Source organism: Ditibartonella choladocola, from assembly GCF_002007565.1.
Lineage (GTDB): Bacteria > Pseudomonadota > Alphaproteobacteria > Rhizobiales > Rhizobiaceae > Bartonella > Bartonella choladocola.
The window spans coordinates 1,499,456-2,422,201 of the sequence record NZ_CP015625.1; the positions used below are offsets into that span (position 1 = coordinate 1,499,456).

A 922,746-nucleotide genomic window follows, 5' to 3' on the forward strand; every position below is an offset into this window, starting at 1 on the left:
GATCGCAAGTTTTGAACGCCACAAATTTCCTGTAGCTGTCAGTTCCAATACATTCGACAAAGCAGAACTCGGACATATTGCAGTTTTACCAGACCCCGCAGAAATAAAATATGGCGGGCCTCTTGCCGGCGTATATGCAGGACTTCAATATGCTAGCGCCAATGGCTTCGGTTACATTCTCACAGTGCCGGTGGATTGTCCGATTATACCGGAGGAGTTTTTTGTCAAAATCACAGCCGGTCTCGATGAAAACACGACTCTTAAGATTGCTTCTACGCCATCCGGTCTTCAACCGACATTTGCTCTCTGGTCTACGAAGCTTTGTCCGGATCTCTTAAAATTTCTGAAGGCGGCGGGAAATAAAAGTATCAGATCATTCGCTTTTGCGCATAATGTGTCTATAGTGCGGTTTGACAATGTCTATTCTGAAGGTGCATTCTTCAACGTCAACACGCCTGAAGATTATCAATATTTACAGGAAAAATTCGGGATAAAAGATGAAACCAAAGCTTAAAGTATTTGGCGTAACCGGTTGGAAAAACAATGGAAAAACAACCATGGTTGTACGCTTGGTGGAAGAGTTGACCTCTCGCGGTTACAAGATTGCAACGGTCAAACATGCTCATCATGATTTTGATATTGACCATGAAAATACTGACTCGTGGCGGCATCGGAAATCGGGAGCGCAGGAAGTTGCTGTAGTGTCTTCGCGGCGCTTTGCACTTATTCACGAAAACAAAACAGAGGAAGAGACGCCGCTTTCCCGAATTCTCGAACTTTTATCACCATGTGATCTTGTGATTGTGGAAGGATATAAACGGGACAATCACGACAAACTTGAGGTTCGCCACACTGGTGGTAAAGTTGGCGAGCCGCTCAATAAATCGGATCCCCATATAGTCGCTATTGCGTCTGATATGCCGGTGGAAGAAAAGCATTTGCCTGTTTTCAACATTAATGATGTACAGGCGATTGCAGATTTTATTGTCGATCATATGAAACTCGAACAAAAACAAGAGGCATAGAATGCTCGTACTTTGGGGGCGCCCTACGTCCAGCAATGTCAAAAAAGTTCTTTGGACGCTCGAAGAAATCGGGCTCGATTATCAATTTGTCAAAGCGGGTGGTCCCTATGGCGGATTGGATACACCGGAGTTTCTGGCACTTAACCCGAACGGACTTGTTCCTACAATCAAGGATGACGAGCTGGTTCTCTGGGAATCGAATACGATCGTGCGCTACCTAGCAGCCCGCTACGGCAAAGGCGTGTTGTGGATCGAGGATTGTGGCAAACGCGCGGCTGCCGAAAAATGGATGGATTGGACGATGGCTACATTGTTTAGCCCGTTTGTCGATCTCCTGATGAATGTCGTGCGCCTTGCACCGGAAAAACGTGACCCGCAAAAAGTTGTCGCCAGTGTCGAAAAGTTTGAAAAAGGCCTATCCATTATGGATGGCGAATTAAAAAAACAGCCTTTTCTGTCTGGCGAAAATCTGGGCATTGGCGATATTATTCCGGGCGTATTCGTCTATTATTATTACGCTATGGAATTGCCGCGTAAAAACAAATTCAGTAATGTCGAAGCATGGTACCAGAAATTACAGACACGTCCCGGATATAAAAAACATGTCATGATTCCGATCAGCTAACATGTCTTTCCGGAAAAGCTTTTTCAGTTTTTCCGGTCATTATCAAAAAACTTATGATTCACAAAAATATCAGTGTATTGGACATTGTGGTGGCATTGGCACTTGTTGCCATTGCCATATATCTTTATTTTTCCGAAACAAAAAAAACAATCATTGATGCCGGTCCGGATTACCAAGCAGAAAAAGTTGACGTCATTCAAGGAACAACACAGCTATCGGATGGTGACTCTTTCCATCTTGATGGACAAAAGGTCCGACTTTTGGGAATAGACGCTCCCGAACTTCACCAGTTTTGCGATAAAGATGGCGCCTCTTACCCGTGTGGCGAAATGGCTAAAAAACATCTGGAAACTTTGATAGACGGAAACGAGATTATTTGCACATCGACCAAATACGATAAGTTCCATCGCCTGTTAGCAAAATGCCGTGCAGGAAGCCATGATCTCAACCGTGAAATGGTAAAAGACGGCTGGGCTGTCAGTTATTATGATTACAAGCAGGAAGAAGCTGAAGCGCGCAAACAAAAGCGTGGAATATGGGCGGGGTCATTCGAGTGGCCCCATGCATGGCGACGTGCCCATCCACGCTGATTTCTCAACACTTGAAATGAATGGATTCCCGACAGCTTTATTCGACTATGCAATTATAAGAAAATCCGGACAAGCGTTTCCCTTACAGAAATATGTATTGCTGGAACCGAAAAGTTTCCTGAATGTTTCGCGGTGAAATTCGCTTACCGATAATTCGCTTACCAATAATTTGCTTGCCGGTAATTCGTTAACGACAATGTTTTACCGGTTAAAAAGCTGTGCTTTTATCTTCAAAAGATGGAATAAAGCGTTATTGCTTCCGGTTTTATGATTAAAAGCTGCAAGTTGCGCCACTGCGTTCCCTACCCCTTATATCAAAGGCCTGAAAACCAAGCCCGAATAGTATGAAACCCGAATAGCATGAATCCCGAATAATATAAAATTTGTCCGGCTTTCGGGATTTCACATTCCGATAGGCATTCACAAAATTCAATTCGCTTTTGTCCGTTATTTTCAAGAATCCGGCAAAGTACTGCGTATTTGATCGGGGTTCGCCCCTTTTATTTCACTTTTCACGCCTGTTTTTCTGTGTTTTCCAAGCAGATCTTTTCCTGCTATTTTTAAATTCTGTCTTTCTTTAGTGGTAAAAGACTCCAATTCTTGATTATTTTCTTCACGAGTGACAGCGCTTTTCCGTTGATAGCTATGCCGGATCATTGAAGGAAAAACCTCATTGGCTCATATTATACCCATGGCAAACAAACCTGAAACAACAAACGCCCGACAAATCGGGCTAATGGAAAAACAAATATCGGCATGTCGCATATGCTATGACGCACCACTATTCCTACCGCGACTGCCTCAGGAACCGCGCCCTGTTGTCTATCTTTCTTCTACGGCTCGCATTGTCATTGCCGGTCAAGCACCCGGTCTTCGCGTTCACAATACCGGAATACCATTCAATGATCCGTCGGGCGATCGCCTGCGCAATTGGCTGGGAGTAAATCGCGACTGTTTTTACGACAAAAGCAAATTTGCCATCGTACCAATGGGGTTTTGTTTCCCCGGCTACAGTAAATCCAAAAGTGACCTTCCACCAAGAAAAGAATGTAAATTGACCTGGCACCAGCAGGTCTTCAAACTAATGCCGCAAGTAGAACTTGTCATCGCGATTGGCGGCTACGCCCAAAAATATCATATTTCTGATCTGAAGGAAAAATCGGTAACAGATACCGTAAAAAATTGGAAAAATATTCTATCCCGAACCCAAGCTAATGGTTATCACGTTCTTCCTATTCCTCACCCGTCATGGCGTAATACTCATTGGATTAAAACGAATCCATGGTTTGAAAGTGAATTACTACCGACCCTGAAAACTCTTATTAAAAAATATATTCGATAAATTGTAGAATAATTTTTATTTATTACTATTAAAAAGAATTTATTTTTTATATAACGATTTCGTAGCATGGTTTATCAAAAATTTTGGATGTCATAATGGATCGTCTTGATAGGAAAATTCTTCGTCTTTTGCAGGAAGACGCAACGCTTGCTGTCGCAGATATTGCCAAAAAAGTCGGGTTGTCGACAACACCTTGCTGGCGACGGATACAAAAACTTGAAGAAGATGGAGTTATACAGCGGCGCGTCGCAATCCTTTCTCCTGATAAAGTCAACACACGCGTTACTGTTTTCGTCTCTGTGAGAACCGGTGCGCACAACCATGAATGGTTAAAAAGATTTTCAGAAGTTGTTCATGCTTTTCCGGAAGTCGTCGAATTTTACCGTATGAGCGGCGATGTAGACTATTTGTTGCGCGTTGTTGTTCCCGATATTGCCGCTTATGATGTTTTTTACAAAAAACTGATCGCAAAAATTGATATTAGAGATGTATCTTCAGCTTTTGCTATGGAACAAATAAAATACACGACCGAGTTACCGCTCGATTATATGGTGATCGAAAAGGAAGTAAATCATCTCTAAAAATGTCATTTGAACTTGATAAAAATGTCAGCCTTGCTCTTTTGAGGGCGAAATGCCCTCTTATCCAATGCATTACCAACGAAGTTGCAATGAACTTCTCTGCCAACATTCTTAATGCATTAGGCGCGTCACCGGTCATGTCTTTTGCTCCCGATGAAGCAGCCGAGTTTGTTGAACATTCTTCTGCAATTACAACCAATATAGGCACATTGACGCGCGAAAAATATGCCGGTATACAGTTGGTAATGGAACGCGCGAAAATACTGGGCAAACCTGTTGTATTCGATCCGGTCGCGCATTTTGCTACAACCTTCCGCCAAAAGGCGACAGCGCACCTCCTCACTCTATCTCCAAGAATTATACGCGGTAATGCCTCGGAAATCACGGCTCTTACAAAGACGACAGAAGCACATGGTGTCGACAGTCGTGATGAGGGTAAAACAAGCTTTGAAGCGGCAATCAAAGCGGCCCGATTAACAAAGGCTGTTATTGCCATGTCTGGCAAAAAAGATTTTATTACCGATGGTAAACGGCACGTCATCATCGAAGGTGGCAACAGCCTGATGGCCAAAGTCTCGGCATGCGGATGTGCGCTTACCTGCGTGACCGGAGCTTTTATTGCGCTTGCACCCGATAAACCGTTCGATGCAGCTATCAAAGCTTTTTCAACATTTTCTGCTGCGGGTGCTCTTGCCGGTCACAATGCTAAAGGCCCCGGCACTTTCGTACCTCTTTTTATCGACGCGCTTGCAACAATAGATGATGAAAGCATTGCTGCACACATTTCGGTTACGCCTTGGCAAAACGACATTGAAACAGAATAAAAATAACTGCCTTATATAAACGGGCTATCAGATTTTAATTCCTGCCTGTTCAAAGGTTGCCATTTGCGAATGTGTGAGAACGGCTGCTTTGACAACACCCGCTGCAATTGCGGCTCCCGTCCCCTCGCCCAATCGCATTCCAAGGTCAAGAAGCGGTTTCTTTCCTATCTTGTCCAGCAAGCGGCGATGCGCAGGCTCTGCTGAAACATGTCCGGCAATGCAATGATCGAGGGCATGAGGATTTATTTTATGCAAAATGGCTGCGGCCGACGTTACCACAAAGCCATCCAGAATAACGGGGATTTTTTCCATACGGGCAGCAAGAATTGCACCCATCATAGCTGCAATTTCACGCCCGCCAAGCCGCCGCATAACTTCAAACGGATCATTCAAGTGATCTTTATGAAGTTCGACTGCCTTTTTTACAGCCGCGATTTTACGCCGGTAATAATCGCCTTTGGAGCCGGTCCCCGGCCCTGTCCATTCTTCCGCTTTTCCGCCATAAAGTGCCAGAGAAATCGCCGAAGCAATGGTTGTATTGCCTATACCCATTTCTCCCAAACACAGTAAATCCGTACCACCGGCAATTGATTCCATGCCAAATGCCATCGTCGCGGCAGCGCCGCGCATATCCATTGCCGCATCCTTGGTAATATCCATGGTCGGATAGTCCAAAGCGAGGTCGAATATTTTCAACCCGAGATCGTAGGCAACGCATATCTGGTTAATCGCAGCTCCACCGGCAGCAAAATTTTCAACCATCTGCTGCGTGACGGCACGCGGAACCGGCGTAACATTTTCATCGGTGACACCATGGTTTCCGGCAAACACCGCAACCAGAGGCCTGGTAACAATCGGCTTTTCTTTGCCTCTCCAGCCTGCGTACCAGAGCGCAATATCTTCCAGTCGCCCCAGTGAACCTTCCGGTTTTGTAAGTTCCGATTGCCGCTTCCTCGCCAACCTTATGGCATTTTCATCAGGATCAGGCAAACTGTTCAATAAAGCACGGAAATCATCAAAAGGACTGGAAGCGGCCACGGAAACACCCTTCAAACAAAATGAACGAATAGAATCTTATCTAGGACTGTTCTATAAGCAATTTGAGACCACTTTAACAGGAGTAAGAGAAATCTTGACCGATTTTCTTGGCCCATTCATGCGCAGCCTGGGCTTTCTCACGCGTTTGCCCATAAAAAGCCATTGGTTTTTGCCTGAAAAACCGATTTCGACTGACGCACATTATTTTCCTATAGCGGGCCTCCTGATCGGACTCTTATCGGGATGTTGTCTGGCACTCGCACGCTTTATCGGGTTCGATATATGGGTTTCGGCAATTTTTTGCGTTTTCTTTACAATCATTCTGACCGGCGCACTTCATGAGGACGGGTTGGCAGATGTGGCAGACGCTTTTTTTGTTTCAAAATCGCCGGAATATCGCCTGACTATTATGAAAGATTCGCGCATTGGAACTTATGGCACATTGGCATTGATTTTTTCGGTTTTTTCGCGAATTGCGCTTATTGCTTCAATCGAAATAAACCACGGCCTATACCATACAATCATTGCTTTAATAGTGAGCGAAGCTGTTAGCCGTGGCGGCATGGTCTGGTTCTGGACAAGGCTTCCACTTGCACGAAAAAATGGCACGGCAGCCGCGGCCGGAGAACCAGCGGCCGATATAGCACGAAAATCATTGATAATTACGGCCATTATTCTTCTCGTCGGCGGTATTATTTCCAACAGCGTCATCTCGATGATAATATCCATCGCTGTTTTATTCTTGTTTATTTATCTATTTTCCCTAGAGTGCCAAAAACGCATTGGCGGCTATACCGGAGACACTCTGGGTGCCGTCGAGCAATGTCTTGCATTGATTTTATTGGCAATAGCCAGTCTTGGCCGTTAAGCCTCATAACCGCAGATTGACCGGAGACAAAGCTCTATGAAACCGTTCTGGCTTATTATCTCTGTAGCAGCTTTGATTATTATACTCATATTCGCCTTTGGCGATAATCCAGACAATAGCAGAACGGACAGGATTGCCAATTTAACCTATTACGGAATTTGGGGGCTTGCAGCAACGTCGGCACTGCTCGGATCAAAAATCAGATTGAGTGATGCCTTACGGAATATAGCAATATGGTGTGTTATTATTTTCGCACTCATGTGCGGCTATAGTTTACGTTACGAAATACAGGACTTTGCACATCGGGTAACCGCGGGTTTTATTCCGGGAAGTCCACTGACGCGCTACAATGAAAACGGTAGAATAGTGAATATCGAACGCTCTACCAATGGCCATTTCCTGATATGCGGGCTTGTCAACGGCAACAGTGTGAACCTCACTGTGGACACCGGCGCTTCTGCTGTGGTTCTAACCTATGATGATGCTATTGCAGCCAATCTTGATGTCGACAAATTGGGGTTCAATATTCCCGTAGCGACGGCAAACGGCTACACGAATGCCGCACCGATCATGATTGATAGCCTGAAAATAGGCGATATTGAACGCAACAATGTTCGCGCTCTTGTCAGCCGTCCAGGAGACCTGTCAGGAAGTTTATTGGGGATGAGCTTCCTCGACCGGCTTTCAGGTTACTCCGTTCGCGGCGACCGGCTTATTCTTGTTGATTGAAATATCCGAACGCTGTTCACACTATGGTCAAAACTATCGGATGGCAGACGAAGCACCATAAAACAATCTATTCGATATAAGAATAGGCACGGCGAAGAACAGATGATTGTGCCCCCTCCCGATTGGCTTCGGAGGAAAGCGTCTGGCGCCATTTTTTTGCGCCTTGCCGGCCGGAAAATAGCCCTATCATGTGGCGGGTAACATGCGAAAGTTTGCCGCCACTATCCTTAATGTAACGGTCCGCATATTCACACATTTCATCAATGATTGCGCTGTCATCGGGCAGAACCCGATCGTCATGATAAATTTTAGCGTCAACCTCGCGCAAAATTGCCGGATTTTGATAGGCAGAACGGCCGACCATGCCACCATCGACATGCTTCAAATGGGTTTCTACTTCATCCAACGTTTGAATACCGCCGTTTATCCCTATGAAATGATTCGTATTTTTTAATTTCAGGTCATAAACGCGTTGATAATCAAGCGGCGGTATGTCACGATTTTCTTTCGGGCTCAAGCCTTGAAGCCATGCTTTACGGGCGTGCACCCACAAGGCATCACAACCGCTTCGCCATACCTCGTGAGCCAGATTATCAAGCGCTGGTAGCACATCCTGCTCATCAACGCCGATGCGGCATTTTACTGTAACGGGAATGGAAACAGCCCGCTTCATTTTTTCAACGATTTGTCCGACAAGATCCGGCTGCAGCATAAGGCAAGCCCCGAAAGCGCCCGACTGCACACGATCGGACGGGCAACCGACGTTGAGGTTAATTTCATCATAACCGAAATCCGCGCCGATTTTTGCAGCTTCTGAAAGTTTTTCAGGTGAAGAGCCCCCCAACTGCAAGGCCAGCGGGTGTTCGCGCTCATTAAACACTAAAAGTTTCTCCCGATGTCCGAAAATGACAGCATCCGCGACCACCATTTCGGTATAAAGTAATGCATGTTTTGTCATCAAACGGTGAAAATAGCGACAATGTCGATCTGTCCAGTCGAGCATTGGCGCCACTGCAAATTTCGGCTTATCCGACCCTTCATAAAGCGGCATATTAATGAACGCTCCTGTTTTCATCGCCGACAATCAATTGAGCCAGTTATCAAGCCGCTTTAGTGCCTCGTCAATTGCAACCGGCGAGCCGGCATAGGAAAAGCGCAATGTACGTTTTCCTTCCAATGTGTCGAAATCAATACCCGGAGTTGCGGCAACATTGGTCTCCTCAAGCATTTTGCGGGCAAATTCTGTGCTATCATTGCTGAATTTGGAAATATCGCAATAAGCGTAGAACGCACCATCCATCGGTGCCAATAGTTTTAAACCCAGAGCCGGTAGAGCTTTCTTCAGGTTTTCGCGGTTGATACGATAGGTATCTTTTACTTTTTCAAGCTCGTTTGTCGCGTCAAATGCGGAAATTGCTGCAATTTGTGACAGTTCCGGCGCTGAAATATAGAGGTTTTGCGAAATCCGCTCGACCGCCCTCACCGCGTTTTTTGGCAGCACCATCCAACCGACGCGCCAACCGGTCATGCAGTAATATTTGGAAAAAGAATTGATGACAGTTACGTCGTCGCCAAAAGCCAATGCCGTCGTATCGGGAGCGGCAAAGTTAAGCCGGTGATAAATTTCATCCGCAATCACTGTAATATTGTGTTCGCGGCAAAATTCGACGATGTTTTTCAACTCTTCCGGTTTGATTGAAGCACCGGTAGGGTTGCTGGGAGACGCAAACAAAACGCCTTTAATTGGCGCACGTGAATGTTGTTCTTCCAGCATTTTTACGTCGAGAAGACCGTTTCCCTTCGTATCAATTTCAACAACGTCAAGTCCGAGGGCTTTCATTATATGGCGGTAAGCCGGATAGCCGGGCCGTGTTATCGCAACCCTGTCCCCCACATCGAAAAAAGTCAAAAAAGCAAGATTGAACGCTGCTGATGATCCGGTTGTAACAGCAATACGTTCCGGAGAAATCGCCAATCGATGATATTGTTCATAATAGGCAGCTATTTTCTCGCGCAATCCGGTTAATCCAAGCGAATCGGTGTAGCCGATATGTCCATCTTTCAACGCCCGTTCGGCTGCTTCACGGACAATCAGCGGACATGGTGCAGCAGGCTGGCCTATTGCCATTGAAATAACCGCTTCTCCGGCTTCCCGCTTTTTATTGGCCGACGCGAGCACGTCCATTGCAAAAAAGGGATCGACATCACTTCTTTTCGATAGACAAATCATACTGGTCTCCACTTAAAAAAACATATAAGCTCAAGCATTGTGCCGCATAAAAGCCTGAAAGCCATGGATAAAACAATAAACAAAACGTATCTCTGCTCTGAGCACTCCGGGGAGTATTTATGAAGATAGAGTTGCAGACTTCAAGACAAAAAATCCTGTCATTTACAAAACGATCAATATCTCTCTTGCTACGCATTGCCTTGGCTGTAATATTGGTGTTTGCACCATCTATCGGCGTTGCGCAAGCCCAGTCGCAATCGGTTCCTATCATTCGTGATGCCGAAATCGAACAATTACTATACGATTATACCGCCCCCATTTTTAAAGCTGCCGGCATCAGGAACAAAATCCAGATCATCGTCGTAAACGACCAGAGCTTTAATGCTTTTGTTGACGGCCAACGTATGTTTGTCAATATCGGTGCAATCATGCAAGCGGAAACACCGAATGAACTGATCGGCGTCATTGCTCATGAAACAGGGCACTTGGCAAACGGCCACCAACAGCGTTTGCGCGAACAGTTGAAACATGCACAAACAATGGCTGTCATCGGTATGCTGCTTGGCATCGGTGCCGGAGTAGCCGGAGCAGCGACAGGCAATTCTTCAGCCGCAGGAGCCGGTGGTGGTATTGCGGCCGGAAGCAGTGAAATGGCTATGCGAACATTGCTCAACTATCAGCGTAGCGAAGAAGCCGCAGCCGATAGAGCTGCCGTTAATTATCTCAATGCAACCGGTCAATCGACAAAGGGTATGCTCATTACATTTGAACGTTTTTCCAATGCACTCGCACTTTCCGGCGCCAAGGTCGATCCTTACAGGGTGAGCCACCCGCTCCCGCGCGAACGCATAGCCGCGTTGGAAACGCTTGCCAAACAAAGTCCGTATTATGACAAAAAGGACCCGCCGGAATTGCAGTTGCGCCACGATATGGCACGGGCGAAAATAGCCGCCTATACCGATCATTTCACGGAATTGCGCCGAATGTTCAAGGATAATCCGCGCGGACTTCCTGCCCGCTACGGCGAAGCGATATTGGCAGTCGAAAGCGGTTCACCGAAAAATGCTGTTCAAAAAGTCAAGGACCTTGTCAAGGACGAGCCGAAAAATCCGTTTTTTCAGGAATTGTTAGGCGATGCGCTGATTAAAGCAAATGATCCGGCCGGTGCAGCAAGTGCTTATAAACGCTCGGCAGATATTGATCCGCGTGGTTCCAGCCTGCTCAAGGTCAGCTACGGGCATGCACTGCTTTTGACAAATGATCCCAAAAATATACCCATTGCTATAACAGAAATACGCGAAGGAATCGCCAAAGAACCGGAATTTGCAGCCGGTTATGGCTATCTCGCTCTTGCCTATGGGCGAAGCGGTCAGGTTGCACTGGCCGACCTTGCAACGGCCGACATGCATTATTATAGTGGTAATCGTATGCAAGCGCGCATTTTTGCAACGCGGGCAAAACAGAAATTGGCACCCGGTTCTGCCGAATGGTTGCGTGCGCAAGACATTCTCAATACAACGCAACTGAAAAATTGATACCAGATGAGAGAAACTATCAATGAAATCTTTCAAGTCATCATTCATAAATAAACAGTTTTCGTTTGCGTTGGTGATGGGAGCAACAATGATGTTCGTTCCTTTTCAAAACACTGTTTTTGCAGCATCTGCACAAAATGACACAACAAATGAAATAAAAAACCGGATTGTTGCCGACCCGAACTTCATTAAAGCGGTAGGGGAAGCAATCGGCAATCAGGCAACGGACGACCATATTCGCGAGGTTGTAAAAGACTATCTGGTCAAGAACCCCGAAGTAATGATTGAAGTGCAAGAAGCTCTCGACAAAAAGCAGGCTCAGAAAATTGCAGAAAATCAATCATCTGCCATCAACTCGATGAAAGACGAAATATTCAATTCCGGTAATGATGCCGTCATCGGCAACCCGGAAGGAAAAGTCACACTGGTCGAATTTTTTGATTACAATTGCGGATATTGTAAAAAAGCTTATCCCGATATGCAAACACTTATCAAAAACAACCCGAATTTGCGTATTGTCCTCAAGGATTTTCCGATATTGGGTCCTGATTCGGTAAAAGCCCACATTGTTGCACGCGCCGTGCTGAAATTAATTCCGGCGAAATATCCTGAATTTCATACCGAAATGCTCACAAGCGAGGGGCGGGCAAATGAAGAAAAAGCAATCAAAATTGCTTTAAAACTTGGGGTTGATGAAAAAAAGCTGCGCGATGCTATGAAAGATGAAAAGCTTCAACAGGTTTTTTCGACGAATGGTCAAATAGCTTATGCACTCAATATTAGTGGCACTCCATCCTATATTTTAGGCGATGAAGTTCTGGTTGGTGCTGTTGGTGAAAATATTTTAAAACAGAAAATTGGACTTATTGAAAAATAGGAACTTCTCGCCGCTTCAAGTCGTTGAAACTTTTGTTGACACTGTGCTGCAGTGGGGAATTTTGCACTTTCGCTTTTTTTCCAACATGCTTATAAGCGTTTTATGTGTCAGACTGTTGCAGGAAATGCTACAGTTTCGTCAATTGGGAATTTAAATGCCATCCTTGCTTCAACCAGAGGATGGCGATCAGACATAAATTAGTCCGATCTTAATAAATAAAAACGGTCACGACGATCGAGGAGTAATGAAAGAGATGGCTACAAAAACAACAAGTACCGTCAAGAACACAGGTGTAAACAAGGATCTCATCCGCGATCTCGCAGAAATACTCAATGATACAAATCTTTCAGATATTGAGGTCGAGCAAGGAGATCTGCGTATCCGTGTTTCACGGCAATTGAGTGGTGGTACACCGGTTCAAACCGTCTATTCTCCGGCTCCGGCTGCTCCCGCAGCAGCGCCCGCACCTGTCGAACCGGTAAAAGAGGATTTGACTAAAAACGCAGTCACATCTCCCATGGTCGGCACTGCCTATCTCGCACCTGCACCGGGAGCCCGTCCTTTTGTTGAAGTAGGACAAAAAGTTTCCGAAGGGCAAACTCTTATAATTATCGAAGCAATGAAAACGATGAACCAGATCTCTTCACCGCGTTCAGGAACAGTGAAAGCTATTTTGGTGGAAGATGCGCAACCGGTAGAATTTGGTGAACCTCTGGTCGTTGTTGAATAAGACAGGATCGCGAAATGTTTCAGAAAATCCTGATAGCCAACCGTGGTGAAATTGCACTCAGAGTTCTGCGCGCCTGCAAAGAGCTTGGTATCAAAACGGTTGCAGTCCATTCGACTGCCGATGCTGATGCCATGCATGTCAGGCTTGCCGATGAAAGTGTGTGCATCGGTCCGCCGCCTTCGCGCGATTCCTATCTCAATATCCAACAAATTGTTGCAGCTTGCGAGATAACAGGTGCCGACGCCATCCATCCCGGCTATGGTTTTCTTTCGGAAAATGCCAAATTTGCCGAAATTCTTGAAGCCCATTCAATTACTTTTATCGGCCCAACGGCAGCTCATATTCGTATTATGGGCGACAAAATTGAAGCCAAGAAGACCGCAAAACGCTTGGGCATTCCGGTTGTTCCAGGGTCTGATGGTGGCGTAACAGAGGACGAAGAGGCTTATAAGGTAGCCGATAAAATCGGCTATCCGGTTATCATAAAAGCGTCTGCAGGAGGTGGTGGACGCGGCATGAAGGTTGCACGTTCACGTGAAGAGCTTTCAATTGCCCTCAATACCGCCCGTAGTGAAGCGGCGGCGGCTTTCGGTGATGACGCTGTCTATATCGAGAAATATCTCGAAAACCCGCGCCATATCGAAGTTCAGGTCATGGGGGATGGCTCTGGAAACGCTATTCACTTGGGCGAGCGCGACTGTTCCTTGCAAAGACGCAATCAAAAAGTCTGGGAAGAAGCAAATTCTACTGTACTTGATGAAGAGGCGCGCCAGAAGATCGGCATGATTGTTGCCAACGCCTGCGCCGAATTAGGCTATCGTGGTGCCGGTACAATCGAGTTCCTGTATGAAAACGGCGAATTCTATTTTATTGAAATGAATACACGTCTTCAGGTCGAGCATCCGGTAACGGAGGCTGTAACCGGCATTGACCTTGTTCACGAACAAATTCAGGTTGCAGCCGGCGAAGGTCTTTCGGCAAAACAAAGTGAAATCCACTTTTCAGGCCATGCGATTGAATGTCGTATTAACGCGGAGGATCCGGTGAACTTCACCCCCTCCCCCGGATTGATTACGCATTTCCATACGCCTGGCGGTTTGGGTGTGCGTGTCGATTCAGGCGTTTATTCGGGTTATCGGATACCGCCATATTATGACAGCCTGATCGGCAAACTGATTGTTCATGGAAGAACACGGCTTGAATGTATGATGCGGTTGCGGCGGGCACTTGATGAATTCGTTGTGGATGGCATCAAAACGACACTTCCACTTTTCCGTGATCTTATTGGTAATGAAGATATAGCCAAAGGAAATTATGACATCCATTGGTTAGAAAAATATCTTGCCAATAAGTCAGCATCGGGCAACTGATCGTCTTGTCGGAAAACGACGATAATAAACTTCCCCCTGCGCTATTGCTGAGCGCTTATGCGCAGGGTATTTTTCCAATGTCGGATGATGCAGAAGACCCCGATATTTATTGGATACGTCCCGAACGACGCGGGATTATTCCTCTGGAAAATTTCCATATTCCGAAGAGTCTGAAAAAACGCATCAAAAAAGTCCCGTTCAAAATTCTCATGGACACAGATTTTGAAGGTGTGATTTCCGGTTGTGCCGAATCAAAACCCGGACGCGAAACAACATGGATCAATCATCCGATACGTAAAGCATATGGTGAACTTTTTGAACTCGGTTTTTGTCACACTGTTGAAGCCTGGCAAAATAACGAGCTTGTCGGCGGGTTATACGGTCTGGCCTTGGGGCAAGCATTTTTCGGTGAAAGCATGTTTTCGCGTGCCACCGATGCATCTAAAATATGCCTTGTTGCGCTTGTCGAACATTTAAAAAACCATCATTTTTCACTTCTTGATACACAATTTACAACACCTCATCTCGAACATTTCGGTGCTGTTGAAATTACGCGACAAGATTATGAAATGCGCCTGAAAAAAGCCCTATCCGGACACGCTGAGTTTTAAATTCTTCGTATTTTCTCACCAAATTGCCGCCTAAATTCCCACATGTTTTTCAAAAATTTTTGGTACGAAAAAAAGATTGTTGTTTTGGCAATTTTTCTGTTTGCCTTTGGCGAAGTTTATGCTAGTTGCAGTGCGGCGCCCTTATAGCTCAGTTGGTAGAGCACCTGATTTGTAATCAGGGGGTCGGGAGTTCGAGTCTCTCTGGGGGCACCATTTTTTTCAACGAGTTACACGCTGTCAGAAAATATATTATATGTGACGGGTGTTGCGACAGGGAATATCAAAAAAGCCATTTGCGTTCCCCTCGTTTTAAAAAATGCCTCACTAAGAAACAACACCCCTCGGCCTCCCGGCCACTTGATGAGAGAACTGAAGCCGTCCGGCGTGATTGTTGTTCTTTTTTAAAAATCCTGTATTTCACCCGCCCAAACACGAGCGATATAAAGTTTTAGAATGGATAGACACAAGGAAACGGCGAACACTGGTTCACCGTGCCCTGATATGTGGCTCGCATTTCAATCATATTTGATAATGATTCCGTCAGAAAAAGCAGCAGACGGCACAGGCGCGCATTCTCTTTGTCTTGGAGAAAATCCGTTAACCCGGGCAAACTTTCAATTTATCGGGTTATCTATTATTCAGATCAGACAGTGTATCTGACAGAGTTTGCTCTATGGGACGGAATTGAAGCCCTAGAATTTTCGCATATCTTTCGCTGCTGAAATGCGTTCTATCATATTGGCTTGCCATCAAACGGACAGAAGCCAATGATAATAAAATGGGCTTGCCTGTAAACTTGCCATAAAGTTCCTGCATAACAGCGACGCAGTACAATAGCGGCATCGGTATTGTCTTTGTTGGTGTTTTGACTTTTGCATAATGACCGATCATGGATACAAGATCTTTCATATGGATGTGACGTCCTGCAACGAGATAACGTTCTCCCGGCTTCCCCTTGAAGGTGGCCACGATCATGGCAACAGCAACATCTCTTGCATCAACAACCGAAAACGTACCTGGAACAATGGCAGGCAACTTCCTGTTCATGACATCTAACGCAAGTTGTCCTGCCGAGGTAGGCCCCAGATCACCAGGACCCCACATCCACCCCGGTAAAATATAATAACATTTCATTATCGGATGCAGAGTGGCAAATTCTCTGACTGTTCTTTCACTAATGATTTTACTTCGATAGTAATCATCCGAATTTTCTATATCCCTATCACATGTCTCATCAATCAATGTGCCGGCTTTACCATCCAGAACGGCGATCGAAGAAACATGAACAAAGTGTTCGACTCCGGCTTTCAAGGCCGCTTCCAACAGGCATTTTGTGCCATTAATGTTGATATTTTCCAGTTCGCCCCAATGGCTGCCCCCTTTATAGTTATCGCGGAAAAAAGCAGCGGTATGAAAAACCGTTTCGCATCCGTTCAGATGGCTTTCAAAGCTACCAACATTGGTTATGTCGCCCTGGATAATATCAAGCTTATCATGAGGGACGAATTGCTTATTTGCTTTTTGTCGCGACCGGACCAGTGCTTTGACATGATAACCTTCGTCGATCAATTGACGCACCAGATTATTGCCTAATAGTCCGGTGGCACCGGTTACGAAAACAGTTTTCATCATCCAAGATTCCAAATATCAATTGATATTCATATATCAACTGATATTTATGTTTCTTTTGCTGGCTTGTCAAATGAAATGTCAGATGATATTTGATATTTATGGTAAAACAGACGAAACCGCGTAAAACAAGATTGGAAAGCCAGCAACAGACACGTCAGAACCTGTTGGAGGCTGCACGCGTTCTATTTACAGAATTGGGGTACGAGGCCACCTCCATCAGAGGAATCTGTGACAAAGCGGGCTATTCACAAGGAGCTTTTTATTCCAATTTCAATAATAAGTCCGAAGTTCTTGTAGAGCTTCTCGAACAATATAAATCATTTGAGGCAAATTCCCGAAAACAGCTCGTTGATGATGCAGGGGGTAATTTTGAAAAAGCCTTGAATGACATGATCGTATGGTTTGAACGTAATGATCGAAATATTTCCCACACAATTTTGTTCCTTGAGATGCAAATTCATGCTTTGCGCCACCCGACATTTGTAGAAATTTATAATAATCTTATGGACGAACAAAAATCGTTCTATACGAAGCTCGTGCAACACCTGTTTGTTATGAGAAATATAGACCCACCCTTTGATTGCTCGATTGTTGCCGAAGGGTTAATGGCACTTGGGGCTAATGAAGCAGTTGCCAGACGATTGAATCCGAAACGGGAGAAGCAAAATCCATTTTCGGCCTACCTGAAATTGATTTTTCGGATAGAAGAGGAATAGACAAGTTTGAAGCGGGAAAACCGATATATTGATCGTATAGGCATGAAATATTTATCTGCCTCTTTTTCGTAACTATCTGTAATGTGGTGTCGCTATTAACGACCTGATAAATTTCCGATGCGACGAAAAACAGAAACGACAACAACCAATTTTTCCGGAATTTCATTGACTAAAAATCGCCTTTATCGCTCACAATTATATATAATCTAAATTATTAGGCAGTGACATGCTACACCATAGTATAATTTTTTATTTTTAAAATAACTGAATAGAAATTTCCTAGTAACGTCCTCTTGGCCTATTCGTTTTATTCGCCATTTTTCTTTAGAAAGCTAAAACACGTTATTTGCTTAGGGCAATAGTCCCGTTTCATAAGTATGATAGGTTTTTGCACCATATTAAATTGAAAACATGTTTTTTCAAAAAGCCGAAGTCTCGCCGTCATCAAGAATTAATACGCTCTTATTTATACCATGTTCCGACACATATTTTTTTGAGCTTTACGTCACAGAGTAACATGATTGACCGCTTCCATAGTTATGACAATTCATTCGGCCGTGAGCTGTAATTGATAGGCTCTTATGAAATCATCCGCCCCTATTATGACCGGATTGAAACTTTTTAACTCGCCATAAGAGGCATCAATCACAATGACTTCACGTTTACCGGTATTAATCGCATTCGTTTCTGCATCAATCCAGATTGTATCGTCAGCAAAACAACGATTTTTTTACTACCAGACGTGAATATAAGAGCTATAGGACGTCTGGAATTTCAGAAAGTGCGCTACAGAGTAAACACGATCTGCCCCTTGCCGACCATTAGTCTTTATAATCGCAATATCATCAAAATGGGTTTCCCAATCTAATATTTACCGTCTATAAAACATCAATCCAATTCAGCGCTTCATGCGTTTTTGCCCAATTGTGCTTGCGCCTTCTTGCCCTGATCGTTTTCTATTTTAACCTTGGTATACTGCCGATAAGCAAAGTATTTTTAATGCAATTTCGTGTTTTAAAAATAGCAATCAACCGATCAAGCGAGGCGTTAAGTTTCAAAATAACTTCAACCGATTTTTGTATTTCTTGATTGACCAATTGGAATAATTGTCCATCATCCTACGAACACAACCTTACACGATTGCTTCCGCTCGCATTGTTACTTCATAAATAAGCTGCTCAAGCTCAAGTAAGAACCGGTTAAGAAAGAATATCTTTCCACTCCATGCTTTCACCAGTCAAGTCAAACTCGTCTGCATTAAGTTGCCTAGATGCAGAAATATGCTTGAGCGATTTCCTGTATGGCTGACTTGCCAAGAAACAACCAGAATTAAATCGCGCTTCTGCGGTGTAACAAGCGAAGGCGTAACGTGTTAGACGACACGCTTTATTAGCAAAAAGCATGAGAAAGTCGAATTATGCGACGACACAAAGACCAATAAGATAAAAGCAGACCTTCAGCGTGAACATACCGTTGTTGCTGTGAATGAACTTATCCCCACTGGTGTGACTATTTATTACTTACGTCATTGCCGGAGTTAGGCGCCTAAAACAAAATGGTGGGGTGTTTTTATGGAGTCATGCCATATTGTTGTCATACGCTGTCAATCGGGGCGCCTATTCAAGTTTATTTGTTATGCAACACTCTTTTATAGCTCAAAAAATGCATGGGTTTGAAAATCCAGGCAACGAGCGTTACCAGTAACGTCAGAAAAGACGCATACCGTCCATTTTTTTTAAAAATCGTATTAAAACAAATCCCTTAACCGTCATAGTCAGAAACAGCTTAGTTCAAACAATTGCGTTATTGCGTTCAAGAAGAAATTAGGCCGACTTACTTTTCTACTACGGGTTTAAAAAATTATCCGATCAAAAACTAATACCTTCAACGGGATTTAAAAAATATGCCGGCCAAAGGCTCCCTCTCCTATTGGCCGGCATATCAAATTTTTCAACGTTATCCATCAAACAAACTTGTAATCAAACCGTTTGTTTCAATTCAAACGTCGAGATCATTTCGTGCGTTTTATGGCGTCCGCCAGTTTGCTGACAATCACGTCAATCTGATCTTTTTCAACAATCAACGGAGGAGAAAGTGCTATAATGTCGCCGGTTTGACGAACCAAGGCACCATTTTTGAAGCAATCGACAAAAATTTCATATCCACGTTGTCCGGCCGCTCCATCGCGAGGTGCCAATTCTACCCCCCCAACAAGACCGATTGTGCGAATATCAATGACATTGGGTAGCCCTTTAAGCGAAAATAGCGCGTCTTCCCAGTATTTTTCAAGCTCTTTTCCACGTGTCAACAATCCCTCTCGCTTATAAATATCCATCGTTGCAAGGCCCGCAGCACAGGCAACAGGGTGTCCGGAATAAGTATAACCGTGGAATAGCTCTATCTGGTTTTCCGGTCCTTGCATTAATGCTTTATAAATATCTTCCTGAACAAAGACTGCTGCCATCGGAACGGAACCATTGGTAAGTCCTTTAGCGCATGTCACCATATCGGGAACGACTCCGAAATAATCGACCGCAAATGGTGTTCCAAGGCGACCAAAACCGGTAATAACCTCGTCAAAAATCAGAAGAATTCCATATTTTCGCGTAATTTCCCGCAAGCGTTGCAAATATCCGACGGGAGGTAATATAACACCGGCTGATCCGGACATTGGCTCAACGATAACGGCGGCAATCGTTTCAGCACCGTTCAAAGCGACAATGCGTTCAAGATCGTCGGCAAGTTCGGCACCGTGCTGGGGCAAACCGCGAGTAAAAGCATTTTTCTCGATATTCAACGTATGGCGCATATGACTTGCCGGAATCTGCGGAAATACACGTCGGTTATTCACCAGACCTCCCACCGAAATACCTCCGAAGCCGACGCCGTGATAGCCTTTTTCACGCCCGACCAGATGGGTGCGTGTTCCTTGCCCGATAGCGCGTTGATAAGCAATAGCAATTTTAAGAGCAGTATCATCGGCTTCCGAACCGGAGTTGGCAAAAAATACGTGATTGAGACCACTATCTTTACCTCCCGGTGCCATTTCAACGAGCCTGTTGGAAAACTCGTGAACGATCGGATGGGACATTTGAAAACCGGGGGCATAATCCAATGTTGCCAATTGGTGTTGCACTGCATTGGTAATCTCGTCACGACCATGCCCTGCATTGACGCACCAAAGGCCGGCCGTACCATCAACAACTTTATTGCCGTCGATGTCGGTATAATACATACCTTTTGCTGCCGAAAGAATGCGAGGATTTGCTTTAAACTGGCGATTGGCCGTGAAGGGCATCCAGTAACTTTCAAGTGAAATCGTATTGTTAATCTTTGTCATGAATCCCTCCGTTAAATTATTATTATTTATACTAAGGTGGTTTTTTCCAGATTAAACAAGTCGTTTTCTTCATATTTTTAACTATCTGATTTTATTAATTTGTATTACAAATATTTCGATATTTTCAACACTATGAACGGGGAATAGAATGGAAAACACAGATATAGGCGTGAGATTGCGTTACGTCCGATTGGCGAAAAATATATCGCAACGCAAACTTGCAGAACGCGCAGGTGTTACACCTTCGACGATTTCGTTAATTGAAGCCGGTCGAAGTAATCCCTCGGTTGGTGCGTTAAAACGTATACTTGACGGGATTCCGATTGATCTCGGAGAATTCTTCTCGTTAAAACCGGAAATGCCTGCCAAGTTTTTCTATAAAGCTGACGAATTGACCGAAATCGGCAAGGGCAAGGTTTCCTATCGGCAAATTGGCGAGCGTTTTCCCAACCGTGCATTGCAAATCCTGAAAGAACGTTATCAACCGGGATCGGGCACAGGAAAAGTGCTTCTCGTTCATGAAGGCGAGGAAGGCGGTATCGTTATATCGGGCAGACTTGAAGTCATAGTAGACAATGAAAGAAGAATTCTCGGACCAGGCGATGCTTATTATTTTGAAAGCAGAAGGCCTCACGGTTTTCGCTGTGTTGGTGATGCCATTTGTGAGGTTGTCAGTGCCTGTACTCCACCGACATTCTGAACATTCTGAACGCTATTGATCTTCAGCAGGAATTTTTATTTTGCCCCAAGAAGAACAAAGTGTTGCCGATGCAATATTGATAGAAACGATCGCATTTCTTATGACACAAAACACATCACCAACAAGCTCAAGTATTGAATATTTGACGATGGACAATTGACGGACAGACAACTTCATTCAGACTGATCGAGGAGTATTTTCAACGTTTTCGAGGTTTTTATGAAAGCCTTGAAGGATAAAACAGGGGTATTTCATCGACACTTTGTTTATGTCGATTAAAACGTACCATTCATAAAGACCGCGATATACCGACGGAATTGAAAATCAAAGCCTAGTTGGTGGAACCCGACAATATGCCGACAGTCACAATATAATGAAAGCCGTTTACAGAGAAGTTATAAATATCGCGGTTCCATGTTTCGAGTTCTACCACATTGGCCAATTTATAATGTTTAGAGAAGATAGTGTCGTAGTCTAACGCTTTGACGGCCTTGTGTATCCAATGATTTCCTGATGGTCTGAATATTCATTTGCTGTATGAACGGACTTTTTCGGTATTCCCGTCATACAGCATGATATTTATCGCTCACTGTAAAACGGTGATGTTGTAAACATGAACGGATATTTCCCTTCTTGGTGGGGTTTGGATGAGGCATGTCATCGAGAGCTTCTAAACCGATTTCAGGAAGGAAGTGGCAATCCTTTATCGTTTCGTGCGAGACTTGCAGGCGGGTTGATGCCCCATAAGTTATTTCCATCATTTTCGGACTTTTTATTGTAATTCATGGATAAAATTCTTCTCTTTGTGACAGACGATCGGGTAACAACGTTCATCCGCCCGGTTTAATTAGAAATTGGGGGGTCGGCTACCCTGCCCCTTGCTTCAAACCATCGAGGCTATGCGTTTTAACATTTCATCCTGTTCAATCCCTCCGCTTTCGCCAGTTGTCCTGACACCTTTTTCAATATGACAGCTCTCCAAAAAGAATGCAGAATAACCACCCGATTTTATAACCGGCTGCGTTCGAGTTCAGATTAATATTTGAAGAGCCAGATCCAATGTTCATGGGTTCAACATTGATGAGCTATAGATGTTCATGAAAAAGAAAAAGTGCGAAGCTATCGGATTTTTCTTCAAAAATTCCGAGGCTGGCAATCTGTTTAGTTACGCCCTCGCACCTTTCTACAAAGCAATTCCTGCTTTTTTAAAGGTCATGTATGACATTCATAAACCCGCTTTCTTATCGTCAAGACAATAGACATAACGTCCAAAACCGACAGATTGTCGATTTTTAAAATAAACCATGAATTGATTTCGTTAAAAGAATGCCTTTAATGTCATCGCTTATATGCAGGGAAATATACCTTCATATATTTCCCTGCTTGAAGTGGTCATTATAATGCCCGCTTAAAGAAAACGAACAGATCGACTTCCTATATAATTGAACTTTCTTCGCAAGCTATCGCTCGCAAATCATTCGGTTTCGGATACTGCGTTTTGGCTCGTACTGATGTTAAACCTGTTTTGTTTGAATTTGTTCATAATGACAAAGACAATCAAAATAAACGCCACCGAGATCAAACATTGCATAAGACTGATCCGCGTTGAATCTTCAAACAGCATACTGACGATAACAGCAATAATGCAAGCAGTTACAGCAAGTGGTAGCCAGGGATGACCCCACATTCTGAATTTCAGCGTTCCTTCGGCGACCCACCGTTTGCGCAGTTTCATTTGTGACAAACAAATCATCAAGTAAATAAATAGAAATACCGCACCGGATGAATTAATCAGGAAAAGAAAGACGGTATCCGGCCAAAGAGCTGCAATAATCACACATGCATAACCGATCAGAGTTGAAAAAAGCACGCCTTTTATAGGTACTCCGCGAGCACTGACATGTGTAAGGGTTTTTGGCGCTTCTCCGCGCAAACTAAGCACAAACAGCAAGCGGGATGCTGTATAAAGACCTGCATTTATCACCGACAGAATTGCCACAAGAATGACAATTGTCAGCATCGTGCTGGCTCCTGGAATACCGATAGTGTCAAATGTGGTAACGAAAGGTGATTTACCCGGAACAACTTCGGTCCAGGGCTGGATGACAACAATCAGAAAAGTTGAAATTACAAAGAAAGCCAGAACGCGGATAATAACGCTTTTGACTGCTTGTTGCATACTCCGTTCAGGGTCTGCAGATTCAGCAGCGGCAATTGCAATCACTTCGACACCGGTCATCGAGAAAATGATAACCACGATAGATGATAAAAAGGCCACTATTCCATGCGGAAAAAAACCACCGTGATTGAAGAGGTTCGAGATCGAAGCGGAAGACCCCGGCCAAGGCCCGAACGCATAAGCCGCAGCTACTGCAATAAACACCACGATGGCGATGATTTTAAGTCCTGAAAACCAGTATTCGGCCTCACCGAAAGAGCCGACAGAGAGTAAATTGATTGCAGTCATCACAATAAGCAGTACCAGTGCAATCGACCACACAGGAAAATCGGGGAACCAGCCATTGATGATCTGGCCTCCGACAACCGCTTCAAATCCCACAACAATGACCCAAAAATACCAATAAAGCCAGCCCGTGGAAAAACCGGCCCAATTGCCGAACGCCATTCTCGCATATTCGACAAACGAACCTGAAACCGGATGGGCGGCAGCCATTTCCCCAACCATGCGCATAATCAACATAACAAGAACGCCGGTAAAGGCATATGCCACAAAGGCCGAAGGGCCTGCTAACGAAATTACAGCACTGGAACCGACAAACAGTCCTGCACCGATAATACTTCCTAATGAAATCATCGTCACGTGACGTGTTTTCAGTTTTTGTTGCAGCTTCGGATTTTTTTCCGTTTGCTCTATCATTGTATTTGCTCCCATTATTTTTATTTTACAAGATAAGCTAACGTAACAAGATAAACTCCACTATTGGCTTTTATACGCCAATGCGCTTTTCGTTAATACATATGTATGATTGGGAAAAATTCTTTATCACGGTAGAATACCGGCAGTTTTTCCCGCCTTTAGTGCCAGCCAGAACGTTGCAGTACCTTGTGATGAGTTCGGCTTAAGACCGGTCAATTGTTCAATCAGGTGAATGCGGTAAATCAAAGTCTGACGATGGATTCCGAGCACATATGCCGCAGCTTTCCAGTTGCAATCCTGTGCGATGAATATATCCAAAGTCTGGAGCAAAGAAGTATGGTTTTGCTTATCGTAATCGATCAGTTTCCCTAAAAAATGCTCGACAATATCCCGCGTTTCCGAAACTGTTTTCGGAAACAGACTGACGATTTGTCCCTCTGTTCCGTATCGCATGATATTGCAACTGTTTTCCTTGGCTTGAGAAAGCGCAATTTTCGCCTGACGTATACTTTCGACAAATCCTGTTGCCAATGTAACCGGCTGGCTAACGCCAATTTTCGTAGCAGGGCCGAAAGCTTCAACCACAGCGCCGATCATGTCTTCATTATCGGGTAACGTAATATAATCGGGCTGACCGGCAAGAATAAGCGGAAACGAATTGCGAAAAACCGGATGATAATGGATGTCTTCAAATGTCCATTTGGCGGGGCCACCTACTTCTATTGCAAGATTGACAAGTGGATTTTCCAGATTGCGGCGCATCAAAATTGCTTTCGTTGCACGGTAATCGACATCACCTGAAAGAATATCCTTGAATAGTTTTTCGCCCTCTTGTCGCTGCCGGTCGCACTCGATCATCTGGCGTTCCATTTCAATGCCGATCAATCCATTGAGATAATGGGCCAGCAATGGGTCAATAATGGTTTTCTCGTCATGATGCCAAAGATAGAGCAATACATGACTACGACCTGGTACTTCAAGCGGCTGAACGTTATCTGGAACTTTCAATTCTTTTGATGAGGCTGCAATTATTTGGTGGCTGCGAATGTCGCTCACAATCATATTCCATGATTGGCGGCGCCCCAGATTTTCAAGGCGTTCATTCAGTTCCAAACTTTCATGCAAAGACAGTGCATAAGCTTGAAAGAGCTTGTGCCCCGCTTCCAATTGGTCCCTTCGGGTATTCATACTGCTTTCTATAACGATGCGCGCGATGCAAGCGAGTTTCACCTTGAAATGAGCAACCAGAATTGGAAAGTTATGTTCATCGGCAATATCAAGCAAATCTCTGGTAAGGTTGGCTGCATCACTACGGGGAGTAATAACAAGTGCACTGGCATTCGAGGCTATGAGCCTGGTAATCCATTCAACTTGTTCTTTGGCATTTACGGGTATGCCTGCACCGGTAGTCATCACCAGATTACCCGCAGAAACCCAGTTCCAAGGATCCGGAAGATCGACGGCATGAGCCCAATTGATTAATTTTTCGCCGCCTTGAGTGCCTGCTTTATAGCTTAATTGCAAGCCCTTGTTAGCAACCAAATCGTTGACTGTAATCATTATTCTCCCCCCTCTTCCGGTATCATTGACATGATCGCATTTGCCCACGCGGAAAAGCGCCGGTTTAACGTTTATTTCAAATAATAAATAATTTTATTCCACTGTCATTACCAAACAAAGATTATTTTAAATCGGGGCTTTTAAAGTTCTATATGAACGACCCATTCTATCGCTATATGTCCCGTTCCGGTTATTTGAACTTTATCAACGCTATTACCAACAACTTGTCAGAATGGCTTCCACCATACTGAAGATAAACTCTATCTTCGCAGCCAATATTGAAGCTATCACAATGATATGCTTATGCACCAAGCCACCGAAAATGTGATTGGAATTTCGGAGATTATTTTGCGGAGAAGACAGCTTGTTATCGTCGATTAAAAAAGAGATACATGGCGCATATTTTCAATCCGGAAGACCGGAGAAATGCATGTAACCATGTAATGATATGCCAACAATCAATAGATTTACCAGAATAGTCCGGATAACCTTATAGCAAGCCAACAATAACATCCGTAAAAACTTAAAAAAATACTGATACATAAAATATCACTTTTAATTAAATAAATAAAATAATTCACAATTTCAAAAATAAATAAATTATTTTTTTAACTTTTAAAAAACATAATAATTTACGTTATTAATTAAATTTATTTAAAATATAATATATATTTTTTATTTATTAATAATAAAATTGTTACTGAACGAAACCAAAAATACAATTTTTAAATGTAAAATTTTAAGTGTTAAACCGGAATTTCACTTATGATGGAGCACTATAGCTCCATCATAAGTTATTATAGTTGCATTCAAAATGATTACGCCCTCACCTTGGGAGCGATGTTTTTCGCCCATAGGCCTGTTACAATCGGCACAATAACAGAAGTGATAACGACGCATGTGGCAACCAATGCTGTGGCAGAATGTGCAACAGCCGAAAATTCGGGGTTGATCTGCGCAATCGCTACAGGTGTGGCTACTGCCGCGCCAGCCGAACTGGAAGCTGCGATTCCGGCTGTTCCGCGTCCTCCGCCTATAAAAATATCACTCAAAATAAGTGGAATACCGCTAATGACAACAACACCAATAGCCATTGTAATACCAAGCAAACCGGTCTGCACTACAATACTCAAGTCAATGGTATTCCCAAGTGCGAATGCAAAAAACGGGATCAGCAATTTACTTCCGGGGCTAAAAAGCGCTCTTAAATCGTTATCAAGATTACCGAGCACAAATCCGACCAGAAACGGAATTAATACGCCGACAAGATGGGCGGGTGAAAATGCTGCGGCTCCGATAGTACCCAAAATTATCATTGTTACCAATGGTCCCGATTCCATTGATACGAGAACCGAAGCGGCAGCTTCTTCTTTTGAGCCATACATATGGGTGAGAGACGCATAAAGACCGGCATTGGTCATATCTAACGCCGAGACAACTGCCAAAGTTGAGAGACCTGCGAAAAACCCTTCCGTTATGCCAGCCGACGGCAAAAACCGCATACAGATAAACGCAACTATCCAGGCAACAAGAATTTTAGTACCGATCAGCGTTCCCGACTTTCTTAGAACTGTTCCGGTCGCTCGCAAGTCGATTGACGTGCCCATACAAAAAAGCCATGCTGCTAATAAAGGTATGGCGCCCGTAATTATCCCTTGGGTGAATGAACCGAAATAGGAAGCTGTGCCGGGGGCAAAACTTTTTACCAATGCCCCCAAAAAAAGAGGGACGATCATAAGCCCGCCGGGTATTTTTTCAACATAATGTAATATACGCATTCCAACTCCTCCGCTTTTGTGCGTAATAACTGCTATTGTGGATATGTTGGTGTTGCGAACAAGTTTCCTTTTGAAACTTCATCGCTTGTTTATTGGGGCGCAAAGCCTGTTGCGCCTTGATGTGCTTGTTGGCAGAAAGGCGAATTTTCGGGGGTCAAGCTGCCAATTTTCGATACGAAATTGAATATGCCACCACTATAAGAAAACAAACGAGAGGCAAACCATAGGAATAATGGGTTCCGAATGCATCTGAAAGCCGTCCCATAAAATATGGCAGAATAGCACCACCGACGATTGCCATAATCATATACGAGCTACCCATCTTGGTGTGAGAACCGAGATTTTTAACTCCCATCGCAAAGATTGTCGGAAACATAATCGACATAAAAAAGAAAATTCCGATTGCGGCAATAACCGAGATGTAATTGCAACCGATCAAAATGACTGCGCATAAAATCGTATTGATAATCGCATAGATGCACAGCAATTTTACAGCGTTTATTTTAATCATCAAAGCTGTCGTTATGAATCTGCCTGCCATAAAGGCCAACATTGCGATCGACAAATAATAGGCGGCGTTCTGACTCGTGGCGTTAGGCCATGTTTCCACTGTCAGGTTAATGAAGAATGCGCCAACTCCCACCTGCGCCGCCACATAGAACAGAAGCGTTATAACCCCTGTCACAAATTCTTTATGTGACCACATTGACGCGTGATGGGTTTTGGCGTTGGCTCCATCGCGCTCGCTTTCTAACAAGCGTAAATCAGGTAAAGGTGTTTTCAGAAACAGGAAAATAAGGCCGACAACAGCACAAGCAATCACAACGTAAGTCAATGTTACAGCGTCGAAATTCCCCTGAGCATCCGGCGCGACAGTTTTGAAAAAGAACATCCCTCCTATCAACGGCCCGATAAACTGCCCAAGTCCGTTAAAAGACTGAGAAAGATTGAGCCGTTGCTCGGCTGTTTCCGGATTTCCGAGTGCCGACGAATATGGATTGGCAGATGTCTCCAGAAATCCCAAGCCAAGAGCCAGAACAAACAGCGCAAAAAGAAAGAAGTAAAAATTCATTACAATAGATGCTGGTACAAACAATAAGGCTCCCAGAGCATATAATGAAAGTCCCATTATGATGCCCGATTTATAGCCACGTTTCGAGATAAATATCCCTGCCGGTAATGCGACCACAAAATAGGCTCCGAAATAGGCAGCTTGAATGAGACCGGATTGCGCTTTTGAAATCTGTAGCGCTTCCTGGAAATGCTTGTTCAATACGTCAACAAGCCCGTAAGAAAGCCCCCACATGAAAAACAGTGTTGTGACAAGAATAAATCCCGTCAGATATTTTGGCTCTGTTATCTTTGCCTTCATAGATTTCCTCCCAGAGTGACTAACGGCAATCCGACAAATCAAAAATTTTCGTCATCCCGACCCATTTTTGATCCGGTTTTGCGACGCCAAGCGGCTTTTGAAATTGTGACATTAACGCTTCCCATTTTTCGTTAACCGGATCATTTTCCGCTATTTCTTGAGCTTCTTCGGGATTAAAATCATCGGCGACTTCCATAATCATGAATAACCGATTTTCGACTTGCCAGATTTGCATGTCTTTAATGCCGCGCCGCTTTATATTGGCCGCAACTTCCGGCCAAATATGCTCGTGATATTGTTGATATAACTTCATTTTTTGGGGATCATCGACAAGATCCAAAGCTTGACAAAACCGTTTCATTCAAGGCTCCTCGATCAAACTGTGAGCGCCCGATCGAGGTGCGTATATCCTCCATCGACGTAAAGATGCTGACCGGTTGTGTGAGATGCTCTGTCCGACAAAAGAAAAACAACAGTGTTTGCTATTTCGTCCACTGTCGTCATTCGTTTTCCAAGAGGAATGTTGGCAGTGATTTTTTCAAGTTGCTCTTGTGGATTTTTGAACGTTTTAATCCATCTTTCATAGAGCGGTGTCATGACTTCGGCGGGGATAACCGCATTGACGCGAATACCGTCATTCACCAGCGCGGCAGCCCATTCACGTGTCAAGGCCAACCGGCCGCCGTTGGCCGCCGCATATCCGCTGGTATGTCCCTGTCCCGTAATTGCGGTTTTCGACCCGATATTAACAATCGAGCCACGCGTTTTGACCAAATGGGGCAAGGCATAATGAGCCATTGTAAAATAATGTACGAGGCTTTTCTCAAGAGATTGTCGAAATTCCTGAACGGAGTTTTCTATTCCTATATTATCGTTGACACCTGCATTATTGACCAGTCCGTCGATCCTGCCGAAACGCGTTGCTATCTCCTGAACATTATTTGCGCAGGCCTGCTCATCCATTAAATCGGATTGACCGAACCAGTAACGGGCACCATTTTTCTTTAGCTTTTCGACAAAATCATCATGCAAGGCCGATCGGCCGATAATCGCAACAATTGCCCCTTCGGCTGCGAGATTGAGCGATATTGCTCCGCCAATTCCTGCTCCGCCACCGGTTACGATAATTACTTTGTCCTTCAGATGAAGATCCATTATTCCACTCCCGTAATTATGTTTCTAAAGTCTGTAAATTTGCTTGGGAGTTTGTTCCTCCACAATCAGCCTTTCATTCCCGTCCCAATGTTCTGTCCAGATTTTCCAGTAATCCAAAACACTTGCATAACTTTTGACCACTGACGACACAGGCCAATCCGAGCCCCATAAGAGGCGTTCCGGCCCGAATGTTTCATAAACAAAATCGGTGTAACGACGAAAAGTATCAGGCGGAACATCCCCTCCCGCTTCAAGCATCAATCCGGAAATCTTTAAACATACATGATCCATTCCGGTGAGTTGCAGAACCCGGTTTTTCCAGTCAATGAATGCTTCTTCATCTCCGAATATCGGTTTTGCCAGATGGTCGACGACCAAATAATGTCGATCATGTCGGGAACAAAATTCCAAAGCCGCATCAATATCTTTTTGACGGATCAATATTTCATAGACAAACTCTTCTGCCTGAATGAGGGGCATTGCATAGTGAAGTCCGGAATGTTCACGAAGATAGCTTGACGGGTCAATTTCGTCCTGAATGAGATGCCTGAAACCTTTTATAACGGATTGTTGTTTTGCGTCTGCCAGTTGAAGCTCTGCATCACCATCGAAATCGAACCAGCCAATAACGCCGGCTATTGCTTGATACTTCCGGGCGAGAGTGCACAAAAAATTATTCTCGCCCTGTTTGGGGCGGGCCTGCACGGCAATAACCTTGCTGACTTTATCGCCGATAACAGACAACAGATCATCGACAAGTCGATCGCATTGAATGGAACCCAGATCTCCTGAAATCCATGGAAATTCTGCTTTGTTATAAGACCAGAAATGTACGTGACAATCGATCATCTTGTTCTCCGTCACACGCTATCCGGCAAACGAGTATTTTTTTAACGACTCCGGTTTCATTTCAATAGAAAATCCGGGATCTGCAGGTGCAACATAGGCCGCATTACGGATGATGCAGGGAGAAACGAAATGTTCGTGGAGATGGTCGACATATTCTGTTACCCTTCCCTCCATACTGCCGGAAAAGCAAAGATAATCGATCATGGCGAGATGTTGCACATATTCGCAAAGACCAACACCTCCGGCATGCGGACACACCGGCAGCTTATATTTTGCCGCCATAAGCAATACTGCGAGTACCTCGTTGACACCCCCAAGCCTGCAAGCGTCGATCTGCACGATGTCTATTGCTTCGCGCATGATGAATTGTTTGAAGATAATACGGTTTTGGCACATTTCTCCCGTCGCAACCTTGACCGGGCTGACTGCCTGACGTATGGCACGATGCGCTTCGACATCGTCCGGACTGGTCGGCTCTTCGATAAACCAGGGATTGGCAAAAGAAAGCTGTTTTACCCAATCTATTGCCTCATTTCTTTCCCAGGTTTGATTTGCGTCGATCATCAATTGGCGATCATTGCCAATGATTTCACGCGCAATTTTTATGCGCCGTTTATCTTCTTCGACATCGCGCCCGACTTTTAATTTGACATAATTGAAACCGGCGTCGATTGCCTCTTTGCATAACCTCGCCAATTTTTCGTCGCTATAACCTAGCCAACCTGCCGAAGTTGTATAACAGGGATACCCCTTTTCGCGAAGGATTGCCTCTCTATTCGACTTGTTCGCCGCCCATTTGCGTAATAAATCCGTTGCTTCATCTTCGTCGACACAATCGGTCAAATAACGGAAATCAATACAATTCACCAATTCTTCCGGTGTCATATCCGCAACAAGCTTCCAAACGGGTTTTCCCTCGCTTTTAGCCCACAAGTCCCATATAGCATTCACTACTGCCCCTGTTGCGAGATGGATTGCTCCTTTGTCGGGACCAATCCAGCGAAGTTGACTGTCAGAGGTGAGAGTACGCCACATTTTGCGGGGGCTTCGTTTAATCTCCTCAAGATCCATCCCCACTACCAAATGGCGCATTGCTTTAATTGCGGCGCAGCAAATTTCATTCCCCCGACCGATTGTGAAGGTCAGCCCGTGTCCGCTGAGGCTGTCGTCATCGGACTTTAAAATTACATATGCAGCAGAATAATCCGGATCAGGATTCATGGCGTCGGAACCATCCAGATCTTGTGAAGTCGGGAACCGTATGTCCAAAACGTCCATATCGATGATTTTCGTCATTATTTGTACCTTTGATAAGCGTTCAAGTTAATTGTTCTGTTTGCATCCGATGACATATTTTTTGCTTGTCACGCTGCCGCCTGCTTTTCATAGCCGTATTGGCGGTACACGGAAAATGTAGCGATGAGAGCTGCGCAGACGAGCGTGCATAGGGAGAGAACGACAAGGCCGCCCGACTTGCTTGCCAACAGCCTTTCCGATTCAACACGAATTATCGGAGCAAAAAAACTTCCTATCGCTCCAACCATGGTGCATATGCCTATTCCCGCAGCAAGCGCACTGCCTGATAATACCTGCGGCGGAAATGTCCAGAAAATGGGTTGTACAGCGAGGAAACCGATTGCCGAAAACGAAAGGGCAACAATTGCGAAAGGTGCAGAAGCATAGGCGGAAACAACCAATCCGATCGCTGCAAGGATAACGATCAATGCGGCTACCATCAAACGCAGATGGGGATGTCTATCGGTATAACGCGGTATGTAATAAACTCCGAATATAGCGGCTATATAGGGAATGGATGCGACTATCGACGCTTTGAAGCCTATTGTCGTACCCATAAGAGCGGCAACCTGGGAAGGCAAAAAGAATAACATCCCGTAAACACCGATTTGGAGAAATCCGTATATCAATGCAAGATGCCAAAGTGCCATACTTTTTACGGCTCCACCAAAATGACGCACTTGCTGTTTCTTGCTCTCTTTTGCCAATTGCCCGCACAGTACCGCCCGCTCGTCAGAAGACAAAAATTTTGCATCGTCAGGAGCGTCATCAAGGTAGAAATAACAAAAAATACCGGTGAATACTGCTGGAAGTCCTTCTATTATGAACATCCACGTCCAACCGGCATATCCTAACAAGCCTTCGAGTTCCAGAAGTGCACCGGAGATCGGGGAACCCAATGCGAGGGCAAAGGGAACAGCTAAAACAAAAGCACTTATAACTGTTCCGCGTACTTTATCGGGAAAAAACATTGAAGCTAACAAAAGAATACCCGGATAGAACCCGGCTTCCGCCACTCCAAGGAAAAACCGGAGAAGAACAAATTCATATTCGTTCGTGATAAAGCCGGTTGTCATGGACAACGCACCCCACACAATAGTGGTCATGCTTATCCATTTTCGTGCGCCGATACGATTTAATATCAAATTGGCCGGCACACCGAAAAGCGCATAAGCGGAAAAAAATATTCCGGCCCCCAGAGCATAGGCATTATCGGAAAGATGGAGATCGCTTTGCATTGCATCTTTGGCAAAGCCGATATTTACCCGATCTATAAAAGCCACAAAATAGAGTATGAATAATAATGGCATAAGCCTTACCCATACTTTTGTAACTGTTTTGTTTAATAACGGATCTTGATATGCCGCAATTATTTTCATGGTTATCCTCCCAAAATACCATGTCTGTGGCTTGCAAAGCTTCAGGCACCTCCCGCGCCGGAAGCTATACTATTGAATTCAGTCCGTTAACCGGCGGAAACAACTTTCTGTTTTTGCTCGCCCAAACCGGTGATACCAAGATGCATCGTTTGCCCCGGCTTCAGATAAACCGGCGGCTTCAACCCCAGACCCACTCCCGGAGGCGTACCGGTCGAGATAATATCACCCGCCTGCAAACTCATGAACTGACTGACATAACTGACGATTGTAACAACGTCGAAAATCATCTTTTGCGTATTGCCGTTCTGGTAACGTTTCCCGTCTATATCAAGCCAGAGATCAAGATTTTGCGGGTCTTCAATCTCGTCTTTTGTAACGAGCCAAGGACCGATAGGCCCGAATGTATCGCAACCTTTTCCTTTATCCCATGTCCCGCCGCGTTCGATCTGGTATTCACGTTCGGAAATATCATTGATCACACAATATCCTGCGACATGGTCCATCGCCTGATCTTTTTCGATATAGCGACCGCTTCTGCCGATAATCACACCCAATTCGACCTCCCAATCGGTTTTCTTGGAACCACGGGGGATTTCAACATCATCAAAGGGGCCACTGATCGCACTGGTCCACTTATTGAATATAACCGGTTCGCTTGGGATCGGAGCATTTGTTTCGGCTGCATGGTCGGAATAATTGAGGCCGATACATATGAATTTTCCTGTTTTGGCAACGCAGGGGCCAAGTCGTACCGATCCATCCACAATCGGTAAACTAGATATATCTATATCACGAATTCTGGTTAATTCGTTCTCAAGCACTTCCCCGTCAATATCGCGAACAATGCCTGAAAGATCACGAATATTGTTATCCCTATCCAGAATTCCGGGCTTTTCATATCCTTTTTTTCCGAAACGCAATAATTTCACTTTTATCCTCCTGCTAATTAATTGGTCCAACCACCATCAATCATGTTGAATGTTCCGGTAGTGAACGACGTTTCGTCACTTGCCAGATAAACCGCAAGAGCGGCAATCTCGTTCACATTACCTATCCGTCCCATAGGTTGGCGCGCGACAAATTGTTCATAAACTTCTGCTTCGCTGCGATTTTCAAGCTTGGCTTGCACAGAAATGCGTTGGCGTAACGAAGGTGAATCTACTGTTCCGGGACAAATTGCATTGCAGCGGATACCCTTTTTTACATAATCGGCGGCAACCGAGCGGGTAATTCCCAACACTGCAGCCTTCGTAGCACTATATGCAAAACGGTTTGTTACACCTTTTATGCTGGAGGCTGCGGATGACATATTAATAATGGATCCGCCACCATTTTTCAGCATCAATGGCAAGAACCCTTTTATCATATGAAACATCGAGTCAACATTTATCGAGAATGCCTTTTGCCATTGCGCGTCGTCACATTCTTCGATCGAGCCGGCAGGAACCCATCCTGCACAGTTAAAAAGTACGTCAATTGTGCCTACCTTATGTACAAAAGCGTTAATCGCTTGGCTATCGGTTACATCAAGAACAGCAATTTCTATATCCGGATTTTCCTCCCGAATGGTTGCAAGTAATTCGCTATTAATGTCTGTAGCAATCACTTGCGCGCCTTCTTGTGCAAATTTCAGTGCCGAAGCACGTCCTATACCTTGCGCTGCTGCGGTAATGACACATCTTTTCCTATTGAGGCGCATCGTTCCTCCTTATATGACAGTATTGTCATGTTTATTGGTTAGACCAATTATTTTGGCTAGACCAATTAACAATGGAATTTTAAACTTGGCAAGCACTTTTTTTGGAAACAACCTGATGAATAATTCCCGTTTATACCAATCTATCGCAAATAGAATTGTGCAGGACATAGAAGACGGTTGCTATCATATTGGCGATAAACTTCCGCCTGAACGCGATCTTGCTGAAATACTGAAAGTTAGCCGCACTTCCGTTCGCGAGGCAATTATTGCACTTGAGGTATCGGGTATCGTCGAAGTCAAAGTCGGTAGCGGCGTTTATGTGTTATCGACCAAAAGTGTCCGCTCGCCGAATTTGAAGCGGGAAATCCACTCTCTACTTCAACCTTATCTCAAGTCTAATGGCGACGTAGCTCCATTCGAGCTACTGGAAGCGCGTTTGTACCTTGAACCACATCTTGCCGAAATTGCAGCATTGGAACGCACAGACGAGCAGATGGAAGGAATTAAACAGGCTTACATCATGAATGTCTCGGACAATCTCGAACATTCAAAAGACCATATCGGCGACCGATTGTTCCACATCAGAATTGCTGAAGCGTCACAAAATGCTGCCTACGTTTATTTCCTCGAATATCTTTTAGGACAGCAATATACCGAACTGTTCAGCGGATTACAGAAGCTTTATACGCCAGAGGATATGCCGCTCCGTTCACAGATTGAACATCACCAGATATTGGTAGCAATCGAACAAAGACAACCTGATAGGGCGCGTTCCGCAATGGCGAACCATATCCGGAATGTTATAAACATTTTTTCACGAAAAACCGAATAGAGATTTTCCGATTATTATTGCTTTGCGCCATGAGCCTATGAAGATCAATTTATTCCTGAACAACATACATAAATTTTAAAATATGTTGGCTGAAATCCTGCCGATCAAAGGTGTCATCGCAATGCAAATTCGGACCGGCTTCAATCCGGTTGTTTCGGTTCTGTCTTCTCGGGTTTTCATTTATTTTTCCGGAATATTGTTCAAAACAAACCATTTAATAAAATAGAATAGAAATTTTAAACTTCCAAACAAAAAACATTTTTAAAATGTTTATACATTAAATAATGTTATAATTACATCAATCCTTAAATATAGTTATTTTTATTGATTTTTATTATAACATATTTATATTTATTAATGTTTTTATTTTGAATTCTGGTATCCACACCGGTCAGAAATCAAATAAATTCTGCAATCGGACGGATAGGCAGATTTTTTCCGGTTATCGTTGCAAACAGAACTTCCATTAAAATCATGCAAAAGCGGCATTTTCGACATTATTTCATGTCATAGCCGCGTTTGCGTGTTCCACATCCACTTACAAGTTCGATTTCAAGTTGAAAAATCGTTCTACTTCTCGGTGATTTTCCACGGTGCGGCTTCGTTATGTTGCCAAATACCGCTCTTGTTTTGTCGAGCTTCTTTTTGTGAGACACCATAAAAGCCGTTGGAATATTTTGGCCAATCAATGGCATAGCCATTGCGCACCATCCAGCCTGCTATATCATCCCCTGTGGACGAATAACAAATAGCAATGACATTTCCAGCATTGTCATTGCCACGAGGCTCACATTGAACCGGTTGTAAATTGGTCAACCAATCCGAAAGTGCAGATGCTGCCTGCTTACCACAGTCATAGCCAATACCATCCGCGCTCCGGCATATCTGCCCAAGCTCCGGGGCGTCAACTCCCCACAGTTTTATATGTTGATTGCGGATTTCCAGTGTTTCGCCGTCAATTACATTGATAGCTCCCGTTATCGCTGCGCGACTTTCAGCCAAGGCAGGCAATGACAAAATACACAACAGAAATGAAATGAAAAAGCGCATCGTTCACACCATACTATCTTTCGGAAGTTACCAGAGTTTAGACGTTTCTTACATTATTTCAAAGAATAAATTCGGGCCAAATGAGGTTCTATAAAGCAAAATATTTTGTCTCGTGCGAGCGATAATGGAACTCTCCGCTATAACGCAGCCTTCAGCCAAGCTATCACTTCAATGAGGAGATGCGCTTTTTTCATCGGATGCAAAAAATTCACATTACAATTGTTAAAATAAAAATGGCTCAACATTTATCATGAATTGAGCCATTGAAATCTGAAACTGGCAATCAAGCTTTAGTAAACAACCGCGAAATGAATAGAACCGATTGCACCGGCAAAAATTTTCTTGCCATCTTGTGCAACTTGTTGCACTGCCTTTTGGTCAACTGCAGTGCGATCCCACATTGTACCGCCAATGCTCCCCTGCTTCCAATCAACAGGTTTACCAAGAAGACTTTCGGAATCTTTCTGGTTGTAGATCTTCGCTGTATTATTTTGTAGTGCTTTGAACAATGCATCATCGCCATTCGGGAAGCCGCCAAGCTGGGCAGCCGATTTAACAAGGTCTTTCAGCTTGTCGTCGCTGATTTCAGGCGGGGTGAACACCTGAAAATTGCCAGCCGGAACGCCCTCGAAACCTGCATATTTTGCAGCATCCGCGTCCTTTAATGTACCGGTGAAATATTGCGGATTGGTCATATTCGTGTTGACTTGCTGATTGATAATGCCGGATGCACTGATACCTTTTTCAACAAGTTCCTGAATACGAGACAAAGCGTCGGAAATACGAGGCGACATCACGTTACGATCATCGACACGAACAGATTGTGTCGTATTTTTCGACTGGACAATTTCCTGAATATTCTGGGCTGCTCGCAATCCCGGAACATCAAAACCATGATTGACCAGATTCAAATCGGTTGATGTAACAGATACCATTTTAACCTCCGATATAATGCCGATATGAGCGTGCACTATTCTTTGTTTATAATATAGTTCAAATAGTCAAATTATGCAAATAATCCCGCAAAACTCTGAAAAAGCCGGCTGTCAAACAGAACGGGCACAGCTCCTGAACTGTTCAAGCTCCCATTATTACAAGGGCTTTTTGATAAACATCGATCTGAATATCTCAATTATGTTGATAATAACTGGTATTTTCTTTTATTGAATCAATGATATAAAATCAAATCAAGAAAATTGATTTATAAATATATCATTTAATAATAACAATTATTACAATTTTCTGTCGTTATATTTTGAATTGAATTAAAGATGATTATACCAGTTTAGGCACTTTGGTTTTAATACGAAAATAAAACTGAAAATTGTTTGTTCCGCCTTTTTCATTCGCGGGTGAAAATAGAATTTCCGGCTCCAGAAACGCGGTAAACTTGAATGAAATATGAGGAGATAGATAAGGCTGTTATTATCAATTTTACTTTTCTTTCACATTCAATTGTTTTGCGCTAAGCTGGCATACGTTCAGAGCCAAACGACACGCCCCAAACGACACCGTTTGACCGCTTTACCATTCAACAGCCAGAAACACGCCCAAGGAAATTCCGATGAAACTTTATTATTACGACCATTGCCCGTTCTGTGTCCGTGCCAAGATGACAGCGGGATATAAACAAGTTCCAGTTGAATATATTGTTTTGCTGAATGATGATTCCGAAACGTGTATGCGGCTTGTTCATAAAAAACAGGTTCCTATTCTGGAATTTGACGATGGTTCGGCCATGGTCGAAAGCCTGGATATTGCGCATAAATTTGATGAAATTGGCGAGAAAAGTCGCGTTATTGTTCCGGCAACCGATATTCAAAAGCGGGTCACCGACGAGCTTTCCGAGGTCTCTTCGGATATTAATGCACTGCTTTATCCACGCAATGTAAAAGCATCACTTCCCGAATTTGCTACGAAATCGGCCATTGAATATTTTCAGGCAAAAAAAGAAAAGTCACTCGGCAAATCATTCGATCAGGCTGTGAGTGAAACAGCCGAGCATAAAAAGAATGTTGAAGAGAGACTGGCTACTTTGTCTTTTAATCCCGATAATACAAGTAACAGTCTCAGTTGGGATGATGTCATGATATTTCCGACATTACGCAATTTGACGATTGTAAAAGACATCAAAATGCCACAGCAACTTGAGGATTATGTCAAACATATTTCTGCTCTGACCGGCGTTCAGCTTTATTACGATCGCGCATTATAAGCTCTGTCGGTTTGCCACAAATGCAGATTTTACCTTACATCGCGCCGATTGGCATGTTGTTGTTGTCGAATGTGTTTATGACCTTCGCCTGGTACGGGCATTTAAAATTCACCAACAAGCCATTAATGATCGTCATTATAGCAAGCTGGGGAATTGCATTCTTTGAATATTGCCTTGCGGTTCCCGCAAACCGTTTGGGACACACCGTTTATAGCGCCGCCCAACTCAAAACGATTCAGGAGGTTATAACCCTTTTGATATTTTCCGGTTTTTCGATTCTTTATCTTGGCGAAAAACTGACGATAAACCATTTTGTCGGCTTTGCACTTATTGTAAGCGGAGCCTACTTCATCTTCAAAGGTCCGTTATAATATCGGTTTAGGGCTTTCCAGTTCCTGTTCATGAATGTTATAACGGCAAAAAACCAAAATTATGGAAGAGGATTATCATATGGCAAAGATCAAGGTCGCAAATCCCGTCGTCGAACTCGACGGTGACGAGATGACACGCATTATCTGGCAATATATCAAGGAAAAATTGATCCATCCCTATCTCGACATAGATCTGAAATATTATGATCTTTCGATTGAAAATCGCGATGCGACCAACGATCAGGTAACAACCGACGCTGCAAACGCCATCAAGAAATATGGTGTTGGCGTTAAATGTGCGACAATCACACCGGATGAAGCCCGCGTAAAAGAGTTCAACCTGAAAAAAATGTGGAAGTCGCCGAACGGCACAATCCGCAACATTCTCGGCGGCGTTATTTTCCGTGAGCCGATTATTTGCAAAAACGTACCCCGTCTCGTTCCGCACTGGACAAAACCGATCATTATCGGCCGTCATGCTTTTGGTGACCAATATAAAGCGACAGATTTCAAATTCCCCGGCAAAGGCAAGCTGACAATCAAATTTGTCGGTGAAGACGGAACCGTTATCGAACATGATGTTTATGATGCACCGGGTGCCGGTGTTGCATTGGCTATGTACAACCTTGATGCATCTATCCGCGATTTTGCCCGTGCATCATTCAATTACGGCTTGCAGCGCAAAGTTCCGGTTTATCTTTCCACAAAGAATACCATTTTGAAGGCCTATGACGGCCGCTTCAAAGATATCTTTCAGGAAGTTTTCGATAAGGAATTCAAGTCCGAATTCGATAAATATAATCTCACCTATGAGCACCGTCTGATCGACGATATGGTTGCCTCGTCACTTAAATGGTCCGGCGGATATGTCTGGGCTTGTAAGAATTATGATGGTGATGTCCAATCCGATACAGTGGCTCAGGGTTTCGGCTCATTGGGACTCATGACCTCCGTTCTCATGACACCGGACGGCAAAACTGTTGAAGCCGAAGCTGCTCATGGAACAGTAACCCGCCACTATCGTCAATACCAACGCGGCGAAGAAACATCGACCAACTCGATCGCTTCGATCTTCGCCTGGACACGTGGCTTGGCGCACCGTGCAAAGCTCGACAACAATGACCAGTTGAAGCACTTTGCCGATACACTTGAAAAAGTATGTGTCGATACTGTTGAATCCGGTTTCATGACCAAGGATCTTGCCTTGCTCATCGGACCGAACCAGAAATGGCTTTCAACAACAGGTTTCCTTGACAAAATTGCGGAAAATCTTGCCAAAGCACTTGCTTGAACATTTCCAATTTGAAAAGCAAAAAGCCCCGTTTCGCACGGGGCTTTTTGTTTTTAGCAGGAACAAAAAACGCCGATCAAAGTTTCGTTTCTTGGCACTAAAGCCTTATGAGGCTATTTAAAAGACCGAAACTGATTCTAAAAAAAATATAGGGATGACAATGAATGAACAAGGCTGGTCAACACTTCTTTCAGGTAGAAATGGTGTCCGCTCTGTAACACTTGCAGGCGGGGTTGCTCTGCATGCGGTCAATGTCTACATCGTCGTCACTATCCTGCCCTCCCTTGTTGCCGATATTCACGGTGAGCAATATTATTCATGGGCAGCAACAATTTTTGTGACAGCATCGCTCATCGGTGCATCGCTTGCAGCAAAATTGTTGGCCCGTTTTGGGCCCAAAACCGCTTATGTCCTTTCGGCACTTCTGTTTGCTGCGGGAACCCTTATTTGTAGTGTTGCCCCGACGATGGCAACATTCCTGTTCGGTCGGCTCATTCAAGGTTTCGGTGGTGGCTTTTTGTTGTCACTTTCCTATTCCATGGTGAGAATTGTATTCGACCCTGCGTTATGGCCACGGGCGATGGGGCTCATTTCCGGCATGTGGGGAATTTCGACGTTACTTGGCCCCGCCATTGGCGGCATTTTTGCCGAATACAGCACTTGGCGTGCTTCATTCTGGACAGTTGGTATTCTGGCACTTTTATTTTCCGGCGTTGCGCTTAAAGTTTTGCCCGGCACGACAGAACGTCAAAACGTTTCGGAACGGCTTCCTGTTATCCAGCTTGCTGTTTTGACCGTTATGGTTCTTGTCATTTCGGCTAGCAGTGCAGTGAGCGACAACAATATCAAAATTGCCGGCATAATTATCGGTGCTATTCTGCTTCTTGTTCTTGGGATTATCGACAAACGATCGGAAAATAAAATGCTTCCCGACGGTTCATTTTCAATCCGGTCGATATTTCTGCCGCTTTACGGCCTGATGGTTATTATTTCGGTCGCCGTAAACGGTGCGGAGCTTTATCTTCCCCTGTTTCTTCAGGAACTTCACGGGAGAGGTCCACTTGTTGCAGGCTATATTGCCGCCCTTATGAGTATCGGCTGGACCTGCGGTTCATTGCCAAGTGCCGGAGCTTCGCCGAAAATTGTGCGCAAAATCATCATTCTCGCCCCCGTGATTGATATGCTCGGAATGGCGACGTTGTTCTATTTCATTCCGTCTGAAATGAAGTCATCGGGATTTCTGATTTCGATTTGTCTCGCGCTGTTCCTGATCGGTGTCGGGGCTGGAACGTCATGGCCGCATTTGCTCACCCGCGTATTACAATGTGCTTCCGAAAAAGACGCGACACGTGCCAGTGCATCCCTTACAACAATCCAATTGTTTTCAACAGCTTTAAGTGCAGCACTCGCCGGAAGCATTACCAATCTTGCCGGATTATTCGATCCGGGTGGAGTGAGCGGTATGATTGCGGCTTCCAAAGTGCTGTTTATCTTTCTGATTGTCATATTGCTGCTTGCAGTGCCGCTCGCCTTTATTATTTCTCGCGATATGCTCAACCGGCCGGATGGAAAACATTCAATTAACAAAAGCAATCAGAAACACAACCAGAATAATTAAAAATAGCACATCCATTGAACGCTTGAAGAGCCGGATGGCACGGTAAATATCGGCGGGACGAGCCATTTTTCCGCTATCATTCTGGAATGGTTCGTCAACAGCTTCGCCTGAATAGATCCGTGGCCCCAAAAGCTTGACATCGAGGGCTCCTGCAAAGGCACATTCGGGAAAACCGGCATTGGGTGAATGATGGTGGCGCGCATCTTTTTTCACTACTTCAAGTGACTTTGCAGCAGCTTTCCGATTGATAAAAAGTCCGCTTGTCAGGATAACGATTAACGCTGTCAATCTCGCCGGTATAAAATTAACGACATCGTCAAGCCGCGCCGAAGCCCAGCCGAAATCCTTGAAGCGCTCGTTTTTATAGCCGATCATCGAGTCGGCCGTGTTCACCAATTTATAACAAAAAAGGCCGGGAAGACCGAGGATAAGATACCAGAACACCGGTGCTACAACGCCATCAGAGCTATTCTCGGCAAGGCTTTCAATTGCTGCGCGACAAACCGCACTTTCATCGAGATTTTTTGTTTCCCGCCCGACTATGAGCGAAACAGCGCTTCTCGCTTCGGCAAGCGAACCTTGTTTGAACGCTTTTTCAACTCTAGCGACGTGATCGACAAGGCTTTTTTGCGCAAGGAAGATGGAGGCAACCAGCGCTTCAATGATTATCCCTGTAAACCCTAGTGGAAGCAAAAGCCTATGAACAACAAGGCCAACAATAAAGGTTGCCAGCAACAAGATGAGAAGAGCACCGAGGCCATACCATTTCCTGCGGCGGGAAGACATCGACTTCCTGTTAAATCGCGTTTCAAACCACTTTATCCCTGCCCCGAATGCCGCTACCGGATGAGGGAGTTTGCGCCATAACCAGTCGGGGTCGCCGATTGACCGATCAATCAGGAGCGCCAATAAAAGGATAAAACAGAGACGCTCCACAGCTTTCACGCCTGTTTTAATGCTTTAGCCTGATCGCGTTTTTCAACATACCAGGAGAGAGTAAAAATCGACAGGCCGCAAAATGTGAGACAGCCTCCCAAAATCGCCGTATCCTGATAGCCGAAACCAAGCCGCAAGATTTCCGCGCCCGATTCAGCGCCCAAAGCATTGGCAACGTTGAAAGCCGATTGCATGAGGGCTCCGGCAAGAGTCTGGGCGTTGGCTGCAACATCCATAACGCGCGTCTGGATTGAAGGCATACTGGCAAAAGACGTACCAATCAGGAAACAACCGATAGCAGCCGTAATGCCGGAATGGCAAAGGAAATAAAACAGGAAGAATGTAATTGTGCTCCATAAAAGTGCACAAAACAGCATTCTCATCGGACCGATTTTCACAGCAATTTTAGGGCCCAGAATATTTCCCGTAACCATGCCAAGGCCGATAAGCGGCATGATAAAGGGAACCCAACCTATTGAAAGGCCGGAAACGACAGTCAAAGTCGATTTGATATAGCTGAAAACAGCAAAGAGACCGGCTGTTCCAATGGCGACTGTTGCCAGCATGAACCAGACCTGTTTTTCTTTCAACGCGCTAAGCTCGGTCAGTGGACTTGTTCCCAATGCCGTCGGCAAACTGGGCAGAAAGAAAAACACCAAAATTGCACAAAGGGCTCCGATGCTGCCCACCATAACGAAAGCCATTTGCCATCCAAGTTGCTGACCAAGCCAGGTTGCAAAAGGCGCACCGACAACTGTTGCAATTGTAAGCCCAAGCATAACTGCACCAATTGCCTTGGGGCGATTTTTCATCTCTACCATGGAGGAAGCGGCAATAGAGGCAACGCCAAAATAGATACCGTGGGGCAAACCACTCATAAATCGCAAGCCGACAAGGGCATGGAAGCTCGTCACACAGGCACTGGCAATGTTCGAGAATGCATAAAACAGCATCAAAGCAACCAGAACATATTTCCGCGGATATTTAGCAGTCGCGACAGCCAGAACCGGCGCACCTACGACAACGCCGAGTGCATAGGCCGAAATATATTGGCCGGCAGTCGGTATATCGACACCCGAACTTTTGGCCATTTCCGGTTGCAACCCCATGGACACAAATTCGGATGTTCCAATTGCAAACGCACCGACGGCGAGCGCGAAAATACACAAACGGCGCGTTTTGGCATCAATTCCCGAAGCAACATTGAGTCGATCAATTTTATATTTCATAGCCTAAGAACGAATCCCTGAATGCGTTTGGTTCAAATATCCGGTTTGCCAGTCAACACCCTGTCGGCGCAAGAAAATATCTTCCAAATTCAATCTGTTCAAGGCAGTTTGTTTCCACCACCGTCGCCCCGCTTGCTCTCTTGATAGAAAGCCGAAACGACCGGATTTTTGGTAAATTTACTCGAAAACACATCAAACAGTTACACCGCATTTTCTTTTAGCGTGTAGGATATTTTTTCATCCCTCTATATCTATCAGATGGATAAACGAACCGGCAACATTGTTTATTCTCATTCCCCTTGTACCTAAAGAATGGTCAAGCGCATCATAGGCTTTAAAAAGCGGTATACCGCCTTTTTCATCTACAATGGAAGCATAATGGAATTCGTGTCCTCGAAAGCCTGTTTTTCCGAAAAACTCCCCTTCAGAAACCAAACGGCGATAGCCTAAATGCAGTTTTTTCTGTTTGAAGCTGGTATTCAGTGGCAAGAGACCAAGCATCGGGTGTTTAACACCTTCGCTATCTTCTAATGTTTCCCCCAAAGTCATATAACCACCGCATTCGCCATAAATGGTTTTTCCGGCTTTTGCCATATCAATCATGGCTTTTTTGAACTTCTCTGCTGCCGCCAGTTTTCCGGCAAAAAGTTCGGGATAACCACCACATAAATAGACGCTATCACACTCTTTATCCGGCACTTCATTCGCCAAAGGCGAAAAGAATATGATTTCGGCACCGGCTTTTCTCCAGCCATCAAGCAAATGTGGATAAGAAAAGCGGAAAGCGTCATCACGGCTCACTGCAATACGCTGTCCAAGTGGCGGGATATAATCAATCGCCGCACGAGCAACTTTCTCCCGATTTGAAGTCGATAATGCGATCATCGCCTCAAGATCAACGCTCTCCTTTATGATTTCTGCCGCTTTTCCGATAAAAGCATGAAGATCGGTTCGTTCGGAAGCCTGAACCAGTCCTAAATGACGTGAGGGGAGTGTCAGCGCGTTATTTCTGTAAACAGCGCCAACCACCGGAATATCAAGCGGTTGCAAGGCCGCGCGAAGCATGGCTTCATGTCGGGGACTTCCAATTTTATTCAGGATAATTCCGGCAAAGCGCAATCCCGGCATAAATTCGGCAAAACCTTTGACAAGTGCCGCGACCGAATGTGATTGGCTTGTCACATCAACGACAAAAAATACCGGCAAATCCAATAAACTAGCAAGTTCGGCAGACGAACCCTTGCCGTTGATGGCGCCGTCATAAAGCCCCATCATACCTTCGACAACAAAAAACCTCCGCTCCGAATTGTCGGTAAAATTGATATTTCTTATGAGCGCGTCGCGCATTGCCCAACAATCGAGATTATAACTATCCTCACCTGTTGCCGCTTTATGAAATGCGGGATCTATAAAATCGGGCCCTGCTTTTCGCGGGGCCACGTCTAATCCCAGTTCTTTCAAAGCCCGCATCAATGCCAGAGTGATAACAGTCTTACCGGCTCCCGAATTGGCAGCGCTCACCATAAAGCCATTCATAATGATCTGTTATCCAATTCGTCTTCCAATTCGTCTGTAACACTGTCCGGCGAGAGTTTATCAGCAAGCGAAACAACTTTACCAACGACTACAATTGTCGGTGGTTCAATGTCATGCTCTTTGATTGTTTGTTTTATATGGCCGAGTTCGGTTTTATAAATCCGCTGATTGGAAGTCGTCGCATGCGTGATAAACATGACCGGCTCATCACTCTTGCGCCCCCCTTTGATAAGGTCATCGGCAATTTCATCAATGTGTTTCATCGCCATATAAAACACAAGAACCGGAGCGGCGCGGGAAATTGCTTTCCAGTCAAAAGACTTCGGCACTGTACCGTCTGCATCATGACCGGTTAAAAACAATACACTATGATTGATGGAGCGATGTGTAACCGGAATACCTGCATAGGCAGGCCCTGCTATACCTGCTGTTATTCCGGGAAAAACACGAAAGGGAATATGCGCTTCTATCAAAGCGAGCGCCTCTTCACCACCGCGGCCAAAAACAAAAGGATCGCCGCCTTTCAAACGCAAAACCCGTTTGCCTTCTCTGGCAAGGCAAATCATGCGTTCCGTGATTTCTTGCTGTTTAAGCGAGGGCTTGCCACCGCGTTTACCGGCAAATTCTAAAATTGCGCCTTGCTTTGCAAGCTTGAGGCACGAATGATCGACCAGCGCGTCATAAAGGATGTGGTCTGCCTGTTTAAGTGCATTGACACAATGGAGTGTGAGAAGTCCGGGGTCACCTGGCCCTGCGCCCACCAACCATACATGCCCGGCAATGAACTGTGGCAATTTGAATGGCAAATCTGCCGTCATTTCGGGTCCTTTTGATGGTAAAATCTATAGAAAACAAGAATCAATGCATTATATGTGTTATCTATTGTGCAGTTTCCAACCACTGTAAACGTTTAATTTTCAAGAAATATTGTCAAAATGGCAGACCTGCAAAGCACATTGAAACACAAACCGGAAGGTCCCCTTCGCTTGGGCTGGACAACAGGGGCCTGCGCAACCGCTGCTACCAAGGCAGCGCTCACCGCTCTCATAACCGGTGCTTTTCCCGATCCCGTCGAGATAAGATTACCAAGAGGGCAAATGCCGCAATTTGCGCTATCTCTCAAAAGTCTTGGAGAAAATCAGGCAACAGCAGGAATTATCAAAGATGCAGGCGATGATCCCGATGTGACAGACAAGGCGACCATTATTGCAACTGTCACCCCTGCCTCTCCAAACAGCGGAATTATATTCAAAGCAGGAAAAGGTGTTGGAACTGTTACAAGACCGGGTTTACCGCTTGATGTCGGGGAAGCGGCCATCAACCCCGTTCCGCGCCGCATGATGAGCGAGGTTTGCAAGGAAATTTGTAACAAATATTCTTTTCCGCAAGATCTGGTGATTACAATTTCAGTGCCGGATGGCGAAAATATCGCGCTCAAAACATGGAATCCGCGCCTTGGCATTCTGGGCGGCATTTCCATTCTCGGCACAACCGGTATTGTTCACCCGTTCTCTTGTTCGGCATGGATTCATTCTATTCATAGCGGTATTGATGTCGCCCGTGCAGAAGGGGCAAGCCATGTTCTTGGTGCAACCGGAGCAACTTCGGAAGATGCGGCTCAGGCAATCTACCATCTTCCCGACTATGCCATATTGGATATGGGAGACTTTGTCGGTGCCGTGTTAAAATATTTGCGTCACCACCCGATCGATAAACTCACAATTGCAGGCGGTTTTGCAAAATTGACAAAACTCGCGCAAGGGGAAATGGACCTTCATTCTTCCCGCTCCCAAGTCGACAAGACATTTTTGTGGAATGTTGCAAAGAATGCCGGCTTGAACCAATCTTTCAAGAACTTCATCGAAAATGCGAATACTGCGAAAGAAGTGCTTGATATTGCTACAAAAGAAGGAATTGATATTGCCACTCCTATTGCGCTTCAGGCAAAACATATTGCTGAAGAAACACTAAGGGGTGCGCCGGTTGCTATCGAAATCATTGTGACCGACAGAAAGGGAAATATTCTTGCGAGAAAGTAGGACAGTTTTATTATTGGGTGGCACCAGCGAAGCCTATGCTCTCGCAGAAAAATTTGCCGAAGAGAACTATCCTGTTCTTTCGTCTCTCGCTGGCCGCACAATGCATCCGAAAATTCCGGCGGGGCGATACCGCATTGGCGGGTTTGGCGGCATTGACGGGCTTATCAATACAATCGAAAAAGAAAATATAGGGCTTATTGTTGACGCAACCCATCCTTTTGCCGAAACAATGACCGATCATGCCTGGCGGGCAGCGCGCGCGGAAAAAATCGGCTATATCCGGTTCGAGCGTCCGCTTTGGCAAGCGGCGAAAGAAGACAAGTGGCTGACGGTGAATAATATTGCGGAAGCCGTTGCCGCTATTCCAGTAAACAGCCGATGCTTTCTTGCGATAGGGCGCCAGCACATCAATGAATTTCTGCTGCGCAAAGATGTTTCATTTGTCGCACGTATGGTCGAGAAACCGAAAAATTTTGTTCCCGAAGCCAATATAGAAATTGTGCTTGGTAAACCGGAAAATGAACAAGAAGAATATGATTTTCTCGTCAACCATCATTCTGATTGTCTCGTGTGCAGAAATTCCGGTGGGACTGCCTCTTTTCCAAAGTTGAAGGCTGCGCGCAAACTCGGCCTTCCGGTGATTATGATAACCAGAAAGCCCCTGCCCGATGTTGTCACTTTGAGTGCGGAAAAAGATGTTATCGACTTGGTGCAGAAGTTTTACCAAGCGGACCGTGCGGAAAAGCATAAAGAGACGAACGGCTAAGCTTTTCCGGCCGAAGTGCTTTCCCGACAAAGATGATTGCGGTTTTTTCTATTTTTTCTTGCGCTATCTTTTCATGAATATCGGCAAGTGTGCCTGAAATGATTTTTTCATCCGGCCAGCTTACATGATAGGCAACAATAACGGGGCAATCGGCGCCGTAAATCGGCAATAATTCTTTCCGGATGGCGGCAATATTTTTTGCCGAAAGATGAATTGCCATTGTCGCTTTTGCTTGTCCTAAATTTGATAATGTCTCAAGTTCCGGCATGGGTGAAGAATTGACCGATGTCCGTGTCAAAATGACCGATTGGTTTAGCTTTGGAAGTGTCAATTCCTGCTTTATGGCTGCCGCTGCTGCCGCATAGGAAGCCACCCCCGGTACCACCTCGTAATTGATCGCAAGCTTGTCGAGTGCTGCCATCTGTTCGGCTATTGCGCTATAGATAGAAGGGTCGCCGGAATGAAGCCTTGCAACATCCTTTCCTTCTCTTTCCGCTTTGACAAACTCTTCGACAATGGCATCAAGGTCAAGATGGCCGGTATTGACACGGCGTGCTTCATGAGGAATTTCGGCAATCAATTCATCCGAAAGAAGGGAGCCCGCATAAAGGCAGACCGGACAACGTTTTATGAGATTAAGCCCGCGCACTGTAATGAGATCATATGCCCCCGGACCTGCGCCAATAAAATATACTGTCATTCTTCCTTCCGTCCTGCCACAGCAATGGTAAGCCCACCAATTTTCGTCTTTTCAATGAGCAAAATACCACCTTTACCTGAAGCCGCCAAAGCCGCAGCTTCCGCAACGCCATGGCAGCCCGTATGTTGAAAAACAATATCGGAAGGGTTCTTGAGAAAACAAGTCATTGTTTCCAACTCTTCAGACGAAAATGTAAGGAGAGGAACAGAAAGACGTTTCAAAGCGCTTAAAATAAGCCCGTTGGATTCTTTACCTTCAAGCGTTGAAAAAGCCGCAACATTCCATTTTTCGAGAGTTTCGAGAGCCTTTTCCATGTCACCCGTTGTGGCAGATGATGAAATGCCTATGCCCACAAAAACCGGCATAGAGCTTCTATCGACCATATCCGGTTTCGCCTTTCAAGCGCGTTCTTTGACGGTGTTATAAATCCGCTCTACCTCTTGTGAGGGAACACCGAGAATGGCTGCTATCCGATGGATGAGCGCAACTTCATCAGCGTCGACATGATTATCGGCAGCGGCAATTGTCATCAAATTCTCGATAAGTGCAATACGCCTATCCGGCGCCAATTCGCCAAAGAGAGCCGCAGCCTGACCGGTTGTTGTTTCATAGCCATAATCATAAAGATATTGGATGACATCCGGCAAAGCATCGGGAGATACGCCAAATTGTTGTTCGGCAATTTTTGAAAAAGCAGCGGTTTCGCTTGGTGTATGTTTGCCATCGGCAAAACCCAAATGAATGAGCAAGAGAAGTTCGGCCGCTGTTGCCGGATTTTCTGCCACTTTACGAACCGAATTATGACGGGAAAAATAATTTGCGATGCTGTCAAACATGCGAAACTCCGCTTCTTGCCACGTTAGAAGAGCTGAACTAAAAGCAGAGCTTGCCAATATTGCATAAAAAACACAAGTGCATGAATGCAACGTTTGACGTTTCTTTATCGAAATTATTCTATTATTCCTTATTCTATTCTGTTCAGGTAATATTCGCAAATGCTGGAATTTCTTTCTGACCCGACTGTTCTGATTTTGATTTTTGCCGGTTTGCTTGCCGGTTTTATAGACTCGATTGCCGGTGGCGGTGGCCTCATCACCATCCCTGCCCTTATGCTTTCGGGCCTTCCGCCTGTCGAAACATTGGGCACAAACAAGTTGCAGGGACTTTTCGGCTCATTTTCTGCAATGGTCGCCTATGCCCGTGGTGGACATGTCAATATCAGGAAACAAATCCTCCAAGCCGCCATGGCCTTTATCGGAAGTATTATCGGCGCACTGGTTGCGACCCTTATACCCGTCAAATTATTTCAAGCACTGCTGCCCGTTCTGCTCATTGTTGTTGCCTGTTATTTTGCATTCAAGCCGAACCTTAACGACATTGATAAACAGGAGCGGATGCGGCCAATCATCTTTTCGCTGACTATGGCGCCTCTTGTCGGCTTTTACGACGGCATATTCGGTCCGGGTGCCGGTTCTTTCTATATGCTTGCCTTTGTTTCCCTGTCAGGGTTCGGAATCCTCAAAGCGACAGCCCATACGAAACTGTTGAACTTTTCATCCAATCTCGGTGGTTTCCTGACCTTTGCCGTCATGGGCTCGATCAATGTAAAAATCGGCATTGCTATGGGAATTGCCCAATTTATCGGTGCGCAAATGGGGGCACGCGTTGCCATGAAAACCGGTGCCAAGCTCATAAAACCATTATTGGTCATTGTATGCGTTATTCTTGCCTATAAACTCTTACAAGCTCATGACAATCCGTTGCGGCAATGGCTGAATCTCTGAGAGATAAAAGCTTGTCTCTCAAAATTCCATCATAGGGCTTTTAAAAAACCGGTTCGCACAAAGCTGCCGAACCGGTTTTAAAAGACAGAACAATTATGCTCTTCTAGATTTTTAACGCCAGCAAAATAACGCCTGCGCCGATCAGTACGACACCGGTCCAATTGATGGCTGTCAATTTTTCACCAAGAAAAGTAACGCCGAAAATGGCAACAAAGATAACCGACAATTTGTCTATCGGAGCAACATGGGAAGCATCTCCCAATTGCAGAGCGCGGAAATAGGCAAGCCATGAAGCACCCGTGGCAAGACCTGATAAAACAAGGAAAACCCATGATTTTGCCGGAATGGCTCCCGGACGTTGCCATTGTCCGGTGATGCTTAAAAACAGACATAATGCAGCAATGATAACGATTGTTCTTATCAAAGTGGCAAAATCGGAATTGATACCGCTTATACCGACTTTTGCGAAAATAGCTGTTAAAGCCGCAAAAATTGCTGAAAGAAATGCCCAGAACTGCCAGGTAGCGGTCATCAGAATTCAATCCCCTTCTGTCCTTTTATGCCGGAACGGAACGGGTGTTTGACCAATTCCATTTCTGTTACCAGATCGGCAGCCTCAATCAATTCATTTCGTGCATTGCGACCGGTAATGATGACATGTTTCATGAAAGGTCGCTTCGATAATACATCAAGCACTTCTTCCAATGGTAGATAATCATAGCGCAATACGATATTCAACTCGTCACAAAGCACCATATCCGTGGTGTCATCGAGGATCATATCTTTGGCAATGTCCCATGCTTTTCGCGCTTCGGCAATGTCTTTTTCACGATTCTGCGTTTCCCATGTAAAGCCTTCGCCATGGGCATAAACGCGTACCTGATCGCCAAATTTTTCAAGTGCGGTACGCTCGCCGGTTTGGCGCAATCCCTTGACAAACTGCACCACCCCAACCTTCATATTCTGGCCGAGAGCACGAAAAACCATACCGAAAGCGGCCGTTGTCTTGCCTTTGCCCTTGCCCGTATGAACAATGAGAAGGCCTTTTTCTTTGGTTTTACCGGCTTCTATTTTTTTGCGAGCGGCCTCTTTCTTTTTCATTTTTTCGGCATGACGGGCATTCAATTCCGCTTCCGTCAGCTTTTCCTTGGCGTCCATGTTATCGAGCCTTTCTGTAGTTCTTCCAGTTCAAACAAAGCAGAATTGGAGCGCGGTTTCCATAATTCTCTCCGGATTGCCTGTTCAAGTTTATGTGCCATTTCTCTTAAAGCTGCAGGATTATTCCCGATCAAAAAATTACGCACCGTTTCATCGTCGATATAGGCATTATAAATCGCCTCGAATTGTTCATTGGATACGGCATTTGTTGTAGCCGAAAAAGCAAAGAGATAGTCGACAGTTGCAGCCATTTCGACAGCACCTTTAAAGCCGTGGCGCATGACTCCTTCTATCCATTTCGGATTAACAGCCCGCCCGCGGAGTGTCCGCCCGATTTCTTCCTGCAATGTTTTTATCATCGGCCGTTCGGGCCGCGACATATCATTGTGATAGACTTTCGGAAAAGCACCCTGCTTATCGGCGACTGCCGAAGCCATGCCCCCTTCAAAGGCATAATATTCACCGGAATCGAGAAGATCATGTTCGCGATTATCCTGATTTTGGACAACGGCATTGATATGATGAAGCCGGTTTTCAAGCATATTTTGTGCAGCCAACCCGTCTTCCTTACCGTAAGCAAAAGAAGAATGGGCAATCCATGCTTTACCTAGATCATTACGGTCATTCCATTCGCCCTTGTCGAGAAGCTCCTGAACGCCGGTTCCATAAACACCCGGACGAGCGCCGAAAACACGAAAACCGGCTTCTCTTTCCGCCTCTTTTGTACTCTTTCCGGTTTCTGTGAGCGTTTTTACGTCTTTCAAATAATGCGCATGGAGCGGATTATCCTCTCCCTCCTCGTCAAGCGAGGCAACAAGACGCACCGCCTGATCGAACAAGGCTATCTGTTCGGGAAATGCATCGCGGAAGAAACCGGAAATCCTTAATGTTACGTCGACACGTGGCCTTCCAAGAACTGCTACCGGAATAACTTCAACACCGGTCACACGGCGTGATGCCGCATCCCACAAAGGTTTGACGCCGATAAGTGCGAGAGCCTGCGCAATATCATCGCCACCAGTGCGCATATTGGCCGTTCCCCAAGCGGTGAGGCCGAAAGCCTTCGGCCAATCACCGTGATCCTGAACATAGCGGATAATGAGAAGCTCGGCCGATTTTTTACCCAATTGCCAAGCCGATTGTGTGGGTACTGCCCTTGTATCGACCGAAAAAAAGTTGCGCCCCGTCGGAAATACATCCGGCCGACCGCGTGTCGGGGCGCCGGATGGCCCCGGTTCGACAAAATGCCCGTCAAGAGCGGTTAAAAGCCCGTCAATTTCCGCCTTGCCGCAACTTAAAATCAATGGCCGCAATGTTTCTTCAATATTTTTAAGAATTGGCGCTGTTTTCGTGAAGTTTTGAGGATGAGTGACCTTTCCGGAAACCAGCGCCAGCGCCAGAAGCTCGATGCGTTCAACCGTGTCTCCATTTGTGCGCCATAGGCTGTCGGTCATGCCCTTCAATATTTCAGGCTTTTCACCTTGCCATTTTTCTGAAAAAACACAATCAAGCGGATCGAAAGCAAGGCCGAGATCATCGGCTATAGCGCGGTGTAAACTGCCGTTTTCTCCCTCGCCACGAGGGACACGCGCCGTTGCAACAAGGAGATTTTCCAATTGTTCGCCGGAAGGCGCTTTGCCAAAAATATGTAGCCCGTCTCTGATTTGCAATTCTTTGAGATCACACAAAAAGGCATCAAGCTTCTCAAGTGCCAGATCATCGCTATCATGGTCTTCAATTCCGGCATCATGATTGAGACCGGTAAGCCGCACCAGATCAAGTATTTCGCCTTTGAGCTTTACGAGACGACGCGGGTCAACGCCCGACGCCTCGTAATATTCATCAACAAGCCCCTCTAGATCTTTTAACGGGCCATAACTTTCCGCGCGTGTCAAAGGCGGGGTCAGATGGTCAATGATAACGGCGGAAGAGCGTCGTTTTGCCTGTGTTCCTTCACCGGGGTCGTTGACAATAAACGGGTAGATATGCGGCATCGGTCCTAGAGCTATTTCGGGATAGCAATGCTTCGAGAGTGCCAAAGCTTTTCCCGGAAGCCATTCAAGATTGCCGTGTTTACCCATATGAATAATGGCATCGGCTTTATAAACAAACCGGAGCCAGAAATAGAATGCAAGGTAATGATGGGTGGGGACAATGTCGGGTGCGTGGTAGACTTGCTTTGCATCCATTCCGAATGCGCGTTCCGGCTGTAATCCGACAACCGTTTCCCCCAACATTAAAACCGGCAAGGCCAATCCATTTTGAACCACATAGGCATCGTCTTCCGGCGCACCCCAACGTGCAGTCACTTCATCTTGAATCTTTTTATCAAGTGATTGAAAGAACTTCTTGTAAAGACTCAAAGAAAGTGCTGTCCGCACTACCCTTCCCTTCACCCCTTCATTGGTTGGACCTTCAATCATCAGCCGCATGAGCTCATTGCCATTTTCCGGAATATTTTCTATTTTATAGCCTTGGCTTTTCATGGCGTTAAGCGTCACAATCATGGCAGCCGGTGTATCAAGCCCGACACCGTGCCCCAAGCGGCCATCGCCACCGGGATAATTGGCCATGACAATGGCAATATGGCGCTCTTCCGGCTTCTTGTTGCGCAGTCTTACCCAGTTTTTTGTAAGCTCTGCAACAAAGTCGACCCTATCTTTCAAAGGTTTATGGACGACAACATTACATTCTGTCTCGTCATCAAATTCCACTGCCGATTTGAAAGACACAGCGCGGGTGAATACGCGTCCATCAACTTCCGGAAGCGCAACATTCATGGCGAGATCACGGGCGGTCAATCCACGCCCATCTTTTTCCCATTGCTCTTTGCTGCTTCCGGCAAAAACCACCTGCAAAACCATTGCACCGCGTTTTTCAAGGACCGTGGGTTTTCGTCCCTTATGCCCGTTTGAAACCGCAAAGCCCGTTGCATTCAACACAATATCGGGCGAAAGCCGGTCAAAAATTGAATCGACAATTGCAACGCTCAATTCATCTTTGAGACTTGAAACAAAAATCGGTAGCGCAATTAAGCCGCGTTTTTGAAGAGCGTCGATAAGTGCTTCGACGCTTGCTGTTTGCCCGCTTTGCACCAATGCGCGATAAAAACAGATCGCCACAACCGGTTTATGGGTGGCATTGTGACGTTTTACGAGATCATCAACAGTGAACGGCGGGTCATCCGGTGACCAGAGACCTGCCTTCATCAAGGGGATCGCCTCGACCGGCTTTTCGTGGCGGCCTAACAAATAATCGCAATATTCAAGAAAGGAGCGCATATTTTGCGCGCTCGCTTCAATAAGATAGTGCCAAAGATTGCGGCAATCCTCTTCGGCAACAGTAGAAAATTTTTGCAAATTTTCGTCTATTTTATCGTCACCTGGCAAGACTACCAGTTTGATATTCTTTTCCAGTGCCAGCGAGTGGAGAACTTGCAAGCCATAAGGCCAATAACTTTCGCCGCCTATCACGCGCAACACAATCAATTTCGCATATGACGCGGTTTTTTCGACATAGGTATCAACCGACATCGGGTGTGAAAGCGAAAGCAAATTGACAAGCCTTAGCGAAGACGTTGTTTTCTTCAACGCGGCTTTTGCAACCGAAAGGCTTGCCAATTCGGTATCGGCTGCCGAAAGAAAAATAACATCGGCAGGCGACTGTCCAAGATCAATCGCCTTGTCCTGTTCAGCTATGGTTCCCTTCTGGGCAAGAAGCAAATGCATCAGACATCAAGCGCTTCAATAGTTTTGCGCACCTTCTCCTCGTCGATTTCGTGAAGGCCGATAACAACAAGATGGCTTTTATGCTCTTCGTTTTTTTGCCAGGGACGATCAAAATAGGAATCAATCCGCTGACCGACGGCTTGAACAACAAGACGCATCGGTTTTCCCACCACATTGACAAAGCCTTTGAGCCGCAAAATATCATTTTCTGCAATGATCGTTTTCAACCGCTCGATCAAAGCCTTGGGATCATGGATGGATGGTGCGTTAACGACAAAGCTTTTGAATTCGTCGTGATTATGCGGAACGCCATTTGCATGATGCAATTCGTGGTGGGATTTGCGGTTTTCAATATCGCTCTCGGTACCGACGCCAAGCCCCAATATAAGATCGGTTCCGATACTGCCGAAACTCGATGTGACCATTTGGGGAACTCTGTCGCTATGGCTTGAAATGATATTGCGCACATTGTCGAGCGTGTCCTCGTCGATAAGATCGACCTTGTTGAGGACGATGAGATCAGCCGCGTGAATTTGGTCTTCAAACAATTCTTCAAGCGGGCTTTCATGGGTAATCGAACTATCTTCGGCCCGTTCCGCATTGATTTTGTCAATATCATCGGCAAACCGGCCTTCGGCCACAGCCGGAGCGTCAATCACGGTAATCACCCCGTCAACGGTCACCTGTGTTTTGATTTCAGGCCAATTGAACGCTGCAACAAGCGGCTGGGGAAGTGCCAAACCGGATGTTTCGATCACAATATGATCGGGTCTATCCTCACGCTCAAGCAGTTTCGTCATAGTCGGAATAAATTCTTCGGCAACCGTGCAACAGATACAGCCATTATTGAGTTCAATGAGATCATCATCGTGGCAATTATCAAGACCGCAGCCTTTGAGCAAACCGCCATCCACGCCAAGCTCGCCAAATTCGTTAATGATGAGAGCAATGCGTTTGCCTTGCGCATTTTCCAATAAATGCCTTATCATCGTGGTTTTTCCGGAACCCAAAAATCCGGTTATGACGGTGGTTGGGATTTTGCTTTGTAAAAATTTTTGTTCCGACATAAAACTTAGCCTTTCAATTTAAGCGGCAGACCAGCCGCAACAAAAAACACCGTTTCTGCTATATTTGCAATTTTCTGGTTCATGAGACCGGCATAATCACTAAATTCACGCGCAAGCTTGTTGTCCGGCACGATGCCAAGCCCTACCTCGCTCGAAACAAAAACCGTTTCTACCTCAAGTCCTGCAAGACCATCGACAAGCTTTACCATTTCTGTTTCAACGTTCCGGTGATGCTCCAATAGATTGCCAAGCCAAACGCTGAGACAATCAACAAGAACAATTTTTTGTTCACTATTATGTTTTGCGATCTCGCCCATAATATCAATCGGTTCTTCAACATTGATCCAGCCGGACTCGCGGCGTGAGCGATGCATGTCGACCCGTTTTTTCATCTCTTCATTGAAAATTTCTGCGGTTGCGAGATAGACCGGCACTTTATTGGCAGACAACACATAATTTTCGGCGAAAACCGACTTTCCCGAACGCGTCCCGCCAAGAATCAATGTTATCTTTGCCAAAAATCTCCTCCATTTGCGGAATAGACATTCATCACTTTACAAAGAAAGCTGAAAAACCGGCTTCATGCCTTTGATACAGAATCAGAGTTCTTGAATGATGAGAACACAAACCGGAACCGGATTTCTAGCCCATTCTTAAATACAATAATTTGACTGACCGGCTTGAATGAAATGCCCGAATTGGGTCCACTTCCTGAAAGTCCAGTTTATTTTTCGCAACTTCTTTTGCAAAAAACCGGCTATTTATAGAGATAGCTGCTTAAACTTTATCGTGCAAGCCGAAAAAGCGCGTTTACGTCGACGGCCTTTTCCAACTCATCGGCTATTTTATCGAGTGCATTGTCAAGTTTTTCAAAATGTCCGGACTTATCAGGCTTTGCACCAAAACTTCCAATAAAATAATGACGGAAAGCATCTGCCGAAAACAAACCATGAAGATAGGTTCCCCAAATCTTTCCATCGGGCGAGGCCGCACCGTCTTCGACATTGTTTATTTTTAAAGGGGCATAGCGACAATCCGGACCGAAGCTTTTGCCCATATGGATTTCATAGCCTGTGAGCGGCAGTCCGCTTAAAAGATGAATAGCATTGCTATTGCGTGTAAGTTTTCGTTCTCCGATTTCGGTTACCATATCAAGAAGGCCAAGCGCGTCTGTTTCGCTAATATTGCCTTCCAGAGAATCGGGATCAAAAATTTTCCTGCCAAGAATTTGAAAGCCGCCGCAAATGCCGATGACCATACCGCCTTTTTTGGCGTGTTTGATAATCTCCCCGTCCCACTTGCGCTCACGAAGGGCAATCATATCCGCTATGGTCGATTTGGAACCGGGAAGGATAATAACATCGCTATTGGCCGGAAAACATTCACCCTTCCGGACAAAGACAATTTCAACATCACTTTCATGGATTAACGGGTCGAGATCATCAAAATTGGCAATATGGGGTAAAACCGGTACAGCTATTTTTACTTTGCCGTGTTTTTTCGGCGATCTATGTTCAAGTGCCATCGAATCTTCAGGAGGCAAAAGGCTTGCCCCTTCAAGCCAGGGAATAACGCCGAGGCATGGCCAGCCGGTAAAATTCCGGATTGCTTTGATTCCATCATCAAAAAGGCTCAAATCCCCACGAAATTTGTTAATGAGATAACCGCAGACCATTGCACGGTCTGCACGATCAAGAATTGTTGCTGTGCCGACAAGTGAAGCGATCACACCACCGCGGTCAATGTCACCAATCAATATAACCGGTACATCGGCGCTTCGCGCAAATCCCATATTGGCAATATCGCAAGCGCGCAAATTGATTTCTGCCGACGAACCAGCCCCCTCCACCAGCACCAAATCGGCTTTCTCCTTCAATCGGGCAAAAGATTCCATTACCCGATCAAGAAGCTCACCCTTCATTTTTTGATAATCGGCACCTTTTTTAAAACCCGAAAGTTTACCCTGCACAATGATTTGGGAACCGGTAGAACTTTGCGGTTTCAACAAAACCGGATTCATATGAACGGAAGGTTTTTCATTTGCTGCAAAAGCCTGCAGCCATTGGCCGCGCCCGATCTCGCCACCATCATCGGCAACAGCGGCATTGTTCGACATGTTCTGCGGTTTGAACGGCATTACCTTGATGCCTTTTCGGGAGGCCAAACGGCAAAAGCCGGCAACGAGAACTGTTTTTCCGACGTCGGAACCTGTGCCCTGAAACATCAATGCACGCGCCAAATCAATCACCCTTTATCAATAAAAAAAATCGCAATTTTTTTCAAAAAAATAGCGATTTTCATACTTCATTAAGTGTTCGCTAACCCGTGATTAACATTGTTGATCTACAAAGGCTCCAGAAACAAAAACACTTTGTTTCTCTCTGGATCAGGTAGTGCGTACCAGAGGTGTAATTCCGGACATGTTGTGTATGAGTATCGTCCGGAAAATGCGTAAGATAAAACTGCGTAAACGGGCCACCGCTTGCGCAGTTTTACGCATTTCTAACCTGCTTTGCGGGTTAAGAAAAGATGACTTTCCGGTTCTTCCACATCTTTTCAAAAAACGACGCATTGATAGCTTTGTAAAACAGCTTATGCCGCCAACAAAAACGCCGGTTGTTCAGTTTTGAAATAAATGATTTTAACCCTATAAATCCGCTACCATAAGCGCTCGTTTATCGATGGCTCAACCGCTCGCTTATAGAGCGATTAAAAATCACAAATCTTTAATGATTCGGGCAAGAAGTGTGAATGAATCCATGCGTTTTTTATTATCCCAAATCGGACTGGTAACAATCAACTCGTCTGCTTTCGTATCGGCTATCAGTTTTTTTAGGCCCAGCTCGACTGTTTCAGATGAACCGACCACAGAACAGGACAAAGATTGTTCAAGCACCAAGCGGTGATTGAAGGGAAGATTATCAACATAATTCATAACCGGTTTCGGTAATGGACCGGCACGCCCCGTCCTTAAATTGACAAAGGATTGTTGTTGGGAAGAAAACAGAAACTTTGCTTCGTCATCCGTTTCAGCAACAACGACATTGGCTGCAACCATTGCAACGGGCTTATCAAGATATTCCGACGGCTGGAAATTATCGCGGTAAACTTTGAGTGCGCGATAAAGCTCGGCCGGTGCAAAATGCGAGGCAAAAGAATAGGGTAAGCCCAAAACTGCCGCAAGCTGCGCCCCATAAAGGCTTGACCCCAAAATCCAGACCGGCACGTGCAAACCTGCCCCCGGAACTGCGCGCAATTGTTGTTGAGGTTCGGCATCTTTAAAATAGTCAAGCAATTCGACGACATCGCGGGGGTAGTCATTCGGGTTGCTATCAAGCGAACGTCTCAAGGCTCTCGCTGTCATCTGGTCAGTACCGGGAGCACGCCCTAATCCGAGTTCAACCCTGTTCGGATAGAGAGCTTCAAGAGTGCCGAATTGTTCGGCAATAACAAGCGGTGAATGGTTAGGAAGCATAACGCCGCCCGCACCGACAACGATTTTATTGGTCGAGGCAAGAATCTGCCCCATTACAACCGCCGTTGCAGCACTTGCAATGCCAGTCATATTGTGATGTTCGGCATACCAGATACGAGGAAATCCCAGCTCATCCACATGTTTGGCAAGAGCTATAGAATTTTTTAACGCCTGAGCAACCGAACTTCCCTCAGGCACGGGACATAGATCAAGGACAGATATTTTCATTTTTTTAATATAGGAACTCTCAAAATGAATACAACGAGAGAAATTCAATCAAGCGGGGCTTTTTAATATTAATCCGCTCTATCGCCCCTATTCCACTCTTCTGTGACTTCGGCTACGAAATCGGCATAACGATGTGCTTCGATCGCGTCTCTTATGCCTTGCATCAATTGCTGATAAAAAGCGAGATTGTTCCACGTAATCACCATTCCGGCCAATGGTTCACCCGCTTTTACAAGATGGTGAAGATAAGCGCGGCTATAATCCCGTGCTGCCGGACAGGGAGATTGAGGGTCTAACGGGCGCGGGTCTTCGGCATGTTTTGCATTTCTCAAATTGATTTTACCAAATCTTGTGAAAGCCAAACCATGTCGGCCTGCCCTTGTCGGCATAACACAATCGAACATATCAACGCCATGCGCCACACTTTTCAAAATATCATCAGGTGTGCCAACGCCCATCAAATAACGCGGTTTATCTTCCGGCAAAATCGAACAGGTCACATCCAGCATATCCATCATCACATTTTGCGGCTCACCCACCGCCAAGCCGCCAATGGAATAGCCTTTCAAATCAAGATCTTTCAAAGCATTTGCCGAGCGTTCCCGCAAACTTGCATTATCACCACCTTGAACGATACCGAACATGGCCTTGCCCGGCTGGTTTCCGAAAGCCGTTTTGCAACGTTCTGCCCAGCGTAAAGACAATTCCATTGCCTTTTCCATTTCTTTGAATGAGGCAGGCAAGGCAACGCATTGGTCGAGTTGCATCTGGATGTCGGAATCAAGCAGACACTGTATTTCGATCGACCGTTCCGGTGTCAGCTCATAACGAGCGCCATCAATATGCGATTGGAAGGTCACGCCCTTCTCTGTCAATTTTCTAAGGCCTGCAAGCGACATAACCTGAAAACCGCCGGAATCTGTCAAAATGGGCTTCGGCCAACGTGCAAAAACATGAAGGCCGCCCAATCTTGCAATACGTTCTGCACCAGGGCGCAACATCAAATGATAGGTATTGCCGAGTATAATATCGGCACCAAGTTCTTCAACCTGCTCCATATACATTGCCTTCACCGAACCGGCAGTGCCTACCGGCATAAAAGCAGGTGTGCGGACTTTGCCACGCGGCATTGTAATTTCGCCACGCCGCGCGTGACCATCTTCAGTAATTTTTTTGAAGGTGAAGGTTTCGCTCATTGTTCCTAATCTTTTCGTTCCAGAAAACTTGTATCGCCATAAGAATAAAAACGATAGCCCGTTTCAATAGCATGTTGGTAGGCGTGTTTCATTTCATCAAGCCCGCTAAAAGCCGATACAAGCATGAATAATGTCGAGCGCGGCAAGTGGAAATTGGTCATCAGGCAATCGACAAACCGGAAATGATAACCCGGTGTTATAAAAATATCGGTCGAACCGGCCCATGCATCAAGTTGACCGTTTTCATCCGCAGCACTTTCAAGAAGTCGCATTGCCGTTGTACCGACAGCAATAACCCTGTTACCGCGTTTTTTTACAGCCATTAATGCCTCTGCCGTTTGTTGGTCTATATGGCCAATTTCAGAATGCATTTTATGGTCTTTTGTATCATCAACCTTGACAGGTAAAAATGTACCTGCGCCGACATGGAGCGTTACAAAATATTCTTCAACACCCCGATCTTTGATCTGTTGCATCAAATCCTTGGTAAAATGAAGACCGGCGGTCGGCGCCGCGACGGCTCCCTCTTCGCGTGCATAAACGGTCTGGTAATCGGTTTCGTCACGCTTGTCCTCGCCGCGTTTTAAAGCAATATAGGGTGGCAAGGGCATGTGGCCGATAAGAGCGATTTCACGATCAAGCTCGACACCCGATTTATCGAATTCCAACAGCATTTCGCCGTTTTCGCCTTTTTCACGAACCGTGGCAACAAGCTTGTCATTATCGCCAAGACTTCTATCCTGCTTGTTGAAAACAATTGTTTCGCCAATTTTCAAACGTTTTGCCGGACGAACAAAAGCAAGCCACTCATTAGGGCTTACGCGTTTATGAAGTGTTGCACCAATATGGGCTATAGCTGCACCGCGCCGCCGTTCCCCCTGAAGTTGGGCTTTTATAACCTTGGTGTCATTGAAAACCAGCGCATCACCTTTTTTGAGAAGCGAGGGTAAATCGCGCACATGTAAATCTTCAAGAACCCCGCCTTTTCCGACATGTAAAAGACGAGCACTTTCCCGCGGCACTGCAGGTCGCAAAGCGATTTGTTTTTCAGGTAACTCGAAATCAAAAAGATCAACTTGCATAAGAGCGCACGCACATTCGTAAATCGGACAAGCGGATAACGCTTGTCGCACTGTTATATCAGATTAAAAGACCAACCTTTAAGGAGGCCTTGCCAAGGATACTTGGTAATGGTTTTTTACTAAAGCATTTTCCGAAAAGTGTGAAGCGGTTTTCGGGATTAAAATGCGCCACTAAAAACCTATTTTCCGAAAAGTGTGAAGCGGTTTTCGGAATCAAAAATGCGCCACTAAAAACCTATTTTCCGAAAAGTGTGAAGCGGTTTTCGGGATTAAAATGCGCCACTAAAAACCTGTTTTCCGGAAACTGTGAAGCGGTTTTCGGGATTAAAATGCGCCACTAAAAACCAGTTTTCCGAAAAGTGTGAAGCGGTTTTCGGGATTAAAAATGCGCCACTAAAAACCTATTTTCTGAAAAGTGTGAAGCGGTTTTCGGCGGCGAGTAAATGCGTCATTTCAGCAAAGATTATCTTTAAAAAGGACTGGGGTGTAATGCGATTTTTCGGGCTAAAAACGTGGTTTTATCAAGTGTTTCGTTCAAAACACAGAATGGGCAGTTTGACGATCTGTAGGTAGATTAGCGTCAACTTCCGATTAAAATGAAGAATGGCAGGGACTTTCGGAAAACATCTGGAAACGTATTGAAGCCGAATATATTCCGGTCGGGGCATTCTGGAGTTTTTCTTGCGAGAAATCGAATAAATATCCGGATATTTTACATAAAAAAATATTGGAAATCCGTTTTTTAGCGGGGTGCAAAATAATTTTCATAATCAAGCTTTTTGGTGTCCGTTATCCGTTCATTCCCGTTACCAAATATTCTATTCAAGAGAGAGACGAACGATATAAATAAATAGAAATAAAATATTTTTACGTTAAAAATCAGCGTTTTAAAGATAAACACTGAATCATTTTATGAAGATTATTTTGCCCTTATTTTTATAAAAAACAAAAACTGCAATCTGCCGGAATTTCGAGTTTTTAAAAACAAAAGGTGCTCCGAATTTTATTCAGAACACCTTTTTCAAGTTTTATAAATCAAAGCTTCCGAACAACTGTGTCGAGCTTTGAAAATTATTTTTTATCGGCAGCAATTGTTGCTTTGACAATGCTATCAGGATCACTGACAGGCTCGCCTTTTTTCAGTTTGTCGACATTTTCCATGCCTTCAATGACCTGTCCCCAAACCGTATATTGACGATTGAGCCACGGAGCATCCTCGAAACAAATAAAAAACTGGGAGTTTGCCGAATTCGGGTTTTGACTGCGTGCCATAGAGGCAGTGCCGCGCTTATGTGGCACATTGGAAAATTCGGCTTTAAGATCGGGTTTATCGGATCCACCCATGCCTGCGCGTGATGCGTTAAACTTCTTGCCGCCTTTTTTGCCAAATTCGACATCGCCGGTCTGTGCCATAAAGCCGTCTATCACGCGGTGAAAAACCACATTGTCATAAGCGCCTTCGCGGGCTAATTCTTTAATTCTCTTGACGTGTTCGGGTGCAACGTCAGGCAATAATTCTATAACCACATCACCCTTTGTCGTTTCCAAAATCAACGTATTTTCAGGATCTTTAATTTCAGCCATTTCTTTTCCTTTATTTCGTAGCTTCGATACGTGCTTTTATAATGACGTCGGGATCAGCAACCGAACCGTTATTATCGGCACGCCCTTTTTTGATTTTATCAACGACATCCATGCCTTTTACCACTTCACCAACAACCGTGTACTGGCCGTTGAGGAAAGAGGCATCATCAAAACAGATGAAGAACTGGGAATTTGCCGAATTCGGGTCTTGCGAACGTGCCATTCCGACCGTTCCACGTTTGAATGGTACTTGGGAAAATTCTGCAGCAAGGTCGGGATATTGTGAACCACCCATACCGGCACGCCGAATATTGAATTCGGGGCTTCCTTTTTTGCCGAATTTTACATCGCCGGTCTGCGCCATAAAGCCCGGAATAACCCGATGGAAGACGACATTATCGTAAGCACCTTCTTTGGTGAGCTTCTCGATTTGTGCGACATGTTTGGGAGCAATATCCGGACGCAACCGGATTGTTACATCACCATCTTTCAATGTTAAAACAAGATTTTCTCCGCCTGCAGCAAATGCCACGGGGGCAAGCGAAAAAAGTGCAAACAAAACGGCCATAATGCCCAAAAGTTTACGAACCAAGGTTTTTCTCCATTTATGATTTGAATTTTTTTGTTAACGCCAATGCAACATTTTCGGGAACAAAGGGCGAAACATCACCCCTCATCAAAGCAATTTGCCGAACGAGCGTTGCGGAGATTGAACGAACCTTATCCGCTGCCGGCAAGAACAATGTCTGTATTCCGGGTGCCAACGCCCTATTCATGCCGGCAAGTTGCATTTCATAGTTGAAATCCGTGCTATCGCGCAAACCACGTATGATAAAATTTGCACCGATCTCGCGTGCTTTATCAACCAGCAAATTGTCGAATGAAATAACTTCCAAACGCTTTTCTGTATCTTTCAAAACATTCTTTGCAATGGTTTCGATCAGTTTCTTGCGTTCTTCAAACGTAAAAAGCGGAGCTTTGCTCGGATGGATTCCAATAGCAACAACAACTTTGTCAGCCACTGCAAACGCCCCCCGCAAAACGTCAAGATGACCATTGGTAATCGGATCAAACGAACCAGCAAAAATTGCCACTTTCATCTTTCACCTCCCGTTAAGCCATCCTGAACCTGTCCGATTATTCAGACATCCGATTGCGTATCTGCCTGATCTGTAACGTTGTTATTCTCATTCGTATTGTTGTCATTTGAATCGTCGTCTTCCTCTTCCGATTCAGAAATACGTTCAACTGAAACAACTTTCTCGTTCTCGGCTGTATCGAAAATCGTGACACCTTTTGTCGACCGGCCTGCAATACGAATTCCTGCCACCGGAACACGGATGAGTTTTCCGCCATCCGAAACAAGCATGATCTGGTCTTTTTCCTCGACAGGGAAAGCTGCAACCAGTTTACCGATTTCGGCAGTCTTTGAAGGATCAGTCGCTCTTATCCCCTTGCCACCGCGACCGGAAATTCTGAACTCGTAGGATGAAGAACGTTTGCCATAACCGAATTGACTTACCGTCAACAACATCTGTTCATGTTGAGAAAGTTCATTATAACGTGCGTCGCTAAGCTCGGCATCGCCTGTTGCTTCTTCCTCGTCAGTAATTGTCACATCATCGCTATCGTTACCGGCTAAACGGCGTTCGGCAACAGCGCGTTTGAGATAGGCCGAGCGTTCGGCCGGTGTTGCTTCGACATGCTCCAGAATAGCCATCGAGATGACTTTATCACCCTCACCGAGATTGATACCGCGCACACCGATGGAATTTCTACCGGCGAAGACACGAACATCGGAAACGGCAAAACGAATACATTGACCATCGGCAGTGGTCAGAACCACATCGTCATTTTCTGTACATGTATCGACAGAGAGAATTTCATCTTCATCATCGTCGAATTTCATCGCAATTTTGCCGTTGCGGTTAACCTGCACAAAGTCGGAAAGCTTGTTGCGCCGCACCGTGCCACGTGTTGTCGCAAACATCACGTCGAGTTCGCTCCAGCTTTCCTCATCCTCCGGCAAAGGCATGATTGTGGTGATGCGTTCGCCTTGCTGCAACGGCAGAAGATTGATAAGCGCTTTGCCGCGCGATTGGGGTGTTCCGACCGGCAAACGCCATACTTTCTCCTTGTAAACAATGCCGCGTGAAGAGAAGAACAGAACCGGCGCATGTGTATTGGCGACAAACAGGCGGGTTACAAAATCCTCGTCTTTTGTTGTCATACCGGAGCGGCCTTTACCACCGCGATGTTGCGCCCGATAAGTGTTGAGCGGAACCCGTTTGATATAGCCGCTATGGCTTACAGTGACGACCATTTCCTCACGCGCAATGAGGTCTTCATCATCCATTTCGGCACCACCGGAGCCGAATGATGTTAGACGGGGTGTGGCAAATTCATTGCGAACGGCCATCAATTCGTCTTTGACAATCGTCAAGACACGCAAACGAGAACCCAGAATATCAAGATAATCAGTAATTTCTGCGCCAATTTTATTGAGTTCGTCTGCAATCTCGTCGCGCCCTAAAGCCGTCAGGCGTTGCAAGCGTAGATCAAGAATGGCACGCGCCTGCTCTTCCGAAAGATTATAGGTGTTATCTTCGTGAATAATGTGACGTGGGTCATCAATCAGTTCGATAAGGTGACGGACTTCTGCTGCCGGCCAACGGCGCGTCATCAACTGGTCACGCGCGGTTTGCGGGTCCGGTGCATTACGGATAAGCTGGATGACTTCGTCAATATTGGCAACAGCAATTGCCAGACCAACCAAGACATGGGCACGTTCACGTGCTTTGCGCAGTAAAAATTTGGTACGCCGTGTAACAACCTCTTCACGGAACAGAACAAATGCCTTGAGCATGTCAAGGAGTGTCATTTGTTCAGGCTTGCCGCCATTCAATGCCACCATATTGCAGCCGAAAGAGGTTTGCAAAGGCGTGTAGCGATAAAGCTGGTTCAAAACAACATCGGCAACGGCATCACGCTTCAGCTCGATCACAACGCGATAGCCTTCACGATCGGATTCATCGCGTAAGTCCGAAATGCCTTCAATCCGTTTCTCGCGTACAAGCTCGGCAATTTTTTCAACCATTGTCGCTTTATTCACCTGATAGGGAATTTCAGTAACAACGATGGCCTGACGGTCATTACGAATATCTTCAACTTCAACCTTGGCACGCATGATGAGCGAGCCACGTCCGGTTTCATAAGCCGAACGAATACCGGCGCGGCCAAGAATAATCCCGCCGGTCGGAAAATCCGGCCCCGGTATGATCTTGAGCATTTCGTCGAGTGTTATGGCCGGATTATCAATGAGAGCGACGCAACCATCAACAATTTCACCAAGATTGTGTGGTGGAATATTGGTGGCCATACCGACCGCAATACCACCCGAACCATTCACCAGAAGATTGGGAAAACGTGCGGGAAGAACAATCGGTTCCTGCTCGCGGCCATCATAATTATCCTGAAAATCGACCGTTTCCTTGTCGATGTCAAAAAGCAGACTATCGGAAACTTTTTCCAGACGGCATTCGGTGTAACGCATAGCTGCCGGCGGATCACCATCAATCGACCCGAAGTTCCCCTGCCCGTCAATAAGCGGAACGCGCAGCGAAAAATCCTGTGCCATGCGCACCAGCGCATCATAGATAGATGAATCGCCATGCGGGTGGAATTTACCCATCACCTCGCCGACAACACCGGCAGATTTACGATAAGGCTTGTTATAAGAAAGCCCCATCTGGTTCATCGCATAGAGAATGCGTCGATGAACCGGCTTCATACCATCACGAACATCAGGCAGCGCACGCGATACAATCACGCTCATGGCGTAATCGAGGTAGGAGCGCTCCATTTCCTCCACAATATTGACCGGCTCAATACCGTTCGGATTTCCTGAATCTGGTGGTATAATTTGATCGTTCACGGCTACACAACTTCCTTAATAGAATCAGCCCTTCCTTTATAACGAAAAACGGCTTGAAAAGCTAATTTCTCTTGCCCATCTATGTGTGGATTTGGCTTTTCTTTTCAGTGTGTTATCAAGCCGGTCGAAAAATCGGTGGATGACTTTAAGGAAATTTTGTGCCATGAGAGCGCAATTGAAGAATTTTTATAAATCGCGATTTTTGACTTTATTTCTATCTTTGGCATTCATCGAATAATAATATATCCGGAAATAATAATGCATCCGGAATCCGACTGCCCCGAACCCGGCTATCTTGCCGAATGCAGGAAAACTCAAGGAGTAACAATCATGTTTGATGCAGGTTTGTTGCTGAACGCGTTTATCACTCTCATGGTCACGATTGATCCAGTGGGATTGGTGCCAATTTTCTTGGGGCTGACGCGTGACATGACCAATATGCAACGCAAATCCACCGCGATGGCTGCATCTGTGATTTCCTATATTATTCTGCTCGCTTTCGCTCTTATCGGCGGGTCGATATTGGAAGGGCTGGGGATTTCGCTCGGTGCATTCGAGATTGCCGGTGGTATCCTATTATTTGCCATTGCATTCGAGATGATTTTTGAAAAACGCTCGGCAAGAAAACAGAAATCTGTGAAAACGGCTGTAACAAAAGACCATATTCACAATATCGCAGCCTTTCCCCTTGCTATACCGATGATTGCCGGTCCCGGTGCTATTTCCGCCACCATTTTGATGGCGAGCAAGAATCCGGGTTTTATCGGCACTGCCGTTTCCTGTTTTGTTATTCTGATTTCAGTGATTGTCTGCTACGGCTTTATGCTTCTCGCCCACCCGATTGACCGACTTCTTGGTGAAACGGGTAGAACGATACTGACCCGCCTCTTTGGTGTCATTCTTGCAGCATTGGCGGTTCAATTCGTCGCCAACGGCATTCTGGCTTTATTTCACATAGCCTGAACCGGCACGCATCATTTCAGGATTGTTGTGCATATGGCTGGTTGCCGCTCCAATTTTCATGAAAAATCGTCGGAATGTCTAAACGACGAAATGTTCAAAACACTTCGGACAATACGGGTGACAATCGGGCAAAACACTTCCGGAATATCCTGCTTCTGTCCAGCAAATCTTGCATACTCAAATATGGGCTACGTTTGGTATGGCAAAAAATCTTAGAAATAAAAGTTGCAGCTTGATAAAAGCTCCCTGCTCCGCTTTTTTAAAAGCTGCGATTCGCCTGAAAACAATGGAAACGGGGAGCTGTTTAAAATTTCTAAATGATGCAAATAAGGTTCCTAGAAGATCACGACACCGCATTGTGCGGGAATCTCAATTCAACGCGTTAAACGGCCATCGCAATTCAAGATAGCCGCTCAAAAGCTAGAGCGTCAAAACGGAACATCGTCATCAAGCTGGCGCGAAAAATTGCTTCCTGACTGATTGTTTCCGCCCTGATCGGAATTGCCGTAGCCGCCGCCAAAACCGCCGGAACCGGATTGATCGCTCACCTGCTGACGGCTGCCACCACCTTCGCCGCGGCTATCAAGCATTTGCAATTCACCGCGATATTTTTGCAAAACAATCTCGGTTGTATAACGGTCGTTACCGTTCTGATCCTGCCATTTGCGGGTTTGTAACTGCCCCTCGATATAAACCTTCGCGCCTTTTTTAAGATATTGCTCGACAACTTTGACCAGATTTTCGTTAAAAATAACCACACTGTGCCATTCTGTCCGCTCGCGACGCTCGCCTGTATTACGGTCACGCCACGTATCCGACGTTGCAATGCGTAAACTTGCCACTTGATCGCCAGAATTCATTCTGCGAATTTCCGGATCTGCACCGAGATTACCAATCAGAATGACCTTGTTAACACTGCCTGCCATTATCAAAACTCCAAACCACGCGGCAAAAAGCCGAAAATTAAATGCTAAAGCTCAATTTGTCACCATATAATCTATTTTCAAGCTTGAGGCAAAAAAGGCCGGTTTATTCGTGCAATTTCCACAGAACTTCTTTTTCAGTTATTTTTTAAGTTGAATTCTTACCATTGCAATTTTTGATAGTCTCACCTATTTGAAAGCGAGTGTTCCATTTTTGTTCTTTCCCCGCAAGGCCAAATATGTCCGATCAGAAATATATTTCAATACGTGGTGCCCGCCAACATAATTTAAAGAACATAGATCTTGATCTGCCAAGAGACAAACTGATTGTCATGACAGGTCTTTCGGGATCGGGTAAATCCTCGCTTGCTTTCGATACGATCTATGCCGAAGGGCAAAGGCGATATGTGGAAAGTCTTTCAGCCTATGCCAGACAGTTTCTGGAAATGATGCAAAAACCGGATGTAGACCAGATTGACGGTCTCTCTCCGGCTATTTCCATTGAACAAAAGACCACGAGTCGTAACCCGCGTTCAACTGTCGGCACGGTCACGGAAATTCACGATTATATGCGCTTGTTGTTTGCGCGGGTCGGTGTGCCCTATTCACCGGTTACAGGATTACCGATTGAAAGCCAGACTGTAAGCCAGATGGTTGATCGCATTCTGGCACTCCCCGAAGGAACGAGACTTTATATTCTGGCTCCGCTCGTGCGCGGGCGCAAAGGCGAATATAAAAAGGAAATGGCCGACCTTCTTAAAAAAGGCTTCCAGCGTGTCAAAATCGACGGCGTTTTTTATGAAATAGCCGATGTTCCGGAACTCGATAAAAAATATAAACACGATATTGATGTTGTCGTCGACCGGCTTGTTGTGAAACCTGATATTTCAGCCCGTCTTGCCGATAGTCTTGAAACCTGCCTTCATCTGGCTGACGGATTGGCTGTTGCCGAACTTGCCGACAAGCCGCTTCCGAAAGAACAGACAGCCGGTGGTTCGGCCAATAAATCGAAAAACGATACGCATGAACGTTTACTCTTTTCCGAAAAGTTTGCCTGCCCTGTTTCGGGCTTTACGATTCCCGAAATAGAGCCACGGCTTTTTTCTTTTAACAATCCGTTCGGTGCTTGCCCGACCTGTGACGGCTTGGGGTCACTACAGGCAATTGATCCGGCCATGGTGGTTCCTGACGAGAATTTGTCGTTGAAAGCAGGTGGTATTGCTCCGTGGTCGAAATCCTCTTCACCCTATTACAATCAAACACTTGAAGCGCTTGGGAAGGCTTATCATTTCAAGCTCACAGACAAATGGAAAGACCTTTCCGAAGAAGCCCGTCACGCGATTCTTTACGGCACGGGCAAGAAAGAAGTCACCTTTACCTATCACGACGGGATGCGTTCCTATTCTGCGACAAAAAGTTTTGAAGGTGTCATTCCCAATATGGAACGGCGCTGGAAAGAAACCGATTCGGCCTGGTCACGCGAGGAGATTGAACGTTATATGTCGTCTTCCCCTTGTCCGGCATGTAAAGGCTATCGGTTGAAGCCGGAAGCACTGGCTGTAAAAATCAACAAGCTTCACATTGGCGAAGTATCCGAAATGTCGATTTCCAAAGCCGATAAATGGTTTCAGGAAGTGGATAAGACTTTCAATGAAAAACAGAAGAATATTGCTTCACGTATTTTGAAAGAAATTCGCGACCGTTTGAAATTTCTGAATGATGTCGGGCTTGAATATCTCACACTGGCGCGCGCTTCCGGTACGTTATCGGGCGGTGAAAGCCAGCGCATCCGGCTTGCTTCGCAAATCGGTTCAGGATTAACAGGCGTTCTCTATGTTCTTGATGAGCCGTCTATCGGATTGCACCAGCGCGATAATGCACGTCTTCTTGAAACACTTAAACATCTACGTGATCTCGGCAATACGGTGATTGTTGTCGAACATGATGAAGATGCCATTCTGACTGCCGATTATGTCGTCGATATTGGTCCGGCTGCGGGAGTTAACGGCGGTAAAGTCGTCGCGCAAGGAACGCCAAAAGATATTATGGATGATCCGGCATCGCTCACCGGCCAATATCTTTCAGGCAAAATGTTTGTTCCCGTACCTGCCGAGCGCCGCAAAATTTCCAAGACAAAAAAATTGCGTGTTGTCGGGGCGAGAGGCAACAATTTAAAGAACATTACTGCCGATATTCCGCTTGGAACGTTTACCTGTGTTACCGGTGTTTCGGGCGGTGGCAAATCGACATTCCTTATCGAAACACTGTTCAAAGCAGCCTCGCGGCGCATCATGGGAAGCCGTGAACATCCGGCCGAACATGATCGAATCGAGGGGCTTGAATATCTCGACAAAGTTATCGACATTGACCAATCCCCGATCGGGCGCACTCCGCGCTCGAATCCGGCAACCTATACCGGTGCATTTACCCCGATACGTGACTGGTTTGCCGGTTTGCCGGAAGCAAAAGCCCGCGGTTATCAGCCAGGACGTTTTTCATTCAACGTCAAGGGCGGGCGCTGTGAAGCCTGTCAGGGCGACGGCGTCATAAAAATTGAAATGCATTTTTTACCGGATGTCTATGTGACCTGTGATGTCTGCCACGGTAAACGCTATAATCGGGAAACGCTGGAAGTTACCTATAAAGGTAAATCCATCGCCGATGTTCTTGATATGACGGTGGATGAAGCGGCGGAGTTTTTCCAGGCAGTACCGGCCATTCGCGACAAAATGGATACATTGGTCAAGGTCGGACTTGGCTACATCAAGGTCGGGCAACAGGCGACCACCCTTTCCGGCGGTGAAGCACAGCGCGTAAAACTTGCCAAGGAACTGGCTCGCAAGGCAACCGGCCGGACACTCTATATTCTTGACGAGCCGACGACAGGCCTGCACTTCCACGATGTTGCGAAACTTCTTGAAGTTCTGCATGAACTGGTCGATCAGGGAAATACTGTTGCCGTTATCGAGCATAATCTTGAAGTGATCAAAACTGCCGACTGGATTATCGACCTTGGCCCCGAAGGTGGCGATGGCGGCGGCGAAATCGTTGCTGTCGGCCGTCCGGAAGATATTGTGAAAGTGGAACGCTCTTACACCGGACAGTTCCTGAAAGAACTTCTAGAACGTCGGCCAACGAAAAAAGCGCTATCGCAGTAACTGAAGGAAAAGCGACACTTCAAGGAAGATCAAAGCGGGCACATTCACAGCCCGCTTTTTATCTGATTCATCCTTTATTTGCTTTTTATGTGTCCACATCCTTTACTTACTTTTCGGCACGTCTCCGGCTCTCTTTATCCACGTCCCGCTTTTCGTGCGCCACATCCATAGCCCGCTTTTCATGCGGCACATCCTAGGCTTGTTTTTTGTGGACTACGTCTCCGGCACTCTACATCCATGGTTCGCTTTTCGTGCACCTCGTTCATAACGTTTTTTGTTTGCCGGGTTCACGGCCTGCTCTTGGTGAACTACGTCTCCGGCTCTCTTTTATGCGTTACGTTTTGGTTCTCTTTTCTTGCGCAACGTCCGCTGCCTATTTTTGTATGGATTGTTATACCCGCAAGGTAATGGGTGAATTGCGGACAAGTTACTGAAACCAAATTGCAGTAATGTGATTTCGTGCGGTGACATAAATCCCGTAAGTTCTATGTGTGCCTTTCAATTTATTTGCCGAAAATGCCGATAGAGGCCGCATAAACGAGTTTTAAAAAAGCTTCATTTGGCTCAAAAAAGACGAAAAACGAATATAATAATCAAATTAAAACAATGTATTATAGGTTTTTTTTAATTTATTAAATAAAGCCTTTGCGGACAGACACAAAATACGCAATTTCGTATTCAATGTCATTGAAAATCAAAGATCTGGAAGACTTCAATAACCGGATGTGCGCAATAATTATGCGCCTCATATTTGGCAAAACGAATAATATGATGAAGAATAAAAAAATGGCGGCCAAAGCCGCCATTTAAAATAATGATTGATTGACAAGATTTTAGAAATTGCGCTGCATACGCAACATTCCCTGAACGGCATTGTCGCCATGGAATGTAACACGTGAACCATCGTCCCACTTCTTGTCATTACCGTAGTTCAGATAGGAAACTTCAGGTGTTACAACGAGACCCGGAACAAGTTCATAAGCCATATTGACCGATGCGCTGAAAACGTCTGTGTCATCATAAGTCAACTGCGAATTGAAAGAAGCCTTTTTGGTAGCTTTATAGGTTGTACCACCCCAAACGGCCCAATCGCCACCCCAATCACCATATTGGCTGGTGTGCATGCGATAATAGTAATCATGCTTTCTGTGGGGGCGATCATCGTTATAAACATCGTCATAGGCGTAATAGTCGTCATTGCTCTTGTAGCCGCCCATGACCCAAACCGACAATTGATCGGTGACGTTCAAGTTAACGCGCAGTTTGGCAGCCCATTCTTCCCATTGCGCATCATAAGCGCCAATAGCAGCGATAGAGCCCCAGCCCTGTACGAATTTCGCACCGAGGAGAACATTGGGTGTGTAATCATCGATACTGCTACCGCTATAGAAATGACGTGCATCGGGATCATTGCGGTAGGCTTTTCCAGCATTTGTTGCAACACGTCTACCCATGCCCTTCAGATAGTAGTTGTCGCCAGCATTGTCGCTGCCACCATCAGTCCCCTGTTCAACACCGATGATTGCCGAAAACCCGTTATCAGCCGAAAACGTATAGCTCAAGACATTCGTACGCTGGAACATGCCGGGATCGACGACATCATCGTTCAAGACCTTGCCGAGATAACCCGTCCAATGCCAGAAAATCGATTCGTCAACACCAACGCGCAAGCCGCCCAATTCGATATAAGCAAAGTGAGCCTGCCCACTCAAAGTATCATTGCCATCGTCCCATTGGTTACGTAGCTCAACCATAGTGCGCAATGTACCAAGCTCGGTTTCGCTTGCTGTCTGGAAGCGCAATTCACCACGAGCACGCCATGCATATGTATCGCGGTCTTTTTTGCCCTTATATGCATAGACATTGTCGCCACCTTTTATGTCGGCGCGCATATACCCGCCAACACGCATACAAGTATCGGTTCCGGGAATATAGAAATAACCCTGCCCATAAGCATCACAAACACGCACAAATTCGACGGGTTCAGGTTCGGCTACAACAACATCGGCAGCATAAGATGCACTCGATATGACCACGGCAGCAGCAGAACCGGCCAATAGTGCTTTTATTTTCATAAGGAATTCTCCCTCTGCTCGGTAGGTTTGTTAATCAGAATATGATGGATGTGTTATGCGGCAGTGTCGCTGCAATTTAAAGTCAAAATCTTTCAATATTCATATCTATAGTTAAATTGTGATAAATTAGTCACATAACGAATTCACCCAGAACGAGGGGAATTGCCGAAACAATATCTTCCGCAATCATACCGATACCAAAATGTTCCGCGCAGCGTGCATGAATAAAAACACCGGCGCAAGCCGCCTCGAAAGGTAGCATTTTTTGCGCGCTCAAGCCGCCGACAATGCCGGAAAGCACATCTCCGGAACCGGCAGTGGCAAGATAGGGAGTTCCGTTGACGTTGACTGCCAGACGGCCTTCAGGAGAAGCAATGATTGTATCGGCACCTTTATAGACAACAACAGCGCCGCAATCGGTTGCTGCTTTCGCGGCTTTCTCGATACGCGACAGGCCGTCCATCTTTGCAACAGAGGGGAAAACACGCTGAAACTCGCCTTCATGCGGCGTCAATATCACATTAACCGGCGACTTTTTGATAAGTGGAAATATGTCTTCGCTCTTTCCTGCTATGGCCGTTAATGCATCCGCATCGAGAACAAGTGTGAAAATCCCGCTCTTTGTCAATATTGATCGGGTGATTGATAATGCCCGTTCCAGTGAACCGAATGCAGGCCCCAAGATAACCGATCGCACTTTTCTATTTTCCAGAAATGCGAGAATTTCCGTGTCGCTGCCCATTTCGTCGAGCATGATACTGGTGAGATGCATTGCATGAACGGCAAGTGCATCTTCCGGCGAGAGGATTGTAACAAGCCCCGCCCCGCTTCTGGCTGCGGCATGAGCGGCAAGTCTTGCAGCACCGGTTGACGACTGATGACCGGAAAAAACCACCGCATGACCGCGCCGGTATTTATGCGTATCATAATCAAGTGTCGGCCAATCTTTCAGCCAGAGCGACGGAAAATTGATATAGTTTTCCGGTTTTATTGTTTGAAGAACGCTCGCGGGAATTCCTATATCGGCAAGCCTGATTTCGCCGCAACAGGCGCGTCCGGGATAACAAACATGTCCCGGCTTCAACCGGAAGAATGTTACGGTCTTCGTTGCCTTGATCGCTTCGCCATTTAAAGCGCCGGTGCGCCCGAAAACGCCGGAAGGCAAATCAATCGCAATAACGGGAACACCACTTTCATTGATCTTTTTTAAACTTGCCTGAAGCGGCTTATCCAACGGTCTATCAAGTCCTGCCCCATATAATGCATCTATAATGACATCGAAATCTTCCGGAGATGAAAATGTATCAAACGCCAGACAGTCACCTTTCCACAAAGCGGCTGCTTTTTCTGCGTCACTTCCTGCTCTCGGTTTTGCCAATGAAAATATATAAGGCTCGAAACCATGGGCTTTTAGAATATGTGCGGCCATATAACCGTCACCACCGTTATTTCCGGGACCACACAAGACAGCAATTTTGCGAACATGACGATAGTCATCGAGAATAATGTCGGCAACAGCCTTTCCGGCACGTTCCATGAGCTTGAAACTATCCCCGCCATTCAAGCTTGCAGCGAGATGATCCGCCTCGCCCATTTCTTTCGGGGTTAAAAGTTCTATCGGAAATTTATGCGCTTCAATCCTAGCCATTGCATGTTTTTTAGTCAGTTCGCCCATTTTTTATTCACCTCACACGTAAATTCCCGAACACAGTATAACCGGTTCCCCTGCATTTGCCACGGTTAACAATGTATGAATTGCTTTGTCTGGCAAAATCTTGTTGAGAGAGCAGATATTTTTTCAACTTGGCATAAAACATGCTTATAAAATATTAGTGAATGCAACAAATCAAAATAAAGCGGTTACCGAAGCTAAATTTTAACGTTGGAGGCAAGATCAATATGAAAAAATCGAAGCTATCATTAAGCCATTCAAGCTTGATGAAGTGAAGGAAGCTCTTCAAGACGTCGGTTTACAAGGCATAACCGTTACCGAAGCCAAGGGTTTCGGGCGTCAGAAAGGCCACACCGAACTTTATCGCGGTGCCGAATATGTTGTTGATTTTCTTCCCAAGGTCAAAGTTGAAATTGTTGTTGCCGATGAAACTGTAGAATCTGCAATTGAAGCAATACGCAAGGCAGCCCAGACCGGTCGCATCGGCGACGGAAAAATTTTCGTTTCTTCTGTAGAAGAGGTTATCCGCATTCGTACAGGAGAGACGGGCGTAGACGCAATCTAAGCCATAAGTAAAATCATGCCCCGCATAGGGGCATGTCCGATCAACCCTTTATTACTTTTAAATAAGGAATGTAATATGACGACTGCATCTGATGTCCTTAAACAAATTAAGGATAATGACATTCGCTTTGTAGATTTGCGTTTTAGTGATCCTAAAGGCAAGCTGCAACATGTAACCATGGATATAGCTGAAATCAGTGAAGACACATTTGCTGATGGTGTTATGTTTGACGGATCTTCGATCAGCGGATGGAAAGCAATCAATGAGTCGGATATGGTATTGATGCCGGATCCAACCACCGCCCATATGGACCCGTTTTTTGCCCAATCCACAATGGTTATTCTTTGCGATGTTCTCGATCCGGTATCGGGTGAATCCTATAACCGTGATCCGCGTTCGACAGCCAAGAAAGCCGAAGCCTATTTGAAATCTCTGGGCATTGGCGACACGGTCAATGTTGGTCCTGAAGCAGAATTTTTCATCTTTGACGATGTACGCTTCAAAAACGACCCCTACAACACCGGCTTCAAGCTTGATTCAAACGAGTTCCCGTCAAATGACGACACCGAATACGAGATGGGCAACCTCGGTCACCGGCCACGCGTCAAGGGCGGTTATTTTCCGGTTCCTCCGATTGATTCCTGTCAGGATATCCGTTCGGAAATGTTGACTGCGCTTACAGATATGGGCGTTCGCGTTGAAAAACATCACCATGAAGTTGCAGCCGCCCAGCATGAATTGGGTATCCGCTTCGATACATTGGTGCGTGAAGCCGACAAAATGCAGATATTCAAATATGTCGTGCATCAAGTCGCCAACACATACGGAAAATCGGCCACATTTATGCCGAAACCGATCTTTGGCGACAACGGTTCGGGCATGCACGTTCACATGTCGATCTGGAAAGATGGCAAGCCGACATTTGCCGGCAATGAATATGCCGGTCTTTCGGAATCCTGCCTGTTCTTCATCGGCGGTGTCATCAAACACGCAAAAGCGATCAACGCTTTCACCAACCCGTCGACCAACTCGTACAAGCGCCTTGTTCCCGGCTATGAAGCTCCGGTTCTGCTCGCCTATTCGGCACGTAACCGTTCGGCTTCCTGCCGTATTCCTTTCGGTTCTTCGCCGAACTCAAAACGCGTGGAAATCCGTTTTCCTGATGCGACAGCCAATCCTTATCTGGCTTTCTCGGCAATTTTGATGGCCGGCCTCGACGGCATTAAAAACAAGATCCATCCCGGACAGGCTATGGATAAGGATCTTTATGATCTGCCTCCGAAAGAACTGAAAAAAATCCCGACTGTTTCGGGAAGCTTGCGTGAGGCATTGCAATGTCTCGATAAAGACCGTGCCTTCCTTAAAGCCGGTGATGTATTCGATGACGACCAGATCGATTCGTTTATCGAATTGAAGATGGAAGAGGTTCTGCGTTTCGAGATGACACCTCATCCGATCGAATTCGATATGTATTATTCTGTCTGATTTTCATTAACCAAGATCATTGAAAACGGGGGCTTCGGCCTCCGTTTTTGTAACAATCGCTGCCTTTTTCCTGTCACGCTTTGCCTTTAAACTGCGAGTTCCTTATAAAGGATTTATGAGTAACTAGTATCGAAGGTAAGTTATGCGCCGTATCCTCCCAATTATCGTTGGTTTTTCACTCCTTTTCAGCGGCACTTTCGCGGCTCATGCGCGCTCCGCCACTGATGAAGAAATTAAAATGTTGACCGATGCCACGAATAATTATGCGACAGCGTTACAGACATCCAATTTCGATGCGGTTTTGAACGCGATTCCGCCGCGCATTATCCAGACACTTGCGGCCCAATCGAAAGTCGATCAGGAACAATTTCGGCAAATCATGGTAAGCCAGATGAAGCAGCTCGCCGAAACCTATAAAGTTGACAAGATAACAATAGGCCAATCGAAAAAGCGCGCCGGCGAGTTTGAAGATGGAACGCCCTATTATATCATTCCGACCGACTTTGTGATAACAACCAACGGGAGCGAGAAAAACCAGATTAAAGGCGAACTCGTCGCTATTCTTGATAATAATCAGTGGTATTTTGTTCGCGGTGATGATGCAACAACGCTTTCAACAATGAGCGCTGCCTTTCCGGGTTTTGAAAAAATCAAACTCAGTGCACCGGAAGTAAAGAAGATAAAATAATCCTTTGCATCTGTCGGCCGGAACCTTAGGAATCGTAAACTAACTGTAAGGGTGTTTGTAGCCAATATCCGTTGAAAATATGCAATTTTTCAACCGGCCAAGCGCCTTATTGTTGCGTGTTGAACATGATTTCCAAATGGTTAGACGGTGTCAAAAACCGTCCGGATAAGGCCGGAAAGTGCTTTTGTTGCCCTTGATAATACGCCTTTCCCGATTGCAGTTTAAAAAACGTGGCGGCTGAAATAGCTGTCGCAAAGCGATTGTTCTAAAGATCAAGCTATCCGGAATAGGCCTCTATAACGGCTATTCTGCTCAACATGCCAGCATTACAATTGATAGCCCTTCAACTATCTGATTATTCAGGAAAATCCGGGAGGGCAGAATGCCTTTGACAACAAGGATGGTTGTCATCATAAACAACTCTAAGCGGAATGCAGCGCAAAACCGGTCGCTTAAAGAATCTCGACACGGCCCGTTCATAAAGATTTCATTCAACAGATTAAAACTGCATCACTATTGATTTTGACGTTGCCAAAACAGAAATAGTGGCGGCTGTCCCCTCTGTTTATCAAGCCTTGATGCCGGGAAACCGCTTCGAGACCAAGTTTTGGCGTTGCCAAAAAGGAAATCGAACGGGCTTCCCCTGCCCTTTTTCAAGCCTTGATGTGGAGGCCAAAATAATTCCGGAATTTAAGTCCAAACATTTCTGGAATGCGTGGCTCCCGCATCAATGCTGTTATCCGTTTCAGGCGTTCTTTTCCATACTTACTGTTTTCATTGACCGTTTTGTAAATTTCGATCAGCAAGCATAAAAACGCAAAGTTTTTAAAGAGCGATCAAACCACTTTGATCTGCACACTGATATTATTACGTGTCGCGTTTGAATAGGGACAAATCTCGTTATGCGCTGTGTGAGCCGCCATTTCAGCCTGCTGTTTATCCAGCCCTTCAAGATGCACTGTCAAAATAACAGATAGTTCAAAACCGGTGGTTTTACGTGGGCCAATGCCGACTTCGGCTTTGACGTAACTGCCGGGTTCAACTTTGAAACCCGCTTTTTGTGCTGCAAAACGTGTAGCCGATTCAAAACATGCGGCATATCCGGCGGCAAAAAGCGTTTCGGGGTTTAAGCCGACTTTACCGTCTCCACCCATTTCTTTGGGTTTTACCAGATCGATGTCAAGCGCCCCATCTTCCGAATGTACATGCCCTTCCCGTCCGCCTTCGGCAATAGCTGTTGTCCTATAAACGATATTCGATAACATGGTGCTTTCACTCCTTGGTAAAACAAACTCAAGGCTTTAACCTAGTGTTTTTTTATAGAGAAGCAATAATCGAGCGGGCTAGTTCTGAAAATTATTGGTTCTCGATTGCCGCGATGACGGAAACAGCCGCTTCATATTCGGCTTGGTGATAGGCGCGTTTGGTAGCGGCTTCCTGATCTTCCCCCCAATGTTCAATCGTCCAATCCTCGTCAAGATGGGCAAGTTGCCAGGCTTGTGAAAGATTTATTTTTCCTTTCCAGACAGCAAGCGCGAGCAAAGCCGAGCCACAAAGTGTGGTGATGGAATGTAAGGCCGCAAGCACATAAGGCGAATCTACAGCCTTGAGCGCATTTTCTATTGCCAGAATTGATTCATCGGGCTGTTTTACAAACATGACCCCTTCAGTCAGCATGAAGCGCGCACCATAATTCTGGTGAATCCATTCCAATACGGGGTCCCAATGAAGATGTTGTCTTTCAGCCAGTTCCTTTGGTGAATCAGCACGATAAAAGAGCATATCATTGCCTGCAAATTCCAATATTTCATCGCGTACGGCTTCCATATGGTCGATGACGCCATCAATAATGGAATTGACAAGACGTGTAATCGGCATTTTTGCAGGATCAATTGTCTGTTTTTGGGCATTGAATTCGCATGCAATCATGCGGGCAAGAGCTTCATTGGGCAAAACCAATTTATTCCGCGCCGGAGTTTTGACGGTTTTACCGTCAAGCACCACCGCAAATGTGCCGCCTTCCTGTTCGACTGCTGCGTTTTTATAAAAACGTTTCGGCAATTCGCGTCTGGATAGGAGCTGTGCCTGTTTTACCGGATCGGACTTTTCGGCTTCATCATTCAATTCTTCAAGAAATTCACGCATTGCTTTTTCTTTCCAATATCGGAATTAACTCTTCCGGTTCGCGGACAATTGTTCCCGCTCCCGCCTCTTTCAGCGCATCGGGCGTATGATAACCCCATGAAACGCCGATTGCATTCGCATGTGCAAGTTTGGCCATTTGCATGTCGTAAATTGAATCGCCAATTACAAATGTATTGTCGGGTGAAACACCAGTCTGTTTACAGCTTTCCAGAACCATGGCGGGATCGGGTTTTGAAGGGCAATCATCGGCTGTTTTGATGGTGATAAAACAATGAAGTTTGTATGCTTCACAGATTTTATCGACGGCCAATCGCGTCTTTCCGGTAACAAGCCCCAACAAAATATCATCGTTCTGTTCAAGCGTCGTCAAGGTTTCCATAATTCCGGGGAAAAGTGGTTCGGTAAAAGAAATATCCCCCCTGAATTTTGCGAAATTCTGCTTATAGGCCGTTGCCATTTCAAGAATTTCATCATCCACCGGACGTTTCAGCAGTTCTGCTATTGCAACTTCAAGCGAAAGGCCTATGACCCTTTCGGTTTCATCAAGGCTTGGCTCTTTATATGAAAATTGTTGGAACACCGTGGTCATCACATGCTGGATAGTGAATGCACTATCAACCAGTGTTCCATCACAATCAAAAAGTGCAAGGCGAAGCGGCGTGTCGCTCAATCGGTATCTCCGTCATTTTCATCAAAAGCAAGAAGATTGAAACTTTGAACCATGTGGGGTGGCAGCGGTGCTGTCACGTCCAATATCCCGCCCGACGGATTAGGAATTCTTATGCGCCGTGCATGAAGATGTAGCCGGTTCTGGATGCCACCGGGTAGTTCCCAATTCTGGTCTGCATAAAAATATTTCGGGTCGCCAATAATGGGGTGGCCAATATAGGCGGCATGAACGCGTAATTGGTGGGTACGACCGGTATAAGGTTCCATTTCGAGCCATGACAAAATCTGTCCACGTGTATCAATAACACGATAATGCGAAACCGCATGGTCGGAATCCGGTTCGCCATGGGGACATACCCGCATTTTATCGCCATCAGGTGTTGATTCTTTTACGAGCCATGTTGAAATCTTGTCTTCGCGTTTTTTGGGAACGCCCCTTACCAGAGCCCAGTAGGTTTTCCTGGTTTCACGTGCACGAAAGGCTGCTGCCAAAGCTTGAGCGGCCGAGCGTGTTTTGGCAACAACCAGTACGCCCGATGTATCACGATCAAGACGATGGACGAGGCGCGGTTTTTCGCCTTTTTGGTTGCGCCAGGCTTCAAGCATTCCATCGACATGACGGGTGACACCGGAGCCGCCCTGAACGGCGAGACCAGCCGGTTTGTTAAACACATAAAGCTTCTTGTCTTCATAAAGCAGCATCTGCTTCAAAACATCGCCGTCGTCCTGCCCGCGAATGGTTTTGCCGGTGAGCGGTAGAGTGCCCTTTTCATCAACAGGTAAAGGTGGAACACGGACAGATTGTCCGGTTTGAAGTCTTGTATCCGACTTGACACGACCGCCATCAACGCGAATCTGCCCCGACCGCAACAGCTTCTGCAAGTGACCAAATCCAAGCCCCGGATAGTGTGCCTTGAACCAACGGTCGACGCGCATGCCGTTTTCGTCTTCATCTACTTGTTTTATTTCTACACCGGCCATCATTATCTCCTTGTCGCCCTCTCTAGCATCATCGGACAACAATAGCGACATGATTTATCATCGCGATCACGCAGCGTTACATTGTGTTGCTAAAAGTGGTTTCGCTGATCGTAAATTGAACGGTAGCGCATCTTACATAAACGCTATAAACAGTTGACCGTATTTTTTAACAGACGGCTATCGGTGCAAGGCGTCATTGGAGAATAAGCTTGTCGCTTTTTAAAACTTATACGCGCGCAGTCAGCTATTTGATGACAGAAAAGAGAACTGTCATCATTATATGTGCAGCCAATATTGCCATGGCGGCAGTACAAGTTTTCATACCGAAAATTTTCGGATGGATTATTGACGAGCTTTCATTGACTGCACAAGCCGTATCGAGCGGCACTGCTTTTTCTGCCGGTGACACATTTACCGCGGTGATTCCCTATCTTGCACTATGGACAGCACTTGGCATGTTTTCCATTATTGCAACGGTTATGGTTGATCGCGGTGCCGACCGCCTCGCCCATCGCAGGCGCTTGGGAGTATTGGCTGAATCCTACCAGCGCATTATCAATATGCCGCTTGCCTGGCACCAGAAGATAGGCACATCCAACGCACTTCATACCATGCTGCGCGCATGTGAATCCATGTTTACCATGTGGCTCGAATTCATGCGTCAGCATTTGGCATCCATGATCCAGCTTGTCATTTTGTTGAGTGTCGCAATCTGGACCGATTACCGGTTGTCTATTGTGCTGATTTCACTTGGTATTATTTACATTATGATTGCACGACTGGTCATGACAAAGACCAAAACCGGTCAGGAATCGGTCGAAAAATACCACCTTGCCCTCTTTGAACATGTCACGGATTCCATTTCCAATGTCTCGGTTGTTCAAAGTTATAACCGCGGGGATGAAGAGAGTGCGCGGGTCAAACAGAACGCACAAAATGTTCTTAAAGCCCAATATCCGGTTTTGAACTGGTGGGCATTGGCTGCCGGACTTAACCGCATGGCCTCGACAATTACAGTCATCGTTGTCATCGTTCTTGGTGCCTATCTTGTTTCAAAAGGCATTCTCAATATTGGTGATGTGGTTGCTTTTGTTTTCTTTTCACAGATGATGATCGGACAGCTCGACCAAATCAGCAATTTTATCAATCTCATCGGTTCCAACCGTGCAAAGCTTGATGCATTCTACGACATGATGGATTCAACAATTGCTGCTGCCGAACCGGAAGGTTTACCGTCTTTGACCAATGTTAAAGGCGACATTCGTTTCGACCATGTAACGCATGAATTCTCCAACACGTTACAAGGTGTCTATGACATCAGTTTTGAAATCAAGCCCGGCCAGACGGCGGCTATTGTCGGCCCTACCGGTGCCGGTAAAACAACACTGATTAATCTCTTGCAACGCATCTATGACCCTGAATCGGGCGTGATAACGATAGATGGTGTCGATACACGAACGGTCAATCGCGCATCACTTCGTCATGCTATGGCGACCGTGTTTCAGGATTCCGGTTTATTCAACCGGACGATCAAGGAAAATATCAGCATCGGCCGGCCTGAAGCAACCGACGAAGAAATATATGAAGCCGCCAAGATTGCGGCAGCCAATGATTTTATTCGTGCAAAAACCAATGGTTACGACACAAGGGTGGGAGAACGCGGTTCGCTCCTTTCCGGTGGCGAACGCCAGAGGCTCGCAATCGCCAGAGCTGTATTGAAAAATTCCCCTATCTTCGTTCTTGACGAAGCAACAAGTGCATTGGATGTTGAAACAGAAGCGCGTGTTAAAGAAGCAATCGACACAGTAAGCCGGAACCGCACAACGATTATCATTGCCCATCGCCTATCGACAGTCCGTAACGCCGATCTGGTCTTGTTTATGGATCGTGGACACATTGTCGAACAAGGAAGTTTTGACGAACTTGCTGAAAAAGGTGGCCGCTTTACAGCGCTCCTCAAAGCGGGTGGTTTGACGATCGACCATTCACCCCATGCACTCAACCACGATAATGTTGCGCAACATTAGATCGCCTATCTAAAATGGTCGGCCTTTAACGTTCATTCCGGCAGTCAAGTGATGAATATCGTAGAACCGGTATTGTAAAACTGCTGGACATTATCCCTGTAGCCGCATAAGCAAGTGGACTTTTGAACCCCGCACATGCATAACGATAGCATTCATCACTGCAAAAAACAGGAGCTGAAGCGTAAACGCCCTCCTTCAAACTCTCCTGTCGCCTATCTCATGTGATAGATGATTATGAAGTGCCGACACCTTTCGAGACAAATAATGTGAAAAATAGCACTGAAACGGCGAGTGCTGTATTGCATCCATTGACACATTGACAGGTCTTTTCACTCGAATGATAAATCTGGCGAAAAGCCAATCCGGTTTCATCGCTTTTGACACTTCGCTCCATTCCGCTAACGCTCCGATATAAAGAAAGCACATAGGCAACAGCTTAATTTCTTCGTGGCATTAGACACCGAAATGCAAAACACGGAGATGGAAGACAAGGAAATGGCAGACGGGGAAATGGAAGACGGGGAAATGGATTTTCGCTTTGCAAAACCCGATCGACATCTGATCTCTTTATCAATATTTTTGACACAATAGCTATTGATCGCACAGCCTGCTTGAGTATCAAAACCATTTCTCTTTTAAATTTAAGTCAATAAAATTAACTTTTCAAAAGAGCATCGCAAAACTTGATGATATTCAATCGTAAGAAACAATCTATTTTCAGAAATATATAAAAGTTATCTTGTTAAGAATATTAACAATACAAAATATCGCGAAAATTATACAAACCACGTGATATAAATTCTTATGAAAATATAAAATCTCATAAAAAACATAGAGCAACCGGCTTCTGCTCGACAAAAGGTTCAAATACGATAAAATTCATAAATCCGGCTGCCTGAAACCAGAAACGGCCAATTGTGTAATTGTGCAAGATAACAATAAAAAAGCGGGACTTGCCCGCTTTTTAAACTTATTTTGTCAGGTTCTGCCGCAAAGCTTTGAGCGCATCCTCGGCTTTTTGACCGTCCGGTCCGCCGGCTTGCGCCATATCCGGCCGACCGCCGCCGCCTTTGCCGCCAAGGACTTCCGATAAGGCTTTGACCAGAACCACCGCATTGTAACGGCTCGTCAAATCATCGGTAACGCCAACGACGGCACTTGCCTTGCCATCTTCCGAAACGCCGATGAAAGCGACAATACCGCTTCCAATCTTGTTCTTTCCGGCATCTGCCAATGGCTTCAAATCCTTAGGAGAAACGCCATGAACAACGCGCCCCATAAACGACACACCGTTAATCTCTTCAATATCGGGTTCTGAATGGTTGGCTGTGCCGCCAGTCAAGGCCAGTTGTTTTCTGGCTTCGTTCAATTCTTTTTCAAGTTTACGACGTTCCTCGACCAGAATATGGACGCGTTCCAGTGCTTCCTGCGGCGTTGTTTTCAACACATTGGCAATTTCGTGAACGCGTTGATCCTGACCGTCAAGATAATGACGGGCGGCATCGCCGGTCAATGCTTCGATACGGCGAACTCCCGCAGCAACAGCACTTTCCGATACAATACGGATAAGTCCTATATCACCGGTACGTTTCACATGCGTACCACCACAAAGTTCGAGCGACCAAGGCCGATTTCCGACCTTCGTCGGGTCAACCCTTTGCCCCATAGAAACAACACGAACCTCGTCACCATATTTTTCACCAAACAGAGCCATAGCTCCTTCGGCAATCGCATCATCGACGCTCATCAACCGTGTGGTGACAGGGCTATTTTGCAAAACGATTTCGTTCGCCAAATCCTCAACCTGTTTGATTTCTTCGGCAGTCATGGGTTTCGGATGGGAAAAGTCGAAACGCAAGCGTTCCGGTGTTACCAATGACCCTTTCTGGGCGACATGGGTTCCAAGTGTTTCGCGAAGAGCTTCATGGAGAAGATGTGTTGCCGAGTGATTGGCGCGGATTTTACGGCGTCTTTTTTGGTCTACATCAAGCTCGACCACGTCACCGGTTTTGATTGACCCTTTTTTCGAGCTTCCGATGTGGATGAACACACCATTGGCTTTTTTCTGTGTATCCGTGACATCGAAAGTAAATTTTTCGCCGGAAATTGTGCCGGTGTCCCCGACCTGTCCGCCCGATTCACCATAGAAAGGCGTTTGATTGACCACCAGTGCCCCTTCTTCACCTTCCTTAAGCTCGTCGACGATCTTTCCATCTTTGACAATGGCAGTAATCACTGCTTCAGCTTTTTCTGTCTCATAGCCAAGAAATTCGGTCGAACCAACGCGATCTCTGACAGCAAACCAGACGGTTTCGGTTGCTTCTTCACCCGAACCCGCCCAATTGGCACGGGCTTCGGCTTTTTGCCGTTCCATGGCCTTGTCGAAAGCCTCGACATCAACCGTTATATTGCGGCGACGAAGCGCATCCTGAGTAAGATCAAGCGGAAAACCATAGGTGTCATACAGTTTGAATGCGGTTTCGCCATCAAGATGATCGCCCGATTTCAGATTATGGCTTGCCTCGTTCAACAAATTGAGGCCGCGCTCCAAAGTCTTGCGGAAGCGTGTTTCTTCCAACCGCAAAGTTTCCGAAATAAGTGCCTCTGCCCGTATAAGTTCGGGATAGGCTTGCCCCATTTCGCGTATCAATGTCGGCAGAAGGCGCCACATTAAAGGTTCCTTAGCGCCAAGCAATTCGGCATGACGCATAGCGCGACGCATAATCCGGCGCAATACATAGCCGCGCCCCTCGTTTGACGGCAAAACACCGTCGGCAATGAGGAATGCGGATGAGCGCAAATGATCGGCAATAACACGATGACTTGCAACAAATTCACCTTCTGCTTTGACACCTGTTGCTTCTTCCGAAGCGCGGATCAACGTTTTGAAAAGGTCAATATCATAATTGTCATGAACACCCTGCAAGACAGCCGCAATACGTTCCAATCCCATGCCGGTATCAATGGATGGCCGCGGCAAATCATTACGCTGGTCTTTTGTTACCTGCTCGTATTGCATGAAAACAAGGTTCCAGATTTCGATATACCGGTCACCATCTTCTTCTGCACTTCCGGGAACTCCACCCCAAATTTTATCACCATGGTCGTAGAATATTTCGGAACAGGGGCCGCACGGGCCGGTATCACCCATGGCCCAGAAATTGTCATTGGTTGAAATCCTGATGATCTTGTCGTCAGAAAGCCCGGCAATCTTTTTCCAAAGATCGGCCGCCACATCGTCTTCGTGATAAACAGTGACCAACAGCTTTTCTTTCGGCAAACAAAATTCTTTGGTCAACAAATTCCACGCAAAATAAATCGCCTGTTCCTTGAAATAATCGCCGAAAGAAAAGTTGCCGAGCATCTCGAAAAACGTGTGGTGGCGTGCAGTGTAACCGACATTGTCGAGATCATTGTGTTTACCACCGGCACGAACACATTTTTGTGCTGTTGTCGCTCTTTTATAAGGGCGCTGCTCAAGACCGGTAAAAACATTCTTGAATTGTACCATTCCCGCATTGGTAAACATCAATGTCGGATCATTTCTGGGCACAAGCGGACTTGAGGGAACAATCTCATGCCCGTTTCTGTGGAAATAATCCAGAAAGGTTGACCGGATCTCGTTAACACTATTCATAACTGACACCTGTACTGGCCATAAAGCGCTGTTGCGCTTTTAGGATTTTTTAAAACTATATTGTCTGCCTTTTAGAGCATATTCATTGATCTGAAAACCACTTTTTAACGCCACTTTACCAATGTGATTTATTATTCGCTTTTTACATGGGCATCTGTTTCGTAACGCACAATGTGACCTTTATGAATATGTCCAATAACTGTAACCGCTCTTGAGATAAACAGCATATAAGTGCGTTCCGCCAAAACCGGAAAATGATTTCTATAACAGAAAATATTTTTAAAGCTTAATGCAATGTCTACATTTGACATAGCTCTATTCCGGTTCTTCAAGCCCCTTTCACTGGCGATGACGCGCCGTGAACGCCCGATTTAATTCCGATAATGCAATTTGTCTTCTGCCAACGGGATTTTACATTATCCGAAAACGAACGATAGCCATTATATTTCCCCTTAATGACCGCTCGTCAATGCGCTTTTGCTACCGGATATTTTGCCTGATATTTTATAAGAAAGGAGCCGTAGCAAATTTTGCACGGCTCCTTATCAATCAAATAGTTTATAATTTCAAACCACTATTTTTGCTTTATAAAGCCAACTTTCAAACCGCGGTTTCATCTGACAAAATTTAAATCGACATTTCATCTGACAGAATTTAAACCGGTTTTTTACGCGACAAAAACAAACGACCTATATTCTGACGCCGTTTGTTTATTCGTGATGAACTAATGACGAGTGATAAAGCTTTTACCGAATTTATATTTCAATTTCATATTGTAGAAACCAAAATATCAAACCGCTTCGCTTTCACCATCTGATTCCGGACCGCCATTTTCCAGCAATTCTGTTGCAATCAAACCGGCGTTTTGCCGCAGGGCTGCTTCAATTTCATCAGCAACTTCCTTATTCTCACGCAAAAACTGCTTTGCATTTTCGCGCCCCTGCCCCAAACGTTGCGAATTATAAGAGAACCACGCACCGGACTTTTCAACAATTCCGACTTTAACACCGAGATCGATAAGCTCGCCAAGTTTGGAAATGCCTTCGCCATACATAATGTCGAATTCTACTTGCTTGAACGGAGGAGCGAGTTTGTTTTTGACCACTTTAACGCGTGTCTGGTTACCTACAACCTCATCACGATCCTTGATCGAACCGATGCGCCGAATATCAAGACGGACGGAAGCATAAAATTTCAAAGCATTGCCACCTGTCGTCGTTTCGGGGGAACCGAACATGACACCGATCTTCATACGGATCTGGTTGATGAAGATGACCATACAATTCGAGCGGGAAATCGACGCTGTCAATTTACGCAGAGCCTGACTCATCAACCGTGCCTGCAGACCGGGAAGTGAATCCCCCATTTCGCCTTCGATTTCTGCACGAGGTGTCAAAGCCGCGACAGAGTCAACAACCAGAACATCCACAGCACCGGAGCGAACCAGCGTATCGGTGATTTCCAATGCTTGTTCGCCGGTATCAGGCTGGGAAATCAGAAGGTTTTCAATATCAACACCAAGCTTGCGGGCATAGACCGGATCAAGCGCATGTTCGGCATCAATAAATGCACAAATTCCACCACGCTTTTGAGCTTCGGCAATTGTATGAAGAGCCAAAGTCGTTTTACCGGAACTTTCAGGCCCGTAAATTTCCACGATACGCCCTTTGGGAAGCCCCCCCACTCCGAGGGCAATATCCAGCGATAACGAGCCTGTCGGAACTGTTTCGATTTCTACAATATGCTTGTTATCGCCAAGGCGCATAATAGAGCCTTTGCCAAATGAACGTTCTATCTGGGATAGTGCGGCATCCAGAGCTTTCGATTTATCCACTGTTTTATCCTCAACGAGTCGCAATGTATTTTGTGCCATCTTACACTAACCTTTTCTATTATATGAAGCTAGAGCACTCATTTATTTCGTGATCTTTTTGTACACCATTTGTTCTCATTTTACAAGTGGGACAACCTGTTGTTTTTACATTATTATATATTTTTGTTCTAATAATGTTCTCACGACAAACAAGCTTGAATAAAACAAAACCGCCGCAAAAAGCGGCGGTTTTCAAAATCCGATGTTCCAACTGTTAAAATCAATAACCATCCTGACGCAGGGGGGCAATCTGGATTTCTACACGGCGGTTTTGTGAACGGCCCTCGACAGTATCGTTCGACGCAATCGGGTTTGATGGCCCGTAGCCTTGAACTGCAAGGCGTCGGCCATCAATACCTTGACTATTAAGATAATTGGCAACCGCGAGCGCGCGTCGTTGCGAGAGGTCCTGATTGTGTGCAAGACTTCCGGTCGAATCGGTAAAACCGAAAACATCGACGAGCGATTTGTTATATTTCTTTAAGACGATAGCGACAGAGTTCAACACCGGATAAAATTGCCCTTTGACTGAATCCTGATCGGTATTGAAGGTGATATTTCCAGGCATATTCAGGCGTATTTGGTCGCCATAACGGGTAACAGACACACCGGTTCCCTGCAATTGTTGACGAAGCTCGGCTTCCTGACGGTCCATATAATTACCAATAAGTCCACCACCGAGTGCGCCGACGCCTGCACCGATCAACACCGCATTTCTTTGGGCGTGGCTTGAACCACCCACCATCAGCCCGCCGAGAGCACCAGCTACGGCACCGATTGTTGCGCCAGTTGCAGTTTTTGATACCTGACTTTCACCGGTATAGGGATTCGTTGTTTCACATGCGGTCAAAAAACTGGCCGATAGAAAAAGGATGCCCAACTTTTTCAACATATTTGATAATCTCCGTTTAAAAGGATTCATTTAAATCTCCTGACGGAGATTATAGGGGGGATTTAGCAATTTTCATCGCACGAGTTTGAATTTTACCTGCTTATACCAAGTTTATTTTTGTCTGTTACGTTCTTTACGTAGTCTTTCCCACCATTCCAAGCGCTTTTTTATTTCACGTTCAAAGCCACGTTCAGGCGGATCATAATAATGCTGATGTCCCATTTTTTCAGGAAAATATTCCTGTCCTGAAAATGCGTCAGGCTCATCATGGTCATAATGATAACCTTCGTTATAACCTTCCTGTTTCATAAGTTTTGTCGGCGCATTAAGAATATATTTGGGCGGCATTAACGAACCGTTCTGGCGCGCCGAACGCATAGCCTTATTGAATGCCACATAACCGGCATTGGATTTGGGAGCGGTTGCGAGATAAATACAGGCTTGGGCAAATGCCAGTTCACCTTCGGGTGAGCCAAGATAATCGTAGGCATCTTTCGCGGCATTGGCAATGACGAGAGCCTGCGGATCTGCCAATCCTATATCTTCAACCGCCATACGCACGAGCCGCCTTCCGATATAATGCGGGTTTTCTCCTGCATCCAACATACGCGAGAGATAGTAAAGGGCTGCATCGGGGTCCGAACCGCGTACCGACTTATGAAGAGCAGATATGAGATTATAATGCCCATCCTGCCCTTTGTCATAGATCGCCGCACGTTGCTGGACAATCTCCTGCAAGGTTGTTTCATTGAACACCTCGCCTGTCCGTGCGGCTCTCCATAGCTCTTCTGCCATTGTAAGTACGGCGCGACCATCTCCATCGGCCATACGTACCAGCATATCACGAGCCCCCTCGTCGACAGGAAGTGGCTTGCCTTCTATTTTTTCGGCTCTTTCAAGAATTGTTGCCAGACTCTTTTCATCAAGTGAATGGAATGTCAGCACACGTGCGCGCGAAAGTAACGCCGCATTAAGCTCGAAAGACGGATTTTCCGTTGTTGCACCCACAAGAATAACCGTACCATCTTCCATAACCGGCAAAAAACTATCCTGTTGTGCACGATTGAACCGGTGTATTTCGTCGACAAACAGCAACGTCTGCCTGCCGGACATCCGTCTTGCGCGCGCACTTTCAAATACTTTTTTTAGCTCGCTCACACCGGAAAAAATTGCCGAAATCTGCTCGAAAGCGAGTTCCGTTTCATTTGCAAGTAATCTTGCAACAGTTGTTTTTCCTGTACCGGGTGGTCCCCAGAAAATCATTGACCCCATCGAACCGGAGGCGATCATTCTGCTTAATGCGCCTTCCGGACCGGTGATATGTTCTTGCCCGATAACTTCTGACAGATGTTGAGGCCGCATACGCTCGGCAAGCGGTTTGGTCTTGTCCATCTGCAAATCGGTCGTAGCTGAAAAAAGATCGTTAGCCAAAAAAATACCTCAACGTACGAATTGCCGAACCAACATGCCGTTCCGTTCATATTCAAGCTGCCAGATACGCGGTTGACCGCCTGAAAGAATTTTTTTCAAATCGGCAACTGTCTTGACTTCCTTGCCATTGAGACCATGGATAATGTCTCCGCGCTGAAAGAGACCGGCGGCATTGCTATTATCGTCGACATTATTGATTACAACACCTGCCGCATCTGGTGCTACATGAAACCGGCGTGCATTCATTGGCGTCAAATTCATAACTTCGGCACCGGTAAAAGGAGTATTTCCTGTCAATTTTTCCGGACGTGAAACCTCGTTTTCGGGAACCGAAGTGAGAGAAATAGAGGTCTTTCCGGTCGCGCCATTTCTCAGATACTCAATATCGAGCGTATGACCGATTCCCGTTGTCATCAGACGGTAACCAAGGCTGTCCGGATTATCAACACGCACATTTTGTGCCTTCAAAATAACATCACCGATTTTAAGACCGGCTTTTTCAGCAGGGCTTCCCTTTGCAACATCAATAATAATGGCGCCATAAGGTTGAGCCATTCCCAAACCTTCGGCAACATCTGCCGTTACATTTTGAAAAGAAGCACCGATATAGGGAGGTTCAAATGTCTGCTCGCCTCTTTTTACCGCATCAAGAACGGTTTTTACAAGATTTGCCGGAATTGCAAAGCCAATCCCGACCGACCCTCCCGATTGGGAATAGATGGCCGTATTGATGCCAATCAGCTCGCCTTTCATATCAATAAGCGCGCCGCCCGAATTACCGGGATTGATCGGAGCATCTGTCTGGATGAAAAAGTCGAAATCGGATATTCCCACGCGGGTGCGTGCCTGCGCCGATACGATGCCGCTTGTAACAGTTTGCCCGACGCCAAAGGGGTCGCCGATCGCCAAAACGAGATCGCCGACCTCGACCGCATCTGAATCACCGAGCGGCAATACCGGAAAAGGTGCGCCCTTGGGCGTAATTTTCAGGACAGCTATATCGGTCGCTTCATCTTTAAGCATAACTTTACTTTCAAATTCGCGGCCATCCGACAAAGCAACCTTGATTTCGTCAGCATCACGAATAACATGATAGTTCGTGACAATCAGACCGCTCTCATCGACTATCACGCCCGACCCCAGAGAAGATTGTTTGCGCGAGGGTGCATTTTTGAACGATTGTCCGAAAAACTGTTCAAAAAACGGATCATTGGCAAAAGGTGACCGCGCACGAACGATTCTTGCAGCATAGACATTCACAACCGATGGCACGGTCTTTTTAACCAGAGGCGCGAAACTCAATTTGATCTCTGCTTGCGACTGCGGAACTTCTGCAAGACCGGCTTGAGGTAGAAAGGCTGTCAATAAGCTGAAGAGAACAATGGCCTTGAAAGTCGTTTTCATTCTTGTTTCCTTACAAATGACTTTATTCCTGTAACAGTTCGGGCAGTTTTCAATCTATAAGCGTTTCATCAAAAGAAACGCCCCTTATTCGACAGCCTTTAACAGATTCGCATTTTATTTATGATTTTGTCAAAAGAACGAAATTGAATGGACTTTATTATTCTGTCTGTCAGCAGTTGCACGTCTCGATGCACACGTAAATCCGTATGATTTTACGATCAATTGCTTCACAGCCCCCCGCTGCACACCTTTTCAGCCCATCCGACAGTTATGAAAACTTCGCATAACATATGTAAAGCTTGCGTGACATCGAGAGTAATTCAACATTGATCTTCGGGAGCTTTAATTCAGCCGATTATCATCTGTTTCATATCATCCTCACCCTGCCCGATGCCGATCCCTTCTTTCTCTCTCCAAACGATCATATTGATAAGAGGGAGGGAGAAAACAACATTAAAACACGTGGCGCGCTGAACCGGATTTCATGCAAATATTAATGGACATTGAAATTCAACCAGCAGGCGTTTTGTAAATAGAACGCCATTCATCTGCAAACGATTATAAATGGCTGCATCAATGCGTGTCGCTTCTTCAATCATGAAGCAGGCTTATGCCCCGATTTCAATCAACACAATGTAACGCCAACTTTCTGCACTGCGGCTGTTAGGCAACCAAGTGCGATCTCGTTTGCCGGGCAACAATCCCCCACACTGTCATCAACAAAAATCATAAAATGCCAAATCATTCCAATGAAAAAACGCGGCAACCGCAATCAAACCAAAACACGAAAATTCCGCTTTCAACGCATAAAAGCGGAAAAACAAAAAACCCGCTTTGACAGCGGGTTTCTTTTAATTATCAATCATTTTTCAAATGATAGCCAATCAAGCTGCTTCTGTTTCCTTGGCAGCAGCTTCAACACGTGCTTTGTCAGCCGCACCTTTGGCATTTACGTCGCGTTCTACAAATTCGACGACGGCCAACGGAGCATTATCGCCCTGACGGAACCCTGCTTTCATAATACGAAGGTAACCACCATTGCGATTTGCGTAACGGGGAGCCAAAGTATCAAAAAGCTTTGCTACCTGCTTTGCATCGCGAATTGCCGAAATGGCTTGACGGCGAGCATGGAGACCTCCACGTTTGCCTAATGTTACCAATTTCTCGACAATCGGGCGGATTTCTTTTGCCTTTGGAAGCGTCGTCACGATCTGCTCATGCTCGATCAGTGACGTTGCCATATTGGCAAACATCGCCTTACGGTGACTAGCAGTGCGGTTCAGCTTGCGGCCTGATTTACCATGGCGCATGAGCCTTCTCCTTAATTTCTAACTCAGTATTGATCTTCATAACGTTTTGCAAGGTCGTCGATATTCTCTGGCGGCCAAGCGGGGATTTCCATACCAAGATGAAGCCCCATTGACGCGAGAACTTCCTTGATTTCATTAAGTGACTTACGACCAAAATTCGGCGTACTCAGCATTTCTGCTTCCGTTTTCTGGATAAGGTCACCAATATAAACGATATTGTCGTTTTTAAGACAATTGGCCGAACGAACCGAAAGCTCCAGTTCATCCACTTTCTTGAGCAATGCGGGGTTGAATGCAAGCTCGGAAACCTGCTCTTGCGGAGCTTCTTTCTGCGGTTCTTCAAAATTGACGAATACAGAAAGCTGGTCTTGCAGGATACGGGCAGCAAAAGCTACAGCGTCTTCTGCACTAACCGCACCGTTCGTCTCGACAGTCAGGATCAACTTGTCGTAGTCGAGAACTTGACCTTCGCGTGTGTTCTCGATCTTGTACGAAACTTTGCGAATGGGAGAATAGAGGCTATCAACGGGAATAAGCCCGATTGGAGCATCTTCATTACGATTGCGATCGGCAGGAACGTAGCCCTTACCGGTGTTGACCGTAAATTCCATTCTGATCTCGGCACCCTGATCGAGCGTGCAAATCACATGTTCCGGATTGAGAATCTCGACATCGCCGACTGTCTGGATATCGCCTGCTGTGACAACACCCGGACCTTCTTTGCGAACAACCATCCGTTTCGGACCTTCGCCTTCCATGCGGATGGCGATTTCCTTGATATTCAGAATAATATCTGTAACGTCTTCCCGCACACCGGGTATCGACGAAAATTCGTGCAACACACCATCAATCTGCACAGCAGTAATTGCCGCTCCGCGCAAAGAAGACAGTAATACACGCCGTAAAGCGTTACCTAATGTCAAACCAAAACCACGCTCCAGCGGCTCGGCGATCACAACAGCTTTGTTAGAACCACCCTGCGTCTGAAACTCGACTTTATTAGGCTTAATCAGTTCCTGCCAGTTTTTCTGGATCATATTCCTATTCCTGTCCTTTACTTCCGTCACCATTCAGCCGTGACGGCCAGCTTGAACGCCAGAGACAAGCTCTGACACCGAAAAACAACCGGATTAAACGCGGCGTTTCTTACGCGGACGGCAACCATTATGCGGAATGGGTGTCACATCACGAATAGATGTAATAATAAAACCTGCAGCCTGAAGTGCTCTCAAAGCTGATTCACGACCGGAACCCGGTCCACAAACTTCCACTTCAAGAGACCGCATACCGTGATCTTGCGCCTTTTTTGCACAATCTTCTGCTGCTACCTGAGCGGCAAAAGGTGTCGATTTACGCGAGCCTTTAAAGCCCTGTGCACCGGCAGACGACCAGGAAATCGTATTTCCTTGGGCATCGGTAATTGTTATGAGCGTGTTATTGAATGTCGAATTGACATGGGCAACGCCCGACGAAATATTTTTACGTTCGCGACGGCGAATACGCGTAGGCTCTTTGGCCATAATTTTCCTTTCACTGATCTCTGCACCGCCGTATTTCCAGCGGCTACACCTTATTGACCCCGACCAACATAATAAAAGAAACTATTATTCGTTCTATGACGCTGATTGGGGCAAAAATTATTTTATCTATTATTTCTTCTTACCGGCAATAGCCCGTGCCGGGCCTTTGCGGGTACGCGCATTGGTATGTGTACGTTGACCGCGAACCGGCAACGAACGACGATGACGCAAACCACGATAGCAACCAAGATCCATGAGACGCTTGATATTCATCGAAACTTCGCGGCGAAGGTCACCTTCCACCTGATAATCGTGATCGATAGCTTCACGGATTTGAAGAACTTCAGCATCCGAAAGTTCACTCACACGGCGCTCAGCAGGAATACCGACTTTATCAACGATTTCTTTAGCAAATTTCGGTCCAATCCCGTGAATGTACTGAAGAGCGATAATAACGCGCTTATTCGTCGGGATGTTGACGCCAGCAATACGAGCCACGCCTGTTCTCCTTAAATTAAATTTCAACCATTTGCACTTTAGTCAATACTGAACTAAAGCACAAAACGACCAGAACCGCACACAATGCCGATTCCAATCATCTCTCAAAAAAATGAAATTGTGCTGTCTTTGACGGATTTCGCCGGAAAAGTCAACTCCTCTTTCACTTATATGACAGACTGTTATCAGTGAAGTGCTTTTTCGATTGCAAGTGTGACATCCTTGACAGAAGCCATACCATCAATTTTCTTCAACAGTCCGGTTTTTTCATAAAACTGCGACAAGGGAGCAGTTTTATCACTATATTCTACAAGCCGCTTCGCAAATGCTTCCGGATTATCATCGGAGCGCACCTTGCCACCTGCGGCAATGGTTTCTGCAACGCGCGTCTTCATACGATCAACAAGTGCATTCCGATCAACAACAAGTTCGATCACTGCGTCCAGTTTCGTATGTTTGCTATTCAGAATTTCCTGCAAAGCCTCTGCCTGCCCTACTGTTCTCGGATACCCGTCAAGGATAAAGCCTTTTGAACAGTCCGGCTCGTCAATCCGCTCCGAAACAATCTGGTTCACAATCTCGTCGGAAACCAGCCCACCGGCATCCATAATCGACTTTGCACGTTTACCGACTTCTGTTCCGGCAGCAACAGCCGCACGCAACATGTCACCTGTTGATAGTTGCGGTATACCGTATTTTTCGGTCAAAATCTTTGCCTGAGTACCCTTACCGGCACCGGGCGGTCCTAAAAAGATCAGTTTCATCTATTTCTTTTCCCGCTTCTGAGTTTTGATTTCTTAAGCAAGCCTTCATATTGGTGAGCGACGAGATGCCCCTGAATTTGTGCAATTGTATCAAGTGTAACAGTCACAACGATCAAAAGCGACGTACCACCAAGATAGAACGGAACATGCAAGGTCGACATTAAAAATTCCGGCAACAGGCAAACTAGAATAATATAGATAGCCCCTACAACGGTAATGCGTGTAAGCACATAATCAATATATTGCGCTGTCCGTTCGCCAGGTCTTATTCCGGGAATAAAGCCTGAATGTTTTTTCAACTGGTCGGCTGTGTCTTTCGGATTGAAAACAATGGCCGTGTAAAAGAAACAGAAAAATGCCATAAGCCCCGCATAAACCACCATATAAAGCGGCTGCCCATGGCTTAACGAAAACGAAATCGTTTGCAGCCAATGAGGCATGTTTTGCGAAAAATTATTTATCGTTGCCGGCAGCATCAAAAGTGACGACGCAAAAATGGGAGGAATGACACCGGCAGTGTTAAGCTTCAACGGCAAATTCGATGTATCGCCTTTAAACATCCGGTTACCCATCTGACGATTGGGATATTGAATGATTATCCGGCGTTGAGCCCGTTCCACAAAAACGATAACAGCAATAACCGCAATACAAATAACAATAATAAGAAGCAACATGAATGTTGAAAGATCGGCTTGCGCATGAGCTGTCAAAAGCTGCGCAATCGCCGAGGGAAGATTTGCAACAATACCTGCAAAAATAATGAGCGATATACCGTTACCAATTCCGCGAGAGGTGATCTGCTCGCCCAGCCACATCAAAAAGATCGTGCCGCCGGTCAGCGTAATAACAGCACTGATTCTGAACATCATTCCGGGTTCGGTCACAATCTGCAGACCCGTTCCCATTCCGCTCTCAAGAGCAATCGCAATACCATAAGCCTGGATCAACGCCAGAAAAACAGTTCCATAACGGGTATATTGATTAATAATCTTTCGCCCCGTCTCGCCTTCCTTCTTCAAAGCTTCAAGCGAAGGGATCACGGAAGTCATCAACTGCACGATGATCGAGGCTGAAATATATGGCATAATGCCGAGTGCAAAAATCGCCATACGCCCGACAGCACCACCGGCAAACATATTGAATAGACCCAAAACGCCGGATGCGTGCTGGGCAAATGTCTGTCTTAATGCATTAACATCGATTCCCGGCATAGGAATGTAAGTACCGAAACGATAGACAAGCAATGCACCCAAAGTAAACCAGATACGTTTCTTCAGTTCGGTAGCGCGCGAAAATGCGCCAAAATTAAGATTGGAAGCCAGTTGTTCTGCGGCAGATGCCATAAAATCTCTCCGGTTTTAATTCACGGCAAGATACCGTGAAAATCAACACATGCTTTACCCCCCTGCGCAAAAAAACGCAAAGAGAAACAACGCCTGTTAAAGCTATTTTAACTCAAGGCCGTTTTGCCTGATAAAAATAGTTTTTGCAACATGAAATAATTCATAAAAAAAGGTCTGGAATGAACGTTTATCACGTCACACCAGACCAGAACTGTTCAAGCGAATGAATTATTCGGCAGAGTCACGAAGATTAACAACGCCACCAGCCTTGTTAACTTTTTCAATCGCGGCTTTGGAAGCGCCGGCAATGTCAAATGTCACTTTGGCTTTCAATTCACCATCCGAGAGAAGCCGAATGCCATCTTTTTCGCGACGGATAATGCCGGCAGCTTTCAACGCTGCACCATCTACCGGCTTTGCGGCATCCAATTTGCCAGCGTCGATAGCAGCCTGAATACGGCCAACCGATACTTCATTGAAGCTTTTTGCAAAAATATTGTTAAAACCGCGTTTCGGCAGGCGACGGTAAACAGGCATTTGCCCGCCTTCAAAACCGTTAATAGCCACACCTGAACGTGCTTTCTGGCCTTTAACACCGCGTCCGGCAGTCTTACCCATTCCCGAACCGATGCCGCGTCCTACTCTTTTGCGATTCTTTGTAGCGCCTTCTTGATCGCGCAGTTGATTGAGTTTCATGTTCTTTACTCCTACAATCCTCAGCCTTCATCCACAACGCGGACGAGATGCTCTACTTTTGCAATCATACCACGCACAGCCGGGGTATCGTTCAATGTGCTGCGGCGATGCATTTTGTTAAGTCCAAGCCCCTTCAACGTGGCACGTTGAACTTGCGGACGACGAATCGGGCTGCCGATTTGCTCGACAGTAACCTTTTTGCCATTATGGGTTTTTTTCCCAACCATTTTCAAATTCCTCTATATCGCAAGTTCCACGAATTACTCTTCATTGCCGATCAAGCTTTGACGACGGGCCTGCAACGTCGAATATTTAATGCCGCGCTGGGCAGCAATATCCTTCGGATGAACCTGACGTTTCAACGCATCGAATGTCGCGCGAATCATGTTGTAAGGGTTCGATGAACCGAGCGATTTTGCAACAACATCCTGCATACCGAGTGTTTCAAAAACAGCACGCATCGGACCACCGGCAATGATACCGGTACCGGCAGCAGCCGATCTCAACAATACACGTCCGGCACCGTGACGCCCTTCAACATCATGATGAAGTGTACGTCCCGAACGCAGCGGTACATAAATCATTTCATGCTTGGCTGCTTCTGTCGCTTTACGAATTGCTTCAGGCACTTCGCGAGCTTTGCCGTGACCGAAACCGACACGACCCTTCTGGTCACCAACAACAACAAGAGCAGCAAAGCCGAAGCGACGACCACCCTTTACAACTTTGGCGACGCGATTAATATGAACGAGTCTGTCAACAAACTCGCTATCACGTTCCTCATGACGCTCATCACGATTGTTACGTTCTTTTTGTGCCATTCCTAATTCCTTTTTCTTTTCCGGAAGCACTTATCAAAAAAGAATCCCTCCAAAAAGAGGAATTCCTGGGCGAGAGGCCCGAAAAATCCGGGCCGACAATTTTAGAAGCTCAAACCACCTTCGCGGGCTGCATCGGCAAGAGCCTTGATACGACCGTGATAAATATAGGCACCACGATCAAACACCACGTCCTTGACACCGGCAGCTTTTGCCCGTTCCGCAATAAGCTTGCCAACTGCTGTTGCAGCTTCCACATTGGCACCACCTTTAAGCGAGGAACGAAGTTCCTTATCCAAAGTTGAAGCCGATGCGACTGTACGACTGTGAAGATCATCAATGATCTGAACATAGATATTCATATTCGAGCGATGAACGCTCAATCTCAAGCGGCCGTTAGCGACTGCTTTAACTTGCCGGCGAACGCGCTGTGCGCGGCGCTGAAGTATTTCTTTAGGCGAAGCCATGACCCAAGTTCCTTATTTCTTCTTGCCTTCTTTGCGAACAATACGCTCATTCGCATATTTGACACCCTTACCTTTATAAGGTTCTGGTCCGCGATATTCGCGAATTTCCGCAGCAACCTGCCCTACTTTCTGCTTATCAATACCTGAAACCAGAATTTCAGTAGGCTTGGGCACGGCAACTGTAATGCCTTCAGGAACATGATAAACCACATCATGACTAAAACCCAAAGAAAGCTGAACATTCTTGCCTTGCATCGCAGCACGATAACCGACACCGTTTATTTCAAGCTTTTTCTCGAAGCCGCTCTTAACACCTTCAATGATATTTTCAATCATCGAACGGGACATGCCCCATTTAGAACGTGCTTCCTTGGTTTGGTCACGTGGCGTGACATGAACCACATTATCTTCCAATTTGAGATGAACTTCATCATCAGCGACAAAACTCAACTCTCCCTTTGGCCCCTTGACCTTGATCGCCTGCCCGTCAACTGAAGCAGTAATGCCAGCCGGGACATGAATCGGTTTTTTTCCAATACGTGACATTGTTATAACCTATCTTTCTAGCTTTCTCCGACATCCATTAGAAGATGCGGCAAAGAAGCTCCCCACCAACATTCTGCTCACGAGCCTCGTGATCGGCCATCACACCTTTCGGCGTTGAAAGGATCGAAATGCCGAGACCGTTTGCAACTTGTGGAATAGACTTCACTGAAACATAAACGCGGCGACCCGGTTTTGAAACACGGGAAATTTCCCGAATAACCGGTGCACCATCGAAATATTTCAATTCAATTTCAAGTTCCGATTTTCCGTTCTCGAAATCGATCTGGCTATATCCGCGGATATAACCTTCTGTCTGAAGAACGTCGAGAACACGCGCACGCAACCGGGACGCAGGAGTCGAAACTCTGGTTTTTTTACGTCCGAGCGCATTACGAATGCGGGTAAGCATATCTCCAAGAGGATCTGACATAGACATTTACAAAACTCCTCTTACCAGCTCGATTTGACAACGCCCGGAATATGACCGAACGAACCAAGATCACGCAATGCAATACGCGACATTTTAAGCTTGCGATAATAACCACGCGGACGACCGGTTACTTCACAGCGGTTGCGAATACGAACCTTTGCAGAGTTACGAGGCAACTCTGCAAGTTGAATAGATGCACGGAACCGCTCTTCAAGCGGAACCTTCTGATCCATTATAATTGCTTTCAGACGCGCACGACGTGCGGCATATTGCTTAACCATCGCACGACGATGATTGTTCTTCTCAACGGCACTTGTTTTGGCCATAATTTTACCTCGCTACGCTTGCCGTTACGCACGGAACGGAAAATTGAAACCACGCAACAATTCACGTGCTTCATCATCCGTTTTCGCTGTCGTACAAACGATGATATCCATACCCCAGATCTGATCTACCTGATCGTAGTTAATTTCCGGGAACACAATGTGTTCTTTGATACCCATGGCAAAATTGCCACGACCGTCAAAACTTTTAGGATTAAGACCACGAAAATCGCGAACGCGTGGCAAAGCAATCGTTACCAGACGATCCAGAAATTCGTACATACGGTCTCTACGCAATGTTACTTTTGCTCCGAGAGGCATTCCTTCGCGAACTTTAAACGTCGCAACAGAATTACGTGCATGTGTAACAATAGCTTTCTGCCCGGCAATAAGGCTCAAATCCTCGGCTGCTCTGGCAGGTTTCTTGGAATCCGCCGTTGCTTCGCCAACACCCATGTTGAGAACAACTTTCTCGACACAAGGAACCTGCATGCTGTTTTCGTATTTGAACTTTTCTTGCAGGGCTTTGCGAACAACTTCGACATAATGCGTTTTCAAACGCGGCGCTTGAATCTTATCAGCCATCGATCAGATCTCCCGAACGCTTGGCAACGCGAACCTTCTTGCCGCCTTCTTCGATACGAAAGCCGACACGTGTAGGCTTTCCGTCCTTAGGATCAGCAATAGCCAATTTTGAAATATGAAGTGGAGCTTCTTTGGAAATAATACCGGCTTCCTGAGTTTGGGTCTGACGCTGGTGGCGCTTGACCATATTGATACCGCGAACAATGGCAGTATTTTCTTCAGGATTAACCTTGATTACTTCACCGTTACGCCCTTTATCCTTACCGGAAAGGATGACGACTTTATCGCCTTTACGAATTTTATTCATCGCAACGGCTCCCTATAAAACTTCTGGCGCGAGCGAAATAATCTTCATGTGATTCTTACCGCGAAGTTCACGGGGAACCGGTCCGAAGATACGAGTACCGATCGGCTCTTTCTTATTATCAACCAAAACAGCAGCGTTTTTATCAAAACGAATAACACTACCATCTGCGCGACGAATATCCTTGGCAGTACGTACTACCACGGCTTTCATCACATCACCTTTTTTTACGCGGCCACGAGGGATAGCTTCTTTGACCGAGACAACAATAATGTCGCCGACAGAAGCATATTTCCGTTTCGAGCCGCCCAGCACCTTGATGCACATGACACGACGGGCGCCGGAATTATCCGCGACGTCGAGGTTTGTTTGCATCTGAATCATGACTGGCCGCCTTCTCTTAATGTTTACGTCCGGCAGTGCATTTGACACATTCGGACTTGCCTGTCAAATTATGATTAAGACTTTTTTTCAAAACAAAATGTTGGGCACAAAAATACCCAACCTTCTGTCTGTAAAAAATCCGATTGATTAAGCAGCGCCGTCTTTTACAACGACCCAGCGTTTATCTTTGGAAATTGGCTTGGATTCCTGAATAAAAACCTCGTCACCAACTTTGAACTCGTTGTTTTCGTCATGCGCTTTGTACTTCTTCGACTGGCTGACAGTCTTCTGTAACAGCGGATGCGAATAGCGCCGCTCTACTTTGACTACAACAGTCTTGTCGTTCTTATCGCTGACGACAACGCCTTGCAGAATGCGTTTAGGCATGTCTTAACTTCCTTAAGCCTTGCTTTCGGCCGCCTTCTGGCGGGCGATTGTTTTTATGCGTGCGATATCACGGCGAACCTGTTTAACGCGCGCTGTTTTTTCCAACTGACCGGTTGCTTTCTGGAAACGCAGATTGAACTGCTCTTTCTTCAGCTTGGCCAACTCATCATTCATCTGATCGAGCGTCTGAGCCCGTACTTCTGCGGCTTTCATCGCTTAGTCCCTTTATTCAGCTATACGCTGGACAAAACGTGTTTTAATCGGAAGCTTTGATGCACCCAATCGTAACGCTTCCCGTGCCACATCTTCAGGTACGCCGTCAAGCTCAAACATGATACGTCCTGGTGCAACACGTGTTGCCCAATATTCTACTGCGCCTTTACCTTTACCCATACGGACTTCGGTAGGCTTCGATGATACCGGAACATCCGGAAAAACGCGAATCCACACACGACCGGCACGCTTCATCTGACGTGTGATAGCACGACGAGCCGCCTCGATCTGACGTGCAGTAACACGTTCGGGCTCCATGGCCTTAAGGCCGTAAGCACCAAAATTAAGTTCCGTACCGCCTTTAGAAACGCCATGAATACGGCCTTTAAACTGCTTACGGAACTTTGTGCGCTTTGGCTGCAACATTGTTCTCTACTCCAAATCCTGTTTTGCCCGTCTAAAAATCAGGCGTTTTCACGACGGCGGTTCGTGTTTGAACCTTGATTATCGCCTTCCATAGCACGGCGTTCGGAAGCCATCGGGTCATGCTCAAGAATTTCACCCTTGAATACCCAGACCTTCACACCGCAAATACCATAGGCAGTATTGGCTTCGGCTGTACCGTAATCAATATCCGCACGCAAGGTATGAAGCGGAACACGTCCTTCACGATACCATTCCATACGGGCAATTTCAGCACCGCCCAAACGACCACCACAATTGATACGGATACCTTCGGCACCAAGACGCATAGCTGACTGGACAGCACGCTTCATAGCACGACGGAAAGCCACACGGCGTTCCAATTGTTGTGCAATCGACTGGGCAATCAATTCGGCATCAATTTCCGGCTTACGGACTTCGACAATGTTCAAAGCCGTATCGGCATGTGTCATTTCAGACAATTTGCGACGCAACTTCTCGATGTCGGCACCCTTCTTACCAATGATAAGGCCAGGACGAGCCGAATGAATGGTCACACGGCATTTCTTGTGCGGACGTTCGATAACAACTTCCGAAATCGCAGCCTGTTTCAATTCGTCCATAACATATTTGCGGATTTTCAAATCCTCATGCAACAGCCGACCATATTCGCCTGTATCAGCATACCAGCGAGAATCCCATGTACGATTGATACCGAGACGAAGCCCGATTGGATTGATCTTCTGACCCATTATGCGGCCTCCTCTTTATCGGACACTTCACGAACAACAATTGTAAGATGAGAGAACGGACGCAAAATTCTGCTTGCGCGACCACGGCCACGCACATGAAACCGCTTCATAACAATTGATTTACCGACAGAAGCTTCCGCTACGATAAGCGAATCGACATCCAGATCGTGATTGTTTTCTGCGTTCGCAATCGCAGATTCCAACGTCTTTTTCACCGTATCGGCAATGCGCTTACGAGAAAACGTCAAATCTGCAAGAGCTGTATTAACTTTCTTACCGCGAATCATTGCCGCTACAAGATTGAGCTTCTGCGGGCTTACACGAATTGTGCGAGCCACTGCCTTTGCTTCATTATCTTTAAGCTGGCGCGGAGCCTTAGCTTTGCCCATTATTACTTCCTCTTCGCTTTCTTGTCCGCACCGTGACCATAATAGCTGCGGGTGGGAGCGAACTCACCGAACTTATGTCCGACCATTTCTTCCGAAACAGAAACAGGAACATGCTTGTTTCCATTGTAAACACCAAAGGTCAGGCCAACAAACTGCGGCAAAATCGTGGAGCGGCGGCTCCACATTTTTATAACCTCGTTACGACCGCCGGCACGTACCTTCTCAGCTTTCTTGAGAAGATAGCCGTCAACAAACGGTCCTTTCCATACTGAACGAGCCACTTCAGACTACCTCTCTTACTTCTTGCGTTGATGACGTGAGCGCATAATGAATTTATCGGTCGCTTTGTTCGAGCGTGTACGCTTGCCCTTTGTAGGCTTGCCCCAAGGCGATACCGGATGACGACCACCAGAAGTACGGCCTTCACCACCACCATGCGGGTGATCTACCGGGTTCATCGCAACACCACGAACGTGCGGACGTTTACCGCGCCAACGGGCACGACCCGCTTTACCATCATTGATATTACCATGATCCGAGTTAGAAACTGCACCAACCGTTGCGTAACAACCACTGGCAACCAGACGCTGTTCACCCGAATTGAGACGCAGAATAGCCATTCCCTGATCGCGACCGACGAGCTGGGCGTAAGTACCGGCTGAACGGGCAATCTGCCCACCTTTACCAGGCTTCATCTCGACATTGTGGATAATCGTTCCAACAGGCATATTGCCAAGAGGCATCGAGTTACCGGGCTTAACGTCAACATTCAAACCGGCAACAACTGTGTCGCCGACGCCCAGACGTTGCGGAGCGAGAATGTAGCTCAGATGACCGTCTTCATAACGAATAAGCGCAATAAACGCTGTGCGGTTCGGATCATATTCCAAACGTTCCACTTTCGCAGGCATGTCGCGTTTCAAACGTTTGAAGTCCACAAAGCGATAAGTTCTCTTATGACCACCACCCTGATAACGGGCAGTTACGCGACCGTGATTATTACGACCGCCTTTCGACGACAGACCTTCGGTCAGCGCTTTCACAGGCTTGCCTTTGTAAAGACCTGAACGATCTACAATGACAAGCTGACGCTGCCCTGGCGTGGTCGGATTAAAGTGCTTGAGTGCCATTATTCCTAACTCCGAGCCTCTTAAAGACCAGTCGAAACGTCGATTGACTGACCTTCAGCCAGCGTCACGATCGCTTTTTTGACATCACTCTGTCGACCGACAACGCCTTTAAAACGTTTCACCTTACCCTTGCGGGTTGTTGTATTCACTGCTGTAACTTTGACACCGAACAAAGCTTCAACAGCCGCTTTGATTTCTGATTTTGTCGCCTTCGGTGCAACCTTGAACACGACTTGATTATTTTCCGATAGCATCGTCGATTTTTCGGTAATAACCGGACTTACGACGACATCATAGTGGCGAAGATCTGTCATTTGAACCGCTCCTCAAGGGCTTCGACGGCTGCTTTGGACAAAACCAGTTTGCCACGACGCAGAATGTCATAAACGTTAATCCCCTGAACCGGCAAAACATCAACATTTGGAATGTTCGATGCGGCACGGGAAAACTTCAAATCAATTTCCTTACCACCGATGAGCAGTGCATCCGAAAAACCGAGTTTGGCAAAATCCTTCGCCAATACCTTGGTTTTGGCTTCCTTGACGTTCAATTCGTCAACAATAATCAAATCTTGCGATTTCACTTTTGCAGACAGTGCATGACGCAAACCCAAAGCACGGACTTTCTTCGGCAATTCGTGAGCGTGGCTGCGAACAACCGGCCCATGAGCCTTACCACCACCACGGAATTGCGGAACACGTGCAGAGGAGTGACGGGCACGACCAGTACCCTTCTGCTTATACATCTTTGCACCGGTCCGCGATACATCGGCACGTGTCTGGCTTTGATGCGTACCTTGCTGACGACGGGCGAGCTGCCAACGGACAACACGTTGTAGAATATCTTCACGAGGATCCAAACCGAAGACTTCTTCCGAAACCTTCAACTTGCCAGCATCCTTACCGTCAAGAGTTGTTACGATGAGATCCATTATCAGGCTCCCTCAGCGACTGTAGCTTCCGCCTTCGGGGCAGCAGCATCTGTTTTTGCATTCTTTGACTGACGCAAGGCGGCAGGCTTCGGCGCATTTTCAGGAACGCTCTTCTTGACAGCATCCCGCACCAAAATCCAGGCACCCTTCGACCCCGGAACAGCACCACGAACCAGAATCAACCCGCGATCGGCATCTGTTGACACAACTTCAATATTCAAAGTCGTTATTCTGGTCTGCCCCATATGTCCAGCCATTTTCTTACCCTTAAACACTTTGCCCGGATCCTGGCGTTGGCCTGTAGAACCATGGGCACGGTGTGTAATGGAGTTACCGTGCGAAGCACGATGTCCACCAAAGTTATGACGTTTCATAACACCGGCGAAACCTTTACCGATCGACGTACCAGTCACGTCAACCAATTGACCGGGAACAAAATGTTCCGCAGTAATTTCAGCCCCAACTTCCAAAAGATTATCGGGACTTACACGAAATTCTGCAATTTTTGCTTTCGGCTCTACCGAAGCTTTTGCAAAATGACCACGTAATGCTTGAGAGGTATTCTTAACCTTGGCAAGCCCTACGCCTAACTGAACAGCAGTATAGCCATTCTTCTCAACTGTACGCTGTGCAACGACCTGACAGTTCTCCAAACGAAGAACTGTGACAGGCACATGTTCACCGGCATCATTATAGACGCGGGTCATGCCCAGCTTTTGTGCTATTACACCTGAACGCATCGGGTTCGTTCCTTCCGTCCCCAAGCCTTAAAGCTTGATCTCGACATCAACACCAGCAGAAAGGTCGAGCTTCATAAGCGCGTCCACTGTCTGCGGCGTCGGATCAACAATATCAAGAAGACGCTTGTGTGTGCGCATCTCAAACTGCTCACGGCTCTTCTTATCGATGTGCGGCCCACGATTAACCGTGAACTTCTCGATTCGCGTCGGAAGCGGAATCGGTCCACGGATATTGGCGCCAGTACGCTTGGCGGTCGACACAATCTCACGTGTCGATGCGTCAAGAATCCGGTGATCAAACGCTTTTAAGCGAATGCGGATGTTCTGACCGTTCATACTCTTTTTATCCCTGTCAATCGGAACGTCTTTTCACAAAGACGCTCCTTAACAATTAAAATTCGATTATTCAATGATTTTGGAAACGATACCGGCACCAACTGTGTGGCCACCTTCACGGATAGCGAAGCGGAGCTTCTCTTCCATAGCAACCGGAACAATCAGTGTAACATCCATCGTAACGTTATCACCCGGCATAACCATTTCTGTACCTTCCGGCAATGTTACAATACCGGTAACGTCTGTCGTACGGAAATAGAATTGCGGACGGTAATTGGTGAAAAATGGTGTGTGACGACCACCTTCATCCTTTGTCAAAATATAGGCTTCTGCCTTGAACTTGGTGTGCGGTGTAACAGTACCGGGCTTTGCCAATACCTGTCCACGTTCAACACCTTCACGTTCAATACCACGAAGAAGAGCACCGATATTGTCGCCTGCTTCACCTTCATCAAGAAGCTTGCGGAACATTTCAACGCCGGTCACTGTGGTCTTTGTCGTCGGACGGATACCAACGATTTCAACTTCGTCACCAACCTTGACAATACCGCGTTCAACACGGCCGGTCACAACTGTACCACGACCGGAAATCGAGAACACATCTTCAATCGGCATCAGGAAAGGCTGGTCGATCGGACGCTTCGGAGTCGGGATATATTCATCAACTTCGTGCATCAAAAGACGAACAGCATCTTCACCGATTTCCTTGTTGGTGCCTTCAAGAGCAGCCAATGCCGAACCCTTGACAATCGGAATCTCGTCGCCGGGGAAATCATATTTTGAAAGAAGTTCGCGAACTTCAAGTTCAACCAGTTCCAACAGCTCTTCATCGTCTACCTGATCGACTTTATTCAGGAAAACAACAATAGCAGGAACACCAACCTGACGGGCAAGAAGAATGTGTTCGCGTGTCTGGGGCATCGGGCCATCAGCAGCAGAAACAACAAGAATTGCACCGTCCATCTGGGCTGCACCGGTAATCATGTTCTTGACATAGTCAGCGTGTCCGGGGCAATCAACGTGGGCGTAGTGACGCTTCTCTGTCTCGTATTCTACGTGTGCTGTAGAAATCGTGATACCACGAGCGCGTTCTTCCGGCGCAGCATCAATCTGGTCATACGCCTTGAACTCGCCAAAATACTTTGTAATCGCTGCCGTCAACGTTGTTTTACCATGGTCAACGTGACCAATCGTGCCGATATTTACATGCGGCTTCGTACGTTCATATTTGGACTTTGCCATCTGAGCTCTCTCCATTTTCTGCCCCGTTCGGGGCTGAGTTGAAAGTTAATACGTAACCGCCTGATTACGCGAATTTTTTCTGAATTTCCTGAGCCACCGCCGTAGGCACTGGTTCATAGTGATCGAATTGCATTGTATATTGGGCACGCCCCTGACTCATCGAACGCAAACTATTGACATAGCCAAACATGTTTGCGAGCGGAACCATAGCATCCACCACAGTAGCAATACCTCTTGGCTCTGTGCCGGAGATTTGACCGCGACGGGAGTTCAAATCACCGATAACATCACCAACATAGTCTTCCGGTGTAACAACCTCGACCTTCATGATAGGTTCAAGAAGTTGTGCGCCGGCCTTCTGGGCTCCCTCACGGAAAGCAGCACGAGCAGCAATCTCGAATGCCAGTACCGAGGAGTCAACATCATGATAAGCACCATCAAGCAATGTTGCTTTGACACCCTGCATAGGAAAGCCAGCAAGTGGGCCGGAACCCATAACGCTTTCCAGACCTTTCTGGACACCGGGGATATATTCCTTCGGAACAGCACCACCGACGATTTTCGATTCAAACAGCAAGCCGTCGCCGTCATAAGGTTCAAAAAGAATCTTCACACGTGCAAACTGACCCGAACCACCGGACTGCTTCTTATGGGTATAATCAATTTCAGCAGGCTTTGTAATCGTTTCACGATAAGCAACCTGCGGCTGGCCGACATTCGCCTCGACTTTGAATTCGCGACGCATACGATCAACAATGATGTCGAGGTGAAGCTCACCCATACCGGCAATAATTGTCTGCCCTGATTCTTCGTCCGATTTTACACGGAATGAAGGATCTTCAGCCGCCAAACGATTAAGGGCAATGCCCATTTTTTCCTGATCGGCCTTGGTCTTAGGCTCGATTGCAATTTCGATAACCGGTTCCGGAAACTCCATACGTTCCAGAATAACTGGATGAAGCGGATCGCAAAGAGTATCGCCCGTGGTAGTTTCTTTCAAACCGGCCAATGCAACAATATCACCTGCATAAGCCTCTTCAATATCGGTACGGGCATTGGAATGCATCAACAACATACGGCCGATACGCTCTTTTTTACCCTTTACGGTGTTTTCAAGAGAGACACCCTTGTGAAGCTCACCTGAATAGATGCGGCAGAAGGTCAACGAACCGACAAACGGATCGTTCATAATCTTGAATGCCAACATTGACAAAGGTGCTGCATCCGACGATTCACGTGTTGTTTCTTCACCCGTCTTAACATCGATGCCCTGAATAGCAGGAACATCAACCGGCGAAGGAAGATAAGAAACAACAGCATCCAACAATGGCTGAATACCTTTATTTTTAAAGGCAGAACCGCAAAGAACCGGATGGAAAAGCACTTCACAAGTACCTTTACGGATCAGTGAAATCAGCTCTTCATTGGTTGGCATTTTGCCTTCGAGATAGGCCTCGGTAGCAGCTTCATCAACTTCAACAGCAGCTTCTACCAGCTTTTCACGATATTCTTCGGCTTTAGCCTTCATATCTGCCGGGATTTCACTGCTTACAGTGTGACCACCAATAGAACCATCCCATGTAAGGGCTTTCATATCGATAAGATCAATGACGCCCTCGAAATCGTTCTCGGCACCAATCGGCAACTGGAGAACCAGTGCATTCGCGCCAAGACGCGAGCCGACCATTTCAACACTGCGATAGAAATCCGCACCGATCTTGTCCATTTTATTGACAAAAACCATACGCGGTACATGGTATTTTTCAGCCTGACGCCAGACAGTTTCAGTCTGCGGCTCAACACCGGCATTCGCATCAAGAAGAGCTATCGCACCATCAAGCACACGTAATGAACGCTCGACTTCAATTGTGAAATCAACGTGTCCGGGAGTGTCGATAATATTGAACCGGCATTTTTCACCGTTACGCCCCTTCCAGAATGTTGTCGTAGCAGCGGAAGTAATGGTAATACCGCGTTCCTGCTCTTGCTCCATCCAGTCCATTGTTGAAGCGCCGTCGTGCGTTTCGCCGATTTTATGATTCTTACCGGTATAGTAAAGAATACGCTCGGTCATTGTGGTCTTACCGGCGTCAATATGAGCCATAATACCAAAATTACGATAATCTTCGATTTTATACTCGCGAGCCATATTTTTTGCTTTCGATTAAAAAGAGTTCACTTACCAACGATAATGCGAGAATGCGCGGTTGGCTTCAGCCATACGGTGCGTATCTTCGCGTTTCTTGACAGCCGAACCACGATTATTCGCTGCATCCATCAATTCGCCCGACAAACGATCAACCATGGTTGTCTCGTTACGGTTACGTGCCGCTGCAATAAGCCAACGAATGGCCAATGCCTGACGGCGATCGGGACGTACATCAACAGGAACCTGATAAGTTGCACCACCAACACGACGAGAACGGACTTCAACATGAGGAGCAACATTCTCTAATGCCTGATGAAACAGAGCAACCGGCTCCGTTTTTGCTTTATCACCAACTACATCAAGCGCACCATAAACAATGCGCTCTGCAACCGACTTCTTACCATCAAACATGATGGCATTCATAAATTTTGTAATCACAAGATCACCGAACTTCGGATCTGGATTAATCTCACGTTTTTCTGCTCTATGGCGACGGGACATTGGCTTCGTCTCTCAAACTTATTTAGGACGCTTGGCACCGTATTTGGAACGGCGCTGCTTACGATTCTTGACACCTTGCGTATCGAGCACACCACGAATGATGTGATAACGAACACCAGGCAAATCCTTAACACGTCCGCCACGAATCATGACAACGGAGTGTTCCTGAAGGTTGTGACCTTCACCGGGAATATAACCAATAACTTCAAAACCATTGGTCAAACGAACCTTGGCAACCTTACGGAGAGCCGAATTCGGTTTCTTTGGTGTCGTTGTATAAACGCGTGTGCACACGCCACGCTTTTGCGGGTTTGCCTGCAATGCAGGAACCTTATTACGCTTGACCGGCGCTGTACGCGGCTTGCGGATCAACTGGTTTACGGTAGGCATTCAACCTTCCTCTTTTCAATCTCTTTTGTCTCGCCCAATCTGGGCCGCTTCACTTTATTCAGTTGCCAGCAAAAAACTGGCGACAACAGTAAACGCATGCACAAAAAACCGGGCTTCACCGCTATCGTGCAGATCACCCGACTATAAGCAGAGGAGACCGTAAAAGCCTCATGCATCCGGCATTTGCGTTTCAAAACCGTAAAACGAACCCTGTTTGAGGCGAACTCCAAAACGTGTCGTTTTGAAAATGTAGCTAACCTCACATCGGCTCCGATGGCGGTTTATTAACGATAAACAAGTGTTGCGTCAAGTCCTATAGCCGAGAAAAACAATGAAATCGCGATTTTTACGGCGTTTGGACGACCAATCGACAGTTTATAACAGGAAGATTGTCGATTGAGACCATTTCAGAAGAAATCACACGCCGCAAAAATTCCGATAAATCCGGTAATTTATGAATATTCCGAATTTTGACGCACTGCGCATGTACGCCCGATTTCCTCTATCAAGAGAATCGAAGCATGAGTCTGAACGGAATCATTAAAAAAACGTTCCCTTGAATTGATGCGGTGCTTTTGCCCCTGTTCGGCTCTTTTATATATTTTAAAAATTCCGAACCGTAAGAACCAATCAAAAAGCTTTCAATACAAAATAACAGCTTTTCCTGATGTCGGCTTTCCGTTCGCTTTTATAAAACAATCGGCCAAACACCATCAGATCTTATCTTATAAAATGTCACATCGTTTACTTTATTAATATATGAAACCGTGTCGAATGATATATTCGCACCTCTTTAGTCCTTGAATAAAAGCGCGACCAATCTTTCATTGAATAGTGATTGAAGCATTGAATGGTGTTTGAATCATTCCGCTTTTCCCGAACAACCTTCCGGATAATGGCTTGGCCTCAGGATAGTTTCATAATCTTCTTCCCGGTAAGCTCTATCAATAAAAGCCGGATTGTTTTGACAAAAACGGGATTTTTGAAAGAGCTATCCATTAGAAAAGCTACCCATTATATTTTTATTCCGATAAATAACATTAAAACATCAACTAACGCTTGAAGCTTCAGGATAAGATTGGTTAAAGTGACGGGTATGAAAATAGCAACCTGGAATGTGGCAGGTATCAGAGCCAGACATGATACGCTGATAAAGTGGCTAAAATGGTGTGAGCCTGATATTGTCTGCCTGCAAGAAACCAAAACGATAGATGCAAATTTTCCTCGTGCCGAGATTGAAGCTCTTGGCTACCATATCGAGGCACACGGGCAGAAAGGTTTCAACGGCGTCGCACTGCTTTCAAAGACCAGTCCCGATGAAGTCGTTCGGGGCTTGCCTGGTGATGATAGCGACGAACAGGCCCGCTACATCGAAGCTGTATATTCGACCCAAAAAGGCGTCATACGGGTTGCATCACTTTATGTGCCCAATGGTAATCCGGTAGATAGCGAAAAATACCCTTACAAATTGCGTTGGTACGAACGCTTTCAAAAACACGCCGCTTCTCTTCTTGCTTTGGAAGAACCGCTGGTATTTGCGGGTGATTATAATGTAATCGGTTCTGATTACGATGCCAAAAATCCGCAAGAATGGATTGGCGATTCACTTTACCTTCCACAAAGTCGTCAAGCCCTGTGGGGAATTAGGAATCTCGGTTTTTATGATGCAATCCGTTCGACTTCGGACAATCCGGACTATAGTTTTTGGGATTTCAAATCAGGTGCATGGACAAAAAACGATGGAATAAGAATAGATCATTTTCTTATTTCCCCTGAAGCCGCCGACAAGCTCGAAAGCAGTTCGGTACAAAGCGTTGTGCGTGGATGGGAAAAACCATCCGATCACGTTCCCGTTGTCATTAAGCTGAAGTAATTTCCCTTTTATTTGCATCAAAGTTTTATAAAATATAAAGAATCCGTTAAAAAACACAGAAAATTTATATTCATAAAAAAAAATGTGTTAAACTCGCGATCGTGGGCAATTTTGTTGCGGAAATAATCAAATAGGAGAACATTCATGAAAAGAGCTCTCATGGCTTTTGCCGCTTTGGCAATCTTGGGACTGACTGGCACCGCAATGGGCCAGCAGAAAGACACGCTTGAAAAAATAAAGGATAGCGGCTCGATCACATTGGGTGTGCGCGAATCATCGGGTTTGGCCTATGCGCTCGGTAACGGAAAATATGTTGGTTTCCATACCGAAATGGCAGAGCGCATTATCGACGATATTTCCAAAAAAATTGGCAAACCGATCAAGATCAATTATCTGCCGATTACTTCTCAGAACCGCATTCCGCTTTTACAAAATGGCACTTATGATTTTGAATGTGGTTCGACAACCAACAATGCAGCAAGAGGTAAAGAAGCGGCTTTTGCCTATACGACTTATGTCGAAGAAGTACGCATTGCCACCAAAAAGGATTCCGGCATAAAATCTATTGCCGATCTCAACGGGAAAACTGTTGCGACAACCACCGGCACAACTTCGGTGCAGCTTATCCGCAAGAACAAACGTGCACAAAATATTGATTTTAAAGAAGTAAACGGGAAAGATCACGCCGATAGTTTCCTGCTTCTGGAATCGGGAAGAGCTGATGCTTTTGTTATGGACAGATCAATCCTTGCAGGAAATATCTCAAAATCGAAGAATCCGTCGGATTATGTCATTCTCAATGACGTTCTATCTGTTGAACCTATTGCCTGCATGTTGCGTCTTGACGACAAGAATTTGGAACAGGCAATTGATGACAGTATTGTACGGCAAGTAAAAGACGGATCTCTCGAAACTCTATATAATAAATGGTTTATGCAGCCGGTGCCTCCTTCAAATACAGTCGTCGGATTACCGCTTTCCGATACAACGAAATATGCTTGGGAACACCCCAACAACAAGCCTATGGAAGATTATCAGGAAAACAAATAATAACTTGTGAGAAACAAGGCTGCATGTTTTTGAAGTTGCATGCAGCCTATTTATGGCGTTACAAGCCAATGCGGCTTGGTAAAAACAGAGTGCGTGCGTACTCGTGCCAGATTTTCGGGAATACTCTACAATGGATTTCTCATTCCTCTGTATGGATGATATAGATCATACCCATGTTGCCGGTTGTTTCGGTAAAGCGGGTGTGAGTCATACCTATCTCGATACACTGCTCAATGCATTTTTGAATACAGCTCTCCTTTCAATTTCAAGTTTAATTTTAGCGATTATTGTCGGTGTGATTATCGGCACAATGCGAACTCTGCCTCGCACATCGCTCTTCAATCGTATATTACGCGCAATTGCCCGGATATGGGTGGAAATAACACGCAATATTCCACTGCTCGTCCAGATATTTCTTTGGTATTTCGTTGTTCCGAAGATTTACCCGCCCGCAATGGGCTTTCCGCCGATGATCCTTGTCATTTGTGCATTGGGATTTTTTACCTCGGCCCGAATTGCCGAACAGGTTCGTTCGGGAATTGAAGCTATTCCAACCGGTCAACGTTATGCTTCCATGGCAATGGGTTTTACCACTTATCAAACCTATCGCTACGTCATTTTACCGCGGGCGATGCGAACCATTTTGCCACCGCTTATTTCCGAATCCATGGGAATTGTGAAAAACTCGGCCGTCGCTTTTGCGGTTTCAATCCATGAATTGATGCAATTCCAGTTTCAGGCCATTGAAGAAGTCAGCCATGTCTATGAAAACTACATGGTTGTGACAGTTCTTTACGTCATTATTTCTCTGGTTATTTTTGTCGTTATGTCAATCATTGAACGAACGGTCAAAATTCCCGGATTCCAGACGGAGGGGAGATAATCATGTCGAATCCCGGCTCTACCCTATCCTATTATCTGACGTTCGACTTTTCGTGGATGGATTTTTCCTTCTTCACTTTCGATGTATTCAAAACCTACATTTTATCCGGTCTTATTTTCAGTGTTGTATTAACAATTGTTGCCACAGTCCTTGGAGTGATCTTCGGAACACTTTTGGCAATGATGCGGCTTTCATCAATAAAGCCTTTATCATGGATAGCCACCATTTACGTTACTGCCATGCGCTCCATCCCTTTGGTGATGGTAATTCTCTGGTTTTTCGTCTTGCTGCCTTTTGTCACCGGACATTCGATCGGCGCAAACAATTCCGCATTCATTACGTTCACAGCCTTTGAAGCAGCCTATTTCGCAGAAATTATGCGCGCCGGCATAAGGTCGGTTCCGCAGGGGCAAAAATTTGCCAGCGAAGCTCTCGGCATGACTTATTGGCAATCCATGCTGATCGTCATTTTACCTCAAGCATTACGAAATATGCTTCCCGTTCTTCTTACGCAGGTCATTATCCTGTTTCAGGATACATCGCTTGTCTATGCAATTAGCGGCAATGATCTTCTCAAAGGTTTCGACATTGTGGCAAACAATTTCGGTGTCAAACAGGAAGCTTATATTCTTGCCGCCGTGTTCTATTTTGTGATCTGTTTCACGCTCTCGCAGGCTGTCATGTATCTGCAGAAAAAAGTCGCTATTATTCGCTGATAGGAAAGTTTTATGCCCGAACATATGATTGAAGTAAAAAACGTTTCCAAATGGTATGGAAAATTCAACGTTTTGAAGAATTGTTCGACCAATATAAGCAAAGGCGAAGTTGTCGTTGTATGTGGTCCTTCCGGTTCCGGTAAATCGACCTTTATCAAGACCATTAATGCACTCGAACCGTTTCAGGAAGGGCAGATTTGGGTCGACGGTGTTCCTGTTCATTCTCCGAAAACCGATTTGCCAAAATTACGTAGCCGCGTTGGTATGGTTTTCCAACATTTCGAGCTTTTTCCGCATTTATCGGTGATGGAAAATTTGACGATTGCGCAGACCAAAGTTCTGCATCGTTCAAAGAAAGATGCAATCGAAAGCGGGCTGAAATATCTCAAACGCGTCGGTCTGATCGACCATAAGGATAAATATCCGGGGCAACTTTCGGGTGGTCAACAACAGCGCGTTGCCATTGCGCGCGCGTTGACAATGGATCCTGTTGTTATGTTGTTCGATGAACCAACGTCTGCACTCGACCCTGAAATGGTGGGTGAAGTGCTTGATGTCATGGTAGGACTTGCACAGGATGGAATGACGATGATATGCGTAACCCACGAAATGGGCTTTGCACATAAAGTATCAGACCGTGTCATTTTCATGGATGCCGGAGCAATATTGGAAGATTGTACATCGGAAGAATTCTTTGCTTCACCTGATTTGAGAACGCCGAGAGCCCGCGATTTTCTGTCGAAGATTTTGAGCCATTAATCCGACAAGCGGCAACAAGCGGTTCACATATTGGCGGCGCGATTGGCTGGTTCAACATCCGGTGCTATGTCTTGTTGCCCGAAGATTGAAAACAAGCCAGATATTATCCTTGTGGTTATTTCCGGATTTGGTAAATAGCCGATAATGATTGACCCAATCATCGTTGGCCTTTATCCGGCTTTGCGAAATTTTTCTTTCGCTAATTGGCGCAATCCTGTCTTAGCAAACATTCTTATCATCAATGAGGACACGTCGGCTAATTGCTACAGACGTTTGCGGGATAGACTTGCCGCACTGGTCGCCGGAATGTCAGGCTAACAATCAATCGCTACAAAAACCTCTTCGTTATATCGTTCATGAAATGGCTGGAAGCCAACAGCATAACACAGTCATCAAAAAGCATCCGGCTTAAAAGCAACCTGCCCGCCTACCCAAAAACCTTGGTGTGCCCCAATAGTAACCCGTGGCGCGGCAACAGTGCCGCACCCGACTTTCGCCACATTATCACTCTTCACAACAAAATGGTGATTGAGTGTCGCTATAAAACGGGGATCTATGAAACGGGGGTCTTATAAAACAGCGGCCCTATAAAACGGGGGCCATATAAAAACACGCGATTGAATGGAACTCTTGCCGGAATAGATCGACTGATGAATACCAACGCCTATTGAAAATTTATAAAATTGAAAGTTAAAAACCGTTATCGTTCCTGACGATGTCGCTTGCAAGAGAAATAGCCGTGCGCCGATCGGCTTCGCCCGAAACCGCGAAAGCACGTTCTTGCAATTGCCGGATCCATGTCTGGTCGTGTGGACCGGCTTTTTCATAAGCGGCCGTCATCATTGCAAGCCCCCGCACTGTTTTGCCTGCTTGAAACAACATATTGCCCAACATTGCTTGCGCTGCCGGATTGCCTTTTCTTGCCGCAAGCTGGAACCAGCGAGCAGCCTGAACGGGATTTTTTTCTCCCCCATCGCCATTCAGCAGCATTTTTCCCAAACGATATTGCGCTTCAGGATTACCGAAGTTGGTTGCCGCCTGCAAATAAAGACTGCGTGCTTGTGGCATATCCTGTTTGACAGGCGAATTAGGAATCCCCGTTACGAGATAAGTCGCTATCTCTACCAGAGCATCGGAAAGGTAGCTTTCGTCTTCCGAACCGGGATCGGCACCTTCCTGAACAATACGAACGTAAAATTGATAGGCCGCATAATCATTCTCGGCGACACCATCACCATCCGCATACATGCGTGCCAGCTTCCAATTGGCACCGGGGTGGCCCATATCGGCAGCATATTTCAGTGCCTTGACAGCTTGCCCCTTATCACCATTTTTATAAGCTGAAATACCGCTCTTGAAAAACTCGAACGGGCTATCCGATTGGCTTTTAGTCTGGTTTACATCAAGCGCAGATGCGGTAGAAAGACAGATTCCCAATGTGAGCGCAGTCACACTGGCCAACCAACCTTCTTTGCATCTGTTCATATGAAATTTTCCTATCTAGCCCGATTTCAACGAGCAATGGCTTTTATGTTGAATAAAATGCTCTTGCTTTGTGGTGGGAATGAGGCATCAAATTTGTTCCTGATGTTAGCATATCAACTTTCAAAAGTGTGTTGCCTGAAAGCAACACCTGAAGATCACTCTATTATAGTTAACCGGTCGAAAGCCATGAATTTTTTAAAATTGCATCATAGCTATAATTATGTAAGATAGCCTCCTGTATTGCTAAACAAGCACTAATTAATCTGTGCGAAAACATTTCGCATTTTTAGCCGGTTTGGCCTTATTTGTATGAGTCGGAACAATGATGAGTAAAACGGGTCTTGTAGCGTTCGCGCTTTTCACAGTGGTAATATCAGGTTGTTCTACAACCACAAAGCCTGAAAGTGCCGTGACAAATGCAACCTCCGCAACAACGACAGGCTATTGGTATCTTGGCGATAATGGCGAACGCCAGTGGCGAACATTGAACCCGGCCGACATTCCGGCACCCGCTCCGGCAGTGCGTAAAAATTACGCTTCAGCCATGGGAAATGGCAGCGGACGCGGCTAAAAGTAAAAACCGCCTGATAATAGGTACAGGCGGTTTTTAAATTTCAACATCATCAAAAACTTATCCAAGCCGCTTCAGAGCAATAGCCAGTTTTTCTTTAGCCGCTTCAAGCTCGGTCAGGCGTTCGCGTTCAGCCTCGACAATTTCCGGCTTGGCATTTGCAACAAACTTGGGGTTATCAAGCTTTTTTTCGACCTTTTCGATGTCAAGATCAATCTTGCCCATTTCTTTGTGCAGCCGTGCCCGTTCGGCTTCAAAATCAATCAATTTGCCTAACGGCATACAAAATGTTGCTTCGCCAAGGATAATCTGGGCAGCGGCATCGGGAACCTTATTTGCAAAGTCGATCGTTTCGATACGTGCCAGACGCTTGATCGCTGCTTCATGACGTTCGACACGTTCTTTTGTTGTATTTCCTGCTTCGACAATGACCAAAGGCGCCATTGCACCCGCCGGAACATTCATTTCAGCACGCGCAGAGCGGATTCCGCCGACAACATCAATGAGCCAGTTTATATCTTCCGCCGCCTTTTCATCACGGAAATTGATATCCGGCCAGCTTGCGAGTGCCAGCATTGTCGTTCTTTTATGCTTGTCGGTTGCCGTTAGCGCCCATAATTCTTCCGTCATATAAGGCATGAACGGGTGCAGAATTTTATAAACCTGTTCGAGAACCCACGCGACACAAGCCTGCGCTTCTTTTTTCTCGCTTTCGTCTTCGCCCTGAAAAATCGGCTTCAATAATTCGAGATACCAATCACACAAAGTATTCCAGATAAAGCGATACACTGCTGCGGCTGCATCATTGAAACGATAGGTCTCAATTCCCGATGTTACAGCTTCAATTGTTTTTGAAAGCTCTGTCAAAATCCAGCGATTGAGTGACAGTTTGACGGTTTCGGGTTTGAAAGAGGGATCATAAGCAACCCCGTTCATTTCGGCAAAACGCGTTGCGTTCCAAAGTTTTGTGCCGAAATTGCGATAGCCGGCAATACGTGCAGGGTCGAGTTTCACATCCCTGCCCTGCGCTGCCATAATGGCAAGTGTAAAGCGCAACGCATCCGCACCGTATTCGTCCATCAAATCAAGCGGATCAATGACATTACCCTTCGATTTCGACATTTTGGCGCCGTTCTTGTCACGAACCAGCGCATGCATATAGATGTTGTGGAACGGCACATCATGCATGAAATGCAGCCCCATCATCATCATACGCGCGACCCAGAAAAATAGAATATCGAAGCCTGTTACCACAACGCTGGTCGGGTAGTAGGTTTCAAGTTCTTTTGTCTTATCCGGCCAACCGAGCGTCGAAAATGGCCATAAAGCTGACGAAAACCAGGTGTCAAGTACATCCTCGTCACGCCGTAATTCGACTGTTTTACCATAATATTCATCAGCTGCTTTTTGCGCTTCTTCAGCCGACTTTTCAACGAAGACCTTTCCGTCAGGCCCGTACCAGGCCGGAATCTGGTGTCCCCACCATAACTGGCGGGAAATACACCAGGGTTCGATATTTTCCATCCAGTTGAAATAGGTTTTTTCCCAATTCTTCGGGATAATCACCGTTTTTCCGGTTTTAACAGCATCAATGGCCGGTTTAGCAAGCTTTTTTGCATTGACATACCATTGGTCGGTCAACAAAGGTTCGATCGGCACGCCGCCACGGTCGCCATGGGGAACCATATGTGTATGGTCTTCAATACCGGCGAGATAGCCGCCCTCCTCCATCATTTCGACAATTTTTTGTCGGGCGTCAAAACGATCCAACCGGTCGAATGCTTCAACGAGCTTTTGGAGTGTCTCTGTTTCTTCGAGATCTTTCAGGAAATCTTCATTATCACGCAGGAAAATTTTCGCATTTTCCGTCATGATATTGATAATTCCAAGATTGTGCCGACGCCCCACCTCGAAGTCATTGAAATCATGAGCCGGAGTGATTTTAACAGCACCCGTCCCTGCTTCGGGGTCGGCATAATCATCGCCGACAATTTCGAGCTTGCGTCCGACGAATGGCAATATTGCATGATGCCCTATGAGGGCCTTATATCTTTCATCCTTCGGATTGACAGCTATACCGGTATCACCAAGCATAGTTTCAGGCCTCGTGGTGGCGACAACAATGAAAGTATCCGGATCGTCGGGATTGAAAACTTTTCCTTCCAACGGATACCGAAAATGCCAAAGATGCCCTTTTACTTCTTTCTGCTCGACTTCAAGATCGGAAATCGCGGTCAAAAGCTTCGGATCCCAATTGACAAGGCGCTTGTCTTTATAGATCAAACCTTCCTTATAAAGAGTAACAAAAACTTCCAGTACAGCGCGCGATAGCCCTTCATCCATCGTAAAACGCTCACGCGACCAGTCGCAGGAAGCACCGAGACGCCGCAGTTGATGGGCTATTTTGCCACCCGATTCTTCGCGCCATTGCCAGACGCGTTCGACAAATTTTTCGCGTCCCATTTCCTGGCGTGTCGGTTCTTTCCGTTGAGCCAATTGGCGCTCGACAACCATTTGTGTGGCTATTCCGGCGTGGTCCATTCCCGGCTGCCATAAAACATTCTTTCCCCGCATCCGTTCAAATCGCACCATAATATCCTGAATGGTGTTATTGAGCGCGTGCCCCATATGCAAAGAACCGGTGACATTGGGCGGTGGAATGACAATGCTGAAAGCCTCGGCTCCCGGTTTTGATCCTGCTCCGGCCTTGAAGACACCGTTTTCTTCCCATTGTTTTTCTATACGGGGCTCGGTCGAGCCGGCATCATATGTTTTTTCTAACATTCTCTTTTCCAATTTTCACCGGTAGACGGCAATCTTGTTGCTCTATTGCAAAAAGCTATCCCAGTTCCGTTTGAAGACATATTTCCAATCGGTTTTAACCGACTTCGTATCAGGTTTCAAAAAATAATGAAATAATTTGATATAATTTCCCGATAAAATGCGAAACCCCTTTATTTCAAGACAATTTCAACCTGTTTCGATCCTGTTTTTTAAAGATCGAACGTCATCAAATTAAGAATATCCAAAACCGAATATCCTTTAGCACGACACATATGACAGATTCGAGACATACGATGAAATAGACAAGATTGCCGACGCGATAGACAAGATTGCCGACGCAATAGACAAGATTGCCGACGCAATAGACAAGATTGCCGACGCAATAGACAAGATTGCCGACGCAATAGACAAGGTTCAAAACGTCTGGACAATAGAGGATAAGTGCATCAGTCCCGATCAGACGGAAATTTTTTCTCGAACGCTTTGATAATTTCCTCTTGAAGGATTCTTTCCACCAGTGAAGACCAATGATTTTGCAACCATTTCAGAAGAACCGGACGCAATACTTCTTGTGCCAAACTTTCAACGTCATCCCAGAGTTTCGGGTTAAACTCAAGTTCCGGATAGCGCATCTCGTTATCGGTCTCGTTTTCAAAATTTCTCCCATCGGAATTGTCTACGTCCTGTCGGGCTGAAAGATCAGCCTTTTCAGTATTCTGATAATGGTTCCGACTTTCAACGGCTTCCGCGCTATCTGCCATTTCCGGCTGTTGTTCCCCGTTTAATGGCCCGGAATCCTGTTGTCGGGATGTTTCGTCACTTGTAGCAGCTTGAACGCGCTGGTCGGCTGTTCCTGCGTCATAGCCTTCATTTTCCGGATTCTGGTTAGCGGAACCATGGTCTTCCTGCCCGCCCAAGCCAATACGCGCAGCAAGTGCCTTCATTGCATCGTCGACTGTCAGAGCTTCGGGATTATTCGCTGAAACGTTCTTATCGGCCGGCGAGGCTGTTTCGTCCGGCGAGGCAGTTTTGGCCGTCGCGGCTGTTCTTGCAGCTTTCACGCGGGATGTATCACGAGCACCGACACTGTTAACGGCTTCATTTATCTCATTAGACCGCGGATTAACGCGTCCGGTATTTTCTTCAATAATCTCACGGATAGATGCAAGTATCTCGTCCGTGGTTGGTTCCTTCAGCGCGTTTGAACTTTGTGCCATGCTCTTTTACCTCTCAACCCGAAATACAACCCGAATCGTGGTTGAACTTTAGCAAAACAACTGTCACGCTAAAATCATACGGCCAAGTTTAAGATAGACAACACACAGATTTCTCTATTTTTTCAACTCTTATTATATGTTCGACCATATTATACGCTTTTAACGTTTAATTTACAAAAACCTTTCGATGTTAAAAAAACGTGTACCCTACCTCGGGTTGTTTCATTCATTCAGGAAAAGAAAAATTTATCCAATTGCACATCGAACAAAGCGTTCTTCCGGAATTTAAATATACCGGTTAAGAATCCGGCACTTAAGTTTATTTTTAATAGTAAAAAGATAACTCTTTCAGTAGTGATCGGCGCATTCACTATAAACGTTGTTATTATAGAATCTGGAAGTTCTTCCTGTTGATAGCATTGTTGATATTGACAATTGATCTTTTTAATGTACTGTTATGATACATTCATGAAGAATGTGAGGTAGCGCTGGAATAGCTATGAGAGCTTGAAAAGCTGCAGTATTCTTGAGGGGATACGACATGACCATCTCATCTACCGCATTAACTGGACGAAGTGGAGAAATAGCACTTCAGTTGATTCAATCGATAACGTCAAAGACCAACAATTCAAACAAGTCAAATCCCTCTGACGTTAAAAACAATATTCAAGAACTTGTAAAACAAGCCGGTGAAATTCGGGATAAGTCTCAAGCAGATTTTCGATCCAAATTGATTGAAAATGCCTTGAAAGCAAATAATGCGCAATCTCAAGATAAAGTCAAAGATGATAACAAGGTTAAGATTGCTGTTGATCGGGCAAATCAGGCTTCTGTTGATAAAATACAAAAAATCATAGGCGACGCTATTGATATTACAGAAATAAAAGATGGTTCATCGTCTCGCAGCCTATCAAGTGTTATATATCAAAATTTATATGATTATTTAGAAGACAACCCTTATGCTCTCTCTCAAGATCAAATGAAAGAGATTGTGGTTGAATATTATAAAATCGGTGTTCGTGAAGGTAGAATAGAAGATCGTCACGGCCTTATGGATAAGTTGGTTTCAGGCGATTATCAAATCTATATGGGGGACGAAGTCGACGATCCGATGTTTGACCGGGTCAACTACGCTTTTAAGCGAAAAGAGGGGGGAGGCGAAGTCAGCGAACTTGAAGTTGACAAATCTCAACTCGCTCCAGGCACGAACGAACGGGCAAGACAGCTTTGGGAAAGTGGCAAAACACTTGCAAGTGGCGATCTTTTCTTGAGTGGTAAAAACGCTCGTCGGTGGCGTTATAATATCGTGTTCTAAAAAAGCAGATAATATCGGTAAACACGACTGTCATCATTATTTGTAAAAGTTTAGACACGATCTGACAATTTGGACTTTTCAAAGCGGGAGTTGCCCTCTTTGCGTGTTGTGACAAAACAAACATTCAAAGAACGGCAGCTCTCATGATTGCAAAGAACGAATGATCTAACACAACGTCGGATTGTTTAATTTTATTGATGAATTGGGAAACGCCTCTATACTGTGCGAGATTATTGAATTTCCCCCCGACACTTTCTATCGAGGTCAATCTGTGCTGCTGATGATGATGGTGCAAGGCTCTGTTCGAGCGTATGCGCCGCAGCCCGATTTAAAAAAAACGCGTTGATGAGAAGATTGGCAATGCCGATATTTCCCTTTGCCGCCCGCTAACCCGTTGATCGAAAGGTTTGGAACAATAACGAGTTCCGTATATTTGTTGTATTTGTCTTTGCATCCGGCTTGCTTTCCAAATGGCAGCAATGATCTGGTGAACTTCCACTTCCGGTTGACTTTCCTTGAAAACCGGTTGCCGATAATGGCATTTTCCCGCCGGAAGCGCAGATTGTTTCTCTAAAAAAGAAGAAACTCGATAATGAAGCTTGGTGAGTGGGTGAAATCGCCCTTCCCGCTTAATCGGCTTATCAAGATACGTCCTATGTCGGAACATTAAAGGGTGTCGGACATGTTTATCAGCATAGTTTTGTCGATCTCTATTCAAAAGCAAGCTGTGCCAAGCTCTTGCCCCAAAACCCGATTACCACTACCGACCTCACCATCACCCTGTAATGTCGTTCTTTCGGGAATATGACCTAACTATACTGCGAATATCCACTGACAGGGGAAACAGAATATTGCGGCAAACGCAATGCGCATGATTATCAGCTCTATCTTGCCGTCCATAACATTGAACAGAAGAAAACCAAGGCAAAATCACAGTAGACAAAGAACATTGTTTAACGCAGCCCGAAGGCCATCTCGCAAAAATTCCAGCAGGTTAAACGGAACGAAGTCTCTGATACAATTGACGTTTTTCAAGAAGAGCCGGATTTACGGGTTCATGCCTATCACCAATCAAAGAACCCGCCAATGAAAAATGTGTTGCAGCAGAACTTCCAAGCAAATTTTGATAGAAGTCGCAGAAAATCTGAAGGGGAAAAACCGGCTAAATCTTGATTGGCAATACATTGAAAAATGCCGGACACTGCAAAATTATCCGCAATGATCCGATCAAGGCCAAACTTCTACACTTATTCATAAGCCGCTATTCAATATAGTAGGCCGCTATTCATTTTTGTATCAAAGGCTTTAATCCGTTCAATTTAACGGATGGCCAAGCAGTAATTACTTATGACGGGAATAATATCTCTCAACGATAGACTTTTAACTCTTAGAAAAATTGAATAACAACAGATTTTACAGCCATTATCATTTGGACAGAGCCGTATCTTTTTTTCAAAGACACGCTCCCGACTTCTTTAACAAGCACAATCCCGCCCGTTTGACATATGTCCGTTCATTCCAAGACATATCTGCAACGCGTTGAAACGTTGATGTTGCCTATCAATGCTGAAGGTCAATAGCCATCGAAACTATCCGTCGATCATAGGAAGTCCAAGTCTTGAACTATGATTTCCCGATCAATGAAATTTTTGCTAACCCATTAGCCCGGTAAAATTCCAAAATAATCGAAATAGAAAGTCCGGATAAAACAAAAAAGCACATTGATTTTACAATGTGCTTTTTCAATTTCATTTATATCAGGGTGATACTTAACTCTAAACAATCAAAGACGTTAAATGGATGAAGAACAATATAAATATATCATATATCTATATTTAAGGCCTCCTTCAAATCACCGCCCGTCCGGTGTGCGAACGCCAATCCATTTATCTTTGACAGCTTTGTTATGTTCTTCCGGATCATATTTGACAACGCGCAGCCCCAATTGATCGGCTGTCATTTTACCGATTGCCGACTGGACATTATAGCTTGCAACCACAACATTACGCTCTGCTGTAACCAATGAAATCTGCGCATCAATAAGTTGTGTGCGTGAATTCAAAACGTCCAGAGTTGTCGCCTGGCCAACACGGTTTTCCTGAACGCGACCGTCAAGAGCAATTTCTGCAGCACGAACACTATCGCGATAAGCTATAACCGACGCGCGTGCTCCTTCCAATTGAGACCATGAAGACGACATGTTCTCGCGAACGCTATCCTGAGCAAGATCCAGCTGTATCCTTGCCTGACCTAGCTGTTCCTTGGATTGCCGGATTTGAGCCGAAGTACGACCACCTTGGTAAATTGGCACATTGATTGATACGCCAACCGAATTCGACCGGCCGCCATCCCCCGGACCATTATAAATCTGGTTGTAAGATGTACTTGCCGATAAATCGACCTGAGGAAGCAAAGCGCCCTCTTTGGCTTTGACGTTATAGGAGCTGGCATCAATCAGGTATTTTGAATAAAGAATAGCGGGGTGAGTCGCCGCACCAATCTTGTAACCCGCATCCGGTGAACCCGGCAGGGCTTTTGAAACCGGCGGGCGCTCCAATTTGTCGGGGTCCGCACCAATTACCTGACGATAAACGGCTTCAGCCGACTTGACATCTGCACGTGCCAGACTGAGTTCGGATACTGCAACGGAACGTGCAGCCTCTGACTGTGCCAAATCCGTACGGGTTCCCTCGCCAACATCAAGTTTTGCTTTATCAGCTCGTACTTGCTCTTCCAAAGCTGCAAGGTTTTGGCGGCGCAATTCGGCAATCTGCCGATACTGGAACACATTGGCATAGGCTGTTGCGGCATTAACCAGCATATTCTGCTCGGTATTGCGCAAATATTCGCGTTGCGCCTGCGCTTTAACTTCGGCCGAAGCAACTGTATTCTTGGTAACGAAACCGTCAAAAACTTTCTGGCTTAATTGCACTCCCAACGAACCGGTTGTCGTATAATAGGTTGTCGCAGCGCTGCGGCCACGGGCATACGAACCGAAGCCCTCGATTTGAGGACGGAAGTTGGATTTCGCAATGGCAATATCTTCATCGAGAATGCGGGCACTTGCTCGTTCACTATTCAGATTGCCGTTGTTTGTGTAAGCCTTGGCGAGAGCCCCCATCAGCGTTTCGGCATGCACAGGTTGCGATGCAAAAACAACGCCTGATAGCAATAAAGCCGACAAAAGAGCTTTCTTTGTTTTCACCACAGCTACACCTCTATTCAAAAAAAACACACAACCCATCTTGAATGGACAAGTTGATACTATTTACCTGACCGTCAAAAAAATGCAATGCATCCGATCATTAAAAATCCAACCGTTGCACAACCGCAACCCTTTGAGGTTCCTTAGAAAACAAATTCGGGTGTTTTCTGGAAGCCCTCTAACGGGTTGATTGCAAGGTTAAAGACGCGCCGGGCGGATACGACACCGTCTTCTTTCATATAGACGCGAGCAACAGCGGAATTGCCATGCCCCTCGGCCACTACAAGGCGACCACCTTCACGCATCTGTGCAAAAAGACCTTCCGGTATAAAATCAACGGAACCTTCGAGAAGAATAACGTCATAAGGCCCTTCTTCCGCATAACCTTTTGCGAGAGGTCCGCTGACGACGGCTACATTATCATAACCGCCCTTCTGCATATTTTCATTGGCGACAGCGGCAAGCTTCTCATCCTGTTCCAACGCAATGACGGAACTTGCCAATTTTGACAAGAGTGCGGCGCTATAACCTGTTCCTGCCCCGATATCGAGCACGACATCTTCCAATTTTATATCGGCTGCTTGCAACAATTTTGCCAATGCCGCCGGTTTCATCAGATAACGTCCGCGCCCGCCAGCACGTGAAGCAGTCAAGGGAATAGCTTCATCTGTATAGGCCAATTCTTTAATTTTTTCAGGTACAAACTTTTCGCGGGGAACTGTCAAAAATGCGGCCAGAACCGCAAGCTTCGTAACATCCACTGTCCGAATCTGACTATCTACCATTCTCTGCCGAAGCATTGCAAAATCCGCTGCCATAACCGAACTTCCTTCTCATCCACTACGAAACACGCTGTAGGGAAAATATATAATTTAGTGAGGTGTCGCAAAAAACAAAGTTACAGTCAATCATAAGATTTGCAAAGGCCTCATTCACCCTCGAAAATGAGTGGAATACGTCTTCCGACCTTTGTGAACCGTTTTTATGCGGCTTACCACGTCAAGAAGTATCACAAAACCCGACTCCGCGCAAAAATCGAAGATCAAACTCTTTAGATATACATCAAAAATCACTTAATTTTTGAATTTTGTTATAATTCTACCCGTCATTCGGTTCTTTACCCATTTCAAAATCTACATTCGACATAGCGGAATAAAAATTGTTCAAGAATAATCTCTATCCGAAATGTCATAACGGGAAAATCGCTGCAATCGGCAAGCATATTGACGTCAATGACAAACAAATACCTTCGATGAAATGAATTAAACCGGACACATGACACCGAACTCATGACACCGACACCATGACACCGCACTCATAGCCGCCAACTTATACGCGCCAACTTATACGCGCCAACTCATAGACGCCAACACTTAGACGCCAACGTATGGGCTTGAACTCTCGGACGCAAACTTATGGACACCAATTTAAGGAAGCCAACTTCACCTTTAAATCATAGCACAGAATTTTTCACCGGAGGTCTGTGTCACTTCGTTGGAATTGCCCGAACAATCAATTCACTGCAAATCGGAGCCTTAATGAAGGGAGTGTTGGATAACGGCTCACAAAGGGTGCAACCGGAAAATTGGAGGCCTCGCCCGGAGTCGAACCGGGTTACAAGGATTTGCAGTCCTCTGCGTAACCGTTCCGCCACGAGGCCTCATAAAATGTTAGTAGCTCATTAAGTTAAGCAAAGGCTTCCGTCAAGACACACAACAAGCGAATATATGTATTTTTTGTTGAATCTTGCATCGTGTTTTGAATAGCGTTCCCATGCCTTGATACTGTTCAGGCTTATCCATGGATTAAAATCGGGTTTCACCTTCGAGGCACGCCGATTTTCACGCATTGACGCCTATCCTGCTCAAACAAATCAAATCAATAGCCGAAAGAATGTGAAAACTTGCCGGAGAGACCGAACTTCACACGTTTAGATTCTATCCGCACGAAATATTTTCTCGGAACCGGATTGAAACTTTTCGCTGAAAACCTTCGGTCACAGATTTTTCCCGACATGCAAGACTCATCTTGAGAAAAAGAACACGGCAAATGCTTGAGTCTTACAAGACGCGACATTTTTCGTTGACACATCAATTGCTATTATTGACCTTTGCGCGGCCGTTTTCCGGCAGTTTTCTTCAACCTGTAGTGCATCACCAGCGGGGTGTTGATATTTTTTTTAAAAAATTATCATTTCCCTATTTGCAAAACCTAAATTCATTTGCTATAGCCCTGCTGCATCACACATGTGAGCGCCATTCCCCGGTAGCTCAGTGGTAGAGCAACCGGCTGTTAACCGGTTGGTCGCTGGTTCGAATCCGGCCCGGGGAGCCACTTTTTCCCACATAATATTTGTTAAAAAATTCGTTTTGAGCTTGCTAAAAACCTCGCTTGAAGTCCTGTTTTTCAACTTGCTTTATAAGCCAATCAAGGCTCTGTTCAGCATATTGCTATAAGACGAGTTGCAGAACCTTCGAGATTCGGCATCCCTCAAGGCTTTCCATTGTTATCGTGATCGCTTTTCGCTACCCGGACTGTTAAAAATTGCCCATTCCGCGCTAAGGACGTTAAATTTGCCGTTCCACGCTGATGGACGATAAATAAATCGAGTTGAAAATTCATCGCCAGTTTTTCCGGTTCACTTTTTCAACAAACACAGTCTTGAAAGTCACTGCATTTTAAATGCAGATGGCCATTCGATTTCTGTTATTAACCCGAAAGGCAGAATCTATTCGTCTCAAGTGCGAAGCCGACAATCGAATCGCGGTCACCAGTGGTACACCGGTTTCGGACATTTTCAACGAAACGACTTGAAGCCTATGTTCAAGCGGCAAGAGCCACAAGGGTTTTCGTGATATCGTTTTACATCGAACTCTTCAGGCGCAATAAAAACCTCTTCAGGCGAAATAAAAACCGGCATCAGCCGATTTTGTTATTTTTTCTAAAATCATTTATGCGGTAAGCGTAACGGTCGAGTTGCGCTTCTTCCATCGGGTCTCTCTCCCATTCCTCCAAAGCTTGACGATGCCATTCCCGCATAGAAGGGAGAGCAAGCAATCTTTCAACATAGTCCAGTGACTTGCTGCTTAATTCGATATTATAGTTTTTGATACGGAAAGCCACAGGACAGAAGAACGCATCCACACCTGTAAACGCTTCGCCAGCAAGGAACATGCCGCCAAATTGTTCAAGTCCCGACAGAAACAGTTCGTCCAGCCGGAGAAGATCTTTTTCAAGTTCCGGCGCCGGTTTTTTCAATTTTGCGACTATTCCCACCGACATCGGGCATTGAGCCCGTAATGACTGGAAGGATGAATGCATTTCGGCAGCGGCTGATCGCGCCCAGGCACGTGCTTCCCGCCTCTTCGGCCAAACCACGTCGTAACTTTCAAATAAATATTCGGTAATTGCCAAACTATCCCAAACGACAGTGTTTCCATCAATGAGAACCGGAACTCTTGCAGATGGTGAAAATGCTTTGAATTGCCCGTAATTATCCTCTTTGAAAATATGTTTTATTTCCTCAAAAGGTATATCCAGCGTTTTCATAAGCACCCATGGACGGAGCGACCATGAGGAATAATTCTTATTGGCAATATGAAGTTTATACATTGAAAAACACTCCGATACCCATTCTGATAGCGTTAATCGCCATCAGCCAACAGCCGACAATTGTTCAGACATTATCAAAGCGAATATCATCCATTGACCATATCCACAACAAGCAGCATCGTCGGGCAGTCTCCTGATCTTTTATAAGCTGGTCATCCTCTATCCTGTTTAAATTTATGCAGACCAACATTCGTTTGAATATCAAGGATCGGGACTGCGTATACACCCCCCGATTAACGGATACTTTATTGATCGCCATCCCCATTACCAACCACTCGGGTTCGGTAAAGCTTCCCCGTTATAAACGTTACCGGCTAATTTATATCATTTTGTTCTCGCGATAAGATACGCCGGGTAAAATGAAAAACCTGCACTCTTATAGTTATGCCGGGTTAATTTAAATATATCCGATTAAATAAAAACCTGCACCCTTATAAAAAGAGTGCAGGTATAAAAGCTTGCAGGTCATATCGGAAAGATATTCCCGAATTTCGAGAAACCAATCCTTTTATGAACGACCGGGATACCGATTCATCAGAATTGATACTTGATCTTGAGGCCGCCACCGCCGCCTTCGCGTCTACCAATGAAGCCCTGACCGGTCACATCAACACTCAAAGCATCAATCGTGCTTACCGGCTTCATCGAAATACCTGCTTCCACAATGCCTGTGTCACCTTCAAGCGACGGCTTGTCCAGTTTCAATCCATATGCACGGGCTGCAACTTCACCATCAAATTCGTGGTCGTAAGCAATGCCGACATATGGTTTGAGCTGTTGATTGTAAATCATTGTATATCTGGTCCCGATGCGCAACCGCGAACTGTCTGCATCGTCAAAGCGCAACCGATCCCGACCGACATCAACTGTTTCACTATCAATCTTTGTCCAGAAATAACGACCATAAACATCCAGCGAATTACGTTCGTCGAAATTCATGACATAACCGACACCACCATGCAGACCATAATAGTCCGCACCACTGTCGTAATCACTCCCCTCGCCGAATTCGCCCAAAATGTCATCTGTATCAAAATCGGTATCTATATGACCGGCACGGAATGATGCTTCTGCATAAAGCCCGTCTGCCTGACCTGCTTCAAGCTTGTTAACCCGCCCCAAACCTGTACCGGCAAAATCTATCCGGCCAAGAACACCGCCACCTGTATAGTGTGTGTCACCGTCACCATGAACAGATGCATAATTGGCAAAACTGTTATAGGTGTCATACGTACCACGGCCATATTCAAAGAATGCGCCGAGTGTTACCGGATGTTTGTCTGCAAGTTCAAAGCCGGTTGCCAAGCCGACAGCCATATTGAAACCATCAACATCTGCATGACTTCCACTCTTGTAACGGTTCGAGCTACCGTCAATAACAAAGAACGGCATCAAATTCATCTGCCATGGATTATTGCCAGCCTCAGCAACAGAACTTCTTGCTGAACGAATACCGGCATTGGCTATCAAATCCGCTCCCTGATTCAAGAAGCCCAGAGATGCTGCACGCCCTTCCGAAAATGCTTTCGTTTGTGGGTTAAGACGACCCGCAAGCTCGCCACTACCACTTCCGTTGCCACCGATATTGCCATTATGCGAATTGCCGGTATTGGAAGTGTCGCCGGAATTGCCATTGTTTTGATTGGCATCGGCCCCATTGTTACCACCGGTATTGCTGCTGTCATCTCCTGTATTGTTTCCGCCGTTGGTTCCTCCATTGTTGCCACCGCCAGAGTGTTCCTCTTTAACATCCTGACTATTTAGAGCTGTTAGAACATAACCATTACCGGATTGCTCTGCCTTCATGTCATAGATCAGGAAATTGCCTTGTTTGACTTGCATATCAGACGCCGACGCGTTGGCAACTTTATCAATAAGCGTAATTTTGTCGCCAACGGACAGGCGACTACCGTCGCTTTCAATTGCAACAGTATGCGTCGTATTAGCTAGATTAACGGCGTTGTCGCCGGTGATGTGAACCAGTATTTCATTATTGACAACATCCTTTGGCAAAACCCAGTTGTAATTTTGAACATTTTCAATGCCCACCAGATCACCGTGGAAGTGAACGAGAGTCAGTGTATTGCCGGTAAAGACATCTCCGTCCGATCTGGTCTTGCCATCAAAAAAACCACCATAAACAGTGCCGCCGATTTTTACATTTCCACCAGTTAAAGTGATCAAATTATTCGTGGCATTGCCATTTGACGTAACACCACCGTAAACATTGCCATCAATAGTTGCATTTTCAATCGACACGCTGTTATTTGTCGCATCCCCAATAAGTGTTTTACCGCCGACACCATAATTAACTAAATGTGCTCCCCCATTAATAGTGAGCGAATTTCCGCTTACATTACCATTTTCGGAAATACCTGCCACGGCGAACGTTTTGACTGTAGCATTCGAGGTCACCAACAAAGTATTTTTTGACGCCGAGCCATTTTGTGTATAACCACTGGTAACCTGATTAACAGTCGCACTATCAGAAATCGTAAGCGAATTGCCTTCGGCGTTACCCGATACTTCGGCATTCTGCGACTTTTCAACGTAGCCGGAAGTTATATTACCTGTAACAGTGACATTCTTGACCGTGACAACATTATTTGTGCTTGCACTGTCTGTTGAATAGCCCCCTGTAATCTGCCCATTGATTGTCCCGCCAGAAACATGAACCTGATTTTTATCGGTACCCTTGTTACTTTGTCCACCAATAATTTCGCCGCCGACAGACCCTCCGGTAACATTTATTATGTTACGATCGGCACGGCCATTCGCTGCTTGCCCCCCATAAACGAAATTCTCGACCGATCCGCCGTTTAAATTGACAGTGTTATCGGATACATCGCCCAATCCACTAATACCGGCAATGAGATTTCTCTTTACGTTTGTTCCCTCACCACTCATGGTAACGGCATTACCTGTCACATTACCTGCTGTGTCGGCTGCGCCACCAAGAACATCTTTCTCGACAGTTCCATCGGTAATGGTAACCTGATTACCTGACACGCTGACTGCATTCGGATCGGTGCCGCTTTGCGAGCGCCCGCCAAAAATCTGATTCTTTACTGTGCCCCCCTACATTTCAACCGAATTGTCTGATGCCGAGCCGTTTATAGATACCCCGCCGTGGCCAATTTCGACAGTTCCCCTATTAATGACAAGTTTGTTTCCTTTTGCTGTGCCATTTTGCGCAATGCCACCCCCCGCTCCAGCGACATTGGCGCCTCCCGAAATCGTTGTCACATTATCTTTAGCTGTACCATTGCCTCCTTTAACGCTTCCACCATATGCAGCTCCTGTTACTTTACTGCTACTGGAAATCGTTATGCTATTTCCAATAGCATCGCCTTTTTCGGCTCCATCGAAAATAAATCCTCCTGCAATGTCTGATGCTGTTGCCGAATCATCCATAATGACGTGATTATTGGAAACAGATGCACCACTGCGAGATGCACCGCCTGCAACCAAAGCAGTAGTTGTACCGCCATTCAAGGTTAATGTGTTGTTGTCAACTACACCTGTAGCATCCGTGTAACCGGCGTAAATATTCTTTCCGTAGCTGCCACTTTTGACCACAACCGAATTATTTTTAACATCTCCACTTGACGAAGTGCCACCCAAAATAAATGCGGCTGCTGTTCCTCCATTTAGTGTCACAGTGTTGCCAGATGAACCGGTCGTCCCAAATCCACCGTAGATCATTCCGGTAACGCTACCTCCAGAAAAGTCGACGCTGTTATTGTTGGCACTACCCTTGTTGGAAATGCCGCCCATGATCCGACCCCCAATTTGGCCGTCGGTTATGACAACCTTATTTTTCTCGGCATCACCGTCTCCGACGATTGCGCCATAAACATCCCCGGTGACTTTCGCTTTTCCCTTGATATTAACGGTATTTTCTGAAGTATTACCACTCGCTACCGATGCTCCTGCAACGGTATCCGGAGCTTTATATTCATCTTCTGTCAAATTATCCGGATTATCTATCGTGACTGTATTGCCATTGGCACTACCGTGAGGTTTCACGTAAGTTCCGTCTTCTCTATGGTAAGTGTCGTAATCAGCCTGAGTACCATTATATGTGATTTCTCCAGCCCATGCAGTGGACATATTTGCCCCTGCAACCGTCAATGCCAATGTCACAGCGGACACCGTTGTACTGAAATATTTTTTATTCATTATGAAAATGCCCCGTTGAGAATATTTGCTGATAACGACAGACCAGCTTCTTTTAAAATTTAGAAGCATAACGCACTTATAAAATCAAGTGCAGAGTAAGCAGGGAAAAATTTTTAGTTAATTTTATGCTGTTCTTTTGTTATTTTATCACAGTTGTTTTCATTTATAGTTGAAAAAATTCTATCTTTATATACTAACTATCTGTAAAATAACGGAAAATTGTTATTTTATAGATTTTTTGCGTTCAACCAGCTAAATCAACTTACAGTAGGTTATTCTTTTGATAGTCCTTATTCAGATCAAGTGGTCATTATCACATAGCAAATCTGTAATACTTTCAAACAATACTTAATCGACTAAATAAGCAATATTCGGAGGCGCATCGAAGCTGGTCCTGCGATTCAAAATGTCATTCCTAATTGGTTTGATGAGCGTGATTGAATGCGTTTATAGAAATGTACAATCCTGCAGGCTGCCTTGTGTAAAACTATTGTGTCCCGATTAAAAATCGAATTGCACCTCCATAAATGAACTGAAGTTTTTAAAGCCTCTATCGCCTTATAGTTTGCCGGTCACGAATTGCCCACATCAGAAACCGATTAACAGTCACATAAAAACCATATCTCAAGTGCTTCACAAAGCGCTTTCCAATCAAGCCCAATGCGTTCTGCGAAACGGGAACAAAAATTATAGTGTTTGTAGAATTTTTAAAAATGACAGGTGGAAGTGATGACAGGAGTTCAGATAAGCAGCCTTATATAAATACGGCATCTATAAAGGACCCGACAAAATATATGTCTCCGAAAATTTCAGATACTCGCCCGACAAGCATCATGTCCGGCACTATCACTTATTGGCATGCATAGAGTTAAATAATACCCCTGCGCACTGTCAAGGTTTTTCAATTTCTGAAACAAATATTATCACAAATAAAATTCTTTAAAAAAATTAATTCAAATATATAAATAATATATTATAATAATTAAAACTTATTTTTTTATATTTATATCTTTTCATAATATATACTATTCATTTTTATTTAACTAAATGGATATTGATTTTACAACATGGTTTTATTTCTCACCGCGCTTTTACCTCTTCAAAAAACTGTTACAGTGCCGGAAAACAGATTTTTAAATCACGCTTTATGTTATTATCACGCTCCCGTTTTTATCAAGTGCCAAGTATGAGGTGTCACGCGTCAATCGAAAAATGTTCGTGTTCTTGCCATTTCCAATTCAAGGCACGTTTAACGAGCTTCGGTGCATCCGTATGCCTTTGAAGGTGCATCCGTATGCCTTTGAAATTGAAATGAACTGTTTTTCAAAGGTGTTTTAACGCCAGTTTTCGAGAGATAGTTTCAGGAGAAGAGTTTTTGTCCGCTATAGCCTATTCAAGCTTGGGAAAAGCAGCCATTAAACGCGTCAATACATCCGATATAGCGCGACTGACGGGGATGAGCCGAAGCACTGTCGATCGGGTTTTGAATGAACGTGGAAGTGTATCGGAAGCGACACGCAAAAAAGTAATTGCGGCTGCAAGAGAACTTGGTTTGAGGCGCGTTCTGCCGGAAATATGGCATGGTACCTATCGTATCGAACTTATCATTCCTAAAAATGGGCCTCACAATCATTCACCTTTGTGGAAAGAAATCGACACATTTGCCCAAATCCACGCCCGCAACCTGCCGTCATATATTTCGTTACACCGCACACTTATTGCCGAGGGCGATCACGACAATCTTTATAAAGCAATTCTGGAACCGCCTTTTCAACGCAATGCGCTTATTATCGCCGCAGAGTCGGACGATGCAGCCATCCCTGCACTTCGCGAGATTTCGGCGCGCGGGCAACATATCATAACCATCGTCAATGACGTACCGGTTGAAGTCAATCATCTTTATGGTGGTGTCGATAATTTCGTTCAAGGACAAACTGCCGGTCATCTGATGAACGGGTTACTGAGGGATGACGGGGAGATTCTTGTCATACACGGGTCTGCCAAAAGACGGGAACATCGCGACCGCGTCGTCGGATTTCGACAAATTATCGACCATCGCTATCCGGTTACCATAAATGAAACCACCGAAAATGATGAAATGACCCGTGCAATCGCACTTCAGGCATTCAAAAACCACCATATTGTCGGCGTTTATACAACCGTCCATGCACCCGATGTCATTGGCAATATTTTGAAAACAATGCCCGAAAGGCCAAAATGGATCAGTCACGAATTGAGTGAAAAGCATAAACGCCTTCTTCAACAAGACGTGATTGACTTCGTTTTGGATCAGGATGCCGACACACAGGTTGCATGGGCTATAGCCAATGCCGCAGCCCCGATTCTGGCGGGAAATCATGGAACACATCTGAGGCAGCCGGAATTTAAAATTTTTTGCAAAACAAATATTTGAAAGATCAAGTTTTTTGTTGCGGCAATTGCGTCATTTTAGTGACGCCCCGCGCCTTGCCGCGATGCCCTTGTCAGACTACACAAAATTAGAGACAAAATGTCGCAGGCTGAAACGAGCCACAAACACTTTCAGCCATGCGCAATTTGTAAAGGCTTCTAACCTTTGTTTCTCGTAAAAATTGCTGGTCGATAAAGCAGACGAACAACAATCCAGCAAAGCAATATGCCGGAATTTTGTTCGTAATTTGTTGAACGGCTTGGGTCATCCAATAAGATTGGGAGTATAAATGACGAATTGGAAAATTTGGACGTTACGCGTCCTGGGGATCATTGCTCTATTATTAGGGCTGGCACTCACTATTGGCGGTGTCTGGCTCATTGCACTGGGCGGTTCCTGGTTTTATGCCATTGCAGGCATAGCCATGATGGTCATCGGGTTTGATGTATTCAGGCGCCGGTCATTGGCGTTATGGGTTGCCTACGGGCTACTCATCGTTGATCTTTTGTGGTCATTCTGGGAAGTCGGCTTCGATTTTTGGCAACTTGTGCCAAGAATTATGGTATTTCTTGTTTTTGCCTTGGTGGTTTCGATTGTTTCGCCTGCCTTGCGCAAGAAAAATGGTGAAAAATCATTTTCGGCAATGTTCGCAACGGTCAGCTCTGTTGTGCTTGCCATTGCTGTTATTGCAGTTCTCGCCAATATGCCGCGTCCGCACGCATTGGTAACTGCAAGCGGTGAAAAATCGCCGGTTGTTTATAGCGATGCCGGAAAGGACAGCGGAAATGACTGGCCTGCATGGGGACGCAATACAAAAGGCAATCGTTATGCGCAATTCGACCAGATCAACAAATCCAATGTCAAGGATTTGAAGGTCGCCTGGACTTATCACACAGGTGATCTTGCCGTTGATGGCGCAGAATATCAGGTCACCCCGCTGAAAGTGGATGACACGGTCTATCTTTGCACACCGCTCAATAAAGTTATTGCGCTCGATGCGACGACCGGAACCGAGAAATGGCGGTATGATCCGAAGCCGCAAATCTTTCAGAGTACAAAAGGCTGGAAGAGATGCCGCGGTGTCGGCTATACCGATCTGACAGAACAATATCGGCAAGCTTCTGCCAACCATTCCGTTCAAACTGATGACAACGGAAACAGCAGCAATAACAGTGCTGCCCTTCCTTCCGCTTGTCTCAAACGCATTGTTGTGACCACTATCGACGCACGTCTCTTCACACTTGACGCAGAAACCGGCAAGCTTTGTGAAGGTTTCGGCGACAACGGTTTTGTTGACCTGACTGTAGGCCTCACAAAAGAGCCTCCTACAAGCGATCAGGGTTCATACAATATCACGTCTGCTCCGCTTGTTGCTGATGGTGTGATTGTCGTTGGCGGGCGTTTGAACGATAACCTGACGGTTGGTGAACCTTCCGGTGTTGTTCGCGGTTTTGATGCCATTACCGGTAAAATTCTCTGGGCATGGGATGCAGCACGTGGTGCAAAAGACAGCACTCCACTGCCTGCAGGTCAAACCTATGCACCTGAAACACCGAATTTCTGGGGCACTGCCGCTTATGATCCGAAACTCCACCTTGTCTATTTCCCGACAGGTAACCAGACACCGGATTTCTGGACAGGCAATCGCCATCCATATTCGGACGAATATAACGACTCTATCGTCGCGGTAGATATTAAAACAGGTAAGGAAGTCTGGCATTTCCGGACTGCCAATAGAGACCAGTTCGACTATGATGTTTCCTCACAACCTATTCTTTATGACCTTCCGCGTCCGGATGGTTCGGTTGTACCGGTTGTCATCCAGTTGACAAAACGTGGCGAGATTTTCGTTCTTGACCGCCGCAATGGCCAACCGGTCTATCCGGTAGAACAACGCGCTGTTGCCACAGATGCAATGCCGGGCATGAATGTTGCACCAACACAACCTTTCTCGGCTCTTTCGGTTGGTACTGAAAGACTTAAAGAATCCGATATGTGGGGTGCGACCATTTTCGATCAGCTCGTCTGCCGTATCGCATTCAAGTCGATGCGTTGGGAAGGCGAATGGACACCATTGTCGGATAAGAAACGTACCCTTATCTTCCCCGGCTATTACGGTGGCATGAACTGGGGTGGCGGCGCCATTGACGCAGCAACCGGAACGCTCATTGTCAACGATATACGGATGGCACAATGGGGCCGTTTCATTAAACAGGATGTCGCTGTAAAAATCGGTTTGAAGCCGACCACAGAAGGCGAATATTCAACGCAAACCGGCACTCCTTGGGGTGTTGAAAGGTCAATGTTTGTTTCGCCACTCGGCATACCATGCTTTAAACCGCCATTCGGCTCTTTGACAGCTATCGACCTTGTTACCGGAAAAACCAAATGGCAGGTACCGCTTGGTTCCATTCAGGATGCACCGGTTCACGGATTTGTTCCCGGCGTTTACATTCCGGTCGGAATGCCGACAATGGGCGGGCCACTGGTTACCGGTGGCGGGTTGACCTTCTTCCATGGTTCGCTTGATTATTACATCCGTGCATTTGATAGCGATACAGGAAAAGAACTCTGGCGCGGTCGTCTACCCGTTGGCGGACAAGGTGCACCAATGTCTTATATCGGTAAGGATGGCAAACAGTATATCGTTGCTGTTGTGGGTGGTGCCACACGTACAGGAACCAATAAGAACCGTTCCGATCTGGTTATCGCCTATAGCTTGCCGGATAATAAATAAAAAGGATAACATTCCTTTTTGAAAAAAGCTCTTTCCGGTCTATCCGGCAAGAGCAACTAACCCGAATATTGAAGGAGAAAAATTGTGAAAAAGACATGGAAAAAACCCGCTATGTGTCAGGTTGCTGCAGGAATGGAGATTTCCCGCTATTTACCTGCGGAAGTAAAAAACAAACGCTGATTTGAAGGTGACGCCTGCATGCTTTTTGCAGGCGTTACATTTAAAAAACGACTTGAACTTGCCCTGCACATATCTGTGTAACAAGAACAGCCGGAAATCTTGAAAATGAACGATAGCCGGATATTTGCCTTGATCGTTTAAATGGCAGCTATTTCAATATTCCGGCAATTATGGAAATTTAATCAGATCGCCACATCAGACAATTCGTTATGTATATTAAAGTTTTAGGATCAGCAGCCGGCGGTGGCTTTCCGCAATGGAATTGCAATTATTATCTGAGCCGCAATGCACGCAACCATCAATCCGGTTTCTTAGCCCGCACCCAATCAAGCATCATCGCCTCGACCGATAAAAAACAATGGGTGCTCTTCAATGCCTCGCCGGATCTGCGTCAGCAAATCAATTCAACGCCGGAACTTTTTCCCGACCCGAATGGACTGTTGCGTTCAACCCCGATTTCGGCAGTTGTTCTCACCAATGCCGATATTGACCATATTGCAGGCCTCCTGACCATGCGCGAGAGACAGCCCTTTGTCATCTACGCTACCGAACGTGTGATTCATGTGCTTGAAAACAATCCGGTATTTAACATTCTTGATCCGGCAATTGTTAAAAAAATACCCTTGCCTGTCAATAAGTTGACAAAAATTTGTAATGTAGAAAATGAACCGACAGGCATACAAATCAAGGCCTTTCCCGTTCCCGGAAAAATTGCTCTTTTTCTTGAAGACAAGAAGAAAAAAAATTTCGGATCCGAAGATGAAGACACAATCGGCATCAGAATTTTTGACAAAAAGAAGAACCGTTCGGTTTCCTATATTCCAGGCTGCGCCAAGGTGACAGCTTTTGTCAAAAGTCAGGTCGAAAATAGTGATTGTCTGTTTTTTGACGGTACGCTGTTTTGTGACGATGAAATGATAAAAGCCGGTCTTGGCCCTAAAACCGGACAGCGCATGGGGCATATGTCAATATCAGGTGAAGATGGCGCCATTGAAGCCTGGCGCAACACGGCAATTCCTGAAAAAATATTTATCCATATCAATAATAGTAATCCGGTTCTTGACGATCATTCGGCTGAACGTCAAAAAGTCGAACAATCGGGCTGGAAAGTTGCATTTGACGGAATGGAGTTAAACTTTGACTGATTATCATAATATAGCGCGTAACGGCCTTACACCTGACGAGCTTGAAAAAATACTGCGCCAGATAGGCAAAGAACGCTATCACATCAATCACCCCCATCATAAAATGATGATGGCTGGCAAAATGACAAAATTGCAGCTTCAGGCCTGGGCATTGAACCGCTATTGTTATCAGGCGGCCATTCCGCGAAAAGATGCGGCAATTCTGATGAATTCCACAGATCCGGTTTTTCGCGCCGAATGGCGTCGCCGGATTACCGATCATGATGGCACAAACGGGTTGGATGGCGGCGTTGCGCGCTGGTTAAAACTCGCAACCGGTCTGGGACTTGATGAAGAAGTTGTCAAAAGCGAAAGACAAGCCCTTTGGTCAACGCGTTTTGCCGTTGAAGCCTATGTCAATTTCTGTCGCCAGAGACCGCTTCTTGAAGGTGTTGCCTCTTCATTGACGGAATTGTTTTCACCGACAATCATCGCCGAGCGTGTTCCGGGTATTTTGGCAAAATATCCTTATGTGAGCGAAGAAACATTGGCCTATTTCAAGCCGCGATTGACGCAGGCTCCGAAAGATTCAAGTTTTTCATTGGCCTATGTCCGTGAACACGCAAATACGCCGGAAAAACAACAGGCTGTCATAGATGCATTGATATTTAAAACCGGCGTTCTCTGGTCAATGCTTGATGCGTTGGATTACGCTTACGGGGAAGCCGGCCGTATTCCGCCCGGTGCATTCCGCGGAACCTCGAACGAATGATGACGGACCGGTTGACAAAACATAGAAAAATTCTGAGCGACGAAAGTCGCCCCGAATTGTTCCATCACGTGAGAATCCAATATGAGCCGGTGAGAAAGGCTTATGCGCTGCTTTCACCGGAAAAAGTATTTTGGCCGAATGATATAGGACTTGATATATTGCGGCTTTGTGACGGAACAAAAACTGCACGCGAAATTGCTCTTTCTTTATCCGAAACCTATGACGCTCCGGTTCACGAAATCATTGATGATGTTTACTCCTTTTTACAAGATTGGGCCGACCAACTTGTCGTGAAAATATGACTGTAGAAATTTTTCCTCCCATCAGTATGCTGGCGGAACTCACTTATAGATGTCCGCTTCAATGCCCCTATTGTTCCAATCCTCTGGAACTCATGAAAGCCGATCAGGAACAGGATAAAAACTTTTGGGAAAAGCTTTTTAAAGAAGCCGCAAAACTTGGCGTGTTACAAGCACATCTTTCCGGTGGCGAACCGACATTGCGTAAAGATCTTGTAGAAATTGTTGCAGCCGTTCACGACAGTGCAATCTATTCCAACCTGATTACCGCCGGTGTTGCCTTGCCCGAAAGAACATTGGAAGCTTTGAAAGAGGCAGGCCTCGATCACGTTCAATTGTCGTTACAGGGGACAACTCCGCAAACAACCGAATTGATAGGTCACTATAAAGGCGCGTTCGGGAAGAAAATTGCAACGGCAAAACTTGTCCGTAAACTGGGGCTTCCACTCACTTTGAATGCACCGATCCATCGGTATAATATTGACGAGCTTGACGCCTATTTCGAGCTTGCCCTTGAACTTGATGCCGAACGCATTGAAATCGCCAATGTTCAATATTCCGGCTGGGCATTACTCAATCGCAACGCTTTGATGCCCAAGCGTGAAAACTTTGAAAAACAGATGGAAAAGGTCGAAAAATATCGCGAAAAGCTACGGGGTATCATCAATATCGACTATGTTATTCCCGATTATTTTGCCGATTACCCCAAACCATGTATGGGCGGATGGGCACGCGATGCTTTTGTCGTCATTCCCGACGGCACAGTTCTACCCTGTCACGCTGCAAAAACCATTAAAACATTACATTTTGACAAGTTCGGTGAAAAAACGCTTTCCGAAATCTGGCACAATTCGAGTGCATTCAATGCATTTCGTGGCTTTGACTGGATGCCGGAGCCATGCCGTTCCTGCAAAAGGCGCGATATAGATTTTGGTGGCTGTCGTTGTCAGGCTTTGGCACTGGTTGGAGATGCATCGGCCACGGATCCGGCTTGCATCAAGTCACCATTTCACCAGAAAATCAAACAGTTGGGAGAGCAAGCAAGCCATGCCAATGCGCCGCTTCAATACCGCCGCATAGGTCTCTTTCAATAATCATAATCAATATTATCCGGATTTACCAAATCCCGTCGTGAAAGGCATTCGCCATAGCTTTCCATTCTTTTCTTTGTAAACGAAAAACAGTTTACAAACAGATAGTTAAAGCTTTTTCTTGAACGTCTATCAAGGATGGAAATTGTTCGCTTCTCTACGAATATCATTCATCACAAATTCAAGAGCCGGTGAAACCTTGCTTTCCGTTCGCATTGTCATTCCCACCGGCCCCAAAGTTTCCGATGTATCAACCGGCAAAGCCACCAAAGAGCCTGCACGAATATCTTCGAGAACTACCCCTTCCGAAATTACCCATATTGTATCGCTCGAACGCGTGTAAGAGCGACCAAAAGCAGTCGAAACAGTTTCTGCAACAATATTGAGACGAGGCATATCGGAAATCAGCAATAGTTTTTCCACTGCCGGACGAATAATCGATTGTTGGGTTGGCAGAATGAAATCGAATTGCCCCATCGCTGCAATATCGAAATTGGCCCTCTTCAGAAGCGGATGTTCGGGTCGTACTGCAAAACAGATTTTTTCCGAATAAAGATGCTCGAAATGCAATCCGATCATTTCTGATGGTTCGCCCATGCGGCCTATGACAATATCAACCCGTCCTTCGCGTAACTGATTAATCAAATAATTATTCGGCCCTGTTACGATAACGGGTCTACCCCCTATTTTACGGGCAATATAACGTTGTATCGCTTTTGGTAACAGTCGCGCTGATACAGTCGGCAATGCGCCGATATGAAGCGGCTTTGCTTCCGGCGAGTGGGTCTCTTCAATTTCTTCCACGCCCAAACGCAATGCCAACATAGAATTTTCTATATGCGTCAAAAAGCGCTTGCCAACCGGTGTCAGACGGAGTGTTCTATGACTACGGTCGAACAATTGGGTGTTAAGAATGGTTTCCAGTTCCCGAATGGTTTTAGAAACGCCGGGTTGCGTAATCGCCAATACGTCAGCAGCAGCATTTATGCTTTTCTGCCTCGCAACTTCCTGGAATGTCTTTAAGTGACGAAGTCTGATTTGTTGGAAAGCTATCATTTATATAACCTATTAGTTATAGTAGAAGCATAATTTATCATTTTACATAAACTGTCAATTCTTTTAGAGTAACCATAGGAGAGGATGATATGAAATTTTGTTTGGCAAATAATATAGCGGTAAATTATTCCATAAGGGGGGCTGACAAAAATCGACACATCGTCTTTATCAATTCTCTGGGCACAGATCTGCGCATTTGGGATGATGTTGTTAGCGATCTTTCAAGGGATTACCGGTGTCTTTGTTATGATAAGCGCGGGCATGGGCTTTCCGGTGGTGAAGAGGAAGCCTATTCGATTGATCTTTTGACCGAGGATTTGTCTCGACTGCTCGATGCCGTTTCATGGAAAGACGACATTATACTTGTGGGACTATCTGTCGGAGGGCTTATCGCACAAAATTTTGCTTATCATCATCCGGAAAAAGTTGCCGGACTTGTATTGATGGACACGGCTGCAAAAATTGGCGATGACAAATCATGGAACGAGCGGATAGCCATTATTCGTGAACGGGGAATTCCTGCTGTCGGCAAAAATATCATGACGCGCTGGCTAACACATGATTTCAAGCAGAAGAGACCTGATGCTTATGCATGTTACCGCAATATGCTGGAACGGACCAGTTCCAAAGCCTACTGCGCCACCTGTTTTGCATTGCGTGATAGTGATCTCACATCACAGACCGCTCAACTGAAGGTGCCAACATTGGCCATTGTCGGAGAAAACGACCTGTCGACACCACCGCAATTGGTCAAACAAACGGCTGATCTCATTGCCAATGCCGATTATCAAACCATTGCTGCTTGCGGACATCTGCCATGTATAGAGCAGCCGGAGCTTACAATAAAGGCATTGAGAAGTTTTATTTCGGAGAAATTGCATGGCTGAAAATGGAAAAAACGAGCGTTATGAAAAAGGTATGCTTACGCGCCGACAGGTGCTTGGGGATTCCTATGTTGACAGGGCTGTAGCCAATACAACGCCGTTTGATACCGATTTTCAGACATTCATAACAGAGGGCGCATGGGGCAGTTTATGGTCCCGCCCACACTTCAGCAAACGGGAACGTTCGATTGTGACATTGGCTTTATTGGCAGCATTGGGTCACGAGGAAGAATTTGCCATGCATGTCAATGCCACGCAAAACACCGGTGCTACCGCTCAGGACATCCTTGAAGCGTTAATGCATGTAGCGGTTTATGCCGGCGTTCCAAGCGCCAATAGCGCAATCAAGATAGCCAAGAGGGAATTACAGAAACTTGGTGTTCAGAAATAGTTGAAATGACAGGAGGAGGAAAAAATGAATGGACGTTTTATCCAACGCGATAGAAATTGGCATCCACCGGCATATACACCTCAATACAAAACCAGTGTTTTACGGTCACCGCGCAATGCGTTGCTTTCTTTGGGGCCGACAATCTCGGAAATGACCGGTCCGGTTTTTGGCCACGATATACTTGGTGAACTCGATAATGATCTTATCCGCAATTATGCCAAGACAGGCTCGCCGATCGGCCAGCGCATTGTGGTTTACGGGCGTGTTCTTGATGAAAATGGCAACGGGGTTCCGGGTACTTTACTTGAATTCTGGCAAGCCAATGCCGGCGGCCGTTACAGGCACAAAAAAGAAACTTATCTCGCCGAAATTGACCCGAATTTTGGTGGATGCGGACGCACAATTACTGATGAAAACGGCTTTTACATGTTCCGCACGATCAAGCCGGGTGCATATCCGTGGCCGAACGGTGTGAATGATTGGCGTCCTGCCCATATCCATTTTTCGTTATTCGGTCATGCATTTGCCCAGCGTTTGATTACCCAAATGTATTTTGAAGGTGATCCGATGATCTGGCAGTGCCCGATTGTCAAAACGATTCCCGATCCGGAAGCAATCGGCCGCCTGATCGCAAAACTCGATCGCAATGCAACAATACCGATGGATGCTTTGGCTTATAAGTTCGACATTGTGCTTCGCGGGCGTCGTTCGACAATGTTTGAAAATCGTATGGAGGGCAATTAATATGGTTCAGGAACTTCATTATCTCAAAGAATCTCCTTCGCAAACCGTTGGCCCCTACATCCATATCGGTGCAACACCCAATTATGTCGGCATTCATGGTGTCTATCCCCATGATCTCGGTTCGACAATGTTGACAGATGAAACAAAAGGCGAGCGCATCATTCTCGAAGGACAGGTTTTTGACGGCGGTGGCGAGCCGATAAAAGATGCTTTGGTCGAAATCTGGCAGGCCGATGCCAACGGGCTTTACAATTCTGTCAACGAGACGCGAGGCAAAGCCGATCCGACTTTCACCGGATGGGGACGACAGCCGGCATCGGCCGATAAAGCCTTTTTCCGGTTTGAAACAATTCGGCCGGGTGTTACCCCCTACCCCGATGGACGCAAACAGGCTCCCCATATAACGGTCTGGGTTGGTGCACGGGGTATCAATATCGGCCTTCATACGCGGGCGTATTTTTCCGATATGGAGGAGTTGAACAAACAGGACCCGCTCCTCAACCGGATTGATTCTGAAAAGCGTCGCAATACATTGATCGCAAAAAAGTCCAAACGCGATAATGTCACAGTCTTCACCTTCAATATTATCGTTCAAGGTGAAAATGAAACTGTCTTTCTGGACATGTGAAGCAAGTTTCAAAATTTGCCATTGCAGATTTAACAATCCGCAATGGCATAACGACAATACGCAAATTTTATGAACGATGTTTCTCGCCTGGCAATACCCGGAGAGCGCAAAACGAAATCAGTCTGAAAACGGGAGAGCGGAATGATAAAGTATCTGGACGGCGCTACAAGGTTGCATTTTATTATTGGCGACCCTATCGCGCAAGTGCGATCACCGGAGGGAATTTCCAAATCATTACAGGATAAAGGCATAAATGCTATTTGTGTGCCAGCTCATATTGCAAGCAAGGATCTGGATACATTTTTCAAAGCCTGTCGCATTATGCAAAACCTTGATAGCATAATTGTCACTATACCTCATAAAATTCCGTCTGCATCCTATTGTGACAAATTAAGCCCCCGTTCGGAATTTCTCGGTGCTGTCAACGTTATCAAGGTAACGGAAAATGGCTATGAAGGTGATATGCTTGACGGCCTTGGTTATGTTTTGGCACTCAAGGAAAAAGGGTGCACGCTGGAAGGCAAACGTGCTTTGTTATGCGGGTTGGGTGGCGCCGGTAGCGCTATTGCTCATGCGCTTACCACCAACGGAATAGGCGAACTCGCCGTATTTGATCTCGATCAGAACAGACAATCTAAAATGATTGATCGTCTTAACTCGCTCGGGAAATGTAAGGTTATAGCAGGCACCAGAGATCTTGAAGGGTTCGATATTGCCATCAATGCCACACCGACCGGCATGAAAGAAACCGACCCGCTTCCCTTTGCGGTCGACAATTTTTCCGATGGGCTTTGGGCTGGAGATGTCATCACAAAACCCGTTGAAACGGCCTGGATCAAATATGCAAAAAGCCGCGGCTCCAATGTCGTTGTGGGACTTGATATGTTCAACAAGGTCAAAGATCTGCTGATAGAATTTCTCGTGACGCGCGCCGATTAAGCGTGAACATATTTTTCAATTTTACGGAATCAACATGGCTCACACATTTTCACTTGCTTTTCTGACTGTCGGTAATATTTCGCCGATCGAAACAATAAAAATTGCTTCACGGCTCGGATATACTTCTGTCGGATTGAGAATGCTGCCGGCAGCTCCAACCGAAGCCGCCTATCCTCTGTTAACCGACAAACAGCTTTTGAAAGATACAGTCTCGGCACTTGAAGACTATAATATCAAAGTCGGTGACGTGGAAATTGTTCGCCTTCAGGATAAAACCGATGTTGCGAGTTTCAAACCTTTTATCGAAAATGCGCATGCGCTTGCCGCCAAGCACGTTCTAGTTGCCGCTGACGATTTTGATCGCAACCGTTTGTGCGATAATTTTCTTCAGTTTTGCGAGCTGGCCGGCACCGCCAATCTGACCGCCGATCTTGAATTCATGCCATGGACGGCAGTCAAATCAATAAAAGAAGCGCGGGCAATCATTGAAAAGATAAAATCGCCAAACGCTGGCATTCTCATAGATGCGCTGCATTTTGACCGTAGTGACTCGACACTGGAAGACATTGAAAATTTGCCTTCATCATTCCTTCATTATGTTCAGCTTTGTGACGGCCCGATACCTTATAAGCACGATGATGCCAGTCTTATTGCCGTCGCACGGGGTGCGCGATTAATGCCTGGCAGCGGCAATATAGATCTTGTTTCACTTGTAAAAGCCATTCCCGAAGATTTGCCGATCAGCCTTGAAGTTCCCAATCTCGATATTCTTGAAAAACAAGGTCCCGAAGCCTGTGCGAGACTGGCTATAGAAGGAGCCAAAAGGGTTCTCGATCAGGCCGGAAGGGGCTGGTCATTACGTGAATGACTAAATCCGGTTCGACGCTGCCGTTATCCTTAAAAGGGAAAAACAATGAACAACGCCATAAAGCTAGCTATCATGGGCGCCGGAGTTATCGGCAAACGTCATATGGATATTATTGGCAAGGAGCCGAACGTCGATGTTTGTGCAATTATCGATCCTTCCGATGACGCGCTCGTTTATGCAAATAGTGTCGGCGTACCCTGGTTTGATAATCTCACGTCTATGCTAGCGAATATGGTACCTGATGGCATTATCATTGCAACACCAAACCAATATCACGTTTCAAACGCTCTTGAGGCTGTTAACGCAAAAATACCGATTTTGCTTGAAAAGCCGATAGCAGACCATGTCGAAGATGCAATGAAGCTGGTTGAAGCAGCAGAAAACAACCATGTTCCACTCCTTATAGGCCATCACCGTCGCCATAATCCCTTGCTGCAAAAAGCTAAAGAAATAATTACGTCCGGCAAGCTCGGAAATATTCTGGCTGCCCATTGTATGTTTTGGGTCATGAAGCCGGATGATTATTTCGCTACGCCCTGGAGACGGGCAAAAGGCGCTGGACCCGTCGTCGTCAATATGATCCACGATATTGACTGTCTTCGGTATTTGTTCGGAGAGGTTGATAGCGTTCAGGCCGTTACCACCAGCAAGATACGCAACTTTGAAAATGAAGAAAATTGCGGTGCTATTTTGCAGTTTAAAAGCGGAATTATTGCAACTTTGTCAATCTCGGATTCTATCACCGCACCTTGGAGTTGGGATATGAGCGCGCAAGAAAATGCGGCTTTCCCGCAATATCCGGAAAATGCCTATTTTATCGGCGGTACTCATGGCTGTCTGGCTTTACCAAGTCTGGAATATTGGACCTATAACGGAGAACGTAGCTGGCTTAATGAACTCGCTCGTAATCGTTTTGAATATCAGCGCATTGATCCTTTTATTGTCCAGTTACGAAACTTCCGTGATGTTATCGCCAATGTTGCCGTCCCTCTTGTGAGCGGACGTGAAGGTCTGGAGACTTTGCGAACAACTCTCGCGGTCAAAGAAGCGGCCTTAACAGCTAAAACCATTTATCTGAATTGAAGTTGCAGGATTTTCATTGTGCCTAACGATCCTTCAGTCGAATACAACAAACCTTCTGATCTGACTTGTGACCTGCTTGTCATTGGATCCGGTGCGGGCGGGCTTTCCACCGCAGTAACCGCTGCTGCAAAAGGTCTCGACGTCATTGTAGCCGAAAAAGAACCTGAAATCGGCGGCACCACCGCATATTCAGGCGGGTGGTTATGGATTCCTCATGCGCCTCAGGTGATTAAAGACGGCATAACGGAAGACGAGGAAGCACCAAAACGTTACCTCCGCAGTATAGTCGGCAATCGTTATAATGAAAAATTAATCAACCGGTATCTCGAAACTGCGCCGGAGATGCTCGACTTCTTTGAGAAGAAGACTGCGGTATCATTTAATCCGGGAAGTGCAGTACCTGATTTTCACGGTCATTTGAAAGACGCTGCAAAAGGTGGCCGTTCAGTTGTTGCGGCTCCTTACGACGGACGCGAACTCGGTTCTCTCATCAACAAACTCGCCAAACCAATTCCCGAAACAACCTTGTTGGGCATGGGAATAGCAGCCGGCGCCGACATGCGGGCATTTTTGACTGTTTTTCGCTCTTTCCCGGCTTTTCGTTACGTCACAAAACGCCTGTTACGTCATATTGCCGATATTTGCCGATACGGACGTTCCATGCAAATCGTCAATGGCAACGCACTGGTTGCCCGATTGCTCAAATCTTGCGACATCCATCATGTCCGGTTGCTAACGGAATATGCCGCGCAATCATTAATAAAAAACAATCAATCCGTTGAAGGTGCAATTTTTCACCATAATGGACAGTTAAAAACCATTAAAGCCCGATATGGTGTTGTATTGGCAACGGGAGGATTTCCTCACGATCCATTAAGGCAAGCGGCATTATTTCCTCATGTCGCCCACGGCACTCCGCACCACTCGGCTGCCCCTTTAAGCAATACCGGTGAAGGCCTGAATATCGCAGAACAGGCCGGTGGTATTGTGGACAGAACACAATTTTCTGCCGGTGCATGGGCGCCAGTCTCGCTCGTACCGCGAAAAGATGGAACTGTCGGACGTTTTCCGCATCTTGTCGAGCGCGGCAAACCGGGAATTATTTCCGTCCGTGAAAATGGAAAACGCTTTGTTTACGAAGACGGTCCCTATTACGATTTTATAGCCGCGCTTATCGAGGCAACTCCACACAACGAACCTGTCAAAGCTTGGCTCATAGCCGATCATCACTTTGTGCGCCGCTATGGATTGGGGGCTGTCAAACCATTTCCCGTACCTTTAACAAAATGGTTACGTAACGGGTATCTCAAACGTGCAAATTCGCTCAACGAACTCGCAAAACTTTGCGGCATCGACGCTATCGGACTGGTACAGACAGTCAGTCGCTACAACGAAGACGCGGTTCGTGGTGAAGATAACGAGTTTCATCGTGGTTCAACGGCTTATCAACGTGCACAAGGCGACCCCGATCACAAACCCAATCCATGCATAGCGCCACTCTGCAAGGCTCCGTTCTATGCAGTTGAAATCGTACCTGGAAGTCTTGGCACTTTTGCCGGGCTCATCTGTGATGAGGATGGCCGCGTTCTTGACGCGCATGAAGAACCTATCCAAGGTCTTTTCGCTGCCGGTAACGATATGAACAGTATTTTCGGCGGCACTTATCCGAGTGGTGGCATTACTTTAGGGCCGGCTATGACTTTCGGTTATATCATCGGGAAAAATGCCGCAGAACAACATCAAAAAAATAGTTTCCGTGGAGATTAAACATGCTCGATCACTCTCTTCCCGAAACCCGGAACGCAACGCCACCACAGACCGTCGATATTCTGGTTTTTGGCGCTGGCGCTGCCGGAATGACGGCCGCGCTCATAGCAAAACTGGAAGGGCTCGACGTGCTTTTATGCGAGAAAACCGGTCAGGTAGGCGGCATTACAGCCACGTCCGGTGGTACCACCTGGGTACCGGGAACCCGTTTGAGCGTCGAGGCAGGCGTTCCTGACCATGTAGAAGATGCACGGAAATTTTTAGATCACGTCGTCGGCAATCGCGGCGGAAATGCCCAACGGGAAGCATTTTTAAAGTCCGGCCCGTCAGCTATTGACGAATTGACAAAAAAAACCGATGTCAGGTTTGTCGCTGCAAAAGCACACCCTGACTATATAGAGGCCGAAGGCGGTGCTTTTGGTGGACGGGCACTATCACCAACGGCATTTGACGGACGCCTTCTCGGTGAAGATTTCAAGCGTATTCGACCGCCAAGGTCGGTCTTCATGGGGCTTGGCGGAATGATGGTCGGACGCGACGAATTATTGAAAATCCTGAACCGGTTTTCGAGCCTGAATAATTTCATCACGACAATGAAAATCGTATTACGTTATTTTAAAGATCGTCTTTCCTATGCGCGTGGTACGCGCATTCTGATGGGCAACGCTTTGGTTGGCCAACTGTTTTACAGTTTGAAAAAGAATAATGTGAATATCGAATTCGACACACCATTGACAAAACTCATAATAGACAACGGAAAGATCATTGGTGCGGAAGTCGATAGCCCTTCGGGAAAACGAAAAATCTTTGCCCGAAAAGGTGTTGTTTTGGCAACAGGAGGAATTGCGTGGAACCGGCATCTGCGTGACTTGCTTTATCCGGAAGGAACAAAAGAGAATTGCCTTGCTCCCCGAAGCAACACCGGTGACGGTGTTCATTCGGCCATGGATATAGGGGCAAAACTTAATGCATCCGGAGATAGTCCGGCGCTATGGATGCCCTGCTCTTTTTATCAAGATGTAAACGGGGAGTTGGTCGTATGGCCTCACATCATTCTTGATAGAGCAAAGCCCGGCCTTCTTGCCGTCAACAGGAATGGCGAAAGATTTGTTAATGAATCCAACAGTTATCACGACTTCTGCATGGGAGCGATAAAAAGCAGCGGGCAAGTTCCCTCTATTCCGGCATTCCTCATTGTTGATGATGACTTCATTCATAAATATGGTCTTGGCCTTGTCTTACCAAATGGTGTTGGTCTTAATGCATATTTGAAAAAGGGTTACATTAAAAAAGCGGACGATTTGGCAAGTCTGGCTAAAAAACTCGGTATTAATGCCGACAATTTGCAAAAAACCGTGGCACGATACAATAAATTTGCAGAAACCGGCAATGATGCGGATTTCGGGCGTGGAACAAGCACAATGAACCGTTTCAACGGCGATGCCGCATATTCCCCCAATCCCTGTATGGGCACAATTGGAAAAGCACCTTTTTACGCGGTCGAGGTCCGGCCATTTGATCTCGCCAGTTCCGCCGGCCTTGATTGCGACGAATATGGCCGCGTCATTGACGACCATAATAACGTGATTGATGGACTTTTTGCATGTGGTAACGATGCGAGTTCGATATTCAGGGGGACCTATCCGGGTCCCGGAACAACAATAGGTCCGGCAATCGTTTTCGGTTGGCGGATTGCAAAATATATTGCCGGAAAACTACCTTCATCAATGACTTAAAAAGAAAGGTTTAATATGCAACGCTACGAAATCGCCACTTTACAACTTTCAATGGGAGCTGCCGGAAAAGCCGCTCCTGCAATTCAAGCTTTTTGTAACGAAAATGACGCAAAAGGTAAGCTTCTGGGCGCCTTCACAACAGAGGTAGGACCGTTAAATCAGGTTATTTTATTGCGTGGCTTTGCCAATGAAAGCGACCTCGCATCCGAGCGCAAGCGTACACTGACTTCATCCAACCCGTTCGGTGCATCTGAATGGATGAGCGAGCTTACCCTTGAAACCTATAGTCCGTTTCCATTTTTAAAGCCGGTTGAAACCGGAGCATTCGGTCCGATTTATGAATTGCGCAGTTACGTCTATAAGCACGGGGGGCTGCCTCATATTCTGAAAGCATGGGAAGACGCTGTGCCCGAACGGGAAAAAATTTCACCTTTGACAATTGCTTTGTATAGTCTGGATGGAAGACCACGCATTACCCATATATGGCCATATAAAACCCCCAATGAACGCTTTGAACTACGCGCCCAATCTGTTGCAAAGTCTGTCTGGCCCCCGAAAGGCGGCCCCGATTGGCTAACATCCGATATGCGCTCTTCGCTAATTGTTCCGCTGCCGATTTCCCCCTCTCCTGAGGCCGTTTTATCACTTCGTTTCAAAGCCACAAACTGTCGGAATGTTTCCGGCAGTTTCTTTATCGATATATTATAAAAATAATTAATATATATTCTTTTCATGTCCCATATCTTCCTTCAATTAATACTATTTTGTTTCTAAAAATTATGAACATGTATCCCGTTTAAAAATATATTTTAAATTATTGAATTATATAACAAATTCTCCATAGCTTATATTCAATTGTTTTTTCATAATTTAGATTATCCGACCGGTTTGCAATTGCCTTTCGATAAACCGGCTGTTTTGACCGGCGCTATCAACTCATGGCTTGACACAAAATATATAACTAAATTTCTATAATATATAACCTATACGTTATGTATTATAATTATTTTTTGACTTTATTTATTTTATTGGTTATGTTTTCTAGCACTGTTTGCGGTGACTTGATGGAGGAATCCTTTACGCTGGATGGAGGCGTCAAGGGCAAATATGTCGCAACAGGGGGAGAAACAACTTCTGTCAACTTCATTCAAGAACTTCTGGAGGAAGTAAAGTTTGACGGGGTTATTGTGTAACAGGATGGCGGGAGGACCATAATGGTTGTTATAGCCGAACACAGAGAAAATCAGAAAAAAGAATCCCGAAAGGCCGCAGCGAGCGGTTGGATCGGTTCGACACTTGAATATTATGATTTTTTTATTTATGCGATGGCTGCATCCTTCGTATTTCCAACACTTTTTTTCCCTACCGGAAATCCTACAATCGGCATCATTGCGTCATTGGCCACTTACGGTGTTGGCTATGTAGCACGTCCTGTCGGGGCTTTTTATCTTGGACAATGGGGAGATCGTTTCGGCCGGAAAAGTGTGCTCATTCTCTGTATGTTTTTAATGGGAATATCCACTATCGGTGTCGGTTTACTACCAACCTATCAGCAGGTCGGCATTCTCGCACCTATTTTACTTGTATTCTTGAGACTTGTTCAAGGTTTCGCGGTTGCAGGTGAAATGTCGGGAGCCGGATCACTCATTCTCGAACAGGCTCCGCTGGGACAACGAAACTTTTATGCAAGCTTTGCGCAACAAGGTATAAGCTTTGGTCAATTATTGGCTGCCGGTATATTTATTCCCTTTGCTTCGTTCCTTTCAAATGATGCCTTCATGTCATGGGGATGGCGCATACCGTTTCTTCTTTCTGTCTTGCTCATTATTGCGGGTTTGCTCATCCGTCGCCATGTCAGTGAAACAAAGATTTTCACGGAAGCCGAAAAAGAACACCATAAAGTTCGCGCACCGATTCATAATGCTATCCGGTACCATTGGAAGGATATGGTAAAAGTCAGCTTGATGTCGCTGAACAATGTGGTTCCGGTCGTTATCACGGTTTTTGGTGGCGCTTATGCTACACAGGCAGCCTATGGCATCAATATCGAGAAGCAATCCTTTCTCTGGATTACATTATTGGCAAATGTCGTAGCTGTCATCATCAGTCCATTCGTCGGAATGCTTTCCGACCGGATCGGCCGACGTCCTGTGGCGATCTTCGGATTGTTGGGATCGGGTGCGATGTGCTATTTTTTTCTCGAGGCAATCAGCCAGCACAACGTTTTCATGGCAATCATATATGCTATTGTCGGATGGGGTCTCATCTTCCAATGCTTCAACGCTGTCTATCCTTGTTATTATCCGGAATTATTTCCTGCTGAAGTACGTGTAACAGCTGTGGCTATTTCCAATAATATCGGCGTTCCGATCTCGTCACTTCTGGCATCGGTGTTTGCTATTATTGCTCCTCCGGGTGCCCACAATATTCCTCTTACCATCGGTTTGGCAGGTTTTGCAGTGACTTGTATCGCGGCATGTGCAGCCTTTCTATCGCGAGAGACTTATCGAATTCGCGTCGAAGATCTTGGTAAGCCGGATGCGCATCCGGTACCTTTCGACGAATATCATCGCTCGCGGAAGAATTCCGTTCTCCATACCATTGCAACGACCGAATGAATAGTCGTGTCATATTCTTTTCGATGCTTGGATGACGTAACATTCGATGTAAAAATCAGAGTTATTTGGAGTGTGCAATTTTGGAAAAACTGATTGATTGTCTGGTTGAAGACCCCGAAATTTCAAAGCTGTTTTCGATCGACGCCGAATTGCAGTCTATGATCGATGTCGAAGCGGCTTTGGCATTTGCCCAGAAAGAAACCGGATTTATTCCCGAAGCACATGGAACCTATCTTGAAAAACTCTACGCCGGTTTCAAGCCCGATGTGGCGGCCATAAAACAGGCGATGCAACGTGATGGTGTTCCCGTTCCCGAACTCGTCAAACAACTTCGCCAAAAAGCGGGAGCGCCATTTGATACGTCAATCCACAAAGGTTCAACAAGTCAGGATATTGTCGACACGGCACTTATGTTGAGGTTAAAACGTGTGTTTAAAAGATTGGAACAATCTTTAAGCATAGTTCTTCAGCAAGTTGAAGATTTGGCAAAGCGCTATGGAAAGCAAACTTATATTGCACATACACGCATGCAAATTGCCCGTCCGATGACCGTTTCCGACAAGCTTTCCACCTGGATGAATGCACTTTTAGCCAATCAATCGAGGCTCTCCCACGCGCAGTCGACTTTTTTTACTGTTCAAACCGGCGGAGCAATCGGCAACAATTTCGATTTCGGCACGAAAAGTCGGGATATTGTTCGCTTGATGGCTGAAAGGCTTGATCTCGATTATGGAAATAGCTGGCAGACGGACCGTAGCCGGATTATCGACATTGCCGAAACATTCTGTCTGATTGCCGGAACACTCGGAAAAATCGGGCAGGATATTGTTTTAATGGCGCAAAACGAAGTTCACGCAATCGCGCTGGCAAAAAGCGGAACATCTTCTGCAATGCCTCATAAAAACAATCCTGTTAAGGCAGAAATTCTCGTGTCTATAGCGCGGCTGCAAGCCGGACTTCTCGGCACGATTGCACAATCGCTCATCCATGAAAATGAAAGATCCGGCGCTGCCTGGAGCTTGGAATGGCTGGTTTTACCGCAAATGGCGGTGACATCGGGGGGAGCTTTGTTAGAGACGGGGAAGCTATTGGAAACAATGTCATTTCAGGAGGTCAGAACCTAATACCCGTTATCGCGAGGAGATTGCGGGAAAACGACTGCTTACAATCAGTCGAGTAAACGAGCGGGCATTTATACGGCGCGCCGAGGAATCGCGCAAACGAATAAAGAAATAGCAGCGGAGATTGTCGGCTAACCCTCTGCCCGCCCCCTGCTGTTCTTATTGTGCATTGATATTTTTTATGAAGATGACGATCCAGTCATAAAATGGAGGAGAAAAATGGTGGAAAAAACACAAGTCGTAATCATCGGTTCAGGCCCCGCAGGTTTGTTGTTAGGACAACTTCTGCACAATCAGGGGATTGAAACGATTATTCTGGAACGCAAAACTCCCGAATATGTTCTTGGCCGCATTCGTGCCGGTATTCTCGAAAATGGTGCCCGCGAGCTCATCAACGAAGCCGGTGCAGGAAAGCGCATGGAAAGCGAAGGGCTTGTCCATCACGGGGTTATGCTGGCCTTTGACGGGCATAGCCACAGAATAGATTTCAAATCGCTGGTCTCAAGCTCGGTCATGGTTTATGGGCAAACCGAAGTAACCCGCGATCTTATGGACAAACGCAAAGAATCGGGCGCGCCCAGTATCTATGAAGCGGAAGATGTCACGATCGACCAATATCAGGGCAATAAGGCTGTCGTCAGCTATCATAAAGGTGGAAAGAAGCACGTTATCGAATGTGATTTTATTGCCGGTTGCGACGGTTTCCATGGCGTAAGCCGGCGTACTGTATCTCAATATGTTAAAGAATACGAGCGCGTTTACCCGTTCGGCTGGTTGGGTCTTATGGTCGACCAACCGCCGGTTTACGACGAGCTTATCTACTCGAATTCACCGCGCGGTTTCGCATTATGCTCGCAACGTTCGTTGACAAGAAGCCGTTATTATATTCAGGTTCCCCTGACAGATCATGTCGAAGATTGGACAGATGAAGCCTTTTATGACGAATTGCGTCGCCGCATTCCCCAATCGCTCTCCGATAAATTGAAAACAGGGCCCAGTCTTGAAAAAAGCATCGCACCGCTGCGCTCGTTTGTAGCCGAACCTCTACGCTTCGATCGTCTGTTTCTTGCTGGTGATGCCGGCCACATTGTGCCGCCAACAGGCGCCAAAGGGCTTAACCTTGCAGCAAGCGATGTGCGTTATCTTTCCCATGCATTGATTGAATTTTATACCGAAAAATCGACTGCCGGAATCGATCACTATTCACAAAAAGCCTTGGCTCGTATCTGGAAAGCCGAACGTTTTTCCTGGGCGACAACGATGATGTTGCATCGCTTTCCCGATTATAGTGCATTCGACCAGCGTATGCAGCGTACGGAATACGATTATCTTGTTTCTTCGCAATCGGCTCAAAAAGTATTTGCCGAAAACTATACCGGTCTGGCATTTTAAAAATCTGCAAATCAACGGGTGAATCATAATTTCGGGAGGTATTATGAATAAACTTATCACCACATTTCTCATTCTTTTCGGATTTTTATTATCCGGCGCGGCGGCCGATACGATCAAGGTCGGGATTATCGGCCCCTTTTCCGGCCCTTATGCGTTGCAGGGGAAAAATTTTAAAGCCGGAATTGATACTTATGTTGCCGACCATGGCTCCAAAATTGGTGACCACGAAATCCAGTTTGTCTATCGCGATTTGCCGCTCACCGACCCCGCTCAATCGAAGTCTCTGGCGCAGGAATTGATTGTTAAAGAAAAAGTCCAATATATTGGCGGCTTTTTCTTCACACCCAATGCTATGGCAGTGACACCCTTATTGAAACAGGGCAATGTACCTTTGGTCATCATGAACGCCGCCACCTCGACGATTATGACACAAAGTCCCTATATTGTGCGCACTTCTTTCACCCAATGGCAGGTCTCATATCCCTTGGGACAGGTTGCCTTTGACAAAGGGGTGAAGAAAATAACAACAGTGGTTGCCGATTATGGTCCCGGTATCGACGCTGAAACCGCATTTAAAGAAGCCTACGAAAAAGCAGGTGGAAAAATCGTTCAGTCGCTTCGCGTCCCTCTGACAACCAATGACTTCAGTCCGGTTATGCAACGCATAAAAGATTCAGGAGCAGAAGGCGTTTTTACGTTTTTACCGGCAGGCCCGACAACTTTGAGTTTTATGAAGTCATATGTCGATAATGGCGTAAAGGCAGCCAATATGCGGTTTTTTGCTCCGGGCGATCTCGTGCAGGATGCCGATTTACCGGCTTTAGGAGAAAACGCGGTTGGTACACTCACAACGTTCCATTACACGACATCACATGACTCTGCTGAAAACCGGACCTTTGTCGAACACGCCAGAAAAGCGATCGGCAAACCGGAAGAGCTGAATTTCACAGCTGTCGGTGCTTATGACGCGATACATGTCATTTACAAAATGATTGAAGCGACCAATGGCAAGAAAGACGCGGAAAAAGCTGTTGAAGCAGTCAAAGGAATGAGTTGGATGAGCCCCCGCGGTCCGGTGACTATCGACCCGAAAACCCGCCACATCACACAAAACATCTATTTACGGGAAGTGACGAAAGCGGAAGACGGAACCTATTATAATAAAGAAATCCGCACCTTTGAACATCAAGATGATCCGGGCTTGAAAAACGCCGATTAAACGCGTTTTTGAGGGAGGAACTTATGGAAACTTTAGCGAGCATTGCGATTGACGCTTTTGCCTATGGAACAGTTCTTTTTATTATTTCCATCGGGCTTTCTGTCACGCTCGGACTCATGCGCGTGGTTAATCTCGCGCATGGTGCTTTTGCCATGATCGGGGGATACCTAGCCTCTTACGGCGTTACCGAACTGAGGCTCCATTACTTTGTTGCAATGATCCTTGCAATTGTTCTGACAATTCTTATTGCCATTCCCGCCGAACGGTTTCTCTATCGCAAAATTTATGGCGCGCCGGAACTCACACAGGTGTTAATGACAATCGGCATCACCTTTCTTGTCATCGGAGTGACAAATTATGTCGCAGGTCCGACGTTGAAGACCATCCCCTTACCCGATTTTCTAACCGGAGCGGTCGACATCGGTTTTCGTGCATTGCCGAAACAACGTCTGTTTCTGATCGTCACCGGCATGGTTGTTGCGGCAGGCTTATGGTTTCTCATCGAAAAAACCAATTTCGGAATAAAATTACGCGCTGCTGTCGATAACGCCAATATGGCTCAAGTTCTGGGAATAAGAACGCAAGTCATTTATGCGGTAAGCTTCGCCATTGCTATCGGCCTTGCTGCAATGGGTGGAATCATCGGTTCCGAACTCCTTCCGCTCGACCCCTATTATGCGATGCGTTATATGGTTGTATTTCTGGTGGTTGTTTCCATCGGCGGTGCCGGTTCCATTCCCGGCGCACTTTTTTCCAGCCTGTTACTCGGTGTCATTGACACAACCGGACGATATATCGCGCCGGAATTCGGTGAATTTTTCTTTTATTTTGCTGTTATCTTCATTGTTACACTGTTTCCTCGCGGACTAGCCGGCAGGATGAAATAAATGTCGAATATAACCATATTACAAGCAGCCCCGAACCGCGACCGTTCTATACTATCGGCTATTGGTGTTATTGCGCTAGTTACCGCTGCGGTTTATTTCTTCTTTCCCGATAATCTTGCACTTTTCACGCGGATTATCTCTATTGCTTTGCTCGTCCTGTCATTGGATCTGGTAACCGGTTATTGTGGAATAGCCACACTTGGCCACGCCGCACTTTTTGGTGCCGGTGCATATGCTGCCGGCATCGCTTCGGTGCGCTTTTCCATAACAGATCCGATTTTAATGACAATCATAGGCCTCTTTGCAGGTGCCCTAGCAGGATTTTTTTCTGCAATGATTATCCTTCGGGCGAAAGGTCTGGCGCAATTGGTTCTCTCTATTGCCGTGGTTCACCTATTTCACGAATTTGCCAACAAAGCATCGTCATGGACAGGCGGCAGCGATGGCCTTTCGGGGATTACGGTAAGCCCCCTCTTCGGTATGTTCGAGTTCGATTTGTGGGGTGTGACAGCATTCTTCTATGCCGCCACTTTGCTGGTTGTGGTTCTCGTTTTGCTTAACCTCATTGTGCGGTCGCCTTTCGGTATGTTGTGTCGCGGCATTAAAGAGGACCCGGTCCGCATCGAAGCCATGGGAGCGTCTGTCCGGTCGAATGAAATGGTTATGTTTATCATCTCCGGTGCCGTTGCCGGTATTGGTGGAGCGTTAAACGCAATTTCCACCGAGGTGGTCGGTTTGGACAGTCTGAGCTTTACAATGTCGGCAGAAGCATTGGTTATGCTTGTTATCGGAGGAACCGGAACACTCTATGGTGCGCTCATTGGTTCGGCTGCTTACCTCTGGTTTGAAAATATTATCTCCGCTATCAATCCGTTTTACTGGATGTCGATTGTCGGAATATTGTTGATTGTTGTTGTCCTTTTTGCACCAAAAGGCCTTTTCGGACTTTTCACCCGATGGCTAAACCGCATAAGGGGAAGTGAAAAATGAGCAAGATTTTCGAGGTCTCGAACCTGAAAAAGAGTTTTGGCGGTTTGACAGTAACGGACAATGTTTCAATGGGGTTGGCTAAAGGCGATCGCGTTGCATTGATTGGCCCCAATGGTGCAGGCAAAACAACTTTCGTCAATCTGGTAACCGGTCACCTCAGGCCTGACAGTGGCGGCGTTTTTCTCGACAACGAAAATATCACGTCTGTAAATGCAATTTCACGCGTACGGAAAGGACTGGTGCGAAGTTTCCAGATTACCCGCTTGTTCCGCGATATGACTCCGGAAGAACATATTGCGCTTGCATTATTACAAGTGGAAGGAAAAGCCCGCTATATATTTGGCAATTATCGTCGCATGTCCCATATTATGGACGAAATCTATGAAATCCTTTCCACGCTCGGCTTGCAAACGCTCGCAAGGATAAAGGTTGCCAATCTGGCCTATGGGCAACAACGCTTGCTTGAAATCGCTTTGGCTTTGGCTTTGCGCCCCAAAGTTTTACTGTTGGATGAACCGGCCGCCGGTGTACCGCAAAGTGAAACCGGACGCATTGAAGATGCTCTTGCCAGTTTACCGGAAGATCTTTCTGTTCTCATGATCGAACATGACATGGATCTTGTGTTCAGATTTGCAAGCCGCGTCATAGTCCTTGCCGCAGGTGCAGTGATATTTGACGGTTCACCGGAAGATGTTGTCAACAATGCGCGTGTGCGCGTTGCCTATTTGGGGAGTTATGCGCAATGACGGCATTATCGTTAAAAATAGAGCAGCTTGAAGCCGGTTACGGGCCAACGAAAGTCATAGAAAACGTCAGCTTTAGCGTGGACAAAGGCTCCCGTCTTGCCATTTTGGGAAGAAATGGCGTGGGGAAAACAACGTTATTTGCCTCAATCGCGGGCCTCACACGCTATCTGGGCGGGCGCATCATGTTGGGTGACACCGATGTGACACGCTTTTCGACCTCGGAAAGAGCCGTGGCAGGTCTTGGATATGTTCCACAAACGCGAGATATTTTTCCAACTCTGACCGTTGAAGAAAATCTCATGACCGGTTTGAAAAAACGTCCTGTATCGGCAATCGAGGAAGCTTACGCCATGTTTCCGCGGCTGAAAGAAAGGCGGAAAAACCTCGGCGGACAACTCTCCGGAGGAGAGCAACAAATGCTTTCAACCGCCCGCACTATGCTGGGGCAGCCGAAAGTTCTTCTCCTTGACGAGCCGTTGGAAGGTTTGGCTCCCGTCATCTGCGAAGAATTGATGCACGCTTTTGCACAAATGGGGAAAACCCATGACATGACAGTGTTACTCGTCGAACAACGCATCGAACCGGCATTAGAGTTTGCCGAACATGCAATCATTCTTGAACGGGGAAGAATTGCCTGGTCCGGCACACCTGTTGAATTATCCGGTCAACATGATGTTATCGAACAATTGCTTGGTGTCGGAAGTTTGCACTAGTTTTGCCACCGCTGCCGGTTTTGGAAAACAGAGATTATGAGTTTCAGAAAACAGTGGTTATAAGTTCTGGAATGCAGTGTTACGTAAGGGAAATAGGATTCTCGCCTCTGTAAGAAGAACCCATTGCAGAAAAAGCGTGGAATTGATGAAAAATAATTCCAAAAATCAATATCTTGGACAAGCATCCACGCTCTTACTATAATCATTCGACCAGTGAACCTTTATAAGCCCGTTTCCAGGCCGCAAATCGCGAAATAAACCGGCTGGTGTAGAATTACAGTAACAGGATGAATCCGTTTTGTTGTCGGCATCACCATAGAGGCTGTAACCGAGTGATAACAGTCGGGCGCATCTATCCGGATGCTCAGTCCCAACGTTCGATCATAACATCATTATAGCTCACCGGCGAGAAGCCGCATTTCTGGTAAAGCTGCAAGGCTCGCGGGCTATCCAACGTATTGGTTTGTATAATGACCTTGTCAGGATTTTTTTCCCACACAGAATGCAAAATTTCATTGAAAAAGAAATAGGATAACCCCCTACCCTGATAATCCGGAACAAGGCCGAAATAGACTATTTCGGCGGATTTCGGCAATTCTTTCAGATTTGTTTCTGCAAATCCTGCCGGACAACCATCGACATAAAGAATATGTATAACGGTATTTTCAGACTGTATAAGCTCGCGCAACGCATCATCGGTCATCTTGCGGCGTACATTCCAGTGATGCGCCTTGCCAATTTGTTCATAAAGATAACGATAGAAATGAACCGGCATATGATAGGCACGCATGATTGCAATTTGCATATTGAGCGGCGACGGCACGGTTATGTTCGGTCGCTCGTGCATTTCCAGATGTGTGACGCGCGCATTGAGAAAATGTGGCATATTATTTATCCCCATCATTGCCTGTAACAACCGGCGTATCTTTTTTAGACCCCCATTCACTCCATGACCCATCGTAAAGCCTTACATTATGGTTACCTAATGACTCAAGAGCCAATGCCAATACCGCTGCTGTTACACCGGAACCACATGTTGTCACAACCGGTGCGGCAACGTTAATGCCTGCATCCTTGAAAATTGTTTTAACCTTGCTCAAGTCTTTGAAATTGCCATCTTCGGATAAAGTCGCAAAAGGAATGTTGTGAGCGCCCGGCATATGACCGGAACGAATTCCCGGCCGTGGTTCGGCTTCTTCGCCCAAAAATCTTTTATGATTGCGTGCGTCGGCGATCTGCGTGGTTTTACCGTCAACAAGCTGGCGCATCTCGTCAATGAGCACAACTTTATTCGCATCAAAATCGACTTTGAAAACGGTTTTCTTGACCTGTGTCGGTTCACTTGTGACAGGATAGTGCTTTTCTTTCCATTTGCTGAAGCCACCGTCGAGAACATAGACATTTTTTGCCCCCATAACCCGAAACATCCACCATGCCCGCGGTGCCGAGAAAAAGCCGATACTGTCATAGACGACAATGATGTCATCGGCATTGACGCCCATCGCACTGGCGAAGCCTGCAAAATTCTGCGGACTTGGTAGCGTGTGGGGAAGACCCGATGTTTCGTCACAGACTTTATCATGATCGAAAAATACGGCTCCCGGTATATGCGACTTCTCGTATTCTTCGCGTGCGTTACGCTTGGCGGCAGGCAAGTACCATGATGCATCCAGAACCGAAAGGTTCGGTTCGCCGAGGCGCGCTTTCAACCAATCGTCCGAAACAATAAATTCACTATGGTCAGTCATAATAAAATTCGATCTTCCCTGATATTAAAAAACGATCATCGCATGAAGCGATATTTTCAAAAACTCCTGAATATAGTAGCGGACTCCTTCTCCTATGCAAGTTCTATCTCCCGAAATTCAATGTTTTAAAAATAGCTTTTTTTAATTTTTATATGTCGCGAAAACCGACAGGCCGTTTTTTCCGTTCATTAAAACGTGTTCCCCTATATTGCTGACAAGGAAACTCTGTTCCGTTCGCCCACTCAACTCGATTAATTCCCTGATTATGTTTGCCACTTTTTCAGGAAAATGAAAAAGCCCGAAAGGCTATAATTTGCCTTCGGGCTTCTTTTTGAACAGATTAAAACGCTAAGAATAGCAGCTTTTTGCGCGGCTGTTTTGGCAACAATTGCGTGACAAACTCATGCTGCACGTCTTACCGATTTTCTCAGTCTCACCGGCTTTTTACGGCTGGCTGTTTTTTTCCTTTTCGGGCTTGCCGGTTTGTTATTTCGCGTATCCGACTTTTCCGATCCGGTTTTTGCGCCATCAAAGTCGCGATTGCGCTTGGCATTATTCCTGCTGCCGAAATTTTTACGGCTTCTTTTGGAAGATTTGTGGCTCTCTTCTCTGCTTGTTGCTTCTTTGTCGCCTGCCCCGTTATCGAAATCATTTGCGAACATACGCGTCTCGTCGGCAGTTTTCCGCAAAACACGCTTGCGCCGATGGGTCCGGTTGTTTTCGCGACGCCCGTCGGCAGCATTATCGGCTCTGTTCTGTTCATTATGCCCATGGTCTTTGTGCGGTTTTTCCGGTAAAGGCCCGAATTGAGGCGGCACATCTTCACGCGGCAATTTCATACGAATGACACGTTCAACCGCTTTCAGCCGTGCACTCTCGATCGCTTCATCGTAAAGCGTAATTGCTTCGCCATGAGCACCGTTACGACCGGTTCGGCCAATCCTGTGTACGTAACTTTCCGCTTCATCCGGCAGTTCGTAATTGATAACATGGCTGATACCGGGCACATCAATGCCCCGCGCGGCAATATCGGTCGCGACAAGTACCCGCACTGTGCCATCACGAAAACCTTTTAATGCTTTTTGACGTGCATTTTGCGATTTGTTTCCGTGAATTGCAGCAACAGAATAACCGGTTTTTGCAAGGTTTCTTGTCACAGCATCTGCCCCGTGCTTTGTGCGTGTAAACACAATCACCGAACTTAAAGCCGGATTGGTTAGAAGTTTGTTGAGAACATCTTTCTTGTCGCGCCGGCTGACGTTATGAAGAACCTGATTGATTTCTGCCGCTGTTGTCCCCTGTCGGGCGACTTCTACATGGACGGGGTCATGAAGAAGCGTCTCTGCCAGTTTTTCAATCTCTTTCGGCATTGTCGCAGAAAATAGTGCCGTTTGACGACCTTTCGCGACAAGCTTGGCGATTTCACGCACATCCTTGATAAAGCCCATATCCAACATACGGTCAGCTTCATCCAGAACGAGATAATCCGTCTTCGACAGATCGACACATTTTTCACGCACCAGATCCATAAGCCGGCCGGGCGTTGCAATAAGAACATCAACGCCTTGTGCCATGCGCCTGATCTGGGAATTTCTCGATACACCGCCAAGAATGAGAGCGGTGGAAAGATGTGTACCTTTGGCGACCATGTGAATGGCTTCTTCAATCTGTACAGCAAGTTCACGCGTGGGAGCCAAGATCAACGCACGAGCGGTTTTCGGGCGGCGTTTGTCGCCCAGCGCAAGAATCTTCGTCAAAATCGGCAAGCCGAAAGCCAGAGTCTTGCCAGAACCGGTCTGGGCGATGCCCAACAGGTCACAATCTGCAAGCATGGAAGGAATGGCCTGTTCCTGAATAGGTTTCGGCTCGGTCATACCGGCTTTCAACAAATTTTTGGCAAGAACAGGCGATACACCCAATGCCTCGAAGGCATTTGAATTTTGTGTTTTCAAAATAAAATCTTTCCCTGCCAGCTTTTCACAGGCAGGCTATGTAAAATCCGAAACTTCCGCGCAACAGGAAAATCAGAACAATCAAAACCAAGGACGAAACGCTTGGGGATAAACCTCGCAGCGACTTGCGCGACCAATGAACACCCCGAACAGGGATGAATGATGCTACAAAGTCCCTTAAATAGAAAGTTGGCAATCCAACCCAAGCATCACGAGCGACCTTATCGTTCAATACGGTCTGAAATGCAACCGGTTTCCGTGATGTTAAACCATTTTTCTTCGCGCCTTATGATGCCCTGTATAATTTGTGAAGACATGTACGACCTGTGAAGCCCGTATGCCTTGCATAGAGCTGCATAGACCTGCATGACTTACGACGGCTTCATCGACGGAAACAAAAAATATCATTAAAGGGCTGGCTCGCTATCAGAAAACGGAGTGGGTTCAATTTATGCTTGCTGCCTATCGCAAACAGGTACCGGCCCGATTTATAAAACGTTTTCCGCGTTTCAGTCAGTCAATCCGATGAAGGTCGAGCTGACCTTGAAGCGCATCCAATGGCCGAAGAATTGAAAATAGAACTCGCCCGCAGCCTTATAAAGGCTTTTTGCTCTTCAAACACGGTCGCCTTTGCCGCCACTTTGAGTGTATTTGGCGGCAGTGCGAACCGGACAACGACAATAATCATAGCGATTTTAAAAAGTTGGCTTATGACCAACACGCGAGGAACGCCCGCCTTGAACGTTTTGAAATAGGCGCGAAAAATTCCTATTTACGGGTAATTTTTTCCTGCGGAATGTTTACGTCCTGATAGTCCGGATAAATTTCCAGAAATACCGGATTTTGTACCGTCTTCTGACCACCATAGATGAGATGCCATTTGGTGTTATCAAGAATTGCCAGTGTAGGATATTCGGCAATAGTATCTTTTGTTTCGATATGGGTTGGTATGAGCGCATAAGGAATGCCGGTTGCAGTCTGCCGGTATTCTATTTTTTCCCCGTCAAGACGATAGCCGCCAGCCGAAAGATTAGAAAACTGGCTATCCAGTTGTTTGACAAAATTCTGCTTGAGCGTTTGTTCATCGGTCTTCAGCCTGAGCGCCATCTCCTTGAAAAGGCGTTCAGGCATATTATTGGCAATGAAGTTCAAATCTTTCCGTTGTGCTGCATTATTGATTTCCGCAACAAGGCCGTCCAGTTCGGCTTTCTGGATAGAATTGGGTTCTGCTGCACCGGACATTCCCGCACCTGACAAAAACAATGCAAAACCAAGAAACAGTAAAGAAACAAACTTCATTGGAAACAACCTTCAAGATTCGATATAATTGTCGCTTTCAACTAGATGATATAATCAAACAACACCCGGTCATTGGTAATATCACGATAGGCCCAGCCAAGCTCTTTGAACTTTGTTTCAAGAACAGCAAAGTTCTCGAACCGCTTGGTTTCGATAGCAATGAGAACAGAACCGAAGTTACGCGCCGATTTTTTCAAATATTCAAAGCGCGCAACATCATCATCCGGCCCCAACTGGTCAAGAAAACCGCGCAATGCCCCAGGGCGTTGCGGAAAACGGAAAATAAAATATTTTTTCAATCCTTGATAGCGTAAGGCGCGTTCTTTCACTTCCGGCAAACGTTCAAAATCGAAATTGCCACCCGAAACGATAAGCAGAATTTTTTTGCCCTTCAAATCCTGCGGAGAAATACTCTTCAATGCATCAATTGAAAGACCGCCAGCCGGTTCAAGCACAATGCCTTCTACATTGAGCATTTCAATCATTGTTGCACTTAAACGGTTTTCCGGAACGATCAACACATCATAAGGCGAAAACTTCTTCAGCATCTTGAAGTTCAGTTCGCCGATCTGCGCAACGGCCGCGCCATCGACAAATGTATCAACATCTTCCAGTTTGACACGTTTACCTTCTTTGAGGCTCGTATAGAGGCTCGCTGCTCCTTCCGGTTCTGCAAAACGGATATGGGTTTTTGTCCAACCGCTTTCATGGATGAAATGGCTGATACCACTGGCAAGCCCGCCACCACCGACCGGAATAATGACCAGATCCGGCTTTTCATCACCGACAAGCTCTTGCCATTGTTTAGCAGCTTCATACATGACTGTCGCTTGTCCGGTTACAATCCGCATATCATCAAAAGGCGGTGCCATAACCCCGCCCCCTTCTGCAACAAAAGCTCGTGCGGCTGCATAACATTGATCGAAGGTATCACCAATCATGCGAATTTCAATAAATTCGCCACCGAATGTGCGTGTTTTATCAATCTTCTGTTGGGGGGTTGTCACCGGCATAAAGATGACGCCCTTGCGTTTGAAATGGTGGCAGGCAAAAGCCAAACCTTGAGCGTGATTGCCGGCAGAAGCGCAAACAAAAGCTGCTTCCGGTGCGACCTTATCGAGCATTTGCGAAATGAAATTGAAAGCACCACGAATTTTATAGGAACGAACCGGTGTCAGATCCTCACGCTTGAGGTAAATTTCTGCATCATATTTTTGGCTTAGATACTCGTTCCGCTGAAGCGGGGTCTCATCAAAAAGACTGCGCAAAGCTTTCGCAGCTTTTGCCACGTCCTGAACAAATTCACTCATGATATAAAATGCTTTCTATTCCATATAATTCGAGCCGGCTTTATTTGTCTCCAAAAGCCGATTGCGCCAGATTAGAACAAACACAATTATATTCAACAAAAATTCGCGGTCCAATAGGCCGGAGACACAAATTGTTTATCGTAAAACAGAAACCCGCTGTTTGAAATTGGCGCAATAAAAACGTCCGCGACATTTAACAAAGTCGAAAATAAACGGTGACGAGCGGCTGCGATCATGAATGGCTTTTTTCCCGACCGTCAAAAACTCATAAAACCGGCTTGTTCCAAGTCACAATTCATATGATCGCATTTATCAGATTAATGACTCTCTATGCCTGAGCAAAGCCCAAGCTATTTTAACTTTGCTCTAACACTTTCAACAAGCCGCCCCCCCCTTTTTTTAAGAAAAACAATTTTGATATTTTGTACCAAATGACGTGTTTTTTCAAAATTATACACACGTAAACTGTGCTCCTGATAAATTCGGAAAATCCGGTCAAGATCAGCAAAGTTTCGCGAAATGTCATGGAAATTGCGTTAATCTTATCTTGTATTGTTAAACCTTTATCAAATAACCGATTTATTATTTTGAACGATCTTTCGAGCTTTTCCCGTCAGACGGAATCATTTTGGAATGATGCACCCTTTCATTCCCCCAAAAATATGTTTCCGATAAAATATTGAACGGGAATTTGTCCCGTCATTTTATTTTGCCCAATTATTCCGCATAAATATTTCCGATTGCTTGCGGCTTTGCCTGAATAACTTTGGAATAGTGGTCTTGTATGACGTTGTTTTCCAGTTCCTTGATGAAGAAGCTCGCATTCATAAAAGCGCTTTGCTCACGCCGGATAGCGGAAAGAAGAGCAATTCAACATCCCCGTCATTTGTCGCCTTTATTAATAAAACATATTATCGGGATTTATTGTTTATCAGGATTTATTGCGAGCGATCACCTTTAGTAAAAGGAATAAAACATTATAAACATGTCTTATGCTTTTTTTGATCGGAAGACAAAAAATATTGCATGATCGCGCTAGCACGAAAAATGTTGTGGCTATCATGAATGAGCGGATTTTAATAAAAATTATGGCTTCACTTTTTAATATTCGTTCCCTATAAGGGCAAGTGCTGCGGACGTGGCGAAATTGGTATACGCTAGGGACTTAAAATCCCTCGATCTTTAGATCATGCGGGTTCAAGTCCCGCCGTCCGCACCATTATCCTGAAGTTCTTATGCTCCTATTGTTTAGAACATCGCTTTGCGGGTTTTATTGCACGATTTTATTTCGCGAAAAATACCGCTTATACCGGTGGAAACAGTATGACAGCTATTTACAAAACTATTAGCTTGAAACTCCGAACAGGTTATTTGAAACTTGCCCGGCTTCCGTTGATTTCAATCGTATCCGTTGCCTTGATCGCAAACCTGTCACCATTCGGAAAGGTCACAAAACATCCTTTCGGACAAATATCAACTGTCTGATCGGCTTTCAATGAAACATCGCGTCGCGAACTTCCTTCGGCAACCACCAGAGATTGTGTTTTCTGATCTGTATTTTTTATCGTTGCCGCCAAACCTTCATGCGACGCGAAAGAGGCAAAAGCAATGATTGCAAGCAAACATTTTTTCATAGTCACGTAATCCCCTCGTCGGAAAACCGTTTATAGGCCTGAAAGCGAACCTTGTTTGTAACGCCGATTGTCGACGTTATATCAGGCACATAAATTGCCAAAGTAAAGTTGAAATTATTGCTATCGAAACTTGAAAAGCTCACCCATGGACCAGGGTTTTTCAAAACTCCGTCGGTTGCATTGGCAACATCCATCAATACTTCAACAATGTGTTCAGGATCCGACATGGCAGGAACAGTAAAGGTAACATCAACACGACCGATTTTATTGCGATGTGTCCAGTTGCCGACATTATTGTTTATGAGACTTGAATTCGGCACGATTATGGTTTGCCGCTTCAATGTTTCAACTTCTGTCGCCCGAACGCTGATACGTTTGACAATTCCCACAATTGTACCGGTTTCGACATAATCGCCGACTTTGAACGGGCGTTCGGCCAGAAGGATAAGGCCTGAAACAAAATTCTGGACAATGTTTTGAAGTCCGAAGCCGATACCAAGTGAAAGACCACCGGCGATCAATGCCAGACTGCTCAGGTTGAAACCCGCCGCCGACAGGCCGATTAAAGCCGAAAGTGCAATCCCTCCATAACCGACAACAGTGCGAATGGAATTTCTCACACCCGAATCTACTTTTCCGCGGGCGAGAACCGTTCCATCAAGCCAGCCGATAAACCAGCGGATTAAAAACCAGCTTATCAGGAAGAAAATGATGCCGATAGAAATGCCAACGAGCGAAATGGAAACGTTTCCGATCTCGAAGCCGGTCATGATATGGACGAAGGCTGAAAAAATATCTGAAGCGGAAAAGCCCAATTGCATAATAATGGGCGGCACGCAGACGACAATGACAATGATGTTGAGAAGGATACCGGCAACCAGACCGAGTTGATCCATTGTGCTGTCATCAATGTTAAAACGTTGAACGAGACGGCGTCCAATAAATGTTTTTGCAAACGCACCTTCTTCCGCCGTTGCACGCGCGGTCTGGATGCCCAGATACATGAGAACGAGGAAAGCACCGCTAACGACAATTTGTTGGGAAATAAACCGCGCCATACCCACATAACCGGCAAGTGCAGTCAAAATAGGTATCAGCCCTACAATGATAAGCGGAATGCGAATGTAAAGCGGCCAGTGCGTTACTTTCAGGTCATCATCGGGATTGGTTCGTGCCCGCACAAACGATATGGCCAGAATGATAATGCCAACGAGGATAACTGAAATAAAGCTCTTGGCAATAGCAAGTGAAAGCGGCGCGGAAACAGCCCGATAAACAGCATTCATGAAATAATCGAGCGCCATAACCAGTGCCAATAATGTCAACAATATAATTAACAAACGCGCCGGTTTGGGGGCGATATTCATCAGGCGTAATTCGGGCAGCTTCGGGGAAAGAATGACAAACGACATGCGTGCGATGAAAAACACCAACATGACGACTTCGGCTGCAGAATAGAAAACCGGATCAAGATCGGGCCAACTTATGCCAAGATAATGGAAAAAGATCAGAATGAGGATGACAAAAATTGCGCAAATCATTGTCGGGACGAGTATCGCGACAAATGCAAAAGACAAACGTTTTAAATAGGATGTGTCCTCTTCCTCTTTCGTCGCTTGATGTTTCACGCGGCCGATCAATTTATGTGTGGAAATTGCGAGAACAAAAGCAATAAAAAGCGGAATCAAAATGCTAACACATAGCGCTAACAGTTTGAATTGATAAACAAATTGCCACCATGAAAAGATGAGCGAGAAAAAGTCGACACCCGCATCTTTGGCGGATTGGGCAATTTGCGTTCCAAGCGGTGAAGAAAACTCCACTCTATGGGTCAATGTTCTGGCAAAAAGCTCTCTCGACTGGGCGATAGCCCGTTCGGTCAGACGGTTGGAATCAATCGAACAATCCTCAAGCTGTCCGACCAATGTATTGATTTTGACTTTCAGTTGGCGGAGGTTGTTTCTTTCATCCGTAACGGTTTTTGCTTCTGTCACCCCGTCCTGAGGTTCGCCCAACTGATCCAGACGCAAATTGATATCGTTTAAAGGTGAACGAAAGAGCAGTGCAGTGTTGACAATTTTTCCAGTAAGATCCTGAGCCTTATTGCGTATGTCGGCCAATGAGGAATCGTCATCCTGCCCTGCATCATAGTTCTTCAACAGTTCCTTTAACTGGTCCTTATAACCGTTCACCACCGCTTGTTGTTGCTTGACAAGGTCTGCAGGACTTAAAACGACATTATCTGTCGTTGCCGGTGTTTGCGCATCAGCAGCATCGCCAATAACCGATAAGCCCGGTAGCGTCAGCACAGGCAACCAGAATGCCACGGCACAAACAAAATAGAACTTGCGTATGAGAACTTTAAAATTCAATGAACTGCCCATTCTTTAGAAAACTGACGAATCGCGCATATAGGTTTCGACACAAAAAAGGCAATTTGCAGATATGTGTCGAGCTACTCAACCGTTGTTTATTATTTCCTATACGATTTATACAAAACTATGACAAATGAAAGCCGTTTCGTTTGCAACATTAAAACCGTGCGGGAATTTCAATCACTATGCAAACATTATGCAAAATTTTCAATTTTCGCGACAAGCAATATTCGTTGTCCGGACGTTTTATGAAAGACAAGCGGTATATTTTATCAGCACCGCTTTCGCGCGACGGGAGGGGTTTTAGCGTTGTTGTCCGCGTCCGGTTCGGCAATTATCCGCAACATTTCCGGCCTCTGTTTGAAATTACTTGTTCTCGCCACAAGAAACTTTGCCAATTATTTTTGGCAATAACCGATCTCTTGTTGATGAAATCGTTTTTCGGATAAAAATTCGGCCGTTTTGATAACTCGCATTCTTGTCAAAATTCGTTATCTCTGTAGTCTATTTGATAGACTTGTAGTCTAAATGGCACATTGCACTCACCAACGATGGCAAATAAGTGAAAGATAAAAATTTTCATGAGAAATAATACGTGTTATCAGCCTAATTGTTAAAAGACTCAAAAAGATGGTTCTTATCTGCACCAATTCGTAATATAGAACATGTTTTTCAGGTGCCAATTATTGGATGGATTTTATGCGAACATCACGCTGGCTAACAACTTTGTATTTTGTCATTCTTCTACTGGGGGTTCTGGTTGCGTTACCCAATCTGCTTACTGAAAAGCAATTGGAATATTTACCATCTTTTATGCGCCAGACAAAAGTTGTTCTGGGACTTGATTTAAGAGGTGGCTCTTCGCTTGTTCTGGAAGTCGATGCAAAGTCGCTCAAACGTGACCAGTTAAGAACCGCTCTTGATAATGTCCGCGGCAAACTTCGCGAAAAGCAGATCCAGTCAACAAGTGTGCGTATAATCGGTGATTCGATCGTAGCGGTTATTCCGGATGCCGGACAGCGCCAAACCGCACTGACTACCTTGAAAGAGTTGGCAACACCGATTTCGTCAGGAGCCTTCCGCGCATCTTCGTCAGACATTGATGTAAGCGAGCAGAATGACGCAATCCGCGTCACGCTAACGGAAGCCGGTATCAAATACCGCGTCAACAATGCTGTCGACCAAAGTCTTGAAATCATTCGTCGGCGTGTCGATCAGGTCGGTGTCGCCGAACCGAGTATCCAAAAAGTCGGACTCGACCGTATAGAGGTTCAACTGCCCGGTTTACAGGATCCGAAGCAATTGCGTGATCTTCTTGGAACGACGGCGAAAATGACATTCCACCTTGTTCCCACCAATGTCGATATGAACAATCCGCCTGTCGGCGTTTCGATATTGCCCGGTTATACCGACGAAAATCAGCGCTTTCCGATTTACGATCAAGTCTCGCTTGATGGTAGTGTGTTAACCGATGCTTCGGCCGGTTTTGATCCTCAAATTCCTGGCAAATCGCTTATTTCTTTCAAGCTCAACACAATCGGTGCAAAGGCTTTCGCCGAAATAACCCGCCAGAATATCGGGAAGCCCTTTGCCATTGTACTCGACAATAAAGTTCTGACTGCACCGACCATTCAAGGTGTCATTCCCGGTGGTAGCGGGCAAATTACCGGCAATTTTACGCCTAAAGAAGCATCTACCCTCGCCGCGTTATTGCGTGCGGGTGCATTGCCTGCTCCTTTGACAGTGATCGAAGAACGCACTGTCGGTCCTGATCTTGGTGCCGATGCGATCAAAATGGGGCTTTATACAGGTATTGCCGGTTTCTTCCTCGTGGCACTCTTCATCTTCCTGCTTTATGGACTTTGGGGCATTATCGCCGACATCGCACTCGCCCTCCATACCGTGCTGACATTTGCGGCATTAAGCCTGATTGGTGCAACGCTTACGCTTCCGGGAATTGCCGGTATTATTCTGGGCATAGGCATTGCCGTCGACGCGAATATTCTTATCAATGAACGTATTCGTGAAGAAAGCGAAAAAGGCATGGGGGCTATGGCCGCTCTTGACCGTGGCTTCAAACATGCGTTTTCAACCATTATCGACGCGAATGTGACGGCAGCTATCGCCACAATTTTGCTGTTGTGGTTCGGCACCGGTCAGATACGCGGTTTTGCGGTTACAATGCTTCTCGGTATTGTTATTTCTTTGTTTACCGATGTCACAATCGTTCGCATCATCATGTCGTGGGTTGTGCGTGAATGGAAAATTACCAACTTGCACATCCATTCATTTTTCAAGTTCATTCCCCAGCACACCAATTTCCATTTCATGAATGCCCGTTTCATCGGCATTGGTGTTTCCATTTTCCTGTCGATTGCATCGGTTGTGCTGTTCTTCAAGCCGGGCTTGAATTTCGGTATTGATTTTATGGGTGGCAGCCAGATGGCAATTACCACAAAAGCACCAGCTGATCTTGCTACTTTACGTTCAACTTTAGGGCAATTGGGGCTTGGTGAAATTGCCTTGCAGAATGTTTCCAACCAGAACACAGTGCTCATCAGAGTGCAGCAGCAGGATGGCGGTGAAGCTCAGCAAACAGCCGCCATTGAAAAATTGAAAACAGCCGTCAAAACAATTTATCCGGATGTCACTTTTGACCAGATCGAAGTTGTCGGGCCGAAAGTGTCGGGCGAACTTGCAACGGCCGGTTTTACCGCAGTTGTCCTTGCTGCAATTGCCATGATGTTTTATATCTGGTGGCGTTTTGAATGGTTCTTCGCTATCGGTGCCATTGTCACCATTGTTCTCGACACCACAAAAATGGTCGGCTTCTTTGCGCTATTCCAGCTTGATTTCAATTTGACTGCAATTGCCGCACTTCTCACGATTGTCGGCTATTCTGTCAACGATAAAGTGGTGGTTTATGACCGTATGCGCGAAAACATGCGGCTTTATAAAAAGATGGCGCTAAGACAATTGGTGGACATGTCTATCAATCAGGTGCTCATCCGTTGTATCTTTACCTCGACTACAACCGTTCTTGCCATGTTGCCAATGGCTATCTGGGGTGGCAGTGCTGTGCATAATTTTGCTATTCCAATGGTGGTCGGTGTTGTTATTGCCACATCGTCTTCAATTTTCATCGCTGCGCCAATTCTGCTATTCCTTGGCAATTGGTGGCATCATCACCATGAGGGGCGTGATCTTATTGAAGACAAGCCACAAAGGTCACAAGTCAAGGCAAATTAAAAAAAGAAGGCAGAGTAAAATAAAAAGACACGAAAAAAACATGAAGCCGGTGTGCTACAGTCTGTCCACACCGGCATTTCAATAAATGCGGGTAAGCTCGAATAATCGCAATTATATGTCACAAGCTTACCATAAATGGTCTTTAAGCGGGAATCTTGTTAAAGAAACACGTCTTGAAGATCAGGGAGGGAATTCCAGCCGGAGATGATACAGGATACACCATTGGTGACAACAATCGTCGTGGGACTCTGTCTTGCATTCCTGTTTGGTCTTCTAGCCAATCGTTTACGAGTCTCGCCGCTTGTCGGCTACCTTCTGGCAGGTGTCATTGTCGGCCCGCATACGGCCGGATTTCGCGTTGATTCGCATCTCATTAACCAGCTCGCCGAAATCGGCATCATTCTGCTGATGTTCGGTGTCGGGCTGCACTTTTCCGTCAAGGATCTTCTTTCTGTTAAAGCAATAGCAATTCCCGGTGCCATTTTCCAAATGGCTGTTGCCACATTATTGGGACTTTGTTTCGGGCTTGTCATGGGATGGGGCTTAGGTGGCGGCATTGTCTTCGGTCTTGCACTTTCCACTGCAAGCACGGTCGTTCTGCTGCGCTCTTTACAGGAACGCAATCTCGTTGAAACAGAGCGCGGGCGAATTGCTGTAGGCTGGCTTATTGTTGAAGATCTGGCCATGGTTCTTGCGCTGGTGCTTATTCCCGCACTTTCGCCATCTCTGGGCGGAACAGCGGTGGCCGAAGTCGACCCGCTTGCCCAATGGTTCCAATTGGGACTTTTCGGAACAATTCTTTTAACGGTTGCAAAGGTTGTCCTATTCGTCATTTTCACGATCATCATCGGCAAGCGTGTTATTCCCTGGTTGTTGAAAATTTCTGCCCAATCCGGTTCCAGAGAACTGTTTCGTTTGAGTGTTCTTGCAATTGCTTTGGGTGTCGCATTTTTTTCGGCACATCTTTTCGGTGTTTCCATCGCTCTTGGAGCGTTCTTTGCTGGCATGATTATGAGCGGCTCCGAGCTTAGCCAGAGAGCAACCGAAGATACATTGCCTTTACGTGATGCTTTTGCTGTTCTGTTTTTCGTGTCCGTTGGTATGCTTTTCGACCCGTCAAAATTACTGACAGCGTTTTTTCCCCTTCTTGTTACCCTCATCATCATTATCGGTGGCAAATCCCTTGCGGCATACGGAATTGTTCGTCTTTTTCATCGTCCTTATGCAACTGCGCTGACAATCGGTGCCGGCCTTGCCCAGATAGGCGAGTTTTCTTTTATTCTTGCAGGCCTTGGAACAGCATTGGGAATCATCAATGACGAGGCGCGCGATCTTGTTGTGGGCGGGGCAATCCTTTCCATTCTTTTTAACCCGCTTGTCTGTTTTGCAGCCGATAAAATTCGTTCCCGTCTTGAGACAAAAAATGGCGAAACCACGGTTATCAATATTGGCGGGACGGATGAAAACGGTCTGGTAAAAACGTCAAAATCCGGCCACACAATTCTTGTGGGCTTCGGTGACATTGGCGAAAAAATCGCTGCCGCACTTGACCGCCACGAAGTGCCTTTTGTCGTTATAGATAATAATGTGCAGACCTTAAAAAGCGCCAAAGATCAAAATAACGAGGCGATTTTGGGCAATGCCACCAATGCCGACATCCTTGAAGCAGCAAATATAGCCGGAGCATTTCAATTGGTTATATCGACAAAAAGTGCAATTGATGCGGCACAAATTGTCGCAGAAACGCGTAAACTGAACGCCGGAATAACCATTATTGCCCATGCTGTAACGGAGATGGAAACAGCCTATCTAAAAGAGATGGGTGCGAATACCATAGTGACGGATGACGAAGAAATCGCTAAAGGTATGTTAAAACATTTGAGTTATCGAGAAGATAACACAAATGTACCTGAGGGTGACCGGACTTCACCGAAAACGACCGTGGAGAAGCCGGAAAATACGAGTGGAAACGCATGAAACTGAAGAAATATATTTGGCCCGTTATCGGCATCATAGCAATGGTGGTTTCCATCTATATTCTTTACCACAAGTTATCTGCGATTTCCTTTAATGATATTACCAGCAGACTGGGGGCGTTAAGTCCGCATCACTGGGTACTCGCGGCATTTTTTGCATTGCTTGCCTATGCTGCTCTTGCCGGTTACGACCGCATTGCATTGCAACATTTGGGCAAAAAAATACCCCTCCATTATATAGCCATTTGTTCGTTTACCACCTATGCGCTTTCCCACAATATCGGAGCATCGGTCTTTTCCGGTGCTGTGGTTCGTTATCGTGCTTACAGCAAGAAGGGGCTAAGCGGGGTGGAAATTGCCGTGCTGGTTGCGTTTTGTTCGTTCACATTTGCTCTGGGAACCATTCTTCTTTCCGGACTGGTACTCGTTATACGACCCGATCTCATCACCCTCGTACATGAAGGTATCCCGTCATGGCTTGCAGTGACTATCGGCGTAGGAATGCTAACATTTGTCGCCCTTTATATATTGGGAAGCCTTTTGCAATTGCGGCCGTTAAAAATCGGCAAATCATTCCAGATTTCCTATCCACATTTCAGCATTGTTATACAACAGTTAATCATTGGCCCGTTGGAATTGATTGGCGCGGCAGGTGTCATCTATGCAACCCTGCCCGACGTTGGAAACCCCGGTTTTATAGCTGTGTTGGGCGTGTTTCTGGCGTCTTTTACAGTCACACTTTTGTCAAATGCTCCTGCTGGCGGCGTCGGTGTGCTTGAAGCTTTATTTATGGCCGGAATGCCGAATATGAATCCCGCCGACGTTATTTCCGCTTTGATTGTGTTCCGCCTGCTCTATCTCATCATACCGCTTGTTATTTCGCTGTTTTTTGTTGCCGCATTTGAAATCAGCCAATATCGCCAACGCAATACGAACGGAAACAATATCTCTCCAAAAAGCTGAACGCCAAACGCGGCGCGATAAAGCAAAAAGACAAAAAAACAAATTCAGATTTTTGTCTTGTGTCGTTCGATTTCCACACCAACCGCAGTCGGGCCGAGTTCGAGTTTGTCGACACGCACAATGACCCTTTGAACTCTGGGATAAGCAAGGATAAGTGCTGCAATACGTTCTGCCAATGTTTCAACCAGTTCGACGTGACCAAGTGAAACGAGATTCTTGATACCATCAAGGATAAGGTCATAAGAAAAGATATGCCGCATATCTTCCGGATTGGAAGACAAGCGCTCTACATCTGCCTTGACATTGAAACGGACCTTTTGCTTATGCCCGTATTCGCGTTTATAGGCTCCGATTTCTATCGGTAGAATAAAATCCTCAACGATAATACGATCGGTTCCAAGTCCGCTATTTTCAACAATATGGTCTTGCTCGCTATCGACCGGCAAAAGCGCACGCACCAATGAATTGGTGGCACTATCGCCGAACTGTCCGGATTTGACCGGATGTTTGACAATAAATCCCAACCAATCAGGCGAATAAGGCAATAAACGCGGAATATCGGGTGCTTCGATCATACCGAGAACGCCCGCTTGCAGATTGGAGGCACGGGCTTTCGCCATGAAATTCCCGATATTCTCCACTTTTATCTGACTTAAAATCGTTTGTTCAACCTTTTTCGGTTGCAGCAAAATTCCACAAAAACCCAATGCCGCAATAATGGAAACAAGCGAATTATCTGGTGAATTTTCAGCCTCGATCAATGCAACAAGCGGGTATCCATCGCACCGGCTTGCAAGCGCTTTTACAAAAGCCGGAAGTTCTTCCGGGGGGGCGCAACCACAATCCGCTTGGCACCGCATTTTTCCATCAATTTGGAAGTCAATATGTTTGGATCAGAAGCGCGCAACCAGATTTGCGGCGAATATCCGTTCATGTTCGTGATTGCCGAACATAGCTTTTGCATTTTTTGCAATGAGCCGGATAACAAAACGACATCTGCGCGGACGCTATAAGCAATCCGCGCATCATCCTGATCTTCAAGTGCGACTAATAATTTAGTCATCACATTTTCCGATCATCAAACCCGAATTAAAACTTGGGGCGAATATTTTTCAAACCGTTATTCACCTTGAACAATTCGTCAAAAACGGCTTGTGCTCCACCTTCAATAGTGGAATTCGGTCTGAAATTGCCGTTTTCGTCGATATATTGGGTATATTGAGGAATTGGCAAAGTTTCCAGAATCGGTACCATTCTTACCGCGTTGACCATCAAACGGGCTGTTTCAACAGCTCTTAATCCGCCCGAAATACCGCCATAGCTCATGAATGACACGGCCTTATAGCTCCATTCATTGGAGAGATAGGTTACCGCATTGACAAAAGATGACGGAGGCAAATGGTCATATTCGGGCATAACGAAAATATAGCAATCGCCTTTTGAAATGAGTTTGCTCCATTCTTTCGTATGCGCATGTTCGTATTGATGGAGCCGCGGATGTTTCGGTTCATCAAACAGTGGCAAGTTGATTGTTGCCAGATCAATCAATTCAACGTCGAAATTTGAATGACTATCAGCGTATGAACAGAGCCAGTCCCCCAATTTCCTACCTACCCTACCAGCGCGCGTAGGTGTGACAATGATCTGTAAACGTGGTTTCATCTTTCTTTCCCTTCAACCGAGAAATATTTTGTATCCAAAATTTTTTCTCACTTACGCGAGCGTTTAAAACAAACACTCTATTATCTTCATGCAGTAAAATTACTGTTCTTGCGTTTTAACTGGCGAGATAAGTACTTTCGCTATATTACGCCTCTCCATTTCAACAACCTTGAAATTAAACCCCTCGGCATTAAAACTCTCTCCAGTTGTTGGCAAATGCCCGAAATGCCATAACATAAAACCGGCAAGAGTGGTATAACGATCATTCTCGTCCACCAGATCTTTATCAAGAAATCCGCTTAAACGGCGAATATCCGCATATCCCTCAACCATAAAGCTACCATCTTTCAGATGTTCTGCAATAACCGGTTCGTCATCTTCATCAGGAAAATCACCGGCAATAGCTTCCAATATATCGGTTGGCGTGGCAACCCCTTCAAACGAGCCGTGCTCATCGACAACAATAGCAAGTTGTATCGGCGAACGCCGCAATTTTTCCATTAAACGCAACACACTGGTGTTTTCATGAACAACCAGTGGCTGGCGCATTGCCTTTTGCCAATCGATATTTTTTCCCTCGGCAAGATCGAGAAGCAGGTCTTTTGTCAGCGCAACCCCGACAAATTCGTCCACCTTTTCACGCGCAAGGACAAGACGGCTATGCTTGAATTGTTCAAGCTCGGTGCGCATTTCATCTTCGTTGGCATCAAGATCCAGCCATTCTATCTCGTTGCGGGGAGACATAATCGAACGGACAGGCCGGTCGGCGAGATCAAGAACACCCCGAATCATCTGTTTTTCTTCCGGGCGGAAGATTTCAGAGGCCGCCGCCTGCTCGGCAATCAAATCTGCTGTTTCGCCTAAATTACCTTCTTTCTTTCCACCGCCCAACAGTCTGAGCACTGCACCGGCTGTGCGCTCACGCAGGTCGTTTGTGGAAATCAGTTTCTCGCGATTGTGACGGCCAATCTGGTTGAATGCTTCGATAAGCACGGAAAAACCGATCGCCGCATAGAGGTAACCTTTCGGGATATGAAAGCCGAATCCTTCAACAATAAGGCTGAAACCGATCATCATCAAAAAACCGAGGCAAAGAATGACAACCGTCGGATGGCGGTTGACAAACACCATCAAAGGTCCCGAACCCCACATCATGACGCCCATAGCGATAATGACGGCAAGATACATAACCATCATCTGGTCTTTCGGGATCATACCTGTCGCGGTAATGATACTATCGAGCGAGAACACAGCATCAAGCACGACAATCTGCACAATGACCTGCCAGAATACAGCATGAACAACAGTAGAAGAGTCTTCATGCACCTCGCCTTCGAGCCTTTCGTGCAGTTCAAGCGTTCCTTTGGCAAGAAGAAAAGCGCCGCCAACAATCAAAATCAGGCTGTGCCAACTGAAAGAGAAGTTTCCGACCGAAAACAGGGGTTGATCGAGTGTCATAACCCAGCCCATTGCAGTCAGAAGAATAAGCCGCATGACCAACGCACAGCTCAACCCTGTCAAACGGGCGCGATTTCTTACTTTAGGGGGAAGTTTCGTCGCCAAAATTGCGATGAACACAAGATTGTCGATGCCCAGAACAATTTCCAGAAAAATAAGTGTTACAAGACCCATCCACGCATGGGGATTTGCTATCCATTCCATGATTCATTAAATCCGAGAAAAGCGCCAAAAGCCGAAAAACAATCGAGGAAAAACGATATAGTTCATATCAATCCCCGAAAACGTTTTTTGAAAAACGACAAACACGAAACATCCTGCTGGATAAAACAAAAAGCATCTCGTCGTTGAAGACTGAAATTTTCAGCTTCAAAGCCAAAACACTCTGCTTAAACTGTAAAAAAATACCCCGAAACGGCCTACACCGCTCGATACTACAGGAAGGGTCTTCTGAATTTTGGTCGGGCATTACGCTCGATCGTCCTCTCTCTACCGGTAACAGACTATGTCACACGCATTGACTGATTGTTATATAATGAGGCCTTTTTATATGAAGATCAAGATGTTTTCTCAATCGTCGGAATGAGCCGATCAACAAAGAATGAAAAGACAGAAAAAATAAAAATTTTCTATGGACATCATTCCTGAGGAACGCTATAGAACCGCTATCGTTCAATAACGATACCGTGTGGGTGATTAGCTCAGTTGGTAGAGCAGCTGACTCTTAATCAGCGGGTCACAGGTTCGATCCCTGTATCACCCACCATTTAAATCTCTGATTTATAAGTGTTTTTCAAGACCAGAAAATTTACCGGTAGCAAAGTTTGACACTTTTTTAAGAAGGGTAGACATTTTTTGTTTTCCTTCTGTTCACTTCCTTGTCAAAAACTTTAACAACATTCTCTAATTCCCGACTTCCAATCCCCTAAGGCATCTCTTCCGCTCCGACTTTTGTCGAAAAATCAGAACGGAACGGCAGTGAAAGGTAGGCAGAGCGGAACTGATCCGGTCTACGGTATCTGCGTTATCAAAGTACAAGCCATCTTTGATAAAAAACGGCAGTTTTCGACGTTAGCTTTTATCGGGAACGTCTACCACTGGTGAAAATCAGGACGGAAGAACATCTCTGTCAAAGAAGGTATATACAGAACCTTGAATTTTACTGAAAAGTTTGCCAAGTCCGATGTCGGTGGCAGATAAATCAACATCGAAATCAAAGGTCGTGAAAACACTGGCAATCAAAAGAACAAGGAACAAGACAATCGTTTCAATGCCCTCATGAGCCGGACATTTAACGGATGAAGAACACGTACCTTACCTTCCTCAAACCTCCTCGACTTCTCGCATTGTACGCAGGCCGAAGCGACCGTGACCTCACCAATCACCGTCAAGAAAAGCGTCAGACCGGCATGGGGTTCAAGCTGGTGCCGCTGGCAACGCTTAAAAAAAAGGCTTTATTCCGGAAACAGGTGACATCCTCGCTATCGCTCAAGGTTTGACGCAAACTCCCCGCCCCGCGCTTTGTGAAAAAAGACAATAACATTTCATCCGGTTTATGGGCAAGGCGTAGGCGCAAGAGCTAAAAAATAGCAAAGCAGCAATACGCGCAAAATGCGGCTGATTGCCTTAAACAGCCAGTGCGACATCAGCAAGAATGTCAAACATAAAACCAAAACCGGATGGTATGAATGTCGCGTTGCGGTTTAAAAGATCGTTTGACAATAAAAAAGATAAACAATAGGGCGCGATGTTTAGCGTAGCAGAAAGTACGATAAAAGTGTGCTGCTTGTCGCAAGCGCGCAAAAGCGCAACAGACTGTATAAACCGGCAACCTTGCCTTTCTATTTGAAACATGCACATTTGTCGGCTATTGCGCCTTGATAATGACATTGGTTTCAGCCTTTCGATAATTGTTTTTTGCGCTTCAGGCCGAAAACTTCCGGCAAAATTCTTATGACAATAACCGTTGCAATAATAAAAAGAACCATGATGAAGCCATAGAAATAATCCCAACCGATAACGGGGATAAGCATGGATGAACCGATCATAAAAACAGTTCCCACCAAACGGCTTAACCCCAGAAGGGTGGCATAGTCTGTTGCCGGCTGATTGCCTTGAGCCCATCCGAGCAGTGATGTGCACATGATAACAAATAGCCCGCTTGATGCCGCCGACATTGCGGTGATGCTGACGAGTGCGAGATGGGGAAAACCATTGAGGCCGATAATCAATCCGCTTAATGTAAAAAGCCCGTAGAAAAGGCAGATGACCAACGCCTGGCCATTGCCAAGACGATTTAAAAGCGGCACAGCAATGGTGGAAGCACCAAGCCCGACTAATGGACCGAAAATGCCTACCGTCGTGCCTATTGTATCAAGCGATATGCCAACATCGACGAGCACAATCCTTCCCATGCCCATCATGCTTGAAAACACACAACTCAGTAAGCTTAGTGCAAAGAGACGACGCAAATTGCGTGGTCGCGCAAACGTTTTGGTAAAAGATGGCATGGTGAATTTTCCGGTCAGTTTTGCGTTGTCAGATTTTGTACAAAAACAGATCGGCACAGAAGCGATAATGGTAAATACCGCAACCAGTTGAAACATAACCGTCCAGCCTAACCGGTCGGAAAGCGCCATGAGGATGCCGCCGCCGACGACAAGCCCGATAAGATAAGTCCCCGCTTTAATTGCTCCGGCAACCGGCCGGTGTTTTTCGGGTACCGATTCACTTGCCAAAGCATCTAGTGCGAGATCCATGGTTGCGGTAGCCAAAGCAACAATGATACCGAGTGTCAAAAGCAAAAGCGGCTCGGAATCGTGCAGATAAGAGGTGACGAACAATACAATCACAGTGACAATCTGGGCGCAAAGAATCCAGCTTATTTTCGGCATATGGCGGTTGGGTGCAAACGCATCAATCATCGGAGACCATAAAAAGGTCAGTCCAAAGGGAATAAATAAGACAAATAACCAGCCCAATTGCCCCATCTCAAGCCCTTTGGAGCGCAAAAGCGGTGGCAATGTGCCGCTAATCAAACCGAACAAAATACCAAAAGAACAATATAAAGCCGCAAGCGCGAAGAGAAAGAGTGCCGGAAAGCGTTCACCTTCTATGAGGCTTATAGGTGCAACCAAGCGTTCATTTGCAAGTTCAGCCGTTTCATGATGCATCGGATTTACCTTTCTCCTTGGCTTTGCTTGAAGCAAGACAATGTTATTTCGTGGTTATTTGGAGTTTTATTCATCATTGCGGCGAGATTTGTCGTCGAACCACTTAACCGATAAAGGACACTGATTTTCATTGCTTGAGAGTGACGATGAAAAAAGCGGCGCGGGTCTTTCAACCCGTCACCACGCGTTTTTCGTTAAAAGCGGAAGCTTGTTCCAAAGCCGATTGTTCTTCCAAGTCCGGCCTTCACAACCTGTATGTCGCGCGTATAGAAGCTCCCGAAAGCTTCATATCTTTTGTCTAAAAGATTATTAGCAAACGCGTAGATTTCGACCTTGTCGTTTTTCCAACCCAAACGCGCATTGACGATACCGTACGATTCAAGATCAAACGAGTTGCGCACATCACTTGGACGCTTATCGGTATATTGATAAACGGCCGAGGCGTAGATGTCGCCGTTATCAATGCCGATACGTTCGGCAGATGCAAAATATTCCAAACCGATGTTTCCCGTCCATTGTGGGACATTGGGCACGTAGTTTCCCGACTTTGCGTTCAGCAGATTGTTCTCGTCGAGATCTTTCAATTTCGCTTCTGTGTAGCCGACACCACCAATTAATGTGATTTCATCAGTAATAAGCGTTCGCCCCTCGACCTCGAAGCCATAGGACTTATAATCAAGCGCGACAATTTCATATTCAAACAAAGCCGCATTATAGGATATCTGGTGTCCTTTCGAGACATCATTATAGAAAACAGAAGCGTTGAGCGTCGCCCGCCCGTCAAGCAGGCTTGACTTGACACCGCCTTCATAAGTCCAGCTTGTCGATGTGGGAAATTGTGCTTCCTGTTTGCCGAACGGATTATTGACGCTATGCCAAGGGTATCCCCCGCCACGGCACCACGACCAACGGTTACATAGGTCATCAGATCTTGGCTCCAGTCATAAGTCAAACCGGTTCGGCCGGTCACAAATGTATCTTTGAATGACGAATCCTGACTGAAAGCAGCGACCGTTCCACGTGCGCCATTGCCAATAAAGCCGTAATCGACGCTTTTTTCCTCATGCGTTACACGCAAACCCGCCAAGCCCTTCAGATCACCCACTATCGGCACTGTCATTTCACCAAAAGCCGCATAGCTGTCGGTAGTCAGGTCACCCGTTTGCAAACCGCTGAATGCCGGCGGATTTTGGGTTTTCGACCCATCTTGCAAAGCATAATATTCCGACCGGTAGTAGTTGACACCAGTGGTCCATTTGACCTCCGCCTCGTCAAGCGAAGACAGCCTGATCTCCTGCAAATAGGACGTTTCTTTCTGAAACCCCCCACCAACATTTTGATCTCGCCGATTGGTCATAGAAGGCGGAAACCCCATATATGCCCCATAGATCAACATATCCTGATTATCCTGGGTTGTGTCGATATTGAGCTTGTGAATAGCCGATATTGTGGTGAGACGGAATGCATCGAAATTATGTTCAAGCCGGAATGTCCCGCCATTATTTTCCCGTTTGAAATCATCACGCGGATTAAGGCCGCTGCATGGATAGCAATAAGCCTGCTTGAGCACCGTTGTCGGCTGCTTGTCATTATTGCTTTCATAGTCGTAGGTGAACTGGGCAGTGGTGTCCTGATCCGGTTGATAAAGAAGGGTGCCGCGCGCTGCACCGACCTGCGTCTGTCCGTCTTCACCACCGATTGACTTATTGGCAATATCGCCGCCACGATTGGAATATTGCAACGCCATGCGCGAAGTTAACACATTGTCGATAAGGACTGTGTTTGCAATAAGTTCTCCAAGTCCCCAGTCTTTGGTGCCAACCTCACCGCGCACCGAATATTCATTATTGAATACCGGTTTTTTGGTAATAAAATTTATAGCGCCTCCTTGGGAATTACGGCCGTAAAGCGTACCCTGCGGCCCACGTAAAATCTCGACCCGTTCAAGATCGAGTGTTGACGGTGGCAGCCCGTATGCGGACATCGGCACTTCATCAATATTGAGTGACACAGAAGAATCATCTGCCGATAGCGGCGAGATCGAGCCGACGCCACGGATCATCATACTGTTGGTGTAGAAACCGCCCATATCCACATAACTGATATTGGGACTTTGCCGCGCAATGTCGGCATTGGATGCAGATGAGGGGATGTTGCGCACCTTGTCACCTTCTATAACGGCAACCGAAATCGGTACTTTTTGCATATCTTCCGAGATGCGACGTGCATTGATAATCACCGGCGACAATACAACACCGACATTGGCGGGTGATGTTTGCTGTTCGGCATGAACAGGAATGGTTCCAACGTGCAGAACAATTGATGCAATGCCGACTCCCAAAGCCGACGGTGTCTTCATATGCTTTAACATTTCGTGCCTCTCGCTGATTACCCCGATTTTTCCGTAGCCTCCCACTGACCGAGACTAAACGAATGTTCAATATGTTAAACAATCGTTTAGTTACTAATGTAGATAAAACTTGTCAAGTTATTTCTTGATTGTGTTTTGCCGCCCGAAATCATGGTTTTTTGTTGCTTTGGCCTTCATATTTTTTAAAATGAAGTCGTTTAATGAGACCGCAGGAAACCTAAAAATGAACAAGCTGTGCTTTTCTCGAACTTGTTAATTCCGGGGACTTGACGCCTATGACCAAAGAATTGAAACACCAATATTCGGCAGTCGACGCCCGCGACCGGATTATCGACGCAGCACTTCAAGTGTTTGCCGATGTCGGCTATGCCGGTGCCAGCATGCGCACTATAGCGGAAAAAGCCGGTGTTTCGGCGGCCCTCATCCACCATCACTTTAAAGATAAGGAAACGCTTTGGAAAATTGTGAACAAGCGTATATCGCTTGAATTTCATGAATATGTTTCAAAGGGCACTGAAATGGAGGATCCGACAAGCTCTTTCGAGCGGCTGATGCGCAATTTCCAGCAATATTGGTTACATCATCCCTTGTCCCTGCGCTTGCAGCTTTGGCGTATGCTCGAAGCCTCGATTGAGGAACGCCAGTCGCGCTCTTCATTTTTGAATGAATATTTTGTCCCGAAAATCAGGCAGGCACAGAAAGCGGGGGTGGTGCGTGATGATATTCCGGCCGGATTGGCCATGCTGACTTTCGGCGGTTTGATGTTGTTTAGTCTTCTTAATCGTTTGGAATTGGACCACGCGGTCTCACTGGATAGTGACCATCCTTTGGACGATGATGAACTTTTTACCTATCTTATCAGCCTCATTGCAACAACTGGCAAAACCGGTAAATAGCCCCTGTATAAAGCCGGAAATCTTTCTGCCAACTATAGCAACGATGTTATGACAAGGCTTGTTTCAACTGACAACGGTATTTCGGAAGCTTTTGTCAAAACGCTTAAACGCGATTATATCAAAATAGCCAATTTGCCGGATGCCAAACCAGCTCTTCGGCAGATTAATGGCGGGATCGAGGATTATAATGAAATCCATCCACATTCCGCGCTTGATATGAACTTTCCAAGGATGTTCAGAAGGTCACTAAATCAATAGATCATGTGTCCGCTCAAACGGGGGCAGTACATCATTTGATCTATAACCAATTATATTATATAATAATCTTCTATTCATGAAGAATATTGTATTTTAGGTGTATTAAGACATGACGGCTTAAGTTGCCTTCAATTTATGGAGTACAGTAATGATTAATTCTGTATTTAATAATGGCCGTATGTCAGGTTCAGAAACGGCTTTACATTTGCTGAAGTCCAACGAGACCAATCAATTCAATAGCGACACTAAGGGTTCTAGAGGTATATCACCGACCGTTGCCGCTTCTGGCAACACTCCTCTTTCTGCGTCTTCATCTGATGCAATATCCAGAATTCAAGAACTTATCGCAGGCAAAATCGATGTTAATGCGGTTCAGACTGGTTCTGTTTATCATGATACCATGACAAGCATTGCTGAAGCTTTAAGGAATGGATCGTCTGTTTCTGCGGATGGAACAATTACAGCAAATCCCAACATGAGCGATGATGAATTGAAGGAATTATTCACTCAAGTTATGAAAAGCCATATTGCTCAAGGTAAAATTAATGAGTCCGGGTTAGTCGAAGCTATCCAATCCGGTAAATTTGAAATTGTCCTTGAAGGCGACATGACTGGTAACCCGATATTTAAACAAGGTCGTTTTAAAGTTGTCGGGGATGGATATGGCTTTATCAGTGATAAAGCTTGGAGATCAGAGGCTGATAATGAGGCAATCAATGCTTTTCATGCTTCTGGTAAACGCGTCATTGAATCTGGAATTGGACCAATGCGCTTCGGGATTATTTTTTAAATAATCTATTCTGACCTAACATATTATCAGAGCGAAATACGAAAAACTACCTATCGCTTTTGGTGCATTAACTGCTGTTTGTGCTTTTTCCGGTGCTTCTCAAGCTGCGCAGCTAACTATTTATCATTATAATGGAACTGGCGAAAGCGTTAGCATTACTGATGGCATTAATTGCAATGGCGGGTCGTGCTCCGGTTCATATTCACTTGCAGCTTTGGCGTATGCTCGAAGCCGCGATTGAGGAACGCCAGTCGCGCTCTTCATTTTTGAACGAATATTTCGTCCCGAAAATCAGGAAGGCGCAGAAAGCGGGGGTGGTGCGCGATGATATTCCGGCCGGATTGGCTATGCTGACTTTCGGTGGTTTGATGTTGTTTTGTCTTCTTAATCGTTTGGAATTGGACCATGCAGTTTCACTGGATAGTAACCATCCTTTGGACGATCATGAACTTTTTACCTATCTTATCAGCCTCATTGCAACAACTGGCAAAACCGGTAAAGAGCCGTTGTAAAAAGCCGGAAACCCCTGTTGCCCTCTTTACCGGAAACGATGTTATGACAAGGCTTGTTTCAACCGGGAACGGTATTTCAACAAAGCCGGTTTCAGAAGTCACCTGCTTATCATTCGGTCAGGCGGAGCCGCCGAAAAACCATGTTGTACTGTTGAAGCCCGCGATTGGAATATCGGGGGTTTCGACAATAAAAATTGCTGATTGTCGTTGAAGCTCCAATTGCCGTTGCCGTTCCAATTGTCATTGAAGCTATTGTCGCCGACCAAAGAGACGCGTTTTTTGAAGAACCATCCCCATAGAAAAGCCGATTGGAGAAAACAATGTCCGGCAAAAAACCGCCCCTGCCCTATAGTCGACAGTTTTTCACTTCCAATAAAGAAGAATGCCGGAACTCCAATCAAACAACAATTCGGTTAATGACGATTGAATGACGGGCGATTAAGCGACAGCTTCACACCGCCTTATGCGCTTGCGCCACTGTTTCGTGACTGCCGTTTGATAAAGTGTGGTGAAAGAAGTTCCATGTTTTCATTCACCACACAAATGTTATAAGCCAAAGAATATTATATTTTCATAAGCTTTTATCTATTTGATTGACCGCTTTCTCCGGTCAATCCGGTAAACGGTCTACCAACATTTCTAATCTTTAGGCCGGTTATCAATGATAACTTTACGTTTTCCCATCGAGCGTTCAATTGTCATCGGCTTTTGTATTTGCAAATTGACAGAAACCCCGACCGTGCCTTTGATATGACGAACAAAATTGCGTGAATATTGGCTCCATTTTTCTTCTGAACTATGTTCGGGACGAGCTTCGGCAACGACAGTCATGTTATCCATTCGGCCTGTTCTCGACAACACAATCTGGAAGTGACCTGCACACCAGTCTGTTGCAAGCAATGCTTCTTCTATCTGGCTTGGAAAAACATTCACGCCACGTAAGATAATCATATCATCGGAACGTCCCGATATTTTTTCCATTCTGCGCATTCCCTGATGGACTGTGCCGGGTTGAAGCCGCGACAGATCACGGGTACGATAGCGTATGATGGGCATTGCTTCTTTGGTCAAAGTCGTGAAGACAACTTCACCTTTAACGCCATCTTCTACAGGGTTTAATGTATCGGAATTGATGATTTCGGGATAAAAACAATCTTCCCAGATGTGGAGACCGTCTTTCGTTTCAACACATTCCTGTGCGACACCCGGCCCTAAAACTTCCGAAAGCCCGTAAATATCGGTTGCATCCATATCGAATACATCTTCTATTTCCTCACGCATGGCATTACTCCATGGCTCGGCTCCGAAAATGCCATATTTGAGCGAGGATTTTCTCGGATCAAGACCGGCTTTGACAAAGCCGTCAAGAAGCGCAAGCATATAACTCGGCGTTACCATGATGACTTCCGGCTTGAAATCATGGATGAGCTGGACTTGCCTTTCGGTCATTCCGCCCGACATCGGAACCACCGTGCACCCCAACCGTTCAGCCCCGTAATGTGCACCAAGGCCGCCTGTGAACAGCCCATATCCATAGGCTACATGGACAATCATGCCCGATTTGGCACCCGCCGCACGCATAGAACGGGCAACAAGATTCGCCCATATATCAAGGTCATTTTGCGTGTATCCGACGACAATCGGTTTTCCGGTTGTACCGGAGGAACCATGAATACGACTAACTTTTTCACGCGGAACTGCAAATAGGCCAAAAGGATAGTTGTCGCGCAAATCCTTCTTTTCTGTAAACGGAAATTTTTCTATGTCGGATAGCTGTTTGAAATCCGAGGGATGAACTCCCGCTTCGTCAAACTTTCTTTTATAAAAAGGCACATTTTCATAAGCGTGCTTCAATGTCCAGGCAAGCCGCTTCGTTTGCAATGCCATAATCTCGTCACGCGAGGCATTTTCCAGTGCTACGAATTTTTCTTGATTGAATTGTGTTGTCATAGTTTCCTCCCAAAAAGCTATGAAGCCTGAATTGTGTATTGCTAGGATTGATTATCAACAGTTATGCCAATAAAATTCTTCGACACTTCGCGAGAAACACCGCGAAATTCGGCGATTGTTTTGCCTTGTGTAGAAACATTGACATCGTAGATTCCGGTGCGTCCGGTTTTACTGACTTCCTTTGCTTGCGCTGTCAGAATGTCGCCCTTATGCGATGGCCGGATATAGACAATGTCACATATCTGCCCGACATGAGCGTCTCCATAGCTGTTACTTGCATAAGCAAATGCTGTATCAGCCAAAGCAAATATAAAACCGCCATGTGCAATATCGTGGCCATTCGACATATTTTCAGTGATCTCCATCGTCATCACTGCCTGCCCGGGTGAACTGGATACCAGCTTCATGCCCAAACTTTGTGCCGCCTTATCGCCTTCCCACATTTTTTTTGAAGAAAGATCTGCTATTTGCTGTCCATTCATGCTTTCCTCCCTGTGAATGAGGGCAGCCGTTTTTCCATAAAAGCCGTTACACCTTCACGATAATCCGGTGAAAAACCGGCTTTCCTTTGCTGGTCTCGTTCAAAATCCAATTGTTCATCAAGACTATGAGACGAGGAATAGTTCAGCGCCTCTTTAGCCAAAGCCAATCCTTGTGTTGGCTGTTCGGCGAACCATTTTGCCAGTTTTACCGCTTCATCATGCAGGTCTTTATCGTCATAGACTTTCCAGATCATGCCCCAGTCATGAGCCTGTTGTGCCGAAACAGCTTCACCAGTCATTATCAAGGCACGAGCGCGAGCGTCTCCGATGAGACGTGGCAAAAAGAACGTTCCACCTGAATCGGGAATAAGGCCAATTCTGGCAAATGCCTGAATAAAGCGCGCACTTTTTGCAGCCAAAACAATGTCGCAACTCAAAGCTATATTGGCACCGGCTCCCGCCGCCACACCATTGACCGCGCAGATGACCGGTTTTTGAAGTCTCTGCAAACGGCGGATTAAAGGATTATAAAATTCTTCGATCGTTGCGCCGAGATCATGCGGGCCACCTTCGCTCACGCGCATATTGAGATCTTGTCCGGCACAAAACCCCCGTCCTGAAGCACTAAGCAGAACGGCACGACAATCTTCGCCAGCGGCCGCATCCAGCGCTTTAACCAACGCTCTGTGCATGTCGTCGGTAAACGCATTCAATTTTTCCGGCCGGTTCAAAATGATTTCGTGCCAGCTTTGATGATTATTCACAAGGATCGGCTGTTCATGACCATCCATTCGTTCCTCCTTTTTCAAGCCTCCCAAATTTTTGCTTGAATTAACCGAATGTTCGGTTAATAATTTATCCAAATTGACGATCTGTCAACCGCGAAGTTGATGTTAACGAGGAAATCATGTCACATTCAGTTGTTCAGGCAGTTTTTCAGACAGTTGTTCAAGCAGTTGTTCAGGCAGTTACCCAGAATAAAGCATATCTATCAAATGTCCAAGACAGGAAAAAATATATAATTCTATCCTTTAGTTCGGGGGCTTTCAGTTCAGGGGCTTTCAGTTCAGGGGCTTTTAGTTCAGGGGCTTTCAATTCGGGCAAATGCTGTTTCCCCAATTATCACTTCAAAAACAAATATATTATAAATACAATTTATCAATTTTAAATAATACATCTTCAATTTTATATAAATTTTCCTAGTTATATTTTTTCATATAAATATAATGTTTCAAAAAATAAAATAATAAATTAATTATTATATTAATTATAAAAATATTTTATTATAAAATTCTAATAACGCACTAATGAGGAGGAGTTAATGACAAATATATTAAATAGTTACATCAAAGGTCGCTGGTTCCAAGCCGAAACAGGTTTCAAAGATATATTAAGTGCAATTGACAGCACTGTGGTTGCAAAAATATCGAGCGCAGGAATTCATTTCGGCGAGGTAATTGACTACGCAAAAAAAGTCGGCGGTGCCAATTTACGTAAAATGACATTTCACCAAAGAGCGGATGTCTTGAAAAAAATCGCGCTTCACCTCGACGCCAATAAAGAAAAACTTTATACATTGGCTTTCCAGACCGGTGCCACCAAGCGTGACAGTTGGCCGGATATTGATGGCGGGATTATTACACTTTTTGCCTACTCTTCCCGTGCACGTAAAGAATTGCCGGACAAGACATTTGTTGTTGAAGGACCGTCGGAACGTCTTTCAAAAAATCAGACGTTCAGCGGTCAACATATACTGACATCGCGCGAGGGTGTGGCTGTCCATATCAATGCATTCAACTTTCCTTGTTGGGGGCTATTGGAAAAACTGGCGCCTGCTTTTCTTGCCGGCATACCGGTCATTACAAAACCGGCAACGGCCACAGCCTATGTTGCAGAAGCTTTGATGAAACTCATTGTCGAATCCGGTGCTTTGCCTGATGGTGCTTTGCAATTTATCTGCGGCGACACGGGTGATTTGCTGGACCGGCTCGACGGACAGGATATTGTGTCATTTACGGGTTCTGCCCATACGGCCGAATTGTTACAGCAAAACCCTTCCATTGCGCGCAATGCAATACGCTTCATTGCCGAGCGTGACTCGCTTAATGCAGCAATCCTCGGTTCTGATGCCAATAAAGACAGTCCGGAATTTGCGAACTTCATAAAAGAAGTGACCCGCGAAATGACGGCGAAAGCGGGACAAAAATGTACTGCTATCCGCAGAATAATTGTGCCGCAAGCCTATCTTGATGACGTGACTTCAGCGTTAAAGCAAAGTCTGTCGAAATATATTCCGGGAAATCCCGCCTCGAAAGAGAGTTCGATGGGATTGCTGGTATCCAAAAAACAACGTAACGACGTTATCCAAGCGATTCGACAATTGCAAAGCGAGGCCGAAATTGTATATGGCTCGCTGGAAAACATAGATGATAAGAGCGCTGCATTATCTCCCGTACTTTTGAGCTGTAGCGAACCGTTGAAAGCCACTGTCATTCACCATGTCGAAGCTTTCGGGCCGGTAGCAACATTGATGCCATACAAGACAACAGAAGAAGCAATCGAACTTGTGAAAAAGGGCGAAGGTAGTCTGGTTGCTTCAATCTATACCTATGATGATCGTTTTGCGAATGCTCTCACTTTCGGTATTGCCCCCTACCATGGTCGACTTTACTTCATTGACCGTGACAGCAAAGACGAAGCAACCGGCCACGGTTCGCCTCTACCTGCCTTGGTTCATGGCGGCCCCGGTCGTGCCGGTGGCGGTGAAGAAATGGCGGGTATTCGCGGAATTTTTCACTATATGCAACGTACCGCGCTTCAAGCTTCTCCCAAACGGCTCACAAAATTGCTTGGCGAATGGTCTTATGGCGGCGACCAGACCGTTACCGAAGAACATCCATTCCGCCGCGATTTCGACGGGCTTGAAATAGGCGATACAATACGCACGAAAGAACGCACAATTACACTTGACGACATAGAACATTTTGCCAATTTCACCGGCGACACATTCTATGCCCATATGGATGAAGAAGCCGCGGCTGCAAATCCCTTCTTTCCCGGACGGGTTGCCCATGGTTATCTCCTTCTGTCTTTCGCTGCCGGTCTATTTGTAGACCCGCTACCCGGCCCGCTTCTGGCAAACTACGGAATTGATAATCTGCGCTTTCTGAAACCGGTATCTCCGGGGGATGCGATCCATGTGAGACTGACCGTAAAAGAAAAACGTGCCGCGAGAAATCCGGAATATGGTGAAGTCCGTTGGGATGCGGAAATTTTCAACCAGAATGAAGAGACCGTGGCGCGTTATAACCTGCTCACCATGTCATCACGCCAACCGGCATTATAAATAATCGTTAAAAGGTGGTTTTAATTTAAAAACGCAATTAAAATTATATCCGATCTCTATTCGATTGCAGTGATATAAAACCACCTTTTAAATTCAATAAAATTATATAAAATATATATTCTTATAATAATTATTTTAATATTATTTATTATATTATTATAAAATCTTTATAAAAAGTTTAGAACTGATATAAATACAAAAATCGTATAAAATATAAAAAATATATTTTGAATATAAAAATTTCTGAAAGAACACAAATATTGATTGTCAATTTTATCTAACTGTTTTTTATTACCAAACAGCGTTAGAGGTTTCGGACGCGCTGTCCACTCTAAACAATCAATTCGGGTAATCAAAACAATCAATTCGGGTCATCTTTGAATAAAAACGTTTCATCTTTTTTTGTTCCCGGTCCACGTTCGGCCGCCTTTATCGTTACGATTTACGGAGACATCGTCGAACCGCGTGGTGGCGTGCTTTGGATAGGTAATCTCATTGATCTATGTTCAGCAGTCGGTTTGAATGAATCGCTTGTCAGAACATCGGTTTCGCGTTTGGTCAATGCGGGCCAACTTGTTGGCGAACGCAGCGGGCGCCAAAGTTTTTACCGCCTGACACCTAAAGCACAGGCCGAATACCGGCAAATGGCAATGCGCGTTTATCATTTCAGAAATGCGCCAAAGGACTGGATGATTATAGCACGGTCCGACGTCGAGATGGATGATTGTCTCAAGACTCGAAATTTCGCGGTGATGAACCGTAATCTGTTATTCGGTCCGAACACGTCTGATGATTATCCCGATGCACTTGTCTTTGAAGCAAAAGCAATTCACGGAGAACAGCGGTTAAAAAAGTTCGTCAGTACATTCTGGGATATTGAAAAAATCGCATCCTGTTATCATTGCTTTATTCAAAAATATCGCGCTTTTGAACATATGGCTCCCGGCAATCTCTCACCTCTCGAATCATTGCTCGCGCGTCTTGCAGTGGTGCATGATTACCGCTTGAGTTTGGCGAACGATCCCGATTTACCACGAAACTCTCTGCCGGAGGATTGGCCGGCCGATGAGGCAAAAAAGCTTTTTGCCCGTTTATATCTTCGATTATCGGCCGAAGCGGAAAACTTCATCCATGAAAATTTCAAGACAAATGATGGCCAATTGTCACGAAATACCGAATTGACCGATCTTCGCTCTGCCTCTCTTCATAAAATATTAGCGAATTAAAACAAATAGTTAAAGAAAACCCTCTTAAAACATCACATATTCAATAAAAAATCGCTTTTTTTGTGATGTTTCTTATTGTATAATATAACCGATCGGTCAATGAATTGGAGGAGATCGTTGCCTGACTTCAAGCGAAGCTTTCGAGCGCGATTTTTACTGCCATAAATTGCCTGTTTTAAGAATGCGTTCTCGTGTTTGTCACAAGAATGGCGGAGGATTTCTTATGTATGCACAAATGGTGAAAACAGACAGTAACAAAGTCAAGTCGCTTGACGAGATGGATGCTCAGGAACGCGCGTTTCAGGAACGTATTGACCGCGGTGAAAAGATCGAGCCGAAAGAATGGATGCCTGATAATTACCGCAAAACATTGATTAGGCAGATCGGGCAACATGCGCATTCCGAAGTGGTTGGACAATTGCCGGAAGGGAACTGGATTACCCGCGCGCCGACTTTGGAACGCAAGGCAATTCTGCTTGCCAAAGTCCAAGATGAGGCCGGACACGGACTTTACCTCTATAGTGCCGCCGAAACACTGGGTGTCTCGCGGGACGAGCTTATCGAACTTCTCCATTCCGGCAAAATGAAATATTCATCAATTTTCAATTATCCGACTTTGACATGGGCAGACATTGGCGCAGTCGGCTGGTTGGTTGACGGCGCGGCCATTATGAATCAGGTGCAGTTGCAAAAAACATCCTATGGCCCCTATTCACGCGCCATGATACGCATTTGTAAAGAAGAGAGTTTTCATCAGCGTCAGGGCTATGACATTATGATGAAAATGTGTGCGGGAACAGCCGCACAAAAATCCATGGCTCAGGATGCGATCAATCGTTTCTGGTATCCTGCTTTGATGATGTTCGGCCCTTCGGACAAGGATTCCGTCCATTCTGCACAATCAATGGCATGGAAAATCAAGATCAATACCAATGACGATTTGCGCCAGCGCTTTGTCGATCAGACAGTCCCGCAAGCCGAATTTCTCGGCTTGAAAATTCCGGATGAAAATCTCGTATGGAACGAAGATAAACAGGGCTATGATTTTACCGATCCCGATTGGAGCGAATTTTTTGATGTCATTTCGGGGAATGGTCCCTGCAATAGAGAACGCCTCGATGCACGGGTTAAAGCGTGGGAAGATGGCGCATGGTACCGCGACGGTTTGCAAGCCCATGCCGACAAACAAGCCAATAAATATGCAGCAGCTTCTGTAGCCGCCGAATAGACCTCGCAATTTTGTAATCAACGGGAGAAGAACAATGTCACATCAATGGCCGTTATGGGAAATTTTTATTCGCGGGCAACACGGGCTTAATCACCGTCATGTGGGCAGTCTTCATGCACCGGATGCCGAACTGGCGATAAAAAATGCCCGCGATGTATATACCCGCCGCAATGAAGGGGTGAGTATTTGGGCGGTCAAATCAAGCGACATAGCCGCATCAACGCCATCTGACAAGGGGCCTCTTTTCAACCCGTCAAATTCAAAAATCTACCGGCACCCGACATTTTTTCAAATTCCGGATGAAGTGGGGAAAATGTAATGGAAAAATCACCCGAAGTTGACAAAGCGGTCGTCGAATTTCTGTTGCGCATGGGCGACAACACCTTGGTGCTCGGCCATCGCATTTCGGAATGGTGCGGACACTCTCCGGTTCTCGAAGAAGACATCGCGCTCGCAAATCAGGCTCTTGATCTTATCGGTCAAACACAACTTTGGTTGGGATTGGCCGGTGCTTTGGAAAACAAAGGGCGCAGCGCCGATCAACTGGCATTTTTGCGTGATGCATGGGATTTCCGTAATGTGCTATTGGTCGAAAAAGACAATGGCGACTTCGGAAATACGATGATGCGACAATTCCTGTTCGATGCGTGGCATATCGAAATGTTGAAAGCATTGTTGAAATCTTCAAACAGCCAGATTGCCGAAATTGCTGCCAAAGCGGTCAAAGAGGTCGCCTATCATCTGGAAAAATCGGCAGATATTGTTATTCGTCTGGGCGACGGAACCGAACTTAGTCATCAACGCATGCAACATGCACTTGATAACCTCTGGAGCTATACCGGCGAATTATTTGTCGATGACGATTATGATGAAATCGTCAATAGTGCCGGCATTGCACCACTACCTTCGAGTTTGAAACATAAATGGGATCAAACAATCAATTCCGTATTGCGCGATGCGACACTCGCTTTGCCGCAAACAAGCTATGTCCATAAAGGCGGCAAGAAAGGTCGGCATACCGAATTTCTCGGACATATGCTTGCCGAAATGCAATTTTTGCAACGCGCTTATCCCGGCTCTACATGGTAACGGTGAAACGCCATGATCCTGAAAGAGAGACCCACAAACCAACAAATATGGACCTGGCTTGATAAAGTACCGGATCCGGAAATTCCGGTCATATCTGTTACAGATCTTGGAATTGTGCGCGATGTTTCATGGTCGGATGACACGCTTGTCATCAAAGTGACGCCGACCTATTCGGGGTGTCCGGCAACGTCGATTATCAATTTCGACATTGAAGTCGCCTTGCGAAATCACGGAATCGATAATTTGCGTATTGAGCGGCAATTGTCGCCTGCATGGACGAGCGACTGGATCAAACCGGAAGCGCGCGATAAATTGAGACAGTTCGGGATTGCTCCTCCTGTCAGCGGGACAGCCGCCGACGGTAATTTACTGAAATGCAATGCACATTCGGGTGGCTCGAACTTTTCTGTGGCCTGCCCGCACTGCAATTCCACAAATACCGAAAAAATCAGCCAGTCGGGTTCGACAGCATGTAAAGCATCCTATCGCTGTAAAGATTGTCTTGAACCGTTCGACTATTTCAAATGCATTTGATGATATGGGGAGGCCAAGCATATCATGGCACGTTTTTTTCCACTGACTGTAACCGATATTGTTCGCGAAACACGCGATGCTGTGGCTGTCACTCTTGAGCCCAGAAACGAAGACAAACAATCTTTCGATTTTCTTCAGGGGCAATATCTGACGTTCCGCAAGGATTTCGACGGTGAAGAAATCCGGCGGTCATATTCTATATGCGCAGGCAAGGATGAAGGCTTTTTGCGCGTCGGTATCAAAAGGGTTGAAGGCGGCCTTTTTTCCAACTGGATCAATGACAATCTGAAAATCGGTGACCAGCTTTATTCTATGCCGCCGATGGGCAAGTTCAACACACCGATTGAGCCGGATGTGCAAAAGCAATATATCGCATTTGTCGCAGGTTCGGGAATTACGCCGGTACTCTCTATTATAAAAACGGTTCTCCGTCACGAACCGCTCGCGCAATTTACCCTGATTTATGCAAACAAACAGGCAAATTCCATCATGTTTCGCGAGGAACTTGAGGATTTGAAAAATATTTATCTCGACCGTTTTTCGATCATTCATATTCTTAAAAGCGAAGCACAGGATATTGACCTTTTTACAGGCCGGATTAATCATGAAAAGCTTGAGCAATTATGCCAAAACTGGGTCGATCTGGCGGCAACCGACATTGCCTATATTTGCGGTCCCGAACAAATGATGTTGGTCGTTGCAGATTTTCTGCGAAACCATGGCATGAATGACAGCCAGATAAAATTCGAGCTTTTTGCCTCTGCTCCCCGCACAAAGAAGCGCCATAATGTCGAGAATAAGGCTGCCGGCAATATATCGAACAGTACAGCCTCTATCACCGTTACGCTGGATGGCTCGACGCATCATTTCGATATGGCAAAACAAGGTGAAACGATCCTTGATGCCAGTTTGAAAAACCAGATGGATGCGCCTTTTGCATGTAAAGCGGGAGTTTGTTCGACATGCCGCGCAAAAGTGCTTGATGGCGAGGTTGAAATGGTCACCAATCACGCACTTGAAGATTACGAAGTTGAAGAAGGCTATGTTCTCACATGTCAATGCTTCCCCATAAGTGACAAAATTGTGCTCAGTTACGATCAATAGGGGGGAAAAAGCATGACTAACGATATGACAATCGACGATTATCTGAAACAAGGCGGGGTTGTTTCTTCGCCGGCCAATTTGCCACCACGTTATCGGGCGGAACTGTTGCGGCTGATGGCTTCGTTTATCGACAGCGAGCTTGCGGCGTCGGCCGGATTTGCCGAAGCTATCAATCATTCACCCGGTATCCGCCAGCGCATCAATGCAGCAAAAATTGTTCTTGAAAAAGCCCGCCATGCGGGAGCTGTTCTTGAACTGATGGGAGAATTCGGTGCCGATACTGAACGTTATGCCGGAAGCCACCCGTGGAACGCGCGAATACATCGCGAGGATGACATTGGAAGATCACGTGCGGACGGACGGGATATGCGTCTATCGGTTTTTTATTATCCGTTCGAGGGGTGGAATGATGCCGTTATAATGAATGTGCTCATGGGCATTGCCTCGTCTATACAATTGGAAGAGCTTTCAAAAATATCTTATGCGCCTTTGGCCGAAACCTTTCGGGAAATCATTCCGGAAGAGAATGCCCACACAGAACTCGGAATTGCCGAACTTCATCATGTCATGAAAGACAAAAGCGGAAGCGATAGCTTGCAAAAATCAATAAGATATTGGTTGCCGCGCATTGAAGCGACCTTCGGACAAATCGAATCAGACCGTTTCGAGCGTCTGCAATCTTATGGATTGAGGCATAGAACCAACCGCGATATGTTAGATCAGTTCAAAAAAAATACCGGTGATTTTTTAGCTCGACTTGCTATTGCCAATAATTAATACATGAAAAACAAATATTCGCCCCAAGGCGCAGATGTTTTAAGCTGAAAATCCGGTTATAGACTTGCACTTTCAAGCAAGTTATACCAATACATGAGTGAACTGGTTTAGCTCATGCAAAGGACAGAGTTCATGGCTCGGCCGCGTGCCCAAGATTACGAAGAAAAACAATCCCTTATTCTATCTGAAGCGGCCAAGCTTTTTGCGCGCTACGGTTTTACCGGTTCATCTATCAATATGATCGCCGACGCTTGTGGCATGTCAAAAGCGCTTCTCTATCATTATTATCCGGATAAGGATTCTATCCTTTTTGCAATGTTGAAGCAGCACCTTTCCGAGCTTGTGGCGGCAGTTGAAACAGCAACAAAAACAGCCAAAACACCGCAAGCGCGCGTTCGGGCAATCGCTCATGCTTTGCTTGATACCTATAAGGACGCAGATTGCGAACATCAGGTTCAAATATCCAGTTTGAAACTGCTGACAGCAGACCAACAGTCGGTTATCGTTGAGATGGAGCGCCAACTCGTGACAAAATTATCCGATGCTTTATCGGAATGTCTGCCGGATTTGAAGTCAAAGCAATTGTTGAAACCGCTTACAATGTCGGTCTTCGGTATGCTGAACTGGCATTATTTATGGTTCCGCGAAGGCAAGGGCTTAACACGCGACGAATATGCCGATATGGTCACCAAACTGGTTTTGAATGGCGGCAAAAGCTTGTAGTATTTTTAGCGTCAAAACAGCAGCCACCGCAATAAAACCGGAGCCGGAATTGCCGTTTTTCTGCAACTTTTCTTTTTCACCGGTTTTATCCGGCTGCCTTTTTGCCAATTTTATTGTTTCGGCTCTGTCCGGTTTTTATTTATCCGGTTAAATCTCTCGAAAGTTCGACAAGTTTAGCGCTATCCTCAACCATAACGCCATCATTATCATCCCGATATTCTCTATTATCATTATTGTGATATTTTTCGGGCCCGAAGGCTTCTCCTCAGGCAAAAAGGAAAGGCATGTGTTTTCCGGTCACAAGTTTTTCAATGCAAAAAAACAAAACTTTTCAGGCCGCGCCCCTCAAGGCTCATCGTAAAAGCGAAAACAATATTAGAATTTCCGATGAACAACCTGTCAGAATTGGCCAATGATAACCCATCAATGATATTTAATAGTTTAACACTTGTACATCTTAAGACTTGCACATTTTAACACTTATACATCTCAACACTTGTAAACAGGCAGTCTGAATAATTCCTGTACTGTTAGCAGTTCAAGATAGATAGGCTATCATTTTCAGCAAGATTTTATATTACGTTATAACAATTATTGATTTTATCTTTTTGCAAACTTTGGCGGTCTTTGCCCGCCAAAGATGTAATCTTTCCCCATCAAGTTTCAAGCCGGTTTTATCCTGAAAACTCGTGACTTGTTCATTCGTTGTTTCCCGAAGCCATTTCCATCAGCTTGCCGTTTTTGCTGGCGGAATATGCCGTTGCAACACCAATAAGGCAATTGTAACAATAAACATCGAGAAAGCTAACAAACCGAAATAACCGAGCGAGCCGCTATAGGTGATAATGGGAGCTCCGCCGAAGGCTGCTGCTATTGCCCCTACGCGGCCGAACATCAAAGCCCCTGACGTTCCTGTCGCGCGTATTTTTGTTGGATAGATATAGGCACAAAGAGCATACATGGTCGATTGAACAGCATTGACGAAAAATCCGTGCAGTCCCAACAGTATAATCAACAATAGCAGGTGGCTTGACATATCAAAAAATTCGACTGCCAAAGCACTTAACGCGCCGCCTGCACTACACAGAATTAACGGGCTATAAGATCCGAATTTGGTGATAAACCATGAACAAACAAGTGCCCCGATAACGCCGCCGAAATTATAGACTGTCAAGCCCGACCGCGCTACATCCTGCGATATATCAACCGAGGCCAGCATTGTCGGCAACCAGCTGAAAGCAGCATAAACGGATGCCAGACAAAAGAAAAATGCACACCAGAGCGCGGATGTATCGCGTGCCATATTATCACGAAAAATCGCTCCATAACCGGCACGTTTTGTTGGCTCCTGTTCACCCTTATCGGTGAACGTCGTATTGTCATCCACCATCTGCCCCATTTTTTTCAATATGCGCCGCAATTCCGGCCACCTTTCCGGATGTCCGACAAGATATTTGGGCGTTTCGGGAGTAGCAAAGATACAAAAAATCGACAGTGCAATCGGCATTGCACCACCGATCAGAAACATCATTCTCCAACCGAAATCGGGCATGATGACTTCGGCAAAAAAACCTGCAACAACACCGCCTAAAGGAACGCAAACAATGGTGGCAGTGACCACCATTGTCCGGTACCGTTGGGGCGTAAATTCGGCTGCAATTGTCGTCGCAATCGGTAGAGCGCCACCGATGCCAATCCCCGCTATGAAACGAAAGATAGCAATTCCAAGAATGCTATTTTGCGTAGCAACCAGAGATGTAAACAGACCGAATGTCAGCATATAGCCGATAAGTGCACGTTTACGGCCGAAATAGTCGGCAAATACACCCGTTATTGCGCCGACACTCGATCCGAAAACACCGGCAACCACGCTCGGCATGAATTCGTTTTTGGTCAATCCCCACTCACGCATCAAAGCCGGTGCTGCATAACCTATCAACTGGGAATCAAACCCGTCCAGAATGACCGCCAGAGCCGCGAAAACTACAATCAGCCTTTGATATAATGTAAAAGGCATATGGTCCAATGTTGTACTGATATCCAATGCCGGTTTCGGATTGTTACCTTCTGCCATTTTTTTCCTCCCGAATGACATGTAACGGCAAACCGGATTTTTGTTTTTATATATTGATCTGCCGTCTTCTCCCGTTTTTCTTCTATTTGCGTATTCGCGACCGGATAGGCTCCCACAAACCGGTCGCAGCACTCATTGAAATTAGACACGAAACCGCCGTTCAACGCGTAAATCAAAGCGGGTAACGGCGACGTTCTGTCTCCATGGTCAACCAGCGCAAATCGGTAAATTCATTAACCCCTGCTTGTCCGCCAAACCGGCCGAAGCCGCTTGCTTTCACGCCGCCAAAAGGTGCCTGTGGTTCGTCATCGACGGTAGCACCATTGATATGGCATATTCCCGACTTGATGCGTTTTGCCAGTCGATAGCCTTTTGCCGTGTCGCGAGTGAAAATTGCTGATGATAGCCCGTATTCGCTGTCATTGGCGAGAGAAACGGCGTGCTCGTCATCTCTTGCTCTGATAATCGCCTTAACCGGTCCGAATGTTTCTTCGTGATAAATACCCATCGAGGAAACCACATTATCCAGCAAGGTCGCCGGCATTAACGTTGTTTCCGATTTTCCCCCGCATAACAGTTTGGCACCTTTGGAAAGTGCATCATCAATCAAACGATTACAATGAACGACTGTCGCCATATCATAAACCGGACCAAGATTGACATTGTCTTTACGCGGATCGCCAATAGTCAGTTTTTTCACTCTCTCGACCAATTTGCCAAGAAATGTGGCGGTTACGCTCTCGACAACTATGATGCGCTCTGTCGACATACAGATTTGTCCGGAATTCATGAATGCACCAAAAACGGTAGCATCGACAGCAGCGTCAATATCGGCATCTTCCAGTATCAGGATCGGAGCTTTTCCACCCAGTTCGAGAACACACGGTTTAAGGCTTCGTGCACAATGGGAAGCGATAATGCGTCCGACTTTTGTCGAACCGGTGAAATTTACCCTGCGCACATTAGGTGCACAAACAAGCTTTTCTACGAATACCGCCGCTTCATCGGGAGCATTGGTCACATAATTGACAACACCTTTGGCAAAACCCGCTTCGGCAAGACAGTCAACAATCAATGCATGGGTGCGCGGACATGCTTCCGAGCCTTTCAAAATCACACTATTGCCGCAGGCAAGTGGCACGGCGATCGCTCTTGATCCAAGAATGATCGGCGCATTCCACGGTGCAATGCCAACAACGACTCCCGCCGGCTGACGCACTGCCAGAGAAAGCTGACCGGCTGTATTGGAAGACAGTACCTCTCCCGTTGCGGCTGTAACAATGGACGCCGCTTCCTGAAAAACAGCGGCTCCCAGCGCAACGTTAAAACCGGCCCAAACTTCCGATGCACCGGTTTCTGCTGCCATTGCAGAAATGAAATCGTCCTTTTTGGCAAGCATAATTTCGGCAGCGCGTTGTAAAAGTCTTTGCCGTTCCTGTGGTGTTGATTGCGACCAGTCTTCAAATGCTCTCGATGCCGCATCGACCACCTCTACAATGTCCTCTATCCGGGCAGCAGCCGCAACGGATACGACTTCTCCATCAATCGGATTCTTTCGTGTAAAGGTTTTATCACCTTTGGCTTTGCGATGTTTTCCATCAATAAAAAGATGAACATTTTCCATGAATAACCGCCTGTCTTTGTTAAGCTTCGTTAAACTTCATATGCAAACCGTTATGATCTATTGGTCATACCGGCTCATTTTTTATATCGGATACGACAACCTCGAATAATGTCGATGAAGATGAGGCCGTCGCATCTTGCAATTCCCGTTCCAATTCCGCGCAATCGACGATGCGTTTTGCATTGATACCGAAGCCTTTGGCCAATGCCACAAAGTCAATTCCCGAAAGGGTCGTGCCGACCACTTTTTCGTGCTTTTTAAACCCGAATTCGGGTGCAAATTCTTCCAATGCCGCATAGCTTCCGTTCCGCAAAACAATCCATGTAATGGATAATTTCTGAATGGCCGCGGTCCACAAACTCTGAACGGAATAAAGTGCCGAGCCGTCACCGATAATGGCGATGATCTTTTTGTCCGGTAATGCCAAGGCTGTCCCGACAGCCGCCGGCATTCCGTAACCCAGTCCGCCGCTCTCCATCGTCAAAAATTGTCCCGGCTTTGATATTGGCAAAAATTTCTGTATGAGACTGCGCGCACTTGGTGCTTCTTCAACAATGAGCCAATCCTCATTTTCCAAACCGTGCAATGTCTGGAGCACGTAAGCGGTCGTCAAAGGGGTAGATGACGATAGGCTGTTTGATGATAATCGGGGATTGGACGATAATCGGGGCTTTGCCGCCAATTGGGGCTTTGCCGCACCGCCTGTTCGGGGCAACTGTTTTGTTTGGTTTTTTTCTTTTTTAACCGGTTTTGAAACAGCTAAAAGATCCTCCAACGCAAAACGGACATTGCTCACAATACTTGTCCCTGTCGGTGTCCACGATGCTGTCAAAGGATTGTCGACAATCTGGAAAAGTTCGGCTTGTTCGGGAATGAAAGGGCCAAAACCTTCAACATGATAAAGAAAAGCGCCCGCCCCCAATACAACAATAAGATCGTGATGCCCCAATATTTCGACAATTTTTTCACGTCGTGCAGGAAGAAAGCCGTTGAACAGATAGTGGTCTTCCGGAAAGCTGCAGCGGCCGCTCATCGGAGCCACATAAATCTGCGCCTGATGATGTTCAGCCAATTTGACAAGCAAATCCGAAGCCTTTGCACGATCAACGCCACCGCCGACGACGAATGCCGGGCATTTGCATTCTTCGAGTGCACGAGACAGTGCTACAATGGCATTTACTGAGGGTCTTTGCGAGTAGAACATCCTGTGTTCGGCGAGCGGCTTTGTCTGTCTATCCCAATCGTCAACCGGAACCGATACGAGAACGGGGCCTCGCGGCTCCGTCATAGCGATGTTGAAAGCGCGCTGGATTGCTAAAGGCACATCTTCCGCACGAGCCGGTTCTATCGCCCATTTGACATAAGGTTCGGCCAATTGGGTCGGCCGGACAGAAGCAAGAAAGGGTTCAAACGGCAATATAGAACGGGCTTGTTGTCCGGCAGTAATAATCATCGGTGTCTGGTTTTTATAGGCGGTAAAAATATTTCCCATTGCATTGCCCACACCCGCAGCCGAATGAAGATTAACCAATGACGCTTTGCCGGTGGCTTGCGCAAAACCGTCTGCCATACCCACCACTGTGGCTTCCTGAAGCCCCAGAATATAACGGAAATGATCGGGAAAATTTCTGAACATCGGCAATTCCGTCGAACCGGGATTGCCAAAAATTGTATCAACACCAATGGTCGCGAAAAAGTCGAACACGGCATCTCTGACGGTGTAACTCTTGTCCCTTCCGGAACTGTGGCATTGCTTTATCACTTTTTCCCTCCCGAATAAAAAGACTTTACGTCATTAAAAACTTGGGTCATTAAAAACTTGGGTCATTGTTAACTTGGGCCGCTGATAGCTTGGAAAATCGCGGCAACGACGTGAGATCACCAAGGCAATAAGTTTTAAGAACGCGCTGCAATGTAACTTGAGTTAAAACGATCGGTATCCTTGTTGTTGTTGATGTTGATATGCTTGTCTTCATTAAAAGCAGCCGGAATGCCGTATCAGAGCAATCATTGTGCTTCTGTTTGTCCCAATCTTGCTCTTCCCAATAAGGCAAGGTCGGATAAAGCACGGCATTTTAAGGCCATTTCATGCAAATAAAATTCGGATTGCGAACGTAACTGTGCCGGTATATCGCCTCTGGCAATCAGCCTTGCAGCTATCCATCCGAGCGCGGCTCTGCCGGTCAGACGGAGGAATGCATCTGCCCCTGCCTCGCCATCCTCATCGTCCAGCGACGCCAGTTTTTGCGCCGTAATCCTGAGAAGATCGAGACCGCTTTGATAATTGTTTGCAAGGTTTGAAGGCAATGCACCGGTCAACTCATAGGCTTTATCGAGAAACACTTTAAGTCCTTTGCCCTGATCGCGGCCTTTGAGACGGCGTTTCAATAAATCCAGCGCCTGAATTCCGCTTGTTCCCTCGAAGATTGACAGCACGCGTGAATCCCGCAATGCCTGTTCAACCGGCCATTCACCGGTATATCCGGCACCACCCAGAACCTGTATTGCGGTGCTTGCCACCTGAAAACCGATGTCGGCACCCAAGGTTTTTACGACAGGCAACAAAAATTGCGTAAACAAGTGACTTTGTTCCCGTTGTGCCTCATCTGGACTGGAAAGGGAGAGATCCGTATGATTGGCGATTGAAAAAATCAAACCCCGCATGAGATTGGTGTTTGCTGCCATCTCCATCAGCATACGCTTTACATCTACATGCTGATAAATCGCGACCGGTGGCTTGTCAGCCGGTCCGCCCTGCTTGCGTTCAAAACTATAATTCAGTGCGGTATCATAAGCTGCCGAGGCTATAGCCGTTCCCATCACACCCACCGACAAACGCATATTTGCTATCATTACAAACATTTGCGATAGGCCTTGCCCCGTTTTGCCAAGCAATATTGCTTCCGATTTTTCAAAACTGATGACACATGTCGGCGAACCATGGAGCCCCATTTTTTCTTCGACACGTTGAATGGTGACGCCATTTCCCGCGGCCTGTCCATTCTGGTTCACCTCGAGGCGATCGGGAACCAGAAACAGACTGATACCCGGAACACCTTTTTCATCATAGGAATAGGCGAGGAGGCAATGTCCTATCTTTTCTGCGAGATCGTGGTCACCATAACTGATCCAGCATTTTTCACCGGTGATACGCCAGCTTCCATCGGGCTGTTTTTCGGCCTTTGTGCGCATACGCCTTACATCGGAGCCGGCATCCGGTTCCGATATACAAATTGTTGCCCCCCATATGCCGCTAACGAGATTTGGTAGCCAATCTTTTCTGGTCTTTTCATCTCCCCAATGAGAAATGAGTTTTACTGCCGATATTTGAGGAACCGGCAACATACCAAAAGCCGGTGAAGACCTGTCGAAAATACCTTGAATAGCTGCCCAAAGTGCTAAAGGAGCCTCTTGCCCGCCATAGAGTTCAGGCTTGCCGAGAAGTGTCCATCCGGCCTCGACAAACTGTTTCCACGCCTCTTTATGCCCATCGACCGTAACAACGCGGCCGTTTACGAGTTTTGCACCCACAACATCCATAGTGTGATTTAATGGCGACAAAACACCGTCTGCAAACCGTGCGGCCTCGCTTAAAAGCGTATTTTGCATCGACGCCATTTCGCTAAAATGGGGCGAAAGCTCAAGAACTTTTTGCCAATCATCGGAACAGTGTAAAAGACAATCCAGAAGTTCCGGTTGCAATCGTGGAATGCGGGCACGCTGTGATACCATTTTACATGCCCTCTCTTATCTCGATCAGAGCATCAAGTGCGATGGCTCCCTGACCTTTGTCGTAAACCACCACGGGGTTCAGATCTATTTCTGTGATTTCCGGTGTGGCACGCATGATCCCGGCCAATTGTAATATCAGGTTGATAACGCTATCCTTGTCCTTTTCTGGCGAACCGCGAAACCCGTTCAGCAGTTGAATGCATTTCAAGCTATTCAATGCCTCTATAATTTCCTTTCGACCGACATCTACCGGAATGAGGCAACTGTCGTGATAAAGCTCTGCTGTTACCCCGCCCGCTCCGACAAGGATAACCGACCCCCATTGCGGATCACGTTTGGCACCGACAATGAGTTCAATTCCCTTCTCCCCCATTTTTTCAATCAACACACCTTCAATGTTCACATCAGGGCGATGACGGGCGACATTGGCGTGCAACTTTTGCCAGGCCTGCCGTAAATCGTCGGCATTATGAATATTGATAACAACACCGCCTGCATCGCTTTTATGCGGAAGAGCTTCCGACTGCGCTTTTATGACAACCGGAAAACCCAATTTTTCGGCAACGACAAGCGCATCTTCCAATGAACTAACCAGCGCACCGTCCGGAAAGTTTATGCCCACCAACGAGAGATGTTCTTTTGAACGATATTCGGCGATAATCCCTGAGCCCTTCGCCCTGTCAAACCGGATCGGTTTTAGCGTTTCATCAGCCACTGACCGTTCAAAGTCGGCGTGATTGGTAACCAATGCCAAAGCCCGAATTGCTCTGTCGGGTGAACTGAAATAGGAAGCGCCATTTTTCCGGAGTGCATGGATAAAATGCTGAGGCACCGGAGCGCCATCATCAAGACCGGCAAAAACGATAGGGCAATGCGGTTTTATGTTTTCGAGTGCCGAAATGATTTCAGGATATTTGATTTCACAAGTTTCATGGTCTGTCTGGATGAGCGGTAAAAAAATTGCATTAATATGATCGTCTTTGTTCAATGCATTAATCACACGCCCATAGATAGCCGGTTCGACCAGACCTTGAGCGGTAAGATCGACCGGATTTGAAAGAGCCACAAAAGAAGGTAAAACCGAACGCAGTTCCGCATGCTGTTTTTCATCAAGTTTCAGAAGCCGTAAACCGACCTCTTTACAAAGATCAAGCGCCAAAGCTTTATATGCCCCCGATTCAGTGACAATAACAGCACCACCCTGTTTGAACGTACCATAGCGGCTCAAGAGATCACACACATCAATCAATTCTTCCAGATCATCAACCTGCAATACACCTGCGCGCTTGACCATAACTTTCATCAAATCATAATCACCGGCCATTGCACCGGTATGTGTCGCGGCAGATTGCCGTGCTTCCGCACTTTTGCCGGGATGAAGAAGAACAATAGTTTTGCCGGAAGCCTGCATCTGTCGGGCAATGGACAAGAACAATTCAGGCTTGCGAAATTGTTCGACAATCATCGCGACAATGCCGACATCGTCTTCGTTCATAAGCGAATGAAGAAAATCTTCGACTGTATTAACCGCTTCATTTCCTGAAGAAATTGCGTAAGAGAGCGGAATGTCACGTGCCGTCAAGGATACGCTTAAAACTGCCGACATTGCCCCGCTTTGCGAAACAATGGCAACCTTTCTGCCGAACTTCTCTTTCATCAGCGGTGCTTTGATAAAAGTCAGTGGCGAATGATGATCGAAATTGATGATGCCAAGACAGTTCGGCCCATTGACGACCATACCGTTTTCGCGTGCTATCTGGGCGATTTGGCGTTGTTGGGCTAATCCCTCTTCTCCGTCTTCGGCAAAACCTGCCGAAAAGATAACCACGCCTTTGGTTTTCCTTGCTGCCAACGCCTCCATTGTTGAAAGAACCGATTGACGCGGAATAGCCAAAACAGCCGCATCAATCGCTTCCGGCAAATCATTAATGTTGCGATAGCAATGATGCCCGTTAATTTCATCATATTTCGGGTTTACCAGATAGATTTCGCCCTTGAAATGATGTTTTTTCAAATTTTCCAGCACAGAAAATCCGAGTGCGCCGGTATTAGGTGACGCACCGATAATAACAATGGATTTCGGGTGCAAAAGGCAATCGAGCGTGAAATGCTCGTTGCGATCATTGATAGCGGCCATTTTCTCCTCCAAATCCCGCTCATTAAGGCTTAACCAGCCCTATCGCAATTCAAATGCTGCCTATGAAAGCATATCGCTCTTCCCTTCAATATGCTTGTCGAGGTCTATTTATTCCGGTTATATGCACCAAGCCCCGGCTTATAGGTTTTTTCGTCGAGAAACTGCTTCATCCCTTCCTTGCGTCCTTCATTATCAAAGGAATTAGCAGCCTCCTGCATATGAACGAGATAGTCTTCAGCCTCGTCATAATCCATATTACCCACACGACGGATTGCATCTTTCGTCGCTTTCAACGCAGTGGGATTTTTCGCCAAAAGTACTTTACAAACTTCTTCCACCCGTTCTTTCAATTTGTTTAAAGGAACAGATTCATTGACCAATCCCCAATCCGCGGCCTTTTTGCCATCAACCAGCTCTCCGGTCATGGCGTGATACATAGCATGACGGAAACTCAGCAATTCAACAGCCACTTTTGTCGCACCGCCACCCGGTAAAATGCCCCAATTGATTTCCGACAGGCCGAACTTTGCTTCATCTGCCGCAAATGCAAGGTCACAGGCAAAAAGCGGGCCATAACCGCCACCAAAACACCAGCCATTGACCATTGCAATTGTCGGCTTCTGATACCACCGCAACCTTCTCCACCATCCGTAACTTTCGCGTTGCGACTGTCTGATCCCCTTTAATCCCTGCGCTTCCGTATCACGAAAATATTCTTGCAAATCCATGCCCGCTGTCCACGCGGAACCTTCGCCTGTCAGAACCAGAACGCCCACATCCTCGCGAAACTCCAATTCGTCGAGAACACTCATCATTTTGCGGTTCAAAGCCGGACTCATAGCGTTTCGTTTTTCCGGTCTGTCAAAAGATACCCAGGCGATCTTATTGACAACTTCAAATTTAACGATATCTGACATATTGCTTCCTCCTCTTTATATGTATAACCGGTCATTTGACGGGCTATAAATAATTGCTATGTTTCATAGCAGTTAAAAACCGAACTGACAAGGAACGAATTCGTGATGAAACAGGAAGACGAAAAGCCGGATGAGCTCCAAAATCCCATCGGAGGTCTTTTCGGCTACCGGCTGAGGCGCATATCGGCTGACGACATGGCATATCTGGGAAGAAGTTTGACAGCATTGGATATATCCACTGTAGCGGCCTCGGTCTTAATGATGATTAATGCAAATAACGGTGCAACGCAATCCGAAGTCGGTCATTGTCTTGGCATAAAGCGCGCAAATATGGCTCCTCTCACCACTCATCTTGAAGAAAAGGGCTGGATCAAAAAAACGCCCCTCAATGGGCGTTCTTATGGCTTGGAAGTGACCGATGCCGGAAATTCTCTTTGCACACAGATTCTGCTGGAAATGAAGAAAACCGACGCAATAATATTGCGAAATCTGACGGATGAAGAAAAAAGAATTTTCGATCAGTTACTCGACAAAATTATTCATTGATGCGCCAATAATATTTCATCCCCCTTGTCTTTCAATGAAGCGATGAAAAATATATTTCTTAGAAGATCGGGGCGTTTTATTCATCAAGCCGATGGCAATATCTTCATATCCCGATATTATCGTTTTTCCTGCCGACAAAACAAAACATACGGTTCTTATATTGATAGCCTGAAAACGCAGCAGTGCCCCATTTTTTTCGCCGCGCACATCGTATCCAAATCGCGTCAATCCCGTTCAAAATCGGGCGAATATAACTCCAATTCAATTGATATTCAAATATAAACATTTCTTTATATCCGGTTGACGGCTCTTTTATCTTGTGTCAAATGGTAAGTGTCGTGGTTCTCTATTTTTAAAAAATGGAGCTAAGAGGGAATTCGGTGAAGACATTTCAGATGCCGAAGCTGCCCCCGCAACTGTGAACGGCGAGCCGATATTGATAAAACCACTGGAATTATTTCCGGGAAGGTAGATAAAGGTGTTGACCCGTAAGCCAGGAGACCTGCCGCGACAAATATTGTCCACGGGCGGGGTGTCCCGGTTAGGTGCTTATGGAGATCGGTCGATCTCTTGGGTATCTTCGTGCCCTTCGCTCCCTTATCAAGGGTAGTAAAATGACTTCACAAATAATCAAATCGGCATCGTTGGGATTTCCCCGCATGGGTGCCAGACGGGAACTGAAAACAGCTCTCGAACAGTTCTGGAAAGGCAATATTTCCAAGGATGACTTGTTAAAAACCGCCGCTGATTTAAGAAAAAGGCATTGGAAACTGCAAAAAGACAAAGGAATTGACGTTATACCGTCGAATGATTTTTCTTTGTATGACCATGTCCTTGATACAGCTATTATGGTTGGCGCCATTCCTGCCGAATATAAGGCGAATGGCGAAAATAATGATATTTTGAAAACCTATTTTGCGATGGCACGTGGCCGCGAAGGCAACAATGATTGCGGGTGCGGAAACCATCACATTGACAGTAACATAAAGGCACTGGAAATGACAAAGTGGTTTGATACGAATTATCATTATATCGTACCTGAAATAAATGCCAAACAAAGCTTCAAGCTCCAATCGGAGAAACTTATAACAGAGTTTCTCGAAGCAAAGGCTGAAGGCATTGTGACAAGGCCGGTTCTTCTGGGACCCGTAACTTTTCTATTGCTCGCGAAATGCCGTGAAGATGACATTGAACCATTATCATTGCTCTCCCGACTCCTGCCGGTTTATCAGGATGTTCTGGCGCAGTTGAAATCTGTCGGTTGTCCTTGGGTGCAAATGGATGAACCTATCCTCGTGACTGCACTCAGTGCCAATCAGAAATCTGCCTTTGACTATGCTTATAAAATTCTTGGCGACGCAGAAAAATTCCCTCGCATAATGCTGACCAGTTATTTTGGAGATGTCGGAGATAACCTTAAAACTGTTTTGTCTTTGCCCGTTAAGGGCTATCACATTGATCTTGTTCGCGGAAAAAAACAGCTTGATGCCTTTGTCTCGCATATCCGGCCTGAACAAACGCTTTCGCTCGGTGTCATTGACGGGCGTAACATCTGGCGCAGCGATCTTAATGCTTTGATTGACCGACTCAAACCGGTTGTTGAAAAACTGGGAACAGAGCGCATCCAGATTGCCACATCCTGTTCGCTACTTCATGTTCCGATCGATCTTAATCTTGAAGTCAATCTCGATGACGAGTTGAAATCATGGCTTTCCTTTGCCAGCCAGAAACTTGATGAACTCCATATTCTTTGTCAGGCATTATCGGGCAATGCGGCCGCTGTCACCGGAAGGCTCGCCGCCAATAAAGCTGCATTAAACGGAAGAAAATCATCAAAACGCATCCGCAATAACCTTGTTCAAAAACAGCTTGAAAATGTCAAAAAAGATAGAGCGCGGCGCGCATCTCCCTACTCGACAAGGCACGAAAAACAAAAAGCCATTCTGAATTTGCCTCTTTTTCCAACGACAACAATCGGATCCTTTCCCCAATCGCCTGATGTTCGCAAAGCCCGTTCCGATTATACAAAGGGAATAATTGATAAAACAACTTACGAGAGCTTTATTACCAAGCGGATAGGCGAAGCGATCAAGTGGCAGGAAGAGGTAGGGCTTGATGTTCTCGTGCATGGTGAATTTGAACGCAACGACATGGTTCAATATTTTGGCGAACAATTGGAAGGCTTTGCTTTTACCAGACACGGTTGGGTACAAAGTTATGGCTCCCGTTGCGTCCGTCCCCCTATCATTTTCGGGGATGTTTCCCGACCGAGGCCGATGACAGTCAAATGGTGGCAAGTCGCACAATCGTTTACCTCGAAGATTGTCAAAGGCATGTTGACGGGGCCTGTTACCATTCTAAATTGGTCATTCGTCCGCGACGATCAACCGCGAGAAGATACATGTCGGCAAATTGCCTTGGCAATTCGCAATGAAGTTGAAGATCTTGAAAAGGCTGGTGCCAAAATAATCCAGATTGATGAGGCAGCGCTACGGGAAGGATTGCCGTTCAAAGAAAAGGATAAAGCCTATTATCTTGAATGGGCAGTTGAATGCTTTCGCTTAACTCAAAGTACGGTGAAAGACACGACAGAAATCCATACCCATATGTGCTATTCCGAGTTCAATGACATCATTACCGCAATTGCCGATATGGATGCGGATGTTATCTCTATTGAAACTTCACGCTCCAAAATGGAGCTTCTCGATGTCTTCAAGCAATTCAAATATCCCAATGAAATCGGTCCCGGTGTCTATGACATCCATTCGCCACGGGTTCCTTCGACAGAAGAAATCCTTGAGCTTCTCGGATATGCGCTGCAACGTTTGGAAGCCAAACAGCTTTGGGTCAATCCCGATTGCGGCTTAAAGACGCGCCAATGGGAGGAAGTGAAGCCCGCCATCGCAAATATGGTTGCCGCTGCCAAAACGTTGAGAAAGACTGTTAGCGTTTAATAGGAAGCACAAAAAGGTTTGGCACTTCGGGTAATCCCAAGCCTTAAACCATGTCAGTCTATGTATTTAAAAATATAGGAGCACCGATCCAATCGGACCGGTGTTCCGGCTTTTATTTGGAACGTTGTAGAAACAAACACACATTTCCGCATTGTGTCTTTGGAGCACCCCATCCTTTGGACTGCCCATCCAATGGCTTCGACCTTGATTGTTTGATCTGTCAGACCTGCAACAATAGGACCGTGTCCGAAATACCGGACATCTGCGTCAAGCACTTCGGCGCAAAATGTCTTTGCCAAGTTCATCACGTTCAGCATCGGCTACAATCTTGCGCAGATTGATGTTGCAAATAAAAAGTTTTTCAATTGCGCAACAAGAGTTTCTGACAGATGGCCATAGCTTCGGCAAGAATGGCTCGGGGTTTCAGTTTACAGGAAAAATGTTTTTTAAAAACAATCGAGCTGAAGTCATACAAACTGAAAGCAGCTTTCAAGCGGGAGACAGGTTCCAGACCACTATTATAATGGCAGGAAAGGAGGCATATGATCACGGAAATATATGGCCTTCAGCATATTTGACAGCCTTGCCGCCAATGCGAGCAGAAACGAGTTTTCCATTTTCCACATACCATTCGAGCCGGATTTTCGATACCCGCATCATTTCCATACCCTGTTCGAGCCAAATATTTTTCTTGCCATCCAACGGGTTATCAAATTGCTGGACGACACCGCAAAAGGCCGACGCAGCGGAGCCGGTAGCAGCATCTTCCGTGCCGTCAGGGCGGAACATGCGCACATGAAAAGCGCTCTGGAAAAGCCTTGTTTCCCGACTATAGAGGTAGAATGACGGAGTTTTCACATTCAGCCTGTCAAAATTTTGCGCAATATAAACAGGATCAGGCAGTGCACTGGCAACCGTTTTAAGATTGCGAAGAGGAACAAAGAAAAATGGTACGCCGGCTGTCCAAAGAGAGGGAATGTGGTTTTCAAAACCTATTTCCTTGCTTTCGAGACCGAAGGCGGCTGCAAAAATTTCTTTGGGAATGTCAAGCGGGAGCTGTTCGGGGAGTTTGGGCAGGTCGAATTCGGCAAAAGCTGCTTTTTCACTCAAATCAACCACTGCACGGATAATTCCGACTTTTTCCTCAAGAATAATAAGTGAATCATTGCGGCCATTGTTTTTTATATTTTTCCGTGCAAGAGACACGGCGGCTCCGACAGTCGGATGACCGGCAAATGACATTTCTCCATCAGGTTTGAAAATTCGCAAATTGGCGACATGTTTTTCATCTTTCGGCGGATTGACGAAAACAGTTTCCGACAAATTGAATTCACGCGCGATAGACTGCATCTGCTCATCTGTCAAACCGGCCGCTTCGTGAACGATTGCCACCGGATTTCCCGATAGAACCGTGTCACTGAACACGTCGTAAATTTCAAAAAAACGGCCTTTATCCTCCACCCTGACAAATCCTCTTTCAATGCAGATCCACGATATTGAAACCTTATCCTGTTTATGATTAGGACGAAACAGATCGACCTGTAAAGTTTCTTTATATCAAAAAAGAAAGGATGCAGCCACCCGACTGCATCCCGATCTTCTATTATCAGCATTTTGCGACAAAATCCGTCAGCCGACAGAATTTCGTTCAGCCGCTTTGAAATTTAAAAAAATTACTTGCTGTCAGCGTTCAAAACCAGCTTGGAAACGCCGACGGCAATATTGGCTCCCTCATGAGCTTCAACACTCACCGGCTGCAATGAGAAAGCCTTGTTATCGCCAACGAGTAAATTGGCTCCGCCGCCAACTCCGGCTGCCACATCAACACCTACGCCTTCATATTTGCCGACAAGAATTCCAGCCTTATATGCATCTTTACTTGCTGCCAAAACCATCCACGACAATTGGCCGGCGCCGGCTTTACCAATATCAATGCCGAGTTGTTCGATCTTGCCGACATATTTGTCGGTTTGTGCGCCTTTGTCATTCGGTTGGAAAACGCAAGTCAATTTTTCAGTCGCTTTGAAAATATGTCCCTCAGCGCCTTGTCCGGTACATACAAGCATACCGACTGTAACCTTATCATCGGCAGATGCGCTATTGATGCTCAAAATAGCACTTCCGGCAGCAACCCCGGCAATAACAATATTTCTTAAAAAATGTGACATTATGATTGTTCCTTCTCTACTAACTTTTCTCAATTTGGCGTATATTATAGAAAATACAAGTCAGCCTCTGCAAAGTTTTGCAAAGTAGAATTGAATTCTTATTACTTTCGATATGAAAAGTGATCGGAATTACCAGTCTTGCTGAAGAGTTTATAAATTTAAATGAGAAAGCCCATGTTTTGCCGCTTGCAAAAATCGTTTGTTTTACCAATCCTTGCAACAATAATCTTTCCAGTGCCGGTTCAGGCTGTCGAACTCAACAACCCTCTCGCACCAATTGCCCGCCCTCAGAATGCCCCTCTGCCTCACGCCCATTATGGAGTACCAAGACCGAACCGCAATTATAAACCGGAACAGACAAATCCCGGTGGGCCAACATATAAATTGGATACCGGCCCCGATATTAACCATCAACAATGGTGTAGCGACCGTTATAGAAGTTATCGTTCGTCAGACGATACTTATATCGATCGCGGTGGTGTGCGACAAACTTGCAAATCGCCTTTCCCTAAATAAAACATTTTTATAAACGGGACGCGCTTTCATAGTCGATCTATCCGGCGGTTGATCGTTAATCTATCCGCCGCGCAAGATCATCGTCATAAAAATAAATGATATTTTTGCTCGTCTGCCAAACTCGATCAAACGGCAATTGCAAAAGAAGCGCGCCACGTCGACCGCACTACCCTTCTTTAAAATAGGAATCAGGAAAAATCTTTCGTCGCAATAAGCCGGACTTTTCCGGTTTTACTTTAATCATTCGCCTGTCGATTATGTCCGGTAAAATTCCCAGTCAAACCGGATAATCTTTGGCCGACATTACAAATTGATACCAGAGTTTCCAGAAGCCGAAAATGAAACAACTGACAGAACGGTTCAAAAACAAACATAATGTCACAGTGTTTCAGCCCGTGCGTTGATCGCAAGTTAAAAGACGATTATCGCAATTGTTGATTTCCTATATGATACAAAAAGAAAAAGGGCTGACATTGCCAGCCCTTTTTCAAAAATTCGGATTACAAAAACGCGCGATTAGTTACGTGTTTTGTCAACCAATGCGTTTGACTTGATCCACGGCATCATTCCGCGCAATTTTTCACCGATTTGTTCAAGCTGATGGCCGTCGTTAATGCGGCGGATAGCTTTGAAACGAACAGCGCCGGATTTATATTCCTGCATCCAGTTGGAGCAGAATGTACCGTCTTGAATATCGTTCAAAACACGCTTCATATTGGCCTTGACTTCATCGGTAATGATGCGCGGACCACTGACATATTCACCCCACTCGGCAGTATTGGAAATCGAGTAGTTCATATTGGCAACACCACCCTCGTAAATGAGGTCAACAATAAGCTTCATCTCGTGGCAGCATTCAAAGTAAGCCATCTCCGGAGCATAACCGGCCTCGACCAATGTTTCAAAACCGGCACGGATAAGGTTGACCAAACCACCGCACAGAACGGCCTGTTCACCGAAGAGATCGGTTTCAGTTTCTTCCTTGAATGTTGTTTCGATAACGCCTGAACGGCCTGCACCAATTCCGCAAGCATAGGAGAGAGCGAGATCATGTGCGTTGCCTGTTGCGTCGTGGCCAACAGCAATAAGACTTGGAACACCGCCGCCGCGCTGATATTCGCTGCGCACTGTATGTCCAGGGCCTTTGGGAGCAATCATAATGACATCCACGGTCTTTTTCGGTTCAATCAAACCGAAGTGGATGTTGAGACCGTGGGCAAATGCAATTGCCGCGCCGTCGCGCAAATTGTTGGCAATGTGGTCTTTGAAGATGTCTGCCTGCAATTCGTCAGGTGTAACCATCATAATGAGATCGGCCCACTTGGCTGCTTCGGCAACCGAAACGACCTCAAGCCCGTCGGCTTCGGCTTTTTTAGCTGTTGCAGAACCCGGACGAAGAGCAACTTTAATTTCCTTCACGCCGGAATCTTTCAAGTTCAATGCATGGGCGCGGCCTTGAGAGCCATAGCCGATAATACCGACTTTTTTGGATTTTATCAGGTTTACATCTGCATCACGATCATAATAAACACGCATAGAAAACTCCCTTAAATTTGCGTTTCATCAGTTTTGTTCGTCTTTTTTTGCCCGAAAAGAGCAAAAAATTGCCTTGTCGCTGTGCGAGCTTCACGGATAATGTCTTCATCATCCATATGAAAATCATCGCCCAGCAATTTGCGTATCTGGACATCACGAACGACGAGACCGAAAAATGTCCGGAATGCATTGTCGAGATCATCCAATTGTAAAAAACCGCAGTCCCGTCCGATTTCCAGAATCGGCTTCAAACGCCGCGCCATTGCAAAAGGCCCGCGATAAAGCACAATATCTCCAAGGTTGGACTTACCCGCACCGGCTTGACTGACCGCAAGCCGGTTGAGCGCTATCGAGGTCGGAGAGGTCAAAACCATCAACCAGTCACGCGCAAAATGTTCCAAACTGTTGAACAGGGTTTGTTCATCAACCGCTTCGCGGCTGATTGGTACGGCGCGAACGCGCGAAGCCTGCCACTCGACCATCGCTTCCAAAAACGTATTGCGATCGCCAAACCACTTATAAAGCGTTTCTTTCGAGCAACTCGCAGCTTCTGCAACTTTCGACATCGTCAATGCCAAATGATTTTTGACGAGCAAATGCAATGCCGCATCGAGAACGTCTTTCTGACGATCTGTCAAATTATTGACCAAGTTGTTGACCGTGGCATTTGACGATTGTTGCATTTCCGCTGTTTTCATCTTTTCTCAGTACCGTACCGTACGGTTCTTTACCATGCTACGATCACCCCTTAATAGCAAGCGTTATTTTAACAGATATTGTTTTTTAATTGGTAGAAGGCTTTTTCATTGATGAATTTTTTAACTTGCCATCAATCGTTGGGCAATTTCCTGTTTTTGTCCGCACCGGAACACGGTTGATAATGCGTGCGCGACCACGCCGGTAAGGCAGATGTGAATAACAAGTTATAGTATAACAGGATAGGCCTGCCCCAGACCCGCAATAACGGGTTGAGCCATGATTACCCCGATTATTGCATTTTGCCGGTCAAACTTCATCGACATTTGCGATAGTATGGCCGACGTTCGCGATCCTGTTTACCTCATCAAACAGTAATCTGCGTACCGATTTCAACAACACGACCGGTTGGAATCTGGAAATATTCTGTTGCATCTGCCGCTGTTCGGGCGAGGAAAATATAGAATTTATCCTGCCACATCGGCATATCCGACTTGGCCGCGGGTTTGATTGACCGGCGGGAGAGGAAAAATGACGTGGTCATAATATCGAATTTCCAACCAAGCTTGCGACAAATTGCCAAAGCCTTCGGAATATTTGGCTGCTCCATATAACCGAATGTCAAAGTCACCTGCATAAAGCGTTCGTTAAATTGCGATACTCTGGCCCGATCCACGGCCGGTACACGGGGTGTGGAGGCGGTATTAACAGTCAATATAACATTGTTTTCGTGCAAAACTTTATAGTGCTTGAGGCTGTGCATCAAAGCACTTGGAGCGCTTTTCGGATCACTGGTCAAAAAGACTGCTGTTCCCGGCACAATAATCGGTGGTTTTTCCGCCATCTTGTTGACAATAAGATCAAGCGGTACTTCGGCCTTGCGGGTTTTTTTGAACAAATGGCGGCTGCCACGAACCCATGTCCACATAACGAGGATAACGCTGCAAGCAAGCCCTACAGAGAACCAGCCACCTTCGTGGATTTTGACCACATTGGCACTGAAGAAAAGAAAATCGAGGCACAGAAATGCAATTGTCGGCACAAGGCATAAAGCAAGACGCCATTTCCAGATCCGCTTCATCACAATGAAAAGAAGCGATGTGGTCACGATCATATTGCCGGTGACCGAAATACCATAGGCGGCTGCCAGATTGGATGATTTTTCAAAGCCGATCACAAGACAAATAACGATAACCGCAAGGAGCAGATTGACCCGCGGCATATAGATTTGCCCCAAATTTTTTTCCGAAGTGTGCAAAATTTCAAGTCGCGGCAAAATATTGAGCTGAACAGCCTGTCGTGCCAGAGAAAACGCACCTGTGATAACGGCCTGTGAAGCGATGACAGTTGCCATTGTTGCAAGAACGATCATCGGTATAAGCGACCATTCCGGCAACATTTGATAGAACGGATTTACAGTATTGCGCCCGTGGGAAAGAATGAATGCGCCCTGCCCCAGATAATTGAGCACAAGACACGGAAACACAATCCATAGCCAGGCGGCAACAATCGGACGTCGTCCGAAATGTCCAAGATCGGCATAAAGGGCTTCGGCACCGGTGACAGCCAGAAAAACAGCCCCGACGGCTGCAAAAGATGTCGCGGGATTGCTGACAATGTATGAGATCGCATACCATGGAAGCAATGATTTCAAAATCGTGAGATCATCAAATATGTGAAAAAGCCCGAAGCCGCCAAGTGCAAGAAACCAGACCAAAGTGATAGGCCCGAAAACGATAGCAACCTTTCCTGTTCCAAACTTTTGGACAGCAAAAAGTGCAACCAGAATAACAAGTGTCAGTGGCACAACAAAAGGTTCAAGGTCGGGGGCCACAACCTCCATACCTTCCACCGCCGAAAGCACCGAAACAGCAGGGGTAATGACGGCGTCACCAAAGAATAGCGAAGCGCCGAGAATGCCTATTCCCAAAACCCACCCCCCTCTTTTCCGGAAGGTGGAACGGGCAAGTGCCATCAGCGAGAGAATGCCGCCCTCGCCATTATTGTCGGCGCGCAAAACAAACACGACATATTTGATTGTAACAATCAGCAATAATGCCCAGAATATAAGTGAAATAACCCCGTAAACATCATTTTTTAAAATATCATGATTACCTGCACCAGCGCGCAACGCCTCGCGAAATGCATAAATCGGGCTGGTTCCAATATCACCATAGACAACACCGATTGCGCCAATCAAAAGCAGTAAAAAACTCTCTTTGGAATGGTCATTATTTTCATCGGCTGTTGTTGGATCATCGGTCACAGCGTCAATATCTTGAGAGTCCGCCATAGCGCAATCCTTTCAGCCGAAATTGTTATCCAGTTGTTGAGGTAGAAGACGGGTAAAAACGACCTTGATCTTACATATTCACCTGATGCCCGTTTGGCCGGTTAAATTGCCAATGCTCTTTTAAATCTCAGAACAGTTTCTCTCATTCCATGTTCCAGAGCATCCGCAATAAGTCCGTGTCCGATGGAAGTTTCATAAAGCCATGGCACTCTTTTGACAAGAGGGGGCAAATTGGACACCGTCAAATCATGTCCGGCATTGACGAGAAGCTTCAATTCCTTGGCGCGCTGCGCAACGATTGTTACCGCTTCAAGGGCTTTTGCCTGTTTTTCATCGCTGTCATAAGCGTCGCCATAAGGACCGGTGTAAATTTCAATACCGTCGGCACCGATGTCTTTGGCGGCTTCAAGCCCGTCGGCAACAGGATTGACGAACACAATGACACGAATCGACCTTTCTTTCAGCCGGCTGATAACGGGTTTCAAAAATGCGCTATCACGACCAAAATCCCACCCATGGTCGGAAGTTGATTGTTGTGGGGAATCGGGAACCAAGGTTATCTGATCGGCATAAAGTTCTGCCATATCCAGAAACGCCTGATCCGGATAACCTTCTATATTGAATTCCCGATTTGGAAATTCATCGTCAATCAAACGACGTATATCGGGAAGATCGGTAAACCTGATATGCCGCTGGTCAGGACGGGGATGGACAGTAAGTCCGTCAGCACTCGCATCCAGCGCTATGCGCCCCATACCGACCACATTCGGCCAAGGCAAATTCCGGCGATTGCGCAACACCGCGATGGCGTTAAGATTAACCGAAAGTTTTATTGTCATCGACAGCACCTATCAAGTCCACTTAAAATCTGTAGTATTGAAAACTTCAGACGTTACATAAAATTCTACATATAACTTAATTGAGCCACAAGAAAGGGCAAAAGCATGTTACCTGAAGATACAATACCGGTGATCTCCAAGATCAAGACCAACCGCGCCGGTGCAATCGGTTTTTCCATTAACGGCGTGCTTTTTTCTTCAGATGTGGAAAACCTCTATGGACTTTTTGAAGCGGAGGCAGAAGGCTTTGACTCTATTGATATGATTGTCATTTTTAAAGAATATGACGGAATCGATTGGGAAAGCCTGTTTAACGAGGATACAGCCAAGCTCAGAGCAGAAGCTTTCAAAAAACTAAGGCGTTATGCCATTGTCGGCGGCCCTTCCTGGCTCAAACTGGCGGTCGAGTTTTTCCGGCCTTTCGGACGCGTCGAAACAAAATGGTTTGCTTCTGAACACATTAACGATGGCTGGAATTATATAGATGCAAAGCCGATCGAATGAGATAAGCAGTTTCGATTGACTGATTCCATAGAGCTTTGAAACGACAATTAAAACCGGCTTGCTGGCAGTTTTTCAGTTTAACTTGCCACCGGTTCTTCGGTAAAAATCGACACAATATTCCATTCATTGTTCGTGTATATCGGGCGATAATTGCCGTTTTACCCGTGATCGATTGTGTGCAATCGACAAATTTATCACGTTCCTTTGGAATTTATCACGTTCCTTTGGAAGCGTTTTCATAACCCTTTGGCAAAGCTACCGTGGTTCATATTTTTTAAAATCGGTTTTCAAAAGCAATTCTGCCATTCGAGCGTTTTAAACTCTATTTTCAAAAATCATATTCCCGCTTCCGGAGAGCACACAAAAATTCGTTTCCCCTATTGGCGACATTTTAATTTTTTAAAAGAATAAGGGTGAGACAAACGGTTTCACTGCCAAGGGGCCAACAATCGCAATCGGCCGCACTTTCTTGCCTCCATCGGACTTTTCCGATAACGAATTTCACACGAAAGAGATGAATTGCCAACAGGCTTTCAGCATAAGCATATCGCCGATAACTCCACTCAAATCACCAATTTCGCTCAAATCACCTTCTCGAACCATCTCCCGACTTATCCGTTTCCATTGCAACTTTTGCCGGAATAAAGATGCAATAATTGCGCTATCCGGTTCAGACAACAAAGGAATAATGAGAGGCGTCTACCAATCCCGAATAATCCTGTGCGGATTCGGCTGGCCTCATTGACGAGCCCTTCAACTAACCTGCTTTTTTATCCCCCCTCAAAAAGCCGGATTGGCGCTCAAATTTGCCAATTCAATTTATAATAGAATAATAGCCCTTATAATTCAAAATGTTCCTGATATTTTTTAAATTATCAGTTGAAGATATTGTTATAGCTTTCATCTTTTTACGAAAAAAATTTTTTGATTTTTGTTAAAATTATCAACTGTTAAGGCACTAATTTCAGCAAATGAACTTGCGAAACAATAGTCTCTTGGCATATGAATTGCTAGACGTTATTGTAGAAGTCGACCGGGAGGTGGCCGAGGGGCGGCTAAATCCACTGCAAAATTTTGCGCGGTCGATCAGAGGGAGGCTTCATGGCTTACAAAATCGAACAATTGAAACAACCACGTCCTCATCGCGCGTTTTACAAAGTCCTTTATATTCAAGTATTATTCGCAATTGTTTGCGGTATTTTGCTTGGATATTTTTATCCGGATGTTGGCGCATCTTTGAAGCCGTTGGGTGACGCCTTTATCAAATTGGTCAAGATGATTATTGCTCCGGTTATCTTCTTGACCATTGTGAGCGGCATTGCCGGCATGAGCGACCTGAAAAAAGTCGGCCGTGTTGCGGGAAAATGTATGCTTTACTTCTTGACCTTCTCGACATTGGCATTGATCGTCGGCCTTGTTATCGGAAATGTTCTGCAACCGGGCGCGGGCATGCATATTGATCCGGCGTCGCTCGATACCGCGGCAGTTAAAGTTTACGCTGAAAAAGCCCACGATTCGTCGATCGTCAAATTTTTGATGAATATCATTCCGTCAACCGTCGTGTCGGCTTTTGCAGAAGGTGACATTCTTCAAGTTTTGTTCTTCTCGATTCTGTTCGGCATTGCGCTTGGATCAGTAGGCGAACGCGGCAAGCCCATTCTGGATTTCATCCATGCATTGTCGACGCCGATTTTCAAACTGGTTGCCATTCTGATGAAGGCTGCTCCCATTGGCGCTTTCGGTGCGATGGCTTTCACTATCGGAAAATACGGTATCGGCTCGGTCATTAATCTGTTCTTTCTGGTGGCAACCTTCTACATCACGTCGATTCTGTTTGTTGTAGTTATTCTGGGCGCGGTGTGCCGTTACAACGGTATTTCGATCTTCAGAGTGATCCGCTACATCAAAGATGAATTGTTGCTGGTTCTCGGTACATCCTCGTCCGAAGCTGCGTTGCCAACCTTGATGGAAAAGATGGAAAAGGCCGGTGCGAAGAAGTCGGTTGTCGGGCTGGTTATTCCGACCGGTTATTCATTCAACCTTGACGGCACCAATATCTATATGACTTTGGCCACATTGTTTATCGCCCAGGCTTTGGATATTAATCTGACACTCGAACATCAGATCCTTATTCTGGTCGTGGCTATGATTTCATCGAAGGGGGCAGCCGGTGTTACCGGTGCGGGCTTCATTACTCTTGCGGCAACTCTTGGAGCCGTTCCGGCTATTCCGGTTGCCGGTATGGCTATTATTCTCGGTATTGACCGTTTCATGTCGGAGTGCCGCGCATTAACCAATCTCGTCGGCAATGCGGTTGCCTGTATCGTTGTTGCACGTTGGGAAAACGAACTTGATACTGTTCAGCTCCATAAAGTTCTGGGTGGCCACGAACATCAACATGGTCACCACCATGTCGAGGCACCGAAAAGCGAAGAAGCGAACTGACAATGTTCAGTTCGTCGCATGAGACGATATGTCGATTAAAAGCCCCTTTTTCGGGGCTTTTATTTTTTGGTGCTTTTATTTTTTCGGCGCTTGTATTTTTTCAGCGCTTTTATTTTTGGCAATCAGCGATCAATCCCTGCCGCGATCACCCCCTGCCCCGATCAATTCATGCCCAATTGACCGTAAAACCTATGTCGGGTGGATTTGGCTATTCCGGTAGATATTATGGTTAACCGCTTGAGCCGGCAGAATATAGATTCCGCTTTTTTGGACTATCTCGCACAGGCTTTGCCGTGGCCCGTCAGACCTTGCTCAAAAGACCCAGTTCTTTTGCAACAAAGTAATAAAAAGTGACTCGATTTTTCATATATTCACCTTTCAGCAAATCGGCAACCTTTGTGACTGCCTGTTTGCTCTTTTCGGCATCTGCACCAAGTTTTTCCGCTGCCCATTTTGCCACGCGTTGAAGCTCTGCCTCGTCGGTTGCTGCAACTTCTGAAGCGTCGCGGTTTTGTAACGCAAGCGATAAACGGTTTTCCAATCGTTTAATTGCTGTTTCATCCGGATTTCTGTCATATTTTTTGATCTGGTCGAGGTGTTTTGTCATCGGTTTCAGGCTCCTGTCGATTAAATGTCCGCTTAACAGTAAAACAGCGGGGAATTTCCCACTTGTTTTATGGGCTATGAATTGAATTTGGATGTTTGACCGTTTTTCCATTCATTCAAACATCACTGTTTATGAAATAGAGCCAAACATCACTGTTTATGAGATAGAGCGCGAAAAAGTTAGACAACCCCCTTTCCACCGCCAATTGATTTACCTATATTGGCTTTGCTGGCTTGCCAGCTATGGTAATAAATGGACAGTGTAATAAACCCATTGGACCCGGGGGCGGTACCCGGCGCCTCCACCACAATGAAAAGGCGAAGTAATTTTCCTAGCGTTTTCATTATGAAGGGGGCGAAACAGGATCGACAAGGGCGTAAAGATTGCTCTTTTACCCGGCATTGTACCACCGTTATCGGGCTAAATAAGTAGTTGCAAATGACAACTATGCGGAAGCTCGTCTCGCTGCTTAATTGCGGCGCGAACGCTTCAAATCAAGTCTTGGGCCTTCGCCGGTCCAAGCGGGGTTCGGAGGCACCTGGCAACAGAAGCCTTCACTTTTTTACTCGACATTTTTGAAAGTTTGCCGCGATTTTCTTGCAAGAATTTATCTTCAAGGCGCATTCACTCAAAAATGCCATTCTCTATTGTGTCGGTAATCGGGTCTCAAGCGCATCATTGTTGATATTTACGAAAAAAAATTGAGAAGATTGTGATTGCCTCATTGCATTAAGAACGGCTACACTGCATTAAGGTTGAGTGCCAAATTTGCATAAACTACGTCGCAGAAGGAACAGGTTTTCAATGGTTCACGATCAGATCCGTTATGACATTCTCGTGCAGGATGCGTTGCGCAGTGTTATTCGCAAAGTATTATCCGAAGTGGCGAAGGCCGGCCTTCCAGGTGACCATCATTTTTTTATAACCTTTCTTACAAACGCTCCTGGTGTGAAAATATCGTCACGCCTGAAAGAACGTTATCCCGAACAAATGACGATTGTTTTGCAACACCAATTTTGGGATTTGAACGTTTCCGAAAGTGGTTTTGAAGTGAGCCTCTCATTTGGCGATGTGCCGGAAAGGCTGGTCATCCCCTTCTCGGCCGTTCAAGTATTCTATGACCCGACAGCAGCCTTTGAAGCGGCCTTTGATCTCGCATCCGACCAGCCGAAAAGCGACAATGACAGCCCCGAAGTCAAGGCTGTCACAAACGAAACCAAAGGCGGCGAGCTTGCACATATCGGTGACAAAAAAGATAAGAAAAAATCGCCGGTCAAATTGAAGCAGCATACAAAGGCCGCAGACGAAACGGATAAATCGCCTAAGAAAGAAAAGGAACCGTCGTCTGCCAACGTTGTTTCGCTTGACGCGTTCCGGAAAAAATAAGGCTTTTTAAATGGCTGAATTGGTCAATTTAAGGCAATTTCGTAAACAGAAAAAACGTCAGTCGGAAGAAAAGCAGGCAACCGAAAATCGTATTCTATTCGGGCGCACAAAAATCGAACGCCAATTCGATGACCGGAAAAAACAGAAAACAGACGGATTTCTTGATTTAAGAAGAATTACCCGCGACAAAGATGAAGAATGAAACTCCCGCCTCTATCGCCAGCATTGACTGGCTTAAGGCGCGGCCTAGAAAATTGTCCGTGCGCATAGATGGACATGCAACAAGCATATCGCTCGAACAAGCCTATATTGATATTTTATTGCAAGAAGCGGAAAAAAGGGAACTTTCCTTTGCCGGAATTGTCACGCTGATAGATGAAGCAAGGCCGGCGGAAATCAATCTTTCAGCGGCGTTGCGTCTCTTTGCTTTGAAACTGGTGCAAAATTCCGACATTTGAAAAACCGTTTTACGACCGCAATTTTTTATAAAAAAGTTTCCAATCAGCTTTGCTATTATCTGCATTGGAACACCGGTTGCCGGATGAATTTTGCTGAAACCTGCGTTTCAAACCATTCAAGCCGGTTTGCGTTAAAATGGTGCAGTTTTTCAGTTTCAAAGTAAAAATGTATTATTTTTTACCAAAATTTGACAATAACCATTACTTACCGCTTTTTATCGTTTATATTTTAACCGATTTGAACAAACCGACTTGATAGAAGAGTGCCAACCGTCTAACTCAACGCTATGGAACATTTTGCCGATTCAGACAGTGCTTTACCGCCTTTGAAAGACCCGCAATTTTTAACTGAATTTGTGGCCTTGATGGTATTGAAACGCGATGTTTTCTCTGAAACGCGGGTCGGCTATTTTGCTGACGAACCGCATAAACGCGTTATCCGTCGCATTGTTACGGCTGCGCCAAAATGGTCACGCCCGCTTGCCTGGATATTGGCACGAAGAGAAATAAGGGCATTAAAAAAAGTCCGCGGGCTTGAAGGTGTGCCGCAACTCATTGCCGTTGATAAAGACGGGCTTTATCGTTCCTGGAGCGAGGGAACGCCATTGCATCTCGCGCGGCCGAACAAACCCGAATTTTACCTGAGCGCATTCAAACTCCTGCGCAATCTGCGGCGAATGGGTATTACCCACAATGATTTGGCAAAACCGCAAAACTGGTTGATGACGAATGACGGGAAAGCCTCGATTATCGACTTTCAGTTGGCTAGCGTACACAAGCATCGCGGCGCTCTCTACCGCTATTTTGCCTATGAGGATTTCCGCCATCTTATCAAACAAAAAAGAAGTTTTGCGCCGGAACTCATGACGCCCACGGAAAAGCGGATACTGAAAAACCGCTCCTGGCCGTCGCGACTTTGGTTGGCAACAGGCAAACGTGTCTATAATTTTATAACCAAAGATATGTTCAATTGGTCGGATGGAGATGGTACCGGCGACCGCATCCAGCATCAGGGGCCGGCCATACGGAATCTTTTGAAAAATAACCCCGATATTGGTGATATTGCGCTTGCGACATATTCGCTTCCTGCAAAAGGTGTCGGGCTTTATGTTTTTGTTGAATCTGACAAACTTGACGAACAAGCCGTTCGCAATCTTCTTAAAGATCAGAAAATTGAATCGCTTCAGGTTGTGCATCAATTGCCGAAGCGTGAAGATGGTTCGATCCGCGAAGACATTATAAAACTTGTCGCCATGAACGAGCTTAATGATCTTGTCGCGTTGATTAAAAGAGAGCCGGAGTTGAAACCGGTTGTTGCGCCGATTATAGACAACCGGAAGAATTTGACCGACCGTCGCGTCTATCAATATGAAGTGCAACGTAAAAAAAAGTGATTTTCCGATCATTTTCGTGTTAAAGCGTCAAGTCTGGCCTAGCAGAAAATATCTTGAACCATTAGATTGGTGATAATGAGCGATTTTCCTGACGATATACCATTTTTTGATGACGAACCGAGAAAGCCGGAAGAGCAGCCTGACACGTCGCAGCACGAGGGCGGCAGCGGCTTGGCATCGCGCGCCATGGCGGCGCGTCGCAATGCAAAGGCCGATTATCTTGAAAAGCTCAACCCTGAACAACGCCTTGCTGTAACAACTACGGAAGGTCCCGTTCTGGTGCTCGCCGGTGCAGGCACGGGAAAAACGCGGGTTCTCACCACACGCATTGCCCATATTTTACGGCTTGGCCTTGCTTATCCAAGCCAGATTCTGGCGGTCACATTCACCAATAAAGCCGCACGTGAAATGAAAAACCGTATTGGTGAACTGGTGGGTGGCGCGGTTGAAGGTATGCCGTGGCTTGGCACTTTCCACTCGATCGGGGTAAAAATTCTTCGTCGCCACGCAGAACTTGTCGGTCTCAACAGCAATTTCACCATTCTTGATACCGATGATGTGATAAGGCTTATCAAACAGCTCATTCAGGCTGAAGGGCTTGACGACAAAAGATGGCCGGCACGTAGTTTTGCCAATATGATTGATGGCTGGAAAAACCGTGGTCTTGCACCCGATCAGATACCCGAAGGTGATGCCCGTTCTTTCGGCAATGGTAAAGGGCGCGAGCTTTACCGCGCCTATCAGGAACGCCTGCAAACACTGAATGCCTGTGATTTCGGCGATTTATTGTTGCACCCTATTCATATTTTTCAAAAAAACGCTGATGTTTTGCGCGAATATCATAAAAAATTCCGTTACATTCTGGTCGACGAATATCAGGATACCAATACTGCACAATATTTGTGGTTAAGGCTATTGGCGCAACGCCCTGCCGGTGAAACTGTCAATCTTTGTTGCGTGGGTGATGACGACCAATCCATTTACGGTTGGCGCGGCGCAGAAATTGATAATATTTTGCGTTTTGAAAAAGACTTTCCCGGTGCGACTGTTATTCGTCTTGAACGCAATTACCGCTCGACTTCCCATATTCTGGGAGCCGCATCCTATCTGATTGCCCATAATGAAGGCCGTTTGGGTAAAACGCTTTTTACCGATAATAAAACGGAAAATGACCAGAAGGTCAAAGTCCATGCAGCCTGGGATTCAGAAGAGGAAGCGCGCGCTATTGGTGAAGAAATCGAGCAATTGCAACATCAGGGTCTTGCTTTGAATGACATTGCCATTCTGGTTCGCGCATCTTTCCAGATGCGTGAATTTGAAGACCGGTTTGTCACACTGGGGCTTAATTATCGCGTTATCGGTGGCCCGCGTTTTTATGAGCGGCAAGAAATTCGCGATGCGCTCGCCTATTTCCGTGTTGTTGCACAGCCTTCCGACGATCTCGCTTTCGAGCGTATTATCAATACACCGAAGCGCGGCCTTGGTGAAGCGACCGTTCGTCAAATCCACGATACAGCCCGCGCCCGCAACGAGCCTATGCTTAAAGCCGCTCAGGAAATGGTTGAAACCGACGAATTGAAGCCCAAAGCCAGAAGTTCTTTAAGAAAACTCGTCGAAGATTTCCGCCGTTGGCAGAACATGCTTGATAATACTCCCCATACCGAACTTGCAGAAATTATTCTGGATGAATCGGGCTATACGGCCATGTGGCAGGCAGACCGTTCTGCCGAGGCACCGGGGCGGCTTGAAAACCTGAAAGAACTTATCCATTCCATGGAAGATTTCGAGAGTTTGAGAAGTTTTCTTGAACATATCTCGCTGGTTATGGATACCGAAAAAAATGAGGATATGGATGCGGTCAATATCATGACCTTGCATTCGGCCAAAGGGCTGGAATTTAACACCGTATTTTTGCCCGGTTGGGAAGAAGGACTGTTTCCCCATCAACGTTCGCTTGATGAAGGTGGGCGCTCCGGTCTCGAAGAAGAGCGGCGCCTTGCTTATGTCGGCCTTACCCGCGCAAAAGAAAATCTGCATATCTGGTTTGTCTCGAACCGGCGTATTCACGGCTTATGGCAATCGACAATTCCGTCGCGTTTTCTTGATGAGCTGCCCAACGAACATGTCGAAGTTGCCGAAGTCGAAACATCCTATGGCGGTTATGGGCAATCGCGCTTTGATCGTCACGAGCCGTTCCAGAATAATTATTCAACACCCGGCTGGCAGAGAGCAAAAAAGAACGCAACCGAAGCGACACGCACCAATTGGGGCAACCGTTCGGGCGCCAATGTCGAGCGCATCGGTTATGGGGATGTCGATTCCGGATATGGTGCGGGGCGGGTACAACAATCGAAAATTATTGAAGGCGAACTCATCGCCAAATCTGTTTCCGACAAGCCTTCCGAATTCAGCGTGGGAGACAGGGTTTTTCATATCAAATTCGGAAATGGCAATGTTGCAGCGATTGACGGAAACAAACTCACCATCGCTTTCGATAAAGCCGGCGAAAAACGCGTGCTCGACAGTTTTGTCAAAAAAGTCTGAACCTCTTTCCCCCACCCACGATCATCCGGTTTTTGTGAAGCTTCCATAAAATTAAAAAAGGCAGAAAATAAATTAATTTTCTGCCTTTTGTTTTATCAAATCGTTCAAGCGATTATTTGATGAAATTGTGAATGAGTAGATCGGCTACATCTTTCACGCGTCCCTGCATAATCGCTTTTGTGCCGTAAAGTGCCATGCCGGAAACTTCACCGGCCGTTACCTTTGGCGGCATAACCAGTTCATATCCGCTGGTTTTGACATCAAGAAGTGCCGGTCCTTTGGCACTCAAAAAGGCTTTGACCGCGCTTTCAAGCTCTTCCGGCTCGTTAACCTTCCAGCCTTTAATGCCAATAGATTCGGCAAGTTTTGCAAAATCCGGATTTTGCAAATCGGTATAATGGTCGACCAGTCCTTCAACCTTTTGTTCAAGTTCAACAAAGTTGAGTGAAGAATTGTTGAAAACCACAATCTTGATGTCAACCTTCTCCTGAACAACAGTCAAAAGTTCACCGAGCAACATGGCAAGGCCACCATCGCCGGAAAGCGAGATAACTTGTCTGTCTTTATAGGCTTTTTTGAAACCGATAGCCTGCGACAAAGCATTTGCCATAGTTCCATGGGAAAGGCTGGCAAGGGTTCTTCTTTTGCCATTTGTTTTGAAATGGCGGAGCAACCAGACCATTGGCGAACCGCAGTCACCTGTGACCAGCGCATCATCATCGGCATATTGATTGATAAGCGAGACAAGATATTGCGGATGAATGATGGATTTTGAAACAGCAGTTTCCTTCGCCTCGGCTTTTTCGGCTTCGGCTTTGGTTTTTAAGCATTGGTCGAGAAAACCGGTGTCTTTCTTTTCGTCAACATATTTAAGAAGTGCTGCTGCGGTCGATTTGACATCGCCGATCAACCCCATATTGACGGGATGGCGGCGCCCGAGATGCGTTCCATCCTCATCCACCTGAATAATCGTGGCTTTATTTGGGTAAAATTGCGTATAAGCGAAATCGGTGCCGAGCAGAAGCAAAGTATCGCAATGTTCAACCATGTCAAAACCCGGCTTGCCACCCAACATGCCGTTCATTCCCATATTATACGGGTTGTCATATTCGATGAAATCTTTCGATTTTGACGAATGCCCGATCGGTGCTTTCAACTTGGCAGCCAAAGCGACCACCTCGTCATGAGCGCCCTTGACACCAGAACCGACATAGATTGCAACTTTTTTGCCCTTGTTCAAATGCGATGCAACTTGTTCAAGTTCGCTATCGGAAGGGCGAATAACCGGATTTGGCCGATGAACACGATATTGCGTCACATGGTTCACTGCCTGCATAGATACATCTACCGGAAGTATAATGACAGCAACACCCCTTTTTGTCAGTGCTGCCTGACATGCCTCAACGGTGATGCGTTGGGCTTCCTCCGGATGTAAAATCTGTTCACAAAACACCGAACAATGTGAATAAAGCGCAGGAAAGTCGACTTCCTGCGGCCATTCGCTGCCGATAACGTTGGTCGAAAGCTGGCTTGCTATAGCCACAACCGGTGCGCGATTGCGATTTGATTCGTAAATACCATTGATAAGATGCAAGCTCCCCGGCCCGCACGAGCCTGCGCATGCACTCAATTCGCCAGTCAAATAAGCTTCTCCTCCTGCTGCCAAAGCAGCAGCTTCTTCGTGGCGTGTATGGACCCACTCGATTTTCGAGCGATATATCGCATCAGTGATATAGTTAAGTGTATCACCGACAATGCCGTAGCAATGTTTCACACCTGCGTTTTGCAGTGTTTCCACGATAATCTCGCCAACACGTTTAGAAGACATTCACAATTTCCTTTCAAAATTGAGGTACAAAGTAATTATTGAAATAAACAACAAGAAATTGAAAATAAAATCCTCGTCAATCACGTGTCTTTGATGATTTTCTATCTCCGGATAAGATTTTTCCACTTTGTGTCAATTCTCCGGCCGATCGTTTTTTAATATCGGCTACTCGTTCATAAAATGCGTTCGGCTTTTTCATTGCTGTTTCTTTTGATACCGATTTATTTTGAATATCATCTTCGACGTGACCATCGTGGCTTTATTGCAACCCGATCGAATTCAGCGGATTTAGGCAATGAGAAGGGAAAGTAAAAGGCTGCATCAAGTGCTTTTTACATTGTTTTATCGGTCGCACATTTATGGCGTTTCTATTTTATTGGCAATCTTGTTCCATTCCGCCGTGGGTTAAGGATTTCAGCCTTACCGATTCCAACCGAAAAACAGTCACTGCGAAAGACCTTGGAAAAAAACCGTCCGCGATATTTTTCGGTTATACAATGTCTCCGGATATTTGCCCGGCAATGTTGGCGAGTATAGAAAATCGGGTCAAAGAATTGGCACCGGACGCGGATAAACCCGATTTCCGGTTTATCACGGTGGATCCCGAACAGGATACCCTGAAGTTCTCCATGATTATTTGTCGAAATTTACCGACAAAATTACCGGTATTAGCGGTGAACCGGCAAAAGTTCATGAATTGGTATTATCTTTCAATCTTGGGACCCCAAAAAAATTCGGTCAAAAATGGTGACTATACTTACAGTCACACGACAAAAATTATTCTTACCAAAAAAGGTAGCCAACTTTCCGGACGACCATCCGTTATAATATCGGAAGAAAAAGTGCCAAAGATTTCGATATGTTCGTTGTATATGTTCGTTGTAGGGCGTCTTAAGAGTCTGGCAAATAACCGGTCGCTATAGGCCGTCTTGCCAATCTCGCAAAACAATAAAAACATATTGAAGATATAAGAACAATATCGAAGACAGGCGCGTTTCTTTTTTAATCGCCAAAACAGGTGGCTCAAAAACAATATCAACTTCTCGGCCATTCCTTCGGCGATGGTATATTTTTGCTTTCAATGACCGGTTTTGCCACCAACCATACCGTGAAACTATTTCACACCGGCGTTTTACAGTGTTTCGACAAAGATTTTCGCCAATACATTCGGAAGACATTTTCAAATTTCGTTCAAAATTGAAAGACAGGGTCATTTTTCAAAAGAAACAATGCGAAACGGAAATTAAAGTCCTGTCAATCACGTGCCTTTGTTGATTTTCTACTTTCAGACCAGCTTTTTCCACTTTGCGATAAACTCTTCGGCTGACAGTTGTTGCATATCGCCTATTGCTTGATAAATCATGTTCAACGGCCAATTCCACCAGCTAAGGTCAAGAAGCGCCTGAATGGTATGATCGGGAAATCGCATTCTTATTCGCTTTGCCGGAACACCGCCGACGATCTCGTAAGGAATGACATCTTTGGTTACAACCGCATTGGCGCCGATCACCGCACCATGGCCGATAGTTATCCCCGGCATCACCACCGCCCCATGACCGATCCAGACATCATGACCGATTGTCACGCGTTTATTGTGCCGCCTTTCGCGAAAAGCACTATCAAGTGTCATGAAACGGAAATATTCGTTGGGACGGTAAGTCATTTTATGCATGCTTACCCTTTCCATCGGATGTTCAAGGGCATTAAGACGGACATTCGAAGCAATAGAACAAAAACGGCCGACATCTGTATATATGGCTTCACCATTGCGCTCGAAATAGCTGAAATCTCCAACGGTCACATCGCGTAAGAGAACCCGTTCGCCGATTTCGGAAAAACGGCCGAGTTTGCAACCATGTAACTTGGCCGTCGAATGAATGCGCGGTTCACTGTCATGAAAGCGTTGGTCAGTGGGTGATGTGCTCATGATAATCCGGTATATTGAATGGGTAAATAACCATAAAACGCCGACACAAGAAGTGCAATCCCGTGTATTTGTCCGCACTGTCGCGACAATGACGAATTAATTACCGCTTTTCATTGCAGTATCGTGTTCATACCGATATATTTTGAATATCCTTCAGGAGTCACGCGAGTGGCTTTTATGGCGATGCATCAAGCTCAAGGGATTTTGGCAATGACGAGTGAAAGTAAAAGTACCGCATTAAGTGTTTTTTACATTGTTATATTAGTTGCGGTTTTTATGGCATTCATATTCGGTTGGCAAACCTTCGTCAGTCCGCCACTGGGTGAGGATTTCAGCCTTACCGATTCCAACGGAAAAACCGTTACACAGGTAGAACTTCGCGAAAAACCGTCGGCGATATTTTTCGGTTACACAATGTGTCCGGATATTTGCCCGACAACATTAATGAGTATGACCAATTGGATCAAGGAGTTGGGACCGGATGCAGATAAAATCAATATCTGGTTTATCACTGTTGATCCCGAACGGGATACTCCGGAAGTTCTCCATGACTATTTATCCAATTTTACCGATAAAGTTATAGGAATTAGCGGTGATCCTGCAAAAGTTCATAAACTGGTATCGTCTTTCAACATTGCCGCTGAAAAAGTACCCGGTGAAAATGGCGATTATACTTACGATCATACGGCAGCCATTCTGCTTACCAAAAAAGGTGGCCAATTTGCCGGTGTCATTCCTTATAGCGTGGAAGAAAACAGAAACGAGTTGAAAGACCAGATTGCTATTGAGCGTCTCAAGAGCCTGGCAAAACAATAGAACATAAGGACTAAAATTTTGGGACAAATCCGTCTACATTACAAATCACCGAAACGGGATGCTGAAAAGCAATATGAACTTCTCGACCATGCCTTCGAGGATGAAGCATTTCCGCTTGCCATAACCGAAATTGACGAAGCAAATGCAATTTATGAAGTCTCTCTCTACGTGGATGAATTGGAAAAAAATTCCGTACTTCCCCGCTTTGCGCGTGTTTTGGGTGTCAATGAAAACAATATAGAAATAGAGGTACTTCCGGATATCGACTGGGTAAGCCATAGTCTTGAAGGGCTTAATCCTGTTCGCGCAGGTCGTTTTTTTGTTCATGGCAGCCATGACCGCGACAAAGTCAAACCGGGTGATCTTGCAATCGAGATTGATGCCGGTCAGGCTTTTGGAACCGGCCACCATGGAACGACAGTCGGCTGCCTTGAACTTATCGCCGATGTTATGGAACATGAAAAACCGCAAAATGCACTTGATCTCGGTACGGGGAGCGGAATTCTGGCAATCGGTATTGCTCTGATTAAGCCGATCAGAATTCTGGCAACCGACATTGATCCGATTGCAATCAAAGTTGCGAAGGAAAATTTTGCTCTAAACGGTGTCGCCAAAACGATTACTGCCATCACCGCCACCGGCCTTGACGATGAAGAGATAAAAAAGCGCGTCCCCTTTGATCTGATCGTGGCAAATATTCTCGCAAATCCTTTGATCGAACTTGCGCCACAAATGGTTCCCGCACTGAAAAAAGGTGGTTCTATTGTGCTTTCCGGCATACTGGAAGAACAACATGACCGCGTGGTCAAGGCTTTCGAGGCGGCAGGTGCAAAATATATAAAGACCTTGCATCATGAAGGCTGGGTTGCCATTCATTTGAAATAGGTGACGATTAAATAAACAGGTGGCCGATAAACAAAATAAGTGGCCGATAAACAATCGGACATTTGGCCATTTCACAAGAATAACAGGTGAATGAATTGCCCGATCATAGCGATCATAATTCTTTCACCAACCAGACAATCAGAGGCGATTTTATGTTTCAATCATTTGATATTGCAACAAATCCCGACAATGCAAAGTCACGTGTTTCTGCACTTCGCAAGGAAATGGAAAAACTCGGACTTGACGGTTATTTGATACCGCGGGCAGATGAACATCAGGGCGAATACGTGCCTCCCCATGCCCAGCGACTGCAATGGCTCACCGGTTTTACCGGTTCGGCCGGTGTTGCACTGATTTTGAAAGATAAAGCGGTTATTTTCGTTGACGGCCGCTACACTTTGCAGGTGCGCAACCAGACCGACGGAAAAATATTCACTTATGCCGATCTCGTTTCCTGCCCTCCTTCGCTTTGGCTCGAACAAAACACCAAAGGCTTGAAAATCGGTTTTGACCCCTTTCTCCATACAGTCAATGGCGTCAAGGCACTGAAAAAAGCCGTTGAAGAAAAGGCTCATGGAAAACTTGTCGCAACTGACAAAAATCTTGTTGATCTCATCTGGCACGACCAGCCGGAACCACCGTTGACGCCGGTTACAATCCAGCCTCTCGACTATGCTGGTGTTGCTGCCGATAAAAAGCTTGAATTGATGGCAGAAAGCTTGAAAAAAGACGGCTGTGATCTGGTATTATTGACAGACCCATCGTCGATCGCATGGGTATTCAATATTCGCGGCAATGACGTTTCCAATACACCGTTTTGCCTTTCCTTTGCTATTCTTCGTGCAAAAGGCAGGCCATCATTGTTTGTCGACCGGCGAAAGCTTGGCGAAAATGAAAAGAACTATCTTGCCCGTTATGTCGATATTTTCGAGCCTTCCGCATTGGTTGGTGAAGTCACCAGAGAAGCACAGTCGAAAGCCTGCTTTTCACTTGACGGGCAACTGGCGGCTGAAAAATTCAGGCAGATCATTGTCGATCATGGCGGCACAATTAAAGATTTGCGTGATCCGGCACGCCTTCCGCGTGCGATAAAAAACACGGCAGAACTTAAAGGAAGCCGACAGGCCCATGCGCGTGACGGTGTAGCTCTCTGCCGGTTTTTCTCGTGGCTTTCAAGGCAAAAACCCGGCACTGTGGATGAAATCTCGGCGGCCACAAAGCTTGAAACTATGCGCGCAGACACCGCGTTGAAAATGGGTTCAAAACTCGAAGACCTGTCATTCGATACGATTTCGGGAAGTGGCAGCGATGGTGCGATTATCCATTATCGCGTCAATACAGCAACCAACCGGCCGCTTAATGAAGGCGAGCTTTATCTCGTTGATTCCGGTGCGCAATATCGTGATGGCACTACCGATGTCACCCGCACTGTTGCAATCGGACTGGTAAGTCACGAAGAGAAACGGTGTTTCACACTTGTTCTCAAAGGCATGATTGACCTTTCCACAAGCCGTTTTCCGAAAGGCACACGCGGGCAGGACCTTGATGTTCTGGCGCGCATTGCATTATGGAAGGCGGGGCTGGATTTTGCCCATGGCACAGGACACGGCGTCGGCTCCTATCTTGCTGTTCATGAAGGCCCACAAACCATTTCAAAACGTGGTGGACAGGAACTTTTGCCCGGAATGATTGTTTCCAACGAACCCGGCTATTATCGCGAAGGTGCATTCGGAATCCGCATTGAAAACCTGCTTGTTGTCAAAGCGGCTGAACCGGTCAAGGGCGGCGATATTGATATGCTCGGTTTTGAAACCCTGACACTTTGCCCGATTGATCGCAATCTGATTGTTGTTGACATGTTGACAAATGAGGAACGCGAATGGCTAAACGCCTATCATGCCCGCGTTTTGAAAGAAAATGCTCCGCATCTTGATGATGTTGATCGCAAATGGCTTGAGACAGCAACAAAGCCACTTTAAAGACAAAAGAAAAACGCGAAAGAAAAATCTTTCGCGTTTCTTCTTCAAACAGAAGCTTTGTGTTGACCTTATCATTTCACAACGATTTTTGCCGCTTTTACCTGTTCGCGGAAGAACACAAACAAACCGCTTCCCACAACCAGAGCTGCACCAACAAGCGTGAGCAGGTCAGGCATATCCCCAAAGACGATATAACCGATAATGACCGACCAGACGAGCTGCAAATAGTTGAATGGTTGAACCACTGTGAGCGGCGCCAGACTTAACGCTTTAATCATTAAAAAATGGCCGACAACAGAGGTAAAGCATAGCGCCACGAGAATCCAGACATAGTGGCTATCCATATGAACCCAGAAGAAGGGCAATCCCAAATTCATAACCACAAGGCCAACGAGACCGACATAGAAAAACGAGGTTTGCGGCTTGTCAATGCCGCCGACAAGGCGTGTCAAAGCCATATAAAGGGCAAAGAATATCGCCGCAACAAGTGCCCAGACTGCCCCCACCGACAACACGCCACTACCCGGCCTCAACATAATCAGAATACCGATAAAGCCGATTATCAGTGCACAAATTCTTCTCCAGCCGACTTTTTCTTTTAATAAAAAGACTGCAATCACCGTTCCGAAAAGCGGATAGGATTGGAAAATGGATGTGGCTTCGGCAAGTCCCATCACACGGAATGCCAAAGCAATGGCAATGAGTTCCAGAAGAAGCAACAGACCACGCAAACACTGGATAATCGGGCGCTTGCTTTTGATATTGGCAATAAGACCACCACCTGCCGTTTTAGCCATATAGACACCGGCAAGGAAAAACACCCAATAGCGCACCATAACGATAAAAGTTGCCGGATAGTTATGAACCAACGTCTTGGTCATGGCATCCTGACAAGCAAAAATAACTGTCGCGGTCAGTGCCAGACTTATTCCTAAGACGATGCGTGGCTCGTTACCGGCAGATTCGCTCACATGTAATTCCGGTGGAGACGCTTTACGCATTTTCCTCACCAACAAGGTCGAACCACTGGTCTTCATCAATAATTTTCACACCCAACTCCTGTGCTTTTGTCAATTTTGAACCTGCTCCCGGCCCCGCTACAACGAGATCTGTCTTTTTCGAGACGGAAGCAGCGGTTTTTGCACCCAATCTTTCCGCCATTGCTTTTGCTTCGTCACGTGACATGCGCTCCAGCGAACCGGTAAATACAATTGTTTTGCCCTGTACGGGTGAGCCATCTGTAACCGGCAAAACCTCGTCCAGAGGAGTGACTTCGGCAAGCAAGGCTCGCAAAATATTGCGGTTATGTTCCTCACCATAGAAATCGACAACGGCTTCGGCAACAATAAAACCGACACCTTCAATATTGGTGAGTTCATTCCATGCCTCGTTTCCGCTTTCGCCGCTATTTTCTTCCGGATAACGCGCCGCTAAAGCAACCTCTTCAAAAGCATTATAGTTTTTGTACGCCCGCGCAAGTCTTCTTGCATTGACTTCACCAACATGACGAATACCAAGCGCAAATAAAAACCGGCTTAACGGTATTTGTCTACGTGCATTGATCGCATCATAAAGTTTATGGACAGATGTTTTCCCGAAACCTTCAAGGTTTTCAAGCTTGCTCAATGCCCCCTTCTGGCGTGCCTCAAGCGTGAATATATCAACCGGACTGTGGATTGCCAAATTCTCGTCTTTGGCATTGAAGAAAAATTCGACCTGCTTTTCACCAAGCCCTTCAATGTCAAACGCATTGCGGGAAACAAAATGGCGGATGCGTTCCATCGCTTGCGCCGGACAAATGAGGCCACCGGTGCAACGCCGAACGGCTTCCCCCTCTTCGCGCACCGCATGGCTTCCGCAAGCCGGACAAATATGGGGAAAAACATAAGGCTCGGCCGTCTTCGGACGCCGCTCCTCGACAATGTCGACAATCTGGGGAATGACATCACCGGCACGCTGGATGACAACCGTATCACCAACGCGAATATCTCTGCCGCCACGGATGGTTTCCCCCTTATTGCCAATGCCCTTGATGTAATCTTCATTATGAAGTGTGGCATTGGTAATCACCACACCGCCAACTGTAATCGGTTCAAGGCGGGCTACCGGTGTCAATGCGCCTGTGCGCCCCACCTGAATATCGATTGCTCGCAAAATAGTCATGGCACGTTCGGCCGGAAATTTATGGGCAATAGCCCATCTTGGCGAACGCGAGATAAAGCCGAGACGCTGCTGGAGTGCGAGATCATTAACCTTATAGACCACGCCATCAATATCATAATCAAGATCGGCACGTTGTTCTTCGATTGCATGAAAATGTTCAAGCAATCCATCTGCCGAATGAAACAGTTTCGTTAAAGGATTGACCGTAAAGCCATAAGAACGGAAAACATCCATCATACCCAATTGCGTATCGGCCGGCATGTGGCTGATCTCGCCCCATGCATAGGCAAAATATTTGAGTTTGCGCCGCGCGGTAATGCTGGCATCAAGCTGGCGCAGAGAGCCGGCAGCCGCATTTCTGGGATTGGCAAAGACTTGCTTGTTTTCGGCTTCATGGCGCGTGTTCAGCGCCTGAAAATCGGCGTGAGCCATATAACACTCGCCCCGCACCTCGATCAGATCGGGGTAATTGCCTTTCAAAACATGCGGAATATCGGAGATTGTCAACGCATTGGCGGTAACATTTTCACCCACCGTACCGTCACCACGGGTTGCTGCCGTAACAAGTTTTCCGTTTTCATATCTGAGCGACAGTGACAAGCCGTCAATCTTCGGCTCGGCGGTAATATCAAGCTCGTCATTATCTTTGAGGCGCAAAAAACGCCGTATGCGGTCAACGAAATCATAGACATCCTGATCGGAAAAAGCATTATCAAGCGAAAGCATCGGTATGCGATGACGCACTTTTTCAAATTTTTCGGAAACCGTGGCGCCAACTTTCCGCGACGGAGAATCCGGCCTTATCAGTTCAGGAAAACGTTGTTCGATAGCATTGTTGCGCCGCCTCAACGCATCATATTCGCCATCCGATATTTCCGGTTGATCTTTGGTATTGTACAAATAGTCATGGTGGGCAATTTCTTTTGCCAACCGTTCCAATTCCTGTTTTGCCTGTTCGGCTGTGAGATCATCAACTGAAATATCTTGCATCATGGTTTTCCAGAATTTTTGAAAGTGAGCCTGACGATTTATGATTATTCATTTCATCAGCACAAAGAAGGATATGGCTCATCTTTAAAATGTGACCATATATCTAGCTGATAAAACGTGAAAGAACCACAAACAAGAACACATATGCCGCATATATTTTTAAATTCACAGATGGGCCATTGCAGTGGTAACGAGCATGATGCACCAATTGCCTGTTTTATTTCCATCGCCTGTAAGCAGATGATAACCTGACATTATCGCCTGTCGAATAAAAGGAATAACCGGCAAAAATTGCCCGCAAATTGAATAGCCCTCCTATTCTCCGATCCCTGGAATAGTGCTATCCCGCTTTCTCATTCACGCACAAATTTCCGTTAAATCCGGTTTCTTCAAAAATATAGCGCCGTTTTCTCATCTTCCGCATTCATTATCCGGCTAATCAGCAGGTTTCTGACATTCCGGTTATCTTCTGACAGGATTTAAAGTATCCGTAAACGCGGTCAATCTGTCATGCAATAGTCTGCGCCTAGATCGAATGATGTATTCGACCGGTCATCATACTTGCAAACCCCGCGAACACTGCAAGAAAAGAAGGGTGGCTTTCACCACTTGAATATTGACTTCAATCCGTTTTTTAATGAATGCTGCTTTCCGGCAACCCGATTTTCATTTACGAAAAACATATATTTCGACAAAAATTTCAGCCATCAGGCTTTTATAGATCAATCTCTTTCAAGAAATAACTGACTTTATACAGTCTTCAATTCTCCTGCAAAGCCGGATGCGTGCGAGTTGACGTTTTCTATTTTGCGTTAAGCAGTTTTAACGCCGCCGCACGGGCTTCATCGGTAATATGCTCGCCTGCAAGCATGCGTGCAATTTCCTCGGCGCGTTCAGCATCTTCAAGCTTACGCACGCTGGTAATCAGCCGGTCGCCATCCTTGTGTTCCGATTTGGAAATCAGAAAATGACTGTCGGCACGGGCGGCAACTTGTGGTGCATGTGTCACAGAAAGCACCTGAACACCTTTGGCAAGCCTTGACAATCTTTGCCCGATCGCATCGGCAACCGCACCCCCAACACCTGTATCAATTTCATCAAAAACCAGTGTGGGAGCAGAACCACGATCGGCCAGCGCCACTTTCAAAGCCAGAAGAAAGCGTGATAATTCGCCGCCGGAGGCAACCTTCATCATCGGTCCTGCACGGGTTCCGGGATTCGTGCGAACCCAATATTCCACCCTGTCGATACCTTCGGGCGTCCGCTCTTCTTTATTGCTTTCGATATTGACGATAAATTCTGCCCGTTCAAGCTTGAGAGCCGGCAATTCGGCCATGACCGCATTCGTCAATTCCTTTGCCCGTTCATGCCGTTTTTGCGAAAGTTCGCCTGCTGCCTTGTCATAATCGGCAAGGGCTGCGGCTGCCTCTTTTTCCAGTTTTTTGACAGTTTCCTCGCTCTGGTCAAGGTCTTTCAAGTCCTGATCCATCTTGTCGCGCAATTGCGACAGATTATCGACCGGAACATTATATTTCCGTGCGGCCGCACGCAAAGCAAACAGGCGTTCTTCGACATTGCCTAATTCTTGCGGGTCAAAATCGAGAGCACGCATGGCTGCATCAATACTGTCCTGCGCAAGTCCCAGTGCTTCGAGCGCGTTATCAATCGAATCGACAATCGGCTTTACCAATTCCTCGGCTTCGGGAATTTTGCGTTCGAGCCGCCGGACCAGATTTGCCAGAACGGGAACCGGTGATTGTGCACCATTCAACATATCTCCGGCTTCATTGATGTCACCCGCAATTTTTTCGGCTTTCATCATATCTGTTCGCCGGATTGCCAAAGTTTCTTCTTCGCCCGCTTGCGGGGCGAGTGCGTCAAGTTCTTCAACAGACGAGCGCAGATAGTCCGCCTCTCTCATAGCTTCCGCGACTTTTTCGCGGTGTTTTTTCAAAGCCGTTTCCAGCTCGTGCCAATGGCGATAACTCTCTTTGACCTTTTTGAGATCGTCATCCAAACGGCCATAAGCATCAAGAAGATCACGATGGGAGGCAATATCGACAAGCGCCCGATCGGCATGTTGCCCGTGGATTTCAACAAGTTCGTGGCCGACATCTCGCATCAATGCGACGCTTGCCGCCTGATCGTTGATGAAGACACGCGAACGCCCGTCCGAAGACTGGATGCGGCGAAGGATGATATCACCCTCGTCATCAAGGCCATTTTCTTTGATAAGTTTTCTGGCAGGGTGGTCAAGCGGCACATCGAACACCGCTGTTACCTGCCCGCTTTCGGCGCCATGGCGCACGAGGGAAGCATCCCCCCGCCCCCCAAGCGCAAGCGAAAGCGAATCAAGCAGAATAGACTTGCCGGCACCGGTTTCACCGGTGAGCACCGACAGGCCCGTTTCAAAGTTGATATCGAGCCTTTCGATCAGAACAATGTCGCGGATCGAAAGCTGTATAAGCATCTAAGCTCAAGAACCTTTTTTCAATCCGGTTTTGTTCAAAGCGCGTGAAATCCACGATCCCTTGTTTTCCTGAGGTGCTACCCCACCCTTTTGAAGGAGATTATAGGCATCTTTATACCATTTGCTTTCCGGATAGTTTTGCCCCAGAACAGCGGCTGCCGTTTGTGCTTCCGATGTCAGACCCAAAGCGTAATTGGTTTCTGTCAGACGGTAGAGAGCTTCCTCGATCTGGTTGGTGTTGGAATATTCTTCAACAACCGTGCGATAACGCTTGATCGCCGAAAGATATTGCTTGCGTTCCTGATAATAGCGGCCGATTTGCATTTCTTTACCGGCAAGCTGTTCACGACCGAAACGTATTTTTGTTTTGGCATCATCGACATATTCGGAATTGGGATAGCGGTCGACAACTTCCTGCATTGCAGCAATAGCGCGTTTTGTGTCTTTCTGATCGCGCGTAATATCCGGAATCTGCCGGAAATATGAAAGGCCAATGATATAATAGGCATAAGCTGCTTCTTCGGATGTCGGATAAAGACCAATATAACGCTTGGCCATATTGACCGCTTCATCGTAATTGCCTTTGCGGTAATTGGTGAAAGCGCCCATGACAAGTGCTTTACGTGCCCATTCCGTATAGGGATGCTGACGATCAATAGCCTCGAATTTTTTTGCAGCTTCGCTCAAACGACCGGCATCAAGATTGGCAAGTGCCTGATTATACAAAACATCCGGCGGATCAATCTTTTCGACATAAGATGTCAAATCCACATCTTTATCTTTTTTTGAACAACCGGCTGTCAGGCATACGCTGCCAAGCATCAACCCGATAATGACTTTACGCACGATAGTGGATTTCTTTGTTCCAGCATCCATAATATACGAATTCAACTTCGTCATGGTCTCTCCGGCCTTCCGGCATTCCCTCGTTTATCAAAACCCAAAAGACATCACCCAGCTCGTGTTTCAGACCGAATCGAAGTCATGGGAGGTTATAATGAGCTATTATCAACCTACAACATTAATATTGGATTAGCCGATTTTTACTCAATCGGTCAATCATTCCTTATAGGCTCAATTATGGCAATTCCCCAAAAACTGAAGTTATTAAAACCTAATTTTGTTAAAATTCTTTTGTTTCATAAGCCGAAGCATCCTGAAGCAACGCTTTTACAAGTTTTGCATTCAATGAATGGCCACCGCGAAACGAACGAAAAATCCCGATAATAGGCGCGCCTGCCAAGGCTGTATCGCCCATGGCATCCAATAATTTATGGCGGACAAATTCATTTTCGTAATAAGTACCGTCAGGATTGACAACTTTGTCATCTGTGCCGATCACAATCGAATTTTCCAAAGAAGAGCCAAGCGCCATACCGGCAGCCCATAACGTTTCAACATCCTTCAAAAAGCCGAATGTTCTCGCTTTGGAAATTTGATCTTTGAATTTTTCCGGCTCGCAATCAAAAACAAAAGTGCTTTTTCCGATGACCGGCGTGGCAAATTCGATAGAAACATCAAACCTGCGGCCGTCAAACGGCTCGAATTCGGCAAAACCGGTTGCCGATTCGACCCTGACCGTTTTCTTGATAAGGATGAATTTGCGTTTCACCTTCTGGTTCACAAAACCGGCTTTTTCAAATGCGGTGCAATAGCTCCATGAACCGCCATCCAGAATGGGAAGTTCGTTCGACGAAACCTCGATTCTCAGATTATCGAGATTATAGGCGTTGATAGCTGCCATCAAATGTTCGATTGTTTCTACACGCAGCTCGCCGGTTCCCAGCGTTGTCGAAAGTTCGGTCGCGCCGGTTTCAGAAGAGACTGCGCGGAAGCTCTTTTTTTCGCCGTTCGATGCAGTGCGGATAAATATAATTCCCGTATCCGGTTCAGCCGGATTGATCGTCAAAACGGAAGGAAGACCGGTATGCACACCATGCCCGCTCAGTGTCACAGCTTCAGCCAATGTTGACTGGTAATGAGGATCAAAACGAGAATTCATATGTTTGCCAACCATAGTTGCAAGATTTCCCTTCATGAGGCTTTTCCAACTTTTCTTCACATAACACCATTCATGACAATCTTCGACAGAGAATTTCAATAAAACACGACAGGTTGCAAACGGTGTTTTTATAAAGAAGCGGCATTTTGTTTTATTCTCTTGAAAATGATTGTCCGGAAAATTGCGGCTATCGTTGTCGAAAAAAGAAACCGATTATCGGAACCGCCGGACAGTTTTATCATTCCCTGACTATTTCAAAACACTATTCAATCACATTGCCTCAAGCTTTTATCTGTAATGCAGCATTTTCGTGGAGCAATCCGTATTTCTTATCCGGTTTCGCCCCCTTTATACGGCAGCGGTTTCTCAGCCCGTTTCTCAATCTGGTTCTCAGCCCGTTTCTCAACCGGCTTTCTGTCGGCTTATTCAACCGGTTTTTTACGTTATCGGTTTATGTTAGATAATTCGTGTTTCTGCGCTTTTTCAAAAACCGGTTGTTCTATTGGCTTTCTGAAAAACACGTTTCTTCCGGCTTTTGTTGTTAACCACCCCCGTTCCAGACGATTTGGATGCAATAAACGGTGTTCTAATCTAAAAAACAGAACCACAGCCCGTCCACTGAACGGGCGAATGATAAAGCTTGAACCATTGCGCTGACATTTACGCCCGCGGAATCAAGTCGTGTTGCCGAAAAAATTGAACGATCGGAAATATAGCAGGCTATTAAAAGCCAGTTTCGGCCAATTCCCTTTTTCAAACAAATCCGACTTGCCGCCCCTCCCCAAAGAATTGCTCACAAAAAGCGAAACGGTTTTACAGAGAAACAGCTTCAAATAGATTTCTATCAGAGATGTGAAAAGGGCGCGTTTTCCGGCTCTCTTATATTAACGGTGACCCGTCAAAGCAAAAAAAACCGCTGTTTTATGAGAACAGCGGTAGTTTTGAGAAGGTAATTGGGGCTTTTTATTATACCGGCTCATTATTTCATGATCGGAAATATAGCGGGCTATTAAAAGCCAGTTTCAACCAATTCCCTTTTTCAAACAAATCCGACTTGCCGCCCCTCCCCAAAGAATTGCTCACAAAAAGCAAAACGGGTTTATAGAGAAACAGCTTCAAATAGATTTCTATCAGAGATGTGAAAAGGGCGCGTTTTCCGGCTCTCTTATCACGGTGAACCGTCAAAGCAAAAAAAAACCGCTGTTTTATGAGAACAGCGGTAGTTTTGAGAAGGTAATTGGGGCTTTTTATTATACCGGCTCAATATTTCATGAGCCGATTTGTTATTACCGTTTATATTCAGTTTGCCTGACGACGCAGAAAAGCCGGAATTTCCAACTGTTCTTCTTCGTTGACAGGCTGCCGTTGCTGTTGCTGCGGCCGCATTTGCGGTTCGGCAGGCTGCTGGTGACGTGGAGCATAAACTGCAGCATCCGAAGAAAGTTGACGCCGGTTTTCCGGTGCTGGCATAACCGGTTCACGTGTTTGCTTGCGTGCCGGTTCGAGGCGCGCCGTCGGTTCTTCATCGCGATGGATAAGGCTCTGTGTCAATTTTTGCCAAAGGCTGCGCGGGCCTTGCTGTGCGGGTTGACGGTGTGCTGCAGCATTGGCCTTTTCACGAGCAACTGTCGGGAAGTCACGCAATTCCGGCATTCTGACCGGAGCCTGACGAGGCTGCGGTGCGGCCTGTTTTTCACGCATCGACGGTAGTTCTGTCATTTCGTCGAGAACACGAGCCGTTGCTTCCATATTCACCGGAGCATTGGTTTGTTGTTGAGCCATGCGGGGAGCCTGCATACGCGGCGTTTGCGGCATTTGCTGGGGCTGTGCATGAACCGTTGACGAAGCCTGGATTTGCGGGTTGGCACGTTGCGGAATGACGCCGCCATTCGACATCGGCGTTTTAAAGATCTCGCTTTGTGGACGGAACGGTTCTTCAACCGGTCTGTTCATTTCCAATTCGAGAGCTTCCATAACCTCGACCATCGGCTGGGCTTTCGGCTCGGAAAGTTGGGCTTTCGGTCCGTTTTGCGGTGCAGCCGAATTTTCGAGTTTGCGAACCGGATTAGGCATCTGGCTGCCCTGACCATCTGTTTCAGCGCCCTCTACATTCGCGCGATCAATACCGGTTGCGACAACCGAAACACGGATCACACCTTCAAGCGATTCATCGTCAATAGCACCGAAAATAACATTTGCATCGGCATCGACTTCTTCGCGAATGCGGTTTGCAGCTTCGTCAACCTCGAACAATGTGAGATCGCGACCGCCTGTAATCGAAATCAACAAGCCGCGGGCACCGCGCATTGAAGTCTCGTCGAGAAGCGGATTGGCAATCGCTGCCTCTGCGGCAGCAAGAGCGCGGTTTTCACCGGAAGCTTCACCGGTTCCCATCATTGCGCGTCCCATCTCGTGCATCACCGAACGCACATCGGCAAAATCGAGATTAATGAGACCTTCTTTAATCATCAAATCGGTAATCGAAGCGACACCCGAATAAAGCACCTGATCGGCCATCATGAAAGCGTCGGCAAAAGTTGTCTGTTCATTGGCAATGCGAAACAGGTTCTGGTTAGGAATAACAATCAGCGTATCGACACATTTTTGCAATTCCTCGATGCCTGCTTCGGCGGTTTTCATGCGACGGGCACCTTCAAAATGGAAGGGCTTGGTCACCACACCGACTGTCAAAATGCCTTTTTCTCTGGCAGCACGGGCAACCACCGGTGCGGCACCCGTACCGGTACCACCGCCCATACCACAGGTAATGAAAACCATGTGGGAATTGCCGAGATGATCCACGATTTCATCAAGACATTCTTCGGCAGCAGCCTGACCAACTTCGGGAAGTGCTCCGGCACCGAGGCCTTCGGTTACGGCTGCACCAAGCTGGATGACACGGTCGGCTTTCGACATTGTAAGCGCCTGTGCGTCGGTATTTGCCACGACAAAATCAACGCCCTGTAAACCGGCATTAATCATATTATTGACGGCATTACCGCCGCCGCCCCCCACGCCGAAAACAGTGATGCGTGGCTTCAATTCTGTAATATCTGGCCCGTGCAGATTGATTGTCATTGTCTTTTCCTTCTCAATAAGTACACCGCAAAGCCCTTAGCGGTAGAATTTTAAAAACATAACTCAACAACTCAAAAACTCTCGCGCAGCCATTGGCCTACGCGTTGAAAGCGCCCCCCCGTACCAGTCTTGAGTTGACCGATCGTATGGACGATTTTTTCCTCGAAACTTGCTGTCTGCGGATAGATCATCAAACCGACAACCGCCGAGAAAGCAGATCCCTTAGCCAAAGTTGGCAGCCCCGATACTCCCAGTGGACGGCCGACCCGCACATTGCGTCCCAATATTTTACGCGCCGTTTCCGGCAAACCTGTCAACTGGCTTCCACCGCCAGTCAACACGATACGTTTTCCGATAACATGACCAAAGCCCGAACGATTGAGACGGTCACGTACCATTTCAAGAATTTCTTCAACCCGTGCCTGAATAATTCTGGTTAATACAGCACGGGGATATTGCATTTCGCTGCGCTCGTCGGCAATCGGAGCAACGCTAATCATGTGACGGTCGTCAACGCCGCCCGGCAGTGTTGACCCGTGCATGACTTTAAGTCTTTCGGCATCTTCGAGCGGCATTGAAAAACCGCGGGCAATATCGAGCGTTACATGATTGCCACCAACCGGAATAGCGTCGGCATGGACAAAACGGTTATCCGAAAAAACAGAAAATGTTGTTGTGCCGCCGCCTATATCAATACAAGCTGCTCCCAGACGGGCTTCATCATCGACGAGAACCGCAAGACCGCTTGCCAGCGGTGTAGCAACCATGGCTTCTACACTGATGTGAGCGCGATTGATGCAGGCTTCAAGATTGCGCAAAGGTACGGTTTCAGCAGTGAGAACATGAACGTCGACACCAAGCAAATTACCTGTCATTCCGATCGGATCGGAAATGCCTTTTTCGCTATCGAGCGAATAATTGAGCGGGATCGAATGAACAATATGACGATCAAGGGCAAAAGCTTTTCTTGAAGCACTTGCCAACACCGAGCGGACATCGCGCATGGAAACTTCACGACCGCTCACATCATATTCGCCATGAACAACCACGCTTCTCAAGCGGGCAGACGAGAAATTGACAATCAATGAATCGACAATCAATCCTGCCATTTTTTCAGCAGCATCAACCGCCAACCGTACCGATTGCTCTGCCGCGGCCATATCCATGACCACGCCGGATTTTATTCCGCGCGAACGTTGTACGCCAAATCCCAATATTTCGATATGATGCGTACGGCCGGGCAAATATTGCGTATGATCGAGCGGGCGCAACCGTGCAATGACACAAACAACCTTGCTTGACCCCATGTCAAGAACAGTCAACAGCCGCGTCTTGCGCAATCCGTTATGGCTTGAACCGAGCAAATTCATGCGCGCCCCGCCTTCTGCGCCTTCAAGCGACGCTCTTCTTCTTTGACAACGTTATTGCGCCGTTCCAAAGCTTCATCCGACACTGCCACGGTAATCCGGTCGGGAAGCCGCAAATCAACGCTCAACACATCGCGCGAAAAAAGTCCCTGCTCTTTGTCTGCCTTGACAGCATCGGCAAGCCTTGCCATGGCATTTGCTTCCGGCAGTTTGATACGCACGCCATTATCGAGAAGCACATCCCAACGCCGATCACCAACGCGCACATAGGCACGCACATGTTCCTGAATTTCGGGAAATGCTGCCAGTTCATGCACAAAGTCGGAAGCTTTTTTATCAGCACCGATACCGACAACCAGTGGCAAATCACCAACCAGTCCCGGTCTGAACGGTACAATAACCCGACCTTCATTATCAATAATATCAAGATTGTCGCCATGCTGCCAAACAGCATAGGGTTGCCGTTCCACAAGTGAAACACGCACACGATCGGGATATATTTTTTGCACATCAACCGATTGCACCCATGGCAGTTCGCTTAAAACCTGACGTGCTTTTGTCGCATCAAAACCGATCATTGAAGTTTCGCCGTCAAGCCCCAGAGCCGAAAGAACATCAAGCTCCGACATACGGTCATTTCCGGCAATTTCTACATCTTCGACCGCAAAACCGAAAGTCGATGTCGTAGCTTTCACAACCTCGTCGGTATGGCCACCTGCCGAAATACCGTAAAAAGTCGAAGCCGCAAAAAACAACACCACTGCGAATGAACCGAAATGGCGTGGCAATTCTATTTCAGCCAAAACAAGTTGCGAGACAGTCCGCCGCAATCGCCTGTAAAGGCGAGGCAGATTCGACATAACAGATGCCGAAAAACTATCTCCGTGTTGACTGTTCAACGCATACACGACGCGTCCTCCACCATCCACTTCACAAGGTCTTCAAATGATAGACCCGATACTTTTGCCATATCCGGAACCAGAGAAGTCGGTGTCATTCCAGGCTGCGTATTAATCTCCAACCAGACCAACTCACCTTTCTCCTCGTCAAAACGAAAATCCGAACGGCTAACACCCCTGCACCCAAGTGCCTGATGTGCTGCTACAGACATCCTTTGCACATTTTGGTAAATAATTGGTGAAAGCGGAGCAGGACAAACATGTTTCGACCCACCCGGTTTATATTTTGATTGAAAATCGTAGAATTGAAATTCTTTATCCGGAACAATCTCGCAAACATCCAGTGCCTTATCGCCCAGAACGGTGCATGTCAGTTCACGCCCCGCAACGTATTTTTCAACAATAACATTATCCCCGTAATGCCATGCCGGACCGGTTATTTCTGCCGGTGGCGTATTCTGCCCGGCCTTGACAATAACAACACCGAAACTCGACCCCTCATAAACCGGTTTTATTACATAAGGCGGCTCGATCGGGTGTTTTTTACCAATCTCGAAGCGGTTCATCACGCGCGAGGGAGCCACAACAACACCGTTAGCAGATGCAACAATTTTTGCCCGCCCCTTATCCATAGCAAGAGCAGACGCCAAAACACCGGAATGCGTGTAGGGAATTTCTAAAAATTCCAATATGCCTTGAATACGGCCATCTTCACCGAAGATACCATGCAAAGCGTTAAACGCCACATCCGGTTTTATTTCGACAAGCTTTGAAGCCACATCGCGGCCGACATCAACCTTGGTAACTTTGAAGCCCACTTTTTCCAAAGCTTCTGCGCAAGCCGTACCTGACGACAGGCTTATAGGGCGCTCGGAGGAAAAACCACCCATCAATACGGCAACATGTTTTTTTGCCATGTTCTAAAGCTCCCTCAGCAACCACTATATATAGTTCACCCACATCAAAGCCATACTATTGATCGTTTGAATTCTGAATCATCCTTGCGAATCAATGGACTAGCGTTAACCATAATGAATCAGAATCGCCCTTCCCTGACAAGCCCCGCAATATCCAAGATGCTGATTCGTAAAGCGAAATTCCGTTCATCCCCTTGAAATGACTCATAGATTTTTTTCAGTTTTTTTTCGTTGTCTGTGTTTGTCGATTGGAACAAAGCTTGGCAATTCATAAAATAAGAAAATTTCAAATTAAAACACATTAATTTTTAGAAAAATTTTCTACTATGGATAATTCTATCCGGAAAATACAGAGTGGTAAAAACACCGTTTTCGATAATAAAGATAAATTTCAAAATTTAACAATCGCGGATTTTTTATAATACCATTACCGCTTCAATCCATTCAAATTATATTTATTATTTAAAACTTGAATAACATTTTCTTCATAGTTTTTATAAAAAATTTTTATAAAAACTACATAGCCATATTTTTAAACTTTTTAATTCTTTATTTTTTATTTTTTTCTTATCCGGTTAACTATAAATTTTTAGGTTATGTCTTTATTTTTGTGCTTCTATCATTCTAATAAATTTAAGAAAAATGTATTTCTATATTTTTAATTCGTATTGTTGTTACAAACCTTCCAAGACCGGTCATTTTTTACTGATTAAATTATCCCGCTTATTCAATATCGAGCTTTTTTATTGGATCAGCGGCTTGCAACAAAGGGTTCTACTTCCCGACCGGGTATAAATCGGCCGATACGTTTGATTTCCCAATGAAGGTCAATTCCGGTTTTTTCAAACACACGTTTTCTCACCGTTTCGCCTAAAAGTTCGAGATCATAGGCGGTTGCATCGCCTTTATTAATCATGAAATTACAATGCATGGTACTCATCTCGGCACCACCTATTGTCAATCCGCGGCAGCCGGCTTCATCAATGACTTTCCATGCCGATGTGCCTTCAGGATTGCGGAAGGTCGAGCCGCCGGTTTTTTCACGGATGGGCTGAACTTCTTCGCGGTGACGAATAGCCTCATCCATGGCTTTTTTAATGTCTTCCTTGTTGCCTTTCTGCCCTTCAAGCAAAGCACCGACAAAAATCAAATCATCATCAACCTTTGACTGACGATAGGAATAATGCATATCCGGAAGATTGAGGATGTGGCGTTTTCCTTCGCGGTCGAGTGCATAGACTTCAACAACATGTTGCGCTGTCTCGCCGCCATTGGCGCCGCCATTCATTTTCAGTGCGCCACCAAGCCCCCCCGGTATTCCGCAGTAAAAATGAAAACCTGAAATCCCCGCTTCGAGCGCGACAGAAGCAAGCCTTTTGTCAGTAGTTGCAGCACCGGCAAAAATACGCGTCTGCGAGACTTGCTGGGTTTCACCGAACCCTTTGGCCGAAAGGCGGATTGTCACACCGCCAATCCCGCCATCACGTATCAGCAAATTGGAGCCGATACCGACAATTGTTATCGGTATATCACGCGGCAATTTTTTTAAAAAAGCCGCAAGATCGGCTTCATCTGCCGGTTGATAGAAGACTTCGGCAAGGCCACCGGCACGAAACCACGTGACTTTGCTCATATCCACATTCGGGTGAATTCGTCCTCTTATACCTTCAAGAGAAGGTTGCAACCGCTTTAAAAGTGCTTCGCCATCTATCATCTGACCAAAACTTATTTTTTATCGAGATCTGCCAATTCATTCGGTAGAGCATAAGCCCATTGGGTAATATTGCCAGCCCCTAAAAATACAACATAATCACCGGGCTTTGCTATTTTTCTGACAATCGGGGCGATTTCCTTCGGGTCAGCAATATAGCGCGCATCACGGTGACCAGCGGTTTTGATCCGGTCAACCAGAGCTTTCGAGTTGACACCTTCAATCGGGTCTTCTCCGGCCGGATAAACCGGAGCGACGAGAATTGTGTCGGCATCATTGAAGCAGGTGGCAAATTCGTCAAAAAGGTTATGAAGGCGCGTATAGCGATGCGGCTGGGCAATAGCAATGACACGCCCTTTTACACTCTCACGGGCAGCTTTCAGAACAGCTTTGATTTCAACCGGATGGTGTCCATAATCATCGAAAATTTCCACGCCGTTCCAGCTACCGGTATGGGTAAAGCGGCGTTTGACACCGCCAAAACCCGCCAAGCCTTTGATAATCGCATCATCGGAAACGCCAAGTTCGTGTGCAACAGCAATGGCCGCTGTCGCATTCAGCACATTATGACGACCCGGCATTGGCAAAACCAGATTTTTCATCTCGATAACCGCGCCGGTTTTACGCGAGCGTATCACAACATCGAAATGCGATTTCGGGCCTTCCATGTGATGGTTCAGAAAGCGCACATCTGCCTGCGGGTTGGAGCCGTAAGTAATAACGCGACGGTCATCAATGCGGCTCACCAATGCTTGCACTTCCGGATGATCGAGACACATGACACCGAAACCGTAAAAGGGAACATTCTCGACAAATTGCAAATAAGCTTCACGTTCGGCCTCGAAAGTCCCGTAATGGTCGAGATGTTCGGGATCAATATTGGTAACGACCGCGACATCGGCCGGCAGTTTTAAAAATGTACCGTCGCTTTCGTCGGCTTCAACCACCATCCAGTCACCTTCACCCATACGGGCATTGGTACCATAAGCGTTGACAATACCACCATTAATAACCGTCGGGTCAAGATTACCGGCTTCCAAAAGCGTGCCGATCAGTGAAGTGGTTGTGGTTTTTCCGTGCGTACCGCCAATCGCGACAGCTTGCTTGAAACGCATCAATTCGGCAAGCATTTCAGCCCGTCTTACAATCGGTAAATGACGTTCTTTGGCTGCAATATATTCCGGATTATTTTTATGAATAGCCGTTGAAACAACGACAACTTCCGCCTGCCCCAGATTATCGGCACTGTGGCCGACATGAATTTTTATTCCGTGGGCGCGCAAACGCTCGACATTGGCATTGTCCGCCTGATCGGAACCTTGAACTTTATAGCCCAGATTATGGAGCACTTCGGCAATACCGCTCATGCCTATACCCCCAATTCCCACAAAGTGGATAAGGCCAATACTCAAGGGCATTTTCATGAAGTTTCTCCTTCTTTATATTCTTTTACTGTTTTGCCGGCGACCAATGCTTCCGCCAGATCGGCAAGACGTTTCGTCGCATCTCTATGACCGGCATTGTAGGCAGCTTTTGACTGTGTAACCAACAGCGCACTGTTTTTGGCAACCGCATCAATCATTTTTGCAAGCTCGTGACTATCGAGTTCTTTCTGCTGCATCACTTTAACGGCGCCGGTTGCAGCTAACTGCGCAGCATTGGCTGCCTGATCGTGATCGAGCGCGTAAGGGTATGGAACAAGTAAAGCGGGTCTGCCGATTGCTGCAATTTCTGACACTGTCGAAGCGCCGGAGCGTGCAATAATGAACTGGGCATCGGCAATACGCTTGGGCATATCATCGAAAAATTCTTTTACTTCTGCTTCTATATTCAAAGTGCGATAGGTTTCGACGAGTTCGTTCTGGTCGCCCCTGACCTGCTGGACAATATGGAGGCGTTTTTTAACATCATCGCCAAGTAGCTTTATCGCTGCCGGTACAATTTCGTTAAAAAATGAAGCGCCCTGACTGCCACCGAAAATTAGAAGATTGAAAGCGTCATTGCCGTTAGAAGGGCGGTATGGTTGTCTGGCCGCGTCGATGACCGCATCGCGCACCGGATTACCGGTTACAACAATCTTGTCTTTATACGTGCCTTCATCTTCAAGAAAGCCGCCGGCAATGGCATCAACCCGTGCAGCCAAAGCTTTATTGGCACGCCCCATCACCGCATTCTGTTCGTGGATAAAAGCAAGTAAGCCGGTCGACTTTGCGGCATAAAGCGGTGGCAATGTAGGATAGCCTCCAAAACCGCCGACAAGAACCGGACGCAGTTTTTTGAATAGTCGCCGTGACGCGCGAACGCCTTTCAAGAGTTGCCAGAGGGTTTTCGCCACTGCAAAAGGATTTTTACTGGTTATGGTTGCCGAGGGAATGACATGCACATGATCGTCGTCAAATGTGCGCACAAAGCGTCTTGCCCTGTCATCGGTAATCAAATGGACATCATAGCCCCGCCGGACAAGTTCGCCTCTTAACGCTTCGGCAGGAAATAGATGGCCACCGGTGCCACCCGCAACCAGAACAATTGTTTTTTTATCAGTCATTTTACACCGCCGGCATAATTGTCGGTAACGACGCGGAAAGCCTTGCCTCAGGGCGACGACGCGTCAAGCTCAACAGGATTCCCATAGATATGGCAATCGCCACCATAGACGAACCGCCATAAGAGATAAATGGCAAAGTCATGCCTTTTGGCGGCATCAAGTGCAGGTTCACTGCCATATTAATCATGGATTGGCAACCGAACAGAATAGCCATTCCGGCAATAGCAAAACGGGTAAAAGAATCCCGTTCGTTCATGGCTATTTTCATGGATCTGATAACGATGAAGGCAAAAAGTGCAACAATCAGCAGGCAAAGAGCGATGCCATATTCTTCCGCTGCAACCGAAAATACGAAATCGGTGTGACTGTCGGGAACAATCCGTTTGACTGTTCCCTCGCCCGGCCCCTGCCCGAACCAGCCGCCATGCAAAATGGCTTCACGCCCGACGTCCACCTGAAATGTATCCCCTTCGCCGGTCAGGAACCCGTTGACGCGTTCCTGAACGTGGTGAACAAAAAGATAGGCACCAAAACCGCCAACAATGGCAAGGCCGATGAACAGAATGATGATAATAATCGGTACACCGGCAAGGAAGAACAGGCCGCCCCAGGTGGCGCTGATAAGCATTGTCTGCCCGATGTCGGGTTCGAGCACCAGAAGGCAAGCACATGTTCCATATAGAATAATAGCAAGCAAAAAACCCGGAATGCCGTTTTTTCGGGTCTGATCGGAAAAAAGCCAGGCCGACATAACAACGAAAGCCGGTTTCATAAATTCGGAAGCCTGCACGGATACGCCAAGCACGGAAATCCACCGTCTTGACCCTTTGACTTCGGCTCCGAACAATAAGGTTGCGACCAATAGAACGAGCGTTACCAGCAATAGCAGTGCGCAAAACCGGCGAATATTGCGCGGGGTAAAGAAGGAAACAAAAATCATTGTAAAAAGTGCCGGAAAGCTGAAAATAATGTGCCAACGCACAAAATAGAAACTATCCGCAATACCGATTTTGCTGGCGACAGTGGGGCTGGCAGCAAAGGAAAGCATAATGCCAAGCCCCATTAACATGAGACAGGCTGCCAGAATTGGCCGGTCTATTGTCCACCACCAATTGGCAATCGGTCCACGGTCGGCACGAGAAACCATTTCAACCCCTTCGTTACGATCATCTGTTCAAGAACAATTTTTGCTCATTCGCCCATGGAAATTACGCCGAAAAAGATTCCGGTTGGTTAACGCGAACTCAACTTTTCAATTATTGACAAAAAAATGGCTTCGGCCTTCTCAAGCCGAAGCCATAAAATATAGGAGAAATAAATAAAGAGGTTACAACGCTTTGACAAAAGCCTTGAAGGCATCACCGCGAGCGCCGTAATTTTTGAACTGGTCATAGCTTGCACAAGCAGGCGAAAGCAGAATAGCCACTTCTTCAGCCTTGTCCGACCCCGCATCCTGATGGGCTTCCTGAACCGCTTTTTCCAGTGTTCCCGACATTGAAATCGGAAATGCACCGTTAATGGTGCGGGCAAAATCTTCCGCAGCATCACCGATGAGATAGGCTTTGCGGATTTTCGGGAAATAATCTTTCAAAGCGGTAATGCCACCGGCTTTTGCAAGCCCGCCGATAATCCAGTAAATATGATCAAAAGTGGCGAGTGCCGGTGCACTTGCCTCGGCATTGGTTGCTTTGCTATCGTCTATATAAAGAGCATTGCCAATTTTTCTGACCTGCTGCATACGGTGCGGCAGCCCGACATAGGAAGCAAAAATCCGCTGCAATTCAACCGGTTTTATTTTCAGAATATCAAGGGTAGCGAGTGCCATCAAAGCATTCTGGGCATTATGACTGCCGCGAAGCGAGTCTATTCCCGAAAGCGACAAACGTGCTTCCGGCTTGCCATTTTTCACACTGAAAAGCTCGTCTTTGACAGCATAATATCCGCTCTTTAAAACCTTGTCTTTTGATACCGGCAAAACATTATGATGGTCATGTGAAAGCTCTTCATAGATTTTTGTCGAGTTTTCATCGTCAACGGCAACGAGTGCCGTTTTCGCACCACTTACCAGCCGCTTTTTGATTTCGCAATAATGGGCAAATGTCCCGTGCCGGTCGATATGATCGGGCGAGATATTAAGAAGAATGCCGACAGTCGGGTTGATTGAGGGAGTAAGATCAATCTGGAAAGACGAGCACTCGACGACGTAAAAGCGATTTTTTTCAAACGCTTCGAGTGACAAAATAGCAGTGCCGATATTGCCACCCATTTCCGACAATTTTCCGCTTTCGTTCAATAGGTGGTTGATGAGTGCGGTGGTGGTGGATTTGCCATTGGTGCCGGTAATTGCGATGAAGGGCATATCCGCATCGGAAAGATTATGCTGTTTTAGATAATTGTTACGCTCTCGAATGAACAGTTCGATGTCTCCGATAATTTCGACACCGGCGGCTTTTGCCAGTTTGACTGTCCAGTGGGGTTCCGGATTGGTGAGCGGCACACCGGGGGCAAGAACGAGAGCCGAGATTTTTGACCAATCGACGTTATGAAGATCGCTCACCGGAATATTGTGGGCACGTGTTTTTTCAACAGTTTCCGCGTTGTCATCCCAAGCGAGAACCTCGGCACCACCGGCAAGAAGCGATTTTGCTGTTGCAACACCCGAACCGCCAAGGCCGAAGAGAGCAACTTTTTTATTCTTGAAAGAATTGACTATAATCATTTTGTTATCTCAGTTTGAGAGTTGAAAGACCAATCAGCGCAAGCACAATAGAAATAATCCAGAAGCGTATAACAACCTGACTTTCTGTCCAGCCTTTTTTCTCGAAATGATGATGAATTGGTGCCATGAGGAAAACGCGTTTGCCTGTCAATTTGAACCAGAAAACCTGAATAATGACGGAAAGCGCCTCCATGACGAATAGTCCGCCGATAACAGCAAGAACAATTTCATGTTTTGTTGCAACTGCAACTGCACCCAACATGCCGCCAAGTGCGAGCGAGCCGGTGTCACCCATAAAAATTGCAGCCGGCGGCGCATTAAACCACAAAAAGCCTAGTCCCGCTCCGACAACCGCGCCAAGAAGCACTGTCAGTTCACCTGAACCTGCGACATAGTGAATCTGGAGGTAATCGGCAAAATTGATATTACCCGATAAATAGGCAATGAGGGCAAATGATGATGCAGCCACCATGACCGGAACAATGGCAAGGCCGTCAAGACCATCGGTGAAGTTGACCGCGTTACCGGCTCCCACCATAACAAATGCCGCAAAGGGGATAAAAAACCAGCCAAGATTGAGCAAATAATCTTTCACAAAGGGAAGTGCGAGACCTGTTGATTCCGTATGCATAATGACGCCGGAGGCAACAATGGCAATGAGAAATTCCAGTGTCAGACGTGCCTTGCCGGAAAAGCCTTTTTCGCTTTGTTTGGTGACCTTGAGATAATCATCATAAAAGCCGATTGCACCGAAGGCCAACATCACAAGAAGGACAACCCAGAAATAGATATTGGAAAGATTGCACCATAAAAGTGCCGAAACGACCGTTCCGCTTAAAATCATCAACCCGCCCATTGTCGGCGTACCGGCTTTTTTGAAATGGGTTTGCGGGCCATCGGCACGGATTGGCTGGCCTTTGCCCTGACGCACTTTCAACGAAGCAATAATGCTCGGTCCGAACAGAAAAACGATAAGTCCGGACGTGAGCAAAGCCGCACCGGTGCGGAACGTAATATAGCGGAACACCCCGACACCAGGCAAAATATCGGTGAGTGATGAAAAATACATCAACATGGAAGCAAAGCCTTTTTATCTTTCAATCGACTGCCTTATAACGTTCAAGCAGAGCCGACACAACACGGGAAGAGCGGATGGAATTTGATGATTTGACCATAATGACATCGCCATCATGAATATCTTTCAAAACCAGTGGAATAATCTCTTCGACATTTTCTTTCAAATAGACTTTGAGCTTTTTTGAAAGCTCCTGTTTCAAAGGCTCGATTTCCCGACCGACGAGATAAACCGGATTTGCACCCGACGCTAAAACCGGTTCGGCAAGTTCGCGGTGAAGTTTTTCGCTATATTTGCCAAGTTCAAGCATATCGCCAAGCACCGCAATGCGCCGCCCGCGTGTTCCGGTTTGGGCTTGTTTCAACAGTTCGAGACTAGCGCGCATCGAAGCCGGATTGGCATTGTAGCTTTCATCAATCAGCGTAAATTTACCACCTGACGGCAGTTCCAGACGATAGCGTGCGCCGCGCCCGTTTTCGGCGCTAAATGTTGCCATTGCCATGACAATATGAGCCATATCGGCACCGACAAAATCGCAAGCCCCAAGTACCGCAAGACAATCCTGTACAATATGGAGGCCGGGCGCACCAACTTTTACCATCGCTTCATTGTTGCCGATCTTCACGCTCATGCAGGAACAGTCGGCCAACATATGGAGTTTTTCCAAACGATAATCGGCATCTTTTGCTTCGCCGAAACTCAATATATTTTCAATTCCGCATGCTTTCGCCTTGTCGCAAAGAAAGCGGAAAAAATCGTCATCCGCATTGAGCAATGCCGCACCACCCTTGACAACGCCTTCAAAAATTTCGGCTTTGGCGGTTGCAATTTGTTCGATACTGGAAAAAAATCCCAAATGCACTGCTGCCACCTTGGTGATAATGGCAAGGTGAGGCTGTACCATTTTTACCAATGGGCGGATTTCACCTGGATGGTTCATGCCGATTTCAAATACACCATAATCGGTATCGGACGGCATACGGGCAAGGGTTAACGGTACGCCCCACTGATTATTGAAAGATGCAGGATTGGCGTGAACTTTTCCGACAGCTCCAAGACAATGGCGAAGCGCTTCCTTGGTGGTGGTTTTTCCGACAGATCCCGTCACAGCAATGATTTTTGCGTTTGATCTTGCCCGTGCTGCCTGGCCAAGTTGATCGAGCGCTTCGAGCACGTCGTCCACTGCTATCATCGGTACGCCAAGTTTTTGGAGATCCAGTTTCCGGCCTTTTTCGATAATTAACAGGCCCGCGCCAGCCTCGACAGCTTTTGCTGCAAAATCATGACCATCAAGTTTTTCACCCTTGATACAGAAAAAGATTTCATTTGGTTTTACTGTGCGGCTATCAATTGACACACCCGATAATTCATCCGGCAAATTGCCGATCTCGTCGCCATGGAGTGCCTCTCTCACCTCGCCTTTAGTCCATAATGGCATCATTTGTGTTGTCCTTCCAAGGCCTCCGTTATTTCCTGATGGTCGGAAAAGGGATGAACTTCGGTTCCGATAATCTGCCCCTTTTCATGCCCTTTTCCGGCAACAACCAATGTATCGCCACTTTGAAGAAGAGAAATGGCATAACGGATAGCTTCGCGTCTATCCCCGATCTCTTTGGCGCTGCTTGCAGCCGCCATAATTTCTTTGCGGATTTCGGCGGCATTTTCAGTGCGCGGATTGTCATCGGTGACGATAACAATGTCGGCATATTTGGTAGCAATTTTACCCATAATCGGGCGTTTACCCTTGTCGCGGTCGCCACCACAGCCAAAAACCACCACGACTTTTCCCGTGGTAAATGCTTTTACAGCAAGTAGAACCTGTTCCAAAGCTTCCGGTTTATGGGCATAATCGACATAGATTGCCGCTTTATCTTTTGTCGTTCCGACAAGTTCGAGACGCCCCGGTGCGCCTTGCAGCCGTTCGAGTGCACGAAAAACTGCCGCCGCAGAAACACCGGTTGCAAGGGCAAGTCCGGCCGCGACAAGTGCATTGGAAACCTGAAAGTCACCGGCAAGCGGCAAGGTGAATTCAAAAACCTCACCATCGACGATGCAATCGACAAATTGGCGCGAGCGTTGGTGTTCGACATGACGTAACCTGATAAAATCGCCCTTGCGGCCAACGGTTAGAACTTTGCGTTTAGCCCGTTTGACATGTTCGATTGCCGCTTCGGAAAATTTGTCATCGGCAAAAATGACGGCTGGCGCTTCTTTCGGCAGAAGTGTGTCGAATAGACGCATTTTAGCCCTGAAATAATCCTCTACTGTCGGGTGATAATCCATATGGTCGCGCCCGAGATTGGTAAAGGCTGCGGCTTTCAATTTTACCCCGTCAAGCCGGCATTGGTCTATGCCATGAGAAGAAGCTTCCATAGCAACATGGGTCACACCTTCATCAACAAGTTCGGCCATTGTCTGTTGTAGTCTTACCGGATCGGGAGTGGTGAGCGAGCCATATTCATTTCTTGTTGGCGTAATAACACCGATTGTGCCGATGGTTGCTGCTGCAAAACCGGCATCTTTCCAGATCTGGCGTGTAAACGAAGCCACAGATGTTTTACCGCTTGTACCTGTAACAGCCACCACAGTATCGGGTTGTTTACCAAAAAAACGTGCTGCTGCCATTGCCAATTCATGGCGTGCATCAACCACGCGTATGATCGGCACATTTTTTTCTGCAAGTTCAAAATCATGGTCTGTCAGGATTGCGACTGCACCGCGCTTTGCCGCATCCTTGGCATAAACGCCGCCATCGCCTTTATTGCCTTTAAGAGCGACAAAAAGAAAACCGGGTTGAACTTTTCTGGAATCGGCAGTAACGCCCTTGATTTCGATAGAGGGCACAATCGACTTTTGTTGAACGCCGCTTACGAGTTGATCGAGTTTCATGTTCTAACCCCTTTTGTTCTAATCATTAAACGACGTTTCAGGCAATTTCTGGTTGCCGGAGGAGGCAAGAACAGGTGCATATTCTTCCCTGAAATCAGGTCTTACGCCCAAAAATGTAGCCGATCTGCGAATAATTTCAGCCACCATCGGAGCCGCGTTGAAACCGGCTGTTGCGCCGAACTTTCCTTCTTCCGCCTTGGGTTCGTCAATAATTGTCAAAACCACATATTGCGGATTATCAATCGGGAACGACGCAAGAAAGGCGTTAAACCGTTTATTTTTTGAATATTTGCCGTTTTCGACTTTTTCGGCAGTTCCGGTTTTGCCACCAACGCGATAACCTTCAACCTTGGCTCTGCGCCCCGAACCTATATCGCCATTCAATTTATAAAGATAACGCATATCCCGGCTTGTTTCCGGTGCAACCACCTGTTTGGAATGTTCTTGCGCCTCTTCGGCCGTGCGTTTCAAAAATGTCGGTTCGATAAGCCTGCCACCGTTCATCAAAGCGCTGGCGCCAACTGCGGTTTGTAAAGGCGTTGTCATCATGCCGTGGCCGAAAGCAATGGTCATGGAATTGACGGTTTTCCAGCGTCTCGGCTCCACCGGACGGGCGACTTCGGGAAGTTCCGTCGTCATACGGTCGAGAAGTCCCATTCTCTTCAAAAATTCGCGGTGCCCGTCAATGCCGATTGTCAGTGCTTCTTTTGCCGAACCGATATTGGAAGAAAAAATAAAAATTTCCCAAGCGGTTAGCGGGCGATATTTACCATGAAAATCACGAATGAAATGGCCGCGTCCGGCAGCCAGCGGCTTTGACGCGTCAATGACACTGTTCAACTGGAATTTTCCTGAATCAAGTGCCATTGCCGTAGTGAAGCTTTTAATCGTCGAACCCATTTCAAATGTGCCGGCTGTCATCCGGTTAAGGCGATCTTTTTTAAGTGCATCAACCGGATTATTCGGATCAAAATCGGGCATGGAAGCCATGGCAAGCACCTCACCGGTGTGGATATTGATAACCACCGCACCGGCAGCAATGGCCTGGTATCTTTGCATAGCGTCTGCCAACACATCACGCATGATGGCCTGAACACGTACGTCAATTGATAATTTTACCGGCTCAAGCGACGTTTCGTCGGCAAGACCGGCAGCACGCAAATCGCTTAAACCCGCACTGTCGATATATTTTTCCATTCCCGCCGTGCCCTGATTGTCGACATTGACCATGCCGAGAATATGGGAGGCTGTCGGCCCACCCGGATAAAAGCGGCGCACTTCGGTGCGGAAGCCGACACCGGGAATGCCAAGAGCCATAATCTGCTCTTTCTGGCTTGGTGTTAGCCCGCGCTGTATCCAGGCAAAACCGGTTTTCTTTTTGAGCTTTTTATAGGTTTCCTGCCAATCAAGATTGGGCAGAACCGTTGAAATCAATTCTATTGTTTCATCCACATCAATGATGCGGCGCGGTTCGGCAAAAAGTGAATAGGTTTTCAAATCGGTTGCAAGAAGCCGCCCGTTACGATCAAGAATATCGGGACGCGCGGCCGATTGCTCGACAGCGGGGCCGGAAGCTTCTTCAATCTGTCCGCCTTCTATACCGAAATAAATAAGGCGGGCAAAAATGACCGCATAGACGCTGAGAAAACAGCTTATCACCACCATCAGACGGCGACGGGTTCTGCGCGAACGGTATTCGGCCTTTTGTAACTCTTCATAACGGTTGGGAGCGGCCTTCGGTTTACGCTTTAAAAACGGTATCAACTTCATGGCCGGACACTCCCTGTTGCGATATTATCGACATTGGCATTGCCGTTTCTGGCGAGCAGGGAATTCTTTTCTTCAAGTTCGTCGTCTTTAATCAGATTTTCAATCTGGTCCGGCAGCCGTTCCGGTATATCTTGCAATTTGATAATCTGGCGGGCATCTGTTACCTGCAATCCGAGTTGATCCTGATAACGGGTGACCAATACCTGCATACGTTCCGGCTCGATCATCATCGCCCATTCGGCATGCAAAAGATTGATGGTATTTTTCTCTGCAACGATCTGTCTTTCGATACGCTGAACCTCGCCGATGCGCTTTTGTGCATCATATTTTACCTTATAGGTAATGCCGGCTGCACAAATCATAATCGCCACCAGAATCATATCAAATGTACGAAAAACTGTCATTTTCTAGTTCCGTTAAATCGAGCAAGTTCAGGAAGACCGAATATCGTTTTATCAAGAGGTGTTACGTCAGCTTCGGTGCGGATACCCAATCGCAAACGTGCCGAGCGTGAACGCGGGTTGAATTGCAATTCTTTTTCATCTGCCGTCACTCCGCCTTTGGCTACGAGCCTGAATATCGGTTTTTCTGTTTCCGCGACCGGTAAATAACGCGATTGCGCCGGTGCTTTTGAACGGAAAGCAAAAAACTTTTTGACTATACGGTCTTCAAGTGAATGGAACGTTACAACCCCAAGCCTTCCCCCCGGCTTCAATATGGTTTCGGCGGCTTCAAGTGCTTTGACCAGTTCCTGAAGCTCGTCATTGACATAGATGCGTAATGCCTGAAAAATTCTTGTTGCCGGATGAATGTGGTCGCCGGGTTTGCGCCCGACCAATGTTTCGACAGCGTCCGCAAGGTCGGAGGTTCGCAAAAACGGTTTTTTCTCGCGCCTTTCAACAATCATTCTGGCAATACGTGCTGCATGACGTTCTTCACCAAGAAGCCCGAAAATGCGGGTAAGATCATTCACCTTCATCCCGTTGACGACATCGGCCGCACTGAAACCTTTTTCCGACATACGCATATCAAGCGGCCCGTCTTTCTGGAAAGAAAAACCACGCTCTGCCTCGTCAATTTGCATGGATGAAACACCGATGTCGAGAATAACCCCGTCGACTTTATCTTCTGTCACGTGGCCGAGATTGGAAAATTCGGTATGAACGAGTTTCAATCGCGGGCGATATTCTTCAACCAGAGTCTGACCGTCACGAATTGCTTCGGGGTCGCGATCAAGGGCAATGACATCGGCACCTTTATCAAGCAGCGCGCGTGAATAGCCGCCTGCGCCGAACGTACCGTCGATAATTGTTTTACCCGCGCAAGCATCCATTCCCGCAACAACAGGTGCGAGTAAAACAGGGATATGACGTTTAAAACCGGTATCCTTAACAGTTGGCATCGTTATCTTTTAACAGCACGTTTAAAAAATGTTGCACTTTGAATGCAGCAGAATGGATTGGCGCATCCTGACCTTTCAACCGGTCAGAATGCGTCAATCTTCTTTATCGCACAGTTATGCTTAACGAAGTGTTAGGATCGCGGCCATCATTCACGAAATTTCCGGTATCAAACCGAATGTCATGAAGAGCAGAACAAAATTCAGTATAAGAACCACAATTGCCGAAAGAATGGCAACAATCTGGGTAACAATTCCATTGGCAAATTGCCCCATAATGACCTTGCGGCCACTAAAATAGAGAAGCGCAATCATGGGAACAGGCAGCGAGATTGAAAGAATAACCTGACTGACAACCAGCGCTTCTGTCGAGTTGACACCAAGGGCCACAACAATAAAGGCCGGTATCATCGTAACGAGACGGCGAACCCAGATCGGTATATAGAAGCCGACGAACCCTTGCATCACCATCTGTCCGGCCATAGTACCGACAACCGAACTTGAAATACCCGAAACAATCAGCGAAACAAGGAAAACACCTGCCGCACCGATACCGAGAAGCGGTGTCAATGTATGATAGGCCTGATCGATTTCGGCAATGTCGTTATGCGCACCATGAAAGGTACTTGCCGCCATAATAACCATGGCCATATTGACCATGCCCGCAATAGCAAGAGCAACGATAACTTCGCGGTTTGAGTAACGAACAAGCTGGCGACGATCCTTGTCACTCTGGACTTTGGCACGTGCCTGTGTCAGGCCGGAGTGGAGATAAAGCGCATGCGGCATAACGGTAGCACCAATAATGCCGACAGAAATCAACAAAGCGTTCGCATCCGGCATTTCCGGTGTGAAAAGATGCAAACCCGCAGCTTCCCAATCAACCGGTGCGATCACCATTTCAATAAGATAACAAATACCGATAATCGAAACCAGAATACCGATCAGAATTTCAGTCGGGCGGAAACCGCGGCTATCAATCATCAGAAGAGCATAGGTAATGATTGCGGTAATAATCATACCGATAATGAGTGGCATATTGAACAACAAGGCAAGGCCGATAGCACCGCCGAGGAATTCGGCAAGGTCGGTTGCCATTGCAGCAATTTCGCTGATAATCCACATAGCCACAACGACAGGCTTTGACAGATTGTCACGGCAGAGTTCAGCCAGGTTGCGGCCGGTTACAATGCCGACTTTTGCCGACAGTGCCTGAAACAGCATGGCAATAAGATTGGCGAGCAACACAACCCACAACAACGTATAACCGTATCCCGATCCGGCCTGAATATTCGTCGCGAAATTACCGGGATCCATATAGGCGATTGAGGCGATAACGGCAGGCCCAACCATGAGAAGAAATGTACGTCCGCCCTTTCGCTTGCCGGCAAGCATTGCAGAAATGCCTTCCGACGTCCGTTCGGTGAGCGAGGACTTACGGGAGAATTTATCATCTTGAAGAGACATGCAACAAAACTTTCTAATTGCGAATGCTTTGCATTAGCTCTAATCGATCTATCCCGTCAATCGGGGTTATATAAAAATATTTGTGAATTCTAAAAAGGTAAATAGCACAAAAGGAAAATGTCAGTTGGTCTATAAGCCGGGTTCTGTATGGCGAAATTTGATTAAAAATTCCGCGTGGCAGCCATTCATCTGGTACGGATGTTACCACCCGTCTCGTGCAACCTACCCGAATGACAGGCCCGGAAATCGGCTGCGAGCAAAGCTTGCGTGTCATTCCTATTCGGTCTTGCTCCCGGTGGGGTTTACCTTGCCACATCCATTACTGGATGCGCGGTGGGCTCTTACCCCGCCTTTTCACCCTTACCTGATTGAACAGGCGGTATATTTCTGTGGCACTTTCCCTGAGGTTACCCTCGCCGGACGTTATCCGGCACCGTTATTCCATGGAGCCCGGACTTTCCTCACCTTTCACCTTTCGGTATTGAGAAGGCGCGGCTGCCCGACCAACTGACCGGCTCTTTATAAAACAAAATCAGGCTGCTGCAAACCGATAAAACCGGAGCAATAGTCGCAATCATATTGTGTCTTTTGTTGAACAACCGCCCGTCATTCAAGGCCGAATATCAAAAGCTTCTTTATCGGAGACTTAAAATCGATTCGCGAACAATCGGGTGGAAATGTCCCCCTTCATCATCTGCTCGCCAACATGGACATATAGGTGATGAAGCCGAACCGGCAGCGAGAGCATATCCGGAAACTTATAGCGCTTCCCTTTTAAAAAAAGCCGATATTTTTCAGGATAGAATTCCCGATAACAGAGTTGAAATAAAATAATCCGGCTCGCCCTGAATAATAGAATCGCCCCACCCGAAAATAAAACAATTCTCCCGACAAAAAATTCCCCGAAACAATTTCAATCTGTTCATAATCGTTTCTGAAATTTTCCGGATGCACAGGGTTTTAATTCAAAAATCTGTTTTTCCGCTATTGCCTGTTAATCAATGTTCCAAGCATTTTCTCATTGATCGTTATGATTCAAGCGATCAATATCCGGTTCAAAAACATAAATTATGCAAGGCTTTTCAACGTACCAAGCAGACGATGAAGCGTGTCGATCGTCGAAACATCTGCAACTCCATCGACTTTTTCAGGTCTGAAATGGCGCTGGAAAGCTTGTGTGACCAATCGCGTACGTTCATCGAAAGATCCGGTTATTTCAAGACCGTAACCATAAAGAGCCAACATGGATTGAAACGCTTCGACCGGACGGCCGCTTTCGCCGATATTCATAAAACGCCCCCCTGCAATTGGTGCAGGACGCACGAAATGGCCGACACCGGCTTTAAAAAGTGTTTCCCAAGGAAATTTTTCACCCGGATCGGTTTTGCGATGCGGTGCAATATCGGAATGGGCAAGCACATTCCTCGGTTCAATCGAATATCTTTCAATGATGGATTGGCACAATTTAATGACCGATATGATCTGTTTTTCCGGATAATCGGGAAAGTTCAACAAAGGCCCGCCATTGACGATTTCAATGCCGATCGAGTTTGAATTAACATCTGTGATACCGCGCCAGAAACTTTCACCGGCATGCCATGCGCGAAAAGCCTCTTGAACCAGTTGAACGACTTTTCCATCTTCTTCCACAACATAATGAGCTGAAACCTTCGCTTCCGGCGAACATAAAAGTTGTTCGGCACTTTCGGCATTTTCCATGCCCGTATAGTGAAGAACGAGAAATTGCGGTTTTGCGCCGTCTTTACGTTCTTCAAAATTAGGCGAAGGGCAGACAACCGCCTCCGGATAATCAGCTTTGAACTGTTGCATTGTCATGCCGTAACAAACTCCTCACGCACGATAGCCCATGCGTTATTAATAGCAGCCAGACGCTCATTGGCAATTGCCATAAATTCCTTCGGCAATCCTCGTGCTATGACCCTATCGGGGTGATGCTCGCGCACCAATTGATGATAACGTTTGCGCGCATCTTCAAAACTGATGCCCTTGTTCAACCCCAATACCAGCCACGGGTCGCTGTCTCCCGTTTCGGCATGGCGGGCACTGATTGCTTTGAAACGTTCACGCGAAAAGCCGAAAATATCGGAAACATTGCGCAGAAAGTCCAATTCATCCTGATGAATCACTCCATCGGACTTCGCGATATAGAAAAGCCCTTCCAGCACATCTTCCAGCAATTGTCCCTGACAGTCGGATTCGTGACAAAGCCGAAACAGGCGGCGAGCGTAAACATCAAAACCGGCAATATCCTGTTTGGCGAGATTATAAAGGCGTTCGACATTGTGGAATTCGTGGTCGGGCACCGAAAAAATTTCATAAAATGCTTTGACCTCGGCATCGCTTACAACGCCATCGGCTTTTGCCATTTTTGCCGATAAAGCAATCATGGCCACAGAAAATGCAACTTGTCTGCGTGTTTCCGGATCACCTTCAAAAATGGTGCGCACACGTTCGACAATGGCGTTCAATACGTCGCCAGCAACATTGCTGATAAGCTCTCCGATGCGTGTCCATAATGAAGGCATTCTATTTTTCCGATATATTAAAAGCCCGCTTTGTCTCGTGTTCTTGTGCCGCAACGGGATTTCTTGACCCCCGCCCGATAGTCAACCATTGAACCTGTTTAAATGCAATTGATTTTGCCGCTATTTATCACCATCGACAGTCGAAGGACGGTTCATTGCCTGACGGGCAACCTCGCCCGCATCACGTGCAAATTTTTCTGCCTGTTCTTCACTTTGCCCGCTTTTCAAGGCAGCCGCCTTTGCATCTTCCATCAATTTATTAATGACATCGCGTTTTTGCGCCTCTGTCATATCCGATGGTGTAAGTGGTACTTTTGGCAAACTTATGGCCGCACCTTCCGGAAGTGCTTTTTCTCCATTCGATTGACTCTTGCCATTCATAAAATAGGAATAAGTCCACCAAAGTCCTGCAATGACGAGAAGGAGGACGATAAAAAGAACGATGATACGGCGCCAACGAAGTTTCTTCATATTTTTTCCAAAAGTTTTTATTTATATGCCATTCTTTTACTATTTTTAGCAATGGTGAACTGTGATTTGAGAGCCTTATAGGGATTGAATTGTTGTTTAAAAATAATTTTCGGAAAATTGCGCACAAGATTTCGGCAGCTATTGCATCGGCTCTTTTGCTTACAAGCTGCACATCCGTGTCCTATGACCTTGGCGATATTGTGCCGCCATCCGGCACAACGCCGAAAGGGCCGATCAACGCGCCCCGCTTCGATGATCGCAAGCCCCATGATTGGGCTGCGCTTACGCCATGGCACTACCCCATTCACGGAACCGATGTCTCGAAATATCAACAGGCGGTTGATTGGGCGGCGGTCAAACATAGCGGCATTTCATTTGCTTTTATCAAAGCGACAGAAGGTGGTGACCGCGTCGATGACAATTTCATCCACAACTGGGATGGTACAAAGGAAGTGGATATGCCGCGGGGAGCCTACCATTTCTTCTATTATTGCCGCCCCGCTTCCGAGCAGGCAAAATGGTATATCAGAAATGTGCCGAAGGACCCGACTGCGCTACCACCGGTTCTTGATATGGAGTGGAACGATTCTTCACCGACATGCAAAATCCGTCCACCGGCAGACACTGTTCGCAGTGAAATGAAGGTCTTCCTGTCCATTGTTGAAAAATATTATGGCAAGAAGCCCATTATCTACACCACAGTCGATTTCTTCGACCGCAACGGTTTGTCGCAAATAAAAGGTTATTCGTTCTGGCTGAGGTCAGTCGCCGGACATCCGCAAGAAAAATACGGCCCCCACCCGTGGACATTCTGGCAATATACAGGAACCGGACGTGTGCCGGGTATCAAAGGCGATGCCGACATCAACGTCTTTTACGGCAGCCGTGATGAATGGCAAAAATTTGTGTCGGGAAAATAAAAACCGTGTCAATCAACAATGAATATAGCTTTACATAAGCTTCAGCTAGGAGCAGACCTTTATTTCTGATAATAAATGGTTCAAAACATTTCAAACATCACAATATGCAGGACATGAGGACAAATGTTCAAGACAAGACAGGCTATTCTGGCAGCTTCAACATTTTTGTTTGCGACAGTTTTCTGCCCGCTGTCACAAGCTCAGCAACCTGATGCACAATCACAAACCGAAGATACCGCACCAACCGAAGATGCCGCACCAACCGAAGATGTCGCAACCAAGGCTGCACGGGAAGCCTGTGGTACGCCGATTGAAACGTTCAGGCAGAATGTGGCCGACGAAGCGCGTAAAGCGGGTGTGAGCGAGCACGCTATCGACGAACTGAAAAAAGCAACAATCGACCAGAAAGTAATCGACCGTGATAATGGTCAGGCTATTTTCAATCTGACATTTGCGGAATTTTCAAAACGCGTCATCCCGGAAGCGCGCTTGAAAAAAGGCAAGGAAAACTTGCAAAAATATGCCGATGTTTTTGCAAAGGCGGAAGAAAAATACGGTGTTCCGGGACCGGTTATTGCAGCTTTTTGGGGGCTGGAGACCGATTATGGTGCGGTGCAAGGAAATTTCGATACATTGAATGCCCTTTTTACTCTTTCTCATGATTGCCGACGGCCGGAACTCTTCCGTCCGCAATTGATTGCGCTCTTGAAACTGTTCGATCAGGGTGTGGTTAATGCCGAAACAACCGGCGCATGGGCTGGAGAAATCGGACAAATGCAACTTTTGCCGAAGGATTATCTTGAACGCGGCGTCGATGGTGATGGTGACGGTAAAATCGACCTTAAAGGTTCTGTTGCCGATGCTGTCATGACGGCTGCCCATATGCTAAGCGATCTCGGATGGCGGCGCGGTGAACCATGGCTTGAAGAAGTGCGCCTCACCCGCGATGATTTGCCATGGCAGGAAGCCATCAGGCAAAATCGCAAACCCCATTCGCAATGGACAAGTTGGGGCGTTACCGGCATTAACGGGCCTTTAGGCCCCGACAATGGCGATGCATCCCTGATGTTGCCAATGGGCCGAAAGGGACCTGCATTTCTAGCCTATGATAATTTCGATATTTTTGTCGAATGGAACAAGTCAATTGTCTATGCAACAACCGTTGCCTATTTCGCTTCACGCCTCGCCGGTGCTCCCGCTTTTGACATCGGCCATCCCGATCCGGGGTTAAGCACAGAAGAAATGAAGCAATTACAACAAAAGCTTGCAGACCGCGGTTATGATATGGGCAAAGTGGATGGTGTTTATGGTATATTGACACGGGACGCCGTGCGAACGGAACAGCTCCGTTTGGGACTACCTGCCGATTCATGGCCGACAAAAGAATTGCTTGACCGGCTTTGAATAAAACTGCCGATAGAGTTTCAAAACTGCGCAAAATTTATCAAGCAAGCGGGTGAAAGCCCGCTTGTTTTTTACACTTTCTCCGGTTAACAGACTTTCTCCGGTTAACAGACTTTCTCCGGTTCATAGACGTTCTCCGGTTAATAGACGTTCTCCGGTTAACAGACCTTCTCCCGTTAACAAACCTTCTCCCGTTAACAAACCTTCTCCGGCTATTTTGAATTTGTTTCACCCGCCCGAACATTGCGCCTTTTCTTCAGGGTTTTAGAGACATCAGGGGGTTCGAGCCATCAGATTTTCCGATTGGTAATTATTTTTATTTCGGCAAACTATTTTTGCCTAAACCCGCAATTTTGTTCCGCGCTTTCAGAGCAAGTTTTGCTTTTTTTGAATTGGACTGGCAATAACCCGCCCCTGATGACTGGCGGTAACCCGCTCCCGATACACTGGCGATACCCCGCCCCTGATTTTTCGCTTTTTGCCCGACCTTTATAAAGTCGCTTCTTTTCAAAGCTAGCTGGCGCAAGTGCGACCGACATATCGGCGGGAATTCCACCAAAGGGGAACTGACGGAAGGTGACAACCCAAGACATTGTCGCTACCCCCCGCTCCACAACCGGAACAGCGTTTCACTATGAATAATTTTAGAGCTGTCTTCAGGAGCGGCTCCAAACAATGTTTCAAGGTACGGAAATAAAGGGGCAAAGAACTTTTGGAAAATTGTAATGGCAGTTCAACAAAGCAAAAAACGGGATGGATTATGAATTTCACGGCATATCAATATCTGTGTAAATTTCACGAACACTTCAACCGGCAATCGACGCGGAACAAATCCCCAAAAATAAAAACCCGACCGGAGCAAAGCTCCAGTCGGGCTTCAACCAAGGGAAATCCGTTGCGGGGGGTCTCGGTCTCCCTGGTTGTTAACCGATTTGTTATGCTTTTTGAAAAGCACATCACTGATATGGACGAGAATGGATTTGATAGCAATAAGAAGCTTTAAAACGACAATCAAAAAATAGATTATTTTGCTATTTTTTTAACAAAATGATAAAACAATGTCTAAATTGTCTTAAAATGAAGCAATTTTAATCTATTTTCAGTTGATTTGTAGAAAATTACACCCTTAACATTATCGCTCGCCACAGCATGTTCAAACGATGCCGACCGTCATCTCTTTTTAAAATCGGAGCGATTTCGTTTTTGTGAAGCGAAATGCGTCTGTGGCAATTGTCGCAAACGGGAATGAACGCTTGCATCAATAGAGAATTCAAAATTGCTCCAAACCGGAATCGGTAAAACCAAACCCGAATGAACAAAATATTGGCGAGCATCGTTCCTGAACGACCGCGCGTAACGAACAATAGGAACGCCACTAAAATAAATATTTATAGTTCAGGTCGGCTCTAAGTGGGACAAGAGCCAATATGCGCACCCGTCAATCGGGCACACATATTGAAAACCGGAAATTTGCGGCGGCAAAAGCTTAAAAAGCCCTTTGCTTTTCAATAACCGCCGCCACATAACCTTGGCAAATCGGTTCTGTTTATCTGAACACCCCTTGGCAGAGACTGAAAAATCCGATTTGACCACCATTATTTATTATTTGCGGTCTGCTGTTTTGGCCGGATACCGATAAGATAGCAAATGGCATAAACAAGGTCTGCACGATTGAGCGTGTAGAAGTGGAAATCTTCCACGCCATGTTCCACAAGCTCCAGAACCTGTTCGGCAGCAACGGCTGCTGCAACAAGATCATGCGTTTTCTGGTCGTTTTCCAGCCCTTCAAAACGTTGTGCCAGCCAATCGGGAATATGCGTTCCATTGCGTGCGCAGAAATTTTTAACCTGCCAGAAATTATGGATTGGCAAAATGCCCGGTAAAATAGGAATATAGATACCGGCTTTACGAACTTTTTCGATATAATCTTCATAAAAATGGTTATCAAAAAAGCATTGGGTAATGGCTTTTGTCGCACCATTATCAATTTTGCGTTTAAGCAGATCAATATCGGTCGCAAAATCCGGACTTTCGGGATGTTTTTCCGGATAAGCGGAAACTGTAATTTCAAAATCCGGATTAATTGCTTTCAAACCGGCGACGAGTTCAACGGCATTGGCATAGCCCCCCGGAGTCGGGTGATAGCGCCCGCCTATGCCATTGCTCGGATCACCGCGCAAAGCAACAAAATGGCGAATGCCCATCGCAGCAAATTGGCGCGCTACGCTGTCAACTTCCTCGCGCGTTGCGTCAACACAGGTTAGATGCGCCGCCGCATTGAGATGCGTTTCTTTGATAATACGTTCAACGGTGCGGCCGGTTCTCTCACGCGTGGAACCACCTGCCCCGTAAGTAACCGAAACAAAATCCGGCTTTAACGGAGCAAGCCGTTCCACCGTTTGCCATAGCATTTCTTCCATTTTTTCCGTTTTTGGCGGGAAAAACTCGAATGAAACCTTTAGCTTGTCGCCTAAATCAGGGCGGCGGGAAAGTGAAGGGGCAGGCATTATGCGGTCTCCGTTACAAGTGTTTTTTGTCGGGCAATCAATAAACGCGGGTCACGTGCAAGCCACAGCTTCAACGTAAGCCCTTTGGTGTTGCCATTTTGTTGTGGTTGAAAACTCAAGGTTTTTTCCAGTGTCAAACCGGCTTTTTCCAGCCAGTATTCCATTTGGGAATCGGAAAAGCCCAAACGTACATGGGCATATTTTTCGCGCAAGAAATCAAGTTCATGCGGCGCGTAGTCGACAATAATGAGCCTTGCACCGGGGCGCATAACGCGCGCCGCTTCAAAAATTGCAATTTCGGGATCTGACAGAAAATGCAGAACCTGATAGATGGTGACGAGATTGAATGTTTCTTTTTCAACCGGCAAGGCGGCCACATCGCCTAACCTGACCTGCGCATTTGAAATACCCGCTTTATCAAGATTGACACGGGCAACCGCCAACATATCGCGGTTGTTATCGATGCCGATTGCGCGGGTATAAAGGGGGGAAAAGAGCTTTAATAGCGAGCCTGTGCCGGTGCCGATGTCAAGCATGGATTGGAATGGCGTTGTGCCGACAAGCTCAACCATTGTCTGTTCAACCGTGTTATCGGGAACATGAAGCAAACGGAGTTTATCCCAATCATGCGCATTCTTGGAAAAATAGGCAGCAGCAGCACGGCTACGTTGCTGCTTCACTTCGTCAAGGCGCGTCATGTCGCGTTCGATAAGACCGTCTTTTGTGTCGATATGTGCGAGTATTGTTTTCAACATTTGTTGACGTAACGAGCATGAAGACAAAGAAAAATATGCCCATGCCCCTTCCTGATAACGCTCGATCAAACGGGCTTCTGTCAAAAGCCGCAAATGCCTTGAAACACGTGGCTGGGATTGTCCCAAAATTTTTGTGAGATCGGAAACTGTCAAATCCCCCTTATCCAACAAAAACAGTATCCGTAACCGCGTCGTCTCGGCAACAGCTTTCAATACGTCTACCATTTCGTTCAATGCCAATTGGCGAACCATGACTATTTCTCCGGTTTTATGGATATAAAGATATCTTTATATATTTTGCAAATGTCAAGCGGAGAGATTGGTTATGCCCACAATCACCGATTATGATTTTTTCCGGAAGATAAAATTTTACACGCGTATGAACAGTTTTGGTGTCACAGCAATTGCTGCAAGTTTCATTCGTCCCGCTTATTTCGATCATTTTGCGGGCTTGCCGTTGTCCGACTGTTCTAAAACAGAAAATCATTCTTCGTCTTGAAAACAAGTCATCATTGCGGGAATTTTGCCGCTTACTCGTCCTGAACAGTCGGGCTTTATCAAGTCTAGCAAATATTTATCATGCCTTTAATGTCTGTGTCTGCCGGTTTTTCCTGATAAACGGCCATTACACCTGTTTGCGAATAATTTGTGTTTGAACGCTACCCCCCGAAATATTGGCAAGAGCGGTCAAAAATATGGTTATATAAAAGGATAAAAATTGGCGGCGATTTTCGCTTCACCCGTTATTTTTACATTTGCCCTATCATTTGATCTTGCCCCGATATTTGATAAAATGAAAAAGCAATTACCGCGCCTTATCCCACATAACCGGATCCGGAATTTTGTAATTGCTAAAAAAGGTGACATGCAAAGATCAAGTGAACGAATTGCGGCACTCTTTGCTTTAACAATTTTTGCATTTTGACATATCGAACTATATCTGAAAAAGCTCGAAAACCCGTTTAACAATGAAGCAAGACAAATTTTTCGTTTCCCATGATTTTCCGTTACCCATGATTTTCCGTTACCCATGATTTTCTGTTACCCATGATTTTCTGTTACCCATGATTTTCTGTTACCCATGACTACGAAAAGACAACGCGCTGTTTTAAAGGAACTGACACTGCTTATCCCGCAAGCTCCCTATTCTGATAGCGAGCCGATCAGATCTGCTGCTTTAAGCGCGCATATGAAACATCTTCCCCCTTCAATTGCGGTCTGGCTGTCGATTGTCGCCTATATCCGCCACACATATACGAATTATGATGAATTGCGTGATGAAGGTTATGATAAGGATTCAGCTCGTTTTTTTGTAATAGACGACATTAACGAAAAACTCACCGAATGGCGTGCAACGCGTTTTGTGACCTATGAAGATCACGAGTAAAATCTTGCCGGAAAAGTTCTTTATATCCACGCGTTAGCCCCGAAGAAAGTGATGAACGGCAATCGGGGTTGATTGGCGATTAGGGCGATTGGCAAAGGAGCGATTTATGATCGGAGCGATTGGGGATTGGGCCGGTTTGGAAAAGCGTGATTGGGAATGTCGGTTGGAAGGTCATAAATGCTGAACGCAACAATCCGGAACTGTTTTCTGCCAAAGCCGGTCAAACGTTCAATATGAAATCTTTTTTATTCCGTTCTTTTTCAATATTGCAGAAATATGCTGCAAAAATTCAACCCGAAGGGCGATAGACGCAATCTCGAAAGGCGATAGACGCAATAGAGACCAACACAATTCAAAAAAAGGCGCATAAAAAGGCGCATAAAAAGGCACAAAAAAAGGGCGAAAACCCGCCCTTCTTTTTAATTTGTCTACAGCAACTATCAGCGCACGATGACTTTCGAGCCGACCTGCACGCGTTCAAAAAGATCAACCACATCTTTGTTCAACATGCGAATGCAACCGGCTGATACATTTTTGCCAATGCTCGACGGTTGTGTCGTTCCATGAATACGGAAATATGTGTCGACATTGCCCTGGAAGAGATAAAGTGCACGAGCGCCGAGCGGGTTACTCAATCCACCGGGCACACCGTCTGCGAAGCGCTTATACTGCTGGGGCTTGCGTTGCACCATATCGGCAGTCGGAATCCATCTTGGCCATTTGCGTTTGAATTGTACTTTTGCTTCCCCCTGAAAACCGAGACCGGCAGCACCGACACCTACTCCGTAACGAATTGCCTGACCGTCACCGGTTATGAGGTAAAGATAGTGGTTTTCCGGTTCGACAATAATCGTTCCGGGAATTTCATTTGTTGGATAAGGAACAACCGTGCGTTCAAATTGTTCGGGGATTTTTATTTTTACAGGCGGAATTTTGAACGGTTCGTCGGGAGATTGCTCATAACGGTCATAAACCGATTGCGTACCGAGCAATGTTGATGTCACAACCGGTTTTGCCGATGCCACCTTTACATTGTCGTTTGATACAACAGTAGGAGCAGGCGTGGTCGCACATCCCACAAGTCCGAACCCCAGAACACCAAGAGCTGTTGCAAGCCCTAATTTTTGCTGCCAAAAATATTTCATTTTCCGTCTAAAAGCCTCTTGATCGCGACACGTTATATCGCTCGTCATTTCTCGTATAACGTGGTTAATGGATGGTTAATAAGATGGAAAGTATTTTTAGGTTCGGCTTAGCGGGTTTAAAGCTTTTAGCCTCTGTTCCGGGATTTTTTTTGAGCGAAAAGACAATTATGCAACAGTAAAGCACCATCCGTCATATGCGTTGCCATTGAATATTAAAAAATCGTCATAGCTTTCAAGAGAATCAATCTGATCCGGTTACAAATAAAGAAATATCAATACAACAATCCGGCTATTGAATTGTTCTGTTGTTTGCGGAATGTTTTTTAAAAAAAGCTTTTTAACCGGATAAGACAATTGTCAAAAACAAACCCTGAATGACTGTCGACTGTTTATGCCAGCTAATATTGTCCGCGGGCTTTAAACGTAACAGAGGCCGCCTTTGTCATAGTTCAGAAAGAATAAATCCGCCCGTTTACAGTAAAAATAAAAAGAGCCATGAACAATCATGGCTCTTTTCATTTTGCAAATTTTATTCGTGGCAATAGCAATCCATTATTTTACCAGTACCATAAACAGGCGCGGAAAACGCAACAAAACCTTGCCGTCATACTGGGTTGGATAGAGTTTTGTAATGCGCTCAAGATAAAGCGCAAGATATTGTTGCTTTTCTTCCTCGTTAAGTGGCGCAAGAAATGGCCGTAGGGCTGCCCCTTTCACCCAGTCAACAATGGCTTCATGATTTTCCATGACGGGATTATAAATTGTCTGCCAAATATCAATATAGTGGACGAGCGGCTTCAGAGCATCATAATAGACCGAGACATTCGGTAGTTTTTCCCGCGCTACAGAGCCGATCCGATCATTCCAGCGTTTATCTTCTGCAACATGAATCATCGCACGATGGAGCGGTTCAAACAGGTTATCCGGCATTTGTACGGCCAAAGCCGCACCGGTTTTCATGGCTGATACCAATCGTTTCATCTCGTCAATATGGTCGGGGAGCCACTGGAATACGGCATTGGAAAATAGCAAATCGACATCGGGCTCCGGCGACCATTTTTCAATGTTTTGAACTGTAAATTCTATTTTCGGCAAGCGCTTTTTGGCATTGGCGATCATGTCGGCAGAAGAGTCAAACCCCGAAACCTTGGCGTTAGGCCAATGTTGGCACAAAACTTCGGTCGATGTGCCGGGACCGCAACCGAGATCGACAATGGTTTTGACCTCTTTCAGAGGAACTGCATTAGCGAGGTCATGTACCGGCCTCAAACGTTCGTCCTCGAATTTCAAATATTGTTTTGCTGACCAATCTTGCATAAATTTTCTCCATTGTCTCATCGGGCAATGAAGTAAGTTTACCACTTTTTGGGTTCAAGACATCCACAAAGTCAAATTTTTTCCGGCAGAAAGTCGAATTTTTCTCGCGATTTTAAAAATTCTTCGGAGCGGCCTTTCCATTTTCCGATCGCTGCGAACCCGATCAATAGTGTAGCTGCCGAACGAATATATATTAAAGGCGCGCATTATTGCAGGAATATAAATCATATTCCGGACTGTTCCGGACAAGCTTTACAAAACACCCGATTGTTCCGAACAATCCTTGGAAACCAATTGTCAAACCGCTTTTGTCATCCACTTCTTCCCGCCCCGTCTTTTTCGGCGAGTTTTAATGTCAATATTGCCTACCGGATTCCATGCTCGCGCAAAATGATATATTTCAGGATTGGAATAAAAATGAATATTCCAAATTAAAAGGCGGGTTTTTCGCCCCGCCGTTCCTGACAATTTCCGTTCACAATCCTGTTGAGGAATAATTCTTGAAACAGAACCGGATGATTGTGTCTAACGGTTCGACTATCGTGTCAAACGTTTATAGGTTACCCGTTTCGGGTTGACGGATTCCGGCCCTAAACGGCGTATTTTATCGGCCTCGTATTCTTCAAAATTGCCCTCGAACCATTCCACATGACTGTCGCCCTCGAAAGCCAGCATATGGGTTGCCAGACGATCAAGGAACATACGATCGTGACTGATAACAACGGCGCAACCGGCAAAGTTTTCGAGAGCCTCTTCAAGCGCTGCCAGCGTTTCTGTATCAAGATCGTTGGTCGGCTCGTCGAGCAACAATACATTGCCGCCTTCTTTCAGAAGTTTGGCAAGATGAACGCGGTTTCTCTGCCCGCCTGAAAGGTTACCGACCTTTTGCTGCTGGTCGCCCCCCTTGAAGTTGAATGCACCACAATAGGCACGGCTATTCATTTCATATTTGCCGAGCTTTATAATATCGTTTCCGCCGGAGATTTCTTCCCAAACCGTTTTATCAGGATCAAGTGCATCGCGACTTTGATCGACATAACTCATTTTGACAGTATCCCCGATGCGGATTGTTCCTGCATCCGGCTTTTCCTGCCCCGTCAACATTTTGAACAAAGTTGTTTTACCGGCACCATTGGGGCCGATAACACCGACAATTCCGCCGGCCGGCAATTTGAAGGAAAGATCGTCGATCAATACATGGTCGCCAAATCCTTTGGTTAAATGTTCGACTTCAATGACAACCTGCCCCAGTCTTTCACCCACCGGTATGATGATTTGTGCTTCACCGGGACGACGATCATTGGCAGCCTTGACCAATTCGTCATAGGCTTTGATACGGGCTTTCGATTTTGCCTGACGGGCTTTCGGACTTGAGGCAATCCACTCCTGTTCACGTGTCAGGGCTTTCTGTCTTGCTGCTTCTTCCCGTCCCTCCTGTGCCAGACGTTTGGCCTTGGCTTCGAGATAGGCAGAATAATTGCCCTCGTAAGGTATGCCATGCCCGCGATCGAGTTCCAGAATCCAGCCGGTGACATGGTCAAGGAAATAGCGATCGTGGGTGATAATCAGAACAGCACCCGGATATTCGCGCAAATGCTTTTCAAGCCAGGCAGTCGTTTCGGCATCAAGGTGGTTTGTCGGCTCGTCAAGCAGTAACAAATCGGGTTGCTGGAGCAACAATTTGCATAAAGCGACGCGGCGTTTTTCACCGCCTGAAAGTTTGGAAACATCCGCATCTGCCGGCGGGCAACGTAACGCATCCATTGCCATATCCACTTGTGAGTCAAGATCCCAAAGATTCTGGCTGTCAATGACATCCTGCAATTTTGCGCCTTCTTCGGCCGTCTCGTCCGAATAATTCATCATCAATTCGTTATACCGGTCGAGAATTGCCTTTTTTTCGGCAACACCTTCCATAACATTGCCGCGTACATCCTTTGTCAGGTCGAGAGCAGGTTCCTGCGGCAAATATCCGCAAGTTGCCCCTTCTGCCAGCCAAGCTTCACCGGTAAACTCTTTGTCGAGACCGGCCATAATGCGCAAAATAGTTGATTTGCCCGCGCCATTCGGCCCCAAAATACCTATTTTTGCGTCCGGATAGAAAGACAAATTGATATTGTCCAAAATCTTTTTATTACCATAGGATTTGCTAAGTCCCGCCATATGATAGATAAATTGCCGAGCCATATATGTTTTTCCATTCCTTGATTGACGCGTTCAAAGCTGCCTTTATACAAACGATCTTTTCGCTCGCATTTTTAATGAAAACACGTTTTGAAACCACATTGTTTCTGGTCTTTTAACTGAAACGGGCACAATCGGCAATCTTTGAGAAGAGCAAAACAATTCCAAAATGATCTTGCCGAAATAACCTTTCAAAGAAGATGGGCAAATAGTGCTCCTTTAACACCGCTCCGATCACATATATCCGACATAATCAATAAAGGTGCAGCATGTTTATCGACCCGATTAAAGGCCTTATCAGTGACATAATTGTTAAAAGAGCGGATTCTGTTTCCAAAAGGCCAAATTCTGCAAAAACCGAATTATAGCGAGTTGCTGACATGAAACAGTGCACACTGTGCTTTCTTCAAACCACTTGATTATTGTGCATAAAAGCGGTTTTTAAGGCTTGTCCGGCGAGAACAATGTCGTATTACCCCCTTTAACCGCTTGCTTCAGTTTCTTTCGTTTTTTCAAGCGATCGTGTTATATGTTCTTTTATTAAAACAAAATATAAATATGACATTTGCGCGAATTGCATAAAATGGTTGGGCAGGTTTTGACGAGCGAACAATCAACTGGTGTCACAAGACCTATCATTTTCGACCGGAATGGAAACACTTCTGTTCCCGCCGAAAACAATGTTCTTCTCGTGCCCGACAGCCTCTATGAACTGCCTGTTTCCTTTACCGGAATGAAAACAATATGTTACCGCATCACCGGAAATACAATTGTCGAAAATCCCGCACCTCGAAATGCCATTGTTCTTTATGCGCCTTTTCCATTGGGACTTTGGGCAGTTCATGCTTTGGCCGATGGACATTTTGCCAAATTGATTCTGGATAAGCGCGAGCAATATCGTAACTGGCACAACCGGCTTTCTCGTATATGGTTGAAAAATGAAAAACGGCGCATGGGGTCTGACGTCTATAGTCCCCTGATGATGCGAAGACTGCGCGAATCTTTATCGGTGGCTGATTATTTCCCACTCAATATAGGTGATTGGATTTATTTTTCAGAAAAATTACAACAACAATCAGGTCAATTATCGCAAGCTATACTCTGGCTCGATAAAAAGACAAGTTATCAAGATGTTTTGTCTTTTTCATGCTTGACAGAGGTATCAAAATAGCAAAAAATTTTCTTGATGATTTTAAATGTTCGCATCTTTTTGTGCCGATATAGCCGGTCAAAGGAACGTTTATTTTTAATCGGGAGACTTTTATGCGTTTCGCTCAGACACTATTTCTTTTAGCTTTTTTACCTGCATCTGCTTTTTCACAAGAAACCAATATCGAATGTAAGGACCTTGCCGGAGTTGGTCGTTCCGTCATGATGGTTCGTCAAAGCGGCGTACCTATTGAAAAAACAACCAGCCTTATTTTAAACGGGCTAAAAGAAAAGTCACCTGAAGACCAGAAAATACTTGATCCGGTATATAAAAAAATTGTCGAACTCGCTTATAAGGAGAATCAGTTTTCGACCAATAGCGAGCGGATTGAAATTACAAACAAATTTGCCAGACAAATTTTCGAGCGCTGCGCCAGACGCCTGCCGAAAAGCTAGAACATTCCGGCTTTGATCTGATAATCATCTTCCGGCTCAGGCAAAGCGTGTAACTATAGAAGAAAGCGCATTGATAGATGAATGGGGTAACTTTTCGCCGGTAAAGCCTGATTGGTCAGGTTGTTAATGCGGCCGATTGGAACCTATTTATGCTTTTCCTTTTGACAGCAACCAGCGGGCGACAGTTCGACCTATACTGTTTTCAAGAAAAGCGAAACGGCCGGAAACAAGCCGTTTTATCAGAAACAAGCCGTTTTTTTGAGAGACCGGCGCTTGACGGGTTAAAGCGCTCCCATCAACAGATTCACTCCGGTATCATTCATTGTTTTCAACATGAGATCAAGCGAACCGTTAAGATCCAATCCAGCACAAGCACCAAGCGCGACCGACACGTCAAAGCCACAATTCTTTGCGTCGAGTGCTGAATAGGCCACACAAAAATCTGTCGCCAAACCGCAGAAAGTAAGCTTGTGCAAACCGCGCTCTTTTAAATAGCCTCGCAATCCGGTGGGTGTTTTACGGTCATTTTCAAAAAATGCGGAATAGCTGTCTATTGCCGGATTCATACCTTTTCTGATTATCATTTCGGCCTTGTCAACGGGAAGAGACCCGTGAATTGCTGCCCCGTTCGAGCCTTGGATGCAATGATCCGGCCAAAGTGTTTGCGGGCCATAATCGACATTTATGGTATCGTAAGCGGAAGCCCCTTGGTGATTGGAAGCGAAACTCTGATGGTTTTGCGGATGCCAATCCTGTGTGAGAATGACATGATCGAAGCGCATCATCAGCGCTTGGACTGTCGGGAGGATGAGATCACCATCCGGCACGGCGAGTGCACCACCGGGTAAAAAATCGTTCTGAACATCAACAACGATAAGAGCCTCGCCTGCCATTTTTTCTCCCCTTATTTCCCTCACTTGACGGTTGAAGTCACGTGAAAACAGTCATATCAAAAAGGCATGATATTTTGCAAGGAAGACTTTGATGAAAATTACCATGATCGGTAGCGGGTATGTCGGGCTGGTTTCGGGCGTATGTTTCGCCGAATTCGGATTCGACGTGACATGTGTGGACTCCAATCCTGATATTATTTCGCGGTTGAAAAAAGGTGAAGCCACAATTTTTGAACCCGGTCTTGATGAAATGATGATAAGAAACATCAAGGAAGAACGCCTTTTCTTTTCAACCGATCTGGAAAACAGCGTCAAAGAAGCCGATGTTATTTTCCTCGCTGTAGGCACACCATCGCGCCGCGGCGATGGTGAAGCAGACCTGCATTTTATAGAACAGGCTGCCGATCAGGTGGCCCATGCCATGAAAGATGGTGCAGTCATCGTTATCAAATCGACTGTCGTTGTCGGCACCAATTCCCGCATTCGTGAACGTATACAAAAGCAGCGGCCGGAAATCCGCTTTTCTATGGTATCCAATCCGGAATTTCTGCGTGAAGGTTCGGCCATTGAAGATTTCATGCGCCCCGACAGGGTTGTTGTGGGCGTTGAAGATGAACGGGGGCGCGAAACAATGCGCAAACTCTACCGCCCGCTTTATCTGCGCGAAACGCCGCTTGTCATTACCTCGCTTGAAAATGCCGAACTCATCAAATATGCGGCCAATGCCTTTCTTGCCATGAAGGTCACATTCATCAATCAGGTTGCCGATTTATGCGAAAAAACCGGCGGCAATATTCAGGAAGTCGCACAGGCAATCGGCATGGATAAACGCATCGGCTCCAAGTTTCTGCACGCCGGTCCGGGATTTGGCGGTTCCTGTTTTCCTAAAGATACGCGCGCTTTTGCAGCAACCGGCCTGCGCTATAAGGCTCCCCAACAGTTGATTGAAACAGTTATTTCGATCAATGAAGAACGCAAGGTAAAAATGGGCGAGCGTATTATCAAAGCCGCAAAAGAAAAAAATACCGATACCGTTGCTGTGCTTGGTGTGACATTCAAACCCAACACAGATGATGTCCGCGAATCTCCCGCTTTAACGATTATCAAAGTCATGCAGGAAGCCGGTCTGACGATACGTGCTCACGACCCTGAAGGTGAAGAACAGGCAAAAAAAGTTCTCGACAATATTGTCTGGTGTTCTTCGCCTTATGAAGCCGCCAAAGGCGCCGGTGTCCTCACAATCATTACGGAATGGAATGCCTATCGGGCACTGAACCTTAAAAAGCTTGCCGAACTTATGCCATCCGGCAAAATTGTCGATTTGCGTAATATCTATAAACCGGAAGAATTTCAGGATATAGATCTCGATTATATATCCATCGGCCGTTAAGTAGACGGCCATTGTTTGAAACAGAAAATTGTTCACTTGGTGATCGTTTATATGACGATATCCGGTTTGAATGAGCCGGCGATTATATAAGCGGCACAAAAAAAGGATGAAGCAGATGGCAAAAAACAAACCGGATTACGGCGTTATCGCTGTTTGCTTCATTATTTTCTATTTCGCATTTGAAGCTTTGTTTGTGTCTGTTATCTCGCAAGGTGCGGGGCTTGACGATGCCGAACTTGCGTCCAATATCAGTTTCTGGAATTGGGGCTATGGCGGTTCGCAGCCGCCGCTTTATACATGGATTGCCTTTGCCGTCGAACAGCTCTTCGGGCTTCATTTCTATTTGTTGCAAATTATCAAATTCGGCCTTCTTGCAACCACTTTCCTCTCGGTTTATCTGGCGCTACGGCTTCTTGACGTGCGCCCTGTTGTGGCAGGAGCATCTATGCTTGCAATGTTCCTGCTGCCCCAAATCGGCTGGGAGTCACAACGTGCGCTTACCCATTCTATTATCGGCACTGCCGGTGCTGCCTATACGTTTCTGGCATTCTGTTTTTTTTGCCGCAAACCCTCTTTTGGACGAGCTATCCTTTTGGGGCTGGCTTGTGCAACCGCAATTTTAGGCAAATATAACGGAGCACTCTTTCTTATTGCACTTTTCGGCGGCACAGCCTTAACGCGGGACTTCCGCAGCGCGCTGAAAAACCGCTACTTTCCACTGGCTATAGTTGTAGCCTTGATCGCTATTGCACCGGCTACCATTTATATGTCTGCCCACCCCGCAAGCGTCGTCGCACGTGCCAACAAACTGGCAATGGGTAAGACAGGGGGCTTCTTTACCGATCGTCTAACCGGTCTTGCCGATTTTTTTACAGCGTCTTTGGGTTTTGTTTCGATTGCGCTTATTATTGCTTTGATATTGGCCGGATTACATAGTTTTTCCAATTCCAAAGTATCCCGATTGACAACAAGAGATGAAAACAAAGCCGAACATCTCATATACCACATTTTGCTTTTCGGCATTTTGCTTGTAGTTGCGCTTGTCCTCGTGCTCGGTATTACAAATGTCAAAGACCGCTGGTTACAGCCATTGCTTTTCCTTGCACCCGCCTATTTTGCAATTGTCCTTTCGCGCTTGTGCTACTCTTTGAAATATGTGCGCGCATTCGGTGTGATCGGCGCTATTGCGGGGCTTGTCGTGCCATTTGTCCTTTATCTCAACATCGCAACCGCCTATAACCGGTTCGCCCCGCCGGAACAGCTTTTTGACTATAAAACACTTGATCGGACACTTCGCGCTGAAGGGCCGTTTGTCATGGTTTTCGCGCGTCACCCGCAATTGCCCGGCAATTTGCGCCTGCTTGACCCAACGCTCAAGACCATTCACATAGGTTCGCCTTTTGTAATTGAAAGATTAAAGACGCCGCTCATGGTATTATGGACGGGAAACGGAAAATTGCCCGATGACTTGCGCGCAACTCTTTTGAAGGCCGGCTTGCCGACAACAGGAAAAACCGGCGAAGTGGAAATCGGCTTTAGCGGAGGAAGCGATGTGAAACGTATCGTTTCATATCTTTATCTGCCTTGAACCATATCTCGCTTGAGAGAGACCGGCAGGAGAGAGACCGGCTGAAGAGAGACCGGCAAGCCAAGTAAAACGGCTCCGGTTGGTTGTCGCCAAGGAGCTCGTTTCTCACGGAAAAACATTATAAAAGCTTGATTTTTGAAAAATTAGCGGCTTTCGTCTTCAGGTGCAATTTCGCCCGCGATCAGGAATTCATCTGTTTGTGTTTCTTTTCGCGGTAAATCAGCGAAAGGTTACGAATATAAACAATGAGCCCCAAGCCCTGACCGGCAATAAAAACAGGGTCTTTCTGCCTGATCGCATATATAAGCAGAAGCGTTCCGCCTCCTAGCGAAAAAAACCAGAAGGCAACCGGCATAACACTTTTTCTGGCTTTTTCAGAGGCAAGCCATTGGACAACAAAACGCATCATAAAAAGCGCCTGTGCAACAAAGCCCAGAACAATCCACCCGTCCCACTGGGCGACAAAGACATCATGTAACCATTGGGTAAATTGTGAGAAAATGCCGCTCATTTTTCGCCCTTTGCCTTTATTTCTGTCACCTTGGGAACAACTTTGCGACGGCGACGCAGCCACCAGACTCCATAGAGATCGAGAATACCACGAAGGCCGCGATCAAGAATACCGTAATTGGAATGGCCATGGACACGTTGGCGATCAACCACATCAATATGCGTCGTTTTGAAACCTTCACGCAGAACCAGCGCTGGCAAATAACGATGCCAACCGTCAAAAAACGGCAATTGCCGGAAAAGCTCTGTACGGATTGCTTTTAATCCGCAACCTGAATCGCGCGTATTGTCTTTCAAAATTGCCTGCCGCAATTTATTGGCAAGTTTGGAGGAAAGCTGCTTCAATTTTGTATCGGTGCGTTTCAAACGTTGACCGGCGGCAAGCCCGTATTCCGGCCCGGCGGCAATAAGCGCATCGGCAAGTTCCGGTAGATAAGCGGGATTATTCTGCCCGTCACCATCAATCGTCAAAACAATATCGCCTGAAGCCGCAAAAACTCCCGAACGCACCGCAGCACTTTGACCGGCCGAGCGATCATGACGGATATGGCGCAAAGGTTTGCCCTCGCTCATCCGTTTATATAAAACCTTGGGTGTATCGTCGGTCGAACCGTCATCCACGACGAGAATCTCGTAATCGCGCCCGTTCATGGCATTATCGACTTCATCAAGCAGAAAAGCCAGATTTTCAGCTTCATTACGACAGGGAATGACGACAGATAGTTTCATTTAAATAACTTCGTTCCAATGCTATGCGAGATTGAATAGCATTGAAAACCGCAAGTGTCTATGAAACGCATCATCACCCGTTGCTGAAACTGTTAAAAACCTTGCTCTTCCTGTTTTCCCGATGGCGTGTTTTTTCGTCCCGTAAAAATTGCAGGTTTCAAGCTTCCCGCAGCCAAACAACCTTTTTACTGCCGAAAGCCCGCGTCTGCGAGAATTTATTGAAAAACAAGTGCTGATAAAAACATGATCGTGTGAGGGGCACTCTCATCCGTTTTCCTGAAACATCACTTTTAAAAAGCAGCATTATTTGTGTGCACTGTCATTTTGCTGTTCTTCGTTCGCTGCTCTTTATAGACGATTTTCAGCTTGTCCGAAGGCCGATTTTCCAACCCACATTTGCTTTCCGCTTTTTCTTTCACTTGAAACAATATTTTCAAGCCCATTCTGCCCAAGAAAGCAAAAAATGTTCCGACAAAGAAATTTGGTTTTTTCAAATAGATTGCGAATGATTATTCGATATTGTGCAATTTTATAGACACAATTCAAAACCTTTCTATATTCTTTTTAAAGTTCATTATAGAGAGGGATACCTAAAATGGCTCTAATATTTTTGATATTAGGTTTTATTGCATCAATTGTGCTTATATATTTCTTCTATTCACTCGTAAGTGCCCAACCACTCTCCGGACAAAACCACTTGCGGCCAGCATTATCAAACCTGTCATTTACATTGATACGGCAAAGATTTACCGGCTTGGGTTGGGTTGGCGTTGTGTTGGTGTTTCTCGCGCCGGTTGCAACGGCAATCATTGTTTCGGCCAATTTGAAAGCAATCGCCGAAGCCACATTTTTTGATACCCCCATCCCCGATTTTACCTTGCTTTACCTTTCATTGGGTTTTCTGGGACTGATCGGCTTTGTCTTCATTATCATCGGACGTGAATTTTATAGTTTTAGTCCTGTAAATGCCAGTCTGGAAGGCGACGGAAATAGACATGCACCTCATCCGGAACCACATCATCCGGAACCACATCATCCAGCCCCGCATCATCCGGCGCCGCATAAGGTTACCCCCGACCATTCTCCCCTTAAACCGGCTCACCCTCAGCCACCGTTACCAGAAAATCCGGCTCCTCTACCCGAAGCAGAACCCGTCCCCCGCCCCGAATTTGTCACGACAATGAAAGACGACATACCTCCGACAACCACACTTTAAAGGCAAAATTTCTAAACGAAATAGTTTTCCGAACCATTGTGAGGATTTAAAAACTGTAACTATTCCGTTTTTCCTCTTAAAAAAATAATAACGGGACAATCGCACAATTGCCCCGTTAAAGATTTCACAACTTAAACGTTTCCCAAAAAGTTCAACAACCTGCTATCTCTGCTGTTTCGTCATTTTCCCCTGCCCGCGCTTTTCCAATCTTTCTTCCTCGTTTAAATTTGTAACCCGATTTATTGCCCGAAAAACCCGAAAACAGTCCCGAAAACGTTATAAATTGGATTTCAGAAATACGGGGAAATGAAACAATGCATTTTTCTGATTTCCCTTCATCCGGTCAAAACTTGCCTGATTTTTGCTTGGCCAATTTCAAGAGCATGGCACGGAAACCGCTTTTACCCGTTCCCTAATTCGTATCGAGCTTCTTATGCTTGAGGCGTTTTCCAAATCTCAGAACAAACGATTACAGGTTTTATATGTGTCGATTATATCGGAAATCGCTTTTCCTGCTTGTTCATAAAGTTCGGGCGAAAAGCCGCAATACCCCATGAGCAGGCCGTTTTCACGACTATTCCGGCAATAATTCGAGATTGCGCGAACGGCAAAACCGGCTTTTTGAAGCTCGGCCTCCAATGCGACATCGTTGATATTTTTATCAAGAAGTGTAACGAGATGAAGCCCCTGTCGCGGCGGGGCGAGCTGCATGAGATTTGCCCCTTTTCCGCTCTGCAATCCCTTGACGAGAGCATCTCTGTTGTTTTTGACAATCCTGGCTGACCGGCGCAAATGCCGCGCGTAATGGCCGCCATTGATAAAATCGGCCAAAGCTTCTTCAACAAAAGTAACGGCGCGTCTGTCAACGAGACTACGAAATTTGATAAGGCGCTCACATAGGTGCGAAGGTACAACCATATAGGCGCATTGAAGACCGGCAAAAAGCGTTTTGGAAAATGTGCCGAAATAGATAACAGAACCATTGTCATCAAGGCCTTGAATAGCAGTCATAGGCGAGGCTTCAAAGCGGATCTCGCTATCGTAATCATCTTCAATAATCATCGCGTTGTTATCTTTCGCCCATTTTAACAAATTGAGCCGCTGCGACAGCCCGATCGTGCCGTCTAAAGGAAATCGTCTTGAAGGGCTGAGCAAAATTGCGTCAGCCGGTGGCAAATTCAAGTCATCGTCAAGTTTATCGTGAGGTAAAAATTCCAACTTCTTGCCGAGTGCTTCAAGTGCCTGAATTGCATTGTGATAAGACGGGTCTTCAACGAGAATTGTCGCTTTATCGCTCAAAAAGCATCTCAGGCAAAGGTCCAGTGATTGTTGCGTACCGGTCGTTATAAAAATTTGTGAAGCATCAAGGTTGAGCCCTCTGGCTTGCCTCAAATAAGCCGAAAGCGCCTCTCGCAGTTCCAGTGTCCCGCGCGGATCGGTATAGTTATAGTGACGTATACACGCTTTGGCTGCGCGATTGTTCAAAAGGCGGCGAAACACGCTCATCGCTTTGTCATTTTCAAGAGGTATACTCAACTCGCATAAGTGATAGGCCGATTTTTGTTCACGTTCCGGCACCGAAATTCGAGGTTTGAATGTGCGCGATACATTTGAAGCAACAAAACTGCCGCTTCCCCGCTTCGTTATAATGTAACCGTCGGCAGCCAACATTTCATAAGCTGCAACCACCGTTGAACGGGAAATAGAAAACCGCTTTGCCAAATCCCGACTGGGGGGTAATTTCGCACCATACTCGAATTGTTTCTTATCAATCGCTTGCCTGATGAGGCGATAGACATTTGCAGGCTTCCGGCCATTCTCCGGAACAAGCGGCATCATTGCCGACCAGTCGGGAAAATTGGTCTGATTTTTTTGTTTTAATGTGGTTCTTTTTTGTTCCAATTTCATAGAACACTATTGGCCGCTTCTATCAACTTTTGCAAGGCAAATGGAATGACGACCGAAGACTTCTCCATAACCGATAAAAACCGCGTTAAAAGGAGCTACAAACGTGCCTCCTATAAAAAGGAAACAGTTTATCATATTCTCGACAGTTCGGCTCTGGCGCATGTCGCCTATGTGATTGACAATACACCCTTTTGCACCCCGACAACACATTGGCGCGAAGGCGACTATCTCTACTGGCACGGTTCATCCGCCTCGCGCATGATAAATCGGTTGAAGCAAGGGGTGGATGTATGTGTCACTGTTTCGCGCCTTGACGGATTTGTGCTTGCACGCTCGGCTTTCCACCATTCGGTCAACTATCGCTCGGTGATGTGTTTTGGCAAAGCCACACTTGTTTCAAATGAAGAAGAAAAATATCGCGCGCTTAACAATATGATCGAGCGTTTTTTCCCGAAAAGAACAGACGAAATACGCGAGGTCACGCAAAAAGAGCTGAAAGCAACATCTGTGATAAAGATGAAAATTGATGTCGCGGCAGCAAAAATGCGCGCGGCAGGACCTCAAGATGACGAGGAAGATTATGCCAACCCCATATGGGCAGGTGTTATTCCGCTCACAACAATTATCGGCACCTATCAACCTGACGACCGTCTTGAAAACGGTATAACTCCTTCAGAATCGCTCAATGTCTGGACAAGCGGCAAAAGACTGGACGATGTTCTGACCGAAACGCAACAAATCTATATGAACCGGTTGACTTGAGAGGAAGAGTGACGCTGTGCAACCACCAATGATTGCACAGCAACATCGCCAACTGCGTCAAATTTCTTGTGCGCGCCTAATCTTTCGGAATAGTCAAGTGCCAATCGGGATGATTGCGGTTGAAGCGGATAGAAGAATAAAGAGCAGTCAGAATGAACACCATTCCGATAACACCCGTCACCACTTCGGGAATATGTATGACGGTCTGCAGATACATGATAAATGCGAGAACCAGAATGGCATAAAAAGCCCCGTGTTCGAGGTAGCGGTATTGTGCAAGTGTTCCTTTATCAACAAGAAGCACAGTCATCGAGCGGACATAGAAGGCACCAATCCCCAGACCGATTGCAATAACAAAAAGATTGGTAGAAAGTGCAAAAGCGCCGATCACACCATCGAAGGAAAAACTCGCGTCCAATACTTCGAGATAAACAAAAGCACCCACCCCTCCTTTATAGACATTTTCCATCGTATGTTTGCGGGCATCCATTAAAACGCCCAAGCCTTCAACAGCGATAAACGCGAGCAAACCGTAAATTGCCGAAACCAGAAATGTATGGTCGTCTTCCGGTTTTACGAGGCTGGAAAAAATGAGCACAAGGACAAGCGTTATAGCAATCTGTATACCGTGGATTGACGCATATTTTTTTGCCCGCCCTTCCAGAAACAAAATCCAATGGGTTTCTTTTTCAGGGTCAAAGAAATATTTAAGCCCCACCATAAACAGAAAAGTACCACCAAATGCCGCTATACCGACATGGGCATCTGTCATGATTTCTGCGTAATGTTGCGGCTCCCAGATGGCCAGTTTCAATGCCTGCAAGGGGCTGATCCACGCAGCAAAAGCCACCACAATCAATGGGAAAATAACCCGCATCCCGAACACCGCAATAACAATACCCCATGTTAAAAAACGATGTTCCCAAACCGGGCTCATATCACGCAAAATACGCGCATTTATAATGGAATTATCGAATGAAAGTGAAATTTCCAGAACACCGAGAACACAACATATGAACAGATATTCAAATATGCCGCTGGTGGAACCTGTTTCAACATAGCCAAGCCACATACCCAGGCTCAGACCGACAACTGTAAAAATAAAGGCGCCGGTAAAATAGCGTAAAACGCTCATTATATTCCCTCTTTTAAGCAGCCTTCAAAAAGGCTCTTGGCGTTTACCGGTTCAGGACCAACGTCCTTAAACAAGTTCTATATGGAAACAACATGGTCAAAACGCAAGGGTTTTGCTTCCTTTCCGATGTGAAAAGGTTAACAATATCTCAAATTTTTTAAAGCCGGTTAGAAATCATACTTATTACTTTATAGGCTAGAAACACTTGCGTCGCAGGAAAGAAAATCGAATGTGTTAGTCATTTACCGTCATTTGAAAATATATTTTCAAATAAACCATTATTATTTTGTGCCAAGCATTGGCAATGTGACAACTTCCATTTTACCGATTGTAATCGGGCATCATTCAATTCTTTGGAAGAAAATCAATATTTTCAAAAGATTTGTATTTCAAATATTGCAAGTTTCTTCTTTTGAAACCGGAACACAAAACAATCGAACGATTTGATTGTCAATATTCCGGAGACATTCTGTTCTAATTGTTACCCCTTTAAAGATAATAATAAAACGCTAAACTCTATAACATGTTGTAAATTCCTGAAACGGGGAGAAAATAATATGTTCATCAATAAAACAACAATTGCAGCAGCCTTCGTAGTTCCATGCATTTTCTGGGGCGCTTCGGCTGGTAAAGCGGCAAAACTTGATGTTCCAACAGGGGCTTACGTGTCGGATGCAGCACATACAAACCTGTTGTGGAGCATCAAACATTTCGGCCTTTCCAATTATTACGGACGTTTCGACAAAATCGAAGCAAAGCTTGATCTTGATGCAAACGATGTTGAAAAATCGGTCTTGCATGTCAGGATAGATCCGAAGTCGGTTGATACAAACTATCCCAAAACGCCCAATGAATTTAATGACGAAATTGCCGGTGAAATGTTTTTCGACGCCGACAAATACAAAAACATCACTTTTGATTCAACGTCTATCGAATTGACAGGAGAAAAAACAGGAAAGGTTACCGGCAACTTGACTTTTCACGGTGTGACCAAACCTGTTGTGCTCGATGTCACATTGAATGGCACTCTTGCCTCTCACCCGATGACGAAAAAACCCGCCCTCGGTTTTTCTGCAAAAACGGTTATCAAGCGTAGCGAATTTGGCGTCAATGAACTCGAAGGGCCATTGAGTGACGATGTCAACCTTACCATTGAAGCGGAATTCAAACCGGCAGAATAAACATTCGTTTCATACTTTTTGCGAATGTTTGAAATCTATTTATGGCAATCATTTTTCGTAAAACCGGCAGCGAACATGGCGTTTGCAGGCCGGTTTTTCGCTATTCGGGAATATTTGTTATTTGCGGGCTGTAGGGTCCGTTTTTCCGTTGCCCACCCAATTTCAATCATGGACATATAGCGTAAAGTGAGAGTGCTAGCGTGGATTAAAAGAACCCATCTTTAAAAAAAACAGACGCGAAAACGGTTGAGGTGGTTAAATGCAACACCGGTCAGAGCTTGGATAGGGCTTTTCAATTGAAAAACAATCCGTTCTTTTCGAGCACACGGCAAAGAAGCCGGTTGTGCCTATCGTGGCACAAAAGAAATAAAGCTATTCAAACCGAATATGAAATATACCATCCCCGACAGACCGCGCTTAACACCGCTTAACAAAACCCGAACCGACGATTTTGCAGTGTTCTGCTTTGCTTAAGTTAATTTGGCTGTGTTTTGCCTTGCTAAAATCAACTTGGCAGCGTTCTGTTTGGCTTAAGTCAAATTGTCTGGTTCTATTTGGCTTAAGTCAAATTGCCTGTGTTTTGCTTTGCTTGAACGAACTTGGCTATGTCTTGCCTGGCTCTTGGCTATGTGTTGCCTTGCTTAAGCCAATTTTGCTGTGTTTTCTTTACCCACTCTGCTTTGCCAAACCCGTTTGGTGATAAAAGCCTATCACCCCACGCTGCGCTTCCATTCAGGCAACATTTTGATAAAGCCGGTGGTTTATGCCTTAAATTCTCTTAAGCGCAATCGCACTCCTGCACAGATAAAACGCTTTTCTATTTGCGCATTCATGATGAACACCGCAATACCAGAATGAACACCGCAATATCACAATGAACGCCACCGTATCACACAACAAAATGCCGGCGAGGGTTTTTGCTATATCACAATTGCCAAAAGTTTTGAGTCAGATAACTAAAAACCTTCGCGCTGATTATCACGAAATTTAACTTTTCACATTTTTCCACACTAAAGCAACCACAGTTTTATAAAAGCCATTTAATTATTAGGATTTTTTCACATCCTAATTGGCTACAATATTGAATGGATCCCCGATTCTGTAAGTATATAGGCTACTAAAAACATTATATCCATATAATTGTAGATTGGTGCCTGGTGTTCTTGCTTTATAGGTTACCTGATAGGTATAGTCATCTATTTTTTTCCAGTTTGTAGTGTTTACACCATATCGGCTATCTCTCGGCATTGTTGTTGAGGCATTTGGTACATCAATGTAGGAATATTCGGACAGTATTGTTGTGGGATTACCATAGCCGTCAAAGGCATGAATTGTAACAATGATATCGTCTCCCACTTTATATTCTTTTTTATCCAATTCGATTTTAACAGAACTGGCAAATGCTGTCCCTGTAGTTATAGAAAATGCATTAGTCGACAATGCGTCTTGCCATTCCGGATATTTTAACGTGAACGTTAAATTCGTGCCGGCTTTTTTTACTTGATACATCAATTTCATGTAAGAGCGGCCATCTATTATTTTTAACTCGTCGCCACTATACTTTACTATATAATCCGACCCCGGACTTGTGAGCACACTTGCCATTTGGTTTTTTACAAAATTTTCTATATCTCGATCGTAATTTATAATGTTATCACCATTTTTATCTTTAAAACTTATGTATAAATATGCGTAATCACCTGCTCTATAAATATCCTTGTCCATATAAAACTTGGTTGTTTCTTTTACAGGGTTTGAATTAAATAATAAAAATTTGTAAAAACTATTATTAATTACTTCCCCATTAAAAGTGGGATATAGGGACGCATATCCCCTCCTTAGAACTTTAAATCTCAGCAGATAGGTTCCTTCTTCATTTTCACTCTTTGTTGCATCCAGAAATTCAAATAAGGTAGATGCTTTCAAGCCCAGTTTTGAAGGATCATAAACAATGATATTTCCAGCAAGATCACGCGGTTTAAAGGTAAGCGTTACGATATCATCAAGATAAGGATTGTTATTATCAGCGGTTAAACTGGAATTGGATTGGCTAAACGAACCAATGGTTACGGTTAATTGTCGAGGTAAGTTATAAGCAACACCGGAAACCGTCGGTGTAAACGTATAGGTTCCCACAAGCATGCCTGTTACTGTGGCTGTATATTTTCCGCTATTATATGGCGTTTCCTGAATTTTAGTCAGAGATATCCCTTTAGATGCGTCTGCATTTTGGGACGTGACGACAAAAACCATGTTGCTCGCATTATCTGTCACAGGGTTGTTGTAAATATCCCTGGCTGTAAAAGTGAGTATTGAAGAACCGCCTGCTGCAATCGAATCCGAAGATATAGAAAACTCCGATGTACCTTCATTTATTGCACCGGGGTATATTCTTACCCATTGGGTAAGAACATCAACACCCAAAACCGTCGATGTAAAATAATAATAATTCCCCGCTTTCGTGCCCGTGAAGGTGGCTTCATAGGTTCCAGGCGATGTCTCTGTGATGTCTGTCAGATTGAAGGCAGTGCCATCGGGAACCACTATATTCCCGCTGCTACTACTATCTTTGATGGTAAAACCGACATCGCTGCCACTTAGCCCCTTGATGGGATTCAAATTCACGTCCATTGGCTTGAAGGTGAGTTTTGATCCTTTGCTATCACCTGCGTAAAAGAATGACGGGGTTGCCGTAAAGGTGGATTTAGCTGCATTCGCCGCGCCGACTGTCACCGTCACGTTAGCTTTAAGTTCTCCGACAGGTTTATTGGAAATGTTCGGTTTGATTATATATTCCCCGATCTTTGCACCTTTCAATGTAGCAGTGTAAATGCCGCTACCATCGGCTGTCTCTTTGGGCGAAGTGAGATAAACAGGACTGCCAGTTGTAGACACCGTTGTTCCGTTTTGATCTGTGACGACAAAACTAACCTTGTCACTAGAACCGGTTGTAGCAAGCCCGCTCATAGCGTTGCCATAAACATCTATGGCCGTAAAGGTGAGTGTTGATGATAAGGTTCCATCTGCTGGAATGGAGTTCCGATCTACTTCAAATGTGGATCGTCCGGTATCGACATCACCACCCTTTATTGCCACAGTGGCTTCAAGAGTTCCGACAGCTACAGAAGAAACCTTCGGTGTAATTTTATAAGTTCCGGCAAGCGTGCCTTGCAATGTGGCTTTATAAGTGCCACTTTGAGCCGGTGACTCTTGAATTTCCGACAGAACAACCTTGTTCACATCCGGCTTGTTACCGCCCCCGTCAACAATGTCAAAGGCAAGGTCATTGCCTAATCCTGCAACAAGATTTCCATAAGCATCCTTCGCTGTAAAGGTGAGTGTTGATCCTTGGCTATCACCTGCTTTAAAGGATGTCGGAGATGCGATAAAGGTGGAATTTCCTTTTCCCCCATCGACTTTACCGGCGGTCAATGTCACGGCCGCATTGAGTGTTCCTACAGCAACAGAAGAAACCTTCGGTGTAATTTTATAAGTTCCGGCAAGCGTGCCTTTCAATGTGGCTACATAAATGCCGCTTTGAGCCGGTGTCTCTTGAATGTTCGACAGAATAACCTTGTTCGTATTCGGTCTCTTGTTGCTTTCGTCAACAATGTCAAAGGTAAGTTTGTTGCCTAATCCTGCAACAACATTGCCATAAGCATCCTTCGCCGTAAAGGTAAGCGTTGATTGTTCAGTTCCATTTGCTGGAATGGATTCCCGATCTGCTCTAAATTCCGAATTGCCTGCAAACACGTTACCGGCGGTCAATGTCACTTCCGCTTCAAGAGTTCCAACAGCAGCTCCCGAAACAAGCGGCTTTAACTTATAAGTTCCGACAAGCGTGCCTTTCAATGTGGCTTTATAAGTGCCATCCGGTGACTCTTGAATGTTCGACAGAACAACCTTGTTCGTATCCGGCTTGTTACCACCCCCGTCAACAATGTCAAAGGCAAGGTCATTGCCTAATCCTGCAACAAGATTGCCATAAGCATCCTTCGCTGTAAAGGTGAGTGTTGATCCTTTGCTATCACCTGCGTTAAAGGATGTCGGAGATGCGATAAAAGCGGAATTTCCTTTTCCCCCATCGACTTTACCGGCGGTCAAAGTCACGGCCACATTGAGTGTTCCAACAGCAACAGAAGAAACCTTCGGTGTAATTTTATAAGTTCCCGCAAGTGTGCCTTTTAATGTGGCTTTATAGGTGCCATCCGGTGACTCTTGAATTTCCGACAGAACAACCTTGTTCGTATCCGGCTTGTTACCGCCCCCGTCAACAATGTCAAAGGTAAGTTTGTTGCCTAATCCTGCAACAACATTGCCATAAAAATCCTGCGCCTTGAACGTCAAGGTCGATGAGGCTGCACCGTCCGCGACAATCGTGTACTGATCGGCTTCAAAGGTCGAGCGGATTTCACCACCCTTGTCCTTTTCAACCGGTGTTCCAGCTGTCACACTGATTGTCGCCGACAGCTCTGCAAGCGTGTTGTTATCCTTTTTGGGTACAAACCTATATTGACCAATCTTTTTGCCCGTGACGACCGCTTTATACGTACCTGCGCCGGTCTTCGTTATTGTACCAATATCAATGTCACTCCCGTCAGACGATGAAACAAAACTCAATTGTGAGGGGTCATAGTCTATCGGATTGCCAAACTTATCTTTGGCCACAAGAGTGAGCGTTGCATTCTGACCAGCTTCCATAGCCGGTTTGTCGAATTGAAAACTGGAATTGCCTTCTCCCGTATCGATCTCACCGGCGGTCAAAGTCACGGCCTCGTTGAGTGTTCCAACGGCAACAGAAGAAACCTTCGGTGTAATTTTATAAGTTCCGGCAAGCGTGCCTTTCAATGTGGCTACATAAATGCCGCTTTGAGCCGGTGTCTCTTGAATTTCCGACAGAACAACCTTGTTCGTATCCGGCTTGTTACCGCCTTCGTCAACAATGTCAAAGGCAAGTTTGTTGCCTAATTCTATGACGGGATTTTGATTGGCATCCTTCGCTGTAAAGGTAAGCGTTGATTGTTCAGTTCCATTTGCTGGAATGGATTCCCGATCTGCTCTAAATTCCGAATTGCCTGCAAACACGTTACCGGCGGTCAATGTCACTTCCGCTTCAAGAGTTCCAACAGCAGCTCCCGAAACAAGCGGCTTTAACTTATAAGTTCCGACAAGCGTGCCTTTCAATGTGGCTTTATAAGTGCCATCCGGTGACTCTTGAATTTCCGACAAAATAACCTTGTTCGTATCCGGCTTGTTACCGCCCCCATCAACAATGTCAAAAGCAAGTTTGTTGCCTAATCCTGCAACAACATTGCCATAAGCATCCTTCGCTTTGAAGGTGAGTGTTGATTGTTCAGTTCCATCCGCTGAAATGGGTGTCTTATCTGCGCCAAAGCTGGAATTTCCTTTTCCTCCATCGACTTTACCGGCTGTCAGTGTCACGGCCACATTGAGTGTTCCAACAGCAACAGAAGAAACCTTCGGTGTAATTTTATAAGTTCCCGCAAGCGTGCCTTTTAATGTGGCTTTATAGGTGCCATCCGGTGACTCTTGAATTTCCGACAGAACAACCTTGTTCACATCCGGCTTGTTACCGCCCCCGTCAACAATATCAAAAGCAAGTTTGTTGCCTAATCCTGCAACAACATTGCCATAAAAATCCTGCGCCTTGAACGTCAAGGTCGATGAGGCTGCACCGTCCGCGACAATCGTGTACTGATCGGCTTCAAAGGTCGAGCGGATTTCACCACCCTTGTCCTTTTCAACCGGTGTTCCAGCTGTCACCTTGATTGTTGCCGACAGCTCTGCAAGCGTGTTGTTATCCTTTTTCGGTACAAACCTATATTGACCAATCTTTTTGCCCGTAACGACCGCTTTATACGTACCTGCGCCGGCCTTCGTTATTGTACCAATATCAATGTCGCTCCCGTCAGACGATGAAACAAAACTCAATTGTGAAGGGTCATAGTCTATCGGATTGCCAAACTTATCTTTGGCCACAAGAGTAAGCGTTGCATTCTGACCAGCTACAATAGTCTGGTGGTCGAATTGAAAGCTGGAATTGCCTTCTCCCGTATCGATCTCACCGGCGGTCAAAGTCACGGCCTCGTTGAGTGTTCCAACGGCAACAGAAGAAACCTTCGGTGTAATTTTATAAGTTCCGGCAAGCGTGCCTTTCAATGTGGCTACATAAATGCCGCTTTGAGCCGGTGTCTCTTGAATTTCCGACAGAACAACCTTGTTCGTATCCGGCTTGTTACCGCCTTCGTCAACAATGTCAAAGGCAAGTTTGTTTCCTAATTCTGTGACGGGATTTTGATTGGCATCCTTCGCTGTAAAGGTAAGCGTTGATTGTTCAGTTCCATTTGCTGGAATGGATGCCTGATCTGCGCTAAATTCCGAATTGCCTGCAAACACGTTACCGGCGGTCAATCTCACTTCCGCTTCAAGAGTTCCAACAGCAGCTCCCGAAACAAGCGGCTTTAACTTATAAGTTCCGACAAGCGTGCCTTTCAATGTGGCTTTATAAGTGCCATCCGGTGACTCTTGAATTTCCGACAAAATAACCTTGTTCGTATCCGGCTTGTTACCGCCCCCATCAACAATGTCAAAAGCAAGTTCGTTGCCTAATCCTGCAACAACATTGCCATAAGCATCCTTCGCTTTGAAGGTGAGTGTTGATTGTTCAGTTCCATCCGCTGAAATGGGTGTCTTATCTGCGCCAAAGCTGGAATTTCCTTTTCCTCCATCGACTTTACCGGCGGTCAATGTCACGGCCACATTGAGTGTTCCAACAGCAACAGAAGAAACCTTCGGTGTAATTTTATAAGTTCCCGCAAGCGTACCTTTTAATGTGGCTGTATAGGTGCCATCCGGTGACTCTTGAATTTCCGACAGAACAACCTTGTTCGTATCCGGCTTGTTACCGCCCCCGTCAACAATGTCAAAGGTAAGGTCATTGCCTAATCCTGCAACAACATTGCCATAAAAATCCTGCGCCTTGAACGTCAAGGTCGATGAGGCTGCACCGTCCGCGACAATCGTGTACTGATCGGCTTCAAAGGTCGAGCGGATTTCACCACCCTTGTCCTTTTCAACCGGTGTTCCAGCTGTCACCTTGATTGTTGCCGACAGCTCTGCAAGCGTGTTGTTATCCTTTTTCGGTACAAACCTATATTGACCAATCTTTTTGCCCGTAACGACCGCTTTATACGTACCTGCGCCGGTCTTCGTTATTGTACCAATATCAATGGCGCTCCCGTCAGACGATGAAACAAAACTCAATTGTGAAGGGTCATAGTCTATCGGATTGCCAAACTTATCTTTGGCCACAAGAGTGAGCGTTGCATTCTGACCAGCTACAATAGTCTGGTTGTCGAATTGAAAGCTGGAATTGCCTTCTCCCGTATCGATCTCACCGGCGGTCAAAGTCACGGCCTCGTTGAGTGTTCCGACAGCAACAGAAGAAACCTTCGGTGTAATTTTATAAGTTCCGGCAAGCGTGCCTTTCAATGTGGCTTTATAAGTGCCATCCGGTGACTCTTGAATTTTCGACAGATTAACGGCACGACCAGTTGTATCTATCTCCCTGTTATCTTTGTCCGTTACAACAAATTTCAACTTGTTACCAAGCTCGGTGATTATCTCACCATTGGCATCCTTCGGTTTAAACGTCACTATAGAGGCTTCAGCATCGTTTGCCTTTATCGTTTTCGATGATACCCAGAACTCCGAACTGTTTGCATCAACCAATGCAGCTTTCAAAGTTACCTGTACTTTGAGAGCTCCGACAGCAACAGAAGAAACCTCCGGTTTTATCGTATAAATTCCCGCAAGCGTGCCTTGCAATGTGGCTACATAAATGCCGCTTTGAGCCGGTGTCTCCTGAACGGTCGATAGTCTGACCTTTTCCTCTTGCGGTCTGGAGCCGTTTTTGTCCGTTAAAGAAAATCTCAGTTTTCCACCAAGACCGGTGATAATATTGCCGTTTTCGTCTTTCGCCGTAAATTTCAATGTTGATGTTGCAACATCATCTGCCGGTATCGATGCAGGCTGCGCCTCGAAGGTTGAATTGCCTTCCCCGTCCTTCGGCATATCTCCGGCAACAAAGCTTACAGGATTGGCTGAAACAATATTGTCACTATTCTGGACATGGGCACTCACTTTAATATTGCTGACCGCTTTTTTCTTGCTGGTCAGACGTATGATAGCAACGCCCTGTTCGTCGGTTGTGCTCGTAATTTCAGAAGCACTGCGTGTCAGAAGAGAACCCGCTCTGCTTGAACTTCGCCCCTCGACAACCGATAAAACAACATTGTCTCCCTTGTCTTGCGACCAGATGATCGTTGCATCGGCAACCGCTTTCCCCTCATCATCCTGTGCCGTTGCCTTGAAATCAAAATAATTGGTTCCGTTTGCCACTTTGCTTGTTTCATTACCTACAATGGCAACATTGATGACATGAGCCGCTGCTTTGGCCGCAACAATAACCTTGGCCGACGCAATATTCTGCCCTTCAACTGACGGTGTCAGAATTAATGTTTCATCATCCTTGCCCGCCGTTACTGTGATTTCATAAATGCCTTCGCCAACCCGCTTGAAGGATGGATCAACCCTGGCTGTCTTTTTCCCTGTTACCGTGAGCGCTATATCTTTAACATCAGCATCATAAGGCGTTCCCTGCGTTGTCTTCAGCGACAAAGTCAACACAACATTCGACACATTGTCGGCCGGCAATGTTGTTTCCGACGGTGTGAATGTGCTGCCGGTTCCATCTATTTTCGGGGGATTGACCGTGACTATCGTTGTCGCCGTCTTCGAGCTGTTGCCCTTGACATCTTTCGCGACTGCTTACACCGTATAGCGGTTATCACCATTTTGCCGGTAACGGGGAAGAACGACCGAATAATCGCTGACACCGCTTCCCTGAACAATCTTGCCGCCTGCTGCGATCAGGCTTGCTGCCATCACACTGACGCTTGCAACATCATGCTTGGATTTAACCGATATGCCAAGTGAATAAGTCTCGTTATAAAAGCCCGTAATGCCGCCAACCATATAAAGCTTGATGACTTCCTGCTTCTTATATTCAAGAACAATGTCGTTATTACGGTCAACCAGATCATATCTGCTTCCCGCAAGTGTGCGCATATCCCCGACCGCATCAGGATCAAGCTGCTTCGACAGCGGAACACCAAAACGATAATTGACCTGAAAGCCTAAACGTGTATCATCCTTGCCACTCGCACCTTGCCGGTGGTCTACATTGAATGTCACAAGCGGTACCGGTGTATAATTGGCTCCGAACGTAACCGCATAAGGGTTCTTCTGCCGTTCGCTCTTTCCAAAAAGCCCGACCTCGTTGCCATAATATTGCTCGAAGTTCAGCTTCATTCCAAGCTTCGGATAGGATGGCAGATAACCTTCCGCACGAATATCCCAGCCATTGGCCGGACGTTCATAATAATCATCCACATCAGGAGAGGTTCGCCAATCCGATAACCGGTAATAGGCATTCATGCCCAATTTGAGATAATCGCGCCAATATTCGACACCAATTCCCATACGCGAATGCGAACGGGAAATGTCATAATCCCAAAACGCATTGCCGCCCAACATATAATCCTGTGTGAAATAACGATAGCCAAAACCCAGATTGCTCTGGGTGCGATCATCCGTGCGATGAATGGAGGTTTGTGTAAAAACAAGACTGTTGCCTTTGTCATAAACCGGCAACAACATCTCGAATTGCGAATTTTTTAATGAAAAGCCATCATCAACATTCAACTGGATGCGGGACGTGCCGAACTGGTTGAACCAGCGATTGATCTCTCCATTGGCCTTACCCGAAAAATATCCTTTGGCCATATTTTCCAGTTCGCTGCTATGACCACCATTGGAAAGAAATTGCCCTGCCCTTGTTGCCAGCGAACTGATTGCACTATCCTGCGAGGATCCCGTTTCGAGATAATGCGCCATGTCATCAGAAACCGGTGACAGCGGAACATAAACCGTATCCCCCACCGTTACCTTGTCAAAACCGTTCTTGAAAAACCGATCCTGATTGAGACGGCGCAACCCCTCAACACTCAAATTATAGCGCTTGGCAACGCTATCAAGCGTATCGCCGGACACCAGCACATAGGCGCGTGTCATGATCGGCGAGCTATAGCCATCAAGCGAGGCGCTTGCACCATCATCCTTCTGCCCGAATAGACTGTTGTCAGCGGCATAGCGTTCACTTCCCGAGTCTCTTTGCGCAGCCTGCGCTGGCATAACCATCGCCAGAAAGGTTGAGCATACGTAGAGGATAATCATCAACCACGACACAGCCTTTGATACAAAGGTGCTCAAAAAGTTACTGCACATAGACACGGCATCCCCACATTTCTTGCATGAATGAGTTAAAATCATTCTTTTGAGAGAGTAGTTTGCAGGGTCGTGCAACCCGCTCTCCGATGGGTGTGCAGACAAGGTCACGTCTGCACATCCATCGGCTTCGTTTTAAAGCTGCATCAACTTAGTTATGAATCGTGCCATCCCCAGAACTAGTGCCGCCGAGGCCATATTCTGAGGATTCTACAGCACTCGACCACCCCGGCATTTTTAATGTCGCTTTTAACCCGCTTACGCTCGATGAGGTTCCCGCCTTGTTATAGTACCACTTTACATATTCCCCGTTACCATTATCAGTCCAAGATCCTTGAGGCGTCCCCCTTGGAACGGTGACCGCTGCATCAAGCGACGAACTCATGCCGGTAATTGGTTGATTTAACCCATCCCTAAGTTTTACCGTTACAACCATCCGCTCGTTTTTATCATAGTAACTTTTATCAAGACTGATGGATGAATATGTTTGAGTTGCGTTCACGGAATAAATTTTATATTTCCCGGAATAATTAGCACCACTCCAATTCGATAACTTCAATGTTGCTTGTAAGTCACTGCCTACTTGATTGGCTTTATAGTAACGCAGATATTTTCCATCGCCCATATCAGTCCATGTCCAATTTCCTGAATCACTATTTGGCACCGTCACAGCTCCACCTGCGCCAAGTAACGCGCTTTTTCCGGTCAGCGGTTGATTTGCACTATTCCTAAGAGTGACGGTAACGCTTATTTGGGCATCCGCCTCATTGCCGCTATCTATAGGATATTGTTCTTTATCAACACTGATGGATGAATATGTTTGACTTGGGTTCACGGAAGAAACTTTATATTTTCCGGAATAATTAGCACCACTCCAATTCGATAACTTCAATGTCGCTTGTAAATCACTACCTACTTGATTGGCTTTATAGTAACGCAGATAGGTTCCATCGCCCATATCAGTCCATGTCCAATTTCCTGAATCACTATTTGGCACCGTCACAGCTCCACCTGCGTCAAGTAAAGCGCTTTTTCCGGTCAACGGTTGATCTACGCTATTCTTAAGAGTGACAGTAACGCTTATTCGGGCATCCGCCTCATTGCCACTATCTATAGGATATTCATCTTTATCAACACTGATAGAAGAATAGTTTTGTGCCGGATTATTATCCGCTGTCAATGCCACGTCGACTGCGAGGCTGCCGACAGCTTTGCCATTGAATTTCGGCGTTATCGTATAGACATTGGCAAGCGTGCCTTTGAAACTTGCCGTATAGACACCGCTTGAACCTTCCTCGTTAATGGCAGTCAACGTCACCTTGCCGCTTTCAGGAGCGGAACCGCCCTTGATCACAACATCAAAAACAAGCTTGTCCTTGATACCGGAGACCGGGACGCCATCCTCGTCCTGAGCCGTAAAGGTCAATGTCGAGCTTTGCTTATTGTTTGCGATGATCGAGAGTGGAACGGCTTTGAATGTTGAACGCACGTTACCGTCGCCATCCTTGTCAACAGGAACACCGGCTGTCAATGCCACGTCGACTGCGAGGCTGCCGACAGCTTTGCCATTGAATTTCGGCGTTATCGTATAGACATTGGCAAGCGTGCCTTTGAAACTTGCCGTATAGACACCGCTTGAACCTTCCTCGTTAATGGCAGTCAACGTCACCTTGCCGCTTTCAGGAGCGGAACCGCCCTTGATCACAACATCAAAAACAAGCTTGTCCTTGATACCGGAGACCGGGACGCCATCCTCGTCCTGAGCCGTAAAGGTCAATGTCGAGCTTTGCTTATTGTTTGCGATGATCGAGAGTGGAACGGCTTTGAATGTTGAACGCACGTTACCGTCGCCATCCTTGTCAACAGGAACACCGGCTGTCAATGCCACGTCGACTGCGAGGCTGCCGACAGCTTTGCCATTGAATTTCGGCGTTATCGTATAGACATTGGCAAGCGTGCCTTTGAAACTTGCCGTATAGACACCGCTTGAACCTTCCTCGTTAATGGCAGTCAACGTCACCTTGCCGCTTTCAGGAGCGGAACCGCCCTTGATCACAACATCAAAAACAAGCTTGTCCTTGATACCGGAGACCGGGTTGCCATTCTCGTCCTGAGCCGTAAAGGTCAATGTCGAGCTTTGCTTATTGTTTGCGATGATCGAGAGTGGAACGGCTTTGAATGTTGAACGCACGTTACCGTCGCCATCCTTGTCAACAGGAACACCGGCTGTCAATGCCACGTCGACTGCGAGGCTGCCGACAGCTTTGCCATTGAATTTCGGCGTTATCGTATAGACATTGGCAAGCGTGCCTTTGAAACTTGCCGTATAGACACCGCTTGAACCTTCCTCGTTAATGGCAGTCAACGTCACCTTGCCGCTTTCAGGAGCGGAACCGCCCTTGATCACAACATCAAAAACAAGCTTGTCCTTGATACCGGAGACCGGGACGCCATCCTCGTCCTGAGCCGTAAAGGTCAATGTCGAGCTTTGCTTATTGTTTGCGATGATCGAGAGTGGAACGGCTTTGAATGTTGAACGCACGTTACCGTCGCCATCCTTGTCAACAGGAACACCGGCTGTCAATGCCACGTCGACTGCGAGGCTGCCGACAGCTTTGCCATTGAATTTCGGCGTTATCGTATAGACATTGGCAAGCGTGCCTTTGAAACTTGCCGTATAGACACCGCTTGAACCTTCCTCGTTAATGGCAGTCAACGTCACCTTGCCGCTTTCAGGAGCGGAACCGCCCTTGATCACAACATCAAAAACAAGCTTGTCCTTGATACCGGAGACCGGGACGCCATCCTCGTCCTGAGCCGTAAAGGTCAATGTCGAGCTTTGCTTATTGTTTGCGATGATCGAGAGTGGAACGGCTTTGAATGTTGAACGCACGTTACCGTCGCCATCCTTGTCAACAGGAACACCGGCTGTCAATGCCACGTCGACTGCGAGGCTGCCGACAGCTTTGCCATTGAATTTCGGCGTTATCGTATAGACATTGGCAAGCGTGCCTTTGAAACTTGCCGTATAGACACCGCTTGAACCTTCCTCGTTAATGGCAGTCAACGTCACCTTGCCGCTTTCAGGAGCGGAACCGCCCTTGATCACAACATCAAAAACAAGCTTGTCCTTGATACCGGAGACCGGGACGCCATCCTCGTCCTGAGCCGTAAAGGTCAATGTCGAGCTTTGCTTATTGTTTGCGATGATCGAGAGTGGAACGGCTTTGAATGTTGAACGCACGTTACCGTCGCCATCCTTGTCAACAGGAACACCGGCTGTCAATGCCACGTCGACTGCGAGGCTGCCGACAGCTTTGCCATTGAATTTCGGCGTTATCGTATAGACATTGGCAAGCGTGCCTTTGAAACTTGCCGTATAGACACCGCTTGAACCTTCCTCGTTAATGGCAGTCAACGTCACCTTGCCGCTTTCAGGAGCGGAACCGCCCTTGATCACAACATCAAAAACAAGCTTGTCCTTGATACCGGAGACCGGGACGCCATCCTCGTCCTGAGCCGTAAAGGTCAATGTCGAGCTTTGCTTATTGTTTGCGATGATCGAGAGTGGAACGGCTTTGAATGTTGAACGCACGTTACCGTCGCCATCCTTGTCAACAGGAACACCGGCTGTCAATGCCACGTCGACTGCGAGGCTGCCGACAGCTTTGCCATTGAATTTCGGCGTTATCGTATAGACATTGGCAAGCGTGCCTTTGAAACTTGCCGTATAGACACCGCTTGAACCTTCCTCGTTAATGGCAGTCAACGTCACCTTGCCGCTTTCAGGAGCGGAACCGCCCTTGATCACAACATCAAAAACAAGCTTGTCCTTGATACCGGAGACCGGGACGCCATCCTCGTCCTGAGCCGTAAAGGTCAATGTCGAGCTTTGCTTATTGTTTGCGATGATCGAGAGTGGAACGGCTTTGAATGTTGAACGCACGTTACCGTCGCCATCCTTGTCAACAGGAACACCGGCTGTCAATGCCACGTCGACTGCGAGGCTGCCGACAGCTTTGCCATTGAATTTCGGCGTTATCGTATAGACATTGGCAAGCGTGCCTTTGAAACTTGCCGTATAGACACCGCTTGAACCTTCCTCGTTAATGGCAGTCAACGTCACCTTGCCGCTTTCAGGAGCGGAACCGCCCTTGATCACAACATCAAAAACAAGCTTGTCCTTGATACCGGAGACCGGGACGCCATCCTCGTCCTGAGCCGTAAAGGTCAATGTCGAGCTTTGCTTATTGTTTGCGATGATCGAGAGTGGAACGGCTTTGAATGTTGAACGCACGTTACCGTCGCCATCCTTGTCAACAGGAACACCGGCTGTCAATGCCACGTCGACTGCGAGGCTGCCGACAGCTTTGCCATTGAATTTCGGCGTTATCGTATAGACATTGGCAAGCGTGCCTTTGAAACTTGCCGTATAGACACCGCTTGAACCTTCCTCGTTAATGGCAGTCAACGTCACCTTGCCGCTTTCAGGAGCGGAACCGCCCTTGATCACAACATCAAAAACAAGCTTGTCCTTGATACCGGAGACCGGGACGCCATCCTCGTCCTGAGCCGTAAAGGTCAATGTCGAGCTTTGCTTATTGTTTGCGATGATCGAGAGTGGAACGGCTTTGAATGTTGAACGCACGTTACCGTCGCCATCCTTGTCAACAGGAACACCGGCTGTCAATGCCACGTCGACTGCGAGGCTGCCGACAGCTTTGCCATTGAATTTCGGCGTTATCGTATAGACATTGGCAAGCGTGCCTTTGAAACTTGCCGTATAGACACCGCTTGAACCTTCCTCGTTAATGGCAGTCAACGTCACCTTGCCGCTTTCAGGAGCGGAACCGCCCTTGATCACAACATCAAAAACAAGCTTGTCCTTGATACCGGAGACCGGGACGCCATCCTCGTCCTGAGCCGTAAAGGTCAATGTCGAGCTTTGCTTATTGTTTGCGATGATCGAGAGTGGAACGGCTTTGAATGTTGAACGCACGTTACCGTCGCCATCCTTGTCAACAGGAACACCGGCTGTCAATGCCACGTCGACTGCGAGGCTGCCGACAGCTTTGCCATTGAATTTCGGCGTTATCGTATAGACATTGGCAAGCGTGCCTTTGAAACTTGCCGTATAGACACCGCTTGAACCTTCCTCGTTAATGGCAGTCAACGTCACCTTGCCGCTTTCAGGAGCGGAACCGCCCTTGATCACAACATCAAAAACAAGCTTGTCCTTGATACCGGAGACCGGGACGCCATCCTCGTCCTGAGCCGTAAAGGTCAATGTCGAGCTTTGCTTATTGTTTGCGATGATCGAGAGTGGAACGGCTTTGAATGTTGAACGCACGTTACCGTCGCCATCCTTGTCAACAGGAACACCGGCTGTCAATGCCACGTCGACTGCGAGGCTGCCGACAGCTTTGCCATTGAATTTCGGCGTTATCGTATAGACATTGGCAAGCGTGCCTTTGAAACTTGCCGTATAGACACCGCTTGAACCTTCCTCGTTAATGGCAGTCAACGTCACCTTGCCGCTTTCAGGAGCGGAACCGCCCTTGATCACAACATCAAAAACAAGCTTGTCCTTGATACCGGAGACCGGGACGCCATCCTCGTCCTGAGCCGTAAAGGTCAATGTCGAGCTTTGCTTATTGTTTGCGATGATCGAGAGTGGAACGGCTTTGAATGTTGAACGCACGTTACCGTCGCCATCCTTGTCAACAGGAACACCGGCTGTCAATGCCACGTCGACTGCGAGGCTGCCGACAGCTTTGCCATTGAATTTCGGCGTTATCGTATAGACATTGGCAAGCGTGCCTTTGAAACTTGCCGTATAGACACCGCTTGAACCTTCCTCGTTAATGGCAGTCAACGTCACCTTGCCGCTTTCAGGAGCGGAACCGCCCTTGATCACAACATCAAAAACAAGCTTGTCCTTGATACCGGAGACCGGGACGCCATCCTCGTCCTGAGCCGTAAAGGTCAATGTCGAGCTTTGCTTATTGTTTGCGATGATCGAGAGTGGAACGGCTTTGAATGTTGAACGCACGTTACCGTCGCCATCCTTGTCAACAGGAACACCGGCTGTCAATGCCACGTCGACTGCGAGGCTGCCGACAGCTTTGCCATTGAATTTCGGCGTTATCGTATAGACATTGGCAAGCGTGCCTTTGAAACTTGCCGTATAGACACCGCTTGAACCTTCCTCGTTAATGGCAGTCAACGTCACCTTGCCGCTTTCAGGAGCGGAACCGCCCTTGATCACAACATCAAAAACAAGCTTGTCCTTGATACCGGAGACCGGGACGCCATCCTCGTCCTGAGCCGTAAAGGTCAATGTCGAGCTTTGCTTATTGTTTGCGATGATCGAGAGTGGAACGGCTTTGAATGTTGAACGCACGTTACCGTCGCCATCCTTGTCAACAGGAACACCGGCTGTCAATGCCACGTCGACTGCGAGGCTGCCGACAGCTTTGCCATTGAATTTCGGCGTTATCGTATAGACATTGGCAAGCGTGCCTTTGAAACTTGCCGTATAGACACCGCTTGAACCTTCCTCGTTAATGGCAGTCAACGTCACCTTGCCGCTTTCAGGAGCGGAACCGCCCTTGATCACAACATCAAAAACAAGCTTGTCCTTGATACCGGAGACCGGGACGCCATCCTCGTCCTGAGCCGTAAAGGTCAATGTCGAGCTTTGCTTATTGTTTGCGATGATCGAGAGTGGAACGGCTTTGAATGTTGAACGCACGTTACCGTCGCCATCCTTGTCAACAGGAACACCGGCTGTCAATGCCACGTCGACTGCGAGGCTGCCGACAGCTTTGCCATTGAATTTCGGCGTTATCGTATAGACATTGGCAAGCGTGCCTTTGAAACTTGCCGTATAGACACCGCTTGAACCTTCCTCGTTAATGGCAGTCAACGTCACCTTGCCGCTTTCAGGAGCGGAACCGCCCTTGATCACAACATCAAAAACAAGCTTGTCCTTGATACCGGAGACCGGGACGCCATCCTCGTCCTGAGCCGTAAAGGTCAATGTCGAGCTTTGCTTATTGTTTGCGATGATCGAGAGTGGAACGGCTTTGAATGTTGAACGCACGTTACCGTCGCCATCCTTGTCAACAGGAACACCGGCTGTCAATGCCACGTCGACTGCGAGGCTGCCGACAGCTTTGCCATTGAATTTCGGCGTTATCGTATAGACATTGGCAAGCGTGCCTTTGAAACTTGCCGTATAGACACCGCTTGAACCTTCCTCGTTAATGGCAGTCAACGTCACCTTGCCGCTTTCAGGAGCGGAACCGCCCTTGATCACAACATCAAAAACAAGCTTGTCCTTGATACCGGAGACCGGGACGCCATCCTCGTCCTGAGCCGTAAAGGTCAATGTCGAGCTTTGCTTATTGTTTGCGATGATCGAGAGTGGAACGGCTTTGAATGTTGAACGCCCGTTACCGTCGCCATCCTTGTCAACAGGAACACCGGCTGTCAATGCCACGTCGACTGCGAGGCTGCCGACAGCTTTGCCATTGAATTTCGGCGTTATCGTATAGACATTGGCAAGCGTGCCTTTGAAACTTGCCGTATAGACACCGCTTGAACCTTCCTCGTTAATGGCAGTCAACGTCACCTTGCCGCTTTCAGGAGCGGAACCGCCCTTGATCACAACATCAAAAACAAGCTTGTCCTTGATACCGGAGACCGGGTTGCCATTCTCGTCCTGAGCCGTAAAGGTCAATGTCGAGCTTTGCTTATTGTTTGCGACGATCGAGAGTGGAACGGCTGTGAATTTTGAACGCACGTTACCTGCGGCATCCTTGTCAACAGGCGTATCACCCGCCCTGAAGCTTACGAGCTGGGCATTGACGACATTTGTGTCGTCGACGACATTGGCGCTGACCTTGATATTGGCAACTGCTTTGGTCGTACTGGTTAACCGAATGTCAGCAACGCCCTGACTGTTTGTTTTGCTTGTGACACCGGATGCGTCACGTTTGGTGGCCGAAAGGATGACATCGCTACCTTTATCCTGCGTCCATTCAACGACCGCATCAGGCACAAGATTGCCCTGTTCGTCATGAGCAATTGCCTGGAACTCGAAGTAGTTGACACCATCGGCAATCTTTGATGTCTCGGTGCCGACAAGAACCACATCAGTCACACGGGCCGTGCTTGCCTTGAGAACGAACTCGACCTTGGCAGAAGAGACATTCTTACCGTCAACGGATGGTGTAAGGATAAGCGTTTCCGACGTCGTACCGGCAGTGACTGTAATTTCGTAGACACCTGCATCCACCCGTTTGAAGGATGGATCAATCTTGGCAGTATTCTTGCCTGTGACATTCAATTTGATATCGCTGACGGGAACATCATAAGCCGTGCCCTGCATTGTCTTTAATGACAGTGACAAGGTTTGAGCGGATACGTTATCGGCCGGCAGTGTTGTTTCCGACGGTGTGAATGTGCTGTTGGTATTGTCAAATCGCGGGGCATTGACTGTCACGGTTGTCGTTGCCTCTTTCGAGGTATTACCTTTGACATCCGTTGCAACGGCATTGACGACATAGTTATTATTACCACCCCGCTGATAGGGTGGAAGAACGACCGAATAATCGCTGACACCTCTTCCCTGAACAATCTTGCCGCCTGCTGCGATCAGGCTTGCTGCCATCACACTGACGCTTGCCACATCATTCTTGGATTTAACCGATATGCCAAGCGAATAAGTCTCGTTATAAAAGCCGGTAATGCCGCCAACCATATAAAGCTTGATGACTTCCTGCTTCTTATATTCGAGTACCATATTGTTGTTACGGTCAACCAGATCATATCTGCTTCCCGCAAGTGTGCGCATATCCCCGACCGCATCAGGATCAAGCTGCTTCGACAGCGGAACACCAAAACGATAATTGACCTGAAAGCCTAAACGGGTATCATCCTTGCCACTCGCACCTTGCCGGTGGTCTACATTGAATGTCACAAGCGGTATCGGTGTATAATTGGCTCCGAACGTAACCGCATAAGGGTTCTTCTGCCGTTCGCTCTTTCCAAAAAGCCCGACCTCGTTGCCATAATATTGCTCGAAGTTCAGCTTCATTCCAAGCTTCGGATAGGATGGCAGATAACCTTCCGCACGAATATCCCAGCCATTGGCCGGACGTTCATAATAATCATCCACATCAGGAGAGGTTCGCCAATCCGATAACCGGTAATAGGCATTCATGCCCAATTTGAGGTAATCGCGCCAATATTCGACACCAACTCCCATACGCGAATGCGAACGGGAAATATCATAATCCCAAAACGCATTGCCGCCCAACATATAATCCTGTGTGAAATAACGATAGCCAAAACCCAGATTGCTCTGGGTGCGATCATCCGTGCGATGAATGGAGGTTTGTGTAAAAACAAGACTGTTGCCTTTGTCATAAACCGGCAACAACATCTCGAATTGCGAATTTTTTAATGAAAAGCCATCATCAACATTCAACTGGATGCGGGACGTGCCGAACTGGTTGAACCAGCGATTGATCTCGCCATTGGCCTTACCCGAAAAATATCCTTTGGCCATATTTTCCAGTTCACTGCTATGACCACCATTGGAAAGAAATTGCCCTGCCCTTGTTGCCAGCGAACTGATTGCACTATCCTGCGAGGATCCCGTTTCGAGATAATGCGCCATGTCATCAGAAACCGGTGACAGCGGAACATAAACCGTATCCCCCACCGTTACCTTGTCAAAGCCGTTCTTGAAGAAGCGATCCAGATTGAGACGACGCAACCCCTCAACACTCAAATTATAGCGCTTGGCAACGCTATCAAGCGTGTCGCCGGACACCAGCACATAGGCGCGTGTCATGATCGGCGTTGAATAGGTATCATTTAACGAGGAGCTACCATAACTAGCAGGATTCAAACCCTGGGATTGATAATCACCACCCTTATAACTCGCACCGTAATAAGAGTTGCTACCATAAGCCCCCTCATACTGACGATCACGGCTTCTCTGGGCTGCATCCGCCTGCGCTATCGTAAGAAGAAATGTCGAACAAACATAAAAGAATATCGTAAGCCACGAAATCGTTTTGTTTCTAAAACGACTTAAAAAATCACCCCACATATTCATGATCTACCCCGATAATGACACTTTTCTCACAGCTTCGATTTTTATTATAGTAATGAATTATATTTTTCCGATCGATTCTTTTAAATAACTACACGACGGAATCATATGATGATGTTTAAGGTATTTAATTACATATTTCTACTTATTTTTATTATAAAAATAATTTTTTTAAAACGCTTTAATTTGAAATTTTTTACCAAAATAACGTATTTTTATGAATATTTTTTATCAATAAGCAATTATTTTTCATATTTATAATATATCTGTTTATGTTTTTAATTAATTTTTTAAATTTTTTTATAATTTAATTAACAGAAAAAAATATTATAATATTATTTAATTGTCTTATTTTATTTTTTATTTTACTAATATAATATTGTTAATACATTTAATACGTTTTTTAAATGTTTTTCCGTTATATTTCGCTTGTTTCGATACATCTCTTTTTTTTGATTGATAATAATCAATTACCTATTCATTTGTATATTCTATACTTATTTAATTTCGTGTTAACGAATGAATTTTTATATTTTTTACCGGTTTTTATGATGAAGAGAATACACACAAATACTTTTGGTTAACTTATTGTCATATGCTATTTTTTGTGACGCGCGGCACTAATAATAAGGTTTGTGAACATCGTGATGACCTGTCGAACCGGCTTGTCTTCACATTTTTGAATGTTTGAAAATGTATGATGCCATTTTTCAGGTAAACGACACCACCAGAACCTGACTTATTTTCACCGTGATTGTAAATGATTGTTCAGAACTCACTCTACTTAAACTCATTTCGACTTAAACATAGAACCGATATTTTTTATCTATCACATTTAAAACCGGATATCCATCTATAAAACAAATTATATTATTAATGCAATACTCGTTTATATTCGTTATATAACTTCATTTTGAGTTTTTCAAAGTTGCAAACCATTACCGATATTGTAAACGCATCAATGTTTATTCATTTATTATCGGAATTAGTTTAATTAAACTTATTTACATTTCTAGGAAAGAAATTCCGTTATTTTGTCGGCTCAAAAAATAATAAAAACCCGCTTGAACGAGTTCTTGATAATGAGTGGAAACTCATTTTCAAATATAATTCTCATATAAGCAATTATCTTCGGATGTAAACAGCAAACCTACTCAAAAATGCAATGTCAAACAACAGTAACGAAGCCCCCCGTTTGCCATAAAACCGATTATTGTATATCGCCAGTTGATCTGACGGGTAAATCCATCTCTACACACTTTAAAGATGAAAATCTTCGGTAAAACTATGTTTATACCTGACGAATTGAGATGATATTTAACAATTCTCAACAGCTATTCAACATCTGTCGGAACCTGCTCATTATTGACCGGATGGGACAAGCCCACCCGAACGCAATTTTTTCAGTTTTTTAAATCATTTTTTCAGGCATTTGATGACTATTTTAACGGCAATGGCTGTCTGTTGCGGCTTTTTGATTGACTTTCAAGCCAAACAATTCGGGTTTTCAAAACGTGTTTGATTGGAAACGTTTCGATCTCTTATCTATTTTTAGCCTTGCTTATAGTTGACGCAAATAAAAATACCTATCTAAAGTGCAAGACTACTGACAGGAAGATTCCAAAGGAAACTGAAATGACCATTCGTTCGCGTGCAATCATCGAGACAGAAAATGCTGGCAAATATCTTCAACAACTTGCAAAACATTGGAGCCATAAATTTCCGGATCTGACATTTAATGAAAAAGAGGCTCACATCCCTTTTTCCGATGATGTTACCGTTGACATGTTTGCCGAAACAAACTCTCTCGTTGTTCAGATTGTGTCACCTAATGAATTTGAAGCAATCAAAATTGAAGGTATTTTTGACCAGCACCTTTTACGATTTGCTTTCAAGGAACAGCTTTCGATTGAATGGCACCGCGAAACATTGGCTTGACGGCTATTTGCAACAAAATTGATTGAAAGAGCAGGTATAAACCTGCTCTTTTGTTATTTGCTTTCCCGTTCGCGGGCGAAAACACGATCAATGCAAGATTTTCCCGTTGCAACCGGATTTCACAGTCGAAAAGCCCCCTTCCCCGGTTGCTAGAGAACGATCAATGATGAGAATAAGGCTTTGTTTCTTCAAAGCGGAAGTGTGGGCAATTCCGGCATTTCTTATAAAGAGGCATTATAAAAGGAAGCCGATAGCCACCCCGCAACGTCTGCCATCGGAATTAGGATCGCATTCAACCGGCAGGCTATCAGCTTTCAAAACACCGCGCCGTTCTTTACAGCTTTCGGTCATACTATTTCAGACTGTCAAAACACCGCCTAATTTTTCTTGTCGCGACCGGAAAGACGGCGTTCGTCATAGGCTTTGACATTTGTATAAGCGAGTGAAAGCAAAGGATGTGTAATGCCAAAATGCTTTGCCCGATTTAACAAATCACCCAAAATATGGTCGCCTTCGGTTTGGTGACCTGCTTCTATATCACGCAACATGGAAGCTGTTGCCAGTGACCGCGAATCTTTGAAAAAAGTGCTCATCTCGTCAATCTGTCCGGCGAGAAGAGGATAGCCGGAAGCATTCGCGATTTCACCATTTTTAACGAGAAAATCCATCATTGCTTCCTGCCCGCCCGGAGCGCGGTTGATTTCTCCGACATTTGCCCGCATCAAACATGTCATACCGGCAAGTGTAGCAAGCCGCACCCATTTGTTCCACATACGCTGTATGGCATTTTTTACGGCCCTCACTTCTACACCTTTGGCATTGTCAAAAAGACTGGCAAAGCGGATTGCACGTTCGTCTTCACCGACCTCTTGAGAGCCGAAAACTCCGATCGCGTCGTCGTTGAGGTGTAAAACAATGCCTTCGGCTGTCAGTGTCGACTGGATAATAACGGAACCGGCCAATACGTTATTTTTGTCGAACTCTTTATTCAAACGGTCAATATGCGCCAATCCGTTCAATGCCGGTACAAGAACGGTGTTTTTTCCCATAGCAGGACGGATTGAATCAATCGCGCTTTGAAGATCATATGCTTTGGCTGTAAGAAACACGTAATCGTAGGTTATACCTTGCGAAACCTGTTGTGAAAGCTCTTCTTTTGTAACGGTTTTGACTTGTGCTGTCAGATCGCCTGCCGGGCTTTTTATACGCAATCCATGTTCCTGAAGCAGTTTTTGTCTTGCCGGACGCACAAGAAAAGTCACGTCCCCTCCGGCTTCATGCAACCGCCCGCCAAAATAGCCACCAATCCCGCCTGCTCCCAATATTAAAACCTTTGTCATTTTGAATTTCTCTTCCCTTGGTTTGATAGTTTTGAAATTATTTTATTTGTCTAAATTACTTTTAATTATTCGGAACGGAATTCGCAAACAAAAACCCGGAGGAATGACCTCCGGGCTTTCAAAAATCGTAGCAATGATGAAATTACATGTTATGATTTACTGGCGAACCATCATCAAAATTATGCATTTCCTGATCGCTCACACCATGCCGGGAAACAGGAGAGTTCAGATGACGCCCCGGATAGTAGGAGTCCTCAACCGAACCATCGCCACGATAGAAATAGGCTTTATCTTTGCCTTTGAACTGCTCACTCGTAACGTTGGTTGAATGACCGATGACATAGTGGTTTACCCGGCTACCATCACCAAAACTATTACCGGCAAAAGCGCTGCTTACGCCCAATAGCAAAGCAGATGCGACAAGCATTAATCTTTTCATAATAAACTCTCCTTCTTTTTATTTTTATTTCCGGACTCCCCGCATCTGATCGGGTTATCCGTTTTTTTTAAAAGACCGTTCAAATCGTCGACTTGATGAACATCTCTTGTTACTGACTTAAGAAACTAGCCGGCTGAATACTAATCACATGTCCGTTCAACGTTCACGGAATCGTGATTACAAAATTCCCTTTATTTTTTTGGATGAAAACTCGGCGATTGCGAAAGACACAGCCTTCAACAAAATTTGACAAGAGTGACGCACTTTCAGGTGATAGATTGTTATGGTGTTATATTGTTCTATTGTAGTGAACAGGGCTTACCTGATGACTTCCCGTTCAGTCGTGAAACCTCCGAAAATCGGGTTTACTGAAATTTTTCGGCAATCAGGTTTTGTGTCCGCGGAAGGATTATAAATGTTTTGCTAATGTGATGAGCATAAAGCCCAAATCCAATAAATAATTGTGAAATTTTATACAGTTATGAAAATTACAACTTTATAATTAACATATATTTATACGACTAAAAATACAAAAATATTTTTCAAAAAATTCATAAAGTTTAGAATTTTTCAAATTAAAAATAGCAATAATCAATTTTCAACCTTTAGTGGAATTATAATTATTATTCTTTTTTGATAAATATAGCAGGATGTTAATTTTCCTCTTCCTATTATTATAAATCGCGTGCATGATAAGCTTATTGTTGAAATATTGGAAAATACCCAAGTTCGGGGTGCACATGAATGGGTGGACGGCAAATTGAACCACACGAGATAATCTTTTTTTGGCAATATGCCGGAAAAGAAAAATGGTTCGGTGAAGACGAGCAGTTTGGCAAAGAAATAAGTGACAAATATTTTTTACTTTGGCAAACGGCGCTCTCAGGGCGTTTGAGGTCATGGCAGGCAAGCGATGACGGCTTGCTGGCCTTGATTCTTGTATTTGACCAGTTTTCCCGCAACATGTTCCGTAATGATCCACGGGCTTATTGCAGCGACTATGATGCACTAAAAACCGCCCGTCTGGCTTTGGAGAATGAGACAGATCAACGGACTAATCCGGAATTACGCGGTTTTCTCTATATGCCATTCGCGCATTCGGAAAAACTTGCCGATCAGGAAAAGAGTATTGAACTATTTACTGCTTTGAACAATGCCGACCTATTGCGCGAAGCTGAAATCCGGCACGATATTATCAAACGTTTCGGGCGTTTTCCGCAACGCAATAAAATTATCGGACGCACCACCAAGCCGGATGAACAAATTTTTCTGAACAACCACAACATCAAAAGTTGATTGCCCCGAATTTACCTCTCCTTGCAAAATCAAAAAATTGTATAAATCTTCAAAGCTTGTCCCGATCAAAAAATTCATGCTGTCCACTTCGATCGCTTCACTTTTGATCTAAAATTATAGCAGTTGGAAAAGGAAATACCGGATGCAATGTGCCATAACCGGAACTCGCACCCCTGAGGTCGACCGGATAAACATCAATCAAGATCTTCAAAAATTCTGAACAGATTCAAAATATAAAATTATCGAAAGTTTTGTAAAAACCCGCTTGATTCTATTTTTTTGATACAAACGGACACCTTGCTGAACCGGAAATTCATAACCGGATCACGATAAAACGCACGATTATTTGCCCGCTTCATCATCTTGAAACAGATGAAAGTTCAAGATTCCAAATAGTGATTTTAACACTCGTTCAACCGAATTATTAAAAAGCTGAATTATTCATTCGTAAACAATATGTTAAGAAAGAAATATGAATCATTTTATCAACAAAACAGATTTTTTCCCGTTTGACTAAAACATAGATATTTCAAATTGTTAGAAAAATCTGTTCCAGCAACAAAAAACTTCCCCTTTTTACCGCCCTATCCGCACACAAATGATACAAATATGTGCGGATTTTTTTGCGGTCAAAAGGGGAAGCTTAATATCACATCCGATGCAATAAGCCTGAAAACCTGCTTGTGGTTATGCGAGGATTTATATTCGCATTAAACCTCAAGCGGCATCCGCGAATGATGAGCCGGAAAAGGTGATGGTGTGAACTGACAAAACCTTGTCATGAGGAAAAACAAGCTTCCGTGGCGGATTGAATTGTTCGAGTACAAGCTCTTTATCAGTATGATGAGAAAACATTTTTACAAATGCTTTGGGGGCAACCGAATTATCATCCGACATAACTTGCGCGACAACAAAATCACCTTTTTTCACACGCCTTGTCGGATCACAATAAACAATTTCTCCATCACGATAACGTGGCCACATCGTTTCTCCCGATATTTCGACAGCATAAGCGTCGACTGTCCGGATAAGTTGCGGCGGGCATGACACTTCATATAAAACATTGCCATCAAGATCGAATTCGCCATGTTCTCCACCGACCTCCTGTCCATAAACCGGCAACAGGCGGTTCTGCTCGAAATCGACAAGGCTGTCTTCAACGCTTTTCAAACGACTTTCATTAAAAGCTTCAAATGGCTCGTCTATGAGAACCGGTTGATAGATTGTTTTCATATTCTCTTCTCTTGAATGTTCGATGTTATTTTTTCCTTGTTTGTTTCGCGACTTTTTACCCTTTTTGACGGGGCTATTATCCGCTGGTTTCTGTTTTTTTCCCTTTTTGTTTCCGGTTGCAGATGGAACAACGCCATCTTCAGAATTTGCGGCTGCCATTTCCATAATATTGGCAGCGAGTTGTCCGGTGACTATTTCCGGCGGAATACGCACGGTGACACTTTCATTATAAGCCTCCTTACGATTGGCAAGAAGCCGCGTGCGTGCATCAGGCAAAGCCAATGCCCAAACTTCGTCGGGACGAATAGACGGTTTGCCCAGTCCGATCAAAACGCGGGCTATCTTTTCCGTCAGTTCAATGGAGAAATAGTCGGGTGTAAAAGCATTTTCTTCTTCATAGCTTTCGATTATATCAGCGCTCGCAACACCAAGGCTTTTGGCCATATCAATTGTTGACAAGCCCGCACGTTCCCGTAACTCGCGCATTTGCGATGATACCGAAAATAAGTCACGTCCCATAAAAACGCCCATTGTTTGCCTTTCCCATTGTCTGCCCTTCAATGTCGATAAAGCCACCATTTAAAAAACATAATCCTTATCCGTGGCATGGTGTTTTTCGATTGTTGTTTGGTTATAGAACGGAATGGAACGAACTATGTTCCAAAAGAGATTATTATGTTGCATAAAAGCTTGAAAACGGGCGGTCATGAAAACCGGTGAAGAAAGTCGCATCATATGCAAGCTTTACCTCATGAAACCGGCATTCAAAAACGCTCACAGCCCGTTAAAAAACAACGGTTAGAGTGACAGTGTCCATCGCTTCATTAAACCGGAAACATCGCTTATACTGAAAATGTGGGCTTCAATCTTTGTTTGCTTGACTGACTTGTCGAAAAAATAGCCGGAAAATGGTTGTGGCCGGTAATAATAGGCCAGAATTGTGCAAAGATGAAAGCCGATCGCGCTCTGAAAGGCGATCTATGGCTCACAAATAGCCAGTCCGGAGTCGCTATAACCGGATTACAAAATCATGCTTATCCACGTTTCATGCTTAACGATATGTGTCGTCGCGGATATTCGATGAATTTTATAGCTAAATCACTCGGCTTATAAACGCGCGGAATTTCTGTGTCCGTTTGTTGGTAAAACAACGAACAGACAATGGTAAAAAGGCTCTTTCAATCAGAGCCTTTTTACAATGCGAATTTAGCGAATTACGCCGCAACCGTAGCGGGCGCCCATACTCTCCATCTGGTCGGGAGCATCAGAATAGTTGTCTTGTCCGGAGTGGATCATGAGCGAATGTCCGCGCACATCGTCCAGCTTTTTCAATTTTGGCGCCAGAACCGGCAATGTTGCATTGCCCTTCTCGTCCACGTAGAGCGGCGGCAAATCACCAAGATGACCATTATCATCCCATGGAGCAGAATGGCGGTTGGTGTTTTGTGGATCAAGATGGCCACCGGCAAGCCCGGCAATGTCGACTTTGCCATTTTTACTTGCCAAACCACACTCAGGATTGACGTGAACATGAAATGCATAAAGCCCCGGTCTCAGCTCCTTCAACTTCGGAGTAAACACAAGACCATAGGCACTTTCGGTAATGGTGACTTCGCCCATTTGATGGCCGAGACCATTTTCGGTTGCGCGATAAATATCAACAGTTAAAGATTGTGGAGATTGCAAAGAGGCTTTCGCACTACTTGCAGCAAAAGCTGCCGTTGATAGCGCAAAGGCCGTCAATGGCAGGGAAAGAGCCAAGACAGGCACACATCTTTTCATGGAAAAACTTCCTTAGATAACTAACCCCGAAGGTAAATAAAAATTTCGTAAAATATCCTCAACGCGGAAACGGGTGCGCACATATCACCCCCAGCGCAACAAATTTACACATCGTTTTAGCTATATTACTTTCTGCCACCATATAAATCACGATATGACGCGAATAATCTATGCTGACAACCTGTTATAACCCTTAATTATACCGGATTCAAATATCAGAGTTGCCTTAAACACGATATTGTCAACAGTTTTAAATTTTTATTCCGGAAATAGCGACTTTTTCGATTAGAATAACCTATTTTTTCGTCTAACTTTTAAACAAAAATTTCTCTTTTTCTGACGAGAAACAGTCTCTAAAAACCTGCTCTTTTACTTATAAAAGTATTTTAATTTCAATATGTTGTTCTATTTTTTTGAATCAAATTTCACAAACTTCTGCTTCACAATATCGTCAGTGAGCTGCGCCCGCTTTCCAAATCCGGCCAATATGGAGATCTCGCATTCACGATGAAAGTCGCCCACAACCTCTTTACATCTTTGCCGAGGAATAGCGTCATCAACATATATCGAGAGGTTCTGCCAACGAGACCGGCAGAATAATTCTTTTTGCTTGAAATTCGATTGTTTCGTTCTGTCAATTTCAGCCCGATAAAAGACCGGTAATGTGAAGGCAAAAACCTGCATGGAGGCATTACCCTTATTTTAGAAAAGACAGCGCAAAAGACGGTTGTCTAAAACCTATTATGGAAAACTTGATTGCTGAAACCGGTTGATTGATAAAATTCCGAAAACTATTAAACGATTCGACGCAACCACTATTATTCAAAAAGCCGCAAAAAGGTTCCAAGCTGTTGTCTTTTCCTTTTGATGAAACGGCTCGCATGGTCATATTCATCCTATAACGATCGGGCAATGATTTTTAACCTATATTTGTCGGAACGATTGGAACTCTGCTCGTTATTTATAATTGTGCTCCCAAAAGCGATTGATGAAGTGCGTTTTTCTTACCCGGAATAGCAGCGATAAGATCTCGCGTATATTTTTCACGTGGATGGGTAAATATCTGCTCGACATCACCGCTTTCCACCTCGTGGCCGTGTTTAAGAACCGTAACACTGTCGGATATCTGGCGAACAACAGACAAATCGTGACTGACGAAAACGTAAGTCAATGTATATTCCTGTTGCAAACGGTCGAGAAGCGACAGTATTTGAGCTTGCACTGTAACATCCAGCGCCGAAACCGCTTCATCAAGAACAACAATATCCGGATTGAGAACCAGCGCGCGAGCAATAGCAACTCGTTGACGTTGCCCGCCTGAAAGCCCTCTCGGCAGGCGGTCAAATACCGCTTTTGGCAATTCCACCTGATCGAGGAGCTCCATAACACGGGCGCGCCGGCGCTGCTTGTCTTCGTGAGGATAGTTCAGCAACGGCTCTTCGATAATTTTGCCAATCGTGTAATGCGGATCAAGCGAACCGAACGGATTTTGTGAAACAAGCTGGATACGGCGGCGGAAATGGCGCAGTTCCTCACCTTTAAGATGAACCATATCACTCCCGTCGATTGTAATTGTCCCGCTAGCCGGTTTGATAAAACCACAAAGCGCACGGATTGTGCTGGTTTTTCCGGAACCGGATTCGCCGACAATCGCATGTGTAGTGCCGCGCTTAACGCTGAAAGATAAATCTTCCACCGCCCGAAACGATTGTTTACCCGCATAATCTATCACCAGATTTTTAACTTCAACAATCGTTTTATCATCGTGCCATTTTTTCCCGCGTGCCGGAACATGCGTTAATGACGGATCATTGGCTACAAGCTTTCTGGTATATTCCTGTTCGGGCGACGACAACACAATCTGGCTTTCACCGGCTTCTTCCACACGTCCGTCTTTCATGACAACGATTTTATCGGCACGGTCGGATGCGACACCAAGATCATGCGTTACCATAAGAAGCGAAGCGCCTGAATTGACGCGAATATCGTCGATGAGATCGAGAATCAACTTTTGCACTGTTACATCGAGAGCGGAAGTGGGTTCATCCGCAATGATAAGTTGCGGTTTTAAAGCAATCGCTATAGCAATCAAAACACGCTGTCGCATTCCCCCTGATAGCTCATGGGGATATTGTTCTGCACGACGTTCCGGTTCATCAAGCCCGACTTCTCTCAAAAGTTCAACCACGCGGGATTTTATAAGATGTGACGGGCAGGCTTTATGAATGCGAAAAATTTCGCCAATCTGCTTGCCGATCTTCATCAACGGATCAAGCGAAGAAGAAGGATCTTGCGGGATAAGGCTCATGACTTTTCCGCGTAATGCTTGAAGTCGGGATTTTGAAAAGCCTCCGAGATCCTTGCCGTTCAGAAAAATTTTTCCCGTTTCGATGCGGGCATTCGGTTGCAGAAGTCCGAGTATTGCTTGTGCGGTTGTGGTTTTTCCGGAACCGGATTCACCAACGAGTGCCAATGCTTCACCACTTTCAAGCGTAAACGAGACATTATGCGTTACCTCGTTCCAACGCCCGTTATCAAAATAAGAGACAGAAAGATTTTGTACGTCAAGAAGCGGCATTTTCACCACCTGCCCTTCGCGCTAAACAAGCGGCTTATGCGATTGAAACTCAAGACCACGGCAATTGTGACCAGCCCCGGAATTGTCGTCAACCACCAACCGGTCGCAATATAATTGCGCCCCTCGGCAATAATAAGCCCCCATTCCGGTGTTGGCGGCTGGACACCGTACCCAAGGAAACCCAATGTGGCGATTTGCAACAAAGCATGACCGAATTGCAATGCAGCATAGCTGATAACTGTATAAAGTGCATTGGGCAGGATATGTCGCCATATGACTGCAAAAAATGTTGCGCCCGAACCATAGGCTGCCTCGATATAATCAAGGCTTTTGATACGCGCCACTTCGGCACGCATAAGTCTTGAAAATCCGGCCACAGAGGTAACCCCGACAGCCACTGCGATCTGTAAACTCCCGAAACCCATAAGCGTAATCACACTGAGTGACAAAAGCAGCGAGGGAATAGACAAAAGCACATCGACAATGCGCATGATGATTGTGTCGACAAGGCCGCCAATACTTCCCGAAACCAGTCCCAGAAAACCGCCGAGAATGAAACCGAAAAGAACCGCTGCCAAAGCACCGGTTAGCGAATGCACCGCCCCATAGACAATACGAGCGTAAAGGTCACGCCCCAATTCGTCGGTTCCGAAAATATGTGTAAAATTCGGAGCAACGAGATGCTCTCCAACCTCGTCAACCGGACTATATGAAGTAAATGCCCATGGCATAACGACAAATAAAAATGCAATAACCAGAATGGCAATGGCAATGACAAGCCCCGGTTCCACTCTTTTAATGGTTACGATTTTTGCCTTTTCCGGCACATTTGAAACGTCGATCAAGTCGGTATTGCTCATTTAACGCCTCCAGCCTTTTTGTTTCAGCCGCGGGTCGATTAACGGAAAAAACAGATCTATGACGAGATTGATGAATACAAATGCCGCAGATGATACAATGACGATGGCCTGAAGCACGCCAACATCCTGCGAACGTACCGCCTGTTCTGTTATTTTGCCGATACCGTTCAAACCGAAGACAGTCTCCGTCACCACCGCGCCGCTTATCAGTTCGCCGAACAGCAGCCCTGCAATCGTCAAAACCGGCAGTGCACAATTGCGCAGACAATGACAAACAAGAATGCGAAGATGTGACGCGCCTTTCGATTTCAATACCATTATAAACGGGCTTAATTCGATTTCATCAAGCGAACGCATCAGAATTTGTGCAAGCGGTGCAGAAATCGGAACGGCTAAAGCCGCAACCGGCAATATCATTGCTTCAATGGGACCCGGAACAATGACGGAAATCCACCCTAAATAGAACGAAAATATTTGCACAAGCAGGATGCCCAGCCAAAACAACGGAATGGCGAGAAAAAGACCTGGTAGGCCGAAAAATAAATTTCTCAAGCCCTGAAACGACGAAAAACTGAACAAGAGAGCAATCAGAAAAGCCAGTATCAGCGCGACCAGAAATCCCAAACCGGCAAGTTTCAAAGTCGCCGGCAAATTTGTAAGAATAAGGTCGGAAACCGGAACCCCTGCTTGTACCGAATAGCCAAGATCGCCATGCAAAAAATTACCTATCGTTTTGAAATATTGGATAATTTTGGGTTCATCAATGCCGTAATTGGCGCGCAGATTGGCAATTTCAGTGGCGTTCAGCCCATATTCGGGGTTAAGAAACTTGACTAAAATCGCGTCGCCGGGGAGAATTTGCAACAAAATAAAGGTTGCAGTGAATGCCGCCCAGAGAACCACAATGGCTTGTAAAAGACGATAGAAACCGATTTTGAGCATTATAAACCTTCGGGCTTTGTGCTTTACTCTCACCAGTTTTCCAACTTTTAACGAGAGCTTTTGTTAAAACGCACCCTGATTTTCCTTAAAAAGAAATCTTCACTTTTCATCAAAAGAAATGTTCGACCGCTTTTTTGAAGAAAGTCCGGTGCCATTATTTTTGTCGGAAGCCTCATCTTGAAACTGTCATTCCGGCAAAAAATTTGCTGATCTCTTCCCGTTCGACAAAAGTGTTTTTAGACCGGCTTGTTAAACGGGACATTTCAAATCAAGGTTCGATTTGCCAGCCGGTCATTTTCGCGAACCGGCAATGCGACAGGCTGGCAATTTCGCGACCATGCTACTTTTCTATCCAGCTATTGTAGAAACTTGGACGGCCGACAGATTCAAAACCGATACCCTTGACTTTTGCGGAGCCACCATAAACCTGCGGTTCTTCAAAGATAGGTATGGCATAGGCCTGATCGAGAATATAATCGGTTGCTGCAATAAGTTCGGCATTGCGTTTGACCGGATCGGTTTCTGCCGAAATGTCTTCCAGTTGTTTGTTCAGCTTATCATCAACAAAACTGACGACTTTGTCGCTCAAACCGCCTTTTTGCAATAAAGCATCACGATTCTTGGGATAAAACAGGCTTTTCAACACGTCCGGATCAGCGCGCCCGACCATATGTGGCATAACCGGAGTTTTTTGCGGATCAAGATTGTCGATCACTGCATTGGTTCCATCAAATGTTTTGACATTCAAAATAACGCCGACGCGCTTCCACTGTTGGGAAACCAATTGCAACATGGCTTTGTTTTGTGGCTGATGGATCGCTTCATAAGCAGTGAGCACAAGCTTTTTCCCGTTTTTTTCACGAATACCATCCGCCCCTGTTTTAAAGCCGGCTTCATCAAGGAGTGCCTGTGCCTTCGCCTGATCGAATTGAAGTTTTGCACTTTGGTCGGAGTAACCGAAAGCATTATGTGCCATGATAGATGTGGCCAGCGGATAATTTGACGAATAAAGCGTTTTCAGAATTTCCGGACGATTGGTCGCAAAACGCAATGCCTCACGCACCTTCGAATCGGCTACAAGCTCGTTATCGGGGCGAAAGACGATCGAATTGTTGATACCGCGAGTGCCAACCGAATAGACGATATTCCCCGACTTTTTGACGCGATCTTCGTCATAAGCTTGCAACTGCCTGATAAACTGCGCCTGACCGGCAATCAATGCGCCAATACGCACGCTGTCTTCGGGAACAGTCAGATATTTCAATTCATCGAGATAAGCGCGTCCCTGATGGGGTGATTTTTCCGGCGCCCAATTATAATCCTTGCGAACCTTCAAAACAATTTCTTTGCCAAGCGTTTCACTGTCGACATAAAATGGGCCGGTACCAATTATTTTTGTGGCATTTCCCATAGCGTCAAAGGAAAGTGCCAATGTTTTTGGTGAAACAATTCCGGAATTGATCGTCGAGGTTGCCTGCAAAAACCCCGGTGAAGGACGTTTGAAGTGAAAACGCACTGTTAAAGGATCAACAACTTCACTATGGTCATAATTGTTTACCACTTCCGAAACCGGTTGGTGCAAATCCTTATTGCCAAGGCCATAGGTGTCGAAGTTTTTGGCAACAATTGTCGCGTCAAGCGGCGTTCCATCCGAAAAGGTTACGCCCTCACGCAATTTGAATTCATAAACGGTTTTATCGTCGTTGAACGACCAGGATTTGGCAAGCCATGGCTCGATTTCGAGCGTCTGCGGATTTTGATATGTCAAACGATCGGTTATCTGGTTGAGAATACCGCCATTTGTATAAGTACCGGCAAGTGGTGAATAGAGATTGGTGTGTACCTGTTTGTCGAGATAAATCAGTGTGCCACCTTCTACCGGTTCTGCTGCCTGAAGCGCCGACATACCAACAGAAAGGACAGAAACAACAGATGAAGCAATAAGAAATTTTTTGAACAAATTTTTCATTTCGGTGCCGCCCTTCAAATCGTTGCGCCTTTATTGAATTCGTCAATATCTTCAAATCCGGTTGCTTCGGGAAACGTCGTTTTGTCCTTGCATTTGCGACGGGTTTTTATCGCTCTCATGCACCCAATGGCCGACCGGTTTGAAAATTCACTTGCCCCCAAGAATAAAGCTTCAATTGAATTTTTGAACAGATGCCACTTTTGAACTTTTGAAAAACTTAAAAAATTATTCTTTATTGATTAGAAAGATTGGAAATTAATACTCGTTAAATTTCAACTCTATGAAAAATTGAAAATGGTATTTCCGACCTTCTGTTTTTAAAAAATCCCCGCCCTTATTTCCGTTTCAGAATGCGAGGTCATTATAGAGCTTTCAAAATGTTGTTTTCTTTTAAAAACTTCCGGTATTTCTTGTTAAAACCCCGAACAGTAAAAAACGGGAAGAATGTTTTGTGCAAAAATCGGGATTGGTGCAAAAATCGGGATTGCAAAATGGAAAAATTTCCAATCGGCAAATAACCCGCGTTATCATCAATTCTACTTCCTGAAACGGGCGCGCATCCCCATTCACCGGCTCCGCGCTTTCGCCATTTTATTGCACTATAATACTGTTCTATTTGCCATATTGTCTTCGGTTTTTCTCACGAGAAAGCGCTCATAAGACGAAGCTGCGACTTCATCAAAGTTTAAAAAAACGGTTGAGCATGGAAATTCTGACGAAGAATAAAGATTTTACGATATAAAATTTTAAAACCCTGCCTGTGTTGAGGAAAATTTACCAGAAGTCCGCGCTATTCGGCACATATTTAGCTCGGCGTTTTTGCAAGAGTCGTGATATTTTTTAAAAACAAGCGCAATCAGGGTGAAACAATGTCCCAACCGATGAAGACTTCAAAGACAGACAAAAATTCAAAGACCGCAGAAACTTTAAAGGCCGCAGAAACTTCAAGGGCCGCGACCGGTCTGAAAGCAGAAAAACAATCAACGCCGGTCAATGGATCAATATCCGATTTGAACCGCCATCCGGTTCTGGGCATAGATCATGTATTCATATTGGCAAGCGAACTTGAAAAAAACGCTGATCGCTTCCGCCGTTTGGGATTTACTTTGTCACCCCGCGGTGTTCATAGCAAAGAACAAGGAACAGCCAATTATACCGTGATGTTTGCGGAAGATTATTTTGAACTTTTAGGCATTGTCGAAGAAACACCGGCCAATCGCGACAAGAAATATAACCTTGAAACATATGGCGAAGGACTTTACGCCATAGCCGGACGTATCGCGAATGCAGTTAACGCGAAAAAAAGTCTTGCCGAATTGGGTTTCGATGTGACGGATGTGCAAAGTTTTTCCAGACCGCTAAAGCTGCCTGATGGAAAAACAGGGAGAGCCGCATTTTCGACAATTGCTTTCGAGCAAAACGAAGTGCCCAATGGGCAAGTGTTCATGTGTGAACAAAAGACCCGCGATATGGTTTGGCGCTCTGAATTGATGACACACAAGAACAGCGCCATCGGCCTTAAATCGGTTACGGTCCTCGCCTCTGAACCGGAAGAGATTGCACAACGCTATGCACGTCTTTTCAGAGACGGAAGCGTAAAGAAGGAGGCTCGCGAATTTATCGTTACAACCGGAAAAAATTCAGCCACTATTCGTGTCCTGACAGAGGAAACCTATAAACGCCTTTTTCCGTCCTTCAAGGTGGAAAAAGTTGCACGTCATGCTTATGCCGGACTGTCTATTTATGTAAAAGATATTGGCACGGCCAAGCATGTGCTTGAAGAAAACGGAATCACATTTCAACAGGAAAATAACAAAAATATTGTTATCGCACCCGATCATGCAGCCGGTACGGTTTTGGAATTTGTTGAAAAAGACCGCGCAGACTAAATCCTTCCCAAACAGATTTTACAAATGCTGCTTTATCGCGCCGTGAAATAGCCTGTTTTCCACAGCGAGTCGGAGGAGATTTCCTGACGGCTCGCGAAATTTTTTCCTTTTCCCGCTTTTAAAAAAGTGATTTCAAGGTTGTAAGGGGCGGTTTTTGTGCCGGACACATGGCACAAATGCCGTTTTTACCAGCCTTTCCGTGTCAATTCCGAAGACAAAACCGCTTGACAAGGATTACAAAATATTTAAGTTGATTAAAAATATCATGTATTTTCCGGTTATCCCTGAACGCATGGATTTCAACCGTGGGCTTAAGGTAACTTTTAAAAAACATGGATTGAACCTGAGTTGTTTTATCTGGTTGGAGCAAAACTGACAGAGCTTCATTGTTAAAGGCAAAAGGGCAAAGGCTTTTTGTTTTGCGCTTTGTTTTGAAACACGGGAGTTGTCGCACTTGGCTTTCAAGGAGTCACACTTTTGAACGAGAGCCACCTTCGGGAAGGACAGAATGTCCGATAGTGGTTCGGGATTGAAATGATGAATAAACGGGTTGATTGGTCATTCCGGCAATTCAACTATGAAAAAACCGGAATGAGGAATAACAGTTTTGCTTTCTTGAACGATAGGACAGTTCGGGCTTGAAACAATCACCCTTCGAGCTTTCGAGTTGTAGCGTATAAATGACCAATTTAGAGATAGACGAACCCAATAATCTGCCGCTGTGGTTGGGGGCAACCATTTTCGTTCTCGCCGTTTATGCGGGATTAGGCTATTGGGCAAGTACAATGCGTGGCGACCCGAATGTTGTAAGGGGTGGTGCAGAAGGCATCATGCTGGAATTTGCCGAAGAAGCAACGGCTCCCGATGTAGAAACGATTTCCGAAGTTATCAAAGAAGAAATGGTTCAAGATCAGGAAGAAGAAAAAGAAGAGCCGAAGCAGGAAGAGGAAAAGCCGCAACCGGAGCCTGAACCACAAAAATCGGAAATGGTTGAAGAGGTTAAGAAGCCCGAACCGAAAAAAGAAGTCAAAAAACCGAAAGTGGAAGCCCGTAAAGTAGAGCCGAAAAAAGATGTCAAAAGGGGTGATGTAACGCAAAAAGCATCGGGGCCGGAAATTGTTGCAAAAAGAGGCCCGACCTATGCAGCCCCGACAACAAACCGTGTGTTTGGCGGTAATGGCAGACTTGTTTCATCGTGGCAAAACAAAGTTCAACGCCGTATTGCGCTGATTGCTGCGCGCACAAAAAAACCTACAACCAACAGTCGTTCGACAACCTATGTCACTTTCAACTTTGACCAGAAGGGCAATATTACAAGCGCACACACGTCGCGTTCATCCGGCGATGCGACAATTGATGATCTGGCACTGCAAATTGTCAAGAAATCAAGTCCTATCCCGACCCCGCCTGAAGGTTGGAACAGTTCTTTGACTGTGCCGGTCGAGGTACGTTGACTTGTGTCCCGTCCGGTTCAGCGGCTTTCCCGTGAATTGCTTTTCTCGAATGATATGGAAAGCCGATGCTCTGGCGAAAAGAAAGAAATCAAGTCCTATCCCGACCCCGCCCGAAGGTTGGAACAGTTCTTTGACTGTGCCGGTCGAGATACGTTGACTTGTGTCCCGTCCGGTTCAACGGCTTTCCCGTGAATTGCTTTTCTCGAATGATATGGAAAGCCGATGCTCTGGCGAAAAGAAAGAAATCAAGTCCTATCCCGACCCCACCAGAAGGTTGGAACAGTTCTTTGACTCTGCCGGTCGAGGTACATTGACTTGTGTCCCGTCCGGTTCAGCGGCTTTCCCGTGAATTGCTTTTCTCGAATGATATGGAAAGCCGAGGCCTTGGCGAAAAGTTGGCGAATTTTGCACATGATAGCAAACGAAATTTCTTTGTTTGACGGTGGATCAATAGTGCCAAATTTTGCGCTATCGGGTTGGGAATTTTCCCTGTAATAGAATTACCGGCTTTCCCTCGTCATAACCCGTTTTTTGAAATCTGCCGTTTTGTTGGCTCAACTTGCTTTGAATATTAACCGGAGAAGCAATATAGACGGCCTTCACTCTACCCTGAACTTTACCCTGCGCTTTTTCATGCGCTTTATCCTGAACTTTGCCCTGCACTTTATTTTGAACTATATAACGAGTGCAAGCAGCTTATAAGAAATGCCCGCAGCTTCAATTGAAGCCACTCAAGCTTCAGGCAATGTGCAAAAATCAAAAACACAAACCTCGTCGCTTGAAAGAGCATGAACTTTTAATGGAATATTCAGGGCTTCACCCCGTTTTTCATTATCAAATACGAAACTTGTTTACGACTTTCATGATTGACTTGATGCATGAATTTTTAGCGCCCGCATTTATTTCTCTCCACTTTTTGCCAACAGTCGAGTTTCAGGTTTCGGCGCCCATTCTTTTTAAAAATGAAATATGTTCATTCGCGCCTATTAAAATAGGTTCATTCGCGCCTATTTTGCCACCGACAACGGTAATGGAGCTTGCCAACCACCACTAAAGTTTCTTCAGGCTTTCGGAAAACTTCCCCGCTGTTCCGTTTGTTCGATTCTGCTTTTAATTTTTATGATAGGTCTCGCTCACCGGCTTTACTTTATTAACTTGCTCACCGAATTGTCGTTAATGAGCGCGGTCGCCTGCTTATCATTGATCGTCATACTCGCCCGCTTAACCGTTTGCGAAGGCGTTATTTTGATCGTGAATGGCTAAACTTTTGTTTTCGTGTCTCTCCGTTTTCACCAAGATTTGTTTATCCTTCGACCAATTTCAGATATTCATTCGCCATTAGATATTCATTTGGCGCATTCATACCCGTTTTTTAGCGTTTCCACTTTTTCGGTTTGTTTCATACCTTTATCGTATTGATATATCAGCCTTTTTATTCTGTGCGAGCGCTCCGCTCAGTCGCGATTTTCGCGCTTGTTTCTACAGATTTATTATGTTCCTAACGGTTTTCTCCAATTTTGCTTCTCTACCGCTATTGTATTCAATTTTCGTCTTCCATTAGATGTTATTATCATTTATAGTATTACGCCACTTCGGCCAGAAGAGCTGGTTCATGTCTCAGGTTCGTTCATTTTTGCTTACCGGTCGAGATTATTGAACACAGTTACAAATAAAAATATTTTTTTTAACTTGGGGTTTATTCGTTTTACTTATTTATAATTATTATAAATTTAATTCAATAAATAAAATTGATATAAAAATAGTGTTTACAAATTTTTACAATATTATATTAAATTGTTTCTTTGAAAACTACACTTCAAAACTTCAACTGGGAAGAGGATATAATGGATCTGATTTCGCGCGTACAGCGTCTACCACTGGGGCGTTTTCATTACAGATTATTGCTGGTAACCGGTTTAGGCTGGATGTTCGATGCTATGGATACCGGCCTTATCGCATTTATCATGCCGCGTTTATCGCAAAGCTGGCAGTTGGCGGCGCCGGAAAAGGCGTGGGTTGTCAGTATAGGATTTGTCGGAATGGCCATCGGCGCCGTATTGGCCGGTGGCATAGCCGACCGAATTGGTCGAAAGACAGTTTTTGCAGCAACACTTGTTGTTTATAGTATTGCGACCGCCTTATGCGGTCTTGCACCCGATCTGACATGGCTACTGGTGTTCCGGTTCGTTGTCGGCTTCGGTCTCGGCGGGCAATTGCCGGTTGCGGTCAGTCTCGTCAGTGAATATGTTCCGGCGCGCGTACGGGGACGCTTCATCGTTTTGTTGGAAAGTTTCTGGGGCGTGGGCTGGCTGTTGGCTGCGCTTATCGCCTTTTTTATTATTCCGTCTTACGGTTGGCAAATAGCCTTCATCATTTGCGGCATACCGGCACTCTATGTGTTCTATATCTGGCGCAAAATTCCCGAATCTATTCCCTATCTCATTAATCGCGGGCGCATTGAGGAAGCTCATAAAATCGTATGCCAACTCGAAAAAGAAGCAGGCATTCCGGTGGTGGAAAAAATCGAAGTCGCCCCCGTTGCCGAAAAGCACAACGTCTCTTTCACGCAATTGTGGTCAAGCGGTCTTGCCAGACGCACAATCATGCTATGGCTCATATGGTTCGGCATTGTCTATTCCTATTACGGTATTTTCACATGGCTCCCCAGCCTTTTGGAACAACACGGCTTCAGCATAGTCAAATCATCCAAATACACGTTGATCCTTATTCTGGCACAGCTTCCCGGCTATATGGCAGCAGCCTGGTTGATTGAAAAACTCGGTCGCAAGGCTACTTTGTCCGGCTTTATCGCTGCTTGTGCAATATGCGCTTATTTCTTCGGACAGGCGTCATCGGATGGCCTCATCATTTTGTGGGGCTGCTTGTTGTCGTTTTTCAACCTCGGTGCGTGGGGTGTTCTATATTCATATACGCCCGAACAATATCCGGCCAATATCCGCGCTTTCGGTTCCGGTTGGGCTTCCGCCATCGGCCGGATTGGCGGCATTGTTGCCCCGATGGTCGTCACCCACATGATGACAGCAGGTGCAGCCGCATTTTCCAGTGTGTTCATAATGTTCACCGGAGTACTCATTGCGGTTGCGATTGTCATCATCGTTTTAGGGGAAGAAACGCGAGGCCGCACACTCGAATCCATCAGCCGGTAATCCGGCTGTTACTGGAACCGGTAGCCAAGCTGTCACCAAAACCGGTCGTGCGGCTCTTCGGTTAAGAACATTTTTAATCCGGTTTTAAAAAAACGGGCAATAATATAAGCGGAACAACAACATGCTTCCGTTTTTCTTGTCCTTTTTTCTTGCCCGTTTTTTCTTGTCCTTTTTTCTGTCTCTTCTTATCCTGTCGGTTTTTCTTATCCGTTTTTCTTATCCGTTTTTTCTGGCTCGGTTTTTTCTGGCTCGGTTTTTATGGTTCGGTTTTTTCTGTCGGTTTTTCTTGCCTGCACATCTAGCCAAAATTAACGCTTCTTCTCTCAAAGGCATTAACAGCGCTTCAATTTATCTGTGCCCCCTCGCCCGTGCTTCTGTTTCCCCCACACATTTTCATTATCCTTTAGAAGCTCTTCAACCATTCACTATCATTATTTCCCTCCTGTTTTGTTCATTTCCGGTTCTTTCGCTTCAATCGTTCAATCGCCCATTCCCGCCTTGTTTATTCATTCCCTCTTCCTTTTTCGCCATTGTCTCTTTCTTATTGTAGGTCTTTCGCTTTGCATCAGGCTGAAAACCAATTTTCCCTTCCCCTTTCCTCTGCCCCATCATATTTGCCCTGCCCCATCATTTCCATTTGTCCAAAGCCTATATTGTGCTTGTTAAAACGGTTTTTTCCTTTCCTTCAGGCCATATATTTTCCTTTCACCGGACGGCTTAAAACACGATACAGAGAAACAAAGACAATATGAGCGTTAAAGAACAGCCGACGGCAAGAACGTAAAACCGGCGTTTCAAATAGATCTTTTCAACGATTAAGCTTGAATCGGGTTTGAACAGAAACACCGGTGAAACACCAATTTTTTGATGCGAAAATGATCGAGGAAAGCTCGCTTCACAAAGGTAGAAACGGGAAATAAATTCGGGTTCACCATCCATTAAAGTTCAAGCGTAAAAAAACCATAACCCGTTTTTGACGGGTTATGGAACCAATTCAACGTGTCTCAAAAAAAGCGTTAATCAGAACGCTTGCCGATAAAGTTCGAGTGCATCGGCTTCTGTCACCTCGACGGGATTGTTGACAAGCAATCTTGTTTGCTTCATGGCGTCGTTTGCCAGTAGTGCCAAACTGTTATCTGTCACGCCCACTTCTTTTAAATGGCGTGGCGCACCGGTTTCCCTCATCAATTTTTCCATGAATTCGACAAAAGCTTTGGAGCGTTCTATTTCAGTGCCTTTTGCATGAGTACCAACAACATCACCAAGCTCCGCATAAAGATGGGCAGCCGCTTTCATATTAAACCGTAAAACCGGACCGAGCATGAGTGCATTGGTAAGGCCATGCGGCAAATGATAATGGCCACCTAACGGATAGGCCAAAGCATGAACTGCGCCGACCGGCGAATTTGCAAAAGCTTGGCCGGCCAGATTTGCTCCAAGCAGCATTGCCTGACGAGCTTCTTTATTATGTCCGTCATTGCAAGCAGTTACGATATTTGCCGACAACAATCTTAGTGCTTCGCGGGCAAAAGCATCGGAAAGCGGGTTCTTTTTCAATTTTCCGGTATAGGCTTCAATAGCATGAACCATCGCGTCGATACCGGTGGCAGCGGTTTGCAATTTTGGCAGACCGACTGTCAATTCGCCATCCAGAAGAACTCTATCGGCATAAAGCTGATTGGCAACAACACCCATCTTGGTTGTTTCGCCGGTTGTCAAAATCGTAATATTGGTAGATTCCGAACCGGTACCGGACGTCGTCGGTATCTGAATAAGTGGCAAACGGCTACCCTTTACTTTGCCAATGCCATAAAGATCCTGCAATTTCTGATCCGAACGGATAAGCACAGCCGAGAGCTTGGCAACATCCATAGATGATCCGCCACCCAAACCGATAACAATGTTAATTCCTGCCGCTTTTGCTTTTTCTACGCATTCAAGCACAATATTTTCCGGCGGATCGGCAACCACTTTGTCAAACACAGCAACTTTGAAACCGGCCTTTTCCAATGATAACTTCGGTTTTTCAAGAAGGCCTGCTTTATGAAGACTGCCATCGGTGACAATAAGCACCTTCCGCTCTTCATAATATTGTTCAACAAATTCTCCCAATTGCTGCGCACCGCCCCACTTGACGGTGATTGACGGCACGGCGTCAAAAGTGAACTCTTGCATATTCCCTCCTCTTCCATCTTCAAGATGGTGTTGAAACTTGTTTTTTCAGCTTTAGCCGCAAGTTTAAACTTGCGGCTTTTTCATCGGCTTTATCACTTCTCCTGCATATGGGCTGCGATCATTAAAGAGCACTGCATATGTATTTGACTTCCAGATATTCTTCTATGCCGTATTTTGACCCTTCACGTCCGAGGCCCGACTGTTTGACACCACCAAAGGGAGCGACTTCGTTGGAAATCAAACCGGTATTATGCCCGACCATTCCATATTCGAGAGCTTCGCTTACCCTGACTGCACGGCTGAAATCGCGGGTATAAAAATAGGCGGCAAGACCAAAAATTGTGTCATTCGCCATATTGATGGCTTCATCTTCCGTTTTGAATTTGAACAAAGGTGCAACCGGTCCGAACGTTTCTTCATGGGCAAAGCGCATATCCTGCGTAACTCCGGTTACAATTGCAGGTTCTATAAAAAGGCCACCAAGTCTTTTACCACCACAAACAAGCTTACCGCCTTTCTTTACAGCGTCGGCAATGTGCGCCTCAACTTTGTCCAAGGCACTTTCTTCAATCATTGGCCCTATATCGGTATCGGATTTGCGTCCGTCTCCAATTTTCAAAGCTTTGACTGCCTGTTCAAGTTTTTTGGTAAAGGCGTCATAAATGCCTTCCTGAACAAGAAGACGGTTGGCACAAACACAGGTTTGTCCGGCATTGCGATATTTCGATGCAATTGCTCCTTTAACCGCTTCATCAAGATCCGCATCATCAAATACTATGAAAGGTGCATTACCGCCAAGTTCCAGCGAAATACGCTTGATCGTCGGTGCACATTCGGCCATGAGTGTCCGCCCGACTTCTGTCGAACCGGTAAAGGACAGTTTTCGTACCACATTGCTATCTGTCAACACTTTACCGATCGTCGAAGATTTACCCGTGATAATTTGCAAAACTCCGGCAGGTATCCCTGCACGATTTGCAAGTTCACCCAATGCAAGCGCGGTGAGCGGCGTTAAACTTGCAGGCCGCACAATCATCGTGCAACCCGCAGCAAGTGCGGGTGCAGCTTTGCGCGTAATCATGGCCGCAGGAAAATTCCACGGTGTAATTGCAGCGGTTACGCCGACAGGCTGTTTGATAACGGTAATACGTTGTTTCGCCTGGGGCGAGGGAATCGTATCGCCATAAGTGCGCTTGGCCTCTTCTGCGAACCATTCGACAAAGGAGGCAGCATAGATGATTTCGCCGCGCGCTTCTTTTAGCGGCTTACCCTGTTCGCTGGTCATAATCATTGCAAGATCATCTGCATTGGCAATCATAAGATCAAACCATTTGCGCAAAATCTTCGATCGTTCGGAAGCTGTCTTCACACGCCATTGTTCAAGTGCAGCATTTGAAGCCTCGATAACTTTTTCAACTTCCGAAGCCGAAAGTGAAGGGACGCTTCCAACGGCTGTACCATCTGCGGGATTGGTAACGGCAATTGTTTCATTACTTTTTGCAGAAAGCCATTTGCCATCAATCAGGCATTTGTCTTTCAAAAGACCATTATCCGATAATTTCATTCTTATTCCTCCTGAATCCGTCGGCTCGCGGCTCCCCTCGCATATTGTCAAGCTTTTGACGAAAAAGCCAAGCCGTTAAAAACTATGGCTGTTTAAAAACTATGGCCATTTTAAAGTTATGGTATGGGTATTTTTGATAAAGAGCAAGGACGGTGCTGTTCAATAGATCGTTTGTATAACGATAATTTCACCGCATTCCACAGAATGATCGCCATCGCGTTATCATCTTGCGGCATCCGCAAATTCCCGATCTTGTTATCAAAACTGTTAAAAGCGTCCGCGCCGAAAAATATGAACAATAGAACAGCTTTAAAACGCGGTTTTAACCGCTAAAGCGGGAAACTTTATTATTGCCGAATTGATTGTCGTTACCGGTTTTGACTGAGCCCCATATTTCTGCGCCATTTTTCTTTCCAGAACATTCTGAAAGAAAGCAAGTTTTGTTTTTCCGTTGGAATGCCCGCCTTCACGCTCTGTCGATAACGAAAATACGAAAATTTTCTCGCGACGGATATATTTTCTAAAAAATCCGGTTCCGATTGCCTATAGCAAATGCAGTGAACATCGAAAATCCGGTGAAATTCAATGAAGCTATATCGAACATCAAAACAAACCGATTTCCGGTTATCATTTCCGCAAAATCACTCCGGATTTAAAATTTGTTTGATGGCAACTTCAAACATGAAAATCTAAAAAAGCGCGAGTCTAATGAATTTAGACATCGCGCTTTTTTATAAACTGACCCCGAAATTTAAAAAAGAATTTGCGGCTTTAAATGAAATGCACCGCAACGGAAAAGGGGCAAACACTAAAGACTCATTTTACAGGAATTTTCGGTTTCCAACCGCGCCCGTAACCGAAAGACATGGCACAGGCAGCAACTTCAACTTGGCGGATGAGCATTTGACGCTCGTCCAAAAGCCTTGAAATCAGGGTTTTAACATCACCATTATAATCTGCAATCAGATGGTCAATTTCATCTTGTTGATAGTCTTTTTGTCTAACTTCACTCACTTCTTCTCACTCCTTTTGCAGGAATGTGATGTTCCCATCAGGTAGCAGAGTCAAGGATTTCGACTTCAAATCTGAAGAGAGTCACCGGCTTTTATAATCGGAGTTTTAGAGGCCGGTTTTTCAAATATTTTTGCTTGGCACACTATCGGTCAACGCAGACAAATTCCGGTTCGTCTGAATTGAACCAATCTTACAAAAGTTCGGGAGAAAATGCCTGACAAACAAACATTCTTGCCGCTTTGAACAAATACCACAAAGCGATATAGACGTAGAAATTCTGTTATAAACCAGCCATATCGACAAACAAACGCCCGGACAATGCTCCAAGAGGCAAAGGAGCGCTGTATTGCCGACTTCTTAATTATGCCGTTCGAGATGTTTTTTTTAAAACCACTCCCCGACGATACTTTATCCTATTCTTCGTTTCCCACTTACAAGCAGTCGCTAAAACATGCGCCATAGCTCCCATGCATGTAGTGAAAATAATTCAAGTGATAAATGTTTTTTATAAAAACGGTTTTCTGCAAAAGCTCATGTCAAATACTGCAAAACCGCGCGACCGGCTACAGTGGCGCAAGCAAAACGCTTGCCACTCGCAAATTATAAAAACAGGGTAAAATATGAATCTCTTTCTACCCGCCTTATAAATAAGACAATAAAAACAATATATTATAGGGATAAACGGAAGGTGGTGGGCCCGGAGGGACTCGAACCCCCAACCAAGCGGTTATGAGCCGCCGGCTCTAACCAATTGAGCTACAGGCCCCACGGAAGCCCCGCAATAACCTAAAATTTTCGTCAGCACAAGTGCCCCCATGTCAACTTATTCATCTTTTTGAAAATTTTAGCGCTTCGCGCTTTTATCTCGCCCCTGAAACTCTATCTAAAAGACAGAGACTTATTGAAAATGAGGAGTAAATGACAGTGTCCCGTATTTTCCCCCGCAACGCCAAAATAATTGCTGCTTGTGCTGCCTTTTTGTGTGCCACTTCGCCGCTTGCTCTTCATGCGCAAAATGTGAATAAAACAGAACCTGTCGTTGTTGTTCAGGCAAGCGGAGACGAACAGGCAAAACCCGATATTGCAATTATCAACCTTGCTGTCGAGACCGAAGGGGAAACCGCCGATTCTGCATTGAGTGCCAATAATGGAACAATGAACAAGGTTCTTGATGCTTTCAAGAAAGATGGGATCGAAAATGCCGATCTGATGACTTCGGGGCTTTCTATTTACCGTGTCGAGGAACAAGAAAAAAACAAAAAGGCAAATACACCTCTTTACCGTGTTTCCAATAGTTTGAGCGTGCGTGTGCGCGATATAAACAAGGCCGGCAAGATTTTTGATGAAGCGATGAAGTTGGGTGTCAATTCTGTAAACGGTATTACGTTTACCAATGCCGATACAAAGCCTTACCTGACAAATGCAAGGAAAAAAGCTGTCGCGGAAGCCATAGCCAAGGCCAAAACTTTGGCTGAAAGTGCAAATGTGAAACTTGGAAACGTCATTACCATTGCTGAAGATAATTCAGGCAATATGATGATGCCCCGTCTTATGAATGCAAGTGCCACAGCATATCGGAATGAAACAAATTTTTCTTCCGGCGAACTTGATTACAAGGTCAATGTGACAATAACATTCGCTATCGAACAATAATGAGAACTGCTTCCGGTGCTGCTATTCGTTGGTTAGCTTCCGGCATAGCATTTATCGGGAAAACGGCCATAGGTTTAGTCTGTGGCTTGGTCTCGCCGGTCAATTTGGTAAGATGTTTGCAAGCGAGAGACTATGAAGCATGAGACTATGAGCACACCAATCTTACCGGACAGGAACACGCGTCACTTATGAAGCACACCATAAAGAGGAGTGGCATTCAAGCCCAAATAAACTTTCAAGGATTTTTCTTTCCTTAAAAATTCGCAGAAGTTCTCGGATAAAGGGGGGTATTCTCATAAGGCTTCAATTGGGTCGATTTGGGAAAGCTTCGGTTTTTGACACGAAAATTCCGATAGGTTTGTCACGGCCTTAACAAATGCTCACTGTAACTTCCGATTGTTGCCGTTATTATCCACAATCACGATTTTTACGTCATATCTCCCGCGTTTCTTCAAAAGACCTATCCCGACAAGCAAACGGAACAAGTGTCTCAAAATCCTTGAACGTCAGCCGTTAATCGGGCCGATGATGTAATCAAGATAATCTTCGTCCGAGATAAGATCGTCTTCATGAGCGAGAATTTTATCGCGGGCGGAAATATGGGCCTGGTGCACACTTTCCCGATCATGCGAAACAAGGTGATGCCATGACGGCAGGTCTTTTCCTTCATCAACCAGCTTATAGGCGCAAGTTTCCGGTAACCAGCGCACCGAGCGCACCATTTCGATGTCAAGATAAAGGCAATCGGGAACAATCGACTTGCGATTTTGATAATCACTACATTGGCAGGTTTCCGCGTCAAGCAAACGGCAGCCAACAGCGGTTACAAAAATTTCGCCGCTATCTTCATCTTCCAGCTTTTGCAAACAGCACAGCCCGCAACCATCGCAGAGACTTTCCCATTCTTCAGGAGTCATTTGCTCCAACGATTTCGTTTTATAGAATGGAAGATTGTCCATGCTCAATTCTTTCATCCGGCTTTCGTTCAAAGCTTGTTGCCGTAATAAGCCGGAAACGGTGCGGGCTTTTCGGTTCACGACAAATGCATGCTGTTGCAAATACCGAAAACCGGCTATTATTCAAAAATACGCTCGCCCTGCTCGTCAATAATCTGGCGGCCTTTGATATGAATCATGGCGATGGCATCATCGAGATTGGTAAAACGGTCCGCGCGGATGAAGCGGTAGCTCCTGGTCTCGCCATTGACGGTTTTTGAAATAACGCCACAACTCTGGAGCTGGCCTTCATTTTTGTAAGGCGTCGCGGAAATGATAAAGCCTTTATATTCTGTTTGGCCGCCGTCGATTTCTGCGTTTTCATTTGAAGCGCATGGAGATTTGCCAAAAAGCCTCTGCAAAAATGACATGGTTTGTCCTTGCTTGAAAAACGAAAAGGCACGAAACCGCAAGATTTCGCGCCTTTTGCATAAATCTTATGAATCGAGAAAACTTCTCAACTTGCGTGAACGGCTCGGATGTTTGAGCTTGCGCAATGCTTTTGCTTCGATCTGGCGGATACGTTCACGGGTAACCGAAAACTGTTGTCCGACCTCTTCTAAAGTATGATCTGTATTCATGCCAATACCGAAACGCATACGCAAAACGCGTTCCTCACGAGGGGTGAGAGAGGCAAGAACACGTGTGGTCGTATCGCGCAAATTCGCCTGAATGGCTGCATCAATTGGCAATAGCGCGTTCTTGTCTTCGATAAAATCGCCCAAATGGGAATCTTCTTCGTCACCAACGGGCGTTTCAAGAGAAATCGGCTCTTTGGCAATTTTCAGAACCTTGCGCACTTTTTCAAGTGGCATAGCGAGTTTTTCCGACAACTCTTCCGGTGTCGGTTCACGCCCGATTTCATGCAACATCTGGCGTGAAGTGCGCACGATTTTGTTGATCGTCTCGATCATATGAACCGGAATACGGATTGTACGAGCCTGATCGGCAATCGAACGGGTAATGGCCTGACGGATCCACCATGTTGCATAAGTGGAAAATTTGTAACCACGGCGATATTCAAATTTGTCGACAGCTTTCATCAAGCCGATATTGCCTTCCTGAATAAGATCAAGAAATTGCAAACCACGATTGGTATATTTCTTGGCAATCGAAATAACGAGACGCAAATTGGCTTCAACCATTTCCTTTTTGGCAATGGCAGCTTCGCGCTCGCCCTTCTGGACCTGATTGACAATACGGCGAAATTCGCCGATCGAAATTGCTGTTTCTTGCGCCAACATCTGAATTTCGCTGCGCAATTCCTGAATGGTTTTGGCTTCCCTTGTGGCAAATTCTTTCCAGCCATGACCGGGCAATGTGGAAATATAATTGACCCAATCGGCATCCATTTCACGCCCCTGATATTGTTTCAGGAATTCTTCGTGGCGCACACCGTAAGAATCGGCAAGGCGTTTCAACTTGCCTTCGCTTTTTACCAAACGTTTGTTGATGTCATAGAGCTGTTCAACCAGCGCTTCGATACGGTTCTGGTTAAGCGACAATGATTTGACCGCTTTGACCAGATCATCCTTGAGCTGTTTGTATTTTTTCTTTTGCGCAGGAGACAGCGCGCCTTCGTCATGGTCGGCGAGACTGCTTTCAACATGCTGATCCTGCAATTTACGCAATTTTACATAAGTATCGGCGATGAAGTCCAAAGTTTCCATAACTTGAGGACGAAGTTCGTTTTCCATCGCTGCAAGCGACAGATTGTTTTCATCGTCATCCTCGTCATCTTCATCCGGCTCGATGGTTTCCCCGCCGACATCGGTTATATCATCGTCATCGTGAGCCACACGCTTGGGAGCTTCTTCCTTGGGCTTCAAATCCTCGATATGTTCGATAACCGGTGCCTGTCTTGCTTCAGGTCCTGCATAAGTGGTTTCAAGGTCGATAATCTCGCGTAAGAGAATGCGTTGTTCATTGAGTTCTTCACGCCAGATAATAAGCGCCTGAAAAGTAAGCGGGCTTTCGCACAAACCTGCGATCATCGTCTCGCGACCGGCCTCGATACGTTTGGCTATCGCTATTTCGCCTTCGCGAGAAAGAAGTTCGACAGCACCCATTTCACGCAAATACATGCGCACCGGATCATCTGTCCGGTCGTTCTGGTCACGTTTTGATGTTGTTGCAAGCGCCCGACCACCAGCTTCCACCAGTTCGCCGCCTTCGGATGTTTCTTCCTCTTCGGAACCGGATTCGGCTTCGGCCTCTTCGTCGTCTTCCACAACATTGATACCCATGTCGGACAACATGGCCATTGTGTCTTCGATCTGCTCGGAAGTTACCTCTTCTGAAGGAAGAACAGCGTTCAATTCGTCCATTGTCACAAAACCGCGTTTTTTCGCAGCCTTGATCATTTTCTTTACGACATCATCGGACAGATCCAAAAGAGGACCATCGCCGCTAACCTCGCGCTCGGTCTCTGCATTTTCTGTCTGTTTTACCTTTGTTGCCATTCCGTGTTAACTCCGCTCGGTCACATCGCACATTCAAGAATTGTGTTTTGCAACTTTCTACTCATTCTTCACTTACAGCCGTTATCTCTGGCCAACTTGCCCGCAAATTCGGCGGCCTATCTTTCAATTGAAAAACTTTTAAAGCCGCCATTTTTTTAAAAAAGATTAATGTAGGAGATTTTCTTTTCAAGAGATTGCAAAAATCCTGCCTGATTTTTCTTCAACACCGATCTTCCAGAAATGTTCCAAAATACCATAGCACTTGCACCCGTGCCATATCGTCATTAAAAGATAAGTTCCCCGCCTCATTAACCTCACTCTGATACTCTAAACAGATATTTTTCCAGCCTATTATAGCACAACTGGGCTTTCGTGGCTGATTCGCGGACAAAAAGCGAATCATTTATTATTTTTCCGACTCATTCTGTTCTGATTCGTCTTCTTTCCATCGTCCAAAACCATCAATCAAAGCTTCGACAGCTTCGGTTTTTTCGAGTTCTGATTTTACATCACCGAGCAGGGAAAACATCCCGCTATCCGACTTTTCCAATAATTCGGCTTCGATGTCTCGTAACCTCTTATGTAGGTTATGCGCGCGCAGATGCAAGTAGACAGCCTGCTTTAAGGCTTCTCTGGCATCTTCGATAGGTGCTTCGGCAAAAGCGCAGCGGAAGCCGAGCTTCTTCAATACATCGTGGATCTGACCAAGAATTTGCCCCTGACCTTTTTGTTTCAAAAGCTTCATCATTGCATCGGCATCATCAGGCTGCCACTCGCCCATAATTTCAAGCATTGCACGATGAAGGCCGATTAAAGCAGGATTTTGCAATTCAAGCTTGGCCAAGGTTTCAAAGTCTTCATACCAGAGTTCGGGATGGGAAGCCAAAGTCATCAAAATCGCCGCTTCCCTGAGCGGAATGAAACTTGCCGAATTTTTTACAAGATTGGAATTGGCCAAACTTGCACTTGGCCCGCCGCCAATAGTGTTCAAGTTCCGGTTACCACGATAATTCTTGCCATTATTTTTGAAAAAAGCAGGGCGAAACAGATTGCGCAAGCGTTCACGCAAGTCCTGCAAATAATAATGGCGTAAACTTTCATCCTTGATCGTGAAAATGACCGACTTGATCTCGCGCTCGAGAGCCGCGCGCGCTTCCGGCGTTTCAAATGTTTGGCCGAACGTATATCTGCGCCACAACAATTCGGAAAGCGGGATGGTTTTTGATAGCTCGACTTTCAAACTGTCTGCCCCGCCCACCTTTACAATATCATCGGGGTCTTTGCCATCGGGAAGCAGAATAAAACGGGCAGAAACACCGGCTTTCAAAACCGGCAAAATGCGTTCTGCCGCGCGAAAAGCCGCATGAATGCCTGCCTCGTCACCATCAAAACAGAAGACCGGATCGGGCGTCATGCGCCATAAAAGCGCTATCTGATCTTCGGTCAAAGCTGTGCCAAGGGGGGCGACGGCCGTTTCAATTCCGGCCTTTGCCATGGCAATCACATCCATATAACCTTCGACAACATAGACAGGCTTTGCGCTTTCTTGCGCTTTCGGCTGCGCGGCCTTCCGGGCAGTGGCGGCATTATAAAGCATTTTACCTTTATGGAAGAGCACTGTTTCCGGACTATTCAAATATTTTGCCCGTACATTCTTGTCCATTGCCCGCCCGCCGAAAGCGACAATGCGTCCACGCAAATCGGCAATGGGAAACATGATGCGGTTTCTGAACCGGTCATAAGGTGTTGTGCCATCCTCGGTAGCAACAACCAGCCCGCACTCTTCCATCTGTTTTAATGAAATATCTCTGGCAATGAGTGCATCCTTCAAAGCATTGCGCGAATCCGGCGAAAAACCGATATGAAAACGATCAATCATTGCTTTGGGCATTTGCCGCCCTTCAAGATAGCTGCGGGCGAGGCTTCCCTCCTGCGATTTCAACTTGCTTTGAAAAAAGGCGGACGCAATATTCATGACATCATAAAGATCTTTTTTGATCTTTTCCTGTCTCTCTGCATCCTTGTCGCGCACCGGCATTTGAACACCGGCCTGATTGGCAAGCCGCTCGACTGCTTCGGGAAAAGGAATGCCATCAATCTCGGTAACAAAAGTAAAAATATCACCGCTCGCTCCGCAGCCGAAACAATGGTAACGGCCTTTTCGGTCTTCGCAATGGAAGCTTGGTGTTTTTTCACCATGGAAAGGACAGCAACCCCAAAAATCGCCGCGCGAAACATTGCTTTTTTTAGGGTCAAAATTCACCCTTTGCCCTACCACGGTTGAAATTGGCAGGCGCGCACGTATCTCGTCGAGAAAATCGGGTGAAAAACGCATTACTTCTCGTAGTCTCCGGTTCCGGTTTTATTAATTTAACCATTCTTGCAGCCGAATCCAACACCTCGCCTGAAAAGAGGGTTAAGCATTTGTTTTAAAATGCCATCTGTTTCACATGTCATTGAAAAACCGGACACAAATCGAGCGGATAACGCAAATAGACCACCTTGAACAGTCGATAAAAGTTTAAAACCCAAGCTGAACGAAAAAGGCTATATCTCGTTTAACGGCTGTTTTGCCGGCGCGATTCAAGGCCGAATAAAACAGACTTTATGACTGCACAACGGTCGCACCGGCGTTGACCGAAAATGGGCACATATTTTTCTGCCAATCATAGATTTTGACAATCATGGAAAATGAATGATGATATTTTCCTGCCACTTGAAGAAGAGGAAGCCCGCCCTAACCTTTTTTAATAAAATTTGCTCGTATTAAAGGAGACATTTATGCACGACGCAAGTGTGGGTTGGATTGCCGCCATCATTATTGGCGGGTTGGCCGGTTGGGCAGCCAAAACTTTTATGAAAAGTAATACCGGCCTTATTGTGAATATCATTCTCGGCATTGTCGGCGCGTCACTGGCGAGTTTCTTGTTCAGCCTTTTCGGTGTGACTTTTGCCGGTGGTTTCGGATATTTGATTTCCGGCTTTATCGGGGCCTGCATTCTTATCTGGCTTGGCCGGTTGATCCGCTCGTAAAGTTTTACGAAATCAAACCCCGTTTCGTAAATCCCGTTTTGCAAAGGCCGTTTCGAGGTGAACGAATAGTTCCCTAAAATCATAAAACATAAAAGGCACCCGTTCGGGGTGCCTTTGTGCTTTCAAAGCGAATTTCAAGTGCTTTCAAAGTGAATTTTGACAAAAGTGCTTTTTATACCAATGCGCTTTTTATGCCAAAGTGCTTGTTTAAAAAGTACCGGTTTGAAAATTCCGGTTATTCCCGAAACGGAAGATAAACCTTCGACCTTATTTCAGTTTTTCACGAATGGCGCTACCGGCTTTTGCAAAATCCATCTGCCCGTTATAGCGTTCTTTCAGCCAGGCCATGACCTTGCCCATATCACGCAGGCTTTCTGCGCTTGTGGCCTCCAGTGCCTCGGAAATTGCCTTATCAACTTCGCTATCGTCCAATTGGCGGGGCAAAAATTCGCGAATAACATTGATTTCGTCACTTTCGGCTTTTGCCAGTTCCGGCCGTCCACCTTCGTTATAAAGTTTAACCGATTCCTCACGTTGCTTTATCATTTTGGCGAGAATGGACTGCAATTCAGCGTCATCAACGGCGGGCTTTCCCTCGCCCCGATTGGCAATATCGCGGTCTTTGACGGCTGCGTTGATAAGACGAAGGGTTGAAAGGCGGGCTTTATCATGTTCCTTCATAGCAGTTTTCAACGCATTATTAATGTCATCACGCAACATGGTTCTGTTCCCTCCTGTGGAAATTCCTCATGGTCTACAAAATCGCTGCCGTTCATGCAATGGAAAGCATTAAAAATAATCGAAAAAGCCTTGAAAAAGACTTTCGTTGCTCTTTACCTTGCCGTTCAAAGCTCCTATATCACAAATCCTAGCCGAAGATTGGAAAACTCGAACGCCCAGCAAATTCTGTTTGCTTGCGGCATTTTAGTGCGAACAATAAACGCGCCGTTTCAAACCAACGTTTAATCGAGAGTGAGCGATGACCAATACAGCAAAAACGACTTTACCCTGGGGCTCCACAAAACCCACTGCGCTTTTGGTATTAGCAGACGGAACCGTCATTGAAGGTAAAGGTTTGGGCAGAACCGGTTCCATTGAAGCGGAAGTCTGCTTCAACACTGCAATGACCGGATATGAGGAAATTCTCACCGACCCTTCCTATACCGACCAGATTGTAACTTTTACTTTCCCGCATATCGGTAATGTCGGCGCTAATGCCGAAGATATAGAAGATCTGACACCGGCACAGCGCCATGGTGCTGTGGGTGCTATTTTCAAAGCCGATATTACCCACCCGTCGAATTATCGCGCTGCAGAAGGTCTTGACAAATGGCTCACCCAGCGCGGCATCATCGCTCTTTGCGGCATTGATACACGGGCATTAACCTCGTTTATTCGCGAAAACGGCCTTACCAATGCAGTGATTGCCCATGACAAGAACGGCGTTTTTGATGTCGAGGCTTTGAAGGAACGCGCTCGCAAGTGGAGCGGCTTGGTCGGGCTTGACCTTGCAAAGGATGTAACCGAAGGCCAATCATCCGAATGGGATGAAACGCCATGGGTATGGAATGAAGGCTATGGTCACGAAAAGAAGAAAGATATTCACATTGTTGCGGTCGACTACGGCGTAAAGCGCAATATTCTGCGCCTGCTTGCCGGACTTGAAGCACGTGTCACCGTTGTTCCTGCAAAAACCACGGCTGAAGAAATATTGGCATTGAATCCCGATGGCATTTTCCTGTCGAATGGCCCAGGTGATCCGGCAGCAACAGCCGAATATGCTGTTCCGATGATTAAAAAGCTCGTCGAGACAGGCATTCCGATGTTCGGCATTTGCCTTGGTCACCAATTGCTTGCTCTGGCAATGGGTGCAAAGACCGTCAAAATGCATCAGGGACATCATGGTGCAAACCATCCGGTTCAGGATAAAGAAACCGGAAAGGTGGAAATTGTATCCATGAACCACGGCTTTGCGGTTGATGCAAAAACCCTTCCCCAAGGTGTCGAAGAAACACAAATCTCGCTGTTTGACGGTTCCAATTGCGGCATCCGGCTTGTCGGCAAGCCCGTCTTTTCGGTGCAACAGCACCCTGAGGCTTCGCCCGGTCCGCAGGATAGCCATTATCTGTTCCAGCAATTTGCAAAAATGATCCGCGAACATAAAAAAGCGGCATAATTGGTGAAACGATAAGCTTCTGTTCAACTTATTGGCGCTTTCATAAAAGCGCAGAAGTTCCAGAGTTTTAAAAACCCGCAACTTTTTGCGGGTTTTTTATTATCTATTTAGCCGGTATTTTTAATTCTATTTTTAAAAAACGCGTTGCAAACGACCACATGATATAGCGTATGTTTCGGTGGGCAAAATGCGTTTTTTTTTGAACCATCATGTTTAAACCGGAATACGAACCGCATAGCTCAAAAAAATTCGCATAAAACGCGCTATCCGCTTTTGAACACGCCACCTGTTTTCTCGAAAAAAATGGAAAAACTCCGTCAGGCTTTTTATTTTTCCTGATGATCGTCAAGTTGATATGTTGTCAAACGCGGACTTTTATCTTCACGAACAAAAAAGCCGAAGACCAATGTTGTTGCGAGCAACACGAAAAATGCGGTTGCACAAGGGGCGCCGGCAAATTTGAACGGTGCTGTGTCGCTGGTGAAATAGCTGAAAATCGACGTATAGAATATCGGCCCGATCATCGACGTGATGGAGGTTATTGATGTCAAAGCACCTTGAAGCGCACCTTGCGCATTGGCTGGCACTTGGGAAGAGGCAATCGAGCGCATTGGCACGTGGGCGATATATTCCGGCATAGTGAAAAGAAAAACGACATAAAGCATATAACCCTCAAAGGCGAAGGTGTAACCGACCATGCCTACAAGCGCAAAGAGAAGCCCGACCATAGAAATTTTCCAGTTGCTCAAATGCCTTGTCATATAAGGTAAAAGCAATCCCATCACTATGCATTGGCCGATGCCGAAAACACCATAGGCAAAACCGATGGAAAATTCACTCCAGCCATAACGTTCTTTCGCCATAAAAGCCAAAGTTGAAGGCCAAACCGCTTCTGCAAGCCAATAGAGGAAGAAAGCAAAAGCAACCCAAAGCACAGTCGGATAATGCCGCAATTCCAGCAATGCGCCAACCGGATTTGCCCTTCTGATGTCAAAGGGGCGGCGTAGTGACGCTGGCAAGGTTTCGGGCAACATATACATGGCGAAAATGAAATTGACGAACGACAATCCGGCCGAGAAATAGAAAGGAATGCGCGGCCCCATTTCTCCCAGAATGCCGCCAATCAATGGCCCCAGAAAAAAGCCGACACCGAATGCAATGCCGATCAGACCGAAATTGCGTGTGCGGGTGTTATCGTCGGAAATATCCGCGAGATAAGCCGAACAGGTGGAAAAACTGGCGCCGCTTATACCGGCAAGAATTCTTCCTATAAAAAGCATGGAATAGCTCCACGCAATGGCGCAAATAAAATTATCGATCGCAAAAGTAATAATGGATAATAGTAAAATTGGCCGTCGGCCGAAACGGTCGGAAAGATTGCCGATAAAGGGAGCAAACAGAAATTGCATGGTCGAATAGACCATGAGCAGAAAACCGCCGTCAACCGAAGCGCGGCTGATGCTGTCGCCGGTCAATTGGCTTAAATATTCCGGCATAACCGGCACAATGATCGCAATGCCGATAATATCCAGTAACAGCGTGATGAAGACCAGAACAAGTCCCTTGTGAACAAATTTTGCATCGAGACTTTGCGACATAACGAGTTTCCGTGCTGCTTTTAAAAAGCCTAATAGGCCGAATAATCGGGCAAGAAAAGCCAAAAGATGGATAATAAAGCCATGAACATGTAAATTTTTAAAACCGGTTATATTTGCCAATAACTGTTTCTGATAGTTTTACAACCAAAATCCGGATTTGACGCCCCTATCATTCACAGCCGGTCATCATTCACATTATGTCAGCAGTCATAACATGTGGAAGCACTCTTTTGGTTATGTAGAAATAACAATCGGGAGCGGATGGCGGCCACGACCGGCAATGATCGCTGCACGACTATTTATTGTGCTTTTATATTTGCTTTGGAAAATTGGCCCCCGAACATAAATCAGGCAAAGAACTACACTCGCAACAGTTTTGAAAGCAGGATTTGAAACAACATAAAGGGAGGGGTTGAAACGGCACGGGCAGACTGTTCCAAATCGCGCGGAATGATTTAAATTCGCCATAATCTTTCAAAAATGGTCACATGATTCCATTTTACCTGATTGGTAACCGGTTTTGAAAGCATTCACTCTTTGTGCGGAAGTGCCATGAGTGAAACTATCCGGCACTACATAGCCTTGTGTTTGTTTTTGTAGCGTATCATCGCCGATTTTTGCCGCCGCATTCAATGCCGCCCCGACATCGCCTTCTTCCAATAGCCCGTCATCTTCTGTCGAATGCGCCCACACACCGGCATAACAATCGGCCTGTAATTCTATTTTGACCGAAAGCGCATTGGCAGTCGAAGTATCGGCGCGCGCCCTCGCTTTATTCATCCGGTCAAGAACGCCGGTCAGATTCTGGACATGGTGGCCGACCTCATGCGCAATAACATAAGCTTGGGCAAATTCCCCCGGTGCGCCGAAATGGGTCGCCAGTTTGTCGAAAAATTCGTCATCAAGATAAAGTTTCTGATCGGCAGGGCAATAGAAAGGGCCAACGGCTGCCGTTGCAAGCCCGCATGGCGAATCAATCGCGCCGGAAAAACGCACGAGTATGGGGGGCTTATATTTGGCATTATGCCGACGAAATATATCACCCCATGTATCTTCCGTTTCGGCAAGAACCGTTGCGATGAACCGGCTGCGCCTGTCATTTGTCTGTAACGGTGTTTTCGTTCCCGATGACGCACTATGTTCGTTCACCAGCGCGCCATCACCGAACAGAAAACGCGTCGGACTGTAGCCGAACAGGCTGAGCCCGAAGAAAATAACAGCAAGAATGAAAATTCCCTTGAAACCGCCACGCGACAATAATGCAAAACCGATGCCGCTCAAACCTGTGCGAAAAACCGGACTTGCACCACTATTTTCTTCGCCACGACGGTCTTCGATATTGTCACTTTGTCTGCCACCTTCCCACCGCATAAGCCACTCCTCGCGCTTACATTATTAAAGAGCATATAACTTCCTCCTCCAGGAAGAGAAGGCTCCCGCCCTTAGTAAAGCAAAAAAAATTAGGAAAAGCAAAATTTAGGGGGTTACTTTCACGCCGACTTTACCTATAAGGCAGGCTTAGCCTTAAAAAAAGAAATGTTGAACCTGCCAGTTTTTTCCTGCGCGGGTGTTTGCGATAGGATGCAGCCATGCCAAAACGCACAGATATAAAATCCATTCTCATCATCGGTGCGGGGCCTATTGTTATCGGTCAAGCCTGCGAATTCGACTATTCCGGAACGCAGGCCTGTAAAGCCTTGAAAGAAGAAGGCTACCGGATCATTCTGGTCAATTCAAATCCGGCAACAATCATGACCGATCCGGATCTTGCCGATGCCACTTATATCGAGCCTATAACACCGGAAGTTGTTGCCAAAATTATTGCCCGCGAAAAGCCGGATGCGCTGCTTCCCACTATGGGCGGGCAAACTGCCTTGAACACCGCTTTATCGCTAAAACGTATGGGTGTTCTCGATCGTTATAATGTCGAGATGATCGGGGCCGATGCCAAGGCAATCGACAAAGCCGAAGACCGTGCATTGTTCCGTGAAGCCATGGCAAAAATCGGTCTTGAAACACCGAAATCCATGCTTGCCAATGCAACCGAAATCAAGGAAGAAGATCGCAAACGCCACGACGCAATGCGCGACAAGCTCAAGGCGGAGCTTGAAGGTGACGAGCTTGATAAGGCACTCGAAAAACTCGAACATGATTGGCATCTGGGCGAAGGCGACAGAAAACAGCGTTATATTTCCCATGCAACCGGTAAAGCCGGTCAAGCTCTCGATGTTGTGGGACTTCCTGCAATTATCCGCCCGTCTTTCACGCTTGGTGGAACCGGTGGCGGTATTGCCTATAACCGTTCGGAATTTTATGAAATTATCGAACGCGGGCTTGAAGCTTCGCCAACCACAGAAGTTCTCATTGAAGAAAGTGTTCTGGGGTGGAAAGAATTCGAGATGGAAGTTGTTCGCGACAAAAAGGACAATTGCATCATCGTCTGCTCGATCGAAAATCTTGACCCTATGGGCGTTCATACCGGTGACTCGATTACAGTCGCACCGGCTTTGACTTTGACCGACAAAGAATACCAGATGATGCGCAATGCCTCGATTGCGGTTTTGCGCGAAATCGGTGTCGAGACCGGCGGTTCCAACGTGCAATTTGCAGTCAATCCGGAAAATGGCCGTTTGATTGTGATCGAAATGAATCCGCGTGTTTCGCGTTCTTCCGCCCTTGCCTCGAAAGCGACCGGTTTTCCGATTGCCAAAGTTGCCGCAAAACTGGCTGTCGGCTACACATTGGACGAATTGGAAAACGATATTACCGGCGGTGCAACACCGGCTTCGTTCGAGCCATCAATCGACTATATCGTTACCAAAATTCCGCGTTTCGCCTTTGAAAAATTCCCTGGTGCTTCGCATACTTTGACCACGGCGATGAAATCGGTTGGTGAAGTTATGGCAATTGGCCGTACTTTTCAGGAATCTTTGCAAAAAGCCTTGCGCGGGCTTGAAACCGGCTTAACCGGTCTTGACGAAATCTCTATTCCCGAACACGCTGAAGGCGATGAGAAAAATGCTATCCGTGCCGCTATCGGCACACCGACGCCTGATCGTTTGCGCTTTGTTGCGCAGGCTATGCGCATGGGCATGCCATTAAACGAAATTCACCAGATCAGCAAAATCGACCCGTGGTTTCTTGAACAGATTGCCTCGATTGTCGACATGGAACAGCGTGTGCGCGAACAAGGCCTGCCGAAAGATGCGGAGAATTTCCGTATGCTCAAATCCATGGGCTTTTCAGACGCGCGGCTTGGCAGCATTACCGGTCTTGAAACCGAAGAGGTTACAAAAGCGCGCCATGAACTCAATGTAAAGCCGGTTTATAAGCGCGTTGATACATGCGCTGCCGAATTTGCTTCACCGACTGCTTATATGTATTCGACCTATGAAGTGCCTTTCGCCGGTAAAATGCGTTCGGAAGCCGATGTTTCCGACAGGAAAAAGGTGGTTATCCTTGGTGGCGGCCCTAACCGTATCGGACAAGGTATAGAGTTCGATTATTGCTGCTGTCATGCCGCTTTTGCACTTCATGATGCCGGCTATGAAGCGATTATGGTCAATTGCAATCCGGAAACTGTCTCGACAGATTATGATACATCCGACCGGCTCTATTTCGAGCCGTTGACTGCCGAGGATGTGCTTTCAATTCTCGAAGCGGAAAAAGAAAAAGGCGAGCTTGTCGGCGTTATCGTCCAATTCGGCGGACAAACCCCCTTGAAGCTTGCAGCCTCGCTTGAAAAGTCCGGCATTCCGATACTTGGAACCTCGCCCGATGCTATTGATCTCGCAGAAGACCGCGACCGCTTCCAGAAACTGCTCATCAAGCTTGATTTGACGCAGCCTAAAAACGGCATTGCCTATTCGGTTGAACAGGCGCGCCTTGTTGCCAATGATCTGGGCTTTCCGCTGGTTGTGCGCCCGTCTTATGTGCTTGGCGGCCGCGCCATGCAAATCATCCATGACGAGCGTAATTTGCAATCCTATCTTCTCGACACTGTTCCCGAACTGGTTCCTGAAGAAATCAAGGCTCATTACCCGAACGACAAAACCGGCCAGATCAATACACTTCTTGGCAAGAATCCTCTTCTTTTCGATACCTACCTCACCAATGCAATCGAGGTTGATGTCGATTGCCTGTGCGATGGCGAAGATACTTTCGTTGCCGGTATTATGGAACATATCGAGGAAGCCGGTATCCATTCGGGTGACTCGGCCTGTTCGCTCCCCGTTCACACATTATCGCCTGAAATCGTTGAAGAGTTGAAACGCCAGACAATCGAGCTTGCCAAAGCGCTTCATGTTGGCGGTTTGATGAATGTGCAATATGCCGTCAAAGAAGGCGTTATCTATATTCTTGAGGTCAACCCGCGCGCTTCCCGTACCGTTCCTTTTGTTGCCAAAACAATCGGACGGCCGATTGCCAAGGTGGCTGCCCGTGTCATGGCCGGTGAAAAGCTCGAAAAAACAATCAATTATTATGGCGGAAGACCAAAAGCCCAGAAAAAACCGCATATTGCTGTGAAAGAGGCTGTTTTCCCGTTTGCCCGCTTTCAGGGCGTTGATACCTTGCTTGGACCGGAAATGCGTTCAACCGGCGAGGTCATGGGGCTCGACTACAGCTTTGCTCTTGCTTATGCCAAAGCGCAGCTTGGTGCAGGAAATGATTTGCCACGGGAAGGAACACTTTTTGTGTCCGTCAAGGATGATGATAAAACCCGCGTCCTTGGCGCTGTCAAGCGCATGGCAAAACTCGGTTTTTCCATTCTTGCAACAACAGGAACACAAAAATTTCTCGAACAGCATGGCGTTAAGGCCAAGAAGATCAACAAGGTTCTCGAAGGTCGCCCGCATATTGAAGATGCTATTCGCAACCGTCAGGTGCAGATTGTTTTCAATACAACGGATACGGCAAGTGCAATTTCTGATTCAAAATCGCTGCGTCGCGCGGCTTTGATGCAAAAGGTTCCCTATTACACGACAATGTCTGGCGCTATATCGGTTGTTGACGCAATAGAAGCTTTGCAGAATGGCACAATTCAAGTGCGTTCGCTGCAAGAATATACCGAATAATCGTCTTGCCCACGGCTAAAGCATAACTTGCCGTGGGCTTATTCATTTCTCCACCCCATCCCGTGTACTGGCCTTCAAGCCATCAAGCCCGAAGGCCTACCCTGTTTTAACTGCCACGGGGTGAGAACATTTCTCGATCTAGCTTAACCATCACTCTTCCAATTCCAAGTGCCTGCCTTCAAGCCATTAGCCGCCTGCCTTCAAGCCATTAGCCCCTCAAGCCCTGACCTGTTTCAACTTTCACACGACAAAAACACTTCCTGATTGAGCTTGCCTATTTTCCTCGTCAATCATATGAGCCTGCTTTCAAGCCGCCGGGCCTGAAATAACTTACGGATTTTACCGGAATGGAATTTTTATCCGGCTCATTCCGGCACACAACTTTACGCGGTTTATTTAGCCACACAACAGACTTTGCAACGTTTTATGCTTTTCGACCGGATTGCTCAGCGCCCAAGAAATGACTTAGCCGCTAAACAAAATTATCCCGCCCCCGCCAGTCATGAGCGCAATTCCGATTCTTTCAACAAATAGCTTTCAAGCTTTTATCAGCACATTTCTGAACAGCTTTCGTGTTACCGCTCATTCTGGCACACAACTTTACGTGGTTTATTTTGCCACAAAACAGACTTTGCGACGTTTTATAATTTCGGCCAGATTGCTCAGCGCCCCAGAAATGACTGCGCCGCCAAACAAAATTATCCCGCCCCCGCCAGTCATGAGCGCAATTCCGATTCTTGCAACAAATAGCTTTCAAGCTTTTATAAGCACATTTCTAAACAGCTTTCGTGTTACCGGCTCATTCCGGCACACAACTTTACGTGGTTTATTTTGCCACACAGCAGACTTTGCAAAGTTTTATAATTTTCGACCGGATTGCTCAGCCCCCAAGAAAGACTGCGCCGCTAAACAAAATTATCCCGCCCCCGCCAGTCATGAGCGCAATTCCGATTCTTGCAACAAATAGCTTTCAAGCTTTTATCAGCACATTTCTGGACAGCTTTCGTGTTACCGGCTCTTCATCCCGCGCACTATGAGAAATGGGGAAAGGGAAAATGCGGAAAAGTGTTTCTATCGCATTGCTTTACTTATCATTTTTGCCCACCCACAACCTTTTACGTGCCGATCACTTGCAACGTCCCGATTATTTGCGACGTGCCGATTGCTTTCATTGTGCCAATCGCGTTCGACGTGCCAACCCCCTATGAAGTGCCGATCGCATTTGATGCGCCAATAATTTCCACTTCGGTTTAAAGCGATTATCACTTCTGCTTCACCCTAAAAGCCGTTTTGGCTGAACCCTACCCGACTTGCCCCTCGCCGCCATAATCCTGCCCCACACATGCCCGCCTTAAAATAACGGGTCTCATGAGCGACATTGTCACGTTTTATGTTTCTTTGATTCAATATTTTCTTAATTTTTTTTAAAGCTAAAAAATTTTAAAATAACAAACTCACCCAGTTATTTTTAATAAATTATTTTATTTCATTATGAAATAAAATTAGCCTAAATATTTTTTTGAATAATATTTTCATTATTGCGATAAAATAAATAGTATATTTTTTATTTTTTTACTTCTTTTACGCCGTCTAATATCCCGTTATCTATTATATATTCAATTGTTATTTTTCAACAAACAAAAGCAAAATTCGGCCACTTTTATAAGTTTTATAAATGAACTTGATAATTTTGGTAAATTTTAAATTTGCGCTTTTGATAAAAGATGATATATATAGTCATGTTTTATTCCGAGGGTTAAATTATGAATTTAAACAAACTAATTCTGGCTGCTTCTTGCACTCTGTTTGCAACACCGGCTTTGGCTGTCGAATATCCGATTGGCGAACCACAGCACTGCGGTGGCCTTGAGATTGCGGCTGTTTATCTGCAACCGATCGAAATGGAGCCGGAGGGCATTATGCTTGCGGCTGCGAAGTCCGACATCCATCTGGAAGCGGATATTCATGCGACAGAGGATAATAAGAACGGTCTTCCGGAAGGCGCATGGGCACCCTATCTTCAGGTCTCATATGAATTGACCAAAGAAGGTGCAAAAGAGCCTTTGAGCGGTCATTTCCATCCTATGGTTGCCAATGACGGCCCGCACTATGGCGAAAATATCAAGCTCGATGGTGCTGGCAAATATCATTTGAAATACACCATTTTGCCACCTTCAAAAGAGTCCATGTTCGGCCGCCATGTCGATAAAGAAACCGGCGTTGGCCCGTGGTTTGACAAATGCGTTGTCGAATATGACTTCACCTATGCCGGTACCGGCAAAAAGGGTGGCTATTGATTGTTATGACCGGCAGTCTAATTCTGCCGGAAACAGTTTCGGGATAAGTTTCCAGTCAATCTTATCCCCAAAGATCGAGACCTGTTTGTAATGTCGGGGTTTACTTTCGATCATCCACCATTAGAAGTAACCCCTCCGAGCAGACCGGCCGTTGTGACCTCCACAGCCGGTCTTGCTTTTTAGCGGGGATTTTTTGGTTCTCTGGAAAGTAAACCATTCATTCCGGAAAGCTCGCTTTGGTTCAAAAAAGGGTTTTGTTATGCGCGCAATATTGGTTTTGCTGTTTTGTCTGTTTCCCCTCTTTGCCGGAGCCGACGAACTTTCGCTTTATAATGTAACCATCAAAGATGGTGTATTTGAACCGCAATCAATTGAAGTACCCGCGGGACAACGTTTTAAAATTTCGGTTAAAAATATCGGTTCTGGGCCGGCCGAATTTGAAAACCTGTCAATGCGCGTTGAAAAAGTTTTAGGCGCAGGCGTTGAATCATTTGTTGTCATTCACCCGCTCAAACCCGGCAGTTACCATTTTATTGACGAATTTCACATGGATATGGCCGGTTTCGACATTAACGTAAAATAGGAGAGCAGACAAATGGGTGCACCTCTTTTCATCGTTTGGCGTGAAAGTATCGAAGCGCTACTCGTTATCGGCATCCTTTATACGTGGTTGCGGCGCGAAAATCTTTTAACGCTTAAAAACCGTTTGTGGGCGGGAACTGCATTAGGGCTTGTTCTTGCCGGAATTCTCGCCATTCTGTTTTATGTTGCGGGCACATGGTTTGCAGGCCCCGGCGGGGAATGGTTCTTCACCGCTATGATGGCCGTGGCCGCCCTTCTCATTATGCAAATGATCGTCTGGATGCACCACCACGGCGCTTCAATGAAACATACTCTGGAACGTGAAGCGGCCGAAAGCCTGCAATCTTCCGGCGGATTCGGTATTATGCTCCTTGCAATGATTGCCGTTGCCCGCGAAGGCTCGGAAACAGTGGTGTTTCTTGCCGGTGTCGGAGCGCAACAAAATGGCGCTTCGCTCGGCATGTTCATTCTTGGTGGTGTGCTCGGCTTTATTCTTGCACTTTTCACTTTCTGGTTGTTGCAGAAATTTTCCAAAATCATCCCGTGGAGATGGTTTTTCTTGGGAAGTGAATTTGTCCTTCTCCTCATCGGTGGCGGTTTGTTGATTACTGCCTTTGACAAAGCGGCAGCCCAGATTTCGGCTTATGATTTACCCGAATGGCTCTACAGCTTTATGGATGATCCGCTATGGAGTACAAGCTGGCTTATTCCCGATAACAGCACATTGACGGGACTGACCGGCTACCATGCGGAACCGTCTTTGATGCAAGTCGTTGTATTGGCAGTTTACTGGATCGCAGCCATTGTTCTTTGTAACAGGAAGCCTGCCAAAACGGCGGTTCGCCCCCCATTGAAAGTTACCTGAAACCAATTTTTTAAAAAAAACCATGTCACGTATCATCACCACTGCCGTCTATCATCTGGGCACTGTCATGCATCGCCATAGGACAGTGATCCAGACGATACAGTGGTGTGTTGTTGCCATTTACCTGTTTCTCCTGATTGTGCCGTCATTTCTGCCATTGCCGCCACGGCAGGAACATATCCTTGGCAATCTCGTGCTGTTTGCACAATTTGTTTTCTGGGGAATCTGGTGGCCATTCGTTATTCTCTCCATGCTGTTTATAGGACGTATCTGGTGCGGCGTTTTCTGCCCTGAAGGGGCTTTGGCCGAATTTACCAGCCGCACTGTCGGGCGTAATAAAAGTATCCCGCGCTGGCTCAAATGGCGCGGCTGGCCGACAGTTGCCTTTATTCTGACAACGCTTTATGGCCAGTTAATCAGCGTTTATGATTATGCGGAAGCAGCACTTCTCATTCTGGGCGGCTCGACATTGGCAGCAATGGCAATCGGTTTCTTTTTCGGTAAAGGAACGCGCGTCTGGTGCCGTTATCTTTGCCCTGTTAATGGCGTTTTCAACCTGCTTTCCCGCCTTGCTCCTATTTCGTTCAAGACAGATCAGGAAAAATGGGCGCATTATTGTGGTGGCCGTCAGGAAAACCCCAATTGCCCTCCAATGATAAATATTCACCAGCTTCATGGTGTTAATGCTTGCCATATGTGCGCGCGCTGTGCCGGCTTCCGCGATGCTGTGGCTCTGAAACCACGCTCGGTTATGGAAGAAGTTGTCGTTTACGGTGAAGACAAAAACGCAAGCCCATGGGAAACAAGATTACTGCTTTTCGGTATGATCGGTGTTGCAATCGGGGCGTTTACATGGACTGTCAGCCCGTGGTTTGTGACTTTCAAGCAGGCAATAGCCGAATGGCTTGTCGACCACAATATTTTCTGGCCACTCGACCCGACCGCTCCGTGGTGGGTATTGACAAACCACCCCGCCAATAATGACAGTTTCAACTGGGTAGACGGCTTTTGTGTTGCAAGTTACATCTTAGGAAGTGGTCTGCTTTTTGGCACATTTTTGACCCTGATGTTATGGGCTATCGCCTCGCTCATGCGTTCGCAGACACTTTTCCATCATTTGGCACAAGCGTTTTTGCCACTGGCGGCTGCCGGTCTGTTTTTGGGGCTTACAGCAACAACTGTAAAACTTTTAATGTATGATGGCATCACCTTCTGGTGGTTGCCATATGCACGTGCGTTCATTCTTGCTTTAACTGCGCTCTGGAGCCTTTATCTTGCGGCAAGAATCTTGCAAAGAACGCCGGCAAGCCTCATCCGCAAATATCTGGGCTTTTTCCTTTTTGCTGTTTCTTGTGTTCCTATCGTCTATGCATGGTGGCTTATGTTCTGGGGCTGGTAAAACAGTTTTTTCTAAATGTCGCGTGAGCAAATGGCTGCTTAAACGTTAAAGGCCATCATACCGCCCTATTCTTGAGGCGGGAGACCACCTCAAAAGCTCGAGGAAGAGAGATAATGCAAAAGAGCCAATGATCGGCAATATCTTGCAAACAATCAGGCAAATAACCCTTTCCATTTGGCACATATGCCATTTGGCTACCTGACCTCTTCATGCATTCCGGTTTTTACCGGTCGGCGGGAAGTAAAATCCGATCATAGCGTCGAACCGGCGGTTGAACGGGAGCTTTTAAATTTGCAACCAATAACCCCGAAAATCGGTATGCCAAAAAAACAATCCCGCCAAAACCGATAACGCCCTAAAACATACCCCCACAAGATTGACGCGAAAAATACATGAACCGTTCGACGAGGTACAATCGAACGGCTATATCGGCCATCCTCCCGCTCCCGCTCCCGCTCCCGCTCAAAAATAATCCGGTATTTCCGGCATGAGAACAGCTTAAAATTCGACCCTCGTTAAAAAATCGCCTGCCTGTTATCCCGTCCGTTATCCCGCCCATTATAACTCGGATGTGTTTTTTTCTTCAAAGCTCATTAGATCAGCCGCAGTTCAACCAAAACCTGTCGCCGGAATTTTTCAAAAGCCTTATCGAGCCTTTATAAATCTTATGCCTTCAATGGAATTGAGAACGCGTTGCCCACCGCCAAATCAATCAAGATTTCATCCCCTAAATCAACCATGCACATTCTCTTTGCTTTTCATTAAAGCAGGTTCTCAATGCAGATTATAAAAGCAGGTGCCATACGCAGACCATCAATAAAATCACCGATAAAGAAACCCTATCCGCAAAGATTTGCGTTGCTTTTGCCTTCTATAAAGAGGTTTTCTTTTACAAAAAATTTTTCTTCTACAAGGGGAGTGTCTTCAAAAAGGAGCCAGTCTTCAAAAAGGGCATACTCTTCCGGAAGAGTTTCGCCTTCAAAAGGCTTTTGTGTTCTAAGAGAAACGTGTTCGCACGGATAAAGGTATTTTTGCCCGAAAATTATGAAAGATTGTTTGCCAAAAACCTGACTATTTTATTTCCGGCTCATCATTTTCCGGCTTATTATCTGCAGATTTATCACCTGCGTCCGCTGCGGGCACTGTCCTGCTTGCGGTCGTGTTTTCATCGTTTGTTGTTGAAGCGGAAGTTCTGCCGTTTGATGTTTCGTTCTCGTTCCTTTGCAAAGCCTGTTCCGAAGGCTCGAATTTGACTTCCACAATCACGTCGAACAGATAGCTTTCGTCATTGCGGCGGCTGATATAAACAAAAGTGGTATGTTTCAGATGCTGGAACACAACCGCGGCAATGCGCTTGCGCACCGTTTCATCAATACCGTCCATAACCTGATTGGCGACAATCCATTCGGGATTTGTAAGAAGCACGCGGGCAAAAGCAATTGAACGGCGTTCAACATCGTTCAATCGTTTTTCCCAATCGACATTTTCTTCATCAAGTGCCGAAAAATAATCACTCAAACCGGTGATTTCGAGCGCGTGTTCGATTTCATCGTCTGTCGGGTTTTTATCCGTTGCGGGATAAAGAAGAACCGTGCGCAATGTGCCCGGTGGAATATAAGGCGCATCGGGAATATAGTTCGGCAAACCGGAATTGGGCAGACCTACCGTTCCCTGCCCCCATGGCCACAAACCGGCCAGAGCGTGATAAAGAATGGTTTTGTCAACGTCTTGCGGCGCATAGATCAGAGTATTCTGCCCGCGTTTGATTGCCAAATTCGACGGTGTCAAAGTCAATTTGCCGTTGGCTGTGCGGATCAACAGATTGTCGAAGGTCATAATATCGGAATCATTGGTTTTGACGACGATATGTTCGCCCTTCAGCCGATCGACATCATCCATCTGCACAACAGCTTGTCTGAAAGTTGCAACACGCAACATCGTTGCCCGCCAGTCGGCCAGAGCGCCATAATTGTCAACAAACCAGCGCAATGACTGGTGCGCCTGATTGAAGGCCTGAACAGCAGCCTGAAGACCGCCGAGGTCAATACCGCCGCCAAAATAGATCGGCGAGGCGATAATATAAGGGGCAACATTCGATACCCAGCCATAACCGGCGGTAATGCCTGTCAATTTGGTCGTTGCGACAACAATATGCCAAATGGCGTTCAAAACATTTTGCACACGCCCGTCGAGATAGCGCTTCTCGTCTTTCTCAGCCCCCATCAGCGTGATCGAATCAATAGAGCGGTTGGTGTGCATTAAAGCGGCACGCAAATCTGCTTCACGCGCATAGCGGTTGGCGTTGATCGTTACCAGATTACGCGCAACAAACCAGGTGAGAAAGGAAGCCGCACCGACATAGAGAAGCACCGCCCAGATCATGTAACCGGGAAGCGGAAAACTGTAGCCGGAAAAGCTGAAAACGAAACCGGCCGTTGTTGCCCATAACGTCGGAATGAAGATGATTAATGTTACACTGGCCTGCAACAGATTGATGCCGAGATCAGCGGTTGATTCGGCAAGATGTCGGGCATCTTCGTGAAGTTTCTGGTCGGGGTTTACGCCGACTTCCCCTGCCATTGTCAGGCGAAAGGCACGCTTGGGCTGCATCCATTGGCTGATAAGGTCGTCAGTCAATCCTTCACGCAATTTCATCTTCAAATATTGGTTCAAAAAAGTCTGGACAATGTTGAAGATCAATAGAACCGAGGCAATGACAAAGAATACACCGAGCTGGAAAACAAACTCATGCAAATCTTTACGGCTGATCGCGTTCCAGAAATCCTTGGTCCACTCATTGATTTGCAATTGCCCGCGGCCAATCAGAATAATGAGCACGAGTATTCCAAGAAATGTCGCAATCAACGTGTTGCGCGTGTGCGAATGCCAGAAAGCGATATAAAGAATTTTTGCCTGATGGGAAAAACGGGTATTTTTGACAATGCCTTCGCGCAATGAACCGGGAGCGGCATCGACCGGATTATCGGGCATAACGTCGTCTTTATCGCTGCCATTTTTGGCCATTCAATCAATTCCCCTTACATGACAATCGCGACATTCTGACGACAGTTAAAAATATTGATTGCACCCTTATACACCAGATAGTGTCGGCAATCAAAATAGCAAAAGCAAGAATGCTTGCAATTTTAATATTAATAAAACTTGCTTTCCGGTTTTAGAGGGTCTAATGAAGCGCCAATCGATTTTTCGGTTGTGCGACTTTCTTAACCGTGCAGCAAGCACTATTTAACGAAACTCCCCTTTCTAAATTTCGATCTACCAAATGTATCAACACTGTATGTGTCGATGCAATCATTTCTTATTACAGGAGTTTCCTATGGCTACAGGAACAGTTAAGTGGTTCAACACAACAAAAGGCTTCGGCTTCATTCAACCTGATGATGGTGGTGCAGATGTTTTTGTACACATCTCGGCTGTTGAACGTTCAGGCATGAATGGTCTTACCGAAGGACAAAAAGTGTCTTACGAGGTTGTGCAGGATCGCCGTTCGGGAAAATCTGCTGCAGGCAATCTTTCAGCTCTTTAATGACAAGCGGCTTGAATGCTTTTAATTCGACAATAAAAGATTTATCGGCATTTCAACGCTACCATTCACGAGTTATTACAAAAAGCTCTACCGGTTTTTCGGTAGGGCTTTTTTAATGGTCTAATCATTTTATCAATTTGATCTCGAAGCCCCCATTCCCCCCACTTTTATATGTTTCCGTTCTTTCCTCGATCTTTCCCCCTATTTTTTCCCCCTCATTTTTCCCCCCTTATTTTTCCCCCCCTTATTTTTCCCCCCTTATTTTCCCATGTCGGCTCGGCAATGTTTCGTCACATCTTTCCCGTTGTTTTGTCCCCATGTTTCCTAAGAAGTTTCCTGCGATATTTTTCTTGAACGTCGCCCGCGTTGTTTTCTGACCGGAATAACAAACATTCGCTCTTGAAAGCCAAACGGAAGAATATCGTTTTGCTATTTCAAGAAGAACGTCAACAAGCTGCTTGCACTTCTATTTAGATAAGCTATAAATTTTATTGACGGTTCCCCTTCAGGATGTCTTCAAAAGGGGAATAATAGGGAACACGGAAAAATTGACCGCACTCAAGGGATTTCAACCGTGGCTGCCCCCGCAACTGTAAACGGCAGCACCTTTTTTAGGGATTTATCCGGCCACTGCGAAAGCGGGAAGGTAAAAGGTGCAAAAAAAATGCCGCGAGCCAGGAGACCTGCCGTCAATCATAGGCTTTCACGAGCCTGTCATTGAATATCCCTAACGCACGGTGGGTGCAAAGGAAAGGTAACCATGGCAATCCGGTCAGGCGCCAAGTTTGTCGCCTCTCATATGCTTATACGGATTTTTTTATCCCGTCCGGTTTATGAAGTGATAGCAATGTTGCAGCAGATTGTGTTGCAACAAATATTGTATTTTTTGCGCTTTTTGATCGTTTGCCAACAACACATCCGGAAACCGCTTCTTTCATTATTTTGCTCAAGAGAAGAAAAGATAAACCACGTTGGCAAAGCGTTTTTTATTGCTTTAAAAACAACCGCAATAAAAGGGCTTTCAGGCGTTTCAACAGCGTTTATCAATGCCTTCCCGGTGGAGAATTTTTGTAAGGCTCTTCATTCGGATGATACGCGGCAAATAGAGCCTTCGACGTTGAACGAATGGGCTTTTCCCTGCTTGAAAACTTTCCCGAACGCCCTCGTGAAATATTTGAAACCCGTGACAAGGCAAAACCTTCATAAAACGGCCTTGCCTTGGGCTTGAACGAGAAGAGCAAACTCATGAAAACCATCCATTTGAAGACGACAATTTTAACTGCGGTGATTTCCTTCTTTGCGGTTAATTTTTATAGCAATGCTTTGGCTGAAGAAACGCATTATCCGTTAACGGTAAAAAATTGCGGCCGCACACTGGTTTTTAACAAAGCACCGGAACGCGTTGTTTCGGTCGGACAAAATACGACAGAGATACTTTATGCTTTGGGATTATCCGACAAGGTCAAAGGGACTGCACTCTGGTATTCGCCGGTTTTGCCGCAATTTACCGAAGTCAACAAAAACGTAAAAATGCTTTCCCATGATGTTCCAAGTTTCGAGAGCATCATTGCCGAAAAACCCGATCTTGTGGCAAGCCATCAGGAATGGGTTATAGGGCCTGCGGGAAGTGCTGCAACCTATGACCAGTTCAAGGATTTTGAAATTCCGGTTTATACCGCTCCTGCCGATTGCGTGGGAAAAGACAACCTTGCCGGTAGCGACGGTTTGCGAACAGCCCCCTTTACGATGGATCTCATCTATCAGGAAATTTCCGAACTTTCAGTGATCTTCAACGTTCAGGATAAAGGAGAACAACTTGTTAAAGAGCTGAAAGGGCGCGAACAGGCTGCAATCGACAAAGTCAAAAACCTGCCCAAGGGCAAACTCAGCGCGGTTTTCTGGTATTCGAGTGCCGATCTTGATATTGACCCCTATGTTGCCGGAGACCTTGGTGCACCCGGTTATATTATGAAAATTCTCGGCATTCAAAACGTTATCAAATCCGATTATGAATGGCCGACTGTGGGATGGGAAACCATCGTTAAAGCGAACCCGACCATTATTGTTCTTGCCGAAATGGATCGCCGCCGTTTTCCCGCCGATGATGTTGTCGTGAAACGTGATTTCTTGAAGAAAGATCCCGTTACAAAACTGCTACCGGCTGTCGAGAATAACCGTCTTGTCAACATGGACGTGCAATCCATGAATACAACCATGCGCACCATTGACGGTATCGAAAAACTGGCAAATGCCATTGTCGAACTTGGTCTTGAAAAAGAGTGACACATTTACCCCGCACGATTATCATCTGGCTTTTTTGCATCTGTCTTTTGCTATGCGCAATTGTGACAGGTGCAGCAATTGGCGAGATTGCCATTCCGTTTTCAACTTTTTTGAAAACCATTGCCAACCATCTGTTCGGTAGCGGTTACGAGGTGGATATATTCCATAGTCGGGTGATCTGGCTGTGGCGTCTGCCGCGTGCAGTGGTGGGCGCATGTTGTGGTGCCGGTCTTGCCATGTGCGGGGTTATTTTACAGGCCTTGTTGAGAAATCCCCTTGCCGAACCCTATCTTCTCGGCATTTCGTCGGGTGCGGGAACAGGTGCGGCATTGGTTACCGCTTTCGGCATGAATTTGAGTATTCTGTCACTTTCAACGGGTGCATTGATCGGCGGTCTGTTATCGTTTTTCTTTGTTGTTTTTCTTGCCTATCATTCCGGACGCAATGCAACCGCCATTATTCTCGCCGGTATTGCTAGCGCCATGTTGTTCAATGCATTGACAGCTCTCATATTGATGATTTTTACGCCACTTGAAGGACGCTCGAATATTTTTGCCTGGATGATCGGAAATCTTTCCGGTGCAAGATGGAGTGATGCTTTACTGGCTTTCCCGTTGACACTTCTGGCATTTTTAATTTTCCTTGCATTTTCCCGCATTCTCGATGCTTTCGTCTTCGGCTCGCGTGCCGCAAAATCGCTTGGTATTTCTGTCAATTATGTGAGCATGTTGCTGATTACTCTTGTTGCTCTGGTTACTGCCGTTATGGTTTCCATTATGGGTACAATCAGCTTTGTCGGACTGGTTGTTCCCCATGCGGCACGGCTTATTGTCGGCGTGCGTCACCAGCTTCTGATACCCGCTTCGGCATTGATCGGCGCACTTTTTATGATTGCCGCCGATGTGATTTCGCGCATTATTGTGCCCGGCCTTGCTTTTCCGGTCGGTATTGTCACGGCATTGATCGGCGCACCGCTTTTTGCCCTGTTGCTGTTGCGGCAGAAAGGAAATTGATATGCTTGTCGGCGAACATTTATCGCTTGAACGTGACCATCACACGATTCTTGATGATATAACGCTCACATTGAACGACCATGAAATTTTAGGCATTATCGGCCCCAATGGCGCGGGCAAAAGTTCGCTTTTATCTGTTTTTGCAGGCCTTGTTACACCGACAAAAGGCGATATAAGCCTTGATAATATTGCCTTGTCCAAATGGTCGCGGCGTAAACTTGCAAAAACAATTGCCTTTGTCGAACAACAGGCCGAACCGCATGAGCGCATCGACGTGCGCCACGCCATAGAAATTGGCCGCACACCACACAAAACATTGCTTTCACCGTGGTTTCCCGAAGATGAAGAGGCGTTGCAGGATGCACTCGAAAAAGTCAATATGAAAGGCTTCGAGAAGCGTCTTCTGAACAGTCTTTCGGGGGGTGAAAAGCAACGCATCCACATTGCCCGTGCATTGGCACAAAAACCGCGTATTCTCATTCTCGATGAACCGACAAATCATCTTGATATAGGATGTCAATTGGAGATACTCTCTCTCGTTCGCAGGCTTGATCTTTCGGTACTGATTGCCCTTCACGATCTTAATCATGCAGCCATGTTTTGCGATCGCATCGCTTTGCTCGATCATGGGCGTTTGATAAGTTCGGGGCTTCCCGAAGACGTGCTGACGAAACAAACAATATTGACCAACTTCCGTGCCAATGCCGAAATAGACAAGCTTGAAAATGGCAGGCTTCATATACGTTACCTGCTACCACCTTCATTGAAAGGATAAAAAATGAAAACACTCGTCGCTCTTCTGGCTTTATTCGCCTTTACCGCTTCTGCAAATGCCGAAACTTACGAAGTCAAAATGCTCAATCGCGGAACAGCCGGTGCTATGGTGTTCGAGCCGGATTATCTAAAACTGAAACCCGGCGACTCGGTGAAATTCATTGCCACACAGAAAAGTCACAACGCTGCAACCATTGATGACATGATACCGGAAGGCGCAACACCCTTCAAAGGCAAAATTGATGAAGAACTGCAAGTGACTTTCGATAAACCCGGCTTTTACGGCATTAAATGTATTCCCCATTATGCCATGGGAATGATTATGCTGATTAAAGTCGGTGACGATCAGGCTTTGCCGCAATCCTACCGCGATCATAAGCAGCCCGGCATTGCAAAAAAGCGCTTTGACGACATTTTTTCCCGTGTCGATAAAGGGGAATAGAAAACGTTGCGCAAATGCCGGAATGTCGGGAAAATGGCGCGAATTTCTGAAGAATGATAAAATTTGCAAGAATTGGTCCCGACAGACCGGCTAAACTGCAAACTAGCTAAACTGCAAACTATTGGTGGCTTCACCAATAGTTTCCTTCCCTCTACGATAAATTGATGAAGACAATTCTTGCACTTTTAAAGCGCTTGGGACATAGATTTATTATGCTGACTTATTGCACTTCAAGGCAAGAATCAGTCTATTGCTTATTCAATCTGAGGAGATAATAGAATGGCATTCATTGGCGATACGCTATCCCGTATCAAGCCCTCCGCGACTATTGCTGTTGCACAAAAGGCCCGTGACCTCAAGGCCACAGGACGTGATGTAATTTCACTCGGTGCGGGAGAACCCGATTTCGACACACCCGATAACGTTAAAAATGCTGCTATCGAGGCAATCCGTCAGGGCAAAACAAAATATACTCCTGTTGCCGGTATACCGGAGCTTCGCCAAGCCATTGCAACAAAATTCAAGCGTGAAAACAATCTTGACTACAAGCCGCAGCAGATTATTGTCGGCACTGGCGGCAAGCAGGTTCTTTTCAATGCTTTCATGGCAACATTGAACAAGGGCGACGAAGTTATTATCCCAGCCCCCTATTGGGTAAGCTATCCGGAAATGGTTGCTGTCAATAACGGCACACCGGTTTTCGTCGATGCCAAAAAAGAATTCAATTACAAGCTTCAGCCGGAAGATCTCGAAGCAGCCATTACCGATAAAACAAAGTGGTTTGTTTTCAATTCTCCGTGTAACCCGTCGGGCGCTGCCTACACCCATGACGAGTTGAAAAAACTGACCGATGTTCTTTTGAAATATCCACATGTCCATATCATGAGCGATGATATGTACGAGCACCTCACTTATAACGATTTCAAGTTTGCCACTCCGGCAGCCGTCGAGCCGAAGCTTTACGAACGCACATTGACAGTAAACGGTGTTTCAAAAGCCTATGCAATGACGGGTTGGCGTATTGGCTATGCAGCCGGTCCGGTCGAGCTTATCAAGGCAATGGAAACCATCCAGAGCCAGCAGACATCGGGCACAAGCTCGATTTCGCAATGGGCGGCGGTTGAAGCTTTGAACGGCCCGCAGGATTTTATTGAGAAAAATAAAGCGATTTTTCAGGCAAGACGCGATCTCGTGGTTTCCATGCTCAATCAGGCAAACGGCCTTGAATGCCCGACACCGGAAGGCGCATTCTATGTTTATCCTTCCTGCGCAAAACTGATTGGCAAGAAAACACCGGAAGGCAAAGTCATCAAGACTGATGAAGACTTTGTCACCGCTCTTCTTGAAACAGAAGCTGTTGCAGTTGTTCACGGAGCCGCTTTCGGTCTGGGACCGGCTTTCCGCATTTCCTATGCAACTTCTGAAAAATTGCTGGAAGAAGCCTGCCGGCGCATTCAACGCTTCTGTGCAAGCTTGCGCTAAAACTTTGGCCATGAACGGCCTTTACAGATAACGAATTGAAAACCGCCTTTTCAGGCGGTTTTTTTGTAAAATACCAAACAGTTTGTTTTGCCGACGCAGCTCACAAAAAAACCAAACCTTCCCGATCTCCCGCTGCAAAGACAGTTCACTGCAAAACGTCGCTTGAAAAACTGCTGATGGTGTATTCGCCTTGAAAGCTTAGTGATCCTTGCTTTGTCGAATAAATCACTTTGAAGGATAAAAAGAATAATGCCGGTTCAGCCTCTATAAAGCTTGTGCCTGAAAGAGATTCCAAGCTTCCAAACAAGCCGCACATTACCTGCCCCGAACTGACTTGCCCGCTCATATGGTTGATCTTACCCGTGCATACATGATTGACGGGTGCTACGCACCATCATAAAGCTTGTGCCCGCAAGAGATTTCAAGCTTCCAAACAAGCCGCACATTACCCGCCCCGAACTGATTTGCCCGCTCATATGATTGATCTTACCCGTACATACATGATTGACGGGTGCTATGCACCATCTAAAGCTTGTGCCTGAAAGAGGTTTCAAGCTTCCAAACAAGCCGCACATTACCTGCGCCGAACTGATTTGCCCGCTCATATGGTTGATCTTACCCGTGCATACATAATTGACGGGTACTATGCACCATCTAAAGCTTGTGCCTGTAAGCAGTTTCAGCGTCTAAACAGAGCGTGGTAACAACCGCGAAGACCTATTTCCCCCGCACCTATGATTGATACCGCCAGCACATATATGATTGACGTAATCTATGCGCACATGTTGATCTCGTCTCTGCCGAGACGGTCTATATAATCAAATGTAACTCTCCTCGGCAGAAAGCGGGCTGAACGCTTCGCTCACTCCATTTCCTCTAAGATTTCTGATTATCTGCCAGAATAAAAATCACAAAAAAGAAAGACATATCCCCATAACCGGAGAATATGGTATTTGCTGTCGATATAAATTTTCTGCAACCATGATAACGGGTGCGCGCATAAACGCGTGAAACCGGCAATTGTGAAAAGAATTACCGCCGTTACAATTTGCGATAAGATCACCAGAAAAACCATAACTTCTTTAAAAAGCAGAAATACAAAAAAATCAAAAAAAAAGCCGGACAAATAGTCCGGCTGAAGTTTGAAGGTATCAGAGACTATAGTCAATCTGACAAAACCTCCAGAGGGGAACACTCAAGAAACGCAATGGGAGGAGACGTCCACTTGAGATGCCGGTAATATGCACTTTTTTTAGGCAGCCAGCAACCAGATTTTAAGCAGAACAGCTATGCACCAAACGCATAGCTTCATTGAAATATTTTTTGACCGAAAATTTATGTAGATGTTTTATTGTTATAAAACAAATATTTAGAAAAATCTTTTTGTCAGAATCCCGCCAGATCGCCGTAAAAACATCTATATCCCGTTTTGGCTTGATTGAAAATTTTTTTGCCCAGAGAGCGTGCATCCGCTGCTCAAAGAATTGGCACGTTTATTTAATGCCTATTATTTCGCCGCAAGTGAACACGATTTCATATGCATAAATTTGGCACTTGCGAACACTGTTGATAGGCTATCGCCTTCGGCGTTTATCATTTCAAACTGTCAGAAAACCGGCGGGTCAATAGAAAGGCACTTCAAAATCGGAATAAAAGACAAATAATGTGACAGCATAAGGCCGGTAGAGACAAGGTTCATCAGGGCGAACGTTATAAAAGGTTTTTAATGTTTGTTCCCGTGATTGAAATTTTCCGAATACCGCAATCAGAATGACCAATTGCGTGATTTTGCAAAAATATAATCACGAAAAGCATGAAGTTTGGCCGAATTTTTGAGCGCTTCGGGATAACAGAAAAACGTATCGAATGAAGGAATTTCTGTGAGATCGGGGAAAAGTCTTATCAAACCATCATTGGGAGCAATGATATAATCCGGTAAAACAGCAATACCAAGATTTTTCATGGCCGCTTTTTTAATGGAAATCACATTATTGATTTGTAAAGACGGGATACGTTGTGAACCGTCGTTACGACCGGCGGTTTCAAGCCAGTTCAATCCGGCAAGATAGCTTGGTGCCGATTCACCGAAAGACAAAATGCGATGATTATCAAGCTCTTCCAATTGGGTGGGTTTGCCATGATTGGCAAGATAATTGGCCGAAGCATAGACATGCATATGCACTGTAAAAAGCCGCCGCTGGATGAGGTCGGGCTGTTGGGGTTGGCGTAAACGCAAAGCACAATCGGCGTGGCGCATTGTCAAATCCAGTTCCTCGTCATCGAGGAGAAGCTGGATCTGTATATCCGGATAAAGGTTGACAAATTCCGGTATACGCTGGACGAGCCAACCGGAACCAAGGCCGAATGTCGTTGTAACGCACAAATGGCCGGTCGGCTTTTCGCGACTTTCACTCAATTTGGAGCGGACATTTTCAAGTTTCATCAATACGTCATGGGCAGTGCGATATAAAATTTCGCCCTGCTCTGTCATGATAAGTCCGCGCGCATGGCGTTGGAAAAGTGGCACGCCGACATCCTGTTCGAGCGCAGAAACCTGACGTGAAATTGCCGATTGCGATAAATGCAACGTCTGAGCGGCATGTGTAAACGAGCCAGCTTCAGCAGCGGCGTGGAAAATTCTCAATTTGTCCCAATCCAACGGCGCAGCCACCAGATTTTCTCCTCAATTATAAAAACACCGGCTTTTGAGCGGTGATACCCATCTTCTATATCGGGCGCAATTTCCAACTAAAAAGCGCCCGCCGAACTTATTTTTCGCCTGCCTTCAAATCTACCTGTTCATCCAGAAAACGCTCGACTTCCAGCGCAGCCATGCACCCCCGTCCGGCAGCGGTTACCGCTTGACGAAACACATCATCGGCAACGTCGCCGGCTGCAAAAACACCTTCAACACTGGTTGCTGTCGAATCCGGTGCTGTCCACAAATAACCACCGGGTTTCTGGCGCAATTGCCCTTCAAACAGCTCGACCGCCGGCGCGTGACCGATAGCGATAAACACACCTTGCGCTTCGACTTCGCTCAATTTTCCGGTCAATGTATCTTTAAGCCGTACACCGGTAACCGTTGCGCCCATTGGCGGCTTTGGCGGATTACCGACAATTTCATCGACCACATGATTCCAGATGACCCGCACATTATCACGTTTAAGCAAGCGTTCCTGCATAATTTTTTCCGCACGGAAAAAATCCCGCCGGTGCACCACAGTCACGGTTTTGGCAAGATTTGCCAGATATAGCGCTTCTTCAACCGCAGTATTGCCGCCGCCGACCACCACGACATCTTTGCCGCGATAGAAAAAACCGTCGCATGTGGCACAAGCCGAAACACCGCCACCCATAAAGGTTTTTTCGCTTTCCAATCCCAGCCAGCGGGCTTGTGCGCCAGTGGCGATGATGAGCGCATCACATGTAAAAACGGTACCTGAATCACCGTGAAGTGTGAAAGGCCGTCTTGAAAGGTCGGCTTTGGTGATAATGTCGTAAACGAGTTCGGTTCCCATTTTTACCGCCTGCTGAGCCATTTTTTCAACAAGCTCCGGCCCCCCAATCGGGTCGACAAAACCGGGATAATTTTCAACCTCGTCGGTAATCGTCAATTGGCCACCCTGTTGCAGACCGGTGACAATGACAGGTTTGAGCATGGCACGCGCCGCATAAATTGCAGCCGTATAACCGGCAGGTCCCGAACCGACGATCAAAACAGGAATATGGCGCGCTGACATGAAACTCCACTTTCATAAATCGATTAAGGAAAAAGCCTATAAAAGCATTTCCCCAAGGTTGATCCTGCCATTTGATTTATGGTTTAAAATCGGCTTTTGCAAGGCGGTGACAAAGATTGACCGGTTTAATCACAAGAGGTGACAATTTGTGAAACTTAGCGATTGTCAGCAGGGGTAAAATTTATATAAAATAGCCGGTGATTGCATAACACACTTACTTAAGTTTCTTTTCAATCCAGAGGTTTGCCATTTTTCGATTTGTCAGCAATGTCTGCGCGCGTTTTGCGCTGATTCTGGGAATAACCATGTTACTCCCTGCCCTTGCAGATTTGCGGGCGGGAAATGGCGACTGGGTTGTTTTCATCCGATCGGCTGCAACGACCATTGCTTTTGCGACACTGATCCTGCTTGCAACAAACGGAGCCAATTGTCGTTTTTCGGCACGACTGGGATTTTTGCTCACAGTTTGCTTGTGGATCACCGGTTGCGTGCTCGGTGCTATGCCACTTTATTTTTCACATCTGCCATTGTCGCTCGCTGCTGCCATTTTTGAAGGTGTTTCCGGCATTACCACCACTGGCGCCACCGTACTTACAGGACTTGACCGGCTGCCGCGCGGCATTCTTCTATGGCGTTCGCTTTTATGCTGGATTGGCGGCATCGGGTTTATCGCCTTGGCCTTGTTGCTTTTGCCATCCCTCAGAGTGGGTGGTATCCAGCTTTTCAATATGGAATCTTCCGACCGTGCAGAAAAAGTTCTGCCGCGTGTGAACCAGATTGCCAATGGCATTATCATTGCCTATCTGGGGCTTACGCTTTTATGTATGCTGTCCTATTTTGCCGTTGGGATGACAATGTTCGACGCTGTCAATCATGCCATGACGACAATTGCGACAGCCGGTTTTTCAACCCATGATGCTTCACTCGGCTATTTTTCCAAAACGCCTTCGGTGCTGGTTATTGCAACAATTTTTATGCTGCTCGCCTCGCTCCCCTTTATTCTTTATGTCAAGCTTGTTTTGCCTGAACGTTCGCGGCGTTTGGCCGACCCGCAGGTTGTTGTTTTTCTGTCCATCGTTCTTGTCGCCAGTTTTGCGCTTGCCATCTGGCTGCGTTTCCATTTCGGATTTTCGTTCCACCGTGCATTCCTTGACGCGATTTTCCATTTCGTCTCGGTGATTACAACCACCGGCTATGCCGCTGAAGATTATCTGTTGTGGGGGCCTTTCGCGATCGGCCTTTTCTTTATTGCTTCATTTATAGGCGGCTGTGCGGGGTCAACATCGGGCGGCATTAAAATTAACCGTCTCATCATTCTCTGGCGTTTCACACGCGTCGCCATGATGCGGCTTCTCTCCCCCAATACGGTTGTGAAAGTGCGTTATGGCGGAACCGATATTTCCGGTGATCTTGCCCAGACAGTTTTGCTGTTCATGAGTCTCTATATGGCATCACTTGTGATCGGAGCGGTGTTGCTCTCCTTTACCGGACTCGATTTTGTTTCGGCTTTTACCGGCGCACTAACCGCCCTTTCCAATGTCGGCCCCGGTTTTGGCGACAGAATTGGCCCTGACGGAAATTTTTCCACAGTGGGCGACGCCGCTTTATGGATATTGAGCGGCCTTATGTTTGCAGGACGTCTTGAAATTGTTACTGTTATCATTCTTTTTACACCGGCGTTCTGGAGAAAATGATTTTACCACGTGACGTTTTTCCTAACCGGTGATAGACAGACACTCAATTGAACAATAGTGAAGTAAAGCCTTATGCAGATTAAAGCCGATCTCGATTCAATCGATTGGAAAATACTCAAAGAGCTTCAGAGCAATGGCCGCATGACGAATGTCGAACTTGCTTCAAAAGTCGGTATTTCGGCACCTCCATGTTTGCGTCGGGTGAGACGCCTTGAACAGGATGGCATTATCAAAGGTTATCAGGCTATCCTGAATGGAGCTATGATCGGGCAGGATCTCGTGGCTTTTTGTTTTGTCGGTTTACATCGCCAGTCCGATGCGGATTTACGTGGTTTTGCAGCCATGGTCTATAAGTGGCCACTGGTTAGAAAAGCATGGATGGTGTCGGGAGAATCGGATTTTCTGCTTCACTGTGTGGCTCCCGATCTCAAAAGCTTCCAGACATTTGTTATCGAACAACTGACAGCCGCCTCCAATGTCGGCTCTGTGCGCACTGCTCTCACCATTCGCGTCATCAAAGACGAACCACCGCTTATTCTTTAAGAAACACGAGACGCGAAAAAGCGTGACTGGTAAACCCTTGAATCCATTGCCAGTCAGAGACGGTTTTTTCAAGGAAATCCATTCATTGTTGCTTCGCGTTTTAGCGTGTTTTCATTTTTTCATGATCGTTTTGTTCTTTTACCGACATTGCTTTTATGCCACTCTCGCCCCTGAGTTTTACCGCACTCTTACCCCTAAGTTTTACGCCACACTCATCTCTGAGTTTTACCCCATTCTTACCCCCTGAGTTTTACGCCACACTCATTTCTGAGTTTTACCCCACTCTTACCCCCTGAGTTTTACGCCACGTTCACCTACGGGAAAGAGCAAAAGCGTTCCCCCCTCTTCAACCTTTTCATTTTCAATAAAACGCATTCATTGAATAAAAGAGCCTTTATTTATTTACCAAGCGGAATCGGGGTAGCTCAAAACGCAACTCAAGTCTTTTCGACAATCTTGCTTTTCAACGATTTTGCGAAAGTTTCCGACCATTAAAGAAGGAATGAACAAAGAAAGATAAAAGCGCTCCCCCGACCTACCAAAAAATCAAGCCGGAAAACCAACCAACTCATTAAAGATAGGAGACACAGATAAATGCAGGCGGCAAAAACTCTAAAAATATTACCGGCAAGCCCGCCTTAAATGATTGTTATCGATTTTAAAGCCTTGAAACTTACTTAGTAACCGGTGCTGCCTTTGACCCACTTGCGTTTTTGTTTGTTACATTTTTCTTACTGTGATTGATGTTTTGTCGTTCGCAAAAATCCACCAAAATTCTAACGTTTATGTTTTGAACACACAAAACTCGGTCGAGAGAAAAGAGTATTGACATTTATCAAAGCTCATTCACACAGCTTTTTCTTTAAAAACGACCCGATATTTAAAGTCTGACAACATTCGTTTATTTTTTATATAGCTATGTTTCGGCTTTTGCTCCCTCAATAGCAAAATAGTTTTAATTCATTGATTTTATGAATTAATTTTTTGTTTTAACGGCTCATGCTTTTCTTCACGTTAATTCAAAATTGAAAAAACTCGATCACTCGAAAAAGTCTTCGATTTGAATGTGTTTTATGCTTTTTCTTGAAGATTTCCCGATATGAACCCGCTTAAATCCGACATTTGAATTATTGGTTGTTAAAGTTCGTTACTTTGGCACTACAAAGTTGTGTTTTACGATGGATTTAAATTGTCTGCCGTTCTATCTTAAATTATATTTCCATAATCAAGAGTTTGGAAATAGCTGCTGAACCGCAAATATTAGATTTTCTATTTGAATCAATGTAAGTGAATTTATTTTATAGGTAAGTGAATTTATTATGAATCAAAAAAACTATCTATGGTTACGGTTTTTTGCGCGAACCTTTGATGCTTTTCTTTATATATTTTTATTTATGTTATTATCTTTATTTTAAGAACTATAAATAATTATATTGTATTTTCGTACGTATTATCGCCATATTATTCTTATTTCGTATCACGCGTTATAGAATTTACTTTATCTATATGTGAATTTTACATATTTATTTTTTCAATTGATTGTTTAATTTATTATTTTACCGGAAACAATCTCGGTAAAATGATTTTAGGTTTAAAAATTGTGAATGCTGACACCGGAAATAATTTAAATTTGAGTGATTATTCCGACCGGACGATGCGACAAATGTTCTCCGGATTTTGTTTAGGCATTCCACTGTTATATTTTATTACATTTTTATACAATATAATATTGTATTTCAGAAAAACCGTGCAAGCTATGATAAGAAAGTCAGCCAGTCATCTGTTGATGAGAAAGTAAACCTGCGGACCGACGAGGAGGAAACAGACCTGCTATATGATGACGGGGAAGCCAAACTGCCAACTGATAAAGAGAAAGCCTGCCCGTCATCTGACGGTGAGGAAGCCGATCTGCTAACTGATGACAAGAAGGCCAGCCTGCCATCTGACGACGAGAAAATCAAGCTTCCATCAGTTAACGAGAGTGATATAGCAAATAAAATTGTTCGCCAACCTATCCCTGTTTTTAATTATATATTTTTCGCAGCGACTTATATTTTTCTATTCTTATCAATCGGTTTTATATCGAAACTGAACTTGGGGATATATCCGTATTAAAGCTATGAGATACTTTATCCTAATTCCCTTTATGATTATTGTGTTTATCATTGTTGGTTCGGTTCTTTTTTCGCCTGTTTCCAACTTCAAAAATTTCGAAAAAAACAGCGTTTATACTGGTGGGAACAATAAAAGTGATGCCACGTATAACACTGCACAAAGCAACCGGAAGAATGACTTACCGGATTTGCAGCAAGTGCAGCAAGCTGCCAGGCAAGGAAACGGATATTCCCAGCTTAAGCTGGCGGATTTATATTATTCCGGACACGGCGTTCAACAAAATTACCAGATCGCCAGTTATTGGTATAACGAGGCTGCTGTTCAGGGAATCGCAACTGCACAATATAAACTCGGATATATGTACCTGAATGGTCAAGGTGTAGCGGTCAATAATCAAGTTGCTGTCTATTGGTATACGCAAGCAGCTACTCAAGGGGTTGCGGCTGCCCAGTTTGGTCTCGGTTACATGTATCATTATGGCTTGGGAGTTCAGACGAATTACCAACTTGCTATGAATTGGTATAATTTGGCGGCTAATCAAGGAAATTCCGATGCCCAAACGAATATAGGTTTTATGTATGAGAAGGGACAGGGCGTCAAACAAGACTATGAAACAGCAGCAACGTGGTATCGTGCAGCAGCCGATCAAGGAAACGCGATGGCTCAATATAATCTTGGCATTTTGTATTATAATGGCTACGGTGTTCCACAAAATAAAGGCGAAGCCTTAAGACTTTTCGATCTTGCCGCCCGGCAAGGTTATATTGATGCTAAAAACTTCCTCAAACAAGCATATTGATAAACATTATCAAACACCTGATTTCTTCTATTCAAAAATATTAAATCGTCGCTTTTAACAATTTCCGTCTTTTAAGCGTTCAGTTGTTTTTGAGGTCAGGCTGAAAAATATCGGAACAGATACGATCATCCGTCTACCCGTTATATATTTATCAAATCCGGATTTTTATCAAACTAACGCGTCAAACGTCCTGCGATGACTGTACCAATACTCGCGACCTGAATAACATGGTCATTGCGCAACAGGAATGGCGTGGACACTGCGGCAACCGGAATGGCGTGGTTATTGCGCCGACGGGAATGGCGTGGACATTGCGTCAACCGGAACGGCGTGGTCATTGCTTCAACCGGAATAACATGGTCATTGCGTCAACCGGAATGGCGTGGACACTGCGGCAACCGGAATGGCGTGGTTATTGCGTCAACAGGAATGGCGTGGTCACTGCGGCAACCGGAACGGCGTGGTCATTGCGTCAACCGGAACGGCGTGGTCACTGCGTCAACAGGAATGGCGTGGACATTGCTTTAACCGGAACGGCGTGGACACTGCGGCAACCGGAACGGCGTGGACACTGCGTCAACCGGAACGGCGTGGTTATTGTGTCAACCGGAACGGCGTGGTTATTGCGCCTGCTCTGTTTATTTTTCAAATGTCATATCTTTCAATGAAAAACCGTTGCCGTCTGGCAGTCGGATTTGCCGGCTTCAGCCTTAAAATTTCAAGAGTGAATTGGCGCAATAAACAATCCGGTCAGGCTATTTCACCTAACTGTTCTTTCGGGTGTCCTAAAACTCACGGAACAAAATTCCCTGCCTCTTACAGCAGAGAAAACCCTCGATAGTCATAACAACCACAGAAATAGTGCATTATTTTTTTGTAAAAAGTTCCTGATAAACTTCGTCTATCGAGCTTGCTTCTTTATCAAGGGGAAAATCTTTTTGCACATGCTCTAAGGCTTTTTCACCCATGGCGATGGTCTTTTCCGGGTCTTCCAGATAGGGCTTTATCGCTTCTGTCAAAGCTTTTCCATCACCGGCCGGAACGACTGTTCCCGTGCCTTCGGTAACAAGTTCCTGATATGCCCCCGCATCGCTTGCCACAACAGCGGTTTTGGAAGCCATAGCTTCAAGCGGTGTCAGCCCGAACCCTTCGTTTCTCGATGGGGCAACGTAAAGCGTTACCCGCCTGTACCAGACGCGTATATCATCAACCTCGCCCAGTATGAGAATGCGCTTTTGAAGACCGGCAGCGGCAATTTTACGCTCCAGCTCTTTTTCAAAATCTTTGTGTTCGGCAGTGGTGCGGCCGGTAATAATGGCTGTCCAGTCGGGATAATGGGGCAACAATTCAATCATCGCATCGACAAAAAGATCGGTTCCCTTCTGGTGGCGTACGCGCCCGAAACAACCGACCGCATATTTGCCGGGAAGTTTTGTCGATTGGAATGTATCTTCAAATGTTGCAGGCGGGGTAAACCGGTCAAGGTCTATACCATGCATGATAACCCGATAGGGCACTTCAAGAAACGAGCCGGAACGGGCACTTGTGGCGATAACCTTGTCCATCTTCCGGATAAGCCAATTGGTAAAAGGCTTATGTTGGCGTTGCGCAGCAGACGTAAATATAAGCTTCAGCTTCATGCGAAAAAGATCGCGCAACAAAATGCCTGCCACCATTTCGACATTACGCCGCGCATGCCAGATGCGAAACGGTTTGCCATCAGGCCGTTTCCACAGTTTCAATAAACTTGAATAGCCAAGAGATGGCAAACTATCGGGCAAGCCGGGTCCGATAGTGGAAATGCGTATGCCTTTTTTGCGCTGCAAGGGGATGAGTTGCACAATTGTCGATGTCACACCCGACAAACGCTTTTTGAAATTGGGCGCAATAACGTCCGTTTCGTCAATCGACACACGCATTGAATTACCAATCAGATAAACTGGATGGACAAGATCTCGTAAGAACGCGAACCACCCGGTGCATTCACTTCGATAGAATCGCCCTTTTCCTTGCCAATCAGGGCGCGAGCAATCGGTGAAGAAATGGAAATCTTGCCCAATTTCACTTCGGCTTCCTGCTCGCCGACGATCTGGTAGGTTTTTTCTTCTTCGGTGTCTTCGTCAATCAGTTTGACTGTTGCACCGAATTTCACTTTGTCGCCAGTGAGTTTTGAAACGTCGATTACTTCTGCACAGGTAACATAGTCTTCAAGTTCCGCAATACGTCCTTCATTATGGCTCTGTGCTTCTTTTGCAGCATGGTATTCGGCGTTTTCCGAAAGGTCGCCATGGCCCCTCGCTTCGGCGATTGCTTCAATGATACGGGGGCGTTCTTCGTGCTGACGCCATTGAAGCTCTTTTTTCAACTTTTCATAGCTTCCGGTCGTCATCGGATATTTTTCCATTATCGTATCCTTTCCTTCCCGCGATTTTTGCGTCGAAAACAAAAAGAAACGGCCTCCGGAACTCCTTCCGGAACCCGTCTCTAAACTTTTAGCTTCCCATTATATAGCATAGGAAAAAGATTTTTCATCCTAAATTTTGTTTCCAAAAACGCCCGACATTCACAAAATTCAGGCTAAAGATTGCTAAAAGCCGCCAAAACGACATTGACTTTTCTTAACAAAACTTAATTTTCCGATTTATTGTCGAACACTATCTCTTTGCTACAATTTGGCTTAAATTACACTATAATGTTCGACAAGAATAATGCCATGATCCATTCACCTTCTCGGACTTGAGGGCAAAATGAAAAAAATACTCGGTTCCTTGTTGTTTGGTACATTTTTGTTAACGACACAGGCAGCACAAGCAGCAGAGGCGCTCGTAACAGCGCCTTTGAATTTCAGAGACGGGCCAAGTACTGCCTATGCCATTCGCGGCACAATAGCTCCGGGTGAAATCGTCGGCGTGCGCGGATGTTCGGGCAATTGGTGTGAAATCAATTATGGCCCGCGCATCGGTTGGGCTTCCGCGTCATATCTGGCCTTCCGCAATGGCGAAGCAGTTTATAACAGCTATAATCGCCCCTCTTCATCGACATTCAATGTCATTATCGGTGGCGGTTACTATGATGATGACTGGTATTACCGCCGTTATCGCCGGCCGCATTGGCACGGGGATCATCGTCCACCTCCACCACCGCCACCACATTGGGGCTTTGACCGGCCGCACCGTCCGCCTCCGGGCATGCGCCCGCCACCATTCAGACCCGGCCCCGGTATGCCTCCGCCGCCACATGGCGGGCCGGGTGGCCCGTTTCCCGGTGGTGGCCCCGGTGGAGGGCCTGGTATGCCTCCGCCGCCGCATGGCGGGCCGGGGGGCCCATTTCCCGGTGGTGGCCCCGGTGGAGGGCCTGGTATGCCTCCGCCGCCACATGGCGGGCCGGGTGGCCCGTTTCCCGGTGGTGGCCCCGGTGGAGGGCCGCGTTAATTCGCACTTGAATTCAATTCCGGCCGATTATTTTATGATCGGCCGGTTTGATATTTGCATGATTGTTTATTCCGGCTTTCTTGCCGAACACCAACGCTCTATTCGAGCCGGATGTTCACCCGAAACATTGTTGGCGGAAAGGTCTTGCCAAAAGGAGGCCGGTTTTGCTTCCGATAAATTATCGGTTAGTTCCGGCTAATGTTTTTGCCAACATCGCCGGATAAAAAATCCATCATGTTTTTGCCGCTTCGTTTGGTAACCACAAACGAGGTGAGGAAAATTTTTGTCTTGGCAGTCTATAACCTTGGAGGAGCCTTGCAATGATACACAATGATACGGGAAACATTCCGGTTTGAAAGCTGCCGGACTTGCGATCAACCATGTTGACCCACGACCCGGTTGAATAAAGATAGATTGGAAGGCACTCTGCCCTTCCGGATTTTTCGAGATGTTAGAAAAGGGCTATATTTTTCAGGAAAACCACGCTTTTCAAGAAGATTAACGCGGTTTGAAACATCAATTTTCGGGATTCGGGACTTCGGAACTTCAAATGATTTTTTTCTAATCTCTTCAGCTTTGGCCGATTTCGGGTTTGTCACTTTCTGCGGCATTTGCCGATTTCGCGTTTGACAAGGGAAAAGAAAGAAAATTCCTTATGGATTGTGTAAACAAAATATGGCTTTTATCTTTTATTTTCGGGCAGGAATACCATATTGTTCTATCATGACGTCATTAGCTAAAAAACATCAATCCGCCGGGGCAAAAAAGTCCCGTCCGAAAAGAGAAGACAAAGCGGTTCTGAATGCGCCCGCCGGTTCGATTGCCGATTGGGCAGCCGATATTGATAAAGCAGCCGAAAAGCCGGTCAAAAAACCGGTAAAGGCGAAAAAAGCCGCTGCAAAGTCGACACGTACATCGCGCGGCACTTCGATTGGCGGGAAAGCAACAGCAAAACAGCGCGCGGCCGCCGGTCTTAATCCTGTGGCGGGCCTTGATGTCGGGCTTGAAGATGCTTCAAAAATTTCCACTGGTGGCGCCACGGCAACCGTCGAGGCATTATCGAACCTGATTGCTTCGGGAAATCCGCTGTTTAAAAATGGCAAATTGTGGACGCCGCATCGTCCTGTCCGTCCGGAAAAATCGGAAGGCGGAATACCATTCAAAATGGAAACGCCGTTTCTTCCCTCCGGTGACCAGCCGACCGCAATTAAAGACCTTGTCGAAGGTATCAAAAATGGTGACCGCACACAGGTTTTACTTGGCGTAACCGGTTCGGGTAAAACTTATACAATGGCGAAAGTCATCGAGGAAACCCAACGCCCTGCCCTTATTCTTGCCCCCAACAAAACTCTGGCGGCACAGCTTTACGGCGAGTTCAAGAATTTCTTTCCGCACAATGCGGTGGAATATTTCGTTTCCTATTATGATTATTATCAGCCGGAAGCCTATGTGCCGCGCTCCGACACCTATATCGAAAAGGAATCGTCGATCAATGAACAGATCGACCGGATGCGCCATGCGGCAACCCGTGCTGTTCTTGAACGGGATGATGTTATTATCGTCGCTTCAGTTTCCTGTATCTACGGTATCGGTTCGGTCGAAACCTATACGGCAATGACCTTCCAGATGCAGGTGGGCGACCATCTCGACCAGCGCCAGCTTCTTGCCGATCTTGTTGCCCAGCAATATCGTAGGCAGGACATCAATTTTGTGCGCGGCTCGTTTCGTGTGAGAGGCGACACAATCGAAATATTCCCTGCCCACCTGGAAGATCGCGCATGGAGGATTTCCCTGTTCGGCGACGAGATTGACTCGATTACCGAATTCGACCCGTTGACAGGACAAAAAACCGGTGATCTGAAATCGGTTAAAATTTACGCCAATTCACACTATGTGACACCGCGCCCGACACTTAATCAGGCGATCAAATCCATAAAGATCGAGCTTCGTGACCGTCTGGCGGAATTGAACAAAGCGGGGCGGCTTCTTGAAGCCCAAAGGCTTGAACAGCGCACCACATTCGATCTTGAAATGCTGGAAGCGACCGGAAGCTGTGCCGGCATTGAAAATTATTCGCGTTATCTCACAGGTCGCCAACCGGGTGAACCGCCGCCGACCATGTTTGAATATATTCCTGATAATGCCATAATTTTTACCGATGAAAGCCATGTCACCATTCCGCAGATCGGCGGCATGTATCGCGGTGACTTCCGCCGCAAGGCAACATTGGCCGAATATGGTTTCAGGCTTCCTTCCTGCATGGATAACCGCCCGTTACGTTTCGAGGAATGGGACGCCATGCGCCCGCAAACCATTGCGGTATCGGCAACGCCGGGGGCTTGGGAAATGGAACAGGCAGGCGGTGTTTTTGCCGAACAGGTCATCCGCCCGACAGGGTTGATAGACCCGCCGGTCGAAGTGCGCCCTGCCCGCAATCAGGTGGACGATGTGCTTGGTGAAATCCGCAAAACCACCGAACAGGGTTACCGCAGTCTGGTGACAGTTCTCACCAAACGCATGGCGGAAGATTTGACCGAATATCTCCATGAACAGGGTATCCGTGTTCGCTATATGCATTCGGACATTGATACATTGGAAAGAATCGAGATCATCCGCGATTTGCGTCTGGGCGCGTTCGATGTGCTTGTCGGCATCAACCTGTTGCGTGAAGGACTTGATATTCCCGAATGCGGTTTTGTTGCCATTCTTGACGCCGACAAGGAAGGATTTTTGCGTTCGGAAACATCGCTTATCCAGACAATCGGCCGTGCTGCAAGAAATGTCGATGGCCGTGTTATCCTTTATGCCGATAACAAAACCGGTTCGATGGAAAGAGCACTGGCAGAAACCGAACGCCGTCGCGAAAAACAGCAGGCTTATAATATCGAGCATCACATCACACCATCGAGCGTGAAGAAGAATATCGCCGATATTCTCGACTCGGTTTACGAGCGCGACCATGTTCGTGCCGATATTTCCGAATTTGCCGAAGCTGGCAATATGGTTGGCAACAATCTTGCTGCCCATATCGAACATCTGGAAAAATTGATGCGCGACGCGGCCGCCGATCTCGATTTCGAGGAAGCGGCAAAATTGCGCGACGAGATCAAGCGCTTGCAGCAGACAGAGCTTGCCATTTCCGATGATCCGCTCACACGGAATGTCGAAAAGACCATTGAAAGCGGCGAGCTGTCACGCGACAAAGCCAACAAAAAGGGACTCTTTGCCAAGCCCGACCTTGACCATATGGGGCCGAATATGGATGTCGGGATTCTCCAAACGAACCCGAAAAGCGGAAAGTTCAGAAAAAATACGCTTGATGAAATGACGGTAAAACGCACCGAAGTTCCGCTCGGCGAAAGTGCAAAACCGATCAAACGCGAGCGTATTGGACTTGGCTCCTTTGAAGACCCTGTGGAAGTTGCGCGCAAACGCCGCCGTCCCGGAAAAACCGGCAGACCGGGGCGTTGAAGTGAAATAAAATTGCAGACCGGTGAAAAATTTTCCGCTCCGGTCTGCCGTTCCAAATCAGCGTTTGGTGTTATGGCTTTCGGGAAAATTCAAGAAACTTTCCTTTGAAACAAAGCCTGATTGCGCGATAAAAATTGCAATATCTTGAGCTTTACCCCACCCCGTTTTATCGAAAAAAGGCTTCCGGTTGAAACAATCAAAAGTCTTTATCATACAAAGATGGAACTATACTTGCGTTTAACAAGAAAATGATTGGAATGATTTTAATTTATCCTCACAATAAAACGCTATGCTTTTCTAAGCAATTGTTTTTTATATTCAATTTATATATTTATAAAACCGCCTGAAGCAACAATCAACGCACCTGTTTATCGTTTTATGAAAGCGCCAACTATTCAAAATACCGGTGTTTGGCGCACAGAATAATCAACATTGTTCATTTTAACTTTATTTGAAATGCACGCCAATCGGCGATAAAAGTGGGATAATGGGAAATTCAAACAGAATATGATGCACGTGGTAAAATAACCGTGCCCGCTCGCTTTTTCACGCGATTTTTCTAAAGCCGAAAAATGTTTTTACAAAAGTAAAACTATTAAAATCTGCCAATTTAAAGAATAAATTCAGAAAACTCTTGCAAATTTCAAGAAATTAATACAATCTATGCGGGTTCGGGCATTTTACGAACATTGGAAGACTATTAACAGGCGCGCCAAAACCGCTATAAGTTTTGGGCTAGTAACAACCGGATAACCGGTGAAAACCGGTACCGATGAGCCATCGAAAGATGGTTATAATCGAGAGATGGTTATATTGGCCACTATCGGTTGAAAGCTGGTAAATAGAGTGCTTTCCAGACTTCAAGAACTGCCTGCATGTACCGTTTTGCGCGTGGTGTGCGGGACGGTGTTTATTATAAAAACCTGTTGTTACAGGTAACTGAATGAGGAAACATTCTATGGCTCAGACCGGGGAAGTGAAGTTTTTTAACAATGATAAAGGGTTTGGTTTTATCAAGCCGGATGATGGTGGCGCCGATATATTCGTCCACATTTCTGCTGTTCAGGCTTCAGGCTTGACAGGACTTACAGACGCACAAAAAGTATCGTTCGATACCGAACCGGATCGTCGTGGCAAAGGTCCGAAAGCTGTCAATATTACAATCATCGGTTGATTTTTATCGGCTGATTTTATTTGCTGCGTTCAAACCGGATCTTTCGATCCGGTTTTTTTTCGCCAAATGTTTGTAACAAAAAAATATATTTTGTGATGGAAAAAAATATTAAATAAATTATTTACCATAAGAAAGTCACAAGCAGCGTTCAGGCTGCGTTCAGAAAATGAGATATAGAATTATTTTCATGAATCGAATTCAAAGGAGTTCAACCATGAAAAATTTTGCAAAATTGGCAATAGTTTCTGCTGTATCGGCAGTGATGGTTGTGGCCCCGCTCGCTGCCGCATCGGCGCATGACCATTATTGGCGTGGTCCGGGCTATTGGGACGGTCCACGTTATTGGGATCACCACCATCATCATCACGATCACGGGGATGCGGTTGCAGCCGGTGTGGTTGGCCTTGCAGCAGGTGCGCTAATCGGCAGTGCCTTGTCGCAACCATCCGAACCACGGGTAATCTATCAGGCTCCGCCTCCACCGCCAGCCTACTATCCGCCTGCTCCGAGATATTATCAACCGGCTCGTCCTTATTATCCGCCTGCACCAACGGCTTATAAGCCGGTCTACCAGCCATGGAGTGCCGGTTGGCGCAATTATTGCGCATCCAAATACCGGTCGTTCAATCCACGGACGGGAACCTATCGCGGCGTAGATGGTCTTAACCATTTTTGTAACGCCAACTGATTTGATAGCATTTGATTTAAAAATACCCGGCCCTGTGTCGGGTATTTTTTAACCTTCAATGAAACAATGCTAGATAAGCAGCATCAATTCCCCATTCAAAAAACAAACAAACGAAATTGCAATTTTTAACAAAAGAGGCATTTGTCGTTCGATTGACCGCTTGAAAGCGTCGGAACAATCTGCAAGGCATTTCCTCATCCTCATCTTTTCCGATAACAGAAAGCTTCCTGATAATATGGGGGAACTGCCCGCCCCTGTTATCCGCCTGCACCAACGGCTTATAAGCCGGTCTACGAGCCTTGGAGTGCCGGTTCACGCATTGATTGCGCCTCCCGAATACCGGTCGTTCAACCCGCGGACGGGAACTTGATCGCCGTAGTTGGTCTTAACCATTTTTGTAACGCCAACTGATTTGATAGCATTTGATTTAAAAAATACCCGGCCTTGTGTCGGGTATTTTTTTAACCCTCAATGAAACAATGCTAGATAAGCAGCATCAATTCCCCATTCAAAAAACAAACAAACGAAATTGCAATTTTTAACAGAATAGGCATTTGTCGTTCGATTGACCGCTTGAAAGCGTCGGAACAATCTGCAAGGCATTTCTTCACCCTCATCTTTTCCGACAACGGAAAGCTTCCTGATAATATGGGGGCTGCCCGCCGCTGTTATCTGCCTGCGCCAACGGCTTATAAGCCGGTCTACCAGCCCTGAAGTGCCGGTTCACGCATTGATTGCGCCTCCCGAATACCGGTCGTTCAATCCGCAAACGGGAACTTGATCGCCGTAGATGGTCTTAACCATTTTTGTAACGCCAACTGATTTGATAGCATTTGATTTAAAAATACCCGGCCTTGTGTCGGGTATTTTTTTAACTTTCAACGAAACAATGCTAGATAAGCAGCATCAATTCCCCATTCAAAAAACAAACAAACGAAATTGCAATTTTTAACAGAATAGGCATTTGTCGTTCGGTTGATCGCTTGAAAGCGCCGGAACAATTGGCAAGGCATTTCTTCACCCTCATCTTTTCCGATAACGGGAAGCTTCCTGATAATATGAGGGGGATGCCCGCCCCTGTTATCCGCCTGCACCAACGGCTTATAAGCCGGTCTACCAGCCTTGGAGTGCCGGTTCACGCATTGATTGCGCCTCCCGAATACCGGTCATTCAATCCGCAAACGGGAACTTGATCGCCGTAGATGGTCTTAACCATTTTTGTAACGCCAACTGATTTGATAGCATTTGATTTAAAAATACCCGGCCTTGTGTCGGGTATTTTTTAACTTTCAACGAAACAATGCTAGATAAGCAGCATCAATTCCCCATTCAAAAAACAAACAAACGAAATTGCAATTTTTAACAGAATAGGCATTTGTCGTTCGGTTGATCGCTTGAAAGCGCCGGAACAATTGGCAAGGCATTTCTTCACCCTCATCTTTTCCGATAACGTAAAGCTTCCTGATAATATGGGGGAACTGCCCGCCGCTGTTATCCGCTGTCACCAACGGCTTATAAGCCGGTCTACCAGCCATGGAGTGCCGGTTCACGCATTGATTGCGCCTCCCGAATACCGGTCGTTCAATCCGCAAACGGGAACTTGATCGGCGTAGATGGTCTTAACCATTTTTGTAACGCCAACTGATTTGATAGCATTTGATTTAAAAATACCCGGCCTTGTGTCGGGTATTTTTTTAACTTTCAACGAAACAATGCTAGATAAGCAGCATCAATTCCCCATTCAAAAAACAAACAAACGAAATTGCAATTTTTAACAGAATAGGCATTTGTCGTTCGGTTGATCGCTTGAAAGCGCCGGAACAATCGGCAAGGCATTTCTTCATCTTTATCTTCTCCGATAACGGAAAGCTTCCTGATAATATGGGGGCTGCCCGCCGCTGTTATCCGCCTGCACCAACGGCTTATAAGCCGGTCTACCAGCCATGAAGTGCCGGTTCACGCATTGATTGCGCCTCCCGAATACCGGTCATTCAATCCGCGGACGGGAACTTGATCGCCGTCGATAGCCTTAACCATTTTTGTAACGCCAAGCGAATTTATGAGAAGCGGCATTAACCCCTTATATCAGCATTAAAAAAGTCTACCCCACCTTATGTCGCTGATTTTTTGCGATGGATGTTTTTTCCTCGCTTGGCCTGCCGGAAATTCGTTTAAAGGCCGGATTCACACCGCTATATTGACCATCTGTTTTGGATTGACCGGATGTTTCAACCTTCAATCTTCATGACTGGATAGCGTTTTGAAAGCTCGCAAAAAGAATTTGTTATTTTTTGCAACCTCATTTTTATTTTGCCGAGCCATACCGGCTTTTTCCCGTGCGCCCTATGAAATTCCCCTTATAAAGCTCCTACCCTGTGCGTTTTTCCGCGCTGTGCGTTTTCCACCCGTCCGGCTCCCTTGCCTGTACGCCTTCCATCACTATCACTTTCTCCCCATCCTGTCATAGTTGGAAAAGCCGGATTACGAGAGGCTTTGGCCGCAATAGTCGGCCTTTATCAACCGCACATAGGCCGCTCTTTGCGGCCTTTTCAGCCTTGGAAGCTCGCAAAGTCATTGCCGTCCGGATAGGCTATTTTTATCTCAAGCCCAAAAAAAGCGATGCGGCACGGGGGCGCTATCAAAGGAACGCAAAGAAAGGTCGAAAAAACAATGGCGGAAGTGGCAAAGCGATAAAGCTTTGCCACTTCCGGTTCATAAATCTTGCAAAAACTGGTTGTGGAGTTTTTCTTCGCCAATGGTGCTTATACCGCCGTGACCACTGATAAACACAACATCATCACCTAAAGGCAAAACTTTTTCTTTCAAAGAAGACATAAGATCGTCATAGGAACAAAAGGGAAAATCGGTTCGTCCGATCGAATTGTGAAAAAGCACATCGCCAACAAGTGCCAAACGGGTTTCATCATTGAAATAGATAACATGGCCGGGAGCATGGCCAGGGGTATGGAACACCTTGAAACTATGCCCTCCACAATCGACAATATCGCCCTCTTCAAGCCAGCGGTCGGGCACGCAATTGCGCACCCCCGTCATGCCATATTCTTTCGCTGTCGTCACGAGATTGTCCATAAGCGGCTTATCGGCAATATTGGATCCGATAACGGGAACATTGAGCGCCTCTTTGGCTTCCATGGCGCCACCCGCATGATCGACATGTGCATGTGTTATCCAGATTGCTTCAACCTTGATACCGGCCTGTTCTATCGCTTGTGCCACACGCGACCAATCACCACCGGGATCAACCAGCACGCCCCGCTTTGTTTCATCGTCATAAAGGAGCGTACAATTTTGTTGGAAAACCGTCACCGGTATGATTATTGCTTTCAGCTTTCCCATAACAGATCCTTCGATATTCGATTGCAAGAATTCAGAACTTTATCAACATGTGACATATCAATATCAAGATTGGTCAATATCAAGATTGGCAAATTTTGCCGGAATGATCTTTAGTTTGCCAGATGTCTTTATTATTGTTTACATCTATTTCTGCCGATGTCACGGGGTTTGCCTTGCTTGATAAAAAGTGGCAAGCCGGAAAAGTCGAAATTTGTAAAACGGCCTGCAAAAACTTTTTTTGAAAAAACAGCCCTTTTAAAGCCAAAACCGGCGTAGCCCTTCGGTTGCCCACGCCGATAAACATCGCCCAAAAACCCGACATTGATCGTAAAATTGGCAAACTCTATTATTTTAACCGCTCATGATTTTATTCATGTTATGATTTTATCCACGTCATTAACGATAAAACGAGTGTAAAGTTCTGTTATGAATGGCAGGCGCGTTTGTCATGGTATTGCCTAAAATATGGAGCAATGAGAGGGTAGCTATCTCGACAGGGATAAATTCTTCCGATAAACTCGGCTCAATCCGGATATGAAAAATGACAGAAAAAAACACAAAGCTTTCTGATGATGCTCCCCATCTTCTGGTGATAGACGACGACACACGCATACGTAGCCTGTTGTCGCAATATCTTGCCCAGAACGGTTTTCGTGTTTCGGTTGCAGCCAGTGCCGATGAAGCACGGCGTAAATTGGCCGGACTTGATTTCGACCTGCTGATTGTCGATGTGATGATGCCGGGGGAAAACGGCATTTCGCTCACCCGTTCGCTGCGCGAGACAAAAACCGTTCCGATATTGATGCTGACAGCCTTGTCGGAAACCGACAGTCGCATTGACGGCCTTGAGGCGGGAGCCGATGATTATTTGCCCAAGCCTTTTGACCCGCGCGAGCTTTTGTTGCGGGTGAACGCGATTTTGCGTCGCGGCAGTACCGGCGGCCAACCGAAGATAGAACAATTGGTATTCGGCCCCTATACATTTTCGATTGCCAAAAAAGAACTGAAGAAATCGGGCGAAATTATAAAACTGACCGATCGCGAGCAGGAAATTATGGTTATTTTTGCCGAACATGCAGGAACGACAATTCCGCGCCATAAACTTGCAACAGGTGAAGGGGAAGTGGGCGAGCGCACGATTGATGTGCAGATCAACCGCTTGCGCCGCAAGATAGAAAATGATCCGGCCAATCCGGTTTACCTGCAGACGGTGCGCGGCATCGGCTACAAGCTCTCGATCGAATAGGATCAACTGATGGCCGGGCCTATCGACAGTTTGGGGCGTTGGCTGGCAAAAAAAATGCCAAAGCGCCTTTATGCGCGTTCTCTCATTATCATCATTGCGCCGATGGTTCTGTTGCAGTCGGTGATTGCCTATGTTTTCATGGAACGGCATTGGCAAATGGTGACCGAACGCCTGTCGACTGCTGTGGTGCGCGATATTTCTGCGATTATCGACATTATCGAAACCTACCCGCAAGATGATAATTACAACAATATCACACGCATTGCCCAACAACGCATGGGGCTGAATATTTCCATTCTCCCGCCTGAGCCGCTGCCCCCACCCGGCCCCAAACCGTTTTTTGCCATTCTCGATTATTTTCTAAGTGAAGAAATCACCCGCCAGATCAATCGCCCGTTCTGGATTGATACCGTCGGTGATTCAGATCTTGTGGAAATCCGCATCCGACTTGATAACCATGTCTTGCGCGTTTTTGCCATGCGCTCGCAAGCCTATGCTTCAAACACCGGCATTTTCTTGAGCTGGATGGTTGGCACGGCACTTGTTTTGTTGATTATTGCTATTTTCTTTTTAAGAAACCAGATCAAACCGATCCAGCAGCTTGCCGCTGCCGCCGACAGTTTCGGGCGCGGCTTGCCGTTGCCGGAAGGCTTCGAGCCGAGAGGTGCAGAAGAGGTGCGCCGTGCAGGCACTGCATTTTTGCGAATGCGCAAGCGCATTGAACGCCAGATAGAACAACGCACAATGATGCTTTCGGGTGTCAGCCATGATTTGCGAACCATTTTAACGCGCTTCAAATTGCAACTGGCATTGGCAAAAGGAAGTTTCGATACCACCCCGCTTGAACAGGATGTCGCCGACATGCAGAACATGTTGGAAGGGTATCTTGCCTTTGCCCGTGGTGAAGGAACAGAAAATGTCGGTGAACTTGATCTGGAAGAGTTGATGAAAACCCTTCAAAAAGACGCGAAACTGCGTGAACGCGGCTTTGTCTATCAAATCGAAGGTTCGCCTCTGGTGCAATTGAAACCGAAAGCTTTTTCACGGCTTGTCAGCAATCTTGTCTCGAACAGTTTCCGTTATGCCAAAAACGTCGATGTTGCCATTGTCCATGGTGACGATGACCTTGTCATTATTATCGACGATGACGGGCCGGGTATCCCCGCCAATATGCGCGAGGAAGTGTTCAAACCTTTCTTCCGTCTCGACGAGGCGCGCAATCAGGATGCGAGCGGTACCGGTCTTGGCCTTTCAATTGCGCAGGATATTGCGCGCAGCCATGGCGGCAATATCATTCTCGATGATAGCCCGACGGGTGGCTTGCGGGTCATTGTTGAAATTCCTCTCTAACGCCCGATATGAAATGAACGGGCATTGGTTTTGACCATATTCCGGAGAACCGCCAAAGCGCGGGCTTTCAGGGATTTGGTCTGGCCTTATGCCGTTTTTCAGAAAGGGAAATATCATGCCAGCACGTTCAAAAGTACAGCAGGAAGCCGCCGGAGCCGCCCTTGCAGCCAAACGCGGTAAAAGACCGGTCAGTTCGCTACAGGGCGCATCCAAAAAAATGGAACAATCCATGACAGAAGACGAGCTTAAAGAATTTGCGTCAACCAAACGCAAGGACTTGCCGGAGAGCATCGGGAAAAAACCCAAAAAATAGAATTTTGCCAATTATCTGATCTGATAATGATCTGACAATTATCCGGCAAGCTTGTTCGGGGGCGAAAAGCTGCTAACAGGTGATTGTGCAGGCTTTTACATTTCTGTCGCGATGAAAATGTCGTTCGCAGCATTTGGACATGCGAAAAATTGGTCATGCGTGAAAATACGCAGCGATGATATTTAAAGATTGCAGTTTAAATTTAAAGATTGAATTTAAAATTGGCGATCATAGCTCGAAAACCGGCTTTACCCTTGGCCAAGAGTTACAGAGCCTTGGCAACAACCCATTCAGCTTTATCGAATTGATAGCGGACTTACGGCGCAAAAGTTGCGCAGAGTTGAGGGAATATGGCTCTAAAATAAATCGCTTTGTTCAACACGCAAATGCTGCCCATTCAAAGCCGATATTTTCAGACCTTAAAAGCCCCTTGCTTTCAAACGCCGCCCATTCAAAGCCGACATCTTCAAGCCCTGACACCTTAAAGCCTTTGCTTTCAAATGCCCGCTCTCAAAGCCAACGCCTTAAAAGTTGATACTTTCAAACCGCCATGGCTTTAAATCGCACAGGCTTAAAATGCTTGCACTTCCAAATGTCGGCGTTTTGAAGCTACAATGCCTTGCTTTTTTTGGCTTAGAATATACGACCGCCGACCGGAACTTCTTTCGAGGGCTGTAAAAGCACGACATCGCCATTTTCATCCGGCAAGCCGAGAGTGAGCACTTCCGACATGAACGGGCCGATCTGGCGTGGCGGAAAATTGACAACGCACAGGACTTCACGCCCGACAAGTTCATCAAGCTTATAGTGCACGGTGATTTGTGCTGACGAAAGTTTGACACCGATCTCTTTGCCGAAGTCGATTTTCAACTTATAGGCAGGTTTTCTCGCTTGAGGGAAAGCTTTCGCTTCAACTATTTTTCCCACCCTTATATCGACTTTCAAAAAATCGTCGAAACTGATTTCTGTCATCTGACAACCTCTTTGATTGCCTGAAACATATTATTTATTTTTCAGGCATTTCCCTTCGTTTCAAACAAAGCGAATTGCAACGCATTATCAGCCGAAAGTGATGACCAGGCCACCATCTGGAAAGCGCTATAATGGGTTTCACAAACATCCAAAGCGTTGATAAGCAGGTTTTCCACCTGGGCATTGGAGGGATGCAAACCGCCCGACAGCAACAATGCCTGCCTGAAAATAACAGATGAAGCATCTTCCCAAAAATCGAAATGCCCCATCAGCAATTTTTCATTTATTGCAAGGATCAATTTGAGAAGTTCTTTTCGTCTGGTTTGTGAAACCGACATATCGAATGCACAGGCAAGATGCAGTGCTTCCTGATTTTCCATCCACGAGAAAGCAATATGGTAAGTTGCCCAATGCCCCTCCACACAAATTGTAATTTCATCCTCCGCCGTTCTCTCGAACGACCAGTCATGACCATTGGCCACCTGTTCGATCAAATCGACAGGGTGGAGATCCCGTTCCAAGTTGCCTACGGCAAGCCTCATTTCATTCCTCAATTCCAAATCGCATTTTCGCGAGAAAATTCCAGCGAAAAACACCACCCACGCGTCGCCACGTGGTTCCAGTTGCCCGCAAAAACTATAAACGCATAAAACTCACAACAAGTGCATAAAACGCAAAATCCGCCATTCGTTCTATTTCGGCTCTTTTGCGAATCATCTTTTGTTTTCAGTGTATTGATCTGAATCGAGAGTGCTAGTCCCCTTGATTCAAAAAGCTGTTTACGGATAAAAAAACAGGGCGGGAACAAATGTTCGACCCGCCCTAACAGATTCTGGATTAAGCATTTTTCCGACTTATTCACAGCCAAGAAAAACTGGGGATTATTTTTTCTTTTCGTCCTTGTCGGATGAAGATGACGCTGTTTTTGCCTTTGAACCCGATTTGTTTTCCAGATTATCCAAACGTTTTTTCAGCTCCTCGACTTCCTGACGTGCTTTGGCTGCCATTTCCTTGACAACCTCGAATTCGTCACGATGGACAACATCGAATTTATTGAGGACACGTTCTGCCTGTGCGCGAAAAGCTGTTTCAGCTTCATTGCGCACGCCTTGTGCAGCACCGGCTGCATCGGTCATCAACTTTGCTAGCTCGTCAAGCACGCGGTTGGGTCCATTACTCATTTGGCCTATCCTTCTTAAAACTGTTTAGATACCCGGTAAAAACCAATTCAGGCTAACATATAGAACATTTTTTTAAAATGAGGATAGCGGTTTTGTCATCTTTACGAAACTGCATCAAAAACTTGAAAATTCGCGCTGTTTTTTACTCATGAAAAATGTTTCTCTTTCACATCATATCGTTTTGAAAAAACAGAAAATTCCAAAACCCGTTGCTTGCGGTATGCTTGGGCAAACATGAAAAAATTTAAAATTTTTAAAGAATTGATAGCATTCGATAGAATTGATAAAAGCTTGACCCGTAAACATTCCTCGGTCATCTTCAGTCAAACAATTTCCGACTTCATCAATTTATCCGGCCTCATGTTATGAATGATCTACCGCCCTGCCCTGCCATTGCTTTTCCCGATTTTTTGAACCCTATCATTGTTCAAATCGGGCCGATTGCGCTTCATTGGTATGGTCTCGGCTATGTTATCGGCATTCTGTTTGCCTGGTGGTATGGTGGATTGCTGCTTAAAAACAAAACACTTTGGTATAACGAAACGCCGCCCATGACACCCCAATTATTGGGTGATTTTGTGGTCTGGGCTGCTATCGGTGTTGTTGTTGGCGGGCGTCTTGGGCAGGTTTTATTCTGGGACCCGCAATATTATTTCAGCCATCCTGCGGAAATCATCGCCGTCTGGGATGGTGGTATGGCTTTTCATGGCGGGCTTATCGGAACCATTATCGCGATGATATGGTTTGCGCTCAAACACAAAATCGGCATCTGGACAATGTTTGACACCATCGCTGCCGGAGTGCCTGTCGGCCTCGGCGTGGTGCGTCTTTGCAATTTCATCAATCAGGAATTATGGGGCAATGTCACAAATATTCAATGGGCCGTCTGTTTTCCGCGCGATCCCGACTATCTCCCCCGCCATCCGAGCCAGATCTATGAAGCGTTAATGGAAGGGCTTATCCTTTTTATTATACTTGCTATTCTTGTTTTTGCCTTCAAAGCCTTGCGCAAGCCCGGCATTGTTTCGGGTACTTTCATTTTCGGCTATGGTGTTGCCCGCATGATTTCGGAAATATTCCGCGTCCCCGGCGAGGATCCTGAATGGTTTAGTCGCGTTTTTTCCGGTACCGGCTTCACTTACGGCATGGCCTTGTCGCTTCCCATGGTGCTTTTCGGTGTTTATGCCATTTATCGCGCTTTCAGACATGCACCAAACAACGATGTCAAACTGCGTTCGTTAAAAACCGATGAATGATCTTAAAACCAAAATTTGCGAATTGATCGCGCTACAAGGCCCTTTGCGGGTAAGCACATTCATGACATTGGCCTTGAGCGACGAACAAAACGGCTATTACAAAAATGAAATGCCTTTTGGCAAAAAGGGCGATTTCATCACCGCGCCCGAAATAAGCCAGATGTTCGGCGAGCTTATCGGCATCTGGGTGATTGAAACTTTCTATAAATTGAAAAAACCCGCCTCTTTTACCCTTTGTGAATTGGGGCCGGGGCGCGGAACACTGATGCAGGATTTGTTACGCACAATCAAAAAACTCTCGGCCGATTGTTTTCAAGCTGCCAATGTTTTGATGGTCGAAACCTCCGACAAGCTTGCAGCACTCCAAAAACAGGCTCTTTCTTCTTATCGTGATAAAGTCCGCTGGCTCAAGGATTTCGACAAACTTCCCGACGCCCCGCTCATTCTGGTTGCAAACGAATTTCTTGATGCCTTACCGATCGACCAGTTTATCAAAATTGACGGCGATTGGCATGAACGGCTTATAACGACAGATGATAACGATGAGCTTGGTTTTACCGTTGGTAATAATGTGCTCGATCAAACAGGCTTGCCGAAAAAATATCGTGATTTGCCGGAAGGTTCCGTTTTGGAGCTTTCTCCCTTACGGCTCGAATTTGTCGAAAAAGTTTTAAAACATCTCTCCCGCCATCATGGCTCGGCACTTTTTATTGACTACGGGAGCACCGGCCTTCCCTATGGCGATACATTGCAGGCGGTATCGCGCCATGAATTCAAAGATATTTTCGCAAATCCGGGAAAAGATGATCTGACAAGCCATGTCGATTTCTCTTCACTTGAAGTGATTGCCAAACGTCACGGAATTTTATCGGGCGTCATCACCCAAGGTGCGTTTTTGACAGGTCTCGGATTGATTGAACGCGCCGGCCGGCTGGGGGCGGATAAAAGCCACGATGTTCAAGAAAAAATCCGCCTCGACGTGGAAAGACTGGCGGCACCCGAAGAAATGGGAACGCTGTTCAAAGTGCTCGCTTTGAGCGATGAAGAAACCGGCATTCACCCGTTGTTTACTGCAGAGCAGAATTACCGCGATTGACAACCCGTTTTGAAAACGCCACGATAAGCTGTTAAATCTAATGGTCGTTCATATGTCACAATTGCCATCCCCTGTTTTTTCGCCTTCCCTTGAAAATTTGGAAAAAAACGGCATTCGCCACGCTTTTTTCACACGTCAGGGCGGTGTTTCCCGCGGGATTTACGAAAGCTTGAACCTTGGTCGCGGCTCCGATGATGACAAAGAAAATATTGATAAAAATCGCGATATTGTTGCCGCTTATATGGGGGTTAAGCCGGACAATCTTATCAATCTCTATCAAATCCATTCGCCCCATGCGCTGATTGTCAATGAACCGATCATAGGTGAACGTCCGCGTTCGGATGCATTGGTCACCAATAAAGCCGGACTTGCTTTGGGGATTTTGACAGCCGATTGCGGGCCTGTGCTTTTTGCCGATGCGAAAGCCCGTGTCATTGGAGCTGCCCATGCAGGCTGGCGGGGCGCTTTGGCCGGTGTTATCGAAAATACGGTCGCGGCAATGGAAACATTGGGTGCAAAACGGAACAATATTGTAGCAACATTAGGACCGTGTATCGGCCCCAAACATTATGAAGTTGGCAAAGAATTTTATGAAACATTCGTCGAAGAAAACAAATCATATGAAAAGTTCTTTACCAAATCCGGACGCTTCGGGCATTTTTTCTTCAACCTCTGGGATTTCATCCAGAATCGGCTTGATGATGCCGGTGTTCATGGAGATTGCGTAAATTTGTGTACTTATGGCGACGAAAAAAGGTTTTTCTCCTATCGGCGCAAAACCCATCGCAATGAACCCGATTACGGTCGGCAAATTTCGGTCATTACACTCGCAATATAGTTGTTTGACAAGTAAAAGGCAGGTTTGGTTTCGGGTTTCGCAAGGTTTTCAAGGTGAAACTTTTGCGGGGCACAAAAACGAAAAGCAGAAAACTTTACCAATGGTAACTTGCCAACGAAAAGCCAAGACCATCAATACGAAGCTAAAGAATTAAAGATGATAAAGGCAAATTCTCTAGCGGTAAATTTATCATAAAAATCCGGTGACAAGGAAAAGCCGGTCACCGCTAAGCCCCTCCCCCAAAAAGAAGTTACGCCTGCCAAGCCCCCGAAAAAAGTAAAGTTACAAAAGCGGGAATTGGCAAGGCAGGAAATGTCTGTCAGCTTTTGCCGTTTAAATCCGGTCATTGCGAAACCGGATAGCATTTGGCTGTGAATTCTTTTTTTAAACGGTGCAAAAACAAAACAGTCAATTAGAAAATGGCAGGAGTGACAATATGAACTCTTGCAATCTGATAACAAAAAGTTAAAACCGCAGCCAGAAATTCTGTTTTCTTTAGAGCCAGGGGCCAAGCCATGAAACTTTTCTGCGGCAATTCCAACCCACGCCTTGCCGAAGACGTAACAAAATATCTCAACATTCCCATGGGTAAAGCAACGGTCAGACGCTTTGCCGATCAGGAAATTTTTGTTGAACTCCATGAAAATGTTCGCGGTGAGGATGTTTTTCTTATCCAGTCCACATCCTATCCCGCAAATGACCATTTGATGGAACTGCTCATTATGATTGATGCGGTTCGTCGCGCTTCTGCACGCCGCATTACTGCTGTTATTCCTTATTTCGGTTATGCAAGACAAGACCGCAAACCCGGCCCCAGAACGCCGATTTCCGCGAAGCTTGTTGCCAATCTATTGACTGAAGCTGGCGCAAACCGCGTTTTGACACTCGACCTTCATGCAGGCCAGATTCAAGGCTTTTTCGATATTCCGACCGACAATCTTTATGCTGTTCCGGTCATTGCCCGCGATGTCAAAAACAACTATCCGCTCAAAAATGTCATGGTTGTTTCACCTGATGTGGGTGGTGTTGTGCGTGCACGCTCTCTTGCAAAACGTCTTGATTGCCTGCTTGCTATCGTTGACAAACGCCGCGAACGTCCGGGCGAATCGGAAGTTATGAATGTGATTGGCGATGTTTCGGGCAAAGATTGTCTTTTGCTTGACGATATTGTCGATTCCGGTGGTACACTTTGCAATGCTGCCGAAGCCCTTTTGAAAAAAGGTGCGAAGAGTGTAACCGCCTATATTACCCACGGGGTTCTTTCGGGCGGCGCAATTGCCCGCATCACCGGTTCCAAGCTGAAAGAGCTTGTGATTACCAATTCCATCATGCCGACACCGGCTGTTGAACAGGCTCCCAATATTCGCGTTTTGCCTATTTCCGACCTCATCGGCGAGGCTATTTCGCGCACAGCAGCCGAACAATCGGTTTCAAGCCTGTTTGATTAAAAGTTTCATTTGTTAACGAATAAAGGCCGCAGAGATTTTGTTTCTGCGGCCTTTTATTATGATGAAACAGCAGCTTTTCTCGCACCGGAACTTTTGTTGAACCGGATATTTTATCGATCATAAGCTTTTTATAAAACTCACGCTTTCCATGAAAAAGCTGATCTTTTGCACTTTATCGGGCATTAGCGTTTTATTCGGCTGCATCGCTTTTATTTTGAAAGTCATCGGGTGCATCGGGGTCACCGGGCAATGTTTCCAGTCCGAGATCGGGAAAAGCGGCAATGCGTTTTCCCCCGAAATCGGTTCTTACCACCAGAAGTCCGCGTTCTTCAAAATAGGTCAAGAGATGGCGCGCGCGACTCATAGAATGCGTACCATAGAGACGGGCAAGCGTTGCATCGGAAGGGCATGGTTTACCGCTTACTGCCGCTTCAGCGACATTCAAAAACACACCTTGAATATCATCTGTCAGTGTTTCGGAAAGTGCCAATGCTTTTTGCCATGTTTCGCTTGCCGCTGTTTCCTCGTCAATTGCGGCTTGCGCCACAGCAAGTTTGCGCCGGAAACGGGCAAGATCAAGCGGTTCACCGGCAATCCGATGAATGCGGCAACGCACCAGAAAATCCTGATAAAGTACCGCAACCGAACGGAAAGAAGCATCCTTGTCATCAACAATTTCGCGCATCACAGCGTCGAGTTCGGCCTCGCGTTCCTGTTCGTCGATTTCGGGAAAGAGGCTTTGGTCTTCTTGTGGCTCTTCCTGTTTCTGGCGTACCAGCTCTTCCAATATTTCATTGGTCGGTTTCGGCGGTGGCGGGGGTGAGGCGCGCCTTATCGGCATAATCATTTCTTCCGGCGATGGTGTGAAGATCAGATCTTCCGCGTCGACTGGCGCTTCCGGCAAGGGAAGAAGTTTGGGACTTGTCGAACGGGCAGATGTTTCAACGGGGCCAATCACCACAGGAAGCGGGCGGCGGGACAAAGCCGGACCAAGTGCTACAAAATGACCGCGTTCAAGATCGCGGAACATTTCCGCCTGCCGGCGCTCCATTCCTAAAAGATCGGCAGCACGCGCCATATCAATATCAAGAAATGTCCGCCCCATTAAAAAGTTGGAAGCTTCGGCTGCAACATTTTTTGCAAGTTTCGCAAGACGTTGTGTGGCAATAACACCGGCAAGTCCGCGTTTTCTACCCCGACACATGAGATTGGTCATGGCACCGAGTGAAAGCTTGCGCGCTTCGTCGGAAACATCACCGGCTGCGGCGGGGGCAAATAATTGTGCCTCGTCGACCACCACCAGAAGCGGATACCAATAATCGCGTTCAGCGTCGAAAAGCCCGCCAAGAAAGGCGGCGGCAGCGCGCATTTGCTGTTCGGTATCAAGCCCTTCAAGGTTCAAAATAGCAGAAACGCGATGCTGGCGTACGCGAGCGGCAATGCGTGTCAATTCCAGTTCGGTGCGCTGCGCTTCAACAACCACATGGCCGAATTTGTCGGCAAGAGTAACAAAATCCCCCTCCGGATCAATCACACATTGTTGCACCCAATGGGCGCTTTGCTCAAGCAGCCTGCGTAATAAATGCGATTTTCCCGAACCGGAATTGCCTTGCACCAGCAAACGTGTTGCCAATAATTCTTCAAGATCAAGGCTCGCCACTTTCGAGCCGGTCAAGGCACCACGTTCAAAAATAGTTCCCAGATTGATGTCGACAGTCATTGCCAATCCATCAATTGCCGAACCGTCGCAAGGCTCGTAGAATATTGAAACAAAAATATCGTTGATTCTTTTTTCATGGTTCCTTTTAGCATTTCCTTGCCGAAAGGTGAAAAAAACGTCATTTTTTCCCACAACTCTTGCAAGCTCCCGATCTTTCGATTATAGCACCCCAATCCACGTCGACACCCTTGGAGGCAACGTGGGATGGATAAGGGGAAAATCTTTGCCTTTTTCCATATTCATGTCCGGAACCGTTGAAAGCTCCGCCCATGAATCTCCAGTTTTTTGAAAAGGACTTAAGCCATGAGCAAAGTTTACACACTCAAGGCCGAAGCACGCGAACGGGTTGGTAAGGGGTCCTCTCGTCACCTTCGCCGCAACGGTCTTGTTCCAGCAGTTATTTACGGCGATAAAAAGCCTGCACTTTCCATTGCCCTTTCCTATAAGGACATTTTTTACAAGATTCACGGTGGTGCATTCTTTACAACCATTGCTTCAATCGAAGTTGGTAACGAAAAAATTGAGGTTTTGCCAACCGATTACCAGCTTGATCCGGTTCGTGACTTCCCGATGCATGTCGATTTCTTGCGCGTTACGGAAAAATCGGTTGTTCACGTCAATGTTCCTGTCCACTTCCTCAATGAGGAAGAAGCTCCCGGCATCAAGACCGGCGGCGTTTTGAACATTGTTCGCCACGAAGTCGAACTTGAAGTTCCCGCCCATCACATTCCGGAAGCTCTTACTGTTGATCTTACCGGTTTGGAAGTTGGTGATTCCGTCCACATTTCCGACATCAAATTGCCTGAAGGCTCCTCGCCGCTCATCAAGGACCGCGATTTCACAATCGCAACCATTGCAGCCCCAGTTGCATTGCCTGTTGAAGATGAAACACCGGCAACTGACGAAGCCACAGCAGCAACCGATGAAGCACCTGCTGCTACAGGTGAAGAAAAATCCGAATAATGTGACTCAAAAGGCGGGGAAATTTTCCCGCCTTTTCTTTCCAAGCGAGGTTTAGCCATGTTGCTTATTGCCGGTCTCGGCAATCCCGGTTCTGAATATCAGGATAACCGGCACAATATCGGTTTTATGGCGGTTGACGAAATCAATCGAAAATACAAGTTTTCCCCCTGGAACAAGAAATTCAACGCGCTTATTTCCAATGGCACGATTGAAGGTGAAAAAGTCCTTCTTCTTAAACCTCAAACTTATATGAATCTTTCCGGTCAGGCTGTTGGCGAAGCGATGCGCTTTTATAAGCTGCAACCGGAAAATATCATTGTCATTCACGATGAACTCGACCTTGTGCCGGGCAAATTGCGTGTCAAAACCGGCGGCTCCAGCGGCGGCCATAACGGAATCAAATCCATTGATGCCCATTGCGGCAATAATTACCGCCGTATCCGTATCGGCATTGGTCATCCGCAATCAAAAGAGCAAGTCACTTCCCATGTGCTCGGCAATTTTTCCAAAGCCGATCATGAATGGCTTGATCCCCTTCTTGACGCATTGGCCGATAATGTCGGCTTTCTCGTCAATGGCAAAGACAGTCTGTTTATGAACCGGATTTCTTTGGCGCATGAAGGCGAAACAGATCACACTCCCGAAGCCGACAAAAAGCCCAAAAAACAAAGCCATATCAGACAGGCGCGCCCGCAGCAGGCAAAAGAACTCCCCACGACCGGCCCGATGGCAGAGATGTTGAAAAAACTGTTCAAAAACAACGACTAGATGATTCCGCTTTGGCAATTGGCGGGCACAAATAGCCGCTCGTTTTAAGTGTTATATAAGAGGGTCATACAGTTCCTGCCTCAAGCAATTGCTACCTTGGGCAATTCTGCTTCGAGCGATACCTGCCTCAAGCCGTTCCTGCCTCAAGCATTTTCTATTTAAAGCTGTTCCTGCTTCAAACAATTCCGGTTTCAAGCTATTCCTGTTTTAAGCAATTCCTGCCTTAAACAATTTCTGCCTTAAACAATTTCTGCTTCAAATGGTTCCTGCTTCAAGCAGTTTCTATTTAAAGCTATTCCTGTTTTAAGCAATTCCGGCCTTAAACAATTACTGCTTCAAGCCATACCTCAAGCGATTCCTACATCAAGCCGTTCCTGCTTCAAGCTGTTCCCGCTTTCAACAGTTTCTGCGTCAAACAATCCAATTGTGATTTTCGCCCCCGCTTGCCCCCTTTTGAAAAACAGCAGGGTCGCATATCTACCGGCACTCGAATTTTTCAAAGCCGACAAAGCGATCAATTGCCGACCTGACCAAACCGCTTTTTTCCAACTGCTTTAACAGGAGAAAAAGCGGGAAAAACAATCAGGGGTGAATGACATTTGTTACCGGATGCAATTTTAAAAAACAAAAAAATTCATTCAAAAAACACAAAATCCGGAATGGCAAAATTCCGGTTGTTTGCGTTTTTTCCAGAAAAGAACACCCGCAAAACATTCAAATGTCTTGCGGGAAAATTTCTTCAGCTATGGTGTTTTTGTCAGCAATGACAGGGTTTATCTTACGAAAGCCCTTGTTCGTTGTGTTGGAGAACAATGACGTGGGTTCCTTCGGGAACGCGCCCGTAAAGGTCGATAATATCCTGATTGAGCAAGCGGATACAGCCGCTTGAAACAGCCTTGCCGATTGACCATTCTTCATGGGAGCCATGAATTCTGAACAATGTGTCCTGACCGTTTTTGAAAAGATAAAGCGCGCGCGCACCCAATGGATTGTCGGGGCCTGCGGGCATACCATCGCCCAAATGTCCGTAACGGTCAGGCTCGCGATCCATCATATCGCGTGTCGGATGCCACATCGGCCACATGCGTTTATATTGAACGACGGCTTCCCCTTCAAGCGCCAGACCGGCTTTGCCGACACCAACCCCGTAGCGTAGCGCACGCCCATTTTCCTGAACCAGATAGAGAAAACGTGCCTGCGTGTCGACAACCAAGGTTCCGGGCGAATAAGGGCCGTTGAATGCGACTTCCTGACGCCAGTATTTCGGATTGATCTTGCTCATATCGACAGCCGGAAGCGGATAAGGTTCGTTTGTCACCGGACCGTAGAGCGCTTTTATATCGGCCGGAACCGGCCAGGATTGTTCGACTTGTGGTTGATTGCTTACGCAGGCGGCGAGCGCCAGGGGTGCGGCAATGATGAATGTACGCCGAGACAGGTGCCTCATGATAACTCCATACAAAATATCGGATTGTTTTAAGCCTGAAAGCTTAGCCAAACGTTAAAATAGACAAGATTCCGGCAAAAACGAGAGTGGTCATCAAAATCGTGTGGACTGTATCTTTTTCGCATCATGACCGGCTCTTTAACTGGTATCTGTTTAAAAACGTGCTATAGAACCAACCATGTTTACACGCTTATCGGATCAGGATTGCGAGAATTTCAATGGGATTTAAATGTGGTATCGTCGGATTGCCGAATGTGGGAAAATCCACACTGTTTAATGCTTTGACAAAAACAGCAGCAGCACAGGCTGCGAATTATCCTTTTTGCACAATCGAGCCGAATACTGGCGAAGTTGCTGTGCCGGATCCGCGGTTGAAAAAGATTGCTTCTATTGCCGGTTCCAAGGAAATCATCCCCACACGCATCAGCTTTGTCGATATTGCAGGGCTTGTGCGTGGCGCATCGAAAGGCGAAGGGTTAGGCAACCAGTTTTTGGCCAATATTCGCGAAGTTGATGCCATTGTCCATGTGCTGCGCTGTTTCATCGACGAGGATATTACCCATGTTGAAGGGCGAATTGATCCGGTGTCAGACGCTGCAACCGTTGAAACAGAATTGATGCTGTCCGATCTTGAAAGCCTCGAACGGCGTATTGTACAGATGAGAAAGCGTGCGACAGGCAAAGACAAGGAAGCTTTGACCGTACTTCCGATGATGGAAGAAGCTTTGAAGCTTTTACAAAATGGCAAACCGGTTCGGCTTTTGACCAAAGATATTTCGGAAGATGACCGGCAAATTCTGGTTTCGTTCAATCTGTTGACCTCGAAGCCCGTGCTTTATGTTTGCAATGTTGCCGAAAGTGATGCGGCAACAGGCAATGATTTTTCCAAAGCTGTCGAGAAAATGGCTGCCGAACAAGGCGCTGAAAGCGTGATTATTTCTGCCGAAATCGAGGCGGAAGTGGCGCAATTGCCGGAAGCGGAAGCCAAAGAATATCTCGAAGAACTGGGGCTTCATGAACCAGGGCTCGATCGTTTAATTCGCGCGGGCTATCACCTGCTTGATCTTATTACCTATTTTACCTGCGGCCCCAAAGAAACCCGTGCCTGGACCATTAAACGGGGAACCAAAGCCCCGCAAGCAGCCGGTGTTATCCATTCCGATTTTGAACGCGGTTTTATTCGCGCCCAAACCATCTCCTATAAGGATTATGTCGAACTGGGTGGCGAAGTGGCAGCAAAGGAAGCCGGTAAAGCGCGTGACGAGGGCAAGGATTATGTTGTCGAAGATGGCGACATCATGCTTTTCAAACATAATTCCTGATTTGTTATCAACAAATAGCGCCGGTTTTACTCAATTTCCGGCCGTTATTTTGTGACCAATCCGGTTTTAATATTTTTCGTGCCCGTCTCGTAAACCATAAAATAAAAGCCGTCCGGAAAAAATTCCGGACGGCTTTTATTCAAAGAACTCTATAGAAAACCGATAAGCTTTCGATAGAAAAATAGCCTTTCGATAGAGAAATAGCCTTTCGATAGAGATAGCGTTCTCGCCTATCAAACTGCTATTTTTAATCAGAGCTTTTTATGCTCTTCATATTTGAATTCGGGAGCGGCCATCAGCCCTTCCTTGGTTACATTGACCACAACCTTCCACGCACCATTTTCATGACGCATGTAGATTGTTGAAGGATCAACCACAACATAGCGTTCACCCACACCAAGAAAACCACCTACACCCACAACAATGCCCGCTACATTATTCTGGCGAATGATAATGTCCTTGATCTGGCCGATTGCTTGATCCTGCTTGTTCAATACTTTTGTATCAATCAAGCTTGAAGCAATAAAATCTGTTTCGGTCGGTGTGACATAACGCACAACGACATCACCATTCGGCAACTTGACTTCCGAAGCCGGTTCTTTCGGCGCTTCGATAGTGATCTTCGGTGATTGCGCAAAAGCGCTCCCAGCGATTGTTGCTGCCAAAACAGTGATAAGTGCCAGTCTTTTCATTTAATACGCCTCATAATAATGTTAGTTACTTAAATAAAACGTATAAAAGATAAGAATGTTCCATTTTATTTATATTTTTTAATAATTATTTATTTTTTAAAACTGAAAATGGATATTATTGTTATATTATTGCGTTTGATTTTATTATATATATCTAATATGAACTTCATTTACTCGATTTAAGTTTTATCTGACCATTCTCTTTTTTGCATGACTGATTGTTGCTTGAAGAAAAATATACCAATCTTGAACGGCTTTTAACGCCAAGCCGGATTTTGCGAAAATCGGCAGAGTTGAATAGCCACTTGTCTCACCACACAAGATATTTTTAGCCCACAAAAGATATTTTTAGCCTACACAGGATATTTTAACCCACACAAGATATTTGCAAGTGCCGAACTGCAACCTTGATTGCTTTTTAAACTTCTCGTTTTCAACCTCCCGTTTTTAACGTGTCGTTTTTAACCTGCCGTTTTCAAACTCCCGTTTTCAACTTGTCGTTTTCGACCTGTCTTTTTATGTGGCATTTTCCCGAAAGATGCCCAATCATCTTCAATAAAACAGGTTCACAAGAAAACAGAGCCAAGCGCAGAATAGAAACACGCGCAAAACAAAAACAACCATAAAACTGGGACAGTCACGAAACAGAGACAGGCACGAAAAAGAGACAGGAACGAAACAGGGACAAGTGCGGCTGAAACACTTTTCCCGCCCCTTTCCGGACTGTGCAAAATTAGAAACCCGCCTGCCGAATGAGCCGGTTTAATGCGAGCCTCATCACTAAAGAAGACGGCTTGGCACGCATGAACACGTGCCAATGAAGACCACTTGGCCAATAGAACCGGTTGCCAGGTACAACCTGTTGCCAAATAAGACTGCCCATTAACTGAGACTTCCGGCTAGCCAGCTTGCAAAACAAGGTCATTTGCTACACAAGGCTGCATGTCAAACGAGACCGGTTGCCAAATAAGACTGCCCATTAACCAAGACTTCCCGTTAGCCAGCTTGCAAAACAAGGTCATTTGCCACACAAGGCTGCATGTCAAACGAGACCGGTTGCCAAATAAGACTGCCCATTAACCAAGACTTCCCGCTAAATAAGACTGCTTATCCAGCTCACCCGCTTGCCATAACGGAATAGAAACTTTTTTAAAGCCTCCCAGAAAAACTCAATCGCCTTCGTAAGAGACCAGTGTATGCACTTCCACGCCCAATTGGCGAAGCTTTTCGGCTCCGCCATGATCGGGCAGGTTGATAACAAAACAGGCTGCAACGATTTCGGCGTCAATCTGGCGCAACAATTCTGCGGCTGCAATAGCCGTTCCGCCGGTAGCGATAAGATCATCCACCAGAACCACACGTTCACCCGGTTTCACCGCATCGCGATGCATTTCCATTTCATCAATGCCATATTCAAGGCTATAGGCAATGCGCACCGTATCATAAGGCAATTTGCCTTTTTTTCTGATCGGCACGAAGCCTGCCGAAAGTTGGTGGGCAACAGCCCCGCCCAGAATGAAACCGCGTGCTTCCACACCGGCGATCTTATCGACTTTAAGTCCTATATAGGGGTAAACCAGCGCATCAATAGTGCGCCGGAATGCACCGGCATTGCCCATCAAAGTGGTAATATCGCGAAACTTTACTCCAGGTTTCGGATAGTCCGAAATTGTGCGGATGGCTTTTTTCAGTGTTTCTTCAAGTGTATCATTTGTCATCAATTTTCAATCCAATTCATTCCATATGCGTCTTTTCACGGCATAGGTCAGGCCTGCAAAGACTATCAAGAACAAGATGACACGAAAACCGGTCTTCTTGCGTGTTTCCATATGCGGGTCGGCAGTCCACATCAAGAAGGCCGATACGTCACGGGCGTAATTTTCAGTTGTTTCTTCTGTACCATCATTATACGTCACCATGCCATCACTTAAAGGGGGTGGCATGGCAAGTGCATTTCCCGAATTGAAATAAGGGTTGTACCAATTATTTTCCGCCAATTCCGCCCCTTCCGGCGGTTCGCTATAACCGGTGAGAAGTGCCGTAATATAATCAGGCCCTGCTTCATTATAGTTGGTAAAAATATCGGCAATAAAGGCAGGAAACGGCAAAGACACCGCACGGGCTTTTGCCATTAGTGAAAGGTCGGCCGGATTGGCACCATTATTGGCAAATTTTGCTGCCTCGACATTTGGAAATGGTGAAGGAAAATAATCGGTCGGCAAACCTTTGCGAACAAACATTTCCCCTTCGCTGTTCGGCCCGTCCTGAATGTCATAGGTTTTGGCAAAAGCTTTTATTTGTTCCTCGCTATAGCCAAGTGCCTTGAGGTCGCGAAAAGAAACATATTTCAAGGAATGGCAGGTCGAGCAAACTTCTTTATAAACCTTGAGACCGCGTTGCAATTGCTGAAGATCATAAGTGCCAAAGGGACCAGAAAAACTCCAGCTCTGTTTTTCGGGAACTTTTAACGGGTAATGCGCCTCGCCGCCTTCCTCTTCTGCAAAAACAGCAAGAGGCACGAAAAGCAATGCCGCCACAACCAGCCAAAAAGAGAGTGCCTTCTTACCATAGCCGCCACCTTGTTTTGGCCTTTGCTTCCCTTTTTTCAAGATCTTCACTAATGGAAGAAGGAACCGGCAAAGTCTTTTCAAACTTCGGCAAAAACGGCATGATGACGAGGAAAAATACGAAATAATAAAGTGTGGCGATTTGCGACCAGAATACGCTACTTTCTGTAATGGGGGATGCCCCCAATGTTCCAAGTAATACCACATCGGCAATAAACAGCCAGTAAAACAGTTTGAAAGCCGGACGATAGCGCGCAGAACGCACTTTCGAGCGGTCGAGCCATGGCACGAATAACCAGATCAACACCGCCGCCATCAATATCAGCACACCGCCGAATGTCGAGCTGATCGGCCCGAAATCGAATGTAATGGCGCGCAACATGGCGTAAAAGGGCAGAAAATACCATTCCGGCACAATATGCGGTGACGTGGTCATGGTGTCACCGGCGATATAATTGTCGGGGTGTCCCATATAATCGGGCATGAAAAACAAAAACCACGCAAAGAAAATCAGAAATACGCTGATTGCAAAAATATCTTTGATCGTCGCATAGGGCGTAAAAGGCACAGTTTCCGACGGCGACTTCACCTCTACCCCTGTCGGGTTGTTCTGCCCGACATGGTGGACAGCCCAGATATGCAAACCGATAAGAAAAACCAGAATGAAGGGAAAAAGATAATGCAAAGAATAAAAGCGGTTGAGTGTCGGCTGGCCGACATTAAAACCACCCAATAATGTTTCATGGAGCCAGGGGCCGATAACGGGAATAGCCTTGAAAAGGCCGGAAATGACCGAAGCTGCCGATGTCGACATCATGCCCCAGACGAGTGTATAGCCCAAAAATGCGGTTGCCATCATCACCAGATAGATCAGCACACCGATAATCCAGATGAGTTCGCGCGGTCGCTTGTGCGAGCCATAATAAAGGCCACGGGCAAGATGGATATAGGCGGCAATAAAAAAGAATGACGAGCCGACAGCATGCCAAGGCTCGAATAGCCAACCGAACTGGCCATCGCGCATGAAGCGTTCGCGCGCATCGAATGCCAATGTCACATCGGGAATATAATGCATCGACATGACAATGCCGGTCAAAATCTGCGATACCAGCATCAGCGTGAGGATACCGCCAAAGGTATAGAAATAATTGAGATTTCTCGGCACCGGAAACGATACACCGAGATTATAAAGAAAACGCAAAATCGGTAGCCGCGCGTCAAGCCAGCGTGTTAGCGCATATTTCGGATGATAGGATGAAGATTTTGTCATCGCACCTATCCGATCTGCAACACGTTATCTGACAAAAACCGGTAAGGCGGTATTTCGAGGTTGCGGTTGGCGGGGCCTGAACGCACCCTTCCGGCTGTGTCGTAAACCGAACCATGACAGGGGCAAAACCAGCCGCCAAAAGCACCCGACTGCCCCAAGGGCACACAACCGAGATGCGTACAAATATTAATCATCACCAGCCAGTTTTCATGCCCCTCACCAGCCGATCGGGCAAGATCGGTGGCGGGTTGCTTCCCTTCAAGATTGGGATTAGCCGCATCCGGATCTTTCAGTTTATTCAGATCGACGTTTCTCGCGTCATCAATTTCTTTTTGTGTGCGATTGCGGATGACGACCGGCTGACCGCGCCATTTGACGGTCACAGACATTCCCTCTTCAATGCCGGAAATATCAACCTCGATTGTGGCACTTGCCAGCACTTTCTGATCGGGGCGCAACTGGTCGATAAATGGCCATGCGACAGAACCGACGCCCAGCGCACCGGCAACGCCGGTTGCAAGAAATAGAAAATCGCGTCGTGTCTTTTCGCTACTCATTGTAAAAGGTTGTAACCTGCCGGAAAAAGGTTGGAGCCTATTGGTCAAACGTATGTTTTTTAGCACACAGCATCAATTTGTCCACGATTTAAAAAGAATGATAGTTGAAACACCATGTATTTTCAAAATTTTAAAGCCGTGCGCCGGCATAGCTTAAGCATTTTTACCCGATTGTTTCAAATAACGGCAGTTCGTCGCGCAATGAAGAAAACGGGGTGTCGGGTGTCGCCATCAATCAGGGTCGGCAAAATACAATCCGGCTTTAAAAAAACAGTTTATCTACTGCGGCTCAACCTTTTAACTTTCATCAGAATTGTTATTGAAAAATAGGCAACCCGAAGCGCGCGGTTAGGAAACGCCTCGATTGCCCGATAAACTCCCTTAAATAGACACCCCGTAAACGTACACAAAGAAGAGGTTTCTGTTTTACGAAAACAAAAAACAGGAAACAGGAAAAGATCTTCCGGCTCAAAAGGGGCTGGCGTTTCTGTCCCGTTTTTTTCGCTCAAGCCCCTTTAAACGATAAAATCTCAAGACTCACTATCAAGATCAAGATGTCCGCCAACCTGCCGGTTCCACAAATGGGCATAAATACCGTGCTTCAAAAGCAATTCTTCATGCGTGCCATCCTCGACAATTTTTCCCTTATCCATCACGATCAAGCGGTCCATTTCGGCAATTGTCGACAAGCGGTGGGCAATGGCAAGAACAGTTTTTCCTTCCATCAGGCGCGCGAGATTTTCCTGAATGGCAGCTTCGACTTCCGAATCGAGTGCCGAGGTTGCCTCGTCAAGAATAAGAATCGGCGCATCTTTGAGCATGACACGTGAAATAGCAATGCGCTGGCGCTGCCCACCGGAAAGGCGCGCGCCGCGCTCTCCCACAAAGGCATCATATCCGGTTTTGCCGTTCTGGTCGCGCAGACTGTCGATAAAATCGGCAGCTTCGGCATCCCTCACTGCTTCAAGCAATTCCCGATTGCTGGCATCAGGCCGCCCATAGAGAATATTATCTTTGAGCGAACGGTGCAAAAGCGAGGTATCCTGTGTCACTACGCCAATGGCCGCGCGCAAGCTTTCCTGTGTGACATCGGCAATATTTTGCCCGTCAATCAATATAGCGCCCTCTTCGACATCGTGAAAACGCAAGAGAAGATTGACAAGTGTCGATTTACCGGCGCCTGAGCGCCCCACAACCCCTACCTTTTGACCCGGCTCGATATGAAGGTTGAAATCTTTCAAGATTCCCTTGCCCTTGCCATAGTGGAAGCCGACATGTTCAAACCGGATGTCGCCTTTTTTGACGACAAGTTTTTTGGCGTCCTTCTTGTCTTCAACGATTCTATCCTGTGCAATGGAATGCATTCCATCTTCGACAATACCGATATTTTCAAAAAGTGCGGCCATTTCCCACATAATCCATTGCGCCATGCCGTTAAGCCGCAAGACAAGGCCGATACTGACCGCAACAGCGCCGACAAGAATGGCATCCCGCTGCCATAGCCAGATGCCGAGCGCTCCCACAACAAACAATAAAATACAATTCGACACATAAACGCTGATCGAAAATTTCGAGATGAGCCGCATCTGTTTGTAAACCGTACCCTGAAAATGCTCGAACCCTTCACGGGCAAAGCTTTCCTCTCTTGCGTGGTGGGAAAAGAGTTTGACGGTTGCAATATTGGTATAAGAATCAACAACCCGCCCTGTCATGAGAGAACGCGCATCGGCTTGCGCTTCGGAAGCATCGCGCAATTTCGGAATAAAATATTTAAGTAGCCCGATATAGCTGATAATCCACAAAAGAAAGGGCACCATCAGCCGCCAGTCGGAGGAAGCGGCAATCACCAGTGTGCCAAGGAAATAGACAATCACATAGTTTAAAACGTCAAAAAGCTTCATCACCGTTTCACGCACCGACAAGGCCGTTTGCATCACCTTCGCCGATATGCGACCGGAAAATTCGTTCTGGAAAAAGCTCATGGATTGGCCGAGCAGATAACGATGCACAAGCCAGCGTATCCGCATCGGATAATTGCCAAGCAATGTCTGATGCATGACCATGCTGTGCATGGTGACAAAAAATGGCAGGATGAGAACAACCAGCACACCGATGAGTGCAAGTTTTACGCCTTGCGTTTCAAAAAATGTTGCCCGCGAATTGGCATTGAGCCAATCGACAATACTGCCCAGAAACCCGAAAAGCGAAACTTCTGTCACCGCAATCAAGGCGGTAAAAATTGCCATGAAGATCAACCACGGCCAAACGCCTTCCGTATAATAAAGGCAGAAACCCAACAGATTTTGCGGTGGTCGTTTCAGCTCCTTTTCGGGAAAAGCGTTCAATCTTCGTTCAAACCATCCAAACATGGTCGAGCTCCTTGTTTCTGCTTTATTTTAGCTGTCTCAAAATAGTGTTCGACCTCTGCCCGAACACAAAACCCGAACACCCAATCTGTGGAACGATCCGGCCCCTTGGAACGATCCGATTAGCGAAGTGTTTCATGGCTTCAAGTGTCATATGTCTTTTGTCACAAACCGGCGGATTTTTCAAAGCGGGAAACTTTTTTGCTCCCGACTTCTTCCGGCTTTTCCGGATGTCTTTAGACAGGAAAATGCAGAACACGGATTTGCCGACGACGATAAAACGGTTTTTGCGCCTCCCTGAAGATAGTTCAAAACTGCGTGCTTACAAGACGTTTCCCGCAACAAATAAGGCTTCCACTATCTCGAACAGCGCCGACAGCAGAAAAACGAGGCAAAAAGCGATAATGTTTATGAAGTGAGACCAATTAGAGACAAATCACAGACAAACCGGAAAGCCGGCGGCAGACTTTACATAATCCGGTTGTTTGAACTTTGAATTAAACAAGCACATTCCGGAAGAGAAAAACACGTTTGCCAAGAATTGTGAATTTCATGTGTTTCGTTGCTTCCCCTCCTCTTTACAATGGCGGGTTCAAAAGCCTATTCAACATTCATGACAGTTCGTATTGCACTTTTTCAGCCCGACATTGCGGGAAACACCGGAACAATTTTGCGGCTCGGAGCCTGTTTCGGCGTGCCGGTTGACATTATCGAACCGGCCGGTTTTGACCTTTCCGACCGCCATTTGAAACGTGCGGGCATGGATTATCTCGAAATTGCAACATTGAAGCGGCACATTGATTGGCAACATTTTCTGGACGAACAGAAGGCGGAAAACCGCCGTCTCATTCTTTTTACCACAAAAACCGACAAACCTTATTGCGATTTTTCTTTTCAGGACGAAGACGTACTCCTGTTCGGGCGGGAATCGGCGGGTGCACCGGATTATGTCCATCAAGCCGTTGACGCTGAAGTGACCATTCCCATGGTCAAAGTTGCGCGTTCTCTCAACCTTGCGGTGAGTGTTGCAATCGGCGTCAGCGAAGCATTGCGCCAGATCAACAAATAGACCTCATTCAATTAGTCGACGAATTATTAATAGGTAGACAAAGCCGTTTTCAACCCTTATCTCTTTTCTGGAGTTATTCTAAACGAGTTTATAGATTTAAGACGGATTATGACGAATAGAGACATTCCCGATGACATGCCTTCCGATCTGGAAGACAAGAAAAAGCGGGCAGAAGAGTGGTTCCAATCATTACGGGATAGAATTTGTAATTCACTTGAAAAACTGGAACGGGAACTGACAGGCCAATTTTCCAATTTCTCTGCCGGTTCATTTGTCAGAACCCCGTGGGAAAAACCCGGCGGCATGAATGGCGGCGGTGTTATGTCGGTCATGAAGGGTCGCGTTTTTGAAAAAGCAGCTGTCCAGACATCGACTATTTATGGCGAATTTTCGCCCGAATTCAGGAAAGAAATTCCCGGAGCACAAGATGACCCGCGCTTCTGGGCAAGTGGCATTTCGCTTATTGTGCACCCACAAAGCCCGCATGTGCCGACCGTCCATTTCAACACCCGTATGATCGTTACAACCCGCCAATGGTTTGGCGGCGGTGCGGATTTGACACCAATGCTTGCCGAGCGGCGCACCCAGTCGGATATTGATACCCAAACCTTTCATAAGGCGTTCCAATATGTCTGCGAACGCCACCCCACGGTTGCCGATTATCCGAAATTCAAGAAATGGTGCGACGAATATTTTTATCTGAAACACCGCAAAGAACCGCGTGGCGTTGGCGGTATATTTTACGATTGGCTCCATAGCAGCAAAGAAGCCGGTGGCTGGGAAGCCGATTTCAGTTTTACGCAGGATGTCGGGCGGGCTTTCGACATTGTTTATCCTTCGATTGTGCGTGAAAACTTCAATAAGCCGTGGACAGAAAAACAAAGAAATGCCCAACTTATCCAGCGTGGCCGCTATGTCGAATTCAACCTTATTTACGACAGGGGCACTATTTTCGGGCTCAAGACCGGCGGGAATATCGAAAGTATTCTCTCTTCCCTGCCGCCCACTGTTAAATGGCTTTAGCAATTTCAATTAGAAAAGCCGGAATAGCTTTAGCTATTTCGCGAAGCCAAATCCCGAAATGGGTGTAATCACGAAATTGGACAAAAGGTGGCAGATAAAATAAGCCGGATAAACATTGCCTTCATCACGTCGGGCACGAAAGCAAACCTGCCTCATTTTACCGAATAGGCCGCGAGGCTGATATTTCCGATCAGACCATAGCCACATCTCAGGCCATGGCCACATCTCAGGCCATTGTCATATCTCAGGCCATGGCCCCATCTTAGGTCATTGCCACATCTCAGACCATGGCCACATCTCAGACAATGGCCATATCTCACGCCATTGCCATATCGAGGAGTGCTTTCTTATCCAGTAAAAAGCCGGTTTCCACCCAAAGTCTTTCCAGCGCTTTAAGTTTGTGCCCGATGGCCGGCCCCTCGGTGATGCCGAGAGGTAAAAGATCTTTGCCGGTCAAGGGAAAAACCGGAACCTCATAATGCTCGGCCAATTTTCTGAGCCGTGTATAATGGCTTGCTTCAACAAGTGCATTATCATTGCTTAAAGCATGGGCGCGTGCATGCGACAATGCGAGCGTCAATTCATCAAGAACCGCCTGCTTGCCATGATTATAGACCAGTTTTTTAATTCCGACATCGGGACAATCATATTTGATCGGCCCCATATGCGCAAAGGCAAGCAACCGTGTTTTCTCAGCTTTGGAAAAGCGCAACCGTTCGGCCATTTTTTTCAATCGCACTTCATCGGGTGGCACAATGGAAAAAAGCCGCAATAACGGGTCGGGAGGAAAGCCCATGACATGTTCGGTTCCGATCAGCGGGGGAAATGCGTCGATACCCCATTTTTCGGTTTCGGGAAGAATAATTCCCAAAATTGCGGCTTGCCGCATCCATAAAAGCGCCCGCGTCGGGTCGGGAGCGGAAAGCATTTTTTTAACCTCCGACCACACCCGTTCGGCAGATAATTGCAAAAGGCCGTCTTTCAGCCGTGCGCAAGCTTTGATGGCTTCGGCATCGGGACGCCCTTTGCCCACCCATGCATAAAGGCGAAAAAATCTTAAAATGCGCAAGTAATCCTCGCGGATACGATCCTCGGCAACGCCGATGAAACGCAAAGTCTCGCTTTCAATATCGGCAAGACCGTTGACATCATCATAAATTTTACCTTCGGCATCGGCATAAATGGCGTTGATTGTGAAATCGCGCCTTTGTGCGTCAGTCTTCCAGTCACGCCCGAAAACAACTTTTGCCCGCCGCCCGTCCGGCTCGATATCGGCTCTAAGCGCGGTTACTTCATAGGAGTGACCCTTCACCACCACAGTGATTGTGCCATGTTCATAGCCTGTGGGAACTGCTTTGAAACCTTTCTCGCTTACCCGCTTGATAATTTCATCGGGCACACAGGTTGTTGCAATATCAATATCGTTGACAGGATAGCCCAGAAGCTGGTTACGCACAGCCCCGCCTACCACGCGCGCCTCTTCGCCATTTTCCGAAAGACAATGAAGCAGTTGTTGCAGCCCCTCATCGTGAAGCCACAAGGCTTTTTTGGCGATATTAAGCGTAGTCAACGGGATAACCTTTCTGCGAGTGAACGAATCATTGCGGCCGTCGCACCCCATATATAGTGATTGTCGAAGGAAAGTGCATAGAAGCTCCGCTTTTCTGCTCCAGACTTCTTTGATACAATCACATAATTTTTCGGATCAAGCACAAAAGCTAACGGTACAGTAAATATTTCATCAACCTCGTCGTCATTTTTGACAAATTCAGCGCCCGCTTCAATCAATCCCACCACCGGACGAATCTCGAAACCTGTCGACGTATAATAGAAGTCGAGTTCGCCGAGTTTTGTGAAATATTCCGGCTCCAGCCCGATTTCTTCATGAGCTTCTCGCAAAGCTGTCATTTCATCGCTGGTGTCGCGCGCTTCTCTTTTCCCGCCCGGAAAAGCGATTTGTCCGGAATGTTTGAGAAGTTTTGCTGTCCGCTTTGTCAAAACGAGATGTGGCATATCGGATTTTTCAACAAGGCCGACAAGAACGGCCGAGCGTTGCCAGGACAAACGTTCGGATTTTTGCCGCATGGGAAGAGAATTGGAAAACGGCCGGCCGGAATTAACCGATTGTATGGAAGAGCGTGAAACGGTTGAAAATTCTGTTTCTTCATTAAATTTTTTGACAATGTCGTTTTGCGAAATTACCCGACTTTCTCTATCCAATTTTAAAAAACCTTCTTGTCAAATCGCTATTCAAGACTTTTAGACAGTTCATTTCTGTTATTTTTCTGCTACAAGCCATGAAATAGTCATTGTTCAAAGATGAAGGTGGTGACAAATTCCATCACCGTCAATTCTATTTGGTCATCTATTCAAAAAGTTCTGGGGAAAAGCCATGAGAAGCGCTTCTAAAACAACATCCGAGCCGAAGAAAACAAAAGCTGGCGCATCTGCCCTCAAGCCTGCAAAAAAGGCTGCTTCCCAAAAAGTTGCAAACAAAATTGCAGCAAAAGATGATGCCGGAATAATTGCCGATTTCGACAATGTCGGAAAGCTGTTTGAAACGTTGCGCGCCACGATCGACAAGGTTGTGTTCGGTCAAAGCACTGTTGTTGAAAACAGTATTATTGCGATTTTGTCGGGCGGGCACGCACTGCTTGTCGGTGTGCCGGGACTTGCAAAAACCCGATTGGTCGAAACATTGGGCACTGTTTTGGGATTGGATGAAAAACGTATCCAGTTTACCCCCGATTTGATGCCATCCGATATTATCGGTTCGGAAGTCATGGATACCGACAAAAGCGGAAAACGCTCTTTCAGATACATCAAGGGGCCGGTTTTTGCCCAGCTTCTTATGGCTGATGAAATCAACCGTGCCTCGCCCAGAACCCAATCGGCGCTGTTGCAGGCCATGCAGGAATATCATGTCACTGTTGCCGGCGAACAATATGATTTGCCAAGCCCTTTCCATGTGCTTGCAACACAAAACCCGCTTGAACAGGAAGGAACCTATCCGCTTCCTGAAGCCCAGCTTGACCGTTTCCTCATGCAGATCAATGTCGATTATCCCGATATTGATACCGAACGGCGCATTATTGTCGAAACAACGGGCGCTAAAAAACAAACAATAAAACCGGTGCTTGACGGAAAGAAGCTCGAAACCATTCAGGAAATGGTGCGACAAATGCCGATTTCCGAAAATGTCGTCGATGCCATTTTGAAATTGGTACGCTCTGCCCGCCCCGATTCCGATAATGTGCACGCTAAAAAACACATTGCCTGGGGGCCGGGTCCGCGTGCTTCACAAGCCCTGTCCTTGTGTGCGAGAGCGCGCGCACTTTATCAGGGGCGGCTTGCCCCCTCGGTTGACGATGTCAAAGCATTGGCAATTCCGGTTTTACAACACCGTATGGCATTGAACTTCACAGCGCGCGCCGACGGGCTTACAATTTCTGAAGTTATCAATGATCTTGTGAAAGACATCGAATAAAAGGACATCCGCTCAAGCTAAAACAACGGATAGCAAAACAACGGACAGCGAAAACAAATAATGGCTATTGCTCGCGACATCAATGTAGAAGCACCAACCGATCTGGCGGTGAAAGCCCGTATCCAGTCGGCCAAACTGCCTGACCTTCTCATCGAGGCGCGCCACATTGCCAACACGCTGGTTTCCGGTTTTCATGGCCGGCGCAAACGCGGCAATGGCGATAATTTCTGGCAATTTCGCCCCTATGTTGATGGCGAACCGGTAACGCGCATTGATTGGCGCCGCTCGGCGCGCGACAATCATATCTATCTTCGCGATCAGGAATGGGCAGCCGCCCAGACGATATGGATATTGCCCGATCAATCGCCCTCCATGCATTATCAATCCCGCTTTTCCGACATGCCCAAGGATAGTTATGCTATGCTTATGGCACTGACCCTTTGCGAACTTTTTTCCCGATCGGGAGAGCGTGTCGCAGTGCCGGGGCTTATGGCTCCCACCCAATCACGCAATGCGGCCGAAGAAATGGCTTTAAGTTTCTCAAATCTCAAAGCCCCTCTGAAGTTCGGTGATTTTCTTGACGTAAGCCGCCATTCGCATATCATCCTTTTAAGTGATTTTCTGGATGATCCGGACACAATTGAAAAGAAATTCGGCGCATTGGCAAATGCCGATGTAACGGCGCATTTTGTCGAAGTTTGCGACCCCGCAGAAGAGCGTTTTCCCTACCATGGACGGGTTGAATTTATTGATCCGGAAAGCCGTCAATATTATCTTGCCGGTCGTGCCGAGACATTTCAGGATGCCTATTTACGCCTCTATAAAGCGCGTCGTCAAAGTCTTGCCGATTTTGCCAACAAGAGCGGTGCGAGTTATCACATTGCTGCGACCGATAAAAAAATGAGCACGGTTATTCTCGAACTTGCCAACCTCATCGGACAGGCTCAAGGTTACAGGAGAGGTTAAGGCATGAGTTTCGGTGCACCTTTTCTGCTACTTTTTTTGTTTGCACTACCGGCTATCTGGTGGCTGTTGCATGTCACACCACCAGCACCCGCACACGAAATTTTTCCGCCATTACGGCTTTTGTTAAAAATTGCCAATAAAGAGGAAACGCCCAACCGTACTCCGTGGTGGTTGCTGCTTTTACGGCTTCTTCTGGTGGCAATTGTCATCTTTGCCTTTGCCGATCCGATCTGGCGGCCGACATCGACAGTTTTGACGGGGCAAGCACCGCTTGCCATTGTCATTGATAATAGCTGGTCTTCGGTTCATGATTGGGACAAGCGCATCAATGCCGCGGCCGCACTCATCAAACAGGCAGATGCAGCAAAAAAGACAATCTATATTGCGGCAACCGCTGGCAATGACAATCAGGACATCCGCCCGCTCGGCAGTGAAGAAGCGGGTCGGCTTATTCACAATCTGCAACCTTTATCCCTGCCCGCTCACCGCCTTTCTATCATCAACAGGCTGATAACCGCCCTCAAAGGTCAAAAAGCCGATATTGCCTATCTTTCCGACGGCTTACAAATGGTTGAAGACGAAAGCGCATTTAATAAACTCGTTGCCAATGCCAATAGCAATATCCTGCTTTACGACACCGACATTGCCGAATTGATCGCCATCACATCGGTCAAAAACGAGAGCGGGTCGCTCGCTGTCGATCTGATACGCGCAAAAGCCAATAATGAAAAAAACTTTTCGCTTTCGGCCTTTGACCGCGAAGGGCGGCTGATCGGGGAAACTGGAGGTCGTTTTGAAGATGGTGAAACGTCGACAATTGCCGCTTTCAACTTGCCGCTCGAACTCAAAAACGACATTGCCGCTATCAGGGTGAGTGGCAGAAATGATGTTGCAAGCACATATCTTTCCGATTCCAGAAACCATATTTACCGCGTTGCAATTCTTGCAACTTCTGCCCATGAGCTCACCCAGCCGCTTTTGTCGCCCCTATATTATGTGACCAAGGCCCTTCAGGGGCGCGACCAGATCATTACCGCAAGCAGCAATAATTTTTCCGACGCTATCGAACAACTTATCGCACAAAACCCTTCCACACTCATCATGGATGATGTTGTGAATATGCCCAAGGCTTCGCAGGATCTCCTCACCCGTTTTGTTGAAAAAGGCGGCACACTTATTCGCTTTGCAGGCCAAAATCTTGCAAGTAGCGATAGCGATGACCCGTTACTGCCGGTAAAAATGCGTCATGGAGAACGCCAATTGGGCGGCATCATGTCGTGGGCAACGCCGCAAAAGCTTGCACCTTTACCGAAAAAGGGTATTTTTGCCGATCTTGCTTTTCCCGATGATGTGACGGTGTCGAGGCAAATTCTCGCCGAACCAAGCCCCGAACTTTTCGACCACACATGGTTGAGTCTCGCCGATGGCACGCCGCTCATTACCGCCACCGTTCGCGGTAAAGGCATGTTGATTTTCATTCATACTTCGGCCGACCCGACATGGTCGACATTGCCGCTTTCGGGCTTTTTTGTCGACATGATGCAAAGACTGGCAGAAACAGCAAATCAGACAGACACGAAAAGCGACGTGGCAAAAAGTGATGAAAATATTGTACGCGACCCCTGGCAGATTATAGATGTAAACGGGGCGCTTATACCGGCCCCCTCAACCGTTTCGCCGCTAATATTGAACGATAAAACCGAGGCGCTTCCCTCGTTCAACCATCCTCCCGGCCTTTATGGAAAGAAAAACAACCTCTATGCAGTCAATCTCTTCGATAAAGAGGACAGGTTGACACCGCTCGACACAGAAATTTTTGCCGGAAAAGTGCGTTTGATGGACTATTCAAACGATGTTGAAACGCATTTGAACGGTTTTCTGCTGGCACTTGCCATTGCAATTTTTGCACTTGATACATTTGTGATGCTCTGCGGGCGACAATTGTTCGGAAAACAAGGCCGACCATTCACCGGAAAACGCAAATTTCTGGTGATTTTATTGGCCTTTGCAATGGCGTTCACCCTGCTACAGAGTTTCACGCCACAAGCTGTTTTTGCACAAAAGCTTTCCGACAAAGACACAGCAATGGTGCAATCGGCGGGAAAAACGCGGCTTGCCTATGTCATAACCGGACTGGATGACATTGATAATACCAGCAAAACCGGTCTCGAAGCTTTGGGGCAGTTCATAAAAACCCGTACAACGATTGACCCCGGTGCAGTTGCCGCACTTGATCTTGACGAGGACGAACTCGCATTTTACCCGCTCATTTATTGGTCGGTTGACGCCAATTCTCCGATGCCGACACAAAAGGCGATCGACAAAATCAACACCTATATGCATCAAGGTGGCACTGTCTTGTTCGACACCCACGACCAGATTGAAACCGGCATGGATTTGAGCGGCAAAACCACACCCAACAACCAACGCTTGCGTGATATTCTGGATGGTCTCAACATTCCCGAACTCGAGCAGGCGCCCCCCGATCATGTTATTTCGCGATCGTTTTTTATCATGCCGGATTTCCCCGGTCGCTATAGAGGTTCGCCATTATGGATTTTATCATCGGCACTCGGGGGAAATGACAAACGGCCAATCCATGCCGGCGATGGTGTCAGCTCGATTCTCATCACTGCCAATGATTTTGCCGGTGCATGGGCGCATGACGGAAAAGGCGCATGGAAATATCCGCTTGTTCCCGATGACGAGATGCAGCGTGTTTGGGCTTTTCGCGGTGGTTTGAATATTGTCATGTATATTCTCACCGGAAATTATAAGGCCGATCAGGTGCATGTGCCGGCACTTCTGGAGCGTTTGGGACAGGAAAAATCACAATGAACCAGTCACTTGCGTTTGAACCTTTGGTTTCCTGGCCGTTAAGCCTCACTTTAATCGGTATAGCACTTGTATTTGTTATAGCCGCACTTGTTTTGCGTAAACGCGGGGCGGTTTTGCGGGCTTGTGCACTCGCTGTTATGGCAATTGCCCTCATCAATCCGGTTATGGTCGAAGAACAGCGGGAGCCGTTGAAAAGCACTGTCGGTATCGTCATAGACGAAAGCCAGAGCCAGAATTTCGGCTCGCGCTCGAAAGATACCGAAGAGGCATTGAAAATGCTTCGGGAAGAGCTTGCAAATCATCCTGAATTCGAGCCCCGCCTGATCGAGGCAAAGGCCATCTCGGACAATAATAATGGTAGCGAAACAAGGCTGTTTACGCCTTTGAACGAAGCCATTTCGGATGTTGCGCCTGCCCGTTATGCAGGCACAATCCTGATTACCGACGGTGAAGTTCATGATATTGAAGCGGCAAACGCCAACACTTCCGGTGAAAAGCCGGTGAATGCCCTTATTACCGGTGAACCCGACGAATATGACAGGCAGGTCAAGTTTGTCGACCCGCCGCGTTTCGGAATTACCAACAAACCGTTTAAAATACGGTTTGAAATTCAGGATAAGGGGAAAGTCCCCGCTTCTGCCCGTGATGCAATGGTGGAACTCAAGATCAATGGCAATGTTGTTTTTCACCAATCAGAAGCAACAAATAAAGAAATCGAAACCGAAATTACCCTTCCCCATGCCGGAAAGAACATTATCGAGGTTACGACCTCGCCTCTTTCCGGCGAGCTGACCGATGTCAATAATACAGCGGTAACGGTGGTGGATGGTGTGCGTGAAAACCTGCGCGTGCTTCTGGTTTCGGGGGAGCCACATAATGGCGAGCGCACATGGCGGGATCTGTTGAAAAGTGACCCCAGCATCGACCTTGTCCATTTCACTATTTTGCGCCCCCCCGAAAAAGCCGATAATACGCCGTTAAGCCAGCTCTCGCTGATTGTCTTTCCGACAACCGAACTGTTTGTTGACAAAATTAACGACTTTGATCTCGTCATTTTCGACCGTTACCAGCACTATAATGTGTTGCCTTTGATCTATTACGACTATGTCGCTCAATATGTGAAAAATGGTGGCGCATTGCTGATGGCAACAGGGCCCGAATTTGCCGGTGACAATTCGCTTGCGCGTACGCCGTTATTAAGCGTTCTGCCAGCTTTGCCGAGCGGTGAAATTATTGAAAAACCTTTTACACCGAGCTTGACGCAAGCGGGTTTGCGCCACCCTGTCACACGCGGCCTTTCGGGCGAGGTTGTGAAAAACAATCCGGACAAAACCGACACGTCAAAGGCACAAAATTGGGGCCGTTGGCTGCGCCAGATCGCAGTTCAGGATAGCTCCAAAAGCACCGTTCTCATGAATGGTGCAGACAACCGCCCGCTCATGTTGCTGTCGCATATTGGCAAGGGACGTGTGGGAATGTTGCTTTCCGATGAAGGTTGGTTATGGGCACGCGGTTTCGAGGGTGGCGGGCCTTATGCCGCCCTTTATAGACGCATGGCACATTGGCTGATGAAAGAGCCGGAACTCGAAGAAGAAGCACTGTCAGCTTCCGGCAATGGAAACAGGCTAACCGTTCGCCGCCAAACCATGGCCGACAAACCCGATATTGCTACAGTCCATTTCCCTTCAGGAAAAACCAAAAATGTGACTTTGGAAAAACAGCAGGAAGGTGTGTTTGAAGCAACGCTTGATACCGATGAAATCGGACTTTTCAAAGTCACCAATGGCGACAAGGAAGCGCTGACACATATTGGCGCGGTCAATTCACCCGAATATTCCGAATTGATTTCGACGGAAGAAAAGTTGTTGCCGGTGGCCGGGACCAGCGGGGGCGCAGTAACGCGTCTACATCAAAAGGCGGGTGATAAAGTCACATTGCCTGCCATAGATGTTGTAAAAGGCAAGAGTCTTGCACCCGCACAAAGGCAAAACCGCATTCTGCTCAATGCCGCCAGCGAAACCCGACTGGTGAGCACATCCGCTTTTTCACTGTTCAACGGTGTTCTGGCGCTCGTTGCTTCACTTCTTCTGTTAGCAAGCCTCTGGTATAGAGAAGGCCGTTAAATCACCAATACGGCCTTCTTCAAAAATGAAGACAATAAAACGCGCCCCTTCAAGAATTTCGACCACAAATGAAACATGTTGCAGACTGTCACAACAATTTCCGTTGTTCTTAACGATAACCGAAAGTCACGCCAGTTTTCACCGTTCTAAGGCCTTTCGACGGTCATAACCGTTTTTTACTCGTGCACCACCTTCCGACCGGTGCAATGCCTTTCAACCGGCGCGATCGTTTTTAACTCTCGCGAGAGTTTCGGTTGTCTCGACACTTTTTCGAGCCTGATTGTCTCGACACTTGAACAAAAGCAAAAAGACTTTGGCAAAGTCCAAAACATATGGGCAGAAACCGCCTGTTTACGATGGGCATAAGTCGTTCACCGAATTTCAAAATAGAGCCGGCGTTCACCCCATGCACCGCTTTTCAATTGCCGTTGAAAGCAGATAAAATCTGCCCTGCCAATTTGACCGGTTTTCAGTCTTGCCGTTTGGACTGGTTTTTGTGGAGCACAAGCCCTTTTGCTGTTTCCAATGCACGATCAACAAGTTCAAGTGCCAACAAGCGTTCAGGATTGACCGGCAAGGGCATAACCATGTCCGTTACCGGTACTTTTGAAAAACCGAAACGGCGATAATAAGGTTCATCACCAACGAGCAGAATAAAGGGAACCCCTTTGGCCTTTGCCGTTTCGATCGTATGGCGCATCAACAGGCTCCCGACGCCCAAGCTTTTGAACTTCGGTGAAATAACAATCGGTCCAAGCAGGTAGCCATTGACATTTCCCACCACAATCGGGGTCATTCTGATTGTACCGACCAGATGATGATTGAAAATGGCAACAAATGAAAGGCCGAGGTCATGCCCGCCCTTTTCGCGGATAAGGTGGGCAGCACGTGTAAAACGGGCAGGACCGAAAGCTTCTCTGTTCAGCTCTTCGATCATTTCCTGATGATCCGTTTTTTCGGAAATCAACGTGATATTGTTATTATCAACTTTTGGCGTTTGTGAAAGGTCGAGTGCAGACGAATAATTTTCCATATGAAAACCGGCAAGAAAACAAGTGAAACATAATCAACGGCAAAGCATCCAAAACCACTGGCAGTTCATCGTCGTTGATCTGAAAAAAACATCATTGTCTACTTGTTAACTGTTTGCCTATGTCCGACGTGCATTTTCTTGGCCGAATACCTGAAATTCCGATTGGCGGCTTTAACGGCTTTTACCAATCATGGAAGATTTCCGAACGGCCAAGCAATTCCTATGCAACAATAAAATTGTTAGCGGTAAAAAAGCATGAAAGCAATCACTTTATCAGCATCTTGTGAGTTTGGCTTTTTTAACGATCTACCTTTACCTGCAATCCGGTTATTAAAACTGTTTCATGAATAAACAGTTGTAACAGAAATTCTTGGATAAACAGATTTTTTCTTCTTGCAGTTGATTCGACTTAGTAAACAGTCACTTAATAATCGCCGGAAACGGCCTCTGTTTTTTTCCACAGCTAACAAAATTTGTTGCAATAATGATACAGTTACTTCTCAAACAAGGCGATAAAGCGGCAAAAAGGCGATTGTTTGATTCAAATCAATGGATATTTCAGATTAAATAGGCTTGAACGTAATCAAATTACTGATGTGAAACACGCACGCATATTGATTTAGGAGACAATGATATGAAGAAATTGATCGGTAGCAGTATAGTTGCCATCGCTGCAGCACTCAGCTTCTCAGGTTCGGCTTCGGCTGCCGATGTTCAGAGTGCAAAGCCTGTTGTTCAGGAAGCTCAAAGCCCATGGCAGATCCGCGTTCGCGCTCTCGGCGTTGTTCCACGCGACAAAGGTCATGTTAACCAGATTCATGGTTCTGACCTCGACTTCTCGAGCACAGTTATTCCTGAACTCGACATCACCTATTACTTCACCAACAACATCGCTGCCGAATTGATTTTGGGTACAACCTATTCGTCAATCGACGGTCAAGGTTCGTTGCATGCAGCAGGTGCTGGCAAGCTTGGTAAAACATGGATTTTGCCTCCGACCCTTACTCTTCAGTACCACTTCACCAATTTCGGCGCATTCAAGCCATATATCGGTGGTGGTGTTAACTACACAATCTTCTACAATGAAGATGCTGACCACAATTCAGCCGGCATTGGTTTGAGAGACCTCGACATCGACAACACATGGGGCGGCGCTCTTCAAGTTGGTTTTGACTACATGCTTGACCAACACTGGGGCTTCAACTTTGATGTCAAGAAACTTTACCTCCGTCCGGATTTCGACGGCAAGCTTAACAAAGCAACTGCTGACGCTTTGGGTCTGAATGAACACATCAGCGGTAAAGCCAAGCTTGATCCTTGGCTGATCGGTGCTGGTGTAACCTATCGCTTCTAATAAAGGCGGGGGCTTGAAAAAGTAAATTGAGGGGGCTTGGTTTACTTTTCACAAAAAAGGGACGCTTTTTAGCGTCCTTTTTTGTTTTCAATAAGTCTCCGGCTTATACATCTCCGGCTTATACCTCTCCGGCTTATACGTCTCCGGCTTTTAAGTTTCCTGCTTTATCTGATGTCCTGAATACACATCTGCATACTATTTCACGATAAAAGCGCGCCAGCGGCCTTACTGCTCAAGGGTTTTCTTCAAACTTGCCGCACCGCGCACACGCGCACAACAATCCTGTGTCAGAACAAAAATCTCGCTTGCCGCCCTTGCTGCTCAGAGAATTTCTTTCAAACCGTTTTCACTAATCACATAAGTTCTGCCAATCCCTTTTCAGAATAAAACCGTCGTTAATCTTCGCCACTCAAAGAGAGGTTCTCTCAAGCGCGTTTCACCGCGCAGATTATGCCTAGCCAAACCTGTTGGCAAAAAACCGCTAGCCTCCCCACGGCTCAGGGAATTTCCTTCAAACCTGCCATACCGCAAACACACGCTTTGCCAATCCTGTTTTATGAAAAAAGCCCGCCTGCTTACCTGTTTCCTTGATTATGGGATTCCTTAGAGCTTGCTACACCGCGCAGCCCCCCCCTGCAAAACCTGTAAAGGGGAAAAAACGCTAGCCTCCCCACGGCTCAAGGAATTTCCTTGAAACCTGCCATACCGCAAACCGATGCCTGACCAATCCCGTTTCAGAATAAAACCGTCGTTAATCTTCCCCACTCAAAGAGAGGTTCTCTCAAGTATGTTTCACCGCGCAGATTATGCCTGCCAACCCTGTTCTATGAGAAAGACCGCCTGCTTTCCTGTTTCCGTGGTTACGGGAATCCTTAGAGCTTGCTACACCGCGCAGACCTCCCCTGCAAAACCTGTTAAAAGGGAAAAACCGCTAGCCTCCCCACGGCTTAAGGAATTTCCTTCAAACCTGCCATACCGCAAACACACGCCTGACCAATCCCGTTTCAGAATGAAACCGTCGTTAATCTTCCCCCACTCAAAGAGAGGTTCTTTCAAGCGTGTTTCAGTGCGCAGATTATGCCTGCCAATCCTGTTTTATGAGAAAGATCGCCTGCTTACCTGTTTCCTTGATTATGGGATTCCTTAGAGCTTGCTACACAATGCACATAAGTTCTGCCAATCCCGTTTCAGAATAAAACCGTCGTTAATCTTCCCCACTCAAAGAGAGGTTCTCTCAAGCGCGTTTCACCGCGCAGATTATGCCTTGCCAATCCTGTTCTATGAGAAAGCCCGCCCTGCTTACCTGTTTCCTTGATTACGGGAATCCTTAGAGCTTGCTACACCGCGCAGCCCCCTGCAAAACCTGTAAAGGGGAAAAAACGCTAGCCTCCCCATGGCTCATGGAATTTCCTTCAAACCTGCCATACCGCAAACACACGCCTCACCAATCCCGTTTCACGAAAAAAGACTTGCCTAACCTCCTGCTTCTTTGGCGATGGTATTCCTTCACGCTGGCCTCACCGTGCACACACCCCCTTGTCAATTCCGGTTCGGAGCAAAACTTGCTAGCCTCCTTCCTGCCTATAAGGATTCGTTCAAGCTTGTCCCGCCATGCAAAGGTAATTTTGTATTTCACAATGCAAAGGGCAGCTCATTTTTTTGGTTATCAATCACTCATAATATGATTTTCCGCCCTTCGCCCGACGATTTGCGAGATCATCGGCAGAGACATGCCAATCCCAGCCATTTCCTGAATGATGGCGGATTTGGATTTTATCACGGGAATTCTTATAAAACTGAGATCTAGAATCTTTCTCGCAACTCATGTTCGAGAAGAAAACACCGCATATGTCGCGGGGCCGTTGATGGATATATGATGCCATTTTCCTGAGAGTGGCTGTTCCCGGTAAATTGCAATATAGCAATCTTGTAAATTCTACCAATCTTACAAAATGTCATACACCGGTCTTGTGCGCTTGGGTTCGAGGCCTATGAGCTAAAGCCCGCTTATTTCCATCCATGCTATTTCCGAAAGAAGCCGAATATTATGAAAGCTGCAAACGTTTGCTCCGACTTTTTTAAAAATGGAGACTTTCCCCGTTTCGTTTGCCTTCTCTCTTCCGGTGCGTGGCGAATAATTGTCTCTTTTTAAGCTGTTTTTTGAATTTTTCCGATATTATACTCTCTCAATTGCCATGTTTGTTCTTATATCCTCTTCATTTTAAAAGCTTTTTGTTTTTTTGTTGCCTATTTTTATTGTCTCGCTATGTTCTGTGGAATGTTTCACTTGGCTCATATATCCGACATTCATTTGTCGCCGCTTCCTGCCCCTCGTCTTTTCGAGCTTATGGGAAAGCGTTTAACCGGTTATATTAACTGGAAGAAAAACCGTACCGGTGAAATGGGACGGCAAACGCTTGATGCTTTAATGGAAAGTATCAAACAAAAACAGGCTGACCATCTTGTCATAACCGGTGATCTCGTGAATCTCTCTTTGCCAAAAGAATTCGCGGCCGCCAAAGACTGGCTTGTGGCGCAAGGTCCGGCGAGCGATATTTCACTCACATTCGGCAATCATGATGCCTATGTCGGGGGCGCTTTCAAAAAAGCCTGCAAAACCTTCCGGCCGTGGATTACCAGCGAAGAAGCCCATGGCTGGAGTGCTCTTTTCCCCTATATGCGGGTTCGTGGACAGGTCGCTATTATTGCCGTTTCTTCAGCCATTGCCACACCACCGTTTTTCGCAACCGGCCACTTTGACAGTGCACAGGCCTATCATCTGGCTGATCTTTTACGCGAAGCGAAAGAACGTAATCTGTTCCGGATGGTGATGATACACCACCCCCCTTATAAAAACGCTACCAATTGGCATAAAAAATTATGGGGTATTGAACGTTTCCAACGTGTCATCAAACAACAAGGTGCAGAACTTGTTCTCCATGGGCATACCCATGTTCCTTCTCTTGAACATATTGAAGGGAAAGAACGCGACGTTCCGGTGGTTGGCGTTGCTTCTGCCTCGCAAGCCTTTGGCGGTAAAAAGCCACCCGCCAATTACAACTGGTTTACAATCGACGGTGATTGTGAAAGCTGGCATTGCGGGCTTGAACGCTATACCATTATCAATAAAGAGAATGAAATCAACTGCACCGAAAAAGTTCCGCTCTTTTAGTGCATTCGATTTAGTGCATTCAAACAAAAGACCTGACAGCAATTTTCCTCTGACCGGCTGGAACACAGCCGGTTTAAAATAATACCAGCATGTAAAATAATACCAGCAGGTAAAATAATACTAGCGTGTAAAATAATACTAGCGTTTAAAATAATACCAGCGTTTAAAATAATACCAGCATGTAAAATAATACCAGCGTTTAAAATAATTCCGGCATTTGAACGAATGCGGCATAAATCGGGTTTGCTCAGCCCGAATATAGCTGTTGTAACTTGGATTTCATATGCTCGAATAAAGCGCCAAAAAACAGACGGAACACCGGTGTTTTCGAGCAAAATCTATGCCCCCAAAAAAGACAAAAAAGCCAAATAAATGCAAAGCCTTGACCTTGACGATGTTTAACGCCTGTCAGTCATGTCAATCAATTGCTCTATTGTTTCCGGATATTTCGTGTATTGAACCGAATTTCTGTTTTTTGGGACTTTTTATGTCGATTGTTTTGTCACACTGGCAAAGCGCGATTGCTCCCGATCTTTTTTATCTTTCCTTTTTCGGCCATACCGGCTTTCGTGGCGAATAAAAAACGTGGGTTTTACCCCTATTCAGAGGGCTACATAAGCCGTTTTGAAGTCATGAGGCGCTATAACCGTTTTGACGTGGTGAAGGCTACATAAGTGTTCTTGGAGTGGTAAGACGGCTTAACGTTATGAACTGTTGAGAAGACTACGGGCCGAATAAGCGTCTTGAAGTGGTGAGACGGCTTAACCGTTATAAAGTAGCGAGAAGATTATATAAGCGTTCCGGAAAGGTTGACGGGCAAGACTATTGAAACTTCCGCCGGCAACTTACCAAATGCCGCTTACTATTTTTCGCATGATTGCGATTTTCATGAGTTTGACGGGCGGCAACAGCAAGACAATAAGCCCTTGTTGCCGCCCTTGAAAAATTAGAGTTTCAAACGATTAACCGCCGAAACAATAGCATCGAGCGAAGCTGTCGCGATATTTTCATCAATGGCAACGCCGAATATTTTTCCTTCCGGATAGGCTATTTCCATATAGCAAATGGCTTTTGCATCCGAACCGCGTTGCAGTGAATGTTCCGAATAATCGACGACCGAAAGCTTCTTGCCGAGATATTTGGAAAAAGCGTCGATAAACCCGTCAACCAGACCGGTTCCCGTTCCTTTAATGGTTTTTTCTTGTCCGCGATCGGTAATTTTTGCGCTCACCTCGACACGGCCTTTTTCTTTTGGATCAGCTTTGGTCTTGTAATCGACAAAGCCGAAGCGGCCACCATTCTGTTTGACATAAGTCTTGACGAATTCATCATAAATGCGCTTCGACGGCAATTCTTTGCCTTCTTCATCGGTAATATGTTGAATCACATCGCGGAATTCGATTTGCAAAGCGCGCGGCAGGTTCAGGCCGTAGTCTGATTGCAGAATATAGGCAATGCCACCTTTGCCTGATTGCGAATTGATGCGGATAATGGCTTCATAGCTTCTGCCGACATCTTGCGGATCAATCGGCAGATAAGGCACTTCCCACAAAGTCTTGTTCGACTTTTTCATTGCCTTCATGCCTTTATTGATCGCATCCTGATGCGAACCCGAAAAAGCGGTATAGACCAATTCGCCGACATAAGGGTGGCGTTCGGGAATTCTGAGCTGGTTACAATATTCGTAAACTTCCTTGATCTTTTCGATATTCGAGCAATCAAGTTCCGGATCGACGCCTTGGGTAAACATATTCAGCGCCAGCGCGACAATGTCGACATTACCGGTACGTTCGCCATTACCGAACAATGTTCCTTCAACGCGGTCGGCACCGGCAAGCAGGCCCAATTCGGTGGCGGCAATGCCACAACCGCGGTCATTATGCGGGTGCAAGGAAATCAGAACGCTGTCACGGCGGTCAATATTGCGCCCCATCCATTCGATTTCATCGGCATAGATATTGGGAGACGACATTTCGACCGTGGAAGGCAAATTCAAAATCATCTTGTGTTCGGGTGTCGGATTAACGATTTCGATGACCGCATTCGATATTTCCAGCGCAACTTCGAGCTCGGTTCCGGTAAAACTTTCAGGCGAATACTCGAAACGGTAATGTTTACCGGCTTTGGCGGCCATATCCATCACCATTTTCGCCGCATCGGTTGCGATTTTCTTGATACCGGCAACATCTTTTCCGAACACAACCCGCCGCTGCAATTCACTGGTCGAATTGTAAAAATGCACGATCGGATGATTGGCGCCATCCAGCGCCTCGAAGGTGCGGGTAATCAATTCCGGACGGCATTGCACCAGAACCTGCAAGCTTACATTTTCAGGAACATTGCCATGTTCGATACACCAGCGCGCGAAGTCGAAATCGGTTTGCGAAGCAGATGGAAAACCGATTTCGATTTCCGGAAAGCCCATTTCCAGAAGCAGGCGGAACATGCGTTCTTTACGGTCTTGTCCCATCGGGTCGATCAAAGCCTGATTGCCATCACGCAGATCGACAGAACACCAGATTGGTGCTTTTTCGATACGCTTGTCGGGCCAGGTGCGGTCTTTCAATGAAACTTGCGGGTAAGGTTGATATTTTTGTGATGCTGTCGGCATGCCTTTATGTGAAAAATTTGGTGAAATACTCATGATCTATGCTCGTCTGAAACACCGGTAACCGGTTGATATTTTAAAATGAAGATTGTTGAAGAGGAGCATTTACGCCGGCAGGTAACGACCGCCGGGCGCCCCTCACCGGCCCCGGCAGTCGCTCATAAGCCCAAGAAGAAGCAAGTTTGAAGGCAAAGCACAAAAGCCTGCATCCCCGATGCAGTACAAAACCGATAATTTTTGTGCGTCAAACTTTTCCATAGCGAAAAATATGGCACAGGTTTTTTTCAAGCGCAACCTGTTTTATCAAACCTTCACCCGTTCGTGTTCAAAGTTGTGAACCTGAACTTCAATGTTTCAAACGGGACTATCATGTTCCAAACGGGATTATCATGTTTAAAGCGGGGTTATATCCTATCATTTCGTCAAAGTTTCAACCGGTGGCGTAATTCGTTCACAAGCAAAGCTGTTTTCATGTCGTTGATTTGTTGCTTGTCATTAAGCTTTATCGCCTCTTCGACCGGCATTTCGACAATTTCGATATTTTCCCCTTCTTTGGCTAGCCCGCCACCGGCAAAACGGTGATCTTGCGGGCGGTAATTGGCCAGATAAAGCCATAGCTGTTCGGTCGAGAAACCGGGGGTTGTAAAGCCTTTGAACACAAGTTCGAGATTATGGAGCTGGTAGCCCAATTCCTCTTTTGCCTCGCGCAGCATTGTATCATCGGCTGATTCGCCCTTTTCGATGTGTCCTGCGCATGCTTCGAGCACATACATGCTGCCGGTTGCCAGATAAGTCGGTGCGCGGAACTGTTTAACAAAAAGAACCGTTTTTCTGTCCTCGTCATAAGGCAAAACCGCAGCTCCGTTGCGGTTATGGTAGGTTTCGCGCTTCACTGTTTTCCATTCGCCATCCGCATCTTGCTGCTCATAGGAAACGGCTGTCAGCTTTGTCCAATGGTCGGATAATACAGTTTCTTTCAGATTTCTGATTTTTAACATAATGCTCCTCATGCAATGGGAACGGCGGTTGTCCCCTTTGGCAATTTTGCTTCCTCTTCCGGTTCGATATGAATGACAATACGCGCGTTTTCGATTTCTTGTTTCAGAGCATCTTCGATTCTATTGCATATATCGTGCGCGTCTCCCACCGTCATTTTGGAAGGAACCACCAGATGGAATTCAATAAATGTGACCTGTCCGGCCACACGGGTTCGCAAATCATGGGCTTCGATAGCACCTGCCGCGTGACTTGAAATAATATCCCTGATGCGCATTGTCTCTTCAAGCTCGACACCGACATCCATCAGCCCCTGCACCGAATTGTTGATGACTTTCCACCCTTGCCAGAGAATGTTCAAAGCAACAATAATAGCAAGCACGGGGTCAAGAATGGCCCAGCCGCTCAAGATAGCGGCAAGAAGACCGGCAAGCACGCCGATAGATGTGAACACATCCGTCATTAAATGCATGCCATCGGCTTTCAATGCAGGTGAATGCGAGACTTTTCCCTGCTTTATCAAAATCAGCGCCCAGATTGCATTGATCGCACTGGCAACAAGATTGATCGCCAGCCCGTAGCCTGGCTGTTCGGGCAAATGGGTAGAGGTGAGCAAAGGCCATGATTCGTGTAAAATCATGATGGCGGCAACAAAAATCATTGCCCCTTCAAGAATTGCCGAAAAATATTCGGCCTTGGTGTGTCCGAAGGGGTGATCGTTATCAGCCGGTTTCATGCTGATAAGGATGGCAACATAGGCCGCAATGGCTGCGATGACATTGACAATCGATTCCAGCGCATCGGAATAAAGAGCCACCGAACCTGTTATATAATAAGCGAAATATTTGAGTACAAAAACAATAATGGCAACCGGAATAGACCAGATTGCCAATTGTTTCAGCCTTGAATTCGCACTTTTCATTGCCATGCTTTCTTGATTAGTCTTGAAACAACATTTTCAATGATCGCCATACCGACATTGCCACTTAAACTCATGATTGATTCGGGGTGGAACTGGACGGCCGCAATCGGCTGGCTTTTATGCTCGATTGCCATGATTACGCCATCAGCTGTTTCCGCCGTAACCTTGAACACGGAAGGCAAGCGGCTCGGGTCGGCAAAAATTGAATGGTAGCGGCCAACCGTTATTTCTTTTGGCAAATCCGTAAACAGCAGGGTTTCGCCGGTAATGCGGATTCGTGACGGTTTGCCGTGCATCGGTTCGCTTAATACCCGCAAACTCCCGCCAAAAGCTTCGGTCAAAGCCTGTAACCCCAGACAAACGCCGAAAATCGGAATTTTACGCGCCCGTGCTTTATTGATTGTGTCTTCACAATTGAAATCTTTCGGCGTTCCCGGCCCCGGTGACAAAACAACAAGATCGGGATTGACCGTTTCAAACACCTTGTCATCCACCGGACTTCTTACCGTTGTCACCTTGGCGCCGGTCTCGCGGAAATAATTGGCAAGCGTGTGCACAAATGAGTCTTCATGGTCGACAAGCAGAATATTGACACCCGTGCCGGGCTTTTCTTTCTCCTGCCTTACCGCCTTTGGCAATGGTTTCGCACTGTCACGGATAGCAGCAATCATGGCAGACGCTTTCAGTTCTGTCTCTTTTTCTTCCTCTTCCGGATTGGAATCATAGAGCAATGTAGCGCCTGCTCTTACCGATGCCACACCATCCTTGATACGCACGGTGCGAAGTGTTAGCCCCGTATTCATATCGCCATTGAAAAACACCATGCCGATAGCACCGGCATACCATGCACGCGCGCTTCTTTCATGATTTTCGATAAAGCGCATAGCCCATAATTTCGGCGCACCGGTCACAGTCACCGCCCATGCATGCGACAAAAATGCGTCGAACGCATCAAGGCCATTGCGCAACCGCCCTTCGATGTGATCGACCGTGTGGATAAGGCGGGAATACATTTCAATTTGCCGCCGCCCGATGACCCTGACCGACCCCGGTTCGCAAACGCGGCTTTTATCATTGCGGTCGACATCCGAACACATGGTCAATTCGGATTCGTCCTTTTTGGAATTGAGCAAAGCCAGTATCTGCTCGGAATCGGCAATGGCATCCTGTCCGCGTTTGATTGTTCCCGAAATCGGGCAGGTTTCAACCCGTCTTCCGGTTACGCGAACATACATTTCAGGCGATGCCCCAACGAGATATTCCTGTTCTCCGAGATTGATAAAAAACGAGTAAGGCGAAGGGTTGGTGAGTTTCAACCTTTTACTGATAGCCGAAGGACTTGCCGGACAAGTTTCATAGAAAGTCTGCCCCGGAACAACCTCGAACAGGTCGCCGCGCTTGAAACTTTCTTTGGCTTCTTTGACCAAAGCAGCATATTCACCCTTTTCATGATCGCCTTTTTGCGGAACGGCTTTGGCTGCTTTGAACGGTTGTTCTTCCGTGTCACGGCTCAAACCTTCCGTCGATTTTCCATTATCGGAAAAATCATAATTTTCCACCCATGCACGTGCCGAATAATGGTCGACAATCAGAATGGAATCCGGCAGGTAAAGCACCATATCCCGCTGGTCTTCCGGACGTTTTATTTTAAACTCGATCGGCTCGAACTGGAAGGCGAGATCATAGCCGAATGCCCCGTATAGACCAAGACTTTGGTCTTCGGATGAATGAAAAATATCGCAAATTGCACGCAAAAGAGAAAAAACCGATGGCATACGCGAGCGTTCTTCCTCGCTAAAGACCCGCCCCGGTTTTTTAACATCTATTGCGAGCTTATCATCTGTGCGTTTTGTCGATTGAATATCGTCCAGCGTTTGAAGACGCGGTTCGATCATGTCGATAAGAACTTTGCCGCGCTCGTTCAGGGCTTCGATTTTCATATGGCGGCCGCGCGAAGTGACAACAAGCAGCGGATTGATGAAGCCCGAATCCCAACGTGTATAGCGCCCCGGATATTCATAGTTCGATGAAAAAACTGCCCCGCGGCGGCTATCAAGAGCATCAACAATCCGGTCAATCGCTCCCTGATAGGCAATATCCTCGCAGCGACGACGAATCTTCAAACCGCCTTTTGTGAGATATTCAAAAGCTTTCTCGCCTGCCATGTTCTTATCCATATTAGAACTCCGTCCTGTTAATTAGGTCACTTATCCGGACGGAGTATATAAAAAAGGCCGCCCGGTTATCCGTCGCGACCTTGTCCTGAATTTTTGCACAAACAAACAGAGGCCGCTAAAAGCAACCCCACCACCAGATCATGAATGTACGTTTATTGTTCATTCCCGTCTTTTAACCTGTCCGCCATTCTATAGCAACACAAAACAACACCACCGAAAGCAATCGAACGCCCTTCTGCATCAAACTTTTCTTCAACCGGCGCGCGAATCAGCGTCGATTCGCGGGGCTGCCCGACAAAATGACATTTGAAATATAGAAATACTCTAAAATAGAATAAATTTGTTTTAATGAAAAATTATACTTGTAAAAATCGAATCTGATAATCTGCTACCATTATCACTTTTCCGTTTTGTTATAAGCTATTTCTCTTAAGCATTACGGAACTGTCTTTCTTTTACAAAGATTCCGGTTTTTTCTTTGCGTAAATGTTTTTGTGACAGTCGTCCGTTCACGAACTATAGATTTCCAAAAAATGGATTACCTGCTCTTCAATCCAAAAACTGTTTGCTTATTTTTTAGAATACGGAAAATTTGAAGAACGATAAAAAGTATTCATGTGATTTTTCATAATTAAAACTTGATAGATGAAACTGATTCGCTGCTCTCGGAATCAATATAAACTTGAATAAACAAATAGCCTTATAGTCAAAATGCGAATATACTTGAAACTATTAAGAAAAGGAAAAGTCCGGGCATTGGGGACCCGGACTTTTCTCCCCTTCGTTGGAGAAGGGATACAGGTGTAGGAAATAGCGGGGGACCTAAACACCTGTCGCCGGCACTTTCAAACATAGAGTTCTATTTGTGCGGCGAAGGTGAATATAGTTGACAGACAGGAATAGTCAACAAATATTTACAACCTATGGTTTTATTTTTTAATATATCTCCCCACTCCAGACGACGCAGTTCGCTGTATAATTTTTTATTCCTCCGCGTTGTAATTTCGGCATTTTTCTCACCACCGGAAGTGCAGATCGTATATTCCACTTTTCCGCTGGAGCGTTGAGGCCGTGACAGGATGCGACAATATTGCACATCGGGCTTTTCATGAGCGAAGGCAAGATAGCAGAATTTTTCGTCTTCAAAGGGCACGATCGCCTGTTTGGTAAGGCGATGTGTGCGCGAGCGTTCGACTCTTACAGAAAAATGGCACCAGTCCGGCGATTCGACCGGACAAGCAAATTCATGTGGACAAGGTGCAACAATATGGCCGCCTCTTTCAATTAACCTGTCACGTTGGCGGTTCAATCTTTTAAAACCGGCAGGCGTACCCGGCTCAATGAGAAAAAGCATGTCTCCGGTCTTGTTCCATAGGCCATCAACAAGGTGATCCTGTATTTTTTCAGGAAGTTCATCCAGCACATAACTTGCTGTGACAAGATCGGCTTTGGCAAGATTTTCAAAAGCGGCAGAAGAAATATCCATATTCTGCCAATCTGTTGTTACATGTTTTGAAGCGGACGGGGCGCTATCGTCATGGACAAGGCTCGCTGAAAATAGCGCTTTCCCAAGCGAGATAATATCATGGCTCTGCTCGACAAGCGTTGCATGTCGAAGTGAAGGGAAAATCCGGCTTGCGGCAAAAACGGCCGTACCCGGTCCGCCGCCGACATCAAGCTGGCTTGACGGTGAAAAAGACGGGCAAATTTCTGTAACTTTATCGAGTGCCGAAAACACGGCCGCATAGGTCGCCGGAAAACGCGCTGCTATATAGCCGAATGCAGCATTCCTGTCGGCAATATGCATTTTCCCGTCAAGTATTTCATTGCGATAGCGTTGGGTGAGCCGGTGGGACGCTTTTTCAAGTTCGGCGGGATTTGTCTGTTGAAAAAGCTCGTCAAGCGCGTTTTTCAAATTGGCAGGAAGTTGCATTGTGCGATTCCATAATAAAAGGCTTTTCTTGTGAACCTTATTTCATTCTTTATTGAAATAGTCTAACCCCGTCCTTAAGCTGGACATTGTATAATCATGGAGTTGCCGGAAATCTTGTCGGGCATTTTGAAACAAATAGCATTTCTTTTCCTAAGCTTGTTTCTGGCAGCGGGAACGGGATATGCAAGCGCGGATATAAACGAAGCTGAAACATGCAAAATTGTGCGCTTTGCCGATACCGGTTGGACAGATATTTCAGCCACAACCAGTATTGCCACCACACTTCTTAAAGCACTCGGCTATGATACCGAAACACGGATTTTATCCGTTCCTGTTACTTATGCCTCGCTTTCCAATGGCGATATTGATGTTTTTCTGGGTTATTGGAACCCGTCCATGACACCCGATTTCAAACCTTATCAGGACGATGGAAGTGTCGAGCTCCTCGGTTATAATCTGGAAGGGGCAAAATATACGCTGGCTGTGCCGCAATTTGTCTATGACAAAGGCTTGAAAAGCTTTGAAGATATAAAACGTTTCGGCCCTGAACTGGGTTATGCCATTTACGGGGTCGAACCGGGCAATGACGGCAATCGCCTTATTCTTTCAATGCTTCATGATTCCGCTTTCGGGCTTACCGATTTCCATATTGTCGAAACCTCCGAACAGGCCATGCTTGCCGAAGTCGAAGCACGCATTCGGGAAAACCGCCCGATCGTATTCTTGGGGTGGGAACCACACCCGATGAATATGCGCTTCAAAATGGCCTATCTTTCCGGTGGTGACCAATATTTCGGGAAAAATTTCGGCAATGCCAAAGTCGGCACCAATATTCGCAAGAATTATCGTCTGCAATGTCCCAATGTAACGCGTTTTCTCGGCAATCTCGTTTTCGATGTCGATATGGAAAACCACCTGATGGATCAAATCCTCGATCAGGGTGAAGACCCGGAAAATGCTGCCCATTCATGGCTTTTATCCAATAAAGAAAGGGTAAAAGGCTGGCTTTCGGGGGTGACGACCGTCAATGGGGGTAACGCTGTTGAAGCCGTTGACCACGCACTCGGCGCACCCGATGAAGAGACAAATACACACTATAAAATTCCGGTCGGAAAAACCGCAAATACGATCGTCGAGTTTTTGAAAGAGCATGGCGGGCTGGTTTTCACGGCTCTGCGTGTGGGTCTTGGCAGCCTGTTAAAAGCCACTCTGGCACTTCTATTGTGGCCAAATCCGCTTTTGTTGATTGCTATTTTATGTGTTCTTGCCTTCGCCATACAGAGAAATTGGCGGGTTGTTGTGCTCACTGCACTGGGGTTTCTGTTCGTTATCAATCAGGGCTACTGGGTTGACACGATGGAAACAATAGCTCTGCTGTTCTGGTCGTGCATTCTTTGTATGGGAATTGGCGTGCCGGTCGGCATTGCCTGCGCCCATCGTCCGAAAATATATCGCGGGATCCAGCCCATTCTCGATCTCATGCAGACATTGCCGACCTTTGTCTATCTGATACCGGCTATCATTTTTTTCCGCATCGGCATGGTACCGGGATTGATTGCAACCATTATCTTTGTGCTTCCTGCCCCCATAAGGCTCACCCAGCAAGGCATAGTCTCGACGCCAAAAGCCTTGATCGAGGCGGGTAAAGCATTCGGTTCCAACCGGCGGCAGATCTTATGGAAAATCGAATTTCCCCATGCTATGCCGGAAATACGTGCGGGCATGACGCAAACCATTATGCTTTCGCTTTCCATGGTGGTCATTGCAGCAACAGTTGGCGGCAATGGTCTGGGTGTCAAAGTCTATCGCGCATTGCAGCAGCATGATGCAGCTATGGGCTTTGAAGCCGGTTGCGTTATTGTGGTGGTCGCAATCGTACTTGACCGCCTGTTTCGACCGGGGAAGGCGCGCTAATGGCCAGAGTCATCATAGATCATGTGAGTGTGGTTTTCGGCAATCGTCAACAGCAGGCGCTCGATCTTGCAGATCAGGGCGCATCACGGGCAGAAATCAAGGACAGAACCAATACAGTGCTTGGTGTGCATGAATGTTCGCTCGACATTGCCGAGGGTGAAACATTGGTCCTGATGGGGCTATCCGGTTCGGGAAAATCGACTTTGCTGCGCACGATCAACCGTTTGATAAAGCCGGTCGAGGGCAATATCTATGTTGGCGATGTCGGCAATGAAATCAATGTCACCACCGCTTCGAGAGAAGAATTGCGCTATGTGCGCACGCGCCTTGTTTCCATGGTATTCCAGCAATTCGGCCTGTTTCCTTGGCGCACGGTCGCCGATAATATCGGTTTTGGCCTTGAAGTGGCCGGCGTGCCCAAAAAACAACGTCAGGCGATTATTGCCGAACAGCTTGATCTGGTCGGATTGAATGAATGGGCCAACCGCATGGTGACCGAGCTTTCCGGCGGTATGCAACAGAGAATCGGCCTTGCCCGTGCTTTTGCAACCGGCGCACCCGTTTTGTTGATGGACGAGCCGTTTTCAGCCCTTGATCCGCTCATTCGCAACCATTTACAGGACGAACTTCTGGAACTACAAAAGCGGCTCAATAAAACATTGATTTTTGTCAGCCATGATCTTGATGAAGCGATCAAAATGGGCAACCGCATTGCCATTATGGAAGACGGACGGATTTTGCAATGTGGAACAGCACAGGAAATTGTGCTATCGCCCGCCAATGAGCATGTCGCCAACTTTGTGCGCCACATCAACCCGTTGAGCTTTTTGACAGCAAGACAGGTCATGCGCCCCTATAATTATGAGAATGGCGATATTTCTGTTGCAGCCATGGCAAAACCTGATACGAGTTTACCTGATCTCATCAGTGTGTGTGACCGGAAAAACGGTGCCATTGGCGTGGCCGAAAATGGGCGTGTCATCGGCGTTATCACTGAGGAAGACATTATCCATCATCTGGCAGAGCATCAGAAACGGTGATAGGTTTGTTTTATGAGTTTGGATATTACAACAATTAGCGATGTTGAAGACCCGCGGCTTGCCCCCTATCGGGACATTCGTGAAAGAGACCTTGTCGGGCGCGAACATCATTTCATCGCCGAAGGCAAGGTGGTTCTGTCGGTTCTTTTAAGGTCGGAACGTTTTCAAGCCCGATCATTGCTGGTTGCTGCAGCCAAGCTTTTGGGGCTGATGCCGGTGCTCGACGCAACCAAACCCGCCTGCCCTATTTACTGTGTACCGCAGAAAATTATGGATGACATTGCCGGTTTTAATGTCCACCGCGGTATTCTGGGTATCGGAGAACGTATAAAGACGCCAACACTTGAAGAATTTTTGGCCAGTTTGCCGGAAAAAGCACTCGTTCCGGTGCTGTGCGGAATTTCCAACCACGATAATATGGGGTCGATCTTCCGGAACGCTGCCGCTTTTGCAGCTGACGGAATTATCATTGATAAAACCTGCTGTGATCCTCTTTATCGCAAAGCCATTCGCGTTTCGGTGGGAGCTGCATTGAAAGTTCCCTATACCCAAGGTGAAGATATAAAAGAAATTCTCACAGCGCTCGAAAAAGCCGATTTCCGTATCTATTCGCTTTCGCCAGCCGCTTCAAATTATTTGAAAGATGCGGAAGTTGCGAAAAGAACAGCTCTGGTTTTCGGTACTGAGGGCGAAGGTCTCCCCGATTTTGTCCTGAAGGATACCGAAACCTTGCGCATTCCCATTGCTTATGATTTCGATAGCCTGAATGTTGCTACGGCAACCGGACTTGCACTCGAACATTTTGCCGATTTTGACAAATTGAACTGACGATCGCACATCTGGAAAACCTGACGCGGGGAAACTGCCGGACAGGAACGGATAGGTTCAAACAGGCTCAAACAGGCTCAAACAGGTTCAAACTGGTTCAAACAGGCTCAAGCAAGCTCAAACAGGCGCAGATAAAACCGGATAGCTATTGTTCGGAAAATATCTATTGTCGCCTAATGCGCGCGATTTTTCAAAACCCCGATAACAGTGCCGGCTTGTCAGGCTTTGATTGCAAGCCACAAAACTTCCGAAAAAATAGAAATGCGATACATAGCACCAGAAACACCAGACCATGGCATAACAAAATATTAGCCGCAAAAACATGGGCAAAAACGCGGTGCAGAAAGACCTAGCGTAAAAAGACCTAGTGCAAAAAGACCTAGCGTAAAAAAAACTAGCGTAAAAAGACGTAGCGTAAAAAGATCTAGCGTAAAAAATAACACTGCCTGCCAAAGCCGGTTTTGCTACCTTCCGGACAATTCTCTCCCGAAGAGCGGATTCCAATATCGCTTACGGGAGCGGGCAATGAAAATCGCTTCAGTGACAGAATTTTCAAGCTCAGCGCTTTGGCTCTACCTGCATTTGCCCCTATCTGCATTTCATTGATCGTCCGGATAGGAGAATTTGTTAAACCTGACAATTTTTAGCCGTCAGTTTATTAAAACCGCCACGGGGTGAGGCAAGAGGGGTTATCAAAAGCCGACACGGCAACCGGCCAGTCCGGTTTATAAAGAAAAGCCAACATATTAGTGCCCCCCGTTTAGCGACAATTGTTTGGCGACGCCCCCTGTTTAGCAACCCGCTGTTTAGCAACAATTGCTTAACGACGCCCCTTTTTAGCGTCCCCTGTTTAGCAACCCGCTGTTTAGCAACAATTGTTTAGCGACGCCCCTTTTTGGCGCCCCCCCTTTTTCGCGCCCCCCTGTTTAGCAACAATTGCTTAGCGACAATTGTTTAGCGACCATTACAAGCCGGAAAAGTACGCCGACTTAAAGCCCAACGTGCTACCAATTGTGCTTTATTGAATGAAAACGCGGCATTACCCTTTTCAGGCTGCGGTATCCTCACGCGATTTATTCAACAGGTTTTTGAGCATTGTCTCGGCGCGGGCATCACGTTCCGAACGGGTGATGAACCCACCACCAAGAACCCGCGCATCATTGGTTTCATTATCGTAAAGCACACAAGCCTGCCCAGGAGCCACACCTGTCTCGCCTTCCAGAAGGTCGACTGTGAGCGTACCATCATGATATTTCACAATAGCCGGACGTGGCGGGCGTGTCGAGCGTACTTTGGCGGCAACTTCAATCCCCTCTTCGGGGAAGTCATCAAGATTTTCATCACCAAGCCAATTGGTATCCCGCAAAAACAATTTGCGTGTTTCAAGTGCTTCTCTGGGGCCGACAATGACACGCGAATTTTCCGCATCAAGATAGACTACATAAAGGGCTTCGCCGGTTGCAATGCCAATGCCGCGACGTTGACCGATGGTAAAATTGACGATTCCGCTGTGGCGACCGAGAATGCGCCCGTCAATATGCACAATCTCGCCGGGGTTGGCAGCTTCGGGGCGCAATTTTGCGATCACATCCGAATAGCGCCCCTGTGGAACAAAGCAAATATCCTGACTGTCGTGCTTGGAGGCAACGGCAAGCCCCATTTCGGCAGCGATTTCCCGCACATGCGGTTTTGCAAGATCACCAAGCGGAAAACGCAAATAATCAATTTGTTCCTGCGTTGTGGCAAAGAGAAAATAGCTCTGGTCGCGATTGGCATCGACCGGCCGGTATAATGCACGATGTGCGCCATTCTGGCGGCTTCTGATATAGTGGCCGGTTGCCAAAGCATCTGCACCGAGATTTTGTGCCGTTACAAGCAAATCGGCGAATTTGACTGTCTGGTTACAGGCAACGCACGGTATCGGCGTTTCACCATGGGCATAACTGTCAGCAAAAGGATTGATGACCGCCTCACGGAAGCGGGCTTCATAATCGAGCACATAATGGGGAATGCCCAAAGTTTCCGACACCCGCCTTGCGTCTTCTATATCCTGTCCGGCACAGCACGAACCAACGCGGTGGGTTGCTGCACCATGATCGTAAAGTTGTAAAGTCACGCCGACAACGTCATAACCTTCTTTTTTCAACAAGCCTGCGACAACCGACGAATCGACGCCGCCCGACATGGCAACGACTACGCGTGTATCCTCAGGGCGTTTTGGAAGATCTAGACTGTTGAGAGACATAACTCACCTTCTAACTTATTGACAGTTGCATGAAACTATATCGTGTTTTTATATACACAACACAACCGCCATTCCGAAAAAGAGAATGCAAACAGGTCATTTTTTAAAAACCTGACTTGCCCAGTTTATAAAAAAACAAAAAAAAATAAAGTGGCGTTTTTAGTTCAAGTTTGTTTGATAGCCACGTTTTTTATATAAATAATTGTTTCTAAAGTGTTTTTTAAATTAAACACAATTTTGAGCCTGTGTATTTGTTAAATTTTCGTTTCAGCCGGTTTAGCTCTTTTTTAAAGCTCCATGGTTATTGTCGCATCAGGTCCTTGAATAAGAGTAGAGAGTACAATGACCGAGTTAGTAAGAACAAGAGTAAAATACGTTATTGGCCCAGATGGGAGTCCGCTTACGATCACCGACCTGCCGCCAAGCAATACAAGGCGCTGGGTTATCCGCCGCAAAGCCGAAGTTGTTGCCGCTGTAAGAGGTGGCCTGCTGAGTTTGGATGAAGCCTGCCAACGTTATACATTGACGGTGGAAGAATTTTTGTCCTGGCAATGCTCGATTGATGAACACGGTCTTGCAGGTTTACGCACCACGCGTATCCAGCAGTACCGGCATTGATAAAACGATGCCCCTTCTTGCCTTCAAGCGTCAATAAAACAACCGTTTCTTGAATTTCAGGAAGCGGTTGTTTTATATTCGGGCAAATTGATGGATGGCGAAAAAGAAAATATCCTGAAAAGAGACAGGAAGCGGCTTTCGTCAACTTATTTCAATCAAGCAAGCGGCAAGACAAAATGCATTCAAAAGCCGGGATGCATTTTAAAAGCCGAGATACATTGAAACAGAATCATTTGTTGTTCACACGCGCTTCGTTGAAGCCGGTTTTTTACTGTTTTTTTCGGCTCCCGTCCGTTTTTCCGGCTCTCGTCTGTTTTTCCGGCTCCCGTCGGTTCTTCCGGCTCCCGTCTACTTTTCCGGCTCTCGTCCGTTCTTCCGGCTCCCGTCTGCTTTTCCGGCTCCCCTCCCTTTTTCCGACTCCCGTCCGTTCTTCCGGCTCCCGTCCGCTTTTGCCTGATACTGAATATCCCAAGCCAATTTTGCCGTTGCTGTTTCTATCTGCCCACCTGTTTTACGGCTATGCGCCCGATCTTTTTATTTTTCACGCGCCCGATTTATTCTTTTTTCGCCAGACGAATAATGAAATCGGAATTTTCTGGAGTCTACCGGTCGCTTTCCACAATCTTTCCCGCGGCTTTACGGTCTCTTTCCAGCGTCTTTTCTGCATCGTTCCGGTCTCTTCGGATGGCTTTCGAGTGGCTTTCCCGCGGCTTTAAGGTCTCTTTCCAGCGTCTTTCCTGCATCGTTCCGGTCTCTTCGGGTGTCTTTCCAGAGTCTTTCCGGCGAGTTTCCTGTTTTTGAAGCAATCCTCTAAAAATTCATTAGCTCGAACGGTTTATATCGTTTTTCTTTTAGAATTTTCGTCTCGCGGTTTGATAATCTTTCGGTTCCAATTTCCCGCGCGCAAGCTTTAAGGAAGCCGGCTTGCTCGAAGATATAGCGGCAATAGGGAATTGCTTTTTTGAAAATCTACAGCGGGAAAACTTCGCCAAATGAATGTGCGTTCTCCTGTTTGCCGGTTAAATCCGGTTATAAAAAATAGCTTATGATTAAAAACTACAAAGCGGAATGGTGGCCTGACAATGTGTGACTACAATCCGGTGCGCGTGAATACAATTTGAGGGTTTGACCACAATTTTTTTGTGGGGGTGACTACAATTTTGGGTAATCCCTACCCGCAAAATAAACGGAAATAGAGTGGCCGGAAAAACCGGCCACTTCAAGACTGCCTTTTTATAGGCACGGGAGAATAATTTTCAGCAATTTTCTAAATTTGTGTTCAAGCATCCGGCCGTGGCGGTGGCGCGCAAGGAGAAATTGTTATGTCCGGCCGGATTCGTTTTACCCGATATGGTTTTGTCGGCTTTCAACTTACGTCCAGTCCAAGTCCAAGCCATATTATGAAAATTGCGACACATACAGGCTTTCTTTGTCTCGTTTTCCGAAAATAACGCGACGATAACGGGAAAATAAGATACATATACTCAATTGCATAACAACTTTTCGTTGTAGACAAAACCGGTCTATTTATTTTAAAGTCCTATGCCTGTTCAGCGGCAACCGGCTATATTCATGGCTCGGCAAAAAGCGCGCAAAACCTGTCGCATCATAAACGCGATAGATAACGTAAACGCGATAGGTAACGTAAACGCGATAGGCAACGTAAACGCGATAGGCAGTGCTACTCTTCCCTCGGCTTATCTGGCATATCCCTTGACAGGTGTTGCATGAGACAACCGGTCTGTCGTCATTTGAACCGGCAGGCAGACCATGGCTTTTGTCAAAAAGCTTTTAACCGGAAATTCAGCCGATCATCGAACGGCTTTGAACAAAGACAACATCTTCCTCAGGCAGTGTCTTGCCATCGCGTTCTTCCAAAGCCTGTGCACGTTCCAATTCGGCTTCCAGCTCATGCAACTTCATCTCGGCAGAAGCTTTCTGGATTTGCAAATCGCGAATCGAATTGATGAGGTTTTCACGCCGCTGACGGGCTGCGCGTGCAAAAGTAGGATAGGCAAAGTGATTGACATCAGTAATGCCGGATTTGCGTTCTTCATTGACGATCTGCGTTTCAAGCTCGCTTACCATACGATTGAACTCGCCCATCATCATGTCAAGTTGAGAAATCTGGCGACGTTTTTCGCGCACCTGAAACATTTTCAACCGAACCACACTTTCACGCGGTTTCATACGCAATACTCCTTGACTACCGTGAACAATACACGTTCACACCTTGATACTCATACACGTTGGACCGGAAAACAGTTTATCCCTTCAACTACGGGGCGAACCGGATAATCCGTTGGACTGAATAACGAATTTTCCGGCAAGCCAGCCCTGTTAAAACCTCCACATTTGCAAAGCTTGTCGACAGGCTGTCTTAACTATTTGTTTACGGTCTTTGAGCACTATAGCCGAAGTCCCTTAAAGCTCGGTAAACAAAAGAGCTTTTTACAAACCGGAAAATCGTCTTTTCAAATTGGAAATGCACGAGTCGTATGAATCGGTTAGCGTATTTTCTTAAAGTAAAAATTAAACATATTCGTTTAACATTTATCACCTTGAATCAAAGGAATACAAGGTTTTTTTCACAAAATTTTATTAACGTCTTGCCAAGAAGAATCATATTTTGTTAACCATTTTGATGCAGATTGGTTAAAGAGGCAACGAATTGTTCTGAGTGCTGCCGAAATGTAAAATCACGGTTTCGGTTAAAATCATGATTTTATGGTGTTTTTTAAATCAGCTGTGCACGTCTTGGCGCAGTTGTTTGCATTGACCGCGATAACGCCTGATTCGGCTAGTGGAAAGGGGATATAGAATATGCGCGTTTTATTGATTGAAGATGACCACGCGACAGCGACAAGTATCGAGCTTATGCTCAAATCCGAAAGTTTTAATGTCTACACCACAGACCTTGGAGAGGAAGGTGTAGACCTTGGAAAATTATATGATTATGACATCATTCTGTTAGATCTTAACCTGCCTGATATGTCGGGTTATGAAGTTTTGCGCACATTGCGCCTTTCCAAAGTCAAAACACCAATCCTCATTCTTTCCGGCATGGGCGGAATTGAAGACAAGGTTCGCGGCTTGGGCTTCGGTGCAGATGACTATATGACAAAGCCATTTCATAAAGATGAATTGGTTGCCCGTATTCACGCCATTGTTCGCCGCTCGAAGGGTCATGCCCAATCGGTCATCGCAACCGGTGATCTGGTTGTCAATCTCGATGCAAAAACCGTTGAAATCGGCGGTCATCCGGTGCATTTGACAGGCAAAGAATACCAGATGCTCGAACTCCTTTCACTGCGCAAGGGAACAACTTTGACCAAGGAAATGTTCTTGAACCATCTTTATGGTGGCATGGACGAGCCGGAATTGAAAATCATTGACGTTTTCATTTGCAAATTGCGCAAGAAACTCGACGCGGTTTCCGGCGGCGTAAATTATATTGAAACCGTTTGGGGACGCGGTTACGTTTTACGCGAGCCGAATGAAGAGCCGTTGCGCGAAACCGCTTGATGAGGCGGTAAGTTCCGTTTCTCGGTTTTGAGAGATCATGCCGGAGACCTTTTCCAAATGGAAAAGCTCCGGCTTTTTTTTCGACACAAAGTTCCAGCCTTTTTGTGACATAAAGCTCCGGCTTTTTTGCGAAATAATGGCCGCATCATCCATTCCGGCCGAATATGCGCGATCCATTCCGGCCAAATATGCCCGAATATGCGTACGATCGGTTCTCGGCAAATGTGAGCACGATCTATTCCGGTGAGTTCAGCTAACTCTTGATCTGACGGTTAAAAAGCGCACTTTATTTGATGGAATTGGTGAAACATTTGCGTGGAATTGGTTAAATAATCCGGTTTTGATCTTACAAAACCCGCCATTATAAAAGCGGCATTGGTCGGGGGAGTTTTAAAAAACGCAATTTTTAGGGGAGAATATCCGGCAAAATGTTTGTTTGATACGCTTTGCTAATTCATTGTTTCTTCACTCACAGGTTTTTCAGGCGGGCGTTTAGGCCAGAAAGACGCTAGTGATAGGATATTATCGCAACCTCTCCGTTTTCTGCCACCGGACACTTGAAAGCTTAAATTTTTAAAGAAGACTGCAATAGCAACCAAGGCATATGGCGGTCTTCAAAGTGCCGAATGCGCTTCGTAAAATGGCAAAAACCGGTTTTTCCAAGTCTTGAATTTCAACGCTTTCATGATTTGTTTTTGCCTTCTTGCCCGTTCTTTCTTGCCCGATCTCTCTTCTCTGGTTCCCCTAGCCTATCCCCTCTTGCCCGCTCCCCTTCCCTGATCTCCCTTCTCTGGTCTCCCTATCCTAACCCCTCTTCCCCGCTCCCCTTCCCTGATCTCCCTTCTCTGGTCCCCCTATCCTAACCCCTCTTCCCCGATTCTCTGCACTAATCTGTAGTGAAATTTTCTTTTTGTTTTTTTGAATTGCGTTTTGCGCCGCAGGCGGGAACGCACGCCGCCAAACCTGCCGGACTTTGTGCAAAGCACGAAGGGAGGGCTTCTTGCGCCGGACGATTATCGCTTCAGGCAGGTTATCGCGTCAGGCCATCTCTCACCACAGGCCATCTCTCACGTCACGTAAGTTCTTAACGCAGGTAAAGAACGACTGCGCTATTCCAGCTTCAGGCCGGTTCCCGCTTCAGACAGTCTCATGCTTCGAGCAAAGAATGATCGGATATATTCTCGTGTCAGGCCATCTCTCACTTCACGCCGCTTCACACTTCAGGCCGGTCAAATTGACGAAGCCGTTTGTCAATTGCCGGTTCTTTCGTCAATTCCGGATTGTTCAACCAATCAAAATTATGCCGTGAGAAAAAAACCGTTTCACCCGATTCGAGCCGGTTGATAAAATTCAACCGGTGTTTGGTCAGTTGGAAACAGTTATACCTGCCGTAATGGTGATAACCTCCGGTTGTACCTGTATGGCAATCGGCATAGAAGCGAGTTGCGACAACAATAAAGTGTAATAGAATTGCACACTATGGGCATCAATCGGTTCTTCGGGAACTTGCCCGTTATATAATTCAAGGAATTTTGCCGGCACGCGCAACATTTTTCCGCTTACCTTGAGCTGGAAAGCGCGTTTTCCGTTTTCTTCGCCGATTTCGACGACAATATCGCCGCCGCGAGGAATCGAAAAATTGGCTACCAGAATAAGATTGAGCAATAATTTGACTTCATTCTTTGGCAAAAGCAGGCGCGGTGCTTTCCAGTCAAGATTGCCTTTTTCATTTTCCATATAATTTTTGGCAACATTTTCGGCGTCGCCACTATCAATTTCGCTTCCCGCTGAACCGGCTGCACCGAATGCAATGCGGGCAAATTGCAATTTTGATGAAGCGTTGACCGCAGACATGCGGATAAGCTCCATGGCATCTTCCTGTGCATCACCTTCATCATAAAGTTCAACGCCATTATTGATGGCTCCGACCGGAGAAATAAGGTCGTGGCAAATGCGGCTGCATAATAATGCTGCAAGATCGGCTGGGCTTAATGTAACGGCGAGAGGCATAATGAAAACTCCAAAAACTGCGTTTTGGCTTGGCTTTAATCCAAAACCCTTAAGATTCCATGGACAGATGAAGATTCGATGGAAAGCCAGACAATATTTTCCGGAACAGGCTGAAAATTGTCCTGAAAAGGTGCACTTCTCTAGGTATCACCCTATCTCTTTTACAAAAACTTATGCGCCATTTCGGGAGTTTTTATCATTCTTAAGAATTTAAACAACTTTGCCCGATAGAATCACATGAAACCGGATCTTTGCACAAGCCGAGATCTTACCATTGAGTGACCAGAAGAGGTGAAACACTATGATCCGTTCCATCCATATTCAGTGGCGTAAAGTCGTTTTTCTCTTTGCGTTGGCATTATTTGCAACTAGCGGATTGACCCCGTTGCAGGCTCAAACGCAACCACAGAACGGACGATATACGGCTCAGGAAATTGTCGACTCCGGCCACCGCTTTTTTGGTGATGCTGCCGGCAGTATGGCAACAGCAATTGAAAATGTCTTTTCAAAATATGGTTTGCCGAACGGTTATATCCTTGGCGAAGAAGGTTCCGGTGCTATTATTGGCGGCCTCACTTATGGCGAGGGTACGCTTTACACAAAAAACGTTGGCGACCATAAGGTTTTCTGGCAGGGGCCAACCATAGGCTGGGATATTGGCGGGCAAGGGTCGCGTTTGATGATTCTGGTTTACGAACTTGACAGCGTTAACAATCTTTGGGGGCGTTATGCCGGTATTTCCGGTTCGGCCTATTTTGTTGCCGGTGTAGGTTTTCATGTATTAAAAAAGGGCAATATCCTTCTTGTACCTGTTAGAACCGGCGTCGGGGCGCGTTTGGGGGTCAATATCGGATATTTGAAATTGACACCGGCAGCCACCTGGAATCCATTTTAAACATTCGTCGGGCATCCGAGGCGTTTCATGCTTATCCAATCGGTATTGTTTTTCATTCTTGGCATTGCAGCCACGACTCTCGTTCTCATTCTGCTTTCTCCGGCGATATGGCGGCGTGCGCTTTATATTGCCCGCAAACAAATTGCCGCAGAAGTTCCCCTTTCGCTCACGGAAATCGAGGCCGACCGCGATTTTCTAAGAGCCAAACAAGCTGTGGAACTCGTCAAGAGAGATGAAAAATTCGAGCTTCTCGCCGAAAAATACGCGAATGAAAAGCGCAAGCTCGACCACGCAAAAGAAGAGCTTTACCGCCTTTCCCATGGTGAAAATGGCGCGAATTTATCGCCCTGCCAACCGGATGCAAAGACAAAGGAAAGAGACGGCGAACAGCAATCTGCCGCTTCAACACACAATCGGGATGAAGAATTGCAAAATTTAAAAAATCGGATTGGCACATTGGAAGATGAACTTTCAGAAGCACAAAACAAGCTCGAAACCCATAAAGTCACCAAAGACGACATCGAAAAATTCCGCGAATATATTATGGATGTTGCAGCTCAATTCACCGCGAAAATAGCAAATTCCGAAGGGGCATCTTCGCCCATTCCCGACCTTGTAAAAAAAGCCCGCGGTAAAAAAAGTTTGGCTGCCCGTATCAAAGGCAATTTGAAAGAAAAGACAACCCGTTCGGGGGGAGCATCCCGCCGTAAGAAATCCGCAACGCCAAAGGCTGCAAAAGAACCAAAACAGAGTTGAACCGTGGGGTTGACGATCAAATATGGCCTTAGGCCAACAATGAGGGCTTCAAGCCAAGCTGGCGCAAAATAGAAGTTCGTACAATCAACCGGAAAATAAAATATCGGTCATGCTTTGACCGGCTCTTTTACCTTCCCGAAAATTATCGACATGTTGGCGCGCCGCAGGCTTCAGCCTGCCGGAATGCCGACACGTCAGACCATTGGATAGTCAGAGTGGCGGGCAGTTAGAATATCGGGGGGGCAGAATATCGGGGCGCAGAATGGCAGGTCATCAAAAAACTCCGGCCAACCGGAATTTCGGGCGGCCTAAATGTCGGGTGTCGGCTCTTGCCGCAATCTTGCATAAAGGGGAATCCACCGTCCGATGCGGCGGGTTTCGACATTATTACCTGAAACAATGGATCACCTGAAACAATGGTTCAAGCCTTTTTGGCAAAGCTTCGGCTGTGTTTACCTCCCTCAATATGAAAGGTTCCACTTGGTTCGGAGCGTGGTTGAAGCGCGGTTACAAGCTTCCCGTTGTTTTTCCCGCCATGTCCTTCACGCATGTCACAAATGAAAAATGCCTTAGGTCAATTTCGCTTTCTTTTGGTTGAAGCAATTTTTCCTTCATGGTTTTCGCAAATAGCCGCTTTGAAGCTGAAAACAATCTTCCGTAAATCAGAATTGCTCCAACGGCATGAGCGGAAAAAGGCCTTGCGACAAATAGAGGGAATGCGCTTACAAGGGATAAAAGAAATGCGCGGGCAAAGAAAATGCGCAGGCAAAAGGGAAACTGCCCCCAAGCCCGCCTTTTCACAAGAGAAAGCTGTGAAGCAAAGCAGATATATGCGCGGGAAGGTTTTCGCCTTAGGTCAATTTCGCTCTCTTTTGGTTGAAGCAGTCTTTTTGTCATGGTTTTCGCAAATAGCCGCTTTGAAGCTGAAAACAATCTTCCGTAAATCAGAATTGCTCCAACGGCATGAGTGGAACAAGAACTTGCGACAAATAGAGGGAATGCGCTTACAAGGGATAAAAGAAATGCGCGGGCAAAGAAAATGCGCAGGCAAAAGGGAAACTGCCGCCAAACCCGCCTCTTCACAAGAGAAAGCTGTGAATCAAAGCAGATATGTGCGCGGGAAGGTTTTCGCCTTATAGCCTAAGCCGTTCAAAATGGTATAAATATCAAACTGGTTCCGCAGCTGAAACGGGATGGGCGGCGGCAAATTTCAAAAACGCAAAAACCACCTTCCATAGTGGTTTAACAGGAATCAGTCGGATGCTTGAAAAAATATTCCACTTGAAAGCAAACAATACACGCATTGGCATTGAAATTGGTGCCGGTCTCACAACCTTTCTCACCATGTCCTACATCCTTGCTGTCAACCCCACTATTCTGGGCGCTGCCGGAATGGATAAGGGGGCGGTTTTTGTTGCAACCTGTATTGCTGCCGCAGTCGGCTGTTTCATTATGGGATTGCTTGCCAATTGGCCGATCGGCATGGCGCCCGGTATGGGGCTCAATGCATTTTTTGCCTATTCGGTTGTCATTACTATGGGCTATAGCTGGCAACAGGCTTTGGGGGCGGTTTTTCTTTCGGGCGTTGTCTTTCTGATATTGACAGCAACGGGTGTCAGGCAATGGCTGATTGCCGGTGTGCCGAAATCGTTGCGCAGTGCCATCGGCGCCGGAATCGGTATGTTTCTGGCCATTGTAGCGTTCCAGAGTGCGGGCATTGTTATCAATAATGATGCGACATTGGTCGGACTTGGCGACGTTACCAAAGCAGCCCCCGTGCTTGCGGGAATCGGGCTTTTTATCATTGTCGCGCTTGATGCTTTCAAAATACGCGGCGGCATTCTGATCGGCATTATTGCGGTGACAATCCTGTCTTTCATCTTCACCGATGACGGCTACAAGAGTTTTCAAGCGCTTGTCCATTCGGGTGGAATTGCGCTTCCTCCTTCTGTTGCGCCGACCTTTCTTAAGCTTGATATTTTGGGCGTATTACATACCGGTATTTTCCATGTGCTTCTGGTTTTCGTACTGGTTGAAATATTCGACGCTACAGGCACACTGGTCGGCGTTGGCAAACGCGCCGGACTTATTCCCGACGACAAGCCGAATAATCTCGGACGCGCGCTGTTTGCCGATAGCACGGCCATTCTTGCAGGCTCCCTGATCGGTACAAGCTCCACCACCGCTTTTGTTGAAAGCGCATCCGGTGTTGCAGCAGGCGGTCGTACAGGGCTTACCGCCATCACTGTCGGGGTGTTCTTCATATTGGCACTGTTTTTCGCGCCAGTAGCACTTTCTATTCCCGCCTATGCCACCGCACCGGCTTTGATTTTTGTCGCTTGTCTCATGATGCGCGAATTTGCCGAAATCAACTGGAACGACATTGTCGAAGCCGTACCGGCAGCACTCACCGCTCTTTTGATGCCCCTTACCTATTCCATTGCCAACGGATTGGCTTTCGGCTTCATCAGCTATGCTGTTTTAAAAACAGTGACAGGAAAATGGCGCGAAGTGCATCCCGCAACGTGGATTATCGCTCTCCTTTTCATCATCCGCTTTTTGATTGAAGGCGGGGTGTTCTGAGCGATACAGGCTGCATTCCGCTTTTTTTAAGCCGCCATTACCAATCAATGGCGGCTTTCGCACTTTCTTGAAACACCTTTTCTTGAATAAAATGTTCCGGCGGTGTGAACATTCGTCTTGGAACAGGTGAATTATCTCCACCCCCGATTACAAAGCCCGATTACAAACCGGACTATAAACCGGATTACCGGTTTTATTTTTAACGCCCGACATTCTTCCAAATCGCTTTGTTGTCTTTCATATCGGCGTTTGCACTTTCATACGGGCGTTTGCGTTTTCATACGGGGCGTTTGCACTTTCATACGGGCGTTTGCGTTTTACTATCGGCGTTTGGCTTGTTTTCCTGTTGCCTCCCGTCACTGCCCGAATGTGCCAAACTGTTTCTCTCATGACCGGAACGAATAAATTTTGTTATTTTCCCGTTTGTGGCGGCGAATAGCCTTTCATGAGCTGTCTGTTTTCATGAACCGGTTTTTCTGAACAACAAAATCGGCTTCTTCTCTATTGTCGTTCTTTCATTCGCATTGCTTTCGTCAATAATTCTCCGCCTTCAAGCGGCAAATTGAAAAAAGCTGCACTTTTAAAGCTGTCACCATGAAAGAAAAAGGCCGTTAAACCGGCCTTTCTTCAAACCAAATCTATTTTTGATGGTGTGCAATTGCTGTTTTCACACAATCAAACAATTTCTCACTTGCCGTAAAATTCCCGTATCAGGGTGATAATCTTGTCCTGATCGCTTTCTGGCAAATAAGGATGCATTGGCAAGCTCAAAACATGATCGGCAGCGTGTTCCGAAACCGGCAGGCCACCTTTTGCTTGCGGGAAATGACGATAGGCTGTCTGCAAATGCAACGGTTTGATGTAATAGATCATGGACGGAATGCCGGCATTTTTCAAATGAGCCTGAAGCTTGTCCCGATTTTCCACACTGATTGTATATTGTGCATAAGCCGAACGCGTTCCTTTCGCGATTTCCGGCGTTTTGACAACATCCTTCAAACCGTCGCTATAACGCTTGCCGATTATGGCGCGTTTTTCCATCTCGTCTTCGAGAATATCGAGTTTCTGCAACAAAATGGCAGCCTGAATCGTATCAAGACGCGAGTTCAAGCCGATGCGGACATTGTCATATTGTGACGAGCCTTTGCCATGGAAATAGATTGAACGCAGACGTTCGGCAAGGTCATCATCATCGGTAAACATTGCCCCGCCATCACCATAGCAACCGAGCGGTTTTGCCGGATAGAAACTGGTTGCACCGACATTGCCGAAAGCGCCGCACATAGCATTATCATGCTTTCCGCCAATGGCTTGGGCTGCATCTTCAATAACAAACAGGTTTTCTTTGGCTGCAATTGCCGAAATTCTGTTATAGTCGGCAGGAAGACCGAACAGGTCAACCGGGATGATTGCCCGCGGTGTCAGACGGCCTTCTTTTTTAATCATCGCAATGGCTTCTTCAAGCTTTTGCGGATCCATATTGTAAGTATCAGGCAGAATATCGACGAAAACCGGCTCTGCACCGGTCAATGCAACAACTTCGGCGGTTGCGGCAAATGTAAAGCTTGGGCAGAAAACAGCATCTCCCGGTCCGATATTTTCGGCCATTAGCGGCATCAGCAATGCGTCAGTGCCGTTCGAGCAGCCGATCACATGTTTGACACCGATATAATCAGCCATACGTTTTTCAAATTCTTCGACTTCCGGTCCGAGAATATATTTGCCGCTTTCAATCACATGGGCAATAGCCGTATTGATTTTGTCTTTAATACGCGCCCTTTGCGCTCCAAGATCTATAAATTGCATATTCACTCCGTTGCTATCAATTGTTTAGCTGGCCGAATCATTCATTGGCACGGCTCGCCTAGCATAACGCCCTAAAACGACAATAGATAATCAAAGTTCTATGACGCATGTAACAGCTTTTTACATAATTTTTTTCATATTCTTATTTCTTGGCCGTATCTTTATTTTTTGCCTGCGTTTTACCGGCAATTTCCTTTGCCTTATGATGCACACTACCGGCTGTCAGAATACGCAGAACGGCAATGGCTTCATCGCCATTGGTGCGCGGTTCCTCGCGGGTTTCGATACAGTGCAGAAAGTGCTGCAATTCGCGGGTAAGCGGCATCGCCTCTTCAACCGGAATATATTCCGGCTCGTCGGCGGTAAATGCCCATTGATTGTTGTCCTGCCAAACCTCGAAACGATAAATGGCAAGCTTTCTTCCCCACGGTTCGACATCATCGAACACGGCCATGGCTTTGGTGCCAACCACCGTCAAACGCCGTTCGCGATAGGGATTGAGGCGGGAAGCAAAAAGGTGGCTTCTCATGCCATTGGGAAATTTCATATGGACATGGGCAAAGTCGGACAAATTGTCGATAATCGCCGCGCCCTCGCCGTGAATTTCCGACGGTTCACATTTTGTTATAGCCAGAATCATTGAAAGGTCGTGGGGCGCGAGATCCCACAATGCATCACTTTCTGTGTGGAATTTGCCAAGCCCCAGACGGTGGGCATGAATATAGCGTACTTCGCCCAATGCCCCCTGATTGACAAGTTCAAGCAGTTTTTCAAATGCCGGATGGTAGCGCAAAACATGCCCCACCATGAAGATGCGCTTGTGTTCGCGTGCAATGCGCACTTCGCGCTCTGCATCCTCGACATTGAGCGCTATCGGTTTTTCAACCAGCACATCCTTGCCGCCTTCAATTGCCCTGATGGCGTTTTCCGCGTGAAACTGTGGCGGCAGTGCCAGAACCATAGCATCTATATCTTTGCGGGTGAAAACTTCTTCAACGGGGATTGCCTCGACATCATGTTCGGCTGCAAACCCTTCCGCACGGTGGACATTCACGTCGGAAACGGCTGCGAGCGCTCCCAAACTTTTCAAGGTACGTATGTGATTGCTCCCCCAATAACCACATCCCAAAACTGCTACGCGTGGAGCCATTGTCTATGCCTTATCCTTATTGCTGAACTGAAAAGCAATATCTTATCTGTTCAATATCGGTGATGAACGCCATTGACAAGAGAAAAGCTCAAAAACGATGCTTGACAGAGTGGGATTGAACCCATTATATCCCCGCCACGGCTAAATGTTTTTTAAAAAGACATTTTTTGTGGCGGAGTAGCTCAGTAGGTCAGAGCAGAGGAATCATAATCCTTGTGTCGGGGGTTCAAATCCCTCCTCCGCTACCAAAGCCGCTCAATCACCCTTTATTTCCAGAAAAGTTCCAATTTGCTTCTTCCAGACCAAAAAAGCTGTCGCTCTGCTTTTTTTGTGCCTTCCCCCGAAAAAACATCTTTTTTCCTGATAAAGCTGTCGCTCCGCCTTTTCATGCCTTCCCCGAAATCAAATCTTTTTTCCTGATAAAGCTGTCGCTACGTCTTTTCGTGCATTCCCCCGAAATCAAATCTTTTTTCCTGAAAAACTGTCGCCCCGCTTTTTTGTGCCCTGCCACGAAATCACAACTTGTCGGGAGAACATTGCCGGTTAAAGTCATCAATCATATTCAACAGCCGGCAAGATGAAACCAAAGAAACTTAAAACCGGCGGCATTTTATGGGGCAAGGTCAATTATGGACTGCACCGACCGGTTCTCTCGTGAACGGTCGTTCTCGTTCGTGTTCAGGCCGTATTTCTTCAGCCGATTCTGATTGAACGGGCAATTTTAGCGCAGATATGACTTACAGCTTGAATTGATAACCGGAAACGGGGTTAGACTTTAAAGGAAAAACCCGTTTTCATTTCTCTCTCATATTGTTGTTTAATTGCTAAATAGTCATGATCTTCAAGATAGTTCGGGAAGTCTTTGCCATTTATGTACGCAAGCCTTGATTCCTCGTTAATCCGGTCATGAACATTTTTAAGCAAATGATAGAGTTCACTATCAATATCGAAATTCTTTGCCGCAACTCCGTTGCGTTTGGCTGAAGCTTCATATTCAGACACGATATGCGCCCGTTTATCATTCCAAAGGAATGTCTGCTTTTCCTTCACCCCTGCCTTATCCAATGACCTTATACTGGCTTCTTGTGCAGCAGCATAATCACCTGATTTGTTATATTCAGCCCAAAAAGCATCAAGCGTCTGCTTCTCGAGAAAGAAAGTAGCATTCGCTTTATCTTCCTCATTATAAAATCCATCTTCATTGAGAAGAATAGAGGCCAAATCCTCGCGCGAAAGGCCATCAAACGACTTCGGATCAGCGGTCAGATCAAATTTTACGGGTTTAGTTTCTTGTTTTTGCCCTGACGCATCAGCTTTGGGTAAAGCATCAGCTTGGCGTAAAGATGATGTTCGAGACTTTGCCTCGGTTATCTGCCGGGGCAAGATATTAGTATATGAAGTATTTATCATGTTACAAACCTTGAATTGGCATGTACTGTCATCATGTCAGCCAAGTGCCTGATAGCATTTTTCATAAATGCAATTATTATTATATCAAGAATTATGATTATTAGCAACTTTATCGGCATTCAATGCCGATCGTTATTTTTTGAAGACAATTGCAAAATAGCATTCTTTCAATGAAGGGCGATTCGTTTTATTTGCCTTTTCATCTTTCTTTCCAAATGCTTTCGAGAAACTTGTTTGCATTTTCTATTTCAAACAATTTTCTATTTCAAACTTGTTTTGGAACGGAAGCTATTTGCTGACGATTGTTGAAAAACCGGCAGATTGTCCCGTTTCCCTTTGTCAAAGCAAAAACAGCAAGAAAAAATCGCAAGCCGTTAATTGAAGAAAAATTTTTCCGGCAAATGTGGTGTCACGCCTCTAATCGTGTAAACGTTCCGACACATTAAAATGACGGGGAAAAATGCGGTTCTGCTTCTATTAAAAAAGGCGTTAGAATGACATTTATTTCTTGATAGGCTAGTTTTATAGCTTACTGAAAATGGCTTTATTGATAAATTGGGGTTATGAAAGTGACAAAGAACGACGAGAAAAAGAAACCTTGTCGTCGTTTTGAAAACAATGACCGCAATTTTACATTATTGCGCCTGATAACAGAGAATATTGATGAATCTTTCAGATATTGAAATAGCCCGTCAAGCAACCAAACTGCCCATTGGCGAAATTGCCGCAAAACTTGATATTCCTTATGAGGATATTGTTCCTTACGGGCATGACAAGGCAAAAATTAGCGCAAAATACATCGAGACGCTCAAAAACAATAAAAACGGCAAACTCATTCTGGTGACTGCCATTAACCCGACACCGGCAGGTGAAGGAAAAACCACAACCACAATCGGCCTTACAGATGCGCTCAATCATATTGGCAAAAAGGCTGTTGCATCGTTAAGAGAACCGTCTTTGGGGCCGAATTTCGGCCAGAAAGGTGGTGCAGCCGGTGGCGGACGTTCGCAAGTCATTCCGATGGAAGACATCAATTTGCATTTTACCGGCGATTTTCACGCCATCACATCGGCCAATAATCTTCTAGCTGCCATGGTGGATAACCACATTTATTGGGGCAATGAACAGAATATCGATTCCCGCCGGATTACATGGAAACGCGTGGTCGACATGAATGATCGCGCGCTTCGTGACATTGTTATTTCCCTTGGCGGGGTAAAAAACGGGTTTTGCCGCCAAAGCGGTTTCGATATTACGGTGGCCTCCGAAATCATGGCAATTTTCTGCCTTTCCGAAAACCTTGCCGATCTCACAAAGCGCTTGGGGAAAATCATTATCGGTTACCGTTACGACAAAACACCCGTTACTGCTTCCGACATTCACGCAGAAGGCGCAATGGCAGTTTTGTTGCGCGATGCATTGGCGCCCAATCTGGTTCAGACAATCGAACACAATCCGGCTTTTATCCATGGCGGGCCTTTTGCCAATATTGCCCATGGCTGTAACTCGGTCATTGCCACCAAAACCGCGTTGAAGCTTGCCGATTATGTCGTTACAGAAGCGGGTTTCGGTGCTGATCTTGGAGCGGAAAAGTTTTTCGACATCAAATGCCGCAAAGCCGGATTGAAACCCGACGCAACGGTGATTGTTGCAACAATCCGTGCATTGAAAATGAATGGCGGCGTTGAAAAAGCCGATCTTGCCCACGAAAATGTTGCGGCATTGAAAAAAGGTACTGCCAATTTGTTGCGCCATATTTCCAATATGGAAAAATATGGTGTACCGGTTATTGTGGCCATTAATCATTTCAATTCCGACACCGATGCGGAAATAGAGGTTTTAAAGAAGGCCGTTGCTGAAACCGGCCATCAGGCCATTATGTGCCGCCATTGGGAAAAAGGTGGTGAAGGTGCAGAAGACCTCGCCCGTGCTGTTGTGCAAATGATTGCCGAAAACAAAAGCAATTTCCACCCACTCTATGCTGACGACTTGTCATTGGAAGAGAAGATCGACACGATTATACGCGAGATTTATGGCGGGCGTGGTGCGAATATTCCGGCCAATATTCTGAACCAGTTGAAGGCTTGGGATGAGGAAGGTTACGGGAACTTGCCGGTCTGCATGGCAAAAACGCAATATTCATTTTCCGCCGACCCGAAACTGTTGGGCGCGCCGGAAAATTTCACCATTCCCGTACGTGAAGTCAAACTCTGTGCAGGAGCCGGATTTGTTGTGGTTATTTGCGGTGATATTATGACCATGCCGGGACTTCCCCGCCATCCTATGGCTGAAAAAATCCACCTTGGTGAAAGTGGCGAGATTGAAGGCCTTTCCTGACCCCTCAACCATATTCATAAACACTTTCAAACCGTCGGCTTAAATATTTGGCTGGCGGTTTGCACGTTCTTATAGCGCGCAAATGCTCAAGACTTTGGCCACCTGAATGCACAAGGCTTGATAGCGCTCAAATGTGCAAGACTTGATAACGCGCAACTGATCGAGATTTTTAAGTTTTCCTGATTTTCCGCTATTTCCCCTCATTTCACCTCAAGATTTTTGAGTTTTCCTGATTTTCAGCTGCTCCTCCTCATTTCACCTCAAGATTTTTGAGCTTGCCTGATCCCGGCTGCTTCTGCCTTTAATAGCTTCTATAAATGCGACCGCGCGGGTCTCATGCCGCTGCCATTCCTGTGTGTTATTTCTTCAATTTCTCCCCCCCCTTCGCCTCGTTATTCCGGCTCCCCATTTTTTCCCTTTGAAGCTTTTTCTTTCTGTTTCTCCGCCTTGCTATTCCTTCCCTATCAAGCCGTGCCTGTGCTGATCGGCCTGTGCCTTTTCCACGACCCGCTGTTCCGCCACCCCTTATTTCTCCTCACCTCTCTATTCCTTCGTCTCGCTGTCCCTTCCCTATCAAGACGCACCTGTCCCGAACGGCTCCTGCCTTTTCCACGCCTAGCTGTTCCGACAACCTGTTCTTCCTTCACCTTGCTGTTCCCTCTCCTCGCTATTCCTTTCGCCCTTCTATTTCTTTTCTTCTCTGTTCCTTCCCTATCAACCCGTGCCTGTGCTGATTGGCTCCTGCCTTTTCCACGACCCGCTGTTCCGCCCCCCCTTATTTCTCCTCACCCTTCTCTTCCTTCGTCTCTCTGTTCCTTCCCTATCAAGCCGCGCCTGTCCCGAACGGCTCCTGCCCTTTCCTGTCTCCCTTTCTGTTTTGCGCTTTCAAATTGCGGCTTCAGGCCTTTGCCCTTGTCCCGCGCATTTCTTTTTTCCAGTCGCTGTTTTCAGACCATGGGAATGATTGCTACATTTTAACCGGATAATAAAAAACCCCGGTTGGAGACCGGGGTTTTGTTTTTGGCTTTGTCAACAAGCGATCATGCTTCTTGAACATTATTACCTGACTGTTTGTCGGGTGCGGATTGAGCTTCCGGTGCATTGCCGCCATTTGTCGGCTCTCCACCGGCAGTTCTTCCTGCACGGTTTCCGCTAAACAGACGGTAGAACATCGGGATAAAGAAGGTTGCAATACATGTTGCAGCCAACATACCGCCGATAACACCGGTACCAATTGCGTGACGGCTAGCGGAACCGGCACCGGTAGATCTTGCCAAGGGGACAACACCAAGGATAAACGCCAGAGATGTCATCACAATCGGGCGGAAGCGAAGACGTGCCGCAGAAATCGCCGCGTCGATTGCCGATTTGCCGCTTTCACGTTCAAGCACAGCAAATTCGACGATCAGGATGGCGTTTTTCGCAGCCAGCCCCACCAGTGTGACCAAACCGATCTGGAAATAAACGTCGTTGCTCAGGCCCCTTAGGTAAGTGAATGTCAACGCACCGGCAATTGCGAATGGCACGGCGGTGACAACCGCAAAAGGCAGGCTCCAGCGTTCATATTGCGCAGCCAGAATGAGGAACACCATAATGATACCGAAGATCATAGCGGTCGAACCGGCACCACCGGCCACAACTTCCTGATAGGCTGAACCTGTCCATGCAATCTGGTAAGTATTCGGCAAAACCTTGCCGGCAATATCGGTCATGGCCTTGATCGCATCACCGGAGGTAAAGCCGGTTGCCGGATCACCCATGATCTTGGTTGCATAGAAAGCGTTGAAGCGTTCAAGCTGGTCGGAACCGGTAATACGCGTTGTTTGGACAAGCGCGTTCAACGGTATCATGCTGCCCGAATTGGACCGTACAAATACCTGCTTGATGTCTTCCGCACTTTTACGGAACTCGCCTTCAGACTGGATTTTAACCTGATAGTTACGTCCGTAAAGGGTGAAGTCGTTGATATAGATGTTACCGAATGTTGCCGAAAGGGCATCATAAATCGAATTGATCGGCACATCCATAGCACGGGCTTTGACACGATCGACATGGAAGTCGTACTTCGGAACGTTCGGGTCAAAAGTGGTGCGGACATTCTTCAATTCCGGACGCTGATTGGCAGCTTTGACGAGCGACATAGTCATTTTATAGAGGTCCTCAATCGAGCCGCCGGCGCGGTCCTGTAGATAGACTTCAAAGCCGCCGGTTGTCGACAAACCGGTAATGGGCGGCGGGTTGAAGGCGACCGTTACACCGTCCTTGATGCTCGATGTCATGCCGATCACCTGTGGAGCAATGTTACGTGCATCATCCTTCGGGTCGGGTCTCTCTTTCCAATCCTTGAACATGACGAACATGGCGCCCGAACTTGTCTTCAAACCGCCCGAAAGCAGGTCATAACCGGCAAGTTCTGCAATATTTTCGACCGCAGGGTTTTGCTTGAGAATTTTATAGGCCTTGTCGACAACACCTTGTGTTCTTTCAAGCGATGAAGCCGAAGGCAGGAACGAAACCGCAAGCACATAACCCTGATCTTCATCGGGAACGAGAGAGGAAGGAACCTTCTCGAACATGAAGACAGCAAAGACACAAACCAGCACAAAACCGATAATGCCATACCAGTATCTATGGACAAAGAAGTCGACACCGGAAACATAAAGATCGGTAATCTTCTGGAATGTCTCGTTAAACCAGCGGAACGGTGCAATCGGTTCGCTCTGGCGCGGCTTCAACAACAACGAGCACAAAGCCGGTGTCAATGTCAAAGCCACAGTACCGGAGATAACAACCGAAATGGCGATTGTGACAGCAAATTGCTGATACATAACACCGGCCATACCGCCCATGAACGACACCGGAATGAACACGGCGCACAGAACCAGCACAATAGCCACAACCGGCCCCGTCACTTCGCTCATCGACTTGATTGCCGCATCATGAGGTGAAAGCTTTTCTTCCGACATGACGCGTTCGACGTTTTCCAACACCACAATCGCGTCATCAACCACAATACCGATGGCAAGCACCAGCCCGAACAATGTCAACATATTGATCGAGAAGCCGAGCACGTAAATGCCCGCAAAGGTTCCGATAATAGATATTGGCACGGCGATAATCGGAATAAGCGTCGCTCGCCAGTTTTGCAGGAAGATGAACACAACCACAATAACAAGCAGAATAGCTTCGATGAAGGTGTGGACAACTTCCTCGACGGAAACCTGAATGAACTTGGTGGTATCGTAAGGAACCGAATATTCGATCCCCGGCGGGAAGGCAACTTTCAATTCATCCATACGTTTCTTGATCGACTGCATGGTGGCAAGCGCATTGGCACCCGGTTGCAGGAAGATCAGAATCGGCACCATAGGATTGCCGTTCAAATTGGATTCAATGAAATATTGCTGGGTACCGAGTTCGATACGCGCAACATCTTTCAAACGCAGAGACGCACCCGTATCATCCGACCGCAAAATAATGTTGCCGAATTCTTCTGTCGTAACAAGGCGGCCTTGCGTCGTTGCCGAATAGGTGAAAGCGCCATTAATATCCGGCTGTTCGCCGATACGACCGACAGGATACTGGTTGTTCTGTTCCCGGACTGCATTGATAACGTCGGTCGGTGTCATATTATATTGGGCAAGCTTGTCAGGCCGCAACCAGATACGCATCGAATAATCGACGTGTCCGAGAACCTGCGCATCACCGACACCGGGAATACGTTTCAAATCGTCAACAACGTTAAGCAATGCATAGTTGCCGACATAAATACGGTCATAGGCGTTGGTTGTCGAACGCATGGCAACAAGGCCAAGGATGGACGAGGAGCGTTTATCGGCAACAACACCAAGGCGCTGCACATCCTGCGGCAAAGTTGTCAAAGCACGCTGAACGCGGTTATTGACGTTAATGGTTGCCTGATCGGGGTCTGTTCCAAGCGCAAAAGTGACAGTGATCTGCAATGTACCCGACGCATTGCTGGTCGATTGCATATAGATCATGTCTTCAACGCCGTTGATCTGCTGCTCGAGCGGCACGGCCACAGTCTGCGCCACTGTCTCGGCACTGGCACCGGGGTACTGCGCCGAAACCACCACTTGCGGTGGCAGCAAATCAGGATATTGGGCAATCGGCAATATGCGCATACACATAAAGCCGGCCAATACGATGATAATGGATATAACCGACGCGAAAACCGGCCGGTTAATAAAGAAACTATAGCTCATTGTGCGGGTCCCGAAGCTTTTGCATTGCCCCCGTTAGGTGCTTGTTGCGGCGCATCGTCGGTGACATTAACCATCAGGCTCTGCCCCTCAGGAACACGCATCAGCCCCTGTTCAATATAAACCTGGCCTTCGGTGACAACTTCATCTCCGTCACGAAGCCCCTGAACGATCTTGTTTTTGTCTTTTGCGTCAAATTCGGCACTGTCAATCAGCCAGTCGCCGTTTTGCATCTTGCGCACGGCCTTGACGGGACGTTGCTCGACAACCATCAAACGACCGGCCGGTTTTTGCGGCTGACCCTTGCCGGCATCGCCAGCATTGGCGGCAGCCGGAGCCGGAGCCGGAGCGCCTTGCGGAGCATTCGAGCCTGCCTTTGGTGGCTCGGGCTTTTTCAACAAATAGACAAACTGGCCACTACTGTTTTGGATAAGAGCCGATTCCGGAATGGTCATGGCATTCGCTAATTTGATACCGGTGACCGTTACCCGAACAAACATACCCGGAACCAGACGACGATCGGGGTTGGCAATAACAGCACGTGCCCCCAAGGTTCCTGTCTGCTTGTCAATTGTCGGCGAGGTAAAATCGACCGTACCCTGTTCAGGGTAATCAACCCCTTCACCAAGGCGGACAGTGACTTTCAGATTGTCGATCTTTTCGCCACGCTTCTGCATCTCGTCCATCAAATGGCGAATCTGTTCATATTCACCATCGGCAAACGAGAAGTTGACATAGATCGGGTCAAGCTGGGTAATGGTGGTAAGCAAACTCGACGTCGGGTCGGTTCCGATAAGCGAACCTTCCGAAACAGCCTCGCGACTGGTCAACCCGCTGATCGGGGCTGCCACTTTCGTATATTCGAGATTGAGCTCGGCAGTGCGCAACTCGGCTTTTGACTGCATCAATGTTGCTTCATCGGCATCGCGCTTGGCAAAAGCCTGATCGCGCAATGACGTGGATTGCACCTTCTGTTTTACCAGTTCTTCGGCACGGTCGGCATCACGAACCGACTGGTCGTAATTGGCTTGCGCCTGGGCAACCTGCGCGCGTGCAGAAGCAACTGCGGCTTCATATTTGTCCGGATCAATCTCGAACAATATGTCGCCCTGCTTGACTTCCGAGCCTTCCACAAAATTGCGGTGCAACAAAATACCGCCGACACGGGCACGAACTTCGGTTTCACGATAGGCAACAACGCGGGCTGCATATTCGTAATTTAACGGAACTTCTGCCTGATGGATAACCTTGCCGCTGGCTTGTGATGGCGGCGGCATATGCTTTTCCTGTTTTCCACAGGCAACGAGTCCAAAAGACAGCACGCCAACAAAAAGAGCGGCCGATATTTTCCTTAATAGTGTCATAGGATGTCAGACCTTGATATTTTTTTCGTGTCCGGTAAAATATACATACATGAATGTTTGTAAATAGCCAATTCGCTAATAACCACTTAATAACAGCAATAATAAGGCGTCACAACCGGTTGCAAAGACTTAATTTAACATTTTTCAATCAATCTTCCGCGTTTTTCGGGACAAGATTTCGCGTTTCGGCAGTTATTAACAGAACAAAAAGGGTGACCAAATGAGGAGGACAAAAGCTGAAGCGAGCGAAACGCGTGAAACGATCCTCGACGCGGCGGAAGTGGCTTTTCTAACCAAGGGCGTTTCCAAAACTTCGTTGAACGAAATTGCCGAACGCGCTGGCGTTACACGCGGCGCAATCTATTTCCATTTTCGTGACAAACCGGCGATTTACAATGCGATTATCGACCGTATCAAATTTCCTCAGGAAGAGCTGATCGACGAGGTCAAGCGCAATGATTCTGTCAATCCGATCGACATTCTGGAAAAATCGGCTTGCGCTTCGCTTGGCCGTTTTGCCGAAGACGAGCACCAGCAACGGGTGATGACAATTATCACTTTGCGTTGCGAATATGTCGACGAATTTTCGCAAATGATATTGCGCTTGAGGGAAGCTCACGACAGTATGCTCGATCTTTTTACGCGTATGCTCTATGTGGCGCAAAGCCGCAACATGCTTTCCGATGATTGGCGGCCGGAAGATGCGGCGCGCGTGCTTGTGTGTGTTGTGGGCGGCATTCTCCACGAATGGCTGAACTCGGCAAAGAATTTTGATCTTGATGCGCTCGGCACACGATTGATTCTAAGCCAGACAAAATCTTTCCGGAAAGATACAAGACAGCTTGTCGGGTGAAGGACTTTAAAGTTTAAAAATAACCGGCAAATTTTTTTTAGCTTTTTTTATTCAAGCTTCACCACTTTAGACTTCACCGCTTTGAACTTCACCACTTTGAACTTCACCAAAACAACAAGCCCGCTTCCGGCAGAAATTTGCCCATTCTGTCTTCGCCTTTAAAATAAAGCGGAATTTTTAAAAAACCGGATTTTTCAAAATAGGCGCATTCACCGATCAACCTTTTTTACCGGTGATTATTCGCCCGCCCAAAGGTGAATAGCACGACAATTGCGGAAAACTGCTTTGCCAATGGGGCACCTTTCGCATTGGTCTTTTCAAAGGCCGGATGATTTAATTTTCTCGAAAGTTGGATGACAGAATGCGAAACGCAACCGGAAAGACCGGAAAATCAGTGATACCGGCATATCGCAAACGGTTTATTACGCCAAGCGGCTTATTACGCCAAGCGGCACATAAGCGGAAGTTTAATGCGATATGCGAGACACGAGATACGAGACACGAGACACGAGACACGAGACACGAGAGAAAAGATAAATTAAAAGGCAGCGTCTTTTTAGACACTGCCTTTAAAATTTGTTCTAGGCCGGAATTTCAGTGCGAGCAGCGCTCGTTGACATAAGCGATCAAACCGCTTGTCGAACTGTCGCGGCCTTCGGCACTTTCTTGCCCCGACACCATGGGTAACAATTCATTGGCGAGTTCCTTACCCAATTCGACACCCCATTGGTCGAAGGAGTTGATATTCATGAGCGTGCCTTCGACAAAGACCCTGTGTTCATAAAGCGCAATCAACCGCCCCAATGTGAAGGGGGTAAGCTTGTCATGAACAAGCGTCAATGTCGGGCGGTTGCCGACAAAGCTTTTGTGGGGAGCTAGTTTTTCTGCTTCCGCCTCACTCATGCCGCCCTTTATCAACATGGCTTTTGCCGCTTCTTGGCTGCGGCCACGCATCAATGCTTCCGATTGGGCAAAACAATTGGCAAGAAGCATGTCATGTTGATGACGCAAGTTTTGTTCATGCCCGTTCACAGCAACAATGAATTCAACCGGTATAATATCGGTTCCCTGATGCAAAAGCTGGAAGAAAGCATGTTGCCCGTTGGTTCCCGGTTCCCCCCAGACAACGGGGCCTGTTGGCATTGCAACCGGCTTGCCATCAATGGTTACATGTTTGCCGTTCGATTCCATGTCGAGTTGCTGGAGATAGGCGGGTAGACGCGACAGACGTTCCTCATAAGGAATGACAGCGCGTGTCGGATAGCCGCAAATGACGCGGTTATAAAAACCGATCAAACCCAGCCGGACGGCAAGGTTTCGAGAATAAGGTGCGGTGCGGAAATGTTCATCCATTGCATGGCCGCCAGAGAGAAACTTTCTGAAATTTTCCGGCCCGATTGCCATCATCACCGAAAGGCCGATTGCCGACCAGACAGAATAACGCCCGCCAACCCAGTTCCAGAAGCCGAAAACGCGCGACGGGTCAATGCCGAAATCGGCCACCTTGCCGAGTGCTGTCGAAACTGCCGCAAAATGTTTTGAAACCGCCATCTCGCCCAGTTTTTCGGCAATCCACTGGCGCGCAACACGCGCATTGGTCATGGTTTCGGCGGTTGTGAAGGTTTTGGAAGAAATAATAATCAATGTTGTTGCCGGATCAAGCCGCGACAACGTATCGGCAATATCGGCACCATCGACATTGGAGACAAAGTGGCAATTCGGCCCGTCATGATAGGGTTTTAAAGCAAGTGTCGCCATTTTCGGCCCAAGATCGGAACCGCCGATGCCGATATTGACAACATCGGTAATCTTGCCGCCATGTTCGCCTTTCAAAGCACCGGAGCGCACCCCTTCACAGAATTTTTCCATATGCGAGAGCACCGATTGCACATCCTCGACAACATTTTTGTCACCAAGCATGATTGTGCTACCCTTCGGCGCACGCAATGCAACGTGAAGAACCGCACGATTTTCGGTCAGATTGATCGGCTCGCCGGAAAACATGGCCTCTCGCCGCTCTTTCAAACCGGCAGCATCGGCAAGATTATCAAGAAGCTCCAAAGTTTGCGCTGTGACCCCGCATTTGGAAAAATCGAACAGCAAATCATCAAGCCGCAATGAAAAGTGCTCGAAACGCTGCGGGTCATTTTTAAATAGTGAGCGAATATCGCCAAGCTCCGGATCTTTTGCATGGGTTTTCAATGCGTTAAAAGCGGCGCGGAATTTTTCTTCGTTGCGGAACATGGCAAGCTACCCTCCATTGTGTAAATAGAATTTAAGATGAAACATATTGAAGTAAAAGAGGTAAAATTGCCTTTATCCATTCCGCTTGAAAGAAAATTCAATCTTACTAAAACGGAAACTCGGGCGAGCCTTGTGTGCCCCTATATTTCAGCCTTATATTTCGGCATCATAAGCGGGTTTTCTTGAGGCTCCCGATAGACAATCGACAAAGCCGCCAACAGACCAGCAAATAGCTTATCTCTTAATCCTATTATCTTGGCCCTGCCTTCAAATAAATAAGGGGCGGTAACCACAGCCATGTGGACAACCTACAGCGTTCAATGAGGGACGCGGTTGCCACAAGGCTGCTAGGCCGCAAGCGGCCAGCCCTTCGGGTGGATAACGCTCCTATCGGCCGGGGAAGCCCTGGAGAATGTAACAAGGTAGAATGTTCCAGAGCGACACGGCCTTGCCGCTGCTCAAAATCGAGAACAACGGTCGAGATCGAGGCGCGTCGAGATCCAAGCATAGCGGAATCTCGTAAGTGAATTTTTTTAAAACTAGCCGATCCTGCCGACCACAAAAAAATCAGCGGCCTTGCGTCACTGATCGTTACCCGAAAGGGACAAGACCACACATCCATGGCGCGGCTTGGGCTAGGTTTTGCTATCGCTTCGCGCTGCCGGCACAAGCAAAATAGAGCAGGACGATAACAAACAACAAAGTCTTTTCGATTAGTGTTTTGTGTGATAAAATCCAAGTGTATTCATGAAGAATACAATATCGGATAGCGTGAAATCATGAGGATTAGCACTCGTCCATGATCGTCGTGGAGAGAGACAATGGTTACATCTGTACATTCTTTATCCGGTGTGCGCGGAGAGATCGCGCTCAAGCTTATCACTGATATAGCGCAACCCGAAGCCGCAAAATCCAAGAAAAACGAAGAACCGACTGTAAAAGTAGGTGCTAATACGACTGTTTCCGACCGAACACAATCCGCAATTTCATCAATTACGTGGGACCCTAATAAAAAACCATCAGCTAAACAAGTTGCAAAGCTCGTTGAATATTACTCAACACATGATGAACCTATGAGTTATGATGCTATGATGATGATCCATTGCTCTGATTGGGCTAAAGTCAATCTAGAAGGTGGTCAAATAAATCAACGTGTGCCGTTGGATCTGTCGATCGATGAATTTAAGCAGCTTGCAAAAAATGTTATCCGCGCTCAATTAACCGAAGCTCGAAAAATGCTTGGTGATGAAGATGGTAGTTTCTCAAAACAACTAGCCGCTTTGAAAAACGGTAATTTTAAGATTTATACAAATGGAGAACAATCAGACCTATTCGGTTTTGCCAGAGTTGAAAGCACCTGGCATAACGGTGCTTTTGGATACAGCTGGAACGAGGACAATGTAGATCAAGATGTTGTTCAGCAAAAAATAAAAGACGGTTTAGGAATTGTACATTCACAAATAGGCGGTTTTGTTTTCACATTTACCTACTGGTAAATGTGCTTTTTGTTAAGTGAGAGGAGAATAATACGCGTATTTTACCTGCTGTTTTATCATCTATTGCTATTTTGACTGTTTCTATTGTGCCGCAAACAATATGAGTGTGGGCATCCGGAATGCTGTTAAGGATGATAACGGCCTTACATATTCTGTAAGCCGGACAAGCGAACGGTGGTGCGGTTCTGGACAAACATGTGACGCACCTTCATCAATCAGTTCTGGCGGTTCTGGTACAGCAACAAATCGCGGTACGTTTTTTTGTTTTTCTCGTATTGATCTCTTGTTTCAGCCGGTTGTTTTGGCATTTTGCGCGGCATTGAGCTCCTCCTCAAGCTCGAAATCCTCTTCGGCTTTCGGGCGGATGAAGCGGCCAAGCAAGAGATAGGTAACCGGTGTCACATAAAGCGTTGCAATGGTTGCAAGGCCAAGCCCGCCAACAATGACAAAGCCTAAAGAAATTCTGGCTTCTGCACCCGCTCCGCTTGCAAGAATGAGCGGTACACCACCAAGAATGGCGCAAATCATTGTCATTGATACCGGCCGCAAACGTATATTGGCGGCATTTTCCACCGCCTCGCGCAAAGTCTGGTTGCGGTTTCTGAGCTGGTCGGCAAATTCGACAATCAGAATGCCGTTTTTGGCCATAATGCCGACAAGCAGCACCAGCCCGATCTCGCTATAGACATTCAGGCTTACCCCGCTCACCATCATGGCAAAAACCGCACTGCCAAGGCCGAGCGGCACTGTTGCCATAACAATGAGGCCGGAAATGAAACTTTCAAACTGTGCCGCAAGAACAAGAAGAATAATGACCAATGCAAAGCCGAACACGATAATGAGGCCGGAAGAGGTTTCGCTCAATGTGGCAGCCTCGGCAAGCGGGATGATATAGCTTCCCGCAGGCAATATGGGTTTGGCAAGTTCAAGCGCCTGCTGATAGGCTTCACCGAGTGCAAAACCCGGTGCAAGACTTGCCGTCAAGGCAATCGAGCGCATACGCGATTCCCGTCCGAGTTCCGGAGGAACCGGCTTTTCTTTAACCGTTGTCACCACCGACATCGGCACAAAACGGTCATCTGCCGTTTTCATGAAAATATTTTCAAGATCGGTCGGGTCATTGACCGGTGTGCTATTCGACACAAGCTTCACATCATAGGAACGGTCGCCAATATAGACCGAGCCGATTTTGCGCCCGTCAAGCATGGATTGCACGGCATTGGCAAGTCCGGTAATGTCAATACCGAGATCGGTTGCCCTTTCGCGATTAATGTCGATGAACAATTGTGGCTGCGTTGCTTCAACACTCAAGCGCGGCTGGACAAAACGCGGGTCCTCCTGCATTTTCCTGACCAGCGCATCGGCAACCGGCTGGAGTTTCGCATAATCGGTGCCGAGAATTGCAAATTGCAAGCCCTGACCCGCCCCCCTGATGCCGAGCGAATTACCTTCCGCCGCAATGACACGCACAGCCGGAAAACCCTTCATAATTTGGTTGATTTCCTGAACGATTTCCTGCTGGCTGCGGTGACGCTCGCCCCAAGGTGCAAGATTGAGCATGAGAAAACCGTTATTGGACGAGCCGAAAGTGCCTGATACCGAATAGGTATTGATGATTTCGCCCCTTTCTTTGAACGGCAAAAGCGCATCTTCTATCTTGCGCATTTCATCATTGAGATAATCGACAGAAATTCCTTGTGGCCCGTTGATGCGCAAAAACACCTGTGCGCGGTCTTCCGACGGGGTCAGTTCCTGCCGCAAGGTGAGGTATCCACCCGCACTTAAAACAACAAAGCCGATCGAAAGCAAAACCACAATCCACGGATGGTCAAGAGCACGGTGCAAAGTGCGGGCATAGAAATTCTGTAATATCTGGGCAAATTTTAAAAGCAATGCCGGTTTGGAATGCCCGTCGCTTAAGCCCTCCTGCCCGTTATTTTCCTGAACGCGCCCGTTTCCCTCACCGTTCAAATTTTCCTCATCGTTTAAACTTCCCTCATTATCGGCAATGTCTGCGGCAGGCTTTTTGACATCTTTCAGAAATCTTGAAGCAAGCATCGGGCAAAGTGTCAAAGCCACAATTGCCGAAAGCAGAATGGCAATTGCCAGCACAAAACCGAATTCGCGGAAAAGCCCGCCTGCCTGACCTGGCAAAAAGGAAATCGGCACGAAAACCGCAACAAGCGTCAGTGTTGTGGCAATCACAGCAAAAAACACTTCTCTTGTACCGATAACGGCCGCAGCCCTCGGCCCTGCGCCAAGATTACGGTGACGCACAATATTTTCCAGAACGACAATCGCATCATCGACCACCAGACCGGTCGCAAGAACAAGTGCAAGGAGAGTTAGAATATTGACCGAAAAACCGGCAAGATAAATAGCGGCAAATGTGCCGATCAAGGCGACAGGAATAGAAAGTGCGGGAATGAAAGTGGCGCGCAAATCCCACAAAAACAGAAAAATGATAACCACAACGCTTAAAACCGCAACAATAAGCGCCACCTCGACTTCGTGAATAGCGCCTTTGATAAAGCTTGCATCATCACTTGTAATGGTAATATGCACGCCTTCAGGAAGTGTTTTGTTGAGATTGTCAACAGCCGACCTTATTCCTTCGGAAATATCGAGTGTGTTTGATTGTGCCTGCCGCACAATACCAAGCCCGACACCGGGTTTGCCATTCACACGCACAATCGAGGTTTCCACATCCGGCCCCAGAGTGACATTGGCAATATCGCCGATACGCACACGATTGTTGAGATAGACATTCTCGAATTCTTCCGGCGTGGAGATATTGGCAGTTGCTCTCACCACCAGCGCCTGACTGGAACTTCTGAGCGAGCCGGCCGGCGCATCAAGTGCCATATCGGACAGTGTTTTCGTGACATCGGCAATGGTCAGGCCGTAACTTGCGAGTTTTGCCGGATTAATGTCTATCCTGAAAATCTTGTCACGGTCGCCATTGACCTGCACATCCGCAACACCGGAAACCGCCGAAAGCGTGTCGACAATCTGGTCTTCGGTCAAAACCGTCAAATCATCGACACTCATTGTTGTTGACGTTACGGCAAGGCGCATCACCGCATCGGCATTGGAATCTGCCTTGATAATACGGGACGCATCGGCATCATCGGGTAAATCATTGGTAACACGTGAAATAGCATCGCGAATATCGGCTGCCGCTACATTAAGATCAACACCGTCGTTAAATTCGACCGTTACCCGCGAGCGGGCAAAAGAGGAACGCGAGGATATGGTCTTGACACCTGAAACACGCGCCACCGCATCTTCAAGTTTCTGGGTGATTTCACGGTCGATTGTTTCAGCCGCCGCGCCATCGAAATCGGTTGAGACTGTCACCACCGGACGGTCGACATCCGGCAATTCGCGCACATCAATGCCCTGAAGTGCGGCAAGCCCCGCCACCATGATGAGCACATTGAGCACAAAAGCCGACACCGGACGGCGGATAAAAAGCGCAACCAGCCCGCCTTTATCCTTTTCGCGATCCTTTTCGCGTTCACCGGATTTCTGAAAAGCGCCCGCCATTACCGGTTTGCTCCGTCAGGGATTTGCTTTTCGTTTCCCTTTAATTCTTGAGGTTCACCGGCCGCTTTCTGGGCTTCACCCGAAGTCGCTTCTGTTGCTTTTTCGCGTGGCTCACTATCGCCACCGGATTGAGCCGAACGATTGTCCTGATTGGCAAGAGAAACGTTTTTTCCCGCCTCTTTCACCCCTTCATCCTGTAAAACATCGACAGCACTTTTATCTTGCAGATTTTGCACGCCCTTAGTGACAACAAGATCTCCTTGATGAAGTGCACCGGTGACCAGTACCGAATCCGCATTGCGCTGGACAATGCCCACCCGCACATGTTCCACAATACCGTCTTTCATTGGACCGTTTTCCATTGAACCGTTTTTCATTGGAGCGTTTTTCATTGAACCGTTTTTCACGCGCCAGACATAAGCACCCTCGGCGTTCCACTGGATTGCAAGCGGGTCGACAGCCGGATAAGGGTCACCCGGAAAAGCAAGCGACACAGAAAAAGACATGCCCGACTGGAGAACACCGGAGGCATTATCGACTTCCGCACGAATGCGCAAAGTGCGGCTTTGTTCATCAATCATATTGTCAATGGCGCTGATGCGGCCGACAAATTCTTCACCGGGGCGGGCAATAGATGTGGCTTTCACTTGTTGGCCGATTTTGATAAGCGGGGCAAAACGTTCAGGAACCCAGACATCAATCAGAATATGATCGCGATTATCTATGCGGGCGATTGTTGTATCGGATGTTACGTAATTTCCCGCATCAACCGGTAAAATACCCACAATGCCGCTTACCGGCGCACGGATTGTGCGGCGATCGGCCGCAAGCTCGGCATCACGCAGTGCGAGCCTTGCCTTGTCGAGTGCAAGTTTTGCCGACAATTCCTGCACCTCGGTTGCCGTATTGGAGGAACGCAACTTGACCGTTCTTGCCATGGTCAATTCCGCGTCATTGACTTCCACTTTGGCGCGCTCGACGGCGATTTCTTCATTATCGGAATCAAGTTTTGCAACCGGATCGCCAACATTGACGTGCATTCCCGCACTCACATAAATCTTGTCCATTACGCCGCTCGACCAGGGGGTGACGGCAACGGTTGCAAGTGCCCTTCCCGTGCCGATTGCGCTTAAACGGTCATTGATGAGTTTTTGGCTTACCGGTTTTACAACCACTTCGTTGTTTTTAGAGGACGAGGAGGCATGATCGTCGGTTTTCCCATTTTTTGAACCCTGCCAGACAAACAGTCCGACGACAATGAGAGCAAAAATAACAACAATGGCAATTTTCGACGGGCGTTTCATCGCGCAACTTTCATTAAAGGATAAGAAAATCCGATAATCTATTTTCTGGCATTCGTTTAAAATATTCTTTTGCTAACGCTTTATTTCAAGCGGCTTCTATGCCCCCATCAACCGGCGATCAAGCCCGTTAACCAGGTTTTTATGACTCTAATTCATGCAAAATAAGCGGTTTTTCGTCCAGTTAAATTTCGGTAATAATCGCAACTTCCGAAATTGCGGGCGGATAAGGGAAAAAACAATTTGTTCTTAATCAATGATTTTTATAGACTGGATTTAAAATGCGGGTTTTATAAGGCAGCATTGACTCGTTATTGGTCAGAACTGACGCGGCATTTTCGCCGATATGACGGTCGTCTGAAGAGGTTGAATGGCTAACGAAGAAATAACCGGCGAACAGACGCCTAAAACGACGGGCATGTCGCTTTATCGCGAGCATGAAAAAATCCCCTTCTACCGGCGTATGCGGGTTCGTCTGTTATTGCTGATTACGCTTTCGGTTTTCATCACTGAAATTATGGTTTTTATGCCCTCTATTGCCAGTATGCAGGAAAGCTGGCTTGAAGACCACCACCAATCGGCAAAAGCCATCAGCATGATTCTGGCTTCCAGCCCCGAAATCACCTTAAGCCCGAACTTGCAAAAAAATGTTTTGACCGCCACCGATGCTTTGGCCATCAGCATTGTCAGAAATGGTGAAAAAATCAATCTTGCCACATCGCCGGATTTGAAACAGGTCAATGAAACAATCAACCTTCCCGACTATAGCGAAACCAAAGCCCTTCTTGATTCTCTCACAACGCTCTATTTTGGCGGCAATAATATTTTGCTCCTTCGCGGTCCTATCGAAGGAACCAACATTATCCTTGAAGTCACCGTCGCCGACGCGAAATTGCGTCAGGCAATGATCGATTTTTCCTGGCATTTTGTTGTGATTTCGCTCACCATTGCGATTGTTGCAGCAACGACAATTTACCTCATCGTCCACGAACTTCTGGTGCGCCCTTTACAAAGCATCTACACCAATATGCTCGATTTTGTGATGGAACCGCATAATCCCAGCAAAATTCTGGTGCCCGAACCGCGCCGTGATGAATTGGGAATGACACAAAAACGTATTTCGGTTATCGAAAGCGAATTGCAAAAAAGCTATGCTCACCAGAAACATCTGGCCAATCTGGGGCTTGCGGTTTCAAAAATCAATCATGACATGAGGAATATTCTGGCTTCCGCGCAATTGATGTCGGACCACCTCGCCACGGCAAAAGACCCTATGGTGAAAAAAATTGCACCGAAACTTATCCGCGCTATCGACCGCGCGGTCACTTATAGCCAGACAGTTATCACTTACGGGCGCACGCAGGAAGAAGCGCCAAAGCGTAAAAAACTTCTCCTTCACAGCCTTGTTGCGGATGTGCTTGAATCGCTCACCCTTCCCGGTTCCGATCAGGTCGAATTTGTGAATGATATACCGGTTGATATGACGGTTGATGCCGATGAGGAACAACTCCACCGCGTTCTCACCAATCTCTGCCGCAATGCTGTTCAGGCCATGGTGGAGCGGGAAGATGGTGAAAATCTTCAAAACAAGCTCACCATTAGCGGACACCGTATCGACAATATGGCCATTATCGACGTTATAGACACCGGCCCCGGTGTGCCGGCAAAGGCCAAAGAACATCTGTTTTCACCGTTTCAGGGCTCGACCAGCCGCAACGGTTCGGGTTTGGGGCTAACCATATGCGAAGAGCTTATCCACGCCCTTGGTGGCACAATTTCACTCATTGATGAAGATAGTGGCGGTGCACATTTTGAAATTCGTGTTCCCGATCTCCCCTCGCATGGTGATGAACGCCAAAGAAGCGAAAAAACACACCAACGCAATGACGCATAATTTTATGATAAAGCTTGAAGGCTTTCAATGAAGCCCGAAAAAGGCTTGCCATGATGTAAAAATGTGAACCACCGGCTCACTCGATGTTTTATTGACAAGCGTTTTTTAAAATAGGGATTTCCCGCGTTTCAGCCGCATATGAGCGAATTAACGACAAGAATGAACAAAAAAATAAATTCTTCTCTTGCATTTTTTTCACGAACCAATTAGGAAACCGCTTGTCAGTCGTTGAAGATGTTCAAATCCGGATGTCGGCAATGAAACTGGCTGGAAACACCGTTCCGGTGGTTTTCAAAAGTGCACCCGTAGCTCAGCTGGATAGAGCACCAGACTACGAATCTGGGGGTCAGGAGTTCGAATCTCTTCGGGTGCGCCACTTGATTTTTTCCTACCAAATTTTTTCAATCTTTATTGTGGTTTATCTGTCCTATTGGACGTAAGCCGCAGAACCAGATTGCGACCAAATCACCTTCAAGGAAAGCATATAATTGGCGATGGGCTTTGATTGCCATTATTGATGACGCTTTATGAAACCGGCTTTATTCCGGAATCCTGGAATATCTTCAACATAGGCTGGCTATTTCGCGCCCTGTTTTTACGGGCTATTCGGCAACCTGCTTTTAAAGAGAAAAAGCCACTGTCAGAAGTTTTCCAAATGGTCACGCAGCCATATGGAGCGCATGGGATAGAAAAACAAATACACCCCGTTTATGAAGCTCGTTTCCGATGCGCCCGGTCGGCCAACTTCCATTTTCACATCAGCCGCGAAGGTTACGTCGATAATTTCGCTTTTTTCAAGTTTTGCAATGTTTCGAGACCAAATCCGGCTATCCTTGATAATTCAGGAAAACCCGTTTTCTCGGCTTATTCACCAATGACACAAAAATAGATTTTGACACCAACATAGATTTTTCTCTGAATGAGAACATGTCCCGTTAATCAGCTATCGGAACCTGAAAAATGGATAAAGTTTGCGAAACAAACATCAACAAATGACAAACAAACAATTTTGGAGCGCACTTATCGTCTTGAGACTAGCCCGCGACGTTTTTTACGACTTCATCAATTTCATAGAAAGAATTAATGAAAAGCTTTTCTCGACCTTGCGCTCAAGTGTCAGCCATTTCTTTTTCAGGATAGATCTCGTCTTCATCCCTATCCGGACAAGCACTTAAAGTGCTTAAAAAAGAAATGGCCTGCACCTCATCTCCAAGCCGTGAATAACTTACGTCTTTTTTCAGTCAACTGTTCGACATTGGTCGTAATGCGCCTCACTGCCGCATGGAAATGGCAAGTCTGTTCATTCCGTTCATCAGCGATATTGCAAATGTGAGGTCTGATATTTCTTTATCACTAAAGACCTTTTTTAATGCCTCGTACGACTCGTCATCGGCGTGGCTTGTCGATATGTTTGTTAACTGCTCGGCCCAATTCAGTGCTGCTTGTTCTTTTTCAGAATATTGGTCACTCACACGCCATCCGGCCACTTCAGCTATACGGCGCTGCGTTTCGCCATCTTTTAGCAGGGAATTTGTATGAAGATTAAGGCAATATGCGCATCCATTGATTTGAGAAACTCTGAGATAGACCAATTCAATCAGCTTTTGTTCGACAACGCTTTTCTCAAGGGCGACTTTCACGGCTCTAAAACCACTCATAAGTTCCGGCGATAAGTCAAAATATTTCAATCTGAGATTTTTCATGTTCTCTTCTCCTTATTGTCATTATAGTCTGCAAAATATATTAATAACGAAATCGCAAAACAAACAATAACATTGAAATTAATCATCATTTTTATACTTTGAAAAAGTGACATACTTACCAAAAATAATATTAATAAAAATATATTTGCAATGTTAATGAATTTGTTCTTCGTGTTAATAATATAGGCTAAAGCTATTAATGCCTCTAAAGCTGTAACCACCCAACCAATAACAGGAATCATGTTTTCCGGAGCCCAAGGACACAGAGTCGAGACATGTTTAAAAAATTGGGTCATCGAGCCCCATGAAACACCTGTTTCACCAAAATGACCCCAAAAACCGAAACGGTCGAATACAGCCGAAAGATAGCTGATAGCCAAACTGACTTTAGCAAAATATATGCCTCGATTTTGCAGAGGCAATTCAAGAAAGTCAAACATGCATTACCGTATTCTAAAATTCTGTGAATGAAACAATGTCGCAAATGCGCTTGTTGCGATAGGGACATATCGGGACAATTCGATAGTGACATTTGAATTTTGGTTTCAGACACAAAGGATGCATTTCTATAAAAATTTCTATGGGGATTTCTACAAAACAAACGTAAGATTCTGTTTCTTGTCTTTTTAATCAAAAGCGCTGTCATGGAAATTACGAATCCACAAGCCTACAGATCAGGCTCTTTTTCAACACTTGGCATCGTAAAATAACATCAAGAGAAGTGGTTCCGCTTGTTTGAACATTTTGATGTGTTTTTGGCAGGCTTCATGACCCGTTTATGCAACCCCCCCTTATCTCACAGCATAGTGAAGTAAACCTTGTCAGGGTTTGTGGTCGTTCAGGGCTTCTGGTCATTCAAGGTTTGTGGGCGTTCAGGGGGTGTGGTTAAGGAATGAAGGTGGGCATCGGCTTTCATAAAAATTCGGCTATCGGCTGATAGCAGCACGTTCACGAGCCAGAGCCAGAGCCTCGCCCGTATAAAGACGACCCTCCTTATATTTAACGAAACATCAAAGAATTGCCAAATTGCCAAAGTCGCCCGACAAAAACGTTGTCCCGCCAAGCTTCCCTGCCATTCATCGAGGTCATCTCACCGGCTTATTCAAGAATGCCTGTTCCTCCAACCGAAGTCGGCAAACCGGATTGTGATGAGCCGTGGGGAACCCTGTCATGATTATCTTTTGTTCGAGGCTAAAGGTGAAATCGGGCAGAAAAATCCGCTCTCGCGAATGTCAAGTTTTCGAGCGACTTCTCACCGGTTTGACCATTCAATTCTAAGTATCTATTGATTACTGTCATTGATTGTTATGAATGAAGATGTTTCTGACGGCGAGGAAACGAATGTCAAACGAGCTTATAAACATAGACGCGATGGACACAAACTATTCGCCCAAATTGTCCCGCACAGGAATTGGTGATAGCCTCTACCAAAAGATCATTGCATTAATCGATAGCGGTACTTTTCAGATAGGACAGCGCGTACCCTCGATCAGGGCGCTTTCGCGTGAACTGGGGGTTGGAAAAAACACCGTCGAAAGCGTATATAGTCGTCTTATTGGAGATGGTTATCTCGTCTCCAGAGGGCCTGCCGGCACATATGTTGCAAGCCTTTCCCTCGCCCCTGAAAGCGTACACACAAAGGCTGCGACCAGTTCCGCAAAACATCAGTCCATTTATGCCGAAGGAACGACCTTCAAAAAGCTCCAGATCGGTTTACCGGCCATTGATTTATTTCCCGCAAAATATTGGAGTAGTCTTTCAAAGCGAAAGATTGCTGAAACGCATAATGCGTTGTTTTATCCACTTCCAACAGGGCTAAAAAAATTAAAAGAAAGCATCACGCGTTACGTCGGGCTGTCCCGTGGAATCGTTTGTGAACCCGATCAGGTCTTCATCAGTAGCGGATTTCGCGGCGCCTTGAATCTCATTATGCAAGCTCTGAGTGAACCGGAAGACACAGTATTTTTAGAAGACCCGTGTTTTCCGCCCGCTTTGGATATTGTTAAAAGTTCGGGTACACATATTGTCGCTGTTCCTGTCGATCATAACGGGATGCAAATTTCAGATGCTTTAAAAAACCATCCCGACGTTAAATTTATTATCGTCACAGCCAATCATCAAAGCCCCCTCGGTTACGTTCTGGGAGATGATAATCGAAATACATTATTAGATTGGTCTGAGAAAAATGGTACATTTATAATAGAAGACGATTACGATAGTGAATTCCGATATGATAATAAACCGCTACCGGCTCTCGCCAGTCTCAATAATCATAGAAACGCCAATATGATCTATATTGGTAGTTTCAGTAAATTAATTAATCCTGACTTACGATTAGGCTATTTTATTGTTCCAAAGTATATGGTTCCGAAAATAACCGATTTTTATCAAAAATGGATAGATGGATTTCCAATATTAACCCAATCTGTTTTATCCGAATTTATGGATTCTGGTAATTTTGCCAAACATTTGAACAAAATGAGGCTTAATTATAAAAAAAGGCAAATATTTTTACAAAATGCATTGAATAGATATGTTTCCGACATATTCCATGTAAAAAATTTCAATCACGGACTTAACACATTATTACTGTGCAAAAATCGTGTTGAGTGTGACGATCTTGAATTAATGACAATTGCACAAAAAGAAAATTTTGGAATTGGATGCATTTCAAACCGTCAAATAGAAAGAAGAGATTTGAGCGGATTAATATTATCCTTTTCTAATTTGAAAACACAGGAAGAGGCATATAAAATAATCTCGGATTTTAATCAGGTCATCAGACCATATGTTTCTTCCAAATAAATATTTTTATATTTCAACATATGCTCCATTTTTGATTTATTTAAAAAAGTTATTCTGCGTGACGTTTTGTCAAATTACCGCTGCAATTAAACAGAATTTCGAGACTTTCATCTGTCGAAACGGCTTTTTTTCGAGAACCTTGTGACCTCATGAGAAGCTTTTCAGCCTCTAAAGCGTGGCTTGATAAAAATTCTGTTTCTCCCCGATCATTCATGATTTTCATTCATTTCATGAATGAACAATAATACCTTTTTCGTTTTTGAAAGCTCGGCTATACTTGCTCTCTACAAAAACAGGAAAGGCGCTAGAATGGACATAACACGTCGACAATTTGCTATCGCCTGTGGTGCAGCTTTCATGCTTGGTCCGACAATTTCGGCAAGAACACAAGCCACAGCTATAAAAAACCCTCCAATCCGTCTTAAAACCGGCCGGATGATCCCGACGCTTGGCATGGGAACATGGACGCTTGCAGCCGGTCAACGCCCTCTAGAACAAGAAGAGGAAGCGCTTGCAACCGGTCTTGATCTTGGCATGAATCTGATTGATACCGCCGAGCTTTACAGTTCCGGTAAAGCTGAAGAAATGGTTGGCCGTGTTATAAAAAAAACCGGAACAAAACCTTATATCGTTTCAAAAGTCATGCCTTCGCACGCAACAAAAGCCGAAGACATTCGCAATGCCTGCAAAAACAGCCTTCAACGCTTGGGATTAAAGCAGATGGATCTTTATCTTTTGCATTGGCGTGGCGGAATTTCAAACCTCAAAACTGTGGTTGATACGTTTGAAGAATTAAAAAGCGAAGGTTCCATTGTCGATTGGGGCGTTTCGAATTTTTCCATTAATGACATGAATGATCTTTTTAGCCTTGAAAAAGGCGACCAATGCGCAACCAATCAGGTGGAATATTCGCTTGTCGACCGCTCTATCGAAGGTGGCCTTCTCGATTGGTCAAAAAATAACGCTATGCCGATTATGGCCTATTCACCGCTTGGTTCGGGTAAAACCCCGCTTTTGCAAAATGCGGTGTTAAAAGACATTGCGCAAAAACATCATATGACTGCTGCTGCAATCGCAATCGGCTGGACAATCAGAAACAATTTTACCATTTCCATTCCCCAATCAGGTTCGCCCGCACATTGCCGTGAAAACAGCGCCGCACTTTCTCTTCATCTTGATGAAGAAGATCTCGCCCGACTTGATAAGGCTTTCCCGATTTGAGCAAGAAAGGTTTCCCGTTCTGGACAACAAGGTTCAAGACAAGAAGGTTCAACATGTCTCTTGATCGTCGTTTTATATTAAAATCTGCTTTGGCTCTGTCTCTTGCCGAGATTTTTTCCCTGTCGCAGGCTTTTTCACAAAATACCGAAAATTCGGTGGGGAAGACTTCAAATTCATCCAAAGCGGAAACAGTAAACGATAGCCCCGCAACAAAAACGGAAGCTGATGTCAAAAATCTTAAAATCGGGGTCATTGGCGCCGGCTCGCTTGGCGGAACTGTTGCAACCCTCCTTGTGAAATCCGGCCATTCGGTCATGTTTTCTTCGCGCCATCCGGATGAGTTGCGACGCTTGACAAACCCGCTTGGAGACAAAGCTTCAGTCGGCACACCGCGCCAGGCGGCACAATTTGGTGATGTTATCCTTGTTGCAGTGCCGTTTTCAGCCTGGCCTCAAATTGGCAAAGATTTTGCCGCCGAAATGAAGGGGAAAATTGTTATTGATGCTACCAACCCGCCTTTGTGGGGAGGAGATTTAGAGCCTCTTTCAATCGAAGCAAAGAAAAACGGCGTTGCCGAAACGGTAAAAAAATATGTGCCGGATGTGCGCCTTGTCCGCGCTTTTTCGGCAGTTGACGCCACGGTAATTGAAGATTGTTTCAATAAAAGAATAGAAGCTGTTGGTATGCCGATCGCAAGTGACGATGAAAAAACGTTGGCCGTTGTGGCCGAGCTCGTGCGCGAAACCGGTTGCGAACCTGTCATCACCGGCAAACTTGAAACAGCGCATATTTTTGCTCCCGGCGCGCCGGGCTTTCGTGCCCACCTTCCGGCAGATAAATTGCGTAAACGCCTTGGCCTATAATGACAAACAAGCTGCAACATATATTTGAACGTCTGTTCGCGCTAAAAGCGCATGAAACAGTTGCTTTTTTGGGCGGCTTTTTCACGCTTTTTCTTGTCTTTTGCAGCTATTTCATGTTGCGACCGGTGCGAGAAACATTCGGCATTGCCGGTGGTGTCGATCATCTCTCATGGCTTTTTACTGCCACTTTTTGCGCCATGTTTCTCGTTGTGCCCGTTTTCGGCTTTATCAGCCAGAAGATTAAAAAGACCAATCTCTTCATCTATTCGACGCTTTTTTGTAGTCTTATTATGCTCGGCTTTACGCTAAGCCTTTATTATAATAGCGGCAATGTCTGGGTGGGGCGCGCATTCTTTGTCTGGGTTTCAGTTTATAACCTGTTTGTTATTTCCCTCACATGGAGCTTTTTGGCCGAGGTTTTTACCAAAGAACAGGCACAGCGCCTGTTTGGCCCCCTATCGGCAGGCGCAAGCCTCGGCGGCATAACCGGCCCGTTAATAAGCGCATTTATGGTTGAAAAAGTGGGCTATGCCGGCCTGCTTTTAATTTCGACAGCGCTGTTTTTATCAACGCTTTTTCTCTGGCTTTTTCTCGTGCACTGGCGAAATGATTTCGGCCGCGGCAAAGACATGAAACAAGACAAGCCTGGAATGGCTGCGTCGGAAAAAGAAAAGAGTGAAACCTATTCCGGCATATGGATTGGCTTGAAACTCATTGTGCAATCGCCTTATCTCAGCCAAATTGCCGTTTATGCCATTTTCACCTCGGCCGGAACCACTTTTCTTTATTACGCGCAGGCACGCCTTGTTCAGGCGACCTTTACCAATCCTGCTGAACAGACACAGTTTTTCTCCATTATGGATACGGTTGTGCAAACCTCGTCCATTCTTATCCAGATGTTCGTTACCGCCCGCATTGCAAAAAAATTCGGCGTGACATTCTTGCTTGTAAGCTTGCCTGTCATGATGGTGATCCTGTTCGGACTGCTTGGCATATTCTATTGCTTTCCGATTTTGGCAATCGCGATGATATTGCGGCGTGTGGGAGAATATGCACTTGCCCGCCCTGCCCGTGAAATGCTCTTTTCGGCAGTTGATGAAAATTCGCGCTTCAGTGCAAAAAACGCTATTGATACTTTTGTCTATCGTGGGTCGGATGCATTCTGGGGCTGGGTTGATACGCTTATGAACAAAGTTGCCTACCCGCCGGTTATTATGCTGCTTGCACTTGTTTTATCCTGTATCTGGGCAATTTCCGGAAAGAAAATCGGCAAGCGTTACGACGAACTTTAAAACCGATAACGCCAAAAAATACTCAACAAGCCTGAAACATGGGCTTACAAACTTGTGCCTGAAAGTGACGGCGAGAATGATGTGCGCGTCTCATTATATCCGGTCATAATATCCGGTCATAATATCCAGCCTCATTTTAATATCCAGCCGGATTTTTACTCCCTATCCGGCCTCGTTTTTCAACTGCCGCGATAGGTCGAATAGCTCCACGGGCTTACAAGAAGCGGCACATGATAATGGGCGGTGTTATCCGCTATTGAAAAGCTTATGGTGATTTCATCAAGAAAAGGCGGGGTATCAAGTTTTGCGCCCTCGTTTAAAAAATAGGCTGCCGTGAAAAAGTGCAATTCATATTGCCCGTTTTCCATTGCCTTTTCATCAAGAAGCGGTTTTTCCGTTCGCCCGTCCTGATTGCTCTTTGTCTCAACAAGCAATTTTTTGACAACGGATTGCGTTTTTTCCCCCGCTAAATGCGTTTTTTCGGCCGTGCTAAGGGGGTTGTTTATTGTCCCGTTCTTTTCATTTTCCGGAACATTTTGCGGGCAAAGCTTGTAGAGCTGAATTTTAACGCCGCTAGCCGGTTTACCGGATGCCGTATCAAGAATATGGGTTGTCAAACCGGTCATGTTTTATCCCTCGCTGTCGATGAGATCTTCAAGCCGCAAGCGCGCAATGCGGAAGATTTCCGTCAACGCCGTGGCTTTTTCTTCATCTTTATCATTGTTCAAGCGCTTTTTCATATTGGCGAGAATGGAATATTTGTCATGGGCTTTGCCACCATGCCCCCGAACCGCAATGATAAATGGAAAAGAAAATTTTGCCCGATAGGCTTCATTCAATTTCTGAAATTGATCGAATTCATCTTCGCTCAAACGATCAAGCCCTGCCCCTTTTTGTTCTTTTTCCGATTGCGCCGTCAATTTCGATGAACGGGCAAGCTTACCCGCAAGATCGGGGTGAGCCAAAATCAATCTGTCTTTCAACTCTTCCGGAGCTTGTCGAACCGCTTCGACCATGGTCTCATAAAGCGCATCGAGATTTTCAAACGGGCGTTTTCCTGCAACACTTTCCCCCACCCAAGGGGAATGCTCGAAAATACCGCTTAAACAATCAATAAAAGCGGGGGCTGGAAGAGTGTTCAATTGTTCAATTTTCACGGGGTCTTTTTTCCTTAATTTGTTTGCCGGTATTTATGTGTTCTCAATTTTGATATTTTGCTCAATTCGGTTCTTTAAAACGCAAGTTCGCGAAGCCTTTCCGTCATTTATCAAAATCCGGCAACCGGCTTATTTGCCAAGCCTCGTCTTGATAAAAATATTCTTCAAGATTGTTTTCGACACCACCGCGATCAACCACATAGAAATCGCTTGTCTTGAAAAGTGCAAGAAGCGGAAAATGCCAAACATTTTTATGATAATTAACGCCGACACCTGAAGGGCAATAAAAGGCTTGCGGGGCGGAAGGTTTGCCCCCTTCATCCTTTGCCACAACAACGAGAAACGGATTTTCGCCCGCTGGCAGAAATGCCTGCGAGCCATAGGGGTGGCGCTCCATCATATCAATCTGAACAGGAAAGTCGATCGGGAGAGACCGGAAGACATTGATGAGGACGCGGGACTTTTCCCCCTCCGCTTCAACCTTTGCAAGATCATGAAAGCGGGTTGCCCGCCCCTGATTGATCGGGATCATAACCGGATTTTTTTGGTAAGCCGAGCCTGTTTTATTTTCTTTGTCCATTTGGTCGGGCGAAATTGTTTCTTCCCTCACATCGATCACATCGCCAAAAGGAGAAAATTCGGCTTTTCCGATTTTTAAAACGGCAAGCTCGTGCAATTGTTTTTTATGATTTTCCTGCTCGACCATTGTTTCTTGTCCTCCGGTTTTTCTTTATTCTGTTTCAGGCTTATTTGGCCGGATGCACTTTTTGCCAATGGCGGGCAATATCTATGCGCCGTGCAATATAAACCGACTTTTTGGCTGCCACATAATCAAGAAATTTTTCAAGTGCCTTTGCCCGCCCCGGATGGCCAACCAAACGACAATGCAAACCGATAGAAAGCATTTTCGGCGCGCCTTTTTCACCCTCTTCATAAAGAACATCGAAACTGTCTTTCAGATAGTTGAAAAATTGTTCGCCACTATTGAAGCCTTGTGCGGTTGCAAAGCGCATGTCATTGACATCCAATGTATAAGGGATAATCAGAAACGGCTTTTCGATGCCTTCTACCCAATAGGGAAGTTCATCGGCATAACTATCTGACGAATAGATAAAGCCGCCCTCTTCCATGGTAAGCCGCAAAGTGTTGATCGACGGTTTTCCCTGATAGATTCCATATGGGCGCTCACCCGTTAGTTGTTTCTGGATGCGTACGGCTTCGCGAATGTGAAAACGCTCTTCCTCTTCATCAACATCCTTATATTCAAGCCAACGAAAGCCATGGGTGGCAATTTCCCAATCGGCCTCGACCATGGCTTTCGCAACAGCCGGATTAAGCTCCAAAGCCTTGGCCACGGCAAATACCGTAAGCTTCATATTTCTTTCGGTAAAAAGCCGGTAGAGCCGCCAAAAGCCGACACGCGCACCATATTCATACAAGGATTCAATATTGAGATTGCGCTGCCCTTCCCAAGGAACTGCACCGACAATTTCGGATAATAAATGCTCGGAGGCTTTGTCACCATGAAGAATATTGCTTTCCCCGCCTTCTTCATAATTGATGACAAATTGTACCGCAATTTTTGCCCCGTCCGGCCATTCGGGGTCTGGCGGGTTCGGCCCATAACCGTAAAATTGGCGGGCACGATAATCTTTCTTGGATTTCATGGTTCTTCTTCCCTAAAGAACAAAATTGAAAACAATATCCGGAAAACACTTCGATATAAAACCGCGTAGAATTTCCGCATCTCGACAGTTGCTGAAAATATGAAAAGCAAGAGCCATGCCACTTGACTTTCGGGGCGTAAATGCGCCGACATTTCAGGAAAAACTTATGTGCGTGTTTTTCCTTTCCGGCAGTGCTTTTTATGGGAACTTAATGCCCTTCCGGTGTTTCACTTGGTTGTCGGAGCCTCGCTTAATTGCGGCGCACCACACTGCACTGATCGTTTCCGTTGCTTTATCCCCCCAAATAAAATCAATAATATTAAACAAGCAATGAACTATCAAAAAATAAAAAACAAAACAGAAAACAGGCAAAATAAAAACATATTTATACGTGCTGACCAATGGGTTATGCTTGAAATAACAGCAAATTATATTTGATTTTGCCTAAATTTTAATCTTGACAATTTTTTGCCTTATATTTAGCCTCTCAACCACCGGCATAAAGCGTATTGCGGGTCGATCGGGTCGATCCGGACAGAAAGTGTCATCCCCGTTTTAAACCGGCAGCCAAGGTTCTTTTAAAAGCCGGAGCTTGTTCCTTGGACTGTCTTTAATGGGGAATAGACATGCCAGAAAATAGCGAAATAAATCTTGCCAAGCTTGAGCGGCAGGCAAAATATGATCTTGAATGTTTGAACTATCCTGCTCGCCAATGGGTAAAGCCGAAGACATATCACGGCAATCCGGTGAAGGATGTGGTGATTATTGGCGGCGGACAAAGCGGTTTGACATTGGCGCTACAATTGCGGCGGGAAAGCGTTACCAACATTGCCATTCTGGATAAAAATGAAGCCGGTTTTGAAGGGCCGTGGCGCAATTATGCCCGTATGCACACATTGCGCACGCCGAAATATGTAACGGGGCCTGATCTCGACATTGGCAGTTTGACTGTGCGTGCCTGGTGGGAAGCGCGTTTCGGACACAAATCCTGGGAAGAGCTTTATAAAATCCCCACCAATCTTTGGGCGGAATATCTCGACTGGCTGAAAAAAGTCACCCATATAGAGGTGACAAACCGGACAGTTGTAACCGACATAGAGCCGTTGCAAGATGATGTTTTCGCGCTTCATATCGAACGAAACGGCAAAGCCGATATAATCTATACCCGCCTTGTGGTTTTAGCGACCGGCATTGAAGGTAGCGGCCAATGGGTTGTGCCGGATATGTTCAAGGATCATCTTGACAAGAAAGTTTATGCACACACGGCCGAAGCGATTAATTTTGACAAACTTGTCGGCAAGCGTGTTGCGGTTGTGGGGGGTGGCTCGTCTTCTTTCGACAATAGTGCCACAGCCTTGGAATTTGGTGCAAAATCGGTAACGCATTTTGTCAGACGTTCCGTTTTGCCGACAGTCAACCCTTATCGTTTTATGGAATATAGCGGGTTTTTGCGCCATTTTGCCGATCTTGATGACGACAAGAAATGGCGTTTCATGAAATATCTCTTCGATGTCAACCAGCCGCCGACACAGGATTCCTATTTGCGGTGCACAAAATTCGACAATTATGAATTGAAACTTGCAAGCCCCATTAAAAGCTGCCGTATGGAGGGGGAAAAGCTTGTCCTTGTCACGCCCCATGAAAGTGATGAATTCGATTTTCTGATTGTCGGCACAGGCTTGATTATCGACCTTAAAACGCGGCCGGAAATTGCCCGTTTTGCCGATAAGATCGAAACCTGGGGCGACCATTTTACGCCACCTGCGGGTGAAGAACATGCGGTGATTGCAAGCTGCCCTTATCTTGGGAAAAACTTCCAGTTTCAGGAAAAGGTGAAAGGGGATGCGCCATATCTTAATCGGATTTTCAGCTACACTTTTGCCGGTATGCCAAGCCTTGCCGCATCGGCGGGAATTTCCGCTTTGAAATTCGGCGTGAGAAGACTTGCCTATGGGGTGAGCAGTGAATTGTTCTGCGAAGATGCCGATTATCACTATGATCTTTTGAGAGCATTTGACGAGAAGGAACTGACAGCACCCCAACCGGTTGCCATGGGGAAAGCCGGTTAAAAGCCATTCGGGTGAACGGTTAATTGGCGATTGTCAAAACCGGCTTTGCCAGACAAGCAGGATTTTTCATATCCCTTTCAATGTCATCGAGAATCGCGCCCCTCGTGGCGCGATTTTTATTGTTTTGCTGTTTAATTTTTACATCATGAATTTCTTCTTGCCCCCGCTGGCAAGTCGAAAGCAGTATTAAGAGAATTTAGAGCAACCCGCGCTCATTTTAAGAACGCTTAATAAAAGCGCAGAGGTTGCACCAGAGCCGGTCAATAGTGTTTTTTGAAACCATTGATATTATTTAATATTTTTATTTTTTGCTTATTTCTTCTTAAAAAATGCATAAAATTTAATCAATAAATAAAAACGCCTAATTTTTAGGTTTTTTCTCTTGTTTTCACTTGTTGTTCGTGTAAATCTTGGGGTGTCGGAAATAAAACCGGTTTTCTTTTTTGAAGAAGACAAAGTTAGAGCTTCAAAGAGAAAGACTAGGTTTTCCGACAAATACAGGATGACACTATAGGTTAAAAAATACGCTTGGTTTCATAAGTTGAATGTCGATACGCCGCCTTTCTTGTGCTGATTATCCGGTTTTCAAAAAAATTAAACGGATAATACCCGACAGCACAAATGGCAAAACCGGAATTTGTTCATAATGCCCGTTCGGTTTTTCGGGGTTTCTTTAAAAAACCGGAATGCTTTTTAAGCGGGAGAGGAAAAGTTCATGCAAGCGAAATGTCGAAACAACAGCGACAATGCTTTTTATTCCTTTCCTCGCAACGGTTCTTCAAGGAACCTCACTTCTTGCCTTAAAGGCCAAAAGAAAATTGCAACTTCAAAAATACTGCGCCTCGAAAGGGCGGATATAAAAAGCTTTATCCGGAAGAGGTTCAAACAAGGTTTTTCAACTTTTAAACAAGCTTTCCCGATTGCGACTTTTTCGGCCGCCAAAGTTGCTTTTAAAAGTCTTTTTAAAACAAGGCTTCTGTCAGCCGGTTTTCTTTCATCAAGTTTTCTTTCGGCTAATCTTCTTTGTGGGAGTTTGGCGCTTCTATTATGTCCGCAAACGCTTGAGGCAAAAGAGGTTCAAAAAGCCCCTGACAAAGTGCGTTTTCAACTCGACTGGTTACCCGGTGGCGATAAAACCGCCATTTATGTTTGTGTGAACAAAGGGTTTTGCAAATCCGAAGGGCTTGATGTTGCGATTGAACCGGGGCGTGGCGGCAATGACGCGATTACCCGCATTGCTGCCGGAGTGAGCGATGTGGGAGCAGCCGACATCACCGCGCTTATGGCTGCGCGTGTAAGCGCAAATGTGAAGGTGAGCGCGGTTATGGCGATCTTCAACAAAACGCCGCATGCGTTTTATGTGCTTTCCGATAGCCCCATTCAGAAAATCGCCGATATAAAGGGCAAAGCTGTTGCCACCTCGCCTTTTACCGCTTCCAATCTTTTCCTGCCGCCTTTTTTGAAAACCCAGAATTTATCCATGGATGATATTACGCTTACACGGGTCGACTCCGGTGCTTTGGGGCCGATGTTGATAACCGGAAAGACCGATGTGATTATTGCGTGGCTCACCGACTACACGCGTTACGAAGAACAGGCCAGAATTGCGCATAAAGAAATCAAAGCCTTTCCTTGGGTGGAAAGTGGACTTGATCTTTATGGCAGTTCGCTGATTGCTTCAGACAAATTCATTTCCGAACGGCCTGATGTTCTGACCCGCTTTATCAAAGCCTATCGCCAATCAATCATATTCATGCATGAACATCCCGATGAAGCGGTCGATGCGGTGATGGAAAGTGTTCCCGAACTTGATCGGCAGAGTGTTAAAGGTTCGCTTCTCGATACATTGAAGCTCATTTACAATGACGAGACAGATCAATACGGCCTTGGCTCTTTCCGTCGCGACAAGCTTCAACGCACATGGCAAAAGACTGCCGAAGCTTTAAACCTCGACCCGAATGCGGTGACCGCTGAAAGTGCCGTTAAAACCGGTTTTTCCGAAAATCTGGAGGGCTTCAAATGACAACAAGCCAATTGCAACCCATAGAAATGAAACCAAGCAATGCGATTTCTCCCCCCTCTATCCGTTTTGAAGGGCTAAGCCAGTTTTTCACGACATCGACAGGGCGAACACAAGCCCTCCACAATATTAGTTTCGATGTTCGCTATCACGAATTTCTTGCGGTATTGGGGCCTTCCGGTTGTGGCAAATCCACGCTTTTGCGGTTGATTGCCGGTCTTTTGAAACCGACACAGGGCAAGGTGGAAGTTTTCGGTATGCCGGTCAAGGAGCCGCGCGAAGATGTCGGCATTGTTTTTCAGCGCCCGACATTGCTGCCATGGCTCAATATTGTGGACAATATTACCTTTCCGATCAAACACAAATTCGGCAAGGTCAATTCCGCCGATATTGATAAAGCCCATGAACTTGTGCGCATGATCGGCCTTACCGGTTTTGAAAAACGTATGCCGGAAGAATTGTCGGGCGGTATGCAGCAGCGTGTCGGCATTGCCCGCGCGCTTCATCTCGACCCCGATATTTTGTTAATGGATGAACCGTTTTCTGCCCTTGATGCATTAACCCGCGATGAAATGGGTTTTGAACTTTTAAGAATTTTTTCCGACCGGCCGAAAACCGTGATGTTCATTACCCATTCTGTCAATGAAGCTGCCATTCTTGCCGACCGTGTGCTGGTTCTCGCCGGCCGGCCGGGAACTGTTTTAACCGAACTCGACGTGCCGCTCGGACGGCCACGCAATGCCGAAACTGCAAACCAAAAGGTGGTCCATGACTTCGCTCACACCCTCAGAAACCTCCTCATCAAGCCAAAGCTCGCTTAACAGGAAGAAGATAAAGCTGTTTCACCTCTCCTCGCTAATGTCGGCTTTACCGGCAGTGTTGCTCATTGTGGCTATTCTTGTGATCTGGCAATTGGCAGCGGTGTTTTTTGCCATTCCCTCTTTCATCCTGCCGCAGCCGGTTGAAATTTTCAAAGCTTTCCATGTGATTGATGGATCGCGTTGGGCTGTTCATATATTTGCAACTTTGCGGGTCGCACTTCTCGGCTTCTTCGTATCCATTCTGATTGCTTTGCCGCTTGCTGTCTGTCTCATCCGCTCGCCGCTTTTATCGAAAACAGTTTATCCGTTATTGGTCATTATCCAGTCGACACCGGTTGTCGCCATTGCGCCGATTGTCATTGTCGCCTTCGGTTCGGGTGACTTTCCGCGCATTCTCATCACCTTTCTTATTTCGTTTTTTCCGCTGGTTATTGCCACTTCGACAGGGCTTCTTTCTACACCGCCCGAATTGATCGAGCTGTCAAAATCGCTCCGCGCACCGGTTCGCCGTGAAATATTGCAAATCCGCCTGCCCTATGCCGTGCCCTATATTTTCTCGGCCTTGAAAATTTCCATTACTTTATGCGTCATCGGCGCGGTTGTTGCCGAATTTGTTTCGGCCGATAAAGGCATAGGTTTCTTCCTCCAGCTTTCCACCTCGATTTATAAAATACCGCAAGCCTGGGCGGGGCTTTTTGTGCTGGCTGCCATGTCGCTTATCTTGTTCCAACTTGTTATTCTTACCCAGAAACTTCTCTTCCCGTGGAGTATCAAAAAGGGTTGAAAAGAAAAAAGCTTCAAAACATAAAAAACGGACAAGGGGGGTAACATTTTGCAACACCGTTTGATGAAATATCTTGACGAGGTGGCGCGTTCCGGTTCGCTGCGCAGTGCCGCACAAAAGCTTCATGTTGCCGCTTCTGCCATCCAGCGGCAAATAAAGCTCTTTGAAGAAGAAATCGGCACACCGGTTTTTTCCCGCAGCCATAAGGGGCTGGAACTCACGGCCACCGGCGAACTGGTGCTTGGCCATATCCGCGAAACAATGCGCAATGAAGAGCGGATGTTGAGCGAGATAAAAGCTTTAAACGGTGTTATCCGCCAGAATTTGACAATTGTTTGCGAAGAAAATCTGGCGGCTACTGTTCTTTTTTCCGCAATTGTCGACTTCCAGAAAAACCACAAATCCACCAAAATCAACGTGTTGACGACTGAAAACGACAATGTGCAAAATGTGCTTCTTGATGGCAAAGCCGATCTTGCTTTGGCCTATGACATAGAAAAGCAGCCCCGTTTTGCGATTGATAAAGAGGTGAAATGCCCGCTTGGCCTCTTTTTTCGCAAAGGTCATAGTCTCGAAAAACGCTTGCAAGGAAAAACAAAAATCAATCTTGCCGAAATGATTGGCGAAGCTTTGGTTCTTCCCGGAAAAGGCACAAAATTGAAATCGCTCATCGAAACGCTTGGACCCCCGCTTGTTACCGCCGTTCCGATTGTCGAAACATCATCCATTCCATTGATTGTTCAACTCGTTGCAACCGGAAACTATGTTTCCATTTTAAGCCGCACAGAATTGCCGGAAGGGTTTGATAATGAATTTCTCTTCATTCCCGTTATTACCCATCCCGCTTATCGCATTTTGACATTGTTCCACCAGACAAACCGTGCGTTAAAACCGGTTGAACAACAGTTTCAACATGTATTGACCGGAAAAATGAAAGAAAGTCTTGGCCCACGCAACCAAAACTTTTCCGGAGGGAAAGAAAATCAGGGAGAATGAATATTATGAAATCTCTTTGCCAGCGCTTGAAAGAAGTTCAGGATTTATCCGATAAAATTTTTAAAAAACTTGACCGACGAGACAGGCAAAACAGCAAAAATTAGAATAAATTTTCCAAGCGGTTTTAAAAGCTTTTTGACGAAAGAAAGTTTTTGAAAAAGCTTTCACAAAAGAGGAGACAACAATTTGATGAATGAGAAAGACTATTATTTTCCGCTTGGCGGTTTGCCGACACGTTCCGAACTTTTAAGCAGCAAAGCCACCTTCAAAGACGCTTATATGGTGATGCCCGCTTCTGTCATGTCGGATATTGTAACAAGCCAATTGCCGTTTTTTACAAAATCCCGCTTCTGGGTTTTGGCGCGCCCGATGACGGGTTTTTCAGAAACATTTTCCCAATATATAGGCGAAATCGAACCTTCGGGCGGGGCAACACATCCGGAAAATGACAAGCGTGCGGAAGCCGTTTTTTTTGTGACTGATGGTGCGCTCACCATTGTACTTGAAGGCGAAAAACATGTTCTTCACAAAGGTGGTTTTGCCTATCTTCCTGCCGGTCACGATTATCAATTATGGAATGAAGCAAAAACCACCGCGCGCTTTCACTGGATCCGCAAAGCTTATGAAAAAGTGGAAGGGCTTGATAAACCTGATGCAATCTTTTCTTCCGACCAGCAAATAACGCCTGCCGAAATGAAAGGCCATGAGGGCGTATGGATGACAAGCCGTTTCATGGATATGAACGACTTGCGCCATGACATGAATGTTGCCATTGTCACCTTTATGCCGGGTGCTCATATTCCTTTCATGGAAACCCACGTGATGGAACACGGGCTTTATGTCTTGCAAGGCAAAGGCGTTTATCGGTTGAATGATGATTGGGTGGAAGTCGAAAAAGGCGATTTTATGTGGTTGCGCGCATTTTGCCCGCAAGCCTGCTATGCAGGCGGACCCGAACCATTCCGTTATCTCCTCTATAAAGATATAAACCGGCACGCAAAACTCTGGTAAGGCAAAACGCTGGTGCAACTTTATGAAGGCAAACTTAGGCGAGGTAAAACTCTCGTGCAACTTTTGCTAATGCAAAACTTTGGCGGGGCAAAACTTTGCTCATGTTTTTAAAGCGGGAGTTTTGAATAGCAAACAGCCGTTCAAGCCATCCATGCGTTAAAATGCTCCTCGTCGTCGTGAAGATTTTGTCGCGTCTGTTCTCCCAGATTTTGGCGGCATTCTGCTGGCGGCTTTCCGCCAGAAAATCTGGATGAACGGTTGTTATGACAGTTGCAAGCTCTCCTTGACTTGTCATCAATATTGGTTATTTGTAATACAATAAAGGAGATCACATGGCTCGCACAACAACAATGACAGTACGCATTGGCGAAACACTGGGTGATTATGTTGCCCGCCAGATAGGCGACAACGGGCCTTATGAAAATGTGAGCGAATATGTGCGTGATCTCATAAGAAAAGACAAGGAACGCCACGACAAACAGGCGTTTAACCGCCTGAAAGCCGAGTTACAGCTTGCGTTTTCCGAACCTGACGAGAGTTACGTTACTGCTTCGGCGGCAGACATTATTTCCAGAAACAAGAACAGGTCATGAGCGGTTTTCGGCTGCAACAGGCAGCAATTTTCCGTCTTGACGAGATCTATCTATACACGTCAAACAAATGGGGAGCGGCAAGAGCGGAAGACTATTTGAATGGTTTATTCAACTGTTTTCAAGCAATTGCCGATGGTCAGGTAATATCCCGACCGATACCTGCCGAATTTTCCGTTCACGGCTATTTCTACCGCTATAAACATCATTATATCTATTGGAAAAAGCTGAAAAACGGCGATACAGGTATTGTCACAATATTGCATGAGCGTATGCACCAGATCGACCGTTTCAAGGATGATTTTTTCTGAAACACGAAAAGTGCGCCGGTGTGAAGCCTGTTTTGATTGGCTGGTACTTTGATGACAAGGTCAGGAGCTTCACAAGGAAATTTTCAAAAATATAAGGCTTGGCACAAATAAAAATCGTTATGCAACCCAAGCTTTCATTGCCTCACGCTTAAACAGGCAATGACGGGAAGACCGCGTCTCGAACTTGGCCGCTACCGGCGCGACGCGTGCGCCAGCTTTTCACAATCAAACTTTTGTCAGTTGCTGTTTTAAACGTCGATAGTGGCGTATAAGGATAATGATTGAAAAACACATTCTGATAAGGCAATTTTTATGGCTGAAACACTCATCCAATGTTTTGACGGGCACAATGACATTCTCTCCAAAATCCGCGACGAGAAAAACCTTGACCCGTCGGCTTTCATCAACGGTTTTGAAAGTGCAGAACTTGACCTGCCAAAGGCTGAAAAAGGCGGCCTGATTGGCGGGCTTTGTGCGGTTTATCCGCCATCGGTCGACCTTCAGCCGGATGAAAACGGTGTCTATCCCGAATTATTGTTAAAAGATGCAACAAAGCCGACCATGGAAATGGCAAAGCTTCTCCATGATATTGAAAAGCTGAAACCTGAACGTTTCAAAATTTGCAAAACCGCGCGTGATATTAAAGAGGCAATCAAGGCTCACCAGTTTGCTGCGGTTTTTCATATTGAAGGTGCGGAAGCCATTGGCGAAAATCTGGAAGAGCTTGCCCGTCTCTATCAGGATGGGTTGCGCAGCCTCGGCCCCGTCTGGAGCAGACCCAATATATTCGGTTTCGGAGTGCCGTTCAAATATGGCTCGACAGGCGACATCGGACCGGGCTTGACAGATACGGGCAAAAAACTTGTTCGCGAGTGTAACAAGCTCGGCATAATGGTTGATCTTTCGCATATGAACGAAAAAGGCTTCTGGGACATTGCAAAATTGAGCGACGCACCGCTTGTTGCTTCCCATTCCAACGCCTATCACTTGAGCCATCAAAGCCGTAACCTCACAGACGAACAATTGCGCGCTATCGGAAAAAGCAAGGGGTTGGTCGGCATTAATTTCGGAGTCAAATTCCTGCGCGAAGATGGCGAACGCAACCGCGACACACCGCTTAAAACCATTATCAACCACATGCGCTATATCGTCGATATTGTCGGCGTGGAACATGTCGGCCTTGGTTCGGATTTCGATGGCACAACAATTCCGAATGAATTGCATGATTGTTCACAATTGCCGAAACTCGTCGCCGAAATGGAAAAATCCGGTTTTAACCATGACGAGATCGAGAAAATTACCTCGAAAAACTGGATCTCGGTTCTGGAACGCACCTGGGGCGAATAAAGCTTTTTAAAATGCCAATGCGTTCGGCCGGTTGAATCGCATTGGCTAAATATGTTTTTGCTATTTACGGCATAAAGAAAAAAACAAAAGACAACACTGGTACGTGAACCGGCGTTGACTATATAGAAAAACCACCGAGCATAAAAACGCTACAGTTTTAACGGGAATATTTTTGGCTCACCAAAGTTCCGACAAAGATAGTTTTTTCTCGAAAACTGGTTTAACCGGATTTATCCTCGCTGTTCAGGAAAAGAATTTTTTCCGGTATGGCTTTCACAGCCCATTGCGGCAAATCTTTCCGGATGAATTGGACGTGCCCTTTATCCCTATGCAATACAAGCGAATAAGCGCGGCTTGTCGAATTATCAAACACAAGTGAAAGATCGGCGATTTCCATAAGCTTTGGCAAATTGGCCATGCTTCTTGGATAACGCCGCTCAATATCTTCCTTCACAATATTATGGCCGCCGCTTTTTACCCGCGAGCGCACCCTTAAACCGGAAGTTTTGGCACTGTCCAATCCGATATAGACGAGGTTGATCCTGAACCCCTGATTTTTAATATCCTGAACTTTTTTCAAAAACACATTTCCTGTGGCCGTTGTCTCTACCGCAAAGGATTGTTGCGCTTTGACGAGTGCCTCACGCTGTTTTACTGCTGCTATTCCCTGCTCAACTGGCGCACCTGGCAAAACATCCGGATTGACAATGGGCATTTTGAATTTCCGGCATGTTGTAAAGGTTGTTTTACCCGCACCGTTTACACCGGCGATAATCCATAATTCAGGCTGCATCTGTCAAAACCTTCAAGATTTTTTCATTAAGCGCATCATCAACTGCGATGAGCACTTTTGTGCCATCAGGATTTTCACGAATATATTGCCCCTCTTCCAACCCGTCTTCACGGTCATAAATGGCAGAATTGCGGGGAAAGTGAACACTTCTCACATAGTCCATATAGTCGTTCGACGAGGCTGACAAAATGTCATCCAACAACTGATCGTGCCCGTCCTTCATCATGTGAATACCTCTGCATCCATCTGTTTTCGGGAACCCTTACTATGCAAAATTTTTAAAAAACCGGCAAGTCAAACAACAAACCGGTTAAACTTTCACTTTTTGAGTAAAACGCCTGTCTCTTTCATTCGCTGAAGCGAACCCGCATTGTTTGAACGTTCAAACACGATCTTCATTCGATTTTTATTCTTCCCGTCAACACTGTTGCAAAAAGTGGGCAAGATTTTGCCTCATCAAGTATAGCAAAAAATAATCAGTTTATTTTAACCGAACTTGATAACGCGTTTCATTTGAACAATACGCGCTTGCGTTTCTGTCATATTTTTTTAAAGAAAAATTTTGCTTTTCCCCAGCCAATCGGGCAGAACATGTCATTCGTTTTTTTAAAGCCGCCATTCATTCGACAATAACCTTCCTTAATTAAAAGGCTGCAAAAATTGACATAAGCGCGTGATGTCAATAGATGATGGAAACGCCTTTGAAGGGCGCTTGAGGACATTTGTCATGGCCAATATATATCGCGAATTATTCAGAAAACCCGGCACTGTTGCCTTTTCGGTAACGGGGGTATTGGCACGTATTCCAATATCAATGATTTCGATCGGCATTATGACAATGTTTGCCGTTGAAGGCTTGGACTATGCCACCGCCGGTCTCGTTTCGGCAAGTTATGTCCTCTCCAATGCCATTATTACGCCGCAAATATCGAAACTTGCCGATGAATACGGGCAAGCCCGCGTGGCGCGTCCGGCAATTCTGGTTTCTTTTCTGTCGCTCTGCGGCTTGTTGATTGCCGCCCATTATAAAGCCCCGCTTTTCATATTGATTATTGCGGCAATTCTCGTCGGCTTTATGCCGAGTTTCGGTTCTTTCGTGCGCACACGCTGGTCGCAACTCTATCATGGTTCGCCGCTTTTGCGTTCGGCCTTTGCCTATGAATCCATTGTTGATGAATTGATATTCATGGTCGGCCCCATTATTGCGATCGAGCTTACAAACCGTCTGTTTCCCGCTGCGGGGCCACTTGCTGCCGGTCTTATCATGCTTGTTGCAGGCCTGATCTTTACCTTGCAAAAATCGACCGAACCGGTTGCCCATGGCAGGCGGCAAAAAGGTTCTACTTCGGTTATCCGGCTTTTTTCTATCGCGCTTCTCACCGTGATTATGTTTTGCGTCGGAACCATTTTCGGCACTGCGGAAATTTCGGCCGTGGCAATCGGCAAATCGCTGCAACAGACAAATTACACCGCTCTTCCACTTGTGCTTTATGCAGCCGGCTCTTTCATTGCCGGTATTGTCTATGGGGCATTGCCTACCCGCATGACATTGTCAAAACAGCTTCTTGTTGCCACCATCGTTGCCGCAGTTACAACATTGCCGCTCTTGCTTGTTTCCAATTTATGGAATTTGAGCATCGTGCTTTTTATCGCCGGTGCGGCCTGTTCGCCCACAATCATCATCGCCATGTCTTTGGTCGACACAATTGTACCACCCGAAAAGCTCACCGAAGGCATGTCGTGGGGAATTACCGGAATGGCAATGGGTGTTGCCGCAGGGGCTGCCATTTCCGGAAAATTGATCGACGCTTTCACCCCCGAAACCGGCTTTTATGTTTCCATTGTCGGTGGCTTTCTTGCCCTGATTTTAACAGTTTTCGGGCAAAAATATCTAAAACCCAAAACACCAAAGCCGAAAACTATTCTTGAAAATTCCTGAACGGTGCGCTTTCCGCTTTCGTCCCGTTTTGTTAGACTGTTTATAGGTCTAACGGCTTTGGCAGATTTTGCCTGAGGCAGCTTATTCTCTGTCTCCCCACCTCACGCGGCTTTATCACCCGCCACAAAAGGGCTTTTCTCATTCCTTACCGTAACGGGCTTTTGAACCAAGCTTTGCTATTGGCTTTGCTTTAAGGTTTCCCGTGAGAGCCAAGCGCCATCAAGCTGATGTTGCCTCACCCCTCATCGAAGGCTAGAGCACTTTTTGCTTTTTCCATGTGCCCGAAAGATAATAGGAAAGCGCCAGAATGAGCGAGGCAAAAGCACCGACGGTAAAACTCCACCAGATGGCATCGGCCTTTATGGAACCATAAAACATGTAATAGAAGCCAAGCCGCACCGGATAGACGGCAATGAAAAGGCAAATGAGCGGCACAAGAACCGCACCGTTGGCACGAACTGTTGAAAACAGCACCATTGCAAGGCCGAAAAACAGAAAGCTCCAGCTTGCAATTGCCTGAATGTGCTGTGCCATTGGCACGGCTGCGCTATCATTTCCCAAAAACAGAATAATGACCGGACGGTCGAAAATGAGCAACAGGCCAAGCAGAATGGCTGTCATGATAAATGTTGCCGCGCAGCCGATCCATGTGGTTTTGGAAATTCTGTTCCAGCGACCGGCGCCGATATTTTGCGCAACCATTGCGCTTACCGCTGCACCCACTGCCATGGAAGGCATTTGCAGATAGGTCCATAATTGCTGCATGATGTTATAGGCGGCAATGGTGCTCACACCTTCCTGATTGACGAGGCCAATCATGACAAGGCCGGATGTGGCAATGATGACCATTTGCAGGCTCATCGGGAAGCCTTTCAGCACGATAAAGCGCATCAGGCTGAAATCCGGCCAGATATAGGTGAGTTCCCGCCCTTTAAGCCGCAAAGGCAATTTCTTCACATAGATATAGACAATCATTGCGACAAGCGCGAGATAGCCCGAAACCGATGTCGAGGCGGCAGCCCCCGCAATGCCCATTTTCGGGAAAATCCACAAGCCCAAGATGAGCACGGGGTTGAAAATAATATCCAGCACAACATTGACGCACATGAAAATGAGCGGCGTCATGGAATCGCCCGCACCGCGAAGCCCCATCATCATCATGACCGTCAAAAGATTGGCCGGTGCGGCAAGAAAGATAACCCGCAAATAATCTTCCGCCAGCGTAAAAGCATCGGCCGGTGTTGCAAGAAAACGCAGGATTTCAGGCGAAAAAAACCAGCCCAAAACGGCAAGAACAACCGAAAGAAACAGACAAAAGCCGATAGAAGCGCCGAAAGCCTGCCGCGCACGATGCAAATCTTTGCGCCCGATGGATTGGCCAACCATAATGGTCGCCGCCATACCGAAACCGAAAACAAGGGCAAACAAAAGAAAGGTGATAATATTGGCATTGGCAGTTGCCGCAAGCGCACTTTCACCTAAAAACCGCCCAACCCAGATTGTGTTGATCGAACCGTTGAGCGATTGCAAAACATTGGAAAGCAATGTCGGAATGGCAAAGAGAAGCAACGTTCTGGTGATCGGCCCTTCAGTCAGATTATTGAGAACAATTGTTTTTTTATGCGGCAAGTGAACGCTCCATCAGCGCATTTTATTGATCGACCCGAAGCGGGTAAAATTCCATTTTTTAAATGATGATATAAAACATATAGGTGTCGTAAATGTTATGTGTAGCCCTTTCGGGCGTTCCATGAACATTAACGATGAAGAATTTATTTTTTTCTCAAGGTCAAGAATGAAATGACAAACCACGATAAAGTGAAGCCGGTTTTGTAACCCCCTCACTGTTCTTCACAATTGAAACCGGTCAAAATAATGTCGGCCTGAATGACGTTATCAATATAGTCGCAATTTTCTGTCACAAACACCTTTCAAGTTCTGTCAGTTTGGGCCATATCGGTTTTTTCATGTATAAGGTTTTCGGGTCATAAAAGTTCTTCGCGCTATATAGGCACACTGGTTCTAAAGGTTCCATCGTTTTAAAAAAGTCGGGTTCGGGTTATTTAATGCACATTCTTCCTATGGTTCTGGCTATCGCTTTGTTTATGGAACATGTGGATTCCAATGTGATTACCACATCCCTTCCCGCCATTGCCGCCGATTTGAACACAAGCCCCATCGCGCTCAAACTCGCCATGACTTCCTATCTCGTGGCACTTTCGGTTTTTATCCCCATAAGCGGGTGGATCTCCGACCGTTTCACCGCACGCATTATCTTCCGTGTTGCCATCGTGGTTTTTCTTGCAGGCTCTGTTTGCTGCGCTTTTTCCTTTTCGCTCCATTCCTTTGTTTTGTCGCGCTTTTTGCAAGGCATTGGCGGGGCAATGATGACACCTGTCGGCCGGCTTCTTCTCGTCAAATCCACGCCGAAAAACCAGCTTGTCATTGCCTTTCAATGGTTTTCCATTCCAGCCCTTGTCGGCCCGCTTGTAGGCCCGCCGCTTGGCGGCTTCATCACCACCTTTTTTACCTGGCACTGGATTTTTCTCATCAACATCCCGATCGGTTTTATCGGCCTTGTGCTTTCATCAATCTATCTGCCAAAAAATGAAAAGAGATATATCCGCCCGCTTGATTGGACAGGCTTTTTCCTTTCGGCAATCAGCCTTTCCGGCTTCATTTTCGGACTTTCGATTGTAAGCCTTCCCGCCTTGCCGCAAAGTGTCGGCATCAGTGTCACCATTTTGGGCGTGATTTTCGGCGCTATTTATATCAAACACGCAAAAAACCGCAAAGCACCGCTTCTTGACCTCAGGCTTTTTTCCGATCCGGTTTTTGCATGTGCCATTATCGGCGGCAGCGTTTTCCGGCTCGGCATCGGAGCCGTGCCTTTCCTGCTTCCCATGATGTTGCAACTTGCCTTCGGCCTTTCACCGATTGAATCCGGCCTTATGGTTCTTGCCGCGGCCATCGGCTCGCTCGGCATGAAGTTCGGCGCAAAAGAAGTTTATGCCCATTTCGGCTTTCGGAAGGTGTTGATGGCAGGTTCTATCGTCTCGGCAATGTTTACCGCCTCCAATGGCCTGTTTTACCCCACTACACCCTATTTGCTGATGATTGTCGTGCTCTTGTTCGGCGGCTTTTTGCGCTCGCTTTTCTTCTCCGGTGTGAATGCGCTTGCCTTTTCCGATATAGCCAAAGAAGACATTAGTCAGGCAACGCCGATTGCCGCCGTTGCCCAACAGGCTTCAATGGCACTCGGCATTGCAATTGCCGGCGCGGTTCTGGAAATTGCAAGCTCCTTTCACAACAATATATTGAAACTTGAAGATTTTCATACGGGCTTTTTCGTCGTCGGCTTCATCTCGGCACTTGCTTTCTTCATCTTCCGCACATTGCCCCGTGATGCAGGCCATGCTTTGAACGAAAAAAGCAAACAATCCACGGCACAACACTGATGGAACCAAAACATATTCTACAGCCGCTTGACCGCATTTTCTAATCTGTTACAACAATCTCGCCGGTAACCTTCCCAGCGAATGAGTTGCGGCTTGACCGCATTTTCTAATCTGTTACAACCGGCAGCAGAACGCACAAAAGCCTTGAACCAGTTGCGGCTTGACCGCATTTTCTAATCTGTTACAACCGCCGATCAGATGCGTAAAACAACGACTATGTTGCGGCTTGACCGCATTTTCTAATCTGTTACAACTACAGCGGTCGTTGGTAATGGCCTCAAAGGTTGCGGCTTGACCGCATTTTCTAATCTGTTACAACCGATGTCCACTTAACCCTTTGTTTTATAAGGTTTAAGTGGATATTTTTTTGTAAAAAAATGCTGTTTTTCATTAAAATAACACCGGTAAATTTCAATTTTTTTGACGTATCTTCCACGTTTTACCTGAAAATCTAACAATATTTTCACATAAGCACACGATCAATTTGCTTGTTCCTTAAGGCAAAAAATAGCGAAATTTTATCGTTCGGTATAACGACTTTACAGAAAATTTACATCAAACGTTGCCGGAAAATTTGAGAAAGCAAAAAAGGAAAAATTTGACGACACCGTTGGGTCGGAAACCCCCAACACCAAAAAGGTGGCGCTCCGGATGGCTCGGTGTCCAAGAAAAATATAATGTAATTGAAAAATAAAATCAACAAACAGCATCATGAAGGAAGTAAAGATTGAGTATAGGAACGTTTTACCAGCGTTCTGTTACGGCTTGACCGCATTTTCTAATCTGTTACAACAGACGCGCCGCATTCCGGCGTGGCAATTCAGTTGCGGCTTGACCGCATTTTCTAATCTGTTACAACAGCACCGCCAGTGAGCATGAAATTGTTCCAGTTGCGGCTTGACCGCATTTTCTAATCTGTTACAACCGATGTCCACTTAACCCCTTGTTTTATAAGGTTTAAGTGGATATTTTTTTAAAAAAAAATGCTGTTTTCCATTAAAATAACACCGATAAATTTCGATTTTTTTAACGTGTCTTCCACGTTTTACCTGAAAATCTAACAATATTTTCACATAAGCGCACGATCAATTTGCTTGTCCTACCCTTGAAAAAATATCGAACTTTCAACATTCGGCATAACGACTTTACAGCAAATTTACATCAAACGTTGCTGGAAATTTTGAGAAAGCAAAAAAGGAAAAATTTGACGACACCGTTGGGTCGGAAACCCCCAACACCAAAAAGGTGGCGCTCCGGATGGCTCGGTGTCCAAGAAAAATATAATGTAATTGAAAAATAAAATCAACAAACAGTATTATGAAGTAAGTAAAGATTGAGTATAGGGACGTTTTACCAGCGTTCTGTTACGGCTTGACCACATTTTCTAATCTGTTACAACGTAAAGAAAAATGAGTTACGATTATGAATAGTTGCGGCTTGACCGCATTTTCTAATCTGTTACAACCATCTGCTTCGCTACCAGTTCATCTATTTGTTGCGGTTTGACCGCATTTTCTAATCTGTTACAACTTGGCGCCAGAATAAGCAGCTCGGCAGAATGGTTGCGGCTTGACCGCATTTTCTAATCTGTTACAACTGTTGTTGTCATAAAAGCAGGCAGTGGCGGGTTGCGGCTTGACCGCATTTTCTAATCTGTTACCAGCACAATCCAAAATCACCCAATCGGGCAACCACTAGCCGCACATTGACAACACATCGAACGGTAGTTAACGGCGTGTGTTTTTCGTGCCATGGGAAATCCGAGTTCCAAAAGAAAACGTTGGCCATACTTTGCCAAACAACAACACGCGGCGATTTTGGAAAGTAAAAAGGGCACGACTGTTTGCAAGGGCGTTCGCGTCAAGTCGGAGTTTGTCCAGCCCGCGAGTTGTGGAGTGAATACATGAAGATAATAAGTTCAGTATCGTTCCCACAAATAGCGTCCAAGGTTAGCAATTTCCTGATTGGTTTGCATGTCGCGTGCCGCCAGAATGCGATCGTTGCGAAAGCTGCGCATAGCATTGCGTAAGGTGCAAAAGGCGTCAATATAGATTGTTGTTTTGCCGGCTATTCGATAGATATTCAGAGGCTCTATTACACGCTCGGTTATCACGCCGTCACTGTCAACATATTCAATCATAAATTCAAGACCGCCAGTAATGCGACGGTTCATTGCCTCGACCCGTGTAACAAATTCTAAATTGTCGGGACGGATGGAAGTATCAATTAGATTGGTCTGATAATTCTGCCATGGTTCGGGATTGATGCGGTGATTGGTACGCTGTTTTATCACGTGCCCAAGCTTTGCTATTGCAGCGACGCAGCACAGTATAAAGCCAACCAGAAGCCATATGCTCACTATCACATCCATTTTGTTAATCCCCTTGCAATGCAACACCGGTTGAACATTTACACACAATAGCGTTGCTGCTTGACCCCATTTCCTATTCTAATATAATTTAATTATTATAGTAATGTTGACTTTAAATCGGGGTAACCAATGAAAAAGCTTATAACATCTTTTTTAACAATTTGTCTTCTAACAACATATTCCGTTGTCATTACCGGTTGCGGAAAATCCGAAAAACAAAAGCAAGAAGACGCCGCAAAAGCATTTTTATCGGTTCCTCCGCGTCACGATAAGGCCACAGAATTCTAAAAATTTTAGGTTCTATTTTAATGTCGGCGATTGGTCTTTGCGCATTCGTCACGCGATTTTTTATTCAGAATTTCCGACATGCTTAAAAAGATATCTTGAGGGATACCTACGGCGCCTAACGGAATGTTATAGGTAACTGAGCTTCGCAATAGTTATCGGTTTAATTATTATATGAGCTAATCAGGTTTCTAAAAATGTCTCGTATTTTTGATTCTTTATTCTCGTGGTTGTTTCTTTTTACCGCTTTTATGTGGGGATTATATTTGCTTAATCCGTTTTTTGCATTTGTTCCATTCCACGTTGATACAGCACCGATTGCCCTTACTTTTTGGTTAATTGTCTATATCGCCGTTAAACGCTACTTCCGTCGCAAGCGTTGGATGAAATAACCTGCCGTTTGGCCGAATTTTCTAATCTGTTACAACTAGCCGTTACGCTTTTGCCGGTGTCTATGTGTTGCGGCTTGACCGCATTTTCTAATCTGTTACAACTGATGTCCACTTAACCCTTTGTTTTATAAGGTTTAAGTGGATATTTTTTTTAAAAAAAATGCTGTTTTTCATCAAAATAACACCGGTAATTTTCGATTTTTTTGACGTATCTTCCACGTTTTACCTGAAAATCTAACAATATTTTCACATAAGCGCACGATCAATTTGCTTGTCCTACCCTTGAAAAAATATCGAACTTTCAACATTCGGTATAACGACTTTACAGCAAATTTACATCAAACGTTGCTGGAAAATTTGAGAAAGCAAAAAAGGAAAAATTTGACGACACCGTTGGGTCGGACCCCCCAACACCAAAAAGGTGGCGCTCCGGATGGCTCGGTGTCCAAGAAAAATATAATGGAATTGAAAAATAAAATCAACAAACAGTATCATGAAGGAAGTAAAGATTGAGTATAACGACGTTTTACCGGCGTTCCGTCGCAACTTGACCGCATTTTCTAATCTGTTACAACGGAAGGCGGCTTTTTGTTCAAAGACGTTGCGTTGCGGCTTGACCGCATTTTCTAATCTGTTACAACTGATATTTTGAACGGGAACATGGAAACTTCCGTTGCGGCTTGACCGCATTTTCTAATCTGTTACAACGCACTCGAATTGTATTACCAGGACATTATGTTGCGGCTTGACCGCATTTTCTAATCTGTTACAACTAAAATCAAAGCCACGCTTTTTGATGGCGAGTTGCGGCTTGACCGCATTTTCTAATCTGTTACAACCGAGCTTGACCGTAAACGTCCCCCATGTCCAGTTGCGGCTTGACCGCATTTTCTAATCTGTTACAACGGGGCGCGTAAACTGGACCGACGCGGGCGTGTTGCGGCTTGACCGCATTTTCTAATCTGTTACAACCGATGTCCACTTAACCCTTTGTTTTATAAGGTTTAAGTGGATATTTTTTTTAAAAAAAATGCCGTTTTTCATTAAAATAACACCGGTAATTTTTGATTTTTTTGACGTATCTTCCACGTTTTGTCTAAAAATCTAATCATATTTTCACATAAGCACACGATCAATTTGCTTGTCCCGTAAGGCAAAAAAAATATCGAAATTTCATCGTTCGGGCAAGGTAGAAGTGGGCTTACCAATACCGGATCAGCCGGCATGGTCGGGCTTTTTTTTACAAAGACCTCAAGCAATTTTGTGAACCGCCGTTTCGATTTTTTAAGAAAGCTTTCCGTTTATAAATGCTGGTGAATGCGCCGTGCTACCTAACAAGCAGCCCGCTTTGATAAAGTGGGCTTAAGACAGAATGATAAACCTTAAGACAGCGAGTTAAACCGGTTTGTCGCATCCGGTTTGCTGTTGTCAATTTTTATGCGTGGCTAAAACTGAACGAGCCTGCCCCACTCGGCCAATCTCACCCAATTGGCTCGATTGAAACGGCCTCATCAGGCCTTTTTTATAAAAGGCCTGATTGTCAACCAAGCTTTTAAGCCTTGCTTGTTCAGCCAAGCTTTTTAGGCCTCATCATTGAAGCGGGCATGTTCAGGCGCATTTGCTCAACTGGCCGATCCATTTTTCGCGTTCGAGGACATAATTATCGGCAATAACCAGACCGGAAACCAGCGAGTTTTGTTCGGATGTTCCGATATATTCAAAGCCCTGTTTTTCGATAACGCGGCGGGAAGCTTTATTGGCCGCAAAATTCGAGACATAGAGCGCATCAATATCGGTTGCGCGGAAAGCGGCATCAATCAGGCTGCCAACCGCTTCTGTTGCATAGCCCATATTCCAATAGGGTTTGCCAATCCAGTAACGCAGGCTCAGGCCTTCGCCCTCTTCGCGGTCCTTGATATGACAGGCACCGATAAATGCGCCATCCTCGGCTTTGGTAATGGCATAGGCGCAATAGCCCATCTCGCCCGCCACCGAACGAAGAATGTATTCTGCTGCATGTTTTCGTGTGAATGGAAAAGGCACAGATTGAAGCATGGCAGATACATTCCGGTTGTTGGCGAGATCGGCAATGGCGTCCATGTCTTCTACATTGGGTGCGCGTAAAACAAGCCTTTCAGTTACCAGAACCGGGCAATCCAAGGTTCTGGGCGGCCTCTTTCTTATTTCTTCTAATAATTCAGTGCTCATAGTTACCTCCTGGAGCAATAGAAAAAGGGAAGGATGGTGTCCCATCTTTCCCTTTAATTTGCTTTGGAAGCTAACCGGGGTCCAATGGGACGCCGGTTTTATTTAAGAGCTCCGGCTTACTCTGCTGCCTCCGCCATCGGAATCACCGACACATAGGAGCGGTCATTCGCTTTGACGCAGAAAGATACTTTGCCTGCTTTAAGGGCAAATAATGTATGGTCTTTACCCATGCCGACATTTTCGCCAGGGTGCCATTGTGTGCCGCGTTGTCGGATAATGATGTTACCCGGAATAACTGCTTCACCACCAAATTTTTTAACGCCTAGGCGTTTTGATTCTGAATCGCGACCGTTACGCGAGGAACCACCAGCTTTTTTGTGTGCCATGGTTGTTCTCCTTTAATCTCTCTTACTCTTCCGACTTTTTAGCGGCTGCCTTTTTCGGCGCTGCTTTTTTTTCGGTTGTTTCTGTTTTGGCTTTCTTTGCAGCCGGTTTTTCAGCCTTTGGTGCTGCCTCTTTGGCGGCTACCGGTTTTGCTGCTTTTTCAGCCGGCTTTGTTGCAGCCTTGGAAGGCTTTGCACCACCTGTAAGAATTTCGGAAATGCGAATTGTGGTGAATTCCTGACGATGACCACGAATGCGCTTTGAATTCTGGCGGCGGCGCTTTTTGAAAGCAATAACTTTGCGTGCACGTGCCTGTTCAACAACCTCTGCTGTTACCAACGCGTCGGCAACCACAGGAGTTCCGATTGTTGCTGTTTCACCTTCGCCAACAACGAGAACCTGATTGAACTCCACAATATCACCGGCATTGCCAGCGACCTTTTCAACTTTCACAAGTTGGCTGGGGGAAACACGGTATTGTTTACCACCCGTCTTGATGACTGCGAACATTTTTTACCCTTTCGTTCCATCCGGATCTTGTCCAACACTTTCAAAGCGATGAGACAGCCCGTCTTTTTATCAGTCGTTAAAATTATCAGTCTTTTAAAATTTGCCAGCCCTAAAAACCGACCGGCATAATTTTAGACAAGTGCAGATACACTTTCTCACACAAATGTAGACACACTACGCCTTTGGCCGATTTATGCAGAAGTTTTCTTCACTTGTCAATCGACCAGCTTTAAAAAACCGGAAAGCTTTTTGTGAATTAACCGGCAATCATGGCGAAAAACCGGATGCATTTGACAACAAACCATTTTTTGTCGGGCAAACAGTAAAAGAGCCGGAAAACTCTGATGCGTTTTTTAAAAACGCGCCCATGGCCCCGCGCAAAATGAACAAAACAGATTTGAAAGGGGGAACGGAATTTTCCAAAAATTAAAAAAAGGGGCTTGTGTCAAAGCCAATTGCCAGCTATTTAGCCGCTAACGCGCTCGGATATTTGTTTATCAAATAAAGTTCGCCTTTATGGAGAGGTGGCTGAGTGGTTGAAAGCACCGCACTCGAAATGCGGCATAGGGGCAACTCTATCGGGGGTTCAAATCCCTCCCTCTCCGCCATGATTTTCCTTTTCTTTGAAACGACTTCTTTAGTTATGCACCCGTTCGGAATGGCCGCGCTTGACCGCTTTTTCTAATCTGATAAACTGTAACGCGTAAACTAGTGATTGACACTTTGTTGCGGCTTGACCACATTTTCTAATCTGTCGTGTTCAGGCTGCAATATTGGCTTTATTGACCATGTTTGCAGCCTGATCGCGTTTTATAGGCTGATACATGCGGCCAAGTTCTGATCTCTGAAGTCGTTTGTTGCGGCTTGACCGCATTTTCTAATCTGTTACAACTCCGGTGTGTGGTCAACACTTCTCGATGAAGCAAAGGAAAAATCCAAACACTTATCACGTGAAGAAGCGGTAAAAATAGGCGTTCTACTAACACTTTTCACCGGTAGGCGTGTTGTCGAGATTTTTTGCCAAGGAGATTTTTCTCCAGCACAATTGATTGTCGATAAGAAACCTGTACAAAATGCATATGATTCTTGGCATGTAAATTTATACGGCCAAGCCAAGACGTGGGGTGCAGATGGGACGAATTTCGACAAAACTTATGTAATCCCGACACTGACGCAGTCGAAAAATGTCATTTACGCACACTGGCTTATGCGTAATAGTTCATTTGGCAAAGAATGGGCTGAAATGACACCGGACGAATTTAAAAACGATCTTTTGTGAACACCTTCTCCAAAGTGTATTGCTCCAATCATTAGAAACCAGCTTTTTAGTGAATCTTGGCCAGAAGGCCTAAAAATAAAATTTTCCGATATAAGGACAATCTATGTAGAAATTACAGATGCTTTCTTCCGTCCGAATAATCTGACAAAAGCTGGATTTATTACTAAAATATTCGGACATTTGACCGAAGATCTACAGATGGCAAATAACTATATGAAATTTTATCTGCCAGACGTGATAAAGGCCGGTGTTGCTCAAGGCATAAAAACACGTTTTTTACATCGGTTGAAAAATTACTACAGCGAGATGAAAGAAAAATATCCAAATTCGTACGCTTGAGTATTAAGGTTCTGGATAGAAAACCAAACAAACAAAAGCCCCTATCAAAAGGGGCTTTAATTTTTTGCTGAATTTAAAAAATATTAGCAATCAGGAAGATGGGTGGCTATCAGGTCATTATACCGATCGTTATCACCAGAATTAATAGCTTGATTAAGGCAATATCTGTACCTTTCTTCCTTCCACTCTTCCAACTCTGCCCACTTTTCAAGCCGCTCTTCAAATGTCCTTTTTACTGCCAGTGCAATCATTGAAGTAAGTTTCAATATGGTGCCTCTTGTAACTCTTGCCAAAATTCTCTCTTAAGAAGAAGATATGAAACATTTTTATTATTGTAAATTATTTTTATTATAACTTTAATATTTTTTATTGTTAATGAATAATTTTCTCAACTGTAACGCCGTTTTACGCTTTGCGTCTACAATGGCCGCAGCAAATTTTCTTGCTTGTTTTCTATTTTCTGTTTTTTGTGCAAGCCATGAATTTATCAAATCGCGTGTGCATTCAAGATGATATTCTTTCATCCAATCTGATGAGTACGCATTAGAAATACCGTTTGATACCAATTTGATAATATCGCGTTTGATGTCTTCATCTTCCGCACATTGCCACGTGATGCGGGACATGCTTTGAACGAAAAGGGCAAACAATCCACGGCACAACACTGATGAAACCAAAACATATTCTACAGCCGCTTGACCGCATTTTCTAATTTGTTACAACAGTTTGGTAATGGGACAAGGTCTTAGACTAGTTGCGGCTTGACCGCATTTTCTAATCTGTTACAAAAAACTCGTGTCATTCATCTTCTCCTGTAGTGTTGCGGCTTAACCGCATTTTCTAATCTGTTACAACAAGACATTGGAGCTACAAAATGCTCGTTAAGAGAATGATTGCTTTTATATCGTTTGTTTTGCTGTTAGCTCAAACGGGGCAGGCAGGGAAGATAAAGCTGCCTGTCGTTTCCGGTTATTATGTAGAGCAAACGTCGCCGGAAGTTTGCAAATTACCGGACCAAGAATTTTCATTCAACAATCATGTGCTCATGTTTGATGCCGATGATGGCACAATGGGAGAATTAGAGAGCATTTGCAAAGCCAAAAAATATTTTTGACGCCCGATAAGAAATATCACATAACATGGCAATGTGATGATGTTGGGGAAAGATACAACCAATCAATGGAGCTAAAAATCCTGCCACATACGGTTCTAATAGATGGTATTGAATATATGCGTTGTGAAAGAAATCAAGACGGAACGTTATGAGCTAACAAGAGCTTTTTTCAGCTTTTTTGCCTGCTTGTTCTTTTCTTGCATGATCCTTGCATCAATAGCGTCACGGATGAATTTTGCACGACCATGATTGCCGACTAAAGCTTTAATACCATCCAAGTGTTTTTGAGTTAAATATGCCATCACCGGTATTGTCGGCTGTTTATTTTTGGGAGGATTAAGTTTTGCTTCAACCGCATCACGGATGAATTCTGTTGCGGCTTGACCGCATTTTCTAATCTGTTACAACCTTACGTGTCATTGACTTCGAACTGGCAAGGTTGCGGCTTGACCGCATTTTCTAATCTGTTACAACGATAGCTTCGTTAAGAAGTGACAGCAAATAGTTGCGGCTTGACCGCATTTTCTAATCTGTTACAACCCTTATGGCGGTAGCTGTCGGCTCTATTTTGTTGCGGCTTGACCGCATTTTCTAATCTGTTACAACCCTCGGCGATGTGCCGGCGGTTGAAGATGTGTTGCGGCTTGACCGCATTTTCTAATCTGTTACAACAAACCACGCTCCGTATTGTTATCGCCCGTAGTTGCGGCTTGACCGCATTTTCTAATCTGTTACAACAGCCTTTAAAATGATTGAACCAACATTCTAGTTGCGGCTTGACCGCATTTTCTAATCTGTTACAACCGATGTCCACTTAACCCTTTGTTTTATAAGGTTTAAGTGGATATTTTTTTTAAAAAAAATGCTGTTTTTCATTAAAATAACACCGGTAAATTTCGATTTTTTTGGCGTATCTTCCACGTTTTCTCTAAAGATCTAACAATATTTTCACATAAGCGCACGATCAATTTGCTTGACCCACCCTTGAAAAAATATCTTACTTTCATCGTTCGATATAACGACTTTACAGCAAATTTACATCAAACGTTGCTGGAAAATTTGAGAAAGCAAAAAAGGAAAAATTTGACGACACCGTTGGGTCGGAAACCCCCAACACCAAAAAGGTGGCGCTCCGGATGGCTCGGTGTCCAAGAAAAATATAATATAATTGAAATATAAAATCAACAAACAGTTTCATGAATGAAGTAAAGATTGACTATAGAGACGTTTTACCAGCGTTCTGTTTCGGCTTGACCGCATTTTCTAATCTGTTACAACAAACCAAAGAAGTCATGGCAAAACTAGGGCGTTGCGGCTTGACCGCATTTTCTAATCTGTTACAACTGACTGCGACACGATTAACGCCATCAATGCGTTGCGGCTTGACCGCATTTTCTAATCTGTTACAACTAAGAATTGAATTGATAAGACGTCTGTTCTGTTGCGGCTTGACCGCATTTTCTAATCTGTTACAACATGGTCGTACCGGCCTGTTAAAAGAGTGCCGTTGCGGCTTGACCGCATTTTCTAATCTGTTACAACATTACACTTGGTGAACCGATGAATTTCTCTGTTGCGGCTTGACCGCATTTTCTAATATGTTACAACATTTGGAGAAAACTCTTGGCATTTGCCTACGTTGCGGCTTGACCGCATTTTCTAATCTGTTACAACTTTTGCGGAAAACCTTTGCCGAATGTCGATGTTGCGGCTTGACCGCATTTTCTAATCTGTTACAACCGATGTCCACTTAACTCCTTGTTTTATAAGGTTTAAGTGGACATTTTTTTTAAAAAAAATGCTGTTTTTCGTTAAAATAACACCAGTTGAGCGGGATTTTTTTGACGTTTCCTACGTGCTTGATCGGAAAATCTTACGATATTTTCATATTGCTTGTCGGTAAATTGGAAAATATAGACGTTTCCTCGTTCAGGCAAGGAGCATTCGATCTTCCTGACATAAGATTCAAATTGTTCTTTTCCGTTACAGAAACGCAGATAGTTCGAGAACTCGCTCATCTCGAAGCCAATATCCAACAAAAATTGTCTGAATTTCGTTGCGTCGTGGCGCTGTTTTCTTGTGTCTACCGGTAAGCCGAAAGTAACTCATATCCACATTAATCGATACCCGCTTAAATGTTTAGGACCCGATGTTGCACGCTCAAGATAGGCTGTCATAATTGTCATCTTCTCCCCACGCCTCATCAATTTGAACCGAATTGTTTTCCAAAGAAAAAATTGAACGCTCATCAGGTAAAGCCAACTTGACCTTTCCCGTTTCAAAACTTTCCGCAACCGAATGTACAAACTATTGAACTTGCTGGCTGACAGGCGACGTTCCAACATGACTTTTCAAATCAAGTGTTGAAAGTGAAGCAAGATAAGCTTTTACCCCGGCATCAACTTTTGTTTTTCCTTGAGTAAGCAGGTGGAAGACCATGCGATCAACAAAAGGACGATAAGGTTCCATCAAATCATCAGCAAGCGCGAAGGCATTGGCACGATGTGAATGAAAAACGCCCAATGTTGGATGGACAGCACAAATGGCGCGTGAAACAAGTGCACGCAGAACAATGTAACCATAATTTAAAAGGCTGTTGATGCCTTCATGTGCTATGTCACGCTTGAACGCGGTTCCGAATAATGATTTCCAATATTTGCGGGCGGCCTGTGCTTCCTTATTTTCCGGGTCACCGCTACGCACCTGACGGGCAATGGAGACAAAAGCCGCCCCCTCTTTGCCACAAGCTTTGAGCACTGCGCCTTGTAGCCTGATTTTACAACGAACGATTTCTGCCCAAATCTGTTTTTGTATCGGCTTTGGTGCCGATGCCTGCGCTTTCATCCGCACAGCTTGAACAGAATGGCCTTCTACCGGCCAAACGATAGCAACCGGACGGTGATTATTTCCACATAAAACGATTGGAATAGAGCGTTCGGACAACTCGATAAAGACGTGATTTGTCCAACTCAAACCATAAGAATGAGTAATTAAGGCTCCAACATCATCAAGCGCAACCCGCCCCACTTCCGCTTCTCTCGATTGGAAACGGTTAAAAAACCTCTTTTTATGGCAAGGTGCTTTTTATGGCAAGGTGTAAGCCATCAGCAGGTATGTCAACTATTCTATCCATGAAAAGAGCATGCCGCAAAACGGCATGTTCTCAACAGTTTTTTATAAACAGGGTTCATTTCCTATGACCTTGCCTGTTTTGACTCTCTGTCCTGCGCACCGGGGTCGAAAACGCGCCCCATTTCATCCACACGAATTTGCCGGAATTGCATTTTTTTCAACCCCGTTGCTGTTTTAACAGTCAATTTAAAGGGGTCGTTTTTATTCGAATCCCTCGCCGATACATCCGCTTCATTATGGGGAGCGAAAAATATCTGGCCGTTTTGACCGAATTTGACAATGCGGGCAATCACATGCCCCTTTTCCGGATCATTATAAGCGACCATATCATTTTGTTGCAGGCTCAACACTTTGCGCGCTGTCGGGTTATTTTTATGAAATTGAGATTCCCATTTTGGTTGGTGCGCATCAAACATTGAAACGACTTCGCTATTCCATTTGCCGTCCAAAGTTTCCCAAACATCATAGCGATAGTTTGAATTTCCCATATAGCCTTTATAGGGTTCACCATTTTTGTCTTTTATTTCAATGACATTACGAGGCAGGAGCACCCTGACATGGCGGATCCCCTTATAAAGCTTATGGTCACGTGCAAAACGGAGCAAAGCTTCCTGATATTCTTTTTTGTCTAAACCTTGCGTTGCACTATAAAGTTCAGCTTGTAAATTCGGGTCACGAATTGTTGGAATATCTTTACTTTCGAGCGACAAGAAATTCTCTCTCGTGACAACAACTTTATTGCCCTTTTCATCCGTTTCACCGGTTAGGCCGTAGGCTGTTTCATTGTGCAACTGTCCGGCGGTTTTGCCCTTGCCTTGAGCGTAACCGGCACGGCTTATTGTGCCATGATCCTGCTTATGGCTGATGATGATTTTATCGACAACGTCTTTCGCGTCGTTCCTGAAATTCTCCCACGGCAAAATTTCGGAAACTGCCTTTTTGACAAAATTCTCGAAATCTTCGCCCTCGAACCTTCCGGCAGCCGTTGCAATACGCTTTAAAAGGGAGCGCGTTGTGACGCCGATCACCATAGCATCAATGGCATGATGGCGGTGATCCTTACGGTTTTTAGGATGATTTGCGCTTTCATCACCTTCAGCCGCGAGCAGAGAATTTAACCCCCAATTGCGGCGAAGAAGTTCTGTTAATTTGCCAGGAATTGCCCACACATGTTGAACTTTTTTGAAGTCACCTTCCGAGTTCAATTCTTCCCCCGGATAAAGGCTATCAAAATATTCGCGGGCAAGCTTTGCCAGATATTGTGTATCTGTCAATTGACGGGCAAGAAAGTCCCGATTTTCTTCAGCTTTTTTCATTGCACCGCGTGTAAAACGCCATTGCTTGTTTTTTGGCAATTTTTTTGCCCGCTCGATAAGTTCATCATAACGGCCTTGCCATTCTGACACTTCATCCGGTGCGCGATTGCGTTTCACTCTGTTTTCTTCGCGCAAACAAAGAATTTTATTGGCGTTACTGTCATCAAGCGTGCGTGAAAAAGGCAAGATATGATCGATTTCCACTTCGCCGGAAAACAGCATCGGCTCGGTTATCCGTGTTCCTGAATAGATGGACTTTCTATCGTTCGGGTCATCCCCCAGCTCTTCCCAAAGTTTCAGCAATTGACGGTTATAACCATTGTCTCTTTTGCCGATTTCCCCAAGCTTTTCGGAACGTCTTTTGGCCGCATCAGTGTTATCTTTATTGGTTTTATTATATTCGCGTTTTTGCTCTTGCGACAAGGGTAGATCGCGGGCAAGTTCAACCACAATTTGCTGCGGCTTGCCATAAGCCTTGAGGAGCCTGTTGGTGAGACGACGAACCTGATTGAGCCCGATATGAACGGTCGGATTGGTGAGCCTACCCTTATAAATGTCATAAATATCATTCTTGTCGCCGGTTCCCGGAACGATATGGCGTTCCAGAACCTCCTGATAGCGTGGCAATTCGTCCAATCCCTTCCAATTGCGATTTGCCAATGAATGATCGAAACCGCAACGATGGGCCGCTTCGGCTTCGCTAATCACATCCTTCTTCAATTGTTCCAGAATTTTGGATGTTGCTGTAATTCCGAGACGCCCATAACCGTCGGGCAGATTGGCATTGATGATTTCAGCCCGCTGTTCATCCGACAATTTCGGGAATTTGCCCTTCAACCATTCTTCGAGTTTATCGGGATTTTCTTCATTCTCCAGTTGGTCGACAATTTCGCGCTGTTGCTCTGTTGAAAATTTGGCCCAATCTCCCCCGAAAAGTTCCGGCTTTGAAAAGACCGAATAGACTTCGTCGCCCGTTACCTGTTTGCGATTTTCGGTTTCTTTATTGAAGCGCCCGCCGGCCGGAATTTTCAACGCTTTGCGAAGTGCCGCAAATGTTTTTGTTTTTGCCGGGCGCATCAATGTGATGAGCGTATCGCGCTCTTCCATGGTCAATTTGCGTTGTGACAAATCGGGAAGGATAATCGCCAATTCATTGATTTCTTTATAAAGGCGGAATTGCTGAAAAAGCGGGTCGGATTTGGGAAGCCTTGTTTCGCCTTCAACCAAGGTACACAAGCCCACCTTTTGTTCTTTAAGCGGGCGCTGGAAGAACATGACATGGAACAGTTCTTCTTCCCGCTCTTTTGTTAAAACATCGGGATAATATTCTGCCTGCGCTTGCCAGATTTTGTGAAACTCGTCTTCAAGCATGGCGCGTTCGGGATAAAAGGCGTAAGCCTTATCTGTCAAGGCTTCGGAATTGGCGCGAAGGCGCACGACATGCCCCTCTTCCCGCCGTTTGGCAAGATAAGCGCCCAGAGTCGGCGCGTGGCTTTGGTGCATCAAGCCTGACAATTCTTCAATACCAACAGCGATTTTGCCTTTTTCATTGCTTTTACGATCGGCTTTACGGTTGGATTTGAAGCCGCGCCTTTGCCCGATATGGAAAAGTGCGCGCGCCACATAGGCCAAGGGCAATTTTTCTTCAAGTGCCCGTGCTCTTAACGAATAGGGATCGGTCTTTTTGTCAGTCGAACCGGATGGTTTGTCATTCGTTTCAAGAAGTATTTTATCACGCTCGGTTTTATCTTCAGGCAAAAGGCCATAGCCTATCAATTTATCCAATGTTCTTTTTCTGCGACGGAGATAGCGGTCGCGCATACGGGAAGCCGAACGTGCTTGACGCCGCCTTACCGCCAACGGGTCACCACTTTGCGGATCCCGACCATCGCTGAAAATACGTGCACCGGCATTCAGAATGCTTGTCGCTTCCTGCTTGTCATTTAATTGAAAAACCGCCCAGCCGATGGAATTGGTGCCAATATCGAAAGAAAAACGTACATTGGAATAGTTTTCAGCAGTCATAACCGCTCCCCTCACGTAAAATTCTTGAAAAATTTAAACAAGAGGAAAAAATAAGCAAGAATAAAAAACTATTGACAACTGGTTATTTTCATATAATTTAATGTTCACAGATTAGAAAATGCGGTCTGGCTGTTAACAAGCTAGATATGCACCAAATAAGACAGCTCCTCAGGGGGCTGTTTTTTATTGTACTGATGTTATTATATTCTTGAGTTTATTTGTGGGCGGGCTTCGTGCTTATTGACGTATTATTTATTTAGCTGAATTGTCATCATTCCGGTCATTTTGTGCTTGGTGGCAGCGAAATTTGTGCTTGATAGAAAAGAAAACAGAACGCGATCTTTTAAATGCGCAATACATTTTTCCTCAAATAACGGCGGGAAATATCGGGCTTTTTTTTGCATTCTTTCCTGTCAAAAAAACGCGTAATGACTATTTGTGAAATTGACGACATTCTTTTGAATAAATCGACAATTTTTTAAAGCCGGAGCTGGCAGGCGATCACCACATGAAAAAATCAACCGACATGTCTATGACAACAATCCGTTTTTTGTGGGCTAAACTATATTGTTTGATGGCGGTTTTCATTGTCGTTCTGTTGTTGAGTTTGTCTTTATCAAAACCGGAGGCGATAGCCGGTGAGGATTTTTCCGATTACACATTGGACAAGGTGGTGGTTTTGATGCGCCATGGCGTGCGCCCGCAAAACGACACTGCAAAACTCGATCAAGCAACCGGCAAGAAATGGCCGCAATGGTTAGTTCCCGACGGAAATTTGAGCGGTCATGGCTATGCCGGTATTGTCGACCAATCCCGCTATATGTTTGAAAACTGGAAAAGCGAAGGCCTTGCGCTCTCCGCCCCTTGTCCGACGACAAGAGAAGTCTTTATCCGGGCAAGCCCGATCGAGCGGACTGTTGCAACAGCGCAAGCTTTAACCGACGGTATGTTTTCCGGATGCGGTATAACGCCAAGCCATTTGCCGCTTCAAAAAAAAGACCCGCTTTTTCAGGCTGTGGAAATGGGGTTAGCACAACCCGACCCGAAAAAGGTTGAAGATGAAGTGATGGAAGCTATGGGCGGCTCGCCCGAAAAAGCGGCACGAAAATATGCCGATGATGTGGAGTGGTTGCGCCGAATCGTGTGTGGCACAGGCGTGACAGACTGCCAATTTCTTGATGAAAAATGGGGTCTCAAAAAGACAAAATCCGGAAAATACAAATTGACCGGCCCGGTCTCGGCTGCCAGTGCAATTTCGGAAACAATCCGCTTGCAATATAGTGAAGGATTGCCCCTTCAAGAGGTGGCATTCGGGCACGTAAAAAATGCGGGCGATGTGTTGAAACTCATGAGCCTCCATGCGGCAAAATATGATCTTCTCGACAATACAATGGAAATTGCAAGAACCGGCGGCAATATTTTAATGCATAAAATAACCGATAGCCTTACTGCCGGTAGCGTGGCGGAAAACAAAGAGAGCTTTCCGGAACTGAGTGCACCCCTTGTTATATTTGTCGGCCACGACACCAATATTTCACAAATCAAAACCATATTGGATTTTCATTGGAAACTTGCTTCCTATCCGGCAGACGATATTCCCCCCGGTGGCATGTTGATATTCAAGCGTTATAAAAATAACAAAACCGGCCGCTTAGCCGTGCAATTGTCATTTACTGCCCGAACACTTGACGAATGGCGGTTTCTAACGCCGCTTTCCGAGAAAAACCCGATTGCCCGCGAAATTTATACCAATCCGGAATGCCGTTTATCCGGAAAAGATGAAAAAGACAGTATGGAAGAGAGGCAAGAAAAAGCCAAAACACCCGAAAAACAGGATAACGCTAATCCAGCGGGAAAAAAGGAAAGCGCGAAAAGTGGTGCTTCCGATCTTGGAAGTCTTTGTGACCTTGAAACTTTTGTAAGTCTCTATCGTGATAAACTCGATGATATTCCCGATGACCTTCCGCTATTCAAATGAGGTTTTATTTCATTGAAGATAATGTTGCGATCTGATGAAGAGAATTTCAACTTCCCGATTGCTTGAAAATTGTAGCGATAGAGCGATTATTTTCACCGGATAATTCGAAACAATGGGAATTTGGAAACTCGTTTGCGGAGCCGGAAACGGGAAACAGGAGTGGCTTTGACGATGCTCTTGAAGTGTTATATAGCTCGACTATATAACGAATTAAAAATCACGGTGTCTATCTTGAAAAATATCGGTTTTATCTCTTTCGGCCGTTGGAACGAGCAGGATCAATCTTCGACCAGATCTCAACGCGATGCATTTCTTCAAACGATAGAAATGGCTGTTGCTGCCGAGGAAATTGGCGTTGACAGTGCATTTTTCCGGATTCACCATTTCTCCAACTCTTTTTCTTCCCCCTTCCCGCTTTTGGCGGCGATCGGTACCAGAACAACCAGAATTGAAATTGGCACGGCTGTTGTTGATCTTCGCTATGAAAATCCCTTTTATATGGCAGAAACTGCCGGTGCTACCGACCTTATTTGCGGGGAGCGTTTACAGCTCGGACTTGGGAGAGGCGCGCCCTGGTCAGCGATAGAAGGGTGGAGCCATTTCGGCTATCAACCGGAAGCTGGCCAGAATGAAACCGACATGGCTATCAAACGTGCCGAAATTTTTCTTGATCTGTTGAATGGCGAAAAGAATATCAAATTGGAAAACCCTTTTCCTGATGATCCAAGCGATTACAGAATGGCACGTGTCGAACCTTTTTCGCCAAGCTTGAAGCAACGTATCTGGTGGGCTTCCGGTTCTCTTAGTAGTGCCGAATGGGCGGCCAAACACGGTTTGAATTTGCAAAGTGCCGGAAATAGCGGGCCGAAAACCGACAAAGCCATGACTGAGAAAAACGCCATGACGGAAAAGAAGGCAATTCCAGAAAAGAAGGCTGGCACTTCTGCTAAAACCGGTGAAACACAAAATGGAAGTGCTACCTCGTCGTCAACAGCAGGCCAGACCGGAAAAATGGTCAAATTTGCCAATCAGCCGGATCATATCAAACATTATCTGCAAGCCTGGAAGGAAGCCGGACACAAACGGAAACCGCGCGTGGCCATTATTCGAGAATTGGTGCCGCTTGATAATGAAGCAGAGAAAAAACAATTCCACGATGTGAGTGCAAAGCTTGCCGATTTATGGCCGAACCACAGAAAAGCCCGCACGGTTTTTGAAGGTGGCTATTGTGGAAGTTCAGAAGAAATTGTCGAGCTTATGAAAAAGGATGAAGCCGTCAGGCTTGCTGACACAATCATGATACCGGTTGCCAATGAAATCGGCCTTGATTTCAATTTGCGGCTCTTGGAAAAAATTGTCAAAAATATCAAGCCTTATCTCGAAGATGACCGGCAATAGCCGGACGGTGATTGGCTTAATCGCCAAAACCTGTTTTTTAATCGCGGATATAGGTGATTTTTTTGCCCCTGATATCGGCAATGGCTATATCCGCATTATAAAGGCGTGAAAGATTGGTTTCATCGACGACCCGTCCGGTATCACCATAATCCATAACATGGCCATGTTTTATCAAAAGCGAGCGATCGGAAAAATAGAAGGCCTGATCGGGATGATGGGTTGTGAAGATAATGCTTTGGCCGGCCTTTTTCAGATTTGCGAGCAGGCGCATCAATTTGTCCTGATTTGAAAAGTCGAGACTGGCTGTCGGTTCGTCGAGAATGATGAGGCCTGCATTTTGTACCAATGCACGCGCGATAAGAACCATCTGGCGTTGGCCGCCGCTGATAAGCGGATAATATTTATGAGCAAGATCACCGATTTCGAGTTTTTCCAGAATGGCTAAGGCGGATTCCCGCATGGCTTTTGTCGGTTTTGAAAACAACGATATTTGCGACGCTTTTCCCATCAACACCATTTCAAGCACAGTGAAGGTAAAATTGCCCGCGCTATTTTGTGGCACGTAGCTTACGCATTTTGCCCTTTCGGCAATTGTGAGGGTGGATATGTCCTTATTGCCATAGCAAATTCTTCCCGCTTTTTTAGGCAGAATTCCGAGAATTGTTTTGAGCAAAGTGGTTTTACCTTCGCCATTTGCTCCCAGAATGCAGATGGCTTCACCACCGGCAAGATCAAAGCTCACATCATTGGTGATAATTTTGTTATGATAGGCGGTCGTGAGGTTTTGAACCAATAGAAGCTTATCTTCTGTCATGTGCGCCCTTTCACCAGAAGGAAGATGAATATCGGCGCGCCAATAAGGGCTGTCAGAATGCCGAGCGGAATTTCAACCAGCGTCAATGTGCGGGCAATCGTATCGACAAACAGAAGAAACAGCCCGCCAACGCAGGATGACATAAGCCCCAGGCGGGCAAAAGAAGGACCGACCATCATGCGCGTCATATGCGGGACAACGAGACCGACCCAGCCGATAATTCCGCTTATCGACACGGCTGCCGAGGTGAGAAGCGTTGCCGAAGCAATAACGAGCAAGCGGGTGCGGACGACATTCAAACCGAGAGTTTCCGCCTCTTCTTCGCCGACAGTCATGACATCAATCCGGAAATGCATGGCGATGATAAGACCCATTGCGATGATAAAAACCGGAACCAGAGGAAATATTTCATAATTCTGGATGCGCGAAAGGCTGCCGAGTAACCAGAATGTCAATAATGGGAGTTGCTCATAAGGGTCGGCCAGAATTTTTACCAGTGAAACGCCCGCGCCCAACAGGGAGCTGACAACAATACCGGCAAGGACGAGAGACAGGATTCTATCGCGATGACGGGCAAGCGAGGCAATGGCAATAACAACACAAACAGCCGCCACGCCCCCCAGAAATGCACCAAATTGCAAAAAGACGAAATTCAGTGAAAACAGAATGGAGAGAGATGCTCCAAGTGCTGCCCCCGAAGAGACTGCAAGTAAATCGGGGGAGACGAGCGGATTGCGAAACAGGCTTTGATAAGCCGCACCTGCACAGGAAAGCCCGGCACCGATAACCAGAGCGGCAATAATACGTGGAGCGCGAATATTTTCGATAATGACTCTTACATTTTCATCAACCGTTAAAGCAGCGCCGGAACGCCATAAAAGCCAGTCATATAAGTCATGGAAAGAAACCGGATAGGCTCCCACGCACAAATTGAGCACAATCATCGCCATGATGGCCATGATTGCAAGCCCCCAATAGATTGCGCCTCGTCTTATTGAATGTTTCATTGTTCGGCCTTTGCAAGGCCGAGAACTGCATCAATTTTACTGTCATCAAGATCAACATGATAAAAAAGCGCGTAAAACTCTTTCAAATCGGCCTTGAAATCTCCCTCATAGCGATCGGGATAGAGTTGATGGGCAAGCCACATCACACCGATCACACGATTGACGGAAGGTGGAAGATCGATAAAACTGAAAGGTAAAGAAGGCGCTGTAAGCACATGTCCGGTTTTGACTGCCCTTAAATTTTTCCAAACCGGATCATTTTTGGCCATATCGGCAAAACGGCTATCCGAAGCGACAATAATATCCGGATCAAGTGCCAAGATCCGGTCGCCTGAAACTTGCAATATGCCGGTATTGCCGCCAACTTCGCCGATTATATTACGCCCGCCGCCTAGCTCGATTGTTTCCGCGTGGATGGATTTTGTGCCACCGCTTTCAAGCCCGTTCATGCCGCGCGCATAATATATTCCGGGACGTTCACTATAAGGAATGGTTGCGATGATCCTGTCGATTTTTGCCAAGTGATTTTCTATAAAGGCAGCGCGTTTTTCCCCTTCATCCTTCCGGCCGATGAGCTCGCCGACTTCACGATAGGCATGGGGCAGTTGATCTATACTGCCATCATAAAGAACAAACGGTATGTTTGTGCGGTTCCTTACTCTTTCGGCAATAGACAGATTGGTCTTACCGTGATTGCCAAGATCAATAATGATGTCGGGTTTACTGGCAATAAGATATTCAAGATTGCTTTCAGCGCCGCTTTTGCCCCCGATCGAACCGATGATTTTCATGGTTGTGGCAGGTTCGCCCAGAAACTCTATCGAGCGGGGATTCCACCGGTTGGGCCAGCCAAGCATCAAATCGGGAGCGAGCGAATAAAGAAAAATCGACGCGGGAGGACCGGCGGCGGCAATCCGTTCGATCTTGTCGGGAACCGTTATTGTGACGCCGCTGACATCACGAAGCTCGCGCGCCAATGAATGATTTGGAAAAAAAGCGATTAGAAAAATGACAAAAACTATAAAGACTGCTTGCCAATATCTCGTCGCCGTAAAACGCGAAAAAACGGGATAAGTTTCTGCCATGATCGTGAGCACCTTTACATCTATGGTTGAGGGCTTTATGAATGGGATTCGTTATATATCTTAACTATATAACGTTATACGCTATATTGTTTACCTATATAACGACACAACAGAAATGAGAACAGAATTTTTCGCCCCGTTTGTTTAATCGCTAAAGATGAGCAATCGCTTCTTTAGTGCAATTTCCGGAAACCACGCTCATGACTCTCCATTGTCGAAAAAAGCTTTTTCTTGCCACTTTTTCCTCTTTTGTGCTGCTTCATCCGGCAATTGCACAAAACGCCTCCCCCACAACGACAGAAGAAAATTCTTCAAACCCGATAAACAATAAAACCTCCAACACACAGCAAAACACCAATTCGGACAACCAGAAAAACACGAAAACGCCTGATACGACCAAGAGCGCCAAAGCCGCTTCTGATAATGGAAGCGGTGCAGCTAGCGGAGCTTATGAACTAGGCAAGGTTGTTGTTTTTGCCAATAACCGTGAATGGGGGCAGACCGCCGGTGAAACGATTTCACAAAGCACTGTTTCTTCCGAAGACATACGCGTTTACAACCGTAATTCGCTCGACGATGCCTTGAAAATTGTACCGGGTGTGACCATCCAGAACACCGGTGCGATGCGCAATGAACAAAAATATTATATTCGCGGTTTCGACATGGATCAGGCGCCATTGTTGATTGATGGCATACAGGTTTATCTCCCTTATGATAACGGGCTTGATACCGGTCGTTTTCTGACACCCGATCTGGCCGAAATACAGGTGCAGAAGGGTTATGTTTCTGTTCTTAACGGCCCCGGAGGGATGGGCGGTGAAGTCAATCTGGTAACGCGCAAACCGACAAAAGCACTTGAAGGCGAGTTAAGGCCGACAATCGACATTGGTAATACCGGTTCGAGAAGCGCCTATCTGACATCCGGCTATGTCGGAACCAAACAAGACGGCTATTATTTGATGGCAAGCGGTGCTTATCGCGATAGCGACGGCTTTTTCATGTCGCGCCATTATAACCCGCTCGAAGTGGCGGGAGCCGTGATCGAAGATGGCGGGCGACGTGACAATTCCGGTGTTCGCGATTGGCGCGGCAATTTCAAAGTGGGCTTTACGCCCAATGAAACCGATGAATACACAATCAATTATACCAAACAGGAAGGCCGCAAGGATTTGATTTATGCCGTTGACAAGCCGGTAGACGGCCTTTCGACAGGGGGCAAACCTTCCGACAACCAGCGCAACTGGAAATGGCCTGATTGGAATGTCGAAACCGTTTCTGGCGCCACACATACAGAAATCGGTTCTCAATCCTATGTCAATACGCGCCTTTATTATGCGGCTTTTGACAATACAATCGACAGCTATGACGATTACCATTTCGACACGCAAATGAAGCCGAAATCCTTCACCTCGACCTATCATGACAAGGGATGGGGCGGTTCGATAGAAGGGGGAACGGAACTTATCCCCATGAACACCTTGAAGGCTGCGCTGCATTATCGCCGTGACGAGCATCAGGAATATAATTTCAAAAGACCCGACCTCAAAAATGCAATTGCCGACCCCATTACCGAAGACCATGAAGATATTATGTCGGCCGCTTTGGAAAATACTTTTCATGCCACGGACACACTCGATCTTGTCGGCGGGGTGAGTTACGACTATCGCGATTTGAAACGCGCCGATTATGTTGTTTCCGGAACACGCAATATCGACCAATATAAACTCACAAATGATGATGCTGTGAACTGGCAATTTGCTGCCATTAACCACATTACGCCAACAGGTGAAATCCACGCCAGTGTTTCAAGCCGCACACGTTTTCCAACTTTGAAAGACAGGTTTTCAGCGCGTTTCGGTTCGGCTGTTCCCAATCCGAACCTGAAAGCCGAACGCGCCACCAATTATGAAATCGGCTGGTCCGACCTTGTCACCGCCGATCTGAAATTGGGAGCTGCGCTCTTTTATAACGATATTGATGACATGATTGATGGTGTCTATCTCGGCATCTATAATGATGACGGCAAAGAAATGGCGCAAAATCGCAATGTTGGTAGCGCAAATTACAAGGGCGTGGAGCTCAATTTTGAATGGCAGGCCACAGAAAGCGCTGCAATCGGCGGCAATTACACCTTTATGCACGGCCATATCGACTCCCCCTCTGGCGATGACATCAAAGTCACCAATAAACCGGAAAATAAAGCTTTCATTTATGGAAAAATGCGGGTGATCGAAAAACTCAACATCATTCCGAGCCTTGAATATAATTCCTCGCGCTATAATCAGGGCGCGTTCCAGAAAGAATATCGGAAAACCGACGCTTTTGTTCTTGGCAATATTTCTGTCGAATATGAAATCAACAAAAATTCCAGCATTACCGGCGGTGTGCGCAATATCAGCGACGAAAATTATCAGGTTCAAGCGGGTTTTCCGGAAGCCGGACGAACCTATTTCATTAGCGGGCGTGTAACATTCTGAAATCGCAATATGGCAAACAGGCGTTCCGCCGAACGCCTGTTTTGCCGCTCGAATGACCGGTTATTTCAAGTTTGAATTATTGCTTGAATTGCCGGTCGAATTGCCCGTACTCGTCCCATTGAATTGATGTTTTACTCGCTTGAATAAACGGTCGCCTTGTTGCGCAAACTCCATATCCTGTTTTGAGCGGGATTGGGCGTGATGCACCATTAAAAGCCGGATTAATAAACAAAAAGAAAGCCGCTCGCCCGCGCATGAGAGAGCTTATTCAGCCGTTTTCGGGAGCGTCGTTTTTGTTTTTTCAAGCTCTTGTTTTAACCGCTCTATTTCATTTAGCGCTTTTTCAAGCTTTTCATTGACCGTTTCCATGCCCTTATTGGTTTTTTCAAGCCGGTTTTTAAGGGCAGAGCGTGCAGCAACAACGTCAATATTTGCCTTGATGACCTCTTCAAGCTTGCTGCCTTCCGAATAATTTGCCGGTAAGACACATTGGACACGGCCATCCGCTATATATTTCGACGCCGTTTCGTGTGCGCCATTTTTATTGGCTTTATAAACCGCAATAGAAAGCCCGCCCTGATCTTTGACCAGGCGAAAACAGGGAACATCTGTTGTTCCGTCGCCAATATAGACCATATTTTCAAAGGGAACGGGACGGTCTGCCTTGTTCACATATTGATTGACCTTGACATCGTCGCTCAGATCGAACGCGCCTTTGTTGATGCGGAAGAGATATTGTGTTTTGGTTGTGTAATTGACGGCCAAGGCCGGTGAAAAAGCAACGCCATTTGCGTCGAACAAGAATTTGGATGCGTAAATTTCAGTAAACTCTTTTGCGATCGCCGTTCCGGCAATAATTTCATAATTCCCTGAAGAAAGCAGGTAATGTTTGACCTCCACACCTTTTGATTTTCCGTAAACATTGATGCGTTGAAACCAGCTTTCGACACCTTTGAACAATTTGACTGTTTCGCCAAGTTTCTTGAAATCTTCAAGCCGAACCGGAACTTCGGCGGCCTCGGCTTTGCGGAGCATCCGGCTCATATAGATGAGCACATTATCGCCCTGATTTTCCTTTGCCAATTGATTGACCTCTTCCCAGAAGTCTTTCGGCTTCATACCGATATTGGGCAAAAACTGCGCTTCTTGCATGTTACCGTCGGCCAATGTGCCATCAAAGTCATAGGCAATTGCCATTTCCGGTTTGTTATTTGTCATCAATTTTGCCTTTCAGATTGCCTTTATGGCTAGCGTTTTCAAAGCTTATTCAAAAGCCCGCCACGGTGCGCACCGTTTAATAAAATCTCTCACCGGAAAAAAAGCAAGTAAAGGCAATGTATTTATTACTTGTCTTTATTGAGCAGCGTTTCCACAACTCGAAATTATAGAATTGCGCTTCTATAGCTCAGGATAAAGACCGGATATTTTTTAATGCAGTCCATAAACTCTCGCTTCCCAATTTTAAAAAACAAAATGAATTGGGTGGAACGAATTTTTTGGCCTACCAAATGAAGGGATTGAAACTTTTTTCAGATAAGCTGTTCTAAATGACTATCGCCGAAATGCCGGATTTACTTGTGCCGATTGAAAGCAGGTCTGACCGGCGAAGAACTCTGAGCGTCTCACCGGCAAGGCGCTTTTTTCAACAAAAAAAGCGGTTCCGGTTTTGTGACCTCGCGCCCGAAGCAAAATTTTGAAAAGCTCGTTTTAGTCAATCACTTTCCGCATGAAACCACTTTCCGCATGAAACCGCTTTCCGCATGAAACCGCTTTCCGCCATAAAACCATATGGCGGAAAGGAAGGTGTGTCGTTCAGGCCTTTTTTTCTGCCGCAACAAGCGGTTGCTTCAAAATGCCAAGAACAATAGTGGTAACAATTGTACCAATAATCAGAGCTGCAAAATAGCCGATATAATTAATAACGACACCCGGAATAAAAGCAAGGAATATGCCGCCATGGGGTGCGCGGAGGCCCGTGCCAAGCCCCAAAGCGACAGCACCGGCAACAGCCGAGCCTACAACAAGCGCGGGAATGACACGGAACGGATCGCGTGCGGCGAAAGGAATGGATCCTTCGCTGATAAAAGCAAGCCCCAGAATGAAGGTTGATACTTTCGAGGAGCGTTCGTCGGTTGTAAAGCGGTTGGGGAAAATCCATGCGGCAAGTGCCAAAGCCATAGGCGGAGTCATACCGGCAATCATGGTTGCGGCAATCGGCCCGTAAACGCCAGATGAAATGAGTGCAACCGAAGTTGCATAGGCTGCCTTGTTGACCGGCCCGCCCATATCAACTGCCATCATGCCGCCGATAATGGCGCCGAGGAGATAGGCATTGGTGCCTTGCAGGCCTTTGAGCCATTCGGTCAAGAAATTAAGAAGCGCTGCGACCGGCGTTCCGATAGCAAACATCATCAACAGGCCGGTTATCAATGTGGCAATGAGTGGCAAGACCAGAACCGGCATCAAGCCTTGCAAGCTTTTCGGCAATTTTATCCATTTGATTGCAAGGCGAACCGAATAACCGGCAATGAAACCGGCAAAAATGCCGCCAATGAAACCGGCGCCGATATTTTGCGACAGTAACCCGCCGATCATTCCCGGTGCAATGCCCGGCCGGTCGGCAATCGAATAGGCGATAAAGCCGGCAAGTGCGGGCACCATCAAGGCAAAACCGCCCTTGGAGCCGATGACAAAAAGTGCATTGGCAAATGTGCCTTCCTGACTGGTGACACCAACGCCGCCAATGGCAAAGGACAATGCAATCAACAGGCCACCGGCAACAACGAACGGAAGCATGTAGGAGACACCGGTCATCAAATGCTTGTAGACACCACCGGCCGTTTCACTGCTTTCAGCGCTTTCCCCTTCCTGAACCGCTTTCTGCTTTTGCACTTCGGCGCTTTCAATGGCTTTTTTTATTAAAGCTTGACCATTATTGATAGCCGGTTTTGTCGGGCAGGAATAAACGCGTTTTCCCGCAAAACGCGTGCGGTCAACCTCGCGGTCGGCGGCAATAATAACAAGATCGGCTGCGGCTATTTCGGCTGCTGTCAAAGGTGTACCGGCACCAACCGACCCTTGCGTTTCAACCCTGATTTCATGGCCCAAAGCTTTGGCCGCTTCTGTCAGCCCCTCGGCTGCCATGAATGTGTGGGCAATGCCTGTCGGGCAGGATGTCACAGCAACGATTTTAAGACTGCGATTGGCGCCATTCAAATCCTGACGAAGATCATCGGAACCGGCTGTTTTTTCTGTTCCGTTTTTTGCCCGACCATTTTCACTTGCCCCCCCGAAAATAATGGCAGAAGGGTTTTTGAAGAGTTCTTCAAATGTGACCCTTTGCAATTGCCCTTTGAAGCTTTTGATATGATCGCTTTGCCAATCATGATTGTTGCTGACAAGCAGCAATGTATCGGAACCGGCATCTTTGGGAATGCGCGGCAAAGTTCCCGTCTCGACGATTTCAAGGCTTAAAACTGCGCCCCTTTCGCTTGCGGCTTTTTGAAGAACTTCGCGAGCAAGCAAACTATGCACACCACCGCCCGCACCATCTATCAAGGCTATCAAAGTCATGTTCTTCTCCTCGTTCAAATGCGGCGATCAACCGACCCGCCGACATTCTACCTTTTGAGCCAAATTTTCGATTATCGTCTTTTCCGGCAAAGCCGGTCCGAATTTTTGAAGTTTGCCAACCGCAAAGGCTGTGCCAAGGCGTGCAATATCTTCAAGTTTTGCATTGTCGGAAATGCTTTTTGCAATGCCTGCAACCATGGCATCGCCCGCCCCGACTGTGCTTTTGACGCCCGAAAGCAAATATTGCGCGTGGATTGCCCCTTCACGGGAAACAAAAAGCCCGCCTTTTTCGCCCATAGAGACAGCAACAAGCTTCATTCCACGGTCAATCAACGAGCGGGCAATGTTTAAAACCTCGCCTTCATTTTCAAGCTTTTGACCGCAAAAGGCCGAAAGCTCGTCAATATTGGGTTTGATAGCAAGGGGAAGTTTTTCCGCTTTCAACAATTCCTGAAGCGCTTTTCCGCTGCAATCGACAATGATTTTTGCGCCACTTTCCGCCCTTTCAACCTCGTTTCTATAAAAACGCGGATCCATTTTCGGGGGAAGGCTGCCACTCATGACAATAAGTGCACCTTCGGCAATAAAATCATCGACAATATTTTGCAATTTTGCGATTTCTTCCACCGTCGGGCTTACGCCTTGTAAATTGATGTCGGTGGTTTCGCCCTCGTCAACGATTTTGATATTGGTGCGCGTTTCCCCCTCATAGCGGATAAAGCGGTCTTCGATATGATGGCTTTGAAAGAGCTCTTCAAAAAGCCGGCTATTGGCGCTTCCAAGAAAACCGGTGACCGCCGTTTTAACAGAAAAATCGGCAAGGCAGGCTGCCACATTGATACCCTTGCCGCCCGCATTGAAACGTGCTTCTTCGGCACGGTGGACATGCCCGCGTTCAAGCTTTTTCAAATGGATTGTTTCATCAATTGCCGGATTGACGGTGAGTGTTGCAATTTTCATGACTTGGCCTCGTCAAGGGCGCGAACCTCTTCGGCGGTTTCACATTGCAAAGCCTTGTTGGCAAGCTTGCGCATATCGGCAAGGCTTTTTGCCCTGAGCCTTGCCTTGACCGTTGCAATATCACGCGGGGTCATCGACAATTCATTGACACCAAGGCCGGAAAGCAACATCGCCCCGAACGGGTCACCGGCAATGCCGCCGCAAACGCCTACCCATTTGCCTGCTTTTTCTGCCCCTGAAACCGTTCTTTCCACCATGCGCAAAACCGCAGGGTCAAGGCTGTCAGCTTCGGCCGCAAGATCGGGATTTTGCCGGTCAACCGCCATGGTATATTGGGTGAGATCATTGGTGCCGATCGAAAAGAAATCGACATGGGGAGCAAAAATATCGGCCATAATGGCAGCCGCCGGTACTTCGATCATAATGCCGATTTTCAACACCGGTGCGGCAAGATCTTTGCGAATTTCTTCGGCAAGCGTTTTCAACTCTTTAATTTCGTTCACCGACATAATCATCGGAAACATAATCCACGGATCGCCACCTTCTTTGGCGGCGCGATAAATTGCGCGCAATTGCGGCACCAGCAGGTCTTTTCTGCGTAATAAAAGCCGCGCGCCCCTCACTCCCAAAAACGGATTATCTTCTTTCGGTAAATCAAGATGGGCAACCTGTTTATCGCCACCAATGTCGAGCGCCCTGATAATAAGCGATTTACCGCCCAATGCCGAAAGCATATCGCGATAAACCTTATATTGCGTCTCCTCGTCGGGCGTTTCGGTGCTTTCCAGAAACAAAAATTCTGTGCGCATCAGCCCCACACCTTCAGCCCCCTCATCCAACGCAAAGGCGACCTGATCGGGACGGTTGATATTGGCGGCAATGTCGATTATATGGCCGTCGGTGGTTTTGGCGGGCTTGGCGCGTTCGGCAACTTCTTTTTCACGCTCTTCTGCCAATTTGACGATTTGCTTTTGTGCAGCCTCGACATCTTCCTTCGTGGGCGAAAGATATAAAATGCCGTTATAGCCGTCGACAATCGCGCTTTCGCCATTCTTTGCTTCAAAAACCTTGTTTCCCGCCGCAACCAGCGCAGGGATTCCCAAAGTGCGCGCAAGAATGGCGGTGTGCGAGGTTGGCCCGCCCGATGCCGTGATGAGACCGTGGACTTTTTCAGGATTGAGATTGGCCGTGTCGGAGGGTGTTAAATCTTCCGCAACAATAATTGCCCCTTCACCGATATTCTCGAACGAGCCTTTGGCATAAAGCGGGTCGATCTCGGCAAGGACACGCCCGCCGACATCGCGCAAATCCACCGCGCGGGCGGCAAGCAAAGGATTATCCATATGTTGAAGGGCATTGGCCGCCTCTTCGACCGCCTTGTTCCAGCTCCATGCCACGCCATGGCCTTCCGCCATCAAATGGCAGGCAGAAGAGATAAGATTATCATCATCAAGAAGGGTGGCCTGTGCCTTGAAAATGGCAGCATCCGACGCGCCGATACGACGGGTCACATCATCGACAATCGCTTTCATCTTGTCTTTGGTGCGCCCCAAAGCGTTTTCAAGCCGTGCGGCATCTTCAGAAAGTTTGCCGGGCTTATCTTCGACTTCACCTGCCCCGTTTTCCAGAATGAAAATTGTGCCGACAGAAAGGCCGGGGCTTGCCGAAAGGCCGTCAATGCCCGTTTTTCCTGAAGGTGGCCTGAAGCCATAAATTTTCTTCGGTTTCACTTCCGCTTTTTCGGCCGCCTCCTTTTCGCTCAGGGTGATTTTTCTTGCCATTAAAACCGCTTCCCCCAGAAGCTCTTCACCATTTTCCGCGTCGGTTGAAAAAACAAGCGTGTCACCATTTTTCCCGCCCAGTTGCAAAAGACCGGCAAGGCTTGTCATATCGGCCTGACTATTGCCATTGCGGACGAGAATTTTTTGCCCGCTTTTTTTGGCAAATTCCACCCAGATTGACGCCGGACGCGCATGAAGACCCGACGGATAATCAAGAACCCATTCCTTGGTTACTTGAAGGTCGGCGGCCTCACTTTCCGGTGCATCGTCATTTTCGACAAGGGCTGCCATAATGGCCGATTTGTCGCCCGTCGTTTCAAGTTTTTGCAGCGCGTCGGGATGGCTAAGAAGGCGGGTGAGCCGCTTTAAAATTTCGATATGGCCATCGGAATTGGCGGCGATGGCAAAAATCAGTTTGGCCTTTTCGCCATTTTGCCAGTCCACCCCGTTTGGAACCTGAATAACCGAAATCGCATCACGGTTGACAAGGTTGCGGTCTTCCACCATGCCATGGGGAATGACAACGCCAGAACCAAGCCACGTATTGGCTACCTTTTCACGCGCCAACATGCTTTTTCCATAAGCCGGTTCAATCGCGCCTTCATCAACAAGAAGTTGAGCTGCGGCAAGAATGGCCGACTCCTTGTCGGAAAAATCCGCATTCAACAAAATTGCATTTTCGGAAAGAATTGCTGTCTTTTCAGATGCTGCTGCCACGGGTTTCCTCCCTTGGGCTTTTCAAAATGAATTGAAAACGTTTTCTTGAAAAATATCAAGCAACTGTTTAATTCTGTCATATAATTCTACAGCAAATTCTGGAAACGTTTTCAAGGAAAAAACGTCTCGTTCATGTGTGAGTGCACCAAGAAAGAAAGAAAAATCGAATGGCTGCCACAATCAAGGATGTTGCAAAACTTGCCGGTGTTTCGGTTGCCACTGTTTCGCGTGCGATTTCCGGCAAAGTTGTGAGCCATGAATTGAAAAGCAAAGTGGAAGAGGCAATCCTTGCCACCGGTTACCGGCCGAACCTTGCCGCCCGCCGTTTGCGGGCGCGAACCGACGACACAATCGGCCTTATCATTGCCGACATCAGAAACCCGTTTTTTACCCGCTTTGCCCGCGCAATCGACGATATTGCCAAAACCCGCAACCAGCATGTGATCTTATGCAATACGGATGAAAATCCGGAGCAGGAAAAGGCCTATCTCGACTTGATGGAGGAAGAAAATGTTGCCGGTATAATTCTTGCTCCTACACTTTTAACAAGCCACAAACACATAACAAGCCGCAAAATGAGACCGGCAAAACTCCAACGCCCGCTTGTTCTTGTTGATCGCAGGCCTGATGAAATGATTTATGATGCCGTGCTTATCGATAATCATGCTGCCGCCAAAAAACTTGTGCATCACCTTTATGAAAATGGCAGAAAACACATTCTTTGCCTTTATGGAGCTGATAGCCGAACCGGTTTTGAAAGGCAAAAAGGCTTTGATGAAGCAATCAAGGCACTTCACCTTGCAGGTGAAAGCGTAGCCATAAAACACGGAAAAGATAATCTGGCGAAATCTTTAAAAAATGCGCTTGCAAAAAATCCCCAAATTGATGCGCTCATCGTCACCAACGGGGTTCTCGCTTTAAAAGCAGCGGCATTTTTAAACAAAGCCGGTATTGTTGTGCCCGATCAACTGGCTTTTGCAGCCTTTGATGACGAACCGTGGATGGAACTTGTCTTTAACGGTATTACAACCATTGCCCAGCCGGTTGGCGACATTGCCCGCGAAGCCTATCATTGTTTAATGGAAAGGCTCGAAAACCCGTTAAAACCGGTGCTGCAAACCGTTTTGAAAAGCAAATTGATTGTTCGCGGTTCGACCTTGAAAGCCCGCCCGACCACAATATGAAAGAAATGAAATAAGGCAGGAGCTTTCTTCTTTTGGCACATTTGGCGGTTCGGGAATTTGGTTCACACCATGATGATTCACTTTCGCCCACGCTTTTGATGAAACTTCAAGTGACAGAAATTGAAATGCTTCAATAAAGCCGCGCGACTTTAACGGTTGATATAAAAGTTAGACCGGCGAGTAACGCCGCCGCTTGCAAGAAAGGTTCACGCTTTCTTTTTTGAAACAATCCTGCCCGATGGTGATTGGCGGTTACAAAACATTGGCGCCACGACCACATGATCGCCAACAACGCTTTTGATGAAACTTTATGTGGCAGAAATTGAAATGCTTCAATAAAGCCGCACGGCTTTAACCGGTTGATATAAAAGTTGGACCGGCGAGTAACACCGCCGCTTGCAAGAAAGGTTCAAGCAAAGCAGGCGGCTTGTTATTTGACAGGCGCGATGAAAGCTTGGCGCAATCACCGCAATGCCCCCCGCAAACAATTATAACCGATAAACGGCTGCTAAAGAATTATTGCGGCAGCCGCTTGATAAGACTGGAGGTATCAAGATTATTGCGGGAGCCGCTTGATAAGGCTTGACGTATCAAGCCGGCCGCCATTTTCTGCCTGAATATCGGCATAAAACTGGTCGATCAAAGCGGTGACGGGTAAAACCGCGCCATTACTGCGCGCTTCATCAAGGCAGATGCCGAGATCTTTTCTCATCCAGTCGACAGCAAAGCCGAAATCGAACTTGCCTTCAACCATGGTGCTGCCGCGGTTCGACATTTGCCATGAACCGGCAGCCCCCTTGGAAATGACATCGAGAACCTCGTTCATATCAAGGCCGGCTTTTTTACCGAAAGCAAGCCCTTCGGCAAGGCCTTGAACAGCACCGGCAAGGCAAATCTGGTTTATCATTTTGCACAATTGCCCGCTGCCGCTTTTTCCAAGCCGCTTTACCGAAATACCATAGGCTTTCATGACATCGGCGGTTTTTTCAAATATGTCCTTCTCACCACCGCACATAATGGTGAGTTTGCCATTCTCGGCACCGGCCTGACCACCCGAAACCGGCGCGTCGATAAAACCGATACCGCATTTTTCGGCTTCCCCTTCAAGCTCGCGGGCAACTTTTGCCGAATCCGTCGTGTGGTCGACAAAAACACTTCCCTTTGCCATTGTTTTGAACGCGCCATCCTTGCCGGTTGTGACTTCTCTTATATCATTGTCATTGCCGACACAGGCAAAAACAATATCCTGCCCCTTTGCCGCTTCGGCCGGTGTATCGGCTTTTTTACCGTGAAACTCCTCTACCCATTGTTCAGCCTTTTTGGCCGTGCGGTTATAAACCGTCACATCATGACCGGCTTTTTTCAAATGCCCTGCCATAGGATAGCCCATTACACCCAAACCGATAAAAGCCACTTTTGCCATTTTGCCACTCCCTGTTTTGCTGCTTTCCGTATTGCTGCCCGATTATTTTCGATTAGTCTGCTTTTATGAAAAATATTCATAAGGCCAATGATCCTGATAGAGTTTATCAAACTCGTCTTGAAGAATATAGTTGTTATCAACAGGAAAAAGAATTGAACCCGAAACAACCGGAAATAGAATGGAGGTTTTCTATTTGCGGTTAAATTGTTTCATTCTTGACCGTGATTTTCCGGGGAAGACCGGAATTTTAAGAAGGCCGGATTTTTTTAAAAAGACCTAAAATTTTTAAACAAGACCCGATTTTTTAAACAAGACCCGATTTTTTTAAACAAGAATTACGTCTTTTAAAACCGGTAAAAAAAGAAAATAACTGTTTGGGCAAGAAAAAGGAAGAAACCGGATGATTTCAATTCTAAATGAAATACCACCGCTCACGCTTTAAACAACCGGAGAATTAAAAACAATATTAAACGCCGGAAATTAAAAAAGCAAAATGAAGAAAAACCGATAGTAAAACAAATATTCAAAAGGAAATTCCCTATATGTTTACATGTGATGCATTTGCCGTTGACGCGGCCGACCAGACCTTCCACCCTTTCACATTCGAGCGGCGTGACCCGCTTGACCATGATGTGGATATTGAAATTCTCTATTGTGGCGTTTGCCATTCCGACCTTCACACGGCGCGCAGTGACTGGGCGGGCACAATTTATCCTTGTGTGCCAGGTCATGAAATTGTCGGCAAGGTGCGCCGCGTGGGCAAAAAAGTAACCCGTTTCAAAGAGGGTGACACGGTGGGCGTGGGCTGCATGGTCAATTCCTGCGGAACTTGCGATTGCTGCCGTGCGGGACTTGAACAATATTGCGAAAAGGGCAATACCTTGACTTATAACAGCCCCGACCCTGAAACCGGAAAAGACCGTTATACGTTTGGCGGCTATTCCAAACGCATTGTGGTGAACGACAATTTTGTTCTCGCAGTGCCGGAAAATCTTGATCTTGCAGGAGCAGCACCGCTTCTTTGCGCAGGCATTACCACCTATTCGCCATTGCGCCACTGGAAAGCCGGTAAAGGTATGAAAGTGGGTGTTGCCGGTCTTGGTGGTTTGGGACATATGGCGGTGAAACTTGCCCACGCTATGGGAGCCGATGTGACGATGCTTACCACTTCGCCTTCCAAAGAAGCCGATGCGCGTCGTCTTGGTGCCCATCATGTGGTTTTGACACGCGACAGCGAAAACCTCGCAAAAGCGGCAAAAACGCTTGATCTCATTATCGACACCATTGCGGCCAAGCACAATATCGACGCTTACCTCAACCTTCTTAAAGTCAATGGCACATTGGTGCAGGTTGGTGCACCGGCCGAACCTTTGCCGGTTGGCGTTTTCAACCTCATTACAGCACGCCGTTCACTTGCCGGTTCGTGCATTGGCGGCATTGCCGAAACACAGGAAATGCTGGATTTTTGTGGCAAACACAACATTACCGCCGATATAGAACTTATCAAGGCACAGGAAATCGACAAGGCTTATGAACGCATGCTCAAAAGCGATGTGAAATATCGCTTTGTCATCGACATGGCGTCATTCTGAAAAAGCTTGTGTTCTAAAAATTTAATTCCGGAAAACGGTTTTCAGTCGAGAAAGCGGGGCGAGCAACAAGCCCCGCTGGAAACAAGCCCTGTTGACGCCCGATTTCAGCGAGCGGCAATGTTCATGTGCTTTCAAACAATAAAGTTCATGCGCTTTGAAATATGTTTGGAAGACTATTTTTGTTGGCAGCGCATTGAAACATTTATTCAAAAACAAAACCGGAATTGATAACGAAACCCCATTTCAAGGAAATGAAACAATGGAAATCAAAAGAAGTGGCAGCCGCCCTTCCGGCAAAGTTCCGGAAGAATTTTTTACCGGTCGGGTGAGACTTGATCCGGCAATCGACCCGCATGAGGGTTCAAACCTTCTTGCCGGTCATGTCACCTTCGAGCCGGGGGCACGCACGCATTGGCACACGCACCCGAAGGGACAGGCTTTGATTATCACCTTCGGGCGCGGGTTTATCGGCCGTGAAAATGGAGAAGTGAAAGAAGTTTTCGCCGGTGATATTGTCTGGTTTGAACCGAATGAAAAACATTGGCATGGTGCTTCCCCCGATACAGCAATGTCACATTATGCCATACAGGAAACGGTAGATGGCAAAAGTGCCGACTGGATGGAAGAAGTGACCGACAAGCAATATAAGGGACAATGAAAACAAACTAGAATTTCAAAACCTTGCACTGCATCAAAACTGTTACTTCATAAAATACGACAAAACCGGCAAGAAACTTGATTGCCCCCCTTTGAGGGCAGATGCTGCGCAAGTTTTCTTGAAAAGTGTGACAAAGTTTCTTGTTTTTTTGGAAACTGTTACAAAGTTTCTTGCCGGAAAAGAAAAATTGACATTCTGAAAGCCCCTCGCCCTCAATGCGGGCTGCATCAATTCAAAGTCGTTTTTTTAAAACGCGGGTTTTTTGAAAATTCAAAACTTTGAAAAGCCGCTTCATATTTTGCTTTTCCGCCCGCCTGTTTTTCCAAAGCCGATCCGTAACCAATCCAATCAATTGTCATGTTGCAAACTTGCGGCGGGCAAAGCCCCGATTTTTTAACTGACAAGATTGGAAAACAACAGATAATGCCGGATGAAAGAGGCTCGATTTCTTAACGGACAAGAACGGGAAACAACAGATAATGCCGGATGAAAGAGGCACGATTTCTTCGGCTCTTTTCACGGATTTTCTTTCAATCCGGCTCTGATTTTTCGCCGTTTTTCGCTAATTTTCTTCATTATTGTTCATAATATTTCAACAAAATAACAGTCATTCTGTTCAATAAATTTCGTGTCTGATCTCGAATAGAACGGCGATTCCAGTTTCGATTCGCAAATATATTTTATTTCACCCCTATAAATAAATAGTATAACGATAGTTGAAAAACTTTCTACATGCCTGAAGTTGCATTCAATATATTATAATTTTATTTTTTTCCGCTTATAAGTTATTATTATTAAATGTTTTTTACAGTATATTTGAACTATTCTAAAACTTGAGTATTGACATTAGGTTTTAATGTCTCTCTAAACTGTTTGTTAATTCTATACTTTTTTAATCAACTTTAAATTCGAGGGATTGTTTATGTCGATCGGACGCAGTGAAGGAGAACATTTTTCAAACGATCAGGAGTTCGTGGCGTGTCAGAATTCGATGACGGAGAAGAAAATTCTGGATGGCCAAAGGGACATGGCTGCCCAAAGTTTCAGAGCGGAAAACGAAACGGATTGGGGGCAAAAATCCGGTGCGGGTAAAAGCTTCAGTGAGAGAAAAGGTTTCGGTGCGGGTCGAAGCTTCAGTGAGAGAAAAGGTTTCAGCGCGGGTCGAAGCTTCTCGGAGAGAAAAGGTTTCAGCGCAAGCCGGAAAATGTTGGTTGCACTTAGCTGCAGCACAATTTTTTCAATGAGCCTGTTTTTTGATGGCACAGCCTTTGCCGAGACAGTCAATGACGGGGTTAAAATTGCCAATAATGGCAAACAGAGCAAGCCTGTCAGTGCACAAAACAAACAGAAAGCTGTTAAAGACAATGCGGCAGAAGAAAACGGCGGGGCGACTGTTGAAGCTTCTTCTTCTGCTTCTCCTGCGGCTTCTGCCGGTAATGCACCACTTGCCAATGAAGGCACGATGTTACGCCAAGTGGTAGTGAGTGCGACCGGCTTCGAGCAGAATGTGAAAGATGCGCCTGCCAGTATTTCGGTTATTCCGCGGGAGGAAATCGAAAAAGGGTCGTTCCGCGATTTGACCGACGCATTGAAGAATGTTCAGGGCGTTGCCGTGACGGGGACAGCCGCCGAACAGGATATATTCATTCGCGGGCTTCCCGGTGCTTACACGCTTATTCTGGTTGACGGCAAGCGCCAGAGCACGCGTGAAGCACGCACCAATGGCAATTCCGGTTTCGAGCAGAGTTTCATTCCACCGGCGGCGGCTATCGAGCGGATTGAAGTTGTGCGCGGGCCGATGTCTTCGCTTTACGGCTCGGATGCGATGGGTGGTGTTATCAATATCATTACCCGCAAAGTGCCGCATAAATGGACCGGTTCCTTTACCCTTGACGGTACGGCAAACCAGTACAGCAAATTCGGCAATACAGCCCAAGGAAGCTATTATGTTGGCGGCCCTCTGGCGCCCGATGTTGTGGGAATGCAGCTTTGGGGAAGAGGCTTGGGACGCGAAGAAGATGATATTATTTCCGGTTCGCCGAAGAAAAAGGAAATCGACATTACCGGCAAGGTTACTGTAACGCCGAACGAAAACAATGACCTCACCTTTGAAGCCGGTCACACAAGGTTGCGCCGCTATAGTTCGGTGGGGCACAATATCGAAAGAACCGAAAATATCAGCCGCAAACCGGTTGATACCTATAACAAGAATGATCGTGACCATTGGGTTGTCGGCTATACCGGCCGTTACGGCTTTACCACTGCCGATTTTTCCGTGTTGCAGGAAACCGCAAACCGTACCAATTACACATGGGACAGCCCGACCCACGATTATGTTGCCAATTTGCGTTCGCCGGAAATAAGAAACACCGTGGTGGATGGCAAATTTACCACCCCGTTCGACATTTTCGGCCGCCACACATTGGTAACCGGCGGGCAATTCAACCGTGGGGCATTGACCGACCAGAACCCCGGTATGCGCACCGGACTTGATGAAGAATTCACCATCGAGCAATGGGCGGGTTTTGCCGAAGATGAATGGTGGTTGACCGATACATTCTCGCTAACCGGCGGGGTGCGTATGGACCACCACCAGATTTATGGCGAACATTGGAGCCCGCGCGGTTATGCTGTTTGGCATGCCACCGACAATCTTGTTTTCAAAGGCGGTGTTTCAACCGGCTTCAAAGCACCGGAAATTCGTGAAATTGCCCCCGGTTATGCTTATACCACCGGTGGCGGTAACTGTTTTTACGGACGCAATCCCCCGAAAGGGCGCAACCGCTGCGGTGTGATTATCGGTGCCGACAATCTGGAAGCGGAAAAAAGTACCTCTTATGAATTTTCTACCATTTGGGACAATCTTGATAATCTCGAATTGGGGGCAACCTATTTCTACACCGATTTCAAAGACAAAATCACCAACCGGCAGGTTCTCGATGCCAATGGCAAGCAGGTTGAATGGTCGGTTGACCCGAACTATGTGCTTTATGAAAACCTCAATATCGACGATGCTGTGATGCAGGGGGTGGAGCTTACCGGTTCATGGAAACCGATTGATGTTTTGACCTTCCGTTCCAACTACACCTACACCCATTCGGAACAGAAGAGCGGCGATTATGAGGGACTGCCTTTGGCAAGAACGCCCAAACACATGGCCAATGTCCGTGCCGAATGGCAAACACCGATTGAAAAGCTCGAAAGTTTTGCTGCCGCAACCTATCACGGCAAAGAAACCAATGCGGGTTTCAGAACCGGTACGGCCGGTAAGGCGGTTTACAAAGATGGTAAAGTTGTCGGCCGTGAATATGACGATTATTTCACCTTCGATATTGGCGGTTCTTACGCTTTTTCCGAAAATGTCAAACTGAATGCGGCAATCTACAACCTGTTTGACAAGCGTGTGGGTGTTGACCAGTTCAATGATGTGGTGGAAGGCCGCCGCCTCTGGTTGAGCATGAACTCGCAATTTTAAGGGTCAGGATGAACTCTTGAAGGACAGAATTAATTTTGAAAGTTCATGGCTGATGAAAAACATCAAAACCATTATGCGCCGGTTTTTTAAAAACCGGCCTTCCCTGTTTCCGGCAAATGCTCTTTTTACAAAGAATGTTTTTGCTTCGGCAAATTCTTTAACTCCGGAAAACACTCTTTTTCCGGAAAATGTTTTTGTTCGTGAAAACTCTTTGGCTTTGGCAAAACTTGAAAGTTTGGCGGAAGCCGGAAGTTTGGAAAGCTGCTTCTCCGGAACACGCCGGTTTATTTCAAGCCCCCGCTTTGTGTGGGAAAAACAGGGGGTAAATGTTCGGGTAGAAAGAATGGGAATTGTTCCGGCTGAACGGGCAGAAAATGTTCCGGCTGAAAAGACGGGAATTGTTACGGCTGAACGGGCAAAAAATGTTCCGGTTGAAAAGGCAGGAGATATTCGGGCAGAACGGGCGGGCGCTTGCAGCTTGCAAGCCTTGTCACTTTCCCGCTTTCCATTTTCGCGCGTTCCATTTTCTCGCGTTCCATTGTCCGGTTTGTCATTTTCCAGCTTTCCATTGTCCTGCTTTTCACTTTCCCGCTTGAAGATGTCTGCTCTTTTTGTTGCCAGTCTTTTCTTTGGCCTTTCCTGTAGTTTTGCGAATGCGGAAAACGAAAATACAGAAAAAATGCGCATCCACACCAAAGATATAGAAGTTTCTTTTGTGGATGGAAATATTGCTTTGTTACCACCGGAAGAGGCAAAAATTCCGGCCGGTAACAAACAAGATGAAAAGGAAAACAACACAGAAAGCCTGACAAAAACCGGCGGGGAAAAGTCGGACGAGCTAAAAACAAGCGACGGGTTTAATGGCGCCGACAGTCACGCTTCGGGCGGCGTGGTTTCTGAAAATGCTCATGAAAAAAGTGCTCAAGGGACAAACACCGCACAGGCAACAAATGAAGAAACAAACAAGGCCGGAAAGGGTAGCGAAAACGACGGGATAAGGCACTATCGCCTGTTTATTGCTGTGCCGGAAAAGCAAGCACCAAGAGAGGGCTTTCCGCTTGTTTTACTCCTTGATGGCAACACAACATTCAAGCCCGCAATCGAGGAAGCACCCGATGCCGTAATTGTGGCAATCGGTTATCCTGAGCAAGAGAAAAAAGAGATTGTGAAACGCCGTTTTTATGACCTCACCTCTTATGCACCGGCCGATAAAATTCCGCTCCGCGCGGGCATGGAAGCGCCAAAAACCGGCGGTGAAAAAGAATTTCGCAGCATTATTGAAAAAAAGATTTTGCCGGAAATATTGGTAGAATTGCCGGTCAATCGCGACAATGTCACGTTCTTTGGTCATTCGCTTGGCGGGCTTTTTGTGATGAAGAGTTTTTTATCGGCGGGCAGTCACGGTTTTTCCACCTATTGCGCTGCCGACCCGTCAATCTGGTGGAACGGGCATGAATTTATGGAAAAACTTGCCGCTTATAACAAGCCGGAGGGGTTAAAAACGCGGCTATTGATTGAAACATCGGGAATTAAAACCCATCATAAGAATGTGACTGAGCCGAATAAAAAGCCGGTTAAGGATTTACATTCCGGCCCGAATGGCAAAGATGTTTCAGAGATTTTGAGAAAGACAAAGGCAGTTGAAAACACGTTTTACAGCTTTTCCGATAAAAACCACGGCACAATGCTTGCGCCTGCGATCAAAGATTGTCTGCAATTCGCGTTGAATGCGAAAAATTTCAAACCACAAAGGTCTCACGCAAACTCCCTTCAACCAGTCGAAATGAAATGAGGTAAAAATGATTAATAGACGCAATACTCTCGCCGCACTGCTCTTTGGTGCACTGGCTTCCGTTTTGTCATTCCAATCACCGGCAAGTGCCGATGTTGTCATCAAACATGCCGCCGGTGAAACCTCTATTCCCGATAGTCCGAAACGTGTTGTGGTGTTCGACCTTGCCACGCTCGACAATATGAACCGGTTAAAAATCGACAATATTGTGGGTGTACCGGAAGGGATAAAGCCGAAATATCTTGAGCAATATAATGATGCAAAATACACCAAGGTCGGAACCTTGTTTGAACCCAATTACGAGACAGTGGCAAGCCTGCGCCCCGATCTTATCATTATTGCCGGCCGTTCGGCTCCGAAATTCAACGATCTTGCAAAGATTGCCCCGACAATCGATTTGTCAGTCAACAATAACCACTATCTTGCCGATGTTGATCGCAATGTGACAATTTTGGGCCAGATTTTCAACAAACAGAAAGAAGCCACAGACGAAATCGACAGCCTTAACAAAAAGCTTGAAGGGTCAAGAAAGCTTGCGGCTGACAAAGGAACAGGTCTTCTTGTTCTGACCACCGGTGGCAAAATTTCAGCCTTCGGGCCGGGATCGCGTTTCGGCCTGTTGCATTCCGGTTTCGGTGTCAAACCGGCCAATGACAAACTGGAAGTGGGAAATCACGGGCAGATGATTTCACCAGAATTCATTCTTGAAACCAATCCCGACTGGCTCTTTGTGATCGACCGTGATGCAGCCATTGGCCGCGAAGGGGAATCGGCTGCAAAATTGCTCGATAATGCCCTTATCAACAAAACCAAAGCGGCAGAGAACAAGCATATCGTTTATCTCGACCCGCAAAACTGGTATCTTATCGGCGGCGGGCTTTCGGGTCTTCATGAGACAGCCGATCAACTTGATGACGTATTTTCCAAAGCAAAATAAGCATTTAGCCTGTTGTTGACTGAAAAAGTCATGAAACGGGTTGATTGTTTCAAGCTTTAACGCTTAAACATCGGAAGCAGCAGATTGGTCTGCCAGCTTCTGATGTTTTTTAATCGGGTAAAGATTGACGTGCGCTCTCTTATTATTGGCATAACGGTTATTATCGTCCTGTCGATTATCAGTATGTTTCTGGGATTTTCCAGTGTCACCCTCTCCGGCCTTCTTGCCGGTGACGAGCACAGCTTTCTTGTATTTTTTCAAACCCGCGTTCCGCGCACCATTGCGCTTATCCTTTCCGGCGCTTCCCTTGCCCTTGCCGGCATGATTATGCAAATGCTGACCCGTAACCGTTTTGTTGAACCTTCGACAGCGGGAACCGTTGAATCGGCCTCGCTCGGTATCCTCGTGGTGATGATATTTGCCCCCGGTCTCGATGTGATTTTGAAAATGCTGGTGGCCGCCCTTTTTGCGCTTTTCGGCTCGCTCATTTTCATGTTTTTATTGCGGCAAATACCGCTTAAATCCGTGCTGATTGTGCCGCTAACGGGTATTATGCTCGGCTATGTAATTGGCGCGCTCACAAATGGCATTGCCGATCAGGAAATGTTGTTGCCATCGCTGCAATCCTACCTTTTTGGCAGTTTTTCTATGGTGGTTGAAGGCAAATATGAACTATTATGGCTGTCGCTGCCGCTTTGCCTTGTTGCCTATCTTGCGGCCGACCGTTTTACCGTTGCCGGTTTCGGCGAGGATTTTTCCAGTAATCTCGGCCTTGATTATAAAAAAGTTATGCTTTTCGGGCTTGTCATTATTTCCATGATAACGGCAACCGTTATCTGCACTGTCGGGCGGATCCCCTTTATTGGCCTTGTCGTGCCCAATATCGTCTCTATTGTCATGGGCGACAATATGCGCCGCACAGCACCTTTTGTGATGATAACCGGTGCGGGACTGGTGCTCTCCTGCGACATTCTTGGCCGGTTGATGAGCAGATCGGCCGAAATACCGGTTGGAACCATTATGGGCGTTCTTGGCAGTGTGCTTTTCATTGCACTTCTCTTGAAATGGAGAAAGCGCCTTGGCTAGAAAAATACCGGAAACTAAAAACCCCGCTTTAAAAGGCGAGAGGCCACAACCTGCCGGAAACGACGTTGCCGGAACAAATCCGGTGAAGTCCGGCATGGCCACGCCCGACCTTCTTGAAAGAGATCATATCAAAACAGCAATTGGTGAGGATAATTTTACAAAAACGGAAATTATCGAAACGGATACCAGCGCGCCGGATAATCAAAGAAATGAGATTGTCGAAGCGGAGATTGACGAAAAAGATATTGGCGAAGCCGGAATTGGCGAGGCAGGCCTTGACGAAGTAAAAATCCCGAACAAGAAAGCGGACAGGGATTTGGGCAAGGAAGCAAGCGCGGAAGCAGGCAGAGAAGCAGGCGGGGAAGAAAACGAGGACGCTAACGGGGACGCAGGCGGTAAAAAAGGCAAGAAAGCAAGCGAGGAAAATGCCGCAGCTTTATCCGGCTTTATCAGCACGGATGAAGCAAATTCTTCCAAAACGGCTATTACCGGCAGTGGTTCCGCAGATTTGAGCTTTAGCAAAACCGGACATTCAAGAAAAATCCGTTCGACACTGCCGCTTCTCATCGGTCTTGGTGTTGTTGCTGCCATTTTTATTGCGCTTTACCTTTCATGGAATATGTCGGTTGTGATCTGGCCGTTCCGTTTGGGCAAACTCGTTTCGCTTGTTCTGATTGCCTATACGATTGCTGTTTCAACAGTGCTTTTCCAGACGGTTTCCAACAACCGGATTCTTACCCCCTCGATTATGGGTTTTGACCAGCTTTATATTCTCATCCAGACGGTGGTGGTTTATTTTGTCGGCTCGACCGTTATTTACGGGGTGAGCGACGAAGTGCGCTTTATCGTTGTAGCGCTCATTCTCACACTGTTTTCGACAAGCCTTTTCACATGGCTCTTTTCGGGAACCATCAAGGGGCTGCACATGACGCTTTTGATCGGCGTTGTGTTTGGCGGCCTGTTCTTCAGCTTGCGCATGTTGTTGCAACTGCAACTGAACCCCGATGAGGCGGTCAATCTCACCGATGTGATGTTTGCCAATTTCAACCGCTTCAACACCAATCTGATCGGCATTGCAGTGATTATTGTTGTGATTGTTTCCCTGTTCGGCTGGCGTATGCGCTATCTTTTCGATGTGCTGGCATTAGGGCGCGATATGGCAATCAATCTCGGTGTCGATTATAAACAGGCCGTCACGCGCATTCTCGTGCTGGTTTCGATCATGGTTGCCGTTTCAACCGCACTTGTGGGGCCGGTCACCTTTTTCGGCCTTCTGGTTGCAAGCCTTGCCTACCAGTTTACGCCGACAGCCAAACATATGAGCGTGTTGCCGGTTGCCATTCTGCTTTCGATTATTTTCCTTGTCGGCGGCCAATTCATTCTCGAACAGCTTTTCAATATGGCAAGCCGGTTGAGCTTTATTATCGAATTTGTCGGCGGCATTGTGTTTTTGACCCTGCTCATCAAGGGAAAATTGAGATGATTGAAATTAGCCATGTATCCAAAAGCTATGACGACAATAGCATTATCGAGGATTTGTCACTTGAAATCCCCAAAGGTGGAATGGTTTCGATTATCGGCCCCAATGGTGCGGGTAAATCCACCCTTCTAACTATGATAAGCCGCCTGTTGCCGATCACAAAGGGCACAATTACCGTTGACGGAATTGATGTGACAAAGGCCAAAGGATCCGATTTTGCAAAACGGCTTTCTATTTTGCGGCAGGAAAACACTCTCACAGCACGTATCACCGTGGAAGATCTTGTAAGCTTCGGCCGCTACCCCTATTCACATGGTGTCTTGACAAAAGAAGACAAAACATTTGTCGATAATGCCATAAGCTATCTGGGGCTGGACCCATATCGCAAACGTTTTCTTGACGAATTGTCGGGCGGGCAGAGACAACGCGCTTTTGTTGCCATGGTGATTTCTCAAAACACCGATTACATCCTGCTTGACGAGCCATTGAACAATCTTGATATGCGCCATGCCGTTTCAATGATGAAGCGGCTTCGCAACGCGGCCGACGAATTGGGCAAAACCATAATTATGGTAATGCATGATCTCAATTTCGCCTCCTGCTATTCCGATCTCATCATTGCTTTGAAAGAAGGAAAACTCGTCTATTCCGGTGCACCCGAAAATATCATGAAAGATGAAATCCTTTCGGCAATTTATGATATCGACATCAAGGTCAAAGATATAGACGGGCAGAAAATCGCTGTTTATTACCGCTAGATCGACTTTTTAAAAAAATCTGCCACCCGAAAACTTCGGGGGTGTAGAGAAAACTGAAAAGTCGTAAGAAAAGGCTGCTCGAAGAAATCAAAAGCAATGAGCGGGAAAGGTGAGGAAAAAACAAAAAACCGCGTAAAAAACCAAAAACCGTGTAAAGACAATAAAACGCGGGAAGAACAATAAGACATAAGAAAATAAGGGCAAAAAGCAATTGCCTGAAAAATGTGTTGGAATGCGTTTCTTCACAAAAATATTCTTATGCATTTGAAGCGCGTTCATGTTTATAGTCATGGGGACGAAGCTTGGCCTGAAAGACGGCTGACACAAGATTGAAGTCCGCATTGTTAAAGAGACGTTGCAAGTGAATACAAATGCTGAAGTGACAAAATCCTATAAATTGGCCGCTATTTTTGCGATTTGCCTCGGCGTTATCATGGCTATGATCGACACCGGTATTACCAATACCGCCCTTCCCACAATCGCACAGGAATTCAAAACCAGCGAAGCTTCAACCGTTTGGGCAGTGACGGCCTATCTTCTTTCCATGGTTGCAATGACACTGCCCTTCGCAAGCCTTGGCGAGGTGATCGGCTTTCGCATTATCTTCATTGTCGGACTTCTGGTTTTCACATTCGCCTCGCTTCTTTGCGGGCTATCATGGTCACTTCCAACACTGGTTGGCGCACGCATTTTGCAAGGTATTGGCGCGGCCGGAATATTGAGCACCAACCTTCCCCTTATCCGCTTTACCTTTCCGCCACAAAAACTCGGTGTCGGGCTTGGTATCAATGCCATTTGCATGGGAGTGGGCTTTTCTTTAGGGCCGACACTCGCCTCGCTTATTTTATGGTTTACCACCTGGCACTGGCTATTTTTGATGAATGTTCCGCTCGGCATTGTGGCGCTTGCCATATCCTTCCATTCGCTACCAAAAACGCCCTTGAGCCACTACCGCTTTGATAATCTTGCCGCCTGTTTTTGCGGCATCGGTTTTGCCGCGCTTATTTTCGGCATTGGTGAATGTGCGCACCGCCAGCCACTTTCCATGATTATTCCGACCTTTGTCATTTCATTTGTTGCAATTGCTGCCCTTATCATCCGCCAGAAAAACCACCCTGCCCCGTTTCTGGCGTTCGATCTCTTTTCCTCGCGGATTTTTACCCTTTCCATTCTTGCCGTTCTTTTTGCCTTTATCGCGCAAGGGATTGCTTTTGTGGCGCTTCCCTTCTCGTTCCAGATGCTCATGCATAAAAGCCAGTTTGCCACCGGCTTTCTGATTGCACCGTGGCCTGCTTGCGCGGCACTCACTTCAACCTTTACCGGCAGGCTTTCCGACCATTTTTCACCGGTTCTGCTTGTTGCTATCGGCATGTTTTTATGTGCAAGCGGAATGTTTTCTTTAAGCCTTCTTGGTGAAGGAACGCCGGTTCTTGTGATTGTGATCTGCATGATGGTGTGTGGATGCGGCATGGGCTTTTTCAATGCGCCCAACCAGCGCGTTATTATGCTTTCCGCCCCCGCCGACAGAAGTGGCGCAGCCGGTGGCATTATGGGCATGGCAAGGCTTATCGGCCAATCGGTGGGAAGCACACTTGTTGCATTTTTCCTGATTGTCTCTTCCCATTACGGCTCGCGCTATGCTTTGTGGTGCGGCACAACCTGTTTTTTACTCGCCGTATTGACCGGCGGCTTGAGGCTCACAAGCGGGAAACATAAAAAATCATAAAGTCTGCTTTCTGTTTTTGGCTGTTCTTTTTAGGCGGTTCTTTTTAGGCTGTTCTTTTCTGGCATTCAAGCCACAGCCCGCGGGCCTCGCGGCTTGAACCGCCTGTCCCATAAGCCATTTCAAAACTCTGCCACTTAGCCGTTTGAAAAACGTGTTTCCAGAAGATCGACTTCGCGGATCAATCTTGCAGTTGTTTCTTCCGAAAGCTGGTGACGACGGCCGAAAGCAAAATAGGTCTGACGTTCGGCTTTCAAAGCTTCAAGGCGCAAACGCCGTTCGATTTCGGCAATCTTTTGGGTATTGCCTGCATCCGCATCCGAAATATTCTGGTCGGCCAATCTTTCACGATAGTTCGCCATGACGCGCGCGCCTGCACTTGTATAAAGGTCGGCATCGCTGCGGCCTTCACCCCAATTGTGCACTGCCTGTTCAACCGCTTTGATGGCCGCTTCGGCAGCCGCAATATGGGCGCGCTCTTCTTCCTTCTGGTGGGAAGGTTCGGGCGGCAATTCCAGACCTTTGAGGAGGAATGGCAATGAAATACTTGCCATGACAAGCGAAATCAGAATAACGCCGGTTGCCAGAAATATTGCAAGGTCGCGGGCGGGAAATGGCGAACCGTCGGGAAGAAAAAGCGGCAAGGTCAAAACACCGGCAAGGGTTACCGTGCCGCGAACACCGGCAAGCGATGTCACGGCAACCAGCCGCCAACTCGGCACAAAGGGTTTCAAGCCGCGCCGGTAAGCACGTGCAAGCGTAAAACGCAGAGAGACCCAAACCCAGATAAATCTGAGTACGGCAAGCGCCACATTGATTGCAATGACATAAACCACAAGCCAGACGGGTTCATGGTGTCCGGTTTCCTGAACCACAATTGCCGCACCGCTGACAATATGGGGAAGCTGTTCACCCAAAATGACGAAAATGACACCATTGGCAACAAATTGCACAGTGTCCCAGACAGCAAGCCTGCGAATGCGCGTCAAAGCAAGGTTGCGCAGACTGTCTTCGGTAAAGCTCATGGAAATACCGGCGGCAACGGCGGCAAGGATTCCCGATGCATCCACCTGTTCGGCGGCAAGATAGGCGGCAAAAGGAATAAGCAGGCTTATAAGAATATGGGAACCGGTTTCCTCGCCGAATTTATGGTTCCAGAAATTGCTCACCCAGGTGACACAGAAGGTGGTTGCCGCCCCGATAATAACACCGGCAACGGCAGTCCACAAAAACGTTCCGAAAGCCGCAACAAGCGAAAAACTTCCCGTCATGGCCGCTGCCACAGCAAAGCGCATACTGACAAGGCCGGATGCATCATTCAACAGGGATTCACCTTCCAGAATATGCATCAAGCGCTTCGGGATGGGAGAACGTTTTGCAATTGCACTGACTGCAACCGGATCGGTTGGCGAAACAATGGCAGCAAGTGCAAAAGCCACCGAAAGCGGCATGGCCGGAATAATCCAATAAGTAAAAAAGCCGACACCCAAAACCGTAAAGACAACAAGCCCCAGTGCCATTTCAAGTACTGTCCAGCGGTCGCGCTTCAAACCGTCTTTGGGAATGCGCCAACCGTCAAGAAATAAAAGTGGCGGTAAAAACAACAGGAAAAACATTTCCGGCCGCAATTTTACGCCCATGTCGCCAGCAAGAGAAACCACCGCGCCAACAGCAATCTGGATAAGCGGTAACGGAATGGGCAATGGAAGTGCGCGTGATATTGCGCCGCTGATGATGACAGCGACCAGCAATATCAATATCACGACAACCGATTCCACTCTCGATAACCTTTCAGAAAAAACTATGCCACGCCATTTAAGCAATGAACAGTTTCAATAAGATAAACAAAAACGAACTTCTGAAAATTCCTGCCAAATTTATGACAATTGACTTCTGCTCATGTCATGTGCGGTAAAAATGGTGAATTGTGGGCAGTCTTTCTTCTATTCAATGAAAAATAATTGCGCTCCATCAAAATTGTGTAACCGGCTGAAATCCGCCCGTGAGCTGATACTGCTCGGGTCGAAAAACCGAGCTTTGGCAATCTGTCTCTCATTTCAAGACATTAGCGGCTTTTACAAAAAGGACTTTTCCTTTGAAGTTCAAGCATTACCTAACATTTTGTTTTTCTAAGATATTCTTGAAATTATCCTGCTGCTTTCAGAAAGCGGCTTTTTAATCTTCTGCATTTTTTAAAGAACCATAATGCCGTTTTGACTCCCGGCTAAATAAATTTTCGCAATCTTTCAGAAGAGTTGAATATTTCATCCTATTTAGATTGCTCTTAAATTATCTTCCTGAAACGGAATTTTCTTTTCTCTATTGAAACTTTACTTGGTGAAATTATCATGTAATATTGTTCTATAGTAGAGCATAATCTATGAACAGATTGATATAACTGATTAGTGTAACCGAGCACTGTACACGAGTAAATTGTGGGAGAGACTATCATGGCACTGACACCGGTCCAGAATTTGAAATTCGCTTCTGTCAAAATCTTGCAAGAGAGGATTGACCAGATCGAACAACAAGCCAAACGCGCTCCCACGACGACGGAACAGATTTCTAAAGCCAAAGAAACAGGCTCTTCTATAAAGGCGGAAGAAAAGTCGACTTATGACAAAATCCGCAGCAAGATTGCCGGAGCTACGGTATTTGATAATAGCCGTATGAGCAAAAGCGAATTCAAAGCAAAAATACTGAAAGAAATAGCAAGGAGCCTTGGCATTGATCTTGATAAAGATGGAACAGATCTCAAACGTCTGGCCAATTTGGTCCGCGATAAATTGGCTTACATGAAATCTCAAGACCCGGTAGGTTATGAAGAATTTATGGAAGGCATCACTAAAAGCCTCGGCCTTGATAAATTAGGCTTGAAGGCGGAAGACGTTGTCGAGGCAATGGCTGACCCATCTTCACAAAAGGCGGAAGAAGTTGACCAAAAGCTTGATGTCTATTTCGGGAAAGATGGTGAAGCCTCTTCTGAGGTTGACAGTGAACTGGACGATATTAAAAAAATTCTCAATCAGAACGGCGACACTTCAGCAAGCGAAAAAGCAGCCGAACAACTTGGCAACGCATCATCCAATGCTTCAGTGCCAAACGGGATTTTGACCGATCAGCCGACCGGCACTTATATGCCGAAAAGCTTCCCACCAGCGCGCAGGTAATTGCTTTTATAGCACTCATCACGCGATTGCTAGTTTTTTTAAAAACTGCATTTTCCGAATGCTTGTGTTTCCGGATGAAAAATCAGTGTGAAGAATGGCAGCAACTCTGTGTCCAAGACAAAGCGGAACGTCCGGAACGGGTGAAAACCAAAAACCGGTGGGACTGACCTTTTAAAACGAAAAACGAGGCGTAAAAAGCAGCAAAACACCGGCATTAGGGAAATGCTGTCTGGGCTTTAACGATAGAGTTTTTATGCAAGCTCGGTAATTTTTTCTACCCGCGAATGGTTCTTCAAGCTTTTCAGATAAGGCTTGTTATTACCTCAAAAAAAGCGATTTCCGGAAACATTGGCAGATTTTACGAAGTTTCTTGTGGCGCCGATAAACAACCGATTATTTCGGTTTATTGCTTATATGTTCATTGCCCCGATAATGCCTGATCGGCTTTCATTTCTTCGTGGTGTTCAATCAATTTCATATAAATTATTTGCTCAGTCAAACTGTTCACAATGAAAAGCAAAAGTTATTTTTCGCACATTTTTTCTTGCAGGGTAGATCTTACAATATGGCGACAGTTGTATTTTGAAAACAAGGAAATGAAATGGATTTGAAAAATAAAATAAAATTGTGGGTGCAAGGCCAGTTAGTTACTATGCCCCGAGGCGCCAAGAAAAAGCTGGCAGATTATTTAAAGATAACCCCTACCCAATTAACGCGCTTGTTGAACCTAGAGGCTGGCAAAGAACCCCGCTCAATGCAGGCAGATGAGTTTTTAAAAATAGTCGAGTTTTTTGGTAAATGGCCAGACAATTTAATGCCGTCGATTTTCCCTGATAGCAGGAAACAACACCTATTAGCTATGTTTGACTCTGTTTCGCCCGAATGGCAGCAAGCGATAATTGCGATGGTTGAGGCGTTAGTCCAGAGCTCAAAAAGGCCCTAAGGAATGACCACAACCGCCTCGTTCATTCTTCGATCGTTTTTTAAAGAAAAGTGCCAAAGAGCCGCAAGCTGTTTTATTTATTTTGCGTCGGTTCTCGCCCGCAGAAGCGTTAAGATTGCAGCTCTTACGTCTGGAGAAGCCTGTAAAAAAATCTTAAGAAATTCTTCTTCAGCGGAACGTTCAATACCATGCAAAACATAAGACACACTTGTTCCGACTTCTGCGCATACTTTTGCAAGCGTTTCCGCACTTGGGTTTTTCCTGTCTTTCAGAATTGAGAAAACATAGGCCTCGCCTTTGCCGATGGCGATAGAAATCGCTCGCATCGACTTGCCGCTCTCTTCGATTTTTTGTGCCAGCCGCACACGCCAATCATCATAAATTTGTGGTTGTGACAAAATTTCCTCCTACAGATGAATAACAGAGTGTCAGCAAGGGCTGTGCTCTATACCCATTTTTAACCCGCCCAGTAGCCTACCTTTTTATCAACATGCCGCAACGCTTGACGTGGTAAAATTGCGAATATCTCGCCTATCCATTTCAGCTTAACGCCTTCTAACGGTGTGGCATTCCACGAAATAAGATTGACGCCGTCTGCACCGCGCATAATCGTTTTAATGAAACGGCGACCATCACTTGTTTGAACAACAGCTTCTTCGCCATAAAATGCTTCAAGCGGCTTTATCTGCTTTCGGCGTACGATAATGATATGGCCTTCCCGATAAACCGGTAACATCAAATCCCCACGAACCCGAAAAGCCACCATATCAGCAGGCATTGGAAAGGGAACTGCGACGACACCTAACCCGTCGGGTGGCATCTCTCCGAAATCCGGTTCAATTTTTGCCCCTGCTCCGACATATCCCATCAAAGGAACATAGCTTTTTGAAGGGATTTGCGTGTTTCCGGTAATCTCCGTTTTTCCGGTGATAGCGTTATAAATTTCAGTTATTTTATCGCGGTGCTCGCCACGTGGGTCTGCTCCTGAAAACCAACGACTGATACATGCTTGCGTCACTGAAAGCTTTTCTGCAAGATCAGCTTGCCTCCAGCCGGTTGCTTCCATAATAAAATTCAATTTTTCGTCGATTTTCCTTTTATAGCGATTGGTTACAGCATCTTTTCTTCCGCTTAATAACCAATCTATTGTAACATTAAACCGGCTTGCATAGAGTTCTAACATTTCGCGGCCAATCCCGCGGTTGCCATTTTCGTGCGCAACATAAGTCGGATAACTGATCCCCAAAGCAATGGTTGCATTTTTAGCCGAGGAAAAACCGGCGGCTTTTCTCGCAGCTTTTAGCCTATTGCCGATTTCTTTATTCTTATCTTCTTTCATTCCCCACTCCCACATTAAAATTTATAGATAGACAGCCTCTAAAGCCCTTCGCCTGCCAAGGCTATATAATGCACTGAAAGAACGTGTTGATGTGGAAAAACCAGTTCTTTCGCCGGATTTAATTGTGCAAGCACCAGCTCTTGTTCATTATGGCGAATAAAGCGCTTTATGAATACTGTTGGAAAACTATCCTCTTCCCTCATCATTATCTTCGCAACGACATAATCGTCCTTTTTTATTCTTCGCACTGTGTCGATATAAACAATTTCGCCATCTTCATAGCGTGGGGACATTGTGTCGCCTGCGACCTCCACGCCATAAGCGTTTTCCACATTCAATAAGCAGGGCGGGCACGGCACCTCAAACAACTTTTTACCGTCAAAAGAAAACTCGCCGTTTATTCCTGCTACAGCTTGCCCATAAACCGGAATGAGCTTTATTGCTGGTCTGTCAGATATCTGACGGCTATCGTATTCACCCGCATTTTTATCCCCAAGTAGAAGCCATTCTAGCGAGACATTTGTAGCTTTTGCTATAGCTTCCAACTTATCACGGTGGGGTGACGTACCGTGTTCCCAAGCAGAAACAGCAGCCTTTGTTACATGAACAAGAGAGGCAAGCTTATTTTGCGTTAGGTGAGCTTTTTTCCTCGCTTCAAAAATGCGGGTTTTGAGGCTCATGATAGTCCCTTTTTTAGCCAAGAATATTCGAGTTCAAAATATCATAAAACGAAGAACATCAGGATTTTTTATTAAATAAAGAAAAACCGGTTTTATCAATCAATAACAAAAATAATATTAGATGTAATTATCTGATAAATCCGTTACTCCCTTCGGGCGTAACGAGGTAATAGGTGATTAAGATGCCAGCGGAACGCATAATAAACCTATGTTAAAAGTCGGGAAAACTAGCGCAATCTTCGTTCATTTTAAGCCGGTCTGTTCGGCTTTATCAGTGAACCTATTGTGCGATGAAACAATACAATCTCTTTAGAAAAGTCTATTCAACGATCTTTTTTTCTCATCCGCATGGAAAAACGAAAGGTGCTACCCGTTAATGTTTGTCCGGTCTGGTGGCGCAATCGGAACCGATAAAGAGGATTTCTTCACGGCTCATATTGATTGGCGGGTCGTTTTCGTGCTCCACTTCTGCCTGAGCCGTGCGCATAAAAAGGGCAAATCGCAAAGGCTCGAATGTCTCATCCGTCATCGGGCTTGAACGATAAAGTTTCCATGCAAGCGCCATCACTTTTTCTGCCCGCGAATGGTGCTCCAAACTTTTCAAAAAAGGCTTTATATCACCCCACGAGAAGTGTTCTTTTTCCTGTTGCTTTTTTCCTGCATTGTCGGCCTGGCTAACCGGTTTTTTTTGATGTAGCCCTTCGGATTTTTGGCTATCCAAAGTTTTACTTGTTACATTGGCAGATTTACTTTGCTCATGATCTATTTCTGCGCGACCTGTTTTTTCGCAAGAAAAGTCAGTTTTACCGAATGGCGGTTGTATTTCTTCGTCAACGCTTGAACCATTGTCGGGCGAGCCTTTTTCTTCATCAGCGTGGCGAAGAAATCCGGCTCGTGACTTTAAAGTTTTTCTATGATTTTTAGGCTTTTTCATCCCGCCTACCCCGCGCTGTTTAAAAAAGAAACGTCATAAGCTTCAACACGTTTAACGGGGGAATCGTAAAAAAATGACATGATTAATGTCAACATTTTTTATGTTGAAATTTATTAGACTTCTTCATCAAACGAATCGTTTGACCTTGAAGACATGTTGTTTTTTAAGACTTTCCGGAAATGACTTATCACTTCTATTTAAAACCGGACGAATGTTCGGTTCAGAAAAGTAGAGACTGAAAAGCCTCTTTATGATTTTAGAAATTTAAAACAAAAAACGATAAAATAACAAAAATTTTAAATTTTTTTATTGCCTTTTATGAAGAATTTTAAATGTTTTTGTTTGCGTTAATTGGGTGAATTTCTATAAACAAACGTCACGCGGTAAGAAATGAAAATGGCGGCTGACAAAGCGAAAGCGGCGATAAGAATAGCGCTTCTCCTCAACCGGCAAAAGTGTTTCGGACACCGGCAACTCACGTGCGAAACCATGCAAGTATCAAATGTTAAACTATTCAATTATTAAACCATTCGGCGTTCAATATTCGGGCGCCAAGGATAAGCCCCGCCCACTTTTGGCATAAAAAATCCCGCAATAGCAGGTTGGTTTGAAGTGCATCGGTTCCGGATTAAATCAACTTCCAAGCAATATAATTTGCGAAAATTGGTCAGGGTAAATCCGGTTTCATCAGATCAGCCAGCACAATTGTTGTTGCTGTTTACAACTGAAGCACCAGCACATCTTTATTCGGTCGATCGGGTTGCGAAAATGATTTGACGCAAAAATCTGCCGATTGAAACATTTTGCAACATGTCGGCACATCCGATATGCCAATGTCTTGTAAAATGTTCCGGTTTTAACGGGTAAAACGGCCGATATAGCGGCCAAGAATGGTGATTTCGCTCAAATTCAGAATGCGCGGTTTGTGGTGGGGATTATCCGATATGACCTCGACCTCGATTTCATCGGCACCGGGGCGAGAGACAATTTCCAACCGCTTGATGATAACCCCGCCAAGCTCGTCAGCCAGCGCATAAATTCCCGGAGGGGACGGAACACGGTGCGATATGTCGATAAACACCGCATCGCCATCATGAATGGTGGGCGACATGCTATCCCCATAAGCGGGAAGAACGGCAACATTGGACGCTACAACATTGAGTTTTGCCAAGAGGCTTTCGGGTAAACGCCAAAAATCCCGTATTACTTCTGTCGAAATCTGAACAGCATTTTTGGCACCGTTCACGATCATAATTTCCCCGCCGGCGCCCATGCCTGCCTTGACATCAATTTCGGGTATTTCGCCGTCTTTCAATTGCGATCTTGTTTTGACATCGCTATCAATCCGGTCAGGAATATCGGGATCGAAACTCGATACCATCTTGCCTTTTGCGCCATTCTCGCCCGTCAAAAGATAAGAGGCGCTCACGCCGAATTTGCGGCCATAAATGGCAGCCTCTTCAGGCCCGAATTCATTCTGCCCGTTTTCGTGCGCCCGATAGGTCGAATGGCTCACACCAATTGCATCCGCAGCTTTCGTTGCAGATGAAAAGCCCGCTTTCAGCCGTGCCTCGCGTAATCTTTGTCCCATCGTGTCCATAACATAGATTATGTCAGAATAATAAACATAAATCATGTTGACAAGAGGTGTAAAATGATGTTGTTATACAACCTGTCGCTATTATAACGCGAATAACAACATGATAAATGTTTAATGGTGGCGAAAAAGTTGAGGAAGGTGCGGTGCGTGTTTTCCTGCAAGGTTTATTAGACGGCGTATTTGCCATGTTTCGGGGTGGAACAAATGGACAAATCAGATATTGGCGTGTTGTCAGATATTGGCGCATTGTCAGATATTGGCGTATTGTCAGATATTGGCGTGTCACGATTATTCGACACCGATATTTTGCATGAAATACAACCGTTGACCTGCTTTAACCGCAAGCCCGCACTGTTGACTTGGCCTTTAGAAGCTTCAACCGAAATACCAGCAACAGATGATGAAGGCGCATTAAAAAGCATTTTACAAAGCGCACAGGTCTTGAAATACCAATCTTGCGCTGCGCCTTCTTCCGGCAGTTTCAAAAAGCTGTTTGAAAATGCTGGTGGAAGCACCTGTTGCGGGCAGAAGGTGCTTGCGCCCCGTTCATTATGCCGAACGTTTTTATGCAGCTCGTCTTCTTTAGCCCGATCTTTTTTTAAGAAAAGCAAATTATACTTATTCGGCTTTGGCTCTGTCGGAAGCACTATCATCCGGCGAGCCTGCACCTTCTGCAGAAGCCTTTCTGGCATTGGTATTTTCGAGTGTCACATCATATTTCTGCGGCTCGGCAAGGAAATTTTCCGGTTTGCCGACAGCGATCATACATTTGGCGAAAAGCGGCAGAACATCCTTGCTATCAATCGTATTTTCAGAAGCACCGGCAATAATACTGAACAAACGGAATGCGACTTCTTCCGGTGTGGCTGCTGCATTGACAGTTGCAGATCTGATCGGGTTAATAACGGGCATTCTTTTTCCTTTGTCTTTCATCAATCACTTGATGAAATAGTTAAACAACTTGTTGTTTTTATCAAGGCAATAGCAATCGCCATTTTTAAACCGGTGAGCCTTTCTGCTTTCGGGAAAAGGCTTTGTTTGAGCGCACCTTTTTTTGCCCGTGCAGGACAACAAAGATCAAACCGAATTTTTAAAAGCATTGTTTCGAGCGCAACAAAAGTCTGCTTGTCCGCAAAAAGCGTAACCGGAAAAATCAAAGATATGACCCGAAAAAGCAAGGCTTTGGCACTTCAAGGTGGAAGCGTTTTTGAAGCCGGTTTTTCTCCAGAATTATTGGAATTTTTTGCGCGTCAATTGTGCAGCCAACCAACATTTTCCAAGGCAGAGAAGAGAGTTTTATAAAATGGATTCGTCAACACTACGCCGCCTTGCCGGTTTGAACCTTTCTACCGAACAAATGTCGGCTATTCTGGAACTTCTTGCCGATATAGACGAGCGGGAAGACCAGCGCCGTGCCCGTACACGCGAGCGTGTGCGCCGTTTCAGGCTGACACGGAAAAACAATGTAACGTTACAAGAGGAAAATTGTAACGGCGAGGAAACATTACCCCTTTCCCCTAAAAGAAAGGTTCCCCCACACCCCCTTAAAGAAAATAACCCCTTTCCCGCTTTCTCTGAAACGTCGTCTGATGCGCTTGTCGAAGAGCCAACAGACGAAAAAGGCGGGCACGGTTTTCCCCTTTGCCAAAATAGAAATTTAACGGAAAATCCCGCGGGGTGCGAGCAGAACAAAGCTTGTTCTTTTGCCGTGAGTTTGCCCAAGGACAAGGCTTGTTCCTTTTCTGAAAGTTCCGCTTTTCCGCAAGCAGAAAATGCGCCACTTTCAGCGATCACCGGAACGTTGTCTGCGGCTGAAAAGGACGAGGCTTCAGGCGCAATTTCAGCTTCCGGCATAAGCGCGGACGTGCCGCTTTTGCCTTCACCTTCGGGAATTTTTGGAAGCCGGAATTTTGGAAAAAACGAAGTTCCAGAGCTTGCAATAAGCCGCCCCGACAAACGTGATTTTGAAGCCGAATTTCATGAAATTTTCTGGCCTGCTTTCCCCAACAAATGCGGCAAGCCGAAAGCACTAACGGCGTTTTTGAAAGCGCGCAAAAAAGACAGTCTTGCCGCCATCATGGCGGGGCTTCAACGCTATATCGCCGACAAGCCGCCCGACCGCCCCTGGCTTAACCCGACAACGTTTCTCAATCAGGAACGCTGGAATGACCAACCGGCCCCCGTAATGGAGCGAAAAAATGCAAAATTCGGATATGATAAAAGATCGACAGCCAGAAAAGTTACCGATGCGATGGCCCGTCTCGCACCTCGATTTGACGCTTGCCAAACTCGTTTCCCTCACGACAGGTGAAGGCTTTCCGCCCCGCTTCAAGGCGGGAAAGAAACCGACAAACGCTCAAATTGCAACAATCAAGCACACGCTTGAGGAAGCAAAAAACACACTTTTAAAAAAGGCACGAAGCGACGAAATCATGGACCAGTTTTTGCTGCTTTCGGGCGGTATGCGGCTGCCCCGTGATTTAGACGGGGAAAGTGCGGCCAAATCCTATATGATTGCGCTTTCCGGCTTTTCCAGCTTTGCCATTATGCAATCGGTGCTTTTGATTATTCGCGGCAAAGTGGAAGGCTTCAACAAAACCTTCATGCCGACAGCGCCGGAACTCGCCGCTTTTTGCGAACATATCGAAAAAACCGAATGGTTGAAAATCGACACTGTGGAGCGGCTTTTAAGAGCCGGTGAAGAAGAACAAAACGACGTTTTAATTCCAGAGGCGCGGGAAGACAAACCGGCTTGTGACCACAAAACCACGACCGCAAGCGAAAACAAAACAACAAAACATGAAACAGAGCGGCAAGTTTCCCGCCCGCAAAAGAAATGCGCGTTCAATGAAGCCGGATGAAACGGAATGGGATAGCAACAGACAATACGGGACAATGTGGGACGGTATGGGACGACATGGAACATCTGTGAAAAGCCCAATGGTTTTTTCAAAAGCGCAAGAACCACAAGATTTCAAACAACAACACTTCAAACTCAAGACTTCAAACAACAACCCGATAATAAGCGATCATGAAAGGCTTTAACCATGCAGGAAGTTGAAATTATCAGATTGAAAGCCCGTTCAAAAGCAGGCAAACTCCGGCTCAAGCGCGGGCGCGGAAGGCCACGTATCGAAGGTATTGCGCGCGAACCGAATGGCAGGCGCAGCCGCGCAAAAAAACCACGCGAGGCGATTGACCGTCTTGCTATTTTGATGCGTGCAAAGCACACCGGCCTTTCCGAAAAACAGGCAAAAGACCCGCGCGCTTCCACCTATATCGGCAGGCTTTTTTTGGCCGGACCCGAATGCGGCGGCATTAGCGAAGACCAGTATAATGCGGCGCTGAAATTTATCGAGGTTGATAACAATTATAAAAAAGCATTGCTTTCGCCTGCCGCCTATTATGACGATTTTAACAGCACGCCCAATCCCGAACTTTATGAAGCATTTTGCAAGCGCGCAAAAAAGCAATATCTTGCCGCGAGGGAAGCCATTCAGGAAGCGCAATTCGATAACAGAATTGATAACCTTTATGCCGCTTTGCAGTATATCGTGCTGGAAGATCTCGAATTGCCGCACCTTGTCGGCGCAACACGGCTTGTGCTCAATGCGCTAAACCGGCATTTTTTTCTTGCCAATAAAGGTCATTAAATTTTTAATGACCCTAATGGCGCAACACGTATTCTATTTTGCAAGGGGATTTTCTTGAGCCGCAGGAAATTTAACTTGCAAACGAAATTTTATAAGTTTGTTGCAATTTGTTATGCGGACGGAAAGACTATCTTTGTAGATGGGTCTGCTTTTAGCAAAAATTACAGCCTGAAAGAGCAAGCTTGGCTTGCAACTTATACGGGGCGTTGCAACGCAGCGAGGAAGTCCAGCCCGCCGCGTCCATTCTGACATAAAATACAATTTCTAAAAGGCAGGCTCTCCCCTGCCTTTTAAATACCTTGCGCAATTTATCACCCCGCAGTGACGGGTGAAGCGAAAACAGACAATTTAACCGCCCCACTTGGGTTGATAGAGATAGAAGAGATTTAAAATTTAAAGGATAATCATTTATTTTTACGCGCACGTGACTATTTACGCTCATTTTTTATCGTCAGGTGGGGAATAATGCATGCGCATTGGGTCGTTCATTAGTTCATTAAATTGTTTTTCTGAAGTAATCTTTGTTAACAATTTTTCATCATCGTCTTCCTTGAAACCTTTCGGTTCGCATTTCGGATAATAATAGCATTTGTCAAATACAACTTTTCTTTCACTTTTTAGTACTCCAAGACGCTCATATATCCAGGTCAAGCAATCACTAAAGTCACATTCATAGAAAGTATTGTAGCTATCGTTGTTATCCGGAAGGTGCTTTTTAGGTACTATTCGCTTTCCCTTGATTTTCCCAGTTATCGGATTTTCAACTAACGTATATAGCGGCGCATAGGTATAGCGAATTTTACAATTACGGAAATGACAATCGAAGGTTGCAATTTTCTCAATCGTTGGCAACGGATGTCCGGGATTTGCACCATAAAAAATGCAGTTCAAAAATCCGAATTGATACTCGGATTTTGGTTTTACAACTCGCTGGATAAATCCATAACCAAAAGCCAGCCCAATATATGAAACGTATAAATTTTTTATTTCAAATTCATTCAAATAATTTACATCATCATCTGGCTCATCACAGTCTGTACGTGATATTATTATGTATCCGTCGATATAAAAATGATGCGGATTATTTTCGACAAGTTGATCAGCATAAAGGATTGCGCGCAGTCGGGCTTTATTCGCTGTCGTGATGTCAGTAGCACCAGTTATAAAATCTGCTATTAAATTGAATGCTTCTTCCCGAAGAGGACCTTCAGGGTCACTTGCAACTGCATTCAAAAAGGAAAGACCTGCATATTTTTGCGCATCACTTTCGCTGCTTAATAGTTTTGATGCTTCTGCGATAAGCTGGGCAGTATCACGCCGTTTTACCATGGCAATTTCATTGTCATGACGTTTGCCATCCTGCTTCTTTTCTTCAAGCTCGATTGATTTGTTTTTTGTCGCTTTGGCCGCCCAGAAAAATGTAACAAGACCGGCCGTGGCCAGCGCTACATTTTTAATATCAATGCCACCGAAAAAGGTTGAATTGTCTTGACCCGGATAAAAATAGAGAAAAGCAATTGTCCCGAACAATGTGCCGAGAATTAAAGTAACGTTTAAAACATCAACGGCAAAACGGTTGCTGGCAAAATCGACACTTTGGCGAATATCTGCATTTTTCAACGGGAAAAAGGCTGCATTAATCCAGCCATTCAAAGCCACGAATAAAAGCGTTGCGACAATGGCAACAAGGGAAATAACTTTCAATCTATATTGAAAGTCCTGAAAGGGATAAAAAACCGATAGACAGAGGAAAACAATACATAAAATAGTCGAGCCGAGAAGCACAAGCCAGTTTGTTTCTTTCGTGATGATTGCGGGAAGCAAGATGAATATGTCTGCCAAACCGACACAAGAAAAAATGCCCACCCCAAGAATGTTGTTACTTGTTTCGAGAAAAAAATAATTCGGAAGAGACAAAGCTATTGCTACAATTAAAAAGAAAACACCAAGCCGGAACATGCGCTTTTTAAAAGCGATGAATTTCTCATCTGCTTCACTTGCTTGTTCAAGATTATCGATTTGTTTATCGGTATTGGTATTTGAAGGCATTCTTCGCTTTTTCCCCTTCTCTCACCCTAGCGATTTATGCCAAAAGTTCAGACAAAAGCAATGTTAGGCTGTGGTTTTCCCCTTTTTGCAACCGCTATTTGTGTGATGTGTTTGCTTGTCTATTGTTGCAACCTTCCGCGAAAATGAGGAAAGAGCGGCAAAAACGGAGTTCAGTGGTAATAGATGAATCTCGAAAGGAAGGCTAAAAAAATAAAGTGCAGGAAAAAGCACGCATTCACTTGAGTTCTTTTAATTTCATATTCTCTATCACTATTTAAATAGGTGTGCGGGTGCAGGCAAAAAGCTTAGAATGCAGCGGGAAAAAGCCGCGCTGGTTTTTACAAAAAAAATTTTTCAATTTCCCATTTAATTTTTTCTACTAAAATAGAAACCGCTTTCATGGCATTCAGTGACATAACAATTATTCGTCTCTAATGAGGGAGGTTATCTATTCTGAGGCATAAAATTTTCGGTGATCTTTACGTCACACATCTCCGGCGGGTATCGGCCTGAGTTGTTTGAATGCCACAACTTTTAAAAAGACGTACACCTATAGTCACAGTTCGTTCTTAAGCTTAAGTAAAATTTTGAATAGTTTAGTCTTAATCGTCAGGTGGGGCGTATTGCATGAACGACGAACTGCCGATCAGTTCTTCAAATTGTTCTTTTGAAGTTATTTCAGTCAATAGCGCTCCGTCGCGTTCTTTAACGAAACCCTTGGGTTCATGCCCTGAATAATAAAAGCAATTGATGAACGCATTTTCAGCCACTATCTCGGAGATTTCCCCTTCCATTCGGTTAGACGGGCGCAAAATATTCCAACCGTCAGAGTCACTAAAATCGCATTGTTCAAATTTGTTGTTTAACGGAGTGAAATTACCTTTTTGACCAGTGGTCGACAATGTTTCCAGCTTTTTTGAATAACCTTTGACAATACCGATTTTACATTTTTTGAAATGACAATTGTGGGCATAAATCAGTATTATTTTTTCAATGCCATTCTGCCCGGAAAATTTTTCAAAATTACAATTATTATAAGCGACCAATTTACGGTTGATATTATTTATAAAATTCCGTTCAATATAAGTTGTCAATTTACGTTCAACGCGATAAAATAGCCTTTTTATAATACACTTTTCTTTATCATTGTTTTCCTCATTATTAGAAGAAATAGAATTTAAAAACTTTTTTTCGTTAGAAAACGTGAAATTTTCATAGACGATGTTCAACTGAGAAAAACGATAATTCACGTTACTTTCAGTTAACTCGCTTGACGATAATTTAATAAGTTCATCAATGTCATCATCCAAAAAATCGGTCTTCAAACGGTCACTCAGATACTCCATAGCGCGTATTCGCTGTTTGTTAGCCGTTGTGATGTCGTTTGCATTTAAAATAAAGTCTGCTATCAAATTAATGGCTTCTTTCTGAAGCGGTCCTTCGCTTTGGGCGGCAATCATATTCAGATAAAAAAGGCCGACATATTTTTTGTCTTTATGCGGGGCACTTAAAAAAGAGAGCCGTCCGAAAAAAGGCGACCAACTTCACGACTTCGCGTTATATCAAGTTCAATAGATTTACTTTTCGCGCTCTTTGCTGCCCAAAAAAAAGTCACAAGACCGACAGTCGCAAGAGCAATATGCGTTACATTTATTCCAGTAAAAAAGGATACGTTGCTTTCTCCAGAATAGAAAAGAATATAAACAACGATTCCGAATAGAATTCCAATATATGTCGTATAAGTTAAAACGTCTACCGCAAAACGACTGCTCACGGTATCGATTTCAAATTTTACATTATTTTGTGAATATGGAAATAAAAATGTATTTATTATATTGTTCACAAACAATAGAATTATTCCGATTATTAGAGAATATAATCCTATATTACTTCCATGAAATAATATTTCATTTTGATAATTAGTTAATTCAATATTGTTATTATTATATTGGTTAATTAACATAATATAGTAAATATGAACAATCGCAGAAAATAACAGAGAAATAAAAAATGTTATTATAAATATTTTATATATTTTTCCTTTATTTTTTTCAGAAAATTCTATTATCATTAATAACATACATAATAAAAATAAAAATAGTGAAAAGAAGACCATTATAACTACTGTCATTTCATTCGGTAACGGAATAAAAAATGAGAACTCAAAAATTGGTATTATTAAATAAAAAATATATTTATTCCAACGTTCAAGTTTTTTCCTAATACTTTTTGATAAAATATATCTATTATCTAATGACATTGGTTCTTATCCGATATTGTTCCCACAGCGAATTTATGCAAAAAATTCAAACAAAAGCAATGATAGGATGTGGTTTTCCCCTTTTTGCAACCCCTATTTGTGTTATGTGTTTTTTATCTATTTTTCCAAGCTGCAGCAAAAATGAGGAAAGGAAAGACAAAACTGCGGTTTAGTAAAAAAATGATGTAGAGGCGCTAAAAAAGACAAAGTGGAGATGAAACGAGCGATTTTTTTCGAGCGTTTTTTGAGTTTCATGGCTTTATTTTTTCCTGTCTCGATTTCAATTTGAATAAGTATGTAGTTGCAGGCGAAAAGCTTGAAAGGTGGAGGTAAAAACCGCGCCAGTTTTTACAAAAATAATTTTTAAATTTTTCGATAATTTTTTTCTTGCAAAAATGTGTCACTAAATATTAACTGACAAATACGGCACAACAAGAATTGTAGCTATCGTTTAGTTGACGTTTATAAATATAAAAAACGTTTTATGATTTTTATTATATTTTAATTATTTGATTCTTTGTCGAATTTGTTATCATTTTAAAACGATATTATTTGAAATACGGAATTTTTTCATGAATATTGCAATTAATTGTTCATAGCGGTTTTGAATGTTTTTAAAAAATCCGGATGAAATAGTTTGAGCCGCAAAAATGTGTGGCAGATGCTTTCAAGCCCATGGCGCATTTGATAGAAAAAATTTCAGCCAAAAAAAGGAAAAGGGACGTGGTCGGAACCAAAAAGCTAACACCCCCTGAAACAGCAAAATCCGTGAAAAAAACCGTCGTTAAAAAAGTGCACCAACAAAAAAGAGCCGCACCTTTAACGGAAAAAATTGAAAAAGAAACTGTGCAGGATAGTGATGGTTTCGAGGAAAAGGCAGCACGTTCGAGAGTGACGCGTGAAAAGGAAATTGAGCGGCAAGTGCTTGGCAATGAGGGGATGGCCGCTCGTTCAAGCGTAGAGTTCAAAAAAGAAACGCTGGAAAATGTGCTTGAATCCAAGGAAAAGGCAGCACGTTCGAGAGTGAAGCGTGAAAAGGAAGTTTTGCAGCAAGTGCTTGGCAACGATAAGCTAACTGCGCATTCAAGCGGAGCAGTTGAAACAAAAACCGTGCAGGATGAGGATGATGCCAAGGGAAAATTGCCGCTAGAGAGTAATGCAGTTTTGAAAACAAAGCCGACTGAAAAAAGTTTGACAAAGGAGGCCGCGCAAAAAAAGCGGGAAGCCGTGGGAGAAAAGAAAGCTTCCGGAATTTTAAAAGAGGCTATTTTAAAAGCTGCAATAAAAGCCGGTAACCAATTGGGAGAAGATGGGCTTGTTTCCTATCTTGAAGCACAGGCTTTAAAAAATGCTTCTTCCTTTTTGACGCTACTCGGCAAAGTATTGCCTGCCGAACTTAATTCAGAAGGACAAGAATTAAAAACCGTAACAAAAATCGAACTGGTTGCTCTATCTCCGTCACCGAAAGATTTGACAGTTGCAAAATCACCGACCGGAAAAAAGCGCATGACTTCTAAAAAGCACATTGCCGGAAATCAAAAAAAAGAGAGCTGAGAGAAGTTATTTTGATGATAATCATTTGCTAATAAATTAATTTGCCTTAAAAACATTGAAAAAATTTCGCATTAGAGCTTGGCTAGAGATTAACAAATTGTTAACAAGATTATTGTTAATGAGGGCTTAACCAAAAGCAGATAATGATATATGGTGTTAACAGAGTACCATTGACAATTGTAATTTGATTAGTATCTACAAAAATCAATTGGCTTATGAGTGGAGGTCGATATGCACGATAGCACAGTTGTCGCCAATTGCTTCCTGAAATTAGCTAAGGACAAGAATGATACTTTAACACCCATGCAACTGTTAAAGTTGGTGTACATCGCACATGGTTGGATGCTTGGATTATACGGTCGACCATTGATTAAAGACGAGATTCAGGCTTGGCAATACGGCCCCGTCATTCCGAATCTCTATAATAAGATCAGGCGTTACAAAAGTAATCCCGTTACAGATTATATAGATCACGGATTAAACAATGATCGCGCTGATGATCAATTAGATTATGACGAAAACGACATTGTTAATCAGGTGTATCAGATATATGGACACTTATCGGGGCCTTATCTTTCGCGGTTAACGCATCAACCAGGCTCTCCATGGGAAGTGACATATAAGCCAGGTGTATTCGGTGCTGTTATATCAAATGATGTCATAGAAGACCATTACCAACGGCGAGCAAGCTCCAAACAAGGTTAAATAAATGGGGGCGGAGGACGAAATTAAAGGTGCCAATAAAAAAGTTCCGCCCCTGCGGGAACCTGATGTTGTTGACGACGCGGATTCGCTTAAGGAAGCAGCTGAGCTTTCAAGTGGACTTTCTTCGACGGAACTAGAAAAACAAGCTAACGAAAAGAAGTTCAAGCGACGAGAACGATTTAAAGATCACTTCGAATGTAGCCTCTTATTTTTTTTATGGGGGATTACCACCTTAATTGCAGTTACAACATTAATCTGGACATTTCATTTGATCGCTCCTGTTAGTTGGTGTTGGTTAAATAAAGAAGGTATTGAACGTCTTCAAACGATTCTTTTTAGCGGTGTTGGCGGTGTTTTATATACAATTTTTTCCAAAAATATAAAAAATCGGATAGATTAGTTGTTCTTTATTTGAATTTTATTTTTATTTATTATTAATAATAGTTTTTATGCATATTAGAAAATTTATTTAAAAAATATTTTTATTTTTAACATTATTAATATTATTTACAATTTTATTTCTTCTTATACCCGATTTTGTGGTGTTTCATGACAACAGAAAAAATAGAATTGCCGGAAAAGCTCATTACCCTTTTCGATGGGCCTGCCGATGTCAGGGCGGCCTATGGCGGGCGCGGTTCCGGAAAAACCCGTTCCTTTGCCACAATGAGCGCAGTGGTGGGCTATTGTTTGGGAAAAAGAGGGATTCGCGGCATTATTCTTTGTGCCCGCCAGTTCCAGAATTCACTGGCCGACAGCTCACTTGAAGAAATCAAAAGGGCTATTGCCGATTATCCGTTTTTACAAAATTATTATACCATTGGTGAAACCTATATACGCTCGAAAGACGGGCGCATTACTTATGCCTTTTCCGGTCTTGACCGGAATATTGCCAGTATCAAGTCGAAGGGGCGGCTGCTTCTCTGTTGGGTGGATGAAGCCGAACCTGTGACCTCCCACGCATGGAACACATTGATACCGACTTTGCGTGAAGAAGGTGACGGTTGGAACACAGAACTCTGGGTAACATGGAACCCGCTCAGAAAAGAGGCAGCCGTTGAAAAGCGTTTTCGCGACAGTAAAAATGTGCGTATCAAATCTGTTCAACTGAATTGGCGTGATAATCCGAGATTTCCCGATCTGTTAAACCGCGCCCGCCTTGATGATTTGAAGAACCGGCCGGAAAGTTATGACCATATATGGGAGGGTGGATTTCTTGCCCAGATGGAGGGAGCCTATTTTGCAACCGGTCTTGCAATTGCCAAAGAAGAAGGGCGCATTTCCAACGTTCCGGCCGACCCTTTAATGACATTTCAGGCTTTTTTCGACATTGGGGGAACAGGTGCCAGAGCCGATGCAACCGCTATCTGGATTGCGCAATTTATCGGAAAAGAAATCCGCGTTCTTGATTATTATGAAGCGCAAGGGCAGCCTTTGAGTGCCCATATCAACTGGTTGCGCGAAAAAGGTTACGAACAGGCAAGAATTACATTGCCGCATGATGGCGCAACCAAAGATCGCGTGCGGGATGTGAGTTTTGAAAGTGCGCTTCAACAAGCCGGTTTCGAGGTGGACATTATTCCCAATCAGGGAAAAGGAGCAGCACGCGCCCGCATTGAAGCGGCAAGACGGCTTTTCCCCTCTATCTGGTTTAATGAAAAAACCACAGAAGCAGGACGCGATGCTTTGGGTTGGTATCACGAAAAGCGTGATGACAAACGCGATATAGGACTGGGGCCGGAACATGACTGGGCAAGCCACGGGGCTGATGCTTTCGGCCTGATGTGTATAGCCTATGAAGCACCAAAAATTTCTAAAAACCGGCAGCGCAATTCTCTTAGACATGATTTCAATACGTCATGGATGGCGGGATAACAAAAAGCAAAATTGTCGACTGTTGAACCAATATTCAAGTGAAAGAACCGCGCTTGTCCAAATTATAGCGGATAGCAATTGCGTTTTGCTTTTCTTTCAAAGCTTGAAAGCGATGTTTCAAAAATAAAAGAAGCTGCCAAGGGTGCGGCACAATATGCGAAACCGGAGACTTTCTTGGACAAGAGCTTCCAAAATGGGCAAAAGAGCAAGAACAACCGGTGGCAAAGCTGCAACAAGCTTTATGCGCGGCAGGCTTGAACTTGGCAGCGTTCGTAATGTGCGCGATGTTTGCATTGTTTGCGGCACGGGAAATGTTCGGAATATTTTCGATGTTTGCGGGACGCGTAATATTGGCAGCGTTCGCGGCATGAGTGATATTCGCTGTGTTTACAGGCTTTCCACAAGGTGCACTATTCGGGACAATAGAACCGGATGCGCAACTTGTCAGCTTTTGTTTTTCCGGCAATGGCCTTTGCTTTATGGGACCTGACCTTCTTGTTTCTTTATGACGGTTGCCTTGTGCTTGCCCGCCTGCCCGCTTGCGCGTTTTGCTTTTGTTTTTTTCGGGCTTCTTGGCTTTTTCAGAATTGAACTTTCGAGTTGTGCGGGCGGCTCTAACCAATTTTAACCAATAATTTTACGGGCTGATGATGATACTAGAAAACGAGACTTTAGAACATGGTTCTTCCACGCAGTTTGACAGTGCAAAAAGAGATATTCTTTTCCAGTCATTGCTGAAGCTTTTCCGGCAGGATATGGCGCATGTTGCCGAATGGCGCAAAAATGCCCGCGAAGACTATGCCTTTTATAATGGCGAACAGTGGGAAGCCCAAGACAAGGCGGCGCTTTTCGAGCAAAAACGCCCTGTCATGACGTTCAACCGCATTGCGCCGCTTGTCAATGCCGTTATCGGCTCGGAGCGCAACAATAAACGCGAAGTGCAATTCATACCGCGTGAAATCGGAGATGCGAGAGCCAATGAAATATTGACGGGTGCGGCGGAATGGTTTCGCGATCAGGCGGAAGCGGAATATGAGGATTCGGAAGCTTTTACCGATACCGTCATTTGTGGCATGGGGTGGACAGATACACGCCTTGACTTTGACGATGATGAAACGGGTAAACCGGTTGTTTGCCGCCTTGACCCGTTAAAAATGGTGTGGGATGCCTCGGCGGTGAAAGCCAATCTGGTGGATGCGGAGCGCCTCTGGTATATTGACGAAAAGCCGCTTGCCGAAGCGCGCCGCATGTTTCCCGATATTGACCCGTCATTGCTTGATGCGCGTTGGGCAAAAAATGGTGTTTTTGACAGTGACACACCTCTTTCCCATGTAAATTCCGACACATTTTATGGTGAAGACCGGACGGGTGTTTCGGAGAGGCAAGGCTTGGGGCTTTCTTCCGCTTCCAGCTCTCTGGTGACGCTTGTCGAATGCCGTTGGTTCGAGCGCGAGGCTTTTTACAAGGTTTTTGACCCGCTGACGGGTGAAACACAGGATTATTCGCTTCGCGACTATGAAGAGAAAAAGAAAATTTCGCCGGAAATACAATCGGTAAGGCTTACAAGAAAGATTGTGAAAAGGGCTTTTCTGGGCGAGGTTTTGCTTGCCGAACCCGATCAACCGATGGTGCCGAACGGACAACTTGGTTGGGAATGCATTACCGGCTATTTCGACAAGATGAAAAAGCATTATTATGGCATTGTGCGCCCCACAAAAGACCCGCAGCGCTGGGCGAATAAATTTTTCAGCCAGGTGATGTATCTTTTAAACAGCCAATCAAAGGGCGGCATTCTTGCCGAACGCGGTGCTTTTGATGATGACAGGCAGGCAGAAGAAAGCTGGGCGCGCGCCGATGCCATTACCTGGACAAAACAGAATGCGCTAGCCGGACAAAATGCCCGCATTCAACCCAAACCAGTGGCACAATTTCCTGTTGGTTTTTTCCAGCTTTTCAATGAAGCCAAAGAAGCAATTTCCGATGTAACGGGCTTATCTTCCGAATTCATCGGCACGCGAGAAGTAAACCAGCCCGGTGTTCTGGAAAGCCAGCGCCGGCAATCTTCTTTGAATTTGCTGGCCTCGCTTTTTGATGCGCTGCGCCGTTATCGGAAAAGACAGGGGCAAATTATGCTTTATCTCATACAGAACTATCTTTCCGATGGAAGGCTTATCCGCATTGTGGGGGATGACAACAAGAAATATGTGCCTTTGACACATGAAGCGGTCGCCAATCGCCAATATGACATTATTGTTGATGATGCACCGACAAGCCCCAATGAAAAAGAACGGACATTTGCGATTATTCAACAGATGTTGCCGATGTTGAAAGATTATCTCACACCGGAAATCGGACTGGAAATTCTGCGCTATTCGCCGCTTCCCGCCTCGCTTGTTGAAAAATGGACAGCCAAGGCACAAGAAGCGGCTCAACAAAAAGCAGAACAGGAAATGGCCAGAGAACAGATGGCCAGAGAACAGATGACGAGCCAAGAAGCGGCAATGGAAAGAAATGCCGTGCCGGAACAGTATACGCGACAACAGGCGGAGCAATTGAAGTTGCAAGCTCTGGCAAACGAGCTTGATATGAAAGCAAAAGCCCGTGAACTCGACCTTAATGCCAAAGCAGCCGATCTTTTTTTAAAAAATCAGAAAACACGGCTTGAGACCGAAACAGCCAAAAACCGCGCACTCATTGAACAATTGAAAATTGAACAATCGCAAACGGGGCGAGCCAATTCCTGAAACAGGCTACTCACAAAGCTTGGACGGAATGGATTTTTTAAATTTGGCAAAGCGGCATTTCAGATTGTCGCTGATTTTCAACTCCCGCAATCGCAACTTTTGTCTTTCTTGCCGGATGAACCGGCTTCGCCTCAAGCATCGGCGTTTTGATGCTCTGCTGCCCGTTTTTTAAAGGGCATGTTTAAAGGATAAATTTATGGATATTGCACCCGAATTTTCACCGGAAGAACAGGATGTTCTTGGCCACCAAAATACCGACAATAACGGATTTGATGATGAGACCGCTTTACCGGAAAATTTTTCCGACAGTAATACTATGACCGAACCTTCCGAAAGTCAGGAAGAAAAACAAGAAAAACCGGTAGCGGAAGAAGAAGACGAAAGAACCGCAAAAGCGCGAAATCATATGGTTCCCCATGGTGCACTTCACGCCGAAAGGGAAGAACGCAAAAAAGCGCAAGCCGAGGCGGCGGAGGCAAAAGCCAAACTTGCCCGCATTGAAGAACGTTTCAAAATTGCACGTGAATTCACAGAAAATCATGCCGGAAGCGAGAGCTTCTCACCGTTAAAACAGCCGCAACCAGAAGCGCCTGACCCGGAAAAAGATTTTGTCGGCTATGTCAAATGGATTGGCACTAAATTGCAAAACGAGGAAGCCGAAAGACAAAAGAGAGAAGCCGAAGAGCGGCAATTTATTGAAACCGCGAGAGAACAGGAAGTGGTGAAGGATTATTTTGCCACTTCTGTAACCGCACTCAAAGCCGAACTGCCGGATTTCGACGAGGCGGCCGATTTTCTTTATGAAGCACGGGTGAACCAGTTGAAGGCGCTCGCCGATGCCTATCCTGCTTTTAAAAATGCCGATGCGATCAATGCGCAGATTGGCAACGAGCTTGCAGCCATTGTCAAAGGTGCTTTGGAAAGCGGCACAAATCCCGCGCAAACAATTTATAATTATGCAAGAAATATCGGCTTCAAGGCGAAATCCGCAACAGGATCTATGGCGGAGGGTGACATTGCCGCAATGCGTGCCAAAAAAAACGCCGCACGCACGCTCACCGCATCAAACGGGCGCGCTATTGCCGACCCGGTGAGTCTTGAAGCCATAGATGCCATGAGCGACCGGCAATTTGCCGAGTGGATTTCCAATCCGAGAAATGAAAGAGCCTTCAACATTCTGATGAAGGGGGAATAAGGCTTTTAGCAAAATAAGTTTTTTATAGGGAGCCTGTTTTTTAAAGCCTGATTTGAGACACGAAGCTTCAAAAGCTTGTGCTTTAAAAAACACCGCCCGCAAAAAGATGGGGCTTGCAAAACTTCAGGCTTTCAAAGCCTTGAGGCAAGCTTGTGCGGGTTTGTTTTAAAACTTTCAACTTTTTCTTTTGCGGATTTTCGTTTGAAATGGACGTTATCATTTTCACCCACCGGAGGTTTTCCGGTTTCGTTGGTTCGCTCGCGTTAAAGCGACAAAATGCTTGAAAATCAATTGAATTTTAGGAGGCCATAATGGCTATTACATCCATCGGGGTGAACGACCCTCTGGCTGTTCGTGCCTGGTCGAAGAAACTTGCCGTCGAAGTATCGAAAGCTACCGAGATTGCGCCTTTGATCGGAACCGACACCAACAGCATTATCCAGCTTAAAGACGAAACCCAGAAAGGCGCGGGTGATACTGTCCGTTTCGGCTTGCGCACCCAGTTGACGGGCGAAGGCGTTTCGGAAGGGGTTAAACTGGAGGGCAATGAAGAAGCCCTTTCAACCTTGAATGATGCTGTTATCATCAATGAACTTGCCCATGCTGTGAGGGTGAAAAACGAGGGCACAATCGACCAGCAGCGCGTGCTTTTCGATTTGCGCAGCGAAGCCAAGGACGGTTTGACCGACTGGTATGCCGACCGTTTGTCGCTTATGTTTTTTACCCATGTTTGCGGCTATACCGCCACACAAATGAACTTTGAAGGGCGCACCATTTCATTGTCGCCGGTGCATTACGGTTTTAACCAGCCGACAGCCCCGACCGACAAGCGCATTATTCGCCCGAATGGCAAAACCACTGACGAAAGCCTTGATGAAAAAGATGTGTTCAATCTTTCTCTGGTTGATAAAGCGGTGGAGCGGGCGAAATTGGCCAATCCGCGTTTGCGCCCTGTGCGTGTCGAGGGTGATAGTGTTTATGTGCTTTACCTGCACCCGACACAAGTGACGGCATTGCGCACCAACACGGCAACCGGCCAATGGCTTGATATACAAAAAGCGGCCTATCAGGGTTCGCGCGCCAAAAACCCGATTTTTGACGGCTCGCTCGGCATGTATAACGGGGTGGTTCTGCGTGAAGCCGAACATATTACCGAAGGTGTCAATTCTGCCGACCCGACCACGCCTGTTTCAAACACCCGCCGTGCGGTGCTTTTGGGTGCACAGGCTTCCATCGTTGCTTTCGGCAAGGACCGCGGACCAACGCGCTATAAACTGGTTGAAGAATTTTTCGACTATGAACGCGAACTCGGTGTTGCGGCAAAAACCCTGATCGGTATGAAGAAAACAAACTTCAAACTGAAAGACAGCACGATCGGCGAACAGGATTTCGCAACCATCGTCATTTCAACCTATGCCGAGCCGCTTTAAGAACGCCATTTGAAACAACAGAAAAAGGGGCAAGTGCTCCTTTTTCTTTTTGTTCGACGAGCTGTTTAAAGCGCGATTTTCCCCTTTCCGTGTTTTTTAAAAAACCGGTGATTTTGTCAGAAACAAAAAATGACCCATGCTTATTCTAAAGACATGCCTTCAAGCGATGATACCGACTGGATATTGATGGATTTCAATGAACCTGTCGCAGAAAGCGGGAAGGTGCGAGATACAAATGTGCAAGATATAAATGTGCGAGATATAAGAGCCGCGCCCCTTTCCCGAAAACCGGCAAAAAAAGCGAGAGTGAAAAAACCGCAAGCGGAAACCGGAAGCACATCTCGAAACAGTGCGGAAAAAGCCGGAAAACCGAAAGCCGCGCCTTCCATACCGGCGCAAGCAACAACAACGCAATCAACAGCCGCCGATTTGAAGACCGCAAGCGGAAAGAAGCGGCGGAGAACACCTGACCTGCCCCCCAAGAAAAACCGGAAAACAAAGGTTTAATATTATGGCCATTATCATTACCACGACAGGGCCGATTACAAGTCTTCCCACTTCTCTCCAGCCGAAAAACAAAAACTTTTCGGATATGATTGCCATTATTCAGGATGAAATTGACGACACGACAAATGAATATATCAGCCAAATTCAGGAAGCAATCTATTCGGCCATCCGCTTTTCAGCACGGGAACCGCTTTATTTCAATGAAACGCGCGATATTACCTTTTTGACGACTAAAAATCAGGAATGGTATGGCGCAACAACCGAAAAGGCGATTGCAAGTGCGGCCGGTATCCGCTTTGTTTTTATTGAAAAATCGGATGGAAACGCAAAAAGGCTTAGTCTCAATTCCCCGCAAGAACTTGAAAGCGCGGGTTCAGCCCATGGCGAACCTTATGCCTATTGTTATTTTTCAAAAAAACTGCGGCTCTTTCCCTGCCCTGACAAGGTTTACAAAATACGCCTGATGATTGAGCCTTACCGGCTTGAAGAAGTTTTGAAAGCCGACGAGGAAAGCCCGTGGTTTCTCGATGCGTTCGACCTTGTCAAAGCGCGGGCGAAATACGAGCTTTATAAAGATATTTTGAAAGATGCCGATAGCGCTCGAACAGCGTTTGCCGATTTTAACGAGCAGCTTTCTGCGCTTAAAGCGGAAACCTCGCGGCGCAATGGTAGCGGCAAGATCAAAGCAACGGTGTTTTAAATGACATTTTTAACCATAGCCGAATATCGCCCCGACATTGCCGACATCAATAGCGACTATAGCGATGATATATTGAATGTTTTGCCAGCCGACGGCAGTTATATTCCAATGCCCGGCTTCAAAGCGTTTTCCAAGCCGTTTCCGGAAAAGCCTTATGGAGCCTATGCTGCACGGTCGCTTGACGGAACAACCTCGGTTTTTGCGGGAACGGCAAAAAAACTTTTTGTCCTAGACAATACCGATCTTTCCTGGCGCGACATCACTCAAACGGGAAAAATCTATTCCGCTTCCGATGAGGCACGCTGGTCTTTTGCTTCTTTCGGCAATTATATTATCGCGGTCAACAAAAACGACCCGCCACAGGTTTTCGAGCTGAACCGTTCGGCAAAATTCCGCAATCTTGGCGGAAATCCGCCACGGGCGGGAGCTGTCAAAGTGTGGGGCGATTTTGTTTGTCTCATGCAATTGCCGGATAATCCCAACCGCGTTTACTGGTCGGGGTTGAATGATGCGGAATTCTGGACGGTGGGAGAAAAGTCTTGCGACTATCAGGATTTTCCGGATGGCGGCAGTGTTCAAGGATCGAGTGAAGCAACCAACCCGATTATTTTTTTGCAATCGGCGATTTATCGCGGCACATTCATTCCCGGTTCCGACATCATATTTTCGTTCCAGAAAATTCATGACAAACGTGGAGCTAAATCATCCAATTCGATCAGCAGTCGCGGAGAATTTTCCTTTTATGCCGATGAAGGCGGATTTTTCCAGATTACAAGCGATGGCGCGGTGATACCTATCGGCTTTGAAAAAATCGACCGCTCGGTCTTTACCCGCATGAATGCCAATAATCTTGCCGAAATGTTCTGCGCAATCGACCCTTTCTATAACCGCGTTTATTGGGCGATGGATTATAACGGTTCGGGCGTGATGAACGAATTGATGGTTTATGACTGGGGCCTGCAAAAATGGACGGTTATCAACATTGCGGCAAGCAGCATCATGCCGATTTATACAAGCGGTTACACGCTGGACGGGCTTGATAATATTTCAACTATTCTGGAAAATTTGCCGTTTTCGCTGGATAGCAAAATCTGGCAAGGCGGTGCGCCCATTCTCGGCGCTTTTTCAGTTGATTACCGTTTGGGTTCCTTTTCGGGAGAAGCAATGGAGGCAATTGTTTCCTCGCAGGAAATTGCAGCCCCCAATGGTGATATAAACCGGCTGGAAAATGTTATTGCACAAATAGACACGAATGAAGCCTTGCTTGCAATTGGTGCAAGAATGCGGAGAAACCCGCAAGAACCGGTAAAATGGTCGGCAGAGAAAACCGCCTCTTACAATACCGGCCGTTACCATGGTCGCTCACGGGCGCGTTTTCACAAATTTCGCCTGCGTGTTCCGGCAGGGGAAAAATGGTCGCATATTGCAGGCTTCAATGTCGATTTTACAAGAGCCGGAAAAAGATGAGCTATAAAATCTATCTCACCGAAAACTGGCCTTATGAGCGGATGAAACGCTATAGCGGCGATCTCACAGAGGCGATGAAGAAAATCGCCCGTCGTTTTCCCGACGACATATCGTTTCAAACAATGGCAGAAGAAATTGCAAGTGGCGAGCGGCAATTATGGATCATTGTTGACGAGAAAGAAAACTTTGTAGCCTTCGTCACCTCGCATATCGAAATTCTGGCGAGCGGGAAAAAACGTGTCGAACTCCTCGAACTTGCCGGTCACGGCGGCGAGAAAATAGCCGATATGATCGAACCGATAGAAGAATGGGCAAAAACCATCGGCGCATCCGAAATTTGCCCCATCGGTCGCATCGGCTGGTCAAAAATCATGCGCGCACATGGCTATAGGCCAAGCGTGGTCAAATATCGAAAGGAATTGAACAATGGGCGGAAGTAGCGGAAAAGGCGCAAAAACCACACAAACGAAGACCGAGACATCAGCCCCGCCGGAATGGGCGGCACCACTCTTCAAGCGCTCGGCCAAAGATGCCATGGACCTTTATAATTCCGGTCAGGGTGGCAATGTTTATCAAGGCTCGCGGGTGGCCGATTTAAGTGACACAACAAAAAATGCCATTAGCGGGCTTGGAAACGCCACCGCCAATTATGGCAACAGCTATTTGCAAGGTCTTGCAGGCGGCAAAAATGCGAGTGGCCAGAACCTTGCCGATATGGCTTCAGGAAAAATGGTGGGGGGAAACACAGCCTATAATCAGGCTCTACAAAACACACTTGATAACACCGCCACCACCATCAACAGTCAAATGAGTGGTGCTGGCCGTTATGGTTCGGGCGCCCATAGCGGTGTTCTGTCTCGACAATTGGGACAGGCTGCAACAAGTGCACTTTCCAACCAGTATAATCAGGATGTTGGAAATATGCTCAATGCCAATGAACTTATCGACAGGGCAAACAATAACCAGCTTTCGGCCGCAAGCAATTATTTTCAAGGGCAAGGCAATAATCTTCTCAATGCTTTGAAAGGCGGCACAATCCTTGACCAGAACAACCAGCAAAAACTTGATGCGGCGCGTGACCAATGGAATGAAGAAGATAATCGTGGCTGGAACCGGCTTGCCATGCTTTTAAGTGCGGCTCAGGGAGCGGCCGGAAATTACGGAACGTCAAGCGGAACGCAAACAACAAAACAACAGAATGGTGCGCTCACCACAATAGGAAACGGTTTGGGTGCGCTGTCATCGCTTTTTGGTCTCTCGGACCAACGCACAAAAGAAAATATCCGCTATGCGGGCAAACGCAACGGCTACAATGTCTATGATTTCAATTATATCGGAAGGGCTGAACGCTATCGCGGTGTTATTGCGCAAGAAATCCTTAAAACCGACCCCGATAAAGTTGTGATCCACCCCGAAAGCGGATTGTTAATGGTCAATTACAACAAGCTCGGATTTCCTATGGAAAGGCTTCAATGAAGAATTGGCGTTGTGTTATCCGCCGGATCTTCGCTATCGTCCTGTTTCATCCCCATCAGTAAAACCGATTTGGTGATATTTAAAAGCATTTCAAATATAAGGAAGATAATTCAAATTAACTTCAATATAGCGTTAAAAATAAAATTGAAGGAAATCTCAAAAACAACAAGAACAAGCCGTTGTCTCCGGATTCATTTTAGACACATTTTACTATCATAAATAAAATTCGCCTTTTCACCCTTATAAGTATAGATAATGTTCAATTGATCGACCGTGTCATTTGCCGAAATAATATCACAGCCGACCGAACGAACTTGACTATTGAGAAAATCAAGCCTCGTTTCCCAAGTTTGTACGACATAATCCTTTGCCGATATTGGTTCACGCGGATCTACAAGTATCAAGTAGACATCATAACCCCGCTCATTTGCCTCGACATCGGCATATTTAACCAGCCTGTCGGATTGATAAAAAGGCTTGAAGTTTATAGAAAAATATTGAGATCTGTTTTTCTTATATCTATTTGTGCGTCCGTCAGCGATACACATATATAGATATGCCGGTATCGAAATACATATAATACAAATGACCATTAGAAATAGATGATTGGACATCAATTCCGTTTTCTTTAAAATTCTGCTGAAAATGAAGAAAAGAATTTTCTCGATAACGAGAATACCCAATATAATAGCCAAATATTCAAAGAGTTCGTCGATGAATTCCACGGGATCAAGTCCGGCAAGTTTAAAATATGTCGTTACTTACACGTGGCATCGACGGCTTTCAATAGAAGGTGCAACGCTTTCGCCATTGTGTCCAACGCGTACCTTATTTTTATCGTCTTATAAGAAGAGAGAAAACGGCTCGTTTAGAACAACCCTAAGTTCGCTTTTTTAATGTGTGTTTTGTTCAAAACATAACAGGAGATGTTTCAAGAACAATGTTTACGTGAAATGGAACCCTGCTATGCAATAGATCAAGATTAATGGCTGCTTTGTTTTTCACATGCTTTTCGATCGTATAAAAATGTGGCTTCCTCGTCATTATAAGAATAAATAATCAAAATATAGCCCAGCTCTTTAAAATTGCCGGATAAATTGCAGGCAAGAGAGCGACCTTTATAATCAAGAAAATCCTTCCTTTCTGCCAATGTTTTTTCAACGTAATCCTTGGCATCCATCGGTTTTTCAGGGGGAACAAGATATAAATAAATTTGATAACCGGATGAGCCAGACAAAGTGTGTTCGTGATCTACGAGTTTGTCCGATTTATAAAAAGGTGTGAAGTCAGGATTCGGGTTTTGGCTAAAGTCAAGAATGTTCGCGATTAAAGGGTCATCAAATACATCGTAAGCTACAAACAAAGATGTCGCCAGACAAAACCAGAAAACAACTATTGAATAATTGGCAGGCTTTAAATTATTTTTTTCAAATGCCGGTTTGAATGGCAAAGACAGAAGATATGCACAAAATATTATTATAACCAATAATATAAGAAAAACTAAAAAGTCAAAGATAAGGTCAAATATAAATTCCACTGGTTCGGCTCTTTAATTTCGGAATATTCGATTTCTTATAACTGCTTTTACTCGCTTTCAATAGCCAGTAAAACATGCTTTATGGTTCTTTTGGAAAGCCCCCCACGAATGAGAGCGGCTTGTTCTTGTTTGCTGCCCCCAAAAAATGAAGATTACCGCTGCTCGTTTTTAAAACAGTTTCATAGTGTTTTTGGACTTGTCTTTTTTGAAGATAGAATAGGATTTCCTAAACGCCGATTTACAAATTTTCTTGGAAAAACAACCGGTGGCATTCTGGAGCCGTGCCAAACCTTATGTAAATCTCGCAAGCTCTATCAGACAAATAACGGAATTTAAAATAGCGTTGAACGCGCTTCTATTTTTAACAATTTTTCGCGTTTTAGAATGCGTTTTAGTGAAAAGGCGGCAAATGGCTTGACACCCCGCCAGCCTAGCCTTCTCGACCTTTAAATTTATCACTCAAAACCGGTCAATAGACATTGCCAGAACGCTCCGGAAAAACCGGAAGCGCGAATGAAAAATTCCACCCGAATGGAGGCTACCTCATGAATTCACATTCTTTTTTTAATTTTTGGGCTAACCGCCCGTCCACTAACAATGCGCCTGTGCTCGGCTCGATTGGCCCCTTGGGATTTGGTGGGCAAAACTTTAAAACCGACCCATCCGCCCCTTCCCGTGAAGCGGGCGATAACAATAGAGATAATCCTTCCGCTCCCACCACCGCTTACGGATTACTGGAAGACGGGCAAACGCAAAAAGGCCTTGAAAAAGGCGTCGGTTCACTTGCCAATGCATTGATTGCCCTCGGCAATGTTGACGCACCGCAGACAAGCTCGATGCAACTAAAACCGGTGCGTGGCCCGTCAACCGAGCAATCGCAGGCACTTTTGCGCCTTTTATCAAACATGCAGTCGAAAACCAATAATGGAGGAATGTTATGAGTTCGATTTATGATTGGTCACTTTCGGCGGCAAGCAATGCCAATGCCGACAATATTATCAACTGGACAGAGGGGCAGCCGCCAAGCACAGTCAACAATTCCGCCCGCTCGATGATGCAGCGTGTGCGCGAATATATGTGCGATATTGGCGGCGATGTTACTGTCGAAGGATCCTCTTCTCGCATTGCCATTCAGTCGAAAACACCGGTAACTGCTTATATCAATGGCATAACATTGCGGTTTCGCGCACTCGGTGTGAATATCGAGCAACCGATGATAAGCCTCAACAATATTGATTATAAGCCGGTTTTCAAGGCAACCTATCAGGGGGTAAAACCCTTGGAAAGTGGGGATATTCAGACCGGCGCTCTCTATGAAATTGTCTTTTGCAGTTTATTGAACAATGGAAGCGGCGGCTGGTTTTTGTCTTCACCGACACCTCAACAATCAACGCCGGCAGGTATTATTTCAATGTTCGGTGCGCCGACCGCACCCGCCGGATGGATACCATGCGACGGTCGCTTATTATCAAGAACTCAATATGGCGCACTCTTTTCAGCGATTGGCGAATGGTGGGGAAAAGGCGACGGGCAAACAACCTTTGCCGTTCCGGATTTGCGCGGTGTTTTTCTACGCGGAACAGATGCCGGTAAGAATATCGACCCCAACCGTGCCTTTGCCTCTTTTCAGGATAGCCAGAACAAATGGCACAGCCATTCAGGCTCGGTCGGTGAGGCTGGCGAACACAACCATAGTTATACCCGTTGGGTGCACAAAGGTGAAGGGCCGGACGGCAAAAATGGCTGGAGCTGGTTTGCAGAAACAACCGATTACACCGCAATGTCGGGCAGACACAGCCACAGTCTCACCATCAATGCTGACGGCGGCAATGAAGCACGACCTGTCAATGTCGCTATCCAATACATCATCAAGGCCTGAACAATGGATGAACAACCTTTTGCAATATCCGGCGTGAAAGAACCGGAAAAAATCCGGATTTTAATTTACGCCAATAATCATACAGCTCATGTACCACTTTCCTCGCTCACAAAGCCTCTCGAAACGAGATTGGAGGAAATTGAAAAACGTTTGGACAAAATGGGGGTTTAAATGGCAGTACCTTATCATACACATAATTTTGAAATTCCCACTGCAACAAAACAGGATATGGTCGCACGCGCTTCCAACGAAAAAGTTGTAACACCTTCGGTTCTGGGAACTGCGGCAACAGCCGATACAAGCGAATTTGCAACCGCCGAACAGGGCAAAAAAGCCGATAGCGCAATTCAAGCCGAAAATCTCGGCACTTTGGCCAGAAAAAATAAAGTCAATTTAGCCGAAATCGAAACCAATGGAATACCTTCAAGCACGACGTTTCTATCCGGTAACGGCTGGCAGACCCTTTCCGGCGGTGGCGACATGACAATCGCAATCTATGACCCGTCGCATAAGAAGGCGGATACGTTCGATATGGGCAATATGAAAGAAGCTGCCAATGCTAAAATCATGTCTGCCGACGAACGCAAAAAAATAGCAAATCTGGATAATGCCTTTCTTTCGCGATCTGGCGGAAGCTTAAATGGCAACCTGACCATTAACGGTTCTTTAAATTGTACAAAAAGCATTCAAACGAACGGTTGGTTTAATACCAAAGGGACCGGAAGTTACGACATAGGGATTCATTTTGATTTTTCGGGAGACGGAGAGTGCTATTCCGATTTCGTCTTTACTGGTAAGTCGTTGAATATATATCTCAACAAATTCGGGGATGTGGCCGAATTTTATGATAATGGAACAACGCGTTTTGCCGACAGCATAAACATTCAAGATAAAACCTATTGGCAGCCTGACGGAAATATTCGTGGTGAATGTTGGACTCGCGGAAGCCTTTACAATCATATTGAAGATCGTGCATGTAAGTATGCATCGGATCTCTCTCTTGCTGCTCAAAACAAGTGCGTCACTGATGCCCGTTTTGCCGGTTATGGAGAATTTGCCTTTACCCCTGGTGAAGGCGGAAAGTCAGCTTTCGATAATCCTGTCCCATCCGGTTACGTTATGACAGGCTTATGGAAAATAAATTCCCAATGGGAAGTTATCAGCTATAGCCAACCGCAAGTTTACATTGCAAACCGTGGATGGTTTGCTCTCGGAGGGTGGTAAAATGAGAAATTTTGGCAAACTTACAATAACGCAAGAAGAAATCAGTCTTGCTGAAGACATTAAAGATGATAAAGGCAACATTATACACCAAGCAAAATCCGTAAAAATTAACGTCTTGAAAGATAAAGATGGCATTGAATGGCACGACCTCTTCAAGCAATATCCGCATAAATTCTATATCGCTGTTGACGATAACAAACATATTATTTCCATGACGGACGACCCCGAACAGTCGCAAATCGCCGGATTTGATATTATCGGCATTGATGAAAATTGTGGTGAAACTTTCGGTCAGGGCGGTAGTGTCTATGGCAAGCTATGGGATAGTGGAAAGATCGTCGCACCTCCTGCATTATTTCCACCCTTATCAGCACGGCAATTCTGGCAGGCGGCGCTTGTCATCGGCGTTAGAGAAGAGGACCTTTCAAGCGGTATTGCCGACAAAAATAGCCCCTTTTACATTCCCGATGAAGAAGAACGTGAAAGCGTATTCATTGATATTTCCAAGGCAACCACCTTCAATCGGGACTTTCCACTTTTGAAAAAAATGGCCGAAGTCAACAAAATACCGGATGCGCAGCTCGATACTTTATGGAATTGGGCTGCCGGTATCCAATAACCAACGCCGCTCCCCACCTGAAAACCCCGCTTTATTGCGGGGTTTTATTGCCTTTGGTAAATGAATGAGGTTGTTTTTACCGTCGAAGCATCGCTCTGGCTTTTTTTATTTCTTCCTCGTCAAAAAGCGGGTGCCATTTTTCATTGTTTGCAACTAGAGATTCAACTGTCAAATCAAGCCGGCCCTTTTCGAACAGTTTGGAAAAGCCGGTAGAAACAGAATTGGAGTGTATCAACTTTTTCGCGGCTAAAACGCCTCCATTATGCTCAACCATTTGTTTAAATCTGGGCAGTTTTATCCCCACTTCATCGCGAGCTTTATCATAAATAGCTAACATTTCTTTATGAAATTCATCTGCCAAGCTTGTCATTTTATACTCCTCCCGCTTTAAACCGGACTGTCGTTCATAATATCATATGCTGCCACCATTTTTCAAAAAGCAAAATATAAAACCTTCAAATTTTCCCTCAATGAACAGTCTAAAAGCAAAGTGCCATAAAGTTTGCGTTAAATGTCAAATCCGTTGAGGTAAAAACAACCTCTATTGCTGATCTTTTGCTGTTCACCTATCAATTGGTACATTGCAAACTTCGCGACCTTCCCGAAGAAAAACGGTAAAAATCAATTTTGCTGCGGCTTTGTCGGAAAAAGTTTTCTTCTATAACATTTCTTGAAACAGTCAGAGGCCTTAACTGGCTCACTGCCAATCAACTTCCGTCATAAAACGCCCTTGTTATCTAAACGTCAACTGGAACTCGATTTTTACATATATAAATTTTCTAGTATTTTTATATAAAATTAAAAACATAACATTTTTTATATTGTAATATTTTTACTAATAAAATTATAATTACATATAACCATCGTATCAATGTTACATATTTTACTATCTTAGTTATAATCGTCATTATATATACAATGATAATTTTACAAAAATATGAAAGTAATATTTTTAATTAAAAATTTGTTCACATTTTCGAGTAATAAACGCGCTGCTACAAGAATTTTCTTTACATTCAAACATTCTATTGACTCGATGAACTGCACCATATAGAGCTTCTCCTTCAAGCAAGTGCATACAAATCTACAGCACTGTTTTTAGTTTGGCACTAAATGACCGGCATTTCGATAATGTGAAGAGGGCTAAGCAGTGGAAACCGGATTTTACAAGCATAATGAAGAGAAATTTAATTATAATGTAGACTGTCTTATAAAAAAACTTTATTATTTCTGAAACATAATTATCTATTTTTATGTATATTTTGTACGTTTTTATGGTTATTCTACGCCTTTTATCCGGGAACAGTTGCCAATGATTCATACGATATGTATAGCGGAGCATTTCATAACAACATAGGAAATTGGCATTCTGTACTTTTAACACAATTTTGGCGTCTTATTATTTCTGTCACAAGTATAAAATGTATATATATACTAATATCTTTGATAATGATTTGTGTTGGATTGTACATAATTTCAAGAAATATTTCAAATGGTATTTTTACTGGTCTTATATGCGTAATAATATTGTTTATACCTCCCGTTTTTGTTTTCCTAACTGTTGTTTTGAAAGACACTTATCTTGCTTCTTTCGCCTTTTTAATTGCAGCACTGATGATTGATCGTGCAATTTCGGACAAAAAGAAAACTGTATTCTTTTATGTGTTTTCAGTGTTCATTCTAATATGCTGTTTTTATCTGCGCTCCAACGGGTGTTTCATTGCAGTGCCTCTACTGGTTGCAATTCTTATGGGCTGGAAAGCTCCTATTATATATCGTTACATCTCATGTCTTGCTCTTGTGATTTGCGTTATAGCGTCGACCCCGCTTGTCGATTTGAAATTATTGGGAGGTAGAGATGATGCTCCTGATTTTTCTTTAATGATTTTTGATGTAGCCGGAACAGCAAAATATAGCGGGGTATCCACTCTTCCCGACATTCCCGGCGTCCTTGACCAGGTAAGCCTTTTCAAAAAGTGTTATACACCCCTCCAATGGGATTCGGTTGCAAATTGGGTAGCCTCTGATTGTGGCGCAGTTGCAAACTATTTTTATCATGAGAGAGATTCAGGAAAAGAAAGCTTTAAGGCAGCCAGACAGAAGCTCCGTAAAGCCTGGATTGCGGCCATCACACTGCATCCGGTAGCTTATTTAAAACATCGCCTATCTCACTTCAACCGTTTTTTAGACTATCTAGGATATGAGCCTGTTTATCGACCATATTATGTCGAAACAGTTGGTTTTAGTGTTGGATACGGCGATCCCGACTTATCGCTCTTTTACTTGATTGAACCTCCTCGACTGTGGAATTTTGTTATTCATATGGATTTGGGCAACCAACTGTGGTTCCACCCTTATGTCTATTTGCTTATTCTGTTGTTTTTCTATCTTTCAACGCTTGGCACCAGCGACCGGTTTAACCGCACATTGAATGTTGTGGCTTTTTCCGGCATGATCTACCTTGTTGGCTTCTTGTTCGTCGGTGTTTCTTCCGACTTCCGATATTCCTATCCGAGCTTGCTGTTAAGCATTTTATGCATTTTAGCTGCGTTCGGCTATTATAGCCAAAAGCGGAAAGTGTTCGGAAACAGAAAAATGCGGATCGTGGGAGCCTCGATCACAGTTCCTTTATTTTTAGTCGGCATTATTCTGTAGCCTCTTAAAACCACAGAAAAAATGCGGGATTTAGAAAGCTGAACGGCGAAAAAACTGAAGATTAAACTGATTCGGCGGCAAGTCGCTGCCGGATAATAGGCCATGACAGGCAGCTATCAGGGCTTTGCGGACACGATTCATTTTACAATTATCAACGCTGCAAAATTGTACCAACTTGCATAATCTACGTCTTTCATAAGTTTGTTATTGAATTATTTTTTGATTGATATTCAAATAAATAATAATTTTAGTTTTTATATTTTTATTTTAATAACTCTTATACCCTATGGATATTAATTCAAAAATAATAAGCAAAAATTGCATAACTTTAGACATCGAATTTTCCCAAGTCTTGCCTGATGCGCCGGCTAGGTGGCCATTCACAACAGCCATACATTTATTTATTCAATTTTAGCCCCTTACGATTGACATGATATGGTGCACCATATAGAGCTTCTGCCCCAAGCAGGTGCATACAAATCAACAGCACAGTTTTTAATTTGGCACTAAATGACCAGCATTTTGATAATGTGGAGAGGGCTAAGCAGTGGAAACCGGATTATATAAGAACATTGAAAAGAAGTTTAATAATAATGTTCATTATCTTATAAAAGAAACTCCATCTTTCCTAAAAAATAACTATCTGTTCTTATGTATATTTTGTGCATTTTTATGGTTATTTTACTCGTTTTATCCGGGAACAGTTGCCTATGATGCATTTTCTTTATATTCAGACGCATATAACAATCATACTGGAAATTGGCATTCTGCGCTCCTTACAAGAGTCTGGCGACTTATTCAGTCGGTTACCGATATAAAGGGTATCTATGTACTTATACCTATGGCTGCGACCTGCTTGGGATTGTATATAATCGCCAAACATATTTCCAAAGGAATTTTAACCGGCATTATCTGCATATTGATATTGCTCCTGCCTCCTATTTTTACCTATATCACAACTGTTTTGAAGGATACTTATGTCGCTTCATTAGTCTTTTTGATAGCAGCTCTGATGATGGACAGAGCAATTTCAGACAAAAAGAAAACAACATTATTTTGTGTGTTTTCAGCGGTTATTCTGGTGTTTTGCTTTTTTATACGCTCCAACGGTTGTTTTATTGCCGTGCCTCTGCTTGTAGCGATTTTTATGGGGTGGAAAGCCAGAATTATTTATCGCTATATTGTGTGTCTCGCCCTTGTGATTTGTGTTGTCGCGGCGACACCATTTATTGATCTTAAATTATTTCACGCACAGGATGAAGCTCCTGATTTTTCCTTGATGCTTTTCGATATTGCAGGCATAGCAAAATATAGCGGGGTATCCACTCTTCCCGATATTCCTGGCGTTCCTGACCAGGTAGGTCTGTTCAAACACTGTTATTCACATACCCAATGGGATTCGGTTGCAAATTGGGTAGGCCCTGATTGTAACGGTATTGGAACCTATTTTTACCATGAGAGAGATTCAGGGAAAAAACGCCTTAAGGCAGCCAGACAGGAGCTCCGTAAAGCCTGGATTTCGGCCATCATACAACAACCGAAAGCGTATTTGAAACATCGTCTCTCATTTTTTAACCGCTTTATAGACTATCAAGGACACCGGCCTGTTTTTCTGCCGGTATACATTGAAACAGTCGGGTTCACCGATATGGTAGGTCATGAAGAGAACCGTGAGCTCACCCAAACGGTCAATCCTCCGCGTTTATGGAAGTCTGTTATTCATATGGATTTGGGCAACCAATTATGGTTCCATCCTTATGTCAGTTTGCTTATTCTATTGTTTTTCTATCTTTCAACCCTGGCAACAAACGACCGGTTCAACCGGACATTGAATGCTGTGTCATTCGCCGGATTCATCTACTTTATGGGTTTCTTGGTGGTAGGTGTTTCTTCCCAATTCCGGTATTCTTATCCGTGCTTGCTGTTAAGCATTCTATGCATCCTGGCTGCGTTCGGCTATTACAGCCAAAAGCATAAAGTATTCGGAAACAAAAGAATGAGAATTATTTCAGCTTCAATCACTGTTCCTTTATTTTTAATCGGTATAATCCTATAAATCAGTGACTTTGGAACGTTTGACATCTGATATGAACTGGAAGAAAAAATATGGAAAAGTGTTCGATCGCAGTTGTTATTCCTTGTTATAACGAGGAAATCACTGTCAAATCTGTAATCACAGATGCGAAGCGTTACATTAAAGGCGCGACAATTTACGTCTATGACAATAATTCTTCTGATAACACCGTCAAAATAGCAAAAGAAGCCGGCGCAATTGTGCGTAGTGAAAAACGACAAGGCAAAGGCAATGTTATCAAACGTGCATTCAGGGACCTTGATGAAGATGTGATAATGATTGTCGACGGTGATTCAACTTATGATTTATCCATCGCCCAATCTGCGATCGACAAATTTGTTGATGAAAAACTTGATTACATGAATATTCGTCGGGTTTCCGAGGCCAAAGAATCCTATCCTTTTGGCCACCGTTTCGGAAACAAAGCTTTAACCGGCGCAATACAATTTATCTTCGGACGGCAAATTACCGATATGTTATCCGGATATAAGATTTTTTCACATAAATTCGTCAAATCATTTCCGATTTCTTCCAACGGTTTTGAAATCGAAACAGAAGTTACTGTTCATGCCTTGGAAATGAATGTTGCACTGGATGAAATCGAAGCCCCCTATGGAGAACGTCCTGAAGGTTCCGAAAGCAAACTTTCAACGATTAAAGACGGTCTTCTGGTTGGTCTTACCATCATCCGTCTTATCCAGTTGGAACGCCCCTTTTTGTTTTATTCCGTGGTTGCACTGTTGTTCTGGATTATCTCTCTCGCCTTTGGCATTCCGGTCATTACCGAATATGCAAGAAGCGGACTGGTTCCGCGGCTGCCAACAGCAGTTCTTGCCGGTTTTCTGGGACTGTTAGGCGCTATGAGCTTTATGGTTGCGCTTATTCTGGATCTCGTCAAGAAAACACGGGGCGATATGAAGAAACTTGCTTACCTTGCGGTAAAATAGCAATCATAATTATAGATCCGTTTGTTGCGCCAATCGTTTTATCTCACGGTCGCCCTTTCCGCTTTTTCAGGGATGGGGAAAATTCCAACTGCTATAAATCCGGTTTGATAAACCGGAGTTTAGGAATAGCGCTTTCCGCAGCTTTCTGGGCTTTCATTTGTCTGATGACAACAGCATCCGGTTTTTAACAAAAGCAAAAATCAACGAATTGAATATTGAACCACAGCCCCGCTTTTCGCGGGGTTTTTTATTGCCTTGAATTATACCTTCGAAAGGAAACACCATGACGCGACAAATCAACCCCCACGGTCTTGAAAAACTGAAACAATGGGAAGGTCTCAAAACCAAAGCTTATAAAGATGCCGGCGGCGTCTGGACAATCGGCTACGGGCACACGGCAGCGGCTGGAACGCCCGCACCACACCAAGGAATGGTTATCACCGAAGCCGACGCGGAAAGCATTCTCCTGAAAGATCTTACGCAATATGAAGCGGCTGTCGAGAATAACGTCAATGTCAAACTCAACGACAATGAATTTGCCGCTCTTGTATCCTTTGCTTTCAACGTCGGCATCAATGCTTTCAAAAATTCTGCACTTCTCAAAAAACTCAATAAAGGCAATTTTGATGCGGTTCCATCTGAACTGATGAAATGGGTCAAAGCAGGGGGCAAAAAGCTTCAAGGCCTTGTCAACCGGCGTCGGGCAGAAGGGTATCTGTGGATGGAGGGGGCTTATGTCGCTTCCAAAGATGTCGTGCCGGAACAAAAAACTGTTCATCCGGTGTTGAAACCGGAAGTGATCGGGCCGGTTATCAGCGTCGCTTCCGGCTTGACTGGTTTTGCCACCGGTTCAGGACCGTTCCAATGGGCGTTAGCAGCCGTCATGGTGATCGGCGTTGCAATCGGCAGTTTCTATTTCATCAAACGATTGAGAGAGGCGGAATTATGACCACACTCGAACGCCTGTCAATCACCATTGCCATCATCATTGTTGTTATTCTTGCCGCCGCTTCCGGCGGTATTTTTATCGGGCAACGATTGGAAAAACAAAAGTCGTTAAAGGCTGCAATCACTGCCTTTGAAAATTCTCACGAGGTTGAAAATGAAGTTGAAGCTCTTACTCCTTATCAGCGCTGCCTTGCTGTTGGCGGGGTGCCAGACCAATGCAAAATTTTCCTGCGCGGGTTGGACAAAACCGCCAAAGGTGAATGACGCGCCGCGTCTTGTCGAAACCGAACCTGCAATCACCAAATGGATCATCTCGACCGACCGTTTCGGGCAAAAACAGAAATGCTGGAAATGAAAAACTTCTTAACCTTATGCCAATAGGCATTCATTAAAAGTCGATAAATTGGCGGCAAGTTGATATCGATGTTTTTACACGATTTGTCGAACAATCCGGAAGAAAACATCTTACGGACAACTAAAGCAATTTTCCGGCTAAAGCCCGATCACCAGTTTTATAATAAAATATGAAATGCGGTATTTCGCAGTTTCCAATAAATATCATAGATGAAAAATTCCGCCGGCATTCTATCTCTCGGAGAATTACAAACCAGTTCGACTTATTAAAGTTCTACTTGCCCCTCTCTGTCGACACAACTTGCGCCCGCCTATCATAATATTCGCCGACTAACTTATTAGCGCAAATAATATTTGAATAACGGCTCGCGCCTTTCATGGAATAATCAAATGTCAGAAAATAATCCCCCTCCCGACTGGCTTGCCTATCTTGTCAGGTTCGGACTTCTTGCTCTTGCCGGTGCATGTGGCAGTTTTTTAAGCCAGCTTAATGGCGCGCCAAAAAAATGGCCGCAACGTGTAATGGAATGGGTTGGCGGTGCTCTGTGCGCTATTTATGGCGCCGAGCTTGCCGCCAACGCACTCTATCATCTGCTCGATAAATCCGACCTTATTGACGGTTCCTATGCCGTTCCGGAAAAATTCCTTGGCCTTGCCGGTTTTTTATGCGGTGCTTTGGGTGTCGCAGCTATTGATATTGGAATAGGATTTTTGAAAAGAAAATTCGGCTCCTGAAACAGTCTTGTCCATTCTGTTCCATTCACCGTTTGAAATCGGTACTTTTCACGAACATATCGGCTTTGCTGCCTATCAATACAAAGGAAGGTGGATAAGCGTATTCCAGCGCGACGGGTTTCCTCTTCCGAATATTTTGCTTGCTAAAACATTGCCGAAAAAGCAACGCGATTGCAATTTTTCAATCAACTTTTCCGCCGATACCGTTGAACCGGCCAAATGCAAAATCCTGTCGGCTTGTTGACCGTTGTTTTTCGTCTTTCATAAGGGAAAATTGCAGCTTGAACAAATAGCGCGTTACAGAAACATGCACTTATCAGCATGAGATGAAAGTTTTATCACACATTACCGGATTTGAGGGTCCCCACGCACATCACGAAATCGAAAATATAATCATAACGCAAAAATAAACCGTAAAAAATAAACACGGAAAGTTAAAAAAATAAACGGCAAACAAATAAAGAACAGACCGTCTATTCAATCGGCAATTTCGGTTTCCACCCCCGACCATAGCCGACAGACATAGCGGAAGCCGCAACTTCAATTTGGTGGATAAGCATTTTCCGTTCATCAAGCAAAGCTCTAATGAGGGCTTTTGCATCCCCGTCATAGGCTGCAATGAGGCCATCAATATCGTCTTCACAACTATCTTTTGAAACAGCTTTGCTCACTTTACGCGACTCCGTTTTTGTTCTCGTATTGTTCTTATTTTTCTAAAAAGAGTCAATGAAAAAATCGTTGAGACCTACAGTCCGAACGAAGCTTTCATGTCGTTTATATGCGGTCAGCGAGTTGCAGGTTCAACCGGTATTTTTATTTTCCGCTAAATCAGAAATCCGCTTTTTTAATAAATCTGTTTTCCGGCTATCACAAATTTCTGTGACATTTTTTATGAGCCTGCCGCAATAAAACCAATACCGGCAACGAGTTTTGCAGTGGCTCATACCCGGTTCCCGTTTGCTTGAAACCGCTTTGTTTTCCCGATTTTTCAGATAACCAAATGTGAAAAAAGAAAAATAATTAAACCTATTTTCCGTCCCGAAAGACGTAAAGCAATTAGCTAACAGCAATCCCTGCCATCACAAGCTTCCAAGGATGATTTTAGAATATCGGCGGTAGAAAGAATAAGTTTCATGTCCATTCCTTTTATTTGGAAAAATCCAAAATGTTCATAAAACCTCTTGGCTTTTTCATCAGCTGCCTCAACGACAACAGCACGGAAAGCAACAAGCTGAGAAGCGGAGATGACCAAAAGAAGGGCATTGCGCAAAAGCGCAGCCCCCTACCTTGGTGATGTCTATCAACCGGCATCTTACACGTAGTGTTATAGAGTGAGGCCCCTATTTATTACCGAATCACCAGTCATTCCGGCTGCAACTACAACTAACCAGAAACATTTTATTATAAGCTCCGTCTGTCACCTTCAGCTTATGCTTTTCCATTAGAATTTTAATAAAAATATCCGGTCGTTCTGGTGAGAGTTTTATTCGTGCACGGGCATTTTATTTAAGTATGGGCATTTTATTTAAGCACGGGCATTTTAATTGGCGCAGCTGAGACTTATGAATCCCGACTTTTAAAACAATTATAGATGATAAAATCACACGCAAAGCACAACAAAGTCACGGGCAAAGCATGATTGTTTTTCCGACGTTTCGAAATTTGAAAACTCGACGTTTTGTCGTTTAAAACAATTTTTAATGAAAAATGGTCGGAGTGAGAGGATTTGAACCTCCGACCCCCTCGTCCCGAACGAGGTGCGCTACCAGTCTGCGCTACACTCCGACTAACTGGTGTTGGCGGGCTTATACCGTTATGACAGACTTCTCGCAAGTGTTTTTTGAAAAAACCCGCTCAACAATTATTCATTTCGTGTTTGTTTTCCCCTCCTCCTTGGCACTCAATCACCTTTTCCTGATCTGTTTTTTGGCCTTTTCCGCTTTTGTCCCCTCGCGTGACAGCGTTTTTATTATACTGATTTGAAAATTTTTCGCCAAAGCATGAAATTTTTGCCCGTGGTGCGGCGGTTTTGCCGCTTTAAATTGCTTTCTTCCCACCTCACGAACTTCCTGTCGCAAGTTTGACCGGTTTTTCCCCTCCCCACCGTTTTGTGAACATTTCGGGGCTTTTTCCGTTTATCTTATCAGGCAAAGATCAAGCCGACGGGCGCCGCCGAAGGCCGGTCTAAAAAAATATTTGCCTGTTTTCACAGCCATAAAACAATCGCTTGGAGAAGCACTCGACTATTATCGGTCTTCATTTTAATGGTTTTATTATTTTTTATACGACGGGCGGCATTGACTTGACCTAAACCCTTGAAAAGCGATAGCAAGAATATGCTTTCTAAGTTCAAGCCGGAAAAGAAAAAATGGCCGAAAAAATCATCAGTTTCATTATGAGTGGCGGCGTTGGCACCCGCCTTTGGCCATTATCGCGTGAAGATTTTCCAAAACAGTTTCACGACCTTTCCGGCAAAGGCTCGATGGTGTCCGGCACTGTCAAGCGTATGAATGCACGGCCAAGCGGCCACGGGCCGATTTTTCTGATTGCTTCGGAAGCCCATGAATATCGTTTGCGCCATGATATTGCCGGTTTGCCATTAAATGGCGGACGGCCGATTTTTGAACCTTTGGGGCGAAATACGGCGGCGGCTGTTGCTTTGGCAACAGCAATCACACTTGCCGAATATGGCGACAGGCTTATTCTCGTTGCCCCGTCTGACCATGAAATTTCAACCGATGACGATTTTTGGAAAACCATTCATGAAGGGGAAGAAGCTGCGAGGAGCGGCCGCATTGTGGTTTTCGGAATCCATCCGGACAAGCCGGAAACCGGCTATGGCTATGTCGAAACAGGACAGGAAAAAAACGGCGTTTATGACGTTATCCGCTTTGTTGAAAAGCCGGATGTTGAAACGGCCAAAAAATATTTGCAATCGGGCAATTTTTTATGGAATTCGGGAATATTCCTTTTTTCCGCAGCAACCATGAAAAAAGCCTTTCTTGAATTCCAGCCGGAAATCTGGAACAAGACAGTCGAGGCACTGAAAAGCGCCCATACAGACATATCGGGCACATGGCTAAATTACGAGCATTATGCGGCTATTCCTTCTGACTCTGTCGATTATGCCATTATGGAGCATGTCAAAGACATTGCGCTCGTGCCCGCCCGCTTTCACTGGAATGATCTCGGCTCGTGGCAATCGCTTTTGAACCAGCAATCAAGCCCCACACCGCCTGATGAAAACGGTAATGTGATTATTGGTGATGTAGTGGCAATCAATTGCCATGGCAGCTATTTGCGCTCGGAAGCGGGGTTACTATCGGCTGTCGGGCTTCATAATATGGCGGTTGTTGCGACAACAGACGCAACTTTTGTAGCTCCTGTCAAAGAAAGCCAGAATGTGCGCGACGTGGTGGCAACACTTGAGAAAGCCGGAAGGCTTGAAACCAAATTCACTCCCGCTGCCGATAAAATACCGCAAAGCGGCGCTTATCTCACGCGTGTCGAGCATTGGCTTTTTGATGAAGCGCTGCCGCTTTGGTCTACCCGCGGGGTTGATGAAAAAGGCGGTTTTTATGAAGCCTTGGGCTTTGATTCCATGCCGGTATTGCGCGCCAAACGCATGCGCACAATGGCGCGCCAAATTTATGCTTTTGCCATGGCCGGTGAAATGGGCTGGGACGGCCCTTATAAAGAGCTGATCGACCACGGCCTCGAATTTATCGGCAAAAATGGCAGAACAGACCGTGGCGGTTGGGTTTTGCAGCTTTCACAAGATGGCAAGGTTCTTGACGCTACCGAAGACAGTTACGATCAGGCTTGTGTGTTACTGGCACTTGCCCATGCCCATCGTGTCGGCAATAAAAAAGCCTTGCCGCTTGCTATGGAAACCTTTTCTTTCATCGACCTTCATCTTGCCGATAAAAATGGCAAAGGCTTTTTTGAAAATGCCAAAGGCGACGGAGAGAAAACATTTCGCCGTTCCAACCCGCATATGCATTTGTTTGAAAGTTTCATGGCCTGGTATGATGTGACAGGTGACAGAGATTATCTTGAACGGGCAGAACGCATTGTCGATCTTTTCAAGGAACATTTCTTTGATGAGGATAGCTGGACACTTGCCGAATATTATGACGGGAACTGGCAAAGAGCGGCTTCACCTGAAGGTGACATTTGCGAACCCGGACACCATTTTGAATGGTCGTCGCTGCTTGTCGATTTTTCCAAAAAAACCAATGACCGCAGTGTTATAAAGCTTGCCAAAAAGCTCTATGCCTCGGCCGTTGCCAATGGTTTGAACCGCAAAACGGGACTTGCCTATAACACGATTTCGCGCCACGGAATGCCGATTGACACCAATTCGAGAAGCTGGCCGCAAACCGAAGCGATCAAAGCAGCGCTTGCGCTTGATGGCAATGACGGGCCGGATTTGAAACCTGAAATCGAAGCGCGTGTGGGAAGGCTTTTCCGGTGGCATATCGACGCCGCCCCCAAAGGTTTATGGATTGACCTCATATCGGAAAACGGCCGCGCCATTGCCGAAGATGTTCCGGCTTCCATTTTTTATCATATGATAACGGCTTTGACGCAATATCGGAAATTTGCCCAACATTGGAAACTGGGTTGAAACCTCGCCGGTCAGTTCCTTAAAATCTGCCCTGCCCTGTTCAACGCCGCGCATGGTTTTCATGTCACCCCTCGAAAACAGGGACAAGAATTGCCGCGTTTAAAACCCGCACAATCCGGTTTAAAACAGAAACGCGCAAAACCGGCAATCAATCAAACAATAAAAACCCGTCCGGTTTGTGTAACGGGCGGGCTTTTATCGGGGTTCTAGAGTTTGAAAATTTTTAAAAGACCTATCAGCGCCAATCGGGACGCGGATGCCAAGGCCGCGGGCCATAATGGGGACCATGTGGTCCGAAATGCGGGCCATAATGCGGCGGCGGGGGCGGAGGTGGTACAGGATAGAAGTGCCGGTGTTCGAAATGGCGCCGATGCGGCGGATAGCGGTGGTGATAGCGGTCATAATGATGATGACCCTCGTCGATGATGATGACAGGATAAACATCGGCCTTGGCAGAAAGTGCACCACAAAGCGGCACTGTCATTGCAAGGCTTAAAAGAACAACAATCAGTTTTCTCATGTGAGATACCCTTTTAACGATTCTTGGAACACACCTTACGCTTTGTTAGCTGAACTTATCCTGAACCTTTTGTTAATCTTCTGTTCATCTTCGCCTTGATGAGAAAAAACCGATAAACCACCTCCCGAAAAGGCACACATGCTTCCCAAAAAGTGGCTCAAGCGGCTCCCGAAAAGTGTGAAGCGGTTTTCGGCAAAGAGCCGCGTGAACAAAAAAGCGCGGTTTTTGGTGAAGAAGCATGTGATAAAGAAGTACGGTTTTCGGCAAAGAGCCGCGTGAACAAAAAAGCGCGGTTTTTTGTGAAGAAGCATGTGATAAAGAAGCACGGTTTTCGGTAAAGAGCCGCGTGAACAAAAAAGCACGGTTTTTAGTGATGCAACATCGTAAAATAATGAGGTTTTTTTAACAAAAATGTTTCAATGACTGGTTCGCTTTATAACCGGCAGAGACAAGAAAAACCGTTTGCTGGCGAGCTACTTTGAAGACCGTTTCGAGCGGTTGATAGTGGAAAATTGCCGGAAATAACAACCGAACTATTGAAAAACTTCTGTCGATAGTCCCGCTTTTCTCCCGTCAAAGTCGAAATTGATTGCAAAAAAATCAATTCGAGTATTACGATGATCGCACGGGGGAACGGACTATGAAATATATTTTACTGCTCTTCATTTTTTTCACAGCCTCATTTCCGGAACTTGCTGCGGCAAATACACCGTGTTCAGGTCGGAAAGGCGGCATTTCCCATTGTGTTGGCAGAACCTTTATCTGTAATGATGGTTCAACCAGCGCATCGACCAAAGATTGTTCGGCCTATATGGGAGGCGGTGCAACAAACCGCCAATCTCTCGAAAGCAGCCCGTCCCTCATGGAACCATCAACTGGAAATTGTTCTTGCCGGTCGGGAACCTATTGCGTTGGCCCCAGAGGCGGACATTATTGCTATTCCGATAGCGGGCAGAAAAGCTACCTTCCCCATTGAAAGCAATTTTTGCAAATATGATGAATCCCGAAAACCGGCCTTGGAAATTGCGGAAAGCTGCAAGCCAAACACTTTTTAAAAAGGCCGTCCGGCGCCCAAGCCGATTGTTTTAGAGTATTCATCGGCCGCATCCGATATATTCGAGTTTTTCCCGCGCTACGATCGTCTTTGAAACTTCGCAACTTCCCCGAACCGCGAAAAATTTCTGTCGATTGCGTGACCGCCTTTTTTATGCCCGTGGGGCTTTAACGCACGGGCATTGTTGATTTATAACCGTTCGCAAAAGGCGGGGATTGCTTGCAAGCACCTCACTTGCCTTCACTATGCCCGTGGGGCTTTTTCAAGCGGGCATTGTTTTGAACCTACAGCCATTTCTTGGCGGTAGGCGTTTGCTTTTAAGCGCCTCACTCGCCTTTGATACGTTTGAACGCTTCATCTAGGCCGCCGGTGAGCGCTTCTCTGCCACCATGATCGGTAAAATAGAGCGAAACCAGCTCGTTCGTGCCCTTCTTGGTCGAATATTCGGCTTCCAATTTGTTAAAATCGGGCTTCTCTACTTTACGCGCCTCGTCGGCAAGATTGCCAAACATAGAGGCAAGAAATGGTGCCGACTGGCTTTCATCAAGGCCGTTTTTTTCTAGCCACCTGTTTGCCGTTTCGATGAAATTGAAATAGACACCCATCAGAGAGCCGGCCGTCATCATCAAAGCAAACTGGCTTTCATCCTTGACGGCAATTGCCCCACCCATCGCATTGAAGATTTTCTTCAATTCCGGATTATCCGGATAAATTGCTGTAACGCTTTTCGCTTCGGCAACAAAGGGATGCGGCACGGCGCGAAAAACCTTTTTGCCAATCCATTTTTCGGTCTCGGTTGCCGTTGCCATGGCTATAACCGAAATAACGGTTTTTGCTTTGGAAAAATCGAGCTTTTTCAATTCTTCTTCGGCAATCTGGCTTCTTAAACAAATGAAAACATCATCGCTCCGGTCAATCACATCCTGATTGTCTTTGCCGATTTTCACCTTTTCAAAGCGCTTTGAAAGCTCTGCCGCGCGGTCGGCATTTCTGGGTGAAATCGTAATTTGTTCAACCGGAAGATCGCTCTTCATCAAGCCTTCCACCATGGCCGAGGCAATGGTTCCTGTACCGATAAAACCTAGTTTCATTTGTCGCTTTTAACCTCGTAATTCAGGATCGGGCCAAGCCAGCGTTCGACTTCGCTCACCGGCATTGCTTTTCTTTCGGCATAATCTTCAACCTGATCGCGTTCGACTTTGCTCACCGACATTGTTTATTAGATTTATAACCGTTCGCAAATGGCGGGTGATTGCTTGCAAGCACCTCACTTGCTTTCACTATGCCCGCGTTTTTTTCAAGCGCGCATTGTTTTGAACCAGTTTTCGCACACAAATGGCGGGTGATTGGCGTTAGGTGCTCACTCGCCTTTGATACGTTTGAACGCTTCATCAAGGCCGCCGGTGAGCGCTTCTCTGCCACCATGATCGGTAAAATAGAGCGAAACCAGCTCGTTCGTGCCTTTTTTAGTCGAATATTCGGCTTCCAATTTAGTAAAATCGGGCTTCTCTACTTTTCGCGCCTCGTCGGCAAGATTGCCAAACATAGAGGCAAGAAACGGTGCCGACTGGCTTTCATCAAGGCCGTTTTTTTCTAGCCACCTGTTTGCTGTTTCGATGAAATTGAAATAGACGCCCATCAGAGAGCCGGCAGTCATCATCAAAGCAAACTGGCTTTCATCCTTGACGGCAATTGCCCCACCCATCGCATTGAAAATTTTCTTCAATTCCGGATTGTCGGGATAAATTGCTGTAACACCTTTGGCTTCGGCAACAAAGGGAAGTGGCACGGCGCGAAAAACCTTTTTGCCAATCCATTTTTCGGTCTCGGTTGCCGTTGCCATGGCTATAACCGAAATAACTGTTTTAGCTTTGGAAAAATCGAGTTTTTTCAATTCTTCTTCAGCAATCTGGCTTCTTAAACAAATGAAAACATCGTCGCTCCGGTCAATCACATCCTGATTGTCTTTGCCGATTTTCACCTTTTCAAAGCGCTTTGAAAGCTCTGCCGCGCGGTCGGCATTTCTGGGTGAAATCGTAATTTGTTCAACCGGAAGATTGCTCTTCATCAAGCCTTCCACCATGGCCGAGGCAATGGTTCCTGTACCGATAAAACCTAGTTTCATTTGTCTCTTTTAACCTCGTAATTCAGGATCGGGCCGAGCCAGCGTTCGACTTCGCTCACCGGCATTGCTTTTCTTTCAGCATAATCTTCAACCTGATCGCGTTCGACCTTGGCAACGCCGAAATAATAGCTGTCGGGATGTGAAAAATAAAGTCCGGCAACCGACGAACCAGGCCACATGGCGTAACTTTCGGTAAGTTTCACACCGGTATTTTTTGTCGCGTCAAGAAGCTCGAACAATGTGCCCTTTTCGGTATGATCGGGCTGTGCGGGGTAGCCCGGAGCCGGACGTATACCGCGATAATTTTCGGCAATAAGGTCTTCCTTGGTCGAATTTTCATCGGCCGCATAACCCCAATAAACCTTGCGAACGCGTTCATGCAGACATTCGGCAAAAGCTTCGGCAAAACGGTCGGCCAGAGCTTTGACAAGAATGGAAGAATAATCGTCGTTTTCGCGTTTGAAACGTTCGGCAATTTCTTCCTCGCCAAAGCCGCTCGTTACCACGAAACCGCCAAGATAATCCGGTGTGCCGACAGGAGCCACAAAATCGGCCAGAGCAAGATTGGGCTTTCCCTCGCGCCGCTGCAATTGCTGGCGCAAAGTGAAGAAGGTTGCCCGCTCGTGTTTTCTTGTCTCGTCTGTATAAATGCGGATGTCGTCACCAACGCGGTTTGCCGGCCAGAAGCCGATCACCGCCTTCGGATGGAACCATTTTTCGGCAATGATTTTTTCAAGCATTTTTTGCGCGTCATCATAAAGCTGGCGAGCAATTGGACCTTGCTTTTCATCATCAAGAATTGCCGGAAAACGCCCGCGCAATTCCCAGCTCTGGAAAAACGGTGTCCAGTCGAAATAGGTCGAAAGTTCGGCAAGATCCCAATCGTCGAATTTTTTGACACCAAGAAATGTCGGCTTGACCGGTTTATAATTCTTGAAATCGAGTTTCAGTGCATTGGCGCGCGCCTCATCTAATGAAACGCGGGTCTTTTGTTGTTCGCCCTTTTCATGGGCAGCGGCAAGCTTGGCATATTCCTCACGGATTTTTTCGATTGTTGCCGTTTTTGTTTGCGGGGAAAGAAGCGATGAAACAACCCCCACTGCCCGACTTGCATCAAGCACATAGACACTCTGCCCGCGGTGATATTGCGGGTTGATCTTGACGGCCGTGTGAACGCGGCTTGTTGTTGCCCCGCCGATCAACAAGGGAATGTCGAAGCCCTGACTTTCCATTTCATGGGCAACATTGACCATTTCATCAAGCGAAGGTGTAATGAGGCCGGAAAGACCGATTGCATCGGCCTTTTCACGCCGTGCCGCGTCGAGAATGGTTTGTGCCGGAACCATTACCCCAAGGTCGATAATCTCGTAATTATTGCAGGCAAGCACAACGCCGACAATGTTTTTGCCGATGTCGTGAACATCGCCTTTGACAGTTGCGAGAATAATTTTGCCCGCACTCTGGTGGCCTTCACCACCATTTTTACGCTTTTCCTCTTCCATATAGGGAAGAAGAATGGCCACAGCCTGCTTCATCACGCGGGCGGATTTCACCACCTGCGGCAAAAACATTTTGCCGGAACCGAAAAGGTCGCCCACCACATTCATACCGGCCATGAGCGGCCCTTCAATGACATCAAGCGGGCGTTCGGCTTTTTGGCGTGCTTCTTCTGTGTCGGCGTCGATAAATTCGGTAATGCCGTTCACAAGAGCATGTTCAAGGCGCTTTTCCACCGGCAATTGTCGCCAGCTCAAGTCTTTTTCCTTTTTGACGCCGCCACCGGCCTTACCGCGATATTCTTCCGCTAGTGCAAGCAGGCGCTCGGTTGCGCCAGCGTCTTTATTGAGGATCACATCTTCACAGGCTTTTTTAAGCTTGGGTTCGATTGTATCGTAAACGGCCAATTGTCCGGCATTGACAATGCCCATATCCATACCGGCGGCAATTGCCCGATAAAGGAAGACCGAATGCATAGCCTCGCGAACCGGTTCATTGCCACGGAACGAGAATGACAGATTGGATACCCCGCCGGAAATATGGCAATAAGGCAATTTTTTGCGAATTTCTTTGGTCGCTTCGATAAAATCGACGGCGTAATTATTATGTTCGTCGATACCGGTTGCAATGGCGAAAATATTGGGGTCGAAAATAATATCTTCAGGCGGGAAACCGACCTTGTCGACCAGAATTCTATAAGCCCGTTCGCAGATTGAAACCTTGCGTTGTTCGGTGTCGGCCTGACCTTTTTCGTCAAAAGCCATCACCACAACCGCCGCCCCGTAACGGGAGGCAAGTTTTGCGTGTTCGATAAACTTTTCCTCGCCCTCTTTCAAGGAAATCGAGTTGACGATGGATTTACCCTGTACACATTGAAGACCGGCTTCAATAACTTCCCATTTCGATGAATCAATCATGATGGGAACACGGGAAATATCAGGCTCGGCGGCAAGGAGATTTAAAAATTTGCGCATGGCCGCAACGGAATCAATCAAGCCTTCATCCATATTGATGTCGATAACCTGTGCACCGTTTTCCACCTGATTGCGCGCGACATCGAGAGCGGCGGTATAATCATTATTGGTTATGAGTTTGCGAAACCTTGCCGACCCTGTGACATTGGTACGCTCGCCAATATTGACGAAAGGAATGTCGTGGGTGAGTGTAAACGGTTCAAGACCCGACAAATGCAAAAGCTTTTCCTGCGGCTTGGGCTTCCTCGGTTTGAACGGTTTGACCGCTTCGGCAATGGCGCGAATATGGTCGGGCGTGGTTCCACAGCAACCGCCAACGATATTGATGACACCTTCACGCGCATATTCCTCAAGCTCTTTTGCCATAATTTCAGGCGTTTCATCATAACCGCCAAAGGCATTGGGCAAACCGGCATTGGGATAGACACAAACAAGTTCTTCGGTATTGGCAGCAATTTCCTTCACAAGCGGAAGCATAGCCTTTGCGCCTAACGCACAGTTAAGCCCGACAGAAAACGGCTTGGCATGGGCAACCGAATAAAGAAAGGCTGTTGGCGTCTGCCCGGAAAGTGTGCGCCCCGACATATCGGTAATTGTGCCGGAAATCATGATCGGCAATTCGATATTTTTTTTGGCAAAAACTTCTTTTGCGGCAAAAATAGCCGCTTTGGCATTGAGCGTATCGAAGATGGTTTCAATGAGAAGCAGGTCAACACCGCCATCAATCAATGCATTGATCTGCTCGCCATAGGCAATACGCAATTCATCAAAGGTAATGGCACGAAAACCGGGATTGTTGACATCGGGCGAAATCGACGCGGTCTTATTGGTGGGGCCAATGGAACCGGCAACAAAGCGCGGTTTGCCGTCTTTCTCTTCGGCCTGCAAGGCAGCGCGGCGTGCAAGACGGGCGCCGTCACGATTAAGCTCGTAGACCATATTTTCCATGCCATAATCGGCCTGCGCAATGGTGGTTGAAGAAAATGTGTTGGTTTCCAGAATGTCGGCACCGGCCAAAGCATAGCGCAAATGGATGTCTTCAATGGCTTTCGGCTGGGTCAATGTCAAAAGGTCGTTATTGCCTTGAAGAGCACAGCTACAAGCCACAAACCGTTCACCACGAAAATGTTCTTCATCAAAATGGAAAGACTGGATTTGCGTTCCCATCGCGCCGTCAAGAATAAGAATGCGCTCGCGCGCCAATCGGCGCAATTCTTCCGAACGGTTTTTCGGCTTTTCTGTTTGACCGAACAATTGTTCTACAGGATTTGATGTTTTGCCAGAGGCTTTTTCTTCACCGGAAGATGACTTTTCGACAATATGAGACATAGCGGGGGAACCTTTCATATCAGCCGGTCATGAGTGACATAAAGAAATCTTTATGTCAATGAATTCCAAGAATAGAAATAAAAAACGCCGGTATAAACCGGCGCCTTTTTAATAAAACTTTTTGTGATCGTCACCGGACAAAAATACCGATAGAGCAAGCGACACACAAAACTGACAGAATTATCAAAATAAGATAGGCTTTTTTCTTGTCGAACAGAATTGCAAAAGCAGAAAACCAGCCCATGACACCGGCACTTAAAGCAAACATAAAACCGGCGCGGTTCATGGTAACAAGATGGGCAGCCATCAGACCGCCAATAATCAACGCACCAAAAACTATTATAAGACCGGTTGCGAACTTCTCATAATCGTCCATAATCAATCCTCTTCAAGCGGGCTTGCAATTATCTAGAAATCGAAGTCCGGCTACTCAATGTTACTTTTCCTTCTAACGCATGAAAGACAAAAACAAAATGTTTTTTTCGTTCCTGCCGTTTGAACGATGCGCCTCACGACGAAGTTTTTCTCATGGAACCGTTTTCCTCTCCCAAACTCTTCGTCGTTAAAGCTATTATACCCTATTTATCGCAGAAGCTATTATGAGCAACACCGCTTATCTTGAACAAACCGGAATTGCCAAACCGGAATTGCTCGTTAGCTCTCCCCTTCTCATGCTTTTCAATTTTCCGGTTGAAAAAACGACTCTATATGGCGGGGCAATTTCCACGGGCTGACTGCAATCAAATCATAGCGCAGCCGCAATTTTTTAGCGTCGGACTGGCGTGCGAGAAAAACATTTGCCGCCTTGTCAATGCGCTTTCTACTTGGTTGTTTGACTGCTTCCATCGCCTCTTCAATGGTGGGACGCGCTTTTACTTCGACAATGGCAATAACATTGCCACGCCGTGCTATAATATCAATTTCACCGAAATAGGTTTCAAACCGGCGTTCGGCAATGTGATAGCCTTTCAGTTGCAACCATAAGGCTGCAACTCTTTCAGCATAAATGCCATACCAATATATTTTTTTCTTGCGTCTTCTTGTTCCGAGCATCATCACAGAAGAAAGATACATGCTTTTTTCCATGTTATCTTCTTTAAAATGACGATTTATACAGATTTAAAATGAGGATTTAATAAAGGGATCTTTGATAATAAATCGTGCCATATAGAGTTCATCCCCTTTGTTCAACAAACAAACGAGTAGAGCTTCCGACTATCAGAATATAAAGAGCCTGCTTTTAATATTAACCGGCTTTTAGCGATAACAGGCGCTTGTAAAGTTCCGTTTTTTTGTGTCCGGTTATTCTGGCCGCTTCAGCGGCGGCTTTTGCTGCGGAAAAATCTTTCGCAAGTTCGACCAGAAGCTTGTCGATTTCTTCCGTGTCGAATTTTTCTTCCTGTTTTGATGGCGGTTCGACAATTATAACAATTTCGCCACGTATTTTTTCGCTATCATTATAGCGTTCATGAAGTTCGGAAAGTGGCGCAACATCGACAGTCTCGAATTTTTTGGTCATTTCGCGACAGATTGCACCACGGCGATCTTTCCCGAAAACTTCAACCATATCAGCGAGAGTTGCCGAAACACGGTGCGGGGATTCGTAAAAAATCAATGAAGCGGGAATGGACGCAAGTTCTTCAAGGCGGGCTTTTCTTTGCATGGACTTTGTTGGAAGAAAGCCGGAAAAGAAAAAGCTGTCGGTTGGCAGACCTGTTGCAATCAACGCTGTCAAAGCGGCAGAAGCACCCGGAACGGGCACAATTTTGATATTTTTTTCGCGCGCCTCGGCAACCAGCCGGAAACCGGGGTCGGAAATAAGCGGCATACCGGCATCGCTCACCAGTGCGACCGATTGGTTATCTTCGAGAGCGCCGAGAAGTTTTTTACCTGCTTCCTCAACATTGTGTTCCTGATAAACGATCGGCTTCTGGTGGATACCATAACGGTCAAGCAAGATGCGTGTCACTCTGGTGTCTTCGCAGGCAAGCACATCGGCAGCGGCAATTGTTTCTATTGCCCGCAATGTTATATCGCCGAGATTTCCTATCGGTGTAGCCACAAGGTAGAGCGCCGGTTCAAGGGCGGGTGCTTCATAAGCATTCGCCCCGATGATATATTTCCTGTCTGTCAAAAAATTGTCCTACAACATTGAACCTGTTGTCTTGAGTTTACGGTGAAGTCCAAAGGCTTCATCAAGAATATGCGGAGTCTGGCCGCCAACCGTTTTGCAAGCACGATCAAAATAATCGCGCAATACATCGCGATAGTCGGGATGGGCACATTTTTCGATAATAAGCGGCGCACGTTCGCGTGGTGCAAGACCGCGCAAATCGGCATAACCCAATTCTGTCACCAGAACATCGACATCATGTTCTGTATGATCGACATGGGCAACCATTGGCACAACCGAAGAAATCTTGCCACCTTTGGCAACCGATTTTGTCACAAAAACCGAAATATAGGCATTTCTCGCAAAATCGCCCGACCCGCCAATACCGTTCATCATATGGGTGCCGCCGACATGGGTCGAATTGACATTGCCGTAAATGTCGAATTCAAGAGCGGTATTGATAGCGATAATACCGAGTCTGCGAATAATTTCCGGCAAATTGGATATTTCTTGCGGCCGCAAGATCAGCCGGTCCTTATAGTGTTCGATATTGGGGAAAACACGCGCTGCACATTTATCGCTCAATGTAATCGACGAAGCGGATGCAAAATCGAGTTTACCGGCATCGAAAAGCTCGAATGTCGAATCCTGCAAGACTTCGCTATACATCCGTAAATTATGGAACGGACTATCCACAAAACCGGTCAGAACCGCATTGGCAATCGTGCCGATACCGGCCTGAATGGGGCTTAATGTCATATCCATGCGCCCCTGATCGACTTCTTTCAGGAAGAATTCGGTCAAATGGCGGGCAATGGCATTGGTTGCATCATCGGCCGGCAGGATCAATGACGGGCTATCCTGCACATCGGAAATAACAATCGCCGCGATCTTGTTTTTGTCAACTTTGATCGATGTCGTACCGATACGTGTATCCGGCTCCAGAACTTCCACCGGTTTGCGATTGGGGCGCGGGGATGGAATATAAATATCGTGAATACCTTCTATTGCCGGATTAACGCTGGTATTAAGCTCGATGATAACCTGATCGGCACCCAGAGCAAAACTTGCCGAATTGCCCACCGAAGTGGTTGGCACAATCGAGCCATCTTCATGTATGATCGCCGCTTCGATAATGGCAATATTGACCGGTGGTAACTGGTGGGCGCGCAATTGTTCAACCGTTTCGGACAAATGTTCATCAATAAACATGACCTCGCCGCGATTGATCGCCGCTCTCAAAGTTGTGTCGACCTGAAATGGCATACGACGGGAAAGTACACCTGCCTCGCATAACAGCTTGTCGGTGTCATAGCCCAGTGAAGCCCCTGTCAGCAGGGTAATTTTAAAGGGGTGTTTTTTTGCCCGTTTGGCCATTGCGTGTGGAACAAGCTTGGCATCTCCGGCGCGGGTAAAACCGCTCATGCCAACGACCATACCATCTTTGACAAGGCTTGCCGCCTCTTCTGCCGAGACGATTTTTTGTCTCAATTCCGCACTTTGGATCCGGTCTTCAAACATTCTATTCTCCCATTTCTCCACAACAACAAAACGAGCCCCGCCCCGCTCGACTTTTTGTGGCTCAAGTAAATTTTTCCAAACTTATGCTATCAAGCCTCTTCCATTTCTTTCAAAATATTCCTTGCCGCTTCCAGAGGATTATCAGCTTTGATAATCGGACGGGCAACCACGAGATGACTTGCACCGGCTCGAATAGCGTCCATCGGGCTCATAACACGTTTCTGATCGCCTTTATCTGCCCCTTTCGGGCGGATACCAGGGGTGACCAGAGCCATATCAGGACCGATAATAGCGCGTAACTTGCGGGCTTCGGCAGCCGAAGCAACAATACCGCCCATTCCTGCCAAACGCGCGTCTTTTGCCCGCTTCAGCACCAATGTTTCGGCATTGTCGGAGTAACCGGCAGCTTTCAGATCAGCGTCATCCATGGAGGTGAGCACCGTCACACCGAGAAGACAAAGATTGCTTTGTCCTGCTGCGGCGACTGCCGCGCGCATCGCCTTCGGATAAGCGTGGATTGTCAACATATCGACTCCGAGTTTGACGATATTTTCAACCGCACTCGCAATCGTATTGTCGATATCCAGAAGTTTCATATCAAGGAAGACTTTTTTGTTTGCCGCTTTGAGTTCACGGGCAAATTCAAGCCCGCCTGCAAACAATAATTGATAGCCTATTTTATAAAAGCTGATCGTATCACCCAATTGATTAACCAGCTTTTCTGCCTGCCGAATATCGGCCACGTCCAATCCGACGATCAACCGATCTCGCATAACACTTGCCATCAATTAAACTCCATTCCCATTACATTCAGAAAGTCCGGAACATCCGCAACCAACTGCAACAACAGTTTTATTCCGGATAGGTTCCATCCGGAAGCTCCTTATCAGGCATAAGCTGAAAGTACAACTTCCGACTTTCTATTATCTAACGCAATTACGCGTTTATATACCGGCATAGCCGGCATATAGATAAATTATTTCCTCCCGTTTTGGAAATCACGTTCCGCTGTTCTTCAGTTGCGGTATCGGAATATTGACAGTGCCGTTTCCCGTGCTGACATCGGTTTTCTGCCTTGTGACAGATTCGACAGCAGCTTTGGCATCATCGGAAATACCCGAATTGTCGCCAAGTCCGGTTGCGCCCAGAAGCCCTTTTGCCTTGGCATCATAATAATAGCCGCGGGCGTAAAGGCGCACAGCCTGCGCTTCATCCCCTTCGGCAACCTTGTAGGCACCGGCCAGATATTTCACGGCAAAGCGCAAATTCGTCTCGGCATCGAGAAGCCCCTTCGGGTCGCCCTGATAGCCCATGCCCTTCGCTGTCGGGTGGCTGATTTGCATCAGGCCGAGATAGGGGCCGTTACGAATATTGGGATTGCCGTTGCTTTCACGTTTGACAACCCGCCTCACAAGCCTTTCAGGCACATTATAGGCCAATGAATATTTGGAAATCAGCTCTTCCACTTGCGGACTTGCATGGGCAAGTTCGACAGGACCGGAAGGTGCGGCAAGTGCCGCAGGATTGGCTGCCGCCTCTTTGGCGAGAGCAGCGGGATTTGCTTGTTTGCCGTTAAAAGAGAGTTCCTTGAACACGGGAACGGGAATTCTCTTGTCAATCAGATAACCGTAAGATAACGGCGTTGTCATTGTTCCGACCCGTGCTATCGACTTGGTCGCATCGGTAAGTTCGGCTTTTGGCTTGTTCTCATTGGTACAGGCGCCCAAAAACCCTGTTAGTACAATAATACTGCCGCTGACAATCAAACGTCGTTTAGTCATGCACCACCCGTTTTTATTCAAACTTATGCAAACTTTTTCAAGAAAGCCACAAAATCACGGCTGTCAAAAACGCACATACTCTGTACACAAAATGCGTTCCGGCGTGTATTAGCCAATTTCATGGCAATCCTGTGACCAAATTGTCATTTTCTGGTCAATCACACCGAAAATCCTTGAAAACCTGTGGTTTTACAAGGAATAATCCCGATATGAACGACACTTTGAAACGTAAAATGCGTTTCAAAATGACATCTAGGCACATCAGTTGCAAAGTCAACCTAGCACAACTTGTTCGACTTGGCAAAACATGGTTTACGATAGGTTACTTGCGAGCTTTTCGGCAATTTCCCGATAGAGTTTGGAAAAAGTGCTTTGCGGTTTTGCAACATAGACAGGTGTGCCCGCATCCGACAAAGCGCGAACGTCCGGATCAAGCGGGATTTCGCCCAGAAACGGCACTTGCCGGTGGTGGGCTTCATTGCGCGCCCCGCCGTGGCCGAAAATGTCATAACGTTTGCCGGTATCGGGAGCGATAAAATAACTCATATTTTCTATGACACCCAGAATCGGCACACCGACCTTGGTAAACATTTCGATTCCCTTGCGCGCGTCAACCAATGCGAGATCTTGCGGGGTGGAAACGATAACCGCACCGGTTAACGGCACTTGCTGGGCGAGCGTCAATTGCGCGTCGCCGGTGCCGGGTGGCATGTCGACCACCAAAACATCGAGTGGCCCCCATAAAACATCCCGCAAAAATTGTGTGACCGCCGACATCACCATCGGCCCGCGCCATACCATCGGGCGGTCTTCGTCAACAAGAAAACCCATCGACATCAATTTCAAGCCGAATTTTTCAAGCGTTTCCAGCTTGTTGCCTTCAACAGCACGCGGGCGCTGGTTGATAAGGCCGGTCAGTCTCGGCAGTGACGGCCCATAAATATCGGCATCCAAAAGCCCCGTTTTAAAGCCTTTATCGGCCAGTGCCAAAGCCAGATTGATAGCAGTTGTCGATTTGCCAACGCCACCCTTGCCGGATGCGACAGCAATAATATGTTTGACACCTTCAATCGGCTGTTTTTCACCAACACCGCGACCAACATGCGCATGCCCCGACTGCGCAACAACTTTTTTAGCACTTCCGGCGTGGCTTTCGCTGCCATTCCGGCTTGTCTCCTGACCGGTTCCGCCTTTTTTCTCGGCTGTCAAAGTAACAATAGCCGCTTTGACACCATCAAGCGCCTCGACCACTTTCTGCGCAGCCTGTCGCATCGGCTCCAGTTCCTGCGCACGTTCATCCGGCACAGTTATCGAAAAAAACACTTTGCCATCGGAGATGAAAATTTCCGAAACAAGGCCGAGCGAAACAATATCGCTTTCAAAATCAGGCCCTTTGACCTTTCGCAACTCATCAACAACATCATCGCTTGTGATATTGGACACGAACTTTTCCTTCCTGCAAAATTGCTGGATTTTTCTCTTTCCTATCGCGGTGACAAGCCTTCGGTCAACCGGCTAATGGGCAGTTTTGACGGTTTTTGTATTGGCCGAAATATGGCTCGAATTCTTGTCGGCCAACCATTTGACAATAATGTCGCGGTCACGCTCGCCTATCATATGGTCACTATCGACCATCACATTATCAACCTTGGCAGAATTTTTATGGAACAGGGCCGATAAAGCCGGTTCAAACGGTGAATAAAGCGCGTCCTTTTTGCCCGAAATAATCAGGACTTGTGTTTTCGACAAATCCTCGCGCGCCGTATTATCGAGAATAGGCATTGAACGCATAAGAATGGCACGGCGCACAAGATCGGGATGGCGCATCATAATAACGGCCAGCAAATTCGCGCCATTGGAATAGCCGACAAAAGTCACCCGCGACAAATCATAATTTTCATCATCGGCAAGCCCGACGAGAAATTTTACCAAAGCATCGGCTTCGTGAACAGCATCCTGCTGGTCGAACTTTGTCGGTGTAATTTTTCTGAACCAGCGCGTTTCACCATTTTGCACAATGCGCCCGCGAATGCCGACAAGTGTTGCCCGCGGCCATATCGGGCGGGCAAAGGACAATAACGAATTTTCATCGCCGCCCGACCCGTGAAGCAATATAACCACCTCGCCGGATGGATGATCGGCACGGTCAATGCGCATATGAAAATTCTCTAAACGCTTCAATCCGGTTTCGGTCGCATTATTCTGCTGCATAAAAATTCCTCTATTTCGCGCATTATTGGCATTATTGGCGTTATTGGCGTTGTTGGCGTTATTTCCGTTAAACGCTTTTATATTTCCGGTAAACGTCCGGTCATTCCCGTTCAATGTCGCTCTTTGAAGCGGTTTTCCGGCTTCCGTCTCTGTGTCGCGCCCGTTTTGGAGCGACAAGGCGACCTTCCCGTTTTCCGCTTTTTGCATAAGCGCATTGACTTTTATAACGTCCGAAGATTGTTTAATTTCGCCCGATTTTGCCACTTGACGAGCTTTCCCGCCTTCAACAGGCACAACTCTTCGAGCAGACTTTATCATGCGGGCTGTCTCTGTCTTTATTTGCTCGGATTTTATCCGCTCACGCCCGATTGCCGAGATTATTGCATTTTCATTTTTCGTATCATTTCCGGTTTTCGTTTCATTATTGACCGGATCATTATTGACCGGAAGCGCCAATTTTTCCGCCCCCTCCCCCCATGAGGACGCCATTGCATCGCAAATGAAATTTGCCAATGCCAGAAGAAAAAAGCAACAATAAAACCGAACCCTTTTGTCATGAACACGATTATGAAAAAAACCCTTTAACAATTTATCAATATAAGGAATGGAAGGCCTTCCGGCAAAACAATTAGGGGTGATAAGGTCGTTTTCCCGCACCTTTCAGGCCAAGCTTTGCAAGTTTGCAACGGGGGCAAAACCGGCTCATATCAAGCTGCTTTGCCATAGCCGCTCTGCTCATCTTCGTTCTAGTTCCGGTTGCCCTCGTTTAAGCTCCGGTTGCCTTCGCAAGCCATAGCCGCCCTATTCGCCTGCTCGTCTTTACCGGTTCTGCTAAAAACGGGCTTACTTACCCACCCCATAGCCACTCTATTCGCCTGTGCAACTTCACCGGTTTTGCTGAACACGGGCTTGCCTACCCGCCCCCCGGCAAAAAAACGCCGCCGCCTGTTTTTTAAAGCGCCGCCCGCCTGTTCTATTATGCCTGTTCTATTATGCTTGTTCTATTATGCTTGTTCTATCGGGCTTCACTGTTCCGGTTATTTGAGGGTTTTCTCCCCTTCACAAGGCCGTTCCCGACAATACCATTTCCGACAATTCCATTTCCGATAATTCCATTTCCGACAATTCCGGCCCCGACAATACCATTCCTGACAATGCTATGCCTGTCTTTGCCCGCCTTTGCCTGTCTTTGCCCGCCTTCAATTGTCTTTCATTGTCTTTGATGACGATTGCCGGTTAAAATAAGAAAAAACAATGGCGCTTTAATAAAAAGTAACCGGCGGGCACTTTGCCCTTACGCCACAGCACTTTTTCGGTTCATCATTGCGATAAAAGTTCTCTACGGGCGGGTTTATTTTTCTTTGCCGAAATGCAGAATCAGACCAATTCGCAACGCTTCAATACACAATAAATCGCGCAAAATTTTATCATCCAAATCGAAGCTGTCATTGTATGAATGAAAATTCTCGACCGACCTTTCGACCTCGAAAACGCCATTGACCGGAAATTCAAATGATTTATTTTCCGATGAAAGATATTGACGAATCGTAGAGATCAGCCGTTGCATATCTGTGCACTGTTCATTCATCCCGATACCCGATATACTCTATATAACAAATAGCAATCATAAGTTGTTTTTTGTTTGAATACAACCTTATTCTTCGGCAATAATATCGCCACTTTGTAACGTAATATTGCAGACTGGAAATTTATTGGCATCCGAGTCGTTTTATGCAGCAAAGTCTTTCCGTAAACCGGACAAAATTCACCCGTATCATCGCCCGTATAGTGACACAAGTTGCACGTGCGATCTGGTTTGTTTTTGCCTGTTTCATGCTGCTGTGGAGCCTGTTTGCGTTTTTCTATCAATTGCCGTTCAACATGCCGGTTTTTGTTACCATTGCGGTTTTGTGGCTTGTCATCGGCATTTATGCATTGGCGCTTGAATTCAGAACGCCGTGGAAATCGCGGATTATATTGGCGATTATGTTTATTGCCGTTACAAGCTGGTGGGCAACGATAAAGCCGACATTACACCGCGATTGGGCGCCGGAATTATCAAAAAGTGTCGAGGCGGAATTCGACCCGATCAATCCCGACATTGTCCATCTTGAAAATATCCGCGATTTTGACTGGATTTCGGCTTACGAGGGAAAAGAACGATGGGAAAACGGCACTTATAATATCAAAGACATTGTCGGACTTGACGTGTATTTATCCTATTGGATGGGGCCTTATATTGCCCACACGCTTGTAGGCTTTACTTTCAAAGACGGGCGTCATCTGGTTTTTTCGGCAGAAATCCGGCGCACAAAAGACCAGAGTTTTTCGGCCATAGGCGGTTTTTTCAAAGAATTTGAATTGATAATGATTGCCGCACCTGAAGAAGACATTATAAAATTGCGCACGGATATAAGAGGTGAACATGTTTACCGCTACCCGATCAATGTAGACCGGGAAAAGATCGAAGAGCTCTTTCTGAATTATCTTGAAACAGCCAACAAGCTTGCCCGTAAAGCACGCTTCTATAATACTGTGACGGCCAATTGCACAACGGTGGTGTTTGACATGGCGCGCATTCTCGACCCTGGCATACCGCTTGACTGGCGCATTCTCTTTTCAGGACAACTTCCCTCCTATCTTTATGATCTCAAGGTGGTGGATACGAAAAAATCATTGGCCACACTTGTTGACGAAGCCCGTATCGTGCCCCAGATAAATGGCCGTCGCGACCAATATTCTGTTGATATAAGACGGGAGCGAAACACGAACGGCAATTGACTCGGCGAAAACTAAACCGTATAAGCGCAAAAATTGCCCCTGAACTGCAACTTGAACTTGAAGCAGGCGAAAGGGCACAAAAACTGTTCAACCGGCGGGAAACCGCACATAGAACCAAGAAGGGCCGCACGCCGCGGTATGTTAAATAAATGAAACGTACATATCAACCGTCCAAACTCGTTCGTAAACGCCGCCACGGTTTCCGTGCGCGCATGGCAACCCTTGGTGGCCGCAAAGTGATTGCAGCCCGCCGCACACGTGGTCGCAAACGCCTTTCAGCCTGATTTCGACTTTATTGCTGACTGGTTCAAGGATTTTACAACGATATGGGGGAAAGTTTGTTTCGGCTACAGCTTTTTCCCTTCTTCGCTGCAAATGGTCCGGCATTGAAACACCCGTTGGAACCCGCTTCCTTATGGCAGAGTTTTGTTAAAGGTTTTTCCGATGCGTGAGAAATCCTACCTCCGCCTTCGCAAAAGGGCGGATTTTTTGGCATTAAGAAACGGTGAAAAACGACGTGGCCCGTTTTTTCTTCTGGAATCGAAAAGTCGCGATTTACCGGAAGAAATCAAGGAAAAAACCTTGCCGCGCGTCGGCTTTACCGTAACACGTAAAAATGGTAATGCGGTCAGGCGCAACCGCATCAAGCGGCGACTACGCGAGGCATTCCGGCTTTCATTGACGCGTGACAAAGCCGCTCGTAACATCGCCGTTCGTGACATCGCCGCTCATGACAAGGCCGCCGCCACAAATTGTGACATCACCGCCGGCACAAATTGTGACATCGCCACTTGTGACATCACCGTTCGTGACATCACCGCCGGCGCAAATTGTGACCTTGTCAACGGAACAGATTATGTCATCATTGCGCGTCCCGATGCACTTGACGCATCATTCGCCAGTCTGACCGGAGAAATGAAGCGCCGGTTCGGACAAAAATGCAAAACTCGAAACGATAACAGGACAATCGCTCATGGAATATAATCGTAATTTTTTCATTGCTATTGGATTGTCTCTGCTTATCATTCTTGTCTGGCAGTTTTTTTACGTTGCACCGAAAAATGCCGACCAGCAAAAGGCACAAGAAATTGCTCGCCAGATCGAGCAAGATCAACAGGCACAAAATCAGGCCGTTCCGACTGCTGAAAATGGCACTGTAACACCGCCGCAAAACAAAGACGAAACAAACCCCGCCGGTCTTGAAATGACACCGGACGCCCGCAATGCGGCGTTGAACAAGTCCAAACGCGTTTTGATCGACACACCTGAACTGCAAGGGTCGATCAACCTTGTCGGCGCCCAGTTCGATGATCTGTTTTTGAAAAATTACCGCTTGACGGTTGACAAGAACTCGCCGGAAATTGCGCTTCTCAATCCCAATGGTTTCAACACAACCTATATCGCCGAATTCGGTTTTACCGGCAAGGGTTTGCCCGCCGGAAGCCTGCCGCAATTCAATACCGAATGGAAGGTTGATGGCGAAAACGCAACCTTGACACCCAAGACACCCGTTCATCTTGTCTATGATAATGGTCAGGGACAAGTCTTCCACCGTGTGATCTCGGTTGACGACAATTACATGTTCACCATTTCCGACAGTGTCACCAATAATGCTTCTTCGGTTGTAAGCCTTCTGCCTTATGCGCGCGTTGCCCGCGCTGCTCCTCCCGAACACGCAAGTGCCACCTATCTTCTCCATGAAGGCATGATCGGCGTTGCCGGTGATGACGGCCTCAAGGAAGAAAAATATGCCGCGCTCAAGGATTTGAAGCCGGATGCGTCAAACGAAAAGAAAATGGTTTTCGATAAGGTCAAAGGCGGCTTTATCGGCATTACCGACAAATATTGGGCAGTTGCCGCTATTCCTCCGCAGGACGAGGAATATACCAGCCGTTTTGTCTATTTCGATCGTCTTTCCACCCATTACCAGTCGGATTTGACCGGAAAGGCCATCACCGTCGCTTCGGGTGCAACCGAAACCATCACCAATCATTTGTTTGCCGGAGCCAAACGCGTTGAAGCCATCAATGCCTATCAGGACAATCTGAAGATTTTAAAATTCGAATTGTTGATTGACTGGGGCTGGTTCTCGATCATCACCAAGCCGATGTTTGCTCTGATCGACATTCTCTATAAGCTCACCAACAATTTCGGTGTTGCCATTCTGCTTGTTACTGTCATTTTGAAAGCGGTTCTGTTCCCGCTTGCCAACAAGTCTTATAAATCCATGGCGCGCATGAAAGTTGTGCAACCGGCAATGATGGAAATCCGCTCCAAATATGCCGATGACAAGGTCAAGCAACAACAAGCCATTATGGAGCTTTATAGAACCGAGAAAATCAACCCGCTTGCCGGTTGCTGGCCGCTTCTGGTGCAATTCCCGATTTTCTTTGCCCTTTATAAAGTGCTCTATATCACCATTGAAATGCGCCATGCGCCGTTCTTTGGCTGGATTCAGGACCTTGCCGCCCCCGACCCGACATCGCTCTTTAATCTGTTCGGTTGGCTTCCCTATAATGTTCCGGCATTTTTGATGATCGGTGCATGGCCTGTCATTATGGGTATCACCATGTTCTTGCAAATGCGCATGAACCCGACACCCCCCGACCCGACACAGGCCATGATTTTCACATGGATGCCGATTGTCTTTACATTCATGCTCGCTTCGTTTCCTGCCGGTCTCGTTATTTACTGGGCATGGAACAACACGCTGTCGATCTGCCAGCAGGCGATCATCATGAAAAGTCAGGGTGCAAAGATCGAACTTTGGGACAATCTCAAAGCTATCTTCAAAAAGAAACCGAAGAAAGAGACCAAATAAGTGACAGACAGTCCTGCATTGGCGGGACTTTTTGCCCGTAACTGGATTTTTATCCGCGGTGTACCGGCAATGAAGTTTCTGCCGCCCGAAGGGCCAGCCGAAATTGCCTTTGCCGGTCGCTCCAATGTCGGCAAATCCTCGCTCATCAATGCGCTGGTTGGCCATAAAGGTCTCGCCCGCACGTCAAACACACCCGGTCGCACACAGGAGCTCAACTATTTTGTGCCTGATGGCTTTACCGGCACTGTTGATGATTTGCCGCCGCTCGCACTTGTCGATATGCCGGGCTATGGCTTTGCCGAAGCGCCGAAAGCGCAGGTCGACCAATGGACAAAGCTGATTTTCGATTATCTGCGTGGTCGCACAACTTTAAAACGCGTTTATGTGCTGATTGATTCCCGCCACGGTATCAAAAAGAATGACGGGGATGTGCTCAGCCTTCTTGATAAAGCAGCCGTTTCCTATCAGATTGTGTTGACCAAGATCGACAAGATCAAACCGGCCGAACTTCAAAAATTGATCGAAAAAACCCATCTGACGATTGCCAAACGCCCTGCCGCTTTTCCCCACATCATTGCCACCTCTTCCGAAAAAGGAATAGGCCTTGACGATTTGCGGGAAACGATTTTAGAGGCTGCCAATCCGCTTGCCCGATAAGTTTCGCACGATCAAGTTTTTGTTCTTTGAATTTTGCCCCGTTCAAGTTTTGCGCGGTTCAAATTTTACGCGGTTGAAGTTTCGCCCCTTTCAAGTTTTGACCCTTCCAAGTTTCGCCCCTTCCAAGTTTCGCCCCTTCCAAGTTTCGCCCCTTCCAAGTTTTGACCCGTTCAAGTTTTGCCCCGTTCAATTTTTGCCCCTTCCAAGTTTTGACCCGTTCAATTTTTGCCCTGTCAAATTTTACGCGGTTGAAGTTTCGCCCCTTCCAAGTTTTGCCGCTTCCAAGTTTTGACCCTTTCACGTTTTGCCCCTTTCAAGTTTTGACCCTTTCAAGTTTCGCCCCTTCCGAGTTTTGACCCGTTCAAGTTATGACCGATTTCGTTTTCAAAAGTGGCGGCTTGAAAATGCGCGCCACAACAAACAAAACCTTTTTGGCAAGCGTGAAATTATTTGCAGTCATTGCCTCATCATTGAAACCAGGTTGGTAAAGGCCGGCTATTGGAAATCACTTCCTGTTTTTTAAAAAATCCTGCCTTCATTTTAAAAATTCCCCCTTTTTCTGAAACTATTTGCGCGCAAAGCCTCACCAGCCAAACCCCTTTTTTAAAAAACCGGCTCTGCCCCTTGTCCGAAAACAGTTTTTATGAAAAAGCCACCGGCTTACAATTGAACTCTTGCAGAAATTTTGAGAGGGCAAGACAAAACATCCGGCACGTCAAGACAAATCATGATTACGTCACTTCATGACTATGTCTTTTCAACTTGACCGGTTTGTTCATTCCGTTTTCAAATTATTAACGTTGAGAAACAATTTTTTGCCGCGTTTTACAATTGGTTAAGCATGAGTGTTGCAACAGGGGGAGCATTGTGGTTCCCTTTCTTGTTCTTCGGGCGAATGGGTTCTATAACGTTGTTCAAATCTGTAAGAAATCCAGAGTAGTCATGCTAACGCTTTTTCATCATCCGATGTCCTCTTCATCCCGTTTTGTGCGGCTCATCCTCAATGAATATGATGTGGCCACCAACCTGATCGAAGAGTATGAATGGGCACGCCGGCGCGAGTTTCTTGTGCTCAATCCGGCCGGCAGTGTACCGGTACTTCTGGCAGAACGCGAAGTGCCGCTTTGCGGCGCCTATGTCATTTACGAATATCTTGATGAAACGCGCGGCGGCTTGCGCCGCGACCAGCGCTTCTTTCCCGAAAACCCGCTTGAACGCGCAGAAGTGCGCCGCCTGACCGAATGGTTTTTAACGAAGTTTGAAAGCGAAGTAACCCGTCACATTGTGCGCGAACGTATTTATAAACGCGAAATTCCGCTGGCGCAGGGAGGTGGTGCACCCGATTCACAAACCTTGCGCAATGCCCGTGCCAATATTCGCCCGCATATGAAATATCTCGAATGGCTTTGCGCCTCGCGTGACTGGCTCGCCGGAAACTCTATCTCTTATGCCGATCTGGCAGCCGCCGCTTCACTTTCGGTTCTCGATTTCATGGGCGAATTGGACTGGAAGTCTTTTCCTGCCTCGCGCGACTGGTATATGCGTATCAAATCGAGGCCATCCTTCCGGCCGCTTCTGAATGACCGCATAAGGGGCATTGCACCGAGCACGCATTATGCCGATCTCGACTTCTAGCGACAAAGCAAAACTCAAGGATTTTCTCCTCAAAGAAGCCGCAGCCCTCGGTTTCGATGCCATTGCGATCACCGGTTCCAACAATCAAAAAGCCGGTATTCACCTTTTCGAGGCATTGAACCACGGCTATCACGGTACCATGGAATGGATGGTTGAAACCGCTAAACGGCGCATGGCTCCTGCCAATTTATGGCCGGAAGTCAAATCGGTCATTATGCTTGCTATGAATTACGGGCCGGAAGCGCATGAATTCCACCTGAGACCCGACAAAAGTTCCGGCAATATTTCCTATTATGCCCGCCATCGTGATTATCATGAATTGATAAAGGGGCGTCTCAAGCAGATCGCTTCGCGCTTTGTTTCGCGTTTCGGCGGCGATGTCAAAGTCTTTGTCGATACCGCACCCGTTATGGAAAAACCGCTTGCCCAACTTGCCGGGCTTGGCTGGCAGGGAAAGCACACAAATCTTGTAAGCCGTGAATTCGGTTCGTGGCTTTTTCTCGGTTCCATTTTTACCGATGTGGAACTTCCCTTCGATCAACCGGAAATCGACCATTGCGGTTCCTGCCACGCCTGTCTTTCCGCCTGCCCTACTCACGCCTTTCCCGCCCCTTATCAGCTCGATGCACGCCGCTGCATCTCCTATCTGACCATCGAACTCAAAGAGCAAATCCCGCTTTCATTCCGAAAAGCCATCGGCAACCGCATTTACGGTTGTGATGATTGCCTTTCCGCCTGCCCGTGGAACAAATTTGCCCGCAACACACGTGAAATCAAACTCAAAGCACGAGAAGATCTGATTGCCCCGAAACTCGATTTTCTTTTGAAACTTGATGATGCGGCTTTCCGTTCATTTTTCACCGCCTCTCCGGTCAAGCGTATCGGGCGCAACCGCTTTATCCGCAATTGTCTGATTGCTGCGGGAAACAGCGCCGACCGCTCGCTTGTCAATGTGGTCAAGCCGCATTTAAAGGATCCCGATCCGCTTGTTGCCGGTATGGCCGTCTGGGCCTTGAAACAACTCCTCACAAAAGCCGAATTTGATGAATTGGCAAAGCGTTCTATAACATTCGCTTCAGACCCCGATGTGTTAAAGGAATGGGAAGATTGAAACAGGATAGAGCAAAAGGAAAAGCACCCGCACCGGAACAATTCATGATGCTCGGAGCCGGTTATTCGGCTCGCGCCTTCGGTTCGCTTTATGGTGAAAACTTGTCCCTCGAACCCGACACATCAGACACCACTTCCGCCGCCCGAAAAAGCCGGATTTGCGGCACAACACGCACAAAAGAAAAATTCGCCTCTCTCGAAAGTGCCAATATCGAACCCTTTCTTTTTGACGAGCCGAACCCGACCTTTTTTGAACGGCTTGAAACAACAACACATCTTGTTATTTCGGTTTCACCCGATGACACAATGAGCGACGCGGTGTTAAACCGTCCCGACATTCTTGGCTCTATGCCGGCGTTAAAATGGATAGGCTATCTTTCCACCATTGGCGTTTATGGCAATCATGATGGCCGTTGGATTGACGAGTCTGCCCCCTGTCGCCCCTCGCTCAAACGCAACATTGCCCGCCTTGAAGTGGAAAAAAAATGGCAGGCTTTCGGGGAAAAACGCAATATTCCCGTTGCCGTTTTGCGCCTTGGCGGCATTTATGGCCCATCGCGCAATCCTTTTATAAAATTAAGTCAGGGCAATAAAACGCTCATTATCAAAAAGGGGCAATTTTTCAACCGCATTCATGTTGATGATATTGCCGGTGTCATCAAGGCTTTGTCTTCGGCAAAACGTGAAGGCATTTTCAATATTGTCGATAATGAACCGGCAGCGCCTGAAGATGTCATGCATTATGCGGCAAAATTGATGGGTGTGGCCGATCTTGAAGAAGTGCCCTTTGAAAAAGCCGATATGTCGCCCATGGCACGTTCTTTTTATGGTGATAATAAAAGAATATTGAACCATAAACTTTTAAAAACAGGATATAATCTGAAATATCCCGATTATCGAACCGCATTGGAAGCCATGTGGGCAGATCATCTTCGGGGTAAAAAGTTCTAGCAATCGCACGCAAAACCGAAAAGCAGGCGGAGGCTTGAAAAAAGTTGCAAATATTGAACATTGTTGTGCTTTTAAAAAAAGTTTGCGCATTTGAAAGGCGTTAGGAATGTCTTCACGGTTCAAGTCACTCAACCGGATTTTGGCAACAACATTGGCTGCGGTTTTTTTGCCAATGGCGCTGGCGCATAGTGAAGAGCCGACCGAACAAACTTCCGACGCACCGGCAAAACAGGCTTTTGGTGCTGTCAGATTGCCCTCGTCCGGTCAAGCGCAATCCATCGGTTTTTATTCCAAAGGTTGTCTCAATGGTGCCGAAGCCCTGCCGATCGACGGCCCCAACTGGCAAGTCATGCGCCTTTCGCGTAACCGCAATTGGGGGCATCCGGCCACCATACGCTTTATCGAGCAATTGTCGCGGCAGGCTGCCAAAGATGGCTGGTCGGGTCTCCTCATCGGCGACATTTCGCAACCGCGCGGCGGGCCGATGCTGAACGGGCACGCTTCCCACCAGATCGGGCTTGATGCGGATATCTGGCTCACACCTATGCCGGACCACCGTTTAAGCGCGGAAGAAAGAGAAAATATGCAAGGCGTGTCTATGCTTAAAAAAGATTCGCTTTATGCCGACCCGAAAAAATGGACTCCCGAACGCACAGCCCTTATTCGCGACGCAGCAGAAAACCCCGCAGTCGAACGCATTTTTGTGCATCCGGGAATAAAAAAACAGTTGTGCGACACAGTCACCGGTGACCGTTCATGGCTCCAGAAAGTGCGCCCTTATTGGGGGCATTTCTGGCACTTCCATGTGCGGTTGAAATGCCAGCCGGGTTCGGGAAATTGCAAACCGCAACCAAAAGTGACAGCCGGTGACGGTTGCGACAAATCGCTTGCCTGGTGGTTTACCGATGAACCATGGGCCGACAAAAAACCCAAAAAGCCCGTTACAACACCACCCCCGAAACCGCGTGTGATGATGGTTTCGGATTTGCCGAAGGAATGTCGTGCGGTTTTGAATGCACCGGAAAAACCGGCTAAATAGAAATGACTGTGCAAATATTAACAGCTTGAGAGAAGCGAATATATTTAACTGCTTGGGAGAACGAATATATTTAATTGCTTGAGCAAAGCGAATATATTTAACTACTTGAGCAAAGCGGATATATGAATAGCTTGAATAAAGAGGATCTTTGCAAATCAACCACCAAACCGAGGAATGGCCTTTATGCAAAATCAAAATCTGGAATTTCCTGTTCTTATCGGCGATATTGGTGGCACCAATATGCGATTTTCGCTCATCCTCAATCAGGCTGGCGAACAGCTTGCCATTGCCACCCGCAAGGTTGATGAATTTCCAACCATTGAAGAGGCGATCCGGCTAACCATTCTACCACTTTTAAAGACGGCTCCGAAATCGCTGTTTCTGGCCATTGCCGGTCCGGTCACCGGCGATCATATCAAATTGACCAATTGTGACTGGGTTATTGCCCCGAAAAAGCTGATAAAAGAATTCGGCTTCAACGAAGTCTTCATTATCAATGATTTCGAGGCGCAAGCCCTGTCGACGGTGACCCTGCCGGAAAAATATCTGCAAGCCATTGGCCCGATAAACACCGCGACAGATAATACAAAAGTCATTATCGGTGCCGGTTCGGGTCTCGGCATTGCCGGTTTGATCTATCTCGACGGTCGCTATATCCCGATTGAAGGAGAAGGCGGACATGTCGATTATGCCCCGCAAAGCGAAGAAGATCTTGCTCTCTACCCGTTTTTGAAAAAAATTGTCGGCCGTGTAAGTGCCGAAGAGCTGTTAAGCGGGCGTGGACTTCTCAACATCTATCGCGCATTCTGCGACATGCGCGGGGTTCCCTCCAATATCGCAGTGCCTGAAGAAGTTACGGCTGAAGCCTTGCTTTTCCATCAACAATTTGCCAATCAACAATTTGCCAATCAACACCGGCCCCATGACAATCCGGCTTTTGACGCAGTCCGGTTTTTCATCAATTATCTCGCGCGTCTTGCCGGTGATTTTGCCCTCGTTTTCAAAGCCGAAGGCGGCGTTTATATTGGCGGGGGTATTTTGCCGGAAATGCTCCAACTGTTAGACGAAACCGAATTTCGCAAAAATTTCATCCACAAACAGCCGCACGAGAAATTGCTTGAAACAATCGCTACCTTCATTATCCTTCACCCGCGGGCAGCTCTTGTCGGAATGGAATCCTATGTCCGTGATCCGGCTCGCTTCATGCTTGATAAAGAAGGCCGGTTCTGGGTCAAAAACCTGAAGTAGTCCTTCCTTCGGCACTTGTCGGAATGGAATCCTATGCCCGTGATCCGGCTCGCTTCATGCTTGATAAAGAAGGCCGGTTCCGGGTCAAAAACCTGAAGTAGTCCTTCCTTCGGCACTTGTCGGAATGGAATCCTATGTCTGTGATCCCGCTCGCTTCATGCTTGATAAAGAAGGCCGGTTCCGGGTCAAAAACCTGAAGTAGTCCTTCCTTCGGTACTTGTCGGAATGGAATCCTATGTCCATGATCCCGCTCGCTTCATGCTTGATAAAGAAGGCCGGTTCTGGGTCAAAAACCTGAAGTAGCCATTCCTTCGGCACTTGTTGGAATGGAAGCCTATGTCCGTGATCCCGCTCGCTTCATGCTTGATAAAGAAAGCCGGTTCCGGGTCAAAAACCTGAAGTAGCCATTCCTTCGGCACTTGTCGGAATGGAATCCTATGCCCATGATCCCGCTCGCTTCATGTTTGATAAGAAAGGCCGGTTCCGGGTCAAAAACCTGAAGTAGCCATTCCTTCGGTACTTGTCCGAATGGAATCCTATGTCCGTGATCCCGCTCGCTTCATGCTTGATAAGTAAGGCCCGTTCCTTTTCTATCATACCGGTTAAAGTCAAAAATACCGGTTAAAAACCGGAGTAAACAGGAAACACCCCGAATATAGTAACCAATCCCGATTGACGTCTATAAAACCAATTTTCGCCCGACAAAGTCCCGACAACGATCAAGCGGAACTATAAAACCAATTTTCGCCCGATAAAGCCCCGACAACGATCAAGCGGAATGATCGGCACTGTTAACCAGTTGAAGGCGCTTTTCCACCCTATCGCGACAATCTTCTTCGTCTTTTCAGTGCTCACATAACCTGCCTTTTACCTGACACTTTTTATTGAAACAGAAAATTATTTAAACCGACAAAGTTTTTCCCGTTCCGTTTGAAGTTTCATACGGTCAATCCGGCAAAAAATGTACTTTCAATTTATAAATTTTTAAAAATGCAAACGCAAAATATTATTTTTGTGTTAACGATATGTGTGGCGTATGCCATATCGGCCTTGCTTTCCTGTTTGATAGCTCTTAAAAAACTCGTTCGGCGAATTACCAGATTTCTTTGGAAAAGCTGCACTTTCATTTGCTTCTCGGGGTTTTATCATGTCATTCAAACTGAAATATTTGCATTCGGTTTCTCTATGTGCCTTTTCTGCGGCAATAGGCATAACCGCTTCCACAAGCCTTGTTGCAAATTGCGCTTTAGCCGGCGAGATCAGCTATAATGGAAGTGATAATAGCCTGCTTCTCAAGGATTCCACATCCAATTCCGATCAATATAAAAGCCTCTATTCGCAAACAAACCTTTCCGGAAATACGATCACAGTCATTGGCGGGTCAGACAAGCAGATAGAATGGTCGACAACAGATGGCGCCATTGCACCTTATATTATTTATGGCGGGGTCGATATCTTCGAGGAAAATAAAGCGGCTTCCCACCCCCTTAGCGATAATATCTCCGCTAACAACCTCATCATAAAAAATGTTTCCTATGACTGGTCAGCCACTACTGCCGAAAATAACCATTCTTATTCTCAACCCGGTCAATTCGGCGGCGGTTCCATAATCGGCGGGCTGAGCTATGGCAATGCTTCAAATACAAGCGGTAATGAGGAGCAAGAAAACGGAGTACATGGCAAAAGCATTTCCGGAAACTCCATTATCCTTGAAAATGTCAGCGTGACGGGCGGTAATGGCGGCAATGCAACGAATGAAAAAAACGTGATGTCAACCGTTGCAGGAAGCAGTATCGGAGGCATGGGAGGAGCTTCTATTTTTGGTGGATTGAGCATTGGAGTTACCGAATACGCGTTCGACCATGATGACGAAGAGGGCGACAGCGGAAACGGCGGTGACGTATTCAATAATACAATAAGTTTGAAAAATGTAACCCTCATTGGCGGTGCTGGTGGCAATGGCGGAGCTAATCCTGATATGGATGATAACGCGGGAGGTCTAGGCGGTTTCGGCGGCGGCTCCGTCTTTGGTGGTGTCAGTATCGGTGCTGCAGGTGGGCCTCTTGAAGCCGGTGATGGCGGTGCAGTCCATGATAATGGAATTTCTCTTGTCGATGTCACATTGACTGGCGGAAATGGCGGAAATGGCGGTTTGTCGAAAGATGATGCCGGTTCTGGCAATGGTGGCGTGGCTGGTGGCTCTGTCTTCGGCGGTTTATCCATCTCCAGTGCCAATGGTTTTGGTACAAAAACATCTGGCAAAGGTGGAAACGTTTACAACAATCATATTCTTCTCGACAATGTCACTTTGAATGCCGGCGATGTCGGCAGAAGCGGAGGAAAAGGTAGTATGGGCGGTGCCGGAATTGACGGGCTTGAGGGCGGCTCGGTTTTCGGCGGGGCCAGTATCGGCGGAGCAAGCGGAGATGGTGATGGCAGAGAAAGCACGGCCGGAAAAGGTGGCGATGTTAAAGACAATACAATCGTCATTTCCGGAAAAACCTCTATCTCCGGCAATGTTTATGGCGGCTTTTCGCAAGGTGGTGCGGCCGGCGAAAAAGCGAAAACAGGTTTGTCTGGCGACATAACTGGAAATGCCATTACACTTGAAGGCGATGGAATAACCATCGGCAAGCGCGACGCAAGCGGCAATATAGTAAGTTACGGCGCAATTTATGGCGGTTACAGCCTGAAAGGCGACGGCACAATCAATGAATTGGCCAATGTCTTTACCGGTAACACTCTCACTCTTGACGGCTATCGCGGTAAAGTTTCTGGCATTTATAATTTCCAGAATTATCACTGGATTTTGCCGACCGATGTGAAAAATGGCAATACCTTGATAAAAATTGCCGAAGGCGGCAAGGCTGTTGATCTCACCAATACCAACCATACAATTGCCGATATGGCTCCTTCGGGTAACCGCCTTGAAACCGGCAATATCGTCACTTTGATCGACAAAACCAGCGGAACACTGAACGCACAAAGCGCTTACACCATCCATCAAGGGCAATTCATTGTCTATCAGGCAAAACTTCAGCAGACGCACGACAGCGATAATGCTCTTGTTCTGAAAATTGCCAGAAGACAAAATGACGGCACAACCGGAAACAATAGCGACGGCGAAGACAATACTGGCGGCGAAAACAATCAGCAAGGGGGGCAATCGGCCGCACAATTGAACCCGCAGTCGAAGGCTTATTCGGAAGGTCGCGCAGCAAGCCTCGGCTTTGTTTCGCAAGGCTCCGATGTTATTGCCAACAGCATGGGTACAATTAGCAGTATGGCAACAACAACGGATAACCGCATCAATCATCCGCTCTATGTTCCCTTTATCATGACCGGCGGCTCTTCCTCTCGTTATCAAACCGGAAGCCATGTCGAGATTGACGGTTTCAACATGATTGCCGGTCTTGCTTTCGGCTTTAACCTTGAAGCCGGTCATAAAGTCACAACCGGCGCATTCTTTGAATATGGCCGCGGTACTTATGACACCCATAACAGTTTCGACCGTTTTGCTTCTGTCCATGGCGATGGCGATAGCGATTATAAGGGTGGTGGCATTTTCGCCCGTGTCGAATTTGCCGGAACCGGTCTCGGATTGGTGAAAAATCTGAAACCCGACGAAACGGACGGGCTTTATGCCGATGCATCTTTGCGTTTCGGCCAGTCGGACGGGAAGTTTACTGCCGGTCGCAAATTCGGTCTTGCGGAACAGGTGGTCGACTATCACGGTTCTTATGACAGCACGGCCAATTATTTCGGTGGCCATGTCACGGGCGGCTATGTCTTCAATTTTGATGACCGGCGCGCCCTTGATGTCTATGGCCGCTATTTATGGACACATATGGAAAGCGATACGGTTAAAATCGACAAGGAAAAATTGCATTTCGACAGTTCGACGAGTTCGCGTATCGAACTCGGCTCCCGTTATTCCTATCAATATAATGATTGGTTCAAGCCTTATATCGGCGCAACCTATGATTACGAGTTTGACGGCGATGTCGGTGCAAAAGCCTATGAATTCGATTTGCACAAACCGTCACTTGAAGGCTCGACCGGCATTTTTGAAGCCGGTTTCAGGATGAACCCGTTGAGAGACAACAAAGCTTTGACAATCAATGTTGATGGTCAAGGCTATGTCGGCGCCCGCCAGGGTGGCGGCGGCGGCATCAAACTCAAATACGAATTTTGATAAAACACGCTTTTACGAGTTCTGATAAAACACGCTTTGGCAAAGGTATATCTCGAACTTTGGCAAGGCAGAGGTTCATACTTTGGCAAAGCAAAGTTTCAAGCTTTGGCAAAGCAATGTTTCAGACTTTGGCAAGGCAAAGTTTCAAGCCTTGGCAAAGCAGAGTTTCAGACTTTTTCAAATCAAAGTTTCAGGCTTTTACAGAGCAAAGTCTCAAGAAGACCACCTCTCGCCGGAGAAATTACGAAAAACCGGGCTTTGTCAGGTCGGTTTTCGCCCCCGAATAAATCCGGATTTCATGGGGGAACACTCCCCTTTCGGCTTTACCGTCTTTATTGCGGGCGACTTTTTTCGCCCCCCACCCTTTTTTTCATTTTGGTCTTTTCATTCTTTTCTTTTCATTTTGGTCTTTTCATTCCGGAAAATTTTGCTTTTGACTTTTCGCGAATGCCGTCCTCACACCTATTGACGAGAAACACGTCCGCAATTTCAAAAGAAACCCGCTATAAAACTCTTTAACTCTAAAATTCTTCAATTCTAAAATTCTTCAATTCTAAAATTCTTTAAGCGGTATCTTGCTTTTTAATTGTCTGGCAATTCCGGAATTGGTTTATATTTTATCGCTCTCCTCTTCCTGCAAAAGTTTTGCCCATCTCTCGACAAAGCGGTTTTTCGACCATCTTCCACAATCACCAATTTTTCTCCAACAATGGGATTTCTTGTGCGATTGCCTGCTATCTGCAAAACCGGAAAACCTTAATGACACAAAATGACCAACCTGTTTTGTGATATTTTTCCAGACTTTGTCAAAAAGCATAGTCTTGCAATCTCCACCGGTTTTTAGAGAATTCCGCCATTGCGCCCGACAAATTTCCCAAAGAGCGGAAGAAAAACCAAGGGTAAAATTCCATTATTCGCTTTTTAACGCCGCTAAAACCATCATTTTTCAAATAGCATTCTATGTTTTTGCTTCCCGAAAAACTATTATAGAAAACCGATTTTCACTTTTATTCATATTGAGAATTAACATTAAAACAAAGTTATTATGCCAGCTAATTTATTATATTTATAATACTATTTTTAATATTTAACGATATAAATATATATATTAATTTTATTATGTTATTTTATTTTATAAAAAATAATTTTCAATACATTTTATTTTATTTTATGAATTAGAATTTTTTTGTGTTATTTTCTATTTATTATTGATTTCATAATTTTGTGTTTTTCTCCTTTTAAATTTCAATAGATCAAGATAGACTGCGTTTGATTCATGCGCCATCGATTAATCGGCTATCTGCCGATGAAGAGCGCTTCTTGTTTTTTTGCGACTCCGGCCTTGGCCATGAAAGAGCGAGGAAATTTTATGCACCTTTCTTCTAAATACAGCCCCCTCTCGAAGGTCTTGTTAAACGCTGCCTCGTGCATCGTTCTTTCGGCTGTGGCTCTTTCAGCCATGACAGTGGAAGAGGTGAAAGCGGACGAGCTTACCTATGACGGCACTGATAACAGCGTTTTAACCGCAGATCCGACAGATATAAATGCTTCCCGCATGAGCCTTCTCCCGCGCACGAGCGATGAAACCAATACACTGACCGTTAAAGGGGTTGTCTCCGGGCAAAGAACGCATTGGGAAAACACTGTTGCTCCCTATAATGTCTATGGCTTTGCTTCTGTGCAATATGATGTGACAGGCAATAATGGCATTGATGGAGCCTCTAACACAGGGGCGATCGTGTCGGTCAAAGATGTCGAATATGACTGGAGTGGAGCCGGAAATAAAGCAACAAATGCCGAACAAGCCGGTCGACTTGGTGGCATGGGAGGCGGTTCGGTTTTTGGTGGCCTCAGTGCAGGCGCACCGGGGAGTACCGCCTATGATGGTACGAATGCGGCCTTGGGAGGAAATGGCGGTTACATCAAGGGCGTTCATGTTACCCTTGATAATGTCGCCATTCATGGAGCCGATGCCGGTGAGGGAAATAGTTCACCCGATGACAACCATCGTGGAAGCACTGTTGGCGGCATGGGGGGTGGTTCGGTTTTTGGCGCAATCAGTATCGGTGGTGCCGGAGCCTGGTCTACACATTCAACCGCCGATGGTTCAAATGGTGGCAATGGAGGCGACATAAGCGGCAATTATGTTACTTTGAAAAAAACCGACCTTTATGGTGGCAAAGGCGGCAATGGTGGGTCGAAAGCCGGTGGAAGTGCCGCGGGCTTTGGCGGTGCAAGTGTGTTGGGCGGTGTTTCTATCGGCGGTGCCGGTGGCACCAGCTATAGCGGAACCCAACATAATAGTCAGGGTGGTTCAACGGGTGTCATCTCCGATAACCACGTTATTTTAACGGATGTAACTTTGACCGGAGCCGACGGCGGTAATGGCGGCTCGACCATTAACGATAACGGGAGTGGCGGAACGGCCGGTTTCGGCGGCGGTATCATCGGAGGCGGACTGGCGATTGCCGGCGGAGGTGGTTTTGCCGGAGGTAGCGGCGCCTCGAATGCTGATGGCGGTAATAGTGGCGCCATCCATGATAACGAACTCACCCTGAACCATGTAACAATCAAAGGCGGAAATGCCGGTAAAGGCGGTGACGGCGCACCCAATAGCGGCGGTGGCGTTGGTGGCATGGGTGGTGGTCTGGTTTTTGGCGGCATGACAATCGGTGGTGCCGGTGGCTCTGGCTATGCGGCTGATACGTCGAGCGGTAATGGAGGTGTCGCCGATTATGTAAAATCCAATAGCGTTACATTGGTTGATGTCACGATTGACGGAGGCGCTGGCGGCGCTGGCGGATCGAGCACAACAAGTGGTGGTGGTGCCGGTGGCGCTGGCGGCGGTACTGTCTTTGGCGGTCTTTCCATGGGAGGGGCCGGTGGTGCCGGTGACGCAAAATCAAACACGGAAAATAGCGAGAGTAGAGGCGGTAATGGCGGCAGTAGCGGAGTTGTCAGCAACAATATTATTTCTCTCGATCACACAACACTGAATGGCGGTATTGGCGGCAAAGGCGGTCAAGGTGGCGGCATTGGCGGCATAGGCGGCGGCAGTGTTATCGGCGGTTTGAGTACCGGCGGCGGCGGTGGCAACGGCTCGAATTCAAAGAAATATAATGGCAATGGCGGCGATAGCGGCGATGTTACCAATAACCGGATTAAGATTGTCGATTCCACATTGAATGGCAATGCGGGCGGTACCGGCGGGTCAATTTCCCATACGATTACAATCTTGGACGAAGAAGGCGACAAGAGTGTTAGTATGGGTGGCAGCGGCGGCGGTGGCGCTGGCGGCGGCAGCGTTTTTGGCGGGATCAGCCTTGGTGGTGCCGGTGGCTATGGTTCGCAAGGGGGATTGAAAAACGGCACTGGTGGCAATGCCGGTACTGTGAGTGGCAATATCATTATCCTTGAACGGGTAGAACTTCACGGTGGTGCTGGCGGCGCTGCCGGAAATATCGACGGCGAAAACAATAGCAATGAAGGGTCCGGTATTCGCGGTTCGGATGGCGGAAGTATCTATGGTGGTGCAAGTGTCGGTGGTGCTGGCGGAATAGGATATGACGCGACACAAACCAATGGTAATGGCGGCAAAGGTGGCAATGTCACCAATAACCGTATCAGTTTGACCGACGTGACACTTTATGGCACGAAAACAAGCCCTAATGGCGATCATAAATACGGGGTTTATGGCGGCGTCAGCATTGGCGGAGACGGTGGCTTTGGCGACATTAGCAACAGCATTGACAAAAACGGCGGCAAGGGTGGTGATGCCGGTGATGTCAGCGGCAATACAATTGAAATTTCCGGAAAATCCGCAATCAATAAAGATATATATGGCGGTCTTTCACAAGGTGGAAAAGCTGGCACTCACTTTAACGACAAAAATCAGCTCATCAACAGCGAGGTGGGGTTCGGCGGCAATGCCAACCACAATACCGTAACTCTTAACGGCGACCAGATCGTCATTGGCGAACGCGATGAGAGCGGAAATGTCACACAATACGGCTCGATCTGGGGTGGTCGCAGCCTTAGTGGTGATGGTCAAGACTGCCTCACAGCCGATGTTTTTTCCGGCAATACTCTCAATCTCAACGGTTACCGCGGAACCGTTTCCGGTATCTATAATTTTGAAAATTATAACTGGACTTTACCGACCGATACCAAAAATGGCGATACAGTGATAAAAATTGCCGAAGGCGGTACACCGGTTGATCTAACCAATACCAAGCACACAATCGCCCAACTGGACGCGAAAGCACCACGCTTTATTGCCGGTGACGCCATCACTTTGATTGATAAATCTGCCGGCAGTTGGTCACCTGTTTCCTATGCGCTCAAACAGGGTCAATTTATCTTTTACGATACAACGCTTAAACAAAATAAGGCCGGAGACAACACCGCTTTCATTCTGCAAATTAACAAGAAAACCGATAAAACTCCCGATCACGATCATGATGAAGATCACGATCACACCGGTGATAATACCGGAGGTGGCGATCATACCGGTGGAGACAATACCGGCGGTAACACTGGTGGCGGTGATAATACCGGTGGCAATAATGGCGGCAATCACAACAATCCGGATCAATCTGCCGCACAATTGAACCCGCAGTCGAAGGCTTATTCGGAAGGTCGTGCAGCAAGCCTCGCCTTTGTTTCGCAAGGCTCCGATGTTATTGCCAACAGCATGGGCACAATTAGCAGTATGGCAACAAGAGCGGATAACCGCTTCAATCATCCGCTCTATGTTCCCTTTATCATAACCGGCGGCTCTTCCTCCCGTTATCAGACAGGAAGCCATGTCGAGATTGACGGTTTCAACATGATTGCCGGTCTTGCTTTCGGCTTTAACCTTGAAGCCGGTCATAAAGTCACGACCGGCGCATTCTTTGAATATGGCCGCGGTACTTATGACACCCATAACAGTTTCGACCGTTTTGCTTCTGTCCATGGCGATGGCGATAACGATTATAAGGGTGGTGGCATTTTCGCCCGTGTCGAATTTGCCGGAACCGGTCTTGGATTGGTGAAAAATCTGAAACCCGACGAAACTGACGGGCTTTATGCCGATGCATCTTTGCGTTTCGGTCAGTCGGACGGGAAGTTTACTGCCGGTCGCAAATTCGGTCTTGCGGAACAGGTGGTCGACTATCACGGTTCTTATGACAGCACGGCCAATTATTTCGGTGGCCATGTCACGGGCGGCTATGTCTTCAATTTTGATGACCGGCGCGCCCTTGATGTCTATGGCCGCTATTTATGGACACATATGGAAAGCGATACCGTTAAAATCGACAAGGAAAAATTGCATTTCGACAGTTCGACGAGTTCGCGTATCGAACTCGGCTCCCGTTATTCCTATCAATATAATGACTGGTTCAAGCCTTATATCGGCGCAACCTATGATTACGAGTTTGATGGCGATGTCGGTGCAAAAGCCTATGAATTCGATTTGCACAAACCGTCACTTGAAGGCTCGACCGGCATTTTTGAAGCCGGTTTCAAGATGAACCCGTTGAGAGACAACAAAGCTTTGACAATCAATGTTGATGGTCAAGGCTATGTCGGCGCCCGCCAGGGTGGCGGCGGCGGCATCAAACTCAAATACGAATTTTGATAAAAGAAATTTTGGCAAAGAAACATCTCAAGCGCTGGCAAAACTTTGCAGTTTGCAACAGTTACGCTTAGCCAATTTCAAAAAGTTACGCTTTGCAGAATTGATTTCGACCGACAGGAAATTCTTGTCTTACAGATTTTGACAAACAATGAATTGAAGCCTTACAGAAGACACCCCGTAAGGCTTTTTTGATGAATTAAAATCCACACGAAAGATAGCGAGCGCGAAAAGCAGATAAAGCCCGAAAAACCTGAAAAGCGTGAGAGGCAGAAAGAACGCAAAAAGCAGAAAAAGCAGGAAACGCAAAAGTTTGCGAAGGAACAACGCCGAAGTTTGTCGGCGAGGCTTCAATTGATGATCTTATCGGGGCACTTGACGCGCAGAATCGTTCCGGCGAATATCCAAGACAAGATCGTATCAATCGAATGCGAAAGCAGAATTGTTCCGGTAAAAGATCCATGCAAGATCATCCTGTTTCAAAGGCGAAGCAGATTTTTCCGTCAAGACAAAGCATTTTCGGGCACATCTTCCGATTACTGAACACCACCCCGCCTCCACTCGACCGGCAAACGCGCCGCCTCTTAAACCGGCGCAAAACAACGCAAACGACCATCACCGTTCTATTGACTGTTTAATAAACAAATCCTGTTAAAAAGTCGATCAATTGACTTTCAAACAGCTTTGCGAAACCCTTTTTCCAAAGCGGTCTCTCAATTTGCTAAAATAGCCATTCATTCCCCCTTGTCACAACGGACTATCAAATCCTTTTGCCAAAGTGGCCCGCCAAATCATTTCGTCAACGCAACCTGCCAAATCCTTTTGCCGGAACGACCGGTCAAATGCGTTCGCCAAAGTGACCCGCCCGCCCCTTTCATGAAAGCGTCCGCCAATTGTTTCGGCCTTGAAAAACCAAGGGAAAAGTGAAAAATCTTCAGCATTCTAACAAAGCCTGCAATGTCACTTTAACAAGTGGCAAAGGGTTTGCAAAAAATTGTAAAGGGTGAAACAAGTTGCTGTTTTATAACCGGTTTCAACCGGTGATAAAAAGATAAAACAGGCCAGTCATTTCACCTCCTATTTTTTCGCTCTCTGTTTTGACGAGTTAGAGATACCCTTCCCTATTTAAAAAATCACGCCAACCATTCTGTTTCCAAATTGAAAACCTCCGACCATTTTGCCTGAAGCTTCCAATCGCTTGACGTTATTGAGAAAATTTTCATCTGCTACACCAAAGAGAGGATGCGTATCATAGTCGGAACGGCCAATCACTTCGACGCTATCGTTCTCCACCGCTTGTAAAAACTCGTTCCGATCGGCACTCGGCCAATAGGCCAATATTTCTTTCGCATAAGCCACGGCAATTTTCTGATATTGCTCATCTGTCAAACGGTCTGCATCGTCCGATTCAAAAAAACTCTGAATAGTGATAATCATTCTGGCATCTTTATAGGGCTGATAATCATTGATATTGAAATCTTTGCCCATTGCATCCTGAAGTAAACCAACGACTTCGGAAAAATCGGAAATTTCCGCACCACTCATTGGCGCTTGATCTGCACCAAGAGGTACAGGACGCGAATAATCTTTGACCTCGCTCTGCTGTTTCTGTTCTTTACTCTCGGCTCACTGTTTTGGCGCTGGATTTATCAGCGGCTGTATTTCCGCTATTACTTAACGCCTCACGTAGAATTTTTAATGCAGTTTCAGAGTTGGAATAGCCGACATTCATGTTTGTGTTGATATTGACTATATCACCTCTCCACAGGTGACATATGGTTTCAAGCTATCATGCTCCCCCACCGAAAGTTCAACATTCTTCATGAATGCCCGTTAATAAAATAATACAAACTCCAATCGAGCCTATAACCGCAATATATTATAATTCATTTTACATTTTTATAATCAATTAACGGTTTTTTTGTGCATAATTATGAGAATTTGAACTATATATATTTTCTATATTAATCTTTTTTGTGATTTTTAAAAATATTTTTCCTGACAGTTCAATAATGATATTTTTAAAACTCACCCCAAATCACACCCCAAATCACAACGGAAGAAAGCGCATAATCTCTGACTGAAGCGCTAATGGAACGACAAATAGAAATATTGATTATTTTCTTTCTTTCAAAATATTAAATAAAAAACAAATATTTTAATTAAAACTATTAATAAACTTTTTTTCAACTAAAACGAAATCCCGCTTTTTCTCGCCGGAAATAATCCTTCAAGCCCGCTCACATACGGCTATGCTTCCTGATGCACAGGAAACATATTTTTTGCCAGCCAAAACAATTCCGGCGATTTCAATCTTCAACTTGATTATAATTTCTGCTGGCGAAGAATTACAACCGGCTCAAACAGTAAATTTGAAGCCCGTTCTGTTTTCTGCATAAAAATCCGATTTTATCTTTTTATATTCCGGATCACCGTAAAGATCGGGCATTTCGCGACCAGCGAGGAAAGCAATAGAACTTTCGTTAGACATGCGAATATAGAAAGCTTTCAACTTTTTATAGAGACTGTTTGCGATGTCATAATCCTTGGCAATAACACCATCGCTTCGAGCATAGTTCTCGTAAATGACAACAGCATTCGCGCGCCTTTTTGCCCATTGAAACGTCTGCTTTTCTAAAGGACCTGCTTGATCTTCAAACTTTATCAACGCCTCGAAACCTGCTCTATGACTACCAGTCGCCTGATAGACCCTCGTATATTCATCCATGCCCATTTCATAAATGAAGAACTCTGCTGTATCCTGCTGGTCTTCCGTATAAAGTCCATCTTTATTGGCCATGATTTCAGCAAGTTGATTGCGCGAAAGTCCTTTGAAACTTTCAGCATCATCTGTCACGTTGATACGGGCAGGTTTCAACTTTTCGGCCACAACAGATGTCGCTGTATCACTCCCCTTGGGGGTGGACGTTGTTGCCGTATTCTGAGTGGAAAGTTGATTGATGCCATAAGCGGAATAGGATGTGTTTATCATTTGACTCACCTCTTATGCACCAGCCCACCTGATGCATAAATGAAGGGGAAATGACAGCCATCATGTCTGCCTTTATGGACCCGATCGGCATTATTCATTAATGCTATTTTGATTATATTATATTTTACATTTAAATTCAAATTCTTCAAAATATTGTTCTATAACCAATATATTATTGATGATATTCGCTCTCTAAATCTGCAACTCAAAATAATCCGAATGGAATATGATTGACATGAATATTCTTTCGAGTTTATCATTTTGGCGTTCCGGTTAAACCTCTTGCACTTTCAAAACCGGATTCGGCGTTCTTTTATTTATAAAACGCAAAATATTGTTCCTGATTGGAAAAAGAGATCTGTCACCCTTAGTTAAAAAAACAACCGGCTTTTCCTGGATAAAGGCCGTCACCCTCGGCATCCGGTTTTTACAAAAAAACATTCCGTAATGATTTTTCCGATTGCCGATTATTCCTTTCCGAAATGAAAAAGTCGGAAAGAAAACCGGAATTGACGGCAATAGAGATGAACGAATTATAGATGGCGAACGGAAACGACATGATTAACGAAAACCGGCCTTCAAAATTCGGCAACCGAATAATTTTTTAAAAAACGGGATGCCGCTTTATTCACCGGTTAAAGCTCTTCTCATTTTCTTGCCAATCAGATAAAACGTAAAATAATGATTTCGCAATAAAAATGATTTGCAGGAGAAGACAATGCGTTTGGCGGTGGTTGGTGCTGATGGTAGAATGGGTAGAGAACTGCTTTCGGCAATCGGGCGGATTGAAGGTGTCGAACTTCAAGGCGCCATTGTCAAATCGGATTCGCCATTCGTAGGGAAAGACGCAGGCCTTCTTATTGGTCAGGAACCTCTGGGTGTCACCATTACCGATGATCCTTTACCGGTTTTTGCCAAGGTCGAAGGTGTTCTTGATTTTACCAGTCCGGAGGCAAGCGTTCTTTATGCAGGTTATGCCGCGCAGGCACGCATTGTCCATGTGATCGGCACTACCGGTTTTTCCGAAGAAGATGAAAAGAAAATCAAAGCGGCTGCCGCCCATGCAACAATTGTCAAATCAGGCAATATGAGCCTTGGCGTAAACCTGCTCGCGGGTCTCGTTAAAAAAGCAGCCAAGGCCTTGAATATGGAAGATTACGATATCGAGATTGCCGAAATGCACCACCGCAAAAAGGTTGATGCCCCTTCCGGCACAGCGCTGCTTTTAGGTGAAGCCGCCGCAGAGGCTCGCAATCAGAATTTGGCAGAAGTGAGTGTGCGCGGGCGTGACGGGCATACAGGCGAAAGAAAAGCCGGTACAATCGGTTTTTCGTCGTTACGCGGTGGCACTGTGGTCGGTGACCATTCGGTGGTGTTTGCCGGTGAAAACGAGCGCATTGTTCTTTCGCATTTCGCACAGGACCGTTCGATTTTTGCCGATGGCGCGGTGAAAGCTGCACTCTGGGCACAAAAGCAAAAGCATGGACTTTATTCCATGGCCGATGTTTTGGGTCTTAATGATTAATTGACTTGAGTAAACCCCTATCAAGGAGGAAAGAATGTCGCGAATATTGGTTTTGGTTCGACACGGACAAAGCGAGTGGAACCTGAAAAATCTGTTTACCGGATGGAAAGATCCCGATCTTTCTGAAAAAGGATTGGAAGAAGCAATCTCCGCCGGAAAAAAATTGAAAGCAGCAGGATTGAAGTTCGACATTGCCTTCACATCCGCTCTGCAACGCGCACAGCATACCTGCCAGCACATTCTTGACGAAATGGGGCAGCCAAAGCTTGAAATAATCAAAAATCAGGCTTTGAACGAGCGTGACTATGGCGACCTTTCCGGCCTCAACAAAGATGATGCACGCAAGAAATGGGGCGAAGAGCAGGTTCACATCTGGCGTCGCTCTTACGATGTTCCACCTCCGGGCGGCGAAAGCTTGCGCGATACAGGTGCACGCGTTTGGCCTTATTACCTCCACAACATCCAGCCGCATGTACTGCGTGAAGAAACGGTACTCGTTGCAGCCCATGGCAATTCATTGCGTGCGCTCATCATGGCTTTGGAAGGCTTGAGCGGCGAAGAAATTGTCAAGCGGGAGCTGGCAACAGGTGTTCCCATGATTTACGAGCTTAATGCCGATTCAACAATTGCTTCCAAAAAAGTGCTTGAATAGATAAACCTCGATTCAAACCTATGCCATGCCGGAACAAATCTGTTCCGGCATTTTTTATAATCGCTGCTTTCTATCAGTCACCATCATGAAAATTGATAGCTAACACCTGAAACCACAAATCCTGAAGCTGAGCTGCGCAAAAATGCACCGCGCACTATTAAAGGCGGGATTAAAGGCGGGGCGGCATTGAAATAGTCAGAACCACACCCCAAGACATAACACTGCCTGACATTACCTTGCTCAAGACTTCATACTGCTCGACATGTCACCGCCCAACATGACATTGCGCGACATTGCACCGCTCGACATTACTCTGCGTGGCTTTACATAGCCCGACATTGTTCTCCGAGACGTTCCATTACATGACATCACTCTGCCCGAAATCATACTTCTCGGCATTTCTATGCCTGACGTTACACTGCTCGACATTACTCTGCGTAACGTTACATTCCTGATATTACACTAATCAACGTTACACTGTCTGCATCGCAATCCTGACATCACATTGCCCGACGTTACATTGCCTGAGATCACACTGCCAGACATTTGCCTAACGACATTATATTGCCCCACATTGCAAACAGAAAAATCTACGTTATTTCAGTTGCGGTGAACTTCCCCAAATCGGCGAACAATCAAGACGGCTTTATTCCGTCCACTTTATTCATTTGTTTGCATCTCGTTTGTTTTACTTCCTTCTGTTGCTATAACTTCCCTTTTGTTTAATAACTTCTTCTTTGTATGTTTCTTTTTGTTTTACTTCTTTCTGTTGCCTCCACTATTTTTTGTTTTACTTCCTGCTTTTTACATGCCCCCCATTCTCAGTTGCTTAACTCTTTTTCGTGTATTTCGTTTTGTTTTTCTTAGTTCTGTTCCGTGCGTTTTCTTTTGTTTTATTTCTTTCTGTTGCATCCACGCTCTTTTGTTTTACTTCCTGCTTTTTACATGCGCTCTGTTTTGATTTGCTTAAATCTTTTTCGTTCAATTCGTTTTTTTGCTTAGTTCTTTTCCTTGCTTCCTCTCTTGTTTTACGACCGTCTTTCCAGCCCGTTTCCTTTTGTTTGCCTTCCTTCTTTCCCCGCGCCTTTCCTTTTGTTTTACTCGCTTCTTTTCGTGCACACTGTTTTATTGTACTTGTTTCAATTTCGCGGGTGCTGTTATGTTCCAATTGTGTTGTTTTTCCCGCCCCCCATCACAACAACCGGCTTGAACGGCTTGAAACACTGTTGCCGATCCGTCGGCAATCATTTAGACACAGCTCAGCCTTTCCGTTGCGCATTCCGGTCTGCCGGTCACGTGACATCTCTGCCATTCCCCTTTATTGATCTTTTCACGACGTACTGGTCCGTTTTTATGGCGCCTCTCGATCATGGAAGTTCTTTTATCCTGCCAGTGCTGGAATTTTATAATTTCGGGAACGGCGAAATGGTCTTCAAGATAAATTTTACGATGGCTTGTGGGCTACATAAAAATCCGGTTGACAGTTTAAGATTGCCAGCTTAGATGGAACGCAATGCCCAGATGGCGGAATTGGTAGACGCGCAGGTTTCAGGTATCTGTGCCGCAAGGCGTGGAGGTTCGAGTCCTCTTCTGGGCACCACTTAACAAATGCTAACTTATTGATTTTGTTCTAATATTTTTTATCGGTTCCAAAAAAAACGCTGAAAATGGCTATTTGGGACACCAAATGTGACACCAAATGGCCCTCAAACTGGGACACTTTGGAATGAGAACAAATAGTTTCAAATCAACTGGATCAACCCGATATCTTGCCCTTCGCGGCCGTAAATTTTACTATAAAAGAAAAGTTCCTGTTGAACTCAAAGATATTGATGAGCGCGGTCCTGTTATCCGCGTTGCTTTAAAAACGGATGAACTTTATATAGCCCGCCAACAGCGCGACATTCTGGAAGAGGCTGATAATCAATATTGGGCTTCTTTGATGGTCAATGGAGAGAGTAAAATTGCTCAGCACCGCTACAGCGCGGCACAAGCCAGAGCAAAAGCTATGGGCTTTAGCTACAAGCCCTATTATGAAATTATGGAAGAACCACTTCGATTGATGACGGATCGTGTGAAGATCGCACAAAAAGAAAAAGAAAATGTTCAGGCTCTTGATTCGGTGCTTGGGATGGTCAAAGTTCCCGATGTCACGCTTAGCGATGTTGAAAAAACCTATTTTGAGAACATAGCCCCTCCGATCATCAAAGCCAAAAGCCCGGCGCAGAAGAATCATTGGACGAAAGAACGCAAACATACATTCAACCTTTTACGAGAGGAAATTGGCAATAAGGCTATTGGCGATATCACTCGTGAAGATGCGCTGAAGTTTTACAAGTTTATTATGAACAAGGTGGCTCCTCATAACGGTGAACCGACCCATTCTGCTTCTTTTGGGCGCAAACAGCTTGCAAGGGCACGTGGTTTCTACGCCGATTATTTTAAATATATCGGCGATGCCGAGCGAACAAATCCTTTTGATGGACTGACTTTCAAGGATACTGATCGCAAGTCCCGTCCGCCTTTTCCATTGGAATGGGTTAAAGAAAAGATCCTTGTTAAGGGTGCGTTGGAAGGGATGAATGATGAAGCGCGCGCGATTTTGATGGTTGCCATTGATACTGGTGCGCGTTTGGGTGAGATTGCCAATCTGCCCCCAGAGCGTATTCGCCTTGATGCCAAGGTGCCCCACATAGAGATTGCACCTATGGATGAAAAGGGGAAACGCCGTGAGATCAAAACACGCTCATCAATCCGTCAGGTGCCATTAATTGGCTTGGCACTTGCCGCATTGCAAAAGCATCCAAATGGTTTCCCGCGCTATCATGACAAGGAAACACATTTATCCAATGCGCTTAATAAGTATTTTAAACAAAATGAGCTGTTCCCGAGTGAAAAGCATTCAATTTATTCGTTCCGGCATTTGTTTGAGGATCGTATGAAGGAAGCTGGCGTTGATCACGAATTGCGTCGTATCCTGATGGGGCATTCTTTGAAACGTCCAGAATATGGCTCCGGTGGGTCTTTAGAGTGGAGACTTCAGGAGTTAAGCAAGATTGCAATACCCTTTGATCCATCAATAATTTAGCTACAAAACTAGCATTGGAAATAAATGATTATGAAGAGATATAATGCGTTAAGAGCATAAGTCGTCAAGAATTGCTTGACATCTGAACTTGTAAGAAATTCTTACAAGTTCAGATATTCGTTGCGGATGCCAACGCTATAATCAAGAATTTGATATGGATAAAAAGATAGGTATCATTCAATACAAATCAGCCAATTTATATCAGTCGCAATGAATCCTATTCGCCTGAGCGGCGCACCGTGAAAAGAAAAATGGTGTTGCTATTTTTTGTCAACTTCGTGCTACCTATTATCAAAATAAGTAGCACGAAGTTGACTTTTACGAGATTAAAATGATCAACGTCAAGTCTACGCATTAATATATATGAGGTCCATGACGTAGATCTTATCAAGTCATGTGATTATGACGAGTTTGATGATGCTGCGGCAGCCTTATTTTTCTCAACCTGTAAACGCAAGAGATCAAGTTTGCTCAAGTTATTTTCTCGTGTTTCTATTTCGCGGGCGTAACGCTCATACATAATCATGAGAGGACCGTATTTATCAGGGTCACTGACAATAAGTTCAGCCAGGAAAGCAGCACATTGTCTCAGTTCGCCTATATCTACATTGTTTTTGTCGGTGTTAATATTCTTCGTATTCATCCAAATACCTATCATGAAGGACGAATCGACAAATAGAAATTTATAAAAATTTAGAGACTGTAGAAAAAATCATCAGTATTTGGATTTTGTCTTTTTCGTGTAAATGTTGGGTTGCTATCGTTCTTAATCAGATGATTAGTGCAACGTACTGGACAGTCGTTCCAGAAGAATAACATGCTTAGCAGCACGCTCTTCTATCGTGAGCGGCTTACCATCACAGTTTTCTTTGAGAAATTGTTTCTCTAAATCCACTCGACAATCTGTTAATCCGAATTCCAAGCAGATATATGCGAGAATGTTTTTACATTCTTCGTCACGGCTTTTTTCGTCTAAACTGTCTAGGTATCGAAAAAGTGGTTCAGTTGATTCATGCATATCTAAATCTTTCCAAAGTTGGCATTGAACATAGTCGTTTTGGGAAAAATTTTGATATTTGAAACACACTTGGCATTAAGTCACCATCCCAAGCTGTTTGTTATATATATCTGGAAACGTGCCTTCACACAAGCGATTACATACACAATGGGTAAAGCCCGGTTTAGTCATAGCATTCTCATTTCTTAATCTTATAACTTGAAATATGTTGGAAAATACGTATATTTCGTATAATTCATAAATATAGGAATTTTAGCAATGTCCAATATGGTTAAAGAATATTCATCTAGCGATCTTAGTCGAAAATCAGCAGATGTCATTGCTGAGGCTTTGCGGCATCCGGTTACAATCACACAGCATAGCAAGCCGAGGCTAGTGCTTATGAATATCGTTGATTATAAGCGGTTGATCGCTCAAAATGACACACGATCTGTTCATACGATAGAAAGTATGTCTGATGAACTCTTTGAAGAGTTTCAAAAAGCCGCTACGGAATATGGAAAGAATGACGCATGAGTTACGATGATATTCGTACAGCTTCCATTATTATCTATCCGTATCTGTGGGAACATCAAGCCAGCAAAGGCGAGACTGAGGGGCGTAAGAAACGTCCTGCAGCTGTTGCAATGCGGTTGCTGCAAAACGATCTCTTAATTTTATGGCCGATAACGACGAAAGAACCTAGCCAAGATCGATTTGCAGTCGAGATACCAGATATAGAAAAGCGTCGTGCTGGTTTGGAGCAGGATTTAAGACTTTGGATTATTTTAGACGAGTTCAACATTGATAAGATCGGAAGTTCTTTTTATCTGGAGCCTGATCCACCCATAGGTGCATTTAGCAAGGCTTTTTTCCTGCCCTTAGTTCGCGAATTCATAGAGCGTCGGCAACAGTTAAAAGGCATCGAACGCTATAAAGGATAAGATAGGTTCTTGCACATAAGTTTTGTTTCCCTTCTACTTCTTTAAGACAAGTGATTGATTGCAGAAAAATGGGGTCTGGATAGGAAAATCACACCAGCAAAAGCGCTGCATTGGAGGCCGCCCAATGACACTGACGGAAAGGCAATTTGAAACTCTCAAATGAACACAACGCGTCCCTTATATATTAAAGTTAATGTTTAGTGTTCCCGTCATTGGCTATTTAAGCAACCAATGACGGTCAGATGTAAGATGTCCGCAGTCGTGATATAGCATGCTCTTTTAACATACCTTCGAATGTTCTGGTCTTACGGCCTTCACTGAGCGCAACCCGGATATGGCCGTTACAACCGCGCTTACGACATTTAGTTGCGGTTTCGACTTCAATCAGATAAAGTGAGATCTTATCTTCTAGATGTTCCGCTTGTGTCTTGGCAATGACTTTTGCTGTTTGAGATAATAGACACTAAAACATTTCTTGCATATCTTTTCCATATGGGCATTGTCATAACGATCATCTAGTCACAGAATTAACAAATGACGCAATAAGGTCATGATTACCAATGTTTTTTGATATGGATTTTTAAAAATATTCTTTTATAGTGATAGACGGAATGGCCAGAGACAGTGCATCACCATTCTTTCGGTTAAGAACGAAAAGCTAGGCACTAAGATAGGTTTCTTTCACTGTCAGGCTCTGGGCAACCAGAGTCCGATAGTCCATGGAACCTTATCGCTGCCCGATCATTTCTAATTGGTCGGGAAAGCTTGATGTTATAAAATAGGTGCTTACTGTGAAAGCAGGGCAACGGTGGAAGCCCCAGCGCGAATGCTGGTGTGTGAAAAGCCTAAGTTGGCACTGAAGGCATCATAGCTGGAAGCCTAGCAACAGTTCTTAACTTTCCCGATAGACCCCTGTGTCGGATGCACCACAGGCTTTGAAGGGGAGAGCCATGTCACAAGGCTCAACAGATGGAATTGCACGAGACGCGCCAAATTGGAATTGCACGAGACGCGCCAAATGGCGAGATAGATATATTCCATTCAACAATCAGTATCATAAAAAGCAGTTACAATCATCTTGTCTCGATATTGGATGATGAGAAAAAAACATGGCCTTTTGACAAAGAACTGGCCGGTAACGCTTTGGCCTTGCTTGAAAACGGTCTTTCCTACCTTGAAGCATTGACAACAGGCCGCGATATTGAAGACGAAAATATTGAAGGCTTTGACGATGATGTCTTGACCGACGCACCGGATTTAAAATTTTACGCCAAAACATTAAACCGCATGGTTGATGATGGCCATATCGATATTGCCCTTAATGCCCCACTTCCAGACAATATCAAACAAGACGAGTGGAACAGGCTTTTAGCGCAGATTAAAGCGGATAAAGATAAACGAACGATCATAGGCTTGGACATTTACAATATGTACCAGAATGCCGGTTATTCTGAGCAACAGATGGCCGATACTCTTGGTATAGAGCGTGAAGCATTTATTGATATTGCGACCGGCCAAACCCCTATCAGGGTAGAAACATTGGTTTGGATATGTACAGTGTTGCGTATTGACCCTTCAGCGCTACTTTTCGAAGCTGTCTATAACGTGAATGATAAACCATATCACTCTTTCCGCTATGCCCGAATGATTTATGAACTGAATGATGCCAAAGCAAAAGGCAAAGAATACTTTATCGAAAGAAGGAAGGCTACAGACCAGTTAATCAATGATTATGGGTTTAGTCATGCCGATATGACACGAAAGATACATTAGCTAGTAGAGTAAGGTGGAGAGGGTATGGATAAATGCCAAATTAGAAAAATAATCGCTGAAGAATTAGCCGCTTTTGTAGAAATTGCAGCTATTCCATTAGCTGAATTGGCAGATAAGGCCAATATACCCGAAGCGAGATTGAGCAGTTTGCTTGATGGAAATGAATCGGCAACCTTGGAAGAATTTGTTTTGTTGCTAAAGGCAATGCAGATTGAACCTCAATATCTGCTTTTTCGACCACTCTATGACGAGCAGATACAGCAATATGAATACCGCTATAAGATGGCACGAATTGCTTTCAAAACCATGGCAGAAAATGCGGCGCATCCGAATTACCAAAAAAGAATAGACACTTTGGCAACCCTGTTGAAAAACGGGTTTGAGACCGGTTTTGATAAACACGCATAAGATGGAATACTTGTTGTGGCCGGGAACGCCGCGACACCAAAGCAGAAAGTTGCGCCAGCTATCTCCATGCAAAAGCGGCTCCTTTATCTGCAAATCGTCCTTGTTGGGAGGCAAGGGCGTTATGAAGCAGCGGTTTAGAGCGTTTGTACCGTCGCTTCATGAATTTGGAGAATTGGAAAAGCCAGACACCAAGCCCTCTCTTAAGTGTCTGGTTTGCGTCAGGTATGAAATGCGGGGCATATCATTGGACTGGCGCAAGGCGGTTGACCGACCTATTGGGGATTGGTCAACCGCCATAAATTTGCTATAAAAACGTGTGGCTTGGCAGACACATGTATTTATCCGCCAGCGGCCTTGGCCTGCTTACGGAGAACGGTAGAAGCCCACCTTCACCGTTCTAAAATTTGTGGAGTGACAGATGAATGAACCGGCAAGACTGAATTATAGTACGCATATTCTGGAAGGTCTTATCGACACTGATCGACCTCTTGGCAGTGTCAACGACATGACGATCACAACTATTCTATCGATGTTTCTCGATAGTGCTGTTAAATTCCAGTTGCCGCAAAATGGTGAATTATTGGCACCGGAAAGCTATGACCAACAGTTGATGGACTTTTTTCATTTACCATTTCCAGTAACCGCTTTCGAGACATGTGTAAGCGCTGGTCAAACCACTGAGCCGCGCACTATTTTATGCTTCGAGCCTGATATGGAGATATTGGGCTATTTGCCGCAGCTATTGAAAATCTGCCTTGATGCCGGAACAACCAAGGGAGCGTTTTGCGTGTTTTTCCGCAAAACAAGCGAGGGCTGGACGCTTGGAGATACAGCCGTATTTCTGCCCTATGAAAACAAGCTGCATAAGAGCAAGAGCGATCTTGTATTTGAGGGTATTCCATTTGTGCTATTGGCCGACAGTTATTTTTCCAAGAACAGCAGCCGGAAAACAATGACTGTCGAGAAAGCCGATTATGAAGATGCCTTTACCATTTTAAGCGCCTGTACCTATACGTCCTGTGAAGGTATCGAGACGGTGATATTGAAAGCGCCGGAAAAATTAAACCAGAAACGGGCGAAACGGAATAAAAAGCCCTTTTACGATTATCACCTTCTGGCCGTTAAACCGCGCCAGCGCCAGCTTGCAAGTGACGAGAACACCACACAAGAAGGTTTACCGATTAAAAGGGCAAGCCCTCGTCCCCATATGAGGCGCGGATATTTCAGAACCCAATATAATAAACTGCAATGGCTTGCCCCTACGACAGTCAATGGAACAGGCGGCGTTAAGTATAAGGATTATATCTTGATCGGTGGAATTTGAAGGATGACGCTATTCAGGATATAAACAATTGCCGACTTTTACACTCGATTAAGATATGCCGCGATGATGAATTATACATTTATGACTATTGCTCTTGCCAGTATGCTTCTCCTTGAAAGGCGTACAAGTCCTAATGAACTTAACCTATGGTCTTAAGCTAGGAGCGTGGTGACTCCTTGCTATCGGTTTATCGTTTGTATGCTATCCCTATGATTGTTAATGCCAAGCATTTCTTCATCTGAATTGTTTATATTTCGATTATCGATGGTGGATATATGACTGGCACCGGCGATGGTTTTTTCACGAAAATACTCGGCATTGTCAGTTGAGTTGAATGCAGCTGATAGCTGATCATATATTTTGGTAAACTCATGTGCCCCTTTCATGACAAAAGGTATTTGAGAAATTTCATTATCTTTTAGATCCTTGATAATTGTTTGTGACCATTCGTTTACTGAATCAATCATCGGATCAATGACACCATATTTCTGATAAAATGAATGCGCGTTGAAAACGCTGAACATAGCATCTTCATAGGCTTGAAGTTTTTCTCTCCCGCGCGTTTTATCAGACTGCTCGGATGTTTGCTCAAGATCATAATTATTGCTTGAAGTTTCTGTAGGTATTATCTCATCAAAGCGCTTATAAGTTGATAACATGGCATCAGCCGAAGCCAAGAAATTCTGGTCATTTGTGTCATCGGTATCTTGCAAAAGTTCTTTTACGGCGTGGTTTGCTTGGGCTGCTGCCTCTTGATATTTTATCCCTTTGGGTGCTTTTTTCTTTCCTTGCCGCTTGGCTTCAACCTTATCAATTGTCCGCTTGTCTGCCTTTCCTTTTTTGGTCATTTCGTGTTCATTTTTTGAATATGGTTCGGATGTCAGTGTTTCACCACGTTTTGTTGCGACCATATCAATACCGTTTTCACGGGCAAAATAAGCCATATTCTCACGCCAACGATGAAAATCTTTTACATATGGATTAAGTTTCTGATCATGGACTGAACGCATGACAATCATGGCATGTATGTGAACATGGGGCGTTGCTTTGCCCTCACCAGATCTTTTATCGACAGTGCTATCATCAGGGCCATGAAGGGCGAAGGCATATTTATGATCGCCAAATTCGTGAGCCAGAAAACTACGTGCTGATTTTAAAAAAGCATTTTGGTCAGTGCCGGCGCGCGCGCTGACAATGACATGCATAATATCCCGATTGCCTGATGATCGAAGTGAACGGCGCCATGAGCGCGCCGTTTTTTCATAGTTATCGATTGTTATATTCTGATCTTTCGGGCCTTCAAGGGTTTTGGCTTCTGCCAGAGCCGCTTTGAAGTGCTGCTTCAAACCGTACACACCATGGGCTACTTCACTGTAAGAAAGGTTTATGTCGTCTATACCTAGCCCATGCTGTTTATGAAGACTATCTCTGATTTGATTCAATGCATGATCAGTGGTTTTGATACGGCCTTTTTTATTAGAGGCGATCGTCATCACTGCAATGATTCTATTTGGCTGGTTTTCAGTATGAGCGATGCCACTGACCAATCTTTGGTCTTTGTACACTGACGCTAAAGCGTCCTGGACATAATGCGGATCAATTTCAGATTTTTTGATATTGACCGTTAACGTGACGACATCACGAGATGGTTCTCGTTTATCAAAATAATGCTGCCATTCCTTCAACATATCATTTTGCTGTTGGAGGGTTGTAATCTGCTGACCGTTTTCACGCTCCATTGGCATTGCGGCATTGCGTGATACATACCGCATAAGGCTGGATGCAGATTGTATGCCTCCGCCAGTACCTGCCATTTTAACAACAGCCGGCTGCGCTCCTTTCAGATAAGCCTTCATCCGGCTATGAACCGTAGTCGGAGCTAAACTGACGCCACTGCCAAAAGTTTTTCGTCTTTTAGGTAATGATCGAGGACCACGCGCATCATTTGCTTCAGGTTCTTCTTCTTCATCAAAGGGACTGATAAAGCTGGTAACAACAACCATCGTCGTCGATAATGGCCGTGAGGTATTATTCATCACAGCTTTCATGGCGTTTTGTCGAGGCTGACTGATGGCAATAGCATTTGCGACTGGGTTTTTAATAGGTGCGCCTTTATCTCGCATACCACTCGAAGGAGCTGCCGTCCCTTCAACTCTCGCCGAACTCACTATAGTTCCCACTGAATGTCTGGCAGCCTTCTGAATGAATTTTTGAGTGATGCTATTGCGTGTCGCTCGTGTTTCCAGGTCTTGTTTTTCGATGAATTCAGGTCTTAGATGAAACGGATTATAAATTTGCTTAGCCATTATCCAGCCGACCTTTCAACCGTTTTTTGGCGGATATGATCATTTCTGCATAGATATCGGCTAATGCATTCGTCGTTGCATAAAGATTATCTAAGAGTTCGGTTAAATCGCCGGACTCTATCAATGTCCCGGTGTTTACGGCACGGGTCAGTTGATTGATGTTATTGCCAATCGCACGCAGCTGAAAACAAAGCGTGTTGATTGCTTCGGATATATGTGGGTCTACCAGCGGGCCCTCGCCTGCCGTGGTCATAATCAGACTACGGATGATTTGGGACACATCACAATTGTAGGAAATAGCAAGGTTTTGGAGAGTTTCTTTTTCGATTTTAGAAAGGCGGAAATACACACTGGCATCTTTTGGAGATGCCATAGCTCTATTCCTTTTTTATATGTTAGCTATAATTATTAAGCGAACATGAATACACATAATTCCATTTTTTGGATAAATCAATCTTAATGCATTAAAATTTTGTTCTAAGAGCGCATCATTATTCGATAAAACTTGACTAAATATTTCTTAGATAGGCACTATCCTGAATTTTGTGCGTGAAGCATTTCATTAGTCACGCCATCTATCGGAGTTAATGACGGAAGCAATATCCACTCTTTCACGTACAATGCACTGTAACGTAATGTTTGAGCAGCCGGGAAAACTTCTTTATAAACCTGACTATCTCGCTCAAAAATACCAATAGACGCGCGCCTTCAATGCCTAAGAAGTTTTTAAAAGCATTGGAGGGGTCAGTTTCTGCAAGAAGTTCATATCAATTGGTATTGAACACCCACAATAACAAGCCTGACAAAACGCCACTATATTATCTTCTTTTGCGAGCCAGTTTTTGCGCTAAGCCGGTGCTGTCTTGTTCCGGTTGCAGACGGCCACGAATCAAAATATTATGTGATTTATCATATTCATAGAGTTCTGGTTGTATGACATACGCGCGATACACTAACTCTCCAAATTGTGGACACTGTGTTTCATCCGACCACGTATCATTATTATATTTTGTATTTGTGATGATGCCACGACTATCAATGTCAACTATTAATTCACAAACATCAAGGTGAGACATTTTACCACCGGCCCGATCAACAGTGACATATTTGGTTTCTCCCCAAACCCATTTTGTCGGGCTTTTAGATCTCGGTGTCCGCATATATTCTGCCAAATCACTGATGGGCAAGCCTCTAAACTGGGCAACGAGTTCACCTGCTCTCTTGTCCAATGGACGATCAGGATATTTATGCTGAAAGGAACCGGGCATCGAACAGGCTGAAACGCATAAGGTGACTGCTAATAGAGAATAACTTAAAAGACGGTATTTCATGATGGAACCTTTGCAATTTTGATGTGTCTGCTCTGGTTGCAAATATCGCATCCAGAGCTTTTTTAAAGACAGAGTGTTTTCTATTTTTCCCGTTACCTGCTGCTGCTTTATCATCTGGCTTTTTGCCAATATCGACACCATTGGCTCGATAGCGGTCATTACCATATCTACCTGCATAGTCTGTGCCCATAGACACACCCATCTCTGTCAGAATCGTTTTGGTAATTTCAGCCGTCATGGAAGCGGCGAGATCTGGATCTTTTATTCCTAGATTCTCAACAAAACCACCGACAATCACATCAAGCTGTGGAGCCAATAGACGCGCACCTTCAATGCCAAGGAAGTTTTTCAGTGCATTGGACGGATCGGTTCCGGCTAGCAATGCATCACCTATGATACGGGCTGCTTGCGCACCTTTACCATCGTCAGCATTCCAGAAGGCTTCTGAATCCGTTTTAAACTTACCCGGAGGCAACAGCTTTGTCGCATCATTGGCCATTGTCAAGGCATTACCAATGGCATTATTTACATTATCCTTCAGATCATTATAGGACTGCTGTTTGGCCTTCTGTTCGTCTAAAAGCGCTTTTGCATTTTTCATGGCAGGTAGTTCATCCAGCGTGTTGGATGTATCACGATTGATACCCGCCACATCTTGCTTCTGCTCATCAGGGTTGGTGATAGTGATGGTTCCAGGAGCAACAGCAGAACTGATCTTGCCTTCATCATTGCTGCTACTATGAACCGGCATATCGATGGAAACTCCGGGCTTTGAGGGTTTATTTAATTCACCCTTGTCATTTTTAGATTTCATCTCACCATAAGGATCAGAGAAACCGCCACCTATAGTCACACCGCTTGAGTCTGAATGGATATCGAGATCACTTGTGGTGATGGTTCCAGTGGTCAGGCTGTTTTTGCTCGAATCAGCTTTGCTGTCGATGATACCGCCTTTGAGATCGGTATTGCCCTTAACGGTAACATTGAACCCACCATCACCGGCTTTAATGCCAGACTGTTCCTGCGCACCGGCATAGGAAGAATGAGCATTCTGATAGCTGCCTTTTACCGTGGCTGCGCCACCATCCAATTGCCAGTTGCCATTATTCATAGCATCCCAAGCTGTCCCAAACTTATCTTTTTCTTGTCCATTAAATAATACTTTAGAATTGGCTTCGATACCGATGCTAAAGCCATTCTGTTTTGATCGTCCTTCATCCAGCTGGGTTTCAATATTGAGATCACCACCGATATTGGCTGTGACTTTATTGCCTTCAACAACAGCGCCTTTCAGCGTTGTATCCTTGCCAGATTCAATATTGATGTCACCAGTGCCTTTTACGTGGGAATTGACATTGGTCGTCATCTGGCTATTGCCCTTGGATTGTTCATAACTCGCTTTAGCATTAGCCGAACCTGTCACATTCATACCAAGATCGAGACCAAGCTCCATTCCAGCAGAGGCACCAAAACTTTGCGAACTATTCTTGGATTTATCTGTCTGTTTTGCACTTTCAAGATAAATGTCCTGACCGGCTTTCAGATTGATATCACCTGTGCCTTCTTTGGTCTGATCGCCCATCATGCCATGTTCATCATAACCTGCTTCGATCTGGACACCTTGACCGTAAATGTCTCCCTTTTCGGCTTCAATGCTAATTGAATGTCCGGCACTGACCGTTGGCGTAACCGCCGTGCTTGTCGATGTTGTATTTTTGCTCTTGGAAGCTTCAAAACCCACACTGACACCGACTTTTGCAAGATTGATAGCATCACCAAAATCGGACCCTTTTTGATTTGGATGAGTAATTTGATCGGCTCCGCTTAGTATGCCTTTTGCATCACCATAGACGCCTGCAACACCGTTGAAGCCGGTCAATCCCGAATTTATATCTTTGACATTTTCAACACCTTTTACGGCGTTTTTAACATTTTGCGCCACGCCGGCAATACCGGAAGACACTTCAACACCGACACCAACCCACAAGTGTTTCTGGATTGTTTCAACATTGGTGGTATCCATCGCCGATATCATGTTTACATCATTGGTAGCCTTCAGATTGACATCATTTTCACCACGAATACCGGACCCAACAAGGTTGATATTGTTACCGGCATTGATATTGACATTGTTGCCTGCATTTATATTGGATGAATCATTTTTCACGCCATCTTTTGTCGTTCTATCAAGATCATTTTTATAACCGATCTTCGCCGAAGCTTGACTGGCACCATTGGTACTCCAGCCAATGCCAAAACCGGAGGCTTTCTTTTCTTCCAAGCTGCTTGAATCTTGAGCCACGCTGACGATGTTCACATCGCGGGCGGCATCCATATTTATGTCATTGCCAGCTTTGACATCAGAACCAAACACATTAATATCTGTTTGCCTTGCTGTCAGATTAACATTGCCACCGGCTTCAACTGTCGAACCGAAGTTCTTTGTTGACGCTTCATCTTTGGTTTGGGATGTTTTACCCCATATCGAGACATAGCCCTGCTTACCCGGCTTGCCGCCATCGCCCTTATCACCATATGAACCAACACCAAGACCAGTTGCCCGCTTTTCCTCGTGACTGGTATGGGTTTCATTGACACCGATAATATTCACGCTATCGGCAGCAATATTGATATCCTGACCGGCTGATACATTCGAACCGGCAATAGTGGCCGCTCCACCGGCATCCATGTTTACATTACCGGTTGCGCCAATATGAGAGGCAACCGTTGTTTCATCATATGTGTCTTTTTCCTTGGCGGTCTTCTTGAGGAAACCGCTCGATTTGGAATGGCTTGAACTGCTTTCAACATCTTGACCAGCAGCTACAGTAATGTTGCCACCAGCCTGTATATTGATATCAGCACCTTTGCTTGCATTATCACTGCGGACATCCATTTGACCCGCTGTAATATCAGAGGCAAAAACTGTGGTATCCCCGCCTGACTGGATGTTTACACCTTCATCGCCATGAATGGATGAGCCATTTAAAGAGTTACCATAGCTGCTCTTATCGCTGCTATGCTTGCCACCACCGAAAGTTCCACCATCCTCTTCCGTATGGTATTGAGATTGATGGGTATCTTGGCTTGCAAGGATGTTGACATTACCTGTTGTCTTCAGGCCGACTTTGCCACCAGCGTCGATATCCGAACCAACAATATTGAGGTTATGTTCTTTTCCGTCTTGTCCGGCAATGGCTGTGACATTGCCGCCAGCTGTGATGGAGGAGCCAACAGTGGTTGTACTATGGCTTTCACCCTGAACGATACTACCATCCGTACGGCTGTTAGCCTGATTTGCCATGGCAATGACGCTAATATCTCCTTGCGCCTGTACGCCTACATTACCGCCGGCCTTGAGGTCAGATGCGCCGATAAGGACATCTTTACCAGATTCAATCGACATATTATTGGCAGCGGATACACTGGAACCTACCTGCTTTGTACTATCAAAAGTGTTGGAACTGAATGATCCAGTTTCCTTCTCCTGTGTAGCAATAATAGCAACATTTTCACCGGCTTTGATGCCAAGACTGCCGCCTGAATCAACCTTGGAACCGGCAATTGTCAAGTTTTTATCAGCAGACAACGACATGGAGCCACCAGATGACACTTCCGAGCCCTGCTGCAAGGTATTTGTACCCATGCCAGTTTTAGTTGTGCTATTTGATGATTGGATTGTCAAATTGCCATTGTCGGCCGACATGGCCAATTGACCATCGGCATGAACGCGACTGCCTTCAACATTAATGTCTTTGTCAGCCTTAACCTGAAGATCCTTGCCCGCCTCGATATTCGAGCCGCGAACATTTTCAGAACCGTTTGTGGTTGATTTGGCTGCGCCAACATTAACATTCTCGCCATAAAGGCCGAGGCTGCCACCAGCTTTGACATCAACGCCTTTAAGATCGACATTTTTGTCAGCCTGGATAATGGCTGTGCCGCCTGCATCTATGGCTTGCGTCTTATTGATAACAGTTTGGCCGTTTCTTGAGGATGTTGCGGCATTCAACTTGATATTGCCGGTTGAAGCCAGAATAAGATCACCCTTGGCGGCAAACCCACCACCATTCGACAGAATGTCGGTGCCTTCTAATTTCAGGCTGCTATTCGAGGCAATCAATCCTGAATGGGTGAGATTGTCTGTTGTGATATTAACACTGCCGCCCTCGATTTTTGCGCCCGATGATACAACACTGGCTTTATCTTTTGCCGCGACATAGAGAACAGGCGCAAAAACGTCCACGCCATTTACATTCTGCTTAACATATAGAACAACAGATGTATCAAGCGATGCGACTTGTTCCGGTGATAATGGTTCACCAAAGGCCAGGCCGTTTTTCTGAGCATAATCAGCACCGGCATCGAGCAAAGCCTTCATCTGTTCAATCGGGTCATTGCCGGGGATAAACGAGCCTTTACCCAAGCCTTGACCGACAAGATCACGCATCTGCTTGTCAATCAGCTGGTTTTCAAAATAGGCATCGCCCAAGAAGATAATCTGCTTATCAGGTTTATAACCAATACGGTTGAGGTAATAACCTGAACCATAGAATTTGCCTACATCTAGGAAATCCGCACGCGTTTCATAAATGAAATTCTGATTGGGCAATGTACCGCCAAAACCGCCAGAATTGGGCTTGGGAGCAGATAAAGATGATGTTGTAAAATTTGGTGAGTTAATATCGACTTTAGGTGTGAATAGAGCGCCGCCCGCCGTCATATTGTTCAAAGCATCCATCGGATTGCCAGTTGCCGGCTTTTCTTCAAAATGGGCTGAACCTGCAATTGAACCCTCGGCAGCGGTGTTATTGAGATTCTTGACATTCATTGTCAATGAACCACCGGCCTTAATCAGTGAATTGGCCGAATCTACGGCTTCTGTACCTATATAGCCGGATTGACCGTTACCGATGGCTTCACCGGTTTTATTGCCTTTGGCATCATACACATAGCAAGTGTCACCTGCACCACAATACATATATTTGGTTCGATAAAGTGTAACACCCTTATTATTGACCGTATCGGCAGTGATAGAGGCTTTACCTGCGGCTTCAATGTTGCTGTAAGAATTATCAATCGTGGTGGCATCAATTGTCATGTCACCTTTCGATTGTATCATCCCTTGAATTGTAGGCTTGCTGGTAAAATATTGAACATCGTTCTGTTGTTGCATATAAGCATTGTAATTAAAATCATACCAGACTTTCCCCTTCTTTGAATTATGCCCAGCCTCATTCCAAGTGAAGGCTTTGAAGGTTTTTCCATCAACTGTTAGATCACCATATGTCTGTTCAATTGAATCCCACATACCGGCATTAAGCCATGTTACATCGCAATCATCACGGCAGCCACCTGCGCCCCAAGTATGACCATTATTACCTTTAGGGTCATAAAAGAGTCTGCCACGCATGTCAGATGTACCGTTATTGGTAAGTTCATTGTTTTTATCAGGGCGATTGAAACCAATTCTATTACCGTATTCCTGCTTTGTTGCCCAAGCAGCATCAACATTAGCTTCATTTCTTAAATATGAAGTGAGAATTGCTAGATTATTTCCCGACTGGATCAGGCCTGCCTTATTGACGATAGATGCAGTGCGTCCATTACCTGCCCGATTGGCGAAAGCCAGATCACGTCCAGACATGATAGCACCGTAATCATTGTTTACAGCACCATCAACATAGATGTAGCCATCACGGCCTGAATAGATCAAACCCTTCTGATGATTGGTCAGAGTGTTCGATACATTCAGTTTGAGATCATTGCCGGATGCAATCAGGCCGTTATTATCAACGGACGCGGTATTGATAAGAAGATCGTTTTCCGCACGTATGTTGGTTTTTTCATCCGCAACGAATGATGGAAGTGTAAGGCTGATATTTCCTGATCCACCATTTTTTGTAATGGCATTGAGTGAGACATTCTGGGCATTCAAGCCGTTTTTGCCATTCAAAGTAATTCCGCCAAATGTCAATTGGCTGTTGGAGACATTGATATCATTGGCATTCAGCGTCAGCGTACGCGCTGTCTGGATCTTGGCTCTATTATTGCTCAAATCAAGTGCTGTCGCTGTCAGCGTTATATTGCCTGCTGCACGCGTAGCATTCTGCAAGCTGATGACGCCTTTATCCGAAGTGATATCCGCATTGCCATAGGCTGTTAGATCGTCATAGGTCACATTGTTTGCAGCATGAAGCACCATATTGCCGGCACTCAGCAATTGCTTGGCATTGATCGCATTGGACGCATTGATCACAAGCCTGCCATCATTTTTGAGGTAAATATCGCCTGTTGCAGACTTCTGCGAGGCTTCCATATCCATACCGCTCAAGATCATGCCGGCATTAAGCGTTGCAACATCAAGGGCAATATCACCGCCAGAGAGAAGACTGTTGAATGTGAGATCGTTGGTATTGATCCTCGCTGTCCCGTTAGCCATCAACCGATCAAACTTTACGCTCTTTGACTGACCGGCTTTTGCTGTAATGGCAGCACTACCCTGTTGGGAGAGAATGGTTCCGGCAACATCGACACCATTGCCGCTCTCAAGCGCTACATCATTATTGGCATATATATTGTTGCTTTTGATGGAACCGGTGCCGGTCTTGATATTAACGCTTCCCTGCTTGCCAAGAGTGAGTGAGCCATTTTTGTCGGTTGCCGCCATATCGACACCGGCAGCATAATTGGCTGCCTTTGCATAACCGGCAATAGTCGCGGTGATATTGCCCTGCGCCATAATATTACCGGCAACATTGAGGTCTTGACCGGCTTGAAGTGTCATATTGTTGAAGCTGATCAGGGTCGCCGAGTTAATCGAGCCTTTGTTGGCAGTGATTGTTAGATCGCCGCCACCGGCCTTAATGCCATTCTTGGCGTTAATATCGCCATTGGCAGTCTGCAAATCGGCTTGTCCATCGGCAATAGCAACCAGAACATCTATACCATTGGTGGATTGAATATCCATGTCACCGCCAGCAGCAACCTGACCGGCCTTGATCGTATCACCCGATTTAAAACCGAGTTTACCACCGGCAATCGCATCACCCTCAACAGATAACAAGCCTGCACCGGAATCCACCATCAAATCGCCATCTGCACCGATTGTCTCAATCGTAATGCCCTCATTGGCTTTGATCTCAACATTCTTCTTCGATGTGATCTTCTTGGCTGTCACTGTTTTGCTGCGGCTTGCAACCTTGACACCATCACGGCCAGAAGCATTGTTGATGCTGATCTTGCCATCAGCCGATAGTGTCAGCTGGCCGGCATTGGCAGCCATGTCGTTACGCATCCGAACGCCAACGCCTTTTTCTGTGGCAATCAGCTTGATACGGTCGCCTTGCAACGCACCAAGCGCAGAACCGTCAATCGCATATTCCGGCTTACCGGCAATATCATAGAGTTCCTTCATCTCGCGCGAGGCATAATCAAACTTGCCCGTACCGGCTGTAATACCGATATCATGACCGGCAACGGCACCGTCAAGATGCACAGTGCGCGACACAATGTCGAATATATCAACCGAGCCTTTGCCCGATGCCAGATTGGCACCTCTCTCGCCAATGGTGACATCACCACCACGAACGTCAAAGCCCGCCAGAGAGCCGTCAAGGCCAATCTGCGGGATACCGGTCGTCAATGTCGCGCGCGGTGTATTGATAAAGCCGCAGCCATTACAGGTGATACCATTGGGGTTGGCAATAATCACATCAGCCTTGCGACCGAACACTTCTGTCGGGCCTTCAAGGGCGGTTCTGTTGCCGCTTGTCACTTCATTGAGGATAACCGAGGCAGAGCCGGATTGGCGAAGGTTCGGGTTGCCGGGGACAACACCGCCAAGCTGCGATGTTCCGACTTCGCCATTATGGTTGTTCAGGATCAATCCGGGATTGGCTACATTGAAGTCATGATATTTGTTGTGTGATAGCCCTGCCCCATTTGGCGTTGCAATATCCACCAACGGAACACCATTGGGGGCGGCACCAATGGTCGGCGTATTATTCGCTCCTGCATTCGGGTCTGCTGTCACACCCTGCGCCTGAACCAAAATAGGTTGCATCAGCAAGGAAATACTCATAACACCGGCAAGGGCCATTTTGCCAATTTTATTGAATGACTGCAATGTGGCCATCAATCCTTTGCCACGTAATCCAATAACTGCCATGATATATATCCTTTAGATGATATGAGGCTCCGGCCTCTTTTCAAAAAGTTGTTTTAAAACAAAGAAAGATTGGCTCCTGAATAAGCCAATCTTTTTCTTAAATACGCGATTTTTGACCGTTCAAATTCATTTGGCTGCACCTTTTTCAAGTGCGTCCAATGCTGCGGTTAGACCTTTGAGCGAAAACTTGATATTGACGTTGCGCCCATCAACCAGACGGAAATGACCTTCACCTTCACTACCTTTTTTCAAGACAGCCAGCGATTTTGCATCCAGCTTCTGTTGTGCCCAGCAGCCAGCCTGATTGCAATTGCGATATTCGACCTTCAAGGCATCCTTGCCATTGATGCTGTAGCTGATGCCAGCTGGAAGATTGACATTGAGCGGCGCAACACTTGTCATTAATAAATCCGGCTTAGCACCCGCTTTTTCTGGCGCGGTCAAGGCAATCGCAATGGATAGCACTGTCACTGGCTGATCGCCCTGCATGACTTGCTGGATTTGCGCCACTTCACATTGCTTGGTAGTTTTATCAGCTTCACCGGTTGGCACTTCAACACAGCGATAGAACCAATCATCAAATTTTTGAACTGTCGGTTCAGGGGCTTGAGCAGCGTCAGCTTGGGGAACGCTCTGCTCTTGTGGTGGCTGTGCTGTCTGCTCTTGTGCATAGGAAGCACCAAAAGGGACACACCCAAGCAATAGAACAAGAGAAATGCGGCGCATAATTTTTTGCATTAAGAACTCCATTTTGTCTCACAATGAGACATTTCAGAAATTTTAATGCGACTTTTATTTTGGATATGTAAGATAGAGAATTGTTACAGCGTTTCACTTTGTAACAACGAGAGACAGCATTTTTTAAAAACTTTGAAAATTTTATTTCTATATATTGAGATGACACGGAAATTTTTATCTTATCAATAGTATTAAACGCACAATAGGAGAAAATATGAAAATGAATTGCAGCAGAAAAACCGGAAAGTCTGTTACAATTCTTTTTTCATTTTTTTAAAGTATTTTAAGAGAAGCCTTAATCATAACGGAAAGCCTTTACCCATTATGCTGTTTTGAAAAAGGGCCTATTGAGGCTCAAGCTCTAAAACGTCACGGACATAGAGACAAAAGCCATTCCATCATAGGGGTTTTTAACGGTTGTCGAGAAAACATCCGAATAGCCGATATCAAGATTGACTATTCCACCTGAAAAGCGGCTTCCTATTGTCCAGCTGGCCATATTATCATCTTCAAAACCCCATTTGGCCTGAGCAAAGACCTGCCCATAGTCAAGAGCGACATAAGGCCTGAACTCGCCCAAGGCTTTGACCATGGCAGCGTTGTTTCCGTAAGGGACTGTACGCCAAGCAAATTCATTACGTGTAAAAAAACCATTATTGCCGTAGAGCAGACTATCGCGCATTCCACGAATATTGGAATAACCGCCAAGCGACATTTGTTCTGCACCGAAAAGATTGTCAGGCGAATACTGGCCGACAAGCAAATTGCTCAACAAGAAATTCTGCTCTTTGATCTTCAACGGCGTAACAACGCTGATCGTGCCTGTGACTTTTGAAAACTCCGGTTCTGCATCTCCTGCCCCCGGTGCATGTTTTTCAATCGCACCAAACCAATCAAGACCTTGCATATAATTGACATCGAATGTCCATGTGCCACCAAGCATTTGTCGTGAATGGGACAAATCAAGATTGGCAACTGTATATTCACGGCTGCCGACTTCAATTTTATTGCCAAGCAAGAAATTGTTTGTTTCTTTGTAGGCCAGACCGCCGGTTAATATCGTCAGTGATTTGTTGTCACGGTGCAAGAGCCGACTGATGGAGCCACGCAATTCACTTGAATCACCCGATGTTTTAATCGGGCCAAAGTTTCCGGGAACGATGGATTTATATTCATAATAATAACCGCTGACATTGAATGTCCAATAGCCATTTGGAATGCTGACACTTCCGGAATAGCTATTGGAATTGCCGTCAAGCTTATTGCCATTCCAATAATCTTTATCGGTTCTCTGATAGCCAAAGTTCCATAGATCATTCACACCAAGCATATTATCCAATGTCAAATTGGCATTATAGCGGGCATAGCCTGTTGAGGCCTGCCCAAGATTGTCATGGGAAAGGTTGACCTGCCAGCGTTTATTCGGCTGGTTGGTGATATTGAGAATAGTATCACTTTCATTCTTACCGGGCAAAATATCAGATTTGGCATTATTAGAAGCCAATCTGTTCATCTGGTCGAGACCTTGCTCGACATCGCGCATATTCAGCGTTTTGCCTTTAGTGCGTGGAACAGCACTCATTATAACGCCATTATAAGGACTAACCGGTTGACCATTATAATAGATGTCACTGAGTATACCTTCTTCAATGACAAATTTCAGCTGACGGCTTTTCTTGATATCTTGTTCGGGAATATAAACGCGGGCAGTCACATAACCTTTATCGAGATAAGCATTGGTAATGCCCTTCATCAATAATTGTATATCAGAAAGACCTACACATTTACCGGCATATGGATTTGTTATTTTATCAAGTGTTCGCTTTGATACTTTGGTTGCGCCCTCAATCAGAACTTGATCTATATCGAAGCATTTACCATCTGCCGGCAATACAGTCTGATCTATCACAGCGGCATCTTGTCCACGCGGTGTAAACTTACGCAACGTCTCAATCTGTTGTTTTTTCTGCTGCTCGGCTTGACGGCGTGCAAAATCATCCGCTGGCGATTGTGCATAAGCAGTCGATAAGCTTAAAGTGGCTATTAGTGTAGATAGAATACTGACATTATTATGTAATAATCTGAACAAACGCACCATCCCATTTTATCAATAATATTGCATGAAATTCAGCTGACTTCCATCTGATTGCATCATAATGACACAATCCTATGACTCAATGCGGGGATTAACGGTTTATTCCAAGCATATTTTTGTTACAATTAACAATAATTGCTACAATATTTTTTACTTAACTGCTCACAAATAATAAAAACTGGAAAAACAATTTAAATTTTAACGTTTTCATTGCGAATTATGGAATATTTTATCAAGGATATAGTAACACATAGAACAAAGTTCCCACTGTTGCTCGAGCGCAACGGTTAAAAAAAAGCATGCATAAAACGTAGGTCTTCATCTATTTTATCCGTGTCGCGTTCAATAACAAACATATTCAGTGCGCTATTCTAGAATCAATCCCTTTGGTTGTGTTGTAGATAACTGCATTGAGTGACAAGAAAAGAATACTCACCATATGTCAGACGGTTGCTATTAATCTCATGGCCAATTGTCGAGCGGCGCCGCTAAGGCCGTTTGCTAATCGCGTACTGGCTATAGACTGAAATACTCAATTACTGGAATTCTAATCTTTCCTCAAAACTCACATGAAAATAAGATGGCATGGCAACACTCTGGGTTCGCAAACCTAGAAATAATATAATGCGAAAGCGTAATTGCACACCACATTGTTACTCGCCAACTATCAAGGTTTTCTAATATATCGAAATATCATAGTTTAGAATAAATTTTAAAATCCATTAAATTGATAGATTATATATTATACATACCGAGGATCAGTAATTGATTCATTACAAACAAGCAGACTTGTATTGCTATAAAGACATTGTTGAAGCCAATAAAAAACGGGCTATATATGGGGTATCCGTGATGGGATTAGAACGACATTAGCGAAAACATATACGAATTTCGCAAACCTACAATGTGAGTTACTTTTTTTTCTAGACTCATATTTTATTTTATAGTATTTACTTAGTAACATTTATGAAAAATGTTGGACTTGAGGTGGGGAGGCGATGTAAGCTTTGAAGCCGAATATCATACGGAGAAATGATATGGTCAGCGTCAACACAAGCACAAATGTCGGCTATTCCAATGCGGAATCTGCGTTAAAGCTACTACGCGCAACAGCGACAAATGATCCCAATACAATCACAGATCAAAAAAATGAGAAGAAAGAGGCTGATAAAACTGATTTTTCAAGACCTGTTCCGCTTGGGGCTGATCAAGCACCAATGAGTGGGCCGATGACATCTAGTTTTACCGAGGTCGTTGACTTGCTGAAAAAGGCTAAGGGTGATGATTTCAAAATCCAAGATTATGCGCCTTATGAAGGTGCGGATATGTTCAATACGATTCAAAATTTTTTCAAGTCAGATGATGCAAATAGCCTGACGGATGAACAATATAATGAAATTGCCTTAGCTTTTGCCAAGGAGATGGTAGGTGATTGGGCACCGGAAGATCGAAGTGATTTTTTAGCAGCACTTGAAACCGGTTCTGTGGAGGTCATCTCTAGGAATGAATTTGACAATCACCCATTATTTGATGGTGCTGACTCTAATTATTTGGACTTGGTTCAACAATTGAACGCATCTGGAAAAGTAGCGATGGGCATACAGTTAGGAAATAAGGACATCGGATTTATTTTTTAATCTGAGTTCAAGAGATTCTTTCTCTGAGAAGGGAAGGAGCAAGTGGAAAATTTTAATTTAGGATTTTCCACAATTATGGATGGAAACACTATGGAGATATGTTTCCATTATCGTTAAAGCGAACAGTGGAGAGGGTAAATATGAAAAAGTTTTTAGCTATAGCATTGGCAGCTGCTTCACTGATTGGATTTACAAACATTGCATCAGCAGCGAAAATTGATATTTATCATACCAATAACTATGCCAAGGAAGACCTGATCGCCGGCAGAGGTGCTCAATCAAATTATTGCAGCGGCGGTATTTGTTACAAGCCAACATGGATTAAGCCTTATTATACCGGCAACGGATGGATGCAAGTTCAGGAAGAAGTCGTTTATTGGGCTTACTCGTATGGCTATGACGCCTATCCGTATTATGGTTGTGGTGTCATTATTTCCGGTAGCAAGTCATCTTATACTGGCAAATGGAGCGTTGATGCGAGATCGACAGGAACAAGTTCATGTTCTGTCTATAAGTCATCATCTAATGACTCAACTGGCAATTATACCTTCCGGTCTAGTCAGACAAAAGGTTGGTAAGTTTCAAAAAGTGATTAAGGGGAAGCAAACTTCCCCTTTTTCATATCAAACTCCGGGTCGAGAAATTCAAAGTCAAGTTTGGCCAATTTCAGATTTACGAGTTCGGGATATGCCTTCTTGTAATAGTCCAATAGGGATAGTTCATCTGAATTGATGAAATACCATTTTCCCTCGGTTTTCATACCGATCAGTTGGTTTTTAAGGCGTATATTTTTCCCGTCTTTATCAACGACATCGTAATTCATCGGAATTGTAACAACAAGAATTGTGCCTAATTCTTGGCTTTCAATTTTCTCAAAGTTTCCGACATAATTTGTTTTTTTGCCTTTCAAGGCTTCGTTACGCAGGTTGTCTGGGATTATTGAAGTAAGGTTCGCAAGGGATAATTTGTTGTCTTGTGCAATTGTCTCCAAAACCTTTGGTGAAACATATTGCATGACGACATTAAAGGTTCGCATGTTGTGCGCCAGAAGATAGGTTTTAGCATTTTTGATAAATTGCTCTTTGTCGCCCTGTTCCAAGGCCATCGCTTGGGAAGACATAAGAGACATAACGATGACGATATAAAGAAGAATTTTTTTCATTTTACATGCCTTGTTTTATCAAAAGATCATAAAAATCTGTTATATTACAATCTGGTTTTCATGATAGCTATGGATGTGCATATACCATAAAAACATAAGATTCTCATAGGTGAATCATTGAATATTGTCTATTATTATGGTATAGTTAATTTGCATTTATGAAGAATGTGGATCGGGCAATAAAAACAGACATGATAACTGTTTGCCTTAGCGGCTATAGGCGATATGCAAAACAGCCGATATGAGTGTAGGGTAAGGCTATGATTAGCACATCATATTCATCATCAGTAAGTCAACAAGTCTATAACAAGCCGACTGTTTCAGCCCCGAAGATAGACGAACAGCCGAAGGCTGATCCGATGAAACCTGTTCGTTTGAATGTAACGGATGATGCGTCTTCACTTGATGATTTTTCTCGTGAACAATTGTCTGAAGTTCTGTTGAACAAGAACGGTTTTTATAATGAAGAACAGAAATTGAACGCGGAATATCGTTTGTGGAAGGAATCGGCCGATGTCTATTGGCAAAATAGGGATTCCGGCAAAAGCCGCAGTGACTCTTTAGCGGCTGCCATTGGCAATATGGATGAAGCCGGGCCATTGGAGCGACAAACATTCTTTTGGAATGACAATCGCGCGCAATTGGTCAAAGGATATGAATTTCAGTCGAATAAAGAAGGCAAAGAGGCCAAGGATTTCAGTATTGAAGACCCGCTTTATAAGTCTTTGAAAGACTTTTACGACAAATTGGCTGAAGACACCACCGAATCTTTGGAAAAAGATGGGCGTGTGAAAGATCGCGTTCAAAATGTCGATTATATAGCCATTAAAAATCAATATGAGATAGATCAAAACACAGGCTATTCCTTTAAGGTTTAGCCTGTATTTGTTTGATTTTAGAAATTGTGGTTCAATTCAACACTGAAGTCACCATCTGCGTAAGCGGATGTTACACGGCCGTTGCAATAGCTTGAACTACCAGAGGTCAGATAGACGGTCGGATAGAGCCAAGAATTACCACTCATGAAGCGGGAAATGGTAAATTTACAGCTTTTTGAAGAACTTGCTGAACTTCTGTATTCGACTTGGCAGGAGTAAAGGGTTGGATAAATGCTATCATTATCCACTCGTGCTGATGCCTTAGCTTCAATGCCGTTAGGGAAGGACATACCGGTCGCTTGGCAACTCGTTGATTTTAACGCGATAGCGCTATTGGAATTGTTCTTGATTGTATATGTGGCCGATGAAGCGGCGGCTTGTGAGATTGCAGCGGATGATAAACCGATAACAGTAATTACAGTCAAACCTAAAACATGTAACTTTTTCATGATAAGTCCTCCGTTGTGGTTATATACAACATAGTTATATCACATACTGCATTTTTGATATATAGGATTCATACGTCATTTAGTAATTTTTATGATTTCATCTGTTGGCTGAACACCGTCTTTGATTTCTACCCCGTCTTTAGTAGTATTACCAAGTACAACATTGACGGTTATTATTTTACCGTCCCGTTTTACGCGCAATTTCGGCTGAGCGTCCGGATCAATAACGGCATTAATCGGGGCGATAATAGCCTGATAGACCGGTTTTAGCTGAATTTCCATTCGGGCAGACATGCCGAGTTTAACACAGCTGCGATCCTTCTCGTCTTCTATCTTAAATTCGGCGCGTACTTTAAATTTGGGAGCCTGACCGTATCCGGCACCTTGGACGGATTCAGAACTCACCCTGATAATTGTTCCATTCAATACCATGCCCGGCAGCGCGTCACTCTGGATGGTGACGGCTTGTCCATTCTGGACATTGTTAATGTCTATTTCATCGACATCACCGGCCACGACAAAGCTGTTGACGTCAGCGATATTGAAGATTGTTGTTCCCTTTTGAACACTTGTTCCGGTTTCTATTACTTTTGGGGACTCACTGGCCGAGGCTCCGATTGGTGGATTGATAACAATCCCATCAATGGGGGCATATAGGATATATTGGTTTCGATCATTTTGAGCAGCATCAAACCGACTTTTGGCATTTTCATATTCAAGAACGGCCATTTGCAGTTGTTCATCACTACCCTGCTTGCGCGTGGCTTCCAAGTCTACTTCGGCAGCCTTGACGGCATTATGGCGGGTTAGCTGTTCTTGTACGGATGTTTCATATTCGTTTCGTGGAATGATGCCTTTTTCGTAAAGGCCCTTGTTCTCTGCTAAGTCTTTGTCAGCTTTGCTTGAAGCATTATTCGCCTCTTCCAAAGTACGTTTTGCTCTTTGCATATCCGGGCTAGTTTCCCAAGCCTTGAGTTTATCAAGTTCTATTTTAGATTTGATGAAGGCGCTTTGTGCCAGACGCAATGATTCATCGATCATACTGGTATCCAGAACAGCAATTTTCTGGCCTTTGGTAACAGTATCCCCGATCTTGATTTTTGTTTCGCTGATAACACCTTCAAATGGCGCGAGAAGCGATATGACCGTTGCCGGTTCAATGGTTCCGCTTATTCGTAATTGCTGGTCAATCTGGCCAACCATTAATTGCCCCATTGGCTGATTAGGCGGGAAGGGCATTGAATTGTTATCGGGCAGTCCCTGTGACGTTGTGGCCTTATAAACGGCACCGGATAAAAGGATGATGGCAATACCGCCCAAGCATAAAGCGTATATGCGTGCGCGCTTGCTATTTTTAAAGAGTTTACTAAGGGTTGTTTTGTCAGTCATTGAGTGACACCTGCCATGTCTCTAATGTGGTTCCCAATTGTAAGTCTAGCCGGGTCAAGGCATTTAAATAATTAATACGTGCGTTGACAAGCTGCGTTTCAGCATCACGCAGATTTTGTTCCATAGAACGGACTTCAAAAGTTGAAGACCGACCGGCGTTTAGTTTTGTTTTTTCGACTTCGAGAGCGCGCCTTGCCAAATCAAGGGATGTTTGCGCTGTTTTGGCTTGTTGCCAGTATATTTTGACTTCAGTGGCACTGGTACGAATTTGTCTCTCAATACCTGACTTGATAATATCCAGCTGCAATTCAGAAGTGCGGGTGGTTGTATCGGCTTGGACAAGCTGTTGTTTAATGGTCAAGTCATTCAATGGAATACTCAATTGGATGCCGACTTTTCCGTTTCGTGTACGAGTATCGGGCAAATCAGTCTGCTTTTGGGTGCCATAGGTTCCTTGTGCAAAAAGGGATATATCCCAAAGCTGCTGGTTTTCAGCCACTTTTACATTGAGTTTGTTCTGATCGATGACATAAAGTTGGGATTGATAATCCTCACGGTTGAGTAAGGCGGTATCAAATAGTTTTCGCAGATCGATAGGGATTTTCTTCAGTTTAAATTCCTCTTTTGCAACAAGAGGTGTCGAAAGGTCCAGATTTAAAATATCCAGCAGATTTAAGCGTCTGTCCTCGATAGTCTGCTGCGCCTGAAGAACGCGCAATTTCTGATTTTCCAAGTCTGCTTCTGTTTGAACAGCGTCAACCTCGGCCATGCGGCCGGCGGCAATCAATGACCGGTTTTGCTGTAGTGTTTCTTGACCACGGATGACGGCTTCATTTGCAAGGCGCAATTCTTCCTGTGCCTGTAATAAATCCCGATGAGCAAGAATGGCTTGGCCAATGGTTTCAGATACGGTTGTTTTAAGGTGTAACTTGTTTATTTTTTCTTGTAATCTGGCCACATTGACGGGAGCCATATTTACGGTAACGCCGGCACCACGCAAAAGGGGCTGTGAGATGGACATGTCAATATTGTTGTCTAGCGTATTGTAGTTATCGGATGAACTGCCGGAAACATTCCATGCAAAGTCGAATGTTGTTCCCAAGGGTGTTATCATGTTTACGCCGGGAGAAATATCATAAAGGTTTGTATGCACCCCGGCTATTCGTTGTCTTGATAAAGAGCCGTCAATGCTGAATTGCGGTGTGAAGCGGTCTTCGGCCACGCGCAGGTCGAATTTTTGAGAAATACGGTTGATATAGGAACTTTTAATCGTCCTATTGTTCCGGATTGATAGAAATACGACATCAGCCACTGTCATTTCGACTTGCTGATTTTCGTTTGTTGTTGCTTGGCTGGTTGCCGGCACGTTGTTGCGAGATAGGCTGCCTTGACTGGATTGCGCTGCCGCCGGTGAGATTTGCGGTTTAAAAATAGGAATTGGGACACGCTCTATCGGTATCAAATCATCCGCATGAACATACGGAATTGTCATTCCAAGAGAGAGTATGAATATTATTCCAGTTAATCTGCTCTTTGTCATCATTCGCTCCTTAGAGCGGCAACAATATCAAGCTTTGAAGCTCGAATGGCCGGATAGATGCCAAAAAATAGGCCGACAACAATAGAAAGCGCGATGCCAAGTGGCAGTGCTAGAATGGAAGGTGCAAAACTCCAACCCGATAACATGGCAAAAAACCATCCTGCAATTGTACCGGTAAGTAATCCTATGAAAGCACCTATAAAGCAAAGGATCAGGGAATTAGAAAGGAATAAGATAACAATATCCATTTGCGTTGCGCCTATTGCGCGACGCAATCCAATTTCATGCCTTCTTTCTAGCACGCTTATCAACATTACATTCATGATGCCAACGCCGCTCACCAAAAGAGAGATCGAACCAATACCTAACAACAGATAGGCATAGATGCGCATTTGTGCGTCAATAGTTTCTATGACTTGTTGTGCTGTTTGTATTCGAGGTATCAGGCTTGGGTCTTTTTGTGATAGCCATAATTGCAGGTTAGCTGAGACTTCTTTTTCATCTGCATCAGCGGCTATTCTGATTGCCATATTGCTGACTTGGGTATCAGTCATTACCCGTCTTGCTGCGTTGAAAGCAATTAGAACGGAATTGTTTAAATCAACCATCAAAACGCTATTGGGGGGCGTTGTATCGAGTATTCCAACGACTTCAAAGGATTCACCCTGAAGCGTTATCTTATCGCCCATTTTGACAGGTTTGGCAGTAAAGTCTGCTATTTTATCGGCAATAGATTTGCCAAGAACAACAAAAGGTGCATAACCATCTAGGTCATATATCTGGCGACCGACCGCAATCTTTGATCTGGAAATGCTGTAATAATCCTGGCTGACAGCAAGGATTTGTGTGTTTTCCAATAAGCGTCCATTTCTAATCGTTCCGCTGCTGCCGATGACAACGCTATAGGAGCGTATCCCTTTAACTTCGGAAGCCATTTGTTTTGCATCATCTAATGAAAAGTTGCTCTGGCCTTTGGTTGAATATATACTCAGGCCAATAACATCTGTGCCTAATTTGCTGAATTGGCTGATAGCTTCTTCTTTGGCATTATGGCTATAGTGCAAGGTGGCGATAACGGCAGCTGTACCAATGATAATACCAATCAAAGCCAATAGATTGCGTCCTTTGGTTGCATGAAAATCGCGCCAAGTCTCGATAAAGGTGTTTTTCCAGATTGTATATCTTGGTGTCATGGCAAACCGACCTGATCGATAATTAGGCCGTCTTTCATAATAATCTGGCTTTTGCAATTTTGTGCAATGGAAGGATCATGAGTAACAATAAGAACAGTCATCTTGAGTTCTTGGTTCAGATTTTCAAAAATGGATATAATCTCTGAAGCTGATTGGCTGTCAAGGTTGCCTGTAGGTTCATCGGCCAGCAATATCTTAGGATTTGTTATCAAAGCACGCGCAATTGCGACACGCTGTTTCTGGCCTCCGGAGAGTTCATCTGGATAATGTTCAAGACGATTTTCTAAACCAACCATAGAAAGCCAGTATTCGGCTTCTTTTTTACGCTCTTGGCGGCTTAACCCGCGATAGGCCAAAGGCAGGCTTACATTGTCAATTGCGTTCATTGAAGGTAGCAGGTGGAAGGCTTGAAAAACAAAACCAATGGTTTCATTTCTGAAATGGGCGGCTTCATCATCATTCAATGTTTCAGTATGCCGGCCATTAATAATGAGATGACCGCTGGTTGCGCGGTCAATGAGACCTAATATGTTCATAAGGGTGGTTTTTCCGGAGCCGGATGCCCCGGTGAGGGAGCAATATGATCCAGCTGGTATTTTGGCAGAAATACCATGCAATACAGTCAAAGGATGTTCCTTATCACCATAGACTTTGACAATGTTGTGCATTTCCAGCACGAATTTCCCCTTTAACTCTATTTTATCATTAGACTTATATCCAATATATCATTCTACTAGCTAATAAAATCTTGTTCTATATTCAAATAGCAATCAAATTCACATATAGAATTGGCCGGTATGACCTTTAAAAAGGTATTATAACAATCCGTAAGAAACGGGAAGCGTCAAGAGGGGGAAGCCACTATAGAATGGACATCCAGCCCATAAAACAGAAACTTTATAGTGACTGAAATGAAGGGTATCCTGCCATAAAAGCACCCAAAAATAAGACAGCAACTCCAAATACTGCGAATTTGATCTGTTACAAAAAATATCGCGTTTTTAGAGCCGTCCGATCACAAATGCAATATGCGACGATTTTATAATTTACAAAGTGCATAAGATAATTGATAGTAACCAAGGTGGAACTCTGATTTCCATATCTGATTTTATTATACATGAGGCTTATCATGACGACAGATATCTTTGAACAATTTGATGGTGCTTTTCGTCCCGGTATCTCAATAGATGAAGCATTTAACACAAGCAAAGAATTTTTAGAACCTTTAGGATATGATTCTTGTGCCTTTACCTATGTGCCTCATTTTAAAAATTTTGAAGGCAAGATTCTGGTTCCAGCTTATACAAATGCGGTTGGTGCACCTTCCGATTTTGTTGATACTTGGGTCAATGAAAATTATTTCGATTCTGATCCGGTATACGAATTGCAAATGAAGCGTAATGGCGTTTTTTCATGGTCGTATAAAGATGAATCTTCAATAACGCCTTTACTCAAAGACCCCAAATATGCGCGGGTTGTTTCCTACCTCAATGATACAAAATTTACTCTTGGCATATCATGTACTCATAATTTATTTGGTCAGCAATCGTCATTTATTTGGTCAGCAATCGTCAAATTTTTTGGCGTACCGTACTGATCCAGAACCCGGTTCCATTGAAGATGCTGACAATGATAAACCACTCATTCAGATGATTTCTTACATGATGACCGAGGCTGTTGCCCATAATTTTAAAAAGTGGGATATCCGTAATCCGCAAAATATTAAACTTACAAATAAGCAGCGTGATGTTTTACGATATTTTGCTCATGGACTGAAAAACGCAGAAGTTAATGAAAAAATGGGGATTTCTGAATCCGCTGTTCGTTTACATGTTCTCGCAGCCATGCATAAACTTGATGCCAAAACAAAAAGCCACGCAATAGCCCTGGCGGTTTTTTATGGTTTGATTTAGGATTTCATAACACGGGAGGACTTGTTATGATATCAATAGATGTCTTTGATCGATTGAAAGAGAAGCATTCCCTTATAACAGCCATGAATTTAACAGCAAAAGTATTTTCGGCTTATGGCCTGACTTCATTGCTGTATATCTATTCTGGTTTCCCTCCTTATCGAGCGGCAACCCCAACTTCATTTATCAAATCTAAAACAATTAATATGCCAAGAGGCTTCAGTGAAGGTTTGATTGATGAACTGCATAAAGGTAATGGACTTTGTACAGTTTTGGCGAAATCAATTGTTGTCATGATTGAAGAGCCACATAAAATATCAAATGATTTCTCAAGCCTTTGCCAGACATATGGATTTGACAAATTGCTTTTTGTTACATCAAAGCTTGATGGTACATACCAGATATTGGTTATGACTGGCCACGGATTGGAGAATGCAGATATTCAAAAAATCAAATCACATTCACCTCTCATCGATTTGTATTTTTATATGTTTAATCACAATCTCTATGGTCTTAATGTCAAGACAATTGCCGATATTTTAAATGATTTTGAGAAAAAATATCTGAATGACAAGTCAATTGGATTAATAACAGATGATTCCTCTGATATCGATCTCGAAAATGCTATTAATGGCAAATTATCCACCAGTACCATAGAACAATCGGTTGCGCTTTTTGCTGATCAGACTTGATGCCCTTTGACACAATTGGCATAGAGACTATAATGAATACCGCTCTCACAGTGCTATTGGCAATAAGTCACCGATATCACTGCCGAATCTCTTTGACTTGTCTTCCGGCCAGAGTGACTTGAAAATCGGAAATTCCAGTTCTGGATGAGGTTACAAAAGGGAGCACGTCAAAACAGGATCATTGCTAACTTATAAGTGGGGATAAATGGGGGGGGCAAGGTCAATTTCGTTTAACCTTTCCCACTTTTCAATCGTTGCGATAAGCTCTCTTATAAATTCGTTGTCACTTAAGTTAGTGTGAAAAAGAGAGCCCCCTTTTTCCCACCGGAGGCAAACGAGAGCGTAAGCCATTGATATTTCAAAAAATCAGGCGTTTAAGCCTGATAATGCTATATTTAAAAACAAATCTTATAAACCAAGTATTTTATAGTAGTTTTTTTTATGAACGACCTTAATAACATAATTTTTTCATACTCCATCACAAAAATCATATACTTTTTTTAATCTAATCGTTTAAATAATTGACATGATTGTTTGTTTTAGCTGTAATTGCCAAATCCTAACTGGGAGGAGACAATATGTCAGGTAAAATTCTCATTGTTGAAGATGATGTTGAATTGGCTGATGGCTTAATGGCGCTGTTGAAGTGCTTACCATATGAGATTAAGGTTCATCACAGAGGAAATACGGCAGAAGAAATTATTCATGACTTCAAACCTGATTTGATTATTCTCGATATTGGTTTGCCGGGTAAATCCGGTTTGGAAATATGCGAAGCTATTCGTCCACATTTTCATGGCGCAATCTTCATTTATACGTCTTATGATGATAATCAAGATCAGATTATTGGATTTGGCGTAGACGCTGACAGTTATATCAGTAAACTAGAAGATCCAAAGGTTCTTGTTTCGAGAATTGAGTCTAAAATGCGCCGATTAATGGCAGAAGCTTTATCAAATCGACAAAATCTTTCGATTGAAAGTGAAAAGAATTTTCTCCGCATTGGTTCATTGACGATTGATCCTGATACTAAAGAAGCAACGATTGATGGCGTTCCTTTGCCCCTAACATCGAATGAAAAGGTGTTATTGTATTTGTTTGCAACCAAGATCAATATTGCTCTAGATCGGGATTATTTATCAGAAACAGTCCTTGGTAAGCCTTATTCGCCGGAGGACCGCAGTGTTGACGTAGCCGTCAATCGGCTTAATCAGAAACTAAAATCGCGTTCGGGAAACTGCGGGGAGATTGTGAGTAAGCGTGGTATCGGTTATATTTATGCATATAATTTGCCGCTTGAGAATAAAGATAAATGAAAAAGATGCGTGGAAAAGGCTTTTTCGATAATTATATCGTTTATTTCATCAGCGTATGGATTTTACAAGGCGTTATATTCTTTCTAGTTTTTAGCGTTTATTATATGCTGCCGACTTCGTTGACAGGCATTATGGATACGATTGAGGCAGAGCGGCAGGAATTTCTGCCGTTGATCACATATTTGCGTGATGACTTGGAAACTCACCCGAATGAAGCTTTTGAAACTTCAAAAGCCCGCCTTATGAAGCGTTTTATTGTACCTTTAGATATTACATCGGATGATATTCCGTTGCCTGATAAGGTTATAGAACAATTACAGTCCTATTCGATCGGTTATGATAAGCCGAATGCAGTGCTTTATGCATATGCACCTGATCAGCGCATGATAATGATCGGACCTATGTCCTTTAACAATTTGCGAGAGAGCGGGCGATTCAAGGTCTTCGCACTTTTGATGTTTTCTGCTTTGTTAAGTACAATTATTACCATCCAATTGCGTAAAAGACATCAGAAAGAATTGCAGAATATAATTCATGTTGTTGAGCAACTTGGAGATGGCCATTTAAATAAGCGAATACCGCCTTTGCAATCACCTAGCTTAATGAATATGCGCTCTGTTATTAATTTAATGGCCGCGCGCTTAGAAAATATGATTATGAAGAACAAAGATATGTTGAGAGGCATGGCGCATGAATTTCGCACTCCATTAGCCAGAATGAAGCTCGAAATAACTTTACTGGAACAGGCTGAAAAACAAGAAAAATCAGATTATTTGACGAAGCTATATAACAATGTTGATCATATGGGAAAGCTATCAGATGCTGTTCTGGCTTATGCACGCGCCAGCCATACTACGATGACTTTAAATAGGGAAATGGTCGATACATCTTCATGGATTGATCGTGTTATTGAAAGGGTCAATGACCATCCAGATTATCATATATCGATAGAAACGGATATTAAGCTGGAATCGATTTATATCGATCCCAAGTTTATGGATTTGGTTTTAGAAAACTTGCTTAATAATGCTGCCAAATATGGGGCTGATACAGCAAGGCTTACGGTTAAAAACCAAGCCAACGCAGCGGTGATTACGGTTGAAGATAATGGCAAAGGGATACCTGATAACCAAAAAGCTGAAATATTTCTGCCTTTTGTTCGTTTAAAGGGCAATGACAATGTTTCCGGCTTTGGGATCGGCCTGTCTTTTGTTCAGGCCGTTGTTGAAATGCACAATGGCAGCATTAAAGTCATGGATAATGACATGGGCGGCGTGACATTTCTTATCTCGCTGCCCTTACCGATCATTGAGGAATGATTAGGTGTAAATGCCAATTGTTATTTGGCATTTTTGCCTAATTCATCGAGCGCAGCGGAAATGCCTTTCAGTGTAAATTCGACTGTTGCGGGTTGCCCGTTAATCATACGGAATTTTGCTTGAGCTATTTTGCCTTTTCTAAGTGCATTCAATGTTTCTTTGTCCAATAATTGTTGTGACCAGCACCCAGCCTGATTGCATGTGTTGAAAGGTGTTTTTAGCACTGTTTTTCCATCGATTTGATACTCAAGCTGTTCAGGCAGGTATATGTTGAGTGGGCCTATATTTGTCATAGCGACCTGTTGCTTGCCGTTTTCATCCGGAACCATTGTCAATGATATTGTCAGAATGGTAACGGCTATATCAGCTTCCTGCATTTGAGCAATACGAAGGATTTCGCATTGTGGTACTTGATTATCTTTATTTTGTGGGTTCATCGTTACACAGCGGACATTCCAATCATTATATTTTTTTACACTTATTTCGTTGTTTACAGCTTCATTAGTTGATGAAATGTCAGAGGAGTCATTTTTAAGCATTTGCGCGGATGCCATGCTAGATGCAAATATCACACATGATCCTATAGCTATGATTTTTGAGCAGTATTTATTCATGAATGGTTCTCCATAAAAGTAGCTGTTAATTTAATTATCTATTTGTTTAAGTTATACAATATCTGTATAATAGCAGTGTTTTTTGTATTAAGAAGGTGTTTAATATTATGCCAAAATTAATTTGGGCAATCCCAATCTTATTATGTTTTTGTGGGTGTGTTTCGCTCTACAAATTTTCACCTGAACTCCAATCGAAGTGGCAAGGACACGATATTAGTGAAATGAATGCCAGATTAGGAACAGGTGAAATTGCAACAAAGGATAATGGAGAAAGATATTATTACTGGCGGCGTGTTATGCATCATCAAACGAACGGCATGACAAAAATGGGGTCATGTGAATTACGTGTTTTTGTTGATAATCATGATCGAATTCTCCGTTTAGATAATTACACTCAAGGTATGAATTGCATTTTTTATACGGGATTACTTAAGTGATTACCTACATTAATAGGGACACTCATAATATGTCCCTTTTTATTAGCACAGGCCAGTTATGGCCTGTACTTAGTTATAAGCACCTCTTGAATGACAAATTGGCAGCCTATTTCCATCAAAACGTGCATTATTTTGGCAACCATAACGGGCTGTTTTACCATTGCGCGTAACGAAGCCCTTATCCTCCATACAATATTGAACCCTGAACATTTCATTTAGTCTATAATCGCTAGATAGATTAGGATTGTCTCTTTTATAGCCACATTGTTTAAGAGCCATTTTTACGCCATCTATATTTACACCCGGTTTAATATACCATTCTTCAGTCGTAGGAGGAGGTTGGAACATTCTTGATGTGTCACAGCCTGTTAAACCGACTGCAAATATCAATAATACCATAATATTTTTTGGTAACATTCTATTTATCCTTTAAATTATGCTTTAGCGGGCTTTGATTGTTATAGTTTTTGATGAACCATAATCACCGCCACATCCAGGCTGTCCACTGCCGTAACAACTATGAATAGAATAATCACCTGTAAACATATTAATCCATTCCTTGATAGGATTGCTTCCAGGGGGAACTGTAAACATAGTGGCAGGATTGCCGCCAATTGTTCTACCAACAAAATCCCATTTATGAAGCTGAAGTGTCATGCTGTCTTTGGCACCATCACTTAAACGATTTAACAAGTTAGCTGTTTGTTGAGCATTAGCAGCCGGGCCAAAGTAATGAATATCTGTACCAGATAAAACTCCTTCATTCCCTTGCTTATTCAATGTTGCCATTGCGTTATAGACCGTCATTGCTCCACGGCTATGAGCATAAATGTCCAAGCCACTTTTACCATATTTTTCTAATATCCCTTGAATAGCTTCGCCAGATTTCGTCATACCCCAAAATTCATTTTCCAGAACCTTTTGATAACTGGCAACCATGAGTTCAGCTAAGAATGAATCTGTCTTGGGAAAGAATTGGAAATAAATTGGTCCATCATTTTGCCCTGCATGTTGATTTGCATATTTGGCTGCTCCATCAATATCGTTGAAAATACCATTTGCACTTAATCTAATGATACCATCAGGAGATGCTTTCATATTTTCTATTTCTTCAGGCGTTGCAGGTCGCATTTTAGGTATTTGACCGGGCTTCGTTTCATCTATTTCAATGTTTCCATCTTTATCTCTTACAAGTACCATCAAAGGATGGTCTTTATTGAACATGGTATCGTAAGCATCATCCGAATATTTAATTAACTCGTTGAAGATCATTTGCTTAAGAGCAACTTCTTCAGCAACTTGTTTTTCTAATTTAGCTACGTCTATTTTTTCTATAGGTGTGTGGGCATTATTTGTGTCGCGATTAAGCATAGCAATTGTTTGAGAAGCATCCTGGCCTGTCAAATCAATCTGCTTGTTATCATCACGAATAACTATTGTTCCTTCACTTATAGCAGATTTAGTCATGCTATCGTTAGATTCATCCGCTTTAGCACTGTTGCTTAAATTTCCGATGATTGTTTTCCCAATTCCATATTTTCCTTGAGATAAGGCTCCATACGGTAATACAATGCCACCCGTCTCAGCACTGGCTTCTGCATAATTTTCTATGTCACTGGTTGTTAATGTACCAGTATCAAGAGTGTTGTTTTTAGGATCGGCTGTACTACTAATGACAGCACCTTTAAGATCAGTATTGCCTTTAACTGTTATATCAAAACCTCCGTCACCGGCTTTAATACCTGATTGTTCACCAACACTGGCAAAATCACTTTTTGATTTATTATATTGCCATCCACCACCAACATTGTTTTTCCCAACAGTAAGAGAAACTGTATCTGATCGACTATGTGTTTTTGCGGTATCTTGAAGACTTTCTATATTGAGATTTCCACCAATTTCAGCCTTAACACTATCGCCTGATACGACAGCTCCTTTTAGGTTTGTATCATTTCCTGATTTAAGTGTTACATCACCAGTAGCAAGAATATGACTATTCACATGCGTGGTACTATCTCCCTTTGAATTACCTTTGCTATAATGACCACTCATTGTTGGCATAGTTGTTTGATCAATACCTACACTTAAACCAGATGACGAGGTTTTACCTTTAGTATTTTGGGTTGCCTGTGCGCTGATAAGATTGATATTTTTTCCAGCTGTTAAAGTAATATCACCAGCTTTGTCGTCATCAACAACATCCCATATTTGATTTGTACCTGCTGCAATCTGGACTCCAACACCAGTTATATCACCTTTTTCCGCTTCGATATTGACGGAACGTCCACCTTCAATTGTTGTAACAACAGGCGTTGATGTGGACATGGAGTTTTCGGTTTTTAATTTATTGAAGCCTACGGTAAGAGATCCGCTAATAAAATTACCTTTTTCAAAAATGCTAGCGCCATTCATTTTATTATATTGATCTTTTAAAGGGTCAAAAAAACCAGCTTTTTCATTCTCGTATGTGCCACCTTTACCTATGAAATATTTAGAATCCTGATAAGCACCGTTTAATTTACCATAAGCGTTCGTACCATTGATTACACCAGCAGTAATATTTAAAAGCCCGTTTTTGTCAGTGCCAGCTTTATTAAAGTTATCAATGGCATTGTTGATGCTTTGGATACCCTGCAAAGTACCGCTTTCTACGGATAATGTAATACCTGCAAAAAGCTTTTCATGGACTTCTTTGTAATTGGTTACATCATTAGCTGCGAGAAGATTTACATCATTTTCTGCGTGGATATTAACGTCTCGCATAGCACTGACATCTGATGCCTGTATGTTGACATCATTGCCAGCTTTCATGTTGACATCGTTACCTGCTCTTAAACCAGATTTTGCATTGGTTGAGGCATCACCTGATTTGGAGTCTTTTGTTTTATTATAGCCCAAACCAATAGATGCACCCGTTTCACTATGGGAGACTTGCACACCTATGCCCGATTTGGTTTTTGTTTCACTTTGTGAATGGCTCTCTTTGCCGGGCAAGATATTGATGTTTCTTGCTGCATCAAGGTTTATGTCATTTTGCGCAGTAACATTCGATCCTACAATATTTACGTCTGTATCACGCGCGGTTATATTGACATCATGCCCTGCGGATATTTCTGAACCGACATTTATAGTCGCTTCAACATTTTGCTTTTTGCCTTCTTTACCATAGATAGAATAGAATCCATCACCAGAGCCAACGCCCCATCCTGATTTACTTTTGCTAGATGATGCAGCATGATTTTCTTGCGCTCCAATAATTGAAACACTGCTACCTTCCATATTAACATCATTGACTGCATGAATATTAGAACCAGCAATGGCAATATGATCGCCAGCATTTAGATTAATATCACCAGAAGCACCTAAATTAGATGATACGGTAAATTCATCGTAAGACGTATTTTTCTTACTGCTGCTGCTCATAAAGCCTTTAGAGCTTTTACTGCTGCTGGTAGCTACATTTTCCGTTACAGAAGAAATAATAATATTGCTTCCAGCCTTGATGTTGATGTCGGCTTTTTTATCTTCTGTACCGGCGATCAATGATGAACCGGCAATTGTTGTATTGTTTTCGGATATAATGGTCACGCCATCATCACCTGATATGTGGGAGCCTACAGAAAATTCAGCATCAGTGCTTGATTGTGAACTTTTCTTTTTGCCTAAAATGCCACCTTTTCCAGACTTCTGTTTGACATCTTTATGATAAGTGTCTTCCGCAGCCAGAATATTCACATCATTACTGGCTTTTAGACCAACTTTACCACCAGCTTCTATGGAACTCCCAATAATATTCAGATCATGGGCTTCACCATCTTGACCGGCAATTGCAGTGATATTGCCACCGGCTGTAATGGATGAACCGACCTGTGTGGTGGATTCCAAATTCATTTTGTATTTTTTGGCTGATGAATGTTCTTCATAGCTATCGGCCATTGCAGTGACTGTAATGTCGCCACCAGCTTGAATACCGATATTCTTTTCAGCTTTGAGATCGGATGCACCAATAAGAATGTCCTTACCGGCATTGATGCCAAGACTTTCACCTGCCGAAACGGAAGAAGCCTGATTTATTGTTGTCGATGTGGAGAGTCGGCCATAACGGCTATCTTGCTTATCTTGTGTTGCAATGATTGCAACACTCTCACCAGCTTCAATGTGCATGTTGCCGCCCGATTTGACATCGGAACCTGCAATGACTGCATTTTTATCGGCCGACAGGGACATATCAGCACCTGATGTTATTTCGGACTTATGCTGTGTTGTGGAGGTAGAATTTGCATGTTTGCTTTGTGCAGCTTCTGACTGGATGACCAAGTTGCCCTTATCGGCAGACATGGCAAGATTTTCGCCAGCTTTAATTTTGCTTCCAGAAACATTAATATCTTGATCTGCTTTGACCTGAAGATCCTTAGCGGCTTCAATATTTGAACCCCTTAGGACATCTGTGCCATTGGCAGTTTTTGATTTTTGTGAACCGATATTGACGTTTTCGCCGTAAATTCCAAGGCTTTCACCTGCTTTGACATCAACGCCATTGAGATCAACATTCTTATCAGCACTGATGACGGCTCTTTGACCGGCATCAACTGCTTTTGTCGGCAGTATTGCGGCATTGCCGTTCAATGATGTTGTACCGGCATTGAGTTGGATGCTGTTTGTTGCGGCCAGCAAGATGTTGCCATCGGCAGCAAAAGCACCGCCTCTACCAACAATGTCGGTTGCCTTAACAACAAGGTTGGCATTTGAAGCAACCAAGCCTGAATTGGTCAAATTATCAACATTGATATTGACATCTTGACCTTGCAAGCGCGCACCACTCGCTGTCAAATTTTCTTTATCTTTTGCTGCAATATAAACGACAGGTGCAAAAACTTCCTGTCCGTTCAATGTCTGCTTGACGTAAATAACAATGGATTGATCGAGATTTGCGACCTGTTCAGGAGATAATGGCTCACCAAATTTCAAGTTATTATTTTGCGAATAGTCAGCACCTGCTTCAAGCAAATTTTTCATCTGTGTAACAGCATCATTGCCTGGCACAAATGAGCCTTTTCCAAGGCCTTGACCGACCAGATCGCGCATTTGCTTGTCAATCAGCTGATTTTCGAAATAGGCATCACCCATAAACAGAATGGTTCTGTCTGGCTTATAACCAATACGGGTGAGATAATAAGCTGATCCATAGAATTTGCCGACATCAAGGAACGATGCGCGTGTTTCATAAACAAAATACTGGTTGGGCAACGTACCACCAAAACCACCAGAATTAGGTTTTGGTGTTATAAGAGTTTGATCGGCAAGCCCATTGCCTGCTTTTAAGTCAATAGAAGGTGTAAAGAGCGCGCCACCAGCTGTCATGCCATCAAGAGCGCTTAAAGGATTGCCTTTCGATGTTACAGCTTCGAATTTGGCCGAACCGGTCATAGCACCTTCAGCGGCACTATTATTAAGGGTTGTTGCAGCAATGTTGAGGTCACCGCCAGCCTTGATTGTCGAAGACAAAGTTTCAAGAGCAGTAACTTTAACTTCACCGGCCTGGCCTTTGGCAATATCTTTTGAGGCATTGCGTGTGCCATCTGCGTTATAGCCCATGCAATTTGAGGCCGCAGCATTACAGGTTACATACTCATATTTGTTTCTGGAAATACCGAGATTGTTGATTGTTCCCGCAACAATCGTAATATCGTTTCCAGCTTCAATATCACTGAAACTATTGTTCAGTGTATCTACTTCAAGGTTCATATCATTACCGGCTTGAATAAGACCGGTGATGGTAGGCGCATTGGTAAAATACTCTGTATCAACGTTATAACCCATAGAGGCGTTTTGATTCAAATCCCAGCGTGTAATACGCCCACTGTGTTTCTGATCGCGAAATACCCAATTGTCGGCACGATAATAATCACCATTTGGCAATGTAATTGAACTGAATGCTTCTTCTTTGCTGCTATAAAGAGGCAATTTTACACGGTATTCATTCTTGTCACCGTGGAGTAAGCCGCCATCTTTTTTCTTTTTGCGACCAGCACCATAGGTTCCATATTTTGAATCGTAGAACAGGGTGTTTCCATAGCCATAAGCACCGAGTTGGTCATATTTAGCTGGTAGATTAAACCCAAAATGGTTTTCTCCATGTGTTTTATAAACGGTTGGCACGCTATTGGCTTCGTTTGTCAATGTTTTAGTCTGGATAAGCAGGTCTTGACCTGATTGAATAAGGCCAGCCTTATTGGTCAGCGATAAACTTTTGCCATCACCATTATAATTGGAAAAATACAGATCATTTTTAGCCATAATTGCGCCAAAGCTATTCACTGCATTGCCATTAACTAGGACATAACCATTGTTTCCTGCATACATCAGACCACTTGCACTATTTGTAAGATCGCCTTTTGCCTTGAGGAGAAAATTGTGTGACGCGGCCAATTGGCCAGCATTGGTAATTGTAGTTGCATCGATATAAAGGTCATTTGACGCGACAATTTCTGCTTTTTCGTCAGCAATGAAATTCGGCACAGTTATTTTGATATTGCCTGAACCGCCATTGGCGTTCACAGCCATCATTCCGACATTGGTTACAATTAAACTATTAGAGGCATTCAGTGTGATGCCGCCATAAACCATTGTGCTATTGGAAACATCAATTGTCTTGGCATTGAGCGTGAGTGTTCCGCTTGCTTCAACTTTTGCCCTATCATTTTTAAAATCAAGATTTTGCGCTGAAAATGTAATGTCTCCGGCAGCAATTGTTGAATTTGTATAGCTGATTTCACCTTGCGTTGATGTAAGGTCAGCAGAACCATAAGCACGTAAATCGTCATAATAAATATCATTGATGGCATCAATTGTGATGTCGCCGGAACTGATAAGCGCACCCGCATTGACTTCATCATTGACGTTTATAATGATTTTGCCGTCTTGATGCAGATGCATGGAGCCATCGACTGACTTCTGCGAGGCATCAAAATCAATACCGGCAATGATGCTATTACCTTCTACATAATTGCCTTTAAAAGTTGCTGTTTGACCAACTAATGAGGCGTTGAACAGCGTATCATAAGAATTGATAGTTGCATTCTTATGAGCAAATAGGCGATCATACTCAACGCTTTTGGCCGATGTCACCATAAAATCTCCGTAAGAAATTATGTTTCCAACGATATTGAGGTCTTGGCCGGCTTGAAGTGTCATGTTGTTGAAGCTGATCAGGGTCGCCGAGTTAATCGAGCCTTTGTTGGCAGTGATTGTCAGATCGCCGCCACCGGCCTTGACGCCATTCTTGACGTTAATATCGCCATTGGCAGTCTGCAAATCGGCTTGACCATCGGCAATAGCAACCAGAACATCAATGCCATTGGTGGATTGAATATCCATGTCACTGCCAGAGGCAACCTGACCGGCCTTGATCGTATCACCCGATTTAAAACCGAGTTTACCACCGGCAATCGCATCACCCTCAACAGATAACAAGCCTGCACCGGAATCCACCATCAAATCGCCATCTGCACCGATTGTCTCAATCGTAATGCCCTCATTGGCTTTGATCTCGACATTCTTCTTCGATGTGATCTTCTTGGCTGTCACTGTTTTGCTGCGGCTTGCAACCTTGACACCATCACGGCCAGAGGCGTTGTTGATGCTGATCTTGCCATCGGCTGAAAGTGTCAGCTGGCCGGCATTGGCAGCCATGTCGTTACGCATCCGAACGCCAACGCCTTTTTCTGTGGCAATCAGCTTGATACGGTCGCCTTGCAACGCACCAAGCGCAGAACCGTCAATCGCATATTCCGGCTTACCGGCAATATCATAGAGTTCCTTCATCTCGCGCGAGGCATAATCAAACTTGCCCGCACCGGCTGTAATGCCGATATCATGACCGGCAACGGCACCGTCAAGATGCACAGTGCGCGACACAATGTCGAATATATCAACCGAGCCTTTGCCCGATGCCAGATTGGCACCTCTCTCGCCAATGGTGACATCACCACCACGAACGTCAAAGCCCGCCAGAGAGCCGTCAAGGCCAATCTGCGGGATACCGGTCGTCAATGTCGCGCGCGGTGTATTGATAAAGCCACAGCCATTACAGGTAATACCATTGGGGTTGGCAATAATCACATCAGCCTTGCGACCGAACACTTCTGTCGGGCCTTCAAGGGCGGTTCTGTTTCCGCTTGTCACTTCATTGAGGATGACCGAGGCAGAGCCGGATTGGCGAAGGTTCGGGTTGCCGGGGACAACACCGCCAAGCTGCGATGTTCCGACTTCGCCATTATGGTTGTTCAGGATCAAACCGGGATTGGCCACATTGAAGTCATGATATTTGTTGTGTGATAGCCCTGCCCCATTTGGCGTTGCAATATCCACCAGCGGGACACCATTGGGGGCGGCACCAATGGTCGGTGTATTATTCGCGCCTGCATTCGGGTCTGCTGTCACACCCTGCGCCTGAACCAAAATAGGTTGCATCATCAAGGAAATACTCATAACACCGGCAAGGGCAATTTTAGTGTTTTTATGTAACATATGAAGCGTTCTTGACATCATTTTGCTTCTCATATCGTTGGTTGTCATGAGTATGACCTTTCCTAAAAACGGAGCGGTAAACCGTCCGAATAATCATTATGCTATGAAATTATTATCTGATGGATATTGTTCAGGGTGTCAGACTTACGTGCCTATCCATTTCAAATGTCAATTTATTTTCATCAGGTTGCGCATCATCTAATTGATGAACATCCTTTGGAATCTGCACATTGACATCGGCCTGTTTTAAGCCGTACCAATAGGTTGAAGGCGCAGTTTGTTTTTGACTATCAATGGTTGCCCCTTTGAGATTCACATCACCGGTAGCTTTAATTTTTATATCGTCACCAGCAGAAATTGAACTGCTCACGTTTCCAGTATCATCTTTTTTTGCGCTTTCAGTTTCAGACCATGGTGTTGCACCAGTTGAAATATTGTCAGCTTGTTTTTGATTTGGTTCTTTATCCGCATTTGATGTTTTATAAGAAGATGTCGATAATTGGTCACTATTGATAATACCACCCTTGAGGTCAGTATTGCCCTTTACGGTTATATCAAATCCACCAGTACCGGCCTTAATTGTGGATGATTCCGAGGCAACAGAACCAGTTGAAGGTTTTGTCGCCATAAAACCACTTTTGAGGCTTATATTGTTGCCTGCTTTAAGGTTTACATCACTGCCTATACCAATTTTAGAATTTGTTTTAATATCCGCAGCGGCTAGTCCCACATTATCTGCACCGGAATCCACCATCAAATCGCCATCTGCGCCGATTGTTTCAATCGTAATGCCCTCATTGGCCTTGATATCGACATTCTTCTTCGATGTGATCTTCTTGGCTGTCACTGTTTTGCTGCGGCTTGCAACCTTGACACCATCACGGCCAGAGGCGTTGTTGATGCTGATCTTGCCATCGGCTGAAAGTGTCAGCTGGCCGGCATTGGCAGCCATGTCGTTACGCATCCGAACGCCAACGCCTTTTTCTGTCGCAATCAGCTTGATACGATCACCTTGCAACGCACCAAGCGCAGAACCGTCAATCGCATATTCCGGCTTACCGGCAATATCATAGAGTTCCTTCATCTCGCGCGAGGCATAATCAAACTTGCCCGCACCGGCTGTAATGCCGATATCATGACCGGCAACGGCACCATCAAGATGCAGAGTACGCGATACAATGTCGAATATATCAACAGAGCCTTTGCCCGATGCCAGATTGGCACCTCTCTCGCCAATGGTGACATCACCACCACGAACGTCAAAGCCCGCCAGAGAGCCGTCAAGGCCAATCTGCGGGATACCGGTCGTCAATGTCGCGCGCGGTGTATTGATAAAGCCACAGCCATTACAGGTAATACCATTGGGGTTGGCAATAATCACATCAGCCTTGCGACCGAACACTTCTGTCGGGCCTTCAAGGGCGGTTCTGTTTCCGCTTGTCACTTCATTGAGGATGACCGAGGCAGAGCCGGACTGGCGAAGGTTCGGGTTGCCGGGGACAACACCGCCAAGCTGCGATGTTCCGACTTCGCCATTATGGTTGTTCAGGATCAAACCGGGATTGGCTACATTGAAGTCATGATATTTGTTGTGTGATAGCCCTGCCCCATTTGGCGTTGCAATATCCACCAGCGGGACACCATTGGGGGCGGCACCAATGGTCGGTGTATTATTCGCGCCTGCATTCGGGTCTGCTGTCACACCCTGCGCCTGAACCAAAATAGGTTGCATCAGCAAAGATATACTCATGACACTGGCATACAAGACTGAACGGGTTACTCTATTAGAGAGAACAGATGTTAGGCAATTTAGGTTGTTTGATGAAGACATTGATATGACTTTCAAGGGGCAATAATTTATTTTTGTGATTGATGGCTGTGTGGTTTTGTTTTTTTAGGAAGCGCCTTATTAGTTTCCTTGTTTTCTGAAATGCTCCGGTGTTCGGAATCATTCAAATCCAGCAACCTTGGCAATGGATCTGGGCGCATGTCAAGCAATGCACGGTTTTCATAGCTTGTATGGGTTTTTGATAAATCCGGTTTCAAGGGCATCGAAAAGGTGTAGCTAATCAATGATAATGAGTTCAAAATGATTAAACTCATTGAAATGCTATAAAGCCTTAAAAAATAGATCATTCTCGACTACCATGACACTTAATAGAGTATTTGAATAAATGATCTGATAATTGTTTTTATGAAGTTGGGTAAGATAGTGTTTTGTAACACAGAATCGGATTGTAATAGGAAAAAATGGATTAAACCTAGATCCTATGGAAAATAATTTTATGTTAATTCTTAAATTTGGAATTATTTTCTTCTTATTGTTTTTTTTAAGAATTTAGATGAAGCTTGTTGGTACTATCAGCATAAAAGTGGTGCGACAAGTCGTTACAAAATTATTTTTAAATTAGTGAAAAATAAATATGAAAGCTGAAATTCTCAAATATGCCCTTGAAGTGGGAACACAATAAAAAAATAGAACTTGCGCTCGCTGTCATCACTGCTGATGTTATATCCCCAAGATCATCGAAGGGGCGGTTTACGATGAGCGACATAATCGAAACATTGGCCGCTTCATGTTCCAATATTGCCAAGCGTATGAAAGACAAACAGTCATTAACGCCATAATGACAATGGCGTCACGCGCAATCATGAGGGTAAGGACGGCGCTGAGCAATCCTATTTTTGTTGGTGTTCGGACGGCTTCGTGATTGCTAACGACATACCAAGGTTTTGGGCGCAAGACTGTGAATATTGCCTTTGCGCTTGATTGCTGTGACCGTGAGACTTTGGAGCATGTGGCGATAAGATAAGACATCAAAAGCAAGGACATTCAGGATCTGTGATTGTTGCGGTGGAATATCGTTTTGGCCTTATTAGCAGATTGCCACATACCATTGAATGGCTCCTGCTTTAATCCTGTAGGCATCAAAAAACTGATGAACGATAATAGCATTGAGTCTAAATATCGCCGGTCAGATCACCGTAATCAAACTGGATGGCCGTGGTTTTTGCCAAAACATTCAAGCGTAATTATATCGAGTTTCATCCGACACCGGACGCGTAAAGCGTTATCAATTTCCTGCCGAAATGGTTCAAGCAATATAACACTTGCCATCCCCATTCATCTTTAGAATGTTTTTTACCGCACAGCTTCTCATAATGATCGTTATGTGCTGGAGATTTATGTTTTATCTAAAACGTCAATTGTCATTATTTTTCGACAAATTATCGACGTATTTTATTTCACTTTACAGCAGATAAAAATCTGCCGACATCTCTGGTCAAATCATACTCATATAGAGAAATGATGTATTTTAGGATAACTTACCGTTGTTCTTCGTGCTTTTTGCACGAAGCAGGATTGCCGCGCTCAGAGCGGCCAGCATTTTGTAGCAGCGCGCAGCGGCTGTAGCTACAAAATGCGTATCCTGCTACAAAACGTTATCCACAGGCTCCCCAACATCAAAAATTGAGTGATTTTACCGTTTATTTTTTGGAGAATTTGGTGCTGTTTATCCGCATAACTTCATAACCGTACTTATAGAGACAGCGAAAATAGCATTCAGGTGAGCCTCTAACTACTGGTTTGCGGATCTGCATAGCAACTGCAAACAGGTGAGCCTCTAACTGCAGGTTTGCGGTTCTGCATAGCAATCGCAAACAGGTGAGCCTCTAACTGCAGGTTTGCGGTTCTGCATAGCAATCGCAAACAGGTGAGCCTCTATCTGCTGGTTTGCGGATTTGCATACCAACTGCAAACGGGTGAGCCTCTAACTGCAGGTTTGCGGTTCTGCATAGCAACTGCAAACGGGTGAGCCTCTAACTGCAGGTTTGCGGTTCTGCATGGCAACTATAAACGGGTGAGCCTCTAACTGCAGGTTTGCTGTTTTACATGACAACTACGAACGGGTGAGCCTCTAACTGCAGGTTTGCTGTTTTACATGACAACTATAAACGGGTGAGCCCCTAACTGCAGGCTTGCAAATATCATTTTTTTGATGTAGAAAATTTTTGTTGGTGTCATCCTATTTTTAAATTTAATAGCTTCAAATTATTTCCTAAGAACCAACAATTCCTTGATCCTCTTTTCCTAAAAAATGAAGCGTATGGAAAAGAGATGATTCATGACTTCAATCATATCAGCCGTGTCAACCAAAGGCGGCTCAGGAAAATCCACCACAATACGAATTCTTGCCGCGCAACTAGCTTTTAATGGCTGTAGAGTTGTAATTCTGGACACAGATCCTCAATTGAGTTGTGTGCATTGGCTCAAGAACGCAGAAAAGCGCGGAGAGCAGACCGATAATGTCGTAGCACGGGAAATCGATGAGATTAGAACTGTGGAACCTTTGGTGCAAAGCCTGAAAGGCAAAGTCGATTATGTACTGATTGACCTACAAGGGGCAGCTACAGGCATGTTATTACCGATAGCAAAGGTTTCGGACCTTATTATTTTACCTTGGGCCACAACGCATGATGACTGGACAGGCCTTAAGAATACTTTTGTCCTCTTAGATACGATAAGGCAGGAAAATGAAGATATAGACCCTCTTATGGTTATATCGAATAATCGTATCACAGCGACTGAGATAAATCATCCTTATGTGGCCAAACGATTTGAAATCGCCGAATTAATGAAAGTGAAAGCTGCCGAAACACTGCTATGGCGTCGAATGGCTTATTCTAACATGCTGTTGAAGACAGGGTTTATACCACAAACACCAGACAACACCGACCAAATGTTGAAAGCCAAGACTGAGCACAAGGCCTATACAGACGAAATCCTAGCAATCATGAATAGTAAGGGGAATTGACATGAACGAACTTGAAGAGATTTTGGGTGGTGCCATCAACGAGGTTAGCACAAAACTACAGAACGATATTACTATTGCACCATCAGAGAAAAATCTAAAAAGAAAAGCAGCGAAATTAATAAAGGGCAAAGCCACACCCATAAAAATGTCGTTAGAAATAAATCGTGAGTTTCATTTGCAACTGAAACTTTACTCAATTTACGCTGGTAAATCGATGAGGGAAATAATCGAGGAATCCGTAAGACAATACATAAAAAAACACCCGCTCGAGTGAGCGAGTGTAAGGCCTAGACAACAAAAAAGGCCTTCCGGTTATCCAGAAGGCCTTGGGGTTTGATTAGTTGTAAGCGTCAACGTGATCTTGATCGTATGAGCTCTGAGAGCCGCCAAAGTTATCGGCACCATAGTCGTTCTGATCCAGATAATTGCTTGGGATTGCGGAATTGGGCTGGTTCCAGATGATGCTGTAAAGGTTTTCATCGGGCTGATCGGACATTCTGCCGAGAGTTCCATAAACGACGGAGTTCAATTCAGGGATTGAGATGGAAACCGAGATGTACTCTTTGCCGGTTTGCTTGTTCTGCTTGATCCATGCGGCACCAACTTCTGTGCCATTCTTGGCAATCATGCGGAAGTCTGGGGCATTATCGCTGACTTTGTTCACACGGTGCATTGAGACCGGGATTGGTTGGCGGAAAGTTGCAAACAACAGACGACCTTCGAATTTGTTTTCTTTAACCTGCTTGAGTGTACCGATTGAAGCCATTTTAATTCTCCTTAATCTGCAGGGACCATTCCCTGTATGATGACCCAAAGCACCGCTATATGGCTCCCTGTCCCCCATCGGGACGAAACGCAGTGGAGTGCCTCCAGCGCGATTTTTTTTGTTGCGCGAGGAGCCCATTAGGGCGGGGAAAAAAAATAAGATGGAGGTGGACTGGGAGACAGGCGGGGCTAGTCATCATTCATAACAGGGAGTGGTTCTGCCAGCTTTTAGGTGAGCTTATATGGTTGCACGGAACTCGTGCCGGCTTATTGAATAGACTAGGTTGGATCTCGTTGTTATTGTTTCCACCACCTAATCTTGGTTCATACTGCATGGCTACAAAGCCAAGCAACTGCCTATCGGATGTTCTCTGCCAATAATGAACAGATCGGCCATGCCTTAAGGATAGCATAGACAAAGACCGCAGATATCATTTCTCGATGGCAATATCATTTGTTCATGAATGAACTCAATTGTTGCTGGTCTCAGGTCAATAGTTGCAATCAACGATTTCCTTCAAGCCAGCATAAGGTGACGGCCAAATGCAATCAGCCAGCCGCCTCGCTGGACAAAGATCATAGAGATGAATGATGCGCTGGTGCTTGGATAGCATAACGTCCAGTGATTTGCTATTGATGATCTCTATCACTCAAATAGGTCCACGCTATAATAACCAGACGAGGTTTAATGGTCTATCCGATAATGTGACATCCACTTATCAGAGCTTGAAATAAAAACAAACTGCAACTATATTTATGTGCATGTTTCATACGGATTATTTTGGAGATTCCTATGGTTGCAGCACAATTGAAAAAACCAGTCAATCTATCGCTGAGTGAAGAGGTTTTAAAAGAAGCTCGTTCTATGAAAATAAATATGTCGAAGGCTGCCGAAGATGGAATTATAAAGGCCTTAGCGCATGAAAAAGCCGAGCGTTGGAAAAGAGAGAATGCGGCAGCTTTAGAAAGCTCTAATGAATATGTCGAAAAACATGGATTGCCTTTAGCTCGATACAGGCAATTCTAATGGTAAGATTTGACGTTTATAAAGGCCACGATAAAATATTTTTCCTAATAGTCCAGGCTGATTTACTCAATAGTTTGAAAACAAAAATTGTTGTGCCTCTTGTCCTTTATGATGAAGCACCAAAACCGGCAGGTCGGCTTAATCCGATATTTAAAATCGGTGGGGAGCGCTATGTTATGCTGACCCAGTTCATATCATCAGTGCCAATCAAGGATTTGCAAGATTTTGTGACCAATTTATCTCCTTCACACGATGAAATTACCCGTGCCTTAGATACGGCTTTTCAGGGATTTTAGATCAAAAAATTCAATATCGAGACCAGATACTGATAGCACTGGCAATAAAAAAGCCCCTTCAATTCAGAAGAGGCTTATTAGGTATTCAGTGTTTAATGGTTTTTGGAAAAATAATTTAAAACGTCATTGCGGTTTCGGCTGCCAATATAGGATAGCGCCTCATCATCGTGAAGTATCTGATCAATAAGCTCATCGAAATCACTCCACGGATCGTCAGCAAATACCGGTACGACATCACCGTTTTCATCAATCTCATCCCAATATTCACTGTCTGAAATACCACCTAAATAGGCTTCGGTTGCTTGATCGACTAAATCTGCACCAAATTTACGACTATGAAGATTTGAAAACATTGTCCTTACTCCATTGAAAAAGGCCTTCCGGTTATCCAGAAGGCCTTGGGGTTTGATTAGTTGTAAGCGTCAACGTGATCTTGATCGTATGAGCTCTGCGAGCCACCAAAGTCACCGGCACCGTAATCGCTCTGATCCAGATAATTGCTTGGGATTGCAGAATTGGGCTGGTTCCAGATGATGCTGAAAAGGCTGTCATCGTTTTGCTCGGACATTTTGCCGAGAGTACCGTAAACAACAGAGTTCAATTCAGGGATGGAGATAGATACCGAGATGTACTCTTTGCCGGTTTGCTTGTTCTGCTTGATCCATGCGGCACCGACTTCTGTGCCATTCTTGGCAATCATGCGGAAGTCTGGGGCATTGTCGCTGACTTTGTTCACGCGATGCATTGAGACCGGAATTGGTTGGCGGAAAGTTGCAAAAAGCAGACGACCTTCGAATTTGTTTTCTTTAACCTGCTTGAGTGTACCGATTGAAGCCATTGTAGTTCTCCTTGAGACTGCAGGGACCATTCCCTGTATGATGACCCAAAGCACCGCTATATGGCTCCCTGTCCCCCATCGGGACGAAACGCAGTGGAGTGCCTCCAGCGCGATTTTTTTTGTTGCGCGAGGAGCCCATTAGGGCGGGGAAAAAAAATAAGATGGAGGTGGACTGGGAGACAGGCGGGGCTAGTCATCATTCATAACAGGGAGTGGTTCTGCCAGCTTTTAGGAGAGCTTATATGGTTGCACGGAACTCGTGCCGGCTTATTGAACAGACTAGGTTGGATCTCGTTGTTATTGTTTTCATCACCTAATCTTGGTTCATACTGCATGGCTACAAAGCCAAGCAACTGCCCATCGGATGTTCTTTGCCAATAATGAACAGATCGGCCATGTCATATGGATCGCACAGACAAAGACCGCAGATGTCATTTCTCGATGGCAATATCATTTGTTCCTGAATGATCTCATTTGTTGTCGGTCGAAGGTCAATGGCTGCGATCAGAGATAAGGTATCAGGTCAGCATAAGGTGACGGCCAAATGCAATCGTCCTGCTGGCTTACTAGATTAAGACCATAGAGGTGAATGGTGCGCTGGTGCTTGGATAGCATAACGGCCTATAAAAGGCTCTGAAGCGCTCCGATCACACTGGCTTGATGTTGAAATAGCTGGGAGGGGGTAATGGAGTAATGTCATTCAAGATGTGAATCTTCTAATCGTAAATTTTTGCTGTTTTTGTTTTTCATTCACGTCAATGGAAGGTGTACTGTCAGCGTTTGTTTGATCATTGGCAAGTTGTTGAACCAGTTCGTTAGCTCTTGTGTTAACAGCATCCGTGAATGTCCACACGCGTTGCCGACTTTCATCGTCCTGTATGCGATTATCAGCCTGCATGTGATTGATCATGTCTTTACGCATGTTTTTAAGCCATTTTTCTGCTTGTTCAGGCTTATTGTGAGGCGATGGCTGCAGGACATTAAAGAAAGAGGTGGTTTGCTGGAGCGCCTTCCAGTCATCGGCCAGATGCAGATCTTTTGTAGCGCGATTATTAGCCAGGCGTCGGCTTGTAATCAGTTTGGCCCAAGCTTCCTGCAAATGCCTGTCTTCGCTCATAGTCATACCGCGATTACGCTCCAGCATAAAGACTTCGTAAGCACCGACCGGATAAAGCCAGTTAATGGAGGTTTTCTTCTCGCCACGCTTATTTTGAAACAATAGCTCGTTGTCTCGTCGCACAACGCTGATTTCATCAATCATATGCGAACGCTCGGCCTGAAGAACAGCATTGGGCCATTCAGAATAGGTCTTATCGTGCTGTTCTTTTTCAAAGAAATGGATAAGGCTGTTTTCATCGTCAAGCGAGCGATCAAAGCGATTGAGAACACCTGTCCAGCTATCTGCTTGTCTGGTTGCAACAAGACGCAAGTCAACTTCATAGCCTTGCTCGGCCGCCTCAAAGTAGAAACTTTCAATGGCATTGGGATTAGCCAGTTCGAGAATAATATTATGCCGGTTTTCAAAGGCATGAGACAGGAGCGCTTCGCCTAGAACATCCGGCACATCGCCAACATTTTGTTGGGCGGCCAGAACGTCTTGGCGTGCTGCTTCTGGATATCCGGGCACAAAATAAAGCAGATCATCAACAACAACGCGCTGGGTGGAAGGTTTGTTTTCAATCTCAGCCATTAACTGGTTGACGACTGTAGTCTTGCCGCTGCCCTGTTGGCCTCCGACAATAGTCAGTTTAGGCGCTTCAAGTGCTGGCCCTGTAGCTGAAAACCTTGGCGCTACTTGCTCACGGAATATTGCCTGTAGTTGCTCTTCATCAAGATCGCTAATTTTCATGAGCGACCATCGAGCTTATTGATCTCACCTAAAATGGCTTCAATCTCGTCGAAGATTTCTGCGGCATGGACTGCATCTACGCCGGCGAAGAATGTTTGAGAAACATTGATCGCACGCTTGTTGATATCTGCGTACATATCTGATTGCGCCAGAGCCGGCATGTTGTGCCGAAAATCAGTTAATCTGGCATTGAGGCCATTGAGTTTAGCATATGTGTCATTGATGATTTGGTAGGCTGGCACTTTTTCAAAATGGCCAACAAGCCCAAGTTCTTCGCCTAATCTATTATCGATTTTCACAATGAAAGTCCTTTATATTGATCATGATCCATTTGTTTTGGTAATTGTGCATTTCTTTGTTGAATCTGCTCATTAATGCGCGTGCTAACATGATTTTCAACACGATCAATGAATCGTTCAACACGATCGCCAACATGGTTATGAATATATGCATTTTCAACAATCTGGTTTGAAAAACCTGATTGACGATCTATTGTCTGACGAAAGTTTTCCAACCATTCTTTGCCAGCCGTCAAAGTGTTATGTGGCGAATCCTTAAGAAGTTCAAATTGGCTGGCTTCGCTATCGATATGAGCTATGTGATTCCGCATAGATGATATAAATGTAGGTTTATCAAAATAATGCGACTCTATAATAACCTCGCTATTTATCAGATTATTGGCGCGCTGGTTAAGATCACGGCTTTCGTATGGTGATAGTGATCTGTGTTGCTCCAGCACCAAAACCTCATAACCGGCTAAATCTTTTTGCCAATTATTGTCTTGATTGAGAGCGTTTTCGTAAAGAATAGCACCATCGCGTCTTATTACAGAAAGATGATCTACGGCTTTTTCGACTTCTACGCCAAGGATGGCATTATGCCATGAATACGCATGGCGCTGGTAATCATTCTCGTTATAGATATTGGTCGTGCAAACATTAGATTGCAATATTCTTTCAAATTTTTCATAACTCGCAATCTGGCTTTCTATCTGGTTTGTAGAAAGAATGGACAGCTTGGTATCAAAACCGGCAATCTTGGCAACTGTCAATGCCGCTGGAAGATGATATGGATCACGCATTTCATAGATGACATTGGCTTTTTGAGCCATTGCATGATCGAAAAGCGAGTATTGCCAGATTTGTGTAATAGGTTCTGCATGCAGCATAGCGCGCGTGGGATTATTTTGAAACTTTTCTGTAAAATTGGGAATGAAATGCGGCATGTCATCCTGATTAACGATAATTGTTCGCTCATCACTATTTAACAGATCCTGCGAATGGATAAATGTCGATTTGCCACTGCCTGGTTGTCCACCAAGAATGGTAAGAGTCGGCTTTTTGGGCCGTGACATATGGGACGGGTCTTTTGGCGGAACTATGCTGTTATCAAAAATTGTACGGATATCGGTATAATTCATACCAAAATAATCGAGATCAATGCTCATTGTCTAAAGCCTTTGATAAGGCGCAATAGATTTTAAGATTAAAAATAAATTTTTGAAATGGTCAACGATATTAGAATTTGCGCGGTTTACTGATTGTTTTTATGGGATCATAAATTCCCAGCTGTTGGATTTAATTCGACGGAAATTAATCGTTTCGGAAAAGACTTTTTTACTCCATCCATCAAGAAATGCCACTTTGCATGTGATATAGTTTTTTGATGAATATGTCTGAAAAGACAAATGGCTATAATACCCATCTTTACAAGCAAACAGACGAATATCCATTGGCTCAGGTCTCACCCCAAGCCAATTAACAAATTGCACAGTATTATCACGCTTAGCTTTATCATAGGCATCTTGAGCCTGAATCTGGCTCGGATAGGTGCCGTTCGCTGAATGAAAATAATCATTCGCCGATGCCGGCGCGCAAACAGCCATCCATGATGCAATCAATAGCATCAGTAATATAAATGATTTCATTGTATATCTCCTTTTAGTCAGGTAGGAGATTCAGCACCTCAGCGGCTTTTTTAGGATCTTTTGTACAAAGTTCACGCACATGGCTATCTGTCGAGTCGTAACAGGCACTAGCATAAGTGCGATAGGCGACTTCTGGCCAATCAGGAAATGATTGAGCTGCAATCGCCATAAACTTTTGATATAGAACTGGTTCACAACCGTCACCAGCTGCACCACAATCTTTTTGGGAAAATGCAGGTGTCGCGAGTAAGACTGACGACATAATCGATATTAGAACAGGTAATCTCATAACCTTTTCCTTACATATAAGAAGAATGTGAAAAAATCAAGTCATATACGACTTTGATTATAGAATATATAATTGAATAAAGCGCCTGCCAAATGGCAGACGCTTCAATCATTTTAGCTATAATAAGCATGTGGTACGTTATTTTGACAGGCTGTTTCATAGACTTGTGTGTGAACATATGTACCGGCAAAAACCAACACGCGAGATGGTTCTAGTGTAAAGAGATACTCGTTGCGTTTAAAAGGTGCGGATTTACCGATTTTCCAGTTGGGCTTAGCCGCGATCTGTGTGACATCACGAGACGAAGCCCAGTTGGCAGCAATTCGCTCAGCTCCACGGTCAGCACCCCCATGGACAAGAACCATGTCTGGATAATGGCTCTTCACTTCATCGAGTACTTCAAAGATTTTACGATGGTTCTCATAGGTTGTACCGCCGACAAGCACAATTTTTGGGCCTTCTGGAACGTGATTTTTGCTAAATTCGCTCTTTCGCGCAGCTTCAAAATCGCGGCTGTCGATAATGGCGGCAGTGAGCTTCTTCGATGCTGTCTTAGAGCCAGAACGCGGATACCATGCAGAGCCGGTCAATTTTTCAAAGTGATAAGCCGCTTGTTCGCGCATGAGTTCGAAAGCACTTTGGCGTTCAACCATTGTCAGGCCTTCAGCAACGAGTTTTTCCAATTCGCCTGACTTGACCTCAGAGCCGTCTTGCTCTTCGCGAGATATCTTCTGGTCAATGACGTTTTTATCGATTTCGCGACCAACTCGTGTCAGCATATAGTGAAAAGCGTTCACGATAGAATAAGCGATCGGTTGGATATCATCTTCCATGCGCGTATTCATCAATGGAACTGCTATTGCGTCGAAGATATCGGCAACAGAACCGGCAAGTGCATTTTCATCGGGTACGGGGCGACCATCAGGCTCGTCAGCGAAAGGGCGATAACCATAGAGTGACATCATTTCAATCGTATGGTGCATTGGTGAAGTTTGGGCATTTTCTTCAAAATGTTGCATGATGTTTCCTTTCTTGCAGAGGCACCTTTGCGGCCCTCTTCAAGCTGCCCACAACAGGTTCAAAAGGCTTGTCACACAAGCGCTTGCGCTTGGGCATTGACAGGTGGCAGCCATTTTTTTCTCATTTTTATAGCAATTCAGGGAAACCAACTTTAGTGGTTTCCCGGTCAGAATTGCTTGATAAGTGAAAAAAATTATCAGCTGGCAACCTGTTGACTAGCCGAAAACCTGTTGTAAATGCAGCTTTTTATGGGCCGCCTTGTGCCTTTTTGATGAGAAACATTTAGCTTTATTTTAAAATGCTCATTCTTCCCTTTTGGCCATTCATTTTATGGTCACTCTTTTTAGCGCTTCGCCGTGATCTGTGGTATGGCGCACAGCGATAGTTGCAACGTCGATCTTTTGCATGATCCAGCATATAGTTACTGTCTTGATAAGCGCGTGGGGTTATTCTGCGAAGCTTTGGGGAAGGATTTTTCTAGATGCAAGAATACCATGCACGAATGATAAAAAATCAGATCAGAGAATTGAGGAAGAGCATATAAGAGCCGATTCAGCTAATTGGAATGTCGGCATGGTAAGTGCATGTTGGTTTAAGAGTGATTATATGATGAAAAAATCAACAGTCGTTTGAAAAATTAGGGTTGGGCTTAGTCATCTAAGTGATGGCAGACAAGATGACGAATGGGGTAATGATCGCCAAGAGCAAAAGGCGTAACAAATGCCAAAAGCCTGATGTTAAAATTAACTGTCACGATACAGACTTAAGTGCGGGGCGAATATTATCGTTTGTTGCTGATTTGTTGTGACTGTGAATCAGAGTTGGCGTGCCTGTTGTGGTAAGGATTGGAATTTTCAAGATTGCGATGAACAAGGTTGTTAATGTCTTCGTTGAAAACATTTGCGGCAACTGACTGCATATCGTCTTGTGAGTGCGCTATTTGTTTTTTGATGTCTATGTTCAAATATTGGAGCCAACTTAGCGCGCCTTGTTGGTTGGATGAACTGTTTTCATTCAAAGGATTGTAATTATGGGCACCCATTTCAAAATAGGCTTTATTTTCACCGATAATGTCTAATGCGTCAGATCTATTGATATAATAATTGAGGATTTCATTATTTTGTGAGTAATTTTCATATTTTTGACTGGCAATATCGGGCTTCATACTGCCTTGTGTTGCCAGCATATAGATAGAATAGCCATCAGGAGCTTTGTCTATTTTTAAGCGTCCATCAGGTAGTGATTCTGACCAATTCGGAGACTGCGTTTCTGATTTATATATTTCTGATCCATCTGGTCGGATGACTTTGATCGTTGAGACAGTGTGTAACAAATCGGCAGATAGCAATCCATTTTGACAATTCGCAACATGCTTTAAATCAAGAGCATCATGAAACCTGATCACATCTGCAAACGTTTTATCTTCCGTTTTACCGTAGCGCTCCATGGCGTTAATTCTGCTGCTCCTATGGTTAAGTGCCATCATATGTAAACTGACATTTAATGGACCAGGCCAACTATCTGCTGTATACGACACATCAAGCTGATGACCATCATATATCTGATAGACCAGAAAATCTTTTATATTATGGGCGTTGTTAGTTTTCTCGATATATTGAGCATCATTATCCAGTGCGTGAGCGAAAAGCTTGCGAGACCATGTATTTATGATTTCGTTTGTATGATATTGATGCGTGCCATTAAGAGCATAGCCAAACGTCTTTTCAATATTTGGCACCAGACTTTTAAGCAAGTGATAATCGGTTACAACCGTATGTGACTCAGCAGACATAATAAGGTTAGCAATATGATCACTCTTACCAGAACCAGATTGGCCGGCCACCATTGTTACCGTTGTGCCGCGTCCTTGCCGATCGGCATAAAACTCTGAACCTGGTACTATTTTTGTTTCAAATATACGGTCAAGTTCTTTCTGACTTGTTTGGAAAAAGTTTAATGTACCATCTATTAGCATGGCATTAGTTCCGTGAAGTCAAGTTTGATTTTGTTCATGCAAAACTGGGAAATTTTTAGATAGATTAAAGGCGCCTTCTTCATCTGCCTTTCATGCAGGCTTAATCCGCATGGAGTGTATATAGGAGGAGGTATACGTGTTATTGAATGAATGAGGCTGTCTTTAACATATGCCTCACGCAGCCTTGTTTCATATTGTTTGCGAAGTGACCTAATAGAGTCTGTTTTTTCTATAAGACCTTTTTTGGCAAGACATTTATTGACATTGTTTACAAATAAATCCGGTTTTTTGAAAACGCCACGATGACCACTCGGCATTAGCTGATAAGCATGAAGAGCGGCACCAACCAGCGGTATGATGCGAGTGTCACCGGCGCACTTAGGTTTCCATGTCTCATTTTCACAAATTTCTATGTGAGGAATTTCGTGATCCAAATGAATGTTCTCATATGAAAGATTCAAAATCTCACTAATACGCGCACCTGTTTCAGGTCAGTGCATATAATGCTGTTTTAATTTCAATCGAAAAATCAGCAAGTGCGTTGTTTTGCAAAAGGCTTTCTGTACAAATCATTTGCTTACTCCGGCTTCAAGTTGATTTTCGCTGATCGCGTACATGTGTTTAACAAGACTTAGAATACCGACTTCAGCTAACGATGAGCGCAAGCTACGCTCACCCATGGTCATTAAATCTGTGTTAAAATCATCATTTTGAGGCGTTATGATTGTGACAGAGATACCAAAGGATTCAGCCTTCGCTTGTAGCTTTTTGGCTGCCTTAAATCCTGCCTCATCATTATCTTGAGCAATAATCAAATGTTTCACTAGTCTTGGTATTCTGAAAAGACTCAAGTGATTGGCGGATAGGCATGCAGCCATTGGTAATTGGTGCATCACTTGCTTTAAGGATAGAACCGTCTCGATCCCTTCTCCAACGAGCAGAATATTTTTAGCCCTACCAAAACGGACTGCCTGACCTGAAATACGCCCCAAAGACTTGACATTGCTGGATAAGGTTTGATCCTTATGGCCATCGGGTGTTAAGTAGGTGCGCTGGATGCCGGTAATCATACCTGTAAGGTCGGTTATACCTGCAACTAATGCCGGCATTGATATCTGTTCACCCGTTTCCGTTCGATAAAAACAGTTGGACATAAATCGTAATGGTTGGCCATCGTATAGTTTTTTTATTTTGCGGTTCGACAGGTACTTTTCGGCAATTGATCCTCTAATAGAAGTCGTCGCAGCGTAAAGTCGTTTAGCAGTATCCGTCTTATTAAGATTTCTTCTATTGTTTGTTGAGGCGATACTAATTTCAGCGTATCGTGTAGTTGTAAGAAAACTTTCTATACGATCTAAAGTATCCATGAATGATGTCGTTCCAGTTGATTTTGCAATCAAATCGATGACATCACCATATTCGCCAGTAGCAAAATCTACCCAACGGCCAATTTTATCAGGGCATTGATCAGACAATCTAACACTTAAAGATTGTCCTTTTGAATTATTTATATCGCCGACTAGCCAATAACGGCCTTGTTTTTTGCCAGCACTCAAATAACGCCGACACACAGCTTCGATATTCACCGTAAGCTGGCGCCTTATTTCATTCAGATCTTTTTTCATTCACGCACCTTTTGTTGTGGTGCTGACGACTGGATAGGCTTTTAGGAGTTCTTGTAGAATTTTGGGACCACAGTGATCATTTGGAATGAAAAGACGGCGCCTTGAATCCTTGATCTCAGAAAAGAGGCCAATGGCACGCAGTCGATCCTGCATTGATGGGAGATGGTTTAGAACTTCAATTCGATATTCGTGCATAAAACGAACGCGATTGACTTCCAAATCGTCAGCCAAGTTTAATTTCAAATTTCCGTCTTGGATTTCTTTAAATACCTGATCGGGATTCAGGTTCGTCATATTTGAATGAGACGATGCCCATGTAACTGGGACTCTTCTTCCGATAATACGTTCATTATTATCAGTTTGCAATAGGAAAATTCTTTTGTGTTGTGAAGGAAGATCTTTCCAAACTGGTAAAAGTAATCCAGTCACAATTTTGAATTGATCGGTGTTATATTCCGGTAGCTGCTGGATTTCGTCTTCCCAAGCAATACAAAATTCTTCCTGACAATATTCTTCCCAATAGGTATCTTTAAACTGGTTTTTCGAAAAATAGTCTCTAGAGGTCGGTCGCTGCAACATTACACGTTCAACAATATCCCCGTTGTCGAGCATAATTGTCGGAGCTGACATTAGCAAAGCTGCATGACCTGATTTTTTATTGAGTACCAACTTGCTTGGGATACGGTGATGCTCAGACAGAATATCATTGAGCGAAATCGCTTTGTTTCGGATTTTACGCTCAATTGTGAGAACTCTGGTGATGGCACCGGTTCGTGCGTGTTTTGCATAACTGACATCTTCGAGAATGCGGAAACTCTCACCACGCATATATTCTGTGCCCTGATCGTAGTTTCCAGCAGCCTTTGCACCTTCAACTTTAGCAATGAGTAATTTTTCAAGCTCGCCGAAGAGAAGATCCTGCATATGAATTTTGAGAGCTAGAAGACGGTTAAGAAAGGTCTGAATACGCGGCAGGTCTTGCTTAATTGTTCCACCTTCTTTGAGTTTTAGTCCGGTAATGGATTTAAAGGTTTCATAATTACAACCAATGACTTTATCTTCAGCGAGCATGAGGTAAAGTTGATAAAGCGCAGCAGTCGCAAATGAGCTTTCCAGATTATCTTCAGGACGAAACAATCCTTGACCTGCAGTTTGGCGTTGGCCTTTTGAAATGGCGCCGAGCGTATCAAGACGACGCGAAATCGTAGAAATGAAGCGCTTTTGGGCTTTGACGTTGGTGACAACAGGTGCAAATACTGGCGGATGTTTCTGATTGGTTCTATGCGTTCGGCCAAGCCCCTGAATTGCCACATCCGCTCGCCAACCGGGTTCAAGTAGATAATGATAGCGACGTAGCTGGTTCTTACAATTTTTATCGGCGTGATAACTTCGACCTGTGCCGCCGGCTTCACTAAATACAAGAATACGCTTTTTGCCGCTCATAAAAGCATCTGTCTCTGCTAGATTGGCAAGCGCTGGTCTTGATTGCACCTTCAAAACGTCACCTTCGCGAATTATACGGCGGCTGCGACCGGTAATCTCGGCCACTTCATCTGTGCCGAAATATTGAATGATCTGGTCTAATGCACATGGAACAGCAGGCAAGCTCGCAACTGTGATAAGCAGATCATCACGCATTTTAACTGCCTGTTGGTTAATGACGGCATTATTATTTTCGTCATAGGCTGGTTTAGATCGGATTTCTTTGTTCTCATCTTCATAAATCTCATGGAGCTGAACCGGAAAGGCATGACGAAGATATTGCAGGACGTATTCTCGCGGTGTTACATCAACCTGCAGATCATTCCATTGTGATGGTGGTATTTCTGCGAGACGTCGTTCCTGTACAGCTTCACCAGTCGAAATGATTTGTATGACTGGCGCAAAACCTTCTTTCAGCTTTTGCTTGATCGATTTAATGAGTGTTGGCGTTGCCATGGAGATAATGAGATGGTTGAAAAATCGCTGTTTGGTAGACTCGAAGGCAGAACGTGCGGATGACATAGCATTGCGCGCTAGTGATGAACCGTCTCTGCTGATATTGGTTGCTTCGAGCGCGTCTGTCAGATTGTTATGGATGACCTGAAAAGCTTCGGCATAGGTGTCATATATTTCGATCTGGTTATCTGTGAGTGTGTGGTCAACAGTTTCATATTCAACGCCCTCATAGGAAAGAGAACGTGCATTATAAAGACCAAGCATTTTCAAATCGCGTGCAAAGACCTCTTTGCCAGCCACACCAGCATCATCCAACATAGTCACAAATTCTACACGGTTATGGAACGGGAAGTTGGCATTGCCCCAAAGCCCAAGGCGTTCAGCATAGGCTAGATTGATAACATCCGTTGCACTGGTGGCCGATAGATAGACAATGCGCGCATTAGGCAACAGGCGTTGCAGCAATAGTCCAACACGGCCTTGTTGTGACGCATGAGCCTCTCGTTGTTCGTTCTTAACAGGAGCAGCATTCGCCAAAGCATGGGATTCATCAAGGATGATGACACCATCATAGTCTTTACCGAACCATTTAACGATCTGGTTGATACGCTTTTCATCATTGCCTTTTTGCTCTGACCGCAATGTAGAATAAGTCGTATAGAGAATGCCTTCGCCAATGCTGACAGATGTGCCGTAAGGAAAGCGAGAGAGTGGTGTGATTTGCAGTGGTTCCATCAGTAAAGCCGACCAATCGCGGCGTGCATCTTCAATCAAAGCTTCGGATTTCGAGATCCAGATGGCTTTTTGACGGCCTTTCAACCAATTATCGAGAACAATACCAGCAGCTTGACGGCCTTTGCCGACACCTGTTCCATCGCCAAGCTGATAGCCCTGCCTGAATTGGATAGCTTCTGGATGATCGGCTGAAATTTGTGAAAGATGGTCTTGGTTTTCATTCAACAACCAATGGCCCGGAAGGTAATGGCTGTGTGCTTCACCGGCATAAATGATAGTTTCAAGCTGAACATCTGATAGAATACCGTCATCAATGATTTTCTGGTAGGTATGTGGGTGGTAATTTGGTTTGGGTGGTGCTACCGAAGCCATAGCCACCGATTGAACAATCTTGTCAGGGTGTGGTTTGGCGCCTTTGATCGATATAGACTGCAACTGATAAGGTTCATAAATAGTAGAGCCAGAGTTCTCGGCATTTGCATGCCATTCAATCGTTTCATACTGAAGTTCCGTAACATCTTCTCGCGTAACAGTGATATTGGCTGCTTTGGCGGCTGTTCTGGGTTTAAGTGGCAGTATTGCCTTATTCAAATATGAGACGGTTGCGCGGTATTGAGGATCAAATTCGGCTTTCTCTCTATCTGGCAGGCTATTGATGGCTGTAGTAATGTCATCAATCGATTGGGCCTCAATGAAAGTTGCTGCACCAAGATCAGGTTTTTTATCGAAAATAGACAATCGGGTATTTACAGTAGTGCCATGCTTGGCAAATGCGCCTCGACCGAGTAGAATTGAACAGCGCAGGGTTGCCTTTTTATTCAATGTCTCGAATTCGGATTGTTTCGCTGATGGAATAAAGCCTTCACCCGTAATTGCGACAAGCCGTCCTCCTTCACAAAGGCGATCCATTGATGAATTGATATGGGCAAAGGTCGCTTCAGGCATGCGTCGATTGACATTGATCATTGAGGAAAATGGTGGGTTGATGAGAACAATACTTGGCTGAATATAGGCTGGCAGACGATCATTAATCTGAATCCCATCATATTGAGTGACGGATGAAGTATGGAATAATCGCTCCAGTACCGATTTACGCAAATCGGCATATTCATTCAGTTGTAACCGCGAACCGAAAAGTTCTGCAAAAATTGCCAATAGGCCATTACCAGCGGAAGGTTCAAGGACTAGATCTTCCGTTGTTAATTTTGCTGCCAGACTTGCGGCATAAGAGAGAATGAGCGGCGTTGAAAATTGCTGGAGGTCAATGCTTTCATCGGATCGTACTGAATGGGTCGGCAAGAGCTGCTGCATTTTTTCAATCTGGTGGATGAAAACGGCAGGCTTGATGTATCTGGTTAAGAGAAGCCGGCCATATTTTCGTAAAAACAAAACTTGAGCGATTTCGCAGGCATCATAGCCCATCTTGAATGACCATGCCCCCGTAGTATCTGAGCCGCCAAAGCGTTCACTCATAATTTGTCGCAAGTCTTTAATTTCAACTTTTCGCCCTTGTTCCAAATAGGCTAAAATGGCTTGACCAGCGTTGAACAAGGCATCGGATGCTCTCCGATAGGTTGGAATAGCGGATGTATCGATTGTTTGTGCTGCAAAACCCATATTTAAAACTCCCTAAAAATGAAAAAAAGAGGCGCAAATGGCCTCTATTCGTAAAACTGTCATGGTGTGATATGCTGGGAAAAAATCTGCTGGATTAACGCTCTGCTTCTAAGTGATTCATGAGCCATCCAGCGCAATCGATATGTTTAATGATACGCTGGGTTTTTAGGTTCATGACACAAGCGCCACCACCAAACCCGTCAAGACGAGGCTTGCTACATGTATTAGACCATGCGAATCCCCAACGACCAATTAGTTTAAACTCTTTGGCGAGTTGGCTAATATATTCTATCAGCAAATCGGGTATGCCACTTTCATCTGCGTAGAACCATAAATAAGGTGTACCTTCAGTTTCTGCCTTAACGCTGAAGCCATATTCAAAAGGCTCGCCTTCACGGTCTTGGCTCTTATTGTAAATTACAAGTGCGCGTTCATGGTGTTCTATTGGTAATTCAAGTGTGCAAGAAAATTCAGTGTAATAATTTGCCATTGAAATATCTCCTAATAATCGGACATGAGTCCAATTGTCATGATGCGATGGGTGATTTCAGGATTGGATGGATCTGCAGAACCAAAGTTGACATCGTCTTTATTGTGATAGTCGATCTTAAAATATGCTTTGGTGTCCTCAATCTCCACCATAGCAAAATCATGCTGACCGTATGGATCATTGTCTTTGTCGAAATCATCAAAAGACCGGATCTTTTTTAGCAATTTAGATCTCAAATCATCTGGTAAATTATAAAATGTGCTGGTGAAATGTATTTTGCCGCCGATGCCGTGTTTTCGAAGTTTGTCATTGAGTTCGACAACTTTTGCGACATTTTTGTTTTGATCATATTGGATGCATAAAGATATTAAGATTGCAGTGAGTTTCTTAGGCATCGGGACAAGATGGTTAAACGTAAAGCTATAATTCTTGACGGTAGCACGATGGAGTGTCCCAGTTGGTGGCTTGCCATTGACACATGTAATAACCCATAGCCTTAAAGGATAATGATGGCTTCTATCTACCAATGTGTATTCGGCATGCCCGTCTGAGTAATTGTGTTTTATGAGAACGTGGAAATTCGATGTAATATCATTCATATTTTCATCTCTCATTATCTATTGTTCACTTATTGTTCCATTCACTATCCTTTATATGAAATTCATGAACATTGCCCCTGAACTGACAGCTTTCGCACATCATAGGTGATATAGCAGACCATGTAGGATTGTTATTGTCATCCTCTTCCCATCCATCATTTACCAATAGAACCCATAGCTGCGTTTGCACTTTGAGAGAATGGCTTGTCTGACAACGTGGGCAGCGATAACCCCAGTATCCTTCTGCTGACATATGAACCTCCTATTTTTATTCGTCCATATTTTCTTCATCAAATGGCACTTCATCCCATTCAGCATCGTCGGTTTCATTGCGTGGGTGACTGGCAATTAGATAATTCAGACGATTAACCAGATGAAAGCCGGGGATAAGAAATCGCTTATCGTCCACTTCAACGAGCGTCCAAACACATTTAATGTTGGTTTTTTTGACACGTTTAAGGTCATCGCCGTAAGTCTCAAAAAGCTCGCTATATTCGGCGTTCATCTTGGATGGCCCAAAGCGTTCGAGCCAAGCATCAAAATTTTTGTCGGTCTTAGTCATTTTTATTCCTCGTTGTTTTCTTCAGAAACGTCATAGACACGGACAATAAACCGTTGTCCGTGTGGCAGATCAATTTCAAAGCCTTGATCGATCAAATTGACTTGTTCATAGTCAAAGTCCCGTATTTCATCATTTTCAGAGTTGTTTTGCGCTATTTCAGCATAATGTTCATATGCCTCCATGAGCCTTGCGCCCATAGAAGTTTCCGATAGAGCCATATCTATTCTCCTATGTAATTTTTATCGGATGAAGTGTGTGCTTTAATGCTGTTGCTTAATCTGTGTGAACCAGCTTTATACGCCACAAAAGCATATTGCCGAACAAGCCATCGCTATCTGTGCAAACGACAAGATCGTATTCTGGTTTTCAAACTTTGTTTTAGCTAAATATTGATCACTTGCTTTGACAGATAATATTTTTAATATCTAAAGTGCATAAGAAAGGAATTAAAAATATGGTTATACAAAACCAAATTGTTTATGAAGTTTTTGATGAAATTAATCAGCTAGGTTCTATTAGTGCTCGTGCTCAAACCAATGATGAATGGATACAGAGAAATGAATTATCTATAGCTGCGACCTGCTATGCTCTCTCACCCGAAAATGGCACAGGCTATCCACCACGAGAATGGCCTTGGCAAGCTTCAGCATGGAACCCATCAACAAGATATCGTAACTTGATAAAGGCAATTGCTTTGTTAATGATTGAAATACAAAATACAAAACAAGAATAATGATGAAAATATTTAATATGTATGATATCTAACATAATCAGACTTTCCATTGTATTCATCGTGTTTGTTTAGGTCGATAATGAAGCCAAACTCTCCCCGATTACGGTATTCGTTGGTGGGAACAAGAAACCGTTTTTCAGGCGTATCATGTTCCCGCACCCCACCTAAGGTAGCGATAACTTCAACCATATTTTCAACGTAGCTAGAGCTGATTGCTGAGATAACGACATAATTACCGGCATGCTGATCATTGAAGGCTGATTTGTCCCGCTCATAAGATTCACCGGGCTGAAGTTTGCGATTATGCAGTGTTTCCCAATAGTCTGGATAGCTGTCGCGGATTTTAGATTCAGCTAATTGATTTTCATAATCGGTGAACCATTGAGGAAAAACTGTTGCGACAATTGCCCATTCGCAATCCTCCTCGTAAAATCCGTTATTATTTCGCACTTGCGCTGGTATTTGTTTGTTTAGGCTTGGTGAAATTTTAAATCCACCGTGACTGGCAGTATCCAATCTCACTATATCAGCATTACCATACGATGTAGCATTCTGTACGGCTCCCCAAGGTGTCGAACCAAAAGACTGAAAACACATTTTTCTATTAAGACCCCTGACTTGTTTTAAATGATGTCCTCTTTTTTCGAGCGCCAGTGTTAAATCCTGTTCCGAGTTGAACTCATATGAACGATTGCTGAATTGGGTCCTGTGTAAATCTTTAAAGTCTGTAGTGCAAAACCATTTGTAGTAAATAATTGTTTGTTCTGGATTGCTTTCGTCTATGAGATAGGTATCTGAACCCAATCTATAAAGATTATGACCATCTGAGGAGCGACCTTTTGTGATTTCGTCATCGACAGTTTGTGTATTAGGTGACATCGCAGTCTCCACTTTTATTTTTGTTTAATCGGTAACATTTCAATTTTTAAAATTTGCTCAACAATAAGATATTCATCCAACCCGATAATACATTCCACCAAGTCTGAGTAGAATCTGTCTAAGGGAGGAACCTTAGTAGTTAATTTTGCGGCATATTGTCGTGATGTTGAGAAGGCATTTATTGAGGCAACAATGCCTGTTGTTTCGGTTGTCAAGCGGCAAGTAAAACCATTGAATAATGTTACAGTGCAATATCCATCAAAATCAGGTTTAAAAAAGAACCCACCATTTGACAATGAGACAATAGACCAATTGTTATCGACTATTGTACCTGCATGATTAAACAACCACGATTTTACAAGGTGACAGAAAAGGGCAGCACAACTACCCAATTTTTGCTTTAATAGTGCGTCACCATCAATATTTGATAGTGGTATCGCGGTAATGGTTGACATATCCATCGCCTTATCTCCATTATTTTGTTGTTTAGTTATCGGAACCAATACTGAACGTTATTTCTAAACGCCTTAAACGGCTTCTAGATATTGTCAGTTTTTAATGTGAAGCATCACTTGAAGCTAACTGGCCATAATATTACTGCCAATTAAATGCAGATCAGCATAGTGTTCATTACGAACAGGCAACAGGAAAAATGCTTGAATGCAGATCTTGCTTGCTAATTGCTTCTTCGTGGTTTTGGGTACGCAAACTTAAATTTTCAATTGTTTTACTATCATGGAAAACAAATTTTTGTAGGTGAATAGGTATGTTAGTTATTTTTTTGTACAACCGGAAATCTCAAAAAATTCCATTTTGGATACATTTATTCAATCCATTTTTTTGTTTTATTGTGCTCGACATTTCAGTTTTAAGACTTTTAGAGGGACGCATGCTAAAATAGCAGAAAAAATATAGCTTGATATTGATATAGAACATTGGATAATTAACGATGCTGCAAGAATCCTAAAATACGTGGTGATCTTCTTTCTCTGTGCCACAATCAAAAAATATTATCTTCCCAACATTTTGTATAACTTTCAGCATCTAATGAGTTGTGAGGATAATTATGATAAAAATTGAAGATACAATAAATCTGCTAAAAACGAACCTGACAGAACTTGATGCGATTTATAATGAGCAAATCAAACCAAATTTTGTATATGAAGGTGCAAAAGAAACAGCATATAAGATAACTTTAGTGGGTGGCACTATGGGATCTAGTGTTACCAGTTATGCAAACAGCCTCTTTGAAAATATAAGGGGAGACAATCAATCGTCAGTGTTGATTGATGAAGAACGGCTTTTAAGCTTCGTTCCTAATACCGATAATCTAGAAAATCTAAATGAATCACAATCCTTACAAAGCATACAGCAAATTACAAATTATTGGTCAAATAAGATCCGCAAGCACTTTAAGGATACTAATGCCCATATTATTGAAAAGTCATATGATCCCAGATTAGTGAAAGGGTATATTTTCGACACCCAACCAGATTTATTGCGTTTGAAAAGTAGGCACGGTGAGAAAATAGAGATGCCAGCTATTAATCTTCATGTGATCGCAACAAATAGACGGGAAAGTGAACTGAATTACGTCCTCGATCATATCAACAAAGATAATACTATTTGTAATAAAAGTGTTTTTTATGGGGATGGCAATCGACACGCTCTGCCTTATCTTTGGAGCAATGAGTTGCTGAAGGTTGAACGATACAATCATGTCAATAGTATCAAGTTAATGAGAAACTCAGATGAAACTATTTATGAAAACCAATTGCAAGGATCGCGTAACATCGATGAAAACTTTAAAAATACTAAAACACAGTGGCAAGAACGTCCTACAGCCTATGAAGTTTTTATGTTGGAACAAATGAATTCAGTAAAAGAACTTTCAGGCGAGACGCAATCGAGTCATCTGGAAAATCGAATAGAGATGGCTTTCCATAAGCTTGAAAGTGAACAAACATATGTTCGACCAATCCATCTTTTAGAAGCTTATAATGATGCTTATATGTACTATTATGATGGTTTGAATAATGTGTCGTTATTACAAAATCGAGATAATACATCCAATAGAAATTATGGACAAAACATTACTGATTGGAAGGAATCATTTTTAAAAGAATTAGATAGACAGAAACATTATGACTTTCAAAATGTTACAAAGCAATTTAGTCGTGAGGTTTCAATTTTCAAAAAGACTGTACTTGAATCACTACAAAATCAACACGAAAAATTTGTTTCGCAGCAAACGCCAGATGCACAAAGTGAAACCATTAATCTGTCGAGATCACGATGATACAATCACAAAACAGAATCGTCCATTCCATATCTTTCACTAACTCAACTGCTAACAAAATCGCTTTACCACCAATAAATATCTTATCATTAAGGTCTAATACTAACTGCTTCGTCAAGAGTTGATTGCCTTCATGTGGTTTATCGCAAAATGCCTTCAGATAACCGTCTAGTGGCAAAGCGTAGATAAGAGGATAAGCCATATTTTAGCCTTTTCATTGTATATCCTTTCAATGAATAAGCATTTTTTCATTGGCTATTGGCCAAAGTTTTAGTTGGTCATTGATGATGCCTGCTGCCAAGTCACATTCTATGTTCAAGATTTCCTGAAATACATCGTCTGTTGGCCTATAAAGCTCAGTAAACTCTTCATCGCCAAACATCTGATTGGCACGGTAACAAAGAGTATCATAGACGTCTTTACGAGGATCAAACTTCTCTGCATAAGCAATCAGAGGATTATCTTTGGATTGGCGTGCTGGGCAAAAATATACACCAACATTTTTGCATAGTTTGATACGGCTGGATTGACTGAGTGCGTCAAGCAAAACCGGCATGAGATTTTGATATTTGAATCTTAGCATGAGATTATTTCCAGACATGTTGAGGCGTGTCTTATTTCGAATTTTTGTTTATAATATTTAAACTAATCAGCCATATACAGTTTGTTATCGACATAAGGTATTGCGTAGTCGATAGTCTAACCAAAGCGTCTGCCTTCTGCCGTGAACGTATATTCATTGGCAGCAAGACATTCGTCTATAATTTTATCAGAAGTTTGGTACTCATATTCAGCTTCTAAAGCCCGATAAAGCCATTTTGCCAGACGGCGAAAAATGCACGCTACCTCTTTCTCTGCATTTTCAGTACATAATTGATATGATGGTGAATAACGTTCAAGGAAGAATTGCATCGTATTTTCGTGGCAGTACATAGAAGAATCTTGTGTTATATCCACATGTAATTGGAAAAAGTTTCTCTTCTGTAGATCATAAAGTTCATCAGCAATGTCATGAAGCACTTCATCCTTGGGTGCATATTCACGAATAGCCTTCGTCGAGCCTTTTTGATAGCTATAAAATGCACAAAAAGAGGCGCCATCACCCTGGCACCAAAAGCCCCTAAAATAGATTTGGGGTTCACAGTAGGAATGTCCGAACCTATTTGTATGACATCTTTCTTTAATGTCCAGGCCAAGTATTTTGGCTATAGCAAGAAAATCCTCATAAACAAACTCAAACCAATCATCGTATAATCCATGCTGGCGATACCAACTTCTGGCTTCTTCCTTTGCAGGCTCCTCCAATTCACTGATTTGATAAACTGTAGTTTCAATAATTGATGGCATAATTCACCTCCATCCAAAAATAAAGCCCGCGTATCAGCGGACTTTAAAGGTTGTTCAATGTTCAAGAATTTCTGGATGCCTCTTGGGATCAATGATCATCCCAAAGCGATTTCTTGAGAGATATTCAGAAAGTGGAACTTCAAAGTGCTTAATGTGAGCTTTAAGCTTTTTACCACCCAATGCAGCTTCAACACGAATGACATTGGATCGGCCGTAGATTGGAGATGTGAAGGTGCCAATCCAATCATTACGGTGCTGATAATAAAAGGCTTCACGATCTTTGACAAAAGATTCACCTTCACTCAAACTGACATTGTTGATTTTCTCATATGGAAATGGAAAAAAATTTCTCAAAACAATGTCAGCATTAGCTTTTTCTAGATCTGTAAAAAGCTCAGGAAATGAATTAATGATTTTGAAGGCTTCAACGTCTTCCTCATACCAACAACTTGTATTGCGGTAAAGGTAATGAACTCTTTCGTTCATTTGCTCCGAGAGATAAAAACCACCATGATCTGGTGTACGATAAAAAATAACACCTACCGCATATTCACATTTTTCATATGACGTACCCCAGAGTGTTGTTACACTGCTATTTTCGTTATGACGATTGAGTTGTTTTAGCTGTTTTTCATGCTCTTGTAATTTTTCGGCGTAAACATAAAAGTCTTCACTTTTAAAAAAAGTTGGTGACGACAGCCAATAAGCTGCATCAATTGGTGTCCCGTCAGGCGCTTCATATTGCACAAAATACTGGGTGCTTTCTTTATTGCGGTATAGTGAGACTACATTCTCGTATGTGGGTATTGTCAAACAATTGATTTTTATAGGGGCTTCTTGAGCAACCATTTTCTTTTTCCTTTCCAGAATTTTGATCAAAAAACTTATCAAAAACCCTTATCCGCGTTGGTCGCGCCCATTTGAAGAAGGTCTCAATTTGACGGTCTTCAAAATTTGGGATTGAAGAGTTCTTTTGGAAAGTCGAGAAAAGACTGCCATCACGACAAGTCATGTTGTATCCTTTCTGCATTTTGATATTTGGAAAAGCAGAAAGCCCGATTGAAACAATCAGGCTCTCTTTTAGGATAGTTTTTTAATGTTAGGATGCAGGCAATTATAACCTGCTAGCTGTAGCGGATCGATGACCCGATGAGGAATATAGCACAGTGATTACAAAAATGAACTGTTTTTTGTCAATGGAAAACGTATTTTGACATAGAATAGCGAATTATTCTCAAAAATGAGTTCTTCGATAATTTTATAGCCTTGTAGAGTCTTTTTTGGCGTGTTTCTGTCAATTCCCTATGGAGGGCATTCAAACTCATGATTTCAGGAGGTTTAACATAGAGTGTTTGATCTTCATCAATCCAGCACACGTGCATCCCCTGAAGAACAGTTGTTTGGTTTTTTATTATGTCGATTATATCATTTGCAGTTTTCATATGCTCGACCTGTATGTCTGGCTGACAGGCAATCTTGTAAATCGCAGCAGCAGTAATCAAAAGCGGTTTTATGGGGTCGCATCCTCATAGTTATTTTCAACGTCAAAAATTGTGGTTCCGATGATGTCCATGGTTTCGGCATATTCAAAAATGGCTTCATCGTTATTATACATATGCAAAGCTGCTTCAGGTGTAGCCGCTTCAACTTTATAGCGTTCAAGTGAGCGTACTTCCTTATGGATCACATATTGATGAAGGTCCGGATTATTGATAGCTTTTCTTAGTGCCGCAATAAGTTCTGGTTTGGCAGTTAATTTTGGCAGTGTTTCACCTGACTGTACAGCGCATTGATGGAGAAGTTTTTTTACATTTGCTATAGTATTTTTCGGCGTTTTATGAGCATTCAACTGACTTTCAAGCCAATCAGGGGTTATAATCGGCTGACCATCATAAGCATCAGCTTCTTCTTCTCGTCCACCTGGTAGGATTGTACGAAAACCTGCATTATAATCGTCACCGGCTTCATGATATGTAGAGCATCCAAGGGACTGGCTCTGGCGAATGAAATTTTCAATTACGAGGAAATATCCGCCATCAAGCCTATGTTGTGATATAATCAAGTGATCATCATTTTCTATCGCTTGAAGTATCAACCTTTTTAAGGTTGTCTCCATGCTGGCTAGCCTATCGTCATTTTCCAGCAAAATATAATCTTTGAATGTTGCTATAAGACCGTCAATTTGTTTTATATCAAGCAAATGACCGCCAATTTTCATACGAGCATAAGATGGATCGTTCATAGAAAGCGCCTTCATATATTAGAAATAGTGAGTGTGGCTCTGTTGGAGTATTTTCAACTCTCTATTGCTTCGCTGATTACAGCTGTTTCTATGATCTCAGAAGTTAGTTTTTCAACTTTGTGTGGACGTTTTATGCCTTTTTCTATTATTTCAATAGCTTTATCAGCTGTTTGTGATTTGATATGATATATTTCCAAAGTAGTGACAGATCGTTTGATCTCAAATTGTTGTGGCACTTTGGCTATTTCTGCCTCAAGATGTTCTATTACAGTTGCGCTTGCGGTAAGTTTAGGTAGATTTACACCAGCTGCAAGCTTTTCATTTACTGTCAATTCAGTGAGAAGTTTTAGCTTTTTATCTTCTGTGATATCTTTAGAGAGAATCTCAATCATTAGATTATTATCGATCGTTACATTGCCATCTATGGCATCGCAATAAATTTCATCTTTTGAACCAGGTAGAATGGTTCTATAACCCTCACTAAAATCAGTTCCTGCATAAAAATGATTTGTAAATGCAAGACTATCAGTTTCTTTAATGTAGTCTTCAATGACTGGAAACTCACCATTACGGGCCTCATCATCATAACATTTCAACCAGTCTTCATTCTTTATTGCCTCAAAAATTGCAGTTTTAATTTTCCATTCTGTATTGAGTTGTTCATCTGTATCTTCGTCTTGAACTTGTGATTTAAAGATCACAGACACAAGACCTTCTAATTGATCAATTGTTGTAATTTCACCACCGATTTTGATTGATCCATAGACATGGTCGGACATGTTCATCTCCTGAAAATGAAAAACGGCCATATGGACCGCTATTTTGTGGGTTTTTAATCTTTGTGATTTAGTTTTTAAATATTGTTATCGGGTTGTTATTGTCAGCTTTTCCCAATCCTGCTCCGTTGCCGCTTGAGAAAAATACATATGTACCAATTCTATATCTTTGTATCTTTGATGGTTTTTTATGATTGCTTCAGGCCCATCTTGTTCAAGCCAGAACCGGCAATATTCGGCTAATTGTTGATACAGCTCTTCGTAATCTTCACTTACAAAGTTATGGACACCATGGCGTGATTCCACAGTTGCTATAACAGGCATGTCTAATATCCTTTTAATTGCAAGAGTCTTATTCAATAGGAAGGAATGTGGATCGGTCTTCCAAATGGCACACGCTTGGCTAGGACTTCATAGGTTTTCTGCTTACCATAAGCTGCCCATATGACAGGAGCCATTGGTTCGTGTCCAAACTCGGTGGTTTGTAAATCGGTGAAATAGACAATAACTGAAGCGTTAGAGGCGTGTTTATTGATCCAAAGGAAAGTATCAATAAAACTTGTCCCACCTTTACCAACTGCCTCAAGTATCAGTTTATCACCTTTGGTAAAGGTTTCCGTTTTTCTGACGCGCTGGTCTGCGTAGATAACAACCAGTTCATCAGCGATCCCTTCATCAAAGGCTGCCTGAATTTCAGTTGCAAACAGCTGTAAAAGTTTCTGATCAATGGATGCTGAAGTGTCAATTGCTACAACCAACTGATTGAGTCCATCTGAAACAAGGCCGGGAACAATAATATCAAGAGATAACATACGGCGATTAGGCGATGACCAGCTATAGTCCTGCCTCGTGCTATCGTCGATATAATCTCTTAATGTTTGACGCCAATCAATAATAGGCTTTGTTGAATTATCCATGATATTGCGAATGCCGGATGGCAGGTTCTCTCGGCCTCCGGCTTTCCCTGCTGCGATTGAAATGGCCTGTCTAATGGAAGTTTGAATATCTCTTTTCATCTGTGATAATTCGGAGACATTGGCATTTTTACAGGCATCCAAAACGGCACCACACCCCCCTGGGTCAGAATCTTGACCTGATTGCGGACTGGATATGGCGTTATCTTGGGTCTGTTGTTGTGCTGCCGGCTCAATTATGAGCAAGGGATATATTTCTTCCGCGCTCATATTCGAGAACTCATAATCAAGCAGCATTCCTTCTGGTTTTTCACCTATACACGCTTCTACGAGTTGGAGATTGATGGCGTAATCCGTGGCCATATTCCATAATTTCATGTCTCGCCCACGGCAGCGTAAATGATGTTCAAGAGCCACATGCATGACCTCATGCGCCAGAATAAAAATAAGCTGCTGTAGAGATAATTGTTCTATGAAAGACGGATGATAAAAAAGGCTTTTGCCATCTGTCGCCATGGTCGAAACTTGAGGATTGTCAGTGGTCTCAACCAGTTTCAGATTGAGCAGCATAACAGCAAAAAACGGTTGCTGCCAAAGAAGTTGCATGCGCGCTTTTTCTAATTTTTTGTCACATGTCATTTTGTCCACCTCACGCCGCAAATGCCAGATCTTGTATCTTGATAGCCCAATCAATATATTCGCGCGTCTCCATCAGCGCTTTATTGCTATTTTGGAGATCCGTCATAAATAAATTCAGATACTCTGCAGAAAGCCGTTTCATATAGGCCACGGCATTTGCTATAGTACCTGAGGTCGCATGACGTACCAGAGCATAGGTTACGGCATAACATGTTGCTGGTTTTGCACAGACACGGGCTTGTAGAGGATTATTGAGGATTTCATCCATCGTTGGCAATTCATGACAGGTTTGCAGAAATGCTTCGAGTTCTGTAGCAGTGGACGAGCCAACCAAGCTCGCGATCATTGAAAACCGCAAATGCGGTGGTGCTTGTAAGACTTTCGAGACTTGTTCCCATGAACGAGGTGAAGGAAAAGCGTGAAGTGTTTCATCATCCATTTTATGCAGCAAATTTGGCCTAAACCGCAGAAACGCGATCAACATAGGATCCAATGCTTTTTCGCCAAAATGTTTCACTGTTGTCTCAATGTCAGGCTCAACATAAATATGGGCAAATCGGTTTGCCAATGCGGACGGCATGCGCTGTGCTGCCGCCCGATCTGATTGACGATTGCCAGCAGCAACAATGCGCCATTTGGGGGGAAGTTGATATGATCCGATCTTACGCTCGAGAACGAGTCCAAAAGCAGCTGTTTGCATGGCAGGTGATGCAGCATTTAACTCATCAAGAAAGAGAATACCTTTTTCACCATCACGCTCAACTTGAGGATATTCGTCAGGTGACAACCACTTTGTCGTAGTGCCTTGAAGTGATGGTAATCCCATTAGCGATACCGGATCTCGAGTCGTCAGGCGAAAGTCAACCAATCCCCATCTACGTTTTTCAGTCATTTGTGCAACGATTGAGGACTTGCCAACACCTGGTGCCCCCCATATGAACGTCGGGATATCAACGTCAATAAAATAATCAAGCGCTTCGGATGCTTGATTCAGATTCATTGTTTCTGCTTTTAGTGTATGGGTCGTCATTGGGGATACGCTCCTTTTGTTGAGTTGTTTTTGGAATAGAGCGGAATATCTTCGGAATAGGCAGCATTTATAAATTCTTGTAAAGCATAGTCATACGCACTATCACGACCAGCATCAGTGTTGAACCAGTCAGTTGCGCAGTATTTGGCTGCGTCATTAGCTAAAGCTCTAAATCGTTTGTCAGGTTTATATTCTTGATTGATTATTTCGAGCAGATTTTCTGTCTCAATAGTCATAATGGAATAACGTCCATTTAATTGTTCAGCTATTTCCAATAAACGCCATTTTTGATCTTCTGTGAATCGATTAAAGAGGATGGCCAATGCGAGACAAGGTCGCTCGAAAATCTTTCCAATTTTGTATTGTCGATATCGCGATAAGCCAATGCTTTGAATAAAAGTCATATTACACCTCGGTTTGCTGCTGTCATTAAGCCAAGAAGTTGTTGATTTCTTTGTTGATGGCTTTGGCTTCTTCAGCGACACTTTTACGCAGATGGCTGTTTAGGCGGAGTTCTTCGGCGTCATGACGGACCAGTGCCTCCATACGCTTGCCAATGACAAACAAGCTTGTATCATTGGTGATGTTGAGTGCCGGCAGGACTTTGATAAGATCCCGGACATTTTCTACCAAAGAGTCACGGAATATGCCTTCTGCTTTATCACCTACACGAAATGACGGTTTGTAGTTCTCAAGCTTCTCAAACATGCGGCTGGTTACGTCTGACAAGCGCGTATAGACATCATTGATCGCATTCATCGTCGCGGTCTGAACATTACGCTCGATGTCATCACGGATCTGGTCAACTTGAGCTTGAGCAATATCAACACGGAAGTCTTGACCTGATGGCACAGGCATAATGGTTCTGGTTAGAGAAAACTTTGTCGCCAGATCCTCAACACTTGGATAGTCATATGGATTATACATATCACCAAGCTCTTTATGGCGTTCATCACGGTAGGCTGGATAGTCAGCAATAAATTCTTCTTTGGCTGCATGAAATTCAGTGGCTTCAGTATTAAACCATGCGACAAAATCAGGATAAGAATGTGCAGACATGATGCGCTGACCGTCGTCCATCCAAGGAAGCGTGCGTTCATAAAAGCCGTTACGAATGCGGCCGGCAATGGAGTTGATTTTTCGAAAAGCCTTCGGGTTTAGAAGCAGTTTGTTATAGCGGCCGGCATCAGAAGTTGCATTGTGGATATCGTTAATCTCGCTGGTTACACGGCGATCCAGCATACGGCCTTGCCATTGAGAGATATTGATCGATACCAACATAGTGCGTGTGTTAATTGCATTGTTTGCGGTATTGATGTTGAGAGCATGTATATTCATCAAAGTTCTCCTTTTTATAACCATTCATTTCATTTCTTCATTTTTCTTTTTTTCATTGGTCGAAATAAAAAAGGACCCGCTAATAGCGAGCCCTTCTGGTATGTTCATTTGTTGCTGATGTTAAGCGGCGTCAGGCACTTGTTCAGGTAGGTTTTCGTTCATATAGGCAGGCAGTTCACTCGGCTGCTCTTGCTCTATTGATGGAGCTTGAATATTTGCCGATGTACGCAATGCTTCCGGCAACCAACCAAGACCTGACATCAGACGAGCCGCTTCTTTGGCCATGTCGCCTTTTTTCATATATTCGATCATGCGTACCTTTTCAGAGCCGCATGATTCTTCAACAGCTTCAAGGATTTTTGTTTTTGATACACGATTGAGGTAATTATCTTCCGTTGCCTCCCAGCCCGTGTCGACAATATCAAGGTTAACTGCTTCAGCAATACGTAAATAGTTTTGTGTTCTGCGATCCATTGAAGAAGGCGAAAAGGCACTATGCATTGCACCTTTTTGATAAGTTGCGTCGATACCTTGTGAAATCAAAAAGGCATGAAGCGTCAATCTTTCATCGTCACTCATATTACTGATGTGTTCCCAAAGCAAATTATCATCACCAAGAGGAAGGGAAGATCTCCAAAAATCTTCCATTTCGGCAAGTTGTTGTGCCGGCAAGCTATCAGAGAGATTTTCAGGTTGTTGACGCATATCCGGTAATGAAACTGAGATATGAAGTGCCTGTGTTGCATGATGTTTAAAATACGAACTACACAACTCAAATAGTGTAGCGGTAAATGCCTGACGTGGATTTTTAGCGACGGCAGCTTTCAAAGCGACTGTTCTATAGGCAGAAAGTTCCGCCATAAGCTGTTCAGAGATATTTTTCGCAGGCTCAGGGCTTTCAGATTCGATAGTACTGGATGCCGCCTTACCATCTTCATTAGTGCTGTCTGTATCTTGCACCAACGCGGCTTTGTCTTTTTCTCGGCGTGCCCAATCCTGCTTTGTAACGAGACCTTCTACAATTTTAAGATCACCCCTGTAATCAAAACTGACAAGGCAGCCACCATATTTCTTATCATCAGGGGCATACATACAGACCGACTCTTCCAGCTCTTCGATTTGTTCATGCAATTGATAGCGTTCGTCCTCTTCATCATCAGAAAGCTCGTCAATATCTTCAAGGACTTTCAAACGTTCGGCAATGGCATCAAAACGTTTTTCTTCTTCTGGTGTATAATCACGGGCTATGCGCTCGAGTTTATTAAATCTGTGCTCATATCCGTAATCAAACTGGAAGGATGTATCACACCAAGACCAGCCGGAAGCTTTCAGCTCCTTCGCCTTACTATCCAGTTTTTGCCAAACGAGTTGCTCAATCAGAGATCTGTCTTCCAAATATGAAATACCGTCGTCAGAGAACAGATCTTCGATCAGTTTGCCACCCGCTTCTTTATAGACATCAAGACCTATAAAAACGACTTGTTTGTCATCAGAGCTGACACGATCCTTAATCAGACTATTACGAATCGTTATGTCGGTTTTGTCATGATTGCCTTCACTCGCTTTCCAAGCAGCAATCTGTTTTTTATGGTCTGATACGAGCGTTAAGGCTTCGATTTGTGCCAGACTCATTTCGTCCTTCTCAAAGATTTTTAACAGACTGGGAGCAACAGCTGATAATTTAAGTCTCTGGCGCACATATTTAGGCGAGACAAAATGGCGCTTGGCAATATCTTCATGCGACATGCCTTTATCAGACATGGTTTTATAGGCAATGAACTCATCCATAGGGTGGAGGGTCTCACGCATGGTATTTTCAGCGAGTGAATAATCCTCGATGATTGCTTCATCAGCACTAAACAAGCGGCAAGGAATCAAGGCATCGTTGGCCATAAGTTTGCGTTTAACATTATGTTCAAGAGCCCGATAGCGGCGACCGCCCATAAAGATTTCATAAAAGCCTGTATGTTTTCCATTTTTATCGAGTTCTTCATAAACCGACAGATTATGAAAAAGTCCATGAACGAGAATGTCATCGCCAAGTTGTTCGATGGTTGTCGTATATATTTTTTTTCTAACATTCCTTTTTGAAAGTTTAAGTTTGTTAAAGGGAATCATAATTTCAGGCACGTTCACCACAACTGGTAGATTAGCTGTTTCTTGTGATTGCTTTTGCATAAAGGTAACTCCATTTTTTAATTTCTATTTTGGGCACCTTTTTCTATTTTCTTTTATTTTTTTTCGTCCTTCGCTCTCCTCGTAATATTCTTCTGCTTCCCGCCTATAGGAGGCTGGGCTTATATAATGGAGGTGTAATATGAGTCGATTAAAAACAGATAATAATGGGTACTACACGATCAAACATAGTGATGGGCGAATAACCAAAATCAGATTAAATGAAAACCTTACCACCGGTATGGTCAATATTATTTCGATAGATTTTCCCCATGGTGGTTTAACGATTAAATTAGAAGATCTGGTTGATGAAAAACTTTCTTCCACTGTTGAACTATGTAAAGAAGATCTAGAAACGCTATTGTTATCGTTTCAAGATGATACAAGTATATGTTAATAAACAATAAAATTTAAGTGGTGATGTAACACGCACCACTTTTTTATTGACATTATTGATTAATAGAATATATAGAACATAAAGTGAACATTGACAGAGCGTCGATGGTGAGTGTAATGCGTAAACCTGAAAAAGTGGAAAGACTATATCTTGATTTTGATGGATATTTTGCCAGTGTAGAGCAATTTGCCAATCCCAAGTTACGTGGAAAGCCGGTGGGGGTAGTTCCGTTCGATGGAACAACAAGTACTTCTGTGATTGCTTGTTCGCGTGAAGCCAAGATGCAGGGTGTCAAAAGTGTGATGCATATGAGGGATGCAAAAAGAGTGTGTCCCGATATTATCTTTGTACCGCAAAAGCCAGATCTTTATCGGAAAATGCATCTCATGCTTTTGAATGAGATCAGCACAGTCATTCCGATTGACACTGTTAAGTCTATTGACGAACTCACATGCAGGCTGGAACCCGCAATGCGTGATCATCCCGAGACAATTGGCTATTTATTGAAAAAGCGGCTTGAGGGCGCTGTTGGCAAGGTTATTACATCTTCTATCGGTATAGCGGCTAACCGACAGCTTGCAAAAATGGCGTGTAAAGCCGGCAAGAAACATGATGGGAAGAGTTATGGCGATGGTTTGGCAATTTGGAAGCCGGAAGATATGCCGACACCTCTATTAAAACTTGATCTTGATGATATTCCGGGCGTTGGAAGTCGTATGAAGTTCAGACTGCTCAAAGCCAATATTGTCAATATGGAACTGCTTTTAAAATGCGAGCCAAAGCATATGCGAAAGCTTTGGCGGAACGTCACGGGCGAGCGACTGTGGTACGCTTTACATGGGTATGACATTCAAGCTGGAGAATCCGAGCGTGGAATGTTTGGGCATGGCCGTGTTTTGCCGCCAGGATCACGATCCTTGAGCGGAGCCTACGAGATAGCGCGCCTATTGCTGGTCAAAGCAGCGCGCAGGTTGCGACGCGAAAACTATTATTGTTCGGCTTTATGGGTGTCTTTGTCGCTTGAACACGGATATTGGGGCCGCTATTTTCGACTGGCCGTCGTCAACGATGATCAGGCCGTTTTAGAAGGCTTATCAATCGTCTGGCGACAAGCAGAAAAAGAGTTACACCGTCATGCCAAAATCTTTCAGGTCTCTGTGACCTTGGGTAATCTATCAGATGCTGATCAGCGGCAATTGGATATGCTTCTTAACGATGATCGAAAGCGGCAAAAATGGGAAGCGGCGAATACGGCTATCGACACATTAAATAAGAAATACGCTGGTACGGTTGTTACGCTTGGGGCATGGAAGCCGCCTGAGGGCGGACATACAGGCGGTAAGATTTCTTATACACGCATACCATCATCGGAGGATTTTTGGGTGTGACACGTACATAGGAGGGAAACAACTATGTGAAGCTTAATTTGTGATTGTTCAATTAGCGCGTCTAATCGATGCAATAATAGAGAACCTGTCGTGCGACCGACAGTAGCCTAGGAAAGCATGCGGCTCTGGTAACGGGGTCGTTTGAAACCTTTCCGACAAAGTACTCCCCATTCGTGGGTGCAATCCTATCGCGAGATAGAATGCAGACACTCCCAGCCGTAAGGGGGTCGAGAGGCAAGGCTACTCGGTATGGGTAACATAAGTGAACTGCTGATAAATGTCGTGACCTCCAAGGTGCCAAAACGGCTGACAGGCATTGACCAAAAGGTATGTGATCGGATGTTCCACTCCAGAATTGGAACACGTCGTCGTAAGATCACCGGCAGAAAGGCAGGCCCTAACCCGAGCGTGTCGCGGATTAAGAACGTGGTAAGCCCGTATTGCTGCCTTCGGGCAAGTGAACCGCAAGGAACACCTTTGGCAGTGCGGGTAAAAGATGACGGAAAAAGCGAATGCTGGTCTGTAATGGTCCAGATAGAGGTTGTGATATCACCTTGCGCGAAAGCGTGCCCACTTCCGTCTGGTCTTCACTTGCAAAACCTCTGAGCAACCTCAACAGGAGAGTAGTATGGAAGTATCCGAAAATTTTACTGGATCTGCACTTTCCGGCAAGCCGCAAACTTGGGCGTCCATCAATTGGAAACGGGTCTTGCAGAATGTCCGAGGCATGCAGATGCGAATTGCAAAGGCAACGCAGGAAAGCGATTGGCGTAGGGTGAAAGCTCTGCAACGGACGCTAACCCGCTCCTTTTCTGCCAAAGCACTGGCAGTAAAAAGAGTGACTGAAAATCAAGGCAGACGAACGGCAGGTGTAGACCACGAGTTGTGGAACACACCTGAGCGTAAACGAAGTGCGATTGACGATTTGCAAAGCCGTGGATATCGTCCGATGCCTTTACGTCGGGTGTATATTCCAAAGCCAAATGGGAAAGAACGACCATTAGGTATTCCCACCATGCGGGACAGAGCCATGCAAGCTTTGTTTCACTTGGCTTTGGACCCAGTATCAGAAGCAACTAGCGATGTGAACTCCTTCGGGTTTCGTGTCAACCGTGCAACTGCTGATGCTGGTGAGCAGCTTTTCATTTGTCTGTCCACGCGGCGAAACTCAAAATGGGTACTTGAAGCTGATATTGCCGGATGCTTCGACAATATCAGCCATGAATGGCTGCTTGAAAATATCCCTATGGACAAGCAGATTCTTCGCAAGTGGCTCAAGTCCGGCATAATATTTAAGGGAGCGTTTCAGCATACCTTAGCCGGAACGCCGCAAGGGGGAATTATTTCTCCCACTCTGGCAAATATGACTTTGAACGGGTTGGAAAGCGGCCTTAAACATTATCTAACCGAGTTGTTTGGGGTCGTTAGAACCAAACGTCTTAGGGTCAATGTGGTGCGTTATGCTGATGACTTTGTCATAACAGGAATTACGTCAGAACTCCTGCAGGACACAATCAGACCATGGGTGGAGGCGTTTTTATCGGAACGCGGACTTACTCTCTCAAAGGATAAGACACGCATCACACACATAGAAGACGGTTTCGACTTTCTTGGCTGGAATTTTCGGAAATATTCCGGAACTCTCCTGATTAAGCCAAACAAGAAGAACGCGCTGTCGTTTTATCGCACGGTTCGTGAGACAGTTATGACCAACCTTGGGACAACGCAGGAAGTGCTCATACGCCTGCTAAATCCTAAAATAAGGGGTTGGGCTTTGTATCACAGGCATGTTGCAGCCAGAGAAGTCTTCGCTCGAATGCATTCCCTCATTTTCCGACTGTTGTGGCAGTGGGCTCGCCGACGCCACGCTAAAAAATCTGCGACGTGGGTGAAACGTCGCTATTTTCGGAGTATGAGGGGAAGTAACTGGGTCTTTGCCACTAATGACGGTGGTCAAAATTCCGGCAAAAATGTGGAACTCTTTCATATTGGTCGGATCGCGATCATACGGCACATCAAGATTAAAGGGGCCTATAACCCTTATGATCGACAGTGGGAAAGTTATGGGGAGGTATTGCGTCAAAGACGAATGGCTGGCCGAATGATCCATCGGAAAGCATGGTCGGCCTTATACCTTTCCCAAGGTGGTAAATGCGCTCTATGCAATGAACCGATAACTGAACAGACGGGATGGCATGACCATCATATTGTATACCGTCTCAACGGCGGTTCGGATGCATTGAGCAATAGGGTGCTTCTACATCCTGTATGTCACCAAAACCTGCATAGCCTCGGATTATCAGTTGTAAAACCGGCTCTTTCCAAGAGCTCGAGAAGGCTTGAGCTGTATGCGGGGAAACCCGCACGTACAGTTCTTAGGGGAGGATGCGATGGTAACATCGCATCTTTACCCGATTGAACATCAACAAAGCAGCACATCGTGAAACACAGGTACGAGATTTAACGGATGACATGACGTTGGAGTGTACTTGTTTGAAATGCGGTCATACTTATCAGCTTACCAAGCAGATGATTTGCACATTACCTGATAGGGCATATCTTTATCTAGATGAGGTAGAAAGGCGCGTAAAATGCAAAGCCCGTGGCTGTAATGGTCAGATTGATATGATCTGGATTCAGAACTATAATCTTTCAGCTTTTATCGGCGGTATGGCATAGCTATTCAATAATATATTGGAGCATGGATACTGATTGTATTTCATGCTCCAATAGTCTTTGTTTACGATTCATTTTAGTAGCAAAAGCATGACGCTATATAATAATAAGATTATGCAGCTTGTGACTTTTTGGCCAATCGAACAATCGAATCGGTTTTTATTTGCGTGTAGGATTTTAAATGACCTTCTTCATCGCGCATTTGCTGCTCTCGAAAAGTGCCACAAGCACGGACTAGATCGCCTGTTTCCCATTCACTTAAGATATGTTTTTTGTCTCCTCTTTATAAATATAGACCGTATTAAAATGTGGGTCATCGACCATAATCCCTTTCCGGGATGTTTTAAGATTCGATGCGATACGCAAAATGACAAAATTCGTTTTATCAATGATTGCTGCGATATTGCCGATGATTTCCCATTCGGCCTGATTTCTTTGTAAATGTCTCATAGCTTACGCTCCGTTAGAGTTATAAGCGCTGCCACAATTGTGGAATCTGATATGAACATTTAGAATGATTGGCCAAGGCCAACCCATATTTTGAATAGTTATCTTTTTTAGAACTAGCAGTGCGGTTAAAATAAAATAAGAACCGTTTTTATTATGATTGCTCGATAGTTGCCGGCCCTCCTGATTCACATTGTACATTTTTGTTTTCCTAATTGGTTGTAATCTGCAACCAATTGCACAACTAATAGTTTATATTTATTTAATACACAACTAATTATTTGTAATATATACAAAAAAGTATATTTTTTTTATATGTAATTATTTGCAACCAGTTGCAAAGCCCTATTTATCACTTTGTTTTTTAATGAAAGAAACGGCTTTGATGAAATGATTGGTCGCATTGTCTAGCTCTGGCATTTCTACGTCTTTTGAAAATTCAACTATTATTTTTTAGACAAATCATCCAGATAAACGCGATGTTTTGTATCATCAATTGCTGCTTGTTTTACAATTTCATATAACGCGTCAGATAGCGTAGGAAGCGCATATCTGTCACGATACTTGTTGATAAACTCAATTTCCTCTAAGCCTAACCAGGTATTGATGGATTTTAGACCCAAAGATTTCATCTTTTGTCGCTTAGCAGAAGCTATTTCTCTTGCTTTGCGTTTATGCTCTAACTCTTTTTTAGCTAAAAGTTCGTCCTGAGTATTTTTTTCCATAACTTCGCATACAATCCAATATCTATTTTAAATTTCTAAAAAACTTTTGGTTGTTTTTTATATAGCACTAACCAAAAAAGCGAACAAATTTAACGACTGATCAAGGTTTCTTAACATATCCCCACAATCCTGATTTTTCTAAACGTGCAAGTTTTTCAGCCTCGCCATATTCTATATTTATCGGCTGGTTCTTATGGTCTAGTGCAGATTTAGCGTATCCAGATACTATCATAGACATTCCCATATCGGTCGTATTGCCATTAAGAGTGATGCTACATATCGTCAGATAAGATGATGTAGCGGATGATTGATAGATGCCACGGCATTTTGGATGTCCATTTGTAATCAATGCTGCCAAAAAAACTTTGGCGGCTTCGCTGCAATTTGAATCTAAAGCTAAACCAAAACTACTGTCATGACAGGCTTCAACGCCATATAAACGAACAATAACGCCGCCCTGATTCCAGCTATGGCCTGTCAGAATTATGACATTTGAAGGAACGTCAAATTCATCCGAAATATTTGTCTGACTGAATGCTGTAGATATAGACAATAAAAACAAGAAAAATGTAATGACTTTTTTCATGATTATTTGCCCCACGCTTCAGCAGCCTCTGGCGACCAAATAATAGTTTTTTTGGCTCGTGCTTGATTTTCAGATGAAGCTAGATCTTGACGTAAAAGTTCGCCTTTATCATTTCTAGTAACATATGCTGTTCCGGTACGAACAAGCAGGTCTTCCAAATTATGCGTGATTTCAGTGCCTAAAAGCCATGATTGTGTCTGACAGGTGACAGATTGATAAGGCTGATTGGCTTGGCTTAAATAGGCACGGCAAGTAAGTTTGTGTGATATAGATAATTCCGTATCCAAATATTGTCGCGCAGCGTTTGAACACGGTCCTTTAAAGACGTAGGCATTAATCAATACATCACTGGGACATGATGATATGCCATATAAAATCAATTGCGTATCAGGGAGAGATATGGAGATTCCTGTCCCACTTTTATAAGGGACGGATGAATTATAAACACGCCTATCAGTGATTTTACCTTTATCCATATATTCTATAATGGCTTGATAGTTTTCTTCCTTAATGGCATTTTCTGTTTTACTCTCTGCATTCGATTCAGCGTATCCGGCACATGTTAATGCTAGAGAGCTAATAATGAGAGATGATATAAATTTATGGTTACATAGCATTCTGCTTTTCCTCTTGCTTTTGAGAAACGGGTGAGTTAAAGCATAAGAAAAGCTGAAATACAGACCACGTCCCAAATTACTCATTTTTCCAAACAATCAGCATAGTTTTTGGAACAAAAGTGAGAAATTTATGGGACGTTTTTATTTTAGAATCGGTCTGATTTTTTTGAATTTGATAGTTTGTGTGACTACAACTATCCCTGTTTTTGCAGTTGAAAGCAACAAAAAAAATTCAGACAATCAAATCAGTGTTCAATATAGCCATTCAATGTTAGAGCGGATAATTAATGATGAAGCCCGTTCACAAGGCGTCAATCCGGCTTTTGTTTTGATTATTGCACAAATTGAATCTGGGTTAAATATTCGCGCCATTAGCTCGGATGGCGCCATTGGCGTTATGCAGTTAATGCCGGAAACGGCCGCTGAATTAGGTGTTGAGAATCCTTATGATCCAGAACAAAATATAAAAGGCGGAGTTCGTTATCTCAAGCAGTTAGAGAATGAGTTCAAACATCCGCTCCTAATAGCCGCTGCCTATCATTCTGGACCGCAAGCGGTCCGTGATGCCAAAGGCATCCCAAAGGGGCCGAAAATGGCTGCTTATATTGTCAAACTTCTCAACGAGTTTTATCAAATTTATGATGCCAAAACGGCAACGACCAATATGATCAAAGCAAATACTGAAAAACATGCCAACCTTAAGTGGGAAGGCGACTTCGTTCTAAATCTCAATCAATAAAACTTGCTCTCTGCATTCAAAAATAGACATCGTTTTAAAAAGCAGCATGAGGGCTCCTTAATAACAGGAGACCTTAATGATTAAAATTCAAAAGACTATCTTCCTCAACGCTGCAATGATGCAGTGTAATCGCCAAATGCTTTATCGCAATATGGTTTTGCTGTTTCTAGGCGCCATTACATTTCTATTGTTTGTTGAGCCTTCATTCGCCCAGACACTTGAATCTATCGATAAGGCCGCAAACAATATTGATGCATGGCTTGGCGGGTCAATTGCTAAAACAGTGGCCGGCATTGCTGTCGCAGCCGTTGGATACGCTTGTCTTGCCAATCGACTTTCATGGTTTTGGTTTTTTGCAGTTATTCTCGGTATCGCAATCATTTTCGGTCGTCAGCAAATCGTCAATATGTTTGCGGGGTAAGATTCATGACAACGAATATACCGCTAGATAGCGAACTGGATTTTTATCCAATCGCTACCGGTTTAACCAGACCATCAACATTTAAAGGGGTTCCCCTGCAGTATGCCGCTATATGCGGCATGCTGACGGCCTTGGGCTTCGTTTTTTTAGAAGACCTTAGATTACTGCTTATCTATCCGGTATTTCATGCGATCGGATACGCTTTGCAAATATGGGATAATCGTTTCATCGACATTTGCTTTTTGCGATTTCGCAAGGGGTGGAATGTCAAAAATGTAAAATTTTGGAAAGGAAATTCTTATCATGTTTAAGTTCCTTAACGAATTTGAATACGAAAATATATCCGCCAAAGAAGCGCCGGCATCAAAACATATTCCGTTCATGAGGCATGTTACAGATACGATTATAAAGACAAAAAATGATCAGTATATTGGTGTCATCAAGCTCAATGGTTTTTCTTTTCAAACAGCAGACAATCGCACTCTTAATACGCTTTTGGAACAGCGAAACACTTTTATTCGTTCATTATCGAATAGCCGCTGGCAGCTTTATTCGCATGTGATCCGCAAACGCATAACGCCTGATTTGAACGGTCGTTTTAGTTCAGATTTTTCTCGATATATGAATGATAGATATCAAGAAAATCTTTCTGATCGCTCAATGTATGTCAATGAGTTGTACCTGACAGTGGTCAGAAAAGCAGCCGTTGGTAAGCTTGGTATGATCGAGAGTGTTACCAATTTGCTGAAAGGTACGACAAATACTGATACAACAGCAGAATTGGAATCCGAACGTATAGCAGACTTAAACGAGGTTTTAGGTCGGTTTTCTGAGCAATTTGCAACATACGGGCCACGTATTCTGTCAGTTCAGGATCGTGATGGTGTATTTTATTCTGAGCCATGCGAGTTTTTCTATCAACTGATCAATGGTCCAGTGGATATATCCATACGGCTGCCAAGAATGGGCTTGGCCGAGTATCTCCCGACTCATCGTCCCTTGTTCCAAAAGCGTATGTTTGTTCTTCAGGGGCGTTCAGAACAAGATAGTTGGTTTGGCGCTATGGTTTCTATTAAGGAGTATCCAGCCGGAGTTGCCTCAGGTATTCTTGATCGGTTGTTAAAGCTAAATCGTGAATTCATTCTCACGCAGTCATTTTCGGTATATGAGCGAGATGAGGCTCGTGGCCGCATAGAAAAGCATACTGGCCAAATGGCAGCCGGAGATGATGGTGAAAGTGCAGTCGTTGATGAAATGGATGATGCACGAGACCGCCTTATGGGTGGGATTACGACTTTTGGCGATCATCATCTGACTGTTTGTTGTCTTGCACATAATGTCAAGGATGTCGAAAAGGCCGTCGATGAAGTATCGACCGGCCTGTCGGAGGTTGGCATTATTCCAGTACGTGAAGACGTCAATATGGAGCCTTCTTTTTGGGCGCAGATACCCGGTAACGGCAGTTATGTCGCTCGAAACTCAATGATTAGTTCATTGGACGTTATGGCTCTATCCTCTTTTCATAATTATCCAAGCGGCGAGCGTAAAAATTTGCGTTGGAAGAAACCGATTACGCTCTTTGAGACAACATCGCATACGCCTTATCATTTTAATTTCCATCGTGCCAATGATGCGCGGGCACCGGGAAACTTTTTGATTATCGGCCCGACTGGTACGGGCAAGACAGTTTTGCAGGCTTTTTTAATCTCGCAAATTGAACGAGTGGAACCGGCTCCTAATTTGTTTTATTTCGACAAGGATAGAGGCGGCGAAATTATGATCCGTGCCATGGGTGGCTATTACGAGTCCCTCAAGCTTGGAACACCGACAGGTTTCAATCCGCTACAGCTTGATAATACACCTAAAAACCGGGCCTTTTTGTTCCAGCTATTTGAATATCTATGTCTAGATCAGGGTCAAGAAAGGTTATCGGCCACTGATAATGAGATTTTGCAAGAGGCAATTGCAAAATCAATGGAATATTTGCCCACGCACCGGACTATGGCCAATTTCTATGATCTCCTTCAAGGCCATCGTGTCAAGCATGCTGGAGACATAGCCTCGCGCTTTAAAGAATGGGTTGATATGGATAAGCGAGGTTGGCTATTCAACAATCAGCAAGACCGATTTGTGGGTAATGTTCGCGTGGCTGGTTTTGATATGACCGAAGTCCTTAATACCACCCGTGAATTAACAGCGGCTTCAATGTATATTTTCCATCGGGCAGAAGAAAAATTGCGTGAAGAAGGCCTACCGACAGCGTTCTTTTTTGATGAAGGTTGGGCTTATCTGAAAGACGCATATTTTTCTGATTATATTCTCGATAAGTTGAAAACGATCCGAAAACTCAACGGCATTATTGGCTTGAGTACCCAGACAGGTCAAGACGTGAAGAAAAGCCATGTCGGGTCAGAACTAATTCAACAAACGCAGACAAAGATTTTCTATCCAAACAATGAGGCTGATGAACAGGTTCACAGGGTCGATTTTAAACTGTCTGCGCGTGAATATAATTGGGTATTGAAGACGCCGCGCGAAGAGCGCTCATTTCTTATCAAGCACGGTTTGGATTCAGTTGTTGCCAAACTTGATCTCAAAGATATGCCTGAAATTTTGAAGGTTCTATCCGCAGATAAAGACACATTGGCCGAGATGGATAGGTTGCGCGATAAGTTCGGTGACGACTTAACGAAATGGTTGCCGGTATTTATGAAAGGGGGCAGTTAATGCGCTATTTACTCTTCATCAGTGTGTACGCATTGAGCTACGGCATTGCATCGGCTCAAATAGCAACAACTGACAGGCAGGTTGAAAATGACGTTAGACAACAGGGCCAGCATTGGCTTGAATCTGTTGAAATCAAACGCGGACAATCTGATAGTACGCGCGGTGTTGCTTGTGGCTGGGGAATGAATCCAGAACAGGCACTTGCAGAGCGTCCCGATGTTGCAGCTAAAATAGCCAATACCTGTAAAAGTGTGGGGGTCGATCCAGCTCTTGGGCTGTCAATTGCGTTTCAAGAGAGCCGATTCAATCAAAATTGTGTTGCGCCTCAGACGCCGCACTCGGGCGGACAACGTGCCGAAGGTGTTATGCAAGTGCTACCAAGCACTGGCCAACGTCTGTTTTCGAAAAACAATTTAGGCAATTACAACGGTAAAAATGAAGACCAGAATATTTTGGCTGGATGCCTTTATTTGAAAGAAGGTTCAGAAATTACAGGCAATAGCCTTTATCATATCGCAGGCGGCTATCACTCAGGCTATGATCATAAGGTTTGGCGTGAACAACAGAGAATTCCCGGCCGTTGGCCAAAAACTTTGGATTACGCTAACAAGATCTCCACGCGATGGTATCCGGTGTTTGATAATGCAATGGGTGGCTATCAAGGTGGACGTGCCGGCATGGATCAATTGCGTGCCGATACTTTTGCTTCTGGTCAAAATGGCATTGATACAATTCAAAACAATGTTGCTGTCAGCAATCAGCGCATACAGGAATTGGCATTTGCTGCCGGCACGACAGAAACAGATATTGCTTCTTGGGATCGCAATACCCAAGCAAGACAGATATTGGGCCAAAGCATCAATGGCTTCAATGAGGCTTTAGCTCTCTTGCTTCAATATAAAAACACTGAATTACAAAATGGTCTGATAGATCAATCAGAGACGAGTTCGATTTCATCATTTCGTAAGAAGCCAAAACTTCCAGAAGGTCAAAAAAAGATGGTCTATGACCAAGTCGCTCAAAAGTGGCGGGTTTTGGGAGAGGACGACGTATGGCGATATTTAGAAGCTGATGGAACTCTTGGTGCAACAATTAACTGAAAAGGAAAAATCATGAAACATAGAAATAAGATATATATTGGCATGGTTGTTGTTTTAATGACAACAGCTACATCGGGTGCTTTTGCTCAAATTGCAACTTATGATGCGGCTGTTCATCGTGAGACTCAGCAGACCACAAAACAGACCGCTGATATTTTGAAATCCAATGCAGAAATTCAAAAGCAAAGCGAGGCGATTTTGAAAGCCGTAAGTGGTACAAGAACTGATGCACAATCAATCGCCAATGCTGCTTTGGGAGGTTCGTTCAATTTTGGCCAAACACCGTCTTTTGCTGATGCTTTAGGCGGCGGAGATATTAATTGGGGTCAGCTTAACGGTGATATACAAAAAACAGCCTCAAACCTGATCAATGGTTTGCGGCTTGTAAAATCGCTGTCAGGCAAAAACGGCATGTCTAAAAATTCATCAACACAAGCCGCTTATGAAAGTGCAATCAATCTCACAACTTCTTTAGCGAGTATTGTAACCGGCTCCCAGTCTGCTGTGACAGAACGTTCAAAACAATTTCAAAATATCGGTGGTCAAATTGGTAAGACCAAGGACATTAAGGGTTCTATAGATTTCAATACTCAGATGCAGCTTCAAACCGCACAGACGACTAATGAAGCAATCGGCGCCATTACAGCAATTAGCGCTGCGGAACAGAGCAAACTTATGCAATCCTTGGCAGAAGATAGCGGCAGTGCTGAATTACTGCGCTATGGGAGATGAGCAATGAAACGTGTAATTATTCTATTGTGTTTAGCAATTCCTTTAAGCGCCTGTTCGCATAAGGAATTGACGGCTCCTTGTTCATCCAAGGATATTCCAAAGCAACTTGCCTTTTCTGGAAATGACGATTTGTTAAATCTCAAATTTCCAGAATTGCAGCTTGGATATAGTGAATGCGGTCCTATGCGGTCTATTAACGACTTAAATATAGCTGGCGGAAACGGTGGGTAATTTTCTTGCGGACCTGATGGCTAAAATCGATACTGTCGGTTCAGGCTATGTACAAACCGCATACACATCCCTTTCTACACCGCTCATTATAACAGCCAAACTACTCATCAGCATATCTATCGCTTGGTATGGCTATACGATTATTGTCGGCATATCCAATATGGCGTTGAGTACAATTTTTAAAAAAGTCATGATTATCACATTAGTTATGACAGCTATTACATCGTGGGTTGTCTATCAAACATATATCTATGATATTGTTATCAAGGCACCAGAAAATATTGGCACGTTACTATTCAATGCATTTACAACCGATGATCAAACAGATGTTCGCCATGCACTGCAAACCGCATGGGATACCGGATGGAAGGCGACAAGTGCAGCATTTGCCAAGGGCGGAATAAGATCTTTAGGTGCATTTTTAGTCGGGGCTATTTTGGCATTAGGCACCGTCGTTTTTGTCGTTGGTGGTTTTATTATCACCGGGATGGCGAAGGTCTTTGCTTATGTGCTTTTAGCAATTGGTCCATTTTTCATTTCCACGTTGATTTTTGAATGGACGCGAAATTGGTTCATGAGCTGGTTGAATGCATTGTTCAACGTCATGTGTATATTGATCGTAGGCTATGCTGTTTTGGGCTTTATGCTAGGTCTTAGTTGGGCAACAATCCAAGAGTTGGAAGCAACCAGTGAAGACCTTTCTTTGACCTTGATACAGGCTGCTGAATTCTTGTTCATCGGTATTATGAGTGGTTTGGCTTTCTTGCAAGTTCCATCACTCGCTGCAATGCTTGCTGGTGGCATTGCTCTAAATGCCGGCCAAAGTTGGTCATATTCCCTTACGCGTTTTGGATTAAGCAGTGCTGGTAAAGCAGGCCGTCGTGCTGCTGGAGGTACAAAGAGAGCCTTCCAAAGATTTCGTGACCGGAAAAAACCTAATCCACAAGATGAATTTGCATCAAAGATTGGCAACGCCATCAAGGCTGCAATTGAAAAAGATAAAAACTGAAGGATAAATTATGAGAGAAAAAATCAAACGATTTTTTCCTAATATCAAAATTCTTTCTAAAATTAAAACAACTAATTCTAAACAACAAGTCAATCCTAATATTCAAAACTATTATCAACAGGGCCAAGTATGGGAACAGGCCATTTATAGCGCTGCTGTCAAAAGCAAGCGACTATCATGGTTTTTGTCAACCATATTGCTTGGTATCGTTATTTTACTGAGTTGCTGCTTGTGGTTGCTCATTCCGCTTCAACGCTATGAACCTTATGTTATCACTGTCGATAAAACGACAGGTTACTTGGAAATGGCACGCGCATTACAGCCTGGACCATTAGCTGATGATGTTGCGGTTACGCAGGCCAATATTGTGCGTTATATAAATGCACGCGAGACCTATGACTATAATACGCTTGGTCTTAATTATAAATTGGCATTGCTATTATCGACCGGAAGTGCCGCGCAGGATTATCAGTTTTTATACGCAAGCACAAATGCGAAGGCGCTCGACAAAATATTGGGCCGGTATGGACGTATTGTTGTTAGCATAAAATCGGTTTCACTTCTTAATGAGCGAACTGCACAGGTAAGATTTTCTACTGAAACCACAACAGGCACTGAAATCACAACAAACCATTATGTTTCCACCGTACGGTTTAGATATTCCGGAACGCCGATGAAAAATGAATGGCGCTTTGATAATCCGCTGGGCTTTCAGGTAACTGAATACCGTCGTGATCAAGAGTCCCTTGCAACAAAAAGGACACTTGACCAATGAGATATCATCTTGCACCTTTTTTATTGGCATTTGCCTCTTGTATTTTTGCTTTTCAAAATGCACATGCTGAAAGACTGCCGCAAGGCGGCCGTCTTGATGGACGTATTAGGACTGTTACATATAAAATTGACGATGTTGTTGCCATTAAAGCGGCCTATGGGATATCGACCATGGTTCTTTTTGGTGACGATGAAACGATTGAAACCATCACACTTGGCGATACAGTCTCTTGGCAGGTTATTCCCAATTCAAAGAAGAATATTCTTTTTTTAAAACCAGTGGAACCCAATGCCGTTTCAAACATGAATGTGGTGACAAACCGGCATGTTTATAGTTTTGCTTTGAATTCCACAGACAGTGAAGCAAAAAAAGACCACACATTCTCAGTTCAATTCAAATATCCTGATGATGATATAGATAAGAAACTGTGGGATAAAGCACGGGAAGCGGTGGCGAGTCCGAACATCTCCAATATCGATATTGCGAATACAAATCTCGATTATGCTTATAAAGGTTCGGATTCATCCAAGCCGCTCGTAGCCTTTGATGATGGCAAAAAAACGTTTTTGAAGTTTGGTGGCGCAATACCTTCAATCTTCGCCGTCGGGACTGATCGGCGCGAGAAAGTCATCAATTATAGACGCGAAAAAGACTACATTGTTCTCGATGGTGTTTATAGTCAGTTATCACTTAGACGCGGTCGCCAAGTTACCTGCTTATTCAATTTAAAACCTACCCGAAATCACGTTCTACAATCAAATGAAGCTATTGCTACTCCCAAGAAAATACCGGGCAAGGTAGGGAGATAACAACATGAATGAAGATGATTATAGAAAATTGGCTGAGAGTACTGAGCCGGAAACCGGTGAGAAGCGCGCAAATGGCAGACGTTTATCAGCGCCAATTTTGGTAGGTGGAACCATAGTCGCAATCGCATTTGTTTGGCATTTTGGAAATACTGACCAGAGCAATCGACGGCTTACTGATCCAGAAAACGAGCAATTTTATACAGGTCAATTTGTTCCGCCAAAGCTTCCTGAAGAGAAGCCCAAAGAGGATGAGCCAACGCATGTCGAGATCAAACCTGATGTTGCCCCTGCGCCACCACCTCCACCGCCGCCACCATTGCCCCCGACCGCTCCGCCTCCAATCGGAGATAATACTGCTGAGGTTGATGATGGTCGTTGGGAACGCTTGCGTTCGCCAATGATTGTTATGAGTGAAGCAGGCTCTGTTTCTTCTGCTCAAAAGGACAGTGAAAAAACGAATTCTTCCCCTCAATCGGATGCCAATGTCGCTTTTCTTGATGAACAGGCAAAAAAGACTGCCGAAATTTCAATAGCCGGAAAGATTAAGCGGCCTGACGCAATGATCGTTCAGGGAACCATGATACGCGGCACATTAAATGGCGCTGTTCATTCTGATCTTCCAGGCAATGTTAAAGCAGTTGTTGAAGAGGATGTTTGGTCTCTCGATGGAAGGCGGGTATTGATACCAAAAGGCGCTAATTTGATTGGAGAATACCGATCCGTCATAGCCCGCGGCCAAACACGGGTATTGATTGCTTGGAACCGTGTTATCCAGTCAGACGGTACAAGTGTTGCACTTGGATCAGTCGGTACAGATCAGTTAGGACGCTCGGGCGTTGAAGGAAAAGTGGATCGCCATTTATTGCAACGTTATGGCGGTGCATCATTGCTAACGCTCATAGGTGGTGGAACACAGTATCTTGCTAATTATCAAAAATATAAAAAGCCCTCATCACGTACGAGGATTCGGATAGATCCGGCAACAGGCCAGTCTTATACTGAATATGCTGATTACGATGATAGCGGTAATGAAGCGCGTGAGCTGGCAGCACGTACTTTTGCACAAGCTATACAAGACATGGCAAGTGAAGAGTTCCGCAGCGCAAACTCTATTCCAGATACGATACATATTGATCAGGGAACTGAAATAGCCGTTTTTGTGAAAAAGGATTTGGATTTTTCTCAGCTTTACCCCGATCCCGTATTGGAAAAATATAGGGAGTTACGCAATGGTAAGTAACATTCCTTTCCCTTTGCTCCAATCTTTAAGACCAATTCAAAAATGGTTGGAACAAGAGAATGTAGTAGAAATATTTATCCAACCGCAAACTGTCTTTATTGAACGTTTAGGCATCTCAGCACCTGAGAAGCATGATGTGTCAGAAATAACAGTCGAGCATATACAGCATATAGCTACGAGGGTTGCTGCTCTGACACATCAAGCAGTCAATCGTGAAACGCCATTGCTGTCAGCAACGCTTCCTGATGGCACTCGTATTCAAGCGGTTCTACCACCTGTCGCGGTCAATGGTGGTAGAATTGTTATCCGCAAGCAGGTCGTCAAACAAATGACACTGGATGACTATCTAGAGTTGGATGTCTTTCGTCGTGTCAACAATCGCTATACAGCTATTACAACGGATAGAATCAATAATGCCAATCTAAATGATATAGATAGTGAGCTGTTAGATAACTTGATCAGGAAGGATTATGCCTCCTTCTTGCGATCTGCGGTTCAAAATCCACGCAATATCCTTTTGAGTGGCGGCACGTCCTCTGGCAAAACAACCTTTTTAAACATGCTTTTGCTGATGGTGCCAGACGAAGGCCATATTGTAACGATTGAAGACGTCCAAGAGCTTAAACCGACGCAGTCACTTTGGACGCCGATGGTTGCTTCAAAAGGCGATCAAGGTGAAGCGAAAGCGACCATACAAGATCTTCTTGAAGTGACGCTTCGATTGAGTCCGGCACGCGCATTTCTCGGAGAATTGCGCGGAGCCGAAGCTTTTACGTTTTTGCGACTTCTTAATATTGGAAGTGCCGGATCTATGGCAACGATTCATAGCAATAGTCCCGAACTCGCATTTCATCAGCTTGCGTTTATGACAATGCAATCGGGTGCAGGCTTACGTGCAGAATATATATTGGAGCAAGCCCGTAGTTTGATACCAATCGTGATTCAGCTATCGCATTGGAGTGATATTGAAACGGGTAAGAAATATCGAGGTGTAACTGATATTTATTTTCAGGCGGCTGAGCGCCTAATCTAATGAACAGCCGCCATCGTTATTTATTGATTGTGCTGCTTGGCATAGGCAGTCTTGTTATATGGAATATTCTATATTCGCTCATCTATGATGCACGGCGTTTATCCATCTATGGCAAGGCAGCACTTAAAGACGCATTAACGACTGAGCTTGAGGCAAGTTTCTTTGCCCCAGCTTTGAATTTTTATGAGCATTTGCCAACTTTATCAGAAATTCTGAATTATGGGTTGAAGCATTTTTATTTAACGACAGCGCTTATGTCATTAGCAATGACCGTTGGAATAATAGTTGCATTGTATGTATTGCTGACACGCAAACGACAAGATGACATACATGGCAATGCCCGTCTGATGTTAAAAGCTGAATTACGGGAGCATGGGCTAAAAACGAAAGGTGGGTTATTTTTAGGCAAAACGGGTAATATTGATGTTCGTGATGAGGATCAATCGCATGTGATGGTGATCGGCCCTCCAAGTTCTGGTAAAACCGAGTGTTTTGTTATTCCTAACCTGATCGAGTGGGAAGGTTCGTTTATTGCACTCGATTTCAAAGGGACTCTTTTTGAGAGAACTGCTAAGATAAGGAAAAAACGTGGCGATGAGGTTTATCTTTTTGGGCCTGGCTACGAAAATTCTCATACCTATAACCCACTCGATATGATTAGAACCGGCGTGACACGTATTACGGATATTCAAGCGCTGGCCAGTTTGCTGGTTCCGGTGCTGGACGAGAAAAATTCACACTGGAACAATTCAGCTCAAATGCTGCTGACAGGCATGATATCCTATGTTTTGGAGTCGGTTGAATGTGCAAATAATAGAACATTAGGGACTGTCGGCCGATTGTTCAGTGTTTCAGATTCGTTTCACGACACTTTAAAATCTATGCGGGATGAAATTGGTGTCAGTTCATTTACTTATTCGCGTTTGACTGAGTTTTTGGCAATTCCTCAAGAAGAGGCTGGCAGTATTCGCTCAACTCTCAATACACATCTAAAACCATGGCAAAATCCATCTATTGAGGCACTCACACAATCTGGAGAAAACTCGATCCAGATTGAACAGCTACGTGAAAAAGCAATGTCCGTCTATCTGGTCATTGATACAGGACAGATCGAAATTTTTGCTCCGTTGTTGAAGCTTTTTTTGGAACAGGTAAATTCATTCGTCAACCGTGCTTACAGAAAGCCGGAAGAAAACAAAATATTGTTTATGATTGATGAATTCTATCAGCTTGGCAAAATCAACAGCATCATCAAGCAGCTACCATTCGCGCGAGATCGTGACATCCGTATCTGTTTAGTGTCTCAAGGTGTGGCGCAAATTGATGAGAAGTTTACCCGTGCCGGCAGGGAATCGATATTGGCAAGCTGTGTGTTACAACTCTTTTGCTCATTTAACGATGAGCCCACTGTAGAGTTAGTGACAAAAAAGGCTGGTCAAAAAACCGTACATTATAAAACGAACAGTCGGCAAATGGAGCCTTTTGGAAAGCCATCACGGCGCACAGAATCCGAACATGCGATGGCGCAACCGTTGTTCCGATCCAATGAACTCTATGCATGGGACAGAAACAAACTTTTAATTTTGAAAGTGAATGCTCAACCCTATGTTTGCAATAAGGTTCTGGCAGACAAAGCGAAGATTTATGTGAAAGCCGTACAAAAAGCCAATCATCAACTTGTTGAAGTGCCGCCACTCATTGAGACAATTGATTTTTTACCGTCATGGGCAACAAGAATTCGTAAAAAGACCGCCAACTATATGGCGGAAGGCAAGGCTTTGGATAATGAAAAGCTACCAGGTCAAAAAGATTATCAAAAATTTCTACAGCGCATACCGCCTAAGAAAAAAATCAATAAAGTTGTGACGCATGATGCACTCATGTCTAAACTAAACATAGTCGTTGGTGAAGAAAAAGAGCAATGAGTATTTCACGACATAACGGCCGCGGATTGTTTCTATAGCGAGCTCAAGTTCAGTTTTTTAACTATGTTCCCTCTTCAAGAGCATCATAGAGAATCGCTGCTTCCATAGTCTTTTTACCAACAAGGCTTTGAAGCTTTCGCACCTTCTGCTACAACGACTTATATTGCAAGGCTTGAGCAACTTCTTCATCGGCACGTACTGCCGACAATGTACCATCAAGACTAAGCTTGAGCCAGTGGAACTGTTTGTTGGGAGAAACATCATGACTGTGGTTTACAAGATAAATGATTACACCTGGTTCAAAGATTTCCTGAACAATATCCAGTCTTGCGGAAACACACCAGCGGCGATGCCTCTGTGATCCATTCAACACCTAGATGTTCGAATTATGACTGGTCACAACGATAACAATACTCATTTATTGTATTTAAGACATCGAAGACGTTCGAATAATTTGGCGGCTGGTTCATAAATAGGACCAACATTATAGGGTTTTAAAAACCCAAATAATCATAAACAGACACAAGATAGTGGATACCATAAAGTATCGCTATTATAATTACACCGACCAGAATCAGCCATCCGTAAAAGCCATCATGTTCTTTTTTATATATTTTGGGCTGCGGTGGTTGTCGGTTTTGTTGATGCAAAAAGATAGAATCTTTATCATAATCATTTTTCATATTTTTTTCCTTTTATATGCGTTAATTATTTTTATTTTAATATAAATTCATATTGACATCAACGATTGTTCATACTTAAATATTGATTGAATGGAATCATAATATAGAATTTATCCTAAATTACCATTTTTCCTAAAAAACCAATTATTTTAGTACGATATATTTGTTTATATCGTAGGTTTATTCATGCCATTCATTATTATTATTAAAAGAATGGAATCGAAAATGAAGAAATACATATATATAGCTATGTTACCGTTACTCCAATTATGTCTTAGCTCACAACAATCATATGCTGAAGGAGGTCGACCTGAGGAAAGTGCTAAAAATACGTGTGTTATCACTTATGGCTTTAAACCATGGGGAATCGTAAAAAATTCTGTGAATGAGATTATAAAACAGGGATATTATTGGACACCGGCCGTCGGTTCTGGGAACGGGATAGGTGACGTAGACTGTAGGAATATGCCAGATTTAGGCTTCTTGGATAATCTAACTGGAGCAAGTCTAGATCAAGCGATAAAAGATCTTGAAGAGCAGAATAGCAAAAACAAAGAACAGGATAATCGCCTTGATCAGAATGAACAGAAAGATCTTGATCAGGATGGGCGACTTGATGGTCATGATAAAGATATAACAGAGATCAAAGACAAGAATAAAGAACAAGATGACCGACTTGATGGTCATGATCGTGATATCTCTGATATCAAGGATAAGAATAAGGAACAAGATGATCGTCTTGAAGGCCATGACAAAGATATAAAGGATATCAATGATAATGCTGTTTTTTATGATCGAGATGAAAACGGGAAAAAAACTGGTAATGTAACTCTTGATGCCGGCACCGGTGATCCTGTCGGACTAGGCAATGTCGCTGATGGCAAAGACAAACATGACGCGACGAATGTCGGACAATTGCAAGGTGCACTGGATGGTCTTGGGGGCGGCGCCAAAGTCAATCCTGACGGCTCAATCACACCACCGACATATGAAGTGGGCGGCAAAGAGTATGACAATGTCGCCTCCGCAATTGATGCCCAAAATAAGCTTGGTGTTCAGTATGTGCCAGATGAAAATGGTAAACCGACAAACCACGTCATTTTAAAAGGTGACGGTTCGGGTGAAGCTGTTCGCTTGAGTAATGTTGCAGATGGAATAGCTCCGGGTGATGCGGCTAACGTCCGTCAGGTCAATAAAGCGAAGCAAGAGGCCTTTGCCTATACAGACTATAAGGTGGATGCCTTGCGTGAGGAAACCAATCGCAGGTTTGATAGCCTATCAAATGAGGTCGATGAACTTCGTGATGAAGCACGAAGTGGTATTGCGATGTCTAATGCTTTCGCAGCCATGCGATTTGATGATAATCCAGGCCGAGGCACTTTAGCGATGGCTATGGGTGGTTTCAAAAGCACGACGGCTATGGCAATGGGGCTAGGCTACACAACAGATGATGGCGTCTATCGGTTCAATGCTGGATTAGCTCGCAGTTTTAACGGCGGTGATATGTCGTGGAACGGGGGTATGAGCTGGTCTTTTTAAAAAGAGGCCTAATTTGTAAAATACTGGCAACTGTTATGGTTGCCAGATCATTTGCTTCATATACGATTATGTAAGTCACTATATAAAGTAGGAATATTGATGAGAACATAGCAGTGTTTAATTTTGACATGGATAAACAAAAAAATGACTAAGAACTGAAGATAGCTCATGCTGTAAAGTTAAGCTATAAAAGTAGATTCGCTTTCATATAATGAAAATGATAAATTTATCTTGACATATCAGGATAAATAATGGATTTGCATATTTGAATGGTTTTCTAATATGCAAACCTCCTAAACTCGATTTTTTTCCAACATCATATCTATCATGAAGATAGAATTCCATTTGCGCCTTTTAAGCGGGGCTATCGCCATTCATTCTTTTAATTCTAATTGAATGGAATGCAGATGAAACGAAACTTTTATACTTTGTGCGAACAAAGCACATCCACTCACAAATCTAAGCAGAATTTGATCACAAAGAAACTCTCTGTGGTTGCGGGCGCTCTTCTTTTCGCCGTCATTACAGGAACAGCTGCTTCAGCAGCAAGCAATTGCGTTTTGAAAGAAGGGTATGATGCCGCAATACCTATCACTTTTGACAAAGGTCAACCAGATACAGGTGAAAACAACCCAAATGGCAGAGATCCCTCAGTGGGCGGCGGTGGTAATGTTCCTTGTTATTCAGAGGATGCTTTCAAAAATGGTCCACGTGAGAATATCGGTGGAAAGACATGGGTTAAGGTTTTAGATAGTGGCCATAGTTGGATACCGGTTGATTCTAAAACATCAACTTTAAGAGGGGGGACGTGGGTTAGTGTTGAAGATTATCCTTATGACTTTATTCCTGATTTAGGCGGGATGAAAGAGACTGAGGACAATCAAAATAATCGTCTTGATCAGAATGAGCAGAAAGACCGTGATCAGGATGGGCGACTTGATGGTCATGATAAAGATATTACAGAGATCAAGGACAAAAACAAAGAACAAGATGATCGTCTTGATGGCCATGACAAAGATATAAAAGACATCAATGATAATGCTGTTTTTTATGATCGAGATGAAAACGGGAAAAAAACTGGTAATGTAACTCTTGATGCCGGCACCGGTGATCCTGTCGGACTAGGCAATGTCGCTGATGGCAAAGACAAACATGACGCGACGAATGTCGGACAATTGCAAGGTGCACTGGATGGTCTTGGGGGCGGCGCCAAAGTCAATCCTGACGGCTCAATCACACCACCGACATATGAAGTGGGCGGCAAAGAGTATGACAATGTCGCCTCCGCAATTGATGCCCAAAATAAGCTTGGTGTTCAGTATGTGCCAGATGAAAATGGTAAACCGACAAACCACGTCATTTTAAAAGGTGACGGTTCGGGTGAAGCTGTTCGCTTGAGTAATGTTGCAGATGGAATAGCTCCGGGTGATGCGGCTAACGTCCGTCAGGTCAATAAAGCGAAGCAAGAGGCCTTTGCCTATACAGACTATAAGGTGGATGCCTTGCGTGAGGAAACCAATCGCAGGTTTGATAGCCTATCAAATGAGGTCGATGAGCTTCGTGATGAAGCACGAAGTGGTATTGCGATGTCTAATGCTTTCGCAGCCATGCGATTTGATGATAATCCAGGCCGAGGCACTTTAGCGATTGCTATGGGTGGTTTCAAAAGCACGACGGCTATGGCAATGGGGCTAGGCTACACAACAGATGATGGCGTCTATCGGTTCAATGCTGGATTAGCTCGCAGTTTTAACGGCGGTGATATGTCGTGGAACGGGGGTATGAGTTGGTCTTTTTAAAAAAACTGGACTTCTTTAGTGCAATTCTGGCAATCTTAATGGTTGCCAGTTTATGTATATCTACAACTTTAACTCATGCTGCTTCACAGAAAGAAACTTTGACAAAACAATCAGTGACATTACCTAAATCACTTCCAAAACCTGCATCACTCATTCGGCCAAATCAAAAAGCTATTGTTGGTGATTTTGTTTTAATCCAGCGCCCATTCTATGACTGGTTGTTGCGATGTGAAGTTTTGCTCTCAGCAGAGAGACGGTTATGTAATACTCAACAGGTTTTATCATCTGGAGATGCAACATTGATATGGCGTATTATTCTAGCGGAGGATGGGAAGCCATACGTTCTTATTGCCACCTCCCCAAAATTAAATATTAAAAAAGGGCTGTTGATAGTGTTTTCAGGTATAGAGAAGACATTAAAGGCCGATGATGATATTGCGTGCTCATCAACAAGCTGTATCGGTGCATTTGCATTTACTGGTGTATTGCAATCTGCAATAATGTCTTCGCCAACGGTAAGTTTTGAGTATCATGACATAACCGGAGAGAAAATGGAATTTAATGGATCCATCAATGGTCTAGATCTGGCGTTAAAAGCTGCATCAGACAACATATATTCACAAAAGTCGCCTCAATTTAAAAAAAGTCACCAGAGTAGATAGCAATAAAAAATTAAAAGACCTCAGGAATAATTACTTCTGAGGCCTTTAATGTAGACTAGCAACTGGAGACCTCTAAAAACCTCAAAATCCGAATTTTCAAAGCAATAAAATCAAAGGGTTACGTTGAAGAATTTTATTTAAAGTGGGGTTTTTAGAGGTGTCCAACTGTCTATAATTTGTAATGTATAGCTTGTCATTACGGATATTTCGTTTGCAGTGACGATGATTTTACTGGCAAAGGCGATAGCGATGATTTTATGTTTTTACCTTGCCTTTAATGTGTTGTGAGAAGGTAGAGATTGTTTTGTATAGCGTATGACAACGATGGTGGCTTAGTACAATAGTTGCCTCACAGTTGAGCATCCATCCGACATCCAGCTTTGCCCTTTCCATGTGCAGCTTGATCTTGTAAAATGGGTAGTCCACCTCCAATGTGTAATTGTTCGAGATAATATAAAAAAAGCCCACTTGTTGTGAGCTTTTGATATTGTCGTTTTACTACACTTTTTCAGAGTTTTGTGATTTGGTAAATCCTGGCATGTGGATTTTTTTTCGCTTTGTTTTAGATTTTTCGGTTTTCTTGCCTAAACCAATTGACACTGCCAAGGCTCTGCGTGTTTCTGAATATGCTGGAGCCACCATTGGATAATCTTTAGGTAGATTCCACTTGGCGATGTAATCCTCTGGTGTCATTTGGTGATGGGTCATCAAATGTCGTTTTAAAGATTTAAATTCTTTACCATCTTCTAAGCAGACAAGACATTCATTTTTGATGGATTTTTTAATGTTTACAGCAGGTTTAGGCGATTCACTAATATTAATATCTGGTTTCGTTGCTGTTGCCAACAAAAGCGATTCATGTATTTCAGTAATAAGTTTTGGTATTTCTTGAGCTTCTAATTTATTATTTGATAAATATGCAACAATAATATCCGAAGTCAAAGTTAGAAATTCGATGTTCTTAGTTTTATCCATTAATAATATTTCCACGTTTTATTTCATATGCGTTGGCATAAAGAAATTAATATAATTTACTATACCTCTATAGAATATCATATTAATTTTTTTAGATTGTACAGTTTTAACGATGTATGATGTGTTAATCAAGCATGTTCTTACCCGCATAATCATAAGTACGTTGTGAAAAGAGTATAGGAAATTTTGCCAACTTTGTATATTGGTGTAATTGCAGTGCTGCTATCGAACGTTTGAAAGAAAATATATTTTTATAGTAACAACAATCTATATATTGACATTCAATGCGTAATCATGGCAGATGACCACAATATGCGGTGTTCTTTATAGCGTACACAATTCTGCCAAAGTGCAGCACATTCTAATATCCCTCTTTAATATATGAGAGTGCTATAAATAAGCGAATACGCGCTTTGTATAGTAAAAACTTTTTCCAAAATATCATTGTTTTATACACTGATGGTTAATGCCATCAGGAATTATTTTTTTAACTTTTTGATTTTGAAGGAGAAAACAAAATGGATGATTAATGTATGTTTGGGTTGCCATGCAGCAAACATGACAACCCGATTACCAACTTCCCCTAACGTTCAATCAAAGAAAGAGTGGTTTTCTATGCTTAGTAGAAATCAATATGATTATCAATGCGCGTTTTTACGCACACAAAGAAGACTATCCAGGTTTTATAAATCTCTGTTGTTATCAGGGACGACAATTCTATTGGGCTTTATTAATATCGGTTATGCTTCGGCATACTGCTTTGACAAAACCCCTTGCACAGCAGGGGAAACGATCAATGTGGAAGAGGCTGACCATTATAGTGCAATGAAAAACCCGGAATGGTATTTTGACGAAAAGGCTGTCGTGAATCTCAATGTAGCCCATTCTGTCAATGCCGGAGCTTATCTCGTGCCTGAGAGGTCTACTATCAATTTTAATACGGCTTCTGCCTTTAGTAACGGTCGTTTATTTTCTCGGGGCTATAATAACTTCAATCTAAATGCTTCAAATTCTGTGACAGGAGGATTACTTGAATTTGGTTTGGGCGATAAAATTTATGTAACAGCAGAAAATGCAGTCAATGGCGGTCTTATAAAAATCGGTAGTAATTCTACTACTGATTTGCAACCGCAGCTTTTTATCGATAGCCGAAATGCCTTCGGGCAAAATGCCAAACTTCTTATGCAACCTTGGTCTATTTTGAATATACGGGCTGAAAACGGGATAGGTGCAGGCGAAATTACAACACAAGGATGGAGTACCATTAATGTGAACGCCAGTCATGGCATTATTGGAGGCAACTGGTTTATCGGTGGCGTTTTAAATGCCAATACGCCTTATTCCATCATGGGAGGTAAGTTTATTTTTGAAAATTTCGGCTATCTGGATATTCATTCAGAATATGCAATAGGTGGCGGTGAGGTATGGCTAAATAATAATACATTACGGTTAGAAAAAGAGAATTCCATCTTTGGTGGCACACAATATGTCAGAGGTTACTTCATTGTAAATGAAACGAATGCCGTTACAGGTGGACATCAAATTCTTCATAGTGGCGAATATCGGATTTTTGCAGAAAATGGCACGACCAATAATGTTCGTGTGACATTCGCCGGCAAGGATGACACTACAAAATCAACTGCGACCATAGGTCTTTTTGAATCGACGGTTTTTGGATCAATCAACAGTTATGATGGATCAGGGAAAATATATAATTGGACTGAAATCAAAAAACCCGTAACACTTACAATTGATGGTTCATTGCTCGGGGATAGTTATTTCTCGGGTCAGATAATAGGATTTCCTAAACGCAACGAAGACCTCCGCCTCGTACTGGAGGGCGGAAAGAAACTTACGCTCACGGGTGAAAACACTTATGGCTTAGGTACAGTGATCAATTCAGGTACGCTGTCGATAGGGGATGGAAACAATACAGGGTCAATCATTGGCGATGTCCTTAACAATGATAGGCTGGTATTTAATCGAAGCGATGATATCGGGTTTGACGGCGCTATCTCTGGCAGAGGCAGTTTGGAAAAACGTGGCATTGGATCACTCACGCTTAATGCCCAAAATATTTATACAGGTGCGACGAATATTAATAATGGCACACTTAAAGCCGGCAATATTGATATTTTTAAAAACTCAAGCAATATCACAGTTGCCAAAAACAGCGTATTCGATCTGAATAATTATGATCAAACGGTCAATGCATTAACCAATAATGGGTTTGTATATTTTGGTAGTAAGCCAGGAACCATCCTGACCATTCAGGGCAATTATACAGGTAATGAAGGGACGCTTGTCTTTAATACAGTGTTAGGTGATGATAAATCGCTGACTGATAAAATGACGATCAATGGTGATACTTCTGGCAAATCATATATAGATGTCATCAATCACGGCGGCATAGGTGGCTTGACAAATGAAGGGATCAAACTGATCACTGTTGGCGGCCGGTCTAATGGTGATTTTAAACTGGTAAGCGATTATCAATTTAATAATCAACCGACTGTTGTTGTCGGTGCTTATGGCTATCAGCTGTTTAAAGGCAGCAATGTGAATGGGGATGATGGAAATTGGTATTTGCGATCTAATCTCTATGATGAAAAGCCTGATCCAAACCCTAAACCAAAGCCGAAACCTGAGCCTGAACCAGATCCGGACCCGGAGGTTAAGCCAACTCCAGACTTGTCGCGGCCAACACAACAAAAATACAAGCCGATCTATCAACCCGGTGTTCCAATTTATGAGGGTTATCTTCATAGCCTACAGCAAATGAACGTTGTTGGAACATTGAGAGAGCGTATTGGAGCTAGGTATAATAGCTTGTTGGGTATAGCTGATTTTGATATTGATAATGCAGCAAATGCAATGGGTTTTTGGATGCGCAGCGAAGGCAGCTTCAACCAAGCCCAACCGTCATCGAAAACTGGATATAGCTCAGAATCCAATATATTCAAATTTCAAGCTGGTATTGATGGTGATTTATGGGAAAATGATGAAGGTGTGCTGATTGGTGGTATTGCCTACCACCATGTTGATAGTGACACCAATATTCAATCACTCTATGGCGATGGTGATATTAAATCTAGAAGCAATGGTATTGGCGCATCATTAACATGGCTGGGAAATGATAATTTATATGTTGATGCGCAGATGCAATATAGCTGGTACAAAAGCAATCTTAAATCGGACTTAGCCAAGAAAACCCTTATAAAGGACAATCATGCCTTTGGGCAGGTTTATTCAATAGAGGTGGGGAAAAGCTATCATTTGAATGATAGTTGGTCGCTCACACCGCAAGCGCAACTGTCATATTCAATGATAGACTTAGATAGTTTCCAAGATGTCTGGAATACAGCTATCAATGACAGCAAAAGCCGTAACCTTCGTGGCCGATATGCTATCGCGCTCGATTGGCATGACCAATGGCAGGGAGCCGGCGGTACTATAGACTCGCTTCATATTTTTGGCATTGCCAATGTCTATAATGAGTTTTTGGATGGCAATGGCCTAAAAGTCGATGATTTGAAACTGACTGATAGCAGTAGCAATGTTTGGGGCGGAATTGGTATTGGTGCCGACTATAAATGGGATGATAAATACTCCGTATTCGGGCAGGTCTCATTTGATGGTGATTTTAAGGCCCCATCCCAGAATAACGGCTTTAAAGGCAATGTAGGCTTTACCTTGAAATGGTAAAAGCCACAACTTCGATCCATAGGGAGCTTCAAAGTTTCCTATGGATACGAATTTACTTAAGAATAAACAGCATCCCGTTAAAGCAGTGTTGATAAACCAATCAGCATTTCGCCTTCTAAAAAACTGAATTCGTGAAAAATCACAATCATTGTAGATAGATTATATTTTATCAGAAAATCATATTCATCGCCAGCTTCTGACCATGGTTTCCATATTTAAAACAAACAAATTAACGCTCATAGCGCAATGAAAAAATGGCTTGTTTGTAAAATTGATATTGACTAATATGGTTTTGTTATATGGTTCGTACCATGAGATACTTTTATAGGCTCAATTGGGACACCAAAAACAAATCTATAAAAAATACAATAGAAAAAACAATGACTTATAGTTGTTTTTTGTTGAGTATGAGGCGTCTTCTGGGCACCATTTTATTCCTGAATAATATAATAAAAACAATAAGTTAAAAAAGTTATTTTCTTTCAGTCCACGCAGCAGCCCACCTTTCGGCGGGCGCTTGCGGTGGTGTTAAATATCCGGTTTCGGCAGATTGCGAACAATCTTCATCGTTTCCACAAAAACACTTATGAACCGTTGGAAGAGTTCGAGCGAATAAACGCGATTGTGCTTCGCGTCGCGTGAAAAATCATTGGCATTATCAGTTCAGTCGGTAAATGCTTTAACTTATGCACGGTAACATTTGTCACATTTATCGCTGTCGGTCGGTGTACCGGTTTACCAAGACCGGATTGGCCGCCAATTTTAATAAATACAGCTTCCCTAATATATTATGAGCGTTTTCAAATTGTTGCCACGCAAAAAGAGACGTGCCAGACGCGCTTTAAGCCTTGTAACAAAATAGTTGTTAAATTCATTATGTTTCAAAAGCCCCACGCGGCTTTTCACGCGAGCTTATCCGTTTGACACGCCAGCAACTTTACTCTCTTTGCCGTCCGAAAGATAAAACCGTAACAAGGCTAATCAAGCAAGATTATAGCGAATGCGTGAGTGCAATTTCCGATTTTACGGCATTGGTGAAATAGTGGTATAGCCACGATTTGGGCATGAATTTGAGCACAATATTTCGTAAATGGAATGTAAAAGCGGTTGCGGGTACGAACATCGGAGCCATTTTACGCGTTCTTTCCTGTAAGCGCTTGATAATTGGTCGCAATTGCCGGTCATGAACAGTAAACGCCTGTTCGATATTCTGATATTTGGCTAAGGCCATGCCCAGCATTTCGGTTGAAGCGAGTGCCATACCGGCTCCCTGCCCTGAAATTAACGTCAGGCAATGTGCCGCGTCTCCCAGCAAAAGCATTTTGCCATTGTACCATTGGGGTAAATCCACCATTGTCAGGCTATCGACCAATATCGGGGCTTTTTCTTTTTGTGCGATCGACAGTAAATCACGGACTTGCCGGTTGCTCCCTCTAACGATTTGCTTCAATAATTGATAACCATCGGCTGTTATATGCGGATTTGATCTTTCATCGCGCCAAATATGCAAGGCTGCAAGTTTCCCGTCATGGAGACTGTAATATTCGGCAAAATGTCGAGGTTCCACATAGGATAGGAAATCATAATCAAAATCCTTCACATGATTGATGTCATAGACCGCGAAACAATATCCAAGCGGTTGCAAGCTTTTGCCATCTTTATCAAAATATTGTTGCCGCAGGGACGAGCGCAAACCATCGCATCCCAACACCATATCACAATGCAAAATATCATGATTATTCAATTCGATTTTATATCCATCCGCACTCTTTTCGAGGGTGAGCACATGCGTATCCGGACATAATTTCGCCCCGACAGGCAAGGCATTGGCAAGCACGGTTACAAGATCACTCCGGCTCACTGCAAGATAGGGCAAATCATTGACAAAATCCCGATAATGCAAACGGATAAGTTCTTTGCCTTTGCTATTTTTATAGATATTTTCATCAATCGTATAAGATATTGCCTTCAGCCGATCATAAAGATCCATTTTTTTCACGGTTTCATAACCCAAACCTGTGAGGCTCACCATATAGCCCCTGTTACGCAAGCTTTTTGCCCGTTCTATAATGGTGCTCTGCCAACCTGCTTTATCAAGCCACCAGGCTGCTGCAAGCCCCGCAACGCCACCACCGATGATAACTGCATGCGGCTTTGTCATGATTGTAAATTCCTCTCTACATGTGTTTCTGATGACTTCAAGATCATCGGTGTTGCAATGGCTATAAGCGCTGCTAATGCGAATGCCCCGCTATAACCGTAATATTGTGCGATGAAATTGCCGGCAGCGCCTGCCAATGCGGCCGTCAAGGCGCTCGCACTTTGAAAAAGTGTGAAATCAACGCCCGGCTGATCTTTCGATACCAATTCCATTAGCCGCGAATAACAGGTGACAAACCCCGCTGCCATGATGGCGCTTTCACCAATAGAGAGGCCGATAAATAACGGCAGCCTATAAAATTGGCTTATTAAAAAAGAGGCAAAGACTGTTATGACCACAATTTGCAGCAGGGCAACAAGGCGCATTGCACTTTTACTGCCAAGTTTTTGAGCCAGTGCACCGCCTGCCAAAACACCGATCAGCCCCGAAACGACGCCGCCCACACCATTTATCATACCCAATTTTGCCAATGGAATGTCAAGATCGACCAATAATGGCCCGACGAGTGATTGCACAATACGCCCCGCAATTTCATAGGCGATAACCATTGCCAGACCTAACAACATATTTTTGCGAACCACCGCCTTTAGCAAACGGGGTTTTTGCAATGGCTGTGAATTTTCTACCAAAGGTTCATCAACGAGCATCATCGGTATGGAACAGACCGCAATCAGAATGCCCAAAAAAATGCAGCCTGCACGCCATCCTGAGCCATCACACACCCACAAGAAAATGCCGCCGCCAAAGATCAATCCCGAATAACTACCCCCGACTTGCGCTATATTGCCGAGGCCATAATTGGAGGTTTTCAATTGTTCGATAAGAAAAGCGTCGCAAGCAATATCGGCTGTGGCCGAAAAGATGGCCATAAAAACCAGACAAAGCAGTATTGTTGAGACATTTTCATAAAAGCCCAGAATTGCAAGGCATAAAAGAACACCACATTCGGCAATAATGATGATAGGAGAGGAGAAACGGCGTCCGTTCGGCCCGATGCGAAGTCGTTCAATCCATGATGACCAAAAGAACTTCAAAACCCAAACAAGCATAACAAGTGATACCAACCCTATCTGGTCGAGGGAGGCTCCATGCATGCGTAAATAAGCAGGCATGCCTATATAAGTTAAACCTCCGATAATACCTTGCGTGGCGTAAACACCACCAGCCGCCAAGGCGATTTGACGAACCGGTTTTTTCTTGATGACATTAACCATTATCAAATGACTGCTTTTATAATCTCTATGAGGATAGATTTGCCGGGGCAAAATAAAATCGGGCGAGCTTTATTTTGGAATTGGATTAAAATTCCTTGTGCAAGCTCACCCCATAGCTGCGGCCATTGCCGAGAGTTGCCATTTCAAACCGGCCATTATCATATGCATAGCTTTTATAGCTTTTGTCTGCGATATTCTGGACAAACAATCTGGCTGTTAATCCGTTGACCTTGGCAAAATCGAGACTGGCATCAAATGTCGTAAAAGCATTTTGTTCAACGTGGTTTGCTTCATCAAAATAGACCTTCGAGGTATAATGGGCAGAAATATTGGCTGTTAAAACACCGTTCCATAGCTCCTCGTTGATAATATAGCCGAGGTTCATGTTTCCTTTGAAATCGGGAGCATAGGGAATCCGGTTTCCATCATAGACGAGGCCGCTATCGGGATCGGTAAAGTCGGTAAATTCAAACCGGCCGAGAGATGCGTTACCCGCCAATGTCAAACGGTTCGTTGCACGCCATTCACTTTCAACTTCGATACCGGTGCTGTCAGCCTTGCCAACATTGCGTATATATTGCTGGCCGAGAAGTCCCACATATATCTGCTTGTCGTCCGAGTGGACACGGTAAAGAGAAACTGCAAGGTCGAGAGAATTATCAAACAGGCTGGAGCGCATGCCGATTTCATAATTCCATGCCTGTTCGGGATCATAGGGATTGGCATCCAGCATCGAGCTTATGCTGTGGTTGAAATTACCCGGTTTGTAGCCTTTGGAAATAACGGTGAAAAGCCGCACAGCATCATTGAGCTGATAGCCGATACTGAATTTGGGCTGGTAGCTGTTAAAATCGGCATTATTATCGAAATCGAACCCCATGCCGGTTTGGTAACTATCAAGACGCATGGCGTCGATACTCGATTTGTCATGGCTTATGCGAAGGCCGCCTGTCAGATCAAGCTTGTTGGTGACATGATAGGTTACCTCGCCAAAGGCAGCCCGACTATAACTGCGCACGTGATTATGTGAAAAACCATAATAGGGTGCAACGGCATTTTTTTTACCATTGAAGTTCTCACGACTATACCAGAGACCGGCAAGTGCGTCGATATTGTCGCCCTTATAATTCACGCGCAGTTCCTGACTGAACATCTCTTCATCTTGCGGCCAAAGATAACGCGTATCAAAGCCGGCTGAAAAATCGCGCGCAACGTCACTATCCTGATAAGCGGTGATAGAGGTGAATGTAAAGTCGTCAAGATATGCGTTGAAGATAGCCGATGCATCAACAACATCGCGGCGCAATAGCGGTCTCTCGCCATAAAAGCCGCTTTCATATTTCCGGTCTTTCACGCCATCCTTTTTTACGTAAAGTTCTTCGCGGGATTTGAGCCGCTCTTTGGCGTAATTCATGCTGAAATCAAAGTTTTTGTCTGTCGGCGTGAACCTTATCCCGAAACGGCCAAAACCGGTTTCACTTCCATTGATGCGTTTATCACCCGTTGTGATGTCATCTATGTCGCCGGAAAAATAATCATAATTGCCGGCAAAATCCAAAAACAATTGATCGGGAAGAAGTGCCAGCGTGCCCCCGAATTCGCCTGACGGTATCTGGGGCGAGCCTGTAGCGGAGATGTAAAATCTGTTTTTGACCGGTTTTTTCGTGATAATGTTGATAACCCCGCCGAAAGCATTACCGCCATAAAGGGTTCCCTGTGGGCCACGCAAAAACTCTATCCGTTCGACGTCATACAAATTGCGCGACAAAGCCGAAGGTGATTGGGGAGCGCCATCCACATAAACTTGTACTGTGGGATTGAAAAAATCGGCAGAATATAAGCCGCGGATCGTATAATTACTATAGATACGGTTTCCTCTTGTTGTGGCATAAAGATCGGGAAAAACTTTCTGTAAATCATCAACACTTGCAATGCCATTGTCGTTTAGCGACTGGCTTTCAATCACTGAAACGGAACCATCATAATTTGATATATTTTGCGCGCGTTTGGCAGAAGTTATAACGATCTTGTCGAGTTCGACCGTTTCTTGCGCATGCGATTGCATTGAAAACGAACCTATTGATAATGCTATAATGCAAAATCCGAGAGATCCATAACCATCAGTTTTTATGATTGAAAACATCGTTTTTCTCGTTCCGGCTAATTTTTTTCGTAATAAAACTTGATAATAATAATCAACTAATGTCAAAATAAGCTAACGTAATTGGTACTTGAAATAACGCGAACAGGACTAATTCTGATGGACAATTCCATGAATAAAGTGATGGATTGCAATTCCAATTCGTCCATAAACATCGTGATTAACGGCGAAAATGACTGGAACGGTAGCCAGTTCAACAATAACCCGATATGGAAACATCAATCTCTTTTTCAAAGTATTGAAAACGATATTCTCATCCATTCACTCGACGCGACACCGGAACACGATATTATCATGGAAGCTTCCGGCCCTTCGACTTTTTCACTCTCTTTTTTCGTTCATGGCAATGGCACTATATGCGTCGACGGAGCCTATCCGGTTGAATTATCTGCGGGAAAGGCAATCCTCTTTGCCAGCGACGGTTTTTCACATGGAATAGATATTTTTCGTAAAAATTCGCGGCTATTGGTTCTCGATATCCGTTACAGCAAACAGATTCTGAAAAAGCTCGGCGGCATTTCATTAAGCCGTTTTGCCGCCTCTCTCATGGATAACCACAGCCGCCCCGACGAGAAAATATTCCTCATTCCGTTAACGCCGTCGGTCGAATTGCATCCGGTCATCTCAAGCATTTTGAACTGCAAACTCGCCAAGGGGCAATTGCGTGATATATTTATTTACAGTAAAGCGATTGAAGCATTGAGCATTGCCCTTAAAATTGCTGAAAATGGCGATAAAGGCAAAAAATTCAAAGCTTTGAGTTCAAATGAAAAACATAAGCTCGACTATGCCTTGAAACTCATGGAAGAAAATTGCGCTGAAAACTGGAGCATTGCGCGCCTTGCCCGTCAGGTCGGCCTGAATACCCGTCGATTGAAAGAAGCCTTTCGCATCAGTATCGGCCGGTCGGTGCATAGTCACCTTGTCGATATACGGATTGAAACTGCTTGCCAGCTTTTGTTGAATGGTTATTCCGTAACCGAGACTTCATTTGCGGTGGGCTATGAAAATTTGAGCCATTTCAGCAAGGTTTTTAAAAATAAAAAACATATTTTGCCAAGCCGCTATGTCGTCCGGAAGTCTTCTTCCGATCTCCATTAGAAACAGCATTTCACTATAGACGATCGTCAAAACAAATAGTCAAAACAAGATTGTCAAAACAGATCGTCTAGGCAAATTGTACCGACTGCAATATGAAAGGCGGCTAATTTTTAGAGCTAATAATTGTCGACCGGTCACCAAGACAATAAAAGCGTTTCCGGTTGCGGAAAAGCTGCAATTACGACCTTGGCCTTTTGCCAAGCGGAAGAGACAAACAAAATGGCCAGTAATTTCACTATCATCGCCGCCTGCATTATCTTTTCATCAAAACAAATATGATGTTTGGACATAAGATAATTATTGTTATGGACAAGAAAAACCGGATTTTAACGGATGGGAACCTGTTCAATCGTTGTTTTCCAGAATGAAATATCTATTTTCCCAAATATCTATTTCCCCATTGAGAGCGTCAAACAATAAACCGCTTTTCTATTGTGCCGGCTGTCATCAACGGTCTTTAAAAGACAATTCTGAAAAATCGCTTCTGTGCCAATCGATTTAATCACCGCTATAGTGGCGTTCTACAGTTGATATTTTTTGGTTTTTTAGTCTTGGCGAGAGAACCGGTATATCTGCACACTTACCCTGCCTTGCCGATCATCGCTATTCATTGCAATTTTTTTGCATGACAATTGTTCAATGCCGATATTCAATGCCGATATTCGATGCCAATGTCTTTTCCCGCCCGTTATTTTGATAATTCGCTAACCTTTGACCCCCAACTATCGGACAAGGCAAAACCGGTCGGAAAGGGATCATCCGCATCCACACGCAGGAACTCGCGGCCATAAATCCACGCTTGTCCTGTTATTTGCGGCAATACAGCCTCACGCCCGCCAATTTTTGTTTCACCGATAATTTTGCGGTAAATTCCCCACCGATAATCGAACGGGAAATACGGCTATCACCGACTTTCATTTCGCCTCTTGATTTGGCAATTGCCAGTGCTGCCGAAGAACCTGTTCCACAAGGTGAACGGTCAACCCGCCCCGGTTTCAAGGTCGTGCAGGTACGCAGGCTCCCGTCATCCTCATAATCACGAAACATAACATAGGCCAAACTGTTCAGTGAGGGATTAAGCGGATGGGAAAATTTGTTTTGCCGATTGAAGAGATCAACCAGCTCTATTCCGGCTTCGGCCAATGCGCGGGCGTGTTCAGGCAAAATTTTCAAGCCGATCTGGTCGACATCCATCTGCGCATAATAAACGCCGCCAAAAGCAATATCGGCTTTGACTTTACCCCATTCAGCGGTTTCTATTTCTGCATCGAGTTTTTCCACGAAAGCCGGTACATTGTTTATGGTTACACTTAAACAACGACCGTTACGACATTCTGCGGTCACTTCAACAATACCTGCGGCTGTATCAAGTCGAACCGTTGTTTGCGGTTCCTGCATTCTGATTTTTCCGCTTTCCAGAAGCGCGGTAACAACACAGATGCAATTGCTCCCCGACATCGGATATGCCCGATCCGGTTGCAAAACGATAAAGGCCGCATCGGCATCCTCACGGGTCGGAGGTAATAGAAGATTGGTTGTCATGGCAACATGGGCGCGCGGTTCAAATGTAACAAAGCGGCGTAAGCTATCATCAACCTCATTGATGTAATCCATTTTTTCGGCAATGCTTTTGCCGGGAATATCACCAACTCCTCCTGTAATCACCCGCCCTATTTCACCTTGACAATGGACTTGCAGAATTTCGATTTCCTTCTCCCGATGCATTTTTTCCTCCCGAAAAAATTATTTGCTATACCAACCCCATGGCCGGTTACTGACATAGGATGTAATCTGCTTGATTTCGCGGTAATTTTCATATCCCCAGCGGCCAAGTTCGCGCCCTATTCCCGATTGCTTGAAGCCACCCCACGGGGCTTCGACAAAAGTCGGTTGCGAGCAATTTATCCAGATTATACCGGCCTTCAATTGGCCGGCAACTCGTTCGGCACGTTTCAGGTCTTTGGTCATGATGGCAGCAGCCAGGCCGAACCGCGAATGATTGGCAAGATGAACGGCCTCGCTTTCTGTTTCAAACGGGCGCACCGCAACAACAGGACCGAAAATTTCTTCATTCCAGACATGACTGGTCAATGGAACATCAACCAGAATGGTCGGTTCGACAAAATAACCCTTGTCAAAGCCTTTTGCCCGCTTTCCGCCGGTCAATATTTTCGCTCCATCCTTTTTCCCTTGCCCGATAGCGGCAAGAACCTGAAGATATTGTTTTTCGGATACGAGCGGCCCCAACAATATGCCCTCATCCAAACCGTTGCCAATGGTGATCTTTGCGGTTTCGGCAGCCAGTTTTTCTAAAAATTTGTCGTAAATGGCCTCATGCACCAACAGCCGCGAAGTGGCTGAACAAACCTGCCCCTGATTCCAGAAAATACCGAACATCACCCATTCGACCGCCTCGTCAATATCGCTATCTTCAAAGACCAGAAATGGCGATTTTCCGCCCAATTCAAGGCTGACACGTTTGATATCACGCGCTGCCGCTTGCATCACCTTGGAGCCGGTGGGAACCGAGCCGGTAAAGGCCAATTTATCAACCCCCCGATGATCCAATAAGGCCTGACCGGCTGTCGAACCGAATCCGGTTACAATATTGAGAACACCGGCGGGCAATTTGACATCATCGGCAATGGCTCCATATTCCAATGCCGTCAATGGTGTCTGTTCGGCCGGTTTAAGCACAATCGTACAACCTGCCGCGAGTGCAGGCGCAATCTTCCACGCAGCCATCAACATCGGATAGTTCCACGGGACAATACCGCCGACAACGCCAAGCGGCACGGTGACCGCTTTCGACGTGAAACGTTTATCTTGCAGTTCAATGATCTCTTCCTGCTTTATATCTTCCCGCTCGGCCATATCTGCATAAAAATAGAAACAGGCTGCGACATCACCAATATCCCATTCGGCTTCGGGTAACGGCTTGCCATTATCAAGAACCTCTATTCTTGCCAGTTCTTTCAACCGTTCTTCAATTCGCTTGCCCATTGCGCGCAGATAGGCTGCACGTTCACGGCCTTCCATTTTCGGCCAGGGCCCGTTGTCAAAAGCTTTGCGCGCAGCCCCGACTGCCTTGTCTATATCCTCTGCATTGGCCGCCGGAACTTTTGCAAAAACTTCTTCCGTTGCGGGATTGATGACATCGATCATTTCGCCCGACAACCCCTCCACCCATTTTCCGTCAATATAAAGTTTGTTGCGCATCAATTCCTCCCTTGACTGTCGCTATATCAAAACGGCCTAGACGTGGCGGGTGAGGCCACCATCAACACGTATATTCTGACCGGTTATGTAGGATGCATCATCCGAAAGCAGGAAAGCGGCTGCCTTGGCGATTTCATCCACTCGACCAATCCTTTTCATTGGAATGGTTTGCGCAGTTTGTTGTGTATGATCGAGGCTGTCAATATAACCGGGCAATAAACAGTTCATCCGGATATTGTCTGCTGCATAACGATCGGCATAAAGTTTTGTGTAGACACCGACGCCCGCCCGATAAGCGCATGAGACCGGAAAAGCCAGTGTCGGTTCATAGGCTGCGAAAGTCGTGATATTCAGAAATGCACCTTTTTTCTGTTCGAGCATAACAGGCGTTACAAGGCGCGCCATGCGCACCACCGGCAACAACATCATCTCGTTGCCTTTTTCCCACATTTCATCGGTAATCTTTATGAGATCGTCTTTTGGCGGATGTCCGGTATGATTGAGAACAGCGTCAATACGACCATATCGGTCAAGGGTTCTATGCACAAACTCTTTCAGGTCATCACCATTTTCAACCCTCCCCTTCATACCGACCGCACCCAGTTTTTCAGCCAGTGTAACGGCCGAGCCTGAAGGAGACATCAATGCAAGTCTATAGCCACGCCGATGAAGTTCGAGAGCAATTGCCGCTCCCATACCGCGGCCGGCACCGGTCAAAATTGCAACGGGGTTTTTATCCTGTGTCATTGCTTCATCCTTTCAAAATCGGTCAACCCGATATGGCGTCATATCCATGCCAATCGGGATATTGGTCATCATATCGGCGATCAATTGAGCAGTTGTCGCACTATAGGTTACTCCGAGATGCCCGTGTCCGGTGGCATAAAACAGGTTTTTAACCTTGGCCGACGGGCTTATAATCGGCACGGTGTCGGGTAAAGCCGGGCGATGTCCCATCCACTCGGTCGCATCTTCTACCGTTAATTCTGGCAGAGCTTCTTTTGCATGGCGAACAGTTATTTTCGAGCGTCGATAATCGGGGGCAGCGTCAAGCCCCGCCATTTCAACCGTTCCGCCTACGCGAATACCACCGGCAGTCGGTGTCACCATAAACGCTCGTGCCGGCCAGATAATGGAATGGCGTAAAGAAATATTCGGCTTCATGATCTGGGTATGATAGCCGCGTTCGGTTTCAAGCGGGATCGGCTCGCCCAACAGTTTGGAAAGTCTACCGGTATAAGCACCGGCTGATAAGACTGCTTCATCAACAGCGACCGTGCGCCCGTCGGCCAATTGTATGAAACGGATTTGATCGTCTGTCTTCCGGAAACCCGTGACTTCGCCTTTTAAAACTTCGCCACCATTAGCGAGAAAAGCGGCAAGGAATTTTTGAACCAGTAAATAAGGGTCGGATACCGACTTATTATCGGGAAACAATAAGCCACAATGGATATGATCGGTAATTGCAGGTTCAAGATCTTTTACATCTTTGGCCGATAAAATTCGATAATCAAAACCGTAACGCTCCAATGTCGAGATATGGTCATTATCATTATCAAGTTCGGCCTTACTGCCATAGAGGCTTATACACCCTTCAGAACTCAGTGCATCCCGATTGTCAATTCCATCCAGCATGGATTGAAGATCTGTCAATGCGCGATGGCACAGCGCCGCTCCCGCAGCCGAAAGGGCTTCCATTGTTTTGGGGCGGGCAGCCTTCAAAAAGCGTACCAACCAGAAAGCCATGCGCGGCAAATAGGCAGGCCGGATAGACACCGGCCCTTCCGGATCAAAAACCCATTTGGGAATTTGTGATAAAATAGACGGGCGGGAAGAGGGAAGAAACTCGGTCACCGCAATACTTGCCATATTGCCGAATGAAGCACCACGCCCCGGCTCGTTTCTGTCAATAAGAACGACAGATTTTCCGCGTTTTTGCAATTCATAGGCTATGGTTGTACCGATAATACCCGCGCCCAGAACTGCGACCCTTGTTTTTTTATCCTCCCGCATACCCATTTTTCACCCCAAAACCGGTTCCATAGCCTTTGCAAAAGCTTTTTTCTCGTCAGCCGAAAGTGCAAGCAATGGACGGCGTCCAAGACCAACAGGCGTTCCGGCCAATTCGCATCCATATTTTACCTTTTCAACAAACTTGCCGCTTTCAAGCGATGACATGGCGGCATAAATGGTTTGCATCTTGCTGCGGGCCGCCATCCAATCACCGCTTTCGATTTTGTTAACCAGATCAACGCAGGCTTTCGCCATACAATTGGCAGGGCCACAGATCCAGCATGTTGCACCCCAAAGATAGAAGTCCAGTGTCTGGTCGTCCGAACCATTTGCAAGCTGGTAACGATCCCCGTAACGCATACGAATATCAATCGCGCGCAACAGGTTTCCACTGGATTCCTTAATGCCGATAATACGTGGCTCATTGACAAAAGCGTCCATCACGTCTAGCCCCACCTCGACACCGACTTTTGGCGGATAATTATAAAGAATAATATTCACATCCACTGCATCGAGCACCGCCTGATAATGGGAAATCAGTTCGTCAACGGCAGGCGTGGCATAATAGGGTGAAGACAGAAGAACAGTGTCATAACCGAGATCGCGGGCGCGTTTGGTATGTTCGATCACTTCCCATGTCGAACCGCCATTGGTACCGGCAATCAACAGCTCGTCCTTATTGGCAAATTCCTTGACGAATTTTAAAACCGAAACACGTTCTTCGGCTGTCATGGCATTATATTCACCTGTCGAGCCGCATGGTACCCAACCGGAAACACCATCATTGCGAAGCTTGGTCAAAAGCTTTTCAAAAGCCTTGAAATCGACTTTGAAATCTTCGTCAAAAGGAGTGACAAGTGCGGGCATTACACCTTTTAATTTCATAATTTTCTCCATTGTTGAATGATTGTTACATCGAGAAACGCTTGAGAATGCGTTTTTCAAAAAATGTTACGCACCTTGCCAGTGGAAAGCCGATGGCAAAGTAAATAATGGCGACAGTTGTGAGAACTTCCACCGGACGGGCGGTTGCATTGGAAATGTTCTGCCCGACAAACATAAGATCAGCCATGCCGACAGCCGAAACCAGCGCACTTTCCTTGAATAGCGCGATACAATTGGAAAGAAGTGTCGGAATGGCACGTAACACCGCTTGCGGAAACACAATATAAAGTGTGCGCACGGCTGGCGTCAGGCCGAGTGCGATACAGGCATCATATTGTTCTTTGCCAACATTTTTTAGCGATGCACGGAAGGTTTCACTGCTGATCGCCCCCATATAAATCGTAAGCGCCAATATGGCGGAAAATGAATTGCTGAGCTCCACTCCCAATAGAACAGGCAAACAAAAGAAAATCCAGAAAAGCTGTATCAGCACCGGAGTTCCACGGAAAAATTCCACATAGATTCCCGAAAAAAAGCGCAAAAACCAATGTTTCGACGTGCGAAACAGGCTTGTTACAAAGCCTAACAGCGCGCCCAATGTAATACAGATCACGGTTAACTTTAATGTTGTTACCAATCCCCATAAAAGGGCATATTTGAAACGCCATACGACAGAAAAATCCAATGAGGAAATGAAGTTCACAAAGCTGCTTGTTTCAAAAGACATCTTCATCCCCCGCTAACTGCTCATGATTTCGCGGCGTTTTTCCATCCATCCGACAAATTGCGAAACGGGATAGGAAATGGCAAAATAGATCAAGGCAACGATCGTAAATGTCTCTATCGGGCGAAAATTGTTGGTAGCCAATGATTTGCCGGCATACATCAGGTCGTTGACGGCAACGAGGGCCACCAATGCGCTCTGTTGAAAAATGACAATTCCATTTGTCAACAAAACCGGCAAAGACGACCGGAAAGCGGTCGGCAATATGATATAGCGTATCCGCTGGAATGGCGTAAATCCCAGTGCAATGCCGGCATCTATATGTTCGCGCGGTACATTCTGGATTGCCGAACGATAAGCTTCGGCATTGAAGGCAACGAGATTTAACGACAATGCGATTATTCCCATCGTAACCGGCGGCAAAAACCAGTTGAACATCATCGGCACGCAGTAAAAAAACCAGACGATCTGCACCATTGCCGGTGTACAGCGATAAAATTCGACAAAAGCAATAAAAGGCATTCTTAATATTGCGTATTTGTTGAATAAAAACAGTGCAACAATGAACCCGAATGTCAGGCCGATAGCATTGGCAGCCAATGTCAATTGCAAGGTAACACCCAAGCCGTCCCATAGCGGCTGCATATTGCGAAAGACGGAATTGAAGTCGAAATGATAATTCATTTTTCCCCCTATTCGCCAATCCGGAAAACGCGCTTGATAAATTCCCTTGTCCGCTCGTTTTCGGGCGTTCCCAAAACCTGCTCGCGCGGCCCGTCTTCAACAACAACGCCACCGGCACAGAAAATAACCCTTGAAGCAATATTTCTGGCAAAGCCCATATCATGCGTGACGATCATCATTGGCAGGGATTGCTCGGCCAGATCCATCATGACATTTTCGATTTCGCTCACCAGTTCCGGATCAAGAGCCGATGTGACTTCATCAAACAGCAACAGTTTGGGATCAAGCATCAGCGCACGGGCAATAGCCACACGTTGTTTCTGACCACCGGAAAGCTGCGCGGGAAAAACTTTGGCTTTCGATGCAAGGCCGAAACGTTCCAACAATTCCATTGCCCGATCAATAGCCGAGGCTTTGGCTTCCTTGTTAATTTTAACCGGTGCCAAAATCAGATTGTCGAGAATATTCAGGTGCGGAAATAAAGTATAATGCTGAAAAACCATGCCGATCGAACGGCGGATTTTTGTATCAATGACAGTTTTATTGTTTTTCGGATTGACAGAAATATAAGGGGAACCTTCCAGCGCAACGGTTCCCCCTTTGATTTCCTCCAATCCCATAACAACGCGCAATAATGTACTTTTTCCCCCGCCACTCGGCCCGATAACAACCAGACGCTCTCCGGCTGTCATATCGACGTTGATGCCCTTCAGCACATCGAGCGCACCGTAACTCTTCCGGACATCTTTCATGCTGATAAGGGGAGTTTTGTCGATCGCTTCCATCTGATGCTCCTCCGCATTTTGAAGCAATATTGAAAAAGCCGGCGGCTGTTTGACCGCCAGTTTTTATGAATTATTTCCCTACATTTTCCAATGATTGTGCTGTTGCTTCTTCAACCAGTCTGTCGACTTCTCCATCCGCCACTTTTCCTTCAAGAAAAATATCGACAACAGCAACATCCGCGGGACTTAACTCTCTTGATAAAGCAAAGGAAATTCCTTGCTTGGCAAGCGCCGGTTCGGGAATGAATTCGACCGCCCATGAAGCATTGGCTTGCTTGAACAGTTTGTTTGAATCCGATGCATCGGCCAGAATGTCGGCGCGCCGCGACATTACCGACAATCTTGCTTCGTCGCCGCCGGTAAGCCGCATAAGGGTTGCATTTTTCAAGGTCGCCGTTAGTGCCTTATCCCAGGCTGTTCCGGACATGACCGCCACTGTTATACCGGGTTTATCAATATCTTCGATTTTTACCGGATGTTCAGGTATTTTTGTGTTGGCTTTATTATAAACAAAAGAAACCTGATATTGCACCGCCGGAACAGTAAACTGGGCAGCCATAGCCCTTAACGGAGTTCTGTTCAGTGCCATCGCCATATCCCACTTGCTGGCTTGCAATCCGGCAACAAGATTATCCCATGTTGTATCGACGAATTCGGCTTTTACCTGCAAGACATCGGCAAATTGGCGGCATAACTCGACAAAAAAGCCGGAATAATGGCCTGACTGCGGATCTCGCATGACATAGGGAGAAGCAATAGCCGCGCCGCATTTCAAGACGCCGCGCTTTTGTACCTCTTGCCAATAACTGCCAGTTGATTGCGCTTCTCCCTGCATCACCATTCCGGCAATCTGGGTGCTTGCCAAAACACCCACAAAAGCCATTTTTCGACACATTAAAGCAATTTTGCGAAATGATATTGTCATGATCCTCCCTTTCTTGACAATGTCGACATTTTGTCGTTTTTAAGCAGTATGTCGTCAATGTGTCGACATTGTCAAGCGGCAAATTTCCGTAATCGACAAAACAGGGAAAAATAGTTATAGAAATGAAGAGATCGAAAGTTGTTAAGATGTATATGCCGAAAGACCAGAAGAAAAAATCCGGCTCGCGCCTCGTCTATGACACGTTATATTATGAAATTCTGTGTCTCAAACTAAAGCCGGGACAGATGTTGGATGAAACCTCGCTTGCCGAGAGGTTCGAGCTTTCGCGTTCGCCAATAAGGGAAGCATTGATCCGTTTGGCAAATGACAATCTGGTTGTGACACTTGCCAATAGAACAACGATTGTCGCGCCAATCGAATTGGCAACTTTTCCCAAATATGTCGAGGCATTGGATATTGCTCAACGCATGAATACGCGTCTTGCCGCGCGTTTCAGAACGAATGAAGATATAAAAATAATTGAAAAACGGCTGAAAGAATTTGAACAGGCTGTCGCGCGCAACGTTCATCTTGCTATGTCGGAAACGAATAAGCAATTTCATTTGGCCATCGCTTATGCCGGACGCAATCCTTATCTTACAGACTTCTATTCCCGTCTTTTAAATGAGGGGCAAAGAATGATGCACTTACATTTCGAGTATCTGGAGCGCACCAATGAGGGTTATCTCTTGACAGACGAACATCAGCTCATGCTTGATGCAATCATTGCGCAGGATGTCGAGGAATGTGACAGACTTGCGCATGAACATACGCGCCAATATCAGGAAAGTTTTATCGACTTTATGCGTGAAAATTATGCTGCCGATGTTAAATTATCAGTGGGCAATTAGGGTCTTAACCGGTCAACAGGTATCCAAGCTAACGGCTACTATGATCTAGGCCTGCAAGCTGGACATTTAAGAGCATCTGTCAAAACCGGTTGTCATTTATTGCCAATCCCTGATTTCAGATAACAGGATTTTGTCTTGTGAAGCTGTTACGGTTCGCGATTTTAAAACCGCTCTGCTTTGAAACTTACTTCATAGCAGAATGGCAATTCCGATCAATTCTCGAACGAGCCTGATCGTATTCATAATAAATGCAGTAATTTTTTCAAAAAACTTTTTGTTTTATTGCAAATCTATTTTGTTTGCTCGCAAATCTATTTTATTTTATTGCAACTCTATTTTGTTAACCGTGTGGCCTTCAACAAAAGCTTTCTTACCTGCTCTGGCAGATTGTCCGACCGCATCAATTCTTTTTCATTTTCTGAACGCGCAAGGTGTCTTATATCGCAATTTTTGAGATACTCGAAAATTCACCTCGCACCTTATCGGGACGATGAAATTTTCAAAAAGAAAGATCGTGCACGTAATTCAAACGGGTTTTCATGGTTTTTAATACCCCGTCAATTGCCGTGCATTTTTAACCCGACATAAAAAATTTCTATTATCAAGAACTGCTTGAGCTACCAAAACAGGCAGACCAAGCTCACTTCCTCGACACTATTAAGGGTTCGCACAATTATAGGCACGCATATTTCGTCGTGCTTATCATTCCGCTAATTCTATTTCACACCCTTGGCTGCCGCTTTTATAAGTCCTTCAACAACCTTTTGCACTTCTCCAAGTGTTGTCGGTGTGTATTTGATCAAATCGGCATTACGAAGCTCGTCAACTTTTTTTAAACCGGAATGGCGACCGTAAACTTTCTCACCCTTTTTATTAACCTTTTGCCAAAGGTTCTTCGCCAGGCTTTCCACTCCCTTAATTCCCCCGACATCTTTGTCCACTCCTAATTTACACCATATATTTAGTGGCGTTTTTAAAGCTTTTTCAAAGGCAAAACAAAGTTTTGAATTTTTGACGAAATAATAATTCATATATACTTCTTGATGTCCTTTTGGATGCTCGTCAGCAATTTTGTCAAAAATTTCTAAAGCTGCTTTTTTCAACTCTTCTCTATTCATAAATATTTCCCCATAATTGCTATTCGCTCAATATTTAAATTTTAACAGTAAAATCCCGAAGAATGCCGAAGGAATTTACTAATCGAATTCCTCATCCTTGCATAATTTTGGGCGGAGACATAGCGCACAGATTTATGAAAGATTTTATTCAACATATTTTTTTGGCTTCATTCAACTTTGTCAGGTTGAATAGCGGAGATTTTGTCGTCAATGCGGTTTGCTGAAAGGCACTATATTGTCTATAGACGAAAAGCCACACCATCGCCGACAGACGAGCTTGGTAACGTTTGAGATTGAAAACTTTCAGCAGTGATCGACAGCCCCCCGTATAGTCATCGCGTTCGCGAGAGACTGAATGTCGAGAAAGCTTTATCAGCGACAAATATTGTCATTACGCGGCAAAGCACTTGAGTAAAACACTTTCCGGCCAAGATCATTTTATTCGCTTTTTCATTCGGGATTGTTTTAAAGCCTGCGGCTCGCAGGCTTTAAACTGTTTTAACTTTTCAGATGTTGAACTCGTGTAAACCAGTTAATCCATTTTTGAAGAATACAGAAATTTTGAAGTGTGAACTCCAGTCGAGAGATTTCCATACCAAAAACGTGCTTTTCCGGCATAAAATAAAGCTATTCACCAAAACTTCGACCAAACAATTTCTAGAAATTTCCGGCCTGAACCTGTTAACACTCCGTGCTGTTGCAAACTATTTGTGCCAACTGATTTTACAACAATTTATCACAAACAAATTTAGAGCGGTATTATTCAATCATTATTGCCTTGAATTGCACGCATATTTTGCCGCATCAACGATTCTATGACCGGAATAGCGTCAATCTCTTAGCTATCCTTAGAATTTAAATCCCAAATTGCGTCAAAGGTGGAAAGTAGCTCCTCTTGTCTCTTTTCAAGTACTTCAGGTGTCCATTCATTTTCCTGAATAACCTGACTTGTCAGTGCAAAATTAGTAACCCCGCTAATGTTTCCATTTTTTGTTTTAAAATATTTTTCTTTTTTTGTCTCGAAATCATAATTTTGTGCGGAAGAATTCGTTCGTCCATTTAAAAGCACCAAATTTGCAAGCTTATTGACCCATTCGGCTCTGATTTTTTCATCCGGAAAAGCTTGCGTCCAACTTTCTATATTATCACTTGTTTGAGGCAATACATGTTCAATACTAATCGTCTTGTAGTCATAGGTCGCTGATCCAGTGGACAAAAATTCATCTAACCGTAATAACAAAGGCAATCTGATAGCAGGCTTATCGTAAATATCACCCTTAAGAATCTCTTTAATTTGCTGCTTCTCGTTATCGCTCAACTTCAAGGCATCAACTATAAAATCAGTTTGGCTTTCCTTTTCGGCCTTTTGAATAGCCTTTAACAATTCGCCATATTTTGCGATCCTGATGTTAACCATCGTGCGTAAAATAAATTGCCCATAAGCAAAACGTTCAAATTTTCTAAAAAATTGGAGTAAAAATTTATCATTATATTGGTAATATTTCATTACTTCGATAGCAGGTGGTAACCAATCGGAGTTATCCAGTCTATTAAGATATTTGAAATAACGATTAATTTCTTCTGTATCTCTTTCATTTTTTCCAATATATGAACAGTTCTTGATCTGATCATAAGCGTCTACGTATTCATCCAATGCGTTATCAATGAAGTCTTCCGCATCTTTAAAAGCTGCCTTGGAATTTACGTTTTTAACGTCAATCACATATTCATGGAACTCTTTAAGAAGCGTTTTACGCAATTTGGTTTTTGCATATATCATACGAATATAGGAAAATAGATTGGTAAAATCCGACCGACCTAATGTTTTTTCAAACCCTTCCCAATCCTGTGTAAATCTCTCCTGTTTAATAACGGGAATCGAGCTAATAAGTTCGGCCTTTAATAAATCTGCAACTGTTAAACTTAACCCTCTCGCATTCAACACAGAAAATATACGAAATGCACTTTCCTCATTCGGTGTTTCCACAACGACAAGAAAACAGTTATTCATGATAAATTTGGCAAATTCATATTTGTCATTGTCGGTTAGCTTAAAAAGCTTTTCCCTTAAAATATTTCTATTTTCTATAATTCTTGCTCTGGAATCTACTTCTTTTTTTAAATCATTAACCTTTGACGTTGCGCCTTCTTCTTTAATATACTTACAAAAAAATCCCTCATCTTTGTTCCTTAATGTCAAAAGGTACAAATCTTTTGCCGCGCTAATCTGGTCAGACTTGAATATTCTACTATGTAAATCTTTGGAAAAAACGTTAAATTCAATCGACGAGCTTAATTGATCACGCAATATAGCGAGTAAAATTGTTATTGTTGTTAAACGTTGTTGGCCATCTATAATATCGGAATTTGGTTTATAGGGATCCTTTTTCAACACCAGACTGCCGAGAAAATAAGAATCCCCCTCGCTCGTTTTATTTTGATAAGCATCAAATAAATCGTCAAATAGTTCCGCAGCATTATCTTTTGTCCATGAATATGGGCGTTGATAAGACGGTACGGAAAATACGTAATTGCCACTAAAGATACTATCGAGAGATTTCTCTTGAGCCTTTATGTTGTCGTGCATGTTTTCCCTCCGCATATGGCGCCATTTATCAGCTTTTTCTCTTTTCAGAGAAAAACATAATCCGATAGAGTAATAAGAACGTTTATTATCCTGATTTTATTGTTTTTCAATAATTAATTTTGGCCGCGTTTATCAAAATCCGCTTTATTCACGCTTACAACACAAAAACAATATTTTTCGGCGCGAAAGCGCAATTGCTATTCTACCCCGATTGTCTGACAATTTATCAATTTTCTTGGCAATAAATATCGTTTTAAGAAATTCGTGACTGAAAACAAAATTTTATTTTTAACGTCAAATTTCCGGTTTTTATAAAAATAAAAAAGCGGGAAATATTATAGGTTTGAAACTAATAATATTCTTGACCGAAATTCGATTGAGATCGGCAAACCCATTTTTCAAAATTCAAATAACCAATTCCGGCAAGTTACGGATAATTTTGACAGTTTTAACAGAAACACTGATTACCCTTTGCAAGAGTTCCAGCGGATAAGCAGGATTATGCATTGTCTCGCGTGCAAAATCATTGGCATCGTTGACAATTCCACTAGTTTTATCAATGCGTATACTTTGCCTCTCCATCACCCAGTCAATTGCCGTTTTATTGTTGACGATATAGTCATAAGCGGCAAGCGGTATTCCCGTAATGGTAATTTTGTCATTGTAATGAATGACCGAGCGGTCTTTGTTTTTGCCCCTCCCGCCATAGCGCATTTTCGTCACATAAAAATCGTCCGCTTCAAGTGTTTTCTTTTCTGTTAGAATTTTGACCGGATATTTTTCAACGCTTTCATAGTTTACATGCAAATGCCCCAATGCGCGACCGGCGCTTATAAAAGCCTTGAAGTCTTCAAGCATTTTAACAGCAGGAATGCGTGGCAGTTCTTTAACGAGATTGTCGGCAAAACGGGTTCGATAGTCCGGCGAATGCAAAATCCCGTAAATATAATAGAACAGGTCTTCTTTCGTGATGTGATTATCTGAATAGGCAGTTTGAAAATATTCCAGAGCCTCGTCTGTAATAGCGTCGAGACGCTTGAATGAACATTGTTCCTGGGTTTTTCCGGCCGCCTCGTTACAAGTTTTTTCAAAAAGATAAAGCGGGAAACATTGGCCATTATCCTCGAACTGGAAATCGCTAATCCGGTTCGACAGAAGAACTGAAAAACCACCGCGCTTACCATTGCCCGATATACAAATGGCTATATTTTCCGAAGCATTGTCAGGAAAAATCTCTTTCATCGAATAAAAGCTGTGATTGAAGCGGGAAGCACGATAGTGCCATAATTTGGTAAACGGACGAATATTGCATATTCCGGTCAATTCTTCCGAAAATGTTTCTTTAATCTGTTTTTTGAAACCCGACTGCCAATTGCCGCCGCCCCAACTGAATTTTTTTACGTCTTTTTTGACGAAATCTCTCACATTGACGACTGTATCAGGAAAGCGTTTCTTATAGCGGGAATATCTGTCGATTTCGCTGTTATAAAACTCTGTCATCTGGCGGGCATTGGTTAGCAACCTTGCCTTTGAATAATTATAGACCCAGGCATCACGACTTGAAACAACACCACTTGAATAGAGTTTGAAAATTGTAAGGGTTTTGTTCCTGCTCTTCTCGCCCATTGCGAGATAATTTTTGAAATGCCGATCCCGCTGATGAAGCCAATCATGGTAACTATCGGGAATAATTTTTTGCCATTTGTCTTTCAAACCGGCAATGCTTTTGAATGTTTTGATGATTTCAAGTTTGTGGGTGTTATCAAGATAATCGCCAATGTCATAAAAAAAGATCTGCCCCTTTTGTTTGGCCGAAGGATTTTTAACGAAAATAGATATGGCAACCGGTGCGCGTGAACCGACGCCGAATATATTGCCGCCTTCTTTGCGCCTCAGCTTGCCGGATGTGCGTGCATTGCCGCGCAAATGGAAAATATAAATTTTGGAAAATTCTTCGGCGAGACATTTTCGCATACCATCGGCTGAAGCGGATTGAATAAAACCGGCATTTGTCACAAAACCGATTACACCACAATCGCCAATATGATCGGATGCCCAGCGAATGGCTCGAATATAGCTGTCATAGGACGACCGTTTACCGCCTTTGTTCAATGTGGAAACAAGATAGGTTTGTGCTATTCGTCGGTCAATCTGCGGATATTTCAGGTTTGCCGCATCATCATTTGCACTCTCCTGCCCCGTCGAATAAGGCGGATTGCCGACGATAACCTTTATATCAGTCAAACCATTGCTTTCGGCAAAGTGTTTCTCGTCATCATTTGTGTTGATATTTTTATGACTGTCGGGCTTTTTAGGAATGCTATTTTGTTTTGCATCCATCAGGAACGTATCTTGCAGGCGAACACCCGAAAAAGCCTGATATTCACCGCCATAACTGGAATAATAAGCCGTTTCTATATTGATTGTGGCAAGATAACAGGCCAGCAAAACAAGTTCATTGGCATGAAGTCCGTTATTATAGACAGGTTTTGAATTTTCTTTATCAATCAGCCCGCATTCAATGAGGCGGGCGATAAAAATACCGGTTCCGGTGAACGGATCAAGGATATGCACCCTTTTACTTCCAAAGGAACTATTGAACTCTGTTCTCAAAATGTCATCGACGCTATGAAGAATGAAATCCACCACTTCGACCGGCGTATAGACAATTCCCAAACGGTCGGCCATCTTCGGAAATGCTTTGCTGAAAAACCGGTCATAAAGTTCGACAATCAGTTTCTGCCGCGCTTGCCCGTTCTTATCCACCCTTTTGGCGCTCTCGCTCACGATCCGGTAAAATGCTTCCAACTTCTCCGGCTCCGGAGTGATGGCGTTCTCGTCAAGTGTGTCCAGCACCTTGTTTATGGCAATGGATAGGGGGTTGTTTCCTGCCACATTGGAATGGCTGAACAAAATATCGAAAACCGGCTTGGTAATGCGATATTGTGCCAGCATCTCAACAATTATCTCATCGTCAAGCGCAGCATGGAAGTTTTTCTCAAGCAAGGCTGAAAAGTCGTTGAAAGCGGTATGAAGGCCTGAATGATCGGGATTTTGAAGCTGGCGCGTTATATAGTCGATCAAATTTCGGGCGATTTTTGCAATATCATCCGCCCATTGTTGTGAAAGGCGCAAACCATCAGTTCTTTTGACCGGCTTTTTCGGTTTTGCAAAATCCAATTCTGTCACATCCCCGTATGAATAATACTGCTAGGCTTTCCACGCTTGGAAAACAGTAATGCCGGGCCAAACCAACTCTTGCCGACCATGCCGGTTTTGCCTCAAATCTTTAGCATATTTGCCTGAAATATTCAATTTTTGAAGGTTTTAGAGGATGTTTATCGCGCTATCAAAATTTCACCCTCCATTGGTAGCGACGCTTCGCAAAAATTGAAGCGGAAAGACTTCAACGAAATTTTCCTGAAACATGAATGCGAAAATAGTCTTTTCAAATTGCTATATTGATCGGAATTTTACTGCGGGGAAATTTCGGGGAAAAGAGCCATAAGACCGTCGGAAATGGCTCCCTGCCAAACAATATAATCATGACCACCGGAATATTCGCGATAAACAACCGGAACCTGCTTGGCGAGGAGCACCTCGAAAAGGTGGCGATTGGCGTCGAGCAATGATCGTTGCCCGCCACTATGGCCGCCCTCGAAAACACCTACCGACAAAAACACACTTAACGGCGGCGAAGGCATCGTTGCAACGACCCGTGACACATAATCTTCTCTTTCAGAGGCACCATTTTCAGGCGACCACCAGAACGATCCGGACATAGAAAGAACATGGCCGAATTTATCCGGATGGCGCAATGCAACAGTCATTGCGGCAAGTCCGCCAAAACTTGATCCCGCCAGAACGATCCGTGACGGAGGAAATTTTCGTGCCATTCTTCTTTCAATTTCAGGCAGCAATTCAAACGCCAGAAAATCGGCAAAATCAGGATTGCCGGGCAATTCTTGCATACGGCTTTTACGGTCAATATTATGAATGAAAACTGCAATGGTCGGGGCGATGACCTGCGCTTCAACCATTTTATCAAGAATAGCGGGAAGCGGAACTCTTGTCTGATACTCTTCGCCGTCAAAAACAAAAAGCACAACGGGTTCAATTCCGTTTTTTCCTACTCCTCGCTTTGTTACGCCTTTGGTCTTGTAGAGCGTAATCTTATGGCGATTACCAAGCTTTAAACTGGAAACATAGAAATTCTCGGTTGTAGCTTGCCTATTGTCGGAACTTACAAGGCGGGACTGTGCCGGTATCCAATTTTGTGCCGGTGCATTTTCAAGTTCGACAACCGACTCCTGATTATAAGGATCAGGCGCATCGACGGGGTGAGGTTTTAAATTGAGCGGATCGGCTTTTACCGTATAGGAAATGGCCATGCGTTTTTCTTGCGGCGTTCCTTTTATTTCCGGAACATCGACCGCCAGTTGATAGCTGAAGCGCGTATCCGAAGGAACTTTGAAACTCTTATACCATATGTCTGTTGTCCCCAAGCGAACGAGTTTTTCATGATCGCCGGAAGGTGCTCCCAAGAGAAAGACATTTTGCTTTGCACCTCTTTGGAGAAAAGTGATAATCCGTTCATTACCTTCGCTTTTTTCAATAAGAGGCGTACCCGCTTTCACAATTTTTTCCCAGAATATCCGGATTTCGTCCGGTTGGAATCCGGTTTTTGCCAATTGTTGCAAGGTCGGGCTTAAAAAATCTTCAACCGGAGCTGGTGTCGATTTTTGATGATCTATATCGGGGTTTTCGAGTTTCAGGCAATAACGACCGGCCTTGCCGAATTCGAGTTTCAGACGTTGTGTTTTCGTTGCCTTGAAACGGAACCGGTTTTCACCGGTTTTTTGATGAAAAAAGTGTCTGGAATGCGCACCGTTTTGTTCCACAAGATCAACGCTGTAAAGCCCCTGAGGAGCATTTATTACGCCATTGAAAAACCGGTTTTTCCCCTGATTGAGCAAAACAAATCGTGTTTTTCCTTTGGCCGCATTATAACACCTTTCGGATGCTTGATGGATGGTGCGTTCATTTGCGCTTCCTGTTTGCAAACTTATCATGATGAACAATACGAATATCGGAAAAAATAGAATTGGCATAGACATGGCTGAAAGAACAAAAAGATGAATAGTGAGAGCCGGCGTTCTCGAAAAAACACGTTTCGACATTGTCTTACCATGTCTTTTTTAGCGATGCCTGAATGATGCGACCATCACCATAAAAGCATGCATAAGCATTTGCGCAAGAAGCAACAAACCGTTTATCGGCAATATTTTTCACGTTGATTTGCAAGGATAGTCCCTCTAAATCTTTTCTTGCTGCGCCGAAGTCATAACCGAGCATTGCGTCGACCAATGTCACATCAGGGACTTTAAAACTGTTGGCATTATCACCCCAACTTGTACCGAGATAGCGCAATCCACCGCCAAGCTTTAATCCCTCGACCCTGCCCGAGAGAAAATCATATACCCCCCAAATAGAAAATTGGTGTGCGGGAATACGCGAGGGCGTTTTATCAAGCTCTGTCGTGATAATCGTATCTTCAATGGTCGAATCGATATAGGAATAAGCACCGACGAGCGAAATTGACCGTGTAACTTCACCTCGCGCTGAAAGCTCGACCCCTTTATTATGAATTTTTCCGATCTGCTGATAAGTTGTATCGGCAATTGAAGGATCCCATTTTCCCTCCACAACATTTTTTTGTACAAGATCATAATAGGCGGCTGTTAAAATAAGGCGCTCCGCCAACGGGCTATATTTGACACCTGCCTCTATCTGACGGGCAGTAACCGGATCAAATGCACTATCGCCGGCAACCGGTGCCTGTAATGCAGGTTCAAAAGACGTAGAGTAACTTATGTAAGGCGCTATGCCGTTATCAAAAGCATAAAGTGCCCCCGCACGCCACGTTGTCGCTTTATCCTTATAGCGATAACGCATTGAATTATAACGATCGTCAAGATTGGTATCTGCCCAATCATGACGAATGCCACCCATGATATTAAGCCTGCCTAACGAAGCCTGTTCCTGAACATAGGTTCCTGTCTGTTTTGCATCCAGAATTTCGCGACTGGATAATGGCAGTTCCAGACTATCGAAGTCGAAACCGCCATAAACGGGGTTTTCAAGCGAAATGGACGGAACATGGCGGTCACGTTTCCACAAATAATCACGTTTTCGGGTACGCGTATCGACACCTGCAAGGACAGTATGGTTTACCGCTCCGGTGTCGAATTTTGCTTCCAACTGACTGTCACTGGCAAATTGTTTCCAGATGTCTTCTCCATCCGAGGCGATACGGGAAATGAGCGTATTATAACCGGTATCAGGATCTTTCGTGCCAGCTCCCCATGTCAGCGTTGCTTGCTGCATATCCACTTCATGATAACGCATTTTTTGGCGAAAGGTTAAACCATTGTCGAAAACATGGGAAAATTCGCCTCCTACCCACTCCTGTTCACGTTTAAAGCGTTCAAAATGGGGATCGGATACAAAGAAATCACGCGGAACATGTCCGAAGCCGACAATCGGCCTTACCGTACCATCGGCATCAAGGAAATTGCGATATCCGGCTTTCGGTTCTTTTTGATAACCGGTCAAAAGAGTGAGTTTTGTTGTTTTATCCGGTGACCAGGATAAAGACGGAGCAAACGCATAACCTTTTTTGCGCGCAAATTGTTCCTGCAAATCGGTGCTTATGCCGGTTCCGACAATCCGGTAGAAAAAGTCGTTTCGCCCCGCTATATTCTCGCTTATATCGAAGGACAGACCGTATTGGTTGCGATTGCCGGTCGATAGTTCCACTTCATGAAATGGTGTCTCTTGAGGTCGTTTGGAAACGGCATTGACAATTCCTCCGGGATTGGTTTGCCCGTATAATACAGAATTGGGACCCGATATCAGTTCAACGCGTTCCAACAAATAGGGATTGATTTGCGCGTAGGAAGCATCTCCCGAAAGGAGAAGTCCATCAAGATAAATCGGTACATAGGAAAAGCCACGCACAAACATTTCGTCGCGCAAATTGGATGCGCCACGATATTCCGTAAAAACACCCGGCGTATAGCGCAAACTTTCCGCAACCGATTGCACATGCTGGTCTTCCATTTGCTGTTTGGTTACAACGGCAATGGATTGGGGCGTTTTGGCAATCGGCGTATCGGTTTTGGTTGCCGTAAAGCTCTGTTTGGCGGCATAACCGATGACCGGACCATCGCCTTTTTCCGTATCTCTATCAACAACAACAGTCTGTAAAACCTCGTCATCGTGTTTTTCTCCGGCATCGGCCGAACCCGACATGGTGGAAGACAACAATATCGCCAAAACACCTGTCACAAAATTTGCTTTTGACGAGCATATAAAAGAATTGCGGTTGTTCGGGACAATTGAATGAACCATGGCTTTGCTACCCCGCGAATGGCCGATTGCTTGATTAAAACTTGATTGACTTTCTCATGTATATGCGTAAATTTGAAGAAATTGGCAAAAAAGTCTTTTGCTAAACGGGCAAATACGTTTGCGGCAGCAACAAAATGACAACGAACAGAACAATTCCCGAACATATTTTTGTCGGTCACATAGAAAATGAACCGGGTTGTTCTGACGACGAAGATTTTCACGAAATATGGCCGAAATTCATGGTAATGGTGTTTTTCTCCGGCCATCAGACATTTGAAATTGACGGGCAGTTTTTTTCACCGGGTGTAAGCGACAAACCAAGAATAAGGCCGAAAGTATTTCTGTTGAATATCGCAAAATTTTGCAATATCCGCTTTTTCAATGTTACTGGCGAAAATCTTACAAAAGTTATGGTTTCGGCACCACGCACCTGGATTGAACGGATATTTGAAAATTTTGATCCCTCCGCGCGTTCGCTTCAACCGTTCTTATCCGGACATTTGCAAAATTATAGTTTTTATCCGAATGCAACAATCGTGCATTCGGCGCGACAGATTCTTAATCCGCCTGACAACATCTCTCAGGAATTGCTGAAATTACACGAGCGTAAAATGGGCATGGAGGTTCTTTATGAAAGTTGTTTGTCTTATATCAACGATCATCAGTCCAAAGATGGAAAACCGACAATAAATTATAGCCATTTCGACATAGCGCAAAATGCGCGGAATTACATTTTGTCGCATTTGGAGAAGGAGTTGCGAGCAACTGTGATAGCCAATGCGCTTGGCGTAACAATGTCGACGTTAAACCGCGCTTTCAAGACTGTCTACGATGAGACAATATCCGGTTTCATTTGCAAGGAACGCATGAAAAAAGCGAGATTTCTTCTCGAAACGCAGGGCATGGCTGTTTCACAGGCCGGCTACCTTGTTGGCTATTATAACCCGTCGAATTTTGCGACCGCCTATCGGCGCGAATATGGCATCGCTCCAAAAGAACACCGTTTAAAAAATCCCCGTCCGTGACAGAAATTTTGATTGAACACATTCATCCGAAAGGCTTTTGCCGCTGTCCCCGTTAATATATGCAAGCTCCTTGCCAATATATTGCGGTACTTCTCGTCAACACAACGTTTCAAACAAGCCTGTATTACGAAGAAATATCATGGTCTCCGCACATAAAAAATCCGGATATTGCGTTTCAAAAAGAAATTCTCCCTGAATGCGAATAACCGCAGATATTGATAGCGCCCATGACTGCCAATTTTATAGAAAACGAGTAAGGATAATCGTATAGCGATCATCATATACGACTATTCCGGTCTTTGGCGAACCGCGTTCAATCAATCGAATGCGGTTCGGTCAACATGCCGCTATGCCATTAATATCCGGCTCAAGGGGTTATTATTTTGCTTTCAGGCCAAACATCGGCTTTTTTTTAGCCCAGAGTTTTCCTGTAATAAAATCGACCGGTTCCCGATCCGGCTTTCCGGAAAAGAAATCAAGCTCGACATAAATTTTTCCCTTGTCAATGTCGGCGGCAAGTTGACTATCCCATGGCCAAGTGGCCATATGAAGGCTGGAAGTTCGCGGGTGACCTTGATAGAGCTGTTGAACCAATCGGGTTACGATGTTTTTGTCAATTTTTCCTACATATAAAGCCGTCTTTGACTGTGTCGAAGAACTCGTATAGGAATTATTCATATTTTTTTCATTACAGCCGGAATAGACAAAACCATTTCTACTTTCTTTTGCTTCCAAATAAATTTTATGTAAATATCTTTTATATATACTATCTGTCGAAATAACGTATATAACCTCCAGATCGTTATAATTACTCGAAATATTTCTTATAGATCTATCTTCAGAACCGTCTTTTATCTTATTTTCTAAATATTTATGTATTTCCTCTTTTATTTTCGATGAGATCAGATCTTTATCGATATGCTTACGAACCTCTTCATATGTAAATTCGATATTGATTTCATGTATGTTTTTTCCGGAATATTTCTGTATTCTGTTTGCAATTTCTGTGAAATAGTTAACCGCATCGTCTAATAAAGATTGATCGATCATAAGTCATTTTCCCCGATAATTCACAAAGGCCCGATTTTCGATTTATTCCGCCAAAAACGGAAAACGAATTTTCAACATGGAAATATTTATTCTACAGCGCCCGAAGTAAAGCAATATCCATTTTATGTCATTTTTGAAAATTGTTTAAAGCTTTGAAACACCACAGCTTTTCACCGCAAGTAAGGCCGGTTACCGGCTTTTGCACGTTTGTTCATGGGGGTTCCGGATTGCCGGTTTCAAGACAGAAGCCTCCCGTGGCGCGTATTTTTCTTGAGTACCGCTTTCTTGAGACCGTTTTTTGAGAACCGTTTTTTTGAGAACCGTTTTTTTGAAAACCGCTTTCTTGAATGGTGTCGGTTCCCGATCATGCAAAATCGGGGTATTTTATTTAAAAGGAATATCGGTTGATCGAAAATGTCAGGCCATTCACTTTTTGCCACCTGGAAATTGCCGCAACATTGAAAGTGACAATGCGGAGTTTAAAAAACCGGATTTGAAAAAAGTAGAACATGCTAGGAATTAAAATTAGCCCGCCCTTCATGATGCGACAAATATTGCTGTTTTCTACCCTTTAAAAAACGGTATTATTTTACTTTAGAATGCAATTTATCGGCGCGTTGCCATTACACTTATTTGCATTTGTTCAAAAAGCTTTAATGGCCGCGTCCGGAGATTTTGACCGCAGCCTTTCAGACCAATTCCCTTAATTTTCCTTCAGCCATTTCGCGGGCGAACGGAACGGCGCAGAAATTCGCTTGTTGGCCCGTCAAACTGGATATGCCCCTGATCGAGAACAATAACGCGTTCCGTCAAATTCAGAATCTCGAAACGATCTGTCGACACAACCATCGTGGTATCGGGCTGCAATATGTTTTTCAGCACATTGGCAACGCGTGTCTCCTGTTTTTGCGACAATTGGGAGGTCGGCTCGTCAAGAAGAAAGATCTTGCGTTTTGTCAGTGCAAGGCGGGCAGAGGCCAGCATCTGGCGATGCGCAGGATTGGGATAAAATCCGGCATCACGCCATGTCACTTCCAGTTTGTCGGCAATTTTCATTTCACCGCTCACAAGATCAAGCTGATGGAGAATGTTTTCGCATTCTTCGCGCGAGAGCCGGCCTTCCAGACACAAAAATTCATAAACCGAACTTGTCAGCATGGCGTGTTCTTGCCATGCGTAATGAATGAGATGTTTTATGGATTCGTCACCTGCATGAAGCGGTCGCTTGGAAAATGAAATCGTGCCTTTTTCAAGTGCCAGATAACCGGCAAGCAATTTCAGCAAAGTGCTTTTACCGCTCCCGTTACGTCCAAAAAGCGCAATCTTCTGGCCTTTCGGTATGACAAGATCAATATCGTCCAGAATAACTTTTTCATTGTTATAGGCAAAAGTTCCGTGCTCGATTGCCCATAATGGCGTTTTGAGATTTTCGTATTTTTCAATAAAGATCGGCTGTTCCTGATTGTCGGAACTTTCGGTGATAAGTTTTTTCAACCTTGTGTAAGAGCGGTGGGCGCCATAAGCATCATAAACAATACTCGACGTGCTAAAAAGTGGCATCAACATGCGGCCGGCAAGCAAAATAACTGCGAATATTGCACCCTGATTGAGTGAACCGGCAAGAACCAGATAATAGGCCATAATGACGATCAGCACCAATTGTGCGCCGTTAATGGCATAATTCAAACGCTGGAATGCCGCGCTGCGTTGATAACGTTTTTTCCATGCTTCTATATCGGTCTCGGAATCGGCCAAATAACGATCGCTCACAACATCCGGCCGGCCGATAATCGATGCAACCATCATATCAATGATATTCGGAGGGTCGCGATAGAGTGGCCGTTCGCTGAATTGCAACTCGGCTAGCCGCCAATAATAATACATCACGCAAAATATGACCGCGATGATGAATATCGGGACAACGACCACCCATTCCCCCAAAATAGCAATGACCAGCAGGAACAGCAAAATAAACGGGACATCAATGACGTTCAGATTTAGTCCCATATAGGCAAAATTTCGTACTATTTTCCAATCATCAAGTGCACGAAACTGGGCAGCCCCCCATTTGTTGGACTGGCTGGCATTGACGCGCAAAAGCCGCCTTACAATATTCGGCTCTATCGTTGTATGGATGCGTTGGACAAGCGCGATGTTGAGCTTCTGGCGCTCGCGACGAAGCAGGAATTCGCCAATCAATGCCAATGCGACACCGACCGAAAAAGTCCATAACGAGGCTGATGCATAGGCCGGTAAAATGCGGCTATAAATTGCATTCAGATAAAGCGGTGTCACGACAATCATCAGGTTGATAAAAATCGAGCCGAAAAGCAATTTCCAGAGAATGGACACCGCCACCGGATCCGATGAAATGAGGCGGCGCAAATCGAAATTGTCAAGAAGACTTGCTTTGAAAACCTGATATTGCGGAATACATTGATCTGTAAATTTTTGCGCTTTTTCTTCCGCGCTTTTCTGCTTTCCGGCGTTTGTACCACCAGCCGGAGTTATAACAGCTCCGGCATTCGTATTGGCAAGCGCATCGAGTTTCACAACTTCGGCCGGATGCACGGTTTTTTCAGAGGCTTGCAGCTTTACGCCATTTTCATAAGGCTGTTTTTTAAGTTCAAGAGAAGGTTCGATTTTGCTTTTGACTGTCACCTCACCACTGGCAGAACCGATATTATCAGTTTCCTCTTCGTGGCTTTTCTGTTTGTCTTCATCCAGAAAAACAAAGGTACCATCATTTGCAACCTCTACCGCGCGATAATTACCGGCAGGGGTAACAACAATATAAACGCCACCAATCTGCAAAGCCGATTGTTTATTCACCCGTACGATATGTACGCCTAGCTGACGCTCGACCAACTTGATTAAGGTTTCATCACCCGACATTGGCAATGTGCGTATGCGCTGCCAGTGGAAGGGAAGAGAACCGCGTATTTTGTTACACGCGGTTTCCAGAGCGTCGATCAAAGGAGTCATTCAATTCTTTCCAAAACGGGGCAGTTCTTTCCTGAACGGGCAGTTCTTTCCAAAACGGGGCAGTTCTTTCCAAAACGGGCAGTTCTTTCCAAAACGGGGCAGTTCTTTCCTGAACGGCAGTTCTTTCCAAAACGGATACCAGATTTTAAAAGCAGTCAACAATGAATTTACAGTTACGGAACTTACAATTCCGCTTACGAAATTGAAGGGTGGGATTCCTGCAGGTGAGAATCGCCCTGTCTTCCTCTTGTAACTTCAATTGTATCGCCCGTATCGACACCATCTTTTTGTGCGCTCCAGGTTTCGTTACCATGATTGTCGTCTGCGGTTTTATGCCAATCCCAACCGCCGGCTTTATCAATGGCGTTAAAAATATCGGCAGTCGAGTCACTGCTATTGGGATCACCATTCAAGAAGAACTTCGCATGATAATGACCGTCACTATCGGCAGTGCCGGTTGTGAAATCCTTGAAGAAAGCGTCAAGGTCGACGTTCAATGTATCTTTATAGGTATCAATAAAGCTGAAACCTTCAACATTTTTAAAGCCGCCGCCAATGTCATAACTCTGAGGTCCTGTGGCACCCTGAGCACCCTGCCTTTTTACCATATAGTCGATGCCGTCACCGCCGTCAAAACCGATAAAATACGATTGAGGAACTCCTCTATTGGTTGTGAAATGGACGAGGTCATCACCAGCCGTACCGATAATGGATTTAACGTTAACCAATTCATCCTTCTCGGTTCCGCCACCACGAGTGATATATCCACTCTGGTCATCTCTCATAAGGACATCCAGATACTCTCTTGCGGTAAGCTGGCTATAGTCGAGGACTGCACCATTGGTATAAATGCTTTTAACACCACCATGACTGATAAACCTGTCATTGCCGGCTACACCATCAAAGGAATGGCCACCGGCTGCACTTCCCTCGAATACATCGTCTTCTTTTGTACCGGAAATGATTCCGATACTCTTGAAGATATCCTTTCCTTGCGTTCCAACCGTGGGGTCGTTACGGTCATAGCCTTTTATCGTTGTGCCGGAATAGGATGAACCTTCATCCATTTTTACATAGACACCATGGATATAATCACCATGATCGGTTACATAATCATAACGTAAATTATCAACCGTCAGTTGTGCCCCGTTCTTCGGAGCCTGTGTAACACGTGTATCGTTACCATCAATATAACTGATGCCGTCCTTGCTCGAATTTTGAACAGAATAAAATGTATCCTCTTTATAGCCACCTACAAGTCTTCCCTCGGTACCCCATCTGCCGGTAATCGAGTTTTTGTATAATAAAGCGCCATAAGCATTTTCAAAATCATGCAATTTATCCTCGGACTGGACATTATGTGCGTCTTTCCACAAAGTCTTTGCATATCCGTGGTCAAGATCAATGATGACATTATCTCTGCCGGCCGTAAGATTTGACCGATCCGCCCACGCCGCCATTTGCGCATAATCTGCCGAATTATCGTCAGGCGTTCCATCGGGGTTCATGAACATTCCCTCGATGCGTCCACCCATATCCGGCGCACCGACATAATATGTATCCGAACCTTCACCGCCGTAATATTCATCATTACCTTGGGTTGCCAGAAAATAATTGTCTTTGTCATTGCCGTAAATCAGATCACTGAACTTGGTGCCAATAACATTTTCAACATTGCTTACATGACCTTTATCGGCACCATCGGCAAGTACAGCACCATGTTCGTCATGGCTCAGTATATTGTGTTTATTATTGTCAGCATAACCTAGTTCATTTGCACCAAGATTGACGTAAATACCTTCAGTGCGGTCATTCGGATCTACTTTATTATCAAGTGGATTACCGTTGGCGTCGGTGGTTTCCAGAACATCCTGGAACGAAATCCAGTCATTTTCCCTGCCGCCATCGGTTCGTGTGCCACCATCATAAACGAGATATCCCTTGCCGACATAAAGAATGTCTGTTCCGGTTCCGCCATGGACAGTCACTTTACCGGTAGAACCGCCGAGGTAATATTTATCCAACCCGCCTTTATTGGTGATTGTTGTTTCACCGGACGAATATTGGAAATAATAGTTACCATCAGAATTACCATCATCGACAGGTAATCCCGAATTGTCGTCCGCAAAAACACCATCCTGTATATTCACCTTGGCCGACGAATATCTGAAATTGAAATCATCGGGTGTTTGGGCGTGAAAATCACCCATTGTAGGAACATATATCTGGCCATAATCGTCCGCGTCCGTCTGTGTATATCTAATATGGCCGTTTTGATCGTACAGGATACGCTGTTCGTCTGTGGAACCGTTATCTCCACCATCAATAATATTGACCTCGCCTTTGCTGTGGTCAAATGTATAGACATCAGAACTGTCGCCATCAATAATCTTGACAGTCGACGATGCCGTTACATTCTCTCCGTCCTTATTAACAAATCCGGTATTGGAAAATTTGTAATTGCTTACGCCTGTTGTATCCGTGATGATTGTTTCTTTGTTTGCCGAATTTGTAAAATCGTAACTATCGATGTCCCATAGTCCATTTTTCGTTAAATTGTCGCCATTATCGGTAATGGTTACTTTATCGATTGTTGTATCCTTGAAGTCATAAGTCTCGGAGCCTCTTGCATCAGTAATATCAACAGTTTGCGAATGACTATTGGAAAAGAGGTAAGTGTCATTTACAGAAAAAGCATGAGTGCTCCCATTTCCGGGGTGGGCCGGATCATCCAGGGCATCCCCTTTATCGTTAATGGTCACAGCGCCCCGCTCACCATCTGCCTGACCGGAATCCGAATATTGGAACGAATAGGTGTCAGCTTCGCCGCCATCCGTGATATTGACCACGGTGTTTCTTATACGGTTATCAAACGTTCCGTCGCCAAAGTTATAAAGATCGCCAGGATCATTATAAGTACTGCTATCATCAATTGTCACAATAGAATCGTGAACCTGCGTAAAGTCATACTGATCGTTACGATTTCCACCCTCTTGAATATAGACTTTTGTTTGAGCGGAAGTAAAATTATAAAAATTCTGTCCTTTTTCCTTGTCAATTATAGTAATATTATAATTGTCATCGCTGGCAAAGCCGTTCGATGTCGTTCCACTAAAATCATACCTGTCAACAGGAGTTTTGTCCTGATCGTTTGAAAGAGTACCATTGGTGTCGTGAATCGTGATTGTATTTGAAGCACTCGTTATTGAATTTTTAAAATTATAAGTATCACTACCGTGCTGATCGGTAATATCGACTTTGGTATTTACATTCATGAAGTTATAACGAGTAGCATAGCTTTGATCTGTTATCGTTACACTACCGCCTTGGGCACGATTGAAGTTGAAGACATCTGCTCCGGTCCGCCCCATCCTGCCACCGCCATCATTAATTGTGACTGTAGAATTATTGATATCGTTGAAATAATAATTATCCTGCCAATCAGCATAATCGGTAATATTGATATTTGATTGATCTGCGCGGTTGAAGTAATATGTGTCCTGGCCAACCCCGTCTTGAATATTGACAGTCGTGTTGGTTATATGGTCCGTGTCCGAGGCATAATTACCTGCAAAGTTGTAAACATCATCGTTATACGTGCCGACATTGTCGGTAATATTAACCAGTGCGTTTACTGCATTGTGGAAATTGTAAGTATCTTCAGTATTTCCGCTATCGTTGATTTGAACACTCGTAACAGGCCCATTGGCATCACCCAAATTATCGAAATTGTATCTATCACCACCGTTATCATCAGAAATCTTGATGTGAGGCTCGCCCGAAATAGCGTCTACGGCTTTCACATTATTAAAATTATAGGTGTCGTTTCCCGAATTGCTCCCACCTTGATCATTGATATGAATAACATTATACGAATCAAGCGTTACGCGGTCAAAATTATATGTATCCGCGCCACCACCATCGGTAATTTCGACCCTTGTATGGGAGTCATTGAAATAATACTGATCCCTGTCTGTCGAGAATCCATTGCTAATTGCAGAATCTACAATTGTGACCCAACCGCCGTCTGTGCGTTCAAAATAATATTGGTCAGCTCCGCTCTCGTCGATAATATAAACGCCCGAATTGGTGATATGGTCTGTCGGCTTTTCACTGGCATTGTTGGCATGAGTGGCAAAATCATAAACATTATCAAGATTTAGCTTTTTACTATGGTCATCGTAATAATCGTGAATAACGATACTCGAATTCGTTGCCTCATGGAACGTGTAATCGTCAGTACCTGCTCCGTGATCGTTAATAATTACCTTGCTGTTGATATTATTGAAATGATAATGATCTGTGCCGTCTGTGTCGTTAATGACGATATTTGCCTTGCCATCTTCTGTGACAAAATCATTATCTGTTGCGACTTTGGTTCCGTCGAAATTATAGTCGTCGCTATAATTGCTGTCACTCGTATCATTAATTGTGATTGTATTTGAATTTTTTCCGCTGGTTATAGTATTGCTGAAGTCATATTTATCAGCGCCATCCTTGTCGGCAATGTCGACTTTGGTATTTGCAGCAGAAAAATGATATTCATCAGCCGCCAATGTTCTGTCGTCAGCACTTCCCGCACCGGTATCCTTGATGGTTACAGAACCACCTTTGGTGCGATCGAAATTGTAGGCATCATTGCCGTTTTCATCGGCTATAGCAACCGTCGTATCTTCAATATGGTCAGTGGCGGATTCGTTATTGTTCTTTAGCGTTGCAAAGTCATAAATGTCGTTGCCACCAAGATAGATGCCGTCATTGAGGCTGTTAATCGTAATATCGGATTTTTTAGCATCGTGGAATGTAAAATAGTTGTCGCCCGATCCAAGATCATCAAGGCGGACTTTGCTTTGAACCCTGTCAAAGTGATATTCATCCTTGCCGCCCTGATCCGTGATCGAAACATTCTGATCCTTGCCTTCAGCCAGACTGTCTGATGTCACATCATTGAAATAATAAGCGTCATCGGCGGTACCTTTATCCGTTACCGTGATTGTGTTGTCCGCGTCCGCCTTTGCATGATCGAAAGTATATTTATCAGCACCGTCCTGATCGGTAATATCGACTTTTGTTTCAGCAGCCGAAAAATGGTACTCGTCCTGGGCTGCGTCTTTATCGCTGATCGGCCCCTTGTCTTGAATACTGACATAGCCACCTTTTGTGCGGTCAAATTGATATTTATCGCTGCCATTTTCATCAACAATATCAACTTCGGAATTCTCGATATGGTCAGTCGCATCGGGTTTCTCGGAAGTCAAAGTAGCAAAATCATAGACATCGCTACCACTTAAACTGGTACCATCATTGATATCATTGAGATCATTGATTGTAACATGATTGTCTTTGATCTCGTGGAATTGGTACTGGTCGTTACCGGCTGCAGAATCAATAATTTCTACGCGATTGATAGCCTTGTCAAAGTGGTAGAAATCACTACCGCCGGAATCGGCAATCTTGTTCTCGCCTGTCGAAGATTCAAAATTATAGCTATCGTTCGAGTCTCCTTTACCACTATCGACAATGGTATTATTGCCCGAAGAATTAACAAGATTGTAGATGTCTTCTCCTGCGCCGGCATATAACCGGTTATTACCGCTGGAGCCGTTAATGGCACCGCTTTGCGGATCCGTCATCTGCATGTCGAAAATGTTATTGCCATCACGCCCGTCAAAATAATAGGAAGCCGCTGTGTCGCCGATCAAAAAGTGATCATCGCCCCTGGTACCGACAATTTCGGTAAAATTATGCATTTCGGCAACATCGCCATTGCCGGTATCGGTAATCTTGTTATTGGCAACATCGTATGTCAGCCCCGGTAATCTATTTGAACCTTGCTGTGTTGTTACAGGATAATCATCACCGAAGATCAGGCGGTTTGTGCCACCTTCGCCATCATATTTGATATGGTTGTTGAACTGCGAAGCATAAATCGTATCGTTTCCGCTGCCGCCATAAATTTCACGTGCGTTCGGCGTTTTCGGCAAAACAATCGCATGGCTATCATTTATGACAGTATCCGGATTATCTCCGGAATACTGGTTGGTAAATTCGGATTTGGCTTTGGTTTCCTTACCCTCACCATCGACCCAGGTAATGTTGATATTGTTGCCGTTATAATCGACATTGCCTTTATAATTAACGAAAATCTCGTTATCTTTAAGCTCGATACCATATTTGGCAACGAAATCCGCATATTCAGGACTTCCCTTCCAGATGATGGTCATACCATCAGGAATGTCGGCTATATCCTTGATGCGTTTACCGGCAACAGATTCCCCGCCCACCAACTGGTCGAAAGTAACAATGCGCCCCAAACGACGATCCAGATTGTTAGGACTATTTTCTGTGTTGACCTGACCATATTTGAAAGCACCATTATCGGCATGGATAACAAATCCCTTTTCCTGATCGGCTTCGTGACGCAAATCAAGAATAGCAGGTTCGCCATATTGAACACCGAGATCAGGGTTCGTACGCGCAGCCGTTGCCCCGCCCCCCAAATGCCAAACGGTCGATTCCGTTCCGTTATCATTTTTAACAGTCGTTCTGGTGCTGCTTACCTGATAGAGATTAGCCTTCTCGACAAATGACAAGCCGGTCGGACCATCATTATCACCAGTCCCGTGGTTATCGTCGTTATCGCCATTGTGGCCACCACCATGATCGTCGCCACTGCCATTACCAGAATCGGTAGGCGTTGTCGGTTCCGACGGCGCGGTTGGAAATACCGGAGCGGGCATTGACTCGGACGGGCTGTTGGTTGGCAACTGAACGCTGCCTCCCGATGTCGTTGACGGGACAAAACTTACCGTATCATCAAGCACAGATGGCGGATTACCCAGAAAATCAGCCACAGACAGACGTTCATCGCTGTTGCCTTTTCCCCCGCCATTCAGGATACCTGTTGTGTCGTCGGAATCGAAATCTGTTGTTTCATTGACCGGAGCGGATTGGACAACCGCAACAATAGGATCGTTAGGGTCAACCTTGACATTTTTTTCGCGAATTTCACTCAGTTCGGGGCCAGGTTCAATCAGATCGGCGCGCTGGAACAATTCATTCGATGAAACAACCGTCCCGTCGGTAAAAGTCAGATTGAACAAATTTTCGTGCATGGACGACATTTGCGCAGCCTGAACCAATGTCAGTTCGGCACCATCCTGCGTACGAATGACAACGTCACTCCCGCGAATGATAATTTCCACCTGGGAAATGGCTAGCGGGATATCGTTATCCGAATAAGTATCAACCAGAACAGATACGCCATCCTTCTGTGGAAAAGGTAGTTTCATTGCGATTTAACCCTTATGATTTTCAGTACCCTCGAAATTCGGGATACACTTACAACGTTATAAATATAGTAATATTCGTCTTCTGTAACAAGCTCAATTGCGACGCAGTACCCCTCCTCATTCGCTAAAGACAACCGACATTCCGTCAATAAAGGGCTTGAACAAATATTGAAGAAACGTTCGTTGTCCGGCCAGTGCAAAGGTTTCAACGGTCATGCCCGGAAATATTTTCAGTTTTTCATTCTGTTTCGCATCCATCGTGACAGTAACCTCGTAATAGCGTCCCCCCTTATCCTCTTCACCGACGGCATCGGCGCTAATCACGGAAACTTTTCCCTGCAAGGTCGGGCTACTGTAATTTGAAATGGCAAGGACGCGCACTCTCACATCCTGCCCCACCCACAACCGGTCGCGATCCTGCGGGTTGACCTTGACATCCGCAACAAGCGGAACTTCGCTCGGTGCGATTTCAAACAGTTTTTCTCCCGGCCGCAAAACGGCACCCACATGCGGCATCACCACTTGCTGGATCACACCATCGACCGGCGACACGATTTCGGAATTTTTCGCTCTTTGTCTGCTGGCTTCCCACTGCGCTTTCGCTGTCTCCAACTTGACCTGAACTTCGGCAAGTTGCTTATTGGCATCCTCGTTGAATTCGGTTCTATACATCGACATTTTCAGCTTGGCTTCATCGCGTGCGGCTGTCATTCCGGGAACTTTTGAACGTGCATCGGCAAGCGTGCTTAAAACTTTTTGATATTCGAGCCGTCGTTGAACAAGTGTCGCTTCCGGTGCTGCGCCTCTTGCCACCAAAGGTTCCAGAAGTTTGATATGCTCGTTCGATAATTGCATCTCGGCACCGAGATTTTCTATCGCAATAGCATTGGAAGCAAGTTGTGCCTCTTTTTGTTCATACTGGGTTTTTGCAATGGCAATAGATTCATCCAAAGCGCGCTTACGTGCATTGTATAAATCGGTTTCATTATGGTAGATTTCGGCGAGCTTGGGATTGTTAGGCTCCGGCGGATTGAATTCCTTTCCGGCGAGTTCCGCCCGCAATCTTTGTTCGCGCAATTCATAGGCGCGAAGCGCAATGAAATTGCTTTCATTATCTTCAGCAACCGTGAGATTTTCAACATTGGCAAGCACCTCTCCGGCCTTGACCACCTCGCCATTGGTAACGAGAAGCTGTTTCAACACCCCGCCTTCGGGATGTTGTATCTCGATATTATGCCCCTCGACACGGATAATTCCATGTCCTCGAACCAGTACATCGAACGGCCAGAACGCAGCCCACAAAAACGCTGCAAGCAGACACAGTGCCAGAAGCCATTTTGATGGCGAAATGGCCTTCACTGCGTTGACGAGTTTGCCCCACTTACTGCGTTTTGTTGTTATCAGCATTGTCATGTTCAACACGTAATATAATATAATCTTCTGTGTTATCCGGCACAATCAGATTATCAAACCTGATATTTTTGATAATCGCACCCTCTTTTTGCAACACAGCCATTGTTGCAACAGCACGGTTAACTTGCAACAATAATGTATCACCTGTTGAAACATTCACACTCCGTCCAACCGAATAAATCCGCAATTTTTCGGTTGTCAGCACACTCTTGTTTCGTAATGCCCATTCACGCACTTCGTTTTGCTGGGTTCCTGTCAAATAGGTTCTGTTCAATTCGACCTTGATCCGCAAATCCCCGTCACGCTCTTTCAAGACATCCGTGTTTACCATGACAAGTGGCAATTTGACTGCAACCTGTGCGCTACCGTCATCTTTCTTGCCACCACTGGCTGTCGGAAGATTTTCTTTCGACGTGCTGAATTTCGATTCACTATCGCCAGCTTTCTGCGCATCGCCGCTTGATTGTTCCCCGCTCGCAGTCTGGGTTCCTGCTTCCGTTTCAGGACCGGCAATTTTCGATGTTGCAACAATGACCTGGAACAGCATGGCCAACAATAGAAACACCATCAAAAGAACGGTCAGCATATCCGCATAGGCAATCCAGATATTTTCACCACCACGTTTCTGAGACATCATTAATGCTCCACCAATTGAAGAGCCAATAGCCCATCATGTGGCTTGCCAGCCAGATAATAGATGCTGAACACAGCGCGCATAAAGCCGTAGCGAGCGTCGATTGCATCCGTTCTTGATGTAAAATATTCCGTTTCTGCGGTAATCAGATCGGACAATTTTCGGTCACCCAGACGAAATTCTTCAAGATAAAGACCACGGGTTTTATCCGCTTCGCGGGTGGCCTCCTCACTGATCGACCATTGTTGCGATGTTATTTCAATATCGCCAAGCAAGGCACGAACTTCGTCATTCACCGTCGAACGCTCTTTGCCAAGTTGAGCTTCATTGACATTGACCTGCGCATAAGCTTCGCGAATTTTCGCTTTCTTGGAAAGATCGAAAATATCGAATGTCAATTTGAGTTGAACGCCACCATCCGTGTTCGATACATTGTAAAGATTATCGACGCTCTCCAGACTACGCTTGTAATCTATAGTCAAATCAAGCTTTGGCTTCAAACTCGCTTTGGCGCCGACAACACTTTTCCGGCTTCCTTCGAGTGCTGCACCTCTTGCAAGCACTGCCGGATTTTGATCGGCGGCATTGACTGCAATATTATCCAGATCCCTTACCGGCGGGAGCGCCGTGCGCTTGGCCGGCAAAGCTTCCACTTCCATCCCCACCAGTGCATTCAATTTCTGGCGGGCGCGGGACAATTTCAGCTCTATATCCTTGCGCCGGTTGACTGCATTGCTCAATGCCAGACGCCCACGAACCGCATCCGACTGCGGCGAAATACCACCCGCAACACTTTCGCCAATTGTCTGGTTCAACGAGGTAATCTTGTTGACATAGCCGATAGCCGATTGAAGCTGTTCGGTATAGGCCTGAACAGCCATATAAGCATTGGCTGTATCGAACATAACAGTCAGGTCTTCGGCATGTTTTGCATGTCCGCTCGCGCGCAAATTATAGCTTGCTGCTTCTTTATCAGCATCACGACGACCGAAATCGTAAATGCTATAGCGCACGTCAACGCCTGCAAAGGCTGTATCGTCAAAATCACGATCGCGACTGGTGATGCCACCATCATAGCGCAAATTCGGAGCTGTCAATTCGGCACCGACCGTCGGATAATATTTCGCTTTTGCCTGATCGAGACGGCTTTCGGCAATATCAAGCTGGCTCTTTGCCACTTTGATTGTCCACGAATAATCGTGAGCTTTCTTCAACGCTTCTTCAAGCGTTAATGTCTGTTTTTCCCGCTTGAAAAATTCTTTGGATTTTTCTGTTACCGGACTATTAACATTGGTAACTCCGGCTTTTTGACCGCCCTCCGAACGGTTGCTATCCTTAACCGCCTGAGTTGTCATTGTATCGACACCTGTAGGGGCAACCTTACCCCTGTTCTGTGCACAGCCGGTCGAAACAACACTGCAACTTACCAGAAGAATAGACACCACACGCTTAAAACTGTTTGAGCAATTCATTAGAATTAGCCTTTCGTGGGTGGAACATCACTGACCTTTTGTGCAGCTTTGATGGCAGAGACAATAGAAACACGCGCTTCTGTCAGATCACGCATTCCCTCCATGATCGCTTTCTGCTGTGTATGCATAACCTGATTTGCGTTCTCAAGTGCCTTTTCCTGCTGGACACTGTGCGTAAGCAAATTCGCCGCCGACTGTTCGATCGAACCGGTATCACGTTGAATTTCCTGAAGTTTATTGGAAATTGCTTCAAGGCTTGTCAAAAATTCAATACGGATCTGGTTCAAACCGGCAATGGCCTGCGCCACAGTTTGATTATTGTTTTCCTGAGATTCAATGCCGCGCGCAATATAGGCACTGTTGGTTTTGGCAATATCGCTCAGTTCGCTAAGCGCCTGATAGTTATTCCCGATAATTTCGATAATCTGCTTTGTTGCCTCGGCATTAGAGGTCACCGTATTCAGAATTGTCTCGACAGAGCGCTTATTGCTTTCCGATTGTTCCGTTACAACAGTCAACATTTTTTCCATTGTTTGCTGCTGAATAGCCTGTCCTTGAACGAAACTATTGGAAATATCGATAAATTTTCCGGTATCCTCGTGTGAAAACTCGACATGACGGGAAAGCACCGCGGCCAAACGATTTATCGCACGCGTTGTTGCATCTATTGTACCGGTTTCACCGGCCATTTTCGACGCTTCTTCTCCACTTGCAACAAATGACCATTTTTCAATATCGTAAACCCATCCTTCGGTTGTACGCCCCATAAAATGGGCAATAAGCCCCACACAAATCGACGACCCCAGACCGAACATCGAAGAGGAGAACGCCGTTGCCATACCGCCGAGTGGCGCAGCCAATGAATTGACAAGAGATTTTGCCTGTATTTCATCTGCCGAGGAAAGAACGTCGATCGACCCGCGAATACCTTCCATCGTAAAGGTCAGACCGAAGAAGGTACCGAGCAACCCCATCGAAATAACAGCACCGGCAGCGTAGAAGAGAAAATCGACACGCCAGTCAAGCGCGGTTGAAACCAGAGAAATAGCCGAATTACGTTCATCTTCGTTAAAGCTGATGAGATCACGCAAACGACCACGCAACAACCGCATACCACCTTTGAGGACCGGCTCGTCTCCCTCGTGCGGGAAGTTTTGCTTGAATTTCTGCCACTGTACCATTCCGCGTTGGAGATAAAAAATTGTGTAGAGGGCGTAAGACAACACAATGACATCGAAACAAGCGATGATCGAGTTGAAAATAATATTATGTGCTACAAAATCACCGTGAAAAATCAGCGTATAAAGCAATGCGATGAGCGACAACATTGCCAGAAGCAGTGAAAAATAAAGCACAGAACGTGTAGATCTCATACGACCCCCTCAAAAAGGAAACAAAGCATGACCTTTATCAGCCTTATCTTTACAATGGTTAATCACCGAAAACTCGTCCCGACAATCTTGCTTCTAACAACCCGATTTGGACTTCACCCCCTACGTTCCCAAATATTTGCCGGTTAAGAATCAATTTCATCTTTTAACGATTTGCTATATCTTTTCAAGACATGGTAAATTTTTGGTTAAAAAAAATGCTTAATAAAAAATTTCCTGGTTTTTAACCTGCTGATTTTTCAGCATTTTTTTATGAAATAAATTCCGATAAAAATATTTAGCCGTTTTATTTCAATGAACAATCAACGAAAAGCACCGAAAATTACGAGCCAATTTTTCAACCAATAGTTCAGTTATCTGATGATTTCTCTGCTTTAAACTTGATTAACAAAATCAACTTATTTCTGCCCGATCAAGTTGATTTTTCACATTCTTATCACATATTTTTTTAAATTCAACCATTAGTTTAGTAGAATGCAAAGAATTCACAACATTTAATAAAAAGTCATAAAGTTAGATAAGAATATGTATTTTGTTATAAATTGATTATATTATTTTAGACTCTATTTTATAATATTTTTTTGTTAAAAATTTAATTTATTTAATATTATTTGATAATTGTCAATATTTCCTATTATAATTTTACTTATTTTTAAAACTATTATTTAAATAATATGGATATTATAGGAGGAATTGCGCCATAAATGAATAGATAAGCTTTTATAAAACGTTGATATACTATTTTTAACTAAAAAATAGCGGGCTATCAAAGTTTTACGGATTATAGGCGGGTGCTTTCCGGTTGTTCCTTAAAACCTGGTCACTCTATTGCACGCTGTAATTTGCTGTCCATTGTTGCTTCTTCGCCTTTTTTTTGAAAAAGGTTCGTTTTTCCTGTAATGCCAAGCATAATAATTGTTTTCATGAAAATGTGGCTCTTCTTCCTTCTGTTTTGTAAACGCAACTCTTCCTTTGACCGTTTTATGGAACCCGTCTCATCAATGACTTATTTAATGGTTGATTTCCATTATCGTCGCCATAACGGTCGCAAACCTGTGTTTCTCGTCTCACATAAGAAAAAACGCGAATATTTTAAGCTGCAATTATCTTTCAATTCCGGCGCCAATATATCTTGAATCGGTGCTATAGCGAAGGTTGATTGGTGAACTGTCGAATTGGCATGGCAGCAGCATTATTTCCAGTCGAAAAGCTGGCCTCTACAACCCGACTTTCGGGAAAAATTTACCCGCCAGATAGATTATATCGACCGCAACAAAAATAACGAGAGACGATAAACCGGTTGAAAGCATAGGCGTTTTATTCCTGAAACCTTATAAAAGCATCGGCTTTCCTTTCCTCCGTGACCATATTTCAATACTGATTGCTTGTCTGTTTTTTGTGAACAATTTATTCATCTTTCAATGGGTGGTTTTTGCATTGAAACTATCGAACAGGCGATTTTCCGAGGCAGATTTGTTCAACATAAAAAGTGCCGTTTTGCCGTCGGTGAAAACGGTTTGAAAACCTATAACCGCTGAACGGGTTAAAAAATTCCGGTTTGTTTCTTTATCATCCTCATCATCACGCAAAGAAGCAACAAAGTTGTTTTCATAAAGATCGGCAACGATTGTTGCAGCCTGTTTATTCAAAACATTGGTTTTGTCGCCATAATAAATACCTTTGACATCCACCACAACACCGCCGTCAAAATTGTCCGATTGGGAAAATGAAAGGTCGATCAGGTGGGTTGCTCCCAGATTGTTGCGATAGTTTTTCCGGATACTCATTCGAGCCGATAATTTTCCGTCATCGGTTTTGAAATTGCCAACCAATGCCGTTTCATCAAGCGGATTATCTTTTGAATGGGGAGCGTTAAGTGACCAGCTTACAGTTGATTGCAACTTCACTTGTTTGCCCTTCTTGTCGGTAAGCAACAACAGGGCGGCTTCCGGTTTTTCTTCATTTGAACTTTGTTTGTCGGAAAAATCATCCGGCTGAATAGTCGCGTCTGTCCGGCTTCCCCCTGTTACGTTTTTATTCGGGACCTCTTCCAATTGCGGGCGCATCACCGATATCGGATAGGAAACCGCGCCGGTTCTGACACTCTCCTTCGGTGTCAAAACGGCTTCTTCAGCCTCTTCCCGATCATCCGCTTTTACCCGTTGTGATTGAACGGATAGCCCGTTCTTCTGCGTCTCGCTATTTTTTTTGTCGGAAAAATTCCGGTCTGTCGAGCTTTGTTCATCTTCAAAATTGCCCAAGGGAACATATTTTTGTCGCAGTAAACCCACGACAGTTTCAGGTGAGGCCGGTTGATTGATCGCAGCCGTTTGCGCAGGGTCAGGCTTTTCATTTCTGTTTGCAGTCACGCTTTCCCCTGCTTGTTTGAACGGTTCGCCAATCGCTACAGACGGTTTTGAACGGTTGAAGAAATAGCCGCCGGCTAAAAGCAAAGAAACGAGAAAAATTGCGGCTGCAATAAAAGGTTTGTTCCATAATTTTGCATGATAGTCTTGAAAATCTTTCATGCGTGATGGCTGCTTTTCCCATCTTTTTGCACCTTTACGATCAACCGGAACTGTTGGAAAGAGATCCTGCGTGACATTTTCTTCTCCCCTATGATCGAGTTCTTCACCCCTATGATCGAGATTTCCGAAAAACGCGGTTCTGTTCTTTTCAAATGTGTCGGCAATATCGGGCGCACCTATTTCCGCAGTTTTATTTTCTGAAATTGCAGTTGTGAGTTGGTTTTTCTTATTTTCACCTTTCATTGTCGAATTGTCTTCATGTGATAATTGAAAGGCCGCCACTTCTTTATCAGTCGTTCCATTGCTTTCCGCAGTCATACGCGTTGCGGTTTTTTCTTCGGTTGCGATTTTTTCTTCGATTGCCGTTTTTTCTTCGATTGCCGTTTTTTCTTCGATTGTATGAACGTCAATATCCGCGCTTGTTTCTTCAGCATTAGAAAAGGATGGAGCGGCTTTGTTCACAGATCCGGTTGCAAATATTTTTTCATCATCAACGGCTATTTTACCGGAAGCTGCTTCGGCGGAAGTGATATATGGCTTTTCATTGTGAGTGGCATTGGTTTTAGTGGTATCAAACGATTGTCGGACAATATCGCCTTCAGTAACGGTGCTTCGAGCCGGTTGTTCTTGCCGCGATGAAGGCTTTCCCGAAAAAGCCGGTTTTTCTTCTGACATTATTTGCTTTGAAACAGCTTTATCCGAACCTGAAACAGAACCCGAAACCGCCTTCTCATCCGGATTTCTTTTTGTTGGAAACACAACTGTCGCAGCACTGAAGGAAGTAACCTGCGCACTCGAAACAGAGGAAGAAATGCCGCTATTTTCTTTCACCGCAGAAGAAGGCACAGCCTCTGCCATCACCACTGTTTCGGTTTTGAAAAAGCTCTGTTGGTGCTCCTTCCCGCGATTTTCCTGAATATTATAACGACTGCCCGCAGAATTGTCGAAAGGCTGTCGTGCATTTCTTTCGGCTTGTGCATCAACCATGGAAAAAGCGTTTTGGTTGAAGAAACTGTCGATCGAAACCGGATTGGCCGGTGTGTCGATATAGAGGGGGTAATCCTCTGCGTCAGGCCTCATTGCCCCCCTCGGTCGAGGTTTCAAAACGTCGGAAAAAACCGGCTTTTCTTTCCTGTCACTGTTTTCTCTATCAGCCCTGTTTGTTCTGTCATCGCTGTTTGTTCTGTCATCCTTGTTGCTTCTATCGGGTGTTTGTCCTGCCTCTAACCTTTGTTGTTCTCCAACACTCTTATTTTGTTCGTCAAACTTCTGTCTTGCTCCGGCATGATGTGCGGCTTCGCTCATTCTGTCGCCGGTCGACAAAGGAGCTTCTGAACGGCGAAAAACACCGGTTGGCGCTGGCATTTCATTTGCCGGTTTTTCGATAAAGACTGTTTGCTGTTTTTCGCTGTAACCGGTTTGTGTTGTTGCGCGATTTTCCGGTTCTGCTCCATCAGGCATTGGCAAAACAGAGACCTCTTCTTCTATAGTTCCAACAACAGGTTCAACGCCTTGTCTTTGCAACTCACTAAAAAACTTTTTGCCGGATTGGTCTTCGGCACCTATATGCATTTGCTGCTGCCTACCCCTATTCTCTTTATCGGGATTGTGTTGCTCTTGCTCCGATTTCCCGTGAACAACATTCTCATCGGGCTGCGTAAAAACCGGTAACACTTCATCATCACGTTCCGGCAAACGGGTCTCGCTATCCATTTCCGGCTTTTTGCTTTCAACCATGGAATTGATAATCAATACCGGCTCGTTCTTCTGCCGGGCATGAGTTGCAACTTCCGCAGTTTCTTCGGCTATATTTTTTGAAAGCTTGTCGAACTCGTCTTCCAGACCTTCTATTAAGGGGTCGATTGGCGCGTTACTTGAATTGGTGCCGAGAGGCTCGACCGTGCTACCCCTATCGTTATTCATCGCTGAAGCGTGAAGATTATCGCCTTTGTTTTCCGTTTTATCTGCAATATCTGCTCCGTTATGGATGGTTCTATCGCGTGAAGCTTGCAGATTATATTTCTGTTCATGGAGCGCGTTAATTTCGTCGTCGCTCTCAAGTGCGGATGGTTGCTCTTTCATACCGACCTGTTCAAGCTTCTTCACATCTATCCGGCTTTCTGTTAACGGGCGCAATTTCGCCATATCAATAGCGACATCCTGTTTCGTGCCAAAATAATCCGGCAAATAGGCGTGATAGGCAAAATGGCAGCTTACATTCTCTTGGCTAAGCTCGAAAAATTCCGGTTCCAGCACATAAAAAGACTCCACTTCACAAATCGCTGCTTCGAGTTGCAACAGATAGGAGCGCTGAACCAGTTCCGGCGCATCCATTTCATCAAGTTTGGATTTGATTGCAGAACGCGCTTTCTCATAGATATGCTGACGCACTTCCGAGGTCGGCTTCAAATTTTGCTTTTCTATCGACTTCTTGAGAAGTTCTGCAATATTGACCATTCTTTACGCTCAAACCTTATTCAACATGTTTCGTTTAACCTGTAATAATTTTGTGTAAATAAAATATCATTTATATTTTTATTTAAATAATTAAAAACTATCGATTATAATTTTCATTTTATTTTTGTTTTCATTATTTAAATATTTTATATTCTATAAACTAAATTACTTTACTTGCTTTTACTTCTTTAAAACTGGACAAAAACGAAGAGTGTTGCACACAATAAAACCGCAAAATGCCGATTTTTCCCGTTCAATGATTTTTCCCGTTCAACGATTTTTCCCGTTCAATGATTTTGCCATTCGTTATATTCCGATCTGTTTTCTAGCGTTCCCGCAGTGCCTCCTTCGCCCGATTGAGCGGCTTGATAAGATAATCAAGAACGGTTTTTTCACCCGTGCTGATTTCGGCAGTTGCCACCATTCCCGGAATAATCTGGTGTTTTTTTCCATCTTTGGTTTCAAGGTAGCTGTGATCGGTCAATATATAAGCGCGATAGTAATAAACGCGCTTGTCGACATCGTCCTCGATTGAATCGGGTGAAACCATTTGCACATGCCCCGGCAACGAGCCATAGATTGCTGAATCATAGGCTGTTATTTTGACATTTGCTTTCTGGTCTTTGTGAATAAAGGCAATGTCACGCGGATTCAATTTGGCTTCGATAAGAAGCTGGTCGCCCAAAGGTACAATTTCCATGAGCGTGCCACCGGGCGCAACAACACCACCGATGGTGGTTACCCGAATATCTTTGACAATACCATTTGTCGGCGAGCGGATAACGGTGCGCGTCAGTTGATCGGCCAGTCCTTCCCTTGTTTTCAACAACGGCTCAAGATCGGCCATGGTTTTTGTATAATCGCCGCGCAAGGCGACATAATATTCGTTTTTTGTGGCAGCAAGTCGTGAAGAAAGTTCGGCTGCATTCTGTTGAAGCTTCAAGACTTCCACTTCGCTGGCGGCTCCGGTTTTAAGAAGCGGTTTGGCGATTTCGACTTCGTTCTGGGCAAGTTTCAATTGTTCTGTGAGGTTGAGAACATTTTCCTTGAAAGCCTGACGATTGGTGTAAAAAAGTTCTGTCTCGCGATCAATCACTTCCTTTTTGTCGCTTATATCTTCAGGATAATCGACTTTTTCCTGATTGTTCATTTCAGCGTCAAGGCGTGCAGCACGCGCTTTGAGAGCAACAATTTTGGCAAGTGTTTCATCAACATTGGACTTTGCTTTGGCAGGGTCGAGTGAAGCGAGAATTTGTCCTTCTTTGACTTCATCACCTTCCCTCACCATCAATTCGGCAAGAATACCGCCTTCCAGATTCTGGATAATCTGGCCTTTTGAAGCGGGCATCACTTTGCCTTCGCCGATAGCCACTTCGTTCAACACCGCGAAATAAGACCAGACAATGAAAATGCAAATCATCGCAATGATAATCCACAGAATAGCCCGTGCGCGCTGGTTGACGCCGTGAATTTTCACAAGTGAATCGACATTCATTGCTGTACTTTCTGTTTCATCCGCAAAGACGTTTCCGCCGCTTCCGGCTTCACCGGATGGATACCCAATATTTCATCTTTCGGGCCGTCGCGGACAATCCTGCCATTGTCGACAACAATAATGCGATCAACGAGCTGCAAAACCGGATAACGATGGGTGGCAACAATCAATGTTCTCTCGCCAAGCCATGACTGCATCCGGTTCAACACGGCAATTTCTGTTGCTTCGTCCAGTGAAGCTGTCGGCTCGTCGAGAAGCACAATGCGGGGAGAGCGCAGAAAAAGCCGCGCCAACATCAATGTTTGTTTTTGCCCGCCCGACAGGCCGACACCGCTTTCACGAAGCTTCAGATCAAGCCCGTGCGGCTGGTTGAGAAGAAGATGATCGGCCGAGGATAAACGCATCGCCGCAAGAATCTGTTCGTCGCTTGCCAGAGGATTGGCCGCAAGAAGATTGTCGCGCAAGGTTCCGTAAAACAGGCTCGATTCCTGAAACATTGCACCAACATCACGACGCACATCGGCAATGTCGATCATGCCGATCGGCGTGCCATCAAGCAAAACGCGCCCCTGCACGGGTGCAGAAAGACCGGCAAACAAACGAAGTAATGTCGATTTACCGGCGCCGACACGGCCGAGAATGGCAATTTTTTCACCGGCACGAATATCGAGCTTGGGGATTATCAAAGCCGGTTTTTCCTGCGGGCCATAAAGATAGACGAGGTCCTGCATCTGGTACTGACCGGTCAAAACCGGCTTATGGTAATAATCCTTGTCGCTATCGTGATCGACGGGCAAAGTAAGGAGCCCGTCCAATCCCCTTTTTCCCACTCTTGCATTTTGCAACTTGCTCAAGATTGCCGGAATTTGGGCAAGCGGCGCAATGGTGCGGCTGGTTAGAATTGAACAGGCAAGAACAGCACCGAAAGAGAGCTTGGCATCAAGAATGCCATAAACGCCGGCAATAACCACACCGACATAGGCGATCTGCTGCATCGTTTGGGAAAAATTCATCAGCATGGAAGCAATTTCGCGCTGTTTCAGGCCGATTTTACTGCTGACCTTGTTGACTTCATCCCAGAGGCGGCGGAACCGCGGTTCTGCCTGCAACAATTTGATGTCTTCCGCCCGATAGATCGACTCCATCAAAATGGCATTGCGCATGGCCGATTCTTCCAACCCCTGACCGGAAAGCTTGGCCAGCGGAAATTGTGCAATAATTCCGGGCAGAACAATGAAAGGAATGGCGGCGACGGGAACCAGAACGATTGCACCGCCGATGAGCCAGATGATGAAAAGAAAGGACACGACAAACGGCAGGTCGATAAGAACGCCCAAAGTGCTCGATGTCAAAAGCTCGCGCATCTGGTCGAGATCGCGCAATTGCGAGATCAATGTTCCCGGTGACCTTGGCCTCGCATCATTGCGGATATTCAAAACGCGGGCAAAAAACATGGCTGACAATTTGAGGTCGGCCTGTTTGCCGAAATGATCGGTCACAGCCACACGGGTTGTCTTTAAAACAAATTCGAGAAGCAGGGCGAGAGCAACACCGGAAGCGAGAACCCATAATGTATTGGTGGAACGCCCCGGCACCACCCGATCCCAAACCTGCATGGCAAAAAGCGACGTGCCGATTGCAAGCAGATTGCCAACAAGCGAGCCAAGCCCCAATTGTAGAAATATTGGCCAATTGCTCACAAACAGCCCTTTGAACCACGACTTCGGTTTTTTTTGCAAATATTCGTCAAGCCGGTCATCGTGGGCAGCCAGATGGCGTTCGACAAGCAGCAATCTGATTTTGTCGCCTTTGGCAATTTCAGAAAATGGCACACGTTTTTCAAATGCGGCATTATTGACCACAAAATGGATAATGGCGGTGTTTTTGTCGCGCCCTGTCAAAAGCCCCAGAGTGCCATCAACCTGTATAACGGCCGGTAGCATCACTGACGATATTTCACCGGCACTCACTTCGACAAAAGTTGCCGCAAGTCCGGATGCTAGCGCAACATCAATAATCGATTGTTCGGTGGCCTCTCTTCCGCTCCATTTGGCGGCATTTCTAACAAGTTCGTCGGATACCGGAATATCAAGTTGGCGGGCTGCCAATAATAGAATATCGACCCATTTGGCAATAAGTGAGGCGGCGTCGATCTGTTCAAATCCGGCGTCCTGGCTTTTCGCAATACCGGCAGTTTTTCGGGCTTCGCGCGGGGTGTTCACTTCCCCTTCCTGTCGGGTTTCCTTTTGCGGTTCGTGTTCCGCTCGTGCTTCCTTTCGCGGCTCGCGTTCCGGAGCTTCCGGATTATTTAATGGCGAGGATCCCCCGCCTGCGGCCGGTTCGGAACCGGTTCATTACCGGTTGCTTTTTTATTTTTCTTGCCCGAAGGAAACGAAATGCGATTTGAAATGATTTCCAAACTTGACATGGTGATACTTTCAATTGTGCTCGCGTAGACGGGTGACCAATTGCCCCACCGCATAATAGGCTTTGACCTTGGCATAGAGCCGGTCGGATATTGCTGTAATCTGGTCGCTTTCGGCAGAAAACGTATCTCTCTCGGCATTGATGACATCGGTAAGGGGGCGTTTGTTCAAGGTATATTGCTGCCAATAGAGATCGCGCGAGGAAAGCGACAAATCCATCAATTGTCTGGCATTATCCATCCGTGCGCTGGCCCCTCTTTCTTCCGTTTCGGCAGAACCGCGGGTTGTACGCGAAACAAGCTGTTGATTGTCGCGTGCCTGTCTTGCCGCGCGCAGTTCCGCTTCGGCCGCCTCTATCTGATATTTTTCGCGTTTTCCGGTTGATAATTGGCCACTTAACTGCAAACCGACAAATGTGCTGTCATTGGTGGCATTGCGCTGGCCGGTTGCTCCCGATTGGCTGACGCCAAGGCTCACCGAGGGAAAACGATCGGCTTTTGCAAGCCGCACCCTTTGCTGTGAGGCTTTGACTTCCGCTTCTGCCGCAAGAACCGCCGGTGTCTTGTCGACATCGCCCTTGCCCTTGCTCAAACTGTCCATGAAACGGCTCGTTTCAGCCAATGTTGCCACTTTTGTCGGGCGGAAACCGCTGATTTGCGCGAATTTTCCCGCAGCCACATCGAAACGCGTTGTCGCCTGCAAGAGATCGGACTTTGCCCGTTGCATCGCCACTTCCGCCTGATTGAGATCGGAAGCATCGGAAAGACCGGCTTTGACACGCTGGGAAATTTTATCATGCGTATCGCGCAACAGCGCGGATTCCCTTTGCGCCGCACCGATCATATCCTGTGCTGCCGAAAGCTCTATGAAAATATTGGCCATATTTTGCGCCACATCTTCCATAGTGCTTTGCAGTTCGTGCATCTGTTTTTCGTTCGTTGCACGAGCTGCACCGATGCGGCTTGAGGTGCGGCCAAAGTCGTAAATAAGTTGCGAGGCTCCCACTGTGCCACGCACATTACCGGGGTCATTATTGTTACCGGAAGAATTATAATAGCGGTTATAACCGGGATTGACGCTATATTGCAGCGTCGGATACCAGGCGGATTTTTCAATCGCTATTTGTGCCTTGCCTTGAGCGACAACCGCATTGGCGCGCCCGATGTCGGGGTGACGGGCAAGCGCAACCCCGACTGCATCCTTGATGCCAATGCCATTCAAACCGATTGTCGTAACCGGACCATTTTTGGCATTTGTGTTTTGTGATTTCTCTAATAAAGCATTGTCGGCATTGCCGGAAGCCGCATCGGCTGTGACCTGAGCCGCTTTTTGGCCTTCCGCTTCATTGTTGACAGCTTTTCCGGTCGCCACATTATGTTCGTCGACAACCGACATCATGGAATCTGCTATAAGCCCCGCCTCGCCACTTCCGGAATTTGGTTGGGCGGGATGATGGCGCACCACACGCGGGCTTTGTGATCGGGATGTGGTGCAACCGGTAAAGCTGATACCGATGGCAAGCAGGCTTACTCCAAGCAGCAGATATTTTTGCAAAAGGCTGAACTTAACCATGTGTTGCACGCAAGTTCCCTTCTGCTGTTTCTATCGTTCCGGAACTTTCCGAAAACTGCCTGTCGGGTTTCACTCCAAATTCACCGGCCGGAACCGTTGAATAATTCCGGTAGGCGGCAAAGCCTTGCTGTTCACGCGGCTCAATGTTTCCGCTATCTTTCCATTGCGGCTTGGCATTTGCCGCATTGATCCGCATAAGTTCGGCACCATATTGTTGCATTCTTTCCATGATGCGCGGCGGCAGATAATTGAGGTCTCTGATTGCCGCACCGGCACTGATAATGCCGAGCGGTGCTGCAACAAACAGCCAGTTCATCAAATGAAACAGGGGAGACCAACCGCTATTATAACCGGCAATGTCGATAATGCGGGGTAACCGTTCTGAAAAACAGGCTTTCATGGCTTCATAATTTGGCGAACGTTTTGCCTGACCGGCTTCGCGCCAGAATGCGCTGTCAGACCGGCCACCATCAAAATGCATACGCTGGAAATCGGCTATTTCGCCGAAGCTTCTGTCATTTGCTTCATTGAAAGCCCCGATCGTGTGAGCGCCGATAATCCCCTGACAGGCAATGAACGTTCTTTCAAGCTCGCCAAGCTGTTGCAACATATGCGCAAATGATGAAGACTCAAGCGGACTGATAAAGCCTGACGCAACACCGAGAGAAACCACATTATTGTTCCAGACGGTTTTGAAATTCCCCGCTTCGTAAGTTGAAATTACGCCCGCCGTGACTGCAAAACCGAAATAGGATTGAAGCGCTTGCCTGATTTGCGTTTCAGTGCCTGATTTGCCGGAAAAAACATAGTGCACAAAGACATGATCTCTCAACGGCACTTGCCATAAATAACCATTGGCGAGCGCCACCGCCGCACTCACAAGAGAGGGGTTTTTTCTTTCTTCGGGAATTTTAAAAGACAAATAGCGGTCTTCCGGCAATTGTGATGAAAATGAACGCCAGACGGATTTATAGGCCTTTTCTGCACCAAGCCGCTCGAAACCGGTTGCATCAATGATAAAATCGGCAGAAATTTCGGCACCACCGACAAGTTTCAATGCGACAACATCGCCACTTTCGGATTTGACAAACTCGACCACCTTCCGGCTCCGGCTGGAAATCTGCCGCGAAAGGGCAATTTTTTTCAGAAGCTTCAAAAATTTGCCGACATTGAAATGGAATGTCGGCTTTATGCCGCTACGCCGCAGATTGAAAACGGCATTGGCTTCGACTTGTGAAGCACCCGTTGCAACCAGTGAAAATCCGGGAAACAAGGTATGAAGAGGTGTTCCCGTTGCAATACGGGTCGCAAGAAACGGCCAAACTCCGCGAAACGAAAAATCAACCTCTTCGACATGTTCGTCGGGTGCAGGAAAAAGCTCATAGAAAATATCGTTTGCATTGTCCGCGCGCCAACCGTGATAGGCATTGCCGATTTTGAAAGTTGCATCGGTTTCGCGCACAAATTCATCAATGTCGATAGAAGCACGTTCAAGACTGGCAATAAAATTGCCGGATCCGCCCTCGCCCCCTGAATAAGCCGGATTATCGGGATCTTCCAAAACCACGATTTCCACATTCGGGCTGAACACACGTCGCAACATCAATGCGGCCAACCAGCCGGTCAATCCCCCACCTGCAACTGCAATTCTTTTTGCGTGCCTAAGATCCAGCAATTTTTGTCTCCACCTGAGGTTTAACGCTGCAACGGGAAAGATACGCCCCGCCCGAAGGTCACTCTCCATGGCGGGAATTTCCCGCCATGGCAAAAATCAACCTATGATGATCTGATGATTTGCCAACAAAGTCTCCAGATCTGTATTGACATTGTTCAAAGTCAGAAGGTCGCTCGACTGGAAAGCATTCCCCTTGCCATCACGGTCAATGCTCAAAATCGTATTGCCGTTTTCAACGCGGGTCGAGAGGAAGTCCTTGATATTATCCCCCCAGTCGATCTGGGCTTTGCCCTTGTCGTCAAAATGGGCAGCGCCATCAGCATCGGCACGGTAACCTTGCAACAGGTCCTTCACATCAATACGGTCGGCATCATTATCAATTTTGGTTTTGTCGGCATCAATATAGGTTCCAACCTTGAAGCCATAGGCCGTGTCACTGCCATTGCCACCGGTTGCATCATCCTGCTGGATCAGGCGATAAAGCAGAAGATCATGACCGCCGGATTCAAGGTGATAGGTGTCGTTACCACCGCGACCGTCAAAGAAATTGTCACTCTTGTTACCGGTGAAGGTATCGTCGAATTTACTGCCGTAAATACCTTCAATGTCATTGAATTTGGCGTTGTTGAAACCTGTCGATTGATAGCCGGTGTTACCGAGATCGACTGTGACACCGTTGGTTGCCTTGCCAAAATCGACAATGTCTTCACCACCGCTTGCCTGCCAGTATTTCTCGCCGGCATCATTCCTCCAGCCACCACCACCGGAATAACTCTGGCTACCGGCTTCGGCGGTGAAAACATCATTATAACCGGTTCCGACAAGTCCCGGACGATAGCCCTGGGTTGCCGGATCATTATTTCCCGCACCGGTGGTGACCGTGTCGCCATCCTTATTGGCATTCAGAATATAGGCATGGTCGGCTTCAACAGCTTTAAGACCTGTCCACGAGGTGTTGACATTTTCTATTGTGTTTTCTTTGCCATAACCGGTTGTATCTGTTGTGCGGGTGTGGGCAATGCCGCCAATATCATTCGATTGCCCCTCGGTATTGCGCAAGACAACAACCGAATAGGTTTCATTTTCTTTCAAGCCATAGAAATGGACAAGACCGGTATTATCGGAAACACCCATGCCACCTTGTGCATTGATAACCTGCACGGCAACCAGTTTTCCCGAAGAGTCAAAAAGCTGGACGGTATTGTTATAGAACACATTGGCACCATCCTTGTCGGTGATGCGAAAATGCAATGACGTTCCATAACCCACCTTGTTTTTGTTCGACAAAATGAGCGATGAATGGGCGTTGTCACGCTGCATGGTGACATCAAGCGCGCCATCCCAGTCATAGTCGACAACACCGATGCCATAAATGAAGTTAATGCCACTGCCATTAATGCTCTTTGGATCAACATCGCCTTTGGCACTGGCAAGACGGCCACCCTGCGCACCGAAAATATCCCAATTATCCCATTGGACCGCGCCATCAAGACCGAGGCCGCCATTATGCCAGAGTTTCGTGCCGGAGACACTCTGGCCAAAGCCCGGAACCTCCAGAATATCCATTTTGCCATCGTGATCCCAGTCGATAGCAACCGACCAGCGACCGTCAAGGTCGTCCTTCATACCGTAAGCACCACGCAATTGCCCGGTTCCGTCACCTTTATTATAAAAGATCTGGCTTTCCTTGTTGCCATGCCAATTACGGTGATTTTTGGCAAGGAACAGGTCCATATAACCATCACCATTATAATCGGCCCATGTCATGGAAATGGTATTTTTATAGTTGTCAGGACCAATTCCCTCATCAGTGCCATTACCGTAACTCGGCAATGAATCGTCAAAATGCTGGCCAACTGACCAGTTGGCACCATAAACCCCGTTAGGGGCAGACACACCACTGTTCATGAGCGTCATCAATTGATACCAGTTGTTGCCAAAACCGGAAACGCCTGTCGTATTGTTAATCAGCCCGTTACCGGCAAAATCAATCGTCCCGTTATTGTCAAGGTCGATTGCCGACACATGGTGATCGGTCATAAAATTGGTTGTGAGCGCGGACTGGTTACCGCCGAATTGCCGCCCCATACCGATAAACTGGTTGCCGTTCAGGCTTGACGAAGTCGCGCCCTTGTTCAAGAAGATAGATCCTGAATCAATACCGGAATCACCCTGAATGACATCAAGATAGCCGTCGCCATTCATATCGAAAGTGGCAATGCCGCCGAGGTGGTTTTCAATAGACACACCATTGAGCATGTCGGCATATTTCACATCGACATAATTCCATTGATTATCACCTGTGCCGACATAGGCGGCGGTTGTATACCAGGAATAGGAGGTTTTTGTTGACCATACATCAATGTAGCCGTCATGGTTATAATCGGCCATAGTATAGGAACCGAACAAAACATATTCCGGCCCCCACCCCCAAACGTCAACCGTCCCGTTGTTAATTCCTGTCTGATAATTCAAATAGTGGGCTTCGGCCTTGCCGCTACTGTTGAAAACCCAGACATTCGAATTGGAAATGACCTGCCACTCGCCATTATTGTTGAGAGCGACAGCCTGCGTATAACTTAAATCTCCACTACCTCTTTGAGTATTTCTGTTTGAAATTCCATAATCGGGAACATTTGCAGCACCGGTTGTGTCAACGCGCACTTCGACATTGTGTGCTTCGCCGACATAACCGGAATTCGACACAATTGCCGTGGTAAAGATATAGCTGTGGCGGTCGGTCAGGCAGCCATCGGGCAGTTTGAAACTGAATGTGCCATCCTTACCGATCTGGCTTTTGTCGACATAGCCCAACAGCACGTGATCGCGATAAATGCCGATTTTCGCACCATCTTCAAGGTCGGCAAGATTGCCGCTGATTTTACCCATCAAAACAGGATTTGTAACATCGACATATTCACCATTCTGGAAGACTTTACCGGTTTTACCGGTAAAGCCCACAAATTCGGAATGTTGAGCCGAACCATCGCTATCAATAACAACAGTTTTTGCCGACTTTTGGGTTGCATCATCATCATAAATGCCGGTACTCGAAATAACGCGCGTCTTGATGACATAACTTCCGTCAGCAAGGGCGGGCTTATTTCGCCAATCAAGTTCCCACTTTCCATTGGCTGAATTATAGGTAAGGTCATACCATTGGTTATTGATGAGGGCTTGAACCTTGTCGGTATCCTTTAGCGTTCCATCCACTTTGAAGCTGAAGAGCAGTGTATTATCCTGCGTTGTGAAGTCGCCGCTCTTAAACCCGGTATCGTCGGTAATACTGTCGAGTGTGGCCTTGGCACCGGGAACCGTTTTATCAACAATAAACGAATGCGCTTTAGATGCCGGTCCTTCATTGCCAGCAGCGTCCACCGGACGGGCCGTCAACGAGTGTGAACCATTGGCAAGCTTGGCATCGGAGTTTCTGTTACCCGCTTCCCAGAACCATGTATGATCGCTATCCACATCCACTTCGGCAATCAACTTGTTATTGTCATAAATGCGCACTTTCTTGGCGTCGCTCGGTGCGTTTCCGCTGAAGATCGGGCTATCATCATTGGTGTAATCATTTTGATTGACAGTGATAACGGCCGGACCGTCTTCACCATTGGCACTATTCGGCAAAACATTATCCTGAACTGTCTCGCCGGTTATCTCCTTGGGTGCGGTAATGTCGACCTTAACAACATATTCGTTTGAAATGCCGCTGGTCTTTCCCACGGCATTTTGCGAAACGGCCGTAAACTTGTGGTCATCTTCGGTGAGCATTGGTCCGGTTGTATAAGACCAGTTGCCGTTGCCATCGGCATAAACGCGGCCAAGTTCCTTGCCATTATCATAGATGATAACAAGGCTGTTCTTCGGTGCCGTGCCGTTAATCGTCGGGTTGGTATCGTCGGTCGTGCCATTGTCGACACGGGAGCCACCATTTGCAACTACGCCCTGAATAAGGCCGACATCATCAATAACCCCGGTAATTGTCGGCTGTTCCGGTTGACCATTATCAATATTCAGTTTGAAATCCTGTCCGGCAAGAACATTGCCACCGGCGTCTTTTGCCTCGACATAATAATTATGTTCGCCGGCGGTCTGTTCCGTCAAACCGATAGACCATTTGCCGTCTTGCCCGACAACGACCGGGTCACCAATTGTCGTTGATTTTGAAGAATCGGTATAAACGGTGACAGTCGAGCCTTGTGGTGCCGTGCCGTGAAGTTCGGGCGTTGTATCGTCTGTGTGCCCGCCATTGGCAATCGGGCCTTTAAGCGGATCCACATTGTCAATGGCATAATCAACCGTTACGGTATTTCCATTATCGGCTATTGTAATATCGGTTCCAATGCCGCGATTGCTTTCATTGCCGGCCGCATCTTTTACTGTGGTGGTAAAATGATGTTCGCCTTTATCAAGCGGTGTTGTCGGTGTGAACGACCATGTACCATCCGGATTAACTTTCGTCTCGCCGATTGCTTTGTCACCGTCATAAATGGTTACAACATCGCCGTCTTTCCAATTATTTATCTTGCCAGAGAAGGTTGGCGTTGTATCGTTTGTTGTTCCGTGATCGGTGAAGGCATCGGAGATCACGGCTTTATTGGGGGCAACATCGCTTGAGATGGTAGCGCGTCCGGGACTGTCCGGTGCAGTTCTATCCACCTCGAACGGATAGGGTGCTGTCGCTGCACTCTTGGTACCGGTTACGTCCTGCGCCTGTACCCAAATATTATGAATACCTTCGTCAAGCCGCTGCAAACTCTTTTCCCAATTGCCATTGTTATCAACTTTTACACTTCCGATCAGGTAGTCCACACCATTGATACGGTCGTAAATATTGACAGTTGACCCTTTGGTACCCGTGCCCTTTATAAAGGGGGTATCGTCGCGGGTAACGCCATTTCGCTGGATCTGGTTGTCAGGAAAACTGATGTTCGGATTCTCGTCGGAGCCAAGCTGGGTAATAGACGGTGTTCCGGGAGCGTGCCCGATAAGATCGAATTCGAATATATCCGATTTTGTCTTTCCCGTTACTCCGGAATGGCTGACAGGAACAACCCAGAAACGGTGGTGCCCCGGTAACAAAGGACTTTCCGGCTCCACACTCCAGGAGCCATTTTCATTGATATTTGCCTGGCCGATCGGTTTGGCATCAGGGTCGGATGGATCTCCATCATAAAGAAGAACATATTTAACCTTGGCCGGATCAAGCGAACCTGCTTCACCTTTGACTGTCGGCCTATTGTCATCGGTAACAGCGGGCTTGCCATTTTCACCGATATTGCCTGTTTCAGGGTTCTGGTCGTCATAGACAACATAGCTCTTCGAGCCTAACCAATCCGGCCCTTGCGTTGTCAGGAACAATCCCAGCGGCGCGGATTTTTGCCCCTGATTGCCTGCTGTATCCTCAAGCACTGCAACAAAATAATATTCCGCATTATCCGGATAATCGGCCGCATCAAGATTGGGTGTAAATTTCCAATTGGTTCCATCAGGATGGACAGAACCGAACTTGATCGGATTGCCATTCTTATCCTTCAGGATATTGCCATTTTTATCCGAAAGATAAATGACAACATAATCGCCGGACTTCGCACCCGTGACTGTTCCATGTAATTCGGGTGTGCGGTCGTCGGTATAGTTTTTCTCGGTATGACTGTTGAATTCGTTTTTAACACCAACATCATCAATGAATTTATCCAGTGTTAACGAGCCATCGGGAGCATCGTTATCAATTGTCATCATTCTTTCGGTGACCGACGATGTACGACCTGCATTGTCAATGATGCGTGTTTTTAAAAGATAGTCGCTGCCCGACGGTAAAGCGGTTACCGGACGGAAGAAATAGCAGCCCTTTTCTGCGTCATAGGTTGTGTCATACCAATGACCGCCAATGTTGATCTGGACTTTTTCACCATTTGCAGCATTCAGCGTTCCGGACACATTTATATAAATTGTCGGTCTGGTGTCGTTGGTTACAAAATCGTTCGCGTCATAGCCGGTATCCTGCGTGATAGACGAAATGTTTGCTGTTGTCGCAATCGAGCCGCTCAGAACAGTAAAATCCCATGCATCGGTCGGAATGCCGATATTTCCCACCGCATCAACAGGTTTGGCCTGGAACGAATGGTCGCCATCACTTAAAGCCGTGTCGGGCGTATAGCTCCATGTATATTGCCCGTTATTTTTGATTACATCGACTTCGCCGATTTTTATTCCACGGTCGTAAATGTAGACCTTTTCGGTATCGGCACTGGCCGAACCGCTATAGGTCGGCTTGTTATCATTGGTCAAACCGTCAATAACACCGGTGTTTTCATCTACGTCATCAACAAGACTGGTGTCAGTCAACGCCGCCGGTGCTGTCAAATCAATGGTGTAGTCGAATATATTCGATTGATCGCTTTCGTTTCCTGCCGCATCAACAGATGTTGCCGTAAAGTGATGTTCTCCTTCCGGTAACGGGCTTTGTACGGAATATTCAAAATGGCCGCTTGCATCGGCACGAACACTGTCAACAAGGCGCGTTACCCCGTTGATCGTATCATAAATATTGACCATACCATTGGCTTCGGCACCTCTGCCTTTCAGTGTCGGGGTGGTGTCGTCACTCGCCGAGGGGGATGTCATATTGTCCGATTGCATGGCACCGACATCGTCGGCAACGTTTTCAATTACCGGAATATTGGTGTTGCGTGTATCGACTTTAAGTACAAATTCGTCAGAGTCGTTCGAACCACCTTCGGCAATGATTGTATGACTTCCATCGGAAAGTGCCTTGTCTGTCGGCCACACGAATGTCCAATATCCATCGCCATCCGCATAGGCCTTGCCGATAAGTGTTTTGGCCCCGTTGATATTGGTATAGATGGAGACGGTGGAATTTGCCGTGGCGCGCCCGTGCAGTTCCGGTGTTGTGTCATTGGTGAGACCACCGTCAGAAATCCTTCCCGTGTAATCCTTTTCGTCATCAACGGCATAAAGAACGCTGACTTTTACATTTGTCGGATCAATAGTGACCGAAGTTGATTGGCTTTTTGCACTTTCATTTCCTGCCGCATCGGTGACCGATGTTGCAAATTCGTAATTACCTTTATCAAGCGGATTTTCCGGTGTCCACGACCATTGGCCAGACGACGGGTCGACCGTTGTCTCGCCAAGCTTGACATATTCATCGCCGACCTTGTTGTAAATGGTAACCTTGTCGCCCACTTGCGGGTTTTGAACAGTACCGCTGAATGTCGGGGTTTGGTCGGGTGTCGTTCCATTCTGCGCAATCGTACCGGTTTCAGGTTCCTGATCGGATTGAAGAGAAGGAACATCCGGCCGGTTTGGCGCTTGATTATCATAAATAATCGGATATTCGCCGGTTTTTGAACTCGCCACACCCGTCTGGTCGACAGCCTGCACAACAAAACCATGCCGCGTTCCAAGACCGTTTGTCGACGTATCTTTCAAGGCATAAGCGGCCGGAAGTTTGAAAGTCCATGTGCCATCCTTGTCGACAATAACTGGATTGTCTTCGGTATTGATTTCTTCTCCGTCAAGGTAAATATGGATACGCGTACCCACAGTCCCCATGCCGTGAAGGGTTGGTGTTGAATCGTCTGTAGACTGGCCTTTTTGCAGATAAACGGGGTTACCATCCGGATTTTTATAATTATCAATAATATTGGTAATTGATGGCGTGCCCGGAGCGTGTCCGGCGAAATTGAAATCCCAATCGGCATTTTCGAGCGGTGTGCGGTTTCCGGCCTGATCGACAGCAACCAGATGGAAATTGTGTTGTCCGGGGTTGATAGCCTTGTCGGGTATAATCGTAAACGAGCCATCCGACTCGATAAGCCCCTCGCCGATTTTGGTGGTTCCGTCGTAAAGTTCTACAACGCCACCGCTCGCACCCGATACTGTACCGGGTCCTGCATGCACTTCCGGATAATTGTCGTCTGTGACACCGTTCGAATGGGGAATAATACCGGTTACCGGCTGCTGGTCATCCCGCAATTCGATATTGTCGACATTCCCCCAGATGGGAGGAGTCTTGTCTACAGTCAACAAGAAGTCGGCACTTGTCGCTCCTTCATTTCCTGCCGTATCCTTGACCACCGCAACATAACGGTGACTGCCTTCGGCAATATCCGAAAGCTGGTATTGCCAGGTATAGGTTCCATCGTCGTTTTTAGTCAGACGGATATTATCGGCAACACTGTGGAGATTGCCTTTGTCATCACGATAATAGAGGTGAACAAGATCGCCGTCATGTGCACCTGTGACAGTGCCTTTAAGGAGGGGCGAGCTGTCGTTTGTTGCACTTCCTGATGGAAGATCGCCGACATTGTTCGGGACATCATCATAGGCGTTGTTGATCGTTACTGTGTATCCGTCAACCGGTGGCGTGGTATCAATCGTCATATCATGTCCGGCCACCGGACCGACATTGCCTGCCGCATCTACAACACGCGCTTTGATGTGATAGACCTGCCCGGTCAGTTCATGCCCTTTTTGAACAGAATAATAATACTGTCCGGTTTCAGAATTATAATCGGCTTTTATCCATGTCTGCCCGTTATCAAGCGAAATTTCTACATGTTCGTCACTGGCGATCGGCTCGTCGACAGTCACGAGAATGGTAGGCCTGGTATCCGAAGTATTGAAATCCGATCCCGACACGCCGGTATCATCAAGTATTCCCACAATTTTCGGTGTTGATTGGGGAGCCTTTGTATCGACGGTAAATTCCGACCCCTGACAATCGGTACCCTCATTGCCGGAAGCATCCACCGGACGGGCTGTCAACGAGTGCTTCCCTTCGGAAAGCGGTTTATCTTCGGAAGGTGTGAATAACCATGTGCCGTCTTCCTTGACCTTGGTCGAACCGATCAGCTTGCCATTGTCATAAATATTGACAGTTTTTGCGTCGGAAGGTGCTTTTCCCGAATATTCGGGACGGTTGTCATTGGTATACTGGTCTTTTTCAAGTTTACCGATAAAATCATTGGCATCGTTTTGGACATCATCGGTCACCGAAACTGTATCATTTTTGATCGGTTCAGGCGATGTAATATCGACAATCACGTTATAATCGGAAGAGTGCCGACTTTCATTGCCCACTTCGTCAACCGTTGTGGCTGAAAGATGATGGGTGGCTTCGCTTAATGGCGAAGGCGGGGTGAAACTCCATTTGCCTTCACCATCGGCTGTGACCGAACCGATCAGCTTGCTTTCACCTTTTTGACCATCGCGGTCTTCTACCGCGTCATAAATGTTGACTTTCTGATATGGCTTTGCACCACTGCCGATAATCGTCGGGGTTGTGTCATCCGTACTGCCACCATATCCAACATCTTGCTGAACAGCACCGACATCATCCTTTATTTTATCAATAGACGGCATTTGATCGTTTGTTAATGCAACGTCAAAATTGAAATCGGCTGTTGCTTTTCCTCCTGATGCGTCCTTGCTTTCGGCATGGATGACGTAATGTCCCTCGCCGAATTTTTCACTGTCCTTGACCTGATAGGACCAATTGCCCTCGCCATCGGCTGTAACACTTGCCAGTTGATGCACATTGTTTTCAGCATCGGTGTAAGTGAGTACGACAACCGAATTCGGTTTTGCCTTTCCGCAAATTAACGGCGTTCTGTCATCCGTCTTGTCATTATTTGTAACATGTGTTTCGACCGGTGACTGGTCATCAACAAGATAATCAATGCTGACATTGACCGTACTGGTGTCAACCATGATATCGGTCGCAGCCCCCTTGTCGCTTTCATTACCGGCTGCATCACTCACAGACGTCTGGAACTGGTGTTTGCCATTTCCTAACGGATTTTTCGGTGTCCATGACCATTCTCCCGCATCATTGACCGGAACTTCTCCAACCTTGACACCATCCTGATAGATGTTGACCTTGTCACCGGGTTGATGGTCGTTGACCTTTCCGTTCAAAATCGGGGTTGAATCGGCCGTTGTTCCGGTAATTGTATTGCCTTGATCGTCTTTGGCCGTCGGTGCATCGGGTGCATCCGGCGCTTGTCTGTCGACAATGATCGGATACTCGCCCGTTTCATGGCTCCAGTTACCGGCCGGATCCACTGCTTGGGCTTTAATGTTGTGACTGGTACCATTCCGGTCTGTCGCCGGATTGGAAAGCTCGTTAAGGGTGGTTTCCCATGTTCCATCATCCTTCACTTTGACCTGTGCAACGTCATTTCCGTCAACGAAAATATGGACAATCGAACCGGTTGTGCCTGTACCCTTGATAAGCGGCGTGGAATCGCGCGTAACGGCATTTTTCTGGATCGTATCACCATTATCATCAAGAACATTGACGATAGAAGGAGTAGCGGGTGCATGGCCGGCAAAGTTGAAATCCCACGCCGCTGTTCCCTGCGATTGTTCATTACCGGCATGATCGACCGGTTTTGCAACAAAACTGTGATCGCCTTGACGCAGTGGTACTGTCGGCTCGACACTCCATGACCCGTCACTATTGACTTTACCCGTTCCGACAAGCTTGCCATTGTCATAAAGGTTGATTGAACCCACTTTTGTCGGGTCAACCGAATGGGCAGCCCCTTTCAATGTCGGACGGCTGTCGTCGGTGCTTTGTCCGCGTTTGATTGTTCCCACATCGGGCGACTGGTCGTCAAAAAGATCAAGGCCGCTTTCGTTGATTACAGGTGGCGGTGTTGTTGCAACATCGAGGCCAAAACCTGAAGAAGCTTGTCCGAGATTACCCGCTTCGTCCGTAATCACGCCCCTGAATTCGTGATAGCCGTCATCGAGATGATCTTTTGCCGTACCACCGGGAATACCTTTGACGTCGAACTTCCAATTACCCGACCCGTCAACTTTTGCTGTGCCGATGGTTACCCAATCGTCACCGATTTTGACCTGCACAGTGACATAATCACCGGCCTTCATGCCCGATGTATGCCCCATCAAAGTCGGCGTATTATCATTGGTTGCTTCACCATTGGAACGGCTCTTTGACCCGCCTTCCTCATTGACATCATCGGTAAAGCTGTCAATCACGATTTCATAATTGCCACCGATCGGCGCAGTCTTGTCGATTGCGACATCCTGCGCCGGACCGTCTTTGACATTGCCCGCATCATCGACAACGCGCCCGTAAACCTTGTGGACACCTTCAGCAAGATGAATTTTCGAGTGGTCATAATACCAATAACCGTCACTCTCGTCATAGGTGGCATCATACCATTTGCCGTCAATATTGACCTGAACCTTGTAACCGGCCGGCAATTTTTCACTAACACCGAATTTGAAAACAAGGCTGTCGTCGCCGGTCTTGAAATCGCTATCGCTCAAACCCCGATCTTCATTAATCGAAACAAGGCTCGTTGTCTCGGTCGGTGCATCTGTCTTCACCGTCAGATCATATCCGGTATATTTTTCGCTATCGACACCAAGCTTGTTGGTTGTCTGGAGCTTGAAATGATGGGCACCGGGAACAAGCTCGTCAACCGTGCATACCCATTTATGATCGTTACCAATAGTGGCCGTGCCGATCTTGACCAGTTTGCCATCAATCTCGTCATAAATGGTTATTGTATCGCCGGGATTACCTTTGCCATAAAATGTCGGTTTGGTATCATTGGTTTTGCCACCCGAAACCAGATCATCGGTGTTAAGCGGTACGTCATCCTGAACACGCGTAATGTCCGGTGCTTCAGGGCGCGTATTATCAATATCAAGGGCAAAATCAGAATGGGCATTGTTGCCGTTTTGTGCTGTCACAGAAGCGGTATAAACATGGTGCCCGTTTGTTTGTTCGGGAAGTTCGAACGACCAATTGCCATGCCCGTCGGAAGTAACCGTGCCAATAACCGTGTCACCTTCTTTGATGGTGACAACTGTGTTGGAAGTGGTTGTACCATAAAGCGTCGGTGTCGTGTCATCCGTTGTTGCGCCATTTGCAAGATCTTTGACAATATGGCCCGCATTATCGGCAGCATAATTGATCGAAACGATAATTGCCGAACTATCAATGTTAAAGTCGAATGCCGGACTCTTGTCACTGATATTGCCAGCCTTATCCGTGTAAGTCGTGGTAATCGAATGTTTGCCCTGTCCGAGGTCGGTTGGCGTATAGCTCCAGTTTCCTTCACCATCGGACATAACAGTCTGAACATGTTTTGTCTTGCCATCGACGGTATCATAAATATCGACAACAACATTACCCTCACCAGCTTTTCCGTGAATTGTGGGTGCTTTGTCATCAATTGTCGTGTTTTCAGCTACATCTCCCTGTTTATCACCGATATGGTCGTCCAACTTCGGCAAATCCGGTGTGAGCGGCTTCAATGTATCGACATTGATCGGCCAGAAACCTGTTTTGTCGGATTCCTGTCCGGCACTGTCACTTGCAGAAGCGCGAATTTGCCAGCTCTCGCCATTCGGCAAAATACCGGCCAATGACGGATCAATCTCGACTGCCCAATGGCCGTCACCCCCGACCGACACACCCTTGGCAACAAGTTTATCACCAATATAGATGTTGATAAACGAACCGGCATCACCGGTTCCTTTGATGAGCGGTTTGGCATCATTGGTAAACTGGTTTTTATCAATGAACTTGCCATCCGGATGGGATGCATCAATCTGTTTTTCGTCATTGTTGTAAATGCCGGTAATCGCCGGCATTCCCGGAGCTGCTCCGGCAATGTCGAAATTCCAGATTTTGCCTTCACCTTCATTGCCCGCATTATCGGCCGGACGGGCTTCGATTTTATGTGTGCCCGAACTCAAATGCGGCGTATAGGACCATGTGCCATCGGCTGCAACATCGACAATACCGGCAAGTGTACCATCAACATAGATATGTACTTTCGTGACATCACTGCCTTCCGGAAGTTTGCCTTTGATCTCCGGTGTTTTGTCGTCGGTTACTTTATGGTTCTGATCATTGGTATTCCACGCCGTGGTGCCATTGGCACCGTCAAATTCGCCAGTCTGTGGCCCCTCGTCATCCCACAAGCCGATGTCACTGCCAAGTGTTCCTGTCGGTCCCTTTGTATCAACCTCGAATTTATAGGCAGGCGTTGACGCACCTTCATTACCGGCTTTGTCAACCGGACGCGCTATCCATTCGTGCACGCCATCGCCAAGCCCGTGTCCGGTTGCATCGGTTGACGGTGTGAAACTCCAGTCGCCATTTTCGTCAACTTCGGCAGAACCGATCAGCTTGCCATTGTCATAAATATTGACCGATTTCGTGTCGCCTGAAATCGCGCGTCCGCTCATTGTCGGCGTATCATCATTGGTAAGCTTGATTTTTTCACCCTTACCGTCATCCTTCTCGAACCAGTTCGGGAAGTCACCGACATTCGTTTCCTTATTGTCGACAAGCTTGATGGTCTTGTCGTCAAGAACCGGTGGATCGCGGTCAATGAAAAGATTATAGCCGTCTGTCGGATTGCTTTCATTGCCGACACTATCCGTCTCTGTCACAATAAATGTATATTTTGTCGGGCTATGATTTGGGTCATCGGTCAAAGCGACCGTCGGCGTGACAGACCATGTTCCATCCTCATGAACAACTGTCTGTCCGATAAGCGTGCGCTCGCCAAGTTCATTAACCGTATAAAGCTTGATAATGTCTCCCGCGACACCTTTACCATTAAAGGTCGGCGTGGTGTCGTCGGTAATATCATTGTTTTCCAATGAACGGTTGCCATCCGGATAGGTTGCCGGATCGTTGCCGACATTGTCGATAACCTCGACAAGCTTTGGTGTCGCCGGTGCCGTTGTATCAATATGCAGGTTGAAATGATGTTCAACTTTATTGCCGGCATTATTTGTCAAATAGGCAATATATTCGTGTATCTTGTCTTCACCGGCATTTTGTTGGGGTGTCGTAAACTGGTATTCCCATGTCCCATCCCCCTTGACCGTCGTCTCATAGGTTGAACCGGTTGTCTTATCGAGAATCGTCACTTTTTGTCCGGCTGTTCCACGCCCGACAAGCTTCGGCATAGCATCATTGGTAGCACCACCATTGGCGATGTTTTTCGCCTCTTTGTTATAGTCGTCAACAGCGTGATCGATTTTGACTTCGGGAGGTGTCAAATCAAGATTGAACCCCAACGGGTCACTTTTATCGCTCACATTGCCGGCTGCATCGGTCAAGGTGGTTGTTATACTGTGTGAACCGGCTTTAAGCGGCGTGGTGGGCGTCCATGACCATGTGCCATTTTCATGGACGGTCGTCTCTCCTATAATCTTGTCGCCGTCATAAATGGTAACAATGGAATTTTTTTCGCCTTTTCCGGAAAGATGCGGGCTATCCTCGTCATAAGTCCCGCCTTCTTCAATAGTTCCGCGCTTGTCACCGGAATTATCTTCCGCTTTGACAATATCGGGTTTTTCCGGTGCTGTCGTATCACGATTGACCCAGCTATCGCCGGATTTGGCACCAACCGTTCCAGCGTCATTTCTGGCATCAGCTACAAAACTGTAACGACCATCGGCAATGGCTTTGCGTGTCTCCACTGAAACTGTGCTCAAATCCACCGTTTGCGACCAGCTACCGGAGCCATTGCTTTGCGTGGTGTCAAATGTATGGATGACCTTGCCGCTATCATCTTTCAGATAAACAGTAATGGTCGAATTGGCCGGCGCACTTCCCTGTAGATGGAATATGTTTTCCTTCGTCGAATTGCCCCATGTATAGGGTGCATTAGTGTCGCCTGTTGTCGCCGAATCGATCGAAGTCTGGCCAACGGTTGCCATATCAAGAACAAACGGAAATGATGTATGCGGCCCTTCAACGCCAGCCTTGTTCTCGTAAGCAACTTCAAAATTGTGGTTGTTACCGGCTTTCAATGTGGGTGTATATTCCCAACGTCCGTCTTCGCTCACCGGAATTTTGGTCAATAATTGGCCATTGTCATAAATATTGATTGTCGAAATCCGGCCCGAATTCAGCAAATCTGTCGGCAATTGGCCTTTAAGGGTCGGCGTTGTATCGTCGGTGATAACAGTTTTCTCGCCATGCTGGCCTTGCCGCGTCGCCCACTGACCGTCGCGATAGGAGCCGACAATGGACCCCGCATCGTCAATGAGATCGACTTCATCCTTGCTGTTGCCCATCGCCGGAACCGGCTCGGTATCGAAACCTAACAGGAACTTGCCCGAATGGTTACTTTCGTTACCTGCCGGGTCAGTTGCCGTCGTTGTAAATTCATGTGTTCCTTTGAGATCGGTAATCGGGCTGGTTGGCGAAACGCTCCATGTGCCATCGTCTTTTACAACCGATTGGCCGACAAGTTTGTTACCATCATATAATTTGATGACATCTCCGGCCGTGCCTTTGCCGGAAAATGTCGGCGTTGTATCATCGGTGGTGTCACCGCTATGAAGTTCCTTGTTGCCATTTGTACTGTTGGCGGCATTATCTTTATTACCGACATTGTCGATGACTTTATCAATGGCCGGTGCATCCGGTGCTTTGGTATCAATCGTCAAATGGAAATCGACAGACTGGCTATTGCCTGCCGCATTGGTGATTTTTGCGTGATAGCTATGGGTAACTTCCTGATTATCGCCTGCCTGATTTGGAAGCTCCAACTGCCAATTTCCATTGCCGTCGACTTTGGTTTTGCCAATTTCCTTGCCGTTTTCGTCGGTGATTACGACTGTTTCATTGGGCGTGCCACGCCCGTAAAGGGTTGGCGTGCGATCATCCGTTACGCCATTATCATGGACATCCTTACGGATTGCCCCTTCATCATCATGCGCACCATCGGCAAAGATATTCACACCCGATTTGTCGACAGTTATTTTGACAGCACCACTCCGTTCGCTTTCATTTCCGGCAGAATCTGTCAATGTCGTCGTCAAACTGTGGTTACCACTTTCAAGCGGCGGATTGGGCGTAAAAGTCCACGTACCATCATCACCGACAACCGTCTCGCCGATCGGCGTTTTCCCGTCATTGTCATAAATCTTGACAATCTCGCCTTTTTTGCCTTTGCCCGACAAGGTTGGCGTGTCATCATCGGTTGTCCCACCGGCAGTGATTTCACCCTGCTTTTCGCCAACATTATCCATCGCCTTCGGTGCATCCGGCGTATCGGGCGCTGTCGTATCGCGTTCCAGCCAATGCGGGCCTGACGGGTCGGTTGCGGCGCCTTTACTGTCTACGGCACTTGCTTTGAAACTGTATTCTCCGTCCTTCAAAGGCGGATTAAGCTTTGACAAATCACCTGTATTGACCGACCATGACCCATCTTTCGTGACATCGGCCGTCCATTCCAAAGGCTCACCTTTGAAATTCTTGACCGGATTGCCGTCTTTGTCATAAAGCCTGAGTGTTACTTTCCCTGAAGACGGCCCGCCACCCGTGATAAAGAAGCTGTTGGCATTGGTCGGGTAACCCGATTCATGATAATGCCCCTCATCATCCTGTACCTGCTGGATAGAAGGTGGTCCTGCGCGGTTAAGATCAACCCAGAAATCATAATCATCCGGTTTTGACTGTTCACCGACTGTGCCGAATTTGTTGACAATGGCTGCACTTAAGCGATGGTCGCCTTGCAACCACTCCTGACTATATTCGAAACTCCCGTCACTCTTGACCTTGGCTTCGCCAATCTTCTTGCCATCGTCATAAATGTTGATGTGATCGACCTTTGCAACATCATAACCGTCCGGAATCCTGCCTTTGAACACCGCATGATTATCGTCGGTCACTTTCTTATGGTCACTGTCGCGTGTTGTCCAATTTTTGTAAGATCCGGTAACCGCGCCGACATTATCAATGACATCAAGATTTTGGTCGCCCATTGTGGGGGGAAGTGTCCGGTCAAAAGCGAAATTGCCGTTGATATGATCGCTTTCATTCCCGACTTTATTTTTGACATAGACTTCATAATTATAATTGCCATTGGTAAGCTTATAGGCTTGAGGCAAGCGGAAGGCGAATGTGCCGTCGTCTTTGATAACCTTTTCTGCCGTCCCTCTTTGAAGTCCTGCTTCGTTCAAAGTGTTCCGGTCAATGACAAATTCATGACCATTGAGTTTAATGATGATATGGGTGACGTCTTTACCGATTTTACCGGCAAAAACCGGCGTATCGTCATCGGTTGTGCCGCCCGTCGATGGCAGCGCACCGGTTATTTCGGGATAATTATCCTCGACGCGGAAATTTTCGATCCGGCCGGGCCTGCTTGAATCTATATTGACGTTGAAATCACTGCCCTGGCTTTCGTTTCCGGCAGGATCTGTCAATGTCGTGGTGAGTTTATGGTGACCATCACTTAAAGCTTTGTTTGTTTCAACCGACCAGTTGCCATTTTTATCGACAGTACCCTGTCCTACAAGCGTTTTATTGCCTTTGTCATCGGTATCATAAATCTTGACTGTGCTTCCCGGCTCGCCCTTGCCGGTTAATGTGGGCGTATTGTCATTGGTATAGTCTCCGTCATGCAATATACCGTCCGACCCCACCGGATCGGGCGAAACATTATCCACCGCATTGGCTATAATCGGTGCATCCGGTGCTTTTGTGTCAACATTGAAATCGTATTTCGATTCCGCACTCACATTCCCGTTCGAGTCAATCTGGGTGACTTTGGCCGTATATTTGCCGTCACTCAACTTCGGTAACTCGTAACTCCACGTGCCGTCCGAATTGACCTTTGTGGTCATATCGGGAAAACCGTCAAGATGGATCCTGACCGTATTGCCGGGCGTTCCCTTACCGGACAATAGCGGCGTTGTATCATTCAGATAGCCGCCATTTGCGACAGCCAGAAGATTTTTCGGGTCATTATTGTTGATGACGTAATATTGCGGAACAGTCGGCGGCGTTTTATCAACAGCCGGTTCATCATGATCGTCATCGCCACCACCCGAAGCAACCGCAGCAATACCGCCGGCACCGGCGGCTGCACCCAGAATTCCTAACAATACATTCTGTGAATAGCCGCTTTTATCCTTTATTTCCTCATAGAAAACATTGGTATCGAGAATCCCGTCGCCATTATCCGACAAGGCCTGACTGAAGTCGGTGAGCCATGTTGTACCATCATCAATGAATATCAAATTGCTAACCGGGTGACCGGAGGCAAAAAAATTGGCAATGCGAACAGTTTTTCCGTTAACAAAGTCGATCACCAGATCATTACCGGAACGGGAATAGTTGGTAATACTTTCTTTATCCGCTGTGAGGATATAATTATGCGGCTTACCACCACTGTCGACGGAGCCGCTATTAACGGTCAACTTCACGGCTGGGTGTTGTTTGATGATTTCCGACTTTGTCATTTCCTGCTTCCTACATCACTCGATAATTATGCAATGGCGTTGCCACGCCACTTGTTTGGCACCCAATATTTTGTGATTTCCCCCGGCGAAAACACGGCAGATACATGCCATCTAAGGCACTATCCGCAACTGCCAATAGTCAGTTAGCCTTCTACTTTTAGTTGTTTTTTATTTTTATTGCAACTTAAAAATGTTTTTTCAAACGATGCAACCGCGCCGTGAAACCGGTTATTTAGAAAAATTATTTTATAAACCTGTAAAAATAGAAATATTAATTTAATTGTTTATTTAAAATAAATTTATATATTTAATTATATATGATGCTGTGATTGAAACTTTCAGGCGTGGTTTTCAAAATAAATATAATTATATTCATATTGATTTTTAATAATTTATATAACTATAATTTTATTTATATTTTTGTTATATTTTTATAATTATTTAATTTTAAATTATTATATAAAAATTTAATATTTATTATATTTTGTTATTTTAAATTGTTTTTAAAAATATTTATCAATATTTTTTAATTGTTTTATTGATAAACGTAAAAATCATTTTCAATTTTAATACGGCAATTGAATTTTGTATGACCGGTTTTAAACCCTTTATTAACCATGTTTTGTTTTTTGGTCTCAACCATTTCATCTTTCCTTTGCTTACATGCCGTCTGTCAGGTGGGATAAACGTCTCTATTTTCAACTAAGCTTTTCCCTCGTTATGAGCAGACATTCCGCAAAGAAGTCTTCACCAAGACCAAAAGCTTTCACATGATCGGCAATATGTGCGCTTGCAATGTTCGGGCTAAATTTCTTGGCAATCGTTAATATCTATTGATCGGGCGGAACTCTTTTGTGCTTCATGATTGCAAGCTCTATTATTGCCAAATTCTTTCAATTTCTATTATTAAAGAATCCCGTCAAACTTTATTATTGCGCCTTCTTTAATGCCGACTTCTTTATTCCCGACTTCTTTAATGCCGACTTCTTTAATGCCGACCTCATTAATGCCGACTTCTTTAATGCCGACATCGCTACTGCCAAAATTTTTCATTCCCGCTTTGTTCTTTGAGCCTCTGACGCTTCACAATCGGGCTGATAATCGCATTCAAGCTGCTGGCCGATGTTTCAAAAGCCTCTATCCAATACGTCAAGCCGTTGCATGTCTGCTAAACTAAAATGCGGAAATTCTATCGGGTTTTTTTCTTGGATTGAGAACGAGATGAACCGTCTTTCGACAAGATGGATATGTGACGGGAGACATATGTTCATTGATTAAATCTTCCCCGTTCGAGAGCCGGTCGGAAAAATTCAAAACATCATGTTTCAAACTTAAAACAAAAAGAAAGTATGATACTGAATGTATCAATATAAAATGAAATTTTGTGATACTGTGTGGGCCAAATTGATAATATTTGAATTGGTTTTTTATCAATGTGAATTAACTAAAATAATCATGTTCAAATAATATTTTTGTTGTCGATTATGCTAACAGGCAAACCGCTTCATAAGATCGAAGCGGTTTGCCTCTATGGTTATTTTACCGGTTTACTCTTTCAGCCGATATTGAAAGCACGATCGCAGCCCCCACAACCAGAAAACCTGCAAGAACATACATTCCGATAGCCGGAGAATGGGTGAGATCAAGCAAAGCGCCAACCATCCACGGGCTTGCAAAACCGGCGAGATTGGCAATCGAATTGATGATTGCAATTCCCGCCGCTGCGGCAGAACCGCTGAGAATGGCTGTCGGCAACGACCAGAAAAGCGGTGCACATGACAAAACGCCAGCAGTCGCAAAAGACAGAAAAATAATAGACACTGTCGTGCTTGTGGCGGTTGCTGCAATGATAAAACCGAAAGCGCCCATCAATGCCGGCACGACAAGATGCCAGCGCCGCTCGCGATGTTTATCGGCACTGCGCGAGAACAAAACCATGGCAATAATTGCACAGATAAAGGGAATAGCGCCAAGAAGGCCGATTATCAGATTATCTTCTACGCCGGATGCTTTAATCAATGTCGGTAACCACAGGGTTAACCCATATTGCCCCATCACAAAACAGAAATAAATGAATGACATAAGCCAGACCATGGGATTTCTGATAAGTCCGGTAAATGAATGTGTCGAGGCTGCCGCTGCATGATCGGCTTCTATATCTTGCGAAACCATCGCTTTTTCATTGGCGTCAAGCCATTTTGCACCGCTCACACTATTATCGAGATAAAGCAGAACAATAACGCCCAAAACAACAGCAGGAATTGCTTCAAGCACGAACATCCACTGCCAGCCATGCCAGGAATCGACAGAATGGAATGTGTTCATGATCCAGCCGGAAAGCGGATTTCCGAATATTCCTGCAGCAGGGCTACCGGCCTGGAATATTGCGAACATCTTTGCCCGTCGATGGGAAGGGAACCAATAGGTAAGATAGAGAATAACCCCCGGATAAAACCCCGCCTCGGCAACACCCAACAGGAACCGCAAACTGTAAAATTGCCATTCATTTTGCACGAATGCAAAAATTCCCGACAAAATTCCCCAGGTAATCAAAATACGGGCAATCCATAACCGCGCACCGACTTTATGCAACAAAATATTGCTCGGAACCTCGAAGAAAAAATACCCGATAAAAAAAAGCCCGGCTCCGAAACCGTAAACCGTTTCGCTAAAGCCGAGATCAACTTCCATTTGTAGTTTTGCAAATCCGACATTCACACGATCAAGATAAGCAACAATATAACAGATCATGAGAATGGGAACGATCCGGAATGCAATTTTACGATAAGTAAAATCTTCATTGCTTCGATCAATTTCCTGTAGTGAACCCAATGTGTCCATAGACAACCCTCCCGTAGATGTTCGCTATTGGTTCATATTTTCTGTGATTTACCTGTTTGTTACTGTTTGAATGTGCTCAATAAGTCTTCAATCTGGTCACTATCGAGTGCCCGTGCCGGTTTATCTTGCAGCATCAAAGCAAGATGGGCTGACTCTTCAAGCTCTTCGGCAGCATTGACCGCATCGACCAGTGTTTTTGCCGAAACCACCGATCCGTGGTTGGCCAACAAAAGTGCGGTAGCTGTCTTTGCCTGTTCAAATATTTCTTCTTCCATCTCGCTGTTACCCGGCCGGTAATAACGAATAACGGGTAATCTGTTGCCGATACGCATGACAAAATAAGGCGTATAAGGCGTAATCGGATGGTCTTCGCGCCCTGTCGGCATACAACTGATAGCCGTTGCATATGTTGAATGAAGGTGAACGACTGCGCCTATTTGCGGACGCGCTCTGAAAAAAGCGCGGTGCATGAACACTTCTTTGGAAGGGCGATCACCCGAAATATGGTTCCAATTCTGATCGAGCTTGCTCAATGTTTTACTATCAAGCCTTCCCAATGATGAATTGGTCGGGGTCATGAGATAACCGTCTTCAAGTCGCACAGAAATATTGCCGGCACTACCAACGCTGAAACCGCGCTGGAAAAGACTTGCGCCAAGTTCAACAAGAAGCTCGCGGGTTTCCTGTTCTGTCATTATTTCTACCTCGTTTTCTATGGGTGTTCCAAGCAACGTTATCGGGTGACAAATTCATCCCGATATTGGCGAATGATACTGTCGAAATCGCGGTCGCGAATGAAGCCCAGCGAAAGCGGGCGTGAAACATCGAAATTACCCGGCCATGAACACACAATATCAATAATACGCTGTTCGGGATGTTCACTCACAAGCATGCGCGTTTCATGTCCGGCGACACGTTCGAGACTTTCTAGCATTTCATCAACGCTGACGCATAATCCGGGCAGGTTAAGAACACGCTTCAACCCCAATTCCTGCTCGCCGACAGTCAAAGCATGGGTGAGGTTTTTGACCACAACATCGGGTGATGAAAGCCACATCAAGGTCGATGCCGGTACAGGATTGTTCGATTTGATCCCCGAAAGCGGCTCGCGGATAATGCCGCTTGCAAAAGACGACGCAGCAGAATTCGGCTTGCCCGGACGCACCACAATTGTTGGCAAACGGCAGACACGACCATCAACAAATCCTTTGCGGCTATATTCACAAACCAGCAATTCTCCGATTGCCTTTTCCGCACCATAAGAAGATTGCGGCATCAAAGCGAGATCTTCGGGTACGACATCGGGCATGGGGCCGCCGAAGACCGCAAGCGAAGAGGTGTAAATAAAAAACGGTTTTTTTCCGGTTTTGCGCGCCGCTTCGAGAAGCGCGCGGGTTCCGTCGACATTAACCCGCATACCGGTGTCGAATTCGGCTTCCGATTGTCCACTCAAGACCGCAGCCATATGATAGATTGCAACCGTGTCTGCGGTCACAATTTTTTCGGCAAAGTCGGGATTGGCTATATCGCCTCTTACCGATTTCACACGGTCATCTTTAACCGGACAATCGGCAAGATCGACAGAAACAATTTCCTTGAAAGCAGGAAAGCTTTTATTTCCTTGCTCCTTCAGTAAATTTGCAATCAGCCAGCTGCCCAGAAAACCGGCACCACCGGTTACAATAATCTTACCCATGATTTTGCCCCTCTGTCGGATTTTCTTCATAGGATACGAGACGCAGCTCGATACCCCTTTCGGTAATGGCATCCTGTGCATTTTGCGGAAGACCATCGTCGGTGATAACCATATTCAACGCTTCAAGCGGAATGGCATTGAATGTCCCCACCAGACCGTATTTGCTGCTATCGGTTACCAATATGCGGCGGGAAGACCTCTCGACGACTGCACGCTTGACCGGAATTTTATTTTCTTGCGGTGTCGAGATACCGCGCGTGCCGAATGATGAGGTTGAAATAAAACCTATATCGAAATTGAACTGGCGAATGGTCAGCCCTGCCGAAGTTCCCACACAAGACTGGTTTTCACGCTCGACCTCCCCGCCTGTATGATAAAGGCGGCATGTGCTTTCCTCACTTAAAAAACTTGCTATAACAAAATCATTGGTCACAACGATAATGTCGGGAATGTTTGTCAATTGCCGCGCCAGTTCCAACATTGTTGTACCGGCATCAAGATAGACAACATGTCCGGGCTTTACAAAGCTTGCGGCAAATCTGCCAAGCGCTACTTTTTGGTTATGCGCCATGGCGCGTTTTGCAATATGCGAAGGCTCTCGCGAGATGCGCTCCGGCAATTCTACACCACCGGCAACAGAAAGTGCCCGCCCCTGATCTTCAAGTGCCCTTATATCCCGCCGGACAGTCATTTGCGAAACGCCCAACATGTCGGCAATTTCGGCAATCGACAAGACATGTCGTTGCGACAAATGTTGAATAATCAGGGCCTGACGTTCTGCGGGTATCACAATCACTACTTCCTGTTATCGGGATTACTTTCTTCTAGCTGGACTGATTCCAGCTATCGGGACGACTTCCAGCTATAAGGATTATTTTCTGCTATAAGGCTGGAACCAGCCCAAACCATCTTCGGTTTTGCCGCGCGGATTATATTCGCAACCGATAAAACCTTTGTATCCCACCCGATCAAGCACGTTAAAAAGATAAGGAAAATTCAGTTCGCCTTCATCCGGTTCATGGCGATCCGGCACAGAAGCCACCTGCACATGGGCAAATTTCCCCGCCATTTTTTCTGTCAATCGCGTTAAATCGCCATCCATAATTTGCGCATGGTAAAGGTCGAACTGGACAGCAACATTTTTGCGCCCCACCTCTTCCATCAACCTTACGCCATCAAGCTGGTGATTGACGAAATAACCGGGCATGTTGCGGGTATTTATCGGCTCCGTCAAAACAGTAATTCCATGCGGTGCGACTTTGTCTGCCGCATAACGGAAATTCTCGATAAATGTTTTTTCGCATTCATTGCGATCAAGCCCGTTCACCACACCCGCCATAGCGTGAAGACATTTGCAACCCAATGCCAAAGCATATTCCAAAGCCTTATCCACATTGTCGCGAAATTCTTTTTCACGTCCGGGAATGGCCGCCATGCCACGTTCGCCTTCATCCCATTTTCCTGCCGGCATGTTGAACAAGGCCTGCTTCAAATCGTTTTTCTTAAGTTCTTCTGCAAGCTTTTCAGGCGCAAAATCATAAGGAAACAAAAATTCCACCGCTTCAAATCCGGCTTTGGCGGCACGGCCAAAACGTTCAATAAAAGGAACATCGGTGAACATCATAGAAAGATTGGCAGCAAAACGCGGCATAATATTACTCCCCTTTAACCGTCTTCATCTGTTGGGCGACAAAGAAAAAATCTTCATCACCGAAATTGCCTGACTTCAATGCCAGTGAAAGCGACTTGCCGATACTTCTGACCCACGGCACACCGGGGGCAATTTGCGGCCCGATTTTAAACCCTTCAATCGCAAGCGCCTGAGTAACCGCACCCGATGTTTCGCCACCTGCAATGATAAAACGCCGATAGCCCTGGCTTTCCAATGTTTTGGCAATTTTTGCAAAAAGCGTTTCAATGGCCTGACTTGCCGTTTCTGCTCCAAAGCTTGCTTGCGTATTGGAAAGCTCTTCCGGCATCACTGTCGCATAAATCAATGGCGCATATTTCTGGTTGCTGTTTTGCTTTACCCATTCGACGAGTTCCGAAAAATAATTCGCGTCGCTGACCGCGCGGCCAACGTCTACAGCCAGTGCAGGCGCCATCTCTTTATATTTTGCAACTTGCGCATTTGTCATTTGCGAACAGGAACCGGAAAGAACCACCGTCGCCCCTTCCAAGGGTTGACCGGCCGCTTCTGCCTGTTCGACATCACCATGCAAATCTGTCCAGGCGCGCGCCATACCGTCGGCAAGGCCGGAACCGCCGGTAACAAACTTCATATCGGCAACGGCCTTTCCCAATATTTCGATATGTTTGTCATTGAGTGCATCCAGAACAGCATAACGAAAACCGTTTTGGCGCAATTGTTGCAAACAATTTTTAACCGCCGCAATGCCTTTATCAATAATTTGGCTTGGAACATTGCCGCAACGCCCTTCGGATTGTGCTTCCATCACCCGCATAATATTGGAATCTGTCATTGGCGTTACCGGATGATGGCGCATTCCCGATTCGCTCAAAGGCACGGCATTCACGAAAAGATAACCGCAATAAATGGTGCGTCCGTTCACCGGAAGAACCGGACAAATAACAGTAAAATCCTCGCCCAAAGCATCAAGCAGAGCATCCGTAACCGGCCCGATATTCCCTTTGGAAGTGCTGTCGAAGGTTGAACAATATTTGAAGAAAAACTGTTCACTGTGGTGATTTTTCAACCATTGCAATGCCGCAAGGCTATCGTGAACTGCCTTTTCAGGCGCGCAGGAACGGCTTTTCAGACTGACAACAACCGCATCGGCATCAACGTTGACACCGTCACGCGGAACGCCATTCAATTGCACGGTTTTCAAACCGTTTTTGACAAGAAATCCTGCAATATCCGTTGCACCGGTAAAATCGTCGGCAATGACACCAAGTTTCATTTCAAGCATCCTGACCCGGCAATTTTATGCCTGAAAATGTTTTGATAACGGCCGAGTCATCAAGCTTGCCAAAACCGGCATTTGAAGCATTGGCAAACATCGTATAGGCAGTGGCCGCAAGCGGGAGAGGAAAATTCAAAGCCAGACCGGTTTGATTAACGAGCCCAAGATCTTTGACAAAAATATCAACAGCCGATTTTGGTGAATAATCACCGTCAACCACATGCTTCATGCGATTTTCAAACATCCAGCTATTTCCGGCTGCATGGGTGACCACATCATACATGACATCAAGAGGAATATTGGCACGGGCAGCAAGCGCCATTGCTTCAGCACCGGCGGCAATATGAACACCGGCCAATAATTGGTGAATAATCTTGACTGTCGAACCCAGCCCGATTTCTTCGCCAATATTATAAACTTTGCCGGCAACAGCATCCAGAACGGGGGCAAGCCTGTCAAAAGCTTCAATTTTTCCTGCTGCCATAACGGTTATATCGCCCGCATTTGCTTTGACTGCACCGCCGGAAACCGGAGCATCCAGAACATTAAGCTTCTTTTGTTCAAGCTTACCGGCTATTTCTTTCGCGTCATTTGCCGAAATCGTGGAAGAAACCATAACCACTGCACCGGGTTTCAAACGATCAGCCAAACCGTTTTCGCCAAACAAAACCGCTTTACATTGCTTGGCATTGACAACCAGAAGAACCAATGCGTCAAGTTCGCCAGCTTGCTCGCAGCCTGCACCTGCACCTGCTGCACCGGCTTCGACAAGTTCACGACATTTTGCCGAATCAAGGTCAACACCATAGGTGACAAGGCCTGCCTTGATACAGGAACGTGCAACCCCCATCCCCATTGATCCAAGCCCTACAACACAGACACTATATTTTTCCGGCATCACTGCCTCCCTTTTCCATCTAACCGCAAACTAAACAGTAAAAAAACATTTTTCAACATATTTTAACAAAAAATAACAAATAAATGATAAATTAATGTTATTTTATGTTATTTTTTGATAGTAAACGGGCAATATGTATAGAGAGTTTGTTATGAAGTGACGTAGAAGCGGGAATTTTTTGGGGGGTAAAAGGGCTTTGACATGAACGTGGAAATGTTCGGGAAATATATTTCCGGAGCCAAAACCCGATGCGATTTTGCGCCTGTCATAAGCAGCCGATCCGCCAAGCCCCGATGCATTTTGGCTGTCCGCCGCAAAGCACTAACATAGCATTCCTGAATGCGATTCCAGCAATTGCCCAAGGCACTATCGCAGTGTGTTATGATGTACTGACACCCCCTCCCGCACGCTGCACTTCCGGCACGCCATGACGCATTTTCGCTGTCCGCCGTAAAGCACTAACATAGCATTCCTGAATGCAATTCCAGCAATTGCCCAAGGCACTATCACAGTATGTTGCGACACACTGTCACCACTTGCCGCACGCTGCACTTCCGGCACGCCATCACGCATTTTCGCTGTCCACCGTAAAGCACTAACATAGCATTCCTGAATGCGATTCCAGCAATTGCCCAAGGCACTATCACAGCATGTTGCGACACACTGTCACTACTTGCCGCACGCTGCACTTCCGGCACGCCATGACGCATTTTCGCTGTCTGCCGCAAAGCACTAACATAGCATTCCTGAATGCAATTCCAGCAATTGCCCAAGGCACTATCACAGTATGTTGCGACACACTGTCACCACTTGCCGCACGCTGCACTTCCGGCAAGCCATGACGCATTTTCGCTGTCCGCCGTAAAGCACTAACATAGCATTCCTGAACGCGATTCCAGCAATTGCCCAAGGCACTATCACAGCATGTTGCGACACACTGTCACCACCTCCCGCACGCTGCACTTCCGGCACGCCGTGATACACTTTCGCGGTGAGCCGAAAAGCACCAGCGCAACACTCCAGAAAGTGTTCAAGCGACTGCCGCAAAGCGCTATCGCAATCTGCCTCACGGCACTATCGCTGCGTTTCCATGGTCACCATGGCGATTTTAAATAGGGGTAATTTCACATATGGATCTTTGGTTTGACCGCCAAAAGAAATTGTCATGCGACGAAAATGTCATGCAAAGAAAATGACATGTGAAAAATATGACACGTGAAGAAAATGATATAAGGGCGGTAAAGCTGTAAAGCTATCAACTATAACGCTATCATCAAAGTCGAAGTACGTGAGGATGTCAGCAAAGAACAAGAGCCACTTTACCGTTTTGTTCCAATGATTTTCTGTGAAAAAGCAATCCGGTTGAACGGGTTTTCATATTCGTCTTTTGTCCGGCTTTCCATAAATTCACGGCCAATTCCGATCATTTAACCTATCGCAAATCAACCATCCAAAATTGGTCAAACAAAAGCGTCACTTCAACTCATAAAAAATTTCATAAAATAACATAGTCGAAAAATACATGTTTTCCGGATTATTGTTTCCAGCCTTGCCGCTATTTGAATAACAAACCAATCCGATAAAAAAGCCGACAAAATTGCCGGCTTTTTCACACGTTTGAATTGTTGACAAGCTTATCAACGATAAACCATACCGCCATCGGTCAAAATGGATTGGCCGGTTATGTAATCGGAAGCAGGACTTGCAAGGAACGAAACGAGATTTGCCACATCATCAGGTGTTTCTGCGCGGCCAAGCGCAATACCGCCGACAAATTTCTTATAGGTTTCACCAAGCGGTGCACCTGTGGTTTCATGGAAGCGTTTGTCGATTTCCACCCACATATCTGTTCCCACAACACCCGGGCAATAGGCATTGACTGTAATCCCTTGGGAAGCATATTCCTTGGCGGCAGCCTGTGTCAAAGCGCGTACTGCAAACTTTGTTGCCGAATAAATGCCGAGCATTGCATAACCTTCCTGTCCGGCGATAGAACAAGCACTGACAATCTTGCCTTTTTGCTTTCTGGCAATGAATTTCTTGGCCGCTGCCTGAATACCCCACAATGCGCCTTGAACATTGATCTTGAAAATTTTCTCGACTTCTTCAGGCGTTACATCGGCCAAAGCATTGACCTGTGCAATACCGGCATTGTTGACCATCACATCAAAACCGCCGAGGTCTTTTTCGGCCTGTTCGATCGCACCATAGACTTCTTCACGTACAGAAATATCACCGGTGATTGTGGTGGCTTTTTGCCCCAAAGCTTCGATTTCCTTGGCAACAGCAGCAATCTTGTCTTTTTTAACGTCGACAAGACCGATATTGAAACCGTCTTTTGCCAGATGCAAAGCAATAGCGCGGCCAATTCCCTGTCCGGAACCTGTGACTACAGCAACTTTATTGGTCATGAAAGTTCTCCCTTTTCAATAGAAGTGTCTTTTCGGGTTAATGTCCACAATTCGGATCAATGTCCATAATTGCAGTTAATGTCCATAATGAAACAAAACAAGAGGCAAAAATAAGGCGGTAAAAAAAACCAATATTTCAGATGAAAATAGTTTTTACTCAATAAAAAAATTTGCTTGCTCATGAAGTAAGACTGCAAGTTCATTGATATGTTAGAATAATATTCGTTAAAAAACGAAAACACCAAATACATATCATAAACTTCGTCTGAAGCAAAGTAGTGAATGTCGTTTTCTTTTCCCCTTTGTTATTTTTTTAACTGTCCGGCTGATTGTTTTGTCACCACCCGAACACCGTTTTTGATCTGACGCATGTTTATCGGAATTACCGGAAGTCCAAGGCTAAAATCAGGAGTCTGTCGTAACCGCCATATTGCGTCCGTTTGAATAGATTCCGGCCATTCATAATTCCTGATATATTCGGTAAATGGACAACTACATCACTTTTTTGGAAAATCATTTGGCAGGCAAGTTTTATCCCGACAAGCGGCAAAAAAACGCCATTGTTCTTTAACGCCATTGTTCTTTAACGCCATTGTTCTTTAACAGTTGTTTCTTGGCCGTTTGACCGGCACAAGGCGGGAAACTGTGATTTGATTGACAGGAATGGGAAGAAGCTCGCCGCGACAAGTTCTGTTCATTATTGCTGATAGAATTTAACCGGTATGTTTTTCGGGAAAAAGCGGCAATCGACGAAATGAAAATTGCCACTTTTACCATTATGATCTTTTGACATTATGATCGGATAGCTGTCGTTATCATATCGCAAATATTGTGAGTTTTAACGTTGCGGGTTGGATAAACAGGCGAATTTTCAAATATTGCAATCTGTTTGCCGCCTGTTTTCCGCCTGTTTGCCACTTAAAAACCGCGTCTATTCTAATGGCTCACAGGAATACCATAAAGTTCCGCCAATGCTGCCAATATCGGCGCAGAACCGGCAACAAGCTGACGACCGTTATATTCACCGGTCTTATGGCTGGTTGTACGCCCTTTGCCTAAAACGAGAAGTGGCAATGACTGGTTGTCTTCCCCCGCAAGGGCAATAACATTTTGGCGCGGACGTGGAAATTCTTCATGACGCACATCGAGATCGTGGAGCTGGTCTTTAAAAGAAGCAAGTGCCCCTTCGATCGGCAGGCAATGCGGACAATAAAACAATTTATCGGGGTGGTTCGCGTCAGTAAACGATTTTGGCAATAAAAACAGAATATCTTTGGTCATAATTACCTCGCATGAGAAAAATTTCGGTTCTTCGACTTATACGACTTTAACTTGTCGTTTCATTACCATCGGAATTTAAATAATCGACAAAAGCAAGAAATGTTTTTCAAGAATATCCGAATCTATAGAATGGATGGGCTATCAAAATACACAATCTCCGCCGATTATAAAACACGAAACGGTGTCCGGAGGGAAAGGACATAAAAACCGTTAACCGGCAGGAGAATAGATAATGGTTTATGACTTGAGCCTTTTGGATAAATGCCCGCTTGAAATCAACCGCAATGCGGGTCAAGCCTTGAAAAACGCAGTAGAAACAGCACGTGCAGCAGAAAAAGCCGGTTTTCGCCGGTTCTGGGTTGCCGAACATCATCACTCAAAAGAATTTGCATCGAGTGCGCCTGAAATACTGGTTGCCTATCTGTTGGCAGCAACAAGCAAAATCCGTATCGGTTCGGGCGGGGTCATGTTACAGCATTATAGCCCCTACAAAATAGCAGAAATATTCAATGTGCTTTCGGCTATCGAACCGGGACGTGTTGACCTCGGAATCGGCAAAACACCGGGCGGTTTGCCGCATACAACAGCAGCACTGCAAGCCGAATTTTCGGATGAAAAACGCATCGGCTTTGAAGAAAAGCTGGAACTTCTCGATAAGCTTCTGGGCGGCGAAGAAATAAAGGAAGGCCGTTTTGCAGGATTGGCAGCAACACCCAAACCGGAAGTTCGCGCAAGTACTTTCCTGCTTGGCGCAAGTGTCGAGAGTGCGAAATTGGCAGCACGTCTCGGCTGGCAGTTCAGCTATGCCGGACATCTGAACGGAAGCGAAGAAAAACTGAAGAATACAGTTTCCGCCTATCGGCGTGCAACATCGGGCGGTGTGCCGCAATTGGCACTTGCAGCCATTATTGACAAATCCGACAAACGTGCAAAAGAGCGCGCCAATGAAATTTCGATTTACAAAATCCATTTTTCCGATGGCAAAACTTTTTCGCTGACCACTTTGGAAGCAGCAGAAGATTTCGGTCGTCTTTCCGGTCGTTCCGATTACACGATCGAACAACATCGCACACAAATTATTGCCGGTACGGCAGCAACAGTCAACAAAGAGCTTCAAATCCTTCATCACCAATTCGGTATCGGAGAATTTATGCTCGAACTGCCTGCAACCAGTGTTGAAGAACGTATTGATGCAATTGGCGCACTTGCCTTCGAGCAAGAAAAAATTGCCGCCTGAACCTTATCGAGGAGATTTAAGATGACGCATAACAAAATCAATTTCGGTCTCATGCTTCATGGTGCAGGCGGCCATATGAATTCATGGCGCCACCCTTCTGTTCCGACAGATGCAAGTGTCAACATTGCTTACAATGTCAATCTTGCAAAACGCGCCGAAGCCGAAGGGCTAGCCTTCGTTTTTGTTGCCGACGGGCTTTATATCAACGAAAAATCAATTCCGCATTTTCTGAACCGTTTCGAACCGCTCACTCTGCTATCGTTTCTTGCGGCGCATACCTCGAAAATCGGTCTTGGTGGCACAGTTTCAACCTCTTACAGCGACCCGTTCACGGTTGCACGCCAATTTGCCTCGCTTGACCTTTTAAGTGGCGGGCGGGCTGCATGGAATATTGTGACAACCCCGCTTGAAGGAACCGCCAAAAATTATGGCCGCCCCCATCCCGATCATACATTGCGTTATGAAATCGCCAGCGAATATATCGACGTGGTGAAAGGATTATGGTCTTCATGGGAAGAAGATGCGTTTATTCGCAACCGCGAAACCGGCCAGTTTTTCGACCCGAAAAAAATGCACCGCGTCAACCATCACGGCAAGTTTTTCTCGGTTGAAGGGCCGCTCAATATCCAGCGTTCCCGTCAGGGCGAACCGGTCATTTTCCAGGCTGGTGCATCCGACTCCGGCATTCATTTCGCTTCCAAATATGCCGAAGCGGTCTTTACCCATATCAAAGATATTGAAGGGGCAAAAAACTATGCCAAGCGCGTCAAGGACGGAGCGGTTGCACATGGTCGCTCGCTCAATGATGTGAAGATTTTACCCGGCATCAATCCGATTGTCGGCCGCACCAAAGAAGAAGCGGAAGAAAAGTTCAGGGTTATTCGCAATCTCGTCAATATCGAGGACGCGCTTGCCTATCTTGGCCGTTATTTCGACCATCATGATTTTACCCAATATGACCTTGACAAGCCCTTCCCCGAAATCGGTGACATCGGCAAAAACAGTTTCCGCTCGACAAGCGACCGCATCAAACAGGAAGCTCGTGAACAAGGCCTGACTTTGCGTGAAGTGGCATTGAATGAAACCACACAACATGGCGATTTTATCGGCAGCTATGACGACGTCACAAACCGTATCATCGAATGGTTCGATAACGGTGCAGCCGACGGCTTTATTCTCACCATGCAGGTGAGCGGCCAAGGCTTTGACGACTTTTCTTCCGAAATCCTGCCTCGCCTTGAAGAACGTGGCTATTTTGATCGCAAGCTCCATCACAACACATTGCGTGAAAATCTTGGCCTTGCCATTCCCTCGAACCGTTACGCAGAAAATGAGCAAATTGTTGCTGCTTGAAATCGAAAGGACAAAAAATGAGCAAAGTGATCGCTTTATCCGGCAGTTTCAATCGGCCTTCAAAAACCACCGCTCTTGTCAATCATATCGGCAAAAAGGTGGCCAAAAAATTCGGCATAGAGGTTGTGAGCTATGATCTTCTCGATGTCGGAACCACGCTGGGACTTGCCCAGCGTGCCGATAAACTCGAACCGAATGGCCAACGGATTATCGAAGAACTGACATCGGCAGATGCGCTTATTATCGGCAGTCCCGTCTATAAAGGAAGTTATCCGGGATTGTTCAAACATTTCATTGATCTCATCGAGCCTGAACGACTTTATGGAAAACCTGTGCTGCTTTCTGCAACCGGCGGCGGTGACCGACACGCATTGATGGTCGAACATCAATTGCGTCCGCTTTTCGGTTTCTTCATGGCGCATAGTCTGCCAACAGCAATTTATGCCGCTGCACGCGATTTCGGGCAGGATAATGAAATACAATCGCCAGATCTGATCGCCCGCATTGATAAAGCGGTAGACCAATTCATCCCCTTCATCAAAGCGGAGACAGCGCACAGTTCCGAACAAAAAACAACTGTCCAACGGGCACGCGGGACGCATGATGTTTTGCCCTTTGCGGTCAATTCGTGAGTCAGGAGACGCCGATGAAACATTTTGTCTTTACCAGTTTGAAAGACCCTCGATCAGCGCGGCTGCGTGCCGCGTTGATAGAAGAATATGACAGCCGTTATGGTAGTTTTTATGATGAGGAAGGCGCAAAAGCCGAGCTTGACCGCTATCCGGCCGAAGATTTTGCCCCGCCAAAAGGAAATTTCCTGTTATTGATTGATGGTGAAACAACTATTGGTGGCGGCGCTTTCAAATTTTACAACGAGACGACCGCCGAGCTCAAGCGTATCTGGATTGATAACGGTTATCGCCGTCAAGGGCTTGCCGCACTTATTCTTGAAAAACTTGAATTACAAGCGCACCAGCAAGGCTACCGCCGGCTTTATCTCACAACCGGTTTCCGCCAGCCGGAAGCTGTCAATCTCTATTTGAAAAACGGTTATACCAATCTATTCGATTTGAACGGCGACTGGGAAGCCTATCGGCATTTGCCGTTTGAAAAAGACATTAGTGATAAACGCCCCGAAAACAATAATGAACGCGATAACCGGCTGCGTTCCTTCTCACCTGTCAAAGCGCAAAGCGCATTGTCGCCAACCAGCCTTTGAAAAGGAGCAACCATGTCATCAACAACAGATATTCACACCCCCGATCTATCTGCCAATTTCAACTTTGAAGAAAAACAATATTCGGATTGCAAAGTTGTTCCCGCACGTTACCCGCTACGAATGTTCGGCACGGTCTTTTCTGTTCTTGTGATCGGAGCCATTCTATATTCGGTTCTTACGAATGAAAAATGGGGATGGTCGGTTTTCGCGACATGGTTTTTATCCGAACCGGTTCTTGCCGGTCTTGGACGCACGATTTTGCTGACCATTCTTGCGACCATATCCGGTTCGTTACTCGGAACATGTCTGGCGTTGGCACGTGTTTCAAAATCGCCACTGCTTTCCGGCCTGTCATGGAGCTATATCTGGTTACTCCGCTCCGTACCGCTCATTGTGCTTTTGCTCATTCTCAACAATCTGGGCTATCTTTATGAGAGCATCCGCCTCACCAATCCGTTGAATGGCGAAATACTCGTCAATTACCCGATGGTATCTTTGTTGACGCCTTTTCTTGCCGCTTTTATCGGATTGACACTCAACCAATCGGCGTTTTTTGCCGAAATCGTTCGCGGCGGCATTTTGTCTGTCGATAACGGCCAGCATGAAGCCGCCGCTTCGCTCGGCTTATCGAAAAAGCGTCAAGTCTTGCGCATTGTCTTGCCGCAAGCCATGCGCACGATTTTACCAACCGGTTTTAACGAAATTATCGGTTTGGCCAAAGGAACCTCTATGGTTTACGTTTTGGCACTGCCGGAATTATTTTACACTGTTCAGGTTATCTATCGGCGCAATCTCGAAGTCATACCACTCTTGATGGTTGCAACCGTCTGGTATCTTGTCATTATGACAGTGCTTTCGATCGCCCAATATTATATTGAAAGCATTTATGCAAAAGGCGCGGTACGCAACCCTTCGGAACTGGCTTTCTCGCGAATTGGCCGCCGTGTGCGCAATCTTGCCGGACATTTGTCATTTTTCAAAACGCCGTCAACCGCAGAGCCGAACGATAAATTGACCTTCAAGGATGAAGTCGAGGCATTGGCGGAAGGCGAGGCCTTTTCACTTGACGAGTGCCAACATCAGGGTTTCGGCAATCTTTATTCGGGTGATGGTGCCGAAGTCAATGTTCACAATGTGTCGAAATATTTCGGCTCCAACAAAGTGTTGGACAATGTCAGTCTTACAGTGCCGGCAGGTAGTGTAACTGTTATTCTTGGACCTTCCGGTTCAGGTAAATCGACGTTGCTTAGAACAATCAACCACCTTGAACGCGTCGATAGCGGCTTTATTGATGTCGACGGCGAATTGATCGGCTATCGCAGAGAAGCAAATACGCTTTATGAACTGAAAGAAAAAGACATTCTGAAACAACGCGCCGATATTGCCATGGTGTTCCAGAATTTCAATTTGTTTCCGCATTTGACTGTTCTCGAAAACATTATCGAAGCCCCGATTCAGGTTAAAAAACTTCCCCATAAAAAAGCCGTTGAAGACGCACTCGATTTATTGTCGCGTGTCGGCTTGAAAGACAAAGCCAATGTTTATCCCCGCCAGCTTTCCGGTGGGCAACAACAACGTGTCGCCATTGCCCGTGCATTGGCGCTGCGCCCCAAAGTTCTGCTTTTTGATGAACCGACTTCTGCCCTTGATCCGGAACTTGTCGGAGAGGTTCTTGATGTCATCAAGGAATTGGCCCGTACCGGTTCGACACTTATCGTCGTCACCCACGAAATCGGGTTTGCCCGCGAGGTCGCTGATACGATCGTATTCATGGAAAGCGGAAAAATAGTTGAAACAGGAAGTCCCGAAGAGGTCTTCAACCACACAAAACAACAGAGAACCAAAGCTTTTCTGAACAAGGTTTTCAAATAATCCAACATTTCCAGATGAGGCTATTTGCCCAACACCGAGAGGTTTCTTGATGAGTTTCTTTAGTAAAAACACCTTTGCCAAGGTAACGCTTGTCGTCATTGGCATCGCCTATTCACAGCTCTCCCGGTCTGAAACAGTACCGCTCGATTTTTCACCCGAACAGCCTGGTCGCCCGCATATAGCGGCCAGCCAGCAACGTATTGATGAAGTTGCCAATATTCCTTTTGTCAAAAAAGATACATTGACCATCGCAATCAATACCAATAGCAGTTTGCCCTTGCATGATTATGCAAGCGACGCAAAAACTCCGATCGGACTGGATGTAGATCTGGCTTCTGCACTTGCCGAACGCATGGGCAAAAAACTGGAATTGATAGAAATTGTCTGGGCCGATTGGCCATTGGGTCTATCGAGCGGCAAATATGACGCTGTCATCGCCAATTTGACAGTTACCGAAGAGCGAAAAGAAAAATTCGATTTTGCCACTTATCGTCATGATATTATCGGTATCTATGTCAAGAAATCGAGCCCCATAAAAGAAGTCAAAGAAGCAAAAGATATTGCCGGTTTGCGGGTGATTACCGATGCCGGTACAAATCAGGAAAAACTGCTTTTGCAATGGAACGATATGAATGTAAAAGCCGGTTTAAAACCGGTTGAAGTTCAATATTATGATGACCGTCCCTTGCAAACACTGGCTCTCGACAGTGACCGTGCCGATGCAATTTTCAGCGTTAATGCTATACAGTCCTATATTTCTGCCACAACCGGAAAAACAAGGCTGGTTGGCACTATCAATGGCGGCTGGCCATTAACCGCTGATATTGCTGTGGGCTTACAGAAGAACAGCCCGCTCGCCAAACCGGTGTCGGATTCCATCAATGATATGATCGCCGACGGGACATATGAAAAAATCCTGAAACGTTGGAATTTGTGGGAAGAAGCGATTTCGCAATCGCAAATCAATCCTCCGGGCTTGCCCAAGCCCAAAGCACAGTAAAACCAACATTCAAACCTCAATCCCGGATTTACCGATAGCCCCAGAAATTATCGGTAAATCCGACATTCAAATGCCGGCATGATGACTATAATGAAGAAATCGAAAATTATATTGCCATTATTGGTTATCGTTATCCTGTTCAGAATGACGATGACTGTATGGGGGCTTGACCAGATGCCCTTTTTCGACACCTCTACCGAACAGGACGGCCGTATTCACGTCGAAAAAAATGAAGATGCAATCAAGGCCATTCCGCAAGATTATCAATTTGCCAATAAAGATAAATTGACAATTGCTGTTGCTCCGAGTGACCCGCCTCTATCATTTTATGCTAGCGACGCAAAAACGCCCATCGGCTCGGAAGTCGATTTTGCTTCGGCAATAGCTGAAAGTCTTGGAAAACAGCTCGAACTCGTAGCCATACCGTGGATTGATTGGTCACTTGGCCTGTCATCGGGAAAATATGATGCCGTTCTTGCCAATATCGGTGTGACCGAAGCGCGCAAAAAAAAGTTCGATTTCTCGACTTACCGGCAAGGCATTCACGGCTTTTATGTAAAAAGTGATAGTCCGATCAAAAAAATTGAAAAGCCGGAAGATCTCGCCGGGTATCGGGTTATTGTAAGTGGCGGTACCAATCAGGAGCGTATCATGTTACGCTGGAATGATATTGTTACTCATGAAAAGCTGAAGCCGATCGTGCTTCAGGACTATGATGATAGTGCTGCAAAACTGCTTGCTCTCCAGTCAGGGCGGGCAGATGTCATTGTCGGCCCGCATGCGCAATTGGTCTATTTTGCATTGCGCGACAACAATTTGCGCAAAGTCGGAACACTTATTGCCGGTTGGCCTGATCGTTCCGACGTTTCGGTTGTGACAAGAAAATCAAGCGGCCTTGCAGAACCTGTTACCATTGCAATCAATGGTCTTATAAAGTCGGGTGCTTATGAAAAAATTCTCGCCAGATGGCATCTGGAAGATGAAGCACTCAACGTTTCAGAAAACAATCCCGAAGGCATGGCAGAAGAATAGCGGAGCATTATTTCATGAAAATCCATCACAATATCACCGAACTCATCGGCAAGACGCCGCTTGTCGAGCTTCATCATTACGGCAAAAAACATCATTTGAAATCACGTATTATTGCCAAACTGGAATATCTCAATCCGGCAGGCAGTATAAAAGACCGTGCTGCTTTGAATATGATTAATGAAGCGGAAAAATCCGGCAAGTTGAAAAAAGGCGATACCATTGTCGATGTTACAAGCGGCAATACAGGCATTGCGCTTGCCGCTGTGGCAGCAGCCAAAGGCTATGCAACGAAATTCTATGTGAGCGATAATATCAGCGCCGACAAAATAAAACTTCTCAAGCTTTATGGTGCAGAAGTGATTCCGGTTGAAAATGCTTTTTTTATGGATCCGGAAGCATTGGAAAAAATGGCTGCCCGCATCGTTTCGGAAAATCCGGACGCCTTTTTTATCGACCAATTGGCCAATCCCGATAATCCGAAGGTTCATATTGTCTCGACCGGTCCTGAAATCTGGGAAGATACAGACGGTCAGGTGGATATTCTGGTCTGTGCCATGGGCACAGGCGGAACAGTGTCAGGAACCGGAAAATATTTGAAATCGAAAAATCCGAAAATCAAAGTTGTTATTGCAGAACCGGCAGAAACCTCGCTTCCGAGTGAAGAAAATCCCTATCCCGATGAAATTGACGGCGTGCACAAGGTAAGTGAAGTGCCGCCAGAGTCTCTGCCAAAGAACTATGCGGCAGAAGTGGTTGATGAAATTTTTTCACTCGACACCGCGGATGCTCTTAATGTTCAACGTGATCTCTTAACAACCGAGGGAATATTCCCCGGTGTTTCAGCCGCTGCCATTTTATGGACAGCAACCCGCCTTGCCGAACGGGAAGAAAATGAGGGCAAAATGATTGTGGCAATTTTCCCTGATAGTGGCGAACGTTATTTGAGTGCTGCAACAAAGAACTAAAGCAATTGCATATTTGCGGGCAGATAAACTTCTGCCTGCAATTTTTTTAAGAATATTTTCGAGACCTCAACTTTTCTTTTCTTCCCCGCCCCATTTTGTTTGTTCACCACATTTTTCTAAAGTCGAAAACATAATGTCTTAGGTCAGAAAAACAGGCTTGGGTTGCTGGTGTTGATGAATGTCGCTGGTATGAATGACGCTGAACAGCTTCCCCCTTCTTCAACTCAACGAAGATCGGCCTTTTCAAAGTTTGATTGCCGTATGCTTGAATTTTTTCATAAAATTTCGGGGGCAATTTTTTCGCAAAATTGACGGGTGTTTTTAAGTACTCATCATCGGGCGCACACACCCCTTTGCCAAATTCGAATATTGAAAGCTTTAAAACATCAAGCCGAAATGCGTCACCGTTATTTTGTTTTGCACTTCTTGGCTTTAGTAGCTCATGTCTCCATACCCTCTTTAAAAGAGTAAAAAACAAACTACCACTTTAAGGAAAATTCGTTTTCATTTACGACTTTAAGGTGTCTATAGTAATATTTAAACAAACAAAATGGAGACCTTGCTGTGCGATTCTTTGCCGACGGACCATCTATTCCCGATGAATTATTGTGGGAGAGAGATGAAGGCAAAGTGGTCTTTTTCTGTGGTGCCGGCGTATCAAGGGCATATGCAAACTTGCCCGATTTTTTTGGCCTTGCAAATGTTGTAGCCAAACATCTGGGAATTGGTAAGAATAGCGATGCTTATAGGCTTATACACTCGGCGCATGAAATAGAAAAAAATGCGGGCATTAGCGGCTTGATCTCGGCTGATCGTATTTTTGGTCTGCTAGAAAGAGATTTTCGTGCCGGAGATATTGAAGAGGCTGTTGCATCAGCTCTGAATCCCGAAAAACAAGATTCACCCAAAAAGCCGGAATACCTAAAAGCGCACAGAATTTTGCTCGATCTGGCAACAAACAGACACGGAAAAGTCCGGTTGGTCACGACAAATTTTGACCGCCTGTTTGAACAATGCCGGAAAAAGCTCAAAATCTGGCAGCCGCCAAAATTGCCTGATCCTTCACGCGTCGACGAGATGGATGGGATTGTTTATCTACACGGCCTCGCAACGAAAGATTATAAAGGCGCAGAAGGCGACGGATTTATTCTTTCGACATCCCAGTTCGGAAGAGCTTATCTTGCCGAAGGTTGGGCAACCCAGTTCATTCGCCAAATTCTTGATAATTACACAATTGTCTTTGTCGGCTACAGTGCCGACGACCCGCCGGTGCAATATTTGCTCGAAGCTTTACACAAAATGGAAGCAACGCATAATAAAATTTATGCTTTCCAGTCGGATGATGGTGACGATGTCATCAATCGCTGGAAATTCAAAGGTGTGATGCCTATTTGTTTTCCTGCGGGGAGTTACGATATTTTATGGAAAACGCTTGAAGCCTGGGCGGAAAGAGCACGTAATCCCGACAAGTGGTATGAACAAGTCATAAAAAAATTTGCTGGCAAACCTCGCGCACTCCAACCTTTTGAACGCGGACAAATTGCACATATTGTTTCATCAAGTGAGGGAGCAAAAAAATTTGCAGAAGCAAAAACGGTTCCTTCGGCAGAATGGCTTTATGTCTTTGACGACTCTTGTCGTAATACAATCCCGGATCAACTAAATCCATCATCCTCAAATAAAAATTTTATGGGTATACATACTCTATACGGCCTTGATTCTGATAAATCGCCTCAAGACTCCGATCTCGGTTATAACGAGCAGATGGTGCGAACATTCTTTTGGAAATCTTGGGATGCTTTTGATATTAACTCACGTGACCATGCATCTGTAGACATTCAAAACATAAATGCATTACAAAACAATGTTTCGCAACTTGTCAATCGTCTTGAACAATTAACGTTATGGTTTACGAAAGTACTTGATCAGCCTGCTGCTTTATTTTGGGCTGTAATTAAATTTTCGTTAAACCAAATCATCATAAACGTAATTTCACGTGAATTAGTGAATCATTCGCACCCTATCAATCCCCTTATTCGTCAACGATGGCAGCTGATAGTATCGGCGTGGGAAAAACGTACCTATTTTCGTAATGCTTTATCTATTTCACCATGGAAAAACGGCGAGTGGAATGCAACAGTTGTTGAACAATTCGAAAAACTAACGCGCCCTTATTTTTCTGTAAAATCTACTATATATCTCCAACCAATTCCGCAAAAACTCAAAATTAACAGAAAAAATGTCAACCAATTTGCACCAGTCGCTATTGAATATCCCTATTCCGATCAACCACTCGATATTCCTGATAAGTGGTGTTATGCGTTTCTGAAAGCACTATGGAGAAATTTAGAAATTGCAATCTTGTACGAAAAGGAAATCGGCAGATATGGTCAATTACCTCTCCAACCGATTGTTTGTGACAAAGAAGATAAAAACTCTTCTAAAAGAACGCCTGATCTTTCCGGCATGATCATATATTTTGCGAGACTTTTTGATCAACTATGTAAAATTGATCCTTCTGTGGCAAAATTTGAATTTTTGTCATGGCCGCAAGATGATGATATTGTCTTTGCCCATTTAAGGATATGGGCAGCAGGAAAGGAAGAAATCGTTGCCAATGATGAATTCGGGCAGTTTATCTCATCCCTTTCAGATGAAACAATTGGTAATTGCCAACATGAAGATGACTTATTGTCAATTTTGACAAAACGGTGGGTAAAACTGGATAGTTCCACCCGCTCTACAATTGAAAAGCGGTTACTTGAAAATACACCTCATTTTCCTGGGAAAGATCAACTTATCCGAAAAAAACGCCGCGCTTGGCTAAGCTTAAATCGTTTTCAGCGCTTGATAGATGAGGGATGTGAATTATCGGTAAAAACACAAAAAAAAGCTCAAAAACTGCATTCCATTGTACCTGAATGGACTGAAGAAAGAGCACGTGCCGCGGAACAACTCACAAATGGCGGATTTATAGTAGCCAATACAGATTATACTGCTTTATTAAACATTCCACTTTCAAAGCTGTTGGCCAAAGTTGAAAGAACTCGACAGGGATGGGATGATTTTCGCATTGTTAATAGGCCGTTCGAGGAATTGGCAAAAGATAAGCCGGTACGTGCTTTTTCTGCATTATGCCTTGAAGGCAAAAAAGGTATTTTTCGAGAATGGGCATGGCAGAAATTTTTGTATTCGGAAGCTCGCAAAGCCGATCAAACCCGCTTCAAACTTTTAATTGCCAATCGTCTTCTTAATTATTCGGATGAACAGATCGCTATAATTATTAAACCTGTTGGTTACTGGCTCGATGATAATGCAGGTAAACTTGAAAAAAATTATCTACCCGTTTTTTTTCGTCTTGCAAACAGACTTGTGGAAATATTGAAAGTGCAGCCTGATAAAGGTACATCTATCGCTAAGTTAAGTATTGACAAGTTTACCGAAGCAATCAATGCACCTGCAGGAATGATAGCGCGAGCGCTTTTAACCAAACCGTTTATGCAAAACCTTGGCAATCAATGTTTTTATAAAGAATGGTTCGATTTGATCGAATCTCTCTTGAAGCTGCCAGATAGTTCCCGCCAATATGTTCTGGTTATTTTATTCTCCAAAATTGATTGGTTTTTTCTAATCAATAAAGATTGGACCAAAAAATATTTGTTACCAATTTTTCACAGCAGCAAATCTATCGACCGCGACGCTGCGTGGTCCGGTTTTTTAGAAATTCGCGAGCTTCCTTGTACGGAAATATTTAAAACCATAAAAGACGATCTGTTCACAATTGTTAAAACTCTCCCAGCTTTTTACCTAAAAAATATTGATCGCTATGCTAAGATAATTCTGGATTTATGGGACAATACGGATGATAGCACAGAAGAAAAACTTATTACAGATGAAGAATTACATGAATTACTATTAAAATCCAACAATCGATTCCGAATAATCATTTCAAGTCACCTTACGTCTGAATTTAGAAGGAATAATAATCCTTCCGATCAATCGAAATTATGCTTAGCTAAACTTTTAAAAATTTGGCCAAAGCAGATGAAAGCCTGGTCACCTGAAGTATCAGCTATTTTTTGCAAATTACTTCTATGGAGTGGTGCGCAATTTCCTGTTCTACTAAAATTAGTGATAAACCACTTGAATAAAATATACGACATAAACCAATTAGATTTTGGTGACATCACCACGCCTTATTTTGGCAATAAAATTATTCAAGATTACCCGAAAGAATTATTGGAATTACTATTTACGGTTTCGCCGAATGCTACTCGTCAACGACCTTTCAAAATAGCTGAAATTCTGCAAAAAATAGTCGAAGCCGATAGCAGCCTTAAAAAGGATGTTCGTTACATAGAATTAAAACGACGTTATTCTATTTGACAACTATAAATCATGAGGGATCGGAGGGATGTTTTTAAAGGTTCAGTTTGTTGAAAACAGAGCTTTATCCGGCATCATCTCTCATTTTGCCGTTTATTCGGTTGAATATAATTGTGAAAGTTGAAGCAAAGCGGCCACCGCCTCGCTCTAACCGCAGACCGGAACGGTTGAATAACCAGAAAAAGTTTTGAAACATGAAATGGCAATTTTAAGCCACACATTTTCCTGCTAGACCCGTTTGCCAGCTCAAACGCGCATTGGCTTTTTAAACTGAACCCTCTGCCAGTCAAATTTGAAAAAACAAATGCCAAACGAAACCATGACTAAACATTTTAAAAAGCGTCGAGCTTTTCGCGTGGTTTCAAGCGCACCTATACAATGAACTGTTTATTTGCCGTTACAAAATTGTTTGGTAATTTCTGCCACATGATGTCCGAGATATTTGGCTGTGTTCAAATCTTCTATTTTCGGGGTGACATCCGGTGACGCATTGTCCGACTGCGCCATGGCACCGAGCCAGCTTCCGATACCGTTAAGATCATTGCGTGTTTTACCCGAAAGCAGACCGAGATTGACCCATATCATCGCATGTTGGGCGGCAAAAAGGCTCATTGTCATCAAACTGTTGAGCTTGTCGCCATGTTCGGCTCCCGAATTGGTAAAACCTGCTGCAATCTTGTTGCGCCATTTCTGTTCGACAAAAGCCGGACCGGTTGAATCTTCCATGAATTGTTTGAAACGTGCGCTCACCGTTCCATTATAGGTAGGCGAGCCGAAAATGATGGCATCGGCTTTTTCAAGCAGGTTCCAATTGACCGGTTTTTCATCAAGTCCGATCAAAAATGTTTCGGCATTTTGTACTTCTTTCGCTCCCTCTTCGACATAGTGCGCCAATTTTTCCGTGTGCCCGAAGCCACTATGATAAACAATTGCTATTTTCATCTTCGCCAAAACCTCTAAAAACCGTGACTGATTATTCAAAAAATCCGCTATCTTCCTGTCACCCGACACGCTGTGTTTTAACAATATTTTATCGTTCTGATTTCATGAATTTTTTTATTAAAGCTATGATTGATATTCATGAATTATAAAACCGGCTGAGGCGACAATTATTTCAAACAAAATGGCCGCAAAACGATTTGAATAAAATTTCGCACCATGCGTTTTCACTTTCGGTTTTTGCCTCAGGCTTTCATTTTGTATTCCGGTTAATATTCCTTTTTTCATGAATTCCATTCATCACTTCAAACAATTCTACCTCGGTAAACATTCCTCTTCCCATGACGTAAATTTAAGGGAGTTGAGGGAGGGAATAAAATTAGAAGGAATGGAACACGATGGAACAATTAAAAAACATGCATTCGTTGAATGGCAACCGTCGGCAGGTTCTCACCGCTTTGGCTCTATTGATGGCAGCGCCGCTTTTCACAGCACTGCCGCAAGCTGCACGAGCACAAGAATTGCAGTCGCATAAGAATTTTAAAGGGACAACAACAATGATAAGCAAAAAACGTGTTCTGGGTTCCGGTGCAAATAGTCTTGAAGTCTCTGCTATGGGGCTTGGATGCATGGTCATGACCGGCGCACACGGGCCGATTGCCGACCATCAGGAAATGGTCAAGCTCATCCGCACTGCTTTCGATCAGGGCGTGACACTTTTTGACACGGCGGAAGTTTACGGACCGCTTTTGAATGAAACACTTGTTGGCGAAGCTGTTGAACCTTTTCGCAATGAAGTGGTGATCGAAACGAAATTCGGTTTCAACATTGTAGACGGAAAACAATTACCGGGTTTCAACAGCAAACCGGATCATATCCGCGCTGTTGTTGAAGGTTCATTAAAACGGTTGCGCACCGATCATATTGATCTTCTCTATCAACACCGTGTCGATCCGGATGTACCGATCGAAGATGTGGCAGGAACTGTCAAAGACCTTATCAGGCAAGGAAAAGTTTTGCATTTCGGCCTTTCGGAAGCAAGTGTCAAAACAATCAAGCGCGCTCATGCCGTGCAGCCGGTCACAGCTTTACAAAGCGAATATTCGTTAATGTGGCGCGAACCCGAAAAACGCATTTTCCCCGCAATTGAAGAAATGGGCATCGGTTTTGTGCCCTTCAGCCCATTGGGGCGCGGCTATCTGACAGGTGTTCTCAACGAAAATACCAAATTCATGAAAACAGATTTGCGTTATGGCAAGCCGCGTTATTCGGCAGAAAACATGAAAGCGAACCGCCCCTTTGTGGACGCACTTGATAAACTTGCTTTGGATAAAGGTGTCACCGGCCCCCAACTTGCGCTTGCCTGGTTGTTAAAACAACATCCGTGGATTGTGCCAATACCGGGCACAACGAAGCTCGCCCATCTTAATGAAAATCTCGCAGCCGTGGATATTACATTGGATGATGCGGATGTTGAAAAAATCAACCGCACTTTGTCGGCAATTCCTATTCATGGCGACCGTTATGGGCCGGAAGAAGCCAAAGCCATCGACCATGATGACGATTAATTAACGGTAGGAAAAGGTGATCTCTCATGAGCCAGATTGGCAAAGGCAAGGATGAAACCGTTATCGAACCGCTTCAGCCGATCATTGATGCCCATCATCACCTTTTCGACCGTCCTCCGCTTACCTATCTTTTGAAGGACTATCTTAAAGATGCCCGCTCTGGCCATAATATTATCGCTTCGGTTTATGTAGAAACACAGGCTTTCATATCTCATTCAGAGCCGGAAGTTATGCGCCCTGTTGGTGAAGTGGAATTTGCAAACGGTGTAGCGGCAATGTCCGACAGCGGCGTTTATGGCAAAATCAAAATAGCGGATGGAATTGTCGGATATGCCGACTTGCGTTTTGGCGAAAAAATTGCACCGCTCCTTGATACATGTCTTGAACGGGCAGGCACTCGCTTTAAAGGTGTCAGACAAAATATCATTGATGATAAAAGCCCGTTGCCATTCAAATTTGTGACCAATAGGCCACCGCATGACCTTGTAAACCACCCCGATTTTCCAAAAGGTCTTGCCGAAGTTGAAAAGCGCCATCTCACATTCGACATTGGCGCTTTTCACCACCAATTGCCACAAATTGCAAAGCTTGCCGATGCTTTTCCCGACCTTGTTATTGTGTTGAACAATATGGGGCACGTTATGGCTTTGGGGCTTGACGAGAGAGAAAAGAAAGAAGCACTTCAAACATGGCGAAACAATCTTCGAGAGCTTGCAAAACGACAAAATGTCGTCTGTAAAATTGGCGGGCTAGGTCTGCCGTTTTTCGGTTTCAATTTGCACGAGCGTAAAGATGTCGTCACCAGTAAAGAGCTTGTCACACTCTGGCGGCCTTATATTGAAACAGCAATAGAAGCTTTCGGCGTTGAACGCTCGATGATGGAAAGCGATTATCCGATGGACGGGCGTTCATGCGGATATGTGCCGCTATGGAACGCGTTGAAATTATGCGTTTCGGGCGCATCAAAAGAAGAAAAAGACAATCTGTTTTATAAAGTTGCAGCCAAAACCTATCGCATCAACATCGAGGGGCTTGTTTGAATGGCAGGTTTTCATAAACAATTTGTAAGACGGCGTGCCACCGGTTTCTTCGGTTTATTTTCAGGTCTTTTCCTTACAAGCCTCGCATTTCTGGCTGTTTCAAGTGAAGAAGCGCAAAGCCAAACTTTGAAAGGTGAAAATGACATGAACCAGATCGATATTGTTTTTAACGATACCGGAAAAACCTGCACGATCAAGCTTGATGACAGTGATGAAGCGCGTGATTTAATAAGTGAGTTGCCGCTCGAACTTACGCTTGAAGATTTTAACAAAACCGAAAAAATTGCCACCTTGCCGAAAAAGCTTGATGTCAAAACACAGCCAAAAGGGTTTAATCCCGAAAAAGGTGACGTTACCTATTATATTCCTTGGGGTAATCTTGCCATTTTTACGCGCGATTTCCGCTTTTCGGAAAACCTCGTGCATCTGGGAACACTTTCCGGTTGCATGGAAAATTTTGACCAACAGAAGACTATTCCCGTAAGACTTGAAAAAAGCAAAATCTCGAACGCCCGCTAGCCTTCCATAACTCAGGATGGTAAAAATGCCGCCTGCCCGGTCGTAAAAAAAGCGGGGTGAAACTCGTGAGTTCTGGCTAAAGCCACGGTTTTATTGATCTGTCAGTCATTCGATATTCGAGGGGAACAATGAAATTTTTGAATGATCGTGACGTTTCACAAATTTTATAGATGTGAGCGGAGCAATATCAATTTTAAACAAAGATGAAAGTGGCGCTTTCAACACGTCAATCATAACCATTCGCAAAAAATTGGCGTCGGCGACAATCAATGTCGGTTCGGCATAGTTTGCCTGTTCAAGCCAGTCTACGGTCTTGTCATAAAGGGTTTTGAAAGAGGTTCCCCCATGCGGAGCTGAATAAGGGTCACTCAACCATTGCTCAAGCTCGTCTTCCTCTTCATTTGCGAGTTCTTTCAAAGCTTTTCTTTGCCAATGCCCGTAATCGATAACAGGAATTGAGAAATCTATTTTGAAATCAAGCCCCAATAATTCGACCGTGCGGATAGACGAGGTAAGATTGGCGCAAACAACATTCATGCCCTTTTGAACCGAAAATTTTTCGGGCAAAAGAACATCGCTATCAAGACTTTCATTTCCGGGAAAAATGCCACGCTGTTCGGCACGTGTCATGCCATGAGTCATAATAATAATTTCCGCCATTTCGCTTCCCGATCTTTTCTGCATTATCCAAACACGATCAATTTCTAAATTGTCACAGACAGTAATCTAGTCGTTTCAAACAGAATTTGACAGGGATTTTGCTTGAGACTATGGTGAGCCTCACATTCAATTTCGTGGAACCCGGTGTCAATCCGGGGCGGTCGCGCCACTGTGACTGTCTACCAATCATGGGACAGAAGCCAGAACTTCGATTTGATTGCTTTTCCCTTAAACTCAAGGACGCGTTATCCTGAAGGAGGTTTCATGTCTATTAAAACGGCGCATGCGCCGCAAACCATATTTGTTCCGGCCAAAACCATTCCGGTCAAAGCCATTTTGCCATGGGCTATATTTGGCGGTCTTATTTGCCTCATCGCACTTTATTTCATCACCACAGAGCAAGGTGCATTGTCGCTTTTCAGCGGCACCACCATTCATGAATTTGTTCATGATGGGCGCCATCTTCTCGGCTTTCCATGTCACTGAGGAGATAGAATAATGGGTTCACTCCTTTATCGGGGCATGCTTGTCGGCCTCGTTGCCGGTCTTATTGCGTTCGGATTTGCCCGCCTTTACGGCGAGCCTTATGTTGATCGTGCCATTGCTTTTGAAGAATCCCATGAAGCGGCAGAGGAAGCACAAAGCGGCCATTCCCATGAAGATGAAGAAGAAGTTGTCAGCCGAAAAACACAAGCCGGTTTTGGCCTTTTGACTGCACTTGTGGTTTTTGGTGCCGGTGCAGGCGGGCTTTTTTCCTGCTTTTGCAGCTATGCTTTCGGCCGATTAGGAAAATTAAACATCATGGCCACAAGTCTACTGATTTCGGCTTCTGCCTTTATTTCGGTGGTATTGGTGCCGCAGTTAAAATATCCATCCAACCCGCCAGCGGTCGGCCAACCCGAAACCATTGTTTCGCGTACCGAAGACTATTTCGCGCTTATTCTGGTGTCGCTTCTTGCCATGGTTCTGGTTTATGTTGCGGCAAACCGGCTTAAAGCCAAATTCGGCGGGCTTAATGCGGCGATTATTGCCATGATCGGCTATGCCGTATTCATGGGCATCGTCTATTTCATTATGCCGGTTGTCAACGAAGTTCCAGCCGACTTTTCGGCTGATGTTTTATGGCATTTCCGCATTGCGACTTTCGGTATTCAAGCCATATTGTGGCTGATACTCGGTGTCGGTTTCGGTTATCTTGCCGAAAGACATATGAAAAAACTTTAGCCGGGGATCGCAAGGAATAGTTAAAGCGGAAATTTTCACGAAAAACTTTTATCTTCGACAAGTTACTTTTGTCTTCGACGGGGAACTTTCTGTCTTCAACAATGAACTTTCTGTCTTGGACAGGAATTTGTCCAAGTTTCCGCTTCTATTCCTTGCATCACCAATTCACTTTCTGTCATACTCTTTGTCTCTATAACAGAAGGTTCCAACCTTCTGTTTGTTTTGGCGCGGCTTTCGACCGGTCGCGGATTTTTAAAAAACAGGACAACGAGAATTTTATGAAAATTTACATTTCAGCCGATATAGAGGGGGTGGCCGGTGTGGTTATCCCTCAGCAATGTTCATCCGGCAATGCCGAATATGAGCGGGCGCGCCGCCTGATGACCAACGAAGTCAATGCTGCTGTTACCGGTGCATTTGAAGCCGGTGCAAAAGAAGTTGTTGTGAACGATTCCCATGGTGCAATGGTCAATCTTGTTCCCGAACTCCTCCATCCCGATGCCGAACTTATTCAGGGAAAACCGAAACCGCAAAATATGGCTTGCGGCCTTGCCGATGGCGGTTTCGACATGGTTTTTCTTGTTGGCCACCATGCCGGAGCAAGTCTTGAAGGTGTGCTTGCCCACACCACCAACAGCCGCGCTTTCCGTGCTGTCTATCTTGGCGACAAACGATTGGGTGAACCCGGCATTTATGGCGCTTATGCGGGCGAACTCGGTATTCCTGTCGGGCTTTTAACCGGCGACAATTGCCTTGAAGAACAAAACAGGGAATTCTTCCCCAAAGCGAGATTTGCAACAGTCAAACATGCTTATGCCAATCGTGCCGCGCGTTCTCTTTCGCCCACAAAATCGTGCGAAAAAATAAAAGCAGCCGCCTTTGAAGCCGTCAAGAACAGGCATGAAATGAAACCCTTTATTATACGCCCACCTTTTATGGTGAAATTCGAGGTTCTTTTGCCTGCCCTTGCCGATCAGGCCGCACATCTACCTCCTGCCAAGCGTATTGATGCGATAACAATCGGCTTTGACTGCAATTCGGTTCGTGATGCAATCGGCTGGATGAGTGCAGTTTCTGCACTTGCCGCTTCGGTCATGTGAGAGAAAGCTTGAACTTTTCTTGAACCATGAAAGCGGGTAAAAACCCGCTTTTTCTTCTTTTTGAGGCGACCGGTTTCCCATTCAACACAATATGGGATATGACCCGCTTTCAATGGTAGAATATGACTGGCTTTTCGATTGTGACGCTTCAAATTTCCGCGCTGATCTTGGCACATTTTACAAAAGCGGGCTTATGATTTTTCCGGCTTAAAATGTTCCGGAAAAGAAAGCTGACAAACCGATATGGAAATGAAATTCTGAAACCAACTTCAAAGCAGAGATGCCAAGCAAAGGGTAACAGTTTCCCCTTCGCTTGACAAACTTAACGAACAATCACCGATTGCCGGAAAATCAATAAATGCCGGTATGGATTTCGCCATCCTGACCCATCCATGCGCGATACATTCCCTCGCTATTGAAAGGCAGGCACACTTCGCCCTTGGCATTGACGGCAATAAGCCCGCCCTCGCCGCCGATTTTTACGAGATCTTTGATAACCGATTGCGCGGCTTCTTCAAGTGTTTCTTTTCCCCAGCGGATACGGGCGTCAATTTCGTGCGCCGCGGCATAGCGGATGAAATATTCGCCATGTCCGGTTGCCGAAACTGCACAGGTTTTGTCATCTGCCCATGTACCGGCACCGATAACCGGACTATCGCCGACACGACCAGGGAACTTGGCAGTCATTCCGCCGGTCGATGTTGCCGCCGCCACATGGCCAAAAACATCACAGGCAACCGCGCCGACTGTGCCATGACGCCGTGAAGGGTCATTTTCTTCCCCGCCATTACGGCGGCGCTCCATTTCCTGTTCAAGCGCTTTCATGCGCCGTTCGGTGTAAAACCATTCGGCCGGTTTGATCTCAAGCCCGATCTCGCGGCAAAATTCATTGGCTCCTTCACCGGCAAGAAAAACATGTTCGGTTTTTTCCATAACAGCGCGGGCTGCAAGAACCGGATGACGCGGCCCGAAAATTCCGGCAACGGCACCGGCATTGCGGTCGCGCCCGTCCATGATGGCAGCATCCATTTCCTGCGTGCGGTTGGTGGTATAAACAGCACCACGACCGGCATTGAAAAGCGGATCATCTTCCAGTGCCATAACGGAAGCGGTGACCGCATCAACGGCCGAGCCATTTGCCTTCAGCACAGCGCGCCCTGCCTCAAGTGCCAATGTCAGCCCATGACGATAGGCTTTTTCCTTTTCTTCCGTCATATCTTTCGAGCGCATTGTGCCGGCGCCACCATGAATGGCGATAACCGGTTTTACAAGAGACGACATTTCAAAGTCCTTTCAAAAAACCATTTCAGGCTATTTTAAAAAATAGCGTTCCGACGCCGGTCAATTGACGTCGATTTTGGGATCAAGCGCGTCACGCAAGCCATCGCCGAAAACATTGAAGGCCAAAACCGTAACGAAAATTGCAATACCCGGATAAAGGGTGAGGTGGTCGGCAACGCCCATATAGCTGCGGCCTGCGGCAAGCATTGCGCCCCATTCCGAGCTTGGTGGCTGGGCACCAAGGCCGATAAAGGAAAGGCTTGCAGCGGTTAAAATAGACGTGCCGATACGCATGGAAAAATAAACAATCACATTGGGCAAGGTTCCGGGCAGCAAATGGCGCAATACAATCATATGATCGGAAACACCGATGGCGCGCGCCGCATCAATATAAACAGCCTTTTTCATCGAAAGCGTCGTCCCGCGCGAAAGGCGGGCAAAAACCGGTACAGAAAACACGGCAACCGCATAAATTACATTGTCAATTCCCGGCCCCAGAATGGCAATCACAGCAATGGCAAGCAAAATGCCGGGAAAGGCAAACAGCACATCGGAAATGCGCATAATAAGCGAGTCAAGAAAGCCGCCATAGTAGCCTGCAAGAATTCCCAGAAACACCCCGATAAGACCGCCAAGCGTAACCGATAGAAAACCGACTGCCAGAGAAATACGCCCGCCATAGATGATGCGGGTAAATATATCGCGGCCATATTCATCGGTTCCCGCCCAGTGGGCGGCAGATGACCCCTGCAAAATGGCATTATAATCGGCACTATTGGGATCAAGCGTCATGAATAAAGGAGCGAAAATAGCCGAGCCGATCAACAAAAGCAGAAAAACAAGTGCCACAATTGCCGCTTTCTGGCGCGCGAAACGGCGCAAAAATTCGCCGAAGGGCTTGCGCGTTGCCTCGGCAACAAGTGTATCGGATGAAGTGTTCGCACTCATGAGTAACGGATCTCCGGATTAACAAAAGCATAGAGAACATCAACCAGAAGATTGATAAGGATGAACTCTAGTGAAAAGAGCAATATCAGCGCCTGAAGAACCGGATAGTCGCGATAGGACACTGAATCGATCAACAGTCTTCCAAGCCCCGGCCAGGAAAACACTGTTTCGACAACAATCGAGCCACCAAGCAAAAAGCCGAATTGCAGACCCACCATGGTGATGACCGGAATAAGCGCATTGCGCAATGTGTGTTTCCATGTCACCAGACGTTCGGGAACCCCCTTGGCGCGCGCAGTGCGGATATAATCCTCACGTGATATTTCGATAAAGGCCGAACGCGAAAACCGTGCCATCACGGCAGCAACCCCGACGCCGAGCGTAAATGACGGCATGATAAAATGAAGTGCCGTTCCATAACCGCCGGTTGGCAGAAGGCCAAGGCGCACAGAAAAGAGATTGATTAAGAGAAGGCCAAGCCAGAAGACCGGAAATGAAATGCCGGAAACGGCCACAACCATACCGGTATAATCCTGCCAACGCCCTCTTTTGACCGCCGAAAAAACACCGATAAGAAGCCCTAATATGGTTGACCAAATCATCGAAAAAACGGTGAGCCAGACAGTTGGCATAAAACGTTCGCCAATTTCCGAGGAAACGGGTTTGCGGGTTTTCAAGGATTCGCCAAAATCACCATGAACGGCGTTTTCCACAAAGGTCACATATTGCGCCCATATCGGCCGATCAAGCCCAAGTTGCGAGCGCATGGCTTCCACTGTTTCCGCATCGGCATCAACACCGGCTGCAAGACGGGCAGGATCGCCCGGCAAAAGCCGCACAAAACCGAATACGATGAGTGATATGACAAAAATCACCGGTATGATGGAAAGCAGGCGTTTGATAATAAAAGCGAACATCGAAAATCCCGAACTTTAGAGTGAACGGCGCGAACACGCGCCTATTCTCCGTTATTATCCAGTTTAAAAACCCGTGTTCCAATTGCTAACCACGGGATCAATTCAAAAAACTCCGTTTCAATCGGCAAACTTTGCATCTTTCAAAAGAAAACCGCCATCCGGCAATGCATAAACACCTTCAAGGTTCTTTGTTTTGCCGGAAAGCACGTCTTTCTGACCAAGGAATATCCATGGTGCATCCTGAAAGATGATCTTTTGCGCTTTGCCGTAAAGTTCGGCGCGTTTTCTGTCATCAGCCGTTTTGACGGCATCGGCAAGATCCTGGTCGACCTCGGCATTTTTATAATAGGCAACATTGAAGAGATTGGGCGGAAAGCTTTCGCTCGAAAAAAGCGGGCGCATTCCGTAATCGGCATCGGCAGTTGATGCCGACCAGCCGCCAAACTGCATTTGCACTGTCGATTCTTCAGGTGTTCTAGCCCCCCAGACGCGGTCAGCCTCGACACCGGCTTCAAGGGGTGTAACGTTCACTTTGATATTCACCGCCGCCAGTTGTTGTTGCAAAAACTGCAAACCGCGAATGACCATGGTGCTGTTTTTGCCGAAAATTTCGGTGTTGAAACCATTCGGATAACCGGCTTCTGTCAAAAGCTGTTTGGCTTTTTCGATATTATATTCATATTGACCGACATTGGTGTAATATTTCAGGAGTGGCGGAATAGGTGATGTCGCCGGTTCGCAAAAACCGTTCATCACAACTTTGCAGAAGGCATTTTTATCAACTGCATAATTCATAGCCTGACGCACACGCACATCATCAAACGGCTTTTTCATTGTGTTGATTGCCACATAATATTCGGCAATAGACGGTTCTTTGGTCACAACCAGATTGGGCATTTTTTGCGCAACGGCAAAAAGTTCCGGCGGAAAATCGGGAACGAATTGCACTTCTTGCGCCTGCAACATGGCAAAACGCGCGCCATTTTCCGGAACCGAACGAATGGTGACACCATCAACGCCGACAGTGCCATTCCAGTAATGGTCGTTTTTTATGACTTCAAGCGTGTCGCTTGAACGGTTTTTGAAAATAAACGGGCCGGTGCCAACGGGGTGGCGGTCAATATCGCGACCATATTTTTCAAGAGCCGCCGGTGAAATCATCATGGTTCCGGTATGCGCCATGGAAGAAGGAAAAGCCCCATATGGTTCTTTGAGGATTACCTTGACCGTATAATCATCCACGACTTCCACATGGTCGAGCATGGAAACGAGAACGCGACGCGATAATTTGTTTTCAGGACTTGCAAGCCGCTCAAGATTGATTTTGACTGCTTGTGCGTTAAAGTCTGCCCCGTCATGGAACTTCACGCCTTTACGCAAATAGAAGGTAAATTCTTTGGCATCGCTTGAAGCTTCATAACGTTCGGCCAGAAGCGGTACAATTTTCAAATCTTTGTCGAACCCCAACAAGCCTTCATAAATCGTCCGGAGCGAAGTCATGGTCAATGTATCATTGATATTGGTCGGGTCGAGTTTTGTCAGATTGACAGGAACGGCAACCGTCAACGTTTTGGCTTCTGACAGAGCCGGCATCAACATGGTGGTACAAACGAGCCCCGCAGCAAGCAATCGTTTCAAATTCAACATCAATCATCCATTTCGTTGGTTTGTCGAGATTTATTGGTTTTTTGATAAAAGTTTTCAAAAAGCGGCAGCAAAGCTGCCACCCTTATTTTCATTCATCGGTAAATTTTGCGCCATCAAGCGAGAAACCGCCATCAGGCAGCATATAAACGCCTGACAATTTTTTGGTTTTCGCAGAAATATTCTGCTTTTCACCGAGGAAAATCCACGGCGCATCTTCAAACACCGTTTGCTGGACAATTTTATAAGCTTCCGCACGTTTTGTATCGTCGGCTGTTTTTATGCCTTCAGCGAGAGCCTGATCGACCTTTTCATTTTTATAATAGGAGGTGTTATAGAGATTGGGCGGAAAGCTTTCGCTGGCAAGGAGCGGACGCAAACCATAATCGGCATCACCTGTTGAAGCCGACCAGCCGCTATAAAGCATTTGCACGTCGGATTTTTCAGGTGTCTCTGCGCCCCAGACGCGGTCAGCCTCGACACCGGCTTCAAGTGGCGTTACCGTAACCTTGACATTGACCTTGGCAAGTTCCTGTTGCAAAAACTGCATGGCACGAATAACGGCCGTGCTGTTTCTTGAAAAAACCTCTGTTTCAAAACCGTTTGCATAGCCTGCCTCGGCCAGCAATTGTTTGGCTTTTTCAGGGTTATATTCATATTGCCCGACATTGGTATAAAAGCGCAATAGCGGCGGAATCGACGATGTTGCCGGTTCACAATAACCGTTCAGGACAACCTTGCAGAAAGCTTCCTTGTTGACAGCATAGTTCAGGGCTTTGCGAACTCTGATGTCGTCAAAAGGCTTTTTCATGACATTCATCGATGTATAAAATTCATAGATCGACGGGGCTGTTGTTACGTCAAGTGTCGGTATTTTTTTGGCAACTTCAACAAGTTCGGAAGGAAAATCCGGCACATATTGCAATTCGCCGGCCTGCAACATGGCAAAACGGGCGCCACTTTCGGGAACCGAGCGGATGACAACGCCATCAACATCGGCAACTTTACCCCAATAATTTTCGTTCTTTGTCACCTCGAAAATATCACCGCTCCAGCTTTTGAATTTGAACGGTCCGGTTCCGACAGGATGACGGTCAATATCCTTGCCATATTTCTTGATTGCTGCCGGAGAAATCATCATTGTGCCAGGGTGGGCAAGCGAGGAAGGCAGCGCCCCATAAGGCTCTTTGAGATAAATTTTGATTGTATAATCATCGACAATGTCGACATGGTCGAGCATCGAAATCAACACGCGCCGCGACAATTTGTTTTCCGGATTGGCCAAACGGTCAAGATTGAATTTCACTGCCTCGGCGTTAAAATCCGTACCATCATGGAATTTGACGCCTTTACGCAAATAAAAGGTAAATTCCTTGGCGTCGCTCGAGGCTTCATAACGTTCGGCCAAAAGCGGAATAATCTTGTAATCCTTGTCGAAACCCAACAGCCCCTGATAGACTGTGCGCAGCGATGTCATTGTCAATGTGTCATTGATATTGGTGGGGTCAAGTTTGGTGAGATTGAATTCGACACCGACAGCCAAAGGTTTGGCTTCAGCCCAAACCGGCATTGCTGCCAATACCGAAACCAGTCCAGCTGCAAAATATCGTTTAACAAGCTTCATTTTCCCTCTCCTTCAAACAATAGACCCGATTGTTCAACGCGTTCAAAAATGCCCACCGGATGACAGGCAACAAAATGTTCCGGCTCTACTTCAATGAGCGGCTCGACCAAAGGTTCATTACCCGGTTCCCTTACAGGGCTTGGCACTTCCCCTTCAATAAGTGGCCGCTCGATAAAACGGCGCGCCGGATCGGCTATCGGTACGGCGGCAAGCAAACGCTGCGTATAAGGGTGAAGCGGATGATTGAACACTGCCTGCCTTGGACCGATTTCGACAATCTGGCCAAGATACATCACCGCCACGCGGTGACTGATACGCTCCACCACAGCCATATCATGGCTGATAAAAAGATAGGATAAACCCAATTTTCTTTGCAAGTCCATCAATAGATTGACAATTTGCGCCTGAATGGAAACATCAAGGGCTGCCACTGCCTCGTCGGCAATGAGGAGTTCCGGCCCGCAGGCCAATGCGCGGGCAATACACAGGCGTTGGCGCTGGCCACCGGAAAATTCATGCGGGTAACGGCGCGCCACATGTGGCGGAAGGCCTACCGCCTGCAACAATTCCTGCACGCGCTCGTCAACCTTGTTTGCGGGAACGAGTTTATGCGTCAACAAAGGTTCGGCAATCGAAAAGCCGACCGTCAAGCGCGGATCAAGCGAGGCAAACGGATCCTGAAACACATATTGGATGTTCTGGCGTATCTTGTGGCGCTCGGCATTATCCATTTTTAAAATATCGCGCCCGTGAAGCAGAATTTCGCCGCTCCTCGGTTCGGTCAATTGCATAATCGTGCGCCCGACAGTGGATTTGCCGCAACCGCTTTCACCGACAAGTGCCAGCGTTTCACCCGCTTTAATGGAAAAGCTCACCTGCTCGGCAGCATGAACCCGCCCTGTCACCTTGCCAAAAAAGTTCTTTTTGACATCGTAACGGGTTACAAGTTTCTTCACATCAAGCACAACATCATCTTGCCTCACTGTATTCTGCGGCAATGCTTGAACCGCATCTTTACCGGGTGAGCGTATATCGAATGGGCGTGGCAATTTTTCATTGGCCAGTGCACCAAGTTGCGGAACTGCGGCAAGCAAAGCTTGCGTATAAGGTGCTTGCGGGTGCTTGAAAATTTCGTTCGACGTGCCTTCTTCGATCTTGTCGCCACGGCACATCACAAGCACGCGGTCGGCAACCTCGGCAACCACACCCATATCATGGGTGATAAAGACCACGCCCATACCAAGCTCGTCCTGCAACATGCGGATAAGGCGCAAAATCTGCGCCTGAATTGTTACATCAAGGGCGGTTGTCGGTTCGTCGGCAATGAGAAGCTGCGGGCGACAGGCAAGTGCCATTGCAATCATCACCCTTTGACGCATACCACCGGAGAGCTGGTGCGGGTGGCGATCAAGCAGCCCCTTGGCGTCGGGAATACGCACCTTTTCAAGCATCGCAAGCGCTTCCTGACGCACTTCCTTGTGCGTACCCCCCTGATGAAGGCGGATTGCCTCGCCAATCTGGTCACCTATGGTGAAAACGGGATTAAGCGATGTCATCGGCTCCTGAAATATCATCGCAATATTTTTGCCGCGAACGCTATTCATTTGCGATTGGGTGAGCTTTGTAAGATCGCGCACTGCATTCTTGTCGTTAAAGAGCACCTCGCCGGAAGAAATTTTACCACCGCCGAATTCGATAAGACGCATAATAGAGAGCGACGTTACCGATTTTCCCGAACCGCTTTCGCCCACTATCGCCAATGTTTCACCGGCATTGACCGAAAAATCAAGCGACTTCACCGCACGGAAATTGCCGTCTTCGGTTTTGAAATCGACATCAAGGCCTTTTACGTTTAACAGCGGCGCATCCAAATTGACCAACCTCTTTTCTTCCGACATTTCAACCGCTTTCCGGAACGCGTTTGAAAAAGCTGACTTCACCCGCTTTTTTAACGTACTCAAAATTCAACGAAAGGTTTTTTCTCAAATTCTTTCTACCCACTATGGTTGTTTTAGGCAAAACCAAGGACAGAGTAACCCGTTGTCATGGACAACGCCTTTAAACTGTCTTGCTATGATACAATCACCAGAATCTTGCTTTCTTGGCCGCCAGGGCACAAGAAAAGATCGCTCACGATTAAAAATGCCGCCGAATATATATTTTGCGGGCGCATTCCTGCTTTACCTTTTTTTAAAACCGTCAAAGCCGGTTTTATTCACTAAATCGTACTTGTCGTTCAAGTGTTTTTTTCAAAAACTTTCAAAACTGGCATATAAATTGCTTAAGGGCTTCCTATTTTCCTTTAAAAATCAGCTTGTTGCGGCATTGTTGATAAGTGTGGCAAGCGAGATAAAATGCGACGGTTTCATGGTTGCAGCATTAACGCCCGACATATCTTCAGCCATCCATAAAGACCGTAAAATGCTTTCTTCTGTTGCTTCTATCACCGCCTCGAACATGGGCGAGAGGGCGCGGTCGTCAATATGGGGAACAGCAACCATGTGCGATTCTTCTTCCCTATGGCGGAGTTCTTTTGCCGTAGAAAAAGCAAGGGCAAAATCGCCCGAACCATTGCTCAACGCCGCTCCGCTTTTGGCAAGCCCTCCGAATGTCCGGTTGGCAAGCCGTTTCAATTGTCTTGAATCGAGGGCCGCATCGGTTGCAACAATCATCATAATCGACCCGTCTTTATCAGCACCCGGTACGGGATAATTTATGTCGCTCTTTTCGAGAATTCCAAGATGCCCGCCAAAATTCGACTGCACAAGAATGCCGATTGTATAGGTTTTGTCACCCATTTTAACGAGGCGCGAGGCCGTGCCGATACCACCTTTAAGACCGAAGGCCACTGTGCCGGTACCGGCTCCCACTGCCCCTTCTTCAAAACGGCCGGAGCGGGCAATTTTCAAAGCTTCGAGCATTTCATCAAAGCTCGGGCGCAAAGCCCGTATATTATTCAGCCGTGAATCATTGGTTTCACCGACAACAGCGTTAATCGAAGTTGCGTTTTCATTGCCCTTTTCATGCAAGGTGTAATAGATCAGTGCTTCAATCGCACGACCGGTTGCAAGTGTATTGGTGAGCAATATCGGTGTTTCAAGCTCGCCAAGTTCTTCCACCTGAACAGAGCCTGCAAATTTTCCATAACCGTTAAATGCGCTGAAACCGGCCGGTATCCTGTTTTTAAAAATATTGTCGGAATGCGGCACAATCGCTGTGACGCCGGTGCGGGTTGCATCCCCTTCCTTGATCGTGACATGGCCTACTTTGACACCGGCAACATCGGTGAGCGCATTGAGCGGACCACTTTTATAATAACGGGTGACATAATGTTCCGGCAGAGGTTTCGAACAATCATTTTGAAATGACAATGTTAACCCTTTCATTTTTTCCTTCAAGCATGGGAACCCGAAGGATTTACGAATTATATAACAATTTCAATGACGAGTGAGCGTAAACATTATCCCGCATTGTGTCCGACTTTCTCGCAGTCACGAGATAATCAATATCTTCCATGGGGGCAACGGTGAATGTGCCCTGTTTTTCGAATTTTGAATGATCGGCAGAAACGATTATCTTTTCTCAAATTTGCAGTCATAGCGCGTGCTATTTCAGTCATTGCCCGATCAAAATCGGAAAACACGCTGTTACAAAAGGCGCTGACGGCTATAAAAGCATTACGGGCGTGGAATGTTTTTGCTCTCTTAAGGGAAAGCCCCCGATATTCTGACGACATCCGGCTTCTAACGAACGGCTCAAAACACACAGCATGGTGGGAATTGGCAGTCAAAATATCCGCAACACTGCTTGAACTTGTAAAATTAACATTCTTGAAGAAAACCGGCCTCTTTCTACAGGCTGGTCTCTCTTCCAGAACGCTTGTTTCACGTGCCAAACCGGCAGGTTTTCCGTTCTTGGCTTCTCCGGTTTAAAAACGGTTTTAAATTCCGGATGCCGATTTTTAAAGCTTCCGATTTCTATCGGATACGGGCAATAATCTCACCGGCATTGGTAATACTGCCCACCGGTTTTACAATGTCCAGTGTCCCGCTTGTTTCGGCTTTAATTTCAGTTTCCATTTTCATGGCTTCCATAACGGCTACAGTCGAACCTTCTTCGACTTTTTTGCCGTCCTCGACGAGCCAAGCTTTGATCGTTCCGGGAATTGGTGCGGCAATATCACCAGCGCCCTTATCGGCCTTCATGATTTCTCCGCCTTCGGAATGCGGATTTTGTGCTCCATTGACTGCACTCCCCGCACCTTCAAGCAATTTCAAAAACCGGAACGGCAAACCGAGTTCCACCCGCTTTCCGTCGATTTCAATATCGAAACGCTCGATTTGCGGCTCAATTTTATCGGCTCTTTTTTCCATAGCCAGTTTTTCGGCAAAATCGTTTTCGATCCAGCGTGTATAAACTTTAAAGCCGTTTTCTCCAATAAAATCCGGATGTTGAATAACAAGCCGGTCAAATGGCAAGACCGTTGCAACTCCTTCAATTTCAAATTCGCTCAAAGCCCGTGCGGCACGTTTTAACGCTTCTTCGCGGGTTCTTCCGGTAATAATCAATTTTGCAATCATCGAGTCAAATTGCGGGGCAACAATACCGCCTTCGACCACACCGCTATCAAGCCGCACACCGGGGCCTGACGGCGGCGAAAACTTTGTAATTTTTCCAGGACACGGCAAAAATCCGCGTCCGACATCCTCGGCATTGATGCGAAATTCAATGGCGTGGCCGATAGGTGACGGCGTTTTATCAATTGTCAAAGGCAAACCTTCGGCAATACGGAATTGTTCAACCACCACATCAATCCCGCTTGTTTCTTCTGTCACCGGATGCTCGACCTGCAATCTCGTATTGACTTCGAGAAAGGAAACAACGTCATTGCGCCCCAACAGGAATTCGACAGTCCCGACACCGCTATAATTGACATGGCGGCAAATATTTGTAGCCGCTTCTCTCAAACGTTTTTCAACCGCTTCGGAAATAAAAGGTGCCGGTGCTTCCTCGACAAGTTTCTGGTTACGCCTTTGCAATGAACAATCACGCGTTCCAAGCACCACAACATGCCCCATTTTGTCGGCAATCACCTGCGCTTCGACATGGCGGGGGCGATCAAGAAACTGTTCCACATAACATTCGCCACGGCCAAAAGCCTGAACGGCTTCACGGACAGCCGACCGGAAAAGCTCTTCAGCCTCTTCCCGTTTCCATACAACCTTCATGCCGCGCCCGCCGCCGCCATGCGCGGCCTTGATCGCAACAGGAAAACCATATTTTTCGGCAAAAGCGACAACATCCTTGCCACTTGTAATCATACCGTTGCTACCGGCAACAAGAGGTGCGCCTACCTCTTTTGCAACTGCACGGGCTTTGAGCTTGTCGCCCAAAAGATCAATCACTTCCGGATCGGGTCCTATCCAGATAAGGCCGGCATCAATTACCGCTTTGGCAAATTCGGCACTTTCCGACAAAAAGCCATAGCCCGGATGAATGGCATCAGCCCCCGAACGTTTGGCAATTTGAATAATTTTGCTGCCATCAAGATAGGTTTCTTCCGGCCGATTACCATTGAGGCTATAAGCCTCGTCGGCTTCTTTGACAAAAAGCGCCGAACTATCAATATCGGCATAAATTGCAACCGACAAAACACCGTAATCGCGTGCCGCACGAACAATGCGCAATGCAATTTCTCCGCGATTGGCAATCAGTATTTTTTTCATGAACGTCCCCAACACTGTAAATTTATCATTTTCTTGATCGAGCCTGCGCTCTTGTTTTTACCAAAAACGGCCTTTCGCCTTTATGTTTTCCGGTTCTTGCTATTTCCATTTGATTTCATGGTTTTTTTGAAGTTTTATCGGCACCGTCTTTCAAGCTTTTCTGCTCGCTGTCATAGAAATTTTTGACGGCGCGAAACTTGATAAAAGCCCCTATCGGAATTTGTGCCGCAAGGTCGACCTGATCTTCCACAAGATTGGCAATGACCGGATAACCGCCGGTAACAGGCCGATCACGCAAAAACAAAACCGGTTCTCCATTTGCTGGTACTTCTATTGCGCCGGTTACTGTGCCCTCACTTGGCAATTCATCGCTTCGCGAGCGCTCTAGACGGGCGTCACTTTGTAATCTTATGCCAATTCTGTTGGAAGCTGCCGTCACTTGCCACGGTTTTTCAAGAAACATCGCAATCGAATGCTCTGTAAACCAGTCGGTACGCGGCCCCATAACCACATCAAGCACCACTTGATCGCCTGCTTTCGGCAAAAAGTAAGGGTCATCAAGCGACAATAAAACCGGCCGCAAAGGGCTATCATTGGCTATAAAGATGTTGTCACCTGCTGATAACGGTTTTGGCCCCAAATTGGAAAGACTGTCAAAAGACGCACTTTTTAAAACCGGTTCAACTTTAAAGCCGCCGCGCAAAGCCATATAGCTGCGAAAGCCTGCCAATGGTTGTCCAAGAATGATTTCATCGCCTTCATCAATGGAAAGCGGTGTGTTTTTTTCAAAAACAAAAACCGTGCCTTTTGCCGATTTGACGGTAATTGGCAGCTTAGCACCGGTAAAAGCAATAACCGATGGCTGCAATGCTTTCATCCGCGCATTTCCATAGGTGAATTCCAGCACCGGTTGTTCAAGAGAATTGCCGACAAGCCGGTTGGCATTGGCCATTGCTTTCTGGTCAAGTGCCCCTGAAGGGGAAAGCCCTTGCGAGGATTGAAGCAAGCGCCCGCGATCCTGAAACGTCACCGGCATCAATGTTGTTAGCAATTTGAAAACCGCATTTCCTTGACGTGCTAGAGTTTTTTCACGAGGTAATATTCCACTGTCGTCATGATTGCCCGTTTTCCCGATGGCCGGTACTGTTTCAATTTCTATTGTTTTCCCGATACCCGATGCTTCGGTTTCATCACCCGTTTTTGTTAAATCAGCCTTTTCATTCTGCTCTATCGCTTTCGTTGCAGCACCGTTCTTTAAAGCTTTGCTACCCGACCTATCCGGCACTGATTTTCCGGCTTTTTCATTCGGGGATAAGGAAAAGCTTGTCGTCCCATTGGAACGAGCCGAATAATCTTTCGTCACATCGACAAAATGCACTCTGTCACCGGGTTTTAGAAGTGAAGGCGGGTCGCGGTCGAGATCAAACATTTTAACATCTGTCCGCCCGATCAATTGCCAACCACCGGGGCTTGGTTGCGGATAGACACCACCGAATTTCCCTGCAAGTGCTACAGAACCCGCGGGAATAGATTTTCGTGGTGACGCACGCCTTGGAACATTAAAAAGTGGATCGCCGCCCGTCAAATAGGCAAAACCGGGAGCAAAGCCACAAAAAGCAACCTGATAATGACTTTCCGTATGACGACGGATAACCTCTTCACGGTCAATTTTTAAAAGAGCAGCAACGTCGTCGAGATCTTCCCCCTCATAGACAACCGGTATTTCGACAAGTTTGCCACTTTTTTGCTGCCCTTTTTCAAGTTTCAATCCCGCAATGTTTGTTTCCAACGTGGTCTCATCGGCAAGCAGGGGATCAAAAGTGACAAGCAAAGTTCGCGCTGCCGGAATAATTTCGACAATAGCTTGAAGATTGTCCTGCGCCTGAACCTTTTCTTGATCTTGAAGATTTTTCTCTCCGCGCCAGATTTCTTGCTGCAAGCAGTCAAACAAAGCCAATGTTTCTTCAAGATCGGCAAGCTCGATCAGAAAGGCCGAATTATTGACACCGAGAAAGCGCATTGGAAAGAGACACTCCCTCAATCAACAAATGGCTTTAAGGAAACACCGGCTTTTTCAAGACCGGCTTTGACAGCTTTGGCCATCAATACCGCACTCGGACTGTCGCCGTGGAGGCAAATTGACTGTGCATCAAGGGTAATCTCTTTGCCATCAATCGCGGTAATTTTGCCTGTCTCGACAAATTTTACCATACGTTCGGCGACAATAGCGGGGTTACTCAACACTGCACCTTTTTCGCGGCGGGACACTAGTGTCCCATCACTATTATAGGCGCGGTCGGCAAAAGCTTCTGCCACCACAACAAGTCCGGCTTCACGGGCAAAAGGAATAATGGCCGAACCCGCCAATGCCATCAATACCAGCGACGGCTCGACCGCCTTGATCGCATTGATAACGGCTTTCGCCTGACGCATATCATAGGCAATCGTGTTATAGAGTGCGCCATGGGGCTTCACATAGACAACTTTGGTTCCTGCCGCTTTGGCAAGCCCCATAAGCGCGCCGATCTGATAAATGGCGTCGCCCGTCAATTCGCTATCGGTCGGGTCCATATTGCGGCGGCCGAAGCCCACAAGGTCACGATAGCCGATATGGGCACCGACGCGCACATTATTCTTCTTTGCTGCCTCAAGTGTTCGCAAGATTCCCGCCGGGTCACCGGCATGAAAACCGCAAGCAACATTGGCACTGGTTACAATGGAAAGCATTTCGCTGTCTTCCCCCATTTTCCAGGGGCCGAAACTTTCACCAAGGTCGCTGTTCAAATCAATAGATTTCATTCTACCCTCCCTTTGCCGAATATAGATTCTTGTTTATTTTATATTGTTGAACAATCTAACTTTGATTGTTAGACATTGCAATCATGTTCTTTCTCAAATAAACTTGTAAATATATTCGGAGGATGGTGAAGCGGGAGGATTGCGGTTCTGCTATCCGGTTTCATGCATTTCAATTCAAGACTTTGCGCGAGTGCTTGCGCTCGCTTGAAAATCGAGGGGTGGGAAGGATTATGAAAACCAGCAAAGATGAAATATCGCTTGCAGACCAGACTGTCAAAGCGATTGAAACGGGTATTATCAATGGCCAGTATTATCCGGGCGAGCATTTAAGTGAAGCAACGCTTACAAAAAAACTGTCGGTCTCACGCAATACATTACGTGAAGCATTCCGGATACTGACCAAAAACGGGCTTGTCGAATATCGTGCCAATCGCGGTGTTTTTGTGGCGGTTCCCGACTTCAATACGATTGTCGATGTCTATAATGCGCGCCGTATTATCGAAGTGGGGGCGGTGCGCAACGTGCATTTCCCTCATCCCTCTATCAGCTTGATGGAACGGGTGGTGGAAGAATCGGAACAATTTTGCGAGGAAAAGAAATGGCAGGATGTCGGCACAGCCGATATGGAATTTCATCAATTACTGGTAAGCCTTGGAAATAGCCCGCGTCTTGACCGGCTATTTGTCGAACTCACAATCGAACTCAGATTAATCTTCGGCCTTGTGACCGACTTGCGCTCGCTTCACCAGCCTTTTGTCGCCATGAACCGCAATATTGTCGAAAGCTTAAAAAAAGAAAAGCCGAAGAAAGCAGCGCGCCTCCTCAAAGTCTATCTGAAACAATCCGAAAGGATGATTATGAGAGCTTATACGGCACAGCAAAAATAACGCCTCGCTTCTCCGGTCTGTCGTTATCTTTTTCTTATTTTGTGTGTCGTGTATTTCAACGTGTTACTTCACGCCGTATATCCCGCGAGCATTTTACATTGTTTGCCCCAGACCGGCATTTTCTACCGTGTTTTTACCGGAAATGCCGGTTATTTCCATGAACAGTTGGCGGTTGATCTGTTGATACCGTTCATGACACAAAAACTATATGTCATGTTCTTTTGTAAACTATCGCCTCTTATTGCCGGATAATGTGCCAATGGTTTTCACTTCAATTTTGCCTTTGTTCTTTATATATTCTGGCTTATTCAAACTGTTCAATAGAGCTTCCCGAACGGCTTCAAGGCAAATATAGATGTTGCTTTTATTAAAACAGGCTAGCCCATTTTGTTACTCATGCTAGACTTGTTTTATCATAATGACAAAGGGCGTGCCTATGCTTCGAGAAAATATCGCCGATCTTATGGCCTTTATGGTTGTTGCCGAGGAAAAAAGCTTTACCAAAGCCGCCCGCAAGCTCAACATATCACAATCGGCTTTGAGCCATTCGATAAAAAATCTGGAAGATCGCCTGCATTTACAATTGTTGCGCCGAACCACACGTTCGGTTGCACCGACCAATATTGGCGAACGGCTTTTGGAACTTTACACGCCCCATCTTGTGGCGATGGAAAGCGAGCTTAAAAACCTTTGTGAAACAATCGACCACCCATCCGGCACAATCCGCATAACCGCGCCCGATTATGCAGCAAAAGCCATTTTATGGCCGAAGCTTTGCCCGCTTCTTGCTAAATATCCAGATATTCATCTTGAAATTTCAATTGATTACGCTTTGACCGACATTGTGGCCGAACGTTTCGACGCCGGTGTGCGGCTTGGTGAACAGGTCGAGAAAGATATGATCGCGCTCAAAATCGGGCCGGATCTCCGCATGGCGGCTGTCGCTTCACCACACTATCTTGAAACCCATTCCGTTCCCGAAACGCCGCGCGATCTTCTTGAGCATCATTGCATCAATCTGCGATTGCCGACATCCGGCGGTTTTTACGTGTGGGAATTTGAAGAAAATGGTCATGAATGCAAAATAAGGGTTGAAGGACAATTGAGCTTCAACACAATCGATCAGGCATTGGATGCTGCCGAAGCCGGTTTCGGTATTGCCTACACAACCGAAGATGCTGTGGTGGAACGGGTGGCAAGCGGGCGGCTTAAACGCATTCTTGAAAATTATTGCCCGCCATTTCCGGGATATTATCTCTATTATCCGACACGACGCCAACATACCGCCGCTTTTCAACTGGTTATCGATAGTTTGCGCTATAAGGCTTTATAAGATTGCGCACGCCGCACATTTTACATTTCAATTTCCGATAAGGCTTAAAAAAGGGGCTATCTGCCATTTCGGGTTTTTCATCGCGGCTCATTCTATCCGTTTAACCCTTCCAGTCTCGAATTGTCGCAGATTTGTTTTTACGGTTCATTCTCCCCTTCCCGTAAATTTGTTTTATGATTTCCCGATATTTCTGCTGCCTCTCCTGAACCTTGCCTTTTCAAATTGTCAGACTGGGAGGATTTTTGGCCGGTAAACTTTGAGAACCCTACATTGGCAAATCAGCTTGTTTTATGAAAATTTTGCATAAAGCCTAGTCTGCCGTACCTTCTTTTAGAAGACGTGCTTTTCGGATTAATCTCGCTCACAATAAGCAACCACGCATTGTCGATCAGGATCGTGCGAATTTGAATGTGCATTTTGTCAAAGGGTTTCAAAAGATGGTCAAACGCAACTGGGTAATAACCGGCGTTTCAAGCGGTTTCGGCTATGAAATGGTCAAACAGGTTTTAAGCCGCGGCGATAACGTATTGGGAACTGTGCGCAAAACTCGACCTGTCGAAGAGCTGGTTAACCGCTATCCCGATAATTTTCATGTCGAAATTGTCGATATGAAAGACCGGAAAGCTGTGAAACAACTTGGGCAAAAAGCCGAAGAATTGTTTTCAACAATTGATGTGATTGTCAGCAATGCCGGATATGGATTATTCGGAGCTGCCGAAGAATTGTCGGATGAAGAAATTGACGATATTATCGCAACCAATCTCACCGGCTCGATCGACTTTATCCGCGCCTTCTTGCCCGTTATGAGGAAAAAACAACATGGGCGCATCATCCAGATTTCTTCCTATGGGGGTGAAGTCGCTTTTGCCGGAAATTCGCTTTATCACGCGACGAAATGGGGCATAGAAGGATTTTGTGACTCGCTTTCACAAGAAATGGCGCCATTCAATATTGGCGTGACGATTGTCGAACCCGGTGGGGCAAGAACCGAATTCCGCTATAAAAGCGCAAAAATTGCAAAGCCTATAAAAGCTTATGACAACACGCCTGCCCACGCTTTCCAGAAAATGCTTGATCGGAAAAACGGCTTGGCCGCAGGTGATCCCGAACGTATGGCTGCCCGCATTATCGAAAGTGTCGATATAACGCCCGCACCATTACGCATGGTGCTCGGTTCAGGTGCTTTAAAAACCACCATCGAGGTTTTAAAAAAACGGCTTGAAGACTTCAAAGGGCAAGAACAACTTGCCGCTTCAACCGATTTTTAAAAGAGATGAAACAACCCTTTTCTTAAATCTCCGGCAAAGCCGAATATTAAAGTGCTGTGGGTTCCGTCAGAAGATGCTTTTTAGTCAAAGGGAAAAATTTTTAACCAGAAGATCAATTGCGTTCGGCAAAATTATCAGCTCTGTTCCTTCATGCTCTAATGGCTAAATGATTGCGTTTTTTCATCGGCAACTGTTAAATACGTTGCCGAAAGCCCGATCTATTGCTTTTAACGCTTATTATTCCCGATTTTTCTCACGGTGTATTTTATAACGCAGCGCAATAACACCCTGACCGGCGTTTTTTACCTCCAGCAATTCGAGTGACTGGCCGGCAGCCGGATTTCCTGTCACCAAAACCGTTTTTTCCGTTCCGCTATTATCCGTGCAAGGTGACCAATCAAATAAGGAAGGTGCAGCTTTGCGCCCGTCAATACCGGGATAGATCATCACACTCAATTCATTGATAAGCCCGTTTTCCAGAAATGCTCCGTTAATCGTGCCGCCACCTTGCAAAACAATGCGCTTCATATTGAAGAAACGCCCAAGACTTTCCATGGCTTCCACAAGATCATTTCCATCTTCACCGGCAAAGACATAGGAAATTCTTAAGGCACGGAGATATTCCAGATAGGCTTGCGATATTTTTTTGCCCAAAACAACAATGATGTTTTCGCCGCAAATTTCGTCGCCTTCATATTTTATGCGCCCATGGCGATCCACAACAATGCATAGCCGTTTTGTTTCGCGCTTACCGATAAAAGGTTGCGGGTCAATCACTCTTACAGGATTTGGGTCATTGAATTCCTGCTTTGCAAAATGCCTTTGAACGGTAACCCGCCCCAGCATTTCCGCGTCGCAATTGAAACTGTCGCTAAGATCATAATAGGAAATGGTCGTATCATCGTTTTCTGTCCCGTCATAAGGCGCAGTCCAATGATCTTCCACGATTTTTCCGTCAATCGATGTCATCATATGGCAAATTATAAAAGGGCGCATGATTTCTCCTTGAACCATAAAATCATGAAAGAGCAACGAGATAAGCAAAGACTCTTTGAAAACAATCTTCTTGATCTATAGACGCTTGAAGCCCGCTCATAAACCGGCCTCATTTCACAAGGCCTATTAGAAAAATTCATTAATAAAGGAGCGGGCTTTGCCTGAAACACGTTCTTTTTTATAAGCTCGCGAAAATAAAAAGCGAACGGATATATGGGAAAAAAAGCACATCATAAGCTTTGAATCCGTGGATCAAGCCTCTCTCTTTCTCAGAATTGCTTAACCTTCCTTTTTCGTCACCCTCCCTCCCCTTCTTATGACACTCGCTTCCCTTTCCCGTTCGCCTTGCTCCCGCCCACTTCTCACCGCCTCCTTCCCGATGATTTATCGCTCTGCCCGCTACTACTAATTTTTTAAAAAATTCCTGTTGGTTGTTTTGGTCTATCTTGCAAAAAAAACCGAACTGGAGAATAGTTTCCTTAAAAGGGAAAGTTTTTTTAGAAATGATCGGGACGAGCAAACCATTTTCCGTGGTTATCAGGGTGTTGTGCATTTTCGCACTGCTCAACCTCGCCTTCGCCCATAATCGCAATTTTCCGGTTTTACCAAACAGCTTTGCAAGCAACTCGTCTCACCATCATGAAAGCGTTCGGCAGAACCATTCCCATATGGTTTCTGACAGCGACATTTGCTCGAAAAACGCAACTTCAAAACCGCAAAAATTAAGCAAAAAACACCAGAATGACAATTCATGTCATGAATTGGGTGCGTGTCACGCCTGCCGCATCGGCGCATCAATGCTCACCCCGCCCGATAGTGTTGAAATCGGCGAACATAACCTCTTTCTCGTCGAGATTTTACTGCCCTATGATGCGGTAATTTTCGGCACGTTTTTTGTAAAGTCCAACGCCTCGCCGCGTTCACCGCCATTGTCACTCATAAGCTGACAGGTTCAACATATCATCACATCGAATTTTTAAAAAAATGGCGCCGCCTTTTTAACGACGTGGCGCAAATGTTTGCTGCTATTTTTTTTAAGTTTTCAATTGTGATTATAAAACTTGGTCAGCCTGTTTTTTTCACCGTCAAAACGCATGGTTTAAAGCCTCACAAAAAACGAGGCTCGGAGAATGCCATCCATGGCAATTCCCGTTTGTTTTCCATGCCTGACAAAGTTTCAATCCACTTTTTCTTTATGGATTTTAAAAAATGGATTCTCTCTTTCAAACCGATAGGCGGTTTAGTGCGCACTCGAACGCACTAAAATCATCGTCTGCCGTAATTGGTGCAATTGCTACCCTTTCTACCCTGCTCATCATAATGCCGACGGGGGCAAAAGCCGAAACGGTTGCAAATAATGAGAAGAGCACGATAACGCCACTTCAAAACCCGACAACAAGTCCCGCACAAAAAGAGGCTGCAAAGGCCGAGGAACAAGGAAATATGGTGCTCAAACCGGTGATCGTTACATCGGCTGCCATGTCTTCACCGGTCACTGTTGTTACCAATCCGAAAGCCCCACGCCAACCTATTCCCGCTTCGGACGGTGCCGATTATCTCAAAACCATTCCCGGTTTTGCAACCATTCGCAATGGCGGCACCAATGGCGACCCCGTTTTTCGCGGCCAATTCGGCTCGCGTCTTAATATTGTCAATGATGGCAGCACGATTATGGGCGCTTGTCCGGGGCGGATGGATAATCCGACATCCTATATCTCGCCTGAAAGTTATGACCGGCTGACGGTTGTGAAGGGGCCTCAAACCGTGCGCTATGGCCCCACCGGTTCGGCGGCAACAATTTTGTTTGAACGCGACCCGCAACATTTTGAAAAACCGACCGTCAAAGGCGATTCCAGTATTGTTATCGGTTCCAATAGCCGTTTTGAATCCCGCCTTGATGGCACTGTCGGAGCACGCCCCGGCTATGTCCGGATTATCGGCAATAAAGCACTTTCCCATGATTATCATGATGGCGATGGCAATAGTGTTCCCTCAAAATGGGATAAATGGAATGGCGATATGTTTTTGGGGCTCACTCCGGACGAAAATACATTGTTCGAGCTTTCGGGCGGCGGCGGTGATGGTGAAGCCCGCTATGCAGGCCGCGCTATGGATGGCAGCCAATTCAAGCGGGAATCGCTTGGCGCCAAATTCATCAAAGAAAATATCAATGACAAGCTTACCAAGGTCGACGCGCAATTTTACTATAACTATGCCGATCACATTATGGATAATTTCCGTTTGCGCCACCTTGCCACCAGCGCATTGCCACTGCCAATCGGTATGACAAATACAGGCAAAACGGGAACCGGTCATATGGGGCATATGTCGGCTATGGGGGCCATGGATATGAACCATATGATGGGAAATGCCATGAGCGGAGGCGGAAATCCGATGACCGGCATGGGTGGAATGGGCGGTATGAACGGTATGAACGGCATGGGGGGTGCTGGTGGCACGATGGATATGTCGTCCATGCCGATGGAATCGCGCCTTGACCGGCGCACCATAGGCGGCCACTTTACCACCAATTGGGATTTAGGCGATTTAAAACTCGTGAGCGGGGTTGATCTCCAAACCAACACCCACCGCAAAAGAAAAAGCCGCAATATGATGAGCATTAACGGTTGGGATAAGGATGCGGTATTTTTCAATTACGGACTGTTTAGCGAAGCGACATGGACCTTTGCCGAAAATCAACGCCTTGTTTTTGGCGGCAGACTTGATCGGGCTTCTGCCAAAGATGAGAGAAGCACAAGTCCGACAGATGGCGACAAGCGCGACAGAACATTGCCAAGCGGTTTTCTCCGTTATGAGCGCGACCTCGATCAAATACCGCTCACAACCTATATCGGGCTTGGCCATGCCGAGCGTTTCCCCGATTATTGGGAACTGTTTTCCCCCAAACAATCCGACGCTAACTCCCTCAATGCATTTGACGGCATAAAGCCCGAAAAAACCACCCAGCTTGATTTCGGTGCGCAATATAGCGGGGAAAATAGCAATATCTGGGCTTCCGCCTATGTCGGCCGGATTGATGACTATATTCTCTTCGACTATTCAAGCGGGCAGTCAAAAGCATCGAATGTCGATGCCACCATTATGGGGGGCGAGTTGGGGCTTTCCCATATGTTCTTCAATGTCTGGAAGTTTGATTCAAGCCTTGCCTATTCGTGGGGAAAAAACACCACAGACAACGAGGCTTTGCCGCAAATTCCACCTTTGGAGGGAAGGCTCGGCCTCACCTATCAAAAAGAAAAATGGAGCATTGGCGGCCTTTTAAGGCTTGTTGCCGATCAACCGCGCATTGCCGAAAACAAAGGCAATGTTGTGGGGAAAGACTTTGATAAAAGTAGAGGCTTCGGTGTTTTTTCTTTGAATGGCAGCTACAAGATTTCAAAAAATGTAGCTTTGACCGGCGGCGTCGATAATCTCTTCAACAAGGATTATTTTGAACATTTGAACCGTGATGGCGACGCCGGTTTCGGTTTTCCCGCCCATTATCAAGTGCGAGAACCGGGGCGCACCTTCTGGGCAAAAGCCGATTTCAAGTTCTGAAATCCATTTGTAAAGTTAAGGCAAATAACATCAAACTTTGCCTATTATGTTTAATCTTATGTTTCGAGGCATAATTTTTTTAAAAATTATGCCTCATCAAAACAGCGGAATCGAGTGCCACGGGTATCAAAACCGTCAAACGACCTTGCAAGCTTGACACAAAACCTTTTTAACGGTCGAGAACGCCGATTTATAGTCTGCGACCTTTCTGCCAGTTCCTTGAAGCTTTCTCATGCGAAATTTTTTTCGACTTCCAGAAAATGGATAACAAGAATAATTCTGGTCTAATATTTGCGATTGATCTTGTAACGCGTTTGAAAAGCCTGATGGAAACTTCATAAAATTTATCGCATTTTTTCCAAAATTATCCTGTTTGGAGACCGGTTTTCCGCACGGAACACTGAAATTATCCATGGGAAATCGCTGGCAATAAAACGGATAAAAAAGTTTTTCATGGATAAAACAAATAAAACTATACCAAAATTATCAAAAATAAGTCATAGTCGGTTTTTAACAATTTTTGCGGTAGCTGTGATGAGCCAACAACCATCCATGAATTCGACATTTTATGACAGTGAAAAGCCTGCCACTTTTCTGGGGCTTTTACGCTATTCGCGTTTTTTTACCGGCTCCGCCATCATCACGGCCATTATCGCGGCGGCTTTGAGCATTGCGCCCTTCTATGTGATTTCGCTTATTGCCGGCGAGCTTTTGAAACCGACGGTGAACACGACTAGAATCTGGTATCTTGCAGGTGTTGCAACCGGCCTTGTTCTGCTTAGGTGGATATTTGTGTCTTTAAGTGACATGCTTGCCCATAAAGGGGCCTTCACCATTCTCTTCACACTCAGAAAAAGAGCGGCTCAAAAACTGGGCGAGGTTCCACTGTCGTTTTTTGCAAGCCAGTCTTCGGGAAAACTCAGGCGCACGCTTTATGATGATATTGACAGTCTCGAAAGCCTCTATGCCCATATTTTACCAAATCTAAGTTCTGCTCCCATTGTATCGCTTTCGGCTCTTATCCTGTTGTTTTTTTCCGATTGGCGGCTTGCCATTATTGTTTTGATCCCCTTGCCGATTGCCTTTTTTGCCCAATGGTGGATGACACGCGGCATGGGCGATGACATGCGTGAATGGATCGGTTTGCAGCAAAAAATTTCAGGCGAGATCAGCGAATTTATCCGTGGTGTACATGTTATCAAAAGTTTCGGTCTCGATACGCGTTCTTTTGGTAATCTTTCAAAGACAATCCATAATGCGGTGGACTGGGCGCATAGTTTTGCGGCCAGAGTAACGCGCTCGTTTATGACATTTGCTATTTTACTGCGCGGCAATCTTGTTCTGGTCGCCCCGATCGGAGCCATATTCTATGTGAACGGTTCACTTGACGCGGCTACTTTTGTGTTATTTTTGCTTCTTTCGCCACTGGTGCTTGAACCCTTGTTGACCCTTTCAGGGGCACTTCATGAGAAAATGAACCATATCGAAGCGATGGATCATATCAATGAAGTTTTGACCGCAAAACCGCTTATCGAAAATCACAATAGCAAAACACCTGAAGGCCCGTATGAAATTGTTTTTGACGATGTCTCTTATAGTTACGGCAAAAGACTGGCGATCGACCATGTCAGTTTTAGCGCAAAAGCCGATAAGGTTACGGCATTGGTAGGGCCAAGCGGTTCGGGCAAAAGTACACTTCTGAAACTCGTTGCGCGACTTTATGAATTCGACCACGGGCATCTAACAATAGGTGGCCTTGATGTGCGCGACTGGCGGCTTGACGACCTTCTCGACAAGACGAGCATTGTTTTTCAGGATGTTGTTCTCCTTTATGGCACTGTTGCCGATAACTTGCGCATTGCAAAACCCGATGCGAGTGATGAAGAACTTAAGGAAGCCTGCCGCCTTGCCAAAGCAGACGGTTTTATCGAAGCCCTGCCGCAAGGCTATGATACGCTCCTTCAGGAACGCGGCTCGCAACTTTCCGGTGGCGAACGCCAAAGGCTTTCGATTGCCCGCGCTTTTTTGAAAAATGCGCCAATCCTGCTCCTTGATGAACCGACTTCAAGTCTTGATCCGGAAAATGAAAACCTCATCCATGAGGCACTCGAAACACTTTATAAAAATCGCACGGTTCTCATTGTCGGCCATCATTTGCAAAATCTCGTTTCTGCCGACAAGATTATTGTGATGGATCATGGCAAGCTAGCGGGCGAAGGCCGTCATGAAGAGCTTTTGAAAAACTGTCCGACCTACCGGATTTTATGGCAAGACCAGCTTTCGGCAGGAGAGTGGTCGCTCGGAGAAGAGGCAGAAAAAACCGAAGAAAAAACCGACACCAACGGGCAAGACAATAAAACCCTTTCAACAAAACAGGATAATTTGGCAGAAAAAGGCGGGCAGTCATGATAATCGATATTTTAACGTCCGGTTTCCGGCTGTCGAAAACGCGCGACAAACAACTCGTTCACGGCATTTTATGGACGATTGTCGAAGGTTTTTTTGCAGCACTTCCCTTTGTCTTCCTTTTTATGATGTTGACACAGGCCTTTGCCAAAGAGTTGACAATCAAAGCCGCTATTTTCTTCGGGTGCGGCATGGTTTTGAGCTTTTTGTTGCGCATTGGTGCAAGTGCGATAGGCGCGCCGAAAATATATAATGGTGCTTTCACAATGATGGGCGAGGCACGCCTTAATGTGGCAGAACATTTGCGCAAACTCCCCATGGGTTGGTTCAACAAACAAAGAAGCGGCGACCTTGCAGGAAGACTGACTTCCGATATTACTTTTGTCGAACATATGTGGTCGCATTTTATCCAGCCATTTGTTGCCGGTTTTTCAATGCCGGTTTTCCTGACTATTTTTCTTTTCTTTGTCGACTTTCGTCTGGCAATTGTCATGCTTTGCGGCTTTCCTTTGACTTTGCTTGCCTTGTTATGGACACTCGCTATGGGAAAAAGCGCCGGTTTGAAACTTGCAAAAGCCAATAGTGCCGTGCAATCGGCTTTGCTAGAATATGTGCAAAGTATCACTGTTATCCGCAGCTTCGGGCGTTTCGGCAATAGCTGGAAAAGACTTGTAAAAATCCTCGACGACCAGCGCAATGCCTGGTTCCACGCTGAAACAAGAACCTCGCCTTTCCTGTCATGCTTCGGTTTTGTTCTGGAAATGAGCTATATCAGTCTGGTTATTTTCGGCATTTACTGGTCGGCAAATGACAAGCTTACAGTCGCTCAATTGTTGATTTTCCTTATCATTGCATTGCCCGTCTACCGCCAATTATATGAAGTCGGTCAGGCAATGTTGATGTTGCGTCTGGCAAACCGTTCACTCATGCGCATTGAAGCGCTGCTTCATGAACCGACACTAACAGAGCCGCAACATCCGGAAATGCCGGAAAACTATGAAATCCGTTTCGACCATGTAGGTTTCAGCTATGATAAAAAAGAAACAAATAACAAAGAAGCGGGCAACACAAAAATGGCCGGACACAAAGTCCTCGATGATATTTCATGTGTTATCAGGCCGCAGGAATTAACGGCAATAGTAGGCCCGAGCGGTGCCGGAAAGACAAGTTTTGTCCACCTTATCGCCCGTCTTTGGGAAAGAACGGAAGGTAAAATCACGATTGGCAATATCGACCTTAAAGACATAGGGACGGAAAATCTTCACCGTTTGATCGGCATGGTGTTTCAGGATGTGCTTCTCTTTTCGGGAACGGTTTATGACAATATCAAAATCGGCAAGGAAGATGCGAGCCGCGAAGAAATCATCGAAGCGGCAAAGCAAGCCGAAGCCCATCAATTCATCATGGCATTGCCGGAAGGTTATGACACAGTGCTTGACGAGCATGGAAGCTCGCTTTCAGGGGGCGAACAGCAGCGCATATCCATTGCCCGCGCTTTTTTGAAAAACGCCCCGATATTGCTTCTTGACGAGGCAACCGCAAGTCTTGACCCGTCGGCGGAAGCAGAAATCCAACGCGCCATGAATGCATTAACCAGAACCCGCACGGTCGTGGTCATTGCCCACCGGCTGAACAGCATTCGTCGGGCAGACCATATCATCGTTCTGAAAAACGGGAAAATCGTTGAAGAAGGAACCCATGATACATTGGTGAAAGCCGATGGCCTCTATCAAAAATTATGGAATAACCAGAATAAAGCGCGTGGCGTGTTGCCGCAAACCGAAGCCATTCTGAATTAAACCGAAGGTGAACAAAAAGCAGGGTCACCAGCCGCCAATCAAGCTTGAACTTTCAAGCTTTTTTGGGCTGGAAAAGCTGGTCTTCAAGCTTTGTTCCCAAGAATTGCCAAATGCGACAGCGCGCTCTTTGAGCGAAAGAATACGGGCAGCACAGTCTTTGCCGGAAAGAATGGGACAGAACAGTCTTTCTAAGAAAGAATGCGGACGGCATACTCCTTATGGGAAAATTGGAGAGCACGCTTTTTGTGGGAAAATTAATCGTCACCTTGTCCGCCAACAGGCGCAATTTGAAGGCACTTGGTATTTTTTGTCTTACCGGTCTTCCAATGAAAGGACTGTTTATTCTGGTAAACTTCCATCAAGCCGGTAAACGACATGAAAACCTGATTGACAGACATGAATATTTCCTTCAATACCGGCTTATTAAAACTTGACTATTACATTCATTTTTATTCATCTATATTTTATGACAAAAAAAAACAATCGGCACGGGAGCTTAAGAGATGGAAAAAACAGAAAACAGGAATGCGGCTGAACTAACGCCGGAAAACCACATGGACGGGATGGAGCGTCTCGAACTCACGGTCAACCGGATTTATGAACCTTTTCCCCATCTCGTCCGCTTGACCGGAACAATCAACCCGACGAACCCGATTGAATGGCAACAGGCAAATGTTGCCGTTCGCTTCGAGATTGACGAAACCGGACAAGGCCGCAAGGTTTACCGGATTTATACAATCCGTTCTTTTGATCCCAAGACACATGAAATCGAAGTCGATTTTGTCAAACATGAAGGGGAAAGCCCCGCTATCAACTGGCTTCAAACTTTGAAAACCGGTGCGCATGCTTATTTGATTGGTCCGCGCCCGCAATTTTCAACAGAAGAATATAAAAATAAAAAGCTGAAGCTTTTTGCCGATGAAACCGCCATTCCAGCGGTTTTTTCCATTCTTTCCCATTGGCCGGAAAATACCGAAGCCGAAATCTATATCGAATCCGCCACGGCAGAAGCAGCCGGTGAACTGCCCGATATAAAGGGGGTAGACATACATAGCTATGTCAGAAAGGAAAAAGAACATCCGGGGCAAACCGGCTTTCTTGTTCATTCGGCTGAAAAGATGAGCGATGCCGAAAATTGCCATATCTGGATTGCCTGCGAACGGGAAGAAGCCCGTGCAATCAGGAAACATTTTATGGTGAACTGCAATGTGAAAAAGCAGAATATCAAAGCCATCGGATATTGGCGTCTCGGGCTTGCCAGCACGGAAATCGAAAAAATTCGAGGCAAATATTATAACGAACTTATTGCACAGGGAAAAACCGAAAAAGATTTTGATGAGTTCGACATTCCGGCTTGATAGCTGGAAAGGCCAAAACAGAACATCAATATTTACGAGATTCCCTTCACCCCTGAACGGTGATGAATACCTAACTGGTGAGCCGTGATAAATACCTGACACGTAACCAGTGAGCAGTGAAAAATATAAGTGAAAGAAAAGCCGGTATGGGTGACATATCGGCTCTAACAAGTGGTGGCATAGTTTTAAAAAAAATGCCCGGCCTTTTTCGACTGTCAAAGAGGTGAAAGAAGTCAGATTTTTCTTTTCCCCTTTTCCGCTATAAAGGTGAAAAAAACAGCACTCGTCAAAACCGGCCTTTATCCCTTTTTAAGAGTCAACTTCCCTTCGAGACCACACTTCTTTGTTAGATCGGCATTTTATTCAAAAATTGTGGCTTTATTCAAAAAACTGCCGCTTTAATAGGAAAACCGTGTTTATCCGCTTTGCGGAACACGGAAAACCAATACCTATCCACCTGTTTTGTGGAAGCTTAAGCGTATAGCCGCAAAAAATCATGGAACACGATTGCCAAATGTCTTAAAAAACGGATTTTCTCTTAAAAAAACGTCCATTTTTACAATTTTTACAATAAAAATTTACATATTTTCCAATAAAAAAACATTTCCGGTTCATATACGAAAAATTTAAACTTAATTAAATTGACGTTTTAGTTTTCTTCAGCCTTATTATTTACCAGATAACATTTATCGCGCACGTATTGGGAGGACAAGACAATGACGTGGATGCAGAATTATATTCCGATTGGAAATATTTGGCTTTCGGCATTAATTGCCGCAATACCGATTATTTTCTTTTTTCTGGCTTTGACTCTTCTTCGTATGAAAGGGCATGTGGCTGGTACAATCACTGTTATCCTGTCATTCCTGATTGCCGTTTTTGTCTATGGTATGCCGATAGGACCGGCGGTTTCTTCTGCGATTTATGGCTTTTTCTACGGTCTTTGGCCAATCGCATGGATAATTGTTGGAGCAGTGTTTCTTTATAAAATTTCGGTTGTCACCGGTGACTTCAACATTGTTCGTCATTCCATTCTAGGGATTACCGAAGACCAGCGCTTGCAGCTCATTCTGGTGGGGTTTGCTTTCGGCGCTTTTCTTGAAGGTGCTGCCGGTTTCGGTGCGCCGGTTGCCATTACTGCGGCGCTCCTTGCCGGCTTGGGCTTTCGCCCGCTTTATGCAGCCGGTCTTTGTCTTATTGCCAATACCGCTCCGGTTGCCTTCGGCGCTATGGGCATTCCGATTATTGTTGCCGGACAGGTTTCAAATCTCGACCCGTTTTTATTAAGCCAGATGGCAGGGCGTCAATTGCCTTTTCTTTCGATATTTGTTCCCTTCCTGCTTGTTGTTATCATGGATGGTTTTCGTGGTGTTCGTGAAACCTGGCCTGCTGTGCTTGTCGGTGGCGGCACATTTGCGATTGTCCAATTCCTGACATCCAATTATTTCGGGCCGGAATTGCCTGATATTACAGCCGCTATTGCCACACTCGTTGTTTTGCCGCTGTTCTTGCGTTTCTGGCAGCCAAAACGCATTTTCCGTTTTGACGAAAACGAAGCTGCCCCCAAAGAAGATGTTCCCCATTATTCAATAGGAGAAATTGTCAAAGCATGGTCGCCTTTTATCATATTGACCATTTTTGTTATGGTTTGGAGCATTGCGCCTTTCAAAAAACTTTTTGCCAAAGGCGGTGCCTTGGAAAGCTGGGTGTTGAGTTTCGACGTATCATTCCTCAATAATATCATTGTCAAAACAGCGCCCATTGTTGCAACAGATGCCAAAATCAGCGCCGTTTATAAATTCGACTGGTTTTCCGCTACGGGAACTGCGATTATCCTTGCCGCAATCGTCAGTACTTTTGTTTTGAAAATGCGCCCTGCTCGTGCCATTGGCGTTTTCGGCATGACGCTCAAAGAACTTGCCCTTCCGATTTATTCGATCGGCATTGTTCTTGCTTTTGCTTTCATTGCCAATTATTCGGGGCTTTCTTCCACTTTGGCACTGGCTTTGTCACATACGGGCAAAAGTTTTACATTCTTTTCGCCATTTCTCGGATGGCTTGGTGTTTTTGTGACCGGTTCGGATACGTCTTCCAATGCTCTGTTCGGTGCTTTGCAAGCAACCACAGCCCATCAAATCGGCGTTTCCGATATTCTGCTTGTTGCAGTCAACAGTACGGGCGGGGTTACCGGCAAAATGATTTCGCCGCAGTCAATTGCAATTGCCTGTGCGGCTGTGGGACTTGTCGGGAAAGAATCCGACCTCTTCCGCTACACTGTCAAATATTCGCTGGGGCTTTGTGCCATTGCCGGTATTATGACAACGCTTCAGGGATATGTTCTTTCGTGGATGATCCCGTAATATTGATTTTACTTCCCGTTACTATTTCTTGTTAATATCGGAAATACTGAAAGTCTTTTTGAAACATAGAAATAAAACTGGAAGATCACGTGGATTTTCGGGGGGGCGCGTAACAGGTGAATTTTATTACGCCCCCCGAATAACACACAATGTTAATATCAACATTTTCAAAGGATAAAATTTTTATTCATCTCTTTGCCGAATTGGCTCCGGCATTCGAGCCATAACACAACCAAGACGGGTAACGAAATGATTATATCTTCTATCTCGGATTATCGCGAAGGTGCGCGGCGCAAACTTCCTCCATTCCTTTTCCATTATATTGATGGCGGGGCTTATGCAGAACGTACCCTGCAACGCAACACAACCGATCTTTCCGATATTGCGCTTCGCCAACGCATTTTGAAAAATATGTCGGAACTTAGTCTTGAAACCGAGCTTTTCGGCGAAAAGATGAAAATGCCGGTGGCACTTTCACCGGTGGGGCTTACCGGCATGTATGCGCGCCGAGGTGAAGTTCAGGCTGCAAAGGCCGCCCAATCACGCGGCATTCCCTTTACACTTTCGACTGTTTCTGTCTGCCCGATTGAAGAAGTCCAGTCACAAGTTCCAAACCCGATCTGGTTCCAGCTTTATGTTCTCAAAGACCGTGGTTTCATGAAAAATGTTCTTGAACGTGCTGTCGCACAAGGAATCAAAACGCTGGTTTTCACTGTCGATATGCCGGTTCCCGGTGCCCGTTATCGCGACCGCCATTCCGGCATGTCTGGCCCGTTTGCGAAATTGCGCCAATATACGCAAGCCGTTCTTCATCCTGCCTGGGCTTATGATGTCGGCGTCATGGGACGGCCGCACGACCTTGGCAATATTTCCACCTATCGCGGGAAACCGACCAATCTGGAAGATTATATCGGTTGGCTTGGCGCCAATTTCGACCCGTCGATAAGCTGGAAAGATCTTGAATGGATTCGCGAATTCTGGAAGGGACCAATGCTTATCAAAGGCATTCTCGACGTTGAAGATGCCCGCGATGCTGTGCGTTTCGGAGCAGATGGGGTTATTGTTTCCAACCATGGCGGGCGCCAGCTTGATGGTGTGCCTTCTACCGTCAGGGCATTGCCAAAAATTGCCGAAGTCTTGAAACCCGATCTCAAAGTTCTCGTTGACGGCGGTGTGCGCTCAGGCCTTGATGTTGTGCGCATGATTGCTCTTGGAGCCGATACGGTTATGCTTGGCCGTGCCTTTGCTTACGCATTGGCGACCGATGGCGAAAAGGGCGTTGCCAATATGCTTGATCTCATAGCCAAGGAAATGCGTGTTGCCATGACGCTGACCGGAGCCAAGAAAATAACCGACATCAATGCGGATATGCTCGTCAAAGACTGAAAAACTGTGTCGAGATTTAAGACTGCATAAATCTCGACATAGCCGATTTTTTGATGAATGCATCAGAACCTCATAAATCTCTTTTTTCTTTGTTGAAAATTGCTTTTGAAAAAAGGACTGCCCGAATGATGACACTATCGCGCAGTCCCAATCTCGCAATCCCCACCTCGCTGTCGCCACTTCGCTGTCCCCACCTTGCTGTCTCCCTCTCGCTGTCTCCACCTCGCTGTCCCCATCTCGCAATCCCCACACCTTGCTGTATCCACCTCGCTGTCCCCATCTTGCTGTCTCCACTTCGCTATCTCCCTCTCGCTGTCTCCACCTCGCAATCTCCACCTCGCTGTCTCCACCTCGCTGTCTCCCTCTCGCTATCTCCCTCTCGCTATCTCCCTCTCACTGTCCCCATCTCGCTGTCTCCACTTTGCTGTCCCAATCTCGCAATCCCCACCTCGCTATCTCCACCTCGCTGTCTCTCTCGCTGTCTCCCTTTCGCAGTTCTTGTTTTTTATGATAATCATTGCCTGCTTTTTGTTTTATCCAAAACGGAATTGCAGTAATTTGCCGTTTGGAAAATGAATGGTGATTTGCCGGTTGAAAATTGCCGCTTCACCCCTTCCGGCAAAAAATTATGTTGCTTCCGGTTTTTACCGGAAATTTAAAAAACTATTTTTTTTAAAAAAACCGTATTGCTAATCGTAAATTGTTCAACAACAGAATAATTCCGCTTTTGTGCGACGCAAACTTGCCTCCTTTACGCAATAGTCATGTGATTTTTCGCCTCGTCTCCGATTTTAAAACGGCTTTTTTCATTTAAAATTTTTAAAAAATTCATGCAGATTTTCTTAATGAAAAAAATTAGAGGTTGAACATTTCTGAAAAAAAAGAAATATTAACGGCGTCCATAGCAAGTTTGCGGGGAATTAAAATGTCTCTTCCTTTACAATTCAACCTTTTTCAATCGCGCCTTTCTTCAAAAAGCGGCGAGAAAAAGCGCTGCTTGTCTTTTACCTCCCCCCTCATCAATAGGCTATTTTGAAAGTGTTATCGTCTGATCCGAAGGGTTTTATGAAGCTCTATCCATGGGCTGAAGCCCAAGCAGAGGAATGGGACACCAGGTTTCAATCCTCGAAAATTATATTGAAGCACTTGGCAGAAGAAAATTTGACAGGTATTGGCGTACCGGAAAAATTCGGTGGCGATGGCAAAACCATTGTTGACGCTATTTTGACGATTTCCGACATTGCCTATTCCTCGTTCACGGCTGCCTTCGTCTTATGGGCGCACCGCGCTTATATCGAATGCGTTTTGCAAAGCCCGAATGAAGCACTCAAACACCGCCAATTGCCGCTTTTGGCATCAGGTAAAATGGCCGGTTCTGCCGGTCTTTCCAATTTGATGAAGCATCTTTCCGGCTTGGAAAAAATGGAAAATTTTGCTTCGTTTGAGAATGGCATTTATCACCTCACCGGCAAAATGCCGTGGATTACAAATATCGACTGCCAAGGCTTTTTTGCAGCCTGTGCCGCCGAACTTGATAACGGGCGCGCTGTTGTCTTCAGCCTTGAAAACAGCGACAAGGGGGTAAATGTCCAATCGCTCGATTTACTGGCTTTGCGTTCAAGCGGTACAAAAGCGATCACCATGGATAATGTCGCTTTGACGGCTGACAGGATTTTGCATGACAATATTGCCGAATGGCTAAAAACACTGCGTCCTGCTTTTATCGCGCTTCAATGCGGTCTATTTTCAGGATTGGCGGCGCGCTTTATTGACGAAGCCAAAAAGCATTTCAATGCCCGAAGAACGTCGCTCAAAGGCGACATAGACGAGACAGAAAAAGAGCTTTCAAGCCTGCGCAATGCGCTTATCAAAGGTGTAAACAACAACCATTTTGTTAGTGCTCCCGAAGATCTATTCAAGCTCCGCATCAGTTTGACAGACTGGCTCTGGAAAGCGGTTCTGCTTGAATTGGAAACCCGCGGTGGCGGCGCTTATCTCATAGAGACTGCCGAAGGATTTCCCCGTCGTTTGCGCGAAGCAAGTTTTGTTCCCATTATTACCCCCAGTGTCACGCAGCTTAAAAAAGCCTTGGCGTGATTAACCCTTTTATCAATTCAAATTCATGACAGAAAAAGCTCCCCTTCTTGAAGCCAAAAACATCGTTTTGCGGTATCGCGACGATGCGCCCCCTATTCTTGAAAATTTCAACCTTGCAATCGGAAGAAATGAAACAGTTTCCATTCTGGGGCCAAGCGGTGTCGGAAAATCGAGCCTTTTACGTGTGCTTTCCGGCCTGCAAAAGCCGAATGGCGGCCATATTTTTGTTCACGGTAAAGAGCTTACCCGTGTTGACCCGAATATTGCGGTAGCCTTTCAAAATCCGGGTTTATTGCCGTGGCTGACATTGGAAAAAAATGTGGCCTTTGGCCTCGATTTCAAAAACCGTGAAAAGCTTGAAAAAAGCGAACGGCAAAATCGGGTGAATAAAGCGATCCACGAAGTGGGGCTTGATTATGCACGCAAACTAAGACCTTCCGAGCTTTCCGGCGGCATGGCACAGCGGGCAGGACTGGCGCGTTGTTTTGCAAGAAATCCGGAAGTGCTATTTCTGGACGAACCGTTTGGCGCACTTGATGAATTGACACGGCAGGATATGCAAAATCTGCTGATTAAACTGGTGAAAGAATTCTCCGCCTCAACGCTTCTTGTCACGCACGATATTGACGAAGCATTGCTTGTTAGCGAACGGGTTATTCTGCTTGGCGGAAAACCGGCAAACATCATCGGCACATGGACAATCAATTTCCCGAAACCCCGCAATAACTTTGTCGAAGAACTCGGCAAAATCCGTATCGAAATTCTTGCAGCTTTAAGAGATGCAGGACTTAAAAAAGAGATGAAATATGAAAGATGAATATTTTTCCCGCCGCGACATTTTGCGGCTATCGGCTTTATTGACGGCAAGTGGCGCTTTGCCATTTTTAAATATTGGAAGAGCAAAATCACAAGAAAAGGATGAGCCGGTAAAAGTCGGTTATTTGCCAATCACCGATGCAACAGCACTGCTTGTGGCTCATGGTAAAGGTTTTTTTGAAAGCGAAGGCTTGAAAGCTGAAAAACCGGTTCTCTTCCGTAGCTGGTCACAAATTGTAGAAGCTTTTTTTGCCGGCCAGATCAATGTGATGCATGTTCTTTCGCCAATCGCCATCTGGGCACGCTATTCAAGCAAAGCGCCGCTTAAAGTCGTTGCCTGGAACCATATGAGCGGCTCCGGTTTTTCTGTCGCCAATGACATCAATTCCATTTCCGATCTTGGTGGCAAAAACGTTGCTATTCCATTCTGGTATTCAATCCACACGGTCGTTTTGCAAATGATCTTGCGCAAAAACGGCTTGACACCCGTTTCGAGAAAAAGCGGCACAATTGAAAAAAATGAAGTCAATATGGTGATAATGGCACCATCGGATATGATACCGGCAGTTGCCAATGGTCAAGTTTCGGGCTTTATCGTTGCTGAACCCTTCAATGCGGCGGGTGAAGCGGCCAAAGTTTCAAAACTTGCAAGATTTACAGCCGATGTCTGGCGTGACCACGCTTGCTGTCTTGTCTGCATGCAGGAAAACGACCTGAAAGAGCGTCCCGAATGGTCGCAAAAAGTTGTATCGGCCATGGTCAAAGCGCAGTTATGGACAGCAAAGAACCGCGAGGAAACAGCGCTTCTTCTTTCCAAAGAAAATCCGAACAAATATATGCCTTTCGGTTCCGATGTTCTCAAACGTGTTCTTGTTTCAAGCGAAGAAGACAATCGGTTTTATGAAAAATCGGGTGCAATCATTCACCCAGACTGGCTTGAAAAGCGCATAGATTTTCAACCCTATCCTTATCCGAGCTACACGGAAGAACTGGTAAGACGGCTGAAAGACACTTTGATTGAGGGTGATAACGCGTTTCTTGAAACACTTGATCCGGCTTTTGCGGCAAAAGACCTTGTCGATGACCAATTTGTCAAACACGCATTAAGCGAAGTTGGCGGACTTCCCGCTTTCGGCATGAAAGACAGTTTCGTGCGCAATGAAGAGATTGAAGTTTAACGGGGAGAAAGCGTGATGAAAAGCTGTCTTCGCCATTTGTCCGGTTTGTCGGGACTTGTTGTACTTCTTTTCCTCTGGTGGCTTGGAACAGATGTTTTGAGCCCCAAAAACAGCTTTGCAAGCCGCTTTTCGGTTGAGGAAACATTACCGACTTTATGGCACTTGTTAACCGGCTCGGACTTATTTCTTCACGCTCTCATCAGCCTTAAACGCATTGTTGTCGGATTGGTTTTTGCGCTTATCATAGGCGTGCCTGTCGGGCTTTTGATCGGCGCCAAACCATGGGTGGAAAGAGCGACCGGTCCGGCATTCCAGTTTCTGCGCATGATCTCGCCATTGTCGTGGATGCCGATTGCCGTGATGGTTTTCGGCATTGGCGACAAGCCGATCTATTTTCTTCTCACCTTTGCAACTGTCTGGCCGATTATGTTCAACACGGCAGCAGGTGTCAAACAACTTGACCGGCATTTTCTGCTGGTTGCAAAAAGCCTTGCTGCAACACAAAGTGAAACATTGCTCTATGTGGTTTTTCCAGGGATTCTGAGCCATATGATGACGGGGATCCGCTTGGCTATCGGCATTGCATGGATTATCATTGTACCGTGTGAAATGTTGGGTGTCTCGGCAGGCCTCGGCTATTTCATTCTCGATACACGCGACCGGCTTGCTTATCCTGAGCTGATGTCAACCATCCTACTTATCGGATTGATCGGCTATTTGCTTGATAGCGCGGTTCGTGCGGCTGCCCGCCGCCTTGGCTGATCTTAACCGCTACCCGGTTGATAAAGAAGACGTGAACCGGATTTTAAAAGGACGGGAATGAAAATCCCCCTCCTTTATATGAGTGTTTTAAAAAACCGGATAAAACATATGTGGGGATGAATAGCCGCAATAATATCCACCACATGAGCATTGCCAACAATTTTGTTCCTTGAAAATCCTGACTGTGGTAAACGGAAAGGACAAGAACAGGTAGTCAATTTTTTTTGCGTTTCCCTTACTCGCCCGAGGTTTCCCGCAAACCCAAGCAAGAAAAAATAGCCATTGTTTTGCCAGCTCTTTGCGCGGGTGTTTTCACTTTGGTTTTGCCACCCTTTGACGAACGGAGTTCTATTCCGGTTTTGCGTTCTTCTGCCGGTTTTTTTCAAATTTTTCCAATGCGTCGCAATTGCTTTTTCCCCAATCAAACAGCATTTCAACCGGCTCGCAAAATCTTTTTCCAAGCGGGGTGAGCGAATATTCAACCTTTGGGGGAACAACCGTATAGACATGGCGGCGAACCAGCCCCCCTTGTTCAAGATCACGCAATGTCTGGATCATCATTTTTTTGGAAATTCCGGGTAAAGCGCGTTGCAGTTCACCAGTGCGACATTTTCCATTCGGCCAATGGAACAATGCGTGCAGAAGCATGCTTTTCCATTTGACCGAAAATAATTCCATAATTCTTCGTGCCGGACAGGTTTCGACAAAGACAAGGTTTTCATTGGTGTTTTTTGGCATAATAGTCACCTTTTGGTATCTATGTCCCTATTAAGTACCTTCTAGCATATTTTTCACTACTCACCTAGCTGTTTCTTGTATCTAACAAATCAGGGAATATCATTATGCCAGCTGCTTTATGGGCTTTTGCAATCGCCGCTTTCGGTATCGGCACAACAGAATATATTATTTCCGGCCTTTTACCTGCCATTCAGGCAGATTTTCATATTTCGGTTTCGGCTGCCGGTTTCATGGCAACCTCTTATGCATTGGGTGTATTTTTCGGAACACCGATCATCATCATATTGGGAAGCAATGTCGAAAAGAAAAAACTGCTGCTTATTGCATTGACATTTTTCATCGTCGGAAATTTCCTGACTGCTCTTGCACCCAATTTCACCACCGCCATTTTCGGGCGGGTTATCAATTCGCTTTGCCACGGGGTTTTCATCGGTATTGCTTCTGTGCTTGCCGCCGACCTCGTCCCTCAAGATAAGCGAACCAGCGCAATCGCCTTCATGTTCAGCGGCATGACAGCCGCCAATTTTATCGGCGTTCCTGCCGGTACATGGTTCAGCCATGTAACGTCATGGCGCACCACTTTTTATCTCATTACACTTATCGGTGTGCTTGCTTTTGTTGCAACGTCGAGACTGGTTCCAAAACAGCTGCAACATCATGAACAATCATTGAAAAATGAACTTTTTGTTTTTGGCGATGTTCATGTTCTTCTTGCCATGGGCATTACTATTTTAGGCCCCGCAGCATTTTTCACCTCGATTACCTATATTGCCCCGATGGCCAAAGAGCTTGGTCATTTTTCCGATCAGGGTGTTACGTTTCTTCTGTTCATTTTTGGGGGAGGCTTGTTTGTCGGCAATTATTTAGGTGGCAAATTTGCCGACCGTGCATTAATGCCGGTTCTTTATATTACGCTCTTCGCTCAAGCCGTTGTGATGCTGTTTTTCTACTTTACAATTGGCAACAAAATTGCCGATGTATTCTCTATATTTTTCATGGCTGCTTTCGGTTTTGCGAGCGTCTCGCCAATCCAGCGCCTTGTTATGGATAGAGCAAAAGCTGCCGGCGGTGCCAATCTTGCTTCGGCAGTCAATATCGGCTTTTTCAACCTTGGTAATGCGCTGGGGTCATGGCTCGGTGGTTTGGTGATCGCCCTTGGCTTCGGCTATGCCTCGCCGAACTGGGCAGGTGCTTGCCTTTCTTTTGCAGCACTTTTCCTTGCTGTTCTCTCAAGCCTTTTTGCAAAACGTCAGGCAAAGCAGGAATTAAAGGACTGTTGCCCGTCAAGCTACAAATAAAGAATTGACTGTAGGGGGCAATCAAGCCCGCTCACTCGGCGGGGCATTTCAGTCCCCGCTTTGTAGGCGTAATTAACGTTCAAGCAATATACACTTCTGTTAGCCTTCAAGCAGTTTAGAAACAGACCCACATTCAAACAGCTTAGACGATGAGCATCAAAGTCAATTAACCTTCACGCAGTTTCGATGAACACAGAAATCGACCGACATTTCTTACCCGAAAATCACATTGTCCGATCAAGGTTTTCAACCTTGAAAATTCCACTTTCATTTAAACTTGGATAATTGGATAGCTCTGAGCATGTCGGTTTCCCTGATCGCTGTTCAGGTAAAATTTTCTCTATATAGCGTTAGCAAGCGATATGATTCGCATCACAATGATATTTTGGAAAAATATTCCTCTAAAATAGAGCTAGAAGTTTCGTTGATTGTTCAAAATTCCTGTTTTAGTTACTGTTTTAGGAAATTTTTCAATTTTCCGCTCGCAACCGGAATATTTTTCTTCCACGTTGCTTCATAGCGGATTTGTATCGGGCGCTCATCCTGATCGCACAAAATATAACGCTGACCGGATGTCATGGTGATTGCCGATTTTGGCAAGAGTGCTGCACCCAGCCCGCAATGTGCCCAGTTTTCCAGTTCACGATAGGAAACTGTTTTACCGGTATATTCTTTCAGAACATGATTGTGGTGCCCGAACATTTCCCTGATAAACTTGGTCAATCCGGATTCGTCGTCGACCATGACAAAAACTTCATCGGCAATATCGGAGAAATGCACCACATTGACATTTCTGATCGGCTTTGCCGTGCTCGGTATGAAATAAAGCGGCTCTTCATAAAGAAACTCGCTTGCTCTTGTCGGCTTTTTTTCCGGCGCAACGTCAAAGACAAAATCGACTTCGCCTTGCTCCAGCAAGTCGATGAGATCGCCGCTATTGCGTTCGCATAACACAATTTCGCTGTCCGGATTTCGAGTGCGAAAATCATTCATAACGGCTGAAAGATATTGGCAGCTCATCAAAGGCGATTTGCCAATTCTGATAACATTTGTTTCCTGATTGTTGAATTTCTTGCTTTCGTCGACGAGATTGAAATTAGCCTCGATCAGCTTTTCGATATAGGGCATAATATGTTGCCCGAAAGGGGTAAGTCCGACACGGCGCGTCGTGCGCGAGAAAATGCGTGCCTGAAACTCGTCTTCAAGCTGGGCAATGCTGTTTGACAAGGTTGGCTGCGTCACATGGCAGTTTTTTGCCGCCACAGTAAAATTGCCTGTCTGTGCCACAGCGAGAACATAATTCAATTGTGCCAGATTCATCAGTCGTTCCCCAAGTGTTCCCTCTTATGATTTATAGCTTAAATAAATAAATCACATTTGCAAATACAATTTTTAAAACGCGTTCCGCTCTTGTATAAAAAGCTCAAGAGCTCATACCTATATAATTATCATTCATTCGATAACGCCTAATCCTGAAATACAAAGAAGTGAGGACGTAAGTGTTTGCGGCAATCTGCCGCAACGATCTTATATGTTTTGACTGTGAAAGCGGGTCAAATTGATATGGAAAATGAAAGAGCCGGTCTCCAGCCAAGGCTTACCCTGCCGCAAATCATATTCAGTCTTTTGCCGCTCTTCTGGATTGCCGAAGCTGCTTTATTAAGCCTGATTGTTGCCAAAGCAGACGGGGCGTTATCAACCATCATCATTGCCGGTTGCGCTATTATTGTACTTGCAGCAATCAAAGCTTGTCTCGGCTATTATAGCGAACTTGACCTCTTCAAAAATTCCCGCGAGAACCTGAATGGCTGGCGCAAACGCGGCTTGACCCACCTCAATTTTCTTTCTCCTCTAAGTAAAAAACGTATGCCGGGCGGCGAGGCAGCCAATATTCTTGTCGATCAGGGAGAGACACTCGTTTCATGGAATGCGAAATACCGCCCCCTGATGGTGCGCGCTGCTGTTGTTCCGCTTGTCATTCTTTGTCTGGTATTGCCGTTTTCATGGCTTGCCTGTTTGCTGCTTTTTATAACCGCACCGATCATCCCGCTCTTTTGGGCCATTATCGGCGCCAAAGCTCAAAAAGCGGCAAAAGAGCAATGGCAGGAAATGGGCGAGATGAACGGCTATCTGCTTGATCGTTTGCGCGGCATAAAGACATTGCGCATTCTTGATGCCACTTTCTGGAGTGCGAAACGCCTTGCCCGCCAATCCGACGACCTCATTACACGCACAATGAAGGTGTTACGCATTGCTTTTTTGTCGTCGGCAGTGCTGGAACTTTTTTCGGCTCTCGGTGTCGCTTTGATGGCCGTCTATATCGGTTTTCATCTTTTAGGTGTCATTACCATCGGCTTTTGGGGAAACAAGCTCAGCCTTGCCGAAGGACTGTTTATTCTTTTGCTTGCTCCGAGTTTTTTTGAACCCTTGCGCGAACTTGCAAGTGTCTGGCACGACCGTGTTGCAGGTAAAGCGGCCATGGAAAATTTCACAAAACTTGTTGGCAAGGGAGAGACGATTGTTCATCAATCTTCTAATGTTGAGCAATTACCAAATTTTCAACAATCACCAGATGTTCAGCCATCATATGACAGCAAGCCAAAAGAAATAGCTTCCCCGAAAAGTGGCACTGCAATCGAAATTGATAATATCTCATTCGGCTTTATTCCCGAAAAACCGGTTTTCAAAAACTTTTCACTCAAAATCGGCAGGCAAGAAAAAGTTGCACTCACAGGAAAAAGTGGTGCGGGAAAATCGGTTTTGCTGGCGCTCATTGCCGGTCTCATTCAGGCCGACAAGGGGGTAATCAAAGTCAACGGCTTGACCGTCAATGGCACAAATATAGATGAAATCCGGGCCAAAATCGGCTGGATGGGAGCAAAACCCTATTGGTTCGACCAGTCAATTTTGTCCAATATAACATTCAACAGAAAATTCGATAATATTGACGACTATCTCGATCTTGCCAATTTGCACGATTTCGCCAATGAGCGCAAATACCAGCGCCTTGGTGAAGGTGGAACCGGCGTTTCGGGTGGGGAAGCCGCCCGCCTTTCTTTAGTGCGGCTGGCACTGGAAAAAGGCCGCAATATCCTTCTCATTGACGAACCGACTGCCCATCTCGACCCTGAAAGTGCAAAGATTGTTATAGATGCACTCATAAAAATTTCCGGAGGAAATAGCCTTCTTGTTGCAACCCACGATCCGGAACTTTTCAAGCGTATGGACAGGGTGATCGAACTTTCGCCGGAAGTGAACTGTCGGGAGAGCGAAAGATGAAAACAATTCTCGCTCTCATTGCGCCTCGCGACAAAATTATCCGCAAAAAAATGCTGTGGGGGCTTCTCTTTGCCATTCTCACAGCCCTGTCAACAATCGGTCTTCTTTGCTTATCCGGCTGGTTTATTACAGCAACCGGAATAGCCGGTTTGACGATTGCGGCAACACGTGTTTTCGATGTTTTTATGCCCTCGGCTGCGATACGGTTTTTCGCGCTTTTGAGAACCGGCGCGCGCTACGCAGAACGGCTTGTCAATCATGATGCGACATTCATGCAAAGTAGAGGCCTGCGGCTGCAACTCTTCAAAACGATTGCACAAAGAAAATCCTTGCGAGATCTTGCCATGCGTCCGGCACGGCTGTTGCACCGTCTAACCGGCGATATTGATAGTTACGAGCTTATTTATCTGAAACTTATCGTCCCTTCCATTGTTGCACTGGTTGCAATTTTTACAATTATAGCCGTACTTTCTTCCGTTCATTTGGGCTTGGGGCTTGGCTTCGGACTTGTAATTTTTGCCATTGTCATTGTTTTTTCCTGCCTTTCCATAAAACTTGACGAAAAGCGTTCAGCCTCTCTTGCAATACGCCGTGAAAGCCTGCGCACACGTGTGATCGCACTTCTTTCCGGCCAGACCGACCTTGTTATGAATGGCTGCCAGCAATCTTTCACCAATCATGTCATGAACACGGAAGACAGCCTTGCAACAAGTGATGTTTCGTTGAAAAGACGGCAACTCGCCATTGAAGCAATCAGTGCTTTTGTCGACAAGCTCATTTTTGTCGGGCTTATTATCACAAGCGTTCTCCTCTATCGCTATGTTTCGATCAGCCTGCCACTTGCTGTACTTTCTATATTAGCCGCACTGACACTTTATGACCTTGTCAAACCGCTTTATCAGGGGTGTAGCGAGATTGGCCGCTATATATTGGCGTTGCGCAGACTTTCGCCCTTTGTCGAAAGTGGAAATACCAACCCCGCCAAACCCCGCGAAGAGTTACCACCATGTAGTTATGTGGCTGTGGCCAACATCAAGCGGGCAAGTTACGAGCCACAATTACCGGCAGTTTTGAACGATATTCATTTCACGGTCAGCGCGGGAGAAAAAATAGCCTTTGTTGGCCCCAATGGTGCTGGCAAAAGTTCGCTCATTTCGCTCTTCATGACAAAAGATATGATTGTCGAGGGAAAAATTGCAGCGATAAAAGCAGCATTATTGGAACAAAATACCTATATATTTAGAGACACTCTGCATGAGAACCTGAAACTTGCCAATGTGACCGCCTCTGACGAAGACATGGTCGAGGCCATGGAGCGCGCGGGGCTACACGACTATCTCGATAATCTCAAAGACGGCCTTTATAGCAGCGTCGGTGAAAACCAGACCGGTCTTTCTACCGGTCAGGCTCGACGCTTCGCATTGGCACGCCTTTTCCTGCAGAAACGCGACCTGTGGCTACTTGATGAGCCGACAGAGAATATAGATGGCGGAACCGCCCGCGATATTCTCGAGCGCATGAAGCACTATGGGCGTGAAAAAAGCTGGCTCCTTGTCACCCACCTGAAACGGGAAGCAACCTGTTGCGACCGCATCATCACACTCGATCACACCCGCATCACCGGCGACTATGAGCGGTCGAACGAAAACTATCAACGCGTTTTAGAAAGTTTACGCGAGGACAATTATGACAAACACTCAATGTAAGGACTTGAATTATGGATATTGACATTGTCAGCCTATCACGGTTCCAATTCGCCGCGACTGCGCTTTACCATTTTCTGTTTGTCCCACTCACACTAGGATTATCAATCCTGCTTGCCATTATGGAAAGCGTCTATGTCATGACAGGTCGAACGATCTGGCGGGATATGACCAAGTTTTGGGGACTACTGTTTGGTATAAATTTTGCGCTGGGGGTCGCAACCGGCGTGGTTATGGAATTCCAGTTCGGCATGAACTGGAGCTATTATAGCCATTATGTCGGCGATATTTTCGGCGCACCTTTGGCTATTGAAGCTTTGATGGCTTTCTTTTTGGAAGCAACTTTTGTCGGCCTGTTCTTCTTCGGATGGGACCGCATGTCAAAGGTTAAACACCTGATTGCCACATGGTGCGTGGCCTTCGGCTCCAACTTCTCGGCTTTGTGGATTCTGGTTGCCAATGGCTGGATGCAAAATCCGGTTGCCTCCACCTTCAACCCGCAAACCATGCGTATGGAAATGGGCGACTTCGCCTCGGTTGTTTTGAACCCTGTTGCGCAAGCGAAATTCGTTCACACAGTTTCAGCCGGTTATACAACCGCCGCTGCTTTCGTTCTTGGCGTTTCAGCCTGGTACCTGTTGAGAGGTCGCTATAAAGAAATTGCCAAACGCTCGATGACAGTTGCGGCATCGTTCGGTCTTGCTGCTTCGCTTTCCGTTGTAGTTCTCGGGGATGAAAGCGGCTACCTTTCCGGCGAACACCAGAAAATGAAACTCGCTGCTATCGAAGCCATGTGGGATACTGAAAAAGCTCCGGCTTCTTTCACATTGTTCGGCCTTCCCGATGTCAAAAACCGCGAAACCCATTTTGCTATCCACATTCCGTGGGTCATGGGCATTATCGGCACACGTTCGTTTGACGAACAGATTCCTGGCATCAAGGATCTTGTTGCACAATCGGAAAAAGAGATCAGACAAGGTATCCTCGCTTATGATGCACTGGAAAAAATCCAGCAGGCAAAAGGCGCAGCCGTTCCGCAAGAAACAATCGACCAGTTTGAAAATAACGGTCGTTCACTCGGTTATGCACTTTTGTTGAAACGCTATGTCGATGATCCGCGGACAGCAACAGACGAACAGATCAGCAAAGCGGCATGGGATCTTGTTCCGGAAGTTCCGGTTATCTTCTGGGCTTTCCGTATCATGGTTGCCTGTGGTTTTGCCCTTATCCTGATTATGGCGACATTCTTCTATCTGTCGGCACGTCATCGTTTGGAAAACAGGCGCTGGTTGCTTAAACTTGCTGTTTGCGCCATCGCACTTCCGTGGGTTTCTGTCGAATGTGGATGGGTTGTTGCCGAAATAGGACGTCAGCCCTGGATTATCGAAGGAATTCTTCCGACCGCCGTTGCCGTTTCAAACCTCGGCGTTACGACAGTGTTCCTGACAATTTGCGGCTTTGTTGCCCTCTATACTGCGCTTCTTGTCGTCGAAGTCCGCTTGATGCTGAAATATATCAGAAAAGGTCCGGACGTTCTTAACGAGCACAGCGAGGTTCAAAACAACGCCTCTGCCACAGCATTATCTTAAAGGATAAAATCATGATTTTGCACGATTTGATTTCATATGACGTGTTACGTATCATATGGTGGCTGCTGCTTGGCATTGTGCTTGTCGGCTTTGCAGTCATGGACGGTTTCGATCTGGGAACCGGTATGTTGCTTCCCTTTGTGGGCAAGACCGATCTTGAACGACGCATCGTCATCAACACAGTCGGACCGGTTTGGGAAGGCAATCAGGTATGGTTGATTTTGGCAGGCGGTGCAATTTTTGCCGCTTGGCCACAACTTTACGCCGTTTCGTTTTCGGGCTTTTATATTGCCATGTTTCTTGTGCTCGTTGGCATTATTCTGCGTCCTGTCGGCTTCAAATACCGCAGCAAACGCGAAAGCAAAACCTGGCGGTCAACCTGGGACTGGCTGCTTTTCGTCGGTGGCTTTGTACCAAGCCTGATTTTCGGCGTTGCAATGGGCAATGTGCTTCAAGGTGTTCCCTTCGAGATTAAACCCGATATGCAGGTTTTCTATCGCGGCTCGTTCTTCGGACTGTTGAACCCGTTTGCAATCCTTTGCGGGGTTCTTTCGATTGTCATGCTGCTCACCCACGGGGCAAGCTGGCTTGCTGTCAAAACAGACGATCCGATTTTCAGCCGTGTACGCAAAATCGGCATGATTACCGGTGTTCTCACAACCATTCTTTATGGTTTGTGCGGGCTTTTGTTGAACCTTGCAACAACCGGCTATCATATTACCGGTGGTGTGGTTGCCAATGGCCCTTCAAACCCGTTGATGAAACAGGTTGCAACCAACGCTTCCGGTTGGCTTGACAATTACCATCAAACACCGATCTTGTGGCTTGTTCCGATTATCGGACTTGTTGCACCGCTATTGGCAGTGGCATGTCTTGCCATGAGAAAACCGGTTCTTGCCATTATCGCAAACGGACTTGGCATTGCCGGCATTATCGCAAGTGTTGGCGTTGCAATGTTCCCGTTCATCCTGCCTTCAACAATTGATCCGGTGATGAGCCTTACGGTATGGGATTCTTCCTCAAGCCATTTCACCCTCTTTGTCATGCTGATTGTCGCGGTCATTTTTGTTCCGACAGTCTTGGCCTATACAAGCTGGGTTTACAAAATCCTTTGGGGAAAAGTCAGCGTCAAAACAATCGAAGGAAACAAGCAATCCTATTGATTGCTACTCTTGAAAGGAAATTCCATGTGGTATTTTTCATGGGCTCTCGGCCTTCCGCTTGCTGCCGCTTTCGCAATATTGAATGCGATGTGGTATGAATTGACGGACGACAGCGCCAAACAAAATAAAGGCGAGAATAAATCCGAATAGCCTGAAAAAAACAAAAATCATTGCCGCGGAAAGCTCCTTGCTCTCCGCGGCATTTTATTTTTCTCACAGAGTTTTCTTCCCTGATCGTCGTTTAAAAAAAGCGCGACTACCGGTCTATTCGCTTTTCAATTTATGCACTCTGAAATCATCGCTATTGAGCAGCCAGATTTTTTAACCATTTCCGCAGGCGGTTTCTCGCATTGGAATAGGGAGAAGAGGTGTTCAATTGGATCATCCTCCCCATTGTCCATTTTCCGCACCACTCTTTTTCGTAAAGCTTCCGGTTATTCCGTTTGGAAATTTCGACAATAATCCGGTTTTTTGCCTGACAAAGCCGATCAACAAGATCAGCAAAAGGAACATTCTGATAATCGGAATAAAATTTTTTGGCGAGTTCACCAAGTTCATTCCACTTGAAGCCGGTTTCAGGAAAATCGACGGGTTCGCCCTTTTCATCCCTTTCCAGCCATTTCAGGACAAGCCTGTTCCACCCCAAAAGATAGGCAACGAG

At 45.5% G+C, this 922,746-nt stretch carries 717 protein-coding genes, 11 tRNA genes, 2 other RNA genes, 8 pseudogenes, 5 CRISPR repeat arrays and 2 riboswitches (2 of these 745 only partly in view); of the genes and pseudogenes, 337 read left to right on the forward strand and 401 right to left on the reverse strand.

Going from position 1 to position 922,746, the window contains the following annotated elements:
- The 4 genes in view from mobA to BBC0122_RS06675 are tightly spaced (at most 53 nt apart) and all read left to right on the forward strand, a layout consistent with a single transcriptional unit that may run on beyond the window.
- A protein-coding gene (mobA, locus tag BBC0122_RS06660; RefSeq protein ID WP_077992365.1) for a molybdenum cofactor guanylyltransferase crosses the window boundary here: on the forward strand, window positions 1–514 show its 3' portion. The gene continues 101 nt to the left of window position 1, outside the view; 514 of the gene's 615 nt are visible here — the last part of the coding sequence; its start codon lies beyond the left edge, outside the window; it ends in the stop codon at window positions 512–514.
- A complete protein-coding gene (gene mobB / locus BBC0122_RS06665) occupies window positions 498–1,025 on the forward strand; it encodes a molybdopterin-guanine dinucleotide biosynthesis protein B (protein WP_077992366.1) in 528 nt (175 codons plus the stop codon). The genes mobA and mobB overlap by 17 nt, the downstream gene beginning before the upstream one ends.
- A 1-nt stretch (window position 1,026) precedes the next feature.
- A complete protein-coding gene (locus tag BBC0122_RS06670; protein WP_077992367.1) occupies window positions 1,027–1,650 on the forward strand; it encodes a glutathione S-transferase family protein in 624 nt (207 codons plus the stop codon).
- Window positions 1,651–1,703: 53 nt separating this feature from the next.
- Window positions 1,704–2,240, forward strand: coding sequence for a thermonuclease family protein (locus BBC0122_RS06675; protein WP_077992369.1), 537 nt, complete (start codon window positions 1,704–1,706; stop codon window positions 2,238–2,240).
- A gap of 453 nt (window positions 2,241–2,693) precedes the next feature.
- Here BBC0122_RS06675 and BBC0122_RS06685 read toward each other — a convergent pair whose 3' ends face one another.
- On the reverse strand, window positions 2,694–2,897 hold the full coding sequence (locus BBC0122_RS06685; RefSeq protein WP_077992373.1) for a hypothetical protein: 204 nt from the start codon (window positions 2,895–2,897) through the stop codon (window positions 2,694–2,696).
- Between the two features lie 34 nt (window positions 2,898–2,931).
- Between BBC0122_RS06685 and BBC0122_RS06690 the strand changes: the two genes are divergently transcribed.
- From BBC0122_RS06690 to thiM, 3 genes are all read left to right on the forward strand, one after another.
- On the forward strand, window positions 2,932–3,582 hold the full coding sequence (locus BBC0122_RS06690) for a uracil-DNA glycosylase family protein (protein ID WP_077992375.1): 651 nt from the start codon (window positions 2,932–2,934) through the stop codon (window positions 3,580–3,582).
- 95 nt (window positions 3,583–3,677) lie between these two features.
- A complete protein-coding gene (locus tag BBC0122_RS06695; protein ID WP_077992377.1) occupies window positions 3,678–4,163 on the forward strand; it encodes an Lrp/AsnC family transcriptional regulator in 486 nt (161 codons plus the stop codon).
- A 2-nt stretch (window positions 4,164–4,165) separates the two neighbouring features.
- A complete protein-coding gene (gene thiM, locus BBC0122_RS06700) occupies window positions 4,166–4,987 on the forward strand; it encodes a hydroxyethylthiazole kinase (protein ID WP_077992379.1) in 822 nt (273 codons plus the stop codon).
- 27 nt (window positions 4,988–5,014) lie between these two features.
- Here the strand turns inward: thiM and cobT are convergent, their stop codons facing one another.
- Entirely contained in the window at window positions 5,015–6,025 is a 1,011-nt protein-coding gene (gene cobT / locus BBC0122_RS06705) for a nicotinate-nucleotide--dimethylbenzimidazole phosphoribosyltransferase (protein WP_077992381.1), read from the reverse strand.
- 94 nt (window positions 6,026–6,119) lie between these two features.
- Here cobT and cobS point away from each other — a divergent pair, with 94 nt between their 5' ends.
- On the forward strand, window positions 6,120–6,893 hold the full coding sequence (gene cobS, locus BBC0122_RS06710; protein WP_225868085.1) for an adenosylcobinamide-GDP ribazoletransferase: 774 nt from the start codon (window positions 6,120–6,122) through the stop codon (window positions 6,891–6,893).
- A gap of 36 nt (window positions 6,894–6,929) precedes the next feature.
- Window positions 6,930–7,622, forward strand: a complete 693-nt coding sequence (locus tag BBC0122_RS06715; RefSeq protein ID WP_077992383.1) for a TIGR02281 family clan AA aspartic protease — start codon at window positions 6,930–6,932, stop codon at window positions 7,620–7,622.
- A 67-nt stretch (window positions 7,623–7,689) separates the two neighbouring features.
- Here BBC0122_RS06715 and dusA read toward each other — a convergent pair whose 3' ends face one another.
- Window positions 7,690–8,673 (reverse strand): tRNA dihydrouridine(20/20a) synthase DusA, encoded by a 984-nt coding sequence (gene dusA, locus BBC0122_RS06720; protein WP_077992385.1) that lies wholly within the window; start codon window positions 8,671–8,673, stop codon window positions 7,690–7,692.
- Between the two features lie 33 nt (window positions 8,674–8,706).
- A complete protein-coding gene (locus BBC0122_RS06725; protein WP_077992386.1) occupies window positions 8,707–9,852 on the reverse strand; it encodes a pyridoxal phosphate-dependent aminotransferase in 1,146 nt (381 codons plus the stop codon).
- Between the two features lie 119 nt (window positions 9,853–9,971).
- On the opposite strand from BBC0122_RS06725, the gene BBC0122_RS06730 reads away from it, so the two are divergent.
- The 6 genes from BBC0122_RS06730 (at window position 9,972) to BBC0122_RS06755 (ending at window position 15,188) form a co-directional block, all read left to right on the forward strand.
- A complete protein-coding gene (locus BBC0122_RS06730) occupies window positions 9,972–11,387 on the forward strand; it encodes a M48 family metalloprotease (RefSeq protein WP_077992387.1) in 1,416 nt (471 codons plus the stop codon).
- 88 nt (window positions 11,388–11,475) lie between these two features.
- A complete protein-coding gene (locus BBC0122_RS06735) occupies window positions 11,476–12,264 on the forward strand; it encodes a DsbA family protein (RefSeq protein ID WP_225868086.1) in 789 nt (262 codons plus the stop codon).
- A gap of 253 nt (window positions 12,265–12,517) precedes the next feature.
- On the forward strand, window positions 12,518–12,994 hold the full coding sequence (gene accB, locus BBC0122_RS06740; protein WP_077992389.1) for an acetyl-CoA carboxylase biotin carboxyl carrier protein: 477 nt from the start codon (window positions 12,518–12,520) through the stop codon (window positions 12,992–12,994).
- Between the two features lie 14 nt (window positions 12,995–13,008).
- Window positions 13,009–14,364, forward strand: a complete 1,356-nt coding sequence (gene accC / locus BBC0122_RS06745; RefSeq protein ID WP_077992390.1) for an acetyl-CoA carboxylase biotin carboxylase subunit — start codon at window positions 13,009–13,011, stop codon at window positions 14,362–14,364.
- A gap of 5 nt (window positions 14,365–14,369) precedes the next feature.
- Window positions 14,370–14,975: a leucyl/phenylalanyl-tRNA--protein transferase gene (aat, locus tag BBC0122_RS06750; protein WP_077992392.1), complete on the forward strand. Its 606-nt coding sequence runs from the start codon at window positions 14,370–14,372 to the stop codon at window positions 14,973–14,975.
- A 137-nt stretch (window positions 14,976–15,112) separates the two neighbouring features.
- Window positions 15,113–15,188, forward strand: a tRNA-Thr gene (locus BBC0122_RS06755).
- A 414-nt stretch (window positions 15,189–15,602) separates the two neighbouring features.
- Here the strand turns inward: BBC0122_RS06755 and BBC0122_RS06760 are convergent.
- Entirely contained in the window at window positions 15,603–16,607 is a 1,005-nt protein-coding gene (locus tag BBC0122_RS06760) for an SDR family oxidoreductase (RefSeq protein ID WP_077992393.1), read from the reverse strand.
- Window positions 16,608–16,705: 98 nt separating this feature from the next.
- On the opposite strand from BBC0122_RS06760, the gene BBC0122_RS06765 reads away from it, so the two are divergent.
- Window positions 16,706–17,323, forward strand: coding sequence for a TetR/AcrR family transcriptional regulator (locus BBC0122_RS06765; RefSeq protein ID WP_077992394.1), 618 nt, complete (start codon window positions 16,706–16,708; stop codon window positions 17,321–17,323).
- Between the two features lie 2,011 nt (window positions 17,324–19,334).
- On the opposite strand, the gene aptA is transcribed toward BBC0122_RS06765, so the two are convergent.
- Window positions 19,335–20,663, reverse strand: a complete 1,329-nt coding sequence (aptA, locus tag BBC0122_RS06770; RefSeq protein WP_077992395.1) for an omega-aminotransferase AptA — start codon at window positions 20,661–20,663, stop codon at window positions 19,335–19,337.
- 148 nt (window positions 20,664–20,811) lie between these two features.
- Here aptA and BBC0122_RS06775 point away from each other — a divergent pair, with 148 nt between their 5' ends.
- Window positions 20,812–21,363, forward strand: coding sequence for a cupin domain-containing protein (locus BBC0122_RS06775; RefSeq protein WP_077992396.1), 552 nt, complete (start codon window positions 20,812–20,814; stop codon window positions 21,361–21,363).
- Between the two features lie 1,474 nt (window positions 21,364–22,837).
- On the opposite strand, the gene BBC0122_RS06780 is transcribed toward BBC0122_RS06775, so the two are convergent.
- The 11 genes from BBC0122_RS06780 to BBC0122_RS06830 all read right to left on the reverse strand — a co-directional run bounded on the left by BBC0122_RS06780 (window position 22,838) and on the right by BBC0122_RS06830 (window position 35,329).
- Window positions 22,838–24,241, reverse strand: a complete 1,404-nt coding sequence (locus BBC0122_RS06780) for an amino acid permease (protein ID WP_077992400.1) — start codon at window positions 24,239–24,241, stop codon at window positions 22,838–22,840.
- A gap of 126 nt (window positions 24,242–24,367) precedes the next feature.
- Complete coding sequence (locus tag BBC0122_RS06785) at window positions 24,368–25,801, reverse strand: PucR family transcriptional regulator (protein WP_077992402.1); 1,434 nt, start codon at window positions 25,799–25,801, stop codon at window positions 24,368–24,370.
- A gap of 818 nt (window positions 25,802–26,619) precedes the next feature.
- On the reverse strand, window positions 26,620–27,579 hold the full coding sequence (locus tag BBC0122_RS06790) for a 2-keto-3-deoxygluconate permease (protein ID WP_077992404.1): 960 nt from the start codon (window positions 27,577–27,579) through the stop codon (window positions 26,620–26,622).
- Window positions 27,580–27,733: 154 nt separating this feature from the next.
- Window positions 27,734–28,951, reverse strand: coding sequence for an L-fucose:H+ symporter permease (gene fucP / locus BBC0122_RS06795; protein WP_077992407.1), 1,218 nt, complete (start codon window positions 28,949–28,951; stop codon window positions 27,734–27,736).
- A 19-nt stretch (window positions 28,952–28,970) separates the two neighbouring features.
- Complete coding sequence (locus BBC0122_RS06800) at window positions 28,971–29,312, reverse strand: L-rhamnose mutarotase (RefSeq protein ID WP_077992408.1); 342 nt, start codon at window positions 29,310–29,312, stop codon at window positions 28,971–28,973.
- 14 nt (window positions 29,313–29,326) lie between these two features.
- Window positions 29,327–30,106 carry an SDR family oxidoreductase gene (locus BBC0122_RS06805; protein ID WP_077992411.1) on the reverse strand — a complete coding sequence of 260 codons (780 nt, stop codon included), beginning with the start codon at window positions 30,104–30,106 and terminating at the stop codon, window positions 29,327–29,329.
- Window positions 30,107–30,130: 24 nt separating this feature from the next.
- The gene (locus tag BBC0122_RS06810) at window positions 30,131–30,955 is read right to left on the reverse strand and encodes an amidohydrolase family protein (protein WP_077992413.1); all 825 of its coding nucleotides are present in this window, start codon (window positions 30,953–30,955) and stop codon (window positions 30,131–30,133) included.
- Between the two features lie 18 nt (window positions 30,956–30,973).
- Entirely contained in the window at window positions 30,974–32,251 is a 1,278-nt protein-coding gene (locus BBC0122_RS06815; protein WP_077992415.1) for an L-fuconate dehydratase, read from the reverse strand.
- A gap of 68 nt (window positions 32,252–32,319) precedes the next feature.
- A complete protein-coding gene (locus tag BBC0122_RS06820; RefSeq protein ID WP_077992417.1) occupies window positions 32,320–33,630 on the reverse strand; it encodes an MFS transporter in 1,311 nt (436 codons plus the stop codon).
- An 86-nt stretch (window positions 33,631–33,716) separates the two neighbouring features.
- Window positions 33,717–34,559, reverse strand: a complete 843-nt coding sequence (locus tag BBC0122_RS06825) for a fumarylacetoacetate hydrolase family protein (protein ID WP_077992419.1) — start codon at window positions 34,557–34,559, stop codon at window positions 33,717–33,719.
- 17 nt (window positions 34,560–34,576) lie between these two features.
- A complete protein-coding gene (locus tag BBC0122_RS06830) occupies window positions 34,577–35,329 on the reverse strand; it encodes an SDR family oxidoreductase (RefSeq protein WP_077992421.1) in 753 nt (250 codons plus the stop codon).
- A 115-nt stretch (window positions 35,330–35,444) separates the two neighbouring features.
- Between BBC0122_RS06830 and BBC0122_RS06835 the strand changes: the two genes are divergently transcribed.
- Window positions 35,445–36,161, forward strand: coding sequence for a FadR/GntR family transcriptional regulator (locus tag BBC0122_RS06835; protein WP_077994558.1), 717 nt, complete (start codon window positions 35,445–35,447; stop codon window positions 36,159–36,161).
- A gap of 570 nt (window positions 36,162–36,731) precedes the next feature.
- Here the strand turns inward: BBC0122_RS06835 and BBC0122_RS06840 are convergent.
- Window positions 36,732–37,211, reverse strand: a complete 480-nt coding sequence (locus tag BBC0122_RS06840; protein WP_077992423.1) for a thermonuclease family protein — start codon at window positions 37,209–37,211, stop codon at window positions 36,732–36,734.
- 290 nt (window positions 37,212–37,501) lie between these two features.
- Window positions 37,502–38,146, reverse strand: coding sequence for a hypothetical protein (locus BBC0122_RS06845; RefSeq protein WP_077992425.1), 645 nt, complete (start codon window positions 38,144–38,146; stop codon window positions 37,502–37,504).
- A 629-nt stretch (window positions 38,147–38,775) separates the two neighbouring features.
- Here BBC0122_RS06845 and grxB point away from each other — a divergent pair.
- The 4 genes from grxB (at window position 38,776) to BBC0122_RS06865 (ending at window position 42,706) form a co-directional block, all read left to right on the forward strand.
- Window positions 38,776–39,426 (forward strand): glutaredoxin 2, encoded by a 651-nt coding sequence (gene grxB / locus BBC0122_RS06850; protein ID WP_077992427.1) that lies wholly within the window; start codon window positions 38,776–38,778, stop codon window positions 39,424–39,426.
- Window positions 39,427–39,446: 20 nt separating this feature from the next.
- Window positions 39,447–39,797, forward strand: a complete 351-nt coding sequence (locus tag BBC0122_RS06855) for a DMT family protein (protein ID WP_077992428.1) — start codon at window positions 39,447–39,449, stop codon at window positions 39,795–39,797.
- Between the two features lie 79 nt (window positions 39,798–39,876).
- Entirely contained in the window at window positions 39,877–41,088 is a 1,212-nt protein-coding gene (locus BBC0122_RS06860; RefSeq protein WP_077994560.1) for an NADP-dependent isocitrate dehydrogenase, read from the forward strand.
- 160 nt (window positions 41,089–41,248) lie between these two features.
- Entirely contained in the window at window positions 41,249–42,706 is a 1,458-nt protein-coding gene (locus tag BBC0122_RS06865; protein ID WP_077992429.1) for an MFS transporter, read from the forward strand.
- On the opposite strand, the gene cbiB is transcribed toward BBC0122_RS06865, so the two are convergent.
- From cbiB to cobA, 4 genes are all read right to left on the reverse strand, one after another.
- Complete coding sequence (cbiB, locus tag BBC0122_RS06870; protein ID WP_077994562.1) at window positions 42,665–43,642, reverse strand: adenosylcobinamide-phosphate synthase CbiB; 978 nt, start codon at window positions 43,640–43,642, stop codon at window positions 42,665–42,667. The two genes, BBC0122_RS06865 and cbiB, sit on opposite strands and share 42 nt — an antisense overlap.
- Before the next feature lie 5 nt (window positions 43,643–43,647).
- The gene (locus tag BBC0122_RS06875) at window positions 43,648–44,871 is read right to left on the reverse strand and encodes an MFS transporter (RefSeq protein ID WP_077992430.1); all 1,224 of its coding nucleotides are present in this window, start codon (window positions 44,869–44,871) and stop codon (window positions 43,648–43,650) included.
- 237 nt (window positions 44,872–45,108) lie between these two features.
- The gene (locus BBC0122_RS06880) at window positions 45,109–46,407 is read right to left on the reverse strand and encodes a cobyrinic acid a,c-diamide synthase CobB (RefSeq protein WP_077992431.1); all 1,299 of its coding nucleotides are present in this window, start codon (window positions 46,405–46,407) and stop codon (window positions 45,109–45,111) included.
- A complete protein-coding gene (gene cobA / locus BBC0122_RS06885) occupies window positions 46,404–47,225 on the reverse strand; it encodes a uroporphyrinogen-III C-methyltransferase (RefSeq protein WP_077992432.1) in 822 nt (273 codons plus the stop codon). The genes BBC0122_RS06880 and cobA overlap by 4 nt, the downstream gene beginning before the upstream one ends.
- Before the next feature lie 117 nt (window positions 47,226–47,342).
- Between cobA and BBC0122_RS06890 the strand changes: the two genes are divergently transcribed.
- The gene (locus BBC0122_RS06890) at window positions 47,343–48,446 is read left to right on the forward strand and encodes a cobalt-precorrin-5B (C(1))-methyltransferase (RefSeq protein ID WP_077992433.1); all 1,104 of its coding nucleotides are present in this window, start codon (window positions 47,343–47,345) and stop codon (window positions 48,444–48,446) included.
- A complete protein-coding gene (locus BBC0122_RS06895) occupies window positions 48,433–49,212 on the forward strand; it encodes a cobalt-precorrin-6A reductase (protein WP_188318006.1) in 780 nt (259 codons plus the stop codon). The genes BBC0122_RS06890 and BBC0122_RS06895 overlap by 14 nt, the downstream gene beginning before the upstream one ends.
- On the opposite strand, the gene cobM is transcribed toward BBC0122_RS06895, so the two are convergent.
- From cobM to BBC0122_RS06910, 3 genes are read right to left on the reverse strand one after another with little or no spacing between them, the layout of a single operon-like run.
- Complete coding sequence (gene cobM / locus BBC0122_RS06900; RefSeq protein ID WP_077992438.1) at window positions 49,145–49,912, reverse strand: precorrin-4 C(11)-methyltransferase; 768 nt, start codon at window positions 49,910–49,912, stop codon at window positions 49,145–49,147. The two genes, BBC0122_RS06895 and cobM, sit on opposite strands and share 68 nt — an antisense overlap.
- Window positions 49,909–50,295: a cobalamin biosynthesis protein gene (locus tag BBC0122_RS06905; protein ID WP_077992441.1), complete on the reverse strand. Its 387-nt coding sequence runs from the start codon at window positions 50,293–50,295 to the stop codon at window positions 49,909–49,911. The genes cobM and BBC0122_RS06905 overlap by 4 nt, the downstream gene beginning before the upstream one ends.
- Before the next feature lie 15 nt (window positions 50,296–50,310).
- Window positions 50,311–50,748 carry a tellurite resistance TerB family protein gene (locus BBC0122_RS06910; protein ID WP_077992443.1) on the reverse strand — a complete coding sequence of 146 codons (438 nt, stop codon included), beginning with the start codon at window positions 50,746–50,748 and terminating at the stop codon, window positions 50,311–50,313.
- A 159-nt stretch (window positions 50,749–50,907) separates the two neighbouring features.
- Here BBC0122_RS06910 and BBC0122_RS06915 point away from each other — a divergent pair, with 159 nt between their 5' ends.
- Window positions 50,908–51,696 (forward strand): TSUP family transporter, encoded by a 789-nt coding sequence (locus BBC0122_RS06915; RefSeq protein WP_077992446.1) that lies wholly within the window; start codon window positions 50,908–50,910, stop codon window positions 51,694–51,696.
- A 103-nt stretch (window positions 51,697–51,799) separates the two neighbouring features.
- Here the strand turns inward: BBC0122_RS06915 and BBC0122_RS06920 are convergent, their stop codons facing one another.
- From BBC0122_RS06920 to gyrA, 13 genes are all read right to left on the reverse strand, one after another.
- Complete coding sequence (locus tag BBC0122_RS06920) at window positions 51,800–52,228, reverse strand: EamA family transporter (protein WP_077992447.1); 429 nt, start codon at window positions 52,226–52,228, stop codon at window positions 51,800–51,802.
- Entirely contained in the window at window positions 52,228–52,854 is a 627-nt protein-coding gene (gene cobO, locus BBC0122_RS06925) for a cob(I)yrinic acid a,c-diamide adenosyltransferase (RefSeq protein WP_077992448.1), read from the reverse strand. Before cobO ends, BBC0122_RS06920 begins: the two co-directional genes overlap by 1 nt.
- Complete coding sequence (gene cobN / locus BBC0122_RS06930; protein WP_077992449.1) at window positions 52,833–56,582, reverse strand: cobaltochelatase subunit CobN; 3,750 nt, start codon at window positions 56,580–56,582, stop codon at window positions 52,833–52,835. The genes cobO and cobN overlap by 22 nt, the downstream gene beginning before the upstream one ends.
- The gene (gene cobW / locus BBC0122_RS06935) at window positions 56,582–57,649 is read right to left on the reverse strand and encodes a cobalamin biosynthesis protein CobW (RefSeq protein ID WP_077992450.1); all 1,068 of its coding nucleotides are present in this window, start codon (window positions 57,647–57,649) and stop codon (window positions 56,582–56,584) included. The genes cobN and cobW overlap by 1 nt, the downstream gene beginning before the upstream one ends.
- 5 nt (window positions 57,650–57,654) lie before the next feature.
- Window positions 57,655–58,167, reverse strand: a complete 513-nt coding sequence (gene cobU, locus BBC0122_RS06940) for a bifunctional adenosylcobinamide kinase/adenosylcobinamide-phosphate guanylyltransferase (RefSeq protein ID WP_077992452.1) — start codon at window positions 58,165–58,167, stop codon at window positions 57,655–57,657.
- A gap of 266 nt (window positions 58,168–58,433) precedes the next feature.
- Window positions 58,434–59,888: a cobyric acid synthase gene (locus tag BBC0122_RS06945; RefSeq protein WP_188318007.1), complete on the reverse strand. Its 1,455-nt coding sequence runs from the start codon at window positions 59,886–59,888 to the stop codon at window positions 58,434–58,436.
- A gap of 477 nt (window positions 59,889–60,365) precedes the next feature.
- Window positions 60,366–61,352, reverse strand: a complete 987-nt coding sequence (locus tag BBC0122_RS06955; protein WP_077994566.1) for an LLM class flavin-dependent oxidoreductase — start codon at window positions 61,350–61,352, stop codon at window positions 60,366–60,368.
- A gap of 68 nt (window positions 61,353–61,420) precedes the next feature.
- Complete coding sequence (tgt, locus tag BBC0122_RS06960; RefSeq protein ID WP_077992456.1) at window positions 61,421–62,548, reverse strand: tRNA guanosine(34) transglycosylase Tgt; 1,128 nt, start codon at window positions 62,546–62,548, stop codon at window positions 61,421–61,423.
- A gap of 5 nt (window positions 62,549–62,553) precedes the next feature.
- Complete coding sequence (gene queA, locus BBC0122_RS06965) at window positions 62,554–63,630, reverse strand: tRNA preQ1(34) S-adenosylmethionine ribosyltransferase-isomerase QueA (protein ID WP_077992458.1); 1,077 nt, start codon at window positions 63,628–63,630, stop codon at window positions 62,554–62,556.
- Between the two features lie 1,071 nt (window positions 63,631–64,701).
- The gene (locus tag BBC0122_RS06975) at window positions 64,702–65,214 is read right to left on the reverse strand and encodes a peptidylprolyl isomerase (RefSeq protein WP_077992460.1); all 513 of its coding nucleotides are present in this window, start codon (window positions 65,212–65,214) and stop codon (window positions 64,702–64,704) included.
- A gap of 10 nt (window positions 65,215–65,224) precedes the next feature.
- Window positions 65,225–65,782: a peptidylprolyl isomerase gene (locus tag BBC0122_RS06980; protein WP_077994567.1), complete on the reverse strand. Its 558-nt coding sequence runs from the start codon at window positions 65,780–65,782 to the stop codon at window positions 65,225–65,227.
- Between the two features lie 37 nt (window positions 65,783–65,819).
- Window positions 65,820–66,314 carry a pantetheine-phosphate adenylyltransferase gene (gene coaD, locus BBC0122_RS06985; RefSeq protein WP_077992461.1) on the reverse strand — a complete coding sequence of 165 codons (495 nt, stop codon included), beginning with the start codon at window positions 66,312–66,314 and terminating at the stop codon, window positions 65,820–65,822.
- Between the two features lie 41 nt (window positions 66,315–66,355).
- The gene (gene gyrA, locus BBC0122_RS06990) at window positions 66,356–69,076 is read right to left on the reverse strand and encodes a DNA gyrase subunit A (protein WP_188318104.1); all 2,721 of its coding nucleotides are present in this window, start codon (window positions 69,074–69,076) and stop codon (window positions 66,356–66,358) included.
- Window positions 69,077–69,478: 402 nt separating this feature from the next.
- On the opposite strand from gyrA, the gene BBC0122_RS06995 reads away from it, so the two are divergent.
- Window positions 69,479–70,111: a MarC family protein gene (locus tag BBC0122_RS06995; protein WP_077994569.1), complete on the forward strand. Its 633-nt coding sequence runs from the start codon at window positions 69,479–69,481 to the stop codon at window positions 70,109–70,111.
- Window positions 70,112–70,539: 428 nt separating this feature from the next.
- Here BBC0122_RS06995 and BBC0122_RS07000 read toward each other — a convergent pair whose 3' ends face one another.
- Window positions 70,540–71,037, reverse strand: a complete 498-nt coding sequence (locus BBC0122_RS07000) for a single-stranded DNA-binding protein (RefSeq protein WP_077992462.1) — start codon at window positions 71,035–71,037, stop codon at window positions 70,540–70,542.
- A gap of 236 nt (window positions 71,038–71,273) precedes the next feature.
- On the opposite strand from BBC0122_RS07000, the gene uvrA reads away from it, so the two are divergent.
- Window positions 71,274–74,192: an excinuclease ABC subunit UvrA gene (gene uvrA / locus BBC0122_RS07005; protein ID WP_077992464.1), complete on the forward strand. Its 2,919-nt coding sequence runs from the start codon at window positions 71,274–71,276 to the stop codon at window positions 74,190–74,192.
- 833 nt (window positions 74,193–75,025) lie between these two features.
- Here the strand turns inward: uvrA and BBC0122_RS07010 are convergent.
- Together BBC0122_RS07010 and BBC0122_RS07015 are read right to left on the reverse strand one after the other, a co-directional pair.
- A complete protein-coding gene (locus BBC0122_RS07010) occupies window positions 75,026–76,267 on the reverse strand; it encodes a porin (protein ID WP_077992466.1) in 1,242 nt (413 codons plus the stop codon).
- Window positions 76,268–76,397: 130 nt separating this feature from the next.
- On the reverse strand, window positions 76,398–77,942 hold the full coding sequence (locus BBC0122_RS07015; protein WP_077992468.1) for an NAD(P)H-hydrate dehydratase: 1,545 nt from the start codon (window positions 77,940–77,942) through the stop codon (window positions 76,398–76,400).
- 232 nt (window positions 77,943–78,174) lie between these two features.
- On the opposite strand from BBC0122_RS07015, the gene BBC0122_RS07020 reads away from it, so the two are divergent.
- From BBC0122_RS07020 to BBC0122_RS07030, 3 genes are all read left to right on the forward strand, one after another.
- Window positions 78,175–78,504: a P-II family nitrogen regulator gene (locus BBC0122_RS07020; RefSeq protein WP_077992470.1), complete on the forward strand. Its 330-nt coding sequence runs from the start codon at window positions 78,175–78,177 to the stop codon at window positions 78,502–78,504.
- A 75-nt stretch (window positions 78,505–78,579) separates the two neighbouring features.
- Window positions 78,580–79,989: a type I glutamate--ammonia ligase gene (gene glnA, locus BBC0122_RS07025; RefSeq protein WP_077992471.1), complete on the forward strand. Its 1,410-nt coding sequence runs from the start codon at window positions 78,580–78,582 to the stop codon at window positions 79,987–79,989.
- Window positions 79,990–80,131: 142 nt separating this feature from the next.
- On the forward strand, window positions 80,132–80,677 hold the full coding sequence (locus BBC0122_RS07030) for a hypothetical protein (protein WP_077992473.1): 546 nt from the start codon (window positions 80,132–80,134) through the stop codon (window positions 80,675–80,677).
- Between the two features lie 836 nt (window positions 80,678–81,513).
- On the opposite strand, the gene BBC0122_RS07040 is transcribed toward BBC0122_RS07030, so the two are convergent.
- The 4 genes from BBC0122_RS07040 to BBC0122_RS07055 all read right to left on the reverse strand — a co-directional run bounded on the left by BBC0122_RS07040 (window position 81,514) and on the right by BBC0122_RS07055 (window position 84,472).
- Window positions 81,514–81,942 (reverse strand): organic hydroperoxide resistance protein, encoded by a 429-nt coding sequence (locus BBC0122_RS07040; RefSeq protein WP_077992475.1) that lies wholly within the window; start codon window positions 81,940–81,942, stop codon window positions 81,514–81,516.
- Between the two features lie 91 nt (window positions 81,943–82,033).
- Complete coding sequence (locus BBC0122_RS07045; protein ID WP_077992476.1) at window positions 82,034–82,822, reverse strand: ATP12 family chaperone protein; 789 nt, start codon at window positions 82,820–82,822, stop codon at window positions 82,034–82,036.
- Window positions 82,815–83,492 (reverse strand): HAD-IA family hydrolase, encoded by a 678-nt coding sequence (locus BBC0122_RS07050; RefSeq protein WP_077992478.1) that lies wholly within the window; start codon window positions 83,490–83,492, stop codon window positions 82,815–82,817. The genes BBC0122_RS07045 and BBC0122_RS07050 overlap by 8 nt, the downstream gene beginning before the upstream one ends.
- Window positions 83,489–84,472 carry an RluA family pseudouridine synthase gene (locus tag BBC0122_RS07055; protein ID WP_077992479.1) on the reverse strand — a complete coding sequence of 328 codons (984 nt, stop codon included), beginning with the start codon at window positions 84,470–84,472 and terminating at the stop codon, window positions 83,489–83,491. Before BBC0122_RS07055 ends, BBC0122_RS07050 begins: the two co-directional genes overlap by 4 nt.
- Before the next feature lie 209 nt (window positions 84,473–84,681).
- Here BBC0122_RS07055 and BBC0122_RS07060 point away from each other — a divergent pair, with 209 nt between their 5' ends.
- The gene (locus BBC0122_RS07060; protein WP_077992481.1) at window positions 84,682–86,499 is read left to right on the forward strand and encodes a glucan ABC transporter ATP-binding protein/ permease; all 1,818 of its coding nucleotides are present in this window, start codon (window positions 84,682–84,684) and stop codon (window positions 86,497–86,499) included.
- Window positions 86,500–86,731: 232 nt separating this feature from the next.
- Here the strand turns inward: BBC0122_RS07060 and BBC0122_RS13005 are convergent, their stop codons facing one another.
- Window positions 86,732–86,893: a hypothetical protein gene (locus BBC0122_RS13005; RefSeq protein WP_188318008.1), complete on the reverse strand. Its 162-nt coding sequence runs from the start codon at window positions 86,891–86,893 to the stop codon at window positions 86,732–86,734.
- Window positions 86,894–86,964: 71 nt separating this feature from the next.
- Between BBC0122_RS13005 and BBC0122_RS13290 the strand changes: the two genes are divergently transcribed.
- Window positions 86,965–87,090, forward strand: a complete 126-nt coding sequence (locus tag BBC0122_RS13290; protein WP_257788066.1) for a hypothetical protein — start codon at window positions 86,965–86,967, stop codon at window positions 87,088–87,090.
- Between the two features lie 379 nt (window positions 87,091–87,469).
- Here the strand turns inward: BBC0122_RS13290 and alaS are convergent, their stop codons facing one another.
- From alaS to rpsL, 37 genes are all read right to left on the reverse strand, one after another.
- Complete coding sequence (gene alaS, locus BBC0122_RS07065) at window positions 87,470–90,136, reverse strand: alanine--tRNA ligase (RefSeq protein WP_077992487.1); 2,667 nt, start codon at window positions 90,134–90,136, stop codon at window positions 87,470–87,472.
- A gap of 131 nt (window positions 90,137–90,267) precedes the next feature.
- Window positions 90,268–90,447, reverse strand: coding sequence for a hypothetical protein (locus BBC0122_RS07070; protein WP_077992489.1), 180 nt, complete (start codon window positions 90,445–90,447; stop codon window positions 90,268–90,270).
- Window positions 90,448–90,926: 479 nt separating this feature from the next.
- Window positions 90,927–92,009 (reverse strand): recombinase RecA, encoded by a 1,083-nt coding sequence (gene recA / locus BBC0122_RS07075; protein ID WP_077992491.1) that lies wholly within the window; start codon window positions 92,007–92,009, stop codon window positions 90,927–90,929.
- A 220-nt stretch (window positions 92,010–92,229) separates the two neighbouring features.
- Window positions 92,230–92,901 carry a YiaD family glycine zipper/OmpA-like lipoprotein gene (locus tag BBC0122_RS07080; protein WP_077992493.1) on the reverse strand — a complete coding sequence of 224 codons (672 nt, stop codon included), beginning with the start codon at window positions 92,899–92,901 and terminating at the stop codon, window positions 92,230–92,232.
- A gap of 111 nt (window positions 92,902–93,012) precedes the next feature.
- Window positions 93,013–94,293 carry a replication-associated recombination protein A gene (locus tag BBC0122_RS07085; RefSeq protein WP_077994571.1) on the reverse strand — a complete coding sequence of 427 codons (1,281 nt, stop codon included), beginning with the start codon at window positions 94,291–94,293 and terminating at the stop codon, window positions 93,013–93,015.
- Window positions 94,294–94,341: 48 nt separating this feature from the next.
- Window positions 94,342–95,736, reverse strand: a complete 1,395-nt coding sequence (locus BBC0122_RS07090) for a DegQ family serine endoprotease (RefSeq protein ID WP_077992494.1) — start codon at window positions 95,734–95,736, stop codon at window positions 94,342–94,344.
- Window positions 95,737–96,620: 884 nt separating this feature from the next.
- Window positions 96,621–97,046: a 50S ribosomal protein L17 gene (gene rplQ, locus BBC0122_RS07095; RefSeq protein ID WP_077992496.1), complete on the reverse strand. Its 426-nt coding sequence runs from the start codon at window positions 97,044–97,046 to the stop codon at window positions 96,621–96,623.
- Window positions 97,047–97,069: 23 nt separating this feature from the next.
- The gene (locus BBC0122_RS07100; protein ID WP_077992498.1) at window positions 97,070–98,083 is read right to left on the reverse strand and encodes a DNA-directed RNA polymerase subunit alpha; all 1,014 of its coding nucleotides are present in this window, start codon (window positions 98,081–98,083) and stop codon (window positions 97,070–97,072) included.
- Window positions 98,084–98,176: 93 nt separating this feature from the next.
- Window positions 98,177–98,566 (reverse strand): 30S ribosomal protein S11, encoded by a 390-nt coding sequence (rpsK, locus tag BBC0122_RS07105; RefSeq protein WP_075870499.1) that lies wholly within the window; start codon window positions 98,564–98,566, stop codon window positions 98,177–98,179.
- A gap of 129 nt (window positions 98,567–98,695) precedes the next feature.
- Entirely contained in the window at window positions 98,696–99,064 is a 369-nt protein-coding gene (gene rpsM, locus BBC0122_RS07110) for a 30S ribosomal protein S13 (RefSeq protein WP_075870498.1), read from the reverse strand.
- 185 nt (window positions 99,065–99,249) lie between these two features.
- Window positions 99,250–99,828: an adenylate kinase gene (locus BBC0122_RS07115; RefSeq protein WP_077992500.1), complete on the reverse strand. Its 579-nt coding sequence runs from the start codon at window positions 99,826–99,828 to the stop codon at window positions 99,250–99,252.
- Window positions 99,825–101,171, reverse strand: a complete 1,347-nt coding sequence (secY, locus tag BBC0122_RS07120) for a preprotein translocase subunit SecY (RefSeq protein WP_077992503.1) — start codon at window positions 101,169–101,171, stop codon at window positions 99,825–99,827. The genes BBC0122_RS07115 and secY overlap by 4 nt, the downstream gene beginning before the upstream one ends.
- A gap of 228 nt (window positions 101,172–101,399) precedes the next feature.
- Window positions 101,400–101,867, reverse strand: a complete 468-nt coding sequence (gene rplO / locus BBC0122_RS07125; RefSeq protein WP_077992505.1) for a 50S ribosomal protein L15 — start codon at window positions 101,865–101,867, stop codon at window positions 101,400–101,402.
- Window positions 101,868–101,887: 20 nt separating this feature from the next.
- Window positions 101,888–102,094, reverse strand: a complete 207-nt coding sequence (gene rpmD, locus BBC0122_RS07130; protein WP_077992507.1) for a 50S ribosomal protein L30 — start codon at window positions 102,092–102,094, stop codon at window positions 101,888–101,890.
- A 33-nt stretch (window positions 102,095–102,127) separates the two neighbouring features.
- Complete coding sequence (gene rpsE, locus BBC0122_RS07135) at window positions 102,128–102,688, reverse strand: 30S ribosomal protein S5 (protein ID WP_077992509.1); 561 nt, start codon at window positions 102,686–102,688, stop codon at window positions 102,128–102,130.
- Between the two features lie 101 nt (window positions 102,689–102,789).
- The gene (gene rplR / locus BBC0122_RS07140) at window positions 102,790–103,152 is read right to left on the reverse strand and encodes a 50S ribosomal protein L18 (RefSeq protein ID WP_077992511.1); all 363 of its coding nucleotides are present in this window, start codon (window positions 103,150–103,152) and stop codon (window positions 102,790–102,792) included.
- Between the two features lie 12 nt (window positions 103,153–103,164).
- Window positions 103,165–103,698, reverse strand: coding sequence for a 50S ribosomal protein L6 (rplF, locus tag BBC0122_RS07145; RefSeq protein ID WP_077992513.1), 534 nt, complete (start codon window positions 103,696–103,698; stop codon window positions 103,165–103,167).
- A 37-nt stretch (window positions 103,699–103,735) separates the two neighbouring features.
- On the reverse strand, window positions 103,736–104,134 hold the full coding sequence (gene rpsH, locus BBC0122_RS07150; RefSeq protein ID WP_077992515.1) for a 30S ribosomal protein S8: 399 nt from the start codon (window positions 104,132–104,134) through the stop codon (window positions 103,736–103,738).
- Window positions 104,135–104,148: 14 nt separating this feature from the next.
- On the reverse strand, window positions 104,149–104,454 hold the full coding sequence (gene rpsN, locus BBC0122_RS07155) for a 30S ribosomal protein S14 (RefSeq protein ID WP_077992517.1): 306 nt from the start codon (window positions 104,452–104,454) through the stop codon (window positions 104,149–104,151).
- Window positions 104,455–104,478: 24 nt separating this feature from the next.
- Complete coding sequence (rplE, locus tag BBC0122_RS07160; RefSeq protein ID WP_077992521.1) at window positions 104,479–105,036, reverse strand: 50S ribosomal protein L5; 558 nt, start codon at window positions 105,034–105,036, stop codon at window positions 104,479–104,481.
- Window positions 105,029–105,343, reverse strand: coding sequence for a 50S ribosomal protein L24 (gene rplX / locus BBC0122_RS07165; RefSeq protein ID WP_077992523.1), 315 nt, complete (start codon window positions 105,341–105,343; stop codon window positions 105,029–105,031). The genes rplE and rplX overlap by 8 nt, the downstream gene beginning before the upstream one ends.
- A 12-nt stretch (window positions 105,344–105,355) precedes the next feature.
- The gene (gene rplN / locus BBC0122_RS07170) at window positions 105,356–105,724 is read right to left on the reverse strand and encodes a 50S ribosomal protein L14 (RefSeq protein WP_008039971.1); all 369 of its coding nucleotides are present in this window, start codon (window positions 105,722–105,724) and stop codon (window positions 105,356–105,358) included.
- A gap of 147 nt (window positions 105,725–105,871) precedes the next feature.
- Entirely contained in the window at window positions 105,872–106,111 is a 240-nt protein-coding gene (gene rpsQ / locus BBC0122_RS07175; protein ID WP_077992524.1) for a 30S ribosomal protein S17, read from the reverse strand.
- A 12-nt stretch (window positions 106,112–106,123) separates the two neighbouring features.
- The gene (gene rpmC, locus BBC0122_RS07180; protein ID WP_077992526.1) at window positions 106,124–106,324 is read right to left on the reverse strand and encodes a 50S ribosomal protein L29; all 201 of its coding nucleotides are present in this window, start codon (window positions 106,322–106,324) and stop codon (window positions 106,124–106,126) included.
- 12 nt (window positions 106,325–106,336) lie between these two features.
- Complete coding sequence (rplP, locus tag BBC0122_RS07185) at window positions 106,337–106,750, reverse strand: 50S ribosomal protein L16 (RefSeq protein WP_077992527.1); 414 nt, start codon at window positions 106,748–106,750, stop codon at window positions 106,337–106,339.
- Between the two features lie 38 nt (window positions 106,751–106,788).
- On the reverse strand, window positions 106,789–107,499 hold the full coding sequence (gene rpsC / locus BBC0122_RS07190; RefSeq protein ID WP_077992529.1) for a 30S ribosomal protein S3: 711 nt from the start codon (window positions 107,497–107,499) through the stop codon (window positions 106,789–106,791).
- Window positions 107,499–107,888 (reverse strand): 50S ribosomal protein L22, encoded by a 390-nt coding sequence (gene rplV / locus BBC0122_RS07195; RefSeq protein WP_075870483.1) that lies wholly within the window; start codon window positions 107,886–107,888, stop codon window positions 107,499–107,501. The genes rpsC and rplV overlap by 1 nt, the downstream gene beginning before the upstream one ends.
- 2 nt (window positions 107,889–107,890) lie before the next feature.
- Window positions 107,891–108,169, reverse strand: a complete 279-nt coding sequence (gene rpsS, locus BBC0122_RS07200; protein ID WP_075870482.1) for a 30S ribosomal protein S19 — start codon at window positions 108,167–108,169, stop codon at window positions 107,891–107,893.
- Window positions 108,170–108,184: 15 nt separating this feature from the next.
- Complete coding sequence (gene rplB, locus BBC0122_RS07205; protein WP_077992531.1) at window positions 108,185–109,018, reverse strand: 50S ribosomal protein L2; 834 nt, start codon at window positions 109,016–109,018, stop codon at window positions 108,185–108,187.
- Between the two features lie 20 nt (window positions 109,019–109,038).
- Window positions 109,039–109,332: a 50S ribosomal protein L23 gene (locus BBC0122_RS07210; RefSeq protein ID WP_077992532.1), complete on the reverse strand. Its 294-nt coding sequence runs from the start codon at window positions 109,330–109,332 to the stop codon at window positions 109,039–109,041.
- Window positions 109,329–109,949 (reverse strand): 50S ribosomal protein L4, encoded by a 621-nt coding sequence (rplD, locus tag BBC0122_RS07215; protein ID WP_077992534.1) that lies wholly within the window; start codon window positions 109,947–109,949, stop codon window positions 109,329–109,331. Before rplD ends, BBC0122_RS07210 begins: the two co-directional genes overlap by 4 nt.
- Before the next feature lie 2 nt (window positions 109,950–109,951).
- Window positions 109,952–110,689, reverse strand: a complete 738-nt coding sequence (gene rplC / locus BBC0122_RS07220; protein ID WP_077992535.1) for a 50S ribosomal protein L3 — start codon at window positions 110,687–110,689, stop codon at window positions 109,952–109,954.
- A 27-nt stretch (window positions 110,690–110,716) separates the two neighbouring features.
- Window positions 110,717–111,025 carry a 30S ribosomal protein S10 gene (rpsJ, locus tag BBC0122_RS07225; protein ID WP_075870855.1) on the reverse strand — a complete coding sequence of 103 codons (309 nt, stop codon included), beginning with the start codon at window positions 111,023–111,025 and terminating at the stop codon, window positions 110,717–110,719.
- A gap of 66 nt (window positions 111,026–111,091) precedes the next feature.
- On the reverse strand, window positions 111,092–112,267 hold the full coding sequence (tuf, locus tag BBC0122_RS07230) for an elongation factor Tu (RefSeq protein ID WP_077991855.1): 1,176 nt from the start codon (window positions 112,265–112,267) through the stop codon (window positions 111,092–111,094).
- A 64-nt stretch (window positions 112,268–112,331) separates the two neighbouring features.
- Window positions 112,332–114,416, reverse strand: a complete 2,085-nt coding sequence (gene fusA, locus BBC0122_RS07235; RefSeq protein ID WP_077992537.1) for an elongation factor G — start codon at window positions 114,414–114,416, stop codon at window positions 112,332–112,334.
- A gap of 30 nt (window positions 114,417–114,446) precedes the next feature.
- Window positions 114,447–114,917, reverse strand: a complete 471-nt coding sequence (rpsG, locus tag BBC0122_RS07240; RefSeq protein WP_077992538.1) for a 30S ribosomal protein S7 — start codon at window positions 114,915–114,917, stop codon at window positions 114,447–114,449.
- Window positions 114,918–114,935: 18 nt separating this feature from the next.
- A complete protein-coding gene (gene rpsL / locus BBC0122_RS07245) occupies window positions 114,936–115,307 on the reverse strand; it encodes a 30S ribosomal protein S12 (RefSeq protein ID WP_002964366.1) in 372 nt (123 codons plus the stop codon).
- 1,096 nt (window positions 115,308–116,403) lie between these two features.
- On the opposite strand from rpsL, the gene xth reads away from it, so the two are divergent.
- From xth to BBC0122_RS07270, 5 genes are all read left to right on the forward strand, one after another.
- Window positions 116,404–117,180 (forward strand): exodeoxyribonuclease III, encoded by a 777-nt coding sequence (gene xth / locus BBC0122_RS07250; protein WP_077992540.1) that lies wholly within the window; start codon window positions 116,404–116,406, stop codon window positions 117,178–117,180.
- A 144-nt stretch (window positions 117,181–117,324) separates the two neighbouring features.
- Entirely contained in the window at window positions 117,325–118,230 is a 906-nt protein-coding gene (locus BBC0122_RS07255) for a transporter substrate-binding domain-containing protein (RefSeq protein ID WP_077992541.1), read from the forward strand.
- A gap of 130 nt (window positions 118,231–118,360) precedes the next feature.
- Window positions 118,361–119,113 carry an amino acid ABC transporter permease gene (locus tag BBC0122_RS07260; protein ID WP_077992543.1) on the forward strand — a complete coding sequence of 251 codons (753 nt, stop codon included), beginning with the start codon at window positions 118,361–118,363 and terminating at the stop codon, window positions 119,111–119,113.
- Between the two features lie 2 nt (window positions 119,114–119,115).
- Window positions 119,116–119,829: an amino acid ABC transporter permease gene (locus BBC0122_RS07265; RefSeq protein ID WP_077992544.1), complete on the forward strand. Its 714-nt coding sequence runs from the start codon at window positions 119,116–119,118 to the stop codon at window positions 119,827–119,829.
- Between the two features lie 12 nt (window positions 119,830–119,841).
- On the forward strand, window positions 119,842–120,588 hold the full coding sequence (locus BBC0122_RS07270) for an amino acid ABC transporter ATP-binding protein (RefSeq protein ID WP_077992546.1): 747 nt from the start codon (window positions 119,842–119,844) through the stop codon (window positions 120,586–120,588).
- Window positions 120,589–121,278: 690 nt separating this feature from the next.
- On the opposite strand, the gene BBC0122_RS07275 is transcribed toward BBC0122_RS07270, so the two are convergent.
- Window positions 121,279–122,073 (reverse strand): tetratricopeptide repeat protein, encoded by a 795-nt coding sequence (locus BBC0122_RS07275; protein WP_077992548.1) that lies wholly within the window; start codon window positions 122,071–122,073, stop codon window positions 121,279–121,281.
- Window positions 122,074–122,395: 322 nt separating this feature from the next.
- On the opposite strand from BBC0122_RS07275, the gene BBC0122_RS07280 reads away from it, so the two are divergent.
- The gene (locus BBC0122_RS07280; RefSeq protein WP_149866648.1) at window positions 122,396–122,644 is read left to right on the forward strand and encodes a hypothetical protein; all 249 of its coding nucleotides are present in this window, start codon (window positions 122,396–122,398) and stop codon (window positions 122,642–122,644) included.
- A 60-nt stretch (window positions 122,645–122,704) separates the two neighbouring features.
- On the opposite strand, the gene BBC0122_RS07285 is transcribed toward BBC0122_RS07280, so the two are convergent.
- Both BBC0122_RS07285 and BBC0122_RS07295 read right to left on the reverse strand, forming a co-directional pair.
- Window positions 122,705–125,428 (reverse strand): valine--tRNA ligase, encoded by a 2,724-nt coding sequence (locus BBC0122_RS07285; protein WP_077992551.1) that lies wholly within the window; start codon window positions 125,426–125,428, stop codon window positions 122,705–122,707.
- A 446-nt stretch (window positions 125,429–125,874) separates the two neighbouring features.
- Window positions 125,875–126,645 (reverse strand): DUF2497 domain-containing protein, encoded by a 771-nt coding sequence (locus BBC0122_RS07295; protein ID WP_077992554.1) that lies wholly within the window; start codon window positions 126,643–126,645, stop codon window positions 125,875–125,877.
- Between the two features lie 541 nt (window positions 126,646–127,186).
- Between BBC0122_RS07295 and BBC0122_RS07300 the strand changes: the two genes are divergently transcribed.
- Window positions 127,187–127,960: a hypothetical protein gene (locus BBC0122_RS07300; RefSeq protein ID WP_077992556.1), complete on the forward strand. Its 774-nt coding sequence runs from the start codon at window positions 127,187–127,189 to the stop codon at window positions 127,958–127,960.
- 1,852 nt (window positions 127,961–129,812) lie between these two features.
- Here BBC0122_RS07300 and BBC0122_RS07305 read toward each other — a convergent pair.
- The 3 genes from BBC0122_RS07305 to BBC0122_RS07315 all read right to left on the reverse strand — a co-directional run bounded on the left by BBC0122_RS07305 (window position 129,813) and on the right by BBC0122_RS07315 (window position 132,825).
- Window positions 129,813–131,204, reverse strand: a complete 1,392-nt coding sequence (locus BBC0122_RS07305) for a TolC family outer membrane protein (protein ID WP_188318009.1) — start codon at window positions 131,202–131,204, stop codon at window positions 129,813–129,815.
- A 104-nt stretch (window positions 131,205–131,308) separates the two neighbouring features.
- Entirely contained in the window at window positions 131,309–131,983 is a 675-nt protein-coding gene (locus BBC0122_RS07310; protein ID WP_077992558.1) for a protein-L-isoaspartate O-methyltransferase family protein, read from the reverse strand.
- A gap of 768 nt (window positions 131,984–132,751) precedes the next feature.
- A tRNA-Cys gene (locus BBC0122_RS07315) sits at window positions 132,752–132,825 on the reverse strand.
- A gap of 599 nt (window positions 132,826–133,424) precedes the next feature.
- Here BBC0122_RS07315 and BBC0122_RS07320 point away from each other — a divergent pair.
- Window positions 133,425–133,499 (forward strand) — tRNA-Asn (locus BBC0122_RS07320).
- A gap of 585 nt (window positions 133,500–134,084) precedes the next feature.
- Here BBC0122_RS07320 and BBC0122_RS07325 read toward each other — a convergent pair.
- From BBC0122_RS07325 to BBC0122_RS07335, 3 genes are all read right to left on the reverse strand, one after another.
- On the reverse strand, window positions 134,085–134,777 hold the full coding sequence (locus tag BBC0122_RS07325; RefSeq protein WP_077992559.1) for a glutathione S-transferase: 693 nt from the start codon (window positions 134,775–134,777) through the stop codon (window positions 134,085–134,087).
- A 534-nt stretch (window positions 134,778–135,311) separates the two neighbouring features.
- Window positions 135,312–137,786, reverse strand: a complete 2,475-nt coding sequence (locus tag BBC0122_RS07330; protein WP_077992561.1) for an autotransporter outer membrane beta-barrel domain-containing protein — start codon at window positions 137,784–137,786, stop codon at window positions 135,312–135,314.
- A 69-nt stretch (window positions 137,787–137,855) separates the two neighbouring features.
- Window positions 137,856–138,959, reverse strand: coding sequence for a hypothetical protein (locus BBC0122_RS07335; protein ID WP_077992562.1), 1,104 nt, complete (start codon window positions 138,957–138,959; stop codon window positions 137,856–137,858).
- A gap of 1,375 nt (window positions 138,960–140,334) precedes the next feature.
- Here BBC0122_RS07335 and BBC0122_RS07340 point away from each other — a divergent pair.
- The 7 genes from BBC0122_RS07340 to pqqE all read left to right on the forward strand — a co-directional run bounded on the left by BBC0122_RS07340 (window position 140,335) and on the right by pqqE (window position 147,575).
- Entirely contained in the window at window positions 140,335–141,372 is a 1,038-nt protein-coding gene (locus tag BBC0122_RS07340) for a LacI family DNA-binding transcriptional regulator (protein ID WP_077992564.1), read from the forward strand.
- Between the two features lie 286 nt (window positions 141,373–141,658).
- The gene (locus tag BBC0122_RS07345) at window positions 141,659–144,106 is read left to right on the forward strand and encodes a membrane-bound PQQ-dependent dehydrogenase, glucose/quinate/shikimate family (protein WP_077992566.1); all 2,448 of its coding nucleotides are present in this window, start codon (window positions 141,659–141,661) and stop codon (window positions 144,104–144,106) included.
- Between the two features lie 84 nt (window positions 144,107–144,190).
- Window positions 144,191–144,286, forward strand: coding sequence for a pyrroloquinoline quinone precursor peptide PqqA (locus BBC0122_RS12785; protein WP_149866649.1), 96 nt, complete (start codon window positions 144,191–144,193; stop codon window positions 144,284–144,286).
- A gap of 209 nt (window positions 144,287–144,495) precedes the next feature.
- A complete protein-coding gene (pqqB, locus tag BBC0122_RS07350) occupies window positions 144,496–145,431 on the forward strand; it encodes a pyrroloquinoline quinone biosynthesis protein PqqB (protein WP_077992569.1) in 936 nt (311 codons plus the stop codon).
- Window positions 145,424–146,182 carry a pyrroloquinoline-quinone synthase PqqC gene (gene pqqC / locus BBC0122_RS07355; RefSeq protein WP_149866650.1) on the forward strand — a complete coding sequence of 253 codons (759 nt, stop codon included), beginning with the start codon at window positions 145,424–145,426 and terminating at the stop codon, window positions 146,180–146,182. The genes pqqB and pqqC overlap by 8 nt, the downstream gene beginning before the upstream one ends.
- The gene (gene pqqD, locus BBC0122_RS07360) at window positions 146,179–146,484 is read left to right on the forward strand and encodes a pyrroloquinoline quinone biosynthesis peptide chaperone PqqD (protein WP_225868089.1); all 306 of its coding nucleotides are present in this window, start codon (window positions 146,179–146,181) and stop codon (window positions 146,482–146,484) included. The genes pqqC and pqqD overlap by 4 nt, the downstream gene beginning before the upstream one ends.
- Window positions 146,481–147,575: a pyrroloquinoline quinone biosynthesis protein PqqE gene (gene pqqE / locus BBC0122_RS07365; protein ID WP_077992571.1), complete on the forward strand. Its 1,095-nt coding sequence runs from the start codon at window positions 146,481–146,483 to the stop codon at window positions 147,573–147,575. The genes pqqD and pqqE overlap by 4 nt, the downstream gene beginning before the upstream one ends.
- A 129-nt stretch (window positions 147,576–147,704) precedes the next feature.
- Here the strand turns inward: pqqE and pcaQ are convergent, their stop codons facing one another.
- Window positions 147,705–148,628, reverse strand: coding sequence for a pca operon transcription factor PcaQ (gene pcaQ / locus BBC0122_RS07370; RefSeq protein ID WP_077992572.1), 924 nt, complete (start codon window positions 148,626–148,628; stop codon window positions 147,705–147,707).
- Window positions 148,629–148,717: 89 nt separating this feature from the next.
- Between pcaQ and pcaD the strand changes: the two genes are divergently transcribed.
- From pcaD to BBC0122_RS07460, 19 genes are all read left to right on the forward strand, one after another.
- Window positions 148,718–149,515: a 3-oxoadipate enol-lactonase gene (gene pcaD / locus BBC0122_RS07375; protein ID WP_077992574.1), complete on the forward strand. Its 798-nt coding sequence runs from the start codon at window positions 148,718–148,720 to the stop codon at window positions 149,513–149,515.
- The gene (gene pcaC / locus BBC0122_RS07380; RefSeq protein ID WP_077992575.1) at window positions 149,508–149,903 is read left to right on the forward strand and encodes a 4-carboxymuconolactone decarboxylase; all 396 of its coding nucleotides are present in this window, start codon (window positions 149,508–149,510) and stop codon (window positions 149,901–149,903) included. The genes pcaD and pcaC overlap by 8 nt, the downstream gene beginning before the upstream one ends.
- Before the next feature lie 24 nt (window positions 149,904–149,927).
- Window positions 149,928–150,647 carry a protocatechuate 3,4-dioxygenase subunit beta gene (gene pcaH / locus BBC0122_RS07385; protein ID WP_077992577.1) on the forward strand — a complete coding sequence of 240 codons (720 nt, stop codon included), beginning with the start codon at window positions 149,928–149,930 and terminating at the stop codon, window positions 150,645–150,647.
- Window position 150,648: 1 nt separating this feature from the next.
- Entirely contained in the window at window positions 150,649–151,275 is a 627-nt protein-coding gene (pcaG, locus tag BBC0122_RS07390; protein ID WP_077992579.1) for a protocatechuate 3,4-dioxygenase subunit alpha, read from the forward strand.
- 141 nt (window positions 151,276–151,416) lie between these two features.
- Entirely contained in the window at window positions 151,417–152,214 is a 798-nt protein-coding gene (locus BBC0122_RS07395; RefSeq protein ID WP_077992581.1) for a shikimate dehydrogenase family protein, read from the forward strand.
- 34 nt (window positions 152,215–152,248) lie between these two features.
- The gene (locus tag BBC0122_RS07400; protein WP_077992583.1) at window positions 152,249–153,082 is read left to right on the forward strand and encodes a sugar phosphate isomerase/epimerase family protein; all 834 of its coding nucleotides are present in this window, start codon (window positions 152,249–152,251) and stop codon (window positions 153,080–153,082) included.
- 45 nt (window positions 153,083–153,127) lie between these two features.
- Window positions 153,128–154,165 carry a Gfo/Idh/MocA family protein gene (locus BBC0122_RS07405; protein ID WP_077992585.1) on the forward strand — a complete coding sequence of 346 codons (1,038 nt, stop codon included), beginning with the start codon at window positions 153,128–153,130 and terminating at the stop codon, window positions 154,163–154,165.
- 18 nt (window positions 154,166–154,183) lie between these two features.
- Window positions 154,184–155,932: an FAD-dependent oxidoreductase gene (locus tag BBC0122_RS07410; protein ID WP_210188137.1), complete on the forward strand. Its 1,749-nt coding sequence runs from the start codon at window positions 154,184–154,186 to the stop codon at window positions 155,930–155,932.
- Between the two features lie 2 nt (window positions 155,933–155,934).
- Entirely contained in the window at window positions 155,935–157,668 is a 1,734-nt protein-coding gene (locus BBC0122_RS07415) for an FAD-binding protein (RefSeq protein WP_077992595.1), read from the forward strand.
- A 15-nt stretch (window positions 157,669–157,683) separates the two neighbouring features.
- Window positions 157,684–158,376 (forward strand): NIPSNAP family protein, encoded by a 693-nt coding sequence (locus BBC0122_RS07420; protein ID WP_077992597.1) that lies wholly within the window; start codon window positions 157,684–157,686, stop codon window positions 158,374–158,376.
- 356 nt (window positions 158,377–158,732) lie between these two features.
- On the forward strand, window positions 158,733–158,861 hold the full coding sequence (locus tag BBC0122_RS13295; RefSeq protein WP_255520163.1) for a hypothetical protein: 129 nt from the start codon (window positions 158,733–158,735) through the stop codon (window positions 158,859–158,861).
- A 21-nt stretch (window positions 158,862–158,882) separates the two neighbouring features.
- A complete protein-coding gene (locus BBC0122_RS07425; RefSeq protein ID WP_077992599.1) occupies window positions 158,883–160,286 on the forward strand; it encodes an MFS transporter in 1,404 nt (467 codons plus the stop codon).
- 80 nt (window positions 160,287–160,366) lie between these two features.
- Window positions 160,367–161,410 carry a 3-carboxy-cis,cis-muconate cycloisomerase gene (locus BBC0122_RS07430; protein WP_188318010.1) on the forward strand — a complete coding sequence of 348 codons (1,044 nt, stop codon included), beginning with the start codon at window positions 160,367–160,369 and terminating at the stop codon, window positions 161,408–161,410.
- Window positions 161,411–161,626: 216 nt separating this feature from the next.
- A complete protein-coding gene (gene pobA, locus BBC0122_RS07435; RefSeq protein WP_077992602.1) occupies window positions 161,627–162,799 on the forward strand; it encodes a 4-hydroxybenzoate 3-monooxygenase in 1,173 nt (390 codons plus the stop codon).
- A gap of 43 nt (window positions 162,800–162,842) precedes the next feature.
- Window positions 162,843–164,018: an ABC transporter substrate-binding protein gene (locus BBC0122_RS07440; RefSeq protein WP_077992604.1), complete on the forward strand. Its 1,176-nt coding sequence runs from the start codon at window positions 162,843–162,845 to the stop codon at window positions 164,016–164,018.
- A 23-nt stretch (window positions 164,019–164,041) separates the two neighbouring features.
- Complete coding sequence (locus BBC0122_RS07445) at window positions 164,042–164,905, forward strand: branched-chain amino acid ABC transporter permease (RefSeq protein ID WP_077992605.1); 864 nt, start codon at window positions 164,042–164,044, stop codon at window positions 164,903–164,905.
- Window positions 164,906–165,895, forward strand: a complete 990-nt coding sequence (locus BBC0122_RS07450; protein ID WP_077992607.1) for a branched-chain amino acid ABC transporter permease — start codon at window positions 164,906–164,908, stop codon at window positions 165,893–165,895. It abuts the gene before it with no gap.
- Window positions 165,892–166,641, forward strand: a complete 750-nt coding sequence (locus BBC0122_RS07455; RefSeq protein WP_077992609.1) for an ABC transporter ATP-binding protein — start codon at window positions 165,892–165,894, stop codon at window positions 166,639–166,641. The genes BBC0122_RS07450 and BBC0122_RS07455 overlap by 4 nt, the downstream gene beginning before the upstream one ends.
- A complete protein-coding gene (locus BBC0122_RS07460; RefSeq protein WP_077992610.1) occupies window positions 166,638–167,354 on the forward strand; it encodes an ABC transporter ATP-binding protein in 717 nt (238 codons plus the stop codon). Before BBC0122_RS07455 ends, BBC0122_RS07460 begins: the two co-directional genes overlap by 4 nt.
- Window positions 167,355–167,718: 364 nt before the next feature.
- Here BBC0122_RS07460 and BBC0122_RS07465 read toward each other — a convergent pair whose 3' ends face one another.
- The 5 genes from BBC0122_RS07465 to ilvA all read right to left on the reverse strand — a co-directional run bounded on the left by BBC0122_RS07465 (window position 167,719) and on the right by ilvA (window position 173,663).
- The gene (locus BBC0122_RS07465) at window positions 167,719–168,240 is read right to left on the reverse strand and encodes a GNAT family N-acetyltransferase (RefSeq protein WP_077992612.1); all 522 of its coding nucleotides are present in this window, start codon (window positions 168,238–168,240) and stop codon (window positions 167,719–167,721) included.
- Between the two features lies 1 nt (window position 168,241).
- Complete coding sequence (sseA, locus tag BBC0122_RS07470; RefSeq protein WP_077992616.1) at window positions 168,242–169,102, reverse strand: 3-mercaptopyruvate sulfurtransferase; 861 nt, start codon at window positions 169,100–169,102, stop codon at window positions 168,242–168,244.
- A 401-nt stretch (window positions 169,103–169,503) separates the two neighbouring features.
- Window positions 169,504–171,054 (reverse strand): DEAD/DEAH box helicase, encoded by a 1,551-nt coding sequence (locus BBC0122_RS07475; protein WP_225868090.1) that lies wholly within the window; start codon window positions 171,052–171,054, stop codon window positions 169,504–169,506.
- A 768-nt stretch (window positions 171,055–171,822) separates the two neighbouring features.
- Window positions 171,823–172,353: a hypothetical protein gene (locus BBC0122_RS07485; RefSeq protein ID WP_077992618.1), complete on the reverse strand. Its 531-nt coding sequence runs from the start codon at window positions 172,351–172,353 to the stop codon at window positions 171,823–171,825.
- 41 nt (window positions 172,354–172,394) lie between these two features.
- A complete protein-coding gene (ilvA, locus tag BBC0122_RS07490; protein ID WP_077992619.1) occupies window positions 172,395–173,663 on the reverse strand; it encodes a threonine ammonia-lyase IlvA in 1,269 nt (422 codons plus the stop codon).
- A 1,132-nt stretch (window positions 173,664–174,795) separates the two neighbouring features.
- Between ilvA and BBC0122_RS07495 the strand changes: the two genes are divergently transcribed.
- Window positions 174,796–174,882: transfer RNA gene (locus BBC0122_RS07495), tRNA-Leu, on the forward strand.
- Window positions 174,883–175,030: 148 nt separating this feature from the next.
- Here the strand turns inward: BBC0122_RS07495 and BBC0122_RS07500 are convergent.
- Window positions 175,031–175,297, reverse strand: coding sequence for a hypothetical protein (locus tag BBC0122_RS07500; RefSeq protein WP_077992620.1), 267 nt, complete (start codon window positions 175,295–175,297; stop codon window positions 175,031–175,033).
- Between the two features lie 2 nt (window positions 175,298–175,299).
- Complete coding sequence (locus BBC0122_RS07505; protein ID WP_225868091.1) at window positions 175,300–177,669, reverse strand: mechanosensitive ion channel family protein; 2,370 nt, start codon at window positions 177,667–177,669, stop codon at window positions 175,300–175,302.
- A gap of 702 nt (window positions 177,670–178,371) precedes the next feature.
- Between BBC0122_RS07505 and secD the strand changes: the two genes are divergently transcribed.
- From secD to BBC0122_RS07525, 3 genes are all read left to right on the forward strand, one after another.
- Window positions 178,372–180,921: a protein translocase subunit SecD gene (secD, locus tag BBC0122_RS07515; protein WP_077994584.1), complete on the forward strand. Its 2,550-nt coding sequence runs from the start codon at window positions 178,372–178,374 to the stop codon at window positions 180,919–180,921.
- A 204-nt stretch (window positions 180,922–181,125) separates the two neighbouring features.
- Window positions 181,126–182,898 carry a cation:proton antiporter domain-containing protein gene (locus tag BBC0122_RS07520; RefSeq protein WP_077992625.1) on the forward strand — a complete coding sequence of 591 codons (1,773 nt, stop codon included), beginning with the start codon at window positions 181,126–181,128 and terminating at the stop codon, window positions 182,896–182,898.
- Window positions 182,895–183,860, forward strand: coding sequence for a lysylphosphatidylglycerol synthase transmembrane domain-containing protein (locus tag BBC0122_RS07525; protein WP_077992627.1), 966 nt, complete (start codon window positions 182,895–182,897; stop codon window positions 183,858–183,860). The genes BBC0122_RS07520 and BBC0122_RS07525 overlap by 4 nt, the downstream gene beginning before the upstream one ends.
- A 44-nt stretch (window positions 183,861–183,904) precedes the next feature.
- Here the strand turns inward: BBC0122_RS07525 and BBC0122_RS07530 are convergent, their stop codons facing one another.
- The 4 genes from BBC0122_RS07530 to BBC0122_RS07540 all read right to left on the reverse strand — a co-directional run bounded on the left by BBC0122_RS07530 (window position 183,905) and on the right by BBC0122_RS07540 (window position 187,184).
- A complete protein-coding gene (locus BBC0122_RS07530) occupies window positions 183,905–184,720 on the reverse strand; it encodes a dihydroneopterin aldolase (RefSeq protein WP_077992628.1) in 816 nt (271 codons plus the stop codon).
- Window positions 184,663–184,923, reverse strand: a complete 261-nt coding sequence (locus BBC0122_RS12790; protein WP_149866651.1) for a hypothetical protein — start codon at window positions 184,921–184,923, stop codon at window positions 184,663–184,665. The genes BBC0122_RS07530 and BBC0122_RS12790 overlap by 58 nt, the downstream gene beginning before the upstream one ends.
- Before the next feature lie 26 nt (window positions 184,924–184,949).
- Window positions 184,950–185,522 (reverse strand): NADPH-dependent FMN reductase, encoded by a 573-nt coding sequence (locus BBC0122_RS07535; RefSeq protein WP_077992630.1) that lies wholly within the window; start codon window positions 185,520–185,522, stop codon window positions 184,950–184,952.
- Between the two features lie 99 nt (window positions 185,523–185,621).
- Window positions 185,622–187,184 (reverse strand): TerC family protein, encoded by a 1,563-nt coding sequence (locus BBC0122_RS07540; protein ID WP_077992632.1) that lies wholly within the window; start codon window positions 187,182–187,184, stop codon window positions 185,622–185,624.
- A 486-nt stretch (window positions 187,185–187,670) separates the two neighbouring features.
- Here BBC0122_RS07540 and BBC0122_RS07545 point away from each other — a divergent pair.
- Together BBC0122_RS07545 and BBC0122_RS07550 are read left to right on the forward strand one after the other, a co-directional pair.
- Window positions 187,671–187,746, forward strand: a tRNA-Lys gene (locus BBC0122_RS07545).
- A gap of 532 nt (window positions 187,747–188,278) precedes the next feature.
- On the forward strand, window positions 188,279–188,479 hold the full coding sequence (locus BBC0122_RS07550) for a hypothetical protein (protein WP_077992634.1): 201 nt from the start codon (window positions 188,279–188,281) through the stop codon (window positions 188,477–188,479).
- Between the two features lie 396 nt (window positions 188,480–188,875).
- Here the strand turns inward: BBC0122_RS07550 and BBC0122_RS07560 are convergent, their stop codons facing one another.
- The 3 genes and pseudogenes from BBC0122_RS07560 to BBC0122_RS13275 all read right to left on the reverse strand — a co-directional run.
- Complete coding sequence (locus tag BBC0122_RS07560; protein ID WP_077992638.1) at window positions 188,876–190,153, reverse strand: MFS transporter; 1,278 nt, start codon at window positions 190,151–190,153, stop codon at window positions 188,876–188,878.
- Between the two features lie 194 nt (window positions 190,154–190,347).
- Window positions 190,348–191,094 carry a TonB-dependent receptor domain-containing protein gene (locus tag BBC0122_RS13270; RefSeq protein ID WP_149866652.1) on the reverse strand — a complete coding sequence of 249 codons (747 nt, stop codon included), beginning with the start codon at window positions 191,092–191,094 and terminating at the stop codon, window positions 190,348–190,350.
- Between the two features lie 8 nt (window positions 191,095–191,102).
- Window positions 191,103–192,524 (reverse strand): annotated as a pseudogene (locus BBC0122_RS13275) (TonB-dependent receptor); the annotation flags it as partial.
- A 275-nt stretch (window positions 192,525–192,799) separates the two neighbouring features.
- On the opposite strand from BBC0122_RS13275, the gene BBC0122_RS07570 reads away from it, so the two are divergent.
- From BBC0122_RS07570 to BBC0122_RS07585, 4 genes and pseudogenes are all read left to right on the forward strand, one after another.
- The gene (locus tag BBC0122_RS07570; protein WP_077992642.1) at window positions 192,800–193,420 is read left to right on the forward strand and encodes a TetR/AcrR family transcriptional regulator; all 621 of its coding nucleotides are present in this window, start codon (window positions 192,800–192,802) and stop codon (window positions 193,418–193,420) included.
- Between the two features lie 72 nt (window positions 193,421–193,492).
- Window positions 193,493–193,678, forward strand: a pseudogene (locus BBC0122_RS07575) (integrase core domain-containing protein); the annotation flags it as partial.
- 148 nt (window positions 193,679–193,826) lie between these two features.
- Complete coding sequence (locus BBC0122_RS07580; RefSeq protein ID WP_077992646.1) at window positions 193,827–194,468, forward strand: hypothetical protein; 642 nt, start codon at window positions 193,827–193,829, stop codon at window positions 194,466–194,468.
- A gap of 161 nt (window positions 194,469–194,629) precedes the next feature.
- Entirely contained in the window at window positions 194,630–194,980 is a 351-nt protein-coding gene (locus BBC0122_RS07585) for a hypothetical protein (RefSeq protein ID WP_077992648.1), read from the forward strand.
- Window positions 194,981–195,619: 639 nt separating this feature from the next.
- Here the strand turns inward: BBC0122_RS07585 and paaK are convergent.
- The 3 genes from paaK to paaG are packed head-to-tail and all read right to left on the reverse strand — an operon-like array spanning window position 195,620 to window position 198,203.
- On the reverse strand, window positions 195,620–196,930 hold the full coding sequence (gene paaK / locus BBC0122_RS07590) for a phenylacetate--CoA ligase PaaK (RefSeq protein ID WP_077992650.1): 1,311 nt from the start codon (window positions 196,928–196,930) through the stop codon (window positions 195,620–195,622).
- Window positions 196,931–196,971: 41 nt separating this feature from the next.
- A complete protein-coding gene (gene paaI / locus BBC0122_RS07595; protein ID WP_077992652.1) occupies window positions 196,972–197,412 on the reverse strand; it encodes a hydroxyphenylacetyl-CoA thioesterase PaaI in 441 nt (146 codons plus the stop codon).
- Window positions 197,409–198,203 carry a 2-(1,2-epoxy-1,2-dihydrophenyl)acetyl-CoA isomerase PaaG gene (paaG, locus tag BBC0122_RS07600; protein WP_077992654.1) on the reverse strand — a complete coding sequence of 265 codons (795 nt, stop codon included), beginning with the start codon at window positions 198,201–198,203 and terminating at the stop codon, window positions 197,409–197,411. Before paaG ends, paaI begins: the two co-directional genes overlap by 4 nt.
- Before the next feature lie 530 nt (window positions 198,204–198,733).
- Here paaG and paaZ point away from each other — a divergent pair.
- The 9 genes from paaZ (at window position 198,734) to BBC0122_RS07645 (ending at window position 207,439) form a co-directional block, all read left to right on the forward strand.
- On the forward strand, window positions 198,734–200,758 hold the full coding sequence (paaZ, locus tag BBC0122_RS07605) for a phenylacetic acid degradation bifunctional protein PaaZ (protein WP_077992656.1): 2,025 nt from the start codon (window positions 198,734–198,736) through the stop codon (window positions 200,756–200,758).
- A gap of 377 nt (window positions 200,759–201,135) precedes the next feature.
- A complete protein-coding gene (locus BBC0122_RS07610) occupies window positions 201,136–201,984 on the forward strand; it encodes a PaaX family transcriptional regulator C-terminal domain-containing protein (protein WP_077992658.1) in 849 nt (282 codons plus the stop codon).
- 223 nt (window positions 201,985–202,207) lie between these two features.
- Window positions 202,208–203,212: a 1,2-phenylacetyl-CoA epoxidase subunit PaaA gene (gene paaA / locus BBC0122_RS07615; RefSeq protein WP_077992662.1), complete on the forward strand. Its 1,005-nt coding sequence runs from the start codon at window positions 202,208–202,210 to the stop codon at window positions 203,210–203,212.
- A gap of 34 nt (window positions 203,213–203,246) precedes the next feature.
- Window positions 203,247–203,531 (forward strand): 1,2-phenylacetyl-CoA epoxidase subunit PaaB, encoded by a 285-nt coding sequence (gene paaB, locus BBC0122_RS07620; RefSeq protein WP_077992665.1) that lies wholly within the window; start codon window positions 203,247–203,249, stop codon window positions 203,529–203,531.
- Window positions 203,531–204,301: a 1,2-phenylacetyl-CoA epoxidase subunit PaaC gene (gene paaC / locus BBC0122_RS07625; RefSeq protein ID WP_077992667.1), complete on the forward strand. Its 771-nt coding sequence runs from the start codon at window positions 203,531–203,533 to the stop codon at window positions 204,299–204,301. Before paaB ends, paaC begins: the two co-directional genes overlap by 1 nt.
- A 12-nt stretch (window positions 204,302–204,313) precedes the next feature.
- A complete protein-coding gene (paaD, locus tag BBC0122_RS07630) occupies window positions 204,314–204,835 on the forward strand; it encodes a 1,2-phenylacetyl-CoA epoxidase subunit PaaD (RefSeq protein ID WP_077992669.1) in 522 nt (173 codons plus the stop codon).
- 24 nt (window positions 204,836–204,859) lie between these two features.
- Window positions 204,860–205,939 carry a 2Fe-2S iron-sulfur cluster-binding protein gene (locus BBC0122_RS07635; protein WP_077992670.1) on the forward strand — a complete coding sequence of 360 codons (1,080 nt, stop codon included), beginning with the start codon at window positions 204,860–204,862 and terminating at the stop codon, window positions 205,937–205,939.
- A gap of 12 nt (window positions 205,940–205,951) precedes the next feature.
- Window positions 205,952–206,716, forward strand: a complete 765-nt coding sequence (locus BBC0122_RS07640; protein ID WP_077992672.1) for a Phenylacetic acid catabolic protein — start codon at window positions 205,952–205,954, stop codon at window positions 206,714–206,716.
- Window positions 206,717–206,848: 132 nt separating this feature from the next.
- A complete protein-coding gene (locus BBC0122_RS07645; protein ID WP_225868092.1) occupies window positions 206,849–207,439 on the forward strand; it encodes a TetR/AcrR family transcriptional regulator in 591 nt (196 codons plus the stop codon).
- Window positions 207,440–208,166: 727 nt separating this feature from the next.
- On the opposite strand, the gene BBC0122_RS07650 is transcribed toward BBC0122_RS07645, so the two are convergent.
- The 6 genes from BBC0122_RS07650 to BBC0122_RS07675 all read right to left on the reverse strand — a co-directional run bounded on the left by BBC0122_RS07650 (window position 208,167) and on the right by BBC0122_RS07675 (window position 217,923).
- Complete coding sequence (locus tag BBC0122_RS07650) at window positions 208,167–209,513, reverse strand: MFS transporter (protein ID WP_077992675.1); 1,347 nt, start codon at window positions 209,511–209,513, stop codon at window positions 208,167–208,169.
- Window positions 209,514–209,685: 172 nt separating this feature from the next.
- Window positions 209,686–211,137 carry an aldehyde dehydrogenase gene (locus BBC0122_RS07655; RefSeq protein ID WP_077992677.1) on the reverse strand — a complete coding sequence of 484 codons (1,452 nt, stop codon included), beginning with the start codon at window positions 211,135–211,137 and terminating at the stop codon, window positions 209,686–209,688.
- Window positions 211,138–211,201: 64 nt separating this feature from the next.
- Window positions 211,202–212,899 (reverse strand): benzoylformate decarboxylase, encoded by a 1,698-nt coding sequence (gene mdlC / locus BBC0122_RS07660; RefSeq protein WP_077992679.1) that lies wholly within the window; start codon window positions 212,897–212,899, stop codon window positions 211,202–211,204.
- Between the two features lie 245 nt (window positions 212,900–213,144).
- Window positions 213,145–214,869 carry an acyl-CoA dehydrogenase family protein gene (locus tag BBC0122_RS07665; RefSeq protein ID WP_077992680.1) on the reverse strand — a complete coding sequence of 575 codons (1,725 nt, stop codon included), beginning with the start codon at window positions 214,867–214,869 and terminating at the stop codon, window positions 213,145–213,147.
- Between the two features lies 1 nt (window position 214,870).
- Window positions 214,871–217,006, reverse strand: a complete 2,136-nt coding sequence (locus BBC0122_RS07670) for an acetate--CoA ligase family protein (RefSeq protein WP_077992682.1) — start codon at window positions 217,004–217,006, stop codon at window positions 214,871–214,873.
- 104 nt (window positions 217,007–217,110) lie between these two features.
- The gene (locus BBC0122_RS07675) at window positions 217,111–217,923 is read right to left on the reverse strand and encodes a p-hydroxycinnamoyl CoA hydratase/lyase (protein WP_077992684.1); all 813 of its coding nucleotides are present in this window, start codon (window positions 217,921–217,923) and stop codon (window positions 217,111–217,113) included.
- Between the two features lie 105 nt (window positions 217,924–218,028).
- Between BBC0122_RS07675 and BBC0122_RS07680 the strand changes: the two genes are divergently transcribed.
- Window positions 218,029–218,469, forward strand: coding sequence for a MarR family winged helix-turn-helix transcriptional regulator (locus BBC0122_RS07680; RefSeq protein WP_077992695.1), 441 nt, complete (start codon window positions 218,029–218,031; stop codon window positions 218,467–218,469).
- 322 nt (window positions 218,470–218,791) lie between these two features.
- Window positions 218,792–218,993: riboswitch (cobalamin riboswitch) on the forward strand.
- A gap of 90 nt (window positions 218,994–219,083) precedes the next feature.
- Window positions 219,084–221,423 carry a 5-methyltetrahydropteroyltriglutamate--homocysteine S-methyltransferase gene (gene metE / locus BBC0122_RS07690; protein WP_077992700.1) on the forward strand — a complete coding sequence of 780 codons (2,340 nt, stop codon included), beginning with the start codon at window positions 219,084–219,086 and terminating at the stop codon, window positions 221,421–221,423.
- Window positions 221,424–221,969: 546 nt separating this feature from the next.
- Here the strand turns inward: metE and BBC0122_RS07700 are convergent.
- The gene (locus BBC0122_RS07700; RefSeq protein WP_077992704.1) at window positions 221,970–222,884 is read right to left on the reverse strand and encodes a PhzF family phenazine biosynthesis protein; all 915 of its coding nucleotides are present in this window, start codon (window positions 222,882–222,884) and stop codon (window positions 221,970–221,972) included.
- A 212-nt stretch (window positions 222,885–223,096) separates the two neighbouring features.
- Window positions 223,097–223,591: a DUF992 domain-containing protein gene (locus BBC0122_RS07705; protein WP_077992705.1), complete on the reverse strand. Its 495-nt coding sequence runs from the start codon at window positions 223,589–223,591 to the stop codon at window positions 223,097–223,099.
- Window positions 223,592–223,753: 162 nt separating this feature from the next.
- On the opposite strand from BBC0122_RS07705, the gene BBC0122_RS13365 reads away from it, so the two are divergent.
- Window positions 223,754–224,107 (forward strand): BA14K family protein, encoded by a 354-nt coding sequence (locus BBC0122_RS13365; protein ID WP_149866655.1) that lies wholly within the window; start codon window positions 223,754–223,756, stop codon window positions 224,105–224,107.
- A 516-nt stretch (window positions 224,108–224,623) separates the two neighbouring features.
- Here the strand turns inward: BBC0122_RS13365 and ilvC are convergent.
- The 4 genes from ilvC to BBC0122_RS07730 form a co-directional block, all read right to left on the reverse strand.
- Entirely contained in the window at window positions 224,624–225,643 is a 1,020-nt protein-coding gene (gene ilvC, locus BBC0122_RS07715; protein WP_077992708.1) for a ketol-acid reductoisomerase, read from the reverse strand.
- A gap of 11 nt (window positions 225,644–225,654) precedes the next feature.
- Window positions 225,655–226,326, reverse strand: coding sequence for a TetR/AcrR family transcriptional regulator (locus tag BBC0122_RS07720; RefSeq protein WP_077994586.1), 672 nt, complete (start codon window positions 226,324–226,326; stop codon window positions 225,655–225,657).
- Between the two features lie 380 nt (window positions 226,327–226,706).
- A complete protein-coding gene (locus BBC0122_RS07725) occupies window positions 226,707–228,632 on the reverse strand; it encodes a potassium transporter Kup (RefSeq protein ID WP_077992710.1) in 1,926 nt (641 codons plus the stop codon).
- A 101-nt stretch (window positions 228,633–228,733) separates the two neighbouring features.
- Window positions 228,734–229,471 (reverse strand): pyridoxine 5'-phosphate synthase, encoded by a 738-nt coding sequence (locus BBC0122_RS07730; RefSeq protein ID WP_077992712.1) that lies wholly within the window; start codon window positions 229,469–229,471, stop codon window positions 228,734–228,736.
- Window positions 229,472–229,576: 105 nt separating this feature from the next.
- Between BBC0122_RS07730 and BBC0122_RS07735 the strand changes: the two genes are divergently transcribed.
- On the forward strand, window positions 229,577–229,975 hold the full coding sequence (locus BBC0122_RS07735; protein ID WP_077992714.1) for a SpoIIAA family protein: 399 nt from the start codon (window positions 229,577–229,579) through the stop codon (window positions 229,973–229,975).
- A 1,101-nt stretch (window positions 229,976–231,076) separates the two neighbouring features.
- Window positions 231,077–232,420 (forward strand): dicarboxylate/amino acid:cation symporter, encoded by a 1,344-nt coding sequence (locus BBC0122_RS07740; protein ID WP_077992715.1) that lies wholly within the window; start codon window positions 231,077–231,079, stop codon window positions 232,418–232,420.
- Between the two features lie 301 nt (window positions 232,421–232,721).
- Here BBC0122_RS07740 and BBC0122_RS07750 read toward each other — a convergent pair whose 3' ends face one another.
- Window positions 232,722–233,027: a DUF2853 family protein gene (locus BBC0122_RS07750; protein WP_077992718.1), complete on the reverse strand. Its 306-nt coding sequence runs from the start codon at window positions 233,025–233,027 to the stop codon at window positions 232,722–232,724.
- Window positions 233,028–233,215: 188 nt separating this feature from the next.
- Between BBC0122_RS07750 and ssrA the strand changes: the two genes are divergently transcribed.
- From ssrA to BBC0122_RS07780, 6 genes are all read left to right on the forward strand, one after another.
- Window positions 233,216–233,586, forward strand: a transfer-messenger RNA (tmRNA) gene (gene ssrA / locus BBC0122_RS07755).
- 245 nt (window positions 233,587–233,831) lie between these two features.
- Entirely contained in the window at window positions 233,832–234,413 is a 582-nt protein-coding gene (locus tag BBC0122_RS07760; protein WP_077992719.1) for an SspB family protein, read from the forward strand.
- 10 nt (window positions 234,414–234,423) lie between these two features.
- Window positions 234,424–234,615 carry a DUF4169 family protein gene (locus BBC0122_RS07765; RefSeq protein WP_077992721.1) on the forward strand — a complete coding sequence of 64 codons (192 nt, stop codon included), beginning with the start codon at window positions 234,424–234,426 and terminating at the stop codon, window positions 234,613–234,615.
- The gene (locus BBC0122_RS07770) at window positions 234,605–234,871 is read left to right on the forward strand and encodes a ribbon-helix-helix domain-containing protein (protein ID WP_077992722.1); all 267 of its coding nucleotides are present in this window, start codon (window positions 234,605–234,607) and stop codon (window positions 234,869–234,871) included. The genes BBC0122_RS07765 and BBC0122_RS07770 overlap by 11 nt, the downstream gene beginning before the upstream one ends.
- 287 nt (window positions 234,872–235,158) lie before the next feature.
- Entirely contained in the window at window positions 235,159–236,265 is a 1,107-nt protein-coding gene (locus BBC0122_RS07775) for a serine/threonine protein kinase (RefSeq protein ID WP_077992724.1), read from the forward strand.
- 75 nt (window positions 236,266–236,340) lie between these two features.
- Window positions 236,341–238,809, forward strand: coding sequence for an ATP-dependent helicase (locus BBC0122_RS07780; protein WP_077992726.1), 2,469 nt, complete (start codon window positions 236,341–236,343; stop codon window positions 238,807–238,809).
- A 112-nt stretch (window positions 238,810–238,921) separates the two neighbouring features.
- Here the strand turns inward: BBC0122_RS07780 and BBC0122_RS07785 are convergent, their stop codons facing one another.
- Complete coding sequence (locus tag BBC0122_RS07785) at window positions 238,922–240,637, reverse strand: thiamine pyrophosphate-dependent enzyme (RefSeq protein ID WP_077992728.1); 1,716 nt, start codon at window positions 240,635–240,637, stop codon at window positions 238,922–238,924.
- Window positions 240,638–240,996: 359 nt separating this feature from the next.
- Here BBC0122_RS07785 and BBC0122_RS13390 point away from each other — a divergent pair, with 359 nt between their 5' ends.
- Window positions 240,997–241,560: an SCO family protein gene (locus BBC0122_RS13390; RefSeq protein ID WP_077992729.1), complete on the forward strand. Its 564-nt coding sequence runs from the start codon at window positions 240,997–240,999 to the stop codon at window positions 241,558–241,560.
- A 362-nt stretch (window positions 241,561–241,922) separates the two neighbouring features.
- Here the strand turns inward: BBC0122_RS13390 and BBC0122_RS07800 are convergent, their stop codons facing one another.
- Entirely contained in the window at window positions 241,923–242,564 is a 642-nt protein-coding gene (locus BBC0122_RS07800) for a DapH/DapD/GlmU-related protein (protein ID WP_077992733.1), read from the reverse strand.
- Between the two features lie 210 nt (window positions 242,565–242,774).
- Between BBC0122_RS07800 and BBC0122_RS07805 the strand changes: the two genes are divergently transcribed.
- The 3 genes from BBC0122_RS07805 (at window position 242,775) to BBC0122_RS07815 (ending at window position 246,244) form a co-directional block, all read left to right on the forward strand.
- Window positions 242,775–243,380, forward strand: coding sequence for an SCO family protein (locus BBC0122_RS07805; protein ID WP_077994587.1), 606 nt, complete (start codon window positions 242,775–242,777; stop codon window positions 243,378–243,380).
- Window positions 243,381–243,395: 15 nt separating this feature from the next.
- The gene (locus BBC0122_RS07810; protein WP_149866656.1) at window positions 243,396–244,265 is read left to right on the forward strand and encodes a 50S ribosomal protein L11 methyltransferase; all 870 of its coding nucleotides are present in this window, start codon (window positions 243,396–243,398) and stop codon (window positions 244,263–244,265) included.
- Window positions 244,266–244,417: 152 nt separating this feature from the next.
- On the forward strand, window positions 244,418–246,244 hold the full coding sequence (locus tag BBC0122_RS07815; protein ID WP_077994589.1) for an aminopeptidase P family protein: 1,827 nt from the start codon (window positions 244,418–244,420) through the stop codon (window positions 246,242–246,244).
- A gap of 71 nt (window positions 246,245–246,315) precedes the next feature.
- On the opposite strand, the gene BBC0122_RS07820 is transcribed toward BBC0122_RS07815, so the two are convergent.
- From BBC0122_RS07820 to BBC0122_RS07955, 25 genes are all read right to left on the reverse strand, one after another.
- Window positions 246,316–247,245 carry a DMT family transporter gene (locus BBC0122_RS07820; RefSeq protein WP_077992736.1) on the reverse strand — a complete coding sequence of 310 codons (930 nt, stop codon included), beginning with the start codon at window positions 247,243–247,245 and terminating at the stop codon, window positions 246,316–246,318.
- On the reverse strand, window positions 247,238–249,397 hold the full coding sequence (gene ligA, locus BBC0122_RS07825; RefSeq protein WP_077992743.1) for an NAD-dependent DNA ligase LigA: 2,160 nt from the start codon (window positions 249,395–249,397) through the stop codon (window positions 247,238–247,240). Before ligA ends, BBC0122_RS07820 begins: the two co-directional genes overlap by 8 nt.
- Window positions 249,398–250,199: 802 nt before the next feature.
- A complete protein-coding gene (recN, locus tag BBC0122_RS07830; protein WP_077992745.1) occupies window positions 250,200–251,867 on the reverse strand; it encodes a DNA repair protein RecN in 1,668 nt (555 codons plus the stop codon).
- Window positions 251,868–251,873: 6 nt separating this feature from the next.
- Window positions 251,874–252,767, reverse strand: coding sequence for an outer membrane protein assembly factor BamD (locus tag BBC0122_RS07835; protein ID WP_077992747.1), 894 nt, complete (start codon window positions 252,765–252,767; stop codon window positions 251,874–251,876).
- A gap of 223 nt (window positions 252,768–252,990) precedes the next feature.
- Window positions 252,991–253,905, reverse strand: coding sequence for a UDP-3-O-acyl-N-acetylglucosamine deacetylase (gene lpxC / locus BBC0122_RS07840; RefSeq protein WP_077992749.1), 915 nt, complete (start codon window positions 253,903–253,905; stop codon window positions 252,991–252,993).
- A 1,263-nt stretch (window positions 253,906–255,168) separates the two neighbouring features.
- The gene (gene ftsZ / locus BBC0122_RS07850) at window positions 255,169–256,947 is read right to left on the reverse strand and encodes a cell division protein FtsZ (protein ID WP_077992753.1); all 1,779 of its coding nucleotides are present in this window, start codon (window positions 256,945–256,947) and stop codon (window positions 255,169–255,171) included.
- Window positions 256,948–257,018: 71 nt separating this feature from the next.
- Entirely contained in the window at window positions 257,019–258,317 is a 1,299-nt protein-coding gene (gene ftsA / locus BBC0122_RS07855) for a cell division protein FtsA (protein ID WP_077992755.1), read from the reverse strand.
- Entirely contained in the window at window positions 258,314–259,222 is a 909-nt protein-coding gene (locus BBC0122_RS07860; RefSeq protein WP_369805243.1) for a cell division protein FtsQ/DivIB, read from the reverse strand. Before BBC0122_RS07860 ends, ftsA begins: the two co-directional genes overlap by 4 nt.
- Entirely contained in the window at window positions 259,210–260,130 is a 921-nt protein-coding gene (locus BBC0122_RS07865) for a D-alanine--D-alanine ligase (RefSeq protein WP_077992759.1), read from the reverse strand. The genes BBC0122_RS07860 and BBC0122_RS07865 overlap by 13 nt, the downstream gene beginning before the upstream one ends.
- A 751-nt stretch (window positions 260,131–260,881) precedes the next feature.
- Entirely contained in the window at window positions 260,882–261,844 is a 963-nt protein-coding gene (murB, locus tag BBC0122_RS07875; protein ID WP_077992762.1) for a UDP-N-acetylmuramate dehydrogenase, read from the reverse strand.
- Window positions 261,845–261,855: 11 nt separating this feature from the next.
- Window positions 261,856–263,265, reverse strand: coding sequence for a UDP-N-acetylmuramate--L-alanine ligase (gene murC, locus BBC0122_RS07880; RefSeq protein WP_077992764.1), 1,410 nt, complete (start codon window positions 263,263–263,265; stop codon window positions 261,856–261,858).
- A complete protein-coding gene (murG, locus tag BBC0122_RS07885) occupies window positions 263,262–264,386 on the reverse strand; it encodes an undecaprenyldiphospho-muramoylpentapeptide beta-N-acetylglucosaminyltransferase (protein WP_077992765.1) in 1,125 nt (374 codons plus the stop codon). The genes murC and murG overlap by 4 nt, the downstream gene beginning before the upstream one ends.
- Window position 264,387: 1 nt before the next feature.
- Window positions 264,388–265,533 (reverse strand): FtsW/RodA/SpoVE family cell cycle protein, encoded by a 1,146-nt coding sequence (locus tag BBC0122_RS07890; RefSeq protein ID WP_077992767.1) that lies wholly within the window; start codon window positions 265,531–265,533, stop codon window positions 264,388–264,390.
- A gap of 180 nt (window positions 265,534–265,713) precedes the next feature.
- On the reverse strand, window positions 265,714–267,105 hold the full coding sequence (murD, locus tag BBC0122_RS07895) for a UDP-N-acetylmuramoyl-L-alanine--D-glutamate ligase (RefSeq protein ID WP_077992769.1): 1,392 nt from the start codon (window positions 267,103–267,105) through the stop codon (window positions 265,714–265,716).
- Between the two features lie 4 nt (window positions 267,106–267,109).
- Window positions 267,110–268,180, reverse strand: coding sequence for a phospho-N-acetylmuramoyl-pentapeptide-transferase (mraY, locus tag BBC0122_RS07900; RefSeq protein WP_077992771.1), 1,071 nt, complete (start codon window positions 268,178–268,180; stop codon window positions 267,110–267,112).
- Between the two features lie 22 nt (window positions 268,181–268,202).
- Window positions 268,203–269,621: a UDP-N-acetylmuramoylalanyl-D-glutamyl-2,6-diaminopimelate--D-alanyl-D-alanine ligase gene (locus tag BBC0122_RS07905; RefSeq protein WP_077992773.1), complete on the reverse strand. Its 1,419-nt coding sequence runs from the start codon at window positions 269,619–269,621 to the stop codon at window positions 268,203–268,205.
- Window positions 269,618–271,069 carry a UDP-N-acetylmuramoyl-L-alanyl-D-glutamate--2,6-diaminopimelate ligase gene (locus BBC0122_RS07910; RefSeq protein ID WP_077992775.1) on the reverse strand — a complete coding sequence of 484 codons (1,452 nt, stop codon included), beginning with the start codon at window positions 271,067–271,069 and terminating at the stop codon, window positions 269,618–269,620. The genes BBC0122_RS07905 and BBC0122_RS07910 overlap by 4 nt, the downstream gene beginning before the upstream one ends.
- A gap of 18 nt (window positions 271,070–271,087) precedes the next feature.
- The gene (locus BBC0122_RS07915; RefSeq protein WP_077992778.1) at window positions 271,088–272,839 is read right to left on the reverse strand and encodes a peptidoglycan D,D-transpeptidase FtsI family protein; all 1,752 of its coding nucleotides are present in this window, start codon (window positions 272,837–272,839) and stop codon (window positions 271,088–271,090) included.
- Window positions 272,836–273,243, reverse strand: coding sequence for a cell division protein FtsL (gene ftsL, locus BBC0122_RS07920; protein ID WP_077992782.1), 408 nt, complete (start codon window positions 273,241–273,243; stop codon window positions 272,836–272,838). The genes BBC0122_RS07915 and ftsL overlap by 4 nt, the downstream gene beginning before the upstream one ends.
- A complete protein-coding gene (gene rsmH / locus BBC0122_RS07925; protein ID WP_077992783.1) occupies window positions 273,240–274,241 on the reverse strand; it encodes a 16S rRNA (cytosine(1402)-N(4))-methyltransferase RsmH in 1,002 nt (333 codons plus the stop codon). The genes ftsL and rsmH overlap by 4 nt, the downstream gene beginning before the upstream one ends.
- A gap of 150 nt (window positions 274,242–274,391) precedes the next feature.
- Entirely contained in the window at window positions 274,392–275,705 is a 1,314-nt protein-coding gene (locus BBC0122_RS07930) for an Nramp family divalent metal transporter (RefSeq protein ID WP_077992787.1), read from the reverse strand.
- A gap of 116 nt (window positions 275,706–275,821) precedes the next feature.
- An RNA gene (gene rnpB, locus BBC0122_RS07935) (RNase P RNA component class A) lies at window positions 275,822–276,216 on the reverse strand.
- A gap of 557 nt (window positions 276,217–276,773) precedes the next feature.
- On the reverse strand, window positions 276,774–277,535 hold the full coding sequence (locus BBC0122_RS07945) for an N-acetylmuramoyl-L-alanine amidase (protein ID WP_188318107.1): 762 nt from the start codon (window positions 277,533–277,535) through the stop codon (window positions 276,774–276,776).
- Between the two features lie 2 nt (window positions 277,536–277,537).
- The gene (locus tag BBC0122_RS07950; protein ID WP_077992792.1) at window positions 277,538–278,251 is read right to left on the reverse strand and encodes a J domain-containing protein; all 714 of its coding nucleotides are present in this window, start codon (window positions 278,249–278,251) and stop codon (window positions 277,538–277,540) included.
- A 120-nt stretch (window positions 278,252–278,371) separates the two neighbouring features.
- Window positions 278,372–278,722 carry a hypothetical protein gene (locus BBC0122_RS07955; protein ID WP_077992794.1) on the reverse strand — a complete coding sequence of 117 codons (351 nt, stop codon included), beginning with the start codon at window positions 278,720–278,722 and terminating at the stop codon, window positions 278,372–278,374.
- A 116-nt stretch (window positions 278,723–278,838) separates the two neighbouring features.
- Here BBC0122_RS07955 and BBC0122_RS07960 point away from each other — a divergent pair, with 116 nt between their 5' ends.
- Window positions 278,839–279,642, forward strand: a complete 804-nt coding sequence (locus BBC0122_RS07960) for a glycoside hydrolase family 25 protein (RefSeq protein ID WP_077994591.1) — start codon at window positions 278,839–278,841, stop codon at window positions 279,640–279,642.
- Between the two features lie 123 nt (window positions 279,643–279,765).
- Window positions 279,766–281,046, forward strand: a complete 1,281-nt coding sequence (locus BBC0122_RS07965; protein ID WP_077992796.1) for a lytic murein transglycosylase — start codon at window positions 279,766–279,768, stop codon at window positions 281,044–281,046.
- A gap of 1,595 nt (window positions 281,047–282,641) precedes the next feature.
- Here the strand turns inward: BBC0122_RS07965 and metF are convergent.
- Both metF and BBC0122_RS07990 read right to left on the reverse strand, forming a co-directional pair.
- On the reverse strand, window positions 282,642–283,553 hold the full coding sequence (metF, locus tag BBC0122_RS07985) for a methylenetetrahydrofolate reductase [NAD(P)H] (RefSeq protein WP_077992804.1): 912 nt from the start codon (window positions 283,551–283,553) through the stop codon (window positions 282,642–282,644).
- Window positions 283,553–284,560, reverse strand: a complete 1,008-nt coding sequence (locus tag BBC0122_RS07990; protein ID WP_225868093.1) for an ArsR/SmtB family transcription factor — start codon at window positions 284,558–284,560, stop codon at window positions 283,553–283,555. Before BBC0122_RS07990 ends, metF begins: the two co-directional genes overlap by 1 nt.
- 829 nt (window positions 284,561–285,389) lie before the next feature.
- Here BBC0122_RS07990 and BBC0122_RS08000 point away from each other — a divergent pair.
- Entirely contained in the window at window positions 285,390–285,695 is a 306-nt protein-coding gene (locus BBC0122_RS08000; RefSeq protein WP_077992809.1) for a DUF2293 domain-containing protein, read from the forward strand.
- 440 nt (window positions 285,696–286,135) lie between these two features.
- Here BBC0122_RS08000 and BBC0122_RS08010 read toward each other — a convergent pair whose 3' ends face one another.
- The 3 genes from BBC0122_RS08010 to ettA all read right to left on the reverse strand — a co-directional run bounded on the left by BBC0122_RS08010 (window position 286,136) and on the right by ettA (window position 290,344).
- Window positions 286,136–286,840, reverse strand: a complete 705-nt coding sequence (locus tag BBC0122_RS08010; protein WP_077992817.1) for a L,D-transpeptidase — start codon at window positions 286,838–286,840, stop codon at window positions 286,136–286,138.
- A 552-nt stretch (window positions 286,841–287,392) separates the two neighbouring features.
- On the reverse strand, window positions 287,393–288,157 hold the full coding sequence (gene tam / locus BBC0122_RS08015; RefSeq protein ID WP_077992819.1) for a trans-aconitate 2-methyltransferase: 765 nt from the start codon (window positions 288,155–288,157) through the stop codon (window positions 287,393–287,395).
- A gap of 537 nt (window positions 288,158–288,694) precedes the next feature.
- Window positions 288,695–290,344, reverse strand: a complete 1,650-nt coding sequence (gene ettA / locus BBC0122_RS08020; protein WP_077992821.1) for an energy-dependent translational throttle protein EttA — start codon at window positions 290,342–290,344, stop codon at window positions 288,695–288,697.
- A gap of 580 nt (window positions 290,345–290,924) precedes the next feature.
- Here ettA and BBC0122_RS08025 point away from each other — a divergent pair.
- Window positions 290,925–291,512 carry a hypothetical protein gene (locus BBC0122_RS08025; protein ID WP_077992822.1) on the forward strand — a complete coding sequence of 196 codons (588 nt, stop codon included), beginning with the start codon at window positions 290,925–290,927 and terminating at the stop codon, window positions 291,510–291,512.
- A gap of 92 nt (window positions 291,513–291,604) precedes the next feature.
- Complete coding sequence (locus tag BBC0122_RS08030) at window positions 291,605–291,946, forward strand: hypothetical protein (protein ID WP_077992824.1); 342 nt, start codon at window positions 291,605–291,607, stop codon at window positions 291,944–291,946.
- Window positions 291,947–292,227: 281 nt separating this feature from the next.
- Here the strand turns inward: BBC0122_RS08030 and pncA are convergent, their stop codons facing one another.
- Entirely contained in the window at window positions 292,228–292,839 is a 612-nt protein-coding gene (gene pncA / locus BBC0122_RS08035) for a bifunctional nicotinamidase/pyrazinamidase (RefSeq protein ID WP_077992826.1), read from the reverse strand.
- 91 nt (window positions 292,840–292,930) lie between these two features.
- Between pncA and BBC0122_RS08040 the strand changes: the two genes are divergently transcribed.
- Together BBC0122_RS08040 and BBC0122_RS08045 are read left to right on the forward strand one after the other, a co-directional pair.
- Window positions 292,931–294,229 carry a UDP-glucose dehydrogenase family protein gene (locus BBC0122_RS08040; protein ID WP_077992828.1) on the forward strand — a complete coding sequence of 433 codons (1,299 nt, stop codon included), beginning with the start codon at window positions 292,931–292,933 and terminating at the stop codon, window positions 294,227–294,229.
- 115 nt (window positions 294,230–294,344) lie between these two features.
- Entirely contained in the window at window positions 294,345–295,817 is a 1,473-nt protein-coding gene (locus tag BBC0122_RS08045) for an ArnT family glycosyltransferase (RefSeq protein ID WP_188318012.1), read from the forward strand.
- Window positions 295,818–295,998: 181 nt separating this feature from the next.
- Here the strand turns inward: BBC0122_RS08045 and BBC0122_RS08050 are convergent, their stop codons facing one another.
- On the reverse strand, window positions 295,999–296,328 hold the full coding sequence (locus tag BBC0122_RS08050; RefSeq protein WP_077992830.1) for a lipid-A-disaccharide synthase N-terminal domain-containing protein: 330 nt from the start codon (window positions 296,326–296,328) through the stop codon (window positions 295,999–296,001).
- Window positions 296,325–297,056, reverse strand: coding sequence for a glycosyltransferase family 2 protein (locus BBC0122_RS08055; RefSeq protein WP_077992831.1), 732 nt, complete (start codon window positions 297,054–297,056; stop codon window positions 296,325–296,327). The genes BBC0122_RS08050 and BBC0122_RS08055 overlap by 4 nt, the downstream gene beginning before the upstream one ends.
- A 595-nt stretch (window positions 297,057–297,651) precedes the next feature.
- On the opposite strand from BBC0122_RS08055, the gene BBC0122_RS08065 reads away from it, so the two are divergent.
- Complete coding sequence (locus BBC0122_RS08065) at window positions 297,652–298,272, forward strand: hypothetical protein (protein ID WP_077992835.1); 621 nt, start codon at window positions 297,652–297,654, stop codon at window positions 298,270–298,272.
- A 456-nt stretch (window positions 298,273–298,728) separates the two neighbouring features.
- Here the strand turns inward: BBC0122_RS08065 and pdxR (BBC0122_RS08070) are convergent, their stop codons facing one another.
- Window positions 298,729–300,180, reverse strand: coding sequence for a MocR-like pyridoxine biosynthesis transcription factor PdxR (gene pdxR, locus BBC0122_RS08070; protein WP_077992836.1), 1,452 nt, complete (start codon window positions 300,178–300,180; stop codon window positions 298,729–298,731).
- A gap of 45 nt (window positions 300,181–300,225) precedes the next feature.
- On the opposite strand from pdxR (BBC0122_RS08070), the gene BBC0122_RS08075 reads away from it, so the two are divergent.
- Window positions 300,226–300,942 (forward strand): pyridoxamine 5'-phosphate oxidase family protein, encoded by a 717-nt coding sequence (locus BBC0122_RS08075; RefSeq protein ID WP_077992838.1) that lies wholly within the window; start codon window positions 300,226–300,228, stop codon window positions 300,940–300,942.
- Between the two features lie 76 nt (window positions 300,943–301,018).
- On the opposite strand, the gene BBC0122_RS08080 is transcribed toward BBC0122_RS08075, so the two are convergent.
- Entirely contained in the window at window positions 301,019–302,077 is a 1,059-nt protein-coding gene (locus tag BBC0122_RS08080; RefSeq protein WP_077992840.1) for a DUF475 domain-containing protein, read from the reverse strand.
- Window positions 302,078–302,634: 557 nt separating this feature from the next.
- On the opposite strand from BBC0122_RS08080, the gene BBC0122_RS08090 reads away from it, so the two are divergent.
- Window positions 302,635–303,258, forward strand: coding sequence for a YceI family protein (locus BBC0122_RS08090; protein WP_077992843.1), 624 nt, complete (start codon window positions 302,635–302,637; stop codon window positions 303,256–303,258).
- A gap of 1,065 nt (window positions 303,259–304,323) precedes the next feature.
- Here BBC0122_RS08090 and BBC0122_RS08095 read toward each other — a convergent pair.
- The 3 genes from BBC0122_RS08095 to BBC0122_RS08105 form a co-directional block, all read right to left on the reverse strand.
- Window positions 304,324–311,994 (reverse strand): invasin domain 3-containing protein, encoded by a 7,671-nt coding sequence (locus BBC0122_RS08095; protein WP_077992845.1) that lies wholly within the window; start codon window positions 311,992–311,994, stop codon window positions 304,324–304,326.
- A gap of 114 nt (window positions 311,995–312,108) precedes the next feature.
- The gene (locus BBC0122_RS08100) at window positions 312,109–313,626 is read right to left on the reverse strand and encodes an inverse autotransporter beta domain-containing protein (protein ID WP_188318013.1); all 1,518 of its coding nucleotides are present in this window, start codon (window positions 313,624–313,626) and stop codon (window positions 312,109–312,111) included.
- A gap of 151 nt (window positions 313,627–313,777) precedes the next feature.
- A complete protein-coding gene (locus BBC0122_RS08105) occupies window positions 313,778–323,758 on the reverse strand; it encodes an invasin domain 3-containing protein (RefSeq protein WP_077992848.1) in 9,981 nt (3,326 codons plus the stop codon).
- A gap of 1,632 nt (window positions 323,759–325,390) precedes the next feature.
- Between BBC0122_RS08105 and BBC0122_RS08110 the strand changes: the two genes are divergently transcribed.
- A complete protein-coding gene (locus BBC0122_RS08110; RefSeq protein ID WP_077992850.1) occupies window positions 325,391–325,693 on the forward strand; it encodes a DUF2218 domain-containing protein in 303 nt (100 codons plus the stop codon).
- A gap of 377 nt (window positions 325,694–326,070) precedes the next feature.
- On the opposite strand, the gene BBC0122_RS08115 is transcribed toward BBC0122_RS08110, so the two are convergent.
- A complete protein-coding gene (locus BBC0122_RS08115) occupies window positions 326,071–327,033 on the reverse strand; it encodes a ketopantoate reductase family protein (RefSeq protein WP_077992852.1) in 963 nt (320 codons plus the stop codon).
- A gap of 142 nt (window positions 327,034–327,175) precedes the next feature.
- Window positions 327,176–327,472: a hypothetical protein gene (locus BBC0122_RS08120; protein WP_077992854.1), complete on the reverse strand. Its 297-nt coding sequence runs from the start codon at window positions 327,470–327,472 to the stop codon at window positions 327,176–327,178.
- A 744-nt stretch (window positions 327,473–328,216) separates the two neighbouring features.
- Between BBC0122_RS08120 and BBC0122_RS08125 the strand changes: the two genes are divergently transcribed.
- Window positions 328,217–328,768 (forward strand): DUF924 family protein, encoded by a 552-nt coding sequence (locus tag BBC0122_RS08125; RefSeq protein WP_077992859.1) that lies wholly within the window; start codon window positions 328,217–328,219, stop codon window positions 328,766–328,768.
- 717 nt (window positions 328,769–329,485) lie between these two features.
- On the opposite strand, the gene BBC0122_RS13165 is transcribed toward BBC0122_RS08125, so the two are convergent.
- From BBC0122_RS13165 to BBC0122_RS08160, 6 genes are all read right to left on the reverse strand, one after another.
- Window positions 329,486–330,580 carry a S24 family peptidase gene (locus tag BBC0122_RS13165; RefSeq protein ID WP_225868094.1) on the reverse strand — a complete coding sequence of 365 codons (1,095 nt, stop codon included), beginning with the start codon at window positions 330,578–330,580 and terminating at the stop codon, window positions 329,486–329,488.
- Between the two features lie 627 nt (window positions 330,581–331,207).
- Window positions 331,208–331,783, reverse strand: a complete 576-nt coding sequence (gene sodC, locus BBC0122_RS08135) for a superoxide dismutase family protein (protein WP_077992860.1) — start codon at window positions 331,781–331,783, stop codon at window positions 331,208–331,210.
- 961 nt (window positions 331,784–332,744) lie between these two features.
- The gene (locus BBC0122_RS08145; RefSeq protein WP_077992865.1) at window positions 332,745–334,361 is read right to left on the reverse strand and encodes a dipeptide ABC transporter ATP-binding protein; all 1,617 of its coding nucleotides are present in this window, start codon (window positions 334,359–334,361) and stop codon (window positions 332,745–332,747) included.
- Between the two features lie 2 nt (window positions 334,362–334,363).
- Window positions 334,364–335,221, reverse strand: a complete 858-nt coding sequence (locus BBC0122_RS08150; RefSeq protein ID WP_077992867.1) for an ABC transporter permease — start codon at window positions 335,219–335,221, stop codon at window positions 334,364–334,366.
- The gene (locus tag BBC0122_RS08155) at window positions 335,222–336,163 is read right to left on the reverse strand and encodes an ABC transporter permease (protein WP_077992869.1); all 942 of its coding nucleotides are present in this window, start codon (window positions 336,161–336,163) and stop codon (window positions 335,222–335,224) included.
- A gap of 340 nt (window positions 336,164–336,503) precedes the next feature.
- Window positions 336,504–338,132, reverse strand: coding sequence for a TIGR04028 family ABC transporter substrate-binding protein (locus tag BBC0122_RS08160; protein ID WP_077994596.1), 1,629 nt, complete (start codon window positions 338,130–338,132; stop codon window positions 336,504–336,506).
- Between the two features lie 869 nt (window positions 338,133–339,001).
- Between BBC0122_RS08160 and BBC0122_RS08170 the strand changes: the two genes are divergently transcribed.
- The 3 genes from BBC0122_RS08170 to niaP all read left to right on the forward strand — a co-directional run bounded on the left by BBC0122_RS08170 (window position 339,002) and on the right by niaP (window position 344,642).
- A complete protein-coding gene (locus BBC0122_RS08170; RefSeq protein WP_149866659.1) occupies window positions 339,002–340,021 on the forward strand; it encodes a VOC family protein in 1,020 nt (339 codons plus the stop codon).
- A 680-nt stretch (window positions 340,022–340,701) separates the two neighbouring features.
- Window positions 340,702–341,475, forward strand: a complete 774-nt coding sequence (locus BBC0122_RS08180; protein WP_077992876.1) for a TonB family protein — start codon at window positions 340,702–340,704, stop codon at window positions 341,473–341,475.
- 1,844 nt (window positions 341,476–343,319) lie between these two features.
- Window positions 343,320–344,642 carry a niacin transporter NiaP gene (gene niaP, locus BBC0122_RS08195; protein WP_077992881.1) on the forward strand — a complete coding sequence of 441 codons (1,323 nt, stop codon included), beginning with the start codon at window positions 343,320–343,322 and terminating at the stop codon, window positions 344,640–344,642.
- Window positions 344,643–345,662: 1,020 nt separating this feature from the next.
- Here niaP and BBC0122_RS08205 read toward each other — a convergent pair.
- From BBC0122_RS08205 to BBC0122_RS08220, 4 genes are all read right to left on the reverse strand, one after another.
- Window positions 345,663–346,817, reverse strand: coding sequence for an iron-containing alcohol dehydrogenase (locus BBC0122_RS08205; RefSeq protein ID WP_077992885.1), 1,155 nt, complete (start codon window positions 346,815–346,817; stop codon window positions 345,663–345,665).
- Between the two features lie 121 nt (window positions 346,818–346,938).
- Entirely contained in the window at window positions 346,939–348,381 is a 1,443-nt protein-coding gene (locus BBC0122_RS08210; RefSeq protein WP_077992887.1) for an NAD-dependent succinate-semialdehyde dehydrogenase, read from the reverse strand.
- An 816-nt stretch (window positions 348,382–349,197) separates the two neighbouring features.
- Window positions 349,198–349,395, reverse strand: a complete 198-nt coding sequence (locus BBC0122_RS08215) for a hypothetical protein (RefSeq protein WP_077992888.1) — start codon at window positions 349,393–349,395, stop codon at window positions 349,198–349,200.
- 689 nt (window positions 349,396–350,084) lie between these two features.
- Window positions 350,085–350,161 (reverse strand) — tRNA-Ile (locus BBC0122_RS08220).
- A 152-nt stretch (window positions 350,162–350,313) separates the two neighbouring features.
- Here BBC0122_RS08220 and BBC0122_RS08225 point away from each other — a divergent pair.
- A complete protein-coding gene (locus BBC0122_RS08225) occupies window positions 350,314–351,048 on the forward strand; it encodes an SIMPL domain-containing protein (RefSeq protein WP_077992889.1) in 735 nt (244 codons plus the stop codon).
- A gap of 506 nt (window positions 351,049–351,554) precedes the next feature.
- Here the strand turns inward: BBC0122_RS08225 and BBC0122_RS08230 are convergent.
- From BBC0122_RS08230 to dnaG, 4 genes are all read right to left on the reverse strand, one after another.
- Entirely contained in the window at window positions 351,555–352,022 is a 468-nt protein-coding gene (locus BBC0122_RS08230; RefSeq protein ID WP_077994598.1) for a YcgN family cysteine cluster protein, read from the reverse strand.
- Window positions 352,023–352,123: 101 nt separating this feature from the next.
- On the reverse strand, window positions 352,124–352,414 hold the full coding sequence (locus tag BBC0122_RS08235) for an HlyU family transcriptional regulator (RefSeq protein ID WP_077994600.1): 291 nt from the start codon (window positions 352,412–352,414) through the stop codon (window positions 352,124–352,126).
- Window positions 352,415–352,480: 66 nt separating this feature from the next.
- Window positions 352,481–354,505, reverse strand: coding sequence for an RNA polymerase sigma factor RpoD (gene rpoD, locus BBC0122_RS08240; RefSeq protein WP_077992891.1), 2,025 nt, complete (start codon window positions 354,503–354,505; stop codon window positions 352,481–352,483).
- Window positions 354,506–354,911: 406 nt separating this feature from the next.
- Window positions 354,912–356,840: a DNA primase gene (gene dnaG / locus BBC0122_RS08245; RefSeq protein WP_077992892.1), complete on the reverse strand. Its 1,929-nt coding sequence runs from the start codon at window positions 356,838–356,840 to the stop codon at window positions 354,912–354,914.
- A 446-nt stretch (window positions 356,841–357,286) separates the two neighbouring features.
- Here dnaG and BBC0122_RS08250 point away from each other — a divergent pair, with 446 nt between their 5' ends.
- Complete coding sequence (locus BBC0122_RS08250; protein WP_077992894.1) at window positions 357,287–357,538, forward strand: GlsB/YeaQ/YmgE family stress response membrane protein; 252 nt, start codon at window positions 357,287–357,289, stop codon at window positions 357,536–357,538.
- 267 nt (window positions 357,539–357,805) lie between these two features.
- Here BBC0122_RS08250 and BBC0122_RS08255 read toward each other — a convergent pair whose 3' ends face one another.
- A complete protein-coding gene (locus tag BBC0122_RS08255; protein ID WP_077992896.1) occupies window positions 357,806–358,258 on the reverse strand; it encodes a GatB/YqeY domain-containing protein in 453 nt (150 codons plus the stop codon).
- Between the two features lie 259 nt (window positions 358,259–358,517).
- Between BBC0122_RS08255 and carA the strand changes: the two genes are divergently transcribed.
- Entirely contained in the window at window positions 358,518–359,714 is a 1,197-nt protein-coding gene (gene carA, locus BBC0122_RS08265) for a glutamine-hydrolyzing carbamoyl-phosphate synthase small subunit (protein WP_077992899.1), read from the forward strand.
- Window positions 359,715–360,040: 326 nt separating this feature from the next.
- On the opposite strand, the gene BBC0122_RS08275 is transcribed toward carA, so the two are convergent.
- Together BBC0122_RS08275 and ypfJ are read right to left on the reverse strand one after the other, a co-directional pair.
- Entirely contained in the window at window positions 360,041–361,312 is a 1,272-nt protein-coding gene (locus BBC0122_RS08275) for an MFS transporter (RefSeq protein WP_077994603.1), read from the reverse strand.
- A gap of 474 nt (window positions 361,313–361,786) precedes the next feature.
- Window positions 361,787–362,683: a KPN_02809 family neutral zinc metallopeptidase gene (gene ypfJ / locus BBC0122_RS08285; protein ID WP_077992906.1), complete on the reverse strand. Its 897-nt coding sequence runs from the start codon at window positions 362,681–362,683 to the stop codon at window positions 361,787–361,789.
- Between the two features lie 218 nt (window positions 362,684–362,901).
- Here ypfJ and carB point away from each other — a divergent pair, with 218 nt between their 5' ends.
- The 6 genes from carB (at window position 362,902) to BBC0122_RS08315 (ending at window position 371,530) form a co-directional block, all read left to right on the forward strand.
- Window positions 362,902–366,387, forward strand: a complete 3,486-nt coding sequence (gene carB, locus BBC0122_RS08290) for a carbamoyl-phosphate synthase large subunit (RefSeq protein WP_077992908.1) — start codon at window positions 362,902–362,904, stop codon at window positions 366,385–366,387.
- Window positions 366,388–367,442: 1,055 nt separating this feature from the next.
- The gene (locus tag BBC0122_RS13095; protein WP_210188138.1) at window positions 367,443–367,595 is read left to right on the forward strand and encodes a hypothetical protein; all 153 of its coding nucleotides are present in this window, start codon (window positions 367,443–367,445) and stop codon (window positions 367,593–367,595) included.
- Window positions 367,596–368,150: 555 nt separating this feature from the next.
- Window positions 368,151–368,684 carry an iron transporter gene (locus tag BBC0122_RS08300; protein ID WP_077992912.1) on the forward strand — a complete coding sequence of 178 codons (534 nt, stop codon included), beginning with the start codon at window positions 368,151–368,153 and terminating at the stop codon, window positions 368,682–368,684.
- Between the two features lie 259 nt (window positions 368,685–368,943).
- A complete protein-coding gene (locus tag BBC0122_RS08305) occupies window positions 368,944–369,267 on the forward strand; it encodes a cupredoxin domain-containing protein (RefSeq protein WP_077973587.1) in 324 nt (107 codons plus the stop codon).
- Window positions 369,268–369,279: 12 nt separating this feature from the next.
- Entirely contained in the window at window positions 369,280–370,131 is an 852-nt protein-coding gene (locus tag BBC0122_RS08310; protein WP_077992914.1) for an FTR1 family iron permease, read from the forward strand.
- Between the two features lie 22 nt (window positions 370,132–370,153).
- Window positions 370,154–371,530: a 4Fe-4S binding protein gene (locus BBC0122_RS08315; RefSeq protein ID WP_149866660.1), complete on the forward strand. Its 1,377-nt coding sequence runs from the start codon at window positions 370,154–370,156 to the stop codon at window positions 371,528–371,530.
- A 1,071-nt stretch (window positions 371,531–372,601) separates the two neighbouring features.
- Here BBC0122_RS08315 and BBC0122_RS08320 read toward each other — a convergent pair.
- Window positions 372,602–374,554, reverse strand: coding sequence for an ABC transporter ATP-binding protein/permease (locus BBC0122_RS08320; protein ID WP_077992922.1), 1,953 nt, complete (start codon window positions 374,552–374,554; stop codon window positions 372,602–372,604).
- A gap of 313 nt (window positions 374,555–374,867) precedes the next feature.
- Between BBC0122_RS08320 and BBC0122_RS08325 the strand changes: the two genes are divergently transcribed.
- The 6 genes from BBC0122_RS08325 to BBC0122_RS08355 all read left to right on the forward strand — a co-directional run bounded on the left by BBC0122_RS08325 (window position 374,868) and on the right by BBC0122_RS08355 (window position 381,071).
- Window positions 374,868–375,077, forward strand: a complete 210-nt coding sequence (locus tag BBC0122_RS08325) for a cold-shock protein (RefSeq protein WP_077992924.1) — start codon at window positions 374,868–374,870, stop codon at window positions 375,075–375,077.
- A gap of 478 nt (window positions 375,078–375,555) precedes the next feature.
- A riboswitch (cobalamin riboswitch) is annotated at window positions 375,556–375,782 on the forward strand.
- Window positions 375,783–376,322: 540 nt separating this feature from the next.
- Window positions 376,323–377,360, forward strand: a complete 1,038-nt coding sequence (locus BBC0122_RS08335; protein WP_077992928.1) for an ABC transporter substrate-binding protein — start codon at window positions 376,323–376,325, stop codon at window positions 377,358–377,360.
- Window positions 377,357–378,373: a FecCD family ABC transporter permease gene (locus BBC0122_RS08340; protein ID WP_077992929.1), complete on the forward strand. Its 1,017-nt coding sequence runs from the start codon at window positions 377,357–377,359 to the stop codon at window positions 378,371–378,373. The genes BBC0122_RS08335 and BBC0122_RS08340 overlap by 4 nt, the downstream gene beginning before the upstream one ends.
- Window position 378,374: 1 nt before the next feature.
- Entirely contained in the window at window positions 378,375–379,148 is a 774-nt protein-coding gene (locus BBC0122_RS08345; protein ID WP_077992930.1) for an ABC transporter ATP-binding protein, read from the forward strand.
- A 3-nt stretch (window positions 379,149–379,151) separates the two neighbouring features.
- Entirely contained in the window at window positions 379,152–379,589 is a 438-nt protein-coding gene (locus BBC0122_RS08350) for a pseudoazurin (RefSeq protein ID WP_077992931.1), read from the forward strand.
- 279 nt (window positions 379,590–379,868) lie between these two features.
- A complete protein-coding gene (locus BBC0122_RS08355) occupies window positions 379,869–381,071 on the forward strand; it encodes a pyridoxal phosphate-dependent aminotransferase (RefSeq protein ID WP_077992933.1) in 1,203 nt (400 codons plus the stop codon).
- Window positions 381,072–382,836: 1,765 nt separating this feature from the next.
- On the opposite strand, the gene BBC0122_RS08375 is transcribed toward BBC0122_RS08355, so the two are convergent.
- Window positions 382,837–383,742, reverse strand: coding sequence for a LysR family transcriptional regulator (locus tag BBC0122_RS08375; protein WP_077992939.1), 906 nt, complete (start codon window positions 383,740–383,742; stop codon window positions 382,837–382,839).
- 97 nt (window positions 383,743–383,839) lie between these two features.
- Window positions 383,840–384,814, reverse strand: a complete 975-nt coding sequence (gene trxB, locus BBC0122_RS08380) for a thioredoxin-disulfide reductase (protein ID WP_077992941.1) — start codon at window positions 384,812–384,814, stop codon at window positions 383,840–383,842.
- A 305-nt stretch (window positions 384,815–385,119) separates the two neighbouring features.
- Here trxB and BBC0122_RS08385 point away from each other — a divergent pair, with 305 nt between their 5' ends.
- From BBC0122_RS08385 to BBC0122_RS08400, 4 genes are all read left to right on the forward strand, one after another.
- On the forward strand, window positions 385,120–386,508 hold the full coding sequence (locus BBC0122_RS08385) for a TrkH family potassium uptake protein (RefSeq protein ID WP_077992949.1): 1,389 nt from the start codon (window positions 385,120–385,122) through the stop codon (window positions 386,506–386,508).
- Between the two features lie 72 nt (window positions 386,509–386,580).
- Window positions 386,581–387,051 carry an Lrp/AsnC family transcriptional regulator gene (locus tag BBC0122_RS08390; RefSeq protein ID WP_075868870.1) on the forward strand — a complete coding sequence of 157 codons (471 nt, stop codon included), beginning with the start codon at window positions 386,581–386,583 and terminating at the stop codon, window positions 387,049–387,051.
- A 1,677-nt stretch (window positions 387,052–388,728) separates the two neighbouring features.
- Complete coding sequence (locus BBC0122_RS13170) at window positions 388,729–389,166, forward strand: hypothetical protein (RefSeq protein WP_077992950.1); 438 nt, start codon at window positions 388,729–388,731, stop codon at window positions 389,164–389,166.
- Between the two features lie 4 nt (window positions 389,167–389,170).
- A complete protein-coding gene (locus BBC0122_RS08400) occupies window positions 389,171–389,965 on the forward strand; it encodes a tetratricopeptide repeat protein (RefSeq protein ID WP_077992952.1) in 795 nt (264 codons plus the stop codon).
- A 173-nt stretch (window positions 389,966–390,138) separates the two neighbouring features.
- Here the strand turns inward: BBC0122_RS08400 and BBC0122_RS13010 are convergent, their stop codons facing one another.
- The gene (locus BBC0122_RS13010; RefSeq protein ID WP_188318014.1) at window positions 390,139–390,303 is read right to left on the reverse strand and encodes a hypothetical protein; all 165 of its coding nucleotides are present in this window, start codon (window positions 390,301–390,303) and stop codon (window positions 390,139–390,141) included.
- An 18-nt stretch (window positions 390,304–390,321) separates the two neighbouring features.
- On the opposite strand from BBC0122_RS13010, the gene BBC0122_RS12805 reads away from it, so the two are divergent.
- Window positions 390,322–390,633, forward strand: coding sequence for a hypothetical protein (locus BBC0122_RS12805; protein ID WP_149866661.1), 312 nt, complete (start codon window positions 390,322–390,324; stop codon window positions 390,631–390,633).
- Window positions 390,634–390,831: 198 nt separating this feature from the next.
- Here BBC0122_RS12805 and BBC0122_RS08410 read toward each other — a convergent pair whose 3' ends face one another.
- Window positions 390,832–391,884, reverse strand: a complete 1,053-nt coding sequence (locus BBC0122_RS08410) for a glycosyltransferase family 4 protein (protein WP_077992956.1) — start codon at window positions 391,882–391,884, stop codon at window positions 390,832–390,834.
- An 11-nt stretch (window positions 391,885–391,895) separates the two neighbouring features.
- Complete coding sequence (gene greA, locus BBC0122_RS08415; RefSeq protein WP_077992958.1) at window positions 391,896–392,369, reverse strand: transcription elongation factor GreA; 474 nt, start codon at window positions 392,367–392,369, stop codon at window positions 391,896–391,898.
- A gap of 343 nt (window positions 392,370–392,712) precedes the next feature.
- Between greA and BBC0122_RS13015 the strand changes: the two genes are divergently transcribed.
- From BBC0122_RS13015 to BBC0122_RS12825, 7 genes are all read left to right on the forward strand, one after another.
- Window positions 392,713–393,396, forward strand: a complete 684-nt coding sequence (locus BBC0122_RS13015) for an SH3 domain-containing protein (protein ID WP_188318015.1) — start codon at window positions 392,713–392,715, stop codon at window positions 393,394–393,396.
- A gap of 723 nt (window positions 393,397–394,119) precedes the next feature.
- Window positions 394,120–396,867 (forward strand): excinuclease ABC subunit UvrB, encoded by a 2,748-nt coding sequence (uvrB, locus tag BBC0122_RS08435; protein ID WP_077992963.1) that lies wholly within the window; start codon window positions 394,120–394,122, stop codon window positions 396,865–396,867.
- Between the two features lie 958 nt (window positions 396,868–397,825).
- A complete protein-coding gene (locus BBC0122_RS08440) occupies window positions 397,826–398,041 on the forward strand; it encodes a cold-shock protein (protein WP_077972136.1) in 216 nt (71 codons plus the stop codon).
- A gap of 214 nt (window positions 398,042–398,255) precedes the next feature.
- Window positions 398,256–398,729, forward strand: coding sequence for a BA14K family protein (locus tag BBC0122_RS08445; protein ID WP_077992965.1), 474 nt, complete (start codon window positions 398,256–398,258; stop codon window positions 398,727–398,729).
- 160 nt (window positions 398,730–398,889) lie between these two features.
- Entirely contained in the window at window positions 398,890–399,099 is a 210-nt protein-coding gene (locus BBC0122_RS12815) for a hypothetical protein (RefSeq protein WP_149866662.1), read from the forward strand.
- 613 nt (window positions 399,100–399,712) lie between these two features.
- Window positions 399,713–399,922 carry a hypothetical protein gene (locus BBC0122_RS12820; protein ID WP_149866663.1) on the forward strand — a complete coding sequence of 70 codons (210 nt, stop codon included), beginning with the start codon at window positions 399,713–399,715 and terminating at the stop codon, window positions 399,920–399,922.
- A 201-nt stretch (window positions 399,923–400,123) separates the two neighbouring features.
- Entirely contained in the window at window positions 400,124–400,333 is a 210-nt protein-coding gene (locus BBC0122_RS12825) for a hypothetical protein (RefSeq protein WP_149866664.1), read from the forward strand.
- A 1,108-nt stretch (window positions 400,334–401,441) separates the two neighbouring features.
- On the opposite strand, the gene BBC0122_RS08460 is transcribed toward BBC0122_RS12825, so the two are convergent.
- Complete coding sequence (locus BBC0122_RS08460; RefSeq protein ID WP_077992971.1) at window positions 401,442–402,086, reverse strand: MBL fold metallo-hydrolase; 645 nt, start codon at window positions 402,084–402,086, stop codon at window positions 401,442–401,444.
- Window positions 402,087–402,627: 541 nt separating this feature from the next.
- On the opposite strand from BBC0122_RS08460, the gene BBC0122_RS08470 reads away from it, so the two are divergent.
- The 3 genes from BBC0122_RS08470 to BBC0122_RS08480 all read left to right on the forward strand — a co-directional run bounded on the left by BBC0122_RS08470 (window position 402,628) and on the right by BBC0122_RS08480 (window position 404,995).
- On the forward strand, window positions 402,628–403,332 hold the full coding sequence (locus BBC0122_RS08470; protein WP_077992975.1) for a response regulator: 705 nt from the start codon (window positions 402,628–402,630) through the stop codon (window positions 403,330–403,332).
- Window positions 403,333–403,341: 9 nt separating this feature from the next.
- The gene (locus BBC0122_RS08475; RefSeq protein ID WP_077992977.1) at window positions 403,342–404,682 is read left to right on the forward strand and encodes an ATP-binding protein; all 1,341 of its coding nucleotides are present in this window, start codon (window positions 403,342–403,344) and stop codon (window positions 404,680–404,682) included.
- A gap of 115 nt (window positions 404,683–404,797) precedes the next feature.
- A complete protein-coding gene (locus BBC0122_RS08480; protein ID WP_077994605.1) occupies window positions 404,798–404,995 on the forward strand; it encodes a DUF3008 family protein in 198 nt (65 codons plus the stop codon).
- A gap of 633 nt (window positions 404,996–405,628) precedes the next feature.
- Here the strand turns inward: BBC0122_RS08480 and BBC0122_RS08485 are convergent.
- From BBC0122_RS08485 to BBC0122_RS08495, 3 genes are all read right to left on the reverse strand, one after another.
- The gene (locus BBC0122_RS08485) at window positions 405,629–405,967 is read right to left on the reverse strand and encodes a tRNA-binding protein (RefSeq protein WP_077992979.1); all 339 of its coding nucleotides are present in this window, start codon (window positions 405,965–405,967) and stop codon (window positions 405,629–405,631) included.
- A gap of 41 nt (window positions 405,968–406,008) precedes the next feature.
- The gene (locus BBC0122_RS08490; protein WP_077992987.1) at window positions 406,009–406,509 is read right to left on the reverse strand and encodes a type III secretion system chaperone family protein; all 501 of its coding nucleotides are present in this window, start codon (window positions 406,507–406,509) and stop codon (window positions 406,009–406,011) included.
- 339 nt (window positions 406,510–406,848) lie between these two features.
- Window positions 406,849–407,148 (reverse strand): accessory factor UbiK family protein, encoded by a 300-nt coding sequence (locus tag BBC0122_RS08495; RefSeq protein ID WP_077992995.1) that lies wholly within the window; start codon window positions 407,146–407,148, stop codon window positions 406,849–406,851.
- A 365-nt stretch (window positions 407,149–407,513) separates the two neighbouring features.
- Between BBC0122_RS08495 and lgt the strand changes: the two genes are divergently transcribed.
- Genes lgt through pgeF form a run of 3 tightly spaced genes read left to right on the forward strand, consistent with a single transcriptional unit; the run spans window position 407,514 to window position 410,338 of the window.
- Entirely contained in the window at window positions 407,514–408,404 is an 891-nt protein-coding gene (gene lgt, locus BBC0122_RS08500) for a prolipoprotein diacylglyceryl transferase (protein WP_077992996.1), read from the forward strand.
- Window positions 408,397–409,500: a class I SAM-dependent methyltransferase gene (locus tag BBC0122_RS08505; protein WP_077992997.1), complete on the forward strand. Its 1,104-nt coding sequence runs from the start codon at window positions 408,397–408,399 to the stop codon at window positions 409,498–409,500. Before lgt ends, BBC0122_RS08505 begins: the two co-directional genes overlap by 8 nt.
- Window positions 409,501–409,552: 52 nt before the next feature.
- Complete coding sequence (gene pgeF / locus BBC0122_RS08510) at window positions 409,553–410,338, forward strand: peptidoglycan editing factor PgeF (protein ID WP_077994607.1); 786 nt, start codon at window positions 409,553–409,555, stop codon at window positions 410,336–410,338.
- A 131-nt stretch (window positions 410,339–410,469) separates the two neighbouring features.
- Here the strand turns inward: pgeF and BBC0122_RS12830 are convergent, their stop codons facing one another.
- The gene (locus BBC0122_RS12830) at window positions 410,470–410,685 is read right to left on the reverse strand and encodes a hypothetical protein (RefSeq protein ID WP_149866665.1); all 216 of its coding nucleotides are present in this window, start codon (window positions 410,683–410,685) and stop codon (window positions 410,470–410,472) included.
- Window positions 410,686–410,853: 168 nt separating this feature from the next.
- On the opposite strand from BBC0122_RS12830, the gene BBC0122_RS08515 reads away from it, so the two are divergent.
- Window positions 410,854–411,786, forward strand: coding sequence for a ribose-phosphate pyrophosphokinase (locus tag BBC0122_RS08515; RefSeq protein ID WP_077992998.1), 933 nt, complete (start codon window positions 410,854–410,856; stop codon window positions 411,784–411,786).
- A gap of 190 nt (window positions 411,787–411,976) precedes the next feature.
- On the opposite strand, the gene BBC0122_RS08520 is transcribed toward BBC0122_RS08515, so the two are convergent.
- Window positions 411,977–413,506: a helicase HerA domain-containing protein gene (locus BBC0122_RS08520; RefSeq protein WP_077994622.1), complete on the reverse strand. Its 1,530-nt coding sequence runs from the start codon at window positions 413,504–413,506 to the stop codon at window positions 411,977–411,979.
- Between the two features lie 303 nt (window positions 413,507–413,809).
- Between BBC0122_RS08520 and BBC0122_RS08525 the strand changes: the two genes are divergently transcribed.
- Both BBC0122_RS08525 and pth read left to right on the forward strand, forming a co-directional pair.
- Window positions 413,810–414,469, forward strand: a complete 660-nt coding sequence (locus tag BBC0122_RS08525) for a 50S ribosomal protein L25/general stress protein Ctc (protein WP_077992999.1) — start codon at window positions 413,810–413,812, stop codon at window positions 414,467–414,469.
- A 57-nt stretch (window positions 414,470–414,526) separates the two neighbouring features.
- Window positions 414,527–415,237, forward strand: a complete 711-nt coding sequence (pth, locus tag BBC0122_RS08530) for an aminoacyl-tRNA hydrolase (RefSeq protein ID WP_077993000.1) — start codon at window positions 414,527–414,529, stop codon at window positions 415,235–415,237.
- A gap of 347 nt (window positions 415,238–415,584) precedes the next feature.
- Here the strand turns inward: pth and BBC0122_RS13100 are convergent, their stop codons facing one another.
- On the reverse strand, window positions 415,585–415,755 hold the full coding sequence (locus tag BBC0122_RS13100) for a hypothetical protein (protein WP_210188139.1): 171 nt from the start codon (window positions 415,753–415,755) through the stop codon (window positions 415,585–415,587).
- Window positions 415,756–416,015: 260 nt separating this feature from the next.
- On the reverse strand, window positions 416,016–416,684 hold the full coding sequence (locus BBC0122_RS08535) for a L,D-transpeptidase (protein ID WP_077993002.1): 669 nt from the start codon (window positions 416,682–416,684) through the stop codon (window positions 416,016–416,018).
- Window positions 416,685–416,902: 218 nt separating this feature from the next.
- Between BBC0122_RS08535 and ychF the strand changes: the two genes are divergently transcribed.
- Entirely contained in the window at window positions 416,903–418,006 is a 1,104-nt protein-coding gene (ychF, locus tag BBC0122_RS08540) for a redox-regulated ATPase YchF (RefSeq protein ID WP_077993006.1), read from the forward strand.
- A gap of 251 nt (window positions 418,007–418,257) precedes the next feature.
- On the opposite strand, the gene BBC0122_RS08545 is transcribed toward ychF, so the two are convergent.
- From BBC0122_RS08545 to BBC0122_RS08570, 6 genes are all read right to left on the reverse strand, one after another.
- Window positions 418,258–418,698, reverse strand: coding sequence for a PRC-barrel domain-containing protein (locus BBC0122_RS08545; RefSeq protein ID WP_077993013.1), 441 nt, complete (start codon window positions 418,696–418,698; stop codon window positions 418,258–418,260).
- A 1,169-nt stretch (window positions 418,699–419,867) separates the two neighbouring features.
- Window positions 419,868–420,416 (reverse strand): adenine phosphoribosyltransferase, encoded by a 549-nt coding sequence (locus BBC0122_RS08550; protein ID WP_077993014.1) that lies wholly within the window; start codon window positions 420,414–420,416, stop codon window positions 419,868–419,870.
- A 6-nt stretch (window positions 420,417–420,422) separates the two neighbouring features.
- Window positions 420,423–421,226: a cytochrome c1 gene (locus BBC0122_RS08555; RefSeq protein WP_225868190.1), complete on the reverse strand. Its 804-nt coding sequence runs from the start codon at window positions 421,224–421,226 to the stop codon at window positions 420,423–420,425.
- A 34-nt stretch (window positions 421,227–421,260) separates the two neighbouring features.
- On the reverse strand, window positions 421,261–422,535 hold the full coding sequence (locus tag BBC0122_RS08560; protein WP_077993017.1) for a cytochrome b: 1,275 nt from the start codon (window positions 422,533–422,535) through the stop codon (window positions 421,261–421,263).
- A gap of 5 nt (window positions 422,536–422,540) precedes the next feature.
- Window positions 422,541–423,092 carry a ubiquinol-cytochrome c reductase iron-sulfur subunit gene (gene petA, locus BBC0122_RS08565; RefSeq protein WP_077993019.1) on the reverse strand — a complete coding sequence of 184 codons (552 nt, stop codon included), beginning with the start codon at window positions 423,090–423,092 and terminating at the stop codon, window positions 422,541–422,543.
- A gap of 530 nt (window positions 423,093–423,622) precedes the next feature.
- Complete coding sequence (locus tag BBC0122_RS08570; protein WP_077993020.1) at window positions 423,623–425,461, reverse strand: ABC transporter ATP-binding protein; 1,839 nt, start codon at window positions 425,459–425,461, stop codon at window positions 423,623–423,625.
- Between the two features lie 610 nt (window positions 425,462–426,071).
- Between BBC0122_RS08570 and BBC0122_RS08575 the strand changes: the two genes are divergently transcribed.
- The gene (locus BBC0122_RS08575; protein ID WP_077994624.1) at window positions 426,072–426,527 is read left to right on the forward strand and encodes a tRNA (cytidine(34)-2'-O)-methyltransferase; all 456 of its coding nucleotides are present in this window, start codon (window positions 426,072–426,074) and stop codon (window positions 426,525–426,527) included.
- 108 nt (window positions 426,528–426,635) lie between these two features.
- Window positions 426,636–427,550, forward strand: coding sequence for an oxygen-dependent coproporphyrinogen oxidase (gene hemF, locus BBC0122_RS08580; RefSeq protein WP_077993023.1), 915 nt, complete (start codon window positions 426,636–426,638; stop codon window positions 427,548–427,550).
- Window positions 427,551–427,866: 316 nt separating this feature from the next.
- Here hemF and BBC0122_RS08585 read toward each other — a convergent pair whose 3' ends face one another.
- Both BBC0122_RS08585 and BBC0122_RS08590 read right to left on the reverse strand, forming a co-directional pair.
- Complete coding sequence (locus BBC0122_RS08585; RefSeq protein ID WP_225868095.1) at window positions 427,867–429,120, reverse strand: CCA tRNA nucleotidyltransferase; 1,254 nt, start codon at window positions 429,118–429,120, stop codon at window positions 427,867–427,869.
- Window positions 429,117–429,770 carry a CoA pyrophosphatase gene (locus BBC0122_RS08590; protein WP_077993028.1) on the reverse strand — a complete coding sequence of 218 codons (654 nt, stop codon included), beginning with the start codon at window positions 429,768–429,770 and terminating at the stop codon, window positions 429,117–429,119. Before BBC0122_RS08590 ends, BBC0122_RS08585 begins: the two co-directional genes overlap by 4 nt.
- Window positions 429,771–429,942: 172 nt before the next feature.
- On the opposite strand from BBC0122_RS08590, the gene BBC0122_RS08595 reads away from it, so the two are divergent.
- The 4 genes from BBC0122_RS08595 to BBC0122_RS08610 are packed head-to-tail and all read left to right on the forward strand — an operon-like array spanning window position 429,943 to window position 436,964.
- Window positions 429,943–431,037 (forward strand): AAA family ATPase, encoded by a 1,095-nt coding sequence (locus tag BBC0122_RS08595; RefSeq protein WP_077993031.1) that lies wholly within the window; start codon window positions 429,943–429,945, stop codon window positions 431,035–431,037.
- A gap of 60 nt (window positions 431,038–431,097) precedes the next feature.
- Window positions 431,098–432,003, forward strand: a complete 906-nt coding sequence (locus BBC0122_RS08600) for a DUF58 domain-containing protein (RefSeq protein WP_077993033.1) — start codon at window positions 431,098–431,100, stop codon at window positions 432,001–432,003.
- 3 nt (window positions 432,004–432,006) lie between these two features.
- Entirely contained in the window at window positions 432,007–434,841 is a 2,835-nt protein-coding gene (locus BBC0122_RS08605) for a DUF4159 domain-containing protein (RefSeq protein WP_077993035.1), read from the forward strand.
- Window positions 434,838–436,964: a hypothetical protein gene (locus BBC0122_RS08610; RefSeq protein ID WP_077993038.1), complete on the forward strand. Its 2,127-nt coding sequence runs from the start codon at window positions 434,838–434,840 to the stop codon at window positions 436,962–436,964. The genes BBC0122_RS08605 and BBC0122_RS08610 overlap by 4 nt, the downstream gene beginning before the upstream one ends.
- Before the next feature lie 469 nt (window positions 436,965–437,433).
- Here BBC0122_RS08610 and BBC0122_RS08615 read toward each other — a convergent pair whose 3' ends face one another.
- On the reverse strand, window positions 437,434–437,997 hold the full coding sequence (locus BBC0122_RS08615) for a GNAT family N-acetyltransferase (protein ID WP_225868096.1): 564 nt from the start codon (window positions 437,995–437,997) through the stop codon (window positions 437,434–437,436).
- Window positions 437,998–438,631: 634 nt separating this feature from the next.
- On the opposite strand from BBC0122_RS08615, the gene BBC0122_RS08620 reads away from it, so the two are divergent.
- Window positions 438,632–439,351, forward strand: coding sequence for an OmpW/AlkL family protein (locus BBC0122_RS08620; protein WP_077993040.1), 720 nt, complete (start codon window positions 438,632–438,634; stop codon window positions 439,349–439,351).
- A gap of 2,266 nt (window positions 439,352–441,617) precedes the next feature.
- Window positions 441,618–442,523 (forward strand): metallophosphoesterase family protein, encoded by a 906-nt coding sequence (locus BBC0122_RS08625; protein WP_077993041.1) that lies wholly within the window; start codon window positions 441,618–441,620, stop codon window positions 442,521–442,523.
- Here BBC0122_RS08625 and BBC0122_RS12835 read toward each other — a convergent pair.
- The 6 genes from BBC0122_RS12835 to BBC0122_RS08655 all read right to left on the reverse strand — a co-directional run bounded on the left by BBC0122_RS12835 (window position 442,520) and on the right by BBC0122_RS08655 (window position 451,159).
- Window positions 442,520–442,858 carry a hypothetical protein gene (locus BBC0122_RS12835; RefSeq protein WP_149866666.1) on the reverse strand — a complete coding sequence of 113 codons (339 nt, stop codon included), beginning with the start codon at window positions 442,856–442,858 and terminating at the stop codon, window positions 442,520–442,522. The genes BBC0122_RS08625 and BBC0122_RS12835 overlap by 4 nt on opposite strands.
- 611 nt (window positions 442,859–443,469) lie before the next feature.
- On the reverse strand, window positions 443,470–445,167 hold the full coding sequence (gene leuA, locus BBC0122_RS08635; protein WP_077993045.1) for a 2-isopropylmalate synthase: 1,698 nt from the start codon (window positions 445,165–445,167) through the stop codon (window positions 443,470–443,472).
- A 386-nt stretch (window positions 445,168–445,553) separates the two neighbouring features.
- Window positions 445,554–446,129: an NUDIX domain-containing protein gene (locus BBC0122_RS08640; RefSeq protein ID WP_077993047.1), complete on the reverse strand. Its 576-nt coding sequence runs from the start codon at window positions 446,127–446,129 to the stop codon at window positions 445,554–445,556.
- An 8-nt stretch (window positions 446,130–446,137) separates the two neighbouring features.
- Window positions 446,138–447,055 (reverse strand): cation diffusion facilitator family transporter, encoded by a 918-nt coding sequence (locus BBC0122_RS08645; RefSeq protein WP_369805253.1) that lies wholly within the window; start codon window positions 447,053–447,055, stop codon window positions 446,138–446,140.
- Window positions 447,046–449,226 carry an anthranilate synthase gene (locus BBC0122_RS08650; protein WP_077993050.1) on the reverse strand — a complete coding sequence of 727 codons (2,181 nt, stop codon included), beginning with the start codon at window positions 449,224–449,226 and terminating at the stop codon, window positions 447,046–447,048. The genes BBC0122_RS08645 and BBC0122_RS08650 overlap by 10 nt, the downstream gene beginning before the upstream one ends.
- A gap of 859 nt (window positions 449,227–450,085) precedes the next feature.
- Window positions 450,086–451,159 (reverse strand): small ribosomal subunit Rsm22 family protein, encoded by a 1,074-nt coding sequence (locus BBC0122_RS08655; protein WP_077993051.1) that lies wholly within the window; start codon window positions 451,157–451,159, stop codon window positions 450,086–450,088.
- A gap of 126 nt (window positions 451,160–451,285) precedes the next feature.
- Here BBC0122_RS08655 and choX point away from each other — a divergent pair.
- The 4 genes and pseudogenes from choX to BBC0122_RS08670 form a co-directional block, all read left to right on the forward strand.
- Window positions 451,286–452,230 (forward strand): annotated as a pseudogene (gene choX / locus BBC0122_RS13175) (choline ABC transporter substrate-binding protein); the annotation flags it as partial.
- Window positions 452,231–452,260: 30 nt separating this feature from the next.
- Window positions 452,261–453,073, forward strand: a complete 813-nt coding sequence (choW, locus tag BBC0122_RS13180) for a choline ABC transporter permease subunit (protein WP_225868191.1) — start codon at window positions 452,261–452,263, stop codon at window positions 453,071–453,073.
- Window positions 453,073–454,113 carry a quaternary amine ABC transporter ATP-binding protein gene (locus tag BBC0122_RS08665; RefSeq protein ID WP_077993054.1) on the forward strand — a complete coding sequence of 347 codons (1,041 nt, stop codon included), beginning with the start codon at window positions 453,073–453,075 and terminating at the stop codon, window positions 454,111–454,113. The genes choW and BBC0122_RS08665 overlap by 1 nt, the downstream gene beginning before the upstream one ends.
- A gap of 12 nt (window positions 454,114–454,125) precedes the next feature.
- Window positions 454,126–454,941 carry a TrmH family RNA methyltransferase gene (locus tag BBC0122_RS08670; protein ID WP_077993056.1) on the forward strand — a complete coding sequence of 272 codons (816 nt, stop codon included), beginning with the start codon at window positions 454,126–454,128 and terminating at the stop codon, window positions 454,939–454,941.
- 424 nt (window positions 454,942–455,365) lie between these two features.
- On the opposite strand, the gene BBC0122_RS12840 is transcribed toward BBC0122_RS08670, so the two are convergent.
- Window positions 455,366–455,581 carry a hypothetical protein gene (locus BBC0122_RS12840; RefSeq protein WP_149866667.1) on the reverse strand — a complete coding sequence of 72 codons (216 nt, stop codon included), beginning with the start codon at window positions 455,579–455,581 and terminating at the stop codon, window positions 455,366–455,368.
- Window positions 455,582–455,989: 408 nt separating this feature from the next.
- Window positions 455,990–457,186 (reverse strand): tRNA 2-thiouridine(34) synthase MnmA, encoded by a 1,197-nt coding sequence (mnmA, locus tag BBC0122_RS08675; RefSeq protein WP_077993058.1) that lies wholly within the window; start codon window positions 457,184–457,186, stop codon window positions 455,990–455,992.
- Window positions 457,187–457,528: 342 nt separating this feature from the next.
- Here mnmA and sciP point away from each other — a divergent pair, with 342 nt between their 5' ends.
- Together sciP and BBC0122_RS13020 are read left to right on the forward strand one after the other, a co-directional pair.
- Window positions 457,529–457,804, forward strand: coding sequence for a CtrA inhibitor SciP (gene sciP / locus BBC0122_RS08680; RefSeq protein WP_075868936.1), 276 nt, complete (start codon window positions 457,529–457,531; stop codon window positions 457,802–457,804).
- A 1,572-nt stretch (window positions 457,805–459,376) separates the two neighbouring features.
- On the forward strand, window positions 459,377–459,535 hold the full coding sequence (locus BBC0122_RS13020) for a hypothetical protein (protein WP_188318016.1): 159 nt from the start codon (window positions 459,377–459,379) through the stop codon (window positions 459,533–459,535).
- A gap of 72 nt (window positions 459,536–459,607) precedes the next feature.
- Here the strand turns inward: BBC0122_RS13020 and BBC0122_RS08690 are convergent, their stop codons facing one another.
- Window positions 459,608–459,994 carry a flagellar export protein FliJ gene (locus BBC0122_RS08690; RefSeq protein ID WP_077993062.1) on the reverse strand — a complete coding sequence of 129 codons (387 nt, stop codon included), beginning with the start codon at window positions 459,992–459,994 and terminating at the stop codon, window positions 459,608–459,610.
- Between the two features lie 633 nt (window positions 459,995–460,627).
- Between BBC0122_RS08690 and ctrA the strand changes: the two genes are divergently transcribed.
- On the forward strand, window positions 460,628–461,329 hold the full coding sequence (ctrA, locus tag BBC0122_RS08695; RefSeq protein WP_077993064.1) for a response regulator transcription factor CtrA: 702 nt from the start codon (window positions 460,628–460,630) through the stop codon (window positions 461,327–461,329).
- Between the two features lie 1,365 nt (window positions 461,330–462,694).
- On the opposite strand, the gene chpT is transcribed toward ctrA, so the two are convergent.
- Window positions 462,695–463,339 (reverse strand): histidine phosphotransferase ChpT, encoded by a 645-nt coding sequence (gene chpT / locus BBC0122_RS08700; RefSeq protein WP_077993066.1) that lies wholly within the window; start codon window positions 463,337–463,339, stop codon window positions 462,695–462,697.
- 301 nt (window positions 463,340–463,640) lie between these two features.
- Between chpT and BBC0122_RS08710 the strand changes: the two genes are divergently transcribed.
- The 4 genes from BBC0122_RS08710 to BBC0122_RS08725 all read left to right on the forward strand — a co-directional run bounded on the left by BBC0122_RS08710 (window position 463,641) and on the right by BBC0122_RS08725 (window position 467,573).
- The gene (locus BBC0122_RS08710) at window positions 463,641–464,234 is read left to right on the forward strand and encodes a DUF1134 domain-containing protein (RefSeq protein WP_077993069.1); all 594 of its coding nucleotides are present in this window, start codon (window positions 463,641–463,643) and stop codon (window positions 464,232–464,234) included.
- A 27-nt stretch (window positions 464,235–464,261) separates the two neighbouring features.
- The gene (locus tag BBC0122_RS08715; RefSeq protein WP_077993071.1) at window positions 464,262–464,990 is read left to right on the forward strand and encodes a hypothetical protein; all 729 of its coding nucleotides are present in this window, start codon (window positions 464,262–464,264) and stop codon (window positions 464,988–464,990) included.
- A 548-nt stretch (window positions 464,991–465,538) separates the two neighbouring features.
- Window positions 465,539–466,129, forward strand: a complete 591-nt coding sequence (locus BBC0122_RS08720) for a hypothetical protein (protein ID WP_149866668.1) — start codon at window positions 465,539–465,541, stop codon at window positions 466,127–466,129.
- A gap of 121 nt (window positions 466,130–466,250) precedes the next feature.
- Window positions 466,251–467,573 carry an NCS2 family permease gene (locus BBC0122_RS08725; protein ID WP_077993074.1) on the forward strand — a complete coding sequence of 441 codons (1,323 nt, stop codon included), beginning with the start codon at window positions 466,251–466,253 and terminating at the stop codon, window positions 467,571–467,573.
- A 687-nt stretch (window positions 467,574–468,260) separates the two neighbouring features.
- Here BBC0122_RS08725 and BBC0122_RS08730 read toward each other — a convergent pair.
- The gene (locus BBC0122_RS08730; protein WP_077993075.1) at window positions 468,261–469,379 is read right to left on the reverse strand and encodes a DegT/DnrJ/EryC1/StrS family aminotransferase; all 1,119 of its coding nucleotides are present in this window, start codon (window positions 469,377–469,379) and stop codon (window positions 468,261–468,263) included.
- Window positions 469,380–469,521: 142 nt separating this feature from the next.
- A complete protein-coding gene (locus tag BBC0122_RS08735) occupies window positions 469,522–470,529 on the reverse strand; it encodes a Gfo/Idh/MocA family protein (RefSeq protein ID WP_077993077.1) in 1,008 nt (335 codons plus the stop codon).
- A 171-nt stretch (window positions 470,530–470,700) separates the two neighbouring features.
- Here BBC0122_RS08735 and BBC0122_RS08740 point away from each other — a divergent pair.
- A tRNA-Met gene (locus BBC0122_RS08740) sits at window positions 470,701–470,777 on the forward strand.
- 520 nt (window positions 470,778–471,297) lie between these two features.
- On the opposite strand, the gene BBC0122_RS08745 is transcribed toward BBC0122_RS08740, so the two are convergent.
- Entirely contained in the window at window positions 471,298–471,939 is a 642-nt protein-coding gene (locus BBC0122_RS08745; RefSeq protein WP_077993078.1) for a hypothetical protein, read from the reverse strand.
- A gap of 663 nt (window positions 471,940–472,602) precedes the next feature.
- Here BBC0122_RS08745 and BBC0122_RS08750 point away from each other — a divergent pair.
- Entirely contained in the window at window positions 472,603–474,276 is a 1,674-nt protein-coding gene (locus BBC0122_RS08750) for a formate--tetrahydrofolate ligase (RefSeq protein ID WP_077993080.1), read from the forward strand.
- A gap of 1,040 nt (window positions 474,277–475,316) precedes the next feature.
- Here BBC0122_RS08750 and BBC0122_RS08755 read toward each other — a convergent pair.
- Window positions 475,317–478,502, reverse strand: a complete 3,186-nt coding sequence (locus tag BBC0122_RS08755) for an efflux RND transporter permease subunit (RefSeq protein ID WP_077993084.1) — start codon at window positions 478,500–478,502, stop codon at window positions 475,317–475,319.
- On the reverse strand, window positions 478,499–479,863 hold the full coding sequence (locus BBC0122_RS08760; protein WP_077993085.1) for an efflux RND transporter periplasmic adaptor subunit: 1,365 nt from the start codon (window positions 479,861–479,863) through the stop codon (window positions 478,499–478,501). The genes BBC0122_RS08755 and BBC0122_RS08760 overlap by 4 nt, the downstream gene beginning before the upstream one ends.
- A 220-nt stretch (window positions 479,864–480,083) precedes the next feature.
- On the opposite strand from BBC0122_RS08760, the gene BBC0122_RS08765 reads away from it, so the two are divergent.
- Window positions 480,084–480,716 carry a TetR family transcriptional regulator gene (locus BBC0122_RS08765; protein ID WP_077993086.1) on the forward strand — a complete coding sequence of 211 codons (633 nt, stop codon included), beginning with the start codon at window positions 480,084–480,086 and terminating at the stop codon, window positions 480,714–480,716.
- Window positions 480,717–481,310: 594 nt separating this feature from the next.
- Here the strand turns inward: BBC0122_RS08765 and pgi are convergent.
- Both pgi and BBC0122_RS13025 read right to left on the reverse strand, forming a co-directional pair.
- On the reverse strand, window positions 481,311–482,960 hold the full coding sequence (pgi, locus tag BBC0122_RS08770; RefSeq protein ID WP_077993088.1) for a glucose-6-phosphate isomerase: 1,650 nt from the start codon (window positions 482,958–482,960) through the stop codon (window positions 481,311–481,313).
- Window positions 482,961–483,100: 140 nt separating this feature from the next.
- Window positions 483,101–483,259, reverse strand: coding sequence for a hypothetical protein (locus BBC0122_RS13025; RefSeq protein ID WP_188318017.1), 159 nt, complete (start codon window positions 483,257–483,259; stop codon window positions 483,101–483,103).
- A gap of 522 nt (window positions 483,260–483,781) precedes the next feature.
- On the opposite strand from BBC0122_RS13025, the gene BBC0122_RS08775 reads away from it, so the two are divergent.
- A complete protein-coding gene (locus BBC0122_RS08775) occupies window positions 483,782–484,456 on the forward strand; it encodes a hypothetical protein (RefSeq protein WP_077993090.1) in 675 nt (224 codons plus the stop codon).
- Between the two features lie 288 nt (window positions 484,457–484,744).
- Here the strand turns inward: BBC0122_RS08775 and BBC0122_RS08780 are convergent, their stop codons facing one another.
- On the reverse strand, window positions 484,745–488,005 hold the full coding sequence (locus BBC0122_RS08780; RefSeq protein ID WP_077993091.1) for an efflux RND transporter permease subunit: 3,261 nt from the start codon (window positions 488,003–488,005) through the stop codon (window positions 484,745–484,747).
- Window positions 488,005–489,309 (reverse strand): efflux RND transporter periplasmic adaptor subunit, encoded by a 1,305-nt coding sequence (locus BBC0122_RS08785; protein ID WP_077993095.1) that lies wholly within the window; start codon window positions 489,307–489,309, stop codon window positions 488,005–488,007. Before BBC0122_RS08785 ends, BBC0122_RS08780 begins: the two co-directional genes overlap by 1 nt.
- A 367-nt stretch (window positions 489,310–489,676) precedes the next feature.
- On the opposite strand from BBC0122_RS08785, the gene BBC0122_RS08790 reads away from it, so the two are divergent.
- Window positions 489,677–491,200, forward strand: coding sequence for a sensor histidine kinase (locus BBC0122_RS08790; RefSeq protein WP_077993097.1), 1,524 nt, complete (start codon window positions 489,677–489,679; stop codon window positions 491,198–491,200).
- A 299-nt stretch (window positions 491,201–491,499) separates the two neighbouring features.
- Window positions 491,500–491,576, forward strand: a tRNA-Arg gene (locus BBC0122_RS08795).
- Window positions 491,577–492,471: 895 nt separating this feature from the next.
- Here BBC0122_RS08795 and BBC0122_RS08805 read toward each other — a convergent pair.
- Window positions 492,472–492,903 carry a carboxymuconolactone decarboxylase family protein gene (locus BBC0122_RS08805; protein ID WP_077993100.1) on the reverse strand — a complete coding sequence of 144 codons (432 nt, stop codon included), beginning with the start codon at window positions 492,901–492,903 and terminating at the stop codon, window positions 492,472–492,474.
- Window positions 492,900–493,343: a hypothetical protein gene (locus BBC0122_RS08810; protein ID WP_077993102.1), complete on the reverse strand. Its 444-nt coding sequence runs from the start codon at window positions 493,341–493,343 to the stop codon at window positions 492,900–492,902. Before BBC0122_RS08810 ends, BBC0122_RS08805 begins: the two co-directional genes overlap by 4 nt.
- A 901-nt stretch (window positions 493,344–494,244) precedes the next feature.
- On the opposite strand from BBC0122_RS08810, the gene pdxR (BBC0122_RS08815) reads away from it, so the two are divergent.
- The 4 genes from pdxR (BBC0122_RS08815) (at window position 494,245) to BBC0122_RS08830 (ending at window position 499,084) form a co-directional block, all read left to right on the forward strand.
- Complete coding sequence (gene pdxR, locus BBC0122_RS08815; RefSeq protein ID WP_188318018.1) at window positions 494,245–495,708, forward strand: MocR-like pyridoxine biosynthesis transcription factor PdxR; 1,464 nt, start codon at window positions 494,245–494,247, stop codon at window positions 495,706–495,708.
- Window positions 495,709–496,017: 309 nt separating this feature from the next.
- Window positions 496,018–496,929 carry an aldo/keto reductase gene (locus BBC0122_RS08820; protein WP_198240927.1) on the forward strand — a complete coding sequence of 304 codons (912 nt, stop codon included), beginning with the start codon at window positions 496,018–496,020 and terminating at the stop codon, window positions 496,927–496,929.
- A gap of 53 nt (window positions 496,930–496,982) precedes the next feature.
- Window positions 496,983–497,792, forward strand: coding sequence for an NADPH-dependent F420 reductase (locus BBC0122_RS08825; RefSeq protein ID WP_077993106.1), 810 nt, complete (start codon window positions 496,983–496,985; stop codon window positions 497,790–497,792).
- Window positions 497,792–499,084, forward strand: a complete 1,293-nt coding sequence (locus tag BBC0122_RS08830; RefSeq protein ID WP_077993108.1) for an NTP/NDP exchange transporter — start codon at window positions 497,792–497,794, stop codon at window positions 499,082–499,084. Before BBC0122_RS08825 ends, BBC0122_RS08830 begins: the two co-directional genes overlap by 1 nt.
- A 179-nt stretch (window positions 499,085–499,263) precedes the next feature.
- Here BBC0122_RS08830 and uraH read toward each other — a convergent pair whose 3' ends face one another.
- From uraH to puuE, 4 genes are all read right to left on the reverse strand, one after another.
- Complete coding sequence (gene uraH, locus BBC0122_RS08835) at window positions 499,264–499,710, reverse strand: hydroxyisourate hydrolase (protein ID WP_077993111.1); 447 nt, start codon at window positions 499,708–499,710, stop codon at window positions 499,264–499,266.
- Between the two features lie 3 nt (window positions 499,711–499,713).
- On the reverse strand, window positions 499,714–500,241 hold the full coding sequence (gene uraD / locus BBC0122_RS08840; RefSeq protein WP_077993113.1) for a 2-oxo-4-hydroxy-4-carboxy-5-ureidoimidazoline decarboxylase: 528 nt from the start codon (window positions 500,239–500,241) through the stop codon (window positions 499,714–499,716).
- A gap of 103 nt (window positions 500,242–500,344) precedes the next feature.
- Window positions 500,345–500,947: an ureidoglycolate lyase gene (locus BBC0122_RS08845; protein WP_077993115.1), complete on the reverse strand. Its 603-nt coding sequence runs from the start codon at window positions 500,945–500,947 to the stop codon at window positions 500,345–500,347.
- A 40-nt stretch (window positions 500,948–500,987) separates the two neighbouring features.
- Window positions 500,988–501,908, reverse strand: a complete 921-nt coding sequence (puuE, locus tag BBC0122_RS08850) for an allantoinase PuuE (protein ID WP_077993118.1) — start codon at window positions 501,906–501,908, stop codon at window positions 500,988–500,990.
- Window positions 501,909–502,076: 168 nt separating this feature from the next.
- Here puuE and BBC0122_RS08855 point away from each other — a divergent pair, with 168 nt between their 5' ends.
- The 7 genes from BBC0122_RS08855 to BBC0122_RS08885 all read left to right on the forward strand — a co-directional run bounded on the left by BBC0122_RS08855 (window position 502,077) and on the right by BBC0122_RS08885 (window position 509,609).
- Window positions 502,077–502,346, forward strand: coding sequence for a hypothetical protein (locus tag BBC0122_RS08855; RefSeq protein ID WP_077993120.1), 270 nt, complete (start codon window positions 502,077–502,079; stop codon window positions 502,344–502,346).
- A 188-nt stretch (window positions 502,347–502,534) separates the two neighbouring features.
- A complete protein-coding gene (locus BBC0122_RS08860; RefSeq protein ID WP_077993122.1) occupies window positions 502,535–503,977 on the forward strand; it encodes an FAD-dependent oxidoreductase in 1,443 nt (480 codons plus the stop codon).
- Between the two features lie 1,033 nt (window positions 503,978–505,010).
- Window positions 505,011–506,000, forward strand: a complete 990-nt coding sequence (locus BBC0122_RS08865) for an ABC transporter substrate-binding protein (protein ID WP_210188140.1) — start codon at window positions 505,011–505,013, stop codon at window positions 505,998–506,000.
- Between the two features lie 44 nt (window positions 506,001–506,044).
- Entirely contained in the window at window positions 506,045–506,818 is a 774-nt protein-coding gene (locus tag BBC0122_RS08870; protein WP_077994627.1) for an ABC transporter ATP-binding protein, read from the forward strand.
- A 37-nt stretch (window positions 506,819–506,855) separates the two neighbouring features.
- A complete protein-coding gene (locus BBC0122_RS08875; RefSeq protein ID WP_225868192.1) occupies window positions 506,856–507,602 on the forward strand; it encodes an ABC transporter permease in 747 nt (248 codons plus the stop codon).
- Between the two features lie 48 nt (window positions 507,603–507,650).
- A complete protein-coding gene (locus BBC0122_RS08880; protein WP_149866669.1) occupies window positions 507,651–508,598 on the forward strand; it encodes a LysR family transcriptional regulator in 948 nt (315 codons plus the stop codon).
- A 189-nt stretch (window positions 508,599–508,787) separates the two neighbouring features.
- On the forward strand, window positions 508,788–509,609 hold the full coding sequence (locus BBC0122_RS08885; RefSeq protein WP_077993136.1) for a bifunctional allantoicase/(S)-ureidoglycine aminohydrolase: 822 nt from the start codon (window positions 508,788–508,790) through the stop codon (window positions 509,607–509,609).
- A 34-nt stretch (window positions 509,610–509,643) separates the two neighbouring features.
- Here the strand turns inward: BBC0122_RS08885 and BBC0122_RS08890 are convergent, their stop codons facing one another.
- The gene (locus tag BBC0122_RS08890) at window positions 509,644–509,904 is read right to left on the reverse strand and encodes a hypothetical protein (RefSeq protein ID WP_077993139.1); all 261 of its coding nucleotides are present in this window, start codon (window positions 509,902–509,904) and stop codon (window positions 509,644–509,646) included.
- A 37-nt stretch (window positions 509,905–509,941) separates the two neighbouring features.
- Here BBC0122_RS08890 and BBC0122_RS08895 point away from each other — a divergent pair, with 37 nt between their 5' ends.
- From BBC0122_RS08895 to BBC0122_RS08905, 3 genes are all read left to right on the forward strand, one after another.
- The gene (locus BBC0122_RS08895) at window positions 509,942–510,202 is read left to right on the forward strand and encodes a ribbon-helix-helix domain-containing protein (protein WP_077993145.1); all 261 of its coding nucleotides are present in this window, start codon (window positions 509,942–509,944) and stop codon (window positions 510,200–510,202) included.
- Window positions 510,199–510,510 (forward strand): type II toxin-antitoxin system RelE/ParE family toxin, encoded by a 312-nt coding sequence (locus tag BBC0122_RS08900; RefSeq protein WP_077993147.1) that lies wholly within the window; start codon window positions 510,199–510,201, stop codon window positions 510,508–510,510. Before BBC0122_RS08895 ends, BBC0122_RS08900 begins: the two co-directional genes overlap by 4 nt.
- A 312-nt stretch (window positions 510,511–510,822) precedes the next feature.
- On the forward strand, window positions 510,823–511,857 hold the full coding sequence (locus BBC0122_RS08905; protein WP_077993150.1) for a dipeptidase: 1,035 nt from the start codon (window positions 510,823–510,825) through the stop codon (window positions 511,855–511,857).
- A 220-nt stretch (window positions 511,858–512,077) separates the two neighbouring features.
- Here BBC0122_RS08905 and BBC0122_RS08910 read toward each other — a convergent pair whose 3' ends face one another.
- Both BBC0122_RS08910 and BBC0122_RS08915 read right to left on the reverse strand, forming a co-directional pair.
- On the reverse strand, window positions 512,078–512,650 hold the full coding sequence (locus BBC0122_RS08910; RefSeq protein ID WP_077993151.1) for an ATPase: 573 nt from the start codon (window positions 512,648–512,650) through the stop codon (window positions 512,078–512,080).
- Window positions 512,640–512,876, reverse strand: a complete 237-nt coding sequence (locus BBC0122_RS08915; RefSeq protein WP_077993152.1) for a hypothetical protein — start codon at window positions 512,874–512,876, stop codon at window positions 512,640–512,642. Before BBC0122_RS08915 ends, BBC0122_RS08910 begins: the two co-directional genes overlap by 11 nt.
- A 501-nt stretch (window positions 512,877–513,377) precedes the next feature.
- On the opposite strand from BBC0122_RS08915, the gene BBC0122_RS08920 reads away from it, so the two are divergent.
- A complete protein-coding gene (locus tag BBC0122_RS08920) occupies window positions 513,378–514,589 on the forward strand; it encodes an MFS transporter (protein WP_077994628.1) in 1,212 nt (403 codons plus the stop codon).
- Window positions 514,590–514,841: 252 nt separating this feature from the next.
- On the opposite strand, the gene BBC0122_RS08925 is transcribed toward BBC0122_RS08920, so the two are convergent.
- Window positions 514,842–516,218, reverse strand: a complete 1,377-nt coding sequence (locus BBC0122_RS08925; RefSeq protein ID WP_077993154.1) for an MATE family efflux transporter — start codon at window positions 516,216–516,218, stop codon at window positions 514,842–514,844.
- 437 nt (window positions 516,219–516,655) lie between these two features.
- Here BBC0122_RS08925 and BBC0122_RS08930 point away from each other — a divergent pair, with 437 nt between their 5' ends.
- Window positions 516,656–518,047, forward strand: coding sequence for a DHA2 family efflux MFS transporter permease subunit (locus BBC0122_RS08930; protein WP_077993156.1), 1,392 nt, complete (start codon window positions 516,656–516,658; stop codon window positions 518,045–518,047).
- A 19-nt stretch (window positions 518,048–518,066) separates the two neighbouring features.
- Window positions 518,067–518,367: a CRISPR direct-repeat array (repeat unit 36 nt; unit sequence GTTGCGGCTTGACCGCATTTTCTAATCTGTTACAAC).
- 1,043 nt (window positions 518,368–519,410) lie between these two features.
- Window positions 519,411–519,710: direct repeats of the CRISPR family, unit length 36 nt; unit sequence GTTGCGGCTTGACCGCATTTTCTAATCTGTTACAAC.
- Between the two features lie 255 nt (window positions 519,711–519,965).
- Here the strand turns inward: BBC0122_RS08930 and BBC0122_RS08935 are convergent.
- Window positions 519,966–520,418 carry a WYL domain-containing protein gene (locus tag BBC0122_RS08935; RefSeq protein WP_077993157.1) on the reverse strand — a complete coding sequence of 151 codons (453 nt, stop codon included), beginning with the start codon at window positions 520,416–520,418 and terminating at the stop codon, window positions 519,966–519,968.
- 482 nt (window positions 520,419–520,900) lie between these two features.
- Between BBC0122_RS08935 and BBC0122_RS08940 the strand changes: the two genes are divergently transcribed.
- Window positions 520,901–521,095 (forward strand): hypothetical protein, encoded by a 195-nt coding sequence (locus BBC0122_RS08940; protein ID WP_077993158.1) that lies wholly within the window; start codon window positions 520,901–520,903, stop codon window positions 521,093–521,095.
- 539 nt (window positions 521,096–521,634) lie between these two features.
- A CRISPR array of direct repeats spans window positions 521,635–522,067; the repeat unit is 36 nt; unit sequence GTTGCGGCTTGACCGCATTTTCTAATCTGTTACAAC.
- Window positions 522,068–522,703: 636 nt separating this feature from the next.
- On the opposite strand, the gene BBC0122_RS08945 is transcribed toward BBC0122_RS08940, so the two are convergent.
- The 3 genes from BBC0122_RS08945 to rplU form a co-directional block, all read right to left on the reverse strand.
- Window positions 522,704–523,303, reverse strand: coding sequence for a GNAT family N-acetyltransferase (locus tag BBC0122_RS08945; protein ID WP_225868098.1), 600 nt, complete (start codon window positions 523,301–523,303; stop codon window positions 522,704–522,706).
- 116 nt (window positions 523,304–523,419) lie between these two features.
- On the reverse strand, window positions 523,420–523,689 hold the full coding sequence (gene rpmA, locus BBC0122_RS08950) for a 50S ribosomal protein L27 (RefSeq protein WP_075868982.1): 270 nt from the start codon (window positions 523,687–523,689) through the stop codon (window positions 523,420–523,422).
- 22 nt (window positions 523,690–523,711) lie between these two features.
- Window positions 523,712–524,197 carry a 50S ribosomal protein L21 gene (gene rplU, locus BBC0122_RS08955; RefSeq protein ID WP_075914085.1) on the reverse strand — a complete coding sequence of 162 codons (486 nt, stop codon included), beginning with the start codon at window positions 524,195–524,197 and terminating at the stop codon, window positions 523,712–523,714.
- Window positions 524,198–524,715: 518 nt separating this feature from the next.
- Here rplU and BBC0122_RS08965 point away from each other — a divergent pair.
- From BBC0122_RS08965 to BBC0122_RS08980, 3 genes and pseudogenes are all read left to right on the forward strand, one after another.
- A tRNA-Ser gene (locus BBC0122_RS08965) sits at window positions 524,716–524,805 on the forward strand.
- A 290-nt stretch (window positions 524,806–525,095) separates the two neighbouring features.
- A pseudogene (locus tag BBC0122_RS13185) lies at window positions 525,096–525,815 on the forward strand (protelomerase family protein).
- An 889-nt stretch (window positions 525,816–526,704) separates the two neighbouring features.
- On the forward strand, window positions 526,705–526,929 hold the full coding sequence (locus tag BBC0122_RS08980; RefSeq protein WP_149866671.1) for a hypothetical protein: 225 nt from the start codon (window positions 526,705–526,707) through the stop codon (window positions 526,927–526,929).
- Between the two features lie 146 nt (window positions 526,930–527,075).
- Here BBC0122_RS08980 and BBC0122_RS13030 read toward each other — a convergent pair whose 3' ends face one another.
- The 4 genes and pseudogenes from BBC0122_RS13030 to cas9 all read right to left on the reverse strand — a co-directional run bounded on the left by BBC0122_RS13030 (window position 527,076) and on the right by cas9 (window position 533,402).
- Window positions 527,076–527,231 (reverse strand): hypothetical protein, encoded by a 156-nt coding sequence (locus tag BBC0122_RS13030; RefSeq protein WP_188318019.1) that lies wholly within the window; start codon window positions 527,229–527,231, stop codon window positions 527,076–527,078.
- 70 nt (window positions 527,232–527,301) lie between these two features.
- A CRISPR array of direct repeats spans window positions 527,302–527,734; the repeat unit is 36 nt; unit sequence GTTGCGGCTTGACCGCATTTTCTAATCTGTTACAAC.
- Between the two features lie 437 nt (window positions 527,735–528,171).
- A CRISPR array of direct repeats spans window positions 528,172–528,669; the repeat unit is 36 nt; unit sequence GTTGCGGCTTGACCGCATTTTCTAATCTGTTACAAC.
- A gap of 71 nt (window positions 528,670–528,740) precedes the next feature.
- Window positions 528,741–529,022, reverse strand: a pseudogene (gene cas2, locus BBC0122_RS08985) (CRISPR-associated endonuclease Cas2); the annotation flags it as partial.
- Between the two features lie 214 nt (window positions 529,023–529,236).
- On the reverse strand, window positions 529,237–529,956 hold the full coding sequence (cas1, locus tag BBC0122_RS08990; protein ID WP_077993172.1) for a type II CRISPR-associated endonuclease Cas1: 720 nt from the start codon (window positions 529,954–529,956) through the stop codon (window positions 529,237–529,239).
- Window positions 529,957–530,123: 167 nt separating this feature from the next.
- Window positions 530,124–533,402 carry a type II CRISPR RNA-guided endonuclease Cas9 gene (gene cas9 / locus BBC0122_RS08995; protein WP_077993175.1) on the reverse strand — a complete coding sequence of 1,093 codons (3,279 nt, stop codon included), beginning with the start codon at window positions 533,400–533,402 and terminating at the stop codon, window positions 530,124–530,126.
- 508 nt (window positions 533,403–533,910) lie between these two features.
- Between cas9 and BBC0122_RS09000 the strand changes: the two genes are divergently transcribed.
- On the forward strand, window positions 533,911–535,380 hold the full coding sequence (locus tag BBC0122_RS09000; RefSeq protein ID WP_077993179.1) for a histidine-type phosphatase: 1,470 nt from the start codon (window positions 533,911–533,913) through the stop codon (window positions 535,378–535,380).
- Between the two features lie 231 nt (window positions 535,381–535,611).
- On the forward strand, window positions 535,612–536,778 hold the full coding sequence (locus tag BBC0122_RS09005; RefSeq protein ID WP_188318020.1) for an LLM class flavin-dependent oxidoreductase: 1,167 nt from the start codon (window positions 535,612–535,614) through the stop codon (window positions 536,776–536,778).
- A 37-nt stretch (window positions 536,779–536,815) separates the two neighbouring features.
- Here BBC0122_RS09005 and BBC0122_RS09010 read toward each other — a convergent pair whose 3' ends face one another.
- The 3 genes from BBC0122_RS09010 to BBC0122_RS09020 are packed head-to-tail and all read right to left on the reverse strand — an operon-like array spanning window position 536,816 to window position 539,684.
- Entirely contained in the window at window positions 536,816–537,592 is a 777-nt protein-coding gene (locus BBC0122_RS09010; protein WP_077993182.1) for an ABC transporter ATP-binding protein, read from the reverse strand.
- Window positions 537,589–538,599 carry a FecCD family ABC transporter permease gene (locus tag BBC0122_RS09015; RefSeq protein WP_210188141.1) on the reverse strand — a complete coding sequence of 337 codons (1,011 nt, stop codon included), beginning with the start codon at window positions 538,597–538,599 and terminating at the stop codon, window positions 537,589–537,591. The genes BBC0122_RS09010 and BBC0122_RS09015 overlap by 4 nt, the downstream gene beginning before the upstream one ends.
- Complete coding sequence (locus BBC0122_RS09020; protein ID WP_077993184.1) at window positions 538,596–539,684, reverse strand: ABC transporter substrate-binding protein; 1,089 nt, start codon at window positions 539,682–539,684, stop codon at window positions 538,596–538,598. The genes BBC0122_RS09015 and BBC0122_RS09020 overlap by 4 nt, the downstream gene beginning before the upstream one ends.
- 200 nt (window positions 539,685–539,884) lie before the next feature.
- On the opposite strand from BBC0122_RS09020, the gene BBC0122_RS09025 reads away from it, so the two are divergent.
- Window positions 539,885–542,161: a TonB-dependent receptor plug domain-containing protein gene (locus tag BBC0122_RS09025; RefSeq protein ID WP_077993185.1), complete on the forward strand. Its 2,277-nt coding sequence runs from the start codon at window positions 539,885–539,887 to the stop codon at window positions 542,159–542,161.
- 264 nt (window positions 542,162–542,425) lie between these two features.
- Here BBC0122_RS09025 and BBC0122_RS09030 read toward each other — a convergent pair whose 3' ends face one another.
- The 4 genes from BBC0122_RS09030 to ptsP form a co-directional block, all read right to left on the reverse strand.
- Window positions 542,426–543,379 carry an HAD family hydrolase gene (locus BBC0122_RS09030; RefSeq protein WP_077993186.1) on the reverse strand — a complete coding sequence of 318 codons (954 nt, stop codon included), beginning with the start codon at window positions 543,377–543,379 and terminating at the stop codon, window positions 542,426–542,428.
- A gap of 594 nt (window positions 543,380–543,973) precedes the next feature.
- Window positions 543,974–545,734, reverse strand: a complete 1,761-nt coding sequence (locus BBC0122_RS13265; protein WP_077993188.1) for a PTS fructose transporter subunit IIC — start codon at window positions 545,732–545,734, stop codon at window positions 543,974–543,976.
- 27 nt (window positions 545,735–545,761) lie between these two features.
- Window positions 545,762–546,694, reverse strand: coding sequence for a 1-phosphofructokinase (gene pfkB / locus BBC0122_RS09040; protein ID WP_077993189.1), 933 nt, complete (start codon window positions 546,692–546,694; stop codon window positions 545,762–545,764).
- Window positions 546,691–549,192: a phosphoenolpyruvate--protein phosphotransferase gene (gene ptsP / locus BBC0122_RS09045; protein WP_077993192.1), complete on the reverse strand. Its 2,502-nt coding sequence runs from the start codon at window positions 549,190–549,192 to the stop codon at window positions 546,691–546,693. The genes pfkB and ptsP overlap by 4 nt, the downstream gene beginning before the upstream one ends.
- 167 nt (window positions 549,193–549,359) lie before the next feature.
- On the opposite strand from ptsP, the gene BBC0122_RS09050 reads away from it, so the two are divergent.
- Window positions 549,360–550,376 carry a LacI family DNA-binding transcriptional regulator gene (locus tag BBC0122_RS09050; protein ID WP_077993193.1) on the forward strand — a complete coding sequence of 339 codons (1,017 nt, stop codon included), beginning with the start codon at window positions 549,360–549,362 and terminating at the stop codon, window positions 550,374–550,376.
- A gap of 556 nt (window positions 550,377–550,932) precedes the next feature.
- On the opposite strand, the gene BBC0122_RS09055 is transcribed toward BBC0122_RS09050, so the two are convergent.
- On the reverse strand, window positions 550,933–551,799 hold the full coding sequence (locus tag BBC0122_RS09055; protein WP_077993195.1) for an NAD(P)-dependent oxidoreductase: 867 nt from the start codon (window positions 551,797–551,799) through the stop codon (window positions 550,933–550,935).
- A 542-nt stretch (window positions 551,800–552,341) separates the two neighbouring features.
- Between BBC0122_RS09055 and BBC0122_RS09060 the strand changes: the two genes are divergently transcribed.
- The 9 genes from BBC0122_RS09060 (at window position 552,342) to BBC0122_RS09100 (ending at window position 565,303) form a co-directional block, all read left to right on the forward strand.
- The gene (locus BBC0122_RS09060) at window positions 552,342–553,391 is read left to right on the forward strand and encodes an NAD(P)-dependent alcohol dehydrogenase (RefSeq protein ID WP_077993197.1); all 1,050 of its coding nucleotides are present in this window, start codon (window positions 552,342–552,344) and stop codon (window positions 553,389–553,391) included.
- A gap of 259 nt (window positions 553,392–553,650) precedes the next feature.
- Window positions 553,651–554,049, forward strand: coding sequence for a (R)-mandelonitrile lyase (locus tag BBC0122_RS09065; RefSeq protein WP_077994630.1), 399 nt, complete (start codon window positions 553,651–553,653; stop codon window positions 554,047–554,049).
- Between the two features lie 922 nt (window positions 554,050–554,971).
- Complete coding sequence (locus BBC0122_RS09070) at window positions 554,972–557,524, forward strand: TonB-dependent receptor domain-containing protein (protein ID WP_225868100.1); 2,553 nt, start codon at window positions 554,972–554,974, stop codon at window positions 557,522–557,524.
- A 16-nt stretch (window positions 557,525–557,540) separates the two neighbouring features.
- Entirely contained in the window at window positions 557,541–559,316 is a 1,776-nt protein-coding gene (locus BBC0122_RS09075; RefSeq protein WP_077993204.1) for an alpha/beta hydrolase, read from the forward strand.
- A gap of 7 nt (window positions 559,317–559,323) precedes the next feature.
- Window positions 559,324–560,253 carry a siderophore ABC transporter substrate-binding protein gene (locus BBC0122_RS09080; RefSeq protein WP_077993206.1) on the forward strand — a complete coding sequence of 310 codons (930 nt, stop codon included), beginning with the start codon at window positions 559,324–559,326 and terminating at the stop codon, window positions 560,251–560,253.
- Window positions 560,254–560,355: 102 nt separating this feature from the next.
- Window positions 560,356–561,339 carry an ABC transporter permease gene (locus BBC0122_RS09085; protein ID WP_418214882.1) on the forward strand — a complete coding sequence of 328 codons (984 nt, stop codon included), beginning with the start codon at window positions 560,356–560,358 and terminating at the stop codon, window positions 561,337–561,339.
- 619 nt (window positions 561,340–561,958) lie between these two features.
- Window positions 561,959–562,822, forward strand: coding sequence for an iron chelate uptake ABC transporter family permease subunit (locus BBC0122_RS12850; RefSeq protein ID WP_149866746.1), 864 nt, complete (start codon window positions 561,959–561,961; stop codon window positions 562,820–562,822).
- Window positions 562,819–563,577: an iron ABC transporter ATP-binding protein gene (locus BBC0122_RS09095; protein ID WP_077993208.1), complete on the forward strand. Its 759-nt coding sequence runs from the start codon at window positions 562,819–562,821 to the stop codon at window positions 563,575–563,577. The genes BBC0122_RS12850 and BBC0122_RS09095 overlap by 4 nt, the downstream gene beginning before the upstream one ends.
- A 361-nt stretch (window positions 563,578–563,938) precedes the next feature.
- Complete coding sequence (locus BBC0122_RS09100; RefSeq protein WP_077993210.1) at window positions 563,939–565,303, forward strand: MFS transporter; 1,365 nt, start codon at window positions 563,939–563,941, stop codon at window positions 565,301–565,303.
- 134 nt (window positions 565,304–565,437) lie between these two features.
- Here BBC0122_RS09100 and BBC0122_RS09105 read toward each other — a convergent pair whose 3' ends face one another.
- On the reverse strand, window positions 565,438–567,078 hold the full coding sequence (locus BBC0122_RS09105; RefSeq protein ID WP_077993213.1) for a Na+/H+ antiporter: 1,641 nt from the start codon (window positions 567,076–567,078) through the stop codon (window positions 565,438–565,440).
- Window positions 567,079–567,750: 672 nt separating this feature from the next.
- Between BBC0122_RS09105 and BBC0122_RS09110 the strand changes: the two genes are divergently transcribed.
- Together BBC0122_RS09110 and BBC0122_RS09115 are read left to right on the forward strand one after the other, a co-directional pair.
- Window positions 567,751–568,470 carry a hypothetical protein gene (locus BBC0122_RS09110; RefSeq protein ID WP_077993216.1) on the forward strand — a complete coding sequence of 240 codons (720 nt, stop codon included), beginning with the start codon at window positions 567,751–567,753 and terminating at the stop codon, window positions 568,468–568,470.
- Between the two features lie 601 nt (window positions 568,471–569,071).
- Window positions 569,072–569,413, forward strand: a complete 342-nt coding sequence (locus BBC0122_RS09115) for a hypothetical protein (RefSeq protein ID WP_077993218.1) — start codon at window positions 569,072–569,074, stop codon at window positions 569,411–569,413.
- 77 nt (window positions 569,414–569,490) lie between these two features.
- On the opposite strand, the gene BBC0122_RS09120 is transcribed toward BBC0122_RS09115, so the two are convergent.
- The 7 genes from BBC0122_RS09120 to BBC0122_RS09150 form a co-directional block, all read right to left on the reverse strand.
- Entirely contained in the window at window positions 569,491–569,811 is a 321-nt protein-coding gene (locus BBC0122_RS09120) for a helix-turn-helix domain-containing protein (RefSeq protein WP_225868101.1), read from the reverse strand.
- A gap of 59 nt (window positions 569,812–569,870) precedes the next feature.
- Window positions 569,871–570,752 carry an XRE family transcriptional regulator gene (locus BBC0122_RS09125; RefSeq protein WP_225868102.1) on the reverse strand — a complete coding sequence of 294 codons (882 nt, stop codon included), beginning with the start codon at window positions 570,750–570,752 and terminating at the stop codon, window positions 569,871–569,873.
- A gap of 38 nt (window positions 570,753–570,790) precedes the next feature.
- Complete coding sequence (locus tag BBC0122_RS09130) at window positions 570,791–571,432, reverse strand: XRE family transcriptional regulator (RefSeq protein WP_225868103.1); 642 nt, start codon at window positions 571,430–571,432, stop codon at window positions 570,791–570,793.
- A 373-nt stretch (window positions 571,433–571,805) separates the two neighbouring features.
- Window positions 571,806–572,366 (reverse strand): hypothetical protein, encoded by a 561-nt coding sequence (locus BBC0122_RS09135; protein WP_077993220.1) that lies wholly within the window; start codon window positions 572,364–572,366, stop codon window positions 571,806–571,808.
- Window positions 572,367–573,222: 856 nt separating this feature from the next.
- Window positions 573,223–573,957: an XRE family transcriptional regulator gene (locus BBC0122_RS09140; RefSeq protein WP_225868104.1), complete on the reverse strand. Its 735-nt coding sequence runs from the start codon at window positions 573,955–573,957 to the stop codon at window positions 573,223–573,225.
- Between the two features lie 176 nt (window positions 573,958–574,133).
- Window positions 574,134–574,619: a hypothetical protein gene (locus BBC0122_RS09145; protein ID WP_077993224.1), complete on the reverse strand. Its 486-nt coding sequence runs from the start codon at window positions 574,617–574,619 to the stop codon at window positions 574,134–574,136.
- Window positions 574,585–574,878 carry a hypothetical protein gene (locus BBC0122_RS09150; protein ID WP_077993227.1) on the reverse strand — a complete coding sequence of 98 codons (294 nt, stop codon included), beginning with the start codon at window positions 574,876–574,878 and terminating at the stop codon, window positions 574,585–574,587. Before BBC0122_RS09150 ends, BBC0122_RS09145 begins: the two co-directional genes overlap by 35 nt.
- 391 nt (window positions 574,879–575,269) lie before the next feature.
- Between BBC0122_RS09150 and BBC0122_RS09160 the strand changes: the two genes are divergently transcribed.
- From BBC0122_RS09160 to BBC0122_RS09175, 3 genes are all read left to right on the forward strand, one after another.
- On the forward strand, window positions 575,270–576,277 hold the full coding sequence (locus BBC0122_RS09160) for a hypothetical protein (RefSeq protein WP_077993230.1): 1,008 nt from the start codon (window positions 575,270–575,272) through the stop codon (window positions 576,275–576,277).
- Window positions 576,213–576,827 (forward strand): hypothetical protein, encoded by a 615-nt coding sequence (locus BBC0122_RS12855; RefSeq protein WP_149866673.1) that lies wholly within the window; start codon window positions 576,213–576,215, stop codon window positions 576,825–576,827. The genes BBC0122_RS09160 and BBC0122_RS12855 overlap by 65 nt, the downstream gene beginning before the upstream one ends.
- Window positions 576,828–577,013: 186 nt before the next feature.
- A complete protein-coding gene (locus tag BBC0122_RS09175) occupies window positions 577,014–577,619 on the forward strand; it encodes a hypothetical protein (RefSeq protein WP_077972416.1) in 606 nt (201 codons plus the stop codon).
- A 438-nt stretch (window positions 577,620–578,057) separates the two neighbouring features.
- On the opposite strand, the gene BBC0122_RS09180 is transcribed toward BBC0122_RS09175, so the two are convergent.
- The 3 genes from BBC0122_RS09180 to BBC0122_RS09190 all read right to left on the reverse strand — a co-directional run bounded on the left by BBC0122_RS09180 (window position 578,058) and on the right by BBC0122_RS09190 (window position 581,928).
- Window positions 578,058–579,668, reverse strand: a complete 1,611-nt coding sequence (locus tag BBC0122_RS09180) for an MFS transporter (protein ID WP_077993232.1) — start codon at window positions 579,666–579,668, stop codon at window positions 578,058–578,060.
- A 602-nt stretch (window positions 579,669–580,270) separates the two neighbouring features.
- The gene (locus BBC0122_RS09185) at window positions 580,271–581,128 is read right to left on the reverse strand and encodes a hypothetical protein (protein ID WP_077993234.1); all 858 of its coding nucleotides are present in this window, start codon (window positions 581,126–581,128) and stop codon (window positions 580,271–580,273) included.
- A gap of 47 nt (window positions 581,129–581,175) precedes the next feature.
- Entirely contained in the window at window positions 581,176–581,928 is a 753-nt protein-coding gene (locus tag BBC0122_RS09190; protein WP_077993236.1) for a hypothetical protein, read from the reverse strand.
- A gap of 723 nt (window positions 581,929–582,651) precedes the next feature.
- On the opposite strand from BBC0122_RS09190, the gene BBC0122_RS09195 reads away from it, so the two are divergent.
- The 13 genes from BBC0122_RS09195 to BBC0122_RS09255 all read left to right on the forward strand — a co-directional run bounded on the left by BBC0122_RS09195 (window position 582,652) and on the right by BBC0122_RS09255 (window position 595,581).
- Entirely contained in the window at window positions 582,652–583,482 is an 831-nt protein-coding gene (locus BBC0122_RS09195; protein WP_149866674.1) for a hypothetical protein, read from the forward strand.
- 231 nt (window positions 583,483–583,713) lie between these two features.
- Entirely contained in the window at window positions 583,714–584,187 is a 474-nt protein-coding gene (locus tag BBC0122_RS09200; RefSeq protein ID WP_077993240.1) for a Panacea domain-containing protein, read from the forward strand.
- A 4-nt stretch (window positions 584,188–584,191) separates the two neighbouring features.
- On the forward strand, window positions 584,192–584,587 hold the full coding sequence (locus BBC0122_RS09205) for a hypothetical protein (RefSeq protein WP_077993242.1): 396 nt from the start codon (window positions 584,192–584,194) through the stop codon (window positions 584,585–584,587).
- A gap of 149 nt (window positions 584,588–584,736) precedes the next feature.
- Window positions 584,737–586,062, forward strand: coding sequence for a phage terminase large subunit (locus BBC0122_RS09210; protein WP_077993244.1), 1,326 nt, complete (start codon window positions 584,737–584,739; stop codon window positions 586,060–586,062).
- A gap of 193 nt (window positions 586,063–586,255) precedes the next feature.
- Entirely contained in the window at window positions 586,256–586,552 is a 297-nt protein-coding gene (locus tag BBC0122_RS12860; RefSeq protein WP_149866675.1) for a hypothetical protein, read from the forward strand.
- A 160-nt stretch (window positions 586,553–586,712) separates the two neighbouring features.
- Window positions 586,713–588,806 (forward strand): portal protein, encoded by a 2,094-nt coding sequence (locus BBC0122_RS09220; protein ID WP_418214883.1) that lies wholly within the window; start codon window positions 586,713–586,715, stop codon window positions 588,804–588,806.
- 196 nt (window positions 588,807–589,002) lie between these two features.
- Window positions 589,003–590,001: a hypothetical protein gene (locus BBC0122_RS09225; RefSeq protein ID WP_077993249.1), complete on the forward strand. Its 999-nt coding sequence runs from the start codon at window positions 589,003–589,005 to the stop codon at window positions 589,999–590,001.
- 311 nt (window positions 590,002–590,312) lie between these two features.
- Window positions 590,313–591,431, forward strand: coding sequence for a N4-gp56 family major capsid protein (locus BBC0122_RS09230; protein WP_075914047.1), 1,119 nt, complete (start codon window positions 590,313–590,315; stop codon window positions 591,429–591,431).
- A gap of 129 nt (window positions 591,432–591,560) precedes the next feature.
- Window positions 591,561–591,938: a hypothetical protein gene (locus BBC0122_RS09235; protein ID WP_077993250.1), complete on the forward strand. Its 378-nt coding sequence runs from the start codon at window positions 591,561–591,563 to the stop codon at window positions 591,936–591,938.
- 4 nt (window positions 591,939–591,942) lie between these two features.
- A complete protein-coding gene (locus BBC0122_RS09240; protein WP_077993252.1) occupies window positions 591,943–592,638 on the forward strand; it encodes a phage adaptor protein in 696 nt (231 codons plus the stop codon).
- A complete protein-coding gene (locus tag BBC0122_RS09245; RefSeq protein ID WP_077993254.1) occupies window positions 592,639–594,105 on the forward strand; it encodes a hypothetical protein in 1,467 nt (488 codons plus the stop codon). It begins immediately after the preceding gene.
- Window positions 594,102–594,545, forward strand: a complete 444-nt coding sequence (locus BBC0122_RS09250; RefSeq protein WP_077993255.1) for a hypothetical protein — start codon at window positions 594,102–594,104, stop codon at window positions 594,543–594,545. Before BBC0122_RS09245 ends, BBC0122_RS09250 begins: the two co-directional genes overlap by 4 nt.
- Entirely contained in the window at window positions 594,532–595,581 is a 1,050-nt protein-coding gene (locus BBC0122_RS09255) for a tail fiber domain-containing protein (RefSeq protein WP_077993256.1), read from the forward strand. The genes BBC0122_RS09250 and BBC0122_RS09255 overlap by 14 nt, the downstream gene beginning before the upstream one ends.
- A gap of 191 nt (window positions 595,582–595,772) precedes the next feature.
- Here BBC0122_RS09255 and BBC0122_RS09260 read toward each other — a convergent pair whose 3' ends face one another.
- Window positions 595,773–596,129 (reverse strand): hypothetical protein, encoded by a 357-nt coding sequence (locus BBC0122_RS09260; RefSeq protein ID WP_149866676.1) that lies wholly within the window; start codon window positions 596,127–596,129, stop codon window positions 595,773–595,775.
- 434 nt (window positions 596,130–596,563) lie between these two features.
- Complete coding sequence (locus tag BBC0122_RS09265; RefSeq protein WP_077993259.1) at window positions 596,564–597,118, reverse strand: hypothetical protein; 555 nt, start codon at window positions 597,116–597,118, stop codon at window positions 596,564–596,566.
- A gap of 545 nt (window positions 597,119–597,663) precedes the next feature.
- On the opposite strand from BBC0122_RS09265, the gene BBC0122_RS09270 reads away from it, so the two are divergent.
- From BBC0122_RS09270 to BBC0122_RS09285, 5 genes are read left to right on the forward strand one after another with little or no spacing between them, the layout of a single operon-like run.
- A complete protein-coding gene (locus BBC0122_RS09270; protein WP_077993261.1) occupies window positions 597,664–598,059 on the forward strand; it encodes a hypothetical protein in 396 nt (131 codons plus the stop codon).
- Complete coding sequence (locus BBC0122_RS09275; RefSeq protein ID WP_077993263.1) at window positions 598,056–598,997, forward strand: tail fiber protein; 942 nt, start codon at window positions 598,056–598,058, stop codon at window positions 598,995–598,997. The genes BBC0122_RS09270 and BBC0122_RS09275 overlap by 4 nt, the downstream gene beginning before the upstream one ends.
- A 3-nt stretch (window positions 598,998–599,000) precedes the next feature.
- A complete protein-coding gene (locus BBC0122_RS13035) occupies window positions 599,001–599,168 on the forward strand; it encodes a hypothetical protein (RefSeq protein WP_188318021.1) in 168 nt (55 codons plus the stop codon).
- Window positions 599,169–600,221, forward strand: a complete 1,053-nt coding sequence (locus BBC0122_RS09280; protein ID WP_077993264.1) for a hypothetical protein — start codon at window positions 599,169–599,171, stop codon at window positions 600,219–600,221.
- 1 nt (window position 600,222) lies between these two features.
- The gene (locus BBC0122_RS09285) at window positions 600,223–600,840 is read left to right on the forward strand and encodes a hypothetical protein (protein WP_077993266.1); all 618 of its coding nucleotides are present in this window, start codon (window positions 600,223–600,225) and stop codon (window positions 600,838–600,840) included.
- A 76-nt stretch (window positions 600,841–600,916) separates the two neighbouring features.
- Here BBC0122_RS09285 and BBC0122_RS09290 read toward each other — a convergent pair whose 3' ends face one another.
- Complete coding sequence (locus tag BBC0122_RS09290) at window positions 600,917–601,210, reverse strand: hypothetical protein (RefSeq protein ID WP_077993268.1); 294 nt, start codon at window positions 601,208–601,210, stop codon at window positions 600,917–600,919.
- A gap of 956 nt (window positions 601,211–602,166) precedes the next feature.
- On the opposite strand from BBC0122_RS09290, the gene BBC0122_RS09295 reads away from it, so the two are divergent.
- The 6 genes from BBC0122_RS09295 to BBC0122_RS09320 all read left to right on the forward strand — a co-directional run bounded on the left by BBC0122_RS09295 (window position 602,167) and on the right by BBC0122_RS09320 (window position 608,553).
- Complete coding sequence (locus tag BBC0122_RS09295) at window positions 602,167–603,495, forward strand: hypothetical protein (RefSeq protein ID WP_077993270.1); 1,329 nt, start codon at window positions 602,167–602,169, stop codon at window positions 603,493–603,495.
- A 547-nt stretch (window positions 603,496–604,042) separates the two neighbouring features.
- Window positions 604,043–605,551 carry a hypothetical protein gene (locus tag BBC0122_RS09300; RefSeq protein ID WP_077993272.1) on the forward strand — a complete coding sequence of 503 codons (1,509 nt, stop codon included), beginning with the start codon at window positions 604,043–604,045 and terminating at the stop codon, window positions 605,549–605,551.
- 50 nt (window positions 605,552–605,601) lie between these two features.
- Window positions 605,602–606,516 (forward strand): glycosyltransferase family 2 protein, encoded by a 915-nt coding sequence (locus BBC0122_RS09305; protein ID WP_077993274.1) that lies wholly within the window; start codon window positions 605,602–605,604, stop codon window positions 606,514–606,516.
- 283 nt (window positions 606,517–606,799) lie between these two features.
- Window positions 606,800–607,465, forward strand: coding sequence for a lysozyme (locus BBC0122_RS09310; RefSeq protein WP_077993276.1), 666 nt, complete (start codon window positions 606,800–606,802; stop codon window positions 607,463–607,465).
- Window positions 607,462–607,728 (forward strand): hypothetical protein, encoded by a 267-nt coding sequence (locus tag BBC0122_RS09315; protein WP_077993279.1) that lies wholly within the window; start codon window positions 607,462–607,464, stop codon window positions 607,726–607,728. The genes BBC0122_RS09310 and BBC0122_RS09315 overlap by 4 nt, the downstream gene beginning before the upstream one ends.
- A gap of 480 nt (window positions 607,729–608,208) precedes the next feature.
- Window positions 608,209–608,553, forward strand: a complete 345-nt coding sequence (locus BBC0122_RS09320; RefSeq protein ID WP_077993281.1) for a hypothetical protein — start codon at window positions 608,209–608,211, stop codon at window positions 608,551–608,553.
- Between the two features lie 473 nt (window positions 608,554–609,026).
- On the opposite strand, the gene BBC0122_RS09330 is transcribed toward BBC0122_RS09320, so the two are convergent.
- The 3 genes from BBC0122_RS09330 to BBC0122_RS09340 all read right to left on the reverse strand — a co-directional run bounded on the left by BBC0122_RS09330 (window position 609,027) and on the right by BBC0122_RS09340 (window position 610,338).
- Window positions 609,027–609,224 carry a hypothetical protein gene (locus tag BBC0122_RS09330; RefSeq protein WP_077993284.1) on the reverse strand — a complete coding sequence of 66 codons (198 nt, stop codon included), beginning with the start codon at window positions 609,222–609,224 and terminating at the stop codon, window positions 609,027–609,029.
- Between the two features lie 389 nt (window positions 609,225–609,613).
- Entirely contained in the window at window positions 609,614–609,823 is a 210-nt protein-coding gene (locus BBC0122_RS09335; RefSeq protein WP_077993285.1) for a hypothetical protein, read from the reverse strand.
- Window positions 609,824–610,261: 438 nt separating this feature from the next.
- Window positions 610,262–610,338: transfer RNA gene (locus BBC0122_RS09340), tRNA-Pro, on the reverse strand.
- Window positions 610,339–610,921: 583 nt separating this feature from the next.
- Between BBC0122_RS09340 and BBC0122_RS09345 the strand changes: the two genes are divergently transcribed.
- On the forward strand, window positions 610,922–613,183 hold the full coding sequence (locus BBC0122_RS09345; RefSeq protein WP_077993286.1) for an AGE family epimerase/isomerase: 2,262 nt from the start codon (window positions 610,922–610,924) through the stop codon (window positions 613,181–613,183).
- Window positions 613,184–613,418: 235 nt separating this feature from the next.
- Here BBC0122_RS09345 and BBC0122_RS09350 read toward each other — a convergent pair whose 3' ends face one another.
- Window positions 613,419–613,703 (reverse strand): hypothetical protein, encoded by a 285-nt coding sequence (locus tag BBC0122_RS09350; RefSeq protein ID WP_077993287.1) that lies wholly within the window; start codon window positions 613,701–613,703, stop codon window positions 613,419–613,421.
- Between the two features lie 640 nt (window positions 613,704–614,343).
- Here BBC0122_RS09350 and BBC0122_RS09360 point away from each other — a divergent pair.
- A complete protein-coding gene (locus tag BBC0122_RS09360) occupies window positions 614,344–614,679 on the forward strand; it encodes a YdcA family protein (RefSeq protein WP_077993290.1) in 336 nt (111 codons plus the stop codon).
- 404 nt (window positions 614,680–615,083) lie between these two features.
- Here the strand turns inward: BBC0122_RS09360 and BBC0122_RS09365 are convergent, their stop codons facing one another.
- From BBC0122_RS09365 to BBC0122_RS09420, 14 genes are all read right to left on the reverse strand, one after another.
- Window positions 615,084–615,848 carry a pyrroline-5-carboxylate reductase gene (locus tag BBC0122_RS09365; protein ID WP_077993292.1) on the reverse strand — a complete coding sequence of 255 codons (765 nt, stop codon included), beginning with the start codon at window positions 615,846–615,848 and terminating at the stop codon, window positions 615,084–615,086.
- Complete coding sequence (locus tag BBC0122_RS13305) at window positions 615,845–615,970, reverse strand: hypothetical protein (RefSeq protein ID WP_257788071.1); 126 nt, start codon at window positions 615,968–615,970, stop codon at window positions 615,845–615,847. The genes BBC0122_RS09365 and BBC0122_RS13305 overlap by 4 nt, the downstream gene beginning before the upstream one ends.
- A gap of 147 nt (window positions 615,971–616,117) precedes the next feature.
- Window positions 616,118–616,882, reverse strand: a complete 765-nt coding sequence (locus BBC0122_RS09370) for a pyrroline-5-carboxylate reductase (protein ID WP_077993298.1) — start codon at window positions 616,880–616,882, stop codon at window positions 616,118–616,120.
- The gene (gene metH, locus BBC0122_RS09375) at window positions 616,879–620,682 is read right to left on the reverse strand and encodes a methionine synthase (protein ID WP_077993299.1); all 3,804 of its coding nucleotides are present in this window, start codon (window positions 620,680–620,682) and stop codon (window positions 616,879–616,881) included. The genes BBC0122_RS09370 and metH overlap by 4 nt, the downstream gene beginning before the upstream one ends.
- Window positions 620,683–620,812: 130 nt before the next feature.
- On the reverse strand, window positions 620,813–621,058 hold the full coding sequence (locus BBC0122_RS09380; RefSeq protein ID WP_077993300.1) for a hypothetical protein: 246 nt from the start codon (window positions 621,056–621,058) through the stop codon (window positions 620,813–620,815).
- Window positions 621,059–621,360: 302 nt separating this feature from the next.
- Window positions 621,361–621,768 (reverse strand): YraN family protein, encoded by a 408-nt coding sequence (locus tag BBC0122_RS09385; protein ID WP_225868105.1) that lies wholly within the window; start codon window positions 621,766–621,768, stop codon window positions 621,361–621,363.
- Window positions 621,769–621,928: 160 nt separating this feature from the next.
- The gene (gene rsmI / locus BBC0122_RS09390; protein ID WP_077993301.1) at window positions 621,929–622,816 is read right to left on the reverse strand and encodes a 16S rRNA (cytidine(1402)-2'-O)-methyltransferase; all 888 of its coding nucleotides are present in this window, start codon (window positions 622,814–622,816) and stop codon (window positions 621,929–621,931) included.
- 9 nt (window positions 622,817–622,825) lie between these two features.
- Window positions 622,826–624,316 (reverse strand): succinate CoA transferase, encoded by a 1,491-nt coding sequence (locus BBC0122_RS09395; protein WP_077993302.1) that lies wholly within the window; start codon window positions 624,314–624,316, stop codon window positions 622,826–622,828.
- A gap of 89 nt (window positions 624,317–624,405) precedes the next feature.
- A complete protein-coding gene (gene pyrF / locus BBC0122_RS09400; RefSeq protein WP_077993304.1) occupies window positions 624,406–625,101 on the reverse strand; it encodes an orotidine-5'-phosphate decarboxylase in 696 nt (231 codons plus the stop codon).
- 213 nt (window positions 625,102–625,314) lie between these two features.
- Complete coding sequence (locus BBC0122_RS09405) at window positions 625,315–626,097, reverse strand: lytic transglycosylase domain-containing protein (RefSeq protein ID WP_077993306.1); 783 nt, start codon at window positions 626,095–626,097, stop codon at window positions 625,315–625,317.
- Window positions 626,098–626,409: 312 nt separating this feature from the next.
- Window positions 626,410–627,540: an Mrp/NBP35 family ATP-binding protein gene (locus BBC0122_RS09410; protein ID WP_077993308.1), complete on the reverse strand. Its 1,131-nt coding sequence runs from the start codon at window positions 627,538–627,540 to the stop codon at window positions 626,410–626,412.
- Window positions 627,541–627,612: 72 nt separating this feature from the next.
- On the reverse strand, window positions 627,613–628,797 hold the full coding sequence (locus BBC0122_RS13190; RefSeq protein WP_225868106.1) for an alpha/beta hydrolase: 1,185 nt from the start codon (window positions 628,795–628,797) through the stop codon (window positions 627,613–627,615).
- A gap of 570 nt (window positions 628,798–629,367) precedes the next feature.
- Window positions 629,368–629,511: a hypothetical protein gene (locus tag BBC0122_RS13040; RefSeq protein ID WP_188318022.1), complete on the reverse strand. Its 144-nt coding sequence runs from the start codon at window positions 629,509–629,511 to the stop codon at window positions 629,368–629,370.
- Window positions 629,512–629,659: 148 nt separating this feature from the next.
- The gene (locus BBC0122_RS09420) at window positions 629,660–629,896 is read right to left on the reverse strand and encodes a hypothetical protein (protein ID WP_077993310.1); all 237 of its coding nucleotides are present in this window, start codon (window positions 629,894–629,896) and stop codon (window positions 629,660–629,662) included.
- 143 nt (window positions 629,897–630,039) lie between these two features.
- On the opposite strand from BBC0122_RS09420, the gene BBC0122_RS09425 reads away from it, so the two are divergent.
- From BBC0122_RS09425 to BBC0122_RS09480, 11 genes and pseudogenes are all read left to right on the forward strand, one after another.
- Entirely contained in the window at window positions 630,040–631,089 is a 1,050-nt protein-coding gene (locus tag BBC0122_RS09425; RefSeq protein ID WP_077993312.1) for an Lnb N-terminal periplasmic domain-containing protein, read from the forward strand.
- Between the two features lie 149 nt (window positions 631,090–631,238).
- Window positions 631,239–631,373 (forward strand): 50S ribosomal protein L34, encoded by a 135-nt coding sequence (gene rpmH, locus BBC0122_RS09430; protein WP_077993314.1) that lies wholly within the window; start codon window positions 631,239–631,241, stop codon window positions 631,371–631,373.
- A 160-nt stretch (window positions 631,374–631,533) separates the two neighbouring features.
- A pseudogene (gene rnpA, locus BBC0122_RS13400) lies at window positions 631,534–631,830 on the forward strand (ribonuclease P protein component); the annotation flags it as partial.
- A gap of 232 nt (window positions 631,831–632,062) precedes the next feature.
- Window positions 632,063–633,910: a membrane protein insertase YidC gene (gene yidC / locus BBC0122_RS09440; RefSeq protein ID WP_077993317.1), complete on the forward strand. Its 1,848-nt coding sequence runs from the start codon at window positions 632,063–632,065 to the stop codon at window positions 633,908–633,910.
- A complete protein-coding gene (yihA, locus tag BBC0122_RS09445; RefSeq protein ID WP_077993318.1) occupies window positions 633,911–634,567 on the forward strand; it encodes a ribosome biogenesis GTP-binding protein YihA/YsxC in 657 nt (218 codons plus the stop codon).
- Between the two features lie 942 nt (window positions 634,568–635,509).
- Window positions 635,510–636,202 carry a glutathione S-transferase family protein gene (locus tag BBC0122_RS09455; protein ID WP_077993320.1) on the forward strand — a complete coding sequence of 231 codons (693 nt, stop codon included), beginning with the start codon at window positions 635,510–635,512 and terminating at the stop codon, window positions 636,200–636,202.
- Window positions 636,183–637,313 (forward strand): tRNA epoxyqueuosine(34) reductase QueG, encoded by a 1,131-nt coding sequence (gene queG, locus BBC0122_RS09460; protein WP_077993322.1) that lies wholly within the window; start codon window positions 636,183–636,185, stop codon window positions 637,311–637,313. The genes BBC0122_RS09455 and queG overlap by 20 nt, the downstream gene beginning before the upstream one ends.
- Window positions 637,310–638,263, forward strand: coding sequence for an SDR family oxidoreductase (locus tag BBC0122_RS09465; protein WP_225868107.1), 954 nt, complete (start codon window positions 637,310–637,312; stop codon window positions 638,261–638,263). The genes queG and BBC0122_RS09465 overlap by 4 nt, the downstream gene beginning before the upstream one ends.
- Window positions 638,264–638,369: 106 nt before the next feature.
- The gene (gene mepA / locus BBC0122_RS09470; RefSeq protein ID WP_077993324.1) at window positions 638,370–639,302 is read left to right on the forward strand and encodes a penicillin-insensitive murein endopeptidase; all 933 of its coding nucleotides are present in this window, start codon (window positions 638,370–638,372) and stop codon (window positions 639,300–639,302) included.
- A gap of 183 nt (window positions 639,303–639,485) precedes the next feature.
- Window positions 639,486–640,550 carry a glucokinase gene (locus BBC0122_RS09475; RefSeq protein WP_077993325.1) on the forward strand — a complete coding sequence of 355 codons (1,065 nt, stop codon included), beginning with the start codon at window positions 639,486–639,488 and terminating at the stop codon, window positions 640,548–640,550.
- A gap of 1,147 nt (window positions 640,551–641,697) precedes the next feature.
- The gene (locus BBC0122_RS09480) at window positions 641,698–644,745 is read left to right on the forward strand and encodes an autotransporter outer membrane beta-barrel domain-containing protein (protein WP_077993327.1); all 3,048 of its coding nucleotides are present in this window, start codon (window positions 641,698–641,700) and stop codon (window positions 644,743–644,745) included.
- Window positions 644,746–645,355: 610 nt separating this feature from the next.
- Here BBC0122_RS09480 and BBC0122_RS09490 read toward each other — a convergent pair.
- Window positions 645,356–645,562 carry a hypothetical protein gene (locus tag BBC0122_RS09490; protein WP_077993331.1) on the reverse strand — a complete coding sequence of 69 codons (207 nt, stop codon included), beginning with the start codon at window positions 645,560–645,562 and terminating at the stop codon, window positions 645,356–645,358.
- Between the two features lie 552 nt (window positions 645,563–646,114).
- Here BBC0122_RS09490 and BBC0122_RS13045 point away from each other — a divergent pair.
- Window positions 646,115–650,368, forward strand: a complete 4,254-nt coding sequence (locus BBC0122_RS13045) for an autotransporter outer membrane beta-barrel domain-containing protein (RefSeq protein WP_188318023.1) — start codon at window positions 646,115–646,117, stop codon at window positions 650,366–650,368.
- Window positions 650,369–651,490: 1,122 nt separating this feature from the next.
- Here the strand turns inward: BBC0122_RS13045 and BBC0122_RS09500 are convergent.
- Entirely contained in the window at window positions 651,491–651,910 is a 420-nt protein-coding gene (locus BBC0122_RS09500; protein ID WP_077993332.1) for a hypothetical protein, read from the reverse strand.
- An 814-nt stretch (window positions 651,911–652,724) separates the two neighbouring features.
- Window positions 652,725–653,357 carry a hypothetical protein gene (locus BBC0122_RS09505; RefSeq protein WP_077993334.1) on the reverse strand — a complete coding sequence of 211 codons (633 nt, stop codon included), beginning with the start codon at window positions 653,355–653,357 and terminating at the stop codon, window positions 652,725–652,727.
- A gap of 718 nt (window positions 653,358–654,075) precedes the next feature.
- Between BBC0122_RS09505 and dapB the strand changes: the two genes are divergently transcribed.
- Together dapB and BBC0122_RS09515 are read left to right on the forward strand one after the other, a co-directional pair.
- Window positions 654,076–654,882 (forward strand): 4-hydroxy-tetrahydrodipicolinate reductase, encoded by an 807-nt coding sequence (gene dapB, locus BBC0122_RS09510; RefSeq protein ID WP_077993336.1) that lies wholly within the window; start codon window positions 654,076–654,078, stop codon window positions 654,880–654,882.
- A 34-nt stretch (window positions 654,883–654,916) separates the two neighbouring features.
- Window positions 654,917–655,534 (forward strand): 2,3-bisphosphoglycerate-dependent phosphoglycerate mutase, encoded by a 618-nt coding sequence (locus tag BBC0122_RS09515; RefSeq protein ID WP_077993337.1) that lies wholly within the window; start codon window positions 654,917–654,919, stop codon window positions 655,532–655,534.
- A gap of 829 nt (window positions 655,535–656,363) precedes the next feature.
- On the opposite strand, the gene BBC0122_RS09520 is transcribed toward BBC0122_RS09515, so the two are convergent.
- Complete coding sequence (locus BBC0122_RS09520) at window positions 656,364–656,702, reverse strand: hypothetical protein (protein ID WP_077993338.1); 339 nt, start codon at window positions 656,700–656,702, stop codon at window positions 656,364–656,366.
- Between the two features lie 347 nt (window positions 656,703–657,049).
- Here BBC0122_RS09520 and BBC0122_RS09525 point away from each other — a divergent pair.
- Together BBC0122_RS09525 and BBC0122_RS09530 are read left to right on the forward strand one after the other, a co-directional pair.
- A tRNA-Leu gene (locus BBC0122_RS09525) sits at window positions 657,050–657,134 on the forward strand.
- Between the two features lie 126 nt (window positions 657,135–657,260).
- On the forward strand, window positions 657,261–658,622 hold the full coding sequence (locus BBC0122_RS09530) for a DUF6538 domain-containing protein (RefSeq protein ID WP_188318024.1): 1,362 nt from the start codon (window positions 657,261–657,263) through the stop codon (window positions 658,620–658,622).
- Window positions 658,623–659,022: 400 nt separating this feature from the next.
- Here BBC0122_RS09530 and BBC0122_RS09535 read toward each other — a convergent pair whose 3' ends face one another.
- On the reverse strand, window positions 659,023–659,265 hold the full coding sequence (locus tag BBC0122_RS09535; protein WP_077993340.1) for a hypothetical protein: 243 nt from the start codon (window positions 659,263–659,265) through the stop codon (window positions 659,023–659,025).
- 633 nt (window positions 659,266–659,898) lie between these two features.
- On the opposite strand from BBC0122_RS09535, the gene BBC0122_RS09545 reads away from it, so the two are divergent.
- The 5 genes from BBC0122_RS09545 to BBC0122_RS09565 all read left to right on the forward strand — a co-directional run bounded on the left by BBC0122_RS09545 (window position 659,899) and on the right by BBC0122_RS09565 (window position 664,068).
- The gene (locus tag BBC0122_RS09545) at window positions 659,899–660,156 is read left to right on the forward strand and encodes a type II toxin-antitoxin system prevent-host-death family antitoxin (RefSeq protein ID WP_077993342.1); all 258 of its coding nucleotides are present in this window, start codon (window positions 659,899–659,901) and stop codon (window positions 660,154–660,156) included.
- Window positions 660,153–660,563, forward strand: a complete 411-nt coding sequence (locus BBC0122_RS09550; protein ID WP_077993344.1) for a hypothetical protein — start codon at window positions 660,153–660,155, stop codon at window positions 660,561–660,563. The genes BBC0122_RS09545 and BBC0122_RS09550 overlap by 4 nt, the downstream gene beginning before the upstream one ends.
- 969 nt (window positions 660,564–661,532) lie before the next feature.
- Entirely contained in the window at window positions 661,533–662,336 is an 804-nt protein-coding gene (locus BBC0122_RS09555) for a hypothetical protein (protein ID WP_077993346.1), read from the forward strand.
- A 24-nt stretch (window positions 662,337–662,360) separates the two neighbouring features.
- On the forward strand, window positions 662,361–662,744 hold the full coding sequence (locus tag BBC0122_RS09560; RefSeq protein WP_077993348.1) for a hypothetical protein: 384 nt from the start codon (window positions 662,361–662,363) through the stop codon (window positions 662,742–662,744).
- A 418-nt stretch (window positions 662,745–663,162) separates the two neighbouring features.
- Complete coding sequence (locus BBC0122_RS09565; protein WP_077993350.1) at window positions 663,163–664,068, forward strand: AcrVA2 family anti-CRISPR protein; 906 nt, start codon at window positions 663,163–663,165, stop codon at window positions 664,066–664,068.
- Between the two features lie 179 nt (window positions 664,069–664,247).
- On the opposite strand, the gene BBC0122_RS09570 is transcribed toward BBC0122_RS09565, so the two are convergent.
- The 6 genes from BBC0122_RS09570 to BBC0122_RS09595 all read right to left on the reverse strand — a co-directional run bounded on the left by BBC0122_RS09570 (window position 664,248) and on the right by BBC0122_RS09595 (window position 678,711).
- A complete protein-coding gene (locus tag BBC0122_RS09570) occupies window positions 664,248–666,374 on the reverse strand; it encodes a hypothetical protein (protein WP_077993351.1) in 2,127 nt (708 codons plus the stop codon).
- The gene (gene mobC, locus BBC0122_RS09575; RefSeq protein ID WP_077993353.1) at window positions 666,367–666,747 is read right to left on the reverse strand and encodes a plasmid mobilization relaxosome protein MobC; all 381 of its coding nucleotides are present in this window, start codon (window positions 666,745–666,747) and stop codon (window positions 666,367–666,369) included. The genes BBC0122_RS09570 and mobC overlap by 8 nt, the downstream gene beginning before the upstream one ends.
- A 445-nt stretch (window positions 666,748–667,192) precedes the next feature.
- Window positions 667,193–667,705: a hypothetical protein gene (locus BBC0122_RS09580; protein ID WP_149866680.1), complete on the reverse strand. Its 513-nt coding sequence runs from the start codon at window positions 667,703–667,705 to the stop codon at window positions 667,193–667,195.
- Window positions 667,620–675,875 carry a hemagglutinin repeat-containing protein gene (locus BBC0122_RS09585; RefSeq protein ID WP_077993356.1) on the reverse strand — a complete coding sequence of 2,752 codons (8,256 nt, stop codon included), beginning with the start codon at window positions 675,873–675,875 and terminating at the stop codon, window positions 667,620–667,622. The genes BBC0122_RS09580 and BBC0122_RS09585 overlap by 86 nt, the downstream gene beginning before the upstream one ends.
- A 126-nt stretch (window positions 675,876–676,001) precedes the next feature.
- Window positions 676,002–676,613, reverse strand: coding sequence for an invasion associated locus B family protein (locus BBC0122_RS09590; RefSeq protein ID WP_225868108.1), 612 nt, complete (start codon window positions 676,611–676,613; stop codon window positions 676,002–676,004).
- 361 nt (window positions 676,614–676,974) lie between these two features.
- Entirely contained in the window at window positions 676,975–678,711 is a 1,737-nt protein-coding gene (locus BBC0122_RS09595; RefSeq protein ID WP_077993358.1) for a ShlB/FhaC/HecB family hemolysin secretion/activation protein, read from the reverse strand.
- A gap of 1,034 nt (window positions 678,712–679,745) precedes the next feature.
- Between BBC0122_RS09595 and BBC0122_RS09600 the strand changes: the two genes are divergently transcribed.
- Together BBC0122_RS09600 and BBC0122_RS09605 are read left to right on the forward strand one after the other, a co-directional pair.
- Window positions 679,746–680,345: a hypothetical protein gene (locus BBC0122_RS09600; protein ID WP_077972543.1), complete on the forward strand. Its 600-nt coding sequence runs from the start codon at window positions 679,746–679,748 to the stop codon at window positions 680,343–680,345.
- Window positions 680,346–680,485: 140 nt separating this feature from the next.
- Window positions 680,486–680,923, forward strand: coding sequence for a hypothetical protein (locus BBC0122_RS09605; protein WP_077993360.1), 438 nt, complete (start codon window positions 680,486–680,488; stop codon window positions 680,921–680,923).
- A 14-nt stretch (window positions 680,924–680,937) separates the two neighbouring features.
- Here the strand turns inward: BBC0122_RS09605 and BBC0122_RS09610 are convergent, their stop codons facing one another.
- Complete coding sequence (locus BBC0122_RS09610) at window positions 680,938–681,507, reverse strand: hypothetical protein (RefSeq protein ID WP_077993362.1); 570 nt, start codon at window positions 681,505–681,507, stop codon at window positions 680,938–680,940.
- A 260-nt stretch (window positions 681,508–681,767) separates the two neighbouring features.
- Here BBC0122_RS09610 and BBC0122_RS09615 point away from each other — a divergent pair, with 260 nt between their 5' ends.
- Complete coding sequence (locus BBC0122_RS09615) at window positions 681,768–682,385, forward strand: hypothetical protein (protein ID WP_077972545.1); 618 nt, start codon at window positions 681,768–681,770, stop codon at window positions 682,383–682,385.
- A 17-nt stretch (window positions 682,386–682,402) separates the two neighbouring features.
- Here BBC0122_RS09615 and BBC0122_RS12880 read toward each other — a convergent pair whose 3' ends face one another.
- The 5 genes from BBC0122_RS12880 to BBC0122_RS09640 all read right to left on the reverse strand — a co-directional run bounded on the left by BBC0122_RS12880 (window position 682,403) and on the right by BBC0122_RS09640 (window position 687,624).
- Window positions 682,403–682,834 carry a hypothetical protein gene (locus BBC0122_RS12880; protein ID WP_149866681.1) on the reverse strand — a complete coding sequence of 144 codons (432 nt, stop codon included), beginning with the start codon at window positions 682,832–682,834 and terminating at the stop codon, window positions 682,403–682,405.
- Window positions 682,835–682,909: 75 nt separating this feature from the next.
- Entirely contained in the window at window positions 682,910–684,154 is a 1,245-nt protein-coding gene (locus BBC0122_RS09625) for an efflux RND transporter periplasmic adaptor subunit (protein WP_188318026.1), read from the reverse strand.
- Window positions 684,155–684,215: 61 nt separating this feature from the next.
- Window positions 684,216–685,766 carry a TolC family protein gene (locus tag BBC0122_RS09630; RefSeq protein WP_077993370.1) on the reverse strand — a complete coding sequence of 517 codons (1,551 nt, stop codon included), beginning with the start codon at window positions 685,764–685,766 and terminating at the stop codon, window positions 684,216–684,218.
- Window positions 685,763–686,956, reverse strand: coding sequence for an ABC transporter permease (locus tag BBC0122_RS09635; protein WP_077993371.1), 1,194 nt, complete (start codon window positions 686,954–686,956; stop codon window positions 685,763–685,765). Before BBC0122_RS09635 ends, BBC0122_RS09630 begins: the two co-directional genes overlap by 4 nt.
- Window positions 686,953–687,624 carry an ABC transporter ATP-binding protein gene (locus BBC0122_RS09640; protein ID WP_077994646.1) on the reverse strand — a complete coding sequence of 224 codons (672 nt, stop codon included), beginning with the start codon at window positions 687,622–687,624 and terminating at the stop codon, window positions 686,953–686,955. Before BBC0122_RS09640 ends, BBC0122_RS09635 begins: the two co-directional genes overlap by 4 nt.
- A gap of 461 nt (window positions 687,625–688,085) precedes the next feature.
- On the opposite strand from BBC0122_RS09640, the gene BBC0122_RS09645 reads away from it, so the two are divergent.
- The 5 genes from BBC0122_RS09645 (at window position 688,086) to BBC0122_RS09665 (ending at window position 692,196) form a co-directional block, all read left to right on the forward strand.
- Window positions 688,086–688,553 (forward strand): autoinducer binding domain-containing protein, encoded by a 468-nt coding sequence (locus BBC0122_RS09645; protein ID WP_188318027.1) that lies wholly within the window; start codon window positions 688,086–688,088, stop codon window positions 688,551–688,553.
- Window positions 688,537–688,869: a response regulator transcription factor gene (locus BBC0122_RS09650; RefSeq protein ID WP_188318028.1), complete on the forward strand. Its 333-nt coding sequence runs from the start codon at window positions 688,537–688,539 to the stop codon at window positions 688,867–688,869. The genes BBC0122_RS09645 and BBC0122_RS09650 overlap by 17 nt, the downstream gene beginning before the upstream one ends.
- Before the next feature lie 26 nt (window positions 688,870–688,895).
- The gene (locus BBC0122_RS09655) at window positions 688,896–689,561 is read left to right on the forward strand and encodes a hypothetical protein (protein ID WP_077993376.1); all 666 of its coding nucleotides are present in this window, start codon (window positions 688,896–688,898) and stop codon (window positions 689,559–689,561) included.
- Window positions 689,562–690,139: 578 nt separating this feature from the next.
- Window positions 690,140–690,877, forward strand: coding sequence for a response regulator (locus BBC0122_RS09660; RefSeq protein WP_077993377.1), 738 nt, complete (start codon window positions 690,140–690,142; stop codon window positions 690,875–690,877).
- Window positions 690,874–692,196: a sensor histidine kinase gene (locus tag BBC0122_RS09665; protein WP_077993379.1), complete on the forward strand. Its 1,323-nt coding sequence runs from the start codon at window positions 690,874–690,876 to the stop codon at window positions 692,194–692,196. The genes BBC0122_RS09660 and BBC0122_RS09665 overlap by 4 nt, the downstream gene beginning before the upstream one ends.
- A gap of 20 nt (window positions 692,197–692,216) precedes the next feature.
- Here the strand turns inward: BBC0122_RS09665 and BBC0122_RS09670 are convergent, their stop codons facing one another.
- On the reverse strand, window positions 692,217–692,810 hold the full coding sequence (locus tag BBC0122_RS09670) for an invasion associated locus B family protein (RefSeq protein ID WP_077993381.1): 594 nt from the start codon (window positions 692,808–692,810) through the stop codon (window positions 692,217–692,219).
- 107 nt (window positions 692,811–692,917) lie between these two features.
- Between BBC0122_RS09670 and BBC0122_RS09675 the strand changes: the two genes are divergently transcribed.
- On the forward strand, window positions 692,918–693,247 hold the full coding sequence (locus BBC0122_RS09675; protein WP_149866682.1) for a hypothetical protein: 330 nt from the start codon (window positions 692,918–692,920) through the stop codon (window positions 693,245–693,247).
- Between the two features lie 69 nt (window positions 693,248–693,316).
- Here BBC0122_RS09675 and BBC0122_RS09680 read toward each other — a convergent pair whose 3' ends face one another.
- The 3 genes and pseudogenes from BBC0122_RS09680 to BBC0122_RS13405 all read right to left on the reverse strand — a co-directional run.
- Window positions 693,317–693,664: a hypothetical protein gene (locus tag BBC0122_RS09680; protein WP_077993383.1), complete on the reverse strand. Its 348-nt coding sequence runs from the start codon at window positions 693,662–693,664 to the stop codon at window positions 693,317–693,319.
- A 24-nt stretch (window positions 693,665–693,688) separates the two neighbouring features.
- The gene (locus BBC0122_RS09685) at window positions 693,689–701,797 is read right to left on the reverse strand and encodes a hemagglutinin repeat-containing protein (protein WP_472255906.1); all 8,109 of its coding nucleotides are present in this window, start codon (window positions 701,795–701,797) and stop codon (window positions 693,689–693,691) included.
- A 721-nt stretch (window positions 701,798–702,518) separates the two neighbouring features.
- Window positions 702,519–703,607 (reverse strand): annotated as a pseudogene (locus tag BBC0122_RS13405) (filamentous hemagglutinin N-terminal domain-containing protein); the annotation flags it as partial.
- Window positions 703,608–704,221: 614 nt separating this feature from the next.
- On the opposite strand from BBC0122_RS13405, the gene BBC0122_RS12885 reads away from it, so the two are divergent.
- The 3 genes from BBC0122_RS12885 to BBC0122_RS09705 all read left to right on the forward strand — a co-directional run bounded on the left by BBC0122_RS12885 (window position 704,222) and on the right by BBC0122_RS09705 (window position 706,867).
- Complete coding sequence (locus tag BBC0122_RS12885; protein ID WP_149866683.1) at window positions 704,222–704,404, forward strand: hypothetical protein; 183 nt, start codon at window positions 704,222–704,224, stop codon at window positions 704,402–704,404.
- Window positions 704,405–705,903: 1,499 nt separating this feature from the next.
- Window positions 705,904–706,593, forward strand: coding sequence for a ParA family protein (locus BBC0122_RS09700; RefSeq protein WP_077993391.1), 690 nt, complete (start codon window positions 705,904–705,906; stop codon window positions 706,591–706,593).
- Window position 706,594: 1 nt separating this feature from the next.
- Window positions 706,595–706,867: a hypothetical protein gene (locus BBC0122_RS09705; RefSeq protein WP_077993393.1), complete on the forward strand. Its 273-nt coding sequence runs from the start codon at window positions 706,595–706,597 to the stop codon at window positions 706,865–706,867.
- A gap of 63 nt (window positions 706,868–706,930) precedes the next feature.
- On the opposite strand, the gene BBC0122_RS09710 is transcribed toward BBC0122_RS09705, so the two are convergent.
- Entirely contained in the window at window positions 706,931–707,359 is a 429-nt protein-coding gene (locus BBC0122_RS09710) for a DUF736 domain-containing protein (RefSeq protein WP_188318029.1), read from the reverse strand.
- A gap of 792 nt (window positions 707,360–708,151) precedes the next feature.
- Between BBC0122_RS09710 and BBC0122_RS09715 the strand changes: the two genes are divergently transcribed.
- Window positions 708,152–708,385, forward strand: coding sequence for a type II toxin-antitoxin system CcdA family antitoxin (locus tag BBC0122_RS09715; protein ID WP_077993399.1), 234 nt, complete (start codon window positions 708,152–708,154; stop codon window positions 708,383–708,385).
- The gene (locus BBC0122_RS09720) at window positions 708,385–708,681 is read left to right on the forward strand and encodes a CcdB family protein (RefSeq protein WP_077993400.1); all 297 of its coding nucleotides are present in this window, start codon (window positions 708,385–708,387) and stop codon (window positions 708,679–708,681) included. Before BBC0122_RS09715 ends, BBC0122_RS09720 begins: the two co-directional genes overlap by 1 nt.
- Window positions 708,682–708,773: 92 nt before the next feature.
- Here BBC0122_RS09720 and BBC0122_RS09725 read toward each other — a convergent pair whose 3' ends face one another.
- The 15 genes from BBC0122_RS09725 to BBC0122_RS09810 all read right to left on the reverse strand — a co-directional run bounded on the left by BBC0122_RS09725 (window position 708,774) and on the right by BBC0122_RS09810 (window position 724,363).
- Entirely contained in the window at window positions 708,774–709,034 is a 261-nt protein-coding gene (locus BBC0122_RS09725) for a hypothetical protein (protein WP_077993401.1), read from the reverse strand.
- A gap of 56 nt (window positions 709,035–709,090) precedes the next feature.
- A complete protein-coding gene (locus BBC0122_RS09730) occupies window positions 709,091–709,519 on the reverse strand; it encodes a DUF736 domain-containing protein (protein WP_188318030.1) in 429 nt (142 codons plus the stop codon).
- 700 nt (window positions 709,520–710,219) lie between these two features.
- Entirely contained in the window at window positions 710,220–711,368 is a 1,149-nt protein-coding gene (locus BBC0122_RS09735; protein ID WP_077993404.1) for a zeta toxin family protein, read from the reverse strand.
- Window positions 711,365–711,667 (reverse strand): hypothetical protein, encoded by a 303-nt coding sequence (locus BBC0122_RS09740; RefSeq protein WP_077993406.1) that lies wholly within the window; start codon window positions 711,665–711,667, stop codon window positions 711,365–711,367. The genes BBC0122_RS09735 and BBC0122_RS09740 overlap by 4 nt, the downstream gene beginning before the upstream one ends.
- Window positions 711,664–712,815 (reverse strand): zeta toxin family protein, encoded by a 1,152-nt coding sequence (locus tag BBC0122_RS09745; RefSeq protein ID WP_077993408.1) that lies wholly within the window; start codon window positions 712,813–712,815, stop codon window positions 711,664–711,666. The genes BBC0122_RS09740 and BBC0122_RS09745 overlap by 4 nt, the downstream gene beginning before the upstream one ends.
- Before the next feature lie 99 nt (window positions 712,816–712,914).
- On the reverse strand, window positions 712,915–713,295 hold the full coding sequence (locus tag BBC0122_RS09750; RefSeq protein ID WP_077993410.1) for a hypothetical protein: 381 nt from the start codon (window positions 713,293–713,295) through the stop codon (window positions 712,915–712,917).
- A gap of 13 nt (window positions 713,296–713,308) precedes the next feature.
- Window positions 713,309–713,584 carry a hypothetical protein gene (locus BBC0122_RS09755; protein ID WP_077993412.1) on the reverse strand — a complete coding sequence of 92 codons (276 nt, stop codon included), beginning with the start codon at window positions 713,582–713,584 and terminating at the stop codon, window positions 713,309–713,311.
- A gap of 113 nt (window positions 713,585–713,697) precedes the next feature.
- Window positions 713,698–714,603: a DUF2493 domain-containing protein gene (locus BBC0122_RS09760; protein WP_077993414.1), complete on the reverse strand. Its 906-nt coding sequence runs from the start codon at window positions 714,601–714,603 to the stop codon at window positions 713,698–713,700.
- Window positions 714,604–715,385: 782 nt separating this feature from the next.
- Window positions 715,386–716,579 (reverse strand): zeta toxin family protein, encoded by a 1,194-nt coding sequence (locus BBC0122_RS09770; RefSeq protein WP_077993417.1) that lies wholly within the window; start codon window positions 716,577–716,579, stop codon window positions 715,386–715,388.
- Between the two features lie 569 nt (window positions 716,580–717,148).
- A complete protein-coding gene (locus tag BBC0122_RS09780) occupies window positions 717,149–718,204 on the reverse strand; it encodes a DUF7146 domain-containing protein (RefSeq protein WP_077993421.1) in 1,056 nt (351 codons plus the stop codon).
- On the reverse strand, window positions 718,205–722,494 hold the full coding sequence (locus BBC0122_RS09785; RefSeq protein WP_077993423.1) for a strawberry notch family protein: 4,290 nt from the start codon (window positions 722,492–722,494) through the stop codon (window positions 718,205–718,207).
- A 94-nt stretch (window positions 722,495–722,588) separates the two neighbouring features.
- Window positions 722,589–722,984, reverse strand: coding sequence for a hypothetical protein (locus BBC0122_RS09790; RefSeq protein WP_077993425.1), 396 nt, complete (start codon window positions 722,982–722,984; stop codon window positions 722,589–722,591).
- An 11-nt stretch (window positions 722,985–722,995) separates the two neighbouring features.
- Window positions 722,996–723,583 carry a DUF3768 domain-containing protein gene (locus BBC0122_RS09795; protein WP_188318031.1) on the reverse strand — a complete coding sequence of 196 codons (588 nt, stop codon included), beginning with the start codon at window positions 723,581–723,583 and terminating at the stop codon, window positions 722,996–722,998.
- A gap of 268 nt (window positions 723,584–723,851) precedes the next feature.
- Window positions 723,852–724,145 (reverse strand): hypothetical protein, encoded by a 294-nt coding sequence (locus BBC0122_RS09805; RefSeq protein ID WP_077993431.1) that lies wholly within the window; start codon window positions 724,143–724,145, stop codon window positions 723,852–723,854.
- Between the two features lie 2 nt (window positions 724,146–724,147).
- Window positions 724,148–724,363, reverse strand: coding sequence for a hypothetical protein (locus tag BBC0122_RS09810; protein ID WP_149866685.1), 216 nt, complete (start codon window positions 724,361–724,363; stop codon window positions 724,148–724,150).
- 236 nt (window positions 724,364–724,599) lie between these two features.
- Between BBC0122_RS09810 and BBC0122_RS09815 the strand changes: the two genes are divergently transcribed.
- Window positions 724,600–724,878: a hypothetical protein gene (locus BBC0122_RS09815; RefSeq protein ID WP_077993434.1), complete on the forward strand. Its 279-nt coding sequence runs from the start codon at window positions 724,600–724,602 to the stop codon at window positions 724,876–724,878.
- Window positions 724,879–724,890: 12 nt separating this feature from the next.
- On the opposite strand, the gene BBC0122_RS09820 is transcribed toward BBC0122_RS09815, so the two are convergent.
- Both BBC0122_RS09820 and BBC0122_RS09825 read right to left on the reverse strand, forming a co-directional pair.
- Window positions 724,891–725,757, reverse strand: a complete 867-nt coding sequence (locus BBC0122_RS09820) for a DUF7007 domain-containing protein (RefSeq protein WP_077993435.1) — start codon at window positions 725,755–725,757, stop codon at window positions 724,891–724,893.
- Between the two features lie 14 nt (window positions 725,758–725,771).
- On the reverse strand, window positions 725,772–726,218 hold the full coding sequence (locus BBC0122_RS09825; protein ID WP_077993437.1) for an antirestriction protein: 447 nt from the start codon (window positions 726,216–726,218) through the stop codon (window positions 725,772–725,774).
- A gap of 605 nt (window positions 726,219–726,823) precedes the next feature.
- On the opposite strand from BBC0122_RS09825, the gene BBC0122_RS09830 reads away from it, so the two are divergent.
- The gene (locus BBC0122_RS09830) at window positions 726,824–728,056 is read left to right on the forward strand and encodes a hypothetical protein (RefSeq protein WP_077993438.1); all 1,233 of its coding nucleotides are present in this window, start codon (window positions 726,824–726,826) and stop codon (window positions 728,054–728,056) included.
- Here BBC0122_RS09830 and BBC0122_RS09835 read toward each other — a convergent pair.
- The 12 genes from BBC0122_RS09835 to BBC0122_RS09895 all read right to left on the reverse strand — a co-directional run bounded on the left by BBC0122_RS09835 (window position 728,034) and on the right by BBC0122_RS09895 (window position 738,520).
- Window positions 728,034–728,258, reverse strand: a complete 225-nt coding sequence (locus tag BBC0122_RS09835; RefSeq protein WP_077993440.1) for a hypothetical protein — start codon at window positions 728,256–728,258, stop codon at window positions 728,034–728,036. The genes BBC0122_RS09830 and BBC0122_RS09835 overlap by 23 nt on opposite strands.
- A gap of 27 nt (window positions 728,259–728,285) precedes the next feature.
- Entirely contained in the window at window positions 728,286–728,639 is a 354-nt protein-coding gene (locus BBC0122_RS09840; protein ID WP_188318032.1) for a DUF3085 domain-containing protein, read from the reverse strand.
- A 116-nt stretch (window positions 728,640–728,755) separates the two neighbouring features.
- Window positions 728,756–729,403 (reverse strand): antitoxin of toxin-antitoxin stability system, encoded by a 648-nt coding sequence (locus BBC0122_RS09845; protein ID WP_077993443.1) that lies wholly within the window; start codon window positions 729,401–729,403, stop codon window positions 728,756–728,758.
- Between the two features lie 54 nt (window positions 729,404–729,457).
- Window positions 729,458–730,252, reverse strand: a complete 795-nt coding sequence (locus BBC0122_RS09850) for a DUF7007 domain-containing protein (RefSeq protein WP_077993445.1) — start codon at window positions 730,250–730,252, stop codon at window positions 729,458–729,460.
- Window positions 730,253–730,913: 661 nt separating this feature from the next.
- A complete protein-coding gene (locus tag BBC0122_RS09860) occupies window positions 730,914–731,645 on the reverse strand; it encodes a hypothetical protein (RefSeq protein WP_077993448.1) in 732 nt (243 codons plus the stop codon).
- A gap of 53 nt (window positions 731,646–731,698) precedes the next feature.
- A complete protein-coding gene (locus BBC0122_RS09865; protein ID WP_077993450.1) occupies window positions 731,699–732,424 on the reverse strand; it encodes a hypothetical protein in 726 nt (241 codons plus the stop codon).
- Window positions 732,425–732,508: 84 nt separating this feature from the next.
- Window positions 732,509–732,745 (reverse strand): hypothetical protein, encoded by a 237-nt coding sequence (locus BBC0122_RS09870; protein WP_077993452.1) that lies wholly within the window; start codon window positions 732,743–732,745, stop codon window positions 732,509–732,511.
- 32 nt (window positions 732,746–732,777) lie between these two features.
- Window positions 732,778–733,974: a vWA domain-containing protein gene (locus BBC0122_RS09875; protein ID WP_149866686.1), complete on the reverse strand. Its 1,197-nt coding sequence runs from the start codon at window positions 733,972–733,974 to the stop codon at window positions 732,778–732,780.
- Between the two features lie 10 nt (window positions 733,975–733,984).
- On the reverse strand, window positions 733,985–735,004 hold the full coding sequence (locus tag BBC0122_RS09880) for an AAA family ATPase (protein ID WP_077993456.1): 1,020 nt from the start codon (window positions 735,002–735,004) through the stop codon (window positions 733,985–733,987).
- Window positions 735,001–735,408: a hypothetical protein gene (locus BBC0122_RS09885; protein ID WP_077993457.1), complete on the reverse strand. Its 408-nt coding sequence runs from the start codon at window positions 735,406–735,408 to the stop codon at window positions 735,001–735,003. The genes BBC0122_RS09880 and BBC0122_RS09885 overlap by 4 nt, the downstream gene beginning before the upstream one ends.
- Window positions 735,409–735,433: 25 nt before the next feature.
- Window positions 735,434–736,342 (reverse strand): hypothetical protein, encoded by a 909-nt coding sequence (locus BBC0122_RS09890; protein WP_077993458.1) that lies wholly within the window; start codon window positions 736,340–736,342, stop codon window positions 735,434–735,436.
- A gap of 120 nt (window positions 736,343–736,462) precedes the next feature.
- Complete coding sequence (locus BBC0122_RS09895; RefSeq protein ID WP_077993459.1) at window positions 736,463–738,520, reverse strand: ParB/RepB/Spo0J family partition protein; 2,058 nt, start codon at window positions 738,518–738,520, stop codon at window positions 736,463–736,465.
- Window positions 738,521–738,659: 139 nt separating this feature from the next.
- On the opposite strand from BBC0122_RS09895, the gene BBC0122_RS09900 reads away from it, so the two are divergent.
- From BBC0122_RS09900 to ltrA, 3 genes are all read left to right on the forward strand, one after another.
- Entirely contained in the window at window positions 738,660–738,914 is a 255-nt protein-coding gene (locus tag BBC0122_RS09900) for a hypothetical protein (RefSeq protein ID WP_077993461.1), read from the forward strand.
- Window positions 738,915–739,030: 116 nt separating this feature from the next.
- A complete protein-coding gene (locus BBC0122_RS09905) occupies window positions 739,031–740,302 on the forward strand; it encodes a Y-family DNA polymerase (protein WP_077993462.1) in 1,272 nt (423 codons plus the stop codon).
- Between the two features lie 628 nt (window positions 740,303–740,930).
- The gene (gene ltrA / locus BBC0122_RS09910) at window positions 740,931–742,721 is read left to right on the forward strand and encodes a group II intron reverse transcriptase/maturase (protein ID WP_077993463.1); all 1,791 of its coding nucleotides are present in this window, start codon (window positions 740,931–740,933) and stop codon (window positions 742,719–742,721) included.
- 515 nt (window positions 742,722–743,236) lie between these two features.
- Here the strand turns inward: ltrA and BBC0122_RS09920 are convergent.
- The 4 genes from BBC0122_RS09920 to BBC0122_RS09940 form a co-directional block, all read right to left on the reverse strand.
- Window positions 743,237–743,428, reverse strand: a complete 192-nt coding sequence (locus tag BBC0122_RS09920) for a hypothetical protein (RefSeq protein WP_077993465.1) — start codon at window positions 743,426–743,428, stop codon at window positions 743,237–743,239.
- 443 nt (window positions 743,429–743,871) lie between these two features.
- A complete protein-coding gene (locus BBC0122_RS09930) occupies window positions 743,872–744,150 on the reverse strand; it encodes a hypothetical protein (protein ID WP_077993467.1) in 279 nt (92 codons plus the stop codon).
- A gap of 100 nt (window positions 744,151–744,250) precedes the next feature.
- Entirely contained in the window at window positions 744,251–744,736 is a 486-nt protein-coding gene (locus tag BBC0122_RS09935; RefSeq protein ID WP_077993469.1) for a thermonuclease family protein, read from the reverse strand.
- A gap of 2 nt (window positions 744,737–744,738) precedes the next feature.
- A complete protein-coding gene (locus tag BBC0122_RS09940) occupies window positions 744,739–745,353 on the reverse strand; it encodes a hypothetical protein (RefSeq protein WP_077993471.1) in 615 nt (204 codons plus the stop codon).
- Window positions 745,354–745,483: 130 nt separating this feature from the next.
- Between BBC0122_RS09940 and BBC0122_RS09945 the strand changes: the two genes are divergently transcribed.
- The 13 genes from BBC0122_RS09945 to BBC0122_RS10005 all read left to right on the forward strand — a co-directional run bounded on the left by BBC0122_RS09945 (window position 745,484) and on the right by BBC0122_RS10005 (window position 758,094).
- On the forward strand, window positions 745,484–746,092 hold the full coding sequence (locus tag BBC0122_RS09945; RefSeq protein WP_077993472.1) for a lytic transglycosylase domain-containing protein: 609 nt from the start codon (window positions 745,484–745,486) through the stop codon (window positions 746,090–746,092).
- A gap of 76 nt (window positions 746,093–746,168) precedes the next feature.
- Window positions 746,169–746,513, forward strand: a complete 345-nt coding sequence (locus BBC0122_RS09950) for a TrbC/VirB2 family protein (protein WP_077993474.1) — start codon at window positions 746,169–746,171, stop codon at window positions 746,511–746,513.
- Between the two features lie 5 nt (window positions 746,514–746,518).
- On the forward strand, window positions 746,519–746,824 hold the full coding sequence (locus tag BBC0122_RS09955) for a VirB3 family type IV secretion system protein (RefSeq protein ID WP_188318033.1): 306 nt from the start codon (window positions 746,519–746,521) through the stop codon (window positions 746,822–746,824).
- Window positions 746,817–749,240: a VirB4 family type IV secretion/conjugal transfer ATPase gene (locus tag BBC0122_RS09960; RefSeq protein WP_077993479.1), complete on the forward strand. Its 2,424-nt coding sequence runs from the start codon at window positions 746,817–746,819 to the stop codon at window positions 749,238–749,240. Before BBC0122_RS09955 ends, BBC0122_RS09960 begins: the two co-directional genes overlap by 8 nt.
- Window positions 749,240–750,340: a lytic transglycosylase domain-containing protein gene (locus BBC0122_RS09965; RefSeq protein ID WP_188318034.1), complete on the forward strand. Its 1,101-nt coding sequence runs from the start codon at window positions 749,240–749,242 to the stop codon at window positions 750,338–750,340. Before BBC0122_RS09960 ends, BBC0122_RS09965 begins: the two co-directional genes overlap by 1 nt.
- Before the next feature lie 12 nt (window positions 750,341–750,352).
- On the forward strand, window positions 750,353–751,072 hold the full coding sequence (locus BBC0122_RS09970) for a TrbJ/VirB5 family protein (protein ID WP_077993482.1): 720 nt from the start codon (window positions 750,353–750,355) through the stop codon (window positions 751,070–751,072).
- Between the two features lie 3 nt (window positions 751,073–751,075).
- A complete protein-coding gene (locus BBC0122_RS09975; RefSeq protein ID WP_077993483.1) occupies window positions 751,076–751,303 on the forward strand; it encodes a hypothetical protein in 228 nt (75 codons plus the stop codon).
- A 16-nt stretch (window positions 751,304–751,319) separates the two neighbouring features.
- The gene (locus BBC0122_RS09980; protein WP_149866689.1) at window positions 751,320–752,312 is read left to right on the forward strand and encodes a TrbL/VirB6 family protein; all 993 of its coding nucleotides are present in this window, start codon (window positions 751,320–751,322) and stop codon (window positions 752,310–752,312) included.
- 10 nt (window positions 752,313–752,322) lie between these two features.
- On the forward strand, window positions 752,323–753,087 hold the full coding sequence (locus BBC0122_RS09985) for a VirB8 family type IV secretion system protein (protein ID WP_077993486.1): 765 nt from the start codon (window positions 752,323–752,325) through the stop codon (window positions 753,085–753,087).
- Complete coding sequence (gene virB9, locus BBC0122_RS09990) at window positions 753,084–753,896, forward strand: P-type conjugative transfer protein VirB9 (RefSeq protein ID WP_077993487.1); 813 nt, start codon at window positions 753,084–753,086, stop codon at window positions 753,894–753,896. Before BBC0122_RS09985 ends, virB9 begins: the two co-directional genes overlap by 4 nt.
- Window positions 753,897–753,900: 4 nt before the next feature.
- Window positions 753,901–755,136 carry a TrbI/VirB10 family protein gene (locus tag BBC0122_RS09995; protein ID WP_077993488.1) on the forward strand — a complete coding sequence of 412 codons (1,236 nt, stop codon included), beginning with the start codon at window positions 753,901–753,903 and terminating at the stop codon, window positions 755,134–755,136.
- On the forward strand, window positions 755,126–756,169 hold the full coding sequence (gene virB11 / locus BBC0122_RS10000) for a P-type DNA transfer ATPase VirB11 (protein ID WP_077993489.1): 1,044 nt from the start codon (window positions 755,126–755,128) through the stop codon (window positions 756,167–756,169). Before BBC0122_RS09995 ends, virB11 begins: the two co-directional genes overlap by 11 nt.
- Window positions 756,169–758,094: a type IV secretory system conjugative DNA transfer family protein gene (locus BBC0122_RS10005; RefSeq protein ID WP_077993490.1), complete on the forward strand. Its 1,926-nt coding sequence runs from the start codon at window positions 756,169–756,171 to the stop codon at window positions 758,092–758,094. The genes virB11 and BBC0122_RS10005 overlap by 1 nt, the downstream gene beginning before the upstream one ends.
- A 148-nt stretch (window positions 758,095–758,242) precedes the next feature.
- On the opposite strand, the gene BBC0122_RS10010 is transcribed toward BBC0122_RS10005, so the two are convergent.
- Window positions 758,243–758,467 carry a transposase gene (locus BBC0122_RS10010; RefSeq protein ID WP_077993492.1) on the reverse strand — a complete coding sequence of 75 codons (225 nt, stop codon included), beginning with the start codon at window positions 758,465–758,467 and terminating at the stop codon, window positions 758,243–758,245.
- 121 nt (window positions 758,468–758,588) lie between these two features.
- Window positions 758,589–758,777: a hypothetical protein gene (locus BBC0122_RS10015; RefSeq protein WP_077993493.1), complete on the reverse strand. Its 189-nt coding sequence runs from the start codon at window positions 758,775–758,777 to the stop codon at window positions 758,589–758,591.
- 186 nt (window positions 758,778–758,963) lie between these two features.
- Here BBC0122_RS10015 and BBC0122_RS10020 point away from each other — a divergent pair, with 186 nt between their 5' ends.
- From BBC0122_RS10020 to BBC0122_RS10030, 3 genes are all read left to right on the forward strand, one after another.
- On the forward strand, window positions 758,964–760,316 hold the full coding sequence (locus BBC0122_RS10020) for a YadA-like family protein (RefSeq protein WP_077993495.1): 1,353 nt from the start codon (window positions 758,964–758,966) through the stop codon (window positions 760,314–760,316).
- 407 nt (window positions 760,317–760,723) lie between these two features.
- Window positions 760,724–762,115 carry a YadA-like family protein gene (locus BBC0122_RS10025; RefSeq protein WP_188318036.1) on the forward strand — a complete coding sequence of 464 codons (1,392 nt, stop codon included), beginning with the start codon at window positions 760,724–760,726 and terminating at the stop codon, window positions 762,113–762,115.
- Window positions 762,103–762,777: an invasion associated locus B family protein gene (locus BBC0122_RS10030; RefSeq protein WP_077993502.1), complete on the forward strand. Its 675-nt coding sequence runs from the start codon at window positions 762,103–762,105 to the stop codon at window positions 762,775–762,777. Before BBC0122_RS10025 ends, BBC0122_RS10030 begins: the two co-directional genes overlap by 13 nt.
- A gap of 498 nt (window positions 762,778–763,275) precedes the next feature.
- On the opposite strand, the gene BBC0122_RS10035 is transcribed toward BBC0122_RS10030, so the two are convergent.
- The gene (locus BBC0122_RS10035; RefSeq protein WP_077993505.1) at window positions 763,276–763,752 is read right to left on the reverse strand and encodes a Ros/MucR family transcriptional regulator; all 477 of its coding nucleotides are present in this window, start codon (window positions 763,750–763,752) and stop codon (window positions 763,276–763,278) included.
- Between the two features lie 522 nt (window positions 763,753–764,274).
- Here BBC0122_RS10035 and BBC0122_RS10040 point away from each other — a divergent pair.
- A complete protein-coding gene (locus BBC0122_RS10040) occupies window positions 764,275–767,457 on the forward strand; it encodes an autotransporter family protein (protein WP_188318037.1) in 3,183 nt (1,060 codons plus the stop codon).
- Window positions 767,458–768,448: 991 nt separating this feature from the next.
- On the opposite strand, the gene BBC0122_RS10045 is transcribed toward BBC0122_RS10040, so the two are convergent.
- The 3 genes from BBC0122_RS10045 to BBC0122_RS10055 all read right to left on the reverse strand — a co-directional run bounded on the left by BBC0122_RS10045 (window position 768,449) and on the right by BBC0122_RS10055 (window position 772,897).
- Window positions 768,449–769,618 (reverse strand): FAD-dependent oxidoreductase, encoded by a 1,170-nt coding sequence (locus BBC0122_RS10045; RefSeq protein WP_077993508.1) that lies wholly within the window; start codon window positions 769,616–769,618, stop codon window positions 768,449–768,451.
- On the reverse strand, window positions 769,615–770,832 hold the full coding sequence (locus tag BBC0122_RS10050) for an MFS transporter (RefSeq protein WP_077993511.1): 1,218 nt from the start codon (window positions 770,830–770,832) through the stop codon (window positions 769,615–769,617). Before BBC0122_RS10050 ends, BBC0122_RS10045 begins: the two co-directional genes overlap by 4 nt.
- Before the next feature lie 85 nt (window positions 770,833–770,917).
- Window positions 770,918–772,897 (reverse strand): TonB-dependent receptor, encoded by a 1,980-nt coding sequence (locus tag BBC0122_RS10055; RefSeq protein ID WP_077994648.1) that lies wholly within the window; start codon window positions 772,895–772,897, stop codon window positions 770,918–770,920.
- A 195-nt stretch (window positions 772,898–773,092) separates the two neighbouring features.
- Between BBC0122_RS10055 and BBC0122_RS10060 the strand changes: the two genes are divergently transcribed.
- The gene (locus BBC0122_RS10060; RefSeq protein WP_077993512.1) at window positions 773,093–774,094 is read left to right on the forward strand and encodes a helix-turn-helix transcriptional regulator; all 1,002 of its coding nucleotides are present in this window, start codon (window positions 773,093–773,095) and stop codon (window positions 774,092–774,094) included.
- A gap of 796 nt (window positions 774,095–774,890) precedes the next feature.
- Here the strand turns inward: BBC0122_RS10060 and BBC0122_RS10065 are convergent.
- The 9 genes and pseudogenes from BBC0122_RS10065 to BBC0122_RS10105 form a co-directional block, all read right to left on the reverse strand.
- Window positions 774,891–775,819: pseudogene (locus tag BBC0122_RS10065) on the reverse strand (proline racemase family protein); the annotation flags it as partial.
- A gap of 18 nt (window positions 775,820–775,837) precedes the next feature.
- Window positions 775,838–777,313, reverse strand: coding sequence for an aldehyde dehydrogenase family protein (locus BBC0122_RS10070; protein WP_077993514.1), 1,476 nt, complete (start codon window positions 777,311–777,313; stop codon window positions 775,838–775,840).
- A 36-nt stretch (window positions 777,314–777,349) separates the two neighbouring features.
- Window positions 777,350–778,060, reverse strand: a complete 711-nt coding sequence (locus BBC0122_RS10075) for an SDR family oxidoreductase (RefSeq protein WP_077993516.1) — start codon at window positions 778,058–778,060, stop codon at window positions 777,350–777,352.
- Between the two features lie 12 nt (window positions 778,061–778,072).
- Window positions 778,073–779,326, reverse strand: a complete 1,254-nt coding sequence (locus BBC0122_RS10080) for an NAD(P)/FAD-dependent oxidoreductase (protein WP_077994650.1) — start codon at window positions 779,324–779,326, stop codon at window positions 778,073–778,075.
- Window positions 779,327–779,335: 9 nt separating this feature from the next.
- The gene (locus BBC0122_RS10085) at window positions 779,336–780,211 is read right to left on the reverse strand and encodes a dihydrodipicolinate synthase family protein (protein ID WP_077993518.1); all 876 of its coding nucleotides are present in this window, start codon (window positions 780,209–780,211) and stop codon (window positions 779,336–779,338) included.
- A gap of 25 nt (window positions 780,212–780,236) precedes the next feature.
- Window positions 780,237–780,938, reverse strand: coding sequence for an amino acid ABC transporter permease (locus BBC0122_RS10090; protein WP_077994651.1), 702 nt, complete (start codon window positions 780,936–780,938; stop codon window positions 780,237–780,239).
- A gap of 12 nt (window positions 780,939–780,950) precedes the next feature.
- On the reverse strand, window positions 780,951–781,619 hold the full coding sequence (locus BBC0122_RS10095) for an amino acid ABC transporter permease (protein ID WP_077993519.1): 669 nt from the start codon (window positions 781,617–781,619) through the stop codon (window positions 780,951–780,953).
- An 8-nt stretch (window positions 781,620–781,627) separates the two neighbouring features.
- Window positions 781,628–782,404 carry an amino acid ABC transporter ATP-binding protein gene (locus BBC0122_RS10100; protein WP_077993520.1) on the reverse strand — a complete coding sequence of 259 codons (777 nt, stop codon included), beginning with the start codon at window positions 782,402–782,404 and terminating at the stop codon, window positions 781,628–781,630.
- A gap of 70 nt (window positions 782,405–782,474) precedes the next feature.
- Window positions 782,475–783,287, reverse strand: a complete 813-nt coding sequence (locus BBC0122_RS10105; RefSeq protein WP_149866751.1) for a substrate-binding periplasmic protein — start codon at window positions 783,285–783,287, stop codon at window positions 782,475–782,477.
- A 164-nt stretch (window positions 783,288–783,451) separates the two neighbouring features.
- On the opposite strand from BBC0122_RS10105, the gene BBC0122_RS10110 reads away from it, so the two are divergent.
- Complete coding sequence (locus tag BBC0122_RS10110) at window positions 783,452–784,180, forward strand: GntR family transcriptional regulator (protein WP_369805743.1); 729 nt, start codon at window positions 783,452–783,454, stop codon at window positions 784,178–784,180.
- Window positions 784,181–784,896: 716 nt separating this feature from the next.
- On the opposite strand, the gene BBC0122_RS10115 is transcribed toward BBC0122_RS10110, so the two are convergent.
- From BBC0122_RS10115 to BBC0122_RS10135, 5 genes are all read right to left on the reverse strand, one after another.
- On the reverse strand, window positions 784,897–785,298 hold the full coding sequence (locus BBC0122_RS10115) for a hypothetical protein (RefSeq protein WP_077993521.1): 402 nt from the start codon (window positions 785,296–785,298) through the stop codon (window positions 784,897–784,899).
- An 838-nt stretch (window positions 785,299–786,136) separates the two neighbouring features.
- Window positions 786,137–787,885 (reverse strand): DUF262 domain-containing protein, encoded by a 1,749-nt coding sequence (locus tag BBC0122_RS10120; RefSeq protein ID WP_188318038.1) that lies wholly within the window; start codon window positions 787,883–787,885, stop codon window positions 786,137–786,139.
- A 405-nt stretch (window positions 787,886–788,290) separates the two neighbouring features.
- Window positions 788,291–791,074 carry a type ISP restriction/modification enzyme gene (locus BBC0122_RS10125; RefSeq protein ID WP_077993523.1) on the reverse strand — a complete coding sequence of 928 codons (2,784 nt, stop codon included), beginning with the start codon at window positions 791,072–791,074 and terminating at the stop codon, window positions 788,291–788,293.
- 284 nt (window positions 791,075–791,358) lie between these two features.
- Window positions 791,359–793,065 carry an alpha/beta hydrolase-fold protein gene (locus BBC0122_RS10130; RefSeq protein ID WP_077993524.1) on the reverse strand — a complete coding sequence of 569 codons (1,707 nt, stop codon included), beginning with the start codon at window positions 793,063–793,065 and terminating at the stop codon, window positions 791,359–791,361.
- Window positions 793,066–793,069: 4 nt separating this feature from the next.
- Complete coding sequence (locus BBC0122_RS10135; RefSeq protein WP_225868111.1) at window positions 793,070–795,235, reverse strand: TonB-dependent siderophore receptor; 2,166 nt, start codon at window positions 795,233–795,235, stop codon at window positions 793,070–793,072.
- Between the two features lie 197 nt (window positions 795,236–795,432).
- Here BBC0122_RS10135 and BBC0122_RS10140 point away from each other — a divergent pair, with 197 nt between their 5' ends.
- Window positions 795,433–796,323 (forward strand): helix-turn-helix transcriptional regulator, encoded by an 891-nt coding sequence (locus tag BBC0122_RS10140; protein WP_077993528.1) that lies wholly within the window; start codon window positions 795,433–795,435, stop codon window positions 796,321–796,323.
- Window positions 796,324–796,701: 378 nt separating this feature from the next.
- Here BBC0122_RS10140 and BBC0122_RS10145 read toward each other — a convergent pair whose 3' ends face one another.
- The 23 genes from BBC0122_RS10145 to BBC0122_RS10260 form a co-directional block, all read right to left on the reverse strand.
- On the reverse strand, window positions 796,702–797,373 hold the full coding sequence (locus BBC0122_RS10145; protein WP_077993531.1) for a hypothetical protein: 672 nt from the start codon (window positions 797,371–797,373) through the stop codon (window positions 796,702–796,704).
- 714 nt (window positions 797,374–798,087) lie between these two features.
- Window positions 798,088–800,358, reverse strand: a complete 2,271-nt coding sequence (locus BBC0122_RS10155) for an ATP-binding cassette domain-containing protein (RefSeq protein ID WP_077993534.1) — start codon at window positions 800,356–800,358, stop codon at window positions 798,088–798,090.
- A gap of 194 nt (window positions 800,359–800,552) precedes the next feature.
- Window positions 800,553–807,650, reverse strand: a complete 7,098-nt coding sequence (locus tag BBC0122_RS10160; protein WP_077993535.1) for a calcium-binding protein — start codon at window positions 807,648–807,650, stop codon at window positions 800,553–800,555.
- Between the two features lie 117 nt (window positions 807,651–807,767).
- A complete protein-coding gene (locus BBC0122_RS10165) occupies window positions 807,768–809,057 on the reverse strand; it encodes an HlyD family type I secretion periplasmic adaptor subunit (protein ID WP_198231586.1) in 1,290 nt (429 codons plus the stop codon).
- The gene (locus tag BBC0122_RS10170; RefSeq protein WP_077993538.1) at window positions 809,032–809,700 is read right to left on the reverse strand and encodes a hypothetical protein; all 669 of its coding nucleotides are present in this window, start codon (window positions 809,698–809,700) and stop codon (window positions 809,032–809,034) included. Before BBC0122_RS10170 ends, BBC0122_RS10165 begins: the two co-directional genes overlap by 26 nt.
- Complete coding sequence (locus BBC0122_RS10175) at window positions 809,700–811,169, reverse strand: TolC family protein (protein ID WP_077993540.1); 1,470 nt, start codon at window positions 811,167–811,169, stop codon at window positions 809,700–809,702. Before BBC0122_RS10175 ends, BBC0122_RS10170 begins: the two co-directional genes overlap by 1 nt.
- Window positions 811,170–811,174: 5 nt before the next feature.
- A complete protein-coding gene (locus BBC0122_RS10180) occupies window positions 811,175–812,542 on the reverse strand; it encodes a MotA/TolQ/ExbB proton channel family protein (RefSeq protein WP_077993543.1) in 1,368 nt (455 codons plus the stop codon).
- Window positions 812,543–813,978: 1,436 nt separating this feature from the next.
- The gene (locus BBC0122_RS10185; protein ID WP_077993544.1) at window positions 813,979–817,545 is read right to left on the reverse strand and encodes a hypothetical protein; all 3,567 of its coding nucleotides are present in this window, start codon (window positions 817,543–817,545) and stop codon (window positions 813,979–813,981) included.
- A gap of 325 nt (window positions 817,546–817,870) precedes the next feature.
- Window positions 817,871–819,040 (reverse strand): beta-barrel domain-containing protein, encoded by a 1,170-nt coding sequence (locus tag BBC0122_RS10190; RefSeq protein ID WP_077993545.1) that lies wholly within the window; start codon window positions 819,038–819,040, stop codon window positions 817,871–817,873.
- Window positions 819,037–821,262 (reverse strand): type I secretion system permease/ATPase, encoded by a 2,226-nt coding sequence (locus BBC0122_RS10195; RefSeq protein WP_225868112.1) that lies wholly within the window; start codon window positions 821,260–821,262, stop codon window positions 819,037–819,039. Before BBC0122_RS10195 ends, BBC0122_RS10190 begins: the two co-directional genes overlap by 4 nt.
- A gap of 216 nt (window positions 821,263–821,478) precedes the next feature.
- A complete protein-coding gene (locus BBC0122_RS10200) occupies window positions 821,479–823,038 on the reverse strand; it encodes a TolC family protein (protein ID WP_225868113.1) in 1,560 nt (519 codons plus the stop codon).
- Window positions 823,031–824,782: a tryptophan 7-halogenase gene (locus BBC0122_RS10205; RefSeq protein WP_077993546.1), complete on the reverse strand. Its 1,752-nt coding sequence runs from the start codon at window positions 824,780–824,782 to the stop codon at window positions 823,031–823,033. The genes BBC0122_RS10200 and BBC0122_RS10205 overlap by 8 nt, the downstream gene beginning before the upstream one ends.
- 27 nt (window positions 824,783–824,809) lie before the next feature.
- Window positions 824,810–843,004, reverse strand: a complete 18,195-nt coding sequence (locus tag BBC0122_RS10210; RefSeq protein WP_077993548.1) for an Ig-like domain-containing protein — start codon at window positions 843,002–843,004, stop codon at window positions 824,810–824,812.
- Window positions 843,005–843,910: 906 nt separating this feature from the next.
- Window positions 843,911–844,057, reverse strand: coding sequence for a hypothetical protein (locus BBC0122_RS13050; RefSeq protein WP_188318039.1), 147 nt, complete (start codon window positions 844,055–844,057; stop codon window positions 843,911–843,913).
- Between the two features lie 486 nt (window positions 844,058–844,543).
- Window positions 844,544–845,845, reverse strand: a complete 1,302-nt coding sequence (locus BBC0122_RS10215; RefSeq protein ID WP_077993549.1) for an MFS transporter — start codon at window positions 845,843–845,845, stop codon at window positions 844,544–844,546.
- Between the two features lie 59 nt (window positions 845,846–845,904).
- Window positions 845,905–846,540 (reverse strand): 3-oxo-tetronate 4-phosphate decarboxylase, encoded by a 636-nt coding sequence (gene otnC / locus BBC0122_RS10220; RefSeq protein WP_077993550.1) that lies wholly within the window; start codon window positions 846,538–846,540, stop codon window positions 845,905–845,907.
- Between the two features lie 38 nt (window positions 846,541–846,578).
- Window positions 846,579–847,541 carry a D-erythronate dehydrogenase gene (denD, locus tag BBC0122_RS10225; protein WP_077993551.1) on the reverse strand — a complete coding sequence of 321 codons (963 nt, stop codon included), beginning with the start codon at window positions 847,539–847,541 and terminating at the stop codon, window positions 846,579–846,581.
- The gene (locus tag BBC0122_RS10230; RefSeq protein ID WP_077994661.1) at window positions 847,534–848,331 is read right to left on the reverse strand and encodes a DeoR/GlpR family DNA-binding transcription regulator; all 798 of its coding nucleotides are present in this window, start codon (window positions 848,329–848,331) and stop codon (window positions 847,534–847,536) included. The genes denD and BBC0122_RS10230 overlap by 8 nt, the downstream gene beginning before the upstream one ends.
- An 81-nt stretch (window positions 848,332–848,412) precedes the next feature.
- Window positions 848,413–849,192, reverse strand: a complete 780-nt coding sequence (gene otnI / locus BBC0122_RS10235) for a 2-oxo-tetronate isomerase (protein WP_077993552.1) — start codon at window positions 849,190–849,192, stop codon at window positions 848,413–848,415.
- Between the two features lie 4 nt (window positions 849,193–849,196).
- A complete protein-coding gene (otnK, locus tag BBC0122_RS10240) occupies window positions 849,197–850,465 on the reverse strand; it encodes a 3-oxo-tetronate kinase (RefSeq protein WP_077993553.1) in 1,269 nt (422 codons plus the stop codon).
- Window position 850,466: 1 nt separating this feature from the next.
- Window positions 850,467–851,366, reverse strand: a complete 900-nt coding sequence (gene ltnD, locus BBC0122_RS10245) for an L-threonate dehydrogenase (RefSeq protein ID WP_077993558.1) — start codon at window positions 851,364–851,366, stop codon at window positions 850,467–850,469.
- Between the two features lie 1,637 nt (window positions 851,367–853,003).
- Window positions 853,004–853,777: an acetoin reductase gene (locus tag BBC0122_RS10250; protein ID WP_077993560.1), complete on the reverse strand. Its 774-nt coding sequence runs from the start codon at window positions 853,775–853,777 to the stop codon at window positions 853,004–853,006.
- A 936-nt stretch (window positions 853,778–854,713) separates the two neighbouring features.
- A complete protein-coding gene (locus BBC0122_RS10260; RefSeq protein ID WP_077993563.1) occupies window positions 854,714–855,058 on the reverse strand; it encodes a DUF3088 domain-containing protein in 345 nt (114 codons plus the stop codon).
- A 232-nt stretch (window positions 855,059–855,290) separates the two neighbouring features.
- Here BBC0122_RS10260 and BBC0122_RS10265 point away from each other — a divergent pair, with 232 nt between their 5' ends.
- The 8 genes from BBC0122_RS10265 (at window position 855,291) to BBC0122_RS10300 (ending at window position 863,736) form a co-directional block, all read left to right on the forward strand.
- Window positions 855,291–856,295: an MsnO8 family LLM class oxidoreductase gene (locus tag BBC0122_RS10265; protein ID WP_077993564.1), complete on the forward strand. Its 1,005-nt coding sequence runs from the start codon at window positions 855,291–855,293 to the stop codon at window positions 856,293–856,295.
- Window positions 856,296–856,316: 21 nt separating this feature from the next.
- Window positions 856,317–857,648: an LLM class flavin-dependent oxidoreductase gene (locus BBC0122_RS10270; RefSeq protein ID WP_077993565.1), complete on the forward strand. Its 1,332-nt coding sequence runs from the start codon at window positions 856,317–856,319 to the stop codon at window positions 857,646–857,648.
- A 17-nt stretch (window positions 857,649–857,665) separates the two neighbouring features.
- Complete coding sequence (gene msuE / locus BBC0122_RS10275; RefSeq protein WP_077993566.1) at window positions 857,666–858,280, forward strand: FMN reductase; 615 nt, start codon at window positions 857,666–857,668, stop codon at window positions 858,278–858,280.
- A gap of 14 nt (window positions 858,281–858,294) precedes the next feature.
- The gene (locus BBC0122_RS10280) at window positions 858,295–858,867 is read left to right on the forward strand and encodes a GNAT family N-acetyltransferase (RefSeq protein ID WP_188318040.1); all 573 of its coding nucleotides are present in this window, start codon (window positions 858,295–858,297) and stop codon (window positions 858,865–858,867) included.
- A 12-nt stretch (window positions 858,868–858,879) separates the two neighbouring features.
- Window positions 858,880–860,739 carry an amino acid ABC transporter permease/ATP-binding protein gene (locus BBC0122_RS13345; protein ID WP_077993567.1) on the forward strand — a complete coding sequence of 620 codons (1,860 nt, stop codon included), beginning with the start codon at window positions 858,880–858,882 and terminating at the stop codon, window positions 860,737–860,739.
- Window positions 860,740–860,788: 49 nt separating this feature from the next.
- A complete protein-coding gene (locus BBC0122_RS10290; protein WP_077993568.1) occupies window positions 860,789–861,739 on the forward strand; it encodes an ABC transporter substrate-binding protein in 951 nt (316 codons plus the stop codon).
- Window positions 861,740–861,883: 144 nt separating this feature from the next.
- Entirely contained in the window at window positions 861,884–862,771 is an 888-nt protein-coding gene (locus BBC0122_RS10295; protein ID WP_225868194.1) for an ABC transporter substrate-binding protein, read from the forward strand.
- A 14-nt stretch (window positions 862,772–862,785) separates the two neighbouring features.
- On the forward strand, window positions 862,786–863,736 hold the full coding sequence (locus tag BBC0122_RS10300) for a PLP-dependent cysteine synthase family protein (RefSeq protein WP_077993570.1): 951 nt from the start codon (window positions 862,786–862,788) through the stop codon (window positions 863,734–863,736).
- A gap of 103 nt (window positions 863,737–863,839) precedes the next feature.
- On the opposite strand, the gene BBC0122_RS10305 is transcribed toward BBC0122_RS10300, so the two are convergent.
- The gene (locus BBC0122_RS10305) at window positions 863,840–864,214 is read right to left on the reverse strand and encodes a hypothetical protein (RefSeq protein ID WP_077993571.1); all 375 of its coding nucleotides are present in this window, start codon (window positions 864,212–864,214) and stop codon (window positions 863,840–863,842) included.
- 86 nt (window positions 864,215–864,300) lie between these two features.
- Here BBC0122_RS10305 and BBC0122_RS10310 point away from each other — a divergent pair, with 86 nt between their 5' ends.
- Window positions 864,301–868,122 carry an SIR2 family protein gene (locus BBC0122_RS10310; protein WP_077993573.1) on the forward strand — a complete coding sequence of 1,274 codons (3,822 nt, stop codon included), beginning with the start codon at window positions 864,301–864,303 and terminating at the stop codon, window positions 868,120–868,122.
- Between the two features lie 387 nt (window positions 868,123–868,509).
- On the opposite strand, the gene BBC0122_RS10315 is transcribed toward BBC0122_RS10310, so the two are convergent.
- Entirely contained in the window at window positions 868,510–869,064 is a 555-nt protein-coding gene (locus BBC0122_RS10315) for a flavodoxin family protein (RefSeq protein ID WP_077993575.1), read from the reverse strand.
- 554 nt (window positions 869,065–869,618) lie between these two features.
- Between BBC0122_RS10315 and BBC0122_RS10320 the strand changes: the two genes are divergently transcribed.
- The 3 genes from BBC0122_RS10320 to BBC0122_RS10330 are packed head-to-tail and all read left to right on the forward strand — an operon-like array spanning window position 869,619 to window position 872,188.
- Window positions 869,619–870,629: an aldo/keto reductase gene (locus BBC0122_RS10320; RefSeq protein ID WP_077994663.1), complete on the forward strand. Its 1,011-nt coding sequence runs from the start codon at window positions 869,619–869,621 to the stop codon at window positions 870,627–870,629.
- Window positions 870,630–870,655: 26 nt separating this feature from the next.
- Window positions 870,656–871,669 carry an amidohydrolase family protein gene (locus tag BBC0122_RS10325; RefSeq protein ID WP_077993576.1) on the forward strand — a complete coding sequence of 338 codons (1,014 nt, stop codon included), beginning with the start codon at window positions 870,656–870,658 and terminating at the stop codon, window positions 871,667–871,669.
- Window positions 871,670–872,188, forward strand: coding sequence for a cyclophilin-like fold protein (locus BBC0122_RS10330; protein ID WP_149866692.1), 519 nt, complete (start codon window positions 871,670–871,672; stop codon window positions 872,186–872,188). It abuts the gene before it with no gap.
- Window positions 872,189–872,293: 105 nt separating this feature from the next.
- Here BBC0122_RS10330 and BBC0122_RS10335 read toward each other — a convergent pair whose 3' ends face one another.
- Window positions 872,294–872,848, reverse strand: a complete 555-nt coding sequence (locus BBC0122_RS10335) for a histidine phosphatase family protein (protein WP_188318041.1) — start codon at window positions 872,846–872,848, stop codon at window positions 872,294–872,296.
- A 264-nt stretch (window positions 872,849–873,112) separates the two neighbouring features.
- Between BBC0122_RS10335 and BBC0122_RS10340 the strand changes: the two genes are divergently transcribed.
- From BBC0122_RS10340 to BBC0122_RS10350, 3 genes are all read left to right on the forward strand, one after another.
- Window positions 873,113–873,334, forward strand: a complete 222-nt coding sequence (locus BBC0122_RS10340) for a CbtB domain-containing protein (RefSeq protein ID WP_075915101.1) — start codon at window positions 873,113–873,115, stop codon at window positions 873,332–873,334.
- A gap of 9 nt (window positions 873,335–873,343) precedes the next feature.
- A complete protein-coding gene (locus BBC0122_RS10345) occupies window positions 873,344–874,072 on the forward strand; it encodes a CbtA family protein (RefSeq protein ID WP_077993578.1) in 729 nt (242 codons plus the stop codon).
- 278 nt (window positions 874,073–874,350) lie between these two features.
- Window positions 874,351–875,172 (forward strand): M55 family metallopeptidase, encoded by an 822-nt coding sequence (locus BBC0122_RS10350; protein WP_077993579.1) that lies wholly within the window; start codon window positions 874,351–874,353, stop codon window positions 875,170–875,172.
- 351 nt (window positions 875,173–875,523) lie between these two features.
- On the opposite strand, the gene BBC0122_RS10355 is transcribed toward BBC0122_RS10350, so the two are convergent.
- From BBC0122_RS10355 to BBC0122_RS10385, 7 genes are all read right to left on the reverse strand, one after another.
- Window positions 875,524–876,453 carry an isoaspartyl peptidase/L-asparaginase family protein gene (locus BBC0122_RS10355; RefSeq protein WP_077993583.1) on the reverse strand — a complete coding sequence of 310 codons (930 nt, stop codon included), beginning with the start codon at window positions 876,451–876,453 and terminating at the stop codon, window positions 875,524–875,526.
- 60 nt (window positions 876,454–876,513) lie between these two features.
- Window positions 876,514–877,401 carry an ABC transporter permease subunit gene (locus tag BBC0122_RS10360; RefSeq protein ID WP_077993585.1) on the reverse strand — a complete coding sequence of 296 codons (888 nt, stop codon included), beginning with the start codon at window positions 877,399–877,401 and terminating at the stop codon, window positions 876,514–876,516.
- Window positions 877,398–878,318, reverse strand: a complete 921-nt coding sequence (gene gsiC, locus BBC0122_RS10365; protein ID WP_075915104.1) for a glutathione ABC transporter permease GsiC — start codon at window positions 878,316–878,318, stop codon at window positions 877,398–877,400. Before gsiC ends, BBC0122_RS10360 begins: the two co-directional genes overlap by 4 nt.
- Window positions 878,319–878,435: 117 nt before the next feature.
- Entirely contained in the window at window positions 878,436–879,965 is a 1,530-nt protein-coding gene (locus BBC0122_RS10370) for a glutathione ABC transporter substrate-binding protein (protein WP_077993587.1), read from the reverse strand.
- A gap of 88 nt (window positions 879,966–880,053) precedes the next feature.
- Window positions 880,054–881,586: a glutathione ABC transporter substrate-binding protein gene (locus tag BBC0122_RS10375; RefSeq protein WP_077993589.1), complete on the reverse strand. Its 1,533-nt coding sequence runs from the start codon at window positions 881,584–881,586 to the stop codon at window positions 880,054–880,056.
- On the reverse strand, window positions 881,583–883,484 hold the full coding sequence (locus BBC0122_RS10380; protein ID WP_077993593.1) for an ABC transporter ATP-binding protein: 1,902 nt from the start codon (window positions 883,482–883,484) through the stop codon (window positions 881,583–881,585). The genes BBC0122_RS10375 and BBC0122_RS10380 overlap by 4 nt, the downstream gene beginning before the upstream one ends.
- 411 nt (window positions 883,485–883,895) lie before the next feature.
- A complete protein-coding gene (locus BBC0122_RS10385) occupies window positions 883,896–884,972 on the reverse strand; it encodes a P1 family peptidase (RefSeq protein ID WP_077993597.1) in 1,077 nt (358 codons plus the stop codon).
- Window positions 884,973–885,116: 144 nt separating this feature from the next.
- Between BBC0122_RS10385 and BBC0122_RS10390 the strand changes: the two genes are divergently transcribed.
- Complete coding sequence (locus BBC0122_RS10390; RefSeq protein WP_077993599.1) at window positions 885,117–885,518, forward strand: hypothetical protein; 402 nt, start codon at window positions 885,117–885,119, stop codon at window positions 885,516–885,518.
- 45 nt (window positions 885,519–885,563) lie between these two features.
- Here BBC0122_RS10390 and BBC0122_RS10395 read toward each other — a convergent pair whose 3' ends face one another.
- The 3 genes from BBC0122_RS10395 to BBC0122_RS10405 form a co-directional block, all read right to left on the reverse strand.
- Window positions 885,564–887,312 (reverse strand): acetyl/propionyl/methylcrotonyl-CoA carboxylase subunit alpha, encoded by a 1,749-nt coding sequence (locus tag BBC0122_RS10395; protein ID WP_077993600.1) that lies wholly within the window; start codon window positions 887,310–887,312, stop codon window positions 885,564–885,566.
- A 115-nt stretch (window positions 887,313–887,427) separates the two neighbouring features.
- Window positions 887,428–889,332, reverse strand: coding sequence for a 5-oxoprolinase subunit PxpB (pxpB, locus tag BBC0122_RS10400; protein WP_077993602.1), 1,905 nt, complete (start codon window positions 889,330–889,332; stop codon window positions 887,428–887,430).
- A 17-nt stretch (window positions 889,333–889,349) separates the two neighbouring features.
- Window positions 889,350–890,111 carry a LamB/YcsF family protein gene (locus tag BBC0122_RS10405; RefSeq protein WP_077993603.1) on the reverse strand — a complete coding sequence of 254 codons (762 nt, stop codon included), beginning with the start codon at window positions 890,109–890,111 and terminating at the stop codon, window positions 889,350–889,352.
- A gap of 230 nt (window positions 890,112–890,341) precedes the next feature.
- Between BBC0122_RS10405 and BBC0122_RS10410 the strand changes: the two genes are divergently transcribed.
- The 3 genes from BBC0122_RS10410 to BBC0122_RS10420 all read left to right on the forward strand — a co-directional run bounded on the left by BBC0122_RS10410 (window position 890,342) and on the right by BBC0122_RS10420 (window position 893,599).
- Entirely contained in the window at window positions 890,342–890,998 is a 657-nt protein-coding gene (locus BBC0122_RS10410; protein ID WP_188318042.1) for a GntR family transcriptional regulator, read from the forward strand.
- Window positions 890,999–891,434: 436 nt separating this feature from the next.
- Entirely contained in the window at window positions 891,435–892,331 is an 897-nt protein-coding gene (locus tag BBC0122_RS10415) for a LysR family transcriptional regulator (protein ID WP_077993607.1), read from the forward strand.
- 437 nt (window positions 892,332–892,768) lie between these two features.
- Window positions 892,769–893,599 (forward strand): SDR family oxidoreductase, encoded by an 831-nt coding sequence (locus BBC0122_RS10420; RefSeq protein WP_077994666.1) that lies wholly within the window; start codon window positions 892,769–892,771, stop codon window positions 893,597–893,599.
- A 237-nt stretch (window positions 893,600–893,836) separates the two neighbouring features.
- Here the strand turns inward: BBC0122_RS10420 and BBC0122_RS10425 are convergent, their stop codons facing one another.
- Window positions 893,837–894,595, reverse strand: a complete 759-nt coding sequence (locus BBC0122_RS10425) for a dihydrofolate reductase family protein (protein ID WP_077993609.1) — start codon at window positions 894,593–894,595, stop codon at window positions 893,837–893,839.
- 178 nt (window positions 894,596–894,773) lie between these two features.
- Complete coding sequence (locus tag BBC0122_RS10430) at window positions 894,774–895,220, reverse strand: hypothetical protein (protein WP_077993611.1); 447 nt, start codon at window positions 895,218–895,220, stop codon at window positions 894,774–894,776.
- 43 nt (window positions 895,221–895,263) lie between these two features.
- On the opposite strand from BBC0122_RS10430, the gene BBC0122_RS10435 reads away from it, so the two are divergent.
- The 4 genes from BBC0122_RS10435 to BBC0122_RS10455 all read left to right on the forward strand — a co-directional run bounded on the left by BBC0122_RS10435 (window position 895,264) and on the right by BBC0122_RS10455 (window position 902,358).
- Window positions 895,264–895,542: a hypothetical protein gene (locus BBC0122_RS10435; protein WP_077993613.1), complete on the forward strand. Its 279-nt coding sequence runs from the start codon at window positions 895,264–895,266 to the stop codon at window positions 895,540–895,542.
- A gap of 496 nt (window positions 895,543–896,038) precedes the next feature.
- Complete coding sequence (locus BBC0122_RS10440) at window positions 896,039–898,153, forward strand: TonB-dependent copper receptor (protein ID WP_225868195.1); 2,115 nt, start codon at window positions 896,039–896,041, stop codon at window positions 898,151–898,153.
- A 534-nt stretch (window positions 898,154–898,687) separates the two neighbouring features.
- A complete protein-coding gene (locus BBC0122_RS10450; RefSeq protein WP_188318043.1) occupies window positions 898,688–900,562 on the forward strand; it encodes an ABC transporter ATP-binding protein in 1,875 nt (624 codons plus the stop codon).
- Window positions 900,559–902,358: an ABC transporter ATP-binding protein gene (locus BBC0122_RS10455; RefSeq protein ID WP_077993620.1), complete on the forward strand. Its 1,800-nt coding sequence runs from the start codon at window positions 900,559–900,561 to the stop codon at window positions 902,356–902,358. Before BBC0122_RS10450 ends, BBC0122_RS10455 begins: the two co-directional genes overlap by 4 nt.
- 254 nt (window positions 902,359–902,612) lie before the next feature.
- Here the strand turns inward: BBC0122_RS10455 and BBC0122_RS13055 are convergent, their stop codons facing one another.
- Window positions 902,613–902,756 (reverse strand): hypothetical protein, encoded by a 144-nt coding sequence (locus tag BBC0122_RS13055; protein ID WP_188318044.1) that lies wholly within the window; start codon window positions 902,754–902,756, stop codon window positions 902,613–902,615.
- A gap of 105 nt (window positions 902,757–902,861) precedes the next feature.
- On the opposite strand from BBC0122_RS13055, the gene BBC0122_RS10460 reads away from it, so the two are divergent.
- From BBC0122_RS10460 to lldD, 3 genes are all read left to right on the forward strand, one after another.
- Window positions 902,862–903,716 carry a siderophore-interacting protein gene (locus tag BBC0122_RS10460; protein ID WP_077993622.1) on the forward strand — a complete coding sequence of 285 codons (855 nt, stop codon included), beginning with the start codon at window positions 902,862–902,864 and terminating at the stop codon, window positions 903,714–903,716.
- Window positions 903,717–904,432: 716 nt separating this feature from the next.
- A complete protein-coding gene (locus tag BBC0122_RS10465) occupies window positions 904,433–906,076 on the forward strand; it encodes a lactate permease LctP family transporter (RefSeq protein WP_077993624.1) in 1,644 nt (547 codons plus the stop codon).
- 249 nt (window positions 906,077–906,325) lie between these two features.
- Window positions 906,326–907,462 (forward strand): FMN-dependent L-lactate dehydrogenase LldD, encoded by a 1,137-nt coding sequence (lldD, locus tag BBC0122_RS10470; protein WP_077993631.1) that lies wholly within the window; start codon window positions 906,326–906,328, stop codon window positions 907,460–907,462.
- Between the two features lie 70 nt (window positions 907,463–907,532).
- On the opposite strand, the gene BBC0122_RS13105 is transcribed toward lldD, so the two are convergent.
- Complete coding sequence (locus BBC0122_RS13105) at window positions 907,533–907,742, reverse strand: hypothetical protein (protein WP_077993634.1); 210 nt, start codon at window positions 907,740–907,742, stop codon at window positions 907,533–907,535.
- Window positions 907,743–908,527: 785 nt separating this feature from the next.
- On the opposite strand from BBC0122_RS13105, the gene BBC0122_RS10480 reads away from it, so the two are divergent.
- Genes BBC0122_RS10480 through BBC0122_RS10495 form a run of 4 tightly spaced genes read left to right on the forward strand, consistent with a single transcriptional unit; the run spans window position 908,528 to window position 912,315 of the window.
- The gene (locus BBC0122_RS10480; protein WP_077993635.1) at window positions 908,528–909,559 is read left to right on the forward strand and encodes an acyl-CoA dehydrogenase family protein; all 1,032 of its coding nucleotides are present in this window, start codon (window positions 908,528–908,530) and stop codon (window positions 909,557–909,559) included.
- A 25-nt stretch (window positions 909,560–909,584) separates the two neighbouring features.
- Window positions 909,585–910,376 (forward strand): ABC transporter ATP-binding protein, encoded by a 792-nt coding sequence (locus tag BBC0122_RS10485; protein ID WP_077993636.1) that lies wholly within the window; start codon window positions 909,585–909,587, stop codon window positions 910,374–910,376.
- Window positions 910,366–911,553, forward strand: coding sequence for an ABC transporter substrate-binding protein (locus BBC0122_RS10490; RefSeq protein ID WP_077993638.1), 1,188 nt, complete (start codon window positions 910,366–910,368; stop codon window positions 911,551–911,553). The genes BBC0122_RS10485 and BBC0122_RS10490 overlap by 11 nt, the downstream gene beginning before the upstream one ends.
- Window positions 911,554–911,568: 15 nt before the next feature.
- Complete coding sequence (locus BBC0122_RS10495) at window positions 911,569–912,315, forward strand: ABC transporter permease (RefSeq protein WP_077993640.1); 747 nt, start codon at window positions 911,569–911,571, stop codon at window positions 912,313–912,315.
- A 348-nt stretch (window positions 912,316–912,663) separates the two neighbouring features.
- Here BBC0122_RS10495 and BBC0122_RS10500 read toward each other — a convergent pair whose 3' ends face one another.
- Window positions 912,664–913,053 carry a winged helix-turn-helix transcriptional regulator gene (locus tag BBC0122_RS10500; RefSeq protein WP_077993643.1) on the reverse strand — a complete coding sequence of 130 codons (390 nt, stop codon included), beginning with the start codon at window positions 913,051–913,053 and terminating at the stop codon, window positions 912,664–912,666.
- Between the two features lie 104 nt (window positions 913,054–913,157).
- On the opposite strand from BBC0122_RS10500, the gene BBC0122_RS10505 reads away from it, so the two are divergent.
- Window positions 913,158–914,351 (forward strand): MFS transporter, encoded by a 1,194-nt coding sequence (locus tag BBC0122_RS10505; protein WP_077993645.1) that lies wholly within the window; start codon window positions 913,158–913,160, stop codon window positions 914,349–914,351.
- A 450-nt stretch (window positions 914,352–914,801) separates the two neighbouring features.
- Here BBC0122_RS10505 and BBC0122_RS10510 read toward each other — a convergent pair whose 3' ends face one another.
- A complete protein-coding gene (locus tag BBC0122_RS10510; protein WP_077993647.1) occupies window positions 914,802–915,671 on the reverse strand; it encodes a LysR family transcriptional regulator in 870 nt (289 codons plus the stop codon).
- A 243-nt stretch (window positions 915,672–915,914) separates the two neighbouring features.
- On the opposite strand from BBC0122_RS10510, the gene cydD reads away from it, so the two are divergent.
- From cydD to cydX, 5 genes are read left to right on the forward strand one after another with little or no spacing between them, the layout of a single operon-like run.
- Entirely contained in the window at window positions 915,915–917,630 is a 1,716-nt protein-coding gene (cydD, locus tag BBC0122_RS10515) for a thiol reductant ABC exporter subunit CydD (protein ID WP_149866693.1), read from the forward strand.
- Window positions 917,627–919,336 (forward strand): amino acid ABC transporter ATP-binding/permease protein, encoded by a 1,710-nt coding sequence (locus tag BBC0122_RS10520; protein ID WP_077993650.1) that lies wholly within the window; start codon window positions 917,627–917,629, stop codon window positions 919,334–919,336. The genes cydD and BBC0122_RS10520 overlap by 4 nt, the downstream gene beginning before the upstream one ends.
- Window positions 919,337–919,347: 11 nt before the next feature.
- The gene (locus BBC0122_RS10525; protein ID WP_077993652.1) at window positions 919,348–920,922 is read left to right on the forward strand and encodes a cytochrome ubiquinol oxidase subunit I; all 1,575 of its coding nucleotides are present in this window, start codon (window positions 919,348–919,350) and stop codon (window positions 920,920–920,922) included.
- An 11-nt stretch (window positions 920,923–920,933) separates the two neighbouring features.
- A complete protein-coding gene (gene cydB, locus BBC0122_RS10530) occupies window positions 920,934–922,085 on the forward strand; it encodes a cytochrome d ubiquinol oxidase subunit II (RefSeq protein ID WP_077993654.1) in 1,152 nt (383 codons plus the stop codon).
- Window positions 922,086–922,109: 24 nt separating this feature from the next.
- Window positions 922,110–922,235 (forward strand): cytochrome bd-I oxidase subunit CydX, encoded by a 126-nt coding sequence (gene cydX / locus BBC0122_RS10535; RefSeq protein ID WP_077993656.1) that lies wholly within the window; start codon window positions 922,110–922,112, stop codon window positions 922,233–922,235.
- A 151-nt stretch (window positions 922,236–922,386) separates the two neighbouring features.
- On the opposite strand, the gene BBC0122_RS10540 is transcribed toward cydX, so the two are convergent.
- A protein-coding gene (locus tag BBC0122_RS10540; RefSeq protein WP_077993658.1) for a ClbS/DfsB family four-helix bundle protein crosses the window boundary here: on the reverse strand, window positions 922,387–922,746 show its 3' portion. The gene runs 153 nt beyond the window's last position; only the last 360 of its 513 coding nucleotides appear in the window; its start codon lies off the right edge, out of view; the stop codon is at window positions 922,387–922,389.

What these genes read in the sequence shown, in the direction of transcription:
- ftsA (WP_077992755.1), bottom strand. Translation starts at nt 258,317, where the DNA reads ATGAATTTGCTCGGTTCAAGCCATAACGGATTGCGCAAGACGCGGCTG.
- BBC0122_RS08650 (WP_077993050.1), bottom strand. Translation starts at nt 449,226, where the DNA reads ATGGATAAGAACATGGCAGGCGAGAAAGCTTTTGAATATCTCACAAAA.
- BBC0122_RS08255 (WP_077992896.1), bottom strand. Translation starts at nt 358,258, where the DNA reads ATGTTGCGTGATGACATTAATAATGCGTTGAAAACTGCTATGAAGGAA.
- BBC0122_RS07645 (WP_225868092.1), top strand. Translation starts at nt 206,849, where the DNA reads ATGGCTCGGCCGCGTGCCCAAGATTACGAAGAAAAACAATCCCTTATT.
- xth (WP_077992540.1), top strand. Translation starts at nt 116,404, where the DNA reads ATGAAAATAGCAACCTGGAATGTGGCAGGTATCAGAGCCAGACATGAT.
- BBC0122_RS08205 (WP_077992885.1), bottom strand. Translation starts at nt 346,817, where the DNA reads ATGCAAGAGTTCACTTTTGACGCCGTGCCGTCAATCACCGTCAAGTGG.
- pncA (WP_077992826.1), bottom strand. Translation starts at nt 292,839, where the DNA reads ATGGCAGGCGAGGCTCTTATCGTTGTTGATGTTCAGAACGATTTTTTA.
- rplF (WP_077992513.1), bottom strand. Translation starts at nt 103,698, where the DNA reads ATGTCACGTATTGGAAAAAAACCGATTCATGTCCCGGCTGGCATTACT.
- BBC0122_RS08525 (WP_077992999.1), top strand. Translation starts at nt 413,810, where the DNA reads ATGAGCAAAGTTTACACACTCAAGGCCGAAGCACGCGAACGGGTTGGT.
- BBC0122_RS09080 (WP_077993206.1), top strand. Translation starts at nt 559,324, where the DNA reads ATGATTAATAGACGCAATACTCTCGCCGCACTGCTCTTTGGTGCACTG.
- BBC0122_RS10500 (WP_077993643.1), bottom strand. Translation starts at nt 913,053, where the DNA reads ATGCCAAAAAACACCAATGAAAACCTTGTCTTTGTCGAAACCTGTCCG.
- BBC0122_RS13010 (WP_188318014.1), bottom strand. Translation starts at nt 390,303, where the DNA reads ATGACCACGCCGTTCCGGTTGACGCAATGTCCACGCCATTCCCGTCGG.
- BBC0122_RS07560 (WP_077992638.1), bottom strand. Translation starts at nt 190,153, where the DNA reads ATGCATCATGAAACGGCTGAACTTGCAAATGAACGCTTGGTTGCACCT.
- BBC0122_RS09705 (WP_077993393.1), top strand. Translation starts at nt 706,595, where the DNA reads ATGAACGAACTTGAAGAGATTTTGGGTGGTGCCATCAACGAGGTTAGC.
- BBC0122_RS06865 (WP_077992429.1), top strand. Translation starts at nt 41,249, where the DNA reads ATGAATGAACAAGGCTGGTCAACACTTCTTTCAGGTAGAAATGGTGTC.
- BBC0122_RS13345 (WP_077993567.1), top strand. Translation starts at nt 858,880, where the DNA reads ATGTCATCAACAACAGATATTCACACCCCCGATCTATCTGCCAATTTC.
- BBC0122_RS07640 (WP_077992672.1), top strand. Translation starts at nt 205,952, where the DNA reads ATGACTAACGATATGACAATCGACGATTATCTGAAACAAGGCGGGGTT.
- BBC0122_RS08025 (WP_077992822.1), top strand. Translation starts at nt 290,925, where the DNA reads ATGGTTGGGCAGGTTTTGACGAGCGAACAATCAACTGGTGTCACAAGA.
- BBC0122_RS08645 (WP_369805253.1), bottom strand. Translation starts at nt 447,055, where the DNA reads ATGGCAATGAAAAGTGCGAATTCAAGGCTGAAACAATTGGCAATCTGG.
- BBC0122_RS08000 (WP_077992809.1), top strand. Translation starts at nt 285,390, where the DNA reads ATGACTACGAAAAGACAACGCGCTGTTTTAAAGGAACTGACACTGCTT.
- BBC0122_RS10110 (WP_369805743.1), top strand. Translation starts at nt 783,452, where the DNA reads ATGAAGAGATCGAAAGTTGTTAAGATGTATATGCCGAAAGACCAGAAG.
- pcaH (WP_077992577.1), top strand. Translation starts at nt 149,928, where the DNA reads ATGAATGGACGTTTTATCCAACGCGATAGAAATTGGCATCCACCGGCA.
- msuE (WP_077993566.1), top strand. Translation starts at nt 857,666, where the DNA reads ATGAGCAAAGTGATCGCTTTATCCGGCAGTTTCAATCGGCCTTCAAAA.
- BBC0122_RS12805 (WP_149866661.1), top strand. Translation starts at nt 390,322, where the DNA reads ATGGTCATTGCGTCAACCGGAATGGCGTGGACACTGCGGCAACCGGAA.
- BBC0122_RS06760 (WP_077992393.1), bottom strand. Translation starts at nt 16,607, where the DNA reads ATGATGAAAACTGTTTTCGTAACCGGTGCCACCGGACTATTAGGCAAT.
- BBC0122_RS08315 (WP_149866660.1), top strand. Translation starts at nt 370,154, where the DNA reads ATGTCACGTATCATCACCACTGCCGTCTATCATCTGGGCACTGTCATG.
- mraY (WP_077992771.1), bottom strand. Translation starts at nt 268,180, where the DNA reads ATGTTGATGTATTTTTCATCACTCACCGATATTTTGCCTGGTGTCGGG.
- ligA (WP_077992743.1), bottom strand. Translation starts at nt 249,397, where the DNA reads ATGCAAGATATTTCAGTTGATGATCTCACAGCCGAACAGGCAAAACAG.
- cobW (WP_077992450.1), bottom strand. Translation starts at nt 57,649, where the DNA reads ATGTCGGAACAAAAATTTTTACAAAGCAAAATCCCAACCACCGTCATA.
- BBC0122_RS13305 (WP_257788071.1), bottom strand. Translation starts at nt 615,970, where the DNA reads ATGTCGGTGAGCAAAGTCGAACGCGATCAGGTTGAAGATTATGCCGAA.
- BBC0122_RS08920 (WP_077994628.1), top strand. Translation starts at nt 513,378, where the DNA reads ATGGCCAATATATATCGCGAATTATTCAGAAAACCCGGCACTGTTGCC.
- BBC0122_RS08470 (WP_077992975.1), top strand. Translation starts at nt 402,628, where the DNA reads ATGACAGAAAAAAACACAAAGCTTTCTGATGATGCTCCCCATCTTCTG.
- BBC0122_RS08570 (WP_077993020.1), bottom strand. Translation starts at nt 425,461, where the DNA reads ATGTTTGGATGGTTTGAACGAAGATTGAACGCTTTTCCCGAAAAGGAG.
- BBC0122_RS07705 (WP_077992705.1), bottom strand. Translation starts at nt 223,591, where the DNA reads ATGTCACATTTTTTAAGAAATATTGTTATTGCCGGGGTTGCTGCCGGA.
- BBC0122_RS08745 (WP_077993078.1), bottom strand. Translation starts at nt 471,939, where the DNA reads ATGATAAATACTTCATATACTAATATCTTGCCCCGGCAGATAACCGAG.
- BBC0122_RS10070 (WP_077993514.1), bottom strand. Translation starts at nt 777,313, where the DNA reads ATGCGCAACAAACTTTATATTGACGGAAAATGGGTGGAGGGGTTGTCG.
- BBC0122_RS07015 (WP_077992468.1), bottom strand. Translation starts at nt 77,942, where the DNA reads ATGGGCGAACTGACTAAAAAACATGCAATGGCTAGGATTGAAGCGCAT.
- BBC0122_RS10050 (WP_077993511.1), bottom strand. Translation starts at nt 770,832, where the DNA reads ATGGTTAATGTCATCAAGAAAAAACCGGTTCGTCAAATCGCCTTGGCG.
- BBC0122_RS07445 (WP_077992605.1), top strand. Translation starts at nt 164,042, where the DNA reads ATGGAAACTTTAGCGAGCATTGCGATTGACGCTTTTGCCTATGGAACA.
- BBC0122_RS07395 (WP_077992581.1), top strand. Translation starts at nt 151,417, where the DNA reads ATGATAAAGTATCTGGACGGCGCTACAAGGTTGCATTTTATTATTGGC.
- BBC0122_RS07735 (WP_077992714.1), top strand. Translation starts at nt 229,577, where the DNA reads ATGTTACCTGAAGATACAATACCGGTGATCTCCAAGATCAAGACCAAC.
- BBC0122_RS07530 (WP_077992628.1), bottom strand. Translation starts at nt 184,720, where the DNA reads ATGCGGTGCCAAGCGGATTGTGGTTGCGCCCCCCCGGAAGAACTTCCG.
- BBC0122_RS08735 (WP_077993077.1), bottom strand. Translation starts at nt 470,529, where the DNA reads ATGGCTCCACGCGTAGCAGTTTTGGGATGTGGTTATTGGGGGAGCAAT.
- paaD (WP_077992669.1), top strand. Translation starts at nt 204,314, where the DNA reads ATGATCCTGAAAGAGAGACCCACAAACCAACAAATATGGACCTGGCTT.
- BBC0122_RS10215 (WP_077993549.1), bottom strand. Translation starts at nt 845,845, where the DNA reads ATGGACACATTGGGTTCACTACAGGAAATTGATCGAAGCAATGAAGAT.
- BBC0122_RS08600 (WP_077993033.1), top strand. Translation starts at nt 431,098, where the DNA reads ATGGCTATTGCTCGCGACATCAATGTAGAAGCACCAACCGATCTGGCG.
- BBC0122_RS07400 (WP_077992583.1), top strand. Translation starts at nt 152,249, where the DNA reads ATGGCTCACACATTTTCACTTGCTTTTCTGACTGTCGGTAATATTTCG.
- BBC0122_RS08480 (WP_077994605.1), top strand. Translation starts at nt 404,798, where the DNA reads ATGCCAGCACGTTCAAAAGTACAGCAGGAAGCCGCCGGAGCCGCCCTT.
- BBC0122_RS10165 (WP_198231586.1), bottom strand. Translation starts at nt 809,057, where the DNA reads ATGCTGATAACAACAAAACGCAGTAAGTGGGGCAAACTCGTCAACGCA.
- BBC0122_RS10115 (WP_077993521.1), bottom strand. Translation starts at nt 785,298, where the DNA reads ATGAATAGAGAAGAGTTGAAAAAAGCAGCTTTAGAAATTTTTGACAAA.
- BBC0122_RS06805 (WP_077992411.1), bottom strand. Translation starts at nt 30,106, where the DNA reads ATGGATCTTCATCTGAAGGACAAAGTAATTATCGTAACCGGTGGCGGA.
- BBC0122_RS06675 (WP_077992369.1), top strand. Translation starts at nt 1,704, where the DNA reads ATGATTCACAAAAATATCAGTGTATTGGACATTGTGGTGGCATTGGCA.
- pxpB (WP_077993602.1), bottom strand. Translation starts at nt 889,332, where the DNA reads ATGCGCTTTCTCGGTGTCAATAATTCGGCCTTTCTGATCGAGCTTGCC.
- BBC0122_RS09000 (WP_077993179.1), top strand. Translation starts at nt 533,911, where the DNA reads ATGAAAAAATCAACCGACATGTCTATGACAACAATCCGTTTTTTGTGG.
- BBC0122_RS07570 (WP_077992642.1), top strand. Translation starts at nt 192,800, where the DNA reads ATGACCAAAGAATTGAAACACCAATATTCGGCAGTCGACGCCCGCGAC.
- BBC0122_RS09110 (WP_077993216.1), top strand. Translation starts at nt 567,751, where the DNA reads ATGGCACTGACACCGGTCCAGAATTTGAAATTCGCTTCTGTCAAAATC.
- BBC0122_RS08805 (WP_077993100.1), bottom strand. Translation starts at nt 492,903, where the DNA reads ATGAAAAATCTCAGATTGAAATATTTTGACTTATCGCCGGAACTTATG.
- BBC0122_RS13390 (WP_077992729.1), top strand. Translation starts at nt 240,997, where the DNA reads ATGGCGTTTCTATTTTATTGGCAATCTTGTTCCATTCCGCCGTGGGTT.
- BBC0122_RS10260 (WP_077993563.1), bottom strand. Translation starts at nt 855,058, where the DNA reads ATGACCAAAGATATTCTGTTTTTATTGCCAAAATCGTTTACTGACGCG.
- BBC0122_RS07915 (WP_077992778.1), bottom strand. Translation starts at nt 272,839, where the DNA reads ATGAAGTTGATACCGTTTTTAAAGCGTAAACCGAAGGCCGCTCCCAAC.
- BBC0122_RS08945 (WP_225868098.1), bottom strand. Translation starts at nt 523,303, where the DNA reads ATGAGCACTGAATTATTAGAAGAAATAAGAAAGAGGCCGCCCAGAACC.
- thiM (WP_077992379.1), top strand. Translation starts at nt 4,166, where the DNA reads ATGTCATTTGAACTTGATAAAAATGTCAGCCTTGCTCTTTTGAGGGCG.
- BBC0122_RS07750 (WP_077992718.1), bottom strand. Translation starts at nt 233,027, where the DNA reads ATGACAAAACACCTCGACCAGATCAAAAAATATGACAGAAATCCGGAT.
- BBC0122_RS09675 (WP_149866682.1), top strand. Translation starts at nt 692,918, where the DNA reads ATGCCAAAATTAATTTGGGCAATCCCAATCTTATTATGTTTTTGTGGG.
- BBC0122_RS10410 (WP_188318042.1), top strand. Translation starts at nt 890,342, where the DNA reads ATGAAAACCAGCAAAGATGAAATATCGCTTGCAGACCAGACTGTCAAA.
- BBC0122_RS09370 (WP_077993298.1), bottom strand. Translation starts at nt 616,882, where the DNA reads ATGAAACTAGGTTTTATCGGTACAGGAACCATTGCCTCGGCCATGGTG.
- carB (WP_077992908.1), top strand. Translation starts at nt 362,902, where the DNA reads ATGCCAAAACGCACAGATATAAAATCCATTCTCATCATCGGTGCGGGG.
- tam (WP_077992819.1), bottom strand. Translation starts at nt 288,157, where the DNA reads ATGCAAGATTGGTCAGCAAAACAATATTTGAAATTCGAGGACGAACGT.
- cas9 (WP_077993175.1), bottom strand. Translation starts at nt 533,402, where the DNA reads ATGACTGCTGAAAACTATTCCAATGTACGTTTTTCTTTCGATATTGGC.
- BBC0122_RS13035 (WP_188318021.1), top strand. Translation starts at nt 599,001, where the DNA reads ATGGATGAACAACCTTTTGCAATATCCGGCGTGAAAGAACCGGAAAAA.
- BBC0122_RS07460 (WP_077992610.1), top strand. Translation starts at nt 166,638, where the DNA reads ATGACGGCATTATCGTTAAAAATAGAGCAGCTTGAAGCCGGTTACGGG.
- BBC0122_RS07045 (WP_077992476.1), bottom strand. Translation starts at nt 82,822, where the DNA reads ATGCGTGAATTTCTTGAAGAATTGAATGATGAAGCCGAAAAGTCCGAT.
- BBC0122_RS09780 (WP_077993421.1), bottom strand. Translation starts at nt 718,204, where the DNA reads ATGAAAAAAGATCTGAATGAAATAAGGCGCCAGCTTACGGTGAATATC.
- BBC0122_RS09590 (WP_225868108.1), bottom strand. Translation starts at nt 676,613, where the DNA reads ATGCAAAAAATTATGCGCCGCATTTCTCTTGTTCTATTGCTTGGGTGT.
- BBC0122_RS06690 (WP_077992375.1), top strand. Translation starts at nt 2,932, where the DNA reads ATGGCAAACAAACCTGAAACAACAAACGCCCGACAAATCGGGCTAATG.
- BBC0122_RS08845 (WP_077993115.1), bottom strand. Translation starts at nt 500,947, where the DNA reads ATGGTCGAGCAGGAAAATCATAAAAAACAATTGCACGAGCTTGCCGTT.
- BBC0122_RS10095 (WP_077993519.1), bottom strand. Translation starts at nt 781,619, where the DNA reads ATGAATTATCATTTCGACTTCAATTCCGTCTTTCGCAATATGCAGCCG.
- BBC0122_RS07655 (WP_077992677.1), bottom strand. Translation starts at nt 211,137, where the DNA reads ATGGAAAATGTTCATCTTTTTATTGATGGAAAACATCGCAAAGCCAAA.
- BBC0122_RS13295 (WP_255520163.1), top strand. Translation starts at nt 158,733, where the DNA reads ATGGAGGAATCCTTTACGCTGGATGGAGGCGTCAAGGGCAAATATGTC.
- BBC0122_RS08055 (WP_077992831.1), bottom strand. Translation starts at nt 297,056, where the DNA reads ATGAAACTATCTGTCGTCATTCCCTGTCGTAATGAAGCTGAAAATCTG.
- ettA (WP_077992821.1), bottom strand. Translation starts at nt 290,344, where the DNA reads ATGGCTCGGCAATTTATCTATCATATGGCGGGACTTAGCAAATCCTAT.
- BBC0122_RS07865 (WP_077992759.1), bottom strand. Translation starts at nt 260,130, where the DNA reads ATGGCAAAAAAACATGTTGCCGTATTGATGGGTGGTTTTTCCTCCGAG.
- queG (WP_077993322.1), top strand. Translation starts at nt 636,183, where the DNA reads ATGCCGATCTCGACTTCTAGCGACAAAGCAAAACTCAAGGATTTTCTC.
- BBC0122_RS06880 (WP_077992431.1), bottom strand. Translation starts at nt 46,407, where the DNA reads ATGAATGGCTTTATGGTGAGCGCTGCCAATTCGGGAGCCGGTAAGACT.
- BBC0122_RS09715 (WP_077993399.1), top strand. Translation starts at nt 708,152, where the DNA reads ATGGTTGCAGCACAATTGAAAAAACCAGTCAATCTATCGCTGAGTGAA.
- BBC0122_RS09935 (WP_077993469.1), bottom strand. Translation starts at nt 744,736, where the DNA reads ATGAAAAAAGTCATTACATTTTTCTTGTTTTTATTGTCTATATCTACA.
- BBC0122_RS09125 (WP_225868102.1), bottom strand. Translation starts at nt 570,752, where the DNA reads ATGAAAGAAGATAAGAATAAAGAAATCGGCAATAGGCTAAAAGCTGCG.
- BBC0122_RS09885 (WP_077993457.1), bottom strand. Translation starts at nt 735,408, where the DNA reads ATGACTTTTATTCAAAGCATTGGCTTATCGCGATATCGACAATACAAA.
- BBC0122_RS08460 (WP_077992971.1), bottom strand. Translation starts at nt 402,086, where the DNA reads ATGGGAAAGCTGAAAGCAATAATCATACCGGTGACGGTTTTCCAACAA.
- BBC0122_RS10490 (WP_077993638.1), top strand. Translation starts at nt 910,366, where the DNA reads ATGAAAGATGAATATTTTTCCCGCCGCGACATTTTGCGGCTATCGGCT.
- BBC0122_RS08100 (WP_188318013.1), bottom strand. Translation starts at nt 313,626, where the DNA reads ATGTGCAGTAACTTTTTGAGCACCTTTGTATCAAAGGCTGTGTCGTGG.
- BBC0122_RS08225 (WP_077992889.1), top strand. Translation starts at nt 350,314, where the DNA reads ATGACAGTGTCCCGTATTTTCCCCCGCAACGCCAAAATAATTGCTGCT.
- BBC0122_RS08760 (WP_077993085.1), bottom strand. Translation starts at nt 479,863, where the DNA reads ATGACACTATTAAGGAAAATATCGGCCGCTCTTTTTGTTGGCGTGCTG.
- BBC0122_RS09205 (WP_077993242.1), top strand. Translation starts at nt 584,192, where the DNA reads ATGGGGGCGGAGGACGAAATTAAAGGTGCCAATAAAAAAGTTCCGCCC.
- BBC0122_RS08385 (WP_077992949.1), top strand. Translation starts at nt 385,120, where the DNA reads ATGTTACTCCCTGCCCTTGCAGATTTGCGGGCGGGAAATGGCGACTGG.
- BBC0122_RS06905 (WP_077992441.1), bottom strand. Translation starts at nt 50,295, where the DNA reads ATGGTCGATAGAAGCTCTATGCCGGTTTTTGTGGGCATAGGCATTTCA.
- BBC0122_RS08515 (WP_077992998.1), top strand. Translation starts at nt 410,854, where the DNA reads ATGAAACTTTTCTGCGGCAATTCCAACCCACGCCTTGCCGAAGACGTA.
- rsmH (WP_077992783.1), bottom strand. Translation starts at nt 274,241, where the DNA reads ATGCCAACTGTTAAGGATACCGGTTTTAAACGTCATATCCCTGTTTTA.
- BBC0122_RS09220 (WP_418214883.1), top strand. Translation starts at nt 586,713, where the DNA reads ATGATACTAGAAAACGAGACTTTAGAACATGGTTCTTCCACGCAGTTT.
- BBC0122_RS09085 (WP_418214882.1), top strand. Translation starts at nt 560,356, where the DNA reads ATGTTTTTTAATCGGGTAAAGATTGACGTGCGCTCTCTTATTATTGGC.
- BBC0122_RS09030 (WP_077993186.1), bottom strand. Translation starts at nt 543,379, where the DNA reads ATGACAAATAACAAACCGGAAATGGCAATTGCCTATGACTTTGATGGC.
- hemF (WP_077993023.1), top strand. Translation starts at nt 426,636, where the DNA reads ATGACGAATAGAGACATTCCCGATGACATGCCTTCCGATCTGGAAGAC.
- BBC0122_RS09055 (WP_077993195.1), bottom strand. Translation starts at nt 551,799, where the DNA reads ATGGCAAAAGTGGCTTTTATCGGTTTGGGTGTAATGGGCTATCCTATG.
- BBC0122_RS10425 (WP_077993609.1), bottom strand. Translation starts at nt 894,595, where the DNA reads ATGCGCCCTTTTATAATTTGCCATATGATGACATCGATTGACGGAAAA.
- BBC0122_RS06835 (WP_077994558.1), top strand. Translation starts at nt 35,445, where the DNA reads ATGAATAATTCCCGTTTATACCAATCTATCGCAAATAGAATTGTGCAG.
- BBC0122_RS07540 (WP_077992632.1), bottom strand. Translation starts at nt 187,184, where the DNA reads ATGGAATGGATAGCAAATCCCCATGCGTGGATGGGTCTTGTAACACTT.
- BBC0122_RS09985 (WP_077993486.1), top strand. Translation starts at nt 752,323, where the DNA reads ATGAGAGAAAAAATCAAACGATTTTTTCCTAATATCAAAATTCTTTCT.
- BBC0122_RS06775 (WP_077992396.1), top strand. Translation starts at nt 20,812, where the DNA reads ATGGAAAACACAGATATAGGCGTGAGATTGCGTTACGTCCGATTGGCG.
- BBC0122_RS10485 (WP_077993636.1), top strand. Translation starts at nt 909,585, where the DNA reads ATGACAGAAAAAGCTCCCCTTCTTGAAGCCAAAAACATCGTTTTGCGG.
- BBC0122_RS10290 (WP_077993568.1), top strand. Translation starts at nt 860,789, where the DNA reads ATGAGTTTCTTTAGTAAAAACACCTTTGCCAAGGTAACGCTTGTCGTC.
- paaG (WP_077992654.1), bottom strand. Translation starts at nt 198,203, where the DNA reads ATGGATGGTCATGAACAGCCGATCCTTGTGAATAATCATCAAAGCTGG.
- virB9 (WP_077993487.1), top strand. Translation starts at nt 753,084, where the DNA reads ATGAGATATCATCTTGCACCTTTTTTATTGGCATTTGCCTCTTGTATT.
- BBC0122_RS08625 (WP_077993041.1), top strand. Translation starts at nt 441,618, where the DNA reads ATGTTCTGTGGAATGTTTCACTTGGCTCATATATCCGACATTCATTTG.
- chpT (WP_077993066.1), bottom strand. Translation starts at nt 463,339, where the DNA reads ATGCCTCTCGCCGTTACATTAAGCCCAGCCGATCTTGCAGCATTATTA.
- rpmH (WP_077993314.1), top strand. Translation starts at nt 631,239, where the DNA reads ATGAAACGTACATATCAACCGTCCAAACTCGTTCGTAAACGCCGCCAC.
- rpmD (WP_077992507.1), bottom strand. Translation starts at nt 102,094, where the DNA reads ATGGTTGGGAAAAAAACCCATAATGGCAAAAAGGTTACTGTCGAGCAA.
- BBC0122_RS09945 (WP_077993472.1), top strand. Translation starts at nt 745,484, where the DNA reads ATGGGACGTTTTTATTTTAGAATCGGTCTGATTTTTTTGAATTTGATA.
- BBC0122_RS06725 (WP_077992386.1), bottom strand. Translation starts at nt 9,852, where the DNA reads ATGATTTGTCTATCGAAAAGAAGTGATGTCGATCCCTTTTTTGCAATG.
- BBC0122_RS10020 (WP_077993495.1), top strand. Translation starts at nt 758,964, where the DNA reads ATGCCATTCATTATTATTATTAAAAGAATGGAATCGAAAATGAAGAAA.
- BBC0122_RS09025 (WP_077993185.1), top strand. Translation starts at nt 539,885, where the DNA reads ATGACTCTCCATTGTCGAAAAAAGCTTTTTCTTGCCACTTTTTCCTCT.
- metH (WP_077993299.1), bottom strand. Translation starts at nt 620,682, where the DNA reads ATGTCTCATATTGTCGAAAAGTCATCTTCCGGTGAAGAAAAAGCCTCT.
- BBC0122_RS13190 (WP_225868106.1), bottom strand. Translation starts at nt 628,797, where the DNA reads ATGGCGTCCTCATGGGGGGAGGGGGCGGAAAAATTGGCGCTTCCGGTC.
- BBC0122_RS06855 (WP_077992428.1), top strand. Translation starts at nt 39,447, where the DNA reads ATGCAGATTTTACCTTACATCGCGCCGATTGGCATGTTGTTGTTGTCG.
- rpsH (WP_077992515.1), bottom strand. Translation starts at nt 104,134, where the DNA reads ATGTCTATGTCAGATCCTCTTGGAGATATGCTTACCCGCATTCGTAAT.
- BBC0122_RS08345 (WP_077992930.1), top strand. Translation starts at nt 378,375, where the DNA reads ATGCTTGTCGGCGAACATTTATCGCTTGAACGTGACCATCACACGATT.
- mepA (WP_077993324.1), top strand. Translation starts at nt 638,370, where the DNA reads ATGTCTTCACGGTTCAAGTCACTCAACCGGATTTTGGCAACAACATTG.
- BBC0122_RS08310 (WP_077992914.1), top strand. Translation starts at nt 369,280, where the DNA reads ATGGGTGCACCTCTTTTCATCGTTTGGCGTGAAAGTATCGAAGCGCTA.
- rplN (WP_008039971.1), bottom strand. Translation starts at nt 105,724, where the DNA reads ATGATTCAGATGCAAACAAACCTCGACGTCGCGGATAATTCCGGCGCC.
- BBC0122_RS08915 (WP_077993152.1), bottom strand. Translation starts at nt 512,876, where the DNA reads ATGATGAAGGACGGGCACGATCAGTTGTTGGATGACATTTTGTCAGCC.
- ctrA (WP_077993064.1), top strand. Translation starts at nt 460,628, where the DNA reads ATGCGCGTTTTATTGATTGAAGATGACCACGCGACAGCGACAAGTATC.
- BBC0122_RS08105 (WP_077992848.1), bottom strand. Translation starts at nt 323,758, where the DNA reads ATGAATATGTGGGGTGATTTTTTAAGTCGTTTTAGAAACAAAACGATT.
- accB (WP_077992389.1), top strand. Translation starts at nt 12,518, where the DNA reads ATGGCTACAAAAACAACAAGTACCGTCAAGAACACAGGTGTAAACAAG.
- BBC0122_RS07730 (WP_077992712.1), bottom strand. Translation starts at nt 229,471, where the DNA reads ATGACAATAAAACTTTCGGTTAATCTTAACGCCATCGCGGTGTTGCGC.
- mobB (WP_077992366.1), top strand. Translation starts at nt 498, where the DNA reads ATGAAACCAAAGCTTAAAGTATTTGGCGTAACCGGTTGGAAAAACAAT.
- BBC0122_RS06800 (WP_077992408.1), bottom strand. Translation starts at nt 29,312, where the DNA reads ATGAAACGGTTTTGTCAAGCTTTGGATCTTGTCGATGATCCCCAAAAA.
- BBC0122_RS13265 (WP_077993188.1), bottom strand. Translation starts at nt 545,734, where the DNA reads ATGACTTTGATAGCCTTGATAGATGGTGCGGGCGGTGGTGTGCATAGT.
- queA (WP_077992458.1), bottom strand. Translation starts at nt 63,630, where the DNA reads ATGCAAGTTGATCTTTTTGATTTCGAGTTACCTGAAAAACAAATCGCT.
- pqqE (WP_077992571.1), top strand. Translation starts at nt 146,481, where the DNA reads ATGACTGTAGAAATTTTTCCTCCCATCAGTATGCTGGCGGAACTCACT.
- BBC0122_RS08355 (WP_077992933.1), top strand. Translation starts at nt 379,869, where the DNA reads ATGGCATTCATTGGCGATACGCTATCCCGTATCAAGCCCTCCGCGACT.
- BBC0122_RS08495 (WP_077992995.1), bottom strand. Translation starts at nt 407,148, where the DNA reads ATGAGTAATGGACCCAACCGCGTGCTTGACGAGCTAGCAAAGTTGATG.
- BBC0122_RS09710 (WP_188318029.1), bottom strand. Translation starts at nt 707,359, where the DNA reads ATGGCTTCAATCGGTACACTCAAGCAGGTTAAAGAAAACAAATTCGAA.
- ilvA (WP_077992619.1), bottom strand. Translation starts at nt 173,663, where the DNA reads ATGAGTGAATTTGTTCAGGACGTGGCAAAAGCTGCGAAAGCTTTGCGC.
- BBC0122_RS08490 (WP_077992987.1), bottom strand. Translation starts at nt 406,509, where the DNA reads ATGAGGCTTGCCGTAGGCAACTTGGAACGGGATCTCCACCCTGTCGAT.
- BBC0122_RS12855 (WP_149866673.1), top strand. Translation starts at nt 576,213, where the DNA reads ATGCGATGGCCCGTCTCGCACCTCGATTTGACGCTTGCCAAACTCGTT.
- BBC0122_RS07085 (WP_077994571.1), bottom strand. Translation starts at nt 94,293, where the DNA reads ATGGACAAGACCAAACCGCTTGCCGAGCGTATGCGGCCTCAACATCTG.
- BBC0122_RS10520 (WP_077993650.1), top strand. Translation starts at nt 917,627, where the DNA reads ATGAAAACAATTCTCGCTCTCATTGCGCCTCGCGACAAAATTATCCGC.
- BBC0122_RS09210 (WP_077993244.1), top strand. Translation starts at nt 584,737, where the DNA reads ATGACAACAGAAAAAATAGAATTGCCGGAAAAGCTCATTACCCTTTTC.
- pcaC (WP_077992575.1), top strand. Translation starts at nt 149,508, where the DNA reads ATGGCTGAAAATGGAAAAAACGAGCGTTATGAAAAAGGTATGCTTACG.
- BBC0122_RS09700 (WP_077993391.1), top strand. Translation starts at nt 705,904, where the DNA reads ATGACTTCAATCATATCAGCCGTGTCAACCAAAGGCGGCTCAGGAAAA.
- BBC0122_RS08810 (WP_077993102.1), bottom strand. Translation starts at nt 493,343, where the DNA reads ATGTTTGACTTTCTTGAATTGCCTCTGCAAAATCGAGGCATATATTTT.
- BBC0122_RS08910 (WP_077993151.1), bottom strand. Translation starts at nt 512,650, where the DNA reads ATGCAGCCTGAATTATGGATTATCGCCGGTGTAAACGGTGCGGGTAAA.
- BBC0122_RS09365 (WP_077993292.1), bottom strand. Translation starts at nt 615,848, where the DNA reads ATGAAACTAGGTTTTATCGGTACAGGAACCATTGCCTCGGCCATGGTG.
- BBC0122_RS10205 (WP_077993546.1), bottom strand. Translation starts at nt 824,782, where the DNA reads ATGGAGAGTGACCTTCGGGCGGGGCGTATCTTTCCCGTTGCAGCGTTA.
- sseA (WP_077992616.1), bottom strand. Translation starts at nt 169,102, where the DNA reads ATGACTGACCATAGTGAATTTATTGTTTCGGACGATTGGTTGAAAGCG.
- cydD (WP_149866693.1), top strand. Translation starts at nt 915,915, where the DNA reads ATGGAAAATGAAAGAGCCGGTCTCCAGCCAAGGCTTACCCTGCCGCAA.
- BBC0122_RS09180 (WP_077993232.1), bottom strand. Translation starts at nt 579,668, where the DNA reads ATGCCTTCAAATACCAATACCGATAAACAAATCGATAATCTTGAACAA.
- BBC0122_RS10505 (WP_077993645.1), top strand. Translation starts at nt 913,158, where the DNA reads ATGCCAGCTGCTTTATGGGCTTTTGCAATCGCCGCTTTCGGTATCGGC.
- accC (WP_077992390.1), top strand. Translation starts at nt 13,009, where the DNA reads ATGTTTCAGAAAATCCTGATAGCCAACCGTGGTGAAATTGCACTCAGA.
- BBC0122_RS08045 (WP_188318012.1), top strand. Translation starts at nt 294,345, where the DNA reads ATGGCAAAAAACAAACCGGATTACGGCGTTATCGCTGTTTGCTTCATT.
- BBC0122_RS09905 (WP_077993462.1), top strand. Translation starts at nt 739,031, where the DNA reads ATGCGTAAACCTGAAAAAGTGGAAAGACTATATCTTGATTTTGATGGA.
- mnmA (WP_077993058.1), bottom strand. Translation starts at nt 457,186, where the DNA reads ATGTCTCTCAACAGTCTAGATCTTCCAAAACGCCCTGAGGATACACGC.
- BBC0122_RS09795 (WP_188318031.1), bottom strand. Translation starts at nt 723,583, where the DNA reads ATGAATGATATTACATCGAATTTCCACGTTCTCATAAAACACAATTAC.
- BBC0122_RS06995 (WP_077994569.1), top strand. Translation starts at nt 69,479, where the DNA reads ATGTTTGATGCAGGTTTGTTGCTGAACGCGTTTATCACTCTCATGGTC.
- BBC0122_RS10510 (WP_077993647.1), bottom strand. Translation starts at nt 915,671, where the DNA reads ATGAATCTGGCACAATTGAATTATGTTCTCGCTGTGGCACAGACAGGC.
- BBC0122_RS06875 (WP_077992430.1), bottom strand. Translation starts at nt 44,871, where the DNA reads ATGAAATATAAAATTGATCGACTCAATGTTGCTTCGGGAATTGATGCC.
- rpoD (WP_077992891.1), bottom strand. Translation starts at nt 354,505, where the DNA reads ATGGCAACAAAGGTAAAACAGACAGAAAATGCAGAGACCGAGCGCGAG.
- BBC0122_RS07300 (WP_077992556.1), top strand. Translation starts at nt 127,187, where the DNA reads ATGACCATCTCATCTACCGCATTAACTGGACGAAGTGGAGAAATAGCA.
- BBC0122_RS08725 (WP_077993074.1), top strand. Translation starts at nt 466,251, where the DNA reads ATGCTTGAAAAAATATTCCACTTGAAAGCAAACAATACACGCATTGGC.
- coaD (WP_077992461.1), bottom strand. Translation starts at nt 66,314, where the DNA reads ATGAAAGTGGCAATTTTTGCTGGTTCGTTTGATCCGATTACCAATGGT.
- BBC0122_RS08115 (WP_077992852.1), bottom strand. Translation starts at nt 327,033, where the DNA reads ATGACAAAGGTTTTAATATTGGGAGCAGGCGGGATTGGTGGCTATTTT.
- paaI (WP_077992652.1), bottom strand. Translation starts at nt 197,412, where the DNA reads ATGAATGGACAGCAAATAGCAGATCTTTCTTCAAAAAAAATGTGGGAA.
- BBC0122_RS10180 (WP_077993543.1), bottom strand. Translation starts at nt 812,542, where the DNA reads ATGAGATCTACACGTTCTGTGCTTTATTTTTCACTGCTTCTGGCAATG.
- BBC0122_RS09730 (WP_188318030.1), bottom strand. Translation starts at nt 709,519, where the DNA reads ATGGCTTCAATCGGTACACTCAAGCAGGTTAAAGAAAACAAATTCGAA.
- BBC0122_RS08820 (WP_198240927.1), top strand. Translation starts at nt 496,018, where the DNA reads ATGGACATAACACGTCGACAATTTGCTATCGCCTGTGGTGCAGCTTTC.
- cobA (WP_077992432.1), bottom strand. Translation starts at nt 47,225, where the DNA reads ATGACGGCAGATTTGCCATTCAAATTGCCACAGTTCATTGCCGGGCAT.
- rplC (WP_077992535.1), bottom strand. Translation starts at nt 110,689, where the DNA reads ATGCGTTCAGGTGTAATAGCACAAAAGCTGGGCATGACCCGCGTCTAT.
- BBC0122_RS09020 (WP_077993184.1), bottom strand. Translation starts at nt 539,684, where the DNA reads ATGGCAGAAACTTATCCCGTTTTTTCGCGTTTTACGGCGACGAGATAT.
- BBC0122_RS09610 (WP_077993362.1), bottom strand. Translation starts at nt 681,507, where the DNA reads ATGAAAAAAATTCTTCTTTATATCGTCATCGTTATGTCTCTTATGTCT.
- BBC0122_RS07415 (WP_077992595.1), top strand. Translation starts at nt 155,935, where the DNA reads ATGCTCGATCACTCTCTTCCCGAAACCCGGAACGCAACGCCACCACAG.
- BBC0122_RS08720 (WP_149866668.1), top strand. Translation starts at nt 465,539, where the DNA reads ATGTCACAAATGAAAAATGCCTTAGGTCAATTTCGCTTTCTTTTGGTT.
- BBC0122_RS07550 (WP_077992634.1), top strand. Translation starts at nt 188,279, where the DNA reads ATGAAGAACACGTACCTTACCTTCCTCAAACCTCCTCGACTTCTCGCA.
- pqqD (WP_225868089.1), top strand. Translation starts at nt 146,179, where the DNA reads ATGATGACGGACCGGTTGACAAAACATAGAAAAATTCTGAGCGACGAA.
- BBC0122_RS07905 (WP_077992773.1), bottom strand. Translation starts at nt 269,621, where the DNA reads ATGATGCCATTATGGACTAAAGGCGAGGTGAGAGAGGCACTCCATGGC.
- BBC0122_RS08170 (WP_149866659.1), top strand. Translation starts at nt 339,002, where the DNA reads ATGTCCCAACCGATGAAGACTTCAAAGACAGACAAAAATTCAAAGACC.
- BBC0122_RS10315 (WP_077993575.1), bottom strand. Translation starts at nt 869,064, where the DNA reads ATGAAAATAGCAATTGTTTATCATAGTGGCTTCGGGCACACGGAAAAA.
- BBC0122_RS06670 (WP_077992367.1), top strand. Translation starts at nt 1,027, where the DNA reads ATGCTCGTACTTTGGGGGCGCCCTACGTCCAGCAATGTCAAAAAAGTT.
- BBC0122_RS09655 (WP_077993376.1), top strand. Translation starts at nt 688,896, where the DNA reads ATGATATCAATAGATGTCTTTGATCGATTGAAAGAGAAGCATTCCCTT.
- grxB (WP_077992427.1), top strand. Translation starts at nt 38,776, where the DNA reads ATGAAACTTTATTATTACGACCATTGCCCGTTCTGTGTCCGTGCCAAG.
- BBC0122_RS10160 (WP_077993535.1), bottom strand. Translation starts at nt 807,650, where the DNA reads ATGAAACTACCTTTTCCACAGAAGGATGGCGTATCTGTTCTGGTTGAT.
- cobO (WP_077992448.1), bottom strand. Translation starts at nt 52,854, where the DNA reads ATGGACGCCAAGGAAAAGCTGACGGAAGCGGAATTGAATGCCCGTCAT.
- BBC0122_RS08230 (WP_077994598.1), bottom strand. Translation starts at nt 352,022, where the DNA reads ATGAAAGAATTGAGCATGGACAATCTTCCATTCTATAAAACGAAATCG.
- BBC0122_RS10250 (WP_077993560.1), bottom strand. Translation starts at nt 853,777, where the DNA reads ATGACCAATAAAGTTGCTGTAGTCACAGGTTCCGGACAGGGAATTGGC.
- BBC0122_RS09685 (WP_472255906.1), bottom strand. Translation starts at nt 701,797, where the DNA reads ATGATGTCAAGAACGCTTCATATGTTACATAAAAACACTAAAATTGCC.
- BBC0122_RS08545 (WP_077993013.1), bottom strand. Translation starts at nt 418,698, where the DNA reads ATGAAAAGACTGGCACTTATCACTGTTTTGGCAGCAACAATCGCTGGG.
- BBC0122_RS07635 (WP_077992670.1), top strand. Translation starts at nt 204,860, where the DNA reads ATGGCACGTTTTTTTCCACTGACTGTAACCGATATTGTTCGCGAAACA.
- metF (WP_077992804.1), bottom strand. Translation starts at nt 283,553, where the DNA reads ATGCCTGCCCCTTCACTTTCCCGCCGCCCTGATTTAGGCGACAAGCTA.
- BBC0122_RS10040 (WP_188318037.1), top strand. Translation starts at nt 764,275, where the DNA reads ATGATTAATGTATGTTTGGGTTGCCATGCAGCAAACATGACAACCCGA.
- BBC0122_RS10185 (WP_077993544.1), bottom strand. Translation starts at nt 817,545, where the DNA reads ATGGTCAATATTGCAGAACTTCTCAAGAAGTCGATAGAAAAGCAAAAT.
- BBC0122_RS09345 (WP_077993286.1), top strand. Translation starts at nt 610,922, where the DNA reads ATGGCCGAAAAAATCATCAGTTTCATTATGAGTGGCGGCGTTGGCACC.
- murG (WP_077992765.1), bottom strand. Translation starts at nt 264,386, where the DNA reads ATGACTGATAAAAAAACAATTGTTCTGGTTGCGGGTGGCACCGGTGGC.
- ychF (WP_077993006.1), top strand. Translation starts at nt 416,903, where the DNA reads ATGGGATTTAAATGTGGTATCGTCGGATTGCCGAATGTGGGAAAATCC.
- BBC0122_RS13005 (WP_188318008.1), bottom strand. Translation starts at nt 86,893, where the DNA reads ATGGAGCGAAGTGTCAAAAGCGATGAAACCGGATTGGCTTTTCGCCAG.
- otnI (WP_077993552.1), bottom strand. Translation starts at nt 849,192, where the DNA reads ATGCCGCGTTTTGCTGCCAATCTTTCTATGATGTTCACCGATGTTCCT.
- BBC0122_RS09550 (WP_077993344.1), top strand. Translation starts at nt 660,153, where the DNA reads ATGAGTTACGATGATATTCGTACAGCTTCCATTATTATCTATCCGTAT.
- BBC0122_RS09535 (WP_077993340.1), bottom strand. Translation starts at nt 659,265, where the DNA reads ATGAATACGAAGAATATTAACACCGACAAAAACAATGTAGATATAGGC.
- mobC (WP_077993353.1), bottom strand. Translation starts at nt 666,747, where the DNA reads ATGGCATCTCCAAAAGATGCCAGTGTGTATTTCCGCCTTTCTAAAATC.
- BBC0122_RS06730 (WP_077992387.1), top strand. Translation starts at nt 9,972, where the DNA reads ATGAAGATAGAGTTGCAGACTTCAAGACAAAAAATCCTGTCATTTACA.
- BBC0122_RS06765 (WP_077992394.1), top strand. Translation starts at nt 16,706, where the DNA reads ATGGTAAAACAGACGAAACCGCGTAAAACAAGATTGGAAAGCCAGCAA.
- BBC0122_RS10525 (WP_077993652.1), top strand. Translation starts at nt 919,348, where the DNA reads ATGGATATTGACATTGTCAGCCTATCACGGTTCCAATTCGCCGCGACT.
- BBC0122_RS07525 (WP_077992627.1), top strand. Translation starts at nt 182,895, where the DNA reads ATGAAACTGAAGAAATATATTTGGCCCGTTATCGGCATCATAGCAATG.
- BBC0122_RS08125 (WP_077992859.1), top strand. Translation starts at nt 328,217, where the DNA reads ATGGGTGGACGGCAAATTGAACCACACGAGATAATCTTTTTTTGGCAA.
- BBC0122_RS10375 (WP_077993589.1), bottom strand. Translation starts at nt 881,586, where the DNA reads ATGAAGCTTGTTAAACGATATTTTGCAGCTGGACTGGTTTCGGTATTG.
- BBC0122_RS09630 (WP_077993370.1), bottom strand. Translation starts at nt 685,766, where the DNA reads ATGATGACAAAGAGCAGATTAACTGGAATAATATTCATACTCTCTCTT.
- BBC0122_RS09250 (WP_077993255.1), top strand. Translation starts at nt 594,102, where the DNA reads ATGAGCTATAAAATCTATCTCACCGAAAACTGGCCTTATGAGCGGATG.
- BBC0122_RS09930 (WP_077993467.1), bottom strand. Translation starts at nt 744,150, where the DNA reads ATGGAAAAAAATACTCAGGACGAACTTTTAGCTAAAAAAGAGTTAGAG.
- BBC0122_RS09570 (WP_077993351.1), bottom strand. Translation starts at nt 666,374, where the DNA reads ATGGCTAAGCAAATTTATAATCCGTTTCATCTAAGACCTGAATTCATC.
- BBC0122_RS07820 (WP_077992736.1), bottom strand. Translation starts at nt 247,245, where the DNA reads ATGCGTAAAGCGTCTCCACCGGAATTACATGTGAGCGAATCTGCCGGT.
- BBC0122_RS09290 (WP_077993268.1), bottom strand. Translation starts at nt 601,210, where the DNA reads ATGACAAGCTTGGCAGATGAATTTCATAAAGAAATGTTAGCTATTTAT.
- BBC0122_RS07040 (WP_077992475.1), bottom strand. Translation starts at nt 81,942, where the DNA reads ATGTTATCGAATATCGTTTATAGGACAACAGCTATTGCCGAAGGCGGA.
- rplP (WP_077992527.1), bottom strand. Translation starts at nt 106,750, where the DNA reads ATGTTGCAGCCAAAGCGCACAAAGTTCCGTAAGCAGTTTAAAGGCCGT.
- BBC0122_RS09595 (WP_077993358.1), bottom strand. Translation starts at nt 678,711, where the DNA reads ATGGTGCGTTTGTTCAGATTATTACATAATAATGTCAGTATTCTATCT.
- BBC0122_RS08275 (WP_077994603.1), bottom strand. Translation starts at nt 361,312, where the DNA reads ATGTCGCAAAGTCTCGATGCAAAATTTGTTCACAAGGGACTTGTTCTG.
- sodC (WP_077992860.1), bottom strand. Translation starts at nt 331,783, where the DNA reads ATGAAAAGATGTGTGCCTGTCTTGGCTCTTTCCCTGCCATTGACGGCC.
- BBC0122_RS07260 (WP_077992543.1), top strand. Translation starts at nt 118,361, where the DNA reads ATGGATTTCTCATTCCTCTGTATGGATGATATAGATCATACCCATGTT.
- BBC0122_RS08615 (WP_225868096.1), bottom strand. Translation starts at nt 437,997, where the DNA reads ATGGAAAATTATTCGTCTGCACTCGACCTTTCACAAACGCCAAAAGTT.
- BBC0122_RS08860 (WP_077993122.1), top strand. Translation starts at nt 502,535, where the DNA reads ATGCCAGAAAATAGCGAAATAAATCTTGCCAAGCTTGAGCGGCAGGCA.
- BBC0122_RS09735 (WP_077993404.1), bottom strand. Translation starts at nt 711,368, where the DNA reads ATGAAAATTAGCGATCTTGATGAAGAGCAACTACAGGCAATATTCCGT.
- BBC0122_RS09640 (WP_077994646.1), bottom strand. Translation starts at nt 687,624, where the DNA reads ATGCACAACATTGTCAAAGTCTATGGTGATAAGGAACATCCTTTGACT.
- BBC0122_RS10045 (WP_077993508.1), bottom strand. Translation starts at nt 769,618, where the DNA reads ATGACAAAGCCGCATGCAGTTATCATCGGTGGTGGCGTTGCGGGGCTT.
- BBC0122_RS08090 (WP_077992843.1), top strand. Translation starts at nt 302,635, where the DNA reads ATGTTCATCAATAAAACAACAATTGCAGCAGCCTTCGTAGTTCCATGC.
- BBC0122_RS07280 (WP_149866648.1), top strand. Translation starts at nt 122,396, where the DNA reads ATGATGAGTAAAACGGGTCTTGTAGCGTTCGCGCTTTTCACAGTGGTA.
- BBC0122_RS09785 (WP_077993423.1), bottom strand. Translation starts at nt 722,494, where the DNA reads ATGGGTTTTGCAGCACAAACAATCGATACATCCGCTATTCCAACCTAT.
- BBC0122_RS08890 (WP_077993139.1), bottom strand. Translation starts at nt 509,904, where the DNA reads ATGACAAGTCAAGGAGAGCTTGCAACTGTCATAACAACCGTTCATCCA.
- alaS (WP_077992487.1), bottom strand. Translation starts at nt 90,136, where the DNA reads ATGAATAGTGTTAACGAGATCCGGTCAACCTTTCTGGATTATTTCCAC.
- BBC0122_RS09095 (WP_077993208.1), top strand. Translation starts at nt 562,819, where the DNA reads ATGATTGAAATTAGCCATGTATCCAAAAGCTATGACGACAATAGCATT.
- BBC0122_RS08320 (WP_077992922.1), bottom strand. Translation starts at nt 374,554, where the DNA reads ATGGCCAAAAATGGCAGCGATAAAGACGACGTTATGCCCGATAATCCG.
- BBC0122_RS06890 (WP_077992433.1), top strand. Translation starts at nt 47,343, where the DNA reads ATGGCAGACCTGCAAAGCACATTGAAACACAAACCGGAAGGTCCCCTT.
- BBC0122_RS10120 (WP_188318038.1), bottom strand. Translation starts at nt 787,885, where the DNA reads ATGCACGACAACATAAAGGCTCAAGAGAAATCTCTCGATAGTATCTTT.
- BBC0122_RS08940 (WP_077993158.1), top strand. Translation starts at nt 520,901, where the DNA reads ATGTCTCGTATTTTTGATTCTTTATTCTCGTGGTTGTTTCTTTTTACC.
- BBC0122_RS06910 (WP_077992443.1), bottom strand. Translation starts at nt 50,748, where the DNA reads ATGTTTGACAGCATCGCAAATTATTTTTCCCGTCATAATTCGGTTCGT.
- BBC0122_RS08080 (WP_077992840.1), bottom strand. Translation starts at nt 302,077, where the DNA reads ATGAGCGTTTTACGCTATTTTACCGGCGCCTTTATTTTTACAGTTGTC.
- BBC0122_RS07965 (WP_077992796.1), top strand. Translation starts at nt 279,766, where the DNA reads ATGTTCAAGACAAGACAGGCTATTCTGGCAGCTTCAACATTTTTGTTT.
- BBC0122_RS09135 (WP_077993220.1), bottom strand. Translation starts at nt 572,366, where the DNA reads ATGAAAAAGCCTAAAAATCATAGAAAAACTTTAAAGTCACGAGCCGGA.
- BBC0122_RS07325 (WP_077992559.1), bottom strand. Translation starts at nt 134,777, where the DNA reads ATGTATAAACTTCATATTGCCAATAAGAATTATTCCTCATGGTCGCTC.
- BBC0122_RS07115 (WP_077992500.1), bottom strand. Translation starts at nt 99,828, where the DNA reads ATGAAACTGATCTTTTTAGGACCGCCCGGTGCCGGTAAGGGTACTCAG.
- BBC0122_RS10350 (WP_077993579.1), top strand. Translation starts at nt 874,351, where the DNA reads ATGAAAATTTACATTTCAGCCGATATAGAGGGGGTGGCCGGTGTGGTT.
- BBC0122_RS08980 (WP_149866671.1), top strand. Translation starts at nt 526,705, where the DNA reads ATGATTGCTTTTATATCGTTTGTTTTGCTGTTAGCTCAAACGGGGCAG.
- BBC0122_RS09175 (WP_077972416.1), top strand. Translation starts at nt 577,014, where the DNA reads ATGCAGGAAGTTGAAATTATCAGATTGAAAGCCCGTTCAAAAGCAGGC.
- BBC0122_RS08110 (WP_077992850.1), top strand. Translation starts at nt 325,391, where the DNA reads ATGACCATTCGTTCGCGTGCAATCATCGAGACAGAAAATGCTGGCAAA.
- dusA (WP_077992385.1), bottom strand. Translation starts at nt 8,673, where the DNA reads ATGCCGCTTTATGAAGGGTCGGATAAGCCGAAATTTGCAGTGGCGCCA.
- BBC0122_RS10300 (WP_077993570.1), top strand. Translation starts at nt 862,786, where the DNA reads ATGAAAATCCATCACAATATCACCGAACTCATCGGCAAGACGCCGCTT.
- BBC0122_RS10025 (WP_188318036.1), top strand. Translation starts at nt 760,724, where the DNA reads ATGAAACGAAACTTTTATACTTTGTGCGAACAAAGCACATCCACTCAC.
- BBC0122_RS08180 (WP_077992876.1), top strand. Translation starts at nt 340,702, where the DNA reads ATGACCAATTTAGAGATAGACGAACCCAATAATCTGCCGCTGTGGTTG.
- rpsK (WP_075870499.1), bottom strand. Translation starts at nt 98,566, where the DNA reads ATGGCCAAAGAGCCTACGCGTATTCGCCGTCGCGAACGTAAAAATATT.
- BBC0122_RS10480 (WP_077993635.1), top strand. Translation starts at nt 908,528, where the DNA reads ATGAAGCTCTATCCATGGGCTGAAGCCCAAGCAGAGGAATGGGACACC.
- BBC0122_RS08905 (WP_077993150.1), top strand. Translation starts at nt 510,823, where the DNA reads ATGGCTGAAACACTCATCCAATGTTTTGACGGGCACAATGACATTCTC.
- BBC0122_RS07760 (WP_077992719.1), top strand. Translation starts at nt 233,832, where the DNA reads ATGGTTCACGATCAGATCCGTTATGACATTCTCGTGCAGGATGCGTTG.
- gsiC (WP_075915104.1), bottom strand. Translation starts at nt 878,318, where the DNA reads ATGTTCGCTTTTATTATCAAACGCCTGCTTTCCATCATACCGGTGATT.
- BBC0122_RS10325 (WP_077993576.1), top strand. Translation starts at nt 870,656, where the DNA reads ATGAGCCAGATTGGCAAAGGCAAGGATGAAACCGTTATCGAACCGCTT.
- BBC0122_RS06915 (WP_077992446.1), top strand. Translation starts at nt 50,908, where the DNA reads ATGCTGGAATTTCTTTCTGACCCGACTGTTCTGATTTTGATTTTTGCC.
- BBC0122_RS09070 (WP_225868100.1), top strand. Translation starts at nt 554,972, where the DNA reads ATGTCGATCGGACGCAGTGAAGGAGAACATTTTTCAAACGATCAGGAG.
- BBC0122_RS10085 (WP_077993518.1), bottom strand. Translation starts at nt 780,211, where the DNA reads ATGAAATTAAAAGGTGTAATGCCCGCACTTGTCACTCCTTTTGACGAA.
- BBC0122_RS09965 (WP_188318034.1), top strand. Translation starts at nt 749,240, where the DNA reads ATGCGCTATTTACTCTTCATCAGTGTGTACGCATTGAGCTACGGCATT.
- cobN (WP_077992449.1), bottom strand. Translation starts at nt 56,582, where the DNA reads ATGCATTTGCTTCTTGCCCAGAAGGGAACCATAGCTGAACAGGACAAG.
- BBC0122_RS08620 (WP_077993040.1), top strand. Translation starts at nt 438,632, where the DNA reads ATGAAGAAATTGATCGGTAGCAGTATAGTTGCCATCGCTGCAGCACTC.
- rpsN (WP_077992517.1), bottom strand. Translation starts at nt 104,454, where the DNA reads ATGGCCAAAACAAGTGCCGTTGAGAAGAACAATCATCGTCGTGCGATG.
- BBC0122_RS08780 (WP_077993091.1), bottom strand. Translation starts at nt 488,005, where the DNA reads ATGGCGGGCGCTTTTCAGAAATCCGGTGAACGCGAAAAGGATCGCGAA.
- BBC0122_RS09895 (WP_077993459.1), bottom strand. Translation starts at nt 738,520, where the DNA reads ATGCAAAAGCAATCACAAGAAACAGCTAATCTACCAGTTGTGGTGAAC.
- BBC0122_RS09865 (WP_077993450.1), bottom strand. Translation starts at nt 732,424, where the DNA reads ATGTCCGACCATGTCTATGGATCAATCAAAATCGGTGGTGAAATTACA.
- BBC0122_RS09455 (WP_077993320.1), top strand. Translation starts at nt 635,510, where the DNA reads ATGCTAACGCTTTTTCATCATCCGATGTCCTCTTCATCCCGTTTTGTG.
- rpsC (WP_077992529.1), bottom strand. Translation starts at nt 107,499, where the DNA reads ATGGGTCAGAAGATCAATCCAATCGGGCTTCGTCTCGGTATCAATCGT.
- BBC0122_RS08410 (WP_077992956.1), bottom strand. Translation starts at nt 391,884, where the DNA reads ATGCGTGTGTCGATTGACGAAACGGACGTTATTGCGCCCAATTTCAAA.
- BBC0122_RS07425 (WP_077992599.1), top strand. Translation starts at nt 158,883, where the DNA reads ATGGTTGTTATAGCCGAACACAGAGAAAATCAGAAAAAAGAATCCCGA.
- pgi (WP_077993088.1), bottom strand. Translation starts at nt 482,960, where the DNA reads ATGTTCCGCAACGAAGAAAAATTCCGCGCCGCTTTTAACGCATTGAAA.
- ilvC (WP_077992708.1), bottom strand. Translation starts at nt 225,643, where the DNA reads ATGCGTGTTTATTATGATCGTGATGCAGATGTAAACCTGATAAAATCC.
- BBC0122_RS09295 (WP_077993270.1), top strand. Translation starts at nt 602,167, where the DNA reads ATGTATAGCGGAGCATTTCATAACAACATAGGAAATTGGCATTCTGTA.
- otnK (WP_077993553.1), bottom strand. Translation starts at nt 850,465, where the DNA reads ATGAAACTTGGTGTCATTGCCGACGATTTTACCGGTGCAACGGATATT.
- BBC0122_RS08145 (WP_077992865.1), bottom strand. Translation starts at nt 334,361, where the DNA reads ATGCCGCTTCTTGACGTACAAAATCTTTCTGTCTCTTATTTTGATAAC.
- BBC0122_RS09545 (WP_077993342.1), top strand. Translation starts at nt 659,899, where the DNA reads ATGTCCAATATGGTTAAAGAATATTCATCTAGCGATCTTAGTCGAAAA.
- BBC0122_RS07210 (WP_077992532.1), bottom strand. Translation starts at nt 109,332, where the DNA reads ATGACAGATCTTCGCCACTATGATGTCGTCGTAAGTCCGGTTATTACC.
- BBC0122_RS09490 (WP_077993331.1), bottom strand. Translation starts at nt 645,562, where the DNA reads ATGCTTTTTGACAAAGTCTGGAAAAATATCACAAAACAGGTTGGTCAT.
- BBC0122_RS06860 (WP_077994560.1), top strand. Translation starts at nt 39,877, where the DNA reads ATGGCAAAGATCAAGGTCGCAAATCCCGTCGTCGAACTCGACGGTGAC.
- BBC0122_RS06845 (WP_077992425.1), bottom strand. Translation starts at nt 38,146, where the DNA reads ATGGTATCTGTTACATCAACCGATTTGAATCTGGTCAATCATGGTTTT.
- rplV (WP_075870483.1), bottom strand. Translation starts at nt 107,888, where the DNA reads ATGGGCAAAGCTAAGGCTCCGCGCCAGCTTAAAGATAATGAAGCAAAG.
- BBC0122_RS09270 (WP_077993261.1), top strand. Translation starts at nt 597,664, where the DNA reads ATGAATTCACATTCTTTTTTTAATTTTTGGGCTAACCGCCCGTCCACT.
- BBC0122_RS09870 (WP_077993452.1), bottom strand. Translation starts at nt 732,745, where the DNA reads ATGCCTGTTATAGCAACTGTGGAATCACGCCATGGTGTCCATAACTTT.
- BBC0122_RS06780 (WP_077992400.1), bottom strand. Translation starts at nt 24,241, where the DNA reads ATGATAGAGCAAACGGAAAAAAATCCGAAGCTGCAACAAAAACTGAAA.
- BBC0122_RS08595 (WP_077993031.1), top strand. Translation starts at nt 429,943, where the DNA reads ATGAGAAGCGCTTCTAAAACAACATCCGAGCCGAAGAAAACAAAAGCT.
- pcaQ (WP_077992572.1), bottom strand. Translation starts at nt 148,628, where the DNA reads ATGATAGCTTTCCAACAAATCAGACTTCGTCACTTAAAGACATTCCAG.
- pth (WP_077993000.1), top strand. Translation starts at nt 414,527, where the DNA reads ATGTTGCTTATTGCCGGTCTCGGCAATCCCGGTTCTGAATATCAGGAT.
- BBC0122_RS10355 (WP_077993583.1), bottom strand. Translation starts at nt 876,453, where the DNA reads ATGTCGTCTCTTGTAAAACCGGTTATCGCCATTCATGGTGGCGCCGGC.
- BBC0122_RS10420 (WP_077994666.1), top strand. Translation starts at nt 892,769, where the DNA reads ATGGTCAAACGCAACTGGGTAATAACCGGCGTTTCAAGCGGTTTCGGC.
- BBC0122_RS08690 (WP_077993062.1), bottom strand. Translation starts at nt 459,994, where the DNA reads ATGAAACCGCGTGAAAGTGTGGTTCGGTTGAAAATGTTTCAGGTGCGC.
- BBC0122_RS10455 (WP_077993620.1), top strand. Translation starts at nt 900,559, where the DNA reads ATGATAATCGATATTTTAACGTCCGGTTTCCGGCTGTCGAAAACGCGC.
- BBC0122_RS09360 (WP_077993290.1), top strand. Translation starts at nt 614,344, where the DNA reads ATGAAATATATTTTACTGCTCTTCATTTTTTTCACAGCCTCATTTCCG.
- virB11 (WP_077993489.1), top strand. Translation starts at nt 755,126, where the DNA reads ATGGTAAGTAACATTCCTTTCCCTTTGCTCCAATCTTTAAGACCAATT.
- rplQ (WP_077992496.1), bottom strand. Translation starts at nt 97,046, where the DNA reads ATGCGCCATGGTAAATCAGGCCGCAAGCTGAACCGCACTGCTAGTCAC.
- BBC0122_RS09305 (WP_077993274.1), top strand. Translation starts at nt 605,602, where the DNA reads ATGGAAAAGTGTTCGATCGCAGTTGTTATTCCTTGTTATAACGAGGAA.
- BBC0122_RS08475 (WP_077992977.1), top strand. Translation starts at nt 403,342, where the DNA reads ATGGCCGGGCCTATCGACAGTTTGGGGCGTTGGCTGGCAAAAAAAATG.
- BBC0122_RS09280 (WP_077993264.1), top strand. Translation starts at nt 599,169, where the DNA reads ATGGCAGTACCTTATCATACACATAATTTTGAAATTCCCACTGCAACA.
- BBC0122_RS09840 (WP_188318032.1), bottom strand. Translation starts at nt 728,639, where the DNA reads ATGCTAAGATTCAAATATCAAAATCTCATGCCGGTTTTGCTTGACGCA.
- rplX (WP_077992523.1), bottom strand. Translation starts at nt 105,343, where the DNA reads ATGAATAAAATTCGTAAAGGCGATAAAGTCGTCATCCTTTCCGGTAAG.
- BBC0122_RS07520 (WP_077992625.1), top strand. Translation starts at nt 181,126, where the DNA reads ATGATACAGGATACACCATTGGTGACAACAATCGTCGTGGGACTCTGT.
- BBC0122_RS13055 (WP_188318044.1), bottom strand. Translation starts at nt 902,756, where the DNA reads ATGTCTGTCAATCAGGTTTTCATGTCGTTTACCGGCTTGATGGAAGTT.
- aptA (WP_077992395.1), bottom strand. Translation starts at nt 20,663, where the DNA reads ATGACAAAGATTAACAATACGATTTCACTTGAAAGTTACTGGATGCCC.
- BBC0122_RS13025 (WP_188318017.1), bottom strand. Translation starts at nt 483,259, where the DNA reads ATGGCTGTGGTTACCGCCCCTTATTTATTTGAAGGCAGGGCCAAGATA.
- BBC0122_RS09115 (WP_077993218.1), top strand. Translation starts at nt 569,072, where the DNA reads ATGGATTTGAAAAATAAAATAAAATTGTGGGTGCAAGGCCAGTTAGTT.
- BBC0122_RS07950 (WP_077992792.1), bottom strand. Translation starts at nt 278,251, where the DNA reads ATGCCTTCATTATGGACACGCATCGGAGAGCTTATCAGCAATGTTGCT.
- BBC0122_RS09405 (WP_077993306.1), bottom strand. Translation starts at nt 626,097, where the DNA reads ATGACTAAACGACGTTTGATTGTCAGCGGCAGTATTATTGTACTAACA.
- BBC0122_RS08885 (WP_077993136.1), top strand. Translation starts at nt 508,788, where the DNA reads ATGAATGAGAAAGACTATTATTTTCCGCTTGGCGGTTTGCCGACACGT.
- BBC0122_RS10190 (WP_077993545.1), bottom strand. Translation starts at nt 819,040, where the DNA reads ATGAATGTCGATTCACTTGTGAAAATTCACGGCGTCAACCAGCGCGCA.
- paaA (WP_077992662.1), top strand. Translation starts at nt 202,208, where the DNA reads ATGTATGCACAAATGGTGAAAACAGACAGTAACAAAGTCAAGTCGCTT.
- BBC0122_RS10270 (WP_077993565.1), top strand. Translation starts at nt 856,317, where the DNA reads ATGACGCATAACAAAATCAATTTCGGTCTCATGCTTCATGGTGCAGGC.
- BBC0122_RS09980 (WP_149866689.1), top strand. Translation starts at nt 751,320, where the DNA reads ATGGCTAAAATCGATACTGTCGGTTCAGGCTATGTACAAACCGCATAC.
- BBC0122_RS08560 (WP_077993017.1), bottom strand. Translation starts at nt 422,535, where the DNA reads ATGACAAAATCTTCATCCTATCATCCGAAATATGCGCTAACACGCTGG.
- BBC0122_RS09940 (WP_077993471.1), bottom strand. Translation starts at nt 745,353, where the DNA reads ATGCTATGTAACCATAAATTTATATCATCTCTCATTATTAGCTCTCTA.
- dapB (WP_077993336.1), top strand. Translation starts at nt 654,076, where the DNA reads ATGCGTTTGGCGGTGGTTGGTGCTGATGGTAGAATGGGTAGAGAACTG.
- pfkB (WP_077993189.1), bottom strand. Translation starts at nt 546,694, where the DNA reads ATGAAAATTGCAACACTCACCGTCAATCCGGCAATTGATGAAACAATC.
- BBC0122_RS08605 (WP_077993035.1), top strand. Translation starts at nt 432,007, where the DNA reads ATGAGTTTCGGTGCACCTTTTCTGCTACTTTTTTTGTTTGCACTACCG.
- BBC0122_RS09835 (WP_077993440.1), bottom strand. Translation starts at nt 728,258, where the DNA reads ATGGCTTATCCTCTTATCTACGCTTTGCCACTAGACGGTTATCTGAAG.
- BBC0122_RS08900 (WP_077993147.1), top strand. Translation starts at nt 510,199, where the DNA reads ATGAGCGGTTTTCGGCTGCAACAGGCAGCAATTTTCCGTCTTGACGAG.
- BBC0122_RS10465 (WP_077993624.1), top strand. Translation starts at nt 904,433, where the DNA reads ATGACGTGGATGCAGAATTATATTCCGATTGGAAATATTTGGCTTTCG.
- BBC0122_RS09850 (WP_077993445.1), bottom strand. Translation starts at nt 730,252, where the DNA reads ATGGTTGCTCAAGAAGCCCCTATAAAAATCAATTGTTTGACAATACCC.
- BBC0122_RS07785 (WP_077992728.1), bottom strand. Translation starts at nt 240,637, where the DNA reads ATGTCTTCTAAACGTGTTGGCGAGATTATCGTGGAAACACTGCAAAAC.
- BBC0122_RS09505 (WP_077993334.1), bottom strand. Translation starts at nt 653,357, where the DNA reads ATGATAAACACATCCTATTCCGCTTATGGCATCAATCAACTTTCCACT.
- BBC0122_RS08120 (WP_077992854.1), bottom strand. Translation starts at nt 327,472, where the DNA reads ATGAAAAGATTAATGCTTGTCGCATCTGCTTTGCTATTGGGCGTAAGC.
- murB (WP_077992762.1), bottom strand. Translation starts at nt 261,844, where the DNA reads ATGATAGATGGCGAAGCACTTTTAAAGCGGTTGCAACCTTCTCTTGAA.
- BBC0122_RS10100 (WP_077993520.1), bottom strand. Translation starts at nt 782,404, where the DNA reads ATGGAAGCGATCGACAAAACTCCCCTTATCAGCATGAAAGATGTCCGG.
- BBC0122_RS10335 (WP_188318041.1), bottom strand. Translation starts at nt 872,848, where the DNA reads ATGGCGGAAATTATTATTATGACTCATGGCATGACACGTGCCGAACAG.
- BBC0122_RS09285 (WP_077993266.1), top strand. Translation starts at nt 600,223, where the DNA reads ATGAGAAATTTTGGCAAACTTACAATAACGCAAGAAGAAATCAGTCTT.
- lldD (WP_077993631.1), top strand. Translation starts at nt 906,326, where the DNA reads ATGATTATATCTTCTATCTCGGATTATCGCGAAGGTGCGCGGCGCAAA.
- BBC0122_RS07770 (WP_077992722.1), top strand. Translation starts at nt 234,605, where the DNA reads ATGAAGAATGAAACTCCCGCCTCTATCGCCAGCATTGACTGGCTTAAG.
- paaB (WP_077992665.1), top strand. Translation starts at nt 203,247, where the DNA reads ATGTCACATCAATGGCCGTTATGGGAAATTTTTATTCGCGGGCAACAC.
- BBC0122_RS07000 (WP_077992462.1), bottom strand. Translation starts at nt 71,037, where the DNA reads ATGGCAGGCAGTGTTAACAAGGTCATTCTGATTGGTAATCTCGGTGCA.
- BBC0122_RS10200 (WP_225868113.1), bottom strand. Translation starts at nt 823,038, where the DNA reads ATGGTTAAGTTCAGCCTTTTGCAAAAATATCTGCTGCTTGGAGTAAGC.
- BBC0122_RS09245 (WP_077993254.1), top strand. Translation starts at nt 592,639, where the DNA reads ATGACATTTTTAACCATAGCCGAATATCGCCCCGACATTGCCGACATC.
- pobA (WP_077992602.1), top strand. Translation starts at nt 161,627, where the DNA reads ATGGTGGAAAAAACACAAGTCGTAATCATCGGTTCAGGCCCCGCAGGT.
- BBC0122_RS07010 (WP_077992466.1), bottom strand. Translation starts at nt 76,267, where the DNA reads ATGAAAATAAAAGCACTATTGGCCGGTTCTGCTGCTGCCGTGGTCATA.
- BBC0122_RS09815 (WP_077993434.1), top strand. Translation starts at nt 724,600, where the DNA reads ATGGTTATACAAAACCAAATTGTTTATGAAGTTTTTGATGAAATTAAT.
- rpsG (WP_077992538.1), bottom strand. Translation starts at nt 114,917, where the DNA reads ATGTCCCGTCGCCATAGAGCAGAAAAACGTGAGATTAATCCAGATCCG.
- BBC0122_RS09480 (WP_077993327.1), top strand. Translation starts at nt 641,698, where the DNA reads ATGTCATTCAAACTGAAATATTTGCATTCGGTTTCTCTATGTGCCTTT.
- yidC (WP_077993317.1), top strand. Translation starts at nt 632,063, where the DNA reads ATGGAATATAATCGTAATTTTTTCATTGCTATTGGATTGTCTCTGCTT.
- BBC0122_RS07890 (WP_077992767.1), bottom strand. Translation starts at nt 265,533, where the DNA reads ATGGTTTCTCGTGCCGACCGTGGACCGATTGCCAATTGGTGGTGGACA.
- BBC0122_RS08300 (WP_077992912.1), top strand. Translation starts at nt 368,151, where the DNA reads ATGAATTTAAACAAACTAATTCTGGCTGCTTCTTGCACTCTGTTTGCA.
- BBC0122_RS09150 (WP_077993227.1), bottom strand. Translation starts at nt 574,878, where the DNA reads ATGCCCGTTATTAACCCGATCAGATCTGCAACTGTCAATGCAGCAGCC.
- BBC0122_RS07665 (WP_077992680.1), bottom strand. Translation starts at nt 214,869, where the DNA reads ATGGTATCACAGCGTGCCCGCATTCCACGATTGCAACCGGAACTTCTG.
- greA (WP_077992958.1), bottom strand. Translation starts at nt 392,369, where the DNA reads ATGGAAAAATATCCGATGACGACCGGAAGCTATGAAAAGTTGAAAAAA.
- BBC0122_RS09515 (WP_077993337.1), top strand. Translation starts at nt 654,917, where the DNA reads ATGTCGCGAATATTGGTTTTGGTTCGACACGGACAAAGCGAGTGGAAC.
- BBC0122_RS09890 (WP_077993458.1), bottom strand. Translation starts at nt 736,342, where the DNA reads ATGAATATACATGCTCTCAACATCAATACCGCAAACAATGCAATTAAC.
- pdxR (WP_077992836.1), bottom strand. Translation starts at nt 300,180, where the DNA reads ATGAAATTGGAACAAAAAAGAACCACATTAAAACAAAAAAATCAGACC.
- rpsE (WP_077992509.1), bottom strand. Translation starts at nt 102,688, where the DNA reads ATGGCACAAAAAGAACGTAACAATCGTGATGAGCGTCATGAGGAACGT.
- otnC (WP_077993550.1), bottom strand. Translation starts at nt 846,540, where the DNA reads ATGACAGAACAGGAAACCCGCGAGCTTCTTGTTGAACTTGGCGCAAGT.
- BBC0122_RS07725 (WP_077992710.1), bottom strand. Translation starts at nt 228,632, where the DNA reads ATGGCGGACTCTCAAGATATTGACGCTGTGACCGATGATCCAACAACA.
- tgt (WP_077992456.1), bottom strand. Translation starts at nt 62,548, where the DNA reads ATGAGCGAAACCTTCACCTTCAAAAAAATTACTGAAGATGGTCACGCG.
- BBC0122_RS10130 (WP_077993524.1), bottom strand. Translation starts at nt 793,065, where the DNA reads ATGTCGAAACGTGTTTTTTCGAGAACGCCGGCTCTCACTATTCATCTT.
- BBC0122_RS10405 (WP_077993603.1), bottom strand. Translation starts at nt 890,111, where the DNA reads ATGAAATCTATTGATTTGAACAGCGACCTTGGTGAAAGTTTCGGCCCC.
- BBC0122_RS09660 (WP_077993377.1), top strand. Translation starts at nt 690,140, where the DNA reads ATGTCAGGTAAAATTCTCATTGTTGAAGATGATGTTGAATTGGCTGAT.
- recN (WP_077992745.1), bottom strand. Translation starts at nt 251,867, where the DNA reads ATGCTTATACAGCTTTCGATCCGCGACATTGTTCTGATCGAAAGGCTC.
- BBC0122_RS08785 (WP_077993095.1), bottom strand. Translation starts at nt 489,309, where the DNA reads ATGAAACGCCCGTCGAAAATTGCCATTGTTGTTATTTTTGCTCTCATT.
- BBC0122_RS10370 (WP_077993587.1), bottom strand. Translation starts at nt 879,965, where the DNA reads ATGTTGAATTTGAAACGATTGCTTGCTGCGGGGCTCGTTTGTACCACC.
- BBC0122_RS09580 (WP_149866680.1), bottom strand. Translation starts at nt 667,705, where the DNA reads ATGAAATACCGTCTTTTAAGTTATTCTCTATTAGCAGTCACCTTATGC.
- BBC0122_RS07990 (WP_225868093.1), bottom strand. Translation starts at nt 284,560, where the DNA reads ATGGTTCGCCAATTGGCATTGAACGAAATGGTAGACGTATTGAAAGCT.
- dnaG (WP_077992892.1), bottom strand. Translation starts at nt 356,840, where the DNA reads ATGCGTTTTTCACCCGATTTTCTCGACGAGATACGTGCGCGCCTGCCA.
- BBC0122_RS10280 (WP_188318040.1), top strand. Translation starts at nt 858,295, where the DNA reads ATGAAACATTTTGTCTTTACCAGTTTGAAAGACCCTCGATCAGCGCGG.
- BBC0122_RS09605 (WP_077993360.1), top strand. Translation starts at nt 680,486, where the DNA reads ATGAAAAAGTTTTTAGCTATAGCATTGGCAGCTGCTTCACTGATTGGA.
- BBC0122_RS06820 (WP_077992417.1), bottom strand. Translation starts at nt 33,630, where the DNA reads ATGAAAATAATTGCGGCATATCAAGATCCGTTATTAAACAAAACAGTT.
- BBC0122_RS08935 (WP_077993157.1), bottom strand. Translation starts at nt 520,418, where the DNA reads ATGGATGTGATAGTGAGCATATGGCTTCTGGTTGGCTTTATACTGTGC.
- BBC0122_RS07930 (WP_077992787.1), bottom strand. Translation starts at nt 275,705, where the DNA reads ATGTCTCTTCAAGATGATAAATTCTCCCGTAAGTCCTCGCTCACCGAA.
- BBC0122_RS09670 (WP_077993381.1), bottom strand. Translation starts at nt 692,810, where the DNA reads ATGAATAAATACTGCTCAAAAATCATAGCTATAGGATCATGTGTGATA.
- BBC0122_RS08670 (WP_077993056.1), top strand. Translation starts at nt 454,126, where the DNA reads ATGAGTTTGGATATTACAACAATTAGCGATGTTGAAGACCCGCGGCTT.
- BBC0122_RS10265 (WP_077993564.1), top strand. Translation starts at nt 855,291, where the DNA reads ATGGTTTATGACTTGAGCCTTTTGGATAAATGCCCGCTTGAAATCAAC.
- BBC0122_RS06685 (WP_077992373.1), bottom strand. Translation starts at nt 2,897, where the DNA reads ATGATCCGGCATAGCTATCAACGGAAAAGCGCTGTCACTCGTGAAGAA.
- BBC0122_RS07255 (WP_077992541.1), top strand. Translation starts at nt 117,325, where the DNA reads ATGAAAAGAGCTCTCATGGCTTTTGCCGCTTTGGCAATCTTGGGACTG.
- BBC0122_RS09010 (WP_077993182.1), bottom strand. Translation starts at nt 537,592, where the DNA reads ATGACAGAAGATAAGCTTCTATTGGTTCAAAACCTCACGACCGCCTAT.
- BBC0122_RS07800 (WP_077992733.1), bottom strand. Translation starts at nt 242,564, where the DNA reads ATGAGCACATCACCCACTGACCAACGCTTTCATGACAGTGAACCGCGC.
- uvrA (WP_077992464.1), top strand. Translation starts at nt 71,274, where the DNA reads ATGTCCGATCAGAAATATATTTCAATACGTGGTGCCCGCCAACATAAT.
- BBC0122_RS07285 (WP_077992551.1), bottom strand. Translation starts at nt 125,428, where the DNA reads ATGTTAGAAAAAACATATGATGCCGGCTCGACCGAGCCCCGTATAGAA.
- lpxC (WP_077992749.1), bottom strand. Translation starts at nt 253,905, where the DNA reads ATGAAGGGAAATCTTGCAACTATGGTTGGCAAACATATGAATTCTCGT.
- BBC0122_RS07805 (WP_077994587.1), top strand. Translation starts at nt 242,775, where the DNA reads ATGACGAGTGAAAGTAAAAGTACCGCATTAAGTGTTTTTTACATTGTT.
- BBC0122_RS09235 (WP_077993250.1), top strand. Translation starts at nt 591,561, where the DNA reads ATGACCCATGCTTATTCTAAAGACATGCCTTCAAGCGATGATACCGAC.
- BBC0122_RS13030 (WP_188318019.1), bottom strand. Translation starts at nt 527,231, where the DNA reads ATGGCATATTTAACTCAAAAACACTTGGATGGTATTAAAGCTTTAGTC.
- BBC0122_RS08445 (WP_077992965.1), top strand. Translation starts at nt 398,256, where the DNA reads ATGAAAAATTTTGCAAAATTGGCAATAGTTTCTGCTGTATCGGCAGTG.
- BBC0122_RS07720 (WP_077994586.1), bottom strand. Translation starts at nt 226,326, where the DNA reads ATGCAACAATCGTCAAATGCCACGGTCAACAACTTGGTCAATAATTTG.
- BBC0122_RS13290 (WP_257788066.1), top strand. Translation starts at nt 86,965, where the DNA reads ATGCAAAACACGGAGATGGAAGACAAGGAAATGGCAGACGGGGAAATG.
- BBC0122_RS09320 (WP_077993281.1), top strand. Translation starts at nt 608,209, where the DNA reads ATGTCAGAAAATAATCCCCCTCCCGACTGGCTTGCCTATCTTGTCAGG.
- BBC0122_RS09185 (WP_077993234.1), bottom strand. Translation starts at nt 581,128, where the DNA reads ATGATTGCCGCCCAAAGCGAAGGACCGCTTCAGAAAGAAGCCATTAAT.
- BBC0122_RS09130 (WP_225868103.1), bottom strand. Translation starts at nt 571,432, where the DNA reads ATGAGCCTCAAAACCCGCATTTTTGAAGCGAGGAAAAAAGCTCACCTA.
- BBC0122_RS09960 (WP_077993479.1), top strand. Translation starts at nt 746,817, where the DNA reads ATGTTTAAGTTCCTTAACGAATTTGAATACGAAAATATATCCGCCAAA.
- niaP (WP_077992881.1), top strand. Translation starts at nt 343,320, where the DNA reads ATGGATCTGATTTCGCGCGTACAGCGTCTACCACTGGGGCGTTTTCAT.
- rplR (WP_077992511.1), bottom strand. Translation starts at nt 103,152, where the DNA reads ATGGCTTCGCCTAAAGAAATACTTCAGCGCCGCGCACAGCGCGTTCGC.
- BBC0122_RS08715 (WP_077993071.1), top strand. Translation starts at nt 464,262, where the DNA reads ATGCTTATCCAATCGGTATTGTTTTTCATTCTTGGCATTGCAGCCACG.
- BBC0122_RS09825 (WP_077993437.1), bottom strand. Translation starts at nt 726,218, where the DNA reads ATGGATATGTCAACCATTACCGCGATACCACTATCAAATATTGATGGT.
- BBC0122_RS10340 (WP_075915101.1), top strand. Translation starts at nt 873,113, where the DNA reads ATGTCTATTAAAACGGCGCATGCGCCGCAAACCATATTTGTTCCGGCC.
- BBC0122_RS08830 (WP_077993108.1), top strand. Translation starts at nt 497,792, where the DNA reads ATGACAAACAAGCTGCAACATATATTTGAACGTCTGTTCGCGCTAAAA.
- BBC0122_RS10015 (WP_077993493.1), bottom strand. Translation starts at nt 758,777, where the DNA reads ATGAAAAATGATTATGATAAAGATTCTATCTTTTTGCATCAACAAAAC.
- BBC0122_RS07440 (WP_077992604.1), top strand. Translation starts at nt 162,843, where the DNA reads ATGAATAAACTTATCACCACATTTCTCATTCTTTTCGGATTTTTATTA.
- BBC0122_RS10140 (WP_077993528.1), top strand. Translation starts at nt 795,433, where the DNA reads ATGACAACGAACAGAACAATTCCCGAACATATTTTTGTCGGTCACATA.
- BBC0122_RS07450 (WP_077992607.1), top strand. Translation starts at nt 164,906, where the DNA reads ATGTCGAATATAACCATATTACAAGCAGCCCCGAACCGCGACCGTTCT.
- BBC0122_RS07465 (WP_077992612.1), bottom strand. Translation starts at nt 168,240, where the DNA reads ATGCCACATTTTCTCAATGCGCGCGTCACACATCTGGAAATGCACGAG.
- BBC0122_RS09240 (WP_077993252.1), top strand. Translation starts at nt 591,943, where the DNA reads ATGGCCATTATCATTACCACGACAGGGCCGATTACAAGTCTTCCCACT.
- BBC0122_RS10295 (WP_225868194.1), top strand. Translation starts at nt 861,884, where the DNA reads ATGACGATGACTGTATGGGGGCTTGACCAGATGCCCTTTTTCGACACC.
- uvrB (WP_077992963.1), top strand. Translation starts at nt 394,120, where the DNA reads ATGACGTCATTAGCTAAAAAACATCAATCCGCCGGGGCAAAAAAGTCC.
- rplD (WP_077992534.1), bottom strand. Translation starts at nt 109,949, where the DNA reads ATGGATCTCATCGTAACAACTCTTGACGGTAAGGATGCTGGCAAGTTG.
- BBC0122_RS06695 (WP_077992377.1), top strand. Translation starts at nt 3,678, where the DNA reads ATGGATCGTCTTGATAGGAAAATTCTTCGTCTTTTGCAGGAAGACGCA.
- BBC0122_RS09860 (WP_077993448.1), bottom strand. Translation starts at nt 731,645, where the DNA reads ATGAACGATCCATCTTATGCTCGTATGAAAATTGGCGGTCATTTGCTT.
- BBC0122_RS09950 (WP_077993474.1), top strand. Translation starts at nt 746,169, where the DNA reads ATGATTAAAATTCAAAAGACTATCTTCCTCAACGCTGCAATGATGCAG.
- BBC0122_RS07070 (WP_077992489.1), bottom strand. Translation starts at nt 90,447, where the DNA reads ATGTCAAATGTAGACATTGCATTAAGCTTTAAAAATATTTTCTGTTAT.
- BBC0122_RS07405 (WP_077992585.1), top strand. Translation starts at nt 153,128, where the DNA reads ATGAACAACGCCATAAAGCTAGCTATCATGGGCGCCGGAGTTATCGGC.
- ypfJ (WP_077992906.1), bottom strand. Translation starts at nt 362,683, where the DNA reads ATGCGGTGGGAAGGTGGCAGACAAAGTGACAATATCGAAGACCGTCGT.
- BBC0122_RS13165 (WP_225868094.1), bottom strand. Translation starts at nt 330,580, where the DNA reads ATGGTGGCTTTATCGACATTGAAGGGCAGACAATGGGAAAGGCAAACA.
- glnA (WP_077992471.1), top strand. Translation starts at nt 78,580, where the DNA reads ATGACGACTGCATCTGATGTCCTTAAACAAATTAAGGATAATGACATT.
- BBC0122_RS09160 (WP_077993230.1), top strand. Translation starts at nt 575,270, where the DNA reads ATGGATTCGTCAACACTACGCCGCCTTGCCGGTTTGAACCTTTCTACC.
- BBC0122_RS07500 (WP_077992620.1), bottom strand. Translation starts at nt 175,297, where the DNA reads ATGAAAAAATGTTTGCTTGCAATCATTGCTTTTGCCTCTTTCGCGTCG.
- BBC0122_RS07765 (WP_077992721.1), top strand. Translation starts at nt 234,424, where the DNA reads ATGGCTGAATTGGTCAATTTAAGGCAATTTCGTAAACAGAAAAAACGT.
- BBC0122_RS09995 (WP_077993488.1), top strand. Translation starts at nt 753,901, where the DNA reads ATGAATGAAGATGATTATAGAAAATTGGCTGAGAGTACTGAGCCGGAA.
- BBC0122_RS10385 (WP_077993597.1), bottom strand. Translation starts at nt 884,972, where the DNA reads ATGAAAGGGTTAACATTGTCATTTCAAAATGATTGTTCGAAACCTCTG.
- BBC0122_RS09425 (WP_077993312.1), top strand. Translation starts at nt 630,040, where the DNA reads ATGCAGCAAAGTCTTTCCGTAAACCGGACAAAATTCACCCGTATCATC.
- BBC0122_RS10360 (WP_077993585.1), bottom strand. Translation starts at nt 877,401, where the DNA reads ATGAGTGCGAACACTTCATCCGATACACTTGTTGCCGAGGCAACGCGC.
- BBC0122_RS08030 (WP_077992824.1), top strand. Translation starts at nt 291,605, where the DNA reads ATGCGTTTCGCTCAGACACTATTTCTTTTAGCTTTTTTACCTGCATCT.
- BBC0122_RS09350 (WP_077993287.1), bottom strand. Translation starts at nt 613,703, where the DNA reads ATGAGAAAACTGATTGTTGTTCTTTTAAGCCTTGCAATGACAGTGCCG.
- BBC0122_RS07815 (WP_077994589.1), top strand. Translation starts at nt 244,418, where the DNA reads ATGTTTCAATCATTTGATATTGCAACAAATCCCGACAATGCAAAGTCA.
- BBC0122_RS13045 (WP_188318023.1), top strand. Translation starts at nt 646,115, where the DNA reads ATGCACCTTTCTTCTAAATACAGCCCCCTCTCGAAGGTCTTGTTAAAC.
- BBC0122_RS07305 (WP_188318009.1), bottom strand. Translation starts at nt 131,204, where the DNA reads ATGGGTTGTGTGTTTTTTTTGAATAGAGGTGTAGCTGTGGTGAAAACA.
- BBC0122_RS09665 (WP_077993379.1), top strand. Translation starts at nt 690,874, where the DNA reads ATGAAAAAGATGCGTGGAAAAGGCTTTTTCGATAATTATATCGTTTAT.
- BBC0122_RS06810 (WP_077992413.1), bottom strand. Translation starts at nt 30,955, where the DNA reads ATGATCGATTGTCACGTACATTTCTGGTCTTATAACAAAGCAGAATTT.
- BBC0122_RS08520 (WP_077994622.1), bottom strand. Translation starts at nt 413,506, where the DNA reads ATGACTGTCGACATCAATCTGGGAACTATTTTTGAACGTGGTGCCTTG.
- BBC0122_RS10460 (WP_077993622.1), top strand. Translation starts at nt 902,862, where the DNA reads ATGGAAAAAACAGAAAACAGGAATGCGGCTGAACTAACGCCGGAAAAC.
- BBC0122_RS07585 (WP_077992648.1), top strand. Translation starts at nt 194,630, where the DNA reads ATGGCATTAATTGCAATGGCGGGTCGTGCTCCGGTTCATATTCACTTG.
- BBC0122_RS08040 (WP_077992828.1), top strand. Translation starts at nt 292,931, where the DNA reads ATGAAAATTACCATGATCGGTAGCGGGTATGTCGGGCTGGTTTCGGGC.
- BBC0122_RS10080 (WP_077994650.1), bottom strand. Translation starts at nt 779,326, where the DNA reads ATGCGGGAGGATAAAAAAACAAGGGTCGCAGTTCTGGGCGCGGGTATT.
- cydX (WP_077993656.1), top strand. Translation starts at nt 922,110, where the DNA reads ATGTGGTATTTTTCATGGGCTCTCGGCCTTCCGCTTGCTGCCGCTTTC.
- BBC0122_RS13105 (WP_077993634.1), bottom strand. Translation starts at nt 907,742, where the DNA reads ATGGGGACAGCGAGGTGGATACAGCAAGGTGTGGGGATTGCGAGATGG.
- rplE (WP_077992521.1), bottom strand. Translation starts at nt 105,036, where the DNA reads ATGGCTGATAAGATTCAAGCGCCGCGTTTGAAAACGCATTATGTCGAA.
- BBC0122_RS10055 (WP_077994648.1), bottom strand. Translation starts at nt 772,897, where the DNA reads ATGCAATCGCATGCGCAAGAAACGGTCGAACTCGACAAGATCGTTATA.
- BBC0122_RS07055 (WP_077992479.1), bottom strand. Translation starts at nt 84,472, where the DNA reads ATGGCCGGTGTAGAAATAAAACAAGTAGATGAAGACGAAAACGGCATG.
- BBC0122_RS09560 (WP_077993348.1), top strand. Translation starts at nt 662,361, where the DNA reads ATGGATAAATGCCAAATTAGAAAAATAATCGCTGAAGAATTAGCCGCT.
- BBC0122_RS08610 (WP_077993038.1), top strand. Translation starts at nt 434,838, where the DNA reads ATGAACCAGTCACTTGCGTTTGAACCTTTGGTTTCCTGGCCGTTAAGC.
- puuE (WP_077993118.1), bottom strand. Translation starts at nt 501,908, where the DNA reads ATGAAATCCAAGAAAGATTATCGTGCCCGCCAATTTTACGGTTATGGG.
- BBC0122_RS08790 (WP_077993097.1), top strand. Translation starts at nt 489,677, where the DNA reads ATGGCTAACGAAGAAATAACCGGCGAACAGACGCCTAAAACGACGGGC.
- paaC (WP_077992667.1), top strand. Translation starts at nt 203,531, where the DNA reads ATGGAAAAATCACCCGAAGTTGACAAAGCGGTCGTCGAATTTCTGTTG.
- uraH (WP_077993111.1), bottom strand. Translation starts at nt 499,710, where the DNA reads ATGACCGGTTTGACAACCCATATTCTTGATACGGCATCCGGTAAACCG.
- BBC0122_RS08160 (WP_077994596.1), bottom strand. Translation starts at nt 338,132, where the DNA reads ATGAAAAATTTGTTCAAAAAATTTCTTATTGCTTCATCTGTTGTTTCT.
- BBC0122_RS07295 (WP_077992554.1), bottom strand. Translation starts at nt 126,645, where the DNA reads ATGGCACAAAGTTCAAACGCGCTGAAGGAACCAACCACGGACGAGATA.
- BBC0122_RS07670 (WP_077992682.1), bottom strand. Translation starts at nt 217,006, where the DNA reads ATGGCCGCTATCAATGATCGCAACGAGCATTTCACGCTCGATTGCCTT.
- BBC0122_RS09260 (WP_149866676.1), bottom strand. Translation starts at nt 596,129, where the DNA reads ATGTGTATCGCTGACGGACGCACAAATAGATATAAGAAAAACAGATCT.
- BBC0122_RS09190 (WP_077993236.1), bottom strand. Translation starts at nt 581,928, where the DNA reads ATGTCATTAGATAATAGATATATTTTATCAAAAAGTATTAGGAAAAAA.
- BBC0122_RS09770 (WP_077993417.1), bottom strand. Translation starts at nt 716,579, where the DNA reads ATGCTAATAGATGGTACATTAAACTTTTTCCAAACAAGTCAGAAAGAA.
- rpmC (WP_077992526.1), bottom strand. Translation starts at nt 106,324, where the DNA reads ATGAAAGCCGCAGAAGTACGGGCTCAGACGCTCGATCAGATGAATGAT.
- BBC0122_RS08710 (WP_077993069.1), top strand. Translation starts at nt 463,641, where the DNA reads ATGATCCGTTCCATCCATATTCAGTGGCGTAAAGTCGTTTTTCTCTTT.
- pqqB (WP_077992569.1), top strand. Translation starts at nt 144,496, where the DNA reads ATGTATATTAAAGTTTTAGGATCAGCAGCCGGCGGTGGCTTTCCGCAA.
- BBC0122_RS09920 (WP_077993465.1), bottom strand. Translation starts at nt 743,428, where the DNA reads ATGAGACATTTACAAAGAAATCAGGCCGAATGGGAAATCATCGGCAAT.
- BBC0122_RS06920 (WP_077992447.1), bottom strand. Translation starts at nt 52,228, where the DNA reads ATGACCGCTACCTGGCAGTTCTGGGCATTTCTTTCAGCAATTTTTGCG.
- BBC0122_RS07740 (WP_077992715.1), top strand. Translation starts at nt 231,077, where the DNA reads ATGGCTTACAAAATCGAACAATTGAAACAACCACGTCCTCATCGCGCG.
- BBC0122_RS10175 (WP_077993540.1), bottom strand. Translation starts at nt 811,169, where the DNA reads ATGAATTGCTCAAACAGTTTTAAGCGTGTGGTGTCTATTCTTCTGGTA.
- BBC0122_RS07100 (WP_077992498.1), bottom strand. Translation starts at nt 98,083, where the DNA reads ATGATCCAGAAAAACTGGCAGGAACTGATTAAGCCTAATAAAGTCGAG.
- BBC0122_RS09015 (WP_210188141.1), bottom strand. Translation starts at nt 538,599, where the DNA reads ATGAAACATTCAATAAGACGAGGCGCAATCTATTGGGGGCTTGCAATC.
- BBC0122_RS10390 (WP_077993599.1), top strand. Translation starts at nt 885,117, where the DNA reads ATGTGCCCTGTTTTTCGAATTTTGAATGATCGGCAGAAACGATTATCT.
- BBC0122_RS09555 (WP_077993346.1), top strand. Translation starts at nt 661,533, where the DNA reads ATGGAATTGCACGAGACGCGCCAAATTGGAATTGCACGAGACGCGCCA.
- BBC0122_RS06975 (WP_077992460.1), bottom strand. Translation starts at nt 65,214, where the DNA reads ATGGCTGAAATTAAAGATCCTGAAAATACGTTGATTTTGGAAACGACA.
- denD (WP_077993551.1), bottom strand. Translation starts at nt 847,541, where the DNA reads ATGGGTAAGATTATTGTAACCGGTGGTGCCGGTTTTCTGGGCAGCTGG.
- BBC0122_RS08655 (WP_077993051.1), bottom strand. Translation starts at nt 451,159, where the DNA reads ATGCAACTTCCTGCCAATTTGAAAAACGCGCTTGACGAGCTTTTTCAA.
- BBC0122_RS09600 (WP_077972543.1), top strand. Translation starts at nt 679,746, where the DNA reads ATGGTCAGCGTCAACACAAGCACAAATGTCGGCTATTCCAATGCGGAA.
- pgeF (WP_077994607.1), top strand. Translation starts at nt 409,553, where the DNA reads ATGTCACAATTGCCATCCCCTGTTTTTTCGCCTTCCCTTGAAAATTTG.
- BBC0122_RS10395 (WP_077993600.1), bottom strand. Translation starts at nt 887,312, where the DNA reads ATGAAAAAAATACTGATTGCCAATCGCGGAGAAATTGCATTGCGCATT.
- BBC0122_RS06790 (WP_077992404.1), bottom strand. Translation starts at nt 27,579, where the DNA reads ATGCGTATATTACATTATGTTGAAAAAATACCCGGCGGGCTTATGATC.
- recA (WP_077992491.1), bottom strand. Translation starts at nt 92,009, where the DNA reads ATGGCACAAAATACATTGCGACTCGTTGAGGATAAAACAGTGGATAAA.
- trxB (WP_077992941.1), bottom strand. Translation starts at nt 384,814, where the DNA reads ATGTCAGCGCGCCATATTCCTGTTTTGATCGTCGGTTCGGGACCTGCC.
- gyrA (WP_188318104.1), bottom strand. Translation starts at nt 69,076, where the DNA reads ATGGAGCGCTCCTACCTCGATTACGCCATGAGCGTGATTGTATCGCGT.
- BBC0122_RS09645 (WP_188318027.1), top strand. Translation starts at nt 688,086, where the DNA reads ATGACGACAGATATCTTTGAACAATTTGATGGTGCTTTTCGTCCCGGT.
- pdxR (WP_188318018.1), top strand. Translation starts at nt 494,245, where the DNA reads ATGTCAAACGAGCTTATAAACATAGACGCGATGGACACAAACTATTCG.
- BBC0122_RS08400 (WP_077992952.1), top strand. Translation starts at nt 389,171, where the DNA reads ATGAGATACTTTATCCTAATTCCCTTTATGATTATTGTGTTTATCATT.
- BBC0122_RS06735 (WP_225868086.1), top strand. Translation starts at nt 11,476, where the DNA reads ATGATGTTCGTTCCTTTTCAAAACACTGTTTTTGCAGCATCTGCACAA.
- BBC0122_RS09050 (WP_077993193.1), top strand. Translation starts at nt 549,360, where the DNA reads ATGGCTGCCACAATCAAGGATGTTGCAAAACTTGCCGGTGTTTCGGTT.
- BBC0122_RS08750 (WP_077993080.1), top strand. Translation starts at nt 472,603, where the DNA reads ATGAATCTTTCAGATATTGAAATAGCCCGTCAAGCAACCAAACTGCCC.
- BBC0122_RS07535 (WP_077992630.1), bottom strand. Translation starts at nt 185,522, where the DNA reads ATGAAACCACGTTTACAGATCATTGTCACACCTACGCGCGCTGGTAGG.
- BBC0122_RS08640 (WP_077993047.1), bottom strand. Translation starts at nt 446,129, where the DNA reads ATGTTAAAAATCAGAAATCTGAAAGAAACTGTATTATCCGACCATTGG.
- BBC0122_RS12880 (WP_149866681.1), bottom strand. Translation starts at nt 682,834, where the DNA reads ATGAAAAAGTTACATGTTTTAGGTTTGACTGTAATTACTGTTATCGGT.
- BBC0122_RS07265 (WP_077992544.1), top strand. Translation starts at nt 119,116, where the DNA reads ATGTCGAATCCCGGCTCTACCCTATCCTATTATCTGACGTTCGACTTT.
- murD (WP_077992769.1), bottom strand. Translation starts at nt 267,105, where the DNA reads ATGATTATAGTCAATTCTTTCAAGAATAAAAAAGTTGCTCTCTTCGGC.
- BBC0122_RS08390 (WP_075868870.1), top strand. Translation starts at nt 386,581, where the DNA reads ATGCAGATTAAAGCCGATCTCGATTCAATCGATTGGAAAATACTCAAA.
- carA (WP_077992899.1), top strand. Translation starts at nt 358,518, where the DNA reads ATGACCAATACAGCAAAAACGACTTTACCCTGGGGCTCCACAAAACCC.
- BBC0122_RS07955 (WP_077992794.1), bottom strand. Translation starts at nt 278,722, where the DNA reads ATGAAGAAACTTCGTTGGCGCCGTATCATCGTTCTTTTTATCGTCCTC.
- BBC0122_RS10435 (WP_077993613.1), top strand. Translation starts at nt 895,264, where the DNA reads ATGGTTTCTGACAGCGACATTTGCTCGAAAAACGCAACTTCAAAACCG.
- BBC0122_RS06785 (WP_077992402.1), bottom strand. Translation starts at nt 25,801, where the DNA reads ATGATTACAGTCAACGATTTGGTTGCTAACAAGGGCTTGCAATTAAGC.
- lgt (WP_077992996.1), top strand. Translation starts at nt 407,514, where the DNA reads ATGAATGATCTACCGCCCTGCCCTGCCATTGCTTTTCCCGATTTTTTG.
- BBC0122_RS07485 (WP_077992618.1), bottom strand. Translation starts at nt 172,353, where the DNA reads ATGAAGTTTGTTTCTTTACTGTTTCTTGGTTTTGCATTGTTTTTGTCA.
- BBC0122_RS13365 (WP_149866655.1), top strand. Translation starts at nt 223,754, where the DNA reads ATGAGAAAGCCCATGTTTTGCCGCTTGCAAAAATCGTTTGTTTTACCA.
- fucP (WP_077992407.1), bottom strand. Translation starts at nt 28,951, where the DNA reads ATGAAGGCAAAGATAACAGAGCCAAAATATCTGACGGGATTTATTCTT.
- BBC0122_RS06955 (WP_077994566.1), bottom strand. Translation starts at nt 61,352, where the DNA reads ATGAAAATATCTGTCCTTGATCTATGTCCCGTGCCTGAGGGAAGTTCG.
- BBC0122_RS09720 (WP_077993400.1), top strand. Translation starts at nt 708,385, where the DNA reads ATGGTAAGATTTGACGTTTATAAAGGCCACGATAAAATATTTTTCCTA.
- BBC0122_RS09750 (WP_077993410.1), bottom strand. Translation starts at nt 713,295, where the DNA reads ATGAAATCATTTATATTACTGATGCTATTGATTGCATCATGGATGGCT.
- rplU (WP_075914085.1), bottom strand. Translation starts at nt 524,197, where the DNA reads ATGTTCGCAGTCATCAAGACGGGTGGTAAACAATACCGTGTTTCCCCC.
- BBC0122_RS10155 (WP_077993534.1), bottom strand. Translation starts at nt 800,358, where the DNA reads ATGACTCCTTTGATCGACGCTCTGGAAACCGCGTGTAACAAAATACGC.
- BBC0122_RS09810 (WP_149866685.1), bottom strand. Translation starts at nt 724,363, where the DNA reads ATGGCTCTATCGGAAACTTCTATGGGCGCAAGGCTCATGGAGGCATAT.
- BBC0122_RS10145 (WP_077993531.1), bottom strand. Translation starts at nt 797,373, where the DNA reads ATGATCGATCAATCTTTATTAGACGATGCGGTTAACTATTTCACAGAA.
- BBC0122_RS07455 (WP_077992609.1), top strand. Translation starts at nt 165,892, where the DNA reads ATGAGCAAGATTTTCGAGGTCTCGAACCTGAAAAAGAGTTTTGGCGGT.
- BBC0122_RS10380 (WP_077993593.1), bottom strand. Translation starts at nt 883,484, where the DNA reads ATGTCGGAAGAAAAGAGGTTGGTCAATTTGGATGCGCCGCTGTTAAAC.
- BBC0122_RS09395 (WP_077993302.1), bottom strand. Translation starts at nt 624,316, where the DNA reads ATGTTTGAAGACCGGATCCAAAGTGCGGAATTGAGACAAAAAATCGTC.
- ltrA (WP_077993463.1), top strand. Translation starts at nt 740,931, where the DNA reads ATGGAAGTATCCGAAAATTTTACTGGATCTGCACTTTCCGGCAAGCCG.
- BBC0122_RS08305 (WP_077973587.1), top strand. Translation starts at nt 368,944, where the DNA reads ATGCGCGCAATATTGGTTTTGCTGTTTTGTCTGTTTCCCCTCTTTGCC.
- BBC0122_RS09615 (WP_077972545.1), top strand. Translation starts at nt 681,768, where the DNA reads ATGATTAGCACATCATATTCATCATCAGTAAGTCAACAAGTCTATAAC.
- BBC0122_RS12850 (WP_149866746.1), top strand. Translation starts at nt 561,959, where the DNA reads ATGTCGGTTGTGATCTGGCCGTTCCGTTTGGGCAAACTCGTTTCGCTT.
- BBC0122_RS08875 (WP_225868192.1), top strand. Translation starts at nt 506,856, where the DNA reads ATGTCGGCTTTACCGGCAGTGTTGCTCATTGTGGCTATTCTTGTGATC.
- BBC0122_RS09310 (WP_077993276.1), top strand. Translation starts at nt 606,800, where the DNA reads ATGACGCGACAAATCAACCCCCACGGTCTTGAAAAACTGAAACAATGG.
- BBC0122_RS08755 (WP_077993084.1), bottom strand. Translation starts at nt 478,502, where the DNA reads ATGAGCTATAGTTTCTTTATTAACCGGCCGGTTTTCGCGTCGGTTATA.
- BBC0122_RS09725 (WP_077993401.1), bottom strand. Translation starts at nt 709,034, where the DNA reads ATGTTTTCAAATCTTCATAGTCGTAAATTTGGTGCAGATTTAGTCGAT.
- BBC0122_RS08550 (WP_077993014.1), bottom strand. Translation starts at nt 420,416, where the DNA reads ATGACAAATGATACACTTGAAGAAACACTGAAAAAAGCCATCCGCACA.
- metE (WP_077992700.1), top strand. Translation starts at nt 219,084, where the DNA reads ATGACTTCACAAATAATCAAATCGGCATCGTTGGGATTTCCCCGCATG.
- BBC0122_RS13015 (WP_188318015.1), top strand. Translation starts at nt 392,713, where the DNA reads ATGAAAAAAATACTCGGTTCCTTGTTGTTTGGTACATTTTTGTTAACG.
- pyrF (WP_077993304.1), bottom strand. Translation starts at nt 625,101, where the DNA reads ATGGCAAGTGTTATGCGAGATCGGTTGATCGTCGGATTGGACGTGGCC.
- BBC0122_RS08485 (WP_077992979.1), bottom strand. Translation starts at nt 405,967, where the DNA reads ATGACAGAAATCAGTTTCGACGATTTTTTGAAAGTCGATATAAGGGTG.
- ftsL (WP_077992782.1), bottom strand. Translation starts at nt 273,243, where the DNA reads ATGACAGTTTTTCGTACATTTGATATGATTCTGGTGGCGATTATGATT.
- rpsQ (WP_077992524.1), bottom strand. Translation starts at nt 106,111, where the DNA reads ATGCCTAAACGCATTCTGCAAGGCGTTGTCGTCAGCGATAAGAACGAC.
- leuA (WP_077993045.1), bottom strand. Translation starts at nt 445,167, where the DNA reads ATGAGTATTTCACCAAATTTTTCACATAAAGGCATGCCGACAGCATCA.
- BBC0122_RS09380 (WP_077993300.1), bottom strand. Translation starts at nt 621,058, where the DNA reads ATGGACGATTATGAGAAGTTCGCAACCGGTCTTATAATAGTTTTTGGT.
- BBC0122_RS09140 (WP_225868104.1), bottom strand. Translation starts at nt 573,957, where the DNA reads ATGGGACAAAGATTACGCGAGGCACGGCTGAAAGCGGGCTTTTCATCT.
- BBC0122_RS12860 (WP_149866675.1), top strand. Translation starts at nt 586,256, where the DNA reads ATGGGCAAAAGAGCAAGAACAACCGGTGGCAAAGCTGCAACAAGCTTT.
- BBC0122_RS09065 (WP_077994630.1), top strand. Translation starts at nt 553,651, where the DNA reads ATGGAAATCAAAAGAAGTGGCAGCCGCCCTTCCGGCAAAGTTCCGGAA.
- BBC0122_RS09230 (WP_075914047.1), top strand. Translation starts at nt 590,313, where the DNA reads ATGGCTATTACATCCATCGGGGTGAACGACCCTCTGGCTGTTCGTGCC.
- sciP (WP_075868936.1), top strand. Translation starts at nt 457,529, where the DNA reads ATGACCGAGTTAGTAAGAACAAGAGTAAAATACGTTATTGGCCCAGAT.
- BBC0122_RS13095 (WP_210188138.1), top strand. Translation starts at nt 367,443, where the DNA reads ATGCGGAAAAGTGTTTCTATCGCATTGCTTTACTTATCATTTTTGCCC.
- BBC0122_RS08075 (WP_077992838.1), top strand. Translation starts at nt 300,226, where the DNA reads ATGACGACCGAAGACTTCTCCATAACCGATAAAAACCGCGTTAAAAGG.
- ftsZ (WP_077992753.1), bottom strand. Translation starts at nt 256,947, where the DNA reads ATGACAATCAATCTGCACGGGCCAGATATTACAGAATTGAAGCCACGC.
- BBC0122_RS09875 (WP_149866686.1), bottom strand. Translation starts at nt 733,974, where the DNA reads ATGACATGTGACAAAAAATTAGAAAAAGCGCGCATGCAACTTCTTTGG.
- fusA (WP_077992537.1), bottom strand. Translation starts at nt 114,416, where the DNA reads ATGGCTCGCGAGTATAAAATCGAAGATTATCGTAATTTTGGTATTATG.
- BBC0122_RS10005 (WP_077993490.1), top strand. Translation starts at nt 756,169, where the DNA reads ATGAACAGCCGCCATCGTTATTTATTGATTGTGCTGCTTGGCATAGGC.
- BBC0122_RS09475 (WP_077993325.1), top strand. Translation starts at nt 639,486, where the DNA reads ATGCAAAATCAAAATCTGGAATTTCCTGTTCTTATCGGCGATATTGGT.
- BBC0122_RS08155 (WP_077992869.1), bottom strand. Translation starts at nt 336,163, where the DNA reads ATGCTCAAAATCGGTTTCTATCGTCTTTTACAAGCCATTGTGGTTCTC.
- BBC0122_RS08730 (WP_077993075.1), bottom strand. Translation starts at nt 469,379, where the DNA reads ATGCAATTTATAGATCTTGGAGCGCAAAGGGCGCGTATTAAAGACAAA.
- BBC0122_RS09760 (WP_077993414.1), bottom strand. Translation starts at nt 714,603, where the DNA reads ATGCAACATTTTGAAGAAAATGCCCAAACTTCACCAATGCACCATACG.
- BBC0122_RS08350 (WP_077992931.1), top strand. Translation starts at nt 379,152, where the DNA reads ATGAAAACACTCGTCGCTCTTCTGGCTTTATTCGCCTTTACCGCTTCT.
- BBC0122_RS09680 (WP_077993383.1), bottom strand. Translation starts at nt 693,664, where the DNA reads ATGTTACCAAAAAATATTATGGTATTATTGATATTTGCAGTCGGTTTA.
- BBC0122_RS09315 (WP_077993279.1), top strand. Translation starts at nt 607,462, where the DNA reads ATGACCACACTCGAACGCCTGTCAATCACCATTGCCATCATCATTGTT.
- BBC0122_RS09970 (WP_077993482.1), top strand. Translation starts at nt 750,353, where the DNA reads ATGAAACATAGAAATAAGATATATATTGGCATGGTTGTTGTTTTAATG.
- BBC0122_RS07270 (WP_077992546.1), top strand. Translation starts at nt 119,842, where the DNA reads ATGCCCGAACATATGATTGAAGTAAAAAACGTTTCCAAATGGTATGGA.
- BBC0122_RS08065 (WP_077992835.1), top strand. Translation starts at nt 297,652, where the DNA reads ATGGCTCTAATATTTTTGATATTAGGTTTTATTGCATCAATTGTGCTT.
- BBC0122_RS12885 (WP_149866683.1), top strand. Translation starts at nt 704,222, where the DNA reads ATGCCCTTGAAGTGGGAACACAATAAAAAAATAGAACTTGCGCTCGCT.
- BBC0122_RS07310 (WP_077992558.1), bottom strand. Translation starts at nt 131,983, where the DNA reads ATGGCAGCGGATTTTGCAATGCTTCGGCAGAGAATGGTAGATAGTCAG.
- BBC0122_RS08010 (WP_077992817.1), bottom strand. Translation starts at nt 286,840, where the DNA reads ATGAAATATTTTTGGCAGCAAAAATTAGGGCTTGCAACAGCTCTTGGT.
- BBC0122_RS09145 (WP_077993224.1), bottom strand. Translation starts at nt 574,619, where the DNA reads ATGATAGTGCTTCCGACAGAGCCAAAGCCGAATAAGTATAATTTGCTT.
- BBC0122_RS08765 (WP_077993086.1), top strand. Translation starts at nt 480,084, where the DNA reads ATGAGGAGGACAAAAGCTGAAGCGAGCGAAACGCGTGAAACGATCCTC.
- BBC0122_RS09060 (WP_077993197.1), top strand. Translation starts at nt 552,342, where the DNA reads ATGTTTACATGTGATGCATTTGCCGTTGACGCGGCCGACCAGACCTTC.
- BBC0122_RS09225 (WP_077993249.1), top strand. Translation starts at nt 589,003, where the DNA reads ATGGATATTGCACCCGAATTTTCACCGGAAGAACAGGATGTTCTTGGC.
- BBC0122_RS07910 (WP_077992775.1), bottom strand. Translation starts at nt 271,069, where the DNA reads ATGAAACTCGATCAACTCGTAAGCGGCGTTCAACAAAAGTCGATTGTG.
- BBC0122_RS08575 (WP_077994624.1), top strand. Translation starts at nt 426,072, where the DNA reads ATGACAGTTCGTATTGCACTTTTTCAGCCCGACATTGCGGGAAACACC.
- BBC0122_RS07420 (WP_077992597.1), top strand. Translation starts at nt 157,684, where the DNA reads ATGCAACGCTACGAAATCGCCACTTTACAACTTTCAATGGGAGCTGCC.
- secY (WP_077992503.1), bottom strand. Translation starts at nt 101,171, where the DNA reads ATGGCATCTGCCGCAGAACAACTGGCTTCCAATCTTAATTTTGGCGCA.
- BBC0122_RS09805 (WP_077993431.1), bottom strand. Translation starts at nt 724,145, where the DNA reads ATGACTAAGACCGACAAAAATTTTGATGCTTGGCTCGAACGCTTTGGG.
- BBC0122_RS09820 (WP_077993435.1), bottom strand. Translation starts at nt 725,757, where the DNA reads ATGTCACCTAATACACAAACTGTCGATGACGAAATCACAAAAGGTCGC.
- BBC0122_RS09420 (WP_077993310.1), bottom strand. Translation starts at nt 629,896, where the DNA reads ATGAATGAACAGTGCACAGATATGCAACGGCTGATCTCTACGATTCGT.
- BBC0122_RS10210 (WP_077993548.1), bottom strand. Translation starts at nt 843,004, where the DNA reads ATGACAAAGTCGGAAATCATCAAACAACACCCAGCCGTGAAGTTGACC.
- BBC0122_RS09845 (WP_077993443.1), bottom strand. Translation starts at nt 729,403, where the DNA reads ATGCCATCAATTATTGAAACTACAGTTTATCAAATCAGTGAATTGGAG.
- pcaG (WP_077992579.1), top strand. Translation starts at nt 150,649, where the DNA reads ATGGTTCAGGAACTTCATTATCTCAAAGAATCTCCTTCGCAAACCGTT.
- BBC0122_RS06830 (WP_077992421.1), bottom strand. Translation starts at nt 35,329, where the DNA reads ATGCGCCTCAATAGGAAAAGATGTGTCATTACCGCAGCAGCGCAAGGT.
- BBC0122_RS09755 (WP_077993412.1), bottom strand. Translation starts at nt 713,584, where the DNA reads ATGAGATTACCTGTTCTAATATCGATTATGTCGTCAGTCTTACTCGCG.
- tuf (WP_077991855.1), bottom strand. Translation starts at nt 112,267, where the DNA reads ATGGCAAAGTCCAAATATGAACGTACGAAGCCGCATGTAAATATCGGC.
- BBC0122_RS10440 (WP_225868195.1), top strand. Translation starts at nt 896,039, where the DNA reads ATGGTGCTCAAACCGGTGATCGTTACATCGGCTGCCATGTCTTCACCG.
- BBC0122_RS07945 (WP_188318107.1), bottom strand. Translation starts at nt 277,535, where the DNA reads ATGCAACAGTTCAAAGCTGATTATCCGGAGGCGGTTGTCTGCCCTTCG.
- BBC0122_RS09385 (WP_225868105.1), bottom strand. Translation starts at nt 621,768, where the DNA reads ATGGAAAAAAGCATGTATCTTTCTTCTGTGATGATGCTCGGAACAAGA.
- BBC0122_RS10090 (WP_077994651.1), bottom strand. Translation starts at nt 780,938, where the DNA reads ATGTCTTTTGAAACAAGCAGCTTTGTGAACTTCATTTCCTCATTGGAT.
- BBC0122_RS10170 (WP_077993538.1), bottom strand. Translation starts at nt 809,700, where the DNA reads ATGATGTCTCAGAAACGTGGTGGTGAAAATATCTGGATTGCCTATGCG.
- BBC0122_RS07835 (WP_077992747.1), bottom strand. Translation starts at nt 252,767, where the DNA reads ATGACGAAGTTGAATTCGTATATTATGGATGCTGGAACAAAGAAATCC.
- secD (WP_077994584.1), top strand. Translation starts at nt 178,372, where the DNA reads ATGCGAACATCACGCTGGCTAACAACTTTGTATTTTGTCATTCTTCTA.
- BBC0122_RS08210 (WP_077992887.1), bottom strand. Translation starts at nt 348,381, where the DNA reads ATGAAATTATCGGATAATGGTCTTTTGAAAGACAAATGCCTGATTGAT.
- BBC0122_RS08250 (WP_077992894.1), top strand. Translation starts at nt 357,287, where the DNA reads ATGCACGACGCAAGTGTGGGTTGGATTGCCGCCATCATTATTGGCGGG.
- BBC0122_RS07345 (WP_077992566.1), top strand. Translation starts at nt 141,659, where the DNA reads ATGACGAATTGGAAAATTTGGACGTTACGCGTCCTGGGGATCATTGCT.
- BBC0122_RS08775 (WP_077993090.1), top strand. Translation starts at nt 483,782, where the DNA reads ATGGTTACATCTGTACATTCTTTATCCGGTGTGCGCGGAGAGATCGCG.
- BBC0122_RS10330 (WP_149866692.1), top strand. Translation starts at nt 871,670, where the DNA reads ATGGCAGGTTTTCATAAACAATTTGTAAGACGGCGTGCCACCGGTTTC.
- BBC0122_RS10060 (WP_077993512.1), top strand. Translation starts at nt 773,093, where the DNA reads ATGGACAATTCCATGAATAAAGTGATGGATTGCAATTCCAATTCGTCC.
- BBC0122_RS09585 (WP_077993356.1), bottom strand. Translation starts at nt 675,875, where the DNA reads ATGGCAGTTATTGGATTACGTGGCAAAGGATTGATGGCCACATTGCAG.
- BBC0122_RS10450 (WP_188318043.1), top strand. Translation starts at nt 898,688, where the DNA reads ATGAGCCAACAACCATCCATGAATTCGACATTTTATGACAGTGAAAAG.
- BBC0122_RS10415 (WP_077993607.1), top strand. Translation starts at nt 891,435, where the DNA reads ATGCTTCGAGAAAATATCGCCGATCTTATGGCCTTTATGGTTGTTGCC.
- BBC0122_RS08825 (WP_077993106.1), top strand. Translation starts at nt 496,983, where the DNA reads ATGTCTCTTGATCGTCGTTTTATATTAAAATCTGCTTTGGCTCTGTCT.
- cydB (WP_077993654.1), top strand. Translation starts at nt 920,934, where the DNA reads ATGATTTTGCACGATTTGATTTCATATGACGTGTTACGTATCATATGG.
- murC (WP_077992764.1), bottom strand. Translation starts at nt 263,265, where the DNA reads ATGAAAATGCCCTTGAGTATTGGCCTTATCCACTTTGTGGGAATTGGG.
- BBC0122_RS09975 (WP_077993483.1), top strand. Translation starts at nt 751,076, where the DNA reads ATGAAACGTGTAATTATTCTATTGTGTTTAGCAATTCCTTTAAGCGCC.
- rplO (WP_077992505.1), bottom strand. Translation starts at nt 101,867, where the DNA reads ATGAAACTCAATCAACTGCGCGATCAAGAAGGCGCTACAAAGAATCGC.
- BBC0122_RS12830 (WP_149866665.1), bottom strand. Translation starts at nt 410,685, where the DNA reads ATGACCGGATTTAAACGGCAAAAGCTGACAGACATTTCCTGCCTTGCC.
- BBC0122_RS07275 (WP_077992548.1), bottom strand. Translation starts at nt 122,073, where the DNA reads ATGAACAGATGCAAAGAAGGTTGGTTGGCCAGTGTGACTGCGCTCACA.
- BBC0122_RS09530 (WP_188318024.1), top strand. Translation starts at nt 657,261, where the DNA reads ATGAGAACAAATAGTTTCAAATCAACTGGATCAACCCGATATCTTGCC.
- BBC0122_RS10320 (WP_077994663.1), top strand. Translation starts at nt 869,619, where the DNA reads ATGATAAGCAAAAAACGTGTTCTGGGTTCCGGTGCAAATAGTCTTGAA.
- BBC0122_RS09745 (WP_077993408.1), bottom strand. Translation starts at nt 712,815, where the DNA reads ATGAGCATTGATCTCGATTATTTTGGTATGAATTATACCGATATCCGT.
- BBC0122_RS06815 (WP_077992415.1), bottom strand. Translation starts at nt 32,251, where the DNA reads ATGACGAAAATCATCGATATGGACGTTTTGGACATACGGTTCCCGACT.
- BBC0122_RS10105 (WP_149866751.1), bottom strand. Translation starts at nt 783,287, where the DNA reads ATGGCTTTTGTGGGTGTTTTGGCAAGCACCCAGATTGCCGGAATGGTG.
- paaK (WP_077992650.1), bottom strand. Translation starts at nt 196,930, where the DNA reads ATGACAACACAATTCAATCAAGAAAAATTCGTAGCACTGGAAAATGCC.
- BBC0122_RS07780 (WP_077992726.1), top strand. Translation starts at nt 236,341, where the DNA reads ATGAGCGATTTTCCTGACGATATACCATTTTTTGATGACGAACCGAGA.
- BBC0122_RS08235 (WP_077994600.1), bottom strand. Translation starts at nt 352,414, where the DNA reads ATGTCATTTTTGCAGAGGCTTTTTGGCAAATCTCCATGCGCTTCAAAT.
- BBC0122_RS07650 (WP_077992675.1), bottom strand. Translation starts at nt 209,513, where the DNA reads ATGGCAGAAGGTAACAATCCGAAACCGGCATTGGATATCAGTACAACA.
- BBC0122_RS09500 (WP_077993332.1), bottom strand. Translation starts at nt 651,910, where the DNA reads ATGAGTGGTGCGGAAATTTCCGATTTTTCCGAAGTCGTTGGTTTACTT.
- BBC0122_RS07090 (WP_077992494.1), bottom strand. Translation starts at nt 95,736, where the DNA reads ATGAAAACGACTTTCAAGGCCATTGTTCTCTTCAGCTTATTGACAGCC.
- BBC0122_RS07335 (WP_077992562.1), bottom strand. Translation starts at nt 138,959, where the DNA reads ATGAATAAAAAATATTTCAGTACAACGGTGTCCGCTGTGACATTGGCA.
- BBC0122_RS08325 (WP_077992924.1), top strand. Translation starts at nt 374,868, where the DNA reads ATGGCTACAGGAACAGTTAAGTGGTTCAACACAACAAAAGGCTTCGGC.
- BBC0122_RS08535 (WP_077993002.1), bottom strand. Translation starts at nt 416,684, where the DNA reads ATGAGGCACCTGTCTCGGCGTACATTCATCATTGCCGCACCCCTGGCG.
- BBC0122_RS13020 (WP_188318016.1), top strand. Translation starts at nt 459,377, where the DNA reads ATGGCTCGGCAAAAAGCGCGCAAAACCTGTCGCATCATAAACGCGATA.
- BBC0122_RS09275 (WP_077993263.1), top strand. Translation starts at nt 598,056, where the DNA reads ATGAGTTCGATTTATGATTGGTCACTTTCGGCGGCAAGCAATGCCAAT.
- BBC0122_RS08335 (WP_077992928.1), top strand. Translation starts at nt 376,323, where the DNA reads ATGAAAACCATCCATTTGAAGACGACAATTTTAACTGCGGTGATTTCC.
- BBC0122_RS07680 (WP_077992695.1), top strand. Translation starts at nt 218,029, where the DNA reads ATGAAACAGGAAGACGAAAAGCCGGATGAGCTCCAAAATCCCATCGGA.
- BBC0122_RS09955 (WP_188318033.1), top strand. Translation starts at nt 746,519, where the DNA reads ATGACAACGAATATACCGCTAGATAGCGAACTGGATTTTTATCCAATC.
- BBC0122_RS08050 (WP_077992830.1), bottom strand. Translation starts at nt 296,328, where the DNA reads ATGAGCGGCATTTTCTCACAATTTACCCAATGGTTACATGATGTCTTT.
- rpsJ (WP_075870855.1), bottom strand. Translation starts at nt 111,025, where the DNA reads ATGAACGGTCAGAACATCCGCATTCGCTTAAAAGCGTTTGATCACCGG.
- BBC0122_RS09255 (WP_077993256.1), top strand. Translation starts at nt 594,532, where the DNA reads ATGGGCGGAAGTAGCGGAAAAGGCGCAAAAACCACACAAACGAAGACC.
- BBC0122_RS08440 (WP_077972136.1), top strand. Translation starts at nt 397,826, where the DNA reads ATGGCTCAGACCGGGGAAGTGAAGTTTTTTAACAATGATAAAGGGTTT.
- BBC0122_RS08930 (WP_077993156.1), top strand. Translation starts at nt 516,656, where the DNA reads ATGCACATTCTTCCTATGGTTCTGGCTATCGCTTTGTTTATGGAACAT.
- BBC0122_RS09900 (WP_077993461.1), top strand. Translation starts at nt 738,660, where the DNA reads ATGAGTCGATTAAAAACAGATAATAATGGGTACTACACGATCAAACAT.
- BBC0122_RS07675 (WP_077992684.1), bottom strand. Translation starts at nt 217,923, where the DNA reads ATGTCAGATATCGTTAAATTTGAAGTTGTCAATAAGATCGCCTGGGTA.
- BBC0122_RS06840 (WP_077992423.1), bottom strand. Translation starts at nt 37,211, where the DNA reads ATGCGCTTTTTCATTTCATTTCTGTTGTGTATTTTGTCATTGCCTGCC.
- rpmA (WP_075868982.1), bottom strand. Translation starts at nt 523,689, where the DNA reads ATGGCACACAAAAAAGCTGGTGGTTCCTCGCGTAACGGTCGCGATTCA.
- BBC0122_RS08895 (WP_077993145.1), top strand. Translation starts at nt 509,942, where the DNA reads ATGGCTCGCACAACAACAATGACAGTACGCATTGGCGAAACACTGGGT.
- BBC0122_RS09880 (WP_077993456.1), bottom strand. Translation starts at nt 735,004, where the DNA reads ATGACGACCCATACACTAAAAGCAGAAACAATGAATCTGAATCAAGCA.
- BBC0122_RS08505 (WP_077992997.1), top strand. Translation starts at nt 408,397, where the DNA reads ATGAATGATCTTAAAACCAAAATTTGCGAATTGATCGCGCTACAAGGC.
- BBC0122_RS09635 (WP_077993371.1), bottom strand. Translation starts at nt 686,956, where the DNA reads ATGACACCAAGATATACAATCTGGAAAAACACCTTTATCGAGACTTGG.
- BBC0122_RS12790 (WP_149866651.1), bottom strand. Translation starts at nt 184,923, where the DNA reads ATGACTAAATTATTAGTCGCACTTGAAGATCAGGATGATGCGCGGATT.
- BBC0122_RS07030 (WP_077992473.1), top strand. Translation starts at nt 80,132, where the DNA reads ATGCGCCGTATCCTCCCAATTATCGTTGGTTTTTCACTCCTTTTCAGC.
- BBC0122_RS10075 (WP_077993516.1), bottom strand. Translation starts at nt 778,060, where the DNA reads ATGACACAGGATAAAAACCCCGTTGCAATTTTGACCGGTGCCGGCCGC.
- BBC0122_RS09830 (WP_077993438.1), top strand. Translation starts at nt 726,824, where the DNA reads ATGATAAAAATTGAAGATACAATAAATCTGCTAAAAACGAACCTGACA.
- rpsL (WP_002964366.1), bottom strand. Translation starts at nt 115,307, where the DNA reads ATGCCTACCGTAAACCAGTTGATCCGCAAGCCGCGTACAGCGCCGGTC.
- BBC0122_RS08150 (WP_077992867.1), bottom strand. Translation starts at nt 335,221, where the DNA reads ATGAGCAATACCGACTTGATCGACGTTTCAAATGTGCCGGAAAAGGCA.
- ltnD (WP_077993558.1), bottom strand. Translation starts at nt 851,366, where the DNA reads ATGCCGGAAAAATATAGTGTCTGTGTTGTAGGGCTTGGATCAATGGGG.
- BBC0122_RS08665 (WP_077993054.1), top strand. Translation starts at nt 453,073, where the DNA reads ATGGCCAGAGTCATCATAGATCATGTGAGTGTGGTTTTCGGCAATCGT.
- BBC0122_RS09565 (WP_077993350.1), top strand. Translation starts at nt 663,163, where the DNA reads ATGAATGAACCGGCAAGACTGAATTATAGTACGCATATTCTGGAAGGT.
- BBC0122_RS07580 (WP_077992646.1), top strand. Translation starts at nt 193,827, where the DNA reads ATGATTAATTCTGTATTTAATAATGGCCGTATGTCAGGTTCAGAAACG.
- rplB (WP_077992531.1), bottom strand. Translation starts at nt 109,018, where the DNA reads ATGGCACTCAAGCACTTTAATCCGACCACGCCAGGGCAGCGTCAGCTT.
- BBC0122_RS09200 (WP_077993240.1), top strand. Translation starts at nt 583,714, where the DNA reads ATGCACGATAGCACAGTTGTCGCCAATTGCTTCCTGAAATTAGCTAAG.
- BBC0122_RS09790 (WP_077993425.1), bottom strand. Translation starts at nt 722,984, where the DNA reads ATGGCAAATTATTACACTGAATTTTCTTGCACACTTGAATTACCAATA.
- paaZ (WP_077992656.1), top strand. Translation starts at nt 198,734, where the DNA reads ATGACAAATATATTAAATAGTTACATCAAAGGTCGCTGGTTCCAAGCC.
- petA (WP_077993019.1), bottom strand. Translation starts at nt 423,092, where the DNA reads ATGAGTAGCGAAAAGACACGACGCGATTTTCTATTTCTTGCAACCGGC.
- pcaD (WP_077992574.1), top strand. Translation starts at nt 148,718, where the DNA reads ATGAAATTTTGTTTGGCAAATAATATAGCGGTAAATTATTCCATAAGG.
- BBC0122_RS13050 (WP_188318039.1), bottom strand. Translation starts at nt 844,057, where the DNA reads ATGAAAAATTTTGGCAGTAGCGATGTCGGCATTAAAGAAGTCGGCATT.
- cobM (WP_077992438.1), bottom strand. Translation starts at nt 49,912, where the DNA reads ATGACAGTATATTTTATTGGCGCAGGTCCGGGGGCATATGATCTCATT.
- BBC0122_RS07775 (WP_077992724.1), top strand. Translation starts at nt 235,159, where the DNA reads ATGGAACATTTTGCCGATTCAGACAGTGCTTTACCGCCTTTGAAAGAC.
- BBC0122_RS06715 (WP_077992383.1), top strand. Translation starts at nt 6,930, where the DNA reads ATGAAACCGTTCTGGCTTATTATCTCTGTAGCAGCTTTGATTATTATA.
- BBC0122_RS10495 (WP_077993640.1), top strand. Translation starts at nt 911,569, where the DNA reads ATGAAAAGCTGTCTTCGCCATTTGTCCGGTTTGTCGGGACTTGTTGTA.
- BBC0122_RS07080 (WP_077992493.1), bottom strand. Translation starts at nt 92,901, where the DNA reads ATGTTGAAAAAGTTGGGCATCCTTTTTCTATCGGCCAGTTTTTTGACC.
- BBC0122_RS10035 (WP_077993505.1), bottom strand. Translation starts at nt 763,752, where the DNA reads ATGGATAAAACTAAGAACATCGAATTTCTAACTTTGACTTCGGATATT.
- BBC0122_RS06980 (WP_077994567.1), bottom strand. Translation starts at nt 65,782, where the DNA reads ATGGCCGTTTTGTTTGCACTTTTTTCGCTTGCCCCCGTGGCATTTGCT.